This is a genomic window from Aeromonas sp. AE23HZ002T15 (genome assembly GCF_054165525.2).
On the sequence record NZ_CM201342.1, the window covers coordinates 57409 to 976010 of the forward strand.

Genomic DNA, 918602 nt, shown 5'->3' on the forward strand with positions numbered 1-918602 from the left:
TCAAGAAGAGGATATCCAACATGATCGCACGTACCCGTCGTTCTCTGGCTGCTGCCCCGACCCCCATGGCCGGGCTGGCACTCGGGATCGCCAGCCTCGGCTGGTGCTGGGAAAATGCCGGTCAGTTCGATGGTCGCCTGCAACTGCTGGGGGCCGCCATCGCCGCCGTGCTGCTCCTCGTCCTCACCGGCAAGTTCCTGCTGCACCCGCGCCTGTTGTGGCAGGATCTCGCCCACCCCGTGGTGGGCAGCGTGGTGCCCACCTATGCCATGGCCACCATGGTGGTCTCCAAGGCCATCGGTCACCTGGATCCGGCGCTGGGGCAGGGGCTCTGGCTGTTTGCCGTGGTGCTGCACCTGGCGTTCCTCGCCACCTTCGTCTGGCACAGGGCGAAAGAGTTCGAGATCCATCACATGGTGCCGAGCTGGTTCGTGCCGCCGGTGGGGATCATAGTCGCGGATATCGCCTACCCGGGGGGCCCCTTCGCCGAGCTGGCCAACGTGCTGCTCTGGTTTGGCCTCGTCTGCTACGGCCTGATGCTGCCCCTGATGCTCTATCGCCTCATCTTCAGCCACGAGGTGCCGGACGCCGCCAAGCCCACCATCGCCATCCTGGCCGCTCCCGCCAGCCTGTCCCTGGCCGGTTACCTGACCGTGACCGCCGAGCCCTCCCTGCTGCTGGTGGCCGTGCTGCTCGGGATCGCCGTGCTGATGACGGGGATCATCTATCTCTCCCTGTTCAAGCTGCTGCGCCTGCCGTTCTCCCCGGGCTTTGCCGCCTTCACCTTCCCCCTGGTGATCGGCTCCACCGCCCTGTTCAAGGTCGGTCAGCTGCTGTCGCAGTGGCCGGTGGCGGCTCACTACGTGGCCCAGATCAATGTGCTGGCCAATCTGGAGCTCGCGGTGGCGACCCTGGTGGTCACCTATGTGGCCCTGCGCTACCTGATGGCCCTGCTGCCACGCGCGTCTGCCTCCGTGGAGGGAGAGCCGGTCCACCGCTAAGACGCGGGCCTGATGCATTCATCCCAAGACACCCCGCCTCGCGGGGTGTCTTGCATCTGTCTCTGGCATCGGAGTCATGCATGGACCCCGGGACATGGAAATGAGGATGCTTTGCATTTGTCAATCCGTGAAACGGCTCAAATAGTCGGTGATTCAGCCAAGATTAAGGTGGTGTTAACTGGTATTACCTGTCAGGATGGCCACCAATGCTGATCTCTATCATTTGACCTATCCATGTCCTCCCAAGATCCCGTATTTGATTGCTCGTTTCAGTCCCGTTTGCTGCGCCCCCGTTACTGGCCGAGCTGGCTGGCCCTCGGTGCCCTCGGCGTGTTCGCCTTCGTGCCGCCGCGCTGGCGCGACAAGCTGGCGGACGCCCTGGCACCCCTGGTGCTCAGGTTCTCCAAGAAACAGATCTACATCGCCCGCACCAACCTCGCCATCTGCTTCAAGGAGAAGAGCGAGGCGGAGCGCGATGCCATCCTGATGACCTCCATCCGGGTGGGTCTCAAGAGCCTGCTGGGCTTTGGGGAGTTCACCTGGCGCAGCCCGGCGCACCTGATGAAGCGCATCCAGGTCAGCGGCTGGGAGCATATCGAAGCCGAGCAGGCCGCCGGTCGTCCGGTGATCCTGGTGGTGCCCCACAGCTGGCCCATCGACGCGGCGGGTTACTACTTCTCCCGCCAGGGGCTCGACATGTGCACCATGATGAAGAGCGCCCGCAACCCGGTGTTCGACTGGCACATCAACCGCGAGCGTGCCAAGAACGGCTGCCGGGTCTACGAGCGCAGCGCCGGCATCAAGCCGGTGATCAAGGCGGTGAAGTCCGGCCTGAGCTTCTTCTACCTGCCGGATCAGGATCACGGCCGCGAGGCGAGCATCTTCGCCCCCTTCTTCAACCACCCCAAGGCGACCCTGCCGGCCCTGCCGCGCTTGGTGAAGCTGACCGGCGCCAAGGCGGTGCCCGTGCTCGCCTGCTATGACGAGGCGACCCACGGCTATCGGCTGGAGATAGAGGCCCCCTTCGCCGACTACCCGAGCAACGATCTGCTGGCGGACACCTGCCGCATGAACGACAGCGTTGAGCGCCAGCTGACTCGCCATCCGGGCCAGTACATGTGGTTCCTCAAGATCTTCGATACCCGCGAGGATCAGGTGGGGGAAGACGGCCTCTACGAGGAAGGCATAAAACGCATACGGCGCGGCCTGTCCCCCCATTTCTGAACCCCGGCTGAAGAGTCGCTTGAAAATGGCCCCATGTGGGCCATTTTTTGTTTCTAACTAGTCTGATCAGTGACTTGGGAAGGGGCTATGGCGGCCACAGGGTAGATAAAACTGTCAGGATCACTAAAATAACGGTCTGTTTTGACGATTCGATGACGACCATGTCCGCACAAGATCCGGTGTTCGACACCTCATTTCATCCCCGTCTGCTGCATCCCAAATGGTGGGGCAGCTGGCTGGCCCTCGGCCTGCTCTCCGGGTTGGCCTGGACACCGGCAAGGCTGCGTGACCGGCTGGCCGATGCCATGGCCCCCCTGCTGCTGCGCTACTCCAAGAAACAGGCCTACATCGCCGAGACCAACATCAGGATCTGCTTCCCCGAACTCGACGAGGCGGGCCGCGAGGCGCTGCTGCTCAAGTCCATCCGCACGGGTCTCAAGACCTTCATGGGCTTTGGCGAGATGACCTGGCGCAGCAAGGCGTACTTGAAAGGGCGCATGAAGGTGCGGGGCTGGGAACACATCGAAGCCGAGCGCGCCGCCGGTCGCCCCATGATCTTCGTGGTGCCCCACACCTGGGCGGTGGACACCATAGGCCGCTTCATCACGGATGAAGGGGTGCCCCTGTGCACCATGATGAAGAGCCCCAAGGATGCGGTGTTCGACTGGTACATCAACCGCGAGCGCAGCAAGGGTGGCCGCGTCTATGAGCGCAGCGTCGGCATCAAGCCGGCCATCAAGGCCCTGCGCTCAGGGGACAGCTTCTTCTACCTGCCGGATCAGGACCATGGCCGCGATGCCAGCCTCTTCGTGCCCTTCTTCAACCATCCCAAGGCGACCCTGCCGGCCCTGCCCAAGCTGGTGAAGCTGACCGGCGCCAGGGCGGTGCCGGTGCTGGCCTGTTATGACGAGGATGAGCACTGCTACCGGATGGAGATAGAGGCGCCGTTCGACCCTTACCCCACCGAGGATCTGATGGCCGACGTCAACGCCATGAACCGCATGGTGGAACGGCAACTCACTCGTTTCCCGGAGCAGTACATGTGGTTCCTCAAGATCTTCGAGACTCAGGAGGATAATGAGGGCAAGGACGGCCTCTACGAGGAGGGGATAAGGCGCATCCGCCAGGGGTTGCCCCCGGATCCCGAGTGACATTCACGGCCCCCTTGCGGGCCGTTTTGCATGACATAGCCCGGGATTTGCCTCGATCCGGGGCAGGAGCCCGGAGATAGGCATATCCTTTTGGCGCCGGGGAGCGCGGTGCGGCAAGCGCTGGCGGTGCGGCCCTCGATGGGGGATGGCGAGCGGGCGTCGGCTCGCGTTATCTTGCCGGGGGTGAACGAGGTGCAAACAGAGTGCAAACAAGGTGCAAATAAGGTAAAAGGGCGGTCATGAAAATTCCAAATCGAATCCAACCTCTGGTTGATGACGGCCTGGTCGACGATGTCATCAGCCGGCTGATGAGCGGCAAAGAAGCCGACGTCTATGTGGTGCGCTGCGGCGACGAGATCCGCTGCGCCAAGGTCTATAAAGAGGCGTCCAAGCGCAGCTTCAAACAGGCCGTGGTCTATCAGGAGGGGCGCAAGGTGCGGGGCAGCCGCGATGCCCGTGCCATGGAGAAGGGCTCGAAATACGGCCGCAGGCAGCATGAAGAGGTATGGCAGAACACCGAGGTGGATGCCCTGTTCAAGCTCGCCGCCGCCAATGTACGGGTGCCCAAACCCTATGTCTGCCTGGACGGCGTCCTGCTGATGGAGCTCATCACCGACGAGGATGGCGATGTGGCGCCTCGTCTAAACGACGTAGCACTCTCCCCGGAGCAGGCCCTCATCGATCACGGCAAGGTGATCCGCTACGTGGTGCGCATGCTCTGCGCCGGCCTCATCCATGGGGATCTCTCCGAGTTCAACGTGCTGGTGGATGCGCAAGGGCCCGTCATCATCGACCTGCCCCAGGTGGTGAATGCCGCCGCCAACAACCAGGCCAGGGCCATGCTGGAGCGGGACGTCAACAACATGCGCAACTACTACGGCATGTACGCCCCCGAGCTGCTCAAGACCCGTTACGCCCGGGAGATGTGGGCCCTGTTTGAAGATGGCAAGCTGGGCCCGGAGACCGAGCTGACCGGCCTCTTCGAGGAGAGCACCGCGGCCATCGATCTGGATGGAGTGTTGCACGAGATCGAGAGCGCCCAGGAAGAGGCGATGGCACGCCGAGCCCGCCAGCAGGCGGAGCAGGAAGAGGGGTTCTGAGCCTTCACGGGAGCCAGGGCGGGACACCCGCCTCGCCGTCAACGCAGACAAGAAAAGAGCGCCTATGGCGCTCTTTTCGTTTGTGTCGCGCTATCAGAGCCCGGTCAGGGGCGGGGCGCTGAGGCGGGGTCCGGCGTAACCCACCACCTCTCCGAAGCGCGGATGGCCGCTCTCCCAGTCGGCGGCGGCGGTGCGAATGGCCTCCCTGTCAAAGCTCACGAAGTTCCACCAGATCTGCAGGGGCTTGGCCAGGGGCTCGCCGCCTATCACCAGCACCCTGGTCCCCGGGGACAGGGTGAGCTGGACCTGCTCTGTCCCTGGGGGCAGATAGAGCAGCTCTTCCGGGGCGAGGGGCTTGCTCGAGGCGGCGAGTTCCCCTTGCAGGGGCAGCAGGCCGTGTTCGAACGAAGGATCCAGGGGGAGGGAGAGGGTCGACTCTGCCTGTCCGCCGTTGTGCAGATCCAGGCCGAGCATGGGGGAGAAGCGCAGGGTGGGGGCCTGGCGCCCTCCATGCTCGCCGACAAGCAGGGTGAAGGTAACCCCGCCTTCCAGCCAGCTGGGCAGGTCCGGGTAGTGATCGAAGCGGGGCTGGGTATCCTGATCTGCCTCTGGCAGCGCTATCCAGAGCTGGGCGGCGTGCAGGTCGGCATGGCCCGGCATCGACTCCTCGGTGTGGGCGATGCCGCGCCCGGCGGTCATCAGGTTGACCTGGCCCGGGCGGATCACCTGCTCACTGCCGAGGCTGTCGCGGTGCAATATCTCCCCCTCCAGCATCCAGGTGAAGGTCTGCAGGGCGATGTGGGGATGGGGGCCGACATTCATCCCCTTGGCGCCAGGGGCGAACCGGGTCGGCCCTATGTGATCGAGAAAACACCAGGGGCCTATGGTGCGCCTCTCCTTGACCGGGATGGCGCGGGCGACCGGTATGCCCCCCACGTCTGTGATGCGGGAGGGGATGCGTTGCCATTGCAGTGTCATGTGGTGCTCCTTAAACAAGGGGGAAGAAGGGGCGCCTCCCTAACGGCGGCGCATCCCCGGGAAACTGCGCATGGGCGGCGCCATCCGGTGGGGCATGGCGGGCCTATGAGGGGGAACGGCCAGGTTAGTCGGCAGATGGGGCCTGGGTTGCAGCTCGGGGCGGGTTCCTGCGGGACTCGGTGTGAGCAAGCCGCCGTCCGCCTGGGGCCGGGTGGTGGGGAGCAGGCCGCTGCGCTCACCCCCGGCTCTGGCGGCTCTGTCGTCAAGGGGGGAGCGCAGGGTTCTGTCCGGGTTGCTGACACTCGGGCGCAGCTTGCTGTTTTCCCGCAGCGCCTCTCTTTGTTCTGGCGACATGGCATGCCAGCGGCTGGCGAAGTCACCGCGCAGGGCCGCGAGATCCGCCTCTCCGTGGTTGTCCTGCCAGTCGTGGAACTTGTCCTTGATCTCCTGCTGACGATCCGCGTCCAGGCCGCCCCACCACTTCTTGATGAGCTCGTCGAAATCCCCCTGGTTGTCGCAGCACCAGGGGTAGTAATGGTCCCAGTAGTTGAAGTAGTCGTCATACCACCAGGGGTAGGCGCTGCCGTAATAGGCCCCTGTGCTGGCGCCCACGCCGATCGAGGAGGAGGAGCCGCAGCCAATGAGGCCGGCGGCCAGCAGGGGGATGAGCAGGGCAGTGCGCATGGGGTCTCCGGTGCCGCCTATCCAGCGATGACTGATGATAAGGTTAATATGCACCAATCCGCCCCAGGATGGCAGACTCAGGGGGAAAAGCGGCACGCCCCGAGTCTGCTTTCATGGCATTTGCGGCCAGGTACTGTATGAACGTACAATAGGTCCATCCTAGGTCTTATCTATGCCCCCATGAGCGTGACCCCAGCCCCCAGCCCCCCTCTCTCACCGGAGACTCCTCCCCAGGACGGTTTCATCCTGACCCGTCACGGGCGGGACGTGCGCGGGCGCGGCGGTCTGGGATCCCACACCGAGATAGTGATGTGGCTCTGGAGCGCCAAGGGACCGGTGCGCCTGGTGGTGCCGGGGCAGGAGCCGGTGTTCTTCCTGCCGGAGCACCACATGCAGGAGGCGGCCGAGCTGTTCAAGGGCGCCGGGGTGAGCGGGAGGTTTCGCCGTCTGCCCATGCATACCTTCGACGGCCGGGCCGTGGTGGGTTGCTACTTCTCCACCCTGAGCGCCTTCCACCGGGCTATCGAGCTCTTGCTCATCCGAGGCCTCGAACACTTCGAATCGGATATCCGGTTGCCGGAGCGCTACCTGATGGAGCGCTTCATCACCGCCGGCATCCGCTTCGATGGCAAGCAGGTGAAGAAGGGGGGCAAGCAGGGTTATTGGGAGGTGCAGCAGGCGCGCTGCGCCCCTCAGGGGGTGACCCCGGAACTCTCCTGGGTGTCGCTGGATGTGGAGTGCGCCATGGACGGGGCCCTGTTCTCCATCGGGCTCTACAGCGAGCAGGATGCGCGGGTCATCATGATAGGGGTGCCTGAGGCGGGATCCGAAGATTGGGAGACAACCATAGAGTGGGTGGCGGATGAAAATGCCCTGCTCGGCGCCCTGGAGGCCTGGTTCAACCGCCACGATCCCGATCTCGTGATCGGCTGGAATGTGGTGAACTTCGACTTTCGCCTGCTGCTGCGCCGGGCCGAGCTCGGCGGGCGGCGGCTGCGTCTCGGGCGGGGGCGCGAGCTCTGCTTCTGGCGCTCGTCCCGGGGCGATCCCCAGACCGGCAACGTCATCATCCCGGGCCGCATGGTGCTGGACGGTATCGATACCCTGAAAAGCGCCACCTGGCAGTTCGCGAGCTACAGCCTGGACTCGGTGGCGAGCGAACTGCTGGGCCGCGGCAAGGATATCGAGGATGTGGCGAACCGGGGGGAGAAGATCACCGAGCTGTTCCACTCGGACAAGGAAGCACTCGCCCGCTACAACCTGGAAGATTGCAAGCTGGTGTGGGAGATCTTCGACTTTTGCCACCTCATCCCCTTCGCCATCGAGCGGGCCTCCCTCACCGGCCTCGAACTGGATCGGGTGGGAGGTTCGGTGGCGGCCTTCACCAACCTCTATCTGCCGCGCTTGCACCGGGGTGGCTATGTGGCCCCCAACCTGCCTGCCGACGGTGGTCTGGCGAGCCCAGGCGGCTATGTGATGGACTCCAAGCCCGGCCTCTATCGCCACGTGCTGGTGCTGGATTTCAAGAGCCTCTATCCCAGCATCATCCGCACCTTCTGCATCGATCCCATGGGGCTGGTGGAAGGGCTGCAACAGCCCGCTACCGCGGTGCCCGGTTTTCGCGGCGCCCTGTTCTCCCGCACCCGCCACTTCCTGCCGGATCTCATCGCCACCCTCTGGGCGGCGCGGGACAGGGCCAAGGCGGCCAGGAACAAGGCGCTCTCCCAGGCCATCAAGATCATCATGAACTCCTTCTACGGGGTGCTGGGCTCCGGGGGCTGCCGCTTCTACGATCCGCGCCTCGCTTCCTCCATCACCCTGCGCGGCCACGGCATCATGCAGCAGACCCGGGAGTGGATAGAGGGGGAGGGCTTCGAGGTTATCTACGGCGACACGGACTCCACCTTCGTCCACCTGGGGCGGGCCGTCAGGGCCGGGGAGGCGGACGAGATTGGCAAGCGGCTGGCCACCATGATCAACACCAACTGGACTTCCCTGATCAAGCGGGAGTTCGATCTGCCCTGCTATCTCGAGATCGAATACGAGACCCACTATCGCCGCTTCCTGATGCCCACCATCCGTGGGTTGGACAAGGGCAGCAAGAAGCGTTATGCCGGCCTGGTCGGGACACAAGAGGAGGGGGAGGAAGAGCAACTGGTGTTCAAGGGGCTCGAATCGGTGCGCACCGACTGGACGGCGCTCGCCAAGCAGTTCCAGACCCGCCTCTATGAGCTGGTGTTTCACGATCAGGATCCCAGCGGCTATGTGCGCACCATGGTGGATGAGACCCGGGCCGGCCTGCACGACGATCTACTTGTCTACCGCAAGCGGCTGCGCCAGAAGCTCGAGGAGTACCAGAAGAACGTTCCCCCCCACGTGCGGGCGGCGCGCCTGGCGGACGAGGAGAACCTGCGCCGGGGTCGGCCCCAACGCTATCAGCACAGGGGCACCATCGCCTATCTGGTTACCATGAACGGGCCAGAGCCACTGGAATACAGGCGCAGTGCCATCGACTACGAGCACTACATCGACAAGCAACTGAAACCCATTGCCGACGCCATCCTGCCATTTATCGGCGAGTCGTTCGAGCGGATCTGTGGCCAGCAGCTGGATCTCTTCTAGCCCCAAGAGACGGCTCGCGTGATATGCAAAGGAGCTGCAGGTATAGAAAAGAAGAAAGGTCAGCAGGAAGACGCAGGAAGGGAGGGGAAGTGTGCTTAGGGAGATATCACTCCCGCCTCTTCTCCCGACAGCCATCGAAAGCTGAAAAGCAAAAATCCCGCTATCAAGCGGGCTCTTCAAATTTGGTGCGTCCTAGTGGATTCGAACCACCGACCCCCACCATGTCAAGGTGGTGCTCTAACCAGCTGAGCTAAGGACGCAGGGTGCGCTGTGCGACTTTTACGATAAGTGGTGGGTTTAATTGGATTCGAACCAACGACCCCTACCATGTCAAGGTAGTGCTCTAACCAACTGAGCTATAAACCCACATCATCTATCGCTTTATCCCCGTAACTGCAAACCAAGGGTTTCATTCACGGCAATATGGTGCGTCCTAGTGGATTCGAACCACCGACCCCCACCATGTCAAGGTGGTGCTCTAACCAGCTGAGCTAAGGACGCAAATTCTGTGTCGTGATGGTGCGTCCTAGTGGATTCGAACCACCGACCCCCACCATGTCAAGGTGGTGCTCTAACCAGCTGAGCTAAGGACGCATCACGAAAAGTGGTGGGTTTAATTGGATTCGAACCAACGACCCCTACCATGTCAAGGTAGTGCTCTAACCAACTGAGCTATAAACCCACTCGATGAAATGAATTCGAACCAACGACACAATCTTCACCATGCCAAGGTAATGCTCTGACCAACTGAGCGTTAAACCCACTTCAACAACGCCAGCATTGCTGGCGTGGTCGGCATACTACCCATGGCCCCCAAGGCTGTCAACAAGGGACATGCACAAAGGAGACTGTTTGCCCAGTTCTTGCGCAGCCTGTTGATTTTGCAGGCGAGGCGCTCATATAGCACGCCTCGCAGCGTCTCTTGCCGGGCTTGTTTATTGAGCCCGGGAAAGCGCCGTACAGGCCTCCGGGCTCGCGAAGCGGCCATAGATATGACGCAGGCGGGCGCCCAGCATCAGGGCGGCGCCGGTCAGGCCGACGATGAAGCCGACCCAGAAGCCCTGCGGCCCCATCCGTGGCACCACCCAGTCGGTCAGCCCCAGGATCATGCCGGTGGGCAGTCCGAGCCCCCAGTAGGCGACGATAGTGACGTAGAAGATCGCCTTGGTGTCCTTGTAGCCACGCAGGGCCGCGGCGGCGACCACCTGCACCGAGTCGGAGATCTGGTAGATGGCGGCGAAGAACAGCAGTATGGCCGCGAGGGTGATCACCTGCATGTCGTCGGTGTAGATACCGGCGATATGCTCGCGCAGCAGCACGGTGAGGGCGGCGGTGCCGGCGGCCACTGCCATGCCCAGCATCAGGCCGGTGCGGGCGGCGACGCGGGCGTGCTCGGGCTGACCCTCGCCGATGCTGTGGCCGACCCTGATGGTGACACCCACCCCGATGGAGAGCGGCAGCATAAACACCAGGCTGGAGAAGTTCAGGGCTATCTGGTGGCTCGCCACCGTCTCTGCGCCGAAGGGGGCCAGCATCAGGGCCACCACGGTAAACAGGGTCACCTCGCAGAAGATGGCCATGGCGATGGGGAAGCCTAAGCGGAACAGGCGCCAGATCCGGCTGCCATTGGGGCGGGCCAGGTTGGCAAACAGGTTGATCTTCTTGAAGTGGGAGGAGAACTTCACATAGAGGATCATCGCCAGCAGCATGGCCCAGAGCACGATGGCGGTGGCCACGCCGCAGCCCACGCCACCGAGCTTGGGCATGCCGAAGTGACCGTGAATGAAGATGTAGTTCGCGGGAATATTGACCGCCAGTCCCACGAAGCCGATCACCATGGTGGGCATGGTGTGGGAGAGCCCCTCACTGAAGTTGCGCAGCACCTGGAACAGCACGAAGGCGGGCAGGCCCCACATGATGGCGTGCAGGAAGCCGGTGGTCTTGGCGGCCATGACGGGATCCACCTTCATCAGGTGCAGTGCCAGCGGGCTGAAATAGAGCGCCAGCATGGCGATCGGGATCACCATGAGCGCCAGCCAGAAGCCCTGGTGCACGGCGGGGCGCACCTCGTCCCGTTTGCGGGCGCCGTTGAGCTGGGAAACGATGGGGGTGAGGGCCATGATGATGCCCTGGGTCAGCAAGATGATCGGCAGCCAGAAACTGGAGGCCACCGACACCGCCGCGAGATCCACGGCGCTGACCTGGCCCGCCATCACGGTATCGACGAAGCTCATGGCGACCTGGGCCACCTGGGCCACCAGAATGGGACTGGCTAGGCGAACGAGTTGCTTCGCCTCGGACCAATAACGTTGCACTGACACCTCCGAATGGATCAGATAAAAAGAGAAAGAACGGATGATTGAGAGGAGCTTTTGCCTCCCCGGAGCCGGGGAGACAAAGAGCGGGGGTGTCATTCTAGCCTGAAAAACCGCCAACGGGAAACCGTTCGCGGGAGTTGACGGGATCAGGCGTCTTCGTGATCGCTGATCAGCAGGTTGGCGGCGGCGTAGGCGGCCTGTTCGCGCAAGTCCGCGGGTACTCGTTCGTCCCCTGCCACGGCGTTGAGGGCGCGGATGGTGGCGGCGATGGCGTTCGGCACATAGCCCTGCTCCCCCGAGCCAATCTGGTTATAGGCGATGCGAATGGCTTCACAGCATTGATATACCTGCATATTTACTTCCTCATAGAGCTGGATCTGACTGCCGTCACTATAGCGATCGGCGCAGGCCTTGTCAGCCGCTGCGCTTGTCTTGCCTTGTCTTGCGAAGTGGTGAGGGTTAACCTGCCAGCGATTTTTGACAAGCAGGAGACGAGACATGTTCACCGGCATAGTACAAGGCACAGCCGAACTGGTGGCCTTCACCGAGCAGCCCAATTTTCGCACCCACGTGATTCGCATGCCGAGCCTGGCCTGGGGCGAGGGGCTGGCGCTCGGCGCCTCCGTCGCCCACAACGGCTGCTGCCTGACCGTGACCCAGGTCGAGGGAGACTTGGTTAGCTTCGATCTGATGCAGGAGACACTGCGCCTCACCAATCTCGGGCAGCTGAAGGTCGGGGACAAGGTGAACGTGGAGCGGGCTGCCCGCTTTGGCGACGAGATAGGTGGTCACGCCATGTCCGGCCACATCATGGGCACGGCGGATGTCATCTCGGTCATCGACACCCCGAACAACCGCCAGGTCTGGTATCGCCTCGCCCCCGAGCTGATGAAATACGTGCTGACCAAGGGCTACATCGGCATCGACGGCATCAGCCTGACCGTGGGAGAGGTGCGAGCCAACGAGTTTTGCGTCAACCTCATCCCCGAGACCCTGGCCCGCACCAACCTCGGCTGGGTCAAGGCGGGCTGGCGCACCAATATCGAGATAGACCCCCAGACCCAGGCCATCGTCGATACGGTGGAACGGGTGCTGGCGGCCCGTGCCTGAGCCGACATCTGATCATCGATGCCAAAAGGCCAGCAGATTGCTGGCCTTTTTTGCATTCTATAGATGGTTTATTTCGTCAAAAACAAGACAGGCAGTTCAGATCACTGCCTTGTGCAGGGCAATACATGTGCCCGGTGCCGTCAGAACAGCTGCTCGTCGTCCGCATCCACAAACAGCTGCAAACAGTCGCGGGCCTCGTCCCTGTGCAGTCTCAGGTGGATGGGGTTGCAGCAGGCCATACAATCCTCGTAGAACTCCTGATCCCCCTGGCTGGCGTCGAGCTCGACCCGGGTGTGGTGACCGCAGTGGGGGCAGACGATACGCTTGCTGGTGTACTCGATCATGGTGACCTCCTCAGGCCCTTGGGCCGCCTTGTTACCCTGATTCTAGTCGGCGAGGGGCGCCGCAACCGCGAGGGAGCGCACGTTTAGGGCAAGGGAATGCGAGTTGAGGCGCAGGCACTCATCGCCCATTTCCGCTGGGCCGTGAGTCTCGCAATGCGTCAGGTTGAACGCGGATCTGATGCTGGGAGCCCAGCTTATTGATTGGTGAGAGGAAAATAAAAAGCCCCGCCTGGCGGGGCTGATCAACAGGGTTGGCGATGGCTAGGTGGGACACATGGGAACGATCTGCGCCTCCCTCTCCCGACGGCTCAGGCTATCCAGCGTTCCAGCATGGCGCCATCCAGATCGGCCAAGGAGCCGAGTTCATGGTCGGCGATGGCGAGGCGCGGATCCCCCACCAATGCGGGATCCGGCACTATCAGCGCCTTCATGGAGGCCGCCTTGGCCGCCAGCAAGCCGGTGAAGCTGTCCTCGATGGCCAGACAATGGACAGGTTCGACGCCGAGCTTCTCGGCCGCGTGGATATAGACGTCCGGGTGGGGCTTGCCGAAGCGCTCCACCTCGGCGGAGTGCACCGCCAAGAAGCGATCCTTGATGCCAAGCTTGCCGAGCACGGCGTCCACCATGGAAAACGGCGAGGAGGTGGCGAGCCCGATCTTGAGGCCACGGGCCTCCATCCGCGCCAGCGCCTCCAGCACGCCTTCCTTGGGCTGGCCTTCGCTCAGGATGAGGGCGATCACCTGATCCAGGATGCGCTGCACCACCTCGTCCTGGCTGGGGCCGCTCCAGGGACGAATGCGATACCAGTGGGCCACCAGCTGATCGATGCGCACCCCTATGGTGGAGTTGCAGTCTTCCTCGGTGTGGAAGTGGCCCAGCTCGGCGAACACGGCCATCTGGGCGCGCTGCCAAAAGGGTTCGGAATCGATCAGGACACCGTCCATATCGAAGATCACGGCAGTTAACATCATCTACTCCTGACAAGGTTGAACGGGGATTATAAGCCGGACGCACAAATGCAAAAGGGGCATTTCACTGCCCCTTGCGCGGGATCATGCGGGCAACGCCAGTTGCTTAAAAGATGACCTCGACCCTCGCTGCCACCGCCTTGGCCTGCTCGACGGCCTCATCACACTGCTCAGCACGGGCGAGCGCCACCCCGAGCCGGCGACGACCGGCAATCTCGGGTTTGCCAAACAGGCGCAGTTGGGCACCCGGCACCAGGCTCAGCGCCTCGCCAATGCCCCGATAGCGGATGTCCTGGCTGTGGCCCTCTCGCAGCACCACGGCCGACGCGCTCGGCCCGTACTGGGTGATGTGGCCGATGGGCAGCCCCAGGATGGCGCGCACGTGCAGGGCGAACTCGGAGAGATCCTGGGAGATAAGGGTCACCATGCCGGTGTCGTGGGGGCGGGGAGAGACCTCGCTGAACCAGACGTCATCCCCCTTGACGAACAGCTCCACCCCGAACAGGCCGTGGCCGCCGAGGGCCTCGACCACCTTGGCGGCGACCTCCTTGGCACGGGTCAGGGCCAGCTCGCTCATGGCCTGGGGCTGCCAGGATTCGCGATAATCGCCGTCCTCCTGGCGGTGTCCTATGGGATCGCAGAAGTGAATGCCATCCACCGCCCGCACGGTGAGCAGGGTGATTTCGTACTCGAAGGGCACGAAGCCCTCGACGATCACCTTGCCACGGCCCGCGCGGCCCCCCTCCTGGGCATAGGTCCAGGCGTCGTCCCGCTTGGCGAGGTTCCGCAGCAGGCTCTGGCCCTTGCCAGAGGAGCTCATCACGGGTTTGACCACGCAGGGCAGGCCGATGGCCGCCACCGCGGCGTCGAACTCTTCCTTGTTCTGGGCGAAGCGATAGCTGGAGGTGGGCAAGCCGAGCTCTTCGGCGGCCAGGCGCCGGATCCCCTCCCGGTTCATGGTGAGCTGGGTGGCGCGGGCGTTGGGCACCACTCTCACCCCTTCTTGTTCCAGCGCCGCCAGGGTATCGGTGGCGATGGCTTCGATCTCGGGGATGATGAGGTCGGGTTTGACCTCATTGACCAGGGCGCGCAGGGCGGCGCCGTCCAGCATATCCAGCACATGGGCTTTGTGCGCCACCTGCATGGCGGGGGCGCCTGCGTAGCGGTCGGCGGCGATCACTTCGATGCCAAGGCGCTGCAGCTCGATGGCGACTTCCTTGCCAAGCTCTCCGGAGCCCAGCAGCAGGGCGCGGGTGGCGCCGGGGCGGGTGGCGGTTCCAAACATTCGATCTCTCCTCATGTCGATGGTCCATCGTGTACGGCGCACAGGGTGGCCAATGAGCGGACAAAAAAAGAGGCACGCATGGCGTACCTCAGGAAACGGACTTGTGGGCGCGCTGCTCGAGATGAGTCAGCAGCGTGATGGCGCCTATGATGATGGCGGCGCCGAGCCACAATCGGCCCGGGGGCGCCCAGCCAAACACCAGCCAGCCGGCCAGCACGTTCATGGGCAACTTGGCGAAGTCGAACGGCTGCACGAAGGACGCCTCGGCCACGCTGTAGGCGCGGGCGATGGACATCTGGGCCAGGGCCGACAGCACGCCGGAGGCCGCCACCAGCAACCACTGGGTCTCGCTCGGCCACTGCCACTCCGGCAGGGCCAGCATGGCGTTGAACGGGGTGCTGAAGATGAGCAGGTAGACCACTATGGTGTGGGACGACTCGCTCGCCGCCTGATAGCGCACCAGCAGTGAGTAACCGGCCCAGAACAGGGCCGCCGCCACCGGCAGCAAGGAGGCCCAGCTGAAGTCATCGGTCCAGGGGGCCAGGATCAGCATGGCCCCCACAAAGCCCGCCAGGGTGGCGAGGATGCGGGCCCGGCTCACCTGCTCCTTGAGCAGCAGGGCGGATCCCAGGGTCGCGAACAACGGCGAGGTCATCAAGAGCGCTATGCCCTGCCAGATGGGAACCGGCACCGCCAGCGCCCAGAGCCAGAACTGGATGCCGATGACGGCGAGGGCCACCCGCAGCAGGTGCAGCCGCAGCTGATTGGTCATCAGGGATTGGCGCAGGCCGTGGCGGATGAGCCAGGGCAGCAGGCAGATCAAGGCGATCAGGTACTGGTGGAAGGCGACCTGGGTGGAGGCGAGGCCGAGCTTGAAGCTGACATACTGGCTCAGGCTGTTGACGGCGGCGAAGCAGAGGCCTGCCACCATCATCCAGACGGCGCCAGCAAAGGGGGAGTGCCTGCGAGAGGGTTCCATGGGATCCGGAGTCATGCAAAAAAGTGCGGCGGATCATAACGGCAATCGTTTGTTCTGCCAAGGGCGGGAGCCCGATGAAAACCCCGATGGCGAGGAAATGCACACACATCAAAATTTTTGAATGAGTTGAGCATCTATTTTCGCTATCAGGGGGGAAAGCCAGTGTTTATAGTGACCTCCATCGACAGTGCTACTGTCCAACTGATAACCAAATGGAGTCTTACCATGGCCAACATCCTCGTACTCAAGTCCAGCATCCTGGGTCAATACTCTCAGTCCAACGCCCTGATCGACGGCTTCCTGGCCGATCACCAGGATGACAACATCACAGTGCGCGATCTGGCTGCCCTGAACCTGCCGGTGCTGGATGGCGAGCTGGCCTTCGGTCTGCGCGGCGGGGAGAACCTGAGCGAGCGTCAGCTGGCCGTGCTGGCCCAGTCCGACGAGCTGGTTGCCGAACTCAAAGCGAGCGATCTGGTGGTGATTGCGGCCCCCATGTACAACTTCAACATCCCGACCCAGCTGAAAAACTGGATTGATCTGGTGGCTCGCGCCGGCGTGACCTTCCGCTACACCGAGACCGGTCCGGTCGGCCTGGTGGAAAACACCCGCGCCCTGGTGGTCAGCCCCCGCGGTGGCCTGCACGTGGGCAATGCCACCGATCTGGTGACCCCCTACATGCGCACCGTGCTCGGCTTCATCGGTATCAATGAGGTGGACTTCATCTACGCCGAAGGTATGGGCATGGGCCCGGATGCCCAGGCCAAGGGTATCGAGCAGGCGAAAGAGCAGCTGGAAGCCCTGGCTATCTAATCCGCTCGCACTCTGCCAGACAGAAACAACAACGCAGCCCTCGGGCTGCGTTGTGTTTTTAAAGGGTCGGCCAGGGCCGGAGAGGTCAGTCTCGCAGGAAGTGACGACAACCGCTGCCTACCAGCAGGCAGACGACCACCAGGGATCCCAGCAGCAGGCTGCTGAGCCACTGCTCAGTGCTGTCAGGCAATTGGGGGGAGAAGAGGCTGATCGTGAAGAGGGCGCTGATGATGATCAGGCTGGTCTGTCGGGTCAGGTGCATGGCGTCGTCCTTGGCTAGTGGTACACGGATAAGGGTATCCGCTCTGTGTGACAGCCTGATGTATCCATACGTCAGGCGACAGGTCACTCCACCTTAGCAGCTTTTGCCGCCAGAGCCAGCCCGGCTGGGCACTCTGTGATCCGGATCCCTATCTGAACTGTTTTTGATCAGCCTGGTAGTGAAAATCACCGCCGGCGAGGCGAGCCTCCAGGGCGGCCTTGTCCAGCTCCTGAGCCCGGCAGAGATCGTCGAGATCATCGTAGTGATCACGCAGCTGCATGTTGACCGTGCTCAGCAGTATGTGGATGTCCATGGTGGGGAAGTTCTTCAGATTCATGGTTGCTGCTCCTGATCCAGCAGATGCAACTGCTCGATGGCATCGCTCACGCTCTGCAGGTGCAGGCGGATGCTCTCGCGCGCCTCGGCGGGCAGATAGTCGGTGAGGGTGTGCTGCCAGCTGCCCGCTTCCGTCTTGAGCTGCTGGAACAGCACCAGCCCCGCATGGGTGAAGGAGACCAGGCTGATGCGCTTGTCCTGAGGGCTGCTCTCGGTGAACAGTATCCCTTTCTCCACCAGGCGGTGGATCTCGCGGGAGATCCGTACCTTGTCCATCCCGCTCGCCTCCACCAGCTCCTTCTGGCTGATGGGGTAGTTGGGGCCGAGTACCATCATCAGACGCCACTGGGGTACCGTCAGCTGATAGCGTTGCTGGTAAAACTGTTCGAAGGTATCGCGCACCATCTCAGCGGCGTGCACCAGCTGATAGGGAGGGTAGTGGGCGAGCAGCTCAATGATCTTTGACATATGACATCCTGCTGTAGCGGCTGCATCGGGTGCAGTTTCTCTTGATACTTTGACCTTGATGATACGTAACACAAGGGCATTTGTCTGAAAATGCACAAGAAAAATGTGCGGTGGCGCACGTGCCAGGAGCTGAAAAAAGTTTTAAAGGCTTCAATTGACCTTTTTGGTTGACCGTTTCCTCAGCCAGATCAAGGCATTGTGCCCAAGCCAGGCCTCCTTGCTCTGGAGCACATAGAGCGCGGCCTCGTCGCGGCTGCCGGCCTGCCACGCCTGAGGATCCTGTTTGGGCAGCTTGCGCTGGCCCAGCAGGCAGGGGGGCACATGGGGGTTGGTCGCGATGGCCGCCGCCAGATAGGGCTCGGCCGCCGCTTCCCCTTCCCGGGCAAAGACCATCAGCGCCTGGTTGTAGCGCAGCCAGCAGGAGGCCTCGTCGAAGCGCACCAGCAGGGCGCTCAGAGCATCCCAATCCCCTTGCCGTGCATAGAGGCTGGACAAGGGGTGACGGCTGCCCGGCTCATCGCTCACGCAGAGGGCGAGCAGGGCCTGGTACTCGGCCCTGGCCTCATCGAGGACCCCCAGCCGCAGCAGGCAGTCGGCCCGCCCGGCCCTGGCCGCCAGCAGGGGACGAGCCTGTTCGGCGCCCCAGCCATGGCCGGCGGTGCCTTGCCAGAAGGCGTCATCGAATTGCGGCTCGGCATCCCTGACTATCTTCTCAAACCAGCTCAGCCGCGCCTTGGGATCCCGGCACGCCGCCGCCTGCTCGAACCACTGTTGCCACTGCTGGCTCTGCTCCGTCTCGGGGGCACCCTGATCATCGGATGAGAGGGTGTGGTGATCCAGGGTCAGCAATTGGTTGAGGGCCGCCTTCATCTGCTGGCGCTGGCGCTTGCAGAAATCGAGGAAGGAGAGCTCGCTGCCCGCCGCCTGGTGCAGCATGCGGGCCATGGGCTCGTCACGAAACAGGCAGAGCTCGGCGGCCAGACTGTAGCGCAAACGGGTGAGGGGGGCGTTCAGATCCCTGGGTGTGGGCCACTGGGCCAGCCCCAGGCTGAATCCATAGCTCCACTGACCGAGAGGATGAGCCTTGGCGAAGACCTGCTCCGGGGTGTCGGTGGAGAGGCGACACTGGTTCGGCAGGGCGAGCTGACCCTCGTCGGCCAGGGCTTCCAGCTCGGCGATGAGGTGCGAAAGGGCCGCACCGCTCTGGGCGTCAGGCTCACACTCGTCTTCGAACAATCCGCCGAGGGGCGCCTGCCAGTCGGGGGTAACCGGCCCCGCCAGACGGGCGCAGAGGAAACCGTGCAGGGCTGGGTAACTCAGATCTTGCCGGCTGTGATGCTGAGTCCATTGATTGAGAAGGCGGGTGCGAGTGGCTGGGTTCATCGAGGCGTCCTGTGGATTAAACGGCGGCGCAGTCTACCCAAAAATGGGGTTATTTGCAGCAAACGGGCGGCTGAATGCTGCTATTATCGCCAGGTCGACCGGCTGTGGGCCCGAAAATAATGGCCCTGAAAGAGCAAGGGGCTAGGTCCCGTCACGGCTCTGGGGTAACATGCGCGCCTGCATGTAAAATGACGCCGGCTGTCACCGTCCATGGGATGATAGGGGCGATGCGCACCAATACGACAGGCCCCAGATACGGGCCCATCCGGATATTGAAAGAAGAGATCACCATGTTACAGATTGGCAAAATGAACACCCTCACCGTCGTTGAGCTCGAAGAGCGTGGCGCCTGGCTGGCGGCTGGCGAAGAGTATGGCGAGCTGCTGCTGCCCAAGCGCCAGTTGCCGGAAGGCGTGGCCGAAGGCGGGGAGGTGTCCGTCTTCCTCTATCTGGATGCCGACTGCGAGCCGGTGATCACTACCGACAAACCCTTCGCCATGGTGGGAGACATCGTCGGCCTCAAGGTGGTCAACGCCAACAAGATCGGTGCCTTCCTCGACTGGGGCATGAAAAAAGATCTGTTCGTGCCGAGCCGCGAGCAGAACAAGCCGATGCAGGTGGGTCACGTCTATCTGGTGCATCTGATGCTGGACAACGAGGGGCGCATGGTGGGCACCAGCCGCCTCGAGCGCTTCCTGCGCATCGACCGCGTCCCCTTCAAGGCTGGTGACGAGGTGACGGCCCTGCCGGGGGAGCATACCCCCCTCGGCATCAAGGCCGTGGTCAACGGCCAGTACTCCGGCATGCTGTTCAAGAACGAGGTGTTCGGCCGGGTGATGACGGGGCGCCCCTTGACCGCCTGGGTCAAGCAGGTGCGCGACGATGGCAAGCTGGATCTGACCCTGCAAAAGCCGGGGGTGACGGCGCGGATGGACGACGCCGGCGAGCGCATCCTGGTGCGGCTGCAGAAACAGGGTGGCAGCCTGGCGGTGGGTGACAAGAGCGATCCCGATCTCATCTACAAGATGTTCAGCATGAGCAAGGGCACCTTCAAGAAGGCCATCGGCGGCCTCTACAAGCAGGGCAAGATCGTCATCGAAGACAACAGCATCAGTCTGGTGGATGCCGCCAAGGCCGATGCCAGCGACGCGGGTGGCGAGTAAGTGCCGAGCCCCTGCATCGGTCACTGCAAGGCCAAGGACGGGCTCTGCCTCGGTTGTGGCCGCACCCTGACCGAGATTGGCCAGTGGTCCGCCATGGACAGCGAAGCCCAGCTCGCGCGCATGGCCGAGCTGGATGGCTCAATCAGTACCCATGTCTGTCCTGGCTGTGGCGAGCCGGCCTTCTGTGCCGTCTCCGCGGGGAACACCATTGCGGAGTGCTGGTGCAGCCAGCTGCCTGCCTTGCCCATGAGCGAGGCGAGTGCCTGCTGGTGCCGCCGCTGCCTGACCAAGGCGATAGCCGCACGGCCCTGAGCGCATATCGCGGATCGCAGAAACAAGAAAGGCGCCATGGGCGCCTTTCTCATGCCTGCTGCTGGCGGTGCCAGCGCACATGCACCTCGTGCTCGCTGCGATTGCGGGGCAGCAGGAAAGCGGCGTAGATCACCTCGAATTCGTCCTGATGATCCAGCAAACCGACCCACACCTCGACCCAGCGCTCCATGTCGACGGGCACGCCGAGCTCGGTCGACCAGTCCGCATTGGGCAGGGTCGCCTCGACGGCACCCCGCTGTTCGAATTCGAGGGTGATGTCGACGATTTGTTCGGGGGCCAGCATGTCGGCGGCCTGCTCGAGAAACTGATCATAGGCCCACTCGACCAGCTGATCCGGGCTACGTTGTTCCATGCATTCACTCCAGATACATCCAGGTGCGCCACTGTATCAATTATTGAAGATGGGGGCCAGATCGGGGCGCAAGGGCCCTGTCCATGGGATGATTCAGGAGATAAGGTTAACAGACCTGTTCCGGCATGATGGCAGGATGAGGGCGGCATGAAACGACGACAGTACAGGCGGCAGATCAAGCGGCGACGGGAGACCTGGTGGTGGCACTATCTGCCCCTGCACAGGGAGACGGTTGGCGGTCATCTGGGGCCGGCAGTGGATCCTGCCGGCAAGGATTAATCCGCCCCGTGTACTCTGTTCAGGGTCACCTGACCGAGCTGCCCCATCTGGCGGCGGATCCAGGCCGAGCGCTGCTGCACATAGGGGGAGGGGGGCTGGACCCGGTAACGCCAGGGATTGGGCAGGGCCGCGGCGAGCAATGAGGCCTCGTAGCGGGTCAGGCGGGCGGCCGGTTTGCCAAAATAGTGCCGCGCGGCCGCCTCGGCGCCATAGATGCCGGGGCCGAACTCCACGATGTTCAGATAGACCTCGAGGATGCGGGACTTGTCCCAACCGAGTTCCATCAACAGGGTAAACCAGGCCTCTATGCCCTTGCGCAGGAAACTGCGATCGCTCCACATGAAGAGATTCTTCGCCGTCTGCTGGCTCAGGGTGCTGGCGCCGCGTACCCGCCGGCTCTGCTGGTTGTGTTTTAGGGCCGAGCTGATGGCATTCATGTCAAAACCGTTGTGCTCGGCGAAGCGCTGATCCTCGGCGGCGATCACCGCGAGCTGCAGCTCTTTGGATATCTGCTCGAGGGGCACCCAGTCATGCTTGACCTCGGCCACCTTGGCGGGGGGGAAGAGCGCCCGCTCCAGGCGCCAGGTCCACATGGGCGGGTCGATGAAGCGCAGCAGCGCCACCGAGACGATGGTGCTGAGCACGGCCGCCAGCAGCAACTTGACGACCCCACCAAGCAGGCGGCGCATCAATGGCGGCCGCACGGGGGCGGGCTCCCAGTCGTAGTGGCCAGGATCATCGGGGTCGGGAATTATTGGGGTAGCCATTCGATGTGGCAGAACTTCTCGTCGACACGGCGGGAGAGCAGCATGCGGGCGAACAGGTGCTCATACTCTTCTGCGGCGTTGCCAAGGCCGACCCAGATCTCGGCATACTCCTCATCGTTCACGGCAAAACCCACGTCCGCTTCCCAGTCATCCGCCGGATCGCTCTCTGCCAGCAGGCCGCGATTGTTGAACTCCTGGTTGAACAGGGCGATTTCGTGTTCCGGCAGGTTGTCGGAGGCCAGCTCCATGAAGAGTTCGAGGGCGGTGTCGAGCAGTTCCTCGACGCTGTGCATTTCGTCGTTCAAAGACATAAGCGGTCTGTTCCAGATAGAGGGGAAGATGCCGGAATGGCATGGCCGCATGGCGGCGGGCGATATTCTAGCTGGCCCCCGCGTCCTTGGCGAGACGCGCCGCTTCGAGGGCAATAAAAAACCGGATCCTGGCAACGGATCCGGTCTTCATTGGGGGAAGGGGTCACGCATGGGGCGTCAGCTCATCCCTTCTTGTTGTCGTCGGCGAAGGTGATGTTGAGCTCAAGGACGGACAGCTCATCACTCTTCTGATCCAGCTGGACGGTGATCTTGTCCGGATCGATCTGCACATATTTACGGATCACGTCGAGGATGTCCTGCTTGAGCTGGGGCAGGTAATCCGGCCCCCCTCTGGAAGAACGCTCGTGAGCGACGATGATCTGCAACCGCTCTTTGGCCAGTTGTGCGGTGTTCTGTTTCTTGTTGGAACGAAAATAATCCAATAATGACATGCTTAACTCCCGAACAGTCGGCTAAAGAAGCCCTTCTTCTCTTCTTCCAGAAAACGAAAATCCTTGGTGTCGCCGAGCAGACGCGCAACGGCATCCTCATAGGCTTGACCGGCGTCTGACTCCTTGTCCAGGATGACCGGTTCCCCCGAGTTGGAGGCGCGCAGCACCGCCTGAGACTCCGGGATCACCCCGAGCAGTTTGATGGCCAGGATCTCCTGCACATCCTGCACGCTCAGCATGTCGCCACGGCTGACGCGAGTCGGGCAGTAGCGGGTGAGCAGCAGGTGCTCCTTGATGGGATCCTCGCCACGTTCGGCGCGGCGGGACTTGGAGGCCAGGATGCCGAGGATGCGGTCGGAGTCACGCACGGAGGAGACTTCCGGGTTGGTGGTGACGATGGCCTCATCGGCAAAGTAGAGTGCCATCAGGGCGCCGGACTCGATCCCGGCGGGGGAGTCGCAGACGATGTAGTCGAACTTCATCTCCGCCAGCTGATCCAGGATCTTCTCCACCCCTTCGCGGGTCAGGGCGTCCTTGTCCCGGGTCTGGGAGGCGGGCAGGATGAACAGGTTCTCGGAGCGCTTGTCCTTGATCAGCGCCTGGTTGAGGTTGGCCTCACCGTTGATCACGTTGACGAAGTCGTACACCACGCGCCGCTCGCAGCCCATGATGAGATCCAGGTTTCTCAGGCCAATGTCAAAATCGATGACCACCGTCTTGTGGCCACGCTGGGCCAGGCCGGTGCTCAGGGCCGCGCTGGTGGTAGTCTTGCCAACGCCGCCTTTGCCCGATGTAACGACTATGATTCGCGCCATTCTCGCTTCCTTGTAACTCTATTTGATACGGTCTATACGGAGTTGTTCGTTGTCCAGCCGGATATGGACTGGCTCTTGGATAAGGCCTGCCGGCAGCGCATCGCTCAGCTGGAAAGTGCCGGCGATGGAGAGCAGCTCGGCCTGTAATTGCTGACAATAGATGCGGGCCCGGGCATTGCCCTTGGCCCCCGCGATGGCTCGGCCACGCAGGGCGCCATAAACATGGATGCTGTCATCGGCGATGACCTCGGCCCCCGGGCTCACCGAACCCAGTACCACCAAAGAGGTGCCGGCGGCGTAGAGCTGCTGGCCGGAGCGCACCGGCCCCACGTGCACCTTGCTTGCCAGCAGGGGGGCAGGCTCGGGCTGAGGGGCGGCCTCGATGACGGGTTCGACCGGCTTGGGCGTCGGGGCGGGTTCCGGCTCGGCCTTGCGGCTCTTGCCGGAGACCATGACCGCGAGCCCTGCTGCCTTGGCCGCCGTCTTCATCGCCTCATCCTTGGCCCCCGTGATCCCGACCAGCACGAAGTCTTCCGACTCGACCAGCTCCCTGAGCTGCTCGAAATCCGGAATGGCCGCGAGCCGTTCCACGTTGATCACCAGGGGGGCGCAATTAAAAAACTGGGGGGCCAGGGCAACCTTGGCCGCCAACAATTGACGGATCCGCGTCGGATTGCCATCGCTGAGATGCAACACAGAAATAGTGAAGGTAGTCCCTTTCAATTCGTTATCGCGCTCAACCATGAATCTTCCCCGAACCGAGACGGTAATCCGTTATTGTTATTCATTTTCCGATGTTATAGTTTGCCACCATCAGAGGCAATAAACCGATGGGATTATATCAATTTCCATGTTGTGTGCAGTCTATAAAAGTCGCAAAAAAGCCGAGACCTATCTCTTTATTGAAAGGAGAGAGGACTTTTCCCGGGTGCCAGAGGCACTGATGAGTACCTTCGGCCGCCCAGAGCTGGTCCTGATGACCAAGCTGGACCCGGCCAAGCCCCTGGGGCTGGCCTCCACCGAGCGGGTGATGGAGGCGCTCAAGTCCCAAGGCTTCTACCTGCAGGTGCCGCCGCCGCCGGAGAATCTGCTGGAGCAGCACAAGGCGCAATTAAAGGCCTCATCCTGATGCGGGGTCGGCTGGCGCTGTTATTGCTAAGCGGTGTATTGAGCATGCCGCTGCAGGCCAGACCCGACTTCGACGCCTATGTCACCACCCTCAAGCAAGAAGCCGTAGCGGCCGGTATTTCGGCCGCTACGGTGCAGGCCGCCTTCGCCGATATTCGGCTCATCGAGGTGGCCATCAAGCACGACAAAAACCAGCCTGAATTCAAACTGACCCTGGATACCTATATTCCTCGCGCCGTGCCCCAATGGAAAGTCAATCAGGCCAGAGCCTTATATCGCCAACATTTGCCGCTGCTCACGAAAATAGGTCGGGAATATGGGGTGCAACCCCGTTTTATTGTCGCCTTGTGGGGCATAGAAACCAATTTCGGTAAATTGACCGGCAATTTTCCCCTGATATCCTCCCTGACGACTCTGGCCTGGGAGGGGCGCCGTGAGGCCTTCTTCAAGGGGCAGCTGTTCGATGCCTTGCGTATTATCGAGCAGGGTCACGTGACCCCGAAGGCCTTCAAGGGATCCTGGGCCGGCGCCATGGGACAGGTGCAGTTCATGCCCTCGTCTTTTCTGAAATACGCGGTGGATCAGGACGGGGATGGCAGAAAGGATCTGTGGGGAGATCTCGCGGATGTATTTGGTTCGGCAGCCAATTATCTGCACCGGAACGGTTGGCGCGAAGACGAGACCTGGGGCAGGCGAGTGCGGGTGCCGGACTCCCTCGACCCGGCGCTCTTCGGGCTTGAGGTTCGCAAGCCGCTGTCGGCCTGGCAGGCCCTGGGGGTACGCCAGCAAGACGGCTCCCGGCTTCCTAAGGTCGATATGCAGGCCTCCCTCATCCGGCCAGACGACATCCATGGGCGCAGTTATCTCGCCTACGACAATTATCTGGTGCTGCGTCACTGGAATCGCTCCCCCTATTTCGTGGTGGCGGTGGGCACCTTGGCGGATCGCATCCTGGAATAAGTGGAGTGGCAGGCTGGGGGCAAGCGGGTGATATAGGCTGCCTCGTTCCGAAATATCGGGCAGCGAGGTGCGGTGCTTTGGCGAGCCTTATATCGGGGAATAGCGGGCAATAAAAAAGGCGGGGATCCCGCCTTTTTCCATTTCATTGTCAGCCGAGTGACTTATTCGCAGGCAACCTGCATCACCTTGATGGCCAGGCCACCGCGGGAGGTTTCACGGTACTTGGAGTCCATGTCCTTGCCGGTGATGTACATGGTCTCGATGACCTTGTCCAGGGAGACGCGCGGCTTGGAGGTGCGACGCAGGGCCATGCGGGAGGCGTTGACGGCCTTCATGGCGGCGATGGCGTTGCGCTCGATGCAGGGCACCTGCACCTGGCCGGCGACCGGATCACAGGTCAGACCCAGGTTGTGCTCCATGCCGATCTCGGCGGCTTCACAGACGTGCTCCGGGCTGCCACCCATCAGCTCGGTCAGGCCGGCGGCGGCCATGGAGCAGGAGACGCCCACCTCACCCTGGCAGCCCACTTCGGCGCCGGAGATGGAGGCGTTCATCTTGTAGAGCATGCCGACGGCGGCGGCGGCCAAGTAGAAGCGGGTGTACTCGTCGCGACCCACCGGCTGGATGAACTTGTCGTAGTAGGCCAGCACGGCGGGGATGATGCCGGCGGCGCCGTTGGTCGGTGCGGTGACCACGCGGCCACCGGCGGCGTTCTCTTCACTGACCGCCAGGGCGAACATGTTGACCCAGTCGACGATGTTCATGGGATCGTTGGACAGGTTCTCGTTGGTGGTGAGCTGGCGGTAGAGGGGCGCGGCACGACGCGGTACCCGCAGCGGACCGGACAGCACACCCTCGGTGCGGCAGCCACGCTCGATCCCCTCGCGCATGGTGGTCCAGATCTTGCCAAGTTTCTTGTAGATCTCTTCCGGGGTGTTGAAGCACTTCTCGTTCTCCAGCATCACGGCGGAGATGGACAGGCCGGTCTGACCGCAATGGGCCAGCAGCTCGGCGGCGCTCTTGAAGGGGTAGCGCACGGCCATGGCGCCGCTGTCGGCCTTGCCGAAGTTCTCTTCGTCGACGATGAAGCCACCGCCGATGGAGTAATAGGTCTTGCTGTAGGCGACGGTGTCTTCGATGAAGGCGGTCAGCTTCATGCCGTTTTCGTGCAGGGGCAGGGCCTCGTCATGGAACACCATGGCGTCGCGGGGAAAGCTGACGGTATGGCAGTGCAGGCCGATAGGCAGGCGACCGGTCTGCTCCACACGGGAGATGAATTCGGGGATGCCGTCGATATCGACATTTTCCGGCAGGTTGCCGGCCAGACCCATGATGATGGCGGTGTCGGTATGGTGGCCTTTGCCGGTCCAGGAGAGAGAGCCGTAGACGTCGACCTGGATCCGGGTGATGTCACGGATCTTGCCGCCAGCACGCAGTTCATCCACGAACTGTTTGGCCGCCTTCATCGGGCCGACAGTGTGGGAAGAGGAGGGGCCAACACCGATTTTGAAGATATCAAAAACGCTGATCATGTAACAATTACCTCAGGGTAGAAGGGGGCGCCATGCCCGCTCGCAGAAATTGGGGTGATCCATGGGACGGGTCTGTCGTCACAAAAGGCCAATGAACCAGCTGGGTGTAGTCTAACGGTTCAATGCCTAAAAAAAGTTGAAACAGATCTATTTTTGTTGAATTGACGGCGCGAGTATAAAATTAATTTTGATGGTTATCCAATTTGTTAAGTGTCTGGCAAACGTTTCGCAAAAAAATACCCGGACGAGCCGGGTAGATGAGTGTCAAATGCCGCCAAGTTACCTGGCGTTAACATTCGGTGATGTTGACGGCGAGGCCGCCACGGGCGGTCTCCTTGTACTTGGTCTTCATGTCGTTGCCGGTTTCCCACATGGTCTTGATCACCTTGTCCAGCGACACCTTGTGCTCGCCGGTGCCGCGCAGGGCGAGGCGGGCGGCGTTGATCGCCTTGACCGCCCCCATGGCGTTGCGCTCGATGCAGGGCACCTGCACTAGGCCGCCGATGGGATCGCAGGTCAGCCCCAGGTTGTGCTCCATGCCGATCTCGGCCGCATTCTCGACCACGGCCGGGCTGCCGCCCTGCAACTCGGCGAGGGCACCCGCGGCCATGGAGCAGGCGACCCCCACTTCCCCCTGACAACCCACTTCGGCCCCCGACAGGGAGGCGTTCTTCTTGTAGAGGATGCCGATGGCGGCGGCGGTGAGGAAGTAGTGCATCAGAAGCTCGTCATCCACCTTGCGCACGAAGCGATCGTAATAGTGCAGCACGGCGGGGATGATGCCGGCGGCGCCATTGGTCGGCGCCGTCACCACCCGGCCACCGGCGGCGTTCTCCTCGTTGACGGCCAGGGCAAAGAGATCGACCCACTCCATCACCATCAGGGGATCCTTGTTGAAGTTGGTCTCCCCGTTGAGTTGACGGTAGAGGATGGGAGCTCGCCGCTTCACCTTGAGGCCGCCGGGCAGCACCCCCTCGCTGCGGCAACCGCGCTCCACGCAGCCCTGCATCGCCTGCCAGATCTTGCGAAGGCCGGCCTTGATCTCGGCTTCGCTGCGAAACACCTTCTCGTTGGCCAGCATCACCCCGGAGATGGAGAGGCCGCTCTCCTGGCAGTGAGCCAGCAGCTGGGCGCCGCTCTCAAAGGGGTAGGGGACGGGGTGAGCCGCATCGAAGCGGGCCGCCTCCTCTTTCGCGTTGGCGAAGTGGCTCTCCTCGATGATGAAGCCACCGCCGATGGAGTAGTAGGTCTGCTCGAACAGCAGGTCATCGCCCTGGAAGGCGCGCAGGGTCATGCCGTTGGAGTGGGCGGGCAGGGTCTTGCGCCGGTTGAAGATGATGGCGCCGACCCGGGGGAACAGGCTGGCCTGCTCGCCCCCCAGGCGCAGGCTCTGGCTGTGTTCCACCTGGCTGAGAAAGTCCGGAATGGCCTCGATGTCGACGGATTCGGGATCGAAACCCGCCAGCCCCAGGATGATGGCCTTGCCGGTGCCGTGCCCCTTGCCGGTCTGGCCGAGGGAGCCATAACACTCGGTGACGACCCGTTCGGTGCGGGAGAGGAGGCCGGCCTGCCTGAGTGCGTTGATGAAGGCACAGGCGGCGCGCATGGGCCCCACAGTGTGGGAGGAGGAGGGGCCTATCCCGATGGAAAACAGGTCGAAGACACTGATCATGACGTACTCCGATTATGGATTTCGTCTAAACATTGTAAATTTTTTGTAGTCGATGGAAAGAGGGGAAATGGCGGCTTGTGATAAAGGTGCACAAATGGGTGAGCATGGGGAGGGGAAAGAGGCCACGAGGGCCGCTGGGGCGCCTCATGGCAACAGTTTGACGGGCCTAGTCGAGGAACTCGCACAGATAGGCGGTGGGTATCTTCACCTCCAGCTTGAAGGAGGAGTGGCCGGGCACCTCGAAGGATTGACCCTGCTGATAGGTGGTCCAGGTGTCTTCATCGGCCAGCTGGATGCACAGGGCACCCTTGACCACCGTCATCCGCTCGGGGGCGGCGGTGTTGAACAGATAGTCACCGACAGCCATCACGCCGACCGTGGCTTTCTCATTTTTTTGCTCGAAACCGATGGATTTAACATTTCCATCGAAATACTCGTTAACTTTCAGCATCTTTTCTTCCCTGTATGCATGGTTGACGGGTCAACGTAGCACACCTTTTCGGCCCTTGTCATGGTGAAATGGGGAAAAATCCGGATGCACCCTATGAGTCTGTATTTTATCAATAAGATGTTAAATGCGCGGTGTTCAGGAAACGGGATGTTAAACGCAGAATAAATATGAGATAAAACGCGGCCTCAGGGTAATGGGGCAGTTTTATTACCCTGGGTAGTGAATTGCACTAGGAAAGTGTCAATAGTTGCTCATTTAAGGAACATTCTGTGTTTAAAAAAGGATTAATCAAGAACATTGGCTTCCAGGTCGTGGTCGCCATGATACTGGGGGCCATGGCCGGTGCGATCATGGGCGAGCAAGCCACCGTCTTCGCGCCCTTTGGCACTCTCTTCATCCAGCTCATCAAGATGCTGGTGATCCCCCTGGTGGCGGTGGCCATACTGTCTGGGGCCGCCAACCTGGGGGCCAGCCCGGCCGCGGGCAAGATAGGGGCGACCACGCTCGCCTTCTTCCTCGGCACCTCCGCCCTGGCCGTGCTGCTGGCCCTGGTGATGGGGCAGGTGTTCAAACCCGGGGTCGGGGTCGACTTCGGTGCAACGGCCGCCATGTTCACCGGTGACTACGCCGACAAGGGTGCCCTGCCGGATGCGGTCGCCACCCTGCTCGGCATGATCCCTACCAACGTGTTCCAGTCTCTCAATGAGGCGAACATCTTGCAGATCCTGGTGTTCTGCATGTTCCTCGGCATCGCCCTGGCCAAGCAGCCCCGCGAGCGCGCCAAGCCCATCACGGACGGCCTCAATACCCTGGTGGATGCCTTTGTCTGGATGATCAACAAGGTGATGCTGATCGCCCCCATCGGGGTATTCGGCCTGATGGCCGATGCCATCGGTACCTATGGTTTCGACGTGCTGACCCTGGTGCTCAAGCTGTTCCTGGTCTATGTGGGCGCCATCCTGATCTTCGGCTTCGTAGTCTATCCGCTGCTGATCGCGCTCCTCTCCAATACGCCGGTACGCAAGTACTTCTCGGCGATGAAGAAGCCGCAGATCGTCGCCTTCTCCACCGCCTCCTCCATGGCGACCCTGCCGGTCAACATGGAGACCTGCGAGCAGGAGCTGAAGGTGACCAACGCCACCGCCTCCTTCGTGCTGCCGCTGGGCGCCACCATCAACATGAGCGGCAACGCCATCTATTACGGTCTGGTCGCCATCTTCTTCGCCCAGGTCTACAACATCGACCTGAGTGCCGGCGCCTGGGCTGCCATCATTCTCACCTCCACCCTGGGGGCCATCGGTCAGGCCGGGGTGCCGGGTCCGAGCTTCCTGGTGGTGGCCGTGCTGCTGGCGGCGGGGATCCCCATCGAGGGCCTGCCGCTGTTGTTTGCGCTGGATCGCCTGTTCGACATGATCCGCACCGCCCTGAACATCACCGGGGATGCGGCCTGCGCCGTCATCGTCGATCGCTTCAGCCCGGATTACGATCCCAACCGCTGGAGCAAGGACGCCTGATCGGGTGTTTCACCGAACCATAAATGCAAAAGAGGGAAGCGCTGGCTTCCCTCTTTTTTATGGGCGCGGTTCTCGATGAGAGGCGCGCTGAGATTGAAGGCTAGAGCTGGGCCAGCGCCTGCTGGCAGCGCTGCTCGGCGGCCTCGAGTTCCAGCAGCACCATCTTGATGTCCTCCAGCTGCTGCTGCAGGGTCTCCCGCTTGTCCGCCACCAGTCCCAGCATGGTCTGCAGCTGGGTGCGGCTGCTCTTGTCCGCATCGTAGAGATCGAACAGATCGCGAATGTCCGCGAGGCTGAAACCCAGGCGCTTGCCGCGCAGGGTCAGCTTGAGGCGCACCCTGTCCTGACGGCTGTAGATCCGGGTCTGGCCCTGGCGGGTCGGGTTCAGCAGCCCCTGATCCTCATAGAAGCGAATGCTGCGGGTGGTCACATCAAATTCGCGGGCCAGCTCGCTGATGCTGAAGGTCCGCACGTCATCCCTGGATTGGGTCATGGTGTTGTCATCTGGTTGTCAAGGCTGGCTGGCACCTTACCCAAACGTCAACTTCCCTGCAACTATTGTTCCCGCCCCGTCGGCGGCATATGTTATCCCTATGTAACGAAAGGAGAGAAAGACTGATGGATATTGTCATCGTAGCGGCCAAGCGTACCCCCATGGGCGCCTTCCAGGGGGCCTTGAGCGGCCTGAGCGCACCCGAACTCGGCGCCTGCGCAATCTCAGTGGCCATGACGGCCGCCGGCCTTCGGGGCGAGCAGGTGGATGAGGTCTATATGGGCAATGTGCTGAGCGCCGGGCTCGGCCAGGCGCCGGCCCGCCAGGCGGCACTCAAGGCGGGCCTGCCGGACAGCGTGCCCTGCAGCACCCTCAACAAGGTGTGCGGCTCCGGCATGAAGGCGGTGATGCTGGCGGCGGACAGCCTGCGCCTGGGGGATACCAGGGTGGTGGTCGCCGGGGGCATGGAGAGCATGAGCCGGGCGCCCTATCTGCTGGACAAGGCCCGCACCGGTTACCGCATGGGTCATGGGAGCCTGCTGGATCACATGTTCCTCGACGGCTTGCAGGATGCCTACGAGGGGCAGTTGATGGGCCACTACGCCCAGGCCAGCGCCGATCGGGCTGGGTTGACCCGTACCGACATGGATGCCTTCGCCATCGCGTCTCTGGAGCGGGCCCTGGCGGCCCAGCAGGGCGGCGCCTTCGCGGCCGAGCTCGTCCCCGTGTTGGCGGGGGAGCAGTTATTGCTGGCCGATGACGAGCAGCCGGGCAAGGCCAGACCCGACAAGATACCCGGCCTCAGGCCCGCGTTCAGCAAGACGGGTACCATCACGGCGGCCAACTCCAGCTCCATCTCGGATGGGGCCGCGGCCCTGGTGCTGACGCGCTCCGACACGGCTGCCGAGCTGGGCCTGCCGGTGCTCGCGCGCATAGTCGGCTATCAGAGCCACGCCGCCCTGCCGGCGGAGTTCACCAGCGCCCCGGTCGGCGCCATCGACAAGTTGCTGGCCCGGGTGGGCTGGTCGGTGGAGGAGGTGGATCTGTTCGAGGTGAACGAGGCCTTCGCCATGGTGAGCATGCTGGCCATGGCGGGTTGCCACATTCCCCATCAGAAGCTGAACGTGAACGGCGGCGCCTGCGCCCTGGGGCATCCGTTGGGAGCGAGCGGCGCCCGCATCCTGGTGACTCTTGTTCATGCCCTGCGGGCCCGTGGCCTGAAACGCGGGGTGGCTAGCCTCTGCATCGGGGGCGGGGAGGCGACCGCCGTGGCCATCGAGATCCCCTGATAGTCAGAGCTGAAGCGCGCCCCACAGCAGGCATAAGTCTGCTGCGGGGCGTGCTAACATTCAGATATGCTGCAGTTTAGTAATATCCCTTCGTTAATATCGGTCCATCCTTTATGTAAAGAATGATCAGGCTACCTTGCCAGTTTTCTTGGTAATTCACGAAGAGGCTCTTAGGGTTTCTTTGTGTTGCCGCAGCCCTGCCGGTTTTCCTCTTAGCAATACACCTATCAAACCTCAAGGCGATGAGCGGTTCTGTGACTCGAGCGTCCCGCAATGGGACGTTGTCATGGGAGTTTTCAAAGATGGGAGTGCTGTACCAGAAGTCAGTCCGCCCCCGCCATGGCTTGTAGTTGCTGGTTGACCCAGGCGGTGGCGCTCAGATAGAGGTAGCTGACTTTCTCCTCGCTCAGACCGAGGCGGGCCGTGCTGGCCACGATCCGCTGCCAGTCCGCATTCTCGTAATCTTCGCAGAAGCTGAGATAGAACCCCAGATCCCCCTGGCGAGCCAGCAGGGCGGCGCGCACCTCGTCGGTGAGAGGGATGGAGTCTATCAGTGAGGCCAGCGGTTGCCCCATGAGCACGTCCTGCAAGGAGAGCAGACCGGTGAGAAAGGCTTGCTGTGCCTGCGGGGCCGGGGCATGGGTGTGGGCAAGCAACTCACAGAAACGAGCCCGGATCAGGGACATCTGATAGAGCTCTGCGCTCTTGTCATGACCCGTGCTGGTGGCGGCGACCAGCGTCACGAAGCGTTTTAGCTGGGCGTGGCCGAGATGGTTGGCCGCCTGGCGAAAGGAGGTGATGGGCGGCGCCAGAGGCTTCAGATTATTGACGTAATGGAGCAGCTTGAGGGAGAGGGAGGCATCCTGATCGAGCAGCCGCTCAATGTTGTTCAGATCTGGAGGGGTCTGATTGACCTCTTGCAGCAGTTGCACCACCACCAGTTGGTCCGGCGGCAGGGTGGCCTGCTGTACCAGCTGTGGCCGGCTGAAGAAGAAGCCCTGAAACAGTTTGACCCCCAGGGCCTTCATCCGTTCGAACTCCTCCTCGTCTTCCACCTTCTCGGCGAGATAGGTGAGGGGCAGGTGTCGATGGGATTGGATGAATGACTCTATCTTCGCCAGAGCCGTGGCCCGCAGATCGAACTTGATGATATGGACATGGGGCAGGAAGCGCTCCCAGGCCGGCGAGAGGGTGAAGTCATCCAGCGCCAGTCGGTATCCCAGCTGATGCAGCTGGACAACCTTGGCCAGCAAGGCATCGTCGGGAATGGCATCTTCCAGGATCTCGATCACCACCTTGTCCTGGGGCAGGCACTCGGCCAGCCCGTCCAGCAACAAAGAGTAGGGAAAGTTGATAAAGCAGGGGTGACCGCCGAGCAATTGATCGATGTTCTGGTGCAGGAACTGTTCGACCACCAGCCTGGCGGTCGCCTGCTGGGAGGAGATATGGGGAAACGCGTTGTCCAGGCTGTCGCGAAACAGCAGCTCATAGGCGTGGGTATTGAGTTCACTATCCAGAATGGGCTGCCTTGCAACATAGGAATACATGTCTCTCTCCAACATGGGCTCTGGCTAGATTCTATGGGCAAGCGGATCACTATGCCAGCGCGACGCCGCGCCAAGGGTCAGCAACTGGCAGAGTGATTGGCGAAAAAAGCCCTATCAGAAGAGATAGTTGAGTTGCAGGCCGGCCAGCCAGGCATCCCCTTCCGAGGTGCCCTGGAAGGTGGAGGTGGTCTGGGGCACGCCGGGTTTGAGCTGCATGGTTTCGCTCACGTCCACCTTCTTGCCATCGAGCAGGGTCAGGCCCAGATCCAGGGAGAGGTGCTTGTCCAGCTGATAGCCGACGCCGGCGCTGTACCAGATCCGATCCGAGTCAGGAATGGAGATGGTGCGGCGATCGGCGGGCACAGGGCTGCTGTCGTAGGCGATGCCTGAGCGCAATTGCCACCTGGGATCCAGCTGATAGGTGAGGCCCAGGGCATAGCGCCAGCTGTCTTGCCAGTGCTCGTCCTTGATGTGCATGGTGCCATAGTGATCGAGCCCGGCCTCAAGCTGGACGAATTTGCTCCAGTTGGTCCAGTTGATGCTGGAGTGCAGCGCCAGAGCGGGGGTCAGCTGATGGAAGAGAGCCAGCTCGGCGGTGGCGGGCAGGGGCAAGTCCAGACTGCCGGTATCGGTGAAGGTGCGGCCCTGCAGATCGGTGCCGACGGCATCCCCTGAGAGGGTCAGGTTGACGTCGTGACGGTAGGAGAGACCGACACGGGTCGAGGGGGACAGTTCGAGCAGGGTGCCCAGGTTCCAGCCAAGGGCCCAGCCATCCCCCTTCAGGTGCTTGGCAATCTTGTTGTTCGACGGGAAGGTACCTCCCACTTCCCCCTCACCCTGGATGGCAGAGAGTCCGGCACCGACAGACCAGACCGGATTGATGCGATAGGCCAGGGAGGCGCCGAGATCCACCGTCTTGATGTCGGAGACATTGCCGAAGTGGCCGGCGTTGTAGTTGTCCGGCATCTCGACGCCGAGGCCATAGTAGGAGGTGGCCGCCAATCCCAGTCGCCACTGTTCGTTCAAGGGGATGATGAGATAGAGGTTGGGCACCCAGGCATCCCCCGCGATGTCGTGGGCACCCGCATCCAGATTCACCGGCCCTATGGCGGTTGGCACCCGGGTCGTGCCTTCGATGTTGACGTCGGGGTGGATGTAGATGACGCCACCGGAGAAGGCGGTGCGATCGAAGCGGGTCATGGCGGCGACGTTGCGCGACAACACGCTGGCATTGTCGGCGATGGCCGCTTCGCCCGCGAAGGCGCGACCAAGGCCGGTGGCGGACTGCTCAGCCAGCTGGAAACCGGCCGCCTTGGCCTGGGCTGACGCCATCAGCAGGGCGATGAGGGAGAGCTTCATGTTCGGGTGCATTGCTTGTCCTTGGGATGAACTTGGGGTTCATTCTGTTTTTCGGTTGGGGGCGGGATTTTATATGGTACGACCAGTAAGGCAACGGGGGTGGGGCGGCTTTGGGCAAAACGGGATTAAATGCTAAGGGAAGGCGGGCTAACAGCTTGATAAAAAACAAAAAGCGTACAGCTGTTTGCTACAGCTGTACGCTGAATTCGGGGGGCGGTATAAAAAAGAGCACCCGAAGGCGCTCTCTTTATAGTGGGGCCAATCAGAACTTCATGTTGAACTGGGCAGAGGCCAGCAGGGCGTTGCCGTGGGAGGTGCCCTTCCAGCGAACCGGATCGGTGTGGCTGGTCAGACCTTCGTTCACGTCCACTTCCTTGCCGTCCAGATAGGCCATGCCGAAATCGACGCTCATGTCCTGGTCGATGTGATAGGTGGCGCCGGCGCTGTACCAGACGCGGTCGGAGTCAGGAATGCTCAGGCTGCGGTATTCCGGCTCGATGGGGCTGTTGTCGTAGGCGAAGCCCAGACGCGCTTCCCAGGCCGGATTGATGTACCAGGTGCCGCCCAAGGCGTAGCGCATGGAGTCCTTAAACTTCTCCGGTTTATTGAGGCATACACCTGGTTGACCTGGCGTATTACATCCTGAACTCGTTGCTTTCAGCTCTTGGAAGGCGCTCCAGTCGGTCCAGTTGACGGAGTAGTGAACCGCGAACTGCTGGTTCAGACGGTGGTAACCGGCGAACTCGGCCTGGGCCGGCAGATCCAGCTTCAGGTTGCCATCGACGGTCTTATAACCGGAGGTGGTGCCCTTGAAGTCGCCGTCAAAGCTCAGATCCACCTGGGAGCGGTAGGTCAGGGCCAGGCGGTTGCTGTCGTTGATCTCGTACAGGGTGCCGACGTTCCATCCGAAGCCCCAGGTGTCGCCCTTCAGGTGCGCGATGGCGGTGTCGCTATTATGGGGAAGCCCGGTCTTGGCGGTCAGGCCCGGTGCCAGGGCACCGGCGTAGCGGTTCAACTCGGCCTCGGCGTAGACGGCGTTGATACCGGCACCGATGCTGAAGTTGGAGTTGATGCGGTAGGCGATGTTCGGGTTGATGTTGAAGGTCAACAGCTCGGTATCGCCGGCACCGGCACCGGCCGCGAAGGTCTTGGAGTATTCGGTGGAGAGGCCGTAGTTGGAGAAGAGGCCAATCCCCCAGGCCCACTGATCGTTCAGGGGTTGGATAAAGTAGGTGGCCGGTACGAAGGCGTCCGGTGCTATGTCACTCTCGCTGGCGGAGGCCATCTTGGCCTGGCCGGCATAGATGTCACCCGCCACATCCACATCGGGCTTGATATAGGTGCCGGATACGGACACTGCCATCTTGTCGAAGGTGGTCATGGCGGCCGGGTTGCGAGCCAGTACGGATGCGTTATCCGCAACGGCAGCTTCCCCGGCGTAGGCGCGACCCAGGCCGGAGGCCGAGTGCTCGTTCAGCTGGAAGGCAGCAGCAAAGGTCTGGGTGCTGGCCAGGGTGACGGCCGCGGCGATCAGGCTTTTCTTGAAAAAGGCAGTTGTCATAGTGTTCTCTCTTGTAAGCAGATTTTCTGTCGATATCACGGCTCTTTGGCCGCTATACACGACAAGATCTGTTGTTATTTAAGCTTCTTCCCATTCACTTCTGGCGTGATTCTATGGATCTGGTAGGAGGTAAGAAATCAGACCAGTGACAGCAGAATACATAAAAGTTTCCATTGTGTTAATCATTTGTTTTAACTTGGCGTTTTATTAATCTAATTTATTCATTATTGGGTAATAAATAGTCTTTTGGTTTCATTTGTGCCACTCAAATTAATTTGTAGTTTTGTGACTTCAAGCGGGCATTGAGCGGGGAATTGCGGGGATGTGGAGAGGAACAGGCAGACAAAGCGCTTGTCTGCCTGTGGGGATGACGCCACAAGGCGGGCGTCAGCCCGGGTTAAGGTCTGTTAAATGGACCAGTGCAGATGGGACTCCAGTTGCTTCGCAACCGGGGCGAGTGGCTCCTGCATGTCACCGATCAACACCATGTTGGCTCCCTTGAGCGGCAGTATCTCCCCCTTGAGGCGACCGTCTTCAAAGTCGGGTTGCAGGGTGAGGGGGACATGCTTGGGTACCAGGAACAGGGTCACCGGTCCCATCTTGCCCTGGATCACCATGTGCAGCGCCGGTCCCTGATAGAAGGCGCAGTGATTGACATAGGTCACCTTCATCCCGTCCATGTCCATCAGGGTGGCGCCGTACTTCTCCATCTTGGCGTTGATGGTCTGCAGGCTCACCTTCTCGTCCACCCCCTCGATGAAGGGCTCCTCCCCATAGACATGGGCCATGGCCACCTGGGCGAGGGAGAGCTCGGCCGGGGCCGGTGTCGGCCAGCTCAGCCAGCGGGTACTCATGCCCAGCAGGAACGCCACGGACGCCGCCATGGCGAGGGAGCGCCACTGGCTGCGAACCACGGGGGGTGGCAGGGGCACCACGACCTCATCGTCGGCCTCCATCGCCTGCCGGAGCAGGATACGCTCGGCCAGGCCGGGGGGGACCTCGACCTCGAGGGCGCAATGCAGATGGCGATCCAGCTGCTTCATCTCCTCCAGATGCTTGCGATTGGCAGGGGAGTCCTGGGCCGCGGCGAGGAACACAGGATCGGTGTCCGTCGGATGGGCAGTGGCCCGGCGGCGAAACTCAAGCTCATCCATTGTTGTGTCCTCTCTGTTGTGCTGCTGACTCCATGGCCTCTTTTATCTGGTTGCGAGCCCGAAACAGGCGGGTCATGACGGTGTTCTTGTTCAGGCCCAGTTGCTCGGCGATCTCCTCACCGCTGAACCCCCCCAGCACCTGCAGCAGCAGGGGCTCCTGATATTCGGCGGGCAGCCGGGCGATATGGCGCCTCAGCCACTCGTTCTCCATCTCCTGCTCGTTGTGCAGGTTGCCCGGATCGCTCTGGGGGTGCTCGTCGAGATCCACCAGATCGAACTGCTTGCGCTCGAAACGCCTGGCGTTTTCCCGCCTGAGTATGGTGATGAGCCAGGCCTTGGCGGCCTTGTCGTCGATCAGGGTGTCGATCCCCTTCCAGGCGCGCAGGAAGGTCTCCTGCACCAGGTCTTCGGCGACCTGCGGGTCCCGGCACAGCCAGTAGGCATAGCGGTAGATGTCTGCGTGCAGGGCATGGACCAAGGCTTCGTATTTGGTTTGTTTATCTGCCATACCCCTATAGACCGGTGTGGCCGAGGGATCCTTTCCCGTCCCCGCGCTTTTTTTTCTGAAAAAACCAAACGCCATTGCTGGACTTCCTTTTATCTGAGGTGGCTTGCTGCGGCTTCAGTCATGAAGGCGCGCCAGTTTCCTGAGGCTATAGGCTATCGCAAAAGTTTCGACGGCGCACAGCCCCTTGGCGAGGGCCGACCAGCGGACCTGGGTTGTCGTGATGGCATCGGGGTCGGCAAAGCAGGCCCTGTCCAGCTCATCGAGCAGGGGGCCGATGGCGGGATCCTGGTGGCAAGGCAGGCTGGAGAGGTGCCTATGCTCCTCGCCCCAGCGCAGAGCCCCCCAGCCGAGCGCCGCCCATCTGGCCGAGTTCGGCTCCTGGCGGGCCAGCGCCCCTTGCAGACGCCAGAATGCCCGCCAGCGCGACCCATGCTTGCACAGGGCGCGCAGCAACAGGGCCCCCAGCACCCAGAACAGGCTGATTCCACCGGAGGTGAAACGAGGGGTTTCCTCATCCGCCGTGGCCTCGAACACCAGTACCCGGGCGGGCAGGCGGGCATGGTCGATGCGACCGCTCTGGGTATTGAACCAGGGCAGCTCCAGGGCGGGCAACGCATAGCGGCCGGGGGCCTGGGCGATCAAGGCTTGGCGCCACTGGCGCTCGGTGCGAAGTGCTCCCTTAGCGAGGAAGCGCTCCTGCTGCTGCTCTCCATCTGGCCTCATCGTGAGGCCGGGGGGCAAGGGAGTCGAGGGCGGCAGCGTCAGGCGATTGCCATCCCCCCCTTCCATCACCAGGGTCAGGGTGCGGATCACCGGCTCCCCCGTCCGGGCGCCCGTCGCCGGGGTGAACTGCTCGGTCAGCACCAGGCTGCTGGCCACCGGCTCCACCGGCGCCTTGTCCACCTTGATGAGCCGGGTGGCCGCCCGGGCGGAGAGGGCCTCACTGCCGCCGTATGACTGGGGCAGGCGCCCCTGAAAACGGGGGGACTCTATCGGATGAAGCCCGGCCTCCTTGGCCTGCAGCAGCCACTTGCGGGTCAGCCGGCCGGGCATGCCTGGGCTCGAGGGGGAGTCCCACTGATCGTTGCCGAGGCGGCGAATGTTGAAACCCTCGCCGACCGGCTCGCCGAGGTTGGGGGCCTCCAGATTGGCGGGCAGCCAGAGGCTCAACTCATAGATGAAGGGCTGCCCGGGGTAGAGGGGCCCCTGGTGCAATACATTGGCGATCAGCTCTATGGGGGAGGGCAAAGGCACCGTCAGTGAGTCTGGCTGATGGCCGCTGGTGAGGGGTAGAGAGGGGGTTTGCTCGGTGCCCAGCGTCAGGGCGGGCACCTGGCTTGCGTCACTCGCGACTCGGTGCAGGGGGATCTGCCAGCGGGTCAGGCTGGTGATCTGGGTGATGACGCGGCTGATGCTGACCCTGCCCACGGCAAACTGGCGCAGCAGGGGGGTGAGATTGAGCTCGTCGCTGCGTCGCTCCCCGTCCGCCTCTATGATAAGCAGCCAGCTCCCCTCGTTCTCCCCTGGCAGCAACTGCGCCTTGGGGGGGGCGGCCTGCGCCGGTATGGCGAGGAGACAGATCAGCAGGAGCATCAGGCGTCGCCAGGAGGGAAGGTGCGCCGGGGTTATCACCATGGATCCTCCACCTTGATCAAGGGGCGGCGCAGCGCCTCTTTGCGAAGCCGCTGCTCCAGCAGGAGCACGGGGGGAGCCGGGGGGCGTGGGCGATCCGGGGTCGCATCCTGTTCCCGTGTCTCCTTCGGAGCGCCGGCCCGGGGGCTGGGGGCCGCCTGGGGAGGCAGGGCGCGCAGCAGGGCCAGGTTGTGGAGTGCATCCTCATGACCGGGATCCAGGGCCAGGGCGGCCAGGTAGGACTGCTCGGCCCCCCTGAGATCCCCGAGCCGCACCAGGGCGTTGCCCCGGTTGTAATGGGCGGTCGCGCTGCGGACGCGGCCATAGGCCGAGGCGGCACGGGCGTAGTCACCGGCCCTGTACCAGGCGTTGCCCTGCCAGATAGGATCCGCAAAGGCCCGGGCGGCGGCCAGATAATCTCCGCGCTGGTAGGCCTGCCAGGCCTCACCCTCCTTCACAGAGAGGGGTTGGGTCTGGAGCGGCTCGGCTTGCAGGGGCGGAGGAGTTATCAGCCCTAGCCCTAGACCCAGCAAGATCAACCAGGCCGAGCCGATGCGGGCCAGCAGGGCCAGCGGCAGCAGGGGGATCAGCAGCCAGGGGCCGAGATCCCGGGTTTGGCCCTCACTCGGGGTCTGGGTCATGGGCAGGGGGGCAAAGCGCGGCATCCCGGCCTGCAGCCACTGCAACGAGCCGCCGAGGCGGCTGGCAAGCTGCTCCATGGCGCCCGCATCGGGGGCAGGCAAGACGCGGCCGAGACGAAGGTTCAGCCCAGGCTCGCTGGCCGGGGGCAGGGGGACGGCCTTGCCGCCATTGGCCAGCAGAATATCGAGGCGGGGGCTGGCGGACTCCTGGCAGAACAGGGATCCCTGACAGGGCCACAGTGCGGCAATTTGCTCCATCTGGGGGGCAGAGAGACCATCTGTGATGAGCAGGAGCCGCGCCTGCTGGCCCACGGGGATCTGGGAGAGCGCCAGGGCGACGGCCCGCTCGGGGGCGCTGCCTTGAATGGGCATGATGGCCGGGCGCAAGTCCGGCAGCAGCAGGGCGATGGCATCATGGTCGCGGCTGGGTGGCATGGCGAGGTAGGCGTCGGCGGCAAACAGGATGAGGGCGACCGGGTGCTGCCCGCTCTGGGCCAGCATCTCTTGCAGCATCAGCCGGACCCGGGTCGCCCGATCCGGTTGCAGATCCTGGGCCAGCATGGAATCGGAGAGATCCAGCAGCCAGATGTCGGTGGCGGGACGGACGATGGGCTGGCTCTGCTGACGCAGGGCCGGGCCGGACAGGGCCAGGATGAGCGGCAGACAGGCCAGCCAGAGCCAGGGTTGGGGGCGGCCTTGCCGGGGCAGTAGATAGGCCGCCATGGCGGGGGCGAGCAGCGCGGCCTGATGGCGGCGGCGCCAGCCCTGCCACAGCCAGGGCAGCAGTGCCAGCAGCCAGAGCGGGCGCAGCAGGATCAGCTCCATGACATCGCTCCTTTCATCCGGCCGTCACTCATGGGCGGATCCCTGCGGTTGGCGTCGCAGGCGTGAGGGCCAGGAGAGGCGAGCGGGCCACATCAGCAGCAACCAGGCCAGCGCCAGTGGCCAGGGATAGAGCTCCTGGCTCGGACGATAGAGCACCTGGGGGCGGGCGACGGGCTCCAGGCTGTCGATGGCCTGGTTGATGGCCGCGAGATCGGCCTGGGAGCGGGCGCGAAAATAGCGACCATGGCCGAGCTCGGCCAGCTGTTGGAGCAGGGGCTCGTCCAGCTCGGCGCTGGGATCCTGACTGCCGGGGGACTGGGCATCGGCGAAGGTACCGGGATCGGCCCCCACCCCCAGGGCATAGAGACGGATCCCCGCGGCGGCGGCCTGCCTCGCCTCGGTCAGGGGGTCCGCATTGCCCGCCGTGTTGCGACCGTCGGTCACCAGCACCAGGGCGGTGGAGCGGCCTGGCTCTGCATGCTGGCGAGCCAGTTGTATGGCCTCCCCAAGGGCCGTGGTGCGTCCTACCAGATCGAAGTCCAGCTCCCGGGAGAGGGTCAGCAGGGCCTCTGTCTCCTCGGTCAGGGGGGAGAGCAGGTAGGCGTGATCCGCAAACACCACCAGGGCGATGCGATCCCCTTCCCGGCCGCGGATCAGGGCCTGGATCTGCGTCTTCACGGCGCCGAGCCGGTCGCGCTGCTCCCCCTCGTCGAGCATGTCCTGGGTACGCATGCTGTCCGAGAGATCCACCGCCAGGATGAGATCCCGGCTGGTCTGGTAATGAGTGAGGGGCTCCTCCTGCCACTGGGGGCGACACAGGGCCAGCACCAGGGCGCACCAGCAGACGCTCATGCGCCAGAGGGATTGCCCCGCCTGGGGCAACAACAGGGGGAAGCCCTCGTGCCTGAGTCTGGCGAGGCCGCGTCGGCCGGTGGTGAGCGGCGGCAGTCCGAAGCGCACCAGTAAAGGCAGCACCAGGGCGAGGGCGAACCAGGGCCAGGCGAGGATCATGGGGTCTGCCTGCGAGGCTGGCGTGTGCGGCGGCCAGGGTGGCGCGGTGAACTGACGCAGCGGCGCCCCCAGTGCAGGTAGGCACGGCGCAGCCGGGCCCGCTGCCCCTCATCGGGCTCCCCCTTGCCATAGAGCCACTGTGGCCACTCCTGTGCGAAGGCGTGAAACTCGCTGCCCCCCTGGCTATCCAGCCAGCTGAGCCAGGCCTCCCCCTGCAGGGGGCGCGCCTCGGGCCAGCGGGCCAGCGCCGCCTCTCGCAGCACGGCTTGCAGGCGGGGGATGAGATCCGGCCCCTGCCACTGCATCTGGCGGGCCCACTGGCGCTGGCGCCAGAGGGCCCTGGAGAGGACCGTGATCAGGCCGATGGCCAGCAGGGCGATCAGCAGCCAGCCGAGCGCCGTCAGGCGGGGATCCTGGGGGCTTGCCAAGGGGGCGCCAGGATGGATGTCCCGCAGCTGGGCCTGGATCTCGGCGAGCCGCTCTGTCGGGGCGGCGGATGAGAGGGGAGCCTCGGGGATCATCAGATCAGCCGGCATCCACCCTCCTGCCACTGGCGCTGCAGGGGCTTGCCGTTGTCGAGGCGATAGAGCCGCTGCACCAGGGGTAACAGCTGCCGCTGCCCGAGCTCGGCGATATCTTCCGCCGCCTCTTGATAGTCCCGCCTGAAGGAGGTGCTGCCCGCGTCGAGCCAGCCGCTGCGTCTGCCTGCCTGCACCCCTAGCCGGCCCGCCTCCGGCAGCGCCGCCTCCAGAGGATCCCGGATCTGCCAGTAGTGGATGTCATGACGGCGGCCGAGCAGTTGCAACTGCTGGCGCAAGGCGGGTTCACAGGGTCTGTGATCCCCGATGAGGGTGAGCCTGGCCCCCTGAGGCAAATTGAGCCGGGCCAGGGTTTGCGCCAGGGAGTGGGAGACGGGGGCGCGATCCAGTCCCAACTCGTATTGGTGGCAGAGGGTTTGCAGCAGGGGCAGGAGGGAGCCGCGCTGGACGGCAAGGGGGCTCTCGCTCCCGTGGCAGATCAGGGTGTTGGCCTGTTTCTCCCCCTGCCAGAGCAGGGCGGCGGCGAGCTCGCAACCGAGGCGAGCCTTGAGCTGCGGCCCCGAACCGAAGTACATGGCGGGGGAGAGATCCAGCAGCAGCCAGTGGGCCTGCTCCTGCTCTTCCCCATAGAGGCGGGTGTAGGGGCGGCCGAGGCGGGCGGTGACCCGCCAGTCGATGTGGCGCACCTCATCCCCGGCCTGATAGGCCCGCAGTTCGCGAAAGCTCAGGCCAGGCACCCGTCCGAGTCGCCCTTGCCTCGCCTGGTGCACCCGGGCCCGCGGGCCTGTTCTTGCCCAGAGCCGGATGGCCAGCAGACGATCCAGGGACAGGGCGATGTCCGGATGCTGGCGGGGATGCGCCTCAGCGGTCGAGGACATGGGCGCTGGCCTGGGGTGAGAGAGGAAGACTCAGGGGCACGGTATCGCATCCAGCAGGAGGGCGATCAGGGCCTCGTTGTCGAGGTTGTCGGCGAGCGCCCGATAGCTGGGGATGAGGCGATGACGCAGCACGGCGGGGGCGAGCTGCTGGATATCCTCCGGCAGCACGAAGTCGCGCCCGGCGAGCCAGGCCCGCGCCCGGGCGGCGCGTGCCAGCCCTATGCTGGCCCTGGGGCTGGCGCCGACCGTGATAAGGGGTTCGAGTTCCGGGCAGAGACCGCTGCCCGGGCGGGTGGCGCAGACGAGCTGTACCAGGTAGTGCTCGAGGCGTGCCTGCATCTGCACCGCCAAGACCTCGGTGCGGGCGGCTTGCAGATCGGCCTGGCTCAGGGTCAGGGGCGGGGGGGCAACCTGCTCGCCCCTGGCGTTGAGCTGCAGGATGGCGAGCTCCACGGCAAGGCTCGGGTACTCCACCATGAGTTTGAGCAGGAAGCGATCGAGTTGGGCCTCCGGCAGGGGATAGGTCCCTTCCTGTTCTATCGGGTTTTGCGTAGCTGCCACCATAAAGAGCGGCGGCAGGCGCCAGCTCTTCTTGCCCACTGTGATCTGGTGTTCCGCCATGGCTTCCAGCAGGGCGGATTGCACCTTGGCCGGGGCCCGGTTGATCTCGTCCGCCAGCACCAGGTGATTGAACAGGGGGCCGGGCTGGAACACGAAGCTCGCATCCTGAGGGTGAAACACCTCGCTGCCGGTGAGATCGGCGGGCAGCAGGTCCGGGGTGAACTGGATACGGGCAAAACGCCCCTCCACGGCGCCGGCCAGCGCCTTGACCGCCCGGGTCTTGGCCAGACCCGGTGCCCCCTCGATCAGCACATGTCCTTCACATAACAGGGCGATCAGGAGCCCCTCGATGAGGGGGCCCTGACCCAGGATCTGGCCGCCAAGATAGTCGCTTAGTTGTCTGAACCCGGTCGCTGCCATGAGATGAAGCCGTTGTTTTAATAGAAGTTGCTCTTTTTATACCCCAGATGTCCGACGAGGGCGAGGGAGGGGGCCAAGATGGCGGCAATTTAGTTTCAATCAGGCGTATGAAAGTTGTGATTGGATTGTTAAGATGTGGCGAAATGAGGTCAGACCTCTACCTTTCAACCCAAGGAGCCAGGATGAAACAGCCATTGAAACTGACGACAAGCCAGGGCGAACGGATTGCCGTCGTGGCGGGTCTGCGCACCCCCTTTGCCAAGCAGGCCACCGCCTTTCACGGGGTGCCCGCGGTGGATCTCGGCAAGCTGGTGGTGAGCGAGCTGCTCGCCCGCACGGATCTCGATCCCAAGCTCATCGATCAGCTGGTGTTTGGCCAGGTGGTACAGATGCCGGAAGCGCCGAACATCGCCCGCGAGATAGTGCTCGGCACCGGCATGAGCGTCAGTACCGATGCCTATAGCGTGTCGCGCGCCTGTGCCACCAGTTTCCAGGCGGTGGCCAACGTCACCGAGTCCATCGTCGCCGGCACCGTCGACATCGCCATCGCAGGCGGGGCGGACTCCTCCTCCGTGCTGCCCATCGGGGTCAGCAAATCCCTGGCCCGCGCCCTGGTGGACTTGAACAAGGCGCGTAATCTGCAGCAGCGCTTCAATATATTGCGCCGTCTGCGCCTCAAGGATCTGATGCCGGTGCCGCCGGCGGTGGCCGAATACTCCACCGGTCTCTCCATGGGACAGACCGCCGAGCAGATGGCCAAGAGCCACGGCATCAGCCGGGAGGCGCAAGACGCCCTGGCGCACCGCTCTCATACTCTGGCTGCTCAGGCTTGGGCCGAGGGCAAGTTGAGCAGTGAAGTGTTCACCGCCCACGTGCCCCCCTACAAGTCGCCGCTGGAGCGGGACAACAACATCCGCGAGAGTTCCGACTTGGCGAGCTACGCCAAGCTCAAACCTGTATTTGATCGGTTGCACGGCTCCGTCACCGCCGCCAACGCTACGCCGCTCACCGATGGCGCCGCCGCCGTGCTGCTGATGCGCGAGGGGCGGGCCAAAGAGCTGGGACTGGAACCTTTGGGTTACATCCGCAGCTTCGCCTTCTCCGCCATCGATGTGTGGCAGGACATGCTGATGGGCCCCTCCTACGCCACCCCGCTGGCGCTGGACCGCGCCGGCATCACGCTGGCCGACCTGACCCTGATCGACATGCACGAGGCGTTCGCCGCCCAGACCCTGGCGAACCTCAAGATGTTTGCAAGCCAGGAGTTCGCCCGGGACAAGCTGGGCCGGGACAGCGCCATCGGCGAGGTGGACATGGACAAGTTCAACGTGCTCGGCGGCTCCCTGGCCTATGGGCACCCGTTCGCCGCCACAGGTGCGCGCATGATCACCCAGACCCTCAACGAGCTGCGTCGCCGGGGCGGGGGGCTTGCGCTCAACACCGCCTGCGCCGCGGGTGGACTGGGGGCAGCCATGGTGCTGGAGGTGGAATGATGGAGACGAACAAGATGAGCACCAATACCTTCGCGCTGGAGATCCGCAAGGACGGCATCGGCATCCTGACCATGGATGTGCCCGGCGAGAGCATGAATACCCTCAAGGCCTCTTTTGCCGGTGAGATCCGCAGCCTGCTGGCCGAGGTCAAGGCCAACAAGGATCTGATCGGCCTGGTGGTGATCTCCGGCAAGAAGGATTCCTTCGTCGCCGGGGCCGACATCGCCATGCTGGCAGCCTGCACCAGTGCCACCGATGCCCAGACTCTGGCCCGGGAAGGGCAGCAGGTGTTCGCCGAGATCGAGGCCCTGAGCATCCCGGTGATCGCCGCCATCCACGGCCCCTGCCTCGGCGGCGGGCTGGAGCTGGCCCTGGCCTGCCACGGCCGGGTCATCACGGATCACGGAAAGACGGTGCTGGGCCTGCCGGAAGTGCAGCTCGGCCTGCTGCCGGGTTCTGGCGGCACCCAGCGCCTGCCGCGCCTCATCGGTGTGGCCAAGGCGCTGGACCTCATCCTGACCGGCAAGCAGGTGCGTGCCAAACAGGCGAAGAAGCTCGGCCTGGCAGATGATGTCGTGCCTCAATCCATCCTGCTGGAGGCGGCCATCAAGCTCGCCAAGAAGGGCAAACCGCGCCATGCGCTGAAACGGGATCTGCAGGGCAAGCTGCTGGAAACCAATGCCCTGGGTCGCAAGGTGCTGTTCGATCAGGCCCGCAAGGGGGTGAAAGCTAAGACCCGCGGCAACTACCCGGCGCCAGAGCGGATCCTCGAAGTGGTGCGCATCGGGGTGGAGGAGGGGATGCAGGCCGGTCTGGCCGCCGAGGCCCGCCACTTCGGCGAGCTGGTGATGACGCCGGAATCCGCCTCCCTGCGCTCCCTCTTCTTCGCCACCACGGAGATGAAGAAGGAGGTCGCCTATCAGGGCGCCACCCCGCGCAAGATAACCCATGCCGCCGTGCTCGGCGGTGGCCTGATGGGGGGCGGCATCGCCTTCGTCACCGCCACCAAGGCCGGGATCCCGGTGCGGATCAAGGACGTAGGGAGCGCCGGTATCGGCAACGCCCTGCGTTACAGCTATGATCTTCTGTCCAAAAAGCTCAAGCGTCGTCAGATATTGCGCAGCGAATTGGAAAGGCAGATGAACATGCTGTCCGGCACCCTGGATTACTCCGGCTTCCAGCGGGTCGACATGGTGGTGGAGGCTGTGTTCGAGGATCTCGCCCTCAAACACCAGATGGTGCAAGACGTGGAGCGGGAATGCGGCGAGCATACGGTATTTGCTTCCAACACCTCCTCCCTGCCCATTCACCAGATCGCGGCCAATGCCGCCCATCCTGAGCGCGTCGTGGGTCTGCACTACTTCAGCCCGGTGGACAAGATGCCGCTCGCCGAGATTATCCCCCACGCCGGCACCAGTACCGAGACGGTGGCCACCACTCTGGCCTTCGCCCGCGCCCAGGGCAAGACTCCGATCGTGGTGAAAGACGAGGCCGGCTTCTACGTGAACCGGATCCTGGCCCCCTACATGAACGAGGCGGCGCGCCTGGTGCTGGAAGGGGAGCCGGTGGAGGTGCTGGACGGCGCCCTGCTCGACTTCGGCTTCCCGGTCGGCCCCATCCAGCTGCTGGACGAGGTGGGCATAGACGTGGGGGCCAAGATCTCCCCCATCCTGGAGAAAGAGCTGGGCGGCGAGCAGTTCCAGGCGCCGGCGGCCTTTGACAAGCTGCTGCAAAACGATCGCAAGGGGCGCAAGAACGGCAAGGGCTTCTACCTCTATGGCAAGGCCGCGCCGCGCAACAAGCTCACCGGCAAAGAAGGCAAGAAGACGGTGGACGACGGCGTCTACGCCGTGCTCGGCGTGTCTGTCTCTCCCAAGCTGGCCCGTCAGGAAATTGCGGAGCGCTGCGTGCTGATGATGCTGAACGAAGCGGCCATGGCGCTGGACGCAGGCGTGGTGGCCTCGGCCCGTGACGGCGACATCGGCGCCATCTTCGGCATCGGCTTCCCGCCCTTCCTGGGCGGCCCCTTCCGCTACATGGACAGCCTCGGCATCGCCCATCTGGTCGGCCGTCTCGAGCACTACCAGAAACGCCACGGGGATCGTTTCGCCCCCTGTGCACGGCTCAAGGCGATGGCGGCGGAGCAGCAGACCTTCTACTGATCCCGCGGCCCGCATGGCGGATAAACACGCTAGACGCAATACAAAGAGGCGACCCCGGGGTCGCCTCTTTCGTCATCCGAATGGGTTATCCGAATGGGCCGCGTCACTGCTTCATGAGGGCGGATGGCAGAGATGGTGGAAAGAAGCTGAAATAAGGGTGGAGGCCTGGAGGGGGCCAGCTCGTGACAATCTGCCACCTCGGGCGGGCAATTTGGGGCTAAATAATTGATCTAGCGCAAACTAGCCCCCCATTTATTACTTTGGTGGCATAGGCGTTGGGGGCCGCTTGAGTTCAAATAGCGCCATAGGAGCGGGAACATACCCGCAACCAAGAGGGACACCCATTTCACTGGATGAAGGACACATTATGAGTCTGCTTGAACAAACCATCTGGAACATATTGGGATACGGGGCCATGCCCTTTATCTTCCTGAGCGGATTTGTGGCCGTCGCAGTGACTTGCTGCGTGCTGCTCAACCTCTTCGGGGTCAAGTCCGCCGAGAAGTGATCCAGTCCCGTTCATACCGCCAAATGCCAGCCTCAGGGCTGGCATTTGTTTTTCCCCTCTTTTAAGCACTTATCTGCGCCACCCCGGGCAAATCTTCGGTCTGGCGGTCGAACCCCACGCCAATATTGAGTACACTGGCGCGCAGCTTTTCGGCGCGTTTTCCACTTCAAGGTATTCAAGGTTTCTATGGCTCTCAAGGCAACCGTATTCAAGGCGCAAATCAGTCTGTCCGACATGGATCGCCATCTGTATCAGGATTTCTCCCTTACCCTGGCCCGTCACCCCTCCGAGACCGACGAGCGCATGATGATCCGGCTGGCGGCCTTCGCCTGGCACGCCGCCGAGCGGCTGGAGTTCACCAAGGGGTTGTCGGCGGACGACGAGCCCGAGCTCTGGCTGAAAAACTATTCCGACGAGATCGAGCTCTGGGTGGAGCTCGGCCAACCCGATGAGAAGCGGCTCAAGAAGGCCTGCAACCGCTCCCGTCAGGTGGTGCTCTACCTCTATGGCGGCCGCGGCACCAGCGTCTGGTGGAAGCAGAACCAGGGCAAGCTCAGCCAGCACGACAACCTGAGCATCATAGAGCTCTCCGACAGCCAGACCCTGCCGCTCACCGCCATGGTGGAGCGCACCATGGCGCTCACCTGCACCATCTCTGATGGCCAGCTCTGGGTGAGCAACGGTCAGCAGGAGGTGACTCTCGACCCCATACTGCTGATGGGCAAGCCCGCCCGGGAACTGTAAGCCGCCCCATGTTCGCGACCCTGCTCGACATCGTCATTCCGGTGTTTGCCGTGGTGGCTCTCGGGGCCCTCTACGGCCGGTTGCGCGGGGGGGCCGAGCTTGGCTATATCAATCGCGCCAACATAGAGCTTTTCTCCCCGGCGCTGGTGTTCTCGGCGCTGATCAAGTACCCGTTGGCGCTCGGCGATCATCTGCCCCTCATCGCCGCCGGCGCCCTGGTGATCCTGCTGCCCGGCCTCCTGCTCTCCCTGCTCAGACTCAAGGAGATGGAGCGGGCGGCGCTGATCCTGCCCGCCATGTTTCGCAACACAGGCAACCTCGGCATCCCTTTGATGGTGCTGGCCTTCGGGGAGCAGCAGCTCGGTGCCATCGTGATCCTGTTTGTGCTCTCCAACCTGCTGCACTTCTCGGTGGGGATCTTCCTGCTCTCGGCCAACGCCTCCCGCTGGCTCTGGCTGCGCAGCCCCATGCTGTGGGCGGCGCTGGCGGGTCTGCTGGTGGCCAACCTGCAGATCCCGCTGCCCGCCTATGTGGTGACCAGCGCCTCCCTGTTGGGACAGCTGGCGGTGCCCCTCATGCTGTTTGCCCTCGGCATCCGGTTGATGGAAGGAGAGCTGGAGCATCTGGGGTTGGCCCTCAAGTGCAACCTGCTCTATCTGCTGGCGGGGGGATTGTCGCTGGCCCTGGTGGTCTGGCTGTTGCCGCTGGATCCAGCGTGGCTCCCGCTGCTGACCCTGTCGGTGGCGCTGCCCCCGGCGGTGCTGAACTACATGCTGTGCGAGCAGTACCAGTGTCAGCCGGAGAAGGTAGCCAGCATAGTGCTCGGCGGCAACGCGCTCTCTGTGCTGGTGATCCCGCTGGCGGTCTGGTTGGCGCTGCATCTGGGCGGTTGACTCCTATTTTCGGCAAGCAGAAATGGAAAAGGCCCACCGTGATGGTGGGCCTTTTTCATGGCCGGGCGCTCCTAACGGAGTATCAACCCTGCACGTTGCTCAGTACCAGCTTGCCATCCTTCACCGGAATGGTGGTGCCGGGTTTTTGTTCCATTCTCACCACCCCTTCCTGGCCGGCGAGGCGATAGGTCACGTCATAGCCCAGGGTGCGGGTGCTGCTGTCCTGCACCGTCTTGCAGCGCTGCTCCTGGGTGGTGTAGGTATCACCGGCCTGCATGTTGCCCTGTACCTGGTTGCCCGCGTAACCACCGGCCACGGCGCCTGCCGCGGTGGCGACCTTCTTGCCGCTGCCGCCACCGAACTGGTGGCCGACGACGCCACCTAGGGCGGCACCGACCACGGTGCCCAGGATCTTGTGCTCATCCTGCACCGGTTTGCGGTGGGTGACGGTGACGTTGCGGCACTCCTGGCGCGGGGTCTTGATGGTCTCGGTGACCGGCTTGCTGGCCAGCACCTCGGCAAACTGGGGTTCGGATGTGAAGAGGGACCCGCTGGCCGCCGCCGACAATGCCAGCGCAGAGGCAATACCGATCCCGACACCTGCCAACATGGATTTGTTCATCTCTTTACTCCTGTCTACTGTGATTGCCCGCCTTGGGGCTTGCGGACATTCTTGTCATTTTGTCCTCATCGCTCAAGCAAGGGGGCCCCTGTTTGCGACAAGGGCTGACTACGCAAAAAACGAGCGATTGAAAAAGGCGTCTGTGTTTGGCGACAAAGTCTGGTTCGGGGACGAACGGAGAGGCTGGCCTACTACGTTTTGCTAATACCTGCGTCCTTGCCCCCTTGATACCCTTTTGTCCACTACCAGAGGGTCGCCGCCGGCATGATGCCAGGGCGCTCTCCCGGCCACGGGCCGGCCGCCTTTGCCGCTTTGCACCCCATGAGGAAGGATCCGATGACGAGCCAGAACATCTATGAGACAGGCCTTGACAAGAATGGCGCCAATTTCGAGGCGCTCACCCCCTTGAGTTTCCTGGCCAGGGCGGCCCGGGTCTATCCCGACTATCCGGCCGTGATCCACGGCCCACTGCGGCAGAGCTGGGCCCAGACCGAGGTGCGCTGTCGCCGTCTCGCCTCGGCCCTGCGCCAGCATGGCATAGGTGAGGGGGATACGGTCTCCATCGTCGCCCCCAATGTGCCCGCCATGTTCGAGGCCCACTTCGGGGTGCCCATGAGCGGCGCCGTGCTCAATACCATCAATACCCGCCTGGATGCCGAGTCCATTGCCTTCATCTTCCAGCATGCCCAGAGCAAGGTGGTGCTGGTGGACAGGGAGTTTGGCGCCCTGGTCCGCAAGGCCCTGGCCCTGATCGATCACCAGCCGCTGGTCATCGCCATCGACGATCCCCTCTATGGGGAGGGGGAACTGATCGGGGAACTCGACTACGAGGCCTTTATCGCCTCGGGGGACGAGAGCGAGCCACATTGGCTGCCGGGGGACGAGTGGCAGGCGATATCGCTGAATTACACCTCGGGCACCACGGGCAACCCCAAGGGGGTGGTCTATCACCACCGCGGTGCCCACCTCAATGCCATCAACAACGTGCTCTCCTGGGAGCTGCCCAAGCACCCCGTCTACCTGTGGACCCTGCCCATGTTCCACTGCAACGGCTGGTGCTTCCCCTGGACCCTGGCGGCTACCGCCGGGGTGAGCGTCTGCCTGCGCCATGTGCAGGCGGGGCCTATCTTCGAAGCCATGCATGAACACAGGGTCAGCCACTTCTGCGGCGCGCCCATCGTCCTCAACATGCTCAACAACGCGGATCCGGCCCTCAAGGTGGGGCTCACTCACCTCATCAAGGCGATGACCGCCGGGGCGGCGCCACCGGCCACGGTGATCGCCGGGATGGAGGCCATGGGCATCGCCGTCACCCATGTCTACGGCCTGACCGAGACCTATGGCCCCTGCGTGGTGTGCGAGCCTCAGCAGAGTTGGGAAGGGCTGGATGCCACGACCCTTTCTCGTCTCAAGGCGCGCCAGGGGGTGACTGCCCCCCTGCAGGGGGAGATGCGGGTGGCGAACCCTGTCAGCGGTGACCCCGTCCCCAAGGATGGCAAGACCATGGGGGAGATCTTCCTGCGCGGCAACGTGGTGATGCGAGGCTATCTCAAGAACCCGTCTGCCAGCGAAGAGGCGATGGCGGAGGGCTGGTTCAGGAGCGGCGATCTCGCAGTCTGGCACCCGGACGGCTACGTGGAGATCAAGGACAGATCCAAGGACATCATCATCTCCGGGGGGGAGAACATCTCCAGCCTGGAGGTGGAGGACGTGCTCTACCGTCATCCCGACGTGGACGAGGCGGCGGTGATCGCCATGCCGGACGAGAAGTGGGGGGAGGTGCCCTGTGCCTTCGTGAAACTCAAGGAGGGCAGGGAGCTCAGCCAGGCGGAACTGATTGCCTTCTGTCGTGAGCAGATGGCCCACTTCAAGGCCCCCAAGCGCATCATCTTCACCCCGCTGCCCAAGACCTCCACCGGCAAGGTGCAGAAATTTATGCTACGCCAGCAGTTGGTGTGACGGGAAATGCAGGAAATCAAAAAAACGGGCCAAGGCCCGTTTTTTTATTGGAATGATGAAGCAAGAGGTGTCCGCAAGGCCCTGATTAGCTGCAAGACGAGCCTGCTAGCCCAAGGGGCCAAGGCTAGATACGGGTCAGGCCATCAGCGTTAGCCGCTTGCCGATGGACTCGGTGATCCCGGCGATGAAGTAATACATTCCCCCTGCCTCGGTGGCTTTGTTGTACTCGGAGAGGGGCTCAATCATGCCGCTTCTGAACTTGGCGATGGCCTCTTCATCGTCTGCCGCGTCGATATAATCTCCCACCACCTCGAAGCCCTGTTCGCGCAACTGCTCCTTCTCTGGCAAGAAGGAGGGGGAGGACATCAGCAGGAAGGTGACGCTGGCAGGATCCTGTTCCTGACGGAAGAACTGATATTTGCTCATAGGACCTCTGAGAGTGGAGGGGAAGGGATGCGCCATTATCGAGGGGAAATTTCTATCTGGGCAGCCCCCATCTGTGGCGTCAAAAGGCCCCCTTGTTCAGGCCAGCTTCAGTCAGACCGGTTTTCTTCAACTGCGGGGTGGCTTCTCCTTGCCAAACAGCCTGGGGGCGTGGAGCAATATGGTCTTGAAGAGGCCTATGGTGCCGGGCCCCCCATAGGGGCGGCTGGGATCGGCGAGGTTGAGTTGATGATCGTGGGCCGCGGCGCCGGCATTCGGGGCCAGTATGGGCTCACCTATGACCGCGAAACCCTGATCGAGCAAGGCAGCCTTCTCCACCAGGAAGTTGTCCGCCCCCATGTCGAGCAGGGTGAAAGCGGCGGGGGTATCCGGGGTGGCAAACACCTGAAACTTGCTCATACGGCTCTGCAAAAAATAATGGAATGTGAGCCATTATCGCGACCCATCTAGCGGGAGGCGACTCCCTGAACGGGGGCTTGCCTCATCATCCCTTGCCATCGACGTACCCATGTGGTGGCTGATGGAGTTGCGTACAGATCGTTGAATTAGGCAATAAGCCTTATCAAATAAAAATGAAATCGGGTTCACGCAAACAAGAAATGATGAAAGCACGATAGTGGCAAAAATCCGCTATCGTGCCACTCATTAGCTAACAAATTTTAAGTTAGAAGTGATAAATAAGTTTTGCTGTTATGGTACTGAAGCTGGTGTCCATATTTCGTTCGCTGGCTGATGGGTAGTTTGGGTCGTTCAGACTAACGGAGCTGGTTCCCAAGTCGGTGTAGAGATACTCGATACCCCCTGAGAAATTCTTATTAAATTTATACATGACACCGGCACCTATGTTGGCTCCAGCGCCAATGTCGGAGGTGCTGGTGCTAAAGTTTGCACTGCAACCGGTTGTGGTGGGCACGGAGGATTTGTCGCATCCTAGTGAATGCTCCATTTTTGCGACCGTGATGCCGGTGGTCACGTATGGCAAGAAATTGTCGATAGCATATCCAAGCTTGATGTTAAATGAGCCGGATTGTTTTATTCCGTCTTTTCCATAATACGGGCTGAACTGGTTATTCTCTTGATCATGCCAGGATTCGTTGATGTCATTGAAAGACAATCCGGCCTCTACACCTAACACAATATTGTTTTCAAATTGCCAATTATGGCCTGCCTGGATGCCACCTGTCATGCCATCCATGGACTGCTCGGCAGCATCAGGGTTGCTTTGATCCTTGATGTCACCGGCACCATACCCAAGATTCCCACCAACATAAAATCCTTCCCAGCTTTCCGTTGATGCGAGTGCATTGCCAGAGAGAACCAAGAGTGATGCAGCAATAAAAGATGTTTTCATTTTTCAGACGTCCTTTCATTTTAAATAAAGTAGCAAAATATTGAATGTGGTTTTTATAGTGTCAATACGTAGGGTAAATAAGTGCTTGCATGAAAATTAAAATACGGGATTGTCTTAAGTGATCTGTGCTGAGTGTTTTATATGCGTAACAACTCAAACATACAGTTTTAATACGTATGCTTGTCATCTTAGATTTGCTATCTCTGGCTTTTTCTAGCCAATAATATATTCGGATTGGGTGAACAGTCGAACATGGCCAGATGCAAAACAGTATCGCACACGGATACTTAACTAACCCTTAACAAGCGAAAGTTGGTAACCTTGTTTTGATAAATATTGAGAAACCTTATTGCATCATCTCATCGCCCACATAGCCAAATTAAAACCAGATAATGAGCATCTGGAATGCCATGTAAAACTGAGCTGGCTGCGATGATATAGGCAGACGAAGCGTTGTTTCCCAAGCCTTGATGGCAGAGTAAAACTCATAAAAAACGGGCCATCAGGCCCGTTGTTTATGTCATTGCGTGTTATTTATTGTGACGCTCATAGAGTCGCTGTACCACGTCCTTGAGGCCCAGCCCTTCGTTTTGCAGCAGCACCGTCAGGTGGTAGAGCAGATCGGCGGATTCGTTGATGAGCTCCTCCCTGTCCTTGGCCATGGCGGCCAGCGCCACTTCCACCCCCTCTTCACCGACCTTCTGGGCGATGCGCTTGGTGCCCTTGCCATAGAGGCTGGCGGTATAGCTGGTGGCGGGATCGGCGCCTTTGCGCCCGGCCAGGATTTGCTCGAGCTCGGCCAGGAAACCGAGCGGCGGCACCGGATGGGCGTCGAAGCAGGAGGGGGTGCCCAGATGGCAGGTGGGGCCCACTGGCTCGGCGGCGACAAGCAGGGAGTCCTGATCGCAGTCGGTACTGATGGCGACGAGTTTGAGCACATGCCCAGAGCTCTCGCCCTTGGTCCAGAGCCGCTGCTTGCTGCGGCTGAAGAAGGTGACCTGGCCGGTGGCCTGAGTCTTTGCCAGGGCTTCTTTGGTCATAAAGCCCTGCATCAGCACCTGGCCGCTCGCGGCGTGCTGGATGATGGCGGGGATCATGCCGTCACATTTTGCCCAGTCCAGGCGTTCGATGAGGGGAGTATCTATGGATGGATTAATCACGGATGGCGACTCCTTCGTTTTTCAGCCAGCATTTCAATTCGGGAATGGGGATAAGGCCCTTGTGGAACACGGAGGCGGCCAGGGCCCCGTCCACGTCGGCCAGGGTGAAGGCATCGAGGAAGTGGGCCATGGTGCCGGCGCCGCCCGAGGCGATGAGCGGCACTTTGCACAGGGCCCGCACCAGTTTGAGCTGCTCGAGATCGTAACCCTGGCGCATGCCGTCCTGGTTCATCACGTTCAGCACGATCTCGCCCGCGCCCCGTTTCTGTACCTCCTCGACCCACTCGAGGGTGGTCCAGGCGGTGGTGCGGGTGCGGCTCTCGTCACCGGTAAACTGTTTGACCTGATACTGGCCGGTCTCGGCGTCGAAGTAGGAGTCGATGCCCACCACCACGCACTGTACGCCGAAACGCTCCGCCAGGGCGGTGATAAGGCGGGGATCCGCCAGGGCAGGGGAGTTGATGGAGACCTTGTCGGCGCCAAACTCCAGGATCTGGCGCGCATCCTCCACGCTCTTGATGCCGCCGGCGACGCAGAAGGGGATGTCGATCACCTCCGCCACCCGGCTCACCCAGCTCTTGTCCACCACACGGGCGTCGCTGGAGGCGGTGATGTCATAGAACACCAGCTCGTCGGCCCCTTCCTCGGCGTAGCGGCGGGCCAGCTCGACTATGCCCCCCATCACCTCGTGATTTCGAAACTGCACTCCCTTGACCACCACGCCGTCTTTGACGTCGAGACAGGGGATAATACGCTTTGACAACATGCTCGTTGCTCCATGTAAAGCACGGTTAACAATCGATTCAGCCGGGCGATGCCGGCATTCTCGCGATCCTGGATGAAGCGGGTTGGCATGGTGCAACCGCTGGCCGCATCTTGCGCACTGGCAAGGATGCCGGCATCGGCCGAGGCGGGAGAGCCCACACTATAAGCACGACAGCGCGAGCCGATCCAACCCTTTCTCCGCTATTCCTCTCGGGGTTTTTACTCAATGCCGGGTCATGGCACCGGTTCCTTCCGAATGGAAGGCCAGCAGGCTGTCCTCCGTCTGCTTCAGGCCCCTGATGGTGAGCAGGGCACCGTCGAAATCGAACCCCTTCAACTGCTGGGCCAGCAGGGTGCCCTGTTCGCCGAGGCCGGTGAGCATGGCGCCGGCGTGCTGATCGAACAGGGTGATGGCGGCGGTATCGCTCTGGGCCAGCAGGGCCTCCAACTGGCGCAGCAACTGTTGCTGCCAGTGGCTGCTCGGCAGCGGGGCAAGGGGGTCAGGCTGTTCATCCTCGGCCCCCAGCCGGATCTCCAGCTCGGCGAGATCCCGGCCGATGCCGGCGATCAGGGCGGCCAGCAGATCCTCTTCCTGTGCCCGCAGGGCCTGCTCCAGCTGCAACCCATGCTCGGCGAGGCTGGTCAGCCCCAGGGTAGATGCGGCGCCGCGAAGACCGTGGGCCAGGCCGATGGCGCAAGGACGGTCTCCCTGCGCCAGGCACTCCGCCAGGCGTTCCGTGTCTCCCCGATGCTGGGCCGCGAAGAAGCGCAGCAGCCTGAGGTACTTCTGCTGATCTCCTTGCAGCGCCGCCAGGCCCTGCGCCAGATCCCAGCCCGGCATCTCCTGCAGGCGGGCGAGGGGGGCGCACCAGCGCTCGGCCGGCCGGGGGGATGAGACGGCGGGGACTCCCGTCGGCAACCATTGCCGCAGCGCCTCGAACAGCCTGGCCGGGGTGACGGGCTTGGTGATGAAATCGTTCATGCCGGCGGCCTCGCAGGCCTTTCGGTCTTCTTCGAACGCGCTGGCGGTGAGCGCCAGTATGGGCACCTGATCCTGATCGGGCAGGGCGCGGATGGCGCGGGTGGCGCTGTAGCCATCCATCAGCGGCATCTGTATGTCCATCAGGATGAGATCGAACGACTGGTGACGGATCTTGTCCAGCGCCTCCAGCCCGTTGACAGCGGTCTCTATGGTGAGACCGCTGTCGGTGAGCAGCTCGGTGATCACCTCCCGGTTGATGGCGTTGTCTTCCACCAGCAGCAGACGGGCCGGGTGGGGGGAGAAGAACGGCTGCTTGGGCTGGTTCGGCAGCACCGGCTGCAGGGGGATGCTCTTGCCCGGGGCGAGCTGGGCGGTGAACCAGAAGCAGCTGCCCTTGCCGGGGGTGCTGTCGACGCCGACCTCGCCCCCCATCAGCTTGGCCAACCGGCTGGTGATGGCGAGCCCGAGGCCGGTCCCGCCGTATTTGCGGGTGGTGGAGACATCGGCCTGCTCGAAGGCCTGGAACAGCCGCTCGCGCTGGGCCGCCGTGATGCCGATGCCGCTGTCTTCCACCTCGAAGCGCAGCTGATAGCCGCTGATCAGCTTGCGCAGCATCCGTACCCGCAGGGTGATGGTGCCGGTCTCGGTGAACTTGATGGCGTTGCCGGCATAGTTGAGCAGCGCCTGGCGCAGGCGGGTGATGTCGCCGTTGAGCCAGACCGGGGTGCCGCCGAGATCGACCCGGATGTTGAGCCCCTTGGCGCTGGCCTGCTCGTCCATCAGGGCGCAGACGTTGTCCAGCATGGCGACGAGGGAGAAGTCATGGCACTCCAGCACCATCTTGCCCGCATCGATCTTGGAGAGATCCAGGATGTCGTTGATCAGGGTGAGCAGGTGCTGGGCCGCGTTGTCTATCTTCTCCAGCCGCTCGTGCTGGCCGGTCTCTTTGGCATCCCGCTTGAGCAGGTAGGTGAGCCCCAGGATGGCATTCATGGGGGTGCGGATCTCATGGCTCATGTTGGCCAGGAAGGCGCTCTTGGCCTGGTTGGCGCTCTCCGCACGCTGATGGGCCTGGGCCAGCTGCTGGGTGCGTTCGCTGACCATCTCCTCCAGGTGGAAACGGTACTGATCCAGCTCCTCCCCGAGCTGCTTCTTCTCTGTGATGTCCGCCTGTACCGTCACGAAGTGGGTCACCCGATCGTTCTCCTGGCGGATGGGGGTGACGGAGGCCATCACCTGATAGTGGCTGCCATCCTTGCGCTGGTTGATGAACTCCCCGTGCCAGCGTTGGCACCGCTTGAGGGCATCCTGCAGGGCGACGTGGGTACCCGGCGGGGTGAGGCCGGAGTCGAACAGCTGGGGGGTCTGCCACAGCACCTCCTCCTCCGTATAGCCGCTGGCGGCCAGGAAGGCGGCGTTGACGTACTCGATGCGCGACTCCGTGTTGGTGATGAAGATGCCGTCCGGGCTCTGCTCCAGGGCCAGGGACAACTGCCGCAACTGTTGCTCGGCCTGCTTGCGCTCCGTGATGTCCTGCACCGTACCGTACAGCTCTACTATGGTGCCATTTTCGTCTCTCAGGGTGGCGCCGCGGGCGATGATCCAGGCGAACTCTCCGCTGGGGGTGATGACCTGGGCATCGCATTCGTAGGGGGCCCCATCCTGCAGGCAGCGATCCACGGCCTGGCTCAGGGTGTGCCAGGACTCCTCGGTGAAGTAGCTCTGTACCTCGGGATAGACGGCGGGGGGGAGCGAGGGATCCCGGCCGTAGATGCGGAAGATCTCCGGGGACCAGTAGTGGGTATCCTGGAGGATGTGCCAGCGCCAGTTGCCGATCTTGGCCAGCCGCTGGGACTCGCGCAGGATCACCTCGTTGCGGCGCAGGGCGGCTTCGGTCTCCTTGCGTTGCTGGTTGTCCTCGATGATGGAGATGAAGTAGTCCGGTTGCCCCTGTGGATCCTTGACCAGGGTCGTCGTCAGGGTGATCCAGAAAGCCTCGCCCCCCTTGCGCAGGTAACGTTTTTCCAGGGCATAGTGCTGGCGTTCTCCGGCCAGCACCTGGTCCACGTAGCTCTGATCGATGTACAGATCGTCCGGGTGGGTGATCTGCTGGAAGGTCATCTCCATCAGCTCCTCGGCGCTGTAGCCCACCATGTCGCACAGGCGCTGGTTGACCCGCAACCAGGTGCCGTCGGGCGCGACCAGGGCGATGCCGACGGCCGCCTGCTCGAAGGTGGCCTGGAAGCGATCCTCGCTCTGCCGCAAGCGGGACTGGGTGCTCAGCAGCTCCTGCCAGCGCAGGCTTTCCCTGATGCGAGAGCGGTGCATGGCCGCGCTCAGCAGGGTGATCAGGACCCCGTTGGCGACGAGCAGCCCCCACTGCACCTGATCCTGACCGGAGGCGATGGAGAACGCGTAGCGCGGCGACAGGATGAAATAGGCGGTCATCAGGGCCACGCAGAGGGTGCTGATGAGGCCGGGCAGCAGCCCCCCCAGCAGGGCGCAGACGATGATGGGCAGCATGAACAGCACCAGCAGCGGCCGCTCCTCGACGGGGATGGGCAGCTGAAGCCGGATCAGCAGCACGAACAGGGGCATCAGCAGGGCCAGCAGGCAGGCGCCCATCCATTGATGCCGGCTCAGGGGGAAAATCCATTTCATGCGGGACGCTCCTCGGGCGACAGGGGATACCTGGGGCGGGGGATCGGGTGTTGGGCCTGGGTGAACAGGGGGAACCTAGTCATGGGGCACCTCGTGATCGTCCCGGTAGCGCTCGGCGATGGCGATGAACTGCTCGAAATGGGCGTCGAAGACGGCCACCACGTCCGGATCGAAGTGCAGCCCGCTGCCCGCGAGGATCAGGCTTCGCGCCTGCTGGTAGGGCATGGGGGGCTTGTAGACCCGGGCGGTGATGAGGGCATCGAACACATCGGCCAGCGCCATCAGCCGGGCCGATATGGGAATATCGTCGCCGTTCAGCCCGTCGGGATAGCCGCTGCCATCCCACTTCTCGTGGTGCCAGTGCGCTATCTCCTTGGCCAGGGTGAGGAAGGCCAGCGGTTGCTCTATGTCCCGCTCCGCCTCCTCGATGGCGTCGCTGCCGAGCTTGGCGTGGGTGCGCATGACGGGCCACTCCTCCGGCGTCAGCTTGCCCGGCTTGAGCAGGATCTGATCCGGGATCCCCACCTTGCCGATGTCGTGCAGCGGGGCCGAGCGGCTCAGCAGCTCGATATAGGTGGGGGTCAGGGTGTCGGTGAAGCGGGGGTGGCCCGCGAGGCCGATGGCGAGCTGCCGCACATAGAGCTGGGTGCGCAGTATGTGGTTGCCGGTCTCGGGATCCCGGATCTCCGCCAGGTGGGCGAGGGCGCGGATGGAGGCCTGCTGGATCAGATCGTTTTCCGCCATGCGCCTCGACACCTCGGCCTCCAGCAGCGCGTTCTGGCTCTGCAACCCGTCCCTCGCCTGTTTGGCCTCCAGCTGGGTACGCACCCTGGCCTGGACGATGGCGGGGTTGATGGGCTTGGTGATGTAGTCGGTGGCGCCGAGGGCCAGCCCCTGCGCCTCGCTGCGGGGATCGGAGAGGGCGGTAAGCAGCACCACAGGGATGTTGCTGGTGAGCGGGTTGGATTGCAACCGGCGCAGCACCTCGTAGCCATCCATGTCCGGCATCATCACATCCAGCAGGATGAGATCCGGCCTGGGGGTGCCGGTGGCGACGCGCAGGCACTTCTCGCCCCCCTGGGCGGCCAACACGCGATAGACAGGGGTGAGCAGATCCGTCAGTACCATCAGATTCTCGGGAGCATCGTCGACGATCAGGATGGTGGCGGCTTGGGCTGTGAACATGGCGCCTCCATGACGCAAAGGGGTCAGTCGAGTATAGAGTCGATTGTTACTAAAGGATAAATGATGGCTCAGACTCGACGATGCGCCAGTATGGAGCCCGTAAAAAGCGGGCTCACACAGCCGTTTCGATCCACGGTCGGGGGATCAGCGGGCGAGGGACTCGTCGGCCCAGCAGGCGATGGCGCCCGCCACATCGAACTTGCCCTCCAGCAGCGCGCGGCCGAGGATGATCCCCTGCACTCCGGATCCCTTCAGAGCTTCGATGTCCTCGAGGCCACCGATGCCGCCGGAGGCCTGGAAGGCCACGGTGGGGAAGCGGGCGCAGAGATCTTGGTAGAGTTCGACGTTGCTGCCCGCGAGCGTGCCGTCCCGGCTGATGTCGGTGCAGAGCACGTGCCTGAGGCCGGCGGGGAGGAAGCGTTCGATCAGCGCCTCTATGGTCACCCCGCTGTTCTCCTGCCAGCCCGCCACCGCGATCTGGCGCTTGCCCTGCGCATCTATGTTAACGTCCAGCGCCAGCACGATGCGCTCCGGGCCGTATTTCTCCATCCAGCTCGCCACCAGATCCGGGGACTTGACGGCGGTGGAGCCGATCACCACCCGGTTGGCACCGGCGGCCAGCAGGTCTGCCACGTCCTGTTCGCTGCGCACTCCGCCGCCCACCTGTACGGGGGCACCGGTGGCGGCGAGCAGTCGGGTGATGAGGGGAAGCTGGCGCGCCTTGGCATCCTTGGCGCCGTCCAGATCCACCAGGTGCAGCTGCGCTGCCCCTTGGGCCACATAGTCATCGAAGCGGGCCTGGGGTGCATCGCTGTAGGCTGTCTTCTGGCCGTAGTCCCCCTGATAGAGGCGCACTACCTGACCGTTAATGAGATCAATTGCCGGGATAATCATTCGCAGTTCCTTGCCTTATAAGTCCAGAAAGTTTTGCAGCAGGCGGGCGCCGGCGCTGCCGGAGCGCTCCGGGTGGAATTGGGCGCCGAAGAAGTTGCCTTTCCCCACGATGGCGGTGAAGGGGCTGCCGTAGTCGCAGGTCGCGAGCGTGGCATCCGTCACCTCCAGGGCGTAGGAGTGAACGAAGTAGAAGTAGCTGCCGCTCGGAATGCCCTTGAGCAGCGGGTGGGTCTCGTCGTGCACTATCTGGTTCCAGCCCATGTGGGGCAGGCGCAGATTGCCCACCTCCATCAAGCGGATCTTGCCGGGGACTATGCCAAGGCCCTCGATCAGCGCGCCGCTGTTGCCATCCTCGCCCGTCATGGTCTCCTCGGAGGCCTCGGCCAGCATCTGCATGCCGAGGCAAAAGCCCAGCAGGGGCTGTTTGGCGGCGCGAATGAGCGGCACCAGACCCCGTTCGTTGAGGTTGCGCATGGCGGCGACGGCGGTGCCGACGCCCGGCAGGATCAGCTTGTCGGCCCGCTCGATATCGGCGGCATCTCGACTCACCCGCGGCTGCACGCCGAGGCGCTCGAACGCCATCCGCACCGAGGCCAGATTGGCGCAGCCGGTGTCGATGATGACCAGATTCTGCTTGCTCATGTCGTGCTCCTCATGCTGTTGCCTGAGATTGGCACCACAGGGGCGGTGTCGATAATCACCTGATTCTGCTCGCTCATCACAACACTCCCTTGCTGGAGGGCAGCTCGCTTCCCTCGACCCGGATGGCCTGGCGCAGGGCGCGGCCGAAGCCCTTGAACAGGGCCTCCACCTGGTGGTGGGTGTTGCCGCTGCCGACCTTCATCTGCAGGGTGATGGCCATGGCGTCCGAGAGTGAGCGGAAGAAGTGGGGCACCATCTCGGTGGCCATCTCGCCCACGCTGTCGCGGCCAAAACCGCTCGGGCAGTCGAACACGAAGTAGGGGCGGCCGCTCAAATCCAGCGCCGTGGCCACGTCCAGCTCGGTGAGGGAGGTGGCCGGTTCGCTCTGGCGCGGACGGCCGTCGATCACCGCCTGTACCTCGTCCATGGCCAGCACGAAGCCGAATCGGCCGATGCCGCGCTTGTCGCCGAGTGCCTGGCGCAGGGCCTGACCCAGGGCCAGACCGACGTCTTCCACCGTGTGGTGGTCGTCGATGTGCAGATCGCCGCTGACTTTCAGCTTCAATCGGAAACCGGCGTGGGTCGCGATCTGATCCAGCATGTGATCGAAGAAGCCGATGCCGGTGACTATCTGGTTGCCGCCGCTCTTGTCGAGATCCACGGCGACCTGGATGCGGGTCTCCTTGGTGTAGCGCTCCACCTCGGCGATGCGCCCCTTGGAGAGCAGCTGATCACGGATGGCGAGCCAGTCGTGATCTCGCGGCTGATAGCGGATGCCGCGAATGCCCATGTTCTCGGCGAGCTGCAGGTCGGTCTCACGGTCACCGATGACGAAGGAGTTGGCAAAGTCGATGCGACCCGAGGCCAGGTACTCCTTCACCAGCCCGAGGTGTGGCTTGCGGCAGCTGCAGCCGTCGCCCGGGAAGTGGGGGCAGATCAGCACCTGCTCCCAGTGCACACCCTGGGATTCGAACAGGTGCATCATCAGATCGTGGGGAGGCTGGAAGTTCTCAAGGGGCAGGCTGGCGGTGCCGAGCCCATCCTGGTTGGTCACCATCACCAGCACGTAACCGGCGGCCTGGAGTTCCCGCAATACCGGGATCACCATGGGCTCGAAGCGCAGCTTGGCGAGGCTGTCCACCTGCTTGTCGGTCACCGGCTCCTCGATCAGGGTGCCGTCGCGGTCGATAAACAAAAACGGGGTCTTCATCTGTGATGTCCTTATAGGCTGGCGGCGGGCTGGTTGCTGGCGGTCAGGCTGGCGGCGCCCGGCAGGGTGCGCAGCACGTTGATCACCGCATCCATCTCCCCCTGATAGCCGATGGTGATGCGGATGCTGTTGTCGAGCCCCGGCTTGCTGGAGAAGTCCCGCAGTATGATGCCGGCGGCCTTCATGGCGGCGAAGACGGCGGCGCCATCTTTGAAGCGCACCAGCACGAAGTTGCCCTTGTCCTCGAAGATCTCCTGCACACAGGGCAGGGTGACAAGTTCGGCCTTGATGAGGGCTTTTTGCTTGTTGAGCTCCAATACCCGCTCCTGCATCAGCTCCAGCCCGATGGGGGAGAGCGCCTGGCTCGCTATCTGGGCGATGGGGTCGGGAATGGGGTAGGGGGCGATCACCTTGGCCAGCATGGCGATGACCTCCGGATCCCCTAAGGTGAAACCGCAGCGGATCCCGGCCAGGGCAAAGGCTTTGGAGAGGGTGCGGGTCACCACCAGGTTCGGGAAGCGGGCGAGCAAGTCCACCACCGAGCCTTCCGGGCAGAACTCGATATAGGCCTCGTCCACGACGATGATGGCGCGATCCTGGGCCTTCTCCAGCAGCTTGATGAGCCCCTTGCGGCCCACCAGATCCCCGGTCGGGTTGTTGGGGGAGCAGAGGAATACCAGTTTCACGTCAGAGAGGCGATCCTGGATGGCGGGCCAGTCCGGCTGGCGGCTGGGGGTCAGCGGCTGCTCGACGATGCCGACGCCGCAGGTCTCGGCACTGATGGCGTACATGCCATAGGTGGGGGGGCAGATGAGGATCTGATCCTCCCCGGCCTCGCAGAAGGTGCGGATCAGCAGCTCGATGGCCTCGTCGGCGCCGCGGCTCACCAGCACCTGATCCGGGTTGACCCCCGCATAGGCGGCGTAGCCGTTAACCACCTCGGCCGGCTGGCACTCGGGGTAGCGGTTGAGGCGATTGCCCTCGATGGTGAAGGGATAGGCCAGTGGCGCCTCGTTGGCGTTGAGCCAGACGTGGCCCTTGCCACCGATGCGGCGGGCAGACTGATAAGGGGTGAGGGCCCGCACCACGCGGCGAGCTAGATTGGCGATGCTCATGACATATCCTTCTGCTGTGCTGTTTGTTGTGACTCGGGGGCCAAGGCGTTCAGTCTCAGGGTGACGGTGTTGTTTGGGCGGGCATCGAGGCCCGCTGGCGTTGTCATCTTCATGACTGCCCCTTTTGCAGTGCCTTCAGCCTCAGGGTAACGGCATTCTTGTGGGCATCGAGCCCCTCTGCCTCGGCAATGCGCTCGACAATGGGGCCGAGCCCCTTGATCCCTTCCGCGCTCAGCTCCTGCACCGTGTAGCGGCGCTGGTAGTCGGCGAGCCCCAGGCTCGAGCAGGTGCGGGCATAGCCGTAGGTGGGCAAGGTGTGGTTGGTGCCGCTGGCGTAATCCCCCACCGACTCAGGTGTCCATTGGCCGAGGAAGATGGAGCCGGCATTCTCGAGCTTATCGAGGAGATCTCGCGGCGCCTCGGTCTGCACGATGAGGTGCTCCGGGGCATAGGCGTTGGAGATGGCGCAGGCCTCATCCAGGTCGTCGCACAGGATCACCAGGCTGGCGCCGAGCGCCTTGGCCGCGATATCGCGGCGGCTGAGCCGGGCCAGCTGGGCCTTGAGCTCACCGCTGATGGCATCGGCCAGGCGCGGCGAGGTGGTGACCAGCACCACCTGGCTGTCCGGGCCGTGCTCGGCCTGGGAGAGCAGATCCGAGGCCACGAAGGCGGGGTTGGCACTGTCGTCGGCGATGACCAGCACCTCGGAGGGGCCGGCCGGCATGTCGATGGCGGCGCCGCGCCAGTCCCGGGAGACCTGACCCTTGGCCTCGGTCACATAGGCGTTGCCCGGGCCGAAGATCTTGTCCACCTTGGGGATGGACTCGGTGCCATAGGCCATGGCGGCGATGGCCTGGGCGCCGCCGATGGCAAACACCTGCTTGACGCCGCAGGCGCGGGCGGCGAACAGGATCTCGTCGCTGGCGGGGGACGGGGTGCAGAGCACCACCTCTCGGCAACCGGCCAGGCGCGCGGGGATCGCCAGCATCATGACGGTGGAGGGGAGCGGCGCGCTGCCCCCCGGCACATAGAGACCGACCCGGCCGATGGGTTGGGTACGCAGCTCACAGACGACGCCGGGCTGGGTCTCCACCCGCACAATCGGCTGCATCTGTGCGCTGTGGAAGGTACTGATGTTGTTGATCGCGGCCTTGATGGCTTCTTTGATGTCATCACCGAGGCGTGCACAAGCGGTGTCCGTCTCGGCCTCGCTCACCCGCAACTGCTCGCGGGGGGCACGCTCGAAGCGCTGGCTGAGCTCGCGCAGGGCCTCGTCACCCCGGGCCCGCACCGCACCGATGATCTCCTGCACCACGGCACCGATATCCGCCTCGTCACCAAGGGCGGGCCGGGTCAGCACATCGGCCTGCTGGGCGGGGGAGAGAGTCTTCCAGATCAGGGTCTGCATATATCCGTCCTCACTCCATCATCTTCTCGATGGGCAGCACCAGGATAGAGCTGGCCCCCAGGGCCTTGAGCCGTTCCATGGTCTCCCAGAACAGGGTTTCGCTGGAGACCACGTGCAGGGCTACCTGGTTGGTGTCACCGGCGAGCTGCATGATGGTGGGACGCTCGGCCCCCGGCAGCAGGGAGGTGATGGCATCGAGCTTGTCTTTGGGCGCGTGCAGCATGATGTACTTGCTCTCGCGGGCTTGTTGCATGCCCTGGATTCGCGGCAGCAGCTTGTCGATGATCTTCTGCTTGGCTTCGTTCAAGGTGTTGGGGGCCTGCACCAGCACCGCCTTGGAGCGGTAGATCACTTCCACTTCCCGAAGGCCGTTTGCCTCCAGGGTCGCGCCGGTGGAGACGAGATCGCAGATGGCATCCGCCAGCCCGGCGCGCGGCGCCACTTCCACCGAGCCTCCCAGCATCACGCTCTTGAAGCTTAACCCCTGCTCGTCGAAGAAGCGCTTGAGCAGGCCCGGGTAGGAGGTGGCGATGCGCTTGCCGGCCAGGCTCGCCGGGCCCTGATAGTCCACGTCATCGGGCACGGCAAGGGAGAGGCGGCAGCCACCGAAATCGAGCTGCTTGAGCACCTTGACCGCCGAGGGCTGACCCTGGGCGGCGCGGATGAGCTGCACCTCTTCCAGCACGTTCTCGCCGATGATGCCAAGGTCGACCACCCCTTCCATCACCAGGCCCGGGATGTCGTCATCGCGCACCCGCAGTATGTCGATGGGCATGTTCTCCACGTGGGCGATAAGGCGCTGTTCACGCAGGTTTATCTTGAGGCCGCAGCTCTTGAACAGGGCCTGGGAGTCCTGGCTCAGACGACCGGATTTCTGCATGGCGATGCGCAGACGTTGTGTTTCCATTGCTCGATTTCCTTCTAGTCAAAAACGAAAAAACCCTCGGAAGTGTGTGCTTCCGAGGGTTTATGAATCTTGCGGTCCTTTTGGAAGTCACCAGTTAAGTGTCTTCCAGCAGTCAACCTCCTGAAAGACTATTCGGGATGATGATGGTGGTGATGAGTCTTCAGTTGGCTGAACTTCATGTAATGAATCCTTTACAGAAAAGATGTCGTAGATGACGCCCGATTTACATTACCGACCTTGACGGAAATTGCAACCCGAGAATGTGACTTGATGGATTAAAATCAAGAAAACGATTATTTGGTCGATATCTAATCAATCAGCCCAGCCGGAGTCGTCCCCATGCCAAGCCAGGACCTGTTATTTCCCATCTTGCCGCGTGCCCCCGCGGCCCCGAGCCCGGACGACATCAAGCGGGAGGTGACCCAGATCAGCCAGAAACACAAGCTGCGCAAGACCAGTGCCGATGGTGGGGCCGGGGGCGGCAGTGGCTCGGAGCAGGCCCCTCATCCCCAAGGTAGCCGTGATCAGAACGCTCCCAAGGATGATGATCACAGGCCCGATCCCGAGCACAAGATTGATATCTTCGTCTGATCCTCTCATGCCTATGGCTGGCCCCGGCTGGTGCGCACCGGCGGCGGGGCAAGATTTAGCGATCCCGCTTTGTCCCCAGGTTTGGCATAATGCCCGTTTTTGCGCGGGACTCCCCTTTGACCATACAGACCCTGTTCAAGCCTGACGGCCCCCTTGCCCGTCACATCGATGGCTTCAAGGCCCGTGCGCCCCAGCTGGAGATGGCGCAAGCCGTGGCCGGCGCCATCGAGAGTGGCGGTCGTCTGCTGGTGGAGGCGGGGACGGGGACCGGCAAGACCTACGCCTATCTGGTGCCGGCGCTGGAGTCCGGCAAGCGGGTGGTGATCAGCACCGGCTCCAAGAACCTGCAGGAGCAGCTCTTCTACCGGGATCTCCCCACCATCACGGCGGCGCTCTCCTATACCCCGCCGGTGGCCCTGCTCAAGGGGCGCAGCAACTATCTGTGCATCGAGCGGATGAACCGGCTGCTCAGCGAATCCCACCTGCAAAAACCGGACGTGTTGAACGATCTGGTCAAGGTGAAGTCCTGGTCCACCGCCACCCTGACCGGTGATGTGGGGGATATCCCGGGGCTGCAGGAGAACGCCGAGATCCTGCCCCAGATCACCAGCACCAACGACAACTGTCTGGGTCGCGACTGCCCCTATTACGACGACTGCCACCTGGTGGTGGCCCGCCGCCGGGCCATGGATGCCCAGGTGGTGGTGATCAATCATCACCTCTTCTTCGCCGACATGGCGGTGAAAGACACGGGATTCGGCGAACTGGTGCCGGAAGCCCAGGTCTATGTGTTCGACGAGGCGCACCAGTTGCCGGAGATAGCCACCAACTACTTCGGCAAGTCGGTGGGCAGCCGCGCCATTCAGGATCTCGCCCAGGACATCCAGCTCGCCTATCGGGCCGAGGCCCACGACATGGCCCAGCTGGGCAAGGCGGCGGACAGGCTCGGCATCGCTGCTGCGGATCTGCGCCTCGCCTTCGGGGTAGACGGTGGCCGCGGCAACACCCGCGACATGCTGCGCCAGCCGCTCTGGGCCCAGGCGCTGGCGCGGCTCAACGATGCGCTGGGCTTGTGCTATGAGGTGCTCAAACTCGCCCTCGGGCGGGGCGAGCAGCTGGATCACTGCTTCGAGCGGATAAGCGAATTGCGCACTCGCCTCGGGGAGGTGCTCGCCATCAACCAGACCGGTTTCTCCTACTGGTATGAGTGCTCGCGGCTGCACTTTACCCTGAGCCTCACGCCGCTGTCGGTGGCCGAGCGCTTCGGCGCCGAGGTGCTGCGTCCCGAGGTGGCCTGGGTGTTCACCTCCGCCACCCTGACGGTGGACATGCGTTTCGATCACTTCAAGACCGAGCTCGGGCTCGCCGGTAGCGCCGAGCTTATCCTCGACAGCCCGTTCGACTACGGCGAGCAGGCACGCCTGTGTGTGCCGCGTTTCCTGCCCGAGCCCAACGCCTTCGGACGGGGGGAGCAGCTCGCGACCTTGATGATCCCGCTCATCAACAAGACCCCGGGGGGCTGTTTCTTCCTCTGCACCAGTCATCAGGTGATGCGCCAGGTGGCGGAGGTGCTGCGCCGGGAGATTGGCCGCACCGTCCTGCTGCAGGGGGAGGACAGCAAGCAGCGGCTGCTCAAGTCCTTCGTCGACAACGGTCGCGCCGTACTGGTGGCCACCAGCAGCTTCTGGGAGGGGATAGACGTGCGAGGGGCCGCATTGTCCTGTGTTATCATCGACAAGCTGCCGTTCGCAAGCCCCGATGACCCCCTGCTCAAAGCGCGGGTCGACGACTGCAAGTTGAAGGGCGGGGACCCCTTCGCCGATATCCAGCTGCCCAAGGCGGTGATCGCCTTGAAGCAGGGTGTGGGGCGACTCATCCGTGATCGCACCGATCACGGCGTGCTGGTCATCTGTGATCCGCGGATGGTCAACAAGCCCTACGGCGCCACCTTCATCAAGAGCCTGCCCGCCATCCCGCGCACCCGTGATCTGAACGGGGTGGGGGAGTTCTTTCGGCGCAGCTGACTCAAAGTCTCGGCTCTGGGCTCAGACTTGGGGCAGAAGGCCGGGGCAACAAGCCGTCAGGGGTAGCTTGCCAGATTGCAGCAAGGTGCCCTGGCGCCTTGCCGGATATGATTAGGGCAGGTGAGACCTGCCGATGACTTAACTGACTGATGTGAAGAGCATATAAAGAATGGATGAGTTGAAGATCCTGGCCGTTGATACCGCCACCGAAGCCTGCTCCGCTGCCCTGCTGGTGGGGGACAAGGTGTTCTCCCGCTGGGAAGAGGCGCCGCGTGATCACACCCGTAAAATCCTGCCCATGGTTCAGGCTGTGTTAGAGGATGCCGGTTTATCGTTGGACCAGCTCGACGCCATCGCCTTCGGTCGGGGCCCCGGCTCCTTCACCGGGGTACGGATCGGGATCAGCGTGGCCCAGGGGCTGGCCTTTGGTGCCGGGGTGCCGCTCATCGGCGTCTCCACCCTGGCGGCCATGGCCCAGGGTGTACATCGGTTGGAGGGAGCGGACAAGGTGCTCAGCGCCATCGATGCGCGCATGAACGAGGTTTACTTCGGCCGCTTTGAGCTACAGGGTGACTGTATGGCGCTGGTGGGGGAAGAGGTGGTGAGCGAGCCCCTGGCGCTTGCCGGTGAACTGACCGCAGAAGGCCCCCTCGTAGGCAACTGGTCTGCGGTCGGCACCGGCTTTGAAACCTATGCAGAGGTTCTTGGGACCCTGACCCAGACGCAAACCTTGAGCCAGCAGGTGCGCTTCCCGGCGGCCCTCGACATGCTGCCACTGGCGCGCAAGGCCTGGCTGGCGGGAGAGGCAGTCGCGGTGGAGCAGGCGACCCCCGTCTACCTGCGGGACAAGGTGACCTGGAAGAAATTGCCCGGCCGTGAATAACTGAAAGGGAAGGGCGGGCTCATGGTCGAGGGAGCACGCCATCCGGGGTGATCCGGCGGCGCAGGCTCGGGGATATGATGGTCGATCACGGGCATGGCCCGGCATGAGGAGAGCGAATGATGAAACGCATGATAGTGCTGGGCCTGATGGGGCTGCTGCTCAGCGGCTGCAGCTCTGTGCCCAAGGAGCTGGCCTATGAACCTGAGAGCGCCCTGGTGGCCTATCAGCCTGCCCTGCAGGGGATGAACGGCAAGCCGGCCCGCTGGAGCGGGGTCATCGCCGCGGTGCACAACGAGCAGGATCAGAGCATCATCGAAGTGGTCTACCTGCCGCTGAAAAGCAACGGGGTACCGATCCAGACCGAGCAGAGCCCGGGGCGTTTCCTCGCCATCATGAAGGGCTTCGCGGATCCCGGCCTCTATGCCAAGGGCCGCAGCCTGACTGTGCTCGGCACCCTGGAGGCGCCGGAGGAGAGCGAGATCGGCAAGCACAAGTACCGTTTCTCCGTGCTCAAGGTGACCGCCAGCAAGCTGTGGCCGCCGGTGAAAGAGGTGGAGATCCGCTACGCGGACCCCTACTTCTACGACCCCTTCTATGATCCCTACTGGCCGAGACGGCCGTTCCATCGTTACTGGTGATGAGCCAGGCGCCGCTGCAAGCGCGCAGCCTCACCCTGGCGGATGGCCGCCGGATTGCCCTGCTGGATAACGACCGGCGGGGCAAACCCCTGCTCATCGCCCTGCACGGCTGGCTCGACAATGCCGCGAGCTTCCTGCCCCTTGCTCCTCACCTCGACGGGTTTCACCTCATCTGTGTCGACCTGCCCGGACATGGTCATTCGGATCACAAGGTCACTCCCTATGTGTTCGTCGACTGGCTCGACGATCTCCACCAGATTGTCCAGGCGGCCGGTTGGCCGCCGTTTATCCTGCTCGGCCACTCCCTTGGAGCGCTAATCGCCTGCGCCTATGCCGGCGTCTTCCCGGAGCAGGTGAGCCGGCTCATCCTGCTGGAGGGGCTGGGGCCCCTCAGCCAACCCGATGGATCGGTGCCGGATCAGCTGCGGCGGGCAATCCTCAATCGAAGCCGTACCCGGGAGCGGGCATCGGCGGGCTTTGCCTCCCTCGAGGAGGCGGTGGCGGCCCGCTGCAAGGTGGCGGATATCTCGCCGGATGCGGCGCGCCTTATCTGCGAGCGGCAGCTCGTGGTGAGGGAGGGGCGTTGGCACTGGCGCAGCGACCCGCGCCTGCGGGATCTCTCACCCCTGCGCATGAGCGAGGGACAGGCCCAGGCGCTGATCCGCGCCATCTCGTGCCCCGTGCTCTTTATCCGGGGCGAACAGGGATTTGCCTCTCTGCAGGTTCAGTGGCAACAGCGTTCAGGGGCCTTCAGGCAGATAGAAATGGCGGTTGTAGCGGGAAATCATCACTTTCATATGGATAATTCAGCGCAAACCGCCGTTTGTATCGAAAATTTCTGCCAGATCCGTTAGGATCGGCGGCTTTGAATCCTTTCAGGTTTGCTTTCTCCCTCACACTTTCTCGTTGTTAATGTGCTGTTAATCGATGTTGCCTTGTGTAACTATGGCGACGCTAGAGCTCAAGCTTAAAACAACTGATTGAAAAGATGTGGAACAGGGACGGAGGCAACACAGTGAGCGCACAGGTGCGAGTTATGCAGGAGAAGTTCGTGGAAAAAGTCTGGCTGAAACGTTATCCGAACGGGGTCCCCGCCGAGATCAATCCAGACCAATACGGCTCTCTGGTCGAGATGTTTGAAGAGTCGGTGACCCAGTTCGCCGATCAGCCCGCCTTCGTCAACATGGGGCAGACCATTACCTATCGCCGGCTGGAAGAGCAGTCCCGCGCCTTTGCCGCCTATCTGCAGAACGAGCTCAAGCTGGCCAAGGGTGACAGGGTGGCGGTGATGATGCCGAACCTGCTGCAATACCCCATCGCCGTGTTCGGCATACTGCGCGCCGGCATGACGGTGGTGAACGTCAACCCTCTCTATACCCCGCGGGAGCTGGAGCATCAGCTCAACGACTCCGGCGCCAAGGCCATCATCATCGTCTCCAACTTCGCCCACACCCTGGAGAAGGTGGTTTACAACACCCCGGTCAAGCACGTGATCTTGACCCGGATGGGGGACAACCTGGGGCTGGCCAAGGGTACCTTGGTCAACTTCGTGGTGAAGTACGTCAAGAAGCTGGTACCCAAATACAACCTGCCCCACGCGAGCACCATGCGCCAGGCGCTCGCCAAGGGGCGCTACCTGCAATACATCAAGCCGGAGATCGGCAACCAGGACATCGCCTTCCTGCAATACACGGGGGGCACCACGGGTCTCTCCAAGGGGGCCATGCTGACCCATCGCAACATGATTGCCAACGTCGAGCAGTGCCTCGGCGTCTATGGCCCCGTGCTGGAGCGTGGCAAGGAGTTCGTGGTCACCGCGCTGCCGCTCTACCACGTGTTCGCCCTGACGGTGAACTGCCTGCTGTTCATGCGCCTCGGCGGCTACAACCTGCTCATCAGCAACCCCCGTGACATCCCGGGTTTCGTGAAAGAGATCAAGAAGTACCCCTTCACCTGCATCACAGGGGTCAACACCCTGTTCAACGCCTTGGTCAACAACGGGGAGTTCCAGACCATGGACTTTTCCCGCCTCAAGCTCACCATAGGCGGCGGCATGGCGGTGCAGCGGGCGGTGGCCGAGCAGTGGAAGGCGCTGACCAAGACTCCGCTGCTGGAAGGTTATGGCCTGACCGAATGCTCCCCCCTGGTGAGCGTCTGTCCCTACGATCTGGTGGACTATAACGGTTCCATCGGCCTACCGGTCTGCTCCACCGACATCCGTCTGGTGGATGACGCCGGTCAGGTGATCACAGAGCTCGGCAAGCCGGGGGAGATGCAGGTGCGCGGCCCCCAGGTGATGACCGGCTACTGGCAGCGCCCGGAGGCCACTGCCGAGGTGATGCAGGATGGCTGGCTCTGCACCGGTGACATCGCCGTGTGTGACGAGCAGGGCTTCTTCAAGATCGTGGATCGCAAGAAGGACATGATCCTGGTTTCCGGCTTCAACGTCTATCCGAACGAGATCGAAGACGTGGTGGCGCTCAATCCCAAGGTGCTGGAAGTCGCCGCCGTGGGCGTGCCCCACAAGGTCTCCGGCGAGCTGGTGAAGATCTTCGTGGTCAAGAAAGACGCAAGCCTGCGGGAGGATGAGATTATTGCCCACTGCCGCAAACATCTGACTGCCTATAAGGTACCGAAACTGGTAGAATTTCGTGACGAACTTCCCAAGACCAATGTGGGCAAGATCCTGCGCCGCGTGTTGCGCGACGAGGAGATTGCGAAGCAGTAGCGGGCAGACAGCTGATGTCGTGCAAAACCGTGGGTCAGCCCACGGTTTTTTCTTTTTTGGGGCTCCGAACTTCGACCCTTATCTCCGACCAAGGTGCAGGTAAAGATGCAATATCAACTCATTTCACAGCAAGCCGAACTGGAGCAGTATCTCGCCGCCCTGGCGGACGTTCCCCTGGCCATCGATACCGAATTCGTTCGCACCCGTACCTATTACCCCCAGCTCGGTCTGTTCCAGATCTATGACGGTCACCAGCTGGCCCTGCTGGATCCTCTGACTCTGGATCTCTCCGGCCTCTGGCAGCGCCTCGGCCGGGCGGGGCAGGTGGCCATACTGCACGCCTCGGGCGAGGATCTGGAGCTCATCCAGCATCAGGCAGGCCATCTGCCGAACCTGATGCACGACACCCAGCTGGCCGCCGCCTTCCTCGGGCACGGCGTCTCCGTGGGCTTCGGCGCCCTGGTGAAAGAATTCCTCGGGGTGGAGCTTGAAAAGGATCAGGCGCGCACCGACTGGCTGGCCCGTCCATTGACCGCCCGCCAGCTGGAATACGCGGCCGCCGATGTGTTCTATCTGCTGCCCCTCTACGACAAGGTGATGGCCAGGTTGCAGGAGAGTGGCAAGCAGGCCTGGTTCGAGCAGGAGTGCCAGAACCACTGCGCCCGCAAGACCCAGGGCAGCGACCCTCGCCAGGCCTATCTCGAGATCATCAACGCCTGGCAACTGGGGCGCCGTGAGCTCGCCATCCTGCGGGAGCTGGCCGCCTGGCGCCAGCAGGAGGCGGTGCGCCGGGATCTGGCCCTGAACTTCGTGGTCAAGGAGCTGCACCTGTTCAAGGTGGCGGAGCGCAAGCCCACCTCCCTGCGCGACCTCAACGAGCTGGGACTGGCCCCCATCGAGATCAAGATCCACGGCAAGCGGATGCTGGATATCGTCGCCAGTGCCCAGCAGAGTGCGCCGGAAAGCTGGCCCGAGCCCATTCGCCGACTGGTGGATTACCCCCAGTACAAGGCCGAGCTCAAACGCATCAAGGGCATGGTGGAGGAGAAGGCCAAGGCCAGCAACATCCCCCCTGAGCTGGTGGCGAGCAAGAAGATCATCCACCAGTACTTCACCTGGAGCTGGCGCATGAATGACGAGGAGCGCGCTCGTGCCGACAAGCCCATGCTGCTGCAAGGCTGGCGCCATGAGCTGGTGGGTCACCTGCTGGCCCAATAGCATCGTGAGTCTGGCCTGGTGCTGAGGCTTCACTGAAAAAGCCCCGGTTGCGATGCAGCCGGGGCTTGTCATTTTATGGGGGAGGGGCTTGATGCCTTTTCGCCGCGCCTTATCCGTGGGTCAACAGGTTGCCCTGTTGCTGCAACTGGTCGAGATGCAGGTTGGTGACCCCTTGCAGCATGATCACATCCTGGAAGTCTGCTCCCCCAGCCGCCCCATCCCTGTCCAGGCTGAGGATGGTGTTGCCATTCTCCTCCCGTGAGTCGAGATAGCTCGACAGATCGCCCCCGGCCACGTCCTGGAACAGATCCCTCAGGTCCAGCACATCCCCGCCCTGCGTCAGACCGGTGCCGTTGAAATCTCTGATGGTGTCGAGTCCGCCATCCTGCTGGAAGACGAAGGTATCGCTGCCGGCTCCGCCGACCAGGGTGTCGTTGCCCCCCAGCCCGTTCAGAGTGTCGTTGCCATCGTCCCCCACCAGGCCGTCATCCCCGCAGCTGCCGAGCAGCGACTGATCCGCCAGCACCGCGTGGTAGCTGATGGTGGTGCCTGAATCCATCTCCTGACTGCCTTGGAAACCGGCCGCGCTGTAGGTGCCCTGCAGTTGGATCTCGCTGCTGTGGACGCCATCGCTGAGGGTCAGCACACCGCCGGTCGCGGTGGCGTTGCTGAGGTAGCTGACCCGGGTGGCGCTCATGTCGGCCAGCTCGAGTCGATCCCCCTCGTTGAGGCCGGAGATGGTACCGGTGAAGGCGGCAGCCTGCGCCAGCCTGAGGGTGCCGTCCCCCTCCTGGGCAAACTCGGTGTCGAGGCTGGACGCCGCCCCGAACTCCAGAGTCGCCGTCCCGCCGATCAGCGCCCTGCCACTCCCTCCCGCATCCCCTTGCAATGTCAGGTTGCCGCCGTCGGCCCACAGCAGGCCGCCGTTGTCGATCGCGCTCGCGATGATCATGCCGCCGCTGCCCGTGGCCGCCAGCAGACCCGAGTTGATGATGCGCTCGTGGCCGGTGTCGATCAGCAGGGCATGGCTGCCATCTGCGATTATGCTGCCGGCGTTGTTCAGGATCAGTTGCCCGCCACCGAGCTGACCCGCACCAGAGATGCGGTTGTCGATGTTGTGCAACAGGGTGTCGGCACTGCCGCCGATGATCAGGTTCTGCGCGCTGTCGGAGAGCAGCAACTGGCCGCCGCCGCTCAGGCTGGCGCCACGGAACAGGATCTCCAGGCTGCTGCCCTGGGTACCCCCCTCAAGCGTGATGGTGCCCTCGTTGATGAGGCTGCCGCCGAAGGGCATGATGGCGCCGTCACCGATGCTGAGGATGCCAGCGTTGTGCATCACGGGATCGACGTCGAACTCGAAATTCGCCGCGCCGAGCGTCGCCGCATCGACTCCCTTGAGCGTGATCGTCTGCCCCTCGCCGATGCTGATCAGCGCGTTGCCATCGGCATCGCTGGTGATCTGGACATTCGCCATGCCGGTCACGCCGGCGAAACCGATCAGATCGAGCCTGTCGACGACCACGTCAAAGTGATAGATGACGTTGTTGCCGATGGGCTGCGCAAACACGAACTGATCCGCGCCGGACGAACCGCTGAGGTTGTCATCCTGCGAGAGCGCGAAGATGGGGGAGCCGGGGGCATAGGCCTCGATATTGTCGGCGATATAGGCATGACCCAGGCTGCCGTCGACGTTGGTCCAGCTCATATGGATGGCCAGCACCAGGGCGCCGGCGAAGTCGGTCGGGGTGGTGACGGTCAGTGAGGCTGGGTCACGAGTCTGGATGGTCCAGCTGCCGTCGCCGTTGTTGATCCCTTCGCTGAAGGTCCAGCCGGCAGGGACGCCGCCGAGGGTGAGGGTAACGGGACCCGAGAGCGCACCCCCAGGACTGCTCAGCGCCAGATTGATGGGTTCTCCGGCGATGCCGGCCGGTGCCAGATTTCCGCTGGTGTAGGAGGCGGTGTTGGCATTGTTTGCCAGGTCGGTGAAGGTGCCACTGGCCACTGTCAGGGCATAGGAGCCGTTGGCCGTTCCCCGGGTGGCGGTCGCCTCCCAGACCAGGGGATTCGCGGTGACGTGCAGATTGGACAGCGAGACCCGGGTCGGCTGGTTGATCTGGATGTCACTCAGCGTGAAATTGCTGACCGCCTCCGAGAAGGTGAAGGTCACCGTGGCCGTGGATCCTGTCGGGTTGGCGAGATTGGTGGCCGTGATGCTGTTCAGGGTAGGTGGGGTGACATCATCGGCGACCGCCACCACATTCAGGCCTATGGTCGCGGCCGTGCTGGTTGCGCCCAGCGGATCCGTGACGGTGAAGGCGATGCTGCGCTGGGTGGTATCCGGCGTATCCGAGGTGTTGTTGAACTTCACCGTCGCCAACGCCGCCTCGAACTGTGCCTCGGTCGGGGTGTGTCCCGCGATCGCCGTGAGCGTCAGCACGACATTGCCACCGATGCTGCTGACACTGCCCTGTATGTCGGCGGTGTTGGTGAATAGCAGTTGATCGCCGGCCTTGGTGTTGGTGATGGTCACCGCAACCGACTGAGGCCGGATGTTATCGACGTCGACGATATTAGCCGCACTCAGCAGCGCCACGTCGTTGGCCGGCGTATCCGGGCCGCTCGACTCGGTAAAGGTGGTGGTACCACCTTGGGTGACGCCGAGTGTCGGAGCGTCATTGGTGCCGGTGATGGTGACCGTCAGCACCTGGGTGGTGCCGTCGCTGGTGGCCACTGTGATGGAATCTGTGTACTGCTGACCATCCACAAACTCGTTGTGGGCACCGTTCATCTGATAGATCCAGGCGCCGCCGGCATTGATGCTGAAGCTGCCGTAGCCGTTGTTGCCAGCCACATTGGTCTGCACCAGGAAGGCGGTCGAGCCGTCGACATCGCTGGCACTGAGCGAGCCGCCGATGGATTGGGCCGCATCGGTTTCGGTCAGGCTGGCGGTACTGGTACCGGTGATCACAGCCGCATCGTTGGTGCCGAGGATCTTCACGGTGACCGAGCTGTGGGTGCCGTCGGCGGAGACCACGTCGAAGCTGTCGGTGTAGGTGATACCGGCGGCGAACTCGTCGTGGGCGCTGCTGGCGCTGTAGCTCCAGGCGCCGGCGGCGTTGATGCTGAAGCTGCCGTAGAGCCCGGCGGTGGCCAGCTGGGGAACGAAGCTGGCCGGGCTGTCGACATCGGCGATGGTGAGTGTGCCGCAGGTCGAGAGATCGGCGGCCAGGTTGGTCTCGGTCAGGTTGACCACGTCGGCGGAGAGCACGGCTGCGTCGTTGGTGCCGAGGATCTTCACGGTGACCGAGGTGTGGGTGCCGTCGACGGAGACCACGTCGAAGCTGTCGGTGTAGGTGATGCCGGCGGCGAACTCGTCGTGGGCGCTGCTGGCGCTGTAACTCCAGACCCCGGCGCTGTCGATGCTGAAGTTGCCGTAGAGCCCGGTGGTGGCCAGCTGGGGAACGAAGGTGGCCGGGCTGTCGACATCGCTGATGGTCAGAGTCCCGCTGGTCGAGAGGTCGGCGGCTGCGTTGGTCTCGGTCAGGTTGACCACGTCGGCGGAGAGCTCGGCGGCGTCGTTGGTGCCGAGGATCTTCACGGTGACCGAGGTGTGGGTGCCGTCGGCGGAGACGACGTCGAAGCTGTCGGTGTAGGTGATGCCGGCGGCGAACTCGTCGTGGGCACTGCTGGCGCTGTAGCTCCAGGCTCCGGCGGTGTCGATGCTGAAGCTGCCGTAGAGCCCGGCGGTGGCCAGCTGGGGAACGAAGCTGGCCGGGCTGTCGACATCGGAGATAGTCAGGGTGCCGCCGGTCGCGAGATCGGCGGCGGCATTGGTCTCGGTCAGGTTGACCACATCGGCGGAGAGCACGGCTGCGTCGTTGGTGCCGAGGATCTTCACGGTGACCGAGGTGTGGGTGCCATCGGCGGAGACCACGTCGAAGCTGTCGGTGTAGGTGATACCGGCGGCGAACTCATTGTGAGCGCTGCTGGCGCTGTAACTCCAGGCCCCGGCGGCATCGAGGCTGAAGCTGCCGTAGAGCCCGGCGGTGGCCAGCTGGGGAACGAAGCTGGCCGGGCTGTCGACATCGGAGATAGTCAGGGTGCCGCTGGCCGAGAGATTGGCGGCTGCGTTGGTCTCGGTCAGGTTGACCACATCGGCGGAGAGCACGGCGGCGTCATTGGTACCGAGGATCTTCACGGTGACCGAGGTGTGGGTGCCGTCGGCGGAGACGACGTCGAAGCTGTCGGTGTAGGTGATGCCGGCGGCGAACTCGTCGTGGGCACTGTTGGCGCTGTAGCTCCAGGCGCCGGCGCTGTCGATGCTGAAGCTGCCGTAGAGCCCGGCGGTGGCCAGTTGGGGAACGAAGCTGGCCGGGCTGTCGACATCGCTGATGGTCAGAGTCCCGCTGGTCGAGAGATCGGCGGCTGCGTTGGTCTCGGTCAGGTTGACCACGTCGGCGGAGAGCACGGCGGCGTCGTTGGTGCCGAGGATCTTCACGGTGACCGAGGTGTGGGTGCCATCGGCGGAGACCACGTCGAAGCTGTCGGTGTAGGTGATGCCGGCGGCGAACTCGTCGTGGGCGCTGCTGGCGCTGTAGCTCCAGGCCCCGGCGGTGTCGATGCTGAAGCTGCCGTAGAGACCCGCGGTGGCCAGTTGGGGAACGAAGGTGGCCGGGCTGTCGACATCGGTGATGGTCAAGGTGCCGCTGGTCGAGAGATCGGCAGCTGCGTTGGTCTCGGTCAGGTTGACCACATCGGCGGAGAGCACGGCCGCATCGTTGGTACCGGTGATGGTGACCGTCAGCACCTGGGTGGTACCGTCGGCGGTGGCCACTGTGATGGAATCGGTATACTGCTGACCCCCCACGAACTCGTTGTGGGGGCTGTTCATCTGATAACTCCAGGCTCCGGCGGCATTGATGCTGAAGCTGCCGTAGCCGTGATTGCCGGCCACATTGGTCTGTGCCACGAAGGCGGCCGAGCTGTCGACGTCGCTGGCGCTGAGGGTACCGCCGATGGACTGGGCCGCATCGGTTTCGGTCAGGCTGGCGGTACTGGTACCGGTGATCACAGCCGCGTCGTTGGCACCGGTAAATTCGATTCTGGCCGTGGCCCAGCTCAGGGTGCCATTCCCGAGGCGGATCGAGTAGGTGAAGCTGTCGCTCAGCGTCTGTCCAGCGGAGAGCGCTTGCAGATCGTGCTTGAAGGCGGCCGACAGCGTGCCGGCATCGTATCCCACCTTGCCATCCGCGGTGATCCAGATCTTGGCGCCGTAGAAGCTGGTATCCGTACTGACGGATTCGTACCTGGCCGTGTCCTGGGTAAGGAGGTCGGCGGGGGCATAGAGCTTGGTGGAGGTGGATGTGCTGATCCCATCGTCCAGGGACCAGAGCGTCTTGGCATTGCCACCGAGATCGTTGGCCATGACGTCGAGATAGACGATGCCCGCGAAATCCTCGGTGATAAGGGCGCCGCTCACGCCACCGATGAGGGCGGTGCTGAAGGTGTCATCCTTGGCTTGGGGCGTGTTGGAAAATGAGGTAACGGTTCCGCCGCTGGTCGTGGTGCTGGCCATGTCAGTTCTCCTTGGCTCTACGATGACGAATCGCCTCGCCGGCAATGTCGTCGCGCAATCGGCAACCGTTGTGGATCTACTTGAGCAACAGTTGCAGTCCCTTGATCTTTATTGCAATCCCAGTCAGATAGCCCATGTGGTCCACCCGCACTACCTGCCCACAACACCGTATCTTCATGGCCCTGTATGCAGCCCCCAGATCGAGCTCGAAGCTGACCTCATCGTCCTGAAGATCGATGTCGTCCAGTTGCAGGTAGCAGCCGCCTACGCTGATGTCTCGGGTGAACCCTGTCTGGCCTTCCAGCCGGACCGGTATCATCACCTTGACGCGTTCATGCAGGCGAGCATGGGGGTGAGATGGTGTTGTCATGCAGATAGCCTAGGTCAGAAGGTCGGGATGAAAAATGGAAAAATCAGACCGTTTTATGCATGACAAGGCATCCAACGAAGCAGGACAAAACCAGGAGATTTCGACTAGTTTGAGTAGGGAGAGGCGCATTGCCAGGGGCTGTGCGCCGGCAACATGGACGGCGGAATATTGGGGAGTAAGGCATGGATGCCAGAGTCAACCTGATCTTGGTCTGCGACTTGCCCATAGTGGCATGGGGGCTGCGAGAGGCGATCAATGCACAGCTGTGCCAGTTGGCGCTTGTGGCCTGTGTGGCCAATCCCTCCGAGGTCGCCCAATGGATAGAGGCCGACAAGCGCTATGTGGTGCTGCTCGATCTGGATGGCGGCAATGGGATCGAGCAGATCCCCACACTGCTGTCAGGTCCCAACGTCCGGGTGCTCACCCTCTCCACCACGGAAGAGCTCGAGCAGCAGGACAGGGCCGTCCTGGCCGGCGCCTGCGGTGCCATCAGCAAGCGGGAGTCGGTCGAGGTGCTGTGCAAAGCCATCCTGAAGGTACATGACGGTGAATACTGGGTCGATCGGGCCGCGACGGAGCGGATCCTGATGGCGGTCGCTAGAGAGAAGGGGAGGGATCACGCCGAGCAGGAGAAGATAGCGCGGCTGACCCGCAAGGAGAAGCAGACCATAGCCGCCATCACCCTGGGGTCGGATGCGAGCACGATGGAAATTGCGGATCGCCTCAACATCAGCGAGCACACCCTGCGCAACCACCTGACCTCCATCTACGCCAAGCTGGGGGTGCGCAACCGGATGGGGCTCTACGCCTACGCGCAGAAGCACGCCCTGATTGACTAGCCTGGGGCCGTCCCATGGGTGAAAGCGCGACACGATCGCCATGTCGCGCCATCCTGGATGCCCGTCTCTGACCGAATGGGTCAGTCATTCGCGGTGTGATCACAGGCCTTGGCAACCTAGGGGAAGGAGAGAGGGAATAGAAGAGGGGAAGGGGACCCCTCAGAGTTCGTGAGCGTGGAACCCTTTGCAGTAGCGGGCTTCGCAGCGCGGACAGCGTTGCAGGCTGGGATCCTTCTCCAGCTGGGCGGAGGAGAGAGGCTCTTCACAATCGGAGCAGAGGCCATAGAGGCCGAGATCCATCTGGCAGATGGCGGCATCGATCCGCTTGAGGCGGGCAACCCGCTGATCCACCTTGGGCAGCCGAAGGCGAGCGATGAGATCCACCAGTTGATCGCGCTCACAACCCTCGATCTGTTCTGCCCAGTCGCCGCGCCGGTTGGCTTTCAGCTCGGCAATTAACTCTTTTCTCACTTGCACCCAGTCTGCCTGCAAGCGATCACGCCACTCGGCCAGCTGGGTTTGTGTTATTTCGCACACACGCGCCCCCTTATACGGATTATAAAACTCGGCCAGTATAGGGATGCGCGTGGGTTGTCGAGATGACATGAGTCAAGTAAAAGTGGGTTAGCTCACAGTTTTCGCGGCTTGCAGCAGGGCTTCCCGAATAGGTCCCGTCTCCTTATGCAGACGAATATCCCGGAATAGCTCGTCTGCCTCAGCATATTCGCGTTTGAGGTAACTGAACCACTGCTTGATCCGGCTGGGGTAGTAGTCGGCCTTCTCGCTCGCCAGATCCTGCTCGGTGTAGCTCACCATCAGTTGCAACACCTCGGCCCAGCTCATGTGGGCGCAGCCTGTCTTCATCACGTTGGCGAGGTTGGGCAGGGAGATGGCGCCGCGTCCCACCATGAGGGCGTCGCAGCCGGAGACACGGGCGCAGGCGAGGGCATCCTGGTGATCCCAGATCTCCCCGTTGGCGGTCACTGGAATGGGCAGGGCGCGGCGGATGGCATCCACATACTCCCAGTGGGCCGGTGCCTTGTAACCCTCCTGCTTGGTGCGGGCGTGTACCGCCAGCTCGCAGGCCCCGGCCTGATAGACCGCCTGGGCGTTGTCCATATAGAGGGTCTTGTCATCGTAGCCGAGGCGGATCTTGGCGCTGACCGGCAGATGGGCGGGCACGGCTTCACGCACCGCCTTGACGATGCGGTAGATGGTCTCGGGCTCCTTGAGCAGCACGGCCCCCCCCTTGCTCTTGTTGACCGTGGGGGCGGGGCAGCCGAAGTTGAGATCCACCCCGGGGGAGCCGAGTTCGATGGCGCGCACCGCGTTTTCTGCGAGCCACTCCGGGTGTTGACCCAGCAGTTGTACCCGCACCGGGGTGCCGGCGCGGGTCTTGCCATCCTGGCGCAGTTCGGGGCAGAGGCGGTGGAACACCTTGGCGGGCAGCAGCTGATCGACGACCCGGATGAATTCGCTGACGCAGAGGTCGTAATCGTTGACGGAGGTGAGTACCTCCCGCATCAGGTGATCCAGCACCCCCTGCATGGGGGCCAAAATAACTCGCATAACCGGTTCCGCAAGGATGAAGGAGTAAAAAGGAGGGCAGATTGTAGAGGTATTGAGGGACGCTGTCAGCGTTGTTCCCCAAGTTAAATGAGGTGAGGGAGGTGGGCGCTCAGATAACGCGCACACAGACGCCAGGCCGATTGCGGCGCTGTCGGTACCTTGGGCAAGTCTGCTAGGCTAGGGAAAGATGTATTGAACCGGAGTCCTAATGAAGCGTTGGTGTTTGATGGCCCTTGGCTGGTTGGCCTTTGTCACGGGGATCGTCGGGATCGTCCTGCCCCTGCTGCCGACCACCCCCTTCATGTTGCTGGCGGCGGCGCTGTTTGCCCGCTCATCCCCCCGTTTTCATCGCTGGCTGCTGGCTCATCCCTGGTTTGGCCCCCCCATCGCTGACTGGCAGCAGTATCGCGGCATCCGCCGTCATGCCAGGCGCCGTGCCATCGTCTTTATCCTCATCTCCTTCTCGGTGTCGCTGCTGGTTGTACCCCTGCCCTGGGTGCGGCTCCTGCTGGTTGCCATTATGGTGATCCTGCTCACCTGGTTAATGCGCCTGCCGGTGCTGGAGCCAGTTGCAATGGAGAAGTGAAATCCCTAAGCTATTGCAGCAATAATGCTATGGAGTCGGCCCGTCATTTTTGCGTGACGGGCCTTTTTATTGCCCCAGGCGGCATTCACTCAAACCGCCACTGCAGGGCTCAAAAAATAAGCGGTCAAATAATGAATCCGGATACCCTGAAGTTTATCGAAGCGAGCATCAAGACCATTCCCGACTATCCGAAGCCGGGCATCCTGTTTCGCGACATCACCAGCCTGATCGAGAATGCCGAGGCCTTCAAGGCCACCATCGATCTGCTGGCCAATCACTACCGTGATCAAGGGATCACCAAGATCGTCGGCACCGAGGCCCGCGGCTTCATCTTCGGCGCCCCGGTTGCCTTCGCCATGGGGCTAGGCTTCGTGCCGGTTCGCAAGCCGGGTAAGCTGCCCCGCGCCGTCATCGAGGAGTCCTATGCCCTCGAATATGGTACCGACACCCTGCAACTGCACACCGATGCTATCGTTCCCGGTGACAAGGTACTGGTCGTGGACGATCTGCTGGCCACCGGCGGCACCGTCGACGCCACCGTCAAGCTCATCCGCCGCGCCGGTGGTGAGGTGGCCGATGCGGCCTTCATCATCTCCCTGCCGTCCTTGGGGGGGGATGCCCGCCTGACCGCCGCAGGCGTCAAGGTGGTTTCCCTGGTCGAACTCGCCGGGGAATAAGCCGCCGGTTTGACCGACAGGCAGGCCTCGTCAGCCTGCCTGTCGACGTTATGGCCCATGCCTCCCCGGCATCGGTTTGAAAATGAAGCGATCCCGCCCCGGGCGCCTCATCCCCCATACAGCCCGCCCTGCATTTGTGTTAGCATCCGGCTCAATGCCTCGTCTTCCAGCATCGAGATCTATGAGCTATCAGGTTCTGGCGCGCAAATGGCGCCCCCATACGTTTGAACAAGTGGTTGGCCAGCAACATGTGCTGACCGCCTTGACCAATGCCCTGGATCAGGGGCGGCTCCACCACGCCTATCTGCTGAGCGGCACCCGCGGGGTCGGCAAGACCACAATCGCCCGCATCCTGGCCAAGAGCCTCAACTGCGAGCAGGGGATCAGCAGCCACCCGTGCGGCGTCTGCGACACCTGCCGCGAGATCGATCAGGGCAACTTCGTCGATCTGCTGGAGATCGATGCGGCGTCCCGCACCAAGGTGGAAGACACCCGTGAACTGCTCGACAACGTGCAGTACCGTCCGGCCCGTGGTCGCTTCAAGGTGTACCTCATCGATGAGGTGCACATGCTGTCGCGCCACAGCTTCAATGCGCTGCTCAAAACCCTGGAAGAGCCGCCCCCCTATGTGAAGTTCCTGCTGGCCACCACGGATCCGCAGAAGCTGCCCATCACCATCCTGTCCCGCTGCCTGCAGTTCCACCTGAAGAGCCTGGATCAGAGCCAGATCGCCAAGCAGCTGGAATGGGTGCTGGATCAGGAGGGGCAGCCGTTCGAGCCGCGCGCCTTGCTGGCGCTCGCCAAGGCGGCGGATGGCAGCATGCGCGATGCCCTGAGCCTCACCGATCAGGCGTTGGCCCATGGCAATGGCAGCGTGCGTCTGGATAGCGTGCTGACCATGCTGGGGACCCTCGATCATCACCATCTGCACCAGTTGCTGGAGGCCATCTTGCGCCAGGACGCCCCGGCGACCATGGCCAAGATCACCGAAATAGCCACCCTGGGGCCGGATTTCGATCAGCTGCATGCCGAGCTTGAAGCCCTGCTCCATCGCGTCGCCATGGCGCAACTGCTCCCCGCCAGCGTGCAGGAGCAGGGGGCGGACGCCGATGCCCTGCTGCAACTGGCGGGGGCCATGAGCCCGGAAGAGGTGCAGCTCTGCTACCAGATAGTGCTCGGGGGCCGCAAGGATCTGCCCTGGGCGCCGGACGGGCGCACCGCCCTGGAGATGACCTGTTTGCGTATGCTGGCCTTCTCCCCGCGCCGCGAGGTGCTGCATCCCGCCAGCCTGAGCGCCGTCCCCGTTTCCATGCAGGCCATGCCGGTGGCCGGGGGGGCGGCATCCGCCACCCTGGGAAAGCCTCGCGGGGCTGAGCCTGCCCCAACCGCGCCGACCACGCCGGAGCCGGCACAGGCCCATCCCCTCGAGACCGTGCGTGCCGAGGGGACACAAGAACCTGTGCGCGAAGAGGATGCCGAGACCATAGAGGCTGGCCAAGAGACGCTGACGCCGCTCTTCGCCGAGCAGGAGGAGTTGCTGCAGGCCGCCCGGCAGATGGGCTATGAGGGGACGCCGGATCTGGTCGAACCGAGCCCCGCCCAGGCCACCGAGTCGAATACGCCCGCCGCACCGGCGTCGTATGCGGTGCCGCATGATCAGGCCGATGCAGCTGACATCGCTCCCCAGGAGGCGATGCCGACCGAGCAGGCCGCGTCATCCGCCGCGTCCAGCATGCAGAGCCTGCTGGGCAAGCGCAACTTGCTGCGAAGCCGCCTGCGGGGGGATGCCACCAGCCCGGCGGCAACGCCCAGGGCGGCGCCAGGCAAACCCGTGGCAGCTGCCCAGCCGGTGCCGGCTCCAGCACCTGCCGCTAAGCCGGTTGCCGAGGCTTGGCAGCCTACGACTCCGGCTCGGCAGTCTGCCGCCATGGGCTACGATGACTTGCCCCCCCTCGACGCCTATGAGGAGGAGAGTGGCGGTGACTACGAAGAGTACCTGAGTCAGGGCTTTGGTGACGCCATCGCCAGCGCGCCCTTGCCCCAGGCCGCACCGACGCCGCGAGCGGCCGCGCCTGCACCAACCAGGGCGCGACCAGAGCCGGACGATCTGCCGCCCTGGGATCTGGACGGGGTGCCGTCCGCCGCAGCCTCTGTTACCGCGTCGGCAGCTCCGGCTCCGGTCCCCATGGCAGCAGCCGAGCCGAGCGAGCCTCAGCCAGCCCCCCCCCTGATGGAAACCATCGACTGGGATGAGCTGGAAGGGGACGCCGAGCAAGATGAGGGGGAGGAGGTCTCGCGCCTCATTCCCTCCTCACTGCTGGTCAATTGCGGCGACCCCTGGGCCGAGCTCATCGCCCGTACCGGGGTGGGGGGGCGCTTGCGTCAACTTGCCATCAACTCCGTGATGAGCCAGCAGGGGGACAGGGTGCTGCTCACCCTCAAGCCCGAGCAGCGCCATTTGGTGAGCGATCGGGCCCGCGCCGATCTGGCAGAGATCATCGGCCCCGAGCTCGGGGGCACCGTGCAGGTGGAAGTGACCCTTGGCACGGATCCGGCGCACGAGACGCCGCTCGAGATAGAGCATCGCCTCTATCTCGGGGTACGCGAGCAGGTGAGCCGGGATCTGGCCGAAGATCCTCATGTACAATTTTTGCAGCAGCGCTTTGGCGCCGTGCTCCATCCCGAGAGCATCGAGCCCCTGAGCCGTTGAAGACGATGGATTAATGGAGACCGGGAGCCTGGCTCCCGGTTGAAAACACCGTTGGCTGCCCCCATCTGGGGTAGAACGAGCCCACAGCCCGGCGCGTATGCCGGATTTCAAGACGAGAGACGACCTATGTTTGGTAAAGGTGGAATGGGTAACCTGATGAAACAGGCCCAACAGATGCAAGAGCGCATGCAGAAGATGCAGGAGCAGCTTGCCCAGATGGAAGTAGTCGGCGAAGCCGGTGCCGGCATGGTCAAGGTCACCATGGCCGGCAGCCACAGCGTGCGCCGCATCGAGATCGATCCCAGCCTGATGGAAGATGACAAGGAGATGCTGGAAGACTTGGTCGCCGCTGCCGTCAATGACGCCGTGCGCCGGGTGGAAGAGCAGAACAAGGCCAAGATGGGCGAGCTGACCGGTGGCATGCAACTGCCCCCGGGCATGAAGCTGCCGTTCTAAGGAATTTAGGTGGGCACGCTAGTGCCAGATCCTGAAAAAGGCCGGAGCAAATGCTCCGGTTTTTTGTTGTTTAAGGTTTCGCGCCTCGGTGTTGATGGCGTCCTGACAGGGGTTGTGACCACAGACGGAACAACCTCATGGTTCCGCTCACCGTGTCGCCAGAGGGGCAAACCCTAGGGCGAGGTGATCGATCAGGGCTCGTACCGAGGGCAGCAAACCCCGCCGGCTGGGGAAGACAGCATGGATCACCTCCTGACGCGGTGCCCAACCGGGCAACAGATGCCGCAGGCTGCCCTCACTCAGCGCCTCCTGCACCATCATGGTGGGGAGTTGCACGACCCCGAGACCCTCGATGGCCGCCTGCCGTAGGCCCTGCATGTCGGTGGTGACAAACCTGGGGCTGTGATGCTGCCTCACCTCGGCGCCATCGGGCCCGAGCAGCTGCCAGCGGTGACCCTCCATGGTGCTGCCATGGCCAAGGCTTGGCCAACCCAGCAGATCCGCCGGCCCCTTCGGCTCGCCATGACGGGCAAGCAGGTCTGGGCTGGCGAGCAGGCACTGGTTTGCATACCCCAGCACCCGCATGGCCAGCTCGCTGTCTTCCAGGGGCAGGGGTCTCACCCGGATGGCGATGTCCAGCCCCTCGCTCACCAGATCCACCGCCCGGTTCACCCCGATGAGCTGCACGCCGATCCTGGGGTACTGTAGGGCGAATTCCACCAGCATCTTGCCCACATGGGCGTGGAGCAGGTCGATGGGGCAGGAGAGGCGCACCACGCCGCAGGGCTCGGTCCGGGTGGAGTCGATGACGGCCTGGGCCGCCTCGGCCTCCACCAGCATGGCCCGGCAACGGGCGTGATAGGCCTGGCCCAGCTCGGTGACCTGAAAACTGCGGCTGGAGCGCTGGATGAGGCGTACCCCCAACCGCTCCTCCAGCAGGGCGATGCGTCGGCTGAGCTTGGATTTGGGGATGCCGAGGGCCCGCCCCGCCTGGGCAAAGCCGCCATTGTCCACCACCTGGACGTAGTAATAGAGATCGTTGAGATCGGGAGTCATGGCTTTATCGTTCACAATATAGGACGCTGAGGCTCAATATTACGCCTACCGCCTTTGTCGTTCCATCCACATAATGATCCCAGACACCATTATCGAGTTGGAGAGGATCATGAAAAGAGTCATCGGTATCTACAGTGCACCCCGTCCCCACTGGGTGGGCGACGGTTTCCCGGTTCGTTCCCTGTTCTCCTACCAGAGCCACGGCAAGGCGCTGAGCCCCTTCCTGCTGCTCGATCGGGCGGGTCCCATGGAGTTCGGCCCGGCCACGGCCCCAAGAGGCGTGGGTCAACATCCACACCGGGGCTTCGAAACGGTCACCATCGTCTACAAGGGGGAGGTGGCCCACCGCGACTCCACCGGACAGGGTGGGGTCATAGGGCCGGGGGACGTGCAGTGGATGACGGCGGCGGCCGGCATCATGCACGACGAGTTTCACTCCGAGGAGTTCAGCCAGCAGGGGGGCACCCTCGACATGGTGCAGCTCTGGGTCAATCTGCCCGCCAAGGACAAGATGTCGGCACCTGGCTATCAGGCCATCGGCAGCGACAGCATTCCGGTGCAACCCCTTGCCGATGGGGCCGGGGTGGTACGCATCATCGCCGGTGAGCTGGCCGGGGCGAGAGGGCCGGCCCGCACCTTCACCCCCATGAATGTCTGGGATCTGAGATTGAACGGTGGCGCCAGCACGGTACTGCCCCTGGTGGATGGTTGGAACAGCGCCCTGATCGTGCTCAAGGGGCGGATGCGGATCAATGGCCAGGAGGAGGCGACCGAGGCGCAACTGGTGCTGCTGGATCCCAGTGGCAGCGAGGTTCAACTTGAGACGAGCGAGGATGCGGTGTTACTGGTGCTGAGCGGCGAGCCCATCAATGAGCCCATTGTTGGCTACGGCCCCTTCGTAATGAATACCCAGACCGAAATCGTGCAGGCCATCGACGACTTCAACAGCGGGCGTTTCGCCCAGATTGCGCCCTGAGCCCAGCGTCATCAAGTTGCACGGATAAAACCAACAAAGCGCCATCGGGCGCTTTGTTGTTTTTATCCCGAAGGAGCGGGTTGTTAGCTCAGCCAGCCGAGGGTGATGGCCAGCCGGCCGCAGAGTGCGGCTAGCAAGATGCCGAGCAGGGTGCGCAGCAGCCAGATCACCACCAGCTGCCCCAGGCTAACCGGGATCTTGGTCGCCAGGATGCAGGGGATGGAGGCGGAGAAGAAGAGCACTGAGCTCACCGATACCACGGCCGTCACATAGCGCACCAGCAAGTCAGCATCCTTGAGCAGGATGGCGGGCAGGAACATCTCGGCAAGCCCCGCCGACAGCGCCCGTGCCGTCTCAAGCGGTTCCCCCAACGCCAGCAACCAGGTCAGCGGCCACAGCAACCATCCCAGCAGATCAAACAAGGGGGTATGCTGGGCCAGCAGCAAGCCCAGCAGACCCACCGACAAGATGGTGGGCACCACGGCGGCGGCCATGGTGACGCCATCTTTCAGGTTGTCCATGAGCTGGCGCGAGAGGGAGTCCGCCTGACGGGATTGGGAGAGACCACAGGCGAGGGCCGCTTGCCAGCGACTCTGGCCCGCAGGCAGCGGTTCGTCGGTTTCCCCTTCATCCTTCATGGTGCTGATGGGGGGCACGCGGGCCAGGATGGCGGTGATGACGAAGGTGATCACAAGGGTGGACCAGAAGTAGAAGTTCCAGTGCCCCATCAGGTCGAGGGTCTTGGCCACGATGATCATGAAGGCGGCGGAGACGGTGGAGAAACCGGTGGCGATGATGACCGCCTCCCGTACCGTGTATTTCCCTGAGAGGAAGACCCGGTTGGTGATGAGCAGGCCGACCGAGTAACTGCCGACAAAGGAGGCCACCGCATCGATGGCGGAGTGGCCTGGGGTGCGCCAGAGCGGGCGCATCACGGGTTGCATCAGGACGCCAATGAACTCCAGCAATCCGAAGCCGAGCAGGAAGGTGAGGGCCATGGCGCCGATGGGAACGATGAGGCCCACCGACATGGCGAGCTTGTCAAACAGGAATGGCAGCCTGTCCGGCGTCATCAGCCAGGCGGGGCCCAGCTCGGTGACATAGAGGATGGCCAGCCCCAGCCCCAGCAGCTTGAACAGGCTCAACACCCGATCGATGGGGCGGGCACGCCAGCGACCGTCCAGCAGGGGGCTGATGGCACCATAGGCGATCAGCAGCAGGATGAGGCCGACGGCGAGGGGGCGTTTGGCTATCAGGAAGCCAGCCAGGTGATCCACCAGTATGGTGCTGCGACCCGCCAGCTCGAAGGGAACGAAGAAGATGGCGATCCCGATCAGGCTGGTGAGCCATAGCTTGATGCCGGCTCCGGTGCGGGTGGGGGCAGTCAGGGTATTCTCAGGCTCCATTGTTCCTCCTTGTGATCCTCATGGGTCAACTCCTGTCGAATGTTTATTTGTATATACAATATCGATGAGGAAGCAAAATGGAAGCAAAAAATTCACCAAAAAGTAACAACTTTGGTGTGAAGACCCGTATGGGTTTTATGCAGTCGGGTCTGACAAGGGGACGCTCGGGTTCATGGCTGAGTGGGGCCGAGGCCTGAAGGAAGAGAAGGTGTCGGCACAAAGGGAAAAGGCAGTGACGGGAACTTCGTTAAGCAGATAAACCCCTCTTCAAGCGACAAGAACAAGTTGAAACATTAGTTTGGATTTAAAAACTTTTGTTGCCTGCTTTCATATGTATCGTTTTCATGACTATTCATGGATTAGTTATAAAGGCTTTATTGATTTGATGGCTTCTCGAGTTTCCCATTGCAGAGTAAGATGCCTCTTCAATAAAAATAAGAATTAGGAGTTCGGGTGTGAAGGCATTAGTAAAAGAAAGGATATCGCCCTATATCAGCCAGTTATATGAGTGCGGTATTAATGATTCTGACATTAAGTTGGTGGTGGACCAATTTCGCGTTGAACTGTCCGGCAGTTCATCCCTGTTCTTATTGCGGGATGATGACAAGAGTGCCGGCATCAAGCTCTTCGCGAGCGGCTTGACCGAGGCCCAGCAGCAGTTTTATGTGCAACACCATCGCCAGGATGTGTGGTTCAATCATTATCTGGACAAGGGCTGCCAGGGGATAGTCAACGCCAATGCCATCTCCAGTTCACCGGGGCTGCTGGCGAGCTTTGGTGCCCAGTATGCGGCGGGCGGTGTCTGCCGGGTGAAGGGGCGGGGGCTCAGCAGTCTGTGCAGTTATCGTGGCAGCGCCCAGGATGATTTCAGCGCCCAGGATATCTCCTCCCTCACCGAGATCTATTCCGGTCTGGCGGCCTGGAGTCAGCATTATTGGAACCTGCTTGCCCTGGAAACGCAGAATTATCAACTGCAACAATTGGTTAAAAACCATAATAAGCCCAGTGCCATCATAGATGACAAGGGGCATATTCATTATTCCAATGTGGCGTTCAATCGCATCTCCGATGAAAATGTGGAGTTGCGGGCCATGAATGGTATCTTCTCGCTACAAAATAAGGAGCAGCAGCGTCAGTTCAAGGAGATCTTGAACGGCTTCGCCTATTTGCTGCCGGGGGCCAGCGCTTATATGTCTATTCCCCGTCAGTCGGATTTAAGACCACTGCTAGTGCAATGCACTCTGATGAGTGGTCTCAACCGCTTCGAGCGTTATGTGGAGGTGGTGCTGCGTGACCCCGAGCACGCCTTCAACCCGGACATCGAAGCGCTGGCCAGCCTCTATCCCCTCACCATCGGCGAGAAGGAGTTGCTGGTGTTGATGAGCAAGGGCTACAGCAGCAACGACATTGCCGAGCTGCGCGGGGTCAAGGTGGAGACGGTGCGATCCACCCTGAAGGGGGTCTTCAAGAAGACAGACTGCCATAGTCAGAACGAGCTCTTGCTGCTGCTGCAGTCCATCTCCTGATGGCCCGACGGGCTATGCTTGGGGTGAGCCGGACATCCCGCTCGGCTCGCGCCTCCCGCCCGGGAGGCCTGTTGGGGGAAGCGTCATGGAATCACTCAAGGCGAAGGATTATATGCAGACCCGGCCCATCACGTTCAGCGCAGACATGATGGTACAGGCCGCCGTCACCAAGTTTCTCAACAGCCATCAGCTCGGCGGCCCTGTGGTGGATCCCCAGGGCCATCTGATCGGCTGGGTATCGGAGCAGGATTGCATCGCTGTCATGCTCAAAGAGGCCTATCACTGCGAGCAGGTAGCTCAGGTCAGGGATGTGATGCGCAAGGAGGTGCTGGCGGTTGACCCCGACACCAGCATTCTGGAGCTGGCGGAGATGATGATGGGGCAAAAACCCAAGATCTATCCGGTGGTGGAGGGGGGACGGCTGCTCGGGGTCATCAGCCGTCACAACGTGATGCAGGCCATCCATGCCCAGCTCGGCACCTGCTTCGTGCGCCAGGCCAGGGTATGAGCCTTGGTGGTTAAGCAATAACGGGAGCAGGCAGGGTGCCTGCTCTTTTTTATGTCATCTGAATGCCTTCGCCTGGGAAGGGCTGCTTTAAGGCTTGCACCGCTCCCCCCCGCTCTTTAGGATCTGCCCCAGCTATCGCATTGGCCCCTTGCGGGCTTCTCATAAGGAATCAGTACCTTGTCTCTCTCTCTCGAGGCGCTGCGTCGCCGCTTGTCCGCCTGCATGAATCTCGACGCCCGCCGTCTCTCCAGCCGTCTGCACGGGGTCAAGAAGCTGCCAGAGGCCAAACAGGCCGCCGTGCTGGCGACCATAGCCGCGGATCTGGAGGTGGCCGAGGCGCGCTACCGCTCTCGCCTGGCCGGCGTGCCAAAAGTCACCTATCCGGACAATCTGCCGGTCAGCCAGAAGCAGGCGGAGATCGCGAAAGCCATCAGTGAGCACCAGGTGGTGATCATCGCGGGGGAAACCGGCTCAGGCAAGACCACCCAGATCCCGAAGATCTGTCTCGCACTCGGGCGCGGGGTGAGGGGCTATATCGGCCACACCCAGCCGCGCCGCCTCGCGGCCCGTACCGTGGCGGCCCGTATCGCCGAGGAGATGGAGTCCGAGCTCGGCCAGTACGTGGGCTACAAGGTGCGCTTCACGGATCAGGTGAGCGAGCAGACCCACATCAAGCTGATGACGGACGGGATCCTGCTGGCGGAGATCCAGAACGACCGCCTGCTGACCCAGTACGACACCATCATCATCGATGAGGCCCACGAGCGCAGTCTCAACATCGACTTCATCCTTGGCTACCTCAAGCAGCTGTTGCCGAGGCGCCCGGATCTCAAGGTGATCATCACCTCGGCCACCATCGACCCCCAGCGCTTCTCCCGCCACTTCAATCAGGCGCCAGTGATCGAGGTGTCCGGCCGTACCTACCCGGTGGAGGTGCGCTATCACCCGCTGATGGAGGGGGAGGGGGATCGCGACGAACTGCAGGGGATCTTCGACGCCGTCGAAGAGCTGGCCCGGGAAGGGCTCGGGGATATCCTCATCTTCATGAACGGGGAGCGGGAGATCCGCGACACCGCCGACGCCCTGCGCAAGCTGAACCTGCGGGACACCGAGGTGCTGCCGCTCTACGCCCGCCTCTCCAACGCCGAGCAGAACAAGGTATTCCAGCAACACGCCGGACGGCGCATCGTGCTGGCTACCAACGTGGCGGAGACCTCCCTCACCGTGCCTGGCATCCGTTACGTCATCGATCCGGGCACCGCCCGCATCAGTCGCTACTCCTGGCGTACCAAGGTGCAGCGCCTGCCCATCGAGCCCGTCTCCCAGGCGAGCGCGAACCAGCGCAAGGGGCGCTGCGGCCGGGTGGCGGACGGCATCTGTATCCGCCTCTATTCGGAGGAGGACTTCAACAATCGCCCAGCCTTTACCGATCCCGAGATCCTGCGCACCAACCTGGCCTCCGTCATCCTGCAGATGTTGGCGCTGGGGCTCGGCAACATGGAGGCCTTCCCCTTCGTCGAGCCGCCGGAGTCCCGCCACATCAAGGACGGCCTGACCCTGCTCAAAGAATTGGAAGCGGTGAAGGAGCTGCCTGCCCGCCATCTGAACGGGCGGGAGCTGGAAGAGAAGCTGCAGCTCACCGAGACCGGTCGCCAGCTGTCGCGCATTCCGCTCGATCCCAGGCTCGCGAAGATGGTGATCACGGCGGCGCAAACCGGCTGTCTCAGCGAAGTCATGGTGATCACCGCGGGCCTGAGCATCCAGGATCCCCGTGAGCGCCCCATGGAGAAGAAGCAGGCCGCCGACGAGCAGCACAGGCGCTTCGAGGACAAGGATTCGGACTTCCTCGCCTTCGTCAACCTCTGGAATTACCTCAAAGAGCAGCAGGATCTGCTGGGCAGCAACCCGTTCCGCCGCCTGTGTCAGAAGGAGTTTCTCTCCTACCTGCGGGTTCGCGAGTGGCAGGACATCCACTTCCAGCTGCGCCAGACGGTGAAGGAGCTCGGTTTCAAGACCAATGCGGAACCGGCGGACTTCAAGACGGTGCACTGCGCGCTGCTGACCGGGCTGCTCAGCCATATCGGCAACAAGGATCTGGAGAAACCGGAGTTCCTCGGCGCCCGCAACGGCCGTTTCCACCTGTTCCCGGCCTCCGGCCTGTTCAAGAAGCCGCCCAAGTGGGTGATGGCCGCCGAACTGGTGGAGACCTCGCGCCTCTACGCCCGCATCAACGGCAAGATTGAGCCCGAGTGGGTGGAGCCCCTGGCGGGCCATCTCATCAAACTGCATCACAGCGACCCTCACTGGTCGAAGAAAAATGGCGCCGTCATGGCCAAGGAGAAGGTGACCCTCTACGGCCTGACTCTGGTCAACGAGCGCCTCATCAACTTCAGCCGCATCGATCCCGCCCAGTGCCGTGAGCTCTTCATCCGCCGCGCCCTGGTGGAGGGGGACTTCGAGACCCGCCACCGCTTCTTCGCCGAGAACAGAAAACTGCTGGCGGAGGTGGAGGCGCTGGAGCACAAGTCCCGGCGCCGCGACATCCTGGTGGACGACGAGGATCTGTTCCGCTTCTACGACGCCCGCCTGCCGGAGGAGATCATTTCCGCCCGCCACTTCGACAAGTGGTGGAAGGAGGCGCAGAAGCAGGATCCCGAGCTGCTCAACTTCGAGAAAGAGATGCTGATGAAGGGGGATGCGGCCCACATCAGCGATCTCGACTACCCGAACTTCTGGCAGCAGGGCAGGCTCAAGTTAAAACTCAGCTACCAGTTCGAACCGGGGGAGGCGGCGGACGGCGTCACCCTGCATATCCCGCTGCCGCTGCTGAACCAGGTGGAGGTGAAGGGCTTCGAGTGGCTGATCCCCGGGCTGCGTCACGAGCTGTTGGTAGCGCTCATCAAGTCCATGCCCAAGCCCATGCGCAAGAACTTCGTGCCGGCGCCGAACTACGCGGATGCGCTGCTCGCGACGCTCGATCCCGAGCAGGGGCCACTGCTGGACGAGATGGAGCGCCAGCTGCGGCGCATGACCGGGGTGACCGTGCCGAGAGAATCCTGGGACTGGGCATCGGTGCCCGATCACCTGAAACTCACCTTCAGGGTCGTGGACGACAAACACAAGAAGGTGGCGGAGGGCAAGGATCTAGAGGCGCTGAAAGAATCCCTGCGCGGCAAGGTGCAGGAGACGCTCTCCCAGGTTGCGGACGACGACATCGAGCAGTCCGGCCTGACCCTGTGGAGTTTCGGCGAGCTGCCGAAGGAGTACTGCCAGAAGCGGGCTGGCTTCGAGGTCAAAGCCTATCCGGCCCTGGTGGATCAGAAGGATTCGGTCGCTATCCAGTTGGTGGAGAGCCCCGTGGTGCAGCAGCAGCTGATGTGGGCGGGCCAGCGCCGGTTGGTGCTGCTGGGGGTGCCATCCCCCATCAAGTACCTGCAGGAGAAGCTGCCGAACAAGGCCAAGCTCGGCCTCTACTTCAACCCCTTCGGCAAGGTGGCGGAGCTCATTGACGACTGCATCGCCTGCGGCTGCGACCGGCTGATCGAGCAGCACGGCGGCCTGGCCTGGGACGAGGCGGGCTTCGAGGCGCTCAAGGAGTTCGTGCGTGCCGAGCTCAACGACGCCGTGGTGGAGGTGGCCAAGCAGGTGGAGGCGGTGCTGACCCTGTCCTTTGATATCAAGAAGCGGCTCAAGGGCAAGATGCAGCTCGACACGGCGTTCGCCATGTCCGACATCCAGCTGCAGCTCGACAAGCTGATCCACAAGGGCTTCGTCACCGAGACCGGCTGGCAGCGCCTGCCGGACTTGCTGCGCTACCTGCGCGCCATCGAGCGGCGCCTCGAGAAGCTGGCCATCGATCCGAACCGGGATCGGGTCTACATGCTGAAAGTGCAGAGCGTGGAGTCCGAATACAAGGCGCTGCTCGCGAAGATCCCGAAATCCCAGCTGATCCCGACCGAGGTGGCCAACATTCGCTGGATGATAGAGGAGCTGCGGGTGTCGTTCTTCGCCCAGCAACTGGGCACCCCCTATCCGGTTTCCGATAAACGGGTGCTCAATGCGATATCCCAGTGCTAAGCTGCTATCTATCTGTTTTCCTGAATCATTGTGTGATGGGGTGACAGGAAGAGTCGGGGGATGGGTGCGAACAAGAAGAGACGGGGAGGCGCAACTATGTGGGGGATCTGGTTAGGGGCCGCGCTGGTCAATATCAGCGGCTATCAACCCATCGCGGAGCAGACCTGGGTGCAGCTCAATCCGGAGTATTATCCGGCGCACCGCGCCGTGCCGCCCATCTTCGTGGCCTGGCGGGGCAATCAGTTCCCGCCGCTGGAGCAGAAGAAGAAAAATGGCCGCTGGCAAATCCTCTTCCCCGCTCGCCTGGTGCCCCCCTTCGACTTGTTCGAGGGGGAGGCCCAGCTCTCCAAGGCCTATCTGGCGCGCCTCAAGCGTATCGACGAGATGGCCTACGGGGTCTCCCCCCATCAGGGGAGCGCGCCTGTACAGGCGGTGGCGGCCACGGAGATTGAGCTCGGGATGCAGCCCTTTATCGCCGAGTTCTCCTTGCCCACCCGGGGCGCTGTGCGCCGGCAGGCGGGAGAGCCTCTGCTGGCCAATCTGGGGTATGGCCCCTCCCTTGAGGGCGCCACCCGGCTGGCCTCCCGTCCCATAAGTGTTCCTGAGCAAGGCGGGGAAGCCACCCTGACCCTGTCGGCCCCCGCGGCCGGTGGATCTCAGCCTTGTCATCGAGTGGCGGCGGGGGAGACCCTCTGGCGCATCGCGAGTGAGCTGATCTCCCAGGGGGGCAGCGGGACGGATACCTACAGCTATCTGCTGGCGCTGGTGGAGGAGAACCGCTCCAGCATGGGAGCAGGGATCAAGGTGCGCACCGGTCAGAGCCTCTACTGTCCCAGGGCCGAGACCCTGGCCCGGTTCGATGCCATGAGCCCGGCCCAGCGTCAGCAGCAATTTGCCCGTCTGGAGCAGGGTCGCTGAGGGGATGGCGGCCTTTGCACGGCATCGGCCAGCCATGAGCCACGAGGGAATACGGCGAAGAGCACCCCGGCGGCTTGTATCCACCAAGGCCCCATGCTAGTATTCGCGCTCGTTTTGCGAGGTGCTGACCGGTCGCAGTCAACACCATACATTCATCTTAAAAGAGATAACTACTATGTCTTTCGTATTCCAAGCTGAAGTCCGTTCTGACCTGGGGAAAGGTGCGAGCCGCCGCCTGCGTCATGCTGACCAAGTTCCTGCCATCGTTTACGGTGCAGGCAAAGAAGCCGTGTCCGTTACCCTGGACCACAAAAAGCTGATCCTGGCCCAAGAGAAGCCGGAGTTCTACTCCTCCGAGCTGACCCTGGTCATCAACGGCGAAGAAGTTAAAGTGAACGTGAAGGCTATCCAGCGTCACCCGGTTCGCTACAAGCTGGTTCACCTGGACTTCGTACGCATCTAATTGCGTCAGTCCGGTTGAATGAAAAGCCACTCTTCGGAGTGGCTTTTTGCATTCTGGCGTTTGGACAAGGGTGTGGATATAAAAGAAGGGTGACCCTGGGGTCGCCCTTGTCTTTGGGATGCGCGGCTACCAGGCCGGCTGGGTGAGGTAGGGGTTGCTCACCCGTTCGCGGCCGAAGGTGGAGCTGGGGCCGTGGCCCGGGATGAAGACGATGTCATCCCCGAGAGGCAGCAGGGTCTCGGTGATCGAGCGAATGAGGGTTGCGTGATCGCCGCGGGGGAAGTCGGTACGACCTATGCCGCCAGCGAAGAGCACGTCACCGACCCAGGCGAGGCGTTCGGCCTGGCTCAGCAGGATCACGTGACCCGGGGTGTGGCCCGGGCAGAAATAGACCTCCAGCTCACAGTTGCCGAGCGCCACCTTGTCTCCCTCTGCCAACCAGGCGTCCGGGGTGAAGGCCGGGGTGTGGGGGAAGCCGAACATCTGGCTCTGCCGGGGCAGCATGTCGAGCCAGAAGGCGTCTTCCTGGTGGGGCCCGGTGATGGATACGCCTGTCTGCTCACGCAGCTGGTTGGCGGCCCCCACGTGATCCAGATGACCGTGGGTCAGCAGGATCTTGGCGAGTGTCAGCCCATGTTTGGCGATGGCAGCAAGCAGCTTGTCAGCCTCGCCGCCCGGGTCTATCAGCGCCGCCTGGCGAGACTCGTCACACCAGATGAGGGAGCAGTTCTGGGCAAAGGGGGTGACCGGAATGATTTCAAATTTCAGCATGTCGAACTCTTCTGATTGGCGTGTTGCTCGGCAAAGTAGGCGAGGCATGCCGCCTTATCACCCCGGAAGCGGATCCGCTCGCGCTTGTTGTTGAGCTGATAGAGGTACATGGGGTCGTAGTAGCGGGTCAGCAAGAGACGGATCCAGGCCAGATGCGGCTCGGTGTTGCCGCTACTGACCTGCTCGGCGAGGGCCACCTGCATCAGGGCATCCAGCTCCCGGTGATCCTTGTCCCCGAGGCGGCGCTTGAGACGCGCCAGGGCATCGGTCAGGTAGCCGGCAAACAGCGGCCAGCCTTCCTCGGCGCCGTACATCTCCCGATAGCGCAACCAGAGATCCACGACGTAATCGGCCCGGATCTGCTCGGCGCGCTCCTCTTGCGGCACGTCCACCACCACCAGCGGCGCCTGGCACATGGCCTCATAGAGGTTCAGCGGCAGGGCGCAGCGACCGATGAGGCGGCTTTCGTCCTCCACCACGAAGGCGGATTCTCCGAGGTGGCGGCGCTTGAGCAGCTCGATGGCGAGCCTGTTCTCGAAGTTGATGTTGCTGGGCTGGCCACCCGGCAGCTGGCCGAAGGAGGAGCCCCTGTGATGGGCGTGCCCCTCCAGATCCACCGCCTGGGCGACTCGCTCCAGCATGTGGGTCTTGCCGGAGCCCGTCATGCCGGTCAGCACGGTCCAGTGACACTCGGCCGAGGCGCTCGCCTGGGTGTCGATGAGGAAGCGGCGCAGCTCCTTGTAGCCCCCGGCCACCCGAGGGCGGGTGACGCCGGCATCCGCCAGCCACTGCTGCACCGTCTGGGAGCGCAGGCCGCCCCGGAAGCAATAGAGCAGGGCGTCGGGCTGCTGGCGCAACTGGGCCAGCCAGCCTTCCATTCGTGCTGCCCGCACATCGCCACCCACCAGCTGATGACCCAGCGCGATGGCCGCAGCCTGGCCCTGCTGCTTGAAGCAGGTACCCACCTGGGCGCGCTCCTCGTCCGTCATCAGCGGCAGGTTGGCGGCGTGGGGGAAGGCTCCCTCGTTGAACTCGATGGGGGCGCGCAGATCGATGAGCGGCACATCGTCCAGGAATATCCGGGCCAGATCCGTCGCCTGGGGCAATTCACTCATTGGATGACCTCGATAAAGCGCGCACCCACGAGGGGTTTCATCACCCCGATGGGGGAGAGGGATAGCCCAGCCTCGCGGGCAATGCTCAGCAGCTCGGCCTCGCTCTCCTTGCCGACCGCCACCAGCAGACCGCCGCTGGTCTGGGGATCGCAGAGGATGTTGCGGGTGCGATCGTCCATGGCGTCGAGCTTGTGGCCGTAGGAGTCGTGATTGCGCAGGGTGCCGCCCGGCACGCAGCCCTCGGCGAGATAGTGATCCACCTCGGGCAAGAGCGGCAGGGCATTGAACTCGAGGCGGGCAGAGAGCCGGGAGCCTTCGCACATCTCCAGCAGGTGGCCCGCGAGGCCAAAGCCGGTCACGTCGGTCATGGCGTGCACCCCGGGCAACTCGGCGAAGCGCTGGCCAATCTTGTTGAGGGTACACATGGCCTCGGGGGCCAGCTGCTCGTGCTCGGGCTTGAGCTTGCCCTTCTTCTGGGCCGTGGTGAGGATGCCGATGCCCAGCGGCTTGGTCAGGTAGAGCACATCCCCCGCCTTGGCGGTGTCGTTCTGCTTGATGGCATCGAGCGGCACTATGCCGGTCACCGCCAGGCCGAAGATGGGCTCGGGGGCGTCGATGCTGTGACCACCGGCCAGGGAGATCCCCGCCTCGTGGCACACCTGGCGGCCACCGTCGATCACCTGCTGGGCCACTTCCGGCGCGAGCGTATTGATGGGCCAGCCCAGGATGGCGATGGCGACGATGGGTTTGCCGCCCATGGCATAGATGTCGCTGATGGCGTTGGTGGCGGCGATGCGACCGAAGGTGAAGGGATCGTCGACGATGGGCATGAAGAAGTCGGTGGTGGAGACGATGCCCTGGCCGTTGCCGATGTCCACCACGGCGGCGTCATCCTTGCTGCTGTTGCCGACGATGAGGGTCGGGTCGTCAAATCCCGGGATCTGGCTCTTGAGGATGGTGTCGAGCACCTTGGGGGAGATTTTGCAGCCGCAGCCAGCGCCGTGGCTGTATTGGGTGAGACGAATGGAAGACATACTGACCCCTCTTGGTTCAAGCTCGCATGAAGCGGTTCGATATGGGTGCGGTCATCGCATTGCGGATAATCGCAGAAAACGGGTGAGCCCGGGTGGCGGGGCGAGCCGACGGAGCGCGCCGCGTAGGGACTGGCCCCAGACCGTGCCACCCAAGGCCACGAGACGGGGCATTATGCCACAAAGAGGGTGAGGGATCCGACTCGCAATTGAGGTGGAATCTGAAGCACAGAGGGCGGTGAAGCTCGGGGCAAGAAGTGGAGGAGGGCAGACGGGGTGGAGTGCCTGCATCCATTGATGGACAGGATCCCGTCCTCCCCAGGCTCTGCTACAACTAGCTCACCCCCGTGTTGCAAGGCAAGATCATGAGCAACTCCTTTCTTTCGACCCTGAACTGGTTTGGCTGGGCCCTGCTGTCGGCCCTGTTCGCCGCCCTGACCGCCATCTTTGCCAAGCTCGGTGTTGCGCAGAACAACGCGGATCTGGCGACCCTGATCCGCACCGCCATCGTCTTCCTGCTGCTCTGCCTCTATGTGACCGCCACCCGCCAGTGGAGCAATCCCCTGGCGCTCTCCGGTCACAGCTGGCTCTTCCTCGGCCTCTCCGGGCTCGCCACCGGGGCCTCCTGGCTCTGTTATTTTCGCGCCCTGCAGCTCGGTGACGTCGCCCAGGTGGCCCCCATCGACAAGTTCAGCCTGGTGCTGGTGGTGATCTTCGCGGTCCTGTTTCTGGGAGAACGCCCCTCCCTGCGGGAGTGGTGCGGCATCGCCCTCATCGCCGGGGGCGTCATGGTGCTCGCCTTCAGGGAGCAGGGATAAACACAGAATCTGCCATTGATGACATTTGGGTTGGATTTGATGAATGACACGCACTGTTTATTGGATAGACGCAACGACACATAAGGATCCGGTGATATGAAACTCTATGCCCATCCCTTCTCGTCCTACAGCCAGAAGGTGCTGATCGCCCTCTACGAGAACGCCCTGTCGTTCGAGTACCACAACCTGGAATCTCCCACGGTGAAGGCCGAACTCGCCGGCCTCTGGCCCCTCAAGCGCTTCCCCGTGCTGGTGGATGAGGGGCGCACCCTGCTGGAGAGCAGCACCATCATCGAGTACCTGCAACTGCAGCACCCGGGCCCCAGCACCCTGGTGCCCACCGGGGAGTCGGGCATCGAGGCCCATATGCTGGACCGACTGTTTGACAACTATGTGATGACCCCCATGCAGAAGGTGGTGCTGGACAGGCTGCGTCCGGCCCCCGAGCGCGACGGCTTCGGGGTCACCGAGGCGAAGGCCGTGCTGGACAAGATCTACCCCTGGCTGGACAAGCACCTCGCCGGACGAGAGTGGGCGGCGGGGGAGCATTTCACCCTGGCCGATTGCGCCGCCGCCCCCTCCCTCTTCTACGCGGACTGGGCTCACGAGATCCCCCCCGCCTGCGCCGTGCTCAGAGCCTATCGCGCCCGCCTGCTGGCCCACCCCAGCGTCGCCCGGGTGGTGGACGAGGCGAGGCCCTATCGTCACTACTTCCCCTTGGGGGCGCCCCAGCGGGACTGAGGCGCAAAGCCTCAATAAAAAACAGGCCCGTGATGCGGGCCTGTTTTATGGCGCAGGAAAGCATGGTGACGCCGGTTTACTCCCCTTGCTTCACTGGCCGTGGCCACGGTCGCTTGATGCCCTGCCAACGGCGCAGCCTGCGCTGCACCGGCCGCTCAAACCCGGCGTAACTCAGCCAGGAAATGCCGAGCAGCAGCGCCAGCATCAACAGGGTCGCGAGCACTCCCAGCAGTGGGTTGGTCTGGGCATACCACCAGTCGGTGAGGCCGGGGGCCAGATGATGGATGAGCTCGCAACCGGTGAGCAGCACCAGGACGTGCCAGAGATAGAGGGAGTAGGAGAGATCCCCGAGCCAGTTGGTGAAGCGGTTGTCGAGCAGGCGCAGCAGCGGGCTCTGGCGCTCGCCCTGGGCCGCGGCAATCCAGATCAGCAGCACATAGGAGCCAATCAGCAGCAGGGTCAATGGCGCCGTCATGGTGAATTGCAGCAGCACCCAGGGCAGGGCAAAGGCCAGCAAGAGCGGCAGATCCCGCTCCATCATGGGCAACTGCCGACTCGCCTTGACCCTGGGCAACAGCCAGAGGCCGAGCACGAACTCGCTCACCCCTCGTCCCACCGCCAGCACCCCGCTGGTGACATCCAGGGTACCCTGGCGGTGCAGGATGAACGCCAGCACCATGAATGCCAGCAGCGGGGCGAGATGGCTCCAGCGACTGCGGGCGAGGGCGAGTGGGATGAGCAGCGGGAACAGCAGGTAGCTTATCCACTCCACGCTCAGGGACCAGGCGGCGAAGTTCCAGGTCAGGCCATGATCCGTCACCACCTGCAACAGCAAGAGGGCGCTTGGCAGGGCCTCCACCGGGGTGAAGGGGGAGCCAAAGGCAGGCATGCCTTCCCACTCCCACATCTTGAACAGCGGGCCTGCAAAGAAGCCTATCTGATGCTGGGCCTTGTAGAGCTCCCAGCCAACCAGCAGCAACAGGGTGAGCAGGTAGAGGGGGTAGACCCGGGTCAGTCGCAGCCAGAGAAAGCGGCCATAGCCGATGGTGCGATTAGGGCCAGCGCAGGCCTGCCCATAGACGTGGGCCAGCACCAGCCCGCTCAGGATGAAGAAGAGATCGACCCAGAGGTAGCCGTTCTCGATGAGTTGTGTCACCTCGGCGATGGGCTCCTTCCACTGGGGAAACAGCAGCAGCCTGGCATGGAACAGCACCACCATCAGGGCAGCAATGCCCCGCAGCGGCGTTAACAGCGGCAATGATTGATTCATGTTGGGACCCTTGTGATGCTCAGCTTGGCCTGACATCGTTTTTGTTGTTTTGCATGCCCTTGGGCCGGCAGCCTCGACTCATGGTGGCCGCAGGCGGGATCACAGTACGCAAAAGAGAGTCATATGGATGTGATTTTTATCATAAATATGCATTGATGAAGAAAAAACAGGCAGGGCTGGAGGGATGTGATGTGCGTGAGGACGGGAGAGGGTGGGTGCATAACAAAACAGGCCCGCGATGCGGGCCTGTTTGATCAGAGTCTTGGTGCTTTAACCGATCAAGGGAGGATCAGCGGGCGCGTACCACCAAGCCCTTCAGGTAGAAGCCTTCCGGGTAGGCGGTGCCGATGGGGTGATCGGACGCCTGGGACAGGAGCTCCAGGATCTGGGCATCGCGACCGGCGTCGAGCGCCGCATCTGCCACGATTTTCTGGAACAGGCTCTGCTCCATCAGGCCGGAGCAGGAGTAGGTCAAGAGCACACCGCCCGGCGCCAACAGCTGGAAGGCCAGCATGTTGATGTCCTTGTAACCGCGGCAGGCGCCCAGCAGCTGGGCCTTGCTCTCGGCAAACTTCGGCGGATCCAGCACGATGACGTCGAACTTCTCGCCCTTCTCGCGGTATTCCCGCAGCAGCTTGAACACGTCGTGACGCACGAACTGGGTATTGCCGGTATCCAGACCGTTCAGCTCGGCGTTCTGGCGGGCGATGTCCAGGGCGTTTTGGGAGAGATCCACGTTGACGACCTCTTTAGCGCCGCCCTTGAGGGCATAGACGCCGAAACCGCCGGTGTAGCAGAAGCAGTTGAGCACCCGCTTGCCTTCGGTGTATTTCGCCGCCGCCTGGCGGTTGTCCCGCTGATCCAGGTAGAAACCCGTCTTGTGACCGTTGCGAATGTCCACCAGGATCTTGACGCCGCCGTTCTCCTCGATCACCACGGGATCGGTCGGGGTCTCGCCATAGATGACGCCGGTGCGTTCCTTCAGCCCTTCCTTCTTGCGCACCGCCACGTCGGAGCGCTCATAGATGCTGCACTCGGGGTAGAGGGTGCGCAGGGCCTGGGTGATGAGCTCACGCTGGAACTCGGCGCCGGCGGAGAGGATCTGGCACACCAGGAAGTCGGCGTAGCGGTCTATGGTCAGGCCCGGCAGACCGTCGGACTCGGCGGCGCAGAGGCGATAGCCGGTGAGGCCCTGGCGCTTGATCAGGGGATCACGGGACTCCTGGGCGTACTTGAGGCGACGGATGAAGAAGTCCAGATCGACGGTCTCGTCCTTGTCAAAGGTCCAGACCCGGGCGCGGATCTGGGAGCTGCCGGACCAGGCGCCGCGGGCGAGCCACTTGCCATCGTTGGAGTAGATCTCGACGGTGTCGCCATCGATGGGGGTGCCTTGCACCTTGTCGATCCCCTTGGAGAAGATCCAGGGGTGACGGCGCAGCAGGGACTTTTCGCGGCCTTTGACGAGATAGATGGAAGCGCTCATGGGATGTTACCGATGCCAGGAATGAGAGGGGGCATATTTTAGTGGCAACACTGGGTTTACGCCAGCCTTGTCGCAGAGGCAGAACATTAGCCATGGTTGCCGAGGTCAGCGCCCTGCGTAAATTGGTTAAGCATGCGCCTCAATGCTCGCCAGAACCTGTCACTTGCCGGCAACAAAGTTCTGCAATTGTTAGCCAGCTCGCGGTGCCCTCAAGAAAAAACGGGCAGAGTATGTGCACCGTATGACTCTTTTTACGGCGTCATCACAAGGTGCAGCGATCACCCGATCGCGATTCAACTGGCAACATAATCAAGAAGGAATAACCACGATGTCAGGAAGACATTCCCTGCTGGCCCTCTCGGTCGCCTTGGCGCTGTCCGGCCAGGCCCAGGCTCAGCTGCTCATCACCGAATACCTGGAAGGCTCCGGCAACAACAAGGCGCTGGAGCTGAGCAACCTCGGCAATAGCGCGCTGGATCTCGCGCAATACCGACTCGCCCTCTATGCCAATGGCCGCACCCTGGCGGCCGGCCCCACCAACAGTCTGGCCCTGCAAGGCACTCTGGCTCCCGGCGCCAGCCTGGTGCTGGCGCACCCCTCGGCGCTGCCCGCCACCCTGGCCAAGGCCAACCTGACCAGCGGCAACCTGGTGTTCAACGGCGACGATGGGCTGGTGCTCTACCGGGGGGACGAAATAGTCGACAGCCTGGGCCAGATAGGGGTGGATCCTGGCACGGCCTGGGTCTCAGGTGCCGTCTCGACCCTGGATATGACGCTCAGGCGCAAGGCCAATGTCAATACGGGGCGCAGCGATGCCACGGCATCCTTCGATCCCGCCGCCGAATACCTGGGCTTTGCCCGTGACGAGGCGGCCGGGCTCGGCTGCAGCGGCGAGGATAATTGTGACGGCAGCCAGCCGCCGGCCTTCGTCTGCCCGGTGGATAGCCTCATCCCTGTGCCCGCCATTCAGGGCAGCGGCGATCGCAGCCCGCTGGTGCCGGCCGGCAAGTTTGAATCCGAGACGGCCTATGCCACCCGCGGCGTGGTGACCCTGGTGGTGAGCGGCCTCTACAAGGGCTTCTTCATTCAGGACCTGCAGGGGGACGGGGATCCGGCGAGCTCGGATGGCCTCTTCGTGCAGAGCAATCAGACCAACGCCGCCCTGGTGCCCGGTGCCGAGGTGTGTGTCTCGGGCAAGGTGAAGGAGTATTACAACCAGACCCAGCTCAGCGCCGATGAGATGACGGTGACCCAGCCCATGGTGGGCCTGGTGCCGGCTGTGGATCTGGTGCCGGTGGCGGGTGAGAGTCTGACGACCCTGCTGGAGCGCCACGAGGGGATGCGGGTGCGGCTGGTGCCGGCCTCCAGCCTGGTGGTGACCCGCAACTTCAGCTTCGATTACGACGGCAAGCGCAACAATCTGGTGCTGGCCTACGGGGCACCCCTCATCAAGTCAACCCAGAAGTTCCCGGCCATGAGTACGGAGGCGAGCCAGTGGGCCGAACGTAACCGGGTGAATCAGCTGGTGGTGGAGACGGACGCCAAGGCGCCGGATGGCGTGCTGCCCTGGTACCCCGCCTTCGATGCCGAGCAGGGGTATCTGCGCATCGGCGATCGCCTGAGCAACCTGGAGGGGGCCATCGGCTACTCCTACGACTTCTACCGCCTGGTGGCGGACAACAAGATAAGCCCGGCGGACGTGGATCACAGCGGTTGGGACAGGGTCGAGACCCCTGAGCTCGCCACGGCGGGGGATCTGCGGGTGGCGAGTTTCAACGTGCTGAACTTCTTCACCACGGTCGTGGGGGGGGATGCCAACCCCACGGGCAGCAACCGGGGAGCCCTGACGGTAAGCGAGTTCGAGCTGCAGCGCACCAAGATCGTCAGCGCCATCACCCGCCTCAACGCGGACGTGGTCGGGCTGATGGAGATAGAGAACAACGGCTACGGCGACAACTCCGCCATCGCGAACCTGGTGGGGGCCCTCAACGCGGCCCTGCCGGATGAGCAGGATCACTACGCCTTCGTTCACTCCCCCGATGACCAGCCCATGGGGACCGACGCCATCACGGTCGGACTCATCTACAGGCCCGCAAAGGTCAGCCTGGAGGGGGCCGCCCAGCTCATCCCGCTGCCGGTGCAGGTGGCCGAGACCGTCGACGGTGCGGGCAAACCGGTCAGCATTCGCCAGGGCATGCGCGACTCCCTGCTGCAGCGCTTCAGCTCCCCCAAGGGGGATGCGCCTCTGACCTTGGTGGTCAATCACCTCAAATCCAAGGGCTCGGCCTGCTATGAGGATTATCCCGACTATGGGACCGCCGATCCCCTGGATGGGCAGGGTCACTGCAACGCCCTGCGGGTTTCCGCCGCCAAGGTGCTGGGGGAGCGGCTCAAGCAGGAGCCGGGGGATCTGCTGGTGATAGGCGATCTCAACGCCTACGGGCTGGAAGATCCGGTGCGGGTGTTGACGGATTATGATCCGGCCGCTCAGCCGCGCCAGATCATGAGCGCCGCCTTCACCCAGCTGGCGGGCCAGCCCTATGAGGAGCAGGCCAGCGCGGTGGGCAAGGGGGCCGGGCTTATCAACCTCAATACCCAGTTCCACGGCACGGATACCTACTCCTACAGCTATGAGGGGGAGCTCGGCAATCTGGATCACGCCCTGGCGAACCCCAGCCTCGCGAAGAAGGTCGTCGGCATCGAGGATTGGCACATCAACTCGGCGGAGAGCAACTTCTTCGAGTACGGCAAGAAATACTCGGGGCAGCTTGGCAAATCCGAGGGGCCGTTCAGCGCCTCCGATCACGATCCCGTGCTGGTGGCCATCCAGTATCCCTTGCCGCCTACCGGTGAGCTTGGTCTGAGCGTGAGCGCCGCGAATGTGGAGGAGGGCAGCACCCTGGCTCTGGCGGTGCAGCGCAAGGGAGGCAGCCGTGGCGCCGCCAGCGTCAGCTGGAGCGTGCAGTATGGCAGCGCCGATAGCCAGGATCTGGCCCCCTTGAGCGGCACCCTGAACTGGGAGGATGGGGAGGAGCAGGACAAGACCCTGCAGATCCCGACGTTCAGCGATACGAAAAACGAGGGGGACGAGACCTTCACCCTGATATTGCACGACGCGAGCGGGGCTAGCCTGGGGGCCCAGTCCCAGACCCTGGTGACCATCAAGGACAAGCTGGCCCCTTCCACCATCTCGTTGCAGAGTGCTGTGATCAAGGTGAGCGAGGGGCAGTGGCTGGCGGAGATCCCGCTGGTGCGCAGCGGCGATCTGAGCAAACCGGCCCGTGCCCAGCTGGGGCTGGACAGTGGTACGGCCCGCTGGGGGTTGGACTTCCTGCCCTGGCTCGGTCAGTCCGTGAGCTGGGCCGCCGGTGAGGGTGGGGTCAAGTCCATCAAGGTGCTGATCATCGACGACTGGTTCGTGGAGCCCACCGAGCAGTTCGGGGTCAGCCTGCAACGCTTGCAGGGGGCGCAAGCCGGGTCCTTGTCGCAGAGTCGCATCGAGATCCAGGACAACGACAAATCCTGGTGGCCCTTCGGCCGCTAAGACGAGTCCGAATGCCGAGATGAAGGGACCTTAGGGTCCCTTCTTATTGGGCCATGACATCAATTCTGACTCGGGATGATATTCATGCCCCCATAAAAAAGGCCATCCGCTGGATGGCCTTTTGCTGTGTCACTCAAATCAGTTTCACAAGCGTCAGATCCGCAGGCCCGTCATGGCCTGGGTCAGCTCGGTGGCCGTGGTCTTGATGCCGGCGGTACCGGCGACCGAGGCGCTGGCGGCCTCCTCGACCCGGTTGGCCTCCTGACGCACCCGATCCAGGTTGCGGCTGATCTCCTCGGCGACCGAGCTCTGCTCCTCGCTGGAGGTCGCTATCTGGGTGCTCATCTCCAGCACCGCATCGCTGTGATGGCTCAGCTTGTCGATGTCCTGGCCCACCTCGGTGATGAGCTGCTGGCTGCTGGCGGCGCGCCCGACCGTCTTCTCCATGATGTCGTTCAGCGCCCCGGTTCCGGCCTGCAGCTCCTCGATCATCTGCTGGATCTCCACCGTGGCCTGCTGGGTGCGGCTGGCGAGGGTGCGTACCTCGTCGGCCACCACGGCGAAGCCGCGACCCTGTTCGCCCGCCCGGGCCGCCTCGATGGCGGCATTGAGGGCCAGCAGGTTGGTCTGCTGGGAGATGGCGTTGATGACGCTGACCACCTCATTGATGCGGTTGGCGTTGTGGGTCAGCCGCTCCACGGCGCCGGAGGCGTTGCCAATCTCGTCCGCCAGGGTGCCGATGGCGCTGATAGTCCGTGCCACCCGCTCGGCGCCGTTGGCGGCCTCCTCGCTGGACTGGCGGGTCTGCAGCAGGGTGTCGTTGGCGTTGCGGGCCACTTCCCGGATGGCGGCGGACATCTGCTCCATGGCGGCGGCCAGGGAGTCCATGTGCTGGCGCTGGGTGCGGGCCAGCTCTTCCCCGTCGCTGGCATGCTCGCGGAACTCGTCGGCGGCCATGGCCAGGGCCTCGGCGGACTCGTCAACGAGTTGCACTATCTTGTGCTGGCGATCGGTGAACTTGTCGATGCTGCCCGCGAGGACGGAGAACTCGTCCCGCACCGGGAAGAAGTTGAGGCGGAAGGTGAGATCCCCGTTCGCCACCGTCTGCAGCGCCTTGTTGGTGGAGTAGAGGGCGCCGGAGACGAAGGTCATCAGGTAGTGGGTGATGAGGGCCAGCAGGGCCGCCAGCACGGCGATGACGATAAGGGCGGTGCCCTGACCCTCCCACATGGAGTAACGGCTGGCGTCGAGGGAACCCGTGACGTAGCCGGCTTGCCCTGCGCTCGCGCTGACGCTGTAGTGATCCCCTTGCTGAGTCAGACCCGGGCTGCCGGTGGGGCTCAGGGTCAGCTCGGCGGGAAGAGTCAGGGTCGGCTGCTGGCTCACCAGCTGCGCCGTGGTCTCGACGCGTTGCTTGAGCTGATCCAGCCTGACCTGCATCTGCTGATCATGGCCGTCCGCCAGCAGATACCAGGTGAGGGCGGCGATGAACAGGAGGGGGCACCAGAAGGTGATGAGAAATTTTTCACTGATAGTGAGGTGAATGAGATAACGGTCAACCCAACGGAATTTTACTTCTTTCATAATGATATTGCGTCCTGCAGGGGGAAGGGGGTCGTCCCTATTATCGCCCCGAGGTGGAATTTCTTAAGGGAAAGGTACCGAAAATGGGAGAGCAATCGTTTGTCGTCCGGGTCTGGGGCCAGGTGCAGGGGGTGGGATTTCGCTACTTCACCCGGGAGCGGGCACTGCAGCTGGGGCTGCGGGGTCATGCCTACAATCTGGAGGATGGCTCCGTGGAGATCCTTATCGCCGGGCCGGAGCAGCAGGTGCAGATGATGCTGGGCTGGCTGGAACACGGCCCCAGGACTGCCATCGTCGAGAAGATGGAGTACGCCAGGGCGTCACCGCCCACGGGCAGCGGTTTTCATACCAACTGACGGCGGATAAGGAGAGAGCATGTCGCAGATGACGTGGCACGAGCAGGCACGGCTGCTTGTCGAACAGTATGGCGCCGCCACCCTGGCCCTGCGCGCTCAGGCCGGGGTGGAGGAGGTGCACGGTTATCGCATAGCCGCACGGCGCCTGCTGGCCTTGCTCGCCCTCTGGCGACCACTAATCCATCAGCCCGGCCTGGAGCGGCGATTGCTGCGGGCGACGAGTCGGCTCTCCGCCCTGCGGGATGCCCAGGTCTATGCCGAGCGCTTCGGGGGCAAGCCGGCGAAGCGTGGCAAGCTGCGCGTCCCCCTGCTGAAGGTGCGCTTCGATCGTTGGCTGACGCGCCTCGGGCAGGCGCCTTCGGCGTTCAACCCCTTGCCGCTCTATCAGATGCAGCTGGCCTTCTCCCTGGCTGACGGGGTGGCCGGTCTCGATGGGCTGTCAGGCAGTCCCAAGGAGCAGCTGCGCCAGTGGCACAAGCTGCGCCTCGTGCTCAAGCAGACCCGTTACGGGGTGGAGCTCTTGCTGGGACAGGGGGAGGGGGATCCGGCCTGGCTGGTCATGCTGGTGGAGTGGCAGACCAGGCTGGGTCAGTTGCAGGATGCCCGCCAGTGGCAGAGGCAGCTGGGACGCGAGGGGGGCAGTGACAAGAGGCGTCGCCAGCGGCGACAGTTGAAAGAAGCGATCGGGTGCCAGTTACAGCAGCTCAACTGCCAGCAGGCGGAGCTGGTGGGGCTCAGGATGGCGATGGAGCGTCCGGCCAAGGGCCATGATCAGGATTGCGCCGGCAATATCTGAAGGGCCACACAAAAAGGCAGCCATAAAAAAGAGAGGTCGAGGCCTCTCTTTTTGCATCCTGATACGGCGTGCTTACTTGACGCGCATGCCGGGCTGGGCGCCTTCCTGGGGCTCCAGGATCCAGAGATCCTTGCCCCCCGGGCCTGCGGCCAGCACCATGCCCTCGGACATGCCGAAGCGCATCTTGCGCGGCGCCAGGTTGGCTACCATCACGGTCAGCTTGCCTTCCAGATCTTCCGGGTTGTAGGCGGACTTGATGCCGGCGAACACCTGGCGGGTCTCACCGCCGAGATCCAGCTGCAGTTTCAGCAGCTTCTCGGCCTCCGGTACGGCCTCTGCCTTCTTGATGAGCGCGACGCGCAGATCCAGCTTGGCGAAATCCTCGTAGGCGATGGTCTCGCTGATGGGGTCATCCGCCAGGGGGCCGGCCGGCTTCTTGCTCTGCTCCTTGGCCAAGTCTTCCTTGGAGGCTTCCACCATGGCGTCCACCTTGGCGGACTCGATGCGGGAGAAGAGCGCCTTGAATGGGGTCAGCTGGTGGCCGGTGAGGGGGGCAGCGATGCCGTCCCAGGAGAGCGTCTCCCCCAGGAAGGCCTCGGCGCGAGCAGCCAGCTCGGGCATCACGGGTTTGAGATAAGCCATCAACACCCGGAACAGGTTGATGCCGACGGAGCAGACCGCCTGCAGTTCGGCATCCGCCCCTTCCTGCTTGGCGATGACCCAGGGGGCCTTGTCGTCCACGTAGCGGTTCGCCTTGTCGGCGAGCGCCATGATCTCGCGAATGGCACGGCTGAACTCGCGGCTCTCGTAGGCCTCGGCGATGGAGGCGCTGGCGTTGGCAAATTCCGCGTAGAGCTCGGGTTCGCTGCAGACGTCGGCCAGCTTGCCGTCGAAGCGCTTGGCGATGAAGCCGGCGTTACGGGAGGCCAGATTCACCAGCTTGTTGACCACGTCGGCGTTGACCCGCTGCACGAAGTCTTCGAGGTTCAGGTCCAGATCGTCGATGCGGCTGTTGAGCTTGGCGGCGTAGTAGTAACGCAGGCACTCGGGATCCAGGTGCTTGAGGTAGGTGCTCGCCTTGATGAAGGTGCCCTTGGACTTGGACATCTTGGCGCCGTTGACGGTCACATAGCCGTGCACGTTGACCTTTGTCGGCTTGCGGAAACCGGCCCCTTCCAGCATGGCCGGCCAGAACAGGCAGTGGAAGTAGGCGATGTCCTTGCCGATGAAGTGATAGAGCTCGGCATCGGAGTCCGCCTTCCAGTAGCTGTCAAAATCGATGTCGCCGCGCTTGTTGCACAGGTTCTTGAACGATGCCATATAGCCGATGGGGGCATCCAGCCAGACGTAGAAATACTTGCCGGGGGCACCCGGGATCTCGAAGCCGAAGTAGGGGGCGTCACGGGTGATGTCCCACTGCTGCAGGCCGGATTCGAACCACTCTTGCATCTTGTTCGCCATCTCTTCCTGGATGGCGCCTGAGCCGCGTACCCAGTCGGCGAGCCAGGCTTCGAACTGGGGCAGGTCGAAGAAGTAGTGCTCGGAGTCCTTCATCACCGGGGTCGCGCCGGAGACGGCGGATCTCGGATCGATGAGCTCGGTCGGGCTGTAGGTGGCGCCGCAGCTGTCGCAGTTGTCACCATACTGCTCCGGGGACTTGCACTTGGGGCAGGTGCCCTTGACGAAGCGATCCGGCAGGAACATGGACTTTTCCGGATCGAACAGTTGGGAAATGGTGCGGATCTTGATCTTGCCGGACTCTTTCAGGCGACCGTAGATCAGCTCCGACAGCTCGCGGTTCTCGTCGCTGTGGGTGGAGTGATAGTTGTCGAAGCTGATGTTGAAGCCGGCGAAGTCACCCTGGTGCTCCTCGGAGACGGCCGCGATCATCGCCTCCGGCGTGATCCCCATCTGCTGCGCCTTGAGCATGATGGGAGTACCGTGGGCATCATCGGCGCAGACGAAATGCACCTGATTGCCGCGCATTCGCTGATAACGGACCCAGATATCGGCCTGGATGTGTTCCAGCATGTGGCCAAGGTGGATGGAGCCATTGGCATAGGGGAGGGCGCAGGTTACCAGCATTCTACGAGGATCAGTTGCCATAATACGTTCTTTATGTGCCTGTTGGGATGATACAGTGCCGAGCATGTTACCCGAATTGGGGGCAGCCTGCCTAGGGTTGTGGCCCGCCTGAGCGCGGCTGGCGGCATCTGCTACAAGTCGGCAACCCACTGATTTATGTGCGGTAACCTTTCACCTCAGCATAACGACAACATAATGGGGAGTTAATGGTGATTGATTCAGTAAAACTGATCCTGGCCGAATTTAAGCCAGCCGGCTGGGGCAAGGATCTGGTGGCGGCCGGTTTCGTGCGTGCCATCGACCAGCAAGGGCCAACCCTGACCATCAAGCTGGTGCTGCCCTTCGCCGGGCAGTCCCTGTTCGATGAGCTCAAGGAGAGCTTCGATGCCAGGCTGCGTAGCGCCACCGGTGCCACCCGCATCGACTGGCAAGGGGAGATAGAGGTAGCCAGCATGCCCCGCGCCCAGCAGCTCGCGGCGGTACAGGGCATTCGCAACATCCTGGTGGTGGCGTCCGGCAAGGGCGGGGTGGGCAAGTCCACCACGGCGGTCAACCTGGCGCTGGCGCTGCAGAAGGAAGGGGCCCGGGTCGCCATCCTGGATGCAGACATCTACGGTCCCTCCATCCCCACCATGATGGGCACGCAAAAGGAGCGTCCCCACAGCCTGGATGGCAAGCTGATGGAACCCGTCATGGCCTGCGAGCTGAAGAGCAACAGCATCGGCTATCTGGTGGACGAGCAGGATGCCACCATCTGGCGCGGCCCCATGGCGAGCAAGGCGCTGGCGCAGATCCTCCACGAGACCCGCTGGGGCGAGGTGGATTACCTGGTGGTGGACATGCCACCGGGTACCGGCGACATCCAGCTCACCCTGGCCCAGCAGGTACCGACCACGGCGGCGGTGATCGTCACCACCCCCCAGGATGTGGCCCTGGCGGATGCGCGCAAGGGCATCGCCATGTTCAACAAGGTGAACGTGCCCGTGCTCGGCATCGTCGAGAACATGAGTTATCACGTCTGCAGCGCCTGCGGTCACCACGAACCCCTGTTCGGCACAGGCGGCGGCAAGAAGATGGCGGAGCAGTATCATGTGGCACTGCTTGGTCAGTTGCCCCTGCACATCGACATCCGTCAGCATATGGATGAGGGGCGTCCAACCGTGTTCGGGACACCGGAAGGGGAGCTGGCACAGTCCTATCTGAGACTGGCCAGACGGGTCGGGGCCGAGCTCTATTTCAGCGGTAAACCGATTGCGACCCCGCTCTACACGGTGGCGCTGGACGAATAATCGGCTGTCGGCCGTTTGCTGCGGATTTGAGGGTGGGCATGGCCCACCCTTTTTTATATAATGGATCGGTTTAAACAATCCCCAGTGCTCTTCTTTCTTTAGGTATTTTCAATGTCTGATACTCAACATTCTTGTGTGATCATCGGTATTGCTGGTGCGTCCGCGTCCGGCAAGAGTCTTATCGCTCAAACCATCTATGAAGAGCTGGTGGCCGAACTGGGCGCAGGTCAGATTGGTGTGATCACCGAGGATTGCTACTACCGTGATCAGACCCACCTGACCATGGAAGAGCGGGTCAAGACCAACTATGACCATCCGAATGCCCTGGATCACGATCTGCTGGTGCAGCATCTGACCCAGCTGGTGAACGGGGAGGCGGTCGACATTCCCCGCTACTCCTACACAGAACACACTCGCATGAACGAGATCACCCCCTTCGCCCCGCGTCGGGTGATCATCCTGGAAGGGATACTGCTGCTGACCGACAGCCGACTGCGGGAGCTGATGGATGCCTCCATCTTCATGGATACCCCGCTGGACATCTGCCTGCTGCGCCGCCTGGTGCGGGACGTGCAGGAGCGCGGCCGCACCATGGACTCCGTGCTCAAGCAGTACCAGAAGACGGTGCGTCCCATGTTCATGCAGTTCATCGACCCGTCCAAGCAGTACGCGGACGTGATCGTGCCCCGCGGCGGCAAGAACCGCATCGCCATCGACATGCTCAAGGCGCGTATCCGCCACATGTTGATCGGTTAATCAGGAAAAAGCCGGGTGATGCCCGGCTTTTTTAAATGAATCTTTTGTCAGGAGAGTCGCCGAATGCGTCTTTGTGATACCGATATCGAACGCCATCTGGATGAAGGCAAGATAGTGATTGAGCCGCGCCCCGGCATCGAGCGGATCAGTGGCGTCAGCGTCGATGTGCTGCTCGGCAACGAGTTTCGGGTGTTTCGCGATCATACCGCGCCTTATATCGACCTCGGCGGTACCAGTGCCGAGATGGCCGATGCCATCGAGCGGGTGATGAGCGAGGAGATCCACATCCCGGACGGCGAAGCCTTCTACCTGCACCCGGGTCAGCTGGCCCTGGCGGTGACCTACGAATCCGTCACCCTGCCGGCGGATATCGTCGGCTGGCTGGACGGTCGCTCCTCCCTGGCGCGCCTGGGCTTGATGGTGCACGTCACCGCCCACCGCATCGATCCGGGCTGGTCCGGTCGCATCGTGCTGGAGTTCTACAACGGCGGCAAGCTGCCCCTGGCGCTGCGCCCCAAGATGAAGATAGGGGCGCTGAACTTCGAGATGCTCTCTGGGGTCGCGGCTCGCCCGTACAACAAGCGGGAGAACGCCAAGTACAAGAGCCAGCAAGGGGCGGTCGCCAGCCGGATCAACCAGGACTGAGCGCACGACACCGCGAGCGAGTGAACGAGGAGGGGGCCGAGGCGCCCTCCTTTCCTTTGCACTCGAAGGAGGGGAGAGGATGCCCAATGGTGCCTCTTTTGTGCGAAGGCTCATAGTTTTGTGACAGAAACGCGGGCGAAAACGGGGAGTTAGTGCAAGATATGGCCTTGTTTGGCTCATACTTCCACGGCGAGAAGGGCGTTTAATTAATCCCTGACAAGGCGCATTCCTGTTGGGCCTAAGACATTTTCTGACGGAATGCCCTTTTTTTTTCTTACTGAAATATTTCAACTACGGCTATGGCGCACCGAGCCTTCTGGCATAATCCGCCGCAACTCATAAACAGGTTCGTTTTTATGTTTGAAATGTTTAGTGGTTTGGGTTTTTGGTGGTCAATCGGTTTGGTATTGGCCGTTTTTTTTGTGTTGGCCTATGAGTTCATCAACGGCTTCCACGATACCGCCAACGCGGTAGCAACGGTTATCTATACCAAGGCGATGCCGGCCCATATGGCTGTGGTGGCCTCCGGTCTGTTCAACTTCGCCGGGGTCATGCTGGGCGGTCTCGGGGTCGCTTATGCCATCGTGCATCTGCTGCCCATCGATCTGCTGCTCGGGATGGATTCCACCCAGGGGCTGATCATGGTTTTCTCCCTGCTGTTCTCCGCCATCGTCTGGAACCTGGGGACCTGGTTCTTCGGGATCCCGGCATCCAGCTCGCACACGCTGATCGGCTCCATTCTGGGGGTAGGCGGCGCCTATGCCTGGATGACCCATCAGCCCCTGCAGGAAGGCATCAACGTCGGTAAAGCCATCGACATCATGCTCTCCCTCATCATCTCTCCCACCGTGGGCTTCGTCATCGCCGCCCTGTTGCTGTTCGCCATGAAGCGCGTCTGGCAAGGCAGCAAGATCCACAAGACCCCGGAAGAGCGTCTGCTGGTGGATGGCAAGAAGCACCCGCCGTTCTGGGCCCGTGTCACCCTCATCTGCTCCGCCATGGGCGTGAGCTTCGTACATGGCTCCAACGATGGCCAGAAGGGCATAGGCCTGGTGATGCTGGTGCTGATCTGCATGGCACCCGCCTACTTTGCTCTGGACATGAACAGCCGCTCCTACGATCTGGACAGAACCCAGGACGCCAACCAGCGCATCATGGAGATCTTCCAGCGCAACCATCAGCAGGTCTCCAAGCTGGTGGACTTCAATGTGCCGGCCCAGGCCCAGGAAGAGCTGATGACCCACTGCGCCGCCGGTGAAGTGCTGGAAGCCATGGCCACCCTGGACGACCGTCTCGGCCAGGTGCGTACCTATGAAGAGATGAGCCTGACCGATCGCCGCGAAGTGCGTCGTCTGCTGCTCTGCATCGACGACACCGCCCGCAAGGTCTCCAAGCTGCCGCTGCCGGCCAAGGAGCTGACGGATCTCGCCAAGTGGCGCAAGGATCTGACCGCGACCGCCGAATACGCACCGACCTGGGTCATCGTCTCCATCGCCCTGGCGCTGGGTTGCGGTACCATGGTGGGCTGGCGTCGTATCGTCTACACAGTAGGCGAGAAGATCGGCTCCTCCGGCATGACCTACAGCCAGGGCATCGCCGCCCAGATCACCGCGGCCGCCTCCATCGGGGTCGCTAGCCTGACCGGCATGCCGGTTTCCACCACCCATATCCTCTCCTCCGCGGTGGCCGGGACCATGGTGGCGAACAAGTCCGGGCTGCAGAGCCAGACCATCAAGACCATCTTGCTGGCCTGGGTGCTGACCCTGCCGCTGACCATGCTGCTCTCCGGTGGCTTGTTCATCGTGAGCAACCATCTGTTCGGTGGCTGATGCCAGCACCTCATCCATCTTATAAAGGGCCTGCGGGCCCTTTTTTATTGCCCAGCTGGGTACTCTGACAGCTTCGCCAACGCAGCATCAGTGGCTTGTATGCCATCAAACTGGAATTGTCATACATAAAACCATCCCCGATCCCACCCTGACTCACCGACCCGAGCAACCCTGTCACCAGACCAAGACGCCTTGTGCCATGGGGATGCCTAAGCGGGGTTGGCTCTGATCCGATAGGGCTCCCGCCCACCTCCGAACCCTCCATTCATATGCTCGGTAGTAGGTAATTCGTTAAGCACACTTACTCTGGGTTAAGCATGTGTAGTAAAGGGGGAGGGGTTGGCATGCCTTGTCATGGAGGTAACAAGCTCCTTCAATCACAGCTGGGTGGCTGTGCATAGGCGCAACGGGCTGGCAGGTGAGGGAGTTAACTCAACCAGCAGATGCTGGCAGGTAAAGCTCCTGAGGATGAGAGGAGGGTCGCCAGGCATTGCCATTGACCTTGATATCGATGACCCATCCTAGGCATGACTTAAGTTGGCTATTGGTACCAGGCTGATAGCTGTTTATTCGCTAAGGCAGATAAACATGCTGTCGTTGATGTTTATCAGTACATTGCAGCAAGAGGTCGCCACTTGGGCGCAAGAGCGGCGAGGAAGTGCAGAAGAGGCTGGCCAGCGATTCCGGTGCCGCTGGAAAGAAGGGAACAGAGGTAGGTCAGAGGAGCAAAAAAAGAGCCACACGTGTGTGGCTCTTTTAATCAGGCTAGCAAGCTGGCTCAGGGGCGACCGGCCGGGCTGGTTGCCACGTTGCTGGCAGCAGTGCTGCCGGCGTGACGACCGGAGGTGGTCACTTCACTGCGCTCGAGCGGTGCATGGACAACCGGTTCGCGGGCTGGCTGGGCAGGCACGGCGGCCGGGGTTGCCATGGGGGCGGAGGCCTTGCGAGCACGGGCCAATACGCCGCCCTTGTTGACCGGCTTGGCCACGGGAGCAGTCGCGACAGGCGTAACCTCTGCGACCACAGGGGTAGCAACTGGCTCGGCAGCGACATCAACCTCAACGGCCTCGGCCTTGACTTCGACCACGGCAACCTGGGGTTCAACCACTGGCGCGACCTCGGCACTGACAGCGGTCGCTGTCTCAACCGCGGCAGGGGCCTGTTCGGCTTCCACTACCTCGGTGTGGGCCTCAACGATTGTTTCCTCGGCAACGACCACGTCAGCAACGGGCGCCACAACCGGCTCGGCAGCGACAGGTGCGACCTCGGCCACGACTTCAGCAACCACAGGCTCGGCCACAGTAGCGACCTGCTCAACGGCAGGTACGGCTTCGGCTTCGGCGGCCTCTTCTGCCACGGCTTCGGCGACCACGTGCTCGGTCAGGGCGGAGGAGGCCTGCAGGGCGGCGGCCACGGCTTCGGCGCTCGGGATGGTGATGACCGGTACGGCCGGCTCTTCCACCTTCACGTGAGCGGCATCGGCCTGGGCGGCGGCAGTCAGCTGGACCTCTGCCTGGGGCTCATCATCGCGCTGGCCACGGGCCTCTTCGTTGATGCGCTTGCGACGCTGACCTTCGATACGCTGACCACGGGGGGTACGGCGAGAACGGCGCTGGCCATCGGCCTGCTCCTCTTGCTCACCGGCAACGGCCTGGGCTTCCACGACGTCAGAGATCTGCTCGTCAACGGGCAGGGCAGGGGTGTCGGCGGCAGCGACATCGACCCGGACCTGCTTGCGCAGTTGGCGACGCTCGCGGCGCTCGGCCACTTTCTGCTCTTTCTCCTGACGCGGCTCGGCTTGAGTCGCTGCGACATTCACCTCAACGGCCTCGACGGCTTCCACCACCTCGGCGCGCGGCTCACGGGGAGCACGGGGTTCGCGAGCAGGGCGCGGGGCGCGGGGTTCGCGTTCCTGACGAGGCTCACGAGCCTCGCGCGGTTCACGTTCCATGCGCTGTTCGCTGCGGGTTTCCCCACGGGCTTCACGATCCTGGCGCGGCTCACGCTCTTTGCGCGGACGACGATTGCGGTTCTCACCACTTTCGCGATTGGCGGCGCCTTCACGTTTCTCACCTGCTTCGGTGCGGTTGCCACGGTTGTCGTCGCGACGGCCACGCTGACCACGACTGCGGGTCTCGTCACGCTGGTGACGGTGACCCTCTTCCTTGCGTGCCTCTCGGGCTACCGGCTTCTCGGCGGGGGCCTTCACCTCGCTCGGGGCTGCGTCGGAGCCGAACCAACCAGAGATGGCCTTGAACAGCTTGCCAAACAGACCCGGCTCGGCGGCGGCAGTGGCCTGGGGAGCAGGGGCGGCAGTGACTGCTGCCGGGGCAGCGGGTTGCGGCGCCTGCACGAAACCTTGCAGCAAGGGTTGTTCGCGCTCGATCACCTGGGCCTGCTTAGGTTGATAGACCGGCTTGGCCACCTCGGTTTTCAGCTCGTAGCTGGCCGCTTCCGGAATTTCGTTCTGGCGGATGCGGGTCACTTCGTAGTGTGGAGTCTCCAGATGCTGGTTCGGAATGATGTACACGCGCACATCATTGCGTTGTTCCAGGCTGGCGATGGAGCTGCGCTTCTCGTTGAGCAGATAGGCGGCCACATCGACCGGCACCTGAGCATGAACCTGCTCGGTGTTGTCCTTCATGGCCTCTTCTTCGATGAGACGCAGGATGGACAGGGCCAGTGATTCGTTGTCACGGATCACCCCTTGGCCCTGGCAACGGGGGCAGATATGGCTGCTGGACTCGTTGAGGGAGGGGCGCAGGCGCTGGCGAGACATCTCCAGCAGACCGAAACGGGAGATACGGCCGAGCTGGATGCGAGCACGGTCCTGATGCACGGCTTCACGCAGACGGTTCTCCACTTCGCGCTGATGGCGAACCGGGGTCATGTCGATGAAGTCGATGACGATCAGGCCACCCAGGTCGCGCAGACGCAATTGACGGGCAATCTCGTCGGCTGCTTCCAGGTTGGTCTGCAGCGCTGTCTCTTCGATATCGCCGCCCTTGGTGGCGCGGGAGGAGTTGATATCGATGGAGGTGAGCGCTTCAGTCGGATCGATGACGATGCTGCCGCCGGAGGGCAGGCGCACTTCGCGCTGGAAGGCCGACTCGATCTGGCTCTCGATCTGGAAGTGGTTGAACAGGGCGACATCACCCTTGTACAGCTTCACGCGATTGAGGAAATCGGGACGAACCAGCTCGATGTGGGACTTGGCGCGCTCGAAGATGACAGGGTTGTCGATCAGGATCTCGCCGACGTCGCGACGCAGGTAGTCACGGATGGCTCGCACGATCACGTTGCTTTCCTGGTGGATCAGCACGGGCGCGGAGCGGTTCTGGGAGGCCTTGTGGATGGAATCCCAGTGGTTGAGCAGAACGTTCAGATCCCATTCCAGCTCTTCCGGGGACTTGCCCACACCGGCGGTACGCACGATGAGGCCCATGCCGTCCGGCACGGTCAGACCGCTCAAGGCTTCCTTCAACTCGGTCCGCTCGTCACCCTCGATGCGACGGGAGATGCCGCCGGCACGGGGGTTGTTCGGCATCAGCACCAGGTAGCTGCCGGCCAGGCTGATAAAGGTGGTGAGGGCTGCACCCTTGGTGCCACGCTCTTCCTTATCGATCTGGACGATCACTTCCTGGCCTTCGCGGACCACTTCTTTGATGTTGGGACGACCCTGATAGGAATAACCGGAGGGGAAATAATTGCGGGCGATTTCCTTTAACGGCAGGAAACCGTGGCGCTCGGCGCCGTAATCGACAAAAGCAGCTTCGAGACTGGGTTCTACGCGGGTGATTTTGCCCTTGTAGATGTTCGCTTTCTTCTGCTCGTGCCCCGGACTTTCAATATCCAAATCGTAGAGCTGTTGTCCGTCAACCAGCGCTACGCGCAACTCCTCTTCCTGAGTCGCGTTGATTAGCATTCTTTTCATTGAGTTCTCATTATTTTGTCATTTTGATTCCTCCACAGGTTCCTGCCGGCGCCGGCCTCGGGTCTTCAGCATGCTTGGGCAACCTCCCGGTTGGGGTATGCATGAGGCGCAAACTAAGGGCACTCTGGTTCTGCCTTCTCGAGAGGGCATGAATTAGGGATACCGATGTGGAGACAATTAAACCGGTTCTGTTTGCGTTCTCCATGCGTTGTACCTCGCACCCGGGAACCGTCATGTTCTTGTATACACGGTGTTTCGGGATTGGGTGGCATAATTTTTGGCCACTTAGTACAAGGCTTGAACACAATGACAAAACCTTGTTTATTATCCCATTTAAACCACTTTTATAGCAAGACGCCATTTTTTAACAAAGCATGGAGCCAAGGGCCCTTGGCAGTGTTAAAATCCGCGCCATGACACAGATACATCAACAAGTGCAGCTGCTCACCATCGAAGCTGAGCATGAAGGGCAGCGCATCGACAATTTTCTCAAGACTCAGCTAAAGGGCGTCCCCAAGAGCCTGATCTACCGCATCCTTCGCAAGGGCGAGGTGCGGGTCAACAAGAAGCGCATCAAACCCGAATACAAGCTCTGCGCCGGCGACGAGGTGCGGGTGCCCCCCGTGCGCGTGGCCGAGAAGAACGAGCTGCCCTCCGCCAACCTCGGCAGCATCCAGCGTCTGGAGAGCCAGATCCTGTTCGAAGACGACGCCATGATAGTGCTGAACAAGCCGTCCGGCATGGCGGTACACGGCGGCAGCGGCCTCTCCTTCGGCGTCATCGAGGGGCTGCGCGCCCTGCGCCCGGAGGCCCGCTTCCTCGAACTGGTGCACCGGCTCGATCGCGACACCTCCGGTGTGCTGCTGGTCGCCAAGAAGCGCAGCGCCCTGCGCAGCTTGCACGAACAGCTGCGGGTCAAGACCATGCGCAAGCAGTATCTGGCGCTGGTGCGTGGCCAGTGGCAGCCCCACGTCAAGGTGGTCAATGCGCCGCTGCGCAAGAACGATCTGCAATCCGGCGAGCGAGTCGTACGGGTCAGTGCCGACGGCAAGCCGTCCGAGACCCGTTTCCGCATTGCCCGCCAGTTTGCCGAGGCGACCCTGGTGGAGTGCAGCCCGATCACCGGCCGTACTCACCAGATCCGGGTTCATACCCAGCATGCCGGTCACCCCATCGCCTGCGATGACAAGTACGGCGAGGCGGCGTTTGACGAGAGCATGCGCAACCAGGGGCTGAAGCGTCTCTTCCTGCACGCCTGGAAGCTGAGCTTTACCCACCCGGTGGATGACAGGGAGATGCAGGTGGAGGCACCGCTGGCCCCCGAGCTCGAAACCTTCCTCGGTAAGCTGGCCCGCTGATGACGGATATCCGCCTCGCCATCTTCGACTGGGACGGTACCCTGATGGATTCGGTGGGGCGGATCGTCGCCTGCGTGCAGGGGGCCGCCCGGGATTGTGGGGAAGTGGTGCCGACGGCGCTGCAGACCCACCAGATCATCGGCCTCAGCCTGGCGGTGGGGATCCCCCGGTTGTTCGCCCTGGAGGAGGGGAGCGAGCGGGCCCAGGCCCTGATCGCCCGCTATCGCCATCACTATCTGCACGACGACACGCCGAGCCCGCTGTTTGCGGGGGCGAGTGAACTGCTTCACCACTGGCGAGGGCGGGGGATCCAGCTGGCTGTCGCCACCGGCAAGTCCAGGCGGGGTCTGGACAGGGTGCTGGACGAGACGGGATTGCGCCCGCTCTTTGCCACCACCCGTGGGGCGGACGAGGCGAACTCCAAGCCCGATCCCCTGATGCTGACCCAGATCCTGGATGAACTGGAACTGGCTCCCGAGCAGGCGGTGATGATAGGGGACTCCATTCACGACATGGGGATGGCAGAGGCCCTCGCCATGCCGCGCATCGGGGTGACCTGGGGCGTGCACGACAGGGCCAGGCTGGCGCAGCACGAGCCCGTCGCCATCGTCGATACCATGGCGGAGTTGCGGCAGCTGTTAGGCTGAATCAATGCCGGAGATCGTAAAACGGGAGCCATAATGGCTCCCGTTTTTTATATCGGTGCGCTTCGAGCCACGTCTGCCACCCAGGCTATGGCAGGGCCAGCCCGTGGCGATCCAGCAGCTCGATCAGGGCGATGAGGGGGAGGCCGATCAGCGCGTTGGGATCTCGCCCCTCCAACCCCTTGAACAGCACTATGCCCATGCCTTCGCATTTGAAGCTGCCGGCGCAATCCAGGGGCAACTCCGCCTCTACATAGCGGCGGATGGCGGCCTCGTCCAGGATCCTGAAATGCACGGTGAAAGGCTCCACCCATTGCTCAGCCCGGCCACTCGCCGCATCCAGTACGCACAGACCCGTATAGAAGGTGACGCTCCTGCCCTGGGCGGCCATCAGTTGCGCCACCGCGTTCTCCACCGTGCCCGGCTTGCCCAGGATCCGCCCGTCACAGACGCACACCTGATCAGAGCCGATGATGAGCCCATGATCATGCAGGTCTGCAATGGCGCTCGCCTTGGCGTGGGCCAGTCGAGCGACCAGCGTCTGGGCTGACTCCTGGGGTTGCGGAGTTTCATCGACCTCGGGCGCCGCGCACCGAAACGGCAGACCGAGTTTTTCCAGCAGGGCCTTGCGATAACGGGAGGTGGAGGCAAGGATCAGAGTGGCAGCCATAATGTGGTGATATCCAGTGATAAATCAATCGGTTGATTCTATAAGGCCAGTGGGCCCGGTGCAAACGGGGAGCTGGCATCGGCGCGGATGATTGCGCCGCCCTCATCACAGGGACATCAGGGTTAACGGCCATGCACGGGGTGGGCGTCACATCGGGCTGGCATACGGATAAGAGCGGGTTGGGAGAGATGGGATGATCAAATACGGTGCCCTGATGGCGGTCCTGATGACATTTGCAAGCTGGGGGCAGGGATGGCAGCCCGGGCAGGGGGAGGGGAATGTCAACCTCTGGACCCAGCCACGCCCGCCGGGGCCCTATCTGGCATTGCGCCTGGAGATGCGCGTGATGGCCGCGCCCGAGGCCCTGTTGACCGTGCTGCGTGATACCGCCAGGCACCGCGAATGGCTGCCCAAGAGCCGCGAGGTACGGGTGCTGGCAAGATCCGGCGCCGATGATGAACTGGTCTACACCCGGCTGGAATCCCCCTGGCCGGTGCAGGACAGGGAGCTTATCACCCGCTCCCATGTCTCGAGACGAGCGGATTGTGGCCTGGAGCTCAAGGTCTGGGCCGAGCCCGATGCCCTGCGCGAGCGCCCCGGTCTGGTGAGGATCCGGGCCAGCAGCGGCCGCTGGGAAGCGCTGCCCCAGCCGGATGGCTCCACCCTCATTCGGCTCGAGACCTATACCAACCCGGGCAACAACTTGCCTGGCTGGATAGTCAATCCCATCGCCATCAAGGCGGCCCTCGAGAGCTTCCAGGCCATTCGTCGCCTGATGGAGGCGGCCCCCCGGCGCCAGGCCTCCCTGCTGACGGGCAAGGAGAAGTGTATGGCCAGACCCTGATCAGGGGGAGGGATGAGGCAGCCTGCCTTTAGCCCTCGACTAGTCCTCAACCACCAATACCGGACATGTGGCCGGGCTCTCGGCCTGACTGAGCAGCACCGACGCGATGCGATAGAGGCCATCGAAATCCGCCGAGTGTCCCTCGGCATCGGGGTTCTCTTCGAAATGCCCGGTCAGGTCCACGCAGAGGGGGCGAGAGGAGGCAGGTTGTCGCCCATTGAGCATGCGCCACTGACCTTGCAAGGAGTGCAACACCTTCTCCGGGCCCATCAGCAGGAAGGCGTTGTCCGATCCGCAGGGAATGAAGACGGGGATCTCGTCATCCAGGTAGACATGGCCGCTGCTCTTCTCTTCGCAGAGACCCGTCACAGGTTGTAGGGCTGCGAGGAGAAAAATCAGCATAAACCACCAGGGAACTGTGCGTTTCATCGACAACCTCCAGACAAATCCCGATTCATCTCCCTGATTATCCTAAGACAGAAAATCGGGCCCCAGGGGGGAGTTTTCGAGCACAGCGTCAAATCTGGTCGATTCAGGCGGGGAGGAACAGTGCGGGGCAGGGGGATTCTTGTGGCATATCGGCCTCTGTGGTGCCCATGCCGTGCAGGATCCAGTGTGGGATCCGGCTGTTTATGGCATAATCAGCCACCGATGATCCCGAGGTCCTGCCATAAAGGGGCTTTTGCGGTTAAAATCATCGGCGGTAAGGACTTTTTCCTTTGACTATCCCTTGTTGGACCTATAATATTCGCGCCCTATGCAAAAGGTGAAGTTGCCCGTTAAGGTTGATCCAGTCCGTAATGCCTTGAAGCTACTCGACTATGTCGGGATAGTGGAAAAGTCGCAGATGCCCAGATTGGAAGAATCAACCGAAGGCTTGCGAAGTGATGTTGATGTCACCCTGCACTTTGGTAAAGACATCCAGAAGTTGACCGTTATGAAAGGCACTGCCCATGCCAAGGTCGACCTGGTTTGCCAGCGTTGCGGAGAGACGTTCGAACACCTTTGTGAAGCTGATTTTATCTACACTCCGCTGTTCGAGAGAACAAACGAGGAAGAACTGCCGGAAGCTTATGAGCCCATTGAGTTGGACGAAAACGGCGAGATAGATCTTCATCAAATCCTGGAGGATGAGCTCATCCTCTCGTTGCCTCAAGTGGCCATGCATCCTCTGGATGTCTGCCCGCGAGGAAACATGGAGATGACCTGGGGTGAAATCGAACCTGCTGATGAGCGGCCGAATCCCTTTGCAGTTCTTGAAGAGCTCAAACGTAAGTGAATTTTAGGAGTTAGCCTACCATGGCCGTACAACAGAACCGTAAAACCCGCGCCAAGCGTGGCATGCGTCGTTCCCACGATGCCCTGACCACCGCTGCACTGACTGTTGATCAGACCAGTGGCGAAATTCATCGTCGTCACCACGTGACTGCCGATGGTTTCTACCGCGGTAAAAAGGTAATCGCTTAAGGATTGCCTTTGTCTACGCAAACTGTCGCGCTAGACATAATGGGGGGAGATGTTGGCCCCTCGGAAACAGTGCCTGCCGCCGTGCAGGCACTGTCTCTTCTGCCTCAGCTCAATCTGATCCTGGTCGGTGACAAACACCAGACCACCCCTCTCTTGCAGCAACATGGCTTGCTGGATCACCCCCGCGTTCGTTTTGTGCATGCCTCCCAGGTGGTCGGCATGGGCGAGAAACCCATAGTCGCATTGCGCACCCTGAAAGACTCCTCCATGCGGGTCGTGCTGGATCTGGTCAAGGCCGGTGAGGCGGATGCCTGCGTCAGCGCCGGCAACACCGGCGCCCTGATGGCCATGGCCAAGTGTGTGCTCAAATCCCTGCCCGGTGTCGACCGACCCGCCCTCATCAAGGCGCTGCCCACCCTGGGGGGAAAACGCACCGTGATGCTGGACCTGGGGGCCAACGTGAGCTGCGATGCTGACACCCTGCTGCAGTTTGCGGTGATGGGATCCGTGGTCGCCGAGCGGGTGGAGGGGATCCCGTCCCCCCGGGTGGCGCTGCTCAACGTGGGAGAGGAGGAGATCAAGGGCAACGATCTGGTGCGTCACAGCGCCGAGCTGCTGCGCCAGTGTTCGGCCCTCAACTTCGTCGGTTTCATCGAGGGAGACAGGATCTTTAGCGGTGACAGCGATGTGATCGTCTGCGACGGATTTGTGGGCAATGTGGCGCTCAAGACCGCCGAAGGGGTGGTGCGTATGATGGCCGAACTGGCCGGATATCCCCGCAAAAAACGCAGTTTTCTTGGCCGACTCGCCGGATTTATGTTCAAACGGCGTTTTTCTTACCTGAACCCCGACCAGTATAATGGCGCGAGTCTGTTAGGATTGCGCGGCATTGTGGTAAAAAGCCATGGGCGGGCCGAACGGCGCGCTCTGTGTCATGCGATCCTGCTGGCCGCACAAGAGGCCAAGCATCAGCTTCCATTGCAAATTGCAGATCGCCTTGAATCTGTCTTTTCCGACAGGGATTTATAAAACTCTATGCATAGCAAAATTCTGGGTACAGGCAGTTACCTGCCGAGTTCGGTGCGTACCAATGCCGATCTTGAACAGATGGTGGAAACCAGTGACGAGTGGATCGTGGAACGTACCGGGATCCGTGAACGCCGCATCGCCGGGGCCGACGAGACCGTCGCCACCCTGTCTCATCAGGCTGCCTTGCGGGCACTGGACGCGGCCGGTCTGACCGCCGCCGATCTGGACATGATAGTGCTGGCCACCACCAGTGCCGAAAATGCCTTCCCGGCTGCCGCCTGCGAACTGCAGGGGCTGCTGGGGGTGCCGGGGATCCCGGCCTTCGACGTGGCCGCCGCCTGCGCCGGTTTCACCTATGCCCTCGCCGTGGCCGATCAGTTCGTCAAGTCCGGCGCCGCCCGCAACGTTCTGGTGGTCGGTGCGGACGTCTTGTCACGTATGTGCGATCCCAAAGATCGCGGCACCATCATCATCTTCGGTGACGGGGCAGGGGCCGTGGTGATCGGCGCGAGCGAGACCCCGGGTATCATCTCCACCCATCTGCACGCCGATGGCCGTTATGGGGATCTGCTGAAATTGCCGCAACCCCACCGCGGCATGCCGGGGGCCGAGCTCGAGGCCTACATGTATATGAAGGGCAACGATGTGTTCAAGGTCGCGGTGACGCGCCTGAGCGAGATCGTGACCGAGACCCTGGCCGCCAACGGCATCGAGCCGAGCGAGCTCGACTGGCTGGTGCCACACCAGGCCAACTTCCGCATCATCAGCGCCACCGCCAAGAAACTCGGCATGGGGCTGGACAAGGTCGTGCTGACCCTCGACAAGCACGGCAATACCTCCGCCGCCTCCGTGCCCATCGCCTTCGATGAAGGGGTTCGGGATGGCCGCATCAAGCCGGGCCAGCTAGTCTTGCTGGAAGCCTTCGGCGGTGGTTTCGCCTGGGGTTCGGCGTTGGTGCGCTTCTGATAGCAAGCCGCGCCCAGGGCGTCAGCCCGGGCGCTCGCTTTCCGATTTCGTCTTACCTTAAAGGAATCAATGATGACCCGATTTGCCATTGCCTTCCCGGGACAGGGCTCCCAGAGCGTCGGCATGCTGGCCGAGCTGGCCGAGCAACACGCCGTGATTAAAGAGACCTTCGCCGAGGCGAGCCAGGTGCTGGGTTACGATCTGCTGGCCCTGGTCATGAATGGTCCCGCCGAGGATCTGAACAAGACCTGGCGTACCCAGCCTGCGTTGCTGACCGCCTCCGTCGCCCTCTGGCGCCTGTGGCAGCAGCAGGGTGGGGCGACCCCCGCCGTCATGGCCGGTCACAGTCTGGGCGAGTATTCCGCCCTGGTGTGCAGCGGCGCCCTGGGCTTTGCCGATGCGGTCAAGCTGGTCGAGCTGCGTGGCCTGGCCATGCAGGAAGCCGTACCGGAAGGCACGGGTGCCATGGCCGCCATCATAGGTCTGGATAACAATTCCATCGCCGCCAATTGCGAGAAGGCCGCCCAGGGTCAGGTGGTCTCCCCGGTCAACTTCAACTCCCCGGGCCAGGTGGTTATCGCCGGTCACAAAGAGGCGGTCGAGCGCGCCAACGTGCTGATGAAGGAGTCCGGCGCCAAGCGTGCGCTGCCGCTGCCGGTCTCGGTGCCGTCTCACTGCGCCCTGATGAAGCCGGCCGCCGAAAAACTGGCCGCCGCGCTGGATGGGATCGAGATCAAGGTTCCTGTCATCGCAGTCATCAATAATGTGGACGTATCCTGTGAGCAGGATCCGGCCGCCATCAAGCAAGCCCTGGTGCGCCAGCTGTTCAGCCCGGTCCGTTGGACCGAGACCGTTGAGCGGATGGCAAACGACGGCGTCACTCTCGAAGTCGAGATGGGACCGGGCAAGGTACTGACTGGGCTCGCCAAGCGCATCGATCCGCGCGTGGAAGGCATTCACGCCAACGATGCCGCCTCTTTCGAGCAGGCGCTGGCCCAAGCCAAGTAAACAGGAGCAGAAGATGAGTTTTACCGATAAGGTGGTTCTGGTGACCGGTGCCAGTCGTGGCATCGGCCGTGCGATTGCCGAAACCTTCGCGGCCCGTGGCGCCAAGGTAGTGGGCACCGCCACCAGCGAGAGCGGCGCCGCCGCCATCAGCGCCTATCTGGGCGAGCAGGGTTGTGGCATGGCGCTGAACGTGACCAGCCAGGAATCTATCGAAACCGTCTTTGCCGATATCAAGGCGCGTTTCGGCGACATCGACATCCTCATCAACAACGCCGGGATCACCCGCGACAACCTGTTGATGCGCATGAAAGACGACGAGTGGAACGAGATCATCGACACCAATCTCACCTCCCTGTACCGCCTGAGCAAGCCGGTGCTGCGTGCCATGATGAAGAAGCGCCATGGCCGCATCATCAGCATCGGCTCCGTGGTCGGCACCATGGGCAACGCGGGTCAGGTGAACTACGCGGCCGCCAAGGCCGGTCTGGTGGGCTTCACCAAGTCCCTGGCCCGTGAAGTGGCGTCCCGTGGCATCACGGTCAACGCGGTGGCCCCCGGTTTCATCGAGACCGACATGACCAAGGCGCTCAACGACGAGCAACGCGCCGGCATCATGGATCAGGTGCCTGCCGCCCGTTTGGGCGATCCGAAAGAAATTGCCGCCGCTGTGGTATTCTTGGCGTCTGATGACGCTGCTTACATCACCGGCGAAACCCTGCATGTTAATGGCGGGATGTACATGGTGTAATCAATTTGTCGTGAGATCTGTTCAAATTTGCGATAGTACGCCGAAGTTTGGCACATTTCGTGGTTTGACCAGCGGCAAGCTACTTGCAAACTCCAGTCAATTGAATACACTACCCCAACCAGACGCAATAGCGTATTTTTAAAGGAAAATTCAGGTCATGAGCAACATCGAAGAACGCGTAAAGAAAATCATCATCGAACAACTGGGTGTTAAAGAGGAAGACGTTAAGAACGCTGCCTCCTTCGTCGACGACCTGGGCGCTGACTCTTTGGATACCGTTGAACTGGTAATGGCGCTGGAAGAAGAATTCGATACCGAAATTCCTGATGAAGAAGCCGAGAAGATCACCACTGTTCAAGCGGCTATCGACTACATCACCGCTAATCAGGAATAAGATCCTGTTCTGAAAGAAGCGGCCCAAGGGCCGCTTCTTTTATGTTTGTTCCCTCATAAAACACCTCTCGGAGACTACCTCAGTGTCAAAACGCAGAGTCGTGGTGACCGGCTTGGGGATGCTTTCCCCGGTGGGCAACACTGCCGAATCCAGCTGGCAAGCCCTGCTCAACGGGCAGAGCGGCATTTCCCTCATCGACCACTTTGATACCAGTGAGTTTGCGACCCGTTTCGCCGGCCTGGTCAAAGAGTTCGATCCCGAACAATACGGCATCAACCGCAAAGAAGCCCGCAAGATGGATCTCTTCATCCAGTACGGCGTGGCGGCGGGTGTGCAGGCGCTGGACGATTCCGGTCTGGTCATCAACGAAGAGAATGCCGAGCGGGTGGGCGTCGCCATCGGTTCCGGCATCGGCGGCCTGGGTCTCATCGAGCAGAACCACAGCAGCCTCGTCAACGGCGGCCCGCGCAAGCTGAGCCCCTTCTTCGTGCCGTCCACCATCATCAATATGGTGTCCGGTCATCTCTCCATCATGAAGGGGCTGCAAGGCCCGAACATCGCCGTGACCACCGCCTGTACCACGGGCACCCATGCCATCGGCATGGCCGGGCGCATGATCGCCTACGGGGATGCGGACGTCATGGTGGCCGGCGGTACCGAGAAGGCCTCCACTCCCATGGGGATGGGCGGCTTCGCGGCGGCCAAGGCGCTCTCCACCCGCAACGATGAGCCCCAGAAGGCGAGCCGCCCCTGGGACAAGGATCGCGACGGCTTCGTGCTGGGTGACGGCGCCGGTGTGCTGGTGCTGGAAGAGTACGAACACGCCAAGGCCCGTGGCGCCAAGATCTACGCCGAACTGGTCGGTTTTGGCATGAGCGGCGACGCCTACCACATGACTGCGCCTCCCTCGGACGGCGACGGTGGCGCGCGCGCCATGAAGAACGCCATCAAGGATGCGGGCATCGCCCCCGAGCAGATCGGTTACATCAATGCCCACGGCACCTCCACCCCCCTCGGGGATGTGGCCGAGCTGCGTGGCATGAAGAAGGTGTTTGGCGAGCACGCCAACGCCCTGATGATCAGCTCCACCAAGTCGATGACCGGTCACCTGCTGGGCGCCGCCGGCGCCATCGAGGCTATCATCACGGTATTGTCCCTGCGGGATCAGAAGGTGGCCCCCACCATCAACCTGGACAACCCGGACGAGGAGTGCGATCTGGATCTGGTGCCTCACGTGGCCAAGGCCGGTCAGTTTGAGTATGCCCTCTCCAATTCGTTTGGTTTCGGCGGCACCAATGGCTCCCTGATCTTCAAACGCGTATAATTCTCGCTGGGCAGATTGCTAAGCGAAGTGTCGGGCCCGATACGCCAGTATCGGGCCTTTTTTATCAAAGGGACCCGCATGCTGATCAATGGAGTGTCAACAGAAGCCCTGTCTGCCAGGGATAGGGGTCTGGCATATGCAGATGGCCACTTCACCACCATCTTGGTGCAGGGAGGGGAGGTCGTCTGGTGGCCGGATCACCTGGCTCGTCTGCAGCAGGCCAGTAGTCGGCTCGGCTTTGCCGCGATCCCCTGGGATCGGCTTGCCGCCGAGGTGGCGAGTCTGGCGACGGGTCAGACGCAGGCTGTCGTGAAAGTCGTGTTGACTCGTGGCAGCGGCGGCCGCGGCTATGACGGGGCCAACTGCGACTCACCCACCCGCATCGTCTCGCTGGCCGACTATCCGGCCCACTACCCGGGTTGGCAGCGGAGCGGCATAGAGGCGCTGATCTGCCAGCAGCGCCTCGGGGATGCTCCCATGCTGGCGGGGCTCAAGACTCTCGGTCGCCTCGAGCAAGTTTTGCTCAAGAGCGAACTTGCCGCGCGCGGCGGGGTCGAAGGTATAGTATTGAACAGCCGCGGATTTCTGGTAGAAGGTGTCAGCGCGAATCTGTTTTGGCGTCGTGGCAAGACGGTGTTTACCCCGGATCTCTCCCATGGGGGCGTGGACGGCATCATGCGGCGACGAGTGATGGGGATGCTTAAACAGATGGGCATTGAACTGCGTGTCGTGGAGGCTCCGCTGGAGTCACTGTGGCAGGCCGAAGAAGTATGGTTGACCAATACCCTGATGGGCATAGTGCCGCTCAATCGCATCGGCGATCAAGACTATCCCAACCCGGTATTGATCCGCCGTTTACAGGAGCGTTTGGTCATTGAAGTTTAATCGGCTTTACACCCTGCTCGCGGGGGCGGCCCTCACGGTCGCCGTCGCCGGGGGTTATGTGTATTACAAATGGCAAGAGGTGGAGACCCTCACCAACAAGGGGCCGACCCGCCTCTTCACCGTCGAGAAGGGCGCCCATGCGGCGCGTCTCATCACCGAGCTCGGGGAGGGGGAACCCGCTCCCTGGGCGGTGCGTCTGTGGCTGCGCGGCCATCCCGAACTGGTGGCCATCAAGTCCGGCACCTATGAGATCAAGGAGGGGGCTCCCCTCAAGGAGACCCTCTCCCTGTTCGCCTCCGGCAAGGAGTTTCACTTCAGCCTCACCTTCGTGGAAGGGTCCCGCTTCGAGGATTGGCAAAAGCAGCTCGCCAGCGCCCCCTATCTGGAGCGGCTGACGGTGGAGCAGGACGAGACGGAGATCGCCCAGGAGCTGGGCATCGAGAATGGCAAGCTGGAAGGCTGGTTCCTGCCAGAGACTTATGCTTATACCACTCACGCCAGCGATATCTCCATCTTGCGCCGCGCCTATCAGGACATGCAGGCCTTCCTGCAGCAGAGCTGGGACAAGCGTCAGGCCAATCTGCCTTACAAGAGCCCCTATGAGGCGCTGATCATGGCCTCCATCATCGAGAAAGAGACCGGCCAGCCGGACGAGCGGGCGCAGATCGCCTCCGTCTTCGTCAACCGCCTGCGCCTCGGCATGAAGCTGCAGACCGATCCCACCGTCATCTACGGGGTCAAGGACAGGTACGATGGCAACATCCGCCGCAGCGATCTGACCGATATCAACCCCTACAACACCTATGTGATCGACGGCCTGCCGCCGACCCCCATCGCCATGCCGGGCAAGGCCTCTATCGAGGCGGCCCTCAATCCCCTGTCGACCGATTATCTCTACTTCGTCGCCAAGGGGGGCGGGGCCCATCAATTCTCCAAGACCCTCGATGAACACAATCGGGCGGTGCGCGAATACATATTGAAGAAACCCTAATGTCAAAATTTATCGTGATTGAAGGACTCGAAGGGGCAGGGAAGAGCTCCGCCGTACGTTATGTCACCGACTACCTGCAGGCTCGCGGGGTTGGGCGGATCGAGTGCACCCGTGAACCGGGCGGCACACCGCTCGCCGAGCGGATGCGCGCCATCGTCAAGGAGGTGCACGACGAGCGCCTCACCATCGAAGCAGAACTGCTGCTGATGTACGCCTCCCGGGTGCAACTGGTAGAGACCCGGATCAAGCCCGCCCTGGCGGACGGCGTCTGGGTGGTGGGAGACAGGCACGATCTCTCCTCCCAGGCCTATCAGGGGGGCGGCCGTGGCATCGATGCCAAACTCATCGGCGCCATCAAGCAGGCGGTGCTCGGCGACTTCAAACCGGACTTGACCCTCTATCTGGACATCGATCCCGCTCTCGGTCTGCAGCGGGCTCGTCATCGCGGCGAGCTGGATCGCATCGAGCTGGAAAAGATCGGCTTCTTCGAGCGCACTCGTCTTCGTTACCTGGCGCTGGCGGCGCAGGATGATTCCATCAAGGTGATCGACGCCGGCCAGACGCCGGCCGAGGTCAAGGCCGCCATTGAATCGGCCCTCGGCCACTACCTGGCGAGCGAGCCCTCATGTATCCCTGGCTGATCCCGGATTGGCAGGCCTTGAGTCAAAGTGCCCAGCGTGGTCGCCTCGGCCACGCCTGGCTGCTGCTCGGCGATCCCGGTCTTGGCAAGGAGCAGCTGGCCGAGCGCTTGGCCAGGCTACACCTTTGCCAGCAACCCGAGGCGGGTGAGCCTTGTGGTTGTTGCCACTCCTGCCAGTTGCTGGAGAAGGGTCATCACCCGGATCTGGGCACCATCAGCAGTGACAGCAAGACCATAGGCGTCGAGGCCATTCGCGAGATCTGCTCCCGGTTGCAGAGCACCTCCCAACTCGGCCGAGGCAAGGTGGTGATCATCACGGATGCGGAGCGCATGACGGAGTCTGCCGCCAACGCCCTGCTGAAAACCCTGGAAGAACCGGCCGGCGACAGCCTGCTGCTGCTCATCGCCTCCAAAGTCTCCCGCCTGCTGCCGACCATCTTGAGTCGCTGTCACAAACACGTCTGCCAGTTGCCGGCGGAAGGGGAGACGCTAAACTGGCTCGCAGCGCAGGGGCATCAGGCGACCCAGGCTCAGGTGCGGATCTGCCAGGGGGCGCCGCTGCGGGTGTTGAACTATATCGAAACCCAGCAAGATGAGGCTCGCCGGACCCTGCTGGAGAGTTTCGTCTCCCTGTCGCAGACCCCGACCCGCACAGCCAGCGTCTGTGCCCAGCTGGCTGAAGAGAGTCAGGTACGCCTGCACTGGTTGCAGCTGTTTCTGTGCGATGCGCTCAAGACCCAGGCCGGTTGTGGCCATCACCAGCTGGCCATGCCGGATCTCGCGGCCCTCAGCCAGCAGTTGGCCGAGCGCCACTCCAGTGAAAAATTACTGGAGGCGGAGCAACAACTCGTCGGGCTCAAGGCTGCCTGTCAGCCGGGCCAGCTCTCCAACCCCACTATCCATCTGATGAACTGGCTCAATCGCTGGTTATGATCGGCGTTCAAGCACACAAGGTTAGCTATGTTACTCGTTGATTCCCATTGTCACCTCGATCGCCTGAGCTATGGCAGCAAGCAGACCGACATGGCCGATGTGCTGGCCAAGGCCGCGGCCCTGGAGGTGGGATATTTCCTCTGCGTGAGTGTGACCCAGGCCCAGTTCCCGACCATGCTGGCGGCGATCGCCCCTTATCCCCAGGTGTTTGCCTCCTGCGGGGTTCACCCTCTCAACCAGGAGCCCGGGGTCGATGCGGCACTGCTGCTGATTCAGGCCGCAGACTCGCGTGTTGTCGCCATCGGCGAGACGGGGCTGGATTATTTCTATTCGCCGGAGAACAAGGAGGTCCAACAGGCCTCCTTCCGTGAACATATCCGGGTGGCGCGGGCCTTGAACAAGCCGCTTATCATTCATACCCGGGATGCCCAGGAAGATACATTGCGGATCATGCGCGAAGAGGGGGCCGAGCAGGTGGGCGGCGTGTTGCACTGCTTCACCGAATCCCTGGAGATGGCCGAAGCCGCCATGGAAATGGGTTTCTATATTTCCATCTCCGGTATAGTCACCTTCAAGAATGCCGCCGCCTTGCAGGCCGTGGTCAAGGCCTTGCCCCTCGAGCGGCTGCTGGTCGAAACCGACTCGCCCTATCTGGCCCCCATTCCCCATCGGGGGAGGGAGAACGAACCCGCCTTCGTGCGCGACGTCGCCCAGTTTATCGCGGACCTTCGCGAGATCCCGCTGGCGGAGTTGGCCGAGGCCACCAGCCACAACTTCTTCGAGTTGTTCAGGCTGGCAAAAAAATGATCGACAAGGCCCCGTTGATGGGGCCTTTTTATTTTCAATCGCGAGCACAATCCACCTGATAAAAATGAACACCGAACCATGTTATCTCTCACATGTCGGGGGGAATAGAAGCGCCTCGGTTTCTGGAGACAGGTGAAATGGTATTCGGGGGTGGAGGAGATCACCGATGCTGAAGGGGTTAAAATAGACTCCCTATAAGTATCGATAATATTCATTATCGATACTTGATGGATCTGCAAGATCCTGTAAGATCCTCTCGAACTCCAATTTGAATCATAGGCTTACGTGACTTACCCCAGCATCTCAAACCCGGCTAATCAGTCATTGCAGGCGGTATTCGATCCCCAGCTAAACAGCCGGGCGAGACGATTCCTGCGCAGCGCCAAGGCAGACTCGACCCTCAATGCCTACGAGGCGGATACCCGCATCTTCGTCTACTGGTGTCAGCTGCAGCAGCTGGATCCGCTGCAAACCACCCATCACGACATCATGAACTTCCTGGCGGATCAGGCCGACGGCATTCTCGCCGACTGGGTCTGGCTCGATAAGCGGGAAGGGAAGGGGGAGCTTCGCAACGGTGAACCACGCAAACCCGCGACCCTGGTGCGGCGTCTCGCCGGCATTCGCTACGCCTTCAAGCAAAAAGGCATCCATTCCATGCCGACCGAGCATGCGGAGATCAAGGAGATGATGCGCGGCATAGTGCGCCTCGGTGATAACCGCAAGCGCAAGACAGGGGCCCTGACCCTGCAGCCGCTGACCCAGGTGCTGGACGAGATAGATACCAGTAACCTCGCAGGTTTGCGGGATCATACGTTGCTGCTGCTGATGTTCAGTGGCGCTCTGCGCCGCTCGGAAGCGGCCCGCATTGAGGTGAGCGATCTCGACTTCGTGGGGCAGGGGATAAGGCTTCGCCTCAAGCCGAGCAAGCATCAGTTGCATGAAACCGAGATCGCCCTCATCCCGGGCAAACACTATTGTCCCGTCAGGGCATTGCAGAACTGGCTCAAGAAAAGCCGGATTAACGAGGGGCCACTGTTTCGCCGCATGAATCGCTGGGGCCAGTTGATGCCTGAATCACTCGGCCCGCAGGGCATCAACCTGATGATCAAGCGGCGCACCGGTCAGGTCATCGACAGCCTCTATGTCAGTGGCCACAGCCTGCGCCGAGGCTTTATCACCTCGGCGGTCACCGCCGGCAAACCCATGAACAAGATCATCGAGGTGACCCGCCACAAGGACATGCGAACCTTGCAGGAATACTTCGACGATGCCCACAAGTTCTCCGATCACGCACTCGATGGTCTGCTTTAATAAAACCGCGTCACTCATTTATTTATGTTAAATTACATCTTGTTGATCCAATGGTATATTTAGCCGTCTTCCTTGACTGCCACCCATCCCCCTCAAGAGAAGGGGAAAAGAGGGCAGGGGAAGCGTCTCTCGCATCTCTGTCCCACATCAGTGAGAGATAACATTACCAAAAACAGAATTTTTCAAGGTCATATGAGCCATAAAATTACGCCAGAAAAAATGCCTTCAGAGCCTCAGGATAACGCAGAGCGCCAGCGCCAACATGTGAAGCGCAAGCAGGAGAGTCACAGCCGGTTGCAGTGCTGGATAAGCAATCGCCACGCCGAGCGGTTGCATGAACTCGGCCTGCATCTGGAAGACAGTCAGGCATCCCTCATCGAACAGGCGATCGACCTGCTCTATCAACACGAGCTGGTGCCGCAGTATGTTGAAGAGAGCCTAGGCGATACTGCTCACTGTGAAGAGCCATCCCAAGCCGATACCATCGACCAAACTGATTGAGCAGATCGCGAGGATAAAAAAAGCCAGGTACGAATTCCTTGTACCTGGCATAGGGGAATTGGCTCCTTGCAGAGCCGTGCGCTAACTGGTGTACAGATAGCCTTAAGCGTAGACAAGGCCGGGGGCATTTCAAGATCTGAGTAAAAGTTCAACCAGAGTGGAGGTTTTTAAGACTCGTTCAGGTTTAGAGTCTCCCCTCTACTCTACGTCTGCCCCGTTGAGGGGCTCCTCTCTTGCGTCGTCGCCTCAAACGTTGAACAGGTTGTTGTCACGCACCAGCTCACGGGGGAGGGCATTTTTGACCCGACTGCCGACCCATTTTCCCATGCCGAGCGGCTGCCCCTGATAGCGGACGATCACCTCGCCGGAGCCTGCTTCCTGCTCCGGCCAGACATCCCGTCCCATCATGTACTCCCGCGCGTTGGCGGCATCCAGTTCGACTACACCCCGGGTCGCCGCGCCGCCATAGGCCAGCGCCCACTCGTGGGTCAGTCGATACCCCTTCTTGAAGGTCTCCGCCAGCTTGATGCCGATGCGATCGAAGCGCAGCTTGCCCTGCACCCGTTCGAACAGCTCGGGGAAGAGCCAGATCTCGTCGTTGCGGCCATAGAGTACGCCGTGGGGCGCTACCCCGAAGTTCCCTTCGATCTCCCGCACCATGGGTTCGCTCTCTTTGGCCGGCAGCGGCAGATAGGGGAACTTGCCGAGCTTGCCCGGTTTGAACATGGTGTTGGCCACGGAGTGATGCTTGCGCAGGCGAGCGACGAAGAAGCCTTCGCTGTCGAAGATCTGGGGCCAGACATGCAGATAGCCCTCTTGCGTGCAGGCCTTGTCTGCGCCGGGGAAGAGATCCCCCAGGGGGTCAAAGCTCAGGGCATCGCCGAACTTGTCCAGCAGGGACTGGCAGATGGCCTGATTCTCCTGCGAGCTCAGGGTGCAGGTGGAATAGACCAGTACCCCACCGGGTTTGAGGGCATGGAAGGCGCTCTCCAGCAAGCCGGCCTGCACGGCCGCGATCTCATCGATGCTCTCCAGGCTCCAGTTGCGCAGGGCATCTTCGTCCTTGCGTACCGTGCCCTCCCCCGAGCAGGGGGCGTCGAGCAGGATGGCGTCGAAGGTCTCCGGCAACCACTGGCCGAACACCTTGGCATCGAAGTGGGTCATGCCGACGTTCGTCACACCGCAGCGCTGGATATTGGCGCTCAGCACCTTGAGCCGGCTGCTGGAATATTCGTTCGCGACCAGCATGCCCTGGTTATTCATCAGTGCTGCGATCTGGGTGGTCTTGGAGCCCGGTGCCGCCGCCGCATCCAGCAGCATGCCGTCCCGTTTGACCTGGTCGCTGGCAAAGAGCGCCGTCACCGGCAGCATGGAGCTCGCCTCCTGGATGTAGAAGAGGCCGCTCAGATGCTCGGCGGTATTGCCAAGGGGCACGCTCTCATCCTCCCGGCTGAGCCAGAAGCCGGTATCGCACCAGGGCACGGGATCCAGCTGCCAACCCAGCCCCTGCATCTTGGTGGCAAAGTCCTGAACGCCGATCTTCAGGGTATTGACCCGGATGCTGCGACGCAGCGGGCGCCGGCAGCTCGCCACGAACTCGTCCATGGAGAGGTGGGCCGGCATGATGGTGGCGATGTGGCGCAGGAAGTGATCGGGGAGGTAGGTGTTGTCGTGCACGGTGCAATCTCGCAGACCCAAAATAAGGGGCGATATCTTATCACAGGGTGTGCTCCTTCTTCAGGCCACTTTCACGGTGAGGCTTGCATGCGGCCAATAAAAAACCGGCCAAGGGCCGGTTTTTTGCACGCTGGGAGGTTCAAGGCTGGATGCGGGGGCTCCACTCCAGCCACTCCTTCTCCGCCTTGCCATAAAGGGGATAGCTGTGACCCCCCTTGACGGTGGGGCCCATCTCCCGCTCCGGGGTGTTGAAGGCGATGCCACCCGCCAGCAGGCTCTGCACCGTCTCCACCTCTATGGTGCCGCCGGTGAGGCCGATGTCGGCCTTGACGCCGGAGACATTCCAGAAGCGGCTGTTGGCCCGCACCAGATGGGCATACTCCTTGTCGACGCTCACGTCGATCAGCACCTCGCTGCCATCCCGGGCCAGGGCGACCTTAGTCACGCTGCCCACCACCAACTTGCGAAACAGCAGGGGGCTGCCGACGCTGATCCCGCTGACGGAGGGGCTCTTGAGGGTCAGGGCCAGCCCGGTGGGGCCGCTTTGGCTCAGGGGGAAACGCTCCTTGCCGGCGCCCTGACCCGGGCTCGCCTCGACGAAGGATCCCTTGATCAGGGTATCGAGGTGGGAGACGCCACCCAGCCCCAGCTTGGCTTGCACCAGGGTGAAGCGGGCGCCGGATTGCAGGAAGCGATCGGCGTATTGATTGTCGAGCTCGGCCTTGAAGCTCACCTGACCGAGGGAGGGATCCAGCAGGACCTGCTCAATCTTGCCGATGTCAACACCCCGATAGCGGATGGGGCTGCCAACTCCGAGGCCCGGGTTGGTGTCTGCCACCAGGGTCAGGGTGCGCACCTGGGTTTGAGCCTGCTCCTTGCTGTCAAACAGCTGATGGCTGCTGCGACCGGTGCCGAGGCGGTCGAACTCGATGGCCCCCCGCAGCAGGGTGGCGAGGTTGCCCATCTTGACCTGCACGCCGTCGAGCCGGATCTTGCCGTCGATGGCCGCCTTCTTCCAGAACTGGGGCTGTTGCTTGAGCAGGGGGGCGTAAGTGGCATCGATCTCGAGGGCGATCTCGACTCCCTTGGCGTCCGCCTTCAGTGCCTGGACCCGCCCGGCCTCCAGCCCCAGGTAGAGCACGGGGGAACCGATGCCGACCCCGTCGGCCTGTTCGGCACGGAGCAGCCAGCGCTGTGGCTTGGCGTGACGCGTACCGAGCAGGGCCAGCTCCTCGCTGGGATAGAGTCTGTCTATCCGCTCGCCCGCCGGCGCCTGAACGAGTTTGACGCCGCCCCCGAGCCAGGCGCTGGCCGGGCTGGTATCGACCTTGATCCCCGCGAGGCTCGCATCGATCTGCAGGGGAGAGGCCCGGTAGAAGCGGGCCCGGTTCAACAGGTGGCGATAGGCTTCCTCCACCCGAAGCGCTACCCTGGCGTTGCCGCTCGCATCCAGACTGAGGGGGCCCACCTGACCTATCTGCAACCCCTTGAACCAGAGCGGGGCCCCCTCGCTCAAGCCGGCGAGATCGTCGGCCTGCAGGGTCAGGGGGATGCCGCCCACTTGTCCCTGGCTCTCCAGGGTCATGGCCTTGACCCGATCCCCGGCCACGTAATCGAGGCGAATGGCGGGACCGGCCAGCAGGCGATCCGCATGCTTGAGGCCGGAGGGGGAGAGGGAGATCGCCTCCCACACCAGACGGCTCTTGCCGGTCACCCGAAACGCCTGCTCCGGGTTGATCAGCGCCGTCACCACCCGGCCATGCTCGGTCAGGCGAATGGGATCGATGCGGCCGATCTCGATGCCCTCGAACAGGATGGGCATCCCTTCCTTGATGGGCAGGCTGCCTGCCTGGATCTCGATGCGCTCCCCTCGGGCCGCCTCGGCCAGGCCCTTGTAGAGCACAAAGGTTTGGCCCTTCTGCGCCACCTGGGACTCCTTGGGGGAGTCAAACGCTATGCCGCCGCTCAGTATGGAGGTGAGGCTGCCGGCTTCCACCTTGACTCCCTCCAGGCTGAAGGAGCCCTTGATGCCGCTGATATTCCAGAAACGGGTGTCGGTCTTGATGAGGTGTTCGAAGCGAGGCTCGATCACCAGATCCAGGATCACGTTCTGGTTCTCCTCGCCGAGACGGGTATTGATGACGCTGCCCACCTCGATGCCGCGGAAATAGATCTTGGCACCGATGCCGACCGACCCGAGTGAATCGGCGGTCAGGTGCAGGGTGCGCCCCTGGGCCTGATAGCCGGGGGGAGGACCGTCCAGAGCATCGAACTCATCCTCCAGCGGGTTGTTCTCCCGCCCGGGCTGCAGGTTGATGTAGTTGCCGGAGACCAGGGTATCGAGGCCGGAGATCTCGGTGAGGGACGCCTTGGGGCTCACCAGCCAGAAATCGGAGCCCTTGCGAATGAGGGGGCGGGCACGGCTGTCCACCTTGGCCAGCACAGCTATCTTGCGACCGTCGGCCGCCAGCTCCAGATCCTGCACGACGCCGATGGCCACCCCTTGATAGCGCAGCTGGGTCTTGCCCGGCAAGATGCCGTTGCCCTGGGCGAAGTTGATGCGAATGAGCTGACCGCTGTTGGTCCACTGCTGGTAGAGAAAGCCCCCCGCCAGCAGCAGTGCGATCACGGGCAATAACCAGACTGGGGACAACCAGCGGTGTTTCTCAATGACGGGTTCAGCCCCGACCATACCGACTCCTTACATGGGCCGTGGTACACGGCACCTCAGATACAGACGAAAAATAGACTAGCGAGACGCCTTGTCCCACAGCAAGCGGGTATCCAACATCCGCGCCGACATCATGGTGAGCACCACCACGCCGGCGAAGGCGGTAGCCCCCGGACCGGCCCGCACGTTCAACAAGACCCCCCGATCCACCAGGGCCACCATCAGCGAGATGACGAAGAGATCCAGCATGGACCAGCGACCGATGAAATCGATGATCCGATACATGATGAGCTGGCGCTTGCGCCGCACCGGCTTAGCCCGCTGCAACTGCCAGCAGATCCAGCCCAGCCCCAGGATCTTGCCGATGGGGACTATGATGCTCGCGGTCAGCACTATGGTGGCGATGCCTGACATCTTGCTGCGATAGAGCGCCATGATACCGCTGAAGATGGTATCTGACTGCAATAACCCCTTGTTGTAGAAGTGGGTGATGGGCAAGAGGTTCGCGGGCAGCAACATGAAGGTCGCGAGCGCCAGCAGGCCCCAGGACCAGGCGAGGGAGCGGGGGATCCGCATCTGGAGATGGCTGTGACAGCGGGGGCAGCTCGCGCCCGGCTGATAACGCACCAGCAGGCCGCAGGTGTGGCAGCGGCAGAGCCCCAGCTCACTGGCGCTGGTCTGGCTCATGGTCAGGCTCCTGTGAGGGGGTGTGCAGGGGGATCTTCTCCCAGTAGGGGGAGGGATCAAACAGAATAAGCAGCGTCATGTTGAGCAACATCAGGATCCCGAGGCTCAGCAGACCGCCCCCCAACCGCACGTCGGCGATGTCGATGAGCTTGAACAGGGCGACCAGCAGGCTGACGATATAGACCTCCAGCATGGCCCAGTGGCGAAACACCTCCACCGCCCTGAGGGTCGGTGCCAGTATGTGCCAGCGCTTGGCAAGGCCGGAGGCGAGGGCGAAGATCCCGAGCAAGAGCCCCGTGGGCGCCAGGGCGGCGCACCAGAGCACCAGCCCCGCCACCCAGAATTCGTTCTCCCCCAACAGCACCAGTATCCCCTTGAGCAGGTTGGCGTCCGAGTTGACACCCGCCAGGCGCAGGTAGAGGAGGGGCTCAAAGAAGGCTGACGGCAGCAACAACAGCCCGGTGATGGTGAGCGCCATCAATTGGGAGGAACGAAAAGCATAGCGCCCGTACAGATGCTGATGACAACGGGGGCAGTGGGCGTGACGGCGCAGCGGCAATAACTTGCGTTCTATCAGCAAGTCGCAGGCCGGGCAGACGATCACGGAGCGGGTATCCGACATACGATTCAACCTGTTGAAGGAATTGACAAAATTTACCCTAAAACCGGCCAGCTGTCTTGCCCTGGCGAGGGCCGGCGCCAAGAAAAGTGTGTCATCATGTTGCGCACCGAGTAAGGCCTGCAGGCGCTAACCTGCCTTGCTTTACCATCTCCTGGCTTTAACACTGTGGCGGATTTGCTCCTCGCCAGTGCCTTCGACGGCTAGCCGTTTGCAATACTGTATATCCATACATATAATCATCCTCACTACCATGAGGAGGACGCCAGTATGGCCGTTGAGATCAAGTATGTTGTGGTGCGTGGGGGAGTGGAGAAGATGACCTTTGCCAGCAAGAAAGAGGCGGATGCCTATGACAAGCTGCTGGATACCGCCGATGAGCTGATGACCTTGCTCGCCAGCGCGCCGGTTGAGCTGGCTCCCGAGCAGCAAGAGGGGCTGGCCTTCTACCTGGCCGAGCAGCGGGATCTGCTGCAAAGCGTCTTGCGGGGCGGAAAAGGGCAGGGGATCCCACCCAGGGAAGAGAAAACCGAGGCCACTGACAAACCCAAGGGAAAGTCGCTCAAGAGCGTGGCCTGAGGGGAGGGGGCGCGAAGACTGGCAATATCAGAACAAACGCGCCCTATTCATAAAATAAGATTTTCAATTCACTTTTCTCGGTATTTACCCCGAGAATTTTCTGACCAGGCTGCATATTCATTGAATAAATGAAAAGCTCGGAGATGGATAGGCTGCCAGGCAGCACAGGTGCCCATCCCGCCATTCTGGGCAGTGATGCCGATAACCCCATTTATCGGCATCAGGTTTGGTCCATCTCACACCTTTTTTCACAACCATAAGCACCGCCATGACTCATCCGTCTCTGCCACCCGCCATGCCACTATTCGATAGCCTGCTCCATCTGGAGGCGGGCAACCCCCTGGTCAACCAGCATCTGGCCAATCTCAGCCTGGGGGATGTGCCGGATGCGGGGCTCGTCTACGAGCTGGCCGTCGACTGGCTGCTGGAACAGCGCCACAACGAGAACAACTACAAGACCTATCGCAGCGAGCTGACCACCTTTCTTCACTGGTGTTTCGCCGAGATGGCCATCAGTCCCAAGGATCTCACCCGGCGCATCATGATGCGTTACCTCGACTACTGCCAGTCACCACCACAGGAACTGATCGCTTACCGAAATGTTGCCCAGTTCGTGCAGGACAAGGAGTGGGGAGAGCGGCTGCCCAACCCCCAGTGGCGGCCATTTCTGGGCAAGCGGGACCTGGGTCGCGAGCTGCCATACCGCCTGAGCGAACAAGCCATGAAGACCAAGCTCGCCATCCTCTCGAGCTTCTTTCAATTCCTCGTCCAGGAAGAGTACATGGATCGCAATCCCGCCTTGTTGCTGCAACGGGTCAATCGCCCCGTGCAGCCATTGCTGGAGGAGCAGAGCCAATCCTTTACCGAGTTGCAGTGGGCCTATGTGATGCAGGCGGCCGAGCAATTGGCCACAGAACATCCAGCGCAGCACGAGCGCAGCCGTTTTCTCATCTGTCTGATGTATGCCTGTTATCTGAGGATCTCCGAGGTCGCCGCGAGGCCAGGTTTCAGTCCCGTGATGAGCCAGTTTCGCCGCGATGGCAAGACCGGGGTCTGGGGCTATTTCATCCCGCGCAGCAAGGGTGGTAAGCGGCGTACCGTGGCGGTCTCCCAGGCCTTGCTGGATGCGCTGAAACGCTATCGCACCTTCCTGGGATTATCTCCTTTGCCGGCGCCCAACGAGCAGACGCCGCTCTTCATACGCCACAAGGCCGCAGCCCACGGTCGCGAGCAAGGCGAGCTCAATGCCAACCTCGGGATCCGCCAATTGCGGGAGCTGGTGATGGCGGTGCTCGAGCAGGCGGCCAATCTGGCCGAACAGGATGGCTTTGCCCAGGATGCCGCCGAGATGCGCAGCCTGACACCGCACTCCATCCGCCACACCGGCATCACCCACGACATCAACTTGAACGGCAGACCGCTGTCCCACGTGCAAGCCGATGCGGGCCACGACAGCATAGACACCACCTCCAAATACCTGCATACCGGCCACAACGAACGCCACGAGAGTGCCAACCACAAACCCCTGGACCATTTGCATGAATGAGTCATCCACAACAAACCATCAAAACCGTGGATGCTGCAATGGACTGCCAGACAAACCACCTCAGTGCCGCTTAAATACAAAACCGCGCATAATGTATATTATGTTAAATTAAATATATTGGTTTCCTTTTTCCACCCATCGAACTGTGTATAATGGGAATAATTGATCCTATCCCCGACCGGATGTCTTAAGTGGCTGAATTAACATCAGAACAATTAAAACCCGCTTTCTCGATTGAGCAGTTTCCTGCCCTGAGTGAACTCGAACCCATCCCTTTCGCCGCTCTGCAACCCAGGGCCATTTCAGGCATCAAGAGACTGGCCAGTTTTGACGGTGACTGCACGGTCATGCTGCTCAATGGATTCCCCGGCGCGGATTATGAGCACGTCTGTCAGACCTTGATCGCCGCCTCCAACGGCAAGGATGGCGATCTGTTCGACCTTTGCTACACAGAGAACCTCAACAACCCGTTCAAGCCTATTTGGCTGCGTCTGCAGCCCGGTACCGGGTTCGAGTTCTGCGAGATGGTTGGCGAGTTGCTCAAGCTGATGAGTCACCATCTGGACGCCGAGCGGCTGGTTACTCGCATCATCCGCAAACAGGAAAATGACCCCAAGATCGTGGATTTTCTCTCCGATCTGGCGGCCCATGTCGCCCAGGGGCTCGAATTCCAGCATCCGGTACTCATCAACCTGCTGATCCATCATGAGGAGCAACAGGCTCCGGTTGTCTATGGCCGGGATCTGAACTGGGACACATTGTTTGGCTCCATCAATTACCAGACCGAACAAGGCTCTGTGTATGCCAACCAGCACTTGCTTGAGCCTGGACTGATGCGCGAGGCCAATGGCGGCTATCTCATCCTCCAGCTCGACGAGCTACTGGATCAGCCTCATCTCTGGTTCAAGCTCAAGAACGCCATGTTCAAGGGCGAGCTGGACTGGAACGCCTATCAGGAAGGCAAGACTCTCACCCCCTTCTTCACGCCCGAAGCGACTCCGATCCGATTCAAGCTTATTCTGGTAGGCGATCGTCTCGAGGTAGCGGAGTTCCAGATGCTTGACAGGGACATGTCGGAACGCATCTTCCTGCGGGCCGATCTGGTCTCCGAGGTGAACATCGAAGAGGATTTGCCCGAGTTTCTGCAATACCTAGCCTGGCTGCGGATGCGTTGGGAGCTGCTGGACTTTACGCCGGCCGCCCTCCTCGCCCTGTGCCGTCATGCCAGCAGGCTTTGCGATCATCAGGAATGGCTCGCCCTGTCTGAGGTGCAACTCAGCGCCCTCATGCGCATGGCAGACAGCCTGGCCAGGGAGATGGAGGCCGAGGCCGTCACCGACGAGCACATAGTGCTGGCGCTGGAGGAGCAGGATTATCGCCTCAACTACCTGGTGGAGCAGTCCGATCAGGGGGTCATCGATGGTCAGATCCTGCTGCAGACCGATGGTGAGGAAGTGGGCCAGATCAACGGCCTCTCCGTCATCCAGGTGGCCGGTCACCCCTACGACTTCGGTGAGCCCGTGCGGCTGACCGCTACCGTGCACCTGGGGGATGGCGACGTGGCGGATATCGAACGCAAGGCGGAGCTTGCCGGCCACATCCACGCCAAGGCGATGATGATCATCCACGGTTATCTCTCCAACAAGTTTGGCGCCGAGAATCCCTCCCCCCTCTCGGCCAACCTGGTGTTTGAGCAGTCCTATCACGAGATCGATGGTGACAGTGCCTCCCTGACCGGTCTGTGCGCCCTGCTCTCCGCCCTCGCCCGCCAGCCCATCTATCAGCATTTCGCCGTGACCGGCGCCGTCGACCAGTTTGGCAACGTACAGGCCGTGGGCGGTGTGAACGAGAAGATTGAAGGCTTCTTCCGGGTGTGCAAGATCCATGGTCTCACCGGCAAGCAAGGGATTCTGCTGCCCGGCACCAACGCCCAGCAGCTCAATCTGTCCGACGAGGTGATCGCCGCCGTCGAAGCCGGTCAATTCCACATCCATCCGGTGGATCACGTGGAGGAAGCCATCGAGCTGCTGACCGGCTGCGTGGCGGGCGAACCGGACATGCCGGATACCCTGTTTGGCCGGATCCAGGAAAGACTGGATGAACTCAATGGCACGGCGCCCAAGAGCGGACTGCTGCGCAGCCTGCTTGGCCGCCTGTTTGGCTTGTAATAAAGAGATCGGAGTTGTTTAGCGAACATCTGTACGCTAAATTGGCCCGGCTTTGACCCATATGAAGGATAATCAGCGTGACCCTAGATAACGACACCAATCCCCGCCTTTCCCTGTGTGAACAAGGCAAAGACTCGTTTACCCGTGAAGAGCTGCTCGCCTGTAGCCGTGGCGAATTATTTGGTGAAGGTAACAGCCAACTCCCCGCCCCCAACATGTTGATGATGGATCGCATCGTCAAGATCAATGACAACGGCGGCGAACATGGCAAGGGCGAGATCCTGGCCGAACTCGATATCACGCCGGATCTCTGGTTCTTCGACTGCCATTTCCCGGGTGATCCCGTCATGCCTGGTTGCCTGGGCCTCGACGCCATGTGGCAGCTGGTCGGCTTCTTCCTCGGCTGGAAAGGTGGCCCCGGCAAGGGCCGAGCGCTGGGTGTGGGTGAAGTGAAATTCACCGGCCAGATCCTGCCGACCGCCAAGAAGGTCACCTACAAGATCACCTTCAAGCGCGTCATCAACCGCAAGCTGGTGATGGGGATTGCCGATGGTGTGGTAGAGGTGGACGGTCGTCCCATCTACAGTGCAATCGACCTGAAAGTGGGCCTGTTCAAGGACACCACCGCCTTCTGATCCGGGTTGAGATCACCGAGAAAAGGGGCCGGGAGGCCCCTTTTCTGTCTGCAGCACATCCATCTTGTGGTGAGAGACAACAACGTAAAGGGGCCATCGTGGCCCCTTTCCCGTTTCAATGAGTGATGAAGTATCAATTACTTCATGAAGAGGCCTGAGCCTCGCCCTTCCATGGCATCGCGCCAACCACCAAGCCAATGGCCTCTGGCATCCAGGCATTGATACGGACAGGCTTCTTTTTGTTTGCCGACAACGCCAGCCTGATAACCACGAGCGCGAGCTCTTTCCAGACGGTCCCGTTTCTGTCTCTTCATCATCTACGACCCTCTTCGTGGAACAAAAAAAGCGACCAAGTTTTCACCGGTCGCTTTCATCTTTACCCCAGGGGGGAGGCAGGGTCAAACAAAAATTTCCATGCTATTCAGCCAATGTGACACAAGATACTGAACTGCATTAACTTTTAATGACACCCTTTTTTAGCGCTGATAACGGCGCAGCCAGGCGAATGGCAGGGCCAGCAGCGTCAGCCAGAACAGGCTGCCACCGCCACCACCGTCGCCATCCTGACCGGTCTGGTTATTGACCGGTGCGTTGCTGACCACATAGTTGGCCGGCGTGTTGCCCTGATAGTCCTTCACGGTCGGTGCCAGCTTCACCGCGACCACGGTCGCGTTGGTGCGGTTCTTCAGATCGCTCTCGCTGTCATAGCGATAGGCGGTCGCCGCTATGGTACCATCGGCGCTGATGCCGCTGGCGAAGGCGATGTGGTAGTACTTGCCATTCTGGGCACACTGCTTGTTGCCCGCATCATCCAGGCCACAGATCAGATCGTTCAGATACCAGCTGTTGTTCGGGGCCGCCGCGTTGAGCAGGAAGGCCTCCTGCATGCGGTTGGTGCCGTTGACCACGGGCTGGGTCTGATGGCGGGAATCGCGCCAGCCGACCACCATGTTGTGATCGTTGATGGCCGCCGCCTCGGAGCCGGAGCCGGAGAGCGGATTGTCCTGCAGGGGTACCACGGCCGAGGTGGTCGGGGTGTTCAGGTTAAAGAGGAACATCTCCACCGGCCGGTTCTGGCCCTTGTTGATCCGGTAGCGCTGGTTGCCTATCACATAACCGTTGTCGTTGACCGCAACCGCCCAGCTGTGTTGCAGCTTGGCATCGTCTTTACCGGGCTGACCTTCCGGCAAGGGGATAACCTGGGTGGCCCCCACAGTGCCGGCACTCAGATCCAGGGTCCAGTAGCTGGCCAGGTTGCGGCCATCCAGATCCCCTGATCCATACTCGCCGGTGGAGCTGTAGCCTACCCCATAGACGGTGCCGTTGTATTTGGCCGCATCCAGTGCAGAGGCGGTCTGCAACACGGAGTCCCGTCCATTGGCATAGCTGCTCGGCTGCACCAGCTTGTCCAGGTTGCCTGAGCTGTTGAACAGCCAGAAGCTGGCCTGGGTGTCGACACCCGGGCAATAGCGGTAGTCACCGTATTGATCTTCATTGCCTTCGAAGCAGTAGCGATAGAAGTCGCCGTTGACCACGTGGTTCAGACCGCTGGCCGCCGTCCCTGTCACCAGATACTTGCCGTCCAGCTTCTTGATGGCGGTCGGGATACTCAGGCTGTGCGCCAGGCTGCGCGTGCTGGCGGCATCCTTGAGTTCAACCTGGTTGCCATCGGCGATGACCGCATAGGCGGTGCGGACCTTGCCGGCCATCTTGTAGCCGACGCGATCGGCGGAGGTTTCCCCCAGCGCCGTCACCAGACCGTCTGTCTCATTGCTGATCACGGACCCGATGTTGCTACGTTGATCCGTGTTGGCACGGAAATCGACGCGCCACTGGTAGGCGAAGTTACCCGTGCTGTTGTCGTCCCAGAAAGAGTCACAGACGGAGCTGGAAAGCATGCAGCCCTGTTCAAACCGGAAGCGGTCCACCAGAAAATCGGCAAACTGCACGGTCGAGAAATACTCGGCCGTGTTGTTCTTGGCAGTGATCCCGAAGAGCCCGCTGCCATCTGTGCTGATCCCGCTGGCATATCCCTTGTCAGACGCATCGACAATGGTGAAGAAGGAACCTTGTGCCGCCTGCGCGTTGAGGCTGGCGCCGACCAGTACGGCCAGTATGGATAATTGCTTTTTCATCTACTTCCTTATTCTTGATGTTTCAACGCTTCCAACTCCTCCCAGCGGGAGAAGGCATGTTCCAATGCGGACTCGGCCGCATTCAATGCATCCAGTTTGGACTGAGTCTGCTCCGCCGGCAGAGAGAAGAAACCGGGGTGGTTGATCTCCGTTTGCAGGGCATCGAGTTCAGCCTCCAGTTGCTCCAGTCGGACCGGTAGATTATCCAGTTCCAACTGCAACTTGTAAGAGAGTTTCTTGGCTTTTGTGGCGACGGGACTCGCCGCCACGACAGGCTCTGGCGTCTTGCTCGGCGCCGGTTTGCTTGTCGCTTGCGCCTCTTGCAATGCCCGGGTCGTCATCATGTCGGCGTAACCGCCCACATAATCGCTGATCCGCCCATCCCCTTCAAACAGCCAGCAACCGGTCACCGTGTTGTCGATGAAACGGCGATCATGGCTGACCAGCAGCAGGGTGCCGGGGTAATCAGTCAGCAGCTCCTCCAGCAATTCCAGCGTTTCGACATCCAAATCGTTGGTTGGTTCATCCAAAATCAACAAGTTACTGGGTTTGAGGAACAGCTTGGCCAACAGTAGACGGTTTTTCTCGCCCCCTGACAAGGCCTTGACCGGGGTACGCGCCCGTTTGGGTTCAAACAGGAAGTCCTGCAGGTAGCCGAGGATATGGCGGGAGCGGCCGCGGACCATGACCTCCTGCTTGCCCTCCCCCACGTTGTCCACCACGGTCTGCTCGGGATCGAGCTGCTCGCGGTACTGATCAAAATAGGCCACCTCCAGGTTGGTGCCCCCCTTGACCTTGCCCCGGCTGGGGGCGAGTTGACCCAGCAGCAGTTTGATGAGGGTGGACTTGCCGCATCCATTGGGGCCGACCAGGGCGATCTTGTCGCCGCGCAGCACCTGCAAGTCAAGCCCCTGGAACAGGGTGCGATCGCCAAAGTCCAGCCCCAGCCCCTCGGTCTCGAACACCAGCTTGCCGGAGCGATTGACCTCGTCCAGCTGCAGCTTGGCCTTGCCCTGCAGCTCGCGGCGCTTACTGCGCTCCATGCGCATCGCCTCGAGGGCGCGGACACGACCTTCGTTGCGGGTGCGGCGGGCCTTGATGCCCTGGCGTACCCACACTTCCTCCTGAGCGAGCTTGCGGTCGAACTCGGCGTTTTTCAGCTCCTCGACTCGCAGCCACTCTTCTTTACCCTGCAGGTACTGATCGTAATTGCCGGGCCAGGATGTGATCTCGCCGCGATCCAGATCGATGATCCGAGTCGCCAGCTTGTGGATGAATTCGCGATCGTGGGAGATGAAGACGATGGCGCCGCGGAAATCCTTGAGGAAATCTTCCAGCCAGTTGATGGCCTCGATATCCAGGTGGTTGGTCGGCTCGTCCAGCAGCAGCAGATCCGGATCGCAGGCCAGGGCGCGGGCCAAGGCCACCTTGCGCAGCCAGCCGCCGGAGAGGCTGTCCAGGGTCACGTCGGGATCCAGCCCCAGCAGGGTCAGCACCTGGTTGATGCGGGTTTCGAGCTGCCAGCCATTCTGATAGTCGAGCTTCTCTTGCAGCTCGCTCATGGTGCGGATGTTGGCATCGCTCGGATCGTGGGCAAGCTCGAGGGAGATGTGGTGATACTGCTTGAGCAGCTCCCCGACCCCGGCCAGCCCTTCGGCGGCGTAGTCGAACACCGTCAGCTCGCTGGAAGCGGGCGGATCCTGCTCCAGGCGAGTGACTTTGAGATCCTGCTGCAGGACCACGCGCCCGTCATCGAGGGGCAATTCGCCTGCGATCACCTTCATCAGGGTGGATTTGCCCGCCCCGTTGCGACCCACCAGACAGAGGCGCTCGCCCCGCTCGATGGAGAGTTCCGCCTTGTCCAGCAGCGGGAAGTCACTGAACGACAGACAAGCGTCGTGCAATGTTAATAAAGCCATGAAGTATCCTTGTTACCTGCCAAAAAGACGGAAGAAGGTCCAGCCTTCCCCCACCCTTTCACTCTGTTATCTCGCCCCATCGGGAGCACTGGCATCGACCCAGGCACTGAGTTCCGCCAGGGTGAAGGGCCAGCCGAGTTCCCGGCCGGCCTCATCACGCAGCACCGGAATGCGCACCCGATAGGCGGCGAGCCAGTCATCATTCGCCATGATGTCGCGGCGATGAGTCTGGCCAGCCAGCCCGGCCTGCTCCACCAGCCCCCAGGCCTGTTCGCACAGGTGGCAACCGTCGGTGTGAAACAGGGTCAGCATCAGGCGGCGCTCCCCTCGGGCGCGTGGGTGATGATCCAGCAGTTGTGGATGTGCTGGTTGCGCTCGAAGTCCTTGGGCCGGGTCTTGCCCGTGATGTTCTGCGCCTTGAGACCGGCGGCCTCGAGACCGGCCAAGTCCATCTTGAAGTGGCGCTTGTTGTTGGAGAACACCAGGGTGCCATCCGCCGCCAGCAGGCGTTTCAAGTGCTGCATCAGCATCAGGTGATCCCGCTGCACGTCGAAGCTCTCGTCCATCCGCTTGGAGTTGGAGAAGGTGGGTGGATCGATGAAGATGAGATCGTACTGGCCATCGGCTTCCGACAGCCACTTGAGGCAATCCGCCTGCACGAACTTGTGCTGACGGCCCACCAGGGAGTTCAGGCGCATGTTGTCCTGGGCCCAGTTCAGGTAGGTGTGAGACATGTCTACCGTGGTAGTCTCGCTCGCCCCGCCAAGGCCTGCATGTACGGTGGCGCTGCCGGTATAGGCGAACAGATTCAGGAAGCGCTTGCCCTTGGCCATCTGGCCCAACATGCGGCGGGTCTGACGGTGATCCAGGAAGAGGCCGGTATCTAGGTAGTCGTAGAGGTTGACCCAGAGACGGGCGCCGTACTCCTGCACCTCCATCCGGTGCTGCTCTTCCCCGAGCTTCTGGTACTGCTGCTTGCCTTCCTGACGCTCGCGCACCTTCAGGATCACCTTCTCGCCGTCCATGCCGGTCACCTTGATGGCGGCCTGCACCATGTCGAGCAGACGCTGGCGGGTCTTCTGAGCGGGGATGTCCTTGGGGGCGGCGTACTCCTGCACCACCAGGTAATCCTTGTAGCGGTCGATGGCGGCGTTGTATTCCGGCAGATCCGCGTCATAGATGCGGTAGCAGTCGAGGTTCTCCTTGCTCGCCCACTTCTCCAGAGTCTTGAGGTTCTTGCGAAGACGGTTCGCGAAGTCCTGGGCCACCTCTTTCTGGGAGGCGACAGAATCCAGCGCGATCTGGTAGTTGCGCAGCTGACACTCCAGCGCCCCGTTGAACAGGCGATATTGCTTGTCGGCCCGCAGGCGAAGGCAGCTGAGCAGCTCGGGTGAGGCGGAGAGAATGGAGACGCGCCAGCCCTGGAAGCTGCGGCGCAGGGCATCCCCCAGCGCCTGGTGTACTTCCAGCAGTGCCGGGAACTCACCCAGACGCTCACCGTACGGCGGGTTGGAGATAAGCATGCCCACCTGAGCCTTAGGCTGATCCTCTTGCGCCATGGCGTCAGTCGTCTCGGGGGCGGCCTTGGGTAGCGGGTTCTGCAACTGGGTCACATCGGCCTGCTTGAAGGTGATGAGGTGCGCCACCCCGGCGGCCTTGGCGTTGTCGCGAGCCTTCATCAGCACCCGGGTGTCCGCATCGCAACCAAACAGCTTCACTTCGCAGCGCTGCATACCGCGCTTGGCACGGACCTGGGCTTCCATCACCAGGCTCTGCCACAGCTCGCCGTCGTGTTGCAGCCAGCGATCGAAACCGAAGCGCTCGCGGCGCAGGGCCGGCGCCATGTCGGCGGCGATGAAGGCCGCCTCGATCAGCAGGGTGCCGGAGCCACACATGGGGTCCATCATGGGCTCACCGGCCCAACCGCTACGGGCGATCATGGCGCAGGCCAGGTTCTCTTTGAGCGGTGCCTCGCCGGTGCCCTGGCGATAGAAACGCTGGTGCAAGGCCGGGCCGGAGAGGTCCAGGGTTATGTTGGCCTTGCCTTTGCCCAGATGCGCCATGATGCGAATGTCCGGGGACTTCTTGTCCACGTCAGGGCGCACGTGACCGCGCTTGGTGAAGCGATCGACGATGGCATCCTTGATCTTGAGCGCCCCGTACTGGGTGTTGCGAATGGCCGGGTTGGTACCGGTAAAGTCCACCGCTATGGTAGCGGTGCCGGAGAAGTGCTCTTCCCAGGGGATAGTGTGGGCGCCGAGGTAGAGATCCAGATCGTCGTTCATCTGGAATTCGGACAGCACCAGCACGATGCGGGAGGCGAAACGGCTCCACAGGCAGGCCTTGTAGCCAATGGCCAGTTCGCCTTTGAAATGCACACCGGCAACGGTCTCACGGACCTGCTCTGCGCCCAGGTTGGTCAGCTCATCGGCCAACAGGTTTTCCAGCCCCTTGGGGCAGGTTGCAAAAAATTCTTTCATCACGCTCACGGGGATGCCATAAAAATAGTGCCGCATTATACCTTATCGGCCCGCACTCGGCATCCGAACCTTGGGCTTCACGGGAATATAAGGGGCGACCCTGAACAAGCGACATCAGTCAATGGGGGAATATCCCCTGAAATCAGCCAGCAATCGGTGGGTATGCGACCAGCGAGCCGCCAAGCAGTCGCTTTGATCTGCTTTATCGATGCAGGGCAGCATGACAGTCTGTGGAAGAGGAGTGAGTATAATGGGGTCTAGCGAGGCTAGTCATCGATGCGACTGGCCCCTCGCCTTTCGAGTCGAAATAAGCGGGTGGCCGGGATGATAGGAAGGGATAAAAAATAAACAGCAATAACGAGTCTGTCTGGCGGCGATTTTATCCGTCAGCTGACCTGACGATATTGCGCCGCCGGGGCGATCCTTGCCTGCATACGATTATTCATCACCTTGATCACCCCAAATCGCGGCAATGTCTTGCTGGTGGTCAGAATTAATTCATCGGTCAGGTTCAGACATACGCTCGCCTGATCCCCGGCCTCGATCACCATAAATTCCCCCACCCCGTGGGCGGTTTGCATCGTGACGATCATCCCCGTCTCCAACTGGCAATGGGCTTGTTGTTCATTAAAGAACCAGCTTTGCGGCATCAGGGGTTTATAAAAGCGACTGACGGCGATGGCATTCAATACCAGCTGAACCTGATGGGGTACGCTCCAATCGAGTTCGGCAATCTTGTCCATCAACTGATAATAGAGGGCGGCATCGTCCACACAAAAAGGCTGGGTGGTGAAGGAGCAGGGCACCAGTTGCCGCCCCTTATATTCGGTGGCGAATATCATGCGATCGGATAAATCCAGCATCAGACGATCATCCTGAGCGTCATAATGCCATTGCCAATTGTCATTGGGTTGGATGCACATGAGGTTACCCTTACTTAAGCCGTTACTCGACTTTATTCCATGTCGAGAATTTGAGCAACTTTAAATAAGGGTAACCGATTATTTTTTAAATATGGGTAACGATCTCTTTGACCAAGGCCGGGCCCTTATAAATAAAGCCACTGTAAATTTGGACCAGAGTGGCACCCGCGGCCAATTTCTCCCGGGCCGCCATGGCACTGTCGATCCCCCCTACCCCGATAATAGGCAGGGCACCATCCAGCGCCTTGGCTAGCTGGCGGATCACTTCGGTGCTCTTGTGCTGCAGCGGACGGCCGCTCAGTCCACCCGCTTCACCGGCATGGGGCATGTCATAAATCATGTCACGCTCGAGGGTGGTATTGGTGGCAATCACCCCATCGATCCCGTTCTTGATTAAGGACCCAGCCACCTGCTTTATTTCATCCAGACTGAGATCCGGCGCGATTTTAACGGCGAGCGGCACATACTTCTTATATTTGGCGGCCAGCTCCTGTTGGCGCGCCTTCAATGCCGCCAGCAACTCATCGAGCGCCTCGCCGTATTGCAATTGACGCAGACCCGGGGTGTTGGGCGAGGAAATATTGACCGCGATATAACCGGCGTGATCATAGACCTTGTCCATGCAGATCAGATAATCATCTTTGCCCTGCTCGATGGGGGTGCCCTTGTTCTTGCCGATATTGATCCCGATGACACCCTGATATTTGGCTTCCCGCACCCGGGCCACCAGATGATCGACCCCCTTGTTGTTGAATCCCATCCGGTTGATGATCCCCTCCGCCGGAATAACCCGGAACAGGCGAGGCTTGTCATTACCGCTCTGTGGTTTGGGGGTCACGGTACCCACTTCAATAAAGCCGAACCCCATGGCACCAAATGCATCGATGCACTCCCCGTCTTTATCCAGGCCGGCGGCCAGCCCCACCGGATTGGCAAAATTAAGCCCCATGCAGGTGACGGGGCGTTTTGGCAGGGAGTGGCGGAAGAAACAATCGAGTGGCGTACCGAGAAGGCGGGGCAAATATTTGATGGAGAGATCGTGAGCCTGTTCCGGATTGAGTTTGAACAGAAAATGCCTGGCGATGGGGTACAGCATGTTTGCTCCTTAAAAAAAGCCCCGGCAACTGGCCGGGGCTTTTGGGGTGATGCCAATCTTTGCGATTAAAGAGTGCGGCAATTCAACTGGAGCAGGTTCAACTCTCGCAAGGCCACCGAGAACTTGGCGAACTCGTGAGTGCCGGAGGTCTTGAAGTCGGCCAACATGTGGGTCCAACGGGACAAGAGTTGTTCATGCTCCGAAATCCAGTTGGCCAATATGGTAGCGCATTCCCCCTGCTCTTTGCACCCTTCCAATACCACGGAAGTGAGACTGCGTTGCTGCCAGTCCAGATCCTCGCGGAAGGAGGCCCGGGCCATCGCCTGCCAGTGGTTGCCCACCGGCTGATGGTTGATCTGATCCAGGAACCAGTGCAGATCCAGCTTGGCGCCGAGGCGATAGTAGACGTTGGCGGCGCGCACTATGTCGGTCTTGTGCTCAGCGGCGATCTGGGCCAGATCCAGGCTGGAGAAGAGGCTGCTCATGTGGGCCACCTGGCGGGCGATGTGCTCGGGCACCTGCTTGGCCACCAGCTCCGCGACCCTCTGCTGATGCTCGGCCACTTCGCTCTCGTCCATCACCTCGTAGAGATGCTCTGCCAGGGTCTCGAAGGCCGGACGGAAGAAGGCGATGTTCTCACCGATGCTCCAGCTGCGGTTGCGAGCGCGCAGGAACCAGCGGGTGGCGCGGCGCACTATGCGGCGGCTGTAGAACATCAGCTCGAGCTGGGTGTTGGCATCCACCAGGTTGTCGCACCCTTCGATGTCGCGCCACAGCTTGTTCAGGCCAAATACCTCCCGGGCCATGGCGAAGCAGCAGGCCACTTCCGCCACCGAGGCACCGGTCTCGTCCTTCATACGGCTCGCGAAGTTCAGCCCCATGTCGTTGACCAGCATGTTGGCGACGCGGGTCGCGATGATCTCGCCACGCAATGGATGCTGGGCCAGAGCCGCGCCGAACTGCTGCTGCAACTGGGCCGGGAAGCTTGTCACCAGCATGTTGGCGAGGAAGGGCTCGTCGGTCACCTCGGGGCAGTTGAGCTGCTCTTTCAGCACCATCTTGCCGTAAGCCACCAGCACGGCGAGCTCGGGACGGGTCAATCCCTGGCCGGCAGCCATGCGCTCGGAGAGCTCCTCGTCGCTTGGCAGGAACTCGAGGGCGCGATCCAGCTTGCCTTCACGCTCCAGCCCCTGGATGAAGCGCTGTTGTTCTTTCAGCTGCTCGGCGCCGCGGAAGGCGGTGACCGAGATGGACTGGGACTGGCGATAGGCGTTGGTGATGACGATCTGGGCGACGTCGTCCGTCATCTCGTACAGCATCTGGTTGCGCTGCTTGAGGGTCAGATCGCCGGCGGCCACCAGCTGGTTCAGCAGGATCTTGATGTTCACCTCGTTGTCGGAGCAATCCACCCCGCCCACGTTGTCGGTGAAGTCGGTGTTGATGTGACCGCCCTGGCTCGCGTATTCCACTCGGCCGAGCTGGGTGAAGCCGAGGTTGCCACCCTCCCCCACGATGCGGGCACGCAGATCGCGGCCGTTGACTCGCAGTACATCGTTGCTGCGATCGCCGACGTCGGCATCGCTCTCGCGGGCGCTCTTCACATAGGTGCCGATGCCGCCATTCCAGAGCAGATCCACGTTCAGGCAGAGCAGCGCCTTGATCAGCTCATTCGGCGCCATGCTGGACTTGTCGGTACCGAGCAGGGCCTGGATCTCCGGGCTCAGCTTGATGGACTTGGCCGAGCGCAGGAAGATGCCGCCCCCCTTGGAGATGAGCTCCTTGCTGTAATCTTCCCAGCTCGAACCCGGCAGCTCGAACAGGCGCTTGCGCTCGACGAAGCTCTTGGCGGCGTTCGGGGTCGGGTCGATAAAGATGTGCATGTGGTTGAAGGCGCCCACCAGTTGGGTGTGCTCTGAGAGCAGCATGCCGTTGCCGAACACGTCACCGGCCATGTCGCCGATGCCCACGCAGGTGAAGTCCGTGGTCTGGCAGTTGATGCCGAGTTCGCGGAAGTGACGCTTGACCGACTCCCAGGCACCGCGGGCGGTGATCCCCATCTTCTTGTGGTCATAGCCGACCGAGCCGCCGGAGGCGAAGGCGTCGCCGAGCCAGTGGCCATACTCCTGGCTTATCTCGTTGGCGATGTCGGAGAAGGTGGCGGTGCCCTTGTCGGCCGCGACCACCAGGTAGTAGTCATCTTCGTCGTGGCGTACCACGTCACGGGGCGGGATCACCTCGCCGCCGATGATGTTGTCGGTGACATCCAGCAGGCCTCGGATAAACAGGCGATAGCAGGCCTTGCCCTCCTCCTGGATGACGGCGCGCGCGGCGCCCACCGGCATCTGCTTGCAGTAGAAGCCGCCCTTGGCGCCGACCGGCACGATGACGGTGTTCTTGACCTGCTGCGCCTTCACCAGACCCAGCACCTCGGTGCGGAAGTCTTCCTTGCGATCGGACCAACGCAGGCCGCCCCGGGCTACCTTGCCCCAGCGCAGGTGCACCCCTTCCACCCGTGGTGAGTAGACGAAGATCTCGAATTTCGGCAGCGGCAGCGGCATGTCGGTGATGCTGGCGGGGGCCAGCTTGAAGGAGATGTAGGGCTTGATCTTGCCCGCCTTGTCCAACTGGTAGTAGTTGGTGCGCAGGGTGGCGTCGATCATCTCCATGTAGCGGCGGATGATGCGATCGTCGTCCAGGTTCGCCACCTGATCCAGTTTGGCGGCGAGCTGCTCGTGCAACTTGGCCTGGGCCTTGGCGTCCTGCTTGATGGCCGGGTTCAGGCGCAGATCGAACAGGGTGAACAGCAGCTCGGCGATGTCGGGGTAACGGGTCAGCGTCTCCTCGATGTAGGACTGGCTGAAGGAGACGCCGGTCTGGCGCATGTACTTGGCATAGGCTCGCAGCACGGAGACCTGACGGCCGCAGAGGCCGGCCCCCAGCACCAGACGGTTGAAACCGTCATCTTCCAGGGTCTTGTTCCAGATGGCGGCGAAGGCCTGCTGGAAGCGCTGTTGGCTCTGGGCGAGATCGAACGGCTGATCGCCCCGCAGCAGCATGGAGAAGTCCAGGATCCAGAACACCTCGCCGGCCGGGGTGCGCACCTGGTACGGCGTCTCGCCGATGACCCTCAGCCCCATGTTTTCCAGCATGGGCAAGACGTCGGAGAGGTGGATGGGCTCGGCGCGGTGGAACAGCTTGAGGCGAACCCGGCGATCGTTTTCCTCTTCCTGGGCACGGTAGAACTGCATGCCCAGCGGCGCCTCTTCACTCAGGCCGTCGAGGGCCATGATGTCCGCCACCGCGGAGCCTGGCAGCACGTCCTCTTTGTAGGCGCGGGGGAAGGCGGCGCTGAAACGGCGGCGCAGGGCGTTACCACGAGCCTCCCCATAGTGAGAGAGCAATACGGAGTCCAGGCGGTCATCCCAGCTGCGGGCGGCTTCGATCAGGTTGTTTTGTACTTCGTTCACATCCACATCCACGTTGTTGTTGTTGACCCGCACTATGTAGTGGGTCCGGGCCAGCACGCCTTCGGAGAAGTAGACGTTGAACTCCACCTCGTCGTTGCTGCCGAAATATTTCTGCAGGATCTGCTGGGTCTTGACCCGCAGCGCCGTGTTGTAGCGCTCCTTGGTGACATAGACCATGCAGGAGAAGAAGCGGCCGTACACATCCCGGCGCACGAACAGGCGCAGCATATCCCGCTCCTGCATCTCCAGCACCCCGAGGCCGGTGGCCAGCAGCTCTTCCTCGCGGGCCTGAATGAGTTCATCGCGCGGGTAGGTCTCCAGCACGTTGAGCAGCGCCTTGTAGGCGTGGGAGCCCTTCTCGTGACCGGAGGCAGCCATGATGCGTTCGAGGCGATGGCTGATGAGCGGGATCTGGGTCGCGCTGGTGTTGTAGATGGAGGAGGCATAGAGGCCGATGAAGCGATCTTCCCCCACCACCTTGCCGTGCTCGTCGAAACGCTTGATGCCGATGTAGTCCACATAGGCCGGACGGTGCACGCGAGCCTTGCTGTTGGACTTGGTGAGGATCAGCAAGTCGGAGCTCAGGGCCGCGTGGCGGGCGCTGGCAGGCATGTTGCCGAGGCGCTGGCCTTCGTCCTTGATGGAGTTCTTCATCAGGCCGAGGCTCGAATCCGCCTGGGGCAGGATCTCGTGATCCCCCTCCACCGCATGGACGTCGTAGCGGCGATAACCCATCAGGGTGAAGTTGTGGGCGGCGACCCACTTCAAGAAGGCGACGCAGGAGTCCACCTCGGCCTTGCTGACCGGGTTCTTGCGCTTGGGCAGTTCTTCGATGATCTCGTTCAGACGCGCCAGCATGGGCTGCCAGTCCCCCACCGCCAGGGCCACTTCACCGGCGACGGATCTCAGCTCGGCGGTCAGCCCTTCCATCTCCTCTTCGCTGGTGAGGTGATCGATCTCGATGAGGAAGGCGGTTTCCACCGAGGTCTGCTCGGCGGTGTTATCCAGGGCCAGGATGGCGCTGATCTTGCCCTCCTCCCCGCGGATGAGGTGCAGCGGCTGGTGCAGCATCATGTGGGCCGTGATGCCGCGGCGCTTCAGGGCCATGCGGATGGAGTCCACCAGGAAGGGGGAATCCTGCAGGATGATTTCGACAATGGTGTGGGGAGACTGCCATCCGTGGCGGGTCAGCTCGGGGTTGTAGACCCGGATATAGGGGTCGGTGCCGGTGCGCTGGTTGAGCGCATTCCACAGACTCAGGGCCGCGCCGTAGAGATCGCTGTCATTGCGATCGTGCAGATCGGTGCTGGCCATGTTGCCGTAGAACTTGGCGACAAAGCGCTCCACCAGAGAGGCACTCTTCTTGGGCAACTTCTGATGGATCAGGCTGAGAACGTTTTCGAGCAGAACTGAGGTAGGGGCGTCTTTCAATGCCATTGCTAGTTTCCTTATCGGACGACATCACAGACACGGCGACATCCACCCTGGATGCCAGCCGGTTCAGAGTTGCTGCGAAGTGTAATGGCTTGGATCGAGGAAGGCGAGCAAAGGTGATAACGGGATGTTAAAAACAAGGGGCAGATCACGGCTTGGGTTGTGAAAAATTTTGCCAAGTCGTTCATTTTCAGAAAAACGCACTGGCTGTAAGCCTATTTACCGGATAGATAGTGACTTAAAGCAGATATTTACCCGGAAATATGTTCGCGTTTTGTTAATTTATGCGTTTTGGGGAAACAGGCAGAGATCCCTGCTGGTTTTACCGCCAAATGCGGTCATCCCCGCTGTTCATCTCGGCGTGGATCGCCAGATTGTGCGCCGCTGATTGACTCTCTCGAGCCTCGAGAAGCGGTGATCATCCTCCCCGATAAGCCGAAAATGGCCCTGGGCACCGCGGGTGACGACGGCAATGCAAACGGACCCTTCACCGTTCAGGGGATCCTCTCTATCTTCACAAAACGGTGGTCGTCCTCCGTCGTCAACCGAAAGGCACCATGGACCCCGTTGGTGGCGACGAAAGGCCGGATCTTCTCCAGCCCCAGCTCCAGGGTCAGCCCCTGCTCGGTACGCACCACCAGCCTACTGGCATGTCCCTGGTACATCAGCATGATCTCATCCCGGCTGAGGGCGAGGTGAAAGATATAGTGCCGCATGGCATCCTCCTGCAATGGTTCTCAATAAAACGGGCAGGAGAGCCTGACTCCCCTGCCCGTCACCGGCGCCGGCTTACTGCGCCAGCGCCTTGCTCACCTTCTCGAACAGATCCCGCGCCAACCCGTCCAGTGCGGCCAGACGGCTCAACTCGGCACGGATCAGCGTCTGACGCCCTGCATCGAGCCGCTTGAACTGGATGAGCGGGGTGATGAGGCGAGACGCCACCTGAGGGTTCACCTCGTTGAGTTCAATCATCAGATCGATCAGGAAGCGATAGCCGCTGCCATCGACGGCGTGGAACTGCGCCTGGTTGTAGGCAAAGCTTCCCACCAGGGCTCGCAGCCGATTCGGGTTGCGGATGCTGAAGGTGGAATGGGCCATCGCCTGTTTTACCTCGACCAGCACATCGGCAGCGGGTTTCGCCCCCACCAGCCGCAGCCAGTTGTCCAGCACCAGACCGTCGTGGGCCCACTTGCCCTCGAAGTCCGCGAGCAGCGCGGCGCGGCATGGCAGCAGATAGGCGTTGGCCACCTGCAGCGCGGCCAGGGTATCGGTCATGTTGTCCGCTTGGGCGTACTGTTCCCGCACCAGGACATCGGCCTGCTCCGGGTTCAGGGCAGCCAGATAACCGAGTACCACGGCTTTGAGGGCGCGCTTGCCCACGTCTTCGTGCACCACCTTGTAACCGGTCAGACGCAGACCCTCGTAGGCCTTGACCAGTCTGACGCCGAAGGCCTCGGCCAGACGAGCCTGAATAAGGTCTCGCACCCGATGGATGGCGTCGATATCGGCGGTGTCGAACAACTCGCCCAGGGTGACCTCTCCCGGCAAGGTCAGGATCTCGGCTTTCAGAGCCGGATCCAGCGCGGCCTCATCGAAGATGGCGACGAAGGCCGCCAGCAGGGAGTCGGAAACGGCGACCGGCTGCCCTTGCTGCACACGGGCAACGCCGGCGATCACCGCCTTGTTGACCAGCATCTGGGCGGCATCCCAGCGGGCGAACTCGTTGCGGGCATGGCGCATCAGGAAGGCCAGCGCCTCGTCGCAGTAGTCGTAGTGCAGCTTGACCGGGGCGGAGAAGTCCCGCAGCAGGGAGGGCACGGGCTTCACGAGCACCTGGTCGAACACGAAGGTCTGTGTCTCTTCCAGCACATTCAACACCTGGCCGATAGGTTCCCCCTGATACTGGAGCGGGATCACCGCCCCGTTCGCATCATACAGCTCGATATCCAGCGGGATATGCAGCGGCAGCTTCTGGGGTTGATCCTGAGTCGGCGGGGTGTGCTGGCGCACGTGCAGGCGATAGGTGCCGGTGGCGGCATCGTAGTCGTCGGTGACGGTGAGCTCGGGGGTGCCGGACTGGCTGTACCAGCGGCGGAAGCGGCCGAGATCGATGCCGGAGGCATCTTCCATCGCCTGCACGAAGTCGTCGCAGGTGGCGGCGGAGCCGTCGTGGCGCTCGAAGTAGAGCTTCATGCCGGCCTGGAAGTTCGCCTCCCCCAGCAGGGTGTGCAGCATGCGGATGACTTCGGAGCCCTTCTCGTAGACGGTCAGGGTGTAGAAGTTGTTCATCTCGATCACCACATCCGGGCGGATGGGGTGCGCCATGGGGCCGGCGTCTTCGGCAAACTGGGGGCCGCGCACGGTGCGCACGTTGTTGATGCGGTTGACCCCGCGGGAACCCAGATCGGAGGAGAACTCCTGATCCCTGAACACCGTCAGCCCCTCTTTCAGGCTGAGCTGGAACCAGTCGCGGCAGGTGACCCGGTTGCCGGTCCAGTTGTGGAAGTATTCGTGGCCGATGACCCGTTCGATGCCGTGGTAGTCGGTGTCGGTGGCGATGGCGGGGTTGGCCAGCACGAATTTGGAGTTGAAGATGTTCAGCCCCTTGTTCTCCATGGCCCCCATGTTGAAGAAGTCCACCGCGACGATCATGTAGATATCGAGGTCATACTCGAGGCCGAAACGCTGCTCATCCCAGCGCATGGAGTTGATGAGGCTCTCCATGGCGAAACCGGCGCGGTCCAGGTTGCCCTTGTCCACGAAGATCTCGAGGGCTACCTTGCGCCCGCTCTGGGTGACGTAGTGGTTGCGCTCCACATCGAAGTCCCCGGCCACCAGGGCGAACAGGTAGCTGGGTTTCGGGAAGGGATCCTGCCACTGCACGAAGTGGCGGCCGCCGTCCAGATCGCCGCTCGCCACCTTGTTGCCGTTGGAGAGCAGATAGGGGAACTTGCCCTTGTCGGCGCTGATGCGGGTGCTGTAACGGGCCAGGATGTCCGGCCTGTCCATGTAATAGGTGATGCGACGGAAGCCCTCCGCCTCGCACTGGGTGCAGTAGGCGTCGCCGGACTTGTAGAGCCCCTCCAGCGCCGTGTTGGCGGCGGGATCGAGATCGGTGACTATGGTCAGCACGCACTCGGCCGGCAGGTTGAACAGGGTCAGGCTGCTCTCCCCCTGCTCGTACTGGGTGAAGGGCACCCCATCCAGGCTGACGCTGACGAGGGAAAGCCCCTCGCCGTCCAGCACCAGGGGCTCCTTGTGCTCACCGTTGCGACGCAGGCGGGAGATGGCGGTGACCCGGGTCAGGGGCTCCTGCAGTTGGAAATCGAGGTCGATGCTGTCGCACCAGTAGAGGGGGGCTTGATAGTCCTGGCGATACTTGGCCGTCATGGCCTGGGGTTGTTCAGTCATTATTGTGTGCTTCCACGCTTTGTAATTGACGTGTCAGAGGCTGTCACAAGGCTCGGACAGGGTCAAATAGTTTGCATTCAGGCAAAAGAAAGGGCGACCCGAGTCGCCCTTGTCATTACTTTGCCAGCATCAGCTCTTCTTGCTGAGAGTGGCCAGATCCGCCGTGATGTTGGCGGCTTCTATCTGATACTCGTCGGGTGCCTCGAAGTCGGTCGGCAGATCATCCAGGCTCTTCACCGCCGGCTTGCCAAGACGGGCCAGTCGCTCGTTGGCTCGTGCCAGCGCCTTCTCGTCCTGCTTGGCCTGTTCGGCCAGTCGCTCGGCTTCGTTCAGGGAGACAGACTTCTTGTCCTTGTCCGCCTGATACTCCTTGATGTCCTGCAACACGTAGGCGAACTCGGGATCCTTGTTGATCCGTGCCTCGTGATCCGTCTTCAGCTTGGCCAGCATGCCGCTGAAGTCCCCGAGCCTAGTGTAACCCGCCGAGGCGATCTTGTCCCAGGGCAGCGCGTTGAACTCCCGGCTCTCCCCGGTCTCGTCCGGCGAGACGGCGGTGGGGAAGCTGATGTCCGGTGCCACACCCTTGTTCTGGGTGCTGCCACCGTTGATCCGGTAGAACTTGGCGATGGTGTACTGCACGTGGCCGAGCGGCTGCTCGTAGAAGTCGTACACCTTGGCGAGGCTGCGATGCTGCTGCACCGTGCCCTTGCCAAACGAGTTCTCACCCAGGATCAAAGCGCGACCGTAATCCTGCATGGCGGCGGCAAAGATCTCGGAGGCCGAGGCGCTGTATCTGTCGATCAGCACCGACATGGGGCCGCCGTAGTAGACGTTGCCATCGTCGTCCCCATTGACCGTGATCCGGCCCATGTGATCGCGAATTTGCACCACGGGACCACTGCCGAAGAAGAGGCCGCTCAGGGCAGAGGCTTCCGTCAGGGCGCCGCCGCCGTTGCCGCGCAGATCGACGATGAGGCCATCGATCTTCTGCTTGTTCAGGCTGGAGAGCTCCTTGATGACGTCATCGTGCAGGTTGACATAGAAGCTCGGGATCTCGAGTACCCCTATCTTCTTGCCTTCCGCGGTGATCACCTTGGACTTGGCGGCCCTGTCTTCCAGGCGCACCTTGTCGCGGGTCAGCTCCACCAGCTCGGTCTTGGCGTTGGCGCCCTTGCCGCGTTGGATCTCCAGTTTCACCTTGCTGCCTTTCGGGCCCTTGATGAGTTCGACCACGTCGTCGAGACGCCAGCCGATCACATCGACAATCTTGCCATCGTCCTGCCCTACCCCGGTGATCTTGTCATCGGGCTTCAGGTGATTGGACTTGGCGGCCGGGCCACCGGGTACCAGGGAGCGGATGACGGTGAAGTCATCCTCCGCCTGCAGCACGGCACCTATGCCCTCCAGCGAGAGGTTCATCTCGGTGTTGAAGCGATCGGCACTGCGCGGCGACAGGTAACTGGTGTGGGGTTCGATGGCGCGGGCGAAGGAGTTCATGAAGAGCTGGAACACGTCCTCGCTCTCGGTCTGGGACATCCGTTTGATGGCGTTGTTGTAACGCTTGCCAAGCAGCTCCTTGATCTCAGGCCACTCCTTGCCGCTGAGCTTGAGGCTCAGGGCGTCGAACTTGACCCGCTGACGCCACAACTCGTTGAGTTCGGCCTCATCCTTGGGCCAGGGAGCCCCTTCCCGATCGAAGATGTAGTTGTCTTTCTGGGTAAAATCGAAGGGAGTGTCGAGCAGTTTGAGGGCGTATTCGAACCGCTCATAACGCCGCTGCTGACTCAGGTTGAACATCTCGTAGGCGGGCGCCAGCCGTCCTCTCTCGAGGTCGGTGTCGAAACCGTTACGGTACTTTTCAAAGCGGCTGATATCAGAGGCCAAAAACAGGTTGCGGCTGTAATCCAGATTCTCCAGGTATTTGTCAAAGACAACCGTGGAGAAGGCATCATCCAGCTTGAACTGCTTGTAATGGGAGCGGGTAAACAGATTGGTAATTCGCTTGCTGGCCGTAGCATGTTGGCTCTCTTGAGCCAACACAGGCAAATCACTTTCCTTGAGCACCGGCTCGATGGCCTGTGCAAGCCCGGCAAGCGCCAGGCTACAGGCAACGAGGGAAAAACGAATTACGCCATGCTTCAACATGTGTCTCCTTAGAGAACCAGGTGCTCGAACTTGACCCGCAGCATCATGCCGGTCTGCAATTGAACCTGTACGTCATCCTTGGTCACTTCCTTGATGGTGGCGGGCACCGGCGACTTGCCCAGCACGACGCGCACGCCCTGATCCACTTTCAGGGTAGCGGCATCCACCTTCACCAGGGGAGCGTCCACTGCGGGAGCAGCCTTGGGCGCGGCCTTGGGTTTGTCGGTGCGAGCGGCATCGGCCTTGCGCGGAGCCGGACGACGGGGCTGCTTGGGCTTGTCTTCCTTCTCCTTGGTGTTGGTGCGACGGCTGGCAAAGACACGCTCTTTGCTCTCTTTGAGGGCCTGTTTGGCATGCTCGATGTGCTCTTCGGTCAAGAGCTCACCGGGGTTGCCGTCCAGATCGACACGGGCCTGGCCAGCCTTGAGGCCATGCAGGTAACGCCAGCTGGAGGTGTATTGACGCAGAGCAGAGCGCAGCATGGTCTTGGAGACTCTCTCGTCGTCAGCAAGACGCGCGGCCAGATCCTGGAAGATGCCAATCTTGAGTGGCTTGGCCTCTCCTTCAGCGATGAAGCAGGCCGGGAATTTCTCGACCAGGTAGGCAACGATCTCTTTACTGTTCTTCAGCTTTTCAGTGTTTTCCATGTATAACCTTGGCTTTCATATAGACGCACGGGCGAGCCCGAACACAACAAAGGCCCTATTATAGAGAGCTTGGGGCCTTTTGCGAACCATCTAGCAATGACTTAGAGCATGCTTTCCAAAATTTGCACCGTTTCTTCGAGGCCGAGTCGGTCCTGTTCGTCGAAACGGTTAAAAATCGGACTGTCGATATCCAGCACCCCGATGATCTCGCCATTGTGGCGAAGGGGGATCACAATCTCCGAGTTGCTGGCACCGTCACAGGCGATGTGACCGACGAACTGATGCACGTCGTCCACCAGCTGGGTCTTGCCCTCGGACACCGCCGTGCCGCAGACACCGCGGCCAACCGGAATGCGCACGCAGGCGGGCTTGCCCTGGAAGGGGCCGAGCACCAGAGTCTCGCCCTGCAACAGGTAGAAGCCTACCCAGTTGATGTCGGCGAGCTCCTGATTGAGCAGGGCGGAGAGGTTCGCCAGGGTGGCGATGCGATCCGGCTCCCCTTCCAGCAGCGCCTGGGCCTGCTGGTTCAGGGTGCGATAAAATGCTTGTTTTTCAATCATGATTAAATGAACTTCACTCCTTGATAATGAATGCAAGGTACAGTCCCACCTGAAAAATTCAAATCAAATTTCACGGATGCCCCCCGCTTGGCGCCAAATAATACGCAGACTTAACGGACGACGGAGAGCGCCAGCTGTTGGCGCTGGCCATTGCTCCACTGGATATTGAGCAGCCAGGTCATGGTCGCCGAGGTGCAGGAACCCACCTGGACCGTTCCCTGCCAGCCCCCATCGATGGCGTCAAATTGCACCGGGATCCGGCCCATGAACATCTCCTTCCCCTCGAGCCAGGCCTGGGTCGGGGTGATGGTGGGATCCCCCCCCTGAAGACGCAGACTGAAGTCATGTTCAGCCTTGACCGGCAGGCTCGCGACACTGGCCGAGAGGGGCTTGTCACCGATAACGAGCGCGCAGGAGCTGTGGGACAGATCACAAATCTGATCATTTTTCCCCACGATATCCGCCCCGTTCGGGGACCAGAACCAGGTTCGATACGCCATCAGGGCGAGCAAAATAGCCAGCACCAGCATCAAGTGCCCGATTTTGCGTGAAGTGAGTCTCTCTTTCATGAAAAAACAACCTTGTAAGGTACGTAAAAAATGCCATTTTCGTGATCTCGCGCAAGGTAAAAAACTGGCGACAACGAGACCCGTCAGAGCCAAATATATCACTGTTTGTACTGTTATTTTACCGGTCAGTTCAGTATCATTCCCAATGAATTTTCATTTATCCACATTTTGCTTTTCCTTTTATTAACAGATGTTAACGAGAGGAAGTCGGCAAATTTGGCATGAAAATGGTCCTGATTGCCGGACAAAAAACAAACAACAGCATCGGAAGCGGAATACAACGATGAGCCACACAACGAACCATCCTGAGTACAACTACACCGTTGTACGTCAGTTCACCGTCATGACGATTGTCTGGGGAATTGTCGGTATGTCGGTGGGCGTACTGATTGCAGCCCAGCTGATCTGGCCTGCCCTCAACTTCGACACCCCCTGGCTGACCTACAGCCGCCTGCGTCCCCTGCACACCAACGCGGTCATCTTCGCGTTCGGCTGCAGCGCCCTGATGGCCACCTCTTTCTACGTGGTGCAGCGCACCTGCCAGACCCGGCTGTTTGGTGGCGGCCTTGCCTCCTTCGTGTTCTGGGGCTGGCAGGCCATCATCCTCTCGGCCGCCATCTCGTTGCCACTGGGATATACCAGTTCCAAGGAGTATGCCGAGCTGGAGTGGCCCATCGACATCGCCATCACCGTGGTCTGGGTCGCCTATGCCGTGGTCTTCTTCGGGACCCTGGCCAAGCGCACCACCTCCCACATCTATGTGGCGAACTGGTTCTTCGGCGCCTTCATCATCACGGTGGCCGTGCTGCACATCGTCAACAACATGGAGGTGCCGCTCTCCGGCATGAAGTCCTACTCCATGTATTCGGGGGCCATGGATGCCATGGTGCAGTGGTGGTATGGCCACAACGCGGTAGGCTTCCTGCTGACCGCGGGCTTCCTCGGCATGATGTACTACTTCGTGCCCAAGCAGGCCGGTCGCCCCGTCTACTCCTACCGCCTCTCCATCGTGCACTTCTGGGCGCTGATCTCCCTCTACATCTGGGCCGGTCCGCACCATTTGCACTACACGGCGCTGCCCGACTGGGCACAGTCCCTCGGCATGGTGATGTCCCTCATCCTGTTCGTCCCCTCCTGGGGCGGCATGATCAACGGCATCATGACCCTGTCCGGTGCCTGGCACAAACTGCGCTATGACCCCATCTTGCGCTTCCTGATCGTCTCCCTGTCGTTCTACGGCATGTCCACCTTCGAAGGCCCCATGATGGCCATCAAGACGGTCAACGCCCTCTCCCACTACACCGACTGGACCATAGGTCACGTCCACTCCGGTGCCCTGGGCTGGGTTGCCATGGTATCCATCGGCGCCGTGTATCACCTGATCCCGAACCTGTTCAATCAGGGTCGCATGTACAGCATCAAGCTCATCAACGTCCACTTCTGGCTGGCGACCGTGGGCACCGTGCTCTACATCGTCTCCATGTGGATTTCCGGTGTGATGCAGGGTCTGATGTGGCGCGCGGTCAACGACGACGGCACCCTGACCTACAGCTTCGTGGAAGCCCTGCAGGCCTCTTACCCCTTCTACTTCGTGCGCTTCCTGGGTGGCTGCTTCTTCGTCACCGGCATGCTGCTGATGGCCTACAACGCCTATCGCACCATCACTGCGCCCAAGGGTTCCCTCGAACCCGTCGCACAGCTAGCCTGATTGAAGAGGTCACGCCATGAGCAACAATAACCGTCACGAAATATTTGAAAAAAGCGTTCCCATGCTGGTGGTCGGCATCATCTTTGCCATCAGCCTGGGGGGCCTGGTGGAGATCACCCCATTGTTCTTCCAGAAGCAGACCACGGAACCGGTGGAGGGCCTCAAGCCCTACACCGCCCTGCAGATGGAAGGGCGCGATATCTTCATCCGCGAAGGCTGCAACGTCTGCCACAGCCAGATGATCCGTCCGTTCCGCGCCGAGACCGAGCGCTACGGCCACTACTCGGTCGCCGGCGAGAGCGTCTGGGAGCACCCCTTCCTGTGGGGCTCCAAGCGTACCGGTCCGGATCTGGCCCGGGTCGGCGGCCGCTACTCCGATGACTGGCACCGTGCCCACCTCATCAACCCGCGGGACGTGGTGCCCGAGTCCAACATGCCCGCCTTCCCCTGGCTCGAGACCAACGTGCTGAGCGGCGAGCTGACCGGCAAGAAGCTGGCCCTGTTCCGGGATCACTTCGGCGTGCCCTATACCGACGCAGACATCGCGGGCGCCGGGGAAGCGGTGAAGGGCAAGACAGAGCTCGATGCCCTGGTCGCCTATCTGCAATCACTGGGTCATGCCCTGAAATAAGGAGTCGGGAAATGGATTACGGTACATTTCGCGGCCTGTACACCCTGCTGCTGATGGTCATCATGATCGCCATCATCGTCTGGGCCTACAGCAAGCGCCGCAAGGCCTCCTTCGACGAGGCCGCCAACCTGGTTTTTGCCGACGATGAGCAACCCAGTGCTGATAACAAGAACGCAGGAGCGAAGCAATAATGAGCACTCTGTTTAGCATTTTTGTCACCGTGATAAGTCTGGGCACCATCATCGGCTGTTTCCTGCTGCTGCTCTGGTGCATGAAGGACAAGCTGGGGGCCGAGGAAGGCAAGTCCATGGGCCACGCCTTCGACGGTATCGAGGAGATCAACAACCCGCTGCCCAAGTGGTGGTCCTACATGTTCATCTTCTTCATCGTCACCGGGCTCATCTACCTGCTCGCCTTCCCGGGCCTCGGCAACTTCAAGGGCTTGCTGGGCTGGCAGAGCTCGAACCAGGACATTCGTTCCCTGGAAGAGTCCAAGGCGGCGGCGGCCTCCGCCAAGGCCGAGGGGCGCGCGGTCGAGTACGATCGGGAGCTCGCCAAGGCTGACGAGGTCTATGGCGCCAAGTTCCGCGAGTTGGCCTATCAGGCCGATGGCAAGAGCTATCGCCCCATCGAGGAGATCGCCGCCGATCCGGAGGCCCGCAAGGTGGGTCAGCGTCTGTTCCTGCAGAACTGCTCCCAGTGCCACGGCTCCGATGCCCGCGGCGGTCGCGGCTTCCCGAACCTGACCGACAGCGAATGGCAATGGGGCGGCGCGCCTGACCAGATCAAGACCACCATCATGGGTGGTCGTCAGGGGGTCATGGCCGCCTGGGGCGAGATCCTGGGTCAGGACGGGGTGAAGGAGGTGGCCTCCTATGTGCTGAGCCTGTCCGGTCGCAAGGTGGATCTGGTGGAAGCCAAGAAGGGCGAGGCACGCTTTGCCATGTGCGCCGCCTGTCACGGCCCGGATGCCAAGGGCGGCATCGCCTTCGGCGCGCCGGATCTCACCAACAACACCTGGCTCTACGGCGGCTCCCGTCAGGTGGTGGAGCAGACCATCACCCACGGTCGTCACGGGGTCATGCCCGCCTGGAAAGACATCCTGGGTGAAGACAAGGTGCAACTGCTGGCATCCTATGTCTACAGCCTGTCCCACAACGAGGGACAAAAAGCGCAGTAACATGTGATAAGCACGTGATTACGCAGCAAAAAGCCTCGACTCTTCGGGGCTTTTTGTTATCTTGTGTTGGCTAAACCCCCTCCATTCGTTAAGCATAAGTTTCACGGCAGTAGCAACTATGACTCAACCCTGGTATCGCCAGTTCTGGCCCTGGTTCATCATCGCCCTCCCCTGTGCCGCCGTGGTCGGCAGCATCGCCACCGCCATCATCGCCAGCAAGGATGGGGTCAATCTAGTGGCCGAGGACTATTACAAGCAGGGCAAGGAGATCAATCAGGATCTCAGCAAGTTCGATCGCGCCGAGGCCCTGAACATCCGCATCGCCCTCGAGGTCAAGGACAACGAACTCACCTTAAATCCCCTGTCCGGGGATTTCCCCCGTGGCCAGGCCCTGCATGTCTCCCTGTTCCACCCCACTCTGGAAGGCCATGACAGCGAGCACCTGGTGACCGCCGATGGCAAGGGCGTCTATCGCCTGATGTTGGACAAGCCCATCACCGGCAAGTGGCACATCCGGGTCGATGCCTTCAACCACGAATGGCGCCTGCAAGAGACGGTGCACCTGCCGACCGGCACGGCGGTAGAGCTCGATCCCAAGGGCCGCTGAGCCCAGTGACCGGCTCGCCCAGGCGAGCCGGCGTTCTCCCCTGGCACCCCGCCAATCCCAAGGAGGGATATACCATGACCGGCTGTTTTCACTGCGGTGAACCGGTTCCCACTGGCAGTGATTATGCCCTCGAGATCAAGGGCATAGTGCAACCCATGTGCTGCCCCGGCTGCCAGGCCGTGGCGCAGACCATCCTCGAATGCGGCCTCGCCAGCTATTACGAGCATCGCACCGCCCCCGGCATCAAGGGGGAACTGGTGCCGAGCGAACTGGCCGCCATGACCCACTACGATCTGGCTGAGGTGCAGCAGGACTTCGTCGTGGAAACCGGCTCTGGCAGTCAGACACTTCGCGAGATCCAGCTCAGCGTAGAGGGGCTCACCTGCGCCGCCTGTGCCTGGTTGATTGAACGCCACCTGATGGGACTCCCCGGCCTGCACTATGTCAACGTCAACACCACCACCCATCGCGCCCGCATCAAGTGGGATCCTGACAGGCTCTCTTTAAGCGACATCCTCAAGGGCTTCGCCAAGATTGGCTATCGCGCCTACCCCTTCCAGACCCATCAACAGGAGGCGCTCTACGCCCGCGAGGTGCGCAGCTACATGTTCCGCATGGCGCTGGCGGGTCTGGGCTCCATGCAGGTGATGATGTGCGCGGTGGCGCTCTACATGGATCTCTTCATCAGCGTCGAAGAGGAGTTCATGATCTACTTCAAGTGGATAAGCCTGCTGCTCTCGACCCCCATCATGATCTACTCCGCCCAGCCGTTCTACGTGGGGGCCTGGCGTGCCCTGAAACAGGGCCATCTCTCCATGGATGTGTCGGTCTCCCTGGCACTCATCGGCGCCTTCGTCGCCTCCATCTGGGCCACTGTGTTCAACACGGGGGAGGTCTATTACGACTCCATCACCATGTTCGTCTTCTTCCTGCTGCTGGGGCGGTTGCTCGAGCTCCGGGCCAGGCGCAAGGCGTCGGAGTCGAGCTCCAACCTGGCGCGGTTGGTGCCCATCATGGCCACCCGCATCGACGAGGAGGGGGAGCTCGAGGTGGCTGCCAAGACGCTGCGCACAGGCGACAGAGTGCGTGTGCTGGCGGGGGCCACCCTGCCCGCGGACGGCATCATTCTCGCCGGGCAAGCCAGTCTGGATGAATCCATGCTGACCGGTGAACAGCTGCCCCTGCTCAAACAGATGGGGGAGCCCGTCTTCGCCGGCACCATCAATACGGATGCACCGCTGGAGATCCGGGTCAGCCACCCCATCGAGGAGTCGCGTCTGGCCCAGATCATGCGCCTGCAGGATCACGCGCTGGACGACAAGCCCGCCATCGCCCAACTGGCGGACGTACTCTCCCGCCACTTCATCCTGGTGCTGCTGGTGATCGCAGCCTTGGTCTGGACCTTCTGGCACTTCCACGCCCCCGAGCGCGCCTTCTGGGTCACCCTGGCGGTGCTGGTGGCAACCTGCCCCTGCGCCCTGTCGCTCGCCACCCCCACGGCGCTCACCTCGGCCACCGCCCACCTCACCCGCAGCGGCATACTGCTGCGCCGTGGCCATGTGCTGGACGTGCTGACCCGCGCCAACCGGGTGGTGATGGACAAGACAGGCACCCTGACCACCGGCAACATCCGCCTGGTGAGCACCCAGCCCCTGGCCGGACTCGACGAGGCCGAATGCCTCGCCATCGCCCGCACCCTGGAGGCCTATTCAGAGCATCCCATCGCCCGCGCCTTCAAACGCGCCGCCCCCACGGATCTGCTGCTGGCGGCGAGCGACGTGACCCCGATCATCGGCCACGGCGTCCAGGGCATGATTGCCGGAACCCAATACCGGATCGGCAGCGCCCGCTGGCTGGATCTGGCTGACGATGTGAACGCGGACAAGCAGGAGGGTAGCCTCGCCATCTACCTGGCCGATGAGACCCGGCTGCTCGCCTGCTTCACCCTGGCCGATACGGTGCGGGCGGACGCTAGGGAGCTCATTGCAGCCTTCCAGGCTGCCGGCCTCAAGACCACCATCTTGACCGGCGATGGCTCGGCCGCCGCCGATGCGGTGGCGCGTGAGCTCGGGGTGGATGAGCTCATCAAGGGGGCGACCCCGGATGGCAAGCTCGCCTATCTCAAGGGACGGGAAGCGGCCGGGGACATCAGCATCATGGTGGGGGATGGCATCAACGACGCCCCCGTGCTGGCGGGAGCCCACGCCTCCTTCGCCATGGCGGGCGGCACGGATCTGGCGAAAAACAGCGCCGATGCCATCCTGCTGGCGGACGATCTCTCCCGTCTGCTGGCGGCCCGTACCCTGGCGCTGCGTACCCGCAAGATCATCAAAGAGAACTTCGCCTGGTCTATCGGCTACAACCTGCTGGTGCTGCCGCTGGCGGCGAGTGGCTGGCTGCCCCCCTATCTGGCGGCGGCGGGCATGTCACTTAGCTCCCTCATCGTCGTGACCAACTCCATGCGGCTCAACCGCTGATCCCGGCCATCCATTGAACGGCCTGCCTGCGCGGCAGGCCACATTTCTCGCCGATGGCGGCTGGCGCCGGGCCCGAACAGGGTTACCATGGGGCTTAGTCGCGAGCGGCACACTCAGGTAGAGACCATGAACATCATCTTCGTCCTCATTCCCATCGCCATCCTGTTCGTCATCATCGCGGGCGTGGTCTTCTTCTGGGCCATCCGCTCCGAGCAGTTCGAGGATCTCGACCGGCAGGGCTCCAATATCCTGTTCGATGAGGAGCAACCGATCGCCAAGGCTGAGGACAAGGACCCAGAGGATGAGAGCAAGGGGCGCCATGACCAGCAACCTTGATCTGATGGGAGCCCTGCTGGTGGGGCTGGCGGGCTCGGGTCACTGCATCAGCATGTGCGGCGGGGTCTCTGCGGCGCTCTCCATGGCGATCCCCCCGAAGAGCCAGCATTTCCGGGGACGCCTCGGCTATCTGCTCAACTACAACCTCGGGCGGCTCCTGAGCTACGTCATCGCGGGGGCCCTGGTGGGGGGGCTGCTCGCCACCACCAGTGAACTGGGGGCCGGCAAACATGCCCTCGCCGGCTTACGACTGGTGGCGGCGCTGCTGATGATAGCCCTCGGCCTCTATCTCGCGGGCTGGTGGCAGGGAGTTTTGCTGCTTGAGCGAATGGGGGCGACGCTTTGGCCCTATATCAAACCGTTGGCTGGTCGATTTCTCCCCTTCCGCTCCCCCCTGCAGGCCCTCCCCTTTGGCATGGTGTGGGGTTGGCTCCCCTGCGGCCTGGTCTACTCCATGCTGACCTGGAGTGCGGCGGCGGGGTCGGCCCGCGGCGGGGCCCTCATCATGCTCTTTTTCGGCCTCGGCACCCTGCCGACCCTGTTTGCTCTGGGGGGCCTGGCCGACCGATTGCGCTACTGGCTGACCCTGCGCAGCCTGCGCCTGGGAGGGGCCCTGCTGCTCATCCTCTACGGCCTGCACACCCTCTGGATCGGGATCACATCCTTTTGAAACCCTATCCAAAACGGATGAGTTGGTGGTAAACTTGTTTGATATAAATCAATTATTCATTTGAGCCTATGATCCCGGACAAGAAACCTGGCAGACGTATTCAGAGCGGTGGCTGTGCAATTCATTGCCAGGATTGCAGCATCAGCCAGCTCTGCATCCCCTTCACCCTGAACGACAACGAACTCGATCAGCTCGACAGCATCATCGAGCGCAAGAAGCCGATCCAGAAGGGTGAAGAACTGTTCAAGGCCGGTGATGAGCTCAAGTCCCTCTACGCCATCCGTTCCGGGACCATCAAGTCTTACACCATCACAGAGCAGGGGGACGAGCAGATCACCGCCTTCCACCTCGCCGGTGACCTGGTTGGCTTTGACGCCATCCACAAGCAGGCCCACCCCTCCTTCGCCCAGGCGCTGGAAACCGCCATGGTGTGCGAGATCCCGTTCGACGTGCTGGACGACCTCTCCGGCAAGATGCCGAAGCTCCGCCAGCAGATCATGCGACTGATGAGCAACGAGATCATGGGGGATCAGGAGATGATCCTGCTGCTCTCCAAGAAGAATGCGGAGGAGCGCCTCGCCGCCTTCCTGCACAACCTATCGGTGCGTTTCTCCGAGCGCGGCTTCTCCGCCAAGGAGTTCCGCCTCTCCATGACCCGTGGCGACATCGGCAACTACCTCGGCCTCACCGTCGAGACCATCAGCCGTCTGCTCGGCCGTTTCCAGAAGTCCGGCCTCATCAGCGTCAAGGGCAAGTACATTACCGTGCTGGATCACGTGGCCCTCGGCGTCATGGCCGGTGCAACCCGTCCCGCCTGCGGCTGATACCCCCTCCCTTAATTCATTCTCGGCCGGGTCTGTTCGCCCCGAATTTTGATCCGGCCCACCTTATTGCCCCTCCCCTTGGACTAAGCTGTAAAGGCTAAAGAGCTGCCATCATTGGCGTTTTTTGCCAAGGAGGAGAACCATGGTCAAATACCGAAACATTCTGGTGGTGATCAACCCCGAAGAGGAGCGCCAGATCGCCCTCGAGCGTGCGGTCAAGGTCGCCGAGCTGGACGCGGGCGCCCAGCTGACCCTGCTGCTGACCATCTACGACTTCTCATACGAGATGACCGCCATGCTGTCGGTGGATGAGCGCGAAGAGATGCGCCACGGGGTGATCTCCCAGCGCCGGGAGTGGCTGGAAGAGATACTGCAGCCCTATCGCGCCAGAGGGCTGGAGTGCGACGTCAAGGTAATGTGGCATAACCGCCCGTTCGAATGCGTCATCCAGGAGGTGCTGGCCCAGCGCCACGATCTCGTGGTCAAGGCGACCCACAAGCACTCCTTCCTGCAGACCTTCATCTTCACCCCGACCGACTGGCACCTGCTGCGCAAATGCCCCTGCCCAGTGCTGCTGGTGAAAGAGGGGCACTGGCAGCGGGGGGGCAACATCATCGCCGCCATCAACTGCTCGAGCGACGATCTGGAGCAGAAGGTGCTCAACGAGCGCATCACCCGCGAGGGCGCCGCCATCGCCGACTTGCTCGGCGCCAATCTCTATCTGGTCAACACCTACCCGGGTACCCCGGTCAACGTGGCCATCGAGCTGCCCGAGTTTGATCCCAACGCCTACAACGACGCCATCCGCAAGCATCACGAGGATCTGCTGCGCGAGCATGCGGATCAGTTCGGCATCGGCCACATGTGGACCAGGGTGGCGGAAGGCTTGCCGGAGGAGGTACTGCCCGACATGGCCGACAACCTGAAGTCCACCCTGATGATCATGGGCTGTGTCGGTCGTACCGGTCTCTCCGCCGCCCTGCTCGGCAACACCGCCGAACACGTGGTGGATCGGCTCAACTGCGACATCCTCATCCTCAAACCGGACGATTACAGCTGCCCGGTGGATGACAGACGTCATCCAACATAAGCGTTTCTTGCCCTCCCCCGGGACATGGCTATAATAAGCCGCTTATTTTTGTCCCGGGTTTGAGGCTATGCACGAAGAGCTTAACGCCAAAGAGAAATACAGTTTCAACAAGCTGCAGAAACGCCTGCGGCGCAACGTGGGCCAGGCCATCGCCGACTTCAACATGATTGAAGATGGCGACAAGATCATGGTGTGCCTGTCCGGCGGCAAGGACAGCTTCGCCATGCTGGACATCCTGATGAGCCTCAAGGCCAGTGCCCCCATCCATTTCGATCTCGTGGCCGTGAACCTGGATCAGAAGCAACCCGGCTTCCCCGAGCACGTACTGCCCGAGTACCTGGCTACCCTGGGCGTCGACTTCAAGATCGTCGAGGAAGACACCTACTCCATCGTCAAGGACAAGGTGCCGGAAGGCAAGACCACCTGTGCCCTCTGCTCCCGTCTGCGCCGCGGTATCCTGTACCGTTCCGCCCAGGAGCTCGGCTGCACCAAGATTGCCCTCGGCCATCACAGGGACGACATCCTCGAGACCCTGTTCCTCAACATGTTCTACGGCGGCAAGCTGAAATCCATGCCCCCCAAGCTGGTGAGCGACGATGGCAAGAACGTGGTGATCCGCCCGCTGGCCTACTGCAAGGAGAAGGATCTCGTGCGTTACGCCGAGGTCAAGGCCTTCCCCATCATCCCCTGCAACCTGTGCGGCTCCCAGGAGAACCTGCAGCGCAAGGCCATCAAGCAGATGATGCAGGATTGGGATCGCCGCTTCCCGGGTCGCATCGAGACCATGTTCACCGCCATCCAGGACGTGGTGCCGAGCCATCTGCTCGACCATAACCTGTTTGACTTCAAGAGCATAAACCGGGATTCCGGCATCATAGACGGTGGCGACAAGGCGTTCGATCCCCCCGAGCTGCCCACCGCCCCTCTGCTCAACATCGACGAGATGGACGTGCTGGATGTGATCGAGGTGCGTTGAGCCCTCATCCCATGAGCAACAAAAAAGGAGCGCCTGGCGCTCCTTTTTCATGTCTCCTCCCCGCAAGAGGCGACTGACCGTCTGCGATCAGCCCTGATGCAGCCAGGGGGTCAGCCGCAGCACTTCTCCCTCCAGTTGCAGCCTGCCCCTGGCGAAATCGGCGAGCTGGGCCTGGCTCAACAACAGTTGCCCATCTTTCCAGGAGAGCGCCAACTGGCGGGCGCCGTCGATAAGATAGGCGGTGCCACTCGGGCTGACCATGCTGATGCGCACCCCTTCCATCTTCGGCAGGAAGTGCTTGCCGATCATGCCCGCCAACTTGTCCAGCAGGGCCTGCATCTGCAGCTGGCGAGCCTGCAACTCGCTCACCCTGAGCTCCCCTCGAGGGGCGTCGGCCATCACCTGCACCGACAGATCGCAGCGCTCGTGGGGCTCGCCCAGTTCGACCCAGACGCTGGCCTTGTCCAGGTTGAGATCGTCGTCGTAGGGCAGGCGCAGTTCACCATCCACCGTCACCTCGGCGGGCACTTCACGCTCCGGGGTCGAGACACGGGCCGAGCTCAGGGCGCAGCGCCGGCCATCTTGCGGATCGGTCAGATAAAAGCCGAGCCGGGCATCCCCAAAATCCCCTTTGGCGGCAGTCTTCATCTGGCTGTAGAAGGTGGCGTATTGCAGCTCCAGTTGCTGCGACGCAAGGGCGGGCTGCGCCAGCCCGAGTACCGGTAACAGCAGCAGGGTGGCCGCGCCTGTCTTTTTCATCTGCAATCCTTTTGCAATGCGCCCGTCAGGCGTTGAAATGGTCCGGCCCCTGGGACGGGCCGCTCTCCCCTACCTCGGTCACCTCGACGGCAACCCCGCACAGATCCCGATAGAGGATCCCCTTGCAGTTGAAGTAGAGGGGGGCCACCCAGATGAGGCCAAGCCCCATGGGGATGAGCGCCACGAAGAAGAGCGCCAGCATGACGCCGTGCAGCAGCACTATGCTGGGCCAGCCCCGGGCAAACAACTTGAGGGAGACCAGGATGGCCTGGGCGGGGGACAAGCCGCGCTCCAGCACCAGGGGGACGGTGAACACCAACCCCATGCCGACCAGGGCCGAGGGGATGAAGGCCAGCATCACGGGCAGTCCCACCAGTTCGAACAATGGGCCAAACAGGCTGGTGATGAGGCTGCCGAGCAGACTCAGGGAACCCAGGCGCAGGAAGTGGCGGAAGAAGTCGAACACCTGGTTAGGCCGGGCACGAACCCCCACGGATTGCTGCAAGCCCAGCATGTCGAGGGAGGAGGTCATGGGGGACATGATGACGGTGATGAGCAGGCTCAGCACCAGGGCCATGTCCATATCCCCTTCGGCGCCCACATAGGGGGTCAGCAGGGTATTGCTCAACAGGATCCAGATCGCCATGACGCCGGCGATGGCCAGCGCCAGGCCGAAACCGGTGCGCCGGGTCTGTTGCCAGCCCTCCTTCAGCACCCCTTGCAGGTCCAGACGATATCCCTGGTTGAGGGACTGTTCGAGGGTTCCACCGATCCGCATTTTATTACTCAATTGACTATCCAACATCGAAAACGACTATCAAGGTGGCACATTATAGCGATTTGACCGGGCATGCGTAGCCGTTTTTCCTGTTATCTTCTGTTCAGAAAGCCATTGATTTCACGCATAAGTCCCCGGTTTTTCCCTGCGAGATCCCAGGAATAAACGCCTCTTTCGCGGCGCTCTATCCTACTCGCTTGGCCCTCGTGCGACATGGGGGTAGGATGCCCAAGGCGCCCCGGAGATCCCCGGGCGTTCTCTCCCTGCCACATCGTAAGCCTAAGGATCTCAAGATGTCAGAACTGACCCTCTATCTCGCCCCCGGCACCTGCGCCATGGCGGTACGCATCGCCCTGGTGGAGGCGAATGCTCCACACCAAGTCAGAGTCGTGGACTTCGCCAGCGGCGAGCAGCGCTCCCCCGAATACCTGGCCATCAACCCCAAGGGACGGGTACCGGCCCTGGTGACCGAGCGTGGCGTGCTGACCGAAACCCCGGCCCTGCTGCTCTATGTGGCCCAGCGCTTCCCGGCTGCCGGGCTCGCCCCCCTGGACGATCCCTTCCTGCTGGCCCGCATGCAGGAGGTCAACAGCTTCCTGGTCTCCACCGTACACGTCGCCCACGCCCATGGCCGCCGTGGCAGCCGCTGGGCCGATGACGATCAGGCCATCGCCGCCATGAAGGCCAAGATGCCGCAGAACATGCGCGACGGCTTCGCCGAGATAGAGAACCACTATCTGGCCGGTCCCTGGGTGCTGGGGGATAACTTCAGCCTGGCGGACATCTATCTCTTCGTGGTGGCCAGCTGGCTCGAGAGCGATGGGGTCGACATCGAAGCCTTCCCCAGGGTGGCGGCCCATACCCGGCGTATGCTGACCCGTCCCGCCGTGCAGCAAGGCCTGATCATCTGACACCTCACGGGGCCAGCACCCTGCTGGCCCCATTTGTGCTCCACCCTGACCCCGCATTGAGATCGTTTTCACATTTTCGCCATCTGTTTCTAGATCTGTTAACGGATAACGCCTATCTTGCACCCATGACGCAACCGGTTGCGTAACCGGTTGCCTTGCTGGATAAACGCAAGCACGGAGGGGTGGCGACCCCTCGGCTGCGAGAAAGAGGTGTTGTATGAAACGAGGCGTACTGCTCAATGCTCCCCTGAGTGCCCTGGTGGCACGTATGGGTCACACCGACGAGATCACCGTCTGCGATGCGGGGCTGCCCATTCCGGCCGGTCCCGAGCGCATCGATCTGGCGCTGATGGCGGGCACCCCCAGCCTGCAGACAGTGGTGGCCGCCCTGTTCACCGATCTGGTGGTGGAGAAGGTCATCATGGCGAGCGAGCTCAAGACGGTCAGCCCCCTGGCCCATCAGGCCCTGCTCGATCAGATAGCGGAGCACGCCCGAGATCAGGGCAAACCCATCACCATCGAATACTGCCTGCACGAGGCGTTCAAGGCCCGCTCCCAGCAGAGCCAGGCCATCGTTCGCAGCGGCGAGGTCACCCCTTACGCCAACCTCATTCTCTGCGCCGGCGTGGCGTTCTAAGCGGCCAGACATGGCCCTCAAACCAGCCCTCAAAGGAAGCTGCAAATGAGCACAACCTCCTCGGTCCCCTCGCCCATTCTGGAGCTCACCGGGATCGTCAAGACCTTCCCCGGGGTGCGCGCCCTCGATGAGGCGGGCCTGCGGGTCTATCCGGGTCAGGTGATGGCCCTGCTCGGTGAAAACGGCGCCGGCAAGTCGACCCTGATGAAGGTGCTGACCGGCATCTATCAGGCCGACGCGGGCAGCATCAGCTATCGTGGCCAGTCGGTTCACTTCAAGGGACCGCGCGACTCTCAGGATCAGGGGATCAGCATCATTCACCAGGAGCTGAACCTGCTGCCCGAGCTCTCCATCGCCGCCAACATCTTCCTCGGCCGCGAGCCGCGCACCCGCTTCGGCAACATCGATCACAAGCAACTGCGGGAGCGGGCGAGCGCCCTGCTGGCGCGCCTCGGGGTCAAGCACGGCCCGGATACCCGGCTCGGGGATCTCTCCATCGGCGAGCAGCAGATGGTGGAGATCGCCAAGGCGCTGTCGTTCGATGCCAGCGTCATCATCATGGATGAGCCCACGGACGCCCTCACCGACACCGAGACCGATCAGCTGTTTGCGGTCATCCGCGAGCTGCGCGAGCAGGGCTGCGGCATCGTCTACATCTCCCACCGCCTGAAAGAGATCTTCCAGATCTGCGATCAGGTCACCGTGTTGCGGGACGGCAAGTGGATAGGCCAGGCGTCCGTGAGCGAGCTCGATGAAGACAAGATCATCGAGATGATGGTGGGCCGCCGGCTGGAGGAGCAGTATCCGCGCCTCAAGCGCGAGCTCGGCCCCGTCAGCTTGCAGGTGCGGGATCTGGCGGGCCCCGGCGTGCAAGGGGTGAGCTTCACCCTGCGTCAGGGGGAGATCCTGGGCTTCAGCGGCCTCATGGGATCTGGCCGCACCGAGCTGATGAAGCTCATCTACGGCGCCAGCAACATCACGGGTGGTCAGATCCAGGTGGATGGTCATGACTTGCAACCCCGCAGCCCCGCCGACGGGCTGCGGGCCGGCATCGCCTACATCTCCGAGGATCGCAAGGGGGATGGCCTGGTGCTGGAGCTCTCGGTGCGTGAAAACATGAGCCTGTGCGCCTTAAACGAGTTCAACAAGAGCGGCAAGATCGACGGCAAGGCGGAGCGCCAGGCGGTGGCCGATTACGTGCGTCTGTTCAACATCAAGACCCCCAGCAGCGAACAGCTCATCAAGCTGCTCTCCGGCGGCAACCAGCAGAAGGTGGCCATCGCCAAGGGGCTGCTCACCCGTCCCAAGGTGCTGATCCTGGACGAGCCCACCCGCGGCGTGGACGTGGGGGCCAAGAAGGAAATTTATCAGCTCATCAACCAGTTCAAGAAGGAGGGGATGAGCATCATCCTGGTCTCCTCCGAGATGCCGGAAGTGCTCGGCATGAGCGACCGCATCCTGGTGATGCACGAAGGGCGCATCAGCGCAGAATTTAACACCCAGGACGCCAATCAGGAGAAACTGATGGCGGCCGCCGTGGGCAAACAGTGGCAAGCAGAGCAAGAGGCACAACGATGACAACCCAAACCCTTCCCCGCCGCGGTCTCATGAGCAAGGCGTGGTGGATCGAGAACAAATCCCTGGTCGCCCTCCTGGTGCTGATCGGTGTGGTCTCCTTCCTGAGCCCGAACTTCTTCACCGCCGACAACCTGCTCAACATACTGCGCCAGACCTCGGTCAACGCCATCATCGCCGTCGGCATGACGCTGGTCATCCTGACCGGTGGCATCGACCTCTCGGTGGGCTCGGTGCTGGCCCTGTGCGGCGCCCTGGCAGCGACCCTGGTGGCCATGGAGCTGCCCATCTGGCTGGTGGTCCCCCTCACCATAGGGGCTGGCGCCGTGCTCGGCAGCATCAGCGGCCTCATCATCGCCAAGGGCAAGGTGCAGGCCTTCATCGCCACCCTGGTGACCATGACTGCCCTGCGCGGCGTGACCATGGTCTACACCGAGGGGCGTCCCATCTCCACCGGTTTCAGCGACGGGGCGGATCACTTCGCCTGGCTCGGGACCGGCTACCTGTTCGGCCTGCCCGCCCCCATCTGGCTGATGGCCATCGTCTTCCTGCTGGCCTGGTTCATGCTCAACCATACCCGCCTCGGCCGCTACATCTACGCCCTCGGCGGCAACGAGTCCGCCACCCGCCTCTCCGGCATCAACGTGGACAGGGTCAAGCTCGCGGTCTACGGCCTCTGTGGCGCCCTCGCGGCCCTGGCCGGCCTCATCGTCACCTCCCGCCTGTCGTCCGCCCAGCCGACCGCCGGCATGGGCTATGAGCTGGACGCCATCGCCGCCGTGGTACTGGGTGGCACCAGCCTGATGGGGGGCAAGGGTCGCATCATGGGGACCCTGATCGGCGCCCTCATCATCGGCTTCCTCAACAACGCCCTGAACCTGCTCGACGTCTCCTCCTATTACCAGATGATTGCCAAGGCCAGCGTGATCCTGCTCGCCGTGATGATCGACAACAAAAGCACCCGATAAGAACGTTAACCACGCACACACAAGGAATGAAACGATGAAAAAGCTCAATACCCTGCTCGCCGCCGCCATCATGTCCGTGCTGGGCACGGCCCACGCCGCCGACAACACCCTGGCCATGGTGGTCTCCACCCTCAACAACCCCTTCTTCGTCACCATGAAGGAAGGGGCCGAGGCCAAGGCCAAGGAGCTCGGCTACACCCTGGTGGTGCTGGACTCCCAGAATGACCCGGCCAAGGAGCTCTCCAACGTGGAAGATCTCACCGTGCGCAAGGTCAACGCCATCCTGATCAACCCGACCGACTCCGAAGCAGTGGGCAACGCCATTCGCCTGGCCAACAAGGCCAAGATCCCGGTGCTGACCCTGGACCGCGGCGCCGCCCAGGGTGAGGTCAAGGCCCATATCGCCTCCGACAACGTGGCGGGCGGCAAGCTGGCCGGCGACTTCATCACCGAGAAGCTCGGCACCGGCGCCAAGGTGATCCAGCTCGAAGGGATCGCCGGTACCTCAGCCGCCCGTGACCGCGGTGAAGGCTTCGCCCTGGCGGTGGCCGCCAACAAGCTGCAGGTGCTGGCCTCCCAGCCTGCCGACTTCGATCGCACCAAGGGCCTGAACGTCATGGAGAACCTGATGGCCGCTCACCCGAGCGTGCAGGCGGTGTTCGCCCAGAATGACGAGATGGCGCTGGGTGCCATCCGCGCCGTGCAAGCGGCCGGCAAAGAGGTGATGATCGTCGGCTTCGACGGCACGGACGATGGCAAGGCCGCCGTCGCCAAGGGTAAACTGGCCGCCACCGTGGCCCAGCAGCCGGCGCTGATCGGTGCCATCGGCGTGGAAACCGCCGACAAGGTGCTCAAGGGCCAGCCGGTGGAGCAATCCATCCCGGTACCCCTGCAGATCGTCAGCAAATAAGTGCGTGGAGGGGGAGGCTCGCCTCCCCCTCGTCGAGTCTTTGGCGCTCGGTGTCAACCGCACCGTGCTCCAGCAGAACCTCCCGGCTTGGGCCCACTCAAGCCAAGATGTTCTCAACCAAGGGTGACTGATATGAATCGTCTCGTTGTGCTCGGCAGTGTCAATGCGGACCATGTGCTGCGCGTCCCCCACTTTCCCCGCCCCGGTGAGACCCTGACCGGCCACGGATACCAGATTGTCCCCGGCGGCAAGGGCGCCAATCAGGCGGTGGCCGCCGCCCGGTTAGGTGCAGAAGTCTCCTTTATCGCCCGGGTCGGGGATGACGCCATCGGCCGCCAGATGCGCGATGGCTTCGCCAACGACGGCATAGACGTCAGCGCCGTGATCCTCGACACGGCCCTCCCCACCGGCATCGCCATCATCTATGTGAGCGATGAGGGGGAGAACAGCATCGGCATCTCCGCCGAGGCCAACGGCGCCCTCTCCCCCACCATGGTCAGGGAGCACGAGTCCATGATAGCCGCCGCCCACACCCTGCTGTTGCAGCTGGAAGTGCCGCTTGAGAGCGTGTACGAAGCCGCCCGTCTGGCTCGCGCCCACGGCACCCGGGTGGTGCTGAACCCGGCCCCGGCCCGGCCGCTGTCGGCCGAGCTGCTGGCCCTTGTGGATCTCATCACCCCGAACCAGACCGAGGCCGAGCTGCTGACCGGGATCCGGGTGACCGACGAGCACAGCGCCGCCGAGGCGGCCGCCCGCTTCCATCAGATGGGCATTAGGGAGGTGATGATCACCCTGGGCTCACAAGGGGTCTATTGCAGCAACCCTGATCGCCAGATCCTGGTGCCGGGCTTCCGAGTCGAGGCGGTGGATACCACAGCCGCCGGGGATACCTTCAACGGCGCCCTGCTGGCGGCCGAGCTCGCGGGAGCAGATTTTAACGCAGCGGTGCGCTTCGCCCACGGCGCGGCAGCCCTCTCGGTCACCCGTCTGGGGGCCCAGAGCTCCATCCCGACCAAGGCCGAGGTCAACGCCTTCCTGCAGGCCCAAGCGGTTCAGGGTCGCTGATGGCGAACATCAAGGAAGTGGCCGCCCGGGCCGGGGTCTCCACCACCACGGTCTCCCACGTCATCAACGAGACCCGCTTCGTGGCCGAAGAGACCCGGGAGCGGGTGTTTGCCGCCATGCAGGCCCTCAACTATGCCCCCAGCCTGGTGGCCCGCAGCCTCAAGGTGAAGGAGACCAACAGCATCGGCATGCTGGTCACCACCTCCAGCAACCCCTTCTTCGCGGAGGTGGTGCGCGGGGTGGAGCGCTACTGCTTCGAGCAGGGCTACAACCTGATGCTCGGCAACACAGAGGGTCAGGCCGAGACGGCCCTCTCCTACCTCAAGATGATGCTGAGGAAACGGGTCGATGGCCTGCTCATCATGTGCAGCGAGGGCCAGCAGGAGGTGTTCAATCAGCTCGACTGGCTCAAGAGCCTGCCGGTGGTGGTGATGGACTGGGGCATGGAGAGCCGCGAGGTGGATCTCATCGCCGACAACTCCCATCAGGGGGGCTATCTGGCCACCCGCCACCTGCTGGCGCTGGGCCACAGGGAGATCGGCTGCATCACGGGCCCCCACGACCGCGCACCCGCCGATCAGCGCCTCGCCGGTTTCGCCCGGGCGATGCAGGAGGCGGGACTGGCCATCAATCCGGCCTGGATCCAGGAGGGGGATTTCGACTGTGCCAGCGGCCACGACGCCATGGTGCGGCTGCTCAGTCAGCCCAGTCGGCCGAGCGCTCTGTTCGTGTGCAACGACATGATGGCCATGGGGGCCATCAGCGCGGCCCATCAGGCGGGCCTGCACATCCCCCGTGATCTCTCCCTGGTGGGCTATGACAACGTGGCCCTGGCCCAGTACATGTCGCCACCGCTGACCACCATCAACCAGCCCAAGGAGGAGCTGGGTCGCCTCGCGGTCACCCGGCTGCTGGCGCGCATCAACAGCGAGTCCATCGACAACCGGCTGATCACCGTGGAGCCGGATCTGGTGATCCGCGCCTCCTGCGCCCCCTACCCCCGTCCATAAGCGCCTGCACGCGTAGGACCTAAAAAGGCGCCCCTTGGGTCGCCTTTTTCGTGAATCGCTGGCTATCGTGCGCCCCATCCGAATGAGCAGCCTCTAGCCCATCAACTCGTCCAGCTTGGCGCTTACCCTGGCGTGGCTCAGCCGTTGCAACCCGAGTCGCTGCGCCAGAGGCTGCAGCAGAATGTCGTGCTCGCCGCTCGTCGGCAACCAGTAGCGCAGGGGCCAACCGGCCCGCAGCAGATCCGGCGTGCGGCTGCCAAGCTCCCTCAGCGCCAGCACGCAGCCACTTTGTTGCAGCTTGGCCAGCAGTTCAGGATCATCGCTCAGGGTGGGCAACGCCAGGATCACGGCACCAGCGGGCAAGAGCGGTAAATAGGCAAGCAGATGGGCCAGTTGTCCCTGCTGCTCCAGTTCCAGCATCAGCGGCAAGGGACCGACGGCATCGGAGAGGAGCCGCGAGACCACGGGTCCCAGTATGCCCCGCTCCTGCATCCAGCCCATGGCGCACGCCTGCTGCCCCACTCGCCAGCGCAGGCGGATGGCCGCCACGGGTAGACCGTTCTCATCCTCGAGATCCTCAAAGACGCTCTCCAGCGGCGCAAGCCCGTTGCCCGCCAGCCAATTACGCAGCAGCTGCAGCTGCTGGTGATCCCGCTTGAGCGCCTCCTGCATGGCGGGCTGGAACCAGATCAGGGATTGGTTGTCCCGTTTGGCCTGATTGAGGGCCAGGATCGCCTGCTCCTGCAACAGGTTCGCATCCCCCACCCCGTCGGCCAGGGCCACCCCGAAGCGACAGGCGAGGTCGAAGCTGCTCTCCCGGGTGACGAACTCGAAGCGCAAGAGATCGTGCAGGGCGATCATCTGGGATTCCAGCCGCGGCAGATCCCCGTGCAGGATCACCGCGAATTCGTCCCCCCCCAGCCGATAGGCCCGGTTGGGGTGGGCCTGCCTCAACTTGGCCGCCACCGTCTGCAGCAGGCGATCACCCACCTGATAGCCGAGCTGATCATTGACCTGTTTGAAGCGCTTAAGATCCAGCACCACCAGCCCGAGGGCACGGCTCTTGAGCAGCGATTGGCGCAGCTGCCCCTGCAGGGCGCGGCGGTTGCCGAGACGCGTCATGGGATCGAGCAGGGAGAGCCTGCGGTTTTGCAAGTTGGTGCGAATGAGGGCAAACACCAGTATGCCCCCGGTCACCAGCAGCAGGAGTTGCCAGATCTGCAGCCAGAACAGGCTCTGACGCAACTGATTGACCGAGGCCTCCCGCTCCTGGCCCGAGAGGATCTGCTCCCCTATCTGCTCCACCTGACGGGTCAGCTCCGCGATCCTGGCTTCGGTCCTGTCCAGAGCGGCCCCTTCCTGCAGTACCCCAGCCTGCATCTGGGGTTCCAGCAGCTTGATCTGGGCGAACAGTTGCGCCAGCACCTCGCCAAGGCCGTGGCGAGCGCGGGCATCGGCGGTCTCACTGCTGATGAGAAACACGTCCAGCCGGTTCCACAGCAGATCGTAATCCAGGCTCAGGGTCTCCATGCCGAGCTTGCCCGCCCGATAGAGCCGCAGGTCGAACAGGAAGCGCTGGGACTCCAGCATGGCCTGGCTGATATTCCAGTGGGTGTTGCGATAGAAGATGTCGACAAGCTGTTCATGGCGATTCTGGAGGAAGAGCCCCCACACAGAGGAGAACAGAAACAGCAAGGAGATGGCGGCCAGCAGCAGGTTATGGCGCTGGCGACGACTCATTGGATGACCTCGATGCGGACAACTTGCCACACCATGCAGCTATGGATGGCGGAGACATCGAGTTTCGGATAGGCGGAGAAGGGCATCAACAGCCAGAGCGGCCCCTTGTTGCGGCGGGTCAGTGGCTTGTCATCCTCAAACCGCACCAGGGTCAGGGGAACCCCGGCAAACAGGGAGAGATCCAGTTGCTGGCGATAGCCGTTGAGACCGACCGCCTCGATGAGGCGCGCCTGCTTGACGCCCTGCGCCGCCAGCACGGATGCCAGGGTCGGGCCACGGTAACGGTGCACGCCCGTGGTCCAGGGAGTGGCCGTCTCGAACTCGGTCTCTGGCAGGACCGCCAGCGCCGCTTCGTCCAAGGTGATGACCTGCTTGTCAGCCAGTGCCAGCTGCAACAGGGGGGAAGAGGCCTGGGCGCCGAATGTGATCAGCACCAGCAGGAGACCAGCAATCCATTGCTTCAAAATGTCCATGAGAGGTTGCGCCAGCTGCACCCGATACTTTAATGGTCAGTGTGGCGACTTCAGCGAATCAATGCAACTGTGCAACAACACAATAGTCAGGGGCCGCGCATCTCCATCCAGTTATGCCCCGAGACGGCCTTGGGCTGATGCACCCCAAGGGAGAGCAGCAATTCGTCCACGAAGGCGGGTACCAGCACCGAGGCCGGGCCGTAGCGCTTCTCGTCGAACTGGCTGCCCACTTCGCTCGGTTCCAGATTGAGCTCTATGGTATGGGCACCGTTGAGCCCCGCCTCGTGGACGAAGCCGGCCGCCGGGTAGACGGCCCCCGAGGTGCCGATGGCGATGAAAAGATCACACTGGGCCAGGGCGGCATAGATGCGATCCAGCCCGAGGGGCATCTCCCCGAACCAGACCACGTGGGGCCTCAGGGGCTGCGGGAACTGGCAGCAGGCGCAGAGCTCGTCCTGATGCAGATCCCCTCGCCACTCCACCACCTGACCCGATACCGGGCAGCGCGCCTTAAGCAGCTCACCGTGCATGTGGATGAGGTTCTTGCTGCCCGCCTCCCCGTGCAGGTTGTCGATGTTCTGGGTCACCAGGGTCACGCGCCCGGGCAGCAGCCGTTCGAGGCGGGCCAGGGCATAGTGAGCGGGATTGGGGTGAATGTCGGCACTTTGCAGGTGCTGGCGACGGGCATTGTAGAAGCCCTGCACCAGCTCGGGATCCCGGGCATAGCCTTCCGGGGTGGCGACATCCTCAACCCTGTGCTCCTCCCAGAGGCCGTCACTGGCCCGGAAGGTCTTGATACCGGACTCGGCCGAGATGCCGGCACCGGTGAGGATCACGATATGTTTGGCAGACTGCACTATGTTGATTTCCTCTGACGATGACCAGCAGACCTTAGCACAGGGGGCGACGCTGGCCCATTCGCCCTTGGTCTTAGACCTGATTGAGATCCAGCTTGCCGAGTACGCTCAAGTCCAGCCTCACGAAGACCATCTCCCGCCCCGTCACCAGGGTCAGCGGTAATCCCAGCCCCTTCAACAGGCTCAGCATGGGGCGGTTCTGGCTCAGCACCTCGGCGGTCCACTCCCGGATCCCCTCCCCATATGCCAGCAGGGCCAACGCCAGCAATATGCGCCGCCCCGCCCCCTGATGCTGAAAATCATCCGCCACCACGCAGGAGAACTCGGCCCGATCCGGGTGTCGCCGCCGCCGGATCGATTGCGCCAGCGCCAGGGGCGCGCCGTCACCGTCCGTCAACAGCAAGCCAATCTGGGCTTCCCGCGGGTAATCGATGAAGAAGGATACCTGCTCGGCGCTTGGCGCCTGCTTTGGGCGCATGAAACGCAGGTAGACCGTCTGCTCGCTGAGACGCCCGTAGGCCGCCACCAGGGGGGCGGGATCCGTTCCCGCCAGCTCCCGCAACCAGCAATCGCGCGCCCCCACCACCATCATGACCGGCAAGTCACTGCGGCTGGCGGGATGCAGCCAGCCGGCGAATCCCGCCAGCAGACGCGGCTCGTCGATCGGCCAGCAGAGATAACGGGTCACCAGTGCCCCACTATGCCGCGATCCTGCCAATGGGCCGCATCCTGCAGGTTGAAGGGATCATCGATATAGAGGGCTATCCCGAGCTCCCTGGCGCGCGCGATGAAGCGCTCCAGCAGGGAATCCGTCGCCATCGCCTCCAATTCGGGGAGCAAGTGAGGTCCCAGCAGCAGATAGCGCAAGGGCAGGCGCTCCAGCTCCTCGAAGGGCAGATGCTGGCCATTGTCCAGCAGCAGCGCCAGCCGTCCCCCCGCCATGCTCGCCTGCAACACCAGGGCGAAGCGATCCGCCCGGCTCAGCAATTGATCCCGCTTGTGCACTATCAGGGTCAGTTCGTCGGCTCGCCGCCCGTGCTGCTCCAGCCAGGCCTTGAGCGGCTCCCAATGGGGAGGCACGCCGCTCAGGGCCAGCCAAATGGGCTGGCCGGTCGTGGCGGCATCCGCCATCAGGCTGATCTGGCCCAGCACCTCCTCCTGCCAGTTGCGAATGGTGCGCTTCACCCCATGCCGCCTGAGGGACTGGGCCGGTCCCAGGTAGAGGGTCTTGAGCTGGCGCAGCAGATCCCCGTGATTCAGGGGCTTGGCCAGCGCCGCCAGCACGTTGAAACCCGCGTCGTGGAGCAACCGGCGAGCGCCGTCGATCAGGGTCTGATCGTGACCGGAGAGCAGCACTATGGGCAGCTGTTTGTGTTGAGGCTGGCCCATCAGCAAGCCGATGGCATCCTGCTCCCCCAGGCTGAGATCGCAGACCAGCAGCCCCACCTCCTGCTTCGCGAGCACGTTGAGGCAGGCTTCCCCATCCTGTACCCACTGGCAGGGCAACCCGAGGGACTGGATCTCCTGGGCGATGCAGGCTCCCTGAAAGGGGTGATCCTCGAGCAGCAGCACGGAGAGCCCCGCCAGCCAGTCACGCCAGCGCAGCTCCCGCGCCTGCAGTTCTACCAGCCAAGGATCTGTCACCCGGTAGATACCCTGCTCCTTTGCCATCAAGCGGGGCAGATAGGGTTGGCCGGCATGGGCCGCCGGATCGAACAGGGCGATGGCGCTGGCGGTGAAGGTACCCTCCCAGCGCCAGTGGAGATCGGGCTGGACGCGGTGCAGGCTGGCATAATCCGGTATTCCCTGCGCCTTGGCCGCCTGGTAGGAGACGGCGTCAAGGGCATAGAGGCTGACGGGGTGAAACACCGGCTCTTGGCTCACATCGGACTCCAGCAGCGCTAATAACTCTTCCTCGGTGATGATCATCTCATGCTCTCTTGCTCAGTTGCCGACAGACGTCATCCACGGCATGGGTCAGGGGCTCAACCAAGGGCTGGGCAGGAGCCTTCTGCCAGGCGTCGATCACCCGGACCAGGGGCGCCGCCCCCACCATTTTGGCGGCCCCCTTCATCTTGTGTAAAGCCGTCTCGAGGGCTGCCTTGTCCCCTTGTGTGACACAGCGCTCAATGTCGGCGAGATCCTGGCGGGTCGAGGCCAGATAGAGCGCCACCAGGTCGGCGCTCAGTGGCATCAAGCCCTGCTGCACCCAGCTGGGGGCAGGCTCCTCACTCTCCTGGGGGGTGAAGTTCCCCCGGCCGGAGACGGTGCGCAGCAAGGTGGCGAGCTCCTTGAGCAGGACGGGTTTGTCCAGATGGCCGTGGCAGCCGCAGCTAGCCAACCGCTGCGCCGCCTGTTCGCTCAAGTCCGCGGTGATCACGTAGACGGGCAGATGCTGCCAACGCTCGCTGCCTCTGAGCTGCCTGCACAGCTCTGCGCCATCCATCACCGGCATCTGCAGATCCGTCAGCACCAGATCCACCGACTCTTGCTGCAACAGCTCCAGGGCCAGGCGCCCATTGGCCGCACTCAGCACCCGGGCGCCGAGCTGGCTCAGCTGCATGCTGATCAACACCCGATTCACCTCGTGATCTTCCACCAGCAGCACCCGCATGCCCGCCCCGGGCAGGGAGCTGGGCGCCTCTTGGCTCTGGCTCAGCCTGGGTTGCAACAGGGTCACTACTGAGCCCGGGATCCAGGGCTCCTCCTGCCAGAACCAGTGCTGCAACCCCTGCTCGTCCAGGGCGGTGCTCAGGCACTCTCCCGCGGGACTCTCCCTCACCCCCAGCTCCTGCAGCCAGGTCAGCATGTAGTCGCGCTCCTCCCCCACCAGTTGCAGGCTGATCTCCCGGATCCTGGGTTGCCAGGGGGCCCGCTCCTGCAAGGGGCGCAAGGGGAGGCGGCAGGTGAAGCGACTGCCGCCAGAGGCCCGGGGCTCGACGCCTATCTCACCGCCCATCTGCTCCATCAGCTGATGGCAGATGGCGAGCCCAAGCCCGGTGCCCTGGGCCCTCAGCTGGCCGGGCTCCTCCCCTTGCTCGAAGGGGAGGAAGAGTCGGGGCAGCAGTTCGGCACTGATCCCCGGCCCTTCATCATCCACGCCGCAGCAGAGCAGCTCGCCCTGGCGCCGCGCCCAGAGGATGACCTGCCCCTGTTCGCTGAACTTGATGGCGTTGGAGAGCAAGTTGTGCAGTACCTGCTGCACCCTGTGGGGATCCAGCTCCAGCAAGGCCGGCAGGGCGGGATCGAGGTGCAGACGAAGCTGCAGCCCCTTGGAGCGGGCCTTGGACCAGTGCACCGCCGCCACGTGCTCGCACAGCTCCACCAGATCCGTCGGTTGCGGCGAGAGCCTCAGCTGACGGGTCTCGTTGCGGCTGAAATCCAGCACGTCGTTGAGCAGCCCCAGCAACTCGTTGCCCGCCTGCCTGACGTGGGTCAGCACCGAGGACTGCTCCGCCGAGAGCTCGGTCTGATCGAGCCACTCCAGCAACCCCAGGATGGCGTTCATGGGGGTGCGAATTTCATGGCTCACGGCCGCGAGGAAGCGCCCCTTGGCCAGCACCGCCTGCTGGGCCTCTTCGTGGGAGATCTGCAGGGCCTTCTCCTGCTCGACCCGGGTGGTCACATCCTGCACCACCCCATAGATGCGCCATCCCTCCCCCTGCCGACGCCCCCTGCCGGAGAACTGCAGCCAGCGGGTGCCCTTGCTCGGGTGACGGTAACGCAGCAGGTGGGCGAAGGGACGGCCCGCCAGCAACATGGCCAGCATGGGGGCGCGCATCTCCCGCCTGTCCTGGCGCGCCAGCCTGACGAGGGTCTCGTTGGGGTTGAGCCGGATCTGCTGGCTGGCCAGCCCCAGCAGCTCATGGCTGCCGCGGCTGACAAATTCCACCCGCCCTATGGTGCCCTCCTTGAGGGTGAACTGCAGCACCACGCCGGGCACCGTATTGGTCAACGCCCGCAGCCGCCGCTCGGCCTGGCGCAGCAAGCGGGTGCGCTCGCGCAGGGCGCTGATGTCCGAGAGCGCGATCAGATCCCCCGCCGGCGCCTGGCTGCCCAGTTGCAGCGGGATCTGGGCATAGGAGTAGACCTGATCCCGCAGGGCCAGCTCCCCCTCTCCCCCCTGCAGCTGGGGGGCTGGCAGCACCAGATCCGCCAGATAGCGCGCCTCCAGCTGCTTGGCCCGCTTGTTGCGCTTGATGATCTCCCCCTTGTCGCTTCTCAGGAACACGGGCACCGGCAGCGCCTGAAACAGCGACTCACGGAACTTGCTCTCCAGCGCCAGCGCCTGTTCGGCCTTTTGGCGCTCGCGGGCGGCCTGGGCCAGCTGCTGGCGCGAGCGCCAGATCAGCCAGATGATGGCACCGCTGATCAGCAGGGCCAGCAGCACGGAGGCGAGCCAGAAGCGGTAGCTGACCCCCTCCTGCTGGTTCAGGATTAGGCGATGCCAGCGCTGCACCAGCTCATCCACCTGCCGATCGTTGATGGTCATCAGACTCTGCTCCATCACGCCGGCAAGCCTTGGCTGATCGTTGCGGATGGCGAAGCTCAGGCCCAGAGTCTGCGGCAGCTCCCGGATGGCGAGATCCGCCAAGAGGTTGTTGCGCATGGGGTATTGCAATTGGTAAAGCTCCGCCAGCATGGCATCCGCCTTCCCCTCCTGCACCGCCTGGATACCCTGCTGCAGGTCCGGTACCCGCATCCAGTGGTGATCCCCGAGACGGGCGAGCTGGCTGTCGTCATAGAGGGAGTTGGGGACCGCGATCTGGCCGGGTACCGCATCCAGCGCCTGATATTCCCCCCGCTTGCGGCTGACCAGGGCGTAGCGGCTCATGGCCATGACGCGGGTGAAGTGAAACTCCTGTCCCAGGGCCGGCGACTCCGGCAGGCCCGCCATCATCACCGCCTCACCGCTGCGCAGCTTGGCCAGCGCCTCCTCCTTGCTGGCGGTGGGTATGAGTTCGAAGCTGAGCCCCGTCTGCCGGCTCACCCGCCGCAACACGTCATCGCTCCAGCCGATGAGCTCCCCCTGGGCATTGATGCCGCTGTAGGGCATGAAGCCCGGGGCCGCCACCAGCTTGATGGTGCGGGCCGAGCCGATGAGCCAGGCCTGCTCCTTGTCGGTGAAATGCAGGGGGTTGATGTCCTGCTCGCTCTGGGGCAGATAGCGCCCCAGATCCCGATAGAGGCTGCCCGGCGGCAGGAAGCGGATCGCCGTGTCCATCAGCTGCAGTAACCCTGGTGTGTCTCGCATCATCAGCCGATAGCTCACCACCAGATCGTCGCTGCGCAGGCGGCGCAGGCGCAGCCCCTCGTCCGGGTACTCCCGCATCAGGTAGCGCAGTTGCAGGTAGTCGCCGAGGTAGGCGCTGCCCTTCTCTGCAAACAGCGCCAGATACCAGTTGTCGGCGTCGGTCAGCTGCAGCTGGGTGGAGTGGGGATAGAGGCGTTTGAGCACCTTCCCCGCCTGCCAGACCGGCGAGACCAGGAAGGCCGCATGCTCGAGATCCCCCCGATAGAGGATGGCGGATTCCGCCTCCAGCATGGCCCGGCTCAGCACCATGCCGGAGTCCGCCTCGACGGAAGGCCCTATGTGGGGAATGAGATCGCACCGGCCATCTCGCAGGCCCTGCTCCACCGCCGACCAGTTGGGCAGCGTCTTGAAGTGCAGGGGCACCGGCAGTTGCCGGGCCAGGCGGCTCATCTGATCGATGAGCAGCCCCCCCTTGCCTTCGAGATAAGGGGGGCGCTCCAGGCTTGGGTAGCAGAAGGTCAGCTGGCTGATGCCGTCGGCATAGGCCTGGGCGACGGGCGGCAGGGGCAGTACGGCGGCGCGCAGCGGCAGAGCCAGCAGCGCACCCAACAGCAGGTGTATTTTTGTCATCGAAATGCAAAAGCCAGGCATCTGCCTGGCTTTCTATTACTCGTTGGGTTCAACATTTTCTACCCTGGCCTTGAGCTTCTGGCCAGGCCGAAAGGTCACCACGCGGCGGGCGCTGATGGGAATATCCTCGCCCGTCTTGGGGTTACGTCCGGGACGCTGATTCTTCTCACGAAGGTCAAAATTACCGAAGCCTGAAATCTTGACTTGTTCACCGCGCTCGAGCGCTTGTCTGATTTCCTCAAAGAAGGCTTCCACCATGTCTTTGGCTTCACGCTTGCTCATCCCGAGCTGGGTGAACAGGTGCTCTGCAATGTCGGCTTTGGTAAGCGCCATAGATCAATCCCTCAAGGATGCATTCAACTCTTCACCGAGGGCCCGCACGACATTGTCCACGGTCTCGGCGATCTCTTTCTCCTCCAGGGTGCGCTGGGCGTCTTGCAACACCAGGCTGATAGCCAGACTCTTCTTGTTCTCGGCCATACCAGCACCCTGATATACGTCGAACAAGTTTATTCCAACTAACTGATTTCCGCCAACTTTTTTAATTACTGCCAGGACATCACCGGCCAGAACTTGACTGTCTACCACCACGGCGATGTCGCGACGGTTCGCCGGGAAGCGGGAAACCTCGGTCGCAACCGGCACCTTGGCCGGGATCAGCTTGTCCAGTTCCAGCTCGAACATGATGGCCCGGGACTTGAGACCCAGCTTCTTGTCGAGGCTCGGGTGGATGACACCGATGTGACCGATGACGACGCCATTGCGCAGTATGGCCGCGCTCTGGCCCGGGTGCAGGGCGCTGTGCTCGGTACGCTCGAAGCTGAAGGTCGCGCCCTCGGCGGTCAGATCCAGCACCGCTTCCAGATCCCCTTTCAGATCAAAGAAGTCGCTGCCGCGGCTCTTGATGTCCCAGTGCTCGTCGCTCTGGTTGCCGGTGATGATGCCGGCCAGCATGGGCTCCTGACGGATGCCGTTCTCGGCATTGGCATCCTTGATGAAGCGCAGGCCCTGCTCGAACAGACGCACCCGGCCCTGCTGACGATTCTGGTTGTAGACCACGGCCTGTACCAGACCCGGGAACAGGGAGACCCGCATGGCGGACATCTCGACCGAGATGGGGTTCGGCAGCACTATGGCATCGCTCTGGGGGAACAGGGTCTGCTGGGCCTTGGGATCCACGAAGCTGTAGGTGATGGCTTCCTGGAAGCCGCGATCCACCAGCAGGTCGCGCACCCGCTTGAGGGTCACCTGGCCTTCCGCCTGCTCCACCATGGCCAGGGAGGCGGCCGGTTTCAGGTTCGGGATGTTGTTGTAGCCGTAGATGCGGGCCACTTCCTCGATGAGATCTTCCTCGATGGCGATGTCGAAACGCCAGGAGGGCGCCAGAGCGGTCCAACCATCGGCCTCTGTGGTCACCTGCATGCCGAGGCGGGTCAGGATCTCGAGCACCTGGGCGTCCGGCACGCTGATGCCGATCACCTTGTCGAGCTTGGCACGGCGCAGCTTGATGGGGGCGGCCTTCGGCAGATGGGCGTCGGACTTGACCTCGATGACGGGACCCACTTCCCCGCCGCAGATATCCAGCAGCAGACGGGTGGCTCTGTCCATCACCTTGGCTTGCAGCTCGGGATCCACCCCGCGCTCGAAGCGGTGGGAAGAATCGGTGTGCAGACCATAGGCACGGGCACGGCCGGTGATGGAGAGGGGCGCGAAGAAGGCGCACTCCAGCAGGATATCGGTGGTGCTCTCGGACACGCCGGTACGCTCACCGCCGAAGATGCCGGCCATGCAGGCAGGGCCCTTGGCGTCGGCGATAACGAGGGTGGTCTCTTTGAGTTTGACCTCGTTGCCGTCCAGCAGGGTCATGGGCTCGTCCGCACGGGCGCGGCGCACCACCAGTTCCCCTTCCAGCTTGGCCAGATCGAAGGCATGCATCGGCTGACCGTATTCCAGCAGCAGGAAGTTGGTGATGTCGACGATGGCGTCGATGGAGCGAATGCCGCCACGGCGCAGCTTCTCTTGCATCCAGAGCGGGCTCTGGGCCTTCAAGTTCAAGCCCTTGATGACGCGGCCGAGGTAGCGCGGGCAATCTGCCGGCGCCTCGACCCGGATGGGGAAGCTGGCGTCTATGGTGGCCGCGGCCGGGATCCAGCTCGGCTCCACCACGTCGGCGCTGTTGAGCACGCCGATCTCGCGGGCAAGCCCCGCGATGCCGAGGCAGTCGGCGCGGTTCGGCGTCAAGTCCACGTCGATGGCGACGTCGTTGAGGTTCAGGTATTCACGGATATCGGTGCCGATGGGGGCATCGCCTGGCAGCTCGATGATGCCGTCCGCTTCCACCTCGATGCCGAGCTCGCTGAAGGAGCAGAGCATGCCGTGGGAGGGCTGGCCACGCAGCTTGGCCTTCTTGATGGTGAAGTCACCCGGCAGGGTCGCACCCACCTTGGCCACGCACACTTTCAGGCCGGTGCGGCAGTTCGGCGCGCCGCAGACGATGTCCAGCAGCTCGGCCTCGCCCACGTTGACCTTGGTCACCCGCAGTTTGTCGGCGTCCGGGTGCTGGGCGCACTCGACCACTTCACCGACCACCACGTTGTTGAACTGACCGGCGACCGCCTCGATGGCGTCGACTTCCAGACCGGCCATGGTGATCTGTTCGGCCAGTGCGTTATCACTCAACTCGGTGCGGACCCACTCCATCACCCAGGATTTACTGAATTTCATGTTCTCTCGCCCTTACTTGAACTGCTTGAGGAAACGCAGGTCGTTTTCGAAGAAGGCACGCAGGTCGTTGACCCCGTAACGCAGCATGGTCAGGCGCTCGACGCCCATGCCGAAGGCAAAGCCGGAGTATTTTTCCGGATCGATACCGACCGAACGCAGCACGTTCGGGTGCACCATGCCGCAGCCCAGCACTTCCAGCCACTTGCCGTTCTTGCCCATCACGTCCACTTCGGCACTCGGCTCGGTGAACGGGAAGTAGGAGGGACGGAAGCGGATGGTGAGATCTTCCTCGAAGTAGTTGCGCAGGAAGTCGTGCAGTATCCCCTTCAGCTCGGTGAAGCTGGCATGTTCGTCGACCAGCAGGCCTTCGACCTGGTGGAACATGGGGGTGTGGGTCATGTCGTAGTCGTTACGATAGACGCGGCCCGGCGCTATGATGCGGATGGGCGGCTGCTGATGCTCCATGGTACGGATCTGCACGCCCGAGGTGTGGGTGCGCAGCATCAGGTCCGGGTTGAAGTAGAAGGTGTCGTGATCGGTGCGGGCCGGGTGATGAGCCGGGATGTTCAGGGCATCGAAGTTGTGGAAGCCATCTTCGATCTCGGGACCGCGCTCCACTTTGAAGCCCATCTCGCCAAACAGGCGCTCTATGCGCTCTATGGTGCGGGTCACAGGGTGCAGGCCACCGTTTTCGATGCGACGACCCGGCAGGCTGATGTCGATGGTCTCGGCCGCCAGCTTCTGGTTCAGCACGGCGGCTTCCAGGGCTTCACGGCACGCGTTCAGGGCATCCTGAACCTGCTGCTTGGCCTGGTTGATCACGGCCCCCGCGGCGGGGCGCTCCTCGGCGGAGAGGGCGCCGAGGCCCTTCATCTGCTCGGTAAAAAAGCCTTTTTTACCCAGATATTTGACCCGGATCTCGTCGAGGGTCGCGATGTCGCTCACGCCCTCAATTTCGGCCTTGGCCTGGCCGACTACTTCTTCAAGCTGTTGCATGTCTTCCTCGTCACCACTCCCGGAACAGGAGCCTTTAGGCTAAATAAGGTCAAGAGGGGGATAATACAAAAAAAGGCCGTCCGCTGACCATAGTTAAGGTGGGCTTTTCTCCCGAGAAATCATTTTGTTATGACCAGGGACAAGGCACTCCCCTCCCCCGGATCCCACAAGTCTAGTCATCCCCTCCCTCACCGTCTGATAGACAGGCTAAAAATTCAAAGCCAAATCAATGTGATGGAGATCATGTCATCGCACTTGGCTCCCTACCATCCCTGATCCTGGGCTGGGGAACCGGTTTTTCGGCTCACCCCTGCGGCCCCTTGCCAACCCGCGCCATGACCACTGAAACAAAAAAGGCGTGGTCTGCTGACCACGCCTTGGGTGAGTGCCTGATACGCAGACCCTATCAGGGGGTCACGATGTTGAACCAGAACTCGAAGTTGTCGAGATAACCCAGCACTTCCTTGAGTTTGTCGCTGCTGCCGGTGATCTTCACATCCCCCGCCGCAACGGCCTTCTCCAGGGTTGTTTGCTTCAAGATCAGGTTGTTCAGGGTATCCCGCGACAGGGTAATGGTGGTGTCGGCGTTGCTGGCCTCGGCATTGGCCGTGTGGTTCAGCACCCCGTTCTCCAGCTCCACCTTGTACTTGCCGCCGGTGTCGCCGAAGTCGAAGTTCAGCACCGCCTTCGCATCCCCGGACTTGGGTCCGTTCAGGCGCACCGCCAGATAGTCGAAGAACATGTCGAGCGACATGGCCCGCACCGTGTCCGGGCTCGCCGTGTTCGGGGTTGGCAACTGGGTCACGCCGCTGCGCAGCTCCTTGGCACCGGTCAGGTAGAAGTTGCGCCACGGGCCGGATTCCGCCTGATAACCCATCTGCTCCAGGGCATCGGCTTCGAGCTCCTTGGCCGCCTTGTTGCTGGGATCCGCGAACACCACGTGTTTCACCACCTGGGCGACCCAGCGGTACTCACCCTTGTCGTAGGAGGCCTTGGCCTTTTTCAGCACCTCGTCGGCGCCACCCATGAACTCGACGTATTTCTTGGCCGACTCGACCGGTGACAACTCGTTCAGGGTCGCCGGGTTGCCGTCGAACCAGCCCAGATAGAGCACATAGGTGGCCTTCACGTTGTGGCTGATGGAGCCGTAGTAGCCGCGGTTGGCCCAGGTGTTGGCCAGGGTGTCCGGCAGCTTGAACTGCTCGGCGATCTCGTCACGGGTGTAACCCATGTTGGCCAGGCGCAGGGTCTCGTCGTTGATATAGCGATAGAGGTCGCGCTGGGACTTGAGCAGGGTGGTGACCTCCTTGTTGCCCCAGGTTGGCCAGTGGTGCTGGGCAAACATCACCTCGGCCTTGTCACCCCACATGGAGAGCGCCTGGTTCAGGTACTTGGACCAGGGCAGCGGCTCGCGGATCTTGGCGCCGCGCAGGGAATAGGTGTTGTGCAGGGTGTGGGTCGCATCCTCGGCGGCGGAGATGGCCTTCTTCTCCTCGATGTACCAGAGCATCTCGGACGGAGCCTCCGAGCCCGGCGCCATCATGAACTCATAGGTCAGCCCGTCGATGACCTCTTTCTGGCCGGTCTTGGTGATGATGTCGGTGGGGGCGATCAGGGTCACAGTCCCCGCCGAGGTGGTGGTGCCGAGGCCGGCACCGACCTGGCCCTTTTCGTCCGCCGGCAGCAGGTTACCATACATGTAGCTGGCGCGGCGGCTCATGACGTTGCCCGCCATGATGTTCTCGGCAACCGCGGCTTCCATGAAGCCCTCCGGTGCGTAGATCTTCACCTTGCCGGCCTTCACGTCGGCCTCGTCGACCACACCGCGCACGCCGCCGTAGTGATCCACGTGGCTGTGGGTGTAGATCACGGCCTTGACCGGTTTCTTGCCCTGATGCTCGTAGTAGAGATCCAGGGCTATCTTGGCAGTCTCCGCAGAGACCAGGGGATCCACCAGGGTGAGCCCCTCCTTGCCCTCTATGATGGTCATGTTGGACAAGTCCAGGTTACGCACCTGGTAGATGCCATCCGTCACCTTGAACAGGCCGCTGATGTTGATCAGCTGGGACTGGCGCCAGAGGCTGGGGTTGACGGTGGCGGGGGCCTTCTCCCCCTCCTTGATGAAGCCGTACTTCTGTGGATCCCAGATGAGGTTACCCGCCTCCCCCTTGATGGGGGCCGACGGCAGGGCGGCAATGAAGCCCTTGTTGGCATTCTCGAAGTCGGTCTTGTCCGCAAACGGCAACTCTGTCAGCAGCTTGTCGTTGGCGGCCTGAGTGGCGGCCGCGGCCTCCTTGCGCAGATCCTCCGCCGCCAGGCTCGGCAGGGACAGGCTAGTCACCAAGCCAGCCAACACCAGTTTGACGAAAAGGGGTTTCATTTTTCTTTGCATGGGTTTCATGTGCACTCCCTGTTGTAAACGTTTGTTTTTCTCTGGGCATAAATACTCTAGCCGATCCAGACTCACTCGATATTGTTTTTTAATCAACTATTTACAGATAAAACAGTAGGTTGTTTTATGTACGAAACGTAAAGGGTAGCTGACAACGCGAAAGCCGTGGTCAAAGAGGGAGAAAACGGATCAGGGAGGCGGGAAAGCCAACCAGCATAGGGGCTGGCGTGGATTGGAGCATGGGAGTGCAGAGGGAATGCGCGAGATCGAGACAGGAAAGAGATCACCGAAATAGCCATCCGCTTGATCACCCCCACCACGACAAAAAATGTCATCGGTTTGCACCGATACAGATGAAAACCAAAAAAAGGAAGCCTAATCCTGTATTTATCGCTATGTAAGACAACGACTTAGATTTAAATCAGTGACTTGCCTATGACTGGTGGACACTGGAAAGTCCCTCTAACGACATAGGTTGGGGTAATAACTGCCTTGGGGAACATAGCCAGCATCAGCTGCAGATGGCCCAACACCGAGGAGATGGGCAGGCTCAAGCTCATCGAGACGCAGGGTGCCATCGACCTGCTGGCCGGCGACGACCTCACCCTGGCGAATCTGGGTAACATGAGCCAGACCACTGAGGGGGATCTGGTCTAGGTGTTGCGTCAACTGCGCCGGGCGGTCGCTGGCGAACTGCAACACCTAGAAACGCCCCGCTCTTGGGTGGGAACAGATAGCGTGAACATCTTCCGGCTGTTGCTGCAGTTGATGAAGGTGGTGGAACAGCTGGCCGCAGCCATATCCACGACAACGGGCCAGTAGCAGGGAACAGCGCAACCATGACCGAACAAAGCCAACAGGCCAAGCAGTTGGCCAGCCAGCTCTCTCCTATCATTGAATAAGGAGCACCTTGACGATCAACTTTGGAGAGCTTATCAAATTGATTTTAATGTGATTTTCAATAAATCAAACACTATGATTTTTTGTGCCATTTTTAATGCCCACTGTCATTAATGACAACCTTGTCAAAACCAACCCCCGAAAACTTGATCCATTCGAAGCCCACCCTCTAATCTCTTTTTCACGTGAAGCGGAAGTAGAGATGTAGCTACGCGGTATCCCCCTTAATTTTTATTCAGGAAAAGGAAATACCATGGAAAGCATCGCTATCGCAGCATCCCAGATCAACTGGAACGGCGGGCAACGTATCACCCTCAAAGCCGGTGATACCGCCACCTGCACCGTGTTGCGCCCGGAACAGCTGTACGGGATTTTTATCTATAATTCTGCCCAGAACGACAACAACGCTCTGGTGAACGTTGTCTGGAGTAACAGTCAACCTCCGTGCCAAATCACCGTTCCTGGCACGACAGCCAATGCCGGCCTGGCGTCTATGGGATTCGTGTCTGGCAGTGATACCCAAACCATTTCCGTATCTCTGCCCAGCAACAGCGGGATCGCTCAAGTCGACCTGTGGTTGGGAAGCGTCAGCATGCCGACCAATACCGCCGGTTTGAATAATCAGCCGCTGCAGGCCAATGGTGATCCCGTCCCCTTTAACAAGTACACCCGCTACTATGCAGTCCCGCCGTCAAAGTGGATGAACCTGACGATCGCGAGCTCCATCACTCAATTCATCTCTTGCCAATTCCGGCAAGACAAGGCGACCGTGTTCGTTGTCAACGAGACATCCAACGGTCTCCTCAAAGGGCAGATCACCAAGATGGGACCGACCGCCAGTGAAAGCGGTGCTGTGATGATCACAACGTCGCAAATCCAGAGCATTACCGAAAACCTGCAAGGGGACGGTTCGCAGTGGGTTTGGATGGATGCTGACAGCCAGCAAAACTCCCAGAGCGCGACCATTGCATTGCAGTCTCTCTGAGTTCTGTAGGCGTGTTCCAAATAGCAAAGGCCCCACGATATGGGGCCTTATTCTATCTGCCTAACGGTGCCTGGACATGGCCAGGGAAGTGTGCCGCATGAAGAGACACCGTCGGGCAGCGCTGCATCATACGTGAAGCCTATACACCCTCACAGCCCCCTGCCGCACCAATAAATTTTTTTGCAAAAGTGAATTACCGCAAAACCCCATGCCCAGACCCCGCCCCATCAAGGATCCGCAGGGCGTTGAGGATCTGCAAAGAAGGAGCTTTTTTGCGGGGTTTTACAGTTTGGTGGGACTTTGGATAGCTACGCTGGAAATGTAACTCATTGAATATATTGGGGATGGTGTACTTTACGCGAGCAGACGGATCATCAGTAAGGTTCTATGCCTCTGCCATGAAAACAAAGAACATTTTATTTTTCAATTTGATAGAAGGTGATAGACATAATCTGATAACTGAACTATTGAAGTCCAGTCTAGTCGCATTCCAACTACTGACTCACATTTGCATTCACCAAAGTATCGGTACAATAGCAGACATATTTGAAGCTCTAATGTCTTACGTAGGGATATATGAAGAAGAAAAAAGAAATCAACTGGGATTTTTGGCGTTGGTTAAGGCAACACCTAAAACAAGCACAAAATGCTCCTCAGCCAGAGGAGCCCAAAACCAAAATTGCCACATTCCTGACCTCGGTATTTGCAGCAATTCCAATCATAACCGCTGGTATCTACTTATCTGGGATGGCGTATCATTTTGGCGCATCTCTTGTCGATGGGTTAAATATTTTTGAGTTTCCGTGGCCTGCGGACCTGACCCTCGCCTGGGGATATATTCAATGGCTAGACGCCGGTAAGACCTATCTCAAGCCAGTGTTCTGGGGGATTGGTACCATTATACTAGTAACAGTAGTTCTATTTTTCTGCGTCGGAATACGGCTCAGATGGGCTTGGTATTGTCATCGCCTTTTTTCTATGCGTCTTCCAAAGGTAAAGAAATTTCTACGTAGAAGAGCACAAGTGCCAACACCTAGGCTCTTTATCTTCTTCATTTGGCTGAAAATTATCTATGATCGGTTTGCTATTTTGATCATACCAGCGCTGCTTGTTCTCTTACCTGCATTTTTTAGCTTCAATGAAGGGAGCAACTCTGCCCAAGCAAGGGCAAATAAGTTGGAAAACGGTCATTTGACTACCGAGGATGCCAAAGCATTATCGCCTCTTCTTAGCGGAAAGCCTCACATTCGTTTGATATGCAATAGTGTTCATTGCGCCTATAGGCTAAAAGGCGGAAAAGTACAGCTCATACGCCACGATCAGGTCGAACAGGTAACCTGGATCGTCTCCAAAGACACTACAGATAACTCGTCAAAAGAAAGCGGAGCAGAGAAATAACACAATGCAAAAAAGCTGTTTCTTTACTTCCTTCAACTGCTGACCAAAAAGAATGGAGCCTTCTTCTAGTTGTTTGCTACCTAGGTCAGTGAGCCGCCAACTCACGGAATAGGTCTGGCTTATCCTGGATAAGCCCCAACACTTTCGCAGCTAACCCAGTTGGATTGCGGCGCCGGGTTTCCCAGCTTTTGACTGTATCCACACTCGTTCCCAGCGCTTGGGCAAACTCTTGTTGTGAAACCTTGAGGGCCAGGCGAATGGCCTTGACGTCTGCGACCTCGTATTTGGTCCGTGCAGCAGGCTCTACGCGACCCTGCTTGATCTCGACAGCCTCTTCCAGGGAAGCCTTCAGTTCGTCAAACATATTCATCTCAAACCTCCCCTTTAAGTAACGTGGTCAATTTCTTCAGCTCTACCTTTTCTGCCGCAGTGAGGCTCTCTTTCTCACTCTTCGCATACACCAGTACCAGGTATGCCAAGAAGTAGATCACCCTGGCACTGCCGATTTTCCCTTGCTGGCCTGTTGCCATGCGAACTTTTCGCAACCCACCAGTCCCCTGGATCAGGTCGCCTTTCTCTGGCTGGGCAATCAGCTCGACTTGCAGTGCTCTGAGCTCATCGTCTGTCGCTAAGGCTTTTATCTGTCTGGTGAAGATAGACGTCTCAATAAATTCAATCGCGTGACTCACGCATCACTCACTCTGAGCATCCATGATGGCGTACATAGTACACCACCTCAGGTCTGTGAGGCAACATGGCCATTCCGGCTGTGTCCCACCCTTGTAGCCAATACACCCACCAAGCTCTCAGCCTACGATGGCATCGAGCAAAATAAATGGGGCAACATATGGACATTGAAAACAAAAAAGCCATATAAAACAGCTAATTAGAGATGCAAAAAAGGAGGCCGAAGCCTCCTTTTATCTTTCATAACAGAACCGGATTAAACCAGCGCTGCTTTAGCCTTTTCAACCAGGGCGGTGAAAGCCAGCTTGTCGTGAACGGCGATATCGGACAGGATCTTGCGATCGATCTCGATGGAAGCCTTCTTCAGACCGTTGATCAGACGGCTGTAGGACAGACCGTTCTGACGGGCAGCAGCGTTGATACGTGCGATCCACAGTTGACGGAACTGACGCTTCTTCTGACGACGGTCACGGTAGGCATACTGACCAGCTTTGGTTACCGCTTGTACCGCTACGCGGTAGACACGGGAACGGGCGCCGTAGTAACCCTTGGCGGCTTTCATTACTTTCTTGTGACGAGCGCGAGCGGTCACACCACGTTTAACTCTTGGCATTTTTCACATCCCCCTTATGCGTACGGCAGACAAGCGACAACACGTTTGTGGTCGGCAGCAGAAACCATGAACTTCGGCCCCAGCTTACGCTTACGCTTACTGCTCTTCTTGGTCAGGATGTGACGCAGGTGGTTGTGCTTGCACTTGAAGCGACCTGAGCCAGTCTTCTTGAAGCGCTTTGCGGCGCCCCGGTTGGTTTTCATCTTCGGCATTTCATACTCCGCATTGTGAGTGACAACAAAATCGCAAGGCGAACCGACTCATGGGACATGCCCATGAGTCAATTACTTGTGGGCCTTAAGATTTCTTCTTAGGTGCGAGAACCATCACAGCTTGACGGCCTTCGACTTTCGGGAACGATTCGACTACGGCCAACTCTTCCAGATCGTTCTTGACTCGCTCCAGTACCTTGATACCAAGGTCCTGGTGGGCCATTTCACGACCACGGAAGCGCAGGGTGACCTTAGCCTTGTCCCCGTCTTCCAGAAAGCGAACCAGGTTGCGTAGTTTTACCTGATAGTCGCCTTCGTCAGTGCCAGGACGGAATTTGATTTCCTTGACCTGGACGACTTTCTGCTTTTTCTTCTGTTCTTTGGTGGTCTTGCTCTTTTCGTAGAGGAATTTGCCGTAATCCATGATCCGGCAAACGGGCGGCTCAGCGTTAGGACTGATCTCGACCAGATCCACTCCGGCCTCGAGGGCCAAGTTCAGAGCATCCTGGATGGAGGTGATGCCAATGGCTTCACCATCCAGACCGGTCAGACGAACTTCTTTCAGACGGATCTCTTCATTGATCCGGTGAGCGCGGGCTTGCGGTTGCTTGCCCAGTTTTTTTCCGCCTTTTATAGCTTATTCCTCCACTTTCTTTTGTCCGCGGGTCTGAACTTCCTGGGTCAACAGAGCAATCAGCTCTTCAACAGGATAAGTCCCCAGGTCAGCCCCTTTACGAGTCCGTACTGCAATCTTGCCGGCTTCTACTTCTTTATCGCCGCAGACCAGCATGAAAGGCACTCGCTTCAAAGTATGCTCGCGGATTTTAAAGCCAATCTTCTCATTTCTCAAGTCCGCTTTTGCGCGAAGGCCCGCATCATTCAATGCCTTGGCTACTTTCACCGCATAATCGGCCTGAGCATCCGTGATATTCATGACCACGGCCTGGGTCGGTGCCAACCAGGTCGGGAACAGACCGGCGTACTCTTCGGTCAGGATCCCGATGAAGCGCTCCAAGGAACCCAGAATGGCACGGTGGATCATCACGGGGACGTGGCGCTCGTTGTCTTCGCCCACATAGGTGGCGCCAAGACGGCCCGGCAAGGCAAAATCGAGCTGCACGGTACCACACTGCCACGCACGATCAAGACAATCGTGCAGGGTGAATTCGATCTTGGGACCGTAGAAGGCACCCTCACCCGGCTGCAGATCGTACTTCAGGCCGTTCAGCACCAGGGCTTCGGCCAGGGCGGCCTCGGCGCGATCCCAGGCTTCATCGGAACCGATGCGCTGCTCGGGACGGGTGGAGAGCTTGACCACGATGTTCTCAAAGCCGAAGGTGCCGTAGACGTCGTAGACCATGCGGATACAGGCCGACACTTCTTCCATCACCTGTTCTTCGGTACAGAAGATGTGGGCATCATCCTGAGTGAAGCCACGCACCCGCATCAGGCCATGCAGGGAGCCGGACGGCTCGTTGCGATGGCAGGAGCCGAATTCGGCCATGCGCAGGGGCAGATCCCGGTAGGACTTCAGACCCTGGTTGAAGATCTGCACGTGACCCGGGCAGTTCATCGGCTTGATGGCGTACTCGCGGTTCTCGGACTGGGTGGTGAACATGGCCTGGGCATACTTCTCCCAGTGGCCAGAACGCTCCCACAGCACGCGATCCATCATGAAGGGGCCTTTCACCTCCTGATAGTCGTACTCCTTGAGCTTGCCGCGGATGAAGGTTTCCAGCTCACGGAAGATGGTCCAGCCGTCGTTGTGCCAGAACACCATGCCGGGAGCTTCTTCCTGCATGTGATAGAGATCGAGCTGCTTGCCAATCTTGCGGTGGTCGCGCTTGGCGGCCTCTTCCAGACGCTGCAGGTAAGACTTGAGCTGCTTCTTGTCGGCCCAGGCGGTGCCATAGATGCGCTGCAGCATCTTGTTGTTGGAGTCGCCGCGCCAGTAGGCACCGGACATCTTCTGCAACTTGAAGTGATGGCAGTGACGCATGTTCGGCACGTGCGGGCCGCGACACATGTCGACGTACTCTTCGTGATGATACAGACCGGGCTGGTCATCACGGGCAATGTTCTGATCCAGGATCTCGACCTTGTAGGACTCGCCACGGGCCTCGAACACGTCGCGAGCCTCCTGCCAGGAGACCTTCTTCTTGATGACGTCGTAATCCTTGGCGGCCAGCGCCAGCATGCGCTCTTCCAGGGCAGCCAGATCCTCGTCGGTCAGGGTGCGATCGAGATCGATGTCATAGTAGAAACCGTTGTCGATGACAGGACCTATGGCCATCTTGGTCTGGGGCCAGAGTTGCTTGATGGCATGACCCAGCAGGTGCGCACAGGAGTGGCGCAGGATATCCAGACCCTCTTCGTCTTTGGCGGTGATGATGGCAAGGGAAGCGTCGGCTTCGATCAGCTCGCAGGCATCCACCAGTTCACCGTTTACCCGACCGGCAATGCACGCCTTGGCGAGGCCCGGACCTATGTCCGCGGCGACGTCCATGACAGAAACGGCGTGGGCAAATTGACGTTGGCTGCCGTCAGGCAGAGTAATGATTGGCATGAGAAGTTTCCTTATACAGTGGTGACCCGTACCAAAGGCCACATGCAGATTGAAGAAGTCCTTTAAAATCAAGCCATTCACTTTGATGTTTCACCGTTCACAATACGGTTGGTACACGCCGTGATACGCACTTTGTTGCCGTGCGAGGCCATTCATTGACAGGAACAGTGTGGGATTGTATCAGACGTCACAACACGGACAAGTGCGATGACGCATGCTGGATAAAAAATCCGCATCCAACCTCCTGCTGAGGTGATACAAATAATCGTTAGCCAAGTTCAATCGAGTCAGTCGCGAACACAAGGAAGATCACATGTCTCGACGTCTATCGTGGTGGAAATCACTCGGATTGTTTCTCTCTCCTGCGCTGCTTGTACTGCTGTCAGGACCACTCCTGACCGGCCCCATCAGCGAACATTTTCTCAAGGAAAAAGGAGAGGAACTGCTCGCCTACCAGACGACCCGCAACCAGGCCGTAGAACACAGCGTCATGACCCAGCTACCGCGCTTCAAGTTTGACTGCGGCCCCGAGGACATGGCACTGCTGCGAGAACCCGCCTTTTACACCCGTCACCTCCGCTTCGCCGGCATGCGTACCGCTCAGGGGGTGAGTTGCTCGACCATGGGGCCTGGCATCCCCATTTTGGAAGATGTGAAGGACATGCCCAAATTAACCGACTACCGCTTTACGGCCACGGCTGGTTCATTTGGCAGTGAGCAGGAGCTGTTGGTCTACTCAAAACACGCAGGAAATCTGGTCTATTGGGTCATGGACAGCAGTTGGACTCATGAGCTGATGCAATCTCCCTGCCCCGACTGCTTCTATCTGGAGTTTTCCCACCAGGATCCCGCCATTGAGCAGCTTTATTTTCCGCGGGGCAATGCGGCCATCAAGCAGCAGCCGGACAAGATATCAGTCAGTACCTTTGATGAACGCAATCAGGTAGAGGAGACGCTCTCGGCCGGCCTGGAGCTGCGCCACTATGTGGCCAGCCAAATACGCCACTACGGCCTTATCATCGCCATTCCTCTTGGCCTGCTGCTGGTGGTCGCCTATTGGCTGATACGAAATTACCGCCACTCTCTGGATGGTCTGCTCAAACTGGGCCTGCAGCGTGGCGAATTTATCCCCTTCTACCAGCCCGTCGTCGATAGCCGTACCCAGCAGGTCGTGGGCTACGAGGCGCTGATCCGCTGGCAGCGGGGCGAGCAGTTTATCTCGCCCGGCATGTTTATCGACTATGCGGAGCAGCAGGGGCTGATCGTCCCCATGACGGAACTGTTGGTGCACCAAATCGTGCGGGACTTGCAACGCTTGCCCGCCCCCAACTGGGTCAGCGTCAACCTGGTGGCGGATCATGTGGAGCAGCACCATCTGCAGGCCATGCTGGAGAAGAGTGGCTGGCCCGACCCCGATCGGCTCACCTTCGAGCTCACCGAACGCATTCCCATCTCTGACATCAAGGGAGCCGCCCGTGAGATGGCTCACTTGGGGCTAAGGGGTTACCACTTCAAGATCGATGACTTTGGCACCGGCTACGGCGGCTTCGCCTATTTGCAGCAGTTGGGGATCCGCAGCATCAAGATCGACAAGATGTTCGTCGACACCATAGGCACTCAGGATCTCAAGCGCAGCGTGCTGGACGCCATCATCGCTTTCGGCCATGAATCCAGGATGGAGATGATCGCGGAAGGAGTGGAAAATCAGGCTCAGGTCGATTACCTCACAGCACGGGGGGTTTACCTTATCCAGGGCTATGTTTACGCACGGCCCATGCCGCTGGACGAGGTGTTGGCATGGACGCCGCCCCTCGCACAGCAAGATAGCGCTGAGGTGGGTTGATCCACGCCGCTAAATCCAAGCCTGTCATCGATCGAGACAGGCTCTGGCTCATGTTTGAGCTGTCATGAAAGGATTCAGGAGGCGCCAAGCAGGGGCTGCCAGTTGAAATCAAACTCGCTGCGCCCCTCTTGCGCCAGCGCCAGCTCCTGCAACACCCTGAGCGCCAGCTTGTTGCCCTTTTGCGAGGCCTGATAGAGCCACAGCTTGGCCTCGGCCATCTCCACCCGGCCATTGGCCCCCATCAGGTGCAGCACCCCCACTTTCAGCATGGCGGGCACGTCACCGTTGCGGGCCGCCCTGTCCATCCAGTGAAATGCGATACGCAGATCCCGCTGCACCCCGACCCCGCGCAGGTAGAGCTCCCCGAGCCGGTATTGACCGAAGGCGTCCCCCGCCTCGGCGGACTGACGATAGAGCGCTAAAGCCTGGGCCAGATCCTGCTCGCTCCCCTGCCCCAGCTCATGGCTCCATCCCATCAGGGCCTGGGCCCTGGGTTGGCCCTGCTCCGCCAACGGTTGCCAGATCCGGGTCGCCTCATCGAAGTGGCCCACTCGCCAGGCCCGGTTGGCCGCCGCCATCTCCTGCTCGGTGGAGAGCGGGATCAGGCGCCAGATGACCAGGCCAATGACGGCGATAAAGAGCCAACGGGCGGTAGTGGGTTGCATGATGATTTCCGTGATCCAGTTCTCATTTCGTCTATGTAAACGAAATGTAGCAACAGATCAAGCAAGAGATTCATTTGCGATGCAGTTTTATCCAAGGCGGACGACCGGACTTGCAGTTTGTCGGGCCCCCCGCCACAATACTGTATATATGAACAGTGTTGGTATAGGGTATGGCAGGACGAGGCAGCAGTCACAATGTCGATCACAGATTCAGCGGCCCGCAGGTAGAGGCCGTCGACGATGGCTGGCAGGCGCAGGAGTGGGAAGCCGCGTTCCAGTCTCAGGCGCCCCAGACCCAGGTGCGCGAGATCGAAGCCAAGAGCATCATCAGCCACAACCTGTCGCCGGACGTGCCGTTTGGCCGCTCCATCAATCCCTATCAGGGCTGTGAGCACGGCTGCATCTACTGTTACGCCAGGCCCAGCCATGCCTACCTGGAGCTCTCGCCGGGGCTGGATTTCGAGACCAAGCTGTTTGCCAAGCTCAATGCTGCTGTCCTGCTGCGCCGGGAATTTGCCAAGCCGAGCTACCAGCCCCAGACCATAGTGCTCGGCGCCAATACGGACCCCTACCAACCCATAGAGCAGCATTATCGCCTCACCCGCGAGCTGCTCGAGGTGATGCTGGCCCATCGCCATCCGGTGGGGATCATCACCAAGAGCGCCATGATATTGCGCGACCTCGACTTGCTAAGGGAGCTCGCCCGGGAGAATCTCTGTCAGGTGATGGTATCGGTTACCACCCTCAATGAAACCCTGAGACGACAGCTGGAGCCCAGGGCCAGCACGGGGGCTGGCCGCTTGAAGGTGATCGAGAAGCTGGCCGGTGCCGGCGTACCGGTCGGGGTGCTGGCCGCCCCCATGATCCCCCGTCTCAACGAGCCCGAGCTCGAGCAGATCATCAAGGCCGCCGTCGCAGCTGGCGCCGGCTGCGCCGACTACATCTTGCTGCGCCTGCCCCATGAACTGACCACGCTCTTCAGCGACTGGCTGGATGAGCATTACCCGGGGCAGAAGGAAGCGGTGCTGAACCAGCTGCGGGCGAGCCGGGGCGGCAACCTCAACAGCCCCGCCTTCGGCACCCGCATGCGCGGTGAGGGGCAATTTGCCGATCTGCTCGCCCAGCGTTTTCGGCTGATCGCCAAACGGCTGGGGTTGGGCAAGCGCCATATTGCACTCAATACCGAGCGCTTCATCCGCCCCAACGAGCAGCTTCGGCTGTTCTAGGAGCAGTGTAATCAGGCGCCATGGAAGCGCAGCTGGCGCCTTGTTAGACGGAGTCTGATCTCCTTCGCCCATCCCAGCCCTTCGTCTATTGGCTGCGGGCTGCGCCAAGAGACTACGAGCGGCAGATCCCGCTCGGCCAGATCCTGTCACATATTCCTGCGAGCCATCACGCCCGCTCCGAATAGGATCTCAGGGACAGCTGGCAGCAGGAGGCATCAGCCCCGCGGCCTCAGGGGATAGGGCCGCGCCGCCCTTCCCTCGGCAATCAGCTCCACCGGCAGACGGGATGGCTCAGGGGCCACCTCCTCTTCGTGCCCATGCCCGGCGCCTTGCCCCAGAGCGGGAGCAGACTCCCCCCACATCCGGCTCCACCAGATCTCCCACATTACCCAGCTGGTCATAAGATGCTCCTTTGGCGGCGTGTTGACCCATGGCGACCGGCAGACCCGGTCGCCTGTGGATGGGGGCAGCTTGGCTTGCTCCTGTGACACTGAGATGACGGCGGCATGATCCCTTGATTACGCGGGGTGCCCTCTGTCAACCCAGTCGACGCCGATCCTGTCAGCGAGCCGCAACACAGGTGAACACCACAATATTAATGACTGCTTTATTGGCATTTTGTATGTATTTACACCACAAATAGAGCGTGTTATGTAGACATGAGAGGCTACATCATCAATAGGACACTAAAAATAGCGTTAAAAAAGAGCGACCCTGGGGTCGCTCTCTTATCGGTGCGCCTGTTATCGGCGTAATGGAAGCAGCACGAGATTACTCGTCGCCTGCCGTCCCTTCATCGCTGGCTTGATCGTCAGAGACTTCGCCCGGCGCGGCCGAGCCCTCAGCGTCGCCCGTGGCGACGACGTCGTTCTCTTCCTCGTCGCTCTCGGCAATGCGCTGCAGGCCGACCACGGTCTCGTCTTCACCGGTACGGATCAGACGGACACCGCCGGTGTTGCGGCCTATGATGCTCACCTCGGCGACCCGGGTGCGGACCAGGGTGCCGCCGTTGGTGATCAGCATGATCTGGTCGGTATCCTCGACCTGAATAGCATCGATCACCTTGCCGTTGCGCTCATCCACCTTGATGGAGATGACGCCCTGGGTGCCGCGGCTCTTGGTCGGGTATTCGTCCAGCGCGGTGCGCTTGCCGTAACCGTTCTCGGTGGCAGTGAGGATGGCGCCCTCGCCACGGGGGACGATGAGGGAGACCACCTTGTTGCCGCTCGGCAGACGGATACCGCGGACACCGGCGGCAGTACGACCCATGGGACGCACGCCCTTGAAGGCACCCTTGGTTTCACCGCCTTCACCGTTATCGCTGCCGTCGTCATCGTTGCCGGCATCGTCGTCGTTCTCGACGTCGTCACCCGCATCTGCCGCATCGGCGCGGCCGCTGCCTTCGGCGAAGCGAACCACCTTGCCCGCGTCGGAGAAGAGCATGATCTCGTTGCTACCGTCAGTGATATCCACCCCGATGAGCTCATCCCCCTCTTTGAGGTTGATGGCACGGATACCGGAGGAGAGCGGACGGCTGAACGCAGACAGGCTGGTCTTCTTCACGGTACCGTCGGCGGTGGCGAAGAAGACATACTTGTCGTCGGCATACTCTTTCACCGGCAGGATGGCGGTGATGCGCTCACCCTCTTCCAGCGGCAGCAGGTTGATGATCGGACGACCGCGGGCGCCACGGGACGCCTCCGGCAGCTGATACACCTTGAGCCAGTAGACCTTGCCACGGGTGGAGAAGCACAGGATGGTGTCGTGGGTGTTGGCCACCAGCAGACGCTCCACGAAGTCCTCTTCCTTGATCCGGGTGGCCGACTTGCCACGACCACCGCGGCGCTGGGCCTCGTAGTCGGAGAGCGGTTGATACTTCACATAACCCTGGTGAGACAGGGTGACCACCACGTCTTCCGGGGTGATCAGATCTTCGATGTTGATCTCGGCACTGGACATGCTGATCTCGGTGCGACGCTCGTCGCCATACTGCTCGCGTACCGCCAGCAGTTCATCGCGGATCACCTCCATCAGGCGTTCCGGGCTTGCCAGGATGTGCAGCAGCTCGGCGATGAGATCCAGCAGAGATTGGTACTCTTCCAGGATCTTCTCGTGCTCGAGGCCGGTCAGCTTGTGCAGACGCAGGTCCAGGATGGCCTGGGCCTGCTGTTCGGTCAGGTAGTAGTGACCCTCACGGATGCCGAACTCCGGCTCCAGCCACTCGGGGCGGGCAGCGTCGTCACCGGATTTCTCCAGCATGGAGGCCACGTTGCCGAGCTCCCAGCCGCGGGCGACCAGGCCAGCCTTCGCATCGGCCGGAGTCGCGCTGTGACGAATGAGCTCGATGATGGGGTCGATGTTGGCCAGGGCGACCGCCAGACCTTCCAGGATGTGGGCCCGATCCCGCGCCTTGCGCAGTTCGAACACGGTTCTGCGGGTCACCACCTCACGGCGGTGCAGCAGGAAGGCATCCAGGATCTCTTTAAGGTTCATCACCTTGGGCTGGTTGTTATCGAGCGCCACCATGTTGATGCCGAACGTGGTCTGCATCTGAGTGTGCTTGTAGAGATTGTTCAGCACAATCTCGCCGGACTCGCCGCGCTTGATCTCGATAACGATGCGCATGCCGTCTTTATCAGACTCATCGCGCAGGGCGCTGATGCCCTCGATCTTCTTCTCTTTGACCAGCTCGGCTATCTTCTCGATGAGCCGCGCCTTGTTCACCTGATAGGGGATCTCGTGGACTATGATGGTCTCGCGACCGCTCTTGTCGTCCACTTCCACCTCGGCCTTGGCCCGCACATAGACGGAGCCGCGGCCGGTACGATAGGCCTGCACGATGCCGGAGCGACCGTTGATGATGCCACCAGTGGGGAAATCCGGGCCGGTGACATAGGTCATCAGCTCATCGATGGTGAGATCACCATTTTCGATCAGCGCCAGACAGCCGTTCACTATCTCGGTGAGGTTATGAGGAGGAATGTTGGTCGCCATGCCCACCGCGATACCGGAGGAGCCGTTGATCAACAGGGTGGGAACCTTGGTGGGCATGACAGCCGGGATCATCTCGGTGCCGTCATAGTTCGGCACCCAGTCCACGGTCTCTTTGTCCAGATCGGCCAGCAGCTCGTGGGAGATGCGCGCCATCCGCACTTCGGTATAACGCATGGCGGCGGCGTTATCGCCGTCCACCGAACCGAAGTTGCCCTGACCGTCGACCAGCATGTAGCGCATGGAGAAATCCTGCGCCATGCGGACGATGGTGTCATACACGGCGCTGTCGCCATGCGGGTGATATTTACCGATTACGTCACCGACCACACGGGCCGATTTTTTATAGGGCTTGTTCCAGTCGTTCCCCAACTCGTTCATTGCATACAGAACGCGGCGGTGAACCGGTTTCAAGCCATCACGCACATCCGGCAGAGCTCGTCCTACGATCACGCTCATGGCGTAATCCAGATAGGAACTCTTGAGCTCTTCTTCGATGTTGACCGGCGTGATCTCTCTGGCCAGATCGCTCATAGAAAGCCTTAATCCCTAATTAGTTGTTCTTTGGCTTAAACAGCGCGACATGGTAACACAGGACGTGAAATACCTTAAGCCGCAAATCAGGCTGGTTTGACAAAGTCCGTCCGTTATAATGCCCGCCAGGACAATAGATTGCGCGCCTCTCCTCCCTTGCGCGCCCCTGCCACAGGATCCATGAAAATGCACAGTGACGCCAACGTCGATCTGACAGAAATCGCCAAATTTGAAGCCATTGCCTCCCGCTGGTGGGACATGGAGGGCGAGTTCAAGCCGCTGCACCAGATCAACCCGGTGCGCCTCGACTGGATCACCGACAAGAGCAGCGGCCTGTTCGGCAAGCGTGCCCTCGACATCGGCTGCGGTGGCGGCATCCTCTCCGAGAGCATGGCCCGCCGTGGCGCCAGGGTCACCGGCATCGACATGGGCAAGGAGCCCCTCGGGGTCGCCCGCCTCCACGCCCTGGAAGCCGGGGTGGAGCTCGAGTATCGGCAGATCACCGCCGAGGCTCACGCCGCCGAGGCTCCCGGCCAGTATGATCTGGTCACCTGCATGGAGATGCTGGAGCACGTGCCGGATCCCGCCTCAGTGCTGCGGGCCATCGCGACCCTGGTACGCCCGGGTGGTCAAGTGGTGGTTTCCACCATCAACCGCAACCCCAAGGCCTATCTGATGATGATCCTGGGGGCCGAGTACCTGATGAAGATGGTGCCCAAGGGTACCCACGACCACAAGAAGTTCATCACCCCGGCAGAGCTGTGCCGCATGGGTGAGGAGGCAGGCCTGGTGGTGCAAGACATGAGCGGGGTGCACTACAACCCCCTCACCGGCCACTTCAGGCTCGGCGCCAACGTGGACGTCAACTACATGGTGAGTTTCACACGTCCGGAGCAAGGCTGATGAGCGCCGCCAGCAAGGCCCCCCTGCGCTGCGTGCTGTTCGACCTGGACGGCACCCTGCTCGACACGGCCCCGGATCTCGGCGCCGCCGTCAACCACGTGCTGATAAACGAAGGCTTCGCGCCGCTCTCCGACGAGGTGATCCGCCAGACCACCTCCCACGGGGCGCTGGGGCTGCTGAAGGCAGGTCTTGGGGACGAGCTGCTCGAGGAACTCGGTGCCACGCGCCTTCGCACCGCCCTGCTCGACTACTATGCGGCGAACCTCTGTGTCGGCACCCGCCCCTACGACGGCATGCTGGCGCTGATCGAGTGGCTGGAGGAGAAAGAGCTGCCCTGGGGTATCGTCACCAACAAGCCGGGCTTTCTCACCGAGCCGCTGCTGGCGGCCCTGCCGGCCCTGGCGGGCTGCGGCGTCACCGTCAGCGCCGACACATTGCCGGTGCGCAAGCCCGACCCCGCCCCCATGTATTACGCCTGCGAGCAGCTCGGGGTGGACGCCGCTCACTGCCTCTATGTGGGGGATCATGTGCGCGACATAGAAGCGGGTCGCAATGCGGGCATGCGCACCGCGGTGGCGGGCTGGGGCTATCTGCACGACGACGAGGATCCCGCCGACTGGGGGGCGGATCTGCACTTCGACACCGTGCAGGCCCTGCACCACTGGCTGCGCTACGAGCTGAGCTGAACGGGCCCGGGCATGGGATCCGTTGATGGATGTGGCAGGCACCTTATGCTGCCAGCGGGCGTTCAGAAAGTGCGTCATGCTGCCATCCAACAGCCAAGCAGAGGGAGCCGATATCGGCTCCTTTTTCATGCTCCGAGCGAGGGCGACGGGCGGCAGCGGACAGCTTTTGACCCTTGCTGCGCAAGGGATAACCAGTGCCTATTTGCTAGTAAAACCATCCGATTTTCGCAAGCAAAAAAAGTTATTTTAATTTTCCATCTTCGATCATCGGACTTGCATTTGACGGATCGGACGCATGAAAACCCACTCACTGTGAGCGCCCACTAACTCCGGCCCGAACACCCACAATTTATCCACAGCTATCGGGTTATCCACACGTTGCAATGCGGGGACGACCTCACTATCTTGTAGTTCGAATTCAAAATAACACTATATCTTGTGATTCATCGCGCAGTACGCCCCCACTTTTTACCAAGCCAGGTCCGTGGGGTGCGTGGCGCGATGGTTTTTCGGGAATCAACCGATGCCGGCAGGCATCAACTCATAAGGGTCATCAGCCAATGAACTTGTTTGTGACGAAGCGTAACGGACACAAAGAACCCATCGATCTGGATAAGATTCACCGCGTGCTCGACTGGGCTGCCGAGAAGCTCGACAACGTGTCGGTCTCCCAGGTAGAGCTCAAGTCCCACATCCAGTTCTATGACGGTATCCGTACCGCCGACATCCACGAGACCATCATCAAGGCTGCCGCCGATCTGATCTCCGAACAGAGCCCGGACTACCAGTACATGGCCGCCCGTCTGGCCATCTTCCACCTGCGCAAGAAGGCCTACGGCCAGTTCGAGCCACCCCACCTCTACCAGCACGTCGCCAAGCTGGTGGACATGGGCAAATACGACAAGCACCTGCTGACCGACTACACCCAGGCCGAATTCGAGGAGCTCAACGCGCACCTGGATCACTGGCGCGACATGGACTTCTCCTACGCCGCGGTCAAGCAGCTGGAAGGCAAGTACCTGGTCCAAAACCGCGTCACCGGCGAAATTTACGAGAGCCCGCAGTTCCTCTACATCCTGGTGGCGGCCTGCCTGTTCTCCAAGTACCCGAAAGATACCCGTCTGGACTACATCAAGCGCTTCTACGATGCGGTCTCGACCTTCAAGATCTCCCTGCCCACCCCCATCATGAGCGGTGTGCGCACCCCGACCCGTCAGTTCAGCTCCTGCGTGCTGATCGAGTGCGATGACAGCCTGGATTCCATCAATGCCACCGCCAGCGCCATCGTGCGCTACGTCTCCCAGCGCGCCGGCATCGGCATCAACGCCGGTCGCATCCGTGGTCTGGGCAGCCCCATCCGTGGCGGCGAAGCCTTCCACACCGGTTGCATCCCCTTCTACAAGTACTTCCAGACTGCCGTGAAGTGCTGCTCCCAGGGCGGCGTGCGCGGCGGCGCGGCCACCCTGTTCTACCCCCTGTGGCACACAGAAGTGGAGAGCCTGCTGGTCCTGAAAAACAACCGCGGCGTGGAAGAGAACCGGGTCCGTCACATGGACTACGGGGTGCAGATCAACAAGCTGATGTACCAGCGCCTCATCAAGGGCGGCGACATCACATTGTTCTCCCCCTCCGACGCCCCTGGCCTGTATGACGCCTTCTTCGCGGATCAGGACAAGTTCGAGGAGCTCTACGTCAAGTACGAGCAGGATCCGGCCATTCGCAAGAAGACTCTCAAGGCGGTCGATCTCTTCTCCCTGATGATGCAGGAGCGCGCCGGTACCGGTCGCATCTACATCCAGAACGTGGATCACTGCAACACCCACAGCCCGTTCGATCCGGCCGTGGCGCCGGTGCGCCAGTCCAACCTCTGCCTCGAGATTGCGCTGCCCACCAAGCCGCTCAACAACGTGGATGACGAGGATGGCGAAATCGCCCTGTGCACCCTGTCCGCCTTCAACCTCGGCGCCATCGAGAAGCTGGAAGACCTGGAAGAGATGGCCGATCTGGCCGTGCGCGCCCTGGATGCCCTGCTCGACTATCAGGACTACCCGCTGAAAGCCGCGCAAAAAGGCAGCATGAATCGCCGCACCCTGGGGATCGGTGTCATCAACTATGCCTATTACCTGGCCAAGAATGGTGCCCGCTACTCCGACGGCTCAGGCCTCGCGCTGACTCACCGCACCTTCGAGGCGATCCAGTACTACCTGCTGAAGGCCTCCGTGCAGCTGGCCCGCGAGTTCGGCCCCTGCCCGGCCTTTGGCGAAACCACCTATGCCCAGGGGATCCTGCCCATCGATACCTATAAAAAGGATCTGGATGCCCTGTGCAACGAGCCGCTGCACCTGGACTGGGAAGCGCTGCGCTCTGACATCAAGACCGTGGGTCTGCGCAACTCCACCCTGACCGCCCTGATGCCGAGTGAGACTTCCAGCCAGATCTCCAACGCCACCAACGGCATCGAGCCGCCGCGCGGCCTGGTGTCGGTCAAGGCCTCCAAGGACGGCATCCTCAAGCAGGTGGTGCCCGAGTATCACCGCCTGAAGGATCAGTACGAACTGCTGTGGAAGCAACCGAGCGTGGATGGTTACCTGCAGCTGGTCGGTATCATGCAAAAATTCGTGGATCAGGCGATCTCCGCCAACACCAACTATGATCCCGCCCGTTTCGAAGGCAACAAGGTACCGATGAAGCAGCTGCTCAAGGATCTGCTGACCGCCTACAAATACGGCCTCAAGACCCTGTACTATCACAACACCCGTGATGGTGCGGACGATGCCCAGACCGATCTGCAAGATGACGGTTGTGCCGGCGGCGCCTGTAAGATCTGATGAACCGGGCGGGAGCGACAAGCTCCCGCCCTCCTGTTTCCTCCATTTCGCGACATTCGACAACCATGGCCTATTCAACGTTCTGCCAGACCCAAAACGATCAACTCAAGGAGCCCATGTTCTTTGGCCAATCGGTCAACGTGGCCCGTTACGATCAACAAAAACACGACATCTTCGAGCGGCTGATCGAGAAGCAGCTCTCCTTCTTCTGGCGCCCGGAAGAGGTGGACGTCTCCCACGACCGCATCGACTATCAGGCGCTGCCCCCCCACGAGCAGCACATCTTCATCTCCAACCTGAAGTACCAGACCCTGCTGGACTCCATCCAGGGTCGCAGCCCGAACGTGGCCCTGCTGCCGCTGGTCTCCATCCCGGAGCTGGAGACCTGGATCGAGACCTGGGCCTTCTCAGAGACCATCCACTCTCGCTCCTACACCCACATCATCCGCAACATCGTCAACAACCCGGGTCAGGTGTTCGATGACATCGTCACCAACGAGCAGATCTTGAAGCGAGCCGGCTCCATCAGCCACTTCTACGACGATCTGATCGAGGCGACCGCCCTCTATCACCTGCACGGAGAAGGGACTCACCAGGTGACCGGTCGTGAAGTGACCATCACATTGCGGGAGCTGAAGAAGAAGCTCTATCTGTGCCTGATGAGTGTCAACGCCCTGGAGGCGATCCGCTTCTACGTGAGCTTCGCCTGCTCCTTCGCCTTCGCCGAGCGCGAGCTGATGGAGGGCAACGCCAAGATCATCAAGATGATCGCCCGCGACGAGGCCCTGCACCTCACCGGCACCCAGCACATGCTGAACCTGATGCGCAGCGGCAACGACGATCCGGACATGGCCGAGATCGCCGTCGAGTGCGAGCAGGCCTGCTTCGAGCTGTTCAAGGAGGCCGCCATCCAGGAGAAGGAGTGGGCCGAGTACCTGTTCCAAGACGGCTCCATGATCGGTCTGAACAAGGACATCCTCTGCCAGTACGTGGAGTACATCACCAACCTGCGCATGAATGCGGTGGGTCTGCAGCCGGCCTTTGCCGGCGCCAAGCAAAACCCCATCCCCTGGATCAACACCTGGTTGTCCTCCGACAACGTGCAGGTCGCCCCCCAAGAGGTGGAAGTGAGCTCCTACCTGGTCGGCCAGATCGACAGCGAAGTACACGCCGACGATCTCGGTGACTTCGAGCTGTGATGAGACAAGGGGCTTGTTGCGCCGTGACGGGCAGCGGCTGTCGACGCGGTGACACGGCATAATGAGTGATGCCATCGGCACCCCGTCCCCTACCCTGCGCCATGAGGCCGAGCAGGAGGCTCTGACGCCCCTGGTGCATACCGGGGATGGCACCCTCTCGCCCCACCCTGGCGAGAGCCTGCTGGAGACTCTGGAGCGCCACGGCCATCAGGTGGAGTTCCAGTGCCGCAGCGGCTATTGCGGCGCCTGTCGCACGCCGCTGCTCGAAGGCCGGGTGCACTATCCCAATGTGCCGCTGGCCTTCGTCTCCCAGGGAGAGTGCCTGCCCTGCTGCTGCAAACCGGTGGGCGCCATACGGCTGGATCTCAAGAAGGCCTGATCCCTTCACAGACCTAAGCCGGCCACATCTCGTCGCCGAGCTCCCACAAAAAAGCCGCCGGATAATCCGGCGGCTTTTTTATTTCTCACGCATGTACTGCCCGCGTCGGTCAGCTTATGGCGTCAGATCCAGGGGGCGGCGGTCGGCCCGTGGTGCAGACCCAGCTTCCAGACCCGGCCGAAGTGCTTGTAGTGGCCCGCGGCCACCCCGGCCTTCTCCCCCATGCCGTGGTAGAGATCCAGGTGCCCCTTCTTCACCGCACCGCCCACATCCAGGGCGATCAACAGGCGCAGCTGGTGCTTGCCGGTCCAGTTGCCGGCTTTGTCGAGCAGCGGCACTTCCGCGAGGATGGGGGTGCCCATGGGTAGTAAGGTCTTGTCGGCCGCCACCGCCGACATGGGCAGCAACGGAATGCCGGCGGCGCCGACCACGTCGTTGGTGGGGCGGCGCTCGAAGAAGACATAGGAGGGGTTCTGCTCCACCAGCTCCATGACGTTTTCTTCCGGCTGGCGGTTGGCCCACTCCTTGATGGCCTTCATGGACATCTGCTCCTTGGGCACTTCGCCGCGGTCGATCAGCACCCGGCCGATACTCACATAGCCGTGGCCGTTCTTGCCGCTGTAACCGAGGTACTGCAGCCTGTCGTCATCGCCGTAGTGCACGAAGCCCGAGCCCTGCACGTCCATCAGGAAGTTGTCGATGAGGGACTTGCTGTACCCAAGCTCGAGCCCGCGATTCGCCAGGGCCCCCTGGTGGATCTGGGCGCGGCTCGGGCAGCGACCCGCGCAGTTGGGCATGGCGTAGATGGGGTACTTGTACTTGGCGTCCGGCCGGTGGCGCACCTCCAGCACCGGCGAGTAGTAGCCGGTGAAGAGCACGTTACCCATGCGATCGGCGCCGCCGAGCTGGGCCAGGCTGATGCCGTACTGGGTGATCTGGGCGGGATTGCCACCGTTCGCCACCCAGCGGGAGAGCTGGCGATAGAGCTCACCGTAGCGGCTCGCCATCCGGCCGGAGCGCTCCAGTACCAACCGGCTCTGGGGGCCGAATCGGCTGAAATCCGACGACTGGCGGCTGTTGACATACTCCACCCGCACCAGATCGTCCGGCAGTGTGCCGTCCAGATACTGCTTGCCCAGATTGACTGGCACCTCGCAGTTCAAAAAGCATCTGGCATCTGACTTCTTCTGGGGGACCTTGGCGGGCTCGGGGTCGCTGGCACAACCCGCCAACCCAAGCACCAGGGCACTCAACCAGTACGCGCGTTTGTTCATAATTCCTCGTCTAACCAGAAAACGCTAACTTCATGAAAATAATGATGAATTAACTCAATGCTCCGGGCGGGAGATCCCGAGCCCCTCAAGGCGCGTCCCTGGCCCCGCCACAGGCGGCGCTATCATACAAAAACAAAGGCCCTGTTGACCCCATAAATTGCAAAATTCATCGCCTTTGTCGATCCCTGCGACAGGGATGCACACAGAGACGGTTCAGGACAGAATGGATGAATGGCGCATGGCGCCGCGACAAGGGAGGCTGGCCCGGTGCCTCATCGCACAGGGCCAGCCCAGGGCTAAACGGGCTCAGTGGGAGTACGGCAACGAGGAGTGATGCAGGATGATGCGCACCTTGCCATCGTCCCCCTTGCGAAATCCCCAGGTCTTGTCCACATCGACCTCCTTGTTATCGCGATCGACGAGGTGCACTGTTCCCATGGTCAGCGCCATGTTGCCGTCGATGTAGACGGCGGCATTGTCGTAGCGGTAGCTCTTCCAGTTTTTCAGGGCAAAGCCGGTATCCGACGGATAGGCCGGATCCTGACCGACGAAGTAGGCCAGCGCCCCCGCCTTGGTCAGGCGAAAGGTCTGCTCCCCGCTCGCCAGGGTCGGCTTGAACAGCACGGGCCCGTCGGCATAGCCGTAAGCGCTGTCGAGCACGGCGGAGGCGGTGGCCTTCGCCTTCTCGATGCCTCCCGCCCGGTAGTCGTCGCTGATCTGGATCAGGGCCTTGCCCCAGCCATCCTGCGCGCCCTTGACGTCTGCCTCCGTGATGTTGCGATTGATCAGCTCGGCGGCGCCCAATGCCCCGCTGGCCACCAGCCATATCAGTGCGAGACCCGATCCTTGGTGTAACCCTTTCATGTCTGTGACTCCTGATAGATAAACAGCATCTCGAAGCTTAGCCGAGGGCCGGACACGGGGAGCGCCATCCCCGTACCTGTCCCATTCTGCGTTCTAGCGCCCTCGCATCTGGCATTCCGCTGGCTCGGTCCCTGCCAGAAATTGCCCCTTTATGGCAGCCCCTTCGCCAACGGGCCACTCTGGGTTATAACAAGGTAACGAGGCGCGAGAGGTGGTGGATGGAACAGCTCGAGATCTTCCCGCTCCAGAGCCCCTGCATCGGGGTCTGTGAGGTCAACAACAAGGGTTACTGCAAGGGGTGCCTGCGCAGTCGGGAGGAGCGTTTCAACTGGCTGACCATGACCCCGGCCGAGCAGCAGGAGGTGATGCGTCTGTGCCGGGGCCGCAAGGCGCGGGTGGAGGCGGCGCGGCGCAAGGCGCGCGAGGCCGCCGAGCCGCCGTCATCGCCCCCCACAGGTTGGGATTTTTGACAGCCGACGTTCGATATTGCGAGCCTGTTTCGCTGCATGCCACCCTGTTGGAAATCCTACTGGCAATAAAAAAGAAGGCGACCATAGGGTCGCCTTCTTGCACTATTTCACTAGCAAACTGTTAGCCACTCAGGCCGTCGCCAGCTTGGTCGCCCCTTGCTCGCTGCGCTTGAGCATGGCATAGGCGACACCGGTCACAAGCGACCCTGCCGCTATCGCCAGTATGTACATGAGCACATGGCTGATGGCGTTCGGGATGAAGAGCACGAACAGGCCACCATGGGGCGCCACCAGTTCGCAGCCGAACAGCATGGAGAGCGCGCCTGTCAGGGCCCCCCCCACCATGCAGGCAGGAATGACCCGCATCGGATCCTTGGCGGCGAACGGAATGGCCCCCTCGGAGATGAAGCACAGACCCAGCACGAAGGAGGCCTTGCCCGCTTCCTGCTCCGCCTTGATGAACTTCTTGCTGGCGAGGAAGGTGGCTATCCCCATTCCCAGTGCCGGCACCATGCCAGCAGCCATCACGGCGGCCATGGGGGCATAGGTCTTGGAGGCGAGCAGGCCGACCCCGAACGCGTAGGCAGCCTTGTTGACCGGGCCACCCATGTCGAAGCACATCATGGCGCCGATGATGACCCCCAGCAGCACGGCGTTGGCGGAGCCCATGTTGTTCAAGAACTCTGTCATGGCGCTCATGATGCCGGCGACCGGGCCGCCCACCACGTAGATCATGACGAGACCGGTGAACAGGCTGGCGAACAACGGAATGATGAGGATGGGCTTGAGCGCTTCCAGTGTCACCGGCAGGCGCACCTTGTCACTCAGGAACTTGGCGCTGTAACCGGCCAGGAAGCCACCGACGATACCACCGAGGAAACCGGCGCCGAGGGAACTTGCCAGCATACCGGCGATCATGCCGGGAGCCAGACCCGGACGGTCGGCGATGGAGTAGGCGATGTAACCCGCCAGCACCGGGATCATCAGGGCGAAGGCCGAGCCACCGCCGATCTGCATCAGAGCAGCAGCCAGTGTTCCCTGCTCCTTGAACGCCTCAATCCCGAAGATGAAGGAGATGGCGATAATGAGGCCACCGGCCACCACCATGGGCAGCATGAAGGAGACGCCGGTCAGCAGGTGCTTGTAAGGGCCGGCCTTCTCTTCCTTTTTAGCAACCGCAGCGCCGCTGTGACGATAGACGGCGGCCTCGGTCCAGGCCTTATCCAGTTCGGCGCGAGTCTTCTTGAGGGCCGCCCCCGTGCTGGTGTGATACACAGGCTTGCCATCGAAGCGGGCCATGTCCACCTCGATGTCGGTGGCGAGGAACACCAGATCGGCGGCGGCTATCTCCTCCGCCGTCAGGGCATTCTGGGCACCGACCGAACCTTGAGTTTCGACCCGGATCTGATGACCCAGCTGCTTGGCCATGGTCTCGAGCGCTTCCGCCGACATAAAGGTGTGGGCAACGCCAGTGGGACAAGCCGTCACCGCCACGATGCGCTTGGTAGCACTCGCAAGTGTAGCGGCAACAGCCGGCGCGGCCTGATGGCGATAGACCTTGGCCTCCCTCTCGGCGGCGCTCAGCACGGCAGCGGGATCCTGCAAGGCGAGATCCATGCTGCCCTGATAGAGGCGCTTGCCGTCATAGGCAGCGAGATCCACCGGGGCGTTTGCCACCACCAGCACCAGATCGGCGGCGGCGATATCGGCGGCCGAGGGCTGCTGGCGCGGCTGCACGCTCGAGTCAACGTCAAGTTGCAGCTCCCAACCGGCCAGCTTGGCCTGTTGTTCTATTCGTTTGGCAACGAGAAAGCTGGTGGCGATGCCCGCGGGGCAAGCCGTGACCAAGATTGCTTTCATTGGGCATCTCCTGAAGGTTCCATAGGATCACATTGAGCGGGATCGAGGCGTTGTACCCGAACCTGCTCCAGTAAGGGGGTCAAGACCCGGATGTCGCTAAAGCCCACCGCGACCTGGCTCACCGCCAGAGCCGAGACGGCGGTGGCGAGGCGCAGGGTCTGCTCCGGCGCCCAGCCAAGGCTGAGGCCGTGGGCGAGCCCGGCCACCAGAGAGTCACCGGCGCCGACCGTGCTGATCACCTGCATGCGCGGCGGCACGGCCTGCCAAACGGCATCCGGGCCAAACCAGATGAGGCCCTCTGCGCCGTTGGAAACCACCACGTGTTCTATGCCGTCCGCCTGCAGGGCGCGGGCACACTCGGCCTGCTCTTTCAGGGTCTTGATGGGGCGCCCGGCCCACTGCTCAAGCTCCTCGAGATTCGGTTTGACCAGGGTCGGCGCGGCGCGAAGGCCGGCCTTGAGGGCCGCGCCGCTGCAATCGAAGATGACCTTCTTGCCCTTGGCCTTGAGCAGGGTGATGAGGCGGGCGCAATAGGCCGGCTCCACACCCTTGGGCAGGCTGCCCGCCAGCACGAACCAATCCGCATGAGGGGCCAGATCGTCGATGGCCGCCTCCAGCTGATGAATGGCCTCATCACTGATGTCCAGTCCCGGCAAATTGAGATCCGTGACCCGCCCCGATTGCTCGGAGATCTTGACGTTGATGCGGGTGCTGCCCGCGACCCGCACGAAGTGATCCGCCAGCCCGCGCTCGGCAAACAGCGACACGAAGCTCTGCTGGTTATCGGCGCCGAGCCAGCCGCTCAGCCCCACCTCACGGCCAAGATCTTTCAAGACCATGGCGACGTTGATCCCCTTGCCGGCGGCGCGCAGATTGCCCTCGCTCACCAGGTTCACCTCGCCAGGGACCAGGGCCTCGAGGCGGGTGGTGAGATCCAGCGCCGGGTTGAGGGTGATGGTCATTAGTGTCATGAGAGGGCTCCCTCACCCAGGCCGGCGGCAATCGCGGCGCCTATGCCCTTGAGAGCAGCCTCGGCGTCCGCCCCTTCGGCGCGAAACGCGAGACGGTGACCGCATTTCACACCCAGGCCGATGACCTTCATCAGGCTCTTGGCGGAGACCACCTCGCCGCTGCCATCCAGGTTCGCCACCCGGATGTCAGATTCAAACTCCTTGGCCACCTTGACCAGCATGGCGCCAGGGCGGGCGTGCAGGCCGTGGGGGTTGATGATGGTGAAGGTATCGGACAGGCCGGATGCCGGCCCCGCTTGCAACATGGCGAGCCCCTCGCTGCCCGCCAGGCTGGCGAGCTGAGATGCGGCGGCAAGCTTGGCGAGATTCTCGAGCTGCGGCAGATGGCTGGCATCGGCGGCGCACAGCAGCAGCAAGGCGTTCACCGGCAGATCCCCTGCGCTCAGCGCTGTGCTCGGGGTGGCCAGTACCCAACCGGTCTGGGCGGAGGCGGTGTGCTGCACATTGGCACGGGCCAGCCAGACGCCTTCCCCCAAATAGGCAGGTTCGCTTGCCAGCAGAGCGCTCACCATGGAGGCGTCCCCCCAGCCGGCGGATTTGGCGCGGGCGGCAGCCCCCAGCAGCAGCTGGTCCCGATCGTCCGCCGGGAAGTCGGCCAGGGTCAGGAATTGCACCTCTTTCGCCTCGTTGGCACCGGTCAGGATCTTGATGATGGTCTCTTCATCGGTGGCGGTCCTGAGCGTTTGAGCGGCCTGCTCGTCACCCAGCACATGGGTGAGCTGGCGCAGGATCCCCAGATGCTCGTCGGACTTGGCGGCGATGCCGATGGCCACGTAGGCAATCTGACCATCATCCCATTCAATCCCTTGCGGGAACTGGGCCACCATGACGCCTGTACTTTTGACCAGATGACGGGTGTCCGTGGTGCCGTGGGGAATGGCGATGCCGCTGCCAAGGTAGGTGGCGTGCTGCGCCTCACGGGCCAGCATGCCATCCACATAGCCGGCTTCCACCAGACCGGCCTCGGTCAGTTTGTCGGCCAGCAGGGCGATGGCCTCCTCCTTGGTCCCGACCGATTGCCCCAGCAGTATCTGCTGTCGCGCCAACTTCAACATAGAGATTCTCCTCAAGAGTCGACCTCGCCTGAGAGCGGGTTCTGCTCAACACCATTTGAATTTCAGGAAACTTGCCTGCCAAAAGTAGACCGGAATGTGTCCCATCGTGATCCGGAACCCGTTTTTAAACCCGGTCGGCCATTGCTTGCTGACAAGCTGAATCGTTTCACCTACACTCAGACTGAATCGTTTCAGCCAATTGTTCAAGTACCCGCAGAGAGTGCTTTTCAATGATATGATCCCGCGCACACTTTTCGCTGCCCCGCCTCGGGCAGACGCGGGCCTTGCAACTCAAACAGAGCCAACATGATGAAACTGGATGAAATCGCCGCCCTGGCCGGCGTCTCGCGCACCACCGCCAGCTATGTGATCAACGGCAAGGCCGATCAATACCGCATCAGCCAGGCCACCCGCGACAAGGTGATGGCGGTGGTCAATGCCCACAACTATCAACCGGACAGCCGCGCCGCCTCCCTGCGCGGCGGCCAGACCAGGACGCTCGGTTTCATCCTGCCGGATCTGGAAAACGCCAGTTATGCCAAGCTCGCCAAGCGGCTCGAGCAGGGGGCGCGGGCCCAGGGTTACCAGTTGCTGATCGTCTGCTCGGAAGATGAGCCGGATACCGAGAAGGAGCTGGCCCGCATGCTGGTGAGCCGCCACGTGGATGCGCTGCTGGTGGCGAGCTGCCTGCCGCCTGCTGATCCTTTTTATCTGGATCAGCAGGCCCGCGGCGTGCAGATCCTGGCCATCGACCGCGCCATGGCGGCGGAGCACTTCATCACGGTGGCGAGCGAGAACCAAAAAGCGAGCCGCGATCTCACCGCCTCCCTGCTCACCCCGGCCATCCAGCATCTGGCTTTGATCACGGCACTGCCAAATCTCACGATCAGCCAGGAGCGCAAGGCGGGTTTTGAACAGGCGCAGGCGGATCACAACGGTGCCCGCCCCTCAGCCCATCTCTGCGAGGGGGAGCACTTCTCCCGCGCCGAGGGCTATCGGCTGATCAAGCGCTTGCACCAGCAACTCGGCCAGTTGCCCGAGGCCCTGGTCGCCACCTCCTACATCCTGATGGAAGGGGTGCTCGACTATCTGTTGGAGCAGGAGAGCGACATGAGCCAGCTCGCCATGGCCACCTTCGGCGATGACAGGCTGCTGGACTTCCTGCCCTTTGGCATCAACTCCCTGCCCCAACAGCACGATGCCCTGGCGAGCCAGGCGCTGGCTCTCGCCCTCAAGGCCATCAACGGTGACTACCAGGCGGGCCTGCATTATGTGAGCCGCACCCTCAAGCGCCGCCGTTAACCCCCCTCACCCACATGCCAGCGTCGGCGCCAGGCCGGGCACTGAACCCTGCGCCGGCGAGATCACTCGTCGGCGCATTTTTCACCACCCATAACGCCACACTGTCATCATTTATTTCCACTTACTGCCACCTGACAGTACAAAGCACAGCCTTTATCCCTTGTAACCGCTATTTTAATCCGCTAACTTGGCAACCAAATTTTACAATCGACAGGTCCAGTGTACAGATGCAGCCATTCCGATATCGCTAGCCTCCGGCCTCGCCCCCGGAGGCGCCTTGCCACCACTGCTCCTGGCATCTTTTTACAGTTTCGGATGAACCTCATGAACACCAAGACTCTCGGTTGTACCCTGCTCATCGCCGGCACCACGATCGGCGCCGGCATGCTGGCCCTGCCGCTGGCTTCTTCTTCCCTCGGCGGCCCCGCCACCCTGCTGCTGATGGTCGGGCTCTGGGCCCTGATGGCCTTCACCGCCATGCTGCAGGTAGAGGCAAGCCTCAACACCGGCAAGTGGTACCTGCACCAACTGGCGGATCAACTGCTCGGCCCCTGGGGCAAACGCATCGCCTCCTTCTGCATCCTGATGCTGTTCTACTCTCTGGCCTCCGCCTACATCAGCGGCGGCAGCAGCCTGTTGGCCCAAGCCCTGGCCGATGCGGGCATGAGCGTCAGTCAGGAGCAGGCCGCCTGGGCCTTCACCCTGCTGTTTGGCGGCATGGTCTGCGTCGGCACCAAGCAGGTGGATTACCTCAACCGGCTGATGTTCACCGTGAAACTGGTGATCATGGTGGGAGTGCTGGCCCTGCTGCTGCCCCGCGCCGAAGGCCAGCACCTGCTCTCCATGCCGCTCGGCCAGGGCCTGCTGCTGGCGGGTCTGCCGGTCATCTTCACCTCGTTCGGCTTCCACGGCTCCATCCCGAGCGTGATGCTCTACCTGGGCGATTGCCCCAAACAGCTGCGCCGGGTCTTCGTGTGGGGTTCCGCCCTGCCGCTCATTCTCTACGTGCTGTGGCAGGTCGCCATCCTGGGGCTGCTCGGCCAGGAGAGCCTCATCCAGACTGGCGGCGCCCTGGACAGCCTGCTCGCCAACGTCGGCAACCTGGTCAGCTGGCCGGCCTTCAATCAGGCGATGCATCTGTTTGCAGATCTCGCGCTCGCCACCTCCTTCCTCGGGGTGACCCTGGGTCTGTTTGACTTCATGGCCAAGGTGACCCGCCGCAAGGACAACGCCAGCGGCCGCGTACAAACAGGCATGATCACCTTTGTGCCGCCCCTGCTGTTTGCCCTCTACTTCCCGCAAGGCTTCATCATGGCGCTGGGCTACGCCGCCATCGCGCTGGCGGTGCTGGCGGTACTGCTGCCGGTGGCCCTGGTGTGGCAGAGTCGCAAGCGAGCCGAGGCGCACCACTACCGCGCCCCGGGTGGCGTGCTGGCCCTGGGTCTGGCCGGCGCCATGGGGGTACTGATCGTCGGGGTTCAGGTCAGCGTGAGCCTCGGTTTCCTGCCCGCCCTCTGATCCTCATCGGTTGAAAAACAAAAACCCCGCCCCATTGGCGGGGCTTTTTATTGGTCCCCTTTCTGATCCTAGCCATAGACCGGCCAAGAGACTCACCTATAACAACAATGAACAAATAAATTTAGATTTGTATGCATGTGTACATATATACACAGCACTTCTATACTGATAACCAAGCGATAGACCGCATCAGTGCCCGCTTCGGCACAGAGGTTCAGGAGGCATCATGGTCGCAACAGCACAAATATCCCGGCAAGAGAACGCCATCGATCCCAGCAAGGCGCTGCCGGTGGTATTCCGCATCCTGGATAAATGGCAGTGCAGCACAGATGAACAGCTAACCCTGCTTGGCATCTCGTCCCGTTCAACCTTGAACAAGTACAAGGAATCGAGCGGTGGCATACGCCTTGGGGTCGATCTGCAGGAGCGGATGAGCTACATCCTCAACATCCACAAGAGCCTGCGACTGCTGTTCAGCCTCGATGAGAGCATCTACGGCTGGGTGCGCAAACCCAACAGCCACCCCTTCTTCGCCGGGCGCAGCGCCATGGACGTCATGCAGGGGGGGCGCGTGGCCGATCTCTATGAGGTCGCGACCCGCTTGCACGCCTGGCGTGGGGGTCAGGCCTGATGACAGCCGCTCCGCCCCTCAGCGAGCTGGACGATCAGCACGCCTTTCGCATCATCCCGAGCCGCTATCCCCCCATCTGCCTCTATGAAGACGTGGCCAACGCCGACGAGCTGGAGGCGGTCTGGGCCGTCGAGGCCCTCACCAACGACAGGTTGAAGGAAGAAGCCGGAGATCTTGGCAGGGTGCCAAAAGAAGACTGGCTGGTGGGACTGGCCGGTGGCAGCTATGTGATGGCGGCCTTCACCCACCTCAATCCGGAGGGGGCCCGCTTCACCACGGGGGACTTTGGCGGCTACTACTGCGCCCCCGCCCTCGATACAGCGGTGAAAGAAACCGTCTATCACCAAGAGCGCGTCTTCGGTTACACCCAGGAGCCGGCCCAGAAACTGCAGATGCGGGTGCTTCACACCGAGTTCTGCGCCCACCTCGTCGATATTCGCGGGGATGGTTATCTCGCCTCCCCCCTCTATCACGCCACCGACTACGGCCACTCCCAGGAGTTTGCCAAAGAGCAGCAGGCCAACGGCCAAGATGGCATCCATTATCGCTCGGTGCGCCACAGCGGCCACGACTGCTACGTGCTCTACCGCCCCCGCCTCATCACCAAGATCCATCAGACCCAGCATCTGGAATACCACTGGAACGGCAGCGCCATCGCCAATGTGCTCGAGATAAGGCTCTATGGGGAATAATCACATCTCCGACAAGACAAAACCCCACCAGACTGGCGGGGTTCTATCAAAAAGATGTGTGTTCCAATATGTCTAGCTGATACCAACGCCGTACCAACCGCGGCCATTGGAGTAGTACCGCCCAGTGCTCGGCCACTTCCCGCTCGCTCCAGCCTTGCGCCTGCTCTGCATCCACTTTCAGGACCAGGTGATAGTGGTTGATCATCACCACATAGGTGCAGATACCGATGGCAAAAATCCGCGACAACGGGCCCAGCGTGTCGACCACCCACTGGCGACGAGCTCGTAGCTCTCCCGAGTAAGCATCTTCCCCGCACAGGAAGGCCCACTACATGCATCGGCTGACCACGTGGTAGTAAGGCGTATCCTGCAGACTGATTTGACGTGAAAGGGCAATGGGCATCGCAACTTCCTCGCAGTGATGCTTCAAGCCAAACAAACCGCTACAGCCCGGTCAAAATGGTGGGTATCCCAGAATTTTGGCGGATGGGAGTCTGCTTAAACGACCCGCTTACCAGCATAGCTGGCGGACAATACAAAATACCGGCTAAAGGTCGGTGTTTTTATGATAAGCAGATTTTCGCGAATGCCCGATTAGGCTTTGCTAATCGGGCCTACGGGCCTAATTTTTTCAGTCTTGATTATTGTAGCCCTCCGAAGTTTTATACCCATCAGGTATTTTCGGCCAAGCCCCCAACTTAATAATTATTTCTGCATCCTCCACTATGGCATCAAAAAAACTCGATAGACTCATCGCATGAGTCCTTATCTTTAATAAAGAAGACAACATTTCAATATCATCATCATTCTCTTTAGCCAATAAAAGCAATTTACTCTGTTCCTGTAACAAATCCATGTAACGTTCAAATCTATCATCTAGTGCTGCACTATAATCAATAAATAGAACATTTGTATCAACTGGGACAGGGTTTTTAGACTCCAAGATATGTACGAAACTCCCTTTAATATCATCAAACAAGGAACCATCTTTCATTTTGGCAACCTCCGCCCATCTTTCATAGCAGATTGAGTTTTAGAGTCATTATACGAGCCATCAAGATTCAAGACAACCTTCACCCTACCTTTACTATCAAACACCTCAATATGATTTTTATGCATTCCATCAAGATAATACTTATCACCTTTTGAAATATAATCCCCAACAGATTCTTTTGCTTGATAAACACTCTGCCCTTGATACATTTGGCTGGTTTTACGGGATTCATTATCCATTTGGCTTCCAAAACCGGGCTTTTTGAAGAACTCCCCCATGTTTCCTACAGCACCTTTATTTGGCTCGTAGGGTTGCTTAGTTGAATCCTTTGCTATTGCTTTGGCAAACGCAGCTCCAGCCGCATACCGAACGATATCTTCACTTGAAGCACCATTGTCCAATAAACTGTATATTCCATTTACATCTGCAGGAACCAATACCGAATGGACAACTTCATCTCTCAGGGAGAGATCATAAATTTTATCTTGGTTTAACCCCTGTGCATTCCATTGAAAATGGAGCTCATCATTTCTTATGTTCGATATATCCTCATTGAGAATAATGCCGGTAGGGGCCCAATCCCGCCCAGACTGCATGTAGATATCACCTAGCAGCCCTGATTGCTTAGAGTTCAGCTCACCTTCTTGTAATCCAGCCAACATGGCGCTTGCATAATCGGTAACCAGAAGAGCAAATTCATTCCTGGTTAATTTGCCTGCCTTATACATGTCATAAAGATTTTTTCCTGCCTCCTGCTCACGCTGCCGATACTCATTGCGAGCATCTCGCTCACAGTCACCATCACCATTACAAGAGACAAATTGCTTCTGTAAATCGTCAACATTGCCGATACCTTCGGCTTTCAGCTTTTCATTAAGAGCCTTGCCTTCTCTGCTTAGCTTCGAAACACCATATTCATTGGACAGCAGGTTATTTTCCACAACTGTCTTGCCGGTCTGAGCGCCTGCCAGCACATCGGTACCATCAGCACCGGTCAGGCCACCGGCCAGCCCTGCGGCCAGAGTCGCCAGGGTGGAGACGGTCTCCTTCTCCCCTTCGGTCAGCTGGCTTGCCTCTTTGTGGTAGAGTTCAGTCGCCAACATGCCGACCAGCTCGCCGGTAGCGGCGCCGGTAGCGCTGACCATGGCATTCTTGTTCTGGGCGGCGGCCAGGGCTCCCTGAACCAGGGCATGGGCCATCACCCTGGATGGACCCTCCGGGGTTTGCTGTTTAATCAACTGAGCCAGATAAGGAGCCGCGGCACCAGCAGCGGCCTGAGTGATATTCCCGCCGGCCAGTCCTTGCAGGGCGGCTGTCGCCGCCTGCATGCCCCGTTGGAAGTCACTGCCGACCCCCCATTTTGCTTGGAGTTCCTTGTACTCCTTGCTCTGGGCATACTCGGGATCTTCCTTGGCTTGCTCGTTCGCTTTCCCCAGATATTTGGTCACCACCAACTGGGTCGCCTGCTGTCCGACTTCGCCTATCATCTGGGCCTCCTGCATCCTCTCCAGCTCTTTTTGCTTGTCGAAGATGGGTGAGAGGCCGTTGGCCGCCTGGGTCGGATCCCGGTGCAGAGTCACTAGATCCTGCTGCTGCGCCTCTTCGTTACGGATCTCTATCTGACCCGCGCTGATGGATGCATGAGTGGTCGAGCTGGCACTGCCGCTACTGTTGCCCCCCCCCAGCATGGTAGCTGCCGTCGGTTTTCCTTTGCCTGAGAAGCCTCCCTCCTTGGAACCACCACTGCCACTGATGCCTATGCTCTGGCTTTCGACCTTATAATCGGCGCGGTTGGCCAGATCGCTCCAGCCCAGCGTGCCGGTAGAGAGCCGATTCTTGCTATCGTCCTCACTGCCCGCCAGCACGGCACCATTGAGCTGGGTATGCTCACCGACCCGGATATCGAAGCCCTGTTTGCCGGCAAAGACCCCGGTTTGTTCCACCACGCTCTCGAAGTCGCTGTTAATCTTCTGTCGACTGGCATTGATGTAGCCAGAGCCTGACATGGAGCCGAAGGTAAAGCTGCCTCCCGCCGCTATGCTGCTCTGCTTGCTCTGATAGTGATCGTTATCCTGCTGACTGGCGAGGGTCAGGTTTCGACCTATGTCGGCATTGACCTTGTCGCCGCTGACCATGGCCCCGAGCAGAGTTGCATCACGGCCCGAGGTGAGGGTCAACGCATTGCCGGCTGTGATATTGGTTTCGGTATAGCGATCCGAATCGCCATTCTCCTTACCCTTGGCGGCATTCATATTCGCAAAAATGCTGATCCCGAAGCTGCCTTGAGTCACCCCGATACTGAGCCCCACATTCCAGCCGCTGCTATGGTTGCTGCCCTTGCTATCGCTGCTGTTGACTGCCGATTGCAACACCAGATCACGGGCCGCGCCCAGGGTCACGTTCTGCCCCTTGACGCTACTGCCTGTCATCAGGAGATCACCAGAGGTGTTGGCTGCATCCCCCTTGGCAACTATGGTCACATCGCCGCCTGCGTTGACCTCTGAAGTGAAGGCATTGCTCTCACTGCTCTGGTTGCTCGAGTGGCTACGCTGGTTGCCCACCGAAATGGCGATGCCAATGAAGGAGGCGTCAGGCACCCCACCGGGGCTTCCGGAGCTTAGTTGCGATGCCTCCCAGGCCTGGTAACCACTCATCGCCGCCTTGGTGCCTTGCAGGGCGACCAGGCGATCGTTGCTGCTCTCCTTGCTGGTCTTGGCGGTATCATAGGCAGCCTGTACGGCGGTGACGGCCCCCCCGGTCAAGGCCAGGGTCAGGCCAGATTTCTGGCTCTTGAACTCCTCCTTGCGCGTGATGATCTGCTGCTCGGACAGGATGGCGACATCCTTGCCCGTCATCAGGATATCCTTGCCGGCGATGACATCGCTGCCCGCCACCACCAGCTGATTGCCCGCCTGCAGGGTAACACTTCCCTGCACGCTGCCGACGCTGGAGCCCTCTTTGGCCAGAGTGGTGCCCATCATGTCGCTGCTTTGCTGCTGTTTGCCGATGGTGACCGCCAGACCGCCGCCGCCCATCAGGCCTGAGCGCTTGGTTTCGCTGAAGTGCATCTCGCGGCTCAGCAGATCGACAGCGGAAATATTCAGATCGCGGCCCGCCAGCAAGGTAGCACCGAGATCCCCGACCACATTGCTTCCCTTGATATCCATATCCTGCTGCGCCTTGAGCAGCACATACTGGCCACCCAGATCGCTGGCTTGGGCGGCATGTTGCTCGACGATGTCATGGGTGGTGGTGGTCTTCTTGCTGAACGCCTTTTTCTTGGTCTCCTTGGTATAAGACTCACGGTAGTCGGTGGTCTCACCGGACTCGACCAGAAGATCTCGCCCAGCGGTGGCCGATAGCTGCTCCGTCGCCTGTACGCTGGCGGCGCGCAGGTTGAGATCTCCGCCCGAGTGCAGCGCTATGTTGTTGGCGGTCAGGTTGACCCCCACCTCTTCACTCTGACGCTCGATGTCATAGCCATTGCGGCGAGTGGTATGCAAGGAGGCTTGGTTATCCGCGGTTTTCAAACTGAATTCGTTGCCAGCCTGCAACAGTGCATCCCCTTTCGCCGTGAGGGAGGTGGCACTGATATTCAGATCCCTGTCTGCCGAGAGGGCCAATGAACGACCCGCATCCAGGCTGCTCATCAGCTGCTCTACCCGGGTGAAGCGGTTCTGGCCCTCTTCCCACTTGCTACGATCCTCCAGGCTGCCGATGGTGATATCCCTCCCTGCCGAGAGGGACATGTCGAGGCCCGCGAGGAGATTGCTGGCCGACAGGGAGATATCCTGCCCGGCTTGCAGCAAGAGGTTGCCTGTTGACTCGATACGGGCTATGTCCCCCACGTCGGTACGGCTGAAGCGGGTCTGATCGGTGAGTTCGCTCGACAGCACGCCGTTGACATCCACATGACGCTGGGCAGTCTGGGTTTTGTTGCGAATCGAGCCGTCCAGCGAGGCAATGGCAACATCTCCCCCCTTGATGAGGTTCTGGTTGAGGATGTCTCCCTTGGCGATCAACTCGAGACGCCCACCTGCCTGGATCTGACCCTGGTTGACCAGGGTGCTGCCGCTCTTGAGGGATAGGGTGCCATCGGCCAGCAGGGTACCGCTGTTGTTGATGCCCCCCGCAGTCAGGTCGATATTGGCGGCAGTGATGACACTACCGGAGAGGTGGCGTTTGTCGACTTCGGTCAGGTAGAGTTTGGGAGCGAGCACTACCTTGCCCTGATACCAGACTGGCTCCCACCACACCATGCTGCGGCCGAGTTGGGCCACCTGCTCGGCGCTCAAGGCAACCCCTGGAGAGAGCCCCAGCTCACGCTGGTTCTTAGCCGCGTTGTCGATCAGAGCCTTCATCTGAGCCAGATCAGACCCCATCTCGTTGTTGATGAAGCGCCGACCGGTCTGGGCCAATACCGCATCACGGATAACGCGGGTATCGAAGGCCGCATCCCCGAGCAGCTTGATGTCTTTCTCCGGGGTGAAGTTCACCTGATCGAAGAAGTAATTGGAACCAAGGAACTGGTCGACCTGGGTCAGCACCGGACTGGTTTCAACCACTGGAGCCGTGACCACGGCAGGCGCGGGCTGGCTGCTAATCTGCACGGAGCCGGGCATCGTCACCGTCACGCCGCTGACGGGTTGACCTTGCCAGCCATTTTGCAGACTCTGTTGCCATTGGCCGGCGACTTGTCCCCCTCCTCCGCTGACTTGTGGCCCACTACCGGCATGGGTGAATCCATCCTGCAGGCTTTGCTCCCATTGACCGGCTGATCCCGAATGTCCACCCGAAATGTGCGGCCCCTGTCCACTGGGATTAAAGCCCTGTTGCAAGCTCTGTTGCCATTGTCCTGAGACACCGGTCGCGCCAGATCCGACCTGAGGACCCTGTACATTGGAATCAAAGCCTGGTTGCAAACTCTGCTGCCATTGCTGAGAGACGGTGGCATGGCCATTGTTGACTGGCTTGACGCCATTCAAGCCTTGGAAATCGGGGGATACAGCTTCGCCAATCACACGCCCAGGCAACGACCAGTTCGCGTTCTGACCATTAGCCTGGGTGATACCGCCATTGCCAGAAATGCTATCAAAGGAGAGTTGCCCAGCACCCTGCAACTGCTGCTGGAGAGCTGCATCGATACGATCCATCATGCCGTTGCCGGATTGCCCCAGGTTGGCCAGCAGAGGATTGACCTCGATCAGATAAGGACTGTCACCGCTGTCATTGATGGTAAAGAGACCCTTGTCTCCCGAGGGCAACTGGAAGTCCGGCATCGGAACCCCGTTATCGGGGCCGACCGGCTTGAGCACCTGTGAAAGATATTGGGCATCCCCCTGCACTCCAGGGGCCGCACCTGCGCCCTGGGCTTGAGGCAATGACATACCGGGACGTTGGGTGGTGCTGCTGACCGGGCCAGCATTGGCTTTGATAGTGACGTTATCTACCATTCCGGCAACGGTGCCGGTTAGATTGCCACCGGCGGAGATGAGGCTATTGAACGTCCTGCCAGCTTCAAGCTGGACCTCATTGACAGCACGTAACACATAAGTCGCTGCCAGAGATGCCTTTGGGGCACCAGGATCGCTGGGGCCAGAGCCGCGGCCCCCCCCCACCACCTTACGCAGACCGAATCCATCAGCAGGACCATATTCCAACTGAAGCTCAACTTTTCCCTCTGATAGAGACTCATTTTTTACGTCGCCGGACTGAATGGTAATATTGCCACCGGCAGTGATATTCGAGTAAACGTTATTAAGATGCGTCGACGCCAGTTGTAGATGTTGACCCGCGGTAATTTGACCTTCTGCGGAAGCTTCCGACACTCGAATCTCGGCACCAGTGACCGCTTCTGCCACTGTACGTGAGTAGTTTGCCCAAATAGTATATTGATCATCATGATCAGCAGCACCGCCCCTAACAGAAACAGACAGTGTTGGCATGACGACCTTGGTCTGCGGTGGTTGAGCACTCTCACCTCCCTGGCGACTCACCACAAACTTGGCTCGTTGGTTAAGAATGTCATTAGCCGTCAGCATCAAACTTCCGCTAGCTTCTATGGTTCCCGATGAGTTAGTTATGCTTCCATTGTTAACTCGAATATTCGCATCTCGTTCAGCCAAAATAGTGCCATATTCATTGGCCAAATTACTGTTGGCCGTTAGATTCTGGGTGCCACCACTATAGATAGTTCCTCGGTTATAAAGGGAATTACCTTGCCAACCAATATCTCCGTTGCTGGCTATCAGCCCGGTATTGCGCAGTTCACCCTGGGTATTCAGAGTCAGACCCTGACCGGACTGGACGCTGCCATTGTTCTCCAGTCGCTGGGCGCTCAGTTGCATCACACCGTTGCTCACTAGAGCCCCGCCATTGGTCAGCTGACCGGTGACGCCCGCATTGAAACGCTGACCTGCTCCCCACAGCCCCTGATGTTGCCAGTTTCCTTGCACCTGCAAGTCCAGTATGCCCTTGGCACTCAGGGTCCCCTGACTATTGAGCGATGAACCTACCTTGAGGGAGAGATCGCCACCGGACAGCCATTCACCTATGCCGGTTACCTGACCAGCCTCCAACGTGGCCTTCTGCCCCGCCAGGATCTTGCCGGGCGCATGGATGTCGGTACTGCGCAGGGTCAGCTGCTGCCCAAACAGGGTGCCGGTATTGACCAGACCTGCCAATGGCGAGGCCTCCAGCCAGTTGGCGCTGACGAGCCCCGAGTTGCTGAACTGATTTCCCTTGAGAACCAGCCGATTACCGGATGAGAGCTCACCGGCATTGCTCAGCGTGGTAGCAGAGATATCGCCCTGGTTCTGTGCTCGCAGCACGGCGCCCTGCTGATTGCCGAGGGACTGTGTCTCAAGGCGTACAGAGCCCCCTTGTACGCGCCCACGGTTCTGAACCCCGGCATTGATGATGGCCAGATTATTGGCGAGTAACGCTCCCCGGTTATCGAGTTGAGCGTTCGTGATGGTGAGTCCATCCCCTTGCAGGGTTCCCCGGTTATCCAGTCGGGCGCCACTCAGGTTCCCTTGACCGGCAACCAGCATGATGCCGTCGTTTTGCAGCTCACCGCGGCTCTGCAGAGTGCCAGCCTCAATGCGCCCTTGCTGATCGATTCGGGCCGCCCCCAGAATCAGTTCGCCGCCGCTGAGCAGGTTACCCAACTGAGTTAACTGGGAGGCGGTGGTGAGATTGACGTTGCCCTTGGAGGCCAGCGTTCCCTTGAGAGTCAGTGAAGGCGCAGAGAGAAGGATGCCCCCATCGGCCTGTACCGTGCCCGCAAGCACCGAATTCTCGGTGAATGTGGCATTCAAAGTGCCGTTGGCGCGGGTCTTGCCGCTCTGTTGCCAGTTGCCGCTACGCAGTCCGAGATCGGTCCCTGCCAGCAGATCCCCCTGCTGTTCAAAGCGGCTGCCCTTGATCTGCATCACTCGCTCGGACTGCCAGAGCCCCTGTTGAGTCAATTGCTTGCCTTCGACCGACAAGTTACCGCCCGATACCAGCTGGCTACCACTCTTGCTGCCCAGATCGCCGCGGCTCAGCAGCGTTAGATCGCCGCCGCTTATCAATGAACCGTTTAACGTGACTGTATCCGCCTGGATATCGGTCACGCCGAGGATACGCCATGGACCCTGTTGTTGCAGTTGGCCGGTGCGCAGCGTCAGAGTGCCGTTGCTACCCAGAGTGCCCGCCCCTTGCCAGCTCGCACTGTTCAAAACGAGATTGCCGCCTTGCAACTGCCCGCCATGCTGAACCGCACCCCGGGCGTTAACCACCAGATTACCCTGGCTGTTGAGGCTGCCTCCTGTCGTCAGGCTGTTCGTATCGAGAGCGACAGTTCCCCCCTGCAAGGCGCCATCCAGCGTCAAAGTCTCGCCTTCTAGTCGCAGCGCCCCATCCGTGACAGTGGTACCACTGTGGTTGAAGCGTTGTCCCTGCCAGCTCAGATCATCTGCGGCGGAGAGCATGCCGGCGCTGCTGACATCCGCACCCTTGAGTACCAACCGGCCGTTGGTGGCCGTGGTACTGCCGATCTCAAGAATGATCTTGTCGGCAGTCAGGGACATATCCTGATTGGCCAACAACTTGCCGCGGCTATTGAGGTGCTCCGCCGTCAGGGTCATGGCGCTGCCAGATTGCAGCGTACCGCTGTTGTCCAATTCATCCAGCGTCAGGTTCTGCGCCAAGCCACTGACCCAGTGCCCGCTATTGAGCAGACGAGTTGCCGTCAGCGTGATGCCCTGATCGGATTGCCAATGGCCACGATTGATCAGATCGCCAGTTTTCAAGGCCAGCGCACCCTTGCTGACCAACGCACCACCGTTGTCGATATGACCGGCTTCCAGCGCAAGCGTCTCGCTCGAGATCTTGCCTTCGTTACGCAGGGTATCCGCCACCTGCAATGCCAGGCTCCCCCCGCTGGCCAGCACACCCTGCTGGCTCAAGGCTGTCGCCAGGATTCTCTGCTGCTGGCCAGCCACTATGCTGCCCTGCAATGTCATCTGGTCGGCTTTTAGCTGCTGCTTTTCCTTGGCCAGCAGACTGCTTGTCTTGCCTGTAGTCAGGCTGCCGGCTTCCAGTGTCTGGCGATCCCCTTTGAGGGTTCCCTCCAGAGAGATCTGGGTGCCACTGAGTTCAGCTTCGCGGGCGACGGTTGTCCCTCCCATGGCCAGATGCTGACCACTCCATTGCAGACGATCGGCCACGACATTGCCTGCCAGCGTTGCCTGACCCGCAGTCAGTGTGAGTTGGTTTTTGGCCTGGGTGAGACCACCCAGGGTCAAGGCGTCGGCTCCCAGCACCAGATCGCCACTGCTTAGCATGTCTCCTTGGGAGTCCAGGGTTGTGGCGCTCAGATTGATGAGCTCCTTGCCAACCAGGACCCCATTATTCTCGAGGCGATCCGTGGCCACCATGGTCAAGCGATGCACCCCCACATCACCGCTGTTGATGAGGTGCTGGCCCGACAGGGTCGCTCCTTTGGCGATCAAGGCACCCAGGTTGTGCCATTGTTTCCCCTCCCAACCGAATTCCCCCAGACTCTCCATCCGCCCGCGGTTTGTCAGTTGGTCGAATGCCAGCCCCATGCTGGCCGCACGCAAGGCGCCGCTGTTGTTGAATTGGGCGCCTTCCATCTGCAGCGCACCATCACCGATCCACTGGCCGTGCTGCTGCACATTATCAACCTTGATGGACTGATCGCCTGCACCGAGCCAGGAGCCTTCCTGCAACAGGCTCTTGCCGACCAGAGTAAGCGGCCCACCGGCCACCAGAGTCGCCCCCTGCTGGTTATGCACTGCTCCGACGTTAAAGTTCACTGCCTGTTCGCTCGCCAGACGCCCCTTGTTGACCAGGGAATCAGCCAACAGCTGCCATTGGCTGGCTTGCCAGTCCCCATCGAGCGTCAGTTGTTTGCCCGTGCTCTGCAGCAGGCCGCCAACGCGCCAATTACCAGACCACTGCTGCTCATCCCCTGTCAGAGTCAAAGAGCCACCGATATCGGCATTCCCTCCTAGGGCCAGCAAGCTGGCACCAAGCTGGACAGCCCCCTGACTGGTGAGACGCCCGGTCAGGGTGGCGCTCTCCGCCGAAAGATCGACTCCCTGTTTTCCTTGCAGCAACCCACCGTTTTGCAGCTCTTTGCTGATCAAGGAGAGTTGGTTACCCGCGAGACTCCCCTGGTTGGTCAGGCGATCCTCAGCCTCGATACTGTGCTTGCCACCGGCAATGAAGGTTCCATCATTATCGAGGGTACGAGTGGTCAGAGTCAGATCCTTGCCTGCCTGCAACCACCCCTTATTGGCCAGCAGATCGCTCTGCCAGCTAAAGCCATCTGCAATAAGGTGCTGGCCACTGCTCAGACCCTCACGACTTTGCAACTCAGCCGTCCTGGCTTGTGTCGAGCCACCCAGCTGCAGCTTGTCGGCCTTAATACTGAGATCCAGGGTTGTGTTCAGCGTGCCGAGCTGGACATAGTTGTCCGCGGTAATGCCCACGTTCCCCTTTGCTGCCAAGGTTCCCGCCAGGTTCACCGTCTTACCGGCCAGCGATAACTGGCCACCTGCCTGCAACACACCTTTGTCTTGCTGGGTCAGCCGTGCTCCACGCCAGACCAACGCATCGTCCGCTGCCAGTGATCCCAGTTGATCCCACTGTTCTGCTTCGATGTCAGCCTGCTTGGCCAGCACCTTGCCGGTGCTGCGCAAGGCTTCCGTCTTCACGTTGAGAGCCTCGCCCACCTCCAATTCACCACTGAGATCGGCCTCTTTCGCCCCCAATTGCAGCGTGCCACCGACTTGCTGCGTACCAGTCAGGCTTAACAAGGTGGCCCCCAGGGTCAGATCCGTACCGATACGGGACTCCCCACCGAGCTGCAGCGTATCACCCTGCAAGTGAGCGTCTTGGGTGGTCTCCAGCACCCCATTCAGGGTCAATCGAGAGCCCGTCAAGGCCATATCCCGGGCGAACAATCCTCCCTGACTGCTGAGCTCGGAAAAGTCGAGCGCCATACGCCCCTGTGCCAGTGCCGTGCCCTTGTGGATCAGGGTATCTCCTGACAGGGTCAGATCGCCCCTCGCCTGCATCCAGCCATTACCTTCCAGCTGCGTGCTTTGCCATACCAAGTTGTCCGATGCCAGCAGTCGACCATGCTGACGACCACGGTCGCTGGTCAGTTGAACGGACTGCCCCTGTACCTGCCCCGCCAATGACAAGTCATCAGCCTTGATGGTCATGGCCTGGCCGCTGACCAGAGCGCCGCTCTGGCTGACCTCTTTACCCTGGATGCTCAGTGCATTGCCGGCACCGATAGTGCCACCCAGCGTCAGCGCTTCACCGCTCAGCGTGATCCCCTGGTTCGCAATCAGTTCGCTGTGTTGACCCATGGTCAGATACTGACCCAGCCACTGCAACCCTTCCCGACTGTGCAGCTTGCCGTCACTCTTGGCCTGGTTCACCGCCAGCACCAACGACTGGGCCTTGAGCAGTCCATCGAACTCCCCTTCCTCGGCCGTGATCTGGGCCTTGCCCCCCACCAGTGTCTGGCCACTCAGTTGCAACAGCCGGCTGCCCAGTTGCAGCTCACCGTCGGTCAGTTGCTGACCCGTCAGCACCAACTCATCCCCCTCGAGGGAGAGTCGTGATACCCCGAGCAGGGTACCTGCGCTGCTGAGTTGATGGGCATCAATCGCCACATCCTGGCTGGCGATACGCCCCTTGTTGGTCAGTTTCCCGGCCTCGATTGCCAGGGTGTCCCCACCGGCCAGGGAGCCCTGGTTGCTCAGAGAGCCCCCCTTGAGCACCAGGTGCTTGTCCCCCTGCAGGCTGCCGCTGTTGTCCAGCTCACGGCCTTGCCAGCTCAGGGTCTCACCGGCCTGCACTTCTCCCTGGTTGTGGAGCTTGCCTGCCGTCAACTTAACCTCTTCTCCCCGCACCTTGCCACCGATGGTCAGGGCCTCGGCATCGACATTGAGCGAGTTGGCTTCTGTCTCACCATTCAGTGCCAGGTTATTCGCTTTGATGGTCATGGCCTGGCCGCTGACCAGGGCGCCGCTCTGGCTGACCTCTTTACCCTGGATGTTCAACGCATTGCCGGCACCGATAGTGCCACCCAGCGTCAGCGCTTCACCGCTCAGCGTGACCCCCTGGTTCGCAATCAGTTCGCTGTGTTGACCCGTGGTCAGATGCTGACCCAGCCACTGCAGCCCTTCCCGGCTGTGCAGCTTGCCGTCACTCTTGGCCTGGTTCACGGCCAGTACCAGCGACTGGGCCTTGAGCAGTCCATCGAACTGCCCCTCCTCGGCCGTGACCTGGGCCTTGCCTCCCACCAGTGTCTGGCCACTCAGTTGCAACAACCGGCTGCCCAGTTGCAGCTCACCGTCGGTCAGCTGCTGACCCGTCAGCACCAACTCATCCCCGTCGAGGGAGAGTCGTGATACCCCGAGCAGGGTACCTGCGCTGCTGAGTTGATGGGCATCAATCGCCACATCCTGGCTGGCGATACGCCCCTTGTTGGTCAGTTTCCCGGCCTCGATTGCCAGGGTGTCCCCACCGGCCAGGGAGCCCTGGTTGCTCAGAGAGCCCCCCTTGAGCACCAGGTGCTTGTCCCCCTGCAGGCTGCCGCTGTTGTCCAGCTCACGGCCTTGCCAGCTCAGGGTCTCACCGGCCTGCACTTCTCCCTGGTTGTGGAGCTTGCCTGCCGTCAACTTAACCTCTTCTCCCCGCACCTTGCCACCGATGGTCAGGGCCTCGGCATCGACATTGAGCGAGTTGGCTTCTGTCTCACCATTCAGTGCCAGGTTATTCGCTTTGATGGTCATGGCCTGGCCGCTGACCAGGGCGCCGCTCTGGCTGACCTCTTTACCCTGGATGTTCAACGCATTGCCGGCACCGATAGTGCCACCCAGCGTCAACGCTTCACCGCTCAGCGTGACCCCCTGGTTCGCAATCAGTTCGCTATTTTGACCCGTGGTCAGCTGCTGACCCAGCCACTGCAGCCCTTCCCGGCTGTGCAGCTTGCCGTCACTCTTGGCCTGGTTCACCGCCAGTACCAGCGATTGGGCCTTGAGCAGCCCGTCGAACTGCCCTTCCTCGGCCGTGACCTGAGCCTTGCCTCCCACCAGTGTCTGGCCACTCAGTTGCAACAACCGGCTGCCCAGTTGCAGCTCACCGTCGGTCAGCTGCTGACCCGTCAGCACCAACTCATCCCCGTCGAGGGCAAGCCGTGATACCCCGAGCAGGGTGCCGCTACTGCTGAGCTGATGGGCGTCAATCGCCACATCCTGGCTGGCGATACGCCCCTTGTTGGTCAGCTTCCCGGCCTCGATTGCCAGGGTGTCACCACCGGCCAGGGACCCCTGATTGCTCAGGGTATCCCCCTCGAGCATCAGGTGCTTGTCTCCCTGCAGGCTGCCGCTGTTCTCCAGCTCACGGCCTTGCCAGCTCAGGGTCTCACCGGCCTGCACTTCTCCCTGGTTATGGAGCTTGCCTGCCGTCAACTTGACCTCTTCTCCCCGCACCTTGCCGCCGACGGTCAGGGCCTCGGCATCGACATTGAGCGAGTTGGCTTCTGTCTCACCATTCAGTGCCAGGTTATCCGCCTTGATGGTCATGGCCTGACCGCTGACCAGGGCGCCGCTCTGGCTGACCTCTTTACCCTGGATGTTCAACGCATTGCCGGCACCGATAGTGCCACCCAGCGTCAACGCTTCACCGCTCAGCGTGACCCCCTGGTTCGCAATCAGTTCGCTATTTTGACCCGTGGTCAGCTGCTGACCCAGCCACTGCAGCCCTTCCCGGCTGTGCAGCTTGCCGTCACTCTTGGCCTGGCTCACCGCCAGTACCAGCGATTGGGCCTTGAGCAGCCCGTCGAACTGCCCTTCCTCGGCCGTGACCTGAGCCTTGCCTCCCACCAGTGTCTGGCCACTCAGTTGCAACAACCGGCTGCCCAGTTGCAGCTCACCGTCGGTCAGCTGCTGACCCGTCAGCACCAACTCATCCCCGTCGAGGGCAAGCCGTGATACCCCGAGCAGGGTACCTGTGCTGCTGAGTTGATGGGCGTCAATCGCCACATCCTGGCTGGCGATACGCCCCTTGTTGGTCAGCTTCCCGGCCTCGATTGCCAGGGTGTCACCACCGGCCAGGGAACCCTGGTTGCTCAGAGAGTCCCCCTTGAGCACCAGGTGCTTGTCCCCCTGCAGGCTGCCGCTGTTCTCCAGCTCACGGCCTTGCCAGCTCAGGGTCTCACCGGCCTGCACTTCTCCCTGGTTATGGAGCTTGCCTGCCGTCAACTTAACCTCTTCTCCCCGCACCTTGCCGCCGACGGTCAGGGCCTCGGCATTCACCGCAAGCTGTTGAGCGGCAACCTCACCCTCCAAGGTCGCTCGCCCTGCCTGTAGAGTGGTCTTGGTTCCCGATTCACTTTTGCCCTGTGAGCCTTGCTGCCACTCATCGCCAGCCCGGACTTCCAACGAGCCCGCCGAGCTCAGCACGCCATCATTGCGACCGCTGTCACTCAGCATAACGGTCAACTCCTGTCCGCTCTTTAGGAGACCGTTATTATCAAGGTGCTGACTCTGTACATTCAGTGTTTGCCCTGCTTTGACCTTTCCATCGTTACGCACATTTTTTCCGGTGAGAGTGACACTGTCCCCCTGCAGATCCCCCGCTTGAACGAGCTCGTCTGCCGCCAGGGCAACCCGTTTGGCCGTCATCTCGGCATGCGTATTCATAGTCCGGGCGTTGGCGCCGATATCATTGGCTTGCAGCTTGCCCCCCGTGAGGGTCAATCCCTCATCGGCTTGCAGTGCCAGGGCACCACCACTGGTGAGGTTACTCTGATCGAGCAGCAGCGACTTGCCCGCAAGACGAGCGTCTTGCGCGGCCTGAATATCGGCATTCTGCGCACTCAGCGTCCCCGAAGCGCCAATCTGGGCCGAGCCGCCAGCCTGCACCTTGCCGGTCAGGGCAACATCATCACGTCCCTCAACCCGCAATGCGCCTGTGGAAGATGAGTCTCTCAGTCGGATCTTGCCGCTGGCGTCCAGAGTCAGATCCCCTTGATTCGCCACCGCATTGGCCAGATTGACCCCTACCCCCTGCTCGGTTGAGACCAGACGGATCTTCCCTGCGTACATGCCACCGAGGGCTGCAGTATCGATGGCAACTTCCGGTGCCGGACCTTCCCCAGCCTGGGCCCGGATCTCCCCGGTCTGGCGGTTGACCTGATTGGCCCCCGCTATCACATTGACCTCTTTACCGTGCAAGGCGCCATTGAGCTGTACGGCGCGCGCGACCAGATCAACGGAGGCCTGGCGGCTGGCATCCAGCCCCTTGCCTCCCACCGTCAGGGTGCCGCGTTTGACATCCAGCATCTGCAACTGTCCTTGGGCATCCAGCACAGGTTTGCCGGTCGACAGGGTCACGGTCGGGGTGTTGATGAAACCGCAGCCATCGCAGGTCAGGCCATTGGGGTTGGCCACCACCACACCCGCCTGCTGGCCCGCGACCTCGAGATAACCTTGCAGTTGGGACGGATTGACCCCGATGACTTCATTGATGATGGCGCTGGCGGCCTGCCCCCCCAGATGCGGGTTATTCTGGATGAGCCCGCCCAGTTGGGTCTGGGTCAACTGCCCGGTGGCATTGTTGAGAATGGTCCCCCCCTGACCGACGTTGAAATCGGTGTAGAGGTTGTGAGAGATCCCGGCGCCATTTGGCGTTGAAATATCCACGATGGGCACACCGTTCCCCGCCTGGTTGAGGGTGGTATTGCCGGTCGCCACCGCGATCCCTTCGGCAAAGGCGGGGTGAGCGGGTTGCAGCGCCATCATCAGACACATTTGGTACACTACGGCGCGGCACACCAAGGAGAGTTGGGGCTGACGAGCAGTCATGGTAGTCATCGACTTATTCCTTAAAACGTGACGCTGGCGCGGTAGTAGAGCACCCAGGGATCGGGATTGAGCCAGCCGGGAGCGCTGACGGGGAACCCTATGCTGATGTTGGCGGTGAAGTGTTGATAGCGTTGCTCCCAACCGGCGGCGGTACCCACCAGGCTGCGCCAGCTATCTTGCTGATTTCCTAGATCAACCCGACCCATATCCAGAGCCAGCCAGGTACGCCATTGGCCGAGCCAGACGGGTGACTGTCCCTGCCAGCTCACTTCGTTACGCAGGTAGCCACCGGTATCCCCACTGATACTCTGTTCCTTGAAACCGCGCACCGAAGCTTCTCCCCCCAGGGAGAGGCGCTCCACGCTGTAGAGCACATCCGGTGACCACTGCAACGAACCGGTCGACAACCAGCCCAGATACTCTCCCGCCGTGCTGTAACTGCCAAACAGCCCCCATTTTTCAAACTGTGCCTGGGGCAACAGGGGGGAGCGGCCATGATCGCTGTCGGCGCCGAACCAGTCGGTACCCAGGGTCAGGGCCGGGCTCAGGGTAAAGAATTGGCGGTCGACCCGCGTCGCCAGATTGAGTCCAAGGCGAAGAGAGGAAAGTTCATAGCTGCTGCTCTCCAGCAACTGCTCCATGATGAGGTTGCGGCTCTGACGATGGGTTATCCCGGCTACCGCCGATATCTTGCTTTCCCCATCCCGATAGAGGGTTCGGGTGAGGTTGCCGGTGACGGTGCGCGTATCCCCCCGGCTCTCGAAGACAAACCCACGGGATTGCACGTCGTTGCGGTACTCGCTGTACTGATAACCCGCATCCAGCAACCAATAGCCGTAAGGCAGGCTCAGACCGGCCTGCCAGGTCGCCGCATCATGGGCATCGCGCCCATCCGTGCTGCTGGAGGCCCCCAGTGTCCATTGATCGGCCAACGACAGCAGATCATCGGCGCTCAACGACAGCCGTCCCTGCTCTTCTCCCGTACTCTGCTGGCCGCTGTTGTCCAGATCCAGGCTTCCCTGCACGGGGAAGGCTCGGCCTCCCTTGAGGTTGACGATGGAGAGCCCTGCCTGGTGACCGGGTTGAATATCGAGGCGATAGGAGAGAGAACGCAGACGGGAGAGCTGATCCACCCCTTGCTCGAGATCCCTCAGGTTGAGGATCTCCCCCACCAGACCGGGGAACAGGGTTCGAGTCATGGCGTCGGGTTGACCATCCACCACTATGGCCTCGATGCGCCCCTCCAGTACCCCCAGGGTCAGAACGCCAGTCGCCAGATCTTGCTCCGGCAGGAAGGCCCGGCTGGTGATGTAGCCCTTGACCAGATACCACTGACTGATGGCACGGATCAGGCCGTTGATATGGGAGAGGCCCATGCAGGTATTCAAATAAGAGTCGGTGAGACTGGATCTGGTCTTGGTGTCCAGCACAGTGCTTCCTTCCAGACGGATCTCGGCCACCTGGAAGCAGGGGCCACTCTCATCGGTGTCAGTCGGTACGACTGGGGCGGGTAAAGATTGTTGCCGTGCGACTTCATCGCGTTGCCGGGCCGCCTCTTCGAGCAACGCTCGTTGGCGCTGTTCGACATCGGTTTGATCCAGCGGAGACGACAAGGGCCCAGCAGCAACGCCCTGAGCGAATAGCAAAAGCAACGCAACTGCGCCCGTGCACATGCGTGAGATGTAGCAACCCATTGTGATGAATCTTCTAATTGTTTTTAGTGCCACCTTGTCGTGCCCAGAAACTCGAACTGGTTTCTTTATGAACACGAAAAGACCTGAACGGGGCGGAGTATACAGAAGCCAGCATGGGGTGCGACACCTTTTGTCACCCCTCCTGTGATGTCGATCTCGTCAAGAGATAAAGAATACGTTTGTCTTTAACTGCGTCCATCCAGCGCCATCTTGCTGACAAGATCACCAATAAGCCACTACCCCGCCAGTTTTCGGTTTGTCGTTAGGACAAAACACGCAGAAGTTATTGCTGTAACCAGCCGAGCTAGCCCATAGTTATTGAGTAATTATCATTTAGATCCACTTTCTTGATTTTTCTCAATCTTGTGAAGCCGGATGCGGCGTAAGGTGGAAGGACTGAGGGCTCGAGCAGAGCTCGTTCTATCAGAATGAACAGGACGCCAACTCACCCCGTAGAGGCTGGCTTTGCACATCATCAAAAGGAATGCATTCACATGGTTGAGACATTGCTGAACAACATCAATCGCCTGCTGCACCACGAAGACATGGGCAAGCTGCTGCTGCGATTGGCCGTCGGGGGCTTGATGCTGTTTCACGGCCTGCACAAGCTGATCGATGGGGTGGATGGCATCAGCGCCATGCTGATGGCGAAGGGGCTGCCGGGCGTTATCGCCTATGGGGTGCTGCTGGGGGAAGTGGTGGCGCCCCTGCTGATCATCCTGGGCGTCTTGACTCGTCCGGCGGCACTGGTGCTGGCGTTTACCATGGTGGTGGCCTGGCTGATGGTTGGTACGGCCAAGACCTGGCAACTGGACGCAGTCGGTGCCTGGGCCATCGAGAGCCTGGCCTACTTCTTTGTCGGGGCACTGACTGTGGCTTTTCTTGGCGCCGGACGCTTCTCCCTTGCTGGCAATACCATCTGGCGATAGTCTATTTAGGCGGAATATTTATCTGCACAATAAAACAACACATTAAACCATCTAATAATCTATTAAATAGAATTATTACGAGATTAAAGTAGATGGAGCAGCACAGCATCAGGATCGCCATCTCGTCTCTTTGACATAAAAAAGCCCTGCCAGATTGGCAGGGCTTTTTCTATATATCGCATCGGCGGTGAGGGAGTCCCCGCGCGGCTTACTGGTTGTGGCTGGCGCGACGGGGACGACGGGCCTGTGCCGGCTTGCCGGCACCGTCGGCCGGGCGCTGGCCGCCCTGGGGCTTTGGCTTGCCGCCGTTACCGGTGCGAGCGCCACCGCCGTTCCCACCGTTGCCGGAACGACCGGCTCCCTGACGCTGGCCCTGGCCTTGCGGGCGCGGCGCGCGGCGCTGCTCGCTCGGATCGCGGGGCTCTTTGCGAAGCGGCGCACCGATACCACGGGCGATGTTGTCCAGCGTCTCGCGGGAGGCTTCGAAACCAGCCACCTGCTCGCAGGGGATGTTCTGCTTGGTCAGGCGCTCAATGGCCTTGATCAGCTTGCCTTCATCGGCCGCGACCAGGGAGATGGCGTGACCGGCGGCGCCGGCACGGCCGGTACGGCCGATACGGTGCACATAGTCTTCCGCCACGTTTGGCAGCTCGAAGTTGACCACCTGGGGCAACTTGTCGATGTCCAGACCGCGGGCGGCAATGTCGGTCGCCACCAGCACCTTGACGCTGCCATCCTTGAAGCCGGCCAGGGCGCGGGTACGTGCACCCTGGCTCTTGTTGCCGTGGATGGCGGCGGCGCTGACACCGTTCTTGTCGAGGGTCTCGGCGACGCGGTTGGCCATGTGCTTGGTGCGGGTGAACACCAGTACCTGTTGCCAGTCGTTGCTGGTGACCAGATGGCTCAAGAGCGCAATCTTGTTGGCCTTGTCGCAGGGGTGCACCAGCTGCTCGATACGCTCGGCGGTGCTGTTGCGCGGGGTCACTTCGATCACCGCCGGGTTGTCCAGCAGGCCGGTGGCCAACTCGCGGATCTCGTCGGCGAAGGTGGCGGAGAACAGCAGGTTCTGACGCTTCTTCGGCAGCAGGGCCAGGATGCGGCGGATGTCGCGGATAAAGCCCATGTCGAGCATGCGATCCGCTTCGTCCAGCACCAGGATCTCCACCTCGTCGAACTTCACCGCGTTCTGGTTGTAGAGATCCATCAGGCGACCCGGGCAGGCCACCAGCACGTCCAGACCACGGCGGGTGGCCATCATCTGCGGGTTGATACTCACGCCGCCGAAGACCACGTGGCTGCGGATCGGCAGATGCTTGCCGTAGTTGCGCACGCTCTCGCCGACCTGAGCCGCCAGCTCGCGAGTCGGGGTCAGCACCAGGGCGCGGATGCGGTTCGGGGAAACTTTGCGCTTGCTCTCGGTCAAACGCTGCAGCATGGGCAGGGTGAAGCCCGCTGTCTTGCCGGTCCCGGTCTGGGCGGCGGCCATCAGATCACGGCCGGCCAGTACGGCGGGGATCGCTTGCTGCTGGATGGGAGAAGGAGTGTCATAGCCTTGCTCGGCAACGGCACGCAACAAGGGTTCGGCCAGACCGAGGGAAGTAAAACTCATAATTACCTGCTAGGGATAGTGGCGCCGGGACGTTGTGGTGGGGCTCCTCTGCTGAGCCGATGCCATCTCACAGGATCCGGGCCTATGGAGAACACGGGATTTCCCCGGGGAGCAGAGCAAAGGGGAAAGAATAGGGGCGCAGTTTAACGGAGTTGTCACAGTTACACGAGAAAAATGTGACCCCCCTCCCAGCATGGCTGGAAAAGCCGCCGACGACTGGGCATCATGGCGATGATTAAGGCCATTCGAGCCAGTGTTGGTGATCCCCTCCGCGTTCGTGCGGCGGATCCCCGTCTATCAGGGAACAGGGAGGTTCTGCTTGATAACAATGCACGCCCCGGCCGCCATCCGGCGCGCCCTCGGCCTCGGGATCCTGCTCGGTCTGAGCCTGCCCCTTGCCGCCAAGGAGGCGCTGTCGGTAGCCTGGAACCACTGGCCCCCCTTCAGCCAGCTCGATGGCAGGGGCGAGCTCGGCGGGCTGGACATCACCCTGACCCGCCAGATCCTGCGCGGAGCGGATCTTGAGCCGGCGTTTCGCAACCTCCCCTGGGCCCGGGCCCTGCACCTGCTCGAAGGCGGTCAGCTGGATGCCGGCATGGGGGCACTCGATACCCCGGAGCGGCGCCAGTTTGCCCGCTTCTCCGCCCCCTATCGTCATGCCAGCTTTGTGCTGCTGAGCCATCAGGGGGTGCCGGGTGCCCCCGACCGCTGGCAGGGGATCCAGCAACTGACCGATCTCTGCCAACAGACGCGCCTGCGGCTCGGCAAGCTGCGCGGCACCCGCCCCACCCCGCTCACCGAGGCCTGTCCCGCCCTCAAACAGGCCCATGAATACAATTCGGACGACAAGTTGATCGAACTCTTGCTGGCGCGCCGCCTCGACGGAGCCATCCTGGAGTGGCAACACGCCCAGCACAGACTGACGCAGCTCGGGGCCGAGGGATTTATCCAGTGTCAGTTACTGCTGCATCGCCAACCGGTCAGCCTGATCTTTGCCAAAACAGCCATCAGCGATGAAGCGCTCGCCCGCATCGATGCCGTCATCGCCAAGCTGCCGACACCTGCCCCCGCCTTTGCGCCCCCGGTCTGCCGCTTCGACAACACCCGCTTTCCCGGGGCGCCGGCGGCCTGAGCCCCCTGGCGGATGCAACACCAATAAAGAAGGCGGCCCAAGGGCCGCCTTCTGGTGAACGTGGTGATCAGCCGAAGTATCGGCACGGTGATCAGCGCAGCTGGGGAGTCTGGGTGAGCACGCCCAGGTTCTGGGCACGGTGGCGCAGCAGATGATCCATCAACACCAGGGCCAGCATGGCCTCGGCGATGGGCACGGCGCGGATGCCGACGCAGGGGTCGTGACGACCCTTGGTGATCATCTCGGTGGCCTCACCGCTGGTGGTGATGGTCTTGCCCGGTACCGTGATGCTGGACGTCGGCTTGAGCGCCATGCTCACGACGATGTCCTGCCCCGAGGAGATGCCCCCCAGGATGCCGCCTGCGTGGTTGCTGGCAAAGCCGGTCGGGGTCATCTCGTCGCGATGCTCGGAGCCCTTCTGCTCCACCACGGCGAAACCGTCACCGATCTCCACCCCTTTGACCGCGTTGATCCCCATCATGGCGTGGGCGATGTCCGCATCCAGGCGATCGAACACCGGCTCGCCGAGACCCACAGGCACGTTGCGGGCGATGACCTGTACCTTGGCGCCGACGCTGTTGCCCTCTTTTTTCAGGGCGCGCATGTACTCATCGAGCGCCTCCAGCTTGCCCGCATCCGGGAAGAAGAAGGGGTTCTGCTCGATCTGCGCCCCATCGAACGCCTCGGCCTTGATGGGGCCGAGCTGGGAGAGGAAGCCCTGGATCTCGATGCCATGCATCTGTTTGAGGTACTTCTTGGCGATGGCTCCCGCCGCGACCCGCATGGCGGTTTCCCGCGCCGAGGAGCGGCCGCCGCCGCGGTAGTCACGCTGACCGTACTTCTGGTGATAGGTGTAATCGGCGTGGCCCGGGCGGAACAGGTCCTTGATGTCGGAGTAGTCCTTAGAGCGCTGATCCTGGTTCTCGATCATCAAGCCGATGGAGGTACCGGTGGTCTTGCCCTCGAACACCCCGGCCAGAATTTTCACCTCGTCATCCTCGCGGCGCTGGGTGGTGTAGCGGGAGGTGCCGGGCTTGCGGCGGTCCAGATCTCCTTGCAGATCCGCTTCGCTTATCTCGAGCCCGGGCGGGCAGCCGTCGACCACGGCGCCGAGCGCCAGGCCGTGGCTCTCGCCGAAGGTGGTGACCCGAAAGAGTTGGCCAAAACTGTTCCCTGCCATGGAAGCTCCTTGCTGCTTAGCTCTTGTAAATCGCGAAATGGGGCTGGTACTGCTCGAGCTCTGCCTTGGTCATCACGAACACGCCGTGGCCGCCATTCTCGAACTCAACCCAGGTGAAGGGCACCTCGGGGAACTGGGCTTCCAGATGGATCATGCTGTTGCCCACCTCGACCACCAGCACGCCGTCATCCTTGAGGAAATCGGCGGCGTTGGCCAGCAGACGCTTGGTGAGCTTGAGGCCATCGGAGCCGGAGGCGAGCGCCAGCTCCGGCTCGTGGCGGAACTCGTCCGGCAGATCCGACATGTCCTCCGAGTCCACGTAGGGCGGGTTGGAGACGATGAGATCGTACTTGTCACCGGCCGGCAGATCCCGGAACAGATCGGAGCGAATGGGGATCACCTGCTGCTCGAGGCCGTGATCGTTGATGTTGCGTTCGGCGACGTTGAGGGCATCGACGCTGATGTCGATGGCATCCACCTCGGCCTGGGGGAATTCGTGCGCCATGATGATGGCGATGCAACCGGAGCCGGTGCAGAGATCCATGATCCGGGTCGGTTCCTCTTTCAGGAAGGGCGCGAAGCGGTTCGCCACCATCTCGGCGATGGGGGAGCGCGGGATCAGCACTCGCTCGTCCACGTAGAACTCCCAACCGGCGTACCAGGCCTTGTTGGTCAGGTAGGCGGCAGGCACCCGCTCCTGCACCCGGCGGATGATGAGCTCGGCGATGCGGTGACGCTCGCTGGTGGTCAGGCGGGAGTGGCGCATGCCGGGATCCACGTCCGGCGGCAGATGTAACGCGGGCAGCACCAGTTGCACGGCCTCATCCCAGGCGTTGTCGGTACCATGTCCGTAGAAGATCCCGGCGTCGTTGAAACGACTCATGGCCCAGCGCAACATGTCCTGGATGGTGTGCATCTCGGCAACCACCTCATCGATAAATATCTTGTCCAAATCCACCTCCAAGTCGAGTAATATCCGGCCCGAGCATTCTTATATAGCGAGCAAGACGAGTACCTGATGAAAAAAACGCCCTCACCCACAGACGAGGAAAGCCTGCTGTTTCGCGATGCGGTCAAAGGTACCCGGAAAATAAAGCAAGATACCATAAGGGCCGACTTGCGCCCGGTCAAGCAGAAACGCGAACTGCGTGAGAGCCGCGAAAAGCTTGGGGTCGACCACTTTTTCAGCGATGAATACCAGCCCCATCTGGATGAGGATGGCCCGACCCGTTTCGTGCGTGACGACGTCTCAAAATTCGAGCTCAAAAAGCTCAAGCGCGGCAGCTATCCACCGGAGATCTATCTCGATCTGCACGGCATGAACCAGCAACAGGCCAAGCAGGAGCTGGCCGCCCTGCTGAGCCTGTGCCAAAAGGAGAACATCCACGTCGCCTCCGTGATGCACGGCATCGGCAAACATGTCCTCAAGCAGCGCATCCCGAGCTGGCTGGCCCAGCATCCCAATGTGCGTGCCTTTCACCAGGCCCCCCGCGAGTGGGGGGGCGACAGCGCCATCCTGGTGCTGCTGGACGTGGAAGAGTAAGCATACCGAACCGCAGAATGAAAAAGCGCGCCTCAGGGCGCGCTTTCCATATACCGTTTGAAGTTGTCGAGTATGCTCTGCCAGCCGGCTCGCTGCATCTCCTCGCTGTGCTCGGATTCGGCGTCGAACGTCTCGTGCACCCAGGTCCCCCCTGCCTCCTCCCTGAACTGCACGCTGACCGCCCGGCCATCGTCCATGACATAGCTCAGACCCGTGTTCTGGTCGGCATTCTGCCCCGCCGGTGGCACCACTGAGGTGAAGGTGCCCTCGAAGTCGAAGCCTATGCTGCCATCCCTGGCCGCCATATGATGGCAAAAACGCCCACCGACCCGCAGATCCACCCGGCTGCTGTCGGTGCGCCAATCCTCGGAGGCGGCGTTCCACCCCATGATGCTGGCGGGTGTGTTCCAGCCCTGCCACACGGTGGCGAGGGGGCGTTCCACCCAGACGCTGACGCTTATCTTCATCTTGCTCATCCTTTTGTGACCTCACTCGCCTTAGAGGCTAGCGTCCCTTCAGCCAGCTTGCCGCCACTCTGCGTTCGCTTGAAATCGGGGCTAATCCTGCCCCGTGGGACGATGGCAATATGGCCGAGCCGGGTCCAGCTTGACCACCAGCCTGCCGCCGTTATGGAGTTGCCACTCGAAGAAATCGGCAAAGCCCGCGCCGGTGAGGGCGCGGATCACCTTGGCCACCACACCGTGGGCCACCAGCAAGACCCGTTCCCCCTCATGTTCATGGACCAGCTCGGTCAATCCCTGTGACACCCGCGCTATCACGGCGTCCAGGGACTCACCGCCGGGGGGCGCTTCGCGCCAGCGCCGGGTGATGTTGCGCGCCCACAGCGCGGGGTAGCGTTCCCTCGCCTCGGCTTGGGTCAGCCCCTCGAACAGCCCCACGTGCCGCTCACGAAAGGCCGGAATAACCTGCATGGGCAGAGCCAGCACACGGGAAACCAATTCGGCGCTCTGCCTGGCCCGCAGCAAGGGGGAAGAGAACAGCCGTGCAAACGGCGCCTCCCGCTCGAGCTCCAGCGCCAACGCGGACACCTGCCTGCCCCCCTCGTCATTGAGCGGCATGTCCAGGGCGCCGAGATAGCGTCCCTCCGCATTGGCCCGGGTCTGCCCGTGGCGGATCACCACCAGTTCCATCGACTCTCCTCATTGCCCGGCTGGGCTGTGCGGGGCTCGCTAACCCTGAGCCAGGAAATGAGCCACCAGGGCGTTGGCATGGCCGTGGCCCATGCCGTGCTCGGCTTTGAGCCAGGCTACCAGCGCCATGTGCTTCCGCTCTTCCCTACCCGCCAAGAGCGCCAGCCAATGAGCGATGGGCTGACCATATTTCTGCTCGATGGAGGGGAAATACGAGGCGGGCCCCTTCACCTTGGGTTCTTTATCCATGTCTCTCTCCAGAGTCCGGTCGCATCCCTTGCGTGGCGACGGGCCGACGGCGTCTCAAGGCTTGGGGGCGAACTGCTCGAACACCTGCTGACCGGTCAGGGTCGGGGTGTCGTTCTTGAGTTCATAGAAACCCGGCTTCTCATCGATGAAGATCTGGCTCGCGAGTTCAAACCCCTCCTCCTGGAACAGGCCGGCGGAGAGGATGTATTCGTCCGTCGGCAGCAAATGGTAGAAGAGATGGGTGCCGCAGGTCGGACAGAAGCCGCGCTCCGCCCACTCGGACGAGCGATAGGCCACAGGGGTGAGCCCCCTGAAGCTGACCTTTGTGCCGCCATGCACCGCGAACATGGGCCCGCCGGACCAGCGCCGGCACATGGCGCAGTGGCACAGGTTGATTTCCTTGTGATCGCCGCTCGAGACGACGATCCCGCCACACAAACAATGACCTTCCATCACTCTCTCCTTGGAAAAGATGCCGAAGTCTCTTCGGCCATGCTTCCGTTCGATAGGCTGGTCCCTCTGCTCGTCAGACGTCCCCCGACAAGAGCTTGGTGAAGCGAACCTGCCCATCCTCCTGAATACCGTCATCCAACCAGCCGAGATGACGATAAAACCCGTTCGCCCTGACGGCCCTGTCGGCGTCCGTCAGCAGCCATATTTCGCGGCAACCCTGCGCCGCCAACCAATATTCGGCCGCCTGCATCAGTCGGCGACCCAGTCCCTTGCCCTCATGGCTCTGGCGGACAAACAGGGCAAACAGGGTCGCCTCGCCGGCATCCGCCATGGCAAAGGCCACCACCCTGCCCTCGTCACAGGCAACCCAGCCGCGCCCGCTGCCACGCAGCATATCGGGCAAGCTCTCTGGGGTGATCCCAAGCTCGGCCAGCTCGGCGAGGGACATGTGATTCTCGCGCACCTGAGTGCGCACCTCGAACATCCCGGCGACATCCGCCGGGGTGGCAATACGTATGGTCATGACTTGGGTTCCTGCCTCATGGCGTGAAAGATCAGCCCGCAGCCATCTCCTGCAGGGCGATGCGATTGCCCTCGGTATCCTTAAACTCCGCCACCCGGATGGTCTCGCTCACCCGAGTGACAGGGTAGAGCACCTCAGCCCCCGCCCCAAGGGCGCGGCTCATGGTCAATGCGATATCGTCCACCCTCAGGTAGATGCGGGTACCGTCCAGGCTCGGCACATAGCTCTCCCCCCTGGCCAGGGCCCCCGAACAACCGGGCGCCTCATCGTCCAGGGGGAACAGAGCCATTTCGTTGCCATCGATAGTGACCCGCTCGAGTGCGAGCTCAAACACCCTCTCGTAAAAACGGATGGCACGCTCCAGATCCCGCACCGGAATTTCAAAATGGATGGCGATATTCATGGCTCACTCCTCATGTTGTGGCCCCAAGGCGGCGCAGCCACGGCAATATTTCATCGGTTCAAGACAGGGTGCTGCCCGCGGGAAACCCGTTACGGCGCCGATTCGGGCACCTCTTGCCACACCCTAAGGGCACTGGTTTTCAACTGCACATAGAACATCAGTAGCAAAAGGGGGGCCGCCTTGATACCAAACGCCAGGCTCAACAGATTGCCGTACTCTCGTAACATCGCCGTAAAGAAGCCGGCCATCAGCAACCCATAAATCAGCGGAAGGCGGCGTACTTCATACATTTCCAGCCGGGAGTCACACCCTTTGCAGTAAAATTTAAGCCTTGGACTGATAAGGAGCGCCTTGAACGGAAATAGCCGTTGTTGGCAAACGGGGCAGAGACGCAGGGAAGAGAAGATCATATTGAGGTCTGGCTGGATAAAGATCCGTCATCAATAAAGCAGTCTCGGTGATAAATCAACTCCCCATCTAATACTTGTCCGTCCCCATTACAGAAAAGCCACTCACCTCTCATATGAATGACAGAGCGCCGAGCCTGCATATCCCCGGCGCTCTGATTATCGTGCTTTTATTATCGCACTTTAGTTATCAAACTTTGGTTATCACATACGGGTTAACGCATGCTGGCTATAACACTCTGGTTATTTCAGGATGCCGGTGCCCAGGGACCGCCCTTGGTGGGATCATCCCCTTGCGTCCACCATTTAGCCTGATAGACGATGCCTTTATGGCTCACCTTGTTGCCCGCGGTATATACCTTGCTGGCGACCCAGGCCGGAATATCCCCGACGGGGGGATTGGAAGGATCGACCGGGGCGGGATCCAGCTTGTCGACAATTCTGACCTTGGGCCAACTGGCGTGAGATCCATAGGCGTTGGTCACACATTTCTCATAATCTCCCGGCACCAGCGCCGAATAGGCGGTCTGGAAACCCACCAGCTCGCATTCGAAGGAATAACCACCGGGTCTGTCGGCGTAATATTTCCAGTTGCCATCCCAGTTGGTGTAAAGCACATCGGTGGCCCCGTTCAAATTCAGGCTGCCATAAGGGGTCTGCTGCCAGCAGGTATTCTTCTCATCCGCCAGCAAGGGGATGCCGTAATGGGCCGCCAGCCCTTCCCAATAGCGGATGCGATTGACCGGCTGCCCCTTGTCTTTATTCTGCTCGCCGCACTCAATGCCGCCGTTGATGACGTTGATGGTGGTGCCAAAGCCATAGCCGATGCCCGCGGCGATCTCACGCTGGGAAGGAACCCAGGTGCGGTCGATCACATGCAGCATGGCAGGCTTGGGGGCCTGCGGGGTCAGGAAGAACCAGATGGCCGAGGCCAGGTTCAACCAAGAGTCGGCGACACGACCGGGATCGTTGAGCAAGACAGTGGCGTTGCCATCAAACATCGCCTCGGAGAAGGCGCCGTAATTGAAGTGATAGGAAAGCTGTTTCGCCCCTCGGCCAAAATAGCCCTGACCGGTGGCGCAGGGCCATTTCTTGTTTTGCCAGTCATTCTGGCCACAGCCAGTGGTATATCCGGTCTGCCCTTCCGACCAACCCATCTCCCGCACATGCACCAGCGCCTGCTGCCACTCTTCCAATCCGAGCGGGTTATCCGAGCTGTTATTTTTGGCGATATGGCCGCCGGTCTCCTGAGCGAAATGGGCGAAAGCGGTCACGATGGATTTCTTGCAGATGGCATCCGCATTGCGCCCATCGGTATATTCACCACAGAATGCGGGGAATTTACCCACGGCGCGCAGGAAGCGCTCATAGGTATATTCTGGCGCCGCCATCTGGGTGAGAAAGTCCCAATCCGACTCGGTAAATACCCGCTCGACCCGTTTCACGTTATCCGGATTGCTGGCAAGGCGCGGCACTATGGCATCCACAATGGCATTGGGGCGCGTGGCCAATGCCTTTGACCAGACCCCATACATGGGATTGGCCGTCTTGGATTTTTCAACGGCCGTTATATCGGCGGCAGAGATCACATAACCGCCGCTATTTTGTGGGTCGGGTTGGATATTCATTGCGGCCTGCGCCGAGGAGGCGCAAAGCGCCGTCACCAGCCAGGCGCAGAGCTTGGGTTGGAACATGATGGCAATCCTTGTCGTGAAATAATGTGCAGGCCGAGCATAGGCGTTTGAATTACTAAATTCACGACGAGAATTAAGAATCTGACGAATTTGTGAGCCATTTCACTCCGGGATCCGGCAGCCCCCACTCATCCAAGCCGGATTATTTCGGCGTGGATGGCAAGGAAATAGAGTCAGGGAAGAAGAGCCTGGCCGAAATAGCCGGGCCTGAGTGAACAGGCCCGGCGCCATAATCGCCTATAATCTGCCGTTTCCTAAATGACCTCGTCTTGCCTGCCCGGTCGGCTGGCGGGATGGATAATCAGTCGCGCACCGCCCGGATCAGGATGTTGCGCGGCGTCATCGGCTTGTCGCAGAACTCCCCCACCTCCACCCGGTAGCCCCGCTCTTGCAGGAAGAGGGCGCGATCGAGCATGAGCCAGATCTCCAGCGGGCGGCGAAACAGATGGCGCACCAGCTCCATGCGGGCGACATCCCCATAGCGCTGCTCCCCTCTGACCAGGAAGGCGGCGTAGTCGACGCCTTCGGGCAGCACCAGTCCCTTGCGCGCGGCGGCCCAGCCACAGAATGCCTCGAAGCTGCCGGCGAGCAGGCTCTTCTGCATGTTGGGCACCGGCATATAGGCATCCACCCCGCGTACCTGGCGCTGCAGGCAATCAAACGCCAGGCGCCACGCCACCTCTTGCTCTCGCAGGCGGGCGATGCGGGCGCCGCCGGTCACCGTCTCCTGCAGCGGCAGTTTGAGGTCACTCTTGCCAAGGTGCAGGCGGCTGGCCTTCGCGGCCTCGGACAGGGGTCTGTAGTGATCGCCGCGGATCAGGTGATAGCAGCAGGGGGAGAGGGTCACCCCCCTCGCCCCCCGCTCTGCAACCCGTTCCAGCAGGTGGGTATGCAGTTCGCCACAGGCGTGCAGCGCCATGGCGTGGTGTTGTTTCGTGATGAGCTGCCCAGCCTCGGGCGCAAAGGCGTCGGCCTCCACAAACTGCATACGGGCCCCGTCCCGGGCGGCCAGGGCGCGCCCCTCCTCGCAGAGCTGGCCCTGCAGCTCCAGGCTGACGACGCTCGCGCCGCGATGCAGAGAGACCAGGCGCCCCAGATGCCCCTTGCCGGCGCACCACTCCAGATAGGGCCCCTGATGGGGGAGCAGCACACCAACGAAGGCTTCAATCTGGGCCTGCTTGCGCCCCGGCATGTACATGGCCATGGCCTTGCCACATTCAATGGGCTCGGGGAGGAAGGCATCCAGCTCGCTCAGGGCATGCAGCTCGGCCCCCTCCGGGATCCAGGGGGCGAGCAGGGCGCACAGCGCCCCCATGTCCCCGTCGAGGTGCATGATCTCATCCAGGCTCATGGCTTTGAGACAGTCGGCCAGTGCGGGGGCCTCCTCGGCGAAGGCGAGGCTCAGGTGGTGATAGGGCTGATATTGCCACCAGCGCCGCGTCTGCGTCAGCAAGCCGTCCAGTTGTTGAAAGCGATGAGCCAGCACAGCGAAGTTGTCCTGCAGTCAAAAAGGAGGCTCATTCTAGCGATCTGCCGCCAAAAAGCATCCATGACGCCGGCCTTTGGGTGTGGGCACAGTCGTCAGCTCGCTGGCCATCATCATCGGAGGGATTGGCACCCATCATGGCCAACCCACAGAGCCCGACAAGACGCCTGCTCAGTGGCGACAAGCCGCGAGTGCCCAGGGTAGCCTGACAAACAACAGGGATTTGTGCTATATTCCGCGCCTTTGTTAGCGCGGCACGCTCTGGCGGGCCGTTTTCTCCCTATAAACGGAATCGAAACATGACCATCAATGCCATCCTGCAAGCGCGCGCGGGCGCCAAGTGTGAACTCTGTGGAGCAGAACAGGCCCTGACTGCCTTCCCGGTACCCCACTCCCCCGTCAGCGATGACGATCATAGCGTGGCCCTCTGTGCCACCTGTCGTGGTCAGCTGGAGCAGCCGGAGAGCACTGTGGTCAACCACTGGCGTTGCCTGGGTGACAGCATGTGGAGCCAGGTGCCGGCGGTGCAGGTGATAGCCTGGCGCCAGCTGAAGGCCCTCTCCGCTCGCGGCGAGCTCTGGGCTCAGGACATGCTGGACATGATGTACATGGAAGAAGAGGTCAAGGCCTGGGCCGAGGCGGGCATGGCTGCCGCGACCGATGACGACAACGTCCCCACCGTCGACTCCAACGGCGCCGTGCTGGTCGAAGGGGATTCGGTCACCCTGATCAAGGATCTGGACGTCAAGGGCGCTGGCTTCACCGCCAAGCGCGGCACCCTGGTCAAGGGCATTCGCCTGACCAACAACCCCCTGCACATCGAAGGCAAGGTGAACGGCGTGCAGATAGTGCTGGTGGCGGCCTACCTGAAGAAGGCCTGATCCGGTTCTTCACAGTTCCTGCTTGCCACGAAAAAGCGCCCACCGGGCGCTTTTTTATTGCCAACGCCTTGATGAAACAGCCGTTTTTCGTCCCCTTTCCCGCCATGAATCTCATCGAAAAAGCGTCACCATTCGACTCTCAATACTGATTTTTTGCTTGCTTTGTGGGCAAATAACACTAGGTTGTAGAGAAGCTGTTGACAGGGATAAGCGAGCATGTCGAGTCCGTCTATCCCCCGAGCAGGCGCCAGCACGGCCCAAGCTCCGTGGCTCGCGACAGGGCGCATCGGCCCGCAGCACCATTCACCCAACCATCAGCCTGCTGTCGATGGATAGACCCTCAAGGGCAGCTTGCCGCCCTTCATTTAAGGAAGACACGCCATGGCCAAAGCCTCAAAGAAAGAGATCAAGAAGCAGATCAAGTCCCGCGAAGCAAAGATCGCCAAGCAGGAGAGCAAGATCAAGAAGCTGAAGAAAGCCCTGAAATAGGATTTGTTAGCAATAAAAACCGCCTGATGGCGGTTTTTTATATCAATGCTTGCCCATCACATCTTGAGCCGCAGACCCTGCTACCCAGGATTAACCTCTCCATGGCCCGTCGCATGGCCGGACAAGAAGCCGCTGGACGACCCGTCAAATACGCTGGCATCATGCCTGCTTTGGCGCCAAGGACGTGCTCATGAACCCGAACACCTGGATGTTGTTTTCGCTGGCCTATCTGCTGGCAACCCTAACCCCGGGCCCCAACGTGCTGCTGGTGGTCAAGAACGGCCTGCAACACGGCTGGCGCGCCGCCCTCATCAGCATTCTCGGCAACCTGGGCTGTCAGGCCATCCTCATCGGCCTGGTCGCCATGGGAGTGGGTGCACTACTGCAGACCCTGCCGCCCCTCTTTATCGCCCTCAAGCTGGCGGGGGGTGGCTACCTGGTGTATCTCGGCTACAAGGCGCTGCGCGCGGCCAATGCCGGCGCACAGGGGATGGCCCCCTCCCCCGGTCAAGGGCGAGCCAGAACCTCCCTCTCCGTGTTGCAAGAGGCCTGTCTGGTCTCCGCCAGCAACCCCAAGACCATCATCTTCCTCTGTGCCCTGCTGCCCCAGTTTCTCGATCACCAGAGCCCGCTGACGCTGCAGTTCGTCACCATGTATCTCACCATCTGCGCCATCGTCAGCCTGGTACACCTCTGTTATGTCGCCCTGGCCAGACGCGCCGGCCGCTACTTCAAGCCGGGTCACTGCCAGCGCCTGTTTGGCCGTATCACCGGCGGGCTCTTCATCACACTCGGTGGCGCCATCCTGCTGAGCGGCCGGCCCTGATCCCCCGCTCTTCTGCCCTTCTGACATTATCTGCTCCACCGGCGCCGCTTGGGCACCGCGGATCCCGGCACGGACAACTAGAGTTGTGAATATGTGTCTGTATATGTGCCAGTTGTGGAGCGCCATATGTTTTCTTACACCCTCAGCTTTCGCGAAGAATCCGACAAGTTGACCGCCCCCGAACACGAAATCGTCCTGCAAAGTCCCGCCCAGGCGGGGGATTTCATCATCCTCTCCGACGGCAGCCGCCATCAGGTGATGCTGGTCACCCACAGGGCTCACTACAGCAGCCTCTATCTCGACAAGGGAGTGCGAATGCCCCAGAGCTGATCAAGGCTCTGTACGGGTGTGCGTCACCTTCCGTTAACCATTTTCCGATAGCGGGAGATGCCGGGCGTCGCTCACGGGCGCCCGCACCATCACAGCCATGGTCAGCAGCACCCCGGCTACGCCCCAGCCCACCTGTTGCCAGGGCACCGATGCCCCCAGCAGCTGATCGCAGAGCAACACCAGCACAGGGATGAGGTAGGTGTAGGCCGAGACCTGCTCCGGCTGCAGCGCCACGCTGCCCTGCTGGAACAGGAAGAAGCTCAGCGCCGTGGCAAACAGCGCCAGATAACCCATGCCGAGCCAGAGCGGCAGGGTGACTCCGTGCCAGTCGATGGCCAGCAGGCGGGGCGCCGTCACCAGGGTCAGCAGCACGCTTGCGCAGATCAGGGTCCAGCAGGTGAGATGGACGAAGGACTCGCCCCGGTAGTAGCGCTTGACCAGGATGGGGTTGAGGGCCATGGCCACACAGCCGAGCAGGTAGAGGCGATTGCTGGGGGTGAGGCTCAGGCTCGCCACCTGGCCGAGATCCCCCCGAAAGATGATGAGCGCCGCCGCCACCATGCCCCCCAGCAAGGCAGCCCCCATCAGCAGGCTGATGGATCGGCGCATGATCAACATGCTGGCCAGGGCACTGATCAAAGGAACCGTGGTGTAGAGGGCGCTGGCATCGAGCGCGCTGGTCTCTTGCAATGCCACGAACATGGCGACGAAGTAACAGAGCGCCGGCAGGCAGATCAGGGTATAGCGCCCCAGATCCCGCCGTGAAGGCAACACCAGCCTGCGCTGGCCCGCCAGCAACACCACGAAGCAGAGGGCCGCCAGCAGGTAGCGCACCCAGGTGACCACCATGGGATCCAGCGCGGCGGTCAGGGCGCTGCCGATGGGAAACGACAGGCTGATGAGCAGGGTGAACAGCAGCACCTTGCCGTGGGCCCTGGCCTGATGAAAACGGGAGTGTGACATGGGATGCACCTGAGTGACGGGCGCCCCACACGAGGCGCCGATAAGACAAATGAGATCAGTAGCTCCCGTGGGAGGCCAGGGCGGCAGGCGCCTGCGATTCTCTGCCGTTCAAGGTTGCCAATAGCTGATTGAGCAGGCTGGAGGCGCCGAAGCGAAAATGCCCTACATCCGCCCAGTGTTCGCCAAACTCGCTCGCCGCCATCCCCAGGTAGTCCGCCGCCTCTTGCGCGCTTCTCACCCCGCCCGCCGCCTTGAAGCCGACCCTGTGCTGGGCGCCCAGCTCGGCGATGGCCGCCAACATGACGTGACTGGCCTCCGGGGTGGCATTGACCGCCACCTTGCCGGTGGAGGTCTTGATAAAATCGGCCCCCTCCTCGATGGCAAGCAGGGAAGCGGTGCGAATGAGCGCGGGTTCCTTCAGCTCACCGGATTCGATAATGACCTTGAGCACGCGATCGCCACAGAGCGCCTTGCAACTGCGCACCAGTGCCCGCGCATGAACCTGGTCCCCGGCCATCAGCGCGCGCCAGGGGATCACCAGATCGATCTCGTCGGCGCCGTCATTCAGGGCGGTGCGGGCCTCGGCCAACACGGCCTCGGGTTCATTTTCCCCGCGGGGGAAATTCACCACGGTCGCCACCCTGATATCCGGTGTGCCCTGAGCGGTCAGGGTGGCGCGAGCCAGGGCCACGAAGCGGGGATAGACGCAGACCGCGGCCGTGTTGCCATGGGGCGTCTTCGCCTGCTGGCAGAGCGCTGTGATGCGCGCATCCGTGTCGTCCTCATTGAGACTGGTGAGATCCATCAAACCGATGGCCCGGATGGCGGCCGGCTTGAGATCCAGGGTGATAGCAGAAGACATAAGAAAGCTCCGACAGGGTTGGGATAGGGGTCATAAACAGGGGCGCCGCAGCGCCCCGCAACAGAGGGATGAGGGTCAGATCGCCAGGGAGAAGAAGACCCCGGCGATGGCGGCGCTCATCAGGTTGGAGCAGGTGGCGGCCAACACGGTGCGCAGGCCATGGCGGGCGATGAAATCGGTGCGGGACGGGCACAGGGTGCCGAGGCCGCCGATCAGGATCCCCATGGAGGCCAGGTTCGCGAAGCCACACAGGGCGAAGCTGATGATCACCTTGGATTTCTCCTCCAGCACCTGGAGTCCGGCCGCGGTTACCGTGCTCGCGTCTTTCAGGTAGGGGGCGAGATCGCTGTAGGCCACGAACTCGTTCACCACCAGCTTCTTGCCGATCATGGCGCCGGCGATGCCGATGTCAGACACGGGTACCCCGAGCAGGAAGGCCAGCGGCGAGAAGACCCAGCCCAGGATGATCTCGAGGGAGAGCGACATGCCCATCATGTCCCCCACCCCGCCGAGCAAGGTATTGACCAGCGTAACCAGCCCTATCATGGCGATCAGCATGGCGCCGATGGCCGCCGCCAGTTTGAGGCCACTGCTGGCACCCTCGCCGGCCGCGGCCAGCACGTTCTCCGGCTTCTTGCCATCGAACTGCACGCTGTGATCGAACTCATAAGCCGGCTGGCTGGTCTCGGGGATGATCAGCTTGGCAAACAGTATGCCGCCCGGCGCCGCCATGAAGGAGGCCGCCAGCAGGTACTGCATGTCCACCCCCATCATGGCGTAGCCCGCGAGCACGGTGCCGGAGACCGAGGCCATGCCGCCACACATGACGGCGAAGAACTCGGAGTCGCTCATCTTGGGCATATAGGGTTTGACCACCAGGGGCGCCTCGCTCTGGCCGACGAAGACGTTGGCCACCGCCGACATGGACTCGGTCTGCGAGGTGCCGAGCAGGCGGGCCATGGCGCCGCCGATAAAGCGGATCACCAGCTGCATGATGCCGAGGTAATAGAGCACGGCGATCAGCGCCGAGAAGAACACCACCAGCGGCAGCACGTTGAGGGCGAACACGAAGCCGATGCCATCCACCGAGAAGTTGACCAGGTTGCCAAACAGGAAGTGGATGCCGGCCTTGCCACTGGCCAGCACCGCATCGACGCCGTGGGCCATGGCCTCCAGCGCCCGCCGTCCCAGCGGCACATAGAGCACCAGGGCGCCGATGAGCACCTGCAAGGCCAGCGCCAGCCCCACGGTACGCAGGCGAATGGCCCTGCGATTGGTCGAGGCGAGAATGGCGATGAGGATGAGCGCCGCCATGCCGAGAAATCCTGCTGCAAACATATGACCTCCTGGTCTTGGCGATTAGAAGTGGTGACGGATGAAGGCGTTGATGAGGCGAATGAAGTCCGCTTCCGCCAGCTTGGCGCACTTGAGGGTTTGCTCGTGGGAGAGCTGCACGTCACCCAGCCCCTCCGCCATGTTGGTGATGGCGCAGATGGCCAGCACCGGCAGGCCGCAGTGGGCGGCACTGACTACCTCGGGCACCACAGACATGCCCACCACGTCGCCGCCGATGATCTGCATCATGCGGATCTCGGCCGCGGTCTCGAAGCAGGGGCCGCTGTAGGAGACGAAGACCCCCTGATTGACCGTAATCCCCTCGCCTTCGGCCACCGCCATCGCCTCGCTGCGAAGGCTCTTGTCATAGGCATTGGCCAGGCTGAAGAAGCGCGGGCCATAGGCCTCGTCGTTGGCGCCTGTCATGGGGGTGCCCGGCATGGTGTTGATGTGATCGTTGAAGATGACCAGGGAGCCGACCCCGATCCGCTCCGGACGCAATGAGCCGGCGGCATTGGTCACCAGCAGCAGCTCGCAGCCCAGGCGCTTGAAGGTGCGCACCGGTGTGGTCATCACCTTCATGGTCTCGTGCTCGTAGTAGTGGCCGCGCCCCTTCATGCAGATGACGTCCACCCCGTGCAACTTGCCGAGCACCAGCTCGCCGCTGTGGCCCACCACAGTGCTGACCGGGAAGCCGTCCAGCTCCTCGTAGGGGATGCAGACCTTCTCCTCCAGCGCATCGGCCAGCACGCCGAGACCCGAGCCCAGGATCATGGCGGCGCGAGGGGCAAACCCCGGCTTTCTGGCGAGTATGGTGGCGACGGCGTTGAGAACGGGATCGGGTGACTTTGCTTGCTGCGGCTTGTGCATGGCATGCGCCTCATTGAGTGATGGAAGAAACGATAGGCTCACTCTAGGGAAGGTATTCGGCGAAAAAAATCGTTAAAATCGGCCTGACTATCCCAATTTTCAGCACAATAAAACCTTACTCAAGCCGTTTGGGTGGCTGAAAAGACGATATGAGGCGCTGATTGACGCCGTTTCGTGCCCGTTCGACGGCGTGGCGAGCAAGTCGTCGGCGTGAAGGGGGCGCAGAGTGTGAGCCGGATCGTCCCCAACCCCCTCAGCCGGATCGCTGCGGATAGTATTGAATGCGCAATCTTTGACGGGGATCTCACCCTCCCCCCATGACACAAGACACAAGACAGGAGATTCCCTTGTCCCTCGACAGCCAGTGGCGCGATCGCGTCACCCTCAAGATGCTGCGCTACTTCCATGAGGTGGCCCGTTGCGGTCACTTCAGCCGGGCCGCCGAGCAGTTGAACGTCTCCAAGTCGCCGCTGAGCGCCCAGATCAAGGAGCTGGAAACCGTGCTGGGACTGACCCTGTTCGAGCGCCATACCCGTCAGGTACGGCTCACCCCCACAGGGCGCCTGCTGATGGACGAATGCAGCCTGCTGTTCGACGTGCTGGAGAGCGGCCTCAACAAGGTGGTGCAGGCGGGGCGCATGGAGCGCAACCAGATCCGCATCGGCCTGGTCAGCTCCATCTTCTGGGCGGGCTTTGGCGAGGTGATAAGGCAGTGCCATCGACTGCACCCCGAGTACGAGATCTCCTTCACCGAGCTCTCGCCGGAGAAGCAGAAACAGGCGCTGGCGAGCAAGGAGATCGACATCGGCCTCGCCCGCTTCGCCGACATCTTCAATATCCACCCCCTGCAGGCCGAGAGCGTCTATCGCGAATCCATGATGCTGGCGGTATCGGATGAGCACCCGCTGCGGGATCGCAAACGGGTCTCCCTCACCGAGCTGGCAGGCGAGCGCTTCGTGCTGATGAGCCGGGCCAATTCCGCCTCCACCGATCTCATCATCGACTCCTGCCTGATGGAGGGTTTCTACCCCCAGCTCACTCAGGAGGTGGTCGAGCCCAATACCCTGATGGCGGTGGTGGCGACCAGCCAACAGGTAGCCCTCGCCCCGGCCAGCTATGCCCACCAGAAGTGGCCCCATGTGCGCTTCGTTCGCCTCGAGCAGGCCATTCCGGCCGATGTGTGCGTGCTCTATGCGCCTCAGACGGCCGGCGCGCCTGTCTCCCCTGTGATCCGCGACTTTATCGACACCATGAGCCAGCAGATGAACCAGCCCGCCGGCGACTGAACTCGGGCCTGTATCCTGATGAACAGCAAACCAGCAGCCGCTCGAGTGGATCTGTGGATGGAGAACAAATCTGTGATAACCCGCATTTTCCCACGGTTGTGTGGCGGACAAGCGGCGCCGCATAATGGGCTGACTAGACGGGCTTGCTGACCGGCCCGGGCGACAGAGGGAGCATGTATGTCCAAAGGATCCTGGTTAGCCGCGTGCACCCTCTTGCTGGCGAGCGGGCTCTGGCCCGTTACGAGCCAGGCCGAGGTGGTGCGGGTGCGCCTGGTCGGCAGCAATCAGACCGGAAATCCACTGCTGCAGTATCGCCAAACCCTGCTGGAGAGCGCCATTCGCGCCGCCGGCCACACCCCGGACGTGCGCTTCTGCCAACTGCCGAAAGGGGTCACCTCAGACAAGCGCGCGGCCACCGAAGTCAGCCTCGGCAAACGCTGCAACATGCTGGCCACCTCCATCGGTGCCGACTTCGCCAGGGGGCTCTCTCTGGTTCCCGTCCCTATCTATCTGGGGGGCGGCGGTTACCGGGTGTTGCTGCACCCGGCCAAGGACGAGGGGCTGGCCGGCATCAGGGATCTGGAGGGCCTGAAGCGCCTTCGCATCGGCAGCGGCAAAACCTGGGTGGACAGCGACATCTTGCGCGCCAACGGCTTGCAGGTGGTCACCTCCGAATACCCCAACCTCTTCCCCATGCTCAAGGCCGGGCGCTTCGACGTGCTGCCCCGCGCCATCTTCGAGGTGTTGCCCGAGGTGGCACACTTCGGCCCGGGTCTCGCCATCGACAACCGGCTGCTCCTGCACTACCCAAGCGATCTCTTCTTCTACGGCTCCCCCGAGAACAGGCGCACCAATGAGATAGTGGCCGCTGGCCTCGACATCATGTACCGCAGCGGCAGCTTCCAGGCGCTGCTGCGCAGCCATGACTCAACCCGGCTGGCGTTGCAGCAGCTGGATCTACCATCTCGCACCGTGATTACGCTGGATAACCCCTACCTCAGCGAAGAGCAGCAGGGGATCCTGCGCCGCTATCACCCCGAGTGGCAAGACTCCTTCCCCGAGACCCAGGTTGCGCAGTAGGGCCACGCCTGTCAATCATCATGGCAGAGCAGATCCTCTCGGCGAATAAACGCAGCAAAGGGATAGACGGCCGGACCGTCCCCTGCGGGTTGACCTTCCCTCAGGGGGAAGAGTCAAGGTGACGGTAACGAGAACCTGACGGAGGATCCTCCCATGAACAGACGTGACTTTTTGATCCGGAGCGCCCTGCTCGGACTCGCCGGCTCCCTGCCCCTCTCCTATGCCCGCTTTCTGTCTGCCGCCGAGGCGCCCAGCCTGCCCATCCCCCCTCTGCTCGCTCCCGATGCCCAGGGCAATATCGCCCTGACCGCCAAGAGCGGCCTGACGGCCTGGCGCGGCAAGGAGGCGGTGACCTGGGGCTACAACGGCGCCCTGCTCGGTCCGACCCTGAAGCTGCGCACCGATCAGGCCGTCCAGTTGCACACCCTGAACCGGCTGCCGGAGACCACCACTGTGCATCTGCACGGGCTGGAGATCCCAGGCGACGCCGACGGCGGCCCCCAGGCCATGATAGGGCCGGGAGAGACCCTCACCAGCCGCTTCACCGTGACCCAGCCCGCCGCCACCTGCTGGTACCATCCCCACGCCCACGGCAAGACCGGGCGCCAGGTGGCCATGGGGCTCGCTGGCCTCATTCTCATCGACGACGAGGAGAGCGCCCGCTGGCCGCTCCCCGCCCGCTGGGGTATCAACGACCTGCCCGTGGTCATTCAGGACAAGCGTCTCGACAACAAGGGGCAGATAGACTATCGACTCGATGAGATGAGCGCTGCCGTGGGCTGGTTCGGCGACTTGCCGTTGGTGAACGGCGCCCTGGCCCCCCAGCATGTGGCGCCTCGCGGCTGGGTACGGCTTCGCGTGCTCAACGGCTGCAACGCCCGCTCCCTGCGCCTGGCCCTCGGCGGCAACCAGCCCTTCTATGTCATCGCCTCCGACGGGGGCTTCCTGCCCGAGCCCGTCAGGCTCACCGAGCTGGAAGTATTGATGGGAGAGCGCTTCGAAGTCATGGTGGAGCTCAAAGACAAGGCCGTCGAGCTGCTCGCCCTGCCCGTCTCCCAGATGGGGATGGCCCTGCCTCCCTTCGATCAGCCCCTGCCTCTGCTCACCCTGCTCCCCTCAACCCAGTCGATCACGGCGAGCCTGCCGGATTCGCTCAGGGCGATCCCGCCCCTGCCAACGAAAGGCGACAACTGGACTCGCCGCCATTTCCAGCTATCCATGGATCCGGCGCTGGACAGGATCGGCATGCAGCGGCTGATGGAGACCTACGGCCAGAAGGCCATGGGCAGCATGAGCATGGAGATGCATGCCGCCGGAGGCGAGGATCCCCACGCCATGCACAAGATGGCTGGCATGAAGGGGATGGATCACGGCGCCATGGGGATGGCCGATGCGGACCGGAGCGGGCTGGGTGATGCCCTCCTGAGTGCGAATCGCATCAACGGCCAGGCGTTCGAGATGGGGGTACCGGCCTTTGCGGCCACACGCGGCCAGCCTGAGCTCTGGACCCTCTCCGGCAAGGGGGACATGATGCTGCACCCCTTCCATATCCATGGCGCCCGCTTTCGCATCCTCAAGGAGAACGGCAGAGCGCCCCTGCCCCATCGCAGCGGCTGGAAGGACATGGTTCGGGTCGAGGGGGACGAGAGCGAGGTGTTGATCCAGTTCGATCACCCCGCCCCGAAGGAGCGTGCCTACATGGCCCATTGCCACCTGCTGGAACACGAGGATACCGGCATGATGCTCTCCTTTACGGTAAGCTAGGCATGGGATCGAACATGAAAGACAGGGGCCTCTCGGCCCCTGTTGTCATTGCGGCACTGAGGATCTCAATCATAGAGCCCCATCGGATACGCCCTGGCAGGGCTGACAGGGCGGGCACCTCTTACGGCTGTTTGGGGGAGTCGAACCAGACGCGGGTCGGTGATAGGGTGTGCACGGCCGCCCAGGGCGCGCCCTCGAAGCTGAAGCGGGCGACGGCGCAGGTCGGCATGCGGGTGATCCTCCGGGAGAAGTGATGGGCCAGCGCGGTGAATTCGGGATCGTGCCCCACCAGCATCACGCACCCCTTGCCCTCATCCAACCCGGCGATCAGCGCCAGCAGGGTGCGGGCATCGCTGGCGTAGACCCGCTCATCCAGGGCGATCTCGCCGCGATAGGCGAGCGCCTCGGCGAGCAGCCTAGCGGTCGACAGGGCGCGGCACGCCGGGCTCGATAGGATCAGATCCGGGCTCACTCCCGCCTTCGCCAAGCGCCTGCCCATCTCGGGGGCGTCGCGCTTGCCGCGCTCGGCCAGGGGGCGCTCCCTGTCCGGCACATCCTCCTCCCAGCTGGACTTGCCGTGACGCACCAGCACCAGGGTTTTCACCGTATTCTTCATCTCACCCCCCTTGATAACCCACCCGGATGGCCGGGCATTCCTCGCGCCCTCTCATCGGCGAGCGGCAGTCCTGGTATTCACGGCGCTGGCCTCTTCACTGGCCAGCCACCTTCCCAAGGATAGCGATGGGATCAGGGGACCGGCGAGTCAGCCCAAGACCTGACCATCAGGCAGAGGGGCTCACCTCCTCCAGGAAGATGAGCCGCAGGGGCTCGGCCAGCAGCCCATCGGCCTCGCGGACGAAGGCCTGAAAATAGTCGGTGGCACAATGCTCGTCCAGGGCGGCCTGACTGACAAAGGCCTCCCGCATATAGAAGGTGCCGGGCTCCTCCTTGAGTTCGAACAACACGTAGTCCAGGTTGCCCGGTTCCCTGCGCGTCGGCGCAATGAGTCTTTGCAGCGCGCGCCTCAGTTGTTCCCTCATTCCCGCGCGAGCCTTGAGCACGGCGATCGATACCAACTTATCCTGACTCGTCTTCATCATATGACTCCCATCATTGGACATTGCTGCGTCTTGCAGGAGTGCAGGGTAAAGGCCGCCAACGGGGGGATAAAGCCGGGAAAATGGACACAGTGTTCACTCATGGGAACAACGGCATCCGATGAGACCTGCGCCAGCTAATAAAAAACGGGAGCCGATGCCCCCGTTTTGTTGGGATGAAATGGACAAGCGCCGCCATCCCCCCTTGCTCAGCCCAGATGGCAAGGCGTTCCAGCCAAATGGCGGATGCGCGGACAACGCCGGCTGGAAGCACTACAGCAGGAAGCTGCCTTCGATGGTCATGCGCGCCTCACCATACAGCTCCACGCGACCGTCATCCCGCACTATGCAACGCAAGGTGCCCTTGCGAGCCCCCCCCTGCTGGGCAATCAGCTCCCTCTTGCCTGTGCGCTCCGCCCAGAATGGCGCCAGGAAGGTATGCGCGGAGCCAGTCACCGGATCCTCGTTGACCCCCACCTGAGGACCGAACCAGCGAGAGACGAAATCGAAGCGCTCATCGGCCGCCGTCACGATGACACCACGGGTATCAAACCGCACCAGCGTATTGAAATCCGGGGCCAGCCTGTCGATGATCTGCCGATCATTCACCAGCACGATCAGATCATCTGACTGCCACACCCCGACGACCCCTTCATCTATGCCGAGTGAGGCCAACAAGCCCGCGGGAGGCGTGATCCGGGTCGCCGTCTTCGCCGGGAAGTCCATGCAGTACTCCTGACCCGAGCGGGTCACGGTGAGCAGCCCGCTGCGGGTGTGAAAGCGAATGCACTCACCGGCGTGATCCAGCTTGTTGAACAGCACCCAGGCGGCGGCCAGGGTCGCATGCCCGCAGAGATCGACCTCGACCCCAGGGGTAAACCAGCGCAAATGATAACCATCTGCTACCGGAATAAAGAAGGCCGTCTCTGACAGATTGTTCTCGATGGCGATGGCCTGAAGCACCTCGTCATCCAGCCAGGTCTCCAGGGGGCATACCCCGGCGGGGTTGCCACCAAAGGGCAGGGAGGTGAAGGCATCCACCTGATAGAAGGGAAGCCTAGTCACGCCACTATTTTTCATCACATTTCTCCAGGTAGTTGTAAATCGTGTATCGCGTCACCCCCAACACCCTGGCGACATGGTTGACACTGCCCTTTATCTTGAAAAAACCCATCCCGTGGATGTCTGACACCACGCGCCTTCTGAAATCGATCTTGCTCTCCGCACCTGTCTGCCGATATCGCTGCAGCACCTCGTCCAGCGTCTGGATGGAGATATTGCTCGATTTGCCTTCCGGCTCTTCGTCCATGCCGGCGGGCAGGAAGAGATAATCCAGATCGCGCTTCAGCTGACTGACCGTCTCCGTGTCCACATTGATGCAAAATGCCACCAGGGGCACACCGCCCTCCCCGTAATAGAGGGTCGATGCGCTATTCAGACACTTGCCGGACGCCGTCCTCGAGACATAACCGCTGAATGTGCGGTGCTTGATGCCGGGTGCCGTCTCGAGCAAGCCCAGGAACCCCATGTCATCATCCGGGCCGGCCAACAGGGCATCCCCTTGCTTGCGGCCACTCACATGGCCATTGACGATGGCGATGACCGACTCTTCAGGCCTGGTCAGATCATGCAATACCGCTTCGGTATTGGCGGGAATCGTGGTTCGGAGGGTTTCAAGGGATGCCATCAAGACGGTGATCAGGCTGTCGCGTTCCATATTCACATTTATTCTCTCTATGAGGCTGTCGCCTGGACTTCGATCTCCACATCCAGCCCGAATGCCAGGGCGCTGCTCGTCACCGAGCGGGCCGGGAAGCCGTTCGAAAACCAGGTGCCGTACTCGGCGTTGAAGTCGGCGAAGTGCTTCATGTCGCTCAGCCACACCTGCACCCTGACGACCTGTGCCAGGCTCGCCCCCGCACGTGTCAATGTCTCCTCGACTGACCCCAGGATCCGCCGGGTCTGCTCCGCCACAGAGCCATGCAGAGGCTCACCGCCGGCCGTCATCGAGACCTGCCCAGAGAGGAAGAGAAAGCCGTTTGCCTTCACCGCATCGGCAAAGGGAAAAGGCTTGCTGGTGGCATATCGTTCAATGGTCATGGCGCTCGTACTCTCCTGCTGGATCCTGTGACCCCAAGATAGCACCGGCCCTCATATTTTTATACTTTTTTTAATTATTCAACATTGACGGTTGAATTACTGTCGAGTCAGCCAGCTTGAATGAGCAGCGAACGCTATCGACAGGCGATGGGAGTGACTGCAGGATGGAGAGATGGCCAGGAGGCATGGGATGAGGCGAGGTGAAACCGGATAAGCACGGGGCAAAAAGCGGGTAACGATGGAGGGCAGAGCAAGGACAGGGGCTTGAACGGGTCAAACCGCAGGGTAATAAGCACAGGAATGAGGACATGTGTTCATCAGATCCGGCCTATTCCTATCAGGCCCGTCCTGCGACTTTCGGATCTGACTCACCATGAGGGGAGCCTGGGTCCCCTCCTCTGCCCCGGCTAGTTCACCACCTCGAGGTTGACCTTGATAAGACCGGATCTGGTATTGCCTATGCTGCTGAAGGCGGCCCTGGAGAGATCGATCACCCGCCCCCTGGCGAAGTTGCCCCTGTCGTTGACCCGCACCACCACGCTCTTGCCGTTGGCCACATTCGTCACCTTCACCAGGGAGCCGAAGGGCAGCGTCATATGGGCCGCGGTGTTGGCGCCATTATTGTATCGCTCGCCGCTCGCCGTCTTCTTGTTGTGATAGCGATCCGCATAGTAGGAGGCCAGCCCGGTCTGGGTATAACCACGCCAACTGCCGCTCTTGCTGGCGTCCGGCTGGCTGCTGCAGGCCGCCAGCAGCAGACTCAGGGAGACCAGCAGCCCCTTTTGTATCTTGCTTCTCATGCACTCTTCCATCGCTACTCTCATCACCACTTGCATACCCAGTCAGGATCCCGCGAACTGGGGCCTACTCTCTCACACTTCCCATAGAAAACGGGAGGCCTGTGCCTCCCGTTTTGCGTATCGTTCCGTCAACCTGTGTCAGGTTAGGCGATCAGCTTGTCATCGGCGAAGCCAAAGCCCCGCAGACCCACCACGTGCACATGCTCGTGCTTGCCCTGCACCTTGCGGATGAGCTTGTAGGTGGTGCCCTTCTCGGGGCTGATGTTCTCCGGCGCCGCGATGAGCAGCTGCATGTCCTGGCGCTCGCACAGCTCGAACAGGGTGGCGATGGACTTGCCATCCAGGCGCGCCGCCTCGTCCAGGAACAGCAGGCGGCAGGGGGCGATATCCTTGCCGCGCAGGCGGCGAGACTCCTCCTCCCAGCTGATCAGCACCATCAGCAGGATGGCCTGACCGGTACCGATCGCCTCGCCGGTGGAGAGCGCGCCGCTCTCCGCCCGCAGCCAGCCATCGGCCCCGCGCTGTACCTCGATCTCCAGCTCCAGGTAGTTGCGATAATCGAGCAAGACATCCCCCATCACCTGATAGCTGCGCTCCCCCTGCTCTATCTGCGGGTTCAGGCGCTGGAACAGCTTGGCCATGGCCTCGGAGAAGCTGAGCTCCTTGTCGGCGAACAGATCGTTGTGCATGGCGCTCTGATCCGCGAGCGCCGTCAGCAGGCGAGTGTGAGCCTCGCGGATATTGACGTTGAGGCGCACCCCGCGCACCAGACCGAAGGCAATGTTCTGCAGCCCCTGGTTCAGCACCCGGATGCGGTTCTGCTCGCGGCGGATGATGTTGGTGATCTTGGCCGCCACCTCGTGAGAGGAGAGGGACAGGTGGGTTTCCCGCTGCTTGAGCTCATCGGCGAGACGGGCCAGCTCGATCTCCATCTCCTCGATGGCCTCCACCGGATCGTCCGAGCGGATGATGTCGTTGCGGATGCGATCCTTCAGATAACGGTACACCTGCACGTAGAAGGCGACCTTCTGCTCGGTGTTGCGGTTGCCTTCGGACAGACGCAGCGCATCGCGCAGGGCCTCGTCGTGAGCCACGGCGACGCGCAGGGCACCCAATGCCTTGTCCGACATGGAGCGGAGCTCGTCGCTGTCGAGGTACGCCAGCTCGCGCTTGTTCAGACGCTTCTCGACGTCGGTGTCGCGCGCCAGACGCACCACCCGCGACCAGCTCGCCTTGTGGCCCACCAGGGATTTACGGGCACCGAAGTAGTCCTTGCCTTCGAGCTTCAGACGACCGCCGAGGGATTCGATCTCGCGCTTGGTCACCTGCAACTGGGCCTCGGCGCTGGTGCGACGGGAGCGGGTGCGGATGAGCAGCTCTTCGATCTCCTTCTTGTGGGCACGGGACTTCTCTTCCATGTCCTCGGAGAGTTTCAGCCCCATGGCCTCCAGCTCCTGCTCGAACTCCGCCAGGGTCTGACCCTTGGCCGAGGCGCTGGAATCGAGCGCGGTGCGCAGTTGCAGTGCCTCGGTGTGGCGCTGGGCGATCTGCTTGTGCTGCTCCCCTGCGGTGCGGGCGGCCAGCTCGGCGGCCTTGAGCTTCTCTTTCAGGCGCTCGCTCATCTCGGAGGCCTTGCCGAGCAGGTCTTGCGCATCCTGATAGGCGAAGTGCGGCAGGCGGGCCACCAGCTGATCGAGGGCATAGCAACGGCGCTTCTGCTCCGCCAGCAGTTCGCTCGCCTCATCGAACGCGGCCTGCAGGGCGGCGAGATCCTGAGGATCCTGGCGCAGCACCTGCACCTTGGCCTCCAGTTGCTCCAGCGCCTTGCCGTGCTGGGCGATGAAGGCTTCGGCGGCCTTGAGGTTCTCCACATCGGCGTGGGCGGCCTCGAGGCGTGCGGCCAGATCGGCCTCGGCAAACAGATGCGCGAACGGCAGCATGGCCTGCACCAGTTGGATGTATCGGGTCAGCTGGGCACCGGTGGCCTTGATTTCCCCAAGCTGCTTGTCGCATTCGCCGATGGCTCCCTGCAACTTGCGCAGCTCGCTCTGCTTGGCTTCCACCTCGGCTTCCGGATCCGCTCTGAACGCGATGTCCAGGTGCTGACCGATAAAGTCGCGGAAGTGGCCGTAGAGGCGGTGATACTTCTGCTGCTCGAAGGCGGCCTTGGCATAGCCCTCGATGAGGTTTTCGCGCTCGAGGTCGAGCTGCTCGATGCGTTTCTCGCGGGCGGCGCGGCCAAACAGCGGCAGCTCGGGGTAGCGGGAGAAGCGCACCTGACGCTTGCTGGTGCGCACCAGCACGGCATCGCCGAGCTCGTCCGCCTCCACCAGATCCTCATCGAACGAATCCGGGTTGCCCTGGATGAGGTAGATATCCTCCGGGCAGTCTTCCAGTTTCTTCAGCCGCTCTATGGCGCCCTCCAGATCCAGCACCACCAGGGCGCTGCGGGCCGGGCCGTAGAGCGCTGAATAGTAAGGGGCATCATCGATGGAGATGTCGTCGTAGACGTCGGAGAGCAGCACGCCCCCCACCTGCTCGGCGATGCGGGCGAGGCGCGGATCCGCCTCCCCGGCCCCCAGCTGGAGGTTGCGAATTTGCAGTTCCAGGGCCTGTTTCTGGGCCTGGATACGGTTGCTCTCCTGCTCGAACTCCCGCTCCTTGTCGAGCACGGTCTGCATGCCAGCGGAGAGCGCCTCCGCGCTGGTGAGCGGCAGACCGCTCTGTTCGCGCAGTTGCTCGAGTTTTTCGAAGGATTTGAGCCAGCGGGGCGCCAGCGCGGTGAGATCGGCTATGTCACGACCGAGCTGGGTACCCTGGTGCTCCAGGCTGGCACGGCGCTGACCGATTTCGGCCTGCTGCTCGGTGAGCTCCTCCTGGCGGGTACGCTGGGCCTCGAGGAAGAGATCCAGCTCGTCGCTGCTTCCGATCTGCTGACCAGAGGCTTGCGCCAACTCATCGCGCAGGCGCAGCAGGTTCTTCTGGCTCTCGCTCTCTTTTTCCAGACGCGCAAGAGCGGCGCGCAGTCCCTGCCCCTGAGCGATGCGGGCCTTGTCTTCGATATGGCGCTTGAGCAAGGCCTGAGCGGTGGGCCAGGCGGCCTCGCGAGCGGTTTCCGGGGCTATGCCCAGCAGCAGCGTCAGGGCGGCCTGATGCTCGGCCACCGCGGCCTTGGCCAGGGCGAGCTGCTGCTCGGCTCCCAGCACCCGGCTGGTAAGGCTCTGCTCGGCGGCGCGGAACTGGTGCAGGCTGTCGCTCGCCTGCTCCGGGGTGAGGTTTGGCAGTTCGCACTGCTCGCGGGCGTTTTCCAGGGCCTGCACCGCCTGACGGTACTGGATGGCGCGGGTCTGCTGGATATCCAGCGCCTGCTGATAGTCGGCGAGCTGGGTCTTGAGGCTATCCACCTCGGCCTGGGCCAGTTCCCGACGCTCCTCCACCTCCAGCAGCTGGACGTGGATCTCTTCCACCACCGCCTGCTGCTGCTCCAGCTTGTCGTTGAGTTCGGCGAGATCGGCGCGATAGAGGGCGATCTTCTTCTGCAAGGCCACGGCGGCCAGCACCTTGGCCAGGTGCTCGGCGGCAGACTCCAGCTCATCGGTCAGGAGCTTCTCGCGGCCGGTGAGCTGATCCACCTCGTCCGCGAGATAGATGGCGCGTTGCTTCTCCTCGGCGAGCAAGCGGCGCTTGCCGGCCAGCTCGGCGCGGGCCTTCAGGGCCAGCTCGGAGAGACGGTTCTTCTCGGCGGCGTTGCGCACATAGTCCGCCGCCACGTAGTGGGTGGTCTCGGTGATCAGGTTCTTGAACAGATCCCGCTGGCCTTGCGTCTCCTTGATGGCCTCCAGGGTACGGCGGTTCTCGTAGATGGCTGCCTCCATGTCCGCAAACGCCTTGCGCACGCCGGAGTTTTCTGGCAGCAGGTATTCGCGCAGCGACCGGCTGATGGAGGAGGAGATACCGCCGTAGAGGGAGGCCTCGATCAGGCGATAGAACTTGCCGCGATCCTTCTGATCACGCAATTTCTTCGGCGTGATGCCGAACTCGAACATGAAGTTGTGGTAATCGGTCACCGTATTGAACTTGGCGACCTTGATGGCGCCGAGCTCGGCGGCCGCCCCCTTCAGATCGGCGAAGGCACGCACCCGCCCCTTGCCGCCCTCGAGTTTCTCCAACAGCAGATCCGTGGGGGCCAGCTCCTGGGGCACATCCACCAGGGCGAAGGGGGTGATGTTGACCTTGTTGTCCCGGTTCGCGACCTGCTCCAGGTGCACACCGACCCAGATCCGCTGCTCGCGGCTGTTCATCACCTCCAGCACGGAGTAGCAGTGGCCGCGCTGCAGCTTGCCGTAGAGCCCCTTGTCCCGGGACGCGCTGGATGAGCCCGCCTCCGTGGTGTTGCGAAAATGCAGCAGGGACTGATCCGGAATGAGGGCCGCGATGAAGGCCGCCATGGTGGTGGACTTGCCCGCCCCGTTGCCGCCGGACAGGGTGGTGACCAGCTGGTCGAGATCGAAGGTGCGGGCGAAGAAGCCGTTCCAGTTGACCATGGTCAGGGATTTGAATTTGCCTCTCACGCCGCACTCTCCATCACAACAATCGTCCCCATCTGGGTCAAAAATTTAACGTTGCAGATCATCTTCCACCTCCAGCTCCAGCTGCTCTTCGTCCAGATCCGACTCGATATCGTCGAACAGGGAATCGCTGCTCGGCATCTCGTCGTCGTGGAAGATAGCCTCCCCTTCCTGGATCATCCGCAGCTGCACGGCGCGGGGATCCTCGTCGGAGCGCACGTCGGCGGCGAAGCGGAACACGGACTCGTTGACCCTGAACTTGTCGCCGTTGCCGAGCGCCGTGATCATGCCGAGACGCCGCAGCCGGCGCATGGAGGTGCGGATCTTCTCCAGCAGCTTCTTCTTGTCCAGATCCGTGCCGCCGGAGCGGCTGTTGACCATGCGCAGCAGCTGCTTCTCGTCGGCGAGGCTCAGCACCTCCTCCTGCAGCTCGCTGGTGGCGAACACCCCTTCCGAGGCGAGCCTGTCAGGGCTCAGGTAGAGGTAGCAGAGCACCTTGCCCACCAGCATGTCGAGCTCGGACAGCACTGTGGTGCCGATGTCGGCGCTCGGGCGCGGGCGCAGGTAGAAGAAGCCTTCCGGTGCCTTGATGAGTTCGACCTGATAACGGCCGTAGAAGATCTCCAGCTCGCCGTGGTACTCCACCAGGGCTGAATGCTGCTCGAAATCGTCCGCACTGATGTGGCGGCCGGAGCGCAAGGCGGTGTCGATGCGTGGAAACAAGGGGTTGGCGATGGCCTCCGCGAGGCGCAGCGGCAGGGGAAACTCAGTATTGATCGATGACATAGGCCTGAACCTTGGATCCTGCTTGGTTGATGGGTTTCCATGCGGGTTGGCGGTGCAGCTCGCGCTCACCGCTGGCATGGCCGAGACGCACAGCCTGATCGATCAGGAGACGCGCCACATCGAAGTGGGCGTGGGCCGGGTAGTCCAGCAGGTATTCCCGCAGCACGTCGGCCAAATCCAGCTGGGAGTCACTCTCGGGGTAGCGGGCGAGGTAGCGCTCGATGCGCTCCGCCAGCTCCTGGTTGATGTCCACCATCTCCAGGTACTCCATCTCGAGGGGCACCTCACCGGTCACCTCCTCGTCGTGGATGGCGATGGTCTCATCCCGCAGCTCCAAGAGCCTCGGCTCCTCGGCCACCCTGAGCAACCAGTTGTGCTGCTCGAAGTTGCGAATGGATTCGCGCAGCCGCTGGCTGAAGGCGCGGTTCTTATCCATGTCGATGGCGTTGCGGATGAATTTGTGGACGTGCCTGTCGTAGCGGGACCAGAGCTCGATGCACTGCTGGCCCCAGGAGGTGATGACGTCCAGACGCCCCTGCAAAGCGTGAGTCAGCTCCTCGACGTGGAAGAGATCGTCCCGCCCCTGGGCCGCTTCCTGAATGTTGAGCAGGCCAGCCTGTAGGCGGTGGCCGGCGGCGTCCAGGGTATCCTGCAGTTCGCGCAGGGTCTGGCCGGTTTCACGCAGCAGCTTCTCGCAGCTGTGGATGGCGTCGACCCAGTTCTGGGTCAGCAGGGCCGCGATCTCGCTTTTGACCTGATTCTGCTGCTCATCCATGGCGCGCTGGGTGAGATCGATGCGCCCGAGTGTCTCTTCAAGAGAGAAGCTGAGACGGGGCAGCACTTCCGCGTCCCACTGCTCGCGGGTGTCAAGCTCCAGCGCCGCCTTGCGGGCGGTGTCGAGCTCGGCCGCCAGGTGTTCCAGCAGGATGGAGAGCTTGATGGAGTCGACCTGGCGCTGATCCAGGAAGAAATCGACGATGCCGACGCCGAGGCGCGACAGGCGATAGAGGCTCTCGCCGGCCACCATGTCGGTGGTGAAGCGCGACAGCAGCTGCTGGCGAATGAGATCGTTGATGGCGTTGTTGGCGCGACCGGAGAGGGTCTCGTCCATCTGGCCGAAGGCGCTGCTCACATAGCCGAAGGCGTCGTGCAGCGCGGCCTCTGACAAGTCCGATTCATCCTCGGAGAGTGTCTTGATCGCAATCAGGAAGGCCAGCCGATCGGTGGGCAGGCTCAAGGCCAGACCCTCCTGCCTGACCCATCCTACCGTCTCGGGCAGGGTACGGGATGTACTCATCATGACGTTATCATCTCGTTGTTATAACCGGCGGGGTGGCGCGCACCTCATGTGCGCAGCGCTCCCGCGCGTTGTGTATCGGCCAGGGCTTAAAGGGCGCCCCGGCGGCTGTATCCCGCAAAAAATGGCGTCGACTGCGACGGCCCCGGGTCTCAAGCGACCGGCTTTTGGGCCATCACATGGATGTAGCGACCCAATGAGACGAAAGGCTCCTGACGGCAGTACTGCTGCTCCATGGCCAGCAGATCGTCGAACTTCTCGTACTGATCCTGCTTGTGGCGCATGTAGTCGTGGATGACGCGCACCCCCGTCTTGCCGATGATCTTGAGCCCCCCTCGCCCGATCCAGTCGTACACCTGCTCGGGCAGCTGCGGATTGGTGGGAGTCAGGGCTGTCTGGCGCTTCTTGTTCAGCCCCTGGCGCACATAGTCGAAATTGCCCACCACCAGGCTCTGGAACAGCAGGCCGTGGCGGTTGTAGAAAAGCAGTGACAGTATGCCCCCTGCATTGACGAAAGGGAACAGACCGAGCAGGGTCTGGCGCGGCTCGGCGAGCCACTCCAGCACGGCGTGGCAGAGCACGAGATCAAAGGTGCCGCTCACATGGGACTTGAGCTCCTGGATGGGGCAATGGATGAGACGAATTCTGTCTTCCAGCCCCTGCTCGGCGATCTGGGTCCGGGCCAGTGCCAGCATCTCTGCCGACAGATCGCACAGCTCCACCTGGTGGCCCATGGCCGCGAGCTTCTGGGCAAAATAACCAAAGCCGCCACCGGCATCCAGGATGCGCAGCGGCCGATTGCCGAGCCGGGCCAGACAGGCCTCGATGTCGCTCCACACCACGGTCGTGCGGATGCGCCCCTTGGTGGAGTCATAAATGTTGCGGGCGAACTTGTCGGCGCGTCCGTCAAAACTCTGATCTTGCTTCAAGACAACACTCATCTTCGGCCGCCCTGTCTGTCGCTCGCCGGCCGGGAGCACAGGGGGTTGGGCCACGGGAAAAAAGAGAGGTATTCTGTCACATCCCGGATCCGCTGAAAACTCAAGGACGACTCCCTTTGTTTGAGCTTAAAAAATGGCTGGGCCAGCTGCTGATGCCGCTGCCCTTCTCCCTCTCCTTATTAGTGCTGGCCTTGCTGCTGCTCTGGTTCACCCGTTTCCAGAAGACCGGCAAGCTGTTGGCGACCCTCTCCCTGGCGATCGTCGCCCTGATGGGGATGCGGCCGATAAGCTATGAGCTGGCCCGCTACCTTGAGCAAACCTATCCGCCTTTCGAGATAAGTCAGCACCCGGACATCGATGCCATCGTCGTGCTCGGCAACGGTCACGTGAGCGATCCGGCCGTGCCCGAGCGCGCCTGGCAGAACAACATATCCCTGGCCCGCACCCTGGAGGGGGTTCGTCTGGCCGAGGCCTATCCTGATGCCCAACTCGTCTTCTCGGGCGCCGTGGCGGGGGATCCCCTATCAAACGCCGAGGTCAACGCCCGCATGGCGACGAGTCTCGGCATAGACAGGGCCCGCATGACGTTGTTTGAAAACAACAAAGATACCCATGACGAGGCGGTCAGCATAGCCCGTTTCCTCAAGGGCAAGCGGGTGGCACTGGTGAGCTCGGCCACCCACCTGCCGCGGGCCATGGCGCTCTATCGCAGTCAGGGACTCGATGCGGTGCCGGCACCCACGGATTACACCGCCAAGCAGAGCCAGCAGCCGCAACCCCTCTACACTTACCTGCCCAAGGGGCGCTATCTGATGTATTCCGAGGCTGCCATTCACGAGTGGATTGGGGTATGGTGGGCCCGTCTGCGGGGTCAGGTCAACGAATGAGCGATCGACGATTCCATTCCTGATTTGGATCAGGAAAGCGAAAAAAAATTACGTCATTTGCCGCCGGGTCAGCTATCTTGGGCTCGGTTCAATTCATATAATGTCGCGCAATCAAATGCCTAGGAGATATAGAAGATGAGACAGCACCTGGTAATGGGTAACTGGAAACTGAACGGCACCAAGGCTTCTGTAGAAGCCCTGATCAAAGGACTGACCCCGGCTGCTGCCGCTCATCCTTCGGTACAAGTCGCCGTCTGCCCGCCGGTTATCTTTTTGGGTCTGGTTGAGCAACTGACCGCTGGCAGCAAGATCGCCTACGGTGCCCAGAACGCCGACGTTCACGAGTCCGGCGCCTTCACCGGCGAGAATGCCCCCTCCATGCTCAAGGCCTTCGGTTGCACCTACTCCCTGGTGGGTCACAGCGAGCGTCGTACCCTGCACGCAGAGACCGACGACGTCGTTGCCGCCAAGTACGAAGTGATCCAGAAAGCAGGCCTGATCCCCGTGCTGTGCATCGGTGAGACCCTGGCTCAGTTCGAAGCCGGCACCACCAATACCGTGGTTGAGACCCAGCTGAAAGCCGTTATCGATCGCTGCGGCATCGCCTCCTTCGCCAACGCCGTCGTTGCCTACGAGCCGGTATGGGCCATCGGCACCGGCAAGACCGCGACCCCGGAAATCGCCCAGGCCGTTCACGCCCACATCCGCCAATACCTGGCCGGTTTCGACGCAGCCGTGGCGGCCAAGGTACAGATCCTGTACGGTGGCTCCGTGACCGGCGCGACCGCCGCCGACCTGTTCGGTCAGCCGGACATCGACGGTGGCCTGGTAGGTGGTGCGTCCCTGAAGGTGGACGACTTCTCCCAGATCATCGCCGGCGCAGCCAAGTAAGGCTCGCACGAAGAGGGGCCTGTCCCCTCTTCGTCTATCTCCTTTCCTATGAAGCCGAGTCCCTCATTTTCATAGGAAAGCCGATATAGTAAACACATGGCTGACTGCATTTTCAGATATTGATTTTCGACAACTTGGATCCAGAGGCACTCATGACCAAACAAATCAAACGTATTGGTGTTTTGACCAGTGGTGGTGACGCACCGGGTATGAACGCAGCCATCCGCGCCGTGGTGCGCGCCGGTCTGCACCATGGCCTGGAGGTTTATGGCATCTATGATGGCTACCTCGGTCTGCATCAAGACAGGATCGTCAAGCTGGAACGCCACAGCGTCTCCGACGTGGTCAACCGTGGCGGTACCTTCCTCGGCTCCGCCCGTTTCCCCGCCTTCAAGGATCCGAAAGTGCGCGCGGAAGCCATCGAGAACCTGAAGAAACACGGCATCGACGCCCTGGTGGTGATCGGGGGTGACGGCTCCTACATGGGTGCCAAGAAGCTGACCGAAGAGGGCTTCCCCTGCATCGGCCTGCCGGGCACCATCGACAACGACATCGCCGGCACCGACTTCACCATCGGCTTCGACACCGCCCTGAACGTGGTGGTTGACGCCATCGACCGCCTGCGCGACACCTGCAGCTCCCACCACCGCATCTCAGTGGTCGAGATCATGGGCCGCCACTGCGGCGATCTGGCCATGTCTGCCGCGGTCGCCGGCGGCGCCGAGTACGTGATCGTACCGGAAGTGGCCTTCGACAAAGAGAAGCTGCTGCAACAGATCAAGGAAGGGGAAGCCAAGGGCAAGCGTCACGCCATCATCACCATCTGTGAGCACGTCACCGATGTGAACGCCCTGGCCAAAGACATCGAGTCCATGACTGGCCGTGAAACCCGTGCCACCATCCTGGGCCACATCCAGCGCGGTGGTTCCCCGACTGCCCGCGACCGCATCATGTCCAGCCGCATGGGCGCCTTCGCCGTCGAGCAGCTGCTGGCGGGTCAGGGTGGTCGCTGCGTCGGTATCCAGGGCAACGAGATGGTGCACCACGACATCATCGACTGCATCGAGAACCTCAAGCGCCCGTTCAACCAGGAGCTGTACGATCTCTCCACCACCCTGTTCTAAGCCCAGCGGTTTTTTACCGGGTCGTCATGAAAAAACCCTCCATTGGAGGGTTTTTTTATATCTTAATCCGGCTAGCGGTTTAATGGCCATTACCGGTTGCCAAGTCGGGCTGTCTCGACAGTAGTGCAAGCACCTCTTTGCACCATGTCCCTAAAGAGCTGGCCTGCTTGACTGGGCTCTTCCCCCTATCCTTTTTTTCTTTCCAACCACTGCGTCTATCATCGTTTAGTCAGGCTCTTGCTGCAATTATCTCTTGCTAGCTCCTTGTTACCGGCTAACGCGGCTATTTTCCTGCCCTACCTTCTTTGAAGCATCTGATCCATTTTGCAATTTGTGTTGCCCGCTATAGAGGTCTCTCGCCAGCGACTGCAGGCCATGGCGGGGGGCGGGGGGCGGATTAGTGCAAGACACGCCCTTTCCCTCTATCAAGCGCTGCCACACATCAGCACATCGGATATGAGCGGTGATAGAGCTGGAGTGTCGCTGCCAGGCAAACTGCCCCTTCAATGCCAAAGGGATACGCTTTCCCTTTCCCAAACCCCCCTCTCTTTTGCCACACAACCATAGGCCCGGGTCCATCAGGTGCGGGGCATCCAGGCCAGCGGTCGGTCAGAAAGCCTGCTCAGGCGCGACACGGGGCGGCGCGCACCGCCGGACTCCCCTTTTATTGCGGACGGTTTCCCATTAAGTTGATGAATACCGCCACTACCCCCATGCCAACAGGCTGTCCGGGCAAGGGTTATGACAATGGCTGGCAGATAACTTGATGAGAGATGGCAAAATACAGCCCGGACACTTGAATACCATCCTGATGACAGTTTGTGACGAGTCAAATGGCCAGATTGCCGGTTAAAATTTTACAGCAATCAAAATGGCGCCATAAGAAACCACAAAAAAAACCACACAACAAACAAGCAATACATTGTTTTTATTTGAAAAAATAATAAACCATCCCATAAAAGAGTGTCAGCGCTCTCCATTAGTGCAAAAAAAAAGCGTAAAAAACAAAAAACATCAACCTGATAAGCCATAGCGCCAAAAGCCTACAAAAATAACAATCTTTGTTGTTTTATCGTCCCGATGTGGTATCTTGATCCCACTATTCATCAGCCAAGGGAGACAAAATGATGACTGAGTTCGTTGTTACCGCCGTTTTTACCGTATTTTTCACTCTGGTTGCCGTCTCTCTGCCCTCTCTGGGTCAGCTCTAAGCCGGCCAATGCCTCGGTGCGGAGACGCTGTCGACTGCCAGCCCCCATCCTTGCTGGCTAATTGAACAGAAGATCGCGCTTTTGATGCTCTGGCGTGAAATACCCACAGAAAGCGATGTTTATCGACAGTCACTGTGTGTTTTTCAGCCTCCAGCATGCTGATCCAAGGGGAGCCATATCGGCTCCCCTTGTTGCATTCCTGTCATCGGGATTTACTCTTGCCCCCCTGCCCTTCACAATGCCCGTTGGACTCGACACGCAGGAATCATCATGACTCAGGATGCTCTGCGCCGCTGGCGCCGTGATCTTCATCGTCACCCCGAAGCGGCCTGGTGTGAATTTCGCACCACCACCCTCATCGCCCGCCACCTCTCTGAACTCGGATTCGACGTCATGCTGGGCGACCAGCTGCTGGCCAGCAACCTCATCATGGGGCGGGAGATCGATGTGCCAGCCCAGAAGGCCCGCGCCCTGCACCAGGGAGCCGATCCCGACTGGCTGGCCCGTATCGGAGAGATCACCGGGGTGATGGGGCTCTGGGACAGCGGCCGTCCCGGCCCCACCCTGGGTTTTCGCTTCGACATCGATGCGGTGGAAGTACAGGAGCTGCCGGATCCCGGCCATGGTCCGAGTCAGGGGGAGTGGCAATCCTGCAACCCGGGCTGGATGCACGCCTGTGCCCACGACGGTCACACCGCCATCGGGCTGGTGCTGGCCGAGCGGATTGCGGCCCTGGCCGAGGGACTCAATGGTCGGATCAAGCTTTTCTTTCAGCCTGCCGAGGAGGGCTGCCGCGGTGGCAAGGCACTGGCCGCCGGCGGTCAACTCGATGATCTGGATGCCCTGCTAGCGCTGCACATCGGCATTCACGCCGAGAGTGGTGAACTGGTAGTCAATCCCACCGACTTCCTCTGCTCCACCAAGTTCGACGTGGAGCTGATGGGGCGCGCCGCCCACGCAGGGCTCGAACCCAACGCCGGTGCCAATGCGCTGGCGGCCGCCTGCATGGCCACCACCGCTATGCTCGGCATTCCCCGCCATCGCGATGGCATGACCCGCATCAACATCGGCCAGCTCCACGCCGGCAGCGGCCGCAACGTGATCCCAGGTCACGCCCAGTTGCAGGGGGAGACCCGAGGCGCCACCCCTGAGCTCAACGACTACATGTTCACCCAGGTGCAGCAGATAGTGGCGGGAGCCGCCGCCATGCAGGGCGTCACCTACCTCATTCGCAAGCAGGGGGAAGCCATCGGCATCGAAAACAGCCCGGCCCTGCTCGAGGAGATAGTGCCGCTGGCAGAGGGATTGTCATTCAAGACCATCCACAGCCGCCGTTTCGGGGCGAGCGAAGACGCGGGTTTTCTCATCGAACGGGTGCAGCGCAATGGCGGGCAAGCGGCCTACCTCATCCTCGGCGCCAACCTGGCGGCCCCCCACCATCACCCAGAATTTGACTTCGACGAGTCGGTGCTGGCCCCAGGGGTCGCCCTGCTGGAGGCCTGGCTGCTGGGCCGTCTCGCTCCCTAGGAGAGAGCATCAATGCCAAAAGGCAGCCCTGGGGCTGCCTTTTTGCTGTCAGCGCCACTATGGCACCTTGACTGATCCGCTCGTTCGTCTCATTGCCCCAGCACGATGGCACCGAGGTGGGCGAAATGGTGGATCTCGTGGGTCGACTCGCAAGGGGTATCGTGGCGTGCCGGGTTGTACCAGCAAGTAGCGAGCCCCTGGGCGGCGGCGCCGGCGATGTCGGTCTTGGGGTTGTCCCCCACCATCAACACCCTGGCAGGATCCGGCCGTCCCATCCGCTCGAGGGCGAGCTGGAAGATGGCGGGAGCAGGTTTGGTCACCCTCACCTCGTCGGAGATCACCAGGGGCTCGAACCAGTGGCTCCAACCCAGTTTATCGAGGCGACCGCGCTGGGGCAGGCTGAAGCCATTGGTGATGATCCCCATGCGTACCCGCCCCTGCAGCGCCTCGAGGGTCTCGGTGACCCCCTCGAGAGGGGTGCTCAGGGCGATGATCTGCTGCAGGAAGGTGTCGTTCATGGCCATGGGGGCCACCTCCACCTGCTCGGCGAACAGGGAGAAACGGGTCTGCTGCAGGTGGGCCGCGTCTATCTCGCCGCTGTTGTACTGCTGCCAGAGTCTGTGGTTCAACCCGTGATATTCCGCCATCTTGGCGGGGCTGGGATGAACCCCGTAGATCTGCAGGGTCCGCTCCAGGGCCTCGGTGACCGGGAAATCCAGCAGGGTTTCGTCCAGATCGAACAGCACCCAGTCATAACTTGGTTGTTTCACGCTTGTCCTCAATGCTTGGCTCTTGTGTGGCACTTCGCTTGGTACGGCATCTTCTGCCGGTGCCGAGAAGGCCCAACGCCCTCCCGGCCCCTGTCAGCGTAGCGGGCTGGCGAGCAGATCCAGGGTCAACCGGACACCGAACCCCGTCACCTCGCTGCTGACGACCCCATTGCCCCCCTTGTTGCGAAAACCGCTGAGATCCAGGTGCAGCCAGGGTGTCTCTGTTCCGACGAAGCGGCTCAGGAAGCGGGCGGCGTCGATGTGATCCGGCGAGCTGCCGGGGGCACACTGTAGCAGATCCGCCCATTCGCTATCGAGGTTGTCATCGTAATCCTCATCCAGCGGGAAGGGCCAGACTCGCTCGCCGCTCTGCTGCCCCAGGCTGATCAGTTCACCGAGCCAGGCGGGACGATTGGTGAAGGCGCCGCTGTAACGGCTGCCGAGCGCCCGCTTGCAGGCACCGGTCAGGGTGGCGTAATCGATGAGCAAGTCAGGCTCATCCTGCGCCGCCATGGCCAGCGCATCCGCCAGCACCATGCGCCCCTCGGCGTCCGTGTCCACCACCTCGATGGTGGTGCCGTTGATGGCGGTCACCACCTCGCCGGGTTTATAGGCCAGGGGGCCTATGTGGTTCTCCGAGATGGCGAGCCAGCAGTGCACCTCATAGGGCAGCTTGGCGCGACTGATGGCGAGCAGGGTGCCCAGTGCCACGGCGCTGCCCCCCATGTCCAAGTGCATGCCATACATGCTGCCTCCGACTTTCAGGTTATAGCCGCCGGAATCGTGGCAGATCCCCTTCCCCACCAGGGCGAGGCGGCGCTGGGCATTGGCCGGGCAGTAGCTGAGTTTCACGATGGCGGCCTGGCCGTCCGCGGAGCCCCTGGCCACCGCCAGGAAGGCGCCGGCGCCGAGGCGGGTCAACTCGGCCTCATCATACTCCCGCCACTGCCAGCCTTCTGCCTCGGCGAGCTCCCGGGCCAGGGCACGATAGCTTTTGGGGGTCAGATCCGAGGCGGGCAGCACCGCGAGATGGCGAGCCAGCCCGTTGCCCTCGGCCTCGGCCAGGATCCGGTTCAGATCCAGGTCGCAGGCGGGCGACACGGACAGCTGTTGATAGCTCACCGGGGCGTCGGTTCGCTGCTTGTGGGTCGGCAACGCCACGTTGGCCGCGAGCAGGGTGGCGAGCACCAGCTCGGCCAGCTCGGCCCGACTCTCGTCGTCAAAACCGCAAAGATGCAGTGCCAATTGCTCTGCCTTGAGAGCCGCCAGGGGCGCCACCCAATCGCGCACCTGCTTGTAGCGCCGGTGATCCCGCGCCTCGGCGGGATCGACGAAGATCACCAGCTGCACACCGTGGTGATCACTCAGGCGATAGGGCGCCTTCTGGCCCAGGGCTATCTGGGCCGCCACGGCGGCAAAGGTGGGTTCGGCCAGCAGGTTCGCCCGCTCGGATCCGGCGATCAGCAGCAGCTTGACGGGGGCCGGACTCGCCATCACCTCCGTCAGGCTGGCGTTCTGGATCTCTATCTTGGGCGGGAGATAACGAAAGGGTTGCAGCATAGGAAGAGCCTCATCCATGGACAGAAACCAGGATGATACCGAACAAGGGGCGCAAGCGACCAGCATCTTGAGGATTAATGTTCAAGATCAGGGAGATAGATAGGGGAAATAGAGGATGAAGAGGCATTGCAAGGAGTTGGTTGCGGGGGCCGGATTTGAACCGACGACCTTCGGGTTATGAGCCCGACGAGCTACCGAGCTGCTCCACCCCGCGTCCGAATTGTTGTCTGTCACCAGACATTTCACCATCGGCTGCCGAGCAATAGCAATCTATGTCGTTGCAGCATCCCAGGTCTTGCGTCCTGCCATGCCGACAAAGAGTTGGTTGCGGGGGCCGGATTTGAACCGACGACCTTCGGGTTATGAGCCCGACGAGCTACCGAGCTGCTCCACCCCGCGTCCGAATTGTTGTCTGTCACCAGACCTTTCACCATCGGCTGCCGAGCAGTAGCAGTCGATGTCGTTGCAGCATCCCAGGTCTTGCGTCCTGCCATGCCGACAAAGAGTTGGTTGCGGGGGCCGGATTTGAACCGACGACCTTCGGGTTATGAGCCCGACGAGCTACCGAGCTGCTCCACCCCGCGTCCGAATTGTTGTCTGTCACCAGACATTTCACCATCGGCTGCCGAGCAATAGCAATCGATGTCGTTGCAGCATCCCAGGTCTTGCGTCCTGCCATGCCGACAAAGAGTTGGTTGCGGGGGCCGGATTTGAACCGACGACCTTCGGGTTATGAGCCCGACGAGCTACCGAGCTGCTCCACCCCGCGTCCGAATGTTGTCTGTCACCAGACCTTTCACCATCGGCTGCCGAGCAGTAGCAGTCGATGTCATTGCAGCACGCTTTCACCATCGGCTGCCGAGGTCTTGCGCCCTGCCATGCCGGCAAAAAGTTGGTTGCGGGGGCCGGATTTGAACCGACGACCTTCGGGTTATGAGCCCGACGAGCTACCGAGCTGCTCCACCCCGCGTCCGAATAGTTGTCTGTCACCAGACCTTTCACCATCGGCTGCCGAGCAGTAGCAGTCGATGTCGTTGCAGCATCCCAAGGCTTGCGCCCTGCCATGCCGACAAAGAGTTGGTTGCGGGGGCCGGATTTGAACCGACGACCTTCGGGTTATGAGCCCGACGAGCTACCGAGCTGCTCCACCCCGCGTCCGAATTGTTGTCTGTCACCAGACCTTTCACCATCGGCTGCCGAGCAGTAGCAGTCGATGTCGTTGCAGCATCCCAAGGCTTGCGCCCTGCCATGCCGGCAAAGAGTTGGTTGCGGGGGCCGGATTTGAACCGACGACCTTCGGGTTATGAGCCCGACGAGCTACCGAGCTGCTCCACCCCGCGTCCGAATTGTTGTCTGTCACCAGACCTTGCACCATCGGCTGCCGAGCAGTAGCAGTCGATGTCGTTGCAGCATCCCAAGGCTTGCGCCCTGCCATGCCGACAAAGAGTTGGTTGCGGGGGCCGGATTTGAACCGACGACCTTCGGGTTATGAGCCCGACGAGCTACCGAGCTGCTCCACCCCGCGTCCGAGGTCGCCCATAATAGGCGCCAACGCTGAGATTGCAAGTAATTATCCTAAAAAAAGTTGATCGGGGGATTAAACCACCAGATGTTGTTGTCTTTTGCAACAAACCGCAGGCTTTTCAGTCAACTAGCAGATCTGCCCCCGACCAGACAGTCCTGTTCCCTCACTCTGTTTGACACGCATTACGCACCGGCGACGCCCTTTTTCCCATAAAAAAGCCCGCACCGGATCGGGTGCGGGCTCTTCTTGTCGCCAGGGGGCGCCGAGGAGTCAGGTCAGTTGATGCAGCACGCTGGTGGCCGCTATCTCGGCCATCAGCAGGCCGCAGAGGGTGACGGACAGCACCACGGGGGCCGTCTCCTGTTGCCGGTAGAGCGGCGTGAACCAGAGCAGCAAGGCGGCGATGAGCAGCAAGGCCTGAGTCAGTACCCAGGGTTGCAAGGTGCTTAGGGTAGCGGCCTCGGGCGCCGCCATCAGCAACTGTGCGACAAGCCAGAGCAGGCTGGCGATGGCCGCCGCCAGGCCGGCCGCGGGGAGCAGGACATTGAACGCCTGCAAGCGGTGACGGGCCCGCAGCAACATCAGGTGGGCGAAGGCCGAGCCCAGCAGTACCATCTGCAGCAGGCCGTTCAGCCAGCCCTGCAGTTGCAGCAATCCGGCGCCATAGAGAGCCAGCGGCAGGGCCGGCAGCCACAGCAGGGTAGCCGGGATGGCACGCTTGCCCTCGAGACGGGACTGGACGAGGGAGATCACTATCCCCAGCACCAGGGCGGCGCCCCCGCTCCAGATGAGCCAACCGCGCGTTCCGGCTTCGATGGCCAGCATCAGGGAGAGGCCGGTAATGACCCAGATGGAGAAGAGCTGGGTGGTGATCCGCGAACGCTGACCCGGGCAGAGATCCCCCCGCCAGAGCACCAGGGCGAGGGCGATCAGGGCGCCCAGGGCCATCAGGCCGGTCAGGGGAAAGAGCCAGGAAGGAAGTTGGACGAACATAGTGTCTCCAGCAACAGACAGGAAGTGAGCGTGATGCGCGCCCGCTATCGGCGGGCCTCATCGGCAGAAGGGGGCGAGTATACCCAAACTTGCCCCCTTCCCCAACGGCCCAAACCTAGCACTGCCTAGCTCTGACCCCGGGCGAGCGCCACCACACGCGCGAACATCTGCTTGAGCACGGGGGGAATGCGATCGCCGCCGAGACGCTCCGCCTCCTCCACCACCGCCAGCGCCATGCCGGGCTTGCTGCGATGGTGGATAGCCTTGGTGATGATGCGGGAAGGGCTCATGGTCGAGCGTCCCCCCACCCCGGCCTCCCGCCGGAACACGGACTCGAAGCCGTTGTGATAGAGGTAGTGTTCGATGTCGGCCGCCGGCAGCTGGGTCACCCTGTCCCGCTCCCGTTCACCCTTGAGCAGGGCCCGGGCCGAGCTCGCGTACTTGACCCCCGCCTCGTCACCGTCGGTGAGCAGATGCCACTCGATGCCAAAGTCCCGAGCCACCTTGATGAGCGGCGCCTGGCCGCACTGGGCGAATTCGATGATGCGCACCCCTTCCGCCCGCAGGCTGTAGCCGCAGATCTGGGCGAGCTCGGAGAGCAGCCAGATCTCCGTCTCCCCCTCCACCAGCAGCCAGCAGCGGGCAAACAGGGACATGGGCCTGTTGATGCGCACGTGAAACGCTATCTTGCGCAGATCGTCGCTGCTGTAGCGCTCGCCGCCGAGCTGCTGGCAGAGGATATCCTGCTGGCGGCGCACCAGCCGGCGCACCTGGTTCAGCGGCAGGGAGGAGAGCAGATCCCCGGAGTTGGTGGTGAGCAGCTTCTGGCCGGGCAGCTGCTCCAGCAGCCCCCAGGCCAGCGCCAGCATGGTGGGGTGCAAGCGGCTCTCCGGGTCTTCCAGGATCATGATGGGCCTGGCCCCCTCCTCCAGCTCCCGGTTGCCGCGGGCATTGAGCAGCATGGCCGCCATGCCCGCCATGGCCAGTTGCAGGGCCCGGTTGTCCGCATTGCGCAGCAGCACCTGCAGGTTACCGGGGTTGCGCAGGGTCATGGGTCTGTTGACTATCTCCCGCTGGCTGCGGGGCTTGTGCTTGATGGGGGCCAGGGCGCTGAAGTAGTGATCCATCAGCTGGCGTACCGCCTGCAGGGCCTCCTTCAACTCGGGTTCGCCGATGCGCTGGGGTTCGTCCGAGAGCTTGCCGGAGAGATCCCCGAGACGCTGGGCGGAGAGATCCCCCCAGGGCAGGGTCTCGATGCCGTCCCGTGCGGTGCGGGCGTCCCGCAGGCGAAACACAGGGTTCATGGTGATGAGCAGGTGCACCAGCTCATCGTTGTTCTCCATCTCCAGGCTCTTGCCGATGCCATCGAGAAAGTCGTGGGTGGTCAGCACTGTCCCGTCTTCCTGCAACTCGGCGCTGGCGCGGTAGTGCACCCGGTGGAACTTGTCCTTGTGGGGGATCCAGGCCGCGCCGAGGCGGGCCAGGCGGCGGGAGTGCTGGCACATCTGGGGCCGGTATTCGCAAAAGGTGAGCACCAGTTGCAGGGTGCGGGACGCGGCCAGCTCCGGATCTTCCGGCTGATGGAAGTCATCCGCGGTGAATCGGTAGGGCTCGGCGTCCCCCAGCAGGCACCAGAGGGCGCGCAGCAGACTGGACTTGCCCCAGGCGTTCTCGCCGATGAGCACCGTCGTGTGATCCAGCCCGAGCGAGAGCCGGTTTATGCCACGAAAACCTTTAACTTCAATACGTTCCAGAAACATGCAGCCATACCCGGTCCATCCTGATGGGCCCATAGTGACAAAGTTGCCATTAAAATCCTACCGGGTCGTGGCGATTTTCAGCGGGAACTGTGAGGCACGAGGGGTTCGGGGGCCACGGGGGGACAGAGGCGGATCTTCGGGCCATTCCAGTGGCTGAACCAGAGATGGCGGGTACGGGTCTGACGCTTGCGATGATTCAATGGGCACTCCGTTGGCAACACGGGACAGCCCCATGCCGTCCTTGCCCTGCATGGTGCCCCTCAATCGTGACAGCCAGATGACAGCTGGCTGCGCCACTGACCCGGGCTCAGGCCGAAGGCCTCCTTGAAGCGATTGCCGAGGTGCCCCTGGGAGGAGAAACCGCACTGGGCGGCGATGCTGGCCAGAGGCTCAGGTCCCGCCAGCAGTTGTCTGGCCCGCTTCAGGCGCAGCCCCAATAGATAGCGATGGGGCGGGCAACCCAGGCTCTGACCGAACATGCGGGCGAAGTGGTATTCGCTCAGGCCCGCCTCCCGGGCGAGATCGCTCAAGGTGACGGGATCTGCCAGATGGGCCAGCAGATACGCCTGCACCCGCCGGATGGTCACGGGTGCCAGCCCGCCCCGCACTTGGGGCAAGGCGGGCGCCTCCTGGGTGTGGTGACGATAGGCGTGCAACATCAGCATCCAGGCGCCGTGGGAGAGTGCCATGCGATCCTCGTCCTGCTGCCAATTCAGCCCCATCAGCTGGCGCTGCACCAAGGCCGCCACCACGGGATCCTCGATGAAGGTCTTGTCCTCCAGCACGAGGTGACGCCCCTCCTTGTCGCAGGCCTGCTCGGCGATGCTCACCAGGTGATCCGGGCTGAAATAGAGGTGGAAGAAGCGAAACTCTTCGCGCACCAGCCACTCGGATCTGTGGTGATCCGGCATGATGCACACCTTGCCGGCCCCGCCATGGCCGCCGGGACCGTCGAGGCGCTCGGTCTGCTCGCCCCCCTGCAGGTAGACGCTGATGGTGTGATGGCCCGGCTTGTGGTAGCGGGTCTGATCGTAACGATTGCACCAGCTGGCGAGGCCTAGCCCGGGCTCCAGCCAGCAGGAATCCTCCAGCCGCGCCCCCGTGCTGACCAGGGCATCGAACACCCCTGCCTCTCTGATTGGTTGCATCATGGGTTGCAATATCTGCTGCGTGGCATCTTGCACCTCGGTCCTCCTCATCGGCTCGCCCTCGCCTTTGCCCTCATCTTATCGTGACCCCTCCTCGCGCGCTGCCCCTGCCCGGAAAAAACCGCAAGATGCTGTAAGCCAGAACAGAGCCTCGGGCCCATGCTGGATATCTGTTTCTCATCCGCGGGATCCTCCATGAACCTCCTACTCTATGTCTCCACCGTCCTCATCTGGGGCAGCACCTGGATTGCCATCGCCTGGCAGCTCGGCCCCATCCCCATCGAGGTGTCCGTGCTCTATCGCTTCGCCCTGGCGGCCCTGGCCCTGTTTGCCCTGCTCACGGTGAGCGGCAAGTTCCCGCGCCTGCCCTGGGCCGGTCAGCGCTATGCCGCCCTGCTCGGCGCCCTGCTGTTCTCCACCAACTTCCTCTGCTTCTACCACGCCACCCTCTATATCCCGAGCGGCCTGTCGGCGGTGATCTTCGCGAGCGCCAGCATCTTCAACGGCCTCAACCTCTGGCTGTTCGAGGGCAAGCGCCCCGGCTTGCGCTGGCTGCAGGGATCCGTGTTGGGATTGCTCGGCACCCTGTTGCTGTTCTGGCCGGTGCTGGCGGATGCGCAGCTCGGGGCCAACGGCTGGAAGGGGCTGCTGCTGGCCTGCGCGGGCACCCTCTGCTTCTCGCTCGGCAACCTGGTGTCGGCCCGGGGCCAGCGCCAGGGCTATCAGGTGTTGCAGATGGTGCCCTGGGGCATGGTGTACGGAGTGGTGCTCCTGCTCGGCTGGGTCGCCCTGCTCGGCCAGTCCCTGACGCTGCCCACCGAGCCCCGTTATGTCGCAGCCATGATCTACCTGGCCATCTTCGGCTCCGTCATCGCCTTCACCGCCTACCTCACCCTGGTGGGGCGCATCGGCGCCAGCAAGGCGGCCTACGCCACCGTGCTCTTCCCCCTGGTGGCGCTGAGCCTCTCCACCCTGTACGAGGGTTTCGTCTGGCAGCCGGTCTCCATCGTCGGGGTGGTGGTCAGCCTCATCGGCAACCTGGTGATCTTCGCGCCCCCCGTCAAGGCGTGGCGCTGGCCGCTTTCGAGGGCTACAAACGGTACTTGCCCCTGATCCCGTCAGCCCCTAAGGTAGCGACTTCCAACCAAGAGGCCGGGAGGCAACATGTTACTGGAAGGGCTGGAGACACTCTGCCTGCTGGCAAGCGAAGGGACCATGGCCAAGGTGGCCAGTCGCCTCTATATCAGCCAGTCGGCGGTGAGCAAGCGCATCAATCAGCTGGAGCTGCGCCTCGGCAAGAAGCTTATCGAGCCGGATGGCCGTCAGATCCGGCTCACCCCCCAGGCCCGCGAACTGCTGGCCCGGGTCGCCCCTAGCCTGGCCGAGATGAAGGGGGTGCTGGCGGACAGTCAGATCCTCACCGATGGCAGCCCCCTGCCCGTCGCTTGCTCCGAGACCCTGCTGGCGGGCTATCTCGCCCGCTTCATGCACGACTACCTGAAGTACGATCCCCACCTTGCCCTCTCCACCCACCACACCCCGGTGATCCTGGCGCGGGTACGCGGCGGTGACGCCCTGCTCGGCATCTGCGCGGGCCGCCTGCCGCCGGGGCACGGCCTGTGCGCCGAGCTCCTGCTGACGGAGCCCTTCTATCTGGTGGGAGAAGATCAACATGAGGCAGGGGGGCGTGATCAGGGAGGCCAGGACGAGATGCGCAAGATCCTGACCATGGATCTCGAGAACCCCTCCAACCGCTACCTGCGCGAACCCCTGGCGACCCTGGGGTTGGAGCCCGCCATGGAGCTCGACTCCTACCTGGCGCTCATCGAGCTGGCCAAGGCGGGCATAGGCCCCGTGCTGCTCCCCGCCGGCCTGCTGGCCCTGGTGGGGGAGCAAGGGGCGAGCGCCCGTCCCCTGCCGGGGCTAGGCCGCCCCCTGCACCTGGTCTATCGCCCCAACAGCCTGAAGCGCTCGCGCATCGCCCGCCTGGTGGAGGGGATCAAGGGGCACTTCGCCGGGCTTGGCGAAGGGTTGCAGCCCGGTCGCAGATGACGATCAGTGAAGCCAGGCGAACAGCTCGGGATACTGGCTCCACACCAGTTTGGCGGACATCAGCAGGGAGACGGTCACCAGCAGCGGCTTGATAAGCTTGACCCCTTTTTTCAGCACCAGCTTCGAGCCGAGCCGGGCGCCGATAAACTGGCCCAGCGCCATGCAGAGCCCCACGCTCCACACCACCTTGCCCCCCAGGGTGAAGAACAGCAGGGAGGCGATGTTGGAGGTAAAGTTCAGCAGCTTGGTGTGGGCCGTGGCCCGCGCCATGCCAAAGCCCGCCAGGGCCACGAAGCCGATGGCGAAGAACGACCCCGTTCCCGGCCCGAAGAAACCGTCGTAGAAGCCGACCCCGCCCCCCACCAGCAGCGCAAACAGCATGGGGCTGAGGCGGCGCTGACTCTCGGCATCGCTCACCCGGGGGGAGAAGTAGAAGTAACAGGCGAAGGCCACCAGCAGGAAGGGCAGCAGCCGCTCCAGGATGGCGGCGTCTATGGTCTGTACCGCCAGGGTGCCGAGCGCCGCGCCGATGAAGGTGCAGATCACCGCGGGCCAGATGATGGCCCACTCCAGCAGGCCGCGGCGGGCATAGAACCAGGTGGCGGAGAAGGAGCCGAAGCTGCTCTGCAGCTTGTTGGTGCCGAGCACCAGGGCCGGCGGCATGCCGGTGGCGAGCAGGGCCGGCACCGTCAGCAGGCCGCCGCCCCCGGCGATGGCATCGATAAAGCCGGCGACAAGGGCCACCCCGAACAGGGCGCCCAGGGTATAGAGTTCCAATTCCATCCATAGACCTCGTGTGATTGGCGGCGCCGGCGTTGGCCTGGAGCCTGAATGAGTCAGTTGGCCGCTATCCTAGCGGGCTCTCGCTCATGAGGCTAACGAAACGATGGCAGCCAATTGATTCCTTATTTTCATCAATCACGGTTGTCGGGATCAGGCGGCGTCAGCCCCCTCATCCCTGCCCCCATCCGGCAGGGCCGCCTCCCCCTTGATAGCTTCGAGCGCCCGCAGCAGCGGCAGCTCATCCTCCCCCGGCGCCCGACTCACCCTGCCCGCCATGTAGCGGCTGCTGAAGAGATTGAACCAGTGCTGCAGCGCCTGACCGGCCTCGATCTCACCGGCCACCTCCAGCACGCAGGCCGCCACCTCGGCGGTGCACAGGTGCTCATCGCAATGAGCGACCCGCATGCCATAGGTGGAGAGCGCCTCAGGCCTGACCGCCAGCACCGGGAAACCGTCCAGATAGGGGCTCATGTTGAACATCTTGCGCGCCTCGGGCCAGGTGCCGTCCAGCAGGATGAACAGCGGCTTCTTGCCGGGGGGCAGGGTCACCTCGGTGGTGAGGCGGGCCGGCTCCTTCTCGCAGGCGGGAAACACCACATAGGGCTGCCAGGCGGGATCCGCCAGCAGGGCCAGCAGCTCGGGGTGGGGCTGGGTGCGCTTCCAGAGGAAGGCCCAGGTGGTCTCTGGCAAGACGTCTGCGATGAGGCGACCTGTGTTGGAGGGCTTCATGGGCTCACTGTCATACATCAGCAGGCAGAAGCCCGCCTCGGCCTTGAGTTCGGGACGCCAGTCGCAGGCACACCAGTCGTGGCGCAGCTGACAGGCCTCGCAGCGGGGCACGGCGCCGCCACGGGCGAGGAAGGGACGGGTCGAGACGCTCTTGCGCCAGATGCGCAGGCGGTTGACGGCGTGATCGGGGATGGGCTTCATTACAGAGGCGGCTCGGGGGGCGGACGGATAAAGGGAGCGGATTGTAGCGAGCGCCATGGTGGCTCGCAAGCGGTCAGCTCGCAACCAGACGGCCTGCAGGCCGGAGATCCCCTCCTATACTTGGTCGTCACCCATCCACCCGGCCCGGGAAACCGATGGGACAAGGAGCGAAGATGGCAGAACAAGACATGGCAAAGGAGCACGCCCTGGCCGAGGGCTCGACCTTCACCTGGCACGAACTCTATGTGCCGGACGGTGAGGCGGGCGTGCAGTTTTACACCGAGGTGCTCGGCTGGCAGATGCAGCAGACGGCGCTGGAGGGGTTCGACTATCCCATGCTGGTGGCCAACGGCCGGCCGGTGGCCGGGGTCATGTCCACCAAGGACAATCCCCAGATGGCGGGAGTTCCTCCCCACTGGGCGACCTATATCGCGGTGGACGACGTGGATGCGCGGCTCGCCAAGGTGACCCGGCACGGCGGCTCTGTGGTGGTGCCCCCCATGGACATCCCCAGCGTCGGGCGCATGGCGCTCATCGCAGACCCGCAGGGCGCCCATATCTGGCTGTTTACCTCGGCCCCCATGTAAACCGAGCTGTAACCCATATGACAGAGGGGCCGTCAGGCCCCTCTTCGTCTATGTATGCCTGGCTCAGGCAGATTTACGCAGGATCTGCTCGAGGTAGTGCGCGAAATTGTGGCCGTGGTGTGCCAACAGTTTCGGGAACATGGAGATGGAGGTCATGCCCGGGAAGGTGTTGATCTCGTTGAGCAAGATCTCCCCTTCTTCGGTCAGGAAGAAGTCGATGCGCGACAGATGGGTCAGCTTGAGCTGACGGAACGCCTTGAGGGCATAGGCCTGGATGGCATCGGCCTGCGCCTGGGTCAGCCCCTCGGCCCGCAGGGCGGTCTCGGTGTGGCTGGCACTGCTGTACTTCTCTTCGTAGGTGTAGAACTTGTCGGTGGGCACGCAGATCTCGCCGGGATAGGTCGCAACCAGCTCGTCGCCGTACTGATAGACCGCCACTTCCAGCTCGCGAGGCTTGACCGCCTTCTCGATCAGCACCTGTTCGGAGTAACCGAAGGCGTCCTCGATCCCCTGCAGCAGCTCGACCTCGTTGCTGGCGGCGTAGCAGCCGACGGAGGAGCCCTGGGAGGCCGCCTTGATGAAGACCTTGCCCCACTTGGCCAGCGCCGCCTTGGCATCAGCTATGCCCGCCTCGTCCTGCTCGGTCAGGAACAGATAGGGGGTGTTGGGGATGCCGAGGGCGGAGAACCACAGCTTGGTGCTGATCTTGTTGAAGCAGATCTTGCTCGCCTCGGCGTCACAGCCCAGATACGGCAGGCCCGCCAGCTCCAGGAAGGATTGCAGATCGCCGGTCTCGCCGGGGTAGCCGTGGATGCAGGGCACCACGAAGTCCACCGGACGGGCCACGCTGTCGAAGGAGAGCAGCTTGTCCAGCCCCAACTTGCACTCGCGGCCATCGGCGCTGAGCCAGCGATCGGCGAACATCTCGACCCGGGTCACTTCGACCCCGGCCAGCAGACCGAGTTGTTGCTCGAGGAAATTGGCGCTGCGCAAAGAGACTTCGTGCTCGGCGCCACCGCCGCCGCACAGCAGCAAGACATGCATGTTCTTCATTAGATGTGATCCCTTGGGAGAAGCGGCTTCGTCATGAGCGGTGATAATGCCATCGCGCGAAAACCGGGCGAAGCCAGAAACGAACATAAGTGCGGGCCAGTGTAGCAAGGGAGGCGAAGCCTTGTCAGCCGATGCGCCCCCTCTTTCCCCCGGATGAGGCAAGTAAAGGGGGCGATTGCCGCCGTCCCTGTGTCAAAATTGGTCGCGCTCCCCTCAGCGAGGGGGATCCACCCGCCCGGCTCCGTTGCCGTTGACCCGAAACCAGCCGGCGATGCTGTAGCGCTCGCGGCTCGCGGGCAGCACCTCGTGGGGAAAATCTTCCGACAAAAACAGCACCAGCCGCCCGCCCTTGGGGGAGACGTCCATCAGGAACTGCTCGTCGTTGTCATAGACCCGCAGCAACCCGCCCGCCTCGGGCTGCCAGCCGTTGTTGAGATAGAACACCGAGGTGAGGCGACGGTTGGAGCGCCCGGCGAAGGCGTCCCTGTGGGTGGCGTAGAAGTCCCCCTCCCGGTAGCGGGCGAAGTGGGCCTCGTAGTCGAACAGCCCCAGCATCAGGCTGCGGTTTGCGGCCAGACGCAGGTCCTCCATCCTGGCCAGATAATTCGCCACCGGCGCCCCGAGATCGGGTTCGAGCCAGTGGATCTGATCCCGGCGAATATCGGTATTGCCCTGGTGCAACCCCTCGCGCCCTATGCCCGCCGGCTGCCACTCGTGGGGCAGGCAGGCTTTGAGTGCATCCACCTCTTCGGCGGTTAAAAAGTCGTCCACTATCACCCATCCCCGGGTGTAAATGGCATCCATGACGGCTTGATAGTCCAAGATTGGGCTCGCAACGAGTGGAGAGAGTGCGCTTTGTAACGACTTCGCTGCCTCGGCACAAACCGGTTTGCTTCTCCTGAGAAGTCCCGCCATCAATGCAGCGGGCAAAAGGCCGAGGCGCCCGCCATTTCCCCTTGCCGCCCGGCCCCTCGACCATTAACGTGCTGATATCATCCCGCATATTTTCAAGAGGGTATTCCCATGTCTCTAGCCTCCTTCCCCCTGCAGCGCCTCGATGGCAGCGACTTTCCCGCCGCAGAACTGCAAGGCAAGGTCATCCTGGTGGTGAACGTGGCGAGCCGCTGCGGCTTCACCCCCCAATACACGGGGCTCGAGACCCTCTATCGGCAATTGGGTCCAGAAGGGCTGCTGGTGCTGGGCTTCCCCTGCGATCAGTTTGGCCACCAGGAGCCGGGGGATGCGGAGGAGATAGCGCGCTTCTGCTCGGTGGATTACCCGGTGAGCTTCCCCATCCTCGCCAAGTGCGAGGTCAACGGCGAACAGGCCCACCCCTTCTACCGCTGGCTGAAACAAGAAAAACCCGGGCTGCTCGGCAGCGAAGCCATCAAGTGGAACTTCACCAAGTTCCTCATCGCCCGCGATGGCCGGGTGGTGGACAGATTCGCCCCCCAGACCAAGCCCGAGGATCTCGCCGCTCCCATCCGCGCCCTGCTCTGAGTCGCCTTCCCTCTTTCTCCGGAATACCTCCCCCACTGGGGGAGGCCTCTTTCCCTCGCTCAGTTCACCGCCCTGTTCCCTTCGCCACAGGGTTACTGCGCCTTCGCCCCAGTTCTGCTATATTACGCGCCCATAATCTTTCCATGTCGTGGCGGCCACTGCGCGCCGCCCCCGTTGAGCCCAAGGCTCGGAGTCTCTCGCAAACATGTCATTCAATGAACTGGGTCTGTCACCGCACATTCTGCGCGCCGTCAAGGAGTTGGGTTACGAACAGGCAACCCCCATCCAGCAGCAGGCCATCCCGGCCATTCTGGCGGGACAGGATGTGCTGGGCGGCGCCCAGACCGGCACCGGCAAGACCGCCGGCTTCACCCTGCCCATGTTGCACCGGTTGCTGGCGAACCACGGCCGCGGTGGCCGTCGCCAGGTCCGCGCCCTGGTGCTGACCCCGACCCGCGAGCTGGCGGCCCAGGTGGGCGAGAGCATCGTCAAGTACGCCCATCACCTGCCGTTTCGCACCCTGGTCGCCTACGGCGGCGTCAGCATCAAGCCGAACCTGGATGCCATCAAGCTCGGGGTCGACATTCTGGTCGCCACCCCAGGCCGCTTGCTGGACTTGCTGACCCAGGGCGCCCTGACCCTGAGCGCCCTGGAGGTGCTGGTGCTGGATGAAGCGGATCGCATGCTCGACATGGGCTTCATCACCGACATCCGCCGCATCATGAAGGCGCTGCCGGAGGAGCGGCAGACCCTGCTGTTCTCCGCCACCTTCTCGGACGACATCAAGGCGCTGGCGGACGATCTGCTCAAGACCCCGACCCTCATCGAGGTGAGCCCGACCAACAGCACCGCCGAGCAGGTCAACCAGCGCATCATCAAGGTGGATCGCGAGCGCAAGCGCGAGCTGCTCTCCCATATGATCGGCCGCAACAACTGGCAGCGGGTGCTGGTGTTCGTGCGCACCAAGCAGATTGCCGACAGGCTTGCCCACCAGATGGTGAAGGACGGGCTGGATACCGTCGCCATCCACGGCGACAAGACCCAGGGTGCCCGCAACCGGGCGCTGGCGGATTTTCGTGAAGGCAAGGTGCGGGTGCTGGTCGCCACCGACATCGCCGCCCGCGGCCTCGACATCGACGATCTGCCTCACGTGATCAACTTCGAGCTGCCCCAGGTGGCCGAAGATTACATCCACCGCATCGGTCGCACCGGCCGCGCCGGTCGCGGTGGCGAGGCCATCTCCCTGGTGAGCCTGGATGAGCACGATCAGCTCAAGGCCATCGAGGCCCTCATCGGCCAGGCCATCCCGAGCGAGATCCAGGAAGGCTATGAGCCGAGCGGCAAGCCGACCCGCCAGACCCTGCCGGGCAGCAAGCCGGTGCAGAACCCGCCCCGCGCCCGTGGCCATGCCAATGCCAAACACAACGCCGGCAAGGGACAACCAGCCAAGCCGGCCGGCAAGCGCCCCGCCAAGGGCGATGGCAGCAAGAAACCCGCCCCGGCGCGCAAGAAAGAGGTGAGCGGCGAGGATACCGGCTTCGCCCCCATGCGCCGCCTGCCCAAGGCCCAGCGCGGCGACTATCAGGACAACTCCAACGAGGAGTGAGATCTGTTGCCGTGCACCAGAAATAAAAAACCGCCGAAAGGCGGTTTTTTATTGTCAAACTGACTCAGCTCACTGCTGGTTCAATCCGCCCCGCGCTCGTCGGCCAGGGCCAGATGCAGCAAGGGGTAGGGCCTGCCCTCCCCATCCAGGGGGGAGCGGCCCACTACCACGAAGCCCATCCGTCGATAGAAGCCGAGTGCCTGCTCGTTCTGCTCGTTCACATCCACCCGGCGCGCCCCGAGAGTGGCGATGGCATGGGCCACCAGTTGGCGACCCACCCCCTGTCCCATCCCGGCGGGGGCGACAAACAGCATCTCGATATTGCCCTCGGCCACGCCGATAAAGCCGACGATCTCGCCATTGTCCCCTCTGGCACAGTTCAGCGTCACGGCATCGAAATAGTGCTCCAGGATCAAGGGCCTCAGGGCCGCTATGTCGGCTTCTTGCAGGAAGTGGTGGCTGGCGCGCACCGAGGCCTCCCAGATCCCGATCAGGGTCGGGTGATCGCACTTTTGTGCGGCGTCAATTTTCATCGCTACCTCGATATATTGCGGATAACAGCCCACGCCTTTGATGATGCAAGCAGTCCATGGGCTTATTGCGGCGCCTTGATAACAAACCCTTTCTCGATACCGGCCTTGAAGCCGAGTCCCTCATAGAGGCGGTGAGCGGCCTCCCGCCCCTCCCCTGAGAGCAGCATCACCTTGTAGCAACCGAGCTCCCAGGCCAGCGCCAGGGTACGTTCCAGCAACTGATGGCTGAGCCCCTGGCGGCGAAACGCGGCGCCCGTGATCACATGCTCTATGATGCCGAAGGGCCGACCGCCGTTGGTGAGCGTCGGGATCACCCCGAGCTGGCAGCTGGATGCCAGCTGATCATCGACCAGGGCCACCATGATGCGGGTATAGGGCAGACCAAGCAGCGCCGCCAATCCCTCGCGGGCTGCTTGCTCACCGAGCAGAGGGTCCTGGGGCCTGAGTTCCCCATAGAGGGCCAGCAGCCCGGCCAAGTCCTGCATCTCACACTCCCTGATCACCACTGTCGTCATCTTGCTGATCTCCCTTGGCATCGATATCAGGCGGGTCTTGGGGCAAACATGATGATGGCCATTCCGATCAGGGCTACCCCGGCCCCCACCAGATCCCACAGGCTGGGTTTGATGCCATCCACGGCCCAGAGCCAGAGGATGGCCACGAAGATGTAGACGCCGCCATAGGCGGCATAGACGCGGCCGGCGGCGGTCGGGTGCAATGAGAGCAGCCAGGCGAACAGGACCAGGCTCAGGGCCGCGGGCAGCAGCAGCCAGGCGCTCTTGCCCTGGGTCAGCCAGAGATACGGCAGGTAACAGCCCACAATCTCGGCGATGGCGGTCACCAGAAACAGGGCCAGGGTCTTGAGTTCAACCATGAGTCCTCGGGATCCTTGCAGGCAGAATGGACTTCTTTTGGCAAATCATACTGTTATATCCAGCCACTGCAATCGGCTTTCGAGGTGTACGTTCAGGGCGCGGGAGGCAGATGGCGGAGCGCGAGCAGGATCGGTAGGCATCATGTGCTTGGCACGGTGTGCTTTGGGTATGCAAACAGGAAGTGAGGAGCAGACAGGGAGCGGGTTGCGCGGTGCTTAAGAACAGTCAGGCCCGCCGAAGCGGGCCTGACGACAGGCTTAGCGGGTCTTGACCGCCTGCAGCAGCACGGAGACATCCGGCCCGAAGCGGCGGGCTCGGATGGCCTCCCGGATAGCCTGCTCACCGTAGCGGCTGGCCGGGTAGACCAGCACGCAGGCGGTGTCCCCCGGTTGCAGGAAGTGGGTCTCGCCAAAGGGGGTATAGCGGGTGGCACCTATGCTGATGAGGGCGTGGCTCGGGCGACCTGCCTGGGCCAGCAGCCCCTGGATGTGCTCCGCCGGCCCCTCGTCCTGCTGATGATTGAACTTGTCGATGGCCCAGTCCAGCAGCTGGCCGTGGAAGTAGCTGTAATCCACCGCCGCGCTGTCAACGCCATATGGATGCAGCTCGCCGTCACGCTCCAGGTAGCAGGCGATGCGGTAGTCGTCGAGCTCGCAGCCCTCCGCAAAATGGGAGAGGGACAGGAGGTTCTCGGCCAGCCCCTTGCTCTCGGGGCCCCAGTTCTTCTTCTCGCTGATCTTTTTCGCGTTGGGGCGGCGGATGGAGCAGTCGTTGTAGGCGCCAAAGGCCCGGGGGTGGATGGCCACCACCTGATCACCGGCGTAGACCAGCTCGCACCAGAGGGCCACTTCGGGCTCTATCTGCACCTTCTCGTCGCCACTCACCGCCGCCTCCGGCAGGAAGATGGCGTCGCCGCTCAGGGGGAAGACCCCGAGCTGGCCCGGGTGGGAGGGCACATAGAAGGGGAACAGCGCCTTGGGGGCTATCTTGTCGGTGACCTGTACGGCCACGAAGTCCGCCGCCTCCCCCGCCTGCTCCAGGTGACCGGCGAAATTGCCCGCCACCCCCAATCCGATAAAGTTGCGCTCGGTGATCTGCATCTGTGACTCCACTCGCGCCGGCCCGTGCCGTCGCTGTCGTTGTTCGTGGTCGGCGACTACCGCCAAAGAGGGAGAATATTAGAACACAACCCCGTTCCATCGCCCAGCTGGCGGCCGCCAAGCTGTGCGCCAGCCCCGGTTTCCCCAGGTCCGGCGCTCATAAAAGCGACAATCAGCATCAGGCTGTGATCCCGTCCCTTGGGCAAGGCCCGTACTTTTGCTAGTCTGCCCTATTCATTTGCCGGATGAGCACCCATTCACTGCCATGGCCACACATTTTGAAGGTCGCTTCGAGGTAGAATTCAAGTATCGCCTCGCCGATCGCGCCGCCTTTCTCGCGGCCCTCGCCCCCCTGGATCCCGAGGTGATGCTGGAGGACAACCAGGAGCGGGACTGCTACTTCGACAGCCCGGCGCGCACCCTAGCCGCCGAGGGCAAGAGCCTGGTGATCCGCGCCATGGCACCGTCCGGCATTCGGCTGTGGATCCTGAAAGGGCCGGGACCGGATCGCTGCGAGGCGGTCAATATCAGCGACGATGGCAAGGCCATCAGCATGCTGCACAACCTGGGGTATGAAGAGGTGCTGGTCATCGAGAAGCGGCGCAGCATCTACTTCCTCGGCCCCTTCCACCTCACCCTGGATCATCTGACCGGCATCGGTGACTTCGCCGAGCTGGCCATCATGACAGACGACGAGGCCGCCCTGCCGGGTTATCGCCAGCAGTTGCTGGCGCTGGCGGCGAGGCTCGGCCTCGATGACGCACAACAGGAGACCCGCTCCTACCGCACCCTGTGCGAGCAGCAGCGGGAGTCACTTTGATGAACGGGGTTCACATGATAGACAAGCTGGCCTGGCTGACTTTTCAGGATAAACAACTGCTGTGTGCGCGCTCCCACGGCAAGCACATCTACTACATTCCCGGCGGCAAGCGGGAGCCGGGTGAGAGTGACGAGGCGGCCCTTGTCCGGGAGATCGACGAGGAGCTCTCCGTCCATCTCAAGCCGGATTCCCTGCGCTTTGCCTGCGAGTTCAGCGCCCAGGCCGACGGCAAACCGGAGGGGGTGAACGTCAGGCTGCGCTGCTACACAGGGGAGGCGCAAGGCACCCCCACCGCCTCGGCGGAGATCGCCGAGCTGCGCTGGCTGGACAGCCGCCATCTGGACGAGATCTCCCCCGTTTCCCGCCTGTTGTTCCACTGGCTGGTCGAGCAGGGCCTTATCCGTTAGGCAGGGGCGGTACATGCACGCACGCCACCGTGATGACCGGTTGGCGGCCAGGGCCAGATCCAGGACGGCGTCAGGCCCTTGATACCCTTATTTATTGGCAATTGAAGAAACGATGAGGAGTTTCAATGGAGATCCTTGAGGTCGATAGCACCAGAGGCATCAAACCGGCACTGATCACCCTGCTGCAAGACAGCGTGGCCAGCGGCGCCTCGGTGGGCTTCCTGCCTCCACTGCAAGAAGAGCAGGGACTGGAATATTGGCAAGGCATCGAGGCCGAGCTGGCGAACGGGGTGCGCAAGCTCTGGGTCGCCTTCGATCAGCACCATCTGGTCGGCGCCCTGCAGCTCTCCCTCAGCACCAAAGCCAACGGTGGCCACAGGGCCGAGGTGGAAAAGCTGATGGTGCACAGCGAGGCCCGCGGCAAGGGGGTGGGCCGTGCCCTGATGCTCGCCATGGAGCAAGGGGCCCGCGACGCCCACCGTACCCTGCTGGTGCTGGACTCCCGGGTGGGAGATGTGGCCTCCAACCTCTATCGCCAGCTCGGCTATGTGGAGGCGGGCCAGATCCCGGCTTTCGCCAGGAGTGCGGACGGCACCCTGGCGGCGACCCAGTTCTTCTACAAGCAGCTCTGAGCCGGGGGCTGACCCTGCCCTTTTAAAACGACAAGGCCAGCCGCGAGGCTGGCCTTGTTTATTGGGGCATAAGTTGTTGAGATGACGTGTCTTCGCACAACAACCCCTTACCGGACAAGGAGTCCCCATGATATTGGAAGTCGCCCCGCTGCAAGTCATCCCGGGCCAGAGCGCCGCCTTCGAGCAGGCCTTCGCCAAGGCCCAGCGCATCATCAGCGCCATGCCGGGCTACGCAGGGCACCAGCTGCAACGCTTACTGACCGACCCCCACCGCTACCTACTGCTGGTCAACTGGCAGCGGCTCGAGGATCACACCCGGGGTTTTCGGGGCTCGCCCCAATACCAGGAGTGGAAGGCGTTGCTGCACCACTTCTACGATCCCTTCCCGACGGTCGAGCATTTCCAGGCCGTGGCTTTGGACGGCGCAACTCAGCAGGCATAGCGCGTGATCAGCCCGCCATGAGGTGGGCTGATCATCCTCCTCAGGCCAGTCGCTCGGCCCTGTGCTCGATCTGCGGCTCGGCGAACGCGGCCTGGGCATCGATGAGCTGCAGCTCGTAGGCATCCGCCTGCCAGGTGCGCAGCAGCACGGCGTCCACCGCCGCATTGGTGCGTTCGAAGGCGGCCATCGCCTCGAAACCCGCCTGCAGGTTCGCCAGCATCAGGGCGCTGATGAGATCTCCCACCCCCACCGGCTGGCGGGCAAACTCGTAGAGCGGGCGGGAGATCAGATAATCCCCCTCTTGGGTGGCCAGCAGCATCTCGAAGCGCCCGGCCTGGCTGGCGGCGCGGCCAAGGTGCTTGACCAGCACCATCTTCACCCCTTTGGCCAGCAACTGGTGCGCCGCGGCGCGCGTCTGGGCCAAATCCACCAGATGCGTGTCACACAGGGTCTCCAGCTCCAGCAGGTTCGGCGCCATGATATCCGCCACCGGCAAGGCCTGCTCCGTCAGGAAACGGGTCACGCCGGGCGCGACTATGCAGCCCTTCTCCGGGTGGCCCATGACGGGGTCACAGAAATAGATGGCCGCCGGGTTGGCCGCCTTGACCGCGGCCACCACCGCCAGGATCTCGTCCCCCTGCTCCGCCGAGCCGAGGTAGCCGCTCAGCACGGCGTCGCACTGCCCCAGCACCGCTATGTTCTCCAACCCTTTACACAGGGCGCTGATGTGGCCCGCCGGCATCGCCATCCCCTGCCATCCCGCCGCGTACTGGGTGTGGTTTGAGAACTGCACCGTGTTGATGGGCCAAACTTCCATGCCGAGACGGCGCATGGGAAACACGGCGGCGCTGTTGCCGGCACAGCCAAAGACCACGTGGGACTGGATAGAGAGAATGCGTTTCATGGAGACCACCGCAGAAGAAGCATGAGGAAAGCAGGCAATATATCGGATGAAGAGACGGCGGTTCCAGCGATCCGCGGCACAAACCCACATTTTCCTCTCAAAAACCCGAGAAAGTGGCGACGCAGCCGTCCGGCCTCGCCGGCCCCGGACCCCTGGTGAGCGCTCTGGGTTCAGATCCCCGGCGTCTGCGTCAGCCTGATCTGGGGGTTTAACACTTTAGTTTGATGGCATATGTGATCATTTTTAAATCAGATGGGTGGCCCATGCCGGAGGAATACAGGTAAACGGGGGGATGTTGGCACCCGCAAAAAGGATGAGCAGGCGCAGCAAGGGGGTGTGCTGACAGTTTCAAGAGACGGCGACCGACCCGGGGAGCCATCCACGAGTCGGCCGCCGCACTGGCTTTGGCGTCAGCCCCGGGCGAAGTGGTAGACCCAGCCCTCGTCCAGCGGAAAGCCTTCAGGCGCCCCGAGCAAGGGTAGCAACAGGGACACGCTCCCCTTGGCGGCATATTGCAGCGCCATCAGGGCGCAGAGGGCGGCATCGTAAGGGTCTGTTCCCGGTACGAGACCCGCCGGCAGATGGGCGGCTATCTCCCCTCTCGCCACCGAGGCCTTTCCTCCCACCTTGGCCAGGGCCGGATAGACCTCCAGCACGGCACGCTCGGCCTCTGGCACCCGTGTCGGCACCAGTTGCAAGTCCGCGAGCCGCGGCAGCATGGAGAGCGCCAGGGTGGCGTTGTTGCCGAGCCGGTCGAAGGTGGCGGAGAGCGGCTTCTTGCCGTACTGCTGGTGCAGCCAGCGATCGCAGTCTCGATAGGCATAGGGGTTGTCGATCTCCCGCTGGGGCACGGCACACTCAGCTCCCCTCCCCCCGAGCAAGTCGGCCAACGCACGCGGAAAGGCCAGCGGCGCATCGATGCCAAGGGCCAGCTGCGGGCAAGCCAACACCTGCATCAGGCCCATCTCGTCTTGCAGGGCCGGGCGCAGCAGGGCATCCAGATCCGGGGCAACCCGGGAGCTCAGCCGAAACAGGGGCGAGACACCCAGCCAGTGCAGTTGTTTCTCCCTCGCCTGCCAACCCACCACGGCCACCGCCTGGGCATTGCCCTGCCAGCCTCGCACATCCCAGCCGATGCCGATGGCATCCATATGAGCAGTCGTCATCTCAATCACATCTTTCTATTCAGGATGTTGCACAGGGTAATGCCTGCCCCCGCCAAAGCAAGGGCATGGCCGGGGCTTAGAAGGATTTCTTGAAGTTGATGAGGGGCAGGATGGGAAAGATGCCGTTCTCGGCGTAGTTGGCCAGGCCGATCTGCAAGCCATCCAGGTGTTTGGTGGCATTGATGAAGCCAATCTGGAAGGTGGTGCGCTCGGCGTAATTGACGAAACCGACGTTGGCCAGGGCGTTGCCCTGGGCAATGTTCACCGCCCCCCAGTTGAGGCCCTTCACGTTGTTGGTCAGGTTGACGAAGCCGAGGTTGACCCCGGTGTCCTGCCCCCCGTGCCAGTTGACGGCGTTGATGGCAACCCCGCCGAACTGGTGGCGCACCCGGGCGGCCCCGAAGAAGATGCCGAGCTGCAGGCCGGTGAACTGATCCACGTCGGAAAGCGCGAACACCGGCAAGTCTATGCCCTTGACCTGACCGGTGCGGCCATAGAGGAAAGAGGCGCGCACGCCTTCGACCTGATGAGAGGCGGGCAGATTGACGCCAGGCAGGGAGATCTGGACAGGGGTGCTGGCCTGAGCGGCACCGCTCAAGGCCAGGGTGCCGCTGGCGAGCAGCAGGGCGAGAGACTTCATCGGGATTCCTTCGTGGGCTGAGTAGTCCACCAGACTACCAGTGCCCATCCCGGGGAACGAGGCCGATCCGGCCCTCCTGCGTCACCTCCCGTCTGGATCCATCATCCTGGCAGGGTGACATGTCATCGAAATTCAAACAGAAATTAACATTTATGTCATTTACACCAATGCATGTTTAGTTGCAGAATGGTTAAACGCGTGTTTGAACAGAGCAAACGACGCGTCAACAAGGATGAGCTGTACCCCCACTCGAGCCGACTGGCTCGGATTATTCTGCCGATTTGGAGACGCACGATGAATATGGACATACTCAAGAGCTTTACCGAGCAGATGCAAGGCTTCACCTCCCCCCTCACTCGCTACAACCAGCTGCTGGCCAGCAACATCGAACAGCTGACCCGGTTGCAGCTGGCCTCCGCCAATGCCTATGCCGAGCTGGGACTGAATCAGCTACAGGCGGTGGGCAAGGTGCAGGATGCCCAGAGCCTGGCGGCCCTCGGCACCGTGCAGCTGGAAACCGCCAGCCAGCTCTCTCGCCAGATGCTGGATGACATCCAGAAGCTCAACGCCCTGGGTCTGCAGTTCAAGGAAGAGCTGGATGCCCTGACCGCGGACGGCATCAAGAAGAGCACGGGCAAGGCCTGATAACCCTGGCTGCCCGTCAGGGCAGCCTCATCTCCCCACGACGCGACAGGACGGGCTAGCTCCCGCCGCGGGTGTGGGTGAAGGAGAGAACATGAGCCAATCATCGTACGGCCCGCTGTTCGAGGCCCTGGCCCACTATAACGAGAAGCTGCTGGGTATGGCCAAGGCCCAGACCGAGCGCACCGCTCAGGCCCTGCTGCAGACCAATCTGGACGATCTCGGTCAGGTGCTGGAGCAGAGCAGCCAGCAGCCCTGGCAGCTTATCCAGGCGCAGATGAACTGGTGGCAGGATCAGCTCAAGCTGATGCAGCACACCCTGCTCAAGAGCGCGGGGCAAGAGAGCGAGCCGGTGATCACCCCGGAGCGCGGCGATCGCCGCTTCAAGGCCGAGGCCTGGAGCGAGCAGCCCATCTATGACTACCTCAAGCAATCCTATCTGCTCACCGCACGGCACCTGCTGGCCTCGGTGGATGCCTTGGAAGGCGTGCCCCAGAAAAGCCGGGAGCGGCTGCGGTTCTTCACTCGCCAGTACATCAACGCCATGGCCCCCAGCAACTTCCTGGCCACCAACCCTGAGCTGCTCAAGCTGACCCTGGATTCGGACGGCCAGAATCTGGTGCGCGGTCTCGCGCTGCTCGCCGAGGATCTGGAGCGCAGTGCCGATCAGCTCAACATCCGCCTCACCGATGAGTCCGCCTTCGAACTGGGACGGGATCTGGCGACCACGCCGGGCCGGGTGGTGCAGCGCACCGAGCTCTACGAGCTCATCCAGTACAGCCCGACCACGGAGACGGTGGCCAAGACCCCTGTGCTGATCGTGCCCCCCTTCATCAACAAGTACTACATCATGGACATGCGGCCCCAGAACTCCCTGGTGGCCTGGCTGGTCGCCCAGGGCCAGACAGTGTTCATGATCTCCTGGCGCAATCCGGGAGTGGATCAGGCCCAGATCGATCTCGACGACTATGTGGTGGACGGCGTCATCGCCGCCCTGGACGCCGTGGAGGCCGCCACCGGCGAGCGGGAGGTGCACGGCATCGGCTACTGCATCGGTGGCACGGCCCTCTCCCTGGCCATGGGCTGGTTGGCGGCCCGCCGTCAGAAGCAGCGAGTGCGCACCGCTACCCTGTTCACCACCCTGCTGGACTTCTCCCAGCCGGGCGAGCTCGGCATCTTCATCCACGAGCCCATCATAGCGGCGCTCGAGGCGCAAAATGAGGCCAAGGGCATCATGGATGGGCGCCAGCTGGCGGTCTCCTTCAGCCTGCTGCGGGAAAACAGCCTCTACTGGAACTACTACATCGACAGCTACCTCAAGGGGCAGAGCCCGGTGGCCTTCGATCTGCTGCACTGGAACAGCGACAGCACCAATGTGGCGGGCAAGACCCACAACAGCCTGCTGCGTCGTCTCTATCTGGAGAACCAGCTAGTGAAGGGGGAACTCAAGATCCGCCAGACCCGCATCGATCTCGCCAAGGTGAAGACCCCTGTGCTGCTGGTGTCCGCCATCGACGATCACATCGCGCTCTGGCAAGGAACCTGGCAGGGCATGAGGCTGTTTGGCGGCGAGCAGCGCTTCATCCTGGCCGAATCCGGCCACATCGCCGGCATCATCAACCCGCCTGCGGCCAACAAGTACGGCTTCTGGCAGAACGAGGCCGAGACCGACACACCCACGGCCTGGCTCGAGGGGGCTACCCATCAGGCCGGCTCCTGGTGGCCCCAGATGATGGGCTTTATCCGCAGCCGGGATGAGGAGCTGGACCCCGTTGCAGCCCGCGCCCCCATCGACGGGCTGGCGGCCGCCCCCGGCGACTACGTCAAGGCGCGGCTCAACCCCATCTTCAGCGGCGCTACAAGCGGAACTACAGAGGAGGCAGCGGCATGAGCACCCTGGTCGTCGGCCAGAAGGCCAGCCTGAACAAGCGCTTCGGTCCGGCGGAGGTGAGCGCCTTCGCCGGCTTGTCGGAGGATTTCAACCCCCTGCACCTGGACTCGGCGTTTGCCGCCACCACGGTGTTCGAGCGCCCCATCGTCCACGGCATGTTGCTGGCCAGCCTGTTTTCCGGGCTGCTGGGCCAGCATCTGCCCGGCGAGGGGAGCGTCTACCTGGGCCAGAGCCTCAGCTTCAAGCAACCCGTGTTCGTGGGGGACGAGGTGACGGCCGAGGTGGAGGTAATCGCCCTTAGGGACGACAAGCCCATCGCCACCCTGGCCACCCGCATCTTCACCCGAGGCGGCACCCTCGCCGTGACCGGGGAGGCCGTGGTGAAGTTCGCCTGATCCGCTCACCCGGCTCGGCAACCCAAGTCACACAGCCCGGCACTGCGCCGGGCTGTTTTTTGAGCCCCATTTTTTGGATCCAATCCGTCCCGACCCCTTTCCCTGCCGGTGCTCAGGGCCTAAAATAGCCGCCCTGCCGCATCCGGCACTCATATCAGCAAGAGGATTCATCATGGAAACGTTTCTGCTCGAGGGTCACCCCTTCGTCGCCCTGTGCGATCTCATCAAGCATCAGGGGTGGGCCGACTGCGGTGGCGCGGCCAAGGCGCTGGTCGCCGACGGCCTGGTAGAGGTGAACGGCCAGGTCGAGACGCGCAAGCGCTGCAAGATAGTGGCCGGCCAGGTGGTGAACTTCAACGGCATGAAGGTCGTGGTGAAGGAAGGGATCAGCCCCGAGATCGAGTGAGCATCATCGCCATCGAGTCTTGATGGCAGGAGAGCCCGGCCACCGGTCGAGCCCTCTTCAGAATGTGAGTCTCTCAGCTGGCCTTGATGGACAGGGTCAGCACGAAGCGCGCCATCGCCTCGTCACCGTTCAGTGCCGGGCAGGTGGCCACCACCTGGATGGGGCGGTTGATGCGCTGCCCGGTCGCGAGCGACTCGTCGATCATGGCATCGATCGCCTCCCCCGCCTCGCAGTCGAAACGCACGTCCGCCTCGGGCCGCTTCAAGAACTCCCCCTGCACGTCCTTGAAGGCGAAATGCACCTTCTTGCGCCGCTGTCGCCCCTTCTCCATCACCAGCAGGCCCCCCACCAGATCGGCACCGGTCGCCAGGGCGCCGAAATACATGCTGCCCAGGTGGTTGCGGGTCCGCCAGCCGAGGGGGATGCGAATGCGCAGGGCCTTGCCGTCCATCCGTTCGATGACAGGGGCGCAGAAGCCGATGACGGGAATGTAGCGCCAGGCGAAGAGACGCAGGGCGAGGTTGGCTTTGAGGCGTTGCAGGTCCATTGCAAACTGATCCGATGAGTGAGTGTGAATGAAATGTTGCCAGCATCACACCCTGGAGGCAAGCACCGATTGCCCGCCCCGTGAACCCTCTCAAGCTCCCCCTCTGTCCGTCAGCAGCAGGGCCACCTCCTCCAGCACGTAGTCGATGAACAGACGCGCCGCGTAAGAGAGCCCCTTGCGGCTCGGGTAGACCAGCCAGATGTTGTCCAGGGTGGTCTCGTACGCCGGCAGCACGTCTATGATGGCGCCGCTCTCCACCTGGGGACGCATGGTGATCTCCGGCAACACGGCGATGCCGTCTCCCTCGGAGACCGCATGGCGAATGTAGTAGGAGCTGTTGGAGATCACCCGGCTGTTGATCAGGATCTCCCCCTGATTGAAGATCAGCTTGTTGTCGAGCTGGCCATCCGGCAGCCGCGTCACCAGCACGTTATGATGGTGCAGATCCTCGAGGGAGGCGGGCCGACCGTGGCGCTCCACATACTCCCGGCTGGCGTAGAGCTTGCGGGTGAAGGGCAGAATGGCGCGGGCGACGAAGCTGTTGTCGATGACATCGCCGATGTGGATACTCGCATCCAGCCCGTAGTTCAGGATGTCCCGATAACCGACGCTGCTCAGATGCAGCTCGATGTTGATCTTCGGGTATCGCTTAAGGAACCGCTTGAGGATGTCGTGGATGAAGATGTCCGAGTCATTGAGCAGCCCTATCTTGATGTTGCCGACGGGCTGATGACTGCGGGTGCGGATCTGCTCGTGGGTCTGATCCAGCTGGCCGATGATGTGCTGCAGGTTGTTGTAGTACTCCAGCCCCACCGGGGTCATGGTGAGTCGGCGGGTCGTGCGGGTGAGCAGCTTGGCGTTGAGCTCCGTCTCCAGATCCTTGATCCGGCGGCTCACGTTGGAGCGCGGAATGTTCAGCGCATCGGCGGCGCTGGTAAAGCCCCCGAGCTCCACCACGGACATGAACAACTTGAGATCCTCTATCTTCACCCTTCCCCCTCGCCTGCCCGCACGTGCTCGCCACCATGGCGGCACGGGCGCTTGACTCGATTGTCTCATAAATCGCGACAGTGTTGGCAATCAAAGGCTGATTATCGGCCATATCAGACCCGATAAAATAGTCCTTTAGTCTCTGAATTATTGGACTTTTACCTATGAAACACCGGCAATTCCCCCTTTCCCCCCTCTGCGTCATCATGCTCGGCACCCTGCTGAGCGGCTGTGGCAACGAACCCACCCAGGCCGAGGCAGTGGCACCGCGCCCGGTCAACACCATCACCCTCACCGAGGGTACCACCGGCCAGGTCCTGCACTTTAGCGGTGAGATCCGTTCCCACCAGAGAGCCAGGCTCGCCTTCCGGGTACCCGGCACCCTGGATGCCATCCTGGTCAAGGAGGGGGACAAGGTCAGCAAGGGAGAGGTGCTGGCCCGCCTCGACCCCCACGATTTCCGGGTACAGCGGGATGAGACGGCCGCCATGCTCAAGGAGGCGCGGGCCGCGAGCCGGCTGGCCGAGGTGGAGCTCAGGCGCACCCGCCAGGCGGTCGGCGAGAACGCCATGGCGAAGATCAACCTGGACAGGGCCGCCAGCGCCAGCGTCCAAGCCAGGGCCCGGGTGCAGAGCCTGCAGCAATCCCTCGCCAAGGCGGAAGATGCGCTCGGCTACAGCGAGCTGCGCGCCCCCTTCGACGGCGTGATCGGGCAGCGCTTCCTCGACGAGCATGAACAGACAGCCCCCGGCGTGCCCGTCTTCTCCCTGCATCAGCCCAGCGTGCTCGAAGCCGTGGTCGACGTGCCTGAGCAGCAGATAGGCCTGCTGAAGACCGGGATGGCGGCCCGCCTCAGCTGGTACAAGCAGGATGTGGCCGTCAGGGCGGTCAGCAGCGAGCTGGCGAGCCTGCCGGATCCGGTGAAGCGTACCCATGAGGTGACCTTCCGCCTGCTGGACGGCTCCGCCGAGCTGGTGCCCGGCAAGTCCGTCAGCATAGCGCTGCCCCTGCCGGGCGATGACGAGATCCACTGCCTGCCCGCCGGCGCCGTCAAGAGCCAGGGTGATGGGAACCGGGTCATGACGGTGCGGGCCGGCCAGGCCATCGGCGTGCCGGTGGAGGTCGTCAGCCAGCGCCACGACAGCCTGTGCGTCAAGGGGGATCTCGCCGCCGGCGACAAGGTGGTCACCGCCGGCAGCGCCCTGCTCAAGGAGCGACAGCCCGTGCGCCTCATCAAGCAGGCGGGAGTCCAATCATGACACTCTCCGCCTTCGCGCTGCGACAGAGGACCTTCGTGGTCTTCTTCTCCCTCCTCTGCACCCTGGTCGGGATCTACGCCTACTTCGATCTCGGCAAGCTCGAGGATCCTACCTTCACGGTGAAGAGTGCCGTCATCGTCACCCTCTACCCGGGGGCCACCGCCCAGGAGGTGGAGAACCTGGTCACCGATCCCATCGAGACCAAGCTGCAGGAGATGGGGTCGCTCTGGAAGCTGAGATCCCTCTCCCGCCCGGGCAGCTCCATGATATTCGTCGACTTGCAGGAGAAATACAGCTCTGACGTCCTGCCGCAACAGTGGGATCTGCTAAGGCGCAAGGTGCAGGACGTCAAGATCGCGCTCCCGCCCCAGGCGCAGATCAGCATAGTGCAGGACGAATTCTCGGAAGTGTACGGCATGCTGTTCGCCGTCTACGGGGACGAGATCCCCATGCATCAGCTCAAGGATCAGGCCCGCGAGCTGCAGCGTCGCCTCAAGGCCGTCAAGGGGGTCAAGAAGGTACAATTGCACGGCATCCGGGAACAGGTGGTCAACATAGACGTGTCGAGCGAGCGCCTCGCCAGGAGCCACATCTCCATGGCGGAGCTCATCGCCCAGCTCAACAGCCAGAACATGCCGGTCAGCGCCGGTGACTACGACATGGGGCGCGAGAACCTGAGGGTGGCCCAGAACGGCGCTTACAAGAACGTCGAGGATGTCCGCAACCTCATGCTCACCACGGGTCTCGTGGGTGACAAGCGCGGCACCCTGCGCCTCGGGGACGTGGCCGATGTCTATCTCGACTACCAGACCCCGGCCCAGACCGAGAGCCGCTTCAACGGCCAGCAGGCCATCACCCTGGCCGTGAGCCCGGAGACGGGGATCAACGTGGTCAGCATCGGCGACGAGCTGACCGCCGTGCTCCAGCAGTTCGAGTCCGAGCTGCCCCTTGGTGCCTCCGTCGGTACCATTGCCTTCCAGCCCGATGAGGTGACCAAGTCCATCAATAACTTCGTGCTCAACCTGCTCGAGAGTATCGCCATCGTCGTGGCGGTGCTGATGATCTTCATGGGCTGGCAGAGCGCCACTATCGTCGGGGTCAGCCTGCTGCTGAACATCTTGTTCACCCTGATCTACATGAACCTCACCGGGGTCGATCTGCAGCGGGTCTCCCTCGGTGCCTTCATCCTGGCCCTCGGCATGCTGGTGGATAACGCCATCGTCATCGTCGACCTCTTCATCGCCAAGTTGGCCAAGGGGATAAGCCGCGATGACGCCGTCATCGAGTCCATCAAGGAGATGGCGGTGCCCCTGCTCGGCGCGACCGTGGTCGCCTGCCTCGGGGCCACCCCTGTGCTGCTCTCCCAGACCGATTCGGCGGAGTTCTCCATCTCCATCGTCCAGGTGCTGGTCAGCTCCCTGCTGCTCTCCTGGGTAGTGGCCATGCTGATCACCCCTCTGATGTGCTGGGCCTTTATCAAGGCGCCGAGCGCAGATGAGAGCGGCAAGCCGGAAGGCAAGGCCGCCCACCTCTACCGCCGCGCCGTGCACTGGACGGTGGACAATCCCAAGAAGGCCATGCTGACAGTCTTGCCGCTGCTGCTGCTCACCGGCCTCGCCGCGCCGCTGCTCAACGTCAACTTCATGCCGAGCTCGGATCGCAGCATCGTCTTCCTCGACTACTGGCTGCCCAACGGAGGCCGCATCGAGAGCACCTCCGCCGACATGAAGGAGATTGAGCAGTGGCTGCTGGCCCAGCCCGAAGTAGCGAGCATCTCCACCTATGTGGGGGAGAGCGCGCCGCGCTTCTCGGTCACCGTCGAGCCCGAGCCCCTGGATCAGAGCTACGGCCAGATCCTGATCAACACCCGCTCCTTTGACGACATCCCCCCCCTGGTGGCCAGGGGCGATGCCTGGCTCGCCGCCCGCTTCCCCCATGCCGAGCCGAGGTTCCGGGATCTCAAGCTCGCCACCAAGGACAAATTCAGCATCGAGGCCCGCTTCGAGGGGCCGGATCCCGCCGTGCTGCACAAACTCTCCGAGCAGGCCCAGGCCATACTGCGTGCCAACCCGCACACCAAGTACGTGCGCGACGACTGGCGCCAGCAGAGCAAGGTGGTCACCCCCATCATCAACCAGGCGGCGGCCCGCAAGGCGGGGGTCAGCAACACCGACATCGCCATGGCCATTCACGGCGCCACCGACGGCGTGCAGATAGGCACCCTGCGCCAGCAGGATGATCTCATCCCCATCAAGCTGCGCAGCGCCAACAGCACCCTGGAAGCCCTGGCGGATCTGCCGGTGCGATCCGCCCTCGGCCTGCACAGCGTGCCGCTTGGCCAGGTGCTCGACGACATCGAGATCGGCGGGGAAGAGAGCATGATCTGGCGCCGCAACCGGCTGCCGGCCATCACTGTCCAGGCCGGGGTGGACGGCGAGCTCACCGCCTCCGTGGTGCGCCAGCAAGTGGCACCCGCGCTGGAGGCCATGGTGCTGCCGGAGGGTTATGTGATGCGCTGGGGTGGCGAGTACTACGACGAGAAACGCGCCGTCGACGACCTCATGCTGCAGACCCCCAAGGCGGTGGTGATGATGTTCATCATACTGATGGCCCTGTTCAACGCCTATCGTCAACCGCTCATCATCTTCATCACCCTGCCGCTGGCCTCCATCGGCATTATCTGGAGCCTGCTGCTGATGAACAAACCGTTCGGCTTCATGGCCATCGTCGGCATGATCTGCCTCACCGGCATGATCATCAAGAACGGCATCGTCCTGCTCGATCAGATAGAGCTGGAGCGGCGCAGCGGCCGCCCCCTCATCGAGGCAGTCAAGGAGGCAACCATCAACCGCACCATGGCCATCTCCATGGCGGCCCTCACGACCGTGCTCGGCATGGTGCCGCTGCTCACCGATCGCCTGTTCGATCAGATGGCGGCCACCATCATCGGCGGCCTGATGGCGGCGACCGTGCTCTCGCTCTTCGCCATGCCCGCCTTCTACATGCTCTTCTTCGCCCGTGAACACCACGCCCAGGCCGGCGCGGTGCAGGCCACCGACAAGGATCATTCCCATGAATAAGTGCCACCTCAGTGCCCTCGTCGGCCTGCTGTTGCTGGGGGGCTGCAGCCTGGCCCCCGACTACCAGGCCCCGGCCCATCCGGTCAGCCAGTTCTACCTGAACCAGGCCACCCCGGGCACCCTGCCCGGCGGGGAGACCGGCCTCGCCTGGTGGCGCCAGTTCCAGGATCCCGAGCTCGATACCCTGGTGCTGGCGGCCCAGCGCCAGAACATCACCCTCAAGATAGCGAGCCAGCGCATCCAGCAGGCCCAGGCCTATCAGGAGGCCATCGCCTCCTTCAAGGTGCCCACCCTGAGCCTGGGGGTTGGGTATACGGACGCGCGCCTCAGTGAGAACGGCGATCTCACCGGACCGGCAGTGAGCCCCCTGCCCCTGCCGGGCGCCCTCGGCGGCGGCACGGCGCAGTTGATGGAGCGGGATCCCACCGCCGTCTTCATCGGAGCCAACGCGAGCTGGGAGCTGGATCTGTTCGGTCGCATCGACAGCCTGAGCCAGGCCGCCGCCATTCGCACCGAACAGGCAGGCATCATGCGCAAGGGCTTGATCACCGCCATGACGGCGGACGTGATCAACAACTACCTGCAATACCGAGGCGCCGAGGAGCGCAGCCGGATCGCCGCCGACACGGTGCGATCCCAGCAGGAGACCCTGGCCATGGTGGAGTCCCTGCACCGCAGCGGCTACGGCTCGGATCTGGACCTCGCCAACGCCCGCGCCGCCCTCGCCAGCACCCGGGCCAGCCTGCCATTGCTGGACACGGCCAGGAGCGTGCACCTGAACCGGATGGCGCTGCTGCTCGGGGAGCCCGTCGCCCGCACACAGGCCCGCTTCACGCCTCGCCCCCTGCCCGCCATGACGGGGTTGATCCCGACCGGCCTGCCCTCCACCCTGCTGATCCGCAGGCCCGATGTGGCGAGCGCCGAGCGCGCCATCGCCGCCAAGAACCAGGAGCTGGGGGCCGCCATCGCCGCCCGCTATCCCAAGGTGTTCCTGACCGGCAGCCCGGGAGTGGTGGCCGGGGATGCCGGCGATCTGTTCAAGTCCGGCTCCACCGCCTGGGCCCTGGCAGCCGGCGTCTCCTGGGATCTGTTCGACGGCGGCCGGGGTGAGGCCAGGGTCAAGGCGCAGGAGGCGGGGCTGGAGGAGGCGGCTCTGGCCTATCAGCACACAGTCAATGCCGCCTTCAACGAGGTAGAAACCGCATTGATAGCCTATGGCAACAGCCAGCAGTACCGGGATCAGCTGCACCTGGCGAGCCAGCAGGCCGATCTCGCGCTCGGCAAGGCCAGGAGCCTCTACCGCGCCGGCCTGGTCGATCACTTGCGAGTGCTGGATGCCGAGCGTCAGCAAAACAGCCTGAAAGATGCCGAGGTGGTGGCGCGCCTCGGCACCGCCACCAATGTGGTCCTGCTGCACAAGGCCCTGGGGGGAGACTGGCAAGCCCCTCAGTCCACAGAGGGTTAACCATCCTCTTATCCGTACCGAGTGGCCCGTACTGACTGACCCCAGCAACAGGGCCACAAGAATCGGTTCACGTCAGTAGCCGTCCACAACCAACGCGGTCCACACCGAGCCCCGACATCTTGCCGGGGCTTGCTTCTTGGGGCCGCTGAAGGCACCAGAAACGCCCCGATCAGGCCGTCACGCAGCCCCAATCCAGTGATAAATCGAATGAGAAGGAGACGGAATTGATTTGGTAAAGGGCTATACGGGTAGATAGAGAGGCCATATCGATCGGTGCAAGGCGCAGATGGAAGAGGCGGGCACCAGCTTCGACGGCGACTTTCCCCCTGAGCCCAAGTCGCGGACCCGTAAGCAAGGCCACGGCCTGACAGACTCGCTAAACAGAACAGCCGGCATCTGCCGGCTGTTTCTTTATGTCGCGATCGGACTCAGGCCCGTTTCTCCTCGAGCCAGGCCCCCTGGCTCTGCATCTCGAACAGCTGGGCATAGTGGCCTCCCTCGGCCATCAGCTCCCCGTGGGTGCCCCGCTCATTCACCTGACCGCGGGAGAGCAGCAGGATCTCGTCCGCATCGACTATGGTGGAGAGTCGATGGGCGATGGCGATGGTGGTGCGGCCACGGCGCGCCGCCGACAGCGCCTGGGAGAGCGCCAGCTCGGTCTGGGAGTCCACGCTGGCGGTCGCCTCGTCCAGGATGAGGATGCGCGGATCCCCCACCAGGGCGCGGGCAAAGGAGAGCAGCTGACGCTGACCGGCGGAGAGGTTCTTGCCCCCCTCCTCCATCAGGGTCTCGAGCCCCGCTGGCAGACTGCGTACGAAGTCCCCCAGTTGCACCTCGTCCAGCGCCCGCCAGAGGGTCTCCTCGTCGATGCCGTCACGGCCGAGGCGCAGGTTTTCCGCCAGAGTCCCGACGAAGATGAAGGGATCCTGCTGCACCAGGCCTATGCTGCGGCGTACCACCGAGAGCGACAGGCTCTCCAGCGGGTGATCGTCGAAGCGGATGGTGCCGCTGCCGATGGGGTAGAAACCCATCAGCAGGCTGATGACGGTGGACTTGCCGCTGCCGGTGTGGCCCACCAGCGCCAGCATCTGGCCGGGGCGGGTGGTGAAGCTCACCTCCCGCAGCACGGGTTGCTGGCCGTCGTAGGAGAAGCTCACCCCCTCGAAGCCGACCCGCCCCTGCAGCGGCGCCTCTTCACCGCCCGTGCTCTCCCGGGATTCGTCCAGCAGGGCGAACACCCGCTCCCCCGCCACCATGGCCTGCTGCAACTGGTTGAGCTGGTTGGTCATCTCGATGAGAGGCTCGATCATCCGCCCCAGGTAGCTGATGAAGGCGTAGAGCACCCCCACCTGGATGGCGCCGCCCGTGCTCAACCCCTCGTGGGCGAACAGGGCGAGCAGCCCTATCAGCACCATCATGTAGAACAGGTCGATGAGGGGGCGCAGCAGTATGCCGTTGATCTTGAGGCTCTTGAGGCGGGCATGCCAGTGCTGCTGGTTCACCTCGGCGAAGGCCCTGGCGAAGTGACGCTCCTGCACCATGGCCTGGATCACCGGCATCCCCTGCAGGGATTCGTTGAGGCGGCTGTTGATGTCTGAGAGCAGGCTGCGCGTGGCCCGCACCACGGGCACACTCAACTTCTGGTAGAGCCACATCACGGCCCCCACCAAGGGCAGCAGGGTGGCGCACACCAGCATCAGCCGCAGATCCAGCAGGGCCATGGAGATGAGGATGCCGCACAAGAGCACCACCTTTTGCACCAAGAGCCCTATCACCTGCACATAGAGGTTCATGATAGCCTCGGTGTCGTTGGTGATGCGGGAGATGAGGGAGCCGGATCTGTGCTTGTCGAAGTAGCGGGCCGGCAGCCGGATGGCGGTGGCGAACACCTGCTCGCGCAGGCGCTGCACCACCGCCTGGGCGATGCGGTTGAAGCGCAGGGATTGCAGGTAGAAACCGGCGGCCGAGAGGAATTGCAGGCCAAGATAGCCCGCCGCTAGGGCGGCGACCTCGGGCCACACCATCTGGCGCGGCGCCAGGTAATCGTCGATGAAGAGCTTGATGAGCAGGGGCCCCGCCACCTCGGCGCCGGTGGCGAGCAGCAGGCAGATCCCCGCCTGAATGAGCCAGCGGGGATAGCGGGCGCAGTAGGCAAGCAGACGTTTGATAGTCGGGTTCACAGCACTCCCCTACAATGTGTTTCAACTGCGGATAACGGGCGCAATAGGGCTACCGGTAGACGTTTGATTATCAGGTTCACAGATTCTCCTCCACGTCCTGCTCCAGGCGCTGGTAGCGCACCATGTCTGCGTACCAGCCGTTCTGGGTCATCAGGGCACCGTGATGGCCCCGCTCGCCGATCCTGCCCTGCTCCAGCACCAGGATCTCGTCCGCCTGCTCCACCGCCGTCATGCGGTGGCTCACCAGGATCAGGGTGCGTCTGTGGGCCTTCAGCGCCTGCAGGATCTGCTGCTCGGTGTGGGCATCCACCGCCGAGAGGGCGTCGTCCAGCACCAGGATAGGGGCCGCCAGCAGCAGGGCGCGGGCGATGGCGAGCCGCTGTTTCTGGCCACCGGAGAGGGTCACCCCCTTCTCCCCCACCTCGGTCTCATAGCCCTGGGGGAAGCGAACGATGTCGTCGTGCACGCAGGCGATGCGCGCCACCTTCTCAATCTCCTCCCGGCTGGCATCCGGCCGGCCGAGGGCGATGTTGGCGGCTATGGTGGTGGAGAACAAAAACGGCTCCTGGGGCACATAGGCGAATTGGCTTCGCAGCTCCCCCAGAGCCAGCCGCTCGATAGCCACGCCACCCATGGCGATCCGGCCGCTACTTGGGTTGGCCAGGCGCATCAGCAGCTTGAGCAGGGAGCTCTTGCCCGCCCCGGTGCGCCCGACGATGCCGAGCATGCCGCCGGCGGCCAGGGAGACGTCGATACCAGTCAGCAGGGTACGCTCGCCGAGGCGGTACTCCACCCCCTGCATGATCAGCGGGAAAGGAGCCTCGAGCGGCTGGGGCACGGCGGGATCTTCGATGTCGCTACGCTCCGCCAGCAGGGTCTCGATGCGGGAATAGGCGGCGCTGCCCCGCTCTATGATGTTGAACAGCCAGGCGATGGCGAACATGGGCCAGATAAGCTGGCCGAGGTACATGGTGAAGCTGGTGAGCTCCCCCAGGGTCAGCTCGCCGCGCATGACCAGGGCGCTGCCGCCGGCCACCGCGAGGAAATAGGAGCAACCGATGCACAGGTAGATGACGGGATCGAACTTGGCGTCGATGCGGGCCACCGCCATGTTGCGCTCCCCCGCCTGGCGGGTCAGCTCGGCAAAACCCTTGTCTTCCAAGGACTCCACCGCGTAGGACTTGAGCACCCGCACCCCGGAGAGGGCTTCCTGGGTCTTGTTGTTGAGGCGGGAGAAGGCCCCCTGGGCCGCCTTGAACTCCTTGTATATCTGGGTCCCGAAGCGGTTCATGAAGAAGGCCATCACCGGCAGGGGCAGCAAGGAGAGCAGGGTCAGCTGCCAGGAGTACTGGCTGCACATGATGGAGAGCACCAGGATCCCGACAATGAAGGAGTCCACCAGGGTCAGCACCCCTTCCCCGGCTGTCATCTCGACGGCCTGGATGTCGTTGGTGGCGTGGGCCATCAGATCGCCGGTGCGGTGGCGCTGGTAGAAGTCCGGGCTCATGCGGGTGAAGTGGGTGAAGAGCCGGTTGCGCAGCACATAGGCCAGCCGGTAGGAGGCGCCAAACAGCATGACCCGCCAGACGTAGCGCAGCAGGTAGATGACGACGCCGAGCGCCAAGAGCCCCGCCAGGTAGGTGATCAGGATGCCGCTGTCGAGCCCCCCCCTGGTCACGCCGTCCACCACCCAGCCCACCACCTTGGGCGGGATCACGGTCAGCAGGGCCACCATCATCAGCAATGAGATGGCGATGAGATAACGCCGCCACTGATCCTTGAAGAACCAGCCCAGTCGCAGAAATACGCTCACATCAGGATCCTTGCTCGCGGCGCCTGGGCCGCTTGGTCATAAGAGACGTTCAAGACAATCGCCCCCGAGGCGGGGGCGAGGTGAACGGGGCATCATAGCCTGAAGCGGCCGACTTGAGAATGATTGCTATCCCTTGGAGTTCAGGGCCGCTCATCTCGCCCGTCGAACAGGCCGATGGCCGACTCCTGCTGATCGCCGCTTAGCAGGAAGTGGGAGACCTCCTCCCGGGTCTGGCTGAAGACATGCTGCAACTGGGTCAGATCCTCTTCAGTCAACTCCTCCTGCAACCTCAGCCGCCACTCCAGCTCACCGGCCAGCAGTTGCAGGCGAGCGGCGGAGATGTTGGCCGACACCCCCTTCAGGGTATGCAGCAATCGGCTCGCCACCTCGGGCTGCTGGCGGCGCAGGGCGGAGCGGATGTCCCAGAGATCGTCCTTGTGCTCGGAGAGGAACAGCTTGAACAGGATCTGCAGTGCCTCGCGGTCCTGCTCCAGCCGGCGCAGGGCATCGTCCAGATCCAGTACCCCCATCAGATCCGGCGGCTTGACCTCGGGGCTGGCCCGGCGCTGCCCGCTGGCATTCTTCACCCACTGCAACAGGTTGTTGTAGAGATCCAGCTTGCTGACCGGCTTGGTCACATAGCCATTCATGCCAACCCCGAGGCAGCGCTCCCTGTCCCCCGGCATGGCGCTGGCGGTGAGGGCGATGATGGGGACATCGTGCTTGTCCACCATCTTGCGGATCTGGCGGGTGGCATCCAGGCCGTCCAGCACCGGCATCTGCAAGTCCATCAGGATCACATCGAAGGGCTGCTCCGCCACCTGTTCCACCGCCTCGCGCCCGTTGCCCACCACGGTGACCACGGCCTCGATGCGGCGCAAATACTCCACGATGAGCTGCTGGTTGACTCTGTTGTCTTCCGCCAGCAGCACCCGGGTGCCGTGCAGCAGTTCCCGGAAATGCTGCTGATCCCCCTGGGCCTCCGCCTGGCGCACGTTGCGATCGTGGGAACTGCCGTTGAGCATCTCGTCCACCTTGGCCAGCAGGGCGTTCTCCGTCATGGGCTTGGCGAGGAAATGGGTCAGCCCCATGCTCTCCATGCGCCCGTGCAGCCCTTCCCGGGCCCAGGCGCTGGTCATGAGCACCGGCAGACGCTGCCACTGGCTGTGCTGATGCATCTCGAGGGCGAGATCCAGACCATCCTCCTGCCCCATGCGCCAGTCGAGGATGGCGAGCCGGATGTTCTGGCCCTCTTCCCGCAGCACCTGACGGGCGCGGGAGACGCTGTTGACCGTCATCACGCTGGCGCCGGCCCGGCCCAGGATGTCCTTGGCCAGATCCAGCACCAGCTCGTTGTCGTCCATCATCAGGATCAGGGGCTGGTGTTCGAAGAAGACCCGCCGCCCTGAGACCCCGTAGACCGCCTGGGACATGGGGATCTCGAACTCGAAGGTGGAGCCCACCCCGGGCTTGCTCTGCACCGAGATCTCCCCCCCCATCAGGCCCACCAGTCGCTGGGAGATGTTGAGGCCGAGCCCGGAGCCGCCGTATTTGCGGGTGTTGCCCGCCTCCAGCTGGGTGAAGGGCTGGAACAGCTGAGCCTGCTTGTCCGGCGCTATGCCGATGCCGGTGTCCCGCACGCTGAAGCAAACCTTCATGGGGTGCTGGTTGACCAGGGTGATGGAGAGCTCCACCTCCCCCCGCTCGGTGAACTTGATGGCGTTGTTGACCAGGTTGACCAGCACCTGACCCAGGCGCAGGGGATCCCCGCGCAGGAAGTCCGGCACCGCCGGGGACTTGTTGATGATGACCTCGATCTGCTTGCGCTCCGCCAGATCCGCGAACATGGCCGCCAGGGAATCGAGCTGCTCGCTCAAGTCGAAATCGATCTCCTCCAGGGTGAGCTTGCCGGACTCCACCTTGGTGAGATCCAGGATGTCGTTGATGAGCAGCAGCAGGGTATCGGACGAGGATTTGATCTTGCTGAGGTAATCCCGCTGCTGCTGGTTGAGATCCGTCTGCAGCGCCAGGGCGCTGAAGCCGATGATGGCGTTCATGGGGGTGCGGATCTCGTGGCTCATGTTGGCCAAAAAATCGCTCTTGGCCTGGGCCAGCAAGCCGGTGTGGCGGGACAGCTCGCTCAGCTTCTGGTTGCGCCGCCACAGGGTCACCGCCACCAGGGAGAAGCAGAGCAGGGCCCCGCCCAGCACCATCAGATAGAAGCGGCTCTTGAGGGAGGAGGCGAGATCCAGCTGGTCCTGCTTCCAGACCGGCAAGGAGGCCAGCCCCCGCATCTCGATGATCTGGTTGCGCAGGCGGTGATACTCCATCACCTGCTGATTGAAGTCCTGGCTGAGCCGATTGATGGCCATCACCTTGCCATCGGCCGCATAGGTGTCGCTTATGCGCTGCTGCAGTTGCTGCAGCTGGCGCAGATCGTGGCTATCCCAGCTGCGCCTGAGGTAGTGGCTGATCCTGGCCAGCTCGGTCAGATCCCGATGCAGCCTGGCCTCGGCGGGGGTGACGGCCAGCATCCCATCGAGTTGGCCCTGAAAGCGCGGTTCCAGATACTCTATGGTCATCTCCATGGTGTAGAGCCTGGCGAGATCCAGCAGGTAGCCGTCGATATCCTTTTGCAACACCAGGGAGTTGGGATCCTCGGTCAGGTCCGGATCCTCGCGTACCTGGGTCACGAATTTGTCAAGCACGTTGGAGAGCAGGCTGAGCCGCTGCTGCACGCTGCCATCGCTGGCCCTCTCGCGACCAAGCAGATAGACGGTGTCGGTATTGATGCGGTTGAGGACCAGCTCGGCGGCCATGCTCAGCTCGGACGAGCGCTGCTGCTGGCTGAGCAGTTGCCAGCAATAGGTCGAAAAGCCCAGCAAGGATGCGATGATAAGGCTCAGGACAACACGATTGACGCGTGCAACACTCTTCATCCCGTCTCGATTCTCATGTCATGGTCAACTATCCGGTGACGAGGAGTCACGACCGGACCGCCAACTGTGAAAAATAACTGACTGCTATGTTACCGTTAGTCGGCGCTGTCCATGCAACAAAGTTGTTGCAAGGCAATGAAATAAGGAAGCAATTATGTCATCTATCACTACCTATTGTAGCCAGTGCTTTACCCGCAACCGCCTGCCCAACGAAAAATTGGATTCAAACGCGAAGTGTGGTCGCTGCCGGGAGCCCGTGTTCGGCACCGCCCCCGTCACGGGGCGCACCGCCCAGTTCGATACCCTGATCGCCTCGGACCTGCCGGTCGTGGTGGATTTCTGGGCCAGCTGGTGCGGCCCCTGCCTGCAGTTTGCCCCGGTATTTCAGGAGATGGCGCGAGAGCTCGAACCCCGCATCCGTTTCGTGAAACTCGATACCGAGCAGGAAGCCGCCATCGCCAGCCGCTACGGCATTCGCAGCATCCCCACCCTGATGGTGTTCCAGCACGGGCAGATCCTGGCCCAGCGCAGCGGCTCATTGCCCAAGAGCCTGTTCAAGGAGTGGCTGCTCTCCACCCTCCCCAGGGACAAATGAAACCAAGATGTTTAATTTTTGTTTTCATGGTGTTTAATTTCTTTTTAACTCTGTGAGACGTCACATGCTTTGACCACTTCCCCCTGTTTCAAACAGGGGATTGAACGTAACCTCGGCAACACAACAACAACCATAAATTAACCGAGAACACATCATGCATACATCTGCCGTACCCTCTGCCCCCCCACGCTGGCTCGACATCAAGGCCGGGATCGTCATCCTGGACGTCCTGCTGCTCTGTGCCATGCTCGCCTGGCTCCCGTTTGATCCCATGGTCAACAAGGGACTGGGCATCCTCATCTTCATCGCCATCCTCTGGCTGACCGAGGCGGTGAACATCACCATCACCGCCATCTCCATCCCGGTGCTGGCCACTCTGCTCGGGGTGTTTGACATGAGCAAGTCCCTCACCGACTTCGCCAACCCCGTGCTCTTCCTCTTCTTCGGCGGCTTCGCCCTGGCGGCGGCCCTCTCCAAGCAGGGGCTGGATACCCAGATCGCCGCCAAGGTGATGCAGCTTGCCAAGGGCCACCTCGGCTGGGCGGCCATAGTGCTGTTCACCATCACGGCGGCCCTCTCCATGTGGATCAGCAACACCGCCACCGCCGCCATGATGATGCCGCTGGCTCTCGGCATGCTCAAAGGCCTCGACGTTCACAAGGAGCGCCGCACCCTAGTCTTCGTCCTGCTGGGGGTGGCCTACAGCGCCAGCATCGGCGGCATCGGCACCCTGGTGGGCAGCCCCCCCAACGCCATCGCCGCCGCCCAGATGGGCCTTGGCTTCACCGACTGGCTGAAATTCGGCATCCCGGTGGTACTCATCTTCATGCCGGTAGGCATAGGCCTGCTCTACCTGGTCACCCGCCCGGATCTGTCTCATCAGGTCAGCACCGAGCAGGTCACCATAGAGTGGACCGGTCAGCGCAAGACTACCTTGCTCATCTTCCTGACCACGGTGCTGCTGTGGATAGGCTCCCAGCCCATCGCCGCGGCGCTCGGCGGCATTCCCCAGTTCGATACCCTGATCGCCATGGGGGCCATCCTCGCCATCGCCGTCAGCCGGGTGGCCAACTGGGATGACATCAACCAGAACACCGACTGGGGCGTGCTGCTGCTGTTCGGGGGTGGCCTGACCTTGAGCTCCATCTTGAAGCAGACCGGTGCCAACGCCTTCCTGGCGGAGCACCTCTCCAGCAGCCTGGCCACCATGCCGATCTTCGTGATCCTGCTCTGCCTCGCCGCCTTCGTGGTGTTCCTGACCGAGCTGGTTTCCAACACCGCCACCGCCGCCCTGCTGGTGCCGCTGTTCGCCGGGGTGGCCGAGGCACTGGGGGTCTCCCCCATCGTCGTCTCCGTGCTCATCGCGGTCGGCGCCTCCTGCGCCTTCATGCTGCCGGTGGCCACGCCGCCGAACGCCATCGTCTTCGCCAGCGGCCATATCCAGCAGCGGGAGATGATGCGGGCCGGCCTGGTGCTGAACCTGGTATTCACCGTGATCCTGACCCTGCTGGCCTACTGCTTCGGCGATATCCTGCACTGAGCAGGGCCATCCCCTGCTTCTCTACAAGGCCCCTAATGGGGCCTTTTTTGTATCCGCACGCTTCTCTGCCTATGAGCGCTTTGCATCTCGCCCCCACCACCAAGGGGAAGGCAGTGCCTTCACCATGAAAATCCCATCCATGGCGAAATAAAAAACCCCCGCGGTGCGGGGGTTTGGCTGTCGAGGGACTTAGCCGACGTTGCAGGCTTTCAGGTTCCAGATCCGGTCCACGTAATCCTGGATGGAGCGGTCGGAGTTGAACTTGCCCATGGTGGCCGAGTTGATGATGGCCTTCTTCGCCCAGAGCGCCGGATCCCGATACCAGGTATCGATGAGCTTGTGGGCGTCCGAGTAGGAGGCGAAGTCCGCCAGAGTCAGATAAGGGTCTCCCCCTTCCAGCAAGGAGCGCTTGATGGAGGAGAGCTCGCCCGGACGACCCGGTGTGAAGTAGTCGGTGTCGAACCAGTCCAACACGGCTTTCAGCTCGGAGTTTGCGTAGTAGAAGTCATAGGGGTTGTAACCACGACCCTTGAGCGCCTTCACCTCGTCCACGTTCAGGCCGAAGATGGCGCAGTTCTCGGCACCGGCTTCCTCGGCAATCTCGATGTTGGCCCCATCCAGGGTGCCGATGGTGATGGCACCGTTGAGAGCCATCTTCATGTTGCCAGTCCCCGAGGCCTCGTAGCCGGCGGTGGAGATCTGCTCGGACACGTCGGCGGCCGGGATCAGTTTCTCCGCCAGGCTCACCCGGTAGTTCGGCATGAACACCACCTTCAGCTTGCCCTGGATGCGGGCGTCGTTGTTGACCCGATCCGCCAGCTTGTTGATGGCATAGATGATGTCCTTGGCCAGCTTGTAGCCAGGGGCCGCCTTGGAGCCGAAGATGAACACCCGCGGGTGCATGTCGTAGTCCGGGTTGGCCAGCAGACGGCGGTAGAGCGCCATGATGTGGATGAGGTTCAGCTGCTGGCGCTTGTACTCGTGCAAGCGCTTGATCTGCACGTCGAAGATCGCCTCGGCACTCACATCGATGCCGGTCTCGGCCTTGATCACCTTGACTAGCTTCTCCTTGTTATGACGTTTGATTGTCATGAACTGCTGCTGGAACGCCTTGTCGTCAGCAAACTTCACCACGCCGCGCAGCTTGTCCAGCTGCAGCGGCCACTCCTTGCCCACCACCTCGTTGTAGAGCCCGGCGAGTTCGGGGTTGCAGGCCAGCAGCCAGCGACGGGGAGTCACGCCATTGGTGACGTTGCACATCTTCTGGGGCCACAGCTCGGCGTACTCGGGGAAGAGATCCTCTTTCACCAGCTTGGAGTGGATCTCGGCCACCCCGTTGACCTTGGAGGAGCCCACCACGCATAGGTTGCCCATGCGTACCTTGCGCACCGCCCCCTCCTCGATGATGGAGAGCTTGGCCTTGATGGCATCGTTACCCGGCCATTTGGGCTCCACCAGCTGATTCAGGAACTGGGCGTTGATCTCGTAGATGATCTCGAGATGGCGGGGCAGCACCTTCTCGAACAGGCTGACCGACCACTTCTCCAGCGCCTCCGGCAGCAGGGTGTGGTTGGTGTAAGAGAAGACCCCGTAGCTGATGGCCCAGGCAGCCTCCCAGCTCAGTCCCTCTTCATCCACCAGCACGCGCATCAGCTCGGGAATGGCCACGGTCGGGTGGGTATCGTTGAGCTGGATGGCGATCTGGGCGGCGAAGTGGGTGAAGTCGCTGCCATGGGCACGCTTGTAGCGGCGCATGATGTCCTTGATAGAGCAGGCGCAGAAGAAGTACTGCTGGATCAAGCGCAGCTCCTTACCGGCGTCGGTCTCATCGTTCGGGTAGAGCACCTTGGAGATGGTCTCGGCCTGGGCCTTCTCCGCCTGGGAGTCGACATAACCGCCGGCGTTGAACACGTCCCAGTCGAAGAACTCGGAGGCACGGGACTCCCACAGGCGCAGGATGTTGACGGTGTGACCACCAAAGCCCACCACAGGAATGTCCCAGGGCACCCCTTTGATCTTGCGACCGGCGTGCCATACCTTCTTCAGGCCGCCGTTGTCGCCGAATACTGTCTCCACATAGCCATAGAGCGGGATCTCCTGCACGGATTCCGGGCGGCAGATCTCCCAGGGGTTGCCATATTCGCGCCAGGAGTCCGGACGCTCGATCTGGCGACCATCCTGGATCTCCTGACGGAACAGGCCGTGCTCGTAATGAATGCCATAGCCCACCGCCGGGTAGTTCAGGGTGGCGAGGGAGTCGATGAAGCAGGCAGCCAGACGACCGAGGCCACCGTTGCCGAGCGCCATGTCGGGCTCTTGTTCGCACAGATCGGTGAGTTCGAGGCCGAGCTCACCCAAGGCCTCTTCACAGGTCTTGTAGAGGGAGAGGTTGTGCAGGTTGTTGGAGGTCAGACGCCCCATCAGGAATTCAGCAGAGAGGTAGTGAATCGCACGAGTGTCTTTCTTGAGATGAGTCTGCTGAGTACGGGTCAGGCGCTCGTATACCTGTTCGTTGACGGCGGCGGCCGTCGCTTTCCACCACGCTTCTGGCGAGGCTTTCAGTTCGCTTGTCCCCAAGGTAGAACGCAGGTGACGCACGATACTCGCTTTAAGCTGATCTTTATCCAGTTGGAGATCCTGGTCTGTCTTCTTCTTGGTAGCCATAAACCATTTTCCTTCGTTACAAATAAAAAAATGTTATCCCATTTCGGGACCGGCACTGTTGTTATATCTGAATATGTTCCGGCATGTGCATACTAGCCAAAGCCGATGGGTGAAACGTTAACATGAGTCACACTTTAACGTATAAAAATGACAGTTCAAGCCTGAAAGCCCTTTCCAAAACGTGGGCGATGAAAATATAAATAATTAAATAAATCATGATGTTAAATGAAAATAGAAAAGCTGGATTCATGAATAGGTTTTCAATGCTTGAAAGCGTCTGAAAATACGTGAAAATAACGACCTTCCAGATTGATTCTGAAAGCGATTTCAATCTTCACGGGATCATTTCCACAATAAAAGAAAGGTGCCCCAGTTGGAGCACCTTTCTCGTCTTATTACCCATGAGCCTTGAACTGGTTGCTCATGGGATCGTAGTGATAGCCGATCTGCTGCAAGCGCGTGGCCAGCTGATCTTCCGTCATGTCGTAGTAGGCCAACAGCTCTTCCAGACCATCGCACTCCAGCCGCAGCTTCTCGTTGATGATCCCGAGCAGAATATTGGCGTCCAACCGTTGCAAGGTGCTGACGTCCATCCCGATCCCTCCTCCTCATACATACTGTATAACCATGACCTTCCGCCCCCGCTTTGTCCATAGCGCAAAAAACACCCAACCCGATGAAATTTTAAATTATCTTTATATTCAATTAGATAACTAAAATCTCTGTTAATGGGCTCACATTTTCCACCGAAAACGACTTGTCACTGACGCCAGTTACAACTACTGTATGTACATACAGCATGGTTATTCATACAGGAAAAACATATGAGCCAGCCCCTGAGCCACCGCATCCCATCCTCCTCTGTCGGCCTGATAGCCCCCTGGCCCACCCGCCACCAGGCCAAGGTTGAAGGTGAGCACCGCCCGGCAGCCTCGCAGCCCGAGACGCCCTTGCTGAGCGAGCTGGGACGGCTGAGCCAGGATAATGGCGGCTGGATCCTGCTGATCGCCCCGCCAGGCTTGCCGGTGGCCGAGCAGTGGCAGGCGCAGGGGATCGATCCCGCCAGGGTGCTGGTGGTGCATGGGGCCAAGATCAAGAACTGGCAGCGCATGCTGGAACAGAGCCTCGGCAACGGTCATTGCGCCGCCGTGCTGACCTGGCTGCCCGAACAGGTCGCCCTGGATCGCGCCAAGTTGAACAAATTGGGACAGGGTCGCGGGGTGCTGACCCGATTCTTCGAACCACGCGCCCTCCCCCCTCAACACCCGGGCCTCAACTACGGGGAGCAGGACATCTATCTCAATCACTGAGGTTTGACTCGGATAAGGAGCGCGACAAGCTGGTGGTACTTCGGTCTGGCGCCCACTTTCTGCTCGGGCCGCTACCGCAGGCTGTCGCCATTGGTGGGCATATGCGGTAAGCGGTGAGCGGTGAGCGGTGAGCGGTGAGCGGTGAGCGGGAAAAGATGATCGTTCACCATAAGAGAGGCGACCCTGAGGTCGCCTTTTGTCATATCTGATGGACCTTGAGACCTTCCCTGCGAGCCCTCATCCAAGGGATGCCATGCCCGCAGGCTCGACTCAGGCGAGTTTCACATCCAGTTCGGCAATCTTGGCAGACCAGTAGGCCGGACCCGTCTCGTGGATGTTGTTTCCCTGGGAATCGACGGCCACCGTCACTGGCATGTCTTCCACCTCGAACTCGTAGATGGCTTCCATGCCGAGATCGGCGAATGCCACCACCCGCGCCTTCTTGATGGCCTTGGCCACCAGGTAGGCTGCGCCCCCCACGGCCATCAGGTAGACGGCCTGGTGCTCCTTGATGCTCTGCACCGTCTTGGGACCGCGCTCTGACTTGCCTATCATACCGATGAGGCCGGTTTCCCCCAGCATCATGTCGGTGAACTTGTCCATCCGGGTGGAGGTGGTGGGACCAGCCGGGCCGACCACTTCATCACGGACCGCGTCCACCGGGCCCACGTAATAGATGAAGCGATTGGTGAAATCGACCCCTTCCGGCAGCCCTTCACCGTTCTTGAGCATGTCGGCGATGCGCTTGTGAGCCGCGTCGCGACCAGTCAGTATCTTGCCGGAGAGCAGCACGGTATCGCCGCTCTTCCAACTGGCGAGTTCGGCCTTGGTGATGCCATCCACGTTGACCCTGCGCACGTTGCCACCGGACTCGCGGGTGATCTCCGGCCAGTCTTCCAGCTTGGGCGGGGTCAGCTCGGCCGGGCCGGAACCATCCAGCTCGAAGTGGACGTGACGGGTGGCGGCGCAGTTGGGGATCATCACCACCGGCTTGGAGGCGGCGTGAGTCGGCGCGGATTTCACCTTCACGTCCAGCACGGTAGTGAGACCGCCCAGACCTTGGGCGCCGATGCCGAGCTTGTTGACCTTGTCGTAGAGATCGATGCGCAACTTCTCTTCCGTGGTTTGTGGGCCACGGACGATCAGTTCCTGGATGTCGATGTGCTCCATCAGGGCTTCCTTGGCGAGCACGGCCGCCTTCTCGGCGGTGCCGCCGATACCGATCCCCAGCATGCCGGGTGGGCACCATCCGGCACCCATGGTCGGCACCGTTTTCAGCACCCACTCCACCACGTCGTCGGAGGGGTTGAGCATCACCATCTTGGACTTGTTCTCGGAGCCACCGCCCTTGGCGGCGATGCTCACTTCCACCTTGTCACCCTGCACCATGTCGATGTGCACCACGGCCGGGGCGTTGTCCCTGGTGTTCTTGCGGCTGCCGGCCGGATCCGCGAGCACCGAGGCGCGCAGCGGGTTGTCCGGGTTGGTGTAGGCACGGCGGGTGCCCTCGTCCACCATCTCCTGCACCGTCATGTCGCTGTCCCACTGCACCTTCATGCCGATCTTGACGAAGCAGGTGACGATGCCGGTGTCCTGGCACAGGGGGCGATGGCCTTCGGCGGACATGCGGGAGTTGATCAGGATCTGGGCCAGGGCATCCTTGGCGGCCGGGTTGATCTCGCGGTCGTAAGCGGCCTTGGCGGCCTGGACGAAATCGAGGGGGTGGTAGAAGGAGATGTACTGCAGGGCGTCGGCAATAGAATCAATAAAGTCCTGTTTTTTAATGATGCTCATATCATCCTCACTGGTCCTTGTCTCAATCAATGCGAGCAAGGGCTTCCATATGAGCCCAGCCTTCGGCGGCGGCGAGTGCGCACGAACCGACAGGCAGGGCGTGTTTTTATGACGTGTTTTTCTGTAAATGCCGGCGGCCATGATACGCTTGAGCTCCCTTACCGGCTAGGGAGCTGGGTGCAAACTGTTGCCTGTGTAACAAAAAATGAAACCAAGACTGCATATCCACCATTTCGATCCCCAAACATCCCTTCATGCCCTGTTTGCCCGCCTGCAGCGGCAACCCTGGGCCATCTTGCTGGGATCGGCGGGCCCAGTGGGCGCCGACAACAGATTCGACATCATCGCTGCCGACCCGCTCGCCACCCTGGAAACCCGGGGCGCCCAGACGGTCGTGCGCCGTGCAGGGGTCACCGAGCAGAGCGATGAGGATCCCCTCACCCTGCTCGCCAACACGCAGCAAGCCCTGCTGGGGGATCTGCTGCCACTCCAGGGCGACGCTATCGGTGCTGAGCTGCCATTTATCGGCGGCGCCCTCGGGCTGTTTGGCTACGATCTGGGGCGACGTTTCGAGCGCCTGCCGGCGCAGGCCGAGGCGGATATTCAAGTGCCGGACATGGCGGTCGGGATCTACGACTGGGCCCTGCTGCGGGAGGTCGCGACCGAACGCTGGCAACTGGTGCACTGGGGGAATGAGGCTGGGCTTGCCAGCCGCTTGCAGTGGCTGGCGGCGCAGTGTGACGCCACCATCCAGCCCTTCGCCTTGCTAGGTCCTTGGCAGAGCAATATGAGCCGGGACGAGTATGGGGAGAAGTTTGCCCGCATCCAGGCCTATCTGGCGGCGGGGGACTGCTATCAGATCAACCTCACCCAGCGCTTCAGCGCCCCCTACCGGGGGGATGAGTGGTCTGCCTATCTCGCCCTCAGCGCCGCCAACAAGGCGCCGTTTTCGGCCTTTATCCGGCTGCCGATGAGCGCGATCCTGAGCCTCTCCCCCGAGCGTTTCCTGCTGCTCGATGGGCGGCACATCGAGACCAAACCCATCAAGGGCACCCGCCCACGCCACCCGGATCCCCGCATCGACCAGGCCCGCGCCGACGGGTTGGCCAGCGCCGACAAGGACAGATCCGAGAATCTGATGATCGTGGATCTCTTGCGCAACGACATCGGCCGGGTGAGCCGCCCGGGCTCGGTCAGCGTGCCGCACCTGTTTGCGGTGGAGTCCTTCCCCGCCGTGCATCACCTGGTCTCCACCATTCACGGGGAGCTGGACAGCCGCTGGCAAGGGGTGGATCTGCTGCGGGCCTGCTTCCCCGGCGGCTCCATCACCGGAGCCCCCAAGATCCGCGCCATGGAGATCATCGAGGAGCTGGAGCCCCAGCGCCGCAACGCCTATTGCGGCAGCATCGGCTACCTGAGCCAGCATGGCCGCATGGACACCAGCATCTGCATCCGCACCCTGATTGCCGAGGCCGGGCGGCTGCATTGCTGGGCTGGAGGTGGCATCATCGCCGACTCGGATGTGGACGACGAATACCAGGAAACCTACGACAAGGTGGCCCGCATCCTGCCGCTGCTGGACGCACTCTGAGTCAGCCACCTGGCAAACCCATTCCAAGGAGAGAAAGCGCGAGATGAGCCACAACAACCGGATCCGGGCCGCCTGTTCCCCTGGTCCCCGCCCTTCACATAGAGACAGCGCCTCATGGAGCTGAACCGCACAGAGCTGTTAACCCGCTTCCTGTTGCAGCGCCCCGCCCCGGCCCATCGTCTGATGCTGGCTGGCCTCAAACCGGCGGCGGTGCTGCTCCCCCTGGTGGAGCGTCCCACCGGGCTCCACTTGCTGCTGACCCGCCGCAGCACCCGGCTGCGCCACCACCCTGGGCAGATCAGCTTCCCCGGTGGCCGTCAGGATCCGGAGGATGAGAGCCTGATCCAGACGGCGCTGCGGGAAACCGAGGAAGAGCTCGGCATCCCCGCCAGCCAGATCCGGGTCATCGGCAGCCTCACGCCCCTCAATACCATCTCCCTCTACGACATCTTGCCGGTGCTGGCCCTGGTGGATGCCGACTACCGCCTTACCCTGAGCCCGGACGAGGTGGAGCAGGCCTTCGAGGTGCCCCTCGGCCATGTGCTGGATCCGGCCCACCACATCGCCCTGACCATACCCCGGGCCGGCAGGAGCCACACCATCTACTGGATCCCCTGGCAAGAATCTTTCATCTGGGGAGCCACCGCCAGCATGATCCGTCAGCTGTCCCAGCACCTATTGAGATAACATGTCGTTAACCTTGACCGCTGAGAAATTATCCATTTAACACTCAACTAACATTGAGAATGATAAAGAAATTTTGATTTTTTATTCTTTTGATCACATTTCCATAAGAAAGTACGGGTTTGAGCCCCATAAAGGTGAATCTGATCAACATTTTTGATTAAAAAAAAAGTATTCTTGCGCCGACTAATTAAAACCACACATTCGGGGTGAGACACATGTCTAATACTGTCACCGGCGCACAAGACGCCGCGACCACACTGGAGCAGGCGAACCGCTCCACCCAATCTCGTGCTTGGAGCAAGCAGGACACCACCTGGGTGATCAGCCTGTTCGGTACCGCCGTTGGCGCCGGTATCCTGTTCCTGCCCATCAACGCCGGCATGGGTGGCTTCTGGCCACTGGTGGTGATGGCGCTGCTGGTCGGCCCCATGACCTACCTGGCTCACCGCGGCCTGGCGCGCTTCGTGCTTTCCTCCAAGAATCCCGGTGCCGACATCACCCAGGTGGTGGAAGAGCACTTCGGCATCGGCGCCGGCAAATTAATCACCCTGCTCTACTTCTTCGCCATCTATCCCATCGTGCTGATCTACGGCGTGGGCATCACCAACACGGTAGAGAGCTTCATGGTCAACCAGCTGCAGATGAGTGCTCCGCCGCGCTGGATCCTCTCCATCGTGCTGATCATGGGCATGATGTCGGTCATGCTGGCCGGTGAGAAGCTGATGCTGAAAGTCACCGAGTTCCTGGTCTACCCGCTCATCGCCATCCTGGCGGGCATCTCCCTCTACCTCATCCCGGACTGGACCGGTGCCGCCCTCTCCCAGGTGCCCTCTGCCAAGGACTTCGCCACCACCCTGTGGCTGACCATCCCGGTGCTGGTGTTCTCCTTCAACCACAGCCCGGCCATCTCCAGCTTCGCCCTGGCCCAGCGCCGCGACCACGGTGACAACGCCGTCGCCAAGTCCGACGCCATCTTGAAGCGCACCGCCATGATCCTGCTGGGCTTCGTGATGTTCTTCGTCTTCTCCTGCGTGATGAGCCTGACACCGGCCCAGCTGGCAGAAGCCAAGTCCCAGAACATCGCCGTGCTCTCCTACCTGGCCAACCAGCATGCGAGCCCGATCATCTCCTACTTCGGCCCGCTGGTTGCCTTCGTCGCCATCGTCTCCTCCTTCTTCGGACACTACCTGGGTGCCCGTGAAGGCCTGAAGGGCATGATCGTCCAGAACATGCGCAAGTCCGGCAAGACCCCGAACACCAAGAAGGTCGAGCTGTTCATCATCGCCTTCTTCATCCTGACCCTGTGGGCCGTGGCCGTCATCAACCCCTCCATCCTCGGCATGATCGAATCCCTGGGTGGCCCCATCATCGCGACCATTCTGTTCCTGATGCCCATGTACGCCATCAAGCGCGTGCCCGCCATGGCGAAATACCAGGGCCAGATCAGCAACGTCTTCGTGGCGACCATGGGCCTGATTGCCATCTCCGCCATCCTGTACCAGCTGTTCTAATCCGTTAGCCAGCCTGACCCTCCATGCCCGCCACCCTGGCGGGCATTTTTCTATCCGTGGCTTTCCCTTTCTCCTGCCCCTCCCCTAACCGTTACGGATCGGCGCCCGCTATTCTTTCTTCGGCTAATACCGTCCCCTTGGGATAAGAAGACATCGCCAACCCGCAGGCAGATACGAAGATGAGGAGTGGGTTCCCCTATTTACGGCGAGGCAACACCGCCGACTATTCTCAATCTCTCGATCCAGACATTCCACTGTGCCCCTCAAGTTCAGTGCTGGAGGAGACTCGAGCTTAATAACGCCATTTCCTTATGACCTGGCCTAAACATCATCATGGCTCCGCCAATATATTCAAGACTAAAAAACAACCTATAAATACATCGATAATTTCGATCAATACTCTATTTATCTTCATGGTGAACCATGATGACAATCAGATATTGACCTGCATCATCTCCCGATTATTATTTCTCACAATCCCCGTTTGTTTCAAATCAAACAGGATTTATAAAACACCAATAAACACCTGTTCAGCTCACAAAAACAAATAGCCGTTCATATCTCTGATTGCGAAATAGAGGATCAAATAATAATGTCCCTCTCGCTTGGCGCCAGCATAACAATGACAATCATATTCCGATGGGAGCTTTAATATGGGCAGGTATATTATCTCGGCACTCTTTCTGGCAAGTTCCACCCTGGCATATGCGCAGACGGAGGGGAGCATCAATGGCCTGGACTTCGGTCCCCTCGCCCCCCTGGCCGGCACCTGGAAGAGCGCCGAAACCGGCGGCGTCGACGTGGCCCCCGGGCAGGAGGGCAGCAAGAGCGGCAAAGGGGGGCCAGCAGTCGAACCCTTCTATGAAGTGATCACCTTCGAGCCGGCCGCCGATGCCAAGAATGCCAGCGAGCAGTATCTGGTGGCCATGTATTACAAGCAGGAGGTGTTCAGGAAGAGCGATAACGGCAAGTTCCACGATCAGCGGGGTTATCTCATCTACGACAAGCAGAATCAGGTGGTGTACAACACCTACTGCATTCCCCGCGCGGTCTGCGTGGTGACCGAGGGCAAGGCGGGCAACAAGATTGAGTTCAAGACCGGCAAGCGAGGCATTTCGGAAAGCAGCTATATGACGGCCAACGACACCACCACCGACTTCACCATGTCCCTGGATTTTTCCGAGAAGGATCGGCTCAGATATAGCCAGACCACCAGCCTGCATGTGTATGGCAAACCCTTTGCCCACACCGACAGCGGCGCCCTGATCAGAATGAACTAAGAGACCCCAAAACCAGAAGACCAAGGGCCAGTGCCCTTGGTTTTTCTATGGCGCGAACAATGCCAACCCATCACAAGAGAGAGCCAGCCAGGGTCACCCCTTCGGATGGCTCATGGAGGTTGAGCATATTGGAATACCAGAGCGTCAATATCACATCCATCTGGTTATTGTGCTTCACTGGCGCGGCCACCTTGCAATCCGACATCACCTCCAGCCAGAGATCCTCCGGGCTGATGGGTTTGCTGATATCCTTGCCCGCGAGAATGCCGAGTGCACTGACCACATATTTCCGGGTCTTGGTCGCGGCCGAATAGGGAATGGGCATGACACAGGCGATGACCCCCAGGCTGCACAAGGTCAGAAAGGTAACCTTGGGATTATTTTTAAATCGCCGCACGGCCGAACAATCCCCGAACGCTTCATAGATAGCCATATCCCATGCGGCGGCATGAGGATGGTTATATTGCACCATGATATGCACGGCCCTCAGTGCGGCCCCACCATATTTGCCATAAATGATCATCGCTACCTCCCGTTTTTATCATGATATGGCAAGATAACGGGAAGCTTACCCATTAATTATCTATCGACCCCATCGCATTACTCTATTGTTGAGTGATGTGTCCTTAAATAAAAATGGAAATTGATCTGCCGCAATATTCATTTAAATTTTACTCCGTACAGTTCTATTTATTTGGCATTCACGGAACAAATGCTTTCGGCAACTCCAGATCATTCTGGTCTGCCTCTGCGGGTGGTTCGGTTTTGTCAGCTGAAGCTCGCCGGGTTGATCCCTGGCATAAAAAAACGCCCTCACGAGAGGGCGTTTTCGATGATTCGATATCCTTGCTATCAGGCTTCGCGGGAGAGCTGAGCGGCTTCCTGCTGGGCTTCCTCTTCGGCCATGCAGGCGGCTGCGGTGAACAGCACGTCGGTGGAGCTGTTGAGGGCCGTCTCGGCGGAATCTTGCAGAACCCCGATGATGAAGCCCACGGCGACGACCTGCATGGCGATGTCGTTGCCGATGCCAAACAGGCTGCACGCCAGCGGGATCAGCAGCAGGGAGCCGCCGGCCACACCTGAGGCGCCGCAGGCGCTGATGGTGGCGACCACGGAGAGCAGAATGGCCGTGGCCAGATCCACTTCCATCCCCAGGGTGTGTACCGCCGCCATGGAGAGCACGGTGATGGTGATGGCGGCACCGGCCATGTTGATGGTGGCCCCGAGCGGGATGGAGACCGCATAGGTGTCCTCCGGCAGACGCAGCTTCTCGGCCAACGCCATGTTGACCGGGATGTTGGCGGCGGAGCTGCGGGTGAAGAAGGCGGTCACACCGCTCTCTTTCAGGCAGGTCAGTACCAGCGGATAGGGGTTGCGCTTGATCTTCCAGAACACGATGAGGGGGTTGACCACGAAGGCGATGAACAGCATGCAGCCGATCAGCACCATCAGCAGTTGGGCATAACCAAACAGGGCATCGAAGCCGGTCTCGGCCAGGGTGGAGGCGACCAGACCCAGGATGCCGAGCGGCGCGCAGCGGATCACCGCCTTGACGATGGCGGAGACCCCGTGGGAGAGATCGGTGATCAGCGCCTTGGTGCTCTCATTGGCATGACGCATGGCGATGCCAAGGCCGATGGCCCAGGCCAGAATGCCGATGTAGTTGGCATCCATCAGCGCCTTCACCGGGTTGGTGACCACGTTGAACAGCAGGGTCTGCAGCACTTCGGTGATGCCACCCGGCGGGGTGATCTCGGCGCTGCTCGCCACCAGATGCAGGTTGGAGGGGAACAGGAAGCTGGCCACGACCGCCACGGCCGCCGCCAGGAAGGTCCCCAGCAGGTAGAGCAGCAGGATCGGCTTCATGTTGGTCTTTTGACCCTGCTTGTGACCGATGATCGCCGCCATGACCAGCACGAAGACCAGCAGCGGGGCGACCGCCTTCAGGGCGCCGACGAACAGGCTGCCGAGCAGACCCGCCGCCTTTGCCCATTCCGGCATGAACATGGCGAGGAAGATACCGAGTACCAGACCGACCAGGATCTGGCTAACCAGACTGGTGCTGTTGACCAGTCTTATGAGGGGGTGTTGTTGTGTCATCAAATAGTCCCTGTGCACCCTTGGGCGCTTGAATCATGAGTCCTGTTTGCAATCTCCCGCACGCCGCCACATAGGCGTTGTCTGTCTTGGCAGGTCTTCTCCTGGACCTGTCCGGTACGCGCGGGACTGCGGCAAGGAATATCCCATCTGCCATCGTTTTTTTCCACATAATCACTGAAAAATATCAGGGTTACCTCACAAAAAACCTGCAACAAAGCGATAACACAATATCAAAGTCGGTCAAAATAGCGTCACTCCAGTCCCTTCATCGGCTCGCCACCCCTCAAGAGTGCTATGATGCCGCTCTTTGTCTGTGCTGGAGCCTTGCCATGATCCCCTCTCTGTTGACCCGTCATTTCGGCTTCGATCGGTTAAGACCCGGTCAGGAGGCGGTGATCAGCCGCCTGCTGGCCGGTAAGAGTGCGGCCGCCATCTTCCCGACCGGTGCCGGCAAGTCCCTCTGCTATCAGCTGCCCGCCCTCGCCCTGCCCCACCTGACCCTGGTGATCTCGCCCCTCATCGCCCTGATGCACGATCAACTCGCCTTCCTGCAGGGCAAGGGCATTGCCGCCGCCAGCCTGGACTCCAGCCTGACGGCGGAAGAGAGCCGGCGGGTGATGCAGCAGGCCAGCGACGGCCGGCTCAAGATCCTGATGATCTCGGTGGAGCGCCTCAAGAACGAGCGCTTTCGCCGCTTTATCGCCGGGGTACCGATCTCCCTGCTGGTAGTGGACGAGGCGCACTGCATCTCGGAGTGGGGTCACAACTTTCGCCCAGACTATCTGAAGCTGCCGGATCATCGCCGCGAGCTCGCCATCCCCCAGGTGCTGCTGCTCACCGCCACCGCCACCCCGGCGGTCATGGCGGACATGCAGGCCAAGTTCGACATCCATAAAGAAGATCTGGTGGTCACCGGCTTCTATCGCCCCAACCTGGATCTCGCCGTCGTTCCCCTGCCCGCCGAGGCCCGCGATGGCTGGCTGGTTTCCGAGATCCTGGGTGAGCCCGAGGCCCCCACCATCGTCTATGTCACCCTGCAACACAGGGCGCAGCAATGTGCCGAACTCCTGCAACGGGCAGGCGTCCGGGCCTGTGCCTATCACGCGGGGCTGGATAGCGATCTGCGCAGCCAGATCCAGCGCGACTTCATGGCGGGCAAGCTGGACTGCATCGTCGCCACCATCGCCTTCGGCATGGGCATCGACAAGGCCGATATCCGCCGGGTCATTCATTACGATCTGCCCAAATCCATCGAGAACTACAGCCAGGAGATTGGCCGGGCCGGCCGCGATGGCCTACCCTCCCGCTGCCTCGTGCTGGCCAATCGCGCCCAGTTGCCGGTGCTGGAGAACTTCGTCTATGGGGATACCCCGGACAGAGCCGCCATATTGACGCTGCTCGGGACAGTGCGGCAAAGCGGCGCCGACTGGGAGTTCAGTCTGCTGCGCCTCTCCAACGACACCAACATTCGCCAGCTCCCCCTCAAGACCCTGCTGGTCTATCTGGAGATGGAGGGCGTCATCGCGCCCGCCTACAGCTATTTCGCCGAATATCGTTTCAAGTTCGTGCTGGAAAAAGCGGAGATCCTGAGCCGTTTCAATCCCGATCGCCGCCAGTTCCTGGAGCAGCTGTTTGCCTGCGCTCCCCAGGCGCGCAGCTGGTGCACCATGGACTTCGAGGCGCTCTGGCAGGGGTATCAGGGGGAGAGGCACAGAGCGGCGGCGGCCCTGGACTATCTGCAGCAGCAGGGCTGGATCGAGCTCGAGAGCAAGCAGATGACCGAGGTCTATCGGGTATTGCGCCAGGATCTTGTCATCGAGCCGCTGGCCGATCGGCTGCACACCCTGTTCGCACAGAAGGAGCAGGGCGAGCTGGCCAGGTTGCAGGCCCTGCTGACGTTCTTCACCTCCAGCCGTTGCCTGAGCCAGGCGCTGGCAAGTTACTTTGCCGACGAGCAGGCCCCCGAGCATTGCGGGCACTGCTCCGTCTGTCGGGGAGAGATTGCCAGCCTGCCAGCGCTGCCCGGTCCGCCCCTGCCCAACGAGCACGGCTTGCGCGCCTGGTGCGATCCCCTGGTCGCGCTCGGCAAGAGCCAGGATCCCCGGGTGTTGACCCGCTTCCTGTGCGGCATCGCCACCCCGCTGACCACCCGCGTCAAGGCAAAGAGCCTGGCGGGTTTTGGCCAGTTGGCGGCCCATCCCTTCGCCGAGGTGCTGGCGGCGGTGTCTCGCGCCTACCCCCCTATTTCCTAACTGTTTTTGCCGGACGCCGAAAAAATAAGACCCTCGCGGATGCGAGGGTCAAGCCAACGGAAACGTGCTTAAACAGAGCTTAGTATCTGCACAATCACCCACTCTCTTGCTAAAGCGATGACTGCTCGACACAGGGCCAATCTAGTGCAGCCAGAATGTAGCGTCAATGTAAAAATTAGAGCTTAAACACCAAACAAGCTGCATTACGTTAACGTAAACGAAATGCGTTTTTACTGCCATCATCCCCTCTCCCCTTGCCCCGTCTGGCCTCCGCTTTCCTCAGGCCAGCGGGCCCCGTTTTCTGCTCCTGCCATATAAATATTTATTTTTTATGTCTTTGACATTTGCCTCACTGTCATGGCAGAAATAATTTAACAGTCAGTAACATACAAAGATCACTGGCTGCTTCTTCCCACATCAGGAACGGGAAGCTTCCTTGTAAACTTAAACCAATGATGTTGATGGATTACTGGGGGCTGTTGACTAGGCTTAAGAGGTAAACAGAACAAAAGTAGTGATCCACTCTTTTCAGGGTAAGCGACTAAATCGAGGGCTAATTTATGGGCATCTTCGAGCACTATCAACAGCGGTATGAGAAAGCCAGAGAGGAGGAGTACAGCATCCAGGAGTTCCTGGATATGTGCAAACAGGACAAGTCCTGCTACGCCTCCGCCGCCGAGCGGCTGCTGGTTGCCATCGGCGAGCCGGAAATGATCGACACCTCGGTCAATCCGCGCCTCAGCCGCCTGTTTTCCAATCGCGTCGTCGCACGCTATCCCGCCTTCAAAGACTTCTACGGTATGGAAGAGGCCATCGAGCAGATCGTCTCCTACCTCAAGCACTCCGCCCAGGGGCTGGAAGAGAAGAAACAGATCCTCTACCTGCTCGGCCCCGTCGGTGGCGGCAAGTCGTCCCTGGCCGAGAAGCTCAAGTCCCTGATGCAAAAGGTGCCCATCTACCGGATCAAGGGTTCCCCGGTCAACGATCACCCCTTCTGTCTGTTCGACATCGAGGAAGATGGCGAGATCCTGGAAAAAGAGTACGGCATCCCGCGCCGTTACCTACGCCCCATCATGTCTCCCTGGGTCGCCAAGCGACTGCACGAGTTTGGCGGGGACATCACCAAGTTCAAGGTGGAGAAGGTCAACCCCTCCATTCTCGATCAGATTGCCATCGCCAAGACGGAGCCCGGCGATGACAACAACCAGGATATCTCCTCCCTGGTGGGCAAGGTCGATATCCGCATGTTGGAGCACTACGCCCAGGATGATGCCGATGCTTACTCCTACTCGGGGGCGCTGTGCAAGGCGAACCAGGGGATGATGGAGTTCGTGGAGATGTTCAAGGCCCCCATCAAGGTGCTGCACCCCCTGCTGACGGCCACCCAGGAGGGCAACTACAACGGTACCGAGGGCCTCTCCGCCCTGCCCTTCGACGGCATACTGCTGGCTCACTCCAACGAGTCGGAATGGCAGCAGTTCCGCAACAACAAGAACAACGAAGCCTTCCTCGACCGGGTCTATATCGTCAAGGTGCCCTACTGCCTGCGCGTCTCGGAAGAAGTGAAGATCTACGAGAAGCTGCTGTTCAACAGCGAACTGACCGATGCCAAGTGCGCCCCGGGGACCCTGGAGCTGCTGGGCCAATTCTCGGTGCTGTCACGGCTGAAAGAGCCGGAGAACTCCAGCCTCTACTCCAAGATGCGGGTCTATGACGGCGAGAGCCTGAAAGACACGGATCCCAAGGCCAAGAGCTATCAGGAGTACCGCGACTACGCCGGCGTGGACGAGGGCATGAACGGTCTCTCTACCCGCTTCGCGTTCAAGATCCTCTCCCGGGTGTTCAACTTCGATCACGCCGAGGTGGCGGCCAACCCGGTCCACCTCTTCTACGTGCTGGAGCAGCAGATAGAGCGCGAACAGTTCCCGCAGGAGTTGCACGATCGCTACCTCGAGTTCATCAAGGGCTACCTGACCCCGCGCTACGTGGAGTTTATCGGCAAGGAGATCCAGACCGCCTACCTCGAGTCCTACTCGGAGTACGGGCAGAACATCTTCGATCGCTACGTCACCTACGCCGACTTCTGGATCCAGGATCAGGAGTACCGTGACCCGGAAACCGGCCAGCTGTTCGACAGGGCATCCCTCAACAGCGAGCTGGAGAAGATCGAAAAACCGGCGGGGATCAGCAATCCGAAGGATTTCCGCAACGAGATCGTCAACTTCGTGCTGCGTGCCAGGGCCAACAATGCGGGTCGCAACCCCAATTGGACCAGCTACGAGAAGCTGCGCACCGTGATCGAGAAGAAGATGTTCTCCAACACTGAGGAGTTGCTGCCGGTTATCTCCTTCAACAGCAAGACCTCTGCCGAGGAGCAGAAGAAGCACGATAACTTTGTGGAGCGGATGATGGAGAAGGGCTACACCCGCAAACAGGTGCGGCTGCTCTCCGAATGGTATCTCAGGGTACGCAAGTCATCCTGACCCTGCCGTGGTTCAAGGGGGAGTTATGGCGCATTTTATCGACCGCAGGCTCAACGGCAAAAACAAAAGCGCTGTCAATCGGCAGCGCTTCATCCGCCGCTACAAGAAGCAGATCAAACAAGCGGTCTCGGATGCTGTCTCCAAGCGCAGCATTCAGGACGTGGACAAGGGCGAGAGCATCAGCATTCCGACCAAGGACATCGGCGAGCCCCACTTCCATCAAGGTCAGGGTGGCAAACGGGAGATGGTGCACCCTGGCAACGATCAATTCGTCTCCGGCGACAAGATTGACCGTCCCAAGGGAGGGGGGAGTGGTCAGGGCGGTGGCGAGGGCCAGGCCTCGGATCAGGGGGAAGGCGCCGATGACTTCGTGTTCCAGATCTCCAAGGATGAGTATCTGGATCTGCTGTTCGAAGATCTGGAATTGCCTCGCCTGCAGAAGACCCAGCTCAACCAGCTGATGGAGATGAAGACCTACCGGGCGGGTTACACCTCCAACGGGGTGCCCGCCAATATCAACGTGGTCCGTTCGCTGCAAAACTCCCTGGCTCGCCGCATGGCCTTGCAGGCGGGCAAGAAGCGCCTGCTGCGCGAGCTGGAGGAGCGGCTCGCCCTGCTCGCCGGTGAGCCCAACGATCACTTCGCCGAGATGGCGCAGCTCGAGAAGGAGATCCGTGAGCTCAAGCGGCGCATCGAAGCCGTCCCCTTCATCGACACCTTCGATCTCAAGTTCAACAACTTCGTCAAGCGGCCCGTGCCGTCCAGCCAGGCGGTGATGTTCTGCCTGATGGACGTGTCCGGCTCCATGGATCAGGCCACCAAGGAGATGGCCAAACGCTTCTATATCCTGCTCTACCTGTTCCTGAGCCGTACCTACAAGAACGTGGAGGTGGTCTACATTCGCCACCACACCCAGGCCAAGGAGGTGGACGAACACGAATTCTTCTACTCCCAGGAAACCGGCGGCACCATAGTCTCCAGCGCCCTCAAGATGATGAACGACATCATCAACGAGCGTTACCCCGCCAATCAGTGGAACATCTATGCGGCGCAGGCCTCCGATGGGGACAACTGGGCGGACGATTCCCCCCAGTGCCGGGAGATCCTACTGCGCGACATCATGCCACGGGTGCGTTACTACTCCTACATCGAGATCACTACCCGCGCCCACCAGACCCTGTGGCACGAATATGAGTCGGTGGCCGAGCAATTCCCCCACTTCGCGATGGAACACATTCGCAAGGTAGAGGACATCTATCCGGTATTCCGGGAGTTGTTCAAGAAGCAGGCGGCTTGAGGGAGCACATATGGTAGAAACTGCGAGAAAAATAGCCCCCCTGGACGATGGTCCTGACTGGAACTTCGATCTGCTGGAGACCTATCACCAGGAGATAGCCCGGGTGGCCAAGTTTTACCGACTGGATACCTACCCCAACCAGATCGAGGTGATCACCGCCGAACAGATGATGGATGCCTACTCCAGCGTGGGCATGCCCATCGGCTACCAGCACTGGTCCTTTGGCAAGCGCTTCATCCACACCGAGCGCAACTACAAACGCGGCCAGATGGGGCTGGCCTACGAGATCGTCATCAACTCGGATCCCTGCATCGCCTACCTGATGGAGGAAAACACCATGCCCATGCAGGCCCTGGTGATGGCCCACGCCTGCTATGGCCACAACTCTTTCTTCAAGAACAACTATCTGTTCAAGGCCTGGAGCGATGCCTCCTCCATCATCGACTACCTGCTGTTCGCCAAGAACTACATCACGGAGTGCGAGGAGAAACACGGCATCGATGCGGTCGAGCGGCTGCTCGACTCCTGCCATGCCCTGATGAACTTCGGGGTGGATCGCTACAAGCGGCCCCAGAAGATCTCCCTGGCCGAGGAGAAACGGCGCCAGAAGGCACGGGAAGATTACCTGCAGTCCCAGGTCAACGAACTGTGGCGCACCCTGCCCAAGCAGCACAAGGCCTCAGGGGTCGAAGACAGGCGCTACCCACCCGAACCTCAGGAGAACATCCTCTACTTCATCGAGAAGAACGCCCCGCTGCTGGAACCCTGGCAGCGTGAAATCGTGCGGATAGTGCGCAAGATCAGTCAGTATTTCTACCCGCAGAAGCAGACCCAGGTGATGAACGAGGGCTGGGCCACCTTCTGGCATTACACCATCCTCAACCACCTCTATGACGAGGGGAAGATCAGCGACCGCTTCATGATAGAGGTGCTGCACAGCCACACCAACGTGGTCTATCAACCCCCCTACAACAGTCGCTACTACTCCGGTATCAACCCCTATGCCCTGGGGTTCGCCATGTTCACCGATCTGCGGCGCATCTGCGAACACCCGACCGAGGAGGACAGATACTGGTTCCCCGACTATGCCGGCACCAACTGGGTCGACACCCTGCACTTCGCCATGCAGAACTTCAAGGACGAGAGCTTCATCAGTCAGTTCCTGAGCCCCAAGGTGATGCGGGACATGAAGCTGTTTGCCATCGATGACGATGACCTCAAGAACTACCTCAAGGTCTCGGCCATCCACAACGAGGAGGGTTATCGCTTGGTGCGCAATACCCTCTCGGCACAATACAACCTGAGCAACCTGGAACCCAACATTCAGGTCTACAACGTGGCGGTCAAGGGGGACAGATCCCTGACCCTGCGCTATGTGCCCCACAACCGCATTCCGCTGGGTGAGTCTCGCCACGAGGTCCTCAAGCATCTGCATCAGCTGTGGGGATTCGACGTGGTGCTGGAGCAGGACAACGGCGAGCTGCCCGCCGATATCATAGGGCGCTGCCCGGATCGCAAGACGGTGGCCTGACAGATAAATTACAGCCATAAAAAAACGCGCCATATGGCGCGTTTTTTCTTTTGATACAATCAGTTATCGCACAGGTTGCTCGGCATATCCTGGCGCAGACGGGTCCACAACTTGCCGGACTCGATACCGTACTGGCGCACCGTCATGAACACGGCTTCGTGATTCTTGGTCTCGGCCAGGCCCAGCAATACCTTGTAATAGGCGTCAGCCGTCTCGCGAGCCTGCTTATCGGAGAAGTAGTAACGTCCGACCCGGCTATACAAGCCTTTGAAACCATTGAGGATCAAGGCATAGATAGGGTTGCCGGAGGCAAAGGAGAGCTGGTGGTGCAGGCGGTAATCGAACTCGGCATAGGCCTCGGCCGTGTTCTCGACCTCGGCGGCCCCCCGCAGGATCTCCGCCGCCTGTTCCGGGTTATTGCGGATGGCGCCACGGATGAAGATGGTGCAGATGTTGGTGCGGGCCGACAGCAGCTGGGCCACCAGATCCGGTACCTTGTCCTGATCGAGGCGTGCCAGGGTTTCCAGGATGTTGAGGCCAGAGGTCTCCCAGAAATTGTTGACCTTGGTCGGTTTGCCATGCTGGATGGTGAGCCAGCCATCACGGGCAAGACGCTGCAGCACTTCGCGCAAGGTGGTGCGAGTCACGCCAATCAACTCGGACAGTTCACGCTCCGCCGGCAGAATGGATCCAGGAGGAAAGCGATTGTTCCAGATGGACTCGATGATGTATTCCTCGGCAAACCCAGCGGGGCTTTGCGCTTTTATGACCATGTAGTGACTCTGTTGTAGTACGTAAAAAGGCTCACGAATAATAGCAAAGCCGACCATGCTGGCAAGCAGAAGGTCAGTCCTCTGCTCACATAAACCCGAACTTTTTGTTAAAAAGATGTTTCTTGCTATTCAATTGGCATCCGTCAGCCCCCTGCCCTCGCCCCACGATGAGAAAGCGTTGCCAATGGCTTGACGCCGCCGCGCCCACCCCCACGCACCCGCTCCGACATCGGCCTTGAAGGTGACCACTGGCGTTCTATGCGCAGCTATCCTCATTGTTTCGAAAAACGAGACAGTGTTGAGGATGAGAGGCGGATTATCCGCCAGGTCTGGTGCGATACCATGGCCTCTCGCTTACACATCGAAGGAAGCCAGAGCGATGAAGCCCGGTCACGTCTCTCACTGGCAACCTGGCAGATCAAGCTGGCTCCCGTCGGTCCATCGTCATGGCAACTGGGAGAGAGCAAGGTGAGAGCCGTGCCGCCTTTCGGCTCGGTTACGACAAGCACGAGCTTATACGCCCATTTATTAGCCAGCTTGATGGATGCTGCAGTCGACGGCTCTCTTGCTCACTAATGGATGGAGGGATGGCAGGACTCTTGTCAGGAAGAACAGGAGAGCCTCAGGGGGGCAGACATGGATTGATGGGTTTCCCATCATGTCCCGAGTGGCCATTTCGGCATGAGAGTGTCAACCAACACCCCATCAGGGCGATAAATGCTCATCGCGTCTGGGCAAGCACCGCAGCGTTATTTATAGTTAGCGCTCCCTTGATTAAAATCATGTGCAATCAATTTGATAAAGGTGAATATCCGGATGTTCGGGCCGATTTGGCTCGACTGCACAGACGCAGATATCAACAACAGAACAGAGAACAACCATTATGCCAATCAGCCTAGGGCACGCTTTTGCAAGGAACTTTTTGGGCAATGCCCCTAAATGGTACAAAATTGCCATCGTCTTGTTTTTGCTGATCAATCCGATCGTCTTCCACGTTGATCCCTTCCTGGCTGGCTGGCTGCTGGTCGTCGAATTCATCTTCACCCTGGCCATGGCGCTCAAGTGCTATCCGCTGCAACCCGGCGGCCTGCTGGCCATCGAAGCCGTGCTCATCGGCATGACCTCCGCCGATCAGATCAAACATGAACTGGTCGCCAACATCGAAGTGCTGCTGCTGCTGGTGTTCATGGTGGCGGGCATCTACTTCATGAAGCAGCTACTGCTCTATGTCTTCACCAAGATGCTGGTGCGCATCCACTCCAAGACCCTGCTCTCCCTCGCGTTCTGCCTGGTCTCCGCCTTCCTGTCCGCCTTCCTCGATGCGCTGACCGTGATCGCCGTGGTGATCAGCGTCGCCACCGGCTTCTACGCCATCTATCACAAGGTGGCCTCTCAGGAGGAGTCAGGCAATCTGCACGATGACGATGAGGGCATCGATGAGCTGACCCGCCAGCACCTGAACGAGTTTCGCGCCTTCCTGCGCAGCCTGATGATGCATGCCGCCATCGGCACCGCGCTCGGGGGCGTCTGCACCCTGGTGGGCGAGCCCCAGAACCTCATCATCGGCGAGCAGGCTGGCTGGCACTTCGGTGAATTTGCCATCCGCATGGCACCTGTGACCATACCCGTGTTCATCTGTGGCCTGCTGACTTGCGTGCTGGTAGAGAAGTTCCGCTGGTTTGGCTATGGCACCAGGCTGCCCGAGCCGGTGCGCCGCATCATGGAGGAGTACGAGCGGGACGAAGACGCACAGCGCTCCCCCCAAGAGAAGGCCAAGCTCATCGTCCAGGCGCTGATCGCCCTCTGGCTCATCACCGGGCTGGCGCTGCACCTGGCGGCCGTGGGTCTCATCGGCCTGACCGTCATCGTCCTCGCCACCTCCTTCACCGGTATCACGGAGGAGCATGCCCTCGGCAAGGCCTTCCACGAGGCGCTGCCCTTCACCGCCCTGCTCACCGTCTTCTTCAGCGTGGTGGCGGTGATCATCGATCAGCAGCTGTTCAAGCCGGTGATCCAGTGGGTACTGGCCGCCAAGCCCGAGGATCAGCTCGCCCTCTTCTATATCGCCAATGGCCTGCTCTCCATGGTGAGCGACAACGTCTTCGTCGGCACCGTCTACATCAACGAGGTGAAGACAGCCCTGCTCAACGGCGCCATCAGCCGCGAGCACTTCGATCTGCTGGCGGTGGCCATCAACACGGGGACCAACCTGCCCTCGGTCGCCACCCCCAACGGCCAGGCCGCCTTCCTGTTCATGCTGACCTCGGCGCTGGCCCCCCTGCTGCGTCTCTCCTACGGTCGCATGGTGTGGATGGCGCTGCCCTACACCCTGGTACTGGGGCTGGTGGGCTTCTTCGCGGTGGAGCAACTGCTTGCCCCCGCCACCGAATGGTTTTACCAGGCGGGCTGGCTGATACAGGGAGCGGATATACCCACCCTGCTGCCTGCGGCACATTGATGATGGAAGGGCCCACGAGGGCCCTTTTCTTTTGGATCCGGCTCTGCTCTAATTCAGCCACTATTTTCTCTGTGAGATCAATCAGATGATCGAATTTCTTCGCCGTATTGCCAGCCATCGGCTGGCGTGGGGACTGCTGGCCGCCTCTGCCCTGTTCCTCGAGTTATGCGCCCTCTTCTTCCAGCACGGGCTGGGGTTGCATCCCTGCGTCATGTGCATCTATGAGCGGATCGCTATCTTCGGCGTGCTCGCGGCCGGCCTGCTCGGCATGGTCTCCCCCCAGAGGTGGTACCTGCGTTGGAGCGCCCTGCTGCTGTGGGGTTACAGCGCCTTCTGGGGCCTGCAACTGGCGCTCAAACATGTGGACTACCAGCTGAACCCCTCCCCCTTCAACGTGTGCGAAGGCTTCGTGGACTTCCCGAGCTGGGCACCGCTGGATCAGTGGATCCCCTGGCTGTTCTTCCCGGACGGAGACTGCAGCGAGATCACCTGGCAGTTCCTCAGCTTCTCCATGCCCCAGTGGCTGATCGCCATCTTCGCCGCTTACCTGCTGGTCTTCGTGGTGGTGGCCGTCGGCAACCTGGTCAAGGGCCGTTGCTGCAACTGAGTCAGGCAGGCAATAAAACACAAAGAAGAGGGAGCCACTGGCTCCCTCTTCTTTTGATTGCACTATGTTGATCGCGCTATGCGTTCACGAGGCACTCTTGCCCGCACCACGTCTGGCTTTCACCATGCCGATGACCATGGGCAGCAGGGACACCCCTATGATGCCGAAGATCAGCAGGGTGAAGTTCTGGCGTACCACAGGCAGGTTGCCGAAGAAGTGGCCGGCATAGACGAAGGAGAGCACCCACAAGAGCCCCCCCACCAGGTTGAAGGCCAGGAAGCGCGGATAGGTCATGGCCCCCATCCCCGCCACGAAGGGGGCGAAGGTGCGCACTATGGGCAGGAAGCGGGTGATGATGATGGTCTTGCCCCCATGCTTGGCATAGAAGGCATGGGTCTTCACCAGATAGTCCCGGCGGAAGATCTTGGAATCCGGGTTGCGGAACAGCTGCTCCCCGAAGAAGTGACCTATGGTGTAGTTCACCACGTTGCCAAGCACGGCGGCGACGATGAGCTCGGCGGCCAGGGTGTGCACGTCAAGCGCACTGCCCACGGTGAGGGCACCGGCGGCAAACAGCAGGGAATCCCCAGGCAGGAAGGGAGTCACTACCAGGCCGGTTTCACAGAAGATGATGAGAAACAGGATGGCGTATACCCAGACACCATAGTTTTCAAACAGCTCTTTCAGATGCACGTCGACGTGCAGAATAAAGTCAATCGCAAACAGGATCAGATCCATTTTTTCTTACTCATGAAGTGAACGGCGTGGAGTCTACGCCAATGCCTTGAGCGCCACAATCCGCAACTGGGGGCACTCAACCATGGCATGGCGGGCTGATGGCGAGCCATCGCAAGGAGAAGGATACGAGGCGCTTACTCCAGGGCATCCAGCCCCTTCCTGACCTCGGTGGGCAGGCAGGATTCCCAGCCCCAGATCAGCACCAGCAGCAGGCTGATGTCATCGAGCCAACCCAGCAGCGGCACCACATCCGGGATGAGATCCACCGGGCTGATGCCGTAGAGCAGGATGAGGATCACCAGCCCCTTGGCCCACCAGGGGGTGGCAGGATGGCGAAAGCCGAAGTAGAGGCGGCGCAGACGCCGCCAGATAAGCCAGCGCTTGCCGCTCAACTCTCGATCAACTCGCTGCGCAACCGCTGGATCTGATCCCGCATGGCGGCCGCCTGCTCGAACTCCAGATCCCGGGCGTGCTGGAACATCTGCTCTTCCATCCGTTTGATCTCCTTGGCGATCTCGCTGGCGGAGCGGGCATGGTACTCCCCTTGCGGCTCGGCGGCCTTGCGAGCGCCCTTGGCCGGTTTGCCCGCCGAGCGGCTGCCCCCCATGTCCATCACATCCCCCACCGACTTGTTGAGGCCCTTGGGCGTGATGCCATGTTCGAGGTTATGGGCATGCTGCAGGGCGCGGCGTCGCTCCGTCTCCTCGATGGCCACCTTCATGGAGTTGGTGATGGTGTCTCCATAAAGGATGACCTTGCCATTGAGGTTACGGGCCGCCCGGCCTATGGTCTGGATGAGGGAGCGGGTGGAGCGCAGGAAGCCCTCCTTGTCTGCGTCCAAAATGGCCACCAGGGAGACTTCCGGCATGTCCAGCCCTTCCCGCAGCAGGTTGATACCCACCAGCACGTCGAACTTGCCGAGACGCAGGTCGCGGATGATCTCCACCCGCTCGACGGTGTCGATGTCCGAGTGCAGGTAGCGCACCCGCACGTCGTGATCCGCCAGGTATTCGGTCAAGTCCTCCGCCATCCGCTTGGTGAGGGTGGTGACCAGCACCCGCTCCTCTGCCGCAACCCGCAGCCGGATCTCGGAGAGCAGATCGTCCACCTGGGTGGTCACCGGGCGCACCTCGATTTCGGGATCCAGTAAGCCGGTGGGGCGCACCACCTGTTGCACCACGTCCCCACCGGATTTCTCCAGCTCGTAGGGGCCGGGGGTCGCCGAGACGAACACAGTCTGCGGCATCAGGGCCTCGAACTCGTCGAACTTCAGCGGCCGGTTGTCCAGTGCCGAGGGGAGCCGGAAGCCGTACTCCACCAGGGTCTCCTTGCGGGAGCGGTCGCCCTTGAACATGGCACCGATCTGGGGCACGGTCACGTGGGACTCGTCGATGATGAGCAGGCCATCCCCCGGCAGGTAGTCGAACAGGGTGGGAGGCGGCTCGCCGGGGGCGCGCCCGGACAGGTAGCGACTGTAGTTCTCGATGCCGGAGCAGTAGCCGAGCTCCTGCATCATCTCGATGTCGAACTGGGTGCGCTGGCTGATCCGCTGCTCCTCCACCAGCTTGTTCAGGCTCATCAACTGCTCGCGGCGCCCCTTGAGCTCCTCCTTGATGTGATCGATGGCCCCGAGTATGGTTTCGCGCGGCGTGGCATAGTGGGTCTTGGGATAGATGGTATAGCGCACCACAGTCTGCTCGATGGCACCGGTCAGGGGATCGAACTGGGAGAGGCGCTCCACCTCCTCGTCAAACAGCTCCACCCGCAGGGCCAGCTTGTCCGACTCGGCGGGATAGATGTCGATCACCTCCCCCCGCACCCTGAAGGTACCGCGACTGAACGCCACGTCGTTGCGGGTGTATTGCAGCTCGGCGAGACGGCGCAGGATGTCCCGCTGGTTGATGACGTCCCCCACCTTGAGGTGCAGCATCATGCTGAGGTAGGCCTGGGGATCTCCCAGACCATAGATGGCCGAGACGGAGGCGACGATCACCACGTCTCGCCGCTCCAGCAGCGCCTTGGTGGCCGACAGCCGCATCTGCTCGATGTGATCGTTGATGGAGGCGTCCTTCTCGATGAAGGTGTCCGTGGTCGGTACATAGGCTTCCGGCTGGTAGTAGTCGTAGTAGGAGACGAAATACTCCACCGCGTTGTCGGGGAAGAACTCCTTCATCTCCCCGTAGAGCTGGGCGGCCAGGGTCTTGTTCGGCGCCAGTATCATGGTGGGCCGGTTGAGGGTGGCGATCACGTTGGCCATGGTGAAGGTCTTGCCCGAGCCCGTGACCCCGAGCAGAGTCTGGTGGGCGAGGCCGGACTCGATGCCATCGAGCAGACGGGCGATCGCCGCGGGCTGATCCCCCGCCGGTTGAAACTGGCTGGCCAACTGAAATAACTTGCTCATCACGACTCCCGGCAAAAACAGCAAGAAAGAAGTGTACCCCGAGTTGGCGCATCTGGGTATCCACTCCGCCAGACCAGACGACTATTGACCCGGGCAGGCGAGCTCTGTATAGTGCGTCTCCTTGCCTGATGTTCCCCCGTAGTTCAGTCGGTAGAACGGCGGACTGTTAATCCGTATGTCACTGGTTCAAGTCCAGTCGGGGGAGCCACTTTCCTCACCATCTCGGTGCAAGTTATCCACTTTAGTGCTTTCCTCTGCCAATTTTAATGCACAAGCCGATCCCTTCGGCGATCCTTCCTTTCGAATCCCCTCTCCTCGTCGACAGCGTTTTCTCCTGTCGAGCATAACTATATGATTTTTATAGTAAGATTTTTCTGGAGGTATTTTTTGAACAGCCCTTGCACCCCAGCATTGGCGCGGCCTGCAGCCTGATCGCCAAGTTTCATGAACAGGGTTATCCACAGATTCTGTGGGTAAGTGACGCAAAGCCAATCAGCGCCTAGGTTGGCAGCAATTGTCTCCGGTCTGACGGATGGAAACGCCTCGCCCCCCATTTTCTCCTGTTTTTGTCCTCCCCCCTAAATGGGGTCCTGGGGATCAGAGCGACAGGCAGGTGCCCCATTTGTGTCGCCACGCCAGAGGCCATGGGTCACCTCTGCCCGCCGGGGTGCGGATGCACCGGGTGCATGGTTTTCCCCAACCAGTTAAAAATGCTGAAAAGTGCCCCCAATCCTCCGCTTCACAGCAGGTAATAAATTGTCCACAGGAGGGAAACCTCCATGCCCCCTGACAGCACGAATCACCCATTGACAGCGAGATAGGCAGTGGGAAATATCACCGTTGCCCCCTTTGTTCCCGGTCATCCCCCCTCCCGGGTCGGTCAACCACCACTTAACTGGCTGCCAGACCGCTTTGACCCTTCTCTCTTGCCAAGGGATCCGGCACAATATCGGCCCCACTTTTTTCCTCGGTTCTTCCGGGCATGACCATAGATTTCGTGACACTGCTGCATCAAAGCGACTCCCTGCTGCTGTTCGTGGTGCTGGCCTTCGGCCTGCTGCTGGGCAAGGTACGCATCGGTAATTTCCAGATTGGCAACACCATAGGCGTGCTGTTCACCGCCCTGCTGTTCGGCCAGATGGGCTTTCAATTTTCCACCTCCACCGAAAATGTCGGCTTCATGCTGTTCATCTTCTGTGTGGGGATAGAGGCCGGCCCCCACTTCTTCAGCGTCTTCCTGCGCGATGGCATCCACTACATCACCCTGACCCTGGTGATCCTGCTGAGCGCCCTGCTGCTCACCGTGGGGCTCGCCAAGTTCTTCAACCTGGGGCCCGGCATGGCGGCCGGGATCCTGGCGGGCTCCCTCACCTCGACGCCGGCGCTGGTGGGGGCACAGGATGCCCTGCGCAGCGGACTGCTTAACCTGCCCCATCAGACCGACATGCAGGCGGTGCTCGACAACATGGGCATCGGCTATGCCCTGACCTATCTGGTGGGCCTGGTGGGCCTGATGCTGGTGGTACGCTACCTGCCCGCCCTAGCACGGCTCGACCTCAATACAGAGGCGCAGAAGATCGCCCGCGAGCGGGGGCTCTCCGACAGCGAGAACCGCAAGACCTATCTGCCCATCATCCGCGCCTACCGGGTCGGCCCCGAGCTCGCCGCCTGGATCGGCGGCCGCACCCTGCGAGAGACCGGCATCTACCCCCACACCGGCTGCTACGTGGAGCGCATTCGTCGCAACGGCATACTGGCGAGCCCGGATGGGGATGCGGTCATCCAAGAGGGGGACGAGATCGCCCTGGTGGGCTACCCGGAGAGCCACGAGAAGCTCGACGTCAACTATCGCAACGGCAAGGAGGTGTTCGACCGCAACCTGCTGGACCTGCAGATCGTCACCGAAGAGATAGTGGTGAAGAACGATGCCGTGGTGGGCCGCCATCTGGTGGAGCTCAACCTCACCGAGAAGGGCTGCTTCCTGAACCGGGTGGTGCGCTCCCAGATAGAGATGCCGTTCGATCGCAACATCATGCTGCAAAAGGGCGACGTGCTGCAGATCAGCGGCGAGAAGCAGAGAGTCAAGCTGCTGGCCAACAAGATCGGCTTCATCAGTATCCATAGCCAGACCACGGATCTGGTGGCCTTCACCACCTTCTTCGTGCTGGGCCTGCTCATCGGCTCCGTCTCCCTGGTGTTCGGCCAGATAGAGTTCGGCCTCGGCAACGCCGTCGGCCTGCTGCTGGCGGGGATCCTGATGGGATACCTCAGAGCCAACCACCCCACAGTAGGCTATGTGCCGCCGGGTGCCCTGCGTCTGGCCAAGGATCTCGGTCTCGCCGTCTTCATGGTGAGCACGGGGCTCAAGGCCGGTGGCGGCATCCTGGATCACCTGAGCGAGGTAGGTATGGTGGTGCTCTTCTCCGGCATGCTGGTGACCACCTTGCCGGTGCTGGTGGGCTACCTGTTCGGGGTCTGGGTATTGAAGATGAACCCGGCCCTGCTGCTAGGTGCCATCACCGGCGCCCGCACCTGCGCCCCGGCCATGGACGTGGTCAACGAGGCGGCCAACAGCTCCATCCCGGCGCTCGGCTACGCAGGCACCTATGCGGTGGCCAACGTCATGCTGACCCTGGCGGGCTCCTTCATCATCGGCTTCTGGTTCTAGCCCGGCGGCCACACCTCGTGCAAAAGGAGCCTCAGGGCTCCTTTTTGCTGCCCGCAACCGCCTCGCTCACGGGATTTTGAATAGTGGAAACCGTGCTATGGCGCACTTCCAATCAAACCCAATGAGCTAAATCCCCCCCGAGTCGCCGCTTACACTCTATAAAACGAGTGAGGTGTACGTATGAAACGCTTATGGATTGTCATGATCTGGCTGTTCTGCTCCCTGAGCCCCGTCTGGAGTGCCGAGGCAGACAAACAGGCAACCACAGACGAGGAAACGGATAAAAGCGCCCTGAGTTTTGGCAGTGACGAGCTCTCCAAACCCATGCTGGGGGATCTCGATGCCATGCTGGAGCGACGAGCCATCCGGGTGCTGACGACCTATAACAAGACCGGCTACTTCATCTACAAGGGCGTGCAGCGAGGAGCAACCTACGACGCCTTCATACAGGTGGAAAAACGCCTCAACGAGCAGCTTCGCAAGAACAAGACCGCCAAGCGCAATCTCAAGGTCCACTTCGTCTTCATCCCGGTCGCCCGGGAGGCCCTGATCCCCGCCCTGCTCGCAGGCAAGGGGGATATCGCCGCCGCCAACCTCACCATCACCGACAAACGCAAGCAGCAGGGCGTGGAGTTCTCCGCCCCCCTGATCGAGAACGTGCGCGAGCTGCTCATCTCGGGGCCCCACTCTCCCAAGGTGGCGAGCGCCGCCGATCTTGGAGGGCAGAGCGTCTATGTGAGACCCTCCTCCAGCTATTACGACAGCCTCTTGGCCTATAACGCGGCGCGCAAGGCGGCAGGGGAACCCCTCATCGACATCAAGCCCGCCTCCGAGGTGCTGGAGGACGAGGATCTGGTGGAGATGGTGAACGCGGGTCTGCTGCCCTTCATCGTCATGGACGAGCACAAGGCCCGCTTCTGGCAGAAGATCTTCCCCAAGATCACCATCCATGAAGAGCCTGTTTTCCGCGACGGCGGCATCATCGCCTGGGCGGTACGCAAGGAGAGTACCCAGCTGCTCGCCATGCTCAACGAGCAGATTGGCGCCTTGCGGGGCAAGGCCACCGGCGAAGCCATACTGGCGCGCTATCTCAAGCAGAACAAGTTCGTCAAGAGCGCCGCCGCCGAGGCCGAGCGCAAGAAGTTCCTGCAGGTGGTCGAGCTGTTTCGTGAATACGGCGAGAAATACGACGTGGACTGGCTGCTGGTGGCCGCCCAGGGCTATCAGGAGTCGGCCCTCAACCAGAAGGCACGCAGCCATGTGGGGGCCATCGGCATCATGCAGATCATGCCCGCCACCGGCAAGGGATTGAAGGTGGGTGATATCCGCCAGATCGAACCCAACATCCACGGTGGCGTCAAATACATGCGCTGGATGATAGATCACTACTATGCGGACGAGCCCATGACGGCTCTCGACAAGGCGCTCTTCTCGTTCGCCTCCTACAACGCGGGCCCCGCCCGGGTGGCCAGGCTGCGCACCGAGGCCAAGAAGCGGGGGCTGGATCCCAACATCTGGTTCCACAACGTGGAGTACGTGGCGGCGGAGAAGATAGGGCCGGAGACGGTCACCTATGTGGGCAACATCTACAAGTACTACATCGCCTACAAGCTGGTGATGGAGCAGCTGGCCCTCAGGCAGAAGGCCACCGAGGCCCTTCAGAAGACGGAGCCAGACCAGGAGAAAGCGGCGGAACCTGTCTCAGGGGCCGGCAAGAGCTGAGACACGCTGGCCATCCCATCACATCAGGTCATCGGGCGGGCTCCCTATCACAAGGGAGCCCCGCCCTTCTTTGCCCTCGCCAATACGACATCCAGCAGTGATAGCGTCGAAAAAGGCCGTGGCCAGAATGAACAAAATGGCCAGAACAGCCTTAATAACCATTACGGCCAGATTGTTTTCCAGACAGACATGATTAATTAACCTCCTCGCAACAATCACAAGGAGAACACCATGTTGCAAGGAATCTTCAAACGCACCCTGCTCTGTTGCCTGCTGGGCGCCAGCCTCGGCGTGCAGGCCAAGATAGACGAGATCCATTTCCTGATACCCGGTGGTGCAGGCGGCGGCTGGGACAACACGGCACGGGGCACCGGCGAGGCGCTGACCAAATCCGGCCTCATCACCACCGCCTCCTTCCAGAACATCTCCGCCGGAGGTGGCGCCAAGGCCATCGCCCACCTGATCGAGACCTCGGCGCAATCCGACAAGACGCTCATGGTCAACTCCACCCCCATCATCGTCAAATCCCTCTCCAAGGAACTGCCGCAATCCTTCCGGGATCTCACCCCGGTCGCCGCCATCATCGCCGACTACCAGGCACTGGCCGTACCGCTCGACTCCCCCTATCAGACCTGGCCCCAGTTGCTGGCGGCCTATGAGGCGAACCCCGCCAAGGTGAAGATCGCCGGCGGCTCCGCCCGCGGCAGCCTGGACCACCTGGTGGCGGCCATGACCTTCAAGAATGCGGGGGCCGATGCCAGCAAGCTGCGCTACGTGGCCTATGATGCCGGCGGCAGTGCCATGGCGGCGGTGCTGGCGGGGGAAACCCAGGTGCTCTCCACCGGCTTTGGCGAGGCGATGGAGGCGGTCAAGTCCGGTCAGATGCGGATCCTCGGCATGACGGCTGCCGAGCGCATGCCGGATGCGAAAGAGGTACCCACCTTCAGCGAGCAGGGCAACCCCACCGTCTTTGCCAACTGGCGCGGTTACTTCGCCTCCCCCAGCGTGAGCGCCGAGAAATCCGCCGAGTTCGCCGCCCTGCTCAAGCAGATGTATGACAAGCCGGAGTGGGAAGTGGTCCGGGCGCGCAACAACTGGACCAACAGCTATCAGGCCGGCCCCGAGTTCACCGCCTTCCTCAACAGCCAGGAGCAGGAGATCGGCGGCCTGATGCGCGAGCTCGGCTTCATCAAGTAATCCCAACCCCGTGGCGGGCTCGCCCGCCCATTGGAGTCATTATGCAACTGACCAAGGAAAGGTTCGGGGGGCTGCTGTTTCTGCTGCTCTCCCTCGCCTATGGCTATCACGCCACCCAGATCCCGGGCTACCCGGGGGACGAATATGAACCCTTTACCGCCAGCACCCTGCCCTATGCCCTGGCCGGCGTCGGCGTCGTGCTCTCCCTGCTGTTGATGGCCTCCCCGGGCGGCGAGCGGCTGCAAAAAGAGTCCGGCAACTGGCGACTGGTGTTCGCCTTTCTCCTCCTGATGATCGTCTATGGCGTGGCCCTGACCTGGCTCGGCTTCCTCGTCGCCACAACCCTGTTCCTCATCGCCGGGATCCGGCTCATGGGTGAACCCAGCCTCGCCTTCGCCTGCAAGGTGAGCGTGCCCTTCACCCTCATCTTCTGGGCCCTGCTGACCAAGGGGCTCAATGTCTATCTCGAGCCCGGTCGGCTGTTCACCCAGTTGCTGGGATAAGGAGAACCCATGTTAGACGGAATCTTGCAAGGGCTTGGCACCGCCATGATGCCCATCAACCTCTTCATGGTGGTGGTCGGTTGCTTCGTCGGCACCTTCATCGGCATGTTGCCGGGTCTCGGACCCGTCACCGCCATCGCCTTGATGATCCCCATCACCTACGGGCTGGATCCGGCCTCCGGCATCATTCTGATGGCCGGTGTCTATTACGGCTCCATGTTTGGCGGCTCCACCGCCTCCATCCTGATCAACACCCCGGGCTGCTCCGCCAGCATGATCACCGCCATCGACGGCTATCCCATGGCGCGCAAGGGCTATGCGGGCAAGGCGCTGGCCATCGCCGCCTACGCCTCCTTCGTCGGCGGCACCCTGTCGGCCATCTTCCTGATGGTGGCGGCGCCCCTGCTCGCCAAGGTCTCCCTCTCCTTCCAGTCGGCGGACTACTTCGCCCTCATGGTGCTGGGGCTGTCGGCGGTGGCGGCCTTTGCCGGCAAGGGGCAGGTGCTCAAGGCGCTGATCATGGCCCTGTTCGGCATCATGATCTCCACCGTCGGCATCGATCGCAGCGTCGGGGTTGACAGGTTCACCTTCGGCCTGCCGGACTTGCGGGACGGTTTCTCCTTCCTGCTGCTGGCCATGGCCACCTTCGCCCTGGCGGAGATCCTGATGACGGTGCTGCGCCCCGGCAAGGATTCCCGCGCCGAAGAGGCGGAGCAGATCCAGAAGCTCGGCTCCCTCAAGCTGAGCAAGGATGAGGTCAAGGAGATAGCGACCCCGATCGCCCGCTCCTCGGTACTCGGCTTCTTCATCGGCGTCCTGCCGGGAGCTGGTGCCACCATCGCCTCCTTCATGGCCTATGGCGCCGAGCGCAACCTGGCCCGCAAGGAGAAGAAGGATGAGTTCGGCAAGGGCAGCCTCACCGGTGTCGCCGCCCCGGAAGCCGCCAACAACGCCGCCTCCAGCGGTGCCTTCGTGCCATTGCTGACCCTGGGGATCCCGGGTTCAGGCACCACGGCCCTGATGCTGGGCGCCCTCATCGCCTACGGCATCCAGCCGGGCCCGCGTCTGTTCATGGAGCACCCGGACGTGTTCTGGTCCGTGATCATCTCCATGTATCTGGGCAACGTGGTGCTGCTGATCCTGAACCTGCCGCTCATCCCCTATCTCGCCAAGATCCTGCAAGTGCCGCGCCCCGTGCTCATCCCCATGGTGCTGCTGTTCTCCCTGATAGGGGTCTATCTGGTCTCCTTCAACACCATGGACATCTATGTGATGGCACTGGTGGCCCTCATCGCCATCGGCCTGCGCCTGCTGGACTTCCCCATGGCCCCCATGCTGCTCGGCTTCATCCTGGGTGGCATGCTGGAGGACAACCTGCGCCGCGCCCTGGTCATCAACGACGGCTCCCTGAGCTTCCTGTGGGAGCGACCCATCACCCTGGGCTTCACCCTGGTGACCCTGGTGATGTTGCTGCTGCCGGCCTGGCAGTGGTGGCAGGCCCGCAAGGCCCCCAAGGGGGAACCGGCCACCAGCCACTGAATCGATGAGACTCTGCCGCCTCTGAACCCTACCCATGATGAGCAGAGCCCCTGATGGTGGAAGCAGATGCGAATAAAAAGAGCGCCAACAGGCGCTCTTTTCTTGTCTGGACGCAGCAACACCTCTTGGATCACTGCTTGCGGTAGCGCCGCTCCGGCCGCCCGACGGTACCGTATTCGAGCTCAGGGCTCGCCAGCTGCTGGCCTACCAGAAACTCCAGATAACGGCGCGCCGTGGTGCGGCTCACCCCGACCCTGGCGCCTATCTCCTCGGCGCTGGCTCCCTCGGCGGCCAAGGCGGCCAGCACCCGCTGCAGGGTGAGCCCGTCTATGCCCTTTGGCAGACCGGCGGCCGCCACCTGCTGCAAGGGGGTACCCAGCAGGGCATCCACCGTCTGCTGATCGATGTCCGCCAATGCCGCCAGGGCCGCTATGCTCTGGCGATACTTCTCCAATGTGTCTCGCAGCCGCTCGAACACCACGGGTTTCAAGATAAAATCCACCACCCCGAGGCGCATCGCCTCCTGCAGGGCGCTCGCCTCCCGGGCGGCGGTGAGCAAGATGACGTCGAGGCCGGCGCCGGCCTGGCGCAATTCGCGCAGCAGGCTGAAGCCCTCCCCGTCCGGCAGCCACACATCCAGCAGCACCAGATCGGGCCTGAGGATGGCGATCTGCTCCCTCGCATCGAACAGGGTGAGCGCCACCCCCAGCACGTCAAACCCGGGCAGCCGCTGTACGAAGCGGCGGTGGATTTCGGCGATGGCCGGATCGTCCTCGACGATCAGGATCTTGATCACTCACACCTCCTTTGGAATGTAACAGACGACGCAACTTCCCTGCGCCGTGGCTTCGATGGTGATGGTCCCCTGCAGGGCATCCAGGGTCTTGCGCACCAGGGCGAGGCCGATGCCGTGGCCGGGCTCGGCCTTGCTGCTCACCCCGTGCTCGAACAAGGTGTCCGCGAGGGCGGGATCCACCCCGCCGGCCCCGTCTTCCACCTCGAGGATGAGATCCTGCCCCAGATCGCTCAGGGCCACCCGGATGGGACTATAGGGGGCGCCGTGGCGACGGGTCGCCTCGAAGGCATTGTCGATGAGGTTGCCAAGCAGGGTCACCAGCTGGGAGCCGCTCACCCTGGCGGGGATGTCCTGCAGGCAAGCATCGGGGTCGACGATAAGCACCAGCCCCAGTTCATGGGCCCTGTGATACTTGCCAAGCAGCAGCCCCGCCACCTTGGGTTTGCCGATGGCCCCCATCAGGAAGCTGAGCAGGGTCTGCTCGGTGGCGGCCTCCCGCCCGATGAAGGCGAGCGCCTCCTGGGTGGCACCCAGCTCTATCATGCCGGCTATGGTGCCGAGCTGATTGTTGTGTTCGTGGGTCTGCACCCGCAGCAGATCGCTGTAGGCCTGCACCTGGGAGAGCTGGGCGCTGAGCTCGGCGAGCTCGTCCTTGCGCCGAAAGCTCGACACGGCGCCGATGAGGCGACCTTCCTGCACCAGGGGCAGGCGGTTGACGATGAGGGGCTGGCCGTTCAGGACTATCTCCTCGTCAAACTGGGGGCTCTGCTCCTGCAAGATGGAGAGCATGCGGCTGCCCGGCAGCAGCTGGCCGATGGGTTGACCGATGGCGGCCCTGGCAACGGTTTCATCCAGGCGCAGCAATCGGATGCCGTTGGGGTTGATGGAGGTGAGCCTGCCCTGCTCGTCGATGGTGAGGATCCCCTCGCGCACCGTGCGCAGGGTGCAGTCGAGCTCCGCATAGAGGCGCCCTATCTGCTCGGGTTCGAAGCCGAAGATGGCCTTCTTGTAGCGCCGGGCCAGCCAGGCGGCGGCGGCGCTGTTGAGGATCACGATGAGCAGGGTACAGAGCAGGCCAAAGCGCAGGAAACCGCGCAGATCGGCGTCTATGTCTCGCACCAGATAGCCGACCGACACCACGCCGATGATCTTGCCCATCTCGTCGCGGATGGGCCCCTTGCCCCGCACCGCGCTGCCAAGGGATCCCTGTGCCCGCGAGATGTAGAATTCCCCGGCCAGGGCCCGGCCGGGATCATCCCCCACCATGGGTTTGCCGAGCCGGTCCGCATTGGGGTGCACCAGACGCCTGGCATCGACGTCGCCGATGACGATGTAGCTGGCACCGACCTCCCCCCGCATCCGCTCCACCAGCACGTTGAGGCGGGCGGTGTCGGCGCGCTTCACCCCGGCGATGACGCCGGGCTCGCGCGCCACCAGCCGCGCCACGTCGAGGGCCTGATCCCCCACGTCCTGATAGCGCTGTTCGGCGACATAGTAGTAGCTGGCCCCGCTCAGCAGCACTAGCTGCAAGAGGCTGACCAGACAGAGCATGAAGAGGATGCGTCCTTGCAACCCGAGCTTCATGCTTCCTTGTCGCCTCGCAGCAGCTCGAGCAACAGGCTGCCGTCCCGCAGGGCCTTGTGCACCTGCACCGAGGTGGGCTTGGTGGGGTCTTCGTAGAAATGGGTGGACTCTATCTGCAGGCGCGTCAGGTAGTCGGGGGGCAGCTGGCTCGCCAGGGACTGATGCAGCATGGGGAACAGCAGGCGATCGGCGCGGGTGATCTCCCCCCCCAGCAGCAGCTTGCCCGGGTTGAGCAGGCAGATGAGGTTGGCGAGCACCCGGGAGAGGCGCCCCGCCGCCTGGTGCAGGATGTCCTGACAGAGGCTGTTGCCCGCCAGCGCCAGCTCGCACAGCTCGCGGATGTTGACGTTCGCCGGCAGATCGTGCTCCTGCATGCGCTCACGCAGGTCTCGGTACTGGGCCTCCAGCGCCTGATTGGTCACGAGCGTGCAGGCACAGCCGAAGCCACCGCAGTAGCAGCGCTGACCATAGGGCTCGAGCTGCAGGTGGCTGAGATCCCCGAGCAGGGCCGACTCGCTCTCAATGAGCTGGCCGTTGACCACCATGCCGACCCCGATGTCGTTGTGCACGAACACCAGCACCGCATCGGCGCAATTCTTGGCCGCGCCCCACTCCCGCTCGGCCTGGATCCAGGTGCGCACGTCGCCGCTCACCAGCACGGGCACCTCGAACGCCTCCTGCAGGGTGGGCCCCAGCGGCCAGTTGCGCAGATCGTAATAAGGGAAGTGCTTGACCATGCCGGAGTGGCGCTCCACCTGCCCCGGCAGGCAGAGGGCGATGCAGGCCAGACGCAGCGCCTTCTTCGGCAGGAAGCCCTCGATGGCCCGCATCAGGCTGGCCAGCAGATCCACGCGCTCCGTCTCGCTGAACAGGTGGCGATGGCGCGCGAGGGAGCGCCCGGCCAGATCGAACAGGGCCATGTCCACATAGCCGCGGCCGAGGCGCATGGAGAGAAACTGGAAGCGACGCTCGTTGATGCGAAGCAGGGTCTGGCGACGGCCACGGCCCACCGAGCTCTCGCCACAGGTGACGATGAGGCCCCCATCGAGCAGCTCGCGGGTGATCTTGGTGATGCTGGCCGGCGAGAGGCCTGTCAGGCGGGACAGATCGGTCCGGGACAGCTCCTTGTGCTCCTCCAGGCTGGCATAGACCAGGCCGTAGTTGAGCTGACGGATCAAATCGATACTGCCTTTCACGATCTCATTCATGGGTTTGGGGACTGACGCAAAGAACGAATGTTGCGATTTTCACACATTCTGCGTCGATCCCCAAATTTGCCATCTGGACATGGCGTCCAGATGGCAAAAATGTGATCAGTAACGGAAGCGGGCGACCAATTGGCGCAATTTATCGCCCGTGTCCGCCAGGGCCCTCGTGGTGGTGGTGGATTCCCCCGCCGCCTCGGTCAGTTCGCTGACGATCTGCTGGATGGCCACCAGGTTCTTGTTGATCTCCTCGGAGACAGCGTGCTGCTCCTCGGCGGCGGTCGCGATCTGGATGTTCATGTCGTTGATGGTACCCACCGCCGCCACCATGCTGTCCAGGGAGCTGGCGATGTGGCCCGCCTCCTGCACCGTCTCCTGGCTGCGGGATTCGCTCGCCTGCATCACCTCCACCGCCTGCTTCACCCCCCCTTGCAGGCGCTGCAACATCTCGTTGATCTCCTTGGTGCTCTGCTGGGTGCGCCCGGCCAGGGATCGCACCTCGTCCGCCACCACGGCGAAGCCGCGCCCCTGCTCACCGGCCCGGGCCGCCTCGATGGCGGCGTTGAGGGCCAGCAGGTTGGTCTGCTCGGCGATACCGCGAATGACCTCCACCACAGAGCCAATCTTGCCGGTCTCCTGAGCCAGCTGCTCGATGACGCCGGCGGCGACGTGCACCTCGTCCACCAGCCGGTTGATGCTGCCGATGGCACTGCCCACCACCTCCCGGGCGGCGTCGGATTCCCGGGCCGCGTCACTGGTGGCGCTGGCCGCGTTGGAGGCACTCGCCGCCACCTCCTGGGCGGTGGAGCTCATCTCGGTCACGGCGGTGACCACCTGATCCGTCTCACGCCCGTGGCCGCGCATCTGCCTGTCCGAATGCTCGCTCAGGCGATGGAGCTTCTCCACGGCACTGAGCAGCTGATGGCTGGTCTCCCCCACCTGGCTCACCACGGACTGGATGCGCTCGACGAAGCGGTTGAAGGCACTGGCCAGCTGGCCCACCTCATCCTTGCTCTGCACCTTGAGGCGCTGGGTGAGATCCCCGTCCCCGTCGGCGATGTCGTTGAGGGCCGACACCGCCTCTGCCAGCGGCCGGGTGACTCTGTTGCCGATGGCCACAGTCGCCGCCAGGGTGATCCCTAGGATCAGCAGGATCAACACCACCCCGGTCTGCAGGGAGGCGTGCATGTTCTGTTCCCGTTCGGCTCGCAGGGTCGCCAGCTCGCTGTCGATGTCATCGATGTAGAAGCCGGTGCCCACCACCCACTGATACTTGTCGAGCAGCAGGTTGTAGGAGAGCTTGGGGGCATCGCGGCCGAGGGAGGGCTTGTTGGTCCAGTATTCCGTATAGCCATCCCCCTCCCGGGCGGCCTTGATGATCCCCTGAATGAGGGGCGTGCCCTTGGCATCCTTGTCTTCCCAGCGGTTCTTGCCCTCGGCGTCGGGGCGAGTGGGCAGCAGTTGGGTATTGCCCTGGAAGTCATAGATGAAGAAGTAGCCGTCGCTGCCGTAGCGCAGGGGGCGCAGTATCTCTTTGACCCGCTCACGCGCCTGTGGGCTGTCCGGCGCGGCATACTCCTTCTCGATGGCTGTCTTGGCCAGCATCAGGTAGCTGCTCAGCAGTGCCTTGCGCTCCGACAGCGCCTTCTCCCTGGCCATCACCAATTCGGACTCCAAATCACTCTTGGAGATCAAATAGTTGCTGAGATTGACCACCAGGGCCATCAGCAGCACGGGAAGCGCGCCCAATAACAGGATCTTCTGCTTCAGTGTCATCTTGTACTTCCTTTAGCCATTTTTATGTGGGTGTTCCGTTCCTACCAGTTCGACCTGCTGGCCGAGGGGGGGTCGCTTTCGTTACAATCCCGCCACCTGATTTATCGACCCGATTGACTGACCCATGAGCCCATGTCCCTGCGGTAGCGCACTTTCTCTCCCCCAATGTTGCGGCCTCCTTCACCACGGCCAGGCGGCCCTCAGCGCCGAGCAGCTGATGCGTTCGCGCTACAGCGCCTTCGTGCTGGGGCTTGGCGACTATCTGGTGCACAGTTGGCACCCGGATTTTCTGGGGGACCTGACGGCGGAGCAGCTCTCCCAGACCGATACCCGGTGGGATGGGCTGGAAATCCTGGCCGCTCAGGGGGGGCCATCCGACGAGATCGGCATGGTGGAGTTCAAGGCCTGGTTCGTGGAAGGGGACGAGCGCCACTGCCTGCACGAGCGCTCCCGCTTCGTGCGATACCAAGGGCGCTGGGTCTACACCGACGGGGAGCAGGATCCGGCGCCCCTCAAGATGGGCCGCAACGATCCCTGCCCCTGTGGCAGCGGCAAGAAGTTCAAGAAGTGCTGCGGCTAGGCAGTTCAATGCGCGGTAAAATCAACCATCATCAGCCAAAGCCATGAGCAAAACAGAATAGAGACAGCATAAACCGCAACCAGACTGGCCTATTTTGAGGCCAACCCCTAGGGGCCCCAGGCCCCTTTGTCGTTTCTTGAGTGTGATAACAATCACAAATTGCTCATACACCCGATATTTATGAGCGTTTGCGAACATTAACTTGGCCCATATCAAACATTTTTGCCCCCAAAGGCGCCACACTGGCCCCATCTGGAAGAGATGAGACGGGCAAGAATGAAAAGAATAACCACGGAAGTCGTCATCATTGGCGGTGGTGCCACCGGCGCCGGCATCATGCGCGACTGCGCGCTGCGGGGCATCGACTGCATCCTGCTGGAGCGGGACGACATCGCCGCCGGCACCACGGGCCGCAACCACGGCCTGCTCCACTCCGGCGCCCGCTATGCGGTGACGGATCAGGAGTCCGCCCGCGAATGCATCGCAGAGAACCGCATCCTCAAGCGGATCGCGAGCCACTGCGTCGAGGACACAGGCGGCCTCTTCGTCACCCTGCCGGAAGATGACATCGGCTTTCAGGCCACCTTCATGAGCGCCTGCGCCCAGGCCGGCATCGACACCCGGCAACTGGATCCCCGCGAGGCCCTGCGCCTCGAACCCAACGTGAACCCGGCGCTGATCGGCGCGATACGCGTGCCCGACGGCACCGTCGATCCCTTCCGCCTCGCCGCCGCCAACGTACTGGACGCCAAAGAGCACGGCGCCCGCATCTTCACCCACAGCAATGTGCTGGGGCTCTTGCGCACCCAGGACAGGGTGCACGGGGTCAAGGCCATCAACACCCGCACCGGCGAGGCGTTCGAGGTGGAGTGTCAGGAGGTGATCAATGCCGCCGGTATCTGGGGCCAGCAGATCTGCGAATACGCGGACCTCGGCATCCGTATGTTCCCGGCCAAGGGCTCCCTGCTCATCATGGATTACCGCATCAACCAGATGGTGCTCAACCGGGCGCGCAAACCGGCGGACGCGGACATCCTGGTACCTGGCGACACCATCTCCCTCATCGGCACCACGTCCAGCCGCATCGATTACCACAAGATCGATCAGCTGAGCGTGGATCCAGAGGAGGTCGAGGTGCTGCTGCGGGAGGGGATCAAGCTCGCCCCCGTGATGGCCCGCACCCGCTTGCTGCGCGCCTATGCCGGGGTCCGCCCCCTGGTGGCGGTGGACGGCGACGACACCGGCCGCAACATCAGTCGCGGCATAGTGCTGCTGGATCATGCCGAGCGGGACGGTCTCAAGGGTTTCAACACCATCACGGGCGGCAAGCTGATGACCTACCGACTGATGGCCGAATGGGCCACGGATCTCGTCGCCAACAAGCTTGGCAACGGCCGGCCCTGCCGCACCGCCGAGCTCTCCCTGCCGGGTTCGCGGGAGCCGGAGAAGGTCTCGGCCCCCGGCCTCAGCGCCCCGGTCGAGGGCTCGGCCCAGTATCGCCACGGCGAGCGGGTCATAGCGTTTTTCCGGGACAACCCCAGGGCCAACGCCCTCATCTGCGAGTGTGAGATGGTGACCGCCGGCGAAATCGAATACGCCCTGCGTGAGCTCGACGTCGACAACCTGGTGGATCTGCGCCGCCGCACGCGTCTGGGCATGGGTCCCTGTCAGGGGGAGCTGTGTGCCTATCGCGCCGCCGGCCTGATGCAGGAGTACGGCAAGGCCGATGGCCGCGAGGCGTGCGTCATGCTGCGCCAGTTCCTGGAGGAGCGCCACAAGGGCACCCGCCCCGTGCTCTGGGGCGATGCCCTGCGGGAGACCGAGTTTACCTACTGGATCTACGAGGGGCTCTTTGGCCTCGGCGAATGGACAGCTCCCCAGCTGGTTCCCTCCCCTGACCTGTCTGGACAGCCCATTCCTTCCACTCAAGGAGAGCCATCATGAGATTCGATACCATAGTCATAGGTGGCGGCATGGCAGGCCTCTCCGCCGCCCTGCGCCTGGCCGAGGCGGGTCAGAAGACCCTGCTGATGGCCTCGGGCCAGAGCGCCCTGCACTTCTCCTCCGGCTCCGTCGACCTGCTGGGTAGCGACGGGGATCCCCGCACCGCCCTGCCCGCCTTGATGGCCGAGCGGCCGAAGCACCCCTATGCCAAGGTCGGCCTCCCCAACATCATGGCGAGCCTGGACGCCCTGCAACGCCACTGCGCCGAAGAGGGGCTGCCCCTCTATCGCGAGGAGCACAACCATCTGCGCATCACCCCCATCGGCACTCTCAAGCGCACCTGGCTCTCCCCCGCGACCTGCGCCTGCGTCACCGAGGCCCCGGTCCCGGACAGCCTGCTGCTGGCCACCCTGAGTGGATTTCGCGACTTTCACCCGGCGCTGGCGGCGGCCAATCTCGCTACCCAGCCCCGCTTCGCCCACTGCCGCATCCTGACTGGCGAACTGGATCTGCCCCAGCTCGGCGAATTCAGCCGCAACCCCCACGAGTTTCGCTCCGCCGATATTGCCCGCCTGTTTGATAGACAGCCGAGCCTGCTGGCGGATCTCGCCCGCGAGCTAACCCGCATGGTGCGAGAGAGTGGCGAGCCCGGTTGCCGCCAGCTGGTGCTGCCCGCCTGCCTCTCCCTGGGGCTGGTCGGCCCGCGTCTGGCGGAGCTCGAGACACTCACCGGCTGCACCATCCGCGAAGTCGCCACCATGCCGCCGTCCCTCATCGGCATGCGGATGCAGGAGGCGCTCAAGCGCCGTTTCCAGCGCCTTGGCGGCACCTTCCTCACCAGTGAGCGGGTGCTGGGCGCCCGCTACGAGGGGGACAGGGTGATAGGTGTCCATAGCCAGAACGGAGACGATCAGCTATTCGAGGCGGCGCACTTCGTGCTCGCCTCCGGCAGCTTCTTCAGCCGGGGTCTGGAGTCGCGTCTCGGCGGCATTCGCGAGCCCATCTTCGACGCCGACGTGCTGAGCCTGTCGGAGCGCGACGCCTGGGCCGGTCGCCGTCTGTTCGACCACCACCCCTTCATGGGCTTCGGGGTCAAGACAGACGATCGACTCAGGGTGCTGCGCGGCGGCAAGCCGCTCGCCAACCTCTATGGGGCCGGCAGCGTGCTGGCCCACTATGACCCGGTGAAAGAGGGTTCCGGCTCTGGGGTCGCCGTCGCCACCGGCTGGCAAGTCGCCGGCCATATCCTGACGGGCATCTGAGATGACAGCCCTTTCCCATGTCACCGAGGGCAGTCAACTGCCCTACCCATCATCCCGTTGCCGCGCCATTTATGCTGCCAATCCGGCCAGGGAGGAGTAAATCATGCTACTGGATCACGCCAACCAAACCTTCGATCAGTGCATCAAATGCACCGTCTGCACCGCCTACTGCCCTGTGGCCAAGGCCAATCCCGCCTATCCGGGCCCGAAACAGGCCGGCCCCGACGGCGAGCGGCTGCGCATCAAGAGCCCTGAGCTGTTTGACAGCGCCCTCAAGTACTGCACCAACTGCAAGCGCTGCGAGGTGGCCTGCCCAAGCGGGGTCCGCATCGGCGACATTATCGCCAAGGCCAAGCACCAGTACGGCGGCATCAAGCCCGGGATCCGCGAGTTCGTGCTCTCCCATACCGATTTGATGGGCAGCATGTCCACCCTGATGGCCCCTGTGGTCAACTTCACCACCGGTCTCAAGCCCGTAAAGCAGGTGCTGGACAAGGCCCTCGGCGTCTCCTCCCACCGCGCCTTGCCCAAATACTCCCAAGGCACCTTCCGTGGCTGGTACAAGAAGCAGAAGGCCACCCAAGCCAGCTATGAGCGCCAGATCGCCTACTTCCACGGCTGCTATGTGAACTACAACCACCCGCAGCTCGGCAAGGAGCTGGTGCAGGTGCTCAACGCCATGAACATCGGCGTGCAACTGCTGGAGCGGGAGAAGTGCTGCGGCGTGCCGCTGATTGCCAACGGCTTCATGGACAAGGCCAAACAGCAGGCGGCGTTCAATATCAAGCAGATGGAAAACAGCCTGCTCGGCAACGAGATGCAGCTCCTGGCCACCTCCTCCACCTGCGGCTTCACCCTGAGGGACGAATACCCTCACCTGCTGGAGCAGGACAACCGCAAGGTGCGGGATCGCATCTCGCTGGTGACGCGTTTTTTGTGGAACGAATTCTACCGTGGCAACAAGCCGGCCATGAAACCGCTGGGCCTTCACATCGCCTACCACACCCCCTGCCACATGGAGAAGATGGGGGGCGTCATCTACACACTCGAGCTGCTGCGCGCCATTCCCGGGGTCAAGGTGACGGTGCTGGACTCCCAGTGCTGCGGTATCGCCGGCACCTACGGCTTCAAATCGGAGAACTACCAGACCAGCCAGGCCATCGGCGAAGGGCTGTTTGATCAGATAAATCGCCTCAAACCTGATCTCGTCATCACCGACTGCGAGACCTGCAAGTGGCAGATAGAGATGAGCACGGCGTTTCGCTGCGAGCACCCCATCCATCTGCTGGCCCAGGCACTGGCCTGACGGGTATGGATGAGAACTGGCCTATGGGGGACAAGATGAGCACATCCATCCCCCGCTGCGAGCATCCCATCCATCTACTGGCACAGGCGTTGGTATAAGAAATAAATACTGCACATTTGCCTTATGGATGCGTAAACCATCCAACATAGACAAAAATAACGACATAACCTAAAAACAATCGCGCAGAAAAACAAAGAGCCGGCAATTGCCGGCTCTTTTCGTTTATCTCCCGTCCATCAGGGGTGTTCGATGATCAGGCTGTGCTGATCCAGCATGGACTGGAGTATGTCGTGGGAGGAGGAGCCGCTTAAGTTCCAGCCGCTCAAATCCACGTCCTTCAGGGTGATCTGCTGGGTCACCTGACCATCCCCCGCCGGGGAGACCGACAGGTTCACGTCGCTCAGGCCACCGCTGCCGGTGGTGACAGAGGCAGACAGGTGATTGAGCAGGCCATCCACGCTGTTGTCGGTCACTCCCTTGAGCAGGTCCGCCAGATCGAGCTTGTCCCCCTGGGTCGGATTGAAGTCGGTGATGGTATCCAGAGCCGGTTGCCCGGTGGTGCCTTCATCACCGCTGCCCCACACGAAGAGATCGCTGCCCGCGCCGCCGGTCAGGGTGTCGTTACCCTGACCACCGCGCAGCACGTCATCCCCCAGCCCGCCCAGGATCCTGTCATCACCGCTTGAGCCAAACAGCCAGTCCGCACTGTCCGTGCCGGTCAGGGTGTTACCACTCTGACTGTGGATGTTGAGGGTCTCCGGGGTAGAGCCGACTGTGATGCCCCCCGCACTCGACTCGGCGCTCAGGGTGAGGGTGTGATCCCCCGTCGTCAGCCCGCTCAGATAGAGCGGCACCGACTGATCCATGGGCAGCAGCCAGTCGCTGCCATCGGCATGGCCCACGCTCTGGCCGTGCTCGTCCACCACCTGGGCACCGCCCAGATTCTGGATCCGCACCGACAGTTCCCCCGGCGCCGGGTTGACCACGCTGGCGCTCAGGTTCAACGGCACCCAGGCCCCTTGCAGGGCATGGATGTCGTGAGCCCCGAGGCTGAGCTGGGGATCATCGGCCTCGGCCGTGACAGTAATGCCGACGGTGGAGGTGTCGGTCAACGCGCCACCAGTGCCGGTGTTGCCCTGATCCGAGGTGGTGATGGTCAGGTTGTCCTGGCCCCAGAAGTCCTTGGCCGGCTCGTAGTGCAACTGACCATTGATCAGCGCGTTGAGATCCGCGAGGGATCCCACCAGGGTGATTTCATTGGTCCCCGCCCCCTGCACATTGACGGCGCCCGCCGCCCCGAGCAGGGTCAGCACGCCGTGCTCCACCCTCAGCACCATGGACATGGGGGCACTGCCGGCGTCCACGTCCTTGACGCTGATGCCGGAGAGCGACAGTGCGCCGTCTTCCTTCACCTGCATTGTGTCAGGCGCCTGGTTGATCGGGGCATCGTTGACCGCTTCCACCTCGATGGGCAGCACGTCGGTATCGCTCTGGGCGCCCCCGTTGCCGGTACTGCCGTTGTCGTTGGTCACCATGGTCAGGGCATCCTGGCCATTGAAGTCCTGCTCGCCCTGATAGGTGACGCCGCCGTTTAGCAGCGCATTGATGGCATCCTGCGAGCCACTCAGCACCAGGGAGCCGGTGCCGTTACCGGTGACAGTCACGCCATTGCCTGCCACCAGGTTCAGGGTGCCGTGCAGGACGGACAGAGTCACTGTGAGGGGGCTGCTGCCCGCATCCACATCGCTCACCTGCAAGCCGTGAATGACGAAGGGTTGATCCTCCTGCGCCACCTGGGGATCACTTGGCAAGACGTTGACGGGGGCATCGTTGACCGGTTGCACCTCGATGGGCAGCACGTCTGTGTCACTGAGCGCTCCGCCACTGCCGGTGTTGCCATTGTCATTGGTGACCATGGTCAGGTTGTCACTGCCGTGGTAATCCGGGTTGCCCTGATAGGTCAGACCGCCGTTCAGCAGCGCGTTGATGGCATCCAGCGATCCGCTCAGCACCAGGGAGCCGGTGCCGTTACCCACCACTGTCACCCCGCTGCCTGCCGGAATGTTGAGGGTGCCGTGTTCGACCGACAGGGTCACCTTCATGTCGCCGCTGCCCGCATCCACGTCCTGTACCTGCAGGCCCTTGATGACGAAGGGCTGATCTTCCTGCGCCACCTGGGGATCCGTTGGCAAGACGTTGATGGGCGCATCGTTGACCGGGCTGATATCCACGTGAATGGTGCCGTTGACCTCGGGGCCGAGGGCGCCATTGTCGACGCTCTGGGCCGTCACTTTAAGATCCAGGGCGCCGTTGGCGTCGTTGGTCACCAGTTCGATGGCTCCCAGCTTGGTGCCATCCGTGGTGACCTGCCAGCGACCGTTGCCAAGATCCACTACTGTGCCAGTGACACCGCTTGGCAGCTGGATTTTTGCCCCGTCGGGGACCCCCTCGATGGTGACGTGCACCTGCTCAGGTTTGTTCTCATGTACGTTGCCGGCACTGCCGCCGGTGGCCTGGGTATCCCGGGTCTCCAGACCCAGGTTCAGGGTGATCACATCCCCCTCGGTGCCACTCGCCTTGGTCTCGATGTCGGCGATGATCACATCCCCTATCGGGTTGACGGTGACGGTGAAGTTGCCGCTGCTGCCCAGTGGGACGCTGAGGCCATTGTCCAGGGTGTAAGCGGTCAGGGTGAGATCCACGCTGCCGCTGAAATCCGCCGGCGGGATCAGGGTCAGGGTGGAGAAATCGGTCCCCACGGGGATCTGCCAGACGCCGTTGCCGTTGTTGACCGCAGGGGCAGAGAGGGTGAAACCATCCGGCACCCCGGTGATCTGCAGCCCCACTATCTGCTCGGAGCCGTCGGTGTCGACAAGCTCGGCCCCGAAGCCCCCCAGGTTGACGCTGCCATCCTCATCACCCTGCACATCGTGCACTATGATCTTGGCCGGATCGTTGACCGGCTTGACCTCGAAGCCCGCCTGGCCGCTCCAGCTGCCGGTATCCGTGCCCGTGGTGGCGGTATCCAGGATATCCAAGGTCACATCGAGCGGTACCTGACCGCTGTAATGCTCCTTGGGAATAAACACCAGATCCTTGAGACCATTGGCATCCACCACCAGGGACTGGACGGGGTTGCCGTTGGCATCGAGGAAATGGCCGTACTTGGCATCGACGGTCACGGTTACCCGCTCCACCGTCTCCAGGCCGCCATTGGCCACAGAAGTGCTGATATCCGCCAGCTTGACCGAGAGATCGAGGTGGATTTCGGTGTCTTCCAGGTTGTCCGGTTGGCCGTCACCGTTCATGTCCTTCACGTTCAACTGCAGCTCAGGCATGCCGTCGGCACCGCCGTTGACGTCGACCTCCGGAGTGATGGAGAGGGTGATGTCCTGATCCGCCGTCTTGGTGTCGCCGCTCACGGTATCCGTGTTCACCAGTCGCACATGCAGGCTCAGGCTGTCACCGGCATAGTCTTCCGGCAGGGTCAGGGTCAGGTTGTCGAGATCGCTTAGGCCGTTTGGCAGCTTGATCAGGTACTCGCCGTTGACGAAGTCGAAGGTGAGCCCCTGCACGCTGACGCCCGGGGGCAGGCCGGTGAGGACGATACTGAGCTCGTCGTCGCCGATATCCGCCGTGCCCAGGGTCACCATGTTCTTCAGCTGGCTACCGAAGTCGACCCTGTGATCTTCCACCCCAGTGATGGGCTGGACATTGTCGAAGGTAACATCCGCCGCAATCTGACCCGAGTGGGTCGCGGCATGGAAGTCGGCGCTGGCATTGAGCTCCTTGCGCACGCTGGCACTCACATCCCCGTCGTCGCTGAGATCGTGCACCAAGGCACTCACCTTGAAGGTCACAGTACCGGTGAAGCCGTCGGGAGAGCGCAGGGCATAGCTGCCCAGCGCATTGTTGGGCACTGTCCAGTTGCCGTAACCATCGTTGATCCCCCCGATCACCACGAAGCCCGGCGGCAGATCGCTGATGACCAGGTAGTCGATGGTCTCGACACTGCTGGGATCCAGGTCCTCGAACACGAAGACATCCTGAAGCGGGATATCGTGCCCGTCCGGACTCTCCAACGCTCCGCCTGTCTGTATCAGGTTGCCATCGGGTTCCACAACGGCCTGGATATCCACGTGCAGATTGCCGTCGATCACCTTCTGGGCCGTGGCGCTGGAATCCACATCGACTTGAGTCACAGTCACATGACTCTGGATAGTGGTGTCCTTGTCGCTGTCTTCCGGTGCCCGCACCAGCAGTTGGCCACCATTGAGCAGGCTCTGCAGATCCGCATCGCTCAAGGTGACGCTGCCATCGCTCCCCAGGGTGAGCTGGTGAGTACCGTTGGCATCCTTGACCCAGATCTCGTAGCCGGGCTCGATGCCGGAGAGACTGAGGTGGGTCACCTGCTCGGCGCTGTCGCTCAGATCAGGCTTCCAATCGAGCACCACAGGCTCATCCTCAAAGCCTTGGCTGGTCTTGTCATAGTTGCCGGCGTCGATCTCGGGCTCCACCTTGATGGTGAGCGGCACGTCGAAGCTCTTGTGATCCCCGTCGTTCTCGGTCACCACCACGTGGCCGATGAGATGAATATCGGCCGTGCTGTTGGGCGGCGGCTGGATCTGCAGGTTGCCGAGATCCGACACATTGACCTGATAAATGGGCTTGCCGTTGGCATCCAGACCGGCGAAGGTCAGGGTCAGCTCGTTGCCATTGCCATCGAATACCTTGGCCCCTTCCGGCAAGCCTTCCAGCACCAGGTTGAGGGTTTCGGAGTTATCGAGCGGGGTGTCGACCTTCTCCCCCGACTCCAGCCTGAAATCCAGCGGCGCTCGGCCATCTTCCGCGATGGTGATGGTGTAGCCGTTGCCTTCCGGCGTCCAGCCAGTGCTGTCCAGGTTGAAGTGCGGCTCATCCACCACCCCGACCATGTCCACGTGCAGGCTCTGGGAGCCGGTCTCCTTCTCGTTGACCACTGTATGGGTCTGGCCATTGGCATCGGTCAGGGTGGCCGTGTCCTTCACCACCCCCTTGATGGTGAGATCGAAGTCCACGTTGCTGTTCTTGGGCGGCTGCATCTGCAGTTCGCCGATGCGATCATAGGGCACCTCGTAATAGCCGTTCGCATCAATGACAACCGCGACCCCGCCAAGCAGCAGGGTGGCGCCGGCGGGCAGGCCGCTGATGCGCACAAACATCTGCTCCGAGCCGTCCGCAGTGTCCCCCAGATGGGCGAGCACTATCTTGCTGCCCAGGTCGAGTAGAGTGTCTTCCTTGCCCTGGATCTCGCGCACGGTCAGCTTGGCGTCATCCGCCTGCGGGTTGACGTTGATCACCAGCTCTATGCTGTCGCCCAGCGCCTTGTCCTGGCCGCTCACCACGGGTGTCTTCTCGGTACTGATCGGGGTGATGGAGAGCTTGATGTCGCCGCTGTAGTCCTTGCCAGGCACCACGGTAATCTTGTTGATGTCGCCGGCGGAGACGGTATAGACGCCGTTGGCATCCGGCTTGAGCTCCTTGCCGTTCAGGGTCAGGCTGCCCTGGCCGGACTCCCACTTGATCTGGTAGCTCAGGGTCTCGGAACCATCAGTATCCGTGAGGTTTGCCTGCACATTGAGGGCAACGCCGCTGCCATCCTCATTGATGCTGTAGTGCTTGGCGGTGCTGGAATCCCATTCCGGCTTGTCGGCGATGCCTTGCACCGTGATAGCGAGATCCCCGGTCACCGGCGGCGGTGGCGTCCCCTCGGTCACCCCGACGTCGACCTGCACCTGGAAGTGCAGTGGCTGCTTGTTGTTGCTCCAGCTCGACCAGTCATCCGCCGGTACGAAGGTAAGACCCGAGGTGCTGTAGTGAACGTTGTCGCTGGTGACCATGGCCGCCGGCGGCACGATGAACCACTTGCCATCGGCCGTGGTGGTGAGCGCCACCCCGTTGTAGTAGAAGGTGCCATGAGCATTGGCGGGCGCCTGGATCAGCAGTTGATCCACATGCTCGCCCCGGTCGAAGTCACCGATGTCGAGCTGCATGTTGATGGGAATGCCCTGGCTCGGATCTTGCGCCCCCTGATCCTCCTGCCCGGTCGCGGCGTTCACGGTGAAGCGCACTGCCTCGTCTTCCATATTGAGGGTCAGGGTGCTCTCGGCGGTATCGCCATCACCGTCCACAATCTGGGCTGTGATGACCTGGCTGAGGCTGGCGTCAGCGTGATCGAAGCCGGGTCTCGGGGTAAAGCTGTAGTTGCCGTCCTCACCTATGGTCAGGGAGCCCATCACCTGTTTGCCATCCGGGCTCATCACGTCCAGGGTCAGGCTGCCGCTGAAGGCATGAACCTGACCGTTGACGGTGACCGAGACGACCTTGGCGCCATCGGCCCCCTCGTTGGCGGGGGGCAGCAGATCGCCGTTTACGCTGCTGCCGGTCTCGTTCAGGGTATGAGCCAGGCTGGTGCCAATCGGCATGTCATCCTGCACAGTCACTTCGACCGTCACGTTGGGGCTGCGATCCCCGTCGTGGTCTGTCACGTACAGGGGTATCTCGATGCCGAGCTCATCCTTGCCCTGAGCACCGTGATCGAGCTGGCCTACCAAATGGAAGCTGTAGCTGCCGTTGACGTCGAGGTGGATCCAGAACACAGGCTTGCCATCCGCCGTGCTTGCCAGATACCAACCCGGATTGCTGTGGGCGGCCAGGGTCACCTCCTTGCCACCTGAGGTGAGATGGTTCGCCTGGTTGAAGGCCGCCACATCGAGTTCGAGGGAAGCGACCCGGTCCGAACCAGCGCTGATGGTTACCTTGCCACCGGCCGCCTCCCCGCTTTCGGTCGGGGTGGTGCCGGGGTGCTGGGTGCTGCTCGCATCCAGATCTGCCTCTTCGACCCGCACGGACTCTATGTTCGAGATCAGCGGATCGGCCGCATCCTTGATCACTACGTTGGTATTGCCGTTGATCACAGAGCCGTCGCTGTCGGTCACCTGTACCGGCAGGGTCAGGTTGAGATCGTCGCTCGCCCCGTGATCCAGGTTGGTGTGTACCGTCACCTGATAATCCAGAGTCGCCTCTGTGTGCGCCTCTATGCGGCCCGGCACGCTCGGCAGGGTAACCGTCAGCACCAGGGTGCCGCTCGCGGTCACGGCCTGGAAGCTGTGGCCATTGCTGCCCGGCACCTCTTTCCAGGTGAGCATCTCGCCGTTATGGGTGATGGGGTTGCCGCTGGCATCGACTACCTGACCTGCGAGGGTCAGCCGCACGTCCACCACGGGATCGGAATCCGCCTTGATAGTCAGTTTGCCGGTAGCCTGCTGATCATCGGCGGTCTGGGTGCTGCCGGCGCCATCGAAGCGTCCTTCGCTCAAGGTCACGCCGGTCAGGGAGATGGTCGGATTGTTCCCCTCGCCGATGCTGACGTTGAGGGTGCCTGTGGTGCTGTCGTTGTTGCCGGCGCCCTTGTCGCTGTCGACAATATTGATTTGGAACGGCAGATCTGTGCTGGTGCTGCCGTTCTCCTGATGCACCCCTTCATACAGGGTCACCTTGTAGTCGAAACCGTTGCTGGCGGCGTTATTCAGGTTGCCGCTGATCTCGACTTCCAGCACCTCGACGCGCTGGCCGTCGACCATCACGTAGCCCTTGAGGATCTGGTTGCCCGGGATGCTGGGATCCCCATCGACCAGTTCATAGAGGACTGTCTGGCCTAGGGCAGTCAGTTTGGGCTGCTGACTTATGTCGGCAAACGAGACTTCGCTCACTCGATCCGAGCCGGCGTTGACCTCGAAATGACCGGTGCCGGTCAGGGGGTTGCCGCCGTTGAGATCCCCCTCATCCAGGCTTACCCCGCTGCCCGCCACGAAGCCAGGTGCGTTGCCGTCCTTGATGACCAGCGGCAGGTCGGTGGAGACGCTGTCCCCGTCCTTGTCGGTCAGGGTCACGGTCAGCGGCAGATCCAGAGACTCGTTGCCCTGATGATCCAGCTCGCCGCTCAAGGTCACCTTGCTGGTGACGCTCCAGTTGCCGTTGTTGTCGACCAATTCCAGCTCGGCGCGCAACACCTCACGACCGTCGGCCATGCCCACCAGATCGCCGTTGGCATCCAGGGTGAAGGTCACCGGGCTGCCGTGACTGCTGTATTTGCCGTTCAGGCTCTGCTGGATGGCTGCAATATCGAACCTGAGACTGCTCTGCTCGAGGGCATCTGAGCCGTGGCTCACGGTGAAACTCATATTGCCCACCACGGCGGCATCGCCCTGGTTGGCTTCGGTCATCTCGGTGCCGGTCACGGCGCTGATCACCGGGTTGGCCCCATCGCCGATGGCGACACTCAGGGTGGAGGAGACTTTGTCCCCATCGGAATCAGTGAGCGTGAAGCCCGCCTTGAGCAGGCTGTCCGCACTGCCCTGATCCAGCGGCTGGTTGAGGGTGAAGACATAGTGGCCCTGCTGATCCAGGGTCAGGGTGAAGACGTTCTGGCCGTTGACGCTGCCGCTGATGCTGTTACCGCTGACGCTGATAACGACCTGCTGCCCGCCGCTGGTGAGCCCCTGCAGGCCGGGCTGGCTGGCATCGAAGCTGATGTTGACCAGCGGATCCGTGCCTGCGGTGATGTTGAGATCCCCAGAGAGGCTCTGACCTGCGCTCCAGTCACTGTCTTCAGTGAGTGAAAGGGTGACCGCATCCACGCTCGGCAGGGCGCCGTCGGTGATGGCGATATTGAGGGTGCCGAGATTGCTCTGATCCCCGTCATAATCTGTGCCCTGTACCTGCAGCCCCAAGTTGACACTGTTGCTGGTGAGCGGCTGATCCAGCACGCCGTCCAGTTGCAGGTGGTATTTGCCGTCCAAGTCCAGGGTGACGGTCAAAATCACCTTGCCAGTGCTATCAGACAGGGTGATCAGATTGCCATTGACCTGATAAGTCGTCGGTTTGCCGCCACTGGTCAAGCCATCGAGGCCGGGTTGGCTCGCCTCGAAGTTGAGGGACACCAGGCGATCGCTGCCCACATTGACCGGCAGCTGGCCATCCAGGCTCTGGCTGGCGCCCCCTTCCTGCAGGCTGATGCCAGCATCGATACCGAGGTTGGGATCCACACCGTCGTTGATGGAGACCACCAGATCGGCGCGAGTCTCATCGCCATCTATCTCCTTGGCCGAGACGGTGAGTCCGAGGGAAAGGTCATCGCTGCCCTGATGATCCAGGGGCCCATTGAGGGAGACGGTGACATTGCCGTCGATGTCGCTGCCAGATTGGCTCGCATTCAGTTCGGCCTTGATCACCTCGACGCGATTGCCCTGATCATCGGTGTAATAACCGATCAGCAGACGATCGCCGCTGAACTCGAAGGTCAGCGCATGGCCATCGCTGCTAAGGCCGCTGCCGTTGAGGCGGGCCAGGGTATTGGCCTGATCCGCGAAGACGACGGAATCTGCCAGCAGGGGATCGGCCTGGTGCCCCACCACGAAGTGGCTCTGGCCCACCACGATCCCGGCGTCGGTAAAGGCATCCTCGGTGAGGGTGATGGGTGAGAGGATGAAGTCCGGCGGCGTGCTGTCCACCAGGTTGACGTTGAGATTGGCGTGCACCAGATCCCCGTCGCTGTCGCGATACTCCAGGGAGAACGGCAGGTTCAGGTTGTCCTGGCCATGATCCAAGCTCTGATTCCAGACGATGCGGTAACTGCCGTCGTTGGAAAGCGTCAGGGTGAAGATGGTGTTGCCGCCAGCCGTCGCAGTGAGGGTCTGGCCGCTGATCTGATAACTCAGCGCCGTGCCATGGCTGCTGAGACCGAGCTGCTCGAGGGCACTCTGATCGGCGCCGAAACTCACCTGCAGGTTGCCATCCATGCCGGCGCCGGTATGCAGGGAACCGGTGGCACTGACCGGGCCCTTGGCCAGATCCGCCTCGGACAGGGTCAGCACATCGCTCTGACCGATGAGGGGGGCACCGTCGATCACCCGGTTGCCCGCAAGATCCGTCACCTCAGCGCGCACCTCGTAGGGGCCCGAGATAGTGGAAAGATCCAGACCGTTGAGTTGCCAGCGACCGTCGCTGCCCACCAGGGCGGTGCCGCTGTAGAGAACCTGGCCATTCTGGCCGATGAGGGTGATGGTGACGCTCTGACCGGCTTCTACTTGGGTGGTGGTGCCGCTCAGGGTGACATTGTCATGGCCCAGGATGTCATTGGTATCGAGATCGTCGATATCGATGCCGGCCTTGGTATCCACGGTGACGGTCAGGGTATCGCTGGCACGGTTACCGGCGATGTCCACCGAATCGACCCGAAAATCATAGGCACCGTCCGCCATGTCGCTCGGGATCTGGTATTGCCAGTTGCCGTTGCCGTCCACGACAAGCACCGCCAGCACAGTGCCACCCAGGCTCAGGGTGACGGTAGCGCCGGGCTCACCCTTGCCCTGCAGCAATGGCGTGGTGTCTTTGGTCAGATCGTCCACCTGGCTGGCGCCGGTGTCGCTTTCGTCCGCCAGATCGAGGGTGATGGTGGTGATGGTATCGAGCAGAGTCTGTCCCAGATCGCTGGCCTTGTTGCCGGCCGCATCCTGGGTGTCCGCCTGTATGGTCAGGGGGCCGTCCACCAGCTTGCCGGTCACATCGCCGAAATTGGCCTCCCAGACGAAGCCTGGCAACACGACAGTGGTGGTGGTGAGGCGGTTACCATCCTGATCGATCAAGGTCACGGTCACCGTCTGGCCGACTTCCACATCCTGCACTGTGCCACGAATGATGACCCCGGCCGCCTCATCGGCGTTGATGATGTTATCGTCGGTCTGGGGCTCGGTGATGGTGATATAGGCCTGCTGATCCTGATCTTCGACGTAGGGCTCTTCGTTGCCCTGGGGACGAGCCTGGTGGTCGGTATCAAACCCCGCCTCCACCACGGTGAAGTCGTTGTTGAGATCCACCACTACGAAGCCACCGGCGCTGGAGCCAACCACGCCCCCTGCGGTGCCTGCGCCGTCATTACCGGCGGCGGTTTCTTCAAACACGGCGGTCGGGTCGGCGCCCTCTCGGATGGCTTCCTGCAGTTTGGCCAGTTCAGGATCCACGGACTGGGGAGCCGGCTGTGTCATGGCCAACTCGAGTTGGTCGGGATCGCGCCCATCGACGGGATCGGCCAACTCGAAACGGCCATCGGCCTCGGCCAGCAGCCGCTCACCGGGCTGGAGCTGCATGCCCACTGCGGCAGGGCGCAGGTTGCCGTCGCCATCCATCACGAAGACCCTCCCTTCCAGGTGATTGATAAGGGTCGGTTTTTCGATTCGCAGCTCAGCCATACTTCATCTCCAACTCATGGGCACGGACTCCTAAGAATACAGGTCCGTGGTGAATAGGCGCCTATTTTACCCCCGTCCAGGATGGAGATCCCTTCGACATTTTCGAAAATATCGAAAGGAAATGGCGTCATGAGTCCTATTTAATGCAATGGAACCGTTACCAATCCGCTTCTCATACGGAAACAAGACTCGTAAGGTGACTTTCTGTACGATGGGCAACACTATTGATGTCATTGTTACGACAGTTTGTGTCAGATGGACAGCCTATTAAATAATCGGCCACTTATTTAAGCATTTCGCCGCACCCGCTTTCCCAAAAGTCATTTAGTGCATATATACTCATTGTTCATTCAGTCGACACAGGGCTAATACCGCCCAAACCTCCCCGGATCAGGCGATGCCCTTCTCGCTTATCCCTCTGTCTCACAGGCAGACCATCATGCCGCCCCTTGACCATAAGCCTCCGCCATCCCTAAGGAATCCAATCTGGATCTCATTTCTTCGCTTTGCCCTCCCCGCCAATTGATCTAGCGCAAGGGGGCCGGGGATAAATCATTATCCATTTTACCCATTTGGTATTATCCCAAGGCAACAAACGCATAAAAACCATCTCTTATGCATCAATAACAATTAAACGGCCTGCCATACCCATTCGGGTAGTGATGTCCACGCAACAAGATGGACCGGTCGGGCCCGGCAAGGACGTTTTTATCTGGGAGTGATGACCGTGGGTTCACATAACAACGTATTGAGGCAGGGCCTTGGGGCCTTGCTACTGACCGCCCTGCTCGGCACCGGCGGCTGGGCACAGGCTGAAGACGCCGCCCCCAAGGGCAAGATTGAGGCGCGCAACGAGCTGTTCGCCAAGGATCACGTCGATCAGTTCGACAGCTGGACATCGACCAGCGAGAGCGCGGAGCGCACCGACGCTCTGGCCGAGGATCCCCAGATGGTGGTGCTCTGGGCCGGCTACCCCTTCTCCAAGGATTACAACAAGCCGCGCGGTCACTTCTACGCCCTGACCGACGTGCGGGAGACCCTGCGCACCGGCGCCCCCAAGAGCGCCGAAGACGGCCCCCTGCCCATGGCGTGCTGGAGCTGCAAGGGCCCGGACGTCGCCCGCGTCATCGATGAGCAGGGCGAGGATGGCTACTTCAAAGGGATGTGGGCCAAGGGCGGGCCGGAGATCGTCAACACCATAGGTTGCGCCGATTGTCATGACACCGCGTCGAAAGAGTTCAAGGAGGGCAAGCCCGCCCTGCACCTCTCCCGCCCCTATGCGGACCGCGCCATGACAACCATCGGCAAGCCGTTCAAGGAGCAGGGCCGCTTCGATCAGCAGTCCCAGGTATGCGGCCAGTGCCACGTTGAGTACTACTTCAACGGCCCCACCAAGGCGGTGAAATTCCCCTGGGACAAGGGCACAGGGGTCGAGCAGATGGAGGCCTATTACGACGAGATTGGCTTCGCCGACTGGGTGCATGCCCTCTCCAAGACCCCCATGCTCAAGGCACAGCACCCGGAATACGAGACCTGGCGCGCCGGCATTCACGGCCAGAACAACGTCGCCTGCGTCGACTGCCACATGCCCAAGGTGCAGAACGAGCAGGGCAAGGTCTACACGGATCACAAGGTCGGCAACCCGTTCGATCGCTTCGAGCAGACTTGCCGCAACTGCCACACCCAGAGCAAGGAGATGCTGCAAGATATCGTCCATCAGCGTAAGGAGGCCGTGGTCGAGACCAAACTCAAGGTCGAGAAACAGCTGGTACACGCCCACTTCGAGGCCAAGGCGGCCTGGGATGCCGGCGCCACCGAGGCCGAGATGAAGGATATCCAGCAAGACATCCGTCACGCCCAGTGGCGCTGGGACTTCGCCATCGCCTCCCACGGGGTGCAGGCCCATGCCCCGGAAGTGGCCCTGAAGATGCTGGGCAGCGCCCTGGACAAGGCCGCCGATGCGCGCACCAAGCTCGCTCGCCTGCTGGCCGCCAAGGGCATCAGCCACGAGATCGCCATCCCCGACATCTCCAGCAAGGAGAAGGCCCAGGCCGCCCTTGGCATGGACATGAAGCAGCTGAACGCCGACAAGGCCCAGTTCCTCAAGACCACAGTCCCCGCCTGGGAAGCCGAGGCCAAGGCGGCCGGGCGACTGGTGCAGTGATGGATGCGGGCGGGCACCGCGCGTGCCCGCCACGGATGGAGGCTTCCTATGGGTGATTCAACGATGGATTTCTTACGATTGATGCTGATGGCAGTCCTGCTGCTCACCAGCCTGCAGGGCCAGGCCGCCGAGGCCACCCCTGTCCCCGCCACCCACGAGGTGGAGTTCTTGCGCAGCGCCGACAGGGCCTGCACCGACTGCCACAAGGAGCAGACGGAGGGCATGCACGGCAAGCATGCCAAGGCGACCAACCCCAACAACCTGGCCCCGGTGACCTGTACCAACTGCCACGGCCTCCCCTCTCACCAGCACCGGGAAGGGGTCAAGGACGTGATGCGCTTTGGCGACAGCTTCAAAGACAAGCAGAGCACCGAAGCCTACCCCATTAGCGATCAGAACGGCGTCTGCATGAGCTGCCATGAGCCCAAACCCCTGCGCGAGGCGCTCTGGGCCCACGACGTGCACATGACCAAGCTCACTTGTACCAGTTGCCATCAGTTGCACCCGGTCAAGGAGCCCATGGTGGGCATAGCGGAGAAATCCCGGATCAAGCTCTGTGTCGACTGCCACAGCAAGCAGCACGCCGCCAAGGCGGCCAACCGGCAGGCCAGCGTGAGCAAGGAGGCGCCATGAGCTGCTCTCGCCGTCAATTCATGGCGGGGATGAGCGCGGGCACCCTCATCATGATGACGGGTACCCGTTCCCTTGCCAGCCCCCTCGCCCACAGCCAGACCATAGATGGCGTGCGCTACGGCATGCTGCACGACGAGACCGCCTGCATCGGCTGTACCGCCTGCATGGATGCCTGCCGCGAGACCAACAAGGTGCCTGACGGGGTCGCCCGGCTCCAGATCCTGCGCTCCGGTCCCGAGGGTGAGTACCCCAACCAGTCGTACCAGTTCTTTCGCAAGTCTTGCCAGCACTGCGACAACGCGCCCTGCGTGCACGTCTGCCCGACCGGCGCCTCCCACATCCGCGCGGAGGATGGCATCGTCGATGTGAACCCGGATCTGTGCGTCGGTTGCATGTACTGCCTCGCCGCCTGCCCCTACCGCGTGCGCTTCATCAACCCGGTCACCAGGGTGGCGGACAAGTGCGACTTCTGCCGCCAGACCAACCTGGCTGCCGGCAAGCAGCCCGCCTGTGTGGAGGCCTGCCCCACCAAAGCCCTGGTGTTCGGCAATCTGGATGATCCCGACAGTGCCCTCAGCCAGCGGCTCGCGCAGGAGCAGACCTATCGCTTCAAGGAGGCGCTCGGCACCTCGCCCAAGATGTACCGTATCGCCAAAGGGGAGAAATCATAATGTGGCATGATGCTTTCCACTTCGAGTCCCTGGTCTGGGATGGCCCCATCGCCATCTACCTGTTCCTGCTCGGCATCTCCGCCGGCTCCTGCACCCTGTCGGTGCTGCTGCGCCTGCGCAAGGGGGCCGGCAGCGAGAGCGGCATCATCAAGGCGACCGCCATCCTGGCGCCGCTCTCGGTGATCCTCGGCCTCACCATACTGATCTTCCATCTGGCCCGTCCCTGGACCTTCTGGAAGCTGATGTTCAACTACCAGTTCGACTCCGTGATGTCCATGGGGGTCATGCTGTTCCAGGTCTATATGGCGGCGCTGTTCGCCTGGCTGGCGGTGGTGTTCAGAGCAGAGATCGAGGCCCTGCGTCGCAAGCTGCTGGGTGACAAGCTGGCGTTCGTCGATGACCTCATCGCCCTGATTGGCCGTTTCGAGCGGCTGATCGCCCCGGCGTTGCTGCTGCTGGCGGCGCTGCTTGGCGCCTACACCGGCTTCCTACTGTCGGCCCTGATCAGCTACCCCATGCTGCACAACCCGGTGCTGCCGGTGCTGTTCCTGGTCTCGGGGGTGAGCTCGGGGGTCGCCTCCACCATATTGCTGGCGGTCACCCTGTTCAAGGAGGATGGCCACAGCCAGGGGGTGCACTTCGTGCATCGCTTCGAGCGGCCCATGGTGGTGCTGGAGCTGTTGCTGCTGGCCAGCTTCTTCGGCGTGCTCTATGCCGCGGGCGGCCAGAGCGAGGTGGCGATGCAGGCAGCCATCGGCGGTGGCTTCTGGTCCAACGTCTTCTGGTTCGGGGTGATCGGGGTCGGCATCCTGCTGCCCCAGTTGCTGAGTCTCATCACCGGCAAGGAGAAGGCCCATCGTCCCTCCCACCTGGTGCTGCTGTGCAGCCTGAGCCTGCTGGGGATCCTGATGCTGCGTTATTTCATCCTCTACGCCGGTCAGATGACGGTGGTATAGAAAACGGCTCACAAGCGCCAGCCGCCCCGGCGACTGGCGCTTGTCTGTTGCTGGATGTTTGCATGTTCTGGTGATGCCCCAACGCCCACCCGAGGTGGACGCTGCGGCATCACATGAACGATATAGTGAAACTGGAGGTTGTGTGCTGGCAGAGCTCGGCTATCTCTCACTGCTGCTGGCGACCGCGCTCGCCCTGGTGCAGGGCACCCTGCCCTGGCTGGGGCTGCGTCTCGCCTCGCCTTCTCTGCTCGGCTGTGCCAAGCCGCTGGCGCTGCTAAATGCCGCCCTGCTTGGCGTCGCCCTGATACTGCTCGGCCTCTGCTTCGCGCAAAACGATTTCACCCTGATTTATGTGGCCCAGCATGCCAACAGCGCCCTGCCCCTTGGCTTCAAGCTCGCAGCGGTCTGGGGCGGCCACGAGGGTTCCATGCTCTTCTTCGTGTTTGCCCTGGCGCTCTGGGGCGCCCTGGTGGCGCTCTGTTCCAATCGGGTTGACGGGCTTATCCGGGTGCGGGTGCTCGCCATCATGGGGCTGATCGTCGGGCTGTTCGGCCTCTACACCCTCGCCTTTTCCAGCCCCTTCGATCGTGCCTTCCCGGGACCCATGGAGGGACGCGATCTCAATCCCATGCTGCAGGACATCGGCCTCATCGTGCATCCCCCCCTGCTCTACCTCGGCTACGTGGGTTTTGCGGTCAACTTCGCCTTCGCCATGGCGGCGCTGCACTCCGGTCGCCTGGATGGCGCCGTCGCCCACTGGAGCCGCCCCTGGGCACTCGGCTCCTGGGTGTTTCTCACCGCCGGCATAGTCCTCGGCTCCTGGTGGGCCTATTACGAGCTCGGCTGGGGGGGTTGGTGGTTCTGGGATCCGGTGGAAAATGCCTCCCTGCTACCCTGGCTGCTGGGCACCGCCCTGCTGCACGCCCTGATCGTCTGCGAGCAGCGCGGTGCCTACGGCCACGGCGTTCTGCTGCTCTCCATCTTCACCTTCTCCTTAAGCCTGCTCGGCACCTTCGTGGTGCGCTCCGGGGTGCTCACCTCGGTCCATGCCTTCGCGGTGGATCCGAATCGCGGCCTGACCCTGCTGCTGCTGCTCGGCCTGCTGTTGACCACAGCGTTGACCCTGTTCGCCCTGCGGGCCGATACCCGCGCCCCCTACGCCCGCTTCGGTTTCTGGTCGAAGGAGGGGCTGCTCGGCGCCGCCATCCTGCTGCTGGTCGTGGCCTGTGCCAGCGTGCTGCTCGGCACCTTCTACCCCATGGTGTTCCAGTCCCTGCATCTGGGATCCCTCTCGGTGGGCGCCCCCTACTTCAACGCCATCTTCGTGCCCCTGGCCCTGATGCTGATGGCGCTGATGACCTGGCTCCCGCGCCTGCACTGGCAAGGCTTGCGGACATGTTCCCGGGTGAGCGCCCTGCTGCCGCCCCTGCTCGGCCTGCTGGGGGGCGGTTTGCTCAGCCTCGGGTACCGCGATCAGGGGGCCCTCGGCTGGAGCGGGATCCTCGCCAACATGGTCGCCCTCTGGCTATTGGCCAGCCTGCTGCTCGGCTTCCCCTTCAAGACCGGATTCACCAACATCAACCGGCTTGGGAGCCTGCTGACCCACCTCGGCGTCGCGGTCTGCGCCCTCGGCATCGCTCAGGTGAGCCATCACAGCCAGGAGGGAGGCACCGTGCTCGGTGCAGGCAACCCCTACCGACTCGGCGCCTACGAGTTTCGCTACGAGGGGAGCGAGCCCCTGCTCGGCCCCAACTACACCGCCGAGCGCATTACCCTCAGCGTGCACAAGGAGGGCAAAGAGATCGCAAGGCTGATGCCGGAGCGGCGCAACTACAGCGTGCGCACCATGAACATGAACGAGCCCGGCATCGAGTGGGGGTTCTTTGGAGATCTCTACGTGGTGCTCGGCGAGAAGATGGGGCCGGACGCCTACGCCATGCGCCTGCATCACAAGCCGCTGGTGCGCTGGATCTGGCTTGGCGGCCTGTTGATGATGGCTGGCGGCACCCTGCGCCTGATCGCCCGCTGTCCCCTGCTCGCAGCCCGCAGCGCAGCTGCCACTGCGCCCTGTCCTGCCCTCGAACGGGAGCCCTCATGAGATCCCGCCTGCGCCTCTTTATCCCTTTGCTCTTGACCCTGGGGTTGGGCGCCCTGCTCTGGCTCGGCCTTGGCAACGACCCCTACCGCCAGGACGAGGCCACCCTGGGGCGCTCCCTGCCGGTTTGGCAGAGCCAGGATCTCTTTGGCGGCCCCCCCATCCCCACTGAGCGCCTCAAGGGGGAGCCCTTCTTGCTCAACGTCTGGGCCAGCTGGTGTCCCAACTGCCGCGCCGAGCACCCCTTGCTCGCCGAGCTGGCAAGCTCGGTGCCCCTCTACGGCCTCAACTACAGGGACAAGGGGGATGCCGCCCACGCCTGGCTGCGCGAAGCGGGCAATCCTTACCGCGCCGTGCTGGCCGACCCCGACGGCAGGCTGGCGCTGGAACTCGGGGTCTATGGCACCCCGGAGACCTATCTGTTTGACGCCGACGGCACCCTGCTCAGCCGCCACACGGGTGAACTCACCCGGGAGATCTGGCAACACCAGTTCGTGCCCAGGCTCAGCGAGGCTCGCGCCGCCGTCACCGCGAAGAGTCAGCCATGAATAAACACCTTCTGATCGAAACACTGCGCGCACAGCTGATCACAATTCTGCTCTGTGGGGCCGGCCTCGCCGCCGCCAGCGGCGTCGACACCTACCAATTTCGTCATCCCGAGTTGCAGAGCCGCGCCCAGGAGCTGGCACGCTCCCTGCGCTGCCCCCAGTGCCAGAACCAGAACCTGGTGGAGTCCAACTCCCCCATCGCCCGGGATCTGCGCCTCGAGGTCTACCGCTGGGTGGACGAGGGGCAGAGCGATGATCAGGTGATCGCCCGCATGACAACCCGCTTTGGCGACTTCGTGCGCTACGATCCCCCCTTCAAGGCCAGCACGGCGCTGCTCTGGGCTGGTCCCCTCCTGTTGCTGCTGCTGGCTGTTTATCGGCTGCACCGTAGCCTGCGGCCCTCTAAGCCGCCCCGTCCTCGGCTGGATGCGGCGGTGGCTTCGTCAGGCACTCAGGATCCCAGGGGGGAGCTGAACCGGCTGATCATGGCCGAGCAGCAGGCTGGGCTAAACCCCCACTCTCCCCTGTACCATGAGCTGGCGCAGGCGCGGTTGGCCAATGCAACTCCAGAAACGGAGCTGCGATTGCGGGCGCGACTCGCGGCCAAGATGCCAGCGCCCAACCCCCTGCCCTGGCTGCTACTCGGATTGTTGCTACTGGGAACGGTCGCCCTCGTCTACGCCAACACAGGCCGCTATCAGGCCTGGCAAGGGTATCAGCAGCGCCCCGATCCCCTCGCGGGGCTGAGTCCGCGCGACTTGCAGGACAAGGCGCTCGGCGCCCTGCACCAGCGCCTGCAGCGGGATCCCCGGGATCTCGAGAGTTGGGCCGAACTCGGCCAGCTCTACCTCTACCGGGACGACTACGACAACGCCTGGCTCGCCTATCAGCGGCTCGCCTTGCTGGAGGGGGGCGCCAGCACCGCCACCCTGGCGGCTCAGGCCACGGTACGCTACTACCAGGCGGGCCAGCGGCTCACCCCGGAGGCGCGCCGCCTGCTGGATGCCGCGCTCGCACTCGACAAGGGGGAAGTGAGCGCCCTGATGCTGCTCGCCTCCGATCACTTCCTGCACGGCCGCTACGGCGAGGCCATCACCCTCTGGCAAGGGCTGCTGGATGGCGAGCGGCCCCGCATCAACAGAGCCGCGCTGATCCAGGCCATTCAAACCGCCCGCATCATGGGGGGCTAATCGCCCCCCTTTGACGCGGGGCGAACACTGGCGGGGGTGGCGCAATGCAGGCGATGACTTGTCATCCTTGCCATACCGGTTAAACAATAGGGTTCCAGTGTCCCAGCTCTGAAGGAGCCAGCATGATCCCCATTCGCTGTCAGGCCGTCTCCGGCGTCGCCCTCTCCACTGTCGATGGCGAGATCAAGATACTGCTGATGAAGCGGGTCAAGGGGGGCTTCTGGTGTCATGTGGCAGGTTCGGTCGAGGCGGGTGAGACCGGCTGGCAAACGATAGTGCGCGAGTTCTTTGAGGAGACCGGCATAGGGGTGAGCGAGCTCTACAACGGCCAATATCTGGATCAGTTTTACGAGCATGCCACCAACACTGTCTGTGTCGTACCGGTGTTCGTAGTCTATTGTCCGCCCAATCAAGCCATTACCCTCAACGATGAGCACACCGAATATCGCTGGTGTTCCCTGAGCGAGGCCAAGGCACTGGCCAGTTTTCCTGGTCAGAAGGCCCTCTATGAGCATATCTGGCACTATTTTGTCGAGCAGCGCCCTCCAGCGCTGATGCAGGTTGCCCTACCCCATACGGCCTGACCCCGCACAGGGCTGCTGGCTTGAGCCAACGCAGTCCTGGATACCGGACTGCTCCCCAATATCGGCAAGTTACGGTGCTCCCAGACAATGTCTATCCAGCCGCTTGCTGTAACCCGCCAGCATCGTTTGCCATCTTGAAGAGTAATGGCCAGAGAGCTGCACGAGGCCATACCGCGACGAAGTGTGTGAAAAGAGTGGCAAGGGCGGGAAATTACAGGCATAAAGTGCGCCACCTGGGTTCATCTTGACGATGTTGGCGACCACAACACCCCCTGTTCTGCGGCTGACATCGCCATTAGCCGCCCTTGAGGTGATTGCAAGGCCACTCACCTCATAAAATGAAAATTTTGGAACTTTTGACGTTGTTAAGCGTCAGTTCCCGTCATATAACTTAGCCAAATAACCTCGTTTGTCGTACGGTAGAGCCTCATCATGAACATGCGCCCTTTTCTCAAACTGCTGCTCGGTGCCTTCCTCCTTCCCGTCAGCATGCACGGTGCCCACGCCGCTCCCAGCAAGAGTTTCCTCGAACCCCGTAACAATCTTGTTCTCAGTTCCGATGCCTTCGTGGTCGCCAATCCACGTACCGGCGAGATCTTGTCCGAACGCAACGCCAACCGGGTCATGCCCATCGCCTCCATCACCAAGCTGATGACGGCGCTGGTGGTGCTGGACGGCAACCAGCGCCTCAACGATACCCTGACCGTCACCATGGATGATGTGGACAGACTCAAGGGCACGGGGTCACGCCTCGCGGTCGGCTCGCGCCTGAGCCGGGCCGACATGCTGCACATCGCCCTGATGTCGTCGGAGAACCGGGCCGCCTCCGCCCTCGGTCGCCATTACCCCGGCGGTCGCCGTGCCTTTATCGAGGCGATGAACGCCAAGGCCCGCATGCTCGGCATGTGGAGCACCCATTTTGCCGACAGCACTGGGCTCAATCCGCGCAACGTCTCCAGCGCCCACGACCTGGCCAAGCTGGTGGCGGCGGCCTCCACCTATCCCCTCATCCGCCAGTACACCTCCACCGATCAACGCCTGATCCGCAACGGCAAGCGCCAGATGCACTATCGCAACTCCAACAGCCTGGTGCGTGAAGGAAGCTGGCCCATCATGGTCTCCAAGACGGGCTATATCCGCGAGGCGGGTCGCTGCCTGGTGATGGAGACCAAGGTCAGCCAAGAGCCGGTGATCATGGTGCTGCTCCATGCCGATACCCCGGGGGCCCGGGTGGCCGACGCCAAGCGCATCAAGAGCTGGCTGGAGAGTTCCGGGCGCATGAGCCTCACCGCCCAGTCCACGCCCCCTGCCAAGCTCTTCTCGGCGCAATGAGCGAAGATCCCCAAAACCGCAGGCCTGTCCTGCGGTTTTTGTTTGCGCCGTGTTTTCTCCTCCCCTGCCAAGCCCACAGCCCCTCCTTTCTCGCAGCCTGAAATGTCAATTCATTGTCACTGAACCTCATCAAACACTGGCTTTCGATGTTAATACGGTGATAAATCACATTTTCAAGGCAACGGATTTGCCGATCCCGCTGCCGATGATACCGTGATCTCCATTGCCCCGGCCTCAGGCCGGGAAGGCGTGAATCCCGCGCAAGCGGTCATGACAAGGACGATGTGATGAAGATAGTGGTAATGGGTGGGGGAGTCATCGGGGTGACCAGCGCCTGGTATCTGGCCAAGGCGGGCCATCAGGTGACCCTGCTGGAGCGCCGAAGCGGGGTAGCGCTTGAAACCAGCCACGCCAACGCGGGGCAGATCTCCCCGGGTTACGCCTCCCCCTGGGCGGCCCCCGGCATTCCCCTCAAGGCGGCGAAATGGCTGCTGCAAAAGCATGCCCCCTTCACGGTGCGCCCCACCTCGGATCCCTTCCAGCTGCGCTGGATGCTGCAGATGTTTGCCAACTGCACCCCCACCGCCTACGCCACCAACAAGGGGCGCATGGTGCGCCTTGCCGAATACAGCCGCGACTGCATGAAGGCGCTGCGAGATGAGCTGACGCTCGATTATGAGGGGCGCCAACTCGGCACCCTGCAACTGTTTCGAAGTCAGGCTCAGCTGGACGCCAGCAAGCGGGACATCGAGGTACTGGCCGAATACGGCGTCCCCTACGAGGCGCTGGATGCCGCCGGCTGCGAGCAGGCCGAACCCGCCCTGGCACGGGTGCGCGGCAAGATAGTGGGGGGCCTGCGCCTGCCCGGAGACGAGACCGGCGACTGCTACCGCTTCACCCATGGATTGGCGGCAGAGGCCAGACGCCTCGGGGTGGAGTTCGTCTTCGACTGCGCCATCGACGAGATCGAGCTGACCGACGGCCGCGCCGTAGCGGTGCGGGCCGGTGAGCGGCGCTGGCAGGCCGATGCCATCGTCTGTGCGCTGGGCAGCTATGGCACCGGCTTCCTGCGCCCCCTCGGCCTCGCCCTGCCCGTCCACCCGGTCAAGGGCTACTCCCTCACCCTGCCGATGGTCAATCCTGACGCAGCCCCACGCAGCACAGTGCTGGACGAAACCTACAAGGTCGCCATCACCCGCTTCGATGAGCGGATCCGGGTCGGCGGCATGGCGGAGCTCAGCGGCTTCAACCTCGCGCTCAACCCCAGGCGCCACGACACCCTGGCCATGGTGGTACGGGATCTCTTCCCCGATGGCGGCGATCTCTCCCGTGCCGAGTTCTGGACCGGGCTGCGCCCCATGACGCCGGACGGTACGCCCCTGGTGGGACCTAGCCCCATTCCGGGGCTCTGGCTCAACACGGGTCACGGCACCCTAGGCTGGACCATGGCGGCGGGCTCGGGCCAGCTGCTGGCGGATCTCATCAGCGGCAGCGCCCCCGCCATCAGCGACGAGGGGCTGACCCTGGCACGCTACGGCTAGGGGCCGAGCCTAGCCTCAAGACAGAGAGGGAGTGCCTGGCACTCCCTCTCTGTTTTTGGTCAATCCTTTGTCCTTCATCACAGGTCTTGGCGCTGAATGACCTAGCTAGCACAGGATCAGCCTGATGTCAGGCCGGGGAGGACGCGCCAGACAAGGGACGGATCCGGCTCCGCGATGGCAGCACCGATCAGTTGCTCACACCAGCGCCTGTGCAGTTGCCACATCAGCACACCCGGCTCCCCCTGCCCCTTGGTGCACTGCTTGGCCACGTCCGTCGTCCGATAGAAGTAGCGCACCAGGGTGGTGAGCTCTGGCTCTGGCCAGCGGCAACCGAAGTGGCGCAGCCGCTCCGACCAGAAGGCTATCTGGCCCCGCTCGTGCTCCTGCTCCACCCCGTGCAGGGCGGGGATGAGATCCATCGCCTGCCAGAGCGCCCCGTAGCCGACAAAGCGCTCGTCCAGGGCCACCAGGGCCTCGTCCAGCATCTGCAGGGTCTGGGGCCAGCTCAGGGCCTGCTCGCGGATCGCCTCCTGCGCCTCGCACACCGCCTCCAACCAGTCCATGGCGAGGCGGCAGATGATCGCCTCCTTGTTGGGATAGAGGTGATAGAGCGACTTGATGCCTACCCCGGCCCGCTCGGCGATGGCATTGGTGTTGAGCGCCGCGAACCCCTGCTCCTGCAGCAGCGCCAGGGTGGCCTGCTCGATGCGGCTCGCCGCCTCCTGGCTGCGCTGCTGCCTCGGCTGGCGCCGCATGCAGAGCTCGCTCGGCAATAGATGTTCCATCAAGACTTCTCCGCTGTCAGGCCGATTCGCCCTCACTGCTCGCCATAACTACATGATGTGACGCGGTAAACACAAGCCAAAAAAAGTGCAGCAATCACTGGCATTTATCAGAATAGCTGCAATAAACAAGGGTGCTCATATATGCAGTAAATACTGCAATTAACCCAAGGAGAGCACGCTATGGATAGCAAACAACAAAGGCTGGGCCCCCTGCCTCGCCTGATGAGCACCCTGCTGCTGGGCACCCTGCTCGGCGGCTGCCAGCAGGAGAACAGCAGCACATCCCAGACCCCGAGCACCCTCTACCTCAACGGCAAGATCCACACCCAGGACGGGCAAGGCAGTCAGGCCGAGGCCATGGTGGTGCAGGGCGGCAAGTTTATCTACGTGGGCTCCCGTGACGGTGCCGAGGCCTATCAGAACAAGAGCACCCAGGTGGTGGATCTGCGGGGTCGCATGGTGCTGCCGGGCCTGCACGACAACCACATCCATCTGCTCGGCACGGTCGCACTCGACATGTGCGATCTCGACGGCCAGAGCGTCGATCTGGACGAGCTTGCCGCCAGCGTCAGGGAGTGCCTGCCCCGCTACTCCCCCAAGCCAGGGGAGTGGCTGGTGGTCAACCAGTGGTCCCCCTATGATGGCAACACCCCGACCGCCACCCATGCCACCCTGCTGGCGGCGCTCGATGCGGCGGCGCCGGATAACCCGGTAATGCTGGCCGGAGTCGACGGTCACGCCAGCGCCTACAACTCCCGGGCGCTGGCCCTGGCGGCAGACCAGGACGGCAACACGGTCGGCTTCAACGGCGCAAGTCTGGCGCCGGGAGGCGTGTTCGAGGCCTTCATCCCCTATGTGGATCTCGCCAGCGGCGTCATCCGCGATGGGGCCCGCAGCGCCATCCCCGTGCCCGACACCGACGTGCTGAGCGCGAGCGACGATCAGGCCGCCGCCCAGTACGACAAGATCCTGCCCGCCATCTCGGAGCTGATGGCGTCGCGCGGCATCACCGGCATTCAGGACGCCTGCGCCACCGATTTCATTCGCCATCGGCTGCGCAACATGCAGGGGCAGGATCTGCTGCACATGCGGGTCACCGCCGCCACCTGCTTCCATGCCGAGGATTACGCCGGCACCCTGGATCTGGGGGCTCGCCTCGCCAAGGCTCGCGAAGTCAGGGAGTCTTTCGCAGACAATCCCCTCATCAAGGCCGATGCGGTCAAGATCTTCCTCGATGGCGTGATCGAGGGGGATCCCTTCACCGATCCTGTCTTCCTGCCCAACGCCGGCATGCTGGAGAATTACCACAGACCTCACCTCGCCATGGACACCGGCAGCGGCGAGGTGACCATCACAGCCGACAGCGAGGATGCGGGCAGCAACGGCATCGTCAACTACAGCGATGGGGATCTGAAGCGCTACGTGGGCGCCCTGGACAAGGAGGGATTCAGCATCCACATGCACAGCATCGGCGATCGCAGCACCCGGATGGGACTGGATGCGCTGAGCGCGGCCCGCGCCAGCAACGGTGATCACGGCATTCCCCACACCCTGGCCCACCTGCAGGTGGTTCATCCGGACGATCAGAAGCGACTCGGGGAGCTCGGCCTCTACCTCACCTTCACCTACGCCTGGACCACGCCCCAGCTCGCCTACGACATGCTGGTGACCCCCTTCATCCAGACCACCAGGGCGGGTCAGCCGCTGAGCGAGGCCCTCTACGATCCCCTCGGCTACCTGCACGAGGCCCTCTACCCGGTGGAGAGCTCGCGCAAGGCGGGCGCCGTGCTGGTGGCAGGCAGCGATGCGCCGGTAGACAGCCGGGATCCCCGCCCGTTCGAGAACATGGCCGCCGGCATCATCAAGGCCGCCGGCAGTGGCGACGAATACCGCGCCAGCCAGCGCATCTCCCTCACCGAGATGCTGGCCGCCTACACCATCAACGGCGCCAGGGCGGTACGCCAGGGGGAGATCACCGGCTCCATCGAGGTGGGTAAATCGGCGGACTTCATCGTGCTGGACAGGGACCTCTACGCCCTGGTCCATGCCGGCACCCCGGAGAAGATTGCCGAGACCCGGGTCGAGCGCACCGTGTTTCAGGGGGAGACCGTCTACACAACCCCAGGCGCGACCCCCTGAGTCGACGTTAGCCACAAAAAAGGCCCCGCAAGGGGCCTGTTTTTATCTGTCGACGAACGGGGGAACCTCCTCGTTCGTCAAGCCAGGCTGCAGCGCCAGGTTGAACAGGGCGGCCACCATGTCCGACTGGGTCAGGATCCCCACCAGCCGCTCCCCCTCCAGCACCGGCATATGGTGCAGGCCGCCATCGGAGAAGGCCGTCACCAGATCATGGAGCGGCTGATGGCTCTGGGCCGTTCGCACCGCACTGGTCATCAACGCCGCCACCCTCTGGGTCTCCAACGCCTGCAGGCCACGAGGCTGCTGCTCCTTGTCGATCATGAGGTCATGCAGGGTGAGGATCCCCACCAGCCGCTCCCCCTCCACCACGGGCAGCGCCTTGATCCTGTGGTGGAAGAGCAATTGCCAGGCCGCCATGGCCGGCTCGTCCGGCGAGGTCACCACCAGATCTTTCGACATCACGTCCAGGCATCGCACGGTGCCGACCCGCTCGCGCAGGGCGTGCAACTGCGCCTCTTGCAGCAGCGCCTGCAGATCCTGGCGGCTGATGTCGAGCAGTTCCCCGTGCTGCTTGAGGGCGAAGTCGATGTCGGTGGCGCTGGCGAGACGGGCGCTCGGCTGGGGATCCGCGGTCTGGTGGGGGTTGGGGGCGACCTTGGCGCCATTGGGGTAGCGACGCCCCAGCAGGCGGTTGTAGCACAAGCCCAGAACCAGCAGCAGGGATGAATTGATGAGCACGGGCAGGAGCACATAGCCGACCCCCAGCTGGCGAATGCCTTCCCCCCCGATGACGGCGGTCAGGGCCACGGCGCCGCCGGGGGGATGCAGGCTGCGGGTCAGAAACATGGCGCCTATGGCCAGCGTCACCGCCAAGGCCGAGGCAAGGGCCGGATCCGGCACCAGGGCGGCGCTGGCCACCCCCATCAGGGCAGAGACCCCGTTGCCCACCAGGATGGACCAGGGCTGGGCCAGGGGGCTCGCCGGCGCGGCGAACAACAGGACGGCGGAGGCCCCCATGGGGGCTATCAGCCAATGCGCCTCTATCCCGAGCGCCCATTGACAGAGCAGACCCGTCCCGCACAAGCCGATGAAGGCGCCTAGGGCCCCCACCACACACTCTCTGAGACCGGTATTGGTCGATACCGGCAAAAAATCCCTGAACTGCATCCTGCTCCCGCGACGATAAGGTTTATTTCAAATGCGCAATATTAACGACTTCCCCGCCCCCATTGCCAGCACGGCTGGTTGCCAGGAAAAACCCTTCCAACGGGCTGCGGCCTTAATTCCCCCTTAATGCTCCCCCGTCACCCTGAGCGCATCCTCACTCACAGAGTCACTCCACATGAGCACCCTCAGAGATGCCCTGCGTCGCTTCGACGGCCGGCGCCGTTGCTGGACACAAGGGCTTGAACGCGCCTTCCTCGCCTGGCTTGCCCGCCGGGGCAAGCTGCCCGGCCCCCAGCCGGCGGCACGCCGGATCCTCGTCATCCGCAGCACCAACCGCATCGGTAACAACCTGTTCCTGCTGCCCTTCTTGCACGCCCTGCGCAGTGCCCACCCCAAGGCCGAGATCGAGCTGGTATGCAGCGGCGGCCCCCTGCTCCCCTTCTTCGCCCAGTGCCGGCTCCAGCGTCTTCACTTGCTGCGCCTGCAGGGCAGGCATCTGCTGACGGCCCTGCCAGCGCTCTGGCGCCTGCGCCGCCAGCACTACGACAGGGTCTATGTGCCGTTTGCCTCCAGCACGGATCATCTGATCGCCGCTTGGGTGCGGGGGGCCGAGAAGCTGGGTTTCGACGATGCCAATGGGGATCTGCTCTTTGAACGCCCCCTGGCCCCCGACGACGGCCGTCACTACGCCCACCAGCCGCTGCAACTGCTCGGCAGGCAGGCCAGCCTGGCGGACCCCATAGTGCTGGGAGGGGCGCCGGGTCCCAGCGCCCCTCTCACGACCCTTGCCGAGGCCTATCCGGGCCGCCCCCTCGTGGGCTTTTTCACCGGCGCCCGCAAGGGCAAGGGGCTCACCCAACCCCAGTGGCAGCGCCTGCTCTGGGACTTGCGCCGCCACTGCCCGGATGCCCTGCTGATCCAGCTCACCGATCCGGCCGACCCCATGCCCGCACTCGGGGACTGCCAGCTCGCCCTGCCTAACCTCGTCGAGCTGGTGCGCTTCACCCAGGATCTGCGGCTCTTCATCAGCGCCGACACGGGCCCGCTCCATCTGGCGGCCGCCAGCGGCGTGCCCTGCCTCGGCCTCTTCACCCAGACAAACCCCGAGCGCTACGGCTGCCTCGGGCCCCGACACCGCAATCAGGTGATCGGGGATCGCAATGCCATTCCCCTCGATCTGCCCTGGCTAGGCGCCACCCTGGCGCAGGCCCCAGCGCCACGATCTTGGGCAGCGGCCCCCAGCCCATCCCCGCAGATCCCCCCCTTGCTGCACCTGACCGGTGCCCATGGCGGATAAAAAAGAGGGAAGGCTCGCGCCTTCCCTCCTTCGTTATTTCCGTATTCTCTCCTCACGCTCAGCCCCGTGATGGGCTTGCTCAGGCCAGCTCGGCGCGCAGCGCCTTGGTCGCCTCCACCATCACCTTGAGGGCGGCTGTGGTCTCTTCCCAGCCGCGGGTCTTGAGGCCGCAATCCGGGTTGACCCAGAGCCGCTCGGCCGGGATCTGTTTGGCGGCCTTGCGGATCAGCTCCTCGATCCAGACCTGGCTCGGCACGTTCGGCGAGTGGATGTCGTAGACGCCGGGGCCGATCTCGTTCGGGTAGTTGAAGCGCTCGAACGCCTCGAGCAACTGCATCTGGCTGCGGCTGGTCTCTATGGTGATGACGTCCGCATCGAGCGCCGCCACCGCCTCTATGATGAGGTTGAAGTCGCTGTAACACATGTGGGTGTGGATCTGGGTGCTGTCCACCACAGGGCTCGCGCTCAGGCGGAAGGCGCGCACCGCCCAGTCCAGGTAGGCCTGATGATCCTGCTTGCGAAGGGGCAAGCCTTCGCGGATGGCCGGCTCGTCGATCTGGATGATCTTGATGCCGGCGGCTTCGAGATCCGCCACCTCGTCGCGAATGGCCAGGCCAATTTGCAGGGCGGACTGCTCCCGGCTCACGTCTTCCCGCGGGAAGGACCAGCAGAGGATGGTGACCGGGCCGGTCAGCATGCCCTTGACCGGCTTGTCAGTCAGGCTCTGGGCAAACTTGGTCCATTCGAGTGTCATGGGGGTCGGGCGGTCGATGTCACGGGTGATCACCGGTGGCTTGACGCAGCGGGAGCCATAGCTCTGCACCCAGCCGAAACGGGTGATGGCAAAGCCGTCCAGCAGCTCACCGAAGTACTCCACCATGTCGTTGCGCTCGGCCTCGCCGTGCACCAGCACGTCCAGCCCGATGGCTTCCTGGCGCTCGATCGCATCCTTGATCTGGGCCTGAATGCCCGCCTCGTAGGCACCATCACCGATCCGGCCGGCACGCCACTCCTGTCGCAGCGCCCGGATCTCGGCGGTCTGCGGGAAGGAGCCTATGGTGGTGGTGGGCAAGAGCGGCAGCTTGAGATCCGTGCGCTGCACCTCGGCCCGTACCGGGTAAACGTTCTGGCGATCGAAGTCGCTGTTGGTGAGGCTGGCAAGCCGTGACTGCACCGCCTTCTTGTGCACCCGGCTGTCGGACTCCCGATCGACGATGGGCTGGCTGTAGGCCGCTATCCTGTCGATATCCCCACCGTTCAGGTACTCGGCCAGCAGCCCCAACTCGTAGCACTTCTGCAAGGCGAAGGCGAACCAGCTGCGGGTCTGGGCGTCCAGCTCATGCTCCAGGGTCAAGTCCACCGGGCTGTGCAGCAGAGAGCAGGAGGAGCCCACCCAGAGGCGCTCGCCGAGCCTGGCCTTCAGTGCCGTCAGGGTCGGTGCCAGCTTGCCCAGGTTGGCACGCCAGACGTTTCGGCCGTTGATGACGCCGGCGGAGAGCACCCACTGGGCCGGCAGATGGGGCACCAGGGACTCCAGCTGCTCGGGGGCGGCCACCAGATCCAGGTGCAGGCCGTCCACCTTCAGGCTGGTGATGATGTCGCGCTGATGGGCCACGGAGCCGAAATAGGTGGTGAGCAGCAGCTTGCAGGGGCCCGCCAGGCGCTCATAGGCCTTGAGGTAGGCCAGGCGCCACTCGTCCGGCAGATCCAGGGTCAGGGCCGGCTCATCGATCTGCACCCACTCCACTCCCTGGGATGCCAGTTTGGCCAGGATCTCCTGGTAGACGACCAGCAAACGATCCAACAGGTCGAGGCGGGAGAAGCCGCTCTCTTTCTCCTTGCCGAGCCACAGATAGGAGACGGGGCCGAGCAGCACCGCCTTGACCGGCAACCCCAGTGCCTTGGCCTCTTCCACCTCGTCAAACAGCTGGCTCCAGCCCAGTTTGAAGCGCTGATCCCGGCTGAACTCGGGCACCAGATAGTGGTAGTTGGTGTTGAACCACTTGGTCATCTCGGCGGCGGCGGCGCTGGGGCCGGTCGGTGCGCGGCCACGGGCCACCCGGAACAGGGTGTCGAGATCGGTGTCGCCATGACGGTGACGTTCAGGCACGGCATCCACCAGCAGGCTGGTACCGAGCACCTGATCGTACCAGGCGAAATCGCCCACCGGCAGCAGGCTGACCCCGGCGGTACGCTGGGCCTGCCAGTGGCGCTCACGCAGGCTCTTGCCCACGGCGATGAGTTCCGCCTGGCTGGTCTCCCCACGCCAGTAGGATTCGAGGGCAAATTTCAGCTCGCGCTTGGCGCCGATACGGGGGAAACCGAGAGTGTGTGCGCAGGTCATAGGTCCAATTCCTTATGCTCGTTCATCTGATGGGAAACTGGATGATTTGGCCATCCAGATGTTTACACATCTAGAATGTCGAGATAAGGTGGCCTTGGCTATTGAATCCTCTTCAACTGGCTCTCAAGAAATCCTCAACTGACGCAGGGCCCGGGGTCGCGTCAGATGAGGGGGACGTCAGCGCCGCTGCAACCCACACGACAAGGAGTTCTGCCATGGGTGTGCCCAATCCCACCAGCAATCTGAACATCGACATCAGGCATCTGAAGACCATCAGTGCGCTGGCCGAACAGGGCTCACTGGCCGGGGCGGCCCTGAGCCTGAGTCTCACCCAGTCCGCCCTCTCCCATCAGCTCAAGGAGTTGGAGACTCGCCTCAACCTCGAGCTTTACCTGCGCAAGAGCCGCCCCCTGGTGCTGACGGCGGCGGGCCAGCAGTTGCTGGCCCTGGCCCGTCAGGTGCTGCCCGCCCTGGCCCAGACCGAGAAGCAGTTGCAGGCCCTGCACAGCGGGGATGCGGGCAGGCTGCATCTGGCCCTGGATTGCCACAGCTGCATCCAGTGGCTGCTGCCGCTGTTGCCGGATTTTCGCCGCCAGTGGCCAGGGGTGGACCTGGAGGTAGAGTCCGTGCCCGGCTTCGATACCATAGGGGCCCTGCTCGGCGGCCAGCTCGATCTGCTGCTCATCTCGGATGTGCATACCCGCGGGGATCTCCACTTCGAGCCGCTCTTCTCCTTCGAACTGACACTGGTGATGGCCCCTGACAGCAGGCTATGCCACAAGACAAAGATAGAGCCGATAGATCTGCTGCAGGAAGTGCTGCTGGTCTACCCGGTGGAGCGGGCCCGCATGGACGTGTTCAGCCGCTTCCTGCAACCTGCCGGGGTCGAACCCGCCCGCTGCAAGACGGTGGACAACACCTCCGTCATGCTGCAGATGGCCGCCGCCGGGCTCGGGGTCGCCGCCCTGCCGCGCTGGGCCAGCGATGAGTTCGTGCGCCAGGGGTTGCTCGAGGCCAGACCCCTGGGCCAGGGGATCCGCCGCCATATGTATGGCGCCGTGCGCGCCGCCGACAAGGATCAGGCCTGCCTGCAGAGCCTGTTCGAGCGTATCCGCACCAAGATGGGGGCGAGCCAAGCCAGCGTATAAACAACAGCCCGGAGGGTCGCGGACCCCCTGGGCCCAGACCCGCGCCCCTCCGCTCGGCCATACGGAGCCAGGCCAGCAGGCCCTATCGACGGCAACCCTGCCCGTTCCCCCAATAAAAAAGCCGCCCCTATGGGGCGGCTTGCACGCATCTTCATCCACCCGGGCGAGCCCTGGGCATCACTCCTCATCGCAGCTCAGGGCGCCCTGCCGGCGCGGGCAGTTGCCACAGAGCTCGCCGTCCCGACGCTTGTAGTGCAGGCAGCAGCGCTGGCGCACATAGCCGGGGACGGCCTCCACCCCTGGTGGTGCTTGCAGCGAGTTCCAGCCCGCCAGGTGCTCGCTCGGCAAGCCGCAGGCGGCGAGCCAGAGCGGGGCATGGGCCGCCACCTCCTCCCGGCTGATCTCGCCGAAGAAGTCAGGCACCCGCACCAGGGCCGCCAGCAGATCGTCCGCCAACAGCGGGCGGATGAAGCCTGGCCTCAGCCGCTGCACGCTCCCCATCAGCTCGAACAGCTGCTGCCAGTGGGTCCGCAGCCGAGTGCCTGCAGCCGCGATCAAGACCTCCCGCGCCCCGGTGATCATGGGTTCCACCGGCAAGGTGAAGCCGGACACCAGCCCGGCCTGATACCCCTGCCCCAGTCGGTCCAGGGCCGGCACGGCGCCGACCCGGTAGACGGCCACCATGGCGAGGTAGATGGATTGCCAGCAGAGCATGCCCCAGCTGCGGGTCAGCCAATAGGCCGGGCCCGCCTCCGGGTGGGCCAGACGCCAATAGTCGTGCAGCGCCCGGGCCAGCTCGGGGGCCGGCTGGCGAGTGCCGCTCGCCACCAGCAGCGGCGTCTCCCCGGCCACCGGCTCCCCCTTGAGGGAGGCGATCAGGGACGAGGCGGTGGCGCACAGGGCCTGATGATCCGCCAGATGGCGGGCCCGGGTCCGGGCCGCCAGGCTGCCAAGGCCCTCGCCCATGGGCATGCCGCCCTGCCCATGGGCTGGCACTGTACCGGGCTCGCGGGAGGGCGAACCCGGGCGGGATAAGCCCGGCCGCGGGCCGGGACGCAGGGTTAGAATGCGTATTTGAGTCTCGCCTCCAGGTTGCGCTCGGCGCCAAACCAGCAGTTGTTCTGGTCGTAGCAGGAGTAGTAGGTCTTGTTAAAGAGGTTGGTGGCGCTAAGCGACGCCTGAACCCCTTTCAGGCTCTGGCTCAGCTCGGCCAGATCGTAGGCCGCCGACATGTCCATCAGGAGATAATCCGGCACCGTATCGGTATTGGCGGCATCGAGCTGGGCTTCACCCACGTAGCGCAGGCCGGCGCCGATGCGCATGCCCTGCAGGCTGCCGCCGCCATAGTAGTTGCTCCACAAGGAGGCCATCTGCTTGGGCACCCAGACCGGGGTCTTGCCCTGCAGATCCGTGGTGTCGCGGGTGATCTCCATGTCCTGGCGGGTGTAGCTCAGGGCCAGATCCAAGTTGCTGGTGAGATCCATCCGCCCCTCCAGCTCTATGCCCTTGGAGACGATCTCGCCGGTCTGCAGCTTGGGCCCGTAGATGTTGTCCGGATCCGTCACCAGGGCGTTCTCCTTGGTGATATGGAAGGCGGCGACGGTGAAGGTCTTGCTCATGTCCTCGGAGAGGAACTTGACGCCCCCCTCCCACTGCTGGCCGGTGGAGGGGTCGAACGCCTTGCCGTTCTTGTCCGCCCCCGGCACAGGTTCGAAGCTCTCGGCGTAACTCACATAGGGGGAGAAGCCATAGTCCAGCTCGTAGAGGGCGCCGAGACGGAAGGAGAGGTTGTCCTGATCGATCTTCGCGAGAGACTGGCTGGCGGATCCCTGGTAGAGGGTATGGCTGTCGGTATCCATCCGGTAGCTGTCGTAGCGGGCGCCGCCGATGGCCACCAGCCTGTCCAGGCGCACCTGATCCTGCAGATAGACCCCGGTCTGGGACTGGCGAATGACCTTGCGATCCTCATAGGAGAAATTCAGGGCACTCGGCACTATCTGGTTGTGGTTCGGGTTGAACATGTCGATGCTGGGGGCCGAGTAGTCGAGCGTATCCCGATAGAGGATGTGGGCATCCAGATACTGGTAATCGATCCCGAGCAACATGTTGTGCTGGGCGTTGCCCGTCATCAGCTTGCCCGCCAGCTGGTTGTCGATGACGAAACCGCGGGAATCTTCGTCCGTCAGGTAGGCGTTGCGCGCCACGGTGCGATTGTCCGCCGCCAGGGGCGCGTTATAGGTGTTGCGCTGATAGGCGGAGGCATCCATGTAGCGGGCATTTTGCAGCACCTGCCAGTTGTCGTTGAACTCGTGGCTCAGCTTGTAGCCCAGCAGGGTCACATCCCGGTTGTACTCGTTCCAGTTCTCGTCGCCGAGGAAGGTGTCGCTGCCAAGCTGCCCCAAGGGGTTGCTCTTGACCGAGCCGCTCGCCGGCACAGTCGTGTAGATGCCCGCCTCCGGATCCTTCTGGTAATAGAGGTTCAGATTCAGCAGGGTGCGCTCACCGAGCTGCCAGTCGAGCGAGGGCGCGAACACGTAGCGCTCCTCCTCCGAGGTCACCGCCTGGCCGTCCTTCTGGCGAGCCAGCCCCACCACCCGGTAGGCGAGTTGCTCGTTGATGGCCCCCGTGCTGTCCAGGGTCATCTCTTTCAAGGCCCCCGTACCCGTGGCCAGGCTCACGCTGTGCTTGGCGTCCCGCTGGGGGCGTTTGGCGATGAGGTTGACCATGCCCCCCGGCGGCATGCTGCCGTAGAGCACGGAAGTCGGCCCCTTGAACACCTCCAGCTGCTCGATGGCCACCGGATCTATCTGGGGTTGCAGGTTCCACTCGTTGTATTGCAGCAGCAGGCCGTCGTAGAAGTTCTGGTAGTTGTCGAAGCCGCGGATATTGAACAGGTCCAGCCGATTGACGGCGCCGCCCCGCAGCTCGGTGTTGACGCCGGGCACATAGCGCAGGGCCTCGCTCACCGAGCTGACGCCGCGCTGCTCCAGGGTCTCGCCGTCCACCACCGAGATGGCCTGGGGCGTCTCGATGGGGTCGAGCTGGGTCTTGGTCGCGGTGTTGCGATAGGTCTGGCCCAGCACGGTCAGGGTCTCGTCGGCCACCGGCTCGGTCGAGCTCTGGGGGGCGGCCAGGGCTGAGCCTGCCAAGAGGGCGGAGATGGTCGCGGCGACCACGGTCAATGGGGGGTGAACAAGTTGCATCTGATCCTCGACTGCCAACTGCATGTGAATAGTAACAAATCTCATTTGCATTTTATTGTTCTATTTCGCCCCTGAATTAACAATTTGGGGCATGTTGGCGGGAAAACCGGGGAGTGCCAGGGATGCCGGGCGTCATCTGGCACCAATTGGACGGCGGCGGTCAGGGACGGCGGAGAGCGGGAGCCTCGGGAGACGAGGTGGCACATATGTGGCCAATCTCGCCAAAACCAGCATAGGTCAATCTATAAGCTGGAAAATGCAGCATAAAAGAGAGGGTAAAACCTGATTGTCAGGATCTGGTTTAGAGCAATGACTCTTTTTTCACCAGTTCACTTGATCCGGGTCAAGCCATGTTGACAGGGATGACGATAGACTCCCTCCCCCCAAAATCAGCCCTATTCGAGACGATACAAGGCCACCAGACAGCGCCATGAACAACATCATCAGCAAAGACCTGAACTGCAATACCCAGCTCAATATCTCCTTTGGCGTGATCATGCTGACCCTGATCGCCAGCATGGCGGCCGTCAGCTGCATCATCAAGCGCTCGGCCGAGCAGGAGTACCACGGGATGGCGGCCATGTTCGTCCACAACATGGCGACCCAGTTTATCGAGCAGCAGTTCAAGCCGCTGGAGTACATCCTCAACGAGACCAGCAACTTCATCGACGAGCCAAGGCTGGAGGGGTTCCTGAACGAGGAGCAGTCCTCGCTTCGCACCGTGCTGATACAAACGTTGTCCATCAATCCCAACATCACCAGCATCGTCGCCTCCGATCTCCGCGGCCACTTCAATACCGTCCCCTTCCTGGCGGTCGACACCGATTTCGATGCCACCACGCGCCCCTGGTACAGGTCTTCCACCTCCCGCAGCCTGTTCGTCAACTACAGCGATCACTACACCAATGCGCAGACCGGGCAGCAGACCGTCTCCTTCTCCCAGCTCATCGTCAGCAAGGATGGCTACCCCCTCGGCACCCTGGCCATGGATCTCAATCTCGAACACCTGAGCTATCCGCTGCGCCAGTTGAAGAGCCCCATCAAGGGGGAGTTCTACGTGGTGGACAGGGCCGGCGACATCCTGCTCCATTCGGATGTGAGCAACCTGTTTCGCCACAGCATAGACCCCGCCCTCATCGGCAAGATGACCAACGGGGAAGATCACCTTCATGACCCGCAGACCCGGACCCATCTCTACTACTACTCCTTCTCCAACCCGGACTGGTTCGTCATCTATACCGTCAGCGACGAGGACTTCAAGAGTGCCAGCCGGGCCGATGCCTACCTGCTGCTCATCGTGATCCCGGTCTGTCTGCTGATCTGCCTGCTGTGCTGGGGCTCCCTGCGCAACTCCTACAACAAGATGATCATCCAGATCGTCGCCATGATGCGGGTCGGTCGCATCGATCTGGACAAGCCCGACAACCTGCTGCGCCAGGAGATCCAGCATGGTCACGATCAGATGCAGGAGGCCATCACCGCCTCCACCACGGATGCTCTCACCGGCTTGTTCAATCGCCGCAGCTTCGATCAGGATCTCAGGGCCTGCGTCGACAACGGCCAGCCCTTCTTCCTCGGTATCGTCGATCTGGACAACTTCAAGGCCATCAACGACCAACGGGGTCACTTGATGGGGGATACTGTGCTACAGACCGTCGCCCAGGAGGGCATGCAGGTGGCGGGCAAGCGGGCAAACCTCTACCGCTATGGGGGCGAGGAGCTGGCCATCCTCATACCGGGGCATGACAAGGAGTCGGCCACAACCCTGCTGGAGCGCTGGCGCCAGCGGGTGGCAACCCGCCAATGGCGTGAGAGCGACATGGTGGTGACCTTCTCCGCCGGGCTCGGCCAGTGGCAACAAGAGTCCATCTCACAGCTGATCGAGAAGGTGGATCAGGCGCTTTACGAGGCCAAGCACAATGGCAAGGATCGGATACATCATGCCGACTGAGACCCTGGCACAGCGGCTGCGCCTTGCCGGCCTGCTCGGCGTCGGCCTGCTGATCGCGCTGACCGTCCTGAACCTGATGCAGGCGGCCGCCGGCCTTCGCAAGGATAACGAGCGCAGCCTGCATCATGCCGAGGCGATGATCGATGGGGCCATCGACGACAGCCAGACCCTGCTCGACGCGGCGAGCCCGCTGATCGGGCGGGCCTGCAAGGAGAACACCCTGGCGCTGCGGGATCTCATCATCGCCTCCCCCTACGCCAGGGCGCTCTATGTGCTGGAAGGCAATCGGTTGCTCTGCACCACACTGCACCGCCCCCTGCAGGAGCAGAACCTGCCCCATTACCTGTTTGGCAAGCAGGATCTGATCCTGGCGAGCCACAGCCCCATCACGGGCCAGACCGCCATCCTCTATCGCAAGCAGGTCGGCGGGCGCACCCTGCTGGCCGAGCTGGACGGCTTTCACATCTTCGGCGCCCTGCGGGCGGTCAAGGGGGAGGAGAACCTCTTCTTCATCCTGGGAGACAAGGCCCTCGACGGTTATGGCCGCACCCAGAGCGCCGCCCCCCTGCTGGCGGACAGGGACAACCTCATCGTCAACCTCTCCGACGAGCACCCCTACCGGCTGGTGGCCCTCAACGGCTACCGGCAGATCCTGGCCTTCGCCTGGGACTACAACCGCGACACCCTGCTGGTCACCCCGGTGCTGGCCCTGCTGCTGGGGCTGCTCACCTTCCACCTGAGCGGCCGGGGCGGCTCACCGCGCCGGGAGCTGGCCCGCGCCCTGGCGGCGCGGGAGTTCGTTCCCTATCTGCAACCCGTGATGGACAGCGACGGCCAGCTTCGTGGCTGCGAGGTGCTGATGCGCTGGCGCCACCCGGAGCAAGGCATGATAGCCCCCAACCAGTTCATTCCCCTGGCGGAAGAGTGCGGCTACATAGTGCCCATGACCCGCCAGTTGATGGAGCAGACCCTGGAACATCTGCGCACCGTGGCGGACAGGCTGCCGCCGAACTTTCACGTCGCGGTCAATGTGTGTGCCCAGCACTTCAAGAGCCAGGAGATAGTGAGCGAGTGCCGCGCCTTCCTGGACGCCCTGCCGGGCCAGGACATCCGGCTGGTGCTGGAGCTCACCGAGCGGGAGATGCTGGAGTGCGACGAGCAGACCCTGGCCATCTTCGATGCCCTCGACCGCCTGGGGGTGCTGGTGGCCATCGATGACTTCGGCACCGGCCACTCCAGCCTCTCCTACCTGCAGAAGTTTCACGTGGACATCATCAAGATCGATCGCAGCTTCATCATGGGGATCCAGGAGGAGGGCCCCTCCCGCCTCATCGTCGAGAACATCCTGGATCTGGCGCGGCGCATGGAGGTGGCGCTGGTGGCCGAGGGGGTGGAGACCCGGGATCAGGTGGAGATGGTACGCCGCTACGGCATCGACTATCAGCAGGGATTCTTCTTCGCCAAGCCACTCCCCCCCGGCGACTTCAGCCGGCACTTCCTCCCCCACCCCTAGGAGGAGGCCGGCTCCTCGCAGGGGGCGATGGGCAGCCAGTATTCCATGCGGGCATCGGCCTGCTGGCCGTTGAAGCCGGGGCCATAGGACTCCAGCTCGAAGCCGTCCAGCCCCCGGTATCCCGAGCTAGGCAGCCAGTGCAGGATGAACCAGTTGAGGGTCTCGGCCAGCTCGCCGATGGGGCCCACGTGGGTGAGCACGGCATAGCTCTGGGGCGGCACCCGCAGCCGGGCCAGACCGGGGGGCAGCGGGGCATCCTCCCCCACGGCCAGCCCCGCCCAGTAGGGCAGTCTCGACTCGTTGGCGAGGGAGACATCCACCACCCCCAGCAGCTCGCAGGCGGGATCTGGCTGCCCCTGATGCTGGAAGGCGCGCCAGATGGCGGGCACAGTCTGCTGGAAATCGGGCTCCTCGGCAAACAGCCCCCGGATCTCCCCCCTCACCCCCTGCAACACGAAACCCGGCCGGCTCTCCACCCTCACCTGCACCCATTTCGGGCTGCTGGCCAGAGGGGTCTGAGCGCGCGCCAGCGGCATGGCGAGCCCCAGCCTCAGCCCCCGCTTGCGATAGGCAGCCGGAGAGCAGCCGAACTGCTGCTTGAAGGCGCGGCTGAAGCTCACCTCGGAGCCAAAGCCATGGCAGAGCGCCAGATCCAGCACCCGCTGCCCCGTCGAGAGCAGCGCCTGCGCCGCCAGACTCAGCCTCAGCTCCCGCACGTATTGCGCCACCGTGAAGCCGGTCTCATGCAGAAAGACCCGCTGCAACTGCCAGCGAGACCAGCAGCTCTGCTCCGCCAGCTGCTCCAGGGAGAGGGGCTCATCCAGATGGGAATGGATGTAGTCGAGCACCCGCTCGATGCGGGTGAAATGGAGACGAGCCGCCGGCAACCGGCCGGGCTGGGTGGAAAGCATGGATGCGGTCATGATGGGGTCTCTGCCTGCGAGGCTTCAGCCTCCGTTCAGGGAGTGCACATTAAACATGGCCGCCGCCGCGGGGGCAAGGGTCCAGGCGGCGCCATCCCCCGCGATGCAGCGTCACCCCTTGTCACAAAAGTGACGTCTCTCTCTGCCAGATTGTTTGAAGACAGATCTATCAATTAGTTGATAAACACCATATGGTCTTCAATCGAACCCAAACATTGCAGGGAGAGCAACCATGAAGAGAATCGCCTTGATCACCGGCGCCCGGGGTGGCATCGGCTCCGCCATCACCACGGCCCTGCTGGCGCAGGACTATCGCATCATAGCCACCCACTCCAGCGTCAACGCGGCCGCCGCCCACAACTGGTACGAGGCGCAGGGCTATCACCCCGAGCGGGTGCGGCTGCTGGCGCTGGACGTGGCCGACACCGCCATGTGCCGCGAGACCCTGGGCCGGCTGCTGCAGGAGGAGGGCCGCATCGACGTGCTGGTCAACAACGCCGGCATCACCCGGGACGGCGCCTTCAAGCGGATGGCGCCGGAGCAGTGGTTCGAGGTGATCCACACCAACCTGTGCAGCCTCTACAACGTGACCCAGCCGCTGTTCGACGCCATGTGCGAGCAGCGCGATGCCCGCATCATCAACATCTCCTCGGTCAACGGCCAGAAGGGGCAGTTCGGCCAGGTCAACTACTCGGCGGCCAAGGCGGGCATGCTGGGCTTCACCAAGGCGCTGGCGGCGGAGGGGGCCCGCTTCGGGGTCACGGTCAACGCCATCGCCCCCGGCTACACCGCCACCCCCATGGTGGAGGCGATCCGCACCGATATCCTCGACAGCATCAAGGCGGACATCCCCATGCGCCGCCTCGCCAAACCGGAGGAGATAGCCGCCGCCGTGGTCTTCCTCGCCAGCGAGGCGGGGGCCTATATCACCGGCGAGACCCTGGCCATCAACGGCGGCCTCTATATGAAATGACGCCTGTCTAAGCGGATATGGCGAGAGCGTCCGATGAAATAGCGCCAACTCGAATGAATGTGACGAGGGCAGCCAGGCAGGCTGCCCTCTGCATTTTGGCTTCATTGACGGCGGTCTGGATGAGGAGGTCTGTGACCAGATCTTTTAGCCAAGGCGTCCTGACCATCCCGGCGGCCTATGGGCTGATCTGGGCCGGACGGACCTGCATCGCCCCCTGGGGCTCGGCGAAGTGGCGGCGCAGGGCTTCGATCACCCGTCGCACCTTCTCCGGGATCTCCCGCTGGGGGGTGATGGCGTGTATCTCCATGGGGGGCACCCGAAAGCCGGGGAGCAGCTCCAGCAGCTGGCCAGAGGCGAGATCCTCGGCGATCTCCCCCTCCGGTTGCAGGGAGATCCCCTGCCCCGCCAGGGTGAACTGGCGCAGGGGCAGCACGTTGTTGCACAGCACCCTGGGCTTGGGCCTCACCTTGTGCCCCTCCCCCCTCTCATCGAACAGGACCAGCCCCCCACCCAGCAGATCCGACGCCAGCCAGTCATGGGCCAACAGATCCTCTGGGCTGCGCGGGTTGCCCCGGCGGGCGAGATAGGCCGGGGCGGCGCACAGGATCATCCGGGTCTGTCCCAGTCTGCGGGCCACCAGGCTCGAATCGGACAGGGTGCCGACCCGCAGCGCCACGTCGATGCGCTCCGCGATCAGATCCCGCTTGCCGTCGTCGGCGATGATCTGGATGCACAGGCCAGGATGAGCCTGCAACAGCGGCGACAGTGCCCGCGCCAGGGGCTGGCCCGCCATGCCCACCGGAGCGGTGATCCTCACCTCCCCGAGCAGGCTGTCGCGCACCTCGGCCAGACGCAGCTCGGTCTGATCCAGGGTCTGCTGCAGGGACTGGCACCCCTGCCACACCACCTCCCCCGCCTCGGTCAGGTTGAGGCGACGGGTGGAGCGGTGCAGCAGGGTGAGACCGAGCTGGGCTTCCAGCTGACTGATGTGCTGACTGACGGCGGAGGGGGTCATGCCGAGGGCCTTGGCGGCCCCGGTCATGGTGCCCGCCTCCACCACGGCGGCGAAGATGGCGTAACGTCTGAGCTGATCCATTATTAAATCCAGCTTACAAGTGAATGCATTTTATAGTGGATTATTAAATCACATTCGGAGGCGTAGGATGACCCCATTCCAACAGTGAAGGAGAATCCCCATGAAAATTGCCCTGATCGGTGCCAGCGGTTTTGTCGGTGCAGCCATCCTCAACGAAGCGGTCAGCCGTGGTCACAACGTCACCGCCCTGGTGCGCGATGTGAGCAAGATTGCGCCCCATCCCCAGGTCAACGCGGTAGCGGTGGACGCTCAGGATCCCGCCGCGCTGGCCGCCGTGCTCAAGGGGCACGATCGGGTGATCAGCGCCTACAACCCGGGCTGGAGCGTGCCGGACATCTATGATCAGTACCTCAAGGGCGCCAGCGCCATCGTCGCTGCAGCCGCGGCGGCCAACAGCTGGCTGCTGGTCATCGGCGGCGCCGGCAGTCTGGAGATAGCCCCCGGCGTGCAGCTGGTGGATACCCCGGACTTCCCGGCCGAGTGGAAGCAGGGGGCGCTGGCCGCCCGCGACGGCCTCACGGCGCTGCGCCGTGAAACCGCCCTCGACTGGCGCTTCGTCTCCCCCCCTGTGTTCCTCGAGCCCGGTGAGAAACGCGGCGGTTACCGGCTCGGCGGCGATCGGGTGCTGTTTGCCGGTGACAAGCCCGCCGGGATCACCGTCGGCGACTTGGCCGACGGCGTGTTGAACGAGGTGGAGCAACCGACCCATCTGCGCCAGCGCTTCACCCTGGGTTACTGATCGTCCCAAGCCCTGGCGCCCGGCTCAGGGCAGCCATAAACACCATAAAAACGAGGGAGGCTGATGCCCCCCTCCTTGTTTTCGTCCCCCAGCAGCAGGTTTCTCTGCCCATTTTCCCCCTGCCAGCCAGAGCGTCCGGCGCAAGGTTCACACAGGGACGAGCCGCGCCTATCCTGGCCTCAGAGCCATTCAAGCCATCCATACTCGAACTTAAAGCGAATTCTATTTCGATTTTTGTATATAACTAAGAATAATTCGTTGTTTTGCCGTTATAACTCCGAACCTTAGTATCACCTCAACCCGTGGTTAGCCGCACGATTCTGGCCAGCAGGCCAGCGGCGGCCCACCTCGTCATCCGAACGCGGGACCAGCCCCCGCCCCCGACCGTCTGAGGAGATACACATGGAAAACGTATCATTGCCCATCATCGATCTCGCCGCCCTGAGCGGCGCCCCCGATACCCGTCGCCAGATGCTGGCAAGGCTTGGCCAGGCGGCGCGGGAGGTGGGGTTCTTCTACCTGGTCGGCCATGATCTGCGCCAGGAGGAGCAGCGGGAGATGCTGGCACTGGCGGCCCGCTTCTTCGCCCTGCCGGAGCAGGAGAAGCGGGCGGTGCAGATGGTCCACTCCCCCCATTTTCGCGGCTACAACCAGGTCGGGGCCGAGCTCACCCGTGCGCGGCCGGATCTGCGGGAGCAGTTCGACATCATGGGGGAAGAAGCGGCGCTCCCCGGGGTGGCACTCCACCAGCCCTGGCAGCGGCTCATCGGCCCCAACCAGTGGCCAGCGGCCCTGCCCGAGATGAAGGACGCGCTGCTGGCCTGGCAGGCACGGCTGACCGGCATAACCCTCACCCTGCTCGACGCCTTCGCCGAGGCACTGGCACAGCCGCAGGGGGTATTCGATGAGAGCATTCGCGGCGTCCCCTATCAGCACATGAAGCTCATCCACTACCCGGGACAGGACGAAGGTGGCAGCGGCCAGGGGGTGGGCGCCCACAAGGATCCGGGCTACCTGACCCTGGTGATGCAGGACGATCAATCCGGCCTGGAAGTGGAAACGGCAAACGGCTGGATCTCCGCCCCGCCCCTGCCGGGGGCCCTAGTGGTCAACATCGGCGAGCTGCTGGAGCTCGCCTCCAACGGCTACCTGAAAGCGACCCTGCACCGGGTGAAGAGCCCGCCCCCCGGGGTCTCGCGCCTCTCCTGCGCCTTCTTTATGGCGGCAAGGCTGGATGCTACCGTGCCGCTGCTGTCGCTCTCCCCCGAGCTGGCGGCCGAGGCGCAGGGCCCCGAGAGCGATCCGACCAACCCCCTCTTCTATCAGGTGGGAGAGAACGTATTGAAAGGCAGGCTGCGCTCCCACCCGGACGTGGCGGCCCGCCACTATGGCGCCGCCCAAGCGGCCACACGGGGTGCAGCCAACCCCCTGCCCGAGCCGGCATGAACAGACGGGGGATGGCCGCCGGGGCCATCCCGTTTTCGGGAAGGAACGCCCTTCCCCCGCCACAATAAACAGATCAAGCAGATGGCCAGCCAGCCTGGCAATGACGGAGAAAAACAATGAAATTCAAGACCATGAGCGTGCACAGCGGCCAGCGGATCGATCCCCAGACCGGTGCACTCACCACTCCCCTCTACCAGAGCAGCACCTTCAGCTACTTCAATGCCCAGGCGGGCAAGGAGCGCTTCGCCGGCCAGGCCCCGGGCTTTATCTACAGCCGCTTTGGCAACCCCACCACCGCCGAGCTTGAGCAGAAACTGGCGGCGCTGGAAGGGGCCGACGAGGCGCTGGTGGTGGCGAGCGGCATGGCGGCGGTGAGCGCCATCATGTATGCCCTGGCGGACAGCGGTGACGAGGTGGCCTATATCGGCCCCCTCTACGGCGGCACCGATGCCTTCCTCAAACAGACCTTCAGCCGTGCCGGCATCCGGGTCACCGCCTACGAGAGCGATCAGGATCTGCTGGCCAACATCAGCCCCGCCACCAAGGTGGTACTGTTCGAGACGCTGACCAACCCCACCCTCAAGGTGGTGGATCCCAGGGTCGTGGTGGAGGCGGCCCGCAAGGTGGGTGCCATCAGCGTCTGTGACAACACCTTCCTCACCCCCTATCTGCTGCGCCCCCTCGAGCTTGGCATCGACATAGTGATGCACAGCGGCACCAAGTACCTGGGCGGTCACGGCGACATCATCGCCGGTGTGGTGGCGGGTTCCCACGCCCTGATGAAGTCCATCCGCACCGTGGCCCTCAAGCACATCGGCTCCCCCATAGGGCCGCAGGAGGCCTATCTGCTGCAGCGCGGGGTCAAGACCCTGCCCCTGCGCATGGACGCCCATCTGCACAACGCCCAGAAGGTGGCCGACTTCCTGGCCGCCCATCCGGCGGTGAAGAAGGTGATCTACCCGGGGCTCGCCAGCCACCCTGGCCACGACGCCCTCGGCGCCTTCGCCGGCGGCTTCGGCGGCATGGTGAGCATAGAGCTGGAGGGGGGCTTTGCCCGCTGCGCCACCCTGCTCGACAACCTGCAGCTGTTCGTGCAGGCGGTGAGCCTCGGCGATCTCGAGAGTCTGGCCTGCCATCCGGCCAGCACCACCCACGCCGCCATGGACGAGGCGAGCCGGCTCGCCGCCGGGGTCAATGACGATCTCATTCGCTTCAGTATCGGGGTGGAAGACGCAGACGATCTCATCGCCGATCTGGCGGCGGCACTGGCACTGATTTGATGCGACGCTGACGCGGCGCCAGCCCCTGCCGGCTCGGCGCGGGGGTAGTGTCGGGACACACAAAAGCAGAGAGGGAAGGCATCGCCTTCCCTCTTCTTATGCCGCCTGGTAACGCCGTGGCGCTAGAGTGCGCCGCACTCAGGCGTCGTGGTACTCCTGGCAGGCGATCAGGGTGTTCTCCATCAGGCTGGCCACCGTCATGGGGCCGACGCCCCCCGGCACCGGCGTGATGAAGGCCGCGTGGCTGCGGGCCGTTTCGAACTCCACGTCCCCCACCAGGGAGCCGTCCGCCAGGCGGTTGATGCCCACATCGATCACCAGGGCGCCGGGCTTGACCCACTCCCCCGGAATGAAGTTCGGCTTGCCCACCGCCACCACCAGCAGGTCGGCGCGGCGCACCTGGGCCTCCAGATCCTGGGTGAAGCGGTGACAGGTGGTGGTGGTGCAGCCCGCCAGCAGCAGCTCAAGCATCATGGGACGGCCGACGATGTTGGAGGCGCCGACCACCACGGCATGCAGGCCGTGGGTCTTGACCCCTGTGGTCTCGATCAGCGTCATAATCCCCTTGGGGGTGCAGGGGCGCAGGGCCGGAATGCGCTGGGCCAGGCGGCCTATGTTATAGGGGTGGAAGCCATCCACATCCTTGTCGGGGCGGATGCGCTCCAGCACCTGGGTCGCGTCGCAGTGGGCCGGCAGGGGCAACTGCACCAGGATGCCGTCCACCTCGGGATCGGCGTTGAGCCGGTCGATCAGGGCCAGCAACTCTGCCTGGCTCGCATTGGCACTCAAGTCGTAGGAGCGGGAGACGAAGCCCACCTCTTCACAGGCACGACGCTTGCTGCCCACATAGACCTGGGACGCCGGATCCATTCCCACCAGAACCACCGCCAGCCCGGGAGCACGTTTTCCCTCGGCCAGGCGCTGCTGGACTTGTTTGGCGACCTGATTGCGAATCGTTTGCGCAACCTGTTTTCCATCAATGATTTTGGCAGACATCGGTTCTCACTCATCCTGTGTTCAACTGTGCGCATTGTCGCATTTTTTTGGCGCGGGTGTTAGCGGCTCTCGCAGGACGGGCAATAAGTAGGCACTTGAATTTACTGGCGGAAAAAGTCGTTGACGTTGCGTTTGCCGCTTGGGTATGATGCCCGCCCGTTGCCCAGTGGTGCCGCGCTCGGTATGCTGGCAAGCGGGTTGAGGCAGTAAAAAGTCTCGGTGATTAGCGCAGCCCGGTAGCGCATCTGGTTTGGGACCAGAGGGTCAAAGGTTCGAATCCTTTATCACCGACCAGGTTCATCGTGGAGTCGAGACTCTTCGATACAAAGCGCCCTTAGCTCAGTCGGATAGAGCAACGGCCTTCTAAGCCGTGGGTCGCAGGTTCGAATCCTGCAGGGCGCGCCATTAATGCAGCGGATTTGACGAGCGCGCATTGACGGCAGATTTCAGTGGTGGCTGTAGCTCAGTTGGTAGAGTCCCGGATTGTGATTCCGGTTGTCGTGGGTTCGAGCCCCATCAGCCACCCCATTATTCCCCGATGTGCCTTGTGCCTTCGGGCGACGCCACAAGATGGCGTACATCAAACCGGCCTAGTGCCGGTTTTTTGTTGCCTGTTTTCTCTCGCTTCTTCTCCCTTCTCTGCTCACACGGCAACCCCTGGCTCCCCTTCCCCCTCCCAGAGCTGATCCCGGCTATGCCCCTGGCGGCTGCCCATCCTCGCCACCCATCGGGATCACAGAAACGGCCCAAGGGGCTGCCCTTATCGAAATTTCTCTCCCGACAATGACTTGGCGCAAATTTTGGCATCGGATGTCGTGATACTGATGAAAAACTAAATAATTCTCGCCTGCGCATCATACTGACTGCTGTCGGCTCCTCTGCTCGACCCACTCGCTATGCCGCATGGGATGCTATCGTAAATGGATTGTTAATTTAGATGGGTGCAATCCATTCTTTCGTGCCACAGGTGGCGCATCATTAAACAAGCCGATGAAATAGAACCCTTTATTAAGAGAAGCCCAACTGCAATACGACGAGCAATGTCAAACAGGCTGACCGAGCAACATGGAACTGTCTTCCATACTCGTGAGCGTTGCCAGCCATAGCAAGGAGAGATTGAGATGAGTGAAGAAAGCAAATGCCCCTTCAACCACACCGCCGGCGTCGGCAGAACCAACCGCGACTGGTGGCCCAATCAGTTGAGACTGGATCTGCTGCACCAGCACTCCGACAGCTCAGACCCCATGGACAAGGACTTCGACTACGCCAAGGCATTTGCGAGTCTTGACTACAAGGCGCTCAAGAAGGATCTGGTCAAACTGATGACCGACTCCCAGGAGTGGTGGCCGGCGGACTTCGGCCACTATGGTCCCCAGTTCATCCGCATGGCCTGGCATGCCGCCGGCACCTATCGCACCACGGACGGCCGTGGTGGCGGTGGTCGCGGCCAGCAACGCTTCGCCCCCCTCAACAGCTGGCCGGACAACGTCAACATCGACAAGTCCCGCCGCCTGCTCTGGCCCATCAAGCAGAAATACGGCAACAAGATCTCCTGGGCCGATCTGCTGATCCTCGCCGGCAACGTCGCGCTGGAATCCATGGGGTTCCGCACCTTCGGGTTCGGTGGCGGCCGACCGGATGTGTGGGAGCCGGATCAGGACGTCAACTGGGGGGATGAGATCGCCTGGCTCGGGGTCGACCCGGATCGGGTCAAGGGGGATCGCGAGCTGACTGCCCCCTTCGGCGCCACCCACATGGGCCTGATCTACGTCAACCCGGAGGGACCGAACGCCAGCGGCGACTACATGGAGGCGGCCAAGGACATCCGTTCCACCTTCGGTCGCATGGCCATGAATGACGAGGAGACCGTCGCCCTCATCGCCGGCGGCCACACCTTCGGCAAGGCCCACGGCGCCGCACCGGAATCCCACAAGGGCCCGGAACCGGAAGCAGCCCCGCTCGAAGCCCAGGGCCTCGGCTGGATGAGCAACTACGGCAGCGGCCACGGCAAGGACACCGTCTCCAGCGGCCTCGAGGTGACCTGGACCAAGACCCCGGCCCTCTGGAGCAACAACTTCTTCGAGAACCTGTTCAAGTACGAATGGGAACTGACCAAGTCCCCGGCCGGTGCCAAGCAGTGGGTCGCAAAAGATGCCCCGGAGATCATCCCGGACGCCCACATCCCCGGCAAGTTCCACAAGCCGACCATGCTGACCACGGACCTGACCCTGAGGTTTGACCCCGAGTTTGGCAAGATCTCCCGCCACTTCTACGAAGACCCGCAAGCCTTCGCCGATGCCTTCGCCCGCGCCTGGTTCAAGCTGACCCACCGCGACATGGGCCCGGTAGCCCGCTACCTGGGGCCGGAAGTGCCGAAAGAGGAGCTGATCTGGCAAGACCCCATCCCCGCGGTCGATCACCCCCTGGTCGGAGACAAGGACGTGGCCGCCCTCAAGGAGAAGATCCAGGCCTCTTCCCTCTCGGTCTCCGAGCTGGTCTCCACCGCCTGGGCGGCGGCCTCCAGCTTCCGTGGCTCCGACAAGCGCGGCGGCGCCAACGGTGCCCGCATCCGCCTCGCCCCGCAAAAGGACTGGGCGGTCAACCAGCCCGCCCAGCTCGCCAAGGTGCTCAAGGCGCTGGAAGCCATCCAGACCGAGTTCAACAAGGGTGGCAAGAAGGTCTCCCTGGCCGATCTCATCGTGCTGGCCGGCGGTGTCGGGGTCGAGCAGGCCGCGAAGAAGGCGGGGATCGCCGTGACCGTGCCCTTCGCGCCGGGCCGGATGGATGCCTCCCAGGCCCAGACCGACGTCGAGGCCTTCGCCGTGCTGGAACCCCTGGCCGACGGCTTCCGCAACTACGGCGGTGAGTGCGCCGCCTTCGCGGAATCCATGCTGATCGACAAGGCGCAGCTGCTGACCCTGAGCGCCCCGGAGATGACGGTGCTGGTGGGTGGCATGCGGGTGCTTGGCACCAACGCAGGGGGGCAGCACGGGGTGCTGACCGCGACCCCGGGCACCCTCTCCAACGACTTCTTCGTCAACCTGCTAGACATGGGCACCGAGTGGAAGCCGGCGGCGGACAAGGGGTTCTACACCGGCCATGATCGCAAGAGCGGCAAGGCCAAGTGGACGGGTACCCGGGTTGACCTGGTGTTTGGCTCCAACTCCCAGCTGCGGGCGATCGCCGAGGTGTACGCCAGCGCGGATGCCAAGGAGAAGTTCGTGAAGGACTTCGTGGCCGCCTGGACCAAGGTGATGAATCTGGATCGCTTCGACCTCGCTTAAGGCGTTTATAACCAGCGCTCCGCCCCGGTAACTCGGGGCGGGGCTTTTTTATGCCGTCTCTTCGGTCACTTCGTCTATGCCCTCCCCACCTATCAACACATGGGCAGCCTTATCAGTTGTCAGATCCAAACCGGCGCCGGGAGTCGTCACACCACGGGACACATCGGTTTCTCATGCTGCCTCACCATAAAAAAACCGCCACCATCCCACGGCGAGATGATGACGGTTGGTGAAAATGGGCGGTGTAAATCAGCTAATCAGCATATATGGCTGGCAGATCAGAGCGTCTCGCCGTTGCTGGCGATGACCTGTCGATACCAGTCGAAGCTGCGCTTCTTGCTGCGCGCCAGGGTGCCACTGCCGTCATCGTTCTTATCCACGTGGATAAATCCGTAACGCTTGCTGTACTCCCCCGTGGTGAAAGAGACGCAGTCGAGGCAACCCCAGGGGGTGTAGCCCATGACGTCCACCCCGTCCTCGACGATGGCGAGCTTCATCTGCTCGATATGGGCGCGCAAGTAGGCGATGCGGTAGTCGTCGTCTATCTCCCCTCGCTCGTCCTTCTGATCCCGCGCCCCGAAGCCGTTCTCGACGATGAACAGCGGTTTCTCGTAGCGGCCGTAGAGCAGGTTCAGGGTATAACGCAGCCCCACGGGGTCGATTTGCCAGCCCCATTCGGAGGCCTGCACATGGGGGTTCGGCACGCTGCCCGCAAACCCCGACAGGGCGGTGCCCGTGCCGGCGCCATCCGCCTTCACCGCGTTGCTCATGTAGTAGCTGAGCCCGATGTAATCGGCGCAGCCCGCCCGCAGGATCGCTTCATCCCCCGCTTCCATGACGATCTGATAGCCCTTGCGCTGCCACTCCTTGCGGATATAGGCGGGGTAGTGGCCACGCACGTGCACGTCCCCGAACAGGAAGCGCTCGCGCATGGCGATTTCCGCATACATCACATCGTCCGGGTGGCAGGAGTAGGGATAGAGGGGCACCATGGCCAGCATGCAGCCGATCTGTAGCTCCGGATTGATCTCATGGCCCAGGCTGACCACCTTGGCGCTCGCCACGAACTGGTGGTGCAGCACCTGGTACATGCACTCTTCCGGGTTCGGCTCCTGGTTGTAGATGACCCCGGAGCAGCAGTAGCCAAACAGGGGTACCTGCCAGTTGCGCTGGTTGTTGATCTCGTTGAAGGTCATCCAGTACTTGACCTTGTGCTGGTAGCGGCGCAGCACCACCTCGCTGAAGTGGACGAAGAAATCCACCAGCTTGCGGTGCTTCCAGCCTCCGTATTCCATTACCAGGTGGTTCGGCATCTCGAAGTGGGAAAGCGTGATGACGGGCTCGATGCCGTGGCGCAGCAGCTCGTCGAACAGGTCGTCATAGAAACGCAGCCCCGCCTCGTTCGGCTCGGCCTCGTCCCCCTTGGGGAAGATGCGCGACCAGGCGATGGAGGTGCGAAAACACTTGAAGCCCATCTCGGCGAAGAGCGCGATGTCGTCCTTGTAGTGGTGGTAGAAGTCCACCGCCTCGTGATTGGCGTAGCGATGGCCTGCCTCAATCTGGTCGGTGATGATGCGCTCCACCCCGTGGGCGCCACTGGTGAGCACATCGACGATGCTCATCCCCTTGCCGCCCTGATCCCAGCCCCCTTCCACCTGGTGGGCGGCGACCGCCCCCCCCCACAGAAATTCTTTTGGCAATGCGTTGTTCATGACTTGTCGCTCCTTATACGGCTTCGGATTTCAGCGGCTGGGGTCGGCTTATCTCGGCATCGGTCTGAAAACCCGCCAGCCAGGAGAAGATGACGCCCAGGGTAAAGGCGACGCCGATGGAAAGCAGGAAGCCCAGGAACTGCGCCATGTGACCCTCTTTGAAGAACACCGGCAGCACGGCGATGCCGGGGATGCAGTAGCTCCAGGAAACCGCGTTGAAAGCCCCCGCCACCGTGCCGCCGATGGCGCCGGCCAGGCAGCCGCAGATGAGGGGGCGCTTGAAGCGTAGGGCCACCCCGTAGATGGCGGGCTCCGTGATGCCAAACAATGCGGTTACGCCAGCCGAGAGGGTCATGCTCTTGAGTTCCGCGTCTTTGGCCTTGAAGTAGACCCCGAACACGGCGCCGGCGATGCCGAACACGGCGGAGGCCTGCAGCCCGGTGAAGGTGTCATAGCCCAGGGTGGCGTAGTTGCCGACCGTCACCGGGGTGATGCCCCAATGCACGCCCAGGGTCACCAGGGGTGTCCAGACAGCGCCCACCACGAAGCCGGCGATGGCGGGGCTCAGGTGGTAAAGGGTGTTGTAGATGCCGCCGATGGCGCCACCGATGAGGTTGCCGATGGGGCCGAAGGCCAGCAGAGTCAGCGGCACCATGATGGCGAGGCAGAACATGGGGGTGAAGAGGTTGCGCACCACCACAGGCAGGATCCGCTCGAAGAAGCGCTGCACATAGGACATGGCCCACACCATCAGGATGATGGGGATCACCGAGGCCGTGTAGCTCAGGTACTGCACCGGCAGGCCGAGGAAGCTGAGGGGAGCGCTGTTGAGGGGCACCCCCACCAGGTTGACGATGGCCTCGTTGATGGCCGGGTTCTCCATCGCCGACTGCATCAGCGCCTGCACCGCCGGATCCGCTGAGTTCGCCAGTATTATCTTGTTCGCGGTCAGCATGTTCATGTAATCGGGCGACACCAGGGCGCAGGCGGCGATCACGGCGGTGAAGGGGTTCACGTTGAACTTCTTGGCGGCGGTGAAGGCGACCATCACCGGCAGGAAGGTAAAGCCGGTCCAGGAGACGAAGTTGAGGATGCGGAAGGTGCCGCTGGCGGGGTCCATCCAGTCGATGGCGGCGAAGAAGGAGATGAGCCCCTGCAACACGCCGCAGGCGGCCAGCGGATAGAGGAAGGGGGCGAAGATGCTGGAGATGATGTCCATCAGATGGTTCACCATGCCCACTCTGGGAGCATCGATCACGGCGTTCTCGTCGATCTGCACCAGCTTCTGCACTTCCCGGTAGGCGTCACCGACGTGGTTGCCGATCACCACCTGCAGTTGGCCGCTGGACTCGATGACGGTGATGACCCCCTTGACCCGTTTCAGCACCTCCTTGTCGACCTTGGTCATCTCTTTCAGGACGAACCGCAGCCGGGTGGCGCAGTGGGTGACGCTGATCACGTTGCCATCGCCACCGATCAACTCGACGATCTGTTTCGCCGAATCCGCATAGTTAATTGCCATAATGTTTCTTCCCTGCCATTTATTAATTCATTCTGGGGTTATTTAAATAATGTGTGAGTGGATGGTAGGGAAAGCACTCAACCTTGTCACGATATAACAAAATGCCAACAATGTTATTTGTTACATTGAAGACACAGCCTGTGACATCTTGGCATTAATGGTGTTTGCCAATTGGCGGCCAATGGACTCGATGATATAAATCACCGGCACCTGGGTAGTAATATCATATTCATTGTCGACGACTACTCTCGCCGCATGATAGGAAATATTGAAGTCCGCCATCCGGGCCAGGGTGGATTTATTATCGCTGGTAATGCTGATGACCTTGCAGTGATGCAGCAGGAATTGCTCCGCCAGCTTGATCATCTCCGTCGTCTCCCCGGAGACCGAGAGCACGATCGCCACCGCCTGCTTGTACATGTCGGTATTGACCGGGTAGTAGGGATCGTCGATGTGGTTGCTGAACTTGCCGATGTTGGAGAAGAAGCGCGCCCCGTAGCGGCCCAGGGTGCCTGAGGTGCCCGCCCCCACGAAGATGACCCGCTCGGCCTCGGCGATCTGCCCGGCCGCGCTCAGGATCAGCGCGTCGAATTCATCGTTGTTAATGCTCTTGAAAAAGGAGAGGAACTCGTTGGCGCCGTGGGGAATGGCGAGTTGGCCGCGCTTCTCGGCGTTCATCTTGAGGTAGGCCTTGAATTCCGCATAACCGCTGTAATTCATTTTTTTGCAAAATCGCAATACAGTGGCCGTCGACACATCACAGGCTTCCGCCAATTCCCTGACCGTCATATAAATAACCGTCTGATGATGTTTCATGACATAGTTATAAACTTTAAATTCGAATGTATTTAAAGTGGAGACCAATTGATTGTTGAACATTTTACATCACCCGAAGCGCTTGCTTTCCTCAGCCGAGACAATGTCACGCAGTGTAACAAAAGCAGAAACGCGAACGAGTGGAGACCAAACTAAAAGCGGGAAACGTGATGACAGTCACGCTCATGCGGCGCCGTATGTCGCCCCATAGACCCGGTCATTCCCCGGGCCCAACATATAAAGCGTCAGATGAAACTTAACTATCCCGGCTCCCGAACGGACTGGGGGAATAACGAATATCAAGGAGGGTGGCATAATTCACCGTGGATCCTCGTCGACGGCCCCGCGCCCCTCCCTCTCCTCTTCCCAGCGGTAGAGGGCCAGCAGGGACGCCATGTAGCGCTCCGTTTCGGCGACGAGGCGAGCACCGAGGCGCGACCCTCCGTTTGGCGAGCCAGGCTCGACCGGATGACTGCCTGCCCCATCATGGCCTGCCGATGACTCCCTGACGGATCGCGCCTCGCTGGATGGTCCCGGGCCGGATTTATCCCTGTTTGATAACCCCATGTCACTCTCCCTCTGTCAGTCCTTTCGTGTGGCGTCTCAACCCGCCGTGATGACGGTGCAGCCGACTGCCTTGAACGCCGCCATCAGGATGGGATCCTGTTGGGTGCAGATGAGGTAGTCCGTCTGTGCCGAGCTCAGGAAGGGGTAGGACGCCAGGGATTCAATCTTGTCGTCATTGCACAGCACCGCCAGGGAGCCGGAACGCTCCGCCACCCGGCGCTTGAACTCGCTGTCCTGGTAATGGATGGCGCTGAAACCGAGATCCGATGACCAGGCGCAGACCCCGAGGAAACAGAGATCGAAGCGAAACTTCTGGATGGACTCGGCCGCCGTGATGTCCACCGCGCCGCCCACCATGGGATCCAGCTCGCCACCCACCAGAATGGTCCTGACATTGCGCCGCTCCAGCAGTCGCACCGCGATGGCCGGGCTATTGGTCACCACCGTCAGATCCAGGTGCTCCGGCATGATGGAGGCCAGCAGCAAGTGGGTGCTGCTCGCATCCAGAAAGATCAGCTGCTTCTCCTTGATGATGCCGAGGGCCGCCAGCGCCAGCCCCTGTTTCTCGGCCACCTTGCTGTTGCTGCGCTCGGTCAGGGTGCCCGTCTGGGGTGACAAGGAGATGGCCCCCCCGTGGATCCGCTTACACTGCCCGGCATCGGCCAGTTGGCGCAGATCCCGCCTGATGGTCGCCTCCGTGGTGCCGAGCTGATCCGCCAGGCTCGCCGCCATCACCTTGTGATGAGAGGCCAGCAGATCCAGGATCAGCAGCTGCCGCTCCTCCGGTGAATATTTGTCCATGATGATCCTCTGTGGTGATGGCCCTTGCGCCTGCTCGCCGCGCCTCATCGGCCCGATTGCAGCGCGAGCAACCGCAATATGGTGTGCATGACGGCGTCGTCATCGTTCGAGCGGGTGATGAAGTTGGCAGCCGCCTTGGTCTTGTCGCAACCGTTTCTCATGGCGAAGCTGAGATCGGCACACGCCATCAACTCGACATCATTGAACCCATCCCCGAACACCAGGGTCTCATGGCGACCGGCACCGACCATCTGCTGCAACCTGGCCACAGTGGTGCCCTTGTGTACCCCGGCGTTGGCGATGTCGATCCAGTTCTTCTCGGACACGACGATATAGGCATCGTCATTGAAGGCATCGAGCTCGCCTCTCAGCTCAGGACAGCGACCCTGCTCGTCATAGACGGTGATCTTCACGAAATCGGCGCCGATCTCGTGAAAGTCAGCGACGGTTTTGACCTTGCTGTAGGAGCGGCGCACCAGCTCTTTCAGGTGGGGCGCAATATCCTCTCTGATGAAGGCAAACTCGGCAGTGCAGGCAATGGTGATGTGCGAGCCCGGCACGCGTGCGAGCTGCGCTATGATGGCCAGCCCCAAGCGGTTCTGTAGCAGCGACTGATAGACATAGCGGCCCCGGTGCTTGATTCGGGTGGCGCTGTCCCCCAGGATCCAGAAGTTCGCGCTCTGCTCCCCCAGCAGCTCCTCGACCCTGTCCACCTGCTTGCCAGTGCAGGGCGCAAAATGTACCCCCTGTCGCCCCATGGCGGTCACGACGTCGCGAAACAGAGTCCGGTTGTAATCGCCCTGACTGTTGAGAAAGGTCCCGTCCATATCCGTAATGATGAGTTTTATCATGCTCTTGCCTCGGCGATCCTCTCTGTGACGCCGTCATCATATTGCCAAAATGAACACAAACAAACAAAAACAAGATCATTTGTGTTCATTTTTGTTTGAGCATGTCATAGCATGATGCCAACCCGGCAGGTGAACTGCCGCCGCCCCCCCCATGTTCAGGAGACCATAATGCCATCCCCCCTCTCCCTCAAACGGCCTCACCGCGATAGGCTGGCAACGAGAGCCACCTTCTTCTGTTCGGGCTTCGCTACGGCGGCCTGGGCCTCCATCATCCCCTTCGTCAAGCAGCATGTGCTGTTGAGTGACGGCGCCATGGGCATGATGCTGCTCTGTCTCGGCGGGGGCGCCCTGCTTGGCATGCCCATCGCGGGCATCTGCACCAGCCGATTTGGCTGCAAGCGGACGCTTGTCGGCTCCGTCCTGGCCATGACCCTGCTGCTGCCCGGCCTGACGCTGGCGGGATCCCCCACCCTGTTGGCCCTGACCCTGCTTTGTTACGGCATGAGCATTGGCACCACGGGCTGCGCCATGAACATCCATGCCCTCGCCGTCGAGAAGGATGCCCGCAAGCCGCTCATGTCCGGCTTTCACGGCTTCTACAGCCTGGGCGGCATGAGCGGCGCCTTCGTCCTCACCCTGTTGCTCAGCCTCGGCTTGCCCCCGCTGGGCGCAACCCTGGCCACATCGCTCCTCATCCTGGCCTTGCTGGCGCTGAGCGCCCCGGGCTACAGAACAGAGCCGCAATCCCACAGCGGCCCTCTGTTCGCCCTGCCAAGGGGCCCCGTCATCCTCATCGGTGTCATCTGTTTCGTCTTCTTCCTGGCCGAAGGGACAGTGCTGGACTGGAGCGGCATCTTCCTCCATGAATATCGCGCCGTACCGGCCAGCGCCGCCGGGCTCGGGATCCTCTTCTTCTCCATCGCCATGACCGGCGGCCGCCTGCTGGGTGACGGCATCGTCGCTCGTTTGGGGGCCAGACGGGTCGTCACTGGTGGTGCCCTCATCGCCATCACGGGCTTCCTGCTCAGTCTCGCTCTGCCAAGCTGGCAGGCGGCGCTGCTGGGCTATGCCCTCATCGGCCTGGGCTGCTCCAACATAGTGCCCGTGATGTTTTCGGCGGCCGGTCAGCAGCGGATCATGCCGGGGGCCCTCGCCATCACCGCCGTCTCCACCCTCGGCTATATCGGCGTGCTCTCCGGCCCCGCTCTGGTCGGCTTTGGCGCCGAAGCCCTCGATCTGCCCGCGGCCCTCTATGGGGTCTCCCTCCTGGTGCTGTTCGCCCTGCTGCTCAGCAGACGGGTACCGCTGACGCCAGCCCCTGCATCTATGTCATCAATTTGTCTGGAGAAATCATGAGAAACCCTATTTTCGGCGAAACGGTATTGAGCAAACAGGATATCGAGCTGGGTGTTCAGGTCGTCGCCAAACGGCTCAACGAACGCTTCGAGGAGGCGGTGGTGATCACTGTGGTACCTGGGGGCATGCTGTTCACGGCGGATCTGGTCAGAGGGCTCGAGTTCGATGTCGCCATGGATTACATCTCCTGCCCCCACACCCCGGGAGAGCGACACAACGACTCCCCCATCGTCTTTCACGACAACATCGGCATCAGGGGCAAAGACGTCATCCTGATGGACGATGCCATCGAATCGGGCGGTACCATGAAGCGACTGGTGGCGCATCTGCAGACCTTCTCGCCAAGTTCCCTCTCTGTCGCGACCCTGTTCGTCAAACCGGGGCGCATGGCCATCCCCGCCGAACAGTTTTACGCCTATGAAATGGAAAGCGACGAGCTGCTGGTGGGTTACGGTCTGCCCTGGGAGCACAAGTACAGAAATATTCCCTCTATCTCCAAGCTGAAGAGATAACGACGCGGCCAATACGCATCCTCGCGATGCTCAAAGGGTCAGCAGCAGAAAACAAAAAACCGACCCTGAGGTCGGTTTTTCAATTTGGCGGTGAGGGAGGGATTCGAACCCTCGATACGTTGCCGTATACACACTTTCCAGGCGTGCTCCTTCAGCCACTCGGACACCTCACCAAATTTTCGACTGCTGTTTAACGTGTTCAATCACCACGTTGTTCGTTGCGCTGTTGCGCCGGAACGGGGCGTAATTTAGGGGAAAGGGCCGCCTGCGTCAACGGCTTTTTGGCTTGGGCGAACCGTTCGCACATTTAACGCACAACTCAGCCCCTCGACTCAGTGCACGGATTCCGGCGACACCTGAATTTCCGGCAGGTTGAGGAAACCCAGTCGCTCGCACTCGGAGACCACTTCGTGGGTCGCCGCCGTGGTGCTCTCGACGAACAGCAGGAACTGCTCGACGGTGAGGCCCGCCTTGGTGAAGACGGTGTGGCCCACGATGAGGCGCGGCAGGTTGTCATCGATGATGTCGAGGAACACCTTGAGGGAGGGGTATTGCATGTTGAGACGCCCCAGCTCGGCCATCAGCGGCAGCAGCGACGAGGGACGCACCTCCAGCTCGGACGAGAACAACAGCCCCTCCTCTTCGACGAAGATCCGGCTCTCCTGAATACCCTCCACGGATTGCAGGGAGACCAGGTGGATGCCGTGGCACTGATCGCACACATAGTGCTCGATCCGAGCCTGTTGCAGCCAACGCATTATCATTTCAGAGCTGGGGATATTCATCATTTTCACGAATACAATAGGGATCAAGGGGCGCAGTCTAAACCAATTTCCCGGCAACCAAAAGCGCACAAGGAGGATAGCTCTTCGTCTCGCTTCTTTTTGGCAAGGGCTATGCATATACTCAGCCATTCTCGCCCAACACTCGCCCCACAGGGGGCCCGATGACCATCCAAGAAAAGTATCGCCTGCACCTCAAATCCCTCTCCGATGAGCTGCTTGCCCTGCAAAAACCCATCCGCATCCTGGATGCCATCAAATGGCCCCGTCACCTGCAGACCGAGTTTCTGGCCAAGGGGGGGCGCGAGCTGCCCGCCATCGACGCCGCCTTCTATCGGGGGCTTCCCCTGGACTTCGATCCCCGCAACAAGTACCTGGAGCTCAAGGAGCTGAGGGACAGGATCAGGCGCCACCTCGGTCCCCATGACGATCTGGGGCGGATCCTGCAGGAGACGGTGGATCAGTACATGGTGGTCATCGAGATGCTGCGCCAGCGCGGCCAGCCGGAGTTCCAGCGCTACAGCCAGACCCTCTATGGCTCGGCGAGCGACCACCTGCGCGGGGATCGCAAGACCCTCAAGGAGCTGGGTGCCCGCCTGTGCGACATCTTCTCCCTGCCCGGCGCCCGCCACCTGGTACGCCCCTACCCCAAGGAGTTCGAGGGGGAAGCGGCGGTGGCCAGGCTGCAGGGCAAGCTGTCCGGGTACTTCGAGGATGGCGCCATCCAGGTCAAACTCAGCGATGGCATCGTCTCGGACGCCGCCGCCGGAGGGGATTACATCAAGCTGAGCTCCCACGCCCGCTTCTCGGAGCTGGACCTGCAGGTGCTGGAGGTGCACGAGGGCTGGGTGCACGTGGGCACCACCCTGAATGGCCGTCAGCAATCCTACGCCACCTGGCTCGGCGCGGGCTCGCCGCGCATCACCGCCTGCCAGGAGGGGCTCGCCGTGCTCATCGAGACCCTCACCTTCAGCTCTTTCCCGGACAGGGCCAAGCGCATCTCGGATCGGGTGATGGCCATCGACATGGCGGAGCGTGGCGCCGACTTCATCGAGGTGTTCCGCCACTTCGTCGAGAAGGGGGCCAGCGAACACGACGCCTACAAGATCACCCAACGGGTGTTCCGCGGCGGCATGGTGGAGGGTGGCGCCTGCTTCACCAAGGATCTCTCCTACGTGAAGGGCTATGTGGAGACGGTCAACTTCATCCGCAGCGCCGTGCTGGAGGGGGTGCCGGAGATCCTGCCCATGCTGTTCGTCGGCAAGGTGACCCTGGACGACATCCCCGTGCTCTACCAGCACTACCTGGAGGGGCTCATCGACGCGCCGCGCTACCTCCCCCCCATGTTCCGGGATCTCACCGGCCTCTACGTCTGGTTCGGCTTCGCCTCCGGCATGTCCCTGGTGGACATTGGCCGGGTACAGCAGCACTTTCGCCAGCTGTTCCACCGTCTGCCGGTGGCCGACCCCATCATAGCGCCGGTGGATATCGAGATAGACTGAGCCGCTCGCGGCCACCGCCAAGAAAAAGGGCGCCATCGAGGCGCCCTTGTCAATTCGGCTCAGCCGGGTTACTTGAAGGCCTGGCCATCCAGATAGTGCTTGCGGCACAGGGACACATAGCGATCGTTGCCGCCTATCTCCACCTGCTCGCCATCGCGCATCACCTGCCCCGCCTCGTTCACCCGGGAGTTCATGTGCGCCTTGTTGCCGCACCAGCAGATGCTCTTGAGCTCCTCGAACTTGTCCGCAAGACAGAGCAGGTGGTAGGAGCCCGGGAACAGCTCGCCGCGAAAGTCGGTCTTGAGGCCGTAGGCGATGACGGGGATATCCTGCTCGTCCACGATCCGGGCCAGCTGATAGACCTGATCCCGAGTCAGGAACTGGGCCTCGTCGACGATGAAGACATCGATGTGTTTCTCTGCATGGCGCGCCTTGACCATTTCGAACAGATCGCAGTTGTCACTGAACACCTCCACCTTCAGCTCCAACCCGACCCGGGCACTGATGATCCCCACCCCGAAACGATCGTCGATGGCTGGGGTCATGGCCAGCGGGACCATGCCTCGCTCCAGGTAGTTGAAGTGCGCCTGGATAAGCTGAGTCGACTTGCCCGAGTTCATGGTGGCGAATTTGTAGTGCAGTGAAGCCATGGTGTTGTTCCGAAACTGAATTTATGGGGCGCATGCTAACCAATGCCCCCGCCAAAACCAAGGGGCCCGTGGGCCCCTTGTTCTATTTATGCGACGCCGCTTAGGCGACTGCCAGGGTTCTCTCCTGCCGCGCCTTGCGCAGGTGGTAGCTGGAGAAGATGACGAACCAGAGGGCGCTGACGGTGAAACCTGCCAGCACGGAGTGCATCAGCCCCATCACCAGGTAACCCATGGCCGCGCCGAAGGCGATGGCCAGGGCATAGGGCAGCTGAGTCATCACGTGATCGATGTGATGGCAACCGGCGCCTGTGGCCGAGAGGATGCTGGTGCTGGAGATGGGGGAGCTGTGATCCCCGAACACCGAGCCCGCCAGCACGGCGGCCAGCATGGGCAACATCAGGGCCACGTCGCTCGCGGCCGCCATGTCACCGGCCAGCGGCAGCATGATGCCGAAGGTGCCCCAGCTGGTACCGGTGGCAAAGGCCATGGCACAGGAGAGCACGAACACCACGGCGGGCAGCACTTCCACCGGCAGGTTGCCGTTGGCCATGGAGGCCAGGTACTTGCCGGTCTCCACGTCACGCACCACGGCGCCTATGGTCCAGGCGAACAGCAGGATGTTGATGGCGGGCAGCATGGCCATCACGCCTTGCGGTGCGGCCTTCATCCAGTTCTTGGCACCCAGCTTGAGGCGCATGGCCAGACCGATGGAGACCACCAGGCTGCACAGGGCGCCGTAGACCAGGGAGGAGCCGACGTTGGTGTTCTCGAACGAACCGAGCACGCTGAAGGGCTCACCCTTGCCGGCCAGCACCGCGGCGCCGGAGTCGATCATGAAGTAGACTGTGGCCAGGGTCAGGGTCAGGATCGGCAGCACCATGTCGATCATGCCGCCGTTGCTCTCCTCCGGGGACTCCATGTCCAGACCGATGGGACGGCCCTTGGACTCATCCCACAGCTTGCCCTCCAGGGCCCACTGCTCGTGCTGGCGCATGGAGCCGATGTCGAGCTGGAAGGCGATCACCACCAGCACCATGATCAGGGTGAACACGGCGTAGAGGTTCATCGGGATCATCTCGACGAAGGCGGAGATGGGGCTCTGATCCGTCAGGCCGTGGGCCGCCATGATGCCCCCCACCAGGGCGATGATGTAGGCTCCCCAGGAGGAGATGGGCATCAGCACGCAGACCGGCGCCGCGGTGGAGTCCAGCAGATAGGCCAGCTTGGCGCGGGAGATCTGGAAACGATCGGTGACCGGACGGCAGATGGCCCCCACCGACAGGCTGTGGAAGAAGTCATCGATGAAGAAGGCGAACACCATCATACCGGTGAGGGCCTTGGCCCCCTTGCGGGTCTTGGCGCGCTTGGCGGCCCACTCGGCGAAGGCGCGGGTGGCACCGGAGACGCTCATCAGGCTGATGAGGCCCCCCAGCAGCAACATGAACAGGATCATGTTGACGTTGTCGCGATTCAGCGCACCGTCGACCCAGAAGATCTTGAGCACAGTGTTCAGCATGTAATGCAGGGACGCGAGGGGGTCAAACTGGTTGAGCAGCAGGCTGCCGGCAACGATACCCACCCCCAGCGACACCAGGACGCGGCGGGTGATGATCGCCAAGGCGACGGCCAACAAGGGGGGAACGATAGACCAACCGGAGTCGGCGTAGTGAACGATGTCCATGATCTCTTTGCACCTAAAGACAACAGGTGGAGATCTACCGAGAGGATAAAGAAACAAAACCCATGGGGAGGTAATACTCCTCAGCCCCTTCAGGTAGCGCTCCATAGTGGATGACTATGGCAGTCCTGCACCTGTTCGATGCAGAACCAGCAACCCGGTATGATGGCCTGGTCACTTCGGCGCCGACTCCTTTCCTCGAGCATCGCAGGCATCACCCTCCGCTCGGCTACTCATAGGCAGCGCGCCTCTACTTAAAGGTATTCGAGGCACATTTTATCGAGGCACGGTGTGATAGCAAGTTTTTTGATTAAAATTCAACGCGAGTGTGGCGATCCTGCACAAAAAGGTAGTCAAATGGTGCGATAAAGCATAAACAGTCGATATTTTCACCTGCCAGAAGCCCATATGGATATGTATCATCGTAATATAGGGCAATCCACCATCGGCAAATAGATGGGGCTTAATTTACATATCGAATTAATTAATTCAGCAGACTTGACTTGAGGATGAAGCCGCCTATAAATTAGCGAAAAGCCTGTCTCATTCCCTGAATATTTCTGCTCGCGTGGTAGCCAATATGAATGAATTTCTGAAAGTACTGCTGAATATCCGTAGTCTGCGGGCAACCTGCCGTGAACTGACCCTGGAACAGTTGGAAGAAGGTCTGGAAAAACTCACAACCATTGTCACCGAACGCCAGCAGGATGAATCCGCCGATCGTCAGGCCCGTGAAGAACATCAGCGCAAGATTGCCGAATATGCCGAGATGCTTAAAGCCGCCGGCATAGATCCCGCCGAATTGGTGGGAACAGTTGCCGTCGATGCCCCCAAGGCTGGTAAAAGCAAGCGTGCCCCCCGCCCCGCCAAATATCGTTACCTCGATGACAACGGCGTGGAAAAAACTTGGACCGGTCAGGGTCGCATGCCCTCCACCATTGCCAAGGCCGTGGCCGAAGGTCAATCCGTGGAATCTTTTGCCATCTGATTCATCGTCACTGGCCCAATAAAAAAACCTCGCATTGGCGAGGTTTTTTTATTATCTCGTTTCTGGCCTTGCCTAGCCCCGATCCGCCGCCTTGACCCAGAGCACCTCAGGGGTGCCGGTGCAGACGAGCAGGTATCTCGCCACCGTGAAGAACCAGTCGCTCAGCCGGTTCAGATAGGGCAGAACGGCCGGATTGACCCGCTCCTCACGGCTCAACCCCAATAACAGACGCTCACAGCGACGGGTCAGGGTACGCACCACGTGAGCCTGGGCAGCCGCCCGGGAACCGCTCGGCAAGATGAAATTATGCAGGGCAGGCAATTGGGCGCTATAGGCGTCTATCTGCTGCTCGAGTCGCAATGTCCACTGCTCGCTGACCTGCCACAGTTCGCTATTTTGCGCCTCGCTGGAAAATGCCAGCTCCCCGCCCAGGTCAAATAACTCCTGCTGCAGCAATATCAGCTCGGCCAGCAGGGCTTTCTCCTGCTCGGGTATTTCCGCCATCAGCAGACCTATCTGGGAATTAAGCTCATCGATGGCGCCATAGGTCTCCACACGCCTGTCATCCTTGGGCAATCGGGCACCATCGGCCAATCTGGTGAGTCCCTTGTCCCCCTGCCGGGTATATATTCTCATGGCGACATCCTGTTAATAATGGGAATAATCATGGACTCTAGTCCATTGAGTTTTATCTCGTACGCCAGTGCCAATGATTGGCCCAGTGATCCCGCCGGAAAACCGGTTCTGGCCATCCACACCAGATAAGGCTCCGGAATATCGATGATGCGCCAGCCCCGATATTTTCCGTAAGGCATCTTGGTCGCCAGGGTCAGCAATACCCGCTCGTCCGAGAGATTGTCCATCTTAATCGATATTCAGATATTTGTGGGTCTGGATGGAGAGCCGCCAGTTGCGGGCGATACAGGTCGCCATGGCAAGCTCGGTGGCCCTCGGCTTTTGGCTGATAGGCTGCAGCGCAACGATCACATCGGCCCGCAGTGTGGCGGTGGCCAGCAGGGCGTCGAGCTCCTCGATGTGACGCTCGGTCGCCACCGGGTGCTTGATCTCGTTCGCCCGCTCCAGCGCCGACACCAGCACGGGCAGGCCCCCCTTCATCCCGATCTTCGGGGAGACAGTGACCCAGGTCTGTGCATGGGTCAGGATCTCGCTGGTACCGCTGGTTTCGATCTGCACCTGATAACCCGATGCCAGCAGGGCCCCCGAGAGCTCGTGGAGATCGTAGAGGCAGGGCTCGCCCCCCGTGATGACCACGTGGCGCGCCTTGTAACCCAGGGCCTCGAAGCTAGCCAGGATCTCGTCCGTACTCATCTTGCTCCAGCCATCGGACTCGTTGGAACGATCCAGTACCTCGCCTTTGCCTACCTCACGGGCCGGATCCACCACCCAGGTATGACGGGTATCGCACCAGGGGCAGCCCACGGGGCAGCCCTGCAGGCGCACGAAGATGGCGGGCAGGCCGGTGAAGACCCCCTCCCCCTGGATGGTCTGGAAGATTTCGTTGATTGGGTAGTGCATGCTGGTCACGGCTTGTTGCAAAAGGCGCGGATTATACCTCAAACAGGGGCAAGACTCACAGTCCGGTTTTCTGGTGCAGGCGGGCCATGACGCCGACCCTGTCCGCCAGATACTGGTTCAGGCCACGGCTGCGCAACTCGCAGGCGGGGCAAGCACCACAACCATCACCGGCAATGCCGTTGTAGCAGGTGAGGGTCTGCTGACGCACCGTATCCAGGTGACCATAGTGATCCGCCAGGGCCCAGGTCTCGGCCTTGTCCAGCCACATCAGGGGCGTCTCGAAGACGAGGCCGCGATCCAGTCCGAGGGACACCGCCTGGTTGAGGGCCCTGACGAACTCGTCGCGGCAATCCGGGTAACCGGAGAAATCGGTCTCGCATACCCCTGTGATGACGGTCCCCGCCCCCACCTGATAGGCATAGATGGCGGCCAGGGTCAGAAACAGGATGTTGCGGCCCGGCACGAAAGTGTTGGGCAGGCCGTTGTCCTGCAGCTCACCACTCACCGGGATCTCGTCCCGGGTCAGGGCGGAGACGGCGAGTTCCCCCAGCATGGTCACGTCCATCACCTTGTGGACGGCGATGCCAAAGGATTTGGCCAGACGACGGGCCGTCTCTATCTCCTCCCGGTGGCGCTGGCCATAGTCGAAGGTGATGGCGTGCACTTCGTCATATTTGGCCAGAGCTTGCACCAGGCAGGTGGTGCTGTCCTGACCTCCGCTGAATACCACGACGGCTTTATTCACGTTCCTCACTCCTATCTCTGTTCTAAATTCTCGGTTCAAGTTCGGCGACCCTGGGCAAAGTCATGCCACTGCCGGTTCAGATGGCTAAAAAGGGTCATCAGCGGGGCGAAGCGCTCGGGGGGCCCTTCCCACTGGCATAACAGATGGTAGCCCGCCTCCAGGGTCGACAGGGCCCCAGGGAACGGCTTCTTGCGAATGGAGTATTGCCCCTCGATCTCCCCTAGCGTGATCCTCGGCAGGGCGAGCAGGGCCGGGTTGCTGTGCAGCATGCGGTACGCCTTGCGCCAGGTGCCATCGAGCAGAATGAAGTGCACGGTCGGCGCGTCACCGGCACTGCACAGCTGCGTCTTTACCTGCGCCAGGGTCAGGGCAGTCTCATCCGGCCAGAGCACCACACAGCGCACCTTGGGATCGGCCAGCAGGGCCGCCAGCCAATCGGCATCGGCGAAACTCTCCCCCACATGGAGGTGAACCTGGGTGAGCGACGCGGCCAGCAGGGCGGCCGTTCCCTTGGGATGGCCGACCTCGGCGGGATGCTGCAAGATATGGACGGGCGCAAGATGGGCAACCCGCTCAACATAATCACACAGGCAGGCTTTGAGGGCTCGGGTACAGCGTGTACAGTATCGGCTCTCTTTGTCGCTGGGCTGTTTCATGTTGTCAGAAAAATCGGGTCTGTTCTGGGTTGTCACGCTGTCGCTCATCACTGCCTTGCTCTTCTTCACAGTACCAAACCACCTGCTCTCCTTCGAGCGCACCCTGATCGCCCAGGGTGAAGGGTGGCGCATCATAACAGGCAATCTGGCCCACACCAACGGATGGCACCTGCTGCTCAACCTGAGCGGGCTGGCGGTGCTCTACAGCCTGTTTCGTGAATACCTGACGGGCTGGCGCCTGCCCCTGCTGATGCTGCTGCTGTGCACCGCCGTCGGCCTCGGCATCTGGTGGTGGTGCCCCCAGACCCAGTGGTACATGGGACTGTCCGGCGCCCTCCACGGCCTCTTCGTCTGGGGTGCCCTGCAGGATATCCGCTATCGCCGCCACTCCGGCTGGCTGATGCTGCTGGGCATCTTCATCAAGCTCGGGCTGGATTTCTACAGCGCCGGGGAGAGCCCGGTCTCCGCCCTCATCGGTGCCAGGGTCCACATAGAATCCCACCTCATCGGCTCGGTGGCCGGCCTGCTGCTCGGGCTGGTGCCCTGGGGGCTAGGCGCCAGGGCAGTTCACTCCTGACGACCCCGGACGCTCTGAGCAACTGAAATGCAACAGGCCGGATCCATGATCCGGCCTGTTGCATTGATGGGAGGGGTCGCCCTCTCTTAACCGTTCAACTCGGCATTGATGGCACCAAGCACGGCGGCCGGATCGGCGGCCTGCGTGATGGGGCGGCCGATCACCAGATAGTCGGCCCCCGCCGCCATCGCGGCCTTGGGGGTCATCACCCGGCGCTGATCTCCGGCGGCCGAGCCTGCCGGACGAATGCCCGGGGTCACCAGCTTGAATTCGCTGCCGAGCAAGGCTTTCAGTTCATGGGCCTCCTCGGCGGAGCAGACCACCCCGTCGAGGCCGGCCGCCTTGGTCAGGGCCGCCAACCGGATCACCTGCTCCGCCGGAGTGGCATCCACCCCAAGGGGGGCCATGTCGGACTGCTCCATGCTGGTCAGCACGGTCACGGCGATCAGCAGGGGCGCCTTGTCCCCGTAAGGCACGAGTGCCTCCTTGGCAGCCCGCATCATGCGCTCGCCGCCGCTGGCATGGACATTGACCATCCAGACCCCCAGCTCGGCACTGGCCGCCACCGCCTTGGCGACGGTGTTGGGGATGTCGTGAAACTTCAGATCCAGAAAGACATCGAACCCCTTGGCCACCAGTTGGCGCACAAACTGGGGACCGAACAGGGTAAACATCTCCTTGCCCACCTTGAGGCGGCATTGGGCAGGCGAGATCTGCTCGATGAAGGCGAAGGCATCGGCTTCGTGCTGATAATCGAGCGCAACCAGTACTTTGGGATCTTGCATGTCACTTCCTATGGCGTGTTGTTATGTCGCAGCCGACGTGAATATCCCGCCAGCCGGCTTGGTGTCCGGGCCTTGTCATCAGACACGGCTATTCCCCATCCAGCCCCCGTATGGGTTTGATGGAGCCCCACTGGCGGCAGGAGGGACACTGCCAGAACAGAGAATGGGTGGCGAAGCCGCACTGGCGGCACTTGTGGGTCGATTTGATCTTGATCTGCTCGCCCACCAGCTGCTGCAGCAGCTCCAGGCTCTCCTTGGCGGGCCCCTCCTCGGCGCTCGCCAGCTGGAAGCCGACCAGCTGGTAGAAACCTTTCATGGACGGATGGCGGCGCAGTTGGCGCAGCACCAGGGCCCGGGCCTGACTCAGGCCATCGCGGGCTTCCACCAGGTTCGCCAGGGCCAGGGTCACGCTGACCCCAGCATGATCTTCCACCGCCTTTTCAAGCAGCGGGATCAGCTCCTGGCTGCGCCCCATCTGCTGGTAGCATTGCAGGAGTTTGGGCATGGCCTCGGAGGCGAAGTCCATGTCCTGTTCGAACACCCGCAGCAGCTCCTTGCTGGCGTCCTCGTACTTTTCCTCTTCCATCGCGAGATCTGCGAGGCGCAGGCTGGCGCGGGCACAGGCGCCATTGACCCCGAGCGCCTTCTTCAGCTTGGCACGGCCCGCGGCCTTGTCGCCGTCACGCAGAGCGCTCTCTGCCTGTTCGCAATAGAAATGGGAGATGGGCTCGGCAAGCTTCTTGTTGCCCTGGAACTTCTGCAGCCGCACCGCGACCTCGATGGCCTTGTCCCAGTCACGGAGCTGCTGATGAATGATCAGCAGCTGGGTCAGCGCCGTCTCCTCAAAGTCGCTGTCTTCGCACAGCTCGTTCCAGATGGCTTCGGCTCTGTCCAACAGACCGGCGGCGAGGAAGTCCCGCGCCAGCTCCTGCAGGGCGAGTTGTCGCTGCTCCCGGGTCAGCTCACGGGCGACCAGATTCTGGTGGATCTTGATGGCACGATCGACCTCGCCACGCTGGCGAAACAGGTTACCGAGGGAGAGGTGGGTTTCGATGGTCTCGCTGTCGACTTCCAGCAGTTGGATGAAGAGATCCACCGCCTTGTCCGACTCGTCGGCGAGCAGATAGTTGAGACCCGCCACGTACTGGCGGGAAAATTGGTTACTCTGTTGCTGGGTGTCCTGGCGAACACTCCTGCGTCCCATGTACCAGCCATAGCCGGCGGCAATCGGCAACAGCAGGAAAAGCAGTTCAAGCATGGAGGGACGTTATTCCTTGGCGGTCGACCGGGCCACTTCCAACTCGCGGGATTGACGACGCATGGTGCGATTGAGGGTGCGATTTTGCAGCTTGAGACGCAGGAACAAGAGACCGAATACCAGCCAGCCCAACAGGAAACCGCCGGCAAAGAAGAAACCGAGCAACATGGAGAGCGAGAACTCCCCTTGGGCTATCAGATAGTTGAACTGCACCAGCTGACCGTTTTGAGAACCGATGGCGAGGGTCAACACGAACACCAGCACCAATGGAATGAGGGCCAAGATACGCTTCATGGGAGCTCCCTGTCTGTAGCTAATGAGAGACTGATTATCCTTAAAATCACCGGCAGACTCTAGAGCGAATGGGAAAAGAGTGCGAGAAACCCGACAATTCGTGGTGTTCGTGTCGCAAAAATAAAAAAGGCATACCCAGGTATGCCGTTTTCTGCATTATTCGTTGATGTTGACGCGCTCGCGCAACTCTTTGCCAGGCTTGAAATGCGGGACATATTTCCCGGTCAATTCAACCTTGTCCCCGGTCTTGGGGTTACGACCCACACGGGGTGCACGATAGTGCAGTGAAAAACTTCCAAATCCTCGGATTTCAATCCGGTCGCCGTTTTGCAAGGTCGACGCCATCTGCTCAAGGATCTCCTTGATGGCGGCTTCGACATCTTTGGCCGGCATATGCATGCGGCTGGCAGCCAATTGTTCGATGAGATCTGATTTGGTCATAAGGTTAAATCTCCTTCTCCGATCACATGCAATATTCATTATGCCAAGATAAAAAAGGGCGGCGCAGTGCCGCCCTTCTCTTGCATCAAGGATTACTCACCCTTGGCGGCTTTGAACGCTTCCATCATAGCATTGCTGAACACAACTTCTTCTTGTTGGTTCAGGCTATCGATAGCAACACGCTCGTCAGCCTCGTCCTTAGCGCGGACAGACAGGCTTACGGTGCGGTTCTTACGATCAACGCCCATGAATTTAGCTTCAACTTCGTCACCGACAGACAGAACCAGAGTCGCGTCTTCTACACGGTCACGAGCAGCATCGGAGGCACGCAGGTAGCCTTCCACGCCGTCAGCCAGTTCGATCACGGCACCCTTGGCATCAACCTCGGTAACCTTGCCCTTCACGATAGCACCTTTCTTGTTGTCAGACAGGTACTTGTTGAACGGGTCTTCTTCGATCTGCTTGACGCCCAGGGAGATGCGCTCACGCTCCGGGTCCACTTGCAGAACAACGGCTTCGATCTCGTCACCCTTCTTGAATTCACGCACGGCTTCTTCGCCCTGGTTGTTCCAGGAGATGTCAGACAGGTGAACCAGGCCGTCGATGCCGCCATCCAGACCGATGAAGATACCGAAGTCAGTGATGGACTTGATCTTGCCGGAAACACGGTCGCCCTTGGCGTGAGTTTCGGCAAACAGCTGCCACGGGTTGGATTTGCACTGCTTCAGACCCAGGGAGATACGACGACGCTCTTCGTCGATGTCCAGAACCATCACGTCAACCACGTCGCCAACGTTAACAACCTTGGACGGGTGGATGTTCTTGTTGGTCCAATCCATCTCGGATACGTGTACCAGGCCTTCAACGCCTTCTTCGATTTCAACGAAGCAGCCGTAGTCGGTCAGGTTGGTCACGCGGCCAGACAGGCGGGTGGTCTCCGGGTAACGCTTGGCGATAGCAACCCAGGGATCTTCTCCCAGCTGCTTCAGACCCAGGGATACACGGGTACGCTCGCGGTCGAACTTCAGAACCTTGACAGCGATCTCGTCGCCAACGTTGACGATTTCGGAAGGATGCTTAACGCGCTTCCACGCCATGTCGGTGATGTGCAGCAGGCCGTCAACACCGCCCAGATCTACGAATGCACCGTAGTCGGTCAGGTTCTTGACGATACCCTTAACTTCTTGACCTTCTTGCAGGTTGGCCAGCAGGCTTTCGCGCTCGGAGGTGTTCTCGGTTTCGATCACGGCACGACGGGAAACCACAACGTTGTTGCGCTTCTGGTCCAGCTTGATGACCTTGAACTCGAGTTCTTTGTTTTCCAGGTGAGCGGTGTCACGGATCGGACGCACGTCAACCAGGGAACCCGGCAGGAAGGCACGGATGCCGTTCAGTTCAACGGTGAAACCACCCTTGACCTTGCCGTTGATGATACCGATAACGGTAGCTTGCTCTTCGTAAGCCTTCTCAAGCTGCAGCCAGGCTTCGTGGCGCTTGGCTTTTTCGCGGGACAGCTTGGTTTCGCCGAAACCATCTTCGATAGAGTCCAGAGCCACGTCAACGGTGTCGCCTACATTGATTTCCAGCTCGCCCAGGGCGTTCTTGAATTCTTCAGCAGGAATGGCAGACTCGGATTTCAGACCGGCGTCAACCAGTACAAAACCGTTCTCGATAGCAACGACGGTACCCTTGACGATGGAACCTTGACGGGTTTCAACGGCGTTCAGGGACTCTTCAAAGAGTTGAGCAAAAGATTCGATCATTGTTTGTGTCACAAATGAAACATCCACTCGCAATCCGGCACAAGCGGGGTTGTTTTAAATTATCTGCGCCATCCATGGTGCAGACGACTGACATCAGCTCGCGCCGATATCACCAAGTTGTTGCTCCGCATAGGCGAGTACCGTCACCAGCACTTCATCTATGGTCATAGACGTTGAGTCTACCACAAGAGCATCTTCCGCGGGTTTCAGGGGGGCGACGGCGCGATTTCTGTCGCGATCGTCACGTTCCCGAATCTCGGTTAAAAGACGCTCAAAGTTAACATCAAAGCCCTTATCTTGCAACTGCTTATAGCGGCGCTGGGCCCGCTCTTCCGCGCTGGCGTCGAGGAAAATCTTCACCTCGGCCTCGGGGAAAACCACTGTACCCATGTCGCGGCCATCGGCGATGAGGCCAGGCCCCTGGCGGAAGGCGCGCTGACGGCGCAGCAGGGCTTCACGCACCCGGGGGAAGACGGCCACCTTGCTGGCGGCGTCGCTCACTTCCTGGGAGCGGATGGTACGGGAGACGTCCTCCCCTTCCAGCACCACCTTCACCTGCTCACCCTCGACCTGGAACTGCACGTCCAGATTGGCGGCAAGGGGCACCAGGGCCGCCTCGGCGTCGAGCTCCACGTCGTGATGCAGGGCGGCCAGCGCCAACACCCGGTAGATGGCGCCGGAGTCGAGCAGGTGCCAGCCCAACTTCTCGGCCAGCAGCTGGCACAGGGTGCCTTTACCGGCACCGCTTGGGCCATCGATTGTCATCACGGGGGCCATCTGAGGCATAATTTCTCTCCTGCACATGCTGCATGTGGACGATTTGCACGCATCCCTCACGGGATGAGGTAATGGGCGCCGATTATACCCGAATGCGGGGTCGCTGGCAGTTGTCTGGAAGCCGATATGCGCAAAACTCGTCGCGATTGCGCCAATAATGAGCAATCCGTCATGGCACTGTGCAATGCAAGGTTTTGTTCTTATGGTTGTTCTGGATGAGGCGCGCTAAACTGTCCGCCCTTTTTAAGCAGCTGTAGTCAGGAGCAACCCTATGAGCAGCATTACTCTCGTAGCCAAATCCAAGTTGCCGACCCCCTGGGGTACCTTCACGCTGGTGGGCTTTCAGGAAACCGGTACAGGCAAGGATCACGCCGCGCTGGTGATGGGTGATATCGCGGACGGTGAGCCCGTGCTTGGGCGCATTCATTCCGAGTGTCTGACCGGGGATGCCCTGTTCAGCCTGCGTTGTGACTGCGGCTTCCAGCTGCAGGCGGCCATGCAGAACATCGCCAAGGCAGGCCGTGGCGTCTTGCTCTATGTCCGTCAGGAGGGCCGTGGCATCGGCCTGCTCAACAAGATCCGGGCCTATCACCTGCAGGATCAGGGCGCAGACACCGTCGAGGCCAACGTGGCGCTGGGCTTTGCCGCCGACATGCGCGATTACACCATCTGCGCCGACATGTTGAAGGCCTTGGAGGTCAAGAGCCTCAAACTGATGACCAACAACCCGCGCAAACTCAAGGCCATGGAGAGCTTCGGCATTCCCGTGGCGGAGCGGGTTCCCCTGCAGGAGGGGCGCAATCCCCACAACGAGTTCTACCTCTCCACCAAGGCGAACAAGCTGGATCACCTGTTCAAGAAATAAGGGGAATTCAGCCCCCGACCCGTCAAGACGCCTCCTCAAGGGAGGCGTTTTTATTTGCAAAATAAGTCACCTCAACAGCATCAGATGCTCAGGGGGTTGCCTGTGACAACAGGAAGTCCCGCAGGGCGCGATTGGCCATGGAGAGGGGATCCCCCCGCCGCCAAGCCACGCAGAGATCGAGGAAGATGGGGGGATCGAAGGGCACGCCGGTGAGGGCCGTCTCGTCGTCCAGCACCATGCGCAGGAAGGTAGTCACGGCAAATCCCTGGCGCACCACGGCCTTGAGCAATGGGATGAGGTTGCTCTCGAAGCCGATATTGGGATCGAGCCCGAGCCCCTGTGCCAGCGCCTCCATGTGTTCGCGGTGATAGAAACCGCGCCTGAACATGGCGAGCTCCTGCTCGAAAAATTGCGGCAGCGACACGGCCTCTGCCTGGCGCAGTGGATGCTCCTCCCCCACCACCATCAGCATCTCTTCGCGCAGCAGCTGGGCCCCCTCCAGCCCTGGCGGCAGATCGCTGGTGATGAGGATGGCCAAGTCCAGGCTGCCATCCACCATGCGGCTGAGCAGCTCCCGGCTGCCCGCCTCCTCCACCCGGATCCTGAGACCGGGATAGTTGTGTTTGAACGCCATCAGGATGGGGGGGAAGTAGTAGGAACCCATCATGTAGGGGATGCCGATGCGCACCTCCCCCCGCTCCAGCCCCTTGAGTTCCGCCATCTCCGCCTCGGCCTGATGCACCTGCAACAGCAGGCGCTCGGCGTGGCGGCAGAGCACCTCCCCCTCCGGAGTGAGGCGCACGCTGCGATCCTGACGGTCGAACAGCCGCAGCTCAAGCTGGCTCTCCAGTTTGGCGATGGCCATGCTGACCGCGGGCTGCGCCACGTGCAGGGCGTTGGCGGCCTTGGTGAATGAGCCGGCGTCCCGCACCGCCAGCAGATAGCCGAGCTGTTTCAGATCCATATCAATTTCATTTATCAGACTGATAATATAAATATATTATATTTATATCAGGCGGCACACTAGTCTGCGGGGTATATCGCAGATAGTTCTGCAAAAAATGCAGTCAGGACAACCGCATATGATCGAAATCGGCAGCCGCGAGTGGATGCGCGCCACCCTGGCCCTGAGCCTGGGTTCCTTCCTGGTGTTTCTCAATCTCTACCAGACTCACCCCCTGCTGCCCCTGCTGGCGCAGGTCTTCTCCGTCAGCTCCCTGTCCGCCGGCTGGACCCTGGCGGGCTGTACCGCCGGGCTCGCGGGCTCCCTGCTGCTCTGCGCCCGGCTCGCCGATCGCTTCGGCCGCCGCCGCATCATGCTGTGGACCCTGACAGGCGCCATCCTGCTCTCTCTGCTCATTCCGCTGGTAACGCGCTTCGAGGCGCTGGTGACCCTGCGCATCCTGCAGGGGATATTGCTGGCGGGGCTACCCGCCACCGCCATCGCCTACATGGGGGAAGAGTTCAGCAAACGTGCCCTGCTCTCCGCGGTCGGGGTCTATATCGCCGCCAACTCGCTCGGCGGGATCGCCGGCCGGGTGGTCGGTGGCCTCCTGGCGGGCTGGTTCGGGGATTGGCAGCACACCTTCTTCGGTATAGGTCTCATCAGCCTGGTCCTGCTGCCCCTGGTCATCTGGTTGCTGCCGGCCCAGACCCGCTTCGTGGCCGTGGTGGCCACTCCCGGCCAATTGCGCCAGGCCATCGCCAGCCACCTCGGCAATCCGCTGCTGCTGGGGGCCTACCTCATCGGCGGGCTCAACTTCATGGTGTTCCTCAACCAGTACAGCTACCTCACCTTCCTGCTGGCCGAGGCGCCCTTCTCCCTGCCGACCCAGTGGCTCGGCATGCTGTTTCTGACCTACCTCACCGGCACCCTCGCCTCTTCCATCAGCGGTCGCTGCGCCAGCCGCTGGGGGCCCCAGCGTCTGCTGCTCGCCGGTATCGTGTTGATGGCCATGGGCAGTCTGGCGCTGCTGCTCGGCACCCTGACGGCTATTCTCGGCGGTCTGCTGGTCTCGAGTTTCGGCTTCTTCCTCGCCCACGCCTGTGCCAGCGCCTGGGTGGGTCAGCACGTGGAGCACAACCGGGCGCTGGCCTCGTCGCTCTATCTGGTGGGGTACTACCTGGGGGCCAGCCTGGGGGGCCTGTATCTGCACCCCTTCTGGGAGCGAGGGGGGTTAGGGGGGCTGGTGCTCGGCATCGAACTGGTGCTCTGCGTCACCGCCGTGCTCAGCCTCTGGCTCGGACATCTGAAGGGGCGCAGCGCGCGCCCCTTCTCCTCCCTCGCCTCCTAGCTCGGCCCAAGGCGGCCGACGGGCATGATGGGCTCTCAGCGCGGCCCGTAATAATCCACCGGCACCGGCACCACGGCGCCGGTCATCAGCTCCTCGTCGATCACCTCGCTCAAGGGGCGCAGGTGGAACTTCACCTGACCCGAGGGCAGCATGAGCCCCACGTCCGGATTGCGCGCATCCTCGATGTTGGCGGTCTTGAATGGTAGCGCGGGATGGGCCGCCACCAGCTTATGCAAGGAGGGAACCACCAGCTCGATGTGCTCGAGCCCCGCCTGATGCTGGCGCCCGGGTTTGGGGGCCGCCAGCTCGATGCAGGGTACGCTCACCCCTTGCCAGCAGACGGGTTGATGCAGCCGGTAGGTCGCGATGGGGCGCCCCCCTATCATACCCTCCACCAGCAGGACCCCGTGCAGGGCAAGCTCACCCTTCAGACTCAGGTATGCCGGCAGGGTGGCGGCGCGGTAACAGAGATGATCCACCAGAGGCGTCGCAGACTCCCCCATCAGGGCGCTCAGTTCGGTCAGCAACTGGCCAACAAAAGGGGCCATCGGCCCCAGGGTGGTATTCAGTGGATGGGACATATCACCATTTCTTCTTCGGTTGGAACAGGACATCCAGCTCGTCGGCCTCTTTGTCCTTGATGTTTTGCAGCTCTTTCTCGCTGTGCTGCTGCAGGTGCTCCTCCAGCTGGAGCAGGCCCTGGCGCATGTCTTCTTCCCGGGCGAACAGGTAGCCATCCTTGTCGGAGATGTTGGCGAGGGCGCTGAGCCCCTTGGTGTAGAGCTGACGGCAGGTGCCAAACTGCCCCTGGATCTGGGCATCCATGGCCCGTTTCACCAGGTTGGCGATGTTCACCTTGAGCTGCAGCAGCTCTAAGCGGCGATCCTCCTGGGCGAACCCCTGAGGATCTATCTTGCCCTTGTTGTGCTCCACCCGCAGCACGGCCCGCATCTTCTTGGCCAACTGCAGCATCTGGATCGCCTGGCGATCGGATTCCGGGGTCTTGAAGTGCGCCTCGTCCTGGCTGTTGTAGTGCTCCTGCACATTCTTGATCTGCAGTTGCACATCCTGTACCCGCTGCTTGATCTGGCCGGTGGGCGAGACCAGGGCGATGGCGCGATAGGCATCCAGGATCCTGTGCTGCAGCAGCAGTACCATGTTCTTGGAGAAAGGCACCAGGTTGACGTTCAGCAACATCTCTTCCGTCTCGTCCGCCACCGCCTTGTGGCGAGCGATGGCGTGGCGCTTGTCGGCCTCGGCCTTCTGTTTGTATTGCTGCACCACGTTATAGGCGATGACCAGAAACAGGAGCGCGCCGATCGACAGCAATATCAAGGTTAAAATCATAGGGTGTCCAAACTCCTGTCCCAATCCAATTGCCTGATCCTACAACAGCTTACCCCTCGCAGGGTAGCGCCCATTGCCAGCCGGCGTCACAACAATGGCATGCGGCCCCATGGCGGGCTGCGTACAGCCTCGGCCCCTCACTCATATCGCCCGCGCCGCCCATTACTTGAGGCAAAAGCCCCTGGACTGCAGGAAGCCCAGCATGAAGGGGCGCGCCTCCTTGCCGAGGATGGCCTTGATCTGACCGCTCCAGGTCTGCTGCTTGTTGTTGCTGCTGCGGGCCTGGTAGTAGGCCTGGATCTGGTCGTCATACTGGGCGAGCAGGTCCCGGTCCAGCGCCTCCGGGTAGCGGTTCTCGTGCACCACCAGGGCGCGGGGCAGGCGCGGCTTCTGCTCGGGAGCCTGGGCGGGATGGCCGAGACAGAGGCCGAACAGGGGGATCACCTGATGAGGAAGACCGACCGCCTCGCTCACCGCCGCCGGATTGTTGCGAATGCCGCCGATGTAGACCCCCCCCAGCCCCAGGGACTGGGCCGCCAGCAGCGCATTCTGGGCCATCAGGGCGCCGTCGATGGCACCGATCAGGAGCTGCTCCACAAAACCGGTCTGGGCCTCCGGCACTATCCGGCTGTGGCGCTGGTAATCGGCGCAGAACAGCAGGAACTCCGCCGCCTCGGCCACATAGACCTGATGGCCGGCGAGCTCCGCCAGGGTGGCGCGCAACCCCTTGTCGGTCACCCGGATGATGCTGTTGGCCTGCAGGAAGCTGGAGCTGGCGGCGGACTGGGCGGCGCTCAGGATCTGATCGAGCTGCTCGGCCGTGATGGGATCGGCGGTGAATTGGCGAATGGAGCGATGGGAAAGGATGAGATCTATGGTCGGGTTCATGATGCCTCCGGGATGAAGGCCACACTGTACCCAAAAAAAGCGAGGGGCCCAAGGCCCCTCATCACCCTCAAGGGGCGGGATAAACGTAGGGGGCCTGCAGCCCGAGGGGGAAGCCCATTCCCCAGTAGAGCAGCAGGAACAGGCTCCAGCTCACCAGGAAGGCCAGGGAGTATGGCAGCATCATGGAGACCAGGGTGCCGATGCCGGTGCTCTTCACATACTGCTGGCAATAAACCACCACCAGCGGGAAGAAGACCATCAGCGGGGTGATGATGTTGGAGGCGGAGTCCCCCACCCGGTAGGCGGCCTGGGTCAGCTCGGGAGAGATCCCCACCGCCATCAGCATGGGCACCAGGATGGGGCTGATCAGCGCCCACTTGGCGGACGCCGATCCCACCACCAGGTTGACGGTGGCGGTCAGCAATATGATGCCGACTATGGTCACCTCCCCCGGCAGGGCCAGGGCGTGCAGCACCTCGGCACCGGACAGGGCCAGCAGGGTACCGAGGTTGGAATCCCCGAACGCCTTGATGAAGAGGGCGCAGAAGAAGGCCATCACCATGTAGGAACCCATCTTGTTCATGGTGGCGGACATGGCGTCGATCACGTCCTTGCCGCTCTTGAAGCTGCCCGCCACGAAGCCGTAGACGATCCCCGGCAGGATGAATAGCAGGAAGATGAGCGGCACTATGGACTTCATCACGGGGGCCGCGAAGGTGGTGAGCGATCCGTCAGCCGCCCGCATCGGCGAGTCGCTCGGCGACAGGGCCAGCCCCAGCAGCACGATGGCCGCCAGCATGGCGAAGCCTGCCCAGTTGAAGGCCCGGCTCTCCTGGGCGCTGTAGCGACCCATCTCGTCGGCGCTCTCCAGCTCCTCGTTGAGGGGGATGTGCTTGAGGCGCGGCTCGACGATGCGCTCGGTGACGAACCAGCCCACGCAGATGATCAGCAGGGAGGAGGCGCCGGTGAAGAAGATGTTGCACAGGGTGTTGACCATGTACTGGGGATCGAGCAGCTGGGCAGACGACTGGGTGAAGCCCTGCAGCAAGGCATCACCGCCGGAGGGCAGGAAGTTCGCGGCAAAGCCGCCGGAGACTCCGGCAAAGGCGGCCGCTATCCCCGCCAGCGGGTGACGACCGGCGGCGTGGAAGATGATGCCACCGATGGGAATGACCAGCACATAGCCCGCATCCGCCGCCGTGTGGCTGACGATGGCCACCAGGATCAGCATGGGGGTCAGGAAACGGGCCGGGGTAACCTTGAGCAGCTTCTTCAGGCCGGTGTTGATGAAACCGGACTGCTCGGCGACCCCTACCCCCAGCATGGCCACCAGCACTATGCCGAGCGGCGCGAAGCTGGTGAAGGTGGTAACCATGCTGGCGAGAAACTCGGCAAGGCCGGCCCCGGTCAGCAGGTTGTTGACCACCACGGCCTCACCGGTACGGGGATTGACCAGATCGAACGAGAATTGGGAGAGGATCCAGGAGCCGACCCAGACGATCAGCAGGGCATAGAGGAACAGCATGGCGGGGTCTGGCAGCTTGTTGCCCGCCTTCTCCACCCCGTTCAGAAAGCGGTTCAACCAGCCATTGGGTGGGCTGGCGGGACCTTCGTTCACTGCGGCTTGACTCATTATGGTGATACTCCATTACCAAGGAATGAGGGCGCATACTAGCGATAACGTCCAATAAATCCCATGATACGAGCCATATATTCGATTAATTTTGTTTAATTTGGCATGCCGCACTGCAAAAACGCGACATGCCGCACATTATATTGCCTGGTTTTTAGCCATCTCCCAGCGGATAAGTGCCGAGCTTGCACCGGATGACGAAGCCCGCCGCCGCCACCTCTGCCGCTGTCATGGGGGTGCTGAACAGGAACCCCTGGAAGACGTGGCAACCCTGGGCGCGCAAGGCTGCCAGTTCGTGCTCATCCTCCACCCCCTCCGCCAGGATCCCGAGCCCCAGGCTGGTGGCCATGGCGACCGTGGCCCGGATCACCGGCAGATTGAGCCCCACCACGAAGGATCGGTCCAGCTTGATGGTATCGATGGGCAGACGGTTGAGGTAGGCGAGCGACGAGTAGCCGGTGCCGAAGTCGTCGATGGCTATCTTGATCCCCTGCTCGCTCAGGGCGTCGAGAATGTCGATGCACCCCTTCATGTCCAGCATCAGCACGGTTTCGGTCAGCTCCAGGGTCAGCAGACCGGCATCCACCCCGAACGCCTCAAGCTGCTGGGCCACCAGCTCGGGCAGGTTCGCCGACAGCTGGAAACCGGACAGGTTGACCGACACCGGCACCCGCACCTGCCATTGCCGCTGCCACTCCCCCATCTGGGCCAAGGCGGTGGAGAGCACCCAGCTCCCTATTTCACGAATGAGCCCCATCTCCTCCGCCAGCGGGATGAACTCCCCCGGCGAGACGTGCCCCAGCACGGGGTTGTACCAGCGCAGCAGGGCCTCGAAGCCGATGAGTTTGCCCTGGGCCACATCCACCTGGGGCTGATAGCGCAGGCTCAGCTCCTGGCGACCCACCGCCTTGGCCAGAAACTGCTTGAGGGTCAGTTTGCGATGCAGGCTCTGCTGCATGCTGGGGGTGAAGCGCTGCCAGCGCAGGCGCCCCATCTGCTTGGCCTGATACATGGCCATGTCGGCGCGGGTGATGAGGTTGTCCCCGTCGTCGGCGTCGTCCGGGTAGATGGCGATGCCGATGCTGCCCCCTATGGTGACCTCCGGCAGCCCGCTCAGCTGCAGCGGCTTGCTCATCTGGGAGAGCATGAGATCCGCCACCTCCTGGGCCCGCTCGCTCGCCTGGGCGAGGGGCACCAGGGCGGTAAACTCGTCCCCGCCGAGACGTGCCAGCTCCACGTCCCGCGGGCAGATCTGCTTGAGCCGCCCGGCCACCCGCTCCAGCAGGCGATCCCCCGCCTTGTGGCCGTAGTTGTCATTGACCAGCTTGAAGTTGTCCAAGTCCATGAACACCAGGGCGAAGCGCCCCCCTATGCCGCAATAGGCCTCGAGAGACTTCATCAGTCCGTAGCGGTTGAGCAGACCGGTGAGGGAGTCATGCCAGGCCAGATGGCGGTGTTCCAGCTCCTCGAGCTTGCGGTCCGTGATGTCCCGCATGGTGAGCAGTATCCTGGCCCCCTGCTGGATATGGCGAAACTGGTACTGGAACCAGCGCATCCCCTTCAGGGTCCGGCACTCCCCCTCGGCCACCACCTCGTCGAGGCGGGAGAGCCGGCGATAGAAGGCCTCGTCGGCGCCGGAGAAGACCTGCATCAGCTGACAGACTTCGGCGCCGAAGCAGAGCTCGAAGTGGTGGTTGCCGCTCTCGAGGCGCCCCTGGTTGTCGAACAGACAGGCCAGGGTATCGCCGGTGGCGAGGGAGGACTCCTGATAGAGGGTATCGGCGTCGATCACCGCCTCCGTCATCATCATCAGGCGCCCGGCGATCTCCACCCCGGAGAGGCGCAGATAGACCTGCTTCTTGACCCCCCGCGGTGAGATGGTCCACCACTCGCTGTAGCTGCGCCCCTGCTGGAAGTCCCCGAGATAGCGTTGCAGCAGCAGATCGATGGCGGCGGCCATGTCGGCCGAGAAGTCGCGGGATTGCAGTTCGATGAGGGAACTCGCCTCCCATACCCCGAGTGCCGAGCCATTGGCCCAGTAGATATGATGGCGCTGGATGTCATAGACCCAGATAGGGGTATGGAGCGCATCCATGGCATTGAGTAGGCGTTCGTCTAGCGTATTCATCTTTGGTGGTGATTCATGCTGAGAGCTCATAGCAACACCAGTCACGGCCATCCCTGAACGACGCCAACGTGCTGGTACAAAATCAGATCCGGCTCATAATCTGGAAACATGCATGGGCAAGAGAAGGCCGGTTTTATATGAAAACGCTACATGTGAACCCTATGGTCAGAAGAAACGGACTCACATTGATATTGTTGGGTGTAGTCATAACCATAGCCATGATTTTTATACTTTTTTTGTTTCGCGAACAACTATTAATCCCGGCCATTTCGGTGCTTCTCGCAGGACTGATGACAATATTCGTCGGAGCCATCAAGCTCAATGAGCCTCATTTTAGTCTCTCTCTATGCCAGGATTGTCTGCAATATCACCACAAGTACGGTGGCTGGATCCTGAAATGGAGAAATATTCAACGAATTGACCAACCACGTATCCATTTGGGGTTGGATCTGGTGCCCCTCCCCTATATCGGTCTGAAGATTAAGGATTACGACGATTTTTTGACGTTGATCACACCCCGGCTGGCGGTCCGCCTGCTCACCGAGCAGCGCGCCGTGCTGTTGCAGGCCATGAACAGCGAACAGCCGGGTTGCCTCGATGGCAGTTGTGGATCCGGCTTGCTGGGGGGTGAACTACTGGAGGAGAGCCGCTTTCGCTCCCCCTCCGGTCAACGCTACGAGGGGGTGATCGCCATGCTCGGCAACCGCATGACCAGGCTCAGGGACCTGCTGGGGTATGATCTGCTAGTGCCGGACAACAGCCTGGATAGGGCCCCTGCCGATTTTGTCCGCCTGTTGAATGAATATCGCCGGGAATCGAATCTAATCCAGATCAATTAAATGCCGGATTGCGCTTGCCAAGCCAGATGACTCTTCATAAGGTCTCTGGCTTGTTACAAACACCCCCTAAGCCGCTTATGAAGTACATCGAAGAGTTCTATCTGTTCGTCAAGGTGGTGCAAGAGGGCGGTTTCTCCCACGCCGCAGCCGCGCTGGGCATGCCGACCGGCACCATCAGTCGACGTATCTCTCAGTTGGAGGAGCAGCTTGGCTGCAGCCTGCTACACAGATCCACCCGCAAACTGCGCCTCACCGACGAAGGCCTGCGCTATTACGAACGCCTCTGCACCCCCCTTGCCGAGATCGAACAGGCCACCGGCGAGATCCAGGGTCAGGATCGGGACATCAGCGGCCTCATCCGCCTCGCCGCCCCCATCGCCCTGTCCAACACCATACTCGTCGACATGCTGGCCGACTTCGGCCTGCGCTACCCCGAGGTGCAGTTCGACATCACCCAGACCAATGACCACTCCCCCCTGTGCGATCAGGACAGGGATCTCGTGTTCTTCAACGGCGAGCTGCCCCAGGCCCTGCCCAACGCCGTCTGCCTCGGCCACATCGAATACGGGCTGTTCGCCTCTCCCCTCTATCTGGAGAAGATGGGTACTCCGGCACACCCGACCCAACTGGAAGAACACGATCTCATCTACTGCTGGCCGCACCGTCACTGGCAATTGATCGGCCGGGACGAGGAGATGGTGCAGATCAAGCGCACCCCGCGCCTGAGTGTCAACCAGACCCAGGCGGCCGTCCGGGCCGCAAGGCGCCACCTCGGCATCGTCAACGCCCCCCAGCACTACGTCCACCCCTTCTTGCAAGACGAGCAACTGGTCGCCGTGCTGCCGGACTGGCAATCGGGCAGACGCCCCTTCTACATGCTGCTCTGCCAACCCCAGTTCACCCCCTTGCGGGTCAAGATGTTCGCCGAGTTCGTCGAAAAGTACTCGGTCCGCTATCGCAGCCACCAAAGAGACGATCAATTCTTGCCGGCCATGCCCCTGCCCATTGCATCTGACGACTGATGCTGCGACCTTTACCTGATGCACCCGCACTGACTGGCCAACACCATGAATGTATTGATATGTGATGACTCGGGATTTGCCCGCAAGCAGCTGGCTCGCGCCCTGCCCACTCCCTGGCAGATAACACTGCACCAGGCCGCCAACGGCCTGGAGGGCGTAGAGCAGATCCTGATGGGTCATGGGGATCTGGTCTTTCTGGATCTCACCATGCCGGAGATGGATGGTTATGGCGTGCTGGAGACCCTCAAGCGAGAGGGGCTGCGCAACAAGGTGATCGTGGTCTCCGGCGACATCCAGCCGGAGGCCCATGCGCGGGTCATGGCGCTCGGCGCCCTGGATTTCATCAAGAAACCCGCCGCCCCCGAGATGCTGCGTGAACTCCTGGAACGCCACGGCCTGTGGCAGGCGGACACGGCGCCCACCCCGGCCGTCGTAACATCCACCGCCAACCCCCATGCCATCGCCCCCATCCAGTTCACCCCCGAGCTCAGGGATGTCTATCAGGAGCTTGCCAACGTCGCCATGGGCCAGGCCGCCAACCTGCTGGCCCAGTTGCTCGACGCCTTCGTGGTGCTCCCCATCCCGAACGTCAACGTGCTGGAGGTCTCCGAGCTGCACATGGCCCTCTCGGCTGCCGCCGAGTCGGATACCCTCTCCGCCGTCTGCCAGGGCTTCATCGGCGCAGGCATCGCCGGGGAGGCCTTGATCCTGTTCCACGACGCCAGCTTCCAGGATCTGGCCCGCCTGATGAACCATCAGGGGGCGCTCGATCACGGCGCCGAGCTGGAGCTGCTGATGGACACAGCCAACGTGCTCATCGGTGCCTTCCTGCGGGGTTACGCCAATCAGCTCGACACCCCCTTCAGCCAGGGACACCCCGTGGTGCTGGGTCAACACAGGCCCATTCAGGACCTGATCCAGACCAACCAGAGCCGCTGGCGCCGCACCCTGGCCATCGAGATCAACTACCGGATCCAGGGCTATGCCGTGCAGTGCGATCTGCTGCTGTTGTTTACCGAAGACTCCATCGCCACCATGAATCACAAGATCATGCACATGCTCTAGGGGCCAACAGGCCCGCTGGCAGCATGAATGACCCGACAAGACACAGAGGAGTGACCATGGAAATCCGTGAATTTCATTGGCTGATGAACATAGTGCAGAACCTGGACGTGGGGCTGATCGTGCTCAGCCGGGACTACAGGGTGCAGGTATGGAACGGCTTCATGGAGAGCCACAGCGGCCGGCTGGCCGGTGAGGTACGCGATCAGAGTCTGTTCGACCTCTTCCCGGACGTGGACAGGGCCTGGTTCGAGCGCAAGGCGAACATGGTGTTCAAGCTCAACAACCGCGCCTTCAGCACCTGGGAGCAGCGCCCCTACTTGCTGCGCTTCTCCAACTACCGCCCCATCACGGGCTCGGCCCCCCACATGTACCAGAACCTGACCCTGGTGCCGCTGGCCGATTTCGGCGGCCAGGTGACCCATCTGGCTGTCATGATCTACGACGCCACCGACGAGGCGACCCTGATCCTGGGCCAGCGCCAGGGCTGATCACCCCCCTGCCACAGATGACGAGGGCGCCTGCTGGCGCCCTCTCTTTTCCATACACAAGACGAGTCACCCCATCAGGCGCTCAAGAACTCGGTGAAGGCATCGATCACCTCCTCGATGTCGTCGTCGGTGATCTGCAGGTGGGTCACCAGCCGCATCTCCCCGTAGCCGGAGAAGAGGATCCCCCGCTCCTTCATAAAGGCGAGCAGGGCCTCGCTCTGGTTCTTCGCCAGGCGCAGGAACACCATATTGGTCTGCACCTCGGCCAGCTCCAGTTCGATGCCGGGCAGGGCCGCCAGCCCTTCTGCCAGCCGTCTGGCACGGCGATGGTCGTCCGCCAAGCGAGTGATGTGCTGATCCAGGGCGAACAAACCGGCCTGGGCCAGGATCCCCCCCTGACGCATGCCGCCCCCCAACATCTTGCGCAGCCGTCTGGCCCGGGCGATGAAGGGGCTTGAGCCCACCAGCAGGGAGCCCACAGGGGCCCCCAGCCCCTTGGAGAGGCACACAGAGACGCTGTCGAAGGGCGCCGCAATGGCCGCGACCGGCTCTCCGCTCGCCACCACGGCGTTGAACAGCCGGGCACCGTCAAGGTGCAGCCGCAGGCCATGGCGGTCGGCGAGATCCCGCACCTGCTGCAGGTAAGCAAGAGGCAGCACCTTACCGTTGTGGGTGTTCTCGAGGCAGATGAGCCGGGTCTGGACGAAGTGGGCATCGTCGGGAGCCAGGCTGGCTTGCAGGTCCGCCAGCGCCAGGGTGCCGTCGGCCTGGGTGGGAACGGGCTGCAGGGCCACCGAGCCCAGCACGGCGCTCCCCTGGGCCTCATAGCGATAGATGTGGGAGGCACCGCCCAGCACGGCACCTTCGCCGCGCTGGCAGTGGCTCATCATCGCCAGCAGGTTGGACATGGTGCCGGAGGGCACGAACAGGGCAGCCTCTTTGCCAAGCAGCTCGGCCCCCTTGCGCTCCAGCGCGTTGATGCTGGGATCTTCCCCATAGACATCATCCCCCACCTCGGCGTGCAGCATGCTCTGGCGCATGGCCTCCGTGGGCTGGGTCACGGTATCACTTCGTAAATCGATATAGCGCATGTCATCCTCCTGATGCAGGTGGATGACATTAACCAGACGGGGCCGGGCTGGCAAGAAATGGGACGCCGGAGTGTGAACCCGGCCAGCTACCAGGGCAGCGATTGGCCATGCAGATCCAGGAAGCTGCCGGACTGGGACGGGGTGAGGGTGCCGATGAGATCCAGCAGACGGGGGGCGACCAGGGCGGGATCCTGCAGCAGGGCAGGATCCCGCTCGTGCAGGAAGGGCTGCTGCATGGGGGTATCCATGAGCCCGGGATGGACGGTGACGACCCCGGCGCCGGGGAAGCGGCTCGCCCACTCCACCGCCAGGATCCGGGCTCCCATGTTGAGGGCCGCCTTGCTCATCCGGTAGCTGTAACGACCAGGTTCGCTCAGGCGACCTGTGCTGCCCAGGCTGCCCGCCAGATCCGAGACGGAGCAGAGCCACAGGCTGGTCGCCGGCCCCATCAGCTGGCTCAGGTTGGCGCCAAGGGCCAGGTGAGGCCAGGCATTGGCCTGCAGGCTCTCGTTGAGCCAGCCCGGCTCCACCTCCTCCACCTGCCGCTCCGGCATGTGGTTGAGATCATAGAGCAGGCCTATGGTGTTGATCACCACAGTCGGCAGGCTCTCCCTGTCATAAAGGGTGAAGAGGGCCTCAAAGGAGAGCGGATCCACCTCCTGCAACGGGAAGTAGCGAGCAGGATCCAGCCCCCTTGGCAACTGCCTGCCCGCCAGTATCCACTCCTGGCCACGATCCGCCAACTCGTGCGCCAGCGCCGTGCCCAACCCGCCACTGCCCAGGATCAGATAGCTCATCTCCACGTCCTTGGATTTGCCCTTTGCTTAGAGGGTATCAGAAGCCCGGCCGGCCGGCTCAGGCCTCTGCCAGATGGCGGCCAAACTCCCGAGCCCGCGCCAAGTCCAGAAAGCCGTCGGCCTGCTTGTGGCTGCGCAGGAACTGGTAGTAGGCGAGCAGGATCACCAGCTCTGCCTCGCCCGGCAGGGGCTGCTCCGGGTGGCGCTCCTGCAGCAGGATCCCCGCCGATGCCAGCGCCTCCCTGTCCACCACCTCGGCCTGACGGTAGAGATAGCCGCAGCCGGTGGCGAGCCACTCCAGGGAGCAGTTCGCCCCCATGGCGATCTGGTTCGCCTTGCCGAGCCCGGGCTCGGCCCCCTTCAGATACTTGCGGATCAAGGCTTCGCTCAGACCCACCTTGCGGGCGAAGGCGCTCACGCTCCCCTCCCCGATCAGACTCTGCAGCCTTTCGGCAAACCCTTCCATCTCTTCCTCCCCAGAACCAAAGTTCGAATTTGCGCGGGGCGCATTATTGCCTTGTCCGCCGGAAGAGACCAAGATGCAGGCAGCATTAATTTCACCTATCCATCGATTCTTCCGCTATCTCCCAAGGAGTCACCATGTCCGTATCCCGCCTCGCCCTGCATCCCGAGGGCCCGACCTTCTCCCGCCTCATCATGGGCTACTGGCGCCTGATGGAGTGGCAGCTCTCCCCCGCGGCCCTGCTGGATCTGATGAAGTACCACCTGGATCTGGGGGTGTCCACAATCGATCACGCCGACATCTACGGCGGCTACCAGTGCGAGGAGGCGTTTGGCCAGGCCCTGCGCCTCGAGCCCTCCCTGCGCAGCCGGATGGAGATCGTCAGCAAGTGCGGCATCGCCCTGACCGCCAAACCCGAGCACGCCCTCAACCACTACAACACCGGCAAGGCACACATCATCGCGAGCGCCGAGGCTTCCTTGCAAAAGCTCGGCACCGACCATCTGGACCTGCTGCTGATCCACCGCCCGGACCCCCTGCTGGATGCGGACGAGGTCGCCGATGCCTTCGTGACCCTGAAGCAGGCGGGCAAGATCAAGCACGCCGGTGTCTCCAACTTCACCGCCCGCCAGTTCGAGCTGCTGCAATCCCGCCTCCCCTTCCCCCTGGTCACCAACCAGCTGGAGATCTCGCCGCTCCACCAGGAAGGGACGCTGGACGGCACCCTGGATCAGTGCCAGCAGCTGCGCATCAGGCCCATGGCCTGGTCCTGCCTCGGTGGCGGCCGGTTGTTCCATGATCCGGCCTTTGGCCCATTGCGCGCCGAGCTCGAGCAGATCCGTCAGGAGGTGGGAGCCCAGACCATGGAACAGGTGGTGTACGCCTGGGTGATGATGTTGCCGAGCCAGCCCCTGCCGCTCATCGGCTCCGGCAAGCGGGAGCGGATCGCCGCCGCCGTGGCGGCCGAGTCCATCCGGCTGAGCCGCCAGCAGTGGTTCCGGATCCGCAAGGCCGCCCTCGGTTACGACGTGCCCTGATCCCGCTTTTTCAGACAAACAAAAACGGCATGGAGAGATCCATGCCGTTTTTCGTTATCGAGACGATTCAACGGTGGCGCTGGGGGCGACCACGAGGAGCATCTGTCTTCGGCTTGGCCTGATTGACGGTGATGGTGCGCCCGCCGACCTCGGTGCCGTGCAACCCGGCGATGGCCTTCTCGGCATCCCCGTTGACCGGCATTTCAATGAAGCCAAACCCCTTGGACTGACCGGTATCCCGGTCGATGATGATATCGACCTTGTCTACCTGTCCAAATTGGCTGAACACGCTTGTCAGTTCGTCGGCCGTCATCCGGTACGACAGATTTCCTACGTAAATCTTCATGCCATCCACTCTCGATTCTAGGTGCCTTATCTATGCATCCACCGACAGGGAAGTAAGGGCACAACCCCCTTGCCGGACCAGCCATGGCATCATGCCGTGGCACTCCTCATCCCACAGCCCAAGTCATTGATCTCTTGGGCTATCGGCACGAGAAAGATCATTTCGAATCAGAGGCAGTATCTGAGCTTTATGGCAAGTTGTCGAGAAAATAGTCAGATCAGGCCGGTTGCAGGCCGGCCAGGATCTCCCCGAGGGCGCGGCGACCATGCCAGGCCCGTTTAAAGCCGAAGCGATAGACACCGGGCGCCACCTCGTGGGTTCCCTCCCGGGTCAGCCGCAACAAGGCGGTGGTCGCGGCCAGGGTGTCGGTATCCAGGGCCAGATCCAGGCTGAAGTCGAGCCACTGTCCGTCGTGGCCCACCTTGCGATCTCGCGTCATCCCCACCAGCGCCGCCCTGGGCAGGGCCAGCGCCTTGTCGTCCCCGCCGTTGAGCAGATACAGGTGTTCATCGTCCCAGGCAAGCTCCGCCAGCCGCCAGCGTTGCCAGTTGCGGGGCAGCACCATCATCAGCAGCACTATGCCCCCAAACACCAGGCCCACCCAGGGCAGCAGCCCCATCTCGGGATAGCCCAGCCAGATGGCCGCCATGACGGTACCAAGGCTCGCCAGCAACAGGCAGATCATGATCCCGTAGAAACGCCGCGCCGGCGGCATCAACCAGTGCAGCCCCGGCCGTGCCGCCAGTTCACTGACTCTCATCTCGCTCTCCTCTCATGGTGATTGGCGCGCATTGTGCGCGAGCCCGCCCTTGTGTTGCAACCCGCAGGCCTGCGGATGACGAGCCTTCCCCTCTGTTGGTATGATTGGGGTTATCTGAGCCCACACTCAAGCCCGCACACCGGGCGCCACAGCCGGACATCCCATGCTCACTACCGCACTCTTGCTCGCCACCAGCACCTTTTTGACCCCGCCTCGAGCCCTCCAGAGCGAGGCGATCGGTGGTTACGCCGCCGGCTGTCTGAGAGGCTCGATGGCCCTCCCCCTGGAGGGGCCCGGTTATCAGGTCATTCGCAGCAAGCGGCTGCGCTATTACGGCCACCCGGACCTCATCCATTATCTGCAGGGGCTGGCGAGCCGGACCAAGATGGCCGGCATGCCGGATCTCTACATCGCCGATCTCGCCATGGCCAGAGGGGGGCCCTTCAGCTCCGGCCATCGCAGCCACCAGACCGGCCTCGATGCCGACATCTGGTTCAGAATGGCCGACAGACCCATCGCCAGGTGGGAGCAGGATGCCCCCAAGGAGTGGGCCCTCATCGACGAACCCAGCTACCGGGTACTGCCGGGGCGCTTCGGACCCCAGCAGCTCAACCTGCTGCGTCTGGCAGCCAAGCAGCCCGAGGTCAACCGCATCTTCATCAACCCCGCGCTCAAGGCCGAAGTGTGCAAACGCGCACCAGACGAGCCCTGGGTTGCCAAGCTGCGGCCCTGGGTCGGCCACTTCAGCCACTTTCACGTGCGCTTGCGCTGCCCGGTTGGCAGCCCGGACTGTCAGCCCCAGGCCCCCATTCCCCCCGGCAACGGCTGCGGCGCCGAGCTGGCCTCCTGGCTCAAAGACAAGCCCCAGTTGCCCAGGGTATCGACGAGCTATCGCGCGCCTACCCTACCGAGTCGTTGTGAGGGCTGACCACAAGCTGGTATGGTGTCAGCGCCGAATTAAATACATCCAATGGAGACAACAAGATGGCCATTTCTCTCTGGCGCAAGACCACCCAGAGCCTGTTGATGTTGACCCTGCTGCTGGGGTTGACCGGATGCGGCATGAACAACATCCCGACCCTGGATGAACAGGTCAAGGCGAGCTGGGGTCAGGTGGAGAACCAGTACCAGCGCCGCGCCGATCTCATTCCCAACCTGGTGGCCACCGTCAAGGGCTATACCAGCCACGAGCAGGAGACCCTCAAGGCGGTGACCGATGCCCGCGCCCGGGTCGGCAGCCTGCAGGTGAGCGACCCCTCCCAGTTGAAGGCGTTTGAAGCCGCCCAGGATCAACTCTCCAGCGCCCTCTCCCGGCTGATGGTGGTGGTGGAACGCTACCCGGATCTCAAGGCGGATCAGCAGTTCCTCACCCTGCAGGCCCAGCTGGAGGGCACAGAGAACCGCATCGCCGTGGCCCGTCGCGACTACATAGAGGCGGTGCGCCAGTTCAATACCGAGATCCGCACCTTCCCGGGGGTCATCTGGTCCAAGCTGCTCTACTCGGATCTCACCGCCAAGCCCAGCTTCAGCGCCAAGCCCGGTGCCGATGAGGCGCCCAAGGTCAGCTTCCAATGAGCCGAACACCCGGCGGGCCCCGGCCTGCGACCCTCACTATCTTGCCCCGTCAGCTGCAGTGGCTCATGCAGGGATTGCTCTGCCTCCTGGCCCTGTGGACGACGGCCCTGCACACCGCCCCCAGCTTCCCCGCACTGAGCGGCCGGGTGGTGGACGAGGCGAACCTGATGTCCCGCAAGCAGGCCCACCAGCTGACCCAGCAACTGGCGGCATTCGAGAAGCGCAGCGGCGTCCAGCTGGTGGTGGTCTCCATCGACAGCCTGGAGGGTGACACCATCGAAGAGTACGGTTACCAGCTTGGCCGCCACTGGGGCATAGGCCAGAAGGGCAAAGACAACGGCGTGCTGCTGCTGATCGCCCAGGATGAACGCAAGGTGCGCATAGAGGTGGGCTATGGCCTGGAAGGGGCCCTGCCCGACGCTATCGCCGCCAACATCATCCAGACCCGGATCCTGCCCGCCTTCAAGCGCGGCGACATGGTGGCCGGCATAGTCGCCGGCAGCCAGGGCATCATGCAGGCCCTGGCCGGGGAGTATCAGCCCCGTGACACCGCCAAGCAGGAGAAGGGGGGCGGCCCCTGGCTGTTCATCCTGGTGGTGATCGCCATGATCATCTTGCACAACCTGCGAGGCGGTGGTGGCGGCTCAGGTGGCCGTCGCCGGGCCGCCTATCTGGCCGGTGGCTTAGGGGCCGGGCGCCCCGGCGGCGGGTTCGGTGGCGGCGGTTTTAGCGGTGGTGGTGGTAGTTTCGGTGGCGGCGGCGCCTCCGGTGGCTGGTAATCGAGGAGCAAGAGATAACACGATGATTTCGAAACAGTTCTATCACACCTTGCAGGCCAGGGTGCGGCAAGCCGAACAGGCAACGGACGCTGAGCTCGTGACAGTGCTGGCCCCGGCCAGCGATGGTTACCGCTATATTCCGACCCTCTGGGCCGCCCTGCTGGCCATGCTCACCCCGCTGCTGGTGTTCCAGCTCGGCTTCTGGCTCGGCTGGTACGAGATCCTGCTGGTGCAGTGGTCGGTCTGGCTGCTGTTGAGCCTGCTGTTCCACTGGACCCCCATCAAGATGCGGCTCATTCCCAAGAAGGTGCGCCAGCATCGCGCCGCCCTGATGGCACGCCTGCAATTTGTCGAGCAGGGGCTGCACCGCACCCGGGACCGGCTGGGGGTGCTGATCTTCGTCTCGGTGGCGGAGCATTATGTGGAGATCCTGGTGGACGACGGCATCGCCCAGCACATCGACAACGCCCAGTGGCAGGAGATCATCGACGACTTCGTGGTGCGGGTGCGCAACAAGGAGGTCGAACAGGGCTTCCTCGAATGTGTGGAGCGCACCAGTGACATCCTGACCGATGCCTTCCCGGCCACCCGGGATCAGAACGAGCTGCCGGACAGCCTGATCATCCTGGACAAGCCCTGATCGGGCTTAAAAAACCGGCATTCTGCTCACTGGATAGGCATTCGATAAAGATCATGAAAAATAAGGGGAAAAGTGATTGACCCAGGTCCGGCTTTCCCCTACATTACGCCCCGTTCCAGCGCAACGGCGCAACGAACCCCGTGGTGATTGGACACGTTAAACAGCAGTCGAAAATTTGGTGAGGTGTCCGAGTGGCTGAAGGAGCACGCCTGGAAAGTGTGTATACGGCAACGTATCGAGGGTTCGAATCCCTCCCTCACCGCCAAATTAGAAAAACCGACCTCAGGGTCGGTTTTTTTGCTTTTCAAGCCGGCATGAATCTCCGATGCCGCAGAGGAGGGGTGAGAACCCTCGCCGGGTTTGAGCAGAGCGGCTCGCCGCGATGAACGTCCGCAGGCCGCCCCGAAGGGGTGAGCCACGCAGTGGCGAATCATCCCTCCCTCACCGCCAAATAAAACAAAAAGGCCTGTCTTGCGACAGGCCTTTTTGTTTTATCCGATGATGGGTGACTCGGTGCGAATCCTGGTTCGACAGGAGGGCAGGATAGCCCTCCTGGACAGCCACAGGCTGCCCGCAGGGCGAGCGCTAGGGAAGGCGCGAGTCAATCCCGACTCCGCCAAATTAGAAAAACCGACCTCAGGGTCGGTTTTTTGCTTTCCGGCTCTCTCCCGCTGACATAGCCCCCTTCCCCGGCCCTTATTACCCTCCTCTTCCCTGCCCGTTCTCTACCTCTCCCTGCCTTAGCCAACCACCTTCCCAAGGCGCCATCTGTGGCGGATCCCTCAGGCAAGCCGATGAGGCTTCGCCCAGGAGCTATGCTTTTGGTCGCCCATGGAGGGAAGCCTTCGGCATCAGCCCGGCTGCCTCCTGGCGATCACACCTTTATTCAACAGGAGATAAAGCGATGAGCGAGCAACCCACCATAGTCCTGGTGCACGGCTTCTGGGGCGGCGCGGCGCACTGGGGCAAGGTCATAGTGGCGTTATCACAGCGGGGCTTCACCAAGCTGAAGGCGGTGGAGCTGCCCCTCACCTCCCTGGCCGATGACGCCGAGCGAACCCGCAAGATGGTGGCCCAGCAGAGCGGTCCTGTGCTGCTCGTCGGCCACTCCTACGGCGGGGCCGTCATCACGGAGGCGGGCAACCTGCCCAACGTGATCGGCCTGGTCTATGTCGCGGCCTTCGCCCCGGATGCCGGCGAAAGCCCGGGCGCCCTCACCCAGAGCCTGCCGCCCGCAGCCATGGCCAACATAGCGCCCGACAGCGACGGCTACCTCTGGATAGTGGCGGACAAGTTTCACGAGAGTTTCTGCCAGGACTTGACCCCGGAGGAGGCGCTGGTGATGGCGGTGACCCAGAAGGCGCCGCTGGGGGGCACCTTTGGCAACAACATCACGGCGCCGGCCTGGAAGAAAAAACCAAGCTGGTATCAGATATCCAGCGAAGATCGCATGATCCACCCGGACAATCAGCAAAAAATGGCGTCGCGCATCGCACCGCGCAAGACGGTGACGCTGGCGGCCAGCCATGCCTCCCTCGCCTCGCGAGCGGACGAGGTGGCATCCCTCATCGCGGAGGCGGCCAGCTAGGCTGGTTGAAGGAGATCGGTGGATCCCCGCGGCGCCCCAGGGGGACTCGGGGATCCGCTGGCACGGACAGGCTCCGCAGCCTGACCAGGTCGATCACAGGTTTTGACCTCTCCTCCCTGGCCCTATCCCCTGTTAGGGCCTCTTCCTCAGTGACTGGTGTCAAACGCACACTACCACTCGCCCCATCAAGGCCCTCATGATCCCGCCACCTTGGCCGAAACAGGAGAGACGGATCCATGATTTCGAGCCGTCCGATATTGCTCATCGATTGGATTTCATTTTGAAAAACTGATAGTTAAGTGGCTACACTAGCCACATTCAACGCATAGGGACATGGACACATGAGTCTGATCGGTTTGCTGTTAGCCTTGGCAGCCATTTTGGGTGGCAACCTGATTGAGGGGGGTCATCCCAGCGCCCTTCTCGATCTGCCCGCCTTCCTCATCGTGATCGGAGGAACCGTGGGCGCCGCCCTGACCCAGTTCCCCTTCTCCGTGGTCGGCAAGACGTTCAAACGCTTCAAGTGGCTGATCAGCCCGCTGCGCATCGACATGCTGGAGCAGGCCCAATTGCTGGAGACCCTGGCGGGCAACGCACGGCGCAGCGGCATGCTGGCCCTGGAGGGCATGATCGACGACATCAAGGATCCCTTCCTGCAAAAAGGGGTGCAGATGATGGTCGACGGCTATGAGAAGACCAAGATCCACGAGGTGCTGGAAAACGAAATAGAGTTCGAGCAGGAAGATCTCGAGCAGACCGCCAAATTCTACGAGGCCATGGGGGGTTACTGCCCCACCATGGGCATAGTCGGCGCCGTGTTCGGCCTGATCCACGCCATGGGACTGCTCGATCAGCCGGACAAGCTGGGGGGCGCCATCGCGGTGGCCTTCGTCGCCACCATCTACGGGGTCGGTGCCGCCAACCTCATCTTCCTGCCGTTCGGCAACCGCTACAAAGGCTTCGCCCACCAGATCCGCCACTACAAGGAGATGACCCTGACCGGCATCCTCTGCATCGTGGACGGTGAATCCCAACAGCGGCTGCAAGTGACCCTTGAACCCTACCTTGGAGGTCATGGTGGCCAAAAAGAAAAAGGCTGAGGCACCGGAGAACCATGAACGCTGGCTGGTCTCCTATGCCGACTTCATGACCCTGCTGTTCGCCCTCTTCGTGGTGCTCTACTCCTTCGCCATGGCCAAGCAGTCGGAGACCCGGGTGCTGATCCAGGGCTTCATCGAATCCCTTGGCAAGATCGGCCTCATCTCCATGCCCGCCGGCTCCCCGGTGATGCAGGGGGGCACCGGCATCCTGGAGCCCGAGTCCAAGACCACCCCGGGCACCTCCCAGAAGGAGCAGGTGCTGGACACCCAGACCCCGGCCGCCGCCTCGGATCCCTTCAACGAGACCATAGGTGCCTCGGAGAAGCCTACAGCGACCGAATCCTGGCCCCACAAGACCAAGGAGCAGGACTGGGCCGTCGCCACCAAGCAGAAGCTGGAACAGCAGCTCAAGAGCCAGATCGAATCCAAGGAGATCGAGGTGGAGCAGCTCGGCAGCCAGCTGGTGATCCGCATCGGTGAGCAGACCCTGTTCCCAGCAGACTCCGCCTTCCTGCAGCCCCAGTTCATCCCCCTGGTGAACAAGGTCTCGGACGTGCTGGCGGACATCCCCGGCAAGGTGGTCGTCACCGGTCATACCGACAACTCCCAGGCGCCGGTGGAACTCTATCGCAACAACTGGGAGCTGTCGGTGCTGCGGGCGGCCACCATAGTGCACACCCTGCTCACCAACCCCAAGCTGGACTCCCGCCGGGTGGTGGCACAGGGGGCCGCCGATACCCAACCTCGCTATCCCAACGACACCCCGGCCCACCGTCAGGCGAACCGGCGGGTGGAGATAGTGCTCTCCCAGGGCAATGCCGCCGAGCAGTCCCTCCCCCTGCTCAAACCCTGATCAGCACACGAACACCATGTGATCAGGATGTTAATATCCATCGAGTGAACAACCCCGCCATGCGGGGTTGTTCGTTTTTCCGATTAGTTTATTTTTCCGCCAAATCAACTCAATCCGCCCTCTCGTAAAAGCGATTGAAAATGATTCTCAAATGAGAAAATTGACCTCGCTAGCAAAACACGATTTTCCTCCCACTGATTAATAATTAATCCTTTGAAATGACATGTAAATCAGTACGGAAGTGGCATAATACGTAACACCCTTGTTAAGTCACATGATTAATTCGGTTAGGGAAAACCTATATGTTTGCTGATATTGCTGTCCAGCATTGGGCCTTTGCTGTTTATGTCATTGGGGCCATCTGTATCTGCCTGACCATGATTGGTCTCGCCGCCCTGTTGGGAGGTCGAGCCTACGGCCGCGCCAAGAACAAACCCTTCGAATCCGGTGTCGACTCCGTCGGCAATGCCCGTCTGCGCTTCTCCGCCAAGTTCTACCTGGTCGCCATGTTCTTCGTCATCTTCGACGTCGAGGCACTCTATCTGTTCGCCTGGTCCGTCTCCGTGCGGGAGACCGGCTGGGTCGGCTTCATCGAAGCCGCCATCTTTATCACCCTGCTGCTGGTCGGGCTCATCTACCTGTGGCGCATCGGGGCCCTCGACTGGGCACCGAAGAAACCTGTCCTGACTGACAAGAAGCCAGACTGATTTACCGATTATCCCTTTGAGGTTGCACCATGAAGTACACCCTGACCCGGATTGACCCGGATGCGCCCGTTGAGCGCTACCCCCAGGAACAGCGCCAGACCGTCGAGGATCCCCTAGCCCAAGAGGCCTCGCGGGGCATCATGATCGGGCGCCTCGAAGAGGTGCTGCAAGACACCGTCAACTGGGGTCGCAAGAACTCCCTCTGGCCCTACAACTTCGGCATCTCCTGCTGCTACGTGGAGATGTGTACCGCCTTCACCTCCCCCCACGACGTGGCCCGTTTCGGCGCCGAGGTCATCCGGGCCTCACCGCGACAGGCGGACTTCATGGTGATCGCTGGCACCCCCTTCATCAAGATGGCGCCCGTCATCCAGCGCCTGTATGAACAGCTGCTCGAACCCAAGTGGGTCATCTCCATGGGGGCCTGTGCCAATTCGGGCGGCATGTACGACATCTACTCCGTGGTGCAGGGCGTGGACAAGTTCCTGCCGGTTGACGTCTATATCCCGGGCTGCCCGCCTCGTCCCGAGGCCTTCTTGCAGGCATTGATGCTGCTGCAGGACTCCATCGGCAAGGAACGCCGCCCTCTCTCCTGGGTGGTCGGCGATCAGGGGATCTACCGTCCCCAGATGCAGGCCGAGAAGGAGCGCAAGCGCGGCGAGCGGATCAACGTCACCAACCTGCGCACGCCGGATGAGATCTGACCATGAAACTGACTCGAGAATTCCCCAATAACTACACCATGGCCCAGTGGCAACCTTCCGATCATGCCGATGCCCAGGTGGTCGGTGAGCTGTTCGCCCACTTCGGCGCCGAGCGTTTCACCGTCCAGAGCACCCGCACCGGTGTGCCGGTGATCTGGCTCTCCCGCGAGCTGCTGCTGGACGTGATGGGCTTCCTGCGCAAGCTCCCCTCTCCCTTCGTGATGCTGTTCGATCTCAGCGCCACCGACGAGCGGATGCGCAGCCAACGCCACGGCCTGCCCGAGAGCGACTTCACCGTCTTCTATCACCTCATCTCCATCGACCGTAACGCCGACGTGATGCTGAAGGTGCCCCTCAAGGAGGGCGATCTCAACCTGCCCACCGTCAGCCGCCACTTCCCGAACGCCAACTGGTATGAGCGGGAGGTGTGGGATCTGATGGGGATCACCTTCGACGGTCACCCCCACCTGACCCGCATCATGATGCCCAAGAGCTGGCAGGGTCACCCCCTGCGCAAGGACTACCCGGCGCGGGCCACCGAGTTCGATCCCTTCATGCTCGATGCGGTCAAACAGGATCAGGAGCAGGACAACCTGCTGTTCAAGCCCGAAGAGTGGGGCATGGCCCGGGGCAACGAGAACGAAGACTACATGTTCTTGAACCTGGGGCCGAACCACCCCTCCGCCCACGGTGCCTTCCGCCTGGTGCTGCAGCTCGACGGGGAAGAGATCCGCGACTGCGTGCCCGACATCGGCTATCACCACCGTGGTGCCGAGAAGATGGGCGAACGCCAGTCCTGGCACAGTTACATCCCCTACACCGACCGGGTCGAGTACTTGGGCGGCGTGATGAACAACCTGCCCTATGTGCTGGCGGTCGAGAAGCTGGCGGGTATCAAGGTGCCCAACCGGGTCGACATGATCCGGGTGATGCTGGCGGAGCTGTTCCGCATCCAGAGCCACCTCTTGTTCATCGGCACCTATATCCAGGACGTGGGGGCCATGACCCCGGTCTTCTTCACCTTCACCGACCGCCAGCGGATCTACACCATCATCGAGGCCATCACGGGCGCGCGCATGCACCCGGCCTGGTTCCGCATCGGCGGCGTGGCACACGATCTGCCCCAGGGCTGGGCTCGCCTCATCCAGGACAACCTGCTGAGCTGGCTGCCCAAGCGGTTGATGGAGTATGAAAAGGCCGCCATGCGCAACAGCATTCTGCGCGGTCGCACCATAGGCGTCGCTGCCTACAATACCGAGCAGGCCCTGGCCTGGGGCACCACTGGGGGCGGTTTGCGCGCCACCGGCCTCAACTTCGACGTGCGCAAGTGGCGCCCCTATTCCGGCTATGATCAGTTCGAGTTCGAGGTGCCGGTCGGCGCCAACGGTGATGCCTATGATCGCGCCCTAGTGCGCATCGAGGAGATGCGCCAGAGCATGCGCATCATAGAGCAGTGCATGAAGAACATGCCGGAAGGCCCGTTCAAGGCGGATCACCCCCTCACCACGCCGCCGCCCAAAGAGCGCACCCTGCAGGACATCGAGACCCTGATCACCCACTTCCTGCAAGTGTCCTGGGGCCCGGTCATGCCGGCCGCCGAGTCCTTCCAGATGATAGAGGCGACCAAGGGGATCAACAGTTATTACCTGACCAGCGACGGCTCCACCATGAGCTACCGGACCCGGATCCGCACCCCGAGCTTCGCCCACCTGCAGCAGATCCCCTCGGTGATCCGCGGCCAGATGGTGTCGGATCTCATCGTCTACCTGGGCAGTATCGATTTCGTTATGTCGGATGTAGATCGTTAAGTCCTCGCCGTGCCCCCAGGGGGGCGCGACGGGACAAGAAGAATAAGCGACAGAAGGTCAAGTCATGAGCCAACAATGTCAGTGCCAAAACAACTCATCCCCAGCGGGACAAGGCCAGTGTCAGGGCAAGGGAGACGGACTCGTCCCCGGGCAACAGGACGGCTTCGTCCTGAGCCAGGCCGAGCGCGAGGCCATCTTGCATGAGATACATCACTACGAAGATCCCCGTGCCGCCAGCATAGAAGCGCTCAAGATAGTGCAGCAGGCCCGCGGCTGGGTACCGGACGGTGCTATCCATGCCATCGCCACCGAGCTCGGCATCCCCGCCAGCGACGTGGAGGGGGTCGCCACTTTCTATAGCCAGATCTTCCGCCAGCCGGTGGGTCGCCACATCATTCGCGTCTGCGACAGCATGGTCTGCTACATCAATGGCCACGAGCAGCTGCTGGCCGGCCTCAAAGAGGTGATGAACCTGGCTCCGGGCCAGACCTCGGCGGACGGTCGCTTCACCCTGCTGCCGGTCTGCTGCCTCGGCAACTGCGACAAGGGGCCGGCGCTGATGATAGACGACGACACCTATGGCGGCCTCGATGCCGTCAGCCTGCTCAAGACCCTGGAGGCCTACCCATGAGCCTGCAGCCCACCAAGCGTCTCGCCTCCCTCGGCACCGCCAACCGCATCGCCCGTGCGGCCGAGACTCATCCCCTCACCTGGCGTCTGCGGGACGACGGTCAGCCGGTCTGGCTGGAGGAGTACCAGTCCAAGCAGGGCTACGAGGCCGCCCGCAAGGCGCTGGGCCAGATGAGCCCTGACGAGATCGTCAGCACCGTCAAGGATGCGGGCCTCAAGGGCCGCGGCGGCGCCGGCTTCTCCACCGGGGTGAAGTGGGGCCTGATGCCCAAAGACGAGAGCATGAACATCCGTTACCTGCTCTGCAACGCCGACGAGATGGAGCCGAACACCTGGAAGGATCGGCTGCTGATGGAGCAGCTCCCCCACCTGCTGATCGAGGGGATGATCATCTCGGCCCGGGCCCTCAAGGCCTACCGGGGCTACATCTTCCTGCGCGGTGAATACGTGGACGCCGCCGCCCACCTGCGCCGTGCGGTGGAAGAGGCCAAGGCAGCGGGTCTGCTCGGCAAGAACATTCTGGGCTCGGGCTTTGACTTCGAGCTGTTCGTCCACACCGGCGCTGGCCGTTACATCTGTGGCGAGGAGACGGCCCTCATCAACTCCCTGGAAGGGCGCCGCGCCAACCCGCGCGCCAAGCCCCCCTTCCCCGCCGTCTCCGGCGTCTGGGGCAAGCCGACCTGCGTCAACAACGTCGAGACCCTGTGCAACGTACCCGCCATCATCGGCAACGGCGTGGCCTGGTACCAGGGGCTGGCGCTGCCGGGCTCGGAGGATCACGGCACCAAGCTGATGGGCTTCTCCGGCAAGGTCAACAACCCGGGACTGTGGGAGCTGCCCTTTGGCATCACGGCCCGCGAACTGTTTGAAAACTACGCCGGCGGCATGAAGCCCGGCTATCGCCTGAAGGCCTGGCAGCCGGGGGGCGCCGGTACCGGCTTCCTGCTGCCCGAGCACCTGGACGCCCAGATGTATGCGGGTGGCATCGGCAAGGTCGGTACCCGCATGGGCACGGGCCTCGCCATGGCGGTGGATGACAGCATCAACATGGTCTCCCTGCTGCGCAACATGGAGGAGTTCTTCGCCCGGGAATCCTGTGGCTGGTGCACCCCCTGCCGTGACGGCCTGCCCTGGAGCGTCAAGCTGCTGCGGGCGCTGGAACGGGGCGAGGGTCAACCCGGCGATCTCGACACCCTGGCCCAGCTGTGCAACTTCCTCGGCCCGGGCAAGACCTTCTGCGCCCATGCGCCCGGGGCCGTCGAGCCCCTTGGCAGTGCGATGAAGTATTTCAGATCCGAATTCGAGGCCGGCGTCAAAGGCCATGGGGACAATCGCAAGCTGCTCAAGGGGATCCAACCCAATCTGCTGAGCGAGCGCTGGTAACGGCCGTTACTCGGCGACGCGCATTGCGCTGCACGTTTTATCTAATTGAAGTCAGGGAAGCTGTATGGCCACCATTCATGTAGACGGTAAAGAGTACGAGGTAGACGGGGCAGACAACCTGCTGCAAGCCTGTCTGTCTTTAGGGTTGGACGTCCCCTATTTTTGCTGGCACCCGGCGCTCGGTAGCGTCGGCGCCTGCCGCCAGTGTGCGGTCAAGCAGTATCAGAATGCCGACGACAAGCGCGGCCGCCTGGTCATGTCCTGCATGACCCCCTCCACCGATGGCAGTTACATCTCCATCGAGGACGAGGAGGCGAAAGAGTTTCGCAAGTGCGTGGTGGAGTGGCAGATGACCAACCACCCCCACGACTGCCCGGTGTGTGAAGAGGGGGGCGCCTGCCACCTGCAGGACATGACGGTGATGACGGGCCACAACAGCCGTCGCTACCGCTTCACCAAGCGCACCCACCAGAACCAGGATCTGGGCCCCTTCATCAGCCACGAGATGAACCGCTGCATCGCCTGCTATCGCTGCGTCCGCTACTACAAGGACTACGCGGGCGGCGAGGATCTCGGGGTCTATGGCGCCCACGACAACGTCTACTTCGGTCGGGTCGAGGACGGCACCCTGGAGAGCGAGTTCTCAGGCAACCTGGTGGAGGTCTGCCCCACCGGCGTCTTCACCGACAAGACCCACTCCGAGCGCTACAACCGCAAGTGGGACATGCAGTTCGCCCCCAGCATCTGCCAAGGGTGCTCGGTCGGCTGCAACATCAGCCCGGGTGAGCGCTACGGCGAGCTGCGCCGCATCGAGAACCGCTACCACGGCGCCCTGAACCACTACTTCCTGTGCGATCGCGGCCGCTTCGGCTACGGTCACGTCAATCTGGCCGAGCGCCCCCGCCAACCCCTGCTGCGGGACGGCGGTGACAGGCTCGCCATCACGGTGGACGGCGCCCTGAACCGCGCTGCCGATGCCCTGCGTACCAGCGCCGGCGTCATCGGCATCGGCTCCCCCCGCGCCTCGCTGGAGAGCAACTTCGCCCTGCGCGAACTGGTGGGCGCCGCCAACTTCTACAGCGGCGTTGAGCAGAGCGAATGGGAGTGCCTGCAGAAGATGCTGCAGATCCTGCAGCACGGCGGCGTACGTACCCCGAGCCTGCGTGACATGGAAGAGGCCGACGCCGTGCTGGTGCTCGGCGAGGACGTCACCCAGACCGCCGCCCGCATCGCCCTGGCCCTGCGCCAGGCGGTCAAGGGCAAGGCCCGCGAGATCGCCCGCAAGATGAAGGTGGATCTCTGGCAGGTTGCCGCTGTGCAGACCCTGGGTCAGAACGAGCGCTACCCGCTGCTCATCACCAGCCTGGACAGCACCCGCCTCGACGACGTGGCGAGCGGCACTCTGCACGCCCCCCACGCGGATCAGGCGCGCCTCGGTTTCGCCATCGCGCACCTGCTGGACGGCTCGGCCCCGGCCCTGACTGACCTCTCCCCCGAGCAGCAGGCCCTGGCCGCCCAGTGGGCCGAGTTGCTCGGCAACGCCAAGAAGCCGCTTATCATCGCAGGCTCGGGTGCCCGTTCCCAGGCCCTGCTCGAGGCGGCCAGCAACATAGCCCGCGCCCTCAAGGGCCGCGGTCAGGCCGTGGAGATCGCCCTGGTGGCGCAAGAGGCCAACAGCCTGGGTCTGGCCATGCTGGCCCAGGACGCCGCCCCGCTGGAGGCCGCCCTTGCCCGCATCGAAGGAGAGGACTCCCTCTCCCTCATCGCCCTCGAGAACGATCTCTACCGCCGCGCCCCCCGCAGCCGGGTGGATGCGGCCCTCGAGCGCCTGCAACACCTGCTGGTGGTGGATCATCAGGACACCGCCACCGCCCAGAAGGCCGGCCTGGTACTGCCCGCCGCCAGCTTCGCCGAGGCGGACGGCACGCTCATCAACATGGAAGGCCGCGCCCAGCGCTTCTTCCAGGTCTATGCCCCCGCCTTCTACGACGCCGACATCCAGGTGCGCGAAGGCTGGCGCTGGCTGGCCGCCCTGCAAGGGGTGCTGGACAGGAAGCCCCTGCGCTGGAACACCTTCGACGAGGTGAGTGCGGCCTGCGCCGCCAGCGCCCTGCTGCTCAACACCATGCGCGAAGCCGCCCCCAACGCCGGCCTGCGCATCCGTGGCATGAAGCTCGCCCGCGAGCCACACCGCTACAGCGGCCGTACCTCCATGCTGGCGGATCAGAACGTGAGCGAGCCCAGGGTCGCGCAAGATCCCGACTCACCGTTCGCCTTCTCCATGGAAGGCTACGCCGGTGCCCGCCAACCCCTGCAACAGGTACCCTTCGCCTGGGCGCCGGGCTGGAACTCGCCCTCTGCCTGGAACAAGTTTCAGGACGAGGTGGGTGGCAACCTGCGTGCCGGGGACCCCGGTCGCCGTCTGCTGGAACCGGGCGAGGATAGCCTGGGCTGGTTCAATAGCATCCCCGCCCCCTTCGGCGCCCAGGCGGCCCTGCGGGTGGTGAGTTACGATCAGCTGTTCGGCGCCGAGGAGCTCTCCGCCAAGAGCCCGGTCATCCAGGCCCGCATGGCGGAATCCACCCTGGTACTGAATCCGGCGGACGCCAACCGTCTCTCTCTCAATGCCGGCAGTCAGGTCGCCCTCTCCTGGGGTGGCAACCACTGGCGTCTGCGCCTGCACCTGAGTGACAAGCTGGCCCAGGGGCTGCTCGGGCTGCCACTCGGGGTGAACGGTCTGCCGACCGCCCTGCATCACGCCCTTATCGATAACCTGCAGGAGGTCATCGCATGAGCGACTCCCTGATCGATCTGCTGATTGAGATCGGCAAGGCCCTGATAGTGCTGGTGGGGATCGTGGGGGCCGGCGCCTTCATGAGCTTCATCGAGCGCCGTCTGCTGGCCCTCTGGCAGGACCGTTACGGCCCCAACCGGGTTGGCCCCTTCGGCCTGCTGCAGCTGGCGGCCGACATGGTCAAGATGTTCTTCAAGGAGGACTGGATCCCGCCGTTCGCGGATCGCCGGATCTTCGTGCTGGCCCCCATCATCGCCTTCACCGCCTTCATTCTGGCGTTTGCGGTGGTCCCCATCACCCCCACCTGGGGCGTGGCGGACCTCAACGTGGGCCTGCTCTACATCCTGGCCATCGCGGGGCTGGCGGTCTATGCCGTGCTGTTCGCCGGCTGGTCGAGCAACAACAAGTACTCCTTGCTCGGCAGCCTGCGCGCCTCGGCCCAGACCCTCTCCTACGAGGTGTTCCTCGGCCTGTCCCTCATGGGCATAGTCATCCAGACCGGCAGCTTCAACCTCCGCGACATCGTCGAGGCGCAAGCCGGCATGTGGAACGTGATCCCCCAGATCCTGGGTTTCGTCACCTTCCTGTTCGCCGGCGTCGCCGTCACCCACCGCCATCCGTTCGATCAGCCGGAGGCCGAGCAGGAGCTCGCCGACGGCTACCACATCGAATACGCGGGCATGAAATGGGGTCTGTTCTTCGTGGGCGAATACATTGGCATCGTGCTGATCTCTTCCCTCATCGTGACCCTGTTCTTCGGTGGCTGGCACGGCCCCTGGCTGCCCCCCTTCATCTGGTTCGCCCTGAAGACCGCCTGTTTCATGGTGTTCTTCATCCTGCTGCGGGCCTCCCTGCCCCGCCCGCGCTTCGACCAGGTGATGTCCTTTGGCTGGAAGGTCTGCCTGCCGCTGACCCTGCTCAACATGCTGGTCACCGGCGCCGTGGTGCTGATGAATGCGTAACAAGGCCGATATGGATATGACGACTGTGAGGCCGTCTGCGACCCCGAACCGGGCAGACGCCAGTGCTGATAAATGTGCAGTGAGGCACCTATGAAGATTACGAGCATTATCAAGGGTGTTGGTACCCAATTGCGCAGCCTGGGGATGGTGTTCTCCCATGCCTGGCGCCCCCGCGAGACCCTGAGCTATCCGGAGCAGGCCGTCTATGCGGCCCCCCGTTTTCGCGGCCGCATCATACTGACCCGGGATCCCGACGGCGACGAGCGCTGCGTGGCGTGCAACCTGTGCGCCGTGGCCTGTCCGGTCGGCTGCATCTCCCTGCAGAAGGCGGAGCGTGACGACGGCCGCTGGTATCCGGAGTTCTTCCGCATCAACTTCTCCCGCTGCATCTTCTGCGGCCTGTGCGAGGAGGCCTGCCCCACCACCGCCATCCAGCTCACCCCGGATTTCGAGATGGGGGAGTATCGTCGCCAAGATCTGGTGTACGAGAAGGAAGACCTGCTGATCAGCGGCCCCGGCAAATACCCGGACTACAACTTCTACCGCATGAGCGGGATGGCCATCGACGGCAAGCCGAAAGGGGATGCCGAGAACGAAGCCAAGCCCATCGATGTCAAGAGCCTGCTGCCCTGAGGAGTCATTCATGGAACTGGCATTCTATGCCGCGGCCCTGGTCGCCATTTACAGCACGTTGCGGGTGATCAGCACCAGCAATCCCATGCACGCGCTGCTCAACCTCATCATCTCCCTCATCGCCGTGGCCATGATCTTCTTCTGCCTGGGTGCCTCCTTCGCGGGCGCCCTGCAGGTGATCGTCTACGCCGGCGCCATCATGGTGCTGTTCGTGTTCGTGGTGATGATGCTGAACCTGGGGAGCGCCCAGGATCAGGAGAAGAAGTGGCTCACCCCCACCACCTGGGGTGGTCCCGCCCTGCTCTCCCTCATCCTGCTCGGCTTCCTGGCCCACGGCATCCTCGGGGTGACCGGCGGCGAGCTTGGGCTGACCGATGTCAGCGCCAAGGAGGTCGGCATCGCCCTGTTCGGCCCCTATGTGCTGGCGGTGGAGCTCGCCTCCATCCTGCTGCTGGCGGGTCTGGTCACCGCCTATCACCTGGGCCGTGAGGACAAGCGCGGGGAAGTGCTCTCCGTCCCGAAAACCGCCCCGCAACCGAACCAAGAAGGAGGTCAGCAATGAGTGGTATCCCTATGGAGCACGGTCTTCTGCTGGCGGCCATCCTGTTCGCCATCGGTCTGTGCGGCCTGCTTATTCGTCGTAACTTGCTGTTTATCCTCATGAGTATCGAGATCATGATGAATGCGTCCGCCCTGGCGTTCGTGGTGGCTGGCAGCCGCTGGGCCCAGGCCGATGGCCAGATCATGTACATACTGGTGATTTCTCTGGCGGCAGCGGAGGCCAGCATCGGCCTCGCCCTGTTACTGCTGCTCTATCGTCGTTACCACACCCTGAACGTGGACACTGTGAGCGAGATGCGCGGATGAGCCTCCTATACCTGACTTTCCTGTTCCCGCTGCTGGGATGGCTGCTGCTGGCCTTCTCCATCGGCCGCCTCGGTGAGCGCACCTCGGCCCTCATCGGCGTCGGCAGTATAGGCCTGTCGGCCCTGACCACGATCTGGGTCGGGTTCGACTTCCTCAATCACACGCCGGAAGGCGGTGTCTACACCCAGACCCTGTGGCAGTGGATGTCGGTGGGCGAGTTCCAGCCCGCCTTCCGCCTCTCCTTGGATGGGCTGTCGCTCACCATGCTGGGGGTGGTGACCGGGGTGGGCTTCTTCATCCACCTGTTCGCCTCCTGGTACATGCGTGGGGAAGAGGGCTACTCCCGCTTCTTCACCTACACCAACCTCTTCATCGCCAGCATGCTGTTCCTGGTGCTGGCCGATGACCTGCTGTTCGTCTATCTCGGCTGGGAAGGGGTAGGGCTGTGCAGCTACCTGCTGATCGGCTTCTACTACCGCAACCCCGCCAACGGCGCGGCCGCCCTCAAGGCGTTCGTGGTGACCCGGGTCGGTGACGTCTTCCTCGCTATCGGTCTGTTCGTGCTCTATCGGGAGCTCGGCACCCTCAACATCCAGGAGCTGCTGGTGCGTGCCCCGGCCATGTTTGCCGAAGGCTCCCCTGCCCTGTCGTTCGCCTGCCTGATGCTGCTCGGCGGCGCGGTCGGCAAATCCGCCCAGCTGCCGCTGCAGACCTGGCTGGCAGACGCCATGGCGGGTCCGACCCCGGTCTCGGCGCTGATCCACGCGGCCACCATGGTGACGGCGGGGGTTTACCTGATCGCCCGTACCCACGGCCTCTTCCTGCTGGCACCCGAGATCCTGCATCTGGTGGCCATGGTGGGTGCCATCACCCTGGTGCTGGCGGGCTTCGCGGCCCTGGTGCAGACCGACATCAAGCGGATCCTGGCCTACTCCACCATGAGCCAGATCGGCTACATGTTCCTGGCCCTCGGCGTTGGCGCATGGGAAGGGGCCATCTTCCACCTGATGACCCACGCCTTCTTCAAGGCGCTGCTGTTCCTCTCCGCCGGTGCCGTCATCGTCGCGACCCACCACGAGCAGAACATCTTCAAGATGGGGGGCCTGCGCAAGAGCCTGCCGCTGGTCTATGCCTGCTTCCTGGTGGGGGGCTCGGCCCTGGCCGCGCTGCCCCTGGTGACCGCCGGCTTCTACAGTAAGGACGCCATCCTCTGGCAGGTACAGGCCAGTGGCCAGAGCGCCCTGCTGTGGGCGGGTCTGGTGGGGGCCTTCCTGACCTCCCTCTACACCTTCCGCCTGATCTTCATCGCCTTCCACGGCAAGGCGCAGACCGAGGCCCACGCCGGTCACGGCCTGGCCCACCAGCTGCCGCTGCTGGTGCTGCTGGTGCTCTCCACCGCGGTCGGTGCCTGGATCACGCCGCCGCTGGCCGGTGTGCTGCCGGCGGGCCCGGGGGATCACATCGAAGAGGGGCGCCACAGCCTCGAGATCCTCTCCGGCGTCATCGCCGTGGCAGGTATCGCGCTCGCCGCCTTCCTGTTCCTCGGCGAGCGTCGTCTGGCCAAGGGTATCGCAGAGAGCGCCCCCGGCCGTCTGCTGAGCACCCTCTGGTTCAACGCCTGGGGCTTTGACTGGCTCTATGACCTGCTCTGGGTCAAGCCCTACCTGCTGGTGACCCGGCTGCTTGGCAAGGATCCTCTGGATCGGGCGATGAACCTGCCCGCCGTGCTGGCCCAGGCGGGCCACCAGCTGCTGGCCTGGACAGTCTCCGGCAAGTTGCGCTGGTACGCGGCCTCCATGGGGATGGGCGCCGCCCTGATCCTGGCCCTGCTGCTGCTCGGCTGAGGGTGCGCGACATGAGACAACACTCTGCGGCAGGCCAGGTGCCTGCCCCATTAGAACTAGAACCTAGACGAGAGCTGATATCGTGACCTTACTCTGGATCTTGTTAATTCCTTTTATCGGCGGCTTGATCTGCTGGCAGATGGAGCGCCTCGGCGGGCAGTTCGTCCGCTGGGTCGCCCTGCTCTCCATGGGCGCCTGCTTGCTGCTCTCCGGTGCCATCTGGCTTGGGAGTGACTTCTCCCTGGCCAACCCCGGCATCCCGGTCTGGGCGGCGGAGTGGCAACTGCCCTGGATCCCCCGCTTCGGCATCTCCTTGCACCTGGCGGTAGACGGCCTCTCCTTGCTGATGGTGATGCTCACCAGCTTCATCGGCGTGCTGGCCATCCTCTGTTCCTGGAAGGAAATCGTGCAGCGCATCGGCTTCTTCCACCTGAACCTGCTGTGGATCCTGGGTGGTGTGCTCGGCGTCTTCATGGCGGTGGATCTCTTCCTCTTCTTCTTCTTCTGGGAGATGATGCTGGTCCCCATGTACTTCCTGATCGCGCTCTGGGGTCATTCGGTCACCGACGGCAAGTCCCGCATCAACGCGGCCACCAAGTTCTTCATCTACACCCAGGCGAGCGGCCTCATCATGCTGGTCGCCATCCTGGGGCTGGTGCTGACCCACCACAGCGCCACCGGCGTCTTCACCTTCAACTATCAGGATCTGCTGAGCACCCCCATGAGCATGGGCGTGCAGTGGCTGCTGATGCTGGGCTTCTTCATCGCCTTCGCGGTCAAGATGCCCTTGGTGCCCCTGCACGGCTGGCTGCCGGATGCCCATAGCCAGGCGCCGACCGCGGGCTCCGTGGACCTGGCGGGCATCCTGCTGAAGACCGCCGCCTACGGCCTGCTGCGCTTCACCCTGCCGCTCTTCCCCGACGCCTCCGCCGCCTTCGCCCCCTACGCCATGGGGCTTGGTCTGTTTGGTATCGTCTACGGCGCCCTGCTGGCGTTTGCCCAGACCGACATCAAGCGTCTGGTGGCCTACACCAGCATCTCCCACATGGGCTTCGTGATGATCGCCATCTATTCCGGCAGCGAGCTGGCCCTGCAGGGCGCGGTCGTGCAGATGATCGCCCACGGCCTCTCCGCCGCCGGCCTCTTCATCCTGTGCGGTCAACTCTATGAACGCCTGCACACCCGGGATCTGCGCCAGATGGGTGGCCTCTGGGGACGGCTGCGCTACCTGCCCGGCGTGATGCTGTTCTTCTCGGTCGCCTCCCTGGGCATGCCGGGAACCGGCAACTTCATCGGCGAGTTCCTGATCCTCATCGGCAGCTTCCAGGTGGCCCCCATCATGACCATCATCGCCACCTTCGGCCTGGTGCTGGCCTCGGTCTACTCCCTCATCATGCTGCAGCGCGCCTGCTTCGGCGCCCCCAAGGACGAAAAGGTCCTCAAGGGGCTGGACAAGCGGGAGCTCGCCATGATGCTGACTATCGCCGGCCTGCTGGTGCTGCTCGGCCTCTATCCCCAGCCGGTGCTGGATACCGCCAGCAGCAGCCTCTTGAGCGTGCTGCACTGGTATGCGCTGCCGGCCACAGGAGCACTGTGATGATGCCTTCTCTTTCGTCGTCCTTGTCCACGTCAGGAGCACTCTCATGACGCTTATCGCCTCTCAACTGCCGTCATGGCCGCTGGCCACAGGAGCACTCTCATGACGTTCACTGCCGCGCAACTGCTGGCCCTGCTGCCGCTGCTGCTGACTACCGGGGCCATGGTGGCCCTGATGCTGGCCATCGCCTGGAAACGCTGCGATGACACCGCCTTCGTGGTGACCATCACGGGTCTGAACCTGGCCCTCTTCTCCCTGCCCATCGTCATGGCGCAGGGGGATCAGGGGGTCACTCCCCTGCTGCAGGTGGACAGCTACGCCGTCTTCTACATGGGGCTGGTACTGATCGGTGCCCTGGCCACCTGTACCTTCGGCCGCTCTTGGCTCAAGGGCTACCCGGACAACCGGGAAGAGTTCTACCTGCTGCTGCTGATCGCTACCGCCGGTGGCCTGGTGCTGGCGGGCTCCCATCACCTGGCGTCCCTCTTCATCGGGATCGAGATGCTGACCCTGCCCATGTTCGGCCTGGTGGGTTATGCCTACCGTGAACGTCACTCTCTGGAGGCCAGCATCAAGTACATGGTGCTCTCCGCCACCGCCACCGCCTTCCTGCTGTTCGGCATGGCGCTGCTCTACGCCCAGTCGGGGAGCCTCAGCTTCAGCGACCTCGGCCTGACCCTGGCCCAGAGCCCGGCGCACCATCCGCTGTTGATGGGCGGCTTCGGCTTGATGCTGGTCGGGTTTGCCTTCAAGCTCTCCCTGGCTCCCTTCCACCTCTGGACCCCGGACGTCTACGAAGGGGCCCCGGCACCGGTGGCGACCTTCCTGGCCACCGTCAGCAAGATCGCCGTGTTCTGCGTGCTGCTGCGCTTCTACTTGGCGGTGCCGGCCACCTCGGATCCCATGATCCACTGGTTGCTGGCAGCCATGGCAGTCATCTCCATCGTCATCGGAAACCTGCTGGCCCTGATCCAGACCAACATCAAGCGGATGATGGGCTACTCCTCCATCTCCCACTTCGGCTATCTGCTGGCGGTGGTGGTGGCGAGCCGCCTCGGCCAGATCCCGGTGGAAGCGGCGGGCGTCTACCTGCTGATGTACCTCTTCACCAGCCTGGGGGCCTTCGGCGTCATCAGCATGATGTCCAGCCCTTACCGCGGCAAGGATGCGGACTCCCTGCACAGCTACCGCGGCCTGTTCTGGAAGCGCCCCTACCTGACGGCGGTGATGACGGTGATGATGCTGTCGCTCGCGGGTATCCCCATGACCCTGGGCTTCATCGGCAAGTTCTACCTCATCGGCGTCACCGTCGAGGCGCAGCTGTGGTGGCTCTCCGGCGCCATCGTCCTCGGCAGCGCCCTGGGGCTCTACTACTACCTGCGCGTCATGATCACCCTCTACCTGAGGGAACCCGGCATGCAACTGCGCGATGCTACCGCCGACTGGGCCTTCTCCTCCGGTGGCCTGGTGGTGTTGCTCTCCGCCATCCTGGTGGTGGCACTGGGTATCTACCCCCAGCCGGTCATCAGCCTGGTGCAGGGCTTCCAGAACGTGGTCTTGCGCTGACAAGCAGTCAGCCCTGCAAAACCGGCCCCAGTGGCCGGTTTTTTTATATCCCGATCTAACGGGAAGTCACTATGTTCAAACCCGGTAAACCCCCGGCTCAGCCCCTCCCCTTCCCTCTCACCATCCTCCACAAGCGATCGGATCCCCAAATCTGAATAGAAGGGTATTGAACGCTATTGAAGCAGCGAGGCAGGATGATCCATCCCCTCTCCTGCGCCCATAAAAAAACCGGCCCTAGGGCCGGTTTCTCATTGCTGTCGAGTTGAGCCTGAGATTAACCCAGACGCACGCGGGCGTTTCTGAACATCCGCATCCAGGCACCATCCTCGCCCCAGTTGTCCGGGTGCCAGGAGTTCGCCACTGTGCGGAACACCCGCTCAGGGTGCGGCATCATGATGGTTGCGCGGCCATCCGCCGTGGTGACGGCACAGATGCCGTCCGGCGAGCCGTTCGGGTTGGCCGGGTACTGCTCGGTGACCTGACCACGGTTGTCCACGAAACGCAGACCCACCAGGGCGCTCTGTTGCAGTGCGTTCAGGTGGGCGCTGTCACGCACCTCCACCCGCCCTTCCCCGTGGGAAACGGCGATGGGCATGACGGAGCCCTTCATGCCGGCGAAGAAGGCGGATGGAGAGTCCTGCACCTCCACCAGGCTGAAGCGCGCCTCGAAGCGCTCGGAGCGGTTGCGCACGAAGCGTGGCCAGAGCTCGGCCCCCGGGATGAGATCCCGCAGGTTGGACATCATCTGGCAGCCGTTGCACACGCCAAGGGACAAGGTGTCACCGCGTTCGAAGAAGCGCTGGAACTGCCCGCGGGCGCCGTCGTTGAACAGGATGGACTTGGCCCAGCCCTCGCCCGCCCCCAGCACGTCGCCGTAGGAGAAGCCGCCACAGGCCACCAGGGTCTGGAACTCCTCCAGCTTGATGCGTCCGCTCAGAATGTCGCTCATATGTACGTCGACGGCGGTGAAGCCGGCGCGGTCGAAGGCGGCCGCCATCTCCACGTGGGAGTTGACCCCCTGCTCGCGCAGCACCGCCAGACGGGGGGAGACACCACGGGCGATATAGGGGGCAGCCACATCCTCTGACGGGTTGTAGGTCAGCCTGGCCTGCAGACCCGGATCCGTCGCATCCTGACGGGCGGCGTGTTCACTGTCCGCGCATTCCGGGTTGTCCCGCAGGCGCTGCATCTGCCAGCTGGTTTCGCCCCAGATGGTGCGAAGGGCGGTACGGCTGGCGCGATACACATCCTGGCCTGCGCGCTGGAACAGGATGAGGTCGTCTTCCCGCACCGTGCCGAGCACGTGGGAGCAGGCGGCCAGGCCGTGACCGGCCAACAGAGTCAGCACGGCTTCCTTGTCCTCGCGGCGGATCTGGATGACGGCACCTAGCTCCTCGTTGAACAGGGCAGGCAGCAGGTCGCCACCGATGCGGTCGAGCTGGATGTCGAGGCCGCAGTGACCGGCGAAGGCCATCTCGGTCAGGGTGACGAAGAGGCCGCCGTCGGACCTGTCGTGGTAGGCGATGAGTTTTCTGTCCGCCACCAGCGCCTGGATGGCGTTGAAGAAGCCCTTGAGCTGCACCGGGTTGTCGAGATCCGGCGCGCTTTGTCCAAGCTGGCGATAGACCTGGGCCAGGACCGAGGCGCCGAGGCGCTGCTTGCCGTTGCCAAGGTCGATGAGGATCAAGTCAGTTTCACCGAGATCGGTGCGCAGTTGCGGGGTGACGGTATTGCGCACGTCTTCCACCCGGGCAAACGCCGAGATGAGCAGGGAGAGCGGCGAGGTGACGCTGTGATCCACCCCGTCCTGCTGCCAGCGTGTCTTCATGGACATGGAGTCCTTGCCCACCGGGATGGTGATACCGAGGGCCGGGCAGAGCTCTTCCCCCACCGCCTTGACCGCCTCGTAGAGGCCGGCGTCTTCGCCGGGGTGACCGGCGGCGGCCATCCAGTTGGCGGAGAGCTTGACCCGCTTGAGCGACCCGATATGAGCAGGCGCCAGGTTCGTCAGGGCCTCGGCCACCGCCATACGGGCGGAGGCGGCATGGGAGAGCAGCGCCACCGGGGTACGCTCACCCATGGACATGGCCTCGCCATGGTAGCCGTCATAGGTGGCGGTGGTGACGGCGCAATCCGCCACCGGGATCTGCCAGGGGCCGACCATCTGATCGCGGTTCACCAGCCCCGTGACGGTGCGATCGCCTATGGTGATGAGGAAGGACTTCTCCGCCACGGTCGGCAGGCGCAGCACCCGCTCGGCGGCCTCGCTCAGGGTGATGCCATCGAGGGCCAGCGGCTTGCCCTGGGCGGGCAGGCTGGCGACGTCGCGATGCATCTTGGGGGCTTTGCCAAGCAGCACGTCCAGCGGCAGGTCGATGGGCTGGTTGTCAAAATGACTGTCCGACAGCGTGAGATGCTTCTCTTCGGTGGCGGTACCGATGACCGCATAGGGGGCGCGCTCGCGCTCGCACAGGGCCTTGAACAGCGGCAGCTTGTCCTGAGCCACCGCCAGCACGTAGCGCTCCTGGGATTCGTTGCACCAGATCTCGAGCGGGCTCATGCCCGGCTCGTCGCTGGCGATGGCACGCAGATCGAACTTGCCGCCCCGCTCGCCGTCGTTCACCAACTCCGGCATGGCATTGGAGAGGCCGCCGGCCCCCACGTCGTGGATGAAGGCGATGGGGTTGTCATCACCGAGCTGCCAGCAGCGGTCGATCACCTCCTGACAGCGGCGCTCCATCTCGGGGTTGTCCCGCTGCACGGAGGCGAAGTCCAGATCCTCGGCGGACTGACCGGAGGCCATGCTCGATGCCGCGCCGCCACCCAGACCGATGTTCATGGCCGGGCCACCCAACACGATGAGGGCGGCCCCCACCGGGATCTCCCCCTTCTGGACGTGCTCGGTGCGGATGTTGCCGATACCGCCCGCCAGCATGATGGGCTTGTGATAACCCCTTACCTCGACGCCGTTGTGGCTCGGCACCTGCTCCTCGAAGGTACGGAAGTAGCCGAGGATGGCCGGACGGCCGAACTCGTTGTTGAAGGCGGCGCCACCCAGCGGCCCCTCCTGCATGATGTCGAAGGCGCTGACGATGCGGCTCGGCTTGCCGAAATCCTGCTCCCAGGGCTGCTCGAAGCCGGGGATGCGCAGGTTGGAGACAGAGAAGCCCACCAGGCCCGCCTTGGGCTTGGCGCCACGACCCGTCGCACCCTCGTCGCGAATTTCGCCGCCGGAGCCGGTGGCCGCCCCCGGGAAGGGGGAGATGGCGGTCGGGTGGTTGTGGGTCTCCACCTTCATCAGGATGTCGACCCGCTCCTGGTGATACTGATACTCGCCGCTGGCGGGGCTGGGGAAGAAGCGGCCCCCTTCGCTCCCTTCCATCACGGCGGCGTTGTCTTTATAGGCAGACAGGACATGGTCTGGCGTCTGCTCGAAGGTGTTCTTGATCATCTTGAACAGCGACTTGGGCTGCTGCTCGCCGTCTATGGTCCAGTCGGCGTTGAAGATCTTGTGACGGCAGTGCTCCGAGTTCGCCTGGGCGAACATGTAGAGCTCGATGTCGTTCGGGTTGCGGCCAAGCTTGGTGAAGTTCGCCACCAGATAGTCGATCTCGTCCTCGGCCAGTGCCAGGCCGAGGGTCACGTTGGCCTCAGCCAGGGCGGCGCGACCGCCCCCCAGCACGTCCACCTGGGTGAAGGGGCGCGGCTCGTGGTGAGCAAACAGGGCGGCCGCCTCGGTCAGCTCGCCAAACACCGTCTCCATCATGCGATCGTGCAGCAAGGCGGCAACCTCGTCACGCTGGGCAAGGGTCAGCTCGCCCTTGGCCTGCACGTAATAGGCGATGCCGCGCTCGAGACGCTTGACCTGATTTAGGCCGCAGTTGTGGGCAATGTCGGTTGCTTTGGAAGACCAGGGGGAGATAGTGCCGGGACGGGGGGTAACGAGGAATAACTGACCGCTTGGGGTGTGTTCTGGGATGGTCGGGCCGTAGCGCAGGAGCTGGCCCAGGGTCGCTCGCTCGGGGGGCGACAATGGGCTAGACAGCTCGGCGAAGTGCACATATTCGGCATAGACGCTCTCTATCTCTACTCCTCTCTGCACGCAGCTTTGCAGCAGCTTGTGGACACGAAACTCAGACAGTGCAGGGGCACCACGCAAGATTTCCATATACCTTTCTCACCAAGTTTTAGAGTGTGGGGGGATTTGAGACGCGCGTATTATAGGGATCAGGCCCACCACGGACAAACGTTTTTCTCATCTCTGGCGATGTGACTCCCTCCACACTCTCTGGTATAAAGGAGCCTCTTTTTTGACAAATGCCGATTTTTTCAACAAGGGTACTCACCTACTTGCGCTGCATTTTTCGACTGTTTATCGGGATCGTGATGACCCTGGCCCTAGCCGGTTGTGACTTCTACTCCCCCTCCAGCCAGCTGGAGCAGATCCGCCAACGGGGCGAGATCCGGGTTGGCACCCTCTATGGCCCCACCTCTTATTACCAGCGAGACGACGTCGCCCAGGGCTTCGATTACGAGCTCGCCCAACACTATGCCGACTGGCTGGGGGTCAAGCTGACCATCATCCCCGCCTACAGCACCGCCGAGCTGGTGGAGATGCTGGAGAAGGGGAAACTCGATCTCGCCGCCGCCGCCATAGTAGTCACCCCGGAGCGGCGCAAGCTGTTTCGCTTCGGCCCCGGCTTCTATCAGGTCGCCCCCAAGCTGGTCTATCGCAACGGCTCCCCCAGACCCAAGGATCTCGGGGATCTCAAGGGCTCCATCGTCGTACCCGCCGGTTCCACCGGCGAGGATCTGATGAAGGAGCTCGCCAAGCAGCATCCCAATCTCGATTGGAGCATCAACCGGGATGCGGACGTGGAGGAACTGCTCAAGCAGGTGGCAGATGGCGAGGTGGACTACACAGTGGTGCAGGACACCGTCCTGGCCCGTACCCAGCGCTACTACCCCGAGCTCACCGAGGGGATGACGCTCGCCAAGAAGCAGGCGGTGGCCTGGGCCATGACCAAGCTGCCGGATGACAGCCTCTACGCCAGCATCATCGACTTCTTCGGCCAGCGCTTCATGGATGGCTCCATCGCCAAGCTGGACGAGAAGTACTTCGGCCACGTGCAGAACTTCGACTTCGTCGACACCCGCACCTTCCTGCAGCGGGCCAAGAGCCTGCTGCCCAAGTACCAGTCCCTGTTCCAGGCCCACGCCAAGGACATCGACTGGCGACTGCTGGCGGCTATCAGCTACCAGGAGTCCCACTGGGACCCCCAGGCGCGCTCCTACACCGGGGTGCGCGGCATGATGATGCTGACCGGCCCCACCGCCAAGGCCATGGGGGTGAGCGATCGCCTGCACCCGGAGCAGAGCATCAAGGGGGGCGCCCGCTACCTGCAGGAGATGATGGAGAAGGTGCCGGACTCGGTGCCGGAGGATGAGAAGGTCTGGTTTGCCCTCACCGCCTACAACATCGGCTACGGCCACATGATGGACGCCCGTCGCCTCACCAAGGAGCTCGGCAAGAACCCCGACGCCTGGAGCGACGTAAAAGAGGTGCTGCCGCTGCTACAGCAGGCCCGCTGGCACCGCAAGGTACGCTACGGTTACGCCCGCGGCGGCGAGGCGCGCAACTACGTCAACAACGTGCGCCAGTACTACCAGAGCCTGCTCTGGCTCGACAACGAGCAGCAGAAGGCCCAGCGCCGCGAGACCCAGGGGGAGGATGACGGCAGCGAACCCATGGCGCCAACCTCCCCCGTCGCCAGTGCGGAGCGTCCCACCATCATCGCCGAGGTGGTCAAGCAGATCATCACCCCCTGAGGACGCGTCTCGGGGTGTGTTTTCCGGCGCCGTTCTCTGTTAACATTCCCACTGTAAAAGGCTTGTTAAAACCCCCGTTATCACAGCATATTCATCAGCTTGTGATATCAGAGGAATAATGGCGAGCCATGCCAGAGACGCAGGACGAGCAGACAGGAGAAACCAGATGCGAGCCCGAAAAAGATTGCTGGTCAAGAAGACCAAGTGCGCCTGGAGCCCCAGACGCAAGCTCAGACTCAATGACATGAAGCGCAAGATATGGCGCCGAAACCGCTCCTACAGCCTGCTGATTGCGGAGCACACGGAATAAACCCGGCCTTGGCCGGGTTTTTTAATGGCTCAGGCTTGCTCTGCCGGGGTCAGCTCGAACTGCACCGCCCGCTTGGAGATCAGGCTGTTGCAGTGATTGCAGAAGTAATCCACGGCGCCGCACGCCTTGAGCCGCTCCAGCTCCTGCTGACAAGTGGGGCACAGGGCCCGGACCCGGTAGGCGGCCTGACACTGGGGACACCGGGTCTGGTGGCTGCGGCTGTCCAGGCCGCTGTCACAGGCCGGGCACATCAAGGGGTTCATGCTGGGCTCCTCTTCGCGATTAGGGGCATGAACAGCTCAGCTGCCCTCCCCCCGTGTTAAAAAAGAAACGGCTACCAAAGGCAGCCGTTGCAGCGTTACTTCTTGGACTTGGTGCGCGCCTTGAGCAGGCGATCCCGTTGCCGCTCCTGACTCAGGGTCAGGTTGTTCTTCTTGCCCTCGAACGGGTTCACCGACTCCTGGAACTCGACCCGGATCGGGGTGCCCATGATCTTCAGGGACTTGCGGAAGTAGTTGATGAGATACCGCTTGTAGGAGTCCGGCAGATCGTTCAACTGGTTGCCGTGAATGACGATGCGCGGCGGGTTGTAGCCACCGGCGTGGGCATACTTCAGCTTGACCCGGCGACCGTTCACCATGGGGGGCTGGTGATCTTCCTGGGCCATCTGCATGATACGGGTCAGCATGGCGGTGCTGGTACGGCGGGTGGCGGACTGGTACGCCTCCTGGATGGATTCGAACAGGTGGCCGACACCGCTGCCGTGCAGGGCGGAGATGAAGTGCACCCGGGCGAAGTCGATGAAGCCCAGACGACGGTCCAGCTCGTTCTTCACATCTTCCTTCACCTTCTGATCCAGGCCGTCCCACTTGTTCACCACCAGCACCACGGAGCGGCCGGAGTTGAGCACGAAGCCCAGGATGCTCAAGTCCTGATCCGTGATGGTCTCGCGGGCGTCGATCACCAGCAGGCAGACGTTGGCGTCCTCGATGGCCTTGAGGGTCTTGATGACGGAGAACTTCTCCACCGTCTCGTGCACCTTGCCGCGGCGACGGACACCGGCGGTATCGATGACCACATACTTCTGCTCGTCGCGCTCCATGGGGATGTAGACGGAGTCGCGGGTGGTGCCCGGCATGTCGTAGACGATGACGCGGTCTTCCCCCAGCAGGCGGTTGGTCAGGGTCGACTTGCCCACGTTGGGACGCCCGACGATGGCGAACTTGATGGGCAAGTCGGCGAATGGGGTCTCCTTGGTGTCTTCCTTGGTATCCAGATCACCCGCAGCCACCATGCGCAGCAGGGCTTCTTCGTCGAAGTCCTCGTCCAATTCCTCTTGCGCCTCGGCATCGGTACCAGCAGCCTTGAGCAGCTCCTCCAGATGGGGGGCCAGTGCCAGCTCCAGCAGGCTCAGCACGCCACGGCCGTGGGCGGCCGCCATCTGGTACACCTCGCCGAGGGCCAGGCCGTAGAACTCGGAGACGGCGGAGTCACCGTCGATACCATCGGTCTTGTTGGCGACCAGGAACACCTTCTTGTGGGTCTTGCGCAGGTGCTCGGCGATGGCCTGATCCGCGGCGGTCAGGCCAGCGCGCGCATCCACCATGAACAGCACCACATCGGCCTCTTCGATGGCCAGCAGTGACTGCTCGGCCATCTTCAGCTCGATCCCCTCCTCGGTGCCATCAATACCACCGGTATCGACCACGATAAATTCCAGCTCGCCCAGCTTCGCCTGGCCGTATTTGCGGTCCCGGGTCAGGCCGGGGAAGTCGGCAACCAGGGCGTCCCGGGTACGGGTCAGGCGGTTAAACAGGGTGGATTTCCCCACGTTGGGGCGGCCCACCAGGGCAACTACAGGAGTCATAAAAGCCTCATTCTCAAGACGACAAAGGCTCCGGGTCCGAAGACCAGGAGCCGGATATTCAAATTGACGGGTGATCAGGGACGCTGCAAAGCGTACAACTTGCCACCACGGCTCTGCACATACAGGGTGTCACCGTCCACCAGGGGAGCGGCATAGAGACCACTGCTGTCGAGCTGCTGCATGGCCTTGATGGACCCGTCGGTCCGATCCAGCCAGTACAGGTAACCTTCCACATCGCCGACCACCACATAGTCACCCAGGATGACGGGGGCGGTCACGGTGCGGTTTTCGAGCTGGGTGTTGGACCACAGCTCGAGACCGTTGCGTCTGTCCACCGCAAACAGGTGGCTGCGGCTGTCGGTCAGCACGATGGCATTGCCGGTCACCGCGAGATCGCGATAGCCGGAATACTTGCGCTTCCACACCTCGTCGCCGCTCATCAGCTTGCGGGCCATCAGCTGGCCGTTGTAGGCGATGGCATAGAGCTCATCCCCGGCGATGAGGGGGGCGGCGTCCACGTCCACCATGCGATCCAGCTCGGTCGCACCGCGGGGATCCGCCACCTTGGACTGACGCACCGGCTGACCGTTGCTCAGCAGGGCGATGCCCACCTTGCCATCGGCGCGGCCGTAGAGCACGGCACCGTTGGTGATGACGGGGGCACCGGCGCTGCGCAGGGTCAACGGCGGCTGCTCTTCGGACAGGGTCCACTGCTGCTTGCCCTCGTCGGTATCGAGCGCGATCAGGCGGCCCGAGGTGGTCAGCACCACCACACGGCCATCCTCGACGGCGGGGCTCGCCACCACTTCACCGGGCACATTGGTCTGCCACAACACTTCCCCGTCCGTCTCGTTCAGGGCGTAGACCACCCCGTTCTCGGAGCCGAGGAACAGCTTGCCGTAGCGGGAAACCAGGCCACCGGAGAGGCGGGCGCTGCGCTTGTCGGCGTTGATGGGCAGATCGGCCAGATCCACGCTCCACAGCACCTTGCCCGTCTTGCGATCGAAGGCGGTCACGTCACCGTCGCGGGCGGCGGCATAGATGTGATCCTCTTCCACCACAGGCTTGAGCTGGGAGTAGAAGTCACCGATGCCATCGCCGACGGAGGAGGACCACTGGGTGTCGGCGGTGAACGCGGACTCCACCACGGGCAAGGGCGCCATGGGGGTCAGGTCCTCTTCCGAACTGAACAGGGAGCACCCCTGCAGGGCCAGGGAGACAGCCGCCCCCAGCGCCAGTCGTTTGTACAGATTACGCATCCGGAGCCTCACCCGTGGTCACGGCGGGCAGCGCCAGATCGTCCATCTTCAGCTTGAGCTCGCTGCTCGCCTGCAGGCCGCCGGCATCCGCCGCCACCTGATAGGCATCGCGCGCCTCTTCCGGCTTGCCCTGCTTGAGCAGCACGTCGCCGCGGGCCTCGGCCACCTGGGCCTTGAACGCGTCGTTGTCGATCTTGGCGAGCTGAGCCAGGGCCTCGTCGGCCTTGCCCTGCTCATTGAGCACCCGGGCCAGCCGCAGGGCGGCGATGGGACGGATGGCTTCGTCACCCTTGGTGGCGACCTCGGTCAGCTGCTCGGCAGCCAAGTCCAGCTGGTTGGCCTTGACCGCGGCAGCGGCCAGCTCCAGGGCGGCGAGATCGGCGTAGGAGTCGCCCTTGTGGGCGCTGATGAAGCTCTTCGCCTGCTCGATGGCGGCGGCATCGCCCTTGGCGAGCTGAGTGGTCATGGCGTTGTAAGCCGAGGAGGCGGCCTCCTGGTTGGCCAATTGGTGTTCGTTGTAATAACGCCAGCCGAACAGCCCCACCAGACCGATGACGGTCCCGGCAATCACCGAGGTGCCGTTCTCTTTCCACCAGCTCTTGATGACCTCAACCTGTTGTTCTTCGGTGGTATAAACTTCCACAGCTTACTCTCCTTTAGCTGCCAGCAGGGCGATGGCGGCATCGACCTTGAGGGTCTGTTGCTCGGCCTGGCCACGCAGATACTTGATGGTGATCTCCCCGTTTTGCACCTCGGTCTCACCGAGGATCAGGGCAATGGCCGCGCCGCTCTTGTCGGCACGCTTGAGTTGTTTCTTGAAGTTGCCACCACCGCAATGACTCATCAGGCGCAGGTCAGGCAGGGCATCACGCAGCCGCTCGGCGAGCTGGAAGCCAGCCTGCTCGGCCTGCTCACCCACCATGGCGAGATAGACATCCACCGCCGGGCGGATGTCGCCGTTGAGCTCCAGGGTTTCGAGCATCAGCACCAGACGTTCCATCCCCATGGCAAAGCCCACCGCCGGGGTCGGTTGACCGCCGAGCTGCTCCACCAGGCCGTCGTAACGACCGCCGGCACAGACGGTGCCCTGGGCCCCCAGGCTGTTGGTGACCCACTCGAATACGGTGAGGTTGTAGTAGTCGAGACCGCGCACCAGGCGCTCGTTCACCTCGAACTGGATGCCGGCCGCGGTCAGCAGACGCTTGAGCCCCTCGAAGTGAGCCAGGCTCTCCTCCCCCAGGTGATCGAACAGGCGCGGCGCGCCCACCAGGATGGCTTGAATCTTCTCGTCCTTGGAGTCGAGCACCCGCAGCGGGTTGCTGTACATGCGGCGCTGGCTCTCTTCGTCCAGCTGATCCTTGTACTGCTCCAGATAGGCGACCAGGGCATCGCGATAGGCGGCGCGCTCTTCACTCTGACCGAGCGTGTTGAGCTGCAGGGTCACGTGCTCGCCGATGCCGAACAGACGCCACAGGCGATGGGTCAGCATGATGAGCTCGGCGTCGATGTCCGGCCCGTTGATGCCAAACAGCTCGACCCCGAACTGGTGGAACTGGCGATAACGGCCCTTCTGGGGACGCTCGTGACGGAACATGGGGCCCATGTACCACATCCGGCGTTCCTGGTTATACAGCAAGCCGTGCTCGATGCCGGCCCGCACACAGCTGGCGGTGCCTTCGGGGCGCAGGCTCAGGCTGTCGCCGTTGCGATCCTCGAAGGTATACATCTCTTTTTCGACCACATCGGTCACTTCACCGATGGCGCGTTTGAACAGATGAGTCTGTTCGACGATGGGCATGCGCACTTCGCTGTAGCCATAGCTGGCCACGACCTGGCGCAGGATCTGTTCCACTTTCTGCCATACCGGGCTCTGCTCCGGCAGGCAATCATTCATACCGCGAATTGCTTGGATCTGTTTTGCCACGTTGCTACTCGAGAAAAAGACGTGAATTTGGGCCGCATTATAGGGATTTTCGACCCCGAGGTAAAATCAGGGTGCCCGGATGCGGGGTGTAAAATCAACTACCTAAAGTCGGGGCCACCCCAGGTGGCCCCACTTTGATGAAAACTGGCGAGTCAACCCTTGTCCAGCGGGATCTGGTTGGCCGGATCCAGCATGGCCGCCCGGGCGCGAATGCGGCGCTCCAGCACGGGGATGAGGTCCTGGTTGCTGAGCCGGTCGACCCGCTGGCCACCCTCGTAGAAGGCGCTCTTGTTGGCGGCGCCCGCCAGACCCAGATCCGAGACCAGGGCCTCGCCGGGACCGTTGACCACGCAGCCGATGATGGAGACATCCATGGGGGTGATGATATCTTCCAGCCGCTCTTCCAGGGCGTTGACCGTGCCGATCACATCAAACTCCTGACGGGAGCAGGAGGGGCAGGCGATGAAGTTGATGCCGCGGGAGCGAATGCGCAGGGATTTCAGGATATCGAAGCCCACCTTCACCTCCTCCACCGGATCGGCGGCGAGCGAGATGCGCAGGGTATCGCCGATCCCTTCGCTCAGTAGCATGCCAAGGCCGATGGCGGACTTGACCGCGCCGGCGCGAAAACCGCCCGCCTCAGTGATGCCAAGGTGCAGGGGTTGCTCGATCCGCTTGGCCAGCAGGCGATAGGCCCCCACGGCCAGGAAGACGTCGGACGCCTTGACGCTCACCTTGAAGTTCTCGAAGTTGAGACGATCCAGGTAGTCCACGTGGCGCATGGCCGATTCGAGCAGCGCCTCCGGGGTCGGCTCGCCGTACTTCTCCTGAATGTCTTTCTCCAGGGAGCCGCCGTTCACCCCGATGCGGATCGGGATGTTGTAGTGACGGGCGCAGTCGACCACGGCGCGCACCCGCTCCTCGTTGCCGATGTTGCCCGGGTTGATACGCAGGCAGTCGGCCCCGTATTCGGCCACCTTCAGGGCGATACGGTAATCGAAGTGGATGTCGGCGACGATGGGGATGTTGGTCTGCTGCTTGATGAGCTTGAAGGCTTCTGCCGCTTCCATGGTGGGCACCGAGACCCGGACGATATCTGCCCCCACTCGCTCGATCCGCTGGATCTGCTCGACGGTGGCGGCCACGTCCGTGGTCTTGGTGTTGGTCATGGTCTGCACTGTGATGGGGGCATCGCCCCCAACCGGCACCTTGCCGACCATGATCTGTCTGGATTTGCGACGAATAATCGGGGATTCGTGAGCGGACATGACGAGCTGATTACTCCTGCGGCAGTGAGAAGCGAGCAGTCCGGCCGTTGTTGTAACGGCTCATGTCGAAGGACTTGCCCTTGTATTCGAGATTGACCGCCATGGGCGCGCCAATGATGAATTTGAGTGGCTCGGGTCCTTCCAGCACCAATTCGTCGTTCGCCTTCTTCAGACCACTGAACAGGGTCTTGCCGTTGGCATCCTTGACATCCAGCCAGCAGTCGGCGGTGAAGCTCATCTTGAGCTGGGGCGCGCTGGCGGGATCGGTCGAGGTCTCTTCGGCCGGCGCCGTGGTCGCGGCGGCGGACACATCTGTGCCCAGGGCCGCGCTGGCACTCGAGGCGGCGTTGGCCGCATCCAGCACGGGCGCCGTGGTGACGGCACCGCTCACGGCAGCGACGACTTGCTCCGTGCTCACCGCATCGGAGGCGGCGGGCAGCACTGGGGTAGCGACCTCCACGGCGGGAGCCGTGACGTTCTCGGTCTGCTCGCTGGTCGTGCCGATCTCGGCCGCGGCCAGGGCCTCTTCCCCGGCGGAGCGGCGCGCCGTGCTCTGCCACCACCAGGCGATGGAGAGGGCGATCAATACCAGGATCACCAGCCAAGTCACCACCTTGAGCCGACTGTCGTTGGCCTGCTGGCGAGAGCGGCGGGAGAAGCTCTGCATGTCGATGTTGTCCGGCGGTGTCAGACCCAGGCGCTCGTAAGCCGTGAGTATGGTCTCCTCCGGGATCCCCACCAGCTTGGCATAGGCGCGCAGGTAGCCGCGAATGAAGGTGTGGGAGGTGTGCTTGTCATAGGTATCCGCCTCGATGGCGGCGATCAGAGTCAGACGAAGGTGAATGCGGGACGCAACCTGCTCTCGCGTCCAGCCGAGCTGTTCACGGGCATTGCGCAGCAGCTGGCCTGGGCCCACTGCCTGGGAGTCGTCTTGAGAATCGTGTGGCTGTTCAGTAGTCATTGGCTAAGTAACGCTTGGCTTGTTGCGAAGTGGGATATTGCCTTACCAGCTCAGTCCCGAATTGGTGAAGTAATGCCGGTTTGTCCATGGCCTGGGCCAGCCGCAGCCGGAGCCAGAGGCTCTCCTCGTTCTCTTCTGCCACATCGGCATAGCGCACGAGGTAAGACTGCACATCAGGCAGCTTGCCATCTTTCATGGAAAGCTCGGCCATGTCCAGCAATAACCTTGGATTGCGGGGATTATACCCCAAGGCCAGACGATAGTACTCGCCGGCCTTATCATTTCTGTGATTTTGCAGTGAACAGAGCGCCGCATTCTCGTAGGTATCGGCGATCTTGACGTAATCGGGCTGGCTGACCGCCTGCATGAAGGCCTTGTCCGCCTCGTCGAAGCGACCACGGTTGCACAGGAAGGCGCCGTAGTTGTTCATCGCGTCAGCATTGGTCGGATCCATGGAGAGGGCTTTCTTGTAGTTCTCTTCGGCCGCCTTGAAATCCTCCACCTGCTGGTAGAAGTAGGCGAAGCCGATATAGACCTGAGGATTGCTTGGATCGTATTGCAGGGCGCGATCGAGGTTGAATTTTGCCTGTTCGGCATTGCCCTGGCGAAGATATTGGATACCCAGATCGAGGCGAGTCTGGGCAGCCGCCTTGAGATCGGGTCCCACCTCCCGCTGAGTCGAGTTCTGACCGGCGTAAGTGGTTTCGGTAACACAGCCGGGCAGCGCGCAGAGCGCTGCCACTATGATCAATGTACGGATATCCATTTCCTGACGATACAATGGCTTAGCGGTTAAACCATTTTGACGGAAATCCCATCCTGTTGCATCCGATTTTTCATGGTGCGCTTGGTGCGGTCGATCACCTCCCCCACCAGCTGGCCGCAGGCCGCATCGATGTCATCCCCGCGGGTCTTGCGTACTATGACGGTCAGGTCATATTCCATCAGCACCTTGGAGAAACGATCGATGCGACTGTTGCTCGGTTTGCCGAAGGGGTTGCCCGGGAAGGGGTTGAAGGGGATCAGGTTGATCTTGCAGGGGGTATCCTTGAGCACCTTGGCCAGCTCGTGGGCATGCTGCATGTCGTCATTGATATGATCGAGCAGCACATATTCCACGGTCACCCGGCCACCATTGGCGTTGGACTTCGCCAGATAGCGGCGCACCCCGGCGAGGAAGTCCTCGATGTTGTACTTGTCGTTGATCGGCATGATCTCGGAGCGAAGCTTGTCGTTCGGTGCGTGCAGGGAGATGGCCAGGGCCACGTCGATCTGGTCACCCAGCATGTCCAGGGCGGGGACCACCCCTGAGGTAGAGAGGGTCACGCGACGCTTGGAGATGCTGAAACCGAAGTCATCCATCATCAGCTTCATGGCCGGCACCACGTTGGCCAGGTTGAGCAGCGGCTCACCCATGCCCATCATCACCACGTTGGTGATGGGACGCTTGCCGCCGACTATCTTGGCGGCGCGCCAGACCTGGCCGATGATCTCGGAGACTTTCAGGTTGCGGTTGAAACCTTGCTGGGCGGTGGAGCAGAAGGTACAGGCCAGGGCGCAGCCCACCTGGGAGGAGACACAGAGGGTGGCACGCTCCGCCTCGGGAATGTAGACGGTCTCCACCTCCTGATCCCCCACCTGCATGGCCCACTTGATGGTGCCATCGGTGGAGCGCTGCTCGCGGCTCACCTCGGGGGCGCGGATCTCGGCGATGGTCTTGAGACGCTCACGCAGCGCCTTGTTGACGTTGCTCATCTGATCGAAATCATCACAACCAAAGTGATAGATCCACTTCATTATCTGATCTGCCCGGAACGGCTTCTCGCCCAGTTCGACGAAGAAGGCACGCATGGCATCCCGATCGAGATCCAGCAGGTTGGTTTTTGTTGCGCTCATCAAGGGCCTCAGCTCACACACTTCATAAATTATTGGCTGACGATGAAGTCAGGGGGCGGCATTGTACAAATAATGGGTCTGGCTTTCCACCTGGAGAATAAGTGGATATGGCGCAAATGACCAAAAAACAAAAGGGAGCCGAGGCTCCCTTGATCATCTCGGGTGAAAATCAGCCGCGGGGGCAGATTTCCCCTTCGGAGAAGAAGTAGGCGATTTCGCGGGCGGCAGAGGCCGGGGCGTCGGAGCCGTGTACGGCGTTACGATCGATGCTCTCGGCGTAGCAGGCACGCAGGGTACCGGCCAGGGCCTCTTTCGGGTTAGTGGCGCCCATGATCTCGCGATGACGGCGAATGGCGTCTTCCCCTTCCAGCACCTGGACCATGACGGGGCCGGAGGTCATGAAGGCGACCAGACCATCATAGAAAGGCTTGCCCTGATGTTCGGCGTAGAAACCGGCGGCCTGTTCGCTGGTCATGTGCAGCATCTTGGCGGCGACGATTTTCAGGCCGGCGCTCTCGAAGCGGCCGTAGATGGCACCGATCAGATTCTTGCTGACCGCATCCGGCTTGACGATAGAGAAGGTACGTTCGATAGCCATTGAGTTCTTTCCTTAACTACAGAGTTTTATTGTAGGAATCCATGTTCGGCGGCGATTATACGTAAACAAAAACCGAAACGACACACAAAAAAGCAACTTTTTATTAAACAAATTCACCCTTGAAACAACATGGTGGCTCATCTTGTCCCAAGGCGGCAGGAAAAAACGTGCGCTTGCGCACGATAGCTCCCTTAACCGGTTAAAACTGATGCTATCGCCTATTTTTCCGGCACCACGGAAAAGGGCACCTCCCGGTGCCCTTGCGATACGCCATGCCGCCTAGCGCGTCTCTGCCAGCAGGGTATGCGCTATGGTACGCATGCCCAGGGTATTTGCCCCGGGTGCCCAGAGGCTGTCGCCGTTGTCGCTGAAACAGGCGGCGAGATCGACGTGCAGCCAGCCCTGCCCCTCGCCCGGCACGAAGCGGGAGAGGAAACCCGCCGCGTTGGAGGCCCCGCCCGGACCGCCCCCCGGCACCGGCCGGCTGTTGGCCGTGTCGGCGTAGTGGGACGGGCATTGCTGGCGGTGCCAGGGCTCGAGCGGCAGGGGCCAGGCGGGCTCCTGCTCCGCATCCGAATAGACCATCGCCCGGCTCACCAACCCCTTGTCCAGACCGAACAGGGCGTTGTAGCGCCCCCCCAGGGCCATCACGGCCGCCCCAGTGAGAGTCGCGGCATCGATGATGAGGGGGGCGCCGGACTCGCCGGCGAGCTGCAGGCCGTCCGCCAGCACCAGACGCCCCTCGGCGTCGGTGTTGACGATCTCTACCGTGGTGCCGTTCTTGTAGGTGAGGATGTCACCCAGCTTGTAGGCGTGGCCGGAGACCAGGTTCTCGGCGCAGCAGAGGATGAGCTTCACCCGCTTGTCCAGCCCCCGCAGGATGGAGAGCGCCAGGGCGCCGGTGACGATGGCGGCGCCCCCCATGTCATGCTTCATGGTCAGCATGCCTTGGGAGGTCTTCATGGAGTAGCCGCCGGAGTCGAAGGTGATGCCCTTGCCCACCAGGGCGGCGGCCACCGGTGCCTTGGGATCCCGGCTCGGGTTGAAGTCCAGCTCCAGCAGCACGGGTTCACGATCGCTGCCGCGGCCGACCTGATAGAGGCCTACCCAGCCCGCCTGTTGCAGCGCCTCCCCCTTGAGGATGCGGTGACTGACGCGATCCGGCGCCAGCTCGGTGATGAAGGCGGCCGCCTCCACCGCCAGATCCAGTGGCCCCAGCTGTTCCGGGGTGGCGTTGGTCATCTCCCGCACCCAGCGCCCGCACAGCCAGCGCGCCTCCAGCTCTTCCCTGTCCTCCTCGGACGAGGTGGCCCACTGCAGCTCCACCTCCGCCTTGGGGGTCTGCAGGCCCTGGGCGAAGGCCCACTGCTGCTCGCGATCCCAGTGGCCGCACAGGGCCACCTTCTGGATCCCCTGACTGCAGAGGCGACGGGCCGCCTGCTGGATGTCCAGCAAGGGGCTGGCGGTCACCAGATGGATCACGGCGCCGTCGGCACGGTGAGACAGCAGGGCGCCCTCCCCCCACTCGGGGGCGGCAAATTCACGGCTCAGCCAGATATTCATTCAGTCACCTCCTGCAACCAGCGGGCGATGGTTCGCAGGCCATGGCCCTTGGCGCCGGTGGCCCAGAGGTCGTTGCCGGACTTCTGATAGGAAGCGGCCAGATCCAGGTGCACCCAGCCCTGCCCCTCGCCGCGCACGAAGCGGGACAGGAAGGCGGCGGCCGTGGTGGCGCCGGCGGTTCCCTCGGCTGAGGCGACGTTGCCCAGATCGGCGAAGGCCGAGGTGAGCTGGCCCGCATGCCAGGGCTCGAGCGGCAGGGCCCAGGCCTTCTCGTTTTCTGCACGGGCGGCGGCCAGGGCACGCACCTGCTCCGCCTCATCCAGGGCAAACACGGCGTTGTAGTCGCGACCGAGGGCCGTCTTGGCGGCGCCGGTCAGGGTCGCGGCATCCAGAATATGGGCGGCGCCACTGTCGCTCGCGGCCAGCAGACCGTCCGCCAGTACCAGGCGACCTTCCGCGTCCGTGTTCTGGATCTCCACCGAGATGCCGTTCTTGTAGGTGAGGATGTCGCCAAGCTTGAAGGCATGGCCGGAGACCAGGTTCTCGGCGCAGCAGAGGATGAGCTTGACCCGCTTGTTCAACCCGCGGCTGATGGCGAGCGCCAGGGCACCGGTCACCATGGCGGCCCCCCCCATGTCGGACTTCATCGGCAGCATGTTGTCGGAGGACTTCATGGAGTAGCCGCCGGAATCGAAGGTGATCCCCTTGCCCACCAGAGCCGCCACCACGGGCGCCTTGCTATCCCCGGTCGGGTTGTAGTCGAGCTCCAGCAGCACGGGCTCCCGCTCGCTCCCCCGGCCCACGGACCAGATGCCGATGTGGCCGGCCTCGCGCAGGGCCTCGCCGGCGGTAATGCGGGCGGTCACCTGATCACCCCCCAGGCCACGAATGAGCAGCAGGGCGGATTCCGCCAGGCTCATGGGGTAGATCTCCTCGGGGCAGCCGTTGGTGACTTCGCGCACCCAGCGGGTCGCCTTGACGAGGGCATCCAGCTCGCGAGCCTCGTCACCGCCTTGTTCACCGAAGTGCAACTCACGCAAGCCCTTGGCGGCATAGAAGCCCTGGGCGAAGGCGTAGCGACGCTCCAGATCCCAGCCCCCGGCGGCCAGCTCGACTCGCTTGATACCGCTCGACTCCAGACGACGGGCGGCGCGCTGGATGATGCGCAGCACCTCTCGCTCCTGGGTCTGGCTGCCCAGGTGGATCAGGGCCTCATCGCCGCTGAAACTGAGCTGAGCCCCCTCGCCCCAATGGGCGGCGGCGGCCTCGGTGGACAACACGACTTTCATCTTCTCTGCCATTTATCTTGCTTCCTTTTCTCGGCACTGTTTATTCGATACGGGTCATTCAACAAGGGGAACGCAGGCAACAAAAAAGGCCGTCCCCCGAGAGGGTCGGCCTTCACCATATCACCATTGCACCGCCAGATGCTGCACGCGCAATTCACTCATGTGTAATTAACGGCGCATCAATGGCGCTCAGAGGCGAGGTTGAGGGTGTACTTGGGTAGCTCCACCACCAGATCCTCGTCCGCCAGACGGGCCTGGCAACTCAAGCGGGATTCCGGCTCCAGTCCCCATGCCTTGTCCAGCATGTCATCTTCCAGTTCGTCGCTCGGCTCGAGGGAGTCGAAGCCTTCACGCACTATGCAGTGACAGGTGGTGCAGGCGCAGGACTTCTCGCAGGCGTGCTCGACCTCGATGCCGTTGCGCAGCGCGATGTCGAGGATGGTCTCACCGACTTGCCCTTCGAGGGCGGCGCCCTCCGGGCAGAGTTCGGGGTGAGGCAGAATGATCACTTTTGGCATATTACACCTTGTTGACGTTTTGGCCGGTCAGCACCTTGCGAATGGAGGCATCCATGCGACGGGCCGCAAACTCGCCACTGGCGGCATCCGCCGCCTCGATGGCATCTTTGATTTGGTTGGTTGTGCCTGTGGCACGCATGGCCAGCAGATGCTCGATAGCAGTATCGATCTCAGCGCGCTCGGCGACATTGAGCAGGGCCTCGCCATCGGCGGCCAGGGCCGCATTGAGGCTTTCCACCACCCGATCCGCTTCCACCTGCTGCTCCGCCAGCATGCGGGCATCCATGTCTTGCTGGGCATTGGCGATGGAGGCGCTCAGCATGCTGAGAATGTCCTCTTCCGCCAGGCCGTAAGAAGGTTTTATCTGGATCTCGGCCTGCACACCGGAAGATTTCTCCATGGCACTGACCGAGAGCAGCCCGTCCGCATCCACCTGGAAGGTGACCCGGATGTGGGCGGCCCCCGCCGCCATGGGCGGAATGCCGGTCAGGGTGAAGCGGGCGAGGGAGCGGCAATCCGCCACCAGCTCGCGCTCACCCTGCACCACGTGAATGGCCATGGCGGTTTGACCGTCCTTGAAGGTGGTGAACTCCTGGGCGCGGGCCACCGGTATGGTAGTGTTGCGCGGGATCACCTTCTCGGCGAGGCCGCCCATGGTCTCGAGCCCCAGAGAGAGCGGGATCACGTCCAGCAGCAGCATCTCGGCGTCCGGCTTGTTGCCCACCAGGATGTCCGCCTGGATGGCGGCGCCGATGGCCACCACCTTGTCCGGATCAATGCTGGTGAGCGGCGTGCGCTGGAAGAACTCCCCCACCTGCTCGCGCACCAGCGGCACCCGGGTGGAGCCACCGACCATCACCACCTCCAGCACGTCCACCTGCTCCAACCCCGCATCACGCAGGGCGCGGCGGCAGGCCAGCAGGGTACGCTTGACCAGCGGCAAGATGAGGGCATCGAACTGGGCACGGGACACGGTTCCCTGCCAACCGGCGAAGGTGCAGGGGACGCTGTCTGCGTCGGTCAGGCCGTGCTTGACGCTGGCGGCCACATCCAGCAACTCGCGCTGGGTGCGGGCGTCCAGCTGGCCGCTCAGGCCGGCCTGTTCTTTGATCCAGTCCGCCAGCAGGTGATCGAAGTCATCACCGCCGAGCGCCGAGTCGCCGCCGGTAGCCATCACCTCGAACACGCCGCGATGCAGGCGCAGGATGGAGATGTCGAAGGTGCCGCCGCCGAGATCGTAGACGGCGATCACCCCTTCCTGACCGGAGTCGAGGCCATAGGCGATGGCGGCCGCGGTGGGTTCGTTCAGCAGTCGCAGCACGTGCAGACCGGCCAGACGGGCCGCATCCTTGGTACCCTGGCGCTGGGCGTCGTCGAAGTAGGCGGGCACCGTGATGACCACGCCGTCGAGCTCCCCGCCGAGGGCGGCGGCGCCGCGGGCGGCCAGGGCTTTGAGGATCTCGGCCGAGACCTGCACCGGGTTGACCAGCCCCTGACGGGTCTGCAACTGGGGCATGCCATTGTCGGCGGCCACGAATTCATAGGGCTGCTGGCGAGTGTCGATGTCCGCCAGCGCCTTGCCCATCATCCGCTTGACGGAGACTATGGTGTTGTGGGGATCCTGCGCCGCTTCGCGTTTGGCGTCGAAGCCGACCCGGATGGCCGCGTCCTGGTAGTGCACCACAGAGGGCAGCAAGGCACGCCCCTGCTCGTCGCAGAGGGTGTCCGCCTGGCCGCTGCGCACGGCGGCGACCAGGGAGTTGGTGGTGCCGAGATCGATGCCAACGGCACGTTTATGCTGATGAGGGGCGGCGCTCTGGCCGGGCTCGGCGATTTGCAGTAATGCCATGGGTAATCACAATTCCAGAGTTAGGGGATCAAGACTCGAACAGCGAGTCTTCGAACCGTTCCAGCTCCTCGAGGAGCTTGTCGACAAATTTGAGTTTGCGCACGCAGTCGGCGGCGATCTGATCCTCACCCCTAGTGAGACAGTCGGTCAGCCGCTGCATCAGCGACTGGTGATCATGCCTGATTTCGCGGCGAAAATCTTCGATGGCCCCCTCAGGATCCGCATCCCCCTTGAGATCGGCCAGACGCTCGCGCCACTCCAGCTGCTGCATCAGGAAGGCGGGATCTTGCAGGGTCTGCTGCTCGCCACGGATGTCGGTCCCGCGCAGGGAGAGCAGGTATTCGGCGCGGCGCACCGGGGCCTTGAGGGTGGTGAAGGCATCGTTGATCTGGGCGGCACGCTGCACGGCGGCCAGCTGCTCCCGCTCGGGGGCGGTGGCGAAACGATCGGGGTGGAACTGGGTCTGCAACTGGCGGTAGGTGTCGGCCAGTTGGCGGGGATCGAGCTCGAAGCCCTCTGCCAGCCCGAACAGCTCGAAATGATTCATTCTGTGTCCTTAGACTCGAAGGCTTGCGCCTTGCTCACCATCAACCTTGAACGGCAAAGCCGGCAGCAGGCTGCCGGCTTCATCGTTTAGACGCTGAAACTCTCGCCGCAACCACACTCGCCCTTGGCGTTGGGGTTGTTGAACTGGAAGCCCTCGTTGAGGCCCTCCTTGACGAAGTCCAGCTCGGTGCCATCCAGATGGATCAGGCTCTTGGCATCGACGATGATCTTGACACCCTTCTGCTCGAAGACCTGATCTTCGGCGGCCAGCTCATCCACGAACTCGAGCACATAGGCAAGACCCGAACAGCCGGTAGTCTTGACGCCGAGGCGCAGGCCGATGCCCTTGCCCCGGTTGGTCATGAAAGAGGAAACCCGTGCCGCTGCGGCATCTGTCATGGTTATGGCCATACTGCTCTCCGAACCTTAAAGACCTTTCTTCTGCTTGTAATCGGCGATGGCGGCCTTGATGGCATCCTCCGCCAGGATGGAGCAGTGGATCTTCACCGGCGGCAGAGCCAGCTCTTCGGCGATGTCGGTGTTCTTGATGCCAGCCGCTTCGTCCAGGGTCTTGCCCTTGACCCATTCGGTCACCAGGGAGCTGGAGGCGATGGCGGAACCACAGCCGTAGGTCTTGAACTTGGCGTCTTCGATGATGCCATCGTCGCTGATCTTCAGTTGCAGTTTCATCACGTCGCCACAGGCCGGGGCGCCGACCATGCCGGTCGCGATGCTGGGATCGTTCTTGTCAAAACCACCCACGTTGCGGGGATTCTCGTAGTGGTCGATTACTTTTTCACTGTAAGCCATATCTAACTCCTGCTAATTCCGTTGTTCACTCAACCCTTGCCGCTGGCAAGGGATCAGTGATGAGCCCATTCGACCGTGTTCAGATCCACACCGTCCTTGAACATCTCCCACAGGGGGGACATCTCGCGCAGACGGCCGATGGAGTCACAGATGAGCTTGACTGCGTAGTCGATCTCTTCTTCCGTGGTGAAGCGGCCGATGCTGAAGCGGATGGAGCTGTGTGCCAGCTCGTCGTTCAGGCCAAGGGCGCGCAGCACATAGGAAGGCTCCAGGCTGGCAGAGGTACAGGCAGAACCGGAAGAGACCGCCAGATCCTTCAGTGCCATGATGAGGGATTCCCCTTCCACATAGGCGAAGCTGACGTTCAGGTTGCCCGGGACGCGCTGGTCCAGATCACCGTTGATATAGACTTCTTCGATATTCTTGATGCCGTTCCACAGACGCTGGCGTAGGGCCATGATGTGCTGGCTCTCGCTCGCCATCTCTTCCTTGGCGATGCGGAAGGCTTCGCCCATGCCGACGATCTGGTGAGTCGGCAGGGTGCCGGAGCGCATGCCGCGCTCGTGGCCGCCACCGTGCATCTGGGCTTCCAGACGAACGCGGGGCTTGCGGCGCACAAACAGGGCACCGATCCCTTTCGGGCCGTATACCTTGTGGGCGGACATGGAGAGCAGGTCAACCTTGAGCGCTTCTACGTCAACCGGGATCTTGCCCACGCTCTGGACAGCGTCCACGTGCAGCAGGATCTTGCGGGAGCGGCACAGTTCGCCGATGGCGGCGATGTCTTGCACCACGCCGATCTCGTTGTTGACGTGCATGATGCTCACCAGGATGGTGTCATCGCGCAGGGCGCCTTCGATCTGCTCCAGGGTGAACAGGCCGTTCGGCATCGGCTCGAGGTAGGTCACCTCGTAGCCTTCACGCTCCAGCTGGCGACAGGTATCGAGTACCGCCTTGTGCTCGGTCTTGGAGGTGATGATGTGCTTGCCCTTGCCAGCATAGAAGTGGGCGATGCCCTTGATGGCCAGGTTGTTGGATTCGGTCGCGCCTGAGGTGAAGACGATCTCGCGCGGATCGGCACCGATCAGCTCTGCCACTTGATTACGGGCCAGATCGACTGCCTCTTCGGCCTGCCAGCCGAAACGGTGGGAACGGGATGCGGGGTTGCCGAACAGGCCGTCCATGGTGAGGCACTGCATCATTTTTTCTGCGACACGCGGGTCCACCGGACAGGTTGCCGAATAATCAAGGTAAATAGGCAGTTTCATGTTTTTCTCCGTTACGACGGGGTCACACAGCGACTCGTCGTGGAAAGCACGTTTGTTTATAGTTGGACTTTTAAGCTCACATCACCGCGTTCGGCCCGGTCAACCAGGGACAACACGGTCTTCATTTGTTCATCTTGCTTGCCGGCGATGCGACGCACATCGGCCTGGCCAACCAGCTCCGCCAGGGTGATGTCACCGAGGAAACTGGAGATACGCTCGCTGAGGTCGCGCCACAGGGAGTGGGTCAGACACTGGGTACCACCGTGGCAGCCCCCCTTGCCCAGACACTTGGTCGCATCCACCGACTCATCCACCGCGGTGATCACCTGACCCACCGAGATGTCGCCGGGCGCCAGACCGAGACGATAACCACCGCCCGGGCCGCGCACGCTGCTCACCAGGCCATGCTTGCGCAGGCGGGCAAACAGCTGTTCCAGATAGGACAAGGAGATGCCCTGGCGCTCTGAAATATCGGCAAGGGGTACGGGCCCCTGCTCTGCATGCAACGCCACGTCGAGCATGGCGGTCACTGCGTAACGTCCTTTTGAGGTCAGTCTCATATGCCTTACCGTCTTGCGAACAAATCAATATGGGCACATGGTCACATACCCGACTAATTCAGTCAAGTATATGGTTGAGTAAATCAGTCGGGATTACCCTTGCGGCCGGGATTTGTTCACCGAGGTGAGAATTCCGCGCAGTATATTCAGCTCCACCGCCTCCGGTCTGGCCCGGTTGAACAGACGGCGCAACTTGCTCATCACGTGACCGGGGTGATCGTCGCTGATGAAGCCGGTCTTCTGCAGGGTCTGCTCCAGGTGCTGGTAGAACCCCTCCAGCTGCTCGGCCGTGGGGTAGTCGAGCTCTGAGTCCACCACCACCGGCTCCTGCGTCTGCAACCAGTGCATGCGCACCTCGTAGCAGAGGGTCTGCACCGCCATGGCCAGATTGAGGGAGCTGTACTCGGGGTTGGCCGGAATGGCCACGTGGTAATGGCACTTCTGCAGCTCGTCGTTGGTGAGGCCGGTGCGTTCACGGCCAAACACCAGGGCAACCGGGTGGGTCGCCCCCTCCTGCACCGCCTTCTCCCCCGCCTCGCGGGAGTCCAGCATGGGCCAGCTCAGGGTGCGGGAGCGCGCGCTGGTACCGATGACCAGGCCGCAATCGGCGATGGCATCTTCCAGAGTCGGGACTATGCGGGCATTGGCCAGTATATCGCTGGCGCCAGCCGCCAGCGCGACGGCGTTCTCGTCTGGCATCTCCTGGGGATCCACCAGTACCAGCTGGGTCAATCCCATGGTCTTCATGGCCCGCGCCGCGGAGCCCATGTTGCCGGTGTGAGAGGTGTTTACCAAGACGATACGAATCTGATCCAACATGCCCAGTCAATCTTCAGTCAAAAATGGCGCGCAATTGTAACATAACCAATCGCTATTTTGGCACCGCTTCTGAGCCCGGATTTCAGAACAAAAATGGCCGCTCGTATAACCAGAGAGCATGAGAGAAGGTGCGGTGCTGGCTAACCTTAAAGGGTCGAGATGGATAATCCGGAGTCAACGTCATGCTCCCGTCCTGGTTCTATGAGCCACTGCCCGCCTTCTACCTGCTGGCCTCCGCCGGACTGCTGCTGCTCGCCCAGAACCCGCTGCTCTGGCTGGCATCCGCCGTGCTGTTCATGGCGGGCGCCTTCATCTGGATGATGCGCTCCAACTACAGGCGCACCGATCTCGTCATCTTCCCCGCCAAGCGCTGGTTTCAGCCCGAGTGGTTCTACGAGACCCAGCCCTTCCTCTGGCTGGCGCTGGGCTTGATGCTGCTGCGCCTGCCCGGCACAACACCACTGCTCGCCCTGCTCCCCTGCCTCTGGGGCTGTCGCTGCCTCTGGGCCCGGCGCCTGCATCGCCACCACGCCCTGGGGCTGACGCCTCACCTGAGGCGCACTTCAGGTCGCCGGTGCGGCCACAGGCTCCTGCACTGAGCGGGCACGTTCGATCAGGGTCGCCATGTCGATCAGCGGATACTTCATCAGGGCGGGCAAGCCGTCGAGATCCAGGCTGTCCATCAGGTTCTTCACCTCGAGGCCGAGCTCGGTGTTGCCCTCTATCTTCAGCCTGCGCTGGAAGAAGAGGGAGTCCGGATCCTCCCGGCGGCCGGCGATCAGGATGAGATCCTGGCTGCAACCACTGAAGCAGACGTCCGCACGCTCGCAATCGCGCGCCACCACCAACTTTCCCTCCCGCTCGCTGATGAACCAGCAAAGTTCGAGATCCGTCACCTCGACTTTCAGCCACTTGCCCGCCAGGAACGCGAAGTCGCCGTCCTGGATGGCCTCCTTGAACACCTGGGCCAGCAGGCTCTCCATCAGGTTCTGTTGCAAAGCGAAGGGCACCAGCTTGAGGGGGCGGCGCAAGAGACGGGGTGCCTGTTCGACCAGGCGACGTTGCAGTTGTTGAAACACGATAAACTCCCAGTTTTTTGCGCATTCAAGCACAGGGCAACCAGCAGGATCCTGTTGAAAATCAAACTTGTGCCCACTTACCTCAAGAAGGGTAAAGCCACCTAAAGCTGCCTCAGGTCAAAAAGTGGGAACCCATGGGTGAATACAATCGGCCCACTTTTGCTTTTTTGCCCTCTCGGAGCGTACCGATGGAATTACTCTGCCCGGCAGGCAGCCTGCCGGCACTGAAGACAGCCGTGGATAACGGCGCCGATGCCGTCTATATCGGCTTCAAGGACGACACCAACGCCCGCCACTTCGCCGGCCTCAACTTCACCGACAGCAAGCTGGAAAAGGCGGTGGACTACGTGCACCAGCACGGCCGCAAGCTGCACATCGCCATCAACACCTTCGCCCACCCGGGATCCGATGCGAGATGGAAGCAGGCGGTGGACAGGGGCTCGGCGCTGGGTGCTGACGCCCTCATCATCGCCGATCTCGCCGTGCTCGATTACGCCAGCCGCCAGTATCCGGACATGGAGCTGCACGTCTCGGTGCAGGCCAGCGCCACCAATGCCGCCGCCATCCGCTTCTATCAGGATCACTTCAACGTCGGCCGGGTGGTGCTGCCCCGGGTGCTCTCCATGCACCAGGTCAAGCAGCTCGCCCGCGAGACAGACGTCGGCCTCGAGGTGTTCGCCTTCGGCAGCCTCTGCATCATGGCGGAGGGGCGCTGTTATCTTTCTTCCTACATGACGGGCGAGAGCCCCAATACCGTGGGGGCCTGCTCACCGGCCAAGTACGTGCGCTGGGAGGAGACCCCAAGCGGCCTCGAGTCCCGCCTGAACGAGGTTCTGATCGATCGCTACGGCCCCGGCGAAAACGCCGGCTACCCGACCCTGTGCAAGGGACGCTTCGAGGTGGATGGCCAGACCTATCACGCCCTGGAGGAACCCACCAGTCTCAACACCCTGGGCCTCTTGCCCGAGTTGTTCCAGACCGGGATCCAGTCGGTCAAGATCGAGGGGCGCCAGCGCAGCCCCGCCTATGTGGAGCAGGTGACCCGGGTCTGGCGCGCCGCCATCGACGCCTATCAGACCAATCCGGAGGCTTATCAGGTCAAGGCCGAGTGGGATGCCCAGCTCGCCCGCGTCTCCGAGGGGAGCCAGACCACCCTGGGTGCCTATCATCGCCAGTGGCAATAAGGGGAATTCCCATGTTCCATTTTCTCACGCAAGACAGGCGCACTTTGCACCGCGCTCATGACTGCAAGGAGCACAACTGATGCAATTTTCTCTCGGGCCCATTCTCTTCTACTGGCCCAAGGCCGACACCCAGGCCTTCTACGAAGCCGCCGCCCGAAGCCAGGCCGACATCGTCTATCTCGGGGAGACGGTGTGCAGCAAGCGCCGCGAGCTGAAGGTGGATGACTGGATTGCCCTGGCTAGACAGGTGGCAGCCTCCGGCAAGCAGGCGGTGCTCTCTACCCTGGCGCTCATCTCGGCGCCGTCGGAGCTCAAGGAGGTCAAACGCCTGGTGGACAACGGTGAACTGCTCATCGAGGCCAACGATCTCGGCACAGTCCAGCTCGCCCGTGAGGCGGGGCTGCCGTTTGTCTGCGGCCCCGCCATCAACGCCTACAACGCCGACGTGCTGCACATGCTGCTGAAAAGCGGGATGCGGCGCTGGGTGATGCCGGTGGAACTCTCCCGGGACTGGCTGGTGCAGCTGGTGCAGGATCTGGGTCCCGATCGCCAGCGCTTCGAGGTGGAGGTGTTTGCCTACGGCCACCTGCCCCTCGCCTACTCGGCCCGCTGCTTCACCGCCCGCTCCCTCGACAAGCCCAAGGACAACTGCGAGCTCGCTTGCATCCACTACCCCACCGGCCGCCTCGCCCACAGCCGGGAGGGGCAGAAGGTGTTCAACCTCAACGGCATCCAGACCCAGTCCGGCTACTGCTACAACCTCGGCAACGAGCTCAAGGGGATGGAGGGTCTGGTGGACGTGGTGCGCCTCTCCCCCGAGGGGATGGAGACCCTGGAGATGCTGGCCCGCTTCAAGGCCAACCAGCAGGGCCAGGCACCGCTGCCCCTGCAACAGGAGTACGACTGCAACGGCTACTGGCGCCAGATCCCCGGCATGAGCCTGGTGGGATAAGCCCACAGCCAAAGCGCAGACAGCAAAAAGGCCTCGTGATGAGGCCTTTTTCATGGCTTGCCCACTGGATTCAGGAGGCTTGCTTGCTCTTCTGTACGCTCGGTGCTCCGGGCGGCACGGGCTTGCGCGCCATCAGCTCCAGCTCCAGCAGGGCATAGCGGTGCTCGATGAAGTCGTAGACGTTGTTGGCAAGGGCCAGCTTGAAGTAGCTGATGGCTTCCTTGCGGTTGCCCTTGGCCAGCTCAAACTTGCCGAGGTAGAAGTAGGTCTCGCACAGGCGCTCGGCGAGCTCCCGGTTGTCCTTCACCCCTTTCACCACATTGCCCATCAGCTGGGTGGCATTGATCTCGCCGGTGTAGAGGCGAACCAGATCCCAGTTCCAGGCGTCGTCATCGTACTTGTTGAGCCGATCCCGCATCCGGCTCATGGCCGCCGGGGCATCGAGCTTCTGCTCGGCCAGATAGAGCCAGATCACCCGATAGGGATCTTCCGGCTGCGCCTCGTAGAAGCGCTTCATGTCGGCGGCCGCGAGTTCGGGACGATTGCCGTAATAGAGCGCTATGCCCCGGTTGAGATAGGCGTAGTCATAATCCGGAGCCAGCTCCAGCGCTGAATCGAAGGCCTCATAGGCTTCGTCATAGTTCTGCTGCTGCACCAGATAGACGCCGATGAAGTTGTAGGCCTCGGCAAAATCGGGTTTCTCCCGCAGGGCGCGGTTGAAATCCAGTCTGGCCAGGGAACGCAACCCCACTCTGTCAAACACCACGGCACGCTCATAGAACAGCTCGGCCCGTTGCTCCGTCGTCAACTCCATTTCACTGAGCATCTGCCCGAGTCGCGCCAGCGCCAACTCGCTCTGGTAGGAGACCTGCAAGGGGGTCGCCAATACCAGTGAAGCGGGTTGCGGCTTGGGAACTTGAGGAGCTTCAACCTGACTGCTACTGCTGCATCCCCACATGGGGAGCAACAACAGGATACCCGTGAGGTATCCAATCCCTATCCTGACGTTCAATGAACACTCCGACGCTTACGCTTGACCCGCATATGGTAAAGGCCAACCGAGACTTTGTCATGTGGCTGAGCCCCTCTCCCTCAAATAAATCAGGATTCGACAGGGTATCCGGCGTCATGCCAACCGCGAAAGCCTCCATCGACACTGACCACCCGGGTGTAGCCCATCTTCTGCAGGTTGTCCGCCACCAGGATGGAGCGGAATCCCCCCCCACAATAGAGGTAGAGCTCGGTGGCGGGATCCGGATAGCGGGTCTCGATGTCCCGCTCTATCACCCCGCGGCCGAGATAGGCCGCCCCCGGCAGATGCCCCCTTCCCCACTCGCTCTCCTCCCGCACATCGACCAGGTGGAAGACGCGGCCCTCATCCTGCCAGCGCTTGATCTGGTGCACGTCGGTTTCTTTCACCTGCGGGCGTATGGCCTCTACCAGAGCCAGAAAACGGGGGTTGTGTTGCATGGCTTGCTCCTCGTACTCGTTGTTGCCCGAGCCAGTGGCTCAATGTTGCCGAGCATCATGACTCAGTCGGACCATAAGAGAAAGGGCGCCTTGCGGCGCCCTTGTCGATTACGGCAGGATCTCTTGCTGATCCGCGCCCTCTTTTTCCACCTGGGTCGGCAGCATGTGCTCCCGCTTGACCCCGAGGAACATCGCAGAGGCGCTCGCCACATAGATGGAGGAGTAGGTCCCGAAGGCCACCCCGATCACCATGGCGATGGCGAAACCGTGAATAAGCGGCCCGCCCTTGAGCAGCAGCGCCACCACCACCACGAAGGTCAACCCCGAGGTGATGATGGTCCGGCTCAGGGTCTCGGTCATGGAGAGATCCATGATTTCGGCGGTATCCCCCCGACGCACCTTTCGGAAGTTCTCCCGTACCCGGTCGAACACCACTATGGTGTCGTTCAGGGAGTAGCCCACCAGCGTCATCAGCGCCGCCAGCACGGTCAGATCGAACTCGTACTGGAAGTAGGCGAAGATGCCGAGGGTGATGATGACGTCGTGGGCCAGGGAGAGGATGCCCCCCGTGGCCAGACGCCACTCGAAGCGCACCGCCACGTAGATCAGGATACAGATGATGGAGGCCAGCATGGCCAGGGCACCGTCTGTCGCCAGCTCGTCACCCACGGAAGGACCGACGAACTCGACGCGCTTGAGCACGGCATCCTGATCGATGAGCTTGGCAGCCGCCAGCACCTCGTTGCCCTGCTGCTCCACCTTGACCCCCTCTTTCGGGGCCATGCGCACCAGGACGTCGCGGCTGGAGCCGAAGAACTGCAGGGTAGCCCCTTCAATCTTCTGCTGATCCAGCGCCTCGTGCATCTTGTCCAGGCTCACGGACTGCTGGAACCCCACCTCGATGGTGGTACCACCGGTGAAGTCCAGGCCCCAGTTCAGGCCGCGATCGAACAGGATGTAGAGGGCGAACACCGTCACCAGAGCAGAGAGCACCATACCCGTCTTGGCGAAACGCATGAAGGGGATGGGCTTTTCAAAATGTAGAATTTGAAACATGTCTCTTCCTTAGATCGGCAGCTTGTCGATGCGCCGTCCACCCCAGGCCAGGTTGATAATGGCGCGGGATACCGTGATGGCGGTAAACATGGAGGCGGTCAGGCCGATCCCCAGCGTCAGGGCGAAGCCCTTGATGGCGCCGGTACCGATGCCGAACAGGATCACACAGGTGATGAGCGAGGTGACGTTGGAGTCGGCGATGGTGGAGAAGGCGCGATCAAAGCCCAGATGGATGGCTTGCTGCACCCCGCGACCGTTGCGGATCTCTTCACGAATACGCTCATAGATCAGCACGTTCGCATCCACCGCCATGCCCAGGGTCAAGACGATACCGGCGATGCCCGGCAGGGTCATGGTGGCCCCCGGGATCATCGACATGATACCGACGATGAGCACCAGGTTCATGGTCAGCGCCAGGTTGGCAACCCAACCGAAGGCACGGTAGTAGATCCCCATGAACAGCACGATCACCAGCATGGCCCAGCCGATGGCTTCCATACCGCTGTCGATGTTCTGCTGACCCAGGCTCGGGCCTATGGTGCGCTCTTCCACGATCTGGATCGGGGCGATCAGGGCACCGGCACGCAGCAGCAGCGCCAGGTTGTGGGCTTCGTTGGCGTTGTCGATGCCGGTGATGCGGAACTGGCTACCCAGACGAGACTGGATAGTCGCGACGTTGATCACCTCTTCCTGCTTGCGGAACTTGCGCTTCCCATCCGGACCCGGTTGACCCACCGGCTTGTATTCGATGAAGACGGTGGCCATGCCCTTACCGACGTTGTCCTTGGTAAAGTTGGCCATCTTGTTGCCACCCTGGCCATCGAGCTTGATGTTGACCTGGGGACGGCTGTATTCATCGAAACCGGACTGGGCGCCCACTATGTGGTCACCGGTCAGGATCACGCGCTTTTGCAGCACCACGGGACGACCGTTGCGATCGTTGTACACCTTGGAGCTCGGCGGTACCCGGCCACTGGCGGCAGCCTGGATATCGGCGGTCTCATCGACCATGTGGAATTCCAGGGTCGCGGTGGCGCCCAGGATCTCCTTGGCACGGGCGGTGTCCTGGATCCCCGGCAGTTCCACCACGATGCGCTCGGCACCCTGCTGCTGGACCAGCGGCTCGGCCACCCCCAGCTCGTTCACCCGGTTGCGGATGATGGTGATGTTCTGCTCGAGAGCGTACTTCTTCACTTCCTTGATCTTGGCTTCACTCAGGCCAGCCAGCAGGATGAAGTCATCCCCCTTCTGCTCTGTGGTGAAGGTGAGATCCGGATTCTGGCGACGCAGGAAGGAGACGGCCTTGGACTGATCGGCCTCCTCGCGGAAGACCACCTGCACCTGATCCCCGACCCGGCGCACGCCGGAGTAACGGATCTTCTGGGTACGCAGCTCGGAGCGGAAATCCTGCACCATCTGCTCTTGCTGCTTGGCCAGCGCCTCGGCCATGTCCACTTCCATCAGGAAGTGCACACCACCGCGCAGGTCAAGACCGAGCTTGAGGGGCGCGGCGCCGATGGCTTCGAGCCAGGCAGGGGTGGACGGCGCCAGGTTCAGGGCCGTGATGAAGTTGTCGCCCAGCTTGTTGGCGACGATGTCACGGGCTTTGAGCTGATCTTCGGTGTTGTTGAAGCGAACCAGGATGAAGCCGTGTTCGAAGGCAGCGTGTTTGACCGGGATATGGGCCGCTTCAAGCGTCTCCTTCACCTGATCCAGCGTCTCGAGTTTGACTTCGGCACCGCGGCTGGCAGAAACCTGCAAGGCCGGGTCTTCGCCGTAAAGATTGGGGGCTGCATATAGAAAACCGACGGCGATCACCACGACCACCATCAGGTATTTCCACAGCGGATAGCGATTTAACACGCTGTGCTCCTCGGGAGATTAGAGGGACTGGATAGAACCCTTGGGCAGAACGGCAGAGACGAAGTCACGCTTGATGGTGACCTGGGTCTGATCGTTCAGGGCCAGCACGATGTATTCGCTGTCGGCGGAGACCTTGGCGATTTTGCCGACCAGACCACCTGAGGTGAGCACTTCGTCACCCTTGGCCAGGGAGCTCATCAGATCGCGATGGGTCTTGGCGCGCTTGGCCTGGGGGCGGTAGATCATGAAATAGAAGATGAGACCGAAGACGGCCAGCATGATGATCATTTCCATGCCACCACCCTGTGCACCCGGAGCCGCGCCTTCTGCATATGCCTTGGAGATAATGCTCATTTAACAACCTCTTGTTTGATGTAGATTTGATGACTAGCTGATAACTCGTTGTTATTTCGTGTCGTTTTCAGCCAATGGAGGCACAGGCTTCCCTTGCCGACGGTAGAACTCAGTTACAAAGTCGTCTAATTTACCCTGCTCGATCGCGTCCCGCAAACCCTGCATCACCCGCTGGTAATAACGCAGGTTATGAATGGTATTCAGACGGGCGCCGAGGATCTCGTTGCACTTGTCCAGATGGTACAGATAGCTGCGGGTGTAGTTCTTGCAGGTGTAGCAATCACAGTCCGCATCCAGGGTGCTGGTGTCCTCGCGATACTTGGCGTTGCGGATCTTGACCACGCCGTCCGTGGTGAACAGATGGCCGTTGCGGGCGTTGCGGGTCGGCATCACGCAGTCGAACATGTCGATGCCGCGGCGCACCCCTTCCACCAGGTCCTCCGGCTTGCCGACGCCCATCAGGTAGCGTGGCTTGTCCGCCGGGATCTTCGGGCAGACGTGATCGAGGATGCGATGCATGTCTTCCTTGGGTTCACCCACGGCGAGGCCGCCGACCGCATAGCCGTCGAAGCCTATCTCCAGCAGGCCGTCCAGGGACACATCCCGCAGCGGCTCGTAGACGGAGCCCTGGATGATGCCGAACAGGGCGTTCTTGTTGCCGAGCGCATTGAACTTCTCCCGGGAGCGCTTGGCCCAGCGCAGGGACATCTCCATGGACTTGCGCGCTTCTTCGTAAGTGGCCGGGTACGGGGTGCACTCGTCGAAGATCATCACGATGTCGGAGCCCAGATCGTACTGGATCTCCATGGACTTCTCGGGGTCGAGGAAGATCTTCTCCCCGTTGATGGGATGACGGAAGTGCACCCCCTCCTCGGTGATCTTGCGGATGTGGCCGAGGCTGAACACCTGGAAGCCGCCGGAGTCGGTCAGGATGGGACCCTGCCAGTTCATGAAGTCGTGCAGATCCCCGTGGGCGCGCATCACCGCCTGCCCCGGCCGCAGCCAGAGGTGGAAGGTGTTGCCGAGCAGGATCTGGGCGCCGGTCTCGCGGACCTCTTCCGGGGTCATCCCCTTGACGGTGCCGTAGGTGCCGACCGGCATAAAGGCCGGCGTTTGTACCACACCACGTTCGAACACCAGCTGGCCGCGACGGGCGCGCCCATCGGTGGTTTTCAGTTCAAATTTCATTGCTACCTCGATGCAGTCAGAGAAACAGTCTGACAGTTGAGGACCCGTGAGGGCCCATATATAAGAAGCTGCGCGATCTTACTCGACGATCGTGAACAGGTTCTGAAGGCAGAGGCTTTTCAAGCCTCGGCCCGGCGACGGGTGACGAACATGGCGTCCCCGTAGCTGAAGAAACGGTACTGCCCGGTCACCGCCGCCTGATAGGCCGCCATCACGTGATCGTACCCGGCGAAGGCGCTGACCAGCATGATCAGGGTCGACTCCGGCAGGTGGAAGTTGGTGATCATGGCATCGACTATCTGGAACTCGTAACCCGGGAAGATGAAGATGTCGGTGTCGCTGAAAAACGGTGCGAGCGGCTTGCCCTGGGCCAGGGTCACCTTGGCGGCGCTCTCCAGGGATCGCACCGAGGTGGTGCCGACGGCGATGACGCGGCCGCCCCGGGCGCGGGTCGCCGCGATGGCGTCCACCACCTCCTGCGGCACCTCGGCATATTCCGAGTGCATGTGGTGATCTTCAATCTTGTCTACCCGTACCGGCTGGAAGGTGCCCGCCCCCACGTGCAGGGTGACGAAGGCCAGCTCCACGCCTTTGGCCTTGATCCGCTCGAGCAGCGGCTCGTCGAAGTGCAGGCCGGCGGTGGGCGCCGCCACGGCGCCCGGCTTCTGGTTGTAGACGGTCTGGTAGCGCTCTTTATCCGCGTCCTCATCGGGACGGTCGATATAGGGGGGCAACGGCATGTGGCCGATGGCCTCCAGGATCGCCAGCACGGGACGGGGGTCGAGGAAATGGATCTCGAACAGGGCGTCGTGGCGGGCCAGCATCTCGGCTTCGACTTTTTCGCCGTCGGGGCCACCGTCCAGGATGAGGCGAGTGCCCGGCTTGGGGGACTTGGAGGAGCGCACATGGGCCAGCACGCTGTGCTCGTCCAGGATCCGCTCCACCAGCACCTCCAGCTTGCCGCCGCTGGCCTTCTGGCCAAACATGCGCGCCGGGATGACCCGGGTGTTGTTGAACACCAGCAGGTCGCCGGGATTGAGCCGGTCTAGCACATCCACAAATTGACCGTGGCGCAGGGCGCCAGTTTGACCATCGAGCTGCAACAGACGGCTGGCGGTGCGCTGCGTCATGGGATAGCGGGCAATCAGCTCGTCTGGCAGATCAAAATGAAAATCGGATACTTGCATCTTTCACCTCGGGGGGAATCGGCGGCTAGTCTAGTTATCCCCTTAGTTCAAGGCAACCCAAAAGACCAAAAACCCAAGGCAGACAAGGGATAGCGGGCGTTTTTGTGACCGCTTGCGCGTTAACGGTTCTTTAACGATCTGTATTGACCCCGATCATGTTCTGGTACCTGAGGCTGGGCTAGGGTGGAGGCAGAGACACAAGGAGGCCCACCATGATGACACTGTCCGAAATCATGACCGAACATCCCTTCACTTTGGGTCCACAGAATAGCGTCAAGCAGGCGATGGATCTGATGCAGCAGGAGCGGATCCGCCACATCCCCATCGTCGATGATCACCATCATCTGCTGGGACTGGTCACCCTCTCCGATATCCTGGCCACCCGGGAGTCCAAGCTGCTGCTCATCAACCCGGAGCGGGAGGCGGAGTTCACCGACAGCGTCCAGCTCGACGAGATCATGACCCGTCAGGTGGCGACCGTGGATCCCCGCGCCGGCATCAAGGAGGCGGCCCTCTACCTGCAGCGCCACAAATATGGCTGCCTGCCGGTCATCAAGGGGCACAAACTGGTGGGCATAGTCACGGAGTCGGATTTCATCGCGGTGGCCATCAACCTGCTGGAGCTGCTCGAAGAGCAGGAGCCTCCCTCGGACTTTTGATCATGAAATCTCGTAATAAAATTACATTAAAAGCGTTTTCAGGCGATTAAATCGGCCATAAAACTGAAACCCTTTCATTTTGAATGGAAAGTTACATCACAAACTTGCTTTGTGATCGCCATCACACTATCATGCCTCCCATGCAATGTTTGCCGAGGGGGAGATGAGGATTGTGCACCCGTACTCTTCCCTTCATATGTCTGCAAGTTTGCACACCCCGTAGTAAGTCTTTGCTGTAAAGCATTTTTATATATCGCCATTCCTTGTTTGATGACCCGGCCTCCTCTTGCGATGACGCCGGGATTTTTTTGTCTGCCTGCCGCCCTCCCCCGACGATCCTTCATATTTCCCTGCTTTCATCTCCTGGATAAAACAAGATCCCATCCGGGACTTGAAAATGTGACCTGCAGGACAGAAATTGAACTTCGACAATGAGTTATCTCTCAAGGCCTGAGATATTCATGTTAGGTACAGTTGCGATGGGTTATCTAATAAATAGATTTAAGTGATTCAAAATTGTGGCTTTGACCGATTAGCGAAAAGCCCTATGATGCCTCCATCGAAAGTTAAACGCCTCGGCTGGCCAGATTCGTCGCAACCAGACAGGCATATGTACATCACCAAGGAGCTAATACATGTCTACCTATATCAACACTGAAATCAAGCCGTTCAACGCTACCGCTTACCACAATGGCAAATTCGTTCAGGTGTCTGACGCTGATCTGAAAGGCAAGTGGTCCGTGGTGTTCTTCTACCCGGCTGACTTCACCTTCGTTTGTCCGACCGAGCTGGGCGACCTGGCAGACAACTACGCAGCATTCAAGAAGCTGGGCGTCGAGATCTACGCCGTCTCCACCGACACCCACTTCACTCACAAGGCCTGGCACGACACTTCTGACACCATCAAGAAGATCCAGTACCCGATGATCGGTGACCCCACCGGTACCATCACCCGCAACTTCGGCGTGATGATCGAAGAAGCTGGTCTGGCTGACCGTGGTACCTTCGTGATCGACCCGCAAGGCGTCATCCAGATCGTCGAAATCAACGCCGGTGGTATCGGCCGTGACGCCCTGGAACTGCTGCGCAAGGTCAAGGCTGCCCAGTACGTTGCCGCTCACCCGGGTGAAGTCTGCCCGGCCAAGTGGAAAGAAGGCGAAGCCACTCTGGCCCCGTCCCTGGATCTGGTAGGCAAAATCTAAGCCTCCCCGCTCTAAAGACCGGCCCGTTTCAGGGCCGGTCTGCTTTCCGGCCCACGTCAAGGGTGCCGGTCTGTTTTGTGGCCCTGTATTCTCTGTATTCAGTGCTCTCTGTATCCAGTCATAGCGCCGACCCGCATTCAGCAAGAAGGAATTCGACCATGTTAGATACCAACCTCAAACAACAACTCAACGGTTACTTGCAGTACATCGTCAATCCCATCGAGATCAGCGTGTCCGGCAATGACAGCGACAAATCCGCCGAACTCCTGGCCCTGGCCACCGAGATCAGCGAGATGTCCCCCAAGATTTCCATGACCGATGGCACTGCCGCCCGCAAGCCTTCCATGAGCATCGCGGCCCAGGGCCAGGCCCCCCGCGTGCACTTTGCTGGCATCCCCATGGGTCATGAATTCACCTCCCTGGTGCTCGCCCTGCTGCAGAGCGGCGGCCACCCCTCCAAGGCCGATCCGGCCGTGCTGGAGCAGATCAAGAATCTGAAGGGTGAGTTCCACTTCGAGACTTATATCTCCCTCTCCTGCCACAACTGCCCGGACGTGGTGCAGGCCCTGAACCTGATGGCGACCCTGAACCCGAACATCACCCACGTGATGATCGACGGCGCCCTGTTCCAGGACGAGGTCAACGAGCGCCAGATCATGGCCGTGCCAAACGTCTACCTGAATGGTCAGCCGTTCAGCCAGGGCCGCATCTCCCTGGAAGAGGTCCTGGCCAAGGTCGACAGCGGCGCCGCCGAGCGCAAGGCTGAGGAGCTGAGCGAGAAAGCCCCCTACGACGTCCTGGTCGTCGGCGGTGGCCCGGCTGGCGCGGCCGCCGCCATCTATGCCGCCCGTAAGGGGATCCGCACCGCCATCGTCGCCGAGCGCTTCGGTGGTCAGGTGATGGACACCGTCGGCATCGAGAACTTCATCTCCGTGCCCTACACCGAAGGCCCCAAGCTGGCCGCCAGCCTGGAGCAACACGTCAAGCAGTACGGTGTGGAGGTGATCACCGAGCAGCGTGCCGCCGCCATCAGCAAGGATGGCTACGTGAACGTGGATCTCGCCTCAGGCGCAACCCTGAAGAGCCGCGCCGTGATCCTGGCGACCGGTGCCCGCTGGCGCGATCTGAACGTGCCGGGTGAAGTGGAGTACCGCACCAAGGGCGTGGCCTACTGCCCCCACTGTGATGGCCCCTTCTTCAAGGGCAAGCGCGTGGCCGTGATCGGCGGCGGTAACTCCGGCATCGAGGCCGCCATCGACCTCGCCGGCATCGTCGAGCACGTCACCGTGGTGGAGTTTGCCGATACCCTGCGCGCCGACGACGTGCTGCAGAAGAAGGCTCGCTCCATGGGCAACATCGACATCATCATGAGTGCCCGCACCACCGAAGTGATCGGTGACGGCAGCAAGGTGGTCGGCATGGATTACGAGGACCGCACCACAGGCGAGATCAAGCACCTGGCGGTGGCCGGCATCTTCGTGCAGATCGGCCTGGTGCCGAACACCGAGTTCCTCAAGGGGAGCGAAGTGGCCCTGACCCGCTTCGGCGAGATCGAGATCGACACCAAGGGTGCCACCTCCCTGCCCGGTGTCTATGCCGCAGGGGATGCCACTACCGTGCCCTTCAAGCAGATCATCATCTCCATGGGGGCCGGTGCCACCGCCGCCCTGGGTGCGTTTGATTACCTCATCCGCAATCCGGCGCCGGAAGCCGCTGCGGCCAAGAGCGAGGCCGTGACCGCCTGATAGGCTCCTCGCCCGACAAAAAGCCGACTCCCTGGAGTCGGCTTTTTTTATGGCGCTGTGCGCGGCATCACGCCCTTCCCCGCTCTGGCTCAGGGGCCGGTGCAGGCTCGGTCGTCCAGGCGATCGGCCATCCCTCATTGCCCCCTTCCACCGGCTTGCCCCGTTCTTGAGCGGCTATCCTTAACGGGATCCCATCATGGAGGTCGTCAAGATGAGAGTCGTGTTGTTGTTGGCAGGCCTGCTGTTCGCCGGCAGCGCCCTCGCCTTTCACTGTCCCATGGACATGAAGAAGATCGATGATGCCCTGGCCGCCGATCCCGTGCTCAGCGCCGAGCAGCTGGCCGAGGTGAAGCAACTCAGGGCCGAGGGGGAAGCCCTGCACAAGGCGGGTAAGCATCAGGAATCCGTCGATACCCTGGCCAAGGCCATGACCCTGCTCGGTCTGGACAAGCAGTAGGCTTCACCCCCCGTAAACAGACAGGCCCTCGCTCATGAGGGCCTGTCTGTTTCTGAGCCTGGCAGGCTGCTTGCCATCTCCTCCCCTTCACGGGTCATCAGCCCGTCGTCTAACTCCCTGATGCCCTAAACCCGACCGCTATAGACCAGTGTCTGGTAGTTGAAGGCGATCCGGCCATCCTGCGCCCAGCGCTCGAACTCAAGACGGATCAGGGCCGCCAGTTGCTCATAGGCAGGGGTGCCGATGGCGGGGGCATAGGAGGAGGAGTTGAGCCGCCCCATGACACCATCCAGATCGAACAACTGCCGGTTGGGGAAGCAGTCCAGGCGATACGCCCCCTCGAAGAAGGCCGCGAAGTCGGCCTCACCGAGGTTGCGGTGATTGACCTCCTCGTAGTCCCCCGAATAGGCGCGCAGCCCCGCCTCATAGGCTTGCAGAAAACCGGTGTCGGTCAGCCGATCGTTCCAGATGAGGGCAACCCGGCCGCCGGGTTTGAGCAGACGCCGGCACTCGGCCTTGAAGGCCTTTCGATCGAACCAGTGAAACGCTTGGGCGACGGTGACGAGATCCAGGCAGCCCGCCGGTATGCCGGTCGCCTCGGCGCTCCCCCCCAGCCAGTGGATATTGCCGGCCCCCGCCAGCAGCCGCTCGGCCGCCCCCCGCATGTCGGGGTTGGGCTCCACCGCAAAGATCTCGCCCACCCTGGGGGCGAGCAGGGCGGTCAATATGCCGGTGCCCGCCCCTATGTCGGCCACCCGGGCATCCGGCCCCATGGCGAGCTCGGTCGCCAGAAAATCCAGCATGGCCGCCGGATAACCGGGCCGATACTTCACATAGGCCTCGACCCGGGCCGAAAATCGTTGGGTACTGTCCATCAGATACTCCCATTTACCTCAGAGCTGAATCCAAGCTGTTCATCATGTCGTCATCAATAGACGCTGCGAAATGCCCCTTCTACACTGCCACCCCTATCACATTTTGCCGAGTATGTATCTTGTTTGGGGTCATTCGATTACTGCTTCTGCTGCCCGTGCTGGCCGCCCAGAGCCTGCTGGCGGCCGTACCGCCCCCCTATGCCCTGCGACTCGATACCGAACAGCAAGCGTGGCTGCGCGAGAAACAGACACTGACCATCGGCATGCCGGCGACCGACTGGGCCCCTTACAGCTATTACACGGGCAATAACCGCTATCAGGGCCTGCTGCACGACTATCTGCAGACCCTCAGTCAACGGCTCGATCTCAGGCTAGGCTACCGGGCCTATCCCACCTTCGAGGATGCCCAACGCGCCTTGCGCCGCGGCGAGGTGGATGCCCTGGCCGGGGTGACCCTGACCCCCCAGCGCCAGCGCTGGATGCACTTCACCGCCCCCCTCATCGAGATCCCCCGCGCCGTGCTGCTCGCCCGACCGGGCCCCTCGCCCAGCCGGGCGCAGGCCGCGCAGATGCAGTGGGTCTGCGAACGCGGCTACGACAGCTGCGATCTGCTCGAACAGCTTGGGTTCAACAAGATCAGGTACGTGGACCGCAACATCGAGGCCCTGTTCATGGTCAAGTACGGGTTGGCGGATGCCTACCTCTCCGATCGCCCCTATCTGGAGAGCAACCTTTCCAGTCAGCGCGTCAAGACCCAACAGATGGTCGAGGTGCCCTGGGTTGACCCCGCCCAGCTGTCCCTCGCCACCCTCTCCAGCAACCGTGCTCTCGGTCCCCTGCTGAGCCTGGCGGTGGACAGCCTGACCCCCCTGGACAAACACGCCCTGATGGAACTGGCCGACACCTATAGCGAGCCAAAGGAGCAGGCCAGAGCGGTCAGCCTGTTCACTCCCGAGGAAGAGGCATGGATGGCCCATCACCGGGATATCCGATTCGCTCCCGGCCCCTGGTTTGGCCTGGCCACCGTTGATGAGAACGGTAAACTCACCGGCATGCTGGCGGATCTGCTCGCCCTGATCGAGCGGCGCAGTGGTCTGCATTTCAAGCTGCAACCCACTGTGCCAGAAGGGGGCAGCCTGGCCACACTGGCAGAGGGCAAGCTGGACGTCGTCCCGGCCATCGTCAACCTGCCAGAGCGTCGCCCCCACTTCCTGTTCACCCCGGACTACCTGACCCTGAAGCGGCTGCTGCTCACCCGGCGCGAGAAGGGAGAACTCGGCTCCCTCAAGGAGATAAGAGGGGCCAGGGTGGCAGGGAGTCGGGCTTCGGCCGATGAGACCATCATCCGCAACTGGCAGGCCGAACCCGTCACCTTCTCCTCCTTCGATGATCAGCTCGAGGCCCTCGCCGAGGGGCGGGTGGACTACATACTGGCCAACGAGGGAGTCAGCGAGCAGATCCTGCGCAAGGAGACAGATCAGGGGCTGCGCATCGCCTATAGCGGCAGCGAGCTGGACGTCCCCCTGGCGATGGTGGTCGGCAAAGGCGATCCCTTGCTGGCCAGCATCCTCGGCAAGACCCTGGCGACGATCAGCCCGGCAGAGATGCAGCTGCTGCAGGACAAGTGGTTCACCCTGAAAATAGAAACCGGGATCAACAAAAAACAGCTGCTTAAACTGATTTTGACCATGCTGGGCAGCCTCTTTCTCGTGACGCTGCTGGCCTATCTCTGGAATCGGTCCATGAGCCGCGAGGTACGCCAGCGCCAGCGGGCCGAGGCCGAGCTCTCCCGCCAGCTGCAACTAATGGCGACCCTGCTCGACACCCTGCCCAACATGGTGGTGCTCACCAACGAGCGGCTGGAGATAGCGGTCACCAACCGGGCCTACCGCCAGTTCTACCTCGGTGGCAAAAACACCCAGGGAGACTATGCCCTGCTGCTCAGCGACATTCTGCCCCTCGAGGTCATACTGCGCGTGCAAGCGGAAGATGCGCAGGTGTGGGAGAGCGGGGAGGATCTCCACTCCCGGGGGGAGGCCTGGCAGCGCGATGGGGCCGAGCGGGTCGTCACCTACCACAAGCGGCTCTTCCTCGGCCCGAATGGGGAGAAGGCGGGGGTACTCACCGTGCTCACCGACATGACCGAGCAGCTGAATGCCCAGGCTCGCGCCAGGGAGGCGGAGGCCAGGCTGGCCCGGCTCACCGACAGCATCCCCGGCTTCGTATTCCAGTTCACCTATTTCGGTGAGGGAGAGGGGCAATTCCAGTATGTGAGCGCCGGCTGTCAGGCGATGGATCTCATCACCTCCGAGCAGCTGCTCTCCCGCCAGCACCATGAGCTCCTCCTCCACCTCGACGACTCCCTGCGCGCGACCCTGATCGCCGAATTCGAGCGCCAGATCTGCCAGCAGACCCAGGTCGAGCTCACCATCCCCTCCCGCCAGGTGGATGGCCGGGTACGTACCCTGCAGGTGCGTGGCAACGTCATCCACCAGGAGGATGGCAGTGCCCTGCTCTATGGCATGGTGCAGGACATCACGGCCATGAATGAGCAGCAGCAGGCGCTCAAGGAGGCACGCCAGAAGGCGGAGGCGGCGACCCGGGCCCGGGATCGCTTCCTCGCCACCATGAGCCACGAGCTGCGCACCCCCATCGCCGGCATGCACGGCATGCTGGAGCTGCTGCAACTCGGCCAGCTCAGCGAGGATCAGCACTATCTGGTACGCAACGTGATCAGTTCAGCCGACAACCTGCTCTACCTGGTCAACGACATCCTCGACTACTCCAAGATGGAGGCGGGTCAGTTGCACCTGGAGCCGCATCCGGCGCGCTTGGCCGAGGTGCTGTGCGCCGTGGTGCGCAGCAACGCGGCGGCAGCGCGCCAGAAGGGGCTGCAGGTTCACCTGCAGTGGGACACCCAGTTGCCGGACAGGGCCGAGCTGGATGCCAAGCGGCTGGGGCAGATCTGCGCCAACCTGCTGCACAACGCCATCAAGTTCACCGAGCGGGGACACATCACCCTCACCCTCGCCTATCTGGAGGCTAAGCTCTGGTTGCGGGTGGAGGACACCGGCATCGGCATCGCCCCCGAGCGCCTGCCCCGCCTCTTCACCCCCTTCGAGCAGGAAGACACCAGCATCAGCCGCCGCTTCGGTGGCTCCGGCCTCGGACTCGCCATCAGCCGCAATCTGGTGCAGCAGATGGGGGGCAATCTGGTGCTCGAGAGCGAGCCCGGCCAGGGGACCCGGGCCATTCTGTCCCTGCCCCTGTGTCAGCCCCATTGGGACGCACCGCCCCTCGCCGGCAGTCATTGGCAAGTCTCGCGCTCCCTGCCGGAGGCGGCGGCCCTGCTGCGCCGCTTCGGTGCCGACATAAGCCTGCGCGATCGCCACCATCCCCTGGCCCCGGGCCTGCTGCTGCTCGATGAGCAGGATGCGCAGACCCTCTGCCCGCCGGGCTGCCAACACGAAAGTCCGAGTCCCGCCTGCCGGGTGCTGCACCAGGACTACCGCATCCTCTATCTCAGCGAGCGGGAGAGCCTGCGCACCAGTCTTCACCCCGGCCGCTGCCTGCGCCTTGGCCAGCACCCGCTCTACCCGGATCTGCTGCAGGAGTGCTGCCTCGAGCTGATCGCCGCGGAGGAGAACCCCATGGCCCTCGTCCCCAGCCTCCCCCGGCTGCGTGGCCGGGTGCTGGTCGCCGAGGATCACCCGGTCAACCGGGCCCTGCTGCAGCGCCAGCTCGGCCTGCTGGGGATAGGGTTCGCGCTGTGCGAAAACGGACGCCAGGCCCTGGCGGCCTGGTCCCAGTCCTCCTTCGATCTGCTGCTCACCGACTGCCACATGCCCGAACTCGATGGCTACCGGCTCACTTCCACCCTGCGTGAGCAGGGGGTGACGGCCCCCATCATCGGCATCACGGCGGATGCCTCCAAGGAGGTGAGTCGCCTGAGCGCCGAGGCGGGCATGACCGCCATGCTCCACAAGCCCTATGAGCTGGCGGATCTCGCCCAGCTGCTCGGGCACTACCTGGCGCAGGATGAGGGTCCCGGCCAGCCCCAATTCTCCCTGCCTCCCCAGACCGACGTGGCGACGGTGGCAGCACGCTGGATCGCCCTGTTTGGCAGCGAGACCGAGGCTCGCACCCTGGCGGCCGAATACCTGCTCAGTAACGGGCGCGATCTGGCGAACCTGCAACAGGCGCTGCCCGCGCTGGCGTGGGAGACCCTGTTCGATGCAGCTCACAGCATCAAGGGGGCCGCCCACATGACGGGGGAACTCGCCCTGGCCGAGCTGGCGCTGGCCCTGGAGACCTGCTGCAAGCGGCAGCAAACCGAACCATTGGCCGAGCTGGTGCAGCAAGTGCAACAGCAGGCGCTGGCCGTCAACCACGAGATAGGAGCCTGGCTCGATGAACACACCCCGCGCTGAGATCGCCATCCTGGTGGTGGAGGACAACCCCTTTCAGCGAAAAGTCCTGAGCCACCAGACCCGGGCCCTCGGCTACCGGGCACCGCTCGAGGCTGGCGATGGGGAGGCGGCTCTGACCCTGTGCCAACAGCACCGGGTGGACATAATGCTGTGCGATCTGCGCATGCCCGGCATGGACGGCATGGCCCTGCTGCGCCGCCTCTCCCTCAGCGGTTTTCGCGGCGGCATCATACTCGCCAGCGCCCTCAAGGATGACGTCGTGGAGGCAGTGCGGCGCATGGGGCATGCCTATGGCCTGCGGGTGCTCGGCCGGCTGGACAAGCCCGCAAGCCTGGGGCAGCTCGCCGGGCTGCTGGCCAGCTGGGGGCCGCAAGAGGCTCCTCCAGCCGCCGCCAGCGACCCCTTCGTAGCCGCCGAGGATCTCAGGCTGGCGCTGGCACGGGGGGAGATAGTGCCCTGGTATCAACCCAAGGTGAGCCTCAGGACCGGCGAATGGCTGGGGGTGGAGGCGCTGGCACGCTGGCAGCATCCGACCCTGGGCCTGATAGCACCGGCCCGCTTCATCCCCCTGGCCGAAGAGAGCGGCCTCATCGATCCCCTGAGCGAGTGCCTCATCGAGCAGAGCCTGGGTGATGCCGCGAACTGGCATCAAGCGGGCCGCCCTCTCAGGCTCGCCATCAACCTCTCGAGCCACAGCCTGATCGAGGGGAGACTGTGCGATCTGCTGATCGCCCGGTGCCAGCTGCGAGGGGTAACCCCCAAGCTCATCACCCTGGAGGTGACGGAGAGCGCCTTCGTCCGGGATCTTGGCCACTCCCTCGAGCTGCTGAGCCGGCTGCGGATGCACGGCTTTGGCCTCTCCATCGATGACTTCGGCACCGGCTACTCCTCCTTGCAACAACTCAGCCAGCTCCCCTTCACCGAGCTCAAGCTGGATCGGGGCTTCGTCGACCGCTGCCACCAGGATCCGGTGCGACTCGCCATCATAGAGTCGACCCTGATCCTGGCCCGCAAGATGGGGCTCAGGACGGTGGCCGAGGGGGTGGAAGACAAGGGAACCTGGGATCAGCTGGCCCGCCTCGGCTGCGACGAATGCCAGGGCTACTACGCGGGCCGCCCCATGCCTGCCGACCAGCTGCCGGGCTGGCATGCCGACTGGCTGGCCAATGGGCCCGATCGGCAGGCATAGGATCTGAGCCTCGAACCCATCGACGGATACTCCCTCTTTCGGTTAGGTGAGCGCGCCCCATGCCTCCCCGGCGCTACACTCAAGTTTGCCCCCTGCGAGGTGGCAAGCCCGAGCAACCCCAAGCCGACGGGAGGACCCCATGTTGCACCCCAGATATCTGCTTCCCCTCCTCGCCACCCTATTATGGGGCTGCGGCCCCGAGCTGGCCGGCACGGCGGCCACCACGGGGGCACTCCAAGCCGAGCAGGCCAAACAAGCCAAGGCGCAGATGGACGAATTCCAGCAGGCCCTCAGCGCCGCCGTGGATGCCACGCAGGCATCGGCATCCGCCGCCTCTGCAGCCACGGCCCCATAGCCAGCCGGCAGCCCATTGTGCTGCCGGCAAGCCATTTGATGGAGAGAGGATGCGATGCAAACGAAAAAGAACAGGATCTGCCTCTGGTACGATGGCGACGCCGAGGAGGCCGCCCGGTTTTATGCGGGCCTCTTCCCCGACTCCAGCGTCGGCGCGCTGTTTTATGCCCCCACCGACTTTCCCTCCGGCAAGCGGGGGGATCTGCTGACGGTCGAATTTACCCTGATGGGGATCCCCTGCCTCGGCCTCAACGGCGGCCCCGGGGTCAACCACAGCTGGGCCTTCTCGTTCCAGATAGCGACCGAGACCCAGGCCGAGACGGATCGTTACTGGCACGCCATCATAGACAACGGCGGCCAGGCGAGCGAGTGCGGCTGGTGTCAGGACAAGTGGGGCCTCTCCTGGCAGATCACCCCCCTCGCCCTCACCCAGGCCCTGGCCGACCCGGATACCGCCGCCGCCCGGCGCGCCTTCGAAGCCATGATGCAGATGGGCAAGATCGACATCGCCCGCATCGAGGCAGCCCGGCGAGGCTGAGCCACCCAGCCCCATCAGCCATAAAAAAGGCCCTGCGATGCAGGGCCTTGGTCTCTTTAGAACAGTGCTTTTCACACTTGCATCAGTCGAGGTAATCCTCGGTCGGGATGCAGGAGCAGAACAGGTTGCGATCCCCGTAGACGTCGTCGATACGATTGACGGACGGCCACAGCTTGGCGGCGCGCACGGCGTCGGACGGGAAGACCGCCTCGGCGCGGCTGTAGGCGCGAGCCCACTGCTCGTCCATCACGTCGTCCTGGGTATGGGGCGCATGCACCAGGGGGTTGTCGGTCAGGCTCCAGTGGCCGTCCTGCACCTTGGCGATCTCGGCACGAATACGGGTCATGGCCTCGACGAAGCGATCCAGCTCGCGCTTGGATTCAGATTCGGTCGGCTCGACCATCAGGGTACCCGCTACCGGGAAGCTCATGGTCGGCGCGTGGAAGCCGTAGTCCATCAGCCGCTTGGCCACGTCCATCTCGCTGATACCTGAGGCTTCCTTGAGGGGACGTATGTCCAGGATGCACTCGTGGGCGACCCGGTTGTTGCGACCGGTGTAGAGCACTGGGAAGGATTCCCCCAGCTTCTTGGCCAGGTAGTTGGCGTTGAGGATGGCCACCTGGGTGGACTTCTTCAGCCCCTCGTCCCCCAGCATGGCGATATACATCCAGCTGATGGGCAGTATGCTGGCCGAACCGAACGGGGCCGCCGACACGGCGCCGTTGTCACGGCTCTCCTTGTCGGTCTTGACCACGGCGTGACCGGCCACGAACGGCGCCAGGTGCTGCTTCACGCCGATGGGACCCATGCCGGGACCGCCACCGCCATGGGGAATGGCGAAGGTCTTGTGCAGGTTGAGGTGAGAGACGTCCGCCCCGATGAAACCAGGCGCCGTCAGACCCACTTGGGCGTTCATGTTGGCGCCATCCAGGTACACCTGACCACCATACTGGTGCACGATGTCGCACACCTCCTTGATGGTCTCCTCGTACACCCCGTGGGTGGAGGGGTAGGTCACCATCAGGCAGGAGAGTTGATCCCCCACCTCGGCGGCCTTGGCGCGCAGGTCGTCGAGATCCACGTTACCGGCCTTGTCGCAGGCGGTGACGATGACCTTGAGGCCCGCCATCTGGGCGGAAGCCGGGTTGGTACCGTGGGCGGAGGCCGGGATCAGGCAGACATCGCGATGCCCCTCGCCACGGGACTCGTGGTACTTCTTGATGGCCAGGAGGCCAGCGTACTCGCCCTGGGCGCCCGAGTTTGGCTGCATGCAGACCGCGTCGTAACCGGTCACCTTCACCAACCAGTCTTCCAGATCTGCCAGCAGCAGCTGGTAGCCCTGAGTCTGGGTCAGGGGCGCGAAGGGGTGCAGCTTGCCGAACTCGGGCCAGGTCACCGGGATCATCTCGGCGGTGGCGTTGAGCTTCATGGTGCAGGAGCCGAGCGAGATCATGGCGTAGTTCAGGGCCAGATCCTTCGCCTCGAGACGGTGGATGTAGCGCAGCATCTCGGTCTCGGAGTGGTACTTGTTGAACACCTCGTGGGTCAGCACGGCATCGGTGCGCAGCAGATCCTGCGGGATGGCGTGATGGGCCTGTGCCTTGGCATCCAGGGCAGCCACATCCAGGCCATGACCCTGGCCCAGGAACAGATCAAACAACTCGGCCACGTCCTCGCGGGTGGTGGTCTCGGAGAGCGACACGCCCACGGCGCCGTCCAGATCCGCGCGCAGGTTGATGCCAAGAGCCTCGGCACGGGCAACCAGCCCAGCCTTGTCAGCGGTCAACACAGTGATCGTATCGAACCAGCTGTCATGCTTGAGGGGCACGCCCTTGGCCTTGAGGCCCAGCGCCAGGATGGAAGTCAAACGATGCACGCGGGACGCTATGGTCTTGAGCCCCACCGGGCCGTGGTAGACGGCGTAGAAGCTCGCCATGTTGGCCAAGAGCACCTGGGCGGTACAGATGTTGGAGTTCGCCTTCTCGCGGCGGATGTGCTGCTCGCGGGTCTGCATCGCCATGCGCAGGGCGGCCTTGCCACGGGCATCCTTGGAGACGCCTATGATGCGCCCCGGCATGGAGCGCTTGTAGGTGTCGCGGGTGGCGAAGAAGGCGGCGTGGGGGCCACCGTAACCCATGGGCACGCCGAAGCGCTGGGCGGAGCCGAACACCACGTCCGCGCCCAGCTCACCGGGGGATTTGAGCAGCAACAAGGAGAGCATGTCGGCGCCGACGCAGGCCAAGCCCTTCTGGGCCTGGACCGCGGCGATCAGGGCACGCAGATCGGCGACCTTGCCCGTGGTGCCGGGGTATTGGAACATGGCACCGAACACCTCCTCGCTCACCGCCTCGGCGGCGGGGCCGACGGCCACGTCGAAGCCAAAGTGCACCGCCCGCTCCTTGACCACGTCGATCACCTGAGGATGCACGTCATCGGCCACGAAGAAGAGGTTGGACTTGGATTTGGCCATGCGCTTGGCGAGCGCCATGGCCTCGGCGGCGGCGGTGGCCTCATCCAGCAGAGAGGCGCTGGCCAGGTCCATGCCGGTCAAATCCAGGGTCAGCTGCTGGAAGTTCAGCAGCGCCTCGAGACGGCCCTGAGCCAGCTCGGGCTGATAGGGGGTGTAGGCGGTGTACCAGCCCGGGTTTTCCAGCACGTTGCGCAAGATGACGTGGGGCACGTGAGTGTCGTGATAACCCATGCCGATGTAGCTCTTGGCGATCTGGTTCTTCGCGGCGTAGCCCCTGAGCTTGGCCAGGGCCTCCACCTCGGTCATGGGAGCGCCGATGCCGAGGGGGCCCGGACGGCGGATGGCGGCGGGGACGGTCTGATCGATGAGATCGTCCAGGCTCTCTGCGCCCACCACGGCCAGCAGGGCGCGCAGCTCTTCCTCACCCGGGCCGATGTGACGGCGGATGAAGTCGGTTTTTTGTTCGAGTTCAAACAGTGACTGAGTCATTTCCCTGATTTCCTGCTAAATAGGTCCTGCTAATAAGTCCTGATAGACATTCCCGAGCCGGCGGCGCCGACTCCACTCATGTTCTGTGTGTCGCTGGCACTGAGTGCGGACACGGGGTGCACAAGGGCATCCCTGGGGGTCGCGATTCTGGCGGCCTGCCCGTCTCACCCGCGGGGATAGGAGGGGTTGGCGCGGGCGACTTCACCCTGCCGTCAGCGCACCGGAGGCGGCTGGCGGTCAAACAAAAAGGCCCTGCAAATCCTTGCAGGGCCCGGCATGCTTACTCTTCGTCCACCACGTTCTGGTAGCCTTCGGCATCCAGCAGGTTGGCGAGCTCGGAGGCGTCGCTCAGCTTGATGCGGAACAGCCAGCCGGCGTCGTAGGGGTCGGAGTTGACCAGTTCCGGGCTGCCTTCCAGCTCTTCGTTGACGGCGATGATCTCGCCGCTCACCGGGCTGTAGATGTCGGAGGCGGCTTTCACAGACTCGGCCACGGCGCACTCTTCACCGGCACTGACTTGCTTGCCCACTTCCGGCAGATCCACGAACACCATGTCCCCCAGCAGATCCTGGGCGTGCTCTGTGATGCCGACCACGGCCTCACCGTTGGCTTCAACACGGACCCACTCGTGGGAGGTGGCATATTTCAGTTCGCTCGGGATATGGCTCATTTCTGCTTCCTTTATGTACTTGGATCGCTTTTATAAAAGAGCGGGCGAAGGGCATCCTCCGCCGCCATCAATCATTACACCAGTGGCTGGCCGTTGCGCACGAAGGCCGGTTTGGTGACCTTCACCGTGACCAGCTTCTTGCGGATCTCGACCTGAGCCTCGGAGCCGATGTCGCGGGGCACCCGGGCCAGGGCGATGCTGTAGCCCAGGGTCGGCGAGAAGGAGCCTGAGGTGATCACCCCTTCGCGGGTCTCGCCGCTCTCGCTGGTGAAGGTGACCGGCATGCCGGCACGCAGCACCCCCTTCTCTTCCATCACCAGACCCACCAGCTTGGGCTGGGTGCCGGCGGCCTTCTGGGCTTCCAGGGCGGCGCGGCCGATAAACTGGCGATCCGCAGGCTCCCAGGCCAGGGTCCAGGCCATGTTGGCGGCCAGCGGAGAGATAGATTCGTCCATGTCCTGACCGTAGAGGTTCATGCCGGCTTCGAGGCGCAGGGTGTCACGGGCACCCAGGCCGCAAGGGGCCACGCCGTTATCCAGCAGCGCCTGCCAGAGGGCGCAGGCCTGCGGCTCGGGCACCACGATCTCGTAGCCGTCTTCACCTGTGTAGCCTGTGGTGGCGATGAAGAGATCGCCGGCCTGCACGCCGAAGAAGGGCTTCATGCCCGCCACGGCGGCGTTCTGCTCGGCGCTGAACACCTTGGCCGCCTTGGCCTTGGCCTGGGGACCCTGCACCGCGATCATGGCGAGTTCGGGACGTTCGGTGACGCTCACGGCAAAGTCGATGGCGTGATGGCGGATCCAGGCCAGATCCTTCTCGCGAGTGGCGGAGTTCACCACCAGGCGGTAGAAGGTGTCGCCGAGATAGTAGGTGATGAGGTCATCGATGACGCCACCGTCCGGGTTCAGCATGCCGCTGTAGAGGGCCTTGCCGGGGATGGTCAGCTTGGCCACGTCGTTGGCCAGCAGGTGTTGCAGGAAGGCTTTGACCCGCTCGCCGGTCAAATCGACGATGGTCATGTGGGAGACATCGAACATGCCCGCATCGGTGCGCACCGCGTGGTGCTCTTCCAGCTGGGAGCCGTAGTTGATGGGCATTTCCCAACCGTGGAAATCCACCATCTTGGCGCCCGCTTCCAGGTGCTTGGGATGCAGTACTGTAGTCTGGATCATCGCATTCTTTCCTTAGCAAAGAGCCCTAAAGCGTTGGCGACAACACCTGAGCCCCTCCCTCTCGCTGTTGAGAGGAACAGGACCACCAGGTCTGTGCTCGTTCTCGCCCTTGCAGGGCAAGAGTGATTCCGTGAACGGTGCGGATTATATGACAAGAGCCTGATGCCTCCGCTCAAAAAAAACTAATCCACACTCTTTGAACTGACACCAGACACTAAGGCAAAAACAGTGATAAAAACAGTATCAACCGGTGTTTTGCGGGATTAAATGTTGGTTTTCACCGTTTCGTCACAATTTACAGAAAAACGTTTCGCTTCCCACCAACATTAAAGGCTGAGGCCCCATGGGGGCATTCAGCCTCATCAGATTAGTTTTATTGCAATAAACCCCGGGTAAGATTAGATTTTTTCACCCTTGGCCAGGGCGGGCAGCTCACCGTCCAGCCCCATGGCGGCCCGGATCATTCCCTGCTTCAGGGGCGTCAGGACATCGACCGCCCGCAGACCTACCCCGCGCACCAGCTTCTTGAGCGGGTTGCTGCCACCAAATAGCCGCTTGAGCCCTTCCATCGCCGCCAGCATGCGGGCGGCCTCGCTCTTGCGCCAACGCTCGTAACCCCGCAGGTTGGCAAGCAGGCCGATGTCGGTACCCGCGCGCTGGCTCTTGAGCAACTGCTCCGCCAGGGCCGCCGCGTCCAGCAGGCCGAGGTTGACCCCCTGCCCCGCCAGCGGGTGTATGGTGTGGGCCGCGTCCCCCACCAGCACCAGCCGCTCGCGGGCAAAGTCACGAGCATAGCGGGCGGTGAGCGGGATGGCGCCGCGGGCCCCCTCTACCTTGCACAGCCCGAGCCGCGCATCGAAGGCCGCCGTGAGCTGGCGATTGAACTGCTCCTCGTCGCAGGCACAGAGGGCTTCGGCCCGAGCGGCGGGAATGGACCAGACGATGGAGCAGAGATCGGGCTGCCACAGGGGCAGGAAGGCGAGCGGCCCATCCGGGGTGAAGATCTGGCGTGCCACCCCGTCGTGGGGATCGCTGGTGCGCACCGTCGCCACCAGGGCGTGGTGGCCATAATCCCAGCTGGTGAGCGGGATATCCGCCTGACGGCGCACCCAGGAGTGGGCGCCATCCGCCGCCACCACCAGCCTGGCCGAGAGGGCGCGACCATCTTCCAGCAGCAGTATGGCCCCCGCCTCGCTCACCTGCAGGCTCTGGGCCCGGGCCGGGCTCAGCAACTGGATGTTGCTCGCGCCACCATCGCCATCAAGAATGGCATCCAACAATGCTAGCTGGATGACCCGGTTCTCCACGATATGGCCGAGGGCGGACTGGCGCAGGCTGGCGGCATCGAAATCGATATGGCCGAAGCTGTCCTGCTCCCACACCGCCATCCTGTCGTAGGCCTGCAGGCGCCGCCCCGCGATGCCGTCCCAGGCCCCCACGGACTGCAGGATGCGCTGGCTGGCGAGGCTCAGGGCGCTGACCCTGTTATCCGGCGCCTCCCCGAGCGCAGTCTCGGGCAACTGCCCCTCCACGATGGCCACGCTCAGGGCACTGTTCTTGAGGGCGGCGGCGAGTCCGAGGCCCACCATGCCGCCCCCTACTATCACCACATCCACCGTCTGCATTTGCATCTTCTATTCCTTCTAACCAGCCGCCATGGCCGGGCATCATCAATCAATTGGCAGGGGAGCCTGCCTCATCTCGTCGTCTGGCTGACGAAACCCAGGGTCTGGTTCGCCAGCGGCGCCTTGAGGCAGGCCAGGCGACCCATCAGGGAGAGCGCCAGGTTGCGACCCGCCACCAGGGGACCGTGGCCGTTGGAGAAGAGCTGGGCCAGGGACGAGGTCAGCCAGATGGTGTGGGCCTGATCGTCCCGGCGTTTTTGCCAGTAGCCGCTCAGCACCTCGAAGCTGCCGATGTCCTCCCCCGCCGCGAGCGCCTTGCCAACCGCCTGGGTGAGCAGGTCGAGGTCGCGCATGCCGAGGTTGAAGCCCTGGCCGGCGATGGGGTGCAGCAAATGGGCGGCATTGCCCACCAGCACGGTGCGCTGGGCCAGGGGATAGTCGGTGGCCGCCAGCGCCAGCGGGTAGACATGGCGGCCGCCGGTCTGCTGGAAGCGCCCGAGGCGCCAGCCGAACGCCTGTTGCAATTGCGCGAGGAAGGCATCGTCATCCAGCGCCATCAGCGCATCCGCCTGATCCCGCCGCACGCTCCACACCAGGGAGGAGAGCCCGTCCTGCATCGGCAAGAGCGCGAGCGGCCCCCCCTCGGTGAAGCGCTCGAAGGCGCGGCCGGCGGGATCCTCCGCCGTCTTGACGGTGGCGATGATGGCGCTCTGGCCGTAGTCGTGGCGGGTCACCGGCAGCTTGAAGTGCTGGCGCACGGTGGAGTTGCCCCCATCGGCCGCCACCAGCAGCCGGGTCTGGTAGTGCTCGCCACTGGCAAGGCGCAGCCTGACCCCCTCCTCCAGCGGAACTATGTCCGCCAGCTGGGCCGGGCAGCAGACCTGGATGTGCGGGCACTGTGCCATCCCCTGTTGCAGGGTGATCCCCGCCGCCGACAGCTCGATCACCTGGCCGAGCGCCGGCAAGCCATATTCCGCTGCCGAGAGGTGAGTCTGGCCGGCATGGCCCTTGTCGGAGACATGGATATGGGTGATGGGGGCGCAGTGGGGGGCGAAGCGCGGCCAGAGACCGTGCCGGGTGAGGGCCTCGCAGGTGCCCGCCGACAGGGCGATGGCCCGGGCATCGAAGCCGGGGTGCGCATTGAGCTCGGGGGCGCTCGCCTCCAGCAGCAGGACTCGCAAGGGCTCGCCATCCGCACCGCGCAGGGCCGCGAGGGAGAGTGCCAGCACGGCGCCGCTCATACCGCCGCCGACGATAGCCACATCGACGTGAACCAGATCAGATTGAGACATGAGATGAGGGAGAAAGCTGAAAACGTGGGGCCATGCTACCACAAAGCCCGGGGGCAGGATGCGACGGCGCGGGCAAAAAGCGCAGTGGCGCCCGGTGGTTAACCCATTTCCCCTACCCGGGCGAGCCCGCTGCCACGCTCGCCACACCCGCCACAAAAAAGAGCAGAGCGCCAAGGGGCGCTCTGTGTCATCTCTCTGCCGGCGAGGCTCAGTGCAGGGTCGGCGGGGTGCTCGGAGTCTCCGGGCGCTTGCCAAACTCCTCGAACGCCATCATGACGCCGAGGCGCACGTGCTCGTAGAGCACCAGGAAGGAGGCTTCGTTCTCCTCGTCTTCCTGATCGAACTCGGCGCTCACCTGGGTGATGCTGGCGATATCCTGGATCATCTCCTGCAGCTCTTCCGAGGCCCGGGAGAGCTCCTGCTGCACCACGCCGAAGCCGGCGAGGAAGGCCTGGGACCAGTCCACCAGGGAGTCGATGCGCTCATCCAGCGGCGCCTCATCGCTCGGCAGCAGCAGCTCGACCCCCTTCTGGGCCATCAGGCTCTCGATGACACCTTGATAGAGGTCGGTCATCACCTGGCGCACCGGGGCCGGCAGACCGAAACCGTCGTTGACCAGATCGTTGAAGGGGGGCAGCCAGCTCTTGTCGTCCAGCGCCACGCCACCGCAGATCAGACCACAGATCACGCCATGGGCCTCGACAGCCGTCGCCATCAGCTCATGCTGCTCCATCAGGTCGGCCACGGCCGCGTATTTCAGGGGGGTTGTTTTGCTCATCTACGATCCGCTCAAAGTTCAGGCAAATATGCGAAATTTATGGTCAGGATCCTAGCATTCTCCCCCTTCCAGAGCCAGCAAGGCCTTGAAACTTCTGCATCTGCGCTATATAGTCCCGCCCAGTTGTCCACGTGGATAAAGGCGGAGAAAAGCCCCGCCGTATTGAGGAAGGCATGAGCATAGAGGCCGTAGAAATCGTCATTCTGGGACGTCCCTACAAAGTATCCTGTCCCCTGGGACAACAGGACGCCCTGCGCCAGGCCGCCGACCAGTTGTCGGACAAGCTCATCGACTTGCGTCAGCGCTCCAAGGTCTCCAGCAACGAACAACTTGCTGTGATGGCGGCGCTCAATTTCTGTCATGAGCTTTGCCTTGAAAAAGAGAAAAACCACCAATACTCTGAGACCATGGACAAGCGGATCAAGATGCTGCAGCGCACCATAGAAGCAGCCCTGATCGAGCACGGACAATATGGCGAGTCCAATGAAGAAGAGGGCCTGCAGCCCTAATCGCCACCTGTTTCAAGAATTCCCTGGAGTGTTTGTCAGCCGGTTCAAGTCCCCGAGCCGATATTCATACCAAACAGGGGATCTGCCTTCTGGCTATTGCGCATGCTCGGCTCGACCGAGAAGCCTGCGGTCAGACACGATCCCCGCCTTGAACCGACGGTTCAAGGGCCCAAACCGGCAACGGCATTCCGGGGTGCCAACTAAAAAGCCCGTCAGTATACTGACGGGCTTTTTCTTTGCCTGCTTCCTGCCAACATGGCGAGCCGCTCTGCCACTTCACATATCCCCAGCCGCCTATTGCTGCCAGGCTGCATCAAGGCAGAGTGTTACCTTGGCTCACCTTCCCCTATCTCCCCACCTTCTCGCAGGATAGGTACCCATGAAAAAGCCCGCCATGATGGGCGGGCTTTTGGCTGGCGAGGGCGCGTCAGACGGCCATCTGCTCGTGGGGTGAGCCGTGATGGCGCAGCCAGAGGAAGCTCAAGGCCACGATCAGCACCATCACCGTCATGATGGCACCCAGGGTCAACTGCCCCTGCATGGGGAAGCTAGCCGCCAGCAGGGTGACGATACCCGCCCCCAGGTTCTGCATGCCGCCGAGGATGGCTCCGGCCGTCCCCGCCTGGCCCGGGAAGGGCTCGATGGCGCAGGAGGTGGCGGTCGGATAGAGGATGCCGCTACCGATGAAGTAGACGGCCGCGCCGCCCACCAGGGAGGCCGCACTCACCAGCCCGAACAGCCCGGGCAGCAGGATGATGAGGGACCCCAGCCCGAGGAAGGCGATGCCGAGGCGCATCAACTTGCCCTGACTCAGGCGATAGCTCAGGCGGGCCGAGAGCCAGGCCCCGAACAGGTAACCGGGCAACGGCAGCACGAACAGCACGCTGACGGTGCGGGCGCTCAGTTTGAGCACATCGCCGAGCAGCACACCGGCCGCCGCCTCGAACACCGCGAGCCCGGCGAAGGTGGCCATCAGGCAGAGCAGGTTGCCCTGGAAGCGCGGGTTGCCGAGCACGTGGCGGTAGGCGGCGCCGACTCGCAGCGGCTGCTGGCGGGCCGCCTCGGGCAGGGTCTCGGCGAACCAGAGTAGCAGCGCCAGCGTAGTCAGGGCGCCGAAGCCGAACAGGAACCAGTATCCGGCGCGCCAGTTGAACAGCTCGGTCAACCAGCCACCCAGCACGGGGGCCAGCAGCGGGGAGAAGATCACCCCCATGCTCACCAGGCTGTTGGCCCGGTTCAGCTCGGCGCCGTTGTAGCGATCCCGCATCACGGTGCGGCTCATGGCGCCGCCGGCCCCCGTCCCCAGCCCCTGGATGAAGCTGCCGGCCAGCAGGGCCGCGAAGTGCGGGATCAGCTGTATGGTCAGGGTGCCGACCAGGAACACCATCATGCCGATGAGCAGCACGGGGCGGCGACCAATCCTGTCCGACAGGGGACCATAGACGAACTGGGAGAGACCGTAGGGGATGAGGTAGCAAGCCATCACCGCCTGCAGCTGACCGGAGGCCACATGGAAGTCCCCCGCCATCATGGGAATGGAGGGCACATACAGGGTCTGGGTCATCTGACCCACGGCGACCATCAAGATGGTCAGGAAGAAGAGGGGATAGAAACTGTGCCGATTCATAGCTGTCGTCCGCAAATCATCAAAATGCTGCCACGCCCCTGGCAGAGGGCTGCGAGGGGATCCAAACAAGGTCACTGAGGGTAAACACACAAGGCGGAGGACCCGCACCTGCCAGGAGCAGGACGCTCTTCTGGCAGCGGCAATATTAGTGATTCATATCACAAAAAACGAACGAATCTTTATAATCTGCTTTCCCTAGTTTTTCTAATGTGACGGGGCAAACTGCCCCGTCGGACATAAGAATCAGAGGCTTATCTGTGTTCACCCCCTCCTCTGGCGGCCGCTTAGCCGCACGCCGCCAGGGAGGGTCGGGCGGATGTCGCTGACGGGGGCAAGCCCCCCTCGAGGAGCAGGCAACGCTCCCCCATCTTGAGGGCCAGATCCTCGTCGTGGGTCACCAGCAGGAGGGCGCAACCTGTCTCGCCGAGGGCCTTGTCGAGGCAGGCCATGGTCTGCTGCTGGCTGAGGGGGTCGAGCCTGGAGGTCGGTTCATCGGCAAACAGCAGCACGGGGCGCAGCAGCAGGGCACGGATCAGGGACAGCCGCTGCAACTCGCCACCGGAGACCTGGCCGGGCAACCGCTCGAGCAGCCGGGGATCGAGCCCGAGCCGCTCGAGATAGCCATCCAGCGCTGACCGGGACAGCCGATGGCGGCGCAGCAGATCGTCGAACAGGGGGCCGAGGCGCACCCGGCTGGCGAAGGCCTGCACCGGATCCTGATAGAGCTTCTGCCAGCGGTGGGGTGCTATCCCCGCCCTTCGCCTCACTCGCCCCGCTCGGGGCGACTGTAGGCCGAGCAGCAGGTTGCCGAGGGTGCTCTTGCCGACACCACTCGGGGCCATGACGGCCAGCCGTTCCCCCTCCGCTATCTGTACGTCAAGCCCTTCGAACAGGGTCTGGTCCCCATAGCCCATGCCGAGCCCCTCCCCCTTGAGCAGCCACTCCCCCCTTGGCAGAAAGCGGGGAGTCGGCCAGGCCGATGGCTCCGCCGCCAGCAGCTGGCGGGTATAGGGATGAGTTGGCTGGTGCAGGACCCGCTCTGCTGGCCCCTGCTCCACCACGTCCCCACCCCGCAGCACCAGCACCCAGCCCCCCAGCCCCCGGGCCAGGGCGAGATCATGGGTGATGGTCAACAGGTGGCGGGACTCGGCGAGGTAGCCGAGCAGCAGTTGCAGCAAGCGGGCCCGGGCCCGGCTATCGAGCCCCTTGGTGGGCTCGTCCGCGATGAGCAGGCGCGCCTGCCCCAGGGTGGCTGCGGCGAAGACCGCCCGCTGGGCCATGCCGCCGGAGATCTGGTGGGGGAAGTACCCCTCACAACCGGCCAGCCCCAACCCCGACAAGGCGGCCCTGGCGTGTGCCCTGGCCTCTTGCCGCCCCCCGAGCCAGCCCTCCTCCACCTGGCGCAGCAACCCCATGGTGGGATCCAGCGCCAGCACTGGCTCCTGGGGCAGCATGGCGAGCTCCCGTCCCCAGAGGGTGCGCAGCCGCTCCGGTGTCTCCAGATCGTAGTGCCGGCCCGCCACCGTCAGCTGTCCCTGGCCGGTGAGCGGCCTTGGCAAGGTGCCCATCAGGGCGTGGGCCAGCAGGGACTTGCCGGAGCCGCTCTCCCCGATCAGGGTCAGCGCCTGTCCCGGCGAGAGCGCGAGGCTCAGCTCCTGCAACAATGTCTCACGGCCATTCCTGACCCTGATGCCTTCGATATGGATGGCGCTCATGAGGATCCTCCTGCTTTCACTGCCTGCCCTTGTCCCGGCGGTGTGGGGTCGTTCTCCCAGCGCGCCGCCCCTTGATTGAGCAACACCAAGGCCAGCAACATCACTCCCATCACGGCGATGGGAGCCAGCAGCAGGCGGGGTGCCTCCTGATAATGGGGCAGCGCCTCCGTCATCATCAGGCCGAGTTCCGGGGTCGGCGGCTGAAGGCCCACTCCGACGAAACCCAGGGTCGAGAGGGTCAGGATGGCCCCGGCGAGACCGAAGGCCATCATGGTGAGCAGTTGGGGAGCCAGCTCGGGCCAGAGGTGGCGACGGAACACATAGCCGTTGCCAAAGCCGAGCAGGCGGGAAGCCTCCACCTGGGGAGAGACCAGCAGGGTGCGGCTGCGGGCCCGCACCACCCGGTAGTACTCCACCCACTGGGCCATGGCCAGGCCGAGATAGAGGATGGCAAAGCCCCCCTGGGCCATGGCGGAGAAGAGCAGCACCAGCAGCAGGCTCGGCAGGGCCAGCACGCCGTCCGCCAGACTGCGCAGCAGGCCGTCCAGCCAGCCCCCGCACCAGGCGCTGAGCCAGCCGAGCAGGCAACCGAGCAGGGCGGCGGTGAGCACGCACAGCGCTCCCAGGGTGAGGGAGAGCCGGGTGGCCGAGGCCAGCCGCGCCATCAGGCTGCGGCCCATCTGATCCTGCCCCAATGGCTCCTGCCAGGAAGGATTCGCCAGGAAGCGGGAGAGATCCTGAGCCGCGGGATCGGACCAGACGAGGGGGGCCAGCAGGGCGAACAGCACCATCAACAGCAACAAGGCCAGGCCGGCCTTGAATGAATAAGACACAATCAGGACTCCTTGGAACCGCGGGGATCGATAAGCAGGCAGAGTAAGTCAGTCAGGGTGTTGAGCAGCACGAAGAGCGCCGCCAGCACCAGCACAGTGCCCTGCACCATGGGCACGTCGCGCCAGAAGACAGCGTGCACTAGGGCGTGGCCGATGCCGGGCCAGGCGAACAGGCTCTCCACCACCACGACCCCCTCGATGAGCAGCACCAGCTGCACGCCGGTGTAGGCGATGATGCTGACCCCGCTGTTGCGCAGGCCATGGCGCCAGAATACCCGCCAGGGAGAGAGCCCCTTGGTGCGGGCGAAGCGGTAATAAGGGGATGCCACCACCCCCAGCACGCTCTCGCGTACCACCCGGGCCAACACGCCGGAGAGGCCGAGCCCCAGGGTCAGGGCCGGCAGCCAGAGGTTATGCCCCTCCCCGTGGCCGGCGGCGCTGAGCCAGCCGAGCTCGGCGGAGAGCAGCACCATCAGCACCAACCCGAGCAGGAAGGGAGGCAGCGCCCGCATCAACACGCTCCAGCCCAGGGTCAGGCGATCCCAGAACCCGCCCGGGTGCAGGGCGCTCAGGCTGCCAAGGGGCAGCGCCAGCAGGAGCGCCAGGGCCACGGCGGCCAGCGCCAGGGAGAGGGTCGCCCCCAAATGATGGGCAATCTCCCCCGAGACCGGCGCCCCTGTCACCAGCGAGTTGCCCAGATCCCCCTGCAGCAGGGCCCCAAGCCAGTCGCCGAAGCGGCCGAGGGCCGAGCCCGCCAACCCAAGCTCACCGCGCACCGCGGCGGCGGCCTCGGCGGTGACATAGTCATAGCCATAGCGGCCGGCGGCGATGCGAAAGGCGATGTCTCCGGGCAGGGACTGCACCATCAGAAAACAGAGGCCCGCCACCAGTAGGGCCACCATCAGGGCCTGCACCAGCCGCTGGCTCAGGATCCCCATCACGGCGCTCATGGAGATGCCGTTCATGGCCGGCCCCAGGAGAGCCGGGTCAGGTAGTAGCTGCGCTCCTGGGGATCCAGTTCAAAGCCCTTGAGATCCCGGCTCACCGCCGCGCTCTGGCGATACCAGGCGATCGGCAACAGGGGCAGTTCCTGCTGCAAGCTGGTGGCGATGTTCAAGCGAAGTGCGGCGGCCTCATCGGTAGGCAACTTGTCCCGCCCAAGCCGGGCGAGCTGACTCGTCAGGGCCGCAGATTGCCAGTTCATCACCCCCCAGTCCGAACCACCCGGAGCCAGATCCCCCATGAGGGTCACCAGGGGATCCGGCACCAGGGCGTAGTTGCGCGCGTAGAGGCCGAGCTGGAGGGTGCCATCCTGATGGCCCGCCGGGATCTCGCTCGAGTTCCCCACCGCCACCTTGAGATCCACCCCCACCGCCTTCCACTGGGCCTGCAGCGCCGTGGCCAGCAGCGGCAGCTCTGGCCTGTCCGGGAAGGTGCGCAGGGTCAGGGCAAAGCGGTCCCCCCCTCTTTGCAGCACACCGTCGCTCCCCAACTGCCAGCCCGCCGCCGCGAAGGCCGCCTGGGCGGCCTTGACGTCATAGACCAAAGGGCTGAGCCCGGGCTGGTGCCACTCTCTCAGACTCGGGGGGAAGAGCTGGGTCGCCGCCATCTCGGGATCCCGCAGCAAGGCGGTCGCCATGCCGACCCTGTCGGTGGCGAGGCTGAGTGCGCGGCGCACCGCGGGCTCACTCAGACGCGGGTCGGCACCATTGAGCTTGAGCTGTATGGTGCGCGGCAGGGTCACCGAGGCGATGGTCACCCTGGGCGCCTGCTGCAGACGACGGATACTCACAGGATCCAGCCCCCATGCGATGTCCGCCTGACCGCTCTCGGCCATCAGGGTACGGCTCTCGGCGCGCCCGACCGTGAGATAACTGACCTGCTCGATGGCGGGCTTGGGGCCATCCCAGCCATCGAAGCGGATGGTTTCGACCCGCTGGGGCTGCTGCAACCGGGCTATCTGATAAGGCCCGGAGCCGATGACCCGGATCACCTTCCCCCTGTCGTCATAGGCGGCCCTGGCCAGGATCTGGGTGCTAGGGTGGGCCAGCACGGCGGCCAGGGGGGCGAAAGGCTCATGCAGGGTCACCAGGAGGGCCCCATCCCTGGCCTCCATCATGGCGATAGGTGCGCTTTGCAATACCCCTGGCTTCCCCCTGGCCTGCTGCAGTGCCCAGGCGACTTGCTCGACACTCACCTCGGTTCCGTCGTGAAAATGGGCCTGGGGGCGCAGGGTAAAGCGCCACTGCAAGCCATCCTCAGACACCGACCAGGCGCCGGCGAGGCCCGGTAGCAGCCTCCCCTTGCCATCGACCTCCACCAGTGTCTCCGCCACCTGCAAGCGGGTGAAGAAGACCCCGTTGCTGGCGGGGTCCAGGCTGTGGATTTCCCAGGGGCCGACCATGGAAAGCGGTTTGCCATGGGCGCTACTTATGCCCGCCACCAGCGCCAGTGTGCACCATGCTGCATGCCTGTATCTTCTTGTCATCCTGTCCATCCAAACGAAAATCATTACCAAGCAAAAGTGATTCGTTATAACATAACAGATCGGCGTAATGAAAATATTTTCTGAACGGCGATGGATAATGACCATTGGCACAAGAGGCGGGGGTTAGGAGGGTATGAACGGCTGCTCCCCGGTTAACGACCAAGCACAACCCGGTACCGCCCCATGAGAGCAGCGAGAAAATGGATAAAAAAATGGCCCCTCTTCGGGGCCATCACTTCATTTGTCACTCAGCGGGTCATCATGGACTGCACCCGCTTGGCCGCCTCTTCCGGCGTCTCTTCCTTGCGCGGCGGGATGTTGATCCCCTTCTGGCAGGCGGGTCTGGCCGCCATGCGCTCCATCCAGGCCTGCAGATGAGTCAGCCCCTCGATGGAGATGCCGCTCCACTCGTGGATCCTCACCCAGGGCCAGGTCGCGATGTCGGCGATGCTGTACTCGTCCGCCAGGTACTCGTGGTGCGCCAGGTGGCCGTCCAGCACCTCGAACAGGCGGCGCCCCTCCTTCTGGTAGCGCTCGATGGCGGCCGGGATCTTCTCCGGGAAGTAGCGATAGAAGACGTTCGCCTGCCCCATCATGGGACCGATGCCCCCCATCTGGAACATCAGCCATTGCAAGGCCTGGGAGCGGCGTTTGGGATCCTTGGGCAGCAGCTTGCCCGCCTTCTCCGCCAGATAGATGAGGATGGCGCCGGACTCGAACACCGCGAAGTCATCGTTGTCCCGATCGACAATGGCCGGGATGCGGCCATTGGGGTTGATGGCCAAAAAGTCGGGCTGCTTCTGATCCAGCGCCGACAGATCGAGGGGGATCACCCGGTAGGGCAGGCCCAACTCCTCGAGCGCTATGGTGACCTTGAAGCCATTGGGGGTGGCGGCGGTATAGAGATCGATCATCTTTGACTCCTTTTCATGGGATTGGGTCGTCAGGCCTGGGCGCTGGGGCGGGCACTGACCCGCTCATGCCAGGCCTGCAAATGAACCTGGCTGGGGGTGATGCGAAGATCCACCACCTTGCCGAAGTCGATGGTGCACAGGGCCAGGATATCGGCGATGGTGAAGCGCTCACCGGCCACATAGGGCACCTGTGCCAGCCTGGTATCGAGTTTCTCGAACCAGAGTTTGGCGTTCTGCTTGCACTCTTCTCCCCACTCGGGGAAGGGGGTTTCCCTGTCCTTGTAAAACCCCGTGATGTGGCGAAACGCCATGCCGGTGGGCAACCAGAGGTTGAACTCGATGAAACGGCTCCACATCTCTATGGTCGCCCGCTCCAGGGGCGTGCTGCCAAACAGATCCGGTTCGGGATGAATCTCTTCAAAATAGCGGCAGATGGCGAGGGTTTCACTGAGATAGGTGCCATCGTCGAGTTCCAGCACCGGGATGCGCCCGGCCGGGTTCTTCGCCAGAAAGTCGGGGCCGAGGTTCTCCCCTGCTCCCAGATCGACCTGCTGATAGGTCATCGCTATGCCCTTCTCCGCCAGGAACATCCTGACGCGACGGGCATTGGGGGCGCGCCTTAGCTCATAAACCTTCATATTACTCTCCGTGGACAACTCTTCCCTGTGCCGTGATCGCACAGAGACTCGGGCGAGCGGATCACGGCGGCGCAATACCGGTCAGTTGTAACTGTGATATGATTTGAGACATATCATCAGTAGGACTATCACTAATGAAATCATATCTTTATAGCCGGATCTCGACTCTACAACAAGTTAGCGGTTTTGGTATAGACCGCCAGATCGCAACAATTAACGAATTCCTAGAGAACGCTGTCATAGATAGCCGCTTAGGCTACCAGCTTGATCCGAACGACTATGAGATCCTTGAAAGCGATATAGGGAAATCCGCCTTCAAAGGTAGTAACTGGCAGCCAAACAGTAACCTTGGCAGGTTTTACGATGATGTGATCAACAAGCGTATAACCAGTGGGGCTCTGATCGTTGAGAACATCGACCGATTGACCCGCCTTACTAACTATGCTGCGGCACATAAGCTCACAACCTTGATCACTCATGGCATCGACATTATCGAGGTTGAATCAGGAACCTGCTTTTCCATGAGGATCCCTGAGTCAAACTCAATTCTGAACATGTCCATATCTAGGGCACATAACGAGTCCAAACGAAAATCCAACATGGGTCAGAAAACTTGGGCGAACAGGATCACTAAGCTGAGGGACGAGGGTAAGGCAAGCGTTAAGATTTGCCCGAGGTGGTTAACGGTACAAGACGGGAAATACATACTCGATACTGAGCAAGCAGCGATATTACTTTCAATTCATCAACAGTACCTAGATGGTCATGGAAGCTCTGCAATTGTCCGTCGATTGAATGATGAAGGTAAACTAAACAATGGCAAACCTTGGAACACCCTTACACTTCACAAAGTACTAAAAGATGAACGTCTTACTGGAAAGATGGTTATTGGTAAACAAAGGATTGTTGATACAAATAAAAGCGAAGAAGAACAGAATGAACAAAGAAAAGAAATAAAAAGCAATCTAATTGTTGTTGACAATGCTTTCCCTGTTGTTGTTAATCAGGAACTGTTCAATCGAGTTCAAACTAAAATAAACTCATCAAAACATGGAACACATAAGCCCAAGACAACTAAGTTAATGCGAAACTTGTTTAATGGCATTAGTACTTGTGGGATATGTGGAAACCCATTTATTGTTTGTTCTAATGGGCGTGGGAATCAATTCTACACTTGCCTTGGTCGCCGCTCTGAGAAGACATGTACTAACGTAGGTGTAAACTACACTCAGTTCGAAACCTCTATCTTAAAGCACATCAAAGAACTGAATTGGAGTTCTATCTATACAGGTGAGAATGATAAGACTGACGCTATTAATGAGTGTCGCTTAAAGATCGTAGATGTTGAACATAGGATTAGTGATTTCAATAAAGAACTTGTGGATTTAGATGATAACGATCTTGAGCTTCGGATCATTCGTATAATAAAAAAGAACAAAGAGATTCTAAATGGATTAGTCTCAGAGTTAAATGGTCTCATGGCTAGTACTGATACTTATACTGATTTCAATCCTGATTTGGAGTTAGTTCATGATCAGGCAAACACACACCTCAGACAAGATACCAATGTTGCGTTAAGAAAGGTTATAAAACAGATAGCTATTGTTCGTGATGGCAACTTGGTTCAATGTTGGATTAAGTACTACACCGATGCGATTAGCCACCTATTCATTTATGACATAAAGAAAAATGATGTAATAAGCAAATCTCACATCACTGATGATGGCGTTTTCCATTTTGATTCTGGCAATATAAAAATTAGTACTGGAGAGATTTCTATTACAGGAACAGAATTCAAAGAAGAAGATAAGATTGCTTTTGAACTCTGGGGACAGATGATGGAAGATGCTACGTCTCTAGCAGTGGATATTGCCAAGAATAATATCACATTTTAATCAGCTCCCGTTAATGGTCTCAATCGGTGCAGTGTGGTAGGGTATCCGTCATTTACCACACTATGCACAAGGAATTGTAGTTTTGAGCAAAAAAGCAGCCAAGATCGGAGACATTGGCACAGACCATGACGGGTTCCATCCTACGGCCATTACAGCAGGCTCACCTGATGTGTTCATTGACGGTATCCCCGCCGCTCGTGTCGGTGATCCCCTCGCCCCCCATGACAAGCCAAACAACCCGCCACACCCCCGTTCTATCGCTTCTGGTTCATCAACTGTGCTCGTGAATGGCAAGCCTCTGGCTATCACTGGTGGTGCTGTGGATTGTGGTGGTGTGATCATCGGTTCTGGCACGGTCATAGTGGGAGACATGGCACCAGTAGCCCGAACTATGGCAATGGCCCCACAACCTGCCGCACCAGTAGAGATCCCCGCTAAAAATGCGTACTGGCCGCCTTATGACTTTGCCCAGGGTAAGTATCTTGAAGTCGTATACGTGACGCCACCTAATGACTTTGCAGTACTGACCCTAGAAGAAGCAAACGAGCTGCTACACAACCTATACGATGAGGCTGGCGGTAAAGATACCATCGGTAAGATCAACTCTTACCATGGCCTCTATGACGGCCTCAAAACTACTGTTGAAACGGCAAGGGGGCTTGGTGGTATGGGCGTGATGGCCTATACGAAGAACATCAAAGGCGTTGACTATGTGATCATCAAGAACTATCGCCGCCATGCTCAAACCTTGATGAAGGGGAACAAGTGGAAGGCCAACAACCCTAAGGTGGTTCAAGCAGGCATTGGTATCAATGATGTGAAGGGGGCAGTTCGATATGCAAAGGTCAATGTCGGCGTAGAGATTGTGTTTGCAACTGCTGTGAATGCGGTTGACTTCATCATGCGTGATGATGCTACCCTAGCCGAATTTGTCGGTAATACATCTGGGGATCTTACAAAGGGGCTAATCAGCCTAGGAGTTGCTGGCCTCGCCGTTGTGATGGTTCCTGCTACTGCTGGTGTCATTGCTACTGGCTTTGTATTTGCTTTCTCTTCATTCCTAACAGGCCAGCTTTTAGACTATCTTGATGAGCAGTACGGATATACAAAATCTCTCAATGGAAAAATTAAAGAGGTTCTAGAGTGAATTATATAAGGGTGCTTTTCTTCAGTATTATAGTTTTTGTTTGTGTATTCTTTGGATTGGATATACTAACAAAAGCTTTCGGCACTCAGCGAGATATATATGTTATAAATGGAATTCTGAATTACTGGGCCATATTCTCAGGTTTCCTGTCCAGCCTAATTATAATTTACTATTGTATAGTTGAGATACTAAAGAGGAAACCACCAGCATCATTCCTAAGGGAAGGCATTTTAGTAAGTTGTGTTATAATAGCTCCACTTCTATCTTTTGCTTTGAAGGAAATGACGTTGCAAAGAGCTAGTGGTTATGTTGAGTGCAAGAGTCTACATAAACTAAGCTCCCGCTTCTCAAGTACAACATATGCAGTTAATAATGAAGCCTGCATAAAACTTGAAGAAACGAAAAAAGTCCCATGAGGGGCTTCCTTAATTTTGACATTCTAGAAAGAATAATTAAATTCCCGTTAATCAAAAAATGAGGGATCATTCAATGTGCTTTCTTTGTGGAAACAGTGTAACTCAAGAAGAACACGCTTTTGCTCTGCGTCGAATTGCAGAGTTAGAGACTAGATTACATAGTGTAGTAGATGATAATGCATTATTGAGAATTGAGGTGATGGAACAACAAACCAAAGTACATGAACATGAATCAATTGAATATGATGATGGTTACTATCATGCATTCGATATCAACACCCCAACTGTATTTTCAGTACTTAGCTTCATTACAGATCAAACAACATTAAGTAATCCATTTACTGACCTTGAGGCATATGAAGAGAAAGTACAAGATACCATCAATAAGATTGATTGCAATCGAATAAAAGAAATTGCATATAAAATTGGAAAACAAAAATTCAATACCTCACTTAACTCATTGGTTGTTGAGGTAACATACACAGTGAGAATGACTAATCTCACAATACATGAAATCGATACTCTCAAAAAACTCACTGAGGGTTCATTTATCGATAGCATTAGAACATCTAATAATGAAATGGATATTGTTGTTGATGGTAAACCTCTTCACCTTATGTATTCATTTGGTGCACGGGGAGATAACGTAGATCAATTGGAGATTGAACTTAGTTATTACGTCCCTCATCGGGATGAACCACTCAATGAAAACTATGCACGTACTTTACTTGAGTCACTTGCATCACATGCACTCTACGCTCAGTGGAGTGTGTTGGAGAGTAAGAGAAAGTAGAAATGAAAAAAGGCCCCATTGGGGCCTTTGTTGTATAACGTCATTCATATTTATTATGGTGCTGAGAAACCAAGTGCATTAGTCTCTGCTTTCATTGTCTCGGCAATACATAAACCGCCAGCTCTAATCTTTGAGCATTTATTGTGAAGATATACATAGAAGCGAACCCATGTTGCACCAGCCGGTATTGTCACAAAGAAGTTACTGATTGAACCAACTGATGTTCCAGATGGGCCGTTTGCTTGTGTATACCAAACTCCGCCCTGCCCCTCTATTTGATAATAAACATCATATTTTCCGGGGTTGTCATAAACTTTAAATGGAACTTCCACGTTGTTTAGGGTTATCTTCTGTGCAAACTCTTGACTACCAACACTAAGCCTAAAGAACTCATGTTCTGTTCCACCATTTAAAATAGTGTTTCCAGATGTTCCCTGGTTGAAGTAACCCTTCCTGTAAATGTCGCCTCTGAGATCTGCTGAACTCAAAACTCCACGAATGGTTGCATTCACTGCTGTTAGGTTTCCAGATTGATCAACCTTAAAGTTGGGACTCGATAAGAAGAAATGGCTTGGATGACCACTGATGTAGTTACCACCACACCAAACAGCATTTGTAAATGAACCACCCTGAGCATTGATTGTACCTGTAAAACTTCCTGATGTGGCTGTTATTGTTCCAACTATATTGGCATTCTGGGCATGGAGATATCCATTACTGTGAACTCTAAATGGAGCTGAGGCGGGATCAGTACCACCACTGTATATCCTCCAATCACCTTGACCTGATAGGCTGGCCGAGCTGGCCCCGCTTCCCACCCGGATTAGAGACAGTGCTGAGATTTCATTACCAGTGATTGACCCTGCTTGGATCTGAGTAGCAGTTAGGTTTCCAATCAAGGCATTCTTAATCATTGTGTTTCCATTTCTGATCTCGAATACTGCTTGGGAATTTGTACCTGTACTAACTCTGAAAACATCTGTTAAGAAATCAACAGTACTGGTGGTTCCATCATTGCCTAATTGGAGACCCGATACCTTACCATTCACATCTAACTTGATTGTACGTAGGGCATTCACCTTCCCATCTACTTGGCTAATAGCTTGTGTCTGGTCAGTAATGACAACACCCTGTGCCTCAACCTTTGTATCTAGTTGTGCCAACTTAGTGTTGGTTGTCTCAATGAGAGTTTTGTTTTCAGTGATGCCAGTCTCAGTGAGAGATACTCGATTTTGGAGAGTGGTTATCTCACCACCTTGAGTTGCCAATTCCTGATTAACTTCTGCTAGGTTCTGCTCAATCTCATCGAAACGTGGGCTATCTGTTAGAAGATCATCAATGCTGGACTCTTTGTAATAGATCGGGGCTGATAGTACTGCCCCTGACGATGGATGACCGTATACATCTCGATGTGCAACCCATATCCATCCCTCTTTTGGTGCAGTACCACCAAGTACTTGAGTCCACCATCCAACAGTACTGGATGCAAGATAGTTTGCAGATGTTGGGGGATTTGTTTTGAACTCAGTTACCCATAGATCTGTTGCATCATAGTCAGAAATCTGATCACTTGGGTTCAACCATTGCACAGTGAGATTAACTAGCTGAGAACGTACCTCAACAGCCGCAGGCTGCGACATTGGTTCATTGTATGCATTGGTATTGGCAACTGCTCCAACGTCCCCAAAAATCGATACAGGGTGTATGATGGCGAATACATTACGTGATAGTCCATCTTGTCTGTTTCTATCTAGGGTGTATACGAAAGTTGGATCAGTAACTATGTGTGTACTCTTGACGTTTGATACTGTGTTGTGTGCAATCTGTACTTGATAGTAACTCACTAGCTGGGATAGGTCTGTGTATCCCTGTACTGGGTTTCCAGAGGCATCTATGGGGCCTTTGATGGCGTTCCATGTGATGATGGCATCACGGCCTGTGAAGTCTGCAACAAGACCTGTGACGGCTGGGAGATTCACCACACGGGCAATTTGAACGTTAAGTAACTCAGTCCAGCGACTTGCACCGATACTCGCCCAGCACATGACCCGAAAATCATACCGTGTTCCCGTCTCTAGATTCACCACCGTTACCTGCTCACCTGCAACAGTTTGGTAATCTACCCACTCAGTACTGGCAGACTTCTTGTATTGAACCTCATTACGTTGCTCACCCTGATACACTGCTGTCCATTTGAGTATTCCATTACCCTGTACTGTGCCTGTGTTCTGAGTGAAGATGAGATTACTTGGGGGAGAGATGATTAGGGATGGATCCGGCAAGGAACCACTACTACCCCCAGGCACATACGAACCCCTGTTATAGACTTCCTCAATGTACTCAGAGCACTCAATCTCAGATACCAATATCTTGTCGTCCATAGATGATTTGATACTGATAACTCGAAATGGTTTATTGACCATGTTAAACATAACATTGGAGATATTGACCACATCACCAAGTTTTAGTTTTGTTTGAGTATTATCAATCTTGAAACTAATTGACTTCTTCACTAGTTGAGCAGTTTTCATTGCTCTGTTAGCAAAGAACTGTACTTGATCGTAGTTACCATTTAGACCATCTGCGAGATATGGAAGTTTTAGTACTTTTTCTTTTATAAATCCGTCTTTGGCAATTGTGGGATCTGTCTTTCCATTTTGTGGTATTACATATTGGTCTTGGCTGTAGTTTGAGTTGATGTTTAGATATTCAACCTTAATGGTATTGCAATAATCAGATGCACCACTGTTTAGTACTTTCACCTCAGATAACATGTTTAGTTCATTGAGTGATGCAACAGCAGGTGATTTATCTAGTACTCTTGCTCTTAGTAGTCCTGATTCCAAATAGAGAACACCACCAAATGTATTGGCGAACTGTTCCATTATCTCACCCTTAGTACTTTCTTGGTTAATGAAGCCATCAAAGTACAGAGCCTGCTGATCACACCAATTGCACAACAGAATGAAACTGGTTATATCTATGTCTTCTGGAAGGTATGAAAGGCCATAGTACGTATCTAGTAAGTATGTGAGGATCACACAGCCGGGGTTTCTAAATGATGTTCCCCATGTTCTGAGTGCCTTGTTATCTCGACCATGACAGTTAGGATCTGTTCTGGGATCAATAACTGCATTACCCTCAACGAGCATTTCCCATCTGTTCTTATCACCCATAAAACGAATGTCATTATCACCTCTTGTGTTGATCCAACGTTCAGCCAGTACTGACACAGAACAGATACCATCACCACGGAATGATGCCGTGATCTCTCCATCCGAGTTATCTATGATTGGTTGGAACATATTGGTTTCGGTGGTCTTACCTTTCTTTAGTCCCACTGAGACATTGGGGTACTCAGCACTAATACCTTGTTGATGCCATCCAATGGCTTGATCACGAACAACAGGGAAGAATGGAACACCATTGATGTATATCTGTTGTATTGATTTAACCTCACCAATGCCAGCACTGAATAGTTGAGTTAAGTACTTAGTATTTGTGTTATTTGTGTTGTTGTATACCTGAGCAAGTGGCACTAAGCATTTACCAAAAGGTACAAGCATTGGGTTATCTTGACCACGACGATCAATCCCCACGCCACTATCTGGCATGTCTGTTGATGGTTGTTTTGCACTGAGTGATATTGCAAGTGATACCGCTGATGCCACAATAGATATGACTGAGGTGATAATCGCTGCTGCTGCCATTTTTAATTCCTTTTTATTATTCTTATGTTATGGGTTGCTTCCCGCTCCCCTCTATTATTTTTGTTTACGTCTATATGCCTGAGCTGATTTATGCTCGTGTATCTTCACATCTATGAATGGAGCGAATCCAAATATCTCATTCTCACCGCCAGTAACACCGAAGAGATAACCGCAATAGAAGAGATATGAGTGAGTACCATCAAGTACTAACAGATCTCCATCTTGCATGAAGTTGTGATTGAGTAGTTCAATGCCATTACGTTCCATGTATGCATTTAGGTCTGGAGCTTGTAGTATCTCGGGCAGTACTCTCACTGCTCCCCTAACCGTCTTAAAACGTCCTGCAATGCGTTCTAAGCCATCCTGTGATTCTGGGGTATCAACCCATTCCAAAAGCATTGTGAAGCAGCATAGAGTGCTTGGGGCTCTTTGGTGGCCCCTGTATTTGCTTATTAGTTCTTCTATATCCATTATCGTTTCCACATTGCATCATCTTTCATATCCACGTTTGCGTACTTGAAAAAGTCATCAGTGGGATTGTGAAACTTATGAGTCTGGTTATTAGCTCTCATGAGTTCTTGTTTCCCTGACATATCAAAGATTGAGTAGCAAGACATAGACAAGGTAACGAACATATTGTTTTCTTGATAACCCACATTCTGTTCGGGATGAGTACCCCACCCTTTCCAGTATGTTTCCTTGGATTGAATGTTGTTGCTGCTGTCATCAAAGAATACTCTGCGTATCTCTACTCTCACACGCTGAACGTTGATTGCATTCATTACATTTAGTATTGAGGGATCTAGTCCAGTCAGTACTAAAGTTAGAGGTTGTGCTTTGATTGTATTTTCGATTGTTGTCTTGCTGATTGACAGCATGGATCCCATGGAGAGATAGAGATCACCGTTTGTGTCTTCTAGATCTATTGGTGCAGTTGTCCATCGTACTATCTGGTTTACCTCTGGGATTGATCTTAGGTCGATTGATACTGTACTTGCTATATTCATTAGAGTACTTCCTTAAAGCTTAATGTGATTGATTCTGCCCTGCCCTGCTTCATGGTGAATGAGTTCCCCTCAAGACGGACTTTCAATTGAGGATTGGTGAAGTTAATTCTTGATGTTGCTGTAACAGTGAATCTTGCTGCGGGGAAGAAGTTGTAATTATTTCCAGATGCAGCAGTAACCATGTATACCTTTGTGTCATTTGGGAAAGTGAAGTAGCTCCCGACAGGGATTTGATTACTGTTAAGTTCCATTGATGTACTACCAATGAGTACTTGAGAACTGTTTAGAATGTTTGTGGCATTGGGAACAGTGAAGGGGTTAAACCATCCATTGTCTGATCCAAGATCTAGCATGAAGGGGTTTAGTTGCCCTCTGATGTTTAGTAGTGCTGCCTGTAGTCTTTTCATTTCCTGTGCATCTGCAACAGTGATGGTGAACTTCCCCTCAATACGATGAAGACCCGTGCCAATACTGTTACCCTTCATATTGATACTTTCTGAGTAGAAAACAGGTGTATTGTGAGTTATCTCAACATCTGATATTCGCCAGTTGTTTATACTGATTGTTTCCATTGTGATACCTATAATTATTATTTTTGTATGTAGGTATTTACTGGGAACAAAAAGGCCCCCAGATTTGGGGTGTCAAATCTGGTACAGTTCACTATCTACATATGATAATATTTCTCAAATATGGCTATTGTCGGCAGGGGGGCAGGATGGAACAGAAAGATTCACTAACAGAAAAAATGATAAAATTGCTAACAGAAGAAATGAAAGAATCACTAAAAGAAGAAGATGAAGAATCAATAACAAGCCAAATGAAAAAAGATAGTGAATTCCAGTCTAAAAGAAAGCAATTGATTGCAATAAGTGTTTTGTTAATGGCAATGAGCCTATCAGACGCACAACTCAAAGAAGCCAATACCTTCATATTCAAAATTGATTTCTCAAATTCTGCTGCATTTGGTTGGATGGTGTTCTTTGGTGTGATTGTTCTAATTATTAGGTACTACTCGTTCGCTTTCAAATATCATTCTTATCTATATGATGTTTGGGCTAACGCAATGATGAAAGACAGAAGGGTGTTCACATATTATTTTGATGATGACAATACCAGTGATTACATACCTCATGGCTTGCTTAGTAAACTCAAGGGGCATTCATGCTCAAATAGCATTGACGGTTATTCTTTCGAAAGGGAAAAAATTGAACCAAAATATGTAATGAAAGGGATTTTGAAAAGAGGGATAACATATGATTGCAACAATGGATACGAAATAACAATAGAAGATATCAACTTAAATGATTTCTATGAGTGCTGGACTAGAAAAGATTTTCTCGAATTATTAAAGATAGAGTTTGAATACCAAAAAAATTCAATCTTTAGACGACCTGAGTATCTAGATATATCATTACCATACTTCATAGCGTGCCTGTCTTTACTATCGTTTTTATTTAAATATCAGATCCTTTATTTCTTACAGTAGAAATAGAAATGCCCTGAATGTTTAGGTTCAGGGCTACCTTTATTGATCATTATGAGAGTGTAAGCATTAGCCTTGTGTATGCTGTACGCATCTTGATCAGGTCATCGGTACTAATTGGACACTCATATTCCTGTAGTAAAGTCATCACATCCCCCTCATACCCTGCTGGTTCTGGATTCTTCCCGTCACCATGGATCACCAAATTGTCAGTTTCATCATTGCGGTATGTGATCTTGAAGTCCCCTAACTGGATCACGGTCAGCTCGTCGTCTACCTGGAACATGTAGCCGCCCTCAAAGAGAAGGCGTATAAGCTGCACTGTATAGGGCTGATCTGGTCTCTTGATGCCGTCTATGCTGCTGGAGCGGCTTAGCTCAGTTGTCCCATTGAGGCAGTTGAATACCACATGAATTTCTAAAGTCTTCATTCAGCTGCCCGTCCCTTCATGCCGTTCTTGATGTTGAGGTTCATAGTGTGCTGTTCACCTTCGCTGATGGGCTCCCCATTGAAGGTGCAACGCCATTCTGATTCTTGCTTATCGAGGTTGAAGCACTCATAGGGTTGTTTGGGTTCTGGGCTACAGGCACTAAGTAGAAGTGCAGATAGTAGTATTATAGTTTTTGACATTTTAGTTTTTCCTTATAGTTGATATTAATTACTTTTCTTACGGTTACAGATCCCGTAGATGGTGCTTAGAGGAATACCGTACTGCTCTGATAGTTCTTTACCTTTACTGCCGGATTGATACAGCTCGTCTAACTTATCCTTTAAATCAGAATCTAAGCGTGTGTAGTTAGAAGGACGATTAGCTTTCTGACAATTCTGGGACTGCGTTATCCACTGAAGGTTTGAATAACTGTTATCAGTTTTTATTCCGTTCTTATGGTCGACGACGTAGTTATTACTATCATCAGGTTTTGGAATAAAGTGCATAGCCATCAAACGATGAACACTGATCGTGTGTTGCTCTTTGTTTGGAAGACATAGCGTGACTTTTAGATACCCGTTATTGGTGTAGTTCTGCTTTAGGACTAAGCCTGTTGTGATGTTCTGAACCTCCTGAGTGTTCTTGTCGATGGTATAGTTAGTTTTTATTCCGTTGATAACGATTGTAGCTTTCATAGTTATACATCCTTGTATGTTGTAGCTGGCTCTTATGTAACTAGGGTTTCCTAATTGAGGTTTTTGAAAAGAGAACAGTCCTTGTTCTCTACATATGTATTTAGTGTTTAGGTTCTCTAAACGTGCCGAAATAGCGGTTGTTTTTGAAAATTATTTTTAGTGATTAGATTTGAAGTGCTCTAAGTTAGACTTGTTGTGGTACAGAACAGTACTGATGTTTGCTGCCCACTCTCCACATACACAAGAACAAGTTTGCTCTTGACCTATACGCGAGAACTCAATCACCTCAATAGTTTTCTTCGACATGGCAATAAGAATGAAGTTATTTTTATCCAAAACATATGTTAAAGAAAACTTATTGAGATGCTTGTAACTTGGATCACTAGTTATCATTCCAATAAATGCTTTGTTTTGTTCTTGAGTTGCGTACTTGTACTTACTCATAAGATGCAAGTTCATAAGCCTTCCCATCTTCTTTGGCTTATAGGTATCCTCTGATGGTGTACAGTGTGAGCACTCAACAACACCACTACTTAGTTGCTTTCCGCTGGCAATGAATGTGTTATTACAATCACTACAATGAACATCGTAATTACAATCATTTTGGGGAGCAGGTGTTTTAGACTGTTGTTCTTTTTTCATAGTATGTTTTCCTTATAGTTTTGTTTATAGATTTACAAGTTTAAGGACTCGCGAACTCGTCCTTAAACTCTCAAGCCGTTTCGTTCCTGCAAGCAGTTCACTTACTGCTTTTCGCAACTAGTTGCTCTTTTTAAATTTGTTAGTACTTATGTATATGCGACAGACACCATTGTGAATCACTCTATCTTTTGGATCATAATTTAAGTGATCTACAATTAACGACAAACAAAGTTTGTGTTTGAAGTAATCCGACTTGCTCGGATTGCTGAGAACTAGAGAGATAGAGCGAATGCGATATCTCGATATTCAATATGTGGATACAAGTAATGAATACTGTATAAGTGATTCACTACTTCCTAATAGTTAACTGGGCGATCCGCTTTGTGGAGTAGCTCCCGCACTTCGGCTACGCCTTGCTTGTTGGATGACTAACTCGCTTCGCTCATAAGTCATAGGGTCGCTCGGCTGTGGAAGCACTCGCTAAGGTACTACTCATGGAACTATCAAAGTACTAAAAGTACTAAAAGTACTAAAAGTACAATCAATACTGCACAAGGGTGATTTTCACATCTCTAAAAATGTCACAAAAACCCCTTTATAATATTATATACCCCTTTTTGTGACACTTTGGATCTTTACCAAGGATATCCATAATGGTGTCTGTCGCATTGGGTATTTCAAGAAAAGGCACTACTACGTGCCCTTGTTTTTCTTCTTCTCAAACCTCTTCATTAGCTCACCTCTCTCTATTGCAGTTGCACTAATATCATTCATCCACTTCAAAAACTCAGGTAGCGATGGATTAGTTTTTAAACATCTACTTACTTGTTTTCTCCTATTTGCATCTAATGCATTCGCTTTAGGTGGTCTTCCGTTCTTCTTCACAACAACATCATCATCAATCCCAATATCAATGTACTCTGGATTTGCAACAAGACTCTTTGCTTGTCGTTCATCAAAGACATAGATAACTTGTTCATCAGTACTATCATACTTACGAACACACCCACGCATTATGAACTGGTGAAGCATTTCATATTCTCGTGCTTGTAGTACTTGTTCCCGAGTAATTCCAAAAAGGTATTCAAGACTCTTTATCTCTGAGTCATCAGGATGCATACATGCAAGCCATACACATGCACTGTAATCTTGGTATTCATTTAGCCCTCTACTATTTGGGCTGATGTAATCACCAACTAGTGTGTACTGATCACCATCCTTCTTGTTGTTTGTCCAATAGAACTTCTTTCCATTCAGTTCTTTGTTTAGATAGTCATACACTGCCTTTAGTTTATCTTGGTTCTTGTTCTTCCATGAGGTTGTTAACTTTGATTTACTGAAGCACTTAACAGTGATTCTATCTTGGAATTGTACTTTCCTTTCTCTTAGTTCTAGTTCTACTTCCTCAAAGATATCCTTGTTGGCAAGATAGATTAGAGTATTCTCAAAATCATTTGCCATGAACGTGATATCTAGACCTAGATACTTAGTTAGATCCTTATAGGCAAGGATACGTAATTGATCAACCTTCTCATCATCGAACCATGAGCGATTCATAAAGAACTTATCATTTTGTTCTGTTACTTTGAATTTCTTCCTCACTTCAATAAGTATATCACCATCTTGTTCTTTTGATGTTGCAGTTACATACTCATCTGAACCATTGAAACTAGTGATATCATCAAAGACTTCATATCTTGCTGATTGCTTGAGGTATGGACTCATATCATTGATTTTATCAAATTCAAGAGATGTTGTTACATCATCCACATACACACTAAAGTTCTTTAGTACTGATGGGTTAATTCTCCAAAATATCTTGTCGGTGATGAACAAAACATTACTTGTTGGTGCTTTGATGTATTCAGTAACTCTATCCATCACGTTATCATCAGGTAATCCAGTACTGTATATTGCAGTTGCTGAGATACCATATACTGTTTGCAATGTCTTCACTGAACTGTTAATGAGTATCTTTGTACCTTGAACAATTATGAAGTTATGTTGTTTAATCTTTAGAACTTCATTGATTATCTTGAATACTGCTGAGGTCTTGCCACTTCCACAACTTCCACTGTTATATCCTAATTTCATCATTATAGTTTCCTTACTACTGTAACTCAGGTGTGCTTCCTGCACCCTTTCTCATTACCTCTTGTTTATGTTTACTTACGTGTACATGAAAACCATAAATACATTGTTGGTTTTGATTTATGGTACTTTGTACACAACATTGGGTAGCTTAGGCTGCCCTTTTTTGTGCCTGTTGTTTAGTGATTACAGGCCAATCATTGCTTTGTTGATGAGTTGCTGTACTGCATCAGATACTGTCTTTGCCTTACCATCTAGTACTTGCTTCTCAAGGTATGCCTGTTGTGCAGGTGTGAGACGAACATCGGCCCGCCTGATTTTCTTAGTTGTCATATTGCTTCCTTATGCCCGACAACCCTCCTATTTTTCAGAATGAAAATTACCCCTGCATTGCACAGGGGCTATAAAACTAAACTAGTTTTGGTGAGAGTGAAGAAGGAAAACAGGCAATGTCACGAACCTGAAAATTCACTCTCTATCTTTTTGGAGGATATTTCTATTATAGATGGTGGAGTTTTATTTTTACTCATTCCCATCACTTTTATTTATCAAAATGAATTAGCAAAACTGCTCAAATGAGGGCGTTTTTTCATGAAAAATTTTAATGGGCATGATTACATTAACTAATGAATGTCTGTCCAGGTAGAACGAGTGCAACCCCTGTCCTGCTGCCCTTCTCTTTGTGTGTAGTCATAATGCCACCCGAAATACTCCGAATCAAACGATGAATTACTTTATTTTTACATATTTGCTCTAATGATTACTTTAAAAAACAATAAGGTTTTTGGCAGTATCTATAGAGGTAGATACAGGGCAAAAAGAACAAGGTTTGAGAGGTATCTTACAAACTCGTAGATACAACATAGAAAAGTACATATGTTTGTAGAAATATCTTGATCATTCTTTTAGTAGTAGTTACTGTGGGTTCCGTAAGACAATCTTCCACATCTGTACTGACAAGGATATGAATCATGAACCCACCTGCAAACCACAAAAACCTTGATCAAAAGATTGAAGAGATCAGCAAACTTGATCAAGACATATGCCTTGAACTTCTGAATGACGTCTTTTTTAACAGCAATAAACCCAAGGCTCTCCAACATCAGTTCCTGATAGAAGAAGAAAAAAACGGCAAGACCACCACCAAAAAGACCCCAGAAGATAACCTTCTGAACCGTTATAAAGAGCTTTCCGCAATTGCTGCTGCGGTGATCAAGCGTCTGGATGAACTGGACAAGCAAGCAAAGATCGACTCTATCAAGGACATTCTGGGCGACCTGCCCCAAGAAGAGATCCTTAAGGCACTGGGTATTGATGTCCCTGTACTTAAAGCTCGCGGGTCTAAGTCCAGTGCGACTAAGGAAGCAGCAGCTAAGGTCAAAATCTGGTACATGAACGAACATAGCCAGCCAGACACAGTAGAGATCGGCTTGAAGGGCCCTGCCCCTGCTGACAATGCATCACTGAAAGCATTCTTGTCATATGCCAAGGATACTAAATCTAAGACTCGGAAAGATCTGCTTGTTACCACAATGAGCATTGAAGAGTTCCGCGAGACTTTCCAAGGCTATAAGTACACCGCCGCCTAATCAGTACAAATAACAAACAACACACTGAGTCAAAACGTAAAAAAAGAAGGGGCCTTGATGGCCCCTTTCTTGTACTTAACATTTGTTATCTCTCACTGCTGCACTAACGAGTGATATCCTTCCTCACCGTCACGCTCCCTGTAATCGGCGTAAATTTAATCTCTGGGTTGGTCTTGTCTGTGAACTGTAAATCCCATCGTCCAGTTACCGGAGCTGCACTATCCGTTGGTGGAACAGTACTAGCACTCTTAGATGCCGCGATGGTAATGCGTACAAGACCATTGGCTGCATCTGCAATCACTGGCTGTAGGTCTAACCATACTTCGGGCTGATCAGCGTCATAACGCACCTGAGCGGCTACTGTGATAGTACTTAGATCACTTGGGGTTTCTGCACCTGTTTGGTTATCGGTATCACTGAATCGGAGTTCAATGATAGATGAGTCTCCCCTATAGATATCGATGTTATATTCCGCTTGTTTTACTGCCATTTTCAATTTCCTTTATTGCTATTATTTATTTATAGTCTCAGCGGAAATTAAAATATCAACCCTGATGTATTTCAATAGAAAAATGTTTATTTGAAAGCTTTGCTTGATAAAAATGAATTTTTCTACCAATTTCATTAGATGCCTGTTTTACTGCACTTTTCAGTAAATTTAAGTTTTCTTGGTCTATCTTAGCCCCAGCTATTACACAGTGTAGACGCCTTGAGCGATCATAATCATGTATGCCAGGGCCACGTACTAGATCTAAAACTCGTACTTCTTCTTCATATTTCCAATCCTTGCTTTTAGTTAAAAGAGCCCCAACAATGTCATATCCATCCTCATCAACAAAATAATTAAATTCTTTCCTTTTATTCGAATAATCAACAGGAAGAACAGGCAATTCCGATGGCGAGTTAGTATCTATCAACTCCTTCATTTCATATCTAAACCCAACAACAAAACCTTTATGATATTCTGCATAATGAGACCACATCAAGATGTTGTTATACGTCTTACTTAATGATAGGACCCCTACAATTTCCATTACTTCCTCCTGCATTTTCCCAGAGCTTATATGGTTTCTAATAACTGTGGCCATTCTATTTTCCAGGGCTAATCTCTTTGCAGGTGGAAGTTTTAAGTCAGGCATATTTCTTTTATACAAAGGGCTATTTTTAACATCATCAATAACTGTAGATACTGGCTGGCAATCAAAAGGATCATTGAAGTCTTTAGGACAAGTAAACTTAATAGTGCCCTCTTTTATCACATTGAGGCTTAATTTATCAAATCCGAAAGGAAGATATTTGTACCTGAAAAACTCTTTATCGTTATCAACATCCATCATATCAGCACCGTGAATTAGCATGTGTCCTGTATGGATACTACCTCATTGTGCTGATAAGAAAAAGAGTATTCCATCAAGTACCGCTTTCACGTTTTGCTAGATTAGTGAACTGCAATAGACTGTCTCGGTGTTGAGCTAACATGTTTGTGAATTTATCATCTGAGATAGTTGTATCACCCTGAACAACTAGATCTGAGTTAATGGTGATGCCTGTACCTGAGTTGTTCTTATCTGCAAGATATCTAGTTAGATCTCTGTTTGCCTCCGGCTGAATAATTCTCTCACCGGCACTTATCAGATAGCTGCCAGTACTAGAGACTTCATCACTACCTGAGTGGAACTGACCTAGAGTTACAGCCCCAGCAGATACAATTGCCCCACCATATTGAGCCAGTATTGCAGCTTTCTTTGCCATACCTGCCCATCCAGGCTCTGTTTCCTTACCCCATGCTTCCCACATGTTTAGGCCAAGGGATGCAATAGTACTTGCCTTTTCCATTGCAAATAGTACTTTCTGTTTCTTGGATCCCTCTGCTGCTAATTGGGCTGAATTCTTAAACAGTTCTGAGATAGTACCTAACTGTGCCATAGCCAAATCACGGCGAGCGATAGCTACATTCTCATCTGACTGGATGACTTGTTTATCGAACTCTTGTTTATCAATAATCTGATTCTCATATTGATAACGTAGAAACTCCCTCTCTGCCTCTGCCTGAATGAGTGCGGCCTCTTCCTTGGAATTCATGTGTTCATTCTGTCTCTCAATTTCCTGAGACTTGAACTCACGATCTATTGCAGCCAACTTGTTATTCTTATCTTGCTCAGATAGTACTGAATTGGATCCACGTTCTTGGTCTAGCCTAAATGATTCCTCAACTTGAGCACGTTGGGCTAGTAGTTCTTGGTTTGCAATGTCTTCCTGAGTAGTACTGAATTCCTTGAGAGCATTAATATCTGCCATTCTGGATGCATGTGCTTCCTTGGCAACCTTTGCTTTCTCGGCTTGGGTCTTCTTATCAATCTCAAGTAGTTTGTCTTGGTATGACTGCTCAGCAATTAGAGTTGCTTGGTTGTACTCATCTCTGGTTAGAGCACCTTGTTTGAGATATTCATCTAACTGAGATAATTGTTGAGTATAGGCGTACTTTGCAATTTCCTGTTCAGTACTGGCTAAGCTTCTTAGAGCCTGCTGTCTTAACTTGGCTGCATCAGATACCGCCTTGGCTTGTTTCTCTGCATCGCCACCAACACCCGCAGTACCTCGTTGGTTCTGGGCTTTTGTTGTTTCCTCAGTAATACGTTGGAATTCCTTGGCCTTGGCAATTTGTTGATCTAGTAATGCAAGAGCTGGTGCAGCACGATCAGCAACAGTTGTTCCCTTCTGAGGTTTACTATAACTATCTGCAAGAATGTCTTTCTTAATCTGTTCTGCTGCATCTAGAAAATCCTTGGAGTTGTTCTTTCCAACTTGGAAATCACCACTTCGATATGATTCACTAATATTACTTCGTCTTGCGTTATCAGCACGTTCACCAAGAAATTCAGATGCAGCTTTTGTTACCTTACCAAGTAGAGCAATCAGTTCTGAGAAGGACTCAGTTAGTGCAGCATTGAAGTTCTGTTGTAGTACATCAATGTTATTTTGTGTTCGCTTAATATCATCAATTGTGCCTTGGGATAGTTCTGCTCGTTGGGTTGCATACCCCGTTAACATCCTCTCAATGTCTTGCTCATTCATCTGTAGTAATGGACCTAACTTTGATGCCTCAGATGCAATGCCCTCAAGGACGAAAGTTTGTTGTTGAGCATTCGCCCCAACGGCATCTAGATCTGCCTGTACCTTACGTAGTACTTCCATGGCACCTAAACCACGGAAATCTTCCTTACTACGTTTTAGTTTGCCCTCAATTGTATCTAGGTAGTCTTGGAACCCTCCCCCATTGGTACTAAGAAACTCACCTGTCTTCTCGTTAACGTCCTTCATGATGTCAGCAAGTTGATCAACCTCAATGCCCATGTTCTTTGCAGCAATGGCTTGCTTGTTCATCTCAGTTGCAGACAAACCAGATAGCTTAGTTAACCTCTCCATCTGTGCCTGTGTCTGCATCACTGCATTGCCTGCTGTGAGGGCCGCTGTGGTCATTCCACCAAGAGCCAGTGTTACCCCACCTAAAGCCATCCCAACAGGCCCCAGACGCCCTAGAAGCCCTTGAATGGCCCCTGATGGGGATTGGAATGCACTGTTGATGTTGTTACCAAATGCCTGTGCCTGCTTGCCCATGTCATTAAACTTACTGTTGGATTGTTTCTTAGCATTCTCTAGATCCTGTAAGTATTTCTGTGTATTGGCTGACAGTACTATATTCACACCTGCCATGTATTATTCCTCTTCATTACTGGGCTCATCACTTCCCTTGTTATTCTTATTATTGTGTTGATGATATATTTTGATTAGTTCTTGAATAAAGTACTCATCCCTCACAGGCATTTGTGCTTGTATCTGTACTTCCTCAAGAATACAACCCAAGATATCTTGTCTTGCATAGTCAGTAAGTATCCCGCCTATTTGTTGTCTTAGAAGTACTAAACGTTCATCATCTAGATATGCAGGTAGACCCCCCCTGAGGAATGGCATCATCTGTTCTGCTGTCTTGTACTGGTGCTTCTTGGTGATGTTCTGATTACGTAGTATCTCAATCATGAAGCCCATCATCTGATGTTCTGTGTTCTTGGTGAAGGGCTTGAGGTGATTGTATGCCTTGTACTGATCGATGATATCTTGCGGCCAGTTCTTCACTTCATGGATGGGCACATGCAAGGCAACAGAGAGATCAAAGAGAAACAATTCATCCCAATCAGATATTAGTTGTCTTGCTTTTTTTTTACATTCTCAGCTCGTTTGGCTGGTTTGGATAGATCTGCAATTGCATCACTGAGTAGTGTGATTAACTCAAAACCCATTTGATCACCAAGCTCACCTAGATCAAAATCCTCAGCAAAGATCATTGTTCCATCTTCATTACATAGACAGTACTTAATAATTGCCAATTGAATGATGTTTTCTGCATATGATTGTTTTAGTTGGAATGCCAAGTTATAACTAATACTCTTGGCATGAAACACATGTTCCTCATCCAGATATTGAACTTTGATTTCATGTGGTTTGAGACTGTACTTACTTAAAAAATCCATTTTTTATTTTCCCTTTTGGTTTTGTAATAACTATATTTATTTAGAAATAGAAAAGAAAAAGGCCAGATATGTATCTGGCCCTTGGGGATTATTAGTTATTGTTGGATGTGCTTAAACACCATCTGCCTCAGAGATACCGCCACTAACAGCGATAGTCCAAACAGCAGTACGGTTTGCATCGAACTCAGTGGTTACACTCTTAGATGCAACGATACCAGAGAAGGTAAGAACGTTTGAGCCCTCAGCAGTTGCAGTACCACCCTTGAGAGTTAGTTTAACCTCAACAGTTTCATTACTCTCAGCAAGTACAGCTAGTGCCTTATAGGAAGCCTCAGAAGGTACATATGAGCAAGTAACCTCAAATGCATCAACAGATTTGGAGCCAACTAGTTTCTTGGCATAACCTTCATTGTACATAAGTACATCGATGATATTTGCAGTACTACCACCACCAGTGATGGAGATAATGCTAGTTACCTCAACGGCATCAACCATTAGTGTTAGGTAGTTACCAACGTTAATTTTAGAAATTCCAGCCATGGATAATTTTCCTTTTATTATTATAGTTTATTGTTATTATTTATTGATAAGTCACTACATGCATTATCTCAATGGTGTATAGTCTCTCGTACTTCACATCATCGAGTTTTGTGTCATCACTATCAGTTATCTTGATATCGAGAATAAACCCACCAGTGTATTTATTAAGTACATTCCTGAATGCACTATCCTCACATAGTTCTAAGTATCCCTTTGTTACTCGGGCAACATGAAATAGTGTTACCTTGATTTCCCTTCCCTTATCATAGAAGGTTGTATTACTTCTCTCAGCTAGTCTCTGAAATGCCAATGCCTCAGTACTGGTATCTGTATCTGGTACTTCCCATGCATAGACATTAGTACTGTATGATTGCAGTACTGAATTTAGTTCTGATTCGATTGATGCCATTTACTTTCCTCTCTTGTTCCTCTTATCCTGTTTCTTTATTTCATTATCTATTTCTTGGGTGAGGTACTTAGAGAAGTCAGCAGCCATTTTATCATATTCCTCAAAACGTAATCTCTTGACTATGTATCTTCCTTGGGTAGTTCCTATATATCGGTGTGTCTCGGCAGTTACCTTTCCATAGACCTTGAATGTCTTCCCCTTCCCTATCTTGGCGAGTGATTCACGACGCCCATTCTCAAGTATCATCATCATTCCATAGGCACTATCACCACCATAATCAGGATCACCCTTTGACATTCGGAATGTGACCTCTGTGTATAGCTCTGATGATTTCTTATCTGAGACATTACCTGATTTAGGAATTGATAGTTTCTTGGTGGTGTTTACAGTTGTCTTGATGATCACATCTTCTGGCTTGATGATGGATGGCAGTACTTTCTGAAGTTCTTGCTTTACTGGTTCCATTGTCTGCTTGGCTGCATTACGTAGTGCTCTGGCCCTGAACTTTGGATCTTGGAGTGAATCTAGAAGTGCCTCAAGGTCATCTAGACCCTGAATGTACTTATTATCTCTTGCCATAGTTACACCTTCTGAATGTAGAAGGTGATGTACTTCTGAGTTTGGTTCCACATCTCATAGTTCATGATCTTGTACTCAGTACCTTGGAAGGTCATTGAGAAACCATCACGACTTGTGATGAGGGGCATGAGTGACTTACTGTATCGAGTTCTCACAATGAGCTTGTTAGACCATCCAGCATCAAACTTTGAACCTGATTCCTGTACTCGCTCAAACTGCACCTCTGCCTTGATAGACAGAAACAGTTCTTGTGTATTCACAATCTCACCCACTTCATTTTTAGTACTGATGTTCTTGAATATCTTTACTGTGTTCTTCATGTTTCCTGTATTGACCATTACACACCACCTCCATTGATATTGGGCAAGCGGTACTGCTTAAAGATAGCCTGATGGTTGAGGGGTATCTCTGTTGCACTGATACCAAGTACTATGGACTCTCTGTTCTGGAACATCGTAGCTACGTACATACATAGTCCAAGTACTATCGATTGAGGAACATCATTGTTCCCACTGGCATTGAAATCACACTGAATCTCAAACTGTACTGGGAAGGTTGGAGCACCTTGGATTTGTACCTTCTTAGAAACTCTATCAAGTTTGTATTGTACTGGATTGTTACTGGCATCAACTGCACTGTTAATTAAGTACCCACCATACGGGATTCTAAAGTTTGGGGTATCAGTACTGAGGATGATTTTTGATTTTAGTAGTGGACGGTTCATGAACCTCTCAGCACTTGCTATTGCAGCTTCTTTATAGAGTCCCAACAGTTCTGATTCATCATCAATTAGTATTAGATGTTCTCTTAGAAGTTCGTTTGATATAAGAACATCGATTAACGAGTCATCTCTAAATTCAATTATGTATTCGATCATATGCAATTCCTATTATTGTTATTATCTGTATTTATTAGAGACAAAAAAAGAGCACCACCCCGAAAGGTAGTGCTCTAAAAAGTGTGTTCAAGTTTCTTTATTATAATTCTTATTGAACTTTGCTATTGATTGAACTTCTTTTTATTTTAGTTATTTAGTACTTCGCTTTCTCGCAGTAGTTTTTAACTGTACTGGCTCTACAGCGGTACTACCTCAAGCAGCTTTCTTGATAGAAGTTGGCATAGCTAGACCGATAACAGCCTTGTTGGACTTAACAACACCCCCCGCACGGAATTGGCTTGGGAAAGATGTATGACCATCAATTTGCCATTCGTTCACTTTTAGGGTTAGAGAATTGGCTAGGGTTAGTAGTGCAAACGCCTCTTTATAGTCACCAAATAGTACTGGTGCATCTTCTGGGAGTAGTAAATCTAGAACTACAGGATAACCATGAAGAGCCATTACGTTAGCGTCTTGGGCTGAACGTTGCATTAGTGGCTGGCCGTTTTCATCGCGTAGAGTAGCGATAGCTAGATAGTTCTTACGGTTCATAACCCAAGAAGCACCAGCCTTGAATTTAGTTGGTAGGTCTAGAACCATTTCATTTAGCTTATCCATTAGTGCGTAACGGTCATAATCAACCTCTGCACTTAGATCAACAACGCCAAAGAACTTAGTGCCACGGGCAACATCGGTTGTTTTGGTCTTATCGAAGAAGTGTAAGAAACCTTCCATTTCCTCACCAGTACCATTACCAGCAATTACTTGTTGAGCAAAGAGAGTACCAAAGTCATCAGAGATTTGTTTCTGAACCCATGGAACTACAGGGAAGAATGCATCATTGATTTGGTTGTCAGATAGAACAGGTTTAGCAGTACCAACACAGAAAGAACCTTTGTTCCAAGCAATATCACCATTACCAACAGTGTAAGCTGTACCTAGCTGGGCACCAGTGCTTCCGGTACTAACTGGAAGTTGGAATTCAGTATTACCCACTGGCATTGCATCAAATAGACTAACTAGGGTTGAGGTTTCTACAATGCGTTCAACAATCTGTTTGGAGAATTCAGGGATGATAGCACCAGCTACTTTACCATCTGAGGATTTGATACCTTGAATTTTACCTTCAACAATAAGAGGAACATTTTTCTTACCTGCAACGGCTTCACGGATAATCTTAGTGATAGATTTAGCTTCGGCTTGAACTTCATCTTCATCTTCTACAGAAGCTTCTTTTAGAGCTTTTAGTTCTGCGTCTTGTGCTTGTACTTTGGATTCTAGTTCTGCGATTACTTCGGCAGCACGTTCAACGATAGCGGCAGATTCAGAAACGGAAGTTTGCATTTCCTCAACAGCATCAACAACGGTACTTAGTACTTCATCCTGAACAACTTCATCAGCTTTAACAGCGTTTTTCTTAGCGGCTAACATAGCCTTTAGAGATTTAGACATAATCAAAAATTTCCTTATTATTATTATGTTTTAGTTATTTTTATTTATTGTTTTTATTGGCAATACCTTTTAGACGCTTTGCAAAAGCTTCAACATCAGAACGTTTGAAAAGAGGGATGTACTTAGGTTCTTCCTGAACCTGTACTTCTTCTTCGTCGGTGTTTACTGATTTAACTTCTAGAACTTGGGCAAGTTCATTACATGGGAAGGGAACTAGAGAGACTTCGTTAAGCTGTACTCTCTTTAGATAGGTAACACCATCGATTGTTTCGGTATCTTCTAGACTAATCCAGTACCCAATACTGAACCCATTTAGATCACCGTGCTTAAGTTCTTCATATCTGCGTTTACCTTCGGCAGTGTTTAGATTGAATTGACCAGTAAGCTTTAAACCTACTTCGTCTTCTTCTGCACTAATCCACTTACCTAGGATTTCATCATCATCGTGGTTCCATAAGAAGATAGGCATTGTGCCTAGTTCTTGGTGGCGTTCGAGAGATTCAGTGAATGCCCCTTTAACCACTACTTCATTGGCCTGATCTACAACATCAAATTTTGAACCATAACAAGTAAAACTACCTAGTTCTTCATCTTTAAGTTCATAGGACTTAACCGCCCTCATTAACATTACTTTCATGGGTTTTGTATAACCTCTTCTTGTTATTAATTATTGTTATTTAGGGTTCCCATTGTTAGGTTATTGGAATCAACAACGAACTGATCACCACCCTCTTTTAGTTCTGGAAGATCTACACGGGCCTCATTCTTGGAGAGTAAACCTAGCTTGTATTGTTCCATTGCTAATTTACTTCTCTCGATGTAACTAGCATTGAGTAATCCAGACTCATCTAGATCAACTTCAATACTCTTATCTAGAAGAAGATTGTTATAAAACTCTTCAATGGCTAGAACGATGGGATTCACTGTTGTACTTAGGAACACAGAACGGATTTCATCTAGGCTATTACCAGCGGCCCAATCCAAACCAAGCAATGCAGGATGCACCCCCATAATAGAACAGATATCCATTGTGGTTTGTTTGCGTGTCTCTGCTGACATTGCATCTTTAAATGAATAGGAGTTTTGGGAGTATGTAACCCCCTCAATCAGTCCATAACCTGTTTGCTGGGATTGAATATTTATCTGTTCTTTGAGTCGGTTGTACTGTTCATCATCTAACTGTTGTTCAGAAGTGAACCATCCACTATTGCGGGGTGCAGTACTGTAATATTCCTTGGCGTGATTGATTGAGTTGTTCGCTAGTTCAATCACTGCTTTGGCTTTTTCTAGATTGCTTAGAGTTTCAAATCCAAACCTAGTTGTGGTGAGATAGTGGATCTCTGAATCTATCACTACCTGATTTGAGTTATCAGTACCATAGTATTTCCACTTTCCAGATGTATCCTTTACTCGCTGTACTTGTCCATGCTCTATGCATTCAAAACTTTTGATTGTCCCTGTAGTACCAATGCCACCTTTTCGAACTTGAATGAAGCACTCGTTATAAAGTACTAACTGCCCTACTACATTACTCAAGAACTGAATGATGGTTTCATTATCGTTTGGAGAAATTAGTACTAGCTTCAATTCTGGGGGAATTGGTACTTTACTGTATCGGTCTAAGTACTCACCATTTCTTGTTTTTGCCGTGATTGGCATTGAGGTAATGGAACCACTAATCAAACGCAAACAAGCTAAAACTGTTGGCTCGTTTAGTATCTCATTGTTTTGGATCCAGTTTGGAATATCTAACTGAAATGGAGTACCACTAGAACTAGGATAGAACCCTTTTGTTTTTCTTGGTCTATTAAACATTTAATTATCCTTGTAACTATATTGTTTTTGTATTTATGTGTTACAGGGTTCTGATTTGTACTTGTTTCTCAACTACTGGAACGAGGGATAAAGCGATGAGCAATGCAATACATGCGTCGACTTTTAAGTTGTGATTACTGCTTTTGATTACTGCAATGTCCCCATGCTGGCCTTCTCGTACACGGGCATTCTCGATACACCACTTCATTAGGGTGTCATTTGGACTGAACTTGATCTTCCCCTCTGCCATCAAACGAATGAAGGTGATTGCCGCACTGGATAGCCCATAGCCTTGGGGGACGGCTGATAGTTCTTTTCTGTACTTAGCCCTGAACTGTTCAGCAAAGCGAAGGCCCCCGGCTGCCCCATCGATCCCAATCTCTTTGGGTTTGAAGGTGTCCTTCATGTGATTCAGGGTGTCGGCCACCTCTTCCAGGTCAGTGACTAGCTCACCAGCCAGGAACAGGGAACTACTGTTGATTGCCTGCGTGTACATCTGCGTGTAGTTGCTGGGCAAGGCATCATAAGCGGCCTCTGGGATGAAGTTCTTGGACTTGGCATAGAGTGTGCTGTCTGAGCCAACGAACACGCTCACAAGGCTGGTTAAGTCGCTTGTGGCCCCTATGTCACACCCCATGTATGCCTTCATTGTGGAAAGCTCTACATCGTTCGGGAATGGCCCTTGGAATGCGGCATCAATGAGGGACTGAGAAATCAGCCCGTTCTCTGCGTAGCTGTACCAACGGTTAAGATGTTTAGTTGCGAAGGCACTCATGGCCGCCTCGCTCATGCCAGCCTCTTGAGCCTTAGAGCGGAGGGATTGCAGGGATACGGCGTGGCCTAGGCTGGGGTTGGCCTGCTCAAAGCCATCCGTGGAATCGTATTCTTCAATATCAGATTCATAGATGATTGAGAGGAACTGATCATTCTGGAACTCATCGAATAGCAACCCCTTGCTATAGTCGTACATCTCTTTACAGAAACTTCTAACGTTAGTCCCAGCAGTGGTGATCATGAATAGGATCGGGTCTTTAGAACTACTCTGAGAGGATGCGATTGCATCGTGAACGTCTCTATTCTTATGGGCATGTACTTCATCAAGTACCGCTGTGGTGATCCTGTGACCATCAAGGGAATCAGCTTCTGATGAAGTCGGGAAGATTGAGCCCCCCGTCTTCAGTACTATGTCATTTGCTCTAATGCTGAATTTTGATTTTATAGCTTTAGTACTACTTTTAATCTGCCCTTTGATCTCATCAAAACAGATAGTGGCTTGCTTTCTGGAACTGGCAGAAGTTGTAACTACTGGGTTCTTGTTTTCAGTCAGTAATAATGAACATATAGAAACAATCGCCGCCAACTGAGTTTTAGCATTACCTCGGGGAAGGAACACAAAAGCTTTTGTAAAACGTCTCAACCCTCGTAACTGTTCATGGGCATTATCGTTGTAGTACCAACAGAAAAGATTGAGTAAGACAAAGTGCTGCCATGGCATTAGAAGGATTGGCTTACCACCAATTGGGCCTTTGGTATGTTTGAGACTGTTTGCAACCACCACCACAAAGTTATAAATGGTTAGGTTTAGTTTTAGGTCTTCTCTTTGAAGATCATCGATGAATCGTTGGCAGAATGCTTTCTCTGATTTACTGGCATTCCTGATCCCGTTTAGAACATCATAGACATACTGAAATGCACTCTCCCATCCTTGGTGATAGAACTCTGTCTTAAAGTTCATATCCTTTAACTTAGTTGGGTAGTCTCTATATTTTTTATTGTTATGGTCATTCACTTCTATTACTTCCTGTAATCACTACTCCATGCTTATTTCCTGATTTGTTTAAAGGCATCATCAACAGATGTGTCTTCATCTTCTGTACTTTCAACAGGGATTGGATCTAACCCCAGTTGTTTGAATAATTTTTGTATTTGAGTTGAGCTGGTTTGAAAGTTCCGACTATTCGGATTTTCCTTTATGACTTGCTCACCCCTACTAGTTGTTTCAATAGTTGAACCATTAGTGATGATATCTTTCAGACACTCTTGGTTAACATAGAGTTGTGCCGCTAGTTGCTGTACTAGGATCATGTCTGTGTAGTTTATGGTTCTTTGAGACTCAATCAGTTCAACTAGAGCATCTTCAATTCTATTGATTTTTATAGAGCCTGATTTATGGATCTTTGCGAGTAATGCCTTTTCCGCTTTACTGTTAGAATACGCCATAGGTCTTAACCTCTCGCAGTATCCGAATCAGTAATTCTTGGTCTTGTACTGCATGACCCTTACCATCAAGGCAATCTATTGATTCTTCGGTAATGAAAAGACGATAAGCTTGATTATCAAGTACAACTATGTGATTGGAGTCCTTTGATACAGACATAGTGAAATACACTGATTCATTGTACTTCTGGATCTTCGCTGCTGCCTTGGCTTCTGCTCTCTTCTTCTTGTTCGTGCTTATCTTGGATTTTCTCAATGAGATCCAATTGTTGATGTGTAACCACATACCCCTTGAGGTACTGGATAGTTTTTCTAGTAATTTCAATTTTATCTCCAATTAGTTTTATGGTTTTCGCTACCTCGTGAGTCTTTACGTTATGACAGCCATGACACACAGCCATGACATTATGAGGATGTAAGTTGTACTTCATCCCGTTGGGGTATCGGATTTCGTAGATGTGATCCACTACTGCAGAAAGGTTGTGATTGCACTTCTGACAGATGGGATACTTCTCGCGGGTTCGCTTAGACAAGTCTCTCCAAGCTTTGGAGTTGTAGAACTTATGTTCTTCTGGGAACTTCTCTAGCGGTTGTTGTGTTCGGTTTCTGGTTGTGTGTTCAGGGCAGTATCTGTCTTTGTACGGGATAATATTCGTACAAGTCTTGTGTAGGCACTTCTTCTTCATTGTTGCTGTTCTTGTTATTCTCTAATGCCTCACCAAACGCTCTGTAACGCTCTCTGTACGTTTGAACATTTAGGGATAGTTGGATGTGCATTTTGATGGGGGTTTAGTACTGGGGCTTCTGAGGGCGTTTACTGCGGGGATTCTGTGATTAGGTCAATGGCGGGAAAAAGTTTATAAATTGGATTTTCGTACAAAGTGGAGCAAGTTGGGTATCATATGGGGCTTGTAATTTTGAAGTACGCCCCCCCCTATCAGTACTAAAGTTCAATTCACTTTCTCCAAAAAGTTCAGTACTACCGTTATTGTATTTATGCTGTACTTAGATACACTACTAACATCATAAACACGGAGGTATGCAAATGCAGTATCATTTCATTGAACTTCATGAATCAAAAGACTCCATCAAAGTATCAATGGTTAGGGGTAATATCAGAACAGGAATGTCATGTTATGTGATTGTCCATAAGGACACCTATCAACCCATAGACTGTACTTTCAACCTTGACACGGAGCAGTGTAGGAACATGGTTAAGGAAGCAAGGCGAACTATTGAGGAACATCTAGGGGTTAGGTAATACACAGCTAAGGAACCCTACTCATGTAGTAGGGTTCCTTGTTAACTTAGTTTTACTTAACTATATTCATCTTATCATCAGGTAAACCTGTTATTATCTGCTTATCTATATGTTCCACAATTCTATGTACTAATCTTATTACCTTTTCAACATCATCCTGTGTTATGGTTGTCAATAAACCGTCTGTACTCCTCCCATTGCGATGCACAATGTCATGACGAACATCGATACAAGCAGTTAATTCTTTCATCCTTTTTTCAGGAAAATCACACAAAAGAACATGCTTATAAAGCCCCACAACCACATCTTTATTATGGAAAGATATCTTATCAATTTGTTTGTTTATCTCACCATCAAGAGAGTCTATAAATTCAAAAATCTTATTCTCTCTAATGTTCTTGTCAAAGAAAGAATAGTATTCCACAAACCTACGCTTTATCGCATGTCGATTTAAAACATGTCGCTTCATTGTCTCTGATAAGTATGCTTCCATTGAGGTAATAACATTAGAATAGATCATTCGTTGAAGTAGTGGACTTTCCTTCTCTTTGTTTAGTTCTGATAATTCTTCAAGTGAATCTAAAAAATCATTATAAAACTTAGTCTCTGATGCTCGTGCCTGTCCTCGTTCTTCAATGAAGTCAGACCAAATATTACTTGGTAATCCAGAGATATTCAAAATACAATCATCATCAGCCTCACTCAAATTTAGCAACACTACTGCATATGATTCCATTTGCATACAGGGGAATAATGTGTTTACAAAACCTAGGTTAGTTTCCAATATACCGATTGAGTACGAAAACATAAAATACAATAAAGGATTCCACTCTTCACGATTTGGTATCCAACCTCTCTTTTGTTTTTTCATTAACTCTAAAGCTTCTGGCATTTTATTTAGCCAAGCCGAAAAATCTGTTTTCTTAAGAACTTTTAGATCTTCCGTTAAATGATATAAATCTACTGGCATCAAGAAATGACCATGTAACTCAACTTCACGCCGATGTTCCTCTAATGTATCGAGAATATCTCTTATCCATAGATTCTTAGTATCATAGAAATCTTTCTCGGCTGATCTTAAATCATATCCATCAAGTTGAAGTCTTCGCCTGATGGTATCTACAGAAGCTCTATACCCAAATATGGTTTTATCATCAACACCTAGACTACTTTCTAGAATGTTGATCTTTTCGTCATCATTTCTGAAGTACCATTTGTTGTATGTATCTTTCCATGAAACCAACTCATATCCATTGATTGTTATATTTGCTGCACCGCTCATTCCCCGAACCCTCTCCAGTCCCAAATGCCGCCATCATAGCAGCCTGAACGAGCTGGGGCACCTCCCGATCCTGGCTGATCCCATCATCTGATTGAGGCACTTCGGATCGCGTAATCCGTGGGACTGAACAAGGCTCTCGATCTCGCGGTATCCAAGCTCGTACTTAGTCCCGCACAAGTACAGTACTGAACACTCACAGTTGCTCTCAGGCCATCCCTGAACCTCTGCATTACTACTGTGATAGACACACCAGTTACTACCCTTCACCTCTCGTTTCCCTGTCTTCTTGTTCTTCTGTCTAGTCCAAAAGCTTTTCTTCCCTATGTAGTACTGTCCAGTACTGATATTCACTATTCGATACACAAATCCTTCATGTTCTTTTTGATTAGGTACAAATCCCTCTGGTAGTCCTTTCCACTTACTTACGCCAGTCACCCGCTGCATTCCTCATAAATATTTCCATATAGATATTTAATGAGGTAGAAATGAAGAACTTAACTATAGAGGAACAACTTAAGTACGATGAAGGATATAAGCTTGTTATGTACAGAGACACTGAGGGATATTGGACTGTTGGAATTGGTCATCTGATTGTGAGAGACAATACTATATCCAAAGTACGAGCCATTGAGATTCTATCTAAAGAACTACTATCACCTATCGCTCCAGATGGGCGTATAACTGCATCTGAGGCATCCTATCTGTTTGCCAAGGACTTAGCCGCAGTTAAGAAAGGAATTGAATCTGCATCGTTCTATGCAGTCTACAAGCAGTTATGCCCAGTACGTCAAAGTTCGATACAGAACATGTGCTTTCAGCTAGGTATTGCTGGTGTTGCTAAGTTCAAAAAGATGTGGGCTGCTATTGATGCTGGAAATCTTAATGAGGCATACCGACAGGGATTAGATAGTACTTGGTTCAAACAAACACCCAACAGAGCAAAGAGAGTAATGGAAACTCTACGCACTGGTAGTACTGCCCATTATCCTAAATAAGTAATAATAATAACAAAAGGAATAATATATGGGTATTGGTGTTTTCCTCAAGGGAGCAATCGACAAAGTACTAGGTTCAAAAATGCATATAGTGGCGAAAGGGGCAATTGTGTTTGTTCTGTTTGCTGCTCTTGGTGCATCTGTGTACTTCGGTGTTGCATGATGAGTTGGAACAGTAAAGACTGGCTTACAATAGTACTTGAGATACTACGCAATCTAGGTAATCGAAAATAATAATTAAAGGTCTAGTACTTAACGGTACTGGGCCTTTTCATTTCAGTACTAACTCAATAAATACCATAAACATAATAATTATAACAATAAGGGATTTTATGGGTTTCAAAGTACAAATTACTGAACTATCAAACTTACCTGCACTTAAGAACACAACTGCTGTTGCAATTAGTGATTACAGTGGCATTGGCACAAAGACAACAAAGGTAGTGGTAGTTCAAGATACAAACATTGGCACTGCTGCATATCAGGCCGCAGTTCAAGCAGCCATTGAGGCAAAGGCATCTGCTGCTGAGGCAGCAGCAACAGTTGCCAACACAGTTAAGAAGACTGGTGATCAAGCCATGGCGGGCAATTTGATGTTGCCAAGGTTGATTGCAAGCACTGGTATTGAAGTACAAGATGTCAACGGTTATGGAATGCGGCAGGTGTTCAGTGGGCAAACTGGTTATCTTCAGTCAGGGAAGATGGATAAAACCACCACTGACCAATCTCTAATGCTTAGTGGTTGGTATGGCACTCCCCTCTCCATGCTCCGGTTCTCCATGGCTCAGGGTGTGAATCCTCGTGTTGTTTGGGGTTCCAATAACTATGACATTCTGCACCGTGGGAACATGCCAACAATTGATGATTTGGGGGCAATGGGTTCATTCACGGTCATTCCAGATAATGACTGTAACAAGGCCCTCAAGGCAGGGACATATCCCATCATTGGTGCAACCATCAATGGCCCAAGTGGTGCAAACAGTGGTAGTACTCTCATTGTTAGTCCATTCAATACCGTTACCTTTAATCAGATGGTTATCGTCCGCAGTACTGGTGTTATCTGGACTCGTACTAGTTTCAATGGGACGTTCAGTAACTGGGAAGTTCAGTACTCATCCAATAATAAAGATCTCACTGCTGGTTGGGGTGCTGGTCTTGGAACAATGCCAGATGCCATAACCACAACTGGTGGTGTTCGTGATTTCAATCTAGCTCGTACCAGTGGCATCTACATGTGCCAGAACACATGGTTAAATGGAATTGATAACACAGGAAGTGCCACGCCAGTTGGACATACTGGAATGCTTGAGGTTCGTCAGCGTACCTTCGATAACCTCCTAACTCAGAAGTACACACGAATTCGAAAAGATAGTGGTGCGACCTATGATGGAACTGATGAACTAACCCGAACCTTCAATGGCTCAATATGGAGCCCATGGATTGAGAGTGGTCAGTTCGGCTCAACCAATCTATATAGAACTGGTGTTCTTCGTCTTGGCACGGCAACAAGTACAGCAAGTGCATATACTGCTCTGGCTCGTCAGCACTACAAAACAGATACCGCAGTGGGTGGTGTGTATTCAGTTGGTGATATGAATTTCCGTGTTGGTGTGGGTGATTATGATCCTCATACTAATGGTTCTACCATTGCAAGTATCCATGGTCAGGTAGTTCAGACTGATGATCCCACCAAGCCAAATGGCCGTCTATATCTTCAGGCACGAGACCTCTCAAATGCAGATGCCAGAACGACACTAACAATGGATAATGCAATTGGTATTCGGTTTAGTCATAAATCAAAGATTGTTGATGTTGTATCTGGTCAGGTGTTAGCAGATGAGTTTCTACAGAAGACAGCACAAAGTACTGCCACTAACTCAAGTACTCGGAAGGATTATGTCGATGGTCTGGTTGCTGATTTAGAGGCCAAGAAGGCAAACCTATCATATGTCAACTCATCACTAGTACTAAAGGCAGATAAGACCTATGTTGATGCTGAGTTATTGAAGAAATCAGATTTAACCTATGTCAATACTGAATTAGGTGAGAAAGCCGATAAGACATATGTTGATGCTGAACTTCTAAAGAAAGCAGACAAGACATATACAGACACCGAACTTGCCAAGAAGGCAGATATTGCGGGTCAGGTATTCAGTGGTAATGTTCGTGTTGATCGCGGGACCAGTACTGAACCTCAGATTGGTGTTGATCGGAGTGGTCGTCGTCTATTCCTCTTTGATAATGGAACATCCCATGGTCTATACAGTAGTGGTCTTGGAACAGGTAATGCCAACACAAATCTCATTACTCGTGATACCACAACTGGGACATTCAGTATTGGTGGAACTGCCACTGAGGCATTAACCATCACATCCTCAAACCTATCTCTAACTGGAAACAAAATTGAGCTTGGTGGTGTGATGAGAGTGGAGGGATACACAACTGGTGATAGTCGTCTAAGTTCAAATAGATATGCATTCATGGATGGCCCCAGTGGTTCATTCCTAAGTACTGGGGAATACTACAATGGCACGGCATGGGTCAAACACACTGCCACTGTCCCAAGTATGCGGCTAAGTCTTGAGAATGAGTCAGTCATGATCTTCTCAAACCCCGCAAATGCAAACCCAAACACAAACAGCAGACCCGCCGCCCGCATCTATCGAGATGGTCGCTTTGGAAGTTCTAACGAAACTAGACGGGGTTGGGCAGCACAGGGTGAGGCGAGTTTCTATCGGGAACGAATGGCAGTTGATAGTGGTAATCTAATTGGCATCACCTCAGCTCAGTACAACTATCCCGGTCAATGGGGTGGGGAGCACTACACAGGCTCATACATCACACCAAACTTTGATGAGACCTCATATGTCATTGGATATACCAATGATGCAGGGGCGTCCATTCATTGGTTGTTAAAACCCAATGGCGTTATTCAGTTCTCACGTAGTCCAGGGGCAAATGATTGGATCACCTTCGTTGCCCCAAGAATGACAGTTAGTGGTGATGTGTATGCAAACTCATTCCAACATAACTCAGACCTCAGATTGAAGAGTGATGTAAAACCACTTGATAACTGTCTAGGTAAACTATCTTCCATTGGTGCATATAGTTACATCAAGAATGGTTTTGAGGGTCGTGAGGTTGGTGTGATTGCTCAGGAAGTGAATGCAGTTCTTCCAGATGCCACCAACACAAGTAAAGGTGGCGGATTGGTTGATGCAGAAGGTAATGAGATTGAGAACCTAACAGTATCTGTCACTGGTGTTGCAACTCTAACTGCTGGGGCTGTGAATGAACTACATGAGATAGTTAAGACACAGGGTAATCTAATTGACACTCAACAACAGACCATTGATTTACTCATGGCTGAGATTGCTGCAATCAAGAGTAAGTTGCATTAAGAACGGGTCACATTTGTGGCCATTCCATAAATACAAAATACATAACAATAATAAAGGGTTTTATATGTCAAAAGTAAAGAGCTATTCCATGGTAAGTGGTGGTACTTTCCGAAAGAGAATATCAAGAGAAGAACTACAAGAGTTTGAGAGTATCACAGGTGATGGTTCATTTTGGGTTGGTACTGGAAACAGAGTAACCAAGATGAAAGTAGAAGCACTGGAAACTGAGATTGAATTACTCATTGCCAATACCAGCAACTTCAAGAAGGGTGATTATGAATACAAGGTAACTGCACTCACCGCAGAGGGAGATACAATTGTACTTGTGTATGGCCGGATTCGGGTGATTGGGTAAGTACAATGTTTGAGAAATTGAAGGGGTTTCTAGACCTAAAAGCAATCATTGTGATCATAAGTATCATTGCATCTGGTTATGCTGGATACAAACAGATAGAAGTACATGAAAAACGTATCTGGTCACACTACAACAAAATCCAAACACTAGATAAAGAAGATGTACGTATTGGTGTTCGTCTTGATGCCATTGAGGCAAGACAGAACAGTACTGATGCCAAGATGGATCGGCTCAATGAGAGCATCCAAGAGCTGAACAGAACGATGGTTCGTCTCAGTACAATCTTGGAAGACAAGTTTAAGTAACAAAAAAGGCCCCAGTACTGGGGCCTTTTTGTCGCAAAACCCTTACCTGTTCCTTATGACAAATATTGCGCCGTTTGAACAGTCCACCAGGAGGGGGAGCCTAGTTGCACAGCCCCTGGGGCTGGCGCTGCCGGAGCAGGGTGAGGCGGGACAGCAGGGGGAAGTAGGATTCGAGCTTGCTCTGCAGAACGCGGCTACAGGCGGGATCCGCGAGTTCGGCTTCATCCAGCACTATGCCGTTGGAGACAAAGTAGAGGTGCGGATCCCGGACATCCGGTCCAGCCAGGGTCGCCCCGTCACTCTGCTTGTGGACCAGCAGCGGCAACACGGGCAATCCCAGCCCGCCACCGTTGTCACTCGGCCAGCTGAATGCGGGCCAGGCGGCGTCCCCCTCCTCCAGCAGCAAGATGGCCACTTCCTGGGCCCCCGGCTGCCACTGACCAGGTTGTGCCACTCGTACTTCATTGAAGTAATGATCAAATCCATTAGAGGCGCGCAATGCTGCCAACACTCCCTGTGCGTTTGCGGCTAACGGTTTCTGACTGACTAATGACAGATTCATGGTTCATTTCCCTATGCTCACCACAGCCTGTTATGCGGCTGTCGCGATAAGACTAGCCCATGATAGGCCTTTATTGGAACCGACAGATCTGGCAGTTATTAATCTGACGATTGGCATCGGCAATGGTTGCCATTCCAGAATATCTTGGTAAGATATCGCGTCCTTTTATCCCCCGTTCTTTAACATCCAGTGGTGAACCTATGCATCCGATGCTGAATATCGCCGTGCGCGCTGCGCGCAACGCCGGTCAAGTTGTAGTAAAAGCCTTCTCCCAGCCCGAGAACATCGAGGCTATCCAGAAAGGCAGCAATGACTTCGTGACCAACGTTGACCGCGACGCCGAAGCGGCCATCATTCACACCATCAAAAAATCTTACCCGGAACACAGCATCGTGGCTGAAGAGTCTGGTGAGATTGCCGGTACCAATCCGGATTACCAATGGATCATCGACCCACTGGATGGCACGACCAACCTGGTCAAAGGCATTCCGCACTTCGCCGTTTCCATCGCCCTGCGCGTGAAAGGCAAGACCGAACAAGCCGTTGTCTACGATCCCATTCGCGACGAACTCTTCACCGCCACCCGCGGTAACGGCGCTCAGCTGAACGGCTACCGCATCCGTGTGGGCAAGGCCCGCGAGATGGCCGGCACCGTGCTGGCCACCGGCTTCCCGTTCAAACAGAAGCACCACATCGAGCCCTACCTGAAGATGTTCCAGAGCATGTTCATCGAGTGTGCCGACATCCGCCGTGCCGGTTCTCCGGCCCTGGATCTGGCCTACGTGGCCGCCGGTCGCATCGACGGTTTCTGGGAAATCGGCCTGAAGCCCTGGGAAACCGCCGCCGGTGAGCTGCTGGCCAAGGAAGCCGGTGCCATCGTCACCGACTTCGTGGGTGGTCACAACTACGAGAACTCCGGCAACATGGTCGTCGCCAACCCCCGCGTCCTGAAAGAGATGCTCGGCAAGATCCGCGAGCACCTGCCGGAATCCCTGGCTAAATAAGTTCGCTCAGCATTGAAAAAATGCCAGTCGGCTCAGCCGGCTGGCATTTTTTATGTCCGTCATTCGGGAAAGGAGATGGGGAAGATGGTGCCTCGATGGTGGCATGATATTTCACCGAACCCATGTTCATCGCATAAGTCGATAGACTGACGCTACCGCTCAGCATACGAGTCAGATGGTGCCGTTACGCCCCATGTTGATCACCACACGCCGGTTCTTGGCCCTGCCCCCCTCCGTCTCGTTGGACGCCACGTGCTGCTTCTCCCCGTGCCCTTCCACCGAGATCTTGCCAGATTCTATCCCCAGATCCACGAACACCTGCTTGATGGCATCCGCCCGCTTCTCGGAGAGCTTCTGGTTCGGCCAGCGGCCGCCATAGCTGTCGCTGTAGGCGTCGATCACCACCACGTCTATGCTCTTGTCCGCCTTCACATACTCGCTGATCATCGCCAGCCGGCGCTTCGATGCCGGCGACAGCTGGTCGCTGTTCTTGTCGTAGGAGAGCACACTGAAGGCGATGTCGTTGAAGCTGTAGGGCAGGAGGCCCGTCAGGCAGTCCATGAAGGCCTGGTACTTGACCCGGAAGTTGACCGAGGAGAGGGAGACCCGCACCGGCCTGTCCTGGCGATACCAGTCTCGATACTGGAAGGTCGGCATGCGCCCGCCCTCCAGCTCGTCCAGCATGGTCCAGGCGGTCTGGCCGGCCACCAGGCCGTCAAACTGCTGGTAGAACTGCAGCTGGCTTATCTGCCGACCGGACACCCCGGGACGCCAGCTGGGGGGCATGATGCCGAGGCTCACCGTCTGGGTGCGGGCCTGGGGGCGCTGCCCCTTCAGCTCGAAGTCCAGATTGATCTTGCGACCGGCACGGCTCACGAAGGATCCCGTGCCCCAGCGGGGAATGGGGTGTTCGAGGCGGCACTCCACCTGGGAGTCCGAGGTCAGCCGCCAGACGGATTGATCCAGGCCGGCACCAAATTCGGTGACCCCAGCCTGCAACTGCATACTCACGGATATGCTGACCAACCCTAACACCCAAGCATTCAACGGCTTGCCCTCCATACGATCTCGGATTAACTATCGGCAGGGGGCAGGCAAGCTTTAGCAACTAAAAGTGGTGGGCGGGGAGAAAGCTCGGCAGACAACATGGTCCCCCCGGGCCGAGCCCGGGGAGAAACGCCTTGCGCGGGAGGGACAAGGGCCGGCTTTTTTGCCATAATGCGCCCTTACATTCACGCCGACCGAGATACCATGACCGACGCCGTTCACACCCTCAAGGGCCGCTTTCGTGGCTTTTACCCCGTCGTCATCGATGTAGAAACCGCCGGGTTCAATGCCCGTACCGATGCCCTGCTGGAGATCGCCGCTCATACCCTCAAGATGGATGAGGAAGGCTGGCTGGTGCCCGATCAGATCTTCCATTTCCACGTCGAGCCGTTCGAAGGGGCCAACCTGGAAAAGGCCGCGCTGGAATTCACCGGCATCGACCCCTTCAACCCGCTGCGGGGCGCCGTCAGCGAGAAAGAGGCACTGACCGAGATCTTCAAGGGGGTGCGCAAGGGCATGAAGGAGCAGGACTGCGGCCGCGCCATCATAGTGGCCCACAACGCCACCTTCGATCACGGCTTCGTGACCGCCGCCGCCGAGCGGGCCGGCCTCAAGCGCAATCCGTTCCACCCCTTCGCCACCTTCGACACCGCCGCCCTCTCCGGCCTCGCCCTGGGGCAGACGGTGCTGGCCAAGGCATGCCAGAGCGCCAAGATCCCGTTCGACAATAAAGAGGCTCACTCCGCCCTCTATGACACCGAGCGCACCACGGATCTCTTCTGCTACATCGTCAACCGCTGGAAGAGCCTGGGGGGCTGGCCCCCCGCCGAGGCGGACGAGACGGCGGACGACGCCGAGTAATGCATGGATATGCATCCAGACACTCAGGCTGCCCCATGGCAGCCTGACTGTTTTCAGGCGTGTTCCAAACCCGGGCTCGTCCATCTGGTTTGGCCAGCACCCCGCGGCCGGCGGCGCACGCGCCAGAGCGAGGCCAAATCCTGGCCCCGATCAAGGTTGTGCCACAAGATGCTGCCGACTAGCGGTTTTAGGCGATTTTTTTCTCGACATTTGTCACATTTTTCGCAAACTAACTGCCTTTCAGAAGACAGACAGCAACACATACTATAAGGAAATCAAATGAATCCTGTTGTTATCGCGGTGGCGCTGATGCTGGTGCTCAGCCTGCTGCGGATCAATGTGGTGGTCTCCCTCGCCATCGGCGCCATCGTCGGCGGCCTCATCGGCGGCCTCTCGCTGGAGCACACCCTCAGCACCTTCAGCGGTGGTCTGGGGGGCGGCGCCGAGATCGCCCTCTCCTACGCCATGCTGGGGGCCTTCGCCGTGGCCATCTCCCGCTCGGGCATCACAGACCTGCTCGCCCGCAAGGTGATCAGCCAGCTCGGCAAGGATGCCAGCAGTTCACGCATCCTCTGGGTCAAGACCCTGCTGCTCACCTCGGTACTGGGGGTCTCCATCTCTTCCCAGAACCTGATCCCGGTGCACATCGCCTTCATCCCCATCCTGATCCCGCCGCTGTTGCACGTCATGGCCCAGATGCAGATCGACCGCCGTCAGGTGGCCTGCGTCATCACCTTCGGCCTGACCGCGACCTATATGCTGCTGCCGGTGGGCTTTGGCGGCATCTTCCTCAACAACATCCTGGCCAAGAACCTGATCGACAACGGGGTGCCGGTGGAGCACAGCCAGCTGCCGCTGGCCATGGCCATCCCGGTGTTTGGCATGTTCGTCGGCCTGCTCATCGCCGTCTTCTTCAGCTACCGCAAGCCGCGCCAGTACGATCTGGAGAAGATCCTGGCCGCCGAGCCGGAAACCGTGGATCTCAACCTCAGCCACATCTGGGTCGCCCTGCTGGCCATCGCCGTGGCACTGGGGCTGCAGTTGATGACCAACAGCATCGTACTGGGGGCGCTGGCGGGCTTCGTCATCTTCACCTGCGGCGGCGTCATCAAGTTCCGCGAGAGCCAGGATGCCTTCACCCAAGGGGTGCGCATGATGTCCCTCATCGGCTTCATCATGATCTCCGCCGCCGGCTTCGCAGCTGTCATGAAGGAGACCCACGGGGTCGAGAGCCTGGTGCAGGCCGTCTCCGGCATGATGGCCGGTCACAAGGGCATAGCCGCCTTCCTGATGTTGCTGGTGGGCCTGCTCATCACCATGGGGATAGGTTCCTCCTTCTCCACCGTGCCCATCATCGCCACCATCTATGTGCCGCTCTGCCTCCACCTCGGCTTCTCCCCCCTGGCAACCATCTCCCTGGTGGGGACCGCCGGCGCCCTGGGGGATGCGGGCTCCCCCGCCTCGGATTCGACCCTGGGTCCCACCTCGGGGCTCAACGCCGACGGCCAGCACGATCACATCTGGGACAGCGTGGTGCCCACCTTTATCCACTACAATATCCCTCTCATCGTCTTCGGCTGGATTGCCGCCATGGTGCTCTAAGGCACGCGGCTGGCAACGCAGATGCAATGCAAGAGGCGACCCCAGGGTCGCCTCTTCTCATTTAAGGAGCCTCAGACGGGTTCAGAGACCCGCTGGCAACCTAGTTCCCACGCCATCACAGCTATTCCGCCGGGCAATGAGTGACTCTCGGCTGCAACTCGGGCAGGCCCCTCACAAGGGTCGGTCAAGCGTTCGCCCCGGTGCAGGCCCCCCCCCCCCCGATTGGGATCAGGTCAGGGTCGATCACAACAACTGAGACCTTCCCAGACGGGCCTCCGGCTGGGCAATCAGCTTGGACACCGCGGGTTGGCCCAACCCCAAAACCTGGCCACCACCGAGAAAGAACCCTTCTCCACCGCCAGCACCAACACTGCCATAGCCCCCAGCCTGTCCACCCTCCCTTCCTCGCCATCCCGCAGCACCATGTCTCTGAGCCCTACAAGGTAACCCCCCGCTCCCTGCCGAGACTATCCCCGGGGTCCTGAGGCCAGAAAATCCGGCCATATCTTGTCAGCTACTCCCTGGATTTTCTCCCTGATCAGCGCCCATAAAAAAAGACCGCTCCATGAGCGGTCTTTTTCAGTGCGATACGGGCTTAGCTGTCGCGGCGCTTGCTAAACTTGCGATCCTTGTTGAAGCCACCTTCACGGCGCTCTCCGCCCTTGTTGAAGGGACGGTCACCCTGGGGACGGCGATCCTTGTTGAAAGGACGTTCCTTGTTGAAGGGACGGTCGCTGCGGGGCGGACGGGGGGCGGTGTTGCTGCCGGCCGGCACTTCGGTGTAGCGGGCGATCTGCAGCGGACGCTGGCAGACACGGGCCTTCTTGATCACTTCCAGCACCTCGGCACTCATGCCCTTGGGCAAGTCCACGGTGGAGAAGTCATCGGCGATGTCGATGTTGCCGATGAAACGGCTCTCGATGTTCGCCTCGTTGGCGATGGCACCCACGATCTGACCCGGCTTGACGCCGTGATGGGCACCCACGTCCACGCGGTAGCGCTCCATCTCCACGTCCGGGTTGTCCTTCAGGGGACGGGGTTCCAGGGACGGCATGCGACGGGCCGGACGGTCGCCAAAATCACGGGGACCACGGTCGTTGAACTCGCGGCCACCGCGGTCGTTGAAGTCACGGCGCTCGAAGCCGCCACGATCGTTGTTGTTGCTGAACAGGGGATCCGGGATGGAGTCATCCAGCAGCAGCGGCTGATCACCCTGCACCAGCTTGGCCAGGGCGGCAGCCAGTTCCAGCGGATCGGCGGAGTCTTCCTGGATCAGCTCGTTCACCAGGTTGTGATAGATCTCCAGCTCCTCACCCATCATGGTCTCGCGGATGCGCTCCTTGAACTTGGCCAGACGGTGCTGGTTGATGTCCTCGGTGCTTGGCATCTTCATCGGCTCGATGGCCTGGCGAGTCGCGTGCTCAATGGCGCGCAGCATGCGGCGCTCGCGGGGAGCCACGAACAGGATGGCCTCACCCTTGCGACCGGCACGGCCGGTACGGCCGATACGGTGAACGTAGGATTCGGTGTCGTAGGGGATGTCGTAGTTCACCACGTGGGTGATGCGCTCGACGTCCAGACCACGGGCAACCACGTCGGTGGCGATCAGGATGTCCAGCTGGCCTTGACGCAGCTTGTCGACGGTACGCTCACGCAGCTTCTGCGGGATGTCGCCGTGCAGGGCTTCACAGGCGTGACCACGGGCGGCCAGCTTGCCGGCCAGCTCTTCGGCGGCATTCTTGGTGCGCACGAAGACCAGCAGGGCCTCGTAGGGTTCCACTTCCAGCAGACGGGTCATGGCGTCCAGCTTGTGCAGACCGGTCACCTGCCAGTAGCGCTGGCGGATGGTAGTAGCGGTAGCCGTCTTGGAGGCGATCTTGATCTCTTTGGGCTGCTTCAGGTGCTTCTGGGCCACGCGGCGGATCTGCTCCGGCATGGTGGCGGAGAAGAGGGCTACCTGACGGCCGGCCGGGCACTGATCCATGATCCAGTCCACGTCGTCGATGAAGCCCATGCGCAGCATTTCGTCCGCTTCATCCAGCACCAGGGCTTTCAGACCGGAGAGGTCCAGGTTCTTGCGACGGATCAGATCCATCACGCGGCCCGGGGTACCGACGACAACCTGAGCCCCACGACGCAGGGCGCGGGTCTGGGTTTCGTAGGAGGCGCCGCCATAGATGGGCAGCACGTGGAAATCGGGCATGTGGTGGGCGTAGCGTTGGCACGCCTCGGCCACCTGCAGAGCCAGTTCGCGGGTCGGCGCCAGCACCAGGATCTGGGTGTTACGGTTACCAGCTTCCAGACGAGACAACAGAGGCAAGGCAAAAGCAGCGGTCTTCCCTGTACCGGTTTGTGCCTGCCCCAGCAGATCGTGTCCCGCCATCAGGTGGGGGATTGCTGCGGCCTGGATGGGAGACGGGCGCTCATAGCCCACGTCCTGCAGCGCTTTCAATACGGGCGCGGCCAGTCCAAGCTCACTAAAAAGGGGCAGTTGTTCGGTATCAGACATAGATTCTTCCAGATTAAGGCAGGCGGCTAACACCGCGGAATAGCAAAAGGCGGCGATTATAGCGCCACTTTGTTCTGCTGTCTTGAAAAATGTGATAAGCCTCTCAAGACGTTGGCAATTATAGAGGGATCTCGCGACTATGGCTTGCTTATTTTTCGCTCATGGTGCGTTATTGCCGATCACTTCTCGCCGGATCCCTTGTCCTGCTTGTGCCTGAGCACCGCCATGGTGAGCCGACTGGTGCACAGCAAACGCCCCCGCTCGTCGCGAATTTCTATCTGCCACACCTGGGTAGTCGCCCCCAGATGCAAGGGGGAGCAGCGCCCGGTCACCACCCCTTCCCGCTTGGCCCTCAGGTGGTTCGCATTGACCTCCAATCCCACGCAATAGCTGTCCGCCCCCACCGCCATGTTGGCCGCCAAGGAGCCCAACGTCTCCGCCAGCACCACGGAGGCGCCGCCGTGCAGCATGCCGAGCGGCTGATGGGTGCGGTGATCCACCGGCATGGTCGCCTCCAGCCAGTCGGGCCCGAAGGCGGTGTAGCGGATGTCGAGGTGGGCCATCAGGGTGTTGCGGGAGCTGGCGTTGAGCCCCTCCAGGCTCATGGGCCTGCGCCAGATGGCGGTGTTCTCTTGACTCATGGCGAGCGGATTCCTGTGTGATGAGTGAACGTGATCAATGAGTTGCCGAAGACCTTAACAAAACTGCCGGGGCCGGTGCAAAACGGGACAAGAAAAATGCCCCGATATCGGGGCATCTTGAGACAAACAGGACTCGGCGGGGATAAACCCCTTCACCAGGGGTAGGTGACCCCTGGCCATTCATCCCAGGGGGTGTCCCGCCCCGGCAGACGGGGTGATCGCCACTGCCAGACCTTCCCAAGCCAGTCGCGCAGCTCGGCCTCGAGCTCGGCATCGCCGAGGGGGGCGTCGGCCACCTTCCAGAAGAAGAGCTCCACCTCCACCTCCGGCAGCACGGAGGGGTAGAGGTAGACGCCCCCCCAAAACTCGGGTTCCCGCTCCGGGCTCCAGAGGCCGTAGGCGAAGGAGCGCTTGGCCAGGAACTCCGAGCGCTGCCACTCCAGATCCGCCTCGTGCTGACTCAGGCTGAAGTGGGCGGAAGGCCAGAGATCGTCCGGACGAAACAACTGATGCAGTTGCTCGCGCTCGCGCAAGATGGCGACGAACTCTACCACCGCCTGGGCGGGGCTCACCGGCAACAGCAGCAGGTTGGGGCGCCGATAGGCTTGCGGCACCCGAAACCGTTTGGGCAGGGTCAACATCAGAGCAGTTCCAGCAGGGCCTGCAGCGGATGCTTGAGTTTCTCCCCCTCCATTCGCTTCACCTGGCTGCGACAGGAGTAACCGGTGGCGAGGCAGCGCTCCTTGGGTAGACGCGCTAGAGGCTCGGCCCAACTGAGGCCATAAATGCCCTTGGAGTTTTCCACTTGCTTGGCGTCATGGCCATAGGTGCCCGCCATGCCGCAGCAACCCACAGACACCGGCTGCAACCTGGCGCCAAAGCGGCTGAACAGGGTGCCCCAGTCGCCGTGGGTGGAGGGCTTGGCGGTCTTCTCGGTGCAGTGGGCGAACAGATACCAGGGCTCCCCCTCCCCTTGTCCGGTCGCGCGAGTCTCAGGGGCGGGTAACTTGTCTGCTGGCAAGGAGAGCAGCCACTCCTGAGGCAGCATCACCTGGAAGTCGCCACGGGCGGGGCCGAGGGCCTTGGCATACTCATCCCGGTAGCAGAGCACCAGAGAAGGATCCACCCCCACCATGGGGATGCCGAGGGCCGCCATCTTGTTCAGGAACTGGGCGCCGCTCGCCGCGGTGCGGGCGAAGGCGCGCAGGAAGCCCTTCACGTGCTGGGGCTTGCCGTTGGGTTTGAACGGCAGCAGATAAGGCTGAAGTCCGAGCTTGCTCGCGAGTTTCACCAGATCCCGCACCACGGGTGCGTCGTAATAACTGGTGAAGGGATCCTGGACGATCAGCACCACCTTCTTGCGCTGCTCTGGGCTCATGGCCTCCAGACCCGCCAGATCGAAGTAGCGGGCCTTGTGATCCCGCAGCTCCTCGGCCAGAGTCGGCACCGAGAGCAGCGGCACGTCCACCATGCCGATGCTCTTCTCGCTCGCCTTCTGGGCCCACTCCTTCTCCAGGAAGAAGTTCACCAGTCTCGGCGCCTTGGCGAGCAGGGGCGCATAGCTTTCGACAGTGCCGACGAAGTAATCCTTGGGGCCCCGCAAATATCGACCATGGTACAGCTGCATAAAGCGGGCACGGAAGCTCGGCACATCCACCTTGATGGGGCACTGGCTGGTGCATGCCTTGCACGCGAGGCACCCCTCCATCGCCTCCATCACCTCGTGGGAGAAGTCATACTGACCACGGGCGCGGGCCACCGTATTGCGCAGCTTGTCGACGATAGCCTTGATGCGCAGACCGCCGCTTTGCAGCGCGATCTCCTCGCTCAGGGGGTCGAAGCCCTGCTCCGCCAACTGGCGCAGCCATTCGCGCATCAGCCCGGCCCGCCCCTTGGGAGAGTGGCGCCTGTCCTTGCTGATCTTGACCGAGGGGCACATGGGGGAATCGGTCTCGAAGGTGAAGCAGAGGCCGTTGCCATTGCAATCCAGCGCCCGGGTATAGCTTTCCCGCACGGCGATGGGGATCTGGCGATCGAACTTGCCGCGCTTGGGCCCGTCCACCGACACCAGCTCGGCGCCGCTGCCATAGGGCACGCAGATCTTGCCGGGGTTGATGCGGTTCTGGGGGTCGAAGGCCCCCTTCACCCGCTGCAGCTCCTCCCACAGCGCACCGAAGAAGGCGGGGCTGTATTCGGAGCGGAAGCCCTTACCGTGCTCCCCCCACATCAGGCCGCCATATTTGGCGGTGAGTGCCACCACCTGATCCGAGATGCGCCGCAGCAATACCTCCTGCTCCGGGTCGCACAGGTCGAGCGCCGGGCGCACGTGCAGGACCCCCGCATCCACGTGGCCGAACATGCCGTAGTCGAGGCCATGGTCGTCCAGCAGGGCGCGAAACTCCATGATAAAGTCGGCCAGTGACTCGGGCGGCACGGCGGTATCTTCGGTGAAGGCCACCGGCTTCTTGCGCCCCTCTGCGTTGCCGAGCAGCCCCACCGACTTCTTGCGCATGGCGTAGATGGTCTCGATGCTCGGCAGATGACTGCACACCTGATAGCCGATGACCCCCGCCTCCCCCTTGGCCAGCAGCGCGTCGATGCGCCGGCACAGCTCGGCCACCTTGGCCTGATGCTCCCCTTCGTCGGTGTCCGCAAACTCGACGATGTTGAGCCCCTGCAGATCCTTGCCCGGCACCTCCTGAATGAACTCTTTGACCGAGTGCCAGATGATATCGGCCCGGGCCAGTCCCAGCACCCGGGAGTCCACCGTCTCCACCGAGAGGGCGTGGGCCTCCACCATAAAGGGGGCGTTGCGCAGCGCCGACGGGAAGCTGTCGTACTTGACGTTGACGAGCGTCCGGTAGCGCGGGATGGGGGTGATGTTGAGCCTGGCCTCGGTGATGAAGCCCAAGGAGCCTTCCGAGCCGCACAGCACCCGACTGACGTCCAGGGTGTCGGTATCGGGCTGATAGAGGTGCTTGAGATCGTAGCCGGTGAGGAAGCGGTTGAGCTTGGGGAAGGTGGCTTCTATGTCGGCGCGCCGCTCCTTGCCGATGCGATAGAGGGTGCGATAGATCTCCCCTTCCCGGCTCTCCAGTGCCAGCTTGTCTTCGAGGCGGGAGCCATTGACCGGCTCTGTGACCATGATGTCACCGTTTTCCAGCACCGCCTTGAGGCCCAGCACGTGATCCGAGGTCTTGCCGTACACCAACGACCCCTGGCCGGAGGCATCGGTGTTGACCATGCCGCCCAGAGTCGCGCGGTTGGAGGTGGAGAGATCCGGCGAGAAGAAGTAGCCGTGGGGTTTCAAGTAGGCGTTGAGCTGATCCTTCACCACCCCGGCCTGGGCACGCACCCAGCCCTCTTCCAGATTAATTTCCAGGATCTGGTTCATATGGCGGGAGAGATCGACGATAATGCCGCCGCCCAGAGACTGGCCATTGGTGCCGGTGCCGCCGCCGCGAGGGAAGAAACTCAAGCTGGCGTAGGCGTTCTCCTGGGCCAATCCGAGCATCACCGCAATATCGTCCGCACTGCGCGGATAGAGGACCGCCTCTGGAATAACCTGATAGACGCTGTTATCCGTCGCCATCGCCAACCGGCTTGCATAAGACTTTTCGATATCACCACGAAATGCGCTGCGTCCCAACACATCGAGGAACTGCAGGGTTGTGGGTGACAAACTGTCCTGGTAATCGAGTCTCGGGATCATGAATCCTTGTTCCCTTCCTTTGCTTGATGCCGGAGTGCCGGCGACAACGACCGCCTGGTTCGCCTCTGTCGGGCTGCCTTGGCCGGTCCGCTCACATGTGAGCCGGCAGTATATCAGCTAGAAAACCGCTTGCGCGCTCAATCTTCACCATTTGAAAGGAGGACATTTATGGCTCATTACAGCCATGTTATCAGTACGCTGATCCGCACCGAAAAACAGGCGCTGACCCTGTCACTGTTTGGGTGCATAGGTTTTGCCCTGTTCGGGATTGGCTATGGCCTGTTCGTCGGTTCCAACGCCATCATGCTCGATGGCATCTTCACCCTGTTCAGTATGGGCATGACGGGCCTTGGACTCATCACCGCCTATCTGGTCACCCGCCCCTCCGATGCCCGCTTCCAATATGGCTACGCCCACTTCGAGCCCATCACCAACGTCATCAACGGCACCATCATCTTGCTGCTCTGTCTCGGGGCCCTGCACAGCGGCATCAGCTCCCTGATGAGCGGCGGGCGGGAGATAGACCTCGGTCACGCCCTCATCTATGCCGCCGTCTGCACCTTCTTCTGCGCCATCATCTACAAGGTCGAGTCTGCGGTGGCCGAACGGATCGACTCCGAACTGGTGCGTGTCGACTCCAAGGAGTGGCTGGTCGACACCCTGCTCAGCGCCACCCTGCTCATCGGTTTTCTGGTGGCCATCGGCCTCGACGCCATCGGCCATGGCCAATACAACCGCTACATAGACCCAATACTGGTCACCCTGCTGGCCCTGTGCGCCACCCTGATCCCCATCAAGGTGCTCAGCCGCAATCTGCAGGAGGTGCTGAAAATCGCCCCCAAGGGAGAGGTCACCCAGCGGGTCGAGCACGAGATCGAGGCCCTGCGCCAGCGCCACGGCATCGAGTGTTACAGCCACCTGGCCAAGAGCGGCCGCCGCTTCGATCTGGAACTCAACATCCTGGTGGCCCCGGATCAGGAGTGGCCCATCGAGCGCCAGGATGCCCTGCGTCAGGAGCTCTGGTCCCGCCTCGGGGACACCCTGGGGGATGCCTGGCTGTCGGTCTGCTTCACCCGCGAGAAGCGCTGGCTCTGACCCCTTCCCCCTCATGCCACGCGGGGCCCGGCCCCGCGTGATGATGACACGGCAAGATCTGGTGTCTTTGAGCCGCTCACATCGCCCATCAAGTAGTGACCTCCACGTATTAACTTTCCCCACTCCCCCTTATGTTGCATTTCCTCTGTTTTTATTCGTATCAATGTGGCTATTCATGTAAATAATATTCGGCTCATCCTGAACGCGTATCAATAACCATTAGCATGTACAAAACGACACAAAAATTTCGTTGCTAACATTAAGTACAGACGCTATTTATTTTGACCTCGGATGAAAGGATATTCACCGAAACACCTTGTTGTTATGTCCCAATAAAATAACAAGCAATATATTGTTAAACAGTGAAGGTAATAGTCATGAAAAAAATGCTCATCGCAATCGCCACCTTGGCAATGGCTGGCACGGCGAGTGCTGCCCTGCCCCAGTTGAACTATCAGTGCCCGGGCCAAATCCAGATGCACAGCGATGAAGGCGGCGCCGTCTATATCAATGGCAAGGAGGCCAAGCTCAAGAAATACAGCGGCGACTTCTATGAAGCCAAGGGCGCCGGCGTCACCCTCTCCATCAGCAAGACAGGGCAGCAATACGACGTCTCCTACACCAGCAAGAGAGGCTCGGGGATTTGCCAGCCAAGCGCAGGCGCGGCCAGCAAGAGCACAGGCGCTGTGGCTAAGAGCGCCACTGCCAGCAAGGCCTCCCCGGCCGAGACCGCCTGCCTGAAGGCCGTGTCGGGCAAGACCAGGGTGCCACTCTCCCAACTCAAGGTCACCGAGGTGCTGGATTCCGAGGCCGGTGTGGGCGTCACCATCCAGGTGCCGGGCGCCGAGGCCCCTTGGTCCTGCCTCAGTGACAAACAGGGACATGTGCAGGGCGCCGCCTATACCGGCAACGAATAGCCCGATCCGAGGGCGGTCAACTCGGACTCATCAAGGTGTGATCCGCAAGGGGAGGCATCATCTCCCCGCTTTATTTTTACGCCGACAGACGTTATTTTTACGACGCAGCCCTCATGGGCCTATTACGGAATTTAATTTCCCCTATCACCTAAAATAGCGTGTTTATCCAAGATAACATGGCGTTGTGATAGAGAAACAACATCAAGCTTAATAAGTTGAACCTCATTGATAGATACCATTAAATATATGGCGTGATAAATGCCATCTAGACACCCGCTGCTTGCTCGGTGAATATGTTGCTATTAACTTCGTTGTCATTTTAACCCTGCCGAGGGTTGATACACATGACCGCCATCACACCCGCCCGTTACCGCCCCATAACAAGCCTCTTGCCAAATCAGCGACAACCGTTATCATCGAGGTTCATTTTTAACCGAGGTTTTATTGCCCATCATGGACAACCCCCGAAGTAGCCCTTCGTCTTTTCCCATCAAAGCCTATCTTTACCTGCTCAATCAGCGCCTCTGAACAACAGCCTTAGACTGCCGCGGTCCTTGCCGTGACTGACACCTACTCTGTTTGTTTTTATTGAGGTTTATGACATGGAATTCTTGCTGGACCCCTCCCTGCTGGTGGGTCTGTTTACCCTGATCATCCTGGAAATCGTACTCGGGATCGACAACCTGGTCTTCATCGCCATCCTGGTGAAGAAGCTCCCCCCCGCCCAACGGGACAGGGCCCGCATCATAGGCCTGTCGCTGGCGCTGCTGATGCGACTTGGGCTGCTGAGCATCATGTCCTGGCTGGTCACCCTGACCCAGCCCATCCTGCAGCTCGGCGAACTCTCCTTCTCCGGTCGGGATCTCATCCTGATGGGGGGCGGCCTGTTCCTGCTGTTCAAGGCCACCACAGAGCTGCATGAGCGTCTGGAAGCCAAGCCTGAAGCCCAGGGCCAGGTCGGTGTCTATGCCGGCTTCGGGGTGGTGATCGCCCAGATCCTGGTGCTGGACGCCGTCTTCTCCCTGGACTCCATCATCACGGCCGTCGGCATGGTGGATCACTTAGGCGTCATGATGGCCGCCGTAACCATCGCCATGGTGGTGATGGTGCTCGCCTCCAAACCACTGACCCGCTTCGTCAACGCCCACCCGACCGTGGTGGTGCTCTGTCTGAGCTTCCTGCTGATGATAGGCTTCAGCCTGGTGGCGGAAGGCTTCGGCTTCCATATTCCCAAGGGCTACCTCTACGCCGCCATCGGCTTCTCGGTGCTCATCGAGTTCTTCAACCAGCTGGCCCAGCGCAGCGCCCGTCGCCACGAATCCAGGCTGCCCCTGCGTGAGCGCACCACGGCCGCCATCTTCCAGCTCATGGGGGGTAGCAAGCGCAACCCATCTAGGGAACAGGAAGAAGACGAGGAGCAGGAGCAAGCCCTGCCCCCCGGCTTTGGCGAGGAGGAGCGCTACATGGTGAGCGGGGTGTTGTCGCTGGCCGAGCGATCCATTCGCACCATCATGACTCCCCGCGCCGAGATGGAGTGGATCGATGTCAACGACAGCGCGGACGAGATCCGCGCCCTGCTGCAGCGCGCCCCCCACAGCCTGTTCCCGGTCTGTGACGGTGGGCTGGATGACCTCATCGGCGTGGTCAAGGCGCGGGACCTGCTGTTTGCCCTGAACGAGGGTCAGCCCCTGCGCGAGCTGGCGAAACAGAACGATCCCGTCATCGTGCCGCAAAGCATCAACGTGATCCGCCTGCTGGCGGAGCTGCGCCAGGCCAGGGGTAGCCTCATCCTGGTGACGGACGAATTCGGCGTCATCCAGGGGCTGGTGACCACCCACGATCTGCTGGAAGCCATCGTCGGCGAACTGCCGGACGAGGACGAGACCCCGGACGTGGTGCGCGACGGCGAGGAGTGGCTCATCAACGGCAGCACCAACCTCCATCAGGTGGAGCAGGTGCTGGGTTGCGACGGCCTGGTGAGCGAGAGCGACGAGTACATAACCCTGGCGGGCATGCTGCTCTCCCACTTCGGCAGCCTGCCGAGTCAGGGCCAGCGACTGCAGCTTGGCGAGCACAGCTTCGAGGTGCTGGCGGTGAGCGAGCGGCGCATCGAGCGGGTGCGGATCGGGGCTCGGCAGCCTTGAGGATGGCAGGGCCCATCGCCATGAATGACTGCACGTGAATGAATACAGAGGGCCGGCCAGCCCTCTTTTTTTGGCTGCTCCCCCTCTATTGCTGCACAAGTTGCAATTCTCTTCTGCAATTACCCATCTTTTTCACAATGACATCCGAACGTAGAGTGGCCTCAATCCCAAATGAGGAATTCACGATGAGCCACGACAACCTGTTCTGCCCCCTGCGCCTCGGTCAACTGCACCTCGCCAACCGCATCGTCATGCCCCCCATGACCCGCTCCCGCGCCAGCCAGCCCGGCGACGTGGCTAACGCCATGATGGCCACCTACTACGGCCAGCGGGCCGAGGCCGGCCTCATCGTGAGTGAAGGCACCCAGGTCGCTCCCATGGGCAAGGGCTATGCCTGGACCCCGGGCATCCATAGCGCCGAGCAGGTCGCCGGCTGGAAGTTGGTGACGGACGCCGTCCACGCCAAGGGGGGCACCATCTTCGCCCAGCTCTGGCACGTGGGCCGGGTCACCCATCCTGACAACATAGGCGGCGCCCAGCCCATCTCGGCCTCCGCCATCAAGGCTGACGGCGTCAAGGTGTTTGTCGACAACGGCAGCGACGCCCCCGGCTTCGTGGAAACCGTGCTGCCCCGCGCCATGACCCAGGCCGACATAGACGCCGTGGTGGGCCAGTTCCGCCGCGCCGCCCGCAACGCCATGGACGCGGGCTTTGACGGCATAGAGCTGCACGCCGCCAACGGCTACCTCATCAACCAGTTCCTGGATTCTGAATCCAATGCCCGCACCGACAGCTACGGCGGATCCTTGGAGAACCGTCTGCGCTTCTTGAGAGAAGTGACCGAGGCGGTCAGCGCCGAGATAGGGGCAGACAGGGTCGGCGTGCGCCTGGCTCCCCTCACCACCCTGAACGGCACCGTCGATGCGAACCCGCAAGAGACCTATCTCGCCGCCGCTAAGCTGCTGGGTGAGATAGGCATCGTCTACCTGCATATCGCCGAGGCGGACTGGGAGGATGCCCCCCTGATGCCGGAAACCTTCAAGCAGGGACTGAGAGACGCTTTCCCACACACCCTCATCTACGCGGGCAAGTACGATGGCGAGCGGGCGCGGGCCGCCCTCGAGGCAGGTTGGGCCGACATGATAGGCTTCGGTCGCCCCTTCGTGGCCAACCCGGATCTGCCGAACCGGCTGCGCCACGGCTATCCCTGGGCCCTCCACGATCCCGCCACCCTGTTTGGCGGCGCCGAGCAGGGCCTCATCGACTACCCCGTCTATCAGGCCGGCACTGAACCACAACCGGCCTGATCCCGCACCCTGGCGCAAGCAAAAAACAGTGCACCCGCCATGGCGGGTGCACTGTTTTTAATCGGTGCGAAAGACGAGGCTCCAGTGAGCCGGCCAGCAGACTCCCTACCGAAGCTGGTCAGCCCTAGAGCACGGCGCCGTGACAGGCCCCATGGGCACGAATGTCGTGGGTCAGCCGCGCCTTGTCCGCGAAACCGAGCCAGCTCGCCTCCACCGCATTGAGGGAGAGGCGGCAGAGCTGCTCCCGGCTGGCCCCGAGATCCTGTACCAGCGCCCGGAAGTTTGCCCCCATGTAGCCGCCGAAATAGGCGGGATCGTCGGAGTTGATGGTGACGCAGAGCCCCTTCTCCAGCAACTCGAGCACGTTGTGATGCGCCATATCGTCGAACACCTTGAGCCGTACGTTGGACAGCGGGCAGACGGTGAGCGGCAGCCGGGTATCCGCCAGGTAGCTCACCAGGGTCGGATCCTCGGAACAGCGCACCCCGTGATCGATGCGCCGCACCTGCAGCTCCTCGATGGTCTGCCAGATGCACTGGGCCGGCCCCTCCTCCCCCGCATGGGCCACCACAGGCAAACCCAGTGCCCGGGCCGCGGCGAACACCCTGGCAAACTTGGCGGGGGGATTACCGAGCTCGCTCGAGTCGAGGCCGATGCCGTGGATGCGGGGCAGATGAGGCCGTGCCTCCTCCAGGGTGGCGAAGGCCGCCTCTTCACTGAGGTGTCGCAAGAAGCTCATGATGAGTCGCCAGCTGATCCCGAAGCTCTCTTCGCCGGCCTGCAAGGCCCGCTCTATACCGCCCAGCACGGTGGCGAAGGGGACGCCGCGGGCGGTGTGAGCCTGGGGATCGAAGAAGATCTCTGCGTGCACCACGTGGTCGGCGACACAGCGCTCCAGATAGGCCCAGGTGAGATCGAAGAAGTCCTGTTCGGTCTGCAACACGCTGGCGCCGAGGTAGTAGAGATCGAGGAAGGATTGCAGGCAGTCGAACTCGTAGGCGGCCCGCAGGCTGGCGACGTCGGGCCAGGGCAGACTGACCCCGTTGCGAACGGCCAGCGCAAACATCAGCTCGGGCTCCAGGGTGCCCTCGATATGCAGGTGCAGTTCCAGCTTGGGCAAGCCGGCAATAAAGTGTTCCATGATGACGGCTCCATCGTCAGATCCTGTGCGGGCACCGCCGGGACGGCCCCTCCCTATCTTCCATTGTGCACCCATCTGGCGCGCCGGGGGAGACTTGTCATGAAACCGACATATAATGGCGGCACAAAAACCATAACTGATTGAAGATATTCACAGTTGGCGCCGCTTAGCGCCCTGTCGCCCTACGAGGAGTACCTATGAAGAAAAACGTCATCTGCGATATCGACGGCGTCATACTGCACAACAACGATCTCATTCCGGGGGCTGACCGCTTCGTTCACCGCCTGCTGGAGCAGGGCAGCAGGCTCTTGTTCCTCACCAACTACCCGGCCCAGACCCAGAAAGATCTGCAAAACCGCTTCCGCTCCGCCGGCATAGAAGTGCCCGAGGAGTGCTTCTACACCTCCGCCATGGGCACCGCCGACTTTCTCAAGCGCCAGGACGGCAAGAAGGCCTATGTGATCGGCGAAGGGGCCCTGACCCACGAGCTCTACAAGGCCGGCTTCACCATCACCGACATCGATCCCGACTTCGTGGTGGTGGGGGAGACCCGCAACTACAACTGGACCATGATGCAGCAAGGCGCCAAGTTCGTGGATCAGGGGGCCCGCTTCATCGCCACCAACCCGGACACCCACGGCCCCATGATGCACCCGGCCTGCGGCGCCCTCTGCGCCCCCATCGAGCGGATGACCGGCAAGAAGCCCTTCTACGTGGGCAAGCCGAGCGCCTGGATCATCCGCGCCGCCCTGAACCGGATGGAGGCTCACTCCGACGACACCATCATCATCGGCGACAACCTGCGCACCGATATTCTGGCGGGCTTCCAGGCGGGGCTGGAAACCGTGCTGGTGCTCTCTGGGGTGAGCAAGGTGGCGGACATCGACCGCATGCCGTTCAGACCGAACCACATCTTCGACTCAGTCGTCGACATCGATATCGTCTAAGCCCTCCCCTGCGGCCCCCGAGTCCCCATCGCCGGATCTCTCCCCTCTTGGCAAGGGGGCCCTCTTCGTTTAACTTAACTGCAACATCGTTAAACAAACTAAACGGGAGCAGGACGCTCCCCTCATTGCAAGGAAGCCCCATGAAGAGCCTCAGCGACTGGATCCTGCTGGACGATCACTTCGTCTCCCCCACCCCACTCACCCCACCGGCGGATCGCATCAAGTCCGGCAACCCGAGCCAGACCCTGTGGAACCACTACTCGGATCCGAGCCAGCAGTTCCACGTGGGCTTCTGGTCCTGCGAACCCGGCCGCTGGACCGTGCGCTACACCGAGCACGAGTATTGCCAGCTGCTGGAAGGGGAGGCGCTGATCCACGACGGCCAGGGGGGCAAGCTGCACCTCACCCCGGGCAGCCAGTTCGTCATCCCGGCGGGTTTCGTCGGCGAGTGGGAGACCCTCGTCGCCTGCCGCAAGCTCTATGTGATCTTCGAACCCGCGGCGACTTGACGCGCCCGTCAATTCATCCCCTTCTCCCGACCCCCTTTCCATGCCGCCAGCTTGACGCTGGCGGCATGATTTTGTGCGGTTTTCCCGCTTGCAAAAGGGTTTTCCGCTAGGCATTGTGATTGGCGAGGAATGTAAATGGAATTTCGAGCCCAAACGTGGGGGGCTCATATAAAAATCAATGAGGATTACCGCCAATGTGTTCTATTTTCGGCATTCTGGACATCAAGTCCGACGCAGCCTCCCTGCGCAAATCGGCCCTGGAGATGTCCAAGCGACTGCGTCACCGCGGGCCTGACTGGTCCGGCGTCTACAGCTCCGACAAGGCCATCCTGGTGCATGAGCGCCTGGCCATCGTCGATCCGGGTAACGGCGCTCAGCCCCTCTACAACCCCGAGCGTACCCACGTGCTGGCCGTCAACGGCGAGATCTACAACCACAAGGAGCTGGAGAAGGGCCTCAAGGTCGACTTCCAGTTCCAGACCCACTCCGACTGCGAGGTGCTGCTGGCCCTCTACAAGGAGAAGGGCCCCGCCTTCCTGGATGATCTCAACGGTATCTTCGCCTTTATCCTCTATGACGCCGAGCAGGACGCCTACCTCATCGGTCGCGATCACATGGGGATCATCCCCCTCTACACCGGCCGCGACGAGCACGGCAACTTCTACGTGGCCTCAGAAATGAAGGCCCTGGTACCCGTGTGCAAGAGCGTCGAGACCTTCCCGCCGGGACACTACCTGTGGAGCAAGGATGGCGAGCTTAAACAGTGGTACAAACGCGACTGGATGGAATATCAGGCGGTGGAGCAGAACGTCAGTGACAAGGCAGAGCTGAAGGCCGCGCTGGAAGCGGCGGTCAAGCGCCAGCTGATGTGCGACGTGCCCTACGGCGTGCTGCTCTCCGGCGGCCTGGACTCCTCCATCATCTCCGCCATCACCAAGCTCTATGCGGCGCGCCGCATCGAGGACGACGGCAAGAGCGAGGCCTGGTGGCCCCAGTTGCACTCTTTCGCCGTGGGTCTGGAAGGCTCGCCGGATCTCGCCGCCGCCCGCAAGGTGGCCGATCACCTCGGCACCATTCACCACCAGATCCACTTCACCGTGCAGGAGGGCCTGGATGCCCTGCGGGACGTCATCTATCACCTCGAGACCTATGACGTCACCACCATCCGCGCCTCCACTCCCATGTACCTGATGGCGCGCTACATCAAGGCGATGGGCATCAAGATGGTGCTCTCCGGCGAAGGCTCGGACGAGCTGTTCGGGGGTTATCTCTACTTCCACAAGGCGCCGAACGCCAAGGAGTTCCACGAGGAGAACGTACGCAAGCTCGCCTCCCTGCATCTCTATGACTGCCTGCGGGCCAACAAGTCCATGGCCGCCTGGGGCGTGGAGGGTCGCGTTCCCTTCCTCGACAAGGAGTTCATGGACGTGGCCATGCGCCTGCAACCCGCCGACAAGATGTGCGGCAAGGGCAAGATCGAGAAGCACATCCTGCGGGAAGCCTTCGAGGAGCTGCTGCCCCACGAGGTGGCCTGGCGTCAGAAGGAGCAGTTCTCCGACGGCGTGGGCTACTCCTGGATCGACAGCCTGAAAGCCATGGTCGAGGAAGAGGTGACGGATCAGATGTTCGAGGCGGCGGCGTTCCGCTTCCCCGTCAACACCCCGCTCACCAAGGAGGCCTACTTCTACCGCGCCATCTTCGACGAGCACTTCCCGCTGGAAGCGGCCGCCCGCACCGTGCCCTACGGCAAGTCGGTCGCCTGCTCCACCCCGACCGCGCTGGAATGGGATGCCAAGTTCAAGGAGATGGCAGATCCGTCCGGCCGCGCCGTGATGGACGTCCACCAGCAGGGTTACTAAGTCCCTCCTCCCCCATCGAGATCACCAGGCCCCTCCCACGAGGGGCTTTTTCATGCGTGTCTTCGTGCTTAACAATACCGCTTTTCGCATATCTCATGCCGTTATCACCCTTGGCGAAGGGGGTCGTTCGTGTCACATTGTTGCTGCTTGGAAGCCAAACAATAACGACACAAGGAAGATCACATGAAACGACTGTTACTGCCCCTGATGCTGGGCGCCGCCCTGTTCAATGGCGCGGCTCAGGCCGCCGACCACCTCTGGGCCAAGGGGCTGCCCGATTACAGCCAGGGCTATGACGAGCAGCGGGATCCGGCGAAAGATCTGGCCGCCGCCAGCGCCAGGGCCGAGCGGGAGGGCAAGAAGGTATTGCTGCTGGTGGGGGGCGAGTGGTGCAGCTGGTGCCAGGAGATGAACCACTTCCTTGACCGGGAGCCGGGGCTTGCCAGCCAGTTCAACCAGACCTTCGTGGTGGTCAAGGTGAACGTCAGCAAGGAGAACAAGAACCAAGCCTTCTTGAAATCCTATCCCGAGTATCTCGGCGTCCCCCACTTCTATGTGCTGGATGACAAGGGCAAGCTGCTGGAGTCCTTCAACACCGGGCTGCTGGAGAAGGGCAAGAGTTACGACGAGGAGAAGTTCGGCAAGTTTATCGCCTTCTTCCAGCCCAAGACGCTCCGCGGCTAAACAATCCATTCATCAACCAGGGCCCCATACGTTCGGCTGAAAGTACGGGGCCCTGGTTGCGTATGTAGTCATTGAGCCTGTGACTGGACCTACTATTACGGTTTCTCAGGGCAGTTATCGATCCGTCAGCCATTCCCATTGATCTATCCCCTTGCCCGATGGGATGCTTCCTCGATGGATCCCATCGGACAAGGACGAAAGATGTTACGGATATTGGGCAAGGCCTCGTCGATCAATGTGCGCAAGGTGCTCTGGATCTGCGCCGAGCTGAACCTGCCTTTCGAGCTGGAGGAGTGGGGAACAGGATTTAGATCGACCCATACCCCAGAATTCCTCGCACTGAACCCGAACGCCATGGTGCCGGTCATTCAGGATGCTGACTTCACCCTGTGGGAGTCGAACACCATCATCCGCTACCTAGCCGTGCGCTACGGCGACGAAGCCCTCTACCCCACCGAGGCCCGGGCGAGGGCGAGGGTCGATCAGTGGATCGACTGGCAAGCGTCTGACTTGAACAGCGCCTGGCGTTACCCCTTCCTGTCCCTGGTCAGGCGCTCGCCCTTGTATCAGGACAGCCAGACACTCGGCGCAGGTTGTGCGGATTGGGCCAGACACATGCAGATCCTGGACAGCCAGCTTCAATCCACGGGAGCCTATGTGGCGGGGAGTCGCTTCTCGCTCGCCGACATCCCCATCGGGCTTTCCGTCAACCGCTGGCTGGAGACCCCTTTCGATCGACCGGTGCTGCCGGCGGTGGAGGAGTACTACAGGCGATTGGGTGAGCGGCCCGGATTCAAGCTGTTTGGGTGCAACGGGACGCCATAGGGCGTGGGAAATGAGGTCGGTAGCGCGGGGCATTGCAGGTTGGGCTGGCATGAACCGGCCCAACCTCTCTATCGGATGTCAGGCCTTGGTATCCAGCTGACAACTGTGGCAGGCAGATATCCCTTAGTCACCCTGCTTGTGTTTATGAGGCTTCAGTGCGGGATGATCCTTTTGTTTCTCAGGAGTAACTCTTTGCCGCTTATCTGGCGTTCCATCTTCATTTTTTCTTTTTGGACCAGGTTTTATTCCCATCATTAACTCCCTCTAACGTTGGTGTATGTGAAAATAATCTTTACCCTTGCGCATCCGGCTGGCTGGCGGGGGCCGCCTGAATAAAGGCTTGCAACTGTTCACAGTTCGCGACGATGCGCTCTATGGTGGGGTAGTCGCTCAGGGTCATGTTGAAGCGGCGAGCATTGTAAACCTGGGGCACCAGCATGCAGTCCGCCAGGGTCACCTCGTTGCCGACGCTGTAGACCCCGGCCGTGGTCATCAGCAACTGCTCGAGGGCGGTGAAGGTCTCGTCGATCCAGTGGCAGTACCACTTGTCGCGGTGCGCCTTGCCCTGCCCCAGCTCCTGCTCCAGGTAGTTGAGCACCCGCAAGTTGTTCAGGGGGTGGATGTCGCAGGCGATCATGTTGACGATTTGGCGCACCCTGGCTCTGTCCTCGGCGGCGGAGGGCATCAGCGGGTAGGCGGGATAGGTCTCGTCGAGGTATTCCATGATGGCAACGGACTGGCCTATCTGCACCTCGCCGTCGATGAGGAAGGGCACCAGCCCCTGGGGATTGACGCGGCGATAGGCCTTCTCTCTCTGTTCGCCCTGTCTCAGATTGACCGGGTGCTGCTCATAACTGAGTCCCTTCAGTTGCAACACCAGACGCACGCGAAAACTGGCCGATGAACGCCAATATCCAAACAACTGCAGCATATTCTGTCCCTGTGATGGCAGGTGACCAGCACCTGCCTTGTCGCCCGCCGACCCTGTGATCGGCCCAGGCCTCCTAGCTCGTCTGGCCGGCATCCCCTTGCGTGACACGCTGCAAAATGGCGCCAAACAGACTCATCCCGTTGCGATCCTGCATCGCGATGGACACTGTATCACCAAAGCGCAGGAAGGGTGTAGTGGCTTGACCCGACTCGATAATTTCCAGCATCCGCAGCTCGGCGAGGCAAGAGGAACCCGCACTTCTGTCGTAATTGGAGACTGTGCCCGAGCCGATGATACAGCCCGCCCCGAGCGGACGGGTTTTGGCGGCGTGGGCAATCAACTCGAAGAAGTTGAAGGTCATGTCGAGCCCCGCATCCGGGGCACCGAACAGGGCGCCGTTCAGATGGGTCAGGAGCGGCAGGTGCACCTTGCCCTCGCGCCAATCCTGCCCCAGCTCGTCCGGGGTGATGGCCACCGGCGAGAAGGCGCTGGAGGGCTTGGACTGGAAGAAGCCAAAGCCCTTGGCGAGTTCCCCCGGAATGAGGTTGCGCAGGCTCACATCGTTGACCAGCATCAGCAGCTTGACGTGGGCCGCCGCCCCCTCCTTGCTCACCCCCATGGGCACGTCGTCTGTGATGACGGCAATTTCCGATTCGAAATCGATGCCCCACTCCTCCGACCCCATGACAATGGGGCCGCGCGGTGCCAGGAAGCTGTCGGAGCCCCCCTGGTACATCAGGGGATCGTGCCAGAAGCTGTCCGGCATCTCGGCGCCGCGGGCCCTGCGTACCAGCTCCACGTGGTTGACATAGGCGCTGCCATCGGCCCACTGGTAGGCACGAGGCAGCGGGGAGAGGCAGGCTGCCTCATCGAAGGGGAAGGCATCGGCGAGGGCGCCATCGTTGAGGGCGTGGTAGATGGCAGCCAGCCGGGGAGCCGTGTCTGCCCACTCGTCCAGGGCCGTTTGCAGGGTAGGGGCTATGCCCGCCACCAAGACAGCGCGGGAGAGATCCCGGCTCACCACCACCAGGGCGCCGTCGCGCTTGCCGTTATTCAATGTTGCGAGTTTCATGACAGATCCTTATTTACCGCTTTGGGCGAGTTCGGGGCGCAGCCAGCTGTTGACGTAACGGGGGTTCTCTACCCCCTCACACAGGCTGCCAACGTTCAGGGCATCCCGGGTATCCAGCATCACGGCCACCTCGTCGGTGAACTGCTTGGCGTGGGCACGCCCCGCCGCAAACGCCTTGGGATGGGGGCCGTGGGTGAAGCCGGCGGGGTGGAAGGTGACCATGCCCCGCTCTATGTTGTCCCGGCTGAAGAAGTCGCCGGCGTGGTAGAAGAGCACCTCGTCGAAGTCGTCGTTGCTGTGGTAGAAGGGCACTCGCAGGGCGCCGGGATCGCTCTCGATGGGGCGCGGCACGAAGGTGCAGACCACGAAGCGGCTCGCCACGAAGGTGGAGTGGGCCGAGGGCGGCAAGTGATAACGGTGGCTCATCAACGGGCGGATATCCCGCCAGTTGAGGCGCACCACGCAGAGATCCCCGTGCCAGCCCTGGGCATCCAGCGGGTTGAACGGCCAGGTGACGACCGAGACCTGATTGTGGCGCTTGATCTGCAGGGACCAGGGGTTTTCGTCCTGCTGGGCGAGGAAGGCGTCGTCGATGGCGGGCACGTCCAGGGCCGCGGGATCGAAGATGGCATGATTGCCGACCAAACCCTTGTCCGGCAGCTGATAACTGTCGTCAGTGGCCTCTATCATCAGGATAAACAGCGGTTCACTCGGCTCGATACGCCACATGGTGCCGCGGGGGATCACTACATAGTCCCCGTCCCTCAGGGTGAGGTGGCCATAGTCGCAGTAGAACTCCCCGCTCCCCTCGTGGATGAACAGCAGCTCGTCGCCGTCGGCGTTGCGCACCAGAAAGGGCATCGCCTCGGACAGGCGCCACACCCGGTAGCGGCAGTGGGCGTTGTGCAAGATGTCCGGCATCACCCAGGGGGAGAGGGAGCTTATCTCCTCCTGCAGGCCGTTCAAGTCGAAGGCTCTGGGGCGCAGCGGCCCCTCCCAACCCACCCAGTCGGTGGGGGCATGCTTGTGGTGCATGTGGGTGGCCGGGCCGAAGAAGCCGGAGCGCCCGAGCTCCCGCTCGTAGATGGCCTGCTCCGGCAAGTCGGCGTGGGCCTGGCGGGAGTGGGTCCCCTCCCGGTGGGGAAAGCTAATCCAGTTACGCATGGCAACCTCCTGCCCGCGGGCAAATGTGATGATCAGGCATCGTGCAGCTCCCCGTCCTTCTCGCCGTGGAGCACACCCCGGCGGATCTGATCCAGCTCGATGGATTCGAACAGTGCCTGGAAGTTCCCCTCCCCGAACCCCTCGTTGCCCTTGCGCTGGATGATCTCGAAGAAGACGGGGCCGATGACGGTGTCGGTGAAGATCTGCAGCAGTATGCCGTCCTTGGTCGGCGAGCCGTCGATGAGGATGCGCAGCTCGCTCAGGGCCGCCAGATCCTCCTGATGACCGGCGACCCGGCTGTCCACCTTCTCGTAGTAGGTATCCGGGGTCGGCATAAAGCCGGTGCCACGGCCGCGCAGGGTGCGGATGGTGTGGTAGATGTCGCTCGACGCCATGGCGATGTGCTGGATCCCCTCCCCCTTATATTGGCGCAGGTACTCCTCGATCTGGGACTTGTCGTCGGCGGATTCGTTGATGGGGATGCGGATCTTGCCGCAGGGGGCCGTCATGGCGCGGGAATGCAGGCCGGTCAGCTTGCCCTCGATGTCGAAGTAGCGGATCTCGCGGAAGTTGCCGATCCGTTCGTAGAAGTTGGACCAGACGTCCATGTTGCCGCGCTGCACGTTGTGGGTCAGGTGGTCGATCTCATAGAGGCCGGCATCCCGCTCGGCCATGCGCGCCTGCCAATCGGGGTAGAAGACGAAGTCCACGTCATAGATGGAGCCCTTGTCGCCGTAGCGGTCAACAAACGACAGGGTGCTCTCGCCGATGCCGTAGATGGCGGGGATGTTGAGCTCCATGGGCCCGATCTTGCCGACGAAGGGCTTGGCCCCCTTGGCGATGGCGTACTGCTGGGCACGGCCCGCATCGCTCACCCGAAACGCCATGCCACAGACGCTCGGCCCGTGCAGGCTGGCGAACTGCTCCGCCTGGGAGTGGGGCTCGGCGTTGACCACGAAGTTGATCTCCCCCTGACGGTAGAGCCAGCACTGCTTGTGTTTGTGCTGGGCCACCTCGGCAAACCCCAGGGAGACGAACAGCGCCTTGAGGGCGGCGATGCCCTTGGCATCCGGGGCCGTGTATTCCACGAACTCGAAGCCATCGGTGCCGAGGGGGTTGATGGTATGGGTGGGGGAGGAAGAGGTGGTCATGATGCGCTCCTTGCGGCGGCCCCGTGGCCGCTTGCCGATGATGGATGAAACCCGATTGAGGGACCTGAGGTCAGGACGTCAGAGTCCCTCAAACACGATTTGTTAATACCTTGTTTCATTAGAGGCAGGGGCGCGGCAGAAGAGAAGAGGCGGGGTGCAGATAGTTTTCCGGGCGAGCGCCGGGAAAGATGTAAACAAGTTGTGACATTGCGAATGCGGCCTTGTGGATCCCCCGCCAGAGACCCACAGGGCTGTCAGCTTTGCCTTACAGGGACCAGGATTTGGGCTCTATTTGAGGCACTATTGTCCGCACGGCCTGCAACCGCGCCGGGGTCGGATTGATGAGCCAGGCCTGCTCCCCCAACGCCAGCAGCGGCAGATCGTGCAGGCTGTCGCTCAGGGCGAGAGACGGCTCGAGCGCCAGGATCTCGGGCAGGATCTTGTGGCGGCCGTGGCAGTAAAAATAGGGCACCAGGCCGCCCAGGTGATAGCGCATGCGGGATCCCAGGATGCGGTGGGGCAAGTGACCGGGCAACTGCCGATGGAGCTGGCCACGCACCAGGGCGCGGGGACTCGCGGAGATCACCCAGCAGCGATCCTGCTCAGTCATCAGCAGGGTCCGCGCCTCCTTGTATAGGCCGGGCCGGGTGCGGCAGTATTCGCGCACCAGCTTGCGCCAGCCGAGGGGAGAGAGCCCGAGGGTGATGGCCCACCAGATGAGGGAGATGCCCCAGCGCCGCTGGTGTGGCAGCCATCGGCTCGGCAGCAGATAGACGAGCCCGCCGAGGCCGATGACCGGCAACAACAACACCGGCCAGAGGCGGCGACGCAGGATGTGGCGTAGCAGACCCGCGTGGCTGTCATCCGGCGCCAGGGTGTCGTCAAAGTCCGCCAGGATCCAGCCCTCTCGCGGCCATTCAGACGGCGGCATCCCGGATGAGGCGCTCATTCCGCCAGCCCGGCGAGGGTGGCGTGCAGCTCTGGCAGCATAAACAGCTGCCCCTCATCCGGCGGACAGAGGAAATCGAATGCCTCTTCCCCCAGGGAGAACGAAAGACGCCAGGCGTGCAGATAGCCGCGATCCGCTGCGGTGCCACCGTAGCGCTCATCCCCGAGGATGGGGGCGCCAATGCTCTTCATGGCGACCCGGATCTGGTGGGTCTTGCCGGTCTGGGGCTTGATGCGATAGAGCCGCAGCCCCTCGCGCACCGGCGCCGAGTCGAACCAGCTGATGGCAGGGTTCTCTTGGCTGCGGGCCAGCATCCAGCTACCACCGCGCCCCTTCTGCATATCCCCCTTGACCCAGCCCTGCTTCTTCTTCGGCTTTCTGTCCGACAGCGCCAGGTACTGCTTGCTCACCTGCCGTTCGGCGAAGGCCATGCTCAGTGCGCGGTTCGCCTCCGGGGTGCGGGCCAGCAGCAGCAGCCCCGAGGTCATCTTGTCGAGCCGATGGACGGGATAGAGCGCCAACCCAGTATCCGCACGGACCCGGCTGACGAGGCCGGGCTCCCCGGCCTCGTCATGCATGCCAATGCCTGGCCCCTTGTTCACTACCATGAAATCTTTCTGCTGCGACAGTATCCGGTACATTCAGAACCCTTTAGAATCAATGCATCAATAAAACAAAAACCGGCCCGCAGGCCACACCCCATAGACCTTCAGCACAAGAAATCGCACGGATGACGAGATACTTGTTTTGGCTGCTACTGCTCCTTGCCGGCCATGTTTCTCCTTTACGGGCCAACGATCAGGCCGACAAGCCCCCTGATCGGGTGGTGCTGCAACTGCGCTGGCTCCATCAGCCCCAGTTTGTGGGTTATCACATGGCCAAGGCCAAGGGCTACTACGCCGAAGCCGGCCTGGATGTGGAGATAAAGCCAGGGGGCAAGGGTATCAGCCCGGTGCAGGAGGTGCTGGCCGGGCGCGCCGACTTCGGGGTAGGTAATACCGAGGTGCTCACCGGCTACGCCCAGGGAGAACCCCTGCTGGCCCTCGCCTGCGTCTACCAACACTCCCCTTCCGTGTTCCTCGCCCGTCGTGACAGCGGCATTCTCACCGTTGCAGACATGCGGGGCAAACGGATCATGATGTTTCCCGGTCATCAGGACGCCGAGCTGATGGCCACCCTCTACTATCAGGGGTTGCACGAGCGGGAACTCATCCCCGTGCCCACCTCGGTCAATATCGACGATCTCATCACCGGCCAGATAGATATCTTCAACGCCTATCTCAGCAACGAGCCCTTCTATCTGGAGGAGCGCGGCATCGCGGTCTCCGTCATCAACCCGCGCAACTACGGTATCGACTTTTACAGCGACATCCTGTTCACGACCCAGGCTCAGGAGCGGGCCAACCCGGAACGGGTGGAGCGGTTCCGGGCCGCCAGCCTCAAGGGGTGGCGCTATGCCCTCTCCCATCCCGAGGAGGCCATCGCCCTGCTGCGCCAGGAATACGGCGTCCATCGCAGTCAGTCCCACATGGAATTCGAGCTGCAGATGAGCAAGGAGATGATACAGCCGCTCTATGTGGAGATCGGGTATATGAATCCGGATCGCTTCACCCACATCATGGGCCAGCTCGCGGAGATAGGCCTGATCCCGCGGCCATTGCCCCTGGACGGCTTCCTCTATCAGGTCCCCTCCCAGCAGTGGGCCTTCTGGCGGCCCTGGTTCTTGCTGAGCCTGGGGATCGGCGTCACCATATTGCTGCTGGCCATCTACCTCTTCGTCAGCAACAAACGGCTCAACCGGGAGGTGGCCCTGCGCAAGTTGCGGGAGCAGGAGATACTGCAGCTCGCCCGGCGCGATCCCCTAACCGGCCTGCCCAATCGCCTCTGTCTGATGGAGCAGCTGGAGCGGCAGATCCTGCATCCGGCCCCCGGCTGCCTGTTGTTTTGCGATCTCGACAACTTCAAGCAGGTCAACGACAGCTATGGCCACAGCTACGGGGATGCCCTGCTCTGCCAGCTGACGGAGCGGATCTCCCACCACCTGATGCACATCCCCTTCTTCGCGAGGCTGGCAGGGGACGAGTTCATCCTCCTGCTGCCGGACCATGATCCGGTCCAGGCCGAGAGGGTGGCCGAGGGGATACGACAGGTGATCCTCACCCCCTTCGATGTCTATGGCCAGTCCCTCTCCATCGGGATCAGCGTCGGGGTCAGCGCCTATGAGTGCGACTGGAGCGCGGAAGAGTGGCTGATCAATGCCGATCAGGCCATGTATGACGACAAGGGAGGGATGCGGCGACAAGGGACCTGAGCAGACTCCCTCAAAGCAGCGGGGCCACCCCGGGGTGGCCTCGCTGCTTGCTGACCAGGGTTCAACCGAAGGTTTGCCCCAGCGACTTGAGCTGACGCGCCTTGGTGAGCAGGATGTCGCTCGAGGCGTCCATGTCCTGCATCTTGCTGCTGTTGGTGTGGGAGTGCTGGGAGATGACGTTGACGTTCTGGCTGATGTCCTCGACCACCGCCTGCTGCTGCTCCGCCGCCGCCGAGATCTGGGTCGACAGGTCCACCACCAGCTCTATCTCAGCCAGCACCTGATGCAGACTCTGGGAACCCTGACGGGTCAGGGTCACGCAGGACTGGGTCTGCTCCAGATTCTGCTGCATCATCCCCTTCCAGCCATTCAGGGTACGCTGGATCTGGCCTATGCTGCCCTGGATCTGCTCGGTCGCCCTGTGGGTGCGGGTAGAGAGGGTTCGCACCTCGTCGGCCACCACCGCGAAGCCCCGCCCCTGCTCGCCCGCTCGCGCCGCCTCGATGGCTGCGTTCAGGGCCAGCAGATTGGTCTGATCCGCGATGCCCTGGATCTCGCTCATCAGCACCCCGATGCGATCCGACTCCTCCGCCAGCGCCACCGCGGCCGTGAAGGCCTGCTCGGCCTGGGTGGCCAGCTCGGTGACCCTGTGCTGGGTATCCTCCAGCTGCTTGTCGGTATGCTGGCAATGCACCTTGGCCTGGGCTATCTGGTTGTCCGTCTCCTGGATGTTGCGGGCTATCTCGTGGGCGGTGGCCGCCATCTCTGTGATGGCGGTGGCCACCTGCTGGGTCTGGATGTCCTGCTCGGCGATGTCGGCGCTCGCCTCGCTGGAGGCCGTCTTCAGGTGCACCGCCAGATCCTGCAACGAGAGGGTGGCATCGTCCACCCGGCCGAGTACGGTCCGGATCCTGGCCTGCAACAGCTTGATGTGGAAGTCAGCGATGGCGCTGGGCTCATTGCCCGAGTAGATGAGCCGGGTCAGGCTGTCATACTCCTCGGCCAGCTGCTTGAGATAGCGGGGGGTGGTGAAAATCTCGTGGCGATAGAGGAGCCCGAGCCACAACAGCGGCAGCAACATGAAGAGGGGCTCATAACCCCCCATCAGATAGGCCCCCGCCCCCAGCATCAGCAAGAGACCGACGAGGGCCAGCCCATGGCGCATCCCCCCCAGGGAGAGACCCGTCTTGCGCTCTCCCCGCTCCACCGCCTTCAGCCCCGCGTAGGTGCGCGCGGCGATACGCTTCAGCTCGGGATCGGCCCGGTTGCGTACCGACTGATAACCGTTGATCCGCCCCTGCTCGAAGATGGGGGTGACATAGGCATCCACCCAGTAGTAGCGGCCGTCCTTGCAGCGGTTCTTCACCATACCCCGCCAGGGCTTGCCCTGCTTCAGCTTGCCCCAGAGATCGGCGAAGGCCGCCTTGGGCATGTCCGGATGTCGCACCATGTTGTGGTGCTGGCCGACCATTTCCGCCTTGCTGTATCCCGCGACCCGGCAGAAATGGTCGTTGGCATAGGTGATCACCCCCTGCAGATCCGTGGTGGAGACCAGCTGTTCGTTGGCGGGGAAATCCACTTCTTCGTCGACAAGATGAACCTGATTTTTACCCATGGCGCACGCCTCTTATTTAATTACTCAATTAGCGTAGTCAAGCCCATGACACCGAACAATGAGCCCCCTCAGACAATCACGATGATTGAGGGGACTCATGGCAGCTTTATGATGGAGCACTCAATTCAGACCGTTCCCTCGTCGTGCAGTTGCTCCCGAATGAGCCTCTTGTTCACCTTGCCGACGCTAGTCTTGGGGATCTCCCTGACCATGCAGATCTGCTGCGGAATGGCCCACTTGTTGATGCGGCCCCGTTCGACAAAGCCCAGCAGGTGCGTCTTGATGGCCTCGGGTTCCAAAAAACTCCCCTCCTTGCCGACCACCAGCGCCAGGGGGCGCTCCCCCCACTGCTCATCCGGGACTCCCACCACGGCCACCGCATGCACGTCGGGATGGGCGCTGATGAGGTTCTCCAGCGCGAGCGAACTTATCCACTCCCCCCCCGTCTTGATCACATCCTTGATGCGGTCCTTGATCTCCACCGTCCCCCCCGGGGTGATGGAGGCCATGTCCCCGGTGTGCAGCCAGCCCCCCTCCCAGAGCTCGGCCCCCTTGGCCGGCTCCTTCAGGTAGCCCTGAGTCAGCCAGGGGGCACGCACCACTATCTCCCCCATGCTCTGGCCATCGTGCACCACCTCCCGGCCCTGCTCGTCGACGATGCGCAGATCCACCAGGGGGATGGGGGTGCCGGTGCGGATCCGCAACCCGATCTGCTCCTCCATGGGCAGGGCCAGCTCCTCCTGCGTCAGATGCACCACGCACAGCAGGGGGCAGGTCTCCGACATGCCGTAACCGGCCTGGATCCGGATCCCCTGCCTGTGGGCCTGGGTGGCGAGCCCGAGGGGCAGCGCGCTGCCTCCCAGCAACATCTTCCATCCCTGCAGCGAGCTGTGCTTCGCCTCCTCGCAATCGAGGATCATCTGCAAGATGGTGGGCACGCAGTGGGAGAAGGTCACTCCCTCGTCCCGGTAGAGGCGCACCAGCTTGTTCGGCTCGTAGCGGCCCGGGTAGACCTGCTTCACCCCCAGCATGGTGGCCGCATAGGGGAAGCCCCAGGCGTGAACGTGGAACATGGGGGTGATGGGCATGTAGACATCGTCCGAACCGAGGGGGGACTGGCCCGCATGGGCTGCCAGGGTCAGCTCGTTCAATGTGTGCAACACCAGCTGGCGGTGACTGAAGTAGACTCCCTTGGGATCCCCGGTGGTGCCCGTGGTGTAGAAGAGGGTCGCCACCGAGTTTTCATCAAAATCTGGGAAGTCGTAGTGGCAATCTGCCCCGGCCAGCAGGGCCTCGTACTCCCCGAGCAGGGGCAGACTGCTTGGGGGCAGCTCCCCATCGGTCAGCCGGATGTAACCGCGCACCGTGGGCAGCGACCCCTGGATGTCGGCCAGCATGGGCAGGAAGTCGTCGTGCACCAGCACCAGGTGATCCTCGGCATGGCCCATGGTGTAGGCGATCTGCGCCGGCGAGAGGCGCACGTTGACCGTGTGCAGCACGGCGCCGATCATGGGCACCGCGAAGAAGCACTCGAGGGAGCGGTGGCTGTCCCAGTCCAGCAGGGCCACCGTGTCGCCGGGCCCTACCCCCGATGCCGTCAGCAGGTTGGCCAGCCGGTTGATGCGCGCCTTGAGGGTACGGTAGTCGTAGCGCAGCCGGTCGGCGTAGACTATCTCCCGCTCGGGATAGTAGCGCCCCCCCGACAGCAGCAGGCTCTTGATCAGCAGCGGGTAGGCATGGGCCCCCTGCGCCGGCGGTATGATCCGGGTCTTCACCATCTTCACTACTCCTTGTGGATCCATGCTCACCTCCAGGTGGACGCTCGTTGCGCTCCTGGCGGATGCTTACTCATCCTGAAAGACGAGGGGCAAATGCCCCCCGCCCGCTTGTTCATTGCCAACCGTCGAGCCGGTGCACCAGCTCGATGGCCTGGGGCCAGGGGCCGAAGCCACTCGCCGGGTTGAGGTGCCCCACGGCACCGAGATCCATAAGCTCGCTCCCCCAGTCCGCCGCCAGGGCACGCACCGCCGCCGGGCTCGCCAGGGGATCGTTCTGGCTCATGGCCACCAGGCTGGGAAACGGCAACGGCCGGCGTGGCAGAGGATGCCAGCCATCGGCCTCCATGGCTTGCGGGCTGGGGTACTGAGCGGGCCAGCTGGCCTCCAGATCCGGCGGCGTCACCAGCAGGGCACCCTGGATGCTATATGTCTGTGCCTCCCCCTTCTTCTGCACACCAAATTGCGCCGCCCAGTGCGCCACCATCAGCACACCCGCGCTGTGAGCCACCAGGATCACCGGCCCCGCTATGGAGGAGAGTGCCCCTGTGATGGCCTCGACCCTGGCCCGGCAGCTGAGCCTCTCCTTCGTCAGGGGCGGCACCGTGACCACCTTCTCCAGATGGGCGGCAAGCAGGGTCTGCCAGTGATCGGCCACGTGATCCCTCAGGCCCGGCACGATCAACACGGTGGCGCGGGTTCGCAGTCTATGCATCTCAATCCTCTGTTCCGACGGCCCGACGATGACGGGCAACCTGGGAGCCACAGTAAGGTGCGCGCCGCCCCCTTGCTTTACCTTGGGTGTCATGGACTTGTCTTTTTATGACAGCAGCGGGGTCTGGCAGCAGAAACGACAGGCAAGGGGGGAGCAGCTGAAACCTACGACCATTGGCGGCTAACAAAGCAGTTAATAGCACTTCCCACCATGTAAATGAAATGATAAAAAACAGTTAACAACCGGCAGATGAGCTGTCGCCACGGGAATCGCATCATGACCCTTCTTGCCAGAGCCGCAACCCTCACCAACTACCTTGACGTCGCCCGCCAGCTGGGTCTCAATACCCCCCAACTGTTGTCACAGGCAGGCCTCAGCGCCTCCATCCTGGACGTCCCGAACCAGAGGATCCCGGTCGCGACCATCATCAAGCTGCTCGAGCTCTCCGCCCGTACCGGTGACTGCCAGAGCCTGGGACTGCGCATGGCGGAGCATCGCCAGCTGTCGGACTTTGGCGAGGTGAGCCTGCTGCTGAGCTACCAACCCAACCTGCGGGAGGGGCTGCAGGTGATGGTGCAGTACATCCACCTGTTCAACAACGCCCTGGCCATCTTCATCGAGGAGGCGGGCAAGACGGTGATCATCCGCGAGGAGATCATCACGGATACCCCCATGCCGTCGCGCCAGGCCACCGAGCTCGCGGTCGGCGTCATGTATCGCTTCTGCGCCGCCCAGGTCGGCCTTGGGGCGAACTGGCACCCCATCAGCGTCAACTTCACCCACGACGCGCCGGCGGATCTCGCCATCCACAAGCGGCTGTTCGGCTGCAAGCTGGAGTTTGGCAGCGAGTTCAACGGCATCGTCTGCCAGTCCGCGGATCTGGATATTCCCAACCCCCTGGCGAACCAGGCCATGGCCCGCCACGCGCGCCAGTATCTGGACACCCTGCTGGTGGAGACCCAGCACTCCCTGCTGACCGACGTGCGCAAGGCCATCTACCTGCTGCTGCCCATGGGCCGCGCCACCATAGAGCAGATAGCCCGCACCCTCGGCATGAACGTGCGTACCCTGCAGCGCCATCTGGAGGAGAGCGGCGCCACCTTCAGCGAACTCATCAACGACGTGCGCCGCGACCTGGTGATGCGTTACCTGCAAAACTCCACCTACTCCCTCGGCCACATCGCCGACATGCTGGGCTACTCCATGCCAAGCTCCTTCACCCGCTGGTTCAACGCCCAGTTCGGCATGCCGCCCGCCACCTGGCGTTCGCGCAACAAGGTGCAACCCAGGCCTGTGCAGGGCGCCCAGATCAGCCTGGCCTACGGCTGAACCGGCGCCATTCTCCAGACGAGAAGAGGGAGGCATAGCGCCTCCCTCTTCTTTTTCTCTTGTTGAGCCAATCAGGCCCCCTGGCGCAGATCCCGGCCCCCCACCTGACCTTCCTCCATAACCTGGATCCCCTCGCGCAGGCTGACCGGACGCAGGTCCGGCTCATGTCGCCCCTCCCCCTGCCCGCTCGGCTGGGCGGCCGGGGCTGCCTTGGGATGACGAAGCAGGAAGTAGGAGAGTGCCGGCACCCCGATCAGGGCCCCCAGCATGTTCCACAGGAACATGAAGGTGAGCAGTATGCCCATGTCCGCCTGGAACTTGATGGGCGACCAGGCCCAACCCACCACACCGGCGGCGAGCGTGATCCCCACCAGCCCCACCACCCGGCCGGTGAAGGCCACGGCGTTGCGGTAGGACTCCACCAGGGAGAGGCCCTGGCGCTGGTAGTGCAACTGCACGCTCAGCAGGTAGAGCGCGTAGTCCACGCCGATGCCGACCCCGAGCGCGATCACCGGCAGGGTCGCCACCTTGACGCCTATGCCCATGGCCACCATCAGCGCCTCGCACAGTACCGAGGTGAGCATCAGGGGCACCAGGGCCACCACGGTCGCCCGCCAGCTGCGGAAGGTGATGAGACAGAAGACGGTCACCGCCAGGTAGACATAGAGCAGCATGGTGCGGCTCGCGGCATGCACCACCTCATTGGTGGCGGCCTCGATGCCGGCGCTGCCCGCGGCGAGCAGGAACTGGCGATCCGCCGTGCTGTTGTCGCGGGCAAACCGGTCGGCGATGGCCACCACGCCGCTCAGGGTCTCGGCCTTGTGATCCTTCAGGTAAGCGATCACCGGCATCAGGGAGCAGTCGGTGTTGAACAGCTCCGGGCTGTTGACCGAGGCCTGCTGGGCTGCGTAGTTCAGCACGTTCTGGTTGCGCTGTATGCTGGCGAGCTTGGGGTTGCCCTCATAGGTGCCGGCGGTGATCTGGCGCACCGCGTTGACCAGCGAGGTGGTGGCCTGCACCCCGGGGTGCTGCTGCAGCTCCCAGCCGAGGCGATCCGCCAGGATCAGGGTCTGGTAGTTCAGGCACCCCTCAGGCGCCGTCTTGACCATGACCGCGAACAGGTCGCTCGAGAGCGCGTAGTGGCTGGTGATGTAACCGTTGTCCTTGTTGTAGCGCGAGTCGGCGCGCAGCTCGGGGGCCCCGCTGTCCAGATCGCCGACTTTCAGGTTCAGGCTCACCAGGTAGCCGCCGATCCCCATGGCCAGCCCCAGCACCACCACGACGGTGGCCCACTTGCGCTCGGTGCAGCGGTCCAGCAGATCCCAGAGCCGGCCAAACCCCCTGTGGGCGGCGGCGTTGTTCTCCATCCGCAGGGCCCGCTCGGCCGCCTTGCGCCCCACCCCCACATAGGAGAGGGCCACCGGCATCAGCAGGAGGGAGGTGAAGATGAGCACGGCCACGCCGATACTGGCGGTGATGGCGAGATCCTGGATGACGGGGATGTCGATCAGCATCAGCACCGCGAAACCCACCGCATCGGCGAGCAGCGCCGTGACCCCGGCCAGGAACAGGCGACGGAAGGTGTAGCGGGCGGCTACCTGGCGATGGGTGCCACGGGCGATGTCCTGCATGATGCCGTTCATCTTCTGGGCCGCGTGGGAGACCCCGATGGCGAAGATGAGGAAGGGCACCAGCACCGAGTAGGGATCGATGGCATAGCCGAGCCAGGCGACGAGGCCGAGCTGCCACACCACGGCGATCAGCGAACACCCCACCACCAGCAGGGTGCTGCGCACGCAGCGGGTGTAGAGGAAGATGATCGCAAGCGAAGTCGCCACCGCCAGGGCGAAGAACATGATCACCTGGATCAGGCCATCGATGAGATCCCCCACCAGCTTGGCAAAGCCGATGACCCGGATCTTGTACTTGCCCGTCCCCTCCTCTCCCGCCTGATGAGGCTGGCCATCGAACTCAATCTGGTCGCGCAACTTCTCGATGCGCTGGGAGAACGCGTGATAGTTGAGGGGCTGACCCGTGGCCGATGCCTTGTCCAAGAGCGGCACTATCAGCATGCTGGACTTGAAGTCGCTCGCCACCAGGCTGCCGACGATGCCGGCCCGGTTGATGTTCTGGCGCAGCTGCTCTATATCCGCAGGCTTGCCCTGATAGGCGTCCGGCATCACGGGGCCGCCCTGAAAGCCCTCCTCTGTCACCTCGGTCCAGCGCACCGCCGGGCTCCAGAGGGACTTCATCCAGGCCCGGTCCACCCCTTCGGTGAGGAACAGCTCGTCGTTGACCCGCTTGAGCACGCCAAGATAGTCGGGGTCGAAGATGTCCCCTTGGGTGTTCTCCACCACCACCCGCACCGAGTTGCCGAGGCCCCGCAGGGACTGGCGGTTTTCCAGGAAGTTTTTGATGTAGGGCTGGCTCTGGGGGATCATCTTCTCGAAGCTGGGCCTGAGCTCCAGCCTCGTCGTCGCCATATAACCCAGCACCAGGGTCGCCAGCGTCATCAGCAGCATGAACAGGGGTCTGTGGTTGAACACCAGCCGCTCCAGCAGGTTGCCGGAGCGCCGATCGAAATCCGCCAGATCGCGGATCACCGGCATCGCATCTTGCTTCACATGGCTCATATCTGGGTACTCTCTCGTTATTGTTATCCGGCCACCCTTGGGCAGCCGTCCATCATTTGGCGACTCTATTTGACGATCAGGGTGCGCACGCCGCGGCTGCCCACCAGCGCCAGGGCGCCATCTTGCGCCAGGGCGGCCCCCGCCACGGGGGAAGGATCGCTCTGGGGAACCAGCTGCAGCGGCTGATTGCCGTCGACCCGCAGCAGGTGCCCCGCCTGGGTGAACAGGCGCACCTGACCGCCCCCGTCTTGCACCGCCGCGCTGATGCTGATGAGCAGCGGGCTCGCGAGCCTGGTCCAGCTCGCCCCCTCATCTGTGCTGCGATAGACGTGACCGCGCAGGCCATAGACGATCACCTGATTGCCTTGGCCGATGAGGCCGAAGAAGCTGCCCTCGTAGGGAGACGGCAGGGCCAGGAAGCGCTGCTGCCCCTCATCCCACTTGCGCAGCAAGCCCTGCTCGCCGGCGAGATAGAGGCCGCTGCCCGCCCGGGCGATGGCATTGAGATGCAACCCCTGCGGGTTGTCGGTACGATCCTGCATGGGCGTCCAGTGCCGGCCGCCGTCGTCGGTGCGCAGGATCAGGTTGAACACCCCGACCACGTAACCCACCCGCTCATCCTGGAACCAGACGCCGAGCAGCGGCTTGTCGGCCCCCTCCTCCGCCAGCCGTTGCCCTTCTTCCACCAACTGGGGCCAGAGCTCGCTCCGGGGTTCTGCCTTGGCGAGCGCCGAGTAATGCTTGAGCACCAGCTCGCCTATCTGGCGGCCATCCAGCTGCTTCTGCCAGCTGGCGCCGCCGTCGGCGCTGTGCAACACGACCCCGTCCCCCCCCACGGCCCAGCCGTGGAGCCGGGTGGGGAAGACGACGGCGGTGAGATCGACGCTCACCGGCACGCGAGCCTGCTGCCAGTTCTGCCCCTCGTCGTCGGAATAGAGGATGTGACCTCTCTGTCCCACCGCCACCAGCCGGTTGCCCGCCCTGGCCAGACTCAGCAATGGGCTGTGCTCGGCCAGGGGGCTGGCTTTCGCCGGCAAGTCCAGCACGTCCACATAGTTGGCCGCCTGCCCCGCTTGCACGCCGGCGCTCTGCATCAGCAGGGCGCAGCACATGAGTGGCGCCAACGTCTTGAATGAACCCATACCACGTCCTTGTCTTGAGCTGCGTCCGGGCAGCCCCGGCGCCAACATCGGGGAGCCCGGTTCGCCAATGACGAACCGGGCTCTTGTTACTGCCTAGCGGATCCCGGCGCCAGCCAGGGACTCCGGCGACCACTTCGCCTTGGAGAGCGAATCGCCGTACTTGATGCCGCCATGGGGCCCCACCACACCGTTGATGTTGTAGGTGCCCGCCACCAGGTCATAGATCATGAAGGGGGTAGCGTCCGGGGTCTGCTTGTCGTAGCTCTGGCTGAGGAAGGCGAAGGAGCCGCGATAGAGCTGACCACGGGCGTCGTACTGATCCGAGGCCAGGGCCACCCAGCTGTCTTCATCCAGGTAGAAGCGGCGCTTGGCGTAGATGTGGCGCTCACCGGCCTTGAGGGTTCCCTCCACCACCCAGACCCTGTGCTTCTCCCAGCGCACCTGATCCGGCGAGAGGAAGTTCGGGGTGGTCAGGGCCTTGGCGTCGGGCTGGTAGGTGAGCTTGTAGGTGTTGTAGGGGACTATCATCTCTTGCTTGCCCACCAGCTTCCAATCGAATCTGTCCAGGGCCCCGTTGAAGACGAAGACGTCATCATAGGTGCCGGCGCCCGAGGTGCCCGGGTTCGGGGTGTCATAGGCCAGGTTCGGCGCCAGCTTGACCCGGCGCTGCCCCGGCAGGTATTGCCAGGCCTTGCGCGGTTGCTCAAGGGGGTTGGCGGCATCGCGCAGCATGATGGCCTCACCGGCGCGGCGAGCCGGGCCCGTGTAGTAGAGCTTCATCTGGTAGTAGGTGTCCTTGGCCGAGATGGGCTTCTTCATGTCCTCGTAGATGGCGTAGTTGATAAACGCCTGCCCCGTGGTGGAGAGGGCCGCTACCCCGGCGGAGTCCACGTTCCAGGAGTCATATTTGGTGGCGATGTTCACCCCCTGATAGCGCAGCAGGAAGTTCCACATGGCCTCGGCCCCCGTCTTGGGGATGGGGAAGGGAATACCGGGCAGCACCTTGTCCACCGCCATCCCCCCTTCCAGGGTCTTGGCGTTCAGGGCGTTCTGCCTGGTGTTGTCCAGCACCGCCTGGGGCAGCGCCACGCTGCGGTGGGTCGGGTAGACATCGACGCGAAAGTCAGGGAAGCGCTTGAGCAGCTCCGCCGTGGTGGCGGTCAACAGCCCCTGGTACTGCCCCTCGTTCTTGCCGTCGATCACCAGCAGGGGTTTGTCACCGGCGTAAGGATCCGGGCGCATGCTGTCACCGGCCTTGAACCCGGCGGGAGGCGTGGTCAGGCCGCCGCTGTAGGCGGGGATGCTGCCATCGGCGTTGGCCCCTGCCTCGGCGCCTATCTGGGTCAGATTGCTGCCAAGCTGCTGGGCTTCGCTGGTAGAGACGGCTGCCAGGGCCTGGCCCGCGAGGGCCAGGGTGAGGGAGGCGGCCAACAGGGTCTTGTTCAGGTTCATATCTCGTTCTCCGATGCGGTCGCGTGACTCAATAAGTGGTCTTGAGGGTCAGATAGACGGCGCCCCTGTCTTCCGTGGTGGCACCGCCTCCCGAGAAGGAGGAGTAACCGCCGGCGTAACAGGTGTTGCGCTGGGTGGCATCCAGGGCGTTGGGGGTGGATCCATCCTTGGCGCCGTCGTTGCACTCGGCGGATTTGCCAAAGGAGTCCACGTATTTCAGGTCGACGAAGTACTGGTTGTAAATGGTGGCGCCGAGGCCGACCGCGTAGTTGCCGGTGTCTTCCGCCCCGCCGCCCTGCACGGGGGAGATCCCGTTCAGGCCGAGATTGACGGAGAGCGGCATGCTCATGTCCACCCCGGGGAAGACCTGATACCAGATCGGGGTGAAGTTGAGGGCCAGGCCCCAGTTATCCCGAGTCGACTTGTCGAGCCCCTGATAGCTGTCCTCCCCCTTGTAGAGCGCCTTGTTGTGCTCATCGAGGTGCAAGAGGTTGCTGTAGTAGAGCTCCGAGAGCAGCACGGCGGAGTCGAACAGCGGGGTGTCGGCTATGGTCATCAGGCCGTTGATGGTCCAGTGCAGGGTGTCGCCGGTGGCACTGTAGCCATCGCTGCCATCCACCAGGGTTCCCGTGTTGGCATTGCGCGGTGGCAAGGCACCGAAACCACTGGCCAGACTGTCAGCACCGGCGGCGCTCAGCAGCGCCGGGATGCTGGAGAGCGGCATATTATGGCGATAGTTCAAATCGCTGCCCACGCTCACCCCGGCCACATCTTTGGACAGGCTAAGGCCAAAAATGTCGATGTTTTCACCGTAAGCGAAGCTGTAGCTCGCCGTATCCACTGAGTTGCGCAGGGTCGGTATGCCTCTGAGCCCCTGTCCGCCTGTGTTCAGACCCCTGGCATCCAGCACCGCCTGGGGCAGGATGTCGGCGGTGCGGCGATAGTAGGCCCCCAGGGTGGCGTCCAGCGCCTCGGGGGACCACTTGGTCATGATGCCCCAGTCGCCGTGCTTGCCGGGCTCTATGTCCTCGCCGCGGCGGATGTTGCTCAGGGTGCCGTTCGGCCCGGCCAGGCCGGGGCCGCCGGTGTGACCCAGCAGGAAGGACTGGGCGCCGAAGCCCACCAGATCGGAGCCGCCGTAATAGGTGCCGGCCTCCGGCAATCGGGCGGCGTTCCAGTCCAGGAAGTACTGGGCGGCGAAGGTCCATTCCGGGTTCAGGGTAAAGGAGGCGGAGATCTGGTTGCGGGGCACAAACAGCTCTTTCGCCTCCGTGCCGGGGGATGCCGCCAGCTTGGCGAGATCCAGGCCGGACTGGCCGTAGCTGACCGAGTGCACCGGGTTGAGCAGTGTCTCCCCCCAGAAGATGTTGTGCTGACCTATCTTGACCCCGAGCAGGGACTCGTCACCGATCTCCATGTTGTGGAACACGAAGGCGTCGAGGATCTCGCCGGAGGGGCCGTGGTAGTAGCGGTCGGCGTAGTCGCTCAGGTGCGCACTGCCGAACATGGCGGGCGCCGCGGGTCTGCCCGCCCAGCCGGCGATGCCGGAGCGCTCGTCGTTGCCATTGATGAAGGGGTTCTCATCGGCACCCACGCCGCTGTAGGCGTAGTCATACCAGCTGGCGGCGCTGATGCGAAAACCGGTATTGCCCTTGTTCACCACGTCGAGCTCGGTCAGCAGATCGAAGCGGGTGGTGACGGTGTCGCCGGCGTCCTTGAAGTTGTAATCCCCATCGTTGTTGTTCGGGGTGGCGAGCATGCGGGAGTCCGCACTCTCGGTGCGCATGCCGTAGTTGAATTTGCCGGTGTTGTCGAAGCGCACGGACCACTCTTCGCTGCCCGTGTCGATCTCCACCGCCTGAACGCCTGGCATGAGGACGGCCGCGATGGCCGTCGCCAGCAGGCTGACGCGCAATGCGCCAGCGCCATGACTCGTGTGCTTGTAATCCATTACAGTCTCTCCGAGTGTCATCTTTTGTTATTTGTTGTTGGTCTTGCTCTGTTTAATCGCCGTTTCCGTTGGCTTGATGGTGTTGCTTGGCTTCTTGCCTGGCGGTTGTGCCAGGGTCGGCGCTTCTCTTGGAGATGAGGGGGCGCTCTGTTTGCCTCCTCCCTTGCGGGTTCCTCCCCCGGGTGCGCTCTGTGTTGTTGCTACCGACTCTACGGCCAGCCCGGCCCCCCTGCTTGCCATTGAACGTCAGCCACTTTTCATTTGATGACAGGCATTGGCAGCGCCGAAAAACGGGGGCAAAAGGGGTGCCGGACGGCTTCCGCACAGGGGATAAGAGAGGCTCAGCCAGGGACCATGGTGAAGGAACAGGGTCTGCCAAGGCGCGTACATGCCCAGTGAGTGGGTGATGGAAGCCTGTTATCGAGGTGAAAATCAGAAGGCGGGGCACCAGAGACGTCACAGAAAGTATAAAAGCGGCGAAGCAGGCCCAAGCATCCTCACTTCGCCGTGAAAATGGCCGACGAGTCGGCCTACACGTGAGTTAGCGGCATATGCGGCAGCCGGTGGCGGCCTGCAGCTGCTCGAATTCGATGCCGGGGGCCAGCTCTACCAGTTTGAGGCCGCTCGGGGTCACGTCCAGCACGGCGAGATCGCTGATGATGCGGCTCACCACCCCGACCCCGGTCAGGGGCAGGTTGCACCACTCCAAAATCTTGTGCTCCCCGTTCTTGGCGCAGTGCTCCATCAGCACCACCACCCGCTTGACCCCGGCCACCAGATCCATGGCCCCCCCCATCCCCTTGACCAGCTTGCCCGGGATCATCCAGTTCGCGAGATCCCCGCGCTCGGACACCTGCATGGCGCCGAGCAGCGCCAGGTTGATATGACCGCCACGGATCATGGCGAAACTCTCGGCGCTGTCGAAGAAGCTGCTGCCGGGCAAGGTGGTGATGGTCTGCTTGCCGGCGTTGATGAGATCCGGGTCCAGCTCCTCTTCGCTCGGGAAGGGGCCTATGCCGAGCAGGCCGTTTTCACTTTGCAGCCACACCTCCATGCCGTCGGGAATATAGTTGGCCACCAGGGTCGGCAGGCCGATGCCGAGGTTCACGTAGAAACCGTCCTGCAACTCTTGTGCGGCGCGCTCCGCCATCTCTTCACGGGTCCAGGCCATGTTATTTGCTCCTCAGCGCACGATGTTGAAAGCAGGAAGCCACTGGCAACGCCTGTGTGATGCATTGCGCCATTCCTTCACGGGTCCAGGCCATCTCAATTTTTCTCCATGACGGTACGCACTTCGATGCGTTTCTCGGGATTCGGGTTGAGCACCAGCCGCTGCACATAGATGCCGGGCAGGTGGATCTCGTCCGGCGCCAGCTCTCCCACCTCGACTATCTCCTCCACTTCGGCGACGCAGACCCGGCCCGCCTTGGCGCAGAGCGGGTTGAAGTTGCGGGCCGTCTTGTTGAACATCAGGTTGCCCGCCTTGTCTGCCCTGGCGCCCTTGATGATGGCGAGATCCGCGGTGAGCGAGCGCTCCATCACATACCAGTCCCCATCGAACTGACGGGTCTCCTTGCCCTCGGCGATCAGGGTCCCGTAACCGGTGCGGGTGAAGAAGGCCGGGATGCCGGCGCCGCCGGCGCGCAGCTTCTCGGCCAGCGTCCCCTGGGGGGTGAACTCCAGCTCCAGCTCCCCGGCCAGATACTGGCGCTCGAACTCCTTGTTGCCCCCCACGTAGGAGGAGATCATCTTCCTGATCTGGCGGCTGTGGAGCAGCGGCCCCAAACCGAACTCATCCACCCCGCAGTTGTTGCTGATGATGGTGAAGCCGCGCTTGCCGCTCTCCTGCAGCGCCCCGATGAGCTGCTCCGGGATGCCGCACAGGCCAAAGCCCCCCGATGCGATGGTGATGTCGTCCTGCACCAGATCGCCGAGGGCGGCCTGGGCGCTGGGATATAACTTGTTCATAGATTCCTCTCTGGCTAATCCGTTGGCCATCCAGCTTCGATGCACCCCATGGGGCCATCATCGAGCACTCGTAACCGTCCTAAGGCTTGATCCCCCAGTGCATCAACAGCAGCACCAGGGCGGCGAGAAACACCGTCTCCCCCACCATCAGCAAGATGGGTTTGATACCCACCGCCGCCAGCTCCTTGAGCTGGGTCTTCATGCCGATGGCGGCGATGGCGATCACCAGGCACCAGCGCGACAGATCGTTGACCCCGCTCTGGACCATGGCGGGCACCCAGCCGGTGCTGTTGATACAGGCCAGCACCAGGAAGCCGACGGCAAACATGGGCAGCAGGGGCGGGCGCTTGCCGGAGGCGGGATCCGCCCCCTGCATGCGGGTGATCATGGCGGCGACCAGGATCACCGGCAGCAGCATGGCGACCCGCATCAGCTTGACCACGGTGGCCACGTCCCCGGTCTCGGTGGACATGCTGTAGCCCGCCCCCACCACCTGGGCCACGTCGTGGATGGTGGCGCCGAGGAAGACGCCAGACTCCACCGGGGTCAGCTCGAAGAAGCGGGCGATCATGGGATAGGTGATCATCGCAAGCGTCGAGAGCACAGAGACGCCGATGACGGTGAACAGGGTGGCGCGCTCTTTTTGCGGATGATTGGGCAGGGAGGCGGCCAGTGCCAGGGCGGCGGAGGCGCCGCAGATAGCCGTGGCACCGCCGGTCAGCATGCCGAACAGGCGCTGGAAGCCCATCAGTCTGGCGGCGACGACGGAGAGGCTGATGGTGACGACCACCAGGGTCACAACCAGAATTACCGGCATCCAACCGAGCTCGGCTATCTGGCCCAGGGTGATGCGCATGCCGAGCAGGGCGACGCCGATGCGCAAAACGCTGCGCGCCGTGAACTCGATGCCCGCCTTGCAGCTCCCCTCACCGCTGAGGAAGTTCAGCGCCATGCCGAGCAGCAGGGCAAACAGCAGCACGGGGGCACCGTAGTGCTCGGCCAGGAAGGTGGCGGCCGCGGCCACCACCAGGCTGATGGACATGCCGGGGGCCAGCTCGCGCACCCGAGCGAAGCGATCCGTCAGGGCTAGGGCATGCATGAGAGGCTCTCCTCGGGTGTCAGGACGATAAAGAGGCGATCCCCTTCCCGCTCCACCGGATAACGGCCGACCTTGAGCTGGGTCGAACCCTGCAGGTAACCGGTGCGCAGGTTGAAACGCAGGCCGTGGGCGCGGCACTGGATGGTCTCCCCCTCCAGCTTGCCGCCGCACAGGGAGGCGCCCTGATGGGGGCAGCTGTCATCGATGGCATGAAACTCGCCGTCTATGTTGAACAGCACCAGGCTCTTGCCCTCCCATTCGATGAGGGCTCGCTGACCGGGGGCAGGCACCCGGCTGACGGGCACTTCGAGACGCGCTTTTTCCTTCGCCCGGCTCTCCTCGGCGGCCACCGCCAGGCGCAGGCTAGTGAGCAGTTTCTCCACCGGCTGGGCACCGGAGAGGGTCAAGCCCTCTCCCATCACGAAGCTGGGCACCCCTTGACTGGCGGGCCCCTCGGCAATCCCTGAGAAGGGGCTGCCATCTCCGTGCAGGCAGCTGACCAGGGCCCCCAGCGCGAAACCAGCCTGCTCGGCCAGGTCCAGCAGCAGATTTCCATCCCCCAGATCTCCCCCTTGCAGGAAGTGACTGGCGAACAGCGATTCCAGCAGTGTTTCCTGCTGCTCAGGCGTACCCAACTGGCAGGCCCGTTGCCACAGGCGATGGACATCGGCGGTGTTTGGCATGCGGGGAATCTTGTCAAAGTCCAGACTCACCCCCACGGTCGCCGCGGCCTGCTGCACCTGGGCCTGGCGCAGCCGCACCGCGGGCTCGCTACCGAGACGCCGCAGATAAAAATCGTGAAAATCCTCCCCCTGCAGTGGCAGATAGGGCAGCAGCTGCACCCCGTGCCAGCGCGGCTCCACCCGCAATTCGGGGCGTTCGGCCCGCAGCAGGGCCAGGGCCTGATCCAGCTGGCGCTTGCCGATCAGGCACCAGGGACAGATGAAATCGAAATAGACATCCACTTTCAGGGTTTGCAGGGAACGGCTCATGCCCTGACCTCCGTATGACCTTCGTTGATGGCGGGATCGGGGGCGATGGACGGGGAGGACTCTCCCTCCAGTCGGGCCACGTCCTTGTGGTAGTGGCGCCTGGCGTAGAGAAAGACCATGGCCGCCGCGATGCTGATGAGGGGCACCAGCCGGAAGGCATTATCCAGACCGATGTGATCGGATACCTTGCCGGTGATGAAGGGGCCAGGCGCGAGGCCGAGCAGGTTGTTGGCGAGCGTCAGGGTCGCGAAGGCGGTGCCGTGCACGCTGGCGTGGGTCAGGTTCGCCACCATGGCGCCGGCGGGGCCCGAGGTGCCGGTGGCGATGAACATGCCAAGGCAGATCAGCACCAGCTGGGGCAGGCCGAACGGCAGGGCGAACGCCAGGGACAAGAGGGCGCAGCTGCCGATGCAATAAGCGATGGCTAGGCTTATCTTGCGATCCGGCCGCGCCTTGCACAGCCTGTCGCTCAGCATGCCACACAGGATCATGCCGGCGCCGCTGCACAGCACTATGATGGCCGCCGCCGCCCCCGCCTTGTCCGTCTCCATGCCGTAGTAGCGGTTGAAGTAGCTCGGCATCCAGACGATGACGGTGCCACCGACGAACAACTGCAAGCCGCTGCCCACATAGGCCGAGATCACCGAGCGGCTGGAGTAGAGGCTGCGCAGGGGATTGCGTCCCCCGGCCGACCCCTTGGCGCCACGGCACGGGGTCGAGATCCGCGACTCTTTCACCACCAGGGGGTAGAGCGCCGCCAGCAGCAGGCCGAACAGGGCCATGCCGGCGAAGGCCCAGCGCCAGCCGAGCCAGTGGGCCAGCAGACCCCCGCTGGCCATGCCGAGCACTGAGCCAAACAGGCCGCCGGAGATAAAGGCGCCGGAGAGGGTGGCCCGCATCTCCCGCGGGAAGACGGAGACCACCACGGCGATGCCGACGCTGCCATAGGCGGCCTCCCCCACTCCCACCAGGAAGCGGGCGATGAACATCTGCTCGTAGTTCTGGGCCAGGGCGCAGCCCAGGGTCGCCAGACTCCAGAGCGCGGCCATCAGGGCCAGGCTCTTCACCCGGCCGAAGCGATCGGCGAGCAAGGAGAGCGGGAAGGTGAGCAGCCCGACCATGAGCGCCACTATGCCGCTCAGCAGGCCAAGCTGGGTATCCGTGAGCACCCACTCCCCCTTGAGCATGGGGAACACGGCATTGAGCACCTGGCGCGACATATAGTCGGAGATGAGCAGGCCGAAGGTCAGTGCAAACACTATCCAGGCGTAGCGACGGGGCACGGCAACCTCGCCGGCCGCGCCCTCATCGATATGATACGTAGCCATACAATCCCTCGCGCTACAACAAATTGGGTTGGAACCCGGTCTGGGTACCAGTGGCTGGAGCCGCCGGAAACCCACTACTGATACATCCATCAGTTTGCCGGGTGCTGCATAGTGCAAGGGCTGCGGCCCTTTGGCAAACGGAGTTGACGGGTCGCGGCGCTTATTTTTCACACCGCGACCCAACTGGCTCAGGAGCGCTGGGGCACCCCTTTCTGGCCCTGGGAGCGGTTCGGCGCCATACCGTTGGCCAGCAGTGTCTCCTCGACGCTGTCGTACTGCACCCCGATGCGATAGATGGCGCGCGCCTCCTTGCCGTTGGCCACCTCGCGGCCGAGCTCATGGGCCACCCGCACGCACTGGCGGATCTGCTCCACCGAGCTCATGCGCTGGCCGTGCTGGCCAATGATGGTGTCCTCGATACCGCAGCGCGGGTGCAGCCCCATGGACATGGCCATCATGTTGAACGGCAGCACGTTCTTGAGCAGGGACTCGGCGGTCAGGGTGCAGCCATCCGGTGCACGGTGGACGAAGTTCATGAAGTTGAACGGGTTGGGGCCATCGAAGCCGCCGCCGATACCGATCCAGGTCAGGTTCAGCGGCCCCATGTAGACGCCCCTGCGCACCAGTCGCTCCAGGGTCTCCATGGCGTGCATCCCGGTCAGCTGGAAGTGGGGCTGGATGCCGTTGGCCATCAGGCGTTTCAAGTGTTCGGCCACCCAGGCCGGGCCGGCCGGGACCGTCATCTCGCTGTAGGCGGCCTGATAGGCCGGGTGAGCCAGGGAGGTGCCTTCCAGGTATTCCGGGTAGAGCAGCTCCATGATGTTCATCTGGGTGGTGTTGATGGCGACCGTGACCTGATCCGGTTTCGGGGTCAGCTCCGCCAGCATGTGGCGGGTGTCATCGGAGAGCCACTTGGCCGCCTCCCCCTCCCCTTCCGGCGCGAAGGAGATGGAGCCGCCGACCTGGATGATCATGTCCGGCACCGCCTTGCGCACCCCGGCGATCAGCTCGTTGAATTTGGACAGCCGCTTGGAGCCTGTGCCATCGAGCTCACGCACGTGCAGGTGCAGCACGGTCGCGCCCGCCTCGTAGCACTCCACCGCCTTCTGGATCTGCTCCTCCATGGTCACCGGGATGTCTTCCGGGAAGTCCTCAGGCGCCCACTCAGGGCCATAGGGGGCGACCGTGATGACGACCTTTTCCATGTTTTCCGGGTGCAGGGAATCGTCAAAAAATTGCATCTGTTTCTCTCCTTGAGATGTGAAGTCGCGCCCGGGCTATCCACGCGCCCGGGGCATGCTGTATGGGTTGATCAGAAAGGTTTGTCACCCATGATCCCGGCCCGCTCCATCTTGCGATGGCAGGGGGCATAATCCATGGCGGCATAGTGCTGGGTGCTGCGGTTGTCCCAGATGGCTATGCTTCCCGGCTGCCAGCGCCAGCGCACCTGGAACTCGGGGATATAGGCCTGGCTGATGAGGTAGCGCAGCAGATCGCTGCCCCCCATGCTGTAGTCCTGGCCGACCCGCACATGGGCCGGGGTGTGGTAGTTGGTGAAGTGGGTGGCGAAGGCGTTGACGAACAGGATCTTCTCGTCCGTCTCCGGGTGGGTGCGCACCACGGGGTGCTCGGCATCCGGGAACTGGGCCTTGAGGGCGAGGCGCTTCTCGATGGGCATGGCGGCGCCAAAACTCGCCTCTATGCTGTGACGGGCGCGCAGGCCCGCGATCTTCTGTTTGATCTCTTCGGGCAGCGCATCGTAGGCCACCGCCATATTGGCCCAGAGGGTGTCGCCCCCCACCGGCGGGCACTCCACGCAGCGCAGCACGCAGCCCATGGGGGGTTGCTCGCGCCAGGTGGCATCCGTGTGCCAGGCGTTCTCGTAGCGATCGTTTGGCACCTCCGGCGACTTGTAAATGCGCACCAGACCGGGGTTGTCCGGATCGCTGCCCGCCACGGGGTGATCCTCCAGCTCGCCGAAGCGACGGGCGAAGGCCACGTGATCGGCCCGGCTGATCTCCTGATTGCGCAGGAACAGCACCTTGTGCCTGAGCAGTTGGGCGCGGATCTCCGTAAACAGATCCCCGTCGTGGACGGCATCCGCCAGGTTGACGCCAGACAGCTCGGCACCGATATGGCAGGTCAGTTGTTCTACACGCATGTCTCTCTCCCTAGATGACAAGTCAGGCGACCGGGCAAGTTCCCCGCCCCATGGGCGAGGAACGCGCGCCCTAGATAACGAAGATGGAGGAGCCTGTGGTCTTGCGAGACTCCAGATCCCGGTGCGCCTGCGCCGCGTCCTGCAGCGCGTACTTCTGGTTGATCTCTATCTTGATCCGGCCGCTGGCCACGTGATCGAACAGCTCGTTCGCCAGGGCGGCTTTCTCGGCGGGATCGGCGATGTAGTCGGCGAGCGCCGGACGGGTCAAATAGAGAGAGCCCTTCATGGCCAGCAACTGGGGGTTGAAGCCGTCGATGGGACCGGAGGCGGTGCCGACGCAGACCATGAGGCCACGGCGTTTCAGCGAATCAAGCGACCCCATGAAGGTACTCTTGCCGACGCTGTCGAACACCACGTCGACCCCCGCCCCTTCGGTCAGGGTGCGCACCCGCTGGGCCACGTCCTCACGGCTGTAGTCGATGATGTAGTCGCAGCCGTGGGCCCGGGCGACTTCCCCCTTGGCTTCGCTGGAGACTGTGCCTATCACCGTCAGTCCCAGCAGCTTGGCCCACTGGGCGACGATGAGGCCCACACCACCGGCCGCCGCGTGCAGCAAGATGCTGTCACCGGGTTTGAAGTCGTGGATGCGGCGCATCAGGTAGGCGGAGGTGAGACCGCGCATGGTCATGGCGGCGGCGGTCTCGCTGGCGATGCTGTCCGGCAGCTTGATGAGCGGCGCGGCCGGGATCAGGCGCTCGGTCGAGTAGGCGCCGAGGGTATTGATAAAGCCGGTATAGGTGACGCGATCGCCGACGGCGACATGGGTCACCCCCTCGCCCACCGCTTCGACCACACCGGCCGCCTCGACCCCCAGACCATTGGGCAGCGGGATCGGGTAGGTGCCGTTACGAAAATAGGTGTCGGCATAGTTGAGACCGACCGCGGCGTGGCGCAGACGCACCTGGCCAGGCCCGGGTTCACCAACACAAATCTCTTCATAACGCAGGACCTCGGGGCCCCCGGTTTCATAAAAGCGTATGGCGTTGGCCATGACTGTTCTCCAATCCATTCGTGAGTGAAAGTCTTCGTCCGGATTGAATCTAGGGGGTTACGTAAACGTCCGCTTTGCATCGGGCGACAGCCACTTTTCATCTCATGACAGTCCTTTCGAATCCGTTGAAGCCCGGTAGTGAAGAGGACAGAATCCCCCTGAACCCCCATGGCGACGGCGCCATGACCAGGCCTTGCCTGGAGACGAAGAGCCTATCTGGTTGACTTAACAGCAGTTATTGCAATGCCGCTGAAGACGGTGCCCCAAGGGCTCAGCCTTCGACCTAAGCCGCATTGACGTTAACGTAAACGTGGTGTCAGATAGTGCTATCCGCAGCAGACAAGCAGCCCATGAAAGGAGTCACAATGTCCAAGCTATCCCCCTCGGCCGGTACCCGTTTTCGCAGTGCCCTGGCCAATGAGAAACCCCTGCAGATCGTCGGTACCATCAATGCCTACATGGCGCTGATGGCCGAGCGCAGCGGTTTCAAGGCCCTCTATCTGTCCGGTGCCGGGGTGGCCAACGCCTCCTTCGGCCTGCCGGATCTGGGCATGACCTCCATGAATGACGTGCTGATCGATGCCGAGCGCATCACGGCCGCCACCCAGGTTCCCCTGCTGGTGGACATAGACACAGGCTGGGGCGGCGCCTTCAACATCGCCCGCACCGTCCGTGCCTTCGAGCGCGGCGGCGTGGCCGCCGTCCACATGGAAGATCAGGTTGCCCAGAAGCGCTGCGGTCACAGACCGAACAAGGCGGTGGTCTCCATCGCCGAGATGGTGGACAGGATCAAGGCCGCTGTGGATGCCCGCCAGGACGAGAGCTTCGTCATCATGGCCCGCACCGACGCCCTGGCGGTGGAAGGATTGGGCTCGGCCCTCGAGCGCGCCGCCGCCTACGTGGAAGCGGGCGCCGACATGATTTTCGCCGAGGCGGTCACCGAACTGGACCAGTACGATCGCTTCAAGCAGGTTGCCGGGGTGCCCATCCTGGCCAACATGACCGAATTTGGTAAAACCGAGCTGTTTGACAAGGAGGCGCTCGCCGCCCACGGCGTCGACATGGTGCTCTACCCCTTGAGTGCCGCCCGCGCCGCCAATCAGGCCGCCCTCAATGTCTATCAGCAGCTGCGCCGCGATGGCCACCAGCGCGCCGTGGTTGACACCATGCAGACCCGGGAGTCCCTCTACGACTTCCTCGGTTATCACCACTACGAACAGACTCTGGACAGACTGTTCACCAAGGAATAAGCCCGCGACCAGCCGCCTCATGCTGGCGGCTGGCGCTTCAACGGACTGAATGAGGAAACATGTGATGAGCGCCATTCCCGAAACGACCACCGGCTTCAAGCCCAAGAAATCCGTCGCCCTCTCCGGCACCGCCGCCGGCAACACGGCCCTGTGTACCGTCGGCCTCTCCGGCAACGATCTGCACTACCGTGGCTACGACATCCTGGATGTCGCCACCAGCTGTGAATTCGAAGAGATTGCCCACCTGCTGGTGCACGGGCATCTTCCCAATGTGGCGGAGCTCTCTGCCTACAAGGCCAAACTCAAGGCCCTGCGCGGCCTGCCCACCGGGGTCAAGACCGCGCTGGAGCAGCTGCCCCCGAGCGCGCATCCCATGGATGTGATGCGCACCGCCGTCTCAGTACTTGGCTGCCTCTCCCCTGAGAAGGACGATCACAACCACCCGGGCGCCCGCGACATCGCCGACAAGCTGATGGCCTGCCTGGGGTCCGTGCTGCTCTATTGGTACCACTTCAGCCACAACGGCAAGCGCATTCATGTCGAGACCGACGACGACTCTATCGGCGGCCACTTCCTGCACCTGCTGCACGGGCACAAGCCACGTGCCTCCTGGGTGCGCGCCATGCACACCTCCCTCATCCTCTACGCCGAGCATGAGTTCAACGCTTCCACCTTCACCGGCCGCGTCATCGCCGGCACCGGCTCCGACATGTATTCCTGCATCACGGGGGCCATCGGTGCCCTGCGCGGGCCCAAGCACGGCGGCGCCAACGAGGTTGCCTTCGAGATCCAGAAGCGCTACGACAATCCGGATGACGCCGAGGCCGACATTCGCGCCCGGGTCGAGAAGAAAGAAGTGGTCATCGGCTTCGGCCACCCGGTCTACACCGTCTCCGACCCGCGCAACCACGTGATCAAGCAGGTGGCGAGCGATCTCAGCCAGGAGCAGCACAACACCAAGATGTTCGATATAGCCGCGCGTCTGGAAGCCGTGATGTGGGACGCCAAGAAGATGTTCCCGAACCTCGACTGGTTCAGCGCCGTCAGCTACCACATGATGGGGGTGCCCACCGCCATGTTCACCCCCCTGTTCGTCATCGCCCGCACCTCCGGCTGGTCTGCCCACGTCATCGAGCAGCGCATCGACGGCAAGATCATCCGCCCGAGCGCCAACTACGTCGGCCCGGAAGATCTGCGCTTCGTGCCGCTCAAGGAGCGCCCATGAACCACGTCAACAGCCAATACCGCAAGCCCTTGCCCGGCACTGCGCTCGACTACTTCGACGCCCGAGCGGCGGTCGAGGCCATTCAGCCCGGTGCCTGGGACAGGCTCTCCTACACGGCTCGCGTCCATGCGGAGAACCTGGTGCGCAAATGCGATCCGGCCATCCTCACCGAGTGCCTGACCCAGATCGCCCTGAACAAGCGCGATCGCGACTTCCCCTGGTTCCCGGCCCGCGTGGTCTGCCACGACATCCTGGGCCAGACCGCCCTGGTGGATCTCGCCGGCCTGCGCGATGCCATCGCCGAGCAGGGAGGGGATCCTGCCCAGGTCAACCCGGTCGTGCCGGTGCAGCTTATCGTCGATCATTCCCTCGCCGTTGAGTGTGGCGGCTTCGATCCCCAGGCGTTCGAGAAGAACCGCGCCATCGAGGATCGCCGCAACGAGGATCGCTTCCACTTCATCAACTGGACCAAGCAGGCGTTCAAGAATATCGAGGTGATCCCGCCAGGCAACGGCATCATGCACCAGATCAACCTGGAGAAGATGTCCCCCGTCATTCACGCCGATAGTGGTCTTGCCTACCCGGACACCTGCGTCGGCACCGACAGCCACACCCCCCATGTGGACGCCCTCGGCGTCATCGCCGTCGGGGTGGGCGGATTGGAGGCCGAGAACGTCATGCTGGGGCGCGCCTCCTGGATGCGGCTGCCGGAGATCGTCGGTGTGGAGCTCAGTGGCAAGCCGCAGCCCGGCATTACCGCCACGGACGTGGTGTTGTCCCTCACCGAGTTCCTGCGCCAGCAGAAGGTGGTCGGCGCCTATCTGGAGTTTCGTGGTGAGGGCGCCGCCGCCCTGACCCTCGGGGATCGCGCCACCATCTCCAACATGGCGCCGGAATATGGCGCCACCGCGGCCATGTTCTTCATCGACGACCAGACCCTCGACTACCTCAAGCTCACCGGTCGCGACGACAGCCAAGTAAAACTGGTGGAGACCTACGCCAAAGAGGCCGGCCTCTGGGCCGATGCCCTCGCGACCGCCCAGTACGAGCGCGTGTTGCACTTCGACCTGTCGACCGTGGTGCGCACCCTGGCCGGCCCCTCCAACCCCCACCGCCGCCTGCCGGTCTCCGCCCTGGCGGAGCGCGGTATCGCGGTGGATCTGGACAAGGCCCGCACCCAGGAGGCTGACGGCCTGTTGCCCGATGGGGCCGTCATCATCGCGGCCATCACCAGTTGCACCAACACCAGCAACCCGCGCAACGTGATTGCTGCAGGCCTCTTGGCCCGCAACGCCAACAGGCTCGGTCTGATGCGCAAACCCTGGGTGAAGTCTTCGCTCGCGCCCGGCTCCAAGACAGTTGCCCTCTACTTGAAAGAGGCGGGACTGGACGACGAACTGGAGCAGCTCGGTTTCGGCGTGGTAGCCTTCGCCTGCACCACCTGCAACGGCATGTCCGGCGCCCTGGATCCCGCCATCCAGCAGGAGATCATCGACCGCGACCTTTACGCCACGGCAGTGCTGTCCGGCAACCGCAACTTCGACGGCCGCATCCACCCCTATGCCAAGCAGGCGTTCCTCGCCTCCCCGCCCTTGGTGGTAGCCTACGCCATCGCCGGCACCATCCGCTTCGACATCGAGAAGGATGTGCTGGGGGTGGTGAACGGCAAGGAAATTCGCCTCAAAGACATCTGGCCGAGCGACGAGGAGATCGACGCCGTGGTGCGCACGGCGGTGAAACCGGCGCAGTTCCGTCAGGTCTACATCCCCATGTTCACCATCGAGGAGGATCAGGGCCCGAAAGTGGCGCCCCTGTACGACTGGCGTCCGCAGAGCACCTATATCCGTCGCCCCCCCTACTGGGAAGGGGCCCTGGCGGGTGAGCGCACCCTCAAGGGGATGCGGCCGCTGGCTGTGTTGCCGGACAACATCACCACCGACCACCTCTCCCCCTCCAACGCCATACTGCGCAGCAGCGCGGCCGGCGAATATCTGCACAAGATGGGCCTGCCGGAGGAGGACTTCAACTCCTACGCCACCCACCGCGGCGATCACCTGACCGCCCAGCGCGCCACCTTCGCGAACCCCCAGCTGGTCAACGAGATGGCGGTGGTCAACGGGGCGGTGAAGAAGGGGTCGCTCGCCCGGGTCGAGCCGGAAGGCCGGGTCATGCGGATGTGGGAAGCCATCGAAACCTACATGGAGCGCAAGCAGCCGCTGATCATCGTCGCCGGCGCCGACTACGGCCAGGGTTCGTCCCGGGACTGGGCGGCCAAGGGGGTACGGCTGGCCGGGGTGGAGGTGATAGCGGCGGAAGGCTTCGAGCGCATTCACCGCACCAACCTCATTGGCATGGGGGTGCTGCCCCTGGAGTTCAAACCGGGCACCACTCGCCTGACCCTTGGTCTGGATGGTACCGAGACCTATGACGTGGTGGGGGAGCGCAAGCCGCGCGCCGATCTCACCCTAGTCATTCGCCGCCGCAGCGGCCAGGTGGTCGAGGTGCCCATGACCTGTCGCCTCGACACTGCCGAGGAGGTCTCGGTCTACGAGGCGGGCGGCGTGCTGCAACGCTTCGCCCAGGACTTCCTGGAGTCGACGGCCCACAAGGCCGCCAGCTAATATCGGACCAGGTTCCTCTTCCTCTGGCAGAGGGTTGGGTGAGGGAAAATAGGTCTCCCTCACCCGATTCCCCCTTTCGGGCACCTTCTCCCCCAAAAGAGAAGGCGTTATCACCCTTTTTTGGACAATGTCTATGGCCCATACACCACAAGTCAAAATCCCGGCCACCTATCTGCGGGGCGGCACCAGCAAGGGTGTCTTCTTCCGTCTGCAGGACCTGCCAGAGCGCTGTCAGGTGCCCGGTCCGGCTCGCGACAACCTGTTTATGCGGGTGATCGGCAGCCCGGATCCCTACAGCGCCCATATCGATGGCATGGGGGGGGCCACCTCTTCGACCTCCAAGTGCGTGATCCTCTCCAAAAGCAGCCAGCCCGATCACGACGTGGACTACCTCTACGGCCAGATTGCCATCGACAAGGCGTTCGTGGACTGGAGCGGCAACTGCGGTAACCTCTCCACCGGTGCCGGCGCCTTCGCCATCCACGCCGGCCTGGTGGACCCGGCCCGTATCCCGGATAACGGCACCTGCGTGGTGCGGATCTGGCAGGCCAACATAGGCAAGACCATCATAGCCCAGGTGCCGGTGACCAATGGCCAGGTGCAGGAGACAGGCGACTTCGAACTGGATGGGGTGACCTTCCCCGCCGCCGAAATCGTGCTGGAGTTTCTCGATCCCTCAGATGACGGTGAAGACGGCGGCGCCCTCTTCCCCACCGGCAATCTGATAGACGCGCTGGAAGTCCCCGGCATCGGTGTGCTGAAGGCCACCATGATTGCCGCCGGCATCCCCACGGTCTTCGTCAACGCAGAGGAAATTGGCTACACAGGTGCAGAGCTGCGGGAAGCCATCAACACAGACCCGGAGGCACTCGCCCGCTTCGAGGCGATCCGCGTCGCCGGGGCCCTGCGCATGGGGCTCATCAAGAGCCCAGAAGAAGCGGCTACCCGCCAGCACACGCCGAAGATCGCCTTCGTCGCACCGGCGAAGGACTACCACACCGCCAGCGGCAAGGAGGTGAAGGCGGGCGATGTCGATCTGCTGGTACGGGCCCTCTCCATGGGCAAGCTACACCACGCCATGATGGGCACCTGCGCCGTGGCCATCGGCACGGCGGCAGCCATTCCCGGCACCCTGGTAAACCTGGCGGCAGGTGGCGGTGAGCGGGAAGCGGTACGCTTCGGCCACCCCTCCGGCACCCTGCGGGTGGGCGCAGAGGCGCGTCGGGTGAACGGGGAATGGTCCGTCACCAAGGCGGTCATGTCACGCTCCGCCCGCATCCTGATGGAGGGCTGGGTACGGGTGCCGGGGGACGCCTTCTAGCCCGGCGACTCCCTTTTGAATCATAAAAAAGAGCCATGGCGACTGCCCTGGCTCTTTTTTTACAGCGCATTTCGCTGCTGCAAGTCACTCATCATTGCGGCCTGGGCACACACTCCACCTGGCGCGGAATATTCTTCTTGGCGTCGCCACCGACGATCCGCTTCACCTGAGCGTCCGGGCAGCGACCATCGTCCACGTAGACCTGCTTGCCATAAGGCACGGCCCCCGGCGGCGGATCCTGGGGCAGATACTCGATGGGCTCGGGCGCCATCACGGCGCAACCCGATACTAGGCCAGCCACCAGCATCACCGCCAGCCAGCCCCTCCTCTTCCATGCAACCCTCATAGGCCACTCCCTCTGTGTGATCGGGTGCGGGCAGTCGTCATCCCCTGCCCCACATTGACCCCGCCAGTGTAGCCAGCCCCTCTCCCGCACCGATACCCACCGAGAGCCTCACTGTGACGAATTCAGACACAAAAAAGCCCAGGGGATTGAGTCCCCGGGCGAGCAGTACGGCCGGATTGATGGGCTGCCGCCCTGACACAGAGTCGCCCCACCTTGCATGAGGGTGGGGCCCGGCAGGCTAGGACAACAGCGGCCACCAGCCCTTGGGTATGCCGCCGGCTTACAGCCCCATCGCCTCGATGAATCGCTCGGTGATCTGCTGGGGACGGGTGATGGCGCCGCCCACGACGACCGCATGGGCCCCGAGTTGCAGACAGCGGGTCGCCATCTGCGGCGTCACCACATTGCCCTCCGCAATCACGGGCACGGTCACGGCGGCCAGCACGGTGCGCAGGAAGGCAAAGTCATCGTCATGGAGCTTGTGGCCTTTCGTCTCCCGGGTGTAACCGTGCAGGGTAGTGCCGACGCAGTCAAAGCCGAGGCGCTCGGCATGCTCGGCCTCCTCCAGGGTAGCGATATCCGCCATCAGCAGCAGCGCGGGATAACGGGCCCGGATGGCCTCGACCATCTGCGCCAGGCTCTGCCCATCGGGCCTCGGATGCAGGGTGGCATCCAGGGCAATCATCTCGGGCGAGGCCGTCATCAGCTCATCCACCTCTCGCAAGGTGGCGGTGATGTAGACCTCGGAGCCCGGATAATCGCGCTTGAGGATGCCGATGACCGGCAGGGACACCTGCTGCTTGATGGCCTGGATATCCACCACGCTATTGGCCCGGATGGCACTGGCACCACCCCGGGCGGCCGCCAGCGCCATGCGCCCCATGATGAAGTCGCTGTAGAGCGGCTCATCTTCCAGCGCCTGGCAGGAGACGATCAACTTGCCCTTGATTTGGTTCAGCATTGTACAACTCATGCGCCCAATAACTCCTCAATCTCGTTCTTGATGATGGTGACGTGGGGACCGTAGATGACCTGGATGCCATTGCCCTTGGTGATCACGGCCAGTGCCCCCGTCTGTTTCAACAGTGCCTCCTTGACGGCATCGCCGCGATGGACCGACACCCGCAGCCGGGTCGCACAGCAATCCACATCCTTGATATTGACGGCGCCACCCAGCCCCTCGACGATCGCCTTGGCGCGGTCGACGCCCACTGTCTCGCGGATCTCCTCCTGCTGCTCTTCACGTCCCGGCGTCTTGAACTTGAAGCGCTGGATCATGAAGCGGAAGGAGAAGTAATAGAGGCAGAACCAGGGCACACCCACCAGAGGAACCAGCATCCAGTTAGTCTTGGCCTGCCCCTGCAACACGCCAAACAGCATGAAGTCGATGAAACCGCCGGAGAAGGTCTGGCCTATGGTAATGTTGAGCATGTGCGCCAGCATGAATGCCAGGCCGTCGAAGACCGCATGCAACACGTAGAGGGACGGCGCAATGAACAGGAAGGAGAACTCGATCGGCTCGGTGATCCCGGTCAGGAAGGAGGTCAGGGCCGCCGAGATGAGCAGGCCCGCCACCCGTTTCTTGTTCTCGGGGCGTGCGCAGTGGTAGATGGCGAGGCAGGCCCCCAGCAAGCCGAACATCATGGTGATGAAGCGGCCGGACATGAAGCGGGCCGTCCCCTCGTAGAACTGCGCCGTAGCGGGATCCGACAGCTGGGCGAAGAAGATGCGCTGGGTGCCTTCCACGAGATGACCGTCGATCAGCGCACTGCCCCCCAGGGCGGTCGTCCAGAACGGCAGATAGAAGATATGGTGCAGACCGAACGGGCCCAGCATCCGCAGCACGAAGCCATAGATGAAGGTACCAAGATAACCGGTGGCGTCCACCAGCCCGCCCATGCCGAAGATCAGCTGCTGGAAGTGCGGCCAGACCAGGTACATGAGGCAGCCCAGCACGATCGCCGCCAGCGAGCAGACGATGGGCACGAAGCGCGAGCCGCCGAAGAAACCGAGAAACTGCGGCAGTTGCACCTTGTTGTAGCGGCTGTGCAGCCAGTAGCTCATCAGCCCCACCACAACGCCACCGAACACCCCGGTTTCCAGCGTCTGGATCCCGAGGGCCATGCCCTGGCCCGAAGCTCCCAGGTTAGTGCTCGCCAGGGTATCGGACAGCTTCAGCAGGGTACTGATGCTGGCGTTCATCACCAGATAGGCCAGCAGGGCGGAGAGCCCGGCGGTGCCCTTGTCGGAGCGGGCCAGCCCTACCGCCACCCCGACGGCAAACAGCACCGCCAGGTTGGCAAAGACGATGGCCCCCGCATCCGCCATCAGCATGAAGAGCCCCTGCAGCCAGAGCACATCCAGGAAGGGATAGGCCACCAGCGTGTTCGGATTGGAGAGCGAGCCCCCGATCCCCAATAACAGGCCGGCGGCGGGCAGCACGGCGATCGGCAACATGAACGACTTGCCAAAGCGCTGCGCCTTCTCGAAAAACGGGCTGCTTCCCGTCTTCTCGGGCTGTGACATGATAAAAATCTCCATGAGTGAATTGCATTGGTGATAATTTTTACCAAAACAACATTCAAGTCATGATAATTATTTTTATGGTGTGACAGCTCTCACATTCGGCCGGCAAAAAACGCTAGAATCACTGCCAGTTTGCATCAAGTCAGCTCTGAAGGAGTCTTCATTGAACCAAGCCGCAGAGGCCCCTCGCGTACTGCTCATGCTGCGCCACAGCCTCACCACCTATAGTCAGACCCTGCAACGGCTCGGCCAGTTCGTGCTGGATCAACCCCAGCGGGTGCTCTACCTGACCATCACAGAGCTGGCCCGCGAGAGTGGCACCAGCGAAGCGAGCGTGACCCGCCTATGCCGTGGCGTGGGTTGTCGCGGTTATACCGAGTTCAAGATGGCCCTGGCGCTGGAGACCCAGCAGGAGCAGGCCAGCCAGCCTCAGCCGCTGACTACGGATGCCACCAGTTGCCTCATCGAGGAGAGCGTCTCGGCCCTGCGAGATACCGGGGCCCTGCTCAGTGAGACGGCGCTTCGGCAAAGTGCCGGCCTGTTGAACCAGGCCCGGCAGATACAGATCTACGGTGTCGCCGCCAGCGCCATCATCGGGGATTACCTGAGCTATCGCCTGCTGCGCATGGGGATCTCGGCCCAGCAGTTCGGCGACATGCACCGCGCCGCCATGAATGCGGCGAGCCTGACGGCAGAGGATGTGGTGATTGCCGTGTCCAGCTCGGGGTCGACCAAGGATCTGCTGCACACTGTGCAACTGGCCAAGGGACGGGGGGCCCATGTCATCGTGCTCAGCAACACCAGCCGCAGCCCGCTGGCGACCCTGGCCGATCAGCTGCTGGTGGCGGCCAAACCGGAAGGGCCGCTCACCGCCGGCTCGTTTCACTCCAAGATCAGCGCCATGCTGCTCATCGAGCTGCTGGTGCAACGGCTGCTGGAAGACCACCCGGAGCGGGAGACCGCCATCTCTGACAGCGCCAAGGCCACCCTGCCCTGGCTGATATAATGCGGAGCCACAGACACCTTCACATCAATGAGGCTGTACGCGGTCCTGAAAAGATAAAGGTATGAACGGGGGATGCCCCGAGCGGGGCAAGAAGAGAGTACGCCGGCGGCATGGGAGCACCAGCCGGCGTATGCTGGAAATCGCGGATATAAAAAAGCCCAAACGACGCAGTCGCTTGGGCCATGAAGATGGCGAAGTCCCCGCCCTTAATGGGTTCGATTCTCCCAAGAGTTGCTTCATATCGGGGGTCGAAGGGCTAGGCGATGTCGCTGGGTGTTTCAGCAGGCAGATAGCCAAGTCCATCTGCCTTTATCGATAATTCCCCATATGTGAATAACGGCGCTCGCCAAGGGCCCGCACGACATCCGATAGATCTCATTCAAACAAAGAGATTGCCTGTTTGAATCACTATGCTCTCTTCCGGCTCTTGCAGCAGAGGCTGTAACGCACTGTATGCGCTATGAAGCAAATCACAGGCCGATTGACATGCCTCAGGGCTGGCCAACTCCTCTAAAGGCAGCCATAACAACAGCTTGCCGCTGCTGTCAGCCGTCAGCCTGGTCGGTTGCAGCGCCGACATCGGGCTGTTGACCTGCAACAACAGCAGCATGACCCCCGAGAGTCCATTCGAGGGCAAGGGAGCCATCGGCAGCGCCAGCACATACTGATCTCCCATTCTCTCTAGCCACAACTCTGGCGATGCCTCGAATCGGATGCGCCGACTCTCACCGGCCGCGGGCAGGGTTTGTCCCAACCCCTCTAACCATTCAATCAGCATGCTTACTCCTTCATCATCCAGGCTTGAGCCTGGCTGACCGTAGTAGAGGAGCGGGGTTTGCTCCAAGGTTTGTTGCGAGCACCGTAATTGTCTGCCAGCTCCTGCAGGGCCAGGTTCACCTCAGAGGGCGTCTTCGCATTCACCAGCGCATGCTCTGTCCGGCGCAGCAATGCCACGTTGCTGTCCGGCTGCCCTGGGCGGAAGAGGGAGGGATAGATCACCTCATGGATGATGTTGTGCGCCACCGTCATCACCTCACGGTGCCTTGCCTCACCTTTGCTCTGATCCAATATGGGGAATTGGCCAGCTGGGCTAGCCGTATTGAGCAAGCGGGCCAGTGCTGTGTTATCCGCTTGATTGAACTGAGCCACGAGCCAGTCTCGCCGGGTCGGGGAATTGGCCAGTGAATCGAGTTGCTCGAGCGCATCGGATAATGAGCCAGACAGTTCCAACCGGGCAGATGGGTCCTGGCTCAACACAGATGCCACTATGACGGAGATCTGTTCCTGAGCCGTCTGTTGAAAACGAACGGTTTCCTGTATCTCCGCATTACCTTCCAGCGCAACGGCCGCAAAGTCCCGCTCCGGCAGGGCCAGCAGGGCTGACTCCAGATCGTGGAACTGATATTGCTGCCGATCGCTCGCCCTCCCCGCCAGATGCCCCGTCACCGCATCTGCCAGCTTGTCTTGCAGATGCTGCTTGTCGGCATCACTCATGGTGAAATTAAGCGTGCCGCTCAGGGTGCCGGTGAAGTCGCCGCGCTCGGTTATGAGCGGCACAGTCACCATCTGATCGGCGAATGCGGCCAGCCCTTTGGTTTGCAACGCCGAGCGTGCCCCGACCGGTGCACCGACCACCCAATCCGCAATGGCGCCTTTGCGAGTCCCCCGCTCGGCGGGCTCGTCGCTGCCACCCTCAAATTTCAGGATCAGATTGTCATGTTCAGAAATGGGCGAGTGCCTGACAACGGGGTTGATCAACTCAGGGACTGGGACATTGAGCATGACACCGCCATCTTGCAATGACAGTTGTTCGCCTTTCATCAAGAAGGGTTGATGCTGCTCCTCGGGGCGGCTGAAGACCACCGGGAAAGAACCGGAAATATGGGCAGCACGAGCAATTTCCATGTCCGGTGTCAGGCTGGCATTGAACAGGATCATTTGTGGGCGGCCATCGAACATGCCTGTCCCCGTGATATTCAACTCCTTGATGGCCGGAATGTGGCGGTTGAGCAGGGCCAGATCGCCGAAGGTCACTCCCCCCCCTTGCTGCAGACGTTGGCGGATGGCGGCGATCTCGGGTCTGGAGTTCAGCTCAGGGTGCGCGCCAAGCTGGGCCAATACGGAGCGGCTCGACTCCTGTTTAAGTGTCTTCTCGAGGGGGGCTGCTTCGGACTGCAGGCGGGGCAAGATGTTGCAAAGCAATTGTACGAAGCTACCCAACTTGCTGAGCTTTATCTTCTCGAGCAGTCCGGCGATCGTCTTGCCATTTTCCCCACTCAGATGTTGAGCCAGCCTGATTTTTTTCACTGGGGAATCGAGCAAATCAATGAGATCCATCTCATCGGACAGGCTCTTGAATTTATCGGCATTCATCCCAGCCGCGAGCAAAGACGCCGTAATCGCCCCGGCGGAGGAACCGGACAGAGTACGGACCTCGGCTAACTTGCCCTGCTGCTCCAACGCCTTGATGGCCCCCGGATAGGCTGCCCCCTTGGCGCCCCCGCCGCTGAGCACCAGGCTGGTGAGCGGAGGGTGCTGGAGTGTGACTGAGGTTGAGCCATCCTGATGACGAGCGATGCTGACCTGACGCGGCCCGCAGCCCTCGCAGATCGCCTCTCCTTTCGACGACTCGGTGAGAGGGGACTGACTCGGGGTCTGTGGCAACACGGCCCCCGTTCCCAGCGTACTCGCCAGGCTGGGCAGCTGCTCCCGCGGCTCATGATGGAGTGGCTCGGACGCCGCGGTCTGCGTCGTGATGGACTGTCTGGCAACCTGCTGGATCTGCATGGGCAATTCTCCTGTGACTGTGGAATTGAGCCCATTCTAGGGAGAGTCGCCGTGGTCGTTTGGCAACATCGGCCGCAATTTTGTCGATGTGACGCTTTATTGTCAGGAGTGGGCGCCGGCTCGCTCGAGCGTCGTCGAGATGGCCCGCGACAGCGCCTCCAGCTGGCCATCCAGGCTGGCATCGATGATCCCCACCTCGGTTTCCAGGATGCAGCCGCCCTGATCGAGCCGGGCGTCGGCAGAGATCTCCAGATAGCCGATCTCGGGAAAGTCTTTATGCACTTTGGCTATCTGGTCGCGTACCGCCTGCACCTGCTCGGGCGCCACCCGTACCGTCACCTGTTTCTGGTTGCTCACCAGGGAGAGCGCCTCGCGCACCACCTTGAGGGTGAGCGCCACCTGATCGTAATCGTGCAGGATCTTGCGCACCGCCTGCAGCACCACCTCGCTCATCTGCCCTTCGACCATGCGGTAGTACCCCTGGCACTGCAGCTGGGTCTGGTGGATCAGCACCGCCTGTTCCCGCCGAGCCTGCTCCATACCGGCTTGCCAGCCGAGCTCCTTCTGTTGCTCGTACACGGCGCGGGCCTCTTGCACTATCTCGGCGGCCTGCACCCTGGCCGCATCGACCAGCGCCTGTGCGCTCAGATAGGATTGATAATCCTGGCTGCGCAACAGGCGCTGGCCGGGCACCAGTTGCAGGTGCTCACTCTTTATTTCAACAAATGGCAGCATTGTGGCGTTACCTGTTTCGCGATTTTGAGACAGAGCACCCTGGCCAGCGGCAACCGCTCGGTGGCCAGATGCCAGGGAGTCACGGCTGGCGCAGGCGGCAGGCGCAAGACGAGCCGCCGAGCCCAGCCGGGATCCGCCTCCCCCGTCGCCGCCAGCCAGAACTGTAGCCCGGTCTGCTCCAGATAGGCGCCGTCCGGCTGCGCCGGCAATGAGCGCTGCCAGCCGTCTGGCCAGGGGCCGATCAACAGATCGAGCTGGGACAACAGGGTCCTGTGACCCTCTTCGCCCAGCAGGCCGATGAGATGGCGCAGCATGGGTGCCTGCAGGCAGTGACGGATGGCGTTACCGTGAAGCACGGCACCGAGGCGGCGCAGCAGCAGGATAAGTTCCGCTTGGGGAAAAAGCGCCAGCCCGCCGAGCGGCACGGGTAGATCGTAGTCGATCCCCAATGCCAGCTCGTCGAGCAGGGCGCCATTGAGCGCCGGGAGTGTGCGCCACGCCGGCAAGGCTTCCCGCAACCCACACCAAGTCTTCGGAAAGTGTCCCTCGTCGAGGTAGCTTGCCGGACAGAAGCGCAGCTGGTAGGGCGTCAGACCGGCCGCCATCAGCGACTCCGGCGCCGGTGCCACAGGTACTGAGCCAGGTTGGTGGTCACTACCAGCGTCAACAGCAGGGCGATCAGGCCGGCCAGGCGCCACTTCGAGGCCTCGCTCACCTCGATGGAGAAGAGGCTGGCATTGCGCGCCACCAAGGGCATCTGGCGGATATCTGCCGAGGGTACCAGCACCACGCTGATCCTGTCGTAGGCCAGTCCCTCGATGCTGTTGTTGACCAACTGCTTGATCTGCGGGATATAGGTGTCCAGCTGGATGTCGGCGGCATGTTTGATGAAGACGGAGGCCGAGGCGGGAGAGGGTTTCTTGCCGATCCCTTCATTGCCCTCCGGCAATACCACATGCACCCTGGCCACCAGCACTCCGTCTATTTCGGAGAGGGTATGGGAGATCTCCTGTGCCTTGGCGTAGTTGAGACGGGCCCGCTCCTCGGTCGGCGAGGAGATGAGGCCATCCTTGGGAAACACGTCCTGCAGCGTGGAGAAACTTTCGCGCGGGTAGCCCTTGCGCTTGAGGGTCTCGATGGCTTGCGCCACGTCGGATTCTTCCACCAGCAGCTTGATGTTGCCGTCCTTGTCCGGCTGCTTGTCCGAGGAGATCCCCTCGGTACGCAGCAGCGCCAGCATCTCGTTCCCCTCTTTCTGGCTGACCCCGGTATAGAGCTCTACTTTGCAACCACTGAGCAGCAGGGCACTGAAAAGCACCCCCATCAGCATCGTTCTCTTCACACTACCTCACTGAGTCTTCAACAGGGTTTCTACGTTCTGGCTCATCTTGCCGACAGTCTTGGCGATCAGTTCTTCCTGCATGGTGATTCGCATCAGCGACCACTGCATCTGCATCAAGCTATTGGGATCGTCTCCCGGCGTGGAGAGTTCAGCCTTCAGGCTCTCCTTGGCCTCGGCGAACTGCTGCTTGATCTCCCCCAGCTCCCCCAGCAGGGAGCCGCCGATGCCCTGGGACGAAGGCCCCATCGCCTGCTCGAAACTGGCGACATGGGAAGCGGGCGCCTCGATCGCCTTCAGTTCATCCAGGCTGGTCACCAGGGCCTGCGCCGTTTGTGAAATGTCCATCACCCCTCCAGATCCAGTTTGTGCGAGTTGCGCATCAGATTGTTCACCATGCCGTTGAGCGGGATCAGGGTCATCAACTCACGACGGGCCAGCTCGTCGAGATAGGCGAACTCGGCGGGTACAACCCCCTGCTCCCCCTTGATCGCAGCCATCACGTTCAGCAAGACCTTCTCCCGCCGCGCGGCCAGTGGGTCAAACTCCCGCATCAGGGCGCGCAATTCGGGCTGGTCGATGGCGGCCACGACGGGCGGTCGACGTTCGCCAAAATGCTCGATCAGCCTGTCGAGTACCGGCCGGGACAGCCGCTTGCCGATCTCCTGTGCCGACTCATCTCCCCGTTGATAGATCTGCCACAGCAGATCCCGCTGGGCGGCAGGAGGGACCCCATCCAGCAGCCCCTCGAGCGGCACTCCCTGTTGCCAACGGGCGAACAGGCTTGGCTCCTCCGGTTTGTCCAGCAGGCGTTCAAACTGGCGCTGCGCCCCCTGCCCGGGTGCCGGTGCGGGGGGCTCGACCCCGGTTCTCTGAACGGCGGCCTCACCGCCATCCACCCTCATGACGCCATCTGCTCGCGCAGGCCCGCCGCAAACAGCCGCAGGGCGGGTTGATCGCTGTCCTCCAGCCTCGCCAGCCGCGCTGCCAGCTCGTCATGTTTGCCGAGCCGCCATTCACACAGCGCGAGCCAGGGCTCCACATCCGGCGTACCCTGGGTTTCCCCCAGCAGCAGCGCCTCCTGATAATGCCCCTGGTTCATCAGGGATGAGAGGCGGACCAGAGTCACGCATTCCCCCATGCCGGGATCGTCCGCCAGCCAGTCGGCGATGGTGGTGGCCTCCCGGTGACAGTGATGCCCAGTGCCCGCCAGAGCCAGCTCGGCCAGCCATCGTTTGAGTTGGATGTTCATCATCAGATCTTCTGCAAGATGCCCTGCATCAAATCTTTCATGGCGCGGGTCACGGTGGAGTTGATGTTGTAGATAACCGACCACTTGTTGATCTTGTGCTGCAGCTCTGCCAGCAAGGCCGGGTTGTCCGGGGCATTCTTCATGTCCTCGATGGCCTTGTTGACGGCTTGATTGCTCTCATTCGCCTGATCTTTCAGCGCCTTGGCCACACTATCCAGCGTGTTGTTATTGAGTCCACCGTCGGTAAAAAATCGTTCACTGGCCATGGTTGTTCCCCTCTATTTTCTCAATGATCATGAGCCCCGCCTCGATGGCGTCGGCCTCTCGTTCCCACTGTCGATACTGCAGCTGAGTGCCTCCACGCAGCAGTTGCCGCTTCACCTCCCCCTGTGCCTGGATGAGCCTGTCGTGCAGCTCACGGGCAAACTCGGGATCAGCGCCGGACAGTCGTGCTTCCAAATTGGTCATCATGACGCTCGACTCCTGTTAACTTGACGATGTATTGCTGCTTGCCCTTGCTGACCACCACGGCATCGGGACGAATGGCCAGCACCCGCACCCCGCCCGTGGTCGCCCCCCCGACCGGATAGCGTTGGTTGTCCTTCAGGATCACGTAAGGCACTCGGCCCAGCGATACGCTGCGCACGTCGAACTCCAGCTCATCCTGGCGCGGGGTCCGCTCCTGATTGACCAGTTCCAGCACGGGATGAGAGCCAAACTCCCGGCGAAATTGCTGCTGAGCCTGCTGAAACTTGCCGAGCCGGGCACCGTCAAGCGCACCGGAAACCTCGATGCGATCCCCCGTCTCCCGTATGCGCAGCAACCCGGCCAAGCCCTGCTCCTGCAGCAGGGCATCCAGCCGCTTGCGATAGGCGCCGGCAACCTGCACCTGGTTCTCTATGCCCAGCACCCCGGGCACCTCCTGCCTGAGGAGGGACTCCAGCTTGCCCCACTTCGGATCCTGCGCATCGATCTCGCCGCTGAGCCGCAGCCAGCCCGGCTCCTTGCCGTTGCGGATCTGGATCTGCTCGTAGCCGAGCTTCTGCAGGATGAAGCCAGCCCCCTGACGCAGATCCTCCATGGAGCGGATGTCCAGCCGGTAATTGAAGCCGTTGCCGTCGAGGTACTGCTGCAGGGCGAGACGGGTGCCGTTCTCGTCCACATAGCCCGACAACTGCCAGAGCCCCTGCCCGCCACCGCCGAGCACCACCTGCTGATAAGCCGGGGCGACGAGGAAGCGCCGCAACGCCTGCTCTTTGCGGGCGGCATCATTCTCACCGTTGCCCTGCCACCAGCCGTGGCCAAGCAGCGCGATCAGGGCGACCACCAAGGTCAGGCAGAGCCCCACCACCCACAGCTCGGCACGACCGGCACGCCGGGGTTGGCGCGGCGGCGCGACCATGGCAACCGACGGTTCCCACTGCTCGGGGAGCGAGAGACTGTCATCGCAAAAACTCCAGAGCAGGGGGCCGGCCTCCTGCCGGGTGGCGGCCTTGAGCAGGGTGCCGGCGGCCAGGACGATACCGTCCTGGGTCGGGGTGATCCCCTCGGCCCACTCCTGCAACGCGATGCCCTCGGCCGTCACCATCAGCACCAGGTGGACCGGTGCTACCCCCTCATCCACCAGCACCAGATCGGCCTGGAGGGGATCGGACCCCATCACCAGACGTCCCTCCGGCAGCGGTACTTCAGCCCCGCGGTTCAATCCGCGATACAGACGGCACTTCCAGCTCATCGGGTTTCCCCATCTTTCATTCCTTGCACGCACCAACTGGCGGCAGGGCTGCATTTTTTATCCTTGCTCATCTCAACCAGACGCCACCCCAGCTCTTTCCCCATCTGGCACTGAGTCAGGGACGAACTCTTGCCCCCCTGGCGCAACAGTTGCTGCACCTCGCGAGCCGCCGCCAGCGGCTGGCATTGGGCACCGCCCAGCACCTTGCCGAGGGAGAGGCTCTGGTTTGACAGCTCATCGGCACCCAGCACACCGGCGCGCAGATCCTGGCCATGGCCCAGGGACAGATAGTGGGCGATGCCGTCGTCGATCACCCTCGGCTCTATGATGAACAGCCGCACCGCGCGCCGGGTCTGGCTCTCCTTGCTGCGAAACAGGGCTCCCAGGTAGGGGATATCTCCCAGGAAGGGAACCTTGCTCAGGCTCTCGCTCAGCTCATCGCGATAGATGCCGCCGATCAAAAGGCTCTGACCGTGACCGACCCGGGCTATGGTGTCCACCACTGTCCGGCTGATGGTCGGAATGCCGTCGATGCCGGAGCTGTTGGGTTTCTGATTGCCATCCTCGATGTGCAGGCTGAGGCTCACCTCCGATCTGTCCCCCAGCTGGATCAACCGCGGCGTCATCCGCAACATGGTGCCGTAGGTGATCCCCTTCAGCTCGGCGACGCGCTCCCCGCTGATCTTGATGTAATAGGTCTCGCTGTGATCGATCACCGCCTGGGTGTTCTCCTGGGTCAGCAGGGTCGGACGAGAGATGATCTGGGCATTGCCCTCGTTCTCCAGCAGATTGACCCGGGCCAGCAGGTAGTCGAGCCCCTTGGCATCGACCAGGCTGCCTAACGCGGCCCCGCCTTCGATCCCCTTGCGATCTCCCGTGGTCTTGATGATCACCTGCTGGTTTTTGCCCGTGCTGATCCCGACCCGCCAATCCACCCCCAGCTGGGAGAGATCCTCGGCGTTGATGTCGATGATGGAGAGCGCCACCTCGATGCGGGCGGCGGGCTTGTCGAGCGCCCCGATCAATTTGCCGTACATCGCCATCCGTTCCGGCGCGTCGCGCACTATCACGGCATTGAGCGCGGGATCGGCCTGGACGACGGCCTGTCCCGAGGTGGACACAGCCCCCTTGTTGCCCTCCCCGTTGACCACCTGTACCCCGGCGTCGCTCAACAGACGGGCCAATATGGTGGCCACACCGGGCGCATCCACATCGGTATCCCGGTACTGGATGGAACGATCGACGGCCGAGGCATATTTGAGCGGAAACACCTCGATGGCCAGCGGTCCCGTCTTCTCGCTGCGCAGTTGAAGCTGCTGTTCCAGCGCCACGGCGGTCTGCTCGATCAACTCCAGGTAGCGCGGAGGACCGGAGACATAGACCAGGCGATTGTCCGCGTCGGGGCGCCAGCCGAATCGGGGCTCCCAGATCCCGGCACGCTGCAGCGCCTGCTTGAGCTCCGCCGCCCCCGTCCGCTCCAGGTTGATGAGGCGGGACTGCACCTCCCCGTTCTTGAACACATAGAGCACGCTGCCGTCGTAGTACCAGACCAGGTTGTAGAGGGAGGCGAGCTGCTGCAGAAAGGCCTGAGGTTCATCGTGTTCGAACTGGCCGTTGACCTGATCGTTGACCTTGTCGCTGACGACGACCGACACCTCGTAGTTGGCTCCGAAGTTGACCAGCACATCGCGCAGGCTCTCCCCTTCCGCCACATAGCTGTAAGGCATGGGCAGCCAGTCCAGCTCCTGGGCCGCCGCGGGTCGCAGCGCGAGCAGGGTGCCGATGCAGAGTGTCAGCAGAGGGCCTGTCAGGCGCAGCACACTCAGCCACACTCTAATCCGCACACTCAGGGGTGCCATATCATCTGTCTCCATTGGGGGGCCAGGGCGGCCTCGGTCAATTGGGGCTCCAGTCGATCCAGCAGGGCGATGTGCTGGCTCAGACGCTCTTCCAGCCGTTGCTCGTCGAGCCACTCCAGGCCGAGCCTGGCCTCCAGCTGCAGGTTGCCCAGATCGTCGAGCACCAGCGCGTGGGGGGCCTGACGTCCCCAGGCCACGACCTGTTGCAGCAGACGCTTCAACAACGCCGGATCATGGGCCTCCCCGTGCGCGCTCAGGCTGCTTGCCAAGGGGGTGCTCAACAGCAGCTCGCCGGCTCTGGGGGTCAGGAAGAGGGGGTAGCCATCGAGCCGCAGGTGATACTTTCCCTGGGCGTCGGCAACGAAAGCCCCTTGGCCGAGCTTTGCGGCCAATCGATTCAGTAGAATTTGCATAGTTCCTCGGGCTGGCTAGCGCTCGGGCGGCTGCCAGTAGAAGTGATCCTGACCCAGGGCAAGCCCCCGCTCAACGAGCCAGGTGTGCAGGGTCCGGGCCGCCGCCGGTTGCTCCGGCAAGGCGCACAGGGCTTGCCAGAATGTGCCGAGCTCGATGGGGACAGGCATCAGACAATCCGGATCCCCCTCCCGGGCCTGCCTGGCATACCAGGCCGGCCACGCCAGCTGGAGACGCTCCTCGCATTGCGTCCTCTGCAGTTGCAGCTCCTGCTCGCGCCTCGACAGCTGGGCAAGCTGCTCGGTTATCCGCGCCTCGAGATCCGCCGGGGCCTCGACGACCGTCTGCCAGAACACCGACTGGGCATTCAGCTGCCTCCGCATCACCTGCAGCTGCTCCAGCTCGTTGAGCCTGCTGCCGTAGAGAGGCTCCAGGCGTTGAACCCACCAGCGGTGCAAGGGATGGAGCACCCAGTGCCACAACAGTGGCCACTCGGCCAAGTTGATGGGATCACCCAGTTGCTGCAACCAGTCGCTGCGCTCACTGCCCGCGGCACGCAGGATCTGCTGCAGCTCCTGGCGTGACAGGACCAGGGCAGCATCCAGACGGCGCTGAAACCAGATGGATTCCAGCAAGCTCTCCAGCCGTGCTCTCGGCAACAGACGCTGCAACAGCGCCATCTGCTGCGGGGTGATCACGCCGGCCTCCTGATAACAGAGCGCGGAGAGCCGCCCGACCAGACGATCTCGCTTCAGACTGTCTGACTGGACAACGGTGACCCGGCGACCTGCAAACAGGCCCTGGTTCGGTGAATGGTGATCTTGCTGGCTCATGCTATGCCTTGCTCATCTTGCTGCGGGCAACGATGGGATGATGTGTCGTTATGGGGGCCATTCTATCCATTGCGTCCACCGCTGGCTTATAAAAAACGTCAGATTATTTTAGTCCGGCGTTAATCCTTGCCATGCCTGGCACGGCTCGGGGTACAACCGAAACGGCGGCGATAGCTCTGGGTAAAATAGGACTGGCTGGAAAACCCGGCCTCCATGGCGATATCGACGATGCTCATCTCGCTATTGAGCAATAACTGATGAGCATAAAGAATACGGCGCTCGCTGATCCAGGCTCGCGGGGAGACGCCATAAATAGAACCAAATAATTCCTTGAAGGTCGTCAGCCCCATCCCGAACTCCCTAGAGAATTCGCTCAATTTCCACTCCATCAAATAATGCTTCTCCATGAAGTGCTGCAGTCGTTCGACCTGGCGGTTGCTCAACTGGCGCAGTATGGACATTAATTGAGGGCCCTGTTCACCGAATGCCAGCAGGAACAGCAGTTCCTCGGTACGCAATTGGGAGAGCGCAGGTGGATATTCATGTTCGGTCAGGCCTCGAAGTCCCTGAATACATTGCTGCAACAGGGGAGAGGCATGGAATGGCAACAAGCTGGGTGCCATGCCATCTATTCGGGGCACCTCGCTCAGCAATGCACCGAAGCGTTGCAGGAATCCCTGCAAAAAACCACTCGAAAGGGGTAGCCAAAGCAGATGACAGGGAGCGTCACCGGTGCGGACCGCATAATTGCCACGACGCACGAAGATCAGCTCGCTGGAGGATAATTCATGGGTCTCGGTGCAGTCCTGCCAGGTCATCTCACCCTCCAAAAGGATATATATTCCCTCTTGTTGATGTTCGATGACGCTAACATCAGACATGCACCATTGGAGCTGGGTTATATCGCCCTTCTCTGCGGTAGAAATGCCCTTCATATTTTTGTTTTCCTGAATCTGCGCGTGATGCCAGTGACACCTCGGCGAGATCAGGTCTTCGCAGGGTGCCTTATTATTGGCGTTTTATTTATTTGTTTAGAATTAACTGATTCCAATGTGAACGGTTAATTAATCAACATTGAAATAGGGGGAGGCATCCTACAACAGCTATTAGCAGAAAAACCAGCCAAAAATTAGAGCCAATGCACTACAACCACCTTTATTAAAAACAATTGCCATTTCAAGAGATAGTTCGTTAAAAAAATAAACATCTCATCTGATTCAACGAATCGGCAAGCATTTGATTTCAATATTATTTACAAGAAACTCATCTACCGACATTGTGGATAGCAGGATCTTGGTTTCAAATTAATAACGACAGACTCGCCATTAAACGCCTTAAAAACTTCCTGCTGATGGGTGGCTTGCACCGCCGAATTGCCGATAAAACGCAGCCGGGTGCGCACATAAATTTGCCCCTCGGCCAGTTGCAAGGGGGCCAGCCGCAGATCAAACATCAGTGGCAATACTGTCACCTCGTATTCGGTCGCCGCCACGGGCAATGGGCGACCGTCCATCATGCTCAGCACCACGACCTCCACCCTGGCCGGGCGCGACAGGGGGCCAACGAGACGCACCTCTCCCTTCAATTGCGGGGAAGAGGGGGGCACCACCGGAGTCGCCACACAGCCACCGAGCAGGGTCAGCAGCACCCACACCAGCGGGAGCCTCATATCGCCCGGATCCTGCGTTCGGTCAGGGGCTGGTGCTCCCCCTGCTGCAGGCGCTGCAGCGTCAGCTCCTGCAACCTGTCCAGACTGATGCTCCCTCGCAGCAGCGTCGACAGAGGCAGTTGCCTCGTCGTGACCGGCACGGCCGTCATGGTTCGGTCGGCAAAGGCTCCCCTCGTCTGTTCCACCGCCTGAAGCACGGTACCAGCTTGTGATTCCTGTATCTTCATGGCTTACACCCGGACCCCCATCATCTCATCACCGCAGTACTCCGACTGCGGTTGAGGCTGCAGCAGTTCCTGCCAGAACTCGGCATGCTCCAGCATGCTGGAGAGGCTCTCTTCGAGGTGCGCCAGCGTCAGCCGACTCGCGCTCATCTGGCGATAGAGCTGCACCGTCAGGCTCTCCTCATCGAAGCCGAAGTGCAGATTGAACTGATACCAGTGGCGATTGAAGCAGGCCAACTGACGAAAGATCCCCTCCCCCACCTGGTGCAGTTCGGCCACATCGACCTGCAACACCAGATGATCCCGCTCGGGAACCAGGATCAGGCTGAGCTGCAGGCGCTCGTCAAAGCACAGCGCCGCCACCCCCTCCGTGTTGAGGGACAGGGATGGCAACCCATATTTGGCCGCAAATTCAGTGAGCAATCGATTGATGGTGGCAGTTAGGTCCATGATGTCCTCCAGCAGAGAGAGGAGGATGTTAGCCTGCCGGCGCGGCGCGGGCTGTCACTCAAGGGCGGCACTTTTAAGAAAAATGGCCGAAAAAAGGCGCCAGAAGGCGCCTTGAAGATCACGTTGTGTTTATGCGACGCCAAATGCGGCGCGCATGGCCTGATTATGGCTCTGAGCATATTGCTGCATCATCTGCAGCACATCCTTCATGAAGCTGGCGTTGAAATTCATCAGATCCTCCACCTTCTGCTTCTGGGTCTGGGCAATGCTGGAGCGCACCTCATCTTCCTTGGCATCTGCCTGGGAGTAGCCCTGATGCAGCTGGATGGCGCTATTGCCCATCTGGGTGCCCCCCTGCAGCACGGTACTGGCCAATTGCTGGCGGCTATTATTGGCCTCGAACTTCTTGTTCAGGGTCTTCAAGGCCGCCTTGTCATGCTGGTTCCTCGTCGCCAGTTCCTGGCCCGCATCCCCCACATCGAGGCCTGCCGCCTTCTTCATCTCCCCCACCTGCTGCAGACTTTTCTCTCGCCCGGCGATGTTGGCGTTAAGGGCCTTGTCCTGCTTGATGGCCTTGACCGATTTGCTCATGGAGAAGCCCCCCATGACAGCCGAGATCCCCGTCATCACACCGGACACCACCGCCATGGCGATCATCAGTTTGGCGCCGCTGCGCATCTCGTTCACCTGATCCTGCTGGGCGGAGATCACGGCCAGATTCTCCATGTCACGCTGCAGCAGGCCCATCTCGCGAGCCTTGCGCGCCATCTCGAACAGCAGGCTCATGATGCTGAGGACGTTGTCGAGCTCAGAACCGCCTTTGGTCAGCAGGCCCACATCCGGCCCCTGCCGTGGCCGGATCAGCTCGGGCCTTGGCTGGGATTGGGGTCCCTTGGCGGGTTGGTTATTGCCCGCTTCATGGGACGTTCCCTGTCTGGTGACGCCTTCCTTGCCCTGGATCCCTTCACCGCCGACGGAGATGGTGTTGTTAGTCTGGGTATTGCTATTGATCTGCATATCACAGTCTCCTTAAATGGCTGCCGGTCTGCTGGCGAGGTTGTTGAGCATGGCCCCCTTGGCCGTGATCATCTGGAAAATCATCTCCATCACCTGCTGGAAGGCCTCCGTCATCTGCGACAGAGCCTCCTTCAGTTTCTCCATGACCCCTTGCAGCAAGGTCATGGCCTGACGGTTCTCCAGCAGATCCGCCTGCTTGTTCTGCACGTTGGCCTGCTGCGCGCTATCGACCGTCTTGGAGACGCCATTGCCCACGTCGAGCACGAGATCCGCCGTCTGGGTACCAAACTTGACGGTCTTGGCGACAGTGCTCGCGGCCGAACTTCCCAGCCTGGCGGACAGATCGGCGGCCTTGACGGCCATCTTGGCGGTCACATCGGCCACCTTGCCGCCTATCTTGGCGCCCGCCTTGGCGATGGCTCCGGCGGCCCCGGCGCCAAAGGTGACCACGGCAGACAGCACGGCAAGGGCTATCTCTATGCCCATCAGGGCCGGCCCCAGTTTATCCATCACCTCCTTGGAGATGAGGCCATCTGCGGCGGCCTGCTGCACCGCCATGTTGACCACACCGACCACACCACCGGCGATCATCAGGGCGCCGGCTGCGGCACCGACCCCGGTGGCAACCAGGATGGCCCCGATGACGATGGAGGCGATGGCGCTGATCCAGCCGAAGATCTTGGAGGCCAGGCCGGACTTCTTGGCCTTCTCGGCGGCCTCGCTGGCCTCCTTCATCTTGGTCTGGTTCTCATCGATCTTTTTCAGGTTCTCGGCGCGGGTTCGCTCGATATCGGCCAGCTTCAACTTCTTCTGGGTCTGCTCCAGCTCGCTGGTCATCTTGCCCAGCTCGATCTCGAACGCCTCGGGGGAGGTGAAGGCCAGCCTGGTCAGCAGGGTACTGCTGCCCAGCAACTTGGCTGCGTTGGCGGCCCCCTGCTGGACCGTCTTCATCAGCTGGCCCAGTTCCTGCTGCTGAGCCGCACTCACCTGCTGGTTGATACCGGGCTTGGGTTGCGGCAGAGCCACCCCCTGAGCGCGCCTCCCGTTTCTGCCGTTAATCTCTCCGGCCGCCACCTGGGTGGTCTGACCGGCGCCCTTGTTGCCCTCGATCAGAGGAAGTTGAGTCCCTCCGATGATGAGAGGACGATCACTGCTTATCGGATGCATGATCCATATCCTTTTTTGCTTTGACTGCTTCCAACATGATGCCGGCGCGAGCGGCCAATTCCGCCAGCTCCGGCTTTGCTGTCGCCAGCAATTGGGCCGAGTGGAAGCCACTCTCGGCCCCCTCGAGCTCCCCCATCTGCAGGAGACACTCGGCGGCATGGAAGGGGTAACGGGGCTCTTGGAGGTCCATCATGGCGCCATAGCTGTAGCTGTCGATGGCCAGCTGGAATTGGCCAAGCGCCTGGCGGCAAGCCCCCAGCCCCAGAAAGAATCGGGCCTCGTAATGATCCAGCACGCAGAGGGCCTGAAAGATCTTGTGCGCCTCCTCATACTTGCCGGCGTGATACTGGTTGAAGCCCAGGGTGTAGAGCTGCTCAAGGGTGTCGCTGGAGACCTCATTGAGCATGGCGAGGGTGCCCCCCTCCTGCAGGAAGGCCTCTACCGCCTGTTCGTCCACCTGGGTCATGTCGTGTTCCATTGCTGCTCCTGAAAATTAAATGGCCTGAAGGATCTGTTGCATGACGCTTTCATATTTCTGGATAAAGCGATTCAATGCTTCTATGACCGAGTTATAGCGAGAGCTGATGTCATTCAGTTCGGTGGTTTTCTGACTTAGCTTGTCATTGAGTGGTTTGGCTCTGTCGCCGACCGTGGTCGCAAAATTGCTCAGTGGGTTATTATCTTTCTCATAGCTATAAGAATCTTTAACCTCACTTAAGGCACCGGTATCTTTCTTAGGTGAAAGCAGAAAATCTTTTATCGACAGGAATACAGGGCTGTCCTTTGACAAATTAGCTGGGTCTATATTTCTCTCGGTCGCGATATCTTTCAGCAACTGATATTGGGGATTGTGCTGACCATTCGCATCTTTTCTGGCAAATTCCACATGACTGCTATAGCCATACAGCTTGTAATCAAAGAGATTGATGCCATCCTTGCCGGTGTACAAAGTGCCATTGTCCTTTTTGGCTTGCGCCGTGCTGATCTCCGACTGTATGACCGAATAGGTACGTAACTCGGCGGTCAGCTTGCCCACCTCGTTCTTGAGCACATCCCGCTTGCTGCTGTGACTGCTCATGGCATCGTGCATGGCCCCGATGACATCGTCGTCGATCCGATCCGGCGTCAGCGAATAATGGGTCGCGGCCAAAAACTCTCGCAGGGTATAGCTCGTCTTGCCAGTCGCTGCCGCAGCGTTAATTAATTTCTTGAACTGTTCAAAACCGGCTTTTATCTGGGCGTCGTATTGCCCCCCCGGATTCACCGAATCAGCTGGCATAAAATAGGCGAGCACTTTTTTCAGCAGCGCTTCATCGTTGGTCACGACTAGGCTGTCAAAATATTTACCGTCTATTTTAGGGTCATGGGTGGCGGTAATTACTATTTTCTTGTCTTTGATAAGCTTGACCAGCTCATCCAATGTCGACGAGCTGCCGCCTTGCAGCTGTTCCAGTTCAACCTTTCCCAGATCCGACAGGAACAGTTGGGGATCTCTTTTATATGAGCTAATTTCCATCGCTATATCCTATATGACCAAACCGCGCATCATGGCCGGGCGCCTGGGACGGACGCCGTTGTTATTCTCTGACGGAGCAAGCTGGCGGCGACGATAAAGCTCCCCCAGCAATTCCTGTTCGGCCTGAGATTTTTCTGCCACCGACCCCTGTGAAAACAGCAAGCCGGTCACCTGCGGGCTGATACCGAGGGAGTCCCACATCTCGTTCAGCAGGGCCGTGCGGTGATCGCTGTCCCTGATCGCCAGCTCAGCCTGTGCAATCGCCGCGTCGTGCTCAGCGTCCCGGTGCTCTTTCATCTTGCCTCCTAGTCTAATTTCAGGTGTCGAACGTGCCTATCAAGGGACGTCGTCGTTTTGTTGTTTTCTCATGGATGTCAACGAGATAACCTCGGCGACATCGAGTGAGAACCAACCCGGTGAGGGCTCTGCCGCCCCGGTCCAGCGACGATAGAAGCGAGACAGCCGTTCGCTGCTCAAGGGGCTGCCATTGAGCACGCTGACATTGCCATAGAGGTGGTAGCCTGCCCCCAACACGGCAAAACCGGCCTGAGCCAGGAGATAGAGGGCGGCGAAGGGGTTGGTCAACCCCTGCCTCCCCTGCACCCTCTCGATGAACACGATCCAGATGCGGCGCTCCCCTCGTTCGACACGCCAGGCGACCCGCAGGCCGGCGTGCTCAAACAGATATCCCAGCGGGATCGGGGTGTTGCACAGGGTGTGCCTGGCGCAGGCTATCCCTCGCTCCGCAAACCAGGGCAGCAGTGGATCACCGGTCACAGGCAGACCCTCCCGAGCGGCTGGATGTTGATCTGCTGGGTCAGCTCCTGATAGGAGAGCACCGGCAGGGCGTGGTAATCCCCCTCGATGAGCTTGCGCACATAGCGGCGGATATCCATGGAGACGATGAGCACCGGCTTGTTCTGCATCTGGGCCAGATCCCCCACCGTGTGGCGGACCTGATCCAGAAAGCCCTGGGTGATGGTGGGATCGAGCGCCAGATAGCTGCCGGCGCTGGTCTGGCGAATGCCGCCACGGATCTGCTCCTCCACCTGCTGATCGAGCAGGTAGGCGGGCAATATGTTGTTGCCGTTCGCGTACTTGTAGCAGATGTAGCGTTTGAGGCTGCTGCGGATGTACTCGGTAAGCTGCACCACATCCTTCTCCTTCTGGCCCCACTCAACCATGGCCTCCAGGATGGCGCGCATGTTGCGAATGGAGATGTCCTCCCCCACCAGCCGCTGCAGGATCTCGGTCATCCGCTGCAGCGGTATGATGCGCTGCGCCTCCTTGACCAACTCGCCATAGCTCCCCTCCATCTGCTCAAGCAGATAGCGGGTCTCTTGTATGCCGATGAAGTCCTCGGCATATTCCCGCAGCACGTGGGAGAGGTGCCAGGTCACCACCTGATCCGGGGTCAGTGCCGCGAGGCGCGACTTCTCGAGCCGCTCCTGATGCTCGTTGGCCACCCAGAGCGTGGGCTGGCCCGGCAACAGCGGCGCCCCCTCCTCGAAGGGGATCCCCAGCAGCTCGAGCTGGGAGGCGTTCTCCTGCACCAGCTGGTGGCCGGGTCGCAGCAACCCGCGCGCCACCGGCACCTCCTGCAGCTGGATCAGATATTCACCGGGTCCCATCCCCTCGTTGAAACGCAGGTGGATCCCGGGGAACGGTACCCCCAGATCCAGATAGAGGGCCCGCCTGACCCGCACCAGCTCGTCGTTGAGGGCGATGGCCTCCAGCTCGGCCTGCAGGGTCGCATCCACATCGATGAGCAGGGGCACCGTCATGGCGAACTCCTCCTTCTCGCCGAGCTTGCCCCTCGGCTTGCCGCCCGGCTTGGGCTTGCTGCGGGCCGCCGGCGCTCCGGCCCCCTGAGCCAGCACGGTGGGCAGATCCTGGCTGCCGTTCAGCACCTTGCGCTGGCGCAGCCCGATGAAGTAGCCCCCCGCCGTCACCACGACCGCCAGGGCGAAGAAGGTGATCATGGGGAAGCCCGGGATCAGGCCAAACAGCACCAGCAGCACACCGCCGATCAGCATCGCCTTGGGCTGTGCCACCACCTGGGCACCGATGTCGGAGCCGAGATCGGAAGACTCCTCGGACGACACCCGGGTGACTATGATGCCGGCGGTGATGGCGATGAGCAGGGCCGGCACCTGGGAGACCATGCCGTCCCCCACCGTCAGGATGGAGTAAAGCTGCAGCGCATCGGCGGCCGATAGCCCCTTCTGGGTTACCCCTATGGTGACCCCCCCCAGGATGTTGACGAAGATGATGATGAGGCCCGCGATGGCGTCCCCCTTCACGAACTTCATGGCGCCATCCATGGAGCCGAACATCTGGCTCTCCTTCTCGATGATGCTGCGGCGCTCCCGCGCCTCGTGCACGTCGATCACCCCGGCGCGCATGTCGCCGTCTATGCTCATCTGCTTGCCAGGCATGGCATCGAGGGAGAAGCGGGCGCTGACCTCCGCCACCCGCTCCGAGCCCTTGGTGATCACCAGAAACTGGACGATGGTAATGATGAGGAAGATGACGATCCCCACCACCAGATTGCCCCCCACCACGAAGTTGCCGAAGGTGTAGACGATCTGGCCGGCGTCGGCCTGCAGCAGGATCATCCGGGTGGTACTCACCGAGAGGGCGAGCCGGAACAGGGTGGTGATCAGCAGCACCGCCGGGAAGGCGGAGAACTGCAGCGGGGAGTTGATGTAGACCGCCATCATCAGCAGCACCACAGAGATGGTCATGTTGATGGCGATGAGGATATCGAGGGCCACCGGCGGCAGCGGCAGGACCATCATGAAGACGATGGCGAGCAGCAGCACCGCCAGCATGATGTCCTTGCGCTCGCCGATGCGGCGCAGCAGCTCAAGGGAGCGTTGATTCATTCTGCTCTTCCAGTTCGAGATAGTGTTGATAGGCAAAACGGGCTTCATCGAGCCGCCCCACCAGCTGACAGGCCCGGCTGCGGCAGAGCCAGAGCGGCCCGTCCGCCTCCCCCGACCGCATCAGCAGCTCCACATGGGACAGCGCCTCCTCCCCCTTGCCCAGTTTGATCTGGGCAACCAGCAGGGTGCGCCGTCCGGCCTGATGTTCGGGATGCAGTTGCAGCAGGGCGGCCAACAGGGTGCAGGCGCGATCGGGGTGGCCGTATTGCAGGTGCAACCAGCCGGTGAGCAGCAGCAGATCCTGCTGCCGTGACGAGAGGGTCATGGTCATACCTTGTGCAGCAGATGCAGCGTCATCTGCATCAGTTGTTCATCCTGATGCATCCGCTCGAGCAGGCTGGCGGCCGCCCGCAGCTCGGCGGAGTCTCCCTGCGACAGCACGGCCCTCAGTCCCTGCATCCCCTGGTTGAAGTCCCCGGGCCGCAGCAGATCGTGGAAGCCGCTGGTGGGGGTCGCGAAGGCGAGCAGCGCCCGCTCCGCCAGACGCTCGGGATAGAGGCGGCTGATATGGGGCTCGATGGACTGGCCATCCGGCAACAGGGCGTAACGCCCAGGCAGACTGGCTTCCAGCTCATCCAGGGTGATGGCGCTGAGCCGTTCGATGCCGATATGGGCGGCGGTGATGCGACTCATGGGGCCAGCACCTCCCGCTGCAGCTGGGTCAGGGTGCGCAGCGCCTGGTGCAGCAATGGCAGGGTGAGGGCCCGCTCGTCCAGGGTGACGAACAGGATCAGCCGATCCTCTGCCAGCCAACCGACCCGCACCGGCAAGGCGGGGGCCTGGGCCGCCGCCGTCAGGGTCATGGCCCGGCGGATGGCGTCACCGCTCTGGTGCCAGGGCAGGTTGCGGGCCAACCAGAGAGTCAACTGTCCCTGGTGCTGCTCCAGTTGCAAGGTGCCGCTCTGCTCCAGTTCAAGCTGGATCAGGGGCTGAGGGTCACCCCCCAGGGTGAGGCCCAGATCCTGGCAAAACTGCACCAGCAGGGGGTCAATCCAGTTCATGATGGATCTCCAGATAGCTCGTCCTCTTCTCGTTCTATGGCACCATCGAGCGCCCCCTGGCAGCACTGCAGCAGGTTATGGCGCTGCTCCTCTTCGCTGAACAGCTCCACCGGCAGCAGGCGGATCAACCGTTTGAGCTCCTGGTAGAGCAGCACCTGCTCGCGGGCGCTCACCAGCGCGAGCCGCACGCCGATCTGCTCCACATCCCGCACGCTGGCCCAGCGTTTCTCGACCAGGGCGATCAGGTCCCCCATCAGATCAGAAGGCCCGTATGCCATGGGCCGACCCCTCCTTCACCCGCTGCCACAGATCGTCCACCTGAGCCGAGAGGGAGTTCAGCAGCCGCAGCTTGTGCATGTCGCTCATCACCCGCTCCAGCTTGACCGGATCGAGCCAGCGTTGCTGGGTGTCGAGATCGGCGCTGAGCGCCTTCATCATGAAGCCGGTCACCTTCTCCAGCGCACCGTTGCCAAAACGGCTGTGAATGTCGCGCCAGGCGGACGCAAGCGTGCGATAGTCCTGCACCGCATCGCGATAGAGATCCCGCAGATCCTGCGCGCTCCCGACCCCTTGCCTGGCGGCTTCGGCCGCCGGCGCCGTGATCCTGGCCCCCAGCACGATGGCGGTGCCCTGTTCGTCGGCCAGCTTGGCCAGCGCCTGCTCGACCAGTTGCAGGGTGCCCTGCAGCTCGGGTCTTCCCGCCAACGCATCGCGAGCCCGGCAGAGCGCCTCGAACTGTTCGCTCACCTCCCCCGAGAAGCTCTCGAGATAGGCCAGCAGCTGGGAGAGATTGGCCAACCGGCCGCTACCGAGGTGGCCGATCATCTCCTTGAGCTTCTGCTGGCGCTCGAGTTCCGGCACCTTCTCCAGATAGTCCCCCACCAGGGCCTCGATCTCGCTGATCCTGGCGTGACTGTCGCTCAGCTTTCGCCTGGCCAAAGAGAGCTCGGTGCGTTCGGAGAAGACAAAGGTCAGCTCTTCGGCCGCATCGGCCAGGGATTGAGCCGCGCTGGCCAGCACGACCCGCTCCCCCTGAAACTGGCCGCCCTGGGGCGCAAGCTGGCGGGATGCCCCCTCCGCAGCGCGCGGCTCCGGCTGGGTGGCCGGGCTATAGGGGTTGTTCTGGATAATGGCCATGGACGCTCCCGTGATGGGTGGATTGAAGAGGCGGCATTATAAAAATCCCCCCGGATCCCCTATGCCAAAATCGGCCGTGAATTTTTAGCCCGCTCCCAACGGTTTTCTAAAAACTCCCGGCTCGCGCTGAAATCCCGCGCGGCCGTCCTCCCCTATAGTGGCCGCCAGTTTCATCAGCCCCTATCCCTATGACCCTCTCCCTCGACCACATCGCCGGCCAGCTCAGCCACGCCATCGACGACTGCCGGCTGATCCAGATCCGTGGCAGGGTCACGCAGGTGACCGGAACCCTGCTCAAGGCCGTGGTGCCCGGGGTGCGCATCGGCGAGCTGTGCCATCTGCGCAACCCGGACAACAGCCTATCCCTGCAGGCGGAGGTGATAGGTTTCGCCCAGCACCAGGCCCTGCTCACCCCCCTTGGGGAGATGTTCGGCATCTCCTCCAATACCGAGGTGAGCCCGACCGGCGCCATGCACCAGGTCGGGGTGGGTGATCACTTGCTGGGGCAGGTGCTGGACGGTCTCGGCAACCCCTTCGGGGGCGGCCACCTGCCGGAGCCAGCCGCCTGGTATCCGGTCTACCGGGATGCTCCGCCCCCCATGAGCCGCAAGCTGATCGAGCAGCCACTCTCCCTCGGCATCCGTGCCATCGATGGCCTGCTCACCTGTGGCGAGGGGCAGCGGATGGGGATCTTCGCCGCCGCCGGCGGTGGCAAGAGCACCCTGCTCGCCTCCCTCATTCGCAGCGCCGAGGTGGATGTGACCGTGCTCGCCCTCATCGGTGAGCGGGGACGGGAGGTGCGGGAGTTTATCGAGGCGGATCTCGGCGAGGAGGGGCTCAAGAAGGCGGTGCTGGTGGTGGCGACCTCGGATCGCCCGGCCATGGAGCGGGCCAAGGCGGGCTTCGTCGCCACCTCCATCGCCGAATATTTTCGGGATCAGGGCAAGCGGGTGCTGCTGCTGATGGACTCCGTCACCCGTTTCGCCCGCGCCCAGCGGGAGATCGGTCTGGCGGCCGGGGAGCCGCCGACCCGGCGTGGCTACCCCCCGTCGGTGTTTGCCGCCCTGCCCCGCCTGATGGAACGCGCCGGTCAATCGGACAGGGGCTCCATCACCGCGCTCTACACCGTGCTGGTGGAGGGGGATGACATGACTGAGCCGGTCGCCGACGAGACCCGCTCCATCCTGGACGGCCACATCATCCTCTCGCGCAAGCTGGCGGCGGCCAACCACTACCCGGCCATCGACGTGTTGCGCTCCGCCAGCCGGGTGATGAACCAGATCATAGGGTCGGACCACAAGGAGCAGGCCGGCCGACTGCGCAGCTGGCTCGCCAAGTATGAGGAGGTGGAGCTGCTGCTGCAGATCGGCGAATACCAGAAGGGGCAGGATCCGATCGCCGACGAGGCCATCGCCCGCATCGAGCTCATCCGCCAGTGGCTCAGGCAGGGGACCCATGAACCGAGCTCGCTGGAGCAGGCCCTCTCCACCCTGGCGGCACTGACCCGATGATAGGCCGTTTGCAGAAGATCAAGGGGCTGCGGCGGGAGCGGGCCGAGCAGCAGCTCGCCACCCAGCAGGCTCGGCTGCAGCTGGCGCGCACCCGCCAGCGCGACGCCGAGCAGGAGACTCTGGATTACCGCCAGTGGCGCCAGCAGGAGGAGGCCCGCCTGTTCCTCCTCTGCCAGGAGCAACCGCTCGATCGCCGGGGGCTGGAGCAGTGGCAGCAACAGGTGGCCCTGCTGCGGGAGAGAGAGGCGCTGCTGGAGCAGACTGCCGCCGAGCAGGCCGAGCGGGTGGCCGAGGAGCGCAGCAGGCTGCAGGAACGCCAACTGGCGCTGCATAGAGCCCGCCAGCAACAGGAAAAGTTTGCCGAACTTCACCGCCAGGAGCTGGCTTCACAGCGGGCCCTGCGCGACTACAACGAAGAGCAGGAACAAGAAGAGTTCCGCCAGCAGATCAGGATCTAACCAGCCATGAATCGAGTCACTTCCATCGGTGGAGCATCCCTCCAGCCCGACGAGCCGCATCTCAGCCAGGCCGATCGGGAACAACAGGCCCGATTCGAACGGGCGATGCGTCCAGCCCGGGAGCCGAAGGCGGATCCCCAACCAGAGCGGGAACAATCGGCACGATCCGAGCGGACCATGTCCCCGGCTCGGGATCCACGAGCCGACCTTTCTCAAACAGAGCCGCAGCGCCTGGCGAGAGAGCAAGGGCCCATGCTCAAGACCGATGAAAGGCCACAAACACGCGCGCCCTCGCCCCTTCCCTGTGTACCTCTGCAATATGCACCTCTGCAAGGAGAGGGGTCACACCAGGAGGCACGCCTCGAGGGGCTGTTGCCAGACCGGCACCAGGTTGAAGAAAAACGGCAGCAGGGCGAGCTGGAGTCGTCAACCGACCCCTGCTGGCAGGAAGAGGATGAAAGACGGGAGAGCCAGGCTGGCCTGGCGCCACTCTTGCCCCTGTCGGCGGCCTCATTGCCTCAGGATCAGACGAGCCCCTCCCCTGCGGCCAGGGCGACGGCTCGCCAGCCCGGCGCAGAGCCCCATCAGGAGTCACAGATGGCCATTCCTCCCAGGCCACAGGAGGATGCCGGTTTGCCCGGGACGAACACGTTTGCCACCGAGCGCGAGGAGGATAGCCCCTCAGAGCCCGTGCCGACCTATCCTTCGCAACCCATCCCCCCCCTTGCCAGGACGCCGGGGGATCTGCAGCTGGCCAGGGTTGCCATCCCGGATCCCAGTGAGGAACTGGGTCGACTGCTGGAGCGGCTGGCGGTGGATATTCACCTCGAACTGGGGCGTGCACAGCGCCCCCCCCTGCTGCGCCTCAATCTGCCGGAGCTGGGGGAACTGGCGATCCGCATCGCCCGCCATCCGGGCGAGCTGCAGGTGGAGATCCTGACCACCAGCCAGGGGCAGTCTCAGCTCAGCCAGGGGCGCGGCGAGCTGCTCGACCGCCTGCAGCGGCTCTATCCCGGCGAGCAGGTCTCCCTCGATCTCTTCACCCGCGGGGATAGCGAGCAGGGCTCGCGCCAGCGGAGATCCCTCTATGAAGAGTGGGACGCAGACGCATGATGCCCATCACACTGCCCGCGGCCTCCGTCGCAGAGCTGGCCCTGCAACGGCGTCTCAGTCAGCATCGCCGGCACTTCGACTGGTCGGGTGGCGAGCTATCTCTCTCCATAGGCCTGCCACCCGTCGGCCTGGATACCCGGCTGCAACTGCACTGGCAGGGACTGGCTCTGACGCTCGCATGCCAGGGCGCCGAGCTGGCGCGCTGGCTGGCCCCGGATCTGCAACAGGCGGCGCTGTTCAGCCTGCCCGAACCGCTGCAACTGGCGCTGATCGAGCGGCTGGGACAGCCCCTATCCGGCCTCAGTTGCTCGGCTCTCGTCCAGAATGCGACCAGCAGTCATGCGGCTATCCCCGGCGAGCCCGCGCTGCAGATCCTGCTGAAGCGGGAAGGCGTCTGCCTCTCGCTCTGGTTGCATCAACCCGAGCCGCTGCTGGCCAGACTGCCACCACGTCCACCCCGAGAGCGTCGGCCACTGCCACTGCTCCTCTCCCTGCGCTGGGGGGAGATGCGCCTCTCGGTGATGGAGCTGGCCGGACTGGCCTGTGGCGACGTGCTGCTGCCGCCGCCCCATCCGATGCTGGGCCAACGGCTGCTGGCCTGCCTGGAGGGACGCCCCCTCGCCTATTGCCAACCCCACCCACAACATCTGGAACTGACCGATATGTATACCGCCGCCCCCGATGAACCGCTCGGCCCGACCGAGCTGGAGAGCCTGCCCATTCAGGTGAGCTTCGAAGTAGGTCGCCAGACCCTGGACTGGCACAGCCTCACCAGCCTGCAACCTGGCTCCCTCATCGATCTCGGCACGCCCCTCGACGGGGAGGTGCGCATCTTCGGCAACGGTCATCGGATCGGCGTCGGCCGACTGGTGGAGATCCAGGGGCGCCTGGGGGTGCGTGTCGAGACCCTGAGTGGAGAGCCGCAGCCATGATCCAGCTACCGGATGAGCTCAACCTCATCGTCGGCCTCGCCCTGCTGGCCCTGCTGCCCTTCATCGCCGTGATGGCCACCTCCTTCGTCAAGCTGGCGGTGGTCTTCTCCCTGCTGCGCAACGCCCTCGGGGTACAGCAGATCCCCCCCAACATGGCGATGTACGGGCTGGCCATCATCCTCAGCATCTATGTGATGGCCCCGGTCGGTTTTGCCACCCAGGATTACCTGCGCCAGAACGAGGTGTCGCTGGCCAAGTCCGAGTCGGTGGAGAAGTTTCTCGACGAGGGGATGGCGCCCTACCGCGCCTTCCTCAAGAAGCAGATCAAGCCGCGGGAGCACGCCTTCTTCGTCGACAGCACCAAGCAGCTGTGGCCGAGCGAATATGCCGATCGGCTGGAGCCGGACAGCCTGCTGATCCTGCTGCCCGCCTTCACCGTGAGCGAGCTCAGCCGCGCCTTCGAAATAGGGTTTCTGATTTATCTCCCCTTCATCGCCATCGACCTCATCATCTCCAACATACTGCTGGCGATGGGGATGATGATGGTCTCTCCCATGACCATCTCGCTGCCCTTCAAGCTGCTGCTGTTCGTGCTGCTGGATGGCTGGGCCCGCCTGACCCACGGGCTAGTCACCAGCTACGGGGGCTGAGATGAGTCACGCCGATATCCTGCATTTCACCAGCCAGACTCTCTGGCTGGTGCTGATCCTCTCCATGCCGCCAGTGCTGGTCGCCGCTCTGGTGGGCACCCTGGTCTCGCTGCTGCAGGCGCTGACCCAGATCCAGGAGCAGACCCTGGGCTTTGTCGCCAAGCTGATCGCCGTGGTGATCACCCTGTTCGCCACCACGGCCTGGCTCGGCAACGAGCTCTACAGCTTCGCCGACATGGTGCTGTTCAAGGTGCCGCAGATCCGATGACCCTGGAGACCCTGCAGGCCCAGATGCTGGCCTATACCCTGCTGCTGCCGCGCTTCATCAGCTGCTTCGTGATGCTGCCCATCCTCAGCAAGCAGATGCTGGGGGGAGCCATGATCCGCAACGGCGTGATCTGCTCCCTGGCGCTCTACGCCTACCCCATGGTGGCCCATAGCCTGCCGCCCGCCATGGATGGCATGGCGCTGGCCCTGCTGATCGCCAAGGAGGTGCTGCTGGGTCTGCTGATCGGCTTCGTGGCCGCCATCCCTTTCTGGGCCATAGAGGCGAGCGGCTTTCTCATCGACAACCAGCGCGGGGCCGCCATGGGTTCCCTGTTCAACCCGAGCCTCGCCAGCCAGACCAGTCCGACGGGCCTGCTGCTGACCCAGACCCTGATCACCCTGTTCTTCGCCGGGGGGGCCTTCCTCAGCCTGCTGGGGGCCCTGTTCCAGAGCTACGCCAGCTGGCCGGTGACCCACTTCTTCCCCGCCATCGGCAGCCAGTGGATCAGCTTTTTCTATGGCCAGTTCAGCCAGATGCTGTTGCTCTGCGCCTTGCTGGCGGCCCCCCTGCTCATCGCCATGTTTCTGGCGGAGTTCGGGCTGGCCCTGATCAGCCGCTTCGCCCCCTCGCTGAACGTCTTCGTGCTGGCGATGCCGATCAAGAGCGCCGTCGCCAGCCTGCTGCTGGTCATCTACATCAAGCTGATGATGGATCACGTCTATCGCCAGGTGCTGGCGGTGATGGATCCGCTGCGTCTGCTCGCCCCGGTGCTGGAGGCGAGATGAGCGGCGAGAAGACCGAACAGCCCACTCCCAAGAAGCTGAGGGACGCCCGCAAGAAGGGGCAGGTCGTCAAGAGCAAGGAGGTGATCTCCACCGCCATCATACTGGTGCTGATCGGCATGCTGATGGGGATGTCCGACTACTACCTAGAGCACTTCGGCAAGTTGATGCTGATCCCGGAGTCCCACATCCAGCTCCCCTTTGCACAGGCCCTCAACCATGTGGTCGAAAATCTGCTACAGGAGCTGGCCTATCTGTGTATCCCGATCCTGGCGGTCTCCGTGCTGGTGGTGCTCGCCTCCCATGTCGCCCAGTACGGCTTTTTGCTGAGCGGCGAGTCCATCAAACCGGACATCAAGAAGATCAACCCGGTGGAGGGGGCCAAGAAGATCTTCTCCATCAAGAGCCTGATGGAGTTTGCCAAATCCCTGCTCAAGGTCATCCTGCTCAGCCTGCTGGTATGGATCACCATAGAGGGCAACCTGCATACCATGCTGCAGTTGCCGGGTTGCGGCATGGTGTGCGTAACCCCGGTGCTCGGCGCCATGCTGGGCCAGTTGATGGCCGTCTGCGCTATGGGCTTCGTGGTGATCGCCATCGCCGATTACGCCTTCGAGCACTTCCAGCACATCAAACAGCTCAAGATGAGCAAGGACGAGGTGAAACGGGAATACAAGGAGATGGAGGGGAGCCCGGAGATCAAGGGCAAACGGCGACAGTTCCATCAGGAGCTGCAATCGAGCAACATGCGCGCCGATGTGAAGCGCTCCTCGGTCATCGTCGCCAACCCGACTCACATCGCCATCGGCATCCGCTACGAACGGGGGGAGACACCGCTGCCGCTGGTGACCCTGAAGTTCACCAATGCCCAGGCGCTGCAGGTTCGAAAAATTGCCGAAGAGGAGGGGATCCCCGTGCTGCAACGGATCCCGCTGGCCCGCGCCCTCTATCGGGACGCCCTGCTCAACCACTACATCCCGGCCGACCAGATCGAAGCGACCGCCGAGGTGCTGCGCTGGCTGGAACAGTGGCGTCAGGCAGAAGGGCACCATGCATCCTGATCGGGATTTTTTGCTGCACGATCGGATGACAATGGGGTAACGAGAGCCAGAGATCACGCTTCAGCAAGACACTCGTGTCGAACACTCCAGCCAGCACTAAATGCTGTACCGAGTGGCACACTCAGGATCACGGACACAAAAAAGCCCAAACGACGTTGTCGCTTGGGCTCTATAGATGGCGGAGGGGGTGACCGCCGCAAATCAGTCCTATCCGTTTCAAACAAACCAATAAAACCATTAAATATCAGCAAGTTAAAATCACATATCGTCCAATACAGGCCAACACCATGCTACCACTGCGCACGCATCGTGGCATACTGGATGGCATATCCAATTCCCATAGAGGCTACCTGATGGCAATCCTCACCGATACAAAAGCCCGCAACATAAAGCCTGAAGATAAGCCTCTTGCCCATGGCGGAGTCACTGGTTTGACGTTGCACCCTTCCACAACCAAAGGGAAAGGGAAATGGGTATTCCGTTACGTCAGCCCACTGACAAAGAAACGTCGTAACGCGGGCCTTGGGACTTACCCCGAGATCTCCATCGCTGACGTTGCTAGAGCTGCACAAGTGATGCGTGAACAACTGGCCAACAATCTCGACCCGCTAGAAATCCGGTTGCAGGAGCAGAACAAACCTACGATCCCAACTCTTGAGTCATCCGCGAGGCAGGTCTATGAGAGCTTGCTGCCGGGTTGGAAGAACCCCAAGCATGGTAAGCAGTGGATCACCACACTAGAGCAGTACGCATTCCCCACGATTGGCGCACTTCCCATCGATACCATTACGCCTGCTCATATCGCTTCAGTTTTGCAACCGATCTGGTTATCTATTCCGGAAACGGCAAGCCGTGTTAAACAGCGATTACATGCCGTCATGGCTTGGGCATGGGCTCATGGCTATACCTCTGCCAACCCTGTTGATGTAGTCAGCCATCTTCTTGCGGCTCAACCAAGCAAATCCGTCCGAGTAGAACGCCAGCCAGCAATGCCCTGGCGTGATATCCCTGCATTTGTACAAAAACATCTGAGAACGGCTCAGCGCTTCGATGTAACCCGCTCGATGTTGGAGTTCTTGATCCTGACAGCTTGCCGCTCTGGTGAAGTCCGAGCAATGAGATGGTCTGAAGTAGATCTAGAGGCAGGGGTCTGGACCTTGCCTGCCGAGCGTATGAAGGCCAAGCAACAACATCGTGTTCCGTTATCTCTTCGGGCCGTCGAGATCCTGATAGGGTTAAGAGGATTGCATGATGAGTTGGTATTCCCTTCGCCCCGAGACCAAGTGCCGCTCTCAGACACGGTGCTGACTATGCTCTTGAGAAGAGCCAAGGCGCAAAGCTGTACTCCTGGTCGCATGGCAACAGCACACGGCTTTCGTTCTAGCTTCCGGGACTGGTGCAGTGAGCAAGGCTATGCCAGAGATCTCGCCGAACGAGCGCTAGCCCATACAGTGCAGAACAAGGTAGAAGCAGCGTACCATCGCACTGACTTGCTGGATCAGCGTCGGCCTATGATGGATGTTTGGGCTCAGTTTGTGTCAGGTGATTTGCCAACTGAATAAGAAGGAAGCGGCCATCTGGCCGCTTCCTTCTATGTTTTTTATGATGTCACGCTCCATGTTGGCTTGCGCGAGCGCTTAACGTAGCCGGACCACTTCTGCCTCCAGCTCGGCGGCATAACGTTGTGGCTGTGCTGTTTATCGGGCGGCTACACAGCAATAATCGGTATTTCACGATTGATGAAACACCTAGTATGGGTTAGGTGTTGAGGGTATGGGGGTAGATTCAATTCACAACACATCCATAGATGGATTATCTATTTCCCCTTGCAGGGAAATCTCTCTTTTAATTTCATTGTCACGAAGAATGCCGGCGGATAGCTGTCCCATTCTTCGCCTAAGGTTGCTCGCCAAAACTCCTTGTCATTAATTTCATTGTTTATTTCTCTATCTAAGAATGCAGCATCGAAAGAGAAGTCATGTGGAGTACAGAACTGAGGGCTGTTGAAAATGAAAACCTTATTCGTGTTCATTTTTAACACATTAAATGTGTCCGCAATACCATTTAGATACATTATCTTTTGATTATAGGCTGATAGATTGGATTCATCATTGTATATAGCTGCATACTCTTTAAGAGATAATGCACTGACAGAAAATGATAAGGTTGAAATAACAACCAAGAACATCAAAGTACTTTTTTTAAATATTCTTTGGGGAGAGTTGAGCATGTTAAATATCGATCCTTGATTGGTGGCGATAATGGTTCTATCTAGTTAGATAAAATGGAAATAAATATTTTCGTATTTTTGCGCTTCAATATAGCAAAGACTATGTGTTATTACTGTTCAGTTATGATGGCGGTTTTTTGTTCTGACTATCCTTAACTCTCTCATATGAGCGAGGTATAGCAATATTTTTAGGGTATAGACGTCGGTATTGACCGGTTAATCCTAAGAGATAGCCACCCATATGTTTCTTACAAACTTTGTGCTAGTTTACCCCAATCAATGCAACTATTAATGCGATGGATACGCCAATAATAATTTGTCCCCACCATTTTCCAGACCAAGATGGATCGTTATTTGTGGCATTGCTGATAACAATATCAACAGTTGTGCTGCTCTCCATTACTTCAAGGCCAGCATCTTTTCGCATTTCTCGCAGAGCAATTTCCCTTTCAATTTCAGATTTTAAATTATAATATTTTATTTTCAGTGCTCTATGGTCAGCAATGAACAACGAGCAGATTAATAATACAATTGCTGGAGGAGTTACAACCTTAAATGTACTCAATAAGTCTCTATCTTCAAAATTAAAGAATGGTATCACACTCCAAACTTCATTTATGGGGTATATCCATGTTTTTTGAATTATATAATCAATGAGCGTATGGATGGTTTGAATCAGACTATATTTACTATCAGAGGATGCTAAATACCCGCCCTTTAATAAAGTCATTACGAAATAAATTATTGCCGTTAATGAAATTAGATATGATATATTTGAACGGATACTAGTTTTTTTTAATTTTTCAGTTAGTTTCAATTTTGGCTCCTCTGTTTATGGGGTCACTGCCACTCGCCTACATCAACATTCTGATATGTCATCTTTGCTGATTGGGGGGCTATCATTAGCCATAGTTTCACTTTTTGCAATGATCTACATCTATTACAGGGCCTCCGCATGAATGCTCATAAATTAGCCAACATCGGAAATCCTACCAGCAGTACTCGTTCTTAAAATTCGGGGCTCATCAAACAGCGTTTTTGCTTCACCGGGACGCTGGCCTTGGTTTCTTCAGCACGCAGCATAGGTCCACACCGCACAGAGGGTGCCGAAGAGGAGGTCAAACATGGGGTCATCGACCTTGGCTCTCTGGCGTTAGTCCTGGATGCTGATGAAATGCTGCTTGATGACGTCGATATCCATGGTGATGCCTTCCAAAAGGCAGGCATGGGATCACGGCGCGCTCCGTAGGTCAACTCCTCAGGAGAGGAACTAAAAACGTTCATGATCTTGCCCTGGGCTGATGCGGCACCTTCCCTGACCATTAGTTCGTCTATCTAGTGATTTGATTCTTCGCGGCTCAATTACTACTATGGTCGATGCATTGCCCCTGCACACACCCTATAAGCGATAAGACCTTATCATCCGGCTCTCGGATCTCTCTAGATCAACCTTGTACCTCATGAAGCATTGCGAAAGGAACAGATAATCAAGAGCATCAACGATCGGTTTGAGTTTCTCTTGCTCACCCGTCAGTGCATCGTTCTCATGTGGTTCTGATGCATTCGCGCTGAAAAAATAGAGTCTGCCATTTTGACTGTTAATGACAGGCAAAGAAGGACAGAGAAATGCGGGGGTATGTATTGATGCATGTGGGTAAATAGGGCTTCCACCCTTACCATCAACTGCGCTGATCTCTAAACACCATATTTCCATTATGGCAGTCGCAGCTTCATGTACGCGCTCTGATATGTTATTTGCCAGCCTCTCTGGGTAGTTGAACAACAACATGGCACTAGCATACCACCCTCTTGCCTCAGAGTATTTTATGGATACCACTACCCCGTCAAAAAACGTAAGCTGCTTACGCTTCCTCAGTTTAGCTATCAAACTCTCTACAGCCTGAACGATTTGAGAAAAATGGGTTTTGTGTCGTTGATGCTGGAAGAAAGTGTTGGCGTCCTTTACATCAGGATAGCGTTCATGATGAAAGAACAAGTCAATGACGCTGAGATAAGATAACTTATCAGGAGCATGAGTGAGGCTCCTGAGTTTGCTCACTCGGCCATCGACCATATCCCGCACTGACGCATAAAACGAGTATGCCTTCCTTTGAAAGGCGCTAGTGCTTATTCGCGACTGTAGCGCAACAACCGCCAAATTCCATCGTGATAAGCATATAAACGGTAATGCATCATTGCCACTGAACCACCTTAGGTCAGCCGCAACATCCAAAAAATCATTCCTCACATCCAACAATGCTTGGAGTAATGGCATCAACTCATGCTGTTGACTGTACGACCGTAAATGAGGGACCAACCTTAGCGCTTCTAAAAAAACTATCCCCAGTCGTCTAGCTTCAATGATAGGAAATCCTTCCTTCAAGTCAGGGGAGCGACATAAATATAGCCGTGAATCATTCGCCGCAGCTATCTGTGCCGACCCCATATCTGAGTGACGAATAAAGGCTGGCCCATCATCTTCGCTAGCTCGCGCTTCAAACTCCGCCAGCAACCCAATGCATCTACTCAATGTAGCCATCAACGTATAATCAACGGTCAGGATGCCCACAACACCACCGAGCTGAAGGCTCTGGACTTGCATTGTTGCTAGCTTTTTACTCTGACGAGCAACCCTCTTCGAATTGAACCGTGCTTTTGCCATTCCTTTGCTGCTCTATCGCCTGCAGGACATCGCTCTACGGCAATAACCCGTCTGACTTACCCCGAGGACGGCCCGGTTTAAGCGGCCCTTTGGGCATCTCACCTCGGCCAAACGTTCTCACCTTCCCCTTGAGGAGGCAAGCCACTTTAGCAAAAATCTGGGGCTTGGTCAGGTAGGCGAGGGCTTTGCGCACGTACTCACGCTTGGTGCCATCATGGTAATCCACAGCTCCGATGCCACAGAACCGATAGAACTCCTTCTGGGTATTACACACATAGACGCGCCCCTTGCCTTGGGTGATCGTCTTCCACTGCTCACCGATACCCAACCCGATTGTGATGTCTTCACGGTGCTTGGAGCCGTCGTAGAAACACACCAGATGGTAATGGTACCCCGTCCTCTCTGCGTACTCGAGACTCCAGGCATAGCCTACAGCGTCTTTGAGAAAGACACTGTTGCGCCGGTCCCCGAGCAATTGCTCGCGATACTTCACCACGTCTTGCAGTGACACGCTATCGCGCTCAGCCTCAAGAAAGGCTAAGTCGACTCGAATGACCAGCAACCTGGCGTAGCGGGTAAACAAGGCATCGACGTACTTTTCCAGCGCCTTGTAGTTCTTGGCAGGGCCTCGTTTAAAGTGTTTGATTGCCTTGCGCGTATCAGGGCTGTTCAGGTCCTCTTTCAAGTGCTCGAGGTGACCCAGCAACAGGGATTCATGCTCAGGGGCCCACCGCAGATTCTCCAGTTCATCATGCAACCGATGAAGCGCAATGAAATCCGCAAACAGATGGACCACAGGGTTATAGATAAACACCTGGGGTTTAATATTCACCGCAGTAATTGATTTGGCACATTGCAGCAGTTCCTGACCAAAGGTGCCCAATCGCCTATTTTTGGTCAGAAGTGAAAAAGGCGTTGTTTGCTGAGAAAGCTTATCAAGAAAGAGTATGCACGAACGCACCGCGCTAAAGTCTGAGCGGACTTTATCAACGGCCAGCACGTCATTATCCATGATATCAAAAACACTTTCACACGAGATTTTAAACGCTTCTGAGTCAACACCAAAAATAGAATACATAAAGATACCTGATAATAATCGCTATGCTTTTAGCAGCGTTTCAGGCTGCTTAATAGCCATTTAAATGAATGCTTGACTGATAATTAACTGGGTTTATTTGGTGCTCAATTCGCCCCCTATCTAGCCTATGCTATTGGTTCCCTGTAGTACTCCTCCTGATATGCACATGTTGTGTTCATCATTATTTGGCTTGCTAAATTACACTTGTATATATACTGCTATCTCTTGCTGCCACGGTTATGCTTTACCTCCTATGCAGCAGCTGCCTACTCTTTTATATCTTGGATTATCTATCCCTTCGTGTATTAGGTTGCATATATACTTACATGTTATTCATAGGTGCGCCCTATATATTTTTTATAGGCATACCTAACAAACAATAACAATAACTACAGAAGACGAATCTAATGCTCGTATTTTAAATTGAAGACCCTTATCGATGGTTGAATAAAATAAATGCCGGACATCTCTTTATCTATTTTTGGCGTGACGCCCAGAGTTAAGGTGTACGGCGCGTAAGCAGCCACTGATCGACTTCGTGCTCGAACCACCCGACGGAATTGGCACCCAAGCGGATTGCCTTGGGAAAGCTCTTATCAAACCGAGGCGAAGAGGGGGCCAGTCGATCGTAGAGCGAGGAGCGGGACAGCCCCAATTTTTTGATGAGATCCTTGCAGCGCAAGATCTTGAAACCTGATGTCATAGCTACCTCCATTGCGTTAGTGGGGAGACTATAACCAACCCAGTATCCAATGCCGAGCAATGCTACTGCCAAGTTAGCCTTACTTTAACTAAATGCAAGCGAGAATCATTAGATATGAAGAACCTCCTCGTTTCATGCCAAAATGGCTTAATCACACCGCTACTCAAGCGACCCCCAACAACTCGCTATACTTGGAGGGCATATCTCACTTCCAGAGTTAGTTCTCTGCGCCCATTGTTAGTTCATCATTGTTTTATATCAATTATTTACAAATTATTCACAACGTTTTTCAAACCTATATCTCTCGCTTGAACACAGGGAAATATCTGCCTCTCTGCGCCACAACCGGCCCCCTTCTCAGGTTGTTCAACCGTCCCTCCTGAAGCTCTGACCTGGGTCTCATTACCATGATGAAGGGGCGTAATTTCTTACGCCCCCGCTCAGTGAGCCTAACCCGGTGCTTCACTCATTTCGACCCAATCGGAACACTAGACGTTCAACGGTGTCGAGCAGCAAGGTACGGTCGGCATTATCCAGCCGGGCCAATTGCTGGCTCAGCATGATCCCTTGCTCGGTGGGTCGGTTCCCATCGTTGAACAGAGCATCCACTGTGGGGTTCTATTTCCAGAAAATCTCAGACCTACATCCCCTCATGAGTACACAGGCGTACGCCTGCATTTCAATTATCCTGGAGGACATATGGCTCACCTTATCGACACCATGGCCTATACCGGCCAAACACCCTGGCATGGCCTTGGCAATATCTTGCCACCACAACAGTCTTTGGATATTTGGCTGCAAGCTGCCGGAATGAATTGGACCATCGAGCAGAGCGACGTAATGTTTAACATCGCCTCCGATGCACTGCATATTCGCCCCTATCCCGACAGCAAGGTACTCTACCGCTCCGATACTCTGGAGCCCCTGTCGGTGGTCTCCCAGCGCTACAACGTGGTGCAGCCCCATGAGGTGCTGCACTTCTATCAAGACTTGGTGGAGGTCGGTGGCTTCGAGCTGGAAACGGCAGGCTCCCTCAAGGGCGGCCGCAAGCTGTGGGCGTTGGCCAAGACTGGCCAAGATTTGAAGCTCAAGGGCGGTGACTTGGTGAAGTCCTATCTACTGCTTGCTACCAGTTGCGATGGTACGCTGTGTACGACAGCGCAATTCACCTCCCTACGAGTCGTCTGCAACAATACCTTACAGATGGCATTGAAAGAGAGTACTGGCGCCATCAAGGTGCCCCACTCCACCCAGTTCGATGCCATGGCAGTAAAAGAAGCACTGGGGTTGGGGCTCTACCACTGGGATGAATTCCAGATCCAGACCAAGGCACTGGCAGAGCGACCAGTTGCACCTGAAGAAGCCCTGCACTTCTTTAGCGACTTGCTGGCACAACCGTTGGATGAGGAGAACATCATCCTCACCCGTCCCGTGCAAAAGCTGCACGAGCTCTATCAGGGAGCAGGCATGGGCTCGGAGCTTTCCAGCTCGCGCAATACCGCCTGGGGGCTGGTCAATGCGGTTACCGAATACGTTGATCATCATCGTCGTGCTCGTAGTCAGGATCACCGACTCGATTCCGCTTGGTTCGGCCAGGGCGCCCAGCTCAAAGCACAGGCATTAAATCGGGCTCTAACCCTGTTGCAGTAATTTCCCTTCGTTTATTTCTCGCCACATGACCCCTCACCCAGATTGGCATAGGCCAATCCGGGCTGGGGCATTTATGCCGTGTAAGCGAAAGGCAAATATGGTCAGACTCCAGCATCCGCAGAAGTCCATTCAGATCAATGCGTAGCGATTGCCCGCGCTACGAAATCACTACGGGCCGCCGATCACAGAACGGCCCGTCATTCATCTCAATCACTGGTATTTGGTCAATAGCTCAGGCCCTTGTGACACGCACGAAATAGGCACTGTTTTTAGCCCTTTTCAGGTCAATAGGGTTTGTTTGAGGCTTTTGGCTGGTGACGTCAGTGTACCCTGCCCTATTGACCAGGAGGAGACTATGGCACTGGTGGGTTATGCACGAGTCAGCACGGTAGGACAGAGCCTGGACACCCAACTACAGGCGCTGGCCGAGTGCAGCAAGATCTTCAAAGAGAAGGTGAGTGGGGCCAAGGACGACCGGCCGCAACTTACCCTGCTGTTGAAGTTTGTGCGTGAGGGGGACGTGGTGATGGTTACTAAGCTGGATCGCTTGGCACGTAATACCCGACATCTTTTGGAGATCTCTGAGCATTTGCAGAACAAGCGGGTGGCACTGAGGATCGTCAATCTAGGGATCAACACCTCTACCCCAACCGGCAAGTTGATGCTGACCATGATAGGTGCCATCGCCACCTTTGAACGGGAGCTGATGCTGGAGCGGCAAGCTGAGGGGATCCAGTTAGCCAAGCAACGTGGGGTCTATAAGGGTCGTAAACCCACGGCAATGGCCAAGGGAGATGAAGTGCTGGCGCTGGTTGAACAAGGGCTCGCCAAGGTGGAAATTGCCAGACGAATAGGGATCAGTCTCTCAAGTGTGCAGCGGATCCTCAAAACAATAAAACGTTAATACACATCCGTGTTTAAAAGGGAGCTTTATGAAAACATCCATCGCGATATTAGCAATGACATTATTATGCAGTGGTTGTGCTGCTACACAGCCGAGTTGGCAACAGTCTGACGGCAGTCTGGGGAAAACCCGCTATTACATAGCTGTTACCGAGCGCTCTGATTTTTATATTACCTGCTCTAATCATCAGGTCCAGATGGGTTTTGCCAATGAGCACAGCAACATCCGCCTTGATGCTATTGTTATTGATGGGCAACGCATTGATAACTTTTATTTTGATAGTATTCAGTTCAAATATGATGAAGATTACGAAAAATTCCGTCCCTTCTGGACTCAATTGCGCAGCGCCAAACGTATCACTGTCATAGCCGCCAATGAACCGCCACAATCATTCGAATTGCCCACTTCGAATTTAGCCAAGGTATTACCTGCCGATGTCACTCAATGTGATGGCCAGCAGAACTAACCCTCGTATCTGTCCTGCTATTTATCACCCCCGAAGCATGCTTATTGATAGAGCGAAAACTGCTAGTCAGTTCCGCAGGTGGATTGCCTTTCTGGGGTTTAAGAAAAATGAGCTTGGCCACATGTTCTGAATAGGGAAAAGATAAATGCGAAATGCACGAATTGACGGTCTGCTGAGCGCGTTGGTGCTAGCAGGCCTGCTGTCTGCAGGTAATGCAATGGCCTATGGTGAGGCCGGGCGGTGGAGCACCGGGTGGGGGCAAGGTACCACCGAGTATGCCGCTGTGGTGGATGAGAATAATCAGTTGTATATCGCCTGCAATGACCTTCGTAAAGTCAGGATGTCCGCGACGGTCAACGGCAAACAATACGGTGGCGTTGACCAGCCAGGTTTTGCCATCGTCATTGATGGTCAGCGCTTCGATGAGCCTTATGACACCGAGTCTCGAGTCGGGGAGAGTAACTTCTTCTTCCTCTGGGACAAGATGCGCAGCGCCAAGACCATGGTGGTAGAGACAGCAGATGGGCAACAGCTCGCTCTTCCTACTAAAGATGCGGCATCGGTGTTGCCCGCCACTCAGAGTGCTGACTTTGGGTGTCTGACATGGGACAAGGACGCGACAGCGTCACCGGCATCAACGCAGGTGCAGCCGTCAGCCCCAGAGCAGCAAGCCGCTCCCGCACCGGTTGCGGCAGCCCTGCCGCCCTCCACCTTCAGCGTTCGTTGGTACTTTCAGGAGTGGGCACCCCGGCAATACTTTAAGAAAGTAGAAATCGTCTCCCACAGCAACAATATCACCCTGCGCAATGCCATCCTCAATCGAGGTAACTGCCCTTTACTGCCAGCGCACGAGCTTCCGGTAACCCTTGGCTTTGGTCAGACACACACGCTTCCCTTCTCAAAGCGCTGCACCCTGCTTGAGCTGCAGTTGCTGACAGACCAAGGGGAAGTGACCTACCAGTTTGACCCGCAGTCCTAGTTGCGACTCAACCTTAACCAGCCGGTGCCTTGTGCACCGGTTTTTTTATGCCCATCGATAGGAGAACCGCATGCCACCGCTCGTCCCACCCAGCTGTGAGCCCTTCAATCACTCAGGGTTTTGGCGCAAGCTCAAGGTCTTGGCCAAACGGGCCGGCCGCCCTTTGGTTGAGGCCTGTCTGTTGCTCTACTACACCCGCCAGAAAGCACACCTGCCGTTGTGGGTCAGGATGCTGATAACCAGTGCCTTGCTCTATTTTATCGCCCCCATTGACGCTATCCCAGACCTGCTACCGATGGGCCTTGGCGATGACCTCGCTGTGCTGAGTGCCACCCTCGCCAGCATCATTGCCTTTATCGATGACGGTATCCGTGCCCTGGTCGCCAGCAAGCTGCGTGACCTGTTCGACCAAGATTAGCCCCTAAGGAGAACACCATGCCTATCTCCTTCGAGCGAGGCGACATGACCCTGCCCATCGCCTAGGTAGGGGTCACTTCCCGGCACCAGCCCATAGTGCCGGACAGCGTGCCGCACCCAATCGCCTCGAGCTCTCCTTGCCCCTCAGGGCAGGCCCGGAAGTTTCTCCGGGATCCAGGTCATAGTGCCGGAACCTGCACCGGAAAAAGCGGCGGGAGTGACAATGCACATGCCTACTGAGCTGATGCGAGGTAGAAAGCCAACGACCTCAACCGAAGCCACTTCTCTGTGCCACTAGACTACTCAACCTGAACCAACAACACCTCTGCATTTAGCCCCGGTATGCCTCGCGCTACCGGGGTCTTTCTTTTTCAGGAGACCACTATGCGTTACCACAAACTCAAAGCCGGGGAATGCCCCGGCACTTATGTCGTCACGGAGCCCGTGACCGAGCAAGACCTGCTGCGTATTGCCAACCAAATTGCCCGCAAACGGCTGGCCAAAGGCACTGCCATCACCAGTACCACAGAGGCCGCCGAACGGCTGAAAACCTTACTACAAGACCGGGAGCATGAGGTGTTTGGCGCACTGTTCCTCGACTCCCAACACCGTGTACTGGCCTTTGAGGAGTTGTTTCGCGGCACCTTGGGCAGCGCCAGCATCTATCCACGGGAAGTGGTCAAGCGGGCTCTGCAACTCAACTGCGGGGCCATCATCGTGGTGCACAATCACCCCAGCGGTGACCCGGAACCTAGCCACTCAGACAGGGTCTTTACTCAGGCCCTCAGAGAGGCCTTAGCTCTGGTGGATGTGCGGTTGCTCGATCATCTGGTGGTTGGCGCTGAGGGCGTGGTATCGCTGGCTGAACGGGGGATGCTTGTCGGATAGTCACCGCGACCATCCCATCGATCATCAACAAACAACATAAAGGGCCAGCCCTCACAGGCTGGCCCTTTGCATCCTTGGAGTCACCGAACATGACCCGTCTTATCACCGCGCTCGAGGTGCATCGCTATGCCCCCGAGCTTAACAAGTTGCATCTGTGCAACCGGCAGACGTTACCCGCTCCCGGCATCACCACCATCAAGGAGGCCAAAGCTCGCCTGTTTGGCCGCTGGCAGCCAGGACATCAGGTGACCATCACCGTGAGCCATCCCGACTACGTCAATCTATCCCGGCTCTACCGAGGGCGACTGACAAACCTGAGCGGACTCCCTGAGCATCTGACCAAGCTACGCCAGCGTCACAATGTGCCTGGCACCATTATCGACATTCAACTTAGGTATCGCTAATCATGACCACGACAACCACCAACCTCAATAACCAACAACCCGCAACACCAGGCCAGCCCACCCGGATTTTTGCACAGTGGGGCTTGCCCCATACCGTTACACCGCGCTTTGGCGCTCGTCTCATCCAGGATCATCATCGCCTGCACTTTCTGTCAGACCGGGCTTCACTGGTAGGTGAATGGGAAGAGGTGGCTATCGACCAGCTTGAAGCGGTTTTCCCGTCCATAATCAAGGAACTGGAAAGCAAACTGCTGACCGGTGAGCTCGATACCCGACGCCAACAGCGCATCACCATCCAGCACAATGAATTTACCTGCGAAGCCGATACCCTGGGCAGCCAGGGTTAAGTCTATCTCGTGATTGACCCTACGGCTGGCACGGTGCGGGGTCGTGACCTCACATCCGACTGTGGTAACATTTCGCTACCTATTCGACCGTGATAAGTGTGTAGGTCGTGGGGAAGACCAATTTGTGGCCCTCCATTTGTTTTTACGTTTTTACAGCATTAGTTGCAGCTACATACCCGAAATTTATAATAGCTGCCAACCATGACGTTACGCATAGAAGGGGCAAGATTCACTTGGATAAACTGGCTGCTATGTGGCTCGCGAGAGAGGTCTAAGGAGGTCATCCGTTTTTTACTCAGAATGCCATCTTCTTCTCAAGCCATTGAATAAGTTGAAATATATATCCCCCAGTCTGAGGAAACAAAACTATGCCCCAACGCGTTACTGAACTGCACTGCATTGTCCCCATCTGTAACATCAGCTCTGTTATGCAACACGGTATACTCTCCTATGAAAGAGCTGCTGCGTTACCCCATACGTCGGTGGCCATGCAGGCAGTGCAAGATCGGCGCGACTTAGTACAGATTCCTAGAGGATTGAAGCTACATCAATACGCTAATCTCTACTTTCATGCTCGAAATCCTATGATGTATCTGCGAAAGGGCCAAGCAGAGCAGTTGTGTGTCTTGAAAGTATCTAGGAATGTACTAGCGGTCGCTAGCGTCGTGATAGCTGACCAAAACGCATCCAGTACCTATGTTCGTTTTTTGAGCCCACAGCAGTTAGCCTCTCTGAATCTTGACAGGGTGTATGCCCAAGATTGGAGGAGCGATGACCAGATCACCTATTTTCAACAGAAGGCTGCAAAGTGCGCAGAAGTATTAGTTCCGTACAGTGTTCCTCAATCTCTGATTATCGGGGCTTACGTGGTGAATGATACCGCGAAGTCTTCGCTTCAAGCGACGGGCTTTAGTCTGCCGATAACTATCAATCCCGATCTGTTTTTCTATTGAGGCACGTCATGGTCGAAGTAATGATTGGCGACATCTTTGAGACCCGTTCGAGCACCATCGTTAACGCAGTTAACTGTGTAGGAGTGATGGGAAAAGGTGTCGCTAGCGAATTCAAAAAACGTTTCCCAAAGATGTTCAGCGACTATGCAGCCCGCTGTGCAGCCAAAGAAGTCAAACTGGGTGAGCCCTATCTTTATCAGGATATACTGGGTACATCAGTTATTAACTTCCCAACTAAAGGCCACTGGCGATCTACATCCAGACTCACAGATGTGGTAAATGGACTCGATTACCTGCTTGCACATGTACCACAATGGGGCATTCAATCGCTTGCTATCCCTCCCCTAGGTTGTGGCAACGGAGGCCTTGACTGGGCGGTAGTCGGCCCGATCATGTATCAGAAGCTCTCAACGTTGAATATCACTGTCGAGATTTACGCTCCTTACGGCACGCCACAAGAACAACTTACTACAGCATTTCTCCAGCAATCTATTACTACTGACAATATCAAAGGACGACAGCAACAGCGACTAAACCCAGAATGGTTAACACTGTTAGAGGTCGTAGATGAACTTACAAAGCAGCCTTATGCCAACCCAGTTGGTAGAACGATTTTCCAGAAAATCGCCTACATCCTGACCGAGCAGGGAGTTAACACTGGCTTTACCTTTCAGCAGGCCAGTTATGGCCCTTTCTCTGAACAGCTACAAGAGGCAGTGAAAGTCTTTGCTAATACCAACCTCATCGAAGAGCAGACGCTAGGACGCATGACCGCCATTCGTGTCGGTCCTGCTTATGTCGAGTTTCGTGAGACCTATGCGGATGTGCTAAACGGCTATCGACGTAAAATCGTTAAGACCGTTGACCTATTTAGCAGAATCAAATCCACCGAGCAGGCAGAGGAGGTAGCGACTGTGCTATATGCTGCGCGCCAGTTAAAGCAACAAGGCCACGCGAGTGAAGTATCAGAAGCAGATATCTATCGTTATGTGCTGGAGTGGAAGAAATCCTGGAACAAAGAGGATAAACGCTTGGCACTTGCTGGCACTATCCGCAACCTTGAAATATTGAACTGGATGCGTCTACAACACAGTGCTGAACTCGTAATAGAATAACAACCCCCGTCGTTCCACTAATGGGCCTTAGCTCGCTTGACTAAGGCCCTTCTCTTTTGGTTTCTCGTTTAATCGATCCTGTTCACAGCACCGCTTGATACTTGACGATATGATAATGTCTCAAACATGTGTGTATGCTTGGTCACGGTAAGTGTAGCTGCCGCCTTGTACAGCACAGAGCAGCGAAAAATGTTTCAGGCTAGAACATAAAGGTACAGAGTTTTTTATATGCAAATGCGCCTATTTCCCGCACTAATCTTGTTTCTTGGCTCTTACTTTCCACTGAGTCTAATTTTGCTGATTCAAGATATTAAGGAATCTTCGTGGAAGGCTTCTGTTTGCAGGATCTCGGAGATTTCCTCTTGCTATCTTCCTGAGCTGACAAATCCCGATAGGGTACTAGGCCTACTTGGGATTTGTGCGTTAAGTCTCATCGTCTTCATGGTTTTAATGAAGAACCTGTCAGGGTACTCGAATCTTGAGGTTGTTGATTCGAAGTCAGTCCCGAACGATCTCATCAACTACGTTTTCCCTTACGTCGTTTCCTTCATGGGCCTCGATTTAGGTATAGATGGAAAATTTTTCGGATTTTTGCTCTTCATCGTGTTGATGTTTGTCATCACTTACCGATCTGGGCAAATCCTAATGAACCCCGTCTTGTTGGTTGCTGGTTGGCAATTGTTCGAACTGAACATCGTGACCGAGGGGAATAAACGCTGTGTAAAGGCACTTTCCAAAGAACAGGTCAAGTCAGGCGATCACCTTGAATCCTGCTTGGTACATGGAATTTATGTTTTATATCGGGGAGAAAAATGACTGTAACACAAGATCTGCAAGCCTTTACGGCTTTCGATGTCACTCAGGCAATCGCATCGCTTTGGATTTTTAAGAAACGGCCTGCGACTGAGAAAATGAACCCCTTTACAGCCGTATCTGTAGTAATGAGTGATACTTTGAGAGTCCAGCTAAAAGAGCTGGCTTCAAGCTACCAAACTAGTCATACGATTGCTGAGGAATATAACCTACTGAGTCAGCCGAGTGAAGGTGGCTTCCTTGCAGTCTCTCGCGAAGCGACTCTGTTTCCCAATCTCCAAGGGTTAATTAACCAACCCTTAGAGGAATGCTTGGTTAAAAATGTGAAACAGCTGAATAATGCCGCTGGATATGTACTTCGTCTACGCCACGGTGAATCAGTAATCTACTGCGTTAAAAAAGCAAATGCAGACTGGGCTACCCGGAAAAAAAAGGGGATGATGAACATCTTCTTCACTGAGGCTGGACTCGATATTATGGAGAGTCCGTCATTTAGCATTGCTCGCAGCTTTGATTTTTTTGTAGTAGGCGAGAACGTGTTCATAACAAACAAGCCTGCATTTGAATCCCTTTTGAGTCACAATGACACTTACGAAGAAGCGTACGTAGCTCTGAAACAAGAGCCCGGATTTTCAGCGGCTATAGCTAATTTGGCGGTGTTTGATGCCTTCATCGGCAAGAATGCTACGCATTTGCGTCGAATGGCTGTAGTCAAGGCTCGGGGTTACTACAACAATCTCAATTACATGACTCGTCTTCGTGAAATCAATACGCTACGGGGTTGGGGTATCCAGTTTGACGAACAGGGGAGAATTGAGGCAACCCCAGAAAAGATGCGTGATATTTTGCACATCCTACTCGACCACCGACTACGTTCGGAACTTTCTGACAATCAATACGATGTACCATCAACCACCCCCGTAGTTTAACCAAGCAGATGACCGATACGCCATTCTACTAGCCCTGGAGTTGATCGAATAGCTTTTGAGCCTTATCGAGCAAAGTGTGCCGGTATTACTCGAAGGTTACCAGCCCTAAGCCCGTCATGACTCCACAATAAAACAGATAACAAGAGAGGGCCAATGGCCCTCTCTTGTTATAGGTAACTTGAAGGGGGTCGTGGCAATGACCTGTCCAAAGGAGTGCTATCAAGGGGTAGGGCAGCCAACACCTAATGGCATACTCGCTGGCATACCAAAAATTGCAGACACAAAAAAAACCCAACTGAATCAATCAGTTGGGCTATATAGATGGCGGAGGGGGTGGGATTTGAACCCACGGATGGTCGCCCATCGCCGGTTTTCAAGACCGGTGCATTCAGCCGCTCTGCCACCCCTCCGAACGGCGTGCATACTACGTCAGGCCCTTGTTCATATGCAATACATATTTGTTCTGGAACAATAAGCTACAACTGGTTGGAGGGCCGCTTGAAATCAGCGCTCGTCATCCACACATTCAGTGCATACAATGCGTTAACGAAGCGGAATCTGCCGCCTCAACCCGGAAATCAAGAGGACATCAAGATGGATACCCGTTCTATCTACACTGGCACCCAGGGTGCCGTGCGCGACACCAACAAGGTGCTGCGCAACACCTATATGCTGCTCTCCCTCACTCTTGGCTTCTCCGCCGTGGTGGCCGGGATCGCGACCGTGATGAACATGCCGCCCCTGCACTGGGCCATCTTCCTCATCGGCGTATACGGTCTGATGTTCCTGACCGAGAAGAACCGTGACAACGGCATGGGGCTGGTCTTCACCTTCGCCCTGACCGGCCTGCTGGGCTATAGCCTGGGCCCCATCATCAACATGTACATGAACAACGGCGGCGGCGAGATCGTGATGACCGCCCTCGGCGGCACCGCCCTGACCTTCTTCGGTCTGTCGGCCTATGCCCTGACCACCAAGCGGGATCTCTCCTTCCTCGGCGGCATGCTGTTCGTCGGTTTCTGGGTGCTGCTGGTGGCCATGGTCGCCAACATCTTCCTGCAGATGAGCGCCCTGAGCCTGGCCCTGTCCGCCATGTTCATGCTGTTCTCCTCCGGCGCCATCCTGCTGACCACCCAGCAGATAGTGCGCGGCGGCGAGACCAACTACATCTCCGCCACCGTGACCCTGTATGTCTCCATCTACAACATCTTCCTGAGCCTGCTGAGCCTGCTCGGCGGCAACCGCAACTAATCTGGTTCGCTGTACGGAAAACCCCGCTTCGGCGGGGTTTTTATTGTCCGCCGCCCCTGCTAGGGTGAAGGCGTAGTCAATGAACCGGCATGAAGAACCCGGCCCTGATTTGGATCAGGGCTCTTTCGTGGCCAACCGGCTATGCTCTCGCTTTCGATTCGCTCAAGGGTTTCACCTGTCCCATGTCCATGGATTTTGCCAGTCTGCTGCACCACTCAATGATTGCTCACCCTGTCGATAACAAGGCGCACGAGGACAGCCTCCCCCATGCCCATTGATCTCGCCGGCCTGCTGCGCCGCCTGCTGTCTGACAGCCATATCTACTTCGCCCTCAAGGTGCTGCTGGCCATCCTGGGGCTGCTCGCCTTCGCCCTGGTGCAGGGTGACATCCAGCTCACCGTGCTGCTCTCCCTCGGGGTGGTGGCCGGCGCCATCGCCGAGACCGACGACAGCCTCTGGGGCCGGGTGAAGAACCTCGCCATGACGCTGGTGTGCTTCCTGTTCGCCTCCCTGTGCGTGCAGTATCTCTTCCCCACCCCCTGGCTGTTTGCCCTGGGGCTCGCGGGTTCCACCTTCATCTTCGTGATGGTGGGGGCGCTCGGGCAGCGCTACGCCACCATCAGCTTCGGCTCCCTGCTGATCGCCATCTACACCATGCTGGGAGCCGCCAAGGCGCCGGATCTCTTCTACCAACCCCTGGCGCTGGGCGCTGGGGCCCTCTGGTACGGGCTGGTCTCCCTCGTCTGGCTCTGGCTGCTGCCCTACAAGACCCTGCACGAGCAGCTCGCCCAGAGCTATTTCGCCCTGGCCCGCTATCTGCTGGAGAAATCCCGCTTCTTCCCGGCTGACGAACACGGCGCCCAGGCCATTCGCCACAACCTGGCCCAGCTCAACATCAACCTGGTCAGCGCCCTGAACCTGACCAAGACAGCCCTCAACGCTCGGTTGAATGCCCGCTCAGGCCGTCGTCATCAGGTGGCCCCCGAGCTCGCCAGCCTGCTGCGGCTCTACCTGCTGGCGCTGGAGATCCAGGAACGCGCCACCTCCAGCCACTACCCCTACAGCAAGCTGGAGGCCGAACTCAAGCAGGGCATAGTGCTGGACGGCTTCCAGGAGGTGTTCCTGCAGCTCTCCGAGGCGTGTCAGCAGCTCGGCTACGCCATCCTGGTGCACAAGCCCTACGTCCATCACAAGCGCATCCACTGGACCCTGGAGGCCCTCGGCGATCAGCTGGAGTTCACCCACCTCAAGCAGCACTATCCCAAGACATTGCTGACGCCGATGAAGTTCCTGCGTCGCAACCTCGCCAGCATCAACCAGCTGCTGACCAGTGCCGAGGATCTGCAAAATCCGGCCTTGCCTCCCGCGGATCTGCCCGCCCTCGCCAACCCGGCCCCCTTACCGCTGCTGGCCCTGTTCAAGCAACACCTGACCCCTAACTCCATGGTGTTTCGCCACGCCCTTCGGTTGTCCCTCGGCCTGGTGGTGGGTTACGGCATACTGCAGGCGTTCCAGCTGGACAAGGGCTACTGGATCCTGCTGACGGTGCTGTTCGTCTGCCAGCCCAGCTACAGCGCCACCCGCCGCCGGCTGGTGCAGCGCATGCTCGGCACCTTCGCCGGCATCCTCATCGGCGTGCCCGTGCTCTGGCTCTTCCCCGAGCTGCACCTGCAACTGGGGATCATGGGGCTCGCCGCCTTCCTGTTCTTCACCCAGGTGCGCAGCAACTACAGCGCCGCCGTCTGCTTCATCACCCTCTATGTGCTGATGGCCTTCAACCTGCTGGACGGCATCGGCTTCGCCATCCTGGGGCCCCGTCTGCTCGACACCCTGCTCGGCTGCCTGCTCTCCTATGCGCTGGTGGCCTGGCTCTGGCCGGACTGGCAGTACAAGCGGCTGCCGAGCCTCATCGCCAACTCTCTGTCCGCCAACGCCCGCTACCTCTCGGCGGTGCTCGCCAGCCTGCACCGTCAGCGGGACGAATCCCTCGACTATCGGGTCGCCCGCAAGTGCGCCCACCTCGCCGACAGCGAGCTCGCCATGGCCTGGCAGAGCATGCTGGTGGAGCCGAGCAAGCGCCGCCGCTTCCTCGATCTCTGCTTCACCCTCACCTGGCGCAACCACGCCCTGCTCTCCTACATCTCGGCCCTCGGCGCCCATCGCGACAAGCTGGAAGCCATCTCTGGGCTCGACGAGATCGGCCGCCACATCAGCCACACCCTGGAACGGGCCGCCGGTCATCTGGCGGGGGAGATGCCGGCGCGGCTGGAGGGGCAGTGCCCGGAGCTTGCCCCGGACAGCAGCGAGGAGCAGTTGATGCTGACCCAGCAGCTCACCCTCATCAGCGAGCTGGCGGACGAGTTGCTGGCTCTGGCCAACCAGAGCCGGTTGCTCACACAGGGACAAGGCGCTACCATGCCCGCCCAATCCTGATCCCCCCCTTCGCGAGGAGCCCCCTATGTCTGAGCATCATCAGCTGGAATTCAACGGCCAAACCATAGAAACCGATGCCAAGGGCTATCTGCGCCACAGCGAGGAGTGGAGCGAGGCGCTGGCGCTGGTGCTGGCCGAGCGGGAGGGCATAGTGCTGGAGGAGCCCCATTGGGAAGTGGTGCGCTTCGTGCGGGCCTTCTATCTGGAGTTCAACACCTCCCCCGCCATCCGCGCCCTGGTCAAGGCGATGGAGAAGCAGTACGGCCCCGAGAAGGGCAACAGCCGCTATCTCTACAAACTGTTCCCCGAAGGGCCCGCCAAGCAGGCCACCAAGATCGCCGGCCTGCCAAAACCGGTGAAATGCATCTAATAAAAAAACCGCGCCAAGGCGCGGTTTTTTTATTGCAGATGAAGGGGTCAGCCTCAGGGGTTGTAGGCCACCACAGAGCCACCGAGCCCGGTCATCTGGCTTATCTTGCTCTGCATGCCCTGCAGCCTGGCCTTGGAGACATCCGGTCCGATGAAGACCCGGGTGATCTGACCCTGTACCGGGGTTCTCGGCGAAGTCTGGGCCGAGTAGCCGGCAGCCCGCAGCTTGCTCACCAGGGCATTGACGCTCTCTGCGTTCTTGAAGGCGCCGAGCTGCAGGATCCAGCTGCCCTGGGCCGGGGCGACGGCAGGAGCCGGCGTAGTCATCTTGCTCGCGATGAGATCGTCCATGGTCTTGATCTGGCCAACCTGGGGCTTGCTCGGCTCAGGCTTTTTCACCTCCACCGGCTTGGGGGGCACAGGTTTGGGTTTGGGCTGCTCCACCGGTTTCTGGGCCACCACCTCGGGTTTGGGCTGAGGCTTGGGTTGAACCGCAGGTTGCGTCACAGGCTGGGTTGTCGGCGCAGTGGCCGGCTGCTGCGGCTGCTGACCGTTGTTCGCCAGGGTGACCGTATTGCCTATCTCCTCCACCTGCCACTGCTGGGCGGCAGAGGCCTGTTGCTGGCTCGCCAGATGTTCGGCAGGCAAGGTGCTCGCGGCCGAGACCTGCAGCTCGGGCTTGGCCGGCTCGAGCTCGGGGCGCAGCGGGATGTTGGCGAACGCCTCGTCCTTTTGCTCCAACTTGTTGCCGTCCATCAGATCCGGCAGAAAGATGACCACCAGGGCGACCAGGATGACGGTCCCCACCAATCTGTTTTGAAACTTCGAAGCCAAGTTAAGTCCTACCCATATTGCTTAATCGATGATGCGAACAAGAGTGGAAAGCGACTCAAGCACGCGTCGCCAACACCTCGGCGACAGTGTAAAACGAGCCGAACACAATGACCATATCATCAGGACTCGAAGCGGCCAGCGCTGCCTCATAAGCCTCGGTCACCGACTCGAACTGTACGGCCTGACCCTGCTCGCCCGGCGTTGCAACTAATAGTGCGGTCGCGAGCTGGGCCGAGGTGGCGGCGCGGGGGCCGTGCAGGCTCGCGAGATACCACGCATCGATAAGTCCATCGAGTTCCGCAAGCGAACCCGCCATGTCCTTGTCTTTGAGCATGCCGACCACGGCGCGCCGTTCTCCTCGGCAGGGGATCTGGCGCAGCTGGCTCGCGAGATAGGCCGCCGAGTGCGGGTTGTGGGCCACATCGACGATGACCAGAGGGTCGCTTTGCAGGCGTTGCATCCGCCCCGCCAATCGGGCATCCGCCAGCCCCTGCCGAATGGCGGCGTCCGGCAATGGCAGCCCCAGGGACTCCAACGCCGCCATAACTGTCACCGCGTTCATCAGCGGCAGGGCAGGCTTCGGCAGGCCGAGCCAGTGGTGCAGGCCATGATAATCCCAGGCGGTCTCGTGCTCTTCCCCATGAAAATCGATGCCGACCTGGCGCAAGCTGGCACCGAGGCGCTGCGCTTCGCTGGCGATGGTGGCGGGCGGGTTCGGCTCGCCGCTGATGGCGGGCTTGGCCTTGCGATAGACGCCGGCCTTCTCCACCGCCACCGCTTCCCGGGTATCCCCGAGCCAGTCGCAGTGATCCAGCGCGATGGAGGTGATCATGGCGACATCGGACTCCACCACATTGGTGGCATCGAGGCGGCCGCCCAGCCCCACTTCCAGCAAGAGCACGGCCGGCGCGGCGCGCCGGAACAGCCAGAGCCCGGCCAGGGTCGCGAATTCGAAGAAGGTGAGCGCTATCTCGGCGCGGGCAGCTTCCACCGCGGTGAAGGCCTCGCAGTGCGCGCTATCGGAGAGCTCGACACCGTCGATGCGCACCCGCTCGGTAAAGCGCAGCAGGTGCGGCGAGGAGTAGACCCCCACCTTGTAACCGGCGGCCATCAGTATGCTGGCGGCCATGGCGCAGGAGGATCCCTTGCCATTGGTGCCCGCCACCGTGATCACCTTGAACGGCAGCTCGGTGAGCCCCATGCGACGGGCGACGACCCCGACCCGATCCAGCCCCATGTCGATATTGACCGGGTGGATCTGCTCCAAATAAGAAAGCCAGTCGCTGAGCGACCGGCTTTGGGAAGATTGCATCTGTGAACTCATCTTACTCTTCGATGACTTGAGTGTTCATCAGCTTGGCCAGCAGGCCGGCCAGGCGGTTGCGCATCTCGCGGCGATCGATGATGAGATCGATGGCGCCCTTCTCCAGCAGGAACTCGGAGCGCTGGAAGCCTTCCGGCAGCTTCTCGCGCACTGTCTGCTCGATGACGCGGGGGCCGGCGAAGCCGATCAGTGCCTTGGGCTCGCCCACGTTGATGTCACCCAGCATGGCGAGACTCGCGGAGACGCCACCCATGGTGGGGTCGGTCAGCACGGAGATGAACGGCAGACCAGCCTTGGTCAGCCTGTCCAGCGCCGCACTGGTCTTGGCCATCTGCATCAGGGAGAACAGGGCTTCCTGCATACGCGCCCCACCGGAAGTGGAGAAGCAGACCAGGCCGCGGCCTTCCTTGATGCTCTCCTCAACGGCACGCACGAAGCGGGCACCGACCACGGAGGACATGGAGCCCCCGATGAAGGAGAACTCGAACGAACAGGCGACGATCGGCACCCCCTTGAGGGTCCCCTTCATCACCACCAGCGCATCTTTTTCTCCCGTCTCTTTCTGAGCGGCAGACAAACGATCCTTGTAGCGCTTGGAATCCTTGAATTTCAAGATGTCCTGCGGCTCCAGCTCGGCAGCCACTTCACTGCGGCCTTCGACGTCGAGGAAGCTCTCGAGACGGGCGCGGGCACTAATCCGCATATGATGATCACACTTGGGGCACACTTCGAGATTGCGCTCCAGTTCTGCCCGGTAGAGTACCTGTTCGCAAGACGTGCACTTGGTCCACACCCCTTCCGGGATGTTGTGACGACGGGGTGTCGTGATCTTGCTCTTGGGAAGGATCTTCTCAAGCCAGCTCATGGAATTCCTTAATGCTTTTGTGCCTGACAAAACACATCGGGCCTTGGTTGTTCAATGACTTAAGGGCTCGATGGCAATAAATAACGGGTCATTAAACCACAAATTTTCGGGCCCAGTTACTAAAAACTGGTCGTACCCGGTGCCGAGTCCGGCAGCCAGAGCGGGCCGAGGGGCAGCCGGGGCAGACCGAACTCATCCGGGTAATCCACGTCCACCAGATAGAGCCCCCCCGCCTTGGCGGTGGGTCCGGCCAGGTTGCGATCCTTCTGGGCCAGCACCTCGGCGATCCACTCCACCGGTTGGAGCCCCTGCCCCACCAGCAACAGGGAGCCGGTGATGTTGCGCACCATGTGGTGCAAGAAGGCGTTGGCGCGGATATCCAGCACTATATAGGGGCCCTGGCGGCTCACGCACAGGTGCGTCACGTTGCGCCAGGGGGTGTTGGACTGACAGGCGATGGCCCGGAAGGTACTGAAGTCGTGCTCCCCGATGAGGCTCTGGCCCGCCTGGTGCATCAGCGCCGCGTCTATGGTCTCGTGGTAGTGGCTGACGCCGCTGCCGAGGATGGCCGGACGATAGTTGTGGTTGTAGATGACGTAGCGGTAGCGACGGGCGGTGGCGCTGAAGCGGGCGTGGAACGTCTCGTCCACCTCCTTGACCCAGCGCACGCCGATGTCCGGCGGCAGGTTGGAGTTGAGCCCCAGGGTCCAGGCGGACTCGGCGCGATTGGACTCGGTATCGAAGTGGATCACCTGGCCGGTGGCGTGGACCCCGGCATCGGTACGGCCGGCACACTGGATGGACACAGGGTGGTTGGCGATGCGGCTGATGGCTTTTTCCAGCTCTTCCTGGACGCTGATCACTTCTCGCTGACGCTGCCAGCCGAAGTACCGGCTGCCGTCATATTCAATACCTAGGGCGATTCGCATGGATGAAACTTGTCTTATGGGGAAAGGATGAAAGAAACGGGGCGGATTATACCCGCTTGGCACAAAAGTCCCAAACTCGCACCCCGGGCTGCTCAGGGCTGGTGCCTTCGCCGACGGCACGCCGATATCCGCAGACGGCCAGGCTGCCAAGCTGCCAAGCTGCCAGTGAAACAAAAAGGCAGCCCGCAGGCTGCCTTCATATCCGTGGTTCGGCTTATCCCAGGCGCTTGAGCAGCTTCTCTGCCTCGTTGCGCTGGTGTTCGCTGCCCTGGGCCGCGGCCTCCTGCAGCAGCTCACGGGCGCTCTCCTTGTCGTCGATCTCGAGGTAGGCGCGAGCCAGATCCAGCTTGGCCCCCACACCGCCATCGTCCGCATCCACATCGAAGCCGGTGGACTCCGGCAGCACCTCGGGGAAACCGTCCAGCCCCACGTCCAGGGAGAAGCCCTGATAAGGCTCCTGCTCGGTGCTGCTGGCGTTGGCCTCGGCCAGGAGCTTGTCGATCTCGACGTAGTCGTTCGCCTGGGCCTGCTCGCGGGGCTTCACCTCGCTCGGCGCCGGATGGGATTCCACCTCGGTGAAGGCATCCTCGAAATCGGCGAGGGCCAGCTCGTTGGGATCCCAGGTGTCCTGCTTGCTTGTCTGATCGAGTGCCTGATCGGGGGCCTGCTTGGGCTCGGGCTCGAGGCCGAGCTCCGCCAGCATGTCGTCCACGTCGCTCTTGCCATAAGCTCCGGCGTCGTTCTGCGCCGCCGGCGCCTTATCGGCGGGCTCGTCGAAGGCAGACTCGAAATCGCTCAGGTCGAAGTTGGCCAGCTCGTCGTCCCGGCGACTCGGCGCTGCGGACTCCTTGGCCAGATCGGCGTCGAGATCCGCGTCCAGCTCGGCAAAGAGGGCCGCCTGCAGCTCCTCTTCAGTCATGATCTCATCGCGGGCACCCTTGGGCTTGTCGAACTCCCGGGAGAGGTCGAGATCCGGCTCGGACTCGATGTCGAAGCCCCCCTCATGGGCCAGATCCAGTTCGGGTACCAGATCCGGATCCCGGTTCGCCGTGGTCACGGCGGGCTCCACATCGAAGGCGGAGAGGGCCAGCTCGCCGTCATCGCTGAAGATGACATCATTCTTGCTCTGACCCTCCTCCAGAGCGCTCTCCGGTCCGTTGCGATCCGGTATGGGGCGCATGGGCTCGTCGTCAGCGATGCCCACCGTCATCAGCTGATCGAACTCGCTGCTCTCGTCCCCCATCACCATGGAGGTGGATTCGGAGAGGCTCTTCTCCTGCTCTTCCAGCTCGCGCCGGGCACGGGCCCGCAGCCAGAGCGTCACCAGCGCCAGCACCAGCAGCACGGGCAGCAGGATGATCATGGCGAGGTTCAGCGGTGAGGCGAGCAGCTCCATCACCCAGTTCTGTTTGGGTTCTGGGACCACCACGGGGGGCACCGGCTTGGCCTTGAGCTCGGCCACCTCTTTTTGCAGTGCGGTCTGATCCTGCAGCTGGGCCTTGAGGGTCTCCACCTCTTCGGTCAGGGACTGCAGACGCAGCTTGAGCCTGTGGTTCATCTCGGTGACCTGGCCGAGCTGGGCGTTGGCATCTTCCAGCGCCAGCGCCATCTCGGTGGACGGCTTGCCGACCGGTGCCGCCACGTCGGCGGGCAGCGGGGCCGGCGCCGTGCCGGCGGCCGCACTCACCGGACTCGCGACCGGCTCGGCGGTCTTGGCGACCTCCTTCGCTTCGCTCGCCACTGGCGGAGTCACCTTGGGCGCCGCCGGAATGGGGGCGGCCTTGGCCACCGGAGCCTTGACGGGCGCGGCGACGACCTTGGTCTGAGGCTTGGCGGCCTCGGCCTGCTTGCTGGCCAGGTATTTGGGACTCAGCCCCTTCCAGCTGGCGTTGTCGCTGTTGAAGCGGCGACGGGCCTCGGCATCCGTGATGCGGTTTGCCTCGGCCGCCGTGGGCAGCAGGATGCGGGACCCCACCAGGATGTGGTTGATGTTGCCATCGGCGAAACTGCGGGGATTCTTGTCGTAGATCGCCACCATGGTCTGGTAGACGGTCACCCGGTTGGAGGGTCTGTGCTTGCTCGCCAGGCTCCAGAGGGTATCGGTGGAACGGACAGGGCCATAGCTGCCAGCCTGGGTGCCCGGCACCTGACGGACGATGGGCTGCACCTTGGGCAAGGTGACGGGGGCGACCGGCTGGGCCTGGGGCTGTGGTTGCACCGCGGGGGGCGGCGTACCATCCGGGCCCTTGAGCTCGACGAAGAAAGGCTCGCGTCCCCCTTCGTCGGCCTGAACCGTGCCCAGAAGACCCAATGCCAGTAGCGTTGCCAGCGTTATGCGGGAGTGTCCCATGTTCGTTCCTTCGTATGACGGCCCTATCACATTGAAAAATCTGGATAGTTACCCCAAAACAATCGGCTCAATATAAATCAGGCGCGGGCCTCAAGCCAGCGATCCGACACATTTAGCGCTCAACTCGTGCCAGTGCACTGGCATCCGGCTAGAAAAAAGCTTAATCCACTGATCTCACGCCACATTATCAAATTTCTCGTCGGCGCCGTCAGTCCCGGCCGGGACCTTGCTGCCGACAGGCCCACGGGGTGAGACGCCTTCCCCACCCCGGGTCATTCAGGGGCTCAGAGGTAGTCGCGCACCAGCAGTTCGGCAATCTGCACGCTGTTGGTCGCCGCGCCCTTACGAACGTTATCGGCCACGATCCACATATTGATACCGCTGGGATGAGAAATATCCTGGCGCACCCGTCCCACCAGCACCTCATCCTTGCCGGTAGCGTCACGCACCGGGGTCGGGTAGTCGGCGTCGTCATCGAACAGGGTCACGCCCGGCGCATTGCGCAGCAGATCCTTGACCTGCTCGGCGTCCAGGGGCTGGTGCAGCTCGACGTGGACCGCCTCGGCGTGGCCGTAGAAGACCGGCACCCGCACGCAGGTGGGGTTCACGGCGATGCTGGCATCCCCCAGGATCTTCTGGGTCTCCCACACCATCTTCATCTCTTCCCGGGTGTAACCGTTGTCGGTGAAGGCGTCGATCTGCGGAATGAGGTTGAAGGCGATCTGCTGGGGGTAGAGGCTGGGCTCCACCGGGCGGCCGTTCAGCAGATGGGCGGTCTGGCCCGCCAGCTCGCTCACCCCCTCCTTGCCGGAGCCGGAGACGGACTGGTAGGTCGCCACGTTGATGCGGGCGATGCCCACCTCATCTTGCAGGGGCTTCAGGGCCACCAGCATCTGGATGGTGGAACAGTTCGGGTTGGCGATGATGTTGCGGTTGCGAAAATCCGCCAGGGCGTCCGGGTTCACCTCGGGGATCACCAGGGGAACGTCTTCGTCGTAACGGAAGCAGGAGGTATTGTCGATGACGATGCAGCCGTGCTCGGCGGCAATCGGTGCCCACTTGGCGGAGACTTCGGCGCCGGCGGAGAAGAGTGCTATCTGCACCTGGCTCCAGTCAAACGCTTCCACGTCCAGGATCTCGACGTTCTTGCCACCGAAGCGCACGGTATCGCCGGCGCTGCGGCTGGAAGCCAGCGGGTAGAGGGTCGCCACCGGGAAGGCACGCTCCTCCAGGATCTCGATCATGGCTTCACCCACGGCGCCGCTCGCGCCCAATACCGCTACGTTGAATTGCTGACTCATGTTCTCTCCTCTAAATGGTCCGGTGACGCACTGGCATCACCCTGTGGCAGACGGGTCTGCCCGATAACGAGTTTGGCATGGCGCCGAACCCAGCGAGGGCGGGCCCCGCAAAGAGGCCCGCCCGCATGTATTCATGACGCCCGAACTAGTCGGGCTGGATGACGAAACCGAGGCGGGCCAGGGCCTCGCCGGCGAAGGGCCCCTTGAGGCGCAGGGACGAGAATTCCCGCCGCTCCGGGTATTGCTTGCGCTGCTCATCGAAGCTGCCGGCCTGGTGGAGGCGATTGCGAAAACGGGCATCGTCCCGGCGCACGTCATAGATGAGGTGAACCAGCTGCTTGATCAATGCCTGATCCGTCGCCACCCCGGGCGTCAATTCACGCACCTCGGGGACGGGCAGCAAGGCTTGCAGATCCTGGCGCGGCACGCGCCCCAGCTGCTGGCAGAGCGCCTGATAGAGCATCCAGGTGCCGCGGGCCTTGCCCTCCAGGCTGTAACCCGCGATATGCGGGGTCGCGATCTCGGTATGGGGCACCAAGGCGGCGAGCGGATGGGGCTCCCCTTCCCACACGTCCATCACCAGCCGCAGCGGCTTGTCGCTTTGCTGGCGGGCGAGCAGGGCCTGGTTGTCCCACACCTCGCCACGGGCGGCGTTGATGAGGAACTTGCCCGCAGGCAGGGTCGCGATCTCCCTCTCCCCCAGCAGGTGGAAGGTGGCGTCCGGGCCGCTGTGGGTGATGGGCACGTGGAAGCTGACGATGTCGGCCCCCAGGGCCGTCTGATAGTCGACGAAATGGGCCGCCTCGTCCGCACTGGCTGCGCGAGCACGGGGAGGATCGCAGCGCAGCACTCGCATGCCAAGCGCCTCGGCCTTGCCCGCCACGCACTCGCCGGTGTTGCCGGCGCCGATGACGGCGAGGCTCATCCCGCTCAAATTCAGCTCATAGCGCTCCGCCAGCACCAGCAGGGCGGAGATCACATAGTCCCCCACCGAGTACTTGTTGCAGCCGGGAGCGCTGAAGAAGGGAATGCCCCAGGCGGCCAGCAGGGCGCTGTCCACGTGATCCCGACCTATGGTGGCGGTGCCGACGAAGCCGAGTCTGGGGCAATTGGCGAGCAAGGCGGCATCCACCCGGGTCACGGAGCGCACCAGCAGCACGTCCGCATCCTGCAGATCCGCCGCCGAGATCTGTCGTCCGGGCAGGGGGATCACCTCGCCAAACTCCGCAAACAGCTCCCTTGCATGGGGCATATTTTCATCAACAACGATTTTCATCAGTTTCTCTTATGAGCGCGATGGCCCACGACCGGCCACAGAGGCGCCATTCTAGCGCAAAGCGCCCCGAGTTTCAGAGGCTTATTCAGGCTCGCCCGCCACCGTGACCCCTTCTCCATCCACCGCCTGGCTCATCCCCAGACTCCAGGCCCGCATCCACTTTCGGGCGCGCAACCTGCGCCACGCAATTGTAACCGCATGTTGTTGGTCGCCCCTGACGCCTTGACCTCGGGGGTCTGGCTGGCACAATGACGCCTCTTTTCCGGTGGCTGCCAAGCCGCCCCCCATATGAGCCCGATGATGCCGACATCTTCCTCTTCGCTACCGCGCAACCAGGTATTGATTTTCAGCGCAGCCCTGATCCTGCCACTGACGCTGCTGGCCTGCCTGCCCTGGCATCCCTTCCTGAGCGATGCCCTGCAGTCCGCCTGGCTCTGGTGGCCCTATGCCCTCTCTCGCATGGTGGACGTCCCCGGCCTCGCCATCAGCATCCTGGGGCTGGTGCTGCTGACCCGACACAAGCTGACGCTAAGCCTGCCCGCCCTCTTGGCCCTGTGCGCCGCCCTGTTCGCCGTATTGGCGGGAGACTGGCTCATCAAGAGCCTCATCAAACAGCTCACCGAGGAGCCACGCCCTTATCTGCTCTGGCTGGCGGGTCAGCACCTCATCCCCGACATCCACCAGTTCTACGAGGGCAGCAGCGCCCTTCGCACCGAACAGGTCCACGCCGCCAGCCAGTTGCTGGCGCTACCAGCCTGGCTCGGCAACCACTGGCAGGGAGGGGTGAACTACGCCTTCCCCTCAGGTCACAGCATCGCCGCCATCAGCCTCGCCCAGTTCTTCGGTCTGATCTGGCTGGCGCGGGCTCCGGCCGGCGCCTGGTTGCTGCCCCTCTGGGCGGTGGCCATCGGCCTGTCGCGCACCCTGATCGGCATGCACTGGCCGCTGGATGTGCTGGCCAGCGCCCTGCTCGGCAGCCTCACCGCCCTGCTGGGGGCCCGCTGGTGGCTGCATCGCTACTGACAAGCGAACTGAACGCCGCGCACCAATGAGAACGGGCACCCCAGGGTGCCCGTTTTTTTATCCGCTGTGCGGGCTATCAGCCCTTGTTCTGCCAGCCTTCCGGGTATTTGTAACCCTTGAAGCGCTGCTCCGCATAGGTCTTGAACGCCGGGGAGTTGTAGGCGTCGATCACGTCCTTGGCAAACGGCTTGCCCGCATCGGCGCTCTTCACCACCACCCAGTTGATGAAGTCGTAGCTGCGTTCGAGGAAGAGCCCCTCGCTGAACGGAATGCCACTGGAGGCGGCGAAGTTGCCGTTGATGACGGAGAAATCCACGTCTTCCCGGGAGCGGGGCAGCTGCGCCGCCTCCAGCAACACCAGCTTGATCTCGTGGGGATTCTTCACCACGTCGAACTCGCTCGCCTTGAGGGGATTGATGCCCTCCTTCAAGGTCAGCCAACCGAGATCCTGCAGCATCAGCAGGGCCCGCGCCTGGTTGGTGGGGTCATTCGGGATGGCCACCGTGCTGCCCTCGCCCACCTCGGCGAGCTTGCCCTTCTTGCCGGAATAGAGCCCCATGGGGCCGGTCGGCACCTGGGTGATGGGGCTAAGCGACAGACCCCTGTCCTTGGCAAAGCTCTCCAGATAGGGCTTGTGCTGGAAGCAGTTCACATCGAGCGAACCGTCCGCCAGGGCGATGTTGGGGGTCACGTAGTCGGTGAACTCCACCAGTTTCACCTTGTAGCCCTTGGCCTCCAGCTGCGGCTTGATGGAGTCAATCACCATGTCGGCAAAATCCCCCACCGTGGTGCCGATGACGATATCCTGTTTGGCGGGATCCGCGGCCAGGGCGGCGAAGGGCAGGCTGCCGGCCAGCAGGGCCAGGGCGGAAAGGGTGAAAAAGGTACGACGCTGCATGGGGACTCCCTGTCAAAATAATCATCGAAACGGTGGTGGGTTGCGGTTTTTGCCACGCAAGCAGACTCGCCACAACCATCTAGCCATCCAAATGGCTAATTGAGGCCACCATAGCAGAGCTTTTCCCCTTCGCCAAGCAACAAAACCGGATGAGCTTGCCCAGATGATGGGGAAGCCTGCCCCCCTTGCCCTGGGGCATGAGCCAGGAAAATACTTGATAAGACACTCAGCCGTGCGCTTTTTCTTCTCCACTTGTGATTCAAGTGCTCCTATTGTGTGGATGTGATGCTGAAGTGGCACCATAACGTGAGAGCACCCTGATTTTTGTGATAGTCCAATGACAGGAGGTCGTGTGAAAGAAAAGGAGAAAATTGCATTATTCATTGACGCCGACAATGCACCTGCAAGCAAAATAGGTAAGGTGTTGTCAGAGCTAGCCCTTTATGGTGTAGTCAATATTCGAAAAGCATATGGGAACTGGAAAAATCCAAGCCTTAAACCTTGGGAAGATGCCCTGCATGAATTTGCTATACAACCGATACAACAATTTGATTTAGCGAAGGGGAAGAATGCCACGGATATGGCATTGGTAATTGACGCCATGGATGTGCTTTATACCAAAGATGTCGATGTTATTTGCTTGGTCTCATCAGACTGTGACTTCACCCCTCTAGTCACACGTTGCTTGGCGGATGGCAAGTTTGTCATTGGATTCGGTGAGCGTAAGGCTTCCACACCATTCGTTAACAGCTGCTCTCGTTTTCTATATTTGGATGCTGATATTCATGAAGTCCTTGAAGATCAACCCATTACCAAACAAACTAAAAATATTAAAAGTGATACTCGTCTCATCAATTTACTAAGACAAGCGATTGAAGCAGTTGAGGAAGGTGGTGGGTGGGCGAGACTAAGCCCTATCGGAAGTCATATATCCAATCATGCATCTTTTGATCAGCGTAATTATGGATTCAAGAAGCTAAGTGACCTTTTTATGGCAATTGACTTATTTGAGATGAAAAAGACAGACAACTCTGTGCTGTGGGTTAGAGATAAAAAACGGGCAACACTTCCGAATAAGTCTAAGTAAAGTTATCAATAAAGTAGTGCCCCGCACTCATGGAGTGCGGGGCCTGAAAACTGCACGGCGGCTCGCCTGAGGCGGTTACTCGACCGCCTTGCTGGCATTCTCCATGGCCTGCTTCTCGGCGGCGCCGAGGAGGGCGGTCTGGCGATTCTGCTCCGCCAGGTAACAGGCATCCTTGCTGATCCCCTGGGCCTGGCAATCCGCCATGCGCTGGGCGGGGCTGGAACAACCGGCCATCATGGTGGCAACGGACAACAGCAGTATTATTTTCTTCATGGTGATACCTATGGTTAATGAAATCTCGTCAAAGCCATGAAATGCAGTGGTTACCGCTAATGGATTGAAAGTCAGCCCTGTATTTGATGATCAGTAACGGCTCGGAGGCGGCCGTTATTGAGGGGTCCACCGGCCAGATGGCCGGCCAAGATACCGGCGTGAACAAGCCGGCCCTGTCTGCATGGCGCGCATCCTAACGCCGCCCGGGGTCCGCGTCTGCGCCGGATGTGTTTCAAGATGTACGAGGCAACGGAGTGCATGGTGACAATGCCTCCCATCCGCTATTTACCAAGGAGACAATATGTTGCAGCGCAACCACACCGGCCTGCTGGTGGTCGATATTCAGGGCAAGCTGGCACGGCTGGTGGATGAGAGCGATCGGCTCATCGCCAACACGGCCCGGCTGGTGCAGGGGGCCCAGGCACTGGGGTTGCCTGTGGTCTGGCTGGAGCAGAACCCGGACAAACTCGGCGCCACCGTGCCCGAGCTGCAACCACTGCAAGCCGGCAGCCCTGTGCTCCCCAAGTTCAGCTTCGGCGCCCTGGGGGAGCCCCAGGTGGCGGCGGCGCTGGCCGAAACCGGCGTCCACCACTGGCTGGTGTGCGGCATCGAGGCCCATATCTGCGTCTACCAGAGCGTGCTGAGACTGCTCGGCAGCGGCGCCCGGGTGTCGCTGGTGACCGATGCAGTCTCATCCCGAGACCCTGCCAACCGGGCGCTCGCCATCGGCCAGCTGGCGGCGCGGGGCGCGTCCCTCACCTCGGTGGAGATGTGCCTCTACGAGCTGGTGGGGGACTGCCGCCACCCGGCGTTTCGCGAGATCCTGGCCCTGGTGAAATGACGGCCACTCAGCACTTATTAATCTTCGAATAAAAAGTTTGATGGCCCCCACAGATCCTGATGATGCTGCTTTTATGCACAGCACCTCTCCATCTATCTTCATTCGGCGCCCATTTTTGAGCGCCAAATGGCAGCGATGACACCCGATCCCCGACGGCCTCCTTGCTGGACGCGGGCTACCGCATCCGGGCTCCCTGCCGCCGACCATCACAACAGCACAGGGATCAGCATGAAGACAGTGAAAGGACTCCTCCTGTTCGCCGCCATGGGGCTGGCCGCCGAGGCTCAGGCCGCCCGCATCGAAGCGACAGACTATCGCCTGAACTACGAGGGGCGCATCCAGCGTGACTGGGCCAACCAGGACGTGCGGCTCAACTGGCCGGCGACCCGGCTCTCGTTTCGCTTCGAGGGACGGGAGCTCGCCATCGCCATGGACGGCCAGCAGAGCCAGTTCGATCTGCTGATAGACGGCCAGTTGCAGGGCGTCATCAAGACGGGGCTGGGCATGCACACCTATCCCCTGCTGAGCCTGCCCGCCCCCCGCGCCATGCAGGTCGAGCTCGTCAAGCGTACCGAAACCTATGACGCCATGCTGACCCTGGATGCCCTCATCACGGACGGCACGGTGAGCGGCCAGTGGCAGCAGAAGCCCCACCTGCTGTTTGTGGGCGATTCCATCAGCGCCGGCATGGGGAGCGAGTCGAACAAACGCGACTGCAGCTGGGAGGAGAACCTCAACAGCTCCAACGCCAGGCTCGCCTTCCCCGCCAAGACGGCGGCTCTGCTCGGCGCCACCCATAGCCAGGTCTCCTACTCCGGACTCGGGCTCCTGCGCAACTGGGATGGCAATCAGCCCCACCACGCCCTGCCCCACTACCTGGACAAGGCGGGCGCCGTCTATCGGGGCGGCACGGATTTCGAGAGCCAGCACCCGGCGCTCATCGTCGTCGAAGTCGGCACCAATGACTTCAGCTCGGAGCTGCAGCCCCATGAGCCCTGGTCCGATCAGGAGGCCTTCCAGCAGTCCTGGATAGATGGCTATGTCGAGTTGCTGCGGGATCTGCGCCAGCGCTACGACAGCCCTCCCATCATCCTCATGGGCCAATATCTCTGGCCCCATGACAGGCTGAACCAGACCCTGGCCCGGCTTCAACAACAGCTCGCCCTGCTGGGGGAGCCCCCTGTGCTCATCGAGCAGATGCGATCCGAGAACTCAGGCTGCCTCTGGCACCCCACCGCCGCCGAGCACCAGGGCATAGCCGCCAGCCTGGCGGGGCTGATCCGCAGCCAGGGCTTGCTGCCCCGCTAGGGACGCCGCCGTCGTGATCATAAAAAAACGGCGCCATAGGGCGCCGTTTTTGTCGCTTCAATGCCTGCTCACACAGTCCGTCCCCCGCTTCAGCCCAGCGCCAACCGCTCCTGCAGGTAGTCATAACCCCCCATGCCGTCTGGCACGAAACTCAGTCTGTGGGTGAGGCCGGGGGGAGCGTCCTCGACATGGTGGGAGACGAAGAGCAACTGGGTCCCCTCACCGATGAGGCGCCCCACCATGGCACGCACCAGGTGGCGGTTGAGGGGATCCAGCCCCTGCAGCGGCTCGTCCAGAATGAGCAGGGGCGGATGCTTGACCAGGGCCCGGGCGATGAGCACCAGCCGCTGCTGGCCGAAGGAGAGGCTGTGAAACGGCAGCCCCCCCTGCTCCTTTAGCCCCAGCAAAGCCAGCCACTGGTTGGCCAGGGCCAACTGCCGATCCCCGGGCCGGGCATAGAGGCCGATGGAGTCGTAAAAGCCCGACAGGATCACCGTCTGTACAGAGCCGCTGACGCGATAGTCCAGATGCAGGGCCGGGCTCACCAGCCCGATGTGGCGCTTGATCTCCCAGATGCTCTCGCCGCTGCCCCGCTGCCTGCCGAACAGCCGGAGATCGTTGCTGTAGCCCTGGGGGTGATCCCCGGTGATGAGGGAGAGCAGGGTCGACTTGCCGGCGCCGTTGGGCCCGACCAGCTGCCAGTGCTGCCCCGGTGCTATGGTCCAGTCGAGCCCGTCGATCACCACCTGCTCCCCATAGGCGATCCTCAAGCCGCGCATCTGCACCCGGGGGCCGGGAGGCAGTGGCTCAGGGGGGGTGAGCGGCGGTGGCAGTTCGGGCGGGATGGCCTCGGATCGCGCCAGCTGGGCCACTTCCGGGCTCGCCAGCACCCGCTCCCGCCTGCCCGACAGCAGCAGGCTGAGCTCCCCGAGCAACCCCAGATGAGTGGCGAAGGGGGGGATCTCGTCGAAGCGGTTGACGATCACCACCAGTCGCTGCCCCTGTGAGACCAGCTCGGCCAGCAGTGCCATCAGCTCGCGGCGCGAGCCCTGATCCAGCCCGTCGAACGGCTCGTCCAGCACCAGCAGTTCGGGGCTGGCCAGCAGGGCCCTGGCCAGCAACAGCTTGCGCCCCTCCCCGCTCGAGAGATAGCGGTAGGGGCGATCCCAGAGCGCTTCTATGCCAAAGCGCGCCAACAAAGCCCGGGCGGCCCCCTCTTCTCCCCCCTCCTCCAGCATCAGGCTGGCGACGCTATAACCTGCCTCCTCCTCTTCCCCCAGCATGTCGGTGTTGCGCCGCTGGAAATCCCGCTCGCCGAGCTGTTGCTGCGACTCGAACGACAGCCGCACAGCCTTTAGTGCACCGGACACCTGGCCGGCACGCACGCCGAGCTCCCCGCACAGGGCCGAGGCCAGCGCAGTCTTGCCGCTGCCGTTGCTGCCGACAAAGGCCCAGCACTCCCCCGGGGAGAGGGTCAGGTCGGGAAGGAAGAGGGTTTGGTCATTGCGAAGGGCCAGCCTGGCCGAGTGCCACTGCAATAGGGTCATGAGTCCATCCTGTTGATCCGTTTGTGGTTACCTTAACAGGGATCGCGACGGGTCACAGCCATGGAGCGCACCGGAGAGATCTCCCCGGCGTGTTAAAAATAGAGGGATCTATAGACAAAAAGATCACTAAGGTTGGATGCGAATAGCTCTCAATAAAACATGATCCCTGTCTCGTTTATACCCCCATATGGGACGAATTGAGATTTATATGAAGCCTTTCACAACTCTGAATTGAGCGCCTTTTGAATCGCTATTTCTCATGTATAGATGCCAACGCACCTCGGACGGTGCGCCCTTAAGATGGAGTTTATCAATGAGAAAAACGACGATAGCGTTGGCAATCACGGGGCTGCTCTCTGCCCTGCCCATTGCCTCGGCACAGGCCAATGAGCACTGCCTGCCCCTCGGCGGCAACGAAGCCGGACTCGACACCGGCCGCAGCAGCACTGAGCGCTGCCTGCCCGGCATCAACCCCCTGCAAGATCAACAGTGGCACCTGCTCAACAGCGGTCAGAACGCGTTCAGCGCCCGGGGCGGCGTGGCGGGCAATGACCTCAACCTCTGGTGGGCCCACCGCACCGCCGTGCTGGGCCAGGGGATCAACGTGGCCGTGGTGGACGACGGTCTGGCCATCGCCCACCCGGATCTGGTGGACAACATTCGCCCCGGTTCCAAGAACGTGGTGACCGGCGGCAGCGATCCCACGCCCACCACGGCGAACACAGCCCACGGCACCTCGGTGGCGGGCATCATAGCCGCGGTGGACAACGCCATCGGCAGCCGGGGTGTGGCACCGGCGGCCCAATTGCAGGGCTTCAACCTGCTCGATCCCGCCAGCCAGCAGTTGCAGCGGGACTGGCTCTACGCCCTCGGCGACAGCCAGGCCAGCGGCGACAACCGGGTATTCAACCAGAGCTACGGCATGAGCCTGATCGCTCCCCGTGGCAGCGATGACCTCAATCGCCGTCAACTCGACACCCTGATGGAGCAGATGACCCAGAAGGCCGAGGGAGCCGCCTACATCAAGGCGGCGGGCAACGGCTTCAACCGGATTTCCTCCGGCAACTATGTGTTCAATCGCAGCGGCAACAACCCCGCCCTGCCGTTTGAAAACAGCAACCTGGACCCCTCCAACAGCAACTTCTGGAACCTGGTGGTGAGCGCCAGCAACGCCGATGGCGTACGTTCCTCCTACTCCAGCGTCGGCAGCAACGTCTTCCTGAGCGCGCCGGGCGGGGAATACGGCACCGACTCCCCCGCCATGGTGACCACGGATCTGCCCGGCTGCGACATGGGTTACAACCGGGTGGATCGCCAGACCACCAACAGCTTGCACAACAACCCGCAGCTGGATGCCAGCTGTGACTACAACGGCACCATGAACGGCACCTCCTCGGCCACCCCCAACACCGCCGGTGCCGTGGCCCTGCTGATGTCCGCCTACCCGGATCTGTCGGTGCGGGACCTGCGGGATCTGCTGGCCAGAAACGCCACCCGCATCGAGCCTGCCCAGGCGCCCGTACGGGTCAGCTACACCAGCGCCAGCGGCCAGCTGCGCCAGGTCACCGGGCTGGAAGGCTGGGAGCGCAACGCCGCCGGTCTCTGGTTCAGCCCGACCTATGGCTTTGGCCTGATAGACGTGAACAAGGCCCTGGCCAGCGCCGCCACCCATGCCCCTCTGCCGGCCCTGATCCAGGCCCCCTGGCAGAAGGTGACGGTGCGTGGCGCCGCCGCGGCCATCCCGGATGTGGGCAGCGCCCCGACTACCTCGAATATCCAGGTGGATCAGGCGCTCACCGTGGAGGCGGTACAGGTAAAAGTCAGCCTGGATCACCAGCGTCTGCCCGATCTGCTGATCGAGCTCGTCTCTCCGTCCGGCACCCGCAGCGTGCTGCTCAACCCCTACAACAGCCTGGTTGGCCAGTCCCTCGAGCGTCAGCAGAGCGGTACTGTGCGCACAACGGGAATGCGCGACATGCGCCTGCTCTCCCACAAATTCTATGGGGAGGCCGCGGCGGGTGAGTGGCGGCTGGAGGTGACCGACGTGGCCAATGGCACTCGCCAGGTCTCGCTGCTCGATCGCCGCACCAATGTGCGCAGCACCCTGACCGAGCGCAACAACAGCCAACCTGGCCAGCTCATCGACTGGTCACTGCGGGTCCTCGGCCACGAGCCGGCCCGTACCTAACAGCACAGGAGTCATAGCATGAAACAGATTCTCTTTGGCCTCACCCTGGCAGGCCTGCTGACCGCCCTGCCAGCTCTGGCGGACGAGTCCGTCACCATAGATGGCAAGCAGTATCGCGCCATCGAGGTGAACGGTCAGACCTACTTCACCCCGGACAACGGCAGCAAGAAACGGGTGGCCCGCAGCCTGGATGGCAAGGCCGCCCAGCCGGGGCTGCGCAGCGGCGACGTCCTCTTGCAAGGGGCGGCCAGCCCCGAGCTCGTGGTCAGCGGCACCCTGCTGGTGGTAGCTGAGGATACGCAAGCGAAGTCCCTGGCCAGCCGCCACGGGCTCAGCTTCAAGCAGAGCAGCGGTGGCATCGCCCTGCTGACCGCCAAGCCGGGCGCCGATCTGAACGCCATCGCCAGCCAGCTCAGGCAGGAAGGGGTCGAGGTACAGATCGAGCTGGGCGGCCCCGAGCAGCAGCCGAAATAAGCGCGCTCTCGCACCGGAATACGCCAAAACAACAAGGGGGCCCATGGCCCCCTTTTTATCCTTTCCCCCATGTCTGTTTTATCGACAACATTTTCCCATCGAACGCGCACACTGACGGGGCGCGAGGAGAGCCTGTCTCGATGCGGCTTTGGGTGTGAAACGATATGGTGCTGCAAACTTCTGCCAGCGCGGCCTGGCTCTCATGCCCCGCTCAGGGTCGCCCGCTCACGCAAGGGGATACCCTTGCCTCAATGCCAGCAGGCGTGTCGTAATAGCCGGGCTCGCCAATGAAACCCCTGCCCCCGCATGATGCCCTGCGCCCTGACAAAGGAGAGGTGATGGCGGTTTTCCACCCCTTCCACGATGACGTTGTCGTGACCCCAGGTGCTCGACGCCTGCTCGATGAAGGCCGGGTCGGCCCTGCCAAAGCATTGCCAAAAACACTGCTTCGCTATCTTGATCCCATCGAAGCATTCACGCAGTTCAGCCGGGAGGGCATGAATGGCCTGATTGACATCCATAATCCAGAACCGGATCCCCAGTGCCCTGAGGGGTTCCATGGCCTGCATCACCTGGGTGGGCAACCCGTTCAATACCTGGGCCATCTCGAATCCGATATCGATCTTGAACTGATACAGGAAGGGGAGGAAATCCATCCATGAGATGCGGCCACCGAACAAGGCCGGATCCACGTTGAGAAAGAGGCTCTGATAGAGTGCCCCGTCGTACTGGCTAATCTTCTGGAAAAACTCCAGCTGGCGAGTCAGCAACAGAGCCTGAGTGGCTTGTTGATACTCTTTGGGATCTGTCTTGTCAGGAAAAGGGCGGTTCCCAAGCAATGACAGGACTTCGAATGACAATATCTCGCCCGCATCCAGCTCGACGATGGGCTCCAGGGTGTGTCTGAGCCGATCGCCCGCTGATTCATCTGTGCTCTCTATCATGGCTCCCCTCCACAAGAAACCCGGAACGGTAGGGATAGAAGATGTAACCGGCTCTGGCTACCGTGACCAGACAACGGCAATCGGGATCCGCTCTTCGCAATAGTTTACGGATATTGGACAGGGCCACGGAGACGGTGTTTTCACATACCACCCGGCCATTCCAGACGGTATTGAGAAGCTCATCCTTGGATACCAGATAACCGCTGTTATTGACTAGATACCTCAATACACGGGTTTCTCGGGAACCCATTCTGATCACCTGGGATTGCTGCGTTCCGGCGAAATTACAAAAAGTGAAGGTCCCCTGATTTAAATCGACGATGATGTCTCTGTCCTTATTGATCAAATATTCCACTGCTGCGCTTTTTTTTATCACTTCCAATTCCAGCATGACCGGCCTCCGTGTTAACCAGTAACTGACGTTCGACACACGCTCTGTGCTCCGTCATTACCAGCCCAATGACCTGACTCAGGCTGAACTAGGGGTATTCTCACAGAATTAATACGTGCATTGATGATAATAAAATAATATCTCTCGATTGGATTAATTTAAGATTAAAAACAAATAGTTAACTAACATTCTTCATTCACAGAGACCCATGAGAGACAGAGTAATAATCTTACATTCAACGCATCACAGAATAAAATACTAAAATTATTATGTTTGTTAGCAAGTGTAGCTGAGTAAATGCTCGCGATAGACAACTTATCCTTTCCCGAACAGAGCAAATTAAATGTTTAAAAACTCAGCATCAGATTGGAAAGCCATCGCACAGGAATGGAACATCCGCACGATGATGGATGGGATCATGAAGAGAGGCCGCCTCGACATAAACAGGCCGCATAACCCGCAGGAGAGCCTATCTATCAAGCTGGTTGAGAGTGATTAATAGCCCACCCAGCCATGAGAGAACAAAAAGCAGTCAATCTCGTGAGGGGAATGAAATAGCCATGGCGGAGGAGAGTCAGGAAGCATAATAAAACACCGCACTCAGCCACAAATAATCCGTCAACCTGTTGGCATGGAACGGGCTCTACCCGCCTCTCTGTGGGAACAATATCGAGAGGTAGTCCTCTCACCGAACCGGGATCAATAAAAAGGCGCCCATTGATTGGGCGCCTTTTCATTCTCGAAGCGTCGTGAGCGCGCTTAGCCCGCCTTGTGCTGCTCGGCCAGATAGAGCCAGGTGTCGACGACCGTATCCGGGTTGAGGGATACAGAGTCGATGCCCTGTTCGACCAGCCAGGCGGCGAAGTCCGGGTGATCGGAGGGGCCCTGACCGCAGATCCCCACATACTTGCCGGCCTTGCGGGCGGCCTGAATGGCCATGGCCAGCAGCGCCTTGACCGCCTCGTTGCGCTCATCGAACAGGTGGGCGATGAGGCCGGAGTCCCGGTCCAGACCCAGGGTCAACTGGGTCATGTCGTTGGAACCGATGGAGAAGCCGTCGAAGTGCTCGAGGAACTTGTCCGCCAACAGGGCGTTGGAGGGCAGCTCGCACATCATGATGACTTTCAGACCCCGCTCGCCACGGCGCAGGCCGTTCTCCGCCAGGATCTCCACCACCTGCTCCGCCTCACCCACGGTGCGCACGAAGGGGATCATCACCTCAACGTTGGTCAGCCCCATGACATCCCGTACCCGCTTCATCGCCTCGCACTCCAGGGCGAAGCAGGGGCGGAAGCTGTCGGCGATGTAGCGGGAGGCGCCGCGGAAGCCGATCATGGGGTTCTCCTCATGAGGCTCGTAACCACGGCCCCCCACCAGGTTCGCGTACTCGTTGGACTTGAAGTCCGACATCCGCACTATGACCCGCTCCGGCCAGAAGGCGGCCGCCAGGGTGGCGATGCCTTCGGTCAGCTTGGCGACGTAGAATTCGCGGGGGCTCTCGTAGCCCGCGATCATCTTGGTGATGGTGGCCTGGAGCTCTGGTGTCTGCTTGTCAAACTCCAGCAGCGCCTTGGGGTGCACCCCTATCATGCGGTTGATGATGAACTCGAGGCGAGCCAGCCCCACACCGGCGTTCGGCAGCTGGGCGAAGTCGAAGGCCCTGTCCGGGTTGCCGACGTTCATCATGATCTTGATGGGCAGGCGCGGCATGTTGCCCACCTCGGTCACCGCCACGTCGAAGTCGAGCTCACCGTCGTAGATGAAGCCGGTGTCCCCTTCGGCGCAGGAGACGGTGATGAGGCGGCCATCCTCGATATGGTCGGTGGCATTGCCGCAACCCACCACGGCCGGGATCCCCAGCTCCCGGGCGATGATGGCGGCGTGACAGGTTCGGCCGCCACGGTTGGTGACGATGGCGGAGGCCCGCTTCATGATGGGTTCCCAATCCGGATCCGTCATGTCGGTGACCAGCACGTCGCCGGGCTGCACCTCGTCCATCTGGCTGATGGAGGAGATGACCCGCGCCGGGCCCGAGCCTATCTTGTGACCGATGGCGCGCCCCTCGATCAGCACCTTGCCGGATTGTTTGAGGGCGAAGCGTTCCAGGGTGTTCGCCTCCTGGCGGCTGCGCACCGTCTCGGGACGAGCCTGGACGATATAGAGCTGGCCGTCCTGACCATCCTTGGCCCACTCGATGTCCATCGGGCGGCCGTAGTGTTGCTCGATGATGAGGGCCTGCTTGGCGAGCGCCATCACCTCTTCATCCGTGATGCAGAAGCGGTTGCGCTCGGCCTCGCTCGTGTCGACGATCTTTACCTGACGGCCGTGGCCGGCGTCGTCGGAGTAGGTCATCTTGATGAGTTTGGAGCCCAGCGTCTTGCGCACCACGGCGGGGCGGCCGGCCTTGAGGGTCGGCTTGTGCACATAGAATTCGTCCGGGTTGACGGCTCCCTGCACCACCATCTCACCCAGGCCCTGGCTGCCGGTAATGAAGACCACGTCGTTGAAGCCGGATTCGGTATCCAGGGTGAACATGACGCCAGAGGCGGCGAGATCCGAGCGCACCATGCGCTGCACCCCGGCCGAGAGCGCCACGCCCTTGTGATCGTACCCCTGATGCACCCGGTAGGAGATGGCGCGATCGTTGAACAGGGAGGCAAACACATGCTTGATGGCGGTCATGACGGCATCGATGCCGCGCACGTTGAGGAAGGTCTCCTGCTGGCCGGCGAAGGAGGCATCCGGCATGTCCTCGGCGGTGGCGGAGGAGCGCACCGCGAAGGAAGCCTCGAGCCCGGCGCTCAGCTTGGTGTAGGCATCGCGCACGGCCTGCTCCAGCGCCGGCTGGAAGGGGGCTTCCACCACCCAGTCGCGGATCTGCTGACCGGCCTTGTTGAGGGCGGCGATGTCATCCACGTCCAGGCTGTCGAGCAGGTCGTGGATCTTGCCGTTGAGACCGCTTAACTCCAGAAACTCGTTGAACGCAAAGGCGGTGGTTGCAAAACCGCCGGGCACGGACACGCCGGCACCGGAGAGGTTGCTGATCATCTCGCCAAGGGATGCATTCTTGCCGCCAACGCGCTCTACATCCTGCATTCCGAGCTGTTCGTACCAGAGTACGTACTGTTGCATTTGCATGTCTCCAGGTTGGTGGGCCAGGGTGCCGAGCACCTGCTGTGCCAAATCATGTGTTTTTGTATGTGTATGTTGCCAACGACCGTGAAAACGTTTTCTATTTATGGTCAAAAAAATCCCCACGCAAGATTTGGGGATGGCCGTTTGACACAGACATTCTACAATGGCGACACAAAAAGGTAACGACTCAGGTTTGCAAGCGAGTTCACAACTTGGAAACGGCAGACCTGTTGACAAAAGGGGGATGGTTTCGAGAGATACTGAATCGTTATCCCCTGCCCTCGCACTTCACAGGAGTACCCAGTGCACACCGTATTCTATGTATCCGACGGTACCGCCATCACGGCCGAGGTGTTCGGCCATGCCGTGCTGAGCCAGTTCCCCCTGGTGTTCGAACAGGTCACCATTCCCTTCGTGGAGACCCTGGAGAAGGCCCGCCAGGTGCGGATGCGCATCGACGAGCAGTTTCGCCAGACCGGGGTGCGTCCCATCCTGTTTCACACCATAGTCGACCACCAGGTGCGGGACGAGGTGCTCAAGGCCCAGGCCAGCAGCCACGACTTTCTCAACACCTTCGTGAGCCCGCTCGAGCAGGAACTCGGGATCAAGGCCGAGCCCAGGCTCCATCGCACCCACGGCATGGAGAACCGCAAGCTCTACGACGATCGCATCGAGGCGGTGAACTTCGCCCTCACCAACGACGACGGCATCACCACCAAGGAGTATGACGAGGCGGACATCATCCTCATCGGCGTCTCCCGCTGCGGCAAGACCCCGACCAGCCTCTATCTGGCGCTGCAGTTTGGCATCCGCGCCGCCAACTACCCCTTCATCGAGCAGGACATGGGATCCCTCGATCTGCCCACTCCCCTCAAGGCAAATCGCCACAAGCTGTTCGGCCTCACCATTGCACCCCAGCGGCTGCACGAGATCCGCAACCAGCGCCGGGCCAACAGCCGCTATTCATCCCTTGAGCAGTGCGAGCAGGAGCTGGCTAGCGTGGAGCGGCTGTTTCGCCAGGAGGCGATCCGCTTCCTCGACACCAGTTCCCACTCGGTGGAGGAGATCAGCGCCAAGATCCTGGAGGCGACCGGATTGCGCCGCCAGCTCTGCTGATCGGCAGATATTTGTCAGCATGAGACGCCATAAAAAGACGACATGGCAATATAAATGAACAGCAGAAAGGGGCGAAAATGACGCCGGCGTGAGGCGCCGGCGACATCTTGCTCAGGAGAGAGGGGGGGAACCTGGCTTGTTGAGCTCCTTGTTGTTCATCAACCAGCCATGCAGGGTCAGCAATCCCGTCCCCTTGCGTACCCGCTCGCTTAGCCAACAGGCGGGGAGCAACCCCGCTCCGGCGGCCAGCGCCAGCACCATGGCGATGTGGGCGACCAGATAATCCGCTCCCTGCCAGCCCCACACCATGAGGCAGGCCGCCACCATGGTCAGCAACATGGGGGAGAGCCAGATCCCGAGCCAGAGTGCGGCGACGACGAGCCCGCCGACAAATTTTTCTACCATATGAGTCCCTTTCAAATAAAAAACCAATTGCTCACGAAACATATTTGCAGTCAACCGCCAAGCAACCGATCGATCACAAAGCCATCAACCACTCCCCAAACCCCTTTCCAGATCATAAAAAACCTGCATAAAGCCGGAAATTGCAGCCGAAGCTAAGGAAAATAGGTGCATGAGCGGGCGTTTATCATTATTCTGCTCGGGTTGATAGCCACCACAAAAAACCGAAGGTGGCCATCCGTAACGAAATAAATACGGTTTTTGTCCTGTTTTCGGCACGGCGTGCTGATCCGGTTCACAGGATGCGAGCCATCTGGCGAGACGAAGACCGAGTGACCTCAGCGACCTAAGGAAGGAAGAATGGATCTTCAACAAGACGGCGAAGAGCTGAAGCGCGGCCTGAAAAACCGCCATATCCAGCTCATCGCACTGGGCGGTGCCATCGGTACCGGCCTGTTTCTCGGCATCGCCGACACCATCAAGATGGCGGGCCCCGCCGTGCTGCTCGGCTACGCCATCGGCGGCTTCATCGCCTTCCTCATCATGCGCCAGCTCGGCGAGATGGTGGTGGAAGAGCCGGTCGCCGGCTCCTTCAGCCACTTCGCCTACAAGTACTGGGGTGACTTCGCCGGTTTCGCCTCCGGCTGGAACTACTGGGTGCTCTATGTGCTGGTGAGCATGGCGGAGCTGACCGCGGTCGGCATCTATGTCCAGTACTGGTGGCCCGAGATCCCGACCTGGATGTCGGCGGCCTTCTTCTTCGTGCTGATCAACGCCATCAACCTCTCCAACGTCAAGGCGTTTGGCGAGATGGAGTTCTGGTTCGCCATCATCAAGGTGGTCGCCATCCTCGGCATGATAGGCTTCGGCGGCTATCTGCTGTTCTCCGGCACCGGCGGCCCCGAGGCCACCGTCAGCAACCTGTGGGCCCAGGGCGGCTTCTTCCCGAACGGCGTCGGCGGTCTGGTGATGGCCATGGCCTTCATCATGTTCTCCTTCGGCGGCCTGGAGCTGGTCGGCATCACGGCGGCGGAAGCGGACAACCCGGAGAAGAGCATCCCCAAGGCCACCAATCAGGTGATCTACCGCATCCTCATCTTCTACATCGGCGCCCTGACCGTGCTGCTCTCCCTCTACCCCTGGGGCAAGGTGGTCGAAGGCGGCAGCCCCTTCGTGATGATCTTCCACGCTCTGGACAGCAACTTGGTGGCCAACGTGCTGAACCTGGTGGTACTGACCGCCGCGCTGTCTGTGTACAACAGCTGCGTCTACTGCAACAGCCGCATGCTGTTTGGCTTGGCCAAGCAGGGCAACGGCCCCAAGGCACTGCTCAAGACCAACAAGAGCGGCGTGCCATTGACCGCCATCACCATCTCGGCCGCCGCCACCCTGCTGTGCGTGTTGATCAACTACCTGATCCCGGGCAAGGCCTTCGGCCTGCTGATGTCCCTGGTGGTCTCCGCCCTGGTCATCAACTGGGCCATGATCAGCCTCGCGCACTTGAAGTTCCGCAAGGTCAAGGCCGCCGAAGGCGTCACCACCAAGTTCAAGGCACTGTGGAGCCCGTTTGGCAACTATCTCTGCCTCGCCTTCATGGTCGCCATCCTGGTGATCATGTACATGAACGATGGCACCCGCATCTCGGTCGAGCTGATCCCGGCCTGGGTACTGGTGCTCGGCATCGGCTACCTGCTCAAGCAGAAGAGCCAGCGCCGGGTTGCCACCGACCTCGGTTGAGCAACCGCCTCTTCACATCACAATGCCGGTCGATGACCGGCATTTTTTATTCCTGCTCCTGCTACACCTCTGCACCGACCAGTGCCCCTCCGCCAGCTTATTCCCCCACCCCCTCTGCATGCCTGCAATCGATGTCGGCGCTGCTTCTGCGCTGGCACCCTGTCCCTGGTACGGCCAACGATAAAACGCCCATAAACAGAAGCCCGAGGGGGTGAGCCTCGGGCTTGTTGGTGTGCACTGGGTTCAAGAGGCCTGCCGCCTCTGACCCTTACTCCAGCAGGAAGACGGCTTCCACGTTGTCCGTGATGCTGATCTGCTGCTGTTGGTAGCTGTTCTCCACCATGTCGGCGGCAGGCGCGGCGGCCGCCTTCATGGCCCGGCTGTACACAGGTACCGGTGAGCTATTGCGATACTCGACGCTGTAGACCTTGCCCAGCTTCATGCCAAAGGCTTTTGCCAGAGACTCCGCCTTGCTGGTGGCATCGGCCACGGCGCCTAGACGGGCCTGCTCCTTGATGGTCTGCGGGGACTTGAGACCGTATTCAATCTGGGAGACGGACTCCAGCCCTGCCTTGAGAGCGGTGTCCATCAGCTGGCTCAGCTTGTCGAGCTGATAGAGCTTGACCGAGAGCTGACGCTGGGCACGATAACCCACCATCTCGGGCTGCTTGTTCTGGGGATATTGATACTCAGGGGAGATCACCAGATTGCCGGCCTCCACGTCGCTACGCTTGATGCCGAGGCTCTCCAGCTGGCCGAAGAAGGCCGCCACCTTGGTATCCACCTGCTGCTTTGCCTTGATGCCCTGTTTCTCCAGCGCGGTCACGGCGACATTGAGGGTCAGCATGTCGGGCTCGGCCTTCTGCTCGGCATAACCGCTGACCACCAGATGAGGCGCCTGGGGCACTTCAATGGCAAACAGGGGGGCACTGACAACCAGAGCAGACAGGGTAAGAAGGGGACGCCACATAGAAAAAAACCTCCATCGAATAGATGGAGGCCATTATGCCCATAGCCGAATGAGATTCAAATATCGTGCAAGGGGGGGATATGGTCCAATACCTGGTTGGTCATGTCGATATTGATGCTGATCTCCCCATCCAGGGTGCTCGCCGGGCTCCTGTTCATGGCCACGGAAGCCGGTGCACCGAGCAAGTCATCCTCTTCGAAGTGGAAGGAGTCCCACGACAGAACATGACCCTGGGGAGGGGACATGGGTTCGGAGGCCGTCACCACCGCCAGCGAATTCCAGTCGAGTTCATCCCCATGGCCGAGCAAGCCGTGCAGGGCGTTGTCACTCAGGCTCGAGAGTGCATACTCCTGTTGTCCCCACTCATGGCCAACCAGCACCATCATATGAGGCATGGACGCACTCTCCGCCGGGCTGAAACTGATGCTGGATGCGGCGAAGTCCACATTGAGGGAACCCGCCACCTCGCCATCTTCCGTTTCCAGCTCCAGGCCATTGAGCTTGTCACCCGTCATCGATGCCTGATAGCCAAAGCGGCCGGTGCAGACGATATTGTCCTGCCCATCCCAGCTATAGCGAATGCCATCGATGTCGACCCAATTGAATGACTGCATGGTGACTCTCTCCCGATATTGCCGCTATCTTAGCCGTCCTCGCCATCAAATAACAGGGACCGGGCGAGCCCGGCCCCCGTTTCATCACGGTTGAACCTTGAGGTTGCCATCATCCAGCAGCTGCTTGATGATGTCGTGGTTCGTCGTCAGGCCACCATTCTGATCCAGATCGAGACTGCCCTGGAACTGTATGGTCAACTGGGATCCCCCACTCGTCGAGCCATTCGTGTCTATGGTCAACTTGTTGCTCGTGGTATCAAACTGCAGATAGTTGTTCAGTGCCGTGGCCAGATCGTTGTTGTTGCCACTCGCCGGCACACCGACCAACAGGGATGACAGATCCAGCACATCACCACCGCTGGCAGTACTGCCCAGGGTAAAGTCCGTGATGTTGTCCGTACTGCCATCGGCATCCCCCGCCACCCATTTGAAGGTGTCGCTACCGGCACCGCCCGTCATGGTGTCACTGCCGGTTCCACCGAGCAGCAGATCGTTGCCATCCCCCCCGAGCAGGATGTCGTTGCCCAGGCCCCCCGTCAGGGTGTCGTTGCCGGACTCCCCGAGCAGGGTATCGTTGCCACTGCCGCCATCCAGTTGATCGTTCCCGGTTCCCCCGACCAAGGTATCCTTGCCGCCCGCTCCGAAGAGCAGATCATCACCGGCACCACCCGACAAGATGTTGTCCAGGCTGTTCCCTGTGATGCTGTCCCCAAAGTCGGAGCCGATGGCGTGCCCTTGCGTGCTGTTGAAGGTCACATTCACGGCGCTGGCGGCGGCATCATAGTCTGCGGTGAACGGGGCTTCCGGCAACAGGCTAAGACCTATGTTGCTGTGGACGGCATCCCCATCTCCGTCAGTCAGCGTGACCGGCAGTTGCAGGCTGACCGGGATCCCGGGAGTGGCGACGCTGGAGCCAAAGTCCCCGATCTTGAAGTCACTGCCCGCGGCATAGTGGAATTCCAGGCTGTTATACCCATCCGCCGTGTAGGCCGCCAACTTGGTGTTGCTCACCACCCCCACCACGGTTGCCACATAGGCCACCCCGACACCGGGATCATCATCGGTGAAGTTCACCGTAAAGTTTCGTCCTCCCACTGAGATCGTCTGCGACATGCCAGCGGCTATGCTGACAACCTTGGTCGAACCGTTGAAGCTGATGGCCACCGCAGTCAACGACTCCTTGTTGCCATCCCCGATGTCGTTGTCGCTATCAGTATCTTGGCGGGCAACCAGTTTCACGCTTGAGCCCCCGCTGCTGATGGCGGTGAACAGTGCCGAGGCGCCATTCACATCGTAGTGAGCATCAAAAGCGTGAGTCTGATTTGCCAATGTGCCATAAGAGCCCCCACTGACAGGGGATCCGGTCAGGTCGACGACAAAGTCGATCCGCATCGCTTCATTAGCGCCAACCGATGCCCCGCTACTGATCCCCCCCGTATTGGCCGAGGTGTTGACCGTGCCGCCATCCACCCCACTCGTCATCGCCGTCAACAGCAGATCCTTGCTGTCATCGTTGGCCGCAGTGTTGAAACCTGCCCAGGAGGCGTTACCACCGACGAAGTTGTAACCGCCGCCATTGAAGTCGATCGTGGTCTGTCCGCCATCGACCTCCCCTATCATCTGGATCTGGTAGGTGGCAGAGGCCGGTTGCAAGGTCGCGATAAACACAGTCCCGGCGGCCGTGGACGCCGTCAGAGTGATGCCATCGACGGAAAGCGCATAGGTGATGGGCAAGCCACCGGACGTCAGTCCGCTGTTGCTGCCATTCAGTGCACTGTCAAAGCGGATGCTCCCACCATCCGCGCCATAGTTGTTTGCCAAGGTACCATCACCATCCAGCAGGAAGGTGCCAGTCACGCCCGATTGGTTCAACATGACCCCCATGGCAGGCGTCATCACGAAGGGCACATCATCTTCCACCTGGACGATGAAGTTGCGGATCAATGCGACATTGTCCACGCCTTCATGTGCGCTGATCACGCTGGACAGATTGAGGGCCTTCAGCTCCAGATCGTTTCCATCTCCCTGGGGATGATCAATGGAGCCTTGCAGGGTGAAGGTGTAATCCCCATCACTCTCCACCTGCAGGGTGAAGATGGGTTTGCTACCAGCCATGGCAACCAGCGTATCGACCCCGGCACCATGAGTGATGCTATAGGTGATCGCCACGCCCCCCGAGGTCAGTGCAGGCAGCCCTGCCGTCGACCCCATGCCAAAGCTGACCCCCACGCTGTCCGCTACCATTTGCGCCAGAGACCCACTGACCGTCGTCAGCAGAGGATTGTTGCCTGGCAAGCCTGTGGGCAGGCCGTCTTCAAACACGGAGGCGACGATGGGGGACGTATCCAGTACCAGGATTTTCAGCTGGGCGCTGGAGGTATCGCCGTCCGAATCCACGATGGTGTAGGTGAAGACCTCCTGGGTATGAGCCGCCACATCATTGGGGGGTGAGTAGGAGTAGGAACCGTCCGCATTCACGGTCAGTCGGCCTCCTGCCGGCGTCGGGATGGGACCCGTTGTGCCGCCTTGCACCAGGAAGGTCACGACATTGCCGTTGATGCTGTCGGCCACCCCGGCATAGGCAGCCGGATTGGTGACGGTAAAGCTGACCTGCACCACGGTCACGGGGCCATCGGCACCCGCAACATCCACACCGGCACTGCCATCTACGTCGGTGATCACGTTGCCGGTCGCCGGTGGCGGCACTGTGGCTTGCAAGGTGGCATCCAGGTCATTGATGTTATCGACCAGGGTCACGGTATCACCGTTATCCTCCACCAGGGCCAGTTGCGAGATGGCCGATGCGTTGCCACTGACATTGAGGCCAACGGCATAGACCTCCACGTTGTTGTTGTTCACAAAGCTCGTCCAGCCTGCCGGCACGTTGCCCTCATTGGGCGCACCATCCGACAGGAAGTAGACCTTGGTTTCGTAGCCAGCCAATGCCGGATTGGCCAGATCGGCCGTCAACTGGTTCTGTGCCAGTACGAGAGGCGCATTGTAGTTGGTGCCACCGCCATCCGTTGGCAAGCCGGAGATGCTGGCCTTGGCCACGTCGGGATCGCTCGTCTGCGGGATCAGCACGGCCCCACTGGCAAAATCGATCACCGTGATGGTCAGGGGGACCCCCAGGGCCACATAAGAGTCGATCATGTGGTTCAACGCACTCTTGGCCAGTTCCAGACGATTCGGAGAGCCATCTGTCGTCGTGCCTATCTTCCACAGCATGCTGCCCGAGGTATCGACCACAAGGACGAGGTTGAAGGGGGGCAGCCCGGCTTCCGTCACCGCAACGCTGTTATCCTTCGCGGTCGGTACGTCATCGACAATCTGCACGCTCAGGGTGTTGCTGGTCGTGTCGTTGTCGCTGTCCACCAGGGTCACGGTGAAGTCTTCGTACAGGCTGTTGTTGCCGTTCGCCGTCGGGTGCGCCTCGTTGTCCAGCAGGGTGTAGCTGTAGCTCACCAGCCCGGTCGCCGGGTTGTACGCCGTCACCGTCAGGGTGTTGCCCAGCCCCGTCGTCACCGACTGCGGGAAGCTCGCCACCACCCCGTTGTTGACCAGCACCAGGCTCCCCACGCTCAGGGTCTTCACCCCGTCCGGCGCACTGATGTTGAAGCTGCCGGTGACCGTGGTCGACTCCTTGCTGGTGTCCGACCCCGCCGATTCCCCCGCCCCGCGCGTGCTCAGCAGGTCATCCTCGTACACGATGGCATCTCCCCCTTCCGCCTTGGGCGTCAGGTTGGTGATGGTCACCCCATCGTCATCGTTCTTGATGGTCAGGGTCAGGGTCGCCGTGCTCACGTCACCGTCCGCATCGGTCAGGGTGTAGGTGAACACTTCGCTGCCACTCCCGCCCCCGGTCAGCGCCTTGAAGTCCGCATCGTTCGGGTTGAGGGTGTAGGTATAGGTGCCGTTGGCATTGAGCACCAGGCTGCCATAGGTGCCGCTCAGGTTGGCGGCTGTCACCGCTGCGCCGTCCGCCCCCTGTACGTCGTTGGTGATGACGTTGCCGTTCAGTACCAGGTTGTTCTCGGTCGCCGCGGTCGGGTTGCTGTCGTTCACTGCAGTCGGTACGTCATCGACAATCTGCACGCTCAGGGTGTTGCTGGTCGTGTCGTTGTCGCTGTCCACCAGGGTCACGGTGAAGTCTTCGTACAGGCTGTTGTTGCCGTTCGCCGTCGGGTGCGCCTCGTTGTCCAGCAGGGTGTAGCTGTAGCTCACCAGCCCGGTCGCCGGGTTGTACGCCGTCACCGTCAGGGTGTTGCCCAGCCCCGTCGTCACCGACTGCGGGAAGCTCGCCACCACCCCGTTGTTGACCAGCACCAGGCTCCCCACGCTCAGGGTCTTCACCCCGTCCGGCGCGCTGATGTTGAAGCTGCCGGTGACCGTGGTCGACTCCTTGCTGGTGTCCGACCCCGCCGATTCCCCCGCTCCGCGCGTGCTCAGCAGGTCATCCTCGTACACGATGGCATCTCCCCCTTCCGCCTTGGGCGTCAGGTTGGTGATGGTCACCCCATCGTCATCGTTCTTGATGGTCAGGGTCAGGGTCGCCGTGCTCACGTCACCGTCCGCATCGGTCAGGGTGTAGGTGAACACTTCGCTGCCACTCCCGCCCCCGGTCAGCGCCTTGAAGTCCGCATCGTTCGGGTTGAGGGTGTAGGTATAGGTGCCGTTGGCATTGAGCACCAGGCTGCCATAGGTGCCGCTCAGGTTGGCGGCTGTCACCGCTGCGCCGTCCGCCCCCTGTACGTCGTTGGTGATGACGTTGCCGTTCAGTACCAGGTTGTTCTCGGTCGCCGCGGTCGGGTTGCTGTCGTTCACTGCAGTCGGTACGTCATCGACAATCTGCACGCTCAGGGTGTTGCTGGTCGTGTCGTTGTCGCTGTCCACCAGGGTCACGGTGAAGTCTTCGTACAGGCTGTTGTTGCCGTTCGCCGTCGGGTGCGCCTCGTTGTCCAGCAGGGTGTAGCTGTAGCTCACCAGCCCGGTCGCCGGGTTGTACGCCGTCACCGTCAGGGTGTTGCCCAGCCCCGTCGTCACCGACTGCGGGAAGCTCGCCACCACCCCGTTGTTGACCAGCACCAGGCTCCCCACGCTCAGGGTCTTCACCCCGTCCGGCGCGCTGATGTTGAAGCTGCCGGTGACCGTGGTCGACTCCTTGCTGGTGTCCGACCCCGCCGATTCCCCCGCTCCGCGCGTGCTCAGCAGGTCATCCTCGTACACGATGGCATCTCCCCCTTCCGCCTTGGGCGTCAGGTTGGTGATGGTCACCCCATCGTCATCGTTCTTGATGGTCAGGGTCAGGGTCGCCGTGCTCACGTCACCGTCCGCATCGGTCAGGGTGTAGGTGAACACTTCGCTGCCACTCCCGCCCCCGGTCAGCGCCTTGAAGTCCGCATCGTTCGGGTTGAGGGTGTAGGTATAGGTGCCGTTGGCATTGAGCACCAGGCTGCCATAGGTGCCGCTCAGGTTGGCGGCTGTCACCGCTGCGCCGTCCGCCCCCTGTACGTCGTTGGTGATGACGTTGCCGTTCAGTACCAGGTTGTTCTCGGTCGCCGCGGTCGGGTTGCTGTCGTTCACTGCAGTCGGTACGTCATCGACAATCTGCACGCTCAGGGTGTTGCTGGTCGTGTCGTTGTCGCTGTCCACCAGGGTCACGGTGAAGTCTTCGTACAGGCTGTTGTTGCCGTTCGCCGTCGGGTGCGCCTCGTTGTCCAGCAGGGTGTAGCTGTAGCTCACCAGCCCGGTCGCCGGGTTGTACGCCGTCACCGTCAGGGTGTTGCCCAGCCCCGTCGTCACCGACTGCGGGAAGCTCGCCACCACCCCGTTGTTGACCAGCACCAGGCTCCCCACGCTCAGGGTCTTCACCCCGTCCGGCGCACTGATGTTGAAGCTGCCGGTGACCGTGGTCGACTCCTTGCTGGTGTCCGACCCCGCCGATTCCCCCGCCCCGCGCGTGCTCAGCAGGTCATCCTCGTACACGATGGCATCTCCCCCTTCCGCCTTGGGCGTCAGGTTGGTGATGGTCACCCCATCGTCATCGTTCTTGATGGTCAGGGTCAGGGTCGCCGTGCTCACGTCACCGTCCGCATCGGTCAGGGTGTAGGTGAACACTTCGCTGCCACTCCCGCCCCCGGTCAGCGCCTTGAAGTCCGCATCGTTCGGGTTGAGGGTGTAGGTGTAGGTGCCGTTGGCATTGAGCACCAGGCTGCCATAGGTGCCGCTCAGGTTGGCCGCCGTTACCGCCGCGCCGTCTGCCCCCTGTACGTCGTTGGTGATGACGTTGCCGTTCAGCACCAGGTTGTTTTCCGTCGCCGTGGTCGGGTTGCTGTCGTTCACCGCGGTCGGGACGTCATCGACAATCTGCACGCTCAGGGTGTTGCTGGTCGTGTCGTTGTCGCTGTCCACCAGGGTCACGGTGAAGTCTTCGTACAGGCTGTTGTTACCGTTCGCCGTCGGGTGCGCCTCGTTGTCCAGCAGGGTGTAGCTGTAGCTCACCAGCCCGGTCGCCGGGTTGTACGCCGTCACCGTCAGGGTGTTGCCCAGCCCCGTCGTCACCGACTGCGGGAAGCTCGCCACCACCCCGTTGTTGACCAGCACCAGGCTCCCCACGCTCAGGGTCTTCACCCCGTCCGGCGCGCTGATGTTGAAGCTGCCGGTGACCGTGGTCGACTCCTTGCTGGTGTCCGACCCCGCCGATTCCCCCGCTCCGCGCGTGCTCAGCAGGTCATCCTCGTACACGATGGCATCTCCCCCTTCCGCCTTGGGCGTCAGGTTGGTGATGGTCACCCCATCGTCATCGTTCTTGATGGTCAGGGTCAGGGTCGCCGTGCTCACGTCACCGTCCGCATCGGTCAGGGTGTAGGTGAACACTTCGCTGCCACTCCCGCCCCCGGTCAGCGCCTTGAAGTCCGCATCGTTCGGGTTGAGGGTGTAGGTATAGGTGCCGTTGGCATTGAGCACCAGGCTGCCATAGGTACCGCTCAGGTTGGCGGCCGTTACCGCCGCGCCGTCTGCCCCCTGTACGTCGTTGGTGATGACGTTGCCGTTCAGTACCAGGTTGTTCTCGGTAGCCGCGGTCGGGTTGCTGTCGTTATTGGCAATAGGACCATCATCCTCGAAGCGGAACACGCCACCGGCCCCCAGATCCAGACTGGCCTTGGCGCTGTCGCCATCGGCGTCAGTCACGGTCTGCACCAGGGTCAGGATGTCACTCTTGAGGATCAGGCTGACACTGTCATCGGGATTGCTGGTATTGCCGTGCCAGACATTGTCCAGCAGGGTCAGGGTCACGGCGCCGCTGGCCGGATCCAGGGTCAGGGTGAAGTAATCCACCCCGTTGGCGCTGCCGGTGATGACGTTGCCAGACTGGTTCAAGAGGATCTGCGAACCCTGGCCGTTGGGCGCCGAGGGATCCACGGCATAGAGGCCGCTCGCCACATCGCTGCCACTGAGGGCCAGGTGGTAGCCGATGCTGCCGGCACCATCGGCACCAAAAGCGTGGCTGAACTGGGCCTGCACTGTCGCCGCCGCCAGCGTAGCACTGGCAATCCCATCGCCGTATGCACCGCCCAGGGCTGGCAGGCTTTCATCCACGGTTGCCAACAGGCGCGGGGCCCCTTCTGCCAGGCAGACGGTAGGACCGTCATCCTCGAAGCGGAACACGCCACCGCCCCCCAGGTCCACGCTGGCCTTGACGCTGTCTCCATCGGCATCGGTCACCGTCTGCACCAGGGTCAGGATGTCACTCTTGAGGGTCAAACTGACGCTGTCATCGGGATTGCTGGTATTGCCGTGCCAGATATTGTCCAGCAGGGTCAGGGTCACGGCGCCGCTGGCGGGATCTATGGTCAGGGTGAAGTAGTCCACCCCGTTGGCACTGCCGGTGATGACGTTGCCAGACTGGCTCAGCAGGATCTGTGTCCCCTGACCGTTGATAGCCGAGGGATCCACGGCATAGAGGCCGCTTGCCACATTGCTGCCACTCAACGCCAGGCTGTAGCCGACGCTGCCGACGCTGCCGGCGCCATCGGCCCCAAAGGCATGGCTGAATTGTGCCTGCACTAGGGCAGCCGCCAGCGTCGCACTCGCGACCCCATCACCGTATGCACCGCCCAGAGCCGGCAGGCTTTCATCCACCTTCACCGAGCCTAGGCTGGGCGCCTCCTCAACCAGACTGACGGTCGGGCCGTCGTCCTCGAAGCGGAAGGTGCCGTTTACCCCCAGATCCACGCTGGCCTTGGCGCTGTCACCATCGGCATCGGTGACGGTCTGCACCAGGGTCAAGACCCCGCTTTCCAGCGTCAGACTGACGCTGTCATCGTGATTGCCGGTGTCGCCGTGCCAGACGTTGTCCAACAGGGCCAGGGTCACGGCACCGCTGGCGGGATCTATGGTCAGGGTGAAGTAGTCCACCCCGTTGGCACTGCCGGTGATGACGTTACCCACCTGGTTGAGCAGGATCTGCGCCCCCTGCCCATTGGGAGCCGAGGGATCCACGGCATAGAGGCCGCTTGCCACATTGCCGCCACTCAGCGCCAGGCTGTAACCGATGCTGCCGGCACCATCTGCACCGAATGCCGGGTTGAACTGCGCCTGGACGATGGCGCCACTCAGGGTTGCATTCGCGATGCCGTCACCACCCACACCACCGAAGGCTGGCAGACTCTCATCCACGGTGACAGTACCCAGACGCGGGCTCTCGCTGGCCGATCCGGTGGTGGGGCCGTCATCCTCGAAGCGGAAGGTGCCGTTGACCCCCAGATCCAGGCTGGCCTTGGCACTGTCGCCATCGGCATCGGTCACGGTCTGCACTAGGGTCAGGACCCCGCCCTCCAGCGTCAGACTGACGCTGTCATCATGATTGCCGGTGTCGCCGTGCCAGACGTTGTCCAGCAGGGCCAGGGTCACGGCACCGCTGACGGGATCTATGGTCAGGGTAAAGTAGTCCACCCCGTTGGCACTGCCGGTGATGACGTTACCCACCTGATTGAGCAGGATCTGTGCGCCCTGCCCATTGGGAGCCGAGGGATCCACGACATAGATACCGCTCGCCACATTGCTGCCATTGAGAACCAGGCTGTAGGCGATGCTGCCGGCGCCATCTGCACCGAAACCATGGGTGAACTGGGACTGCACGGCCGCGCCCGTCAGAGTCGCACTGGCAATGCCATCGTTCCCTGCACCGCCCAAGGCAGGCAGGCTCTCATCCACAGTGACGAATCCCGGGCGCTGGAATTCGGGCACCAGCCCAGAGGCCGGGCCATCGTCCTCGAAGCGGAACATGCCGCTGGCCCCCAGATCCAGGCTGGCCTTGGCACTGTCACCATCGGAATCGGTCACCGTCTGTACCAGGGTCAAGACACCACTGCCCAGGGTCAGACTGACGCTGTCATCGTTGCTGCTGGTATCCCCTTGCCAGACGTTGTCCAGCAGGGTCAGGGTCACGGCACCGCTGACGGGATCTATGGTCAGGGTAAAGTAGCCCACCCCGTTGGCACTGCCGGTGATGACATTGCCAGACTGGTTGAGCAGGATCTGCGCCCCCTGCCCGTTGGCAGCTGCGGGATCGACGGCATAGATGCCGCTCGCCACATTGCTGCCATTGAGGACCAGGCTGTAGCCGATGCTGCCGGCCCCATCGGCGCCGAAGGCATGACTGAACTGGGCCTGCACCACGGAAGCCGCCAGCGTGGCGCTGGCGATGCCGTCGTTGTCGGCACCGCCCAGCTGCGGCAGGCTCTCATCCACGCTCATCACCCCCAGCTCGCCAGACCCCGGGAGCAGACGCACGCTGGGGACATCGTCCAGTATCACCACATCCAGGCTGGCACTGGTACTGTCGCCATCACTGTCCGTCAGCACGACGCCGAAGCTTTCGGTCAGGGCGGTGTCATTGGCAGGCTGGGTGTGGGTCTCGTTGTCGCTCAGGGTATAGCTGTAGGTCACGCTGCCGGCCCCGGTCACCGGGTTGTAACTGATACCGGTCACCAGTAACTGATTACCCAGGGGGCTTGGGATCGTCTGCGGGAAGCTGGCGATGATCTGGCCATTGCTGATGAGCGTCACCCCACCCAGGGTCAGACTCTGAATGCCATCCTCCGCATTGAAGGTGAAGGTCCCCCCCTTGGTCAGGGAGGGGGCATCCGGCGCACTGCCGTCGGCCAGGGCGGCTTCATTGAGGAGCAGCTCACCGCCTTCCACTTGCAAGCCACCGAGGGAGACACCTTCATCCACCGGGGTGATGGTGATGATGAGAGTCGAAAGATTGGTGTCGGCACCGTCCGTGACGATGTAATCGGCGGGGGGAACCGGTCCCGTATAGTTGAGGGCCGGGGTAAAGGTATAGGTGCCATCGGCATTGATGAGCAGCGTGCCGATCCCATCCAAGGTGCTTACAACCCCGGCTGGTACGCCGATGTTGTTGCCCCAGCTGTAGGTGAGGATGGATACCCCAAAGGGGCCGTCCGAGTTGGTACTGTTGGCCAGCAGATCACCGCTGACGGACTGATCTTCCAGCGTGACCGCGGCCTCGTCCAGATCGTCGAGCTCATTGTCTGGCAGAAGGTCATCCTCTTGCAGCGGGTTTTGCCCCGCGAGCGCATCATGGCTGGTATCGAAACCTGCGGTCGCTATGGTCGCATCACCGGTACGGTCGATGACGACAAAACCGCCATTACCGCTGGCGCCGGCCACACCACCAATCCCACCGCCACCACCACCCGCGGCAGGCGCACCGCCCGCAGCCGCCGCCTCGAAGTTCTTGGTCGGATCGACCCCTTCCAGTATGGATTTTTGCAGCGCGGCGATTTCCGGGGAGACATCCTTGTTCTCGGCCGATGAGGAAGGATCGCCCTGAGCCGGGGCGTCCGCCGGGGCGGGAGCATCTGGCGCGACATTGGGGCTGTCATCATAGGGAGCCAGCGTCAGCTTGGCATCGTCGGCGATGTTGAGTTTGGCCCCTGGCTGCAATATCTCTCCCGGCTGGAGAGGACGGCTGCTGCCATCGGCCAGCAGGATCTGAACATTGCCTTCCACGGATGAGACGACGACTGTCTTGTCGATGATTTGGGTACGCATATCCATTGCTCCAGGGTGACAAATCTTGATGCATACACCTTAGATTTCCTCCCTGCCGGATTCCGTTGCAAAAATGTACTGATTTGAATCTGCCCGGCCCCTTCCGATGCAGCGAATCGAACAGTGTTTTTTTACATAAACAAATCAATGCATTAACAATTCATGTTTTGGTTCATTCGCTACGCCGGCGTTAAAAAAACGCAGGCTTATTCAAAATGGATATAAAAAAGGGCCCACATCGGGGCCCTTTTCATGTTGAGGTCGCTCAGGAGAGCGGAAACGCCGGATGGACGAAGCCCTGATAGCCGTCGATGTGCAACTTGGCCAGCATCTCCACCTGCTGTTCATCCTCCACCCGTGTGGCGATGGTGGTGACACCGGCGTTGTGCGCTGCCCGGCAGACCGCCGCCAGGAAGGAGGTATCCGCACCCGGCTCCATGATCTGGCTGGTGTAACCGTGATCCACCTTGACGTAGGAGGGGGCCAACTCTTCCAGATAGCCAAGGGATTGGAAGTGGCGACCATAGTGATCGACCCCCCACTGGAAGCCATGCTCCTGCAACACCTTGACCAGGGCCGCGACCTGATCCTTGTGCTTCATGATGGCCGCCTCAGGAATTTCAAACAGCAGCTTCTCTTTCAGATCCCCGTGCTGGCCCAGATAGCCCCGCAACCAGACCAGGAATTCATCTGAACAGAGCGAGCCCGCCGTGATGTTGACGGCCAGCACCAGATCGGCCTGCTGCTGGAACAGCGGGACGCTGGCATCCAGCACGGCCTGATCGAACTCGGGCCCCATCTTGAACTGCTCGATGGCGGGCAGGAATTGGCCGGCAAAGTAATCGGTGCCATCCCGCGAGATGGAGGCAAACAATTCGGCATGCAGCCGGGTGCCATCATCAAAGCGGCAGGCGGGCTGCGCCTTGAAGCGCCACAGGCTTCTGTTGATGGCATCCTGAACCAGGTCGCGCCAGGCCAGACGTCCCATCAGCCCTTGTTCGGTGCCCCCTTCCATCACCACGGCGCCACGGCGCTCGTTGCGCGCCTTGCCAAGGGCGTTGTCCGCCTTGGTCAGCAGGGCGGAAAGATCCTCGCTGCCATCGCGGCCGGCGATCCCGATGACGGAGAGCGCACGCCCCTCGCCCATGGGGTTGACGACCAGATCCGCGATACGGCTGTTGATGATCTCGGCCAGCTCCTTGAGGCGGGAGAGATCGTCGGTCGGGCAGAGCAGAGCATATTCGGTGGCCGAGATCCGGGCCAGAGCGGCGCCATCCCAGCCATTGAGCAACTCCTTGAGCACCTGGGCGATGGATTTGACCATGTTGTCCCGGGCGGCAAACCCTTCTTCCCGATAGAGATCATCCAGCATGTCGACGGCAACCAGCATGACGCCGCCCTGCCCCGCCTCGGCAATCCAGGCATTGACCTGGCCGACGAAGTAGGAGCGGTTGCCAAGACCGGAGACGGCATCCACGTAGACCCGCGCCCGCAGGTTTTCCGCCTCGTCAGCCTGCTCCTTGAACTGCACCGCCAGCTTGCTGGACAGGATGTTGATGGCCTGCACCACCTGCTTCAGCTCGCGGGTCTTGGGCTCAGGGATGGCATGTCCGAAGTGATGCAATTCAATCTCGACGGCCTGATCACAGATGAGCTTAAGGGGCTTGAGCAGGTAGTTCAGGGCCCGCATCAGCAAGATGGTGGTCAGCAGGAAGCCGATCAGGAACCAGCTGGCCAGCCTGCTCATCCCCTCCCAGAGTTCGTAATAAGCCTGGCCGGGATGGCCCACCACCTTCAATTTGCCCAGCTGCAGCCAGCCGGAGGTCAGAATCGATTCGTTGGATACCTCGGGAAACAGCCCCAACCCGATGAACCACTGGGGCACACCCTGAATATTGTTGCTGTTCTCCAGCTCGATCACATCCTTGGAGGCCAGCAAGTCCAGACGCACCAACTGATAATAACCGCCGTCAAACACGGCCTTGATGACGGACTCGGCGCTGACCTTGTCGCCATTCTCCAGATAAGGCGTCAACGCCAGCCCCAGGGAGGTGGCGGTATTGATCACCGTGGTTTCCTGTTGCTGTGCCAGATAGTTGCGAGTCGAATTGAACTGCACCCAATAGGTGGCGGCAAACAGCAATCCGAACAGGAGCAACATGGTTGCCAATAATTGTCTGTAGAGCGTCATAGGTTAATCATCCAAATTCAGCACTGGCCGAGCCAATCGCCCCGAAGTCATGCGATTGCGTAAATCATTCCATAATCCCAAGCGTGACGACTGTCCGGTCAATTCCCCTTGACCACGCGCCTTCATCAACCACAAGTGACTACCGTTAAAGCTATAAATTGGCAGCAGATCCGCCCGTTGACTGGCCGGGCGAATGGCACCGACCAGATTGTCCAGGATCAATGGCACAGAGGCGGGCGTCTCATAATAAGCAACGACCATATGAAACTGGTTATAATCCAATGCCTTGACATATACCATTCGCATTTTTTCATCCGGAATGCCAAGTTCCAGCAGCGTAAAATACTTGGAAATGCTGAAGTCTTCACAATCTCCGCCGGCGGCCCCCAGAAACTCCAGCGGGGTCGCCCAATAATCTTTCTTGTGCCAGAGCTTGATGTCATCGATAAAACGCATCTGGTTGAAGAACTGGTTCACCTTCTCCAGTTTTTGCCGATCCGACAGACCCGCATCCCGGTTCTGCATGGCCAGAGTGCGCCAACCGGTCACCCGCTTGCCCGCCCTCACCCCATAAGTCTCTTCCGCTCGTTTGACCAGCTTGAGATCTGCCGATGAGAGAGGTTGACTGGCATTGAGCAACAGGGGCAAAGCGAGCAGGCACAGCCACAACATCGAACGCGACCCGCGCAGAGAGAGGCATGTGAACCCTCTCCACCCGGTCATCCCGTTGCGGCTTGCTTGGTACCACGACGTCACATTCTTCCCCTGCGGCATTTCATCAAAAACTTCCTGTGAGACAACAACATAAAAGAATGACTGCAGCGAGCTGCAGCCATTGCTTTGTCTGAACTCATGTCAACGGAGTGGACATCAGTTGTTGTTGGCCTGCCACTCGGCGGGCTGCTGCACGTTCATGGCGTTGAGCAGACCACCGGTGGCATTGAGGATCCGATAATCCGCCAGCAGGGAGTCATACTCGGCCGTGATGTAGCTGCGACGCGCCTCAAACAGTTCGTTCTCCGTGTTCAAGACGTCCAGCAAGGTCCGTTGGCCCAGACCGAACTGCTTCTTGTACGCCTGTACTGTATCGTAGCTCGCGTCCACGTGCTCTTTAAGGAAGACCTTCTGCTTGGCCAGCGACTCTTTGGCGTTCCAGGCCAGACGAGTGCCTTCTTCCACCTGACGGAAGGCATTCAGGTGAATGTCTTTCGCCTGGGAATAGAGCGCCGAGGTGGCCTTGCTTTCCGCCAGATCTGAGCCACCGCGGAACAGGTTGTAACGCATTCTGACCATGGCGGTCAGATCGTCGTTACGGCCCTTGACCGCATCGATATCCTCGTTCCAGTTCTGATCCACCTCGAAGGCCACGTTCGGATAGAAACCGGACTTGGAGCCTTCATGCTGGTACTTGGCTTCCTCGATGTCCTGCAGGGAGGAGAGCAGGGTCGGGTGTACCTCGGTCGCCGTCTTCAGCGCATCCTCAAGGGTCGCCGGGAGCAGCTGGCTGTTAGGCGTGGGCTGAACCAGATCCTTGGGCACCTCGTTCACGACACGGATAAACTCGCTCTCGGCATCCCGATAGTTGTTCTCGGCCGCGGCCTGGTTGGAGTAGGCGCGGGCCACACGACCGTCGATCTGGGTCTGGTCGGCGGTAGAGCCGAGACCCGAATCGGTCCGCTTCTGGATGTCGCTGCGGATCTGCTCGTGAGTCTCCAGGTTCTGCTTGGACAGCTCCAGGATCTCCTGCTGACGCAGCATGTTGAGATACACTTCGGCGACGCGCAGCGCTGTGTTCTCCGCCTCGGAGATCATGGCCAGGCGCTGGGCCTCGGCGGCGGCATCGGTACGCGCCACGTTGCTGCTGACGTCGAAGCCGTCGAACAGCATCTGGCGCAGACTGATCCCGGCCTCTTTACGGGTCATGGAGTCATCGATGGCACCGTTACCACTATTACCCGCAGCACGGGTCGAGGGGCTGTCGGTCTTCTCATAACCGACACCGCCACGCAGGTCGATGGTGGGATAGTAACCGCCCTTGGCTCCATCATGCTGGTACTGTCGTGCCTGATAGAGGTCAAAAGCTTCCTTGATTTTCGGATGGGTAGCCAGTGACTGTGCCACTGACTGTTCCAGCGTTTGAGCCTGGCCAAGGCCAGGGAACAGCACTGCGCCACTGACCAGCATGGCAACAATCGTCTTCTTCATGGTATCTCCAGTCATGTTGTTATTAGATTGTTGGCTTTATCGTTCTCTCAGTGCCGACTGCTTAGCCCTCAAGATCGGCTTTAGCAAGTAGTCTAGGACACTTTTTTTACCAGTAATGATATCTGCACTGGCTAACATACCGGGGATGATGGGAAGTGCGTTAAGCTCATCGCCCAGATAACTCTTCTCGGTACGGACCCGCACCAGGTAGAAGGAGTTGCCCTCCTCGTCCTGGATGGAGTCCGCGCTTATCTGTTCAACCTTGCCATGTAAACCTCCATAAACAGTGAAGTCATATGCCGTTATCTTGACCACGGCTTCGAGTCCTGGGCGCAGGAAGGCGATGTCCTTGGGAGAGACCTTGGCCTCCACCAGCAGGGTGTCTTCCAGCGGTACGATTTCCATCAGGTCCATCCCGGGTTGCACGACGCCCCCCAGGGTATTGATCTTGAGCTTCTTGATGGTGCCCTTGAGGGGGGCGATGACGCTGGTCCGATCGACCCTGTCACGCAACCCGACCTGCCCCTCGGAGAGCTGGCCCAGCTTGCCCTGGCGCTCGTTCAGCTCGGTCTGGGAGTCGGCCCGGAATTTCAGGGCAATGTCATTTCGCTTGGAGATGGTTTCACGCAGCACCGAGTTCAACTTGGGGATCAGCAGCCGATTGGCCTCCAGCTCCCCTTGCATCTCGTTCACCTGCCGTTCCAGCTTGATGAGCTCCACCTGAGGCACTATACCCTCTTTTGCGAGAGGGCGGCTGATATTGAGCTCCTGGCGTGCCAGATCGACACTGCGGCTCACGGTGCGGATCTTGGCATTGAGCTCTATGGTCTCCTGCTCTTTCTGCTCTATCTGCTGGCCGAGGATATAGAGCTGGTTCTGCAGGTTGTTGAGGCGATCGTTCTGAACCGACTTCTCCCGGTTCGCATATTCGGCGAACACGTTCTCGTAGCCGTCCGGGAAGACGATGGGCTGCTTGTCGATGACCACCTGCTCGCGCCAGCCCAGATTGGGCTCGTTCTTGACCACCACGCTCTTGATCTCGGCGCGCAGACGGGCGATATCCCCCTTGAGGGTCACCAGCTCCTGCTCACGCTCCCGAAAGTCCGACTTGAAGCGGGTATCGTCGATGCGCAGCAAGGGCTCCCCTTTCTCGACGATGTCCCCTTCCTTGACGAAGATCTCCTTGACGATCCCCCCCTCCAGGTTCTGAATCACCTGCAGTTGGCGAGACGGGATCACCTTGCCCTGGCCGACGGTGACTTCATCGAGCTTCGCCCAGGCGGCCCAGACGATGGCACTCATGAAGAACAGGAAACAGGCCCACAGCAGGACCCTGGCACGGGTCGGCGTGCTCAGCAGGACGGCGGCGGCGCCGTCGTCCACGAATTCCAGTTGATCCGGGGATGGCAGGACAGTGTCGGGCGCCGTTTTCTTGAACCAGTTGTTAGCCATTGGCCGTCTCCTGCACGCGGACCTTGCCTTCCTTCAATTGCTGCAACACCACCTCTTTGGGGCCGTCTGCCACTATCTGGCCCTGCTCCACGACGATCACGCGGGACGCCACGTCCAGCATGGAGGTCTTGTGGGTGATCAGGATCAGGGTAGTCTCTGGCCCGAGCCGGGCCAGTTCCTGCTTCACCAGCATCTCGGACTGGTTGTCCATGTTGGAGGTTGGCTCGTCCATCACCAGAATGGGGGGATCGTTGAGCAGGGCGCGAGCCAGCAAGATGGCCTGACGCTGGCCACCGGAGAGCTGGCGCCCCCCCTCACCTATCTGTCTGTCCAGCCCGTTGGGATCCCGGTTGGTGAAGTTGGTCACCCCGGCGCGCTTGGCGGCGCGCAGCACACGGGCATCATCCACCAGCGGGTTGCCGAGCATGATGTTGTCGCGCACCGAGCCGAAGAAGAGGGTCACATCCTGGGGGACACAGCCTATGTTGCGGCGAATGGCCGCCGGCGGCAGCTGATCGAGTTCAAAGCCATCGAGCCTGACTGAGCCATCAGTCGGGCGATAGAGACCCATCAGCAGCTTCTCCAGCGTGGTCTTGCCCGCGCCGATCCGGCCTATGATGGCCACCTTCTCGCCAGGTTCGATGCGCAGGGAGATGTTGTGCAGGGTGCTGCTCTCCATGCCCGGGTACTTGAAGGAGACGTTTTCGAACTCGATGCGGCCCTGGATCACGGGATGGTGGATGTACTGCTTGCCCTCTTCCTGTTCCCCCGGAGTCATCATGATCTTCTCGAGGATCTCGAGGGCAGATTTGGCCTGGTTATAGCGAGTGGAGAGCACGGAGAGCTGCACCATGGGCGCGATGGCACGGCTCGACAGCATGACGGCGGCAATCATGCCCCCCATGGTCACCAGCCCTTCCGAGATCTGGTAGACCCCGACGATGACGAGACCGACGGTCACCACCTGCTGGATGTAGCTCGCCAGCGATGACATGGAGTTGGTGATGCGACGGGTCTGCACGCCCCAGGTGGAGATGTGGGACACAGCCTGCTCCCAGCGGTGCTGGAACAGGCTCTCGGCGCCGAAGATCTTCACGGTCTCGAGGCCGGAGATGCTCTCGATGAGGTTGGCATTCTTCTGGGACGCGAGGCGGGAACCCTCCTCGATGGACTGCTTGAGGGGCTCCTGAATATAGAAGCTGTAGGCGACCAGGATCAGGATGGCGACGATGGGCACCACCACCATGACGCCGGCGAAGATCCAGATGATGAACAGGAAGAAGATGGCGAACGGCAGATCGATCAGGGTGGAGACGGTGGCCGAGGTGAAGAACTCACGCACCGATTCAAACTCCTGCAGATGCTTGGCAAAGGCCCCGGTCGAGGCGGGACGGGACTCCATCTTCATGCCCATCACCTTGGCGAAGATCTTGGCCGACAGCAGCACGTCAGACTTCTTGCCCGCAATGTCTATGAAGTAGCTGCGCAGCTGGCGCATGACGAAATCGAAGGTGAACACCACCATGGCACCGACCGCCAACACCCAGAGGGAGTCGAAGGCCAGGTTCGGCACTATCTTGTCATAGACGTTCATGGTGAACAGGGGGCTGGCCACCGCAAACAGGTTGATGAGGATGGAAGCGATCAGCACGTCCCGATAGATGCCACGGGACTCGAACAGCGTGCTCCAGAACCAGTGGCCGTCGCGAGTCTCCAGCACCTTGGGGGAGCGTTCGTCGAACTTGAACTGCTTCTTGACGAAGAAACAGCGGCCATTGTACTCGTCCCCGAGCTGGGCAACGCTGACCCACTGAGCCGCATCGCCGGCCTGGGGGAAGATGACCTTGCCCTGGCTTCTGTCTTCATTCCACTCCAGCAGGATGCAGGCGCCACCGTTGCGGGTCTGCAGCACGCAGGGCAACAGCAGGGAGGAGATCCCCTCGAGCGGCTGGATCACCTCACGGGCGGAGAGCCCTCCCCGCTCGGCGGCGCGGCTGAAGAGTGCGGTGCTCAGGCGACCGGATACCAGCGGCAAGCCGGTGGTCAGAGCATCCTGGCTGTTGGGCACGCCATAAAAGCGGGTCAAGAAGACCAGGCATTCCAGTAGCTCATCAATACGGCTAGTTTCTGCTTGCATAGCATCCCGTTAAATATGATCCGAACGGTTGTCGCGGGAGAGTCGCCACCCGAAGCGGCGGGGATCGGCAAAAATCACAGCGCACGGATCCCATGACTGACAACCTGATTAGCGCACGGTGACAGGATATTCCATGAAACTGCCTGACTCCCCCGCAATGGGATCGCATCGACGCGATCAATGAGGTACGGAGTGAGACGGCGACCTTGACTTCAGGATGCCCTGCACGATTCGTAAACACTACAAGCTTATTGATAACAATATATTTTTCAAGCCGACCATAGTACCAAGGCGACTTGAATGAAACTATACCGCAAAGACTGAATTTCTTCTAATAACCCCCTGTTTTTTTGATGAAATCAGAGTGACAACTCATTAAGACCGGCGAGGGAGAAGGGTCGGCCGAGGCGAGCACCCTGGGGGCCTGAACGAGCCAGTTCACTGGCGATATCGGCCATGGCGGTCCAGCGATTCTCGCACCAGGCCGGCGCCAGCAGGGTTGGACGGCGGGCCGATGCGGAGATGCGGTGGTACACCACCTCGGGCGGAGTGTGCTGGATCATGGCCACCGCCGCCTCCACATATTCCGCCAGGGTCGGTACCACGAGGCGCCCCGCCTGCCAGGCCTTGCCGAGGGTGCTCCCCTCCACTACATGCAGCGGATGCAGCTTTATCCCCTCCACCCCGGTATCGACGATGCGATGCAGGGTCTCCAGGCTGTCCATGGCCGCCTCCCCGGGCAGACCGACGATGAGGTGGGCGCACGTCTTAATGCTTCTTTGGTGGGCGCGTCGCACCGCGTCCTCATAGGCGCCATAGCCATGGCCCCGGTTGATCCGCTGCAACGTCTTGTCGTTGGCGCTCTGCAGCCCGAGCTCCAGCCACACCTCGTAGCCGCGAGCCTGATAGCCGGCCAGCAGATCCAGAACCGCATCCGGCACGCAGTCGGGGCGAGTGCCGACGCAGAGCCCCACCATGTCGCTGACCGACAAGGCCTCCTCATACATGCGCTGCAAGTACTCCACCTCGGCATAGGTGCTGGTATAGGCCTGAAAATAGGCGAGGTAGCGCTTGGCGCGGGTCACCTCGTCCCGCCGGGCCAGCAGTTGCTGCACCACCGATAGCTGCTGGGCCGACTCGTCGGCAAAAGAGGAGACGTTGCAGAAGGTGCAGCCGCCACGGCCCAGGGTGCCGTCCCGGTTCGGGCAGGTAAAGGCGCCATGAATGGAGAGTTTGTGGATCTTCTGGCCGTGACGCTGCTTGAGATCCTGGCCGAATGTATTGATGAGTTCGTGTAACTGCATGACGCCTCCGTGATGAGGCGCCATTGTAAGGGCGATGACCCTTGGGGGCGCTGAGCTGGATCAAGCCACTCAGCGGACATAAATCATATAAATATTCACATTTAGTAGAATAAATACCCACCAACTCTGTATTTGGGTTACCTTTGGAAACCATCCTCATCACCATGAGACGAACGAACATCAGCAGACATGAGCCATAAGCAATTGTTAACAATGAATAATTTCTAGATAGCCTGTCAATTTACAAATGCAAGGCACAGGTTCCTGAAATGTGATCCCTGCCCGCCCTCCAGAGGGTGAATTGGTAAGATTACTACAGGGTGCCGGCACGATGCAGTCAACCACCAAACTCGTCATTATCGGAATAAAACACTACACATAAACACAAAACCAGATTTACATGTAAACCATCGCCTTAAAACACCTCCAACCCCGCATTTTGTTATGGCGATGTAACATTGCAAACAGCAGGGATGTCCAATTGACCTTGCCCAAAATTCCCATTAGTTTGGAGATTCGCCACCTCAGGCGGACGGAACCACAAGAGCCAATCGCAATTTATGCAGTCAGTTGATGACAGTGCGATGGAAGGCCGAGCAAGGGAGAAATGCAATGTCACTATATGATCCAAAGCTGGAGAGGGATAACTGTGGCTTCGGCCTGTTGGCCCACATGGAAGGGGAAGCCAGCCACAAGCTTGTCCGTCTCGCGATGTCAGCCTTGGCTCGCATGCAGCACCGCGGCGGTATCTCCGCCGATGGCAAGACCGGCGACGGCTGCGGCCTGTTGCTGCAAAAACCGGACAGCTTCTATCGCGCTGTCGCCGAGGAGAAGGGATGGCACCTTGGCCGCAACTATGCGGTCGGCATGCTGTTCTTGAACCCGGACCCTGTCCTGGCCCAGGCCACTCGCGACATCATCGACGAGGAGCTGGAGCGGGAAACCTTGAGTCTGGTCGGTTGGCGCAAGGTGCCCATCGATACCAATGTGCTCGGTCCCATCGCCAAGGCCTCACTGCCCAGCATCGAACAGGTCTTTGTCAACGCGCCCCCCGGCTGGGTCGACAAGGATCTAGAGCGCCGCCTCTATATAGTGCGCCGCCGCATCGAGAAGCGCATCAGCGACGACTACTTCTACGTGGTCAGCCTCTCCAACCTGGTCACCGTCTATAAAGGGCTGTGCATGCCGGTGGACCTGCCGCGCTTCTATCTGGATCTCGCCGACATTCGCATGCAGGCCGCCATCTGCGTGTTCCACCAGCGCTTCTCCACCAACACCAGCCCGCGCTGGCCGTTGGCGCAGCCGTTCCGCTATCTGGCCCACAACGGCGAGATCAACACCATCGCCGGCAACCGCCAGTGGGCCAAGGCGCGCAGCTACAAGTTTGCGACCCCGCTCATTCCGGATCTGCAGGAAGCAGCCCCCTTCGTCAACACCACGGGTTCTGACTCCTCCAGCCTCGACAACATGCTGGATCTCTTCCTCGCCGGCGGTATGGACCTGTTCCGCGCCATGCGCCTCTTGATCCCGCCTGCATGGCAGAAGCACCCAAACATGGATGACGACCTGCGCGCCTTCTATGACTTCAACTCCATGCACATGGAACCCTGGGATGGCCCGGCCGGCATCGTCATGACCGACGGCCGCTACGCCACCTGCGCGCTGGACCGTAACGGCCTGCGCCCGGCCCGCTACGTCATCACCAAGGACAAGTTCATCACCCTGGCCTCCGAAGTTGGCACCTGGGACTACACCCCGGACGAGGTGCTGGAGAAGGGCCGGGTCGGCCCGGGCGAGCTGTTTGTGGTGGATACCAGCAACGGCAAGATCTGGACCAGCTTCGAGATCGACGACGATCTCAAGAGCCGCCACACCTACAAGCAGTGGATGGACAAGCACTGCAAGCGCCTGGTGCCGTTCGAGCAGATGGACGATGCCAGTACAGGCGCACGCGAGTTCCCGGACGATCGCCTCAAGACCTATCAGAAGCTGTTCGGCTACTCCTACGAGGAGCTGGACCAGGTGATCCGCGTGCTCGGCGAGAACGGCCAGGAGGCGGTCGGCTCCATGGGGGATGACACCCCGATGGCGGTGCTCTCCTCCAGCCAGCGCACCCTGTACGACTACTTCCGCCAGATGTTCGCCCAGGTGACCAACCCGCCCATCGATCCCTTGCGGGAAAATCACGTCATGTCGCTGGCCACCTGTATCGGCCGCGAGCAGAACGTGTTCAACGAGACCTTCGGTCACGCCCACCGGGTACTGTTCCAGTCGCCGATCCTGCTCTACTCCGACTTCCACCAGCTGCTGGCCCTGGAAGGGGAACACTACCGCCATGCGGTGCTGGGCCTCAACTACCTGCCCGAAGAGGGACTGCAGGCGGCCCTCGAGCGCCTCTGCGAAGAGGCCAAGACCGCAGCCCGCAGCGGCACCGTGCTGCTGGTGCTGTCGGACAGAGACATCAGCCCGGACACCCTGCCCATCCCGGCCGCCATGGCGGTGGGGGCGGTGCAGCGCACCCTGGTGGACAACAACCTGCGCTGTGACGCTAACATCCTGGTGGAAACCGCCAGCGTGCGCGACCCGCACCAGTTCGCCGTGCTGCTGGGCTTCGGCGCGACCGCCATTTATCCCTATCTCGCCTACGAGACCCTCGCCAAACAGGTAGAAGAAGGCGTGCTCAAGATGAGCCTGCGCCAGGCCATGCTCAACTACCGCAACGGCATCAACAAGGGCCTCTACAAGGTGATGTCCAAGATGGGCATCAGCACGGTGGCGAGCTATCGCTGCTCCCAGCTGTTCGAAGCCATCGGCCTCTCCAAGGCCGTGGTGGAGCTCTGCTTCCGCGGCGTGTCGAGCCGTATCCAGGGCGCCGACTTTGCCGATATCCAGCAGGATCAGGTCAACCTGGCCCGCCAGGCCTGGCTCGGCCGCAAGCCCCTGACCCAGGGCGGTCTGCTGAAATTCGTCCACGGTGGCGAGTACCACACCTACAACCCGGACGTGGTGCAGACCCTGCAAGTGGCGGTGCGCTCCGGCAACTACGCCGATTACCAGGAGTACGCACGCCTGGTGAACGAGCGCCCGGTCGCAACCCTGCGAGACCTCTTGTCCCTGAAGAAGGGCACGACTCCCATCGCCCTGGACGCGGTGGAGCCAGCGGCCAAGATGTTCCCGCGCTTCGACTCCGCCGCCATGTCCATCGGCGCCCTCGGGCCCGAGGCCCACGAAGCGCTCGCCATCGCCATGAACCGTTTGGGCGGTCAGAGCAACTCGGGTGAAGGTGGCGAGGATCCCAAGCGCTTCGGTACCGAGAAGAACTCCCGCATCAAGCAGGTGGCGTCGGGGCGCTTTGGCGTCACTCCCCACTACCTGATGAACGCGGACGTGGTGCAGATCAAAGTCGCCCAGGGCGCCAAGCCCGGCGAAGGGGGTCAGCTGCCCGGTGACAAGGTGACGGCCCAGATCGCCAAGCTGCGCTACTCCGTGCCAGGCGTGACCCTGATCTCGCCCCCGCCCCACCACGACATCTACTCCATCGAGGATCTGGCCCAGCTCATCTTCGACATCAAGCAGATCAACCCGGACTGCCTGGTGTCGGTCAAGCTGGTGTCCGAGCCCGGCGTCGGCACCATCGCCTGTGGCGTGGCCAAGGCCTATGCGGACTTCATCACAGTCTCCGGTTACGACGGCGGCACGGGCGCGAGCCCGCTGACCTCGGTCAAATACGCCGGCTCCCCCTGGGAGCTGGGTCTCGCCGAGACCCAGCAGGCCCTGGTCGCCAACGGCCTGCGCCACAAGGTGCGCCTGCAGGTAGACGGCGGCCTCAAGACCGGTCTGGACATCATCAAGGCGGCCATCCTCGGCGCCGAGAGCTTCGGTTTCGGCACTGGCCCCATGGTGGCGCTGGGCTGCAAATACCTGCGGATCTGCCACCTGAACAACTGCGCCACCGGCGTCGCCACCCAGGATGAGAAGCTGCGCCGCGAGCACTTCACCGGCCTGCCGGAGATGGTGATGAACTACTTCCAGTTCATCGCCGAGGAGACCCGCGAGCTGATGGCCGAGCTTGGCGTCGCCCAGCTCACCGACCTCATCGGTCGCACCGACCTGCTCGAAGCCCTGCCAGGCCTCACCGCCCGCCAGTCCAAGCTGGATCTGTCCGGCGTGCTGGCGAGCCCGGAGGCACCGGCAGGCTCCAGCCTGTTCAGCCAGCAGCACAACCCCACCTTCGACAAGGGTCCCCTGAACCTCAAGATGGTGGAGGACCTGCTCGGCGCGGTCGAGAGCCTGAGCGGCGGCGAGTTCCGCTACGACATCCGCAACACGGACCGCTCCGTAGGGGCGCGCCTGTCCGGCGAGATCGTCAAGCGCTACGGCAACCAGGGCATGGCGACGGATCCGGTGCGGGTACACTTCAACGGTACCGCCGGCCAGAGCTTCGGCGTCTGGAACGCCGGTGGCCTCGAGATGATCCTCACCGGGGATGCCAACGACTACGTGGGCAAGGGGATGACGGGCGGCAAGCTGGTAGTCAAACCCCACGTCGGCGTGGCGTTCAAGTCCCACGAAGCGGCCATCATAGGCAACACCTGCCTCTATGGTGCCACCGGCGGCAAGCTCTACGCGGCGGGGACCGCCGGCGAGCGCTTCGCGGTGCGCAACTCCGGTGCCCTGGCGGTGGTCGAGGGGATCGGTGACAACGGCTGTGAATACATGACAGGCGGCATAGTCACCATACTCGGCAAGACGGGTGTCAACTTCGCGGCCGGCATGACGGGCGGTTTCGCCTACGTGCTGGACGAATGCGGCAACTTTGCCAAGCGCACCAACCCCGAGCTGGTGGAACTGCTGGACGTGGCGGATTTGGCCATCCACCAGGAGCACCTGCGCGGCATCATCACTGCGCACCTCAACGAGACAGGCAGCTCACGCGCCGAGGAGATCCTGGCCAACTTCGACTCCTATGTGCCCAAGTTCAGGCTGATCAAACCCAAGTCCAGCGACGTCAAGTCCCTCTTGGGCCACACCAGCCGTTCCAGTGCAGAACTCAGAATCCAGGCGCAATAAGGAGGGAACCCTATGAGCCAGAACGTATTCCAGTTTATCGACGTCCAGCGGGTCGACCCGCCCAAGAAGCCACTCAAGATCCGCAAGATCCAGTTTGTGGAGATCTACGAGCCCTTCAACCAGGCCCAGGTCGGCATGCAGGCAGATCGCTGCCTCGACTGCGGCAACCCCTATTGCGAGTGGAAGTGCCCGGTGCACAACTACATCCCCAACTGGCTAAAACTCGCCAACGAGGGACGCATCCTGGAGGCGGTGGAGCTCTCCCACCAGACCAACAGCCTGCCCGAGGTGTGCGGCCGCGTCTGCCCGCAGGATCGCCTCTGTGAGGGGGCCTGTACCCTCAACGATCGCTTCGGCGCCGTGACCATAGGCAACATCGAGAAGTACATCACCGACAAGGCGTTCGAGATGGGCTGGCGCCCGGATCTCTCCAAGGTGGTCAAGACCGGCAAGCGGGTCGCCGTCATCGGTGCCGGCCCCGCTGGCCTCGCCTGCGCAGACGTCCTGGCCCGCAACGGCGTCACACCAGTGGTGTTCGACAAGTACCCGGAAATAGGTGGCCTGCTCACCTTCGGCATCCCCTCCTTCAAGCTGGAGAAAGAGGTGATGCAGCGCCGCCGCGAGATCTTCGAGGGCATGGGAGTGGAATTCCGGCTCGAGACCGAGGTGGGCCGTGACATCACCTTCGCAGACCTCCTGGGCGAGTTCGATGCCGTCTTCCTCGGAGTCGGCACCTATAAGTACATGAAGGGCGGCTTTGCCAACGAAGAGGCGCCGGGAGTCTACGACGCCCTGCCCTACCTCATCTCCAACGCGAACCGCCTGCTGGGCTTCGAGAAGGCCCAGGCCGACTACATCGACTTCGCCGGCAAGCAGGTGGTGGTGCTCGGCGGCGGCGATACCGCCATGGACTGCGTGCGCACCGCCATCCGCCAAGGGGCCGATCGGGTGATCTGCGCCTACCGCCGGGACGCCGAGAACATGCCGGGCTCCAAGCGGGAGGTGAAGAATGCCCAGGAGGAGGGGGTGGAATTTATGTTCAACCTGCAGCCCATCGGGGTGGAACTGGATGCCCATGGCCGCACCTGCGGTATCAGGGTGGTGAGCACAGAGCTTGGCGCCCCCGATGCCAACGGCCGCCGCAATCCGGTGGTGATCGAGGGCTCCGAGCAGGTGCTGGCCGCCGATGCGGTAGTGATGGCGTTCGGCTTCCAGCCCAACCCCCAGCCCTGGATGGCCGATCACGGCATCGCGCTCGACAGCCGGGATCGCATCAAGGCCCCCGAGCAGGCGGACTACTCCTTCCAGACCAGCAACCCCAAGGTGTTCGCCGGTGGCGACGCCGTGCGTGGCTCGGATCTGGTGGTGACCGCCATCTACGAGGGCCGCAAGGCCGCCGAGGGGATCATGGACTACCTGGCCGTTTAAGCTGCCGTCCAGACGCACAATACACCAAGCAAACAGCCCCGCACCGCGGGGCTGTTTTTTTATATGAAGAGTCCTCTCGCCCGCTCCGCTAGATGCTCCAGCTCCCCGGCAGCCCCTCGGTCAGGGTAGAGATGTAGGCCAGGGTGCGCCTTCGCCTGGGGGCGGTGAACATCTGGTGTGCGCTCCCCGCCTCCACCACTTCCCCCGCCTCCAGGAAGATCACCTGCTGGGCGATCTGGGCCGCGAGGCGCAGGTCGTGGGTGGCGATGAGCATGGTGGTCCCCTCATGGGCGAGCTGGCGCAGCACGGCGACCACCTCCAGGGCGAGTTCGGGATCCAACGCCGAGGTGGGTTCGTCGCAGAGCAGCACCCTGGGTGAGGGCGCCAGGGCCCGTGCTATGGCCACCCGCTGCTGCTGACCACCGGAGAGGGTCGCCGGCACCGCCTTAGCCTTGTGGCTGAGCCCCACCTTCTCGAGCAACTCACAGCCACGGCTCAACGCCATCTCCTTTGGCCACTTCAGCACGGTCACCAGCCCCTCAGTCACGTTCTCCAGCACCGTCATGTGCGGGAACAGCTGGAAGCTCTGGAACACCATGCCGGTCTGCTGGCGCAGGGCCAGCACCTGGGCCCGGGAGACGGGGCGAGCGAAGTCCAGATCGCTCTCCCCCAACACCAGGCGCCCCGCGTCCGGCCGCTCCAGCAGGTTGACGCAACGCAGCAAGGTGCTCTTGCCGCTACCGGAGGGGCCAATCAGCGCCGTCACCGTACCGGCCTCCAGCTCTAGCCCCACCCCTTTGAGCACCGGCTGACCGGCAAACCGCTTCTCGATACCGCTCAACCGGATCATGAGGCGACCTCCCGGGTCTCTTTGTGGATCAGCCTGCGCTCCAGCCTGTCCTGCAAGGCGGAGAGCACGGAGCTGAACATCAGGTAAATGACGGCCGTCTCCACATAGAGGATGAGCGGCTCGTAGGTAACGGAGGCGAGCCGCTGGGCCGCCTGGAACAGCTCGGGCACAGTGATGGCCGCCGCCAGCGAAGTGTCTTTGACCAAGGAGATGAAGGTGTTGGAGAGCGGCGGCACCGCGATGCGCGCCGCTTGGGGCAGGATCACCCGTCCCATGGCCTGGGGCCAGCTCATGCCGATGGAGTGCGCCGCCTCCCACTGCCCCCTGGGGATGGCGGCCAGGGTGGCGCGGATGACTTCCGAGCTGTAGGCGCCGATGTTGAGGGTGAAACCGATGACGGCGGCGCTGAAGGCATCCAGCACTATGCCTGCACTTGGCAACCCGTAAAAGATCAGAAAGAGCTGCACCAGCAGCGGCGTGCCGCGAATAAGCCAGACGTAGAAGCGTACCAGTGCGACCAGGGGCCTCGGGCCATATAAGCGGGCCAGGGCCAGCAGGAAGCCGAGCAAGATACCGAGTACGAAGGTAATAAGCGTCAGGGGAACGGTGAAAATAAGCCCCGCACTGAGCAGGGGCCAAAAAGAGTCGATAACCAGCTGTAACCAGGGGGGCACGTTAATTACCTCGAACGTGATGAGATGGCCGCGTGCTTATTGCGAGACGTCGGTACCGAAATATTTCAGGGAGACTTTCTGATAGGCACCATCCTGCTTGGCGGTGCGCAGGGCCTGGTTGACCGCCGCCAGCAACTCGGGCTGCCCCTTGGCGAGCAAGACGGCGGACTGTTCCCCCTGCTCACTGCTGGCCGCCACCTTCAACTTGGCGTCCGGCTTCTGCTTCTTGAAGTCCAGGAAGGAGAGGCTGTCGTTGATGGTGGCATCCACCCGCCCGGTCAGCACCAGCTGGAGAGACTGGTTGAACCCCTCGGTCGCCACCACCTCGGCCCCCGACGCCTTCGCCAGCTGGGCGAAGTTGCTGGTCAGGGACTGGGACGATGTCTTGCCCTTCAGATCCGCGAAGCTCTTGATGTCGTCGTTGTCGCTGTGCACCAGCACCACCGCCTTGGAGGCGATATAGGGATCTGAAAAATCGTACTTTTTCAATCGCTCCGGGGTGATGGCAATCTGGTTGAGCACCAGATCGTAGCGCTTGGCATCTACCCCGGCGATGAGGCCATCCCACTTGCCCTCGACAAATTCCGGCTTCACCCCGAGACCGTGTGCGATCAGCTCCCCTATCTCGACGTCAAAGCCCACCAGCTTGCCGCTCTTGTCGTGGAAGGTGAAGGGCGGGTAGGCCCCTTCCGTGCCTATCTTGATCACCCCGGCGCTCTGGATGGCGGCAAGGCTGGACTGGGTCTGTGCCTGCACCGAGCTCATCAGAGCCATGGGCAGCGCCGCCAATAAAAACAGGGACCGTATTTTTTTCATCATTCACCTCGTTATATTTATCAATATCCAAACGCTTGCCAACGATATTCAGGCGGGAGCCATGACCTCTTTATAGGGAGCCTGACCACGGGAGTGCTTCGTTTAATTAATATTATTCGAGGCGCATCTTCATTTATTTAAAGGGTGCCGTGGTGGCATGGACAAAACATAACGCGGAGGATTCCAGAGCCAAACCATGAAATATGGGGATATTTAGCGAAAGAATGGATAACGAAGAGTGTCACGAAGCGAGCTATTAATTGCCCTGCAGCCAGGAATGCGCCGCAGGGCTCTTTATCGGATCAGCCGCACAATTGACCCCAGCCGTATCGAGGTGTGAATAGGGCGTGACGGGAGGCAGGATCGGCTTGGCACAACAGATGGCTCACAGGCGGGCTATCAGCCACTCCCCCTTGCCCACCGGTACCAGGGAGGTGATAAACGCGGGATCCCGGCGAACCTCAGCCATCCATTCCTGCATCTCCCCCTGATGGGAGATGGCGTTATCCACCACCAGCAGGCCGCGCGGGGCGAGCAGGCGCCGGATCTCTGGCCACCAGGCCTGGTATTGCTGACGATCCGAGTCCAGGAAGACAAGCTCATAACCCGATGTCGGCTGGTTGGGCAGCAGCGCATCGGCCTCCCCCACCAACTGGGTGATGACGATATCGAGGCCGGCGCGCCGGAAGTTGTGGGCGGCCAACGCGACCTTCCCCTCGTCCCGCTCCAAGGTGGTGACCCGGCCCCCCAGCCTTTGCACCGCCTCCCCCAGCCAGAGGGTGGAGTAACCGTTGGAGGTGCCTATCTCCAGCACCTCCCGGGCACCTCTCGTCTGTACCAAGACCGCCAGCAGCTCGCCGGTGTCCCTGGTGATGTTGAGCATCTTGTGACCGCGTGCCTGCTGCGCCCTGTCGTTCTCCTCGCCAAAGAGCTCTAGCTCCCGTTTAAGCCGTTCCAGTTCCATCTCTGCTCCTCGTTGTGACAAGGCTAGGCGCAGTGGCCTGGCCTCTCAGGTTTTCTTCCTGATAATGCTCAGCACTCGCGCTCTGACGGCTGATCCCCCAGCAGATAGCGGGGACCGCTCCCCATGGCGGCGGCCTGATCGCCCGGGTTGTAGAGGGCGCAGTGTTCCAGCGACAGGCAGCCGCAACCGATGCAGACGCCGAGTTTGCGCTTCATCAGTTGCAGGGTCTCGATGCGCCGATCGAGCAGCGCCTGCCACTGGCCAGCGATCCCATGCCAGTCGTGGCGATCCGGTGTGCGCCCATCGGGCAGCCCGGCCAGGGCCTCGGCAATCTCCCCAAGGCTCAGCCCCACCCCCTGCGCCACCCGGATAAAGGCGATGCGACGCAGGGCATCCCGGGGGTAGAGCCGTCGACCTCCCTCGCTGCGCACGCTGCCGATCAATCCCTTCTCCTCGTAGAAACGCAGGGCACTGGCGTTGACACCCGAGCGCTTGGCTATCTGACCGATGGCCAGCCATTTGCGATCCATCTTCGTCCTTGATCTCAAGTTAACTTGAACTTGCATAATCCTGTCTCCCCCGACCAAAGGAGTCAAACGATTATGGATTATCTGAATTCTCTGCTCGATGCGAACCAGGCCTTCGCTCTCAATGGCCGCGATACCACCAACCACTGCCCCATGGCGTTGCACGCCCTGCACGAGATGGGGGCGACCCAGGCTCAGCTGCGGCGCTTCTTCACCCGTTGGCAGAGCGCCCATGCCCTGCCGGCCGGGCTGAACCATCAAGGCGATGAGGAGGAGCGCCACTTCGTGCGACTGCGCCAGCTGCTAGCCATCCGCATTGCCGAGGAAGGCTGGCTACCCACCTTCGAAGCTCTGCTGGAAGATGGCCTCTCCCCGGCTGGCGGCGCCTTTCATCCCCTGATCCGCTTCGCCTGCGCCCTGGAGAACGGCCATCTGGGCGAGCAGGCGGCGGCCCTGGCCGCCTGGCGCTGCAAGCCGCTGATATTGCCAGAGGGTGAGGGAATGGCCTGCCAAGACATACCCGCTCTGCTCGGGAGCCTGTCCACCCAATGGGAGGGCTCACACTGGCCGGGTGAGTGGATCACTGCGCGCCTGCGCCAAGTGGCGGCGGTGCCCGACTGGCCGAACTCACTGCCGCGCAGTCTCGATGACGATGGCGATGTGCTGGCTCAGCTGGCCGAGGCCGCCCTGCCCCTCTATTGGCAGACCCGCAACTTCACCGTGCTGCACCTGGTGACCGGCAGTCGGGCCGCCGCCATCGTCGCCCGCCACCTGCCCCCTGAACTCAAAGAGCGCTGGCAGACCCTGATGTGGCAGGCGGTGGCTGCGGCCTTTATCACGGTCGGGGCACCAAGGCTGGGACCCCAACGCTGGCCGGACGTCACGGGGCTGAATTGGGAGCAGGTGTTGCCGTTGGCGATCGCGAGCCTGGACGATCACGTGATCAAGCTGGTGCACTGCTGCTGGCGGGAACAGACGGGTTCTACCCACCCCTCCCGTTACCTGGCGGTGGCCGCCCGCGCGGTGGGACTGCTGGCGACAGAAGGCGAGCGGGTGGCTTAGGGCGCCGCCACCCGGGTGAAGCTGATGGCGGGGCAACTGGGAGCCACCCCTTGCGTCAGGGTCAGGGAGTGGGGGCGATAGCTCAGATGGTATTGGCCCGGGAGGGACAGATCGTAGACCTGGGTCAGATCCGCATCCGCCCTGTTGCGCTGACCGGCTCCCAGAATGAAAAAGTCGTCAGGACCCGGGGCGCCGCGCTTGGCCAGCGGCCCCTTGTAGGCAATGGGATTCTGCTCGAGGCGCAGGTCGATGGCATCGGCAAACCAACCCTCGAAGGGGGTAAACCAGCTCAATACCTCGATGGGTCCCTCCCCCAGGTTGGTCAAGGTCATCACCAGGGGCAGGGGTTCGTTCACCGGGCTCTCGGCCTTGACCGACAGCTCGCACTGCAAAGGGGCCGCGATGGCAAGGGTGGTGAGCAAGAGCGACATCATGGTGCCTCCATCAAGAAGGGGCCTTTCGGCCCCATCATTCATCAATTTTCGCTCGGGGTATTCTCAGCGAAATATTCGTGGTTGTCGGCGTTGTTCAGCGCCGTCAACGGATCCGTGCTCGCCAGGTTGCGGGCGTTGCTTTGACCGTAACCCAGATCGTCGGTGCCTGCCACCACGTTGAAGTGGCTCAGCTCGTGGACGATAGTGCCGGCGCGGGAGTCGGTCCCGTTGACCGGCGCCGTCCAGAAGCTCTTGCACAGATAGACCTTGTAGGGCTGATCCGGATAGACGTAGGCGAAGTAGCTCTGCTGGCAGCCGCAATCGAAGGTGAGCGGCTTGTTGTCGATGGCATCCTTGATCTTGCTGAAGTTCACCTCGGCCTGATCCCAGCGGGAGGCATCATAGGCACCAAACCAGCTGCGATAGCGCTGACCGCTGGGCTTATCCACTGCCAGATAGCTGCTTGAGTTATTGGTGATGCTGCTGGCCGCATCCAGAGCGGTCAGAATGTTGCTCTTCTGGGTATTGGTGCAGCGCCCGGTGAAGCTCACCGAGGCGGTCACCGCCTGGGGTTCGGCCAGGGGGGCCGCCTTGGCCTGCAGCCGCTCGTCGCTCACCCCTTCCACCCAGAGGCTGACGGCGTTGGACTCACTCGCCTGGGCCTGCTTGGCCTTGGCACCGCTAGTTCCCTGTGCCAGGGTCGGCAGCTGATAGCGGATGCTGTACTGGCCCTGGAGGCTCATGTCGTAGAGGCCGGAGATCTCGGCCTGCAGGGTCAGGCTCTGGCCGGCCTTGAGCAGTTGGTAGTCCTTGTCGGTCGGGGCCGCCCGCTTGATCAGGGCCCCCTCGTAGCCGACCTTCTGGCCGTCGCGCTCCACCACAAACAGGGGGGCGTCCTCGCTGCCCGGCAGTTGCCACTTGAGCAGGCGAACCGGCTTGTCCCCTGTGTTGGTCAGCGTCAGGTTGACCCGCACGTCCTCGGCATTGCCGTCCACCAGGGAGAGGCGAGCATCGAGGGCGGCGGCGCAGAGCGGTGAGGCCAGGATACCGGCCAGCAGCAGGGCGATGGGAGTTGCTTTCATCGGATTTCCTCATTCATTGAGTTGCGCCATCAGGCGGTTTGCTTCCTTACTTCCTTGGCCCTCTTTGGGGCCTGTTCACCCTAGAGCAGAAATTTTGCGCCACCATCCCTCCATATGGGGGACGACGCCCATCTAAGGGGGAGCCTGGCCTGTTCCGCCAGGCTGCGACAAAAACGGGCCTTCGCGGGGGCGCCATGGCCCACGGTGCCGGCCCCTTGCCAACCTGTGCCCCATAAAAAACCCCGGCGCGGGCCGGGGTGGATGCAATGGGAAAAACCTGGGGTGATCAGTCACTGACCCGGGCCAGCAGCGCCAGCGCGCCCTGGGCATTGCCCGGCATCAGCCGGTAGGCCTTGTGATGTTTGACCAGGGTGATTTTCTTGTTGCCCTGGCTCAGCAGCAGGCCGTGCCTGAAGGCCCCCTCCGCCAGCTGTGTCTCGTCACCACGCACATAGAGGGTGATGGGCTTGAGCAGCTCCCCGCCCTCGATATGCCCCTGGTACTCGCTGACCGAGATGACCAGACTGGATTGGCCCTGGCTCAGCAGGCGCGACTTCGCCTGCAGTTCGCTGTCGGTAAACACTAACCAACCGGCCGCTTCCAACTCGGCGAGCAGGGCGGCTAGACTGGCTCCCAGTTGCGTCGGCTCGCTCATGGCGCGGCCGTACTGACAAACGATGCGCTCCAGCAATCCTTTCAGATCGGCGCCCGCCCCCAGGGTGCGCCCCTGCTGGATCCAGGCCTTCAGGTCTTCCATCACCAGGCGGGAGAAGCGCTTCTCCTTGAGGGAGTCCGCCATCCAGGTACAGAGGAAGTGGCTCTCCTGAGCCGGGGTGCGCTGGCCGGCCTTCTGGGAGGCGGTGCGTTCCAGTTCGGCCAGGCTCTGGCTGGCCATGTCGAACAGGGCCTGATTGTAGGTGGGAGTGGTCATCACGAGTCCTTTACACTGGATGCGGGCCAGAAGCCGGGTCATCAACAACACAAAGGCGCCAGCGGCGCCTTTGAATACCAAAGCCCCCCACGAGGGAGAGGGGCAACGCTCGCCTTATTTCGGCTGGCGCGGCTTCTTGGCGGCGGCCAGGCGCTTGAGGCGCTGACCCTGCAGCTTGCTCTCGGCCATGGCCTGGGCGGCGGCGTTGTCTTCCCGCTGGGGGCGCTTGCCGAAGCGACGGCGCTCCTGCAACTGCTTGATCAGATCGTCACGGCTGCTCACCTCGTAACCCGGCACCATGATGCGGCGGATCTTCTGGCCGATCAGCGCCTCGATCTCCAGCAGGGTGCGCTCCTCTTCGCGGCTGACGAAGGAGATGGCCATGCCGCTCTTGCCGGCGCGGCCGGTACGGCCGATGCGGTGCACATAGTCTTCCGCGAGGAAGGGCAAGTCATAGTTGACCACGTACTCCAGGTCCGGGATGTCCAGACCACGGGCGGCCACCTCGGTGGCCACCAGCACCCGCAGCTTGCCTTCCGTGAACTCACGCAGGGCGCGGCGACGGCTGCCCTGAGCCTTGTCCCCGTGCACCACGGCGGACTTGATGCCATCCAGATTCAGCTCGGTCACCAGCTCGTCGCAGCTCTCGCGGGTACTGGCGAACACCAGCACCTGGGGCCAGTTCTGCTTGCCGATGAGCTCGGAGAGCAGCTCGCGCTTGCGCTTCTGCTCCACCGGATAGACGGTGTGGCTGACGGTGTCGGCGGTGGAATTCTGCTTGTTGACGCTGACGATCTGCGGTCTGTCCAGCATCAGGTTGGCGAGCTTTCGCACCGCATCGGAGAAGGTGGCGGAGAACAGCAGGTTCTGGCGCGCCTTGTTGGTGGCCTGCAGGATCTGCTGCACATCGGCGCTGAAGCCCATGTCGAGGATGCGATCCGCCTCGTCCAGCACCAGACACTCCACCCCGGAGAGGCTGAGGTTGCAGGCGGTAAGGTGCTCGAGCAGACGGCCAGGGGTCGCCACTATGATGTGAGCCCCCGCCTTGAGCTTCTTGGCCTGCACGTCCTGCTTGCCGCCGCCATAGATGGTCAGCACGCTGATATCCAGGTACTTGGCGAAGTCGTTGATGTTGCTCGCCACCTGAGCCGCCAGTTCGCGGGTCGGGGTCAGGATCAGCACCCGGGTGTTGGAAGGCTGCACCGGCGCCGGATTGTCCAGCAGGCGCTGCAGTATGGGCAGCGCGAAGGCGGCGGTCTTGCCGGTACCTGTCTGGGCGCTGGCCAGCACGTCGCGGCCACGGCGTATGGTCGGGATCGCCTGCTGCTGCACAGGGGTCATCTCCTGATAACCGCAATCTGAGATGGCGCGCAAAATCTCGGGGGCAAAATCGAACGATTCAAATCTCATATTGGGTTCCTGTGTTCCAGCTGGGCTGTGATTGGCTTGAGTGGATGGATGGCTCGGCATCGCGAGGCAAGTGGCCACGGACGGCTGGGCCTGACATCAAGTCAGAGTGTGAGCCGGAAATCGCGGGCGCGAAGTGTAACAGATAGGCGAGGCAAATGCCGCCTCAAATGGTCTCTATTTTTACGCCGCCCCATCCCCACGGGAGGAACGGACTGTCATCAATGCAGAGGGGGCACCCCGGCCCCCTCTGCTTGCATGCTCTGTCAGCGCACGCGGTTGGTCGGCCGCTTGAGCAGGCGGATGCCGATGGCCGCGACGGCGATGACGAAGAGGGCGAGCGAGGTCACCAGCAGGCACTTGGTCATCAGCTCGTGGTGGTTGGCCAATACCGGGGTCGCCATCACGAACTTGCCGATGAGGCTCAGCACCAGGGCCCAGAGGAAGGCGCTGGCGAAGCTCGCCACCATTACCCTAGGCAGGTGCAGGCGGGAGACCCCCATCAGCATGGGCGTCAGCACCCTGACGAAGGGGATGAAGCGGGAGACGAACATGGCCCAGAAGCCGTATCTGTCCAGCAACCGGGAGGCCCTGGGCAGGCTCCCCTCCGGGATCATCCGCTCCACGTGCCCCATGAAGGAGGTGCCGTGCAGGGCATGCCCCTGTACATAGGCCACCAGGCTGCCGAGGCCGGCGGCGAGCGGCATGTAGAGGAAAGTCACCTCGGGGCCGAGCACCCCCATCCCCACCAGACCACCGGCCAGCAGCACCAGGCTGTCTCCCGGCAGGGGCAGGAACACGAAACTCGATTCGAGAAAGAGGATCACCACCAGACAGGTGACGAGCAAACCGATGGCTTGCATTTGAATAAGCTGATCAAAATCCTGATGCCATATGGCAAGCAGCATGTCCTGCATCCGGTGTGACTCCCATCAACGTACTGCACATCCGTCATGGAGACCCGAGGGCCCCAGCTGGCCATTCTTCCCTGATAGCAACCCCATCTATCCCTGTGGGAGGCCCGTTATACACCCGCAGAACTGAACAATAAATTAATGTCTGTGATTTATGTGGGCTTCCCGGCGCTTTCGCGGACAAGGGCCGACCCCAGCAGGCGCGATGGCGTGCAGACAGGCAAGGGGCTGATCCAGCGGGAGATTTGGCAAAGAATATAGTCAGTTGGCGCCATGACCCGCTGCCAAGGCGGCCAAAAACCATTACAGTGTAAGGACTCCTCATCGGACGAGGATGCCCACGGAGCTAGGTATGGCGTTGACCCCTCTCTTTGACAGCAAGACCCTCTCCCTGGCCGGTCTGGGACTGCTCAGCCTCGCGGCCCATGCCGACGACGAATCCCTGGTACAACGCCGAGCCAATGCTGTTGTCTCCCTGATGAGCTACACGGTGGTGCCCGACATTACCGCCAGCAACCTGGACATAGGTGGCAGCACCGGCGAACAGTCCGCCCTGACCATCACCCAGCTCGGGGGCGGCGCCACCATGAGCGCGGACTTCCCCATCTATCTGGAAGGCACCCTGGGCTACAGCCGCTACGATCCCCAGTTCGTGTTCAGCGACGGCACCGACACCCGCACCATCCCCACCAAGTGGAACAGCCTGACCGCCACCGGCGGCATAGGCTGGGACTTCACCCTGCACAAGGACAAATGGGGGGGCAATCTGGTGCTGCGCCCCATCGGCAACTTTACCCTCGGCACCCTGGCGAGCGATCTGCGCCTCGGTGCCCTCTTCATCCAGCACAAGACCGGCAAGAACCTCGACTTCCTCGATGGGGGCCGACTCAACGTCTACGGCCTGGGGGGCGCCCTGATGCTGGACTACGAGCTGTTCTCCAAACCCCAGGACATCGACGTGGAGCTGCGCTACTCCTATCAGCACCTGCAGAGCTTCGCCGGCACCAGCCCCAGCGTCACGGGTCAGGCCGAGGCGGAGAACCTGGGGCTCTACCTGCGCCGCCGCGCCCCCATGTGGGACTGGACCCTGCTGGATCGCCCCCTGCGCTACGTGCTGGAGGCGGCCCGCACCGAGTACCTGGGGGAGCAGCGCGGCCTGCTCGGCTTCAACAGCCTCAACTCCCTCGGCCTTGGGCTCGAACTCGACAGCAGCAAATACGACATCTTCGTGACCCGTACCCGCTTGGTGGCCCGCTATATGTTCAGCAACAACACCCACGGCTACTCCGTCGGGCTGGCGATGAGTTTTTAAGGGCGCGAGACGCTCATGACCTGTTCAACCACCACAGGCGGTTATCTCAATCGGGCTCGTGATGGGTTTCTCGCGGTACCGGATCCAGCGAAAGAGGCAACATGATGAACTTGACCCAGGGTCAGATTGACGACTTGCTCGCCACCTTGCAGGCCCGCTTTGAGCAATACCCTGAGCGCCACGAAGGGGTTGCCTGGTCACAGGTGCGTGCCAGGCTGGATGCCAATACGCAGGCGTTGCGCTCGCTCCACGAGATGGAGCGCAGCGGCGGTGAGCCCGATGTCATCGGCCAAGATCCGCAGAGCGGGCAGTTCATCTTCTGTGATTGCAGCGCCGAGAGCCCGGATAGGCGCAGGAGCCTCTGCTATGACAGAGCCGGGCTGGAATCGCGGAAGGAGAACCGACCCGCGGGCTGCGCGACCGAGATGGCCGCACAGATGGGCATAGCGCTGCTGACGGAGGCCGAATATCGGACGCTGCAGACGCTGGGCAGCTTCGATGCCAAGACGTCGAGCTGGGTAGAGACACCGGCGGAGATCCGGGCACTCGGCGGCGCCCTGTTCTGCGATCGCCGCTACGACAGCGTCTTCCTGTACCACAACGGTGCCCAGTCCTACTATGCCGCCAGAGGATTTCGCGGCAGCCTGCGGGTCTAGGCACCAAGTGGATGTCCGACCGCGAGAGGCTGACTATCGATCAAAGCCCAGGATACCCCAAGCACCAAAGCAGGATCCCTGTCGAGGCTTAACCCTTAAACAAACTCCCATGGAGGGTCAGTGAAATGGACTTCACTCCCGTTATCGCTCTTTTGCTATCCCAGCTCTGGTATCTGCTACCACTGCTACTGATCGCTACCGTGATCAAAACACCCTGGTTCAAGGGCATGGTGGGAGAGTGGTTTCTCAATCTCTCAATCAGGCTATTTCTCGACAAGCGAGAGTACCGGCTACTCAAGAACGTCACGCTACCGATCGAAGGTGGCACTACCCAGATTGATCACATCATCGTCTCCCGCTTCGGGATTTTCGTCATCGAAACCAAGAATATGAAAGGGTGGATCTTCGGCAATCCCCAACACAAGCGTTGGACCCAGCAGCTCTATCGCCGCAAACATCAGTTCCAAAACCCCCTGCATCAGAATTACAGCCATGTGATGACACTCAAGTCCCTGTTGGGGCTAACGGATCATCAGCTGCATTCCGTCGTTTACTTTATCGGTGACTGCTCGTTCAAGACACCGATGCCGGAGAATGTGCTAAGACGAGGCCTCATCACCTATATAAAACGCAAGACAACCCCAGTATTGAGCGTGGAAGAGGTCGAGCGAATAGTCGGCACTATCGAGCAAGGGCGGCTGGCCGCCAACTGGCAGACCCATAAGCAACATGTGGCATATCTCAAAGCACGCCATGGCACCGCCCCCATAATACCCGTGGAAAGCAATGTCACCGGCCGAGCCAGAAAAACCGCTGAGCCCGATACCATAGAGGCCAGCCATGCCGTCCCTACTTGCCCTAAATGCGGCAGCACCATGATCTTGCGCACCGCCAGTCGAGGAGAAAACAGAGGAAATCAATTTTGGGGATGCAGTGAATATCCGAGATGCAGAAAGATTATTCAGACATACAGAGATAACTCATAACACAGGTCTATGTATAAAGCTTTAATTATTGACCGTCTACTAAGGATTAACATTTATGAGCACAGTTAAACAAAGCAACAAAATAACAATAAAGCAAAATTTACAGATAGGCGATTTAGATGCAGAAACAGACACTGACTTCCTTGATTCCTGCTTTATAGACAAGGGTTATATAAAACAACTATGTGACGTACATGACCCTAAGTCAATAATATTAGGGCGAACTGGCGCAGGGAAAAGTGCAATTCTCTATAAAATATCTCAAACAACCAAAAAAAATATAAAGATTGACCCGAATGATATATCAGTAAGGTTTTTAGAGTACTCAGATATAATTCAATTCATGAATAATATCGGTGTGAATCTTGACTTGTTTTACCGATTGCTTTGGCGGCACATATTAATAGTTGAAGTCCTCAAACTTAGATATGACATAAAAAATGAATATGACAATAGAAATTTTATAGATAATATAACCGATTTTTTCAGAAAGGATGAGATTAAAAAGAAAGCCATTGAGTACTTCAGAGAATGGGGCGATAAATTTTGGTTAGATACTGACGAACATTTAAAAGTAATAACAAAGAAGCTGGAAAATGATACAAAAGCAACTTTAGGTGCAAAATATAATAGTGTAGATCTAAGTCTACAAGGTGCAAAGAGGTTAAGCGATGAGGAGAAAGTAGAAGTTAAGCAAAGGGCAAGCCAAATTGTTAGTGGTTTACAGATAAAAAAACTAAATGAGATGTTAGATCTCTTATCAGTACACTCATTCAACGACCCTCAGAAGCGATTCTATATTCTAATAGATCAATTAGATGAGCACTGGGCTAACACTGAAACAAGATGTCGATTTATTAGAGCACTTATTGAGGAGATTAAGACTTTTAGAAAGTTAGAAAACGTAAAGATCATTGCTGCCATGCGAAAAGACCTACTCGACTTAGTTTTTGATATGACTAGAAGCCCAGGGTTCCAAGAGGAAAAATATGAATCTTATATACTACAGATACATTGGGATCGAGGTGAACTTAGAGAATTGATTGAGAAAAGGATAAATGAAGTATTTAGGAAACAATACACGAAGGAAGAGGTGGCCTTCGATGATATATTTCCCACAGCAAAGAAAGGAAGAGATCAATCGTCTGGAGACTTCATTCTGGAGAGAACTTTGTATAGACCGAGAGATGTACTTCAATTCATTAATGAATGTTTCAAGGCGGCATATGGTCGAGATTGTGTGTCATGGCGTTCTATATATGCCGCAGAAGCACAGTACTCTGAGAAGAGACTTAAGTCACTCAAGGAAGAATGGGGAGAAATATACCCATCATTTGATGATACAATAGAAATATTGCGTGGATTACAGCATACCTTTACAAGGTCTACACTAAGCGGATCTCGTTTAGACAATGTCATCTCTGACCTGTGCACCCAAAGCAATAACGACCCGTGCGTCATATCATCTAAAGAATACCTAGAGACATCAGGAGAAACAAAGCTTACCGAAGTTCTAAATAAAATGTTGATATGCTTGTATCATGTCGGTGCTATAGGAATAAAAATGAGCTCCCTGAGTACATTCATATGGTCTTTTTTAGACCAGACTTCTGTTTCAAGAGGAGAAGTGAAGAGAGCTCAGCAATTAAAGATACATAAAATGCTATATCGCGCACTTGATATAGAAGTAGATGGTCAGACGAGATTTCATCCTATCGATGAATAACAGTCATATATTGATCTTTTATAAAAAAATTAAAATATTGGACAAGATGAAAATACAAAGGCAGCCAATGAACTGCCCTTTTTCCTCAAATCATCAACGAATCGTCGCCATCTTGCGCACGCAGGCTTGCTCCCTGTCATCCACCCGCTTGGCGAACCAGGCGGTGGTGAGGTTGCGGGTGATCTTGGGGCTCTTGAGCTGGATCCCGGGCAGTATGGCCCGCGGCAGTCGGGTGCCGGCCTGCTTGTCCGCCAGGGTATAGACCCTGTGATAGAGATCCGTCTTCGCAAAGTCGCTGCTATCCCCCATCCGCAGGCTCTGGCGAATGGCGGTCTGGCTCATGCTGAGGCGGCTCGCGATGCTGTAGACGGCGAGCTCCGTATTGCCCGGCTTGTCGGAGCCATAGCGGATGAGATCCCCATCCAGCGCCAGCGTCTTGCCGCTCACCCGGCTGACGGCGGCCTGGAAGGCGGCATTGCGGCTCGCGTACCAGCCGGCGTTGAAGTCGGCGAAGCGATAGAGGGTATCCGGGTAGTCGGCGGGATAGCCGAAGATGTGCCTGGTGCCAAACCAGATGCCCCCACGGCGGCTGAACACCTCGTGGCGAATGGACTCCTTCACGGGATAGGGATAGCCACGGGCATTGGCCTCGGCGAAGGCGATGCTCACCTGCATGGGGCCGCCGGTGTGCACAGGGTTGAGGTTGCCAAACAGCGTCTTGCCCATGGGCACTGTGCCTATCATGTCTTCGAAGATCTCGCTCATCTCCCGCTCGGTGCGCAACTTGTCGATGCGTTCGGCATAGGACTTGCCAGTGGGGGACTTGATACTGAGGGCCGAACGCACCACGAATTCGGGGATGAGCAGCTTGCCGGCCCGCCGGTTGATCTCCTTCCAGGCTATCTTGCCAAGACCGGGCACCACGGGATCGGCCTGATAGGTCGCCTCCTGCTCCGCCACCGCCAGCACGCTGCAGACATTGTGATCGCTCACCGTGAGGTTCTGGGTCGAGAGGGCCGTCACTACGTCGTTGGCCCACCCCTGTTTGTCCGGCACCTGGCGCGGCAGGAAGCGCACTATGCGGCTCTTCATGTCGGCTGGTTGGCGCGGCTGCATGGCCTTGGGTTGTTTGGCGATGGCGGCCGCCTCGTCGGCGGGGATGCCGGGCTCACTGGCACAGCCTGCCAGCAGGGCGGCAAGCAAGAGGGGCAAGGCAACCAGCGGATGGGCCGAGCCCAAGTATCGGGGAGAAAGAGTCATGAAGGCTTCCGATAAGCAGAAGGGGCCGGGGTCCCCATCCCGAATGACGGGCCCCGAACGCAAACAGGGAGCCATTGTAGTGGATTGGGAGGGTGATCTGAAGGCGCTCATTCAAGGGGGCAAGATGGGGACGACAGCCTATGACCGCCGTCGTCTCAGGCCGGTTCAATCAGGCTTCTGCCCGGGCTCCTGGTCCCATAGAGGGCAAGATCGGTGAAGTGTCTGAAGGCCTATTACAAGGAACCTGATGGGGCTACAACCTCTGAGCACCCCCGACTCAGGCCAGTTCAACCCGGTTTCGACCGAGGTGCTTGGCCCGGTAGAGGGCGAGATCGGTGCGCTTGACCAGGGCCTCGGCCTCCTCCCCCTCCTGGCAGATCCCGACCGCCACGCTCACCGTCACCCTGACCCCATCCGTCGTGACGAGGGACTAGGTGGCGGATCGGATCTGCTCGGCGAGGGAGCACGCCCTGACCATGGGGATGCCCGGCAGCCAGATGGCGAACTCCTCCCCCCCGAGTCTCGCGACCACACCATCCGGTGGGCAGTGCTGGCGCAGCAAGGCACCGAATTCCCGCAGCACATTGTCACCGGTGCCGTGACCATGGCGATCATTGACCTGCTTGAAATGGTCCAGATCCAGCAACAGCAGCGGGGTGCCCGCCTCCATGTGGGACTCGAGCACGGCGCCAAAGGAGCGGCGGTTGGACAGGCCCGTCAGCTCATCCGACATGGCGAGGGAGGCCAGCCGGATCTGGGTACCGTACATCTGCTTGACCATCAGCAAGACCCCCCACGCCGTCGCCAGCATCCCCAGAGAGCGCAGACTGTCCTCCACCCGGGAGAGCCACCATGGCTGGGCATAGGCCTCATCCATCACGTCGATGACCCCCGAGACGAGCCACAGGTAGAGTCCGACGGAGAGATAGAGATAGGATCGCCTGGAGAGGGGGGCGCATTGCACCACCCAGAACATGAACAACAGGGTCAGTACATTGATGATCTCGGCCAGGGCACCGATGGTGTAGAGGTGGTGCTGGGCCAGGGGTTCGAAGGAGAGTCCATCCCATCCGGCCGTCAGCAGCAGCAGGCAGGGAAGCAAGATGAGAGCGATGCGGCGACCACGGGGGAGAGACGGAAAGCGGCTCGGGTGTATGGATAATGTGAGGGGAGTCTTTAACATCTATCTGGCTCCAAGGTATCGCCATCTCGCAACGACCGGGGGTTGTCAGCACGGGGAAACCCCGTCGCCGTGGCAGAGTCCAGGCCGTTGAACTTTCGTATTGTGAACCAGATTTTCCATAAAAAACAATCCCCTCACCATCAGGGTCAGGGGATTGCCGAGGAAAAAACAGGGGCCGTAATGGCCTCTGGCAAGGGTCAGGCGCTCTGGCGCAGGGCCTGATGCTGGGCCGCCCCGTTGATCACCGCCTGCAGGGAGGCATTGACCACATCGCGCCCCACGGCGACGCCACAGAGGCGCACCCCGTCGATGCTGAGCAGCACATAGGCGGCGGCGCGAGACTCGGTGCCGGCACTGAGGGCATGTTCCGAGTAATCCAGCACGTCGATATGCATCCCGGTATGGCGCTCCCAGCCGTTGACCAGCGCCGTGATGGCTCCCTCCCCCTCCCCGCACAGCTGTACACTGCCCCCTGGAGTCTGCAGCTCGAGGCGCAGGCTCTCCTGGTTGTCGTGGCCGAGCTGGAAACGGTCGATGCGATAGCCGTGGACGGGTTCGAGGTAGTGCCGCTCGAACAGGGCGCGGATCTGCTCGGGGCTGATCTCGCTGCTGCTTGCCTCGGCCTGCACCTGTACCCGGCGGCTGAAGTCGATCTGCAGCCAGCGCGGCAGTTGCAGGCCGAGATCGCGTTCCAGCAGATAGGTCACCCCACCCTTGCCGGACTGGCTGTTGATGCGGATCACCGCCTCGTAGCTGCGACCGAGATCGGCGGGGTCTATGGGCAGATAGGCCACATCCCAATAGGCATCGGGTTTGGGCGCCGCCAGGGACTTGCGGATGGCGTCCTGGTGGCTGCCGGAAAACGCAGTGTAGACCAGCTCCCCTGCGTAGGGGTGGCGCGGGTGCAGCGCAATCTGGGTGCAGGCCCCCACGGTGGCGACGATGGCATCCATGTCACTGAGGTTGAGCTCGGGATCGATCCCCTGGCTGTAGAGGTTCATGGCCATGGTGACTATGTCCATGTTGCCGGTGCGCTCGCCGTTGCCGAGCAGGGTGCCCTCGATGCGATCCGCCCCCGCCAGCACCGCCAGCTCGGCGGCGGCCACCCCGCAGCCCCGATCGTTGTGGGTGTGGATGGAGATGCTCACCTCCGGACGCGCCCTGAGGTGGCGACAGAACCACTCTACCTGATCCGCGAACACATTGGGCGTGCTCACCTCCACCGTCGCCGGCAGGTTCAGGATCATGGGGCGGGCCGCCGAGCGCCACTCGTCGATCACGGCGTCACACACCTCCACCGCGAACTCCACCTCTGTGCTGCTGAAACTCTCGGGGGAGTACTGGAAGCTCCACTCAGTGCCCGGGTTCCTGGCCGCATGCTCCCGCACCCAGCGGGCCCCCTGCACGGCGATGGCTTTGACCCCTTCGCGGCCCGAGTTGAACACATAGTTGCGCTGGGTCGGGTTGACCGAGTTGTAGACGTGGACGATGGCCCGCTTGGCCCCCTTGAGGGCCTCGAAGGTGCGGGCTATCAGATCTTCGCGCGCCTGCACCAGCACCTGGATGGTGACGTCGTCCGGAATGAGGTTGCGATCGATAAGCTCGCGCACGAAGTCGAAATCAGGCTGGGAGGCGGCCGGGAAGCCCACTTCGATATGCTTGAAGCCGATGTGCACCATCAGCGCCCACATCTGCAGCTTCTGGGCCACCGTCATGGGCTCGACCAGCGCCTGGTTGCCGTCACGCAGATCCACGGCGCACCAGAGGGGCGCTTGTGTCATGACCCGGTTCGGCCATTGGCGATCCGCCAGATTGATCACGGGGGAGCGGCGGTATTTGCGGTGATCGAAGCTCATATTCGTCTTTCCTTGGCTGGGGCCATAAAGCGGTCTCGAAGGCGTCGGCAGGTGGGCGTTGCAGGGAGGGGGAACGGGTTGGCGCGGTAACGCTGGCCCTGTCGGGTGGTGCGGCGATGACCCCACACCCGCTTTCCAGTGACCCTCCCTGATAAGGGGGAGCCGGCCGGGGCGGCTGATAAGCCGTCGGCCCTGATCCTCTCGCACTGCCCCGATGCGCTGCCCTGTGACAGCCAGCACCTGCAGGCGCAGATGACCTTGGTGATGAGTGACCAGTATAGGGAAGGCGGTGCGGTGAGAGATTGCGAAAATGGCGATATAAGGCTGAATATGCGCAATCATTGATATGAAAATATTTAGATCATGAGTCAATATCACCTTTGCATGACGCAATGACTCATATATCCATTGGTTCATATAAATGAAAACCCCGCCATCGCTGGCGGGGTTTTGAGGGGCACGGCCCGGAGCCGGAGTTCCCGGCCCTTGGCAGGACTAGCGGTTGTTCACCTTGTGGTGCAGCTCCTGCACCGAGTTCACGTTGGCGGTGGCATCCACGCTGATGGCCATGCAGGTGGCGAAGGCCGCGTGCAGCGTGGTGGTGTAGGCCACCTTGTGCTGCAGGGCGCCGCGGCGCAGCTGCTTGGAGTCCTCGATGGCCTGACGACCCTCGGCGGTGTTGACGATGTAGGTGTACTCGCCGTTCTTGATGCGATCCAGAATGTGCGGGCGACCCTCGTGCACCTTGTTCACCAGACGCGGGTTGATGCTCGCCTCCCCCAGGGTCACGGCGGTGCCATGGGTGGCGTCGAGCTCATAGCCCAGCTCCAGCAGCTTGGCGGCCAGGTTCACCACCCGCTCCTTGTCGCCGTGGCGAACTGAGAGCAGGGCGCGGCCTTCACTCGGCACCTGGTGACCGGCACCCAGCTGGGCCTTGGCATAGGCCTCGGCGAAACTGCTGCCCACCCCCATGACTTCGCCAGTGGAGCGCATCTCTGGCCCCAGCAGCGGATCCACACCCGGGAACTTGGCGAACGGCAGTACCACTTCCTTCACCGAGTAGTAGGGCGGGATGATTTCAGAGGTGAAGCCCTGTTCCTTCAGGCTCTGACCGGCCATCACGCGGGCCGCGATCTTGGCCAGCGGCGCGCCGGTCGCCTTGGAGACGAAGGGAACGGTACGGGCGGCACGGGGGTTCACCTCGATGAGGTAGATCTCGTTGTCCTTGACCGCGAACTGCACGTTCATCAGGCCGACCACGCCGAGCTCCAGAGCCAGCTTGCGAACCTGTTCGCGCATCTCGTCCTGAATGGCCTTGGACAGGGTGTAAGGCGGCAGGGAGCAGGCGGAGTCACCGGAGTGAATACCGGCCTGCTCGATGTGCTCCATGATGCCGCCGATGACCACGTCGGTACCGTCGCAGATGGCGTCCACGTCCACCTCGGTGGCGTCGTCCAGGAAGCGGTCAAGCAGAACCGGCGACTCGTTGGAGACGCTCACCGCCTCCGCGAAGTAGCGCCGCAGATCCTGCTCGTCATAGACGATCTCCATGGCGCGGCCACCCAGCACATAGGAGGGGCGCACCACCAGGGGGTAGGTGATGCGGGCGGCAACCTGCACCGCCTGCTCCAGCGCGGTGACGGTGCCGTTTTCCGGCTGCTTGAGCGCGAGACGCTCCACGGCAGACTGGAAGCGCTCGCGGTCTTCGGCGCGGTCGATGGCGTCCGGGCTGGTGCCGATGACAGGCACGCCGTTCGCCTCCAATGCTCGCGCAAGCTTGAGCGGAGTCTGGCCGCCGTACTGGACGATGACGCCCTTGGGGTTTTCCACCCGCACGATTTCCAGCACGTCTTCCAGGGTCACCGGTTCGAAGTAGAGGCGGTCCGAGGTGTCGTAGTCGGTGGAGACGGTCTCCGGGTTGCAGTTGACCATGATGGTCTCGTAACCGTCCTCGCGCAGGGCCAGGGCCGCGTGTACGCAGCAGTAGTCGAATTCGATACCCTGACCGATGCGGTTCGGGCCGCCACCGATGATCATGATCTTGTCACGGTTGCTCGGGGCCGCCTCGCACTCCTCGTCATAGCTGGAGTACATGTAGGCGGTGTTGGTGGCGAACTCGGCGGCGCAGGTATCGACCCGCTTGTAGACCGGGAAGATATTGTGGCGCGCACGCAGCTTGCGTACCTCGCCCTCGGCCACGCCGAGGATCTTGGCCAGGCGCGCGTCGGCGAAGCCCTTGCGTTTCAGGGTGCGCAGGAAGTCGGCGTCGAGGCCGGCCATGCCGCGCTCCTTCACCTGCTCTTCCAGCTTGATGAGCTCTTCGATCTGCACCAGGAACCAGGGGTCGATCTTGGTCAACTTGAAGACCCCTTCCATGGAGAGACCGGCGCGGAACGCATCGGCGATGTACCAGATCCGGTCACAGCCCGCGTCCTGCAGCTCGTGACGGATGCGAGTCAGGGAGTCGGGAGCGTTCAGGTCCACCATGGGGTCGAAGCCGGTCTTGCCGGTCTCGAGGCTGCGCAGGGCCTTGTGCAGGGACTCCTGGAAGTTGCGGCCGATGGCCATCACTTCACCGACGGACTTCATCTGGGTCGTCAGACGGTCGTTGGCACCGGCAAACTTCTCGAAGTTGAAGCGCGGCACCTTGGTGACCACGTAGTCGATGGCCGGCTCGAAGGAGGCCGGGGTACGACCGCCGGTGATGTCGTTCATCAGCTCGTCCAGGGTGTAACCGATGGCGAGCTTGGCGGCGATCTTGGCAATGGGGAAGCCGGTGGCCTTGGAGGCGAGCGCGGAGGAACGCGACACCCGCGGGTTCATCTCGATGATGACCATGCGGCCATCTTTCGGGTTGATGCCGAACTGGACGTTGGAGCCGCCGGTCTCGACGCCGATCTCGCGCAGCACCGCCATGGAGGCGTTGCGCATGATCTGGTACTCCTTGTCGGTCAGCGTCTGGGCAGGCGCGACCGTGATGGAGTCACCGGTGTGGATGCCCATGGGGTCGAAGTTTTCGATGGCGCAGACGATGATGCAGTTGTCGTTGCGATCCCGCACCACCTCCATCTCGTACTCTTTCCAGCCGATCAGCGACTCATCGATCAGCAGCTCCTTGGTGGGCGACAGGTCCAGGCCGCGCTCGCAGATCTCGACGAACTCTTCGGTGTTGTAGGCGATGCCGCCACCGGAGCCACCCATGGTGAAGGAGGGACGGATGATGCAGGGGAAGCCCACCATCTGCTGCACACCCCAGGCCTCTTCCATATTGTGGGCGATGCCGGCGCGCGGGCACTCCAGGCCTATGCTGCGCATGGCCTTGTCGAAGCGGGAGCGATCCTCGGCCTTGTCGATGGCGTCCGCCGTGGCACCGATCATCTCGACGCCGAACTCCGCCAGCACGCCGTGCTTCTCCAGCGCCAGGGCGCAGTTCAGCGCGGTCTGGCCGCCCATGGTGGGCAGGATGGCGTCCGGGCGCTCTTTCTTGATGATCTCACGCACCACTTCCCAGGTGATGGGCTCGATGTAGGTCGCATCGGCCATCTCGGGGTCGGTCATGATGGTGGCCGGGTTGGAGTTCACCAGGATGACGCGGTAGCCCTCCTCGCGCAGAGCCTTGCAGGCCTGGGCGCCGGAGTAGTCGAATTCGCAGGCCTGACCGATGACGATGGGGCCGGCGCCGAGGATCAGGATGCTCTGTAGGTCGTTACGTTTTGGCATGGCTTCTCTCTTCCTTTTCCTTTTCCTTAGGCGCGATACTGCTTAATCAATTCAATAAAGTGGTCAAAGAGACCGGCACAGTCGTGGGGGCCGGGGCTCGCTTCCGGGTGTCCCTGGAAGCTGAAGGCCGGGCGGTCGGTGCGATGAATGCCCTGCAGGGAGCCATCGAACAGGGAGACGTGGGTCGCGCGCAGGCAATCCGGCAGGCCCTCCTCGTCCACCGCGAAACCGTGGTTCTGGGCGGTGATCATGACGGTGTTGTCATCCAGGCTCTTCACCGGGTGGTTGGCACCATGGTGACCGAACTTCATCTTCAGGGTCTTGGCACCGGAGGCCAGCCCCAGCAGCTGGTGGCCGAGGCAGATACCGAACACAGGGGTGTTGGTATTGAGGAAGGCCTTGATGGCGTCGATGGCGTAATCGCACGGCTCGGGGTCACCGGGGCCGTTGGAGAGGAAGATGCCATCGGGATTGAGCGCCAGTACCTCGGCGGCCGGGGTCTTGGCCGGCACCACTGTCAGGCGGCAGCCACGGTCCACCAACATGCGCAGGATGTTGCGCTTGACGCCGAAGTCGTAGGCCACCACGTGATACTTGAGCTCGTCGGCGGCCGGGGTGACATGGCCCTTGCCGAGCTGCCAACTCCCTTCGGTCCAGGAGTAGGCGTCGCTGACGGTCACCTCTTTCGCCAGGTCCATCCCCTTGAGACCGGGGAAGGCGCGAGCCTGTTCGAGAGCATACGCCTCATCGACCTGCTTGCCCGCCAGGATGCAGCCGGCCTGGGCGCCTTTCTCACGCAGGATGCGGGTCAGTTTGCGGGTGTCGATGTCGGCGATGCCAACGATGTTTTGAGACTTGAGGTAATCGGAGAGGGATTGCTGATTGCGGAAATTGGAGGCAAGTATCGGAAGGTCCCGGATGATCAATCCCTGAGCGTGGATTTGACTGGACTCTTCATCTTCGCTGTTGGTGCCGGTGTTGCCTATATGGGGGTAAGTGAGGGTGACTATCTGACGGGAGTAAGAGGGATCGGTGAGGATTTCCTGATAGCCCGTCATCGACGTATTGAAAACCACTTCACCAACGGAACATCCCTCGGCGCCTATCGACACGCCTTTGAACACAGTTCCATCTTCCAGCACTAGCAATGCAGTGTGATTCAAGACAACCTCCAGTTATTTAGCTTTAAATTCAGCAATTTACCTGGGTGTTGCGGGTCCGAATACTGTTTGAAACAGGGCTCAAACCCGGCAGATTTCTGGCAAATTGGGCGCATTCTACTTAAAAACGATCGCATTTCAACGTCTTTTCTCACCTGAAATGCATCTAAATTCAATAAAAAAGCAATATTACCCATTATCTATGCACTAACCCGCTTTGCAACCCCCTCCCCTAAAAGAAAATCAAAATGCAGGAGCGAAAGCCGGAAAGAAAGCTTACCGAAACACACAAATCAATATTTATCAGTTAAATTACAATAAGTTACGATTCAATAAAAAAACAAACCACAATCAACAATGGCCATTTTTAGATAGATAAGTTTTCGAACAGAAAGGAAAACGTTTTTACGTGTTTGAATTTTTAGTCTGTTTTGCCACATGTAAAAAAACGGGGTAATAGGGATCATTGAGGCCCGTCACCGTTACGCTTTGATGACATTTTCGCAATGCAGGTCGGGGGAATTCGGGGCTTTAAGGGTTTTATGACGGTTCGACTAAAAAGAGGCGTCTAAGCCTTGTTTATACCACTAATGTAAAAAACCCCGGCGAACCGGGGCTTGGCAGGGGGTGACAACCGAGGTCATCAACGGGGCGGCTGGCTGGGTAGGCAACGCCCGCGATCCCCTTATTTCAGGTTGAGGACATCCTGCATGTCGTAGAGACCGGCAGCCTGGTCCTTGAGCCACTTGCCCGCCCGCACCGCACCATTGGCGAAGGTCAAACGGCTGGACGCCTTGTGGCTGATCTCCACCCGCTCGCCGATGTCGGCGAACATGACGGTGTGTTCCCCCACCAGATCGCCGGCACGTATGGTGGCAAAGCCGATGGTGTTGCGATCCCGCTCACCGGTGATCCCCTCGCGGCCGTAGACGGCGCACTCTTTCAGGTCACGTCCGAGCGTCTTGGCCACCACTTCCCCCATGGAGAGCGCGGTGCCGGAGGGGGCATCCACCTTGTGTCTGTGGTGCCCCTCGATGATCTCGATGTCGGTGTAATCCCCCATCACCCTGGCGGCCTGCTCCAGCAGCTTGAACACCAGGTTGACCCCCACCGAGTAGTTGGAAGCGAAGACGATGCCTATCTGGCTCGCCGCCTGGTGCAGGGCGGCCTTGCCCGCGTCGTCAAAGCCGGTGGTGCCGATCACCATCTGCTTGCCGTGCGCCTGGGCGAACGCCAGGTTCGCCAGGGTCACCTCGGGGCGGGTGAAATCGATGATGAGATCGAACTCGTCACGCACCTTGTCCAGGCTGTCACTGATCAGCACCCCAAGCCGGCCGAGGCCGTTCAACTCACCGGCATCCAGACCTATCACGGCAGAGCCCGGTCGCTCCAGCGCCGCCCCGACCACCACGCCCTCGGCGTTGGTGATGGCCTCCAGCAGCACCTTGCCCATACGACCATTACAGCCCATCACGGCCACACGGATCGGATTGTCCATCTCCACCCTCTCATCTGTTTTTATGGAAAGATGACCGTTTTACCAGCCTGCGTCTGCTTTGAAAAGCCTGCCGTGGACGCCGTTTTGCAACCGACAAATAAACAATCCATAGGCAATAAAACCGAATATTCGACAGGTTTAATCGGTGAGGCGAAATCACAAGAGAAAAAAGATTGTCCATCTGGACGTCTATCTTGACCAAATGCCCCTGACTCACTACCTTGGGCCCCCCATAGCGGCAGGATGCCCACCCTGTGCCCGACCCGAGTCGGATCCACGCAGGCCGCGACAGGAGGTCATTGTTCAAGTTTCGAGGAACACATGATCCAGACCCAACCCAGTGCCAGGGCCCTGCTACCCCTGCTGGTCTTTCTCGCTCTCTTCATCGGTACCGGCACCTGGCTGACCCTGCAGGGAGTCGAATTCGCCTTCTATCAGCTGCCTGCCCCCGTCGCCGCCCTGCCCGCCGTCATGCTGGCGCTGATGTTGGGCAAGGAGGGGTTCAACAAGAACCTCGAAACCTTCTTCAAGGGGGTGGGTGACAGCAACATCATGGCCATGTGCCTCATCTACCTGCTGGCGGGGGCCTTCGCCACCGTGGCCAAGGCCACCGGCGGGGTGGATGCCACCGTGGCCCTGGGCCTTTCGCTCATCCCGGGCTGGTGCCTGCTGCCGGGCCTCTTCCTCATCTCTGCCTTTATTGCCACAGCCATGGGCACCTCCATGGGCACCATAGGCGCCATCGCCCCGGTGGCACTGGGCGTCGCCCAGGTGACCGGCATCAACCCTGTGCTGATGGCGGGCACCATACTCTCCGGCGCCATGTTCGGGGACAACCTCTCCATCATCTCCGACACCACGATCGCCGCCACCCGCAGCCAGGGCTGCGAGATGAAGGACAAGTTCCGCGAGAACGTCAAGATCGCCGCACCCGCCGCCGTGCTGGTGATCCTGCTCTATCTGCTGCTCGGCTCCACCGGGGATGTGCCCGCCTCCGCCGCCAGCGCCGATCTGCTCAAGGTGATGCCCTACGTGCTGATCCTGGTGCTGGCACTGATCGGGGTGAATGTGTTCGTGGTGCTGGGGCTTGGCATCATCGCAGCCGGTGGCGTGGGCCTGCTGGGGGACTATCCCCTGGGTCAATTCAGCAAGGACATCTATCAGGGCTTCACCAGCATGCAGGAGATCTTCCTGCTCTCCATGCTGATCGGTGGTCTCGGCGCCCTGATGGAGCGCCAGGGGGGGTTGGCCTGGATCAGCGCCCGCATCGCGGCCCTGATCGCCCGCTTCACCCGTGCCCACGACGGTGAGCAGAACGAGAAGGCGGCGGAGCTCGGCATCGCCGGGGTGGTGAGCCTCACCAACCTCTGCACCGCCAACAACACGGTCGCCATCATAGTGGCGAGCAAGGTGGCACGGGATCTGGCCGAGCAGCACGGAGTCACCCCGCGCCGCGCCGCCTCCATGCTGGATATCTTCTCCTGCGTGGTGCAGGGGCTCATCCCCTGGGGTGCCCAGGCCCTGCTGCTGGGTTCCATCTTCGCACTGTCGCCGCTGGCGGTAGTGAGCATGAGCTTCTACCCCATGGCCTTGGCCCTGGCTGCCATCGTTGCGGTGTTTATCAAGCATCAGACGAGAAGCGCCTCCGAGCAGCGCCAAGTGGCCTGAGCATCAGCTTCTACCGCTGATGAACACTGGCGCTGGCGGCCATCGTTGCGGTGTTTATCAAGCATCAGACGAGAAGCGCCGCCGAGCAGCGCCAAGCTGCCTGAACATCAGCTTCTACCGCTGATGAGCGCTGGTGCTGGCCGCCATCGTCGCCGTCTTTATCAAGCACCAGACCCGCAGCGCGGCGAAGAACCGCCAAGTCGCTTGAGCATCCACCCCACGAGTGAAGGGCATGGCCAGTCATGCCCTCACCGCTCTCAACCCCGATGAGCCGCCCCGGCCCCCGCTGTTAATTCCCCCACACCCTTGTTAAGGTAATCCCAGCCTTTCGCCCTCTTCTTCATCATCAAGGAGCCCCCATGCCGGATACGCAAGCCGCCGCCCCCGACGCGCGCCAGACCCTGCGCCAGCTCATCCGCCAGCGCAGGCAGGACCTGAGTCAGGACGAGCAGCAGGCCGCGGCCCAGCAGCTCGTCGCCCGTTTCAAGGAGCACCCCGAGATCCTGGCGGCCAAGCACATCGCCCTGTATCTCGCCAACGATGGCGAGCTCAACCCCCTGCCCGCCATTCACTGGCTCTGGGCCCGGCAGAAGGAGGTCTATTTGCCGGTGCTGCACCCCTTCACCCCGGGGCATCTCTTGTTCCAGCGTTACACCGCCACCAGTCCCATGCTCCGCAACCGCTTCGGCATCCCGGAGCCCGAGCTCGACATGTCGCAGGTGGTCCCCCACAGCATGCTGGACATCATCTGCACCCCGCTGGTGGCCTTTGACGCTGCGGGCAACCGGCTCGGCATGGGGGGCGGCTATTACGATCGCACCCTCGCCAGCTGGCACGAACACAGGCTGGGCCCCCTGCCGCTCGGCCTCGCCCACGATTGTCAGCAGGTGGATGCGGTGCCCAAGGAGCAGTGGGACGTGCCCCTGCCGCAGATCCTCACCCCGACCCGCTGCTGGGACTTCTCCCGCGTGGATGAGGCGTGATGAGTCACTACCCGACCCTTTTCTGACGAGATGTTCGACTGCCATGGGGCCCCATGACCAATAAACAGGCAAACGATTTACATCTTGAGGGTTTTTGCCCCGGAACGTGAGCGAGGTGGTCGCCCTCGGGGGCGGGCTTGGATATAATGCGCCCGCTTTTTCCATAAGGATCCATCATGACTCAAGATGAAATGAAGAAGGCGGCCGGTTGGGCTGCGCTCGAATACGTGGTCCCCGGCACCATAGTCGGGGTCGGCACCGGCTCCACCGTCAATCACTTCATCGACGCACTGGCGACCATGAAGGATGAGATCAAGGGCGCCGTCTCGAGCTCCGTCGCTTCCACCGAGCGCCTCAAGGGCTTCGGCATCCCAGTGTTCGATCTCAACGAGATCGATGCCCTCTCCGTCTACGTGGATGGCGCCGACGAGATCAACGCCAGCCGCGACATGATCAAGGGCGGTGGCGCCGCCCTGACCCGCGAGAAGATCGTCGCCGCCGTGGCCGACAAGTTCATCTGCATCATCGACAACACCAAGACGGTCCCGGTGCTCGGCACCTTCCCGCTGCCGGTGGAGGTGATCCCCATGGCCCGCGAATACGTGGCCCGCGAGATCAAGAAGCTCGGCGGCAACCCTGTCTGGCGTGAAGGGGTGGTGACCGACAACGGCAACCACATCCTGGACGTCAAAGGCATGGCCATTCACGACGCCAAGGGGCTGGAAGTGCAGCTCAACGCCATTGTGGGCGTGGTCACCAACGGCCTGTTCGCCCACCGCGGTGCAGACGTCGTGCTGATCGGTACCCCGGATGGGGTCGTTACCCAATAAGGCATCTGCCATGGTCGGCGGGATCACCAACTAAGCATCCCCTGTGGCGGAGCCGCTTGCAGCAGCGAGCCCGGAAGACTCCCCTCACAGAGACCAACAGAAACGGCGCCTACTGGCGCCGTTTCTGTTTATGGCTCAACGAGTTGCAAAGTCTCAGCTACAACTATCGTTGAAAACTTCAAAGAATTTGACTTTCGTCACAAATATTCCCTCTCCCGCACGTTTTTGCTACTTTACGGTTTTCTTCACATCGCATACCTGCACCGCTTTTCGCACACATATATAAAACAGAGGGATCGTCATGACAGCCAAGTTTTCGCTGGACAAGGATAAAATCAAGGTGTTGCTGCTGGAGGGAGTCCATCCCAACACGGTGGAGACCTTCCGGGCTGCCGGTTATAGCAACGTGGAGTATCTCAAGACCTCGCTGTCGGAAGAGGATCTGATCGAGCGCATTCGCGACGTGCACTTCGTGGGCCTGCGCTCGCGCACCCAGCTCACCGAGAAGGTGCTGGATGCCGCTGGCAAGCTGGTGGCCATCGGCTGCTTCTGCATCGGCACCAACCAGGTCGCCCTCGACGCCGCCCACGTGCGCGGCATCCCGGTGTTCAACGCCCCCTTCTCCAACACCCGCTCCGTGGCCGAGCTGGTGCTGGGGGAGATACTGCTGCTGCTGCGCGGCATCCCCGAGAAGAACGCCAAGTGCCATCGCGGCGTCTGGGAGAAGCTCGCCAACCGCTCCGTCGAGGCCCGCGGCAAGAAGCTCGGCATCATAGGCTACGGCCACATCGGCACCCAACTTGGCATCATCGCCGAAATGATCGGCATGAAGGTCTACTACTACGACATCGAGAACAAGCTCTCGCTCGGCAACGCCATCCAGGTACCGAACCTGGTGGAGCTGCTCAACATGTCTGACGTCATCAGCCTGCACGTGCCGGAGACCGCCTCCACCAAGGATCTCATCGGTGCCGAGCAACTGCGCATGATGAAACCGGGCGCCGTCTTCATCAACGCCTCCCGCGGTACCGTGGTGGACATCGAGGCCCTGGCGGAAGCCATCAAGAGCGGCCACCTGTCCGGGGCCGCCATCGACGTCTTCCCCGTCGAGCCCAAGTCCAACGACGAGGAGTTTCTGACCCCGCTGCGGGGCCTGGACAACGTGATCCTGACCCCCCACATCGGCGGCTCCACCCAGGAGGCCCAGGAGAACATAGGCCTGGAAGTGGCGAACAAGCTGGTGAAATACTCCGACAACGGCTCCACCCTCTCCGCCGTCAACTTCCCGGAGGTCTCCCTGCCCGGTCACAAGGGCTCCAGCCGCCTGCTGCACATCCACCGCAACCAGCCTGGGGTGATGAACCAGATCAACCAGATCTTCGCCGACGAGGGGATCAACATCGCCGGCCAATACCTGCAGACCAGCAGCCAGATCGGTTACGTGGTGATCGACGTGGAGACGGAGCACAGCGAGAAAGCCCTGACCAAGCTCAAAGAGGTCAGCGGCACCATACGTGCCCGGATCCTGCACTGATAGGCCCTGTATCGGTCCAACAAAAAGCCCGTCACCATGACGGGCTTTTTTATGCCGCAGAACCTAATCCCTGTTAGCTCCCTTCTCCCCTCGCGGGAGAAGGGTTGGGGATGAGGGGGAGAAGAGACCTCCCTCACCCAGCCCTCTCTCGAAGGGAGAGGGAAAATACGATATAGAAAATGAGGCCTGACCTACCACCAGCCCAGCAGATTGCGCCCCACCAGGGCGCCCCACACCAGGGCGTTGAGGGCCAGCGCGATAAAGACGGCGGCGGAGCCGAGATCCTTGGCGCGCCCCGACAGCTCGTGATGCTCGGAGCCGACGCGGTCCACCACCGCCTCGATGGCGGAGTTCAGCACCTCGACGATCACCACCAGCCAGCTGATGCAGATGAGCAGCAGGATCTGGTTCAGGGAGTCACCGAGCCAGCAGGCCAGCGGCATCAACAGCAGGATCAGCACCAGTTCCTGACGGAAGGCCGCCTCGTTGACCCAGGCCGATTTGAGCCCCTTCATGCTGTAACCTGTGGCGTTGATGATGCGGGTGATCCCGGTTGCGCCTGGCTTTGCCACGATAACTACCTCATTTGAAATGGCTTTTGGGTTCACATCCTAGCAGAGCCCGCAATGGTTTCCATCAGGGGGTTTTTGCTTTATTTTATCCCTCTGCCTTTTCGGCACTTCATTTGTCAGGGTTCGTCAGACGACGTCCCACACCACCCACTCGAGAATTGAGTCGTATGTCCATTCACACCGATGAATTGCGCACCCGCCGCCTGGAGTCACTGATCACTCCGAGCGAACTCGCGCACGCCTTCCCCATCAACGACCAGATCGCCCAGAACCTGCTGGACGCCCGCCGGGAGGTGGAAGCCATTCTCGCCGGTGAGGATCAGCGCCTGCTGGTCATCGTCGGCCCCTGCTCCATCCACGATCCCGTCGCCGCCCACGAGTATGCCCAGCGCCTCAACGCCTTGCGCGAGCAGTACAAGCAGAGCCTGTGCATCGTCATGCGCACCTACTTCGAGAAGCCGCGCACCATAGTCGGCTGGAAGGGACTCATCAACGATCCGCGCCTGGATGGCAGCTTCGACGTCAACGAGGGGCTCAAGCTCGCCCGCAAGCTGCTGGTGGACATCAACGCCATCGGCATGCCCACCGCCACCGAGTTCCTCGACATGGTGACCGGCCAGTACATCAGCGACCTCATCACCTGGGGCGCCATCGGCGCGCGCACCACGGAATCCCAGGTGCACCGTGAGATGGCCTCCGCCCTCTCCTGCCCGGTCGGCTTCAAGAACGGCACCGACGGCAACACCCGCATCGCCATCGATGCGGTGCGCGCCGCCCGCCACAGCCACATCTTCTACTCCCCGGACAAGGACGGCAAGATGACCATCTACCGTACCGCCGGCAACCCCTTCGGCCACGTGATCCTGCGCGGCGGCCACCGCCCTAACTACGACACCGCCAGCGTGGACGAGGCGTGCGAGGCGCTGGCCGACGTGGGTCTGCCCGAGCGGCTGGTGGTGGATTTCAGCCACGGCAACAGCATGAAGGATCATCGCCGCCAGCTGCTGGTCGCCCAGGATATCTGCGATCAACTGCGCCGTGGCCGTACCGGCATCGCCGGCATCATGGCCGAGAGCTTCCTGGTGGAGGGGCGTCAGGACGTGGAGAACGGCTGCGCCGCCACCTTCGGCCAGAGCATCACAGACGCCTGTCTCTCCTGGTCCGACACCGAGACCCTGCTGGCCATGCTGGCGGAAGCGGCTCAAGTCCGTTTGACCAAGCAACAGGGCTGAACCTCAGAGAAGTCCCGTGCAAAGGGCCAGACACCGTGGGTGTCTGGCCCTTTCTCTTTTTGTGGCTGGGTTCCCTCGGCCAAGGCTACTCCCTTCTCCTCTCGCGGGAGAAAGGCCGGGAATGGGGGCCAGGCACCTACAGGCTCGGCCTGAACCAGACTCGCCCGTCCGCCTCGATGCGATCCGTTCTTATCTGGAACACCCGTGCCAGCAGATCCTGATCGATGATCTCCACCCCGCCCTCAGCCACCAATGCCCCCTGCTGCAGGCAGAGGATGCGATCCGCCCAGTCGATGGCGAGGTTGATGTCGTGGATGGCGAGCACCACCAGCAGCCCCTGCCTAGAGAGTCGCTTTAGCAACCGCAGCAGGGCCAGCTGGTGATGCAGGTCCAGCCCGGCCAAGGGTTCGTCCAGCAGCAGCACCCGCCCCGCCGGGTTGAGCCCTGGCCAAATCTGCAGCAGGGTGCGAGCGATCAGCACCCGCTGCTGCTCACCGCCGGAGAGGCGGCTGAAGTCCCGTGCCAGAAGCGCATCGAGCTCGAGCTCCCGGCACAGGGCCAGCACCGCCTGGTTGCGGGCGTCGGGATCGTCCGCCTCGTCCAGCCCCAGGCTCAGCACCTGGAATACCGGGATATGAAACAGCTGGGGTTGACGCTGGGGCAGCATGGCCCGCCGCCTGGCGAGCTCCGGCCAGCTCATGTCCGAGATGGATTGCCCCTCGAGCAGCACCTCCCCCTGCCCAGGCAGGAGGCCGGCCAGGGCGCCGAGCAGGGTCGACTTGCCGCTGCCGTTGGGGCCGAGCAGGGCCACCAGCTGGCCGTCGGCCCAGCCCAGATCCAGGGGGGCAAGCCGTGCCGGGATGGCCAGGGCACGGGCTGCCAGCACCGGCGAGGGAGCATTAACGGGAGACATCGGCATCTTGCCTCAACAACAGGTAGATAAAGAGCGGCGCCCCCACCGAGGCGGTGATGACCCCTATGGGGAGCTCGCCGGCGCTCAGGGCCGAGCGGGCGATGAGATCGGCGCCGAGCAGCAGGGCGCCGCCCCCGAGGGCCGAGGCGGGCAAGAGGAAGCGCTGATCGCTGCCTCCACACAGCCGCAGCAGATGGGGCACCACCAGGCCGACGAAGCCGATGACACCGCACAGGGCGACCGCGAGACCGGTGAGCAGGCAGACCGCCAGCACCAGTTGCACCCGCACCCTGTCCACGTCCAGCCCCATCAGGCGAGCCTGGGTCTCCCCCAGCAGCAGCTGTTGCAGGGCCCGCCCCTGCAGGCAGAGCCAACCCAGGGTCAGCGGCAGCACCAGCCACCACCAGGCGAGTTGCTGACTGCCATAGGAGAGGCTGCCCATCATCCAGAACATGAATTCCCGCAGGGAGGCGTCATCGGCGAAATACATCAGCCAGGTCATGGCGGCGTTGGTGAGGATACCGATGGCGACCCCGAACAGCAGCAAGCGGGTGTGGCCGAGACGGGCCCGGTGCGCCAGCCGGATCAGCATCATGGTCACCACCAGAGCGCCGCCGAAGGCGGCGAGGGAGAGTCCCCAGCCCGGCAGATAGACCCCGAGGGATCTGGCCACCACCATGGCCACCATGGCCGCGAGTCCTGCGCCGCTCGAGACGCCGAGCAGGCCGGGCTCCGCCACCGGGTTGTGCAGCATCACCTGCAGCACGGCACCGCCACAGGCGAGCGCCGCCCCCGCCAGCAGGGCCAGCAGGGCGCGGGGCAGACGCAAGTCCAGCAGGATGCGTTGCTCCAGCTCGCTCAGGGGGTGCCAGGGCAACAGCAGAAACTCCCCCCAGGCCAGGGAGAGTAGGAACAGGGAGAGGGTGAGCAGCAGCAGGGCGAGCAGCCAATAACGCTGCCAGCGCTGCTGGCGATGGATGAGAGCGAGATACAAGCAGGATCCCCGATGAGAGAGGTGCGACCCAAAACGGGCCGCCAACAGGGTGCATGATAACAGCGCCAGGCCACCCGAGGTCAAGGCTGGTAGGGCTTGGCCAGCGTCCCTATCTCGCCGCTGATGACCATCTCGTGCAGGGCCTTCGCCAGCACGGGCCCGAGGCCGTGATGGGGTGAGCGCTTGCTGATGCCGAGGTAGAGCACCACGGGGGATGGCGGCAGGTAATCCGCCTTGACCAGGGCACCGGCATTGCGCCGACTCAGGGCGTAATCCACCTGGCAGTCGGTGCCTATCATCAGCGGCAGGTGGCCGCGCTCCACCATGCGCTGCAACTGGGCCTCGGTCGGCACGCCGTGCTTGTCTATCCCGAGGTCCTCATCGAAGGGGGCGAAATAGGCCGAATTGAGCACATAACCCACCTCGCGCCCGCGCAGATCCTCGTAATCCTTGATGCCGGCCACGGCCCTGGCCTTGCCGTAGAACGCCGGGTTGCACTGGTAATAGGCCGGTTGCAGGTAATCGATGAAAACGGCGCGCTCCGGGGTCTTGGCGAGCCCTATCATGAGATCGGCCTGACCGGTCTGCATCTGTTTGAGGGCTCGCCCCCAGGGCACCCGCTTGAGTTCGAGGCTGACGCCGCTGCGGGCCTGCAAGCGGCGCAAGATGTCGATATCCAGGCCGTAAAACTTCCCATCCTGCGCCAGCATGCGAAAGGGGGGCCACACATCCGTCGCCACCGTCAGGGTCGGCGCGCCGTTTGCCATCGAGGCAAGGGGCGCCATGCAGGCAAACAGCAGACCAAGCACTCCCCAGCTTGTCTTGCCCATCCATTCCAGCCTTATGTTGCTTCATCCTTGTGGGGTAAAAATACCCTCAAGCCCCACTTATGGAAACCCACCCTCTCGAGATAAAATGCGATTGATTTTAAAGGAGAACCTAATGAACCCTATCGTCACCAGCATTGGCCTGTTGATCTGCAGCAACGTCTTCATGACCTTCGCCTGGTATGCCCATCTCAAGAGCATGAACCACAAGCCCTGGATCATCGCCGCCCTCATCAGCTGGGGTATAGCCCTGTTTGAATATCTGTTGCAGGTACCCGCCAACCGCATCGGCCATACCGTGCTGTCGGTGGGTCAGCTCAAGATCCTGCAGGAGGTGATCACCCTCACCGTCTTCGTCCCCTTCTCCATCTTCTATCTGAAAGAGGATCTGAAATGGGACTACCTCTGGGCCGGCCTCTGCATCCTGGGGGCAGTATTTTTTGTGTTTCGCGAGAAACTCACCGGCATCTGACCGGATACACTCAACCACATCTTCCCCATCGCATCTTTTTGAGTGAGAGGCCCCATGGAATTGCGAGACATGCTACAGACGCTGGCCAAACAGGATGGCTCAGACCTCTATCTCTCCACCGGCGCCCCCCCCTGCGCCAAGTTCAACGGCGCCCTGCGCCCCTTGAGCGAGACCCCACTCGGACCGGGTGAGGTGGCGAAGATTGCCGACGACATCATGGATGGGGAACAGAAGCAGCAGTTCGAGAAGGAGCTGGAGATGAACCTCGCCATCTCCCTGCCCCAGATTGGCCGCTTTCGCATCAACATCTTCAAGCAGCGCAACGAAGTCTCCCTGGTGGCGCGCAACATCAAGACGGAGATCCCCCGTTTCGAGGATCTGAAACTCCCCCCCGTGCTGCTCGACACCATCATGGAGAAGCGCGGACTGGTGCTGTTCGTCGGCGGCACGGGCTCGGGTAAATCGACGTCGCTGGCGGCCCTCATCGACCATCGCAACCGCAACCACAGCGGCCACATCATCACCATCGAGGATCCGGTGGAGTTCGTCCATCGCCATCGCAAGAGCATCATCAACCAGCGGGAGGTGGGGGTGGACACCCGCAGCTTCCACGCCGCCCTGAAGAACACCCTGCGCCAGGCCCCGGATGTGATCCTCATCGGCGAGATCCGCGATCGCGAGACCATGGAGCACGCCCTCGCCTTCTCCGAGACCGGGCACCTGGCCATCTCCACCCTGCACGCCAACAACGCGAACCAGGCGCTGGATCGCATCATCAACTTCTTCCCCGAGGAGCGCAGGCCCCAGCTGCTCAACGATCTGGGCAACAACCTGCAGGCCTTCGTCTCCCAGCGGCTGGTGAAGACCCTGGATGGCGGGAGACGGGCGGCGGTGGAGATCATGCTCGGCACCCACACCATCCGGGATCTCATCAAGCGCGGGGAGTTTGGCAGCCTCAAGGAGGTGATGGAGAAGTCCCAGGCCCTCGGCATGGTCACCTTCGACAATGCCCTGTTCGATCTGGTGGTGGAGGGGGTCATCGACGACGAGGAGGCGGTGAAGAATGCCGACTCCCAGAACAACCTGCGCCTCAAGATCAAGCTGTGGCGGGAGAAGGGGCAGATAGTCCAGAGCCCGGCCGCCAGCAGTTGGAGCCTGGAGCCCACCAAGGACGGCCAGCAGGATCCCTTCTAGTCGGGCCCATTGGCAGATAAAGATGTCACCGAGATATTGAAAGGGAGCCGAGATGGCTCCCTTTTCATCGATCGTAGTGGGATCACGGGGAGCCCCTTGTCAGCCCCGCCCACTCCGGTTCTACCCTCCCCGGGCAAGATCCCTCTCGTTTCCCACCGGCCGGCTCCCCCAGGTTGAGGCTTGCCGCACCGCCAGCCCCAGGCTGGGCCTGGCTCTCATCTCCCGCCTCTCCTCGTTTCTCCCCTGCTCTGGCCGCGCTGGCCGCTCAAAACAAACTCATTTGCACCCCGGTAAAGCGAAATCGTGATTAGCGGCACTAACTCGCCAGTGGAAAACAGGCATTATCACTAATGATAGATCTAACAGGAGTGTTAAATGTTGTTATCGCCCAACAATACAGCAAAATCACGACAGTTATTGAATGAAACCATGGCTCTCGTCCTCGCCGGAGGACGGGGCTGCGGCCTGCATCAGTTGACGGACAGCCGGGCGCTGCCTGCGGTACACTTCGGCGGCAAGTTCCGCATCATCGACTTCGTCCTCTCCAACTGCGTCAACTCGGGCATTCGCCGGATCGGGGTCATCACCCAGTACAAATCCCACAGCCTGCTGCGCCACCTGCAATCGGGCTGGTCCTTCCTGCGCTATCAGATGCATGAGTTCATCGAGCTGATGCCTGCCCAGCAACGGGTGGACGAGGTGCACTGGTATCGCGGCACCGCAGACGCCGTCTATCAGAATCTGGACATCATCCGCGAGCACGCCCCCAAGTATGTGGTAGTGCTCGCGGGGGATCACATCTACAAGATGGACTACACCGCCATGCTGCTGGATCACGTCAAGCTGGGGGCCAGGGTGACGGTGGCCAGCATAGAAGTCCCCCGTCAGGAGGCGAGCGCCTTCGGCGTGATGACCCAGGGGGAGGATCGCAGGATAGAGAGCTTCATCGAGAAACCCGCCCAGCCCGCCCCCATGCCGGGCAGGCCCGACAGCGCCCTGGCCTCCATGGGGCTCTACATCTTCAATGCCGACTACCTCTACCAGTTGCTGGAGGCGGATCTCGCCGATCCTCACTCTCACCACGACTTTGGCCGGGACGTGATCCCGAAGGCGGTCAGGGAGGGGGTCGCCTACGCCCACCCGTTCGCCGACTCCTGCGTCGGCGCCAGCGCGCAGCAGCGCCCCTACTGGCGCGATGTCGGCACCCTGGATGCCCTGTGGGAGGCCAACATGGATCTGACCTCCGTCACCCCTGAGCTGGATGTCTACGATCAGGACTGGCCTATCTGGACCAGCCAGAAGATGCTGCCCCCCGCCAAGTTCGTGCAGGATCGCCACGGCCAGCACGGCATGGTGATCAACTCCCAGCTGGCCGGCGGCACCATAGTCAACGGCTCCTTCATCCTGGACTCCGTGCTCTTCCCCAACGTGCGGGTCGACTCCTGCTGCACTCTGGAGCAGGCGGTGATCTTCCCCCAGGTCGAGATAGGGGCCGGCTGCCGGCTGCACCGCGTCATCATCGACAAGGGCTGTACCCTGCCGGAGGGGCTGGTGGTCGGGGAGAACGCCGACGAGGACAGCCGCCGCTTCCATCGCACCGGGCAGGGGGTCGTGCTGGTGACCCGGGAGATGCTGGCCAGGCTGGGATAAGCCCCACCTCGGGCACACAGCGTCACAGAAAACGAAGAACCCGCCAGCGGCGGGTTCTTTTTGATGGGGTGAGCGGCAGGCTCAGCGCTTTTGTATCAACCCAATCTGGCCGGGTTCACACCACTCGAACATCACCTCCTGACTCTTGCCGCAGCAGGAGCCGCCGCACACCTGAGTCTCCCGCTTGGCGACGCGCCCCTTGCGCATCCAGACCCCGAGCATGGCCTCCACTGCATCTTCCGAGGTGTGGAAGTGGCGGGCCAGCTCCCGCCGGCTCACCCTCTGCTGGGTGGCGAGGTAATCCCCCAGTTCTCGCAGTATCATGCTTCTACCTCCTCTCGACTCACAGGGCCATCACCTTGCGGCCCGCGATGTCGCCATGACGGCGACCGAGCCACCAGAGCAGCGCCAGGGAGAGGCCATAGAAGGCCAGCCACAGCAGGCTCTGCTCCGGGTGGGCGGCAAAGGTGGCCAGCTGATAGAAGACGGTAGCGCACATGAAGGCCAAGTAGTTGCACCAGGCGGCGGTGAACAGGGCCCACTGACGGCCGGTTTCCCGCACCAGGGCGCCCATGGCGGCGGCGCAGGGCATGTAGAGCAGCACGAACAGCAGGTAGGCGAAGGCGCCGGCCACACCGTCGAAGTGGGTCTGCATGTTGCCATAGGTGGAGGTGTCCACCTCCTGCTCCTCGGCCGCGACCTGCTGGTTCTCCAGATCCCCGACCTTGATCCCCATTGGATCGGTCGGATCGATACCGGCGAGGTTCGCAGGTATGGTCGCCAGCGCCTCCTGCAGGCTGCCGAGCAGGGAGTACTCGCTCTCCTCCTCATCCCCGGCGCCACCGGCGTAGAGGCTGTTGAGGGTGGCCACCACGGCCTCCTTGGCGAAGATGCCGGTGAGGATGCCGACCGTCGCCTGCCAGTTCTCTTCCCGCACGCCTATGGGGTGCAGCACTGGGGTCACCGTCTGGCTGAGCTTGCTCAGCACGGAGTTCTCCTTGTCCTGGTTGCCGAAGCTACCGTCTGTGCCCAGCGAATTGAGCACGCTCAGCACGGCCACCATCAGCACTATGGTCTTGCCCGCGCCGAAGATGAAGGCCTTGAGCTTTTGCCAGGTGCGCAGTCCCACGTCCACCGGACGGGGCCACTCGTAGTCCGGCATCTCCATCACCATGGAGTCGCTCTTGCCCGGCAGCAGGGTGCTGCGCAGGAAGAGGCCGGTGAGTACCGCCGCCAGTATGCCGATGAGGTAGAGGCCGAACACCAGGTTCTGGCCCGACGCCGGGAAGAAGGCCACCGCGAACAGGGCGTAGACCGGCAGGCGCGCGCCGCAGGACATGAAGGGGGCCATGGCCGAGGTCATCAGCCGCTCCCGCTCCGAGTTGAGGGTACGGGTCGCCATCACCGCCGGCACCGTGCAGCCGAAGCCCATCAGCATGGGCACGAAGGCCTTGCCGGGCAGACCGAGACGGCGCATCAGGGCATCCACCACGAAGGCGGCGCGGGCGAGGTAGCCCGAGCTCTCCAACACGGCGAGGAAGAGGAACAGACAGCCCACCACGGGGATGAAGGTCGCCACCGTCTGCAGACCGGCGCCTATGCCATCCCCCAGCACCGCATCCAGCCAGGCAGGGGCACCCACCAGGCCGAGCAGATGGTGCACCCCGTCCACGAACAGGGCCGCCCCCATGATGTCGAAGAAATCGATGAAGGCGCTGCCCACATTGATGGCGAACATGAACATCAGGTACATCACCAACAGGAAGAAGGGGATGCCAATCCAGCGGTTGAGCAGCACCTTGTCCAGCCACTCGCTCTGGGCGATGGTGAGCTTGCCCTTCTGCTTGCACGCCTGCTGGCACCAGTGATGGATGTGACCGTAGCGCAGATCGGCCAGTTGCAGGTCGATGTCCTGGGCGCCATGGGCCCGGTTGACCAAGTTGCCGACGGCGGCCTGCTGGCCGGCCAGCACCGTCTCCTGCATGGCGTCATCTTCTTCCAGCAGGCGCAGGGCGCGGCCACGGGGGCTCAGATGATGGGGGGCGAGCAGGGTCTCGAGTTCTGCTATGTCGGCTTCCAGCGGCTGACCATAGTCGAGCACCAGGGCCGGCGCCGCCTTGCCGATGAAGGTCTGGATCTGCCCCTTGAAGGCCGCCACCTGCTGGCGGTTGTGGGCAGAGAGCGACACCACGGGGCAACCCAGGGCCTCGCTCAGCAGGGATTCATCTATGGTGACGCGGCGCTTTTGCAGCAGATCCATCTTGTTGAGCACCACCACCATGGGCAGGCCCAGCTCACGCAGTTGCAGGGTGAGGTAGAGGGAGCGCTCCAGGTTGGCGGCATCGATGACGTTGAGCAGCAAGTCGGGCTGCTGCCCCTCGACGAAGCGGCTGGCGATCTGCTCGTCCAGGCTCGCCTCCTGATTGGCGAGGGCATAGATGCCGGGCAGGTCCATCAATTGGTAGTCGTGATCCCCTGCGGAGAACTCGCCCATCTTCTTGTCGACGGTGACCCCGCTCCAGTTGCCTACCTGCTGGCGGGCACCGGTGAGGGCGTTGAACAGGGATGTCTTGCCGCTGTTGGGATTGCCGACGGTGACCAGGTTGTAGCTCATACCGGTTCCACCTCGATTCGATGATTCAGGCTCTTTTGCTGTGAGTGGCTCATGGTGCTTCCGCCTCGATAGGTTGAACCGGACTCTTTCGCTGCAAGTAGGTTCATACCGGCTCCACCTCGATTTGCTGTGCCAGGCTCTTTTGCATGGAGAGACAGATGCCCTGGCACTGGATCTGAAGCGGGTCCCCGAGGGGCGCCGCCCGCAGGAAGATGACCTCGGTCTGGGGCAAGAGCCCCATCACCATCAACTTGCGTCGCAGCGGGCGCGTCAACTGATTCATGTTCTTGATGCGGGCGCTCTGCCCCGGCGACAACTGCGTGAGTACCATGACGGACCCCTGATGAGAAACAAGAATAATTCGCTTTTAGTCGGGGAATTATAAGCTGTGCCCCCAACATTTATTTGCGTAAAATCAAACTCCCCTCAGCTAATCCACAAAGAACAGCCATGACCCCAGACAACAACAGCCGCCTGGTTTACAGCACGGATGGCGGCATGCTCAAAGAGCAGACCAGCCCCCAAAGCCCCTCCCCCTTCCCCGCCGACGGCACCGTTCGCATTCGCCGCGAGACCAAGGGACGCAAGGGCGCCGGCGTCATCACCATCCACGGCGTGCCGCAGGATCAGCAGAAAACCATCGCCACCCTGCTCAAGAAAAAATGCGGCACCGGCGGGGGTCTGAAGGAGGGGATCATCGAGATCCAGGGTGACAAACGGGACTTGATCAAGGCCGAACTGGAGAAGGCAGGCTTCAGCGTCAAGCTGGTCGGCGGCTGATGCCCCGGTTTTCGCCCTTGTTTCGCCCCCCCTTTTTCCCTAGAATGCCCGCTCCCATCGAGGGGGAGTAGTCTCGCGGTCGGCCCGGCGTTTCGCCAGCCCAGACTCGCGATCCTGATCAACACACTTGGTGCCAACTCACCATGGTCAGGATGATCCGGGCAATGCCGGATTTGACAAGACCTTTGACGGGCCAGTGCCAATACCGGGGACGGATGGCGCAGGCTTGTCTCAGGTATAACAATTCCGTCCCCCGGTTATTTTTTATGGAAGCCTTGTTGACCTCAACCCTGAGCGTGGCCATCGCCGAAATCGGCGACAAGACCCAGCTCCTGGCGTTGCTGCTTATCTGTCGTTTCAAGAAACCCTGGCCCATCATCGCCGGCATGCTGGTGGCGACCCTGCTCAACCACGCGGGGGCCGCCTGGATTGGGGAATTCATCAGCCGCTGGCTGGACCCCAGGATCATGACCTGGCTGGTGGCCGGTGCCTTCATCGCCATGGCAATCTGGATCCTGGTGCCGGACAAGATGGACGACGAGGAGAGCTCCCTCGACAAATACGGCCCCTTTATGGCCACCTTCGTGCTCTTCTTCATCGCCGAGATTGGGGACAAGACCCAGATAGCCACAGTGCTGCTGGCGGCAAAGTACGACTCCCTCACCCAGGTGATCGCCGGCACCACCCTCGGCATGATGCTGGCAAACGTGCCCGTGGTGCTGCTCGGCAAGCTCGGCGCCGACAGGCTGCCCCTCAAGGGCATACGCATCGCCTGCGCCATCCTCTTCGTCGGGCTCGGGGCCAGCACCCTTATCTTCGTCTGATTGGCCCCATAAAGGTGGGGAGGTCAGCGTGAGCACTGACTTACCTCGCCAGAGCGCCAACCTCATCAAGCCCCGATCCGAGATCGGGGCTTTTTCATGCCCCAAAGGCGCCCAGCCCTCTCTGGCGTGCGTCAGCCTTGTCGCACCCACTCAGGCGGGGCCTGCCCCGGCGCGCCACGCCGTGCCATAATGCGACAAACACAAGGACAGACAGGCACTTGGGAGCCCAGCCATGCATTTTACCTCAAGACAAACCCTGCTCGACTGGGTCAGACGAGGCCGCCTCGCCCCCGAGCGGCTGCCGGCGGCCCTCGCGCTGCTGGATCTGCCCCCCAGCGTGCAGCGTTGGCAGTGGCTGTTCGACCGGCTGCTGCTCTGGCTCGGCAGCCTCTGCCTCGGCGCCGGACTGGTGTTCTTCGTCGCCTTCAACTGGCAGGAGCTGGGGCGCCTGTCCCGCCTCGCCCTGCTGGAGCTGCCCCTGCTCGCCATGCTGGTGCTGCTGTGGAAGCGGCCCATGACGGGGGGCGCGCGCCAGGCCCTGCTACTGGCCATCGCCCTCAATATCGGTGCCCTGCTGGCCCTGGTGGGTCAGACCTACCAGACCGGCGCCGATCCCTGGCAGCTGTTTGCCACCTGGGCCCTGTTGCTCGTCCCCCTGGCGGCGCTCGGCACCAGCCCGCTGCTCTGGACCCTCTGCTGGCTGCTCGGCCAGCTGGCCCTGGTGCTCTACTGGCGCCTCGGCCTGTTCGACTTTTTCTTCGCCTTCAACGAGGAGGCCCTCGGCTGGAGCCTCTCCCTGTTCAACCTCGCCCTCTGGGGCGCCCTCATCCCGGCACCCGCCCGTTGGGGGCTGATGCCCTCCTGGCTGGCGGGGCTGGCCGCCGGCCTTGGCATCACGCTGCTGGCCCTGCTGGCCCTGTTCGATGCCGCCTCCCCCTGGGTCTGGCCCCTCTGGCTCGGCTGGCTCGCTGCCGCCTACCTGCGCTGGCATGGGCGCTTCATCGCCGGCCTCGCCATGGGGTGCCTGAGCCTCATCGCCGTCATCCTGGCGGCGCTCGGCAAGTGGATGGAGCCAGACATCAACGGCTTCCTGCTGCTGAGCCTCATCGCCATCGGGCTCTCGGTCGCGGCCAGCCGCTGGTTGCAACAACAAAGGAGGCTCCATGGCTGAGTTCACTTGGCCCCCCTTGCTCCCCACCCATGAGGCGTCGGGCACGCCAGATGCGATTACCCCGGAGGAGACATCATGGTCGAACTGACCCCCTGGCAGCAGCTGCAGGCCGCCCAGCTCGTCGAGGGGGATGCCCCCAGAGATGAACAACCCCACTGGTCGAGCCGTTTCCTGCTCGGCGTGGTGGGCTGGCTCGCCGCCCTCTTCCTGCTGTTCTTCCTCTTCATGGCGCTGGAGTCCTGGATCCAGGAGGCCAATCACGCCCTCGCCACCGGCGCCGTGCTCATGATGGCCGCCCTAGGCCTCAACCGCAGCACCCGGCACGGCCCCCAGGCCAGCGATCTGCGGGATCAGTTCGTGCTGGCCCTGGCGCTGGCAGCGGATGCCTGGCTGCTCTATGGCCTGCTGGACAGGCTGGATCTGGACTCGGCCCCCCTCTGGTTCGGCCTCACCCTGCTCGCGCTGGTGATCGCCGCCCTGTTCGAGCACTGGCTGGTGCGGCTGTTCCACAGCTTCGCCGGCGCCATCCTGCTCGCCCTGGGGCTCGCCTGCCTCGGCCTGCAACTGCTGGCCCTGCCGCTGGTGATGGCCGCCCTCGCCGCCTGCTGGCTGCAGGCCGAACACGACCCCAGGCGCCATCAGCTCTACGAGTCCCTGACCCTGGGGCTGGCCCTCTCCCTGCTGGTGCTGGGCCGCCTGCACCACCCGCTCTGGGACGGCGGCGCCAGCGTGCTCGACGAGCTCGGCGGCTCCCGCCTGCCCCTCTGGCTCAATCCCCTGCTCTGCGCCGCCCTGCTGCTCGGAGTCATGGTGCGGCTCAAGCTGCCCCTGCTCTATGCCTTGCCGCTGGTGCTCATCAGCGCCATCATCCCCGGCATGGGGGCCGGCGCCCTGGTGCTGGTGCTCGGCTTCTATGGCGGGAGCCTCGGGCTCATGACCCTGGCGGGCCTGCTGTTGCTGGGCTTTGGCTCCCTCTATTACTACGATCTGGGGCTCACCCTGATGACCAAGTCCTGGCTGTTGCTGGGATCGGGGGTTTTGCTGCTCGGCGCCCGCCAGCTGTTGAAACGGCTCGGTGCGAGGAAAACATCGTGAAAAAGTTAAACATCGAGATGAGACATCACACACCCACCAGCAGGAGCCCGGCATGAAGCGTCTCGCACTGCTACTGACCGGCCTCGCCATCCTGGCGGGCATCAATCTCAGCGTCTGGCGCTTCGAGCGCGCCATGGCGAGCGGCGAGGTGGTCTTGCTGGCCCTGGCGCCGGTCGATCCCCGCTCCCTGATGCAGGGAGACTATATGCGCCTGAACTATGCGCTGGCCCGCGAACTGGTGGGGCTGGAACGGGACAAAGCGGCGGCCGTCGATACCCTGGTCATCCGCCTCGATGAGCATCAGGTGGCTCACTGGGTGGAGGGGGGCAAACCGGACGCGCTGGGGGCCGATGAACGCCTGCTGCGGGTGCGCAAGCAGGAGAGCCAGTGGCGCATCGGGCCGGACGCCTACTTCTTCGAGGAGGGGACGGGGGAGCAGTTCGAGGCGGCCCGCTACGGGGAGTTCAGGCTGCAGGCCGACGGCTCCACCCTGCTGGTGGGACTGCGGGACGAGGCCTTCCAGCCCATAGGCCCCAGCCGGGCGGCCTGGTAGGCCGTCCGAACTTGCGCCCCCTGCCCACCGACAGGGGGCGCCGCCCCTTCGCTCCCGCCATTTCTCTCTGCATCCCCCTTCATCGGCCTCCCTCCGTCGCCACCAGCCGTTGCCGTCACCCCACCTCCCCCTCCATAACGGGTGGCGAAAGCCCGGGACTTGGCAACACTTGATGGGGATACCCCGCATCAGGATGGTCTGGATGAGAACAGCAACCTCAGTGGTCATGGGCGCAGCACAGCTCCTGCTCCCCCTATCGCTCCTGCTCGGCCAGGCCCAGGCCAGCCCGGCCCTCGGCCAGCTGCACTACCTCACCGAGGAGTACAAACCCTATAACTTCAGCGATGAGAAGGGGGCCCCCACCGGCCTCGCCGTCGAGCTGCTGCAACTGGTGTGGCAGAAGACCAATACCCCGCCCCAGCCCATCACCATGCTGCCCTGGGCCAGGGGCTACTACCTGCTGACCCAGAAACCCAACGCCGTACTCTTCTCCACCGCCCGCACCGAGGCCCGCAGCCCCTTGTTCAAGTGGGCCTGCCCCATCGGCTACGCCGAGATCGTGCTGATGGGGCTCGCCGGGCGGGATATCAAGATCCGCAAGCTGGAAGATGCCCAGGGCTACACCATAGGTGCGGTGCGCACCGACGTGGGGGAGCAGCTCTTGCTCAACAACGGTTTCGACGAGCAGAAGATCATGAGTGCCAACCGCCTCTCCCAGGCCCTGCGCATGCTCACCTCGGGCCGGGTCGATCTCGTCTCCACCAATAGAACCACCATGCAGGATCTGATCGCCGCCCAGCAGCTGGATCCCGTCCAGTTCACCGTGAGCTGGGTGCTGAGTTCGGAGCAGTTCTGCTACGCCTTCAGCCACCCGGTGGACGATGCCCTGGTCAAAGAGTTCCAGCACGGCCTGACCCAGGTGCTGGCGAGCAGCGACTTTCGGCAGTTGCAGGCCAAATACTTCCCCCTCCCCTAGCCCTCGGCACCACCGAGATGCCCCGCACCCAGCCAGCCCATAAGCGGCACCCACGGGAGCGGGATCGGCCGTTCATCTGCCCACGCACGCGACCGCCCCCAACGAGAAGCCATTAGCCAAGGGCAAGGGGCAGCTGTCCCGCCCGGCACCTATCGGCCATCACGGGGTGCGATCGGTAAAAGAAGGAAACATGGCTGGCACATGGGTAGCGAGAAGCTGGACACATAGCGTTGAAGCCCCCGGGCGGCAGGTGGCGCCGAGAGAGTGCGGGCAGGGCGGGAATGCCGGCAAGGGATCGGGTTGGGGGAAGAGTGGAGAGAGTGAGGGAGCGTGCAAGGCGGGCGGCCACGTGATAGGCCAGGGCCCGCAACCACCGAGGATCATGGCACCCGACGGCTATGCCGCCCCCATGCTTAATCCCCCATCATTTGACCCGCATCAACCGGTGGCTGATGGCCCCCACGGGGAGCTCGATGGCCTGGGAGGGCTGCATCTCGTCCACCCGGCGCAGCATGGCTCCGTCGTAGCCCTTGCCCACCATCCACTGCATGGGCTCCTCGAAGCTTCCCTCGTTGACGATGAAGGTGTCGGTGTGGGTGTCGTGCAAGATGCTGACAACCCAGATCCGCTGCTGGAACTCCATCAGATCGGCGGCTTTCGCCACCAGGGCGCGCACCGCGCCCATCACGCCATTTGCCATGTTCGAGACTGCCTGTGATGAAAAGATGAGCATCCTAGCACCCGGTTCGATCGGGCAACCATGCGCAGGGTCAAGCCGGGGCGATTGCCCTGGCCCGCCCACCGGAGTTATTAGGCTCATATTGAGCCCATTTATATGCCTCAGCCCTTAGCGCCTCAGCCCTGTGCGCGGCGCATCCGCTTGACCGCATACATGCTCGCGTCCGCCAGGCGCAGGGCCTCCTCGATGCCGGTGTCGGCGGGATTGACCGCCACCACCCCCACGCTGGCCCCCGGGTAGTGCAGGGTCTGGGCAGGGAGCGGCAACTGCAGCACGCTCTGCTCGAACAGGCGGCGCTGGAAGCGCAGCACCGCCAGCTCCTGCGCCTCCTCCTGCGGCAGCGGGCCCATGCCCACCACCACGAACTCGTCCCCGCCGACCCGCGCCAGCAGATCGCCGCTGCGAAGAGCCGACCCCAGCCGCTCTGCCACCATGGTGAGCAGCTGATCCCCCGCCTCGTGGCCATGGGTGTCGTTGATCTGCTTGAAACCGTCGAGATCGATAAAGGCGACCAGCACCGGATGACCGGCCCGCGCCGACAGGGAGAACAGCAGCGGCAATTCCAGCATGAGGGCGCGGCGGTTGAGCTGCCCGGTCAGGGGATCGCTCAGGGCCTGGCGCGACAGCTCCTGGTTCGCCTGCTGCAACTGCACCAGCAACTGCTCCCGCTCCACGAGCTCGGCGATGAGGCGCGCGAAGAAGGAGATGAGCTGCTCGGATCCCGGCACGCAGGGTTTCTGGTTGCCGCTGGCGGCGCAAAGTGTGCCATAGAGGGAGCCGGACGGCGTACGCACCGGGCTGCTCAAGTAGGTGCGAATGCCGAGGGCCCTGGCGGCATCGGAATCCCCCCAGCAGTCGGCGACATCATCGGTATACAATCGCCCCTCGTCCATGGCGCGCCGGCACAGGGTATCGCTCCAGTCCACGCTGATCCCCTCCGGGATCTGCAGCTCGGCCGCGTTGCGGGCGAAGCGGATGCTCTGTTTGCCCTCCCCCAGATCGATCTCGGTGAGGTAGGTCGACTCCAGCCCGGTCACCGCTTCCAGCATCTCCAGCAGCGGCCGGGTCAGGCTCTCCAGATCCCGCGCTGCCGTGACCTGTACAGACAGGGCCTGCAATATCTTGTCCATGCATATCTCCAGCTTGCATGCTATCCGTGCACACCTTACCCAAGCCGGGCATGAGCCGACAAGCGGGAGCAGGCACCAGCCCGGCAAAATTCCGCCCTCTTCACACTTTGGCGAGCCGCCCGCCTGGTACGCCCCCGGCTTCTGACCCAGACGCAGCCATAACTTTGAACCAGCGCAAATATTCATTCATTTCTGATGGTTAACTCATCAAAGCCATGGATAAGACCAAGATGGCTCCGTAAGATGGGGGTGATCTCCTGTGCCCATACGCCGGGCGACGGTTCACGACGCACTTTGGCAGCCAGCGCCTTGCGGCAGCGTCCCTGGCGGATGCCAGCCCGGCATCCCGCGCCTCGGCGAGGGGCAGCCCCCTCTCCCCTTGTGGGAGAGGGTTAGGGTGAGGGGTCAAGGTAGCGTCATTACTTTGCGGAGTGTTGTAGAGAGCCGCATTGGCACGGCTTCGCCGCGCGGGACGTGAGGACTCTGTCCTCGACGAGGTTTCGGTTTGATCCCCTCTCCCCTTGCGGGAGAGGGTCAGGGTGAGGGGTTCAGTAACCCCTTTACCCTGCAGGCACGGCTTCGCCATGCAAGACACGAGGACGCCGTCCTCGACGGGGTTTCGCCGCCGCTGCGCGGCTGGGCGAGTGACTTTGGAAAGACCCAAAGTCACCAAAGGTCTTCTCCCCCGCTTGTTCGCCCTCCTGCGTCGGGTTCCCTCGGTTCACCCGTTTGTCCGACGGCACGCGCCGATGGGCCATCCTTGGCCCAGCGCCGCTCGCTCGGCATCCTGCCTCGCGGCCTGGACAAACGGGCTCACCTCGGCGAACAAGAGGGGGTAACACCCAACCCACAGCCCCGAGGCCAGTTCACAGGCGTAGGGTGCAATAAGCGCAGCGCATTGCACCTCGGTAACAGTCCCCAGCCTTTTCGGGGCACAGATCGGACGAGTTGTTATCTCACAGCCAGCCCCTCGCCCACCCCATAGCGAGAGCAGATTGTCGCACCTATGCAACAGACTTCATCAAGATGGTTGCATAGGTTAAAAATCATAGTGAGTACAACGGCAAGCGGCACACCTCCCTATCGGGGATAGGATATTATATTAAAGTCCCGATAGTGCATTTTTCGTAGTGATAACGACCTTATTTCTAGAACGTCCGATTACGCTTCGCTAATCGAAGCGCCGACCCTAATGGCACGAACATGTCATGGAAACCTTCACTGCTTTAAAATATTCAAATTTAATTTGTTTTAATTACAGAAATACATGAGGTGAAAATGAAAATAGACATACACGTACACACTAAAAAAACAAAACAGGGTGATGCGGAAACAAGAAACATTACACCATCTGAGTTTGCAAAAATAATTCAATCTACAAGCGTGAAAATAATCGCTATAACGAATCATAATGTTTTTGATATAGAACAGTTCAATGATATAGAAAAATCCCTAGATGGTGCAGCGCAAATATGGCCAGGGGTTGAACTTGATATTGTGGATAATAGTAAAAGATCCCATCTAATCGTAATAGTCTCTCCTAATAAAAGAGATCGCTTCAATGAAATTATTGATACTTTAACACAAGATATATCACCAGACGACTTCACTATTTCCATAGAAGATACAATAAGTAACTTTGAGTGCCTTGAGCCTTTGTATATTGCACATTACAAAGGGAAAAAACCAGAGATGGCAGACTCTACTGTTGCTAAAATTATAGATCAAGGAATACCTAATACTCGCTTCATAAAGGAAGCGACTAATGCCATCTCTGCTGGTATATTTATTTCACATGGACATAAATCACTATACGGTTCAGATGTACAAGATTGGAGTAAATATACAGAGATATCAAATGACCTCCCAGAGCTAAGACTTAGAGTGGACAGCTTCGAACACTTTCTACTTTTACTTTCAAAAGACATACCAACAATAAATACTACTCTTGATAGAAAGCAATCGGAAACAATAGATCTCATTCCATTCGAAGATGCAACAAAGGTAACAATTAAAGCATTCAATGACATCAATATTATTTTTGGTCCAAAAGGAACAGGGAAGACAAAAATACTTGAAGCAATTGCTAGACATTACTCAAATAATGGAACTCAATCATCAGTATTTTCGTCCTCACAAGAGGCGCTTTCTGATAAATTCGATATAAAAGGAAAAAACATTGTCTTTGAACTAGAGAAGCATGGAATCGATCCATGTAGAGATGAAATACAGCGACTAAAGAGCTCCACTGAATGTGACATTACAAGCTTACATCAATATAGAAGTTATTTTCAAAACGAAGCAAAGAATAAGAATGCTCAAATAATAAAAATAAAGGATTTTCCAACTCAATCATCACCACACGAAATAGACTTAAAGGAATATATTGAGGCAAATGAGAAATTAAATGAGGTTATAAACACATTAAGCTCAAACAAGGTAATTAGCGCTGAACTACATAGTTCCGAAGAATACTCATCAATAATAAGTAAAATTAAATCCCTATCAGATAAAATATTAAACAAATCTTGGGGTTTTTTCCTTGACATAAAGTCTATAGAACTATTTAACTCTGCATCTAGTTGCTACAGTAATGAGGTTGCAAGGAAAACTGGTGTACAAAGCCGCCCAGCAAGTACTGGATTCAGTAGATTCTCTAAAAATCGGATTAGAATACTGTCAGATAGCAAAAAGATCTTAGAAAATATCAAAAAAAACATTCCAACTGAAACCTGTGTAGCAGGCAACCTTGGTGTAGATAAGGGCGATCTGAAATGCACTACTGATTATAAAATACAGGATGGATCACTTCATGATGCTAACTACACATCTAATTTCGAGATAAAAAAGAATAGCCAAAAAGAATTTTCAAATTTAATGTCTGAAATTTCTAAAACAGCACTCCAGACTAATGCCTTTGATTGCATAACAAGACTAAATAGTCTTGATGACATTGAAAATATAACTTCCATTGATGACTTGGTATTATTCTGGAGACGATTTACGTTGGAAGGCGAGCGCTACTCTCCATCCAATGGGGAATGTTCTATGCTTAACCTTCACAATGAACTTTACGAAGAAAAAGATATATACATACTTGATGAGCCTGAAAGAAGTCTAGGTAATGATTATATAAATGACGTAATCATCCCTTTAATTAAAAGCAAAGCAACCCAAGGGAAAAAAGTTTTTATATCAACACATGATGCGAACATTGCAGTAAGAACCCTTCCCTATAACTCGATGTATAGATGCCATGATCAAAATGGATATTCGACATACATAGGGAACCCCTTCTCAAACGACCTGGTTTCCACGACTGACACTAGCAATAAGAAAGATTGGAAAATTGTTAGCATGAAAACATTGGAAGGTGGTGAGAGCGCATTTGGCGAAAGAGGTAAAATATATGGACTACGTTAATGCTAGAGTAATGAACATTGAAGATAACCACTTCATTGAAATAGACATTGAACCACTGGTTAGAATTCCAATATCTAGTGATGAGCCAAATCATGTCAAAAGTGCATTCAGCACTATTTTGACGAAGTTAAGAAAGGGGGTTTTTCAAATAATTTTATCAGAAGAACCGCAACAAAATCTTTTTTATCTTGTTGCTGTAGAGTATATAGAACAACTTAACACCGAGCTGACTGAGGTATTTCATGAGTTAGAGCGGCATGGTTTTGTTGAAGAATAACAAATATAGCAAGATCACGGTATTGGTTCCCCCTGCAAACTGCCGAGTCGAGTTCAACGGGTCAGGAGCGCCATCAGGGATGATGGCGCAGCCGCAGCCGGCACAGGGATGTGCCGTCTGCGGCGCTCCGTCCGACCCGTTGGACGAGACGAGGGAACCCGCGAAGCGGGCGGTTTGCCGGGGGAGAAGACCTTTGGTGACTTTGGGGCTTTCCAAAGTCACTCGCCCCAGCCCGAAGGGCGGGCGAAACCCTGTCGAGGGCAGCGCCCTCGCGCCCTGCATGGCGAAGCCATGCCATTAAGGCGTTGGACGGCATTCAGCTGCGGAATGACATGAGCCCCCCTCACCCTAACCCTCTCCCCCAAGGGGAGAGGGGATTAGAGCACAGGCAACCGAGGCTTAAGAGATGTCGAGGGAAAAGCCACAAACAAAAACCGCAGCCCAAGGGCTGCGGTTTTTGTTTGGGTCAAGCTGTTGGCGCGAGCAGAACTACTGGCCTTAGGCACGGCGCCAGCTGGTCTTGCCGGCGCTGTCTTCCAGCACTATACCCATCTCGGTGAGACGGTTGCGGGCGGCATCCGCCGCGGCCCAGTTCTTGTCGGCGCGGGCCTGATTGCGCTGGGCGATCAGCTGCTCGATCTCGGCCACTTCGTCGTCCGCTTCATCGCCCTTGAGGAAGGCGTCCGGATCCTGCTGCAGGATGCCGAGTACGGCGCCGAGCTCCCGCAGGCGGGCACCGAGGCCGGCGGCGACAGACAGGTCTTCGGCCTTCTGGCGGTTGATCTCGCGCACCAGGTCGAACAGGGCGGAGTAGGCTTCCGGGGTGTTGAAGTCGTCGTCCATCGCCTCCTTGAAGCGGGCCACCTGCTCCTCGCCACCGGCGGCGGCAGCGGCCGGCAGGTCGCGCAATGCTGTGTACATGCGCTCCAGGGCGGCGCGGGCCTGCTTCAGGTTGTCTTCCGAGTAGTTGAGCTGGCTACGGTAGTGGCCGGACATCAGGAAGTAGCGCACGGTTTCGGCGTCGTAGTGGGCCAGCACGTCGCGAATGGTGAAGAAGTTGCCGAGGGATTTGGACATCTTCTCTTTATCCACCATCACCATGCCGCTGTGCATCCAGGTGTTGACGTAGTCGCCACCGTGGGCGCAGCAGGACTGGGCGATCTCGTTCTCGTGGTGCGGGAACTGCAGATCCGAGCCGCCGCCGTGGATGTCGAAGTGGTTGCCGAGGTGCTTGGAGTTCATGGCGGAGCACTCGATGTGCCAGCCGGGGCGACCCGGGCCCCAGGGGCTGTCCCAGGTCGGCTCGCCGGGCTTGGACATCTTCCACAGCACGAAGTCCAGCGGGTTGCGCTTGGCGTCCACCACGTCGACCCGGGCGCCGGCCTGCAGCTGCTCCAGATCCTGGCCGGAGAGCTTGCCGTAGTCGGCGAAGGACTCGACGATGAACATCACATCACCGTTGTCCGCCACGTAGGCGTGCTCTTTGGCGAGCAGGGTCTCCACCAGCTCGATGATCTCATGGATGTGCTGGGTGGCGCGCGGCTCGATGTCAGGGCGTACCATGCCGAGGGCGTCGAAATCCTGATGCATGTCGCCGATCAGACGCTCGGTCAGATCGTCGCAGGTAACGTGCGTCTCGGCGGCACGCTTGATGATCTTGTCGTCCACGTCGGTGACGTTGCGCACATAGTTCAGCTCATAGCCGCTGTAACGCAGGTAACGGGCCACCACGTCGAAGGCGACGAAGGTGCGACCGTGGCCGATATGACAGTGATCGTAGATGGTGACCCCACACACATACATGCCCACCTTGCCCGGGTGGATAGGTTTGAATTCTTCTTTTTGACGAGTGAGTGTGTTGTAGATCTTCAGCATCTTATGACCACTGCCTGTGAGTAAAATGGTCTGACATTCTAACCGCATCCGGGGGAGAAAACGAGGCGCAAAACGGGTTGGATCCGGCCTGAATGGCCTCTGTGCGCCACATTGGCATCACGCCAGCGCTATGCCGGGCGCCCTTGTTGGGCTAGAATTGCCACCACTTTATGCCATAACCCATGCAACAGCTGCGAGCCGACTCGCGCTCGCATATCAATGAAAGGACATATCATGGTTACTCTGCACACCAACCACGGCGACATCACCCTGACCCTGAACGCCGAGAAAGCCCCGGAAACCGTGGCCAACTTCCTGCAATACTGCCGTGACGGTCACTACGACAACACCATCTTCCACCGCGTCATCGACGGCTTCATGATCCAGGGCGGCGGCTATGCCCCCGGCTTCGAAGAGAAAGAGACCCGCGCCTCCATCAAGAACGAGGCGGCCAACGGCCTGTCCAACAAGGTTGGCACCATCGCCATGGCCCGCACCATGGAGCCGCACTCCGCCAGCGCCCAGTTCTTCATCAACGTGAACAACAACGACTTCCTCGACTTCAAGTCCGCCACCACCCAGGGCTTCGGCTACTGCGTATTCGGTGAAGTGACCGCCGGCATGGACGTGGTCAACAAGATCAAGGGCGTGAAGACCGGCAACTACGGCCGCATGCACCAGGACGTGCCGACCGAAGACGTCGTCATCACCAAGGTGACCCTTGCTGACTGATTGCTGCCACTTAGGCACTGACACAACTGCGGCCCCGGCCGCAGTTTTTCCATCTGCGCTGGCATCCCGTGCAGGCGGGGGCCCGAACTGGCGCCGCCTCGACTATCTGGCCCAGGGCAACCCGCGCCAACGCTCGGCTCATGCCCTGCTCACGTCGGGGCTCTGGGACGGACTGGCACACCAATGCCAAGACATGGCGCTGGTAAGCACTGTAGCCATCGGGCTCGACCAGCCCGGCAGCGATCTCGATATCCTCTGCCAGCATAGGGAGCCCGCCGCCTTCGCCGAGCGCCTGGGCAAGCAAGGCTGGCAGCTGAGTGACAAGGGCCGACAGATCTGGCTCGCCGAGCAGACCCTGGCAGGCCCGGACGGACGCGGCTGGCCGGTGGAGCTCTATATCACCCAAGATCCCGTCCAGACGCGCCACGGCTGGCGCCACCTCAGCCTGATGGCGGCTCTACTAGAGCGCTTCGGCCACGACTTCTACCAAGCGGTGCTCAACCTTCGCCGCGATGCCGATCTCAAGGGCGAGGCCGCCATCTGCCGGTTGCTGGACCTGCCCGGCGACCCCTACCAGGCGCTGCTGACCCTGGAAGGCAGGGATCTGGGCCGGCTCCTCTGGCCACCGGCTCCCCTAACCCACACCTCTCGCGCCGAGGACCACTCCTTACCATGACGCTCAGGACCCCATGAACACCCTCTTTATCAGTGACATTCATTTGAGCCAGGGCAGACCCGATATGACCGCCGCCCTGGTGCGCTTTCTCGAGCAAGACGCTCCCGGCGCCGATGCCCTCTACGTGCTCGGGGATCTGTTCGAATTCTGGGTGGGGGACGATGATCCCAACCCCCTCCACAACCAGGTCGCGGATGCCTTTTTCACCCTGAGCCAGCAGGGGGTACCCCTCTACTTCATCCACGGCAACCGTGACTTCCTGCTGGGCAAGCAGTTTGCCAAGCGCGCCGGCATGACCCTGCTCGGGGACCCTTGCGTCATCGACCTCTACGGGGAGCGGGTGTTGCTGAGCCACGGGGATCTGCTCTGCACCCTGGATCTGGACTATCAGAAGTTTCGCCGCATCACCCAGTTGAGATGGCTGCGCTGGCTGTTCCTGCGGCTGCCCCTCGGTCGTCGCCAGCGCATCGCCCACAAGATGCGTGGTCAGAGCCAGATGGAGAATGCCGGCAAGCAGCAGACCATCATGGACGTCACCCCGGCGGCGGTGGACGACATGCTGCGCGCCCATGACTGCGCCCTGATGATCCACGGTCACACCCACAGACCCGCCATCCATGACTTCAAGCTGGATGGCAAACGGGCGCGGCGCATCGTGTTGGGGGACTGGTTCGAGCAGGGATCCATCCTGGTGTGCTCCCCCGCCGGGCAGCGACTCGAGACCCGTTTACTGGGCTGAGTGGTACGGATCCGCCGGGGATGGTTCTCATATGACCATTTCTGACCAACCCGAGTCCCTGGCGGGATACATTCCAATCCACTGCGTATACTCTAGGTCTCTCACATAGCGAGGATAGAGTGATGGGATTTATTACCTGGATTGTATTGGGACTGATCGTCGGCATTCTGGCCAAATGGATCATGCCGGGCAAGGATGGTGGTGGTTTCTTCATGACGGTGATCCTGGGCGTGATCGGTGCCATGGTGGGGGGCTACGTCAGTACCCTGCTCGGCATGGGTGACGTCACCGGTTTCAACCTGCCAAGCATCATCATCGCCACCGTCGGCGCCCTGATCGTGCTGTTTATCTACAACAAGGTACGCAGCTGACAGGCTTGTCTCCCCTGGCATTCCCAGTGCGCGCCCTCGCGGGCAAAAATCCGAAACCCAGCGTTTCGGATTTTTTATGGGCGCACGGCGCCAGCCTGATGGCGTGACCCATCTTGCTTATGCAAACAGATCCATCAACAGATAGGTGCCGGGCTGTCGTTGATGCCGATCGATGAGCGGCACCAGTCGCCGGAAATGCTCGGTGGCACAATGGGCATCCAGCGCATCCCTGTCGGGCCACTCCTCCAGAAACACGAAGTGCCCGGGATCTTTCTGATCGACGCAGAGCTCATAAGAGATGCACAACGGCTCGGCCCTGGTCTTCTCCACCAGCTCCCGGTAAAGGGGCTCGACCTCCTCGATGCGATCCAGCTTGATAAAATCCTGCGCGAGACTCTCAGCATCAATAACCCGTCCCTTGTTTGACCTGGCGATAGCTCCAGGAGGCCGACTCTAGCCCACCCCGCCGTCCGACGCTAACACTTTGAGCTTCGTGGGGATCCGCCTTACTCGGCGACTTCTCTGGATAGACCGAGGCAACCCCCACTGGGGGTATGACCGAGTCAGCCACCGACATGAGGGGGATCTGGGCTAAACTCAGCCTTGTCTTGTCCGGCTCGACCCCGTGTTCAACCAAGCCGCCGGACAAGCGAGCTGTAGAGGACAAGGTCATGAAAAACTGGAAGATTTGCCTGATAGGGATACAACTCATGCTGGCTGGCTGCGCCTCGTCCGGTGGCACCACCCCTCCCCCGACCGGAGATGGCGGCAGCAACGGTGGCGGTGGCATGGGAAATGGCGGCGGCAGTTACCTTATCAACCCCTCTGAAACTCCCTAGTGCTCTTTGCTATGCCACTGACATAAGAACGACGAGCGCCGGCAGTTGGCCGGCGCAGACTGCCCTACCACGCCTGATTCTGCCTATTCAGAGGGCATCAAGGTAGGCAGACTTAACAAGCGCCAACGAAGTCATCTCCAAACTTTCTCACTGCCCTCGCCTTATGGGGTCTCATTGTTTCCATACAGGCGAAACCCGAAACAGCCAACCATTATCAGGGGTTCAACGAGACCCGCTGGTTACTCACCAGGTGGAACACAACCTCATCGCACGGTCACAACCACCAACTGCTCGATATGAAGCTGAAATATCTATCGGAATAAATCTGTGTGGATCAAATGTGGACACTGAAGGGAAACAAAAAAGGCCACTATCGCTAGCGGCCTTCGTAAGTCTTTGATTTTAATGGTGGCCGAGGCCGGAATCGAACCGGCACGCCGCGAACGGCGAGGGATTTTAAATCTGATTCATGCCCTAGTGGAAACAAGTACTTACATAAAAAACAAAGACTTAATAAACCAATGACGACCAACAATCACCATGCATTGAGAATTTTGTCGCCACTCTGTCGCCACTTCCTAGTACACAACGAGCCCGTTCCTACTGGGTGCTCGCTGTATCACATTTCACCACCCTATATCTAAATTGATTCATAGGAAAAACTTCTACAGCACCCTTATTCCAGATAACTAATGCATTAGGAGATGACATAACATATATGCCTGACGATTCTAACTTACCATCTATGGATAAAACTTGATAAATTTCGCTCTCAGAATCACAAACAAACGTCTTGTTTTTTTCTATTTCTTTTCCAGCTAACTCTTGCCCATATGAAAATGTACTGGCAGGAATAATGATGCTGAAGAACAAAAATATCGAAGCAGAAAGTACTTTCACAAAAATCAATATAATTTCAATTGCAAATTTATCTTTTTCTTCTTTTCTTTCACGGGCTCTTTTTGACTTCGATGCCCATCCACCTATGCCATTGATTCTTTCAGGCTTAGAATCTACTGGGGCTAGAAAAAAAACATACCAACACGTAAATGAAATAATTAAATAACATATTCCAAAGTATAAGAATTGAACGAGTAACGACCAATTAGTATCTCCGTGATTTCTCACATCGCTAAAAAAATAGGCAACTACTAGAATAGTATTCGATAATATTTGATAAATACTACGTTCAAATAAATCAACAGGTAGGCCAAATCTACTATAGTATCCCATATCGAAATATTGACCGACAAGGAACAGTGGTATAGCCAATACTGTAATTATAGCGACTAGAGACTCAATTTTAAGATTCTGTCGAAAATTAATACGCATCCGCTCACTCCATAAAAACCCAAACGAAACTCATTCTATCACTCGAACATAGCCTTTCACGATACTTGTATATGAACTCAACTAAGTCGGTGAACAGCTAATGGATTCAACCTCACCGCATCTTCCAGGTGGTCAGGTGCAAAATGTGCGTAGCGCATGGTCATGGCTATGGTGGAGTGGCCGAGGATTTTCTGCAGCACCAGGATGTTGCCGCCGTTCATCATAAAATGGCTGGCGAAGGTGTGGCGCAGTACGTGGGTATTCTGCCCGGCCGGTAGCTCCACCCCTGCCCGTTCGACCACCATCTCGAAGGCGCGATAGCAGTCACCAAACAGGCGGCCCCGCTTCCTGGGCAGCTGACCATAGAGCTCGGGGCTGATGGGCACGCTGCGGCTCTTCTTGCTCTTGGTGCGAGTGAAGGTGATGCGGTTAGGGGATACTTGGGACTGGGTCAGTTCTTCTATCTCAGACCAGCGGGCGCCGGTGGCGAGGCACAGCTTCACCACCATCAGCAGATCGGGGTTTGGGCTCTCGCCGCACGCGGTCAGCAGGCGCTTGAGTTCGTCAGGATAGAGAAAAGCGAGCTCAGCTTCGGCCACCTTGTAGGCCCGCAGACCATCGAGCGGGTTTTCCCCCTGCCACTCTCCTAGCCTTTTCAGCTCATTGAACACCGCTCGCAGGTAGGCATGCTCCCGGTTGACCGTGTTGGGGGTGACGCCCTGCTTCTCCTGGTTGATGGCGCGCCGATCGGTAATGTCACCCGATAGCCGGGCTTCACGATAAGCGGCAAAGTCGCGGGCGGAGAAATTTACCACCAGCGGATCTCCCAGGGCATGGCACACCGTCAGCAACTTGGACTTACGGGCCTCACCATCGCGCAGGCTCTGGCCATGGCGGCCAAACCAGAGTTCGACTAGCTCAGAGAGGTGCCGACCGTCGGTCGGCTCCCCCTGCCCTTCCAGCCAAGGTTTGCCCTTGTCCGGGTCCAGCACAAAGCGCTCGAATGCTAGCGCCTCGCCCTTGGTGGCAAACTGCTTACGCACTCGCGGCGCGTTGGGATTGGCCTTGCTTGGCCGCCCCTCTGGGTAGATCTCTACAAGCCACTTTCCGGATGTTTGTTTTCGTACGGCCATTCAAACTAACCTTTTCATTTAAGGTCATGAAAGTTAAATAACTTTTTCCAATAAAACACCATCATTTCGTCTAATAATTTTTTTAAATTTATAGACTTCATTCGGTAGTTTTATCTTCTTTCCACTCATGCATGATATAACCATATCATCTTTTTCATAAGAGTTAAGCAAGCGATTAATGACATCGTCCCAATAAAGGCTTGAAAAATCTCCGTAGGCATATAGCCCATACATTAAGAAATCATCAATAGATATTTCTTTTGATAATTCAAAGCTACCTAAAAATCCACTTCTAACATAGAGACTTTCAAAGTCACTTTTTTTGTATAGCCCATAATAAAATAAAAATGTCATCTCTTCTTTAGACATCTGAGCAGTTAACAGTCCCATGTAGAAAAACTTATCCTCTCTGGATAAATCAGTTCTGTCAACAAACTTAAGCAATCTATCAAGAATTTTGATGTACCTTTCAATAACCATTCCATATTCTATTAAAAAGCCATCTATATATTCATTTATCTTTACATGAAAGTAATCATGCCTATCAACATAATTCCAAACCGTCATTCTTCTGGATAGAATTGAAATTACTTGCTTCCCTACTACATTTTCCTCCTCTATTTTCTCTTGCATAAGAAGAGACTTGCTATTTTTAAAGTTTAGATTATCAACAGAATCTACATATAGTTTCAATAGCTGAAAAAACGTCGCTTCAAAATTTTGCTTGGCAAGGGTTTCGGTTTGTTTTTTAAACTGCTCACTTTGTTCTTTAAGCTCTGCTCTCGTCTCCGACAACTCTTTAGATTGCAATCTAATAGATATTATTAGCCCTGCGAATGCCAACCCAGAAAAAAGAGTGTTTAATGCGCCATATGAATCACCAAAAACCCCCATTTCAGCATTCTCAGTGTTATAGAAATAGTCCTTATATAAATAACTCCAGAGTGGATAGGAGAACCATAGCGCTAGCACAATCATCAAAACAATGATGATGAAACACCAGCCTTTTAGGCTTTCATTTTTCGACATACAACTTCCCGTTCCAATGCCTAAATTGGCATTTATAATTTATTATGCGATTAGCTGTAACTTTTTATTTATAGCAATAGCTTCACCCCAAACGACAATGCTTCAGATGCTAGTGACTTCACCAGATCAACACCATGATGGCTGGCTGCCTCTTGAAGACGCTCACCCAAGCTACCTTGCAGGCTATCAGGAACAGCTTTTAGTGTTTCCAGGCCTTTGGCCGACAGCACGGCATCACTGATGCCTTGATTGAAAATAGCCTGACCATCGATGTAGCCAGCATTAAGCAACCAGGCATAGGTGGCATAAGCGAGCTCAGCCTCTGGGGTCAGCTCTGCTCCTGTGAATCCGTCTTCCACATACACATTTTCTTCACCAATAAGTGTGCCGACACTAAGGTAGGCTGGCATCGGGAAGCGATTGTAGAGGTACGCCAACGTCTGACCGACCATCAAATCAAACTGTTCAATATTGGTGCTTGCCATGAAAACTCCCTTTCAAGAGAACAAAGAAAAGGCCGAGACCATTCACAACCTAGCCCGGACGATTCGGATGCAGATCGAGGGTGAAATGGATCGGATTAACGCCCGAGCCTATTGGGAAACCACGCTTCCCACCCTGAATCTGGAATACCTTGCCGAAGCATTGAGCTGGTCACTGCCTAATGCGTTACGTGATGCTGACCAGCGAAAGAAGTAACGGGGTAACCTATGCACACTCTCAAAACCGTACGTAATCAGCAGGCCGAGAAATGCAGAGTCGGTTTGAACCACAAACTGTTCAGTGCCGCCTCGGACTATTTCTGTTCGCTCGACCATCCCGAATGGAACGCGCTCTACAATGCGAGCCCCGATGAGTATCATCACGACCTTATGCTCATCCTCAAAAGATGGTGCGACCATGAGGAAAACAAGATGCTCGCTCGCTTTGACCGACGGGTGGTGAGCGGTGGCCCACTTTAGAGGCCGAGCTTAGCCAAAATCTCAGCAGCTCTTGCCTCACCCCAGCCGAGAGGTTGCTTGATAACAACTCTGCCACCGTTGCCGATTTGTACTGCCAATTTGGCTAATATCTTGGCGTACCGAGATTCCCATCCCAGTGCTTCCGCCTGTTGTTGCATGACATCAGGCATGAGTGTGATACCGCGTTGATGGAGAGCCTTGAGCAACTCTTTCGCCTTCGATTCATCGGCCGCACTGACAATACGCGACGAAGCGTTATTTGATCTGGTCAACTCGTTGACCACTTCTCGATTCAATACCGCGTCACTGACCTTACTATCCATCATTCCTCCTGGAATTGCGGATACAAAAAAGGCGCATCGGCGCCCTTATCTCTTTCTAAAAATCCGGTGTTCTACCATCACGCCGATGATCTCGATGTGCTGCCGGTCGGAGTGCATGGTGGGGAAGTCATCGTTGATGGGGACTAGTTCAAACACCTCTTGCCCGTTCTCATCGATGCCGCGGGGCCGGTACTTCTTGAAAGTGGCCTCTTCGCTGCCGTTCTTGGCCACCACATAGTCACCCGGGCGTGGTTGTTCATCGGGGTCGATGATGACCAGGTCCCCTTCATTGAACACTGGGTTCATGGAACGACCACGGATCCAGAGACCGAAGCCACAGGGCCCGATATCGACACTGGCCATCACATATTCGACATTGCCATCGAAGGTGGTGGCCTGTTCGCACACCTCCCGCCAGTTACCCGCCTGCACATAACTGAGGATCGGAACTCGATTCCCTTGGGGGATCACCGCTGGCTCGACGTTGTGATAGCCAGCCAGGTTTGTCCCGTCAACTCCTACTGCATCTCCTCCGAAGAGCAACCATTCAGGCTTAACACCAAGAATCTCAGCAAGCCTGACCAGGTTGTTACCTTTGGGAGAAGTGTCCCCCCGTTCCCATTGGCTTATAGAGACACGGTTTATCCCCAGCTTTTTAGCCAAGGATTCTTGGGTCAAGCCGTGGACTAGTCGTTGTGATTTTATGCGCGAATGTATGTTCATGTAAGTTATCTTACAGAACGACTCCGGAGTTTTTACTTCCTTTTTTGGTAAGTTTTTGTTGCCTTTGCCAGCAGGCGATCTTACATTAACTTCCATAAGGTAAATCAACTAATCTAGGAGCGTAAGAAAATGAAAAAAAATGAAGCAGTTAAGCATTACGGTGGCGTTGTTCAGTTAGCTACCGCCCTCGGCATCAAGCCTCAGTCAGTTTCTCAGTGGGGTGAAACCATCCCTCAAGGTCGCGCTTACCAGATCGAGTTGATGACCGGCGGCAAGCTGAAAGCCGAGCAGCCTCACACCACGCCAGATCGTGCGTAACTGACAGGAGGTCACCATCCATGATCCTTGCCCCTATCCATATCGATACCCCGGTTTGCACGGTTGAGAGTTTCGCCGAGCGCACCGGAATGACTATTCGCACCGTTGAGAACCGAGTGCGCGCCGGCCGCATCCCCATCATGCCCAAGGAGGGCAAGGCGGAAGTGGTACTGATCAACCTGGTGCTCTACACCCAGCAGGCCATCAATCAGGCGGGGCTGGCGCCCTCCCCCCAACCCATCCGCACACTTGCTCGTACACCCAGAGTGTCACGCAAGCAGGGGGAGTAACACCATGTTTGAACAGATCGCATCCAAACAGCATCACTTCGACGCAGCTTGTGCGCTTTTCGCCGCACGTTACACCTTGGCCGATGTAGCAAGAGAAGCTGGCATCGGCGAGCAGATGCTGCGCAACAAGCTCAACCCGGATCAGCCGCATCAACTGACCGGGCGTGATCTGGTGGCGCTCTATCGCGCCACCGGTGACGACACACTGTTTGATGGGCTGCTGTTTGACTGCGATCTGACGGCCGTTCGCCTCCCCGCTGGCGCCCCTATCGCACCAGAGGCCCGCGCCCAGCAGGCGCTCAATGCGGGGGCCCAGATCCTGGGGGTTACCGCTCAGGCGACCACCCTGCTCGCCGGTGAGCGTGTCACCAAATCTAACCGAAATACCGTTGTCGGCGGCTTGTGGGCGGGCATCGAGCACCTGGTGCTGCTTGCCACCGAAGTCGAAGACCGCTTTCACGCCGTCCCTGGTCTTGCGTGCGCCGCCGATATGGCCCGCGCAGCCCTCGGCGCTTAGGAGACCAGACATGAGATTGATTTGCCCCCACTGCGGATCCCGCGCCAGCACTCGCACATCCACTCGGATGAGCCCGCTTTGCGGCATCGCCACTTATCAATGCAGCAATGTGGAATGCGGCCACACCTTCAAGGCCGGATTCGAGATCATCGCCACCATCAGCCCCAGTGCCATGCCCAACCCGGCCATTGTGCTGCCCATGGTCCCGCGCAGAGCGAAGGCGGTGGCCCAATGAGCAGACTTCGCGCCGAACAGGCGGGGCTGATCCCGCTGCCTTCCTTGTTGTTTAACCGCGCAGTGATGGTGTGTGAGCCCGCCGAACCGGTGATGCGCAATACAACCCGTTTTGATGGCAGCTATCTGGAAGACAGCCAGGGGCGCCGCGGTGCTCTGCGCTTCCAACCCTGTGGCCAACGTCGCCTCTACTGGCTGACCAGGCTATTGCAGGCATAACCGGAGGGCCCCCCATGAGCACTGCACAAGTTATCGAGCTCGTTCAACAACCCAGCGCCGCCGACATGGCGCTGGCAAACATGCGTGCCCAGTTCGGCCGCAATGGGGCGGCCAGCCGCTGGTCACGCCTGCCAACCACGGCCCGCGCCGTCATCTGCTACGCCGCCGGCTTGTCGCCCGAACGGTACAAGGGCATGGAGCTGGGGGAGTTTGATTTTGAGCAGCAGGAAGCCATCCGCCACGCCCTGGGGGATTTGCTCGCCACGCTGCACACATTTGATGGCGGTGTGCTGCACCGCCGCGAGTGGCACCGCTCCACCCGTCGCCTTGAGGGACCGACCCGCAGCGAATTGGAGCAGGCTGCACACGAAGAGAGACGCCGGGCCGAGCTCAGCGAGCAGGCCGGCATTTTGGAAAGCCGCTTGGCGGTAGTGAGAAAGGTGGCCGGAAACGGCCAATAAAAAACCCCGCTATCGGTGTTGACGCACCAGCGGGGTTTCCATCAGCAACTGAGGTAACTGACATGCGAACTGTAGCGATTCCCACCGCACTACGCAATGTGAAGGCACTAAGCCGCCAGCTGGCCCACGCCGCTGGTCGCCGCCACATCAAACGGCCAGACGATAAAGCCGCGCTGGCTAATGCCATCAATGCCCATGCCTGGCGCTCACTCTGGCGGAGCATGAACTCCAAGGGGACCCAGGTATGACTGAGCACCTGTTTGAGCTCGAATCCCCGCAAGACACGCTAGGCACCACCGAATCGGGCCCTACCCATATGCAGCCACCGGCACCGATCAGCCCGCTGACCAAGCACTGGGAGGTAGCCCAGGTGGAATTCAACAATTCCGGCAGCGATGCCATGAGAAACCGTGACATCACCCGGGAGCTGCTGGCGCTTGGCGCCATTCGCGCCGTGTACTGGCTGGCCCTGGGCGCTGCTGAAGTCGCGCTGGCCAAAGACATTGCCGAATGGTGGGCAGAGTGCGAGCCGCTGCACGGGCTAGGGGAGACTATCAGATGAGCCATCAACAACTGATCGACCAGTGGGTCACCAAGATGCTGAATGCCGAGGCTCGCCTGCACGGCCTGCAGTTGGACCTGCTCGAGCTGCGCGCTGATGGCCCTCATGGCCAGCGCACCCCGGCCAGAACCCATCTGACGCTTTGCCGCCAAGCCCGCCTCTCTGCCCGCCTGGCATCCCGCAAAATCCAGTCTCTCTACACCGGAGGCGCCATCTAATGACTCACCAGAAACCAGCCGGGCTTGCCCCGGCTTTGGGCCTCGTACGCCCTGCAAACAGCAATCCCGTCACCCTGGAGCCCTGCACCAAGTGCAAACAGACCGCCGTTTGCCTGCCGGTCGCTGGCCGTCACGGTCGCCGATCCTATCCCTACTGCGTCGAAACCTGCTGGCCACTGGCCCGCGCCGCCAGTGAAACCGTGGTGAAAGCTGAAACCGTGGTGAAAGCTGAAACCGCCCGCATCTCGATGCGCTGCAGCTGCTGCGGAGAGTTCGGCCATGTGCGCCCGGTCATCCTGGCCGGCAACCGCCTCACCAGCCTCTCTTTCTGCGAGGCCACCTGCTGGTCTGATCGGCTGGCCGACATGGATCTGGTACCGACCTGCAGCGCCTGCGGACGCTACCTGCAGCCCAACGAGTACGCGAACCGTAAATGCGGGGTGTGCAAGTGATCGACGCAATCACCAATCTACAGGGCATCCAGCTGCCACAGCACTACCTTGTTGGCGTCCACGCAGCCAACATGGCCGGCGCGGCTGAACAGCTGGCCCGCATCGAGTGGCACGTCGCCAAGCCGCTGGCCAAGCACTACTTGCACCGCTACCCGGCCAACCATAAGACCGCCAACATCTGGCTGCGCCGCATGGTGGATGCCTGCGCCGCAGCTCAGAGCCGGTTCCCGGTGCCAGTGATCAACCTTCGCAACGACGTTCGCCGCGAGCTTATCGCCGCCGAGTGGGCGCGACGCTGCCAGCAATTGCTGGCGCGGGCAGGTAAAGAGTGCATCGCCGCCGAATTGCTGGCCGATCTAGGATCCCAGGCGAAGGCTTGGCACTTCTGCCCCACCCTGCCGGTTCATCCACGCATCAAGGTCGAGCGCCTGCTGGGCCGTCCCCTCAGCCAGGAAGAGCGTGACGACCTGACCGATGAGGTGGAGAAGTTCGAAGGCGCCGCAGCCTCCTTACTCGTTCGCCTGCTCGATGAGTCCTGGTGGATGCGCAAGATCAACCGTGCCTGGGCGGTTTACTGCGAGCTGATCGCCATCCTCACCGGCCAGGTTAGAAAGGGGGTCAGCCCTTATGCCAGCGCCCACGCAGTACGCGAGTTCACCCAGCGCAAGGCTGCCCAGCAGGCATGGATGGAAGGCATGAGCGCCGTCAACGAGGAGCTGGGACAAGAGATTGACCTGGCCGACGCCATCATGGCATCCGTCGCCAACCCGGAGATCCGCCGTCATGAGCTGATGGTGCGTATGCGGGGGTTTGAAGACATGGCGCAGGAACAGGGCAAGCTGGGCCTGTTCCTGACGCTGACCGCCCCTTCCAGCTATCACGCCTGGCGCCAGGGCAGCAAAGACAAGGCAAAGACCTACCAGAACGAGAAGTTCAACGGCGCCTGCCCGACCGAAACCAACCGCCTGCTGTGCAAGCAGTGGGCACGCTTTCGGGCTGCGTTGGCCCGCGAGGGGATCATGGCCTTCGGCTTTCGGGTGGTAGAGCCGCACCACGACGGCACCCCGCATTGGCATTGTCTGCTGTTCATCAACCCTGAGCATCAGCGCGACTTCTTGACCCTGCTCGCCTATCACTTCACCGCAGCCGAGCGGGCCGAGCTCAAGATGCCCAACGGCGACCAGCTGGATGCCCTGGCCGAGCTGAAAATCCGCAACAAGGCCCCGCGCATCACGTGGCTGCTGGACGTGAACAACCCGGCGGTAGTCAAGGCCATCAACCCCAGGGTGAACTGGAAGGAGATCGATCCCACTCAGGGCAGCGCTACCGGCTATATCGCCAAGTACATCGCCAAGAACATTGACGGCCACAAGGTCGGGATGGACTACGAGGCCGAAGCCCCGGTCGACCACACCACTATCGCCGTGGCGGCCTGGGCCAGTTGCTGGCGCATCCGCCAGTTTCAACAGATCGGCGGCCCGGCCGTGAGCGTGTGGCGCGAGCTACGCCGCCTAGGTGACGAGGTGATCGAGTGGGATTGCATCCTGGAAGCCGCCCGCACCGCCGCCGACAACAACCGCTGGGGCGACTTCATCGACGCCATGGGCGGCATCAACCTGCCCCGCAAGGAACACCTGATCCGCCTCTCTAAGCGACTGGACGAAGCTGCCAACAAGTACGGCGAGGACGTCCTCAAGCTGATGGGGGTGATCACCGACATCGGGATGACCACCGCCGTCACCCGCACCGAGGGCTGGCAGATAGTGCGCAAAGGCGTCGCCGGGTCGGGTTTGGGTGAGCAGCGCGAGCCTGCAGTAGGCGAGCGCAGCGAGTTGCAGTCAGGCGGCGGCCGCCGCCCCCCTCGGAGTTCTGTCAATAACTGTACGAAAGGATCCAAATCAGGGGTTAAAGGATCCACTCTGGCTAAAGAGTTGAGCCGTATGGGTCTTGATGTGAGTAACGAAGACCTGCTGCTGCAGGGCTGCATCATCAACGCCGACGGCCAATATGTGCGACTGGTCGGCGATCGGCTGATCGTGACCCGTACCTGGCCGGGTGCAGGCGATGCGGTGGCCGACCAGCTGACCGCCGAGGTCGAGGCAGAACAGGCCAGCAAGCGGGCCGCCAGCAGCGAACAACTCAAACAGCAGGCCCGCGAGCTGGTGCACTCCGGCGGCAGCGTCACCGAGTGGCTGGCAGCCCTGCCCCTGGCCAAGGCCGAAGAGGCGATCGCCATCTTCACCCGCCTGCTGGATGACGAAGAGGACAGGGCCAGTTACCAGCCCACCGAACAGGAGCAGGCCCGCGTCAACTGGCTGAAAGCAGACAACAAGCGCCATGAAGCAGAAATCGCAGCGGCCCGTCAACGCAGGGGCCTTTAACTAAGGAGGTGTGTATGAAGAAGCAACCAGCCTACATGCTCTGGACAGGCACCATTGCGTGCAAAACCACAGGAAAAAAGCTGTGGATTGCCGAAGGCTGCCACTACGACAAGGCCAACCCAGGAGCCCACTAATGGCTTAACCCCACCTTCATTCCAGACGAATACGAATTTCCAAAGCCAGAGGAACCAAGAGAAACATGGTCGCCTTATGAAGAGGGGGAGTAACGTGCAGGACATCATCCCCCGCCCCGACCTTGAGCGTCTGCTGCCGCTCTGCCAGCGGCTCTGGCCCATCCTCCAGCAACACCCGCCGGGATCGGTGGGTCGTGCCGCCATTACCAGCACGCTCGACAACATGCCGGCCACTGACCGCCATCTCTGCGATCTGCTGCTCGACCGCATGGAACGGGTCATCCAGTTCGAGGATGCCTGGTTCCCGTTCTACCAGGGTGAGATAGACACCATCACCCCACCCAAGAAGGCAAAGCGGGTGCTGCCTGTCGGCCAGACGCCAAAGCAAGTCTGGAAGGACACCCGGGCGCGGCAGGGTGTTTTTGTCCGTACTCAGAAATGACGTAGCCAAAGGTAAGGCTGCCGACTGGCATACCGCCCGATTCATGACTTTGTAGCATGAAAGATATGAACATTTAGTAGTAGTAATAAAGCGCGATAGTGCGCAATTGCATTGAATGGAAAGGAGTGTTACGCCATACTCCTACCAGTTTTAGATGGTGCACATGTGCACCACGCAAGAGTTAAAGCTATCAGTGATCAATCACTTATTGACAACCTAAGATGGCTATGGAGACACATATGAAAGCACTCATGTTCGACACGTTCATGTCTGCTGGCTCAATACTGGATATAGGCAGTAATACCAAGCAAGGCTTGACCCAAGCACAACGCCGGTTGCGCCGGCAGCAACAAAAGTTTCTGATTGTTTGCGAGTCACCTACTGACGCTATGAATCTGCGCAACGACTGGGTAACCATAGGTCAGGACATGCAAAAATCGTTCGACCGATTTGCCGTCGAGAACAACCTCATCACATCCAGCAAGTGTGAAGGAAAAGCCTGTGCCGAACACAGCAGATAACGAACACGCCCCCCAAGACTCCCCCTATCAAACCCAAGACGGTCAACAACTCGTTGACCGTCTTGAACATGAACTGCAAGAAAACCCCAACCCAGAACTGGTCGAGAGACTTGTTCAGTCGCCAGCGATTCAGCGGGTCGTTATGGAGATGCATCAGGGGCCACTGCCGCCAGCCCATGCCATGGCCGATTATGAGCGCGTATTGCCCGGTGCTGCCGAGCGGATCATGTTGATGGCAGAACGTGAACAGGCGCATCGGCATTCGGTACAGGAAGAGCAGCTCTCCCAGAGCAAGAGTCTGGCGACAGGCTATTTGAAGCAGGACTCACTAGGTAAATGGATGGGTTTTAGCATTGCCATGTTGGTCTTGATACTTGCATGCGTGATGGCTCTGCTCGGCCATGAAGGGCTCGCCGTTGTACTGGCAGGGTTAGACTTAGTTGGTCTAGCTGCTGTGTTTGTCGTTGGTCGGGTTCTTTCCCACAACGAACAACAGAATAACGGTGGTGACACCTAAATGAGCGTCGCAAGGTCGATTTGAAACTGATCGGCTGACGTTGAATGGGCCCTCTCGGGCCCATTTTTTCTATCCAGGAGTGGTCAATCCGACCACCTGGCAAGCTCGTCCCTCCCTGTGTATGTTTCCTGCCAAAACTAACGTCCCCTTCCCTGTGTAGAACCGTTACCCTGCCGGCGGTGTTGTGCTGCTGGGTGGGGGTATTGTGGCTTATCCCGCCTTATTGGGGCTGATTGGGTGTTGCTGGTCGCGCTGCGTTGCGCGATACTGCACGGGCAACGGCAAAATCCGTTGCCGGGATTGGCGTCCCGTTCGATCAAAAGCGCACAACACGCGCCCTGCGTGTTTTTTATTGTGCGGCCCAGTTGTACCCGCAATCTCAGTTATGGCGGGCTGGGCAGGGGCCCTTCGGGGCGCCGGTTTCTTTTGGTCCCGGTACGCCAACCCTGTCCAGTTCGTCACCAGAGGATTGGCGTCAATGGTGACGATCCACTCGACCAAAAGGATCTAGCCATGAACAGCATCCGCTTCCATGACACCCAGTTCACCGTTATCCCCCATCACGGCCAACCCTGGCTGACCGCCGCCCAGATCGCCCAAGCCCTTGGCTATGCCAGAGAAGATGCCGTCAGTCGCATCTACACCCGAAACGCGGACGAATTTACCCCTTGCATGACCTTGACCGTCAATTTGACGGTCAAGGGGTTCGGCAATGGCAGCAGCGAGAAAGAGGTTCGGATCTTCTCCCTGCGCGGTGCCCATCTGATCGCCATGTTCTCCCGCACCGCGCTCGCCAAAGAGTTTCGCCGCTGGGTGCTCGATGTGCTGGACAGGGAGACCGCCGCCCATCCACAGCCACTCACCGTGCTGACCGATGATGAGCTGCATTCACTGGCGTGGCTCTGGCGTGCCGCCGATTATATGATGGGAGCCGCCCGCCGCATCTATCCTCTGCTCGAAGTGGCCGAACACCGCGAAGCCGGCACCTACTACTCCATCACCCACGAATACCCGATGACCCTGGCCGCCGCCCAGCGCATCCTGGCCGACAAGACTCGCCATGTTCAGAGCGCCACCCACAGCAACCGCGACTGGAACAGGTTGATCCCCCACCTGCATCATCTGCCTACCGCAAAAAGTTGGTAAATGTGACCGGTCACGCATAGTTGTGCGTGACCGGACTCGAATAAGTAGTAAAATAAGCGCCGATAGTGCTCCTAAGTACATATTATGGTTACGGGAGGTATATTTGTCGTATATCCCCGGACATTAACCTATCGGATAAATATAAAGAGATTAAAATGGATTCTTATTTCATTGAGTGGTTAAGAACGTCAATTTCAGGGATAATTATATTAGGTGCCCTAGGGAGTATATTGTCAGTTGGTTTCCTCAAACTGACCGCGTATTGCATCGCCCGTTGGGGCTCACCAGCAAAAAATTTAGCCTATCGGGCACTATATTATTCATTATATGGTAGAAAAATAGTTATTGAACACCTCAAAGGTGAACATAGCACTCATGAACTATTGGTCACCATAATTACCCTTGGTGTATTTAACATTATAATGACAATTTTTTTAGTTACTGGACTCATCATCGTGATACTAGGCGCAATAAACATTGAACAAAATATTCAATTTAGCCTCCAACTAACTTTTTTTGGCTCATTTTTTGTTTTCACTAGCGGATTTATGTCAATAAGTAGCAGTCGCCATCTATATCAAATTTATACAATCTTCATGGGAAACATAGAGAAATCTGCGATTGATAAAGCCATAACCAATCGAGGCAAATAAGTGCGTCCCCCAAAAAAATAAATTATCAATTACTGTCCTTCCCGACAGAGAAGCGGGGGCAATTGTTGCCCCGATATTCCATAATCAACGAATACCCGATGACCCTGGCCACCGCCCAGCACATCCTGGCCGACAAGACCCTCCATGTGCCCACAGCAACCGCGACTGGAACAGGTTGTTCCCCCACCGGCACCACCTGCCAGCTGCAAAAAGTTGGTAATGTGACCGGTCACGCAGTTCAGTGCGTGACTAGTCATATTTCTTTGGGTAATGTGGCCAAACAACAAACAGCTTCATTCAAGGCTCACTGGTATTTCAGTCTCGATAGAACGCTAAAAAAATGTTTATGATGGAACATTAAATATGAGCTCAATTTATACTGCAAAAGTCTTATCTGGAAGAAAATCATTTATTGAGAGAGAATGGTATTATGACTTTCGAGAGCTAACACACCAATTTAATGAAGGTAACTGTAGAAAAGTAGCCGACAGTTTGCTTGATAAATATGAAGAGCTTACTAAAAATTGGAACCCAGAAAGAAATTCAGAATGGATATGTAGAACTTATTTATCTGCCAAAATGATCATGACCGCTACTTTACAGTTAAATGCAATTAAATACTCTCAAGAAAAAAACCTAAGGATGGTTGTGCCATATCTTGCATATTACTCCTTGCTTTCCTTGGTTAGGGCAATTGTTTATATGTTGCCTGAAGCAGAATGGAATAATAGTAAGCTGATTTCTATTTCTCACCGTGACGCTATTAATTTAGCGTTCGCTCATATCGCTAATTTTGATAAAAGTAAGTCTGAAGAATTGAAAGCGTATTGCCTTAAAGCTAAAGCATATAGAGAACTTCTATCATACAAATCTCCATCTTCCGGCGATAGAAACATCGGGTCAATAAATAACATTGAGACTATATCTACTCTTTTGTGTGAAGTGGCACAATTTTCCTCAGAGCTTATAGAAGCTTCAATCCTAGAACATGCTGATGAGAAAGATTTTATCTTTTCAAAGCCTGTTTTTGAAAAGCTGTATCGTTGTCAGATTGGAGGGGAGCTTTTCCTTGATAGCGAAGACTATTACAGACTTGATTATATAAAAAGAAAATATCCAGTCGCACCTAATATACTTCACATTATAACCGAAGGTCATTCTGAAGATTTTTTTGGGGCATGGATACCCAACGATGATGATGAAGGTGATTGCGATAGAGACATGTTTGATCCAGACAGAGACTGGCAAATAATTTTTGATATTCCATAAAATACAACTGACAAATCTATCTTTTACTTAAACATGGCAACTGTCATTCATGCATAATCTCCCGCCAAGTGCGAAAGGATCTGATGGATTCTGAAGGATCGCAAAAAGGATCCGCTATCCCGCGCGCGGCCAGTGCTGGCGCGGGGTGTAGATTGCCGCAGCCAGTCGTTCACCTGCATGATTTTCCACACATAAAGCGGGCAGGCGAGGCGGGGTCCCGATTGCGCGCCAGCGGTGCTGGCAGGGGTCGGCAGGCGGCGCCTGCCGCTCTGGGATGATGCTCAAGGATCAGGGAGTATACTGGGCGCTGTTAGCGGGTCGATGCGATAGCGGAACGTTCAGGCAGCCAAATGCGCTGAAACACAAAGCCCCCTCAGATGAGGGGGCTTCGTTTTGCCAATCGGCGCTCACAAACTCCAGGCGCTTGATGTAACTCTAGCCTTGCCTATTCCGCCTGTACTGTCAGATCTGACAGTCGGTAGGGATTGAACCGGATCACCTCCTCCCCCGCCCAGTCATTGAGCGCCAGCAGGCTGGCCTTGATGCTGTCTATCTCGTTGATGTCGAACACCTGGGCGGCCTTGGTCACATCGCCGAAGCCGCCGGTGCTGTTCGGCATGACCCCCATCAGCTGGGGCGGGACCCGGTGACTGGCCAGCTGATCGTCACGGCTCACGTTCTTGATGCTGAGGAAGTCATCCTTGGCCGCCACCTCGGCCACCGGGATCAGCTTCACCCCGTCCTTGCTGCCGCCCGGGGTGTAGAGCAGCAGGTTGCGGAAGTTGCCAGGGCCCTTGCTCTGGCGCAGCGCCTCCTTGAGCTTTGCGATGTCCCCCTCGTTCTGCACCGCGTCGGTGATGTGCATGATGAAGCCGGCATGGCTGCCGTTCTCGTAGTAGCGGTGGCGAAACAGGGTGGCCGACTCGTTAAGCAGGGTGGAGTTGAGCCCGCCGACATAGTCGGGGATACCGTAGATCTCCTGGTTGATGTCGGCCTCCATCACATGGCCCACCCTTCCCGCGGGCAGGGCCTGCTCCTGTCCCGGCTGGGCAATCCACCAATAGGCATCCAGATCAAGCCCGCGCCGAGTGTACTTGGCGCGCAGATGATCATAACGCAGCACCCCGCCGATCCGGTTCTGCACCGCCTGCAGGTAGCCGTTACCGAAGATGAGGTAATCCAGCGCCAACCCGGTGAAGGCCGCCAGGCTCAGTTTCGGGTGAGGGATGAAGCAGGAGCGCAGGATGTTGCGCTTCACCTGGATGGCCGAGGCGTGGTGCACTCCAGCCCGATAGACCCGGGACAGCCCATTCAAGGAGAGCGGCGGCTCATACCAGCGGCCGTTGTGCATCGCCTCCAGGTAGTCGAATACCTCCCGCTGGGACAGTACTGGCACCGGTTCACCAAAGCTGAACGCCTCGATGGCCTCGGCACCGGGTTGTTGGGTTGCCGTCACCGGCTGGGGGGTGCGCTGGTTGCGGCGCTTTGTCATGCGAAAATCTCCATCATGCTGGTATTGGCACCGGTGGCGCCTGCCAGCGGTTCATGTAGCAGGGCCTGCATCGTCGCCCAGGCAATGTCGGCGTGGCTGGTCTCTTCCGAGCGGCTGGCCTCAAAGGTCGGCATCTTGCCACCCGCGGTCACGGCACGGCGGATGCTCATAAAGGCGGCCGCCAGATCGGTCCAGCCGCTGTCGAACTCCAGCCGCCCCTTGTTCATCACGTCCTGCGCTTTCATCACCATCTGGATTTTCACGCTCGGGTTGTACTGGATGGCCGTCACCGCCGGATAGAACTGCTTCACCAGCTGGTAGACCCCCTCCCCGATGCCGGTGGTGTCGATGCCGATATAGCCCACGTTGTAGCGATCGCACATGGTCTTGATGGCCCGCGCCTGGGCGTCGAAGTCCATCCCGCCCCAGCGGTGGCGCTCCAGCACCCGGAACTTGCCGCCCGGCACCGTCGGCGGGGCCAGCACAGCGCAGCCGGCGCTATCCCCCTGACCGCCTTTGGCCGGGTCATAGCCAATCCATACAGACCGGTTGCCCAACGGGCGCAGGGCAAAGGGCTTGTAGTCGTCCCACAGCTCCCAGCTGTCGACCATGCAGCGCTGCAGGGTGGCGAGCGGGAACACGCTGGAGGTGTCGTCCATGAACTCGCACATCAGCAGGTTGCGGTACTCCTCCTCGGAGTATTCGCCGCGCAGCTGGGCCAGGTCGAACAGGTCACAGCCACCGCGCACCGCATCCTCGACCGTGACAATCTGCCGCCACTGGCCATCGGCGCACAGCTTGCCGTCGGCCAGGTTGGTGTGGCTGAGGTCAATCTCGACCCGGTCGGCCTTAGGCTTGCCGCGGTTGAAGTTGGCACCAGACCAGAACGAATAGGCGGGATGGGAGAGGCTGGACGGGGTGGAGATGTAGGTCTGGCGCCACTTCTTGTGCATCGCCATGCCGGAGGCGACCTTGCGAAACTCCAGGAAACCGTGGATCCAGAAGTATTCATCCATGTAGATGTTGCCGTGGTAGCTCTGGGCGGTGCGGGCGTTGGTGCCGAGGAAGTAGAGGTGCGCCCCGTTCGGCAGAACCATGGGGTCGCCCTTGAGCTCGACTCCCTCATCCTTGGCAAACTGGATGATGTACTGCTTAAACACATGGGCCTGCGCCTTGCTGGCAGACAGAAAGATCTGGTTGCGCCCGGTGACCAGGGCGTCGATGAAGGCCTCAAAGGCGAAGAAGTAGGTGGCGCCGATCTGGCGCGACTTGAGCAGGTCTCGGATCCGGTGATGCTTGCCGGCCTCGTACCAGGTGCGCTGGTAACCGAACATGGTCGACTCGAACCGCTCGAGCAGGCGCTCCTGCTGCTCGGGCTCCACCACATTGCGCTCGGGGGCCTTCTTCGGACCCTTGTTGCGGTTCGCCACCTTGGGGTTGAGATCGGCCTCGTTGCCGCCGCTGCTGTACTTGTTGACCCGGGCGATCCGCTCCAGCTGGCGGCCCAGCAGGTCAATCTCCTTGAAGTCGCCGCCGCTCTTCACCTCCTTGGCGATCAGCTGACACATCCGAGATTCGATGGCGAAGTCGACCCGGTCAATGGGTTTGATGTCATCCCAGCCGTCGCGGGATTTCCAGGTGCCGACCGTCCCCTCCGGGGTCGCCAGCAGCTCCGCAATCGCTCGGATCTTGTACCCCTGAAAATACAGGTGCATGGCCTGTCTACGGGGCTCGATATGGGGAAAAACTAAGGGTGCTGTAGTCATGGCGCCAGTCTACCCAGCTCCCGCAACACCAAACGCCCCGCCGCCATTGTGTAACGCCATTACACAATGGCGCCTGATTGCACGATCCCGCCACTCACCCAGACCATAACCGCGACATCACCACCCAATCACCAAAGGGATCCCAGCCCATGGCAAAGTCCAAATTTTTCCGCGTCGCCGTTGAAGGGGGCACAACCGATGGCCGCGCAATCACCCGCGACTGGCTTGAACAGATGGCCCAGCGCTACAACCAGTCCACCTACGGCGCCCGGGTCAATCTGGAGCACATCCGGGGCACTGACCCCAATGGCTTGTTCAAGATGTACGGCGACATCACCGCAGCCAAGACCGGAGAGGTCGACATGGAAGGCGAAAAACGCCTGGCTCTGTTCGTCCAGATTGACCCGACCCCGGAGCTGATCGACCTCAACAAGAAGCGTCAGAAGGTTTACACCTCCGTCGAGATCCACCCCAACCTGAACGAAAAGGGTGCCTACCTGATGGGGCTGGCGATCACCGACTCCCCCGCCAGCTTGGGGACCGACATGCTCCAGTTTTGCGCAGGCGCGGGCGACAAGTCGCCGCTGGCCTCCCGCAAACAGTACAAAGAGTGCCTGTTCACCGAAGCCGTTGAGTCCGTCATCGAATTCGAAGACGGACAAGAGAAAGGCCCCAGCCTGGCCGAGCGCATCACCGCCCTGTTCTCCACCCACAAGAAGCAGTCCACCGCCGACTTCAGCGACGTGCACCAAGCCGTCGAGGCCGTGGCCAAGGAGGTCACCAGCCTCGATACCGACCTGCAGAAGAAGTTCGCCGAGCTGACCAGCCTGCAGACCACTACCGCCAAGGTGCTGGCCGACCTCACCGCCAAGCTGGAGGGTCAGGAAGATTTCAGCCACAAGCGCCTGCCCGCCACCGGCGCTCAGGGCACCACCGTTCAAACCGACTTTTAAGGATCCATCTTCATGCGTAACGAAACCCGCCTTAAATTTGACCAATACACCGGCCAACTGGCAAAGCTGAACGCCATCACTTCCGCCATGCTGACGTTCAACGTCGAGCCCACTATCCAGCAAAAGCTGGAAACCAAAATGCAGGAGTCCGTCGAATTCCTCAGCATGATCAACATAGTGCCGGTCGACGAGCTCAAGGGTGAAAAGGTGAGCATCGGCATCAACAGCACCATTGCCGCTCGCACTGACACCAGCGGCGGCGTTGGTCGTAAGCCCAATGACCCTTCTGGCCTGCAAAGCAGGCAGTACGAGCTGGTGAAGACCGACTACGACACCACCATCGGCTATGCCCAGCTCGATGCCTGGGCCAAATTCCCCGATTTCCAGACCCGCATTCGTGATGCCATCGTCACCCGCCAGGGGCTGGACCGGATCATGGTCGGCTTCAACGGCACCAGTGCGGCCCCCAATACCGACCGCAACGCAAACCCCCTGCTGCAAGACGTCAACATCGGCTGGCTGGAACACACCCGCAAAGACGCCCCCAATCAAGTCATGAGCGAAGGAGAAGAAGACTCAGGCAAGATCTATATCTACCAACCCAAGGACGAAAGCGACGAGGAGAAGGCCAAGAGCGACTACGGCAACCTCGATGCGCTGGTATTCGATCTGGTGAATAGCAAGATCAAGCCCTGGTATCAGGATGACACCGATTTGGTGGTGATCTGCGGCCGCAAACTGCTGTCAGACAAGTACTTCCCCATCATCAACAACACCCACGACAACGTAAACAAACTGGCAGGCCAGGTACTGGTTAGCCAGAAGCAGATCGGCGGTCTCAAGGCTATCCGCGTCCCCTTCGTGCCAGAAAACACCCTCATCGTGACCAAAGTTGCCAATCTCTCGATCTACTTCCAGACGGGCGGGCGCCGCCGCCACATCGAAGAGCAGCCGAGCTTTAACCGCATCGTAAACTGGGAATCCTCCAACGATGGCTACGTGGTGGGGGATTACGACTGCATCGCCATTGCCGAAAACATCACCCAGACCGCCAAACCGGTTACGCCGTAAGGAGCCTGAAGATGACTCCAGCGCAACGGCACACCGCGCGTACTCTGGCCGCCCTGCAAGGGGTGGCCAATCCCCAGTTCGACCAGGCTCGCGCCAACGCCTACGAGCTCCAGCTGCTGCAGCTGGCCGAACACCGCCGCACCCTCAAAAACATCCAGAGCATCGAGCGCAAGATCGACGCCAAGCGCCCCATGCTGGCCGTCTACAAACCCTGGATTGATGGCCTGCTGGCCGCCGATCACGGCGGTCAGGATGACGTCCTGGTCACAGTCATGCTCTGGCACCTCGACACCGGCGATCTCAAAGGGACCCTCCCCATGGCCTCCTACGTGATCCGCCATGGCCTCAGCACTCCCGATCGCTACGAGCGCACCGCCGCCACCATGATCGCCGAAGAGGTGGCCGACACCGCCATCAAGCAGCAAGAGGCAGGGAACGGCCCCTCCCTGTCGTTGCTCGGCCAATACATGGCCCTGCTGCACGGAAGCGACATCTTCGACCAGGTGCGCGCCAAGCTGCACAAGGCCGTGGGCCGCGCCGCACTGGCCGAGGGACTCAAGCAGCAAGCCGCCGAGCACTACCGGCGCGCCATCGAGCTGCACGACAAGGTGGGCATCAAGAAGGAGCTCGAAGTGCTCGAGCGTACCCTGAAAAACGAACAGCAGCACGACGACACTGGCGGCGGCAGCTAACCGAGCGAACCCCGCACCCTGGGCGGCTCGGGTCTGACGATTGCCAGCGGCATACCAGACGGCCCGACCACCGCCCAACAAGCGGAAAAGGAATAACATGACCACCGGATTCATTGCCAATGCACCAACTGCGCCAGCCGAAGGGGAGATAACCTCCAGCCCCTTCTGGCCGGCGATCTCGCTGGCCGATCTGCGCGAGACCGTTCGACTCGATGGCACCGTCACCACCGCGCGCCTCACCCATGCCGTGATCGACGCCATCACCTGCGTCAACCGCGATCTGGCCGACTGGCGTACCGCTCGCCAGGCAGAAGGGCATACCGACCTGACCGTAGTACCGAGCGAGCGCATCAACAACGAATCGGCGCATCTGCACAGCTACCGGCGCGCCGTCTACGCCATGACCCGCGCCAACCTGCTGGAGCGTTACACCGACTACAGCGCCACCGGTGACGGCGTCAAAGGGGCTGATGCAAAAATCATCAGCTCTGACGACCTCTACCGCGATGCCCGCTTTGCCATCCGCGACATCCTCGGCACCACCCACAACACGGTGGAGCTGATCTGATGCAACTGCGCAGCCAACAGGGCGACACCCTCGATCTCATCCTGTTCCGGCATTACGGCTACACCGCAGGCATCACTGAGCAGGTGCTCGAACTCAACCCCGGTTTGGCCGAGCTCGGCCCCATTCTCCCGACCGGAACCCTCATCACAATGCCAGCGGCTCCGACTCAGGCAGAGCAGCCGCTGATCCAGCTATGGGACTGACCATGAGCCGCCTCGATGACGAACTCGAACGACTAGCCGACATTAGCGAGCAGCAACTTGCTGCCCGCATCCACGCCGCCCGCATTGCGGGCACAGGCCCCCACTACTGCATCGACTGTGATGACCCCATCCCCCAGGCCCGCCGCGAAGCGAGCCGGGGCTGCGAACGTTGCACCGACTGCCAGACCCTGCACGAAACAATTCACCAAGGAGACCACCGTGCCTGAACCCATTTCCAGTAGCGCTGCCACCGCAGCCGCTGGCGGACTCGCATTCCTATCGTTGATCCCCGGCCTAGACCCGGCTGCGGTGTTGGGGGCGGTTGCGGGTGCGCTGATCTTTATCAACACAGTCGATCAGCTCAGTAACTGGCGCCGGGGCGGATTATTCCTCGCCTCGGTGTTGATCGGATTGTTGGCTGCCGACATCACCGCCACTCTGCTCAGCACCGTGCTGCCACAGGTCTTCAACGTGACCAATGCCCTCGGCGCCATCCTCGCCTCGGCCATGAGCGTTCACCTGCTGCAAGGCCTGCTGCGCAAATCCCCCGATGACCTTATCGATCTCATCCGCCGCAAAGGAGGCTGACATGAGCCTGCTCTATGCCCTGATCTGTGCTGGCATCACGCTCCGACTGGCCACCTTCAACCGTCGAGGTGGCCCCCATCACGTTTGGCTTGCCCTGCTCGCTTACCTGCTAGCAGTGGCAGCAGCCTGGTCATCTCTTCTCACCCTGTTTGGGCTGATCCCCGCCCCCTATCTCGCCCAGTTGATAGTGGCCGGCGGGCTGCTGCTTGCCCTACTCAAGACCCGCGGTTCTGTTCGCCACTTGCTGCCACGCCGCCGTCAGCCCACGACGGATGCCCGCAACATTAATCGGAGGTACCTGCCATGAGCCTGAAAAAAGGGGATACCGGCTCCGCCGTCGCCGATCTGCAACGTCGCCTGACCAAGGCAGGCTACCCGGTGGAACCTGATGGCTGGTTTGGCGATGCCACTGAGCGCGCCCTGCTCGCCTTCCAGCAGTACTACATGATCACCGCCATCGGCCAAGCAGGCCCCCGCACTCTGGTCGCCCTGCTCGGCAGTGAGCGCGGCAACCAGTTGCGCATCGGAGACATGCAGGCTGGCGCAGATCTGCTGGGCCTGCCGCTGGCCACCATGGCCACCGTCGCCCATATCGAAAGCATCGGCGAGGGCTTCACTGACGCCATGCGCCCGGTGGTGCTGTTCGAGCGGCATGTGTTCTACAAGCAGCTCACCAAGCACCTGGGCAAGGCCACCGCCGACCAGATGGCCGCCAGTTACCCCAACCTGGTCAACCCCAAGCGCGGCGGTTATGCCGGGGGGGCGGCCGAGTGGGAACGGCTGCAGCTCGCCATCAGCCTGCACCGAGATGCCGCCATCGAGTCGGCCAGTTGGGGGATGTTCCAGATCATGGGCTTCCACTGGCAGGCGCTGGGCTTTGCCTCGGCCAGCGACTGGCAGACCGCGATGCAACGTAGCGAGGTCGAACACCTCAATGCCCTGTGCCGCTTCATCCAGCAAGACCCCGCCATGCACAAGGCACTGCAGGGCCGTAAATGGGCCGACTTCGCCCGCCGCTACAACGGCCCGGCGTTCAAGGAAAACGACTACGACTCCAAGCTGGCCAAGGCATACGGCCACTTTGCCAAGGTCTACCCGGTGAAGGAGGTGGCGCATGTGGCTTAACCTGCTTCGCTCTCCCTTCACCTGGTTGCTGCTGGCGTTGCTGGTTGCCCTTGGCGGCTGGGGCTGGTCGGCCACCTCGGCGGCCACGGCAGCGGGCCAGGTCACCACCCTGCAAAGTGACCTCAAGGCAGCCGACGACAAGGCCAAAGAGGACGAGCTGCGGGAGAAGCTCAAGGACGGGGCCATCGACACCCTCACCGGCGAACTGACCGCCCAGGCAACCGCCGCCACCACGCTGCAGCGCCAGCTTGGCGAGCTGACCATCACGGCCGCCACCCGTGCAGACACCATCAAGAGGCTCAAACGTGAAAATGCTGAACTTAAAGCCTGGGCTGATCGCCCTCTGCCTGATCCTGTTATCAGGCTGCTCCAGCGCCCCGCCCTCACCGGCGCTGCAGATTATCAGGCTCACCTGTCAGGGCCTGTCCCCCTGCCAGCTGCCGCCGGCCAGTCCGGCCAATAACGGCGACTTGCTCGACCAGCTGACCCAGACCGAGGCCGCCTGGGCCAGCTGCGCCGCCCAGGTCGACAGCATCATCGCCTGCCAACAACGACACCAGAACGGGAGGGCGTATGGAAAAACCAAAACAGATCCGTGAGGTGCTGACCCGCTGCGTACCCCACCTCAAGACCAACCCGGACAAACTGCACATCTACATCGCCCCGGGTAATGTCGAAAGCACCGGCGCCCGCTCGCTCTCGTTCGAGTGGCAATACCCGCTCACCATTGGCATTGAGGACTTTGCCGGCCACCCGGATCAGATCATGGTGCCGCTGCTGGCCTGGCTGCGCCAGCACCAGCCCGAGCTGATGACCAACGACGAGATGCGCAAGGATGGCATCACCTTCGAGGCCGAATACCTCGCGAGCGACCTGATGGACCTCATCATCACCGTCAAGCTGACCGAGCGGGTCAGGGTCTGGCAAAACGAACAGGGGATTGGTTGGGAACATTTGCCAGAGCCGCCAGAAGACCCCTACGACGGCATCACCTGGGAATTGTTCCAGCGCGAGGACAACTGATGATGGCTGCCGACGAACTAAGCCGGCTGACCCGCTGGGCCGATGGCCTGCTGACCAGCATGGAGCCCACAGCCCGCCGCCAGCTAGCTGGCGAAATGGCCCGCACCTTGCGCGTCAGCCAGGCACAGCGGATCCGGGCCAACCTCCAGCCCAATGGCAACCCCATGACTCCGCGCAAGCCACAGCCCAAGTTGAAGAAGGACCGGGGCCGCCTACGGCGCAAGATGTTCTTCAAAATTAGCAACACCACCTGGCTCAAGGCCCACACCAGCGAACAGCAGGCCGTGGTGGAGTTTGTCGGCACGGCCAACCGCCTCGCCACCATTCACCAATATGGCCTCAAAGACCGCATCAAGGGTCGCGAGATCCGCTATCCGGCGCGGGAGTTACTGGGTATTACCAATCAGGAGATAGAGCAGTTGGAAGAGCTGTTGTTGGCCCATTTGACTAAATAGAAGGTTGTCGAGCGAAGCTTGAAACCATACGATACGGCGCAAACTTAATCGTGTGAGGCAAGGATGAATCAGCGCACCGAACTGCGGCCGCGGCTCCGTCAACAAGTCAAAAAGAAGATAGATAAACCGGCCAAATCCCCTGAACACACCCTTGTATTGGTGCAGATCGCTTTGGCACTGTTGCCGCTACTGACCGCTTGTATCTACCTGTTCGGTATGGCACGGCATATGGGGTACTTAAGTGTCTTTCATGTAGATAGCAGCGAGTTCCCACTATCTACAGAGCAGAACTTGCTGATGGGTGTGCTCAGCTTGGTCAGCAATGTACTGCCACTTATTTTCTATCCGATAGCTGTCGTGATCGGGCTCATGGCGCTGGGCACCGTGGTAGCCCTGACATTCAGACTGATAAAAAAAACCACTGAACAGGTACGAGACTACGGTGCTCGTATCGGTAGCAGTGAACCCATGATCCGATTCTACAAAAAGGTATTTAAATACTCGGTCGAACCACATGAAGCAAAGTGGTTTGAAGCCAGCTATGACTTGATTTTTACTTGGTACTTTCGCTTCGTCTACGTGTTTGTCGCATGTGCCATTGTCTTTGGATTAGCATTCGTCAGCTATCGTGATGGTGAAGAGTCAGCAAATCAGCAAGTTGAAAAAATGAAGCAAGGGCCTCAAGATTTTGCTGAACATCTCATCTACGCCAAGCATCCTGAAGGCGTCGCTGCAGTACGAATAGCTTGCAACGCGGCTCAATGTACCTTCTGGACGGAGAAAGATGGCACCATCTACCTGCGTCATGACCAGATTGATAGCGTGACGATCCCCCCAATCACCAACGAAAAAGCAATCTGTTCCCCGTTAGGAAAATTGGACAAGCTCCCTTCAGTACGCTGGACTGAGTGGGTCAGTGCGTCAGCCTTATCCAACTCACCGCCTTGTATTTACATTCCCCAGAAACAGACATAGCACGCTACCGCTGTAGACCTTAACCTGCTGCTGGTGTTGTGTGCAGTCGGGCGGGTTTGTGTCGATTGGTGGTTGATTGGTTGCGGTTGGTTGCGCGATACTGCGCAGGCAGCGGCAAAATCCGTTGTCGGGATTGGAACCCCGAACTCATCTAAGCGCACAACACGCGCCATGCGTGTTTTTTTGTGCGGCCCAGCAGTACCCGCAATCTCAGTTATGACGGGCTGGGCAGGGCAGCCTATGGCTGGCCGGTTTCTTAGGTGCCCGGTAGTTCCAACCCTGTTCAGCTCGTCACCAGTCAGAGATTGGAACCTCTGCGGTGACGTAACCCAACGTGGTTTGGAGAACGCACCTATGAACAGCATCACCAACTTCAGCCCTGCCGATATCATCAGCCTGCATCAAGGCCAACCTGTTACTACCTCCCTGAAAGTCGCCGAGCTCTTTGGCAAGCGTCATGACGATGTGTTGAAGAAGATCCGTAACCTCGAATGCTCACAAGAATTCAACGCCCGCAATTTTGCGGCCGTTAGTTATGTGGATGGGAAAGGTGAAAAGCGCCCCGCCTACGAAATGACCAAAGATGGCTTTATCTTTGTGGTGATGGGCTTCACCGGCGCCAAGGCCGCGGCGACCAAAGAGGCCTATATCAACGCCTTTAACTGGATGGCCGAACAGCTCGCCGCCCAGCGCCCGCAACCGGCGATCAGCCTGACCGATGATGAACTCTGCACCCTGACCTGGTGCTGGCGTGCCGCCGACCGGATGATGGATGCCGCTCGCAGCATTTATCCCCTACTCGAGGTTGCCGAACACCGCGACGCCGGCCGCTACTACTCCATCATCCACGAGTACCCCGACACCCTGAACCAGGCCCGCAAGATCCTGGCCGACCGCACCCGCCATATCCAACCCAACACCCACTGCGACAGCGACTGGTCCAAACTGATCCCCCACCTGCGCCGCGAACCCAAAGCTATCGGCTGGTGAAACACTGATGGAACAGTCACAAAATCAAAGGCCCGTCTGGGCCTTTGATTTGCTCGGATGCAACACCACGTGGCATTCTTGCATACAACGTGACACAGGAGCCTATGATGAATAAACGCTATCAGGTATTTGTCAGTTCAACTTTTGCTGATTTACAGGATGAACGTAGCAAAGTTATTCAGACATTGATGGAAATGGATTGTATCCCTGCTGGAATGGAGCTATTTCCTGCAATGGATGAGGAACAGTTCGACTTCATTAAAAAAATAATTGACGATTGTGACTATTACTTATTAATTATTGGTGCTCGGTACGGCTCAATTTCTGAAGATGATGGTCTTAGCTATACAGAAAAAGAATACCTATATGCCAAAGAAAAAGGTATGAAAGTAATCGCATTGGTACATGGTGAACCAGAGCAATTACCTGTAGCAAAGACGGACAGAGACCATATTTTATACGATAAGCTTGTCGCATTCAGAAAAGATGTATGTACAAACCGCTTAGTTAGATTTTGGAAATCAGCTTCCGAACTACCAGGTTTAGTAGCGCTCAATCTCCCTAAAACCATAAAAGCATATCCAGCAATAGGCTGGGTAAGAGGTGATAGTGTCACTTCAAATGAAGCTCTCACTGAATTACTTTCACTGAAGCAAGAAAATGAGCTACTTAAAAAAGAAATAGAACAACTTACAGACAGACCGAAATATAATATTGAAAACATAGCCGGATTAGAAAGCTCATATATTTTACGAGGAAAAGGACTTAATTCCTCTGGTGGTCAGGTAGTCGTCTCTAAGGATACAACATTTAGTCAAATATACAAAATACTCGCACCATTTATAATTACAAAGCAAGTGGATGAGACAGTGAGGCGACACTTAGAAAAAGAACTGATTAATTTAACTTACGCCAGTATGGATGAACAGTGTTATCAGACAATTAAGCTTCAATTTGAAGCGCTTGGGTTAATTGAGCTTACAGAAAGCAATGGATTTTTGTATTGGAGTTTGACTCCCTTTGGGAGAAAGACTGTCGTTGAAGCGATCGTAATTAGAGATTAACAAATCAACCTCTGCCAGTGTGCCAGCACCGTGTACACTGGCCTCCCCTCGCCTTCCCGGCCATTGCCCAAAACAATGGCCCCATGCAACCGACCCCGACTGAACTTCAACGCCTGATCGACAACCTGATCCGCATCGGCACCGTCACCGCCGTGCGTTCTGGGGAGTGTCGCGTCAAAACCGGCGAACTTGAAACCAACTGGCGGCCCTACGCAACTGCGCGGGCCGGGAAGAACCGTACCCGCCACCGCCCAAGCATTGGTGAACAGGTCATCTTGTTGTCAGTCAGTGGCGATCTGCGCAATGCGTACATCATCGCATCCCTCAATGCCACCGCAGCAGACGAGCCACTGGCTGACGATGACAACCCAGATCTCGACCGCACCGAATACGTCGATGGCGCCATCATCGAATACAACCCGGCCACCGGAGCGCTCAATGCCAGCGGCATCAAGACCGCCACCCTCTCGGCCTCCGTCACCGTCAAGCTGATCACCCCCCTGGTGGAATGCACCCAAGCGCTCAAGGTCGGTTCGACCATTGAGGCGGGCGGCAAGATCACAGCCCCCAGCGCCAAGATTGGCGGCATCGAGGTGACCACCCACAAGCACGGCAACGTCAGCTCCGGCAGCGGCACCTCCGGGGGCCCGCAATGAACTGGCTCGGCATGAATGCCGCGAGCGGCCGCGCCATCAGCGCCACCGACCACATCATCCAGTCGGTGCGCGACATCCTCATGACCCCGGTGGGCTCCCGGGTCATGCGCCGCGACTACGGCAGCGAGCTGTTTTACCTCATCGACCAGCCTCAGCATCAGGCCACCCGCCTGCGTCTGATGGCTGCCACCGTGCAGGCCCTCATCAACTGGGAACCCCGCATCACCATCACCCGGGTCGATGTGCTGGGCGGCGGCATGAATGGCGCCCTCACCGTCGAGCTCACCTGGCAGCGCAAAGATGGCGGCGCGCCGGAATCTGCCAGCATCACAATCCCAACCGGAGCCGCCCAGTGAGCACCATCACCCTCTCCCAACTACCCCAGCCCGATGTGATTGAGTTGCTGGATTACGAAGCCATCCTGGCCGAGCGCAAGGCGTATCTCATCAGCCTCTACCCGGCAGACCAGCAAGCCGCCATCGCCGCTACCCTGACGCTCGAGTCCGAGCCCATCACCAAGCTGCTGCAAGAGAATGCCTACCGGGAGCTGATCCTGCGTCAACGTATCAACGATGCGGCAGTGGCCAACATGCTGGCGTGGGCCAAGGGGAGCGACCTCGACAACCTGGTGGCCAACTGGAATGTGCAGCGCCTCATCATCCAACCGGGTGACCACACCGCCAGCCCGCCGGTACCGGAAATCAAAGAAGATGACGAAGCACTGATCCTGCGCGCACTGATGGCGTGGGATGGCCTCAGCGTAGCGGGCCCGACAGGCGCCTATGAGTATTTTGCCCTCTCGGCTGACGGCAAGGTGGCTGACGCCAAAGGCTCCAGCCCTGTGCCAGCAGAGGCTCTGGTCACCATCCTCAGCACTGAGGGGGACGGCACCGCCGACGCGGCGCTGATCGCCAAGGTCACCCAAGCCCTGAGCCATGAAGACAAGCGCCCGGTTGCCGACCGGCTCACCGTGCAGAGCGCCGGCATCATCCACTACACCCTCACCGCCAAGCTGCACATCAGCAGCCAGGGGGCTGAAGGTGACGTGATCCTGCAGGCAGCCCGTGACAAGCTCGCCGCCTTCATCAACCCACGCCGCCGCATCGGCCTCGAAGTGCCCCGCTCTGCCATTGATGCCGCCCTGCACGTGCAGGGGGTGAGCAAGGTTGACCTGATTGGCTGGGCGGACATCACCCCTAGCGCCACCCAAGCCGCCTACTGCACCGGCTTCACGGTTGAGCGAGCCCTATGAATACCCTGCTGTCACCCAGCACCAGCCGCACCGAACGTAACCTGGCTACGGCGGGCGCCAACGCCCAGCAGTTGCCGATCCCGTTTCGCACACTCTGGTCCCCCTGGACTTGCCCAGCCCACCTGCTGCCCTATCTGGCTGCCAGCTGGAGTGTCGATCGTTGGGATGACAAATGGCCAGAAGCCACCAAGCGCCAGGTCATCGCCAACAGCTACTTTGTGCATAGCCGCAAAGGCACCATCGGTGCCATTCGTCGGGTAGTTGAACCCCTCGGCTTTTTGATCAAGGTGCTGGAGTGGTGGCAAGAGACCCCACACGCCACGCCGGGTACCTTCAAGCTCGACATCGGCGTACTCGATACCGGTATCACCGAAGCCATGTATCAGGAGCTGGAACGGCTGATCGCCGACGCCAAGCCCATGACCCGCCACCTGACCGGCCTTGCCATCAGCATGGAAACCCGTGGCCAGCTCTATCTGGGGGCCGCCTGCTACCTGGGGGACGAGCTCACCATCTCCCCCTACAGCCCCGAAGCCATAGAAATCCACGGCCAGCAGTGGCACGGCGGCATTCTGCACAGCATCGACACCATGACCATTCACCCGCAACCGACAGGAGGTGCTGCTTGAGCGCCATCTATTTCGCCATCCCCACCCATGCGGGGCAGGCCAAAATTGCCAACGCCATCGCGCTGGGTATCCCGCTGAAAATCACCCACATGGCAGTGGGCGACGGTAACGGCCAGCCGATCACCCCCAACCCAGCACAGCTCGCACTGGTTCGGGAACAACGCCGAGCCCCGCTCAACACCTTGTTTCAAGACCCGCTCAACCCGGCGCAACTGGTCGCGGAACAGATCATCCCTGAGACCGTAGGCGGGTGGTGGATCCGTGAAGTGGGTCTGTTCGATGACAGCGGCACCCTGATTGCCATTGCCAACAGTCCGGACACCTACAAGCCTCAGCTGTCGGAAGGTTCAGGCCGCACCCAGACCATCCGCATGGTGCTGATCGTCAGCGACACCAGTGCGGTAGAGCTCAAGATTGACCCGTCCGTGGTGCTGGCCACCCGCAAGTATGTCGATGATGTGATGAAGGCGCACAAAGAAAGCAGAGACCACCCGGCAGGGAACCAGACGGAGAAAGGGATGCTGAGGCTGGCGACACAAGCTGAAGCCGTATCCGGGTTACTCGACTCCGTTGCCGTCGCCCCCAAGGAGATGAGGGCGGCGATGGAAGCACTGCTCGATATCGTAGCCCCTGTGGGGGTCCCCATACCATGGGTGGCAGCTACCCCGCCCAACAGTAGATTCCTCATCGTTCAGGGGCAGAGCTTTGACAAGGTGGCGTATCCAAAGCTGGGCGCACTCTGGCCGACTGGAGTGATCCCGTTCGACATGCGCGGAAAATTTCCACGAGGCTGGGACAACGGTCGTGGCGTGGATTCAAGTCGGGTATTACTGAGTGATCAGGGTGATGCAATATTGAACCACAGGCATAACACGATCGGGATGGATAGAAACTCCCAAGGAGGTGGGAATTATGTTCTCCCTAATGAGCAGTATCCCATCCTCGGCAAGGGTTTTGATACTACCGTTCCGCACTATGGCGATGGAAGTGCGAATGCTGGATATAACAATGCAACTGGTCTTATTAAGACGGCGGAAACTGGTGCGATAGATGTGAGCCGTCTCGGGACTGAAACTCGCCCGACGAACATCGCATTTAACTACATCCTGAGGGCCGCATGATGAACCAACCGCACGTCACTTGGGGCCAGAACGGCTGGGCAGAGACCGATGGCTGGGAAAAGGCCCACTGCACTGATCCGGTAACCCACGAATACAACGGTCAGATAGAAGTGTGGGTATCCGCAGGTACCGGCCTCCCTGCCTGTGCGTTTCTCGAAGCCCCGCCCCCCGCAGAACCGGGCAAGACGATCGTGCGTCATGGCGACCACTGGATGTTTGTCGCTGATCATCGTGGCCAGACGGCATACGACAAGCAGACTAAGGCGGCGAGCGTGATAGCCGAGCCTGGTGAGGTGCCGGTCACACAGACGCTTGTCGCGCCGTCCTCACCGTTCGATGTGTGGGACGAAGAGCGTGATGCCTGGGTCAAAAACGTCGAGGCCGAAAGCAACTGGCAACGGAAACAGGCCGAGGAGAAACGCAATGCGTTGATGGCCGAGGCTAACCAACAGCTCGCCATCCTGACTGATGCCGTCGATCTCGGCATGGCCACCGATGCCGAGCAGGCAGACTATACCGCCTGGCGCCAGTACCGGGTGCTGCTAAGCCGCCTCGACCTCACCCAGCAGCCCATTGCATGGCCTCCCAAGCCAGCCACAGCTAGCTGATCTACCACCCCGCCCCGTGCGGGGTGTTTCGTTACTGCCGCTCATCACCCCCTTGTCACCGCCGCTCCAGTGTATCCACGCCAGATACACTGGCAGCCGCTCGCCTGCTATCCCCTGCCACTGCATCCTGACCCTGCTCACATCACCTTGCAAAAGCTCCGTCCGGACAACAGGAGAACCTATGGCACTGGACCAATTTCACCACGGCGTGCGCGTCGTGGAAATCAACGAGGGCACCCGCACCATCCGCACCGTCGCCACGGCGGTGATCGGCATGGTCTGCACCAGCGAAGACGCAGATGCCACCTACTTCCCCCTCGACAAACCCGTGCTGATCGCCAACCTGCCGGTGGCCATCGCCAAAGCGGGCAGCGAGGGCAACCTCAAGAAGTCGCTGCAAACCATCTATGACACCGTCAACACCATCGTCATTGCCGTGCGCGTGGCCAAGGGGGCCGACGCCGCAGCCTTGACCAGCAATATCATCGGCACCATCAAGCCCGATGGCAGCTACACCGGCCTCAAGGCGCTGGAGCGGGCCGCCCCGATGACCGGCGTCAAGCCGCGTATCCTCTGCGTGCCAGACAACTGCACCCTGCCAGTGGCCACTGCGCTGGGTGGCGTGGCCAAAAAGCTGCGCGCCTTTGCCTACGTGCCGACCATCGCCGAGACCGTCGAGGCGGCCCTGGCCTACCGCGAAAACTTCTCCAGCCGTGAGCTGATGCTGATCCATGGTGACTGGACGGCGTGGGATGTTGCGGCCAATGCCAGCGTCAAACTCGATGCCTGCCTCAAGGCCGCCGCCATGCGGGCCCTCATCGACAAGGAGATCGGCTGGCACAAGACCCTGTCGAACGTTGGTGTGACCGGAGTCGATGGCATGACCAAGGCCCTGTTCTGGGATCTGCAAGACCCCGACACCGAGGTCGGCCTGCTCAACGCCAACGAGATCACAGCCCTGATCCGTGCCGACGGCTTCCGCTACTGGGGTAACCGTACCTGCTCGGACGATCCCCTGTTCGCCTTCGAGAACTACACCCGCACCGCCCAGATCCTAGCCGACACCATCGCCGAGGCGCACATGTGGGCTAACGACAAGCCAATGCACCCCTCCCTGGTGAAAGACATCATCGAGGGCATCAAAGCCAAGGGCCGCGAGCTGGTGACCGGCGGTTACCTGCTCGGCTTTGACTGCTGGTACAACGAGGAGCTCAACGACAAAGACACCCTCAAGGCCGGCAAGCTGCGCATCGATTACAACTACACCCCGGTACCGCCGCTTGAAGACCTCGGCTTCCAGCAGCGCATCACTGACCACTACCTCATCGACTTCGGCGCCCGCGTCGCGGTCGCCGCATAAGGAGCCACCATGGCACTGCCACGCAAACTCAAGCACCTCAACATGTTTCTCGATGGCGGCAACTGGATCGGCGTCGCCGAAGACTTCACCCCGGCCAAGCTGAGCCAGAAGTTCGAAGCCTACCGTGGCGGCGGCATGATAGGCGCCGCCAACATCCACATGGGGCTGGAAGATGCCGCCCTCGACACCTCCTTCACCTTCGGCGGCCTTGAGGCCGATCTGGTCAAGCGTATGGGAACACCGAAGATTGACGGAGTCTCCCTCCGCTTTGCCGGCTCAGTCCAGCGCGACGACACCGGTGAGGTGGTTGCTGTCGAAATCGTCCAGCGCGGCCGCTTCAAAGAGCTCGACCGGGGCACCCTCAAGAGTGGCGACAACTCCCAGAGCAAAGTCAGCATGGTCAACACCTACTACAAAGAGACCATGAACGGCGTCGACCTGGTCGAAATCGACCTGCTCAACATGATCTGGATAGTCGATGGCGTCGACCTGATGGCCGAGCACCGCAAAGCCATCGGCCTCTAACCCACCCAACAACCCAACGGGCGGCCAACAGCCGCCCTCACCACATCAACATCAGGAATAAACACCATGGAAAACAAGACCGTAACCCTCGACCAGGCCATCCAGCGCGGCGATAACACCATCACCGAGGTTCAACTGCGCAAACCCAAGGCGGGCGAAATGCGCGGCCTCAACATGGCCGACGTCCTGCAGATGGACGTCAACGCCCTCACCAAACTGCTACCCCGCATCACCACCCCGATCCTGACCGAAGCAGAGATCGGCAATTTGGACCCGGCTGACCTGCTGCAGTTGGGCAGTGAGGTGGCCGTTTTTTTGATGCCGAAGAAAATGGGTTACCTGGCTGCATAGATGACCTGATGGCAGAGATTGCCATCATCGCCCACTGGCCGCCGTCCGACATGGCGGCCATGGAAATCAGCGAGCTGATGGGCTGGCACCAACGCCTCGTTGAGACCCACAACCGCATCAACGGGGCAATCGATCAATGAACCCACTCAAACTTCAAATCCTGCTCGGGGCGGTCGACAAGCTCACCGCCCCCCTCAAAGCAGTCAGCGGCCAAAGCCGCACGACCGCTCAAGACCTACTCGTCACCAAGAAGCGCATCAAAGAGCTGGAAACCCAGAGCGGTCAGATTGACGGCTATCGCACCTTGGGCCGCCAGATTGGCGCCACCCGCGCCCAGCTTACCCAAGCCCAGCGTGACGCCCAGCAGATGGCCCAGCAGTTCGCCAAGGTAGAGCAGCCGACTAAGGCCATGACCCGCGCCATGGAACAGGCCAAGCAGAAGGTGCGCGATCTCTCCCAGCAAGAGCGTGAAATGGTCGCCCGCCACGGCAGCCTGAAACGGGCCATGAGCGAGGCCGGCATCAACACCAAGCAACTGGGGGATCACCAGCGCCGCCTCAAGACTGACCTGGCTGCAGCTAACGGCCAGCTCGACCAGCAACGCGCCAAGCTGGGCCAACTGGCTGACCAGCAAAAGCGCCTCAACCAGGTGAAAGCCAGCTACCGCCAGACCCAGGAGCTGCGTGGCCAGATGGCCGGCCACGGCGCTACCGCCATTGCAGCCGGTACCGCCATCGGCATGCCGGTTTACAGTGCCATCAAGGAGTATTCCAGCTTCGAGGATGCCATGAAGGGGGTGGCCAAGCAGGTAGATGGCGCTAGAACCGATGGCGGCGAGCTGACATCCGTCTACTACGACATGGCCAAAGAGATAAAGGCCATTGCAGAAGAGATCCCCCAGCTCAACGGCGCAATCGACATCGCCGCCCTGGTCGAAGGCGGCGCTCGTATGGGGGTGCAAGGCCAAGAGAACCTGCTCAAATTCGCCAGAACGTCAGCCAAGGCGGCAACCGCCTTTGAACTACCGGCCGGTCAGCTCGCCGAAGACATGGGGAAAATTGCCAACCTCTACAAGATCCCCATCAACAACATCGAACAGCTCGGCGATGCCATCAACTACCTCGATGACAATGCTCAGTCCAAGGGCGCAGACATCATCGATGTATTACAACGCATGGGGGGCGTGGCCGACAAACTCGATTACAAGAAAGCGGCCGCACTGGGCTCAACCTTCCTCAGTCTGGGAGCTGCACCAGAAATCGCCGCCAGTGCCTCCAACGCCATGGTGCGCGAGCTCTCCATCGCCACCATGCAAAGCAAGCGCTTCCAGGCCGGTATGCAGGCGATTGGCCTGAAATCGACTGACGTGGAGAAAGCCATGGTCACCGACACCATGGGCACCATCACCACGGTGCTAGAGAAAATAAAAAAGCTCAAAGCAGAAGACCAACTTAGGGTCACCACCCAGATTTTCGGTAAGGAGTACGGCAAAGACGCGGCCAAGCTCTCCAACAACCTGGATGAACTCTATCGCCAGCTGAAACTGGTGAACGCCGAGAAGTCGAGGGGGTCGATGCAACGTGAGTCAGACATCGACAAAGACTCGCTTTCATCCCAGTGGCTGATCCTGCAGGCCGGGATAAAGAACGTGAAGGCAGACTTGGGCGAGCTGCTGCGCGGCTCCCTAATGGACATCATCACATTCACCAAAGAGATCATCGCCGGTACCCGCAACTGGGTTGAAGCAAACCCCGCGCTGGCCAACACCCTGGTCAGGATCGCGGCCGTGACATCTATCATCGCCATTGCACTTGGCGGATTGTCGTTGACCATTGCCGCCCTGCTTGGCCCCCTGGCCATCATGAAACTCATATTTGGGGTGCTGGGGGTTACCTTTGGCGGCATGCTGGGTGCGATAGGTGCACTCCTTGCCCCATTGGCGGCCCTTGCCGCGCTGGGGATTGCCATCATCAAGTTTTGGCAGCCCATCAGCGCATTTTTCAGCGGACTTTGGCAGGGCATCATGACCGGGCTCGCACCTGTCTTTGATGCCTTCAAGCCGTTCACACCGTTATTCGATGGCATCGGATCCAGCATCAAGGCGCTCTCTGGCTGGTTTGGCGATCTACTCGAACCCATCCAGTTTTCCAAGGAAACACTGGAAGGGTTCGGCAACGCCGGCCAGTTCGTCGGCCGTATCCTGGGCGAGGCCTTCAATCTGGCCCTGACACCGCTCAAGGCCTTCCTGAAAGGGATCGAATGGCTGCTCGAATCGCTGGGCATTTTGGAAGCCAAGAAGCTGCCTGCATTCCAGATGCAGGCACCCACTGCGTCGACTCCAGGTTATCTGAACGGCAACTACAACCAGCCCTCATTGGCTGGCGGCTACAGCTACGGCCCACGCATCGTGCAGATCCCAAAACCGGTTGCGGCCAGAGGGGCATCGTCAACCACCCAGATCAACGCCCCTATCAATATCGTGCAGCAACCGGGGCAATCCGCAGCGGATGTAGCGCAAGAGGTGAGCCGCGAGCTGGACCGGCGCGAACGGCAAGCCGCTGCCCGTAGCCGCGCCACGCTGGGCGATCGCAACTAAGGAGCAACCACCATGATGATGACCCTGGGCTGGTTCGTGTTTCAGCGCTCGACCGTTGCCCCTCAATCCCAGCAAGACGAATGGGCATGGCGCCACCCAGGTAACAACCGGGTCGGCGCACGCCCAGCTTACCAATTCCTCGGCCCTGACGATGAAACCAGCACCCTGAGCGGGGTGCTCTACTCAGAGTTGACCGGCGGCCCGGTGTCACTCGACATGCTGCGCCAGATGGGCGACAGCGGTGTAGCCTTCCCCCTGATCCAGGGCGATAGCGTGATGCGCGGCTCGTTCGTGATAGAGGGCATCAGCACCACCCGAACCGAGTTTTTCAGCGATGGCGCAGCCCGCAAGATAGAGTTCAGCATCAAGCTCAAACGGGTCGATGACAACGACAGCACGCTGGGCAACACCCTGCTGGGGCGCACCGCTGGCAACCTGCTCGGCCGCTTGGGGGTAGGCAAACTCATGGGCAGCATCGGCGGCAAGCTGGGGGGGATCCTCTGATGGGGGCACTCGACCAGTTCGGCAACCGCCTGGCCGAGAATCTCGGCATCACCAGCTCGCTCGATGCCCTGCGACAAGGCCACCCGGTGCCGGCCTACCAGGTGCTGGTCGATGGCAAAGACATCTCGGCCACCATCCGCCCGCGCCTGATGTCGATGACCATCACCGACAACCGGGGATTCACTGCCGACACCATCGAGATCACCCTCGATGACAGCGACGGTCAGCTTGATATGCCACGCCGTGGGGCCACCCTGCGCGCCTTCATCGGCTGGCAAGGCAGCGCCCTGGTCGATAAGGGAACCTATAAAATTGACGAAGTGGAACACGGCGGCGCCCCGGATGTGCTCACCATCCGGGGCAAATCAGCAGATCTGCGCGGTGGCATGAACAGATTGCGCGAGCGCAGCTGGCACCAGACCACCGTCAGCAGGATCGTTGACCAGGTCGCTGCCCCCTACGGGCTTGCTCCCTGCGTGGGTGACTCACTCAAGGGCCAGATGATCGACCACATCGACCAGACCAACGAAAGCGATCTGGCCTTCCTCACCCGCCTGGCTGGCCAGTGCGATGCCATCGCCACCGTCAAATCTGGCCGCCTGATGTTCATCAAGGCAGGCCAGGGTACCACCGCAAAGGGCCAGCCGCTGCCAGCCATCACCATCACCCGCCAAGATGGCGATCAGCACCGCTTCTCAGTGGCAGACCGCGACTCCTACACCGGCGTGACGGCCTACTGGCAAGACAACAAGGCCGCCGAGAAAAAGAAAGTCGAGGTGAAGCGCAAGAGAAAGACCAAGCCGAAACCAGAACGGCCATTGCCACCAGGCGTCGTGGTCAACAAGAAAGAGAACGAGCTGCTGGTCGGCAGCAGCGAGAACGTCAAGGAGCTGCGCCACGTCTACGCCAACCAGGCCAACGCCATGCGGGCGGCCAGGGCTGAGTGGGAACGGATCCAGCGCGGGGTTGCCGAGTTCGACATCACCCTGGCCAAGGGCCGGCCAGAACTCTACCCCGAACAACCCACCACCGTCAGGGGGTTCAAGCCCCAGATCGACGAGGCAGACTGGCTGCTCACCCAGGTAGTGCACGACCTCACCAATCAGGGCTACACCAACCGCGTACAACTTGAAGTGAAGCTGGAAGAACTACCAGAATGAAAAATGGCGGCAGAGCTAACGCTCTGTCGCCTAATTGGTGATGATTGGTGTCACACCTCACGCTGGCTGGTTATAAGATCGTAACAGTCTGAGGTATGACACCATTTTCTCCTGTAACTCAAGCCAACTCTAGGGTTCACGATTTAGCATCATCCGATGTTTTGGCAATTATGACCCTCATTCCAGCCACATATCTCTAGTGTTTATGCCCTTTCAAAACAACCATCCCCTGCCCTGATTGAAATCTGTACCTTTTGAGTCATCTGATGTGTGCGAATCACCCTTTGGGTGAACCGTGGGTGAGTGTTGGGGTTGATTGGTGGGGGTTGGTTGCGCGATACTGCGCTGGCAGCGGCAAAATCCGTTGCCGGGATTGAGACCCCGTAGCATTCCAAGCGCACAACACGCGCCATGCGTGTTTTTTTGTGCGGCCCAGTAGTACCCGTAATTTCAGTTATGACGGGCTGGGCAGGGCAGCCTCACGGCTGGCCGGTTTCCTTGGATGCCCGGTAGTCTCAACCCTGTTCAGCTCGTCACCAGTCGAGATTGAGACCTCAATGGTGGCGATTCAACTGCATCGCATCCGAGGGCTCTTACCATGAACACCATCACCAGTTTTACTCCTACCGACCTGATCACCCTGTACCACGGCCAACCCATGACCACCTCCCTCAAGGTGGCCGAAGTCTTTGGCAAACTGCACAAGAACGTGCTGCGCAAGATTGAATCTCTGGATTGCTCACCCGAGTTCAACGAGCTCAATTTTGAGCCCGTTGAATATCTGGATGAAAAAGGCGAGACCCGGAAGGCTTGGAACATGACCAAGGACGGTTTCATCTTTCTGGTGATGGGCTTCACCGGCAAACTGGCCGCCCGGTTTAAAGAGACCTACATCAGAGCCTTCAACTGGATGGCCGAGCAACTGAGCCAACAAGTGCCTCAGAGCATCCGCATCCCTGCCCCCAGTGGCAGCGACGGCACTTACTGCGGCCGCCTGCTGGTCAGCGTGGAGTTTGATCGCATCACCGGCTGCCGCCCACTGCCGGACGATGCCTTTATTGCCACTCCAGCCACCCTCAGCGGCCACCTGCACGAAAACTGGGCAATCACCAACGAACAACTGCGCTCCGTCGCCGAAACCTGCCTGTATCGTCTGACCAAACGAGCGGTTCAATCTTCCATCCCCCTCACTCGGTGATAGCGACCGACCACTCATTTTTAGACATTGGGATAAAATAATATAATTAAGGGCCTATGAGGGCCTTTAATTTTTCAATATGATAAAATCTTCATTTTTCTTCGTATAATATGGGTGAGCAAATGGTTCTTTTTTCCAATGAAAATAATATAACGACTGTTCGCGAGGCTTACGATTCACTATCTAATATCATAACAACTACAGACAACAAGGACTTTCAACATAAAATTATAGATAACTTTCTAACAATGCTTGGAGCTATTACTGCCAACCCAAAATTCTGGGATGAACATGCAAGTTATAGCATTGAAATTCTTGGAGAACGGTTCATTACCCTTCTAAAAACACTTAAACACTCAAAAGAAGAAAAAATAATACAGCTTGAATTAATGTATTCAATGTGCTTTAGGTTTCTTTATGAAGGTTTCTTATCTACAGAGACCGATTTTGACCACGATCTTTTAGCAGTAATTAACTTCACTAAAAGCAACATAAGTAACTTTAGCGAAAATGCAAAATCAGGTATAACTTTCTCTATTAGAGATTTACCATCATATTTATTTAAATCGTTACTGAATAAGCCTGCGATAAAATCACTTGGCAACATAGGCGAAACAATTAGGCAAGCCGAGGATTTAACTAATAATTGGAATAAAACTCTACAAGAAAAAACTGACGAAGCCAATCAGCTAAAATTATCCATCGAGAAATATAAAGATGCTTTCAATTTTGTAGGTCTACATGATGGATTTAATTCACTTTACCAACAAAAGAAAAAAGAAAGAAATAACTTAATTGGCATGATGGTTTTATCTATTGTTCTTATCATGGCACCTTTAGTTTACAAAATGCTTCCCACGTTTAAGCAAGAACAGCAACTATCTAGCTTTAGTTATGTATTCGCTTTAAGTACCAGTACAAATAAAGTCATAGATAACACAGTGAGCAAAAATGCGCCCAGCGATATCTCTAACACAATAATTTCTCTGCTTCCCACGGTCTCTTATATTGCAATTTTACTTTATCTCTTTAGAGTACTACTTTTTAACTATAAATCTGTCTGTGCTCAACTATTGCAAATCGAGCTAAGAATGACTCTGTGCAGATTTATTATGCATTACTCTGAGTATGCAGCTAAAATAAGATCAAAAAGCGACATTACACTAGAAAGATTCGAAAGTGTAATTTTCGCAGGCCTTGTATCCAACGAAGGCGACTTACCTGCCACTTTTGATGGAATAGACCAACTAACAGCGCTATTCAAATCAGTAAAAACTAACTAGTTAGATTCTTAGAATACTCCCTCTGCCAGTGTGTCCAACCTAGATACGCTGGCAGCGTCAGTACCTGTAGCCATGGCCTAAGCAACCGACACCTATACGAGAATGACGAACTGATCAGCCCCCCCCTATACATCAACAATCGCTGTCGCCACTCTGTCGCCATTCGGCTAAAAATAAAAAGGCCACTATCGCTAGTGGCCTTCGTAAGTCTTTGATTTTAATGGTGCCTGAGGCCGGAATCGAACCGGCACGCCGCGAACGGCGAGGGATTTTAAATCCCTTGTGTCTACCGATTTCACCACTCAGGCACCGCAATCGGTATCAAGTCCGCGGGCGGGCTTGTCAATATGGAGGCACGTTCCGGAGTCGAACCGGACTAAACGGATTTGCAATCCGCTGCATAACCGCTTTGCTAACGCGCCATGCAAAAGAGAGTGAACTCTCTATTGTCTGAATTTGGAGCGGGAAACGAGACTCGAACTCGCGACCCCGACCTTGGCAAGGTCGTGCTCTACCAACTGAGCTATTCCCGCATCGGTCTGGCTGATTGCCTGACTACGAGGACGCATTCTAGCGATGTTCCTCGCTCAGTCAACCAAAAACATTTAATACGCTGATCGTTCGGGCATTTTTTGCCCTTTCCCCGTACTTTTGCCCCTCATCACCGTTTCCTGGCACCAAGGGCCGGGAAACGGTGCTTTGTGAGGAGACCAACTAGAAGCGGGAGTGGTAGCTCAGATCGCCCCAGGCGGCCTTCATATACTGGAACATGGACCAGAAGGTGAGCACGGTCGCCACATAGAGCAGCAGGTAGGCGAGCCACACCATCCAGATGTCGTATTGCCAGATGAGGCCAGTAAGCGACACCATCTGGATCATGGTCTTCCACTTGCCGATCCAGCTGACCGCCACCGAGGAGCGCTTGCCGAGCTCCGCCATCCACTCACGCAGGGCGGAGATGATGATCTCGCGGCCGATCATGGTCATGGCGGGGATGGTGACCCAGATGGTGTTGTAGTGCTCGACGATGACCACCAGGGCCGCGGCCACCATGATCTTGTCGGCGACGGGATCCAAGAAGGCGCCGAAGGCGGTGGACTGGTTCAGCTTGCGGGCGAGATAGCCGTCGAACCAGTCGGTCGCCGCCGCCAGGATGAAGACGATGGCGGCCGCCACATAGGCCCACTGATAGGGAAGGTAGAACAGGATGACGAAGACGGGGATGAGCAAAATCCGAAAAAACGTCAGCAGGTTAGGAATATTTGTCATTATTTTCAGCCACTTCTTGTATGCCGCTACATGGTAGCCCCAAGCCGATTGCCGATGCAACCGGGCGGTGCCCGTCTTGGTCTATGGATCCGTCAATAACCTCAGGATGCCGGTTATTATGGCATTGGCGAGCCCCCGGCGTCACGGCCCTTGTATACCGATGACGGGGCTTTACCGTATTCCATCCAGCTCAGCCCCGTGCCACACATCCCGGTCGGCCGGGCTGATGCACAGAGGCGACCCCGCCCCCTCAAAGGGAATGCAGGGCATCGTGGATGGACTGGGCCAGCTCCTGGCTGATGCCGGGTACCTTGGCGAGTTCGTCCACCCCCGCCTTCTTCACCTCCTGCAGGCCCCCCAGGTACTTGAGCAGGGCCTGCCGGCGCTTGGGCCCTACCCCCGGGATATCTTCCAGGGTGCTGGTGGTGCGGGCCTTGGCGCGCCGTGCCCGGTGGCCCGTGATGGCAAAACGGTGGGATTCATCGCGAATGTGCTGGATGAGGTGCAAGGCGGGCATATCCGCCGGCAGGTGCAGCTCTTCGTGGCTATCCCCCAGGATCAGGGTCTCCAGCCCCGCCTTGCGGGTCACCCCCTTGGCGATACCTACCAGCAGCGGGTATTTACCGCCGAGAAACTCCAGCTGGCGGGCCAGGATCTCCTCCGCCCGGCGCAGCTGACCGAGGCCGCCGTCGATAAAGAGCACGTCCGGCACCTTGTCCGGCTCCTGCTGCTTGCCGAAGCGGCGCTCCAGCGCCTGCTCCATGGCGGCGTAATCATCCCCACCGGTGATGCCGTCGATATTGAAGCGGCGGTATTCGGAGCTGAGCGGCCCCTCCCGATTGAACACCACGCAGGAGGCGACTGTGCGCTCCCCCATGGTGTGGGAGATGTCGAAACATTCCATGCGGGCGATGGGGGCCTCGAGCTCCAGCAGCTCCTCCAGCTGGGTGAAACGGGCTGTAGTAGTGCTCTTGTGGGCGAGACGGGAGCGCAGGGCCGTCTCGGCGTTGATGGCGGCGAGCTTGATAAAGCGCGCCCGTTCACTGCGAGTGCGACTCTGCACCCGCACCTTGTAGCCGGCGGTCTGGCTCAGGGTCTGGGCGATGACCTCTTCGTCTTCCAACGCCACATCCAGCAGCACCTCGCTTGGGATCTGCCTGCCCCCCTGCCCCGACAGGTAGAACTGCAGCAGGAAGGATTGCACCACCTCGTCCAGCGGCGTATCCGCCGGCACCTTGGGAAAGTAGCTGCGCGAGCCCAGCACCTTGCCCTGTCGAATGAAGAGCACATGGATGCAGGCGGTGCCCTGATCGAAGGCCACCCCCACCACGTCCAGCTCGTCCAGCACGTTGCCGCTCACCGACTGCTGCTCGGTGACCCGACGCAGGGCCTGGATCTGATCCCGGTAGCGGGCCGCCTCCTCGAAGCGCAGATCGCCGCTGGCGGACTCCATCTTGCCCACCAATTCGCCTATCACCTGCTGGTTCTTGCCCGCAAGGAACAACTTGGCCAGCTCCACCTGCTGGGCGTACTCAGCCTCGCTCACCAGACCCGCCACACAGGGGCCGGCGCAACGCTTGAGCTGATAGAGCAGGCAGGGACGGGTGCGGTTCGCGTAGACGGCATCCTCGCACTGGCGCACCGGGAAGATCTTCTGCATCAGATGCAGGCTCTCACGCACCGCACCGCCGGAGGGATAAGGACCGAAGTAATCGCCCTTGATCTTGCGGGCGCCGCGGTGCACACCGATACGGGGATGACGATGGCCGGTGATGATGATCCAGGGATAGGACTTGTCGTCCCGCAGCAGCACGTTGTAGCGCGGCTGGTACTGCTTGATGAGGTTGTGCTCGAGGATCAGCGCCTCTGTCTCTGTGTGGGTTACCGTCACCTGGATGTCTGCTATCTGGCGCACCAGGGTACGGGTCTTGATGCTGTCCACATTGGTGCGAAAGTAGGAGGCGAGCCGCTTCTTGAGATCCTTGGCCTTGCCCACATAGATGACGGTTCCGCCGCTGTCGTACATGCGATAGACGCCGCTCTGGTTCGTTACCGCACTCAGAAACGCCTTGCTGTCGAAGAGAGGTTCAGATATCGGCATGATGACCCCCGCGATAGACGTCGATATGCTGGTTCGTCACCGCACTGAGGAAGGCTTTGCTGTCGAAAAGGGGCTCGGAAGAAGAAAGGGTCATCGGCGACTCGACTCGGGACAAGGATTCACGGGGGATCATACTGCGCCCCGCCACTGGAACGCAAAGGCCTCGGAACGGTCCCGGCTGCAGAGGTACCAGGCTAGGCGCACCAAGCAAAAAGGCGGCCCGGGCCGCCTTCGTCAACACACCACACCCGGTTAGAGGGTGTCGGCATCCAGCATTCCGTAGCGAATGGCCAGATGGGTCAGCTCCACGTCGCCATTGATGTTGAGCTTGCTGAACAGCCGGTAGCGGTAGCTGTTGACCGTCTTCGGGCTCAGGTTGAGCTGCTCGGAGATGTCGGTCACCTTCTGCCCCTTGGTGATCATCATCATGATCTGCAGCTCGCGCTCGGAGAGGGACTTGAAGGGGTTCTCGTCCGCCGAGGCAAACTGGCTCAGGGCCATCTGCTGGGCGATCTCCGGGGAGATGTAACGCTGACCGGAATGCACCAGGCGGATGGCGTGGATCATCTCGTCCGGGGCGGCCCCCTTGGTGAGATAACCGGCGGCGCCCGCCTGCATCACCTTGGTCGGGAACGGGTTTTCTGAATGAATGGTCAGCACTATGATGCGCACATCGGGCCGGATCCGCAGGATCTTGCGGGTCGCCTCCAGGCCGCCGATGCCCGGCATGTTCATGTCCATCAGGATCACGTCTGGGTGATGCTGTCGGCAGAAGGTCACGGCCGTCTCGCCGCTCTGTGCCTCGCCCACCACCTTGATCCCGCGGACATCTTCCAAAATGCGTCTTATCCCTGTACGCACCAACTCATGATCATCGACCAGGAATACATTAATCACCCATACACCCCGTTTCTTATGTCGTTATATGCCAGTTAGGGTTAACACGGCGTCTTGCATCATAACCAAACTCGGTGATTTGGCAAACCATGGCCGGTAAAAGTTTGAACCTCTCCACCAATGCCGTTTTAAATCAACTAATTATATAAAGTTTCAACCAAAAAACGGCGCCCTGGGGCGCCGTCTCGAGTCAAACTGCTGTTACGCGTATCAAGGGGCCAGCAGGGCACGCACCTTGTCCAGATCCCGCTGGGTATCCACCCCGACGGGCGGGGCCTCCAGCGCCTGGGCGACATGGATCTTCTCCCCGTACCAGAGCACTCTCAGCTGCTCCAGCGCCTCGATCTGCTCGAGCGCGCTCGGCGCCCAATCCACGTAACGCTGGATGAAACCGGCACGATAGGCATAGATGCCGATGTGGCGCTGATAATGGGCGCCGATCTGCGCCTGAGTCTGGGCGAAGCGGTCCCTGTCCCAAGGAATGGAAGCGCGGCTGAAGTAGAGGGCATAGCCATCCTTGTCGGTCACCACCTTCACCGCATTGGGGTTGAACGCCTCTTCGGCGTCCTGGATCGGCACCGACAGAGTCGCCATGGGGGCCGTGGCAGCGGCCAGGTTGTCCGCAACCTGACGAATGATGGCGGGGGGGATGAGGGGCTCATCCCCCTGCACGTTGACGATGATGGTTTCGGCGGTGAAGCCGTAGTGACGGCACACCTCAGCCAGACGTTCGGTGCCGGACTGATGATCCTTCGATGTCATGCACACCTCGGCCCCCGTCTCTCGGGCAACCGCTGCCAGTGCGCTTTGCACCCGTACATCGTCGGTGGCGACGATCACCCGATCCGCGCCGGACTGCAGGGCTTTTTCCACCACGTGCTGCACCATGGGCTTGCCATGGATGTCCGCCAGCGGCTTGCCCGGCAGCCGGGTCGAGGCGTAACGGGCCGGGATGACGACGACGAAGCTCATGGGTTCAGCTCTTCCAGAGGCAGGTGGCGGGCGCGGTTCTCCAGCAGCACAGGGATCCCCTCCTCCAGCGGATAAGCCAGCTTGTCGAAGCGGCAGACCAGCTCATGGGCGGCCTTGTTGTAGTGCAGCTTCCCCTTGCAGACCGGGCAGGCAATGATGTCGAGCAATTTAATATCCAGTGCCACAACGAAACTCCTTTAACGATTTCGGACAGGCGATACCGGCACGGATGCCGGGTAATCCAATAGACATGTCCGGCTTCGATGAGGAGGTGCCTTCAACAGCACAAGCCTTACCTTCACGCCGGACATCTCGGTATATTTAGCTTGATGGGCCGACAGGGCGGTCATTACACAAGGTAAATCTCGCCCCTACAGCACAAACGCATTGTTTATTTATCCGCATTAGCACGTGACTCTGCCAACGAGGCCAGCAGAGTGTCCAGCAAGGAAGCCGGCAGCTCGGCACTGACCGGCAGATACCACCAGTTGTCCGGCGCGAAGGCCCGGCACTTGACCGCGTCCTTCTCTGTCATCAGCAAGGTGCGATCGGCGAAGCGAGCCAGCAGCTCGGCGCTGTCGAACGCCTGATGATCCGCGTAGCCGACGCTCTGCTTGAGCTCGTAGCCAAGGCTGGTGAGGGTCCCAAAGAAACGGGGGGGATGGCCGATCCCCGCCATCGCATCGACTTCACGCGGCAAGGGCTCAGAGGCCAGCACGTCATCCCGCACTCGGCGCGGCGCATCCGCCACCAGCGCCATGGGATACTCTCCCCTGGCCGGGACGCCGCCATTGCAGAGGATGGCATCCACCCGCTTCAAGCGGGTCATGGGCTCGCGCAGCGGCCCCATGGGCAGCAGGCAGCCATTGCCGAAGCGGCGCACGCCGTCCACCACCACCAGTTCCAGATCCCGGGCCAGGGCATAGTGCTGCAGGCCATCGTCGGTGATGATGATGTCCACCTCAGGCTCCAATAGCTGCACCGCATCGGCGCGCTTGGGGGCCACCACCACAGGGCAGCCGCAGCGCCGGGCGATGAGCACGGGCTCATCCCCCGCCTCGGCGGTGGTGCTCTGCGCATCGAGCCGATAGGGATAATGGGGCGCCTTGCCGCCATACCCACGGCTCACCACCCCGGGCTTGAAGCCGCGGGCCTGCAACTGCTCCACCAGCCAGACCACCACAGGGGTCTTGCCGTTGCCGCCGACCGAGATATTCCCGACGACGATGACAGGCACGCTGGCACGGTAGGCCTTGAACCAGCCGCGACGATAACCATAGCGGCGCACGCCGCTGATAAGGGCAAACAAGAGGGCGAAGGGGGCTAGCAACCAGCGCCAGCCACTCTTCTCGTACCAGAGCCGCTCCAGCATCAGGCCTGCTGGCTCGCGGCGGGTTGGCTGGCACCGAACTGGATGGCGCGCAGCTGGGCATAAGTGCCCTGCTGGCTCATCAGTTCGCTATGGTTGCCACGCTCGACGATATGACCCTCGTCGATGACCAGGATCTCGTCCGCCTTCTCGATGGTGGAGAGGCGGTGGGCGATGACTAGCGAGGTACGCGCCTTGCAGAGCTCATCGATGGCGGCCTGGATGTGGCGCTCGGACTCGGTATCCAGGGCCGAGGTGGCTTCGTCCAGCAGCAAGACGGGGGCGTCCCGCAGCAGGGCGCGGGCGATGGCGATGCGCTGGCGCTGACCACCGGACAGGGAGGCCCCGTTCTCACCGATGACGGTGTCATAGCCTTCCGGCATCTTGCGCACGAACTCGTCCGCGTGGGCGATGCGGGCCGCATGCTGGATCTCGTCACGGCTGTAGCGATCCGCCGCCGCGTAGGCGATGTTGTTGGCCACGGTATCGTTGAACAGGTGTACGTGCTGGGAGACCAGGGCGTACTGCTTGCGCAGCTCGCTCAACTTGTATTCGCGGATGTTGACCCCGTCCAGCAGGATCTCCCCCTGCTCGATGTCGTAGAAACGGGTCAGCAGGCTGGCGATGGTGCTCTTGCCGGAGCCCGAACGCCCCACCAGGGCCACGGACTTGCCCGCCTCGACCTTGAAGCTGACGTTGTGCAGCGCCGGGGTCTCCTTGGTCGGGTAAGTGAAGGTGACGTTGCGGAACTCGATCTCGCCGCGGGCCCGCTCCAGGGTGCGGGTGCCGGTGTCCTCTTCCGGGGTGGAGTCGAGCAGCCCGAACAGGCTCTGACAGGCGGTGATGCCACGCTGGAACTGGTTGTTCACGTCGGTCAGACTCTTGAGCGGCTTGAGCAGCATCATCATGGAGGTGACCATGACGGTGAAGGTGCCCGCGGTCAGGGTCGCCTTGACGCTGTCGATGGTCGCCACGTAGAGGAAGACTGCCAGGGCCACTGAGGCCACCATCTGCACGATGGGGCTGCCGATGGCATCCGCCGCCACCATCTTCATGGTCTGCTGGCGCATGCGGTTGCTGACGGAGAAGAAGCGCTTGTCCTCCACCTGCTGGCCGCCAAACATCAGCACCTCTTTATGGCCCTTGAGCATCTGCTCGGTGGAGGTGGTGATATCCCCCACCGCCTGCTGGATGTGGCGGCTGATCTTGCGAAAACGTCGGCTGATGAGGCCGATGAGGATGCCCACCACGGGGCCCACCACCAGGAAGATCACCGACAGCTGCCAGGAGTGATAGAACATCAGGCCGAGCAGGCCGATGACGGTGGCCCCTTCCCGCACCAGGGAGACCAGGGTCGAGCTCGCGGCAGAGGAGACCTGACCGGCGTCATAGGTCACCTTGGAAAGCAGGTTGCCGGTGTTCTGGCGGTCGAAGAAACTCATGGGCATGGCCATCAGGTGGCTGAACACCTGCTGCTGCAGCCGCATCACCACATGGTTGCCGACCCAGGCCATGCAGTAGTTGGAGAGGAAGGCGGCACAACCGCGCAGGGCGACGATGCCGAGCACGAAGAAGGGCATCCACTTGAGGACGCTGCTGTCGTCGCCGTTGAGCCCCTGATCGATGAGCGGCTTGATGGAATAGACGAAGGTGGTATCCACGGCTGCATAGCCCAGCATGCCGATGATGCCGCCAACCAGTCCCAGCTTGCGATCCCGGACATAACCGAGCAGGCGCTTGAAGACGGGCCAGCTCTCTTGTGAGGTTTCTTGTTGCATGAATAGCCGTAATTGAAGGAAATGACGGAGTATTCTAGCCAAAGCGCAGCCTTACACCAAGCGTCGCCATCACGCACCGGGATGACAACAAGGGGAAATGACGGATTCATGCCCAAGCCAAAGCGCAGCCTCACACCAAACACCGCCATCACGTACAGCGATGACAACAAGGGAAATGACGGCTTGGGGGCCTCACCAGTCCCAGAGCTTGGGTTGCCACCAGTCACCGTTTCGCCGATACCAGGGTCCCCCTTCCCGCTCGGCCAGGATGCGCAGCCCAGTCCCCTCTGCCTCCACCAGGATGGCGCCATCCTGCCCCGTCACCCACTGACGCGCGTCTTCGTATCTCGCCACCACCTCGGGTCTGGGAAACTGCCACTGGTTCATGAAGCCCGCGCTATGAACGACAAGGGTCGGGCTGACCGCCGCCACGAACGCCGGAGTCGAGGAGGTACGGCTGCCGTGATGGGGGCTAACCAGCAGGGTGCTGGCGAGCCCCCTTCCCTCCCCATCCTCTTCCTCCAGGGCCACCAGCCGGCGCTCGGCCCCCTTCTCGATATCGGCGGCGAGCAGGATACGGATTCGGCCATCGCTTATCTGCAACACGCAACCATCGTTGTTGTGGCCCGCCCCCGGCCGCTCTGGCCAGAGCACCGCAAAATCTAGCCCCTGCCACTGCCAGCGCTGACCCCGTCGGCACAGCCGGGTATCCCGGCTGAACGGGAAGGAAGAGATCTCACTGCGCACCGGCAGGGCCTGTAGCAAGGCGAGGCGGTTGCCCGCGTGATCCTTGTCCTTGTGGCTGATGATGAGGGCATCCAGCACCCGTATGCCGAGCCGGTTGAGCACCGGCAAGATGGCGGCGTCCGCCATGTTGTAGCCGCCGGGGTAGCGATCCCCTGTGTCATACAGGATGCCCCGCTCCCCGCGAGTGATGAGCACGGAAAGTCCCTGCCCCACATCCAGCACCCGCAACTGCCAGGGGCTGGGCGCGGGCCATGCCGCCAACAGCAGGCTTGCCCCCACCGGCAGCAGCAGGTAACGACCACCCGGCAGGCGCCAACTCCCCCACAGCAGGATGAGCAGCAAACTGGCTGGCATCAGCCAGCCGGGCACAGGCCACCAGAGTTGCAGATGACTGGCCAACAGCTCGAGCCCCCACATGACCCCATCCAGCCCCCAGGAAGAGAGCCAAAACAGGCCGTGAGCCAGGGCGGTAGAGAGCGGCGCCACCAACACGCCGATAAGCGCGAGCGGAATGATGCCGATGCAAAACAGCGGCAAGGCCAGCAGATTGAGCAGCAGCGCTAGGGGCGCCATGCCCTCGAACAGCAACAGTTGTAGCGGTAGCAGGCCCAGTAGCAGCAGGATCTGCAGCCGCACAAGCCCGGGTTTCGCCGCCAGATGGCTCGCCAGCAGCAAGAGCGCCACCGCGAGGAAAGAGAGCCAGAAGCCCGCCGAATAGAGAGCGAAGGGATCCCACAGGCACAGCACCACGAAGGCCCACAGCCAGACGCGATGACTGGGCCAATCCCGTTTGCGCCAGCGCAGCAGGCTCCAGACCGCCACCATGATGAGGGCCCGCTCGGTCGCCACCGCAAATCCCGCCAGGGCGCTGTAGGTCGCGGCAAACAGCAGGGAGACTAGGATGGCGCCACGCAGGCCAAACAGGCGCCCCAGCCACCAACCGAGCACGGCCACCAGAGCGATGTGCTGACCCGAGATGGCGATGATGTGAGTCAGGCCGCTGCCGCGAAACAGCTCCCACTGGGCATCCGTGATCCCGCCTTGTTCTCCAAAGGTCAGCGCCGCCAGCAGGGGGGCCTGAGCCAGTCCTTTCCAGGCGAGGCTGGCATCGGCCAGCCAGCGCGCCCGCCAACCCGGGGCGACCGCGTCCATCGCCACCACCCGGCGCAGGTTGCCGGTGGCGGTGATCCCCTTGCCGAGCAGCAGTCGTCGTCCATCCAGCCCCGCCTCGTTGGCCAGCCCGTGCGCCGGCTTGAGGGTACTCACCAGGGTGATCTGGCTGCCGGCAGGCAGATCAGGCAACGCCTGGTAGGCGTTGATGCGAATAAGGGGAGAAGGTCGGATGCTCACGTCATCCAGCGTCTCCAGGCGCAGCAGCAAGCGGACAAATTTCTCACCCTGAGGTTCTGTACTTTGCACCCGTGCGGTTATCATGTGGGTTGTCTGCTCCTCCAGCCTGTCGAGCCAGGCCAGCCGGTATTGCAGACTGGCCTGCATCCAAAGCATGCCAAGCAGCAGGAACAGCCAGGGCCAATGACGCCCATGGGCCAGCCAGAGGGCGAGTACCAGCAGCAGGGCACCCCATGCAACCGAGGGGAGCCAGGGCCAGAGCAGGGAGGAGCTTGCCCCTAGGGCAAACGACAACAGACGCAGATCCATTGAGCAAGTATTTAGCAAGGTTTCAAACATGCCCAAACAACTCATCAAACGCTGGCTACCCGATCAAGAGAAGCTCAAGGAGCACAAGCATTTACGACTGTTTGGCAAGCTGCTGCTCGATGCCAATCTCTGGCACCTCAACCGCCGCTCCGCCGCCGGTGCCTTCGCGGTCGGCCTCTTCATGGCCTGGATCCCGCTCCCCTGCCAGATGTTGCTGGCCGCCGGGGGCGCCATCGCCTTTCGGGTCAACCTGCCCCTCTCGGTAGCCCTGGTCTGGCTCTCCAACCCCTTCACCATGCCGCCGCTCTTCTACGGCGCCTATCTGGTGGGCTGTCACCTGCTGGGTCAGCCCTATCAACATATCGAGATCGAGTTCACCTGGGCCTGGCTGGTCTCGGTGTTCGAGACCCTGGCCCCGCCCCTGCTGCTGGGATCGCTCGTGCTCGCCCTGCTGAGCTCCCTGCTCGGTTACGCCTTTATCCGCACCTTCTGGCGCATCAATACCGTGCGCCAATGGCAGAAACGCAAGGTGGCGCGGGCATGCTGAAGCAGTGGGTTGCCCGCCTGAAACTGGATCCCGAGACCCTGCGCCAGCAAAAATGGTTTGCCCTGTTCGGGGAACGGCTGCTCGCCCCGGGCCTGTGGCAGGGTGGGCGCCGCGCCCTCTGCGGCGCCATCGCCTCCGGCATCTTCGCTAGCTGGGTCCCCATGCCCATGCACTCCCTGGTCGCGGTGGCGCTGGCCCTCGCCTTCAGTTTCAACCTGCCGCTGGCCCTGCTGGCGGTCTGGTTCAACAACCCACTGACCCTGCCCTTCATGTATCTGTGGGCCTATCGCACCGGCTGTCTGGTGTTGCATCAGACTCCCGAGCCCTTCCATCTCACCTGGTCTTTGCACTGGCTGGAGCACGAGGCGGCCACCCTGGTGCCCCCCTTCCTGCTCGGCAGCCTGCTGCTCGCCATGATCACGGCCGCCGCCGGGGCTCTGCTCACCCTGCTGCTGCTGCAACTGGGCCGTCTCGGCAAGGGTCATCCCCAGCGCCCTTGAGCCCTTAACTGTCGAGGCGAATGAATGACATAAGGGAGGCCGGTACGGGGCCTTCCCTTGCCATCATCTGGCTCTGCCACCACACTCCTATCAGCCTGTTTCCTCTTTGGTCGACTGCGATAAGGAGCCCTCCATGGCCGAACCACTGACCCTCGCCTACACCAATGGCCAGCCCATCAGCCTGCTGCCCGCGCTGGCCAATCGCCACGGTCTCATCACGGGTGCCACGGGGACCGGCAAGACTGTGACCCTGCAGGTGATGGCGGAGGGGTTCTCCCGCATCGGGGTGCCGGTGTTTCTCGCGGATGTGAAAGGGGATCTCGCCGGGCTGGGTGCCCCAGGTGCCCCTTCCACCAAGCTCGATGCCCGCCTGGCCCAGCTCGGGATCCCCGCCCCCCTGTTTGCCGCCAGCCCGACCCTCTTCTGGGATCTCTTTGCCGAACAGGGCCATCCGGTGCGAGCCACCGTCTCCGACATGGGCCCCCTGCTGCTGGCCCGATTGCTCGGTCTGAACGATACCCAGAGCGGGGTGCTGGAGCTGGTGTTCAAGGTGGCGGACGACGAGGGGCTGCTGCTGCTCGATCTGAAAGACCTGCGGGCCATGGTGCAGTTCGTGGGGGAGAATGCCAAGTTCCTCACCACCCGCTACGGCAATGTCTCCACCGCCTCCGTCGGCGCCATCCTGCGCAACCTGCTCACCCTGGAGAGCGCCGGTGGGGATCACTTCTTCGGCGAGCCCATGCTGGATATCCAGGATCTGCTGCAGACCGATCAGGCAGGCCACGGCCATATCAATGTACTGGCCGCCGCCAAACTGACCCAGTCCAGCCGGCTCTATGCCTGCTTCCTGCTCTGGCTGCTCTCCGAGCTGTTCGAGCAACTGCCCGAGGTGGGGGATCCGGAGAAACCCGTGCTGGTGTTCTTCTTCGACGAGGCCCACCTCCTGTTCAACGACGCCCCCAAGGCATTGTTGGAGAAGATCGAGCTGGTGGTGCGCCTCATCCGCTCCAAGGGGGTCGGCGTCTATTTCGTGACCCAGAGTCCGGCCGACATCCCGGACACCGTGCTGGGGCAGCTTGGCAACCGGGTGCAGCACGCCCTGCGTGCCTTCACCCCGAGCGATCAGAAGGCGGTGCGGATCGCCGCCAACACCCTGAGGGCCAACCCGGCGTTTGACGCCGCCGGCGTCATCACCGAGCTCGGGGTCGGCGAGGCCCTCATCTCCCTGCTCGATGAGAAGGGGCGCCCCAGCGTGGTGGAGCGGGCCTTCATCGCCCCGCCGGCGAGCCGTATCGGGCCGCTGACGGAGACCGAGCGTCAGGCCCAGATCCTGGGCTCGCTGCTGCACGGCCGCTATGAGCAGACAGAGGATCGGGAGTCCGCCTTCGAGCGGCTCAAGGGAAATGGGGCTAAAGGGGAAGAGGCGCCGGATGGGAGATCAAGCGGTTCCCCGACCCAGGGGAACCAGCCTGCGGGCGGTGGTCTGCTCGATGCCCTCAACGGCATGCTGTTCGGCCGCACCGGCCCCCGCGGCGGCCAGCACGACGGCGTGGTGCAGACCGCCGCCAAGAGCGTGGCCCGCACCCTGGGCAACGAGGTGGGGCGCCAGCTGATCCGCGGCGTGCTGGGATCCCTGCTGGGGGGCAAGGGGCGTCGCTGAAATCAAGTGACAGAGTGATGCGATAAGAAATGAAAAAGCCCGCCAAATCTGGCGGGCTTTTTGTCAGCATTCAACATCAATCCAGGTGTGCAGGCTCTCGCTTACAGTACCTTGGCGATGGCGTCGCACAGCGGATCTATGTTGGCGCGGGTGATCCCGGCCACGCTGATCCGGCCGGAGCCGACGATATAGATGGCAAACTCGCTCTTGAGGCGCTCCACCTGATCCTTGGAGAGGCCGGAGAAGGAGAACATGCCGTTCTGCTCGCGGATGAAGCCAAAGTCCTGGGCGACACCGCGCTCGGCGAGCTTGGCCACCAGCAACTCACGCATCTCACGAATGCGCACCCGCATGGCGGTCACCTCTTCCACCCACTCGGCGTAGAGCGCCGGATCGCTGACGATGGCGGTCACCACGGCGGCGCCGTGTGACGGCGGGTTGGAATAGTTGGCACGGATGACGGTCTTCACCTGGGTGAAGGCCACGTCGGCCACGGCCTTGTTCGCGCTCACCAGGGTGAAGGCGCCGACCCGCTCGTTGTAGAGGCCGAAGTTCTTGGAGAAGGAGCTCGCCACCAGCAACTCGTCGTGGCACTCGGCGAAGATCCGCAGACCTTGCGCATCCTCCTCGATACCCCGGGCGAAGCCCTGATAGGCGAAGTCAAACAGCGGCAGCCAGCCGGCGGCCGCACTCTGTTTGGCGAGGGCCTGCCACTGCTCGGTAGTCGGATCGATACCGGTCGGGTTGTGACAGCAGCCGTGCAGCAGCACCAGATCGCCGGCCTGCACCTCGGAGAGCGACGCCTGCATGGCGGCGAAATCCAGCCCCTTGGTGGCGGCGTCGTAGTATTTGTACCATTTAACGGAGAGACCCGCGGCCTGGAACACGCTGACGTGGTTGGCCCAGGTGGGATCGGAGATCCAGATGGTCCTGGCCAGTCCGTTGCGCACCACGAACTCGGCGGCGATGCGCAGGGCCCCGGTACCGCCCGGCGCCTGCGCCGTCTTGGCACGGCCGCTCGCGATCAGGGCGGCATCCTGCCCGAACAGCAGTTGCTGCACGATGCGGGCATATTCGATATTGCCCTCGATGCCGAGGTAATTCTTGGTCTTCTCGTCACTGAGCAGCTTCTGCTCGGCTTGCTTCACGCAGTGCAGTATGGGGGTGGCACCGGATTCATCCTTGTAGATCCCGACCCCCAGATTGATCTTGTGGCTGCGAGTGTCGGCACGGAAAGCTTCGGTCAGGCCCAGGATAGGATCCGCTGGGGCGGCAACAACCTTTTCAAACATGGTAGTCCCTGTATTCCATTGAATGTGTTGGGTGGCAGGCGCGTTTTTGAAACAAAAAAGTGGCAAACAAAAGCGCCCGCAGGCGAGCGCATCGTCAGCCCTTTATACCACCGTGCTCAATAGGGGAAAACCGCTTTTTCGCAGGCATCTTTGACCGGATCCACCAGCCTATCCACCGACCGCATGCCACTCTGGTGCCAGGGCGCAGACTTCGGCGGACAAACCCCTGTTTGACTCGATCAAATCGCTACAAAGTGCCAACAGTGGCCGCGGGATCCGGCTCGGCTCCCAGGGACGGGAATCCCCCAGGGGGGATGCATAGGCCTCCTTGATGGGGGCCAGGGTCAGTGGCAGCCACCAGCTCGCCGGCCGGCCCAGCCGCTCGGCCAGCATCAGCACCCGATCGATGGCCGCAGGCTCCAGGGCCCCCTGATGGCTCCAGACGGTGTGGGGCGGCAGCGCGGCGATCAGGGACTGCAAGGCACCGGGCTCCTCGGGAGGCAACCAGACCAGCAGGGCATCGGCAGGCAGTGCCAGCTCAGCAAAAACGCCGAGGGAGTCGGTGCTGATCACCCTCTGTATGTCCCCCTCTCCCCACAGGATCTTGCCAAGTCCCCCCAGGGTGCGCACGGGGAGCGCCACCTCCCCGAGGCTCTCCAGCCAGGGGCCCGCATCCAGCAGTCGCCCCCCGCTGAAGAACAGGCTGAAAGGGTGCGTCGCCCGCAGCCGCAGGGATTGATCCCGGCAGAGCCCTATCCCCTTGTCCTCAAAGTTGATCTGCTCGATGGGACTGAAACTCCCCGACCCCTTGCGATAGAGCGCCGCCAGCACGCGCTCGTTGACGCGCTCCCCCAGCTGCCAGCCCTGTTCATGCAACCACTCCTCCGGCTCGAGGGGCGCGCACGCCATCTCGGCCAGGGTCAGCTCACGGGTCAGATAACGGCGGCCCGCCGGAGTCAGCTCATAGCGATGGTTGCCGAGGGCCAGCAGCAGTTGATTGTCCCTGAGCATGCCGATGAGAGGCTGCCACTGGCGCGCACGGAGCACGGGGGCGGATTCCGCCAGCAGCTGCTGCGCCAAGGCCCGCCACTCGGGGTGGGTGAAATCGATCAATCCAGTGCTTCCCTGTCGGTCAACGTTCCTTCAACGAATTGAATAATCTAGCGATCCAACCTGGGAAAACCAAGGGAAGAAACGTGGCAACGTGATGCTGCGCGGGAATGGGCGGTGAAATGGGGGGAACGAGGGCACAAAAAATAAAACGGCCAAGCTAGGCTTGGCCGTTTCTTCACTAACTCAGTGTCAGGACTGGATTAGAAGTTGTACTGCAGGGCAACGGTGAACTCGTCGTCTAGGTTGTCGATACCCTGGATCTTGTACTCGGTGTAGGCCTTCAGCTTGGAAGTGAAGTTGTACTGCACGCCCAACAGGGTTTCGTCAACGATGTCTTCGTAAGAAGCACCAGCAGAGTTGGAAGCAACCTTACCTTCGGTGAAGTTGTAACCGGCCAGGAAGGTCCAGGCGTCAACGTTGTAGGAAGCAGCCAGCTCGTAGCCACGGCCCTTGTCCTTGTTGCTACCGGCAACAGTGTTGTCGTAGCTCAGGTCAGCCTGGGTGTACACACCGGCGAAGTAGAAGCCGTTGATGGCGTAGTGTGCGCCCAGGGCCCACTCTTTCTTGTCGCCAGAAGCGCTGCTGGTGGTGCTTTCCAGATCGGAGTAAGCGTAACCGGCATCGAAGCCCAGACCGAAGTCGAAGTCATAGCCAGCTGCGGCGGCGTAGCCATACTTGCGCTTCACGTTCTTGCCGTATACAGCGTCTTCTTTGATGCCTTGACCGATGTCGGTAACCTTGACGGCTACGTCATCGTTGGTCTGGTAGGACAGCTTGCCGCTGAAACCGCCGAAGCTGTTGGAGTAGATGATCTGGCCTTCTTGACGACCGTCGTAGAAGTTACCTACGTCACCCCATTCGTTGAAGATATCGGTCGGCTCCAGCACGTCGTAGAACGCGGTGTCGGTTTGACCAAAGATGATCTTGCCGTACTGGGTGCCGTCGAAGCCGACGTAGATGTGACGGGAGTTGAACTTGTTGTCGGAGTTTTCGGCAGAAACTTGCCACTCGGTCTTGGCGATACCGGACCAGGTGTTGTTCAGCGCAACTTTACCGGACCAGCCCAGACGGGAAGAACCAACCAGTTCACCATCCACATCAGAGTAGTGCGCAGGAGTACCTGGAGTGAACTCAGGAGCACCAGTGTCACTGAAACCCCAAGAACCGTCAGTTGCGCCAACAGACTTGTTATGGTCTGCATAATAGTTAGCCTGAACACGGCCGTAGATATCAAAAGTGACACCGTCTTTGTCATAAACCACTGCGGCGTTAGCGGCAGAAGCGAACAGAGCCGGGATAGCAATAGCCAGAATTGTCTTTTTCATAATTGTTTCCAATGCCTACTGTAATTAAACACTAAGTCCTTGTTATTCCCTGTGTTAGCGATGTTCTTTGCATCACTATGGGGCCGAGACTATCACCGGGTTTTCCAATCCGCAACGAAAAAACTTGGAACTTTTTGCGAAATGCTTAGTCAAAGCAAAAATTTTGTGAGCTGACTCCCACATTGCCGAGCTCACCAGGGAAAACGTTTACAGTCATTCTCTCTGCCTTAACAACCCGGCACTGGTGATTTATTGCACCGATTTGAGTCCTCATACTATAAATGCCGAGTCGAGGATGAAGCCCCTGTCGCTCCCTTCCTCGACCCCGGCGCCCCGTTGCGGGTATCCTGTCTCCATCTCCCCCGACACGACCAGAACTCATTTATGCTATCTACCCGCCTCAAAACCACCATTCGCAATACGTATCGACAGATTGCCGATGGCTTGCCCGGTTTTGTGCCCCGTAAAGAGCAGAACTTTCTGGTGGCCGAGATCGCCAAAACCCTGACCGGTGAATACGACAGGGCCCGCCGCATCCTGGTGGCCGAGGCGGGCACCGGCATCGGCAAATCCCTCTCCTATGCCCAGGGCGCCATCCCGGTGGCGCGCCTCACCCAGAAGAAGCTGGTGATCTCCACCGCCACCGTCGCCCTGCAGGAGCAGCTCATCCACAAGGACCTGCCCTTCTACCACAGGCACAGCGAACTGCCGTTTCGCTTCATGCTGGTCAAGGGGCGCCAGCGTTACTGCTGCGAGCACCTGTTGGAGCAGGCGGCCAGCGGCGGCGAGATGGCCAACTTCGAGCTGGATTTCGGTGCTTTGAGCAAACACAAGCCCTCGGATGCCGACAAGGATCGCTATCAGGCCCTGTGGCAGGCCTATACCGAGGGGAAATGGGACGGCGATAGAGACAACTGGCCCAAACCCATCCCGGATCTCTGCTGGGACAGGATTGCCGCCGATCGCCACAGCTGCAACAAGGCCCTGAGCCATCACCAGCATTGCCCCTTCCACCGCGCCCGCAACGACATGGACGCCGCCGACGTGCTGGTGGTCAACCACGCCCTGCTGCTCTCCGACCTCACCATGGGTGGCGGCATCATACTGCCGCCACCGGACGAGTGCATCTACGTGCTGGACGAAGCCCATCACCTGCCCACCATAGCGCGGGATCACGGGGCGGCCTCCGCCAGCGTCAAGGGTTCGCGCCGCTGGCTGGAGAAGCTGGTACAGAGTGCCGGCAAGCTGGCCCGGGCCCTCAACAAGGAGAGCCTGCTGGACCCTCAGCTCAAGTTGCAGGACGCGCTGGCCTCCCTGCAGCCGGACCTCAAGGCGCTGGAGCAGTGGCTTGTCGGCAACGATCATCTCTTTGGCAGCGAGCAGCACTATCGATTCGCCGACGGCGTGCTGCCGGATCCCCTGCCCATGCTGGCGGAGAATCTGAAAGAGGCTAGCAAGAAGGCGCTGCGAGCCCTGGACAGGATGCAGGGGGCCATCGGCGAGGCACTCAAGGATGGAGAGATCCGCCGCAAGGAGGCCGAGCCCCTGCTGGCGGAGAGCGGCTTCCATCTGCAGCGGCTGGAGAGCTTCTGCGCCCTGTGGGAGATGCTGAGCCGCCACGTGCCCACCGGCAAGACGCCGCTGGCTCGCTGGATGGCCAAGGGGGAAGAGGGCGACATCTGGCTGCACGCCTCCCCCATCGAGGTGGGTTACCTGCTGGAGGAGTGGCTCTGGTCAAAATGCCTCGGCGCCGTGCTGGTATCCGCCACCCTCACCGCCCTCTCCTCCTTCAGTTACTTCCGCCATCAGGTGGGGCTCAAGGAACACGATGGCACCCGTTATCTGCGTCTGCGCTCCCCCTTCGACTACCACAAGGCGGAGCTCTATCTGCCCAGGATGGTCCATGAGCCCAGCGCCCCCGCCTTCACCCAGGAGCTGATAGACACCCTGCCCCGGCTGCTGGCGGGCAAGGAGGCGAGCCTGGTGCTCTTCTCCTCCTACCGGCAGATGAACGAGGTGGCGGTGGGGCTCCGGGCCAAGGGGCTCTCCCTGCTGGTGCAGGGGGAGGCATCCCGCAGCGCCCTGCTGACCCTGCACAAGCAGAAGTGCGACGGCGGTCAGGCCAGCATACTGTTTGGCACCGGCAGCTTCTCCGAGGGACTGGATTTGCCGGGCCACTACCTCACCAACCTGGTGATCACCAAGCTCCCCTTCGCGGTCCCCAACTCCCCGGTGGAAGAGGCCACCGCCGAGTGGATAGAACAGCGTGGCGGCAATCCCTTCCTGCAGCTCACGGTGCCGGAGGCCTCCCGCAAGCTCATCCAGGCCTGTGGCCGCCTCATCCGCAAAGAGGCAGATCGGGGACGGGTCACCATTCTCGACCGACGCCTGCTGACCAAGCGCTATGGCAAGGGGCTGCTGGATGCCCTGCCCCCCTTCACCCGGCGCGTGGAGTAGGCCACAGGATCGACTGCCCGGCTCTTCTTTTGCGAGAAAAGAGGCTGCCAACCCCGTCAGAGACGCCCTAAACACCTATTGCCGCTCTGCGGCAAACCTGCAAAAATGAGCCCCTATTTTTCAGTGGGCACTCGCCTGACTGTTCAAGGAGATGAAATGAAACTGACTGTTCTGGTACCGGCCCTGGCTGGTCTGTTGTGGGCAGGTAGCGCCCTGGCCGCTAGCCAACTGGAAATAACGAATCCCTATGTCATCCAGCTGCTCGATGGCGAACCCGTCAACCCCCAGCTGCTCGACAAAGCCACCGTCTTCTCCCTGGAGCCCGGTAAGCACCAGGTCGTCGTCGCCTTCGAAGGCAACTACTCCAGCCGCAGCGAAACCAAGCTGGTGACCGCCGAGCCCCTGGTGATCAACTTCACCGCCGCCGACAACCAGCTGCTGTTCCTCGACTTCAAGAAGCCCCGCAAGGAAGACGAAGCCCGGCGTTTCGTCAAGGATCAGAACGTCGTCCTGAAAGACAAAGCCACCGGCCAAACCCTGAAATCCGAACAGTTCATCATGCCGACCGTAGGTGGCTTCCAGCTGACCCGTGACTATCAACAGGAGCTCATCAAGATGGGCAAGGCGTTCAACCAGCCCAAGACAGTTGCCGTCTCCACCGCCGCCGTGATGGCCGCCGCCAGCGCACCGGTGGAAGTGGCCCCGAGCAAGGCCATGAGCAACCCGGAAGCCCTGACCCAGCTGCAGAGCTGGTACAACAAGGCTGACGCCGAGACCCGCAAGGCCTTCCAGATCTGGGTCATCCAGCAGCAATGATGGCGCCTGAGTGCCAGTAATAAGGGGAGCCAGGCTCCCCTTTTTCATTTCGCACGGACTCGGATCCCATGTCCCTTCGCATCTTCCATCACCACAGCTACTCCGCCCTGACGCTGCCAGAACGCCATCGCTTTCCGCTGGCCAAGTATCAGGCGCTCTACCAGATGCTCTCGGAGCAGGGTTATCCGCTCACCCTGGCCAGCCCCGCCAGCCGGGAGCAGCTGATGCGAGTCCATGACGCCGCTTATGTGGATGCCGCCCTCGCCGGCACCCTGGAGCGGGACGCCGTCCGCCGGCTCGGCTTTCCCTGGTCGCCACTACTCATCGAACGCACCCTCCATTCTGTCGGTGCGACCCTGGCCGCCAGCCGCCATGCCCTGGCCGAGGGGTGCGGCCTGCAGATCTCCGGCGGCTATCACCACGCCCACCGGAGCTTTGGCAGCGGTTTTTGTCTGTTCAACGATCTGGTGATAGCGGCGCAAACCTGCCTCGACGAGGGGCGCTGCGAGCAGGTGCTGATCGTGGATCTCGATGTCCATCAGGGGGATGGCAGCGCGGCCCTGTGCGCAGGTCGCCGGGACATCATCACCCTCTCCCTCCATGGGGAGCGCAACTTCCCCTTCCACAAGCCCGCCTCCCATCTGGACTTCCCACTGCCCGGCGGCATGGAGGACGATGCCTACCTCACCACATTGGAGCAGGCCCTCGCCCTGGCCCTGCGCCTCTATCAGCCGGATCTCATCCTCTATCAGGCCGGCGTAGATGTGCACCATGCGGACGAGCTGGGTTTCCTCTCCCTGAGCGACGATGGGGTGCGCCAGCGGGATGCCATAGTGTTCGACAGCGCACGGCAGCACGGTCTGGCCATCGCCGCCGTACCGGGAGGCGGCTACCGACGCGACTGGCGGCAGCTGATCCCCCTGCATCTCTCCCTGTTCGAGGAGGCGCGCCGTCGCTTTGGCTAGCCCTTGCGCCGCGCCGTCGTGCGTATGTGACTTCCCACATTCCTAAACGAAGAGGCTCGCCTCTTCTTTATATAAAGCACAACAGTGACCCCATGAGCCCGCTCCCGAGCGCTGACCGTCAGCAAACGGCTCTATCTCGCAGGGTCATCAGGCATGAGCCACCGGCGTCCTGTGTTCGCCCATCTTGCGCAGCAGCATCAGCAGATAAATAAAGGAGACGCCGGCTATCATGACGAACAGCAGGTTATCGGAGTAATGCTCCATCAGCAGAGCCGTCAGGGTCGGCCCGAGCAGGCTGCCGATGGTGTAGCTCAGCAGCAGCGCCTGGTTTATCGCCACCAGCTGATGCTGTTCGACCTTCTCGCAGGCCCAGGCCATGGCCACCGGATAGAGCGTGAAGCCCGCCACCCCGAGGATGAACAGCGCCGGCCCCATGGCCAGGTTTCCGAGCATTCCCATGGCCCCCAGGATCACCACAAAGACCTGTACCCTCAGTACCGGCAGTCGCCCGAATCGGTCCGCCAGGCGGCCGATGGGCCACTGACCCAGGATGCCGGCACTCACCATCACCGCCATCCAGAAGCCGATGCCGGCATCGCTCACCCCCTGATGATTCAGGTAGAGCGGCATCAGGCCATACAGAGACCCCAGCACGATGCCGGAGATGATGCAGCCGTTGACCCCGAGGCGGGCCTGACGCAGGCGCAGCATGGGCCACACCAGGGTGGTGGCTTGCTGCTCACCGCGCTCGTGAACGATGCGGGTGAACAGCAGCGGCAAGATGGCCACCAGCACCAGACCGGTGACCCAGGGCAGCACCTCCATCAGCCCCGTCGGCACCTTGCTGACCAGCAGTTGCCCGAGCACTGTGCCAACGTAATAGACCATCATGTAGGCGGCCAGCAGACGGCCCCGATTGCGGGCGGTGCCGCTGCACATCAGCGCGCTCTCCACCACCACCCAGATCATGGCGCAGCCGATGCCAGCGATGAAACGCCAGCCGAGCCAACTCCAGAAGCCCAGGGTGACGCCCAAGCCCACACAGCCTGCGGCAAAGATCAGGGATGCCAGGTAGTAGCTGCGGTTGAAGCCGACCCGCTTGATCAGCGACCCCGCCAGCAGGGTGCCCAACAGGTTGCCACAGAAATAGGAGGAGCCGACCATGCCCACCTGCCAGGTCGGCAGCTTTTCATGGGCGAGCCAGAGCGGCACGAGTGTGTTCAACACCGCGATGGCCAGGGTCAGCAGCAGCAGGCCGCAGAGCAATAACAGCACCGGCCGGGTGTATGTGGTCATGGGTAAAACCCTGAGGAGAGGCAAAATGCGAGCGCATCATGCCACCGCCGATTGGATTGTCAATCCGCCAGAGATGGCGCTGACGGCGTTTTTCTCCGCGCATGCTCGGCAGCGTGAGTCTGCTCCGCGAGTCGCCAGGCGCTCCGTCATTTCGGCCAATCTCCTGCTCATTGAAAAACGAAGAGGCGACCCTGGGGTCGCCTCTTCTTCATACCAAGCACAATAGCGGCTATTTTTGGCGCTTCTTGGCGTACTTGCGACGGGCGCGAGCCTGGCGCTCCTCTTCCCGCTCGGCCTTCTCCTTGGCCTTCTGCTCGGCCTCGGCCTCGGCTTCCACGATTTCGACGACCACCATCTCCGGGGTCTCCAGGGAGATGCGGCCCAGCATGCCGGAGCGGAACTCGTTCACCAGGATCTCGGACGCCTTGTGCAGATCGGCGAGCCCCCCCTTGCGCATGAAACCGCGCTGGCGGGCGATGAGCTCCAGCAGCTCTATCTCTGTTTCCGGCAGCTCGCTCAGCTGGTAGCGCGCCTTGATCCGCTCGGGATACGCCTTGATGAAGTAATCGGCGGCGAACATGGCGATGTCGGCGTAGTCGAACACCGTGTCCTTGATGGCCGCGGTGATAGCCAGCCGGTAACCGCAGGAGGGCGGGTTCAGCTTGGGCCAGAGGAATCCCGGGGTATCGGTCAGGATGACGTTGTTGTCGAGTTTGATCCGCTGCTGGGACTTGGTCACCCCCGCCTCGTTGCCGGTGCGGGCTATGATGCGCCCCGCCAGGGTGTTGATCAGGGTGGACTTGCCCACGTTGGGGATGCCCATGATCATGGCGCGCACCCCGCGCAGGTCGAAGTTGCGCTCCGGCAGCATCTCGTGGCACAGGGTCAGCAGCGCCTTGATCTTCTCCGGCTCCTGCTGGGTCAGGGGCAACGCCTTGATCCCCTTCTCTTTCTCCATGTGCGCCACCCACAGTTCGGTGATCTCGGGATCGGCGAGGTCCGCCTTGTTCAGCACCTTGATCACCGGGGTCTCACCACGCAGCTCGGGCACCAGGGGGTTTTCGCTGGAGAAGGGGATGCGGGCATCAATCATCTCTATGATGACATCGACCTGGGGCATGACCTCGGCAATCTCTTTGCGGGCCTTGTGCATGTGGCCTGGGAACCAGTTGATGGACATATCCGTGACTCTCTGTAAGGGCTGCGGGCGCTGGCGTGCGGGAACGAGCGGCGAGCGATGGCGGACGTCTGGCGTCGCAAGGGGGCGCATTTTACCCGTTGGCGCCCCAATTTGACAGGTCATTCTAGCCGGATGAAGGCAAACCACCAAGCCGCAGGTCCCACCCGGCGCCCTTCATCAAGGGCGGTTAAATAACAGAAGCATCATCAATAAGTGATTGATACAACATAACATTTAGATGACGCCTTCATCGTATTGTCATCCAATTTCACTAAAAGTGTCATCTGACCCCTCTAGGCTGCGCTCAGGTTTTACAAGGAGCGAACCCCAATGAGAAAGATGGCAGGACTTGCATTGATGATCGGCGCCGCCCTGGCCGCCGGCTGCAACTCCACGAACGACAGCAATCCCCCCGAGCCCAGCGCCAGGAACGTGATCTTCTTCCTGGGCGACGGCATGGGCCTCAACACCCTGACCGCGGCCCGCATCTACGGTGTCGGTGAAGAGGGCAGCCTCACCATAGACACCCTGCCGGAGACGGCCTTCATCAAGACCTTCTCCCACGACTCCCAGGTTACCGACTCGGCCCCCTCCATGGCGGCCTACATGACGGGGGTCAAGAGCAACAACGGTGTCATCAGCATGGACAGCGACGCCACCCAGGAGAGCGACTGCAGCAAGAGCGCCGGCAAGCCGGTCACCACCCTGCTGGAGCTGGCCAAGGCCGACGGTCGCGGCACTGGCGTTGTCACCAGCACCCGGGTGACTCACGCCACCCCGGCCGCCACCTATGCCCACATCTGCAACCGGGATCTGGAGGCCGACATCGCCGCCCAGCTGGTCCCAGGCGGTGCCGGTTACAACGGGGCCCTGAAAGAGGGGCTGGACGTGGTGCTCGGCGGCGGCAGCAGCTTCTTCCTGCCCACCGCCGCCAAGGGCAAGCGCACAGATGGCCGCGACCTCATCGCGGAGATGCAGGCCAAGGGCTATCAGTTTGCCAGCAATCTGGATCAGCTGAACCAGGCCGATGCCAACAAGCCGTTGCTGGGGCTGTTTGGTTCGAGCCACATGAAATATGACCTGGACAGGCCCGCCAGCGAGCCGTCCCTGAGCCAGATGACCCTAGCGGCCATCAAGCAGCTCCAGGGCAAGGAGAAGGGTTACTTCCTGATGGTGGAAGGGGGGCGTATCGATCACGCCCTGCACGACACCAACGCCAAGCGCGCCCTGCAGGACACCCTCGCCTTCGACGACGCCATCAAGGCCGCCATCGACGAGGTGAAGAAGACCGATCCCGAGCTAAAGAACACCCTGATCGTGGTCACCGCCGATCACGACCACACGCTGGTGCTGAACGGCTATGCCAAACGCACCGGCAAGACAACGGCCAGCAACCCGGGCGTGCTTGGGCTCGTGAAGAACTACGAGACCGGCGAGCCCAGCAAGGACAGCGATGGCATGCCCTACACCATCATCGGCTTTGGCAACGGCTACAACCGGGTGGAGGGTCCGCGCAGCAGCGTGGCCGCCCTCGATGACGCCACCGTCTCGGCCAACGACTATCACCAGGAGGTGGTGGTCAGCACGGGCGACATCGGCAACGAAACCCATGGCGGTACCGACGTCTTCCTCGGTGCCATCGGCCAGGGAGCGGACAGCTTCCACGGCTCTCTCGACAACACCGCCGTGTTCGGCAAGGTCAAGGCTGCGGCCAAGCTGTAAGGAGCATTCTGATGAAATCAGCCATGAACAAAACCCTCGTCTGTACCGCCCTGCTGGGCGCCCTGGCGGGTCAGGCCCAGGCAGCCGATGCCAAGAACGTGATCCTGTTTATCGGTGACGGCATGGGCCCCACGGTGCTCACCGCCACCCGGCTATTCAAGGTCGGGGAAGAGGGGGATCTGGAGATGATGAAGCTGCCCCGAAGCGCGCGCATCAAGACCTTCTCCCACGACGCCCAGACCACGGATTCGGCCCCCTCCATGGCGGCCTACACCACGGGGGTCAAGATGAACAACGAGGTGATCGCCATGAGCAGCGACGCCAAAGCCGTGGCACCCGGCAAGGACGTGAACGGCAACAAGGGGGTCAACAACTGCGCCAGCGACAACGGCACGCCTGTGCCCACCATACTGGAGCTGGCCAAGGCGGCAGGCAAGTCCGTCGGCGCCGTCACCACCACGGAGCTGACCCACGCCACCCCGGCGGCTACCTACTCCCACATCTGCCACCGGGATGCGGCCTATGCCATCGCCGAGCAGGCGGTACCGGGCGGCGCCGGCTTCAACCAGGCGCTCGGTGACGGGGTAGACGTGCTGATGGGGGGCGGTGCCAACCACTGGACCCCTTACAGCGCCAGCAACAAGGGGGGCCGGGCCGATGGCCGGGATCTCACCGCCGAGCTCCGCGCCCAGGGTTATCAGTACGTCACCACTCAGGCCGATCTCGCCAAGGTCGGCAGCGGCAAGGTGCTGGGGCTCTTCAGTGCCAAGTCCCACCTCGACTATGAGCTGGACAGGGTCGCCAAGGGGGCCGCCAATACCCAGCCGTCGCTGTCCGAGATGACCGCCAAGGCGATCGATCTCTTGAGCCAGAACAGCGAAGGCTACTTCCTGATGGTGGAGGGGGGGCGCATCGACCACGCCCTGCACGCCACCAACGCCAAACGCTCCCTCACCGATGCGGTGGCCTTGGACGAGGCGGTGAAGACGGCGCTCGGCAAAGTGGATTTGAGCAACACCCTGATCGTGGTCACCGCGGATCATGACCACACCATGACCATCAACGGCTACTCCGCCAAGGGCAACCCAGTGCTGGATCTGGTGAAGAACCCGGACGGTTCGACTCAGAACGATGCCCAGGGCAAGCCCTTCACGACCCTGGTGTTCGGCAACGGCCCGAACCGCCCGGATGTTCGCCCCACCCTCACCAGCGATCAGGTGATGGCGGATGACTACCTGCAGGAGACCGGCGTCAAGCTCGGCTCCGAGACCCACGGTGGCGGCGATGTCATGCTGTTCGCGGGCGGTGCCGGCAGCACCCGCTTCAAGGGCACGCTCGACAACACCCGCGTGTTTGGCAAACTGCGGGAGGCGCTCGGCCTGTAAGTGGCAGGGGCCAGCCGATAAGCACTGGCCCCTGCTCTTTCGAGCGAACATCATGATTCGAATCCTGTTTCCTTTATGGCTGCTCGCCAGCCCCTTGTTGGCCCAGGCCTATTTCGACGACGTTCCGGATCTCGCCACCCGCATCAGCTACCAGAATCGCGTCACCGGCGCCGATGGCATCGCCAGGGAGAGCCACTGGCAGGAGAAGTGGATGCGGGTCGGCAACCAGGTGTGGAGCCAGCGGCTCATCCCCCTGCCGCTCGCCCGCGCCTATCACGCCACCCATGACGCCAATCCGGGTCACAAGCACTTCACCCACCAGATGGCGGCCCGCTGGGTCACGCACGGGGAAGATGGCGGGCTGCAGCTGCGCTACGCCGACGCCTGGCACAACCAGCTGGTGGAGGTGCCTGCGGAGGAGTACGGCCAGGTGGGCTTCACCCCGGACTGGGACAAGATCCGCCATCTGGTGGATCCGGCCCTGTTGCAGGGGATGGCGGCACTGGATGAGGCTGCCCCCGCCCAGGCGCGCTGGTACGAGAAGCGCGAGGGCAAGCAGCGCACCCGCATCCTCTGGTCGAGCCAGTGGCAGATCCCCCTGGTGGTGGAGTCCGCGAGCCTGGACGGCTATCGCAGCTACCGGATGGAGGTGACCCCGAGGCCATTGCCCAAACAGCTGCCCTGGCAGCAACTCGGCGGCTACCAGAGCCTGGATCTGCGGGATTTCTTTGACTGACCCCTCTTATCTATATGGGGCTGGCGGATCCGTGCCGGCGGGATGGTACACTCCCAGGCCTCATCCCCTGGCCGGCTCCCTATGCGTCTTCTCGTCTCCCTCTTCCTCGTCGCACCGTTCTGGCTGGCGGCCCAGACCGCCCAGGCCGTCACCGTCATCGCCGCCGAGGTGCCGCCCTATGTCATTCGCAGCCAGCAGGGGGCGCCGAGCGGCATGGCCATCGAGGTGCTGGAAGAGGCGGCGCGCCGCCTGCACGAGCCCCTGACCATAGAGCTGATGCCGCTGGCCCGCGCCCTCAGCCAGGCCCGCCATCGACCCGATACCCTGCTGCTCCCCCCGGTCAGGAGCCCCCAGCGGGAACAGCAGTTTCTCTGGGTCGCCCCCCTGCTGGAGGAGGCCTTCGTGCTGGCCAGCCATCGCGACCATCACCCTGCCCCGCTCACCCGCCGCGAGCTGCCGACCCTGGCGCTCGGGGTGATGCGCGGCTCCTACGGCCAGAGCCTGAGCCAACCCCTGCCCAAGGGGAGGGAGGAGGCGGTGACGGAGGAGATAAGCAACGCCAGCAAGCTGGCCATGGGTCGCATCCAGGGCTGGGCCGTGGCCTGGAACACGGCCCGTTACACCCAGCAGCAGGCCGGACTCCCCCTCGCGGACCTGGTGCGGGGCGAAACCCTGCAACGCACGGCCATCTATCTCGCCGCCCACCCCGACTTCTCCCCCAGTGAGGCCGCGCGCTGGCGTCAGGCCATCGATATCATGCGGCAAGATGGCAGCCTGGCCCGCATCCTCAGGCAGTACGACTATCAGGCACCCTGAGCGTTGGTGTGGGTAATTGCCAAAGCCGTCAGGAATGGTTATGGTATCCACATGAAAGCGCTCATGATTTTTTCCAGTCTGCTCACACCCCGCTGAGCCCCCGCCCTCGCCCCGCTGCGCGAGTCGCTCGGGGGCATCGCGCTTGCGATCTCATTACACAACCCATATTCATCTTTCGACCAGCTTGCCCGTCATCCTGGTCCCGTCAGCCATTGATAAGGAATGCCCTATGAAACAGCCACATCTCGTGATTTCCAGCCTGGATCTCGATCGCATCGAGCAACTGCTCGGCAACCACCCCCAGCACCTGGCCCTGCAGGAGGAGCTGGATCGCGCCGAGATCCGCGAGCCCGCGGACATGCCGCCGGACGTGGTGACCATGAACAGCACGGTGCGCTTCAAGATGCAAAACAACGACAGTGACTTCTGTCTGACGCTGGTTTACCCCAAGGATGCACTGGGGGATGAGACCAGGATCTCGGTGCTGGCGCCGGTCGGCAGCGCCCTGCTCGGCCTGAAAGTCGGCGACAGCATCGCCTGGCCGGGTCCCGCCGGTCGCACCATCCAGGTGGAGATCCTGGAAGTGGTCTATCAACCCGAGCGCGCCGGCGAGCTGCACCGCTGAGCCAGAGGGGCACGCGCTGCCCGCGCCCCGTGGCGCACGGCGCGTGCCCGGCCTGATCCGGATCAAGCTTTGGGCACGGATCGCCACTTATCTTGCTCACAATTTCCCCTCCCCCTTGAGCCAAGATGACGCCACGGGTATCTTGTTGGCCGCGCCAGCCCCCTGGGCGCCCATCTCAGGCTGACATCATGATAAACATTGCCCTCATCGACGATCACCAGATCGTCCGCTCCGGCTTCGCCCAACTGCTCAATCTGGAACCCGATCTGCGGGTCGTCGCCGAATTCGGCTCAGCCAAAGAGGCCCTCGTCGGCCTGCCCGGCAGCGGCGTCCAGCTGTGTGTGTGCGACATCTCCATGCCGGATCAGTCCGGCCTGGATCTGCTCAGGCAACTGCCCGCCGGCCTCGCCGTGGTCATGCTGTCGGTGCACGACAGCCCGGCCCTTGTGGAGCAGGCCCTGCAGGCGGGAGCCAAGGGCTTTCTCTCCAAGCGCTGCAGCTCGGATGAGCTCATCGCCGCGGTGCGCACCGCCGCCCTTGGCGGCTGTTACCTGACCCCGGACATCGCCCACAAGCTCGCCTGCAACAGCCGGGATCCCCTCACCAACCGGGAACGGGAGGTGGCGCAGCTGCTGGCACGCGGGCTGGAGGTCAAGGCCATCGCCGAGCAGCTCGGACTCTCCCCCAAGACGGTGCACGTGCACCGCGCGAACCTGATGGACAAACTCAAGGTCAGCAACAATGTGGAGCTGGCCCACCGCATGCTGGACAGCTGGTGATCCCCCGCCTCGCCAGCTATGCCGCCATCTCGCTGGCGGCCAGCTTCATCTTCGCCGCCGGCTGGTTCTGCCTCTGGAGCATAGGCCTTCACCTGGTGGAGCACCCGGCCCTGGCGGTACTGCTGTTCCCGTTCGGTCTGCGCCTCGGGCTGCTGTTGCAAAGCCCGCTCCCCTACTGGCCGCCACTGCTGATCTGCGAGGCCCTGCTGCTGCAGTGGCTCGATCAGGAGGTCGGCATTCCCCTGTGGCCATTTCTCCAGGCCGGCAGCCTGCTCACCCTGGTGCCCCTGCTCATCGCCCGCCGCCAGCGCGTGCGTAACGACTGGCAACAACTGCTGGTGCTGCTCGCCACCGTGACGGTGGCGGCCCTGCTGCAATCCCTGCTCTGGTATCTGGCGGGAGAGGAGGCGCTCACCGCCCTGCTGCTGACCCTGACCGGTGGCCTGACCCTCACCTCCACCTGCATGCTGATCTGGCACTACCTGACCCGGGCCACCTGGGTGCCCCTCGGCCCGGCCCTCATCGATCAGCCTGTAGACTGGCGCTTTCGCCACCTGTTCTGGTATCTGCTGCTGTTCGTGCTGAGCCTCTGGTTGCAACTCGGCCTGCCCGACTCCCTGGTGCGCTTCACGCCGTTTTGCCTCGCCATTCCCATCATGGCCATGGCCTGGCGTTACGGCTGGCAGGGGGCCCTGCTCGCCACCCTGATGAACACGGTTGCCCTGATGGCGGGCCAGGCCTGGCACGAGCATCCCCTGGATCTGCTGCTCTCCCTGCTGGCCCAGAGCCTGACCGGCCTGCTGCTCGGCGCCGGCATCCAGCGCCAGCGAGAGCTAAACCAGGCGCTCAGCCGCCAGCTCGCCCACAATCGTCAACTCACCGAACGGCTGCTGGAGACCGAGGAGTGCATCCGCAAGGAGGTGGCCCGGGAGCTGCACGACGACATCGGCCAGACCATCACGGCCATCCGCACCCAGGCAGGCATAGTGCGACGACTCGCCCCGGACAATGCCGGGGTCGGCCAGAGCAGCGCCCTCATCGATACCCTGTCGCTTGGCATCTACGACGCGGTGCGCGGTCTGCTCGGTCGCCTGCGTCCCCGTCAGCTCGACGACATGAGTCTGGAGCAGGCGGTGCAGGGGCTGCTGCGAGAGCTCGAACTCGAGCGCCGCGGCATCGTCACCCGCCTCGAGTGGGAGCTGCGGGATAGCGATCTCTCCGATGCCCAGCGGGTCACCCTGTTTCGGGTCTGCCAGGAGGGGCTCAACAACGTGGTGAAGCACGCCAATGCCAGCTCGGTGCGCATCCAGGCCCGCCAACAGGACAGCCAGTTGCTGCTGCAACTGGAGGACGACGGCTGCGGCCTGCCCGAGCACAGCCCCCAGGGTTATGGCCTGCTCGGCATCCGCGAGCGGGTACAGGCGCTCGGCGGCACCTTGCAGCTCTCCTGCCTGCACGGCACCGAGCTGACCCTCTGCCTGCCCCGCCGTAAATGGGAGGAGCCCCATGCCTGAGTCCTTGTGCCAGAAGAGATTGCCATGCTGAGCTTTATCAAGAGCCGCCCACCGGCGCCGCCGCTGCGGGATAAGCGGGAAATAGACGCGACCTATCGCCACTGGCGCATCCACCTGCTGCTGACCATGTATCTGGGCTACGCGGTCTTCTACTTCACCCGCAAGAGCTTCAACTTCGCCATGCCGGACATGCTGGCAAACGGCCTGCTGGACAAGGCCGACATCGGTCTGCTCGGCACCCTGTTCTACCTCACCTACGGGGTGTCCAAGTTCCTCTCGGGCATCATCAGCGACGGAGCCAACCCGCGCTATTTCATGGGGCTCGGGCTGATGGCGACCGGGGTCATCAACATACTGTTCGGGCTCTCGTCGTCGCTCTGGCTGTTCGCGGCACTGATGGTGGCCAACGCCTTCTTCCAGGGCTGGGGCTGGCCCCCCTGCTCCAAGCTGCTCACCAGCTGGTATTCCCGCACCGAGCGCGGCGCCTGGTGGTCGGTCTGGAACACGGCCCACAACGTGGGCGGGGCTCTCATTCCCCTCATCGTCAGCACCATAGCCCTGCAGCACGGCTGGCGTTACGGCATGATAGTGCCCGGCATCATCGCCATTCTGGCCGGACTCTTCCTCTGCTGGCGACTGCGGGACACCCCGAGCACCATGGGGCTGCCGACGGTGGGCCAGTGGCGAAACGATGCCCTGGAGATCGCCCAGCAGACCCAGGATACCGGCCTCACGCCCCGCCAGATCCTGCACAAATACGTGCTCGGTAACCCCTATATCTGGCTGCTGGCCTGCTGCTACGTGCTGGTCTACGTGGTGCGTACCGCCATCAACGACTGGGGCAACCTCTATATGACGGAAGAGCGCGGCTTCAACCTGATGAGCGCGAACTCGGCGATTTCGATGTTCGAGGTGGGAGGCTTTATCGGCGCCCTGGTGGCGGGCTGGGGATCGGACAAGCTGTTCAACGGCAACCGGGGGCCCATGAACCTCATCTTCGCGGTGGGGATCCTGCTCTCGGTGGGCTCGCTCTGGCTGATGCCCTTCTTCAGCTATGTGATGCAGGCAGCCTGTTTCTTCACCATCGGCTTCTTCGTATTCGGGCCCCAGATGCTGATCGGCATGGCTGCGGCGGAGTGCTCCCACAAGGATTGCGCCGGGGCCGCCACCGGTTTCGTCGGCCTGTTTGCCTACATGGGGGCGGCGCTGTCGGGCTATCCCCTGGCCAGGGTGCTGGAGATCTGGCACTGGAACGGCTTCTTCGTGGTGATCTCGGTGGCGGCGGGCGTCTCCGCCCTGCTGCTGCTGCCTTTCCTCAAGGCCCAGGCGCCGCGCCCACTCACCACCGAGCCGGCCTGAGCGCCAACGTGAATGGAGCGCCCCGTCAGGCGCTCTGACAGACCCGGTTCTTGCCGCTGCCCTTGGCCTGGTAGAGCGCCCGATCCGCCTGGCTGAACAGGGTATCGAAGTGCCAGCCGTGCTGGCAGGGCACCAGTCCCATGCTGACGGTGATCTGGATGCCGGCCAGCGGCAGCGCCGCTATCCCCTCGCGGATCTGCTCGCAGCGCGCCTGCTGGGTGATCGGTTCACGCTCCGATAGCAGCAGGACGAACTCCTCCCCCCCGAAGCGGCCGGCCACCAGATCCCCCTGAGCGGCGAGATAGGCCCCCACCGCCGCCAACACCTTGTCCCCCGCCTCGTGACCGTGGCGATCGTTGATCTGCTTGAAGTCGTCGAGATCCAGCACCACCAGGGCACCCCGTCTGGATGACTTGGCGCAGCGCGCCATAAAGCCGCGCCGGTTCAGCAAGCCGGTCAGGGGATCCTGGCTCGCCTGCTGGCGCAGGGCCAGCGCCCGGTACTGAGTGCAGAGCAGCAAGACCCCGAAGGTGGAGAGGTAGTTGCCCATCAGCATGGAGAGGAAGGGCAGCACGTTGACCGCGTGCTGATCCATCAATACCCGCACCTCGCCGCTGAACAGGGCTCCCATCCGCACCAGGTTAAAGCCGTACAGCAGCACGTTGACCACGGTAAACACCAGCACGGCGGGCAGGTAGGCGGGATAGCCGTGGCGCCACACCTGCCGCACAATCACGGCCCCGATCACCATGTAACTGAGGCAAGCCAGCAGCACGCGGGGCGCCATGTGATCGTTGAACAGCACGGTCCAGCAGAGGAGCACCACATAGATCGCCATGAAGAGCGCGAACGCCCGCCAGCTCGGGGCCTGGCCGAAGAAGCGCTGCAAGGCCAGGGGCATCAACGCGATGCAGAAGGTGATAAGCAGATTGGCGAACCAGATCCCCGCCAGGTTGGGGGAGAAGGCCTGCAGGAAGAACAGGGACTGGGCCGCCAGAGCGCACAGACTGGACCACCACCAGAGCCCGAGGCCGGGGATCTCCCTGTGGGTTGCCCAGATGATGGAGAGGGTGATGAAACCGAGACTGTAACCCCCGAGAGCCATCAGCATCAGGGTGAATACGTCCAGTTCGAGCAGTATTGAGGTGTCCATACCCGGGCCTTCCTGTGAGGATGGCTGAGTATATGGGAAGGCCATGGCAAGACACAGAGGGAGCCCACCTTCCCGCTCAAATAATTCCAGGGTGTACCTTGGATGCGGTGACAAAGAGGGTCATTTGACGACATGCACCAAGGGGGGGCATGCTCGTTTGATCCCCCTCAGCCATGGGAAAGTCGCGCAAAGTGACCCCGACGGCGTTTTGCACTTGAACCCGCGCCATTAGATAGATATGTTGTTTTCGTGTGGTTTTATGAGTCAAGCCACGAGGAAAAATCGTCACTAACTTATTGAGTCTTCTAGCACAATCAAGTTTTGGTACATTTTTCACTCAGCAGACCATTCATAGAATCTCATATGGGGCTTTTGCCCGACCCAAGACAATAATCCTGTCTTGCCTGTTGCCGGATGCAGCAGTCTCTTGTGCCATGGAGTCGCACGGGAGCAGGTTCAAGGCCGAACACACTTTCGACAGAGACGTCACCGATATGATCAAAAAACTCATTCTCTCTACCCTGCTGCTGTGCGGGCTGGCCAACGCCGCCGCCCCCAGCTCCACCCTCGACGCCGTGCTGGAGCGCGGCGTGCTGCGGGTCGGCTTCGACGCCGGCTATCAACCCTTCGAGATGACCAACAAACAGGGCCAGTACATCGGCTTTGACGTGGACCTGGCCAAGATGGTCGCCAAGGAGATGGGGGTCAAGGTGGAGTTCGTCAACACCGCCTGGGACGGCATCATCCCGGCCCTGCTGACCGACAAGTTCGACGTCATCATGGGCGGCATGACGGTCACTCCCCAGCGCAACCTGCGGGTCAACTTCGCCGATCCCTATATCGTCGTCGGCCAGACCATAGTGCTGCGCAAGGACAAGGCGGGCGAGATCAAGTCCTTCCAGGACTTGAACGATCCCAAGTACAAGATCGCGGTCAAGCTCGGTACCACGGGTGAACAAGCGGTCAAACGCATGATCCCCAAGGCGACCCTGCTGCAGTTCGAGACCCAGGACGACGCCAAGCTGGAAGTGATCAACGGCAAGGTAGACGCCTTCATCTACGACCTGCCCTACAACGCCATCTTCGCCTCCCAGAATCAGGGGGCCGTGGTGCACCTGGACAAGCCGTTCACCTTCGAACCCCTGGCCTGGGCCATCCGCAAGGGAGATCAGGACACCCTCAACTGGCTGAACAACTACCTGCGCCAGATCAAGGGCGACGGCAGCTACGACCGTCTCTACAAGAAGTGGTTTGAATCCACGACCTGGTTGAATCAACTCAAATAACCTCTCAAGGGGCGGCTCGCCGCCCCTTTCACGCAGTCTTTTCCCACAATAACGACAAGAGAGGTTGTGACAGTGATCAACCCCAAATCCACAAGACAGATGGAAAAACAGCCCAACCAGCTACTCTGGCACGGCGTCTTTCTGCTGATGCTGCTGGTCGCCGTCTTTTGCATCTACAAGGCCGTGCAGGCCGTCGATTACACCTGGCGCTGGGAGCGCATCCCCCAGTACATCGCCTATCAGGCCGAACAGAAACATTTTGCCGAATTTGATGGCACCGTGGTCGCAGAAAAGGGACAACTCTTCCTGCAAGACGATGCCGATGCCAGCCGTCGTCAGGCCATCGCCCCCCAGGGCGTGCAGGTAGCAGAAGGGGATACCGTCTTCCTCGGTGATACGCTCGACACTCAGTTAAGCTGGACCGCCGGCCCCATCGCCTGGGGTGTCTGGATGACGGTCAAGCTCTCCCTGGTGGCTGGCGTCTTCGCCATCCTGCTGGGCACCCTGGCGGGGCTTGCCCGCCTCTCCCCCAATCCCGCCCTGCGCAACCTGGCGGTGACCTATGTGGAGCTTATTCGCGGCACCCCGCTGCTGGTGCAGATCTTCATCGTCTACTTCTTTATCGGCACCGTATTAAATCTGGATCGCTTCACCGCCGGGGTGGCGGCGCTGGCGGTCTTCACCGGCGCCTACGTGGCGGAAATCGTGCGTGCCGGCATCACCTCCATCCACAAGGGGCAGATGGAGGCGGGCCGCAGCCTTGGCATGACCTCGGCCCAGACCATGCGCTACGTGATCCTGCCCCAGGCCTTCAAGCGCGTGCTGCCGCCGCTGGCGGGCCAGTTCATCAACCTCATCAAGGACTCCTCCCTGGTCTCCGTCATCTCCATCACGGACTTGACCAAGGCCGGGCGCGAGGTGGTGAGCTCCACCTTCAGCCCGTTCGAGGTGTGGTTCACCGTGGCCCTGCTCTATCTGGTTCTCACCGGTACCCTCTCCTTCCTGGTCCGCCGTCTCGAGGTGAAATATGCGAAAAGCAACTGACTCTATCGTTCGAGCCCGGCAGGAGTCTCAACACTTTGCGACGACCGGCACACCCCGCGCCTTTCCGGCCCGGCAGTTGGAGGTGACATATGCAGAAAGCCACTGATCCCATCATCAAGGCGACGGGCGTCGAGAAGTTTTACGGCAGCGAGGTCCATGCCCTCAAGAACGTCAGCACCCAGGTGGCCGAAGGGGAGGTAGTGGTGATAGTAGGGCCGAGCGGATCCGGAAAATCCACCTTCCTGCGCACCCTCAACCAGCTGGAGACCATCAACGACGGCCACATAGTGGTGGACGGCATCAGCCTGACCGAGCCCGGTGACGTCAACAAGCTGCGGGAAGAGGTGGGCATGGTGTTCCAGTCCTTCAACCTCTTCCCCCACCTCAGCGTGCTGGACAACATCAGTCTGGCCCCCCAGAAGGTGCGGGGGCTCTCCCGCGCAGAGGCCGAAGAGAGAGCCAAGGCGCTGCTGCTCAAGGTAGGCCTCTCCAACAAGGCCCAGAGCTACCCCTCCCAGCTCTCCGGCGGCCAGCAGCAACGGGTGGCCATCGCCCGGGCGCTCGCCATGCAGCCCCGCATCATGCTGTTCGACGAGCCCACCAGCGCCCTGGATCCCGAGATGGTGGGGGAGGTGCTGGACGTGATGAAAGGGTTGGCGAAAGAGGGTATGACCATGGTGGTGGTGACCCACGAGATGGGCTTCGCCCGGGAGGTGGCGGACCGGGTACTCTTCATGGAGAGCGGCGAGCTGCTGGTGGACGAGAAGCCCGGCGACTTCTTCGACAATCCCCCCTCCCCCCGCCTGCGTCAGTTCCTGAGCCAGGTGCTCTAATCCTGCAAATCAGCTGACAGAAGAGGGAGCCCAGGCTCCCTCTTCTCATTCAGACGACACCAGGCCACCATCAGAAACGATAGTTGCTCACCAGCCCCACATAGTGCGCCTCGGGCAGCACCACGGGTGCCAGCAGCCAGCGATCCGTGCCGTAGGCGCCCAGGGCGGCCCCCAGCGCATTGGCGCCCGCATCCAGGGCCGAGAAGTCATCCCCCGATGCTTGCTCGACCAGCTCGCCGGCGATGCCGATGCCGGTGGAGACGCCAAAACCGATCCAGCCCCTGTGTTCCCGATAGCCAAAGTGATCCGCAATGGCCGTAAAGCCCGCCCCCATGGCCGCACCGCCGGCAAAATGACTCAGCTCGCTGTTGAAACTGTCATTGGCCCCTGCACTCGCGGTCAACAGGCTGAGCATGACGCAAACCTGGTTTGCTCTCATTCTCTCCTCCTCAGCTGACATCATGCCGCTCGTGGCGCCACAGACTCTGGCGCCCGTCCCTTCAGTCTACGTGAAGATCCCGACCGGCAGAGGCCAGGGCTGGAAGCCATGAAATGTTAATGAATTTTTAAATCTCTTCGGTATGCTGGACACCAACTGGTCCAACCGGATGACTGACATGGATGTGCAACTGCTGCTGCTCTACCTCTCCCCCCTCTTTCTGGCCTTCGTCGGCTGGGAGATGCTCTACCTGCGCAAACACGGCGCCGCCTTCCCCACCGCCGGTTATCAATGGCGGGATCTGTTCGCCAATGCCTCCCTGGCCCTGATGCACCAGGGAGGCGATGCCCTGGCGGCCATCGCCATCGCCTACCTCTACGACGGGCTCTGGGGCTGGCGGCTGCTGGATATCGAGCTCAATCTCTGGAGCCTGCTGCTGCTGTTCCTGCTGCAGGATCTCTGTTACTGGCTGTTCCACTTCGCGAGCCACCATGTGCGCTGGCTCTGGGCCTCCCACGTGGTGCATCACAGCTCGGAGCGACTCAACCTCTCCACCGCCTTTCGCCAAAGCCTGATGTACCCGATCTCCGGCATGTGGCTGTTCTGGATCCCCATGATCCTCATCGGCTTCCCCCCCGAGGCCGTGGTCGCCACCGTGCTGCTGAGCCTGGGCTTCCAGTTTTTCGTCCACACCCAGGTGGTGGGCAAGCTGGGCTGGCTCGAGGTCATCTTCAACACCCCCTCCCACCACAGGGTGCACCACGCCAGCAACGCCAAGTACATAGACCGCAACTTCGCCGGCGTGCTCATCATCTGGGATCGGATGTTCGGCACCTTCGTGGAGGAGGACCCCGGAGAGCCCTGCCGCTTCGGCATCACCAAGCCCATCCACAGCTTCAACCCCCTCACCCTCACCTTCCACGAGTGGCGCGACATGCTGAGGGAGGCGCGAGGCCTGCCCTGGCGCGAGAAGCTCAAGGTGCTGTTTGGCAAGCCGGCGGGCCCTGCCGCCTCCTGAGCCGGCTCAGCGCCAGAAACAGATGAGGCCACCCCGGGGTGGCCTCATGCATTCTATCTTTGGGTGGATTAGCGCCCCGCCAGCACCCGCTTGGTCTGCTTGACCCAGTCGGAGACGCGCCCCTGCTGGGAGTAGCCTTGCCAGATCTGCTCCCACTGGGCGGGGCTCAAGGGACGACCCAGCCTGCGCTGAACCCCGGCGTAGAGGTAGTCGTGGGCCGTGGTACGGGCCTGGATCGAGGTGAGGAACTTGGAGACAGGGTCCGTCAGACGCACGTCCCGCATGCCGAGCAGGGGGTAGTCGCTGTGCACCGCCGCCAGCATGGTCTCGCGCATGGCCGATTCGATGTAGCCGCGGGCAAACAGGGCCGTCACCGACTCCAGCGACCCTTGATCCGGGCCGTGGTACTCCTCGTCGAACACAGGGTTCGGCTCCGCCACGGCACTCTGCACCACGGCGTCGGGATCGGGCTGGGGCGCCACCACGGCAGCCTCTGGGGCAACGGACTTGGGCGCGGCGGCTGGTTTTCGCGGCGCGCTCTGGCTACAGGCCCCGAGGGCCAGGGCCAGGGCCACACAGCCAAGGGCACGGGAATAAGACGGCATCTTCATGACTCCTGAACGACCTTCTCGGTCACTATGGTTTCCATTCATGGGTTCCACTTGGCCAGGCTGCTTGTCACCCGGCCCTTTCAACTTGTTGTGCGCGCATATTATCGAAAAACGGCCCATATAGGGCCATTTTTATGCACTGAGGCGAGCGCTGCCACTCAAGCCGCCGGGTGCGACTCCTGGGGCAACTTGTCGGCGGCCACGGGCTCGACCCGGGTCACCAGCAGCTGATCGATCTTGTAGCTGTCGATGTCTACGACTTCGAATTTGTAGCCCGCGTACTTCACCGAATCGGTGCGCTTGGGGATCTTGCGCAGCATGTACATGATGAAGCCGGCGATGGTCTCGTAGTTCTGGTTCTCCGGGAACTCCTCGATGTCGAAGGCCCGCATCACGTCCGAGATGGGGGTTACCCCGTCCACCAGCCAGGAGTTCTCGTCCCGCTGGACGATCTGCTCCTCCACCACGTGGGTGGCCCACTCCCCCATGACGGTGCTCATCAGGTCGTTCATGGTAACGATCCCCACCACCAGGGCGTACTCGTTCATCACCACGGCGAAGTCCCCGCGATGATTCTTGAAGTACTCCATCGCCTCGTAGAGGTTCAGGGTGTCGGGGATGATGATGACGCTCTGCACCAGGGAGCCGCTGTTGAGATCGATGCTCTGACCGCCAATGACCCGGATCAGCAGCTCCTTGGAGTCGACGAAGCCCTTGATACTGTCGAGGTTGTGGTCACACACCAGGAACTTGTTGTGGGGATGCTCGGCTATCTTCGCCTTGATGCTCTCCTCCCCCTCTTGCAGGGTGAAGTAGATGAGGCTCTCACGGGCCGTCATGGCGGACGTCACCCCGAGGGATTGCAGCTCGAACACGTTCTCGATGAGCTGATGCTCCTCGCGCTGGATGACGCCCGCTTCAGCACCCGCATCCATCACCGCATAGATATCGTCCGAGGTGATCTCGTCGTTGCGCACCATGGAGATGTGCAGCAGGCGGAACAGGCCGTTGGCCATGCCGTTGAACAGCCAGACCAGGGGCATCAACAGGGTGACGCACAGCATCATGGGGCGCACGACGATGACGGCGATCCGCTCCGGCATGGTCATGGCAAGGCGCTTTGGCATCAGATCCGCGATCAGGATGAACATGCCGGTGACGAACACGAAGGAGGCGGCTGAGCTTATCTCCGAGAGCCAGGGGCCCTGATAAAACTCGGAGATGAAGGTCTTGATGGCAGGGTTCAGGGCGGACTCGCCCAGGATGCCGCCCAGGATGGCGACGGTGTTGAGACCGATCTGCACCACGGTAAAGAAGTTGCCCGGCTGGGCCTGCAGCGCCAGCACCTTTTCGGCATGGCGGTTGCCCTCGTCGGCCATCACCTGCAACTTGATCTTGCGGGAGGCGGCGAGAGAGATCTCGGAGAGCGAGAAGAACACGCTGCTGGCGACCAGCAACATCAGGAAAAACAGACTATCGGCAAAACTCATGATTGACCTATTGCGACAGCCGCCTTGACACAAGACGGCAAACTGGGCCCGGGAAACCGGGCCGTGAGTCCATCCGGGACTCACACAGGGGCCATATTCTAGCAGATAAAGCCCCCATGGGGTGGCGTTATCTTAAGATGACTCTCAATGCAACAAAAAAGGCGCTTTACGCGCCTTTTTATTCACTTCTTGCTCAGTGCTTGCCCAGCAGGTCGCTCAGCTCATCCGCCTTGGTGTGGCGCACGTCCTTGCCCTTGACGTAGTAGACGATGTACTCGCAGATGTGCTGGCAGCGATCGCCGACCCGCTCGATGGCCCGCGCCGCCCAGAGCACGTTCAGCACCTGGGGTATGGTGCGGGGATCTTCCATCATGTAGGTCATCAGCTCGCGGATGATGGACTCGTACTCCCGGTCCACCTTGTCATCTTCCTTGTAGACGACGATGGCCGCATCCAGATCCATGCGCGCGAAGGCGTCTAGCACGTCGTGCAGCATCTTGATGGTACGGCGGCCCATGTTCTCGAGCGACACCAGCGGCGGCTGCGGCTTGTTGGCGTTGTCGGTCAGCATGCGGGCGATCTTGTCCGCCACGTCGCCGATGCGCTCCAGATCCGTGATGGTCTTGATGATGGCCATCACCAGCCGCAAATCGGAGGCGGTGGGCTGACGCTTGGCGATGATGCGAGTGCACTCTTCGTCGATGGCCACTTCCATGGCGTTGACCTTGTGGTCGTTGGCCACGATTTTGCGCGCCGCGTCCAGATCCTGGGTGTGAATGGCTGCGATGGCGTCGGTCAGCTGCTGCTCCACCAGGCCCCCCATCACCAGCACCTGGTTGCGGACGTTCTCCAGCTCGGCATTGAACTGACCGGAGATGTGTTTATTGAGGTTCATATTATCCATACGAGTAATCCTTGATGCTCCGATTATGCCTTAGCCGTTGAACCGACTACCAATCTGTTCACTGATATTCATGCGCTTCATCCCCTTGCCCCTGTTCCCTGCGACGACCTTAGCCATAACGGCCCGTGATGTAGTCTTCGGTCTTCTTCTTGGCCGGGGTGGTGAAGATGGTGTTGGTGTTCGAATACTCGATGAGCTCCCCCATGTACATGAAGGCGGTCTGATCCGAGACCCGGGCCGCCTGCTGCATGTTGTGGGTGACGATGACCACGGTGAACTGGCTCTTGAGCTCGTTGATCAGCTCCTCGATGGTCAGGGTGGAGATGGGGTCGAGCGCCGAGGTCGGTTCATCGAGCAGCAGCACCTCCGGCTCGATGGCGATGGCACGGGCGATGACCAGACGCTGCTGCTGACCACCGGACAGGCCGAAGGCGTTGTCGTGCAGGCGATCCTTCACCTCCTCCCAGAGGGCGGCGCCGCGCAGTGAGCGCTCGGCCGCCTCATCCAGGGTGCGTCTGTCGTTGATGCCCTGCAGGCGCAGGCCATAGACCACGTTCTCGTAGATGGACTTCGGGAAGGGGTTGGGACGCTGGAACACCATGCCCACCTGACGGCGCAGGGCGGAGACATCCACCCCCTTGTCATAGATGTTGTGGCCGTGCAGCTGGATCTCCCCCTCGATGCGGCAGATATCCACCAGATCGTTCATCCGGTTGATGCAGCGCAGCAGGGTTGACTTGCCGCAGCCGGACGGGCCGATGAAGGCGGTCACCTGACCTTTCGGGATCTTCATGTTGACGTTGAACAGGGCCTGCTTGTTGCCGTAGTACAGGTTGAGATCCTTGACCTCGAGGGCCGTCTGCTCAGGAGTCAGGTTGAGCAAGTCGGTCGCGGTATGCTGGGTCGAGTTCGGTGTTACGTTGATCATCTATTACCTCAATCTATTCAAGGTGGCCGGAGCGACTCCAGCGACCGTCTCATGCGTTGTTTCGAAGGTGCGACCCGCCCTCGGGCCACACCTTCCTCATCTCAGTCTGGGTCAGCCGGATCAATGTTCCAGCGACCGGAATGTCTCGCGTAAATGGTTCCGGATGCCCGTGATACCGGTCAGCTTCACCTGCATCAATGTTCCAAAGAGCGGAATTTCTCGCGCAGGTGGTTACGTATTCCGATGGCGGTCAGGTTCAGACCCACGATCACCGTCACCAGCAGGAAGGAGGTGGCATAGACCAGGGGACGCGCCGCCTCGACGTTCGGGCTCTGGAAGCCCACGTCATAGATGTGGAAGCCCAGGTGCATGAATTTGCGCTCCACGTGCAGGTACGGGAAGTTGCCATCCATCGGCAGGGTCGGCGCCAGTTTCACCACCCCCACCAGCATCAGGGGCGCCACTTCACCAGCCGCACGCGCTATCGCCAGGATAAGGCCGGTCATGATGGCCGGGCTCGCCATGGGCAACACGATGCGCCACAGGGTCTCGGCCTGGGTGGCCCCCAGGGCCAGGGAGCCCTGGCGTATGGTGCTCGGGATCCGGGCCAGCCCCTCTTCGGTGGAGACGATCACCACCGGCAGGGTCAGGATGGCCAGGGTCAGGGCCGACCAGATGACGCCGGGGGAACCAAAGGTCGGGCTCGGCAGCGCCTCGGGGTAGAACAACTGGTCTAACGAACCACCGAGCGTGTAGACGAAGAAGCCCAGACCGAACACCCCGTACACGATGGAGGGCACCCCCGCCAGGTTGATCACCGCGATGCGGATGATCTTGGTCAGGCTGTTCTTGCCCGCGTATTCGTGCAGGTAGACCGCCGCCACCACCCCGAGCGGGGTCACTATGATGGCCATCAGCAGGACCATGAAGACGGTGCCGAAGATGGCTGGGAAGACGCCGCCCTCGGTGTTGGCCTCACGGGGATCGTCGGAGACGAACTTGCCTATCTGGTGGAACCAGTGCCCCACCTTGGCCGGCAGGCTCATGTCGTTGGGCCAGACCACGTCCAGCACCCTGGACATGGGCATGGTCACCAGCTCGCCGCGCATGTCCTTGACGGTAATGGAGTCCCTGTCAGCCTGGGTACGCAGGGAGAAGAGCTCCTTCTCCAGCACCTGGTAATTGTCGTTGAGGGCCTGACGCTGACGTGCCAGATCGGCCTTGAGTTCGTCGGTCAGCTTGCCTTCCAGCTCGGCCTTGCGCTCCTTGAGGCGCAGCCGCTCCAACTGGTAGTTGATGCTGCCGATGTCACCCTTTTGCAGATCATTGGCTTTCTCGGACAGGGCGTTGGCACGCTCCAGCACCCGCTGCAGGGCGGGATGCAGGTCCTCGGTCAGCGCCTTGCCATCCTCCTTCACCCCGACGATGTAACCGTAGAAGTTGCCGTTGGTGGTGCGCTCGACCATGGCGAGCTCGGCCGGCTGGGTCTGGGACTTGATGTCCGTCTCCAGGATCCAGCGAAAATCGAGGTCGACGAACTCCCGGTTGCCGGTCTTGACCAGGTAGCGGGTCAGCAGCTCGCGCTCTTCCCCGGCCAGGGCCAGCCCGGCGGAGCGCAGCCGCTCCACCGGCACCTGCTCGCGGTCGTTGATCTCGCCGATGAGCACGCTCTTGTTGCCCTGCTCATCCTGCAGTTGCCACTCATAGATGGGGTGAGGCCAGAAGTAGACCAGCCCACGCCAGCCTATCAGCAGCAACAGGCCCAGTACGGCGACCAGACTCAGGCTGACGGCACCGCCTGTCATCCAGATCCAGGGAGCCCCTGATTTAAACCACTTACCCATTGTCGATTCCTTGTCCATGACAGAGTCGTTCCTTACAGAGAGCTGTATTTTTCACGCAGCCGCTGACGCACGAACTCTGCCAGGGTGTTGAACATAAAGGTGAATACAAACAGGACGAAGGCCGCGAGGAACAATACCCGGTAGTGGGAGCTGCCCACTTCCGATTCCGGCATCTCCACGGCTATGTTCGCCGCCAGGGTGCGCAGCCCCTGGAACATGGAGAAGTCCATGATGGGGGTGTTGCCGGTGGCCATCAGCACTATCATGGTCTCGCCCACGGCGCGGCCAAGGCCCATCATCACCGCCGAGAAGATGCCCGGACTCGCGGTCAGGATCACCACACGGCTCAGGGTCTGCCAGGGGGTCGCACCCAGCGCCAGTGAGCCCTGGGTGAGGTGCTTGGGCACCGAGAAGACCGCATCTTCGGCGATGGAGAAGATGGTGGGGATGACCGCAAAGCCCATGGCGATGCCGACCACCAGGGAGTTGCGCTGGTCAAACTTGATGCCCATCTCGTGGGTCAGCCAGATGCGCGAATCCCCGTGCATGAAGGCGTTCTCGATGAGCGGGCTCAGGGCGAAGGCCCCCCAACCGATGAAGAGCAGCACAGGAATGAGCAGGATGGCGTGCCAGCCGTCCGGCAGCCAGGTGCGGCCGCGCTCCGGCAGGTAGTTCCAGATAAGCGCCGTCAGCAGCATGCCCATGGGCAGCAGGATCAGCAGCAATATCACCCCGGGCAGGGCCCCTTCGATGATGGGGGCGAGCCAGAGACCGGCCAGGAACCCCAGGATCACGGTCGGCAGGGCCGCCATGATTTCCACCGTCGGCTTGACGTATTTGCGCAGACCCGCCGACATGAAGTAGGCGGTATAGATGGCACCGGCGACGCCCAGCGGCACCGCAAATACCATGGCGTAGAAGGAGGCCTTGAGGGTCCCGAATACCAGGGGCACCAGGCTCAGCTTGGCTTCGAAGTCGTTGCTCGCCGAGGTGGACTGCCACACATACATGGGCTCGGGGTAGCCTTCGTACCACACCTGCTGCCAGAGCGCCGACCAGGTCACCTCGGGGTGATCGTTCTCCACATCAAACAGCTTGAACCCATCCCCTTGCTGGGCCAGCAGGAGGTTGTGGCGCGGGGAGATGGCGAGCGCCGCCATGGCGCCGCCTTCCACCTTCTCGGTCAGCAGCTTGGTCTCGCCGGTGGCGTGGAAGAAGTTGATGGTCCCATCCTGCGCCGCACTGATGAAGCCCTTGCGAAAATGCTCGGGAGTCAGCAGTGCCACGGCGCCATCGCCCTTGAAGTCACGGATCTGGGTAAACTGGCGCTTGCCATCCTTCGCCACTTCGAACCACTGGGAGATGACACCGTTATCGTTGCCCACCAGCAGGGAAGAGGCACCGGAGAGCAGCTCGACCCGGGTCACGTTGGCATCGGGGGCGTTGATCTCCATGACATCCCGCAGGGAGATATCGTTCAGGTTGTGAATGTCGTAAACGGAGAGACGGTTGCCATCGCGCACGAACAGGATGCGCAGGTTCGGGGTCAGCAACATCTGATCCACGTGACGCGGCAGGGAGGGAATGGCGTAGTTCTCGCTGCTCCACTCGATCTCGCCAGAGAGGAAGTTCTCCTCGCCGCTCATCACCGTCATCACACCGCGGCCGTCTTCGGTCACGGCAGCGGCGGCCATCTTGTCCTTGGTCGCCTCGAACACCAGGCGTGTCAGGGCCTTGCCTTGCGGATCCACCACCATGGGCTCATCGCCGAAGGGATGCTGCAGGCTGGGCTCGATGACCCGCACGTCGTTGGGATAGGAGACCTTGAAAGCGGGCTGGACCACCAGCGCCTTGCCATCGGCGAAGCCGTAGGCGATGAGTTTCTGGCCTGGGGCCGGAGCCGCCACCGAGGTGATCTGGCCGGCCACCTGGCTCTGACCCAGCACCTGACCCACCTTGAGGTTGCCATCGGCCTGGACGGCGAAGAAGCTGACCTGGCCCTGGTCGCTGAAGCGGTAACCGATCTCGTTCTGCTCCTCGACACCGAGCCAGGCGGTCTTACCCTGCACCGGCAGCGTGAAGGAGGAGGTCGCTTCCATGCTGGCGCCATTGAAGATGGGCTTCACCACGTAGAGCAGATAGAAGAAAATAAGCAATAAGGCCACCAGCACCAGACCACCACCCGTGGTGACCCCGTACTTGGCCAACTTGTCCTTGATCCGGCGTTTTCTACTGCCCGCCATGACCAGGTTGATCGATTCCGATGACATGCAAAACCTCAATGTGAGCTAGGCTTGGCGGCATTATATGGCGGTTGCATGACAGTTTTGTTACATGAAGACGCCGATGAGGCGCTTCTTTTCGGGGCGGGAAACCGGGCCGATCGGCCGATAAATAGGGAGTGCTTCTCCCAACTTATAAATAGGCAAGGCACCCAGGGACGAGAAGGGGCCAGGTTGCTCCGCCCTACATAGGCAAAGCCCCAAATAGGCCAGGCCCCAAGGGGACGGGGACAGAGAGCCCCGCCAGATCAGGCTGAGGGGAGTTCCGTTGGCTTGGCGGCCTGCTTCGCCGCCTTCTTTTCGGCGCGGCGCCGCTTGAAGAAAGCAGACAGCTGGGCCGAGCAAGCCTCGGCCAGCACGCCCCCTTGCAGTTCAACCCTGTGGTTGTGACGAGGGTCCTGCAGGATCTCGAACACAGATCCCGCCGCTCCCGTCTTCAGATCCTTGGCCCCATAGACCACCCGTTTGACCCGGCTGTGAATGAGGGCGCCGGCGCACATGCAGCAGGGCTCCAGGGTCACGTAGAGCACGGTATCGAGCAGCCGGTAATTCTGCAGCCGCTCACCGGCCGCGCGGATCGCCATGATCTCCGCATGGGCGCAGGCGTCGTGCTCGCTGATGGAGCGATTCCACCCCTCCCCCACGACCTCACCGTCCAGCACCAGCACGGCACCGACCGGGATCTCGCCGATCCCCTCTGCCTTGTTGGCCAGCGCCATCGCATGCCGCATCCAGCGCTCGTCTTGCGCCGTCTGGCTCATCTCGTCACTCTTCTCTGATGGCGTCACGCCCGCTCCTCTCTCGTCAATCCCGGATATTCTGGCCACGGGCAAGGGTTGTTGCTGCCGCAGCAGGCTGCGCACGCATGGCGCTGTGCCGAGTGGGCGGCGATTATGCCAAATCTCCCGCCGGCGCCCAAGTTGCATCGACTCTGAACAATAAAGAAGCAGTCGGCATCTCTCTGATAAAAAAGGAGTTGCGTCCGCAGAGCCAGTTCATTAGACTCCTTTCCAGTCAGCCGAGCTGACTCCGTCGGTGTGTAGCGCAGCCAGGTAGCGCATCTGCATGGGGTGTAGAGGGTCGGAGGTTCGAATCCTCTCACACCGACCAAATTCCCCGAAAATAGCCCAGTCCCTCGACTGGGCTATTTTTTTATTCGCGTGTCCCGACACCTCCTGCATGTCACCCTCCTCCATCACAGTCCATCGACGCTCTGTTTCTTAGGGCGCTTTATCCCTGTTTTTTTCTGATATGGCTGTTTTCACTGCGCATTCATGCTGCCATCAAGGGAAAACACAGCGGCGGCATGTTTTTTATACAGAACCGCTTGAAGCTTTCTGAAAGTCTCGCTAGGATACGCCACTTTTCCGCCGGCCATGCAAACAGGGAGGTGGATATTCGGGTGAGGGAGTCACCAACCGGCTTGCAATCCAATGAGGCAAGCACCCATGACGCAAGCAGTTGATACCCAACCCGACCAGCCCCTGCTCCCGACCCCGGCCAGCGAATCCGGCAGCACAGAACACGGCAACATGGTACACCTCGACGTGATCGATCTCGCCGCCCCGGACGAGGACTATTGAGAGACGCTCAGCCCTCCCCCCTGGTCAATGCCCCCTCCATGAGGGGCTTCTTTTCCCTCTCATACCCCATCCGGAAGTGCTTCCTTCCCCCGATGTTTAAAATAACAACAAAACGCTACTAAACACCAAATCAACAGCATAATCAGCTAGTCCATTCTGTTGCCCCCTCGCCTCCGAACCATCGGCCCTCCGATACAAACCTACGTTATTGCCCGTCATTTTCAGGGGGCATGCCCGCCTGCGACGCTTGCTCGATTTTCAGTCATTCAGTTTTAAACAGCAGTTCATCATCAAGCCCTCTGCTGAGTTGGACGCCGACTGAGTTTGTGATGGGAATTTCATACAGATGTTTTTTCAAAGCCTGGAGTGAGGTCGGGATTTGTTTTTGCATTGGTAATTTTATTACGTAATAAATTACATTTTCGATTCCTGACCCCATCCCCGCCCCCACCCTCTGGCGAAGCCTAGAGGTGAGAGCATAACCATCTGCACAGAGCTTTTGCACTAATCACATAAATCCATTAAAAACAGCATCTTAACTATCAGTAAAAAACAGGCGTTTTAAAAATCAGGTTGACGAGCCGGACAAACTTTTGCACCTTATGAATCGTGTTGCCCCGCTGTTACGGGGTCTTTAAGAAAAACAGGGATCGACGTTAGTCGTAGTTAATAAGTTCAAAATGTAACTTTCAAAGGAGTGAGCCCTATGTCGGCACCGGCCCAGACCATCAGCAGCACCCGTCTGCGCATACAAGGCGAGATGCTTCCCGAATACGCGCAAATCCTGACGCCGGATGCGGTGGCCCTGGTATCCGAACTGGTGGAGCGCTTCGCCCCCCAGCGCAATGAACTGCTCAAACAGCGCGTGGCCCGTCAGGCACGCATCGATGCCGGTGAATTGCCCGATTTTCTGCCAGAGACCGCCCATATCCGTGAAGGGGACTGGACCATACGCGGCATCCCCGCCGACCTGCAGGACAGGCGCGTGGAGATCACCGGCCCGGTCGAGCGCAAGATGGTGATCAACGCCCTCAACGCCAACGTGAAGGTCTTCATGGCGGACTTCGAGGACTCATTGGCGCCAGCCTGGAATAAGGTGATCGAGGGTCAGATCAACCTGCGCGATGCGGTCAACGGCACCATCGCCTACCAGAGCCCGGAGGGAAAATCCTATTCCCTCAAGGCCGATCCCGCCCTGCTTATCTGCCGGGTGCGCGGCCTGCACCTGCCGGAGAAACACGTCACCTTCGACAATGACCCCATTCCCGGCGGCCTGTTCGACTTCGCGCTCTACTTCCTGCACAACCACAAGGCGCTGCTGACCAAAGGCTCAGGCCCCTACTTCTACCTGCCCAAGCTCCAGAGCCATCTGGAGGGTCGCTGGTGGAGCGAGGTGTTCGCCTGGACCGAAGACCGGTTCGGCCTGCCCCGCGGCACCATCAAGGCGACCGTGCTCATCGAGACCCTGCCGGCGGTGTTCGAGATGGACGAGCTGCTCTATCAGATGAAGGATCACATCGTCGCGCTCAACTGCGGCCGCTGGGACTACATCTTCAGCTACATCAAGACACTCAAGAACCACCCCGATCGCGTCCTGCCGGACCGTCAGGTGGTCACCATGGACAAGCCCTTCCTGAGCACCTACTCCCGCCTGCTGATCCAGACCTGCCACAAGCGCGGCGCCCTGGCCATGGGCGGCATGGCGGCCTTCATTCCGGCCAAGGATCCGGCAGTCAACGCCGAAGTGTTCGCCAAGGTGAAGGCGGACAAGGAGCGTGAGGCCAACAACGGCCACGACGGCACCTGGGTGGCACACCCCGGTCTCGCCGATACCGCCATGGCCGTGTTCAACGCCGCCATCCCGGCTGGCGCCAGCAACCAGATCGACGTGCTGCGCGAGCAGGATGCCCCCATCACGGCCGCCGAGCTGCTGGCCCCCTGCGAGGGTGAGCGCACCGAGGCGGGCATGCGCACCAACATCCGGGTCGCGTTGCAATACCTGGAGGCCTGGATCAACGGCAACGGCTGCGTGCCCATCTACGGCCTGATGGAAGATGCGGCCACCGCCGAGATCTCCCGCACCTCCATCTGGCAGTGGATCCGCCACGGCAAGTCCCTGTCAAACGGCCAGGCGGTGACCAAGGCCCTGTTCCGCCAGATGCTGGCCGAGGAGCAGGAGGTGGTCAGACGCGAAGTGGGCGAGGCCCGCTGGCAGGCTGGCCGCTTCGCGGAGGCGAGCGAACTGATGGAGCAGATCACCTGCGCCGACACCCTGATCGATTTTCTGACGCTGCCCGGTTACGAGCGGCTCTGAAGATGAGCCCCTCGCGGGGCCTACCAATAACAAGTCAATGGACACGTGAAATCAATGGAAGAGGGAACTGATATGGCACTGACCCGTGAGCAACAGATCCAGGCTATCGAGAAAGACTGGGCGGAAAACCCCCGCTGGAAAGGGATCAAGCGCGGTTACAGCGCCGAAGACGTGGTGAACCTGCGCGGCAGCTTGCAGCCGGCGCACACCCTGGCTCAGCGCGGTGCCGACAAGCTGTGGGAACTGATCCACGGCGGCGCCAAGAAAGGCTACGTCAACTGCCTCGGCGCCCTGACCGGTGGTCAGGCGGTGCAGCAGGCCAAGGCGGGTATCGAGGCCATCTACCTCTCCGGCTGGCAGGTGGCGGCGGACAACAACTTGTCCTCCACCATGTACCCGGATCAGTCCCTCTACCCGGCCAACTCTGTGCCGTCCGTGGTGGAGCGCATCAACAACTCCTTCGCCCGCGCCGACCAGATCCAGTGGGCCAACAAGGTGGGGCCGCAGGACAAGGGCTTCATCGACTACTTCCTGCCGATCGTGGCGGATGCCGAGGCCGGTTTCGGCGGCGTGCTGAACGCGTTTGAGCTGATGAAGGGGATGATCGAGGCGGGCGCCGCCGGCGTGCACTTCGAGGATCAGCTGGCCTCCGTCAAGAAGTGCGGCCACATGGGTGGCAAGGTGCTGGTGCCGAGCCAGGAAGCGGTGCAAAAACTGATCGCGGCCCGTCTGGCGGCGGACGTCTGCGGCACCACCACCCTGGTGATCGCCCGTACCGACGCCAACGCGGCGGACCTGCTGACCACGGACGCCGATCCGTACGATGCAGGCTTCCTGACCGGTGAACGCACCAGCGAGGGCTTCTACAAGGTGCAGGCCGGCATCGAGCAGGCCATCTCCCGCGGCCTGGCCTACGCCCCTTATGCCGACATGGTGTGGTGCGAGACCGCCAAGCCGGATCTGGACGAGGCACGCAAGTTTGCCGAAGCCATCAAGGCCCAGTACCCGGACAAGATCCTGGCCTACAACTGCTCCCCGAGCTTCAACTGGAAAAAGAACCTGGACGATGCCACCATCGCCCGCTTCCAGCAGGAGCTGTCCGACATGGGCTATAAGTACCAGTTCATCACCCTGGCGGGTATCCACAACATGTGGTTCCACATGTACGAGCTGGCCTACCAGTACGCCCGTGGCGAGGGGATGAAGCACTACGTCGAGATGGTGCAGCAGCCTGAGTTCGCCGCCGCCGAGCGGGGCTACACCTTCGTGGCACACCAGCAGGAAGTGGGGACCGGCTACTTCGACAAGGTCACCACCGTCATCCAGGGCGGCCAGTCCTCGGTGACCGCCCTGACCGGCTCCACCGAAGAAGATCAGTTCCACTGATGACTTGCCGATGGCAATAAAAAACCCCGGCCTGGTGCCGGGGTTTCTTTTGGTGTTTTTTCTCACCCTGTCGAGAGTCAGCCCCAGGCCATGTCAGCGCGGGATCAGAGTTCGAGGATCTCTTTGACAAAGGGAATGGTGAGCTTGCGCTTGGCGCGAAAGGAGGCGTTGTCTAGCTGATTCAAGGTGGTGAGCAGGGTGCGCATGTCGCGCGACAGCCGGTTGAGCAGGAAGCGGCCCACGTCGATGGGGAGCTTGAAGCCCCGCAGCTCGGCGCGCAGCTGCAGGGCGCTGAGCTTGCCCTCGTCATCCAGCTCGTCCAGGTGGAAACTCACCCCCCAGTCGAGGCGGGAGGCGAGATCCGGCAGTTGCAGCCCCAGCTTGCGCGGCGCGCTGCAACCGGTGACCACCAGCGTCCCCTCGCCTTTTTCCTTCCAGCGATTGTAGAAATCGAACAGGGCCCGCTCCCACAGGGCGTTGCCGGCGATGGCTTCCAGGCTGTCGAGGCAGACCAGGGGCAGGCTCTCGAGAGCGTCGAGCATGCTGGGATCCAGCTTCTCGAACTGATCGAGGGAGAGATAGGCGGCGGCGGCGTCGCGGGCATTGACCTCGGCGCAGGTGGCGTGCAGCAGATGAGAGCGCCCCGAGCCCTTGGCACCCCAGAAATAGAGGAAAGGCGAGCCCTGACCGATGGCCGCGTTCTTGAGGGCGGTGATCAGATGGGCGTTGTTGCCGGGATAAAAACTGACGAAGGTTTCATCATCCGGTAATTGTACGGCTAAAGACAGTTGGGCCGGTTGCTTCACTCGTTGGGCTTTGACTGTGATATTTGTGCCCAAGTGTACCACCCAAGCGGCAGATAGAGAACCGCCCGGACTCGGCCGGGCGGTTAGGATCATCATTCAGGATCAAGGATGTGGCCATAAGTAACACAGGCGTCTACGCCTCAGATCGCTCAGAGAACCGCACAGAGAACCGCACAGAAACTCTCGGCCGGGCGGTTGGGATCCTCATTCAGGATCAAGGGTGCGACCATGAGTGGCGCGCCTCCCATCCTGTGGAGAGGGTCAGGATCCCGTTCAGGATCAGGGCTGCGACCATTGATAGCGCAGGCCCTGCTCGTTGTCTTCAACCTGGCGCAGCCGGCTCTCCAGTTGCAGACCCCGAACCAGCTCGGCCTTGTCACCCTGCAGGGTGAGGTTGAAGGTGACCCTGTCCCCTTCCAGCTGGCCGATCGTCACCTTGGTGACCGTGGCCATGCCCTGCAGCATCTTCTGCAACTGGATCATACCATCGATGCCGGAGAGGCCCTCCACCACCAGCACCTGGCTGGAGACGACCCCAGAGATGCGTGAGCCGTAGTGCTCCACCAGCCAGCCGGCCAGAGCATCCGCAAACCCTTGCGCCACCTCGGCCTGAGTGCCGGAACCCGCACCCTTGGTCAGCTCGGTCAGCTCACCGCCGGTCTGGGCACCCTGCTTGGGACCGTAGAGACCCCAGTCGATGCTCCACTTGCCCTCTTCCTTATCGTCAGGGGTCAGCTTGCCGAGCACCACCATCTCGGCGCCGTAGCGCTGGCTCGCGGCGAGGATGGGATCGGCGAAGCGGCCCCAGACGTCGGTGGCGTTGACCGCCATGTTGTCATCGAGATCCATCAACGGGATGCTCACCGGCAGCCCCATGGCCTGGGCCTGGGCCCGCAGGGCAGCGGCCCAACCATCGCTGGACTGATCCGCCAGGATGCGGCGCTCCCCCTGATCCAGCACCAGCCAGATGGCCATCTGCGGGCGCGCGGGCCCGAGCAGGGCAAACTTGCTCTGACCGATCAGGGCGTTGACTTTGGCGACGTTGAAGTCCGCCTTGAGGAACTTGACCGGCCCCACGTCCTGATAACCATATTGCTGCACATAGTCCGCCGGCGCCGCCAGCGCCTTGACCACCTCGGGCTGGGTCAGGATGTCGCGTTTGCCGCTCACCTTGATGAGCACCTCCCCCAGCGCCTGGGACTGAGCGGCGGCCGTGTCGCCACTGGTGGGCGCCTTGCCCTGATAGAGATCGCTCACCTGGGCCGCCGACACCACCAAGGGCAGACAACAGCAGAGAAGTGTTGCTAAGCGTTTCAGCATAAAGAAGATTCTCGAAATGGGAGATGGTGCTTATGGTAGCGGCAAGGCCGCTTTCTCAGCAAGGCGAGCGGCCGGTGCAGCACCAAAAAGCGTGAAGCCGGCGCTGGGCCGGCTTCACGGAGAGAGTATCAGGACTTACTTGGTGCCGAAGATCTTGTCACCGGCATCGCCGAGACCCGGGACTATGTAGCCCTTCTCGTTCAGACCCTGATCGATGGAGGCGCAGTAGAGCTCCACGTCCGGGTGAGCGGCTTCCAGTGCCTTGATGCCTTCGGGGGCGGCGACCAGCACCAGCACCTTGATGGACTGGCAGCCCTTCTTCTTGAGGAGATCTATGGTGGCGATCATGGAGCCGCCGGTGGCCAGCATGGGATCGATGACCAGGGCCAGACGCTCCTCGATGTTGCTGACGATCTTCTCGAAGTAGGGCACCGGCTGCAGGGTCTCTTCGTCGCGGTAGACGCCGACCACGCTGACGCGGGCGCTCGGCATGTGCTCGAGCACACCGTCCATCATGCCAAGACCGGCACGCAGGATGGGCACGACGGTGACCTTCTTGCCCTTGATCTGGTCAACTTCTACTGGCCCGTTCCAGCCATCAATGGTAACCTTCTCCGTTTCGAAGTCAGAGGTCGCTTCGTAGGTCAACAAACTGCCCACTTCTTTGGCCAGTTCACGGAAACGCTTGGTGCTGATATCGCCTTCACGCATCAGACCGATCTTGTGCTTGACCAGGGGGTGTTTGACTTCAACGACTTTCATTATTATCTCCTCTAACTGCCGCAAAAAAATCGCGGAATCATACAACAAAAGCCGCCGCTTGTAGAGCATTTCCGCGCAAAAACGCGCAAACGATTTCCTTTCTGCTTTTACCCTCCCACTGTTAGAATACGCCCCGAATTTTACCCTCCACTTGTTTATATGACGGGGAATACGCGTGACTGACAAAACCTCACTGAGCTACAAGGATGCTGGCGTGGATATCGATGCCGGCAATGCACTGGTTGAACGTATCAAGGGCGTGTCAAAACGCACTCGTCGTCCTGAAGTCCTTGGTGGTCTTGGCGGCTTTGGGGCCCTGTGTCAGATCCCTGCTGGCTACAAGGAGCCGGTGCTGGTCTCGGGCACCGACGGGGTGGGCACCAAGCTGCGTCTGGCCATCGATCTGAAGAAACACGACACCGTCGGCATCGATCTGGTGGCCATGTGCGTCAATGATCTGATCGTCCAAGGCGCCGAGCCCCTGTTCTTCCTCGACTACTACGCCACCGGCAAGCTGGATGTGGACACCGCCGCCGCCGTGGTGACCGGCATCGGCGCCGGTTGCGAGCAGTCCGGCTGCGCCCTGGTGGGCGGCGAAACCGCCGAGATGCCGGGCATGTATGAAGGGGAAGATTACGACATCGCCGGTTTCTGCGTCGGCGTGGTGGAGAAGAGCGAGATCATCGACGGCAGCAAGGTCGGTGACGGGGATGCCCTGATCGCCCTGGCCGCGAGCGGCCCCCACTCCAACGGCTTCTCCCTGGTGCGCAAGATCCTGGAAGTCTCCAAGGCCGACGTGCATCAGCCGCTGGGGGATACGACCCTGGCCAATGCCCTGCTGGAGCCGACCCGCATCTACGTGAAACCCGTGCTCAAGCTCATCAAGGAGTGCGAAATTCACGCCCTGTCCCACATCACCGGCGGCGGCTTCTGGGAGAACATCCCCCGCGTGCTGCCCGCCAACACCCAGGCGGTGATCGACGAGCAGAGCTGGCAGTGGCCGGCGGTGTTCAGCTGGCTGCAGCAGGCCGGCAACGTCACCCGCCACGAGATGTACCGCACCTTCAACTGCGGAGTCGGCATGATCATCGCCCTGCCTGCGGATCAGCTGGAGAAGGCCCTGACCCTGCTCAAGGCAGAGGGCGAGAACGCCTGGCACATCGGCCACATCGCCAAGGCGGCCGATGGTGAGGAGCAGGTCATCATTCAATGAATGACCGGATCAACAGCCAAATGACCTCTCCGATGAAACGCATCCTGGTGCTGATCTCCGGCAACGGCAGCAACCTGCAAACCGTGCTGGACCATTGCGCCAGCGGCAAGATTGCGGGTCAGGTGGTCGGCGTCATCAGCAACAGGGCCGATGCCTATGGGCTGGTGCGTGCCCAGGAGGCCGGAGTGGCCACCAGCGTGCTGGCTCAGCAGCAGTTTGCCTGCCGGGAGGATTACGATCTCGCCCTGCAGGGGCTGATGGCGGGCTATCAGCCGGATCTGGTGGTGCTGGCGGGCTTTATGCGGATCCTGAGCGGCGATCTGGTACGCCACTTCGCCGGGAAGATGATCAATATCCACCCCTCCTTGCTGCCGAAGTACCAAGGCTTGCACACCCACCAGCGCGCCATCGACGCCGGTGACAGTGAACACGGTGCCAGCGTCCACTTCGTCACCGAGGAGCTGGATGGCGGTCCCGTCATCCTGCAGGCCCGCGTGCCCATCTTCGAAGGGGATGACGCAGACGAGGTGGCGGCCAGGGTGCAGGCCCAGGAGCACAGCATCTACCCACTAGTAGTGCAGTGGTTCTGTGAAGGGCGCCTGCGGATGCAGGAGGGCGCGGCCATTCTGGATGGTGTGGCGCTGGGCTCTGCGGGTTATGCCAGCGAATAAGCCGATCCGATTCGACCTGTGAAAAAGGAGGCCCATGGCCTCCTTTTTATTTCCCGAATTTTCCCACAACAGACGCGGGCTTGAACCTGTTCACGACCTGCTGCAAGAAGTCGTCAGCAAGGTGAAGAGCTGCGCAGAAACCGGAGCGTA

At 60.8% G+C, this 918602-nt stretch carries 810 protein-coding genes, 24 tRNA genes, 2 other RNA genes, 3 pseudogenes, 1 riboswitch and 1 other annotated feature; of the genes and pseudogenes, 388 read left to right on the forward strand and 451 right to left on the reverse strand.

Annotated elements, in window-relative coordinates; translation table 11 throughout:
- The first annotated feature begins 20 nt into the window (after positions 1 to 20).
- The 4 genes from ACT5M9_RS00240 (at position 21) to ACT5M9_RS00255 (ending at position 4476) form a co-directional block, all read left to right on the forward strand.
- Complete coding sequence (locus tag ACT5M9_RS00240; protein WP_457978795.1) at positions 21 to 1001, forward strand: TDT family transporter; 981 nt, start codon at positions 21 to 23, stop codon at positions 999 to 1001.
- Positions 1002 to 1235: 234 nt separating this feature from the next.
- A complete protein-coding gene (gene lpxM, locus ACT5M9_RS00245; protein WP_457978793.1) occupies positions 1236 to 2225 on the forward strand; it encodes a lauroyl-Kdo(2)-lipid IV(A) myristoyltransferase in 990 nt (329 codons plus the stop codon).
- A gap of 152 nt (positions 2226 to 2377) precedes the next feature.
- Positions 2378 to 3376 carry an LpxL/LpxP family acyltransferase gene (locus tag ACT5M9_RS00250; protein WP_457978791.1) on the forward strand — a complete coding sequence of 333 codons (999 nt, stop codon included), beginning with the start codon at positions 2378 to 2380 and terminating at the stop codon, positions 3374 to 3376.
- 239 nt (positions 3377 to 3615) lie between these two features.
- On the forward strand, positions 3616 to 4476 hold the full coding sequence (locus ACT5M9_RS00255; protein ID WP_438551194.1) for a PA4780 family RIO1-like protein kinase: 861 nt from the start codon (positions 3616 to 3618) through the stop codon (positions 4474 to 4476).
- Between the two features lie 93 nt (positions 4477 to 4569).
- Here the strand turns inward: ACT5M9_RS00255 and ACT5M9_RS00260 are convergent, their stop codons facing one another.
- Together ACT5M9_RS00260 and ACT5M9_RS00265 are read right to left on the reverse strand one after the other, a co-directional pair.
- Positions 4570 to 5454 (reverse strand): pirin family protein, encoded by an 885-nt coding sequence (locus ACT5M9_RS00260; RefSeq protein WP_457978789.1) that lies wholly within the window; start codon positions 5452 to 5454, stop codon positions 4570 to 4572.
- A gap of 39 nt (positions 5455 to 5493) precedes the next feature.
- Positions 5494 to 6138 (reverse strand): hypothetical protein, encoded by a 645-nt coding sequence (locus tag ACT5M9_RS00265; RefSeq protein WP_457978787.1) that lies wholly within the window; start codon positions 6136 to 6138, stop codon positions 5494 to 5496.
- A 180-nt stretch (positions 6139 to 6318) separates the two neighbouring features.
- Here ACT5M9_RS00265 and ACT5M9_RS00270 point away from each other — a divergent pair, with 180 nt between their 5' ends.
- Complete coding sequence (locus tag ACT5M9_RS00270) at positions 6319 to 8760, forward strand: DNA polymerase II (protein WP_457978785.1); 2442 nt, start codon at positions 6319 to 6321, stop codon at positions 8758 to 8760.
- A 183-nt stretch (positions 8761 to 8943) separates the two neighbouring features.
- Here the strand turns inward: ACT5M9_RS00270 and ACT5M9_RS00275 are convergent.
- The 7 genes from ACT5M9_RS00275 to ACT5M9_RS00305 form a co-directional block, all read right to left on the reverse strand.
- Positions 8944 to 9020 (reverse strand) — tRNA-Val (locus ACT5M9_RS00275).
- Between the two features lie 29 nt (positions 9021 to 9049).
- Positions 9050 to 9126: transfer RNA gene (locus ACT5M9_RS00280), tRNA-Val, on the reverse strand.
- Between the two features lie 58 nt (positions 9127 to 9184).
- A tRNA-Val gene (locus ACT5M9_RS00285) sits at positions 9185 to 9261 on the reverse strand.
- 16 nt (positions 9262 to 9277) lie between these two features.
- Positions 9278 to 9354, reverse strand: a tRNA-Val gene (locus ACT5M9_RS00290).
- 11 nt (positions 9355 to 9365) lie between these two features.
- Positions 9366 to 9442 (reverse strand) — tRNA-Val (locus ACT5M9_RS00295).
- Between the two features lie 253 nt (positions 9443 to 9695).
- Positions 9696 to 11075 carry an MATE family efflux transporter gene (locus tag ACT5M9_RS00300; protein ID WP_457978783.1) on the reverse strand — a complete coding sequence of 460 codons (1380 nt, stop codon included), beginning with the start codon at positions 11073 to 11075 and terminating at the stop codon, positions 9696 to 9698.
- Between the two features lie 149 nt (positions 11076 to 11224).
- Positions 11225 to 11431, reverse strand: coding sequence for a YaeP family protein (locus ACT5M9_RS00305; RefSeq protein WP_100858406.1), 207 nt, complete (start codon positions 11429 to 11431; stop codon positions 11225 to 11227).
- A gap of 145 nt (positions 11432 to 11576) precedes the next feature.
- On the opposite strand from ACT5M9_RS00305, the gene ACT5M9_RS00310 reads away from it, so the two are divergent.
- Positions 11577 to 12188 (forward strand): riboflavin synthase subunit alpha, encoded by a 612-nt coding sequence (locus tag ACT5M9_RS00310; protein WP_457978781.1) that lies wholly within the window; start codon positions 11577 to 11579, stop codon positions 12186 to 12188.
- 140 nt (positions 12189 to 12328) lie between these two features.
- On the opposite strand, the gene ACT5M9_RS00315 is transcribed toward ACT5M9_RS00310, so the two are convergent.
- The 4 genes from ACT5M9_RS00315 to ACT5M9_RS00330 form a co-directional block, all read right to left on the reverse strand.
- A complete protein-coding gene (locus ACT5M9_RS00315) occupies positions 12329 to 12532 on the reverse strand; it encodes a CPXCG motif-containing cysteine-rich protein (protein ID WP_005336871.1) in 204 nt (67 codons plus the stop codon).
- Between the two features lie 308 nt (positions 12533 to 12840).
- The gene (gene hxpB / locus ACT5M9_RS00320; RefSeq protein WP_457978779.1) at positions 12841 to 13500 is read right to left on the reverse strand and encodes a hexitol phosphatase HxpB; all 660 of its coding nucleotides are present in this window, start codon (positions 13498 to 13500) and stop codon (positions 12841 to 12843) included.
- Between the two features lie 106 nt (positions 13501 to 13606).
- A complete protein-coding gene (gene purT, locus ACT5M9_RS00325) occupies positions 13607 to 14785 on the reverse strand; it encodes a formate-dependent phosphoribosylglycinamide formyltransferase (protein ID WP_457978778.1) in 1179 nt (392 codons plus the stop codon).
- 88 nt (positions 14786 to 14873) lie between these two features.
- Positions 14874 to 15764 (reverse strand): DMT family transporter, encoded by an 891-nt coding sequence (locus ACT5M9_RS00330; protein WP_457978776.1) that lies wholly within the window; start codon positions 15762 to 15764, stop codon positions 14874 to 14876.
- A gap of 225 nt (positions 15765 to 15989) precedes the next feature.
- On the opposite strand from ACT5M9_RS00330, the gene ACT5M9_RS00335 reads away from it, so the two are divergent.
- Positions 15990 to 16577, forward strand: coding sequence for an FMN-dependent NADH-azoreductase (locus tag ACT5M9_RS00335; protein WP_457978774.1), 588 nt, complete (start codon positions 15990 to 15992; stop codon positions 16575 to 16577).
- Positions 16578 to 16662: 85 nt separating this feature from the next.
- On the opposite strand, the gene ACT5M9_RS00340 is transcribed toward ACT5M9_RS00335, so the two are convergent.
- The 4 genes from ACT5M9_RS00340 to ACT5M9_RS00355 form a co-directional block, all read right to left on the reverse strand.
- Positions 16663 to 16839, reverse strand: a complete 177-nt coding sequence (locus ACT5M9_RS00340; protein WP_438551185.1) for a hypothetical protein — start codon at positions 16837 to 16839, stop codon at positions 16663 to 16665.
- Between the two features lie 148 nt (positions 16840 to 16987).
- Positions 16988 to 17176, reverse strand: coding sequence for a DUF4250 domain-containing protein (locus ACT5M9_RS00345; RefSeq protein ID WP_438551184.1), 189 nt, complete (start codon positions 17174 to 17176; stop codon positions 16988 to 16990).
- Entirely contained in the window at positions 17173 to 17643 is a 471-nt protein-coding gene (locus tag ACT5M9_RS00350) for a MarR family winged helix-turn-helix transcriptional regulator (protein WP_438551183.1), read from the reverse strand. The genes ACT5M9_RS00345 and ACT5M9_RS00350 overlap by 4 nt, the downstream gene beginning before the upstream one ends.
- Before the next feature lie 150 nt (positions 17644 to 17793).
- Positions 17794 to 19026, reverse strand: coding sequence for a UPF0149 family protein (locus tag ACT5M9_RS00355; protein ID WP_457978771.1), 1233 nt, complete (start codon positions 19024 to 19026; stop codon positions 17794 to 17796).
- A gap of 272 nt (positions 19027 to 19298) precedes the next feature.
- On the opposite strand from ACT5M9_RS00355, the gene ACT5M9_RS00360 reads away from it, so the two are divergent.
- Positions 19299 to 20189, forward strand: a complete 891-nt coding sequence (locus ACT5M9_RS00360) for a CvfB family protein (RefSeq protein ID WP_457980565.1) — start codon at positions 19299 to 19301, stop codon at positions 20187 to 20189.
- Positions 20190 to 20501, forward strand: a complete 312-nt coding sequence (locus ACT5M9_RS00365; RefSeq protein ID WP_457978769.1) for a DUF1289 domain-containing protein — start codon at positions 20190 to 20192, stop codon at positions 20499 to 20501.
- 49 nt (positions 20502 to 20550) lie between these two features.
- Here ACT5M9_RS00365 and ACT5M9_RS00370 read toward each other — a convergent pair whose 3' ends face one another.
- Entirely contained in the window at positions 20551 to 20874 is a 324-nt protein-coding gene (locus tag ACT5M9_RS00370; protein ID WP_438551180.1) for an HI1450 family dsDNA-mimic protein, read from the reverse strand.
- A 147-nt stretch (positions 20875 to 21021) separates the two neighbouring features.
- On the opposite strand from ACT5M9_RS00370, the gene ACT5M9_RS00375 reads away from it, so the two are divergent.
- The gene (locus ACT5M9_RS00375) at positions 21022 to 21153 is read left to right on the forward strand and encodes a hypothetical protein (protein ID WP_438551179.1); all 132 of its coding nucleotides are present in this window, start codon (positions 21022 to 21024) and stop codon (positions 21151 to 21153) included.
- Here the strand turns inward: ACT5M9_RS00375 and mtgA are convergent.
- From mtgA to minC, 5 genes are all read right to left on the reverse strand, one after another.
- Positions 21150 to 21857 carry a monofunctional biosynthetic peptidoglycan transglycosylase gene (gene mtgA / locus ACT5M9_RS00380; protein ID WP_457980563.1) on the reverse strand — a complete coding sequence of 236 codons (708 nt, stop codon included), beginning with the start codon at positions 21855 to 21857 and terminating at the stop codon, positions 21150 to 21152. The two genes, ACT5M9_RS00375 and mtgA, sit on opposite strands and share 4 nt — an antisense overlap.
- 47 nt (positions 21858 to 21904) lie before the next feature.
- Complete coding sequence (locus ACT5M9_RS00385; RefSeq protein WP_457978767.1) at positions 21905 to 22231, reverse strand: HI1450 family dsDNA-mimic protein; 327 nt, start codon at positions 22229 to 22231, stop codon at positions 21905 to 21907.
- Positions 22232 to 22413: 182 nt separating this feature from the next.
- Entirely contained in the window at positions 22414 to 22683 is a 270-nt protein-coding gene (minE, locus tag ACT5M9_RS00390) for a cell division topological specificity factor MinE (protein ID WP_438551177.1), read from the reverse strand.
- Between the two features lie 2 nt (positions 22684 to 22685).
- Positions 22686 to 23498, reverse strand: a complete 813-nt coding sequence (minD, locus tag ACT5M9_RS00395) for a septum site-determining protein MinD (protein ID WP_005331693.1) — start codon at positions 23496 to 23498, stop codon at positions 22686 to 22688.
- A gap of 18 nt (positions 23499 to 23516) precedes the next feature.
- Complete coding sequence (gene minC, locus ACT5M9_RS00400; RefSeq protein ID WP_457978764.1) at positions 23517 to 24242, reverse strand: septum site-determining protein MinC; 726 nt, start codon at positions 24240 to 24242, stop codon at positions 23517 to 23519.
- A gap of 106 nt (positions 24243 to 24348) precedes the next feature.
- Here minC and ACT5M9_RS00405 point away from each other — a divergent pair, with 106 nt between their 5' ends.
- Complete coding sequence (locus tag ACT5M9_RS00405) at positions 24349 to 24627, forward strand: YcgL domain-containing protein (protein ID WP_438551175.1); 279 nt, start codon at positions 24349 to 24351, stop codon at positions 24625 to 24627.
- Complete coding sequence (locus ACT5M9_RS00410; protein ID WP_457978762.1) at positions 24627 to 25586, forward strand: lytic murein transglycosylase; 960 nt, start codon at positions 24627 to 24629, stop codon at positions 25584 to 25586. The genes ACT5M9_RS00405 and ACT5M9_RS00410 overlap by 1 nt, the downstream gene beginning before the upstream one ends.
- A gap of 161 nt (positions 25587 to 25747) precedes the next feature.
- On the opposite strand, the gene ACT5M9_RS00415 is transcribed toward ACT5M9_RS00410, so the two are convergent.
- From ACT5M9_RS00415 to ppnP, 3 genes are all read right to left on the reverse strand, one after another.
- Positions 25748 to 27118 (reverse strand): L-serine ammonia-lyase, encoded by a 1371-nt coding sequence (locus tag ACT5M9_RS00415; protein ID WP_438551173.1) that lies wholly within the window; start codon positions 27116 to 27118, stop codon positions 25748 to 25750.
- Between the two features lie 289 nt (positions 27119 to 27407).
- On the reverse strand, positions 27408 to 28790 hold the full coding sequence (locus ACT5M9_RS00420) for an L-serine ammonia-lyase (RefSeq protein ID WP_457978760.1): 1383 nt from the start codon (positions 28788 to 28790) through the stop codon (positions 27408 to 27410).
- A gap of 166 nt (positions 28791 to 28956) precedes the next feature.
- Positions 28957 to 29241, reverse strand: a complete 285-nt coding sequence (gene ppnP / locus ACT5M9_RS00425) for a pyrimidine/purine nucleoside phosphorylase (RefSeq protein ID WP_457978758.1) — start codon at positions 29239 to 29241, stop codon at positions 28957 to 28959.
- A gap of 269 nt (positions 29242 to 29510) precedes the next feature.
- Here ppnP and ACT5M9_RS00430 point away from each other — a divergent pair, with 269 nt between their 5' ends.
- Positions 29511 to 30755, forward strand: coding sequence for a dicarboxylate/amino acid:cation symporter (locus ACT5M9_RS00430; RefSeq protein ID WP_457978756.1), 1245 nt, complete (start codon positions 29511 to 29513; stop codon positions 30753 to 30755).
- Between the two features lie 100 nt (positions 30756 to 30855).
- On the opposite strand, the gene ACT5M9_RS00435 is transcribed toward ACT5M9_RS00430, so the two are convergent.
- Positions 30856 to 31248 carry a MerR family transcriptional regulator gene (locus ACT5M9_RS00435; protein ID WP_438551169.1) on the reverse strand — a complete coding sequence of 131 codons (393 nt, stop codon included), beginning with the start codon at positions 31246 to 31248 and terminating at the stop codon, positions 30856 to 30858.
- A 125-nt stretch (positions 31249 to 31373) separates the two neighbouring features.
- On the opposite strand from ACT5M9_RS00435, the gene ACT5M9_RS00440 reads away from it, so the two are divergent.
- The gene (locus ACT5M9_RS00440; RefSeq protein WP_457978754.1) at positions 31374 to 32537 is read left to right on the forward strand and encodes an acetyl-CoA C-acyltransferase; all 1164 of its coding nucleotides are present in this window, start codon (positions 31374 to 31376) and stop codon (positions 32535 to 32537) included.
- Between the two features lie 323 nt (positions 32538 to 32860).
- Here the strand turns inward: ACT5M9_RS00440 and ACT5M9_RS00445 are convergent, their stop codons facing one another.
- From ACT5M9_RS00445 to ACT5M9_RS00495, 11 genes are all read right to left on the reverse strand, one after another.
- Complete coding sequence (locus ACT5M9_RS00445) at positions 32861 to 34084, reverse strand: EAL and HDOD domain-containing protein (RefSeq protein ID WP_457978752.1); 1224 nt, start codon at positions 34082 to 34084, stop codon at positions 32861 to 32863.
- Between the two features lie 114 nt (positions 34085 to 34198).
- On the reverse strand, positions 34199 to 35455 hold the full coding sequence (locus ACT5M9_RS00450; protein WP_457978751.1) for an outer membrane protein transport protein: 1257 nt from the start codon (positions 35453 to 35455) through the stop codon (positions 34199 to 34201).
- A 250-nt stretch (positions 35456 to 35705) separates the two neighbouring features.
- Positions 35706 to 37004, reverse strand: a complete 1299-nt coding sequence (locus tag ACT5M9_RS00455) for an outer membrane protein transport protein (RefSeq protein ID WP_457978749.1) — start codon at positions 37002 to 37004, stop codon at positions 35706 to 35708.
- 407 nt (positions 37005 to 37411) lie between these two features.
- Positions 37412 to 38158, reverse strand: a complete 747-nt coding sequence (locus tag ACT5M9_RS00460; RefSeq protein ID WP_457978748.1) for a DUF3379 domain-containing protein — start codon at positions 38156 to 38158, stop codon at positions 37412 to 37414.
- On the reverse strand, positions 38151 to 38741 hold the full coding sequence (locus ACT5M9_RS00465) for a sigma-70 family RNA polymerase sigma factor (protein WP_457978747.1): 591 nt from the start codon (positions 38739 to 38741) through the stop codon (positions 38151 to 38153). The genes ACT5M9_RS00460 and ACT5M9_RS00465 overlap by 8 nt, the downstream gene beginning before the upstream one ends.
- Before the next feature lie 39 nt (positions 38742 to 38780).
- Positions 38781 to 40301: a hypothetical protein gene (locus ACT5M9_RS00470; protein ID WP_457978745.1), complete on the reverse strand. Its 1521-nt coding sequence runs from the start codon at positions 40299 to 40301 to the stop codon at positions 38781 to 38783.
- Complete coding sequence (locus tag ACT5M9_RS00475) at positions 40295 to 41662, reverse strand: VWA domain-containing protein (protein WP_457980561.1); 1368 nt, start codon at positions 41660 to 41662, stop codon at positions 40295 to 40297. The genes ACT5M9_RS00470 and ACT5M9_RS00475 overlap by 7 nt, the downstream gene beginning before the upstream one ends.
- Positions 41663 to 41788: 126 nt before the next feature.
- Entirely contained in the window at positions 41789 to 42775 is a 987-nt protein-coding gene (locus tag ACT5M9_RS00480) for a VWA domain-containing protein (protein WP_457978744.1), read from the reverse strand.
- Entirely contained in the window at positions 42772 to 43311 is a 540-nt protein-coding gene (locus ACT5M9_RS00485; RefSeq protein WP_457978742.1) for a DUF4381 family protein, read from the reverse strand. Before ACT5M9_RS00485 ends, ACT5M9_RS00480 begins: the two co-directional genes overlap by 4 nt.
- The gene (locus tag ACT5M9_RS00490; RefSeq protein WP_457978741.1) at positions 43296 to 44192 is read right to left on the reverse strand and encodes a DUF58 domain-containing protein; all 897 of its coding nucleotides are present in this window, start codon (positions 44190 to 44192) and stop codon (positions 43296 to 43298) included. Before ACT5M9_RS00490 ends, ACT5M9_RS00485 begins: the two co-directional genes overlap by 16 nt.
- 30 nt (positions 44193 to 44222) lie before the next feature.
- Positions 44223 to 45173, reverse strand: coding sequence for an AAA family ATPase (locus ACT5M9_RS00495; RefSeq protein ID WP_457978740.1), 951 nt, complete (start codon positions 45171 to 45173; stop codon positions 44223 to 44225).
- Positions 45174 to 45355: 182 nt separating this feature from the next.
- On the opposite strand from ACT5M9_RS00495, the gene fadI reads away from it, so the two are divergent.
- From fadI to ACT5M9_RS00520, 5 genes are all read left to right on the forward strand, one after another.
- Positions 45356 to 46666 (forward strand): acetyl-CoA C-acyltransferase FadI, encoded by a 1311-nt coding sequence (gene fadI, locus ACT5M9_RS00500; RefSeq protein WP_457978738.1) that lies wholly within the window; start codon positions 45356 to 45358, stop codon positions 46664 to 46666.
- Positions 46667 to 46680: 14 nt separating this feature from the next.
- Positions 46681 to 48828: a fatty acid oxidation complex subunit alpha FadJ gene (fadJ, locus tag ACT5M9_RS00505; protein ID WP_457978736.1), complete on the forward strand. Its 2148-nt coding sequence runs from the start codon at positions 46681 to 46683 to the stop codon at positions 48826 to 48828.
- A 367-nt stretch (positions 48829 to 49195) separates the two neighbouring features.
- The gene (locus tag ACT5M9_RS00510) at positions 49196 to 49336 is read left to right on the forward strand and encodes a TIGR02808 family protein (protein WP_083443334.1); all 141 of its coding nucleotides are present in this window, start codon (positions 49196 to 49198) and stop codon (positions 49334 to 49336) included.
- A 186-nt stretch (positions 49337 to 49522) separates the two neighbouring features.
- Positions 49523 to 50080 carry a YaeQ family protein gene (locus ACT5M9_RS00515; RefSeq protein ID WP_457978734.1) on the forward strand — a complete coding sequence of 186 codons (558 nt, stop codon included), beginning with the start codon at positions 49523 to 49525 and terminating at the stop codon, positions 50078 to 50080.
- Between the two features lie 8 nt (positions 50081 to 50088).
- Positions 50089 to 50973 (forward strand): AEC family transporter, encoded by an 885-nt coding sequence (locus tag ACT5M9_RS00520; RefSeq protein ID WP_457978732.1) that lies wholly within the window; start codon positions 50089 to 50091, stop codon positions 50971 to 50973.
- An 82-nt stretch (positions 50974 to 51055) separates the two neighbouring features.
- Here the strand turns inward: ACT5M9_RS00520 and ACT5M9_RS00525 are convergent, their stop codons facing one another.
- Positions 51056 to 51595, reverse strand: a complete 540-nt coding sequence (locus ACT5M9_RS00525; RefSeq protein WP_457978730.1) for a glycine zipper 2TM domain-containing protein — start codon at positions 51593 to 51595, stop codon at positions 51056 to 51058.
- A gap of 336 nt (positions 51596 to 51931) precedes the next feature.
- Between ACT5M9_RS00525 and ACT5M9_RS00530 the strand changes: the two genes are divergently transcribed.
- A complete protein-coding gene (locus ACT5M9_RS00530) occupies positions 51932 to 53554 on the forward strand; it encodes an acyl-CoA synthetase (RefSeq protein WP_457978728.1) in 1623 nt (540 codons plus the stop codon).
- 135 nt (positions 53555 to 53689) lie between these two features.
- Here ACT5M9_RS00530 and ACT5M9_RS00535 read toward each other — a convergent pair whose 3' ends face one another.
- The 13 genes from ACT5M9_RS00535 to hisG all read right to left on the reverse strand — a co-directional run bounded on the left by ACT5M9_RS00535 (position 53690) and on the right by hisG (position 68278).
- A complete protein-coding gene (locus tag ACT5M9_RS00535) occupies positions 53690 to 53980 on the reverse strand; it encodes a hypothetical protein (RefSeq protein WP_457978726.1) in 291 nt (96 codons plus the stop codon).
- A 126-nt stretch (positions 53981 to 54106) separates the two neighbouring features.
- Positions 54107 to 54397, reverse strand: coding sequence for a hypothetical protein (locus tag ACT5M9_RS00540; protein ID WP_457978725.1), 291 nt, complete (start codon positions 54395 to 54397; stop codon positions 54107 to 54109).
- 265 nt (positions 54398 to 54662) lie between these two features.
- Positions 54663 to 55349 carry an outer membrane protein gene (locus ACT5M9_RS00545; RefSeq protein ID WP_457978723.1) on the reverse strand — a complete coding sequence of 229 codons (687 nt, stop codon included), beginning with the start codon at positions 55347 to 55349 and terminating at the stop codon, positions 54663 to 54665.
- A gap of 530 nt (positions 55350 to 55879) precedes the next feature.
- Positions 55880 to 56509, reverse strand: coding sequence for a bifunctional phosphoribosyl-AMP cyclohydrolase/phosphoribosyl-ATP diphosphatase HisIE (hisIE, locus tag ACT5M9_RS00550; RefSeq protein ID WP_457978721.1), 630 nt, complete (start codon positions 56507 to 56509; stop codon positions 55880 to 55882).
- Entirely contained in the window at positions 56502 to 57275 is a 774-nt protein-coding gene (gene hisF / locus ACT5M9_RS00555) for an imidazole glycerol phosphate synthase subunit HisF (protein WP_457978719.1), read from the reverse strand. The genes hisIE and hisF overlap by 8 nt, the downstream gene beginning before the upstream one ends.
- Positions 57276 to 57497: 222 nt before the next feature.
- Entirely contained in the window at positions 57498 to 60917 is a 3420-nt protein-coding gene (locus ACT5M9_RS00560) for a PAS domain S-box protein (protein WP_457978717.1), read from the reverse strand.
- A gap of 75 nt (positions 60918 to 60992) precedes the next feature.
- Positions 60993 to 62102 (reverse strand): response regulator, encoded by a 1110-nt coding sequence (locus tag ACT5M9_RS00565; protein ID WP_438551107.1) that lies wholly within the window; start codon positions 62100 to 62102, stop codon positions 60993 to 60995.
- A gap of 144 nt (positions 62103 to 62246) precedes the next feature.
- A complete protein-coding gene (gene hisA / locus ACT5M9_RS00570) occupies positions 62247 to 62996 on the reverse strand; it encodes a 1-(5-phosphoribosyl)-5-[(5-phosphoribosylamino)methylideneamino]imidazole-4-carboxamide isomerase (RefSeq protein ID WP_457978715.1) in 750 nt (249 codons plus the stop codon).
- Between the two features lie 15 nt (positions 62997 to 63011).
- Complete coding sequence (gene hisH / locus ACT5M9_RS00575) at positions 63012 to 63638, reverse strand: imidazole glycerol phosphate synthase subunit HisH (protein ID WP_457978713.1); 627 nt, start codon at positions 63636 to 63638, stop codon at positions 63012 to 63014.
- A gap of 76 nt (positions 63639 to 63714) precedes the next feature.
- Positions 63715 to 64848 (reverse strand): bifunctional histidinol-phosphatase/imidazoleglycerol-phosphate dehydratase HisB, encoded by a 1134-nt coding sequence (hisB, locus tag ACT5M9_RS00580; RefSeq protein WP_457978711.1) that lies wholly within the window; start codon positions 64846 to 64848, stop codon positions 63715 to 63717.
- A gap of 11 nt (positions 64849 to 64859) precedes the next feature.
- Positions 64860 to 65963, reverse strand: a complete 1104-nt coding sequence (hisC, locus tag ACT5M9_RS00585) for a histidinol-phosphate transaminase (protein ID WP_438551103.1) — start codon at positions 65961 to 65963, stop codon at positions 64860 to 64862.
- A 109-nt stretch (positions 65964 to 66072) separates the two neighbouring features.
- Positions 66073 to 67371 carry a histidinol dehydrogenase gene (gene hisD / locus ACT5M9_RS00590; RefSeq protein WP_457978709.1) on the reverse strand — a complete coding sequence of 433 codons (1299 nt, stop codon included), beginning with the start codon at positions 67369 to 67371 and terminating at the stop codon, positions 66073 to 66075.
- 10 nt (positions 67372 to 67381) lie between these two features.
- Positions 67382 to 68278 carry an ATP phosphoribosyltransferase gene (gene hisG / locus ACT5M9_RS00595; RefSeq protein ID WP_457978707.1) on the reverse strand — a complete coding sequence of 299 codons (897 nt, stop codon included), beginning with the start codon at positions 68276 to 68278 and terminating at the stop codon, positions 67382 to 67384.
- Positions 68279 to 68302: 24 nt separating this feature from the next.
- Positions 68303 to 68431 (reverse strand) — a sequence feature (His leader region).
- A 186-nt stretch (positions 68432 to 68617) separates the two neighbouring features.
- Between hisG and ACT5M9_RS00600 the strand changes: the two genes are divergently transcribed.
- The 7 genes from ACT5M9_RS00600 (at position 68618) to rnd (ending at position 76360) form a co-directional block, all read left to right on the forward strand.
- Positions 68618 to 68869, forward strand: coding sequence for a hypothetical protein (locus tag ACT5M9_RS00600; RefSeq protein WP_457978705.1), 252 nt, complete (start codon positions 68618 to 68620; stop codon positions 68867 to 68869).
- A gap of 116 nt (positions 68870 to 68985) precedes the next feature.
- The gene (gene yoaA / locus ACT5M9_RS00605; RefSeq protein WP_457978703.1) at positions 68986 to 70893 is read left to right on the forward strand and encodes a DNA repair helicase YoaA; all 1908 of its coding nucleotides are present in this window, start codon (positions 68986 to 68988) and stop codon (positions 70891 to 70893) included.
- 169 nt (positions 70894 to 71062) lie between these two features.
- On the forward strand, positions 71063 to 71776 hold the full coding sequence (gene tsaB, locus ACT5M9_RS00610; protein WP_457978701.1) for a tRNA (adenosine(37)-N6)-threonylcarbamoyltransferase complex dimerization subunit type 1 TsaB: 714 nt from the start codon (positions 71063 to 71065) through the stop codon (positions 71774 to 71776).
- 116 nt (positions 71777 to 71892) lie between these two features.
- On the forward strand, positions 71893 to 72414 hold the full coding sequence (locus ACT5M9_RS00615) for a Slp family lipoprotein (RefSeq protein WP_438551097.1): 522 nt from the start codon (positions 71893 to 71895) through the stop codon (positions 72412 to 72414).
- Positions 72414 to 73268 carry an alpha/beta fold hydrolase gene (locus tag ACT5M9_RS00620; RefSeq protein WP_457978699.1) on the forward strand — a complete coding sequence of 285 codons (855 nt, stop codon included), beginning with the start codon at positions 72414 to 72416 and terminating at the stop codon, positions 73266 to 73268. The genes ACT5M9_RS00615 and ACT5M9_RS00620 overlap by 1 nt, the downstream gene beginning before the upstream one ends.
- Before the next feature lie 197 nt (positions 73269 to 73465).
- Positions 73466 to 75142 (forward strand): long-chain-fatty-acid--CoA ligase FadD, encoded by a 1677-nt coding sequence (fadD, locus tag ACT5M9_RS00625; RefSeq protein WP_457980560.1) that lies wholly within the window; start codon positions 73466 to 73468, stop codon positions 75140 to 75142.
- Positions 75143 to 75247: 105 nt separating this feature from the next.
- Positions 75248 to 76360: a ribonuclease D gene (gene rnd, locus ACT5M9_RS00630; RefSeq protein ID WP_438551094.1), complete on the forward strand. Its 1113-nt coding sequence runs from the start codon at positions 75248 to 75250 to the stop codon at positions 76358 to 76360.
- A gap of 109 nt (positions 76361 to 76469) precedes the next feature.
- On the opposite strand, the gene ACT5M9_RS00635 is transcribed toward rnd, so the two are convergent.
- Together ACT5M9_RS00635 and ACT5M9_RS00640 are read right to left on the reverse strand one after the other, a co-directional pair.
- On the reverse strand, positions 76470 to 81935 hold the full coding sequence (locus ACT5M9_RS00635) for a VCBS domain-containing protein (protein ID WP_457978697.1): 5466 nt from the start codon (positions 81933 to 81935) through the stop codon (positions 76470 to 76472).
- Positions 81936 to 82011: 76 nt separating this feature from the next.
- A complete protein-coding gene (locus ACT5M9_RS00640; protein WP_457978695.1) occupies positions 82012 to 82305 on the reverse strand; it encodes a PilZ domain-containing protein in 294 nt (97 codons plus the stop codon).
- Positions 82306 to 82487: 182 nt separating this feature from the next.
- Here ACT5M9_RS00640 and ACT5M9_RS00645 point away from each other — a divergent pair, with 182 nt between their 5' ends.
- Positions 82488 to 83144, forward strand: coding sequence for a response regulator transcription factor (locus tag ACT5M9_RS00645; RefSeq protein ID WP_457978693.1), 657 nt, complete (start codon positions 82488 to 82490; stop codon positions 83142 to 83144).
- 159 nt (positions 83145 to 83303) lie between these two features.
- Here the strand turns inward: ACT5M9_RS00645 and ACT5M9_RS00650 are convergent, their stop codons facing one another.
- Entirely contained in the window at positions 83304 to 83672 is a 369-nt protein-coding gene (locus ACT5M9_RS00650; protein WP_457980558.1) for a conjugal transfer protein TraR, read from the reverse strand.
- A 96-nt stretch (positions 83673 to 83768) separates the two neighbouring features.
- Positions 83769 to 84713: a tRNA dihydrouridine(16) synthase DusC gene (gene dusC, locus ACT5M9_RS00655; RefSeq protein ID WP_438550953.1), complete on the reverse strand. Its 945-nt coding sequence runs from the start codon at positions 84711 to 84713 to the stop codon at positions 83769 to 83771.
- Positions 84714 to 84921: 208 nt separating this feature from the next.
- On the opposite strand from dusC, the gene ACT5M9_RS00660 reads away from it, so the two are divergent.
- The 4 genes from ACT5M9_RS00660 (at position 84922) to ACT5M9_RS00675 (ending at position 89142) form a co-directional block, all read left to right on the forward strand.
- Complete coding sequence (locus ACT5M9_RS00660) at positions 84922 to 85299, forward strand: YbaN family protein (RefSeq protein WP_457978691.1); 378 nt, start codon at positions 84922 to 84924, stop codon at positions 85297 to 85299.
- 131 nt (positions 85300 to 85430) lie between these two features.
- The gene (apt, locus tag ACT5M9_RS00665) at positions 85431 to 85976 is read left to right on the forward strand and encodes an adenine phosphoribosyltransferase (protein ID WP_434662368.1); all 546 of its coding nucleotides are present in this window, start codon (positions 85431 to 85433) and stop codon (positions 85974 to 85976) included.
- A gap of 181 nt (positions 85977 to 86157) precedes the next feature.
- Positions 86158 to 88686, forward strand: a complete 2529-nt coding sequence (gene dnaX, locus ACT5M9_RS00670) for a DNA polymerase III subunit gamma/tau (protein ID WP_457978689.1) — start codon at positions 86158 to 86160, stop codon at positions 88684 to 88686.
- 126 nt (positions 88687 to 88812) lie between these two features.
- A complete protein-coding gene (locus tag ACT5M9_RS00675) occupies positions 88813 to 89142 on the forward strand; it encodes a YbaB/EbfC family nucleoid-associated protein (protein ID WP_050716988.1) in 330 nt (109 codons plus the stop codon).
- Between the two features lie 147 nt (positions 89143 to 89289).
- Here the strand turns inward: ACT5M9_RS00675 and ACT5M9_RS00680 are convergent, their stop codons facing one another.
- Positions 89290 to 90198, reverse strand: coding sequence for a LysR family transcriptional regulator (locus ACT5M9_RS00680; protein ID WP_457978687.1), 909 nt, complete (start codon positions 90196 to 90198; stop codon positions 89290 to 89292).
- 109 nt (positions 90199 to 90307) lie between these two features.
- Here ACT5M9_RS00680 and ACT5M9_RS00685 point away from each other — a divergent pair, with 109 nt between their 5' ends.
- Complete coding sequence (locus tag ACT5M9_RS00685; protein WP_457978685.1) at positions 90308 to 91174, forward strand: pirin family protein; 867 nt, start codon at positions 90308 to 90310, stop codon at positions 91172 to 91174.
- An 83-nt stretch (positions 91175 to 91257) separates the two neighbouring features.
- Here ACT5M9_RS00685 and ACT5M9_RS00690 read toward each other — a convergent pair whose 3' ends face one another.
- Positions 91258 to 92580 carry a YjiH family protein gene (locus ACT5M9_RS00690; protein ID WP_457978683.1) on the reverse strand — a complete coding sequence of 441 codons (1323 nt, stop codon included), beginning with the start codon at positions 92578 to 92580 and terminating at the stop codon, positions 91258 to 91260.
- 455 nt (positions 92581 to 93035) lie between these two features.
- Here ACT5M9_RS00690 and ACT5M9_RS00695 point away from each other — a divergent pair, with 455 nt between their 5' ends.
- The 5 genes from ACT5M9_RS00695 (at position 93036) to rplY (ending at position 100072) form a co-directional block, all read left to right on the forward strand.
- On the forward strand, positions 93036 to 94106 hold the full coding sequence (locus ACT5M9_RS00695) for a helix-turn-helix transcriptional regulator (RefSeq protein ID WP_457978681.1): 1071 nt from the start codon (positions 93036 to 93038) through the stop codon (positions 94104 to 94106).
- A gap of 85 nt (positions 94107 to 94191) precedes the next feature.
- On the forward strand, positions 94192 to 94614 hold the full coding sequence (locus ACT5M9_RS00700) for a CBS domain-containing protein (RefSeq protein WP_438550946.1): 423 nt from the start codon (positions 94192 to 94194) through the stop codon (positions 94612 to 94614).
- A gap of 177 nt (positions 94615 to 94791) precedes the next feature.
- A complete protein-coding gene (gene hrpA / locus ACT5M9_RS00705) occupies positions 94792 to 98691 on the forward strand; it encodes an ATP-dependent RNA helicase HrpA (protein ID WP_457978679.1) in 3900 nt (1299 codons plus the stop codon).
- 96 nt (positions 98692 to 98787) lie between these two features.
- On the forward strand, positions 98788 to 99609 hold the full coding sequence (locus tag ACT5M9_RS00710) for a hypothetical protein (protein WP_457978677.1): 822 nt from the start codon (positions 98788 to 98790) through the stop codon (positions 99607 to 99609).
- Positions 99610 to 99784: 175 nt separating this feature from the next.
- Positions 99785 to 100072 carry a 50S ribosomal protein L25 gene (gene rplY, locus ACT5M9_RS00715; protein WP_025326956.1) on the forward strand — a complete coding sequence of 96 codons (288 nt, stop codon included), beginning with the start codon at positions 99785 to 99787 and terminating at the stop codon, positions 100070 to 100072.
- A 126-nt stretch (positions 100073 to 100198) separates the two neighbouring features.
- Here the strand turns inward: rplY and ACT5M9_RS00720 are convergent, their stop codons facing one another.
- The 3 genes from ACT5M9_RS00720 to selD are packed head-to-tail and all read right to left on the reverse strand — an operon-like array spanning position 100199 to position 102992.
- Positions 100199 to 100843: an MBL fold metallo-hydrolase gene (locus ACT5M9_RS00720; protein WP_457978675.1), complete on the reverse strand. Its 645-nt coding sequence runs from the start codon at positions 100841 to 100843 to the stop codon at positions 100199 to 100201.
- Positions 100837 to 101958: a tRNA 2-selenouridine(34) synthase MnmH gene (gene mnmH / locus ACT5M9_RS00725; RefSeq protein WP_457978673.1), complete on the reverse strand. Its 1122-nt coding sequence runs from the start codon at positions 101956 to 101958 to the stop codon at positions 100837 to 100839. Before mnmH ends, ACT5M9_RS00720 begins: the two co-directional genes overlap by 7 nt.
- Positions 101955 to 102992 (reverse strand): selenide, water dikinase SelD, encoded by a 1038-nt coding sequence (selD, locus tag ACT5M9_RS00730; RefSeq protein WP_457978671.1) that lies wholly within the window; start codon positions 102990 to 102992, stop codon positions 101955 to 101957. The genes mnmH and selD overlap by 4 nt, the downstream gene beginning before the upstream one ends.
- Positions 102993 to 103354: 362 nt before the next feature.
- On the opposite strand from selD, the gene ACT5M9_RS00735 reads away from it, so the two are divergent.
- Positions 103355 to 103807 carry an EamA family transporter gene (locus ACT5M9_RS00735; protein ID WP_457978669.1) on the forward strand — a complete coding sequence of 151 codons (453 nt, stop codon included), beginning with the start codon at positions 103355 to 103357 and terminating at the stop codon, positions 103805 to 103807.
- A 96-nt stretch (positions 103808 to 103903) separates the two neighbouring features.
- Positions 103904 to 104548 carry a glutathione S-transferase family protein gene (locus tag ACT5M9_RS00740; RefSeq protein WP_457978667.1) on the forward strand — a complete coding sequence of 215 codons (645 nt, stop codon included), beginning with the start codon at positions 103904 to 103906 and terminating at the stop codon, positions 104546 to 104548.
- A 76-nt stretch (positions 104549 to 104624) separates the two neighbouring features.
- Here ACT5M9_RS00740 and ACT5M9_RS00745 read toward each other — a convergent pair whose 3' ends face one another.
- Complete coding sequence (locus ACT5M9_RS00745; protein ID WP_457978665.1) at positions 104625 to 105818, reverse strand: acyltransferase family protein; 1194 nt, start codon at positions 105816 to 105818, stop codon at positions 104625 to 104627.
- Between the two features lie 289 nt (positions 105819 to 106107).
- A complete protein-coding gene (locus tag ACT5M9_RS00750) occupies positions 106108 to 107301 on the reverse strand; it encodes a class I SAM-dependent methyltransferase (protein WP_457978663.1) in 1194 nt (397 codons plus the stop codon).
- Between the two features lie 328 nt (positions 107302 to 107629).
- Between ACT5M9_RS00750 and ACT5M9_RS00755 the strand changes: the two genes are divergently transcribed.
- Positions 107630 to 110845 (forward strand): ExeM/NucH family extracellular endonuclease, encoded by a 3216-nt coding sequence (locus tag ACT5M9_RS00755; RefSeq protein WP_457978661.1) that lies wholly within the window; start codon positions 107630 to 107632, stop codon positions 110843 to 110845.
- Between the two features lie 153 nt (positions 110846 to 110998).
- Here ACT5M9_RS00755 and ACT5M9_RS00760 read toward each other — a convergent pair whose 3' ends face one another.
- Positions 110999 to 112429 (reverse strand): methyl-accepting chemotaxis protein, encoded by a 1431-nt coding sequence (locus ACT5M9_RS00760; RefSeq protein ID WP_438550935.1) that lies wholly within the window; start codon positions 112427 to 112429, stop codon positions 110999 to 111001.
- An 83-nt stretch (positions 112430 to 112512) separates the two neighbouring features.
- Between ACT5M9_RS00760 and ACT5M9_RS00765 the strand changes: the two genes are divergently transcribed.
- Positions 112513 to 112785: an acylphosphatase gene (locus tag ACT5M9_RS00765; protein ID WP_438550934.1), complete on the forward strand. Its 273-nt coding sequence runs from the start codon at positions 112513 to 112515 to the stop codon at positions 112783 to 112785.
- 19 nt (positions 112786 to 112804) lie between these two features.
- Positions 112805 to 113581 carry a CHAD domain-containing protein gene (locus tag ACT5M9_RS00770; RefSeq protein ID WP_457978659.1) on the forward strand — a complete coding sequence of 259 codons (777 nt, stop codon included), beginning with the start codon at positions 112805 to 112807 and terminating at the stop codon, positions 113579 to 113581.
- Positions 113582 to 113653: 72 nt separating this feature from the next.
- Here ACT5M9_RS00770 and metG read toward each other — a convergent pair whose 3' ends face one another.
- The gene (metG, locus tag ACT5M9_RS00775; protein ID WP_457978657.1) at positions 113654 to 115687 is read right to left on the reverse strand and encodes a methionine--tRNA ligase; all 2034 of its coding nucleotides are present in this window, start codon (positions 115685 to 115687) and stop codon (positions 113654 to 113656) included.
- Positions 115688 to 115872: 185 nt separating this feature from the next.
- Here metG and apbC point away from each other — a divergent pair, with 185 nt between their 5' ends.
- The 4 genes from apbC (at position 115873) to ACT5M9_RS00795 (ending at position 120185) form a co-directional block, all read left to right on the forward strand.
- On the forward strand, positions 115873 to 116955 hold the full coding sequence (apbC, locus tag ACT5M9_RS00780) for an iron-sulfur cluster carrier protein ApbC (RefSeq protein ID WP_438550931.1): 1083 nt from the start codon (positions 115873 to 115875) through the stop codon (positions 116953 to 116955).
- A 111-nt stretch (positions 116956 to 117066) separates the two neighbouring features.
- Positions 117067 to 117711: a uridine kinase gene (udk, locus tag ACT5M9_RS00785; RefSeq protein WP_438550930.1), complete on the forward strand. Its 645-nt coding sequence runs from the start codon at positions 117067 to 117069 to the stop codon at positions 117709 to 117711.
- A 63-nt stretch (positions 117712 to 117774) separates the two neighbouring features.
- On the forward strand, positions 117775 to 118356 hold the full coding sequence (gene dcd / locus ACT5M9_RS00790) for a dCTP deaminase (RefSeq protein WP_349922219.1): 582 nt from the start codon (positions 117775 to 117777) through the stop codon (positions 118354 to 118356).
- A 356-nt stretch (positions 118357 to 118712) separates the two neighbouring features.
- On the forward strand, positions 118713 to 120185 hold the full coding sequence (locus ACT5M9_RS00795) for an inorganic phosphate transporter (RefSeq protein ID WP_438550929.1): 1473 nt from the start codon (positions 118713 to 118715) through the stop codon (positions 120183 to 120185).
- Between the two features lie 778 nt (positions 120186 to 120963).
- Here ACT5M9_RS00795 and rne read toward each other — a convergent pair.
- Positions 120964 to 124119: a ribonuclease E gene (gene rne / locus ACT5M9_RS00800; RefSeq protein ID WP_457978655.1), complete on the reverse strand. Its 3156-nt coding sequence runs from the start codon at positions 124117 to 124119 to the stop codon at positions 120964 to 120966.
- Between the two features lie 413 nt (positions 124120 to 124532).
- On the opposite strand from rne, the gene rluC reads away from it, so the two are divergent.
- Positions 124533 to 125477: a 23S rRNA pseudouridine(955/2504/2580) synthase RluC gene (rluC, locus tag ACT5M9_RS00805; RefSeq protein ID WP_457978653.1), complete on the forward strand. Its 945-nt coding sequence runs from the start codon at positions 124533 to 124535 to the stop codon at positions 125475 to 125477.
- Positions 125477 to 126124 carry an HAD family hydrolase gene (locus ACT5M9_RS00810; RefSeq protein ID WP_457978651.1) on the forward strand — a complete coding sequence of 216 codons (648 nt, stop codon included), beginning with the start codon at positions 125477 to 125479 and terminating at the stop codon, positions 126122 to 126124. Before rluC ends, ACT5M9_RS00810 begins: the two co-directional genes overlap by 1 nt.
- A gap of 85 nt (positions 126125 to 126209) precedes the next feature.
- On the opposite strand, the gene ACT5M9_RS00815 is transcribed toward ACT5M9_RS00810, so the two are convergent.
- Positions 126210 to 126791 carry a Maf family protein gene (locus tag ACT5M9_RS00815; protein WP_457978649.1) on the reverse strand — a complete coding sequence of 194 codons (582 nt, stop codon included), beginning with the start codon at positions 126789 to 126791 and terminating at the stop codon, positions 126210 to 126212.
- 193 nt (positions 126792 to 126984) lie between these two features.
- Between ACT5M9_RS00815 and ACT5M9_RS00820 the strand changes: the two genes are divergently transcribed.
- Entirely contained in the window at positions 126985 to 127635 is a 651-nt protein-coding gene (locus ACT5M9_RS00820) for an START domain-containing protein (RefSeq protein ID WP_457978648.1), read from the forward strand.
- A 39-nt stretch (positions 127636 to 127674) separates the two neighbouring features.
- Here the strand turns inward: ACT5M9_RS00820 and ACT5M9_RS00825 are convergent, their stop codons facing one another.
- Entirely contained in the window at positions 127675 to 128037 is a 363-nt protein-coding gene (locus ACT5M9_RS00825) for a hypothetical protein (protein ID WP_520395654.1), read from the reverse strand.
- 355 nt (positions 128038 to 128392) lie between these two features.
- Here ACT5M9_RS00825 and yceD point away from each other — a divergent pair, with 355 nt between their 5' ends.
- The 15 genes from yceD (at position 128393) to ACT5M9_RS00900 (ending at position 140642) form a co-directional block, all read left to right on the forward strand.
- Complete coding sequence (gene yceD, locus ACT5M9_RS00830; RefSeq protein WP_438550922.1) at positions 128393 to 128914, forward strand: 23S rRNA accumulation protein YceD; 522 nt, start codon at positions 128393 to 128395, stop codon at positions 128912 to 128914.
- 20 nt (positions 128915 to 128934) lie between these two features.
- Positions 128935 to 129102: a 50S ribosomal protein L32 gene (gene rpmF, locus ACT5M9_RS00835; protein ID WP_005300935.1), complete on the forward strand. Its 168-nt coding sequence runs from the start codon at positions 128935 to 128937 to the stop codon at positions 129100 to 129102.
- A 9-nt stretch (positions 129103 to 129111) separates the two neighbouring features.
- Positions 129112 to 130131, forward strand: coding sequence for a phosphate acyltransferase PlsX (gene plsX / locus ACT5M9_RS00840; RefSeq protein WP_457978644.1), 1020 nt, complete (start codon positions 129112 to 129114; stop codon positions 130129 to 130131).
- A gap of 6 nt (positions 130132 to 130137) precedes the next feature.
- Positions 130138 to 131097 carry a beta-ketoacyl-ACP synthase III gene (fabH, locus tag ACT5M9_RS00845; protein WP_438550920.1) on the forward strand — a complete coding sequence of 320 codons (960 nt, stop codon included), beginning with the start codon at positions 130138 to 130140 and terminating at the stop codon, positions 131095 to 131097.
- A 72-nt stretch (positions 131098 to 131169) separates the two neighbouring features.
- Complete coding sequence (gene fabD, locus ACT5M9_RS00850; RefSeq protein ID WP_457978642.1) at positions 131170 to 132105, forward strand: ACP S-malonyltransferase; 936 nt, start codon at positions 131170 to 131172, stop codon at positions 132103 to 132105.
- Between the two features lie 13 nt (positions 132106 to 132118).
- Positions 132119 to 132853, forward strand: a complete 735-nt coding sequence (fabG, locus tag ACT5M9_RS00855) for a 3-oxoacyl-ACP reductase FabG (RefSeq protein WP_457978640.1) — start codon at positions 132119 to 132121, stop codon at positions 132851 to 132853.
- Positions 132854 to 133010: 157 nt separating this feature from the next.
- Complete coding sequence (acpP, locus tag ACT5M9_RS00860; RefSeq protein WP_005300909.1) at positions 133011 to 133247, forward strand: acyl carrier protein; 237 nt, start codon at positions 133011 to 133013, stop codon at positions 133245 to 133247.
- A gap of 82 nt (positions 133248 to 133329) precedes the next feature.
- Complete coding sequence (gene fabF / locus ACT5M9_RS00865; RefSeq protein ID WP_457978638.1) at positions 133330 to 134571, forward strand: beta-ketoacyl-ACP synthase II; 1242 nt, start codon at positions 133330 to 133332, stop codon at positions 134569 to 134571.
- Between the two features lie 78 nt (positions 134572 to 134649).
- Positions 134650 to 135456 carry an aminodeoxychorismate lyase gene (pabC, locus tag ACT5M9_RS00870; RefSeq protein WP_457978636.1) on the forward strand — a complete coding sequence of 269 codons (807 nt, stop codon included), beginning with the start codon at positions 134650 to 134652 and terminating at the stop codon, positions 135454 to 135456.
- Complete coding sequence (gene mltG, locus ACT5M9_RS00875) at positions 135446 to 136447, forward strand: endolytic transglycosylase MltG (protein ID WP_438550915.1); 1002 nt, start codon at positions 135446 to 135448, stop codon at positions 136445 to 136447. Before pabC ends, mltG begins: the two co-directional genes overlap by 11 nt.
- The gene (tmk, locus tag ACT5M9_RS00880) at positions 136447 to 137088 is read left to right on the forward strand and encodes a dTMP kinase (protein ID WP_457978634.1); all 642 of its coding nucleotides are present in this window, start codon (positions 136447 to 136449) and stop codon (positions 137086 to 137088) included. Before mltG ends, tmk begins: the two co-directional genes overlap by 1 nt.
- Positions 137073 to 138020: a DNA polymerase III subunit delta' gene (gene holB / locus ACT5M9_RS00885; protein WP_457978632.1), complete on the forward strand. Its 948-nt coding sequence runs from the start codon at positions 137073 to 137075 to the stop codon at positions 138018 to 138020. Before tmk ends, holB begins: the two co-directional genes overlap by 16 nt.
- Positions 138021 to 138047: 27 nt before the next feature.
- The gene (locus ACT5M9_RS00890) at positions 138048 to 138827 is read left to right on the forward strand and encodes a TatD family hydrolase (protein WP_457978630.1); all 780 of its coding nucleotides are present in this window, start codon (positions 138048 to 138050) and stop codon (positions 138825 to 138827) included.
- Positions 138828 to 139112: 285 nt separating this feature from the next.
- Complete coding sequence (locus tag ACT5M9_RS00895; RefSeq protein ID WP_457978628.1) at positions 139113 to 140141, forward strand: tyrosine-type recombinase/integrase; 1029 nt, start codon at positions 139113 to 139115, stop codon at positions 140139 to 140141.
- Positions 140142 to 140333: 192 nt separating this feature from the next.
- Positions 140334 to 140642: a RepB family protein gene (locus ACT5M9_RS00900; protein WP_457978626.1), complete on the forward strand. Its 309-nt coding sequence runs from the start codon at positions 140334 to 140336 to the stop codon at positions 140640 to 140642.
- A 246-nt stretch (positions 140643 to 140888) separates the two neighbouring features.
- Here the strand turns inward: ACT5M9_RS00900 and rsmF are convergent, their stop codons facing one another.
- The 4 genes from rsmF to ACT5M9_RS00920 all read right to left on the reverse strand — a co-directional run bounded on the left by rsmF (position 140889) and on the right by ACT5M9_RS00920 (position 146299).
- Positions 140889 to 142319, reverse strand: coding sequence for a 16S rRNA (cytosine(1407)-C(5))-methyltransferase RsmF (gene rsmF / locus ACT5M9_RS00905; RefSeq protein WP_457978624.1), 1431 nt, complete (start codon positions 142317 to 142319; stop codon positions 140889 to 140891).
- 139 nt (positions 142320 to 142458) lie between these two features.
- Positions 142459 to 145011 (reverse strand): MlaD family protein, encoded by a 2553-nt coding sequence (locus ACT5M9_RS00910; protein ID WP_457978622.1) that lies wholly within the window; start codon positions 145009 to 145011, stop codon positions 142459 to 142461.
- A 57-nt stretch (positions 145012 to 145068) separates the two neighbouring features.
- Positions 145069 to 145677, reverse strand: coding sequence for a paraquat-inducible protein A (locus tag ACT5M9_RS00915; RefSeq protein ID WP_457978620.1), 609 nt, complete (start codon positions 145675 to 145677; stop codon positions 145069 to 145071).
- A complete protein-coding gene (locus ACT5M9_RS00920; protein WP_457978618.1) occupies positions 145655 to 146299 on the reverse strand; it encodes a paraquat-inducible protein A in 645 nt (214 codons plus the stop codon). Before ACT5M9_RS00920 ends, ACT5M9_RS00915 begins: the two co-directional genes overlap by 23 nt.
- A 267-nt stretch (positions 146300 to 146566) precedes the next feature.
- On the opposite strand from ACT5M9_RS00920, the gene ACT5M9_RS00925 reads away from it, so the two are divergent.
- From ACT5M9_RS00925 to fabA, 4 genes are all read left to right on the forward strand, one after another.
- Complete coding sequence (locus ACT5M9_RS00925) at positions 146567 to 146875, forward strand: YebG family protein (protein WP_457978617.1); 309 nt, start codon at positions 146567 to 146569, stop codon at positions 146873 to 146875.
- A gap of 268 nt (positions 146876 to 147143) precedes the next feature.
- Positions 147144 to 148421 carry a tyrosine-type recombinase/integrase gene (locus ACT5M9_RS00930; RefSeq protein WP_457978616.1) on the forward strand — a complete coding sequence of 426 codons (1278 nt, stop codon included), beginning with the start codon at positions 147144 to 147146 and terminating at the stop codon, positions 148419 to 148421.
- 191 nt (positions 148422 to 148612) lie between these two features.
- Positions 148613 to 150589, forward strand: a complete 1977-nt coding sequence (locus ACT5M9_RS00935; protein ID WP_457978614.1) for a Lon protease family protein — start codon at positions 148613 to 148615, stop codon at positions 150587 to 150589.
- Between the two features lie 77 nt (positions 150590 to 150666).
- Positions 150667 to 151224, forward strand: a complete 558-nt coding sequence (gene fabA, locus ACT5M9_RS00940) for a 3-hydroxyacyl-[acyl-carrier-protein] dehydratase FabA (RefSeq protein WP_457978612.1) — start codon at positions 150667 to 150669, stop codon at positions 151222 to 151224.
- Between the two features lie 137 nt (positions 151225 to 151361).
- On the opposite strand, the gene rmf is transcribed toward fabA, so the two are convergent.
- From rmf to ACT5M9_RS01010, 14 genes are all read right to left on the reverse strand, one after another.
- Positions 151362 to 151541 carry a ribosome modulation factor gene (gene rmf, locus ACT5M9_RS00945; protein WP_005315693.1) on the reverse strand — a complete coding sequence of 60 codons (180 nt, stop codon included), beginning with the start codon at positions 151539 to 151541 and terminating at the stop codon, positions 151362 to 151364.
- 159 nt (positions 151542 to 151700) lie between these two features.
- On the reverse strand, positions 151701 to 153359 hold the full coding sequence (locus tag ACT5M9_RS00950) for a DUF3466 family protein (protein WP_457978610.1): 1659 nt from the start codon (positions 153357 to 153359) through the stop codon (positions 151701 to 151703).
- Positions 153360 to 153367: 8 nt separating this feature from the next.
- Entirely contained in the window at positions 153368 to 155278 is a 1911-nt protein-coding gene (gene uup, locus ACT5M9_RS00955; RefSeq protein ID WP_457978608.1) for an ATP-binding cassette ATPase Uup, read from the reverse strand.
- A 66-nt stretch (positions 155279 to 155344) separates the two neighbouring features.
- Complete coding sequence (locus ACT5M9_RS00960; RefSeq protein ID WP_457978606.1) at positions 155345 to 155590, reverse strand: glutaredoxin family protein; 246 nt, start codon at positions 155588 to 155590, stop codon at positions 155345 to 155347.
- Positions 155590 to 157794, reverse strand: a complete 2205-nt coding sequence (gene rlmKL / locus ACT5M9_RS00965) for a bifunctional 23S rRNA (guanine(2069)-N(7))-methyltransferase RlmK/23S rRNA (guanine(2445)-N(2))-methyltransferase RlmL (protein WP_457978604.1) — start codon at positions 157792 to 157794, stop codon at positions 155590 to 155592. The genes ACT5M9_RS00960 and rlmKL overlap by 1 nt, the downstream gene beginning before the upstream one ends.
- Positions 157795 to 158144: 350 nt before the next feature.
- Positions 158145 to 158681, reverse strand: a complete 537-nt coding sequence (locus ACT5M9_RS00970) for a cell division protein ZapC (RefSeq protein WP_457978602.1) — start codon at positions 158679 to 158681, stop codon at positions 158145 to 158147.
- 85 nt (positions 158682 to 158766) lie between these two features.
- Positions 158767 to 159777, reverse strand: coding sequence for a quinone-dependent dihydroorotate dehydrogenase (pyrD, locus tag ACT5M9_RS00975; RefSeq protein WP_457978601.1), 1011 nt, complete (start codon positions 159775 to 159777; stop codon positions 158767 to 158769).
- 65 nt (positions 159778 to 159842) lie between these two features.
- A complete protein-coding gene (locus ACT5M9_RS00980) occupies positions 159843 to 164681 on the reverse strand; it encodes an NAD-glutamate dehydrogenase (protein WP_457978599.1) in 4839 nt (1612 codons plus the stop codon).
- A 491-nt stretch (positions 164682 to 165172) separates the two neighbouring features.
- Positions 165173 to 165394: a DUF2835 domain-containing protein gene (locus ACT5M9_RS00985; RefSeq protein WP_457978597.1), complete on the reverse strand. Its 222-nt coding sequence runs from the start codon at positions 165392 to 165394 to the stop codon at positions 165173 to 165175.
- Positions 165395 to 165467: 73 nt separating this feature from the next.
- Complete coding sequence (pepN, locus tag ACT5M9_RS00990; RefSeq protein ID WP_457978595.1) at positions 165468 to 168089, reverse strand: aminopeptidase N; 2622 nt, start codon at positions 168087 to 168089, stop codon at positions 165468 to 165470.
- A gap of 129 nt (positions 168090 to 168218) precedes the next feature.
- On the reverse strand, positions 168219 to 170234 hold the full coding sequence (prc, locus tag ACT5M9_RS00995) for a carboxy terminal-processing peptidase (protein ID WP_457978593.1): 2016 nt from the start codon (positions 170232 to 170234) through the stop codon (positions 168219 to 168221).
- Positions 170235 to 170242: 8 nt separating this feature from the next.
- Positions 170243 to 170881 (reverse strand): RNA chaperone ProQ, encoded by a 639-nt coding sequence (gene proQ, locus ACT5M9_RS01000; protein WP_457978591.1) that lies wholly within the window; start codon positions 170879 to 170881, stop codon positions 170243 to 170245.
- Positions 170882 to 170982: 101 nt separating this feature from the next.
- Positions 170983 to 171441 (reverse strand): free L-methionine (R)-S-oxide reductase MsrC, encoded by a 459-nt coding sequence (msrC, locus tag ACT5M9_RS01005; RefSeq protein WP_457978589.1) that lies wholly within the window; start codon positions 171439 to 171441, stop codon positions 170983 to 170985.
- A gap of 110 nt (positions 171442 to 171551) precedes the next feature.
- Positions 171552 to 172010: a hypothetical protein gene (locus ACT5M9_RS01010; RefSeq protein WP_457978587.1), complete on the reverse strand. Its 459-nt coding sequence runs from the start codon at positions 172008 to 172010 to the stop codon at positions 171552 to 171554.
- A gap of 283 nt (positions 172011 to 172293) precedes the next feature.
- Between ACT5M9_RS01010 and ccoN the strand changes: the two genes are divergently transcribed.
- The 11 genes from ccoN (at position 172294) to ttcA (ending at position 182509) form a co-directional block, all read left to right on the forward strand.
- Complete coding sequence (gene ccoN / locus ACT5M9_RS01015) at positions 172294 to 173718, forward strand: cytochrome-c oxidase, cbb3-type subunit I (protein WP_457978585.1); 1425 nt, start codon at positions 172294 to 172296, stop codon at positions 173716 to 173718.
- A gap of 16 nt (positions 173719 to 173734) precedes the next feature.
- The gene (ccoO, locus tag ACT5M9_RS01020) at positions 173735 to 174349 is read left to right on the forward strand and encodes a cytochrome-c oxidase, cbb3-type subunit II (protein ID WP_457978583.1); all 615 of its coding nucleotides are present in this window, start codon (positions 173735 to 173737) and stop codon (positions 174347 to 174349) included.
- Between the two features lie 11 nt (positions 174350 to 174360).
- Positions 174361 to 174540, forward strand: coding sequence for a cbb3-type cytochrome oxidase subunit 3 (locus tag ACT5M9_RS01025; RefSeq protein WP_438550877.1), 180 nt, complete (start codon positions 174361 to 174363; stop codon positions 174538 to 174540).
- Entirely contained in the window at positions 174540 to 175529 is a 990-nt protein-coding gene (gene ccoP, locus ACT5M9_RS01030; RefSeq protein ID WP_438550876.1) for a cytochrome-c oxidase, cbb3-type subunit III, read from the forward strand. Before ACT5M9_RS01025 ends, ccoP begins: the two co-directional genes overlap by 1 nt.
- Before the next feature lie 118 nt (positions 175530 to 175647).
- Positions 175648 to 176136, forward strand: a complete 489-nt coding sequence (locus tag ACT5M9_RS01035; RefSeq protein ID WP_457978581.1) for a FixH family protein — start codon at positions 175648 to 175650, stop codon at positions 176134 to 176136.
- Between the two features lie 74 nt (positions 176137 to 176210).
- A complete protein-coding gene (locus ACT5M9_RS01040; RefSeq protein ID WP_457978579.1) occupies positions 176211 to 178613 on the forward strand; it encodes a heavy metal translocating P-type ATPase in 2403 nt (800 codons plus the stop codon).
- 126 nt (positions 178614 to 178739) lie between these two features.
- The gene (ccoS, locus tag ACT5M9_RS01045) at positions 178740 to 178949 is read left to right on the forward strand and encodes a cbb3-type cytochrome oxidase assembly protein CcoS (RefSeq protein WP_457978577.1); all 210 of its coding nucleotides are present in this window, start codon (positions 178740 to 178742) and stop codon (positions 178947 to 178949) included.
- Positions 178933 to 179619 carry a sulfite exporter TauE/SafE family protein gene (locus tag ACT5M9_RS01050; protein WP_457978575.1) on the forward strand — a complete coding sequence of 229 codons (687 nt, stop codon included), beginning with the start codon at positions 178933 to 178935 and terminating at the stop codon, positions 179617 to 179619. The genes ccoS and ACT5M9_RS01050 overlap by 17 nt, the downstream gene beginning before the upstream one ends.
- A gap of 68 nt (positions 179620 to 179687) precedes the next feature.
- Complete coding sequence (gene fnr / locus ACT5M9_RS01055; protein ID WP_042653802.1) at positions 179688 to 180443, forward strand: fumarate/nitrate reduction transcriptional regulator Fnr; 756 nt, start codon at positions 179688 to 179690, stop codon at positions 180441 to 180443.
- A 142-nt stretch (positions 180444 to 180585) separates the two neighbouring features.
- Positions 180586 to 181533, forward strand: a complete 948-nt coding sequence (uspE, locus tag ACT5M9_RS01060; protein ID WP_438550871.1) for a universal stress protein UspE — start codon at positions 180586 to 180588, stop codon at positions 181531 to 181533.
- Between the two features lie 67 nt (positions 181534 to 181600).
- Positions 181601 to 182509, forward strand: coding sequence for a tRNA 2-thiocytidine(32) synthetase TtcA (gene ttcA, locus ACT5M9_RS01065; protein WP_457978574.1), 909 nt, complete (start codon positions 181601 to 181603; stop codon positions 182507 to 182509).
- 87 nt (positions 182510 to 182596) lie between these two features.
- Here ttcA and ACT5M9_RS01070 read toward each other — a convergent pair whose 3' ends face one another.
- The gene (locus tag ACT5M9_RS01070) at positions 182597 to 183268 is read right to left on the reverse strand and encodes a DUF2987 domain-containing protein (RefSeq protein WP_457978572.1); all 672 of its coding nucleotides are present in this window, start codon (positions 183266 to 183268) and stop codon (positions 182597 to 182599) included.
- Positions 183269 to 183293: 25 nt separating this feature from the next.
- On the reverse strand, positions 183294 to 184046 hold the full coding sequence (locus ACT5M9_RS01075) for a DUF2189 domain-containing protein (protein ID WP_457978570.1): 753 nt from the start codon (positions 184044 to 184046) through the stop codon (positions 183294 to 183296).
- 293 nt (positions 184047 to 184339) lie between these two features.
- Here ACT5M9_RS01075 and ACT5M9_RS01080 point away from each other — a divergent pair, with 293 nt between their 5' ends.
- The 7 genes from ACT5M9_RS01080 to ACT5M9_RS01110 all read left to right on the forward strand — a co-directional run bounded on the left by ACT5M9_RS01080 (position 184340) and on the right by ACT5M9_RS01110 (position 191122).
- Positions 184340 to 184957 carry a glutathione S-transferase family protein gene (locus ACT5M9_RS01080; protein WP_457978568.1) on the forward strand — a complete coding sequence of 206 codons (618 nt, stop codon included), beginning with the start codon at positions 184340 to 184342 and terminating at the stop codon, positions 184955 to 184957.
- A gap of 217 nt (positions 184958 to 185174) precedes the next feature.
- Positions 185175 to 185594: a D-ribose pyranase gene (rbsD, locus tag ACT5M9_RS01085; RefSeq protein WP_457978566.1), complete on the forward strand. Its 420-nt coding sequence runs from the start codon at positions 185175 to 185177 to the stop codon at positions 185592 to 185594.
- A gap of 45 nt (positions 185595 to 185639) precedes the next feature.
- Positions 185640 to 187172, forward strand: a complete 1533-nt coding sequence (gene rbsA / locus ACT5M9_RS01090) for a ribose ABC transporter ATP-binding protein RbsA (RefSeq protein WP_457978565.1) — start codon at positions 185640 to 185642, stop codon at positions 187170 to 187172.
- Positions 187169 to 188137 carry a ribose ABC transporter permease gene (gene rbsC / locus ACT5M9_RS01095; protein WP_349922308.1) on the forward strand — a complete coding sequence of 323 codons (969 nt, stop codon included), beginning with the start codon at positions 187169 to 187171 and terminating at the stop codon, positions 188135 to 188137. The genes rbsA and rbsC overlap by 4 nt, the downstream gene beginning before the upstream one ends.
- A 34-nt stretch (positions 188138 to 188171) precedes the next feature.
- Positions 188172 to 189047 carry a ribose ABC transporter substrate-binding protein RbsB gene (gene rbsB, locus ACT5M9_RS01100; RefSeq protein ID WP_438550864.1) on the forward strand — a complete coding sequence of 292 codons (876 nt, stop codon included), beginning with the start codon at positions 188172 to 188174 and terminating at the stop codon, positions 189045 to 189047.
- Positions 189048 to 189179: 132 nt separating this feature from the next.
- The gene (gene rbsK, locus ACT5M9_RS01105) at positions 189180 to 190112 is read left to right on the forward strand and encodes a ribokinase (protein ID WP_457978563.1); all 933 of its coding nucleotides are present in this window, start codon (positions 189180 to 189182) and stop codon (positions 190110 to 190112) included.
- Positions 190112 to 191122 carry a substrate-binding domain-containing protein gene (locus tag ACT5M9_RS01110; RefSeq protein ID WP_457978562.1) on the forward strand — a complete coding sequence of 337 codons (1011 nt, stop codon included), beginning with the start codon at positions 190112 to 190114 and terminating at the stop codon, positions 191120 to 191122. Before rbsK ends, ACT5M9_RS01110 begins: the two co-directional genes overlap by 1 nt.
- A 93-nt stretch (positions 191123 to 191215) precedes the next feature.
- On the opposite strand, the gene ACT5M9_RS01115 is transcribed toward ACT5M9_RS01110, so the two are convergent.
- The 10 genes from ACT5M9_RS01115 to ACT5M9_RS01160 form a co-directional block, all read right to left on the reverse strand.
- Positions 191216 to 192862, reverse strand: coding sequence for a GGDEF domain-containing protein (locus ACT5M9_RS01115; protein WP_457978561.1), 1647 nt, complete (start codon positions 192860 to 192862; stop codon positions 191216 to 191218).
- On the reverse strand, positions 192859 to 193335 hold the full coding sequence (locus ACT5M9_RS01120; protein WP_457978559.1) for a putative pterin-binding protein: 477 nt from the start codon (positions 193333 to 193335) through the stop codon (positions 192859 to 192861). The genes ACT5M9_RS01115 and ACT5M9_RS01120 overlap by 4 nt, the downstream gene beginning before the upstream one ends.
- 86 nt (positions 193336 to 193421) lie before the next feature.
- Complete coding sequence (gene cobB / locus ACT5M9_RS01125) at positions 193422 to 194195, reverse strand: Sir2 family NAD+-dependent deacetylase (RefSeq protein WP_457980556.1); 774 nt, start codon at positions 194193 to 194195, stop codon at positions 193422 to 193424.
- A 70-nt stretch (positions 194196 to 194265) separates the two neighbouring features.
- Positions 194266 to 194880, reverse strand: a complete 615-nt coding sequence (locus ACT5M9_RS01130; RefSeq protein WP_457978557.1) for a GNAT family N-acetyltransferase — start codon at positions 194878 to 194880, stop codon at positions 194266 to 194268.
- Entirely contained in the window at positions 194877 to 196121 is a 1245-nt protein-coding gene (locus ACT5M9_RS01135; protein WP_457978556.1) for a response regulator, read from the reverse strand. The genes ACT5M9_RS01130 and ACT5M9_RS01135 overlap by 4 nt, the downstream gene beginning before the upstream one ends.
- A 1-nt stretch (position 196122) precedes the next feature.
- Positions 196123 to 200058, reverse strand: coding sequence for an ATP-binding protein (locus tag ACT5M9_RS01140; protein ID WP_457980555.1), 3936 nt, complete (start codon positions 200056 to 200058; stop codon positions 196123 to 196125).
- Positions 200059 to 200112: 54 nt separating this feature from the next.
- Positions 200113 to 200409, reverse strand: a complete 297-nt coding sequence (ihfA, locus tag ACT5M9_RS01145; protein WP_005300715.1) for an integration host factor subunit alpha — start codon at positions 200407 to 200409, stop codon at positions 200113 to 200115.
- A gap of 3 nt (positions 200410 to 200412) precedes the next feature.
- Complete coding sequence (gene pheT, locus ACT5M9_RS01150) at positions 200413 to 202800, reverse strand: phenylalanine--tRNA ligase subunit beta (protein WP_457978554.1); 2388 nt, start codon at positions 202798 to 202800, stop codon at positions 200413 to 200415.
- A 12-nt stretch (positions 202801 to 202812) separates the two neighbouring features.
- The gene (pheS, locus tag ACT5M9_RS01155) at positions 202813 to 203796 is read right to left on the reverse strand and encodes a phenylalanine--tRNA ligase subunit alpha (RefSeq protein ID WP_438550854.1); all 984 of its coding nucleotides are present in this window, start codon (positions 203794 to 203796) and stop codon (positions 202813 to 202815) included.
- A 406-nt stretch (positions 203797 to 204202) separates the two neighbouring features.
- Positions 204203 to 206176, reverse strand: coding sequence for an alkyl/aryl-sulfatase (locus ACT5M9_RS01160; RefSeq protein ID WP_438550853.1), 1974 nt, complete (start codon positions 206174 to 206176; stop codon positions 204203 to 204205).
- A 1165-nt stretch (positions 206177 to 207341) separates the two neighbouring features.
- On the opposite strand from ACT5M9_RS01160, the gene ACT5M9_RS01165 reads away from it, so the two are divergent.
- Positions 207342 to 208073, forward strand: coding sequence for a hypothetical protein (locus tag ACT5M9_RS01165; RefSeq protein ID WP_457978553.1), 732 nt, complete (start codon positions 207342 to 207344; stop codon positions 208071 to 208073).
- A gap of 576 nt (positions 208074 to 208649) precedes the next feature.
- The gene (locus ACT5M9_RS01170) at positions 208650 to 209471 is read left to right on the forward strand and encodes a hypothetical protein (RefSeq protein WP_457978552.1); all 822 of its coding nucleotides are present in this window, start codon (positions 208650 to 208652) and stop codon (positions 209469 to 209471) included.
- A gap of 85 nt (positions 209472 to 209556) precedes the next feature.
- Here the strand turns inward: ACT5M9_RS01170 and nadS are convergent, their stop codons facing one another.
- From nadS to thrS, 6 genes are all read right to left on the reverse strand, one after another.
- A complete protein-coding gene (nadS, locus tag ACT5M9_RS01175; protein WP_113995677.1) occupies positions 209557 to 209841 on the reverse strand; it encodes a NadS family protein in 285 nt (94 codons plus the stop codon).
- Position 209842: 1 nt separating this feature from the next.
- Positions 209843 to 210160, reverse strand: a complete 318-nt coding sequence (locus ACT5M9_RS01180; protein ID WP_457978550.1) for a type II toxin-antitoxin system RelE/ParE family toxin — start codon at positions 210158 to 210160, stop codon at positions 209843 to 209845.
- 254 nt (positions 210161 to 210414) lie between these two features.
- A complete protein-coding gene (gene rplT, locus ACT5M9_RS01185; RefSeq protein ID WP_005300683.1) occupies positions 210415 to 210771 on the reverse strand; it encodes a 50S ribosomal protein L20 in 357 nt (118 codons plus the stop codon).
- A gap of 14 nt (positions 210772 to 210785) precedes the next feature.
- A complete protein-coding gene (gene rpmI / locus ACT5M9_RS01190; RefSeq protein WP_005315535.1) occupies positions 210786 to 210983 on the reverse strand; it encodes a 50S ribosomal protein L35 in 198 nt (65 codons plus the stop codon).
- An 85-nt stretch (positions 210984 to 211068) separates the two neighbouring features.
- Positions 211069 to 211617 (reverse strand): translation initiation factor IF-3, encoded by a 549-nt coding sequence (gene infC, locus ACT5M9_RS01195; RefSeq protein WP_026139078.1) that lies wholly within the window; start codon positions 211615 to 211617, stop codon positions 211069 to 211071.
- Between the two features lie 3 nt (positions 211618 to 211620).
- Positions 211621 to 213549: a threonine--tRNA ligase gene (thrS, locus tag ACT5M9_RS01200; protein WP_457978547.1), complete on the reverse strand. Its 1929-nt coding sequence runs from the start codon at positions 213547 to 213549 to the stop codon at positions 211621 to 211623.
- Between the two features lie 313 nt (positions 213550 to 213862).
- On the opposite strand from thrS, the gene ACT5M9_RS01205 reads away from it, so the two are divergent.
- Positions 213863 to 215392 (forward strand): EAL domain-containing protein, encoded by a 1530-nt coding sequence (locus tag ACT5M9_RS01205; protein WP_457978545.1) that lies wholly within the window; start codon positions 213863 to 213865, stop codon positions 215390 to 215392.
- 74 nt (positions 215393 to 215466) lie between these two features.
- Here the strand turns inward: ACT5M9_RS01205 and ACT5M9_RS01210 are convergent, their stop codons facing one another.
- A complete protein-coding gene (locus ACT5M9_RS01210) occupies positions 215467 to 216057 on the reverse strand; it encodes a tetratricopeptide repeat protein (RefSeq protein ID WP_457978543.1) in 591 nt (196 codons plus the stop codon).
- Between the two features lie 170 nt (positions 216058 to 216227).
- Between ACT5M9_RS01210 and ACT5M9_RS01215 the strand changes: the two genes are divergently transcribed.
- Complete coding sequence (locus tag ACT5M9_RS01215) at positions 216228 to 217283, forward strand: PA0069 family radical SAM protein (RefSeq protein ID WP_457978542.1); 1056 nt, start codon at positions 216228 to 216230, stop codon at positions 217281 to 217283.
- A gap of 215 nt (positions 217284 to 217498) precedes the next feature.
- Here the strand turns inward: ACT5M9_RS01215 and ACT5M9_RS01220 are convergent, their stop codons facing one another.
- Together ACT5M9_RS01220 and gyrA are read right to left on the reverse strand one after the other, a co-directional pair.
- Entirely contained in the window at positions 217499 to 217684 is a 186-nt protein-coding gene (locus ACT5M9_RS01220; RefSeq protein ID WP_457978540.1) for a hypothetical protein, read from the reverse strand.
- A 370-nt stretch (positions 217685 to 218054) separates the two neighbouring features.
- Positions 218055 to 220808, reverse strand: a complete 2754-nt coding sequence (gene gyrA / locus ACT5M9_RS01225) for a DNA topoisomerase (ATP-hydrolyzing) subunit A (RefSeq protein ID WP_457978538.1) — start codon at positions 220806 to 220808, stop codon at positions 218055 to 218057.
- A gap of 186 nt (positions 220809 to 220994) precedes the next feature.
- On the opposite strand from gyrA, the gene ubiG reads away from it, so the two are divergent.
- The 5 genes from ubiG to yfaE all read left to right on the forward strand — a co-directional run bounded on the left by ubiG (position 220995) and on the right by yfaE (position 226803).
- Positions 220995 to 221711 carry a bifunctional 2-polyprenyl-6-hydroxyphenol methylase/3-demethylubiquinol 3-O-methyltransferase UbiG gene (ubiG, locus tag ACT5M9_RS01230; protein WP_457980554.1) on the forward strand — a complete coding sequence of 239 codons (717 nt, stop codon included), beginning with the start codon at positions 220995 to 220997 and terminating at the stop codon, positions 221709 to 221711.
- The gene (locus ACT5M9_RS01235; protein ID WP_438550844.1) at positions 221711 to 222397 is read left to right on the forward strand and encodes an HAD family hydrolase; all 687 of its coding nucleotides are present in this window, start codon (positions 221711 to 221713) and stop codon (positions 222395 to 222397) included. Before ubiG ends, ACT5M9_RS01235 begins: the two co-directional genes overlap by 1 nt.
- Before the next feature lie 560 nt (positions 222398 to 222957).
- Positions 222958 to 225225, forward strand: a complete 2268-nt coding sequence (gene nrdA, locus ACT5M9_RS01240; RefSeq protein WP_457978536.1) for a class 1a ribonucleoside-diphosphate reductase subunit alpha — start codon at positions 222958 to 222960, stop codon at positions 225223 to 225225.
- 65 nt (positions 225226 to 225290) lie between these two features.
- Positions 225291 to 226424, forward strand: coding sequence for a class Ia ribonucleoside-diphosphate reductase subunit beta (gene nrdB / locus ACT5M9_RS01245; protein WP_457978534.1), 1134 nt, complete (start codon positions 225291 to 225293; stop codon positions 226422 to 226424).
- A gap of 61 nt (positions 226425 to 226485) precedes the next feature.
- The gene (yfaE, locus tag ACT5M9_RS01250; protein WP_457978532.1) at positions 226486 to 226803 is read left to right on the forward strand and encodes a class I ribonucleotide reductase maintenance protein YfaE; all 318 of its coding nucleotides are present in this window, start codon (positions 226486 to 226488) and stop codon (positions 226801 to 226803) included.
- Between the two features lie 122 nt (positions 226804 to 226925).
- Here the strand turns inward: yfaE and mltA are convergent, their stop codons facing one another.
- Positions 226926 to 228077 (reverse strand): murein transglycosylase A, encoded by a 1152-nt coding sequence (gene mltA / locus ACT5M9_RS01255; protein WP_438550840.1) that lies wholly within the window; start codon positions 228075 to 228077, stop codon positions 226926 to 226928.
- A gap of 306 nt (positions 228078 to 228383) precedes the next feature.
- Positions 228384 to 228941: a metal-independent carbonic anhydrase family protein gene (locus tag ACT5M9_RS01260; protein WP_457978530.1), complete on the reverse strand. Its 558-nt coding sequence runs from the start codon at positions 228939 to 228941 to the stop codon at positions 228384 to 228386.
- A 218-nt stretch (positions 228942 to 229159) separates the two neighbouring features.
- Here ACT5M9_RS01260 and ACT5M9_RS01265 point away from each other — a divergent pair, with 218 nt between their 5' ends.
- Positions 229160 to 229411 carry a DUF1289 domain-containing protein gene (locus ACT5M9_RS01265; protein WP_457978529.1) on the forward strand — a complete coding sequence of 84 codons (252 nt, stop codon included), beginning with the start codon at positions 229160 to 229162 and terminating at the stop codon, positions 229409 to 229411.
- A 129-nt stretch (positions 229412 to 229540) separates the two neighbouring features.
- Here ACT5M9_RS01265 and fruA read toward each other — a convergent pair whose 3' ends face one another.
- From fruA to fruB, 3 genes are read right to left on the reverse strand one after another with little or no spacing between them, the layout of a single operon-like run.
- Entirely contained in the window at positions 229541 to 231271 is a 1731-nt protein-coding gene (gene fruA, locus ACT5M9_RS01270) for a PTS fructose transporter subunit IIBC (protein WP_457978527.1), read from the reverse strand.
- A complete protein-coding gene (pfkB, locus tag ACT5M9_RS01275) occupies positions 231268 to 232242 on the reverse strand; it encodes a 1-phosphofructokinase (protein ID WP_457978525.1) in 975 nt (324 codons plus the stop codon). Before pfkB ends, fruA begins: the two co-directional genes overlap by 4 nt.
- Positions 232239 to 233357 carry a fused PTS fructose transporter subunit IIA/HPr protein gene (gene fruB, locus ACT5M9_RS01280; protein WP_457978523.1) on the reverse strand — a complete coding sequence of 373 codons (1119 nt, stop codon included), beginning with the start codon at positions 233355 to 233357 and terminating at the stop codon, positions 232239 to 232241. Before fruB ends, pfkB begins: the two co-directional genes overlap by 4 nt.
- Positions 233358 to 233663: 306 nt before the next feature.
- Between fruB and cra the strand changes: the two genes are divergently transcribed.
- From cra to ACT5M9_RS01300, 4 genes are all read left to right on the forward strand, one after another.
- Positions 233664 to 234659 (forward strand): catabolite repressor/activator, encoded by a 996-nt coding sequence (cra, locus tag ACT5M9_RS01285; RefSeq protein ID WP_457978521.1) that lies wholly within the window; start codon positions 233664 to 233666, stop codon positions 234657 to 234659.
- A 324-nt stretch (positions 234660 to 234983) separates the two neighbouring features.
- Positions 234984 to 236177, forward strand: a complete 1194-nt coding sequence (locus ACT5M9_RS01290; RefSeq protein WP_457978520.1) for an aromatic amino acid transport family protein — start codon at positions 234984 to 234986, stop codon at positions 236175 to 236177.
- Positions 236178 to 236403: 226 nt separating this feature from the next.
- The gene (locus ACT5M9_RS01295) at positions 236404 to 236808 is read left to right on the forward strand and encodes an MbcA/ParS/Xre antitoxin family protein (RefSeq protein ID WP_457978519.1); all 405 of its coding nucleotides are present in this window, start codon (positions 236404 to 236406) and stop codon (positions 236806 to 236808) included.
- Entirely contained in the window at positions 236808 to 237500 is a 693-nt protein-coding gene (locus ACT5M9_RS01300) for an RES family NAD+ phosphorylase (protein ID WP_457978517.1), read from the forward strand. Before ACT5M9_RS01295 ends, ACT5M9_RS01300 begins: the two co-directional genes overlap by 1 nt.
- A gap of 631 nt (positions 237501 to 238131) precedes the next feature.
- On the opposite strand, the gene ACT5M9_RS01305 is transcribed toward ACT5M9_RS01300, so the two are convergent.
- The 3 genes from ACT5M9_RS01305 to ACT5M9_RS01315 are packed head-to-tail and all read right to left on the reverse strand — an operon-like array spanning position 238132 to position 255586.
- Positions 238132 to 238494, reverse strand: a complete 363-nt coding sequence (locus ACT5M9_RS01305; RefSeq protein ID WP_457978515.1) for a hypothetical protein — start codon at positions 238492 to 238494, stop codon at positions 238132 to 238134.
- Entirely contained in the window at positions 238491 to 253901 is a 15411-nt protein-coding gene (locus ACT5M9_RS01310; RefSeq protein WP_520395655.1) for a two-partner secretion domain-containing protein, read from the reverse strand. The genes ACT5M9_RS01305 and ACT5M9_RS01310 overlap by 4 nt, the downstream gene beginning before the upstream one ends.
- Positions 253902 to 253912: 11 nt before the next feature.
- Entirely contained in the window at positions 253913 to 255586 is a 1674-nt protein-coding gene (locus ACT5M9_RS01315) for a ShlB/FhaC/HecB family hemolysin secretion/activation protein (RefSeq protein ID WP_520395656.1), read from the reverse strand.
- A gap of 494 nt (positions 255587 to 256080) precedes the next feature.
- Between ACT5M9_RS01315 and ACT5M9_RS01320 the strand changes: the two genes are divergently transcribed.
- Entirely contained in the window at positions 256081 to 256515 is a 435-nt protein-coding gene (locus tag ACT5M9_RS01320; protein WP_457978511.1) for a DoxX family protein, read from the forward strand.
- A gap of 208 nt (positions 256516 to 256723) precedes the next feature.
- On the opposite strand, the gene ACT5M9_RS01325 is transcribed toward ACT5M9_RS01320, so the two are convergent.
- Entirely contained in the window at positions 256724 to 258124 is a 1401-nt protein-coding gene (locus tag ACT5M9_RS01325; RefSeq protein WP_457978509.1) for a DEAD/DEAH box helicase, read from the reverse strand.
- Positions 258125 to 258452: 328 nt separating this feature from the next.
- On the opposite strand from ACT5M9_RS01325, the gene ACT5M9_RS01330 reads away from it, so the two are divergent.
- A complete protein-coding gene (locus tag ACT5M9_RS01330; protein ID WP_457980550.1) occupies positions 258453 to 259256 on the forward strand; it encodes a substrate-binding periplasmic protein in 804 nt (267 codons plus the stop codon).
- Between the two features lie 91 nt (positions 259257 to 259347).
- On the opposite strand, the gene aroC is transcribed toward ACT5M9_RS01330, so the two are convergent.
- Both aroC and prmB read right to left on the reverse strand, forming a co-directional pair.
- Positions 259348 to 260436 carry a chorismate synthase gene (aroC, locus tag ACT5M9_RS01335; protein WP_457978507.1) on the reverse strand — a complete coding sequence of 363 codons (1089 nt, stop codon included), beginning with the start codon at positions 260434 to 260436 and terminating at the stop codon, positions 259348 to 259350.
- 16 nt (positions 260437 to 260452) lie between these two features.
- On the reverse strand, positions 260453 to 261388 hold the full coding sequence (gene prmB / locus ACT5M9_RS01340; protein WP_457978505.1) for a 50S ribosomal protein L3 N(5)-glutamine methyltransferase: 936 nt from the start codon (positions 261386 to 261388) through the stop codon (positions 260453 to 260455).
- Between the two features lie 66 nt (positions 261389 to 261454).
- Between prmB and smrB the strand changes: the two genes are divergently transcribed.
- Positions 261455 to 261979, forward strand: coding sequence for an endonuclease SmrB (gene smrB / locus ACT5M9_RS01345; RefSeq protein ID WP_457978504.1), 525 nt, complete (start codon positions 261455 to 261457; stop codon positions 261977 to 261979).
- Between the two features lie 32 nt (positions 261980 to 262011).
- On the opposite strand, the gene ACT5M9_RS01350 is transcribed toward smrB, so the two are convergent.
- From ACT5M9_RS01350 to ACT5M9_RS01390, 9 genes and pseudogenes are all read right to left on the reverse strand, one after another.
- Positions 262012 to 262446 carry an SRPBCC domain-containing protein gene (locus ACT5M9_RS01350; RefSeq protein WP_457978503.1) on the reverse strand — a complete coding sequence of 145 codons (435 nt, stop codon included), beginning with the start codon at positions 262444 to 262446 and terminating at the stop codon, positions 262012 to 262014.
- A gap of 90 nt (positions 262447 to 262536) precedes the next feature.
- A complete protein-coding gene (locus ACT5M9_RS01355) occupies positions 262537 to 263130 on the reverse strand; it encodes a histidine phosphatase family protein (protein ID WP_457978501.1) in 594 nt (197 codons plus the stop codon).
- A gap of 39 nt (positions 263131 to 263169) precedes the next feature.
- Entirely contained in the window at positions 263170 to 263379 is a 210-nt protein-coding gene (locus ACT5M9_RS01360; RefSeq protein ID WP_457978500.1) for a DUF4287 domain-containing protein, read from the reverse strand.
- A 54-nt stretch (positions 263380 to 263433) separates the two neighbouring features.
- The gene (locus ACT5M9_RS01365; protein WP_457978498.1) at positions 263434 to 263832 is read right to left on the reverse strand and encodes a GFA family protein; all 399 of its coding nucleotides are present in this window, start codon (positions 263830 to 263832) and stop codon (positions 263434 to 263436) included.
- A gap of 73 nt (positions 263833 to 263905) precedes the next feature.
- Positions 263906 to 264355 (reverse strand): GNAT family N-acetyltransferase, encoded by a 450-nt coding sequence (locus tag ACT5M9_RS01370; protein ID WP_457978496.1) that lies wholly within the window; start codon positions 264353 to 264355, stop codon positions 263906 to 263908.
- Between the two features lie 31 nt (positions 264356 to 264386).
- Positions 264387 to 264758, reverse strand: a complete 372-nt coding sequence (locus ACT5M9_RS01375) for a VOC family protein (RefSeq protein ID WP_457978494.1) — start codon at positions 264756 to 264758, stop codon at positions 264387 to 264389.
- 89 nt (positions 264759 to 264847) lie between these two features.
- Positions 264848 to 265048 (reverse strand): hypothetical protein, encoded by a 201-nt coding sequence (locus ACT5M9_RS01380; protein ID WP_457978492.1) that lies wholly within the window; start codon positions 265046 to 265048, stop codon positions 264848 to 264850.
- Between the two features lie 365 nt (positions 265049 to 265413).
- The gene (locus tag ACT5M9_RS01385; RefSeq protein ID WP_457978490.1) at positions 265414 to 266859 is read right to left on the reverse strand and encodes a chitinase; all 1446 of its coding nucleotides are present in this window, start codon (positions 266857 to 266859) and stop codon (positions 265414 to 265416) included.
- A 301-nt stretch (positions 266860 to 267160) separates the two neighbouring features.
- Positions 267161 to 268380, reverse strand: a pseudogene (locus tag ACT5M9_RS01390) (methyltransferase).
- 264 nt (positions 268381 to 268644) lie between these two features.
- Between ACT5M9_RS01390 and ACT5M9_RS01395 the strand changes: the two are divergent.
- From ACT5M9_RS01395 to ACT5M9_RS01405, 3 genes are all read left to right on the forward strand, one after another.
- Positions 268645 to 269226, forward strand: coding sequence for a PhnA domain-containing protein (locus tag ACT5M9_RS01395; protein WP_457978488.1), 582 nt, complete (start codon positions 268645 to 268647; stop codon positions 269224 to 269226).
- Between the two features lie 679 nt (positions 269227 to 269905).
- Positions 269906 to 270541, forward strand: a complete 636-nt coding sequence (locus ACT5M9_RS01400; RefSeq protein ID WP_457978486.1) for a LysE family translocator — start codon at positions 269906 to 269908, stop codon at positions 270539 to 270541.
- 126 nt (positions 270542 to 270667) lie between these two features.
- Complete coding sequence (locus tag ACT5M9_RS01405; RefSeq protein WP_100860518.1) at positions 270668 to 270871, forward strand: hypothetical protein; 204 nt, start codon at positions 270668 to 270670, stop codon at positions 270869 to 270871.
- A 33-nt stretch (positions 270872 to 270904) separates the two neighbouring features.
- Here ACT5M9_RS01405 and ACT5M9_RS01410 read toward each other — a convergent pair whose 3' ends face one another.
- The 4 genes from ACT5M9_RS01410 to xapA form a co-directional block, all read right to left on the reverse strand.
- On the reverse strand, positions 270905 to 271834 hold the full coding sequence (locus ACT5M9_RS01410; RefSeq protein ID WP_457978484.1) for a DMT family transporter: 930 nt from the start codon (positions 271832 to 271834) through the stop codon (positions 270905 to 270907).
- Positions 271835 to 271889: 55 nt separating this feature from the next.
- Positions 271890 to 272696, reverse strand: a complete 807-nt coding sequence (deoC, locus tag ACT5M9_RS01415) for a deoxyribose-phosphate aldolase (RefSeq protein WP_457978482.1) — start codon at positions 272694 to 272696, stop codon at positions 271890 to 271892.
- Between the two features lie 75 nt (positions 272697 to 272771).
- Positions 272772 to 274034, reverse strand: coding sequence for a NupC/NupG family nucleoside CNT transporter (locus ACT5M9_RS01420; RefSeq protein ID WP_457978480.1), 1263 nt, complete (start codon positions 274032 to 274034; stop codon positions 272772 to 272774).
- Between the two features lie 21 nt (positions 274035 to 274055).
- On the reverse strand, positions 274056 to 274901 hold the full coding sequence (gene xapA / locus ACT5M9_RS01425) for a xanthosine phosphorylase (RefSeq protein ID WP_457978479.1): 846 nt from the start codon (positions 274899 to 274901) through the stop codon (positions 274056 to 274058).
- A 347-nt stretch (positions 274902 to 275248) separates the two neighbouring features.
- Between xapA and ACT5M9_RS01430 the strand changes: the two genes are divergently transcribed.
- From ACT5M9_RS01430 to cueO, 3 genes are all read left to right on the forward strand, one after another.
- The gene (locus ACT5M9_RS01430) at positions 275249 to 276187 is read left to right on the forward strand and encodes a LysR family transcriptional regulator (RefSeq protein WP_457978477.1); all 939 of its coding nucleotides are present in this window, start codon (positions 275249 to 275251) and stop codon (positions 276185 to 276187) included.
- A 177-nt stretch (positions 276188 to 276364) separates the two neighbouring features.
- Complete coding sequence (locus ACT5M9_RS01435) at positions 276365 to 277267, forward strand: transporter substrate-binding domain-containing protein (protein ID WP_457978475.1); 903 nt, start codon at positions 276365 to 276367, stop codon at positions 277265 to 277267.
- A 153-nt stretch (positions 277268 to 277420) separates the two neighbouring features.
- Positions 277421 to 279031, forward strand: a complete 1611-nt coding sequence (cueO, locus tag ACT5M9_RS01440; RefSeq protein ID WP_457978473.1) for a multicopper oxidase CueO — start codon at positions 277421 to 277423, stop codon at positions 279029 to 279031.
- Between the two features lie 121 nt (positions 279032 to 279152).
- Here the strand turns inward: cueO and ACT5M9_RS01445 are convergent, their stop codons facing one another.
- From ACT5M9_RS01445 to cmoM, 10 genes are all read right to left on the reverse strand, one after another.
- Positions 279153 to 279647, reverse strand: coding sequence for a SixA phosphatase family protein (locus ACT5M9_RS01445; RefSeq protein ID WP_457978471.1), 495 nt, complete (start codon positions 279645 to 279647; stop codon positions 279153 to 279155).
- A gap of 166 nt (positions 279648 to 279813) precedes the next feature.
- Positions 279814 to 280128 (reverse strand): putative quinol monooxygenase, encoded by a 315-nt coding sequence (locus tag ACT5M9_RS01450; protein ID WP_457980548.1) that lies wholly within the window; start codon positions 280126 to 280128, stop codon positions 279814 to 279816.
- Between the two features lie 273 nt (positions 280129 to 280401).
- Positions 280402 to 281208 (reverse strand): PhzF family protein, encoded by an 807-nt coding sequence (locus ACT5M9_RS01455; protein WP_457978469.1) that lies wholly within the window; start codon positions 281206 to 281208, stop codon positions 280402 to 280404.
- The gene (locus tag ACT5M9_RS01460; protein ID WP_457980546.1) at positions 281198 to 281845 is read right to left on the reverse strand and encodes a helix-turn-helix transcriptional regulator; all 648 of its coding nucleotides are present in this window, start codon (positions 281843 to 281845) and stop codon (positions 281198 to 281200) included. Before ACT5M9_RS01460 ends, ACT5M9_RS01455 begins: the two co-directional genes overlap by 11 nt.
- 17 nt (positions 281846 to 281862) lie before the next feature.
- Positions 281863 to 282228 (reverse strand): RidA family protein, encoded by a 366-nt coding sequence (locus ACT5M9_RS01465; protein WP_457978467.1) that lies wholly within the window; start codon positions 282226 to 282228, stop codon positions 281863 to 281865.
- Positions 282229 to 282635: 407 nt separating this feature from the next.
- Positions 282636 to 283028, reverse strand: coding sequence for a septal ring lytic transglycosylase RlpA family protein (locus tag ACT5M9_RS01470; protein ID WP_457978465.1), 393 nt, complete (start codon positions 283026 to 283028; stop codon positions 282636 to 282638).
- 143 nt (positions 283029 to 283171) lie between these two features.
- A complete protein-coding gene (gene mukB, locus ACT5M9_RS01475) occupies positions 283172 to 287599 on the reverse strand; it encodes a chromosome partition protein MukB (protein WP_457978463.1) in 4428 nt (1475 codons plus the stop codon).
- 45 nt (positions 287600 to 287644) lie between these two features.
- A complete protein-coding gene (gene mukE, locus ACT5M9_RS01480; RefSeq protein WP_438548259.1) occupies positions 287645 to 288382 on the reverse strand; it encodes a chromosome partition protein MukE in 738 nt (245 codons plus the stop codon).
- Complete coding sequence (mukF, locus tag ACT5M9_RS01485; RefSeq protein ID WP_457978462.1) at positions 288363 to 289682, reverse strand: chromosome partition protein MukF; 1320 nt, start codon at positions 289680 to 289682, stop codon at positions 288363 to 288365. The genes mukE and mukF overlap by 20 nt, the downstream gene beginning before the upstream one ends.
- A 149-nt stretch (positions 289683 to 289831) precedes the next feature.
- Positions 289832 to 290608, reverse strand: coding sequence for a tRNA uridine 5-oxyacetic acid(34) methyltransferase CmoM (gene cmoM, locus ACT5M9_RS01490; RefSeq protein ID WP_457980545.1), 777 nt, complete (start codon positions 290606 to 290608; stop codon positions 289832 to 289834).
- A 128-nt stretch (positions 290609 to 290736) separates the two neighbouring features.
- Here cmoM and elyC point away from each other — a divergent pair, with 128 nt between their 5' ends.
- The 4 genes from elyC to ACT5M9_RS01510 all read left to right on the forward strand — a co-directional run bounded on the left by elyC (position 290737) and on the right by ACT5M9_RS01510 (position 296260).
- Positions 290737 to 291507 carry an envelope biogenesis factor ElyC gene (elyC, locus tag ACT5M9_RS01495; protein ID WP_457978461.1) on the forward strand — a complete coding sequence of 257 codons (771 nt, stop codon included), beginning with the start codon at positions 290737 to 290739 and terminating at the stop codon, positions 291505 to 291507.
- A 135-nt stretch (positions 291508 to 291642) separates the two neighbouring features.
- On the forward strand, positions 291643 to 292398 hold the full coding sequence (gene tpiA, locus ACT5M9_RS01500) for a triose-phosphate isomerase (protein WP_457978460.1): 756 nt from the start codon (positions 291643 to 291645) through the stop codon (positions 292396 to 292398).
- Positions 292399 to 292550: 152 nt separating this feature from the next.
- Positions 292551 to 293522: a 6-phosphofructokinase gene (gene pfkA / locus ACT5M9_RS01505; protein ID WP_323970637.1), complete on the forward strand. Its 972-nt coding sequence runs from the start codon at positions 292551 to 292553 to the stop codon at positions 293520 to 293522.
- A 1481-nt stretch (positions 293523 to 295003) separates the two neighbouring features.
- Positions 295004 to 296260, forward strand: a complete 1257-nt coding sequence (locus ACT5M9_RS01510) for an amidohydrolase (RefSeq protein WP_457978458.1) — start codon at positions 295004 to 295006, stop codon at positions 296258 to 296260.
- Between the two features lie 89 nt (positions 296261 to 296349).
- On the opposite strand, the gene yjjG is transcribed toward ACT5M9_RS01510, so the two are convergent.
- The 14 genes from yjjG to ACT5M9_RS01580 all read right to left on the reverse strand — a co-directional run bounded on the left by yjjG (position 296350) and on the right by ACT5M9_RS01580 (position 304016).
- Complete coding sequence (yjjG, locus tag ACT5M9_RS01515) at positions 296350 to 297030, reverse strand: pyrimidine 5'-nucleotidase (RefSeq protein WP_457978456.1); 681 nt, start codon at positions 297028 to 297030, stop codon at positions 296350 to 296352.
- A gap of 93 nt (positions 297031 to 297123) precedes the next feature.
- Positions 297124 to 298590 carry a M17 family metallopeptidase gene (locus ACT5M9_RS01520; protein ID WP_457978454.1) on the reverse strand — a complete coding sequence of 489 codons (1467 nt, stop codon included), beginning with the start codon at positions 298588 to 298590 and terminating at the stop codon, positions 297124 to 297126.
- A gap of 137 nt (positions 298591 to 298727) precedes the next feature.
- Positions 298728 to 298804, reverse strand: a tRNA-Met gene (locus ACT5M9_RS01525).
- A 108-nt stretch (positions 298805 to 298912) separates the two neighbouring features.
- Positions 298913 to 298989: transfer RNA gene (locus ACT5M9_RS01530), tRNA-Met, on the reverse strand.
- Between the two features lie 108 nt (positions 298990 to 299097).
- Positions 299098 to 299174, reverse strand: a tRNA-Met gene (locus ACT5M9_RS01535).
- Positions 299175 to 299282: 108 nt separating this feature from the next.
- Positions 299283 to 299359, reverse strand: a tRNA-Met gene (locus ACT5M9_RS01540).
- Positions 299360 to 299483: 124 nt separating this feature from the next.
- Positions 299484 to 299560, reverse strand: a tRNA-Met gene (locus ACT5M9_RS01545).
- Between the two features lie 108 nt (positions 299561 to 299668).
- Positions 299669 to 299745 (reverse strand) — tRNA-Met (locus ACT5M9_RS01550).
- Positions 299746 to 299853: 108 nt separating this feature from the next.
- Positions 299854 to 299930 (reverse strand) — tRNA-Met (locus tag ACT5M9_RS01555).
- Positions 299931 to 300038: 108 nt separating this feature from the next.
- A tRNA-Met gene (locus tag ACT5M9_RS01560) sits at positions 300039 to 300115 on the reverse strand.
- Between the two features lie 270 nt (positions 300116 to 300385).
- On the reverse strand, positions 300386 to 301108 hold the full coding sequence (locus ACT5M9_RS01565; RefSeq protein ID WP_457978452.1) for an HI_1241 family integral membrane domain: 723 nt from the start codon (positions 301106 to 301108) through the stop codon (positions 300386 to 300388).
- 125 nt (positions 301109 to 301233) lie between these two features.
- Complete coding sequence (locus tag ACT5M9_RS01570; RefSeq protein WP_457978450.1) at positions 301234 to 302868, reverse strand: ATP-dependent endonuclease; 1635 nt, start codon at positions 302866 to 302868, stop codon at positions 301234 to 301236.
- 77 nt (positions 302869 to 302945) lie between these two features.
- Positions 302946 to 303068, reverse strand: coding sequence for a hypothetical protein (locus ACT5M9_RS01575; RefSeq protein WP_457978448.1), 123 nt, complete (start codon positions 303066 to 303068; stop codon positions 302946 to 302948).
- 60 nt (positions 303069 to 303128) lie between these two features.
- On the reverse strand, positions 303129 to 304016 hold the full coding sequence (locus ACT5M9_RS01580; protein ID WP_457980543.1) for a helix-turn-helix domain-containing protein: 888 nt from the start codon (positions 304014 to 304016) through the stop codon (positions 303129 to 303131).
- A gap of 195 nt (positions 304017 to 304211) precedes the next feature.
- On the opposite strand from ACT5M9_RS01580, the gene ACT5M9_RS01585 reads away from it, so the two are divergent.
- Positions 304212 to 305129, forward strand: a complete 918-nt coding sequence (locus ACT5M9_RS01585) for a DMT family transporter (protein WP_438548268.1) — start codon at positions 304212 to 304214, stop codon at positions 305127 to 305129.
- 51 nt (positions 305130 to 305180) lie between these two features.
- Positions 305181 to 306068, forward strand: a complete 888-nt coding sequence (locus tag ACT5M9_RS01590) for a LysR family transcriptional regulator (protein WP_457978446.1) — start codon at positions 305181 to 305183, stop codon at positions 306066 to 306068.
- A gap of 3 nt (positions 306069 to 306071) precedes the next feature.
- Here ACT5M9_RS01590 and ACT5M9_RS01595 read toward each other — a convergent pair whose 3' ends face one another.
- Both ACT5M9_RS01595 and ACT5M9_RS01600 read right to left on the reverse strand, forming a co-directional pair.
- Positions 306072 to 306851 carry a TSUP family transporter gene (locus ACT5M9_RS01595; protein WP_457978444.1) on the reverse strand — a complete coding sequence of 260 codons (780 nt, stop codon included), beginning with the start codon at positions 306849 to 306851 and terminating at the stop codon, positions 306072 to 306074.
- 150 nt (positions 306852 to 307001) lie between these two features.
- Entirely contained in the window at positions 307002 to 307781 is a 780-nt protein-coding gene (locus tag ACT5M9_RS01600; RefSeq protein WP_457978442.1) for a tRNA-uridine aminocarboxypropyltransferase, read from the reverse strand.
- A gap of 173 nt (positions 307782 to 307954) precedes the next feature.
- Here ACT5M9_RS01600 and ACT5M9_RS01605 point away from each other — a divergent pair, with 173 nt between their 5' ends.
- Positions 307955 to 308368, forward strand: coding sequence for a VOC family protein (locus tag ACT5M9_RS01605; RefSeq protein WP_457978440.1), 414 nt, complete (start codon positions 307955 to 307957; stop codon positions 308366 to 308368).
- 63 nt (positions 308369 to 308431) lie between these two features.
- On the opposite strand, the gene ACT5M9_RS01610 is transcribed toward ACT5M9_RS01605, so the two are convergent.
- Together ACT5M9_RS01610 and ACT5M9_RS01615 are read right to left on the reverse strand one after the other, a co-directional pair.
- Positions 308432 to 309421, reverse strand: coding sequence for a D-alanine--D-alanine ligase (locus tag ACT5M9_RS01610; protein ID WP_457978438.1), 990 nt, complete (start codon positions 309419 to 309421; stop codon positions 308432 to 308434).
- A gap of 213 nt (positions 309422 to 309634) precedes the next feature.
- Positions 309635 to 310243: a 2OG-Fe(II) oxygenase gene (locus tag ACT5M9_RS01615; protein ID WP_457978436.1), complete on the reverse strand. Its 609-nt coding sequence runs from the start codon at positions 310241 to 310243 to the stop codon at positions 309635 to 309637.
- 201 nt (positions 310244 to 310444) lie between these two features.
- Here ACT5M9_RS01615 and ACT5M9_RS01620 point away from each other — a divergent pair, with 201 nt between their 5' ends.
- Both ACT5M9_RS01620 and ACT5M9_RS01625 read left to right on the forward strand, forming a co-directional pair.
- Entirely contained in the window at positions 310445 to 310921 is a 477-nt protein-coding gene (locus ACT5M9_RS01620) for a glutathione peroxidase (protein ID WP_457978434.1), read from the forward strand.
- A gap of 205 nt (positions 310922 to 311126) precedes the next feature.
- Positions 311127 to 312527, forward strand: a complete 1401-nt coding sequence (locus ACT5M9_RS01625) for a DEAD/DEAH box helicase (RefSeq protein WP_457978432.1) — start codon at positions 311127 to 311129, stop codon at positions 312525 to 312527.
- Positions 312528 to 312607: 80 nt separating this feature from the next.
- Here the strand turns inward: ACT5M9_RS01625 and ACT5M9_RS01630 are convergent, their stop codons facing one another.
- The 4 genes from ACT5M9_RS01630 to ACT5M9_RS01645 form a co-directional block, all read right to left on the reverse strand.
- A complete protein-coding gene (locus ACT5M9_RS01630; protein WP_457978430.1) occupies positions 312608 to 313060 on the reverse strand; it encodes an acetyltransferase in 453 nt (150 codons plus the stop codon).
- Positions 313061 to 313122: 62 nt separating this feature from the next.
- Entirely contained in the window at positions 313123 to 313575 is a 453-nt protein-coding gene (locus tag ACT5M9_RS01635; RefSeq protein ID WP_457978428.1) for a GNAT family N-acetyltransferase, read from the reverse strand.
- Positions 313576 to 313601: 26 nt separating this feature from the next.
- Positions 313602 to 313934, reverse strand: coding sequence for a YnfA family protein (locus ACT5M9_RS01640; protein WP_457978426.1), 333 nt, complete (start codon positions 313932 to 313934; stop codon positions 313602 to 313604).
- 258 nt (positions 313935 to 314192) lie between these two features.
- Positions 314193 to 315035 carry a DUF5718 family protein gene (locus tag ACT5M9_RS01645; RefSeq protein WP_457978424.1) on the reverse strand — a complete coding sequence of 281 codons (843 nt, stop codon included), beginning with the start codon at positions 315033 to 315035 and terminating at the stop codon, positions 314193 to 314195.
- A gap of 265 nt (positions 315036 to 315300) precedes the next feature.
- Here ACT5M9_RS01645 and ACT5M9_RS01650 point away from each other — a divergent pair, with 265 nt between their 5' ends.
- The 4 genes from ACT5M9_RS01650 to ACT5M9_RS01665 all read left to right on the forward strand — a co-directional run bounded on the left by ACT5M9_RS01650 (position 315301) and on the right by ACT5M9_RS01665 (position 317336).
- On the forward strand, positions 315301 to 315855 hold the full coding sequence (locus ACT5M9_RS01650; protein ID WP_457978422.1) for a class IV adenylate cyclase: 555 nt from the start codon (positions 315301 to 315303) through the stop codon (positions 315853 to 315855).
- A gap of 14 nt (positions 315856 to 315869) precedes the next feature.
- Positions 315870 to 316262 carry an NUDIX hydrolase gene (locus tag ACT5M9_RS01655; protein WP_457980541.1) on the forward strand — a complete coding sequence of 131 codons (393 nt, stop codon included), beginning with the start codon at positions 315870 to 315872 and terminating at the stop codon, positions 316260 to 316262.
- 125 nt (positions 316263 to 316387) lie between these two features.
- Positions 316388 to 316894 (forward strand): GNAT family N-acetyltransferase, encoded by a 507-nt coding sequence (locus ACT5M9_RS01660; protein WP_457978420.1) that lies wholly within the window; start codon positions 316388 to 316390, stop codon positions 316892 to 316894.
- Between the two features lie 127 nt (positions 316895 to 317021).
- On the forward strand, positions 317022 to 317336 hold the full coding sequence (locus tag ACT5M9_RS01665; protein ID WP_457978418.1) for an antibiotic biosynthesis monooxygenase family protein: 315 nt from the start codon (positions 317022 to 317024) through the stop codon (positions 317334 to 317336).
- A 40-nt stretch (positions 317337 to 317376) separates the two neighbouring features.
- Here ACT5M9_RS01665 and pdxY read toward each other — a convergent pair whose 3' ends face one another.
- The 3 genes from pdxY to ACT5M9_RS01680 form a co-directional block, all read right to left on the reverse strand.
- Positions 317377 to 318240 (reverse strand): pyridoxal kinase PdxY, encoded by an 864-nt coding sequence (pdxY, locus tag ACT5M9_RS01670; RefSeq protein ID WP_457978417.1) that lies wholly within the window; start codon positions 318238 to 318240, stop codon positions 317377 to 317379.
- Between the two features lie 410 nt (positions 318241 to 318650).
- Positions 318651 to 319406 carry a DUF429 domain-containing protein gene (locus ACT5M9_RS01675; RefSeq protein ID WP_457978415.1) on the reverse strand — a complete coding sequence of 252 codons (756 nt, stop codon included), beginning with the start codon at positions 319404 to 319406 and terminating at the stop codon, positions 318651 to 318653.
- A 76-nt stretch (positions 319407 to 319482) separates the two neighbouring features.
- The gene (locus tag ACT5M9_RS01680; RefSeq protein ID WP_457978413.1) at positions 319483 to 320046 is read right to left on the reverse strand and encodes a VC2662 family protein; all 564 of its coding nucleotides are present in this window, start codon (positions 320044 to 320046) and stop codon (positions 319483 to 319485) included.
- Positions 320047 to 320340: 294 nt separating this feature from the next.
- Between ACT5M9_RS01680 and ACT5M9_RS01685 the strand changes: the two genes are divergently transcribed.
- From ACT5M9_RS01685 to ybcJ, 4 genes are all read left to right on the forward strand, one after another.
- Positions 320341 to 320691 carry a phasin family protein gene (locus tag ACT5M9_RS01685; protein WP_438548285.1) on the forward strand — a complete coding sequence of 117 codons (351 nt, stop codon included), beginning with the start codon at positions 320341 to 320343 and terminating at the stop codon, positions 320689 to 320691.
- 91 nt (positions 320692 to 320782) lie between these two features.
- Positions 320783 to 322579 carry a class I poly(R)-hydroxyalkanoic acid synthase gene (locus ACT5M9_RS01690; protein WP_457978411.1) on the forward strand — a complete coding sequence of 599 codons (1797 nt, stop codon included), beginning with the start codon at positions 320783 to 320785 and terminating at the stop codon, positions 322577 to 322579.
- Entirely contained in the window at positions 322576 to 322974 is a 399-nt protein-coding gene (locus tag ACT5M9_RS01695) for a MaoC family dehydratase (RefSeq protein WP_457978409.1), read from the forward strand. The genes ACT5M9_RS01690 and ACT5M9_RS01695 overlap by 4 nt, the downstream gene beginning before the upstream one ends.
- Before the next feature lie 172 nt (positions 322975 to 323146).
- Positions 323147 to 323380: a ribosome-associated protein YbcJ gene (gene ybcJ / locus ACT5M9_RS01700; RefSeq protein ID WP_100860961.1), complete on the forward strand. Its 234-nt coding sequence runs from the start codon at positions 323147 to 323149 to the stop codon at positions 323378 to 323380.
- Between the two features lie 73 nt (positions 323381 to 323453).
- Here the strand turns inward: ybcJ and ACT5M9_RS01705 are convergent, their stop codons facing one another.
- Both ACT5M9_RS01705 and ACT5M9_RS01710 read right to left on the reverse strand, forming a co-directional pair.
- Positions 323454 to 323927, reverse strand: coding sequence for a DUF4442 domain-containing protein (locus ACT5M9_RS01705; RefSeq protein WP_438548288.1), 474 nt, complete (start codon positions 323925 to 323927; stop codon positions 323454 to 323456).
- Positions 323928 to 324017: 90 nt separating this feature from the next.
- Entirely contained in the window at positions 324018 to 324917 is a 900-nt protein-coding gene (locus ACT5M9_RS01710; RefSeq protein ID WP_457978407.1) for a LysR family transcriptional regulator, read from the reverse strand.
- Positions 324918 to 325081: 164 nt separating this feature from the next.
- On the opposite strand from ACT5M9_RS01710, the gene ACT5M9_RS01715 reads away from it, so the two are divergent.
- The 3 genes from ACT5M9_RS01715 to ACT5M9_RS01725 are packed head-to-tail and all read left to right on the forward strand — an operon-like array spanning position 325082 to position 330721.
- Positions 325082 to 326176, forward strand: a complete 1095-nt coding sequence (locus ACT5M9_RS01715) for an efflux RND transporter periplasmic adaptor subunit (protein WP_457978405.1) — start codon at positions 325082 to 325084, stop codon at positions 326174 to 326176.
- Positions 326173 to 329256 (forward strand): efflux RND transporter permease subunit, encoded by a 3084-nt coding sequence (locus tag ACT5M9_RS01720; protein ID WP_457978404.1) that lies wholly within the window; start codon positions 326173 to 326175, stop codon positions 329254 to 329256. Before ACT5M9_RS01715 ends, ACT5M9_RS01720 begins: the two co-directional genes overlap by 4 nt.
- Entirely contained in the window at positions 329249 to 330721 is a 1473-nt protein-coding gene (locus ACT5M9_RS01725; RefSeq protein WP_457978403.1) for an efflux transporter outer membrane subunit, read from the forward strand. Before ACT5M9_RS01720 ends, ACT5M9_RS01725 begins: the two co-directional genes overlap by 8 nt.
- Positions 330722 to 331149: 428 nt before the next feature.
- Here ACT5M9_RS01725 and ACT5M9_RS01730 read toward each other — a convergent pair whose 3' ends face one another.
- The 3 genes from ACT5M9_RS01730 to ACT5M9_RS01740 all read right to left on the reverse strand — a co-directional run bounded on the left by ACT5M9_RS01730 (position 331150) and on the right by ACT5M9_RS01740 (position 337653).
- Positions 331150 to 332901, reverse strand: a complete 1752-nt coding sequence (locus ACT5M9_RS01730; RefSeq protein ID WP_457978402.1) for an ABC transporter transmembrane domain-containing protein — start codon at positions 332899 to 332901, stop codon at positions 331150 to 331152.
- A gap of 76 nt (positions 332902 to 332977) precedes the next feature.
- The gene (locus tag ACT5M9_RS01735; RefSeq protein WP_457978400.1) at positions 332978 to 334714 is read right to left on the reverse strand and encodes an ABC transporter transmembrane domain-containing protein; all 1737 of its coding nucleotides are present in this window, start codon (positions 334712 to 334714) and stop codon (positions 332978 to 332980) included.
- Positions 334715 to 334854: 140 nt separating this feature from the next.
- Entirely contained in the window at positions 334855 to 337653 is a 2799-nt protein-coding gene (locus tag ACT5M9_RS01740; RefSeq protein WP_457978398.1) for a hybrid sensor histidine kinase/response regulator, read from the reverse strand.
- A gap of 154 nt (positions 337654 to 337807) precedes the next feature.
- Between ACT5M9_RS01740 and trxC the strand changes: the two genes are divergently transcribed.
- Together trxC and ACT5M9_RS01750 are read left to right on the forward strand one after the other, a co-directional pair.
- On the forward strand, positions 337808 to 338248 hold the full coding sequence (trxC, locus tag ACT5M9_RS01745; RefSeq protein WP_457978396.1) for a thioredoxin TrxC: 441 nt from the start codon (positions 337808 to 337810) through the stop codon (positions 338246 to 338248).
- 154 nt (positions 338249 to 338402) lie between these two features.
- Positions 338403 to 339788 carry an SLC13 family permease gene (locus ACT5M9_RS01750; RefSeq protein WP_457978394.1) on the forward strand — a complete coding sequence of 462 codons (1386 nt, stop codon included), beginning with the start codon at positions 338403 to 338405 and terminating at the stop codon, positions 339786 to 339788.
- 189 nt (positions 339789 to 339977) lie between these two features.
- Here the strand turns inward: ACT5M9_RS01750 and ACT5M9_RS01755 are convergent, their stop codons facing one another.
- Together ACT5M9_RS01755 and ACT5M9_RS01760 are read right to left on the reverse strand one after the other, a co-directional pair.
- Positions 339978 to 342452: a glycogen/starch/alpha-glucan phosphorylase gene (locus tag ACT5M9_RS01755; RefSeq protein WP_457978392.1), complete on the reverse strand. Its 2475-nt coding sequence runs from the start codon at positions 342450 to 342452 to the stop codon at positions 339978 to 339980.
- Between the two features lie 395 nt (positions 342453 to 342847).
- Positions 342848 to 343045 carry a DUF4250 domain-containing protein gene (locus ACT5M9_RS01760; protein ID WP_005323525.1) on the reverse strand — a complete coding sequence of 66 codons (198 nt, stop codon included), beginning with the start codon at positions 343043 to 343045 and terminating at the stop codon, positions 342848 to 342850.
- A gap of 231 nt (positions 343046 to 343276) precedes the next feature.
- Here ACT5M9_RS01760 and ACT5M9_RS01765 point away from each other — a divergent pair, with 231 nt between their 5' ends.
- Entirely contained in the window at positions 343277 to 343762 is a 486-nt protein-coding gene (locus ACT5M9_RS01765; RefSeq protein ID WP_457978389.1) for an ImuA family protein, read from the forward strand.
- A gap of 270 nt (positions 343763 to 344032) precedes the next feature.
- On the opposite strand, the gene ACT5M9_RS01770 is transcribed toward ACT5M9_RS01765, so the two are convergent.
- Entirely contained in the window at positions 344033 to 345556 is a 1524-nt protein-coding gene (locus tag ACT5M9_RS01770; protein WP_457978387.1) for a fumarate hydratase, read from the reverse strand.
- A gap of 205 nt (positions 345557 to 345761) precedes the next feature.
- Here ACT5M9_RS01770 and pabB point away from each other — a divergent pair, with 205 nt between their 5' ends.
- The 4 genes from pabB to ACT5M9_RS01790 all read left to right on the forward strand — a co-directional run bounded on the left by pabB (position 345762) and on the right by ACT5M9_RS01790 (position 350625).
- The gene (gene pabB / locus ACT5M9_RS01775) at positions 345762 to 347147 is read left to right on the forward strand and encodes an aminodeoxychorismate synthase component I (protein WP_457978385.1); all 1386 of its coding nucleotides are present in this window, start codon (positions 345762 to 345764) and stop codon (positions 347145 to 347147) included.
- A gap of 120 nt (positions 347148 to 347267) precedes the next feature.
- Positions 347268 to 347834, forward strand: a complete 567-nt coding sequence (locus ACT5M9_RS01780; RefSeq protein ID WP_457980540.1) for a CoA pyrophosphatase — start codon at positions 347268 to 347270, stop codon at positions 347832 to 347834.
- A 215-nt stretch (positions 347835 to 348049) separates the two neighbouring features.
- A complete protein-coding gene (locus ACT5M9_RS01785; protein ID WP_438548302.1) occupies positions 348050 to 349345 on the forward strand; it encodes an HAAAP family serine/threonine permease in 1296 nt (431 codons plus the stop codon).
- Between the two features lie 653 nt (positions 349346 to 349998).
- Positions 349999 to 350625 (forward strand): heme-binding beta-barrel domain-containing protein, encoded by a 627-nt coding sequence (locus tag ACT5M9_RS01790; RefSeq protein WP_457978383.1) that lies wholly within the window; start codon positions 349999 to 350001, stop codon positions 350623 to 350625.
- 70 nt (positions 350626 to 350695) lie between these two features.
- On the opposite strand, the gene ACT5M9_RS01795 is transcribed toward ACT5M9_RS01790, so the two are convergent.
- Together ACT5M9_RS01795 and sstT are read right to left on the reverse strand one after the other, a co-directional pair.
- Entirely contained in the window at positions 350696 to 351148 is a 453-nt protein-coding gene (locus tag ACT5M9_RS01795; RefSeq protein WP_457978381.1) for a DUF6979 family protein, read from the reverse strand.
- A 329-nt stretch (positions 351149 to 351477) separates the two neighbouring features.
- Positions 351478 to 352725 carry a serine/threonine transporter SstT gene (sstT, locus tag ACT5M9_RS01800; protein ID WP_457978379.1) on the reverse strand — a complete coding sequence of 416 codons (1248 nt, stop codon included), beginning with the start codon at positions 352723 to 352725 and terminating at the stop codon, positions 351478 to 351480.
- A gap of 329 nt (positions 352726 to 353054) precedes the next feature.
- On the opposite strand from sstT, the gene ACT5M9_RS01805 reads away from it, so the two are divergent.
- The 4 genes from ACT5M9_RS01805 to ACT5M9_RS01820 all read left to right on the forward strand — a co-directional run bounded on the left by ACT5M9_RS01805 (position 353055) and on the right by ACT5M9_RS01820 (position 360288).
- Complete coding sequence (locus tag ACT5M9_RS01805) at positions 353055 to 354977, forward strand: RecQ family ATP-dependent DNA helicase (protein ID WP_457978378.1); 1923 nt, start codon at positions 353055 to 353057, stop codon at positions 354975 to 354977.
- A gap of 560 nt (positions 354978 to 355537) precedes the next feature.
- On the forward strand, positions 355538 to 357460 hold the full coding sequence (locus ACT5M9_RS01810) for a PrkA family serine protein kinase (protein ID WP_171276248.1): 1923 nt from the start codon (positions 355538 to 355540) through the stop codon (positions 357458 to 357460).
- Between the two features lie 25 nt (positions 357461 to 357485).
- On the forward strand, positions 357486 to 358757 hold the full coding sequence (locus tag ACT5M9_RS01815; protein WP_457978376.1) for a YeaH/YhbH family protein: 1272 nt from the start codon (positions 357486 to 357488) through the stop codon (positions 358755 to 358757).
- 10 nt (positions 358758 to 358767) lie between these two features.
- Positions 358768 to 360288, forward strand: coding sequence for a SpoVR family protein (locus ACT5M9_RS01820; protein WP_457978375.1), 1521 nt, complete (start codon positions 358768 to 358770; stop codon positions 360286 to 360288).
- Between the two features lie 59 nt (positions 360289 to 360347).
- On the opposite strand, the gene fadR is transcribed toward ACT5M9_RS01820, so the two are convergent.
- Complete coding sequence (gene fadR / locus ACT5M9_RS01825; protein WP_438548309.1) at positions 360348 to 361061, reverse strand: fatty acid metabolism transcriptional regulator FadR; 714 nt, start codon at positions 361059 to 361061, stop codon at positions 360348 to 360350.
- 883 nt (positions 361062 to 361944) lie between these two features.
- On the opposite strand from fadR, the gene nhaB reads away from it, so the two are divergent.
- Positions 361945 to 363519 carry a sodium/proton antiporter NhaB gene (gene nhaB, locus ACT5M9_RS01830; protein WP_457978373.1) on the forward strand — a complete coding sequence of 525 codons (1575 nt, stop codon included), beginning with the start codon at positions 361945 to 361947 and terminating at the stop codon, positions 363517 to 363519.
- An 85-nt stretch (positions 363520 to 363604) separates the two neighbouring features.
- On the forward strand, positions 363605 to 364126 hold the full coding sequence (gene dsbB / locus ACT5M9_RS01835) for a disulfide bond formation protein DsbB (protein WP_457978372.1): 522 nt from the start codon (positions 363605 to 363607) through the stop codon (positions 364124 to 364126).
- Between the two features lie 84 nt (positions 364127 to 364210).
- Here the strand turns inward: dsbB and ACT5M9_RS01840 are convergent, their stop codons facing one another.
- The 3 genes from ACT5M9_RS01840 to uvrB form a co-directional block, all read right to left on the reverse strand.
- On the reverse strand, positions 364211 to 364864 hold the full coding sequence (locus ACT5M9_RS01840) for a DedA family protein (protein ID WP_457978370.1): 654 nt from the start codon (positions 364862 to 364864) through the stop codon (positions 364211 to 364213).
- Positions 364865 to 364998: 134 nt separating this feature from the next.
- Positions 364999 to 365256, reverse strand: a complete 258-nt coding sequence (locus tag ACT5M9_RS01845) for a YkvA family protein (RefSeq protein WP_438548313.1) — start codon at positions 365254 to 365256, stop codon at positions 364999 to 365001.
- Complete coding sequence (uvrB, locus tag ACT5M9_RS01850) at positions 365253 to 367265, reverse strand: excinuclease ABC subunit UvrB (protein WP_457978369.1); 2013 nt, start codon at positions 367263 to 367265, stop codon at positions 365253 to 365255. Before uvrB ends, ACT5M9_RS01845 begins: the two co-directional genes overlap by 4 nt.
- Positions 367266 to 367397: 132 nt before the next feature.
- Between uvrB and ACT5M9_RS01855 the strand changes: the two genes are divergently transcribed.
- The 6 genes from ACT5M9_RS01855 to ACT5M9_RS01880 all read left to right on the forward strand — a co-directional run bounded on the left by ACT5M9_RS01855 (position 367398) and on the right by ACT5M9_RS01880 (position 374894).
- Positions 367398 to 367473: transfer RNA gene (locus ACT5M9_RS01855), tRNA-Asn, on the forward strand.
- Positions 367474 to 368247: 774 nt separating this feature from the next.
- A complete protein-coding gene (locus ACT5M9_RS01860) occupies positions 368248 to 369933 on the forward strand; it encodes an aspartate:alanine antiporter (protein WP_457978367.1) in 1686 nt (561 codons plus the stop codon).
- Positions 369934 to 370113: 180 nt separating this feature from the next.
- Positions 370114 to 371655 (forward strand): MltF family protein, encoded by a 1542-nt coding sequence (locus tag ACT5M9_RS01865; protein WP_457978365.1) that lies wholly within the window; start codon positions 370114 to 370116, stop codon positions 371653 to 371655.
- Positions 371656 to 371886: 231 nt separating this feature from the next.
- Positions 371887 to 372852 (forward strand): tripartite tricarboxylate transporter substrate binding protein, encoded by a 966-nt coding sequence (locus tag ACT5M9_RS01870; RefSeq protein WP_457978363.1) that lies wholly within the window; start codon positions 371887 to 371889, stop codon positions 372850 to 372852.
- Positions 372853 to 372893: 41 nt separating this feature from the next.
- Positions 372894 to 373355, forward strand: a complete 462-nt coding sequence (locus ACT5M9_RS01875; RefSeq protein ID WP_438548318.1) for a tripartite tricarboxylate transporter TctB family protein — start codon at positions 372894 to 372896, stop codon at positions 373353 to 373355.
- Positions 373356 to 373364: 9 nt separating this feature from the next.
- Entirely contained in the window at positions 373365 to 374894 is a 1530-nt protein-coding gene (locus tag ACT5M9_RS01880) for a tripartite tricarboxylate transporter permease (RefSeq protein ID WP_438548319.1), read from the forward strand.
- A 130-nt stretch (positions 374895 to 375024) separates the two neighbouring features.
- Here the strand turns inward: ACT5M9_RS01880 and ACT5M9_RS01885 are convergent, their stop codons facing one another.
- The 4 genes from ACT5M9_RS01885 to ACT5M9_RS01900 all read right to left on the reverse strand — a co-directional run bounded on the left by ACT5M9_RS01885 (position 375025) and on the right by ACT5M9_RS01900 (position 380255).
- Entirely contained in the window at positions 375025 to 375690 is a 666-nt protein-coding gene (locus ACT5M9_RS01885; protein ID WP_457978361.1) for a response regulator, read from the reverse strand.
- A complete protein-coding gene (locus tag ACT5M9_RS01890) occupies positions 375691 to 377274 on the reverse strand; it encodes an ATP-binding protein (protein WP_457978359.1) in 1584 nt (527 codons plus the stop codon). It lies immediately after the preceding gene.
- Positions 377271 to 378482: an ROK family protein gene (locus ACT5M9_RS01895; RefSeq protein WP_457978357.1), complete on the reverse strand. Its 1212-nt coding sequence runs from the start codon at positions 378480 to 378482 to the stop codon at positions 377271 to 377273. The genes ACT5M9_RS01890 and ACT5M9_RS01895 overlap by 4 nt, the downstream gene beginning before the upstream one ends.
- Positions 378483 to 378587: 105 nt before the next feature.
- Positions 378588 to 380255 (reverse strand): methyl-accepting chemotaxis protein, encoded by a 1668-nt coding sequence (locus tag ACT5M9_RS01900; RefSeq protein ID WP_457978355.1) that lies wholly within the window; start codon positions 380253 to 380255, stop codon positions 378588 to 378590.
- 124 nt (positions 380256 to 380379) lie between these two features.
- Here ACT5M9_RS01900 and ACT5M9_RS01905 point away from each other — a divergent pair, with 124 nt between their 5' ends.
- The 4 genes from ACT5M9_RS01905 (at position 380380) to glpC (ending at position 385347) form a co-directional block, all read left to right on the forward strand.
- Entirely contained in the window at positions 380380 to 380835 is a 456-nt protein-coding gene (locus ACT5M9_RS01905) for a YchJ family protein (protein ID WP_457978354.1), read from the forward strand.
- Between the two features lie 276 nt (positions 380836 to 381111).
- The gene (gene glpA / locus ACT5M9_RS01910) at positions 381112 to 382779 is read left to right on the forward strand and encodes an anaerobic glycerol-3-phosphate dehydrogenase subunit A (RefSeq protein ID WP_457978352.1); all 1668 of its coding nucleotides are present in this window, start codon (positions 381112 to 381114) and stop codon (positions 382777 to 382779) included.
- The gene (gene glpB / locus ACT5M9_RS01915) at positions 382776 to 384041 is read left to right on the forward strand and encodes a glycerol-3-phosphate dehydrogenase subunit GlpB (RefSeq protein ID WP_457978351.1); all 1266 of its coding nucleotides are present in this window, start codon (positions 382776 to 382778) and stop codon (positions 384039 to 384041) included. Before glpA ends, glpB begins: the two co-directional genes overlap by 4 nt.
- Positions 384042 to 384144: 103 nt before the next feature.
- Positions 384145 to 385347, forward strand: a complete 1203-nt coding sequence (glpC, locus tag ACT5M9_RS01920; RefSeq protein WP_457978349.1) for an anaerobic glycerol-3-phosphate dehydrogenase subunit GlpC — start codon at positions 384145 to 384147, stop codon at positions 385345 to 385347.
- A 236-nt stretch (positions 385348 to 385583) separates the two neighbouring features.
- On the opposite strand, the gene ACT5M9_RS01925 is transcribed toward glpC, so the two are convergent.
- The gene (locus tag ACT5M9_RS01925; protein ID WP_457978347.1) at positions 385584 to 396635 is read right to left on the reverse strand and encodes a retention module-containing protein; all 11052 of its coding nucleotides are present in this window, start codon (positions 396633 to 396635) and stop codon (positions 385584 to 385586) included.
- A gap of 721 nt (positions 396636 to 397356) precedes the next feature.
- Between ACT5M9_RS01925 and nrfA the strand changes: the two genes are divergently transcribed.
- The 10 genes from nrfA to ACT5M9_RS01975 all read left to right on the forward strand — a co-directional run bounded on the left by nrfA (position 397357) and on the right by ACT5M9_RS01975 (position 408349).
- A complete protein-coding gene (gene nrfA / locus ACT5M9_RS01930) occupies positions 397357 to 398799 on the forward strand; it encodes an ammonia-forming nitrite reductase cytochrome c552 subunit (protein WP_457978345.1) in 1443 nt (480 codons plus the stop codon).
- A gap of 48 nt (positions 398800 to 398847) precedes the next feature.
- Positions 398848 to 399432 carry a cytochrome c nitrite reductase pentaheme subunit gene (gene nrfB / locus ACT5M9_RS01935; protein WP_457978343.1) on the forward strand — a complete coding sequence of 195 codons (585 nt, stop codon included), beginning with the start codon at positions 398848 to 398850 and terminating at the stop codon, positions 399430 to 399432.
- Positions 399429 to 400103, forward strand: coding sequence for a 4Fe-4S dicluster domain-containing protein (locus tag ACT5M9_RS01940; RefSeq protein WP_457978342.1), 675 nt, complete (start codon positions 399429 to 399431; stop codon positions 400101 to 400103). The genes nrfB and ACT5M9_RS01940 overlap by 4 nt, the downstream gene beginning before the upstream one ends.
- Entirely contained in the window at positions 400103 to 401059 is a 957-nt protein-coding gene (gene nrfD, locus ACT5M9_RS01945; protein WP_457978340.1) for a cytochrome c nitrite reductase subunit NrfD, read from the forward strand. The genes ACT5M9_RS01940 and nrfD overlap by 1 nt, the downstream gene beginning before the upstream one ends.
- A gap of 142 nt (positions 401060 to 401201) precedes the next feature.
- Positions 401202 to 403157 (forward strand): heme lyase NrfEFG subunit NrfE, encoded by a 1956-nt coding sequence (gene nrfE / locus ACT5M9_RS01950; RefSeq protein WP_457978339.1) that lies wholly within the window; start codon positions 401202 to 401204, stop codon positions 403155 to 403157.
- On the forward strand, positions 403154 to 403702 hold the full coding sequence (locus ACT5M9_RS01955) for a DsbE family thiol:disulfide interchange protein (protein ID WP_457978337.1): 549 nt from the start codon (positions 403154 to 403156) through the stop codon (positions 403700 to 403702). Before nrfE ends, ACT5M9_RS01955 begins: the two co-directional genes overlap by 4 nt.
- Entirely contained in the window at positions 403699 to 404892 is a 1194-nt protein-coding gene (gene nrfF, locus ACT5M9_RS01960) for a heme lyase NrfEFG subunit NrfF (protein ID WP_457978335.1), read from the forward strand. The genes ACT5M9_RS01955 and nrfF overlap by 4 nt, the downstream gene beginning before the upstream one ends.
- A 122-nt stretch (positions 404893 to 405014) precedes the next feature.
- Positions 405015 to 405476, forward strand: coding sequence for an NUDIX hydrolase (locus ACT5M9_RS01965; protein WP_457978333.1), 462 nt, complete (start codon positions 405015 to 405017; stop codon positions 405474 to 405476).
- A gap of 432 nt (positions 405477 to 405908) precedes the next feature.
- Positions 405909 to 406808, forward strand: coding sequence for a serine hydrolase (locus ACT5M9_RS01970; protein WP_438548337.1), 900 nt, complete (start codon positions 405909 to 405911; stop codon positions 406806 to 406808).
- Between the two features lie 287 nt (positions 406809 to 407095).
- The gene (locus ACT5M9_RS01975) at positions 407096 to 408349 is read left to right on the forward strand and encodes a D-amino acid dehydrogenase (RefSeq protein ID WP_457978331.1); all 1254 of its coding nucleotides are present in this window, start codon (positions 407096 to 407098) and stop codon (positions 408347 to 408349) included.
- A gap of 116 nt (positions 408350 to 408465) precedes the next feature.
- Here ACT5M9_RS01975 and ACT5M9_RS01980 read toward each other — a convergent pair whose 3' ends face one another.
- Complete coding sequence (locus ACT5M9_RS01980) at positions 408466 to 409104, reverse strand: TetR/AcrR family transcriptional regulator (RefSeq protein WP_457980538.1); 639 nt, start codon at positions 409102 to 409104, stop codon at positions 408466 to 408468.
- Positions 409105 to 409314: 210 nt separating this feature from the next.
- Here ACT5M9_RS01980 and ACT5M9_RS01985 point away from each other — a divergent pair, with 210 nt between their 5' ends.
- The gene (locus ACT5M9_RS01985; protein ID WP_457978329.1) at positions 409315 to 411273 is read left to right on the forward strand and encodes an amidohydrolase; all 1959 of its coding nucleotides are present in this window, start codon (positions 409315 to 409317) and stop codon (positions 411271 to 411273) included.
- A gap of 42 nt (positions 411274 to 411315) precedes the next feature.
- On the opposite strand, the gene ACT5M9_RS01990 is transcribed toward ACT5M9_RS01985, so the two are convergent.
- Positions 411316 to 412440: an HPP family protein gene (locus ACT5M9_RS01990; RefSeq protein WP_457978327.1), complete on the reverse strand. Its 1125-nt coding sequence runs from the start codon at positions 412438 to 412440 to the stop codon at positions 411316 to 411318.
- A gap of 175 nt (positions 412441 to 412615) precedes the next feature.
- On the opposite strand from ACT5M9_RS01990, the gene ACT5M9_RS01995 reads away from it, so the two are divergent.
- Positions 412616 to 413737: a glycosyltransferase family 9 protein gene (locus tag ACT5M9_RS01995; RefSeq protein ID WP_457978325.1), complete on the forward strand. Its 1122-nt coding sequence runs from the start codon at positions 412616 to 412618 to the stop codon at positions 413735 to 413737.
- Positions 413738 to 413816: 79 nt separating this feature from the next.
- On the opposite strand, the gene metE is transcribed toward ACT5M9_RS01995, so the two are convergent.
- Positions 413817 to 416081 carry a 5-methyltetrahydropteroyltriglutamate--homocysteine S-methyltransferase gene (gene metE, locus ACT5M9_RS02000; RefSeq protein WP_457978324.1) on the reverse strand — a complete coding sequence of 755 codons (2265 nt, stop codon included), beginning with the start codon at positions 416079 to 416081 and terminating at the stop codon, positions 413817 to 413819.
- A 215-nt stretch (positions 416082 to 416296) separates the two neighbouring features.
- Here metE and ACT5M9_RS02005 point away from each other — a divergent pair, with 215 nt between their 5' ends.
- Complete coding sequence (locus ACT5M9_RS02005; protein WP_457978322.1) at positions 416297 to 417229, forward strand: LysR substrate-binding domain-containing protein; 933 nt, start codon at positions 416297 to 416299, stop codon at positions 417227 to 417229.
- A 177-nt stretch (positions 417230 to 417406) separates the two neighbouring features.
- Here the strand turns inward: ACT5M9_RS02005 and ACT5M9_RS02010 are convergent, their stop codons facing one another.
- Both ACT5M9_RS02010 and ACT5M9_RS02015 read right to left on the reverse strand, forming a co-directional pair.
- Positions 417407 to 418195, reverse strand: coding sequence for a siderophore ferric iron reductase (locus ACT5M9_RS02010; RefSeq protein WP_457980536.1), 789 nt, complete (start codon positions 418193 to 418195; stop codon positions 417407 to 417409).
- A gap of 95 nt (positions 418196 to 418290) precedes the next feature.
- Positions 418291 to 420432, reverse strand: a complete 2142-nt coding sequence (locus tag ACT5M9_RS02015) for a TonB-dependent siderophore receptor (RefSeq protein ID WP_457978320.1) — start codon at positions 420430 to 420432, stop codon at positions 418291 to 418293.
- Positions 420433 to 420862: 430 nt separating this feature from the next.
- Here ACT5M9_RS02015 and ACT5M9_RS02020 point away from each other — a divergent pair, with 430 nt between their 5' ends.
- Together ACT5M9_RS02020 and ACT5M9_RS02025 are read left to right on the forward strand one after the other, a co-directional pair.
- A complete protein-coding gene (locus ACT5M9_RS02020; protein WP_457978318.1) occupies positions 420863 to 422383 on the forward strand; it encodes a diguanylate cyclase domain-containing protein in 1521 nt (506 codons plus the stop codon).
- The gene (locus ACT5M9_RS02025; protein WP_457978316.1) at positions 422373 to 423896 is read left to right on the forward strand and encodes an EAL domain-containing protein; all 1524 of its coding nucleotides are present in this window, start codon (positions 422373 to 422375) and stop codon (positions 423894 to 423896) included. The genes ACT5M9_RS02020 and ACT5M9_RS02025 overlap by 11 nt, the downstream gene beginning before the upstream one ends.
- Here the strand turns inward: ACT5M9_RS02025 and ACT5M9_RS02030 are convergent.
- Positions 423893 to 424819, reverse strand: a complete 927-nt coding sequence (locus tag ACT5M9_RS02030) for a helix-turn-helix domain-containing protein (RefSeq protein ID WP_457978314.1) — start codon at positions 424817 to 424819, stop codon at positions 423893 to 423895. The genes ACT5M9_RS02025 and ACT5M9_RS02030 overlap by 4 nt on opposite strands.
- A 232-nt stretch (positions 424820 to 425051) precedes the next feature.
- Between ACT5M9_RS02030 and ACT5M9_RS02035 the strand changes: the two genes are divergently transcribed.
- The gene (locus ACT5M9_RS02035; protein WP_457978312.1) at positions 425052 to 425792 is read left to right on the forward strand and encodes an SDR family oxidoreductase; all 741 of its coding nucleotides are present in this window, start codon (positions 425052 to 425054) and stop codon (positions 425790 to 425792) included.
- A 175-nt stretch (positions 425793 to 425967) separates the two neighbouring features.
- On the opposite strand, the gene ACT5M9_RS02040 is transcribed toward ACT5M9_RS02035, so the two are convergent.
- A complete protein-coding gene (locus ACT5M9_RS02040; protein ID WP_457978310.1) occupies positions 425968 to 426888 on the reverse strand; it encodes a LysR family transcriptional regulator in 921 nt (306 codons plus the stop codon).
- Between the two features lie 100 nt (positions 426889 to 426988).
- Between ACT5M9_RS02040 and ACT5M9_RS02045 the strand changes: the two genes are divergently transcribed.
- The 3 genes from ACT5M9_RS02045 (at position 426989) to ACT5M9_RS02055 (ending at position 430353) form a co-directional block, all read left to right on the forward strand.
- A complete protein-coding gene (locus ACT5M9_RS02045; RefSeq protein WP_457978308.1) occupies positions 426989 to 427627 on the forward strand; it encodes an NAD(P)-dependent oxidoreductase in 639 nt (212 codons plus the stop codon).
- Positions 427628 to 428029: 402 nt separating this feature from the next.
- Positions 428030 to 429073, forward strand: coding sequence for an isopenicillin N synthase family dioxygenase (locus tag ACT5M9_RS02050; RefSeq protein ID WP_457978307.1), 1044 nt, complete (start codon positions 428030 to 428032; stop codon positions 429071 to 429073).
- Positions 429074 to 429189: 116 nt separating this feature from the next.
- Positions 429190 to 430353, forward strand: a complete 1164-nt coding sequence (locus tag ACT5M9_RS02055) for a trans-sulfuration enzyme family protein (protein WP_457978305.1) — start codon at positions 429190 to 429192, stop codon at positions 430351 to 430353.
- Positions 430354 to 430491: 138 nt separating this feature from the next.
- Here ACT5M9_RS02055 and folD read toward each other — a convergent pair whose 3' ends face one another.
- Entirely contained in the window at positions 430492 to 431349 is an 858-nt protein-coding gene (gene folD, locus ACT5M9_RS02060) for a bifunctional methylenetetrahydrofolate dehydrogenase/methenyltetrahydrofolate cyclohydrolase FolD (RefSeq protein WP_457978303.1), read from the reverse strand.
- A 217-nt stretch (positions 431350 to 431566) separates the two neighbouring features.
- On the opposite strand from folD, the gene ACT5M9_RS02065 reads away from it, so the two are divergent.
- The 4 genes from ACT5M9_RS02065 to katG all read left to right on the forward strand — a co-directional run bounded on the left by ACT5M9_RS02065 (position 431567) and on the right by katG (position 434633).
- Positions 431567 to 431643: transfer RNA gene (locus tag ACT5M9_RS02065), tRNA-Pro, on the forward strand.
- A gap of 34 nt (positions 431644 to 431677) precedes the next feature.
- Positions 431678 to 431754 (forward strand) — tRNA-Arg (locus ACT5M9_RS02070).
- A gap of 47 nt (positions 431755 to 431801) precedes the next feature.
- Positions 431802 to 431877: transfer RNA gene (locus tag ACT5M9_RS02075), tRNA-His, on the forward strand.
- 593 nt (positions 431878 to 432470) lie between these two features.
- Positions 432471 to 434633 carry a catalase/peroxidase HPI gene (gene katG, locus ACT5M9_RS02080; protein ID WP_457978302.1) on the forward strand — a complete coding sequence of 721 codons (2163 nt, stop codon included), beginning with the start codon at positions 432471 to 432473 and terminating at the stop codon, positions 434631 to 434633.
- 278 nt (positions 434634 to 434911) lie between these two features.
- On the opposite strand, the gene ACT5M9_RS02085 is transcribed toward katG, so the two are convergent.
- The 6 genes from ACT5M9_RS02085 to ACT5M9_RS02110 all read right to left on the reverse strand — a co-directional run bounded on the left by ACT5M9_RS02085 (position 434912) and on the right by ACT5M9_RS02110 (position 440902).
- Positions 434912 to 436345 carry a 6-phospho-beta-glucosidase gene (locus ACT5M9_RS02085; protein WP_457978300.1) on the reverse strand — a complete coding sequence of 478 codons (1434 nt, stop codon included), beginning with the start codon at positions 436343 to 436345 and terminating at the stop codon, positions 434912 to 434914.
- 13 nt (positions 436346 to 436358) lie between these two features.
- On the reverse strand, positions 436359 to 437867 hold the full coding sequence (locus tag ACT5M9_RS02090; protein ID WP_457978298.1) for a PTS transporter subunit EIIC: 1509 nt from the start codon (positions 437865 to 437867) through the stop codon (positions 436359 to 436361).
- A gap of 120 nt (positions 437868 to 437987) precedes the next feature.
- Positions 437988 to 438746: a MurR/RpiR family transcriptional regulator gene (locus tag ACT5M9_RS02095; protein WP_457978297.1), complete on the reverse strand. Its 759-nt coding sequence runs from the start codon at positions 438744 to 438746 to the stop codon at positions 437988 to 437990.
- A gap of 255 nt (positions 438747 to 439001) precedes the next feature.
- Complete coding sequence (locus ACT5M9_RS02100; protein ID WP_457978295.1) at positions 439002 to 439250, reverse strand: hypothetical protein; 249 nt, start codon at positions 439248 to 439250, stop codon at positions 439002 to 439004.
- 36 nt (positions 439251 to 439286) lie between these two features.
- Entirely contained in the window at positions 439287 to 440051 is a 765-nt protein-coding gene (locus tag ACT5M9_RS02105) for a DeoR/GlpR family DNA-binding transcription regulator (protein WP_457978294.1), read from the reverse strand.
- Positions 440052 to 440095: 44 nt separating this feature from the next.
- On the reverse strand, positions 440096 to 440902 hold the full coding sequence (locus ACT5M9_RS02110; protein ID WP_457978293.1) for an HAD family hydrolase: 807 nt from the start codon (positions 440900 to 440902) through the stop codon (positions 440096 to 440098).
- 168 nt (positions 440903 to 441070) lie between these two features.
- Here ACT5M9_RS02110 and ACT5M9_RS02115 point away from each other — a divergent pair, with 168 nt between their 5' ends.
- Complete coding sequence (locus tag ACT5M9_RS02115) at positions 441071 to 442258, forward strand: MFS transporter (RefSeq protein ID WP_457978292.1); 1188 nt, start codon at positions 441071 to 441073, stop codon at positions 442256 to 442258.
- Positions 442255 to 442770, forward strand: a complete 516-nt coding sequence (locus tag ACT5M9_RS02120; RefSeq protein WP_457978291.1) for a phosphoribosyltransferase — start codon at positions 442255 to 442257, stop codon at positions 442768 to 442770. The genes ACT5M9_RS02115 and ACT5M9_RS02120 overlap by 4 nt, the downstream gene beginning before the upstream one ends.
- An 85-nt stretch (positions 442771 to 442855) precedes the next feature.
- Here ACT5M9_RS02120 and ACT5M9_RS02125 read toward each other — a convergent pair.
- Both ACT5M9_RS02125 and ACT5M9_RS02130 read right to left on the reverse strand, forming a co-directional pair.
- Positions 442856 to 442943: transfer RNA gene (locus ACT5M9_RS02125), tRNA-Ser, on the reverse strand.
- Positions 442944 to 443102: 159 nt separating this feature from the next.
- Positions 443103 to 443558 (reverse strand): type III secretion system chaperone family protein, encoded by a 456-nt coding sequence (locus ACT5M9_RS02130; RefSeq protein ID WP_457978290.1) that lies wholly within the window; start codon positions 443556 to 443558, stop codon positions 443103 to 443105.
- Between the two features lie 158 nt (positions 443559 to 443716).
- Between ACT5M9_RS02130 and ACT5M9_RS02135 the strand changes: the two genes are divergently transcribed.
- Positions 443717 to 445054, forward strand: a complete 1338-nt coding sequence (locus ACT5M9_RS02135) for a flavohemoglobin expression-modulating QEGLA motif protein (protein ID WP_457978289.1) — start codon at positions 443717 to 443719, stop codon at positions 445052 to 445054.
- Positions 445055 to 445122: 68 nt separating this feature from the next.
- On the opposite strand, the gene ACT5M9_RS02140 is transcribed toward ACT5M9_RS02135, so the two are convergent.
- Positions 445123 to 445704, reverse strand: coding sequence for a thymidine kinase (locus ACT5M9_RS02140; protein ID WP_438548364.1), 582 nt, complete (start codon positions 445702 to 445704; stop codon positions 445123 to 445125).
- Between the two features lie 100 nt (positions 445705 to 445804).
- Complete coding sequence (locus ACT5M9_RS02145) at positions 445805 to 447385, reverse strand: Na+/H+ antiporter NhaC family protein (protein WP_457978288.1); 1581 nt, start codon at positions 447383 to 447385, stop codon at positions 445805 to 445807.
- A gap of 86 nt (positions 447386 to 447471) precedes the next feature.
- A riboswitch (Lysine riboswitch) is annotated at positions 447472 to 447643 on the reverse strand.
- A gap of 319 nt (positions 447644 to 447962) precedes the next feature.
- Between ACT5M9_RS02145 and ACT5M9_RS02150 the strand changes: the two genes are divergently transcribed.
- Positions 447963 to 448370 carry an H-NS family histone-like protein gene (locus tag ACT5M9_RS02150; protein ID WP_457978287.1) on the forward strand — a complete coding sequence of 136 codons (408 nt, stop codon included), beginning with the start codon at positions 447963 to 447965 and terminating at the stop codon, positions 448368 to 448370.
- A gap of 72 nt (positions 448371 to 448442) precedes the next feature.
- On the opposite strand, the gene ACT5M9_RS02155 is transcribed toward ACT5M9_RS02150, so the two are convergent.
- From ACT5M9_RS02155 to ACT5M9_RS02175, 5 genes are read right to left on the reverse strand one after another with little or no spacing between them, the layout of a single operon-like run.
- Positions 448443 to 449006 carry a cob(I)yrinic acid a,c-diamide adenosyltransferase gene (locus ACT5M9_RS02155; protein ID WP_457978286.1) on the reverse strand — a complete coding sequence of 188 codons (564 nt, stop codon included), beginning with the start codon at positions 449004 to 449006 and terminating at the stop codon, positions 448443 to 448445.
- Positions 449003 to 449233, reverse strand: a complete 231-nt coding sequence (locus ACT5M9_RS02160; protein WP_457978285.1) for a DUF3820 family protein — start codon at positions 449231 to 449233, stop codon at positions 449003 to 449005. Before ACT5M9_RS02160 ends, ACT5M9_RS02155 begins: the two co-directional genes overlap by 4 nt.
- Position 449234: 1 nt before the next feature.
- A complete protein-coding gene (gene queE / locus ACT5M9_RS02165; protein ID WP_457978284.1) occupies positions 449235 to 449906 on the reverse strand; it encodes a 7-carboxy-7-deazaguanine synthase QueE in 672 nt (223 codons plus the stop codon).
- 55 nt (positions 449907 to 449961) lie between these two features.
- On the reverse strand, positions 449962 to 450666 hold the full coding sequence (queC, locus tag ACT5M9_RS02170) for a 7-cyano-7-deazaguanine synthase QueC (RefSeq protein WP_457980534.1): 705 nt from the start codon (positions 450664 to 450666) through the stop codon (positions 449962 to 449964).
- Between the two features lie 20 nt (positions 450667 to 450686).
- Positions 450687 to 451355: a tRNA-uridine aminocarboxypropyltransferase gene (locus tag ACT5M9_RS02175; RefSeq protein WP_457978283.1), complete on the reverse strand. Its 669-nt coding sequence runs from the start codon at positions 451353 to 451355 to the stop codon at positions 450687 to 450689.
- Between ACT5M9_RS02175 and rrtA the strand changes: the two genes are divergently transcribed.
- On the forward strand, positions 451306 to 451884 hold the full coding sequence (gene rrtA, locus ACT5M9_RS02180) for a rhombosortase (RefSeq protein WP_457978281.1): 579 nt from the start codon (positions 451306 to 451308) through the stop codon (positions 451882 to 451884). The two genes, ACT5M9_RS02175 and rrtA, sit on opposite strands and share 50 nt — an antisense overlap.
- Before the next feature lie 86 nt (positions 451885 to 451970).
- Here rrtA and pyrF read toward each other — a convergent pair whose 3' ends face one another.
- From pyrF to cmk, 6 genes are all read right to left on the reverse strand, one after another.
- On the reverse strand, positions 451971 to 452669 hold the full coding sequence (gene pyrF, locus ACT5M9_RS02185) for an orotidine-5'-phosphate decarboxylase (RefSeq protein WP_457978279.1): 699 nt from the start codon (positions 452667 to 452669) through the stop codon (positions 451971 to 451973).
- Between the two features lie 88 nt (positions 452670 to 452757).
- On the reverse strand, positions 452758 to 453927 hold the full coding sequence (gene lapB / locus ACT5M9_RS02190) for a lipopolysaccharide assembly protein LapB (RefSeq protein ID WP_457978278.1): 1170 nt from the start codon (positions 453925 to 453927) through the stop codon (positions 452758 to 452760).
- A gap of 9 nt (positions 453928 to 453936) precedes the next feature.
- On the reverse strand, positions 453937 to 454221 hold the full coding sequence (locus tag ACT5M9_RS02195; RefSeq protein ID WP_349918014.1) for a LapA family protein: 285 nt from the start codon (positions 454219 to 454221) through the stop codon (positions 453937 to 453939).
- Positions 454222 to 454377: 156 nt separating this feature from the next.
- Positions 454378 to 454662 carry an integration host factor subunit beta gene (gene ihfB, locus ACT5M9_RS02200; protein ID WP_349918016.1) on the reverse strand — a complete coding sequence of 95 codons (285 nt, stop codon included), beginning with the start codon at positions 454660 to 454662 and terminating at the stop codon, positions 454378 to 454380.
- A 92-nt stretch (positions 454663 to 454754) separates the two neighbouring features.
- On the reverse strand, positions 454755 to 456425 hold the full coding sequence (gene rpsA, locus ACT5M9_RS02205) for a 30S ribosomal protein S1 (protein ID WP_005327816.1): 1671 nt from the start codon (positions 456423 to 456425) through the stop codon (positions 454755 to 454757).
- 93 nt (positions 456426 to 456518) lie between these two features.
- Entirely contained in the window at positions 456519 to 457211 is a 693-nt protein-coding gene (cmk, locus tag ACT5M9_RS02210; RefSeq protein ID WP_438548375.1) for a (d)CMP kinase, read from the reverse strand.
- A gap of 262 nt (positions 457212 to 457473) precedes the next feature.
- Here cmk and ribA point away from each other — a divergent pair, with 262 nt between their 5' ends.
- On the forward strand, positions 457474 to 458067 hold the full coding sequence (gene ribA / locus ACT5M9_RS02215) for a GTP cyclohydrolase II (protein WP_100858921.1): 594 nt from the start codon (positions 457474 to 457476) through the stop codon (positions 458065 to 458067).
- Positions 458068 to 458155: 88 nt separating this feature from the next.
- Here the strand turns inward: ribA and ACT5M9_RS02220 are convergent, their stop codons facing one another.
- Entirely contained in the window at positions 458156 to 459031 is an 876-nt protein-coding gene (locus ACT5M9_RS02220) for a LysR family transcriptional regulator (RefSeq protein WP_457978276.1), read from the reverse strand.
- Positions 459032 to 459149: 118 nt separating this feature from the next.
- Here ACT5M9_RS02220 and ACT5M9_RS02225 point away from each other — a divergent pair, with 118 nt between their 5' ends.
- Entirely contained in the window at positions 459150 to 460361 is a 1212-nt protein-coding gene (locus ACT5M9_RS02225; protein ID WP_457978274.1) for an MFS transporter, read from the forward strand.
- A gap of 35 nt (positions 460362 to 460396) precedes the next feature.
- Here ACT5M9_RS02225 and ACT5M9_RS02230 read toward each other — a convergent pair whose 3' ends face one another.
- The 5 genes from ACT5M9_RS02230 to ACT5M9_RS02250 form a co-directional block, all read right to left on the reverse strand.
- The gene (locus ACT5M9_RS02230) at positions 460397 to 460942 is read right to left on the reverse strand and encodes a VOC family protein (RefSeq protein WP_457978272.1); all 546 of its coding nucleotides are present in this window, start codon (positions 460940 to 460942) and stop codon (positions 460397 to 460399) included.
- Between the two features lies 1 nt (position 460943).
- Positions 460944 to 461708: a DNA repair protein gene (locus ACT5M9_RS02235; protein WP_438548379.1), complete on the reverse strand. Its 765-nt coding sequence runs from the start codon at positions 461706 to 461708 to the stop codon at positions 460944 to 460946.
- Between the two features lie 162 nt (positions 461709 to 461870).
- Positions 461871 to 462596, reverse strand: coding sequence for an oxygen-insensitive NADPH nitroreductase (gene nfsA, locus ACT5M9_RS02240; protein WP_457978270.1), 726 nt, complete (start codon positions 462594 to 462596; stop codon positions 461871 to 461873).
- Positions 462597 to 462663: 67 nt separating this feature from the next.
- On the reverse strand, positions 462664 to 464229 hold the full coding sequence (locus ACT5M9_RS02245) for an AbgT family transporter (RefSeq protein ID WP_457978269.1): 1566 nt from the start codon (positions 464227 to 464229) through the stop codon (positions 462664 to 462666).
- A gap of 154 nt (positions 464230 to 464383) precedes the next feature.
- A complete protein-coding gene (locus ACT5M9_RS02250) occupies positions 464384 to 466324 on the reverse strand; it encodes a putative bifunctional diguanylate cyclase/phosphodiesterase (RefSeq protein WP_457980532.1) in 1941 nt (646 codons plus the stop codon).
- A 170-nt stretch (positions 466325 to 466494) separates the two neighbouring features.
- On the opposite strand from ACT5M9_RS02250, the gene ACT5M9_RS02255 reads away from it, so the two are divergent.
- The 4 genes from ACT5M9_RS02255 to ACT5M9_RS02270 all read left to right on the forward strand — a co-directional run bounded on the left by ACT5M9_RS02255 (position 466495) and on the right by ACT5M9_RS02270 (position 469771).
- The gene (locus ACT5M9_RS02255) at positions 466495 to 467196 is read left to right on the forward strand and encodes a DUF2982 domain-containing protein (protein ID WP_457980530.1); all 702 of its coding nucleotides are present in this window, start codon (positions 466495 to 466497) and stop codon (positions 467194 to 467196) included.
- A gap of 77 nt (positions 467197 to 467273) precedes the next feature.
- Positions 467274 to 468218, forward strand: coding sequence for a LysR family transcriptional regulator (locus ACT5M9_RS02260; protein WP_457978267.1), 945 nt, complete (start codon positions 467274 to 467276; stop codon positions 468216 to 468218).
- A 45-nt stretch (positions 468219 to 468263) separates the two neighbouring features.
- Positions 468264 to 469283, forward strand: a complete 1020-nt coding sequence (locus ACT5M9_RS02265; protein WP_457978265.1) for a response regulator — start codon at positions 468264 to 468266, stop codon at positions 469281 to 469283.
- 56 nt (positions 469284 to 469339) lie between these two features.
- Positions 469340 to 469771, forward strand: a complete 432-nt coding sequence (locus ACT5M9_RS02270) for a PAS domain-containing protein (protein WP_457978263.1) — start codon at positions 469340 to 469342, stop codon at positions 469769 to 469771.
- A gap of 74 nt (positions 469772 to 469845) precedes the next feature.
- On the opposite strand, the gene ltaE is transcribed toward ACT5M9_RS02270, so the two are convergent.
- The 3 genes from ltaE to ACT5M9_RS02285 form a co-directional block, all read right to left on the reverse strand.
- Positions 469846 to 470862, reverse strand: a complete 1017-nt coding sequence (ltaE, locus tag ACT5M9_RS02275) for a low-specificity L-threonine aldolase (RefSeq protein ID WP_457978261.1) — start codon at positions 470860 to 470862, stop codon at positions 469846 to 469848.
- 86 nt (positions 470863 to 470948) lie between these two features.
- Positions 470949 to 471659: a Rossmann-fold NAD(P)-binding domain-containing protein gene (locus ACT5M9_RS02280; protein WP_438548386.1), complete on the reverse strand. Its 711-nt coding sequence runs from the start codon at positions 471657 to 471659 to the stop codon at positions 470949 to 470951.
- A 58-nt stretch (positions 471660 to 471717) separates the two neighbouring features.
- Positions 471718 to 472125, reverse strand: a complete 408-nt coding sequence (locus ACT5M9_RS02285; RefSeq protein WP_457978259.1) for an XRE family transcriptional regulator — start codon at positions 472123 to 472125, stop codon at positions 471718 to 471720.
- 134 nt (positions 472126 to 472259) lie between these two features.
- Here ACT5M9_RS02285 and ACT5M9_RS02290 point away from each other — a divergent pair, with 134 nt between their 5' ends.
- On the forward strand, positions 472260 to 473159 hold the full coding sequence (locus ACT5M9_RS02290) for an aldo/keto reductase (protein WP_457978257.1): 900 nt from the start codon (positions 472260 to 472262) through the stop codon (positions 473157 to 473159).
- A gap of 67 nt (positions 473160 to 473226) precedes the next feature.
- Here the strand turns inward: ACT5M9_RS02290 and rbp are convergent, their stop codons facing one another.
- Together rbp and ACT5M9_RS02300 are read right to left on the reverse strand one after the other, a co-directional pair.
- Entirely contained in the window at positions 473227 to 473505 is a 279-nt protein-coding gene (rbp, locus tag ACT5M9_RS02295; RefSeq protein WP_438548389.1) for an RNA-binding regulator, read from the reverse strand.
- Between the two features lie 217 nt (positions 473506 to 473722).
- Complete coding sequence (locus ACT5M9_RS02300; protein WP_457978256.1) at positions 473723 to 474265, reverse strand: hypothetical protein; 543 nt, start codon at positions 474263 to 474265, stop codon at positions 473723 to 473725.
- A gap of 163 nt (positions 474266 to 474428) precedes the next feature.
- Between ACT5M9_RS02300 and mepA the strand changes: the two genes are divergently transcribed.
- The 22 genes from mepA to nuoN all read left to right on the forward strand — a co-directional run bounded on the left by mepA (position 474429) and on the right by nuoN (position 496295).
- Positions 474429 to 475193: a penicillin-insensitive murein endopeptidase gene (gene mepA, locus ACT5M9_RS02305; RefSeq protein ID WP_457978254.1), complete on the forward strand. Its 765-nt coding sequence runs from the start codon at positions 474429 to 474431 to the stop codon at positions 475191 to 475193.
- Between the two features lie 56 nt (positions 475194 to 475249).
- Positions 475250 to 475840, forward strand: a complete 591-nt coding sequence (locus tag ACT5M9_RS02310; RefSeq protein ID WP_457978253.1) for a LemA family protein — start codon at positions 475250 to 475252, stop codon at positions 475838 to 475840.
- A 65-nt stretch (positions 475841 to 475905) separates the two neighbouring features.
- Positions 475906 to 476619, forward strand: coding sequence for a TPM domain-containing protein (locus ACT5M9_RS02315; RefSeq protein ID WP_457980528.1), 714 nt, complete (start codon positions 475906 to 475908; stop codon positions 476617 to 476619).
- Positions 476620 to 476641: 22 nt separating this feature from the next.
- A complete protein-coding gene (locus ACT5M9_RS02320; RefSeq protein WP_438548393.1) occupies positions 476642 to 477259 on the forward strand; it encodes a TPM domain-containing protein in 618 nt (205 codons plus the stop codon).
- A 177-nt stretch (positions 477260 to 477436) separates the two neighbouring features.
- A tRNA-Ser gene (locus ACT5M9_RS02325) sits at positions 477437 to 477524 on the forward strand.
- Positions 477525 to 477579: 55 nt separating this feature from the next.
- Positions 477580 to 477709: non-coding RNA, RtT sRNA (locus ACT5M9_RS02330), on the forward strand.
- 454 nt (positions 477710 to 478163) lie between these two features.
- Positions 478164 to 478847: an alpha/beta hydrolase gene (locus tag ACT5M9_RS02335; RefSeq protein ID WP_457978251.1), complete on the forward strand. Its 684-nt coding sequence runs from the start codon at positions 478164 to 478166 to the stop codon at positions 478845 to 478847.
- Between the two features lie 341 nt (positions 478848 to 479188).
- Complete coding sequence (locus ACT5M9_RS02340; RefSeq protein ID WP_438548395.1) at positions 479189 to 479947, forward strand: flagellar motor protein; 759 nt, start codon at positions 479189 to 479191, stop codon at positions 479945 to 479947.
- Positions 479922 to 480800: a flagellar motor protein MotB gene (locus ACT5M9_RS02345; protein ID WP_438548396.1), complete on the forward strand. Its 879-nt coding sequence runs from the start codon at positions 479922 to 479924 to the stop codon at positions 480798 to 480800. The genes ACT5M9_RS02340 and ACT5M9_RS02345 overlap by 26 nt, the downstream gene beginning before the upstream one ends.
- Positions 480801 to 481102: 302 nt before the next feature.
- Complete coding sequence (locus ACT5M9_RS02350) at positions 481103 to 481507, forward strand: NADH-quinone oxidoreductase subunit A (protein WP_438548397.1); 405 nt, start codon at positions 481103 to 481105, stop codon at positions 481505 to 481507.
- 29 nt (positions 481508 to 481536) lie between these two features.
- Complete coding sequence (locus ACT5M9_RS02355; protein WP_042640748.1) at positions 481537 to 482211, forward strand: NuoB/complex I 20 kDa subunit family protein; 675 nt, start codon at positions 481537 to 481539, stop codon at positions 482209 to 482211.
- Positions 482212 to 482213: 2 nt separating this feature from the next.
- The gene (nuoC, locus tag ACT5M9_RS02360) at positions 482214 to 484019 is read left to right on the forward strand and encodes an NADH-quinone oxidoreductase subunit C/D (protein ID WP_457978249.1); all 1806 of its coding nucleotides are present in this window, start codon (positions 482214 to 482216) and stop codon (positions 484017 to 484019) included.
- A 64-nt stretch (positions 484020 to 484083) separates the two neighbouring features.
- Complete coding sequence (nuoE, locus tag ACT5M9_RS02365) at positions 484084 to 484650, forward strand: NADH-quinone oxidoreductase subunit NuoE (protein WP_457978247.1); 567 nt, start codon at positions 484084 to 484086, stop codon at positions 484648 to 484650.
- Entirely contained in the window at positions 484647 to 486032 is a 1386-nt protein-coding gene (gene nuoF, locus ACT5M9_RS02370) for an NADH-quinone oxidoreductase subunit NuoF (protein ID WP_438548400.1), read from the forward strand. Before nuoE ends, nuoF begins: the two co-directional genes overlap by 4 nt.
- Before the next feature lie 64 nt (positions 486033 to 486096).
- Positions 486097 to 488826 (forward strand): NADH-quinone oxidoreductase subunit NuoG, encoded by a 2730-nt coding sequence (gene nuoG / locus ACT5M9_RS02375; protein WP_457978245.1) that lies wholly within the window; start codon positions 486097 to 486099, stop codon positions 488824 to 488826.
- Positions 488823 to 489788, forward strand: coding sequence for an NADH-quinone oxidoreductase subunit NuoH (gene nuoH / locus ACT5M9_RS02380; RefSeq protein WP_438548402.1), 966 nt, complete (start codon positions 488823 to 488825; stop codon positions 489786 to 489788). The genes nuoG and nuoH overlap by 4 nt, the downstream gene beginning before the upstream one ends.
- A 90-nt stretch (positions 489789 to 489878) precedes the next feature.
- A complete protein-coding gene (gene nuoI, locus ACT5M9_RS02385) occupies positions 489879 to 490421 on the forward strand; it encodes an NADH-quinone oxidoreductase subunit NuoI (protein WP_438548403.1) in 543 nt (180 codons plus the stop codon).
- Between the two features lie 10 nt (positions 490422 to 490431).
- Positions 490432 to 490983 carry an NADH-quinone oxidoreductase subunit J gene (nuoJ, locus tag ACT5M9_RS02390; RefSeq protein ID WP_438548404.1) on the forward strand — a complete coding sequence of 184 codons (552 nt, stop codon included), beginning with the start codon at positions 490432 to 490434 and terminating at the stop codon, positions 490981 to 490983.
- A complete protein-coding gene (nuoK, locus tag ACT5M9_RS02395; protein ID WP_010675036.1) occupies positions 490980 to 491288 on the forward strand; it encodes an NADH-quinone oxidoreductase subunit NuoK in 309 nt (102 codons plus the stop codon). The genes nuoJ and nuoK overlap by 4 nt, the downstream gene beginning before the upstream one ends.
- Positions 491285 to 493132, forward strand: coding sequence for an NADH-quinone oxidoreductase subunit L (gene nuoL / locus ACT5M9_RS02400; RefSeq protein WP_457978242.1), 1848 nt, complete (start codon positions 491285 to 491287; stop codon positions 493130 to 493132). The genes nuoK and nuoL overlap by 4 nt, the downstream gene beginning before the upstream one ends.
- 82 nt (positions 493133 to 493214) lie before the next feature.
- Positions 493215 to 494729, forward strand: coding sequence for an NADH-quinone oxidoreductase subunit M (nuoM, locus tag ACT5M9_RS02405; protein ID WP_457978240.1), 1515 nt, complete (start codon positions 493215 to 493217; stop codon positions 494727 to 494729).
- A gap of 102 nt (positions 494730 to 494831) precedes the next feature.
- On the forward strand, positions 494832 to 496295 hold the full coding sequence (gene nuoN / locus ACT5M9_RS02410) for an NADH-quinone oxidoreductase subunit NuoN (protein ID WP_457978238.1): 1464 nt from the start codon (positions 494832 to 494834) through the stop codon (positions 496293 to 496295).
- 274 nt (positions 496296 to 496569) lie between these two features.
- Here the strand turns inward: nuoN and purL are convergent, their stop codons facing one another.
- Positions 496570 to 500463, reverse strand: a complete 3894-nt coding sequence (gene purL, locus ACT5M9_RS02415; RefSeq protein WP_457978236.1) for a phosphoribosylformylglycinamidine synthase — start codon at positions 500461 to 500463, stop codon at positions 496570 to 496572.
- A gap of 149 nt (positions 500464 to 500612) precedes the next feature.
- On the opposite strand from purL, the gene mltF reads away from it, so the two are divergent.
- Positions 500613 to 502124: a membrane-bound lytic murein transglycosylase MltF gene (mltF, locus tag ACT5M9_RS02420; protein WP_457978234.1), complete on the forward strand. Its 1512-nt coding sequence runs from the start codon at positions 500613 to 500615 to the stop codon at positions 502122 to 502124.
- Positions 502125 to 502290: 166 nt separating this feature from the next.
- Complete coding sequence (locus ACT5M9_RS02425) at positions 502291 to 502434, forward strand: hypothetical protein (RefSeq protein ID WP_438548410.1); 144 nt, start codon at positions 502291 to 502293, stop codon at positions 502432 to 502434.
- A gap of 29 nt (positions 502435 to 502463) precedes the next feature.
- Here ACT5M9_RS02425 and ACT5M9_RS02430 read toward each other — a convergent pair whose 3' ends face one another.
- From ACT5M9_RS02430 to trmJ, 20 genes are all read right to left on the reverse strand, one after another.
- A complete protein-coding gene (locus ACT5M9_RS02430) occupies positions 502464 to 502697 on the reverse strand; it encodes a zinc ribbon domain-containing protein (protein WP_457978232.1) in 234 nt (77 codons plus the stop codon).
- Positions 502698 to 502792: 95 nt separating this feature from the next.
- A complete protein-coding gene (gene der, locus ACT5M9_RS02435) occupies positions 502793 to 504301 on the reverse strand; it encodes a ribosome biogenesis GTPase Der (RefSeq protein WP_438548412.1) in 1509 nt (502 codons plus the stop codon).
- A 74-nt stretch (positions 504302 to 504375) separates the two neighbouring features.
- Entirely contained in the window at positions 504376 to 505560 is a 1185-nt protein-coding gene (gene bamB, locus ACT5M9_RS02440) for an outer membrane protein assembly factor BamB (protein ID WP_438548413.1), read from the reverse strand.
- Positions 505553 to 506203: a YfgM family protein gene (locus ACT5M9_RS02445; RefSeq protein ID WP_457978230.1), complete on the reverse strand. Its 651-nt coding sequence runs from the start codon at positions 506201 to 506203 to the stop codon at positions 505553 to 505555. The genes bamB and ACT5M9_RS02445 overlap by 8 nt, the downstream gene beginning before the upstream one ends.
- Before the next feature lie 3 nt (positions 506204 to 506206).
- Positions 506207 to 507484 carry a histidine--tRNA ligase gene (gene hisS, locus ACT5M9_RS02450; protein ID WP_457978228.1) on the reverse strand — a complete coding sequence of 426 codons (1278 nt, stop codon included), beginning with the start codon at positions 507482 to 507484 and terminating at the stop codon, positions 506207 to 506209.
- 152 nt (positions 507485 to 507636) lie between these two features.
- Positions 507637 to 508752 (reverse strand): flavodoxin-dependent (E)-4-hydroxy-3-methylbut-2-enyl-diphosphate synthase, encoded by a 1116-nt coding sequence (ispG, locus tag ACT5M9_RS02455; RefSeq protein ID WP_438548416.1) that lies wholly within the window; start codon positions 508750 to 508752, stop codon positions 507637 to 507639.
- Positions 508753 to 508762: 10 nt separating this feature from the next.
- Entirely contained in the window at positions 508763 to 509713 is a 951-nt protein-coding gene (rodZ, locus tag ACT5M9_RS02460) for a cytoskeleton protein RodZ (RefSeq protein WP_457978227.1), read from the reverse strand.
- A complete protein-coding gene (gene tapF / locus ACT5M9_RS02465; RefSeq protein ID WP_438548418.1) occupies positions 509703 to 510494 on the reverse strand; it encodes a PilW family type IVa pilus biogenesis/stability lipoprotein TapF in 792 nt (263 codons plus the stop codon). Before tapF ends, rodZ begins: the two co-directional genes overlap by 11 nt.
- Positions 510495 to 510505: 11 nt before the next feature.
- Positions 510506 to 511609, reverse strand: coding sequence for a dual-specificity RNA methyltransferase RlmN (gene rlmN / locus ACT5M9_RS02470; RefSeq protein WP_349918081.1), 1104 nt, complete (start codon positions 511607 to 511609; stop codon positions 510506 to 510508).
- 169 nt (positions 511610 to 511778) lie between these two features.
- On the reverse strand, positions 511779 to 512207 hold the full coding sequence (gene ndk / locus ACT5M9_RS02475) for a nucleoside-diphosphate kinase (RefSeq protein WP_438548419.1): 429 nt from the start codon (positions 512205 to 512207) through the stop codon (positions 511779 to 511781).
- A gap of 279 nt (positions 512208 to 512486) precedes the next feature.
- Positions 512487 to 513770, reverse strand: a complete 1284-nt coding sequence (pepB, locus tag ACT5M9_RS02480) for an aminopeptidase PepB (RefSeq protein WP_457978225.1) — start codon at positions 513768 to 513770, stop codon at positions 512487 to 512489.
- Positions 513767 to 515071, reverse strand: a complete 1305-nt coding sequence (pepB, locus tag ACT5M9_RS02485) for an aminopeptidase PepB (RefSeq protein WP_457978223.1) — start codon at positions 515069 to 515071, stop codon at positions 513767 to 513769. The genes pepB (ACT5M9_RS02480) and pepB (ACT5M9_RS02485) overlap by 4 nt, the downstream gene beginning before the upstream one ends.
- Before the next feature lie 167 nt (positions 515072 to 515238).
- A complete protein-coding gene (fdx, locus tag ACT5M9_RS02490; RefSeq protein WP_349918088.1) occupies positions 515239 to 515577 on the reverse strand; it encodes an ISC system 2Fe-2S type ferredoxin in 339 nt (112 codons plus the stop codon).
- Position 515578: 1 nt separating this feature from the next.
- On the reverse strand, positions 515579 to 517426 hold the full coding sequence (hscA, locus tag ACT5M9_RS02495) for a Fe-S protein assembly chaperone HscA (protein ID WP_457978221.1): 1848 nt from the start codon (positions 517424 to 517426) through the stop codon (positions 515579 to 515581).
- 28 nt (positions 517427 to 517454) lie between these two features.
- Positions 517455 to 517973: a co-chaperone HscB gene (gene hscB, locus ACT5M9_RS02500; protein ID WP_457978219.1), complete on the reverse strand. Its 519-nt coding sequence runs from the start codon at positions 517971 to 517973 to the stop codon at positions 517455 to 517457.
- Between the two features lie 86 nt (positions 517974 to 518059).
- On the reverse strand, positions 518060 to 518383 hold the full coding sequence (iscA, locus tag ACT5M9_RS02505) for an iron-sulfur cluster assembly protein IscA (protein WP_042076614.1): 324 nt from the start codon (positions 518381 to 518383) through the stop codon (positions 518060 to 518062).
- Positions 518384 to 518398: 15 nt separating this feature from the next.
- Positions 518399 to 518782, reverse strand: coding sequence for a Fe-S cluster assembly scaffold IscU (gene iscU / locus ACT5M9_RS02510; RefSeq protein ID WP_005299770.1), 384 nt, complete (start codon positions 518780 to 518782; stop codon positions 518399 to 518401).
- 53 nt (positions 518783 to 518835) lie between these two features.
- A complete protein-coding gene (locus ACT5M9_RS02515) occupies positions 518836 to 520050 on the reverse strand; it encodes an IscS subfamily cysteine desulfurase (RefSeq protein ID WP_457978216.1) in 1215 nt (404 codons plus the stop codon).
- Between the two features lie 56 nt (positions 520051 to 520106).
- A complete protein-coding gene (gene iscR, locus ACT5M9_RS02520) occupies positions 520107 to 520610 on the reverse strand; it encodes a Fe-S cluster assembly transcriptional regulator IscR (RefSeq protein WP_438548425.1) in 504 nt (167 codons plus the stop codon).
- A gap of 93 nt (positions 520611 to 520703) precedes the next feature.
- Entirely contained in the window at positions 520704 to 521429 is a 726-nt protein-coding gene (gene trmJ, locus ACT5M9_RS02525) for a tRNA (cytosine(32)/uridine(32)-2'-O)-methyltransferase TrmJ (RefSeq protein WP_457978214.1), read from the reverse strand.
- A 182-nt stretch (positions 521430 to 521611) separates the two neighbouring features.
- Between trmJ and ACT5M9_RS02530 the strand changes: the two genes are divergently transcribed.
- Positions 521612 to 522028, forward strand: a complete 417-nt coding sequence (locus ACT5M9_RS02530) for a hypothetical protein (protein WP_457978212.1) — start codon at positions 521612 to 521614, stop codon at positions 522026 to 522028.
- On the opposite strand, the gene ubiT is transcribed toward ACT5M9_RS02530, so the two are convergent.
- On the reverse strand, positions 521993 to 522508 hold the full coding sequence (gene ubiT / locus ACT5M9_RS02535; RefSeq protein ID WP_457978210.1) for a ubiquinone anaerobic biosynthesis accessory factor UbiT: 516 nt from the start codon (positions 522506 to 522508) through the stop codon (positions 521993 to 521995). The two genes, ACT5M9_RS02530 and ubiT, sit on opposite strands and share 36 nt — an antisense overlap.
- A 188-nt stretch (positions 522509 to 522696) precedes the next feature.
- Here ubiT and ubiU point away from each other — a divergent pair, with 188 nt between their 5' ends.
- A complete protein-coding gene (gene ubiU, locus ACT5M9_RS02540; protein WP_457978208.1) occupies positions 522697 to 523692 on the forward strand; it encodes a ubiquinone anaerobic biosynthesis protein UbiU in 996 nt (331 codons plus the stop codon).
- A 79-nt stretch (positions 523693 to 523771) separates the two neighbouring features.
- Positions 523772 to 524644, forward strand: a complete 873-nt coding sequence (locus ACT5M9_RS02545) for a U32 family peptidase (protein WP_457978206.1) — start codon at positions 523772 to 523774, stop codon at positions 524642 to 524644.
- Between the two features lie 70 nt (positions 524645 to 524714).
- Here ACT5M9_RS02545 and nlpI read toward each other — a convergent pair whose 3' ends face one another.
- The 7 genes from nlpI to queA form a co-directional block, all read right to left on the reverse strand.
- Positions 524715 to 525656 carry a protease adaptor lipoprotein NlpI gene (gene nlpI / locus ACT5M9_RS02550; protein WP_438548431.1) on the reverse strand — a complete coding sequence of 314 codons (942 nt, stop codon included), beginning with the start codon at positions 525654 to 525656 and terminating at the stop codon, positions 524715 to 524717.
- An 89-nt stretch (positions 525657 to 525745) separates the two neighbouring features.
- Positions 525746 to 526114, reverse strand: a complete 369-nt coding sequence (locus tag ACT5M9_RS02555; RefSeq protein ID WP_457978204.1) for a rhodanese-like domain-containing protein — start codon at positions 526112 to 526114, stop codon at positions 525746 to 525748.
- A gap of 108 nt (positions 526115 to 526222) precedes the next feature.
- Positions 526223 to 527170: a protein translocase subunit SecF gene (gene secF, locus ACT5M9_RS02560; protein WP_438548433.1), complete on the reverse strand. Its 948-nt coding sequence runs from the start codon at positions 527168 to 527170 to the stop codon at positions 526223 to 526225.
- A gap of 9 nt (positions 527171 to 527179) precedes the next feature.
- Complete coding sequence (secD, locus tag ACT5M9_RS02565; protein WP_457978202.1) at positions 527180 to 529033, reverse strand: protein translocase subunit SecD; 1854 nt, start codon at positions 529031 to 529033, stop codon at positions 527180 to 527182.
- A gap of 18 nt (positions 529034 to 529051) precedes the next feature.
- Positions 529052 to 529387 (reverse strand): preprotein translocase subunit YajC, encoded by a 336-nt coding sequence (gene yajC, locus ACT5M9_RS02570; RefSeq protein ID WP_100858982.1) that lies wholly within the window; start codon positions 529385 to 529387, stop codon positions 529052 to 529054.
- Positions 529388 to 529438: 51 nt separating this feature from the next.
- Positions 529439 to 530575, reverse strand: a complete 1137-nt coding sequence (gene tgt, locus ACT5M9_RS02575; RefSeq protein WP_457978200.1) for a tRNA guanosine(34) transglycosylase Tgt — start codon at positions 530573 to 530575, stop codon at positions 529439 to 529441.
- A 119-nt stretch (positions 530576 to 530694) separates the two neighbouring features.
- Complete coding sequence (gene queA, locus ACT5M9_RS02580) at positions 530695 to 531762, reverse strand: tRNA preQ1(34) S-adenosylmethionine ribosyltransferase-isomerase QueA (protein WP_457978198.1); 1068 nt, start codon at positions 531760 to 531762, stop codon at positions 530695 to 530697.
- A gap of 212 nt (positions 531763 to 531974) precedes the next feature.
- Between queA and ACT5M9_RS02585 the strand changes: the two genes are divergently transcribed.
- From ACT5M9_RS02585 to ACT5M9_RS02600, 4 genes are all read left to right on the forward strand, one after another.
- A complete protein-coding gene (locus ACT5M9_RS02585; protein WP_457978196.1) occupies positions 531975 to 532421 on the forward strand; it encodes a CBS domain-containing protein in 447 nt (148 codons plus the stop codon).
- 635 nt (positions 532422 to 533056) lie between these two features.
- The gene (gene ahpC, locus ACT5M9_RS02590) at positions 533057 to 533623 is read left to right on the forward strand and encodes an alkyl hydroperoxide reductase subunit C (RefSeq protein ID WP_438548438.1); all 567 of its coding nucleotides are present in this window, start codon (positions 533057 to 533059) and stop codon (positions 533621 to 533623) included.
- A gap of 158 nt (positions 533624 to 533781) precedes the next feature.
- The gene (gene ahpF, locus ACT5M9_RS02595) at positions 533782 to 535368 is read left to right on the forward strand and encodes an alkyl hydroperoxide reductase subunit F (protein WP_457978194.1); all 1587 of its coding nucleotides are present in this window, start codon (positions 533782 to 533784) and stop codon (positions 535366 to 535368) included.
- A 211-nt stretch (positions 535369 to 535579) separates the two neighbouring features.
- The gene (locus ACT5M9_RS02600) at positions 535580 to 535825 is read left to right on the forward strand and encodes a PA2433 domain-containing protein (RefSeq protein ID WP_457978192.1); all 246 of its coding nucleotides are present in this window, start codon (positions 535580 to 535582) and stop codon (positions 535823 to 535825) included.
- 125 nt (positions 535826 to 535950) lie between these two features.
- Here the strand turns inward: ACT5M9_RS02600 and ACT5M9_RS02605 are convergent, their stop codons facing one another.
- Positions 535951 to 536700 (reverse strand): class I SAM-dependent methyltransferase, encoded by a 750-nt coding sequence (locus tag ACT5M9_RS02605; RefSeq protein ID WP_457978190.1) that lies wholly within the window; start codon positions 536698 to 536700, stop codon positions 535951 to 535953.
- Positions 536701 to 536819: 119 nt separating this feature from the next.
- On the opposite strand from ACT5M9_RS02605, the gene ACT5M9_RS02610 reads away from it, so the two are divergent.
- The 4 genes from ACT5M9_RS02610 to ACT5M9_RS02625 all read left to right on the forward strand — a co-directional run bounded on the left by ACT5M9_RS02610 (position 536820) and on the right by ACT5M9_RS02625 (position 543211).
- A complete protein-coding gene (locus ACT5M9_RS02610) occupies positions 536820 to 541130 on the forward strand; it encodes an ATP-binding protein (RefSeq protein ID WP_457978188.1) in 4311 nt (1436 codons plus the stop codon).
- Entirely contained in the window at positions 541111 to 542319 is a 1209-nt protein-coding gene (locus tag ACT5M9_RS02615) for an EAL domain-containing response regulator (protein ID WP_457978186.1), read from the forward strand. Before ACT5M9_RS02610 ends, ACT5M9_RS02615 begins: the two co-directional genes overlap by 20 nt.
- Positions 542320 to 542458: 139 nt before the next feature.
- Positions 542459 to 542674 carry a hypothetical protein gene (locus ACT5M9_RS02620; protein WP_457978184.1) on the forward strand — a complete coding sequence of 72 codons (216 nt, stop codon included), beginning with the start codon at positions 542459 to 542461 and terminating at the stop codon, positions 542672 to 542674.
- A 54-nt stretch (positions 542675 to 542728) separates the two neighbouring features.
- The gene (locus ACT5M9_RS02625) at positions 542729 to 543211 is read left to right on the forward strand and encodes a VOC family protein (RefSeq protein ID WP_457978182.1); all 483 of its coding nucleotides are present in this window, start codon (positions 542729 to 542731) and stop codon (positions 543209 to 543211) included.
- An 82-nt stretch (positions 543212 to 543293) separates the two neighbouring features.
- Here ACT5M9_RS02625 and gcvP read toward each other — a convergent pair whose 3' ends face one another.
- The 6 genes from gcvP to ACT5M9_RS02655 all read right to left on the reverse strand — a co-directional run bounded on the left by gcvP (position 543294) and on the right by ACT5M9_RS02655 (position 551707).
- Positions 543294 to 546170, reverse strand: a complete 2877-nt coding sequence (gene gcvP, locus ACT5M9_RS02630) for an aminomethyl-transferring glycine dehydrogenase (protein WP_457978180.1) — start codon at positions 546168 to 546170, stop codon at positions 543294 to 543296.
- 280 nt (positions 546171 to 546450) lie between these two features.
- The gene (gcvH, locus tag ACT5M9_RS02635; RefSeq protein ID WP_438548448.1) at positions 546451 to 546840 is read right to left on the reverse strand and encodes a glycine cleavage system protein GcvH; all 390 of its coding nucleotides are present in this window, start codon (positions 546838 to 546840) and stop codon (positions 546451 to 546453) included.
- A gap of 74 nt (positions 546841 to 546914) precedes the next feature.
- On the reverse strand, positions 546915 to 548012 hold the full coding sequence (gcvT, locus tag ACT5M9_RS02640; protein ID WP_457978178.1) for a glycine cleavage system aminomethyltransferase GcvT: 1098 nt from the start codon (positions 548010 to 548012) through the stop codon (positions 546915 to 546917).
- A gap of 398 nt (positions 548013 to 548410) precedes the next feature.
- Positions 548411 to 549643: an FAD-dependent 2-octaprenylphenol hydroxylase gene (locus tag ACT5M9_RS02645; protein WP_457978176.1), complete on the reverse strand. Its 1233-nt coding sequence runs from the start codon at positions 549641 to 549643 to the stop codon at positions 548411 to 548413.
- Between the two features lie 65 nt (positions 549644 to 549708).
- Complete coding sequence (ubiH, locus tag ACT5M9_RS02650; protein WP_457978174.1) at positions 549709 to 550929, reverse strand: 2-octaprenyl-6-methoxyphenyl hydroxylase; 1221 nt, start codon at positions 550927 to 550929, stop codon at positions 549709 to 549711.
- A 208-nt stretch (positions 550930 to 551137) separates the two neighbouring features.
- Positions 551138 to 551707: a UPF0149 family protein gene (locus ACT5M9_RS02655; RefSeq protein ID WP_438548452.1), complete on the reverse strand. Its 570-nt coding sequence runs from the start codon at positions 551705 to 551707 to the stop codon at positions 551138 to 551140.
- 173 nt (positions 551708 to 551880) lie between these two features.
- Between ACT5M9_RS02655 and zapA the strand changes: the two genes are divergently transcribed.
- Together zapA and ssrS are read left to right on the forward strand one after the other, a co-directional pair.
- Entirely contained in the window at positions 551881 to 552216 is a 336-nt protein-coding gene (gene zapA, locus ACT5M9_RS02660) for a cell division protein ZapA (protein ID WP_438548453.1), read from the forward strand.
- A 17-nt stretch (positions 552217 to 552233) separates the two neighbouring features.
- Positions 552234 to 552415, forward strand: a non-coding RNA gene (ssrS, locus tag ACT5M9_RS02665) — 6S RNA.
- Positions 552416 to 552643: 228 nt separating this feature from the next.
- Here the strand turns inward: ssrS and emrD are convergent.
- From emrD to ACT5M9_RS02700, 7 genes are all read right to left on the reverse strand, one after another.
- On the reverse strand, positions 552644 to 553843 hold the full coding sequence (emrD, locus tag ACT5M9_RS02670; protein WP_457978172.1) for a multidrug efflux MFS transporter EmrD: 1200 nt from the start codon (positions 553841 to 553843) through the stop codon (positions 552644 to 552646).
- A gap of 284 nt (positions 553844 to 554127) precedes the next feature.
- Complete coding sequence (locus tag ACT5M9_RS02675; RefSeq protein WP_457978170.1) at positions 554128 to 555558, reverse strand: ABC transporter ATP-binding protein; 1431 nt, start codon at positions 555556 to 555558, stop codon at positions 554128 to 554130.
- Positions 555555 to 556391, reverse strand: coding sequence for an ABC transporter permease (locus ACT5M9_RS02680; RefSeq protein WP_457978168.1), 837 nt, complete (start codon positions 556389 to 556391; stop codon positions 555555 to 555557). The genes ACT5M9_RS02675 and ACT5M9_RS02680 overlap by 4 nt, the downstream gene beginning before the upstream one ends.
- A 2-nt stretch (positions 556392 to 556393) precedes the next feature.
- The gene (locus tag ACT5M9_RS02685; RefSeq protein WP_457978166.1) at positions 556394 to 557356 is read right to left on the reverse strand and encodes an ABC transporter permease; all 963 of its coding nucleotides are present in this window, start codon (positions 557354 to 557356) and stop codon (positions 556394 to 556396) included.
- Entirely contained in the window at positions 557353 to 558795 is a 1443-nt protein-coding gene (locus ACT5M9_RS02690; protein WP_520395657.1) for an ABC transporter substrate-binding protein, read from the reverse strand. The genes ACT5M9_RS02685 and ACT5M9_RS02690 overlap by 4 nt, the downstream gene beginning before the upstream one ends.
- A gap of 332 nt (positions 558796 to 559127) precedes the next feature.
- Positions 559128 to 559793 (reverse strand): glutathione S-transferase family protein, encoded by a 666-nt coding sequence (locus ACT5M9_RS02695; protein WP_457978163.1) that lies wholly within the window; start codon positions 559791 to 559793, stop codon positions 559128 to 559130.
- Between the two features lie 29 nt (positions 559794 to 559822).
- Positions 559823 to 560431 carry a glutathione S-transferase family protein gene (locus ACT5M9_RS02700; protein ID WP_457978162.1) on the reverse strand — a complete coding sequence of 203 codons (609 nt, stop codon included), beginning with the start codon at positions 560429 to 560431 and terminating at the stop codon, positions 559823 to 559825.
- Between the two features lie 134 nt (positions 560432 to 560565).
- Here ACT5M9_RS02700 and ACT5M9_RS02705 point away from each other — a divergent pair, with 134 nt between their 5' ends.
- The 3 genes and pseudogenes from ACT5M9_RS02705 to ACT5M9_RS02715 all read left to right on the forward strand — a co-directional run bounded on the left by ACT5M9_RS02705 (position 560566) and on the right by ACT5M9_RS02715 (position 564682).
- On the forward strand, positions 560566 to 562326 hold the full coding sequence (locus ACT5M9_RS02705; protein ID WP_457978160.1) for a recombinase family protein: 1761 nt from the start codon (positions 560566 to 560568) through the stop codon (positions 562324 to 562326).
- An 82-nt stretch (positions 562327 to 562408) separates the two neighbouring features.
- A pseudogene (locus ACT5M9_RS02710) lies at positions 562409 to 562681 on the forward strand (type VI secretion system PAAR protein); the annotation flags it as partial.
- A 1281-nt stretch (positions 562682 to 563962) separates the two neighbouring features.
- Positions 563963 to 564682, forward strand: a complete 720-nt coding sequence (locus ACT5M9_RS02715; protein WP_457978158.1) for a hypothetical protein — start codon at positions 563963 to 563965, stop codon at positions 564680 to 564682.
- 53 nt (positions 564683 to 564735) lie between these two features.
- Here the strand turns inward: ACT5M9_RS02715 and ACT5M9_RS02720 are convergent, their stop codons facing one another.
- The 4 genes from ACT5M9_RS02720 to ACT5M9_RS02735 are packed head-to-tail and all read right to left on the reverse strand — an operon-like array spanning position 564736 to position 569971.
- A complete protein-coding gene (locus ACT5M9_RS02720; protein WP_457978157.1) occupies positions 564736 to 568392 on the reverse strand; it encodes a phage tail tip fiber protein in 3657 nt (1218 codons plus the stop codon).
- Positions 568393 to 568446: 54 nt separating this feature from the next.
- Entirely contained in the window at positions 568447 to 568863 is a 417-nt protein-coding gene (locus ACT5M9_RS02725) for a hypothetical protein (RefSeq protein WP_457978156.1), read from the reverse strand.
- Positions 568863 to 569399, reverse strand: coding sequence for a hypothetical protein (locus tag ACT5M9_RS02730; protein WP_457978154.1), 537 nt, complete (start codon positions 569397 to 569399; stop codon positions 568863 to 568865). The genes ACT5M9_RS02725 and ACT5M9_RS02730 overlap by 1 nt, the downstream gene beginning before the upstream one ends.
- Positions 569399 to 569971, reverse strand: a complete 573-nt coding sequence (locus tag ACT5M9_RS02735; protein ID WP_457978152.1) for a hypothetical protein — start codon at positions 569969 to 569971, stop codon at positions 569399 to 569401. Before ACT5M9_RS02735 ends, ACT5M9_RS02730 begins: the two co-directional genes overlap by 1 nt.
- Positions 569972 to 570117: 146 nt before the next feature.
- Here ACT5M9_RS02735 and ACT5M9_RS02740 point away from each other — a divergent pair, with 146 nt between their 5' ends.
- Positions 570118 to 570888: a hypothetical protein gene (locus ACT5M9_RS02740; RefSeq protein WP_457978151.1), complete on the forward strand. Its 771-nt coding sequence runs from the start codon at positions 570118 to 570120 to the stop codon at positions 570886 to 570888.
- 49 nt (positions 570889 to 570937) lie between these two features.
- On the opposite strand, the gene ACT5M9_RS02745 is transcribed toward ACT5M9_RS02740, so the two are convergent.
- The 5 genes from ACT5M9_RS02745 to ACT5M9_RS02765 all read right to left on the reverse strand — a co-directional run bounded on the left by ACT5M9_RS02745 (position 570938) and on the right by ACT5M9_RS02765 (position 575076).
- Positions 570938 to 571315, reverse strand: a complete 378-nt coding sequence (locus ACT5M9_RS02745) for a hypothetical protein (RefSeq protein ID WP_457978150.1) — start codon at positions 571313 to 571315, stop codon at positions 570938 to 570940.
- Positions 571316 to 571539: 224 nt separating this feature from the next.
- On the reverse strand, positions 571540 to 572010 hold the full coding sequence (locus ACT5M9_RS02750; protein ID WP_457978149.1) for an HNH endonuclease: 471 nt from the start codon (positions 572008 to 572010) through the stop codon (positions 571540 to 571542).
- A gap of 156 nt (positions 572011 to 572166) precedes the next feature.
- Entirely contained in the window at positions 572167 to 572652 is a 486-nt protein-coding gene (locus ACT5M9_RS02755) for a hypothetical protein (RefSeq protein WP_457978147.1), read from the reverse strand.
- A gap of 693 nt (positions 572653 to 573345) precedes the next feature.
- Positions 573346 to 574749: a DEAD/DEAH box helicase family protein gene (locus ACT5M9_RS02760; RefSeq protein WP_457978145.1), complete on the reverse strand. Its 1404-nt coding sequence runs from the start codon at positions 574747 to 574749 to the stop codon at positions 573346 to 573348.
- Between the two features lie 180 nt (positions 574750 to 574929).
- Entirely contained in the window at positions 574930 to 575076 is a 147-nt protein-coding gene (locus ACT5M9_RS02765) for a hypothetical protein (RefSeq protein ID WP_457978144.1), read from the reverse strand.
- 638 nt (positions 575077 to 575714) lie between these two features.
- On the opposite strand from ACT5M9_RS02765, the gene ACT5M9_RS02770 reads away from it, so the two are divergent.
- The gene (locus ACT5M9_RS02770; protein WP_457978142.1) at positions 575715 to 576332 is read left to right on the forward strand and encodes a hypothetical protein; all 618 of its coding nucleotides are present in this window, start codon (positions 575715 to 575717) and stop codon (positions 576330 to 576332) included.
- A 103-nt stretch (positions 576333 to 576435) separates the two neighbouring features.
- On the opposite strand, the gene ACT5M9_RS02775 is transcribed toward ACT5M9_RS02770, so the two are convergent.
- The 18 genes from ACT5M9_RS02775 to ACT5M9_RS02860 all read right to left on the reverse strand — a co-directional run bounded on the left by ACT5M9_RS02775 (position 576436) and on the right by ACT5M9_RS02860 (position 591737).
- Positions 576436 to 576822, reverse strand: coding sequence for a hypothetical protein (locus tag ACT5M9_RS02775; protein WP_457978140.1), 387 nt, complete (start codon positions 576820 to 576822; stop codon positions 576436 to 576438).
- Between the two features lie 55 nt (positions 576823 to 576877).
- Positions 576878 to 577669, reverse strand: a complete 792-nt coding sequence (locus ACT5M9_RS02780; RefSeq protein WP_457978138.1) for a DUF2971 domain-containing protein — start codon at positions 577667 to 577669, stop codon at positions 576878 to 576880.
- A gap of 73 nt (positions 577670 to 577742) precedes the next feature.
- Positions 577743 to 580046, reverse strand: coding sequence for a coiled-coil domain-containing protein (locus tag ACT5M9_RS02785; protein ID WP_457978136.1), 2304 nt, complete (start codon positions 580044 to 580046; stop codon positions 577743 to 577745).
- A gap of 3 nt (positions 580047 to 580049) precedes the next feature.
- Positions 580050 to 580514 carry a hypothetical protein gene (locus ACT5M9_RS02790; protein ID WP_457978134.1) on the reverse strand — a complete coding sequence of 155 codons (465 nt, stop codon included), beginning with the start codon at positions 580512 to 580514 and terminating at the stop codon, positions 580050 to 580052.
- Between the two features lie 17 nt (positions 580515 to 580531).
- Entirely contained in the window at positions 580532 to 580861 is a 330-nt protein-coding gene (locus ACT5M9_RS02795) for a hypothetical protein (RefSeq protein ID WP_457978132.1), read from the reverse strand.
- Positions 580862 to 580972: 111 nt separating this feature from the next.
- Positions 580973 to 581401 carry a hypothetical protein gene (locus tag ACT5M9_RS02800; RefSeq protein ID WP_457978130.1) on the reverse strand — a complete coding sequence of 143 codons (429 nt, stop codon included), beginning with the start codon at positions 581399 to 581401 and terminating at the stop codon, positions 580973 to 580975.
- A gap of 40 nt (positions 581402 to 581441) precedes the next feature.
- Positions 581442 to 581810, reverse strand: coding sequence for a hypothetical protein (locus tag ACT5M9_RS02805; RefSeq protein WP_457978128.1), 369 nt, complete (start codon positions 581808 to 581810; stop codon positions 581442 to 581444).
- Complete coding sequence (locus ACT5M9_RS02810) at positions 581811 to 582389, reverse strand: hypothetical protein (RefSeq protein WP_457978126.1); 579 nt, start codon at positions 582387 to 582389, stop codon at positions 581811 to 581813.
- Between the two features lie 2 nt (positions 582390 to 582391).
- The gene (locus tag ACT5M9_RS02815; protein ID WP_457978124.1) at positions 582392 to 582709 is read right to left on the reverse strand and encodes a phage head completion protein; all 318 of its coding nucleotides are present in this window, start codon (positions 582707 to 582709) and stop codon (positions 582392 to 582394) included.
- A gap of 17 nt (positions 582710 to 582726) precedes the next feature.
- Positions 582727 to 583266 (reverse strand): head-tail connector protein, encoded by a 540-nt coding sequence (locus ACT5M9_RS02820; protein WP_457978122.1) that lies wholly within the window; start codon positions 583264 to 583266, stop codon positions 582727 to 582729.
- Positions 583267 to 583479: 213 nt separating this feature from the next.
- Complete coding sequence (locus tag ACT5M9_RS02825; RefSeq protein ID WP_349918201.1) at positions 583480 to 584718, reverse strand: phage major capsid protein; 1239 nt, start codon at positions 584716 to 584718, stop codon at positions 583480 to 583482.
- 40 nt (positions 584719 to 584758) lie between these two features.
- Positions 584759 to 585355 carry an HK97 family phage prohead protease gene (locus tag ACT5M9_RS02830; RefSeq protein ID WP_457978120.1) on the reverse strand — a complete coding sequence of 199 codons (597 nt, stop codon included), beginning with the start codon at positions 585353 to 585355 and terminating at the stop codon, positions 584759 to 584761.
- 26 nt (positions 585356 to 585381) lie between these two features.
- Positions 585382 to 586533 (reverse strand): phage portal protein, encoded by a 1152-nt coding sequence (locus tag ACT5M9_RS02835; RefSeq protein WP_457978118.1) that lies wholly within the window; start codon positions 586531 to 586533, stop codon positions 585382 to 585384.
- 40 nt (positions 586534 to 586573) lie between these two features.
- A complete protein-coding gene (locus ACT5M9_RS02840; RefSeq protein ID WP_457978116.1) occupies positions 586574 to 588322 on the reverse strand; it encodes a terminase large subunit in 1749 nt (582 codons plus the stop codon).
- A 32-nt stretch (positions 588323 to 588354) separates the two neighbouring features.
- Complete coding sequence (locus tag ACT5M9_RS02845; protein WP_457978114.1) at positions 588355 to 588753, reverse strand: P27 family phage terminase small subunit; 399 nt, start codon at positions 588751 to 588753, stop codon at positions 588355 to 588357.
- 173 nt (positions 588754 to 588926) lie between these two features.
- Entirely contained in the window at positions 588927 to 589283 is a 357-nt protein-coding gene (locus tag ACT5M9_RS02850; RefSeq protein ID WP_520395658.1) for a hypothetical protein, read from the reverse strand.
- A 780-nt stretch (positions 589284 to 590063) separates the two neighbouring features.
- Positions 590064 to 591293 carry a HEPN/Toprim-associated domain-containing protein gene (locus ACT5M9_RS02855; protein WP_457978110.1) on the reverse strand — a complete coding sequence of 410 codons (1230 nt, stop codon included), beginning with the start codon at positions 591291 to 591293 and terminating at the stop codon, positions 590064 to 590066.
- Positions 591294 to 591326: 33 nt separating this feature from the next.
- On the reverse strand, positions 591327 to 591737 hold the full coding sequence (locus ACT5M9_RS02860) for a hypothetical protein (protein ID WP_457978108.1): 411 nt from the start codon (positions 591735 to 591737) through the stop codon (positions 591327 to 591329).
- A 41-nt stretch (positions 591738 to 591778) separates the two neighbouring features.
- Here ACT5M9_RS02860 and ACT5M9_RS02865 point away from each other — a divergent pair, with 41 nt between their 5' ends.
- The 5 genes from ACT5M9_RS02865 (at position 591779) to ACT5M9_RS02885 (ending at position 596349) form a co-directional block, all read left to right on the forward strand.
- The gene (locus ACT5M9_RS02865) at positions 591779 to 592288 is read left to right on the forward strand and encodes a glycoside hydrolase family protein (protein ID WP_457978106.1); all 510 of its coding nucleotides are present in this window, start codon (positions 591779 to 591781) and stop codon (positions 592286 to 592288) included.
- Positions 592289 to 592316: 28 nt separating this feature from the next.
- Positions 592317 to 592451: a hypothetical protein gene (locus tag ACT5M9_RS02870; protein ID WP_457978104.1), complete on the forward strand. Its 135-nt coding sequence runs from the start codon at positions 592317 to 592319 to the stop codon at positions 592449 to 592451.
- 169 nt (positions 592452 to 592620) lie between these two features.
- Entirely contained in the window at positions 592621 to 595689 is a 3069-nt protein-coding gene (locus tag ACT5M9_RS02875) for a pyocin knob domain-containing S74 family peptidase (RefSeq protein ID WP_457978102.1), read from the forward strand.
- Positions 595690 to 595753: 64 nt separating this feature from the next.
- Positions 595754 to 596044, forward strand: coding sequence for a hypothetical protein (locus tag ACT5M9_RS02880; RefSeq protein ID WP_457978100.1), 291 nt, complete (start codon positions 595754 to 595756; stop codon positions 596042 to 596044).
- 5 nt (positions 596045 to 596049) lie between these two features.
- Positions 596050 to 596349 (forward strand): hypothetical protein, encoded by a 300-nt coding sequence (locus ACT5M9_RS02885; protein ID WP_457978098.1) that lies wholly within the window; start codon positions 596050 to 596052, stop codon positions 596347 to 596349.
- A gap of 100 nt (positions 596350 to 596449) precedes the next feature.
- On the opposite strand, the gene ACT5M9_RS02890 is transcribed toward ACT5M9_RS02885, so the two are convergent.
- Complete coding sequence (locus tag ACT5M9_RS02890; protein ID WP_457978096.1) at positions 596450 to 596911, reverse strand: hypothetical protein; 462 nt, start codon at positions 596909 to 596911, stop codon at positions 596450 to 596452.
- 200 nt (positions 596912 to 597111) lie between these two features.
- On the opposite strand from ACT5M9_RS02890, the gene suhB reads away from it, so the two are divergent.
- Positions 597112 to 597915 (forward strand): inositol-1-monophosphatase, encoded by an 804-nt coding sequence (suhB, locus tag ACT5M9_RS02895; RefSeq protein WP_438548463.1) that lies wholly within the window; start codon positions 597112 to 597114, stop codon positions 597913 to 597915.
- 171 nt (positions 597916 to 598086) lie between these two features.
- On the opposite strand, the gene ACT5M9_RS02900 is transcribed toward suhB, so the two are convergent.
- On the reverse strand, positions 598087 to 598962 hold the full coding sequence (locus tag ACT5M9_RS02900; protein WP_438548464.1) for a flagellar protein MotY: 876 nt from the start codon (positions 598960 to 598962) through the stop codon (positions 598087 to 598089).
- Positions 598963 to 599166: 204 nt separating this feature from the next.
- Here ACT5M9_RS02900 and rnt point away from each other — a divergent pair, with 204 nt between their 5' ends.
- Together rnt and ACT5M9_RS02910 are read left to right on the forward strand one after the other, a co-directional pair.
- Positions 599167 to 599823, forward strand: coding sequence for a ribonuclease T (rnt, locus tag ACT5M9_RS02905; protein ID WP_438548465.1), 657 nt, complete (start codon positions 599167 to 599169; stop codon positions 599821 to 599823).
- Positions 599824 to 600102: 279 nt separating this feature from the next.
- Positions 600103 to 601425, forward strand: coding sequence for a Na+/H+ antiporter family protein (locus ACT5M9_RS02910; protein ID WP_457978093.1), 1323 nt, complete (start codon positions 600103 to 600105; stop codon positions 601423 to 601425).
- A 595-nt stretch (positions 601426 to 602020) separates the two neighbouring features.
- Here the strand turns inward: ACT5M9_RS02910 and ACT5M9_RS02915 are convergent.
- The 4 genes from ACT5M9_RS02915 to ydiJ form a co-directional block, all read right to left on the reverse strand.
- Positions 602021 to 603934 (reverse strand): DEAD/DEAH box helicase, encoded by a 1914-nt coding sequence (locus ACT5M9_RS02915; protein ID WP_457978091.1) that lies wholly within the window; start codon positions 603932 to 603934, stop codon positions 602021 to 602023.
- Positions 603935 to 604113: 179 nt separating this feature from the next.
- Positions 604114 to 604575, reverse strand: coding sequence for a hotdog fold thioesterase (locus ACT5M9_RS02920; RefSeq protein WP_457978089.1), 462 nt, complete (start codon positions 604573 to 604575; stop codon positions 604114 to 604116).
- A gap of 152 nt (positions 604576 to 604727) precedes the next feature.
- Positions 604728 to 605216, reverse strand: a complete 489-nt coding sequence (locus ACT5M9_RS02925; protein ID WP_457978087.1) for a hypothetical protein — start codon at positions 605214 to 605216, stop codon at positions 604728 to 604730.
- Positions 605216 to 608287, reverse strand: coding sequence for a D-2-hydroxyglutarate dehydrogenase YdiJ (ydiJ, locus tag ACT5M9_RS02930; protein ID WP_457978085.1), 3072 nt, complete (start codon positions 608285 to 608287; stop codon positions 605216 to 605218). The genes ACT5M9_RS02925 and ydiJ overlap by 1 nt, the downstream gene beginning before the upstream one ends.
- 168 nt (positions 608288 to 608455) lie before the next feature.
- Here ydiJ and ACT5M9_RS02935 point away from each other — a divergent pair, with 168 nt between their 5' ends.
- From ACT5M9_RS02935 to ACT5M9_RS02950, 4 genes are all read left to right on the forward strand, one after another.
- Positions 608456 to 609382: a cation diffusion facilitator family transporter gene (locus tag ACT5M9_RS02935; RefSeq protein ID WP_457978084.1), complete on the forward strand. Its 927-nt coding sequence runs from the start codon at positions 608456 to 608458 to the stop codon at positions 609380 to 609382.
- A 377-nt stretch (positions 609383 to 609759) separates the two neighbouring features.
- Entirely contained in the window at positions 609760 to 610299 is a 540-nt protein-coding gene (locus tag ACT5M9_RS02940) for a hypothetical protein (RefSeq protein WP_457978082.1), read from the forward strand.
- A gap of 602 nt (positions 610300 to 610901) precedes the next feature.
- Complete coding sequence (locus ACT5M9_RS02945) at positions 610902 to 612443, forward strand: TerC family protein (protein WP_457978080.1); 1542 nt, start codon at positions 610902 to 610904, stop codon at positions 612441 to 612443.
- 185 nt (positions 612444 to 612628) lie between these two features.
- A complete protein-coding gene (locus tag ACT5M9_RS02950; protein ID WP_457978078.1) occupies positions 612629 to 613750 on the forward strand; it encodes an alkene reductase in 1122 nt (373 codons plus the stop codon).
- Between the two features lie 124 nt (positions 613751 to 613874).
- Here ACT5M9_RS02950 and ACT5M9_RS02955 read toward each other — a convergent pair whose 3' ends face one another.
- Entirely contained in the window at positions 613875 to 614891 is a 1017-nt protein-coding gene (locus ACT5M9_RS02955) for an adenosine deaminase (protein ID WP_457978076.1), read from the reverse strand.
- A gap of 197 nt (positions 614892 to 615088) precedes the next feature.
- On the opposite strand from ACT5M9_RS02955, the gene ACT5M9_RS02960 reads away from it, so the two are divergent.
- The 5 genes from ACT5M9_RS02960 (at position 615089) to ACT5M9_RS02980 (ending at position 619715) form a co-directional block, all read left to right on the forward strand.
- Positions 615089 to 615838, forward strand: a complete 750-nt coding sequence (locus ACT5M9_RS02960) for an HAD-IIA family hydrolase (RefSeq protein WP_438548476.1) — start codon at positions 615089 to 615091, stop codon at positions 615836 to 615838.
- Between the two features lie 140 nt (positions 615839 to 615978).
- The gene (locus ACT5M9_RS02965; protein ID WP_457978073.1) at positions 615979 to 616347 is read left to right on the forward strand and encodes a cupin domain-containing protein; all 369 of its coding nucleotides are present in this window, start codon (positions 615979 to 615981) and stop codon (positions 616345 to 616347) included.
- 194 nt (positions 616348 to 616541) lie between these two features.
- Entirely contained in the window at positions 616542 to 618206 is a 1665-nt protein-coding gene (gene asnB, locus ACT5M9_RS02970; RefSeq protein ID WP_457978071.1) for an asparagine synthase B, read from the forward strand.
- 183 nt (positions 618207 to 618389) lie between these two features.
- Positions 618390 to 618890, forward strand: a complete 501-nt coding sequence (locus ACT5M9_RS02975; RefSeq protein WP_457978069.1) for a thioredoxin family protein — start codon at positions 618390 to 618392, stop codon at positions 618888 to 618890.
- A gap of 201 nt (positions 618891 to 619091) precedes the next feature.
- A complete protein-coding gene (locus tag ACT5M9_RS02980; RefSeq protein WP_457978067.1) occupies positions 619092 to 619715 on the forward strand; it encodes a glutathione S-transferase family protein in 624 nt (207 codons plus the stop codon).
- A 292-nt stretch (positions 619716 to 620007) separates the two neighbouring features.
- Here ACT5M9_RS02980 and maiA read toward each other — a convergent pair whose 3' ends face one another.
- The 6 genes from maiA to ACT5M9_RS03010 all read right to left on the reverse strand — a co-directional run bounded on the left by maiA (position 620008) and on the right by ACT5M9_RS03010 (position 625623).
- Positions 620008 to 620646 carry a maleylacetoacetate isomerase gene (gene maiA / locus ACT5M9_RS02985; RefSeq protein WP_457978065.1) on the reverse strand — a complete coding sequence of 213 codons (639 nt, stop codon included), beginning with the start codon at positions 620644 to 620646 and terminating at the stop codon, positions 620008 to 620010.
- A gap of 73 nt (positions 620647 to 620719) precedes the next feature.
- Entirely contained in the window at positions 620720 to 621718 is a 999-nt protein-coding gene (locus ACT5M9_RS02990; protein ID WP_457978063.1) for a fumarylacetoacetate hydrolase family protein, read from the reverse strand.
- Between the two features lie 9 nt (positions 621719 to 621727).
- On the reverse strand, positions 621728 to 622882 hold the full coding sequence (locus tag ACT5M9_RS02995; protein WP_457978061.1) for a homogentisate 1,2-dioxygenase: 1155 nt from the start codon (positions 622880 to 622882) through the stop codon (positions 621728 to 621730).
- A gap of 32 nt (positions 622883 to 622914) precedes the next feature.
- Positions 622915 to 624033, reverse strand: a complete 1119-nt coding sequence (hppD, locus tag ACT5M9_RS03000; RefSeq protein ID WP_457978059.1) for a 4-hydroxyphenylpyruvate dioxygenase — start codon at positions 624031 to 624033, stop codon at positions 622915 to 622917.
- 265 nt (positions 624034 to 624298) lie between these two features.
- Complete coding sequence (locus ACT5M9_RS03005) at positions 624299 to 624982, reverse strand: HAD family hydrolase (RefSeq protein ID WP_457978057.1); 684 nt, start codon at positions 624980 to 624982, stop codon at positions 624299 to 624301.
- Positions 624979 to 625623 carry a TIGR01621 family pseudouridine synthase gene (locus tag ACT5M9_RS03010; protein WP_457978055.1) on the reverse strand — a complete coding sequence of 215 codons (645 nt, stop codon included), beginning with the start codon at positions 625621 to 625623 and terminating at the stop codon, positions 624979 to 624981. Before ACT5M9_RS03010 ends, ACT5M9_RS03005 begins: the two co-directional genes overlap by 4 nt.
- 89 nt (positions 625624 to 625712) lie before the next feature.
- On the opposite strand from ACT5M9_RS03010, the gene ACT5M9_RS03015 reads away from it, so the two are divergent.
- A complete protein-coding gene (locus tag ACT5M9_RS03015; protein WP_457978053.1) occupies positions 625713 to 627293 on the forward strand; it encodes an ABC transporter substrate-binding protein in 1581 nt (526 codons plus the stop codon).
- Positions 627294 to 627354: 61 nt separating this feature from the next.
- Here ACT5M9_RS03015 and ACT5M9_RS03020 read toward each other — a convergent pair whose 3' ends face one another.
- The 3 genes from ACT5M9_RS03020 to ACT5M9_RS03030 all read right to left on the reverse strand — a co-directional run bounded on the left by ACT5M9_RS03020 (position 627355) and on the right by ACT5M9_RS03030 (position 631398).
- Positions 627355 to 628908, reverse strand: coding sequence for a methyl-accepting chemotaxis protein (locus ACT5M9_RS03020; RefSeq protein ID WP_457978051.1), 1554 nt, complete (start codon positions 628906 to 628908; stop codon positions 627355 to 627357).
- Between the two features lie 125 nt (positions 628909 to 629033).
- Complete coding sequence (locus tag ACT5M9_RS03025; RefSeq protein ID WP_457978049.1) at positions 629034 to 630710, reverse strand: fatty acid--CoA ligase; 1677 nt, start codon at positions 630708 to 630710, stop codon at positions 629034 to 629036.
- Positions 630711 to 630798: 88 nt separating this feature from the next.
- Positions 630799 to 631398, reverse strand: coding sequence for an RBBP9/YdeN family alpha/beta hydrolase (locus tag ACT5M9_RS03030; RefSeq protein ID WP_457978047.1), 600 nt, complete (start codon positions 631396 to 631398; stop codon positions 630799 to 630801).
- Positions 631399 to 631674: 276 nt separating this feature from the next.
- Between ACT5M9_RS03030 and ACT5M9_RS03035 the strand changes: the two genes are divergently transcribed.
- Positions 631675 to 632727 carry an AraC family transcriptional regulator gene (locus tag ACT5M9_RS03035; protein WP_438548491.1) on the forward strand — a complete coding sequence of 351 codons (1053 nt, stop codon included), beginning with the start codon at positions 631675 to 631677 and terminating at the stop codon, positions 632725 to 632727.
- A gap of 71 nt (positions 632728 to 632798) precedes the next feature.
- Here the strand turns inward: ACT5M9_RS03035 and ACT5M9_RS03040 are convergent, their stop codons facing one another.
- From ACT5M9_RS03040 to ACT5M9_RS03095, 12 genes are all read right to left on the reverse strand, one after another.
- Positions 632799 to 635360 carry an efflux RND transporter permease subunit gene (locus ACT5M9_RS03040; protein ID WP_457978045.1) on the reverse strand — a complete coding sequence of 854 codons (2562 nt, stop codon included), beginning with the start codon at positions 635358 to 635360 and terminating at the stop codon, positions 632799 to 632801.
- Between the two features lie 65 nt (positions 635361 to 635425).
- The gene (locus ACT5M9_RS03045; RefSeq protein ID WP_457978043.1) at positions 635426 to 636502 is read right to left on the reverse strand and encodes a WD40/YVTN/BNR-like repeat-containing protein; all 1077 of its coding nucleotides are present in this window, start codon (positions 636500 to 636502) and stop codon (positions 635426 to 635428) included.
- Positions 636503 to 636595: 93 nt separating this feature from the next.
- Positions 636596 to 637954, reverse strand: coding sequence for a DUF1329 domain-containing protein (locus ACT5M9_RS03050; RefSeq protein ID WP_457978041.1), 1359 nt, complete (start codon positions 637952 to 637954; stop codon positions 636596 to 636598).
- A 28-nt stretch (positions 637955 to 637982) separates the two neighbouring features.
- Positions 637983 to 639905, reverse strand: coding sequence for a DUF1302 domain-containing protein (locus tag ACT5M9_RS03055; protein ID WP_457978039.1), 1923 nt, complete (start codon positions 639903 to 639905; stop codon positions 637983 to 637985).
- Between the two features lie 541 nt (positions 639906 to 640446).
- Positions 640447 to 641076, reverse strand: a complete 630-nt coding sequence (locus tag ACT5M9_RS03060; protein ID WP_457978037.1) for a CoA transferase subunit B — start codon at positions 641074 to 641076, stop codon at positions 640447 to 640449.
- 95 nt (positions 641077 to 641171) lie between these two features.
- On the reverse strand, positions 641172 to 641873 hold the full coding sequence (locus ACT5M9_RS03065; RefSeq protein ID WP_457978035.1) for a CoA transferase subunit A: 702 nt from the start codon (positions 641871 to 641873) through the stop codon (positions 641172 to 641174).
- A gap of 79 nt (positions 641874 to 641952) precedes the next feature.
- Positions 641953 to 642972, reverse strand: coding sequence for a YeiH family protein (locus tag ACT5M9_RS03070; RefSeq protein ID WP_457978033.1), 1020 nt, complete (start codon positions 642970 to 642972; stop codon positions 641953 to 641955).
- Positions 642960 to 643964, reverse strand: coding sequence for a DsbA family protein (locus ACT5M9_RS03075; RefSeq protein WP_457978031.1), 1005 nt, complete (start codon positions 643962 to 643964; stop codon positions 642960 to 642962). The genes ACT5M9_RS03070 and ACT5M9_RS03075 overlap by 13 nt, the downstream gene beginning before the upstream one ends.
- Entirely contained in the window at positions 643961 to 645292 is a 1332-nt protein-coding gene (locus tag ACT5M9_RS03080; protein ID WP_457978030.1) for an MFS transporter, read from the reverse strand. Before ACT5M9_RS03080 ends, ACT5M9_RS03075 begins: the two co-directional genes overlap by 4 nt.
- Positions 645293 to 645480: 188 nt before the next feature.
- Entirely contained in the window at positions 645481 to 646533 is a 1053-nt protein-coding gene (locus tag ACT5M9_RS03085) for a beta-keto acid cleavage family enzyme (RefSeq protein WP_100859047.1), read from the reverse strand.
- A 71-nt stretch (positions 646534 to 646604) separates the two neighbouring features.
- Positions 646605 to 647453, reverse strand: a complete 849-nt coding sequence (locus tag ACT5M9_RS03090; protein WP_457978028.1) for a TauD/TfdA dioxygenase family protein — start codon at positions 647451 to 647453, stop codon at positions 646605 to 646607.
- Between the two features lie 70 nt (positions 647454 to 647523).
- Positions 647524 to 648504, reverse strand: coding sequence for a quinone oxidoreductase family protein (locus tag ACT5M9_RS03095; protein WP_457978027.1), 981 nt, complete (start codon positions 648502 to 648504; stop codon positions 647524 to 647526).
- A gap of 365 nt (positions 648505 to 648869) precedes the next feature.
- On the opposite strand from ACT5M9_RS03095, the gene prpB reads away from it, so the two are divergent.
- From prpB to prpF, 4 genes are all read left to right on the forward strand, one after another.
- On the forward strand, positions 648870 to 649754 hold the full coding sequence (gene prpB / locus ACT5M9_RS03100) for a methylisocitrate lyase (RefSeq protein ID WP_457978025.1): 885 nt from the start codon (positions 648870 to 648872) through the stop codon (positions 649752 to 649754).
- Between the two features lie 64 nt (positions 649755 to 649818).
- Positions 649819 to 650979: a bifunctional 2-methylcitrate synthase/citrate synthase gene (gene prpC, locus ACT5M9_RS03105; protein WP_457978023.1), complete on the forward strand. Its 1161-nt coding sequence runs from the start codon at positions 649819 to 649821 to the stop codon at positions 650977 to 650979.
- A complete protein-coding gene (gene acnD, locus ACT5M9_RS03110; RefSeq protein ID WP_457978021.1) occupies positions 650976 to 653600 on the forward strand; it encodes a Fe/S-dependent 2-methylisocitrate dehydratase AcnD in 2625 nt (874 codons plus the stop codon). The genes prpC and acnD overlap by 4 nt, the downstream gene beginning before the upstream one ends.
- 133 nt (positions 653601 to 653733) lie before the next feature.
- Positions 653734 to 654921, forward strand: coding sequence for a 2-methylaconitate cis-trans isomerase PrpF (gene prpF, locus ACT5M9_RS03115; protein ID WP_457978020.1), 1188 nt, complete (start codon positions 653734 to 653736; stop codon positions 654919 to 654921).
- 91 nt (positions 654922 to 655012) lie between these two features.
- On the opposite strand, the gene ACT5M9_RS03120 is transcribed toward prpF, so the two are convergent.
- The 3 genes from ACT5M9_RS03120 to ACT5M9_RS03130 all read right to left on the reverse strand — a co-directional run bounded on the left by ACT5M9_RS03120 (position 655013) and on the right by ACT5M9_RS03130 (position 657793).
- Positions 655013 to 655267 (reverse strand): DUF6719 family protein, encoded by a 255-nt coding sequence (locus ACT5M9_RS03120; protein ID WP_457978018.1) that lies wholly within the window; start codon positions 655265 to 655267, stop codon positions 655013 to 655015.
- A gap of 280 nt (positions 655268 to 655547) precedes the next feature.
- Positions 655548 to 656228: an N-acetylmannosamine-6-phosphate 2-epimerase gene (locus tag ACT5M9_RS03125; protein WP_457978016.1), complete on the reverse strand. Its 681-nt coding sequence runs from the start codon at positions 656226 to 656228 to the stop codon at positions 655548 to 655550.
- A gap of 8 nt (positions 656229 to 656236) precedes the next feature.
- Complete coding sequence (locus ACT5M9_RS03130) at positions 656237 to 657793, reverse strand: PTS transporter subunit EIIC (protein ID WP_457978014.1); 1557 nt, start codon at positions 657791 to 657793, stop codon at positions 656237 to 656239.
- Positions 657794 to 657956: 163 nt separating this feature from the next.
- Between ACT5M9_RS03130 and ACT5M9_RS03135 the strand changes: the two genes are divergently transcribed.
- Positions 657957 to 658799, forward strand: a complete 843-nt coding sequence (locus ACT5M9_RS03135; RefSeq protein ID WP_457978013.1) for a MurR/RpiR family transcriptional regulator — start codon at positions 657957 to 657959, stop codon at positions 658797 to 658799.
- Positions 658800 to 659178: 379 nt separating this feature from the next.
- Here the strand turns inward: ACT5M9_RS03135 and ACT5M9_RS03140 are convergent, their stop codons facing one another.
- From ACT5M9_RS03140 to sctW, 30 genes are all read right to left on the reverse strand, one after another.
- On the reverse strand, positions 659179 to 659577 hold the full coding sequence (locus tag ACT5M9_RS03140; RefSeq protein ID WP_457978011.1) for a type III secretion system chaperone family protein: 399 nt from the start codon (positions 659575 to 659577) through the stop codon (positions 659179 to 659181).
- Positions 659578 to 659579: 2 nt separating this feature from the next.
- On the reverse strand, positions 659580 to 661586 hold the full coding sequence (locus ACT5M9_RS03145) for a patatin-like phospholipase family protein (RefSeq protein ID WP_457978009.1): 2007 nt from the start codon (positions 661584 to 661586) through the stop codon (positions 659580 to 659582).
- A gap of 102 nt (positions 661587 to 661688) precedes the next feature.
- The gene (locus tag ACT5M9_RS03150) at positions 661689 to 662321 is read right to left on the reverse strand and encodes an HrpE/YscL family type III secretion apparatus protein (protein ID WP_438548514.1); all 633 of its coding nucleotides are present in this window, start codon (positions 662319 to 662321) and stop codon (positions 661689 to 661691) included.
- Positions 662300 to 662926: a Yop proteins translocation protein K gene (locus tag ACT5M9_RS03155; protein ID WP_457978007.1), complete on the reverse strand. Its 627-nt coding sequence runs from the start codon at positions 662924 to 662926 to the stop codon at positions 662300 to 662302. The genes ACT5M9_RS03150 and ACT5M9_RS03155 overlap by 22 nt, the downstream gene beginning before the upstream one ends.
- Positions 662926 to 663663 carry a type III secretion system inner membrane ring lipoprotein SctJ gene (sctJ, locus tag ACT5M9_RS03160; protein WP_457978005.1) on the reverse strand — a complete coding sequence of 246 codons (738 nt, stop codon included), beginning with the start codon at positions 663661 to 663663 and terminating at the stop codon, positions 662926 to 662928. The genes ACT5M9_RS03155 and sctJ overlap by 1 nt, the downstream gene beginning before the upstream one ends.
- A 6-nt stretch (positions 663664 to 663669) precedes the next feature.
- A complete protein-coding gene (sctI, locus tag ACT5M9_RS03165) occupies positions 663670 to 664008 on the reverse strand; it encodes a type III secretion system inner rod subunit SctI (RefSeq protein WP_457978003.1) in 339 nt (112 codons plus the stop codon).
- Positions 664008 to 664565: a YopR family T3SS polymerization control protein gene (locus ACT5M9_RS03170; RefSeq protein WP_457978001.1), complete on the reverse strand. Its 558-nt coding sequence runs from the start codon at positions 664563 to 664565 to the stop codon at positions 664008 to 664010. Before ACT5M9_RS03170 ends, sctI begins: the two co-directional genes overlap by 1 nt.
- Complete coding sequence (locus ACT5M9_RS03175) at positions 664562 to 664915, reverse strand: YscG family type III secretion system chaperone (protein WP_457977999.1); 354 nt, start codon at positions 664913 to 664915, stop codon at positions 664562 to 664564. Before ACT5M9_RS03175 ends, ACT5M9_RS03170 begins: the two co-directional genes overlap by 4 nt.
- On the reverse strand, positions 664915 to 665178 hold the full coding sequence (gene sctF / locus ACT5M9_RS03180; protein ID WP_438548520.1) for a type III secretion system needle filament subunit SctF: 264 nt from the start codon (positions 665176 to 665178) through the stop codon (positions 664915 to 664917). Before sctF ends, ACT5M9_RS03175 begins: the two co-directional genes overlap by 1 nt.
- Positions 665168 to 665383 (reverse strand): EscE/YscE/SsaE family type III secretion system needle protein co-chaperone, encoded by a 216-nt coding sequence (locus ACT5M9_RS03185; RefSeq protein ID WP_438548521.1) that lies wholly within the window; start codon positions 665381 to 665383, stop codon positions 665168 to 665170. Before ACT5M9_RS03185 ends, sctF begins: the two co-directional genes overlap by 11 nt.
- Entirely contained in the window at positions 665346 to 666647 is a 1302-nt protein-coding gene (gene sctD / locus ACT5M9_RS03190; RefSeq protein WP_457977997.1) for a type III secretion system inner membrane ring subunit SctD, read from the reverse strand. The genes ACT5M9_RS03185 and sctD overlap by 38 nt, the downstream gene beginning before the upstream one ends.
- The gene (gene sctC, locus ACT5M9_RS03195; RefSeq protein WP_457977995.1) at positions 666644 to 668521 is read right to left on the reverse strand and encodes a type III secretion system outer membrane ring subunit SctC; all 1878 of its coding nucleotides are present in this window, start codon (positions 668519 to 668521) and stop codon (positions 666644 to 666646) included. The genes sctD and sctC overlap by 4 nt, the downstream gene beginning before the upstream one ends.
- Entirely contained in the window at positions 668494 to 668919 is a 426-nt protein-coding gene (locus ACT5M9_RS03200) for a YscB family type III secretion system chaperone (protein ID WP_457977993.1), read from the reverse strand. The genes sctC and ACT5M9_RS03200 overlap by 28 nt, the downstream gene beginning before the upstream one ends.
- A gap of 15 nt (positions 668920 to 668934) precedes the next feature.
- Positions 668935 to 669750 (reverse strand): T3SS regulon anti-activator ExsD domain-containing protein, encoded by an 816-nt coding sequence (locus ACT5M9_RS03205; protein ID WP_457977991.1) that lies wholly within the window; start codon positions 669748 to 669750, stop codon positions 668935 to 668937.
- A gap of 119 nt (positions 669751 to 669869) precedes the next feature.
- Complete coding sequence (locus tag ACT5M9_RS03210) at positions 669870 to 670685, reverse strand: helix-turn-helix transcriptional regulator (protein WP_457977990.1); 816 nt, start codon at positions 670683 to 670685, stop codon at positions 669870 to 669872.
- Positions 670686 to 671017: 332 nt separating this feature from the next.
- Entirely contained in the window at positions 671018 to 671419 is a 402-nt protein-coding gene (locus ACT5M9_RS03215; protein ID WP_457977988.1) for a YscW family type III secretion system pilotin, read from the reverse strand.
- Positions 671416 to 671646, reverse strand: a complete 231-nt coding sequence (locus ACT5M9_RS03220; protein ID WP_457977986.1) for a T3SS regulon translocated regulator ExsE family protein — start codon at positions 671644 to 671646, stop codon at positions 671416 to 671418. The genes ACT5M9_RS03215 and ACT5M9_RS03220 overlap by 4 nt, the downstream gene beginning before the upstream one ends.
- Before the next feature lie 3 nt (positions 671647 to 671649).
- Positions 671650 to 672093: a type III secretion system chaperone gene (locus ACT5M9_RS03225; protein ID WP_457977984.1), complete on the reverse strand. Its 444-nt coding sequence runs from the start codon at positions 672091 to 672093 to the stop codon at positions 671650 to 671652.
- Between the two features lie 129 nt (positions 672094 to 672222).
- Positions 672223 to 673110: a YopD family type III secretion system translocon subunit gene (locus ACT5M9_RS03230; protein WP_457977983.1), complete on the reverse strand. Its 888-nt coding sequence runs from the start codon at positions 673108 to 673110 to the stop codon at positions 672223 to 672225.
- A 12-nt stretch (positions 673111 to 673122) separates the two neighbouring features.
- Positions 673123 to 674277, reverse strand: coding sequence for a type III secretion system translocon subunit SseC family protein (sctE, locus tag ACT5M9_RS03235; RefSeq protein ID WP_457977981.1), 1155 nt, complete (start codon positions 674275 to 674277; stop codon positions 673123 to 673125).
- Positions 674258 to 674755 (reverse strand): SycD/LcrH family type III secretion system chaperone, encoded by a 498-nt coding sequence (locus ACT5M9_RS03240; protein ID WP_457977979.1) that lies wholly within the window; start codon positions 674753 to 674755, stop codon positions 674258 to 674260. The genes sctE and ACT5M9_RS03240 overlap by 20 nt, the downstream gene beginning before the upstream one ends.
- A gap of 15 nt (positions 674756 to 674770) precedes the next feature.
- Positions 674771 to 675793 (reverse strand): virulence-associated V antigen, encoded by a 1023-nt coding sequence (locus ACT5M9_RS03245; RefSeq protein ID WP_457977977.1) that lies wholly within the window; start codon positions 675791 to 675793, stop codon positions 674771 to 674773.
- 9 nt (positions 675794 to 675802) lie between these two features.
- Positions 675803 to 676090 (reverse strand): LcrG family type III secretion system chaperone, encoded by a 288-nt coding sequence (locus tag ACT5M9_RS03250; protein ID WP_457977975.1) that lies wholly within the window; start codon positions 676088 to 676090, stop codon positions 675803 to 675805.
- 39 nt (positions 676091 to 676129) lie between these two features.
- Positions 676130 to 676570, reverse strand: coding sequence for an LcrR family type III secretion system chaperone (locus ACT5M9_RS03255; protein ID WP_457977973.1), 441 nt, complete (start codon positions 676568 to 676570; stop codon positions 676130 to 676132).
- On the reverse strand, positions 676567 to 678729 hold the full coding sequence (gene ascV, locus ACT5M9_RS03260) for a SctV family type III secretion system export apparatus subunit AscV (protein WP_457977971.1): 2163 nt from the start codon (positions 678727 to 678729) through the stop codon (positions 676567 to 676569). The genes ACT5M9_RS03255 and ascV overlap by 4 nt, the downstream gene beginning before the upstream one ends.
- Complete coding sequence (gene ascY, locus ACT5M9_RS03265; protein WP_457977969.1) at positions 678662 to 679006, reverse strand: type III secretion system chaperone AscY; 345 nt, start codon at positions 679004 to 679006, stop codon at positions 678662 to 678664. The genes ascV and ascY overlap by 68 nt, the downstream gene beginning before the upstream one ends.
- A gap of 2 nt (positions 679007 to 679008) precedes the next feature.
- Positions 679009 to 679374: a type III secretion system protein AscX gene (ascX, locus tag ACT5M9_RS03270; protein WP_457977967.1), complete on the reverse strand. Its 366-nt coding sequence runs from the start codon at positions 679372 to 679374 to the stop codon at positions 679009 to 679011.
- The gene (gene acr2, locus ACT5M9_RS03275) at positions 679371 to 679742 is read right to left on the reverse strand and encodes a SycN family type III secretion system chaperone Acr2 (RefSeq protein WP_457977965.1); all 372 of its coding nucleotides are present in this window, start codon (positions 679740 to 679742) and stop codon (positions 679371 to 679373) included. The genes ascX and acr2 overlap by 4 nt, the downstream gene beginning before the upstream one ends.
- Positions 679739 to 680020, reverse strand: coding sequence for a TyeA family type III secretion system gatekeeper subunit (locus ACT5M9_RS03280; protein ID WP_457977963.1), 282 nt, complete (start codon positions 680018 to 680020; stop codon positions 679739 to 679741). The genes acr2 and ACT5M9_RS03280 overlap by 4 nt, the downstream gene beginning before the upstream one ends.
- A complete protein-coding gene (gene sctW / locus ACT5M9_RS03285; RefSeq protein WP_457977961.1) occupies positions 680001 to 680879 on the reverse strand; it encodes a type III secretion system gatekeeper subunit SctW in 879 nt (292 codons plus the stop codon). Before sctW ends, ACT5M9_RS03280 begins: the two co-directional genes overlap by 20 nt.
- A 188-nt stretch (positions 680880 to 681067) precedes the next feature.
- Here sctW and ascN point away from each other — a divergent pair, with 188 nt between their 5' ends.
- The 9 genes from ascN (at position 681068) to ACT5M9_RS03330 (ending at position 689216) form a co-directional block, all read left to right on the forward strand.
- Complete coding sequence (ascN, locus tag ACT5M9_RS03290) at positions 681068 to 682390, forward strand: SctN family type III secretion system ATPase AscN (RefSeq protein ID WP_457977960.1); 1323 nt, start codon at positions 681068 to 681070, stop codon at positions 682388 to 682390.
- Positions 682387 to 682848: a type III secretion protein gene (sctO, locus tag ACT5M9_RS03295; RefSeq protein ID WP_457977958.1), complete on the forward strand. Its 462-nt coding sequence runs from the start codon at positions 682387 to 682389 to the stop codon at positions 682846 to 682848. Before ascN ends, sctO begins: the two co-directional genes overlap by 4 nt.
- A gap of 372 nt (positions 682849 to 683220) precedes the next feature.
- Positions 683221 to 683961, forward strand: a complete 741-nt coding sequence (locus tag ACT5M9_RS03300) for a type III secretion system needle length determinant (RefSeq protein WP_457977956.1) — start codon at positions 683221 to 683223, stop codon at positions 683959 to 683961.
- Entirely contained in the window at positions 683958 to 684893 is a 936-nt protein-coding gene (gene sctQ / locus ACT5M9_RS03305) for a type III secretion system cytoplasmic ring protein SctQ (protein WP_438548545.1), read from the forward strand. The genes ACT5M9_RS03300 and sctQ overlap by 4 nt, the downstream gene beginning before the upstream one ends.
- Positions 684890 to 685543 (forward strand): SctR family type III secretion system export apparatus subunit AscR, encoded by a 654-nt coding sequence (gene ascR / locus ACT5M9_RS03310; protein ID WP_438548546.1) that lies wholly within the window; start codon positions 684890 to 684892, stop codon positions 685541 to 685543. Before sctQ ends, ascR begins: the two co-directional genes overlap by 4 nt.
- 1 nt (position 685544) lies before the next feature.
- Positions 685545 to 685811, forward strand: coding sequence for a SctS family type III secretion system export apparatus subunit AscS (gene ascS, locus ACT5M9_RS03315; protein ID WP_042654982.1), 267 nt, complete (start codon positions 685545 to 685547; stop codon positions 685809 to 685811).
- Positions 685808 to 686596 (forward strand): type III secretion system export apparatus subunit SctT, encoded by a 789-nt coding sequence (gene sctT, locus ACT5M9_RS03320; protein WP_457977954.1) that lies wholly within the window; start codon positions 685808 to 685810, stop codon positions 686594 to 686596. Before ascS ends, sctT begins: the two co-directional genes overlap by 4 nt.
- A complete protein-coding gene (sctU, locus tag ACT5M9_RS03325; RefSeq protein ID WP_457977952.1) occupies positions 686593 to 687654 on the forward strand; it encodes a type III secretion system export apparatus subunit SctU in 1062 nt (353 codons plus the stop codon). Before sctT ends, sctU begins: the two co-directional genes overlap by 4 nt.
- A 353-nt stretch (positions 687655 to 688007) precedes the next feature.
- Entirely contained in the window at positions 688008 to 689216 is a 1209-nt protein-coding gene (locus tag ACT5M9_RS03330; protein ID WP_457977950.1) for a tyrosine-type recombinase/integrase, read from the forward strand.
- Between the two features lie 254 nt (positions 689217 to 689470).
- Here ACT5M9_RS03330 and ACT5M9_RS03335 read toward each other — a convergent pair whose 3' ends face one another.
- The 6 genes and pseudogenes from ACT5M9_RS03335 to ACT5M9_RS03360 all read right to left on the reverse strand — a co-directional run.
- Entirely contained in the window at positions 689471 to 689884 is a 414-nt protein-coding gene (locus ACT5M9_RS03335; protein ID WP_457977949.1) for a hypothetical protein, read from the reverse strand.
- A 262-nt stretch (positions 689885 to 690146) separates the two neighbouring features.
- Complete coding sequence (locus tag ACT5M9_RS03340; RefSeq protein WP_457977947.1) at positions 690147 to 690701, reverse strand: hypothetical protein; 555 nt, start codon at positions 690699 to 690701, stop codon at positions 690147 to 690149.
- 582 nt (positions 690702 to 691283) lie between these two features.
- Positions 691284 to 692546 (reverse strand): hypothetical protein, encoded by a 1263-nt coding sequence (locus tag ACT5M9_RS03345; protein ID WP_457977945.1) that lies wholly within the window; start codon positions 692544 to 692546, stop codon positions 691284 to 691286.
- A 34-nt stretch (positions 692547 to 692580) separates the two neighbouring features.
- Positions 692581 to 693624 carry a YagK/YfjJ domain-containing protein gene (locus tag ACT5M9_RS03350; RefSeq protein ID WP_457977943.1) on the reverse strand — a complete coding sequence of 348 codons (1044 nt, stop codon included), beginning with the start codon at positions 693622 to 693624 and terminating at the stop codon, positions 692581 to 692583.
- A 499-nt stretch (positions 693625 to 694123) separates the two neighbouring features.
- Positions 694124 to 694339: an AlpA family phage regulatory protein gene (locus ACT5M9_RS03355; RefSeq protein ID WP_520395670.1), complete on the reverse strand. Its 216-nt coding sequence runs from the start codon at positions 694337 to 694339 to the stop codon at positions 694124 to 694126.
- A gap of 450 nt (positions 694340 to 694789) precedes the next feature.
- Positions 694790 to 694918, reverse strand: a pseudogene (locus ACT5M9_RS03360) (helix-turn-helix domain-containing protein); the annotation flags it as partial.
- Positions 694919 to 695026: 108 nt separating this feature from the next.
- Between ACT5M9_RS03360 and ACT5M9_RS03365 the strand changes: the two are divergent.
- From ACT5M9_RS03365 to ACT5M9_RS03420, 12 genes are all read left to right on the forward strand, one after another.
- Positions 695027 to 695977 carry a DUF932 domain-containing protein gene (locus tag ACT5M9_RS03365; protein ID WP_457977941.1) on the forward strand — a complete coding sequence of 317 codons (951 nt, stop codon included), beginning with the start codon at positions 695027 to 695029 and terminating at the stop codon, positions 695975 to 695977.
- A gap of 355 nt (positions 695978 to 696332) precedes the next feature.
- Positions 696333 to 696881 carry a recombinase family protein gene (locus ACT5M9_RS03370; RefSeq protein WP_457977939.1) on the forward strand — a complete coding sequence of 183 codons (549 nt, stop codon included), beginning with the start codon at positions 696333 to 696335 and terminating at the stop codon, positions 696879 to 696881.
- Between the two features lie 28 nt (positions 696882 to 696909).
- Complete coding sequence (locus ACT5M9_RS03375; protein WP_457977937.1) at positions 696910 to 697347, forward strand: YfjT/YkfB family phage-associated protein; 438 nt, start codon at positions 696910 to 696912, stop codon at positions 697345 to 697347.
- Between the two features lie 145 nt (positions 697348 to 697492).
- Positions 697493 to 698326 (forward strand): YfjT/YkfB family phage-associated protein, encoded by an 834-nt coding sequence (locus tag ACT5M9_RS03380; RefSeq protein WP_457977935.1) that lies wholly within the window; start codon positions 697493 to 697495, stop codon positions 698324 to 698326.
- A gap of 70 nt (positions 698327 to 698396) precedes the next feature.
- The gene (locus ACT5M9_RS03385; RefSeq protein WP_457977934.1) at positions 698397 to 698744 is read left to right on the forward strand and encodes a YkvA family protein; all 348 of its coding nucleotides are present in this window, start codon (positions 698397 to 698399) and stop codon (positions 698742 to 698744) included.
- A gap of 383 nt (positions 698745 to 699127) precedes the next feature.
- A complete protein-coding gene (locus ACT5M9_RS03390) occupies positions 699128 to 699631 on the forward strand; it encodes a RadC family protein (RefSeq protein WP_457977932.1) in 504 nt (167 codons plus the stop codon).
- An 89-nt stretch (positions 699632 to 699720) separates the two neighbouring features.
- On the forward strand, positions 699721 to 700035 hold the full coding sequence (locus ACT5M9_RS03395; protein WP_457977931.1) for a hypothetical protein: 315 nt from the start codon (positions 699721 to 699723) through the stop codon (positions 700033 to 700035).
- 2 nt (positions 700036 to 700037) lie between these two features.
- Complete coding sequence (locus ACT5M9_RS03400; RefSeq protein ID WP_457977930.1) at positions 700038 to 700382, forward strand: type IV toxin-antitoxin system YeeU family antitoxin; 345 nt, start codon at positions 700038 to 700040, stop codon at positions 700380 to 700382.
- 368 nt (positions 700383 to 700750) lie between these two features.
- Positions 700751 to 701335 carry a DUF4433 domain-containing protein gene (locus ACT5M9_RS03405; protein WP_457977928.1) on the forward strand — a complete coding sequence of 195 codons (585 nt, stop codon included), beginning with the start codon at positions 700751 to 700753 and terminating at the stop codon, positions 701333 to 701335.
- 8 nt (positions 701336 to 701343) lie between these two features.
- A complete protein-coding gene (gene darG / locus ACT5M9_RS03410; protein WP_457977926.1) occupies positions 701344 to 702450 on the forward strand; it encodes a type II toxin-antitoxin system antitoxin DNA ADP-ribosyl glycohydrolase DarG in 1107 nt (368 codons plus the stop codon).
- A gap of 234 nt (positions 702451 to 702684) precedes the next feature.
- Positions 702685 to 703266: a KwaA family protein gene (locus ACT5M9_RS03415; protein ID WP_520395671.1), complete on the forward strand. Its 582-nt coding sequence runs from the start codon at positions 702685 to 702687 to the stop codon at positions 703264 to 703266.
- Positions 703263 to 704192, forward strand: a complete 930-nt coding sequence (locus ACT5M9_RS03420; protein ID WP_457977923.1) for a Kiwa anti-phage protein KwaB-like domain-containing protein — start codon at positions 703263 to 703265, stop codon at positions 704190 to 704192. The genes ACT5M9_RS03415 and ACT5M9_RS03420 overlap by 4 nt, the downstream gene beginning before the upstream one ends.
- A 322-nt stretch (positions 704193 to 704514) precedes the next feature.
- Here the strand turns inward: ACT5M9_RS03420 and ACT5M9_RS03425 are convergent.
- Positions 704515 to 704602 (reverse strand) — tRNA-Ser (locus ACT5M9_RS03425).
- Between the two features lie 184 nt (positions 704603 to 704786).
- On the opposite strand from ACT5M9_RS03425, the gene ACT5M9_RS03430 reads away from it, so the two are divergent.
- The 4 genes from ACT5M9_RS03430 (at position 704787) to ACT5M9_RS03445 (ending at position 708246) form a co-directional block, all read left to right on the forward strand.
- Positions 704787 to 705443, forward strand: a complete 657-nt coding sequence (locus tag ACT5M9_RS03430) for a Bax inhibitor-1/YccA family protein (RefSeq protein WP_438548549.1) — start codon at positions 704787 to 704789, stop codon at positions 705441 to 705443.
- Between the two features lie 89 nt (positions 705444 to 705532).
- On the forward strand, positions 705533 to 705721 hold the full coding sequence (locus ACT5M9_RS03435; RefSeq protein ID WP_438548550.1) for a hypothetical protein: 189 nt from the start codon (positions 705533 to 705535) through the stop codon (positions 705719 to 705721).
- Entirely contained in the window at positions 705711 to 707876 is a 2166-nt protein-coding gene (yccS, locus tag ACT5M9_RS03440; RefSeq protein WP_457977920.1) for a YccS family putative transporter, read from the forward strand. Before ACT5M9_RS03435 ends, yccS begins: the two co-directional genes overlap by 11 nt.
- A 25-nt stretch (positions 707877 to 707901) precedes the next feature.
- On the forward strand, positions 707902 to 708246 hold the full coding sequence (locus ACT5M9_RS03445; RefSeq protein WP_438548552.1) for a TusE/DsrC/DsvC family sulfur relay protein: 345 nt from the start codon (positions 707902 to 707904) through the stop codon (positions 708244 to 708246).
- Positions 708247 to 708299: 53 nt separating this feature from the next.
- Here the strand turns inward: ACT5M9_RS03445 and dedD are convergent, their stop codons facing one another.
- From dedD to ACT5M9_RS03480, 7 genes are all read right to left on the reverse strand, one after another.
- Complete coding sequence (dedD, locus tag ACT5M9_RS03450) at positions 708300 to 709079, reverse strand: cell division protein DedD (protein ID WP_457977918.1); 780 nt, start codon at positions 709077 to 709079, stop codon at positions 708300 to 708302.
- A 55-nt stretch (positions 709080 to 709134) separates the two neighbouring features.
- On the reverse strand, positions 709135 to 710403 hold the full coding sequence (gene folC / locus ACT5M9_RS03455) for a bifunctional tetrahydrofolate synthase/dihydrofolate synthase (protein ID WP_457977916.1): 1269 nt from the start codon (positions 710401 to 710403) through the stop codon (positions 709135 to 709137).
- 1 nt (position 710404) lies between these two features.
- On the reverse strand, positions 710405 to 711268 hold the full coding sequence (gene accD, locus ACT5M9_RS03460; RefSeq protein WP_457977914.1) for an acetyl-CoA carboxylase, carboxyltransferase subunit beta: 864 nt from the start codon (positions 711266 to 711268) through the stop codon (positions 710405 to 710407).
- A 119-nt stretch (positions 711269 to 711387) separates the two neighbouring features.
- Positions 711388 to 712197: a tRNA pseudouridine(38-40) synthase TruA gene (truA, locus tag ACT5M9_RS03465; RefSeq protein ID WP_457977912.1), complete on the reverse strand. Its 810-nt coding sequence runs from the start codon at positions 712195 to 712197 to the stop codon at positions 711388 to 711390.
- A 214-nt stretch (positions 712198 to 712411) separates the two neighbouring features.
- Positions 712412 to 714547 (reverse strand): FimV/HubP family polar landmark protein, encoded by a 2136-nt coding sequence (locus ACT5M9_RS03470; protein WP_457977910.1) that lies wholly within the window; start codon positions 714545 to 714547, stop codon positions 712412 to 712414.
- A 284-nt stretch (positions 714548 to 714831) separates the two neighbouring features.
- Positions 714832 to 715848: an aspartate-semialdehyde dehydrogenase gene (locus ACT5M9_RS03475; protein WP_457977908.1), complete on the reverse strand. Its 1017-nt coding sequence runs from the start codon at positions 715846 to 715848 to the stop codon at positions 714832 to 714834.
- A gap of 145 nt (positions 715849 to 715993) precedes the next feature.
- Positions 715994 to 717124: a 4-phosphoerythronate dehydrogenase gene (locus tag ACT5M9_RS03480; RefSeq protein WP_457977906.1), complete on the reverse strand. Its 1131-nt coding sequence runs from the start codon at positions 717122 to 717124 to the stop codon at positions 715994 to 715996.
- A gap of 300 nt (positions 717125 to 717424) precedes the next feature.
- Here ACT5M9_RS03480 and ACT5M9_RS03485 point away from each other — a divergent pair, with 300 nt between their 5' ends.
- Positions 717425 to 718147 carry a phosphatase PAP2 family protein gene (locus tag ACT5M9_RS03485; protein ID WP_457977904.1) on the forward strand — a complete coding sequence of 241 codons (723 nt, stop codon included), beginning with the start codon at positions 717425 to 717427 and terminating at the stop codon, positions 718145 to 718147.
- Positions 718148 to 718223: 76 nt separating this feature from the next.
- Here ACT5M9_RS03485 and ACT5M9_RS03490 read toward each other — a convergent pair whose 3' ends face one another.
- Positions 718224 to 719045: a MetQ/NlpA family ABC transporter substrate-binding protein gene (locus ACT5M9_RS03490; protein ID WP_457977903.1), complete on the reverse strand. Its 822-nt coding sequence runs from the start codon at positions 719043 to 719045 to the stop codon at positions 718224 to 718226.
- Between the two features lie 352 nt (positions 719046 to 719397).
- Here ACT5M9_RS03490 and ACT5M9_RS03495 point away from each other — a divergent pair, with 352 nt between their 5' ends.
- On the forward strand, positions 719398 to 720132 hold the full coding sequence (locus tag ACT5M9_RS03495) for an NYN domain-containing protein (RefSeq protein WP_457977901.1): 735 nt from the start codon (positions 719398 to 719400) through the stop codon (positions 720130 to 720132).
- Positions 720133 to 720207: 75 nt separating this feature from the next.
- Here ACT5M9_RS03495 and ACT5M9_RS03500 read toward each other — a convergent pair whose 3' ends face one another.
- On the reverse strand, positions 720208 to 720405 hold the full coding sequence (locus ACT5M9_RS03500; RefSeq protein WP_457977899.1) for a hypothetical protein: 198 nt from the start codon (positions 720403 to 720405) through the stop codon (positions 720208 to 720210).
- A gap of 301 nt (positions 720406 to 720706) precedes the next feature.
- Here ACT5M9_RS03500 and ACT5M9_RS03505 point away from each other — a divergent pair, with 301 nt between their 5' ends.
- Both ACT5M9_RS03505 and ACT5M9_RS03510 read left to right on the forward strand, forming a co-directional pair.
- Positions 720707 to 721246 (forward strand): hydrolase, encoded by a 540-nt coding sequence (locus tag ACT5M9_RS03505; RefSeq protein WP_457977897.1) that lies wholly within the window; start codon positions 720707 to 720709, stop codon positions 721244 to 721246.
- A 228-nt stretch (positions 721247 to 721474) separates the two neighbouring features.
- Positions 721475 to 722554, forward strand: coding sequence for an SGNH/GDSL hydrolase family protein (locus tag ACT5M9_RS03510; RefSeq protein WP_457977895.1), 1080 nt, complete (start codon positions 721475 to 721477; stop codon positions 722552 to 722554).
- 89 nt (positions 722555 to 722643) lie between these two features.
- On the opposite strand, the gene modF is transcribed toward ACT5M9_RS03510, so the two are convergent.
- Positions 722644 to 724101 carry a molybdate ABC transporter ATP-binding protein ModF gene (gene modF / locus ACT5M9_RS03515; RefSeq protein WP_457977893.1) on the reverse strand — a complete coding sequence of 486 codons (1458 nt, stop codon included), beginning with the start codon at positions 724099 to 724101 and terminating at the stop codon, positions 722644 to 722646.
- A 313-nt stretch (positions 724102 to 724414) separates the two neighbouring features.
- Here modF and asp point away from each other — a divergent pair, with 313 nt between their 5' ends.
- Positions 724415 to 726289: a serine protease Asp gene (gene asp / locus ACT5M9_RS03520; RefSeq protein WP_457977891.1), complete on the forward strand. Its 1875-nt coding sequence runs from the start codon at positions 724415 to 724417 to the stop codon at positions 726287 to 726289.
- A gap of 18 nt (positions 726290 to 726307) precedes the next feature.
- Positions 726308 to 726763: a serine protease chaperone gene (locus ACT5M9_RS03525; protein WP_457977889.1), complete on the forward strand. Its 456-nt coding sequence runs from the start codon at positions 726308 to 726310 to the stop codon at positions 726761 to 726763.
- A 248-nt stretch (positions 726764 to 727011) separates the two neighbouring features.
- Here ACT5M9_RS03525 and ACT5M9_RS03530 read toward each other — a convergent pair whose 3' ends face one another.
- From ACT5M9_RS03530 to ppsA, 3 genes are all read right to left on the reverse strand, one after another.
- Positions 727012 to 727707, reverse strand: coding sequence for an EAL domain-containing protein (locus ACT5M9_RS03530; protein ID WP_457977887.1), 696 nt, complete (start codon positions 727705 to 727707; stop codon positions 727012 to 727014).
- Positions 727688 to 728098, reverse strand: a complete 411-nt coding sequence (locus ACT5M9_RS03535; RefSeq protein ID WP_457977885.1) for a winged helix-turn-helix domain-containing protein — start codon at positions 728096 to 728098, stop codon at positions 727688 to 727690. The genes ACT5M9_RS03530 and ACT5M9_RS03535 overlap by 20 nt, the downstream gene beginning before the upstream one ends.
- Before the next feature lie 759 nt (positions 728099 to 728857).
- The gene (gene ppsA, locus ACT5M9_RS03540) at positions 728858 to 731230 is read right to left on the reverse strand and encodes a phosphoenolpyruvate synthase (protein ID WP_457977884.1); all 2373 of its coding nucleotides are present in this window, start codon (positions 731228 to 731230) and stop codon (positions 728858 to 728860) included.
- Between the two features lie 306 nt (positions 731231 to 731536).
- Here ppsA and ppsR point away from each other — a divergent pair, with 306 nt between their 5' ends.
- Entirely contained in the window at positions 731537 to 732349 is an 813-nt protein-coding gene (gene ppsR, locus ACT5M9_RS03545; protein WP_438548571.1) for a phosphoenolpyruvate synthetase regulatory kinase/phosphorylase PpsR, read from the forward strand.
- A 111-nt stretch (positions 732350 to 732460) separates the two neighbouring features.
- Here ppsR and ACT5M9_RS03550 read toward each other — a convergent pair whose 3' ends face one another.
- Positions 732461 to 732754, reverse strand: a complete 294-nt coding sequence (locus ACT5M9_RS03550; protein WP_457977883.1) for a hypothetical protein — start codon at positions 732752 to 732754, stop codon at positions 732461 to 732463.
- A 357-nt stretch (positions 732755 to 733111) separates the two neighbouring features.
- Here ACT5M9_RS03550 and ACT5M9_RS03555 point away from each other — a divergent pair, with 357 nt between their 5' ends.
- Positions 733112 to 734488, forward strand: a complete 1377-nt coding sequence (locus tag ACT5M9_RS03555) for an amino acid permease (RefSeq protein WP_457977881.1) — start codon at positions 733112 to 733114, stop codon at positions 734486 to 734488.
- Positions 734489 to 734756: 268 nt separating this feature from the next.
- Here ACT5M9_RS03555 and ACT5M9_RS03560 read toward each other — a convergent pair whose 3' ends face one another.
- The 9 genes from ACT5M9_RS03560 to mnmL all read right to left on the reverse strand — a co-directional run bounded on the left by ACT5M9_RS03560 (position 734757) and on the right by mnmL (position 756443).
- Positions 734757 to 735458, reverse strand: a complete 702-nt coding sequence (locus ACT5M9_RS03560; RefSeq protein ID WP_457977879.1) for an SIMPL domain-containing protein — start codon at positions 735456 to 735458, stop codon at positions 734757 to 734759.
- A gap of 56 nt (positions 735459 to 735514) precedes the next feature.
- On the reverse strand, positions 735515 to 736072 hold the full coding sequence (locus tag ACT5M9_RS03565; RefSeq protein WP_457977878.1) for a hypothetical protein: 558 nt from the start codon (positions 736070 to 736072) through the stop codon (positions 735515 to 735517).
- A gap of 84 nt (positions 736073 to 736156) precedes the next feature.
- A complete protein-coding gene (locus tag ACT5M9_RS03570; RefSeq protein ID WP_520395659.1) occupies positions 736157 to 747154 on the reverse strand; it encodes a retention module-containing protein in 10998 nt (3665 codons plus the stop codon).
- Positions 747155 to 747419: 265 nt separating this feature from the next.
- Positions 747420 to 749345, reverse strand: coding sequence for an EAL domain-containing protein (locus ACT5M9_RS03575; RefSeq protein WP_457981635.1), 1926 nt, complete (start codon positions 749343 to 749345; stop codon positions 747420 to 747422).
- A 3-nt stretch (positions 749346 to 749348) separates the two neighbouring features.
- Positions 749349 to 750068 carry a transglutaminase-like cysteine peptidase gene (locus ACT5M9_RS03580; protein WP_457981674.1) on the reverse strand — a complete coding sequence of 240 codons (720 nt, stop codon included), beginning with the start codon at positions 750066 to 750068 and terminating at the stop codon, positions 749349 to 749351.
- 147 nt (positions 750069 to 750215) lie between these two features.
- Positions 750216 to 751550 (reverse strand): TolC family outer membrane protein, encoded by a 1335-nt coding sequence (locus ACT5M9_RS03585; RefSeq protein ID WP_457981633.1) that lies wholly within the window; start codon positions 751548 to 751550, stop codon positions 750216 to 750218.
- 36 nt (positions 751551 to 751586) lie between these two features.
- Positions 751587 to 753002, reverse strand: a complete 1416-nt coding sequence (locus tag ACT5M9_RS03590) for an HlyD family type I secretion periplasmic adaptor subunit (protein WP_457981632.1) — start codon at positions 753000 to 753002, stop codon at positions 751587 to 751589.
- Positions 752995 to 755139 carry a type I secretion system permease/ATPase gene (locus ACT5M9_RS03595; RefSeq protein ID WP_438549012.1) on the reverse strand — a complete coding sequence of 715 codons (2145 nt, stop codon included), beginning with the start codon at positions 755137 to 755139 and terminating at the stop codon, positions 752995 to 752997. The genes ACT5M9_RS03590 and ACT5M9_RS03595 overlap by 8 nt, the downstream gene beginning before the upstream one ends.
- Before the next feature lie 359 nt (positions 755140 to 755498).
- A complete protein-coding gene (gene mnmL / locus ACT5M9_RS03600) occupies positions 755499 to 756443 on the reverse strand; it encodes a tRNA modification radical SAM protein MnmL/YtqA (RefSeq protein WP_457981630.1) in 945 nt (314 codons plus the stop codon).
- A gap of 612 nt (positions 756444 to 757055) precedes the next feature.
- Between mnmL and gltB the strand changes: the two genes are divergently transcribed.
- Together gltB and ACT5M9_RS03610 are read left to right on the forward strand one after the other, a co-directional pair.
- Complete coding sequence (gene gltB, locus ACT5M9_RS03605; RefSeq protein WP_457981628.1) at positions 757056 to 761513, forward strand: glutamate synthase large subunit; 4458 nt, start codon at positions 757056 to 757058, stop codon at positions 761511 to 761513.
- Between the two features lie 12 nt (positions 761514 to 761525).
- Positions 761526 to 762941, forward strand: coding sequence for a glutamate synthase small subunit GltD family protein (locus ACT5M9_RS03610; RefSeq protein WP_457981626.1), 1416 nt, complete (start codon positions 761526 to 761528; stop codon positions 762939 to 762941).
- An 88-nt stretch (positions 762942 to 763029) separates the two neighbouring features.
- Here the strand turns inward: ACT5M9_RS03610 and ACT5M9_RS03615 are convergent, their stop codons facing one another.
- The 5 genes from ACT5M9_RS03615 to soxR form a co-directional block, all read right to left on the reverse strand.
- Positions 763030 to 763791, reverse strand: coding sequence for an amino acid ABC transporter ATP-binding protein (locus ACT5M9_RS03615; protein ID WP_457981624.1), 762 nt, complete (start codon positions 763789 to 763791; stop codon positions 763030 to 763032).
- Complete coding sequence (locus tag ACT5M9_RS03620; protein ID WP_457981622.1) at positions 763788 to 764465, reverse strand: amino acid ABC transporter permease; 678 nt, start codon at positions 764463 to 764465, stop codon at positions 763788 to 763790. The genes ACT5M9_RS03615 and ACT5M9_RS03620 overlap by 4 nt, the downstream gene beginning before the upstream one ends.
- 36 nt (positions 764466 to 764501) lie before the next feature.
- A complete protein-coding gene (locus ACT5M9_RS03625) occupies positions 764502 to 765281 on the reverse strand; it encodes an amino acid ABC transporter substrate-binding protein (RefSeq protein WP_457981621.1) in 780 nt (259 codons plus the stop codon).
- A gap of 385 nt (positions 765282 to 765666) precedes the next feature.
- On the reverse strand, positions 765667 to 766245 hold the full coding sequence (locus tag ACT5M9_RS03630; RefSeq protein ID WP_457981619.1) for an O-methyltransferase: 579 nt from the start codon (positions 766243 to 766245) through the stop codon (positions 765667 to 765669).
- A 68-nt stretch (positions 766246 to 766313) separates the two neighbouring features.
- Positions 766314 to 766775: a redox-sensitive transcriptional activator SoxR gene (gene soxR / locus ACT5M9_RS03635; RefSeq protein ID WP_457981617.1), complete on the reverse strand. Its 462-nt coding sequence runs from the start codon at positions 766773 to 766775 to the stop codon at positions 766314 to 766316.
- 72 nt (positions 766776 to 766847) lie between these two features.
- Here soxR and ACT5M9_RS03640 point away from each other — a divergent pair, with 72 nt between their 5' ends.
- Positions 766848 to 767834, forward strand: a complete 987-nt coding sequence (locus tag ACT5M9_RS03640; RefSeq protein WP_457981616.1) for a questin oxidase family protein — start codon at positions 766848 to 766850, stop codon at positions 767832 to 767834.
- Here ACT5M9_RS03640 and ACT5M9_RS03645 read toward each other — a convergent pair.
- The 5 genes from ACT5M9_RS03645 to ACT5M9_RS03665 form a co-directional block, all read right to left on the reverse strand.
- Positions 767831 to 768268 carry a protease gene (locus ACT5M9_RS03645; RefSeq protein ID WP_457981614.1) on the reverse strand — a complete coding sequence of 146 codons (438 nt, stop codon included), beginning with the start codon at positions 768266 to 768268 and terminating at the stop codon, positions 767831 to 767833. The two genes, ACT5M9_RS03640 and ACT5M9_RS03645, sit on opposite strands and share 4 nt — an antisense overlap.
- Positions 768269 to 768309: 41 nt before the next feature.
- The gene (locus tag ACT5M9_RS03650) at positions 768310 to 769350 is read right to left on the reverse strand and encodes a M35 family metalloendopeptidase (RefSeq protein ID WP_457981612.1); all 1041 of its coding nucleotides are present in this window, start codon (positions 769348 to 769350) and stop codon (positions 768310 to 768312) included.
- Between the two features lie 286 nt (positions 769351 to 769636).
- Positions 769637 to 770281, reverse strand: coding sequence for a DUF2913 family protein (locus tag ACT5M9_RS03655; RefSeq protein WP_457981610.1), 645 nt, complete (start codon positions 770279 to 770281; stop codon positions 769637 to 769639).
- Positions 770282 to 770395: 114 nt separating this feature from the next.
- The gene (locus tag ACT5M9_RS03660; protein ID WP_438548999.1) at positions 770396 to 771691 is read right to left on the reverse strand and encodes a DEAD/DEAH box helicase; all 1296 of its coding nucleotides are present in this window, start codon (positions 771689 to 771691) and stop codon (positions 770396 to 770398) included.
- A 263-nt stretch (positions 771692 to 771954) separates the two neighbouring features.
- On the reverse strand, positions 771955 to 772605 hold the full coding sequence (locus ACT5M9_RS03665) for a DedA family protein (protein WP_438548998.1): 651 nt from the start codon (positions 772603 to 772605) through the stop codon (positions 771955 to 771957).
- 349 nt (positions 772606 to 772954) lie between these two features.
- Here ACT5M9_RS03665 and ACT5M9_RS03670 point away from each other — a divergent pair, with 349 nt between their 5' ends.
- From ACT5M9_RS03670 to ACT5M9_RS03685, 4 genes are all read left to right on the forward strand, one after another.
- The gene (locus ACT5M9_RS03670) at positions 772955 to 773914 is read left to right on the forward strand and encodes a hypothetical protein (protein ID WP_457981609.1); all 960 of its coding nucleotides are present in this window, start codon (positions 772955 to 772957) and stop codon (positions 773912 to 773914) included.
- Between the two features lie 101 nt (positions 773915 to 774015).
- A complete protein-coding gene (locus ACT5M9_RS03675) occupies positions 774016 to 774570 on the forward strand; it encodes a DUF4256 domain-containing protein (RefSeq protein WP_457981607.1) in 555 nt (184 codons plus the stop codon).
- Positions 774571 to 774695: 125 nt separating this feature from the next.
- On the forward strand, positions 774696 to 775556 hold the full coding sequence (locus ACT5M9_RS03680) for an NERD domain-containing protein (RefSeq protein WP_457981605.1): 861 nt from the start codon (positions 774696 to 774698) through the stop codon (positions 775554 to 775556).
- Positions 775557 to 775611: 55 nt separating this feature from the next.
- Positions 775612 to 777282 carry a P-loop ATPase, Sll1717 family gene (locus ACT5M9_RS03685; RefSeq protein ID WP_457981603.1) on the forward strand — a complete coding sequence of 557 codons (1671 nt, stop codon included), beginning with the start codon at positions 775612 to 775614 and terminating at the stop codon, positions 777280 to 777282.
- A 93-nt stretch (positions 777283 to 777375) separates the two neighbouring features.
- On the opposite strand, the gene ACT5M9_RS03690 is transcribed toward ACT5M9_RS03685, so the two are convergent.
- From ACT5M9_RS03690 to dapB, 7 genes are all read right to left on the reverse strand, one after another.
- A complete protein-coding gene (locus tag ACT5M9_RS03690) occupies positions 777376 to 778542 on the reverse strand; it encodes a DUF1615 domain-containing protein (RefSeq protein WP_457981601.1) in 1167 nt (388 codons plus the stop codon).
- 277 nt (positions 778543 to 778819) lie between these two features.
- Positions 778820 to 778945, reverse strand: coding sequence for a hypothetical protein (locus ACT5M9_RS03695; protein ID WP_457981599.1), 126 nt, complete (start codon positions 778943 to 778945; stop codon positions 778820 to 778822).
- A 27-nt stretch (positions 778946 to 778972) separates the two neighbouring features.
- Positions 778973 to 779725: a GGDEF domain-containing protein gene (locus tag ACT5M9_RS03700; protein ID WP_457981597.1), complete on the reverse strand. Its 753-nt coding sequence runs from the start codon at positions 779723 to 779725 to the stop codon at positions 778973 to 778975.
- A 197-nt stretch (positions 779726 to 779922) separates the two neighbouring features.
- Positions 779923 to 781581, reverse strand: coding sequence for a 2-isopropylmalate synthase (gene leuA, locus ACT5M9_RS03705; RefSeq protein WP_457981595.1), 1659 nt, complete (start codon positions 781579 to 781581; stop codon positions 779923 to 779925).
- A gap of 495 nt (positions 781582 to 782076) precedes the next feature.
- Complete coding sequence (gene carB, locus ACT5M9_RS03710) at positions 782077 to 785301, reverse strand: carbamoyl-phosphate synthase large subunit (RefSeq protein ID WP_457981593.1); 3225 nt, start codon at positions 785299 to 785301, stop codon at positions 782077 to 782079.
- Between the two features lie 26 nt (positions 785302 to 785327).
- Positions 785328 to 786464 carry a glutamine-hydrolyzing carbamoyl-phosphate synthase small subunit gene (gene carA, locus ACT5M9_RS03715; RefSeq protein ID WP_457981592.1) on the reverse strand — a complete coding sequence of 379 codons (1137 nt, stop codon included), beginning with the start codon at positions 786462 to 786464 and terminating at the stop codon, positions 785328 to 785330.
- A 682-nt stretch (positions 786465 to 787146) separates the two neighbouring features.
- Positions 787147 to 787959 carry a 4-hydroxy-tetrahydrodipicolinate reductase gene (gene dapB, locus ACT5M9_RS03720; RefSeq protein WP_457981590.1) on the reverse strand — a complete coding sequence of 271 codons (813 nt, stop codon included), beginning with the start codon at positions 787957 to 787959 and terminating at the stop codon, positions 787147 to 787149.
- Between the two features lie 321 nt (positions 787960 to 788280).
- On the opposite strand from dapB, the gene ACT5M9_RS03725 reads away from it, so the two are divergent.
- The 4 genes from ACT5M9_RS03725 to serA all read left to right on the forward strand — a co-directional run bounded on the left by ACT5M9_RS03725 (position 788281) and on the right by serA (position 792974).
- Positions 788281 to 789627 carry a Na+/H+ antiporter NhaC family protein gene (locus tag ACT5M9_RS03725; RefSeq protein ID WP_457981588.1) on the forward strand — a complete coding sequence of 449 codons (1347 nt, stop codon included), beginning with the start codon at positions 788281 to 788283 and terminating at the stop codon, positions 789625 to 789627.
- 359 nt (positions 789628 to 789986) lie between these two features.
- On the forward strand, positions 789987 to 790610 hold the full coding sequence (locus ACT5M9_RS03730; RefSeq protein ID WP_457981586.1) for a 5-formyltetrahydrofolate cyclo-ligase: 624 nt from the start codon (positions 789987 to 789989) through the stop codon (positions 790608 to 790610).
- Between the two features lie 176 nt (positions 790611 to 790786).
- Positions 790787 to 791440, forward strand: a complete 654-nt coding sequence (rpiA, locus tag ACT5M9_RS03735) for a ribose-5-phosphate isomerase RpiA (protein WP_457981584.1) — start codon at positions 790787 to 790789, stop codon at positions 791438 to 791440.
- A gap of 301 nt (positions 791441 to 791741) precedes the next feature.
- Complete coding sequence (gene serA / locus ACT5M9_RS03740; RefSeq protein ID WP_457981582.1) at positions 791742 to 792974, forward strand: phosphoglycerate dehydrogenase; 1233 nt, start codon at positions 791742 to 791744, stop codon at positions 792972 to 792974.
- Positions 792975 to 793165: 191 nt separating this feature from the next.
- Here serA and ACT5M9_RS03745 read toward each other — a convergent pair whose 3' ends face one another.
- A complete protein-coding gene (locus tag ACT5M9_RS03745; protein ID WP_438548983.1) occupies positions 793166 to 793546 on the reverse strand; it encodes a diacylglycerol kinase in 381 nt (126 codons plus the stop codon).
- A 167-nt stretch (positions 793547 to 793713) separates the two neighbouring features.
- On the opposite strand from ACT5M9_RS03745, the gene ACT5M9_RS03750 reads away from it, so the two are divergent.
- Entirely contained in the window at positions 793714 to 794778 is a 1065-nt protein-coding gene (locus ACT5M9_RS03750) for a 3-deoxy-7-phosphoheptulonate synthase (RefSeq protein WP_457981580.1), read from the forward strand.
- Positions 794779 to 794914: 136 nt separating this feature from the next.
- Here ACT5M9_RS03750 and ACT5M9_RS03755 read toward each other — a convergent pair whose 3' ends face one another.
- The 3 genes from ACT5M9_RS03755 to ACT5M9_RS03765 form a co-directional block, all read right to left on the reverse strand.
- Positions 794915 to 795691: an ATP-binding cassette domain-containing protein gene (locus ACT5M9_RS03755; RefSeq protein ID WP_457981579.1), complete on the reverse strand. Its 777-nt coding sequence runs from the start codon at positions 795689 to 795691 to the stop codon at positions 794915 to 794917.
- Entirely contained in the window at positions 795678 to 796685 is a 1008-nt protein-coding gene (gene btuC / locus ACT5M9_RS03760) for a vitamin B12 ABC transporter permease BtuC (RefSeq protein WP_457981578.1), read from the reverse strand. The genes ACT5M9_RS03755 and btuC overlap by 14 nt, the downstream gene beginning before the upstream one ends.
- 80 nt (positions 796686 to 796765) lie before the next feature.
- Entirely contained in the window at positions 796766 to 797515 is a 750-nt protein-coding gene (locus ACT5M9_RS03765) for a substrate-binding periplasmic protein (protein WP_457981577.1), read from the reverse strand.
- A 112-nt stretch (positions 797516 to 797627) separates the two neighbouring features.
- On the opposite strand from ACT5M9_RS03765, the gene ACT5M9_RS03770 reads away from it, so the two are divergent.
- The 3 genes from ACT5M9_RS03770 (at position 797628) to glgC (ending at position 800828) form a co-directional block, all read left to right on the forward strand.
- Positions 797628 to 797984 carry a DMT family protein gene (locus tag ACT5M9_RS03770; RefSeq protein ID WP_100861114.1) on the forward strand — a complete coding sequence of 119 codons (357 nt, stop codon included), beginning with the start codon at positions 797628 to 797630 and terminating at the stop codon, positions 797982 to 797984.
- A gap of 54 nt (positions 797985 to 798038) precedes the next feature.
- Entirely contained in the window at positions 798039 to 799178 is a 1140-nt protein-coding gene (gene tapW, locus ACT5M9_RS03775) for a type IVa pilus ATPase TapW (RefSeq protein ID WP_438548978.1), read from the forward strand.
- 375 nt (positions 799179 to 799553) lie between these two features.
- Positions 799554 to 800828 carry a glucose-1-phosphate adenylyltransferase gene (glgC, locus tag ACT5M9_RS03780; protein WP_457981576.1) on the forward strand — a complete coding sequence of 425 codons (1275 nt, stop codon included), beginning with the start codon at positions 799554 to 799556 and terminating at the stop codon, positions 800826 to 800828.
- An 81-nt stretch (positions 800829 to 800909) separates the two neighbouring features.
- On the opposite strand, the gene ACT5M9_RS03785 is transcribed toward glgC, so the two are convergent.
- From ACT5M9_RS03785 to ACT5M9_RS03795, 3 genes are all read right to left on the reverse strand, one after another.
- A complete protein-coding gene (locus ACT5M9_RS03785) occupies positions 800910 to 801152 on the reverse strand; it encodes a FeoC-like transcriptional regulator (RefSeq protein WP_438548976.1) in 243 nt (80 codons plus the stop codon).
- A gap of 19 nt (positions 801153 to 801171) precedes the next feature.
- Positions 801172 to 803442 carry a Fe(2+) transporter permease subunit FeoB gene (feoB, locus tag ACT5M9_RS03790; protein WP_438548975.1) on the reverse strand — a complete coding sequence of 757 codons (2271 nt, stop codon included), beginning with the start codon at positions 803440 to 803442 and terminating at the stop codon, positions 801172 to 801174.
- A gap of 103 nt (positions 803443 to 803545) precedes the next feature.
- Positions 803546 to 803773, reverse strand: a complete 228-nt coding sequence (locus tag ACT5M9_RS03795; protein WP_100861119.1) for a FeoA family protein — start codon at positions 803771 to 803773, stop codon at positions 803546 to 803548.
- Positions 803774 to 803892: 119 nt separating this feature from the next.
- Here ACT5M9_RS03795 and ACT5M9_RS03800 point away from each other — a divergent pair, with 119 nt between their 5' ends.
- The 6 genes from ACT5M9_RS03800 to ACT5M9_RS03825 all read left to right on the forward strand — a co-directional run bounded on the left by ACT5M9_RS03800 (position 803893) and on the right by ACT5M9_RS03825 (position 808841).
- Positions 803893 to 804222: a translation initiation factor gene (locus ACT5M9_RS03800; RefSeq protein ID WP_457981574.1), complete on the forward strand. Its 330-nt coding sequence runs from the start codon at positions 803893 to 803895 to the stop codon at positions 804220 to 804222.
- 266 nt (positions 804223 to 804488) lie between these two features.
- Positions 804489 to 805046, forward strand: a complete 558-nt coding sequence (locus ACT5M9_RS03805; RefSeq protein WP_457981572.1) for a TMEM165/GDT1 family protein — start codon at positions 804489 to 804491, stop codon at positions 805044 to 805046.
- 232 nt (positions 805047 to 805278) lie between these two features.
- Positions 805279 to 806217: a DUF2157 domain-containing protein gene (locus ACT5M9_RS03810; protein WP_457981571.1), complete on the forward strand. Its 939-nt coding sequence runs from the start codon at positions 805279 to 805281 to the stop codon at positions 806215 to 806217.
- Positions 806218 to 806292: 75 nt separating this feature from the next.
- Positions 806293 to 807312, forward strand: coding sequence for a DUF4401 domain-containing protein (locus tag ACT5M9_RS03815; RefSeq protein WP_457981570.1), 1020 nt, complete (start codon positions 806293 to 806295; stop codon positions 807310 to 807312).
- Between the two features lie 52 nt (positions 807313 to 807364).
- Positions 807365 to 807865, forward strand: coding sequence for a GDYXXLXY domain-containing protein (locus tag ACT5M9_RS03820; protein WP_457981569.1), 501 nt, complete (start codon positions 807365 to 807367; stop codon positions 807863 to 807865).
- A 226-nt stretch (positions 807866 to 808091) separates the two neighbouring features.
- Complete coding sequence (locus ACT5M9_RS03825) at positions 808092 to 808841, forward strand: substrate-binding periplasmic protein (RefSeq protein WP_457981673.1); 750 nt, start codon at positions 808092 to 808094, stop codon at positions 808839 to 808841.
- Positions 808842 to 809265: 424 nt separating this feature from the next.
- On the opposite strand, the gene ACT5M9_RS03830 is transcribed toward ACT5M9_RS03825, so the two are convergent.
- Both ACT5M9_RS03830 and ACT5M9_RS03835 read right to left on the reverse strand, forming a co-directional pair.
- The gene (locus tag ACT5M9_RS03830) at positions 809266 to 809541 is read right to left on the reverse strand and encodes a hypothetical protein (protein ID WP_457981568.1); all 276 of its coding nucleotides are present in this window, start codon (positions 809539 to 809541) and stop codon (positions 809266 to 809268) included.
- Between the two features lie 155 nt (positions 809542 to 809696).
- Positions 809697 to 810710, reverse strand: coding sequence for a GGDEF domain-containing protein (locus ACT5M9_RS03835; protein ID WP_457981566.1), 1014 nt, complete (start codon positions 810708 to 810710; stop codon positions 809697 to 809699).
- Positions 810711 to 811988: 1278 nt separating this feature from the next.
- Between ACT5M9_RS03835 and ACT5M9_RS03840 the strand changes: the two genes are divergently transcribed.
- Together ACT5M9_RS03840 and ACT5M9_RS03845 are read left to right on the forward strand one after the other, a co-directional pair.
- Complete coding sequence (locus tag ACT5M9_RS03840) at positions 811989 to 814133, forward strand: hypothetical protein (RefSeq protein WP_457981565.1); 2145 nt, start codon at positions 811989 to 811991, stop codon at positions 814131 to 814133.
- Complete coding sequence (locus ACT5M9_RS03845) at positions 814120 to 814410, forward strand: hypothetical protein (protein WP_457981564.1); 291 nt, start codon at positions 814120 to 814122, stop codon at positions 814408 to 814410. The genes ACT5M9_RS03840 and ACT5M9_RS03845 overlap by 14 nt, the downstream gene beginning before the upstream one ends.
- A gap of 498 nt (positions 814411 to 814908) precedes the next feature.
- Here the strand turns inward: ACT5M9_RS03845 and cysS are convergent, their stop codons facing one another.
- On the reverse strand, positions 814909 to 816285 hold the full coding sequence (gene cysS, locus ACT5M9_RS03850; RefSeq protein ID WP_457981563.1) for a cysteine--tRNA ligase: 1377 nt from the start codon (positions 816283 to 816285) through the stop codon (positions 814909 to 814911).
- Between the two features lie 234 nt (positions 816286 to 816519).
- Between cysS and ACT5M9_RS03855 the strand changes: the two genes are divergently transcribed.
- From ACT5M9_RS03855 to ACT5M9_RS03870, 4 genes are all read left to right on the forward strand, one after another.
- Positions 816520 to 817017: a peptidylprolyl isomerase gene (locus ACT5M9_RS03855; RefSeq protein WP_438548964.1), complete on the forward strand. Its 498-nt coding sequence runs from the start codon at positions 816520 to 816522 to the stop codon at positions 817015 to 817017.
- Positions 817007 to 817693, forward strand: a complete 687-nt coding sequence (locus tag ACT5M9_RS03860) for a DUF4269 domain-containing protein (RefSeq protein ID WP_457981561.1) — start codon at positions 817007 to 817009, stop codon at positions 817691 to 817693. The genes ACT5M9_RS03855 and ACT5M9_RS03860 overlap by 11 nt, the downstream gene beginning before the upstream one ends.
- 13 nt (positions 817694 to 817706) lie before the next feature.
- Entirely contained in the window at positions 817707 to 818432 is a 726-nt protein-coding gene (lpxH, locus tag ACT5M9_RS03865) for a UDP-2,3-diacylglucosamine diphosphatase (protein WP_457981559.1), read from the forward strand.
- 122 nt (positions 818433 to 818554) lie between these two features.
- Positions 818555 to 818803, forward strand: a complete 249-nt coding sequence (locus ACT5M9_RS03870) for a GlsB/YeaQ/YmgE family stress response membrane protein (RefSeq protein WP_349918414.1) — start codon at positions 818555 to 818557, stop codon at positions 818801 to 818803.
- A 117-nt stretch (positions 818804 to 818920) separates the two neighbouring features.
- Here the strand turns inward: ACT5M9_RS03870 and ACT5M9_RS03875 are convergent, their stop codons facing one another.
- The 5 genes from ACT5M9_RS03875 to ACT5M9_RS03895 form a co-directional block, all read right to left on the reverse strand.
- The gene (locus ACT5M9_RS03875) at positions 818921 to 819238 is read right to left on the reverse strand and encodes an antibiotic biosynthesis monooxygenase (RefSeq protein WP_520395672.1); all 318 of its coding nucleotides are present in this window, start codon (positions 819236 to 819238) and stop codon (positions 818921 to 818923) included.
- A gap of 1004 nt (positions 819239 to 820242) precedes the next feature.
- Positions 820243 to 820974, reverse strand: coding sequence for a hypothetical protein (locus ACT5M9_RS03880; protein WP_457981557.1), 732 nt, complete (start codon positions 820972 to 820974; stop codon positions 820243 to 820245).
- Positions 820975 to 821051: 77 nt separating this feature from the next.
- Positions 821052 to 822107, reverse strand: coding sequence for a site-specific integrase (locus ACT5M9_RS03885; protein ID WP_457981556.1), 1056 nt, complete (start codon positions 822105 to 822107; stop codon positions 821052 to 821054).
- Between the two features lie 33 nt (positions 822108 to 822140).
- Complete coding sequence (locus tag ACT5M9_RS03890) at positions 822141 to 823136, reverse strand: putative phage abortive infection protein (protein WP_457981555.1); 996 nt, start codon at positions 823134 to 823136, stop codon at positions 822141 to 822143.
- A gap of 68 nt (positions 823137 to 823204) precedes the next feature.
- Entirely contained in the window at positions 823205 to 823621 is a 417-nt protein-coding gene (locus ACT5M9_RS03895; protein ID WP_457981554.1) for a hypothetical protein, read from the reverse strand.
- Between ACT5M9_RS03895 and ACT5M9_RS03900 the strand changes: the two genes are divergently transcribed.
- Positions 823620 to 823835, forward strand: a complete 216-nt coding sequence (locus tag ACT5M9_RS03900; protein WP_129503809.1) for a hypothetical protein — start codon at positions 823620 to 823622, stop codon at positions 823833 to 823835. The genes ACT5M9_RS03895 and ACT5M9_RS03900 overlap by 2 nt on opposite strands.
- Before the next feature lie 11 nt (positions 823836 to 823846).
- Positions 823847 to 824098, forward strand: a complete 252-nt coding sequence (locus ACT5M9_RS03905) for a hypothetical protein (RefSeq protein WP_457981553.1) — start codon at positions 823847 to 823849, stop codon at positions 824096 to 824098.
- On the opposite strand, the gene ACT5M9_RS03910 is transcribed toward ACT5M9_RS03905, so the two are convergent.
- Together ACT5M9_RS03910 and ACT5M9_RS03915 are read right to left on the reverse strand one after the other, a co-directional pair.
- Positions 824095 to 824421: a DUF1889 family protein gene (locus ACT5M9_RS03910; RefSeq protein WP_457981552.1), complete on the reverse strand. Its 327-nt coding sequence runs from the start codon at positions 824419 to 824421 to the stop codon at positions 824095 to 824097. The genes ACT5M9_RS03905 and ACT5M9_RS03910 overlap by 4 nt on opposite strands.
- A gap of 45 nt (positions 824422 to 824466) precedes the next feature.
- Entirely contained in the window at positions 824467 to 825144 is a 678-nt protein-coding gene (locus ACT5M9_RS03915) for a LexA family protein (RefSeq protein WP_457981670.1), read from the reverse strand.
- Between the two features lie 129 nt (positions 825145 to 825273).
- Here ACT5M9_RS03915 and ACT5M9_RS03920 point away from each other — a divergent pair, with 129 nt between their 5' ends.
- The 17 genes from ACT5M9_RS03920 to ACT5M9_RS04000 all read left to right on the forward strand — a co-directional run bounded on the left by ACT5M9_RS03920 (position 825274) and on the right by ACT5M9_RS04000 (position 835478).
- The gene (locus ACT5M9_RS03920; protein WP_457981551.1) at positions 825274 to 825462 is read left to right on the forward strand and encodes a Cro/CI family transcriptional regulator; all 189 of its coding nucleotides are present in this window, start codon (positions 825274 to 825276) and stop codon (positions 825460 to 825462) included.
- A 20-nt stretch (positions 825463 to 825482) separates the two neighbouring features.
- On the forward strand, positions 825483 to 825752 hold the full coding sequence (locus tag ACT5M9_RS03925) for a regulator (RefSeq protein ID WP_457981550.1): 270 nt from the start codon (positions 825483 to 825485) through the stop codon (positions 825750 to 825752).
- A 4-nt stretch (positions 825753 to 825756) separates the two neighbouring features.
- Positions 825757 to 826269 (forward strand): phage regulatory CII family protein, encoded by a 513-nt coding sequence (locus ACT5M9_RS03930; protein WP_457981549.1) that lies wholly within the window; start codon positions 825757 to 825759, stop codon positions 826267 to 826269.
- 10 nt (positions 826270 to 826279) lie between these two features.
- Positions 826280 to 826504, forward strand: a complete 225-nt coding sequence (locus ACT5M9_RS03935) for an Ogr/Delta-like zinc finger protein (protein WP_183149781.1) — start codon at positions 826280 to 826282, stop codon at positions 826502 to 826504.
- Entirely contained in the window at positions 826501 to 826722 is a 222-nt protein-coding gene (locus tag ACT5M9_RS03940; protein WP_457981548.1) for a hypothetical protein, read from the forward strand. The genes ACT5M9_RS03935 and ACT5M9_RS03940 overlap by 4 nt, the downstream gene beginning before the upstream one ends.
- Positions 826723 to 826736: 14 nt before the next feature.
- A complete protein-coding gene (locus ACT5M9_RS03945) occupies positions 826737 to 827183 on the forward strand; it encodes a hypothetical protein (RefSeq protein ID WP_457981547.1) in 447 nt (148 codons plus the stop codon).
- Between the two features lie 244 nt (positions 827184 to 827427).
- The gene (locus ACT5M9_RS03950) at positions 827428 to 827745 is read left to right on the forward strand and encodes a hypothetical protein (RefSeq protein ID WP_457981546.1); all 318 of its coding nucleotides are present in this window, start codon (positions 827428 to 827430) and stop codon (positions 827743 to 827745) included.
- The gene (locus tag ACT5M9_RS03955) at positions 827742 to 827963 is read left to right on the forward strand and encodes a hypothetical protein (protein WP_457981544.1); all 222 of its coding nucleotides are present in this window, start codon (positions 827742 to 827744) and stop codon (positions 827961 to 827963) included. The genes ACT5M9_RS03950 and ACT5M9_RS03955 overlap by 4 nt, the downstream gene beginning before the upstream one ends.
- Positions 827963 to 828415 carry a hypothetical protein gene (locus ACT5M9_RS03960; protein ID WP_457981543.1) on the forward strand — a complete coding sequence of 151 codons (453 nt, stop codon included), beginning with the start codon at positions 827963 to 827965 and terminating at the stop codon, positions 828413 to 828415. Before ACT5M9_RS03955 ends, ACT5M9_RS03960 begins: the two co-directional genes overlap by 1 nt.
- Positions 828412 to 830796, forward strand: a complete 2385-nt coding sequence (locus ACT5M9_RS03965) for a replication endonuclease (RefSeq protein WP_457981541.1) — start codon at positions 828412 to 828414, stop codon at positions 830794 to 830796. Before ACT5M9_RS03960 ends, ACT5M9_RS03965 begins: the two co-directional genes overlap by 4 nt.
- Before the next feature lie 210 nt (positions 830797 to 831006).
- Positions 831007 to 831372: a hypothetical protein gene (locus ACT5M9_RS03970; RefSeq protein ID WP_457981539.1), complete on the forward strand. Its 366-nt coding sequence runs from the start codon at positions 831007 to 831009 to the stop codon at positions 831370 to 831372.
- A gap of 239 nt (positions 831373 to 831611) precedes the next feature.
- Entirely contained in the window at positions 831612 to 831893 is a 282-nt protein-coding gene (locus ACT5M9_RS03975) for a hypothetical protein (protein WP_457981537.1), read from the forward strand.
- Entirely contained in the window at positions 831874 to 832410 is a 537-nt protein-coding gene (locus ACT5M9_RS03980) for a DUF2335 domain-containing protein (RefSeq protein WP_457981536.1), read from the forward strand. Before ACT5M9_RS03975 ends, ACT5M9_RS03980 begins: the two co-directional genes overlap by 20 nt.
- 513 nt (positions 832411 to 832923) lie before the next feature.
- Complete coding sequence (locus tag ACT5M9_RS03985) at positions 832924 to 833556, forward strand: P22AR C-terminal domain-containing protein (RefSeq protein ID WP_457981534.1); 633 nt, start codon at positions 832924 to 832926, stop codon at positions 833554 to 833556.
- A gap of 155 nt (positions 833557 to 833711) precedes the next feature.
- Positions 833712 to 834209, forward strand: coding sequence for a hypothetical protein (locus ACT5M9_RS03990; RefSeq protein WP_457981532.1), 498 nt, complete (start codon positions 833712 to 833714; stop codon positions 834207 to 834209).
- A 98-nt stretch (positions 834210 to 834307) separates the two neighbouring features.
- Positions 834308 to 834559, forward strand: a complete 252-nt coding sequence (locus ACT5M9_RS03995) for a hypothetical protein (protein WP_457981530.1) — start codon at positions 834308 to 834310, stop codon at positions 834557 to 834559.
- Positions 834560 to 834572: 13 nt separating this feature from the next.
- Positions 834573 to 835478 (forward strand): hypothetical protein, encoded by a 906-nt coding sequence (locus tag ACT5M9_RS04000; RefSeq protein ID WP_457981528.1) that lies wholly within the window; start codon positions 834573 to 834575, stop codon positions 835476 to 835478.
- A 445-nt stretch (positions 835479 to 835923) separates the two neighbouring features.
- Here the strand turns inward: ACT5M9_RS04000 and ACT5M9_RS04005 are convergent, their stop codons facing one another.
- On the reverse strand, positions 835924 to 836970 hold the full coding sequence (locus ACT5M9_RS04005; protein WP_457981526.1) for a phage portal protein: 1047 nt from the start codon (positions 836968 to 836970) through the stop codon (positions 835924 to 835926).
- On the reverse strand, positions 836967 to 838736 hold the full coding sequence (locus tag ACT5M9_RS04010) for a terminase ATPase subunit family protein (RefSeq protein WP_457981524.1): 1770 nt from the start codon (positions 838734 to 838736) through the stop codon (positions 836967 to 836969). Before ACT5M9_RS04010 ends, ACT5M9_RS04005 begins: the two co-directional genes overlap by 4 nt.
- 149 nt (positions 838737 to 838885) lie before the next feature.
- On the opposite strand from ACT5M9_RS04010, the gene ACT5M9_RS04015 reads away from it, so the two are divergent.
- The 31 genes from ACT5M9_RS04015 to ACT5M9_RS04165 all read left to right on the forward strand — a co-directional run bounded on the left by ACT5M9_RS04015 (position 838886) and on the right by ACT5M9_RS04165 (position 861686).
- Positions 838886 to 839689 carry a GPO family capsid scaffolding protein gene (locus tag ACT5M9_RS04015; RefSeq protein ID WP_457981522.1) on the forward strand — a complete coding sequence of 268 codons (804 nt, stop codon included), beginning with the start codon at positions 838886 to 838888 and terminating at the stop codon, positions 839687 to 839689.
- A gap of 12 nt (positions 839690 to 839701) precedes the next feature.
- The gene (locus tag ACT5M9_RS04020) at positions 839702 to 840760 is read left to right on the forward strand and encodes a phage major capsid protein, P2 family (protein ID WP_457981520.1); all 1059 of its coding nucleotides are present in this window, start codon (positions 839702 to 839704) and stop codon (positions 840758 to 840760) included.
- Positions 840761 to 840771: 11 nt separating this feature from the next.
- Positions 840772 to 841452: a phage terminase small subunit gene (gene gpM / locus ACT5M9_RS04025; RefSeq protein ID WP_457981518.1), complete on the forward strand. Its 681-nt coding sequence runs from the start codon at positions 840772 to 840774 to the stop codon at positions 841450 to 841452.
- A gap of 97 nt (positions 841453 to 841549) precedes the next feature.
- Positions 841550 to 842020 carry a head completion/stabilization protein gene (locus tag ACT5M9_RS04030; protein WP_457981516.1) on the forward strand — a complete coding sequence of 157 codons (471 nt, stop codon included), beginning with the start codon at positions 841550 to 841552 and terminating at the stop codon, positions 842018 to 842020.
- Entirely contained in the window at positions 842020 to 842223 is a 204-nt protein-coding gene (locus tag ACT5M9_RS04035) for a tail protein X (protein WP_017765313.1), read from the forward strand. Before ACT5M9_RS04030 ends, ACT5M9_RS04035 begins: the two co-directional genes overlap by 1 nt.
- 2 nt (positions 842224 to 842225) lie before the next feature.
- On the forward strand, positions 842226 to 842450 hold the full coding sequence (locus tag ACT5M9_RS04040) for a TraR/DksA C4-type zinc finger protein (protein WP_457981514.1): 225 nt from the start codon (positions 842226 to 842228) through the stop codon (positions 842448 to 842450).
- Positions 842443 to 842811 (forward strand): putative holin, encoded by a 369-nt coding sequence (locus ACT5M9_RS04045; RefSeq protein ID WP_457981512.1) that lies wholly within the window; start codon positions 842443 to 842445, stop codon positions 842809 to 842811. The genes ACT5M9_RS04040 and ACT5M9_RS04045 overlap by 8 nt, the downstream gene beginning before the upstream one ends.
- A 1-nt stretch (position 842812) precedes the next feature.
- A complete protein-coding gene (locus ACT5M9_RS04050; protein ID WP_457981510.1) occupies positions 842813 to 843118 on the forward strand; it encodes a phage holin family protein in 306 nt (101 codons plus the stop codon).
- Positions 843115 to 843936, forward strand: a complete 822-nt coding sequence (locus ACT5M9_RS04055; RefSeq protein ID WP_457981508.1) for an N-acetylmuramidase domain-containing protein — start codon at positions 843115 to 843117, stop codon at positions 843934 to 843936. The genes ACT5M9_RS04050 and ACT5M9_RS04055 overlap by 4 nt, the downstream gene beginning before the upstream one ends.
- On the forward strand, positions 843926 to 844399 hold the full coding sequence (gene lysB / locus ACT5M9_RS04060) for an Rz-like lysis system protein LysB (RefSeq protein ID WP_457981506.1): 474 nt from the start codon (positions 843926 to 843928) through the stop codon (positions 844397 to 844399). The genes ACT5M9_RS04055 and lysB overlap by 11 nt, the downstream gene beginning before the upstream one ends.
- Entirely contained in the window at positions 844290 to 844535 is a 246-nt protein-coding gene (gene lysC, locus ACT5M9_RS04065) for an Rz1-like lysis system protein LysC (protein WP_520395673.1), read from the forward strand. Before lysB ends, lysC begins: the two co-directional genes overlap by 110 nt.
- Positions 844510 to 844959: a phage tail protein gene (locus tag ACT5M9_RS04070; protein ID WP_457981505.1), complete on the forward strand. Its 450-nt coding sequence runs from the start codon at positions 844510 to 844512 to the stop codon at positions 844957 to 844959. Before lysC ends, ACT5M9_RS04070 begins: the two co-directional genes overlap by 26 nt.
- A 2-nt stretch (positions 844960 to 844961) precedes the next feature.
- The gene (locus ACT5M9_RS04075) at positions 844962 to 845414 is read left to right on the forward strand and encodes a phage virion morphogenesis protein (protein ID WP_457981667.1); all 453 of its coding nucleotides are present in this window, start codon (positions 844962 to 844964) and stop codon (positions 845412 to 845414) included.
- Between the two features lie 63 nt (positions 845415 to 845477).
- A complete protein-coding gene (locus ACT5M9_RS04080) occupies positions 845478 to 846389 on the forward strand; it encodes a hypothetical protein (RefSeq protein WP_457981503.1) in 912 nt (303 codons plus the stop codon).
- A gap of 354 nt (positions 846390 to 846743) precedes the next feature.
- A complete protein-coding gene (locus ACT5M9_RS04085) occupies positions 846744 to 847379 on the forward strand; it encodes a Rha family transcriptional regulator (RefSeq protein ID WP_457981501.1) in 636 nt (211 codons plus the stop codon).
- Positions 847380 to 847486: 107 nt separating this feature from the next.
- Complete coding sequence (locus ACT5M9_RS04090) at positions 847487 to 848443, forward strand: DUF4062 domain-containing protein (RefSeq protein ID WP_457981500.1); 957 nt, start codon at positions 847487 to 847489, stop codon at positions 848441 to 848443.
- An 83-nt stretch (positions 848444 to 848526) separates the two neighbouring features.
- Positions 848527 to 849099 (forward strand): phage baseplate assembly protein V, encoded by a 573-nt coding sequence (locus ACT5M9_RS04095; protein ID WP_457981498.1) that lies wholly within the window; start codon positions 848527 to 848529, stop codon positions 849097 to 849099.
- On the forward strand, positions 849096 to 849455 hold the full coding sequence (locus ACT5M9_RS04100; protein ID WP_457981496.1) for a GPW/gp25 family protein: 360 nt from the start codon (positions 849096 to 849098) through the stop codon (positions 849453 to 849455). The genes ACT5M9_RS04095 and ACT5M9_RS04100 overlap by 4 nt, the downstream gene beginning before the upstream one ends.
- Positions 849452 to 850351 carry a baseplate J/gp47 family protein gene (locus tag ACT5M9_RS04105; protein ID WP_457981495.1) on the forward strand — a complete coding sequence of 300 codons (900 nt, stop codon included), beginning with the start codon at positions 849452 to 849454 and terminating at the stop codon, positions 850349 to 850351. The genes ACT5M9_RS04100 and ACT5M9_RS04105 overlap by 4 nt, the downstream gene beginning before the upstream one ends.
- Entirely contained in the window at positions 850348 to 850980 is a 633-nt protein-coding gene (locus ACT5M9_RS04110) for a phage tail protein I (protein ID WP_457981493.1), read from the forward strand. Before ACT5M9_RS04105 ends, ACT5M9_RS04110 begins: the two co-directional genes overlap by 4 nt.
- Entirely contained in the window at positions 850977 to 852101 is a 1125-nt protein-coding gene (locus ACT5M9_RS04115) for a phage tail protein (RefSeq protein ID WP_457981491.1), read from the forward strand. The genes ACT5M9_RS04110 and ACT5M9_RS04115 overlap by 4 nt, the downstream gene beginning before the upstream one ends.
- The gene (locus tag ACT5M9_RS04120; RefSeq protein WP_457981490.1) at positions 852098 to 852709 is read left to right on the forward strand and encodes a tail fiber assembly protein; all 612 of its coding nucleotides are present in this window, start codon (positions 852098 to 852100) and stop codon (positions 852707 to 852709) included. The genes ACT5M9_RS04115 and ACT5M9_RS04120 overlap by 4 nt, the downstream gene beginning before the upstream one ends.
- A gap of 181 nt (positions 852710 to 852890) precedes the next feature.
- Positions 852891 to 854069, forward strand: a complete 1179-nt coding sequence (locus tag ACT5M9_RS04125; protein WP_457981488.1) for a phage tail sheath protein — start codon at positions 852891 to 852893, stop codon at positions 854067 to 854069.
- A gap of 9 nt (positions 854070 to 854078) precedes the next feature.
- Positions 854079 to 854594, forward strand: coding sequence for a phage major tail tube protein (locus tag ACT5M9_RS04130; RefSeq protein ID WP_457981486.1), 516 nt, complete (start codon positions 854079 to 854081; stop codon positions 854592 to 854594).
- Positions 854595 to 854660: 66 nt separating this feature from the next.
- A complete protein-coding gene (locus ACT5M9_RS04135) occupies positions 854661 to 854945 on the forward strand; it encodes a phage tail assembly protein (RefSeq protein ID WP_457981485.1) in 285 nt (94 codons plus the stop codon).
- Between the two features lie 8 nt (positions 854946 to 854953).
- Positions 854954 to 855085 carry a GpE family phage tail protein gene (locus ACT5M9_RS04140; protein WP_457981483.1) on the forward strand — a complete coding sequence of 44 codons (132 nt, stop codon included), beginning with the start codon at positions 854954 to 854956 and terminating at the stop codon, positions 855083 to 855085.
- A complete protein-coding gene (locus ACT5M9_RS04145; protein ID WP_457981481.1) occupies positions 855082 to 857541 on the forward strand; it encodes a phage tail tape measure protein in 2460 nt (819 codons plus the stop codon). The genes ACT5M9_RS04140 and ACT5M9_RS04145 overlap by 4 nt, the downstream gene beginning before the upstream one ends.
- A 12-nt stretch (positions 857542 to 857553) precedes the next feature.
- Positions 857554 to 858045 (forward strand): phage tail protein, encoded by a 492-nt coding sequence (locus tag ACT5M9_RS04150; protein ID WP_457981479.1) that lies wholly within the window; start codon positions 857554 to 857556, stop codon positions 858043 to 858045.
- Positions 858045 to 859205 carry a phage late control D family tail protein gene (locus ACT5M9_RS04155; protein WP_457981477.1) on the forward strand — a complete coding sequence of 387 codons (1161 nt, stop codon included), beginning with the start codon at positions 858045 to 858047 and terminating at the stop codon, positions 859203 to 859205. Before ACT5M9_RS04150 ends, ACT5M9_RS04155 begins: the two co-directional genes overlap by 1 nt.
- 598 nt (positions 859206 to 859803) lie before the next feature.
- A complete protein-coding gene (locus tag ACT5M9_RS04160) occupies positions 859804 to 860403 on the forward strand; it encodes a Rha family transcriptional regulator (protein WP_457981475.1) in 600 nt (199 codons plus the stop codon).
- 110 nt (positions 860404 to 860513) lie between these two features.
- Positions 860514 to 861686, forward strand: coding sequence for a hypothetical protein (locus tag ACT5M9_RS04165; protein ID WP_457981473.1), 1173 nt, complete (start codon positions 860514 to 860516; stop codon positions 861684 to 861686).
- Positions 861687 to 861907: 221 nt separating this feature from the next.
- Here ACT5M9_RS04165 and ACT5M9_RS04170 read toward each other — a convergent pair.
- The 11 genes from ACT5M9_RS04170 to ACT5M9_RS04220 all read right to left on the reverse strand — a co-directional run bounded on the left by ACT5M9_RS04170 (position 861908) and on the right by ACT5M9_RS04220 (position 872478).
- Positions 861908 to 861994, reverse strand: a tRNA-Leu gene (locus tag ACT5M9_RS04170).
- A gap of 40 nt (positions 861995 to 862034) precedes the next feature.
- Positions 862035 to 862108: transfer RNA gene (locus ACT5M9_RS04175), tRNA-Cys, on the reverse strand.
- Positions 862109 to 862143: 35 nt separating this feature from the next.
- Positions 862144 to 862219, reverse strand: a tRNA-Gly gene (locus ACT5M9_RS04180).
- 181 nt (positions 862220 to 862400) lie between these two features.
- Positions 862401 to 862955 (reverse strand): CDP-diacylglycerol--glycerol-3-phosphate 3-phosphatidyltransferase, encoded by a 555-nt coding sequence (gene pgsA / locus ACT5M9_RS04185; RefSeq protein ID WP_438548959.1) that lies wholly within the window; start codon positions 862953 to 862955, stop codon positions 862401 to 862403.
- Positions 862956 to 863205: 250 nt separating this feature from the next.
- A complete protein-coding gene (gene uvrC, locus ACT5M9_RS04190; RefSeq protein ID WP_457981472.1) occupies positions 863206 to 865056 on the reverse strand; it encodes an excinuclease ABC subunit UvrC in 1851 nt (616 codons plus the stop codon).
- 252 nt (positions 865057 to 865308) lie between these two features.
- On the reverse strand, positions 865309 to 865953 hold the full coding sequence (uvrY, locus tag ACT5M9_RS04195; RefSeq protein WP_011706579.1) for a UvrY/SirA/GacA family response regulator transcription factor: 645 nt from the start codon (positions 865951 to 865953) through the stop codon (positions 865309 to 865311).
- 210 nt (positions 865954 to 866163) lie between these two features.
- A complete protein-coding gene (kdsB, locus tag ACT5M9_RS04200; protein ID WP_457981470.1) occupies positions 866164 to 866925 on the reverse strand; it encodes a 3-deoxy-manno-octulosonate cytidylyltransferase in 762 nt (253 codons plus the stop codon).
- Positions 866922 to 867110 (reverse strand): Trm112 family protein, encoded by a 189-nt coding sequence (locus ACT5M9_RS04205; RefSeq protein WP_457981468.1) that lies wholly within the window; start codon positions 867108 to 867110, stop codon positions 866922 to 866924. Before ACT5M9_RS04205 ends, kdsB begins: the two co-directional genes overlap by 4 nt.
- Before the next feature lie 206 nt (positions 867111 to 867316).
- Positions 867317 to 868297 carry a tetraacyldisaccharide 4'-kinase gene (lpxK, locus tag ACT5M9_RS04210; RefSeq protein ID WP_457981466.1) on the reverse strand — a complete coding sequence of 327 codons (981 nt, stop codon included), beginning with the start codon at positions 868295 to 868297 and terminating at the stop codon, positions 867317 to 867319.
- Positions 868297 to 870072 carry a lipid A ABC transporter ATP-binding protein/permease MsbA gene (gene msbA, locus ACT5M9_RS04215; protein WP_457981464.1) on the reverse strand — a complete coding sequence of 592 codons (1776 nt, stop codon included), beginning with the start codon at positions 870070 to 870072 and terminating at the stop codon, positions 868297 to 868299. The genes lpxK and msbA overlap by 1 nt, the downstream gene beginning before the upstream one ends.
- 192 nt (positions 870073 to 870264) lie before the next feature.
- Positions 870265 to 872478, reverse strand: coding sequence for a DNA internalization-related competence protein ComEC/Rec2 (locus ACT5M9_RS04220; protein WP_457981666.1), 2214 nt, complete (start codon positions 872476 to 872478; stop codon positions 870265 to 870267).
- A gap of 28 nt (positions 872479 to 872506) precedes the next feature.
- Here ACT5M9_RS04220 and ACT5M9_RS04225 point away from each other — a divergent pair, with 28 nt between their 5' ends.
- The 3 genes from ACT5M9_RS04225 to ACT5M9_RS04235 all read left to right on the forward strand — a co-directional run bounded on the left by ACT5M9_RS04225 (position 872507) and on the right by ACT5M9_RS04235 (position 875185).
- A complete protein-coding gene (locus tag ACT5M9_RS04225) occupies positions 872507 to 873025 on the forward strand; it encodes a DUF2062 domain-containing protein (protein WP_457981462.1) in 519 nt (172 codons plus the stop codon).
- Positions 873019 to 873525, forward strand: coding sequence for a DUF2062 domain-containing protein (locus ACT5M9_RS04230; protein ID WP_457981460.1), 507 nt, complete (start codon positions 873019 to 873021; stop codon positions 873523 to 873525). The genes ACT5M9_RS04225 and ACT5M9_RS04230 overlap by 7 nt, the downstream gene beginning before the upstream one ends.
- A 133-nt stretch (positions 873526 to 873658) precedes the next feature.
- Entirely contained in the window at positions 873659 to 875185 is a 1527-nt protein-coding gene (locus tag ACT5M9_RS04235; protein WP_457981458.1) for a helicase HerA-like domain-containing protein, read from the forward strand.
- A gap of 101 nt (positions 875186 to 875286) precedes the next feature.
- Here the strand turns inward: ACT5M9_RS04235 and ACT5M9_RS04240 are convergent, their stop codons facing one another.
- The 3 genes from ACT5M9_RS04240 to ACT5M9_RS04250 all read right to left on the reverse strand — a co-directional run bounded on the left by ACT5M9_RS04240 (position 875287) and on the right by ACT5M9_RS04250 (position 878915).
- The gene (locus ACT5M9_RS04240) at positions 875287 to 876477 is read right to left on the reverse strand and encodes an amino acid aminotransferase (RefSeq protein ID WP_457981456.1); all 1191 of its coding nucleotides are present in this window, start codon (positions 876475 to 876477) and stop codon (positions 875287 to 875289) included.
- 168 nt (positions 876478 to 876645) lie between these two features.
- A complete protein-coding gene (locus ACT5M9_RS04245; protein WP_457981454.1) occupies positions 876646 to 877590 on the reverse strand; it encodes a hypothetical protein in 945 nt (314 codons plus the stop codon).
- Between the two features lie 200 nt (positions 877591 to 877790).
- The gene (locus tag ACT5M9_RS04250) at positions 877791 to 878915 is read right to left on the reverse strand and encodes a porin (RefSeq protein ID WP_438548948.1); all 1125 of its coding nucleotides are present in this window, start codon (positions 878913 to 878915) and stop codon (positions 877791 to 877793) included.
- 384 nt (positions 878916 to 879299) lie between these two features.
- Between ACT5M9_RS04250 and dinG the strand changes: the two genes are divergently transcribed.
- From dinG to ACT5M9_RS04265, 3 genes are all read left to right on the forward strand, one after another.
- Entirely contained in the window at positions 879300 to 881372 is a 2073-nt protein-coding gene (dinG, locus tag ACT5M9_RS04255) for an ATP-dependent DNA helicase DinG (protein ID WP_457981452.1), read from the forward strand.
- 156 nt (positions 881373 to 881528) lie between these two features.
- Complete coding sequence (locus ACT5M9_RS04260) at positions 881529 to 882188, forward strand: YccT family protein (RefSeq protein WP_457981450.1); 660 nt, start codon at positions 881529 to 881531, stop codon at positions 882186 to 882188.
- A 68-nt stretch (positions 882189 to 882256) separates the two neighbouring features.
- Positions 882257 to 883153: a histone deacetylase family protein gene (locus ACT5M9_RS04265; protein ID WP_457981448.1), complete on the forward strand. Its 897-nt coding sequence runs from the start codon at positions 882257 to 882259 to the stop codon at positions 883151 to 883153.
- A 147-nt stretch (positions 883154 to 883300) separates the two neighbouring features.
- Here ACT5M9_RS04265 and ACT5M9_RS04270 read toward each other — a convergent pair whose 3' ends face one another.
- Together ACT5M9_RS04270 and ylqF are read right to left on the reverse strand one after the other, a co-directional pair.
- Positions 883301 to 884449, reverse strand: a complete 1149-nt coding sequence (locus tag ACT5M9_RS04270; RefSeq protein WP_457981446.1) for an MFS transporter — start codon at positions 884447 to 884449, stop codon at positions 883301 to 883303.
- Positions 884450 to 884678: 229 nt separating this feature from the next.
- Positions 884679 to 885629 carry a ribosome biogenesis GTPase YlqF gene (gene ylqF / locus ACT5M9_RS04275; protein ID WP_457981444.1) on the reverse strand — a complete coding sequence of 317 codons (951 nt, stop codon included), beginning with the start codon at positions 885627 to 885629 and terminating at the stop codon, positions 884679 to 884681.
- Positions 885630 to 885959: 330 nt separating this feature from the next.
- On the opposite strand from ylqF, the gene ACT5M9_RS04280 reads away from it, so the two are divergent.
- The 8 genes from ACT5M9_RS04280 (at position 885960) to ACT5M9_RS04315 (ending at position 894565) form a co-directional block, all read left to right on the forward strand.
- A complete protein-coding gene (locus tag ACT5M9_RS04280; RefSeq protein WP_457981442.1) occupies positions 885960 to 887351 on the forward strand; it encodes an alkaline phosphatase in 1392 nt (463 codons plus the stop codon).
- Between the two features lie 11 nt (positions 887352 to 887362).
- A complete protein-coding gene (locus tag ACT5M9_RS04285; protein ID WP_457981441.1) occupies positions 887363 to 888736 on the forward strand; it encodes an alkaline phosphatase in 1374 nt (457 codons plus the stop codon).
- 52 nt (positions 888737 to 888788) lie between these two features.
- Positions 888789 to 889472 carry a hypothetical protein gene (locus ACT5M9_RS04290; protein WP_457981440.1) on the forward strand — a complete coding sequence of 228 codons (684 nt, stop codon included), beginning with the start codon at positions 888789 to 888791 and terminating at the stop codon, positions 889470 to 889472.
- A gap of 81 nt (positions 889473 to 889553) precedes the next feature.
- A complete protein-coding gene (locus tag ACT5M9_RS04295; protein ID WP_457981438.1) occupies positions 889554 to 890288 on the forward strand; it encodes a substrate-binding periplasmic protein in 735 nt (244 codons plus the stop codon).
- 229 nt (positions 890289 to 890517) lie between these two features.
- Complete coding sequence (gene rnk, locus ACT5M9_RS04300; RefSeq protein WP_457981436.1) at positions 890518 to 890913, forward strand: nucleoside diphosphate kinase regulator; 396 nt, start codon at positions 890518 to 890520, stop codon at positions 890911 to 890913.
- A gap of 188 nt (positions 890914 to 891101) precedes the next feature.
- A complete protein-coding gene (gene uhpA / locus ACT5M9_RS04305) occupies positions 891102 to 891692 on the forward strand; it encodes a response regulator transcription factor UhpA (RefSeq protein ID WP_457981434.1) in 591 nt (196 codons plus the stop codon).
- Positions 891689 to 893206, forward strand: a complete 1518-nt coding sequence (gene uhpB / locus ACT5M9_RS04310; protein WP_457981432.1) for a signal transduction histidine-protein kinase/phosphatase UhpB — start codon at positions 891689 to 891691, stop codon at positions 893204 to 893206. The genes uhpA and uhpB overlap by 4 nt, the downstream gene beginning before the upstream one ends.
- 24 nt (positions 893207 to 893230) lie before the next feature.
- Complete coding sequence (locus tag ACT5M9_RS04315) at positions 893231 to 894565, forward strand: MFS transporter (protein ID WP_457981430.1); 1335 nt, start codon at positions 893231 to 893233, stop codon at positions 894563 to 894565.
- A 25-nt stretch (positions 894566 to 894590) separates the two neighbouring features.
- Here ACT5M9_RS04315 and ACT5M9_RS04320 read toward each other — a convergent pair whose 3' ends face one another.
- The gene (locus ACT5M9_RS04320) at positions 894591 to 895718 is read right to left on the reverse strand and encodes a GGDEF domain-containing protein (RefSeq protein WP_457981429.1); all 1128 of its coding nucleotides are present in this window, start codon (positions 895716 to 895718) and stop codon (positions 894591 to 894593) included.
- A 494-nt stretch (positions 895719 to 896212) separates the two neighbouring features.
- Between ACT5M9_RS04320 and ACT5M9_RS04325 the strand changes: the two genes are divergently transcribed.
- The 3 genes from ACT5M9_RS04325 (at position 896213) to ACT5M9_RS04335 (ending at position 898881) form a co-directional block, all read left to right on the forward strand.
- Positions 896213 to 897004, forward strand: a complete 792-nt coding sequence (locus tag ACT5M9_RS04325; protein WP_100859300.1) for a transporter substrate-binding domain-containing protein — start codon at positions 896213 to 896215, stop codon at positions 897002 to 897004.
- A 99-nt stretch (positions 897005 to 897103) separates the two neighbouring features.
- Complete coding sequence (locus ACT5M9_RS04330) at positions 897104 to 898048, forward strand: amino acid ABC transporter permease (RefSeq protein ID WP_457981427.1); 945 nt, start codon at positions 897104 to 897106, stop codon at positions 898046 to 898048.
- Positions 898049 to 898137: 89 nt separating this feature from the next.
- Positions 898138 to 898881, forward strand: coding sequence for an amino acid ABC transporter ATP-binding protein (locus ACT5M9_RS04335; protein ID WP_457981425.1), 744 nt, complete (start codon positions 898138 to 898140; stop codon positions 898879 to 898881).
- Positions 898882 to 898951: 70 nt separating this feature from the next.
- Here ACT5M9_RS04335 and ACT5M9_RS04340 read toward each other — a convergent pair whose 3' ends face one another.
- Positions 898952 to 899320, reverse strand: a complete 369-nt coding sequence (locus tag ACT5M9_RS04340; protein WP_438548930.1) for a hypothetical protein — start codon at positions 899318 to 899320, stop codon at positions 898952 to 898954.
- Between the two features lie 178 nt (positions 899321 to 899498).
- On the opposite strand from ACT5M9_RS04340, the gene ACT5M9_RS04345 reads away from it, so the two are divergent.
- Complete coding sequence (locus tag ACT5M9_RS04345; RefSeq protein ID WP_457981664.1) at positions 899499 to 900338, forward strand: sterol desaturase family protein; 840 nt, start codon at positions 899499 to 899501, stop codon at positions 900336 to 900338.
- 68 nt (positions 900339 to 900406) lie between these two features.
- On the opposite strand, the gene ACT5M9_RS04350 is transcribed toward ACT5M9_RS04345, so the two are convergent.
- From ACT5M9_RS04350 to tadA, 7 genes are all read right to left on the reverse strand, one after another.
- Positions 900407 to 900949 carry a hypothetical protein gene (locus ACT5M9_RS04350; protein WP_457981423.1) on the reverse strand — a complete coding sequence of 181 codons (543 nt, stop codon included), beginning with the start codon at positions 900947 to 900949 and terminating at the stop codon, positions 900407 to 900409.
- Between the two features lie 158 nt (positions 900950 to 901107).
- Positions 901108 to 902439, reverse strand: a complete 1332-nt coding sequence (paeA, locus tag ACT5M9_RS04355; RefSeq protein ID WP_438548928.1) for a polyamine export protein PaeA — start codon at positions 902437 to 902439, stop codon at positions 901108 to 901110.
- A gap of 193 nt (positions 902440 to 902632) precedes the next feature.
- Entirely contained in the window at positions 902633 to 903343 is a 711-nt protein-coding gene (gene phoU / locus ACT5M9_RS04360; protein ID WP_438548927.1) for a phosphate signaling complex protein PhoU, read from the reverse strand.
- A gap of 109 nt (positions 903344 to 903452) precedes the next feature.
- Positions 903453 to 904271: a phosphate ABC transporter ATP-binding protein PstB gene (gene pstB, locus ACT5M9_RS04365; RefSeq protein WP_438548926.1), complete on the reverse strand. Its 819-nt coding sequence runs from the start codon at positions 904269 to 904271 to the stop codon at positions 903453 to 903455.
- A 194-nt stretch (positions 904272 to 904465) separates the two neighbouring features.
- The gene (gene pstA / locus ACT5M9_RS04370) at positions 904466 to 906115 is read right to left on the reverse strand and encodes a phosphate ABC transporter permease PstA (protein WP_457981421.1); all 1650 of its coding nucleotides are present in this window, start codon (positions 906113 to 906115) and stop codon (positions 904466 to 904468) included.
- A gap of 32 nt (positions 906116 to 906147) precedes the next feature.
- On the reverse strand, positions 906148 to 908385 hold the full coding sequence (locus ACT5M9_RS04375) for an ABC transporter permease family protein (protein WP_457981419.1): 2238 nt from the start codon (positions 908383 to 908385) through the stop codon (positions 906148 to 906150).
- Positions 908386 to 908645: 260 nt separating this feature from the next.
- A complete protein-coding gene (gene tadA / locus ACT5M9_RS04380) occupies positions 908646 to 909158 on the reverse strand; it encodes a tRNA adenosine(34) deaminase TadA (protein ID WP_457981662.1) in 513 nt (170 codons plus the stop codon).
- Between the two features lie 272 nt (positions 909159 to 909430).
- On the opposite strand from tadA, the gene ACT5M9_RS04385 reads away from it, so the two are divergent.
- Together ACT5M9_RS04385 and ACT5M9_RS04390 are read left to right on the forward strand one after the other, a co-directional pair.
- Positions 909431 to 909507 (forward strand) — tRNA-Pro (locus ACT5M9_RS04385).
- Positions 909508 to 909845: 338 nt separating this feature from the next.
- Positions 909846 to 909980 (forward strand): hypothetical protein, encoded by a 135-nt coding sequence (locus ACT5M9_RS04390; RefSeq protein ID WP_438548923.1) that lies wholly within the window; start codon positions 909846 to 909848, stop codon positions 909978 to 909980.
- A 262-nt stretch (positions 909981 to 910242) separates the two neighbouring features.
- On the opposite strand, the gene ACT5M9_RS04395 is transcribed toward ACT5M9_RS04390, so the two are convergent.
- A complete protein-coding gene (locus tag ACT5M9_RS04395) occupies positions 910243 to 910485 on the reverse strand; it encodes a hypothetical protein (RefSeq protein WP_457981417.1) in 243 nt (80 codons plus the stop codon).
- A gap of 201 nt (positions 910486 to 910686) precedes the next feature.
- On the opposite strand from ACT5M9_RS04395, the gene aceB reads away from it, so the two are divergent.
- Both aceB and aceA read left to right on the forward strand, forming a co-directional pair.
- On the forward strand, positions 910687 to 912294 hold the full coding sequence (gene aceB / locus ACT5M9_RS04400; RefSeq protein WP_457981415.1) for a malate synthase A: 1608 nt from the start codon (positions 910687 to 910689) through the stop codon (positions 912292 to 912294).
- Between the two features lie 72 nt (positions 912295 to 912366).
- Positions 912367 to 913680 (forward strand): isocitrate lyase, encoded by a 1314-nt coding sequence (aceA, locus tag ACT5M9_RS04405; protein ID WP_438396653.1) that lies wholly within the window; start codon positions 912367 to 912369, stop codon positions 913678 to 913680.
- Positions 913681 to 913784: 104 nt separating this feature from the next.
- Here the strand turns inward: aceA and hda are convergent, their stop codons facing one another.
- From hda to upp, 3 genes are all read right to left on the reverse strand, one after another.
- On the reverse strand, positions 913785 to 914486 hold the full coding sequence (hda, locus tag ACT5M9_RS04410; protein ID WP_438548921.1) for a DnaA inactivator Hda: 702 nt from the start codon (positions 914484 to 914486) through the stop codon (positions 913785 to 913787).
- A 279-nt stretch (positions 914487 to 914765) separates the two neighbouring features.
- Positions 914766 to 915806: a DUF8605 domain-containing protein gene (locus ACT5M9_RS04415; RefSeq protein ID WP_457981413.1), complete on the reverse strand. Its 1041-nt coding sequence runs from the start codon at positions 915804 to 915806 to the stop codon at positions 914766 to 914768.
- 135 nt (positions 915807 to 915941) lie between these two features.
- Entirely contained in the window at positions 915942 to 916568 is a 627-nt protein-coding gene (gene upp / locus ACT5M9_RS04420) for a uracil phosphoribosyltransferase (protein ID WP_100859262.1), read from the reverse strand.
- Between the two features lie 175 nt (positions 916569 to 916743).
- Here upp and purM point away from each other — a divergent pair, with 175 nt between their 5' ends.
- Positions 916744 to 917781 carry a phosphoribosylformylglycinamidine cyclo-ligase gene (purM, locus tag ACT5M9_RS04425; protein WP_042870525.1) on the forward strand — a complete coding sequence of 346 codons (1038 nt, stop codon included), beginning with the start codon at positions 916744 to 916746 and terminating at the stop codon, positions 917779 to 917781.
- A gap of 32 nt (positions 917782 to 917813) precedes the next feature.
- Entirely contained in the window at positions 917814 to 918452 is a 639-nt protein-coding gene (gene purN, locus ACT5M9_RS04430; protein ID WP_457981410.1) for a phosphoribosylglycinamide formyltransferase, read from the forward strand.
- The last annotated feature ends 150 nt before the right edge of the window (positions 918453 to 918602 follow it).

Excerpts from the sequence above, each read along its gene's own strand:
- ACT5M9_RS00240 (WP_457978795.1), top strand. The coding sequence starts at position 21 with ATGATCGCACGTACCCGTCGTTCTCTGGCTGCTGCCCCGACCCCCATG.
- lpxM (WP_457978793.1), top strand. The coding sequence starts at position 1,236 with ATGTCCTCCCAAGATCCCGTATTTGATTGCTCGTTTCAGTCCCGTTTG.
- ACT5M9_RS00250 (WP_457978791.1), top strand. The coding sequence starts at position 2,378 with ATGACGACCATGTCCGCACAAGATCCGGTGTTCGACACCTCATTTCAT.
- ACT5M9_RS00255 (WP_438551194.1), top strand. The coding sequence starts at position 3,616 with ATGAAAATTCCAAATCGAATCCAACCTCTGGTTGATGACGGCCTGGTC.
- ACT5M9_RS00260 (WP_457978789.1), bottom strand. The coding sequence starts at position 5,454 with ATGACACTGCAATGGCAACGCATCCCCTCCCGCATCACAGACGTGGGG.
- ACT5M9_RS00265 (WP_457978787.1), bottom strand. The coding sequence starts at position 6,138 with ATGCGCACTGCCCTGCTCATCCCCCTGCTGGCCGCCGGCCTCATTGGC.
- ACT5M9_RS00270 (WP_457978785.1), top strand. The coding sequence starts at position 6,319 with ATGAGCGTGACCCCAGCCCCCAGCCCCCCTCTCTCACCGGAGACTCCT.
- ACT5M9_RS00305 (WP_100858406.1), bottom strand. The coding sequence starts at position 11,431 with ATGCAGGTATATCAATGCTGTGAAGCCATTCGCATCGCCTATAACCAG.
- ACT5M9_RS00310 (WP_457978781.1), top strand. The coding sequence starts at position 11,577 with ATGTTCACCGGCATAGTACAAGGCACAGCCGAACTGGTGGCCTTCACC.
- ACT5M9_RS00315 (WP_005336871.1), bottom strand. The coding sequence starts at position 12,532 with ATGATCGAGTACACCAGCAAGCGTATCGTCTGCCCCCACTGCGGTCAC.
- hxpB (WP_457978779.1), bottom strand. The coding sequence starts at position 13,500 with ATGTTAACTGCCGTGATCTTCGATATGGACGGTGTCCTGATCGATTCC.
- purT (WP_457978778.1), bottom strand. The coding sequence starts at position 14,785 with ATGTTTGGAACCGCCACCCGCCCCGGCGCCACCCGCGCCCTGCTGCTG.
- ACT5M9_RS00330 (WP_457978776.1), bottom strand. The coding sequence starts at position 15,764 with ATGGAACCCTCTCGCAGGCACTCCCCCTTTGCTGGCGCCGTCTGGATG.
- ACT5M9_RS00335 (WP_457978774.1), top strand. The coding sequence starts at position 15,990 with ATGGCCAACATCCTCGTACTCAAGTCCAGCATCCTGGGTCAATACTCT.
- ACT5M9_RS00340 (WP_438551185.1), bottom strand. The coding sequence starts at position 16,839 with ATGCACCTGACCCGACAGACCAGCCTGATCATCATCAGCGCCCTCTTC.
- ACT5M9_RS00345 (WP_438551184.1), bottom strand. The coding sequence starts at position 17,176 with ATGAATCTGAAGAACTTCCCCACCATGGACATCCACATACTGCTGAGC.
- ACT5M9_RS00350 (WP_438551183.1), bottom strand. The coding sequence starts at position 17,643 with ATGTCAAAGATCATTGAGCTGCTCGCCCACTACCCTCCCTATCAGCTG.
- ACT5M9_RS00355 (WP_457978771.1), bottom strand. The coding sequence starts at position 19,026 with ATGAACCCAGCCACTCGCACCCGCCTTCTCAATCAATGGACTCAGCAT.
- ACT5M9_RS00370 (WP_438551180.1), bottom strand. The coding sequence starts at position 20,874 with ATGGAACAACGTAGCCCGGATCAGCTGGTCGAGTGGGCCTATGATCAG.
- ACT5M9_RS00375 (WP_438551179.1), top strand. The coding sequence starts at position 21,022 with ATGAAACGACGACAGTACAGGCGGCAGATCAAGCGGCGACGGGAGACC.
- ACT5M9_RS00385 (WP_457978767.1), bottom strand. The coding sequence starts at position 22,231 with ATGTCTTTGAACGACGAAATGCACAGCGTCGAGGAACTGCTCGACACC.
- minE (WP_438551177.1), bottom strand. The coding sequence starts at position 22,683 with ATGTCATTATTGGATTATTTTCGTTCCAACAAGAAACAGAACACCGCA.
- minD (WP_005331693.1), bottom strand. The coding sequence starts at position 23,498 with ATGGCGCGAATCATAGTCGTTACATCGGGCAAAGGCGGCGTTGGCAAG.
- minC (WP_457978764.1), bottom strand. The coding sequence starts at position 24,242 with ATGGTTGAGCGCGATAACGAATTGAAAGGGACTACCTTCACTATTTCT.
- ACT5M9_RS00405 (WP_438551175.1), top strand. The coding sequence starts at position 24,349 with ATGTTGTGTGCAGTCTATAAAAGTCGCAAAAAAGCCGAGACCTATCTC.
- ACT5M9_RS00410 (WP_457978762.1), top strand. The coding sequence starts at position 24,627 with ATGCGGGGTCGGCTGGCGCTGTTATTGCTAAGCGGTGTATTGAGCATG.
- ACT5M9_RS00415 (WP_438551173.1), bottom strand. The coding sequence starts at position 27,118 with ATGATCAGCGTTTTTGATATCTTCAAAATCGGTGTTGGCCCCTCCTCT.
- ACT5M9_RS00420 (WP_457978760.1), bottom strand. The coding sequence starts at position 28,790 with ATGATCAGTGTCTTCGACCTGTTTTCCATCGGGATAGGCCCCTCCTCC.
- ppnP (WP_457978758.1), bottom strand. The coding sequence starts at position 29,241 with ATGCTGAAAGTTAACGAGTATTTCGATGGAAATGTTAAATCCATCGGT.
- ACT5M9_RS00435 (WP_438551169.1), bottom strand. The coding sequence starts at position 31,248 with ATGACCCAATCCAGGGATGACGTGCGGACCTTCAGCATCAGCGAGCTG.
- ACT5M9_RS00440 (WP_457978754.1), top strand. The coding sequence starts at position 31,374 with ATGGATATTGTCATCGTAGCGGCCAAGCGTACCCCCATGGGCGCCTTC.
- ACT5M9_RS00445 (WP_457978752.1), bottom strand. The coding sequence starts at position 34,084 with ATGTATTCCTATGTTGCAAGGCAGCCCATTCTGGATAGTGAACTCAAT.
- ACT5M9_RS00450 (WP_457978751.1), bottom strand. The coding sequence starts at position 35,455 with ATGCACCCGAACATGAAGCTCTCCCTCATCGCCCTGCTGATGGCGTCA.
- ACT5M9_RS00455 (WP_457978749.1), bottom strand. The coding sequence starts at position 37,004 with ATGACAACTGCCTTTTTCAAGAAAAGCCTGATCGCCGCGGCCGTCACC.
- ACT5M9_RS00460 (WP_457978748.1), bottom strand. The coding sequence starts at position 38,158 with ATGGATGAGCTTGAGTTTCGCCGCCGGGCCACTGCCCATCCGACGGAC.
- ACT5M9_RS00465 (WP_457978747.1), bottom strand. The coding sequence starts at position 38,741 with ATGGCGTTTGGTTTTTTCAGAAAAAAAAGCGCGGGGACGGGAAAGGAT.
- ACT5M9_RS00470 (WP_457978745.1), bottom strand. The coding sequence starts at position 40,301 with ATGGTGATAACCCCGGCGCACCTTCCCTCCTGGCGACGCCTGATGCTC.
- ACT5M9_RS00475 (WP_457980561.1), bottom strand. The coding sequence starts at position 41,662 with ATGGCGGCCTATCTACTGCCCCGGCAAGGCCGCCCCCAACCCTGGCTC.
- ACT5M9_RS00480 (WP_457978744.1), bottom strand. The coding sequence starts at position 42,775 with ATGATCCTCGCCTGGCCCTGGTTCGCCCTCGCCCTGGTGCTGCCTTTA.
- ACT5M9_RS00485 (WP_457978742.1), bottom strand. The coding sequence starts at position 43,311 with ATGCCGGCTGATCTGATGATCCCCGAGGCTCCCCTCTCATCCGCCGCC.
- ACT5M9_RS00490 (WP_457978741.1), bottom strand. The coding sequence starts at position 44,192 with ATGTCCTCGACCGCTGAGGCGCATCCCCGCCAGCATCCGGACATCGCC.
- ACT5M9_RS00495 (WP_457978740.1), bottom strand. The coding sequence starts at position 45,173 with ATGGCAGCGACCGGGTTCAGACAACTAAGCGACTATCTTGGCGGCCAG.
- fadI (WP_457978738.1), top strand. The coding sequence starts at position 45,356 with ATGAAACAGCCATTGAAACTGACGACAAGCCAGGGCGAACGGATTGCC.
- fadJ (WP_457978736.1), top strand. The coding sequence starts at position 46,681 with ATGAGCACCAATACCTTCGCGCTGGAGATCCGCAAGGACGGCATCGGC.
- ACT5M9_RS00510 (WP_083443334.1), top strand. The coding sequence starts at position 49,196 with ATGAGTCTGCTTGAACAAACCATCTGGAACATATTGGGATACGGGGCC.
- ACT5M9_RS00515 (WP_457978734.1), top strand. The coding sequence starts at position 49,523 with ATGGCTCTCAAGGCAACCGTATTCAAGGCGCAAATCAGTCTGTCCGAC.
- ACT5M9_RS00520 (WP_457978732.1), top strand. The coding sequence starts at position 50,089 with ATGTTCGCGACCCTGCTCGACATCGTCATTCCGGTGTTTGCCGTGGTG.
- ACT5M9_RS00525 (WP_457978730.1), bottom strand. The coding sequence starts at position 51,595 with ATGAACAAATCCATGTTGGCAGGTGTCGGGATCGGTATTGCCTCTGCG.
- ACT5M9_RS00530 (WP_457978728.1), top strand. The coding sequence starts at position 51,932 with ATGACGAGCCAGAACATCTATGAGACAGGCCTTGACAAGAATGGCGCC.
- ACT5M9_RS00535 (WP_457978726.1), bottom strand. The coding sequence starts at position 53,980 with ATGAGCAAATATCAGTTCTTCCGTCAGGAACAGGATCCTGCCAGCGTC.
- ACT5M9_RS00540 (WP_457978725.1), bottom strand. The coding sequence starts at position 54,397 with ATGAGCAAGTTTCAGGTGTTTGCCACCCCGGATACCCCCGCCGCTTTC.
- ACT5M9_RS00545 (WP_457978723.1), bottom strand. The coding sequence starts at position 55,349 with ATGAAAACATCTTTTATTGCTGCATCACTCTTGGTTCTCTCTGGCAAT.
- hisF (WP_457978719.1), bottom strand. The coding sequence starts at position 57,275 with ATGTTGTCAAAGCGTATTATCCCCTGTCTCGACGTCAAAGACGGCGTG.
- ACT5M9_RS00560 (WP_457978717.1), bottom strand. The coding sequence starts at position 60,917 with ATGAAATGGATTTTCCCCCTGAGCCGGCATCAATGGATGGGCGCCTGC.
- ACT5M9_RS00565 (WP_438551107.1), bottom strand. The coding sequence starts at position 62,102 with ATGTTCACAGCCCAAGCCGCCACCATCCTGATCGTCGACGATGCTCCC.
- hisA (WP_457978715.1), bottom strand. The coding sequence starts at position 62,996 with ATGATTATCCCGGCAATTGATCTCATTAACGGTCAGGTAGTGCGCCTC.
- hisH (WP_457978713.1), bottom strand. The coding sequence starts at position 63,638 with ATGAGCAAGCAGAATCTGGTCATCATCGACACCGGCTGCGCCAATCTG.
- hisB (WP_457978711.1), bottom strand. The coding sequence starts at position 64,848 with ATGAAGACCCCGTTTTTGTTTATCGACCGCGACGGCACCCTGATCGAG.
- hisC (WP_438551103.1), bottom strand. The coding sequence starts at position 65,963 with ATGAGCATCGCCAATCTAGCTCGCCGCGTGGTGCGGGCCCTCACCCCT.
- hisD (WP_457978709.1), bottom strand. The coding sequence starts at position 67,371 with ATGCAGACCCTGATCTGGAAGACTCTCTCCCCCGCCCAGCAGGCCGAT.
- hisG (WP_457978707.1), bottom strand. The coding sequence starts at position 68,278 with ATGGAAACACAACGTCTGCGCATCGCCATGCAGAAATCCGGTCGTCTG.
- ACT5M9_RS00600 (WP_457978705.1), top strand. The coding sequence starts at position 68,618 with ATGCCAAGCCAGGACCTGTTATTTCCCATCTTGCCGCGTGCCCCCGCG.
- tsaB (WP_457978701.1), top strand. The coding sequence starts at position 71,063 with ATGGATGAGTTGAAGATCCTGGCCGTTGATACCGCCACCGAAGCCTGC.
- ACT5M9_RS00615 (WP_438551097.1), top strand. The coding sequence starts at position 71,893 with ATGATGAAACGCATGATAGTGCTGGGCCTGATGGGGCTGCTGCTCAGC.
- ACT5M9_RS00620 (WP_457978699.1), top strand. The coding sequence starts at position 72,414 with ATGAGCCAGGCGCCGCTGCAAGCGCGCAGCCTCACCCTGGCGGATGGC.
- rnd (WP_438551094.1), top strand. The coding sequence starts at position 75,248 with ATGCAATATCAACTCATTTCACAGCAAGCCGAACTGGAGCAGTATCTC.
- ACT5M9_RS00635 (WP_457978697.1), bottom strand. The coding sequence starts at position 81,935 with ATGGCCAGCACCACGACCAGCGGCGGAACCGTTACCTCATTTTCCAAC.
- ACT5M9_RS00640 (WP_457978695.1), bottom strand. The coding sequence starts at position 82,305 with ATGACAACACCATCTCACCCCCATGCTCGCCTGCATGAACGCGTCAAG.
- ACT5M9_RS00645 (WP_457978693.1), top strand. The coding sequence starts at position 82,488 with ATGGATGCCAGAGTCAACCTGATCTTGGTCTGCGACTTGCCCATAGTG.
- dusC (WP_438550953.1), bottom strand. The coding sequence starts at position 84,713 with ATGCGAGTTATTTTGGCCCCCATGCAGGGGGTGCTGGATCACCTGATG.
- ACT5M9_RS00660 (WP_457978691.1), top strand. The coding sequence starts at position 84,922 with ATGAAGCGTTGGTGTTTGATGGCCCTTGGCTGGTTGGCCTTTGTCACG.
- apt (WP_434662368.1), top strand. The coding sequence starts at position 85,431 with ATGAATCCGGATACCCTGAAGTTTATCGAAGCGAGCATCAAGACCATT.
- dnaX (WP_457978689.1), top strand. The coding sequence starts at position 86,158 with ATGAGCTATCAGGTTCTGGCGCGCAAATGGCGCCCCCATACGTTTGAA.
- ACT5M9_RS00675 (WP_050716988.1), top strand. The coding sequence starts at position 88,813 with ATGTTTGGTAAAGGTGGAATGGGTAACCTGATGAAACAGGCCCAACAG.
- ACT5M9_RS00680 (WP_457978687.1), bottom strand. The coding sequence starts at position 90,198 with ATGACTCCCGATCTCAACGATCTCTATTACTACGTCCAGGTGGTGGAC.
- ACT5M9_RS00685 (WP_457978685.1), top strand. The coding sequence starts at position 90,308 with ATGAAAAGAGTCATCGGTATCTACAGTGCACCCCGTCCCCACTGGGTG.
- ACT5M9_RS00690 (WP_457978683.1), bottom strand. The coding sequence starts at position 92,580 with ATGGAGCCTGAGAATACCCTGACTGCCCCCACCCGCACCGGAGCCGGC.
- ACT5M9_RS00700 (WP_438550946.1), top strand. The coding sequence starts at position 94,192 with ATGGAATCACTCAAGGCGAAGGATTATATGCAGACCCGGCCCATCACG.
- ACT5M9_RS00710 (WP_457978677.1), top strand. The coding sequence starts at position 98,788 with ATGTGGGGGATCTGGTTAGGGGCCGCGCTGGTCAATATCAGCGGCTAT.
- rplY (WP_025326956.1), top strand. The coding sequence starts at position 99,785 with ATGTCTTTCGTATTCCAAGCTGAAGTCCGTTCTGACCTGGGGAAAGGT.
- ACT5M9_RS00720 (WP_457978675.1), bottom strand. The coding sequence starts at position 100,843 with ATGCTGAAATTTGAAATCATTCCGGTCACCCCCTTTGCCCAGAACTGC.
- mnmH (WP_457978673.1), bottom strand. The coding sequence starts at position 101,958 with ATGAGTGAATTGCCCCAGGCGACGGATCTGGCCCGGATATTCCTGGAC.
- selD (WP_457978671.1), bottom strand. The coding sequence starts at position 102,992 with ATGTCTTCCATTCGTCTCACCCAATACAGCCACGGCGCTGGCTGCGGC.
- ACT5M9_RS00735 (WP_457978669.1), top strand. The coding sequence starts at position 103,355 with ATGAGCAACTCCTTTCTTTCGACCCTGAACTGGTTTGGCTGGGCCCTG.
- ACT5M9_RS00740 (WP_457978667.1), top strand. The coding sequence starts at position 103,904 with ATGAAACTCTATGCCCATCCCTTCTCGTCCTACAGCCAGAAGGTGCTG.
- ACT5M9_RS00745 (WP_457978665.1), bottom strand. The coding sequence starts at position 105,818 with ATGAATCAATCATTGCCGCTGTTAACGCCGCTGCGGGGCATTGCTGCC.
- ACT5M9_RS00750 (WP_457978663.1), bottom strand. The coding sequence starts at position 107,301 with ATGAGCGCTTCCATCTATCTCGTCAAAGGCCGCGAAAAGTCCCTGCTG.
- ACT5M9_RS00755 (WP_457978661.1), top strand. The coding sequence starts at position 107,630 with ATGTCAGGAAGACATTCCCTGCTGGCCCTCTCGGTCGCCTTGGCGCTG.
- ACT5M9_RS00760 (WP_438550935.1), bottom strand. The coding sequence starts at position 112,429 with ATGAAAGAAGTAAAATTCCGTTGGGTTGACCGTTATCTCATTCACCTC.
- ACT5M9_RS00765 (WP_438550934.1), top strand. The coding sequence starts at position 112,513 with ATGGGAGAGCAATCGTTTGTCGTCCGGGTCTGGGGCCAGGTGCAGGGG.
- ACT5M9_RS00770 (WP_457978659.1), top strand. The coding sequence starts at position 112,805 with ATGTCGCAGATGACGTGGCACGAGCAGGCACGGCTGCTTGTCGAACAG.
- metG (WP_457978657.1), bottom strand. The coding sequence starts at position 115,687 with ATGGCAACTGATCCTCGTAGAATGCTGGTAACCTGCGCCCTCCCCTAT.
- apbC (WP_438550931.1), top strand. The coding sequence starts at position 115,873 with ATGGTGATTGATTCAGTAAAACTGATCCTGGCCGAATTTAAGCCAGCC.
- udk (WP_438550930.1), top strand. The coding sequence starts at position 117,067 with ATGTCTGATACTCAACATTCTTGTGTGATCATCGGTATTGCTGGTGCG.
- dcd (WP_349922219.1), top strand. The coding sequence starts at position 117,775 with ATGCGTCTTTGTGATACCGATATCGAACGCCATCTGGATGAAGGCAAG.
- ACT5M9_RS00795 (WP_438550929.1), top strand. The coding sequence starts at position 118,713 with ATGTTTGAAATGTTTAGTGGTTTGGGTTTTTGGTGGTCAATCGGTTTG.
- rne (WP_457978655.1), bottom strand. The coding sequence starts at position 124,119 with ATGAAAAGAATGCTAATCAACGCGACTCAGGAAGAGGAGTTGCGCGTA.
- rluC (WP_457978653.1), top strand. The coding sequence starts at position 124,533 with ATGACACAGATACATCAACAAGTGCAGCTGCTCACCATCGAAGCTGAG.
- ACT5M9_RS00810 (WP_457978651.1), top strand. The coding sequence starts at position 125,477 with ATGACGGATATCCGCCTCGCCATCTTCGACTGGGACGGTACCCTGATG.
- ACT5M9_RS00815 (WP_457978649.1), bottom strand. The coding sequence starts at position 126,791 with ATGGCTGCCACTCTGATCCTTGCCTCCACCTCCCGTTATCGCAAGGCC.
- ACT5M9_RS00820 (WP_457978648.1), top strand. The coding sequence starts at position 126,985 with ATGATCAAATACGGTGCCCTGATGGCGGTCCTGATGACATTTGCAAGC.
- ACT5M9_RS00825 (WP_520395654.1), bottom strand. The coding sequence starts at position 128,037 with ATGCTGATTTTTCTCCTCGCAGCCCTACAACCTGTGACGGGTCTCTGC.
- yceD (WP_438550922.1), top strand. The coding sequence starts at position 128,393 with ATGCAAAAGGTGAAGTTGCCCGTTAAGGTTGATCCAGTCCGTAATGCC.
- rpmF (WP_005300935.1), top strand. The coding sequence starts at position 128,935 with ATGGCCGTACAACAGAACCGTAAAACCCGCGCCAAGCGTGGCATGCGT.
- fabH (WP_438550920.1), top strand. The coding sequence starts at position 130,138 with ATGCATAGCAAAATTCTGGGTACAGGCAGTTACCTGCCGAGTTCGGTG.
- fabD (WP_457978642.1), top strand. The coding sequence starts at position 131,170 with ATGACCCGATTTGCCATTGCCTTCCCGGGACAGGGCTCCCAGAGCGTC.
- fabG (WP_457978640.1), top strand. The coding sequence starts at position 132,119 with ATGAGTTTTACCGATAAGGTGGTTCTGGTGACCGGTGCCAGTCGTGGC.
- acpP (WP_005300909.1), top strand. The coding sequence starts at position 133,011 with ATGAGCAACATCGAAGAACGCGTAAAGAAAATCATCATCGAACAACTG.
- pabC (WP_457978636.1), top strand. The coding sequence starts at position 134,650 with ATGCTGATCAATGGAGTGTCAACAGAAGCCCTGTCTGCCAGGGATAGG.
- tmk (WP_457978634.1), top strand. The coding sequence starts at position 136,447 with ATGTCAAAATTTATCGTGATTGAAGGACTCGAAGGGGCAGGGAAGAGC.
- holB (WP_457978632.1), top strand. The coding sequence starts at position 137,073 with ATGTATCCCTGGCTGATCCCGGATTGGCAGGCCTTGAGTCAAAGTGCC.
- ACT5M9_RS00890 (WP_457978630.1), top strand. The coding sequence starts at position 138,048 with ATGTTACTCGTTGATTCCCATTGTCACCTCGATCGCCTGAGCTATGGC.
- ACT5M9_RS00900 (WP_457978626.1), top strand. The coding sequence starts at position 140,334 with ATGAGCCATAAAATTACGCCAGAAAAAATGCCTTCAGAGCCTCAGGAT.
- ACT5M9_RS00910 (WP_457978622.1), bottom strand. The coding sequence starts at position 145,011 with ATGGTCGGGGCTGAACCCGTCATTGAGAAACACCGCTGGTTGTCCCCA.
- ACT5M9_RS00915 (WP_457978620.1), bottom strand. The coding sequence starts at position 145,677 with ATGAGCCAGACCAGCGCCAGTGAGCTGGGGCTCTGCCGCTGCCACACC.
- ACT5M9_RS00920 (WP_457978618.1), bottom strand. The coding sequence starts at position 146,299 with ATGTCGGATACCCGCTCCGTGATCGTCTGCCCGGCCTGCGACTTGCTG.
- ACT5M9_RS00925 (WP_457978617.1), top strand. The coding sequence starts at position 146,567 with ATGGCCGTTGAGATCAAGTATGTTGTGGTGCGTGGGGGAGTGGAGAAG.
- ACT5M9_RS00930 (WP_457978616.1), top strand. The coding sequence starts at position 147,144 with ATGACTCATCCGTCTCTGCCACCCGCCATGCCACTATTCGATAGCCTG.
- rmf (WP_005315693.1), bottom strand. The coding sequence starts at position 151,541 with ATGATGAAGAGACAGAAACGGGACCGTCTGGAAAGAGCTCGCGCTCGT.
- ACT5M9_RS00950 (WP_457978610.1), bottom strand. The coding sequence starts at position 153,359 with ATGAAAAAGCAATTATCCATACTGGCCGTACTGGTCGGCGCCAGCCTC.
- uup (WP_457978608.1), bottom strand. The coding sequence starts at position 155,278 with ATGGCTTTATTAACATTGCACGACGCTTGTCTGTCGTTCAGTGACTTC.
- ACT5M9_RS00960 (WP_457978606.1), bottom strand. The coding sequence starts at position 155,590 with ATGCTGACCCTGTTTCACACCGACGGTTGCCACCTGTGCGAACAGGCC.
- rlmKL (WP_457978604.1), bottom strand. The coding sequence starts at position 157,794 with ATGCGGCACTATTTTTATGGCATCCCCGTGAGCGTGATGAAAGAATTT.
- ACT5M9_RS00970 (WP_457978602.1), bottom strand. The coding sequence starts at position 158,681 with ATGTGCATCCAACCCAATGACAATTGGCAATGGCATTATGACGCTCAG.
- pyrD (WP_457978601.1), bottom strand. The coding sequence starts at position 159,777 with ATGCTGTACCCCATCGCCAGGCATTTTCTGTTCAAACTCAATCCGGAA.
- ACT5M9_RS00980 (WP_457978599.1), bottom strand. The coding sequence starts at position 164,681 with ATGGCATTGAAAGACGCCCCTACCTCAGTTCTGCTCGAAAACGTTCTC.
- ACT5M9_RS00985 (WP_457978597.1), bottom strand. The coding sequence starts at position 165,394 with ATGCGGCACTATATCTTTCACCTCGCCCTCAGCCGGGATGAGATCATG.
- pepN (WP_457978595.1), bottom strand. The coding sequence starts at position 168,089 with ATGACTGAACAACCCCAGGCCATGACGGCCAAGTATCGCCAGGACTAT.
- prc (WP_457978593.1), bottom strand. The coding sequence starts at position 170,234 with ATGTTGAAGCATGGCGTAATTCGTTTTTCCCTCGTTGCCTGTAGCCTG.
- proQ (WP_457978591.1), bottom strand. The coding sequence starts at position 170,881 with ATGGAAAACACTGAAAAGCTGAAGAACAGTAAAGAGATCGTTGCCTAC.
- msrC (WP_457978589.1), bottom strand. The coding sequence starts at position 171,441 with ATGATTGAAAAACAAGCATTTTATCGCACCCTGAACCAGCAGGCCCAG.
- ACT5M9_RS01010 (WP_457978587.1), bottom strand. The coding sequence starts at position 172,010 with ATGAAAGAGAGACTCACTTCACGCAAAATCGGGCACTTGATGCTGGTG.
- ccoN (WP_457978585.1), top strand. The coding sequence starts at position 172,294 with ATGAGCCACACAACGAACCATCCTGAGTACAACTACACCGTTGTACGT.
- ccoO (WP_457978583.1), top strand. The coding sequence starts at position 173,735 with ATGAGCAACAATAACCGTCACGAAATATTTGAAAAAAGCGTTCCCATG.
- ACT5M9_RS01025 (WP_438550877.1), top strand. The coding sequence starts at position 174,361 with ATGGATTACGGTACATTTCGCGGCCTGTACACCCTGCTGCTGATGGTC.
- ccoP (WP_438550876.1), top strand. The coding sequence starts at position 174,540 with ATGAGCACTCTGTTTAGCATTTTTGTCACCGTGATAAGTCTGGGCACC.
- ACT5M9_RS01035 (WP_457978581.1), top strand. The coding sequence starts at position 175,648 with ATGACTCAACCCTGGTATCGCCAGTTCTGGCCCTGGTTCATCATCGCC.
- ACT5M9_RS01040 (WP_457978579.1), top strand. The coding sequence starts at position 176,211 with ATGACCGGCTGTTTTCACTGCGGTGAACCGGTTCCCACTGGCAGTGAT.
- ccoS (WP_457978577.1), top strand. The coding sequence starts at position 178,740 with ATGAACATCATCTTCGTCCTCATTCCCATCGCCATCCTGTTCGTCATC.
- ACT5M9_RS01050 (WP_457978575.1), top strand. The coding sequence starts at position 178,933 with ATGACCAGCAACCTTGATCTGATGGGAGCCCTGCTGGTGGGGCTGGCG.
- fnr (WP_042653802.1), top strand. The coding sequence starts at position 179,688 with ATGATCCCGGACAAGAAACCTGGCAGACGTATTCAGAGCGGTGGCTGT.
- uspE (WP_438550871.1), top strand. The coding sequence starts at position 180,586 with ATGGTCAAATACCGAAACATTCTGGTGGTGATCAACCCCGAAGAGGAG.
- ttcA (WP_457978574.1), top strand. The coding sequence starts at position 181,601 with ATGCACGAAGAGCTTAACGCCAAAGAGAAATACAGTTTCAACAAGCTG.
- ACT5M9_RS01070 (WP_457978572.1), bottom strand. The coding sequence starts at position 183,268 with ATGAAAAAGACAGGCGCGGCCACCCTGCTGCTGTTACCGGTACTCGGG.
- ACT5M9_RS01075 (WP_457978570.1), bottom strand. The coding sequence starts at position 184,046 with ATGCGGATCGGTGGAACCCTCGAACAGTCCCTCAACCAGGGATATCGT.
- ACT5M9_RS01080 (WP_457978568.1), top strand. The coding sequence starts at position 184,340 with ATGTCAGAACTGACCCTCTATCTCGCCCCCGGCACCTGCGCCATGGCG.
- rbsD (WP_457978566.1), top strand. The coding sequence starts at position 185,175 with ATGAAACGAGGCGTACTGCTCAATGCTCCCCTGAGTGCCCTGGTGGCA.
- rbsA (WP_457978565.1), top strand. The coding sequence starts at position 185,640 with ATGAGCACAACCTCCTCGGTCCCCTCGCCCATTCTGGAGCTCACCGGG.
- rbsC (WP_349922308.1), top strand. The coding sequence starts at position 187,169 with ATGACAACCCAAACCCTTCCCCGCCGCGGTCTCATGAGCAAGGCGTGG.
- rbsB (WP_438550864.1), top strand. The coding sequence starts at position 188,172 with ATGAAAAAGCTCAATACCCTGCTCGCCGCCGCCATCATGTCCGTGCTG.
- rbsK (WP_457978563.1), top strand. The coding sequence starts at position 189,180 with ATGAATCGTCTCGTTGTGCTCGGCAGTGTCAATGCGGACCATGTGCTG.
- ACT5M9_RS01110 (WP_457978562.1), top strand. The coding sequence starts at position 190,112 with ATGGCGAACATCAAGGAAGTGGCCGCCCGGGCCGGGGTCTCCACCACC.
- ACT5M9_RS01115 (WP_457978561.1), bottom strand. The coding sequence starts at position 192,862 with ATGAGTCGTCGCCAGCGCCATAACCTGCTGCTGGCCGCCATCTCCTTG.
- ACT5M9_RS01120 (WP_457978559.1), bottom strand. The coding sequence starts at position 193,335 with ATGGACATTTTGAAGCAATGGATTGCTGGTCTCCTGCTGGTGCTGATC.
- ACT5M9_RS01135 (WP_457978556.1), bottom strand. The coding sequence starts at position 196,121 with ATGATCATCACCGAGGAAGAGTTATTAGCGCTGCTGGAGTCCGATGTG.
- ihfA (WP_005300715.1), bottom strand. The coding sequence starts at position 200,409 with ATGGCGCTTACCAAAGCCGACATTGCAGAGCACCTGTTCACCCAGCTC.
- pheT (WP_457978554.1), bottom strand. The coding sequence starts at position 202,800 with ATGAAATTCAGTAAATCCTGGGTGATGGAGTGGGTCCGCACCGAGTTG.
- pheS (WP_438550854.1), bottom strand. The coding sequence starts at position 203,796 with ATGCAACAGCTTGAAGAAGTAGTCGGCCAGGCCAAGGCCGAAATTGAG.
- ACT5M9_RS01160 (WP_438550853.1), bottom strand. The coding sequence starts at position 206,176 with ATGAAACCCCTTTTCGTCAAACTGGTGTTGGCTGGCTTGGTGACTAGC.
- ACT5M9_RS01165 (WP_457978553.1), top strand. The coding sequence starts at position 207,342 with ATGGAAAGCATCGCTATCGCAGCATCCCAGATCAACTGGAACGGCGGG.
- ACT5M9_RS01170 (WP_457978552.1), top strand. The coding sequence starts at position 208,650 with ATGAAGAAGAAAAAAGAAATCAACTGGGATTTTTGGCGTTGGTTAAGG.
- nadS (WP_113995677.1), bottom strand. The coding sequence starts at position 209,841 with ATGAATATGTTTGACGAACTGAAGGCTTCCCTGGAAGAGGCTGTCGAG.
- rplT (WP_005300683.1), bottom strand. The coding sequence starts at position 210,771 with ATGCCAAGAGTTAAACGTGGTGTGACCGCTCGCGCTCGTCACAAGAAA.
- rpmI (WP_005315535.1), bottom strand. The coding sequence starts at position 210,983 with ATGCCGAAGATGAAAACCAACCGGGGCGCCGCAAAGCGCTTCAAGAAG.
- thrS (WP_457978547.1), bottom strand. The coding sequence starts at position 213,549 with ATGCCAATCATTACTCTGCCTGACGGCAGCCAACGTCAATTTGCCCAC.
- ACT5M9_RS01205 (WP_457978545.1), top strand. The coding sequence starts at position 213,863 with ATGTCTCGACGTCTATCGTGGTGGAAATCACTCGGATTGTTTCTCTCT.
- ACT5M9_RS01210 (WP_457978543.1), bottom strand. The coding sequence starts at position 216,057 with ATGCAACCCACTACCGCCCGTTGGCTCTTTATCGCCGTCATTGGCCTG.
- ACT5M9_RS01215 (WP_457978542.1), top strand. The coding sequence starts at position 216,228 with ATGGCAGGACGAGGCAGCAGTCACAATGTCGATCACAGATTCAGCGGC.
- ACT5M9_RS01220 (WP_457978540.1), bottom strand. The coding sequence starts at position 217,684 with ATGACCAGCTGGGTAATGTGGGAGATCTGGTGGAGCCGGATGTGGGGG.
- gyrA (WP_457978538.1), bottom strand. The coding sequence starts at position 220,808 with ATGAGCGATCTGGCCAGAGAGATCACGCCGGTCAACATCGAAGAAGAG.
- ubiG (WP_457980554.1), top strand. The coding sequence starts at position 220,995 with ATGCACAGTGACGCCAACGTCGATCTGACAGAAATCGCCAAATTTGAA.
- ACT5M9_RS01235 (WP_438550844.1), top strand. The coding sequence starts at position 221,711 with ATGAGCGCCGCCAGCAAGGCCCCCCTGCGCTGCGTGCTGTTCGACCTG.
- nrdA (WP_457978536.1), top strand. The coding sequence starts at position 222,958 with ATGAACTTGTTTGTGACGAAGCGTAACGGACACAAAGAACCCATCGAT.
- nrdB (WP_457978534.1), top strand. The coding sequence starts at position 225,291 with ATGGCCTATTCAACGTTCTGCCAGACCCAAAACGATCAACTCAAGGAG.
- yfaE (WP_457978532.1), top strand. The coding sequence starts at position 226,486 with ATGAGTGATGCCATCGGCACCCCGTCCCCTACCCTGCGCCATGAGGCC.
- mltA (WP_438550840.1), bottom strand. The coding sequence starts at position 228,077 with ATGAACAAACGCGCGTACTGGTTGAGTGCCCTGGTGCTTGGGTTGGCG.
- ACT5M9_RS01260 (WP_457978530.1), bottom strand. The coding sequence starts at position 228,941 with ATGAAAGGGTTACACCAAGGATCGGGTCTCGCACTGATATGGCTGGTG.
- ACT5M9_RS01265 (WP_457978529.1), top strand. The coding sequence starts at position 229,160 with ATGGAACAGCTCGAGATCTTCCCGCTCCAGAGCCCCTGCATCGGGGTC.
- fruA (WP_457978527.1), bottom strand. The coding sequence starts at position 231,271 with ATGAAAGCAATCTTGGTCACGGCTTGCCCCGCGGGCATCGCCACCAGC.
- pfkB (WP_457978525.1), bottom strand. The coding sequence starts at position 232,242 with ATGACACTAATGACCATCACCCTCAACCCGGCGCTGGATCTCACCACC.
- fruB (WP_457978523.1), bottom strand. The coding sequence starts at position 233,357 with ATGTTGAAGTTGGCGCGACAGCAGATACTGCTGGGGCAATCGGTCGGG.
- cra (WP_457978521.1), top strand. The coding sequence starts at position 233,664 with ATGATGAAACTGGATGAAATCGCCGCCCTGGCCGGCGTCTCGCGCACC.
- ACT5M9_RS01290 (WP_457978520.1), top strand. The coding sequence starts at position 234,984 with ATGAACACCAAGACTCTCGGTTGTACCCTGCTCATCGCCGGCACCACG.
- ACT5M9_RS01295 (WP_457978519.1), top strand. The coding sequence starts at position 236,404 with ATGGTCGCAACAGCACAAATATCCCGGCAAGAGAACGCCATCGATCCC.
- ACT5M9_RS01300 (WP_457978517.1), top strand. The coding sequence starts at position 236,808 with ATGACAGCCGCTCCGCCCCTCAGCGAGCTGGACGATCAGCACGCCTTT.
- ACT5M9_RS01305 (WP_457978515.1), bottom strand. The coding sequence starts at position 238,494 with ATGAAAGATGGTTCCTTGTTTGATGATATTAAAGGGAGTTTCGTACAT.
- ACT5M9_RS01310 (WP_520395655.1), bottom strand. The coding sequence starts at position 253,901 with ATGACTACCATGACTGCTCGTCAGCCCCAACTCTCCTTGGTGTGCCGC.
- ACT5M9_RS01315 (WP_520395656.1), bottom strand. The coding sequence starts at position 255,586 with ATGGGTTGCTACATCTCACGCATGTGCACGGGCGCAGTTGCGTTGCTT.
- ACT5M9_RS01320 (WP_457978511.1), top strand. The coding sequence starts at position 256,081 with ATGGTTGAGACATTGCTGAACAACATCAATCGCCTGCTGCACCACGAA.
- ACT5M9_RS01325 (WP_457978509.1), bottom strand. The coding sequence starts at position 258,124 with ATGAGTTTTACTTCCCTCGGTCTGGCCGAACCCTTGTTGCGTGCCGTT.
- ACT5M9_RS01330 (WP_457980550.1), top strand. The coding sequence starts at position 258,453 with ATGCACGCCCCGGCCGCCATCCGGCGCGCCCTCGGCCTCGGGATCCTG.
- aroC (WP_457978507.1), bottom strand. The coding sequence starts at position 260,436 with ATGGCAGGGAACAGTTTTGGCCAACTCTTTCGGGTCACCACCTTCGGC.
- smrB (WP_457978504.1), top strand. The coding sequence starts at position 261,455 with ATGAAAAAAACGCCCTCACCCACAGACGAGGAAAGCCTGCTGTTTCGC.
- ACT5M9_RS01350 (WP_457978503.1), bottom strand. The coding sequence starts at position 262,446 with ATGAAGATAAGCGTCAGCGTCTGGGTGGAACGCCCCCTCGCCACCGTG.
- ACT5M9_RS01355 (WP_457978501.1), bottom strand. The coding sequence starts at position 263,130 with ATGGAACTGGTGGTGATCCGCCACGGGCAGACCCGGGCCAATGCGGAG.
- ACT5M9_RS01360 (WP_457978500.1), bottom strand. The coding sequence starts at position 263,379 with ATGGATAAAGAACCCAAGGTGAAGGGGCCCGCCTCGTATTTCCCCTCC.
- ACT5M9_RS01365 (WP_457978498.1), bottom strand. The coding sequence starts at position 263,832 with ATGGAAGGTCATTGTTTGTGTGGCGGGATCGTCGTCTCGAGCGGCGAT.
- ACT5M9_RS01370 (WP_457978496.1), bottom strand. The coding sequence starts at position 264,355 with ATGACCATACGTATTGCCACCCCGGCGGATGTCGCCGGGATGTTCGAG.
- ACT5M9_RS01375 (WP_457978494.1), bottom strand. The coding sequence starts at position 264,758 with ATGAATATCGCCATCCATTTTGAAATTCCGGTGCGGGATCTGGAGCGT.
- ACT5M9_RS01380 (WP_457978492.1), bottom strand. The coding sequence starts at position 265,048 with ATGTATGAAGTACGCCGCCTTCCGCTGATTTATGGGTTGCTGATGGCC.
- ACT5M9_RS01385 (WP_457978490.1), bottom strand. The coding sequence starts at position 266,859 with ATGTTCCAACCCAAGCTCTGCGCCTGGCTGGTGACGGCGCTTTGCGCC.
- ACT5M9_RS01395 (WP_457978488.1), top strand. The coding sequence starts at position 268,645 with ATGACCATCAATGCCATCCTGCAAGCGCGCGCGGGCGCCAAGTGTGAA.
- ACT5M9_RS01400 (WP_457978486.1), top strand. The coding sequence starts at position 269,906 with ATGAACCCGAACACCTGGATGTTGTTTTCGCTGGCCTATCTGCTGGCA.
- ACT5M9_RS01405 (WP_100860518.1), top strand. The coding sequence starts at position 270,668 with ATGTTTTCTTACACCCTCAGCTTTCGCGAAGAATCCGACAAGTTGACC.
- ACT5M9_RS01410 (WP_457978484.1), bottom strand. The coding sequence starts at position 271,834 with ATGTCACACTCCCGTTTTCATCAGGCCAGGGCCCACGGCAAGGTGCTG.
- deoC (WP_457978482.1), bottom strand. The coding sequence starts at position 272,696 with ATGTCTTCTGCTATCACCCTGGATCTCAAGCCGGCCGCCATCCGGGCC.
- ACT5M9_RS01420 (WP_457978480.1), bottom strand. The coding sequence starts at position 274,034 with ATGTTTGCAGCAGGATTTCTCGGCATGGCGGCGCTCATCCTCATCGCC.
- xapA (WP_457978479.1), bottom strand. The coding sequence starts at position 274,901 with ATGCACAAGCCGCAGCAAGCAAAGTCACCCGATCCCGTTCTCAACGCC.
- ACT5M9_RS01435 (WP_457978475.1), top strand. The coding sequence starts at position 276,365 with ATGTCCAAAGGATCCTGGTTAGCCGCGTGCACCCTCTTGCTGGCGAGC.
- cueO (WP_457978473.1), top strand. The coding sequence starts at position 277,421 with ATGAACAGACGTGACTTTTTGATCCGGAGCGCCCTGCTCGGACTCGCC.
- ACT5M9_RS01445 (WP_457978471.1), bottom strand. The coding sequence starts at position 279,647 with ATGAAGAATACGGTGAAAACCCTGGTGCTGGTGCGTCACGGCAAGTCC.
- ACT5M9_RS01450 (WP_457980548.1), bottom strand. The coding sequence starts at position 280,128 with ATGAAGACGAGTCAGGATAAGTTGGTATCGATCGCCGTGCTCAAGGCT.
- ACT5M9_RS01455 (WP_457978469.1), bottom strand. The coding sequence starts at position 281,208 with ATGAAAAATAGTGGCGTGACTAGGCTTCCCTTCTATCAGGTGGATGCC.
- ACT5M9_RS01460 (WP_457980546.1), bottom strand. The coding sequence starts at position 281,845 with ATGGAACGCGACAGCCTGATCACCGTCTTGATGGCATCCCTTGAAACC.
- ACT5M9_RS01465 (WP_457978467.1), bottom strand. The coding sequence starts at position 282,228 with ATGACCATTGAACGATATGCCACCAGCAAGCCTTTTCCCTTTGCCGAT.
- ACT5M9_RS01470 (WP_457978465.1), bottom strand. The coding sequence starts at position 283,028 with ATGAGAAGCAAGATACAAAAGGGGCTGCTGGTCTCCCTGAGTCTGCTG.
- mukE (WP_438548259.1), bottom strand. The coding sequence starts at position 288,382 with ATGTCATCGATCAATACTGAGTTTCCCCTGCCGCTGCGCCTCGCGGAG.
- mukF (WP_457978462.1), bottom strand. The coding sequence starts at position 289,682 with ATGATGAGTACATCCCGTACCCTGCCCGAGACGGTAGGATGGGTCAGG.
- tpiA (WP_457978460.1), top strand. The coding sequence starts at position 291,643 with ATGAGACAGCACCTGGTAATGGGTAACTGGAAACTGAACGGCACCAAG.
- pfkA (WP_323970637.1), top strand. The coding sequence starts at position 292,551 with ATGACCAAACAAATCAAACGTATTGGTGTTTTGACCAGTGGTGGTGAC.
- ACT5M9_RS01510 (WP_457978458.1), top strand. The coding sequence starts at position 295,004 with ATGACTCAGGATGCTCTGCGCCGCTGGCGCCGTGATCTTCATCGTCAC.
- ACT5M9_RS01520 (WP_457978454.1), bottom strand. The coding sequence starts at position 298,590 with ATGCTGCAACCCTTTCGTTATCTCCCGCCCAAGATAGAGATCCAGAAC.
- ACT5M9_RS01565 (WP_457978452.1), bottom strand. The coding sequence starts at position 301,108 with ATGTTCGTCCAACTTCCTTCCTGGCTCTTTCCCCTGACCGGCCTGATG.
- ACT5M9_RS01570 (WP_457978450.1), bottom strand. The coding sequence starts at position 302,868 with ATGTTTCTGGAACGTATTGAAGTTAAAGGTTTTCGTGGCATAAACCGG.
- ACT5M9_RS01580 (WP_457980543.1), bottom strand. The coding sequence starts at position 304,016 with ATGCAACCAATCAGAGAGGCAGGGGTGTTCGATGCCCTGGTCAGCACG.
- ACT5M9_RS01585 (WP_438548268.1), top strand. The coding sequence starts at position 304,212 with ATGAACCTCCTACTCTATGTCTCCACCGTCCTCATCTGGGGCAGCACC.
- ACT5M9_RS01590 (WP_457978446.1), top strand. The coding sequence starts at position 305,181 with ATGTTACTGGAAGGGCTGGAGACACTCTGCCTGCTGGCAAGCGAAGGG.
- ACT5M9_RS01595 (WP_457978444.1), bottom strand. The coding sequence starts at position 306,851 with ATGGAATTGGAACTCTATACCCTGGGCGCCCTGTTCGGGGTGGCCCTT.
- ACT5M9_RS01600 (WP_457978442.1), bottom strand. The coding sequence starts at position 307,781 with ATGAAGCCCATCCCCGATCACGCCGTCAACCGCCTGCGCATCTGGCGC.
- ACT5M9_RS01605 (WP_457978440.1), top strand. The coding sequence starts at position 307,955 with ATGGCAGAACAAGACATGGCAAAGGAGCACGCCCTGGCCGAGGGCTCG.
- ACT5M9_RS01610 (WP_457978438.1), bottom strand. The coding sequence starts at position 309,421 with ATGAAGAACATGCATGTCTTGCTGCTGTGCGGCGGCGGTGGCGCCGAG.
- ACT5M9_RS01620 (WP_457978434.1), top strand. The coding sequence starts at position 310,445 with ATGTCTCTAGCCTCCTTCCCCCTGCAGCGCCTCGATGGCAGCGACTTT.
- ACT5M9_RS01625 (WP_457978432.1), top strand. The coding sequence starts at position 311,127 with ATGTCATTCAATGAACTGGGTCTGTCACCGCACATTCTGCGCGCCGTC.
- ACT5M9_RS01630 (WP_457978430.1), bottom strand. The coding sequence starts at position 313,060 with ATGAAAATTGACGCCGCACAAAAGTGCGATCACCCGACCCTGATCGGG.
- ACT5M9_RS01635 (WP_457978428.1), bottom strand. The coding sequence starts at position 313,575 with ATGACGACAGTGGTGATCAGGGAGTGTGAGATGCAGGACTTGGCCGGG.
- ACT5M9_RS01640 (WP_457978426.1), bottom strand. The coding sequence starts at position 313,934 with ATGGTTGAACTCAAGACCCTGGCCCTGTTTCTGGTGACCGCCATCGCC.
- ACT5M9_RS01645 (WP_457978424.1), bottom strand. The coding sequence starts at position 315,035 with ATGCAGATCACCGAGCGCAACTTTATCGGATTGGGGGTGGCGGGCAAT.
- ACT5M9_RS01650 (WP_457978422.1), top strand. The coding sequence starts at position 315,301 with ATGGCCACACATTTTGAAGGTCGCTTCGAGGTAGAATTCAAGTATCGC.
- ACT5M9_RS01655 (WP_457980541.1), top strand. The coding sequence starts at position 315,870 with ATGATAGACAAGCTGGCCTGGCTGACTTTTCAGGATAAACAACTGCTG.
- ACT5M9_RS01660 (WP_457978420.1), top strand. The coding sequence starts at position 316,388 with ATGGAGATCCTTGAGGTCGATAGCACCAGAGGCATCAAACCGGCACTG.
- ACT5M9_RS01665 (WP_457978418.1), top strand. The coding sequence starts at position 317,022 with ATGATATTGGAAGTCGCCCCGCTGCAAGTCATCCCGGGCCAGAGCGCC.
- pdxY (WP_457978417.1), bottom strand. The coding sequence starts at position 318,240 with ATGAAACGCATTCTCTCTATCCAGTCCCACGTGGTCTTTGGCTGTGCC.
- ACT5M9_RS01675 (WP_457978415.1), bottom strand. The coding sequence starts at position 319,406 with ATGACGACTGCTCATATGGATGCCATCGGCATCGGCTGGGATGTGCGA.
- ACT5M9_RS01680 (WP_457978413.1), bottom strand. The coding sequence starts at position 320,046 with ATGAAGTCTCTCGCCCTGCTGCTCGCCAGCGGCACCCTGGCCTTGAGC.
- ACT5M9_RS01685 (WP_438548285.1), top strand. The coding sequence starts at position 320,341 with ATGAATATGGACATACTCAAGAGCTTTACCGAGCAGATGCAAGGCTTC.
- ACT5M9_RS01690 (WP_457978411.1), top strand. The coding sequence starts at position 320,783 with ATGAGCCAATCATCGTACGGCCCGCTGTTCGAGGCCCTGGCCCACTAT.
- ACT5M9_RS01695 (WP_457978409.1), top strand. The coding sequence starts at position 322,576 with ATGAGCACCCTGGTCGTCGGCCAGAAGGCCAGCCTGAACAAGCGCTTC.
- ybcJ (WP_100860961.1), top strand. The coding sequence starts at position 323,147 with ATGGAAACGTTTCTGCTCGAGGGTCACCCCTTCGTCGCCCTGTGCGAT.
- ACT5M9_RS01705 (WP_438548288.1), bottom strand. The coding sequence starts at position 323,927 with ATGGACCTGCAACGCCTCAAAGCCAACCTCGCCCTGCGTCTCTTCGCC.
- ACT5M9_RS01715 (WP_457978405.1), top strand. The coding sequence starts at position 325,082 with ATGAAACACCGGCAATTCCCCCTTTCCCCCCTCTGCGTCATCATGCTC.
- ACT5M9_RS01720 (WP_457978404.1), top strand. The coding sequence starts at position 326,173 with ATGACACTCTCCGCCTTCGCGCTGCGACAGAGGACCTTCGTGGTCTTC.
- ACT5M9_RS01725 (WP_457978403.1), top strand. The coding sequence starts at position 329,249 with ATGAATAAGTGCCACCTCAGTGCCCTCGTCGGCCTGCTGTTGCTGGGG.
- ACT5M9_RS01740 (WP_457978398.1), bottom strand. The coding sequence starts at position 337,653 with ATGAAGAGTGTTGCACGCGTCAATCGTGTTGTCCTGAGCCTTATCATC.
- trxC (WP_457978396.1), top strand. The coding sequence starts at position 337,808 with ATGTCATCTATCACTACCTATTGTAGCCAGTGCTTTACCCGCAACCGC.
- ACT5M9_RS01750 (WP_457978394.1), top strand. The coding sequence starts at position 338,403 with ATGCATACATCTGCCGTACCCTCTGCCCCCCCACGCTGGCTCGACATC.
- ACT5M9_RS01755 (WP_457978392.1), bottom strand. The coding sequence starts at position 342,452 with ATGGCTACCAAGAAGAAGACAGACCAGGATCTCCAACTGGATAAAGAT.
- ACT5M9_RS01760 (WP_005323525.1), bottom strand. The coding sequence starts at position 343,045 with ATGGACGTCAGCACCTTGCAACGGTTGGACGCCAATATTCTGCTCGGG.
- ACT5M9_RS01765 (WP_457978389.1), top strand. The coding sequence starts at position 343,277 with ATGAGCCAGCCCCTGAGCCACCGCATCCCATCCTCCTCTGTCGGCCTG.
- ACT5M9_RS01770 (WP_457978387.1), bottom strand. The coding sequence starts at position 345,556 with ATGAGCATCATTAAAAAACAGGACTTTATTGATTCTATTGCCGACGCC.
- pabB (WP_457978385.1), top strand. The coding sequence starts at position 345,762 with ATGAAACCAAGACTGCATATCCACCATTTCGATCCCCAAACATCCCTT.
- ACT5M9_RS01785 (WP_438548302.1), top strand. The coding sequence starts at position 348,050 with ATGTCTAATACTGTCACCGGCGCACAAGACGCCGCGACCACACTGGAG.
- ACT5M9_RS01790 (WP_457978383.1), top strand. The coding sequence starts at position 349,999 with ATGGGCAGGTATATTATCTCGGCACTCTTTCTGGCAAGTTCCACCCTG.
- ACT5M9_RS01795 (WP_457978381.1), bottom strand. The coding sequence starts at position 351,148 with ATGATCATTTATGGCAAATATGGTGGGGCCGCACTGAGGGCCGTGCAT.
- sstT (WP_457978379.1), bottom strand. The coding sequence starts at position 352,725 with ATGACACAACAACACCCCCTCATAAGACTGGTCAACAGCACCAGTCTG.
- ACT5M9_RS01805 (WP_457978378.1), top strand. The coding sequence starts at position 353,055 with ATGATCCCCTCTCTGTTGACCCGTCATTTCGGCTTCGATCGGTTAAGA.
- ACT5M9_RS01810 (WP_171276248.1), top strand. The coding sequence starts at position 355,538 with ATGGGCATCTTCGAGCACTATCAACAGCGGTATGAGAAAGCCAGAGAG.
- ACT5M9_RS01815 (WP_457978376.1), top strand. The coding sequence starts at position 357,486 with ATGGCGCATTTTATCGACCGCAGGCTCAACGGCAAAAACAAAAGCGCT.
- ACT5M9_RS01820 (WP_457978375.1), top strand. The coding sequence starts at position 358,768 with ATGGTAGAAACTGCGAGAAAAATAGCCCCCCTGGACGATGGTCCTGAC.
- fadR (WP_438548309.1), bottom strand. The coding sequence starts at position 361,061 with ATGGTCATAAAAGCGCAAAGCCCCGCTGGGTTTGCCGAGGAATACATC.
- nhaB (WP_457978373.1), top strand. The coding sequence starts at position 361,945 with ATGCCAATCAGCCTAGGGCACGCTTTTGCAAGGAACTTTTTGGGCAAT.
- dsbB (WP_457978372.1), top strand. The coding sequence starts at position 363,605 with ATGATCGAATTTCTTCGCCGTATTGCCAGCCATCGGCTGGCGTGGGGA.
- ACT5M9_RS01840 (WP_457978370.1), bottom strand. The coding sequence starts at position 364,864 with ATGGATCTGATCCTGTTTGCGATTGACTTTATTCTGCACGTCGACGTG.
- uvrB (WP_457978369.1), bottom strand. The coding sequence starts at position 367,265 with ATGAGCAAGTTATTTCAGTTGGCCAGCCAGTTTCAACCGGCGGGGGAT.
- ACT5M9_RS01860 (WP_457978367.1), top strand. The coding sequence starts at position 368,248 with ATGACCATAGATTTCGTGACACTGCTGCATCAAAGCGACTCCCTGCTG.
- ACT5M9_RS01865 (WP_457978365.1), top strand. The coding sequence starts at position 370,114 with ATGAAACGCTTATGGATTGTCATGATCTGGCTGTTCTGCTCCCTGAGC.
- ACT5M9_RS01870 (WP_457978363.1), top strand. The coding sequence starts at position 371,887 with ATGTTGCAAGGAATCTTCAAACGCACCCTGCTCTGTTGCCTGCTGGGC.
- ACT5M9_RS01875 (WP_438548318.1), top strand. The coding sequence starts at position 372,894 with ATGCAACTGACCAAGGAAAGGTTCGGGGGGCTGCTGTTTCTGCTGCTC.
- ACT5M9_RS01880 (WP_438548319.1), top strand. The coding sequence starts at position 373,365 with ATGTTAGACGGAATCTTGCAAGGGCTTGGCACCGCCATGATGCCCATC.
- ACT5M9_RS01890 (WP_457978359.1), bottom strand. The coding sequence starts at position 377,274 with ATGAAGCTCGGGTTGCAAGGACGCATCCTCTTCATGCTCTGTCTGGTC.
- ACT5M9_RS01895 (WP_457978357.1), bottom strand. The coding sequence starts at position 378,482 with ATGAATGAGATCGTGAAAGGCAGTATCGATTTGATCCGTCAGCTCAAC.
- ACT5M9_RS01900 (WP_457978355.1), bottom strand. The coding sequence starts at position 380,255 with ATGACACTGAAGCAGAAGATCCTGTTATTGGGCGCGCTTCCCGTGCTG.
- ACT5M9_RS01905 (WP_457978354.1), top strand. The coding sequence starts at position 380,380 with ATGAGCCCATGTCCCTGCGGTAGCGCACTTTCTCTCCCCCAATGTTGC.
- glpA (WP_457978352.1), top strand. The coding sequence starts at position 381,112 with ATGAAAAGAATAACCACGGAAGTCGTCATCATTGGCGGTGGTGCCACC.
- glpB (WP_457978351.1), top strand. The coding sequence starts at position 382,776 with ATGAGATTCGATACCATAGTCATAGGTGGCGGCATGGCAGGCCTCTCC.
- glpC (WP_457978349.1), top strand. The coding sequence starts at position 384,145 with ATGCTACTGGATCACGCCAACCAAACCTTCGATCAGTGCATCAAATGC.
- ACT5M9_RS01925 (WP_457978347.1), bottom strand. The coding sequence starts at position 396,635 with ATGGCTGAGCTGCGAATCGAAAAACCGACCCTTATCAATCACCTGGAA.
- nrfA (WP_457978345.1), top strand. The coding sequence starts at position 397,357 with ATGACCGTGGGTTCACATAACAACGTATTGAGGCAGGGCCTTGGGGCC.
- nrfB (WP_457978343.1), top strand. The coding sequence starts at position 398,848 with ATGGGTGATTCAACGATGGATTTCTTACGATTGATGCTGATGGCAGTC.
- ACT5M9_RS01940 (WP_457978342.1), top strand. The coding sequence starts at position 399,429 with ATGAGCTGCTCTCGCCGTCAATTCATGGCGGGGATGAGCGCGGGCACC.
- nrfD (WP_457978340.1), top strand. The coding sequence starts at position 400,103 with ATGTGGCATGATGCTTTCCACTTCGAGTCCCTGGTCTGGGATGGCCCC.
- ACT5M9_RS01955 (WP_457978337.1), top strand. The coding sequence starts at position 403,154 with ATGAGATCCCGCCTGCGCCTCTTTATCCCTTTGCTCTTGACCCTGGGG.
- nrfF (WP_457978335.1), top strand. The coding sequence starts at position 403,699 with ATGAATAAACACCTTCTGATCGAAACACTGCGCGCACAGCTGATCACA.
- ACT5M9_RS01965 (WP_457978333.1), top strand. The coding sequence starts at position 405,015 with ATGATCCCCATTCGCTGTCAGGCCGTCTCCGGCGTCGCCCTCTCCACT.
- ACT5M9_RS01970 (WP_438548337.1), top strand. The coding sequence starts at position 405,909 with ATGAACATGCGCCCTTTTCTCAAACTGCTGCTCGGTGCCTTCCTCCTT.
- ACT5M9_RS01975 (WP_457978331.1), top strand. The coding sequence starts at position 407,096 with ATGAAGATAGTGGTAATGGGTGGGGGAGTCATCGGGGTGACCAGCGCC.
- ACT5M9_RS01980 (WP_457980538.1), bottom strand. The coding sequence starts at position 409,104 with ATGCGGCGCCAGCCGAGGCAGCAGCGCAGCCAGGAGGCGGCGAGCCGC.
- ACT5M9_RS01985 (WP_457978329.1), top strand. The coding sequence starts at position 409,315 with ATGGATAGCAAACAACAAAGGCTGGGCCCCCTGCCTCGCCTGATGAGC.
- ACT5M9_RS01990 (WP_457978327.1), bottom strand. The coding sequence starts at position 412,440 with ATGCAGTTCAGGGATTTTTTGCCGGTATCGACCAATACCGGTCTCAGA.
- ACT5M9_RS01995 (WP_457978325.1), top strand. The coding sequence starts at position 412,616 with ATGAGCACCCTCAGAGATGCCCTGCGTCGCTTCGACGGCCGGCGCCGT.
- metE (WP_457978324.1), bottom strand. The coding sequence starts at position 416,081 with ATGACCTGCGCACACACTCTCGGTTTCCCCCGTATCGGCGCCAAGCGC.
- ACT5M9_RS02005 (WP_457978322.1), top strand. The coding sequence starts at position 416,297 with ATGGGTGTGCCCAATCCCACCAGCAATCTGAACATCGACATCAGGCAT.
- ACT5M9_RS02010 (WP_457980536.1), bottom strand. The coding sequence starts at position 418,195 with ATGGGCGAGGGCCTTGGCAGCCTGGCGGCCCGGACCCGGGCCCGCCAT.
- ACT5M9_RS02015 (WP_457978320.1), bottom strand. The coding sequence starts at position 420,432 with ATGCAACTTGTTCACCCCCCATTGACCGTGGTCGCCGCGACCATCTCC.
- ACT5M9_RS02020 (WP_457978318.1), top strand. The coding sequence starts at position 420,863 with ATGAACAACATCATCAGCAAAGACCTGAACTGCAATACCCAGCTCAAT.
- ACT5M9_RS02025 (WP_457978316.1), top strand. The coding sequence starts at position 422,373 with ATGCCGACTGAGACCCTGGCACAGCGGCTGCGCCTTGCCGGCCTGCTC.
- ACT5M9_RS02030 (WP_457978314.1), bottom strand. The coding sequence starts at position 424,819 with ATGACCGCATCCATGCTTTCCACCCAGCCCGGCCGGTTGCCGGCGGCT.
- ACT5M9_RS02035 (WP_457978312.1), top strand. The coding sequence starts at position 425,052 with ATGAAGAGAATCGCCTTGATCACCGGCGCCCGGGGTGGCATCGGCTCC.
- ACT5M9_RS02040 (WP_457978310.1), bottom strand. The coding sequence starts at position 426,888 with ATGGATCAGCTCAGACGTTACGCCATCTTCGCCGCCGTGGTGGAGGCG.
- ACT5M9_RS02045 (WP_457978308.1), top strand. The coding sequence starts at position 426,989 with ATGAAAATTGCCCTGATCGGTGCCAGCGGTTTTGTCGGTGCAGCCATC.
- ACT5M9_RS02050 (WP_457978307.1), top strand. The coding sequence starts at position 428,030 with ATGGAAAACGTATCATTGCCCATCATCGATCTCGCCGCCCTGAGCGGC.
- ACT5M9_RS02055 (WP_457978305.1), top strand. The coding sequence starts at position 429,190 with ATGAAATTCAAGACCATGAGCGTGCACAGCGGCCAGCGGATCGATCCC.
- folD (WP_457978303.1), bottom strand. The coding sequence starts at position 431,349 with ATGTCTGCCAAAATCATTGATGGAAAACAGGTTGCGCAAACGATTCGC.
- katG (WP_457978302.1), top strand. The coding sequence starts at position 432,471 with ATGAGTGAAGAAAGCAAATGCCCCTTCAACCACACCGCCGGCGTCGGC.
- ACT5M9_RS02085 (WP_457978300.1), bottom strand. The coding sequence starts at position 436,345 with ATGAACAACGCATTGCCAAAAGAATTTCTGTGGGGGGGGGCGGTCGCC.
- ACT5M9_RS02090 (WP_457978298.1), bottom strand. The coding sequence starts at position 437,867 with ATGGCAATTAACTATGCGGATTCGGCGAAACAGATCGTCGAGTTGATC.
- ACT5M9_RS02095 (WP_457978297.1), bottom strand. The coding sequence starts at position 438,746 with ATGTTCAACAATCAATTGGTCTCCACTTTAAATACATTCGAATTTAAA.
- ACT5M9_RS02100 (WP_457978295.1), bottom strand. The coding sequence starts at position 439,250 with ATGGGGTTATCAAACAGGGATAAATCCGGCCCGGGACCATCCAGCGAG.
- ACT5M9_RS02105 (WP_457978294.1), bottom strand. The coding sequence starts at position 440,051 with ATGGACAAATATTCACCGGAGGAGCGGCAGCTGCTGATCCTGGATCTG.
- ACT5M9_RS02110 (WP_457978293.1), bottom strand. The coding sequence starts at position 440,902 with ATGATAAAACTCATCATTACGGATATGGACGGGACCTTTCTCAACAGT.
- ACT5M9_RS02115 (WP_457978292.1), top strand. The coding sequence starts at position 441,071 with ATGCCATCCCCCCTCTCCCTCAAACGGCCTCACCGCGATAGGCTGGCA.
- ACT5M9_RS02120 (WP_457978291.1), top strand. The coding sequence starts at position 442,255 with ATGAGAAACCCTATTTTCGGCGAAACGGTATTGAGCAAACAGGATATC.
- ACT5M9_RS02130 (WP_457978290.1), bottom strand. The coding sequence starts at position 443,558 with ATGATGAATATCCCCAGCTCTGAAATGATAATGCGTTGGCTGCAACAG.
- ACT5M9_RS02135 (WP_457978289.1), top strand. The coding sequence starts at position 443,717 with ATGACCATCCAAGAAAAGTATCGCCTGCACCTCAAATCCCTCTCCGAT.
- ACT5M9_RS02140 (WP_438548364.1), bottom strand. The coding sequence starts at position 445,704 with ATGGCTTCACTGCACTACAAATTCGCCACCATGAACTCGGGCAAGTCG.
- ACT5M9_RS02145 (WP_457978288.1), bottom strand. The coding sequence starts at position 447,385 with ATGGACATCGTTCACTACGCCGACTCCGGTTGGTCTATCGTTCCCCCC.
- ACT5M9_RS02150 (WP_457978287.1), top strand. The coding sequence starts at position 447,963 with ATGAATGAATTTCTGAAAGTACTGCTGAATATCCGTAGTCTGCGGGCA.
- ACT5M9_RS02155 (WP_457978286.1), bottom strand. The coding sequence starts at position 449,006 with ATGAGAATATATACCCGGCAGGGGGACAAGGGACTCACCAGATTGGCC.
- ACT5M9_RS02160 (WP_457978285.1), bottom strand. The coding sequence starts at position 449,233 with ATGGACAATCTCTCGGACGAGCGGGTATTGCTGACCCTGGCGACCAAG.
- queE (WP_457978284.1), bottom strand. The coding sequence starts at position 449,906 with ATGCACTACCCAATCAACGAAATCTTCCAGACCATCCAGGGGGAGGGG.
- rrtA (WP_457978281.1), top strand. The coding sequence starts at position 451,306 with ATGTTGTCAGAAAAATCGGGTCTGTTCTGGGTTGTCACGCTGTCGCTC.
- ACT5M9_RS02175 (WP_457978283.1), bottom strand. The coding sequence starts at position 451,355 with ATGAGCGACAGCGTGACAACCCAGAACAGACCCGATTTTTCTGACAAC.
- pyrF (WP_457978279.1), bottom strand. The coding sequence starts at position 452,669 with ATGCAAGATCCCAAAGTACTGGTTGCGCTCGATTATCAGCACGAAGCC.
- lapB (WP_457978278.1), bottom strand. The coding sequence starts at position 453,927 with ATGCTTGAACTGCTTTTCCTGCTGTTGCCGATTGCCGCCGGCTATGGC.
- ACT5M9_RS02195 (WP_349918014.1), bottom strand. The coding sequence starts at position 454,221 with ATGAAGCGTATCTTGGCCCTCATTCCATTGGTGCTGGTGTTCGTGTTG.
- ihfB (WP_349918016.1), bottom strand. The coding sequence starts at position 454,662 with ATGACCAAATCAGATCTCATCGAACAATTGGCTGCCAGCCGCATGCAT.
- rpsA (WP_005327816.1), bottom strand. The coding sequence starts at position 456,425 with ATGATCGAATCTTTTGCTCAACTCTTTGAAGAGTCCCTGAACGCCGTT.
- cmk (WP_438548375.1), bottom strand. The coding sequence starts at position 457,211 with ATGCCTCAGATGGCCCCCGTGATGACAATCGATGGCCCAAGCGGTGCC.
- ribA (WP_100858921.1), top strand. The coding sequence starts at position 457,474 with ATGAGCAGCATTACTCTCGTAGCCAAATCCAAGTTGCCGACCCCCTGG.
- ACT5M9_RS02220 (WP_457978276.1), bottom strand. The coding sequence starts at position 459,031 with ATGGATCTGAAACAGCTCGGCTATCTGCTGGCGGTGCGGGACGCCGGC.
- ACT5M9_RS02225 (WP_457978274.1), top strand. The coding sequence starts at position 459,150 with ATGATCGAAATCGGCAGCCGCGAGTGGATGCGCGCCACCCTGGCCCTG.
- ACT5M9_RS02230 (WP_457978272.1), bottom strand. The coding sequence starts at position 460,942 with ATGTCCCATCCACTGAATACCACCCTGGGGCCGATGGCCCCTTTTGTT.
- ACT5M9_RS02235 (WP_438548379.1), bottom strand. The coding sequence starts at position 461,708 with ATGATTTTAACCTTGATATTGCTGTCGATCGGCGCGCTCCTGTTTCTG.
- nfsA (WP_457978270.1), bottom strand. The coding sequence starts at position 462,596 with ATGAACCCGACCATAGATCTCATCCTTTCCCATCGCTCCATTCGCCAA.
- ACT5M9_RS02245 (WP_457978269.1), bottom strand. The coding sequence starts at position 464,229 with ATGAGTCAAGCCGCAGTGAACGAAGGTCCCGCCAGCCCACCCAATGGC.
- ACT5M9_RS02250 (WP_457980532.1), bottom strand. The coding sequence starts at position 466,324 with ATGGATGCGCTCCATACCCCTATCTGGGTCTATGACATCCAGCGCCAT.
- ACT5M9_RS02255 (WP_457980530.1), top strand. The coding sequence starts at position 466,495 with ATGAAAACGCTACATGTGAACCCTATGGTCAGAAGAAACGGACTCACA.
- ACT5M9_RS02260 (WP_457978267.1), top strand. The coding sequence starts at position 467,274 with ATGAAGTACATCGAAGAGTTCTATCTGTTCGTCAAGGTGGTGCAAGAG.
- ACT5M9_RS02265 (WP_457978265.1), top strand. The coding sequence starts at position 468,264 with ATGAATGTATTGATATGTGATGACTCGGGATTTGCCCGCAAGCAGCTG.
- ACT5M9_RS02270 (WP_457978263.1), top strand. The coding sequence starts at position 469,340 with ATGGAAATCCGTGAATTTCATTGGCTGATGAACATAGTGCAGAACCTG.
- ltaE (WP_457978261.1), bottom strand. The coding sequence starts at position 470,862 with ATGCGCTATATCGATTTACGAAGTGATACCGTGACCCAGCCCACGGAG.
- ACT5M9_RS02280 (WP_438548386.1), bottom strand. The coding sequence starts at position 471,659 with ATGAGCTATCTGATCCTGGGCAGTGGCGGGTTGGGCACGGCGCTGGCG.
- ACT5M9_RS02285 (WP_457978259.1), bottom strand. The coding sequence starts at position 472,125 with ATGGAAGGGTTTGCCGAAAGGCTGCAGAGTCTGATCGGGGAGGGGAGC.
- ACT5M9_RS02290 (WP_457978257.1), top strand. The coding sequence starts at position 472,260 with ATGTCCGTATCCCGCCTCGCCCTGCATCCCGAGGGCCCGACCTTCTCC.
- rbp (WP_438548389.1), bottom strand. The coding sequence starts at position 473,505 with ATGAAGATTTACGTAGGAAATCTGTCGTACCGGATGACGGCCGACGAA.
- ACT5M9_RS02300 (WP_457978256.1), bottom strand. The coding sequence starts at position 474,265 with ATGAGAGTCAGTGAACTGGCGGCACGGCCGGGGCTGCACTGGTTGATG.
- mepA (WP_457978254.1), top strand. The coding sequence starts at position 474,429 with ATGCTCACTACCGCACTCTTGCTCGCCACCAGCACCTTTTTGACCCCG.
- ACT5M9_RS02310 (WP_457978253.1), top strand. The coding sequence starts at position 475,250 with ATGGCCATTTCTCTCTGGCGCAAGACCACCCAGAGCCTGTTGATGTTG.
- ACT5M9_RS02315 (WP_457980528.1), top strand. The coding sequence starts at position 475,906 with ATGCAGGGATTGCTCTGCCTCCTGGCCCTGTGGACGACGGCCCTGCAC.
- ACT5M9_RS02320 (WP_438548393.1), top strand. The coding sequence starts at position 476,642 with ATGATTTCGAAACAGTTCTATCACACCTTGCAGGCCAGGGTGCGGCAA.
- ACT5M9_RS02335 (WP_457978251.1), top strand. The coding sequence starts at position 478,164 with ATGAGCGAGCAACCCACCATAGTCCTGGTGCACGGCTTCTGGGGCGGC.
- ACT5M9_RS02340 (WP_438548395.1), top strand. The coding sequence starts at position 479,189 with ATGAGTCTGATCGGTTTGCTGTTAGCCTTGGCAGCCATTTTGGGTGGC.
- ACT5M9_RS02345 (WP_438548396.1), top strand. The coding sequence starts at position 479,922 with ATGGTGGCCAAAAAGAAAAAGGCTGAGGCACCGGAGAACCATGAACGC.
- ACT5M9_RS02350 (WP_438548397.1), top strand. The coding sequence starts at position 481,103 with ATGTTTGCTGATATTGCTGTCCAGCATTGGGCCTTTGCTGTTTATGTC.
- ACT5M9_RS02355 (WP_042640748.1), top strand. The coding sequence starts at position 481,537 with ATGAAGTACACCCTGACCCGGATTGACCCGGATGCGCCCGTTGAGCGC.
- nuoC (WP_457978249.1), top strand. The coding sequence starts at position 482,214 with ATGAAACTGACTCGAGAATTCCCCAATAACTACACCATGGCCCAGTGG.
- nuoE (WP_457978247.1), top strand. The coding sequence starts at position 484,084 with ATGAGCCAACAATGTCAGTGCCAAAACAACTCATCCCCAGCGGGACAA.
- nuoF (WP_438548400.1), top strand. The coding sequence starts at position 484,647 with ATGAGCCTGCAGCCCACCAAGCGTCTCGCCTCCCTCGGCACCGCCAAC.
- nuoG (WP_457978245.1), top strand. The coding sequence starts at position 486,097 with ATGGCCACCATTCATGTAGACGGTAAAGAGTACGAGGTAGACGGGGCA.
- nuoH (WP_438548402.1), top strand. The coding sequence starts at position 488,823 with ATGAGCGACTCCCTGATCGATCTGCTGATTGAGATCGGCAAGGCCCTG.
- nuoI (WP_438548403.1), top strand. The coding sequence starts at position 489,879 with ATGAAGATTACGAGCATTATCAAGGGTGTTGGTACCCAATTGCGCAGC.
- nuoJ (WP_438548404.1), top strand. The coding sequence starts at position 490,432 with ATGGAACTGGCATTCTATGCCGCGGCCCTGGTCGCCATTTACAGCACG.
- nuoK (WP_010675036.1), top strand. The coding sequence starts at position 490,980 with ATGAGTGGTATCCCTATGGAGCACGGTCTTCTGCTGGCGGCCATCCTG.
- nuoL (WP_457978242.1), top strand. The coding sequence starts at position 491,285 with ATGAGCCTCCTATACCTGACTTTCCTGTTCCCGCTGCTGGGATGGCTG.
- nuoN (WP_457978238.1), top strand. The coding sequence starts at position 494,832 with ATGACGTTCACTGCCGCGCAACTGCTGGCCCTGCTGCCGCTGCTGCTG.
- purL (WP_457978236.1), bottom strand. The coding sequence starts at position 500,463 with ATGGAAATCTTGCGTGGTGCCCCTGCACTGTCTGAGTTTCGTGTCCAC.
- mltF (WP_457978234.1), top strand. The coding sequence starts at position 500,613 with ATGCCGATTTTTTCAACAAGGGTACTCACCTACTTGCGCTGCATTTTT.
- ACT5M9_RS02425 (WP_438548410.1), top strand. The coding sequence starts at position 502,291 with ATGCGAGCCCGAAAAAGATTGCTGGTCAAGAAGACCAAGTGCGCCTGG.
- ACT5M9_RS02430 (WP_457978232.1), bottom strand. The coding sequence starts at position 502,697 with ATGAACCCCTTGATGTGCCCGGCCTGTGACAGCGGCCTGGACAGCCGC.
- der (WP_438548412.1), bottom strand. The coding sequence starts at position 504,301 with ATGACTCCTGTAGTTGCCCTGGTGGGCCGCCCCAACGTGGGGAAATCC.
- bamB (WP_438548413.1), bottom strand. The coding sequence starts at position 505,560 with ATGCGTAATCTGTACAAACGACTGGCGCTGGGGGCGGCTGTCTCCCTG.
- ispG (WP_438548416.1), bottom strand. The coding sequence starts at position 508,752 with ATGTCCGCTCACGAATCCCCGATTATTCGTCGCAAATCCAGACAGATC.
- rodZ (WP_457978227.1), bottom strand. The coding sequence starts at position 509,713 with ATGACTACTGAACAGCCACACGATTCTCAAGACGACTCCCAGGCAGTG.
- rlmN (WP_349918081.1), bottom strand. The coding sequence starts at position 511,609 with ATGAGCGCAACAAAAACCAACCTGCTGGATCTCGATCGGGATGCCATG.
- ndk (WP_438548419.1), bottom strand. The coding sequence starts at position 512,207 with ATGGCTATCGAACGTACCTTCTCTATCGTCAAGCCGGATGCGGTCAGC.
- pepB (WP_457978225.1), bottom strand. The coding sequence starts at position 513,770 with ATGAATATCTGGCTGAGCCGTGAATTTGCCGCCCCCGAGTGGGGGGAG.
- pepB (WP_457978223.1), bottom strand. The coding sequence starts at position 515,071 with ATGGCAGAGAAGATGAAAGTCGTGTTGTCCACCGAGGCCGCCGCCGCC.
- fdx (WP_349918088.1), bottom strand. The coding sequence starts at position 515,577 with ATGCCAAAAGTGATCATTCTGCCTCACCCCGAACTCTGCCCGGAGGGC.
- hscA (WP_457978221.1), bottom strand. The coding sequence starts at position 517,426 with ATGGCATTACTGCAAATCGCCGAGCCCGGCCAGAGCGCCGCCCCTCAT.
- hscB (WP_457978219.1), bottom strand. The coding sequence starts at position 517,973 with ATGAATCATTTCGAGCTGTTCGGGCTGGCAGAGGGCTTCGAGCTCGAT.
- iscA (WP_042076614.1), bottom strand. The coding sequence starts at position 518,383 with ATGGCCATAACCATGACAGATGCCGCAGCGGCACGGGTTTCCTCTTTC.
- iscU (WP_005299770.1), bottom strand. The coding sequence starts at position 518,782 with ATGGCTTACAGTGAAAAAGTAATCGACCACTACGAGAATCCCCGCAAC.
- ACT5M9_RS02515 (WP_457978216.1), bottom strand. The coding sequence starts at position 520,050 with ATGAAACTGCCTATTTACCTTGATTATTCGGCAACCTGTCCGGTGGAC.
- iscR (WP_438548425.1), bottom strand. The coding sequence starts at position 520,610 with ATGAGACTGACCTCAAAAGGACGTTACGCAGTGACCGCCATGCTCGAC.
- trmJ (WP_457978214.1), bottom strand. The coding sequence starts at position 521,429 with ATGTTGGATCAGATTCGTATCGTCTTGGTAAACACCTCTCACACCGGC.
- ACT5M9_RS02530 (WP_457978212.1), top strand. The coding sequence starts at position 521,612 with ATGCTCCCGTCCTGGTTCTATGAGCCACTGCCCGCCTTCTACCTGCTG.
- ubiU (WP_457978208.1), top strand. The coding sequence starts at position 522,697 with ATGGAATTACTCTGCCCGGCAGGCAGCCTGCCGGCACTGAAGACAGCC.
- ACT5M9_RS02545 (WP_457978206.1), top strand. The coding sequence starts at position 523,772 with ATGCAATTTTCTCTCGGGCCCATTCTCTTCTACTGGCCCAAGGCCGAC.
- ACT5M9_RS02555 (WP_457978204.1), bottom strand. The coding sequence starts at position 526,114 with ATGCAACACAACCCCCGTTTTCTGGCTCTGGTAGAGGCCATACGCCCG.
- secF (WP_438548433.1), bottom strand. The coding sequence starts at position 527,170 with ATGTTTCAAATTCTACATTTTGAAAAGCCCATCCCCTTCATGCGTTTC.
- yajC (WP_100858982.1), bottom strand. The coding sequence starts at position 529,387 with ATGAGCATTATCTCCAAGGCATATGCAGAAGGCGCGGCTCCGGGTGCA.
- tgt (WP_457978200.1), bottom strand. The coding sequence starts at position 530,575 with ATGAAATTTGAACTGAAAACCACCGATGGGCGCGCCCGTCGCGGCCAG.
- queA (WP_457978198.1), bottom strand. The coding sequence starts at position 531,762 with ATGCAAGTATCCGATTTTCATTTTGATCTGCCAGACGAGCTGATTGCC.
- ACT5M9_RS02585 (WP_457978196.1), top strand. The coding sequence starts at position 531,975 with ATGATGACACTGTCCGAAATCATGACCGAACATCCCTTCACTTTGGGT.
- ahpC (WP_438548438.1), top strand. The coding sequence starts at position 533,057 with ATGTCTACCTATATCAACACTGAAATCAAGCCGTTCAACGCTACCGCT.
- ahpF (WP_457978194.1), top strand. The coding sequence starts at position 533,782 with ATGTTAGATACCAACCTCAAACAACAACTCAACGGTTACTTGCAGTAC.
- ACT5M9_RS02600 (WP_457978192.1), top strand. The coding sequence starts at position 535,580 with ATGAGAGTCGTGTTGTTGTTGGCAGGCCTGCTGTTCGCCGGCAGCGCC.
- ACT5M9_RS02605 (WP_457978190.1), bottom strand. The coding sequence starts at position 536,700 with ATGGACAGTACCCAACGATTTTCGGCCCGGGTCGAGGCCTATGTGAAG.
- ACT5M9_RS02615 (WP_457978186.1), top strand. The coding sequence starts at position 541,111 with ATGAACACACCCCGCGCTGAGATCGCCATCCTGGTGGTGGAGGACAAC.
- ACT5M9_RS02620 (WP_457978184.1), top strand. The coding sequence starts at position 542,459 with ATGTTGCACCCCAGATATCTGCTTCCCCTCCTCGCCACCCTATTATGG.
- ACT5M9_RS02625 (WP_457978182.1), top strand. The coding sequence starts at position 542,729 with ATGCAAACGAAAAAGAACAGGATCTGCCTCTGGTACGATGGCGACGCC.
- gcvP (WP_457978180.1), bottom strand. The coding sequence starts at position 546,170 with ATGACTCAGTCACTGTTTGAACTCGAACAAAAAACCGACTTCATCCGC.
- gcvH (WP_438548448.1), bottom strand. The coding sequence starts at position 546,840 with ATGAGCCATATCCCGAGCGAACTGAAATATGCCACCTCCCACGAGTGG.
- gcvT (WP_457978178.1), bottom strand. The coding sequence starts at position 548,012 with ATGATCCAGACTACAGTACTGCATCCCAAGCACCTGGAAGCGGGCGCC.
- ACT5M9_RS02645 (WP_457978176.1), bottom strand. The coding sequence starts at position 549,643 with ATGCAAATGCAGACGGTGGATGTGGTGATAGTAGGGGGCGGCATGGTG.
- ubiH (WP_457978174.1), bottom strand. The coding sequence starts at position 550,929 with ATGTCTCAATCTGATCTGGTTCACGTCGATGTGGCTATCGTCGGCGGC.
- ACT5M9_RS02655 (WP_438548452.1), bottom strand. The coding sequence starts at position 551,707 with ATGAGCAAAACAACCCCCCTGAAATACGCGGCCGTGGCCGACCTGATG.
- zapA (WP_438548453.1), top strand. The coding sequence starts at position 551,881 with ATGAGCATAGAGGCCGTAGAAATCGTCATTCTGGGACGTCCCTACAAA.
- emrD (WP_457978172.1), bottom strand. The coding sequence starts at position 553,843 with ATGAATCGGCACAGTTTCTATCCCCTCTTCTTCCTGACCATCTTGATG.
- ACT5M9_RS02675 (WP_457978170.1), bottom strand. The coding sequence starts at position 555,558 with ATGAGCGCCATCCATATCGAAGGCATCAGGGTCAGGAATGGCCGTGAG.
- ACT5M9_RS02685 (WP_457978166.1), bottom strand. The coding sequence starts at position 557,356 with ATGAACGGCATCTCCATGAGCGCCGTGATGGGGATCCTGAGCCAGCGG.
- ACT5M9_RS02690 (WP_520395657.1), bottom strand. The coding sequence starts at position 558,795 with ATGGTCGGCCCCTGGGAAATCCACAGCCTGGACCCCGCCAGCAACGGG.
- ACT5M9_RS02695 (WP_457978163.1), bottom strand. The coding sequence starts at position 559,793 with ATGATCGATCTCTATACCGCCGCCACCCCCAATGGCTTCAAGGTCACC.
- ACT5M9_RS02700 (WP_457978162.1), bottom strand. The coding sequence starts at position 560,431 with ATGAAGGTTTATGAGCTAAGGCGCGCCCCCAATGCCCGTCGCGTCAGG.
- ACT5M9_RS02705 (WP_457978160.1), top strand. The coding sequence starts at position 560,566 with ATGAAATCATATCTTTATAGCCGGATCTCGACTCTACAACAAGTTAGC.
- ACT5M9_RS02715 (WP_457978158.1), top strand. The coding sequence starts at position 563,963 with ATGTGCTTTCTTTGTGGAAACAGTGTAACTCAAGAAGAACACGCTTTT.
- ACT5M9_RS02720 (WP_457978157.1), bottom strand. The coding sequence starts at position 568,392 with ATGGCAGCAGCAGCGATTATCACCTCAGTCATATCTATTGTGGCATCA.
- ACT5M9_RS02725 (WP_457978156.1), bottom strand. The coding sequence starts at position 568,863 with ATGGATATAGAAGAACTAATAAGCAAATACAGGGGCCACCAAAGAGCC.
- ACT5M9_RS02730 (WP_457978154.1), bottom strand. The coding sequence starts at position 569,399 with ATGAATATAGCAAGTACAGTATCAATCGACCTAAGATCAATCCCAGAG.
- ACT5M9_RS02735 (WP_457978152.1), bottom strand. The coding sequence starts at position 569,971 with ATGGAAACAATCAGTATAAACAACTGGCGAATATCAGATGTTGAGATA.
- ACT5M9_RS02740 (WP_457978151.1), top strand. The coding sequence starts at position 570,118 with ATGGAACAGAAAGATTCACTAACAGAAAAAATGATAAAATTGCTAACA.
- ACT5M9_RS02745 (WP_457978150.1), bottom strand. The coding sequence starts at position 571,315 with ATGAAGACTTTAGAAATTCATGTGGTATTCAACTGCCTCAATGGGACA.
- ACT5M9_RS02750 (WP_457978149.1), bottom strand. The coding sequence starts at position 572,010 with ATGAAAGCTACAATCGTTATCAACGGAATAAAAACTAACTATACCATC.
- ACT5M9_RS02755 (WP_457978147.1), bottom strand. The coding sequence starts at position 572,652 with ATGAAAAAAGAACAACAGTCTAAAACACCTGCTCCCCAAAATGATTGT.
- ACT5M9_RS02760 (WP_457978145.1), bottom strand. The coding sequence starts at position 574,749 with ATGATGAAATTAGGATATAACAGTGGAAGTTGTGGAAGTGGCAAGACC.
- ACT5M9_RS02765 (WP_457978144.1), bottom strand. The coding sequence starts at position 575,076 with ATGACAACTAAGAAAATCAGGCGGGCCGATGTTCGTCTCACACCTGCA.
- ACT5M9_RS02770 (WP_457978142.1), top strand. The coding sequence starts at position 575,715 with ATGAACCCACCTGCAAACCACAAAAACCTTGATCAAAAGATTGAAGAG.
- ACT5M9_RS02775 (WP_457978140.1), bottom strand. The coding sequence starts at position 576,822 with ATGGCAGTAAAACAAGCGGAATATAACATCGATATCTATAGGGGAGAC.
- ACT5M9_RS02780 (WP_457978138.1), bottom strand. The coding sequence starts at position 577,669 with ATGATGGATGTTGATAACGATAAAGAGTTTTTCAGGTACAAATATCTT.
- ACT5M9_RS02785 (WP_457978136.1), bottom strand. The coding sequence starts at position 580,046 with ATGGCAGGTGTGAATATAGTACTGTCAGCCAATACACAGAAATACTTA.
- ACT5M9_RS02795 (WP_457978132.1), bottom strand. The coding sequence starts at position 580,861 with ATGGATTTTTTAAGTAAGTACAGTCTCAAACCACATGAAATCAAAGTT.
- ACT5M9_RS02800 (WP_457978130.1), bottom strand. The coding sequence starts at position 581,401 with ATGGCTGGAATTTCTAAAATTAACGTTGGTAACTACCTAACACTAATG.
- ACT5M9_RS02805 (WP_457978128.1), bottom strand. The coding sequence starts at position 581,810 with ATGGCATCAATCGAATCAGAACTAAATTCAGTACTGCAATCATACAGT.
- ACT5M9_RS02810 (WP_457978126.1), bottom strand. The coding sequence starts at position 582,389 with ATGGCAAGAGATAATAAGTACATTCAGGGTCTAGATGACCTTGAGGCA.
- ACT5M9_RS02815 (WP_457978124.1), bottom strand. The coding sequence starts at position 582,709 with ATGAAGAACACAGTAAAGATATTCAAGAACATCAGTACTAAAAATGAA.
- ACT5M9_RS02820 (WP_457978122.1), bottom strand. The coding sequence starts at position 583,266 with ATGATCGAATACATAATTGAATTTAGAGATGACTCGTTAATCGATGTT.
- ACT5M9_RS02825 (WP_349918201.1), bottom strand. The coding sequence starts at position 584,718 with ATGTCTAAATCTCTAAAGGCTATGTTAGCCGCTAAGAAAAACGCTGTT.
- ACT5M9_RS02830 (WP_457978120.1), bottom strand. The coding sequence starts at position 585,355 with ATGAAAGTAATGTTAATGAGGGCGGTTAAGTCCTATGAACTTAAAGAT.
- ACT5M9_RS02835 (WP_457978118.1), bottom strand. The coding sequence starts at position 586,533 with ATGTTTAATAGACCAAGAAAAACAAAAGGGTTCTATCCTAGTTCTAGT.
- ACT5M9_RS02845 (WP_457978114.1), bottom strand. The coding sequence starts at position 588,753 with ATGGCGTATTCTAACAGTAAAGCGGAAAAGGCATTACTCGCAAAGATC.
- ACT5M9_RS02855 (WP_457978110.1), bottom strand. The coding sequence starts at position 591,293 with ATGAGCGGTGCAGCAAATATAACAATCAATGGATATGAGTTGGTTTCA.
- ACT5M9_RS02860 (WP_457978108.1), bottom strand. The coding sequence starts at position 591,737 with ATGCAGCGGGTGACTGGCGTAAGTAAGTGGAAAGGACTACCAGAGGGA.
- ACT5M9_RS02865 (WP_457978106.1), top strand. The coding sequence starts at position 591,779 with ATGAAGAACTTAACTATAGAGGAACAACTTAAGTACGATGAAGGATAT.
- ACT5M9_RS02870 (WP_457978104.1), top strand. The coding sequence starts at position 592,317 with ATGGGTATTGGTGTTTTCCTCAAGGGAGCAATCGACAAAGTACTAGGT.
- ACT5M9_RS02875 (WP_457978102.1), top strand. The coding sequence starts at position 592,621 with ATGGGTTTCAAAGTACAAATTACTGAACTATCAAACTTACCTGCACTT.
- ACT5M9_RS02880 (WP_457978100.1), top strand. The coding sequence starts at position 595,754 with ATGTCAAAAGTAAAGAGCTATTCCATGGTAAGTGGTGGTACTTTCCGA.
- ACT5M9_RS02885 (WP_457978098.1), top strand. The coding sequence starts at position 596,050 with ATGTTTGAGAAATTGAAGGGGTTTCTAGACCTAAAAGCAATCATTGTG.
- ACT5M9_RS02890 (WP_457978096.1), bottom strand. The coding sequence starts at position 596,911 with ATGAATCTGTCATTAGTCAGTCAGAAACCGTTAGCCGCAAACGCACAG.
- suhB (WP_438548463.1), top strand. The coding sequence starts at position 597,112 with ATGCATCCGATGCTGAATATCGCCGTGCGCGCTGCGCGCAACGCCGGT.
- rnt (WP_438548465.1), top strand. The coding sequence starts at position 599,167 with ATGACCGACGCCGTTCACACCCTCAAGGGCCGCTTTCGTGGCTTTTAC.
- ACT5M9_RS02910 (WP_457978093.1), top strand. The coding sequence starts at position 600,103 with ATGAATCCTGTTGTTATCGCGGTGGCGCTGATGCTGGTGCTCAGCCTG.
- ACT5M9_RS02915 (WP_457978091.1), bottom strand. The coding sequence starts at position 603,934 with ATGTCTGATACCGAACAACTGCCCCTTTTTAGTGAGCTTGGACTGGCC.
- ACT5M9_RS02920 (WP_457978089.1), bottom strand. The coding sequence starts at position 604,575 with ATGAGTCAAGAGAACACCGCCATCTGGCGCAGGCCCATGAGCCTGGAG.
- ACT5M9_RS02925 (WP_457978087.1), bottom strand. The coding sequence starts at position 605,216 with ATGTTGACCCTGCCCAAACGGTTTCGGGTGCCGCAAGCCTATCGGCGC.
- ydiJ (WP_457978085.1), bottom strand. The coding sequence starts at position 608,287 with ATGATCCCGAGACTCGATTACCAGGACAGTTTGTCACCCACAACCCTG.
- ACT5M9_RS02935 (WP_457978084.1), top strand. The coding sequence starts at position 608,456 with ATGGCTCATTACAGCCATGTTATCAGTACGCTGATCCGCACCGAAAAA.
- ACT5M9_RS02940 (WP_457978082.1), top strand. The coding sequence starts at position 609,760 with ATGAAAAAAATGCTCATCGCAATCGCCACCTTGGCAATGGCTGGCACG.
- ACT5M9_RS02945 (WP_457978080.1), top strand. The coding sequence starts at position 610,902 with ATGGAATTCTTGCTGGACCCCTCCCTGCTGGTGGGTCTGTTTACCCTG.
- ACT5M9_RS02950 (WP_457978078.1), top strand. The coding sequence starts at position 612,629 with ATGAGCCACGACAACCTGTTCTGCCCCCTGCGCCTCGGTCAACTGCAC.
- ACT5M9_RS02955 (WP_457978076.1), bottom strand. The coding sequence starts at position 614,891 with ATGGAACACTTTATTGCCGGCTTGCCCAAGCTGGAACTGCACCTGCAT.
- ACT5M9_RS02960 (WP_438548476.1), top strand. The coding sequence starts at position 615,089 with ATGAAGAAAAACGTCATCTGCGATATCGACGGCGTCATACTGCACAAC.
- ACT5M9_RS02965 (WP_457978073.1), top strand. The coding sequence starts at position 615,979 with ATGAAGAGCCTCAGCGACTGGATCCTGCTGGACGATCACTTCGTCTCC.
- asnB (WP_457978071.1), top strand. The coding sequence starts at position 616,542 with ATGTGTTCTATTTTCGGCATTCTGGACATCAAGTCCGACGCAGCCTCC.
- ACT5M9_RS02975 (WP_457978069.1), top strand. The coding sequence starts at position 618,390 with ATGAAACGACTGTTACTGCCCCTGATGCTGGGCGCCGCCCTGTTCAAT.
- ACT5M9_RS02980 (WP_457978067.1), top strand. The coding sequence starts at position 619,092 with ATGTTACGGATATTGGGCAAGGCCTCGTCGATCAATGTGCGCAAGGTG.
- maiA (WP_457978065.1), bottom strand. The coding sequence starts at position 620,646 with ATGCTGCAGTTGTTTGGATATTGGCGTTCATCGGCCAGTTTTCGCGTG.
- ACT5M9_RS02990 (WP_457978063.1), bottom strand. The coding sequence starts at position 621,718 with ATGAAACTCGCAACATTGAATAACGGCAAGCGCGACGGCGCCCTGGTG.
- ACT5M9_RS02995 (WP_457978061.1), bottom strand. The coding sequence starts at position 622,882 with ATGCGTAACTGGATTAGCTTTCCCCACCGGGAGGGGACCCACTCCCGC.
- hppD (WP_457978059.1), bottom strand. The coding sequence starts at position 624,033 with ATGACCACCTCTTCCTCCCCCACCCATACCATCAACCCCCTCGGCACC.
- ACT5M9_RS03005 (WP_457978057.1), bottom strand. The coding sequence starts at position 624,982 with ATGAGCGCCTCATCCGGGATGCCGCCGTCTGAATGGCCGCGAGAGGGC.
- ACT5M9_RS03010 (WP_457978055.1), bottom strand. The coding sequence starts at position 625,623 with ATGTACCGGATACTGTCGCAGCAGAAAGATTTCATGGTAGTGAACAAG.
- ACT5M9_RS03015 (WP_457978053.1), top strand. The coding sequence starts at position 625,713 with ATGACGAGATACTTGTTTTGGCTGCTACTGCTCCTTGCCGGCCATGTT.
- ACT5M9_RS03020 (WP_457978051.1), bottom strand. The coding sequence starts at position 628,908 with ATGGGTAAAAATCAGGTTCATCTTGTCGACGAAGAAGTGGATTTCCCC.
- ACT5M9_RS03025 (WP_457978049.1), bottom strand. The coding sequence starts at position 630,710 with ATGGATCCACAAGGAGTAGTGAAGATGGTGAAGACCCGGATCATACCG.
- ACT5M9_RS03030 (WP_457978047.1), bottom strand. The coding sequence starts at position 631,398 with ATGCATAGACTGCGAACCCGCGCCACCGTGTTGATCGTGCCGGGCCTG.
- ACT5M9_RS03035 (WP_438548491.1), top strand. The coding sequence starts at position 631,675 with ATGACCCTTCTTGCCAGAGCCGCAACCCTCACCAACTACCTTGACGTC.
- ACT5M9_RS03040 (WP_457978045.1), bottom strand. The coding sequence starts at position 635,360 with ATGAGCCATGTGAAGCAAGATGCGATGCCGGTGATCCGCGATCTGGCG.
- ACT5M9_RS03045 (WP_457978043.1), bottom strand. The coding sequence starts at position 636,502 with ATGGGTTCATTCAAGACGTTGGCGCCACTCATGTGCTGCGCCCTGCTG.
- ACT5M9_RS03050 (WP_457978041.1), bottom strand. The coding sequence starts at position 637,954 with ATGAACCTGAACAAGACCCTGTTGGCCGCCTCCCTCACCCTGGCCCTC.
- ACT5M9_RS03055 (WP_457978039.1), bottom strand. The coding sequence starts at position 639,905 with ATGGATTACAAGCACACGAGTCATGGCGCTGGCGCATTGCGCGTCAGC.
- ACT5M9_RS03060 (WP_457978037.1), bottom strand. The coding sequence starts at position 641,076 with ATGGCCTGGACCCGTGAAGAGATGGCGGAGCGCGCCGCACAAGAGTTG.
- ACT5M9_RS03065 (WP_457978035.1), bottom strand. The coding sequence starts at position 641,873 with ATGAACAAGTTATATCCCAGCGCCCAGGCCGCCCTCGGCGATCTGGTG.
- ACT5M9_RS03070 (WP_457978033.1), bottom strand. The coding sequence starts at position 642,972 with ATGCATGCCCTAGCCCTGACGGATCGCTTCGCTCGGGTGCGCGAGCTG.
- ACT5M9_RS03075 (WP_457978031.1), bottom strand. The coding sequence starts at position 643,964 with ATGAGCCGTTCCCTGCAAACCCTGAAAGTGGATGTCTATTTCGATTTC.
- ACT5M9_RS03080 (WP_457978030.1), bottom strand. The coding sequence starts at position 645,292 with ATGGCTACGTATCATATCGATGAGGGCGCGGCCGGCGAGGTTGCCGTG.
- ACT5M9_RS03085 (WP_100859047.1), bottom strand. The coding sequence starts at position 646,533 with ATGCAATTTTTTGACGATTCCCTGCACCCGGAAAACATGGAAAAGGTC.
- ACT5M9_RS03090 (WP_457978028.1), bottom strand. The coding sequence starts at position 647,453 with ATGCGTGTAGAACAACTGACCTGCCATATCGGTGCCGAGCTGTCTGGC.
- ACT5M9_RS03095 (WP_457978027.1), bottom strand. The coding sequence starts at position 648,504 with ATGGCCAACGCCATACGCTTTTATGAAACCGGGGGCCCCGAGGTCCTG.
- prpB (WP_457978025.1), top strand. The coding sequence starts at position 648,870 with ATGTCCAAGCTATCCCCCTCGGCCGGTACCCGTTTTCGCAGTGCCCTG.
- prpC (WP_457978023.1), top strand. The coding sequence starts at position 649,819 with ATGAGCGCCATTCCCGAAACGACCACCGGCTTCAAGCCCAAGAAATCC.
- acnD (WP_457978021.1), top strand. The coding sequence starts at position 650,976 with ATGAACCACGTCAACAGCCAATACCGCAAGCCCTTGCCCGGCACTGCG.
- prpF (WP_457978020.1), top strand. The coding sequence starts at position 653,734 with ATGGCCCATACACCACAAGTCAAAATCCCGGCCACCTATCTGCGGGGC.
- ACT5M9_RS03120 (WP_457978018.1), bottom strand. The coding sequence starts at position 655,267 with ATGAGGGTTGCATGGAAGAGGAGGGGCTGGCTGGCGGTGATGCTGGTG.
- ACT5M9_RS03125 (WP_457978016.1), bottom strand. The coding sequence starts at position 656,228 with ATGCTGAACCAAATCAAGGGCAAGTTGATCGTCTCCTGCCAGGCGCTG.
- ACT5M9_RS03130 (WP_457978014.1), bottom strand. The coding sequence starts at position 657,793 with ATGTCACAGCCCGAGAAGACGGGAAGCAGCCCGTTTTTCGAGAAGGCG.
- ACT5M9_RS03140 (WP_457978011.1), bottom strand. The coding sequence starts at position 659,577 with ATGCTGATTGAATGGTTAGAGGGGTTGGGACAAACCCTGCCCGCGGCC.
- ACT5M9_RS03145 (WP_457978009.1), bottom strand. The coding sequence starts at position 661,586 with ATGCAGATCCAGCAGGTTGCCAGACAGTCCATCACGACGCAGACCGCG.
- ACT5M9_RS03150 (WP_438548514.1), bottom strand. The coding sequence starts at position 662,321 with ATGCTGCCATTTGTTGAAATAAAGAGTGAGCACCTGCAACTGGTGCCC.
- ACT5M9_RS03155 (WP_457978007.1), bottom strand. The coding sequence starts at position 662,926 with ATGGCGGCCGGTCTGACGCCCTACCAGCTGCGCTTCTGTCCGGCAAGC.
- sctI (WP_457978003.1), bottom strand. The coding sequence starts at position 664,008 with ATGGACATTTCACAAACGGCGCAGGCCCTGGTGACCAGCCTGGATGAA.
- ACT5M9_RS03170 (WP_457978001.1), bottom strand. The coding sequence starts at position 664,565 with ATGAGGGTGGATGGCGGTGAGGCCGCCGTTCAGAGAACCGGGGTCGAG.
- ACT5M9_RS03175 (WP_457977999.1), bottom strand. The coding sequence starts at position 664,915 with ATGATGAACATCCAACTCAAACGATGGCTGGCCGAGCTGGCTCTGGCG.
- sctF (WP_438548520.1), bottom strand. The coding sequence starts at position 665,178 with ATGGCCAGTGAACGATTTTTTACCGACGGTGGACTCAATAACAACACG.
- ACT5M9_RS03185 (WP_438548521.1), bottom strand. The coding sequence starts at position 665,383 with ATGATGACCAATTTGGAAGCACGACTGTCCGGCGCTGATCCCGAGTTT.
- sctD (WP_457977997.1), bottom strand. The coding sequence starts at position 666,647 with ATGAGCTGGAAGTGCCGTCTGTATCGCGGATTGAACCGCGGGGCTGAA.
- sctC (WP_457977995.1), bottom strand. The coding sequence starts at position 668,521 with ATGGAGACAGATGATATGGCACCCCTGAGTGTGCGGATTAGAGTGTGG.
- ACT5M9_RS03200 (WP_457977993.1), bottom strand. The coding sequence starts at position 668,919 with ATGCAAATTCTACTGAATCGATTGGCCGCAAAGCTCGGCCAAGGGGCT.
- ACT5M9_RS03205 (WP_457977991.1), bottom strand. The coding sequence starts at position 669,750 with ATGAGCCAGCAAGATCACCATTCACCGAACCAGGGCCTGTTTGCAGGT.
- ACT5M9_RS03210 (WP_457977990.1), bottom strand. The coding sequence starts at position 670,685 with ATGAAGGGCATTTCTACCGCAGAGAAGGGCGATATAACCCAGCTCCAA.
- ACT5M9_RS03215 (WP_457977988.1), bottom strand. The coding sequence starts at position 671,419 with ATGAGGCTCCCGCTGGTGTGGGTGCTGCTGACCCTGCTCGGTGGCTGT.
- ACT5M9_RS03220 (WP_457977986.1), bottom strand. The coding sequence starts at position 671,646 with ATGAAGATACAGGAATCACAAGCTGGTACCGTGCTTCAGGCGGTGGAA.
- ACT5M9_RS03225 (WP_457977984.1), bottom strand. The coding sequence starts at position 672,093 with ATGGACCTAACTGCCACCATCAATCGATTGCTCACTGAATTTGCGGCC.
- ACT5M9_RS03230 (WP_457977983.1), bottom strand. The coding sequence starts at position 673,110 with ATGCAGATCAATAGCAATACCCAGACTAACAACACCATCTCCGTCGGC.
- sctE (WP_457977981.1), bottom strand. The coding sequence starts at position 674,277 with ATGCATCCGATAAGCAGTGATCGTCCTCTCATCATCGGAGGGACTCAA.
- ACT5M9_RS03240 (WP_457977979.1), bottom strand. The coding sequence starts at position 674,755 with ATGGAACACGACATGACCCAGGTGGACGAACAGGCGGTAGAGGCCTTC.
- ACT5M9_RS03245 (WP_457977977.1), bottom strand. The coding sequence starts at position 675,793 with ATGGAAATTAGCTCATATAAAAGAGATCCCCAACTGTTCCTGTCGGAT.
- ACT5M9_RS03250 (WP_457977975.1), bottom strand. The coding sequence starts at position 676,090 with ATGAAAGAGCACCGGGACGCTGAGCACGACGCGGCGATTGCACAGGCT.
- ascV (WP_457977971.1), bottom strand. The coding sequence starts at position 678,729 with ATGAAGCCCGTTTTGCCTATCAACACTATCTCGAACTGGAAGAGCAGA.
- ascY (WP_457977969.1), bottom strand. The coding sequence starts at position 679,006 with ATGACCCTCTCGTCACGGCAGCAGGATCTGCTGCTGCTCACCGGCTGG.
- ascX (WP_457977967.1), bottom strand. The coding sequence starts at position 679,374 with ATGAGTCGCATCACCGCCGCCCATATCGGCATCGAACGGCTCAGCGCC.
- acr2 (WP_457977965.1), bottom strand. The coding sequence starts at position 679,742 with ATGAACTGGATTGACCCCCTGCTGGTGCAGTTTTGCCAGGATCTGGGC.
- ACT5M9_RS03280 (WP_457977963.1), bottom strand. The coding sequence starts at position 680,020 with ATGGCATACGGGCCTTCTGATCTGATGGGGGACCTGATCGCCCTGGTC.
- sctW (WP_457977961.1), bottom strand. The coding sequence starts at position 680,879 with ATGGCCATTATCCAGAACAACCCCTATAGCCCGGCCACCCAGCCGGAG.
- ascN (WP_457977960.1), top strand. The coding sequence starts at position 681,068 with ATGACCCTCTCCCTCGACCACATCGCCGGCCAGCTCAGCCACGCCATC.
- sctO (WP_457977958.1), top strand. The coding sequence starts at position 682,387 with ATGATAGGCCGTTTGCAGAAGATCAAGGGGCTGCGGCGGGAGCGGGCC.
- sctQ (WP_438548545.1), top strand. The coding sequence starts at position 683,958 with ATGATGCCCATCACACTGCCCGCGGCCTCCGTCGCAGAGCTGGCCCTG.
- ascR (WP_438548546.1), top strand. The coding sequence starts at position 684,890 with ATGATCCAGCTACCGGATGAGCTCAACCTCATCGTCGGCCTCGCCCTG.
- ascS (WP_042654982.1), top strand. The coding sequence starts at position 685,545 with ATGAGTCACGCCGATATCCTGCATTTCACCAGCCAGACTCTCTGGCTG.
- sctT (WP_457977954.1), top strand. The coding sequence starts at position 685,808 with ATGACCCTGGAGACCCTGCAGGCCCAGATGCTGGCCTATACCCTGCTG.
- sctU (WP_457977952.1), top strand. The coding sequence starts at position 686,593 with ATGAGCGGCGAGAAGACCGAACAGCCCACTCCCAAGAAGCTGAGGGAC.
- ACT5M9_RS03330 (WP_457977950.1), top strand. The coding sequence starts at position 688,008 with ATGGCAATCCTCACCGATACAAAAGCCCGCAACATAAAGCCTGAAGAT.
- ACT5M9_RS03335 (WP_457977949.1), bottom strand. The coding sequence starts at position 689,884 with ATGCTCAACTCTCCCCAAAGAATATTTAAAAAAAGTACTTTGATGTTC.
- ACT5M9_RS03345 (WP_457977945.1), bottom strand. The coding sequence starts at position 692,546 with ATGGCAAAAGCACGGTTCAATTCGAAGAGGGTTGCTCGTCAGAGTAAA.
- ACT5M9_RS03350 (WP_457977943.1), bottom strand. The coding sequence starts at position 693,624 with ATGTATTCTATTTTTGGTGTTGACTCAGAAGCGTTTAAAATCTCGTGT.
- ACT5M9_RS03355 (WP_520395670.1), bottom strand. The coding sequence starts at position 694,339 with ATGGAGGTAGCTATGACATCAGGTTTCAAGATCTTGCGCTGCAAGGAT.
- ACT5M9_RS03365 (WP_457977941.1), top strand. The coding sequence starts at position 695,027 with ATGGCTCACCTTATCGACACCATGGCCTATACCGGCCAAACACCCTGG.
- ACT5M9_RS03370 (WP_457977939.1), top strand. The coding sequence starts at position 696,333 with ATGGCACTGGTGGGTTATGCACGAGTCAGCACGGTAGGACAGAGCCTG.
- ACT5M9_RS03375 (WP_457977937.1), top strand. The coding sequence starts at position 696,910 with ATGAAAACATCCATCGCGATATTAGCAATGACATTATTATGCAGTGGT.
- ACT5M9_RS03380 (WP_457977935.1), top strand. The coding sequence starts at position 697,493 with ATGCGAAATGCACGAATTGACGGTCTGCTGAGCGCGTTGGTGCTAGCA.
- ACT5M9_RS03385 (WP_457977934.1), top strand. The coding sequence starts at position 698,397 with ATGCCACCGCTCGTCCCACCCAGCTGTGAGCCCTTCAATCACTCAGGG.
- ACT5M9_RS03390 (WP_457977932.1), top strand. The coding sequence starts at position 699,128 with ATGCGTTACCACAAACTCAAAGCCGGGGAATGCCCCGGCACTTATGTC.
- ACT5M9_RS03395 (WP_457977931.1), top strand. The coding sequence starts at position 699,721 with ATGACCCGTCTTATCACCGCGCTCGAGGTGCATCGCTATGCCCCCGAG.
- ACT5M9_RS03400 (WP_457977930.1), top strand. The coding sequence starts at position 700,038 with ATGACCACGACAACCACCAACCTCAATAACCAACAACCCGCAACACCA.
- ACT5M9_RS03405 (WP_457977928.1), top strand. The coding sequence starts at position 700,751 with ATGCCCCAACGCGTTACTGAACTGCACTGCATTGTCCCCATCTGTAAC.
- darG (WP_457977926.1), top strand. The coding sequence starts at position 701,344 with ATGGTCGAAGTAATGATTGGCGACATCTTTGAGACCCGTTCGAGCACC.
- ACT5M9_RS03415 (WP_520395671.1), top strand. The coding sequence starts at position 702,685 with ATGCGCCTATTTCCCGCACTAATCTTGTTTCTTGGCTCTTACTTTCCA.
- ACT5M9_RS03420 (WP_457977923.1), top strand. The coding sequence starts at position 703,263 with ATGACTGTAACACAAGATCTGCAAGCCTTTACGGCTTTCGATGTCACT.
- ACT5M9_RS03430 (WP_438548549.1), top strand. The coding sequence starts at position 704,787 with ATGGATACCCGTTCTATCTACACTGGCACCCAGGGTGCCGTGCGCGAC.
- ACT5M9_RS03435 (WP_438548550.1), top strand. The coding sequence starts at position 705,533 with ATGAAGAACCCGGCCCTGATTTGGATCAGGGCTCTTTCGTGGCCAACC.
- yccS (WP_457977920.1), top strand. The coding sequence starts at position 705,711 with ATGCCCATTGATCTCGCCGGCCTGCTGCGCCGCCTGCTGTCTGACAGC.
- ACT5M9_RS03445 (WP_438548552.1), top strand. The coding sequence starts at position 707,902 with ATGTCTGAGCATCATCAGCTGGAATTCAACGGCCAAACCATAGAAACC.
- folC (WP_457977916.1), bottom strand. The coding sequence starts at position 710,403 with ATGAGTTCACAGATGCAATCTTCCCAAAGCCGGTCGCTCAGCGACTGG.
- accD (WP_457977914.1), bottom strand. The coding sequence starts at position 711,268 with ATGAGCTGGCTTGAGAAGATCCTTCCCAAGAGCAAGATCACGACACCC.
- truA (WP_457977912.1), bottom strand. The coding sequence starts at position 712,197 with ATGCGAATCGCCCTAGGTATTGAATATGACGGCAGCCGGTACTTCGGC.
- ACT5M9_RS03470 (WP_457977910.1), bottom strand. The coding sequence starts at position 714,547 with ATGGGACACTCCCGCATAACGCTGGCAACGCTACTGGCATTGGGTCTT.
- ACT5M9_RS03475 (WP_457977908.1), bottom strand. The coding sequence starts at position 715,848 with ATGAGTCAGCAATTCAACGTAGCGGTATTGGGCGCGAGCGGCGCCGTG.
- ACT5M9_RS03480 (WP_457977906.1), bottom strand. The coding sequence starts at position 717,124 with ATGAAAATCGTTGTTGATGAAAATATGCCCCATGCAAGGGAGCTGTTT.
- ACT5M9_RS03485 (WP_457977904.1), top strand. The coding sequence starts at position 717,425 with ATGCCGACATCTTCCTCTTCGCTACCGCGCAACCAGGTATTGATTTTC.
- ACT5M9_RS03490 (WP_457977903.1), bottom strand. The coding sequence starts at position 719,045 with ATGCAGCGTCGTACCTTTTTCACCCTTTCCGCCCTGGCCCTGCTGGCC.
- ACT5M9_RS03500 (WP_457977899.1), bottom strand. The coding sequence starts at position 720,405 with ATGAAGAAAATAATACTGCTGTTGTCCGTTGCCACCATGATGGCCGGT.
- ACT5M9_RS03505 (WP_457977897.1), top strand. The coding sequence starts at position 720,707 with ATGTTGCAGCGCAACCACACCGGCCTGCTGGTGGTCGATATTCAGGGC.
- ACT5M9_RS03510 (WP_457977895.1), top strand. The coding sequence starts at position 721,475 with ATGAAGACAGTGAAAGGACTCCTCCTGTTCGCCGCCATGGGGCTGGCC.
- modF (WP_457977893.1), bottom strand. The coding sequence starts at position 724,101 with ATGACCCTATTGCAGTGGCACTCGGCCAGGCTGGCCCTTCGCAATGAC.
- asp (WP_457977891.1), top strand. The coding sequence starts at position 724,415 with ATGAGAAAAACGACGATAGCGTTGGCAATCACGGGGCTGCTCTCTGCC.
- ACT5M9_RS03525 (WP_457977889.1), top strand. The coding sequence starts at position 726,308 with ATGAAACAGATTCTCTTTGGCCTCACCCTGGCAGGCCTGCTGACCGCC.
- ACT5M9_RS03530 (WP_457977887.1), bottom strand. The coding sequence starts at position 727,707 with ATGATAGAGAGCACAGATGAATCAGCGGGCGATCGGCTCAGACACACC.
- ACT5M9_RS03535 (WP_457977885.1), bottom strand. The coding sequence starts at position 728,098 with ATGCTGGAATTGGAAGTGATAAAAAAAAGCGCAGCAGTGGAATATTTG.
- ppsA (WP_457977884.1), bottom strand. The coding sequence starts at position 731,230 with ATGCAACAGTACGTACTCTGGTACGAACAGCTCGGAATGCAGGATGTA.
- ACT5M9_RS03550 (WP_457977883.1), bottom strand. The coding sequence starts at position 732,754 with ATGGTAGAAAAATTTGTCGGCGGGCTCGTCGTCGCCGCACTCTGGCTC.
- ACT5M9_RS03555 (WP_457977881.1), top strand. The coding sequence starts at position 733,112 with ATGGATCTTCAACAAGACGGCGAAGAGCTGAAGCGCGGCCTGAAAAAC.
- ACT5M9_RS03560 (WP_457977879.1), bottom strand. The coding sequence starts at position 735,458 with ATGTGGCGTCCCCTTCTTACCCTGTCTGCTCTGGTTGTCAGTGCCCCC.
- ACT5M9_RS03565 (WP_457977878.1), bottom strand. The coding sequence starts at position 736,072 with ATGCAGTCATTCAATTGGGTCGACATCGATGGCATTCGCTATAGCTGG.
- ACT5M9_RS03570 (WP_520395659.1), bottom strand. The coding sequence starts at position 747,154 with ATGCGTACCCAAATCATCGACAAGACAGTCGTCGTCTCATCCGTGGAA.
- ACT5M9_RS03575 (WP_457981635.1), bottom strand. The coding sequence starts at position 749,345 with ATGACGCTCTACAGACAATTATTGGCAACCATGTTGCTCCTGTTCGGA.
- ACT5M9_RS03580 (WP_457981674.1), bottom strand. The coding sequence starts at position 750,068 with ATGACCGGGTGGAGAGGGTTCACATGCCTCTCTCTGCGCGGGTCGCGT.
- ACT5M9_RS03585 (WP_457981633.1), bottom strand. The coding sequence starts at position 751,550 with ATGAAGAAGACGATTGTTGCCATGCTGGTCAGTGGCGCAGTGCTGTTC.
- ACT5M9_RS03590 (WP_457981632.1), bottom strand. The coding sequence starts at position 753,002 with ATGGCTAACAACTGGTTCAAGAAAACGGCGCCCGACACTGTCCTGCCA.
- ACT5M9_RS03595 (WP_438549012.1), bottom strand. The coding sequence starts at position 755,139 with ATGCAAGCAGAAACTAGCCGTATTGATGAGCTACTGGAATGCCTGGTC.
- mnmL (WP_457981630.1), bottom strand. The coding sequence starts at position 756,443 with ATGCAGTTACACGAACTCATCAATACATTCGGCCAGGATCTCAAGCAG.
- gltB (WP_457981628.1), top strand. The coding sequence starts at position 757,056 with ATGTCACTATATGATCCAAAGCTGGAGAGGGATAACTGTGGCTTCGGC.
- ACT5M9_RS03610 (WP_457981626.1), top strand. The coding sequence starts at position 761,526 with ATGAGCCAGAACGTATTCCAGTTTATCGACGTCCAGCGGGTCGACCCG.
- ACT5M9_RS03615 (WP_457981624.1), bottom strand. The coding sequence starts at position 763,791 with ATGATCCGGTTGAGCGGTATCGAGAAGCGGTTTGCCGGTCAGCCGGTG.
- ACT5M9_RS03625 (WP_457981621.1), bottom strand. The coding sequence starts at position 765,281 with ATGAAAAAAATACGGTCCCTGTTTTTATTGGCGGCGCTGCCCATGGCT.
- ACT5M9_RS03630 (WP_457981619.1), bottom strand. The coding sequence starts at position 766,245 with ATGGAACTGGAACGGCTTAAACGGGAGCTAGAGCTCTTTGGCGAGGAG.
- soxR (WP_457981617.1), bottom strand. The coding sequence starts at position 766,775 with ATGGATCGCAAATGGCTGGCCATCGGTCAGATAGCCAAGCGCTCGGGT.
- ACT5M9_RS03640 (WP_457981616.1), top strand. The coding sequence starts at position 766,848 with ATGGATTATCTGAATTCTCTGCTCGATGCGAACCAGGCCTTCGCTCTC.
- ACT5M9_RS03645 (WP_457981614.1), bottom strand. The coding sequence starts at position 768,268 with ATGATGTCGCTCTTGCTCACCACCCTTGCCATCGCGGCCCCTTTGCAG.
- ACT5M9_RS03650 (WP_457981612.1), bottom strand. The coding sequence starts at position 769,350 with ATGAAAGCAACTCCCATCGCCCTGCTGCTGGCCGGTATCCTGGCCTCA.
- ACT5M9_RS03655 (WP_457981610.1), bottom strand. The coding sequence starts at position 770,281 with ATGACCACTCCCACCTACAATCAGGCCCTGTTCGACATGGCCAGCCAG.
- ACT5M9_RS03660 (WP_438548999.1), bottom strand. The coding sequence starts at position 771,691 with ATGAGATTTGAATCGTTCGATTTTGCCCCCGAGATTTTGCGCGCCATC.
- ACT5M9_RS03665 (WP_438548998.1), bottom strand. The coding sequence starts at position 772,605 with ATGCAGGACATGCTGCTTGCCATATGGCATCAGGATTTTGATCAGCTT.
- ACT5M9_RS03670 (WP_457981609.1), top strand. The coding sequence starts at position 772,955 with ATGGCGTTGACCCCTCTCTTTGACAGCAAGACCCTCTCCCTGGCCGGT.
- ACT5M9_RS03675 (WP_457981607.1), top strand. The coding sequence starts at position 774,016 with ATGATGAACTTGACCCAGGGTCAGATTGACGACTTGCTCGCCACCTTG.
- ACT5M9_RS03680 (WP_457981605.1), top strand. The coding sequence starts at position 774,696 with ATGGACTTCACTCCCGTTATCGCTCTTTTGCTATCCCAGCTCTGGTAT.
- ACT5M9_RS03685 (WP_457981603.1), top strand. The coding sequence starts at position 775,612 with ATGAGCACAGTTAAACAAAGCAACAAAATAACAATAAAGCAAAATTTA.
- ACT5M9_RS03690 (WP_457981601.1), bottom strand. The coding sequence starts at position 778,542 with ATGACTCTTTCTCCCCGATACTTGGGCTCGGCCCATCCGCTGGTTGCC.
- ACT5M9_RS03700 (WP_457981597.1), bottom strand. The coding sequence starts at position 779,725 with ATGTTAAAGACTCCCCTCACATTATCCATACACCCGAGCCGCTTTCCG.
- leuA (WP_457981595.1), bottom strand. The coding sequence starts at position 781,581 with ATGAGCTTCGATCACCGCAAATACCGCCGCTCCCCCGTGATCAATCTG.
- carB (WP_457981593.1), bottom strand. The coding sequence starts at position 785,301 with ATGCCAAAACGTAACGACCTACAGAGCATCCTGATCCTCGGCGCCGGC.
- dapB (WP_457981590.1), bottom strand. The coding sequence starts at position 787,959 with ATGGACAATCCGATCCGTGTGGCCGTGATGGGCTGTAATGGTCGTATG.
- ACT5M9_RS03725 (WP_457981588.1), top strand. The coding sequence starts at position 788,281 with ATGATCCAGACCCAACCCAGTGCCAGGGCCCTGCTACCCCTGCTGGTC.
- ACT5M9_RS03730 (WP_457981586.1), top strand. The coding sequence starts at position 789,987 with ATGCCGGATACGCAAGCCGCCGCCCCCGACGCGCGCCAGACCCTGCGC.
- rpiA (WP_457981584.1), top strand. The coding sequence starts at position 790,787 with ATGACTCAAGATGAAATGAAGAAGGCGGCCGGTTGGGCTGCGCTCGAA.
- serA (WP_457981582.1), top strand. The coding sequence starts at position 791,742 with ATGACAGCCAAGTTTTCGCTGGACAAGGATAAAATCAAGGTGTTGCTG.
- ACT5M9_RS03750 (WP_457981580.1), top strand. The coding sequence starts at position 793,714 with ATGTCCATTCACACCGATGAATTGCGCACCCGCCGCCTGGAGTCACTG.
- ACT5M9_RS03755 (WP_457981579.1), bottom strand. The coding sequence starts at position 795,691 with ATGTCTCCCGTTAATGCTCCCTCGCCGGTGCTGGCAGCCCGTGCCCTG.
- ACT5M9_RS03765 (WP_457981577.1), bottom strand. The coding sequence starts at position 797,515 with ATGGGCAAGACAAGCTGGGGAGTGCTTGGTCTGCTGTTTGCCTGCATG.
- ACT5M9_RS03770 (WP_100861114.1), top strand. The coding sequence starts at position 797,628 with ATGAACCCTATCGTCACCAGCATTGGCCTGTTGATCTGCAGCAACGTC.
- tapW (WP_438548978.1), top strand. The coding sequence starts at position 798,039 with ATGGAATTGCGAGACATGCTACAGACGCTGGCCAAACAGGATGGCTCA.
- glgC (WP_457981576.1), top strand. The coding sequence starts at position 799,554 with ATGTTGTTATCGCCCAACAATACAGCAAAATCACGACAGTTATTGAAT.
- ACT5M9_RS03785 (WP_438548976.1), bottom strand. The coding sequence starts at position 801,152 with ATGATACTGCGAGAACTGGGGGATTACCTCGCCACCCAGCAGAGGGTG.
- feoB (WP_438548975.1), bottom strand. The coding sequence starts at position 803,442 with ATGAGCTACAACCTGGTCACCGTCGGCAATCCCAACAGCGGCAAGACA.
- ACT5M9_RS03795 (WP_100861119.1), bottom strand. The coding sequence starts at position 803,773 with ATGGTACTCACGCAGTTGTCGCCGGGGCAGAGCGCCCGCATCAAGAAC.
- ACT5M9_RS03800 (WP_457981574.1), top strand. The coding sequence starts at position 803,893 with ATGACCCCAGACAACAACAGCCGCCTGGTTTACAGCACGGATGGCGGC.
- ACT5M9_RS03805 (WP_457981572.1), top strand. The coding sequence starts at position 804,489 with ATGGAAGCCTTGTTGACCTCAACCCTGAGCGTGGCCATCGCCGAAATC.
- ACT5M9_RS03810 (WP_457981571.1), top strand. The coding sequence starts at position 805,279 with ATGCATTTTACCTCAAGACAAACCCTGCTCGACTGGGTCAGACGAGGC.
- ACT5M9_RS03815 (WP_457981570.1), top strand. The coding sequence starts at position 806,293 with ATGGTCGAACTGACCCCCTGGCAGCAGCTGCAGGCCGCCCAGCTCGTC.
- ACT5M9_RS03820 (WP_457981569.1), top strand. The coding sequence starts at position 807,365 with ATGAAGCGTCTCGCACTGCTACTGACCGGCCTCGCCATCCTGGCGGGC.
- ACT5M9_RS03825 (WP_457981673.1), top strand. The coding sequence starts at position 808,092 with ATGGGCGCAGCACAGCTCCTGCTCCCCCTATCGCTCCTGCTCGGCCAG.
- ACT5M9_RS03830 (WP_457981568.1), bottom strand. The coding sequence starts at position 809,541 with ATGGCAAATGGCGTGATGGGCGCGGTGCGCGCCCTGGTGGCGAAAGCC.
- ACT5M9_RS03835 (WP_457981566.1), bottom strand. The coding sequence starts at position 810,710 with ATGGACAAGATATTGCAGGCCCTGTCTGTACAGGTCACGGCAGCGCGG.
- ACT5M9_RS03840 (WP_457981565.1), top strand. The coding sequence starts at position 811,989 with ATGAAAATAGACATACACGTACACACTAAAAAAACAAAACAGGGTGAT.
- ACT5M9_RS03845 (WP_457981564.1), top strand. The coding sequence starts at position 814,120 with ATGGACTACGTTAATGCTAGAGTAATGAACATTGAAGATAACCACTTC.
- cysS (WP_457981563.1), bottom strand. The coding sequence starts at position 816,285 with ATGCTGAAGATCTACAACACACTCACTCGTCAAAAAGAAGAATTCAAA.
- ACT5M9_RS03855 (WP_438548964.1), top strand. The coding sequence starts at position 816,520 with ATGGTTACTCTGCACACCAACCACGGCGACATCACCCTGACCCTGAAC.
- lpxH (WP_457981559.1), top strand. The coding sequence starts at position 817,707 with ATGAACACCCTCTTTATCAGTGACATTCATTTGAGCCAGGGCAGACCC.
- ACT5M9_RS03870 (WP_349918414.1), top strand. The coding sequence starts at position 818,555 with ATGGGATTTATTACCTGGATTGTATTGGGACTGATCGTCGGCATTCTG.
- ACT5M9_RS03880 (WP_457981557.1), bottom strand. The coding sequence starts at position 820,974 with ATGCGTATTAATTTTCGACAGAATCTTAAAATTGAGTCTCTAGTCGCT.
- ACT5M9_RS03885 (WP_457981556.1), bottom strand. The coding sequence starts at position 822,107 with ATGGCCGTACGAAAACAAACATCCGGAAAGTGGCTTGTAGAGATCTAC.
- ACT5M9_RS03890 (WP_457981555.1), bottom strand. The coding sequence starts at position 823,136 with ATGTCGAAAAATGAAAGCCTAAAAGGCTGGTGTTTCATCATCATTGTT.
- ACT5M9_RS03900 (WP_129503809.1), top strand. The coding sequence starts at position 823,620 with ATGAAAACTCCCTTTCAAGAGAACAAAGAAAAGGCCGAGACCATTCAC.
- ACT5M9_RS03895 (WP_457981554.1), bottom strand. The coding sequence starts at position 823,621 with ATGGCAAGCACCAATATTGAACAGTTTGATTTGATGGTCGGTCAGACG.
- ACT5M9_RS03905 (WP_457981553.1), top strand. The coding sequence starts at position 823,847 with ATGCACACTCTCAAAACCGTACGTAATCAGCAGGCCGAGAAATGCAGA.
- ACT5M9_RS03910 (WP_457981552.1), bottom strand. The coding sequence starts at position 824,421 with ATGGATAGTAAGGTCAGTGACGCGGTATTGAATCGAGAAGTGGTCAAC.
- ACT5M9_RS03915 (WP_457981670.1), bottom strand. The coding sequence starts at position 825,144 with ATGAACATACATTCGCGCATAAAATCACAACGACTAGTCCACGGCTTG.
- ACT5M9_RS03920 (WP_457981551.1), top strand. The coding sequence starts at position 825,274 with ATGAAAAAAAATGAAGCAGTTAAGCATTACGGTGGCGTTGTTCAGTTA.
- ACT5M9_RS03925 (WP_457981550.1), top strand. The coding sequence starts at position 825,483 with ATGATCCTTGCCCCTATCCATATCGATACCCCGGTTTGCACGGTTGAG.
- ACT5M9_RS03930 (WP_457981549.1), top strand. The coding sequence starts at position 825,757 with ATGTTTGAACAGATCGCATCCAAACAGCATCACTTCGACGCAGCTTGT.
- ACT5M9_RS03935 (WP_183149781.1), top strand. The coding sequence starts at position 826,280 with ATGAGATTGATTTGCCCCCACTGCGGATCCCGCGCCAGCACTCGCACA.
- ACT5M9_RS03940 (WP_457981548.1), top strand. The coding sequence starts at position 826,501 with ATGAGCAGACTTCGCGCCGAACAGGCGGGGCTGATCCCGCTGCCTTCC.
- ACT5M9_RS03945 (WP_457981547.1), top strand. The coding sequence starts at position 826,737 with ATGAGCACTGCACAAGTTATCGAGCTCGTTCAACAACCCAGCGCCGCC.
- ACT5M9_RS03950 (WP_457981546.1), top strand. The coding sequence starts at position 827,428 with ATGACTGAGCACCTGTTTGAGCTCGAATCCCCGCAAGACACGCTAGGC.
- ACT5M9_RS03955 (WP_457981544.1), top strand. The coding sequence starts at position 827,742 with ATGAGCCATCAACAACTGATCGACCAGTGGGTCACCAAGATGCTGAAT.
- ACT5M9_RS03960 (WP_457981543.1), top strand. The coding sequence starts at position 827,963 with ATGACTCACCAGAAACCAGCCGGGCTTGCCCCGGCTTTGGGCCTCGTA.
- ACT5M9_RS03970 (WP_457981539.1), top strand. The coding sequence starts at position 831,007 with ATGAAGAGGGGGAGTAACGTGCAGGACATCATCCCCCGCCCCGACCTT.
- ACT5M9_RS03975 (WP_457981537.1), top strand. The coding sequence starts at position 831,612 with ATGAAAGCACTCATGTTCGACACGTTCATGTCTGCTGGCTCAATACTG.
- ACT5M9_RS03985 (WP_457981534.1), top strand. The coding sequence starts at position 832,924 with ATGAACAGCATCCGCTTCCATGACACCCAGTTCACCGTTATCCCCCAT.
- ACT5M9_RS03990 (WP_457981532.1), top strand. The coding sequence starts at position 833,712 with ATGGATTCTTATTTCATTGAGTGGTTAAGAACGTCAATTTCAGGGATA.
- ACT5M9_RS03995 (WP_457981530.1), top strand. The coding sequence starts at position 834,308 with ATGACCCTGGCCACCGCCCAGCACATCCTGGCCGACAAGACCCTCCAT.
- ACT5M9_RS04000 (WP_457981528.1), top strand. The coding sequence starts at position 834,573 with ATGAGCTCAATTTATACTGCAAAAGTCTTATCTGGAAGAAAATCATTT.
- ACT5M9_RS04005 (WP_457981526.1), bottom strand. The coding sequence starts at position 836,970 with ATGACAAAGCGCCGCAACCAGCGCACCCCCCAGCCGGTGACGGCAACC.
- ACT5M9_RS04010 (WP_457981524.1), bottom strand. The coding sequence starts at position 838,736 with ATGACTACAGCACCCTTAGTTTTTCCCCATATCGAGCCCCGTAGACAG.
- ACT5M9_RS04015 (WP_457981522.1), top strand. The coding sequence starts at position 838,886 with ATGGCAAAGTCCAAATTTTTCCGCGTCGCCGTTGAAGGGGGCACAACC.
- ACT5M9_RS04020 (WP_457981520.1), top strand. The coding sequence starts at position 839,702 with ATGCGTAACGAAACCCGCCTTAAATTTGACCAATACACCGGCCAACTG.
- gpM (WP_457981518.1), top strand. The coding sequence starts at position 840,772 with ATGACTCCAGCGCAACGGCACACCGCGCGTACTCTGGCCGCCCTGCAA.
- ACT5M9_RS04030 (WP_457981516.1), top strand. The coding sequence starts at position 841,550 with ATGACCACCGGATTCATTGCCAATGCACCAACTGCGCCAGCCGAAGGG.
- ACT5M9_RS04035 (WP_017765313.1), top strand. The coding sequence starts at position 842,020 with ATGCAACTGCGCAGCCAACAGGGCGACACCCTCGATCTCATCCTGTTC.
- ACT5M9_RS04040 (WP_457981514.1), top strand. The coding sequence starts at position 842,226 with ATGAGCCGCCTCGATGACGAACTCGAACGACTAGCCGACATTAGCGAG.
- ACT5M9_RS04050 (WP_457981510.1), top strand. The coding sequence starts at position 842,813 with ATGAGCCTGCTCTATGCCCTGATCTGTGCTGGCATCACGCTCCGACTG.
- ACT5M9_RS04055 (WP_457981508.1), top strand. The coding sequence starts at position 843,115 with ATGAGCCTGAAAAAAGGGGATACCGGCTCCGCCGTCGCCGATCTGCAA.
- lysB (WP_457981506.1), top strand. The coding sequence starts at position 843,926 with ATGTGGCTTAACCTGCTTCGCTCTCCCTTCACCTGGTTGCTGCTGGCG.
- ACT5M9_RS04070 (WP_457981505.1), top strand. The coding sequence starts at position 844,510 with ATGGAAAAACCAAAACAGATCCGTGAGGTGCTGACCCGCTGCGTACCC.
- ACT5M9_RS04075 (WP_457981667.1), top strand. The coding sequence starts at position 844,962 with ATGGCTGCCGACGAACTAAGCCGGCTGACCCGCTGGGCCGATGGCCTG.
- ACT5M9_RS04080 (WP_457981503.1), top strand. The coding sequence starts at position 845,478 with ATGAATCAGCGCACCGAACTGCGGCCGCGGCTCCGTCAACAAGTCAAA.
- ACT5M9_RS04085 (WP_457981501.1), top strand. The coding sequence starts at position 846,744 with ATGAACAGCATCACCAACTTCAGCCCTGCCGATATCATCAGCCTGCAT.
- ACT5M9_RS04090 (WP_457981500.1), top strand. The coding sequence starts at position 847,487 with ATGAATAAACGCTATCAGGTATTTGTCAGTTCAACTTTTGCTGATTTA.
- ACT5M9_RS04095 (WP_457981498.1), top strand. The coding sequence starts at position 848,527 with ATGCAACCGACCCCGACTGAACTTCAACGCCTGATCGACAACCTGATC.
- ACT5M9_RS04100 (WP_457981496.1), top strand. The coding sequence starts at position 849,096 with ATGAACTGGCTCGGCATGAATGCCGCGAGCGGCCGCGCCATCAGCGCC.
- ACT5M9_RS04110 (WP_457981493.1), top strand. The coding sequence starts at position 850,348 with ATGAATACCCTGCTGTCACCCAGCACCAGCCGCACCGAACGTAACCTG.
- ACT5M9_RS04120 (WP_457981490.1), top strand. The coding sequence starts at position 852,098 with ATGATGAACCAACCGCACGTCACTTGGGGCCAGAACGGCTGGGCAGAG.
- ACT5M9_RS04125 (WP_457981488.1), top strand. The coding sequence starts at position 852,891 with ATGGCACTGGACCAATTTCACCACGGCGTGCGCGTCGTGGAAATCAAC.
- ACT5M9_RS04130 (WP_457981486.1), top strand. The coding sequence starts at position 854,079 with ATGGCACTGCCACGCAAACTCAAGCACCTCAACATGTTTCTCGATGGC.
- ACT5M9_RS04135 (WP_457981485.1), top strand. The coding sequence starts at position 854,661 with ATGGAAAACAAGACCGTAACCCTCGACCAGGCCATCCAGCGCGGCGAT.
- ACT5M9_RS04140 (WP_457981483.1), top strand. The coding sequence starts at position 854,954 with ATGGCAGAGATTGCCATCATCGCCCACTGGCCGCCGTCCGACATGGCG.
- ACT5M9_RS04145 (WP_457981481.1), top strand. The coding sequence starts at position 855,082 with ATGAACCCACTCAAACTTCAAATCCTGCTCGGGGCGGTCGACAAGCTC.
- ACT5M9_RS04150 (WP_457981479.1), top strand. The coding sequence starts at position 857,554 with ATGATGATGACCCTGGGCTGGTTCGTGTTTCAGCGCTCGACCGTTGCC.
- ACT5M9_RS04155 (WP_457981477.1), top strand. The coding sequence starts at position 858,045 with ATGGGGGCACTCGACCAGTTCGGCAACCGCCTGGCCGAGAATCTCGGC.
- ACT5M9_RS04160 (WP_457981475.1), top strand. The coding sequence starts at position 859,804 with ATGAACACCATCACCAGTTTTACTCCTACCGACCTGATCACCCTGTAC.
- ACT5M9_RS04165 (WP_457981473.1), top strand. The coding sequence starts at position 860,514 with ATGGGTGAGCAAATGGTTCTTTTTTCCAATGAAAATAATATAACGACT.
- pgsA (WP_438548959.1), bottom strand. The coding sequence starts at position 862,955 with ATGACAAATATTCCTAACCTGCTGACGTTTTTTCGGATTTTGCTCATC.
- uvrC (WP_457981472.1), bottom strand. The coding sequence starts at position 865,056 with ATGCCGATATCTGAACCTCTCTTCGACAGCAAGGCGTTTCTGAGTGCG.
- kdsB (WP_457981470.1), bottom strand. The coding sequence starts at position 866,925 with ATGAGCTTCGTCGTCGTCATCCCGGCCCGTTACGCCTCGACCCGGCTG.
- lpxK (WP_457981466.1), bottom strand. The coding sequence starts at position 868,297 with ATGCTGGAGCGGCTCTGGTACGAGAAGAGTGGCTGGCGCTGGTTGCTA.
- msbA (WP_457981464.1), bottom strand. The coding sequence starts at position 870,072 with ATGCAACAAGAAACCTCACAAGAGAGCTGGCCCGTCTTCAAGCGCCTG.
- ACT5M9_RS04220 (WP_457981666.1), bottom strand. The coding sequence starts at position 872,478 with ATGGATCTGCGTCTGTTGTCGTTTGCCCTAGGGGCAAGCTCCTCCCTG.
- ACT5M9_RS04225 (WP_457981462.1), top strand. The coding sequence starts at position 872,507 with ATGCCCAAACAACTCATCAAACGCTGGCTACCCGATCAAGAGAAGCTC.
- ACT5M9_RS04230 (WP_457981460.1), top strand. The coding sequence starts at position 873,019 with ATGCTGAAGCAGTGGGTTGCCCGCCTGAAACTGGATCCCGAGACCCTG.
- ACT5M9_RS04235 (WP_457981458.1), top strand. The coding sequence starts at position 873,659 with ATGGCCGAACCACTGACCCTCGCCTACACCAATGGCCAGCCCATCAGC.
- ACT5M9_RS04240 (WP_457981456.1), bottom strand. The coding sequence starts at position 876,477 with ATGTTTGAAAAGGTTGTTGCCGCCCCAGCGGATCCTATCCTGGGCCTG.
- ACT5M9_RS04250 (WP_438548948.1), bottom strand. The coding sequence starts at position 878,915 with ATGAAAAAGACAATTCTGGCTATTGCTATCCCGGCTCTGTTCGCTTCT.
- dinG (WP_457981452.1), top strand. The coding sequence starts at position 879,300 with ATGCTATCTACCCGCCTCAAAACCACCATTCGCAATACGTATCGACAG.
- ACT5M9_RS04260 (WP_457981450.1), top strand. The coding sequence starts at position 881,529 with ATGAAACTGACTGTTCTGGTACCGGCCCTGGCTGGTCTGTTGTGGGCA.
- ACT5M9_RS04265 (WP_457981448.1), top strand. The coding sequence starts at position 882,257 with ATGTCCCTTCGCATCTTCCATCACCACAGCTACTCCGCCCTGACGCTG.
- ACT5M9_RS04270 (WP_457981446.1), bottom strand. The coding sequence starts at position 884,449 with ATGACCACATACACCCGGCCGGTGCTGTTATTGCTCTGCGGCCTGCTG.
- ylqF (WP_457981444.1), bottom strand. The coding sequence starts at position 885,629 with ATGTCCATCAACTGGTTCCCAGGCCACATGCACAAGGCCCGCAAAGAG.
- ACT5M9_RS04280 (WP_457981442.1), top strand. The coding sequence starts at position 885,960 with ATGAGAAAGATGGCAGGACTTGCATTGATGATCGGCGCCGCCCTGGCC.
- ACT5M9_RS04285 (WP_457981441.1), top strand. The coding sequence starts at position 887,363 with ATGAAATCAGCCATGAACAAAACCCTCGTCTGTACCGCCCTGCTGGGC.
- ACT5M9_RS04290 (WP_457981440.1), top strand. The coding sequence starts at position 888,789 with ATGATTCGAATCCTGTTTCCTTTATGGCTGCTCGCCAGCCCCTTGTTG.
- ACT5M9_RS04295 (WP_457981438.1), top strand. The coding sequence starts at position 889,554 with ATGCGTCTTCTCGTCTCCCTCTTCCTCGTCGCACCGTTCTGGCTGGCG.
- rnk (WP_457981436.1), top strand. The coding sequence starts at position 890,518 with ATGAAACAGCCACATCTCGTGATTTCCAGCCTGGATCTCGATCGCATC.
- uhpA (WP_457981434.1), top strand. The coding sequence starts at position 891,102 with ATGATAAACATTGCCCTCATCGACGATCACCAGATCGTCCGCTCCGGC.
- ACT5M9_RS04315 (WP_457981430.1), top strand. The coding sequence starts at position 893,231 with ATGCTGAGCTTTATCAAGAGCCGCCCACCGGCGCCGCCGCTGCGGGAT.
- ACT5M9_RS04320 (WP_457981429.1), bottom strand. The coding sequence starts at position 895,718 with ATGGACACCTCAATACTGCTCGAACTGGACGTATTCACCCTGATGCTG.
- ACT5M9_RS04325 (WP_100859300.1), top strand. The coding sequence starts at position 896,213 with ATGATCAAAAAACTCATTCTCTCTACCCTGCTGCTGTGCGGGCTGGCC.
- ACT5M9_RS04330 (WP_457981427.1), top strand. The coding sequence starts at position 897,104 with ATGGAAAAACAGCCCAACCAGCTACTCTGGCACGGCGTCTTTCTGCTG.
- ACT5M9_RS04335 (WP_457981425.1), top strand. The coding sequence starts at position 898,138 with ATGCAGAAAGCCACTGATCCCATCATCAAGGCGACGGGCGTCGAGAAG.
- ACT5M9_RS04340 (WP_438548930.1), bottom strand. The coding sequence starts at position 899,320 with ATGAGAGCAAACCAGGTTTGCGTCATGCTCAGCCTGTTGACCGCGAGT.
- ACT5M9_RS04345 (WP_457981664.1), top strand. The coding sequence starts at position 899,499 with ATGGATGTGCAACTGCTGCTGCTCTACCTCTCCCCCCTCTTTCTGGCC.
- ACT5M9_RS04350 (WP_457981423.1), bottom strand. The coding sequence starts at position 900,949 with ATGAAGATGCCGTCTTATTCCCGTGCCCTTGGCTGTGTGGCCCTGGCC.
- paeA (WP_438548928.1), bottom strand. The coding sequence starts at position 902,439 with ATGAGTTTTGCCGATAGTCTGTTTTTCCTGATGTTGCTGGTCGCCAGC.
- phoU (WP_438548927.1), bottom strand. The coding sequence starts at position 903,343 with ATGGATAATATGAACCTCAATAAACACATCTCCGGTCAGTTCAATGCC.
- pstB (WP_438548926.1), bottom strand. The coding sequence starts at position 904,271 with ATGATCAACGTAACACCGAACTCGACCCAGCATACCGCGACCGACTTG.
- pstA (WP_457981421.1), bottom strand. The coding sequence starts at position 906,115 with ATGGGTAAGTGGTTTAAATCAGGGGCTCCCTGGATCTGGATGACAGGC.
- ACT5M9_RS04375 (WP_457981419.1), bottom strand. The coding sequence starts at position 908,385 with ATGTCATCGGAATCGATCAACCTGGTCATGGCGGGCAGTAGAAAACGC.
- tadA (WP_457981662.1), bottom strand. The coding sequence starts at position 909,158 with ATGAGCCAGACGGCGCAAGACGAGCGCTGGATGCGGCATGCGATGGCG.
- ACT5M9_RS04390 (WP_438548923.1), top strand. The coding sequence starts at position 909,846 with ATGACGCAAGCAGTTGATACCCAACCCGACCAGCCCCTGCTCCCGACC.
- aceB (WP_457981415.1), top strand. The coding sequence starts at position 910,687 with ATGTCGGCACCGGCCCAGACCATCAGCAGCACCCGTCTGCGCATACAA.
- aceA (WP_438396653.1), top strand. The coding sequence starts at position 912,367 with ATGGCACTGACCCGTGAGCAACAGATCCAGGCTATCGAGAAAGACTGG.
- ACT5M9_RS04415 (WP_457981413.1), bottom strand. The coding sequence starts at position 915,806 with ATGCTGAAACGCTTAGCAACACTTCTCTGCTGTTGTCTGCCCTTGGTG.
- upp (WP_100859262.1), bottom strand. The coding sequence starts at position 916,568 with ATGAAAGTCGTTGAAGTCAAACACCCCCTGGTCAAGCACAAGATCGGT.
- purN (WP_457981410.1), top strand. The coding sequence starts at position 917,814 with ATGAAACGCATCCTGGTGCTGATCTCCGGCAACGGCAGCAACCTGCAA.